General features: G+C 68.7%; 852 protein-coding genes, 6 tRNA genes, 5 pseudogenes and 4 riboswitches (2 of these 867 only partly in view). Of the genes and pseudogenes, 365 read left to right on the top strand and 498 right to left on the bottom strand.

Going from position 1 to position 922,746, the window contains the following annotated elements; all coding sequences use genetic code 11:
* The 5 genes in view from NTM_RS01050 to secY are tightly spaced (at most 42 nt apart) and all read right to left on the bottom strand, a layout consistent with a single transcriptional unit that may run on beyond the window.
* Window positions 1–606, bottom strand: partial view of an anti-sigma factor family protein gene (locus NTM_RS01050; protein ID WP_163765179.1) — the 5' portion only. It extends 105 nt beyond the left edge of the window; only the first 606 of its 711 coding nucleotides appear in the window; the start codon lies at window positions 604–606; the stop codon falls past the left edge of the window.
* Window positions 603–1,118: a sigma-70 family RNA polymerase sigma factor gene (locus NTM_RS01055; protein WP_163765180.1), complete on the bottom strand. Its 516-nt coding sequence runs from the start codon at window positions 1,116–1,118 to the stop codon at window positions 603–605. The genes NTM_RS01050 and NTM_RS01055 overlap by 4 nt, the downstream gene beginning before the upstream one ends.
* A 42-nt stretch (window positions 1,119–1,160) precedes the next feature.
* On the bottom strand, window positions 1,161–1,961 hold the full coding sequence (gene map / locus NTM_RS01060) for a type I methionyl aminopeptidase (protein WP_104862923.1): 801 nt from the start codon (window positions 1,959–1,961) through the stop codon (window positions 1,161–1,163).
* The gene (locus NTM_RS01065) at window positions 1,962–2,507 is read right to left on the bottom strand and encodes an adenylate kinase (RefSeq protein WP_083144955.1); all 546 of its coding nucleotides are present in this window, start codon (window positions 2,505–2,507) and stop codon (window positions 1,962–1,964) included. It abuts the gene before it with no gap.
* Entirely contained in the window at window positions 2,504–3,841 is a 1,338-nt protein-coding gene (gene secY, locus NTM_RS01070) for a preprotein translocase subunit SecY (protein WP_083144954.1), read from the bottom strand. The genes NTM_RS01065 and secY overlap by 4 nt, the downstream gene beginning before the upstream one ends.
* A gap of 281 nt (window positions 3,842–4,122) precedes the next feature.
* Between secY and NTM_RS01075 the strand changes: the two genes are divergently transcribed.
* The 3 genes from NTM_RS01075 to NTM_RS01085 are packed head-to-tail and all read left to right on the top strand — an operon-like array spanning window position 4,123 to window position 6,900.
* Complete coding sequence (locus NTM_RS01075; protein WP_163765181.1) at window positions 4,123–5,049, top strand: SAM-dependent methyltransferase; 927 nt, start codon at window positions 4,123–4,125, stop codon at window positions 5,047–5,049.
* A 19-nt stretch (window positions 5,050–5,068) separates the two neighbouring features.
* Window positions 5,069–6,004 (top strand): SAM-dependent methyltransferase, encoded by a 936-nt coding sequence (locus tag NTM_RS01080; protein ID WP_104862921.1) that lies wholly within the window; start codon window positions 5,069–5,071, stop codon window positions 6,002–6,004.
* Window positions 6,001–6,900 carry a class I SAM-dependent methyltransferase gene (locus NTM_RS01085; RefSeq protein ID WP_104862920.1) on the top strand — a complete coding sequence of 300 codons (900 nt, stop codon included), beginning with the start codon at window positions 6,001–6,003 and terminating at the stop codon, window positions 6,898–6,900. Before NTM_RS01080 ends, NTM_RS01085 begins: the two co-directional genes overlap by 4 nt.
* A gap of 4 nt (window positions 6,901–6,904) precedes the next feature.
* Here the strand turns inward: NTM_RS01085 and sppA are convergent, their stop codons facing one another.
* The 22 genes from sppA to NTM_RS01195 form a co-directional block, all read right to left on the bottom strand.
* A complete protein-coding gene (gene sppA, locus NTM_RS01090; protein WP_104862919.1) occupies window positions 6,905–8,677 on the bottom strand; it encodes a signal peptide peptidase SppA in 1,773 nt (590 codons plus the stop codon).
* 30 nt (window positions 8,678–8,707) lie between these two features.
* Window positions 8,708–9,058, bottom strand: a complete 351-nt coding sequence (locus NTM_RS01095; RefSeq protein WP_104863215.1) for a DUF732 domain-containing protein — start codon at window positions 9,056–9,058, stop codon at window positions 8,708–8,710.
* A 149-nt stretch (window positions 9,059–9,207) separates the two neighbouring features.
* Entirely contained in the window at window positions 9,208–9,651 is a 444-nt protein-coding gene (gene rplO / locus NTM_RS01100) for a 50S ribosomal protein L15 (protein ID WP_104862918.1), read from the bottom strand.
* A 2-nt stretch (window positions 9,652–9,653) separates the two neighbouring features.
* Entirely contained in the window at window positions 9,654–9,833 is a 180-nt protein-coding gene (gene rpmD / locus NTM_RS01105; RefSeq protein WP_104862917.1) for a 50S ribosomal protein L30, read from the bottom strand.
* 2 nt (window positions 9,834–9,835) lie between these two features.
* The gene (gene rpsE, locus NTM_RS01110; RefSeq protein ID WP_024446213.1) at window positions 9,836–10,504 is read right to left on the bottom strand and encodes a 30S ribosomal protein S5; all 669 of its coding nucleotides are present in this window, start codon (window positions 10,502–10,504) and stop codon (window positions 9,836–9,838) included.
* Between the two features lie 25 nt (window positions 10,505–10,529).
* Window positions 10,530–10,946, bottom strand: a complete 417-nt coding sequence (rplR, locus tag NTM_RS01115) for a 50S ribosomal protein L18 (protein WP_104862916.1) — start codon at window positions 10,944–10,946, stop codon at window positions 10,530–10,532.
* 3 nt (window positions 10,947–10,949) lie between these two features.
* Window positions 10,950–11,489, bottom strand: a complete 540-nt coding sequence (gene rplF / locus NTM_RS01120; protein WP_104862915.1) for a 50S ribosomal protein L6 — start codon at window positions 11,487–11,489, stop codon at window positions 10,950–10,952.
* A 14-nt stretch (window positions 11,490–11,503) separates the two neighbouring features.
* Window positions 11,504–11,902, bottom strand: coding sequence for a 30S ribosomal protein S8 (gene rpsH / locus NTM_RS01125; protein ID WP_043405799.1), 399 nt, complete (start codon window positions 11,900–11,902; stop codon window positions 11,504–11,506).
* 99 nt (window positions 11,903–12,001) lie between these two features.
* Window positions 12,002–12,187 carry a type Z 30S ribosomal protein S14 gene (locus tag NTM_RS01130; RefSeq protein ID WP_011778599.1) on the bottom strand — a complete coding sequence of 62 codons (186 nt, stop codon included), beginning with the start codon at window positions 12,185–12,187 and terminating at the stop codon, window positions 12,002–12,004.
* Window positions 12,188–12,191: 4 nt separating this feature from the next.
* Window positions 12,192–12,755 (bottom strand): 50S ribosomal protein L5, encoded by a 564-nt coding sequence (gene rplE / locus NTM_RS01135; protein ID WP_104862914.1) that lies wholly within the window; start codon window positions 12,753–12,755, stop codon window positions 12,192–12,194.
* Complete coding sequence (rplX, locus tag NTM_RS01140; protein WP_163765182.1) at window positions 12,755–13,072, bottom strand: 50S ribosomal protein L24; 318 nt, start codon at window positions 13,070–13,072, stop codon at window positions 12,755–12,757. Before rplX ends, rplE begins: the two co-directional genes overlap by 1 nt.
* Window positions 13,073–13,441 (bottom strand): 50S ribosomal protein L14, encoded by a 369-nt coding sequence (rplN, locus tag NTM_RS01145; RefSeq protein ID WP_003892852.1) that lies wholly within the window; start codon window positions 13,439–13,441, stop codon window positions 13,073–13,075.
* A 175-nt stretch (window positions 13,442–13,616) separates the two neighbouring features.
* Complete coding sequence (locus tag NTM_RS01150) at window positions 13,617–14,963, bottom strand: amidase (protein WP_163765183.1); 1,347 nt, start codon at window positions 14,961–14,963, stop codon at window positions 13,617–13,619.
* Window positions 14,960–16,489 (bottom strand): permease, encoded by a 1,530-nt coding sequence (locus NTM_RS01155; RefSeq protein WP_104862911.1) that lies wholly within the window; start codon window positions 16,487–16,489, stop codon window positions 14,960–14,962. The genes NTM_RS01150 and NTM_RS01155 overlap by 4 nt, the downstream gene beginning before the upstream one ends.
* A gap of 168 nt (window positions 16,490–16,657) precedes the next feature.
* Window positions 16,658–17,089: a RidA family protein gene (locus NTM_RS01160; protein WP_104862910.1), complete on the bottom strand. Its 432-nt coding sequence runs from the start codon at window positions 17,087–17,089 to the stop codon at window positions 16,658–16,660.
* Window positions 17,079–18,635, bottom strand: a complete 1,557-nt coding sequence (locus NTM_RS01165) for a gamma-glutamyltransferase family protein (protein WP_179964023.1) — start codon at window positions 18,633–18,635, stop codon at window positions 17,079–17,081. Before NTM_RS01165 ends, NTM_RS01160 begins: the two co-directional genes overlap by 11 nt.
* 38 nt (window positions 18,636–18,673) lie before the next feature.
* The gene (locus NTM_RS01170) at window positions 18,674–19,036 is read right to left on the bottom strand and encodes a Rieske (2Fe-2S) protein (protein WP_104862908.1); all 363 of its coding nucleotides are present in this window, start codon (window positions 19,034–19,036) and stop codon (window positions 18,674–18,676) included.
* Window positions 19,037–19,058: 22 nt separating this feature from the next.
* On the bottom strand, window positions 19,059–20,501 hold the full coding sequence (locus NTM_RS01175; protein WP_163765185.1) for an aldehyde dehydrogenase family protein: 1,443 nt from the start codon (window positions 20,499–20,501) through the stop codon (window positions 19,059–19,061).
* Window positions 20,498–21,724: an NAD(P)/FAD-dependent oxidoreductase gene (locus tag NTM_RS01180; protein WP_104862906.1), complete on the bottom strand. Its 1,227-nt coding sequence runs from the start codon at window positions 21,722–21,724 to the stop codon at window positions 20,498–20,500. Before NTM_RS01180 ends, NTM_RS01175 begins: the two co-directional genes overlap by 4 nt.
* Window positions 21,724–22,083 (bottom strand): Rieske (2Fe-2S) protein, encoded by a 360-nt coding sequence (locus NTM_RS01185; RefSeq protein WP_104863214.1) that lies wholly within the window; start codon window positions 22,081–22,083, stop codon window positions 21,724–21,726. Before NTM_RS01185 ends, NTM_RS01180 begins: the two co-directional genes overlap by 1 nt.
* Window positions 22,084–22,162: 79 nt before the next feature.
* Entirely contained in the window at window positions 22,163–22,882 is a 720-nt protein-coding gene (locus NTM_RS01190; RefSeq protein WP_104862905.1) for an iron-containing redox enzyme family protein, read from the bottom strand.
* 169 nt (window positions 22,883–23,051) lie between these two features.
* On the bottom strand, window positions 23,052–23,504 hold the full coding sequence (locus NTM_RS01195; protein WP_104862904.1) for a GlcG/HbpS family heme-binding protein: 453 nt from the start codon (window positions 23,502–23,504) through the stop codon (window positions 23,052–23,054).
* Between the two features lie 208 nt (window positions 23,505–23,712).
* On the opposite strand from NTM_RS01195, the gene NTM_RS01200 reads away from it, so the two are divergent.
* The gene (locus NTM_RS01200) at window positions 23,713–25,386 is read left to right on the top strand and encodes a PucR family transcriptional regulator (protein ID WP_163765186.1); all 1,674 of its coding nucleotides are present in this window, start codon (window positions 23,713–23,715) and stop codon (window positions 25,384–25,386) included.
* A 14-nt stretch (window positions 25,387–25,400) separates the two neighbouring features.
* On the opposite strand, the gene NTM_RS01205 is transcribed toward NTM_RS01200, so the two are convergent.
* Window positions 25,401–26,798 carry an MFS transporter gene (locus tag NTM_RS01205; RefSeq protein ID WP_104862903.1) on the bottom strand — a complete coding sequence of 466 codons (1,398 nt, stop codon included), beginning with the start codon at window positions 26,796–26,798 and terminating at the stop codon, window positions 25,401–25,403.
* Window positions 26,799–27,123: 325 nt separating this feature from the next.
* Here NTM_RS01205 and NTM_RS01210 point away from each other — a divergent pair, with 325 nt between their 5' ends.
* Genes NTM_RS01210 through NTM_RS01220 form a run of 3 tightly spaced genes read left to right on the top strand, consistent with a single transcriptional unit; the run spans window position 27,124 to window position 30,039 of the window.
* Complete coding sequence (locus NTM_RS01210; protein ID WP_163765187.1) at window positions 27,124–28,692, top strand: hypothetical protein; 1,569 nt, start codon at window positions 27,124–27,126, stop codon at window positions 28,690–28,692.
* Entirely contained in the window at window positions 28,692–29,480 is a 789-nt protein-coding gene (locus NTM_RS01215) for a YoaK family protein (protein ID WP_163765188.1), read from the top strand. The genes NTM_RS01210 and NTM_RS01215 overlap by 1 nt, the downstream gene beginning before the upstream one ends.
* Window positions 29,440–30,039, top strand: a complete 600-nt coding sequence (locus NTM_RS01220; RefSeq protein WP_163765189.1) for a sigma-70 family RNA polymerase sigma factor — start codon at window positions 29,440–29,442, stop codon at window positions 30,037–30,039. The genes NTM_RS01215 and NTM_RS01220 overlap by 41 nt, the downstream gene beginning before the upstream one ends.
* Here the strand turns inward: NTM_RS01220 and NTM_RS01225 are convergent.
* The 20 genes from NTM_RS01225 to NTM_RS01320 all read right to left on the bottom strand — a co-directional run bounded on the left by NTM_RS01225 (window position 29,975) and on the right by NTM_RS01320 (window position 48,773).
* Window positions 29,975–31,180: an alpha/beta hydrolase gene (locus NTM_RS01225; protein ID WP_104863212.1), complete on the bottom strand. Its 1,206-nt coding sequence runs from the start codon at window positions 31,178–31,180 to the stop codon at window positions 29,975–29,977. The two genes, NTM_RS01220 and NTM_RS01225, sit on opposite strands and share 65 nt — an antisense overlap.
* On the bottom strand, window positions 31,177–31,539 hold the full coding sequence (locus tag NTM_RS01230) for a hypothetical protein (protein WP_163765190.1): 363 nt from the start codon (window positions 31,537–31,539) through the stop codon (window positions 31,177–31,179). Before NTM_RS01230 ends, NTM_RS01225 begins: the two co-directional genes overlap by 4 nt.
* A gap of 19 nt (window positions 31,540–31,558) precedes the next feature.
* The gene (locus NTM_RS01235; RefSeq protein ID WP_163765191.1) at window positions 31,559–32,413 is read right to left on the bottom strand and encodes a helix-turn-helix domain-containing protein; all 855 of its coding nucleotides are present in this window, start codon (window positions 32,411–32,413) and stop codon (window positions 31,559–31,561) included.
* 48 nt (window positions 32,414–32,461) lie between these two features.
* Complete coding sequence (locus tag NTM_RS01240) at window positions 32,462–34,813, bottom strand: arylsulfatase (RefSeq protein WP_163765192.1); 2,352 nt, start codon at window positions 34,811–34,813, stop codon at window positions 32,462–32,464.
* Window positions 34,814–34,887: 74 nt separating this feature from the next.
* Window positions 34,888–36,519, bottom strand: a complete 1,632-nt coding sequence (locus tag NTM_RS01245; RefSeq protein WP_232079587.1) for an ABC transporter — start codon at window positions 36,517–36,519, stop codon at window positions 34,888–34,890.
* Between the two features lie 41 nt (window positions 36,520–36,560).
* The gene (locus NTM_RS01250; RefSeq protein ID WP_163765194.1) at window positions 36,561–37,976 is read right to left on the bottom strand and encodes a glycosyltransferase; all 1,416 of its coding nucleotides are present in this window, start codon (window positions 37,974–37,976) and stop codon (window positions 36,561–36,563) included.
* On the bottom strand, window positions 37,973–39,481 hold the full coding sequence (locus tag NTM_RS01255) for a hypothetical protein (protein WP_163765195.1): 1,509 nt from the start codon (window positions 39,479–39,481) through the stop codon (window positions 37,973–37,975). Before NTM_RS01255 ends, NTM_RS01250 begins: the two co-directional genes overlap by 4 nt.
* Window position 39,482: 1 nt before the next feature.
* On the bottom strand, window positions 39,483–41,381 hold the full coding sequence (locus NTM_RS01260) for a cellulose biosynthesis cyclic di-GMP-binding regulatory protein BcsB (RefSeq protein WP_163765196.1): 1,899 nt from the start codon (window positions 41,379–41,381) through the stop codon (window positions 39,483–39,485).
* Window positions 41,382–41,493: 112 nt separating this feature from the next.
* Window positions 41,494–41,802: a 30S ribosomal protein S17 gene (gene rpsQ, locus NTM_RS01265; RefSeq protein WP_083144927.1), complete on the bottom strand. Its 309-nt coding sequence runs from the start codon at window positions 41,800–41,802 to the stop codon at window positions 41,494–41,496.
* The gene (gene rpmC / locus NTM_RS01270; protein ID WP_083144926.1) at window positions 41,802–42,035 is read right to left on the bottom strand and encodes a 50S ribosomal protein L29; all 234 of its coding nucleotides are present in this window, start codon (window positions 42,033–42,035) and stop codon (window positions 41,802–41,804) included. The genes rpsQ and rpmC overlap by 1 nt, the downstream gene beginning before the upstream one ends.
* Window positions 42,035–42,451, bottom strand: a complete 417-nt coding sequence (rplP, locus tag NTM_RS01275; protein ID WP_104862892.1) for a 50S ribosomal protein L16 — start codon at window positions 42,449–42,451, stop codon at window positions 42,035–42,037. Before rplP ends, rpmC begins: the two co-directional genes overlap by 1 nt.
* Before the next feature lie 2 nt (window positions 42,452–42,453).
* Entirely contained in the window at window positions 42,454–43,275 is an 822-nt protein-coding gene (rpsC, locus tag NTM_RS01280) for a 30S ribosomal protein S3 (RefSeq protein WP_104862891.1), read from the bottom strand.
* A complete protein-coding gene (rplV, locus tag NTM_RS01285; protein WP_163765197.1) occupies window positions 43,275–43,718 on the bottom strand; it encodes a 50S ribosomal protein L22 in 444 nt (147 codons plus the stop codon). The genes rpsC and rplV overlap by 1 nt, the downstream gene beginning before the upstream one ends.
* A gap of 2 nt (window positions 43,719–43,720) precedes the next feature.
* Window positions 43,721–44,002 (bottom strand): 30S ribosomal protein S19, encoded by a 282-nt coding sequence (gene rpsS / locus NTM_RS01290; RefSeq protein WP_010908582.1) that lies wholly within the window; start codon window positions 44,000–44,002, stop codon window positions 43,721–43,723.
* 12 nt (window positions 44,003–44,014) lie between these two features.
* A complete protein-coding gene (gene rplB, locus NTM_RS01295; protein ID WP_104862889.1) occupies window positions 44,015–44,851 on the bottom strand; it encodes a 50S ribosomal protein L2 in 837 nt (278 codons plus the stop codon).
* 35 nt (window positions 44,852–44,886) lie between these two features.
* A complete protein-coding gene (gene rplW / locus NTM_RS01300; RefSeq protein ID WP_104862888.1) occupies window positions 44,887–45,189 on the bottom strand; it encodes a 50S ribosomal protein L23 in 303 nt (100 codons plus the stop codon).
* Entirely contained in the window at window positions 45,189–45,869 is a 681-nt protein-coding gene (gene rplD / locus NTM_RS01305; RefSeq protein ID WP_163765198.1) for a 50S ribosomal protein L4, read from the bottom strand. The genes rplW and rplD overlap by 1 nt, the downstream gene beginning before the upstream one ends.
* Window positions 45,869–46,546 (bottom strand): 50S ribosomal protein L3, encoded by a 678-nt coding sequence (gene rplC, locus NTM_RS01310; protein ID WP_104862886.1) that lies wholly within the window; start codon window positions 46,544–46,546, stop codon window positions 45,869–45,871. Before rplC ends, rplD begins: the two co-directional genes overlap by 1 nt.
* A 15-nt stretch (window positions 46,547–46,561) precedes the next feature.
* Window positions 46,562–46,867, bottom strand: a complete 306-nt coding sequence (gene rpsJ / locus NTM_RS01315; RefSeq protein ID WP_003883485.1) for a 30S ribosomal protein S10 — start codon at window positions 46,865–46,867, stop codon at window positions 46,562–46,564.
* 304 nt (window positions 46,868–47,171) lie between these two features.
* Entirely contained in the window at window positions 47,172–48,773 is a 1,602-nt protein-coding gene (locus NTM_RS01320; RefSeq protein WP_163765199.1) for a carboxylesterase/lipase family protein, read from the bottom strand.
* A gap of 71 nt (window positions 48,774–48,844) precedes the next feature.
* Here NTM_RS01320 and NTM_RS01325 point away from each other — a divergent pair, with 71 nt between their 5' ends.
* Together NTM_RS01325 and NTM_RS01330 are read left to right on the top strand one after the other, a co-directional pair.
* On the top strand, window positions 48,845–50,095 hold the full coding sequence (locus NTM_RS01325) for a cytochrome P450 (protein ID WP_104862884.1): 1,251 nt from the start codon (window positions 48,845–48,847) through the stop codon (window positions 50,093–50,095).
* Window positions 50,096–50,175: 80 nt separating this feature from the next.
* A complete protein-coding gene (locus tag NTM_RS01330) occupies window positions 50,176–51,438 on the top strand; it encodes a cytochrome P450 (protein ID WP_104862883.1) in 1,263 nt (420 codons plus the stop codon).
* Here NTM_RS01330 and NTM_RS01335 read toward each other — a convergent pair.
* On the bottom strand, window positions 51,404–52,036 hold the full coding sequence (locus tag NTM_RS01335; RefSeq protein ID WP_163765200.1) for a TetR/AcrR family transcriptional regulator: 633 nt from the start codon (window positions 52,034–52,036) through the stop codon (window positions 51,404–51,406). The two genes, NTM_RS01330 and NTM_RS01335, sit on opposite strands and share 35 nt — an antisense overlap.
* A 95-nt stretch (window positions 52,037–52,131) precedes the next feature.
* Here NTM_RS01335 and NTM_RS01340 point away from each other — a divergent pair, with 95 nt between their 5' ends.
* Together NTM_RS01340 and NTM_RS01345 are read left to right on the top strand one after the other, a co-directional pair.
* On the top strand, window positions 52,132–53,820 hold the full coding sequence (locus NTM_RS01340) for an MFS transporter (RefSeq protein ID WP_163765201.1): 1,689 nt from the start codon (window positions 52,132–52,134) through the stop codon (window positions 53,818–53,820).
* Entirely contained in the window at window positions 53,744–54,364 is a 621-nt protein-coding gene (locus tag NTM_RS01345) for an aspartate/glutamate racemase family protein (protein ID WP_232079881.1), read from the top strand. Before NTM_RS01340 ends, NTM_RS01345 begins: the two co-directional genes overlap by 77 nt.
* On the opposite strand, the gene mftG is transcribed toward NTM_RS01345, so the two are convergent.
* From mftG to mftA, 7 genes are all read right to left on the bottom strand, one after another.
* A complete protein-coding gene (mftG, locus tag NTM_RS01350) occupies window positions 54,348–55,760 on the bottom strand; it encodes a mycofactocin dehydrogenase MftG (RefSeq protein ID WP_163765203.1) in 1,413 nt (470 codons plus the stop codon). The two genes, NTM_RS01345 and mftG, sit on opposite strands and share 17 nt — an antisense overlap.
* Window positions 55,757–57,169, bottom strand: coding sequence for a mycofactocin biosynthesis glycosyltransferase MftF (gene mftF / locus NTM_RS01355; protein WP_163765204.1), 1,413 nt, complete (start codon window positions 57,167–57,169; stop codon window positions 55,757–55,759). The genes mftG and mftF overlap by 4 nt, the downstream gene beginning before the upstream one ends.
* A complete protein-coding gene (mftE, locus tag NTM_RS01360; protein WP_163765205.1) occupies window positions 57,166–57,933 on the bottom strand; it encodes a mycofactocin biosynthesis peptidyl-dipeptidase MftE in 768 nt (255 codons plus the stop codon). Before mftE ends, mftF begins: the two co-directional genes overlap by 4 nt.
* Window positions 57,934–58,035: 102 nt before the next feature.
* Window positions 58,036–59,211 carry a pre-mycofactocin synthase MftD gene (gene mftD / locus NTM_RS01365; RefSeq protein ID WP_163765206.1) on the bottom strand — a complete coding sequence of 392 codons (1,176 nt, stop codon included), beginning with the start codon at window positions 59,209–59,211 and terminating at the stop codon, window positions 58,036–58,038.
* A gap of 8 nt (window positions 59,212–59,219) precedes the next feature.
* Window positions 59,220–60,455, bottom strand: a complete 1,236-nt coding sequence (gene mftC / locus NTM_RS01370) for a mycofactocin radical SAM maturase (protein WP_104862875.1) — start codon at window positions 60,453–60,455, stop codon at window positions 59,220–59,222.
* Complete coding sequence (gene mftB, locus NTM_RS01375; protein WP_163765207.1) at window positions 60,452–60,751, bottom strand: mycofactocin biosynthesis chaperone MftB; 300 nt, start codon at window positions 60,749–60,751, stop codon at window positions 60,452–60,454. Before mftB ends, mftC begins: the two co-directional genes overlap by 4 nt.
* 2 nt (window positions 60,752–60,753) lie before the next feature.
* A complete protein-coding gene (gene mftA, locus NTM_RS01380; protein WP_083144905.1) occupies window positions 60,754–60,846 on the bottom strand; it encodes a mycofactocin precursor MftA in 93 nt (30 codons plus the stop codon).
* A gap of 104 nt (window positions 60,847–60,950) precedes the next feature.
* On the opposite strand from mftA, the gene mftR reads away from it, so the two are divergent.
* The 4 genes from mftR to NTM_RS01400 are packed head-to-tail and all read left to right on the top strand — an operon-like array spanning window position 60,951 to window position 64,030.
* On the top strand, window positions 60,951–61,541 hold the full coding sequence (gene mftR / locus NTM_RS01385; protein WP_163765208.1) for a mycofactocin system transcriptional regulator MftR: 591 nt from the start codon (window positions 60,951–60,953) through the stop codon (window positions 61,539–61,541).
* 1 nt (window position 61,542) lies between these two features.
* Window positions 61,543–62,190, top strand: coding sequence for a sensor domain-containing protein (locus NTM_RS01390; RefSeq protein WP_163765209.1), 648 nt, complete (start codon window positions 61,543–61,545; stop codon window positions 62,188–62,190).
* A gap of 44 nt (window positions 62,191–62,234) precedes the next feature.
* Complete coding sequence (locus NTM_RS01395) at window positions 62,235–62,756, top strand: RNA polymerase sigma factor (RefSeq protein ID WP_104862871.1); 522 nt, start codon at window positions 62,235–62,237, stop codon at window positions 62,754–62,756.
* Window positions 62,753–64,030 carry a VOC family protein gene (locus tag NTM_RS01400; RefSeq protein ID WP_163765210.1) on the top strand — a complete coding sequence of 426 codons (1,278 nt, stop codon included), beginning with the start codon at window positions 62,753–62,755 and terminating at the stop codon, window positions 64,028–64,030. Before NTM_RS01395 ends, NTM_RS01400 begins: the two co-directional genes overlap by 4 nt.
* Window positions 64,031–64,063: 33 nt before the next feature.
* Here the strand turns inward: NTM_RS01400 and NTM_RS01405 are convergent, their stop codons facing one another.
* Complete coding sequence (locus tag NTM_RS01405) at window positions 64,064–65,749, bottom strand: HNH endonuclease signature motif containing protein (protein ID WP_163765211.1); 1,686 nt, start codon at window positions 65,747–65,749, stop codon at window positions 64,064–64,066.
* Window positions 65,750–65,964: 215 nt separating this feature from the next.
* Here NTM_RS01405 and NTM_RS01410 point away from each other — a divergent pair, with 215 nt between their 5' ends.
* Window positions 65,965–66,267: a hypothetical protein gene (locus tag NTM_RS01410; RefSeq protein WP_163765212.1), complete on the top strand. Its 303-nt coding sequence runs from the start codon at window positions 65,965–65,967 to the stop codon at window positions 66,265–66,267.
* 57 nt (window positions 66,268–66,324) lie between these two features.
* Here NTM_RS01410 and NTM_RS01415 read toward each other — a convergent pair whose 3' ends face one another.
* Together NTM_RS01415 and NTM_RS01420 are read right to left on the bottom strand one after the other, a co-directional pair.
* On the bottom strand, window positions 66,325–67,512 hold the full coding sequence (locus tag NTM_RS01415; protein ID WP_104862139.1) for an NAD(P)/FAD-dependent oxidoreductase: 1,188 nt from the start codon (window positions 67,510–67,512) through the stop codon (window positions 66,325–66,327).
* A gap of 56 nt (window positions 67,513–67,568) precedes the next feature.
* Entirely contained in the window at window positions 67,569–68,015 is a 447-nt protein-coding gene (locus NTM_RS01420; RefSeq protein ID WP_104862138.1) for an Rv2324 family transcriptional regulator, read from the bottom strand.
* Window positions 68,016–68,135: 120 nt separating this feature from the next.
* On the opposite strand from NTM_RS01420, the gene ddaH reads away from it, so the two are divergent.
* Both ddaH and rocD read left to right on the top strand, forming a co-directional pair.
* Window positions 68,136–68,981 (top strand): dimethylargininase, encoded by an 846-nt coding sequence (ddaH, locus tag NTM_RS01425; RefSeq protein ID WP_435405116.1) that lies wholly within the window; start codon window positions 68,136–68,138, stop codon window positions 68,979–68,981.
* Complete coding sequence (gene rocD / locus NTM_RS01430) at window positions 68,978–70,192, top strand: ornithine--oxo-acid transaminase (protein ID WP_163765213.1); 1,215 nt, start codon at window positions 68,978–68,980, stop codon at window positions 70,190–70,192. The genes ddaH and rocD overlap by 4 nt, the downstream gene beginning before the upstream one ends.
* On the opposite strand, the gene NTM_RS01435 is transcribed toward rocD, so the two are convergent.
* The 12 genes and pseudogenes from NTM_RS01435 to NTM_RS01490 form a co-directional block, all read right to left on the bottom strand.
* Window positions 70,189–71,040, bottom strand: a complete 852-nt coding sequence (locus tag NTM_RS01435; RefSeq protein WP_163765214.1) for a mycofactocin-coupled SDR family oxidoreductase — start codon at window positions 71,038–71,040, stop codon at window positions 70,189–70,191. The two genes, rocD and NTM_RS01435, sit on opposite strands and share 4 nt — an antisense overlap.
* A gap of 35 nt (window positions 71,041–71,075) precedes the next feature.
* On the bottom strand, window positions 71,076–72,314 hold the full coding sequence (arcA, locus tag NTM_RS01440) for an arginine deiminase (RefSeq protein ID WP_163765215.1): 1,239 nt from the start codon (window positions 72,312–72,314) through the stop codon (window positions 71,076–71,078).
* 21 nt (window positions 72,315–72,335) lie between these two features.
* Window positions 72,336–73,778, bottom strand: a complete 1,443-nt coding sequence (locus tag NTM_RS01445; RefSeq protein WP_163765216.1) for a basic amino acid/polyamine antiporter — start codon at window positions 73,776–73,778, stop codon at window positions 72,336–72,338.
* Window positions 73,779–74,029: 251 nt separating this feature from the next.
* A pseudogene (locus tag NTM_RS01450) lies at window positions 74,030–74,827 on the bottom strand (SHOCT domain-containing protein).
* A 25-nt stretch (window positions 74,828–74,852) separates the two neighbouring features.
* Window positions 74,853–75,647 carry a cutinase family protein gene (locus NTM_RS01455; RefSeq protein WP_163769336.1) on the bottom strand — a complete coding sequence of 265 codons (795 nt, stop codon included), beginning with the start codon at window positions 75,645–75,647 and terminating at the stop codon, window positions 74,853–74,855.
* Window positions 75,648–75,866: 219 nt separating this feature from the next.
* Complete coding sequence (gene tuf, locus NTM_RS01460; protein ID WP_011895899.1) at window positions 75,867–77,057, bottom strand: elongation factor Tu; 1,191 nt, start codon at window positions 77,055–77,057, stop codon at window positions 75,867–75,869.
* 166 nt (window positions 77,058–77,223) lie between these two features.
* Window positions 77,224–79,326, bottom strand: coding sequence for an elongation factor G (gene fusA, locus NTM_RS01465; protein ID WP_104862133.1), 2,103 nt, complete (start codon window positions 79,324–79,326; stop codon window positions 77,224–77,226).
* Window positions 79,327–79,402: 76 nt separating this feature from the next.
* Window positions 79,403–79,873 carry a 30S ribosomal protein S7 gene (gene rpsG / locus NTM_RS01470; RefSeq protein ID WP_011895901.1) on the bottom strand — a complete coding sequence of 157 codons (471 nt, stop codon included), beginning with the start codon at window positions 79,871–79,873 and terminating at the stop codon, window positions 79,403–79,405.
* On the bottom strand, window positions 79,873–80,247 hold the full coding sequence (gene rpsL / locus NTM_RS01475; protein ID WP_019514018.1) for a 30S ribosomal protein S12: 375 nt from the start codon (window positions 80,245–80,247) through the stop codon (window positions 79,873–79,875). Before rpsL ends, rpsG begins: the two co-directional genes overlap by 1 nt.
* Before the next feature lie 305 nt (window positions 80,248–80,552).
* Entirely contained in the window at window positions 80,553–81,128 is a 576-nt protein-coding gene (locus tag NTM_RS01480) for a TetR/AcrR family transcriptional regulator (RefSeq protein ID WP_104862132.1), read from the bottom strand.
* Window positions 81,129–81,178: 50 nt separating this feature from the next.
* The gene (locus NTM_RS01485) at window positions 81,179–81,715 is read right to left on the bottom strand and encodes a DUF3558 domain-containing protein (RefSeq protein ID WP_104862131.1); all 537 of its coding nucleotides are present in this window, start codon (window positions 81,713–81,715) and stop codon (window positions 81,179–81,181) included.
* 2 nt (window positions 81,716–81,717) lie between these two features.
* Window positions 81,718–82,269, bottom strand: a complete 552-nt coding sequence (locus tag NTM_RS01490) for a DUF3558 domain-containing protein (protein WP_104862130.1) — start codon at window positions 82,267–82,269, stop codon at window positions 81,718–81,720.
* A 130-nt stretch (window positions 82,270–82,399) separates the two neighbouring features.
* Here NTM_RS01490 and NTM_RS01495 point away from each other — a divergent pair, with 130 nt between their 5' ends.
* Window positions 82,400–82,714, top strand: a complete 315-nt coding sequence (locus NTM_RS01495) for a DUF3060 domain-containing protein (RefSeq protein ID WP_104862129.1) — start codon at window positions 82,400–82,402, stop codon at window positions 82,712–82,714.
* 2 nt (window positions 82,715–82,716) lie between these two features.
* Complete coding sequence (locus NTM_RS01500) at window positions 82,717–83,109, top strand: DUF3060 domain-containing protein (RefSeq protein ID WP_104862128.1); 393 nt, start codon at window positions 82,717–82,719, stop codon at window positions 83,107–83,109.
* Here the strand turns inward: NTM_RS01500 and NTM_RS01505 are convergent.
* From NTM_RS01505 to NTM_RS01520, 4 genes are read right to left on the bottom strand one after another with little or no spacing between them, the layout of a single operon-like run.
* Window positions 83,096–83,863: a crotonase/enoyl-CoA hydratase family protein gene (locus NTM_RS01505; RefSeq protein WP_179963864.1), complete on the bottom strand. Its 768-nt coding sequence runs from the start codon at window positions 83,861–83,863 to the stop codon at window positions 83,096–83,098. The two genes, NTM_RS01500 and NTM_RS01505, sit on opposite strands and share 14 nt — an antisense overlap.
* Entirely contained in the window at window positions 83,860–84,579 is a 720-nt protein-coding gene (locus tag NTM_RS01510) for a PaaX family transcriptional regulator C-terminal domain-containing protein (RefSeq protein WP_104862127.1), read from the bottom strand. The genes NTM_RS01505 and NTM_RS01510 overlap by 4 nt, the downstream gene beginning before the upstream one ends.
* A 4-nt stretch (window positions 84,580–84,583) precedes the next feature.
* Complete coding sequence (locus NTM_RS01515; RefSeq protein ID WP_163765217.1) at window positions 84,584–86,212, bottom strand: acyl-CoA dehydrogenase family protein; 1,629 nt, start codon at window positions 86,210–86,212, stop codon at window positions 84,584–84,586.
* Window positions 86,213–86,262: 50 nt separating this feature from the next.
* The gene (locus tag NTM_RS01520; RefSeq protein WP_163765218.1) at window positions 86,263–86,802 is read right to left on the bottom strand and encodes a hypothetical protein; all 540 of its coding nucleotides are present in this window, start codon (window positions 86,800–86,802) and stop codon (window positions 86,263–86,265) included.
* 162 nt (window positions 86,803–86,964) lie between these two features.
* Between NTM_RS01520 and NTM_RS01525 the strand changes: the two genes are divergently transcribed.
* From NTM_RS01525 to purU, 3 genes are read left to right on the top strand one after another with little or no spacing between them, the layout of a single operon-like run.
* Entirely contained in the window at window positions 86,965–88,011 is a 1,047-nt protein-coding gene (locus NTM_RS01525; RefSeq protein ID WP_163765219.1) for a class I SAM-dependent methyltransferase, read from the top strand.
* Between the two features lie 6 nt (window positions 88,012–88,017).
* Entirely contained in the window at window positions 88,018–89,715 is a 1,698-nt protein-coding gene (locus NTM_RS01530) for a tetratricopeptide repeat-containing glycosyltransferase (RefSeq protein WP_163765220.1), read from the top strand.
* Window positions 89,716–89,719: 4 nt separating this feature from the next.
* Complete coding sequence (gene purU / locus NTM_RS01535; RefSeq protein WP_163765221.1) at window positions 89,720–90,607, top strand: formyltetrahydrofolate deformylase; 888 nt, start codon at window positions 89,720–89,722, stop codon at window positions 90,605–90,607.
* 119 nt (window positions 90,608–90,726) lie between these two features.
* Here purU and NTM_RS28975 read toward each other — a convergent pair whose 3' ends face one another.
* On the bottom strand, window positions 90,727–92,907 hold the full coding sequence (locus tag NTM_RS28975; RefSeq protein ID WP_163769337.1) for a PGRS repeat-containing protein: 2,181 nt from the start codon (window positions 92,905–92,907) through the stop codon (window positions 90,727–90,729).
* Window positions 92,908–93,676: 769 nt separating this feature from the next.
* On the opposite strand from NTM_RS28975, the gene NTM_RS01545 reads away from it, so the two are divergent.
* Entirely contained in the window at window positions 93,677–94,519 is an 843-nt protein-coding gene (locus NTM_RS01545) for an FkbM family methyltransferase (RefSeq protein WP_163765222.1), read from the top strand.
* Window position 94,520: 1 nt separating this feature from the next.
* On the opposite strand, the gene NTM_RS01550 is transcribed toward NTM_RS01545, so the two are convergent.
* From NTM_RS01550 to NTM_RS01600, 11 genes are all read right to left on the bottom strand, one after another.
* Window positions 94,521–95,276, bottom strand: a complete 756-nt coding sequence (locus tag NTM_RS01550; protein ID WP_163765223.1) for a deoxyribonuclease IV — start codon at window positions 95,274–95,276, stop codon at window positions 94,521–94,523.
* Window positions 95,277–95,297: 21 nt separating this feature from the next.
* Entirely contained in the window at window positions 95,298–96,281 is a 984-nt protein-coding gene (locus NTM_RS01555; RefSeq protein ID WP_163765224.1) for a calcium/sodium antiporter, read from the bottom strand.
* A gap of 110 nt (window positions 96,282–96,391) precedes the next feature.
* Complete coding sequence (locus tag NTM_RS01560; RefSeq protein ID WP_104862119.1) at window positions 96,392–100,342, bottom strand: DNA-directed RNA polymerase subunit beta'; 3,951 nt, start codon at window positions 100,340–100,342, stop codon at window positions 96,392–96,394.
* 39 nt (window positions 100,343–100,381) lie between these two features.
* Window positions 100,382–103,885 (bottom strand): DNA-directed RNA polymerase subunit beta, encoded by a 3,504-nt coding sequence (gene rpoB / locus NTM_RS01565; protein WP_104862118.1) that lies wholly within the window; start codon window positions 103,883–103,885, stop codon window positions 100,382–100,384.
* Window positions 103,886–104,159: 274 nt separating this feature from the next.
* Entirely contained in the window at window positions 104,160–104,777 is a 618-nt protein-coding gene (locus NTM_RS01570) for a hypothetical protein (protein WP_232079588.1), read from the bottom strand.
* 191 nt (window positions 104,778–104,968) lie between these two features.
* The gene (locus NTM_RS01575; protein WP_104862117.1) at window positions 104,969–106,015 is read right to left on the bottom strand and encodes an ABC transporter ATP-binding protein; all 1,047 of its coding nucleotides are present in this window, start codon (window positions 106,013–106,015) and stop codon (window positions 104,969–104,971) included.
* Between the two features lie 180 nt (window positions 106,016–106,195).
* Window positions 106,196–106,588, bottom strand: a complete 393-nt coding sequence (gene rplL / locus NTM_RS01580; protein WP_104862116.1) for a 50S ribosomal protein L7/L12 — start codon at window positions 106,586–106,588, stop codon at window positions 106,196–106,198.
* Window positions 106,589–106,624: 36 nt separating this feature from the next.
* Window positions 106,625–107,158: a 50S ribosomal protein L10 gene (gene rplJ / locus NTM_RS01585; RefSeq protein WP_083145959.1), complete on the bottom strand. Its 534-nt coding sequence runs from the start codon at window positions 107,156–107,158 to the stop codon at window positions 106,625–106,627.
* A 266-nt stretch (window positions 107,159–107,424) separates the two neighbouring features.
* Window positions 107,425–108,330, bottom strand: a complete 906-nt coding sequence (locus NTM_RS01590) for an ROK family protein (RefSeq protein ID WP_163765225.1) — start codon at window positions 108,328–108,330, stop codon at window positions 107,425–107,427.
* 16 nt (window positions 108,331–108,346) lie between these two features.
* Window positions 108,347–108,883, bottom strand: a complete 537-nt coding sequence (locus tag NTM_RS01595) for a DUF7158 domain-containing protein (RefSeq protein WP_163765226.1) — start codon at window positions 108,881–108,883, stop codon at window positions 108,347–108,349.
* Window positions 108,880–113,034, bottom strand: a complete 4,155-nt coding sequence (locus NTM_RS01600) for a glycoside hydrolase family 38 N-terminal domain-containing protein (RefSeq protein ID WP_163765227.1) — start codon at window positions 113,032–113,034, stop codon at window positions 108,880–108,882. The genes NTM_RS01595 and NTM_RS01600 overlap by 4 nt, the downstream gene beginning before the upstream one ends.
* Before the next feature lie 164 nt (window positions 113,035–113,198).
* On the opposite strand from NTM_RS01600, the gene NTM_RS01605 reads away from it, so the two are divergent.
* The gene (locus NTM_RS01605; RefSeq protein WP_104862112.1) at window positions 113,199–113,549 is read left to right on the top strand and encodes a hypothetical protein; all 351 of its coding nucleotides are present in this window, start codon (window positions 113,199–113,201) and stop codon (window positions 113,547–113,549) included.
* 32 nt (window positions 113,550–113,581) lie between these two features.
* Here NTM_RS01605 and NTM_RS01610 read toward each other — a convergent pair whose 3' ends face one another.
* Window positions 113,582–114,535 (bottom strand): helix-turn-helix transcriptional regulator, encoded by a 954-nt coding sequence (locus NTM_RS01610; RefSeq protein WP_163765228.1) that lies wholly within the window; start codon window positions 114,533–114,535, stop codon window positions 113,582–113,584.
* 62 nt (window positions 114,536–114,597) lie between these two features.
* Between NTM_RS01610 and NTM_RS01615 the strand changes: the two genes are divergently transcribed.
* Complete coding sequence (locus tag NTM_RS01615; RefSeq protein ID WP_104862110.1) at window positions 114,598–115,122, top strand: DinB family protein; 525 nt, start codon at window positions 114,598–114,600, stop codon at window positions 115,120–115,122.
* A 3-nt stretch (window positions 115,123–115,125) separates the two neighbouring features.
* A complete protein-coding gene (locus NTM_RS01620; RefSeq protein ID WP_163765229.1) occupies window positions 115,126–115,725 on the top strand; it encodes a DinB family protein in 600 nt (199 codons plus the stop codon).
* Between the two features lie 9 nt (window positions 115,726–115,734).
* Here NTM_RS01620 and NTM_RS01625 read toward each other — a convergent pair whose 3' ends face one another.
* Window positions 115,735–116,343 carry a TetR/AcrR family transcriptional regulator gene (locus NTM_RS01625; RefSeq protein WP_104862108.1) on the bottom strand — a complete coding sequence of 203 codons (609 nt, stop codon included), beginning with the start codon at window positions 116,341–116,343 and terminating at the stop codon, window positions 115,735–115,737.
* 139 nt (window positions 116,344–116,482) lie between these two features.
* Here NTM_RS01625 and NTM_RS01630 point away from each other — a divergent pair, with 139 nt between their 5' ends.
* The 4 genes from NTM_RS01630 to NTM_RS01645 all read left to right on the top strand — a co-directional run bounded on the left by NTM_RS01630 (window position 116,483) and on the right by NTM_RS01645 (window position 120,801).
* On the top strand, window positions 116,483–117,847 hold the full coding sequence (locus tag NTM_RS01630) for an ABC1 kinase family protein (protein WP_163765230.1): 1,365 nt from the start codon (window positions 116,483–116,485) through the stop codon (window positions 117,845–117,847).
* A complete protein-coding gene (locus tag NTM_RS01635) occupies window positions 117,847–118,749 on the top strand; it encodes an alpha/beta fold hydrolase (RefSeq protein ID WP_104862106.1) in 903 nt (300 codons plus the stop codon). Before NTM_RS01630 ends, NTM_RS01635 begins: the two co-directional genes overlap by 1 nt.
* A gap of 126 nt (window positions 118,750–118,875) precedes the next feature.
* Window positions 118,876–119,751, top strand: a complete 876-nt coding sequence (locus NTM_RS01640; protein WP_104862105.1) for a cyclopropane mycolic acid synthase family methyltransferase — start codon at window positions 118,876–118,878, stop codon at window positions 119,749–119,751.
* Between the two features lie 153 nt (window positions 119,752–119,904).
* Window positions 119,905–120,801: a cyclopropane mycolic acid synthase family methyltransferase gene (locus tag NTM_RS01645; protein WP_163765231.1), complete on the top strand. Its 897-nt coding sequence runs from the start codon at window positions 119,905–119,907 to the stop codon at window positions 120,799–120,801.
* A 399-nt stretch (window positions 120,802–121,200) separates the two neighbouring features.
* Here NTM_RS01645 and rplA read toward each other — a convergent pair whose 3' ends face one another.
* From rplA to NTM_RS01700, 11 genes are all read right to left on the bottom strand, one after another.
* Entirely contained in the window at window positions 121,201–121,914 is a 714-nt protein-coding gene (gene rplA / locus NTM_RS01650; RefSeq protein WP_163765232.1) for a 50S ribosomal protein L1, read from the bottom strand.
* Window positions 121,915–122,009: 95 nt separating this feature from the next.
* Complete coding sequence (gene rplK / locus NTM_RS01655) at window positions 122,010–122,438, bottom strand: 50S ribosomal protein L11 (RefSeq protein WP_083145972.1); 429 nt, start codon at window positions 122,436–122,438, stop codon at window positions 122,010–122,012.
* Between the two features lie 42 nt (window positions 122,439–122,480).
* Window positions 122,481–123,308, bottom strand: coding sequence for a transcription termination/antitermination protein NusG (gene nusG, locus NTM_RS01660; protein ID WP_104862102.1), 828 nt, complete (start codon window positions 123,306–123,308; stop codon window positions 122,481–122,483).
* A gap of 45 nt (window positions 123,309–123,353) precedes the next feature.
* On the bottom strand, window positions 123,354–123,800 hold the full coding sequence (gene secE, locus NTM_RS01665; protein WP_163765233.1) for a preprotein translocase subunit SecE: 447 nt from the start codon (window positions 123,798–123,800) through the stop codon (window positions 123,354–123,356).
* Between the two features lie 88 nt (window positions 123,801–123,888).
* A tRNA-Trp gene (locus tag NTM_RS01670) sits at window positions 123,889–123,961 on the bottom strand.
* A gap of 184 nt (window positions 123,962–124,145) precedes the next feature.
* A complete protein-coding gene (hadC, locus tag NTM_RS01675; protein ID WP_163765234.1) occupies window positions 124,146–124,676 on the bottom strand; it encodes a (3R)-hydroxyacyl-ACP dehydratase subunit HadC in 531 nt (176 codons plus the stop codon).
* Window positions 124,677–124,686: 10 nt separating this feature from the next.
* Window positions 124,687–125,115: a (3R)-hydroxyacyl-ACP dehydratase subunit HadB gene (hadB, locus tag NTM_RS01680; protein ID WP_104862099.1), complete on the bottom strand. Its 429-nt coding sequence runs from the start codon at window positions 125,113–125,115 to the stop codon at window positions 124,687–124,689.
* Entirely contained in the window at window positions 125,102–125,581 is a 480-nt protein-coding gene (gene hadA, locus NTM_RS01685; protein WP_163765235.1) for a (3R)-hydroxyacyl-ACP dehydratase subunit HadA, read from the bottom strand. The genes hadB and hadA overlap by 14 nt, the downstream gene beginning before the upstream one ends.
* Window positions 125,582–125,647: 66 nt before the next feature.
* Complete coding sequence (gene rpmG, locus NTM_RS01690) at window positions 125,648–125,815, bottom strand: 50S ribosomal protein L33 (RefSeq protein ID WP_003929651.1); 168 nt, start codon at window positions 125,813–125,815, stop codon at window positions 125,648–125,650.
* 31 nt (window positions 125,816–125,846) lie between these two features.
* Window positions 125,847–125,920, bottom strand: a tRNA-Met gene (locus NTM_RS01695).
* A 49-nt stretch (window positions 125,921–125,969) separates the two neighbouring features.
* Window positions 125,970–126,042, bottom strand: a tRNA-Thr gene (locus tag NTM_RS01700).
* Window positions 126,043–126,173: 131 nt separating this feature from the next.
* Here NTM_RS01700 and NTM_RS01705 point away from each other — a divergent pair.
* The 12 genes from NTM_RS01705 to NTM_RS01760 all read left to right on the top strand — a co-directional run bounded on the left by NTM_RS01705 (window position 126,174) and on the right by NTM_RS01760 (window position 137,653).
* Entirely contained in the window at window positions 126,174–126,914 is a 741-nt protein-coding gene (locus NTM_RS01705; RefSeq protein ID WP_163765236.1) for an MBL fold metallo-hydrolase, read from the top strand.
* 105 nt (window positions 126,915–127,019) lie between these two features.
* A complete protein-coding gene (locus NTM_RS01710; protein ID WP_163765237.1) occupies window positions 127,020–128,024 on the top strand; it encodes a phospholipase effector Tle1 domain-containing protein in 1,005 nt (334 codons plus the stop codon).
* A 211-nt stretch (window positions 128,025–128,235) separates the two neighbouring features.
* Window positions 128,236–128,940 carry a crotonase/enoyl-CoA hydratase family protein gene (locus tag NTM_RS01715; protein WP_104862095.1) on the top strand — a complete coding sequence of 235 codons (705 nt, stop codon included), beginning with the start codon at window positions 128,236–128,238 and terminating at the stop codon, window positions 128,938–128,940.
* A gap of 260 nt (window positions 128,941–129,200) precedes the next feature.
* Window positions 129,201–129,722, top strand: a complete 522-nt coding sequence (locus NTM_RS01720) for an MSMEG_0572/Sll0783 family nitrogen starvation response protein (RefSeq protein ID WP_104862094.1) — start codon at window positions 129,201–129,203, stop codon at window positions 129,720–129,722.
* Window positions 129,723–129,741: 19 nt separating this feature from the next.
* Window positions 129,742–130,638, top strand: a complete 897-nt coding sequence (locus NTM_RS01725) for a carbon-nitrogen hydrolase family protein (RefSeq protein WP_163765238.1) — start codon at window positions 129,742–129,744, stop codon at window positions 130,636–130,638.
* Window positions 130,631–130,924, top strand: coding sequence for an MSMEG_0570 family nitrogen starvation response protein (locus NTM_RS01730; RefSeq protein ID WP_104862092.1), 294 nt, complete (start codon window positions 130,631–130,633; stop codon window positions 130,922–130,924). Before NTM_RS01725 ends, NTM_RS01730 begins: the two co-directional genes overlap by 8 nt.
* Window positions 130,924–132,225: an MSMEG_0569 family flavin-dependent oxidoreductase gene (locus NTM_RS01735; RefSeq protein ID WP_163765239.1), complete on the top strand. Its 1,302-nt coding sequence runs from the start codon at window positions 130,924–130,926 to the stop codon at window positions 132,223–132,225. The genes NTM_RS01730 and NTM_RS01735 overlap by 1 nt, the downstream gene beginning before the upstream one ends.
* 7 nt (window positions 132,226–132,232) lie before the next feature.
* Window positions 132,233–133,297, top strand: coding sequence for an MSMEG_0568 family radical SAM protein (locus NTM_RS01740; RefSeq protein WP_163765240.1), 1,065 nt, complete (start codon window positions 132,233–132,235; stop codon window positions 133,295–133,297).
* 5 nt (window positions 133,298–133,302) lie between these two features.
* Window positions 133,303–134,733 carry an MSMEG_0567/sll0787 family protein gene (locus NTM_RS01745; RefSeq protein WP_163765241.1) on the top strand — a complete coding sequence of 477 codons (1,431 nt, stop codon included), beginning with the start codon at window positions 133,303–133,305 and terminating at the stop codon, window positions 134,731–134,733.
* On the top strand, window positions 134,715–135,557 hold the full coding sequence (locus NTM_RS01750; protein ID WP_104862088.1) for a carbon-nitrogen hydrolase family protein: 843 nt from the start codon (window positions 134,715–134,717) through the stop codon (window positions 135,555–135,557). Before NTM_RS01745 ends, NTM_RS01750 begins: the two co-directional genes overlap by 19 nt.
* Before the next feature lies 1 nt (window position 135,558).
* A complete protein-coding gene (locus tag NTM_RS01755) occupies window positions 135,559–136,653 on the top strand; it encodes an MSMEG_0565 family glycosyltransferase (RefSeq protein WP_163765242.1) in 1,095 nt (364 codons plus the stop codon).
* Window positions 136,654–136,660: 7 nt separating this feature from the next.
* Complete coding sequence (locus NTM_RS01760; RefSeq protein WP_163765243.1) at window positions 136,661–137,653, top strand: magnesium transporter CorA family protein; 993 nt, start codon at window positions 136,661–136,663, stop codon at window positions 137,651–137,653.
* On the opposite strand, the gene NTM_RS01765 is transcribed toward NTM_RS01760, so the two are convergent.
* Window positions 137,631–138,734: an NAD(P)/FAD-dependent oxidoreductase gene (locus NTM_RS01765; RefSeq protein WP_163765244.1), complete on the bottom strand. Its 1,104-nt coding sequence runs from the start codon at window positions 138,732–138,734 to the stop codon at window positions 137,631–137,633. The genes NTM_RS01760 and NTM_RS01765 overlap by 23 nt on opposite strands.
* Before the next feature lie 89 nt (window positions 138,735–138,823).
* Between NTM_RS01765 and NTM_RS01770 the strand changes: the two genes are divergently transcribed.
* The 13 genes from NTM_RS01770 (at window position 138,824) to NTM_RS01830 (ending at window position 160,999) form a co-directional block, all read left to right on the top strand.
* A complete protein-coding gene (locus tag NTM_RS01770) occupies window positions 138,824–139,519 on the top strand; it encodes a DUF3060 domain-containing protein (protein ID WP_179963866.1) in 696 nt (231 codons plus the stop codon).
* A 75-nt stretch (window positions 139,520–139,594) separates the two neighbouring features.
* The gene (locus NTM_RS01775; protein WP_104862084.1) at window positions 139,595–140,257 is read left to right on the top strand and encodes a nitroreductase; all 663 of its coding nucleotides are present in this window, start codon (window positions 139,595–139,597) and stop codon (window positions 140,255–140,257) included.
* A 49-nt stretch (window positions 140,258–140,306) separates the two neighbouring features.
* Entirely contained in the window at window positions 140,307–143,570 is a 3,264-nt protein-coding gene (gene recC / locus NTM_RS01780; RefSeq protein WP_163765246.1) for an exodeoxyribonuclease V subunit gamma, read from the top strand.
* Window positions 143,570–146,869, top strand: coding sequence for an exodeoxyribonuclease V subunit beta (recB, locus tag NTM_RS01785; RefSeq protein WP_163765247.1), 3,300 nt, complete (start codon window positions 143,570–143,572; stop codon window positions 146,867–146,869). The genes recC and recB overlap by 1 nt, the downstream gene beginning before the upstream one ends.
* A complete protein-coding gene (gene recD / locus NTM_RS01790; protein WP_104862081.1) occupies window positions 146,866–148,542 on the top strand; it encodes an exodeoxyribonuclease V subunit alpha in 1,677 nt (558 codons plus the stop codon). The genes recB and recD overlap by 4 nt, the downstream gene beginning before the upstream one ends.
* A 205-nt stretch (window positions 148,543–148,747) precedes the next feature.
* Entirely contained in the window at window positions 148,748–149,047 is a 300-nt protein-coding gene (locus NTM_RS01795) for a hypothetical protein (protein WP_104862080.1), read from the top strand.
* Window positions 149,048–149,164: 117 nt separating this feature from the next.
* Entirely contained in the window at window positions 149,165–151,552 is a 2,388-nt protein-coding gene (locus NTM_RS01800; protein WP_104862079.1) for a lysylphosphatidylglycerol synthase transmembrane domain-containing protein, read from the top strand.
* A gap of 184 nt (window positions 151,553–151,736) precedes the next feature.
* Window positions 151,737–152,111: a cupin domain-containing protein gene (locus NTM_RS01805; RefSeq protein WP_104862078.1), complete on the top strand. Its 375-nt coding sequence runs from the start codon at window positions 151,737–151,739 to the stop codon at window positions 152,109–152,111.
* Window positions 152,112–152,119: 8 nt separating this feature from the next.
* Window positions 152,120–154,423: a trimethylamine N-oxide demethylase gene (locus tag NTM_RS01810; RefSeq protein ID WP_163765248.1), complete on the top strand. Its 2,304-nt coding sequence runs from the start codon at window positions 152,120–152,122 to the stop codon at window positions 154,421–154,423.
* Window positions 154,424–154,442: 19 nt separating this feature from the next.
* Window positions 154,443–155,789: a trimethylamine monooxygenase gene (locus NTM_RS01815; RefSeq protein WP_163765249.1), complete on the top strand. Its 1,347-nt coding sequence runs from the start codon at window positions 154,443–154,445 to the stop codon at window positions 155,787–155,789.
* Between the two features lie 43 nt (window positions 155,790–155,832).
* Complete coding sequence (locus NTM_RS01820) at window positions 155,833–158,556, top strand: cation-translocating P-type ATPase (protein ID WP_163765250.1); 2,724 nt, start codon at window positions 155,833–155,835, stop codon at window positions 158,554–158,556.
* 74 nt (window positions 158,557–158,630) lie between these two features.
* Window positions 158,631–159,806, top strand: a complete 1,176-nt coding sequence (locus NTM_RS01825) for an LLM class flavin-dependent oxidoreductase (protein WP_163765251.1) — start codon at window positions 158,631–158,633, stop codon at window positions 159,804–159,806.
* Window positions 159,803–160,999, top strand: coding sequence for an SfnB family sulfur acquisition oxidoreductase (locus NTM_RS01830; RefSeq protein ID WP_163765252.1), 1,197 nt, complete (start codon window positions 159,803–159,805; stop codon window positions 160,997–160,999). Before NTM_RS01825 ends, NTM_RS01830 begins: the two co-directional genes overlap by 4 nt.
* Here the strand turns inward: NTM_RS01830 and NTM_RS01835 are convergent.
* On the bottom strand, window positions 160,996–161,217 hold the full coding sequence (locus NTM_RS01835; protein WP_163764951.1) for a hypothetical protein: 222 nt from the start codon (window positions 161,215–161,217) through the stop codon (window positions 160,996–160,998). The genes NTM_RS01830 and NTM_RS01835 overlap by 4 nt on opposite strands.
* Before the next feature lie 162 nt (window positions 161,218–161,379).
* On the opposite strand from NTM_RS01835, the gene NTM_RS01840 reads away from it, so the two are divergent.
* The 5 genes from NTM_RS01840 (at window position 161,380) to NTM_RS01860 (ending at window position 167,159) form a co-directional block, all read left to right on the top strand.
* Window positions 161,380–162,135: a M15 family metallopeptidase gene (locus tag NTM_RS01840; protein ID WP_232079589.1), complete on the top strand. Its 756-nt coding sequence runs from the start codon at window positions 161,380–161,382 to the stop codon at window positions 162,133–162,135.
* A gap of 162 nt (window positions 162,136–162,297) precedes the next feature.
* Window positions 162,298–164,559, top strand: coding sequence for an MMPL family transporter (locus tag NTM_RS01845; RefSeq protein WP_163769339.1), 2,262 nt, complete (start codon window positions 162,298–162,300; stop codon window positions 164,557–164,559).
* Window positions 164,556–165,623, top strand: coding sequence for a type III polyketide synthase (locus NTM_RS01850; protein ID WP_163765253.1), 1,068 nt, complete (start codon window positions 164,556–164,558; stop codon window positions 165,621–165,623). The genes NTM_RS01845 and NTM_RS01850 overlap by 4 nt, the downstream gene beginning before the upstream one ends.
* A 10-nt stretch (window positions 165,624–165,633) precedes the next feature.
* Window positions 165,634–166,140 carry an isoprenylcysteine carboxyl methyltransferase family protein gene (locus NTM_RS01855; RefSeq protein ID WP_163765254.1) on the top strand — a complete coding sequence of 169 codons (507 nt, stop codon included), beginning with the start codon at window positions 165,634–165,636 and terminating at the stop codon, window positions 166,138–166,140.
* A complete protein-coding gene (locus tag NTM_RS01860; RefSeq protein WP_163765255.1) occupies window positions 166,137–167,159 on the top strand; it encodes an NAD(P)/FAD-dependent oxidoreductase in 1,023 nt (340 codons plus the stop codon). Before NTM_RS01855 ends, NTM_RS01860 begins: the two co-directional genes overlap by 4 nt.
* On the opposite strand, the gene NTM_RS01865 is transcribed toward NTM_RS01860, so the two are convergent.
* Window positions 167,088–168,977, bottom strand: coding sequence for a sensor domain-containing diguanylate cyclase (locus NTM_RS01865; RefSeq protein ID WP_163765256.1), 1,890 nt, complete (start codon window positions 168,975–168,977; stop codon window positions 167,088–167,090). The two genes, NTM_RS01860 and NTM_RS01865, sit on opposite strands and share 72 nt — an antisense overlap.
* A 160-nt stretch (window positions 168,978–169,137) precedes the next feature.
* Here NTM_RS01865 and NTM_RS01870 point away from each other — a divergent pair, with 160 nt between their 5' ends.
* On the top strand, window positions 169,138–171,675 hold the full coding sequence (locus NTM_RS01870; RefSeq protein ID WP_163765257.1) for a glycogen/starch/alpha-glucan phosphorylase: 2,538 nt from the start codon (window positions 169,138–169,140) through the stop codon (window positions 171,673–171,675).
* Window positions 171,676–171,687: 12 nt separating this feature from the next.
* Here the strand turns inward: NTM_RS01870 and NTM_RS01875 are convergent, their stop codons facing one another.
* Window positions 171,688–172,128 carry a MarR family winged helix-turn-helix transcriptional regulator gene (locus NTM_RS01875; RefSeq protein ID WP_163765258.1) on the bottom strand — a complete coding sequence of 147 codons (441 nt, stop codon included), beginning with the start codon at window positions 172,126–172,128 and terminating at the stop codon, window positions 171,688–171,690.
* A gap of 9 nt (window positions 172,129–172,137) precedes the next feature.
* A complete protein-coding gene (locus NTM_RS01880; protein WP_163765259.1) occupies window positions 172,138–172,536 on the bottom strand; it encodes a hypothetical protein in 399 nt (132 codons plus the stop codon).
* 100 nt (window positions 172,537–172,636) lie between these two features.
* Here NTM_RS01880 and NTM_RS01885 point away from each other — a divergent pair, with 100 nt between their 5' ends.
* The gene (locus NTM_RS01885) at window positions 172,637–173,344 is read left to right on the top strand and encodes a phytanoyl-CoA dioxygenase family protein (protein ID WP_163765260.1); all 708 of its coding nucleotides are present in this window, start codon (window positions 172,637–172,639) and stop codon (window positions 173,342–173,344) included.
* Between the two features lie 80 nt (window positions 173,345–173,424).
* Window positions 173,425–174,438: an esterase family protein gene (locus NTM_RS01890; RefSeq protein WP_163765261.1), complete on the top strand. Its 1,014-nt coding sequence runs from the start codon at window positions 173,425–173,427 to the stop codon at window positions 174,436–174,438.
* Between the two features lie 83 nt (window positions 174,439–174,521).
* Here the strand turns inward: NTM_RS01890 and NTM_RS01895 are convergent, their stop codons facing one another.
* Window positions 174,522–175,406 (bottom strand): DUF4344 domain-containing metallopeptidase, encoded by an 885-nt coding sequence (locus NTM_RS01895; protein ID WP_163765262.1) that lies wholly within the window; start codon window positions 175,404–175,406, stop codon window positions 174,522–174,524.
* Window positions 175,407–175,487: 81 nt separating this feature from the next.
* Complete coding sequence (locus NTM_RS01900) at window positions 175,488–175,919, bottom strand: nitroreductase family deazaflavin-dependent oxidoreductase (protein WP_163765263.1); 432 nt, start codon at window positions 175,917–175,919, stop codon at window positions 175,488–175,490.
* 144 nt (window positions 175,920–176,063) lie between these two features.
* Here NTM_RS01900 and NTM_RS01905 point away from each other — a divergent pair, with 144 nt between their 5' ends.
* Both NTM_RS01905 and NTM_RS01910 read left to right on the top strand, forming a co-directional pair.
* Window positions 176,064–177,077 carry an acetamidase/formamidase family protein gene (locus tag NTM_RS01905; protein ID WP_104862062.1) on the top strand — a complete coding sequence of 338 codons (1,014 nt, stop codon included), beginning with the start codon at window positions 176,064–176,066 and terminating at the stop codon, window positions 177,075–177,077.
* 10 nt (window positions 177,078–177,087) lie between these two features.
* Window positions 177,088–177,849: an SDR family NAD(P)-dependent oxidoreductase gene (locus NTM_RS01910; RefSeq protein ID WP_163765264.1), complete on the top strand. Its 762-nt coding sequence runs from the start codon at window positions 177,088–177,090 to the stop codon at window positions 177,847–177,849.
* Between the two features lie 5 nt (window positions 177,850–177,854).
* Here NTM_RS01910 and NTM_RS01915 read toward each other — a convergent pair whose 3' ends face one another.
* The 10 genes from NTM_RS01915 to NTM_RS01960 all read right to left on the bottom strand — a co-directional run bounded on the left by NTM_RS01915 (window position 177,855) and on the right by NTM_RS01960 (window position 190,342).
* A complete protein-coding gene (locus NTM_RS01915; protein ID WP_163765265.1) occupies window positions 177,855–179,198 on the bottom strand; it encodes an aminotransferase class I/II-fold pyridoxal phosphate-dependent enzyme in 1,344 nt (447 codons plus the stop codon).
* Between the two features lies 1 nt (window position 179,199).
* Entirely contained in the window at window positions 179,200–180,495 is a 1,296-nt protein-coding gene (locus tag NTM_RS01920) for an NtaA/DmoA family FMN-dependent monooxygenase (protein ID WP_104862059.1), read from the bottom strand.
* A complete protein-coding gene (locus NTM_RS01925; RefSeq protein WP_163765266.1) occupies window positions 180,492–181,850 on the bottom strand; it encodes an NtaA/DmoA family FMN-dependent monooxygenase in 1,359 nt (452 codons plus the stop codon). Before NTM_RS01925 ends, NTM_RS01920 begins: the two co-directional genes overlap by 4 nt.
* Window positions 181,834–182,805, bottom strand: coding sequence for an LLM class flavin-dependent oxidoreductase (locus NTM_RS01930; protein WP_104862057.1), 972 nt, complete (start codon window positions 182,803–182,805; stop codon window positions 181,834–181,836). The genes NTM_RS01925 and NTM_RS01930 overlap by 17 nt, the downstream gene beginning before the upstream one ends.
* Complete coding sequence (locus NTM_RS01935; RefSeq protein WP_163765267.1) at window positions 182,789–184,462, bottom strand: ABC transporter substrate-binding protein; 1,674 nt, start codon at window positions 184,460–184,462, stop codon at window positions 182,789–182,791. The genes NTM_RS01930 and NTM_RS01935 overlap by 17 nt, the downstream gene beginning before the upstream one ends.
* 113 nt (window positions 184,463–184,575) lie before the next feature.
* Entirely contained in the window at window positions 184,576–186,192 is a 1,617-nt protein-coding gene (locus NTM_RS01940; RefSeq protein WP_163765268.1) for a dipeptide ABC transporter ATP-binding protein, read from the bottom strand.
* Window positions 186,189–187,061 (bottom strand): ABC transporter permease, encoded by an 873-nt coding sequence (locus NTM_RS01945; protein ID WP_163765269.1) that lies wholly within the window; start codon window positions 187,059–187,061, stop codon window positions 186,189–186,191. Before NTM_RS01945 ends, NTM_RS01940 begins: the two co-directional genes overlap by 4 nt.
* On the bottom strand, window positions 187,061–188,092 hold the full coding sequence (locus tag NTM_RS01950) for an ABC transporter permease (protein ID WP_163765270.1): 1,032 nt from the start codon (window positions 188,090–188,092) through the stop codon (window positions 187,061–187,063). Before NTM_RS01950 ends, NTM_RS01945 begins: the two co-directional genes overlap by 1 nt.
* Window positions 188,093–188,111: 19 nt before the next feature.
* Complete coding sequence (locus NTM_RS01955; RefSeq protein WP_163765271.1) at window positions 188,112–189,491, bottom strand: NtaA/DmoA family FMN-dependent monooxygenase; 1,380 nt, start codon at window positions 189,489–189,491, stop codon at window positions 188,112–188,114.
* An 8-nt stretch (window positions 189,492–189,499) separates the two neighbouring features.
* Window positions 189,500–190,342, bottom strand: a complete 843-nt coding sequence (locus tag NTM_RS01960; protein ID WP_163765272.1) for a sulfurtransferase — start codon at window positions 190,340–190,342, stop codon at window positions 189,500–189,502.
* A 222-nt stretch (window positions 190,343–190,564) separates the two neighbouring features.
* On the opposite strand from NTM_RS01960, the gene NTM_RS01965 reads away from it, so the two are divergent.
* The 6 genes and pseudogenes from NTM_RS01965 (at window position 190,565) to NTM_RS01990 (ending at window position 199,500) form a co-directional block, all read left to right on the top strand.
* Window positions 190,565–191,395: a sulfurtransferase gene (locus tag NTM_RS01965; protein ID WP_163765273.1), complete on the top strand. Its 831-nt coding sequence runs from the start codon at window positions 190,565–190,567 to the stop codon at window positions 191,393–191,395.
* Window positions 191,392–192,690 (top strand): MFS transporter, encoded by a 1,299-nt coding sequence (locus tag NTM_RS01970; RefSeq protein ID WP_163765274.1) that lies wholly within the window; start codon window positions 191,392–191,394, stop codon window positions 192,688–192,690. The genes NTM_RS01965 and NTM_RS01970 overlap by 4 nt, the downstream gene beginning before the upstream one ends.
* Before the next feature lie 34 nt (window positions 192,691–192,724).
* Window positions 192,725–193,456 (top strand): TVP38/TMEM64 family protein, encoded by a 732-nt coding sequence (locus NTM_RS01975; protein WP_163765275.1) that lies wholly within the window; start codon window positions 192,725–192,727, stop codon window positions 193,454–193,456.
* A 78-nt stretch (window positions 193,457–193,534) separates the two neighbouring features.
* Complete coding sequence (locus NTM_RS01980; RefSeq protein WP_163765276.1) at window positions 193,535–196,054, top strand: S8/S53 family peptidase; 2,520 nt, start codon at window positions 193,535–193,537, stop codon at window positions 196,052–196,054.
* A gap of 10 nt (window positions 196,055–196,064) precedes the next feature.
* Window positions 196,065–198,394 (top strand): annotated as a pseudogene (locus tag NTM_RS01985) (AAA family ATPase).
* A gap of 80 nt (window positions 198,395–198,474) precedes the next feature.
* Window positions 198,475–199,500: a threonine aldolase family protein gene (locus NTM_RS01990; RefSeq protein WP_163765277.1), complete on the top strand. Its 1,026-nt coding sequence runs from the start codon at window positions 198,475–198,477 to the stop codon at window positions 199,498–199,500.
* A 91-nt stretch (window positions 199,501–199,591) separates the two neighbouring features.
* Here the strand turns inward: NTM_RS01990 and NTM_RS01995 are convergent, their stop codons facing one another.
* Entirely contained in the window at window positions 199,592–200,560 is a 969-nt protein-coding gene (locus NTM_RS01995) for a prenyltransferase/squalene oxidase repeat-containing protein (RefSeq protein ID WP_163765278.1), read from the bottom strand.
* A 143-nt stretch (window positions 200,561–200,703) separates the two neighbouring features.
* Here NTM_RS01995 and NTM_RS02000 point away from each other — a divergent pair, with 143 nt between their 5' ends.
* The 10 genes from NTM_RS02000 to NTM_RS02045 all read left to right on the top strand — a co-directional run bounded on the left by NTM_RS02000 (window position 200,704) and on the right by NTM_RS02045 (window position 209,634).
* Window positions 200,704–201,372, top strand: a complete 669-nt coding sequence (locus NTM_RS02000; protein WP_232079590.1) for a cysteine hydrolase family protein — start codon at window positions 200,704–200,706, stop codon at window positions 201,370–201,372.
* Window positions 201,373–201,412: 40 nt separating this feature from the next.
* The gene (locus tag NTM_RS02005) at window positions 201,413–202,051 is read left to right on the top strand and encodes a GntR family transcriptional regulator (RefSeq protein ID WP_161499452.1); all 639 of its coding nucleotides are present in this window, start codon (window positions 201,413–201,415) and stop codon (window positions 202,049–202,051) included.
* 98 nt (window positions 202,052–202,149) lie between these two features.
* Window positions 202,150–202,938 (top strand): ABC transporter ATP-binding protein, encoded by a 789-nt coding sequence (locus NTM_RS02010; protein WP_163765279.1) that lies wholly within the window; start codon window positions 202,150–202,152, stop codon window positions 202,936–202,938.
* A 21-nt stretch (window positions 202,939–202,959) separates the two neighbouring features.
* Window positions 202,960–203,772: an ABC transporter permease gene (locus NTM_RS02015; RefSeq protein WP_163765280.1), complete on the top strand. Its 813-nt coding sequence runs from the start codon at window positions 202,960–202,962 to the stop codon at window positions 203,770–203,772.
* A 28-nt stretch (window positions 203,773–203,800) separates the two neighbouring features.
* Entirely contained in the window at window positions 203,801–204,796 is a 996-nt protein-coding gene (locus NTM_RS02020; RefSeq protein ID WP_104862042.1) for an ABC transporter substrate-binding protein, read from the top strand.
* Entirely contained in the window at window positions 204,793–206,328 is a 1,536-nt protein-coding gene (locus NTM_RS02025) for a gamma-glutamyltransferase family protein (RefSeq protein WP_232079591.1), read from the top strand. Before NTM_RS02020 ends, NTM_RS02025 begins: the two co-directional genes overlap by 4 nt.
* 17 nt (window positions 206,329–206,345) lie before the next feature.
* Entirely contained in the window at window positions 206,346–207,353 is a 1,008-nt protein-coding gene (locus NTM_RS02030) for an LLM class flavin-dependent oxidoreductase (RefSeq protein WP_163765281.1), read from the top strand.
* On the top strand, window positions 207,353–208,474 hold the full coding sequence (locus NTM_RS02035) for a M20/M25/M40 family metallo-hydrolase (RefSeq protein WP_163765282.1): 1,122 nt from the start codon (window positions 207,353–207,355) through the stop codon (window positions 208,472–208,474). Before NTM_RS02030 ends, NTM_RS02035 begins: the two co-directional genes overlap by 1 nt.
* 13 nt (window positions 208,475–208,487) lie before the next feature.
* Complete coding sequence (locus NTM_RS02040) at window positions 208,488–209,237, top strand: sulfite exporter TauE/SafE family protein (protein ID WP_163769341.1); 750 nt, start codon at window positions 208,488–208,490, stop codon at window positions 209,235–209,237.
* A 172-nt stretch (window positions 209,238–209,409) separates the two neighbouring features.
* Window positions 209,410–209,634 carry a hypothetical protein gene (locus NTM_RS02045; protein ID WP_232079592.1) on the top strand — a complete coding sequence of 75 codons (225 nt, stop codon included), beginning with the start codon at window positions 209,410–209,412 and terminating at the stop codon, window positions 209,632–209,634.
* Between the two features lie 3 nt (window positions 209,635–209,637).
* Here the strand turns inward: NTM_RS02045 and NTM_RS02050 are convergent, their stop codons facing one another.
* A complete protein-coding gene (locus tag NTM_RS02050) occupies window positions 209,638–210,315 on the bottom strand; it encodes a DUF6766 family protein (RefSeq protein ID WP_163765283.1) in 678 nt (225 codons plus the stop codon).
* A gap of 64 nt (window positions 210,316–210,379) precedes the next feature.
* On the opposite strand from NTM_RS02050, the gene NTM_RS02055 reads away from it, so the two are divergent.
* From NTM_RS02055 to NTM_RS02065, 3 genes are all read left to right on the top strand, one after another.
* Window positions 210,380–211,207 (top strand): CHAD domain-containing protein, encoded by an 828-nt coding sequence (locus NTM_RS02055; RefSeq protein ID WP_163765284.1) that lies wholly within the window; start codon window positions 210,380–210,382, stop codon window positions 211,205–211,207.
* Between the two features lie 106 nt (window positions 211,208–211,313).
* A complete protein-coding gene (locus tag NTM_RS02060) occupies window positions 211,314–212,225 on the top strand; it encodes a quinone oxidoreductase family protein (RefSeq protein ID WP_163765285.1) in 912 nt (303 codons plus the stop codon).
* A gap of 23 nt (window positions 212,226–212,248) precedes the next feature.
* The gene (locus NTM_RS02065; protein ID WP_163769343.1) at window positions 212,249–213,679 is read left to right on the top strand and encodes an aldehyde dehydrogenase family protein; all 1,431 of its coding nucleotides are present in this window, start codon (window positions 212,249–212,251) and stop codon (window positions 213,677–213,679) included.
* Between the two features lie 91 nt (window positions 213,680–213,770).
* Here the strand turns inward: NTM_RS02065 and NTM_RS02070 are convergent, their stop codons facing one another.
* Window positions 213,771–214,517 carry an alpha/beta fold hydrolase gene (locus tag NTM_RS02070; protein WP_163765286.1) on the bottom strand — a complete coding sequence of 249 codons (747 nt, stop codon included), beginning with the start codon at window positions 214,515–214,517 and terminating at the stop codon, window positions 213,771–213,773.
* Window positions 214,518–214,555: 38 nt separating this feature from the next.
* On the opposite strand from NTM_RS02070, the gene NTM_RS02075 reads away from it, so the two are divergent.
* The 4 genes from NTM_RS02075 (at window position 214,556) to NTM_RS02090 (ending at window position 221,201) form a co-directional block, all read left to right on the top strand.
* Window positions 214,556–215,512, top strand: coding sequence for an NAD(P)H-dependent flavin oxidoreductase (locus NTM_RS02075; protein ID WP_163765287.1), 957 nt, complete (start codon window positions 214,556–214,558; stop codon window positions 215,510–215,512).
* A 199-nt stretch (window positions 215,513–215,711) separates the two neighbouring features.
* Window positions 215,712–217,154, top strand: coding sequence for a DUF3375 domain-containing protein (locus NTM_RS02080; RefSeq protein ID WP_104862210.1), 1,443 nt, complete (start codon window positions 215,712–215,714; stop codon window positions 217,152–217,154).
* On the top strand, window positions 217,151–217,843 hold the full coding sequence (locus tag NTM_RS02085) for a DUF4194 domain-containing protein (protein ID WP_104862035.1): 693 nt from the start codon (window positions 217,151–217,153) through the stop codon (window positions 217,841–217,843). The genes NTM_RS02080 and NTM_RS02085 overlap by 4 nt, the downstream gene beginning before the upstream one ends.
* On the top strand, window positions 217,836–221,201 hold the full coding sequence (locus tag NTM_RS02090) for an ATP-binding protein (protein ID WP_163765288.1): 3,366 nt from the start codon (window positions 217,836–217,838) through the stop codon (window positions 221,199–221,201). Before NTM_RS02085 ends, NTM_RS02090 begins: the two co-directional genes overlap by 8 nt.
* Before the next feature lie 81 nt (window positions 221,202–221,282).
* Here NTM_RS02090 and NTM_RS02095 read toward each other — a convergent pair whose 3' ends face one another.
* The 7 genes and pseudogenes from NTM_RS02095 to NTM_RS02125 all read right to left on the bottom strand — a co-directional run bounded on the left by NTM_RS02095 (window position 221,283) and on the right by NTM_RS02125 (window position 230,815).
* Window positions 221,283–223,592 carry an esterase-like activity of phytase family protein gene (locus NTM_RS02095; protein WP_163765289.1) on the bottom strand — a complete coding sequence of 770 codons (2,310 nt, stop codon included), beginning with the start codon at window positions 223,590–223,592 and terminating at the stop codon, window positions 221,283–221,285.
* Window positions 223,593–223,654: 62 nt separating this feature from the next.
* Window positions 223,655–224,446 carry an ABC transporter ATP-binding protein gene (locus NTM_RS02100; RefSeq protein ID WP_163765290.1) on the bottom strand — a complete coding sequence of 264 codons (792 nt, stop codon included), beginning with the start codon at window positions 224,444–224,446 and terminating at the stop codon, window positions 223,655–223,657.
* Window positions 224,443–225,468 (bottom strand): FecCD family ABC transporter permease, encoded by a 1,026-nt coding sequence (locus NTM_RS02105; protein ID WP_163765291.1) that lies wholly within the window; start codon window positions 225,466–225,468, stop codon window positions 224,443–224,445. The genes NTM_RS02100 and NTM_RS02105 overlap by 4 nt, the downstream gene beginning before the upstream one ends.
* Window positions 225,465–226,478: an ABC transporter substrate-binding protein gene (locus tag NTM_RS02110; RefSeq protein ID WP_163765292.1), complete on the bottom strand. Its 1,014-nt coding sequence runs from the start codon at window positions 226,476–226,478 to the stop codon at window positions 225,465–225,467. Before NTM_RS02110 ends, NTM_RS02105 begins: the two co-directional genes overlap by 4 nt.
* On the bottom strand, window positions 226,475–227,461 hold the full coding sequence (locus NTM_RS02115; RefSeq protein ID WP_163769344.1) for an ABC transporter substrate-binding protein: 987 nt from the start codon (window positions 227,459–227,461) through the stop codon (window positions 226,475–226,477). Before NTM_RS02115 ends, NTM_RS02110 begins: the two co-directional genes overlap by 4 nt.
* 342 nt (window positions 227,462–227,803) lie before the next feature.
* A pseudogene (locus NTM_RS28750) lies at window positions 227,804–229,975 on the bottom strand (molybdopterin-containing oxidoreductase family protein).
* Window positions 229,976–230,161: 186 nt separating this feature from the next.
* On the bottom strand, window positions 230,162–230,815 hold the full coding sequence (locus NTM_RS02125; RefSeq protein ID WP_163765293.1) for a TetR/AcrR family transcriptional regulator: 654 nt from the start codon (window positions 230,813–230,815) through the stop codon (window positions 230,162–230,164).
* 128 nt (window positions 230,816–230,943) lie between these two features.
* On the opposite strand from NTM_RS02125, the gene NTM_RS02130 reads away from it, so the two are divergent.
* The gene (locus tag NTM_RS02130) at window positions 230,944–233,004 is read left to right on the top strand and encodes an MFS transporter (RefSeq protein WP_163765294.1); all 2,061 of its coding nucleotides are present in this window, start codon (window positions 230,944–230,946) and stop codon (window positions 233,002–233,004) included.
* Window positions 233,005–233,082: 78 nt separating this feature from the next.
* Complete coding sequence (locus NTM_RS02135) at window positions 233,083–234,675, top strand: MFS transporter (protein WP_163765295.1); 1,593 nt, start codon at window positions 233,083–233,085, stop codon at window positions 234,673–234,675.
* A gap of 99 nt (window positions 234,676–234,774) precedes the next feature.
* Here the strand turns inward: NTM_RS02135 and NTM_RS02140 are convergent, their stop codons facing one another.
* From NTM_RS02140 to fdh, 5 genes are read right to left on the bottom strand one after another with little or no spacing between them, the layout of a single operon-like run.
* Entirely contained in the window at window positions 234,775–235,314 is a 540-nt protein-coding gene (locus NTM_RS02140) for a YceI family protein (RefSeq protein WP_179963867.1), read from the bottom strand.
* Between the two features lie 16 nt (window positions 235,315–235,330).
* On the bottom strand, window positions 235,331–236,260 hold the full coding sequence (locus tag NTM_RS02145; RefSeq protein WP_163765296.1) for an NAD(P)/FAD-dependent oxidoreductase: 930 nt from the start codon (window positions 236,258–236,260) through the stop codon (window positions 235,331–235,333).
* 18 nt (window positions 236,261–236,278) lie between these two features.
* The gene (gene nrfD / locus NTM_RS02150) at window positions 236,279–237,247 is read right to left on the bottom strand and encodes an NrfD/PsrC family molybdoenzyme membrane anchor subunit (protein ID WP_163765297.1); all 969 of its coding nucleotides are present in this window, start codon (window positions 237,245–237,247) and stop codon (window positions 236,279–236,281) included.
* Between the two features lie 31 nt (window positions 237,248–237,278).
* The gene (locus NTM_RS02155; protein WP_163765298.1) at window positions 237,279–238,190 is read right to left on the bottom strand and encodes a 4Fe-4S dicluster domain-containing protein; all 912 of its coding nucleotides are present in this window, start codon (window positions 238,188–238,190) and stop codon (window positions 237,279–237,281) included.
* Window positions 238,187–241,480, bottom strand: coding sequence for a formate dehydrogenase (fdh, locus tag NTM_RS02160; RefSeq protein WP_179963868.1), 3,294 nt, complete (start codon window positions 241,478–241,480; stop codon window positions 238,187–238,189). Before fdh ends, NTM_RS02155 begins: the two co-directional genes overlap by 4 nt.
* Before the next feature lie 188 nt (window positions 241,481–241,668).
* Between fdh and NTM_RS02170 the strand changes: the two genes are divergently transcribed.
* Window positions 241,669–242,697: a TerC family protein gene (locus NTM_RS02170; protein WP_163765300.1), complete on the top strand. Its 1,029-nt coding sequence runs from the start codon at window positions 241,669–241,671 to the stop codon at window positions 242,695–242,697.
* Here NTM_RS02170 and nhaA (NTM_RS02175) read toward each other — a convergent pair.
* The 4 genes from nhaA (NTM_RS02175) to NTM_RS02190 form a co-directional block, all read right to left on the bottom strand.
* Window positions 242,691–243,827, bottom strand: a complete 1,137-nt coding sequence (nhaA, locus tag NTM_RS02175; protein WP_337781382.1) for a Na+/H+ antiporter NhaA — start codon at window positions 243,825–243,827, stop codon at window positions 242,691–242,693. The two genes, NTM_RS02170 and nhaA (NTM_RS02175), sit on opposite strands and share 7 nt — an antisense overlap.
* 159 nt (window positions 243,828–243,986) lie before the next feature.
* Complete coding sequence (selB, locus tag NTM_RS02180; RefSeq protein ID WP_163765302.1) at window positions 243,987–245,681, bottom strand: selenocysteine-specific translation elongation factor; 1,695 nt, start codon at window positions 245,679–245,681, stop codon at window positions 243,987–243,989.
* Window positions 245,672–246,949, bottom strand: a complete 1,278-nt coding sequence (gene selA / locus NTM_RS02185) for an L-seryl-tRNA(Sec) selenium transferase (protein WP_163765303.1) — start codon at window positions 246,947–246,949, stop codon at window positions 245,672–245,674. The genes selB and selA overlap by 10 nt, the downstream gene beginning before the upstream one ends.
* A gap of 63 nt (window positions 246,950–247,012) precedes the next feature.
* Window positions 247,013–247,107, bottom strand: a tRNA-Sec gene (locus NTM_RS02190).
* A gap of 40 nt (window positions 247,108–247,147) precedes the next feature.
* Here NTM_RS02190 and selD point away from each other — a divergent pair.
* Window positions 247,148–248,152, top strand: coding sequence for a selenide, water dikinase SelD (gene selD / locus NTM_RS02195; RefSeq protein WP_163765304.1), 1,005 nt, complete (start codon window positions 247,148–247,150; stop codon window positions 248,150–248,152).
* Here selD and NTM_RS02200 read toward each other — a convergent pair.
* Complete coding sequence (locus tag NTM_RS02200) at window positions 248,149–248,973, bottom strand: helix-turn-helix transcriptional regulator (protein WP_163765305.1); 825 nt, start codon at window positions 248,971–248,973, stop codon at window positions 248,149–248,151. The genes selD and NTM_RS02200 overlap by 4 nt on opposite strands.
* A 77-nt stretch (window positions 248,974–249,050) precedes the next feature.
* Between NTM_RS02200 and ilvD the strand changes: the two genes are divergently transcribed.
* Entirely contained in the window at window positions 249,051–250,895 is a 1,845-nt protein-coding gene (gene ilvD, locus NTM_RS02205) for a dihydroxy-acid dehydratase (protein ID WP_163765306.1), read from the top strand.
* A 3-nt stretch (window positions 250,896–250,898) separates the two neighbouring features.
* On the opposite strand, the gene NTM_RS02210 is transcribed toward ilvD, so the two are convergent.
* Complete coding sequence (locus NTM_RS02210) at window positions 250,899–252,602, bottom strand: MOSC and FAD-binding oxidoreductase domain-containing protein (RefSeq protein ID WP_232079595.1); 1,704 nt, start codon at window positions 252,600–252,602, stop codon at window positions 250,899–250,901.
* A gap of 120 nt (window positions 252,603–252,722) precedes the next feature.
* Here NTM_RS02210 and NTM_RS02215 point away from each other — a divergent pair, with 120 nt between their 5' ends.
* The 3 genes from NTM_RS02215 (at window position 252,723) to NTM_RS02225 (ending at window position 254,880) form a co-directional block, all read left to right on the top strand.
* The gene (locus NTM_RS02215) at window positions 252,723–253,418 is read left to right on the top strand and encodes a haloacid dehalogenase type II (protein ID WP_104862202.1); all 696 of its coding nucleotides are present in this window, start codon (window positions 252,723–252,725) and stop codon (window positions 253,416–253,418) included.
* A gap of 229 nt (window positions 253,419–253,647) precedes the next feature.
* Entirely contained in the window at window positions 253,648–254,253 is a 606-nt protein-coding gene (locus NTM_RS02220) for a TetR/AcrR family transcriptional regulator (RefSeq protein ID WP_163765307.1), read from the top strand.
* A 48-nt stretch (window positions 254,254–254,301) separates the two neighbouring features.
* Entirely contained in the window at window positions 254,302–254,880 is a 579-nt protein-coding gene (locus NTM_RS02225) for a TetR family transcriptional regulator (protein ID WP_163765308.1), read from the top strand.
* Here NTM_RS02225 and NTM_RS02230 read toward each other — a convergent pair.
* From NTM_RS02230 to NTM_RS02255, 6 genes are all read right to left on the bottom strand, one after another.
* Window positions 254,877–257,018 (bottom strand): EAL domain-containing protein, encoded by a 2,142-nt coding sequence (locus NTM_RS02230; protein ID WP_232079596.1) that lies wholly within the window; start codon window positions 257,016–257,018, stop codon window positions 254,877–254,879. The genes NTM_RS02225 and NTM_RS02230 overlap by 4 nt on opposite strands.
* A 181-nt stretch (window positions 257,019–257,199) precedes the next feature.
* Window positions 257,200–257,622, bottom strand: a complete 423-nt coding sequence (locus NTM_RS02235; RefSeq protein WP_163765309.1) for an organic hydroperoxide resistance protein — start codon at window positions 257,620–257,622, stop codon at window positions 257,200–257,202.
* Window positions 257,622–258,065: a MarR family winged helix-turn-helix transcriptional regulator gene (locus NTM_RS02240; protein ID WP_163765310.1), complete on the bottom strand. Its 444-nt coding sequence runs from the start codon at window positions 258,063–258,065 to the stop codon at window positions 257,622–257,624. Before NTM_RS02240 ends, NTM_RS02235 begins: the two co-directional genes overlap by 1 nt.
* 78 nt (window positions 258,066–258,143) lie before the next feature.
* Window positions 258,144–259,796 carry a PE-PPE domain-containing protein gene (locus NTM_RS02245; protein ID WP_163765311.1) on the bottom strand — a complete coding sequence of 551 codons (1,653 nt, stop codon included), beginning with the start codon at window positions 259,794–259,796 and terminating at the stop codon, window positions 258,144–258,146.
* A 284-nt stretch (window positions 259,797–260,080) separates the two neighbouring features.
* The gene (locus tag NTM_RS02250) at window positions 260,081–261,007 is read right to left on the bottom strand and encodes a DUF732 domain-containing protein (protein WP_163765312.1); all 927 of its coding nucleotides are present in this window, start codon (window positions 261,005–261,007) and stop codon (window positions 260,081–260,083) included.
* 14 nt (window positions 261,008–261,021) lie between these two features.
* Window positions 261,022–262,116, bottom strand: a complete 1,095-nt coding sequence (locus tag NTM_RS02255) for a zinc ribbon domain-containing protein (RefSeq protein WP_163765313.1) — start codon at window positions 262,114–262,116, stop codon at window positions 261,022–261,024.
* A gap of 552 nt (window positions 262,117–262,668) precedes the next feature.
* Between NTM_RS02255 and NTM_RS02260 the strand changes: the two genes are divergently transcribed.
* The gene (locus NTM_RS02260; protein WP_163765314.1) at window positions 262,669–262,977 is read left to right on the top strand and encodes a DUF732 domain-containing protein; all 309 of its coding nucleotides are present in this window, start codon (window positions 262,669–262,671) and stop codon (window positions 262,975–262,977) included.
* 25 nt (window positions 262,978–263,002) lie between these two features.
* On the opposite strand, the gene NTM_RS02265 is transcribed toward NTM_RS02260, so the two are convergent.
* Window positions 263,003–264,154 (bottom strand): CaiB/BaiF CoA transferase family protein, encoded by a 1,152-nt coding sequence (locus NTM_RS02265; RefSeq protein WP_163765315.1) that lies wholly within the window; start codon window positions 264,152–264,154, stop codon window positions 263,003–263,005.
* 119 nt (window positions 264,155–264,273) lie between these two features.
* Here NTM_RS02265 and vapB point away from each other — a divergent pair, with 119 nt between their 5' ends.
* Window positions 264,274–264,501: a type II toxin-antitoxin system VapB family antitoxin gene (gene vapB, locus NTM_RS02270; protein WP_083145609.1), complete on the top strand. Its 228-nt coding sequence runs from the start codon at window positions 264,274–264,276 to the stop codon at window positions 264,499–264,501.
* Window positions 264,492–264,905, top strand: a complete 414-nt coding sequence (locus NTM_RS02275) for a PIN domain nuclease (protein ID WP_163765316.1) — start codon at window positions 264,492–264,494, stop codon at window positions 264,903–264,905. The genes vapB and NTM_RS02275 overlap by 10 nt, the downstream gene beginning before the upstream one ends.
* 20 nt (window positions 264,906–264,925) lie before the next feature.
* On the opposite strand, the gene NTM_RS02280 is transcribed toward NTM_RS02275, so the two are convergent.
* Complete coding sequence (locus NTM_RS02280; protein WP_163765317.1) at window positions 264,926–266,653, bottom strand: VanW family protein; 1,728 nt, start codon at window positions 266,651–266,653, stop codon at window positions 264,926–264,928.
* 191 nt (window positions 266,654–266,844) lie between these two features.
* On the opposite strand from NTM_RS02280, the gene NTM_RS02285 reads away from it, so the two are divergent.
* From NTM_RS02285 to NTM_RS02295, 3 genes are all read left to right on the top strand, one after another.
* Window positions 266,845–267,768 carry an RNase H family protein gene (locus NTM_RS02285; protein ID WP_163765318.1) on the top strand — a complete coding sequence of 308 codons (924 nt, stop codon included), beginning with the start codon at window positions 266,845–266,847 and terminating at the stop codon, window positions 267,766–267,768.
* An 8-nt stretch (window positions 267,769–267,776) separates the two neighbouring features.
* On the top strand, window positions 267,777–268,766 hold the full coding sequence (locus NTM_RS02290; protein ID WP_163765319.1) for a hypothetical protein: 990 nt from the start codon (window positions 267,777–267,779) through the stop codon (window positions 268,764–268,766).
* A gap of 72 nt (window positions 268,767–268,838) precedes the next feature.
* Window positions 268,839–270,056, top strand: coding sequence for a hypothetical protein (locus NTM_RS02295; protein WP_163765320.1), 1,218 nt, complete (start codon window positions 268,839–268,841; stop codon window positions 270,054–270,056).
* Window positions 270,057–270,174: 118 nt separating this feature from the next.
* Here the strand turns inward: NTM_RS02295 and NTM_RS02300 are convergent, their stop codons facing one another.
* The 3 genes from NTM_RS02300 to NTM_RS02310 form a co-directional block, all read right to left on the bottom strand.
* A complete protein-coding gene (locus NTM_RS02300; RefSeq protein ID WP_163765321.1) occupies window positions 270,175–271,827 on the bottom strand; it encodes an NERD domain-containing protein in 1,653 nt (550 codons plus the stop codon).
* Between the two features lie 102 nt (window positions 271,828–271,929).
* Entirely contained in the window at window positions 271,930–272,955 is a 1,026-nt protein-coding gene (locus tag NTM_RS02305) for a patatin-like phospholipase family protein (RefSeq protein WP_163765322.1), read from the bottom strand.
* A gap of 148 nt (window positions 272,956–273,103) precedes the next feature.
* Window positions 273,104–274,204: a fatty acid desaturase family protein gene (locus NTM_RS02310; RefSeq protein ID WP_163765323.1), complete on the bottom strand. Its 1,101-nt coding sequence runs from the start codon at window positions 274,202–274,204 to the stop codon at window positions 273,104–273,106.
* A gap of 225 nt (window positions 274,205–274,429) precedes the next feature.
* Here NTM_RS02310 and NTM_RS02315 point away from each other — a divergent pair, with 225 nt between their 5' ends.
* Window positions 274,430–276,955, top strand: a complete 2,526-nt coding sequence (locus NTM_RS02315; protein WP_163765324.1) for an SEC-C metal-binding domain-containing protein — start codon at window positions 274,430–274,432, stop codon at window positions 276,953–276,955.
* Between the two features lie 79 nt (window positions 276,956–277,034).
* Here the strand turns inward: NTM_RS02315 and NTM_RS02320 are convergent, their stop codons facing one another.
* The 6 genes from NTM_RS02320 to NTM_RS02345 form a co-directional block, all read right to left on the bottom strand.
* Window positions 277,035–277,445 carry a PIN domain-containing protein gene (locus tag NTM_RS02320; RefSeq protein ID WP_170311962.1) on the bottom strand — a complete coding sequence of 137 codons (411 nt, stop codon included), beginning with the start codon at window positions 277,443–277,445 and terminating at the stop codon, window positions 277,035–277,037.
* A gap of 6 nt (window positions 277,446–277,451) precedes the next feature.
* The gene (locus NTM_RS02325; protein WP_013472822.1) at window positions 277,452–277,691 is read right to left on the bottom strand and encodes an AbrB/MazE/SpoVT family DNA-binding domain-containing protein; all 240 of its coding nucleotides are present in this window, start codon (window positions 277,689–277,691) and stop codon (window positions 277,452–277,454) included.
* Window positions 277,692–277,794: 103 nt separating this feature from the next.
* Window positions 277,795–278,928, bottom strand: a complete 1,134-nt coding sequence (locus NTM_RS02330) for a hypothetical protein (protein WP_163765325.1) — start codon at window positions 278,926–278,928, stop codon at window positions 277,795–277,797.
* Between the two features lie 97 nt (window positions 278,929–279,025).
* On the bottom strand, window positions 279,026–279,256 hold the full coding sequence (locus tag NTM_RS02335) for a FitA-like ribbon-helix-helix domain-containing protein (RefSeq protein WP_163765326.1): 231 nt from the start codon (window positions 279,254–279,256) through the stop codon (window positions 279,026–279,028).
* Window positions 279,257–279,556: 300 nt separating this feature from the next.
* Window positions 279,557–282,313, bottom strand: a complete 2,757-nt coding sequence (locus NTM_RS02340; protein WP_163765327.1) for an AAA family ATPase — start codon at window positions 282,311–282,313, stop codon at window positions 279,557–279,559.
* Window positions 282,314–282,316: 3 nt separating this feature from the next.
* Window positions 282,317–283,240 carry a hypothetical protein gene (locus NTM_RS02345; protein ID WP_232079884.1) on the bottom strand — a complete coding sequence of 308 codons (924 nt, stop codon included), beginning with the start codon at window positions 283,238–283,240 and terminating at the stop codon, window positions 282,317–282,319.
* 71 nt (window positions 283,241–283,311) lie between these two features.
* On the opposite strand from NTM_RS02345, the gene NTM_RS02350 reads away from it, so the two are divergent.
* The 4 genes from NTM_RS02350 (at window position 283,312) to NTM_RS02365 (ending at window position 288,750) form a co-directional block, all read left to right on the top strand.
* Window positions 283,312–286,206 (top strand): DEAD/DEAH box helicase, encoded by a 2,895-nt coding sequence (locus tag NTM_RS02350; protein ID WP_163765329.1) that lies wholly within the window; start codon window positions 283,312–283,314, stop codon window positions 286,204–286,206.
* A 124-nt stretch (window positions 286,207–286,330) separates the two neighbouring features.
* A complete protein-coding gene (locus NTM_RS02355; protein WP_163765330.1) occupies window positions 286,331–287,032 on the top strand; it encodes an endonuclease/exonuclease/phosphatase family protein in 702 nt (233 codons plus the stop codon).
* Between the two features lie 463 nt (window positions 287,033–287,495).
* The gene (locus NTM_RS02360; RefSeq protein ID WP_163765331.1) at window positions 287,496–288,140 is read left to right on the top strand and encodes a vWA domain-containing protein; all 645 of its coding nucleotides are present in this window, start codon (window positions 287,496–287,498) and stop codon (window positions 288,138–288,140) included.
* A gap of 31 nt (window positions 288,141–288,171) precedes the next feature.
* On the top strand, window positions 288,172–288,750 hold the full coding sequence (locus tag NTM_RS02365; protein WP_163765332.1) for a hypothetical protein: 579 nt from the start codon (window positions 288,172–288,174) through the stop codon (window positions 288,748–288,750).
* Window positions 288,751–288,905: 155 nt separating this feature from the next.
* Here NTM_RS02365 and NTM_RS02370 read toward each other — a convergent pair whose 3' ends face one another.
* The 10 genes from NTM_RS02370 to NTM_RS02415 all read right to left on the bottom strand — a co-directional run bounded on the left by NTM_RS02370 (window position 288,906) and on the right by NTM_RS02415 (window position 300,637).
* Entirely contained in the window at window positions 288,906–289,295 is a 390-nt protein-coding gene (locus NTM_RS02370) for a hypothetical protein (protein WP_163765333.1), read from the bottom strand.
* A gap of 3 nt (window positions 289,296–289,298) precedes the next feature.
* Window positions 289,299–289,661 (bottom strand): hypothetical protein, encoded by a 363-nt coding sequence (locus NTM_RS02375; RefSeq protein WP_163765334.1) that lies wholly within the window; start codon window positions 289,659–289,661, stop codon window positions 289,299–289,301.
* Entirely contained in the window at window positions 289,658–289,822 is a 165-nt protein-coding gene (locus NTM_RS02380; RefSeq protein ID WP_163765335.1) for a hypothetical protein, read from the bottom strand. The genes NTM_RS02375 and NTM_RS02380 overlap by 4 nt, the downstream gene beginning before the upstream one ends.
* On the bottom strand, window positions 289,819–290,529 hold the full coding sequence (locus NTM_RS02385) for a PDDEXK family nuclease (RefSeq protein ID WP_163765336.1): 711 nt from the start codon (window positions 290,527–290,529) through the stop codon (window positions 289,819–289,821). Before NTM_RS02385 ends, NTM_RS02380 begins: the two co-directional genes overlap by 4 nt.
* Window positions 290,530–290,806: 277 nt before the next feature.
* Entirely contained in the window at window positions 290,807–291,142 is a 336-nt protein-coding gene (locus tag NTM_RS02390) for a hypothetical protein (RefSeq protein ID WP_163765337.1), read from the bottom strand.
* Entirely contained in the window at window positions 291,139–293,550 is a 2,412-nt protein-coding gene (locus NTM_RS02395) for an AAA family ATPase (protein ID WP_163765338.1), read from the bottom strand. The genes NTM_RS02390 and NTM_RS02395 overlap by 4 nt, the downstream gene beginning before the upstream one ends.
* Window positions 293,551–293,637: 87 nt before the next feature.
* Window positions 293,638–294,342: a DUF6308 family protein gene (locus tag NTM_RS02400; protein ID WP_163765339.1), complete on the bottom strand. Its 705-nt coding sequence runs from the start codon at window positions 294,340–294,342 to the stop codon at window positions 293,638–293,640.
* An 82-nt stretch (window positions 294,343–294,424) separates the two neighbouring features.
* A complete protein-coding gene (locus tag NTM_RS02405) occupies window positions 294,425–297,538 on the bottom strand; it encodes a helicase-related protein (protein ID WP_232079597.1) in 3,114 nt (1,037 codons plus the stop codon).
* A gap of 2 nt (window positions 297,539–297,540) precedes the next feature.
* Entirely contained in the window at window positions 297,541–299,412 is a 1,872-nt protein-coding gene (locus NTM_RS02410; protein WP_163769350.1) for a phospholipase D family protein, read from the bottom strand.
* Window positions 299,405–300,637 (bottom strand): DUF6361 family protein, encoded by a 1,233-nt coding sequence (locus NTM_RS02415; RefSeq protein ID WP_163765341.1) that lies wholly within the window; start codon window positions 300,635–300,637, stop codon window positions 299,405–299,407. Before NTM_RS02415 ends, NTM_RS02410 begins: the two co-directional genes overlap by 8 nt.
* A gap of 418 nt (window positions 300,638–301,055) precedes the next feature.
* On the opposite strand from NTM_RS02415, the gene NTM_RS02420 reads away from it, so the two are divergent.
* A complete protein-coding gene (locus NTM_RS02420) occupies window positions 301,056–302,573 on the top strand; it encodes a DUF726 domain-containing protein (protein WP_232079598.1) in 1,518 nt (505 codons plus the stop codon).
* Here NTM_RS02420 and NTM_RS02425 read toward each other — a convergent pair whose 3' ends face one another.
* From NTM_RS02425 to NTM_RS02455, 8 genes are all read right to left on the bottom strand, one after another.
* Window positions 302,574–304,784 (bottom strand): 3'-5' exonuclease, encoded by a 2,211-nt coding sequence (locus NTM_RS02425; RefSeq protein ID WP_163765343.1) that lies wholly within the window; start codon window positions 304,782–304,784, stop codon window positions 302,574–302,576.
* On the bottom strand, window positions 304,784–311,119 hold the full coding sequence (locus tag NTM_RS02430) for a DEAD/DEAH box helicase family protein (RefSeq protein WP_163765344.1): 6,336 nt from the start codon (window positions 311,117–311,119) through the stop codon (window positions 304,784–304,786). The genes NTM_RS02425 and NTM_RS02430 overlap by 1 nt, the downstream gene beginning before the upstream one ends.
* Before the next feature lie 2 nt (window positions 311,120–311,121).
* Window positions 311,122–315,801: an Eco57I restriction-modification methylase domain-containing protein gene (locus NTM_RS02435; protein ID WP_163765345.1), complete on the bottom strand. Its 4,680-nt coding sequence runs from the start codon at window positions 315,799–315,801 to the stop codon at window positions 311,122–311,124.
* A 10-nt stretch (window positions 315,802–315,811) separates the two neighbouring features.
* Window positions 315,812–318,700, bottom strand: coding sequence for a helicase-related protein (locus tag NTM_RS02440; RefSeq protein ID WP_232079599.1), 2,889 nt, complete (start codon window positions 318,698–318,700; stop codon window positions 315,812–315,814).
* A gap of 618 nt (window positions 318,701–319,318) precedes the next feature.
* A complete protein-coding gene (locus NTM_RS02445) occupies window positions 319,319–319,636 on the bottom strand; it encodes a hypothetical protein (protein WP_163765347.1) in 318 nt (105 codons plus the stop codon).
* 15 nt (window positions 319,637–319,651) lie between these two features.
* Window positions 319,652–322,441: a PDDEXK-like endonuclease domain-containing protein gene (locus tag NTM_RS29045; RefSeq protein ID WP_337781405.1), complete on the bottom strand. Its 2,790-nt coding sequence runs from the start codon at window positions 322,439–322,441 to the stop codon at window positions 319,652–319,654.
* Window positions 322,413–324,839 (bottom strand): AAA domain-containing protein, encoded by a 2,427-nt coding sequence (locus NTM_RS28760; protein ID WP_232079600.1) that lies wholly within the window; start codon window positions 324,837–324,839, stop codon window positions 322,413–322,415. The genes NTM_RS29045 and NTM_RS28760 overlap by 29 nt, the downstream gene beginning before the upstream one ends.
* 247 nt (window positions 324,840–325,086) lie before the next feature.
* Window positions 325,087–328,173 (bottom strand): DEAD/DEAH box helicase, encoded by a 3,087-nt coding sequence (locus NTM_RS02455; protein ID WP_163765348.1) that lies wholly within the window; start codon window positions 328,171–328,173, stop codon window positions 325,087–325,089.
* Window positions 328,174–328,514: 341 nt separating this feature from the next.
* On the opposite strand from NTM_RS02455, the gene NTM_RS02460 reads away from it, so the two are divergent.
* The gene (locus tag NTM_RS02460) at window positions 328,515–333,725 is read left to right on the top strand and encodes a RecQ family ATP-dependent DNA helicase (protein ID WP_163765349.1); all 5,211 of its coding nucleotides are present in this window, start codon (window positions 328,515–328,517) and stop codon (window positions 333,723–333,725) included.
* Window positions 333,718–333,918 (top strand): hypothetical protein, encoded by a 201-nt coding sequence (locus tag NTM_RS02465; protein ID WP_163765350.1) that lies wholly within the window; start codon window positions 333,718–333,720, stop codon window positions 333,916–333,918. Before NTM_RS02460 ends, NTM_RS02465 begins: the two co-directional genes overlap by 8 nt.
* A 59-nt stretch (window positions 333,919–333,977) precedes the next feature.
* On the opposite strand, the gene istB is transcribed toward NTM_RS02465, so the two are convergent.
* Both istB and NTM_RS02475 read right to left on the bottom strand, forming a co-directional pair.
* Window positions 333,978–334,835 (bottom strand): IS21-like element helper ATPase IstB, encoded by an 858-nt coding sequence (gene istB / locus NTM_RS02470; protein ID WP_163765351.1) that lies wholly within the window; start codon window positions 334,833–334,835, stop codon window positions 333,978–333,980.
* Window positions 334,832–336,187, bottom strand: a pseudogene (locus NTM_RS02475) (IS21/IS408/IS1162 family transposase). Before NTM_RS02475 ends, istB begins: the two are co-directional and overlap by 4 nt.
* Window positions 336,188–336,298: 111 nt before the next feature.
* Between NTM_RS02475 and NTM_RS02480 the strand changes: the two are divergent.
* The 6 genes from NTM_RS02480 (at window position 336,299) to NTM_RS28765 (ending at window position 346,029) form a co-directional block, all read left to right on the top strand.
* Window positions 336,299–342,565 (top strand): SNF2-related protein, encoded by a 6,267-nt coding sequence (locus NTM_RS02480; RefSeq protein ID WP_163765352.1) that lies wholly within the window; start codon window positions 336,299–336,301, stop codon window positions 342,563–342,565.
* 831 nt (window positions 342,566–343,396) lie between these two features.
* The gene (locus NTM_RS02485; RefSeq protein WP_163765353.1) at window positions 343,397–343,708 is read left to right on the top strand and encodes a WXG100 family type VII secretion target; all 312 of its coding nucleotides are present in this window, start codon (window positions 343,397–343,399) and stop codon (window positions 343,706–343,708) included.
* Window positions 343,708–343,992 (top strand): WXG100 family type VII secretion target, encoded by a 285-nt coding sequence (locus tag NTM_RS02490; protein ID WP_163765354.1) that lies wholly within the window; start codon window positions 343,708–343,710, stop codon window positions 343,990–343,992. The genes NTM_RS02485 and NTM_RS02490 overlap by 1 nt, the downstream gene beginning before the upstream one ends.
* Window positions 343,989–345,257: a WXG100-like domain-containing protein gene (locus NTM_RS02495; protein ID WP_163765355.1), complete on the top strand. Its 1,269-nt coding sequence runs from the start codon at window positions 343,989–343,991 to the stop codon at window positions 345,255–345,257. Before NTM_RS02490 ends, NTM_RS02495 begins: the two co-directional genes overlap by 4 nt.
* Window positions 345,257–345,637, top strand: coding sequence for a DUF6188 family protein (locus NTM_RS02500; protein ID WP_163765356.1), 381 nt, complete (start codon window positions 345,257–345,259; stop codon window positions 345,635–345,637). The genes NTM_RS02495 and NTM_RS02500 overlap by 1 nt, the downstream gene beginning before the upstream one ends.
* Window positions 345,638–345,828: 191 nt before the next feature.
* Window positions 345,829–346,029 (top strand): hypothetical protein, encoded by a 201-nt coding sequence (locus NTM_RS28765; protein WP_232079601.1) that lies wholly within the window; start codon window positions 345,829–345,831, stop codon window positions 346,027–346,029.
* A gap of 35 nt (window positions 346,030–346,064) precedes the next feature.
* On the opposite strand, the gene NTM_RS02510 is transcribed toward NTM_RS28765, so the two are convergent.
* Window positions 346,065–346,874, bottom strand: a complete 810-nt coding sequence (locus NTM_RS02510) for a DUF1206 domain-containing protein (protein ID WP_104862197.1) — start codon at window positions 346,872–346,874, stop codon at window positions 346,065–346,067.
* A 125-nt stretch (window positions 346,875–346,999) separates the two neighbouring features.
* On the opposite strand from NTM_RS02510, the gene NTM_RS02515 reads away from it, so the two are divergent.
* Window positions 347,000–347,389 (top strand): hypothetical protein, encoded by a 390-nt coding sequence (locus tag NTM_RS02515; RefSeq protein WP_232079602.1) that lies wholly within the window; start codon window positions 347,000–347,002, stop codon window positions 347,387–347,389.
* Between the two features lie 97 nt (window positions 347,390–347,486).
* Here the strand turns inward: NTM_RS02515 and NTM_RS02520 are convergent, their stop codons facing one another.
* A complete protein-coding gene (locus NTM_RS02520) occupies window positions 347,487–348,845 on the bottom strand; it encodes an MFS transporter (protein ID WP_163765358.1) in 1,359 nt (452 codons plus the stop codon).
* 214 nt (window positions 348,846–349,059) lie between these two features.
* Between NTM_RS02520 and ponA2 the strand changes: the two genes are divergently transcribed.
* Window positions 349,060–351,528, top strand: a complete 2,469-nt coding sequence (gene ponA2 / locus NTM_RS02525) for a transglycosylase/D,D-transpeptidase PonA2 (protein ID WP_163765359.1) — start codon at window positions 349,060–349,062, stop codon at window positions 351,526–351,528.
* On the opposite strand, the gene NTM_RS02530 is transcribed toward ponA2, so the two are convergent.
* From NTM_RS02530 to NTM_RS02555, 6 genes are all read right to left on the bottom strand, one after another.
* The gene (locus tag NTM_RS02530; protein ID WP_163765360.1) at window positions 351,529–352,998 is read right to left on the bottom strand and encodes a serine/threonine-protein kinase; all 1,470 of its coding nucleotides are present in this window, start codon (window positions 352,996–352,998) and stop codon (window positions 351,529–351,531) included.
* Between the two features lie 78 nt (window positions 352,999–353,076).
* Window positions 353,077–354,462 (bottom strand): WS/DGAT/MGAT family O-acyltransferase, encoded by a 1,386-nt coding sequence (locus NTM_RS02535; RefSeq protein WP_163765361.1) that lies wholly within the window; start codon window positions 354,460–354,462, stop codon window positions 353,077–353,079.
* A gap of 119 nt (window positions 354,463–354,581) precedes the next feature.
* Window positions 354,582–355,640, bottom strand: coding sequence for a fatty acid desaturase family protein (locus tag NTM_RS02540; protein ID WP_163765362.1), 1,059 nt, complete (start codon window positions 355,638–355,640; stop codon window positions 354,582–354,584).
* 167 nt (window positions 355,641–355,807) lie between these two features.
* Entirely contained in the window at window positions 355,808–357,286 is a 1,479-nt protein-coding gene (locus NTM_RS02545; protein ID WP_163765363.1) for a glycoside hydrolase family 130 protein, read from the bottom strand.
* Window positions 357,283–358,305, bottom strand: a complete 1,023-nt coding sequence (locus tag NTM_RS02550) for a glycosyltransferase (protein ID WP_083144696.1) — start codon at window positions 358,303–358,305, stop codon at window positions 357,283–357,285. The genes NTM_RS02545 and NTM_RS02550 overlap by 4 nt, the downstream gene beginning before the upstream one ends.
* On the bottom strand, window positions 358,302–359,435 hold the full coding sequence (locus NTM_RS02555) for a glycosyltransferase (RefSeq protein ID WP_104861981.1): 1,134 nt from the start codon (window positions 359,433–359,435) through the stop codon (window positions 358,302–358,304). The genes NTM_RS02550 and NTM_RS02555 overlap by 4 nt, the downstream gene beginning before the upstream one ends.
* A gap of 469 nt (window positions 359,436–359,904) precedes the next feature.
* Between NTM_RS02555 and NTM_RS02560 the strand changes: the two genes are divergently transcribed.
* Complete coding sequence (locus NTM_RS02560) at window positions 359,905–361,539, top strand: fatty acyl-AMP ligase (protein ID WP_163765364.1); 1,635 nt, start codon at window positions 359,905–359,907, stop codon at window positions 361,537–361,539.
* A 244-nt stretch (window positions 361,540–361,783) separates the two neighbouring features.
* On the opposite strand, the gene NTM_RS02565 is transcribed toward NTM_RS02560, so the two are convergent.
* The 3 genes from NTM_RS02565 to NTM_RS02575 are packed head-to-tail and all read right to left on the bottom strand — an operon-like array spanning window position 361,784 to window position 363,421.
* Window positions 361,784–361,981, bottom strand: a complete 198-nt coding sequence (locus NTM_RS02565; RefSeq protein WP_163765365.1) for a hypothetical protein — start codon at window positions 361,979–361,981, stop codon at window positions 361,784–361,786.
* Window positions 361,982–362,024: 43 nt separating this feature from the next.
* A complete protein-coding gene (locus tag NTM_RS02570) occupies window positions 362,025–362,183 on the bottom strand; it encodes a DUF6307 family protein (protein ID WP_163764954.1) in 159 nt (52 codons plus the stop codon).
* Window positions 362,184–362,239: 56 nt separating this feature from the next.
* Window positions 362,240–363,421, bottom strand: a complete 1,182-nt coding sequence (locus NTM_RS02575) for a fatty acid desaturase family protein (RefSeq protein ID WP_163769351.1) — start codon at window positions 363,419–363,421, stop codon at window positions 362,240–362,242.
* 222 nt (window positions 363,422–363,643) lie between these two features.
* Here NTM_RS02575 and NTM_RS02580 point away from each other — a divergent pair, with 222 nt between their 5' ends.
* Window positions 363,644–364,840, top strand: a complete 1,197-nt coding sequence (locus tag NTM_RS02580; RefSeq protein ID WP_163765366.1) for a N(5)-(carboxyethyl)ornithine synthase — start codon at window positions 363,644–363,646, stop codon at window positions 364,838–364,840.
* Window positions 364,841–364,871: 31 nt separating this feature from the next.
* Here NTM_RS02580 and NTM_RS02585 read toward each other — a convergent pair whose 3' ends face one another.
* Entirely contained in the window at window positions 364,872–366,041 is a 1,170-nt protein-coding gene (locus NTM_RS02585) for a glycosyltransferase (protein ID WP_179964025.1), read from the bottom strand.
* 190 nt (window positions 366,042–366,231) lie between these two features.
* Here NTM_RS02585 and NTM_RS28490 point away from each other — a divergent pair, with 190 nt between their 5' ends.
* Window positions 366,232–366,369 carry a hypothetical protein gene (locus NTM_RS28490; RefSeq protein ID WP_165761606.1) on the top strand — a complete coding sequence of 46 codons (138 nt, stop codon included), beginning with the start codon at window positions 366,232–366,234 and terminating at the stop codon, window positions 366,367–366,369.
* Window positions 366,370–366,467: 98 nt separating this feature from the next.
* Here NTM_RS28490 and NTM_RS02590 read toward each other — a convergent pair whose 3' ends face one another.
* The 6 genes from NTM_RS02590 to NTM_RS02610 form a co-directional block, all read right to left on the bottom strand.
* The gene (locus tag NTM_RS02590) at window positions 366,468–366,671 is read right to left on the bottom strand and encodes a cold-shock protein (protein ID WP_083144709.1); all 204 of its coding nucleotides are present in this window, start codon (window positions 366,669–366,671) and stop codon (window positions 366,468–366,470) included.
* A gap of 98 nt (window positions 366,672–366,769) precedes the next feature.
* Window positions 366,770–367,255, bottom strand: coding sequence for a DUF5994 family protein (locus NTM_RS02595; protein ID WP_083144711.1), 486 nt, complete (start codon window positions 367,253–367,255; stop codon window positions 366,770–366,772).
* A 285-nt stretch (window positions 367,256–367,540) separates the two neighbouring features.
* Window positions 367,541–369,955 (bottom strand): S15 peptidase family protein, encoded by a 2,415-nt coding sequence (locus NTM_RS02600; RefSeq protein WP_163765368.1) that lies wholly within the window; start codon window positions 369,953–369,955, stop codon window positions 367,541–367,543.
* 209 nt (window positions 369,956–370,164) lie between these two features.
* Window positions 370,165–370,368 carry a transcription antiterminator/RNA stability regulator CspE gene (gene cspE / locus NTM_RS02605; protein WP_083144715.1) on the bottom strand — a complete coding sequence of 68 codons (204 nt, stop codon included), beginning with the start codon at window positions 370,366–370,368 and terminating at the stop codon, window positions 370,165–370,167.
* A gap of 173 nt (window positions 370,369–370,541) precedes the next feature.
* Complete coding sequence (locus NTM_RS28495) at window positions 370,542–370,682, bottom strand: hypothetical protein (RefSeq protein WP_170311963.1); 141 nt, start codon at window positions 370,680–370,682, stop codon at window positions 370,542–370,544.
* Between the two features lie 105 nt (window positions 370,683–370,787).
* Window positions 370,788–372,143 carry a cytochrome P450 gene (locus NTM_RS02610; RefSeq protein ID WP_163765369.1) on the bottom strand — a complete coding sequence of 452 codons (1,356 nt, stop codon included), beginning with the start codon at window positions 372,141–372,143 and terminating at the stop codon, window positions 370,788–370,790.
* Between the two features lie 81 nt (window positions 372,144–372,224).
* Between NTM_RS02610 and NTM_RS02615 the strand changes: the two genes are divergently transcribed.
* Together NTM_RS02615 and NTM_RS02620 are read left to right on the top strand one after the other, a co-directional pair.
* The gene (locus tag NTM_RS02615; protein WP_163765370.1) at window positions 372,225–374,423 is read left to right on the top strand and encodes an MMPL family transporter; all 2,199 of its coding nucleotides are present in this window, start codon (window positions 372,225–372,227) and stop codon (window positions 374,421–374,423) included.
* A 118-nt stretch (window positions 374,424–374,541) separates the two neighbouring features.
* Window positions 374,542–374,979, top strand: coding sequence for an ATP-binding protein (locus tag NTM_RS02620; protein WP_083144721.1), 438 nt, complete (start codon window positions 374,542–374,544; stop codon window positions 374,977–374,979).
* On the opposite strand, the gene NTM_RS02625 is transcribed toward NTM_RS02620, so the two are convergent.
* From NTM_RS02625 to NTM_RS02645, 5 genes are all read right to left on the bottom strand, one after another.
* Window positions 374,972–375,211, bottom strand: coding sequence for a DUF6480 family protein (locus tag NTM_RS02625; protein WP_163765371.1), 240 nt, complete (start codon window positions 375,209–375,211; stop codon window positions 374,972–374,974). The two genes, NTM_RS02620 and NTM_RS02625, sit on opposite strands and share 8 nt — an antisense overlap.
* Complete coding sequence (locus tag NTM_RS02630) at window positions 375,208–375,882, bottom strand: IF2 family translation initiation factor (RefSeq protein ID WP_163765372.1); 675 nt, start codon at window positions 375,880–375,882, stop codon at window positions 375,208–375,210. The genes NTM_RS02625 and NTM_RS02630 overlap by 4 nt, the downstream gene beginning before the upstream one ends.
* 44 nt (window positions 375,883–375,926) lie before the next feature.
* Window positions 375,927–376,472 (bottom strand): CsbD family protein, encoded by a 546-nt coding sequence (locus NTM_RS02635; RefSeq protein WP_163769352.1) that lies wholly within the window; start codon window positions 376,470–376,472, stop codon window positions 375,927–375,929.
* Window positions 376,473–376,578: 106 nt separating this feature from the next.
* Entirely contained in the window at window positions 376,579–378,336 is a 1,758-nt protein-coding gene (gene stpK7, locus NTM_RS02640; protein WP_163765373.1) for a serine/threonine protein kinase StpK7, read from the bottom strand.
* A gap of 301 nt (window positions 378,337–378,637) precedes the next feature.
* The gene (locus tag NTM_RS02645; protein ID WP_163765374.1) at window positions 378,638–378,835 is read right to left on the bottom strand and encodes a hypothetical protein; all 198 of its coding nucleotides are present in this window, start codon (window positions 378,833–378,835) and stop codon (window positions 378,638–378,640) included.
* A gap of 96 nt (window positions 378,836–378,931) precedes the next feature.
* Here NTM_RS02645 and NTM_RS02650 point away from each other — a divergent pair, with 96 nt between their 5' ends.
* Window positions 378,932–379,618, top strand: coding sequence for an HxlR-like winged helix-turn-helix transcriptional regulator (locus tag NTM_RS02650; protein WP_163765375.1), 687 nt, complete (start codon window positions 378,932–378,934; stop codon window positions 379,616–379,618).
* 13 nt (window positions 379,619–379,631) lie between these two features.
* Entirely contained in the window at window positions 379,632–380,108 is a 477-nt protein-coding gene (locus NTM_RS02655) for a PNPOx family protein (RefSeq protein WP_163765376.1), read from the top strand.
* 70 nt (window positions 380,109–380,178) lie between these two features.
* Here NTM_RS02655 and NTM_RS02660 read toward each other — a convergent pair whose 3' ends face one another.
* The 5 genes from NTM_RS02660 to NTM_RS02680 form a co-directional block, all read right to left on the bottom strand.
* Window positions 380,179–381,126 (bottom strand): 2-hydroxyacid dehydrogenase, encoded by a 948-nt coding sequence (locus NTM_RS02660; protein WP_163765377.1) that lies wholly within the window; start codon window positions 381,124–381,126, stop codon window positions 380,179–380,181.
* A 72-nt stretch (window positions 381,127–381,198) separates the two neighbouring features.
* Window positions 381,199–382,335 carry a DUF7159 family protein gene (locus tag NTM_RS02665; RefSeq protein ID WP_163765378.1) on the bottom strand — a complete coding sequence of 379 codons (1,137 nt, stop codon included), beginning with the start codon at window positions 382,333–382,335 and terminating at the stop codon, window positions 381,199–381,201.
* Between the two features lie 90 nt (window positions 382,336–382,425).
* Entirely contained in the window at window positions 382,426–383,355 is a 930-nt protein-coding gene (locus tag NTM_RS02670; RefSeq protein WP_435405021.1) for an AraC family transcriptional regulator, read from the bottom strand.
* A gap of 45 nt (window positions 383,356–383,400) precedes the next feature.
* Entirely contained in the window at window positions 383,401–384,138 is a 738-nt protein-coding gene (locus NTM_RS02675; RefSeq protein WP_163765379.1) for an SDR family NAD(P)-dependent oxidoreductase, read from the bottom strand.
* A 31-nt stretch (window positions 384,139–384,169) separates the two neighbouring features.
* Window positions 384,170–385,372 carry a PE-PPE domain-containing protein gene (locus NTM_RS02680; RefSeq protein ID WP_232079886.1) on the bottom strand — a complete coding sequence of 401 codons (1,203 nt, stop codon included), beginning with the start codon at window positions 385,370–385,372 and terminating at the stop codon, window positions 384,170–384,172.
* Between the two features lie 354 nt (window positions 385,373–385,726).
* Here NTM_RS02680 and NTM_RS02685 point away from each other — a divergent pair, with 354 nt between their 5' ends.
* Both NTM_RS02685 and NTM_RS02690 read left to right on the top strand, forming a co-directional pair.
* Window positions 385,727–387,523 carry a PQQ-dependent sugar dehydrogenase gene (locus NTM_RS02685; RefSeq protein ID WP_163765381.1) on the top strand — a complete coding sequence of 599 codons (1,797 nt, stop codon included), beginning with the start codon at window positions 385,727–385,729 and terminating at the stop codon, window positions 387,521–387,523.
* Window positions 387,524–387,612: 89 nt separating this feature from the next.
* Window positions 387,613–387,732, top strand: coding sequence for a DUF3349 domain-containing protein (locus tag NTM_RS02690; protein WP_142407134.1), 120 nt, complete (start codon window positions 387,613–387,615; stop codon window positions 387,730–387,732).
* A gap of 12 nt (window positions 387,733–387,744) precedes the next feature.
* On the opposite strand, the gene NTM_RS02695 is transcribed toward NTM_RS02690, so the two are convergent.
* Together NTM_RS02695 and NTM_RS02700 are read right to left on the bottom strand one after the other, a co-directional pair.
* Window positions 387,745–388,170: a nitroreductase family deazaflavin-dependent oxidoreductase gene (locus NTM_RS02695; protein ID WP_163765382.1), complete on the bottom strand. Its 426-nt coding sequence runs from the start codon at window positions 388,168–388,170 to the stop codon at window positions 387,745–387,747.
* 78 nt (window positions 388,171–388,248) lie between these two features.
* Window positions 388,249–388,331, bottom strand: a tRNA-Tyr gene (locus tag NTM_RS02700).
* Window positions 388,332–388,477: 146 nt separating this feature from the next.
* On the opposite strand from NTM_RS02700, the gene NTM_RS02705 reads away from it, so the two are divergent.
* Both NTM_RS02705 and NTM_RS02710 read left to right on the top strand, forming a co-directional pair.
* The gene (locus NTM_RS02705) at window positions 388,478–388,969 is read left to right on the top strand and encodes a YajQ family cyclic di-GMP-binding protein (RefSeq protein ID WP_104861963.1); all 492 of its coding nucleotides are present in this window, start codon (window positions 388,478–388,480) and stop codon (window positions 388,967–388,969) included.
* Between the two features lie 71 nt (window positions 388,970–389,040).
* Window positions 389,041–390,066 (top strand): NAD(P)H-dependent glycerol-3-phosphate dehydrogenase, encoded by a 1,026-nt coding sequence (locus tag NTM_RS02710; RefSeq protein WP_104862193.1) that lies wholly within the window; start codon window positions 389,041–389,043, stop codon window positions 390,064–390,066.
* Here NTM_RS02710 and NTM_RS02715 read toward each other — a convergent pair.
* A complete protein-coding gene (locus NTM_RS02715; RefSeq protein ID WP_104861962.1) occupies window positions 390,063–390,536 on the bottom strand; it encodes an Lrp/AsnC family transcriptional regulator in 474 nt (157 codons plus the stop codon). The genes NTM_RS02710 and NTM_RS02715 overlap by 4 nt on opposite strands.
* A 165-nt stretch (window positions 390,537–390,701) precedes the next feature.
* Here NTM_RS02715 and NTM_RS02720 point away from each other — a divergent pair, with 165 nt between their 5' ends.
* Genes NTM_RS02720 through NTM_RS02740 form a run of 5 tightly spaced genes read left to right on the top strand, consistent with a single transcriptional unit; the run spans window position 390,702 to window position 396,329 of the window.
* Window positions 390,702–391,559, top strand: coding sequence for an ABC transporter permease (locus NTM_RS02720; RefSeq protein ID WP_163765383.1), 858 nt, complete (start codon window positions 390,702–390,704; stop codon window positions 391,557–391,559).
* Window positions 391,552–392,382: an ABC transporter permease gene (locus tag NTM_RS02725; protein ID WP_232079604.1), complete on the top strand. Its 831-nt coding sequence runs from the start codon at window positions 391,552–391,554 to the stop codon at window positions 392,380–392,382. Before NTM_RS02720 ends, NTM_RS02725 begins: the two co-directional genes overlap by 8 nt.
* Entirely contained in the window at window positions 392,375–393,484 is a 1,110-nt protein-coding gene (locus tag NTM_RS02730) for a polyamine ABC transporter substrate-binding protein (RefSeq protein WP_163765384.1), read from the top strand. The genes NTM_RS02725 and NTM_RS02730 overlap by 8 nt, the downstream gene beginning before the upstream one ends.
* On the top strand, window positions 393,481–394,737 hold the full coding sequence (locus NTM_RS02735; protein ID WP_163765385.1) for a M24 family metallopeptidase: 1,257 nt from the start codon (window positions 393,481–393,483) through the stop codon (window positions 394,735–394,737). Before NTM_RS02730 ends, NTM_RS02735 begins: the two co-directional genes overlap by 4 nt.
* Entirely contained in the window at window positions 394,734–396,329 is a 1,596-nt protein-coding gene (locus NTM_RS02740) for an amidohydrolase (RefSeq protein ID WP_163765386.1), read from the top strand. Before NTM_RS02735 ends, NTM_RS02740 begins: the two co-directional genes overlap by 4 nt.
* On the opposite strand, the gene NTM_RS02745 is transcribed toward NTM_RS02740, so the two are convergent.
* The 4 genes from NTM_RS02745 to grcC1 all read right to left on the bottom strand — a co-directional run bounded on the left by NTM_RS02745 (window position 396,326) and on the right by grcC1 (window position 399,385).
* Window positions 396,326–396,853 (bottom strand): hypothetical protein, encoded by a 528-nt coding sequence (locus tag NTM_RS02745; protein ID WP_104862192.1) that lies wholly within the window; start codon window positions 396,851–396,853, stop codon window positions 396,326–396,328. The genes NTM_RS02740 and NTM_RS02745 overlap by 4 nt on opposite strands.
* Window positions 396,854–396,889: 36 nt before the next feature.
* Window positions 396,890–397,348, bottom strand: a complete 459-nt coding sequence (locus NTM_RS02750; RefSeq protein ID WP_083144893.1) for a hypothetical protein — start codon at window positions 397,346–397,348, stop codon at window positions 396,890–396,892.
* A 63-nt stretch (window positions 397,349–397,411) separates the two neighbouring features.
* Entirely contained in the window at window positions 397,412–398,302 is an 891-nt protein-coding gene (htpX, locus tag NTM_RS02755; RefSeq protein WP_083144750.1) for a zinc metalloprotease HtpX, read from the bottom strand.
* A 75-nt stretch (window positions 398,303–398,377) separates the two neighbouring features.
* On the bottom strand, window positions 398,378–399,385 hold the full coding sequence (gene grcC1, locus NTM_RS02760) for a nonaprenyl/(2E,6E)-farnesyl/geranylgeranyl diphosphat synthase (RefSeq protein WP_179963869.1): 1,008 nt from the start codon (window positions 399,383–399,385) through the stop codon (window positions 398,378–398,380).
* A gap of 21 nt (window positions 399,386–399,406) precedes the next feature.
* Here grcC1 and menJ point away from each other — a divergent pair, with 21 nt between their 5' ends.
* The 4 genes and pseudogenes from menJ to NTM_RS02780 form a co-directional block, all read left to right on the top strand.
* Window positions 399,407–400,657 carry a menaquinone reductase MenJ gene (gene menJ / locus NTM_RS02765; RefSeq protein WP_163765387.1) on the top strand — a complete coding sequence of 417 codons (1,251 nt, stop codon included), beginning with the start codon at window positions 399,407–399,409 and terminating at the stop codon, window positions 400,655–400,657.
* Between the two features lie 88 nt (window positions 400,658–400,745).
* Window positions 400,746–401,177 carry a GAF domain-containing protein gene (locus NTM_RS02770; protein ID WP_163769355.1) on the top strand — a complete coding sequence of 144 codons (432 nt, stop codon included), beginning with the start codon at window positions 400,746–400,748 and terminating at the stop codon, window positions 401,175–401,177.
* A 103-nt stretch (window positions 401,178–401,280) separates the two neighbouring features.
* On the top strand, window positions 401,281–401,763 hold the full coding sequence (locus tag NTM_RS02775) for a YflT domain-containing protein (protein WP_083144758.1): 483 nt from the start codon (window positions 401,281–401,283) through the stop codon (window positions 401,761–401,763).
* A gap of 135 nt (window positions 401,764–401,898) precedes the next feature.
* Window positions 401,899–402,119, top strand: a pseudogene (locus NTM_RS02780) (ArsR family transcriptional regulator); the annotation flags it as partial.
* A gap of 29 nt (window positions 402,120–402,148) precedes the next feature.
* Here the strand turns inward: NTM_RS02780 and NTM_RS02785 are convergent.
* Window positions 402,149–403,207 (bottom strand): alpha/beta hydrolase fold domain-containing protein, encoded by a 1,059-nt coding sequence (locus NTM_RS02785; protein ID WP_163765388.1) that lies wholly within the window; start codon window positions 403,205–403,207, stop codon window positions 402,149–402,151.
* A gap of 129 nt (window positions 403,208–403,336) precedes the next feature.
* A complete protein-coding gene (locus tag NTM_RS02790) occupies window positions 403,337–404,023 on the bottom strand; it encodes a demethylmenaquinone methyltransferase (RefSeq protein WP_163765389.1) in 687 nt (228 codons plus the stop codon).
* 92 nt (window positions 404,024–404,115) lie between these two features.
* Between NTM_RS02790 and NTM_RS02795 the strand changes: the two genes are divergently transcribed.
* Window positions 404,116–404,940, top strand: a complete 825-nt coding sequence (locus NTM_RS02795; protein WP_163765390.1) for an SDR family oxidoreductase — start codon at window positions 404,116–404,118, stop codon at window positions 404,938–404,940.
* A 5-nt stretch (window positions 404,941–404,945) separates the two neighbouring features.
* Entirely contained in the window at window positions 404,946–405,119 is a 174-nt protein-coding gene (locus NTM_RS02800) for a hypothetical protein (RefSeq protein WP_163765391.1), read from the top strand.
* 28 nt (window positions 405,120–405,147) lie between these two features.
* Here the strand turns inward: NTM_RS02800 and NTM_RS02805 are convergent, their stop codons facing one another.
* The 5 genes from NTM_RS02805 to NTM_RS02825 are packed head-to-tail and all read right to left on the bottom strand — an operon-like array spanning window position 405,148 to window position 408,379.
* Window positions 405,148–405,981, bottom strand: a complete 834-nt coding sequence (locus tag NTM_RS02805) for a class I SAM-dependent methyltransferase (RefSeq protein WP_104861949.1) — start codon at window positions 405,979–405,981, stop codon at window positions 405,148–405,150.
* Between the two features lie 25 nt (window positions 405,982–406,006).
* Window positions 406,007–406,300: a cytochrome C oxidase subunit IV family protein gene (locus tag NTM_RS02810; protein ID WP_435405022.1), complete on the bottom strand. Its 294-nt coding sequence runs from the start codon at window positions 406,298–406,300 to the stop codon at window positions 406,007–406,009.
* Window positions 406,301–406,302: 2 nt separating this feature from the next.
* Window positions 406,303–406,887, bottom strand: coding sequence for a cytochrome c oxidase subunit 3 family protein (locus NTM_RS02815; RefSeq protein ID WP_163765393.1), 585 nt, complete (start codon window positions 406,885–406,887; stop codon window positions 406,303–406,305).
* Window positions 406,888–406,895: 8 nt separating this feature from the next.
* On the bottom strand, window positions 406,896–407,639 hold the full coding sequence (locus NTM_RS02820; RefSeq protein WP_163765394.1) for a hypothetical protein: 744 nt from the start codon (window positions 407,637–407,639) through the stop codon (window positions 406,896–406,898).
* Complete coding sequence (locus NTM_RS02825) at window positions 407,636–408,379, bottom strand: hypothetical protein (protein ID WP_163765395.1); 744 nt, start codon at window positions 408,377–408,379, stop codon at window positions 407,636–407,638. The genes NTM_RS02820 and NTM_RS02825 overlap by 4 nt, the downstream gene beginning before the upstream one ends.
* Before the next feature lie 198 nt (window positions 408,380–408,577).
* On the opposite strand from NTM_RS02825, the gene NTM_RS02830 reads away from it, so the two are divergent.
* Window positions 408,578–409,183, top strand: coding sequence for a TetR family transcriptional regulator (locus tag NTM_RS02830; protein ID WP_179963870.1), 606 nt, complete (start codon window positions 408,578–408,580; stop codon window positions 409,181–409,183).
* A 3-nt stretch (window positions 409,184–409,186) separates the two neighbouring features.
* Here the strand turns inward: NTM_RS02830 and NTM_RS02835 are convergent, their stop codons facing one another.
* Window positions 409,187–410,314: a glycosyltransferase family 4 protein gene (locus NTM_RS02835; RefSeq protein ID WP_163765396.1), complete on the bottom strand. Its 1,128-nt coding sequence runs from the start codon at window positions 410,312–410,314 to the stop codon at window positions 409,187–409,189.
* Window positions 410,315–410,402: 88 nt separating this feature from the next.
* On the opposite strand from NTM_RS02835, the gene NTM_RS02840 reads away from it, so the two are divergent.
* Window positions 410,403–411,083, top strand: coding sequence for a DsbA family protein (locus tag NTM_RS02840; protein WP_163765397.1), 681 nt, complete (start codon window positions 410,403–410,405; stop codon window positions 411,081–411,083).
* Here the strand turns inward: NTM_RS02840 and NTM_RS02845 are convergent.
* The 3 genes from NTM_RS02845 to NTM_RS02855 are packed head-to-tail and all read right to left on the bottom strand — an operon-like array spanning window position 411,080 to window position 414,017.
* Window positions 411,080–411,589, bottom strand: a complete 510-nt coding sequence (locus tag NTM_RS02845) for a DUF3592 domain-containing protein (protein WP_104861943.1) — start codon at window positions 411,587–411,589, stop codon at window positions 411,080–411,082. The genes NTM_RS02840 and NTM_RS02845 overlap by 4 nt on opposite strands.
* On the bottom strand, window positions 411,586–413,235 hold the full coding sequence (gene menD / locus NTM_RS02850; RefSeq protein ID WP_104861942.1) for a 2-succinyl-5-enolpyruvyl-6-hydroxy-3-cyclohexene-1-carboxylic-acid synthase: 1,650 nt from the start codon (window positions 413,233–413,235) through the stop codon (window positions 411,586–411,588). The genes NTM_RS02845 and menD overlap by 4 nt, the downstream gene beginning before the upstream one ends.
* On the bottom strand, window positions 413,235–414,017 hold the full coding sequence (locus NTM_RS02855; RefSeq protein ID WP_163765398.1) for an alpha/beta fold hydrolase: 783 nt from the start codon (window positions 414,015–414,017) through the stop codon (window positions 413,235–413,237). The genes menD and NTM_RS02855 overlap by 1 nt, the downstream gene beginning before the upstream one ends.
* Window positions 414,018–414,133: 116 nt before the next feature.
* On the opposite strand from NTM_RS02855, the gene NTM_RS02860 reads away from it, so the two are divergent.
* Entirely contained in the window at window positions 414,134–414,994 is an 861-nt protein-coding gene (locus NTM_RS02860; RefSeq protein ID WP_104861940.1) for a PDDEXK-like endonuclease domain-containing protein, read from the top strand.
* Here NTM_RS02860 and NTM_RS02865 read toward each other — a convergent pair.
* From NTM_RS02865 to NTM_RS02960, 20 genes are all read right to left on the bottom strand, one after another.
* Window positions 414,981–415,721 (bottom strand): DJ-1/PfpI family protein, encoded by a 741-nt coding sequence (locus NTM_RS02865; RefSeq protein WP_163765399.1) that lies wholly within the window; start codon window positions 415,719–415,721, stop codon window positions 414,981–414,983. The two genes, NTM_RS02860 and NTM_RS02865, sit on opposite strands and share 14 nt — an antisense overlap.
* A gap of 18 nt (window positions 415,722–415,739) precedes the next feature.
* Window positions 415,740–416,705, bottom strand: coding sequence for a GlxA family transcriptional regulator (locus NTM_RS02870; protein WP_163765400.1), 966 nt, complete (start codon window positions 416,703–416,705; stop codon window positions 415,740–415,742).
* A gap of 53 nt (window positions 416,706–416,758) precedes the next feature.
* A complete protein-coding gene (locus NTM_RS02875; protein ID WP_163765401.1) occupies window positions 416,759–417,715 on the bottom strand; it encodes an o-succinylbenzoate synthase in 957 nt (318 codons plus the stop codon).
* A 14-nt stretch (window positions 417,716–417,729) separates the two neighbouring features.
* On the bottom strand, window positions 417,730–418,074 hold the full coding sequence (locus NTM_RS02880; RefSeq protein ID WP_163765402.1) for a DMT family transporter: 345 nt from the start codon (window positions 418,072–418,074) through the stop codon (window positions 417,730–417,732).
* Window position 418,075: 1 nt separating this feature from the next.
* Complete coding sequence (locus NTM_RS02885; RefSeq protein ID WP_104861935.1) at window positions 418,076–418,390, bottom strand: DMT family transporter; 315 nt, start codon at window positions 418,388–418,390, stop codon at window positions 418,076–418,078.
* A 10-nt stretch (window positions 418,391–418,400) separates the two neighbouring features.
* A riboswitch (guanidine-III (ykkC-III) riboswitch) is annotated at window positions 418,401–418,466 on the bottom strand.
* A 72-nt stretch (window positions 418,467–418,538) separates the two neighbouring features.
* A complete protein-coding gene (locus NTM_RS02890; protein ID WP_163765403.1) occupies window positions 418,539–420,101 on the bottom strand; it encodes a long-chain-fatty-acid--CoA ligase in 1,563 nt (520 codons plus the stop codon).
* A gap of 51 nt (window positions 420,102–420,152) precedes the next feature.
* Complete coding sequence (locus NTM_RS02895; protein ID WP_104861933.1) at window positions 420,153–420,740, bottom strand: TetR/AcrR family transcriptional regulator; 588 nt, start codon at window positions 420,738–420,740, stop codon at window positions 420,153–420,155.
* A gap of 3 nt (window positions 420,741–420,743) precedes the next feature.
* Window positions 420,744–421,703 (bottom strand): oxygenase MpaB family protein, encoded by a 960-nt coding sequence (locus tag NTM_RS02900; RefSeq protein ID WP_163765404.1) that lies wholly within the window; start codon window positions 421,701–421,703, stop codon window positions 420,744–420,746.
* A gap of 149 nt (window positions 421,704–421,852) precedes the next feature.
* On the bottom strand, window positions 421,853–422,434 hold the full coding sequence (locus tag NTM_RS02905) for a hypothetical protein (RefSeq protein ID WP_163765405.1): 582 nt from the start codon (window positions 422,432–422,434) through the stop codon (window positions 421,853–421,855).
* Window positions 422,435–422,436: 2 nt separating this feature from the next.
* On the bottom strand, window positions 422,437–423,204 hold the full coding sequence (locus tag NTM_RS02910) for a mannan-binding family protein (RefSeq protein WP_163765406.1): 768 nt from the start codon (window positions 423,202–423,204) through the stop codon (window positions 422,437–422,439).
* Window positions 423,205–423,242: 38 nt separating this feature from the next.
* Window positions 423,243–423,842 carry an Rv1363c family protein gene (locus NTM_RS02915; RefSeq protein WP_104862188.1) on the bottom strand — a complete coding sequence of 200 codons (600 nt, stop codon included), beginning with the start codon at window positions 423,840–423,842 and terminating at the stop codon, window positions 423,243–423,245.
* Between the two features lie 25 nt (window positions 423,843–423,867).
* Window positions 423,868–425,118, bottom strand: coding sequence for an MlaD family protein (locus tag NTM_RS02920; protein WP_163765407.1), 1,251 nt, complete (start codon window positions 425,116–425,118; stop codon window positions 423,868–423,870).
* Window positions 425,115–426,332, bottom strand: coding sequence for an MCE family protein (locus tag NTM_RS02925; protein ID WP_163765408.1), 1,218 nt, complete (start codon window positions 426,330–426,332; stop codon window positions 425,115–425,117). Before NTM_RS02925 ends, NTM_RS02920 begins: the two co-directional genes overlap by 4 nt.
* Window positions 426,332–427,453 (bottom strand): MCE family protein, encoded by a 1,122-nt coding sequence (locus NTM_RS02930; RefSeq protein ID WP_163765409.1) that lies wholly within the window; start codon window positions 427,451–427,453, stop codon window positions 426,332–426,334. The genes NTM_RS02925 and NTM_RS02930 overlap by 1 nt, the downstream gene beginning before the upstream one ends.
* Entirely contained in the window at window positions 427,450–428,496 is a 1,047-nt protein-coding gene (locus NTM_RS02935) for an MCE family protein (RefSeq protein ID WP_163765410.1), read from the bottom strand. Before NTM_RS02935 ends, NTM_RS02930 begins: the two co-directional genes overlap by 4 nt.
* Entirely contained in the window at window positions 428,489–429,544 is a 1,056-nt protein-coding gene (locus NTM_RS02940; RefSeq protein WP_104861925.1) for an MCE family protein, read from the bottom strand. The genes NTM_RS02935 and NTM_RS02940 overlap by 8 nt, the downstream gene beginning before the upstream one ends.
* Window positions 429,541–431,148: an MlaD family protein gene (locus NTM_RS02945; protein WP_163765411.1), complete on the bottom strand. Its 1,608-nt coding sequence runs from the start codon at window positions 431,146–431,148 to the stop codon at window positions 429,541–429,543. Before NTM_RS02945 ends, NTM_RS02940 begins: the two co-directional genes overlap by 4 nt.
* Entirely contained in the window at window positions 431,149–432,003 is an 855-nt protein-coding gene (locus NTM_RS02950; RefSeq protein WP_104861923.1) for an ABC transporter permease, read from the bottom strand. It abuts the gene before it with no gap.
* 1 nt (window position 432,004) lies between these two features.
* Window positions 432,005–432,862, bottom strand: a complete 858-nt coding sequence (locus NTM_RS02955; RefSeq protein WP_104861922.1) for an MlaE family ABC transporter permease — start codon at window positions 432,860–432,862, stop codon at window positions 432,005–432,007.
* A 268-nt stretch (window positions 432,863–433,130) separates the two neighbouring features.
* On the bottom strand, window positions 433,131–434,342 hold the full coding sequence (locus NTM_RS02960; protein WP_163765412.1) for a TetR/AcrR family transcriptional regulator: 1,212 nt from the start codon (window positions 434,340–434,342) through the stop codon (window positions 433,131–433,133).
* A gap of 310 nt (window positions 434,343–434,652) precedes the next feature.
* Here NTM_RS02960 and NTM_RS02965 point away from each other — a divergent pair, with 310 nt between their 5' ends.
* On the top strand, window positions 434,653–434,946 hold the full coding sequence (locus NTM_RS02965; RefSeq protein ID WP_232079605.1) for a hypothetical protein: 294 nt from the start codon (window positions 434,653–434,655) through the stop codon (window positions 434,944–434,946).
* A 68-nt stretch (window positions 434,947–435,014) separates the two neighbouring features.
* Window positions 435,015–436,625, top strand: coding sequence for a fatty-acid--CoA ligase FadD8 (gene fadD8 / locus NTM_RS02970; protein WP_163765413.1), 1,611 nt, complete (start codon window positions 435,015–435,017; stop codon window positions 436,623–436,625).
* On the opposite strand, the gene NTM_RS02975 is transcribed toward fadD8, so the two are convergent.
* Window positions 436,622–437,290: a FadR/GntR family transcriptional regulator gene (locus tag NTM_RS02975; RefSeq protein WP_163765414.1), complete on the bottom strand. Its 669-nt coding sequence runs from the start codon at window positions 437,288–437,290 to the stop codon at window positions 436,622–436,624. The two genes, fadD8 and NTM_RS02975, sit on opposite strands and share 4 nt — an antisense overlap.
* Window positions 437,291–437,337: 47 nt before the next feature.
* Between NTM_RS02975 and NTM_RS02980 the strand changes: the two genes are divergently transcribed.
* A complete protein-coding gene (locus NTM_RS02980; RefSeq protein ID WP_163765415.1) occupies window positions 437,338–438,561 on the top strand; it encodes a CynX/NimT family MFS transporter in 1,224 nt (407 codons plus the stop codon).
* Window positions 438,562–438,606: 45 nt separating this feature from the next.
* Here the strand turns inward: NTM_RS02980 and NTM_RS02985 are convergent, their stop codons facing one another.
* Genes NTM_RS02985 through NTM_RS03000 form a run of 4 tightly spaced genes read right to left on the bottom strand, consistent with a single transcriptional unit; the run spans window position 438,607 to window position 441,630 of the window.
* Window positions 438,607–439,194: a class I SAM-dependent methyltransferase gene (locus NTM_RS02985; RefSeq protein WP_163765416.1), complete on the bottom strand. Its 588-nt coding sequence runs from the start codon at window positions 439,192–439,194 to the stop codon at window positions 438,607–438,609.
* Window positions 439,195–439,226: 32 nt separating this feature from the next.
* Entirely contained in the window at window positions 439,227–439,979 is a 753-nt protein-coding gene (locus NTM_RS02990; protein ID WP_163765417.1) for a PIG-L deacetylase family protein, read from the bottom strand.
* Entirely contained in the window at window positions 439,976–440,917 is a 942-nt protein-coding gene (locus NTM_RS02995; RefSeq protein WP_163765418.1) for an acyl-CoA dehydrogenase family protein, read from the bottom strand. Before NTM_RS02995 ends, NTM_RS02990 begins: the two co-directional genes overlap by 4 nt.
* Entirely contained in the window at window positions 440,914–441,630 is a 717-nt protein-coding gene (locus tag NTM_RS03000; RefSeq protein ID WP_104861914.1) for a glycosyltransferase family 2 protein, read from the bottom strand. The genes NTM_RS02995 and NTM_RS03000 overlap by 4 nt, the downstream gene beginning before the upstream one ends.
* 52 nt (window positions 441,631–441,682) lie before the next feature.
* Here NTM_RS03000 and NTM_RS03005 point away from each other — a divergent pair, with 52 nt between their 5' ends.
* From NTM_RS03005 to NTM_RS03030, 6 genes are all read left to right on the top strand, one after another.
* Window positions 441,683–442,369: an HAD family hydrolase gene (locus NTM_RS03005; RefSeq protein ID WP_104862186.1), complete on the top strand. Its 687-nt coding sequence runs from the start codon at window positions 441,683–441,685 to the stop codon at window positions 442,367–442,369.
* A gap of 10 nt (window positions 442,370–442,379) precedes the next feature.
* Complete coding sequence (locus NTM_RS03010) at window positions 442,380–442,829, top strand: nitroreductase family deazaflavin-dependent oxidoreductase (protein ID WP_104861913.1); 450 nt, start codon at window positions 442,380–442,382, stop codon at window positions 442,827–442,829.
* Between the two features lie 3 nt (window positions 442,830–442,832).
* Entirely contained in the window at window positions 442,833–443,744 is a 912-nt protein-coding gene (locus NTM_RS03015; RefSeq protein ID WP_104861912.1) for a 1,4-dihydroxy-2-naphthoyl-CoA synthase, read from the top strand.
* A gap of 97 nt (window positions 443,745–443,841) precedes the next feature.
* The gene (locus tag NTM_RS03020) at window positions 443,842–444,723 is read left to right on the top strand and encodes an SDR family oxidoreductase (RefSeq protein WP_163765419.1); all 882 of its coding nucleotides are present in this window, start codon (window positions 443,842–443,844) and stop codon (window positions 444,721–444,723) included.
* A gap of 6 nt (window positions 444,724–444,729) precedes the next feature.
* The gene (locus tag NTM_RS03025) at window positions 444,730–446,265 is read left to right on the top strand and encodes a long-chain-fatty-acid--CoA ligase (protein WP_163765420.1); all 1,536 of its coding nucleotides are present in this window, start codon (window positions 444,730–444,732) and stop codon (window positions 446,263–446,265) included.
* Between the two features lie 24 nt (window positions 446,266–446,289).
* Window positions 446,290–446,676 carry a VOC family protein gene (locus NTM_RS03030; RefSeq protein WP_163765421.1) on the top strand — a complete coding sequence of 129 codons (387 nt, stop codon included), beginning with the start codon at window positions 446,290–446,292 and terminating at the stop codon, window positions 446,674–446,676.
* A gap of 20 nt (window positions 446,677–446,696) precedes the next feature.
* Here NTM_RS03030 and NTM_RS03035 read toward each other — a convergent pair whose 3' ends face one another.
* Genes NTM_RS03035 through NTM_RS03045 form a run of 3 tightly spaced genes read right to left on the bottom strand, consistent with a single transcriptional unit; the run spans window position 446,697 to window position 448,588 of the window.
* Window positions 446,697–446,996, bottom strand: a complete 300-nt coding sequence (locus NTM_RS03035) for a DUF3349 domain-containing protein (protein ID WP_163765422.1) — start codon at window positions 446,994–446,996, stop codon at window positions 446,697–446,699.
* Window positions 446,997–447,005: 9 nt separating this feature from the next.
* On the bottom strand, window positions 447,006–447,293 hold the full coding sequence (locus tag NTM_RS03040; RefSeq protein WP_163765423.1) for a hypothetical protein: 288 nt from the start codon (window positions 447,291–447,293) through the stop codon (window positions 447,006–447,008).
* A gap of 23 nt (window positions 447,294–447,316) precedes the next feature.
* The gene (locus tag NTM_RS03045) at window positions 447,317–448,588 is read right to left on the bottom strand and encodes an inorganic phosphate transporter (protein WP_163765424.1); all 1,272 of its coding nucleotides are present in this window, start codon (window positions 448,586–448,588) and stop codon (window positions 447,317–447,319) included.
* 226 nt (window positions 448,589–448,814) lie between these two features.
* Here NTM_RS03045 and NTM_RS03050 point away from each other — a divergent pair, with 226 nt between their 5' ends.
* The 5 genes from NTM_RS03050 (at window position 448,815) to NTM_RS03070 (ending at window position 452,733) form a co-directional block, all read left to right on the top strand.
* Window positions 448,815–449,138, top strand: a complete 324-nt coding sequence (locus NTM_RS03050) for a DUF3349 domain-containing protein (protein ID WP_104861905.1) — start codon at window positions 448,815–448,817, stop codon at window positions 449,136–449,138.
* Between the two features lie 50 nt (window positions 449,139–449,188).
* Window positions 449,189–450,292 (top strand): o-succinylbenzoate--CoA ligase, encoded by a 1,104-nt coding sequence (menE, locus tag NTM_RS03055; RefSeq protein WP_163769357.1) that lies wholly within the window; start codon window positions 449,189–449,191, stop codon window positions 450,290–450,292.
* A 43-nt stretch (window positions 450,293–450,335) separates the two neighbouring features.
* Window positions 450,336–450,950: a pyridoxamine 5'-phosphate oxidase family protein gene (locus NTM_RS03060; RefSeq protein WP_163765425.1), complete on the top strand. Its 615-nt coding sequence runs from the start codon at window positions 450,336–450,338 to the stop codon at window positions 450,948–450,950.
* A gap of 66 nt (window positions 450,951–451,016) precedes the next feature.
* On the top strand, window positions 451,017–451,724 hold the full coding sequence (locus tag NTM_RS03065; protein WP_179963871.1) for a response regulator transcription factor: 708 nt from the start codon (window positions 451,017–451,019) through the stop codon (window positions 451,722–451,724).
* Window positions 451,711–452,733, top strand: coding sequence for a sensor histidine kinase (locus tag NTM_RS03070; RefSeq protein WP_104861902.1), 1,023 nt, complete (start codon window positions 451,711–451,713; stop codon window positions 452,731–452,733). Before NTM_RS03065 ends, NTM_RS03070 begins: the two co-directional genes overlap by 14 nt.
* Before the next feature lie 98 nt (window positions 452,734–452,831).
* On the opposite strand, the gene NTM_RS03075 is transcribed toward NTM_RS03070, so the two are convergent.
* The 3 genes from NTM_RS03075 to NTM_RS03085 are packed head-to-tail and all read right to left on the bottom strand — an operon-like array spanning window position 452,832 to window position 455,006.
* Window positions 452,832–453,962, bottom strand: a complete 1,131-nt coding sequence (locus NTM_RS03075; RefSeq protein ID WP_163765426.1) for an NAD(P)H-dependent flavin oxidoreductase — start codon at window positions 453,960–453,962, stop codon at window positions 452,832–452,834.
* Window positions 453,963–454,013: 51 nt separating this feature from the next.
* Complete coding sequence (locus NTM_RS03080; protein ID WP_163765427.1) at window positions 454,014–454,790, bottom strand: S-methyl-5'-thioadenosine phosphorylase; 777 nt, start codon at window positions 454,788–454,790, stop codon at window positions 454,014–454,016.
* 3 nt (window positions 454,791–454,793) lie between these two features.
* Complete coding sequence (locus NTM_RS03085; RefSeq protein ID WP_083144861.1) at window positions 454,794–455,006, bottom strand: hypothetical protein; 213 nt, start codon at window positions 455,004–455,006, stop codon at window positions 454,794–454,796.
* A 42-nt stretch (window positions 455,007–455,048) separates the two neighbouring features.
* Here NTM_RS03085 and NTM_RS03090 point away from each other — a divergent pair, with 42 nt between their 5' ends.
* On the top strand, window positions 455,049–455,918 hold the full coding sequence (locus NTM_RS03090) for a 1,4-dihydroxy-2-naphthoate polyprenyltransferase (RefSeq protein WP_163765428.1): 870 nt from the start codon (window positions 455,049–455,051) through the stop codon (window positions 455,916–455,918).
* Window positions 455,919–455,928: 10 nt separating this feature from the next.
* On the opposite strand, the gene NTM_RS03095 is transcribed toward NTM_RS03090, so the two are convergent.
* Together NTM_RS03095 and NTM_RS03100 are read right to left on the bottom strand one after the other, a co-directional pair.
* On the bottom strand, window positions 455,929–456,483 hold the full coding sequence (locus NTM_RS03095; RefSeq protein ID WP_083144863.1) for a Clp protease N-terminal domain-containing protein: 555 nt from the start codon (window positions 456,481–456,483) through the stop codon (window positions 455,929–455,931).
* Window positions 456,484–456,485: 2 nt separating this feature from the next.
* On the bottom strand, window positions 456,486–456,695 hold the full coding sequence (locus tag NTM_RS03100; RefSeq protein ID WP_163765429.1) for a helix-turn-helix domain-containing protein: 210 nt from the start codon (window positions 456,693–456,695) through the stop codon (window positions 456,486–456,488).
* Window positions 456,696–456,820: 125 nt separating this feature from the next.
* Between NTM_RS03100 and NTM_RS03105 the strand changes: the two genes are divergently transcribed.
* Genes NTM_RS03105 through NTM_RS03130 form a run of 6 tightly spaced genes read left to right on the top strand, consistent with a single transcriptional unit; the run spans window position 456,821 to window position 461,738 of the window.
* Window positions 456,821–457,822 carry an AAA family ATPase gene (locus tag NTM_RS03105; RefSeq protein ID WP_163765430.1) on the top strand — a complete coding sequence of 334 codons (1,002 nt, stop codon included), beginning with the start codon at window positions 456,821–456,823 and terminating at the stop codon, window positions 457,820–457,822.
* 10 nt (window positions 457,823–457,832) lie between these two features.
* Window positions 457,833–458,693 (top strand): DUF58 domain-containing protein, encoded by an 861-nt coding sequence (locus NTM_RS03110; protein ID WP_163765431.1) that lies wholly within the window; start codon window positions 457,833–457,835, stop codon window positions 458,691–458,693.
* Window positions 458,683–459,156: a hypothetical protein gene (locus NTM_RS03115; RefSeq protein ID WP_083144867.1), complete on the top strand. Its 474-nt coding sequence runs from the start codon at window positions 458,683–458,685 to the stop codon at window positions 459,154–459,156. The genes NTM_RS03110 and NTM_RS03115 overlap by 11 nt, the downstream gene beginning before the upstream one ends.
* Window positions 459,147–460,103: a hypothetical protein gene (locus NTM_RS03120; RefSeq protein ID WP_163765432.1), complete on the top strand. Its 957-nt coding sequence runs from the start codon at window positions 459,147–459,149 to the stop codon at window positions 460,101–460,103. Before NTM_RS03115 ends, NTM_RS03120 begins: the two co-directional genes overlap by 10 nt.
* Window positions 460,100–461,005 carry a vWA domain-containing protein gene (locus tag NTM_RS03125; RefSeq protein ID WP_083144869.1) on the top strand — a complete coding sequence of 302 codons (906 nt, stop codon included), beginning with the start codon at window positions 460,100–460,102 and terminating at the stop codon, window positions 461,003–461,005. The genes NTM_RS03120 and NTM_RS03125 overlap by 4 nt, the downstream gene beginning before the upstream one ends.
* A gap of 22 nt (window positions 461,006–461,027) precedes the next feature.
* A complete protein-coding gene (locus NTM_RS03130; protein ID WP_163765433.1) occupies window positions 461,028–461,738 on the top strand; it encodes a hypothetical protein in 711 nt (236 codons plus the stop codon).
* On the opposite strand, the gene NTM_RS03135 is transcribed toward NTM_RS03130, so the two are convergent.
* Together NTM_RS03135 and NTM_RS03140 are read right to left on the bottom strand one after the other, a co-directional pair.
* On the bottom strand, window positions 461,735–462,148 hold the full coding sequence (locus tag NTM_RS03135) for an ester cyclase (protein ID WP_083144871.1): 414 nt from the start codon (window positions 462,146–462,148) through the stop codon (window positions 461,735–461,737). The two genes, NTM_RS03130 and NTM_RS03135, sit on opposite strands and share 4 nt — an antisense overlap.
* Window positions 462,149–462,210: 62 nt before the next feature.
* Window positions 462,211–462,552 (bottom strand): DUF4229 domain-containing protein, encoded by a 342-nt coding sequence (locus NTM_RS03140; protein ID WP_083144872.1) that lies wholly within the window; start codon window positions 462,550–462,552, stop codon window positions 462,211–462,213.
* Between the two features lie 48 nt (window positions 462,553–462,600).
* On the opposite strand from NTM_RS03140, the gene NTM_RS03145 reads away from it, so the two are divergent.
* Window positions 462,601–462,765, top strand: coding sequence for a hypothetical protein (locus NTM_RS03145; RefSeq protein ID WP_104861890.1), 165 nt, complete (start codon window positions 462,601–462,603; stop codon window positions 462,763–462,765).
* Window positions 462,766–462,789: 24 nt separating this feature from the next.
* Here the strand turns inward: NTM_RS03145 and NTM_RS03150 are convergent, their stop codons facing one another.
* The 8 genes from NTM_RS03150 to NTM_RS03185 all read right to left on the bottom strand — a co-directional run bounded on the left by NTM_RS03150 (window position 462,790) and on the right by NTM_RS03185 (window position 471,327).
* Complete coding sequence (locus tag NTM_RS03150; protein ID WP_163769358.1) at window positions 462,790–463,842, bottom strand: MinD/ParA family ATP-binding protein; 1,053 nt, start codon at window positions 463,840–463,842, stop codon at window positions 462,790–462,792.
* Window positions 463,843–463,920: 78 nt separating this feature from the next.
* On the bottom strand, window positions 463,921–464,886 hold the full coding sequence (gene ccsB, locus NTM_RS03155) for a c-type cytochrome biogenesis protein CcsB (protein ID WP_163765434.1): 966 nt from the start codon (window positions 464,884–464,886) through the stop codon (window positions 463,921–463,923).
* Window positions 464,883–466,526, bottom strand: coding sequence for a cytochrome c biogenesis protein ResB (gene resB / locus NTM_RS03160; RefSeq protein WP_163765435.1), 1,644 nt, complete (start codon window positions 466,524–466,526; stop codon window positions 464,883–464,885). Before resB ends, ccsB begins: the two co-directional genes overlap by 4 nt.
* Window positions 466,526–467,311, bottom strand: coding sequence for a cytochrome c biogenesis CcdA family protein (locus NTM_RS03165; RefSeq protein WP_179963872.1), 786 nt, complete (start codon window positions 467,309–467,311; stop codon window positions 466,526–466,528). The genes resB and NTM_RS03165 overlap by 1 nt, the downstream gene beginning before the upstream one ends.
* Window positions 467,308–467,910: a TlpA disulfide reductase family protein gene (locus tag NTM_RS03170; RefSeq protein WP_104861886.1), complete on the bottom strand. Its 603-nt coding sequence runs from the start codon at window positions 467,908–467,910 to the stop codon at window positions 467,308–467,310. Before NTM_RS03170 ends, NTM_RS03165 begins: the two co-directional genes overlap by 4 nt.
* Window positions 467,907–468,515 (bottom strand): histidine phosphatase family protein, encoded by a 609-nt coding sequence (locus tag NTM_RS03175; protein ID WP_163765436.1) that lies wholly within the window; start codon window positions 468,513–468,515, stop codon window positions 467,907–467,909. The genes NTM_RS03170 and NTM_RS03175 overlap by 4 nt, the downstream gene beginning before the upstream one ends.
* Window positions 468,512–469,813, bottom strand: a complete 1,302-nt coding sequence (gene hemL / locus NTM_RS03180; RefSeq protein WP_163765437.1) for a glutamate-1-semialdehyde 2,1-aminomutase — start codon at window positions 469,811–469,813, stop codon at window positions 468,512–468,514. The genes NTM_RS03175 and hemL overlap by 4 nt, the downstream gene beginning before the upstream one ends.
* 77 nt (window positions 469,814–469,890) lie before the next feature.
* On the bottom strand, window positions 469,891–471,327 hold the full coding sequence (locus NTM_RS03185; RefSeq protein ID WP_163765438.1) for a cytosine permease: 1,437 nt from the start codon (window positions 471,325–471,327) through the stop codon (window positions 469,891–469,893).
* 114 nt (window positions 471,328–471,441) lie between these two features.
* Here NTM_RS03185 and NTM_RS03190 point away from each other — a divergent pair, with 114 nt between their 5' ends.
* Complete coding sequence (locus tag NTM_RS03190; protein WP_163765439.1) at window positions 471,442–471,822, top strand: nitroreductase family deazaflavin-dependent oxidoreductase; 381 nt, start codon at window positions 471,442–471,444, stop codon at window positions 471,820–471,822.
* On the opposite strand, the gene NTM_RS03195 is transcribed toward NTM_RS03190, so the two are convergent.
* From NTM_RS03195 to NTM_RS03260, 14 genes are all read right to left on the bottom strand, one after another.
* Window positions 471,819–473,180 carry a cytochrome P450 gene (locus NTM_RS03195; protein WP_163765440.1) on the bottom strand — a complete coding sequence of 454 codons (1,362 nt, stop codon included), beginning with the start codon at window positions 473,178–473,180 and terminating at the stop codon, window positions 471,819–471,821. The two genes, NTM_RS03190 and NTM_RS03195, sit on opposite strands and share 4 nt — an antisense overlap.
* On the bottom strand, window positions 473,164–473,664 hold the full coding sequence (locus NTM_RS03200; RefSeq protein WP_104861872.1) for a pyridoxamine 5'-phosphate oxidase family protein: 501 nt from the start codon (window positions 473,662–473,664) through the stop codon (window positions 473,164–473,166). The genes NTM_RS03195 and NTM_RS03200 overlap by 17 nt, the downstream gene beginning before the upstream one ends.
* A gap of 49 nt (window positions 473,665–473,713) precedes the next feature.
* Entirely contained in the window at window positions 473,714–474,049 is a 336-nt protein-coding gene (locus NTM_RS03205; protein ID WP_104861871.1) for a hypothetical protein, read from the bottom strand.
* 42 nt (window positions 474,050–474,091) lie between these two features.
* A complete protein-coding gene (locus tag NTM_RS03210; protein WP_083144884.1) occupies window positions 474,092–474,685 on the bottom strand; it encodes a TetR/AcrR family transcriptional regulator in 594 nt (197 codons plus the stop codon).
* The gene (locus NTM_RS03215) at window positions 474,672–475,556 is read right to left on the bottom strand and encodes an oxygenase MpaB family protein (RefSeq protein ID WP_163765441.1); all 885 of its coding nucleotides are present in this window, start codon (window positions 475,554–475,556) and stop codon (window positions 474,672–474,674) included. Before NTM_RS03215 ends, NTM_RS03210 begins: the two co-directional genes overlap by 14 nt.
* 141 nt (window positions 475,557–475,697) lie before the next feature.
* On the bottom strand, window positions 475,698–475,937 hold the full coding sequence (locus tag NTM_RS03220) for a hypothetical protein (RefSeq protein WP_163765442.1): 240 nt from the start codon (window positions 475,935–475,937) through the stop codon (window positions 475,698–475,700).
* Entirely contained in the window at window positions 475,934–476,443 is a 510-nt protein-coding gene (gene mce1N / locus NTM_RS03225) for a transport-regulating membrane protein Mce1N (RefSeq protein WP_104861868.1), read from the bottom strand. The genes NTM_RS03220 and mce1N overlap by 4 nt, the downstream gene beginning before the upstream one ends.
* Window positions 476,440–476,886 carry a hypothetical protein gene (locus tag NTM_RS03230; RefSeq protein WP_104861867.1) on the bottom strand — a complete coding sequence of 149 codons (447 nt, stop codon included), beginning with the start codon at window positions 476,884–476,886 and terminating at the stop codon, window positions 476,440–476,442. The genes mce1N and NTM_RS03230 overlap by 4 nt, the downstream gene beginning before the upstream one ends.
* A gap of 20 nt (window positions 476,887–476,906) precedes the next feature.
* Window positions 476,907–477,344: a hypothetical protein gene (locus NTM_RS03235; RefSeq protein ID WP_104861866.1), complete on the bottom strand. Its 438-nt coding sequence runs from the start codon at window positions 477,342–477,344 to the stop codon at window positions 476,907–476,909.
* Window positions 477,341–478,321: a porphobilinogen synthase gene (gene hemB / locus NTM_RS03240; RefSeq protein WP_163765443.1), complete on the bottom strand. Its 981-nt coding sequence runs from the start codon at window positions 478,319–478,321 to the stop codon at window positions 477,341–477,343. Before hemB ends, NTM_RS03235 begins: the two co-directional genes overlap by 4 nt.
* 15 nt (window positions 478,322–478,336) lie before the next feature.
* Window positions 478,337–480,025 carry a bifunctional uroporphyrinogen-III C-methyltransferase/uroporphyrinogen-III synthase gene (locus NTM_RS03245; protein WP_163765444.1) on the bottom strand — a complete coding sequence of 563 codons (1,689 nt, stop codon included), beginning with the start codon at window positions 480,023–480,025 and terminating at the stop codon, window positions 478,337–478,339.
* A complete protein-coding gene (gene hemC / locus NTM_RS03250) occupies window positions 480,022–480,960 on the bottom strand; it encodes a hydroxymethylbilane synthase (protein WP_104861863.1) in 939 nt (312 codons plus the stop codon). Before hemC ends, NTM_RS03245 begins: the two co-directional genes overlap by 4 nt.
* A 24-nt stretch (window positions 480,961–480,984) precedes the next feature.
* Window positions 480,985–482,352 (bottom strand): glutamyl-tRNA reductase, encoded by a 1,368-nt coding sequence (locus NTM_RS03255; RefSeq protein ID WP_104861862.1) that lies wholly within the window; start codon window positions 482,350–482,352, stop codon window positions 480,985–480,987.
* An 87-nt stretch (window positions 482,353–482,439) separates the two neighbouring features.
* Window positions 482,440–482,694 carry a glutaredoxin family protein gene (locus NTM_RS03260; RefSeq protein WP_163765445.1) on the bottom strand — a complete coding sequence of 85 codons (255 nt, stop codon included), beginning with the start codon at window positions 482,692–482,694 and terminating at the stop codon, window positions 482,440–482,442.
* Window positions 482,695–482,733: 39 nt separating this feature from the next.
* Between NTM_RS03260 and NTM_RS03265 the strand changes: the two genes are divergently transcribed.
* Both NTM_RS03265 and NTM_RS03270 read left to right on the top strand, forming a co-directional pair.
* A complete protein-coding gene (locus tag NTM_RS03265) occupies window positions 482,734–483,618 on the top strand; it encodes an HAD family hydrolase (RefSeq protein WP_104861860.1) in 885 nt (294 codons plus the stop codon).
* A 92-nt stretch (window positions 483,619–483,710) separates the two neighbouring features.
* A complete protein-coding gene (locus tag NTM_RS03270) occupies window positions 483,711–484,253 on the top strand; it encodes an FAS1-like dehydratase domain-containing protein (RefSeq protein ID WP_104861859.1) in 543 nt (180 codons plus the stop codon).
* Window positions 484,254–484,292: 39 nt separating this feature from the next.
* Here NTM_RS03270 and NTM_RS03275 read toward each other — a convergent pair whose 3' ends face one another.
* The 9 genes from NTM_RS03275 to NTM_RS03315 all read right to left on the bottom strand — a co-directional run bounded on the left by NTM_RS03275 (window position 484,293) and on the right by NTM_RS03315 (window position 492,307).
* A complete protein-coding gene (locus NTM_RS03275; protein WP_104861858.1) occupies window positions 484,293–485,363 on the bottom strand; it encodes a lysophospholipid acyltransferase family protein in 1,071 nt (356 codons plus the stop codon).
* A 50-nt stretch (window positions 485,364–485,413) separates the two neighbouring features.
* On the bottom strand, window positions 485,414–486,514 hold the full coding sequence (locus tag NTM_RS03280) for an SDR family oxidoreductase (protein ID WP_104861857.1): 1,101 nt from the start codon (window positions 486,512–486,514) through the stop codon (window positions 485,414–485,416).
* Between the two features lie 29 nt (window positions 486,515–486,543).
* Window positions 486,544–486,645 (bottom strand): 30S ribosomal protein bS22, encoded by a 102-nt coding sequence (locus tag NTM_RS03285; protein WP_003402602.1) that lies wholly within the window; start codon window positions 486,643–486,645, stop codon window positions 486,544–486,546.
* Between the two features lie 118 nt (window positions 486,646–486,763).
* Window positions 486,764–487,036 (bottom strand): helix-turn-helix domain-containing protein, encoded by a 273-nt coding sequence (locus tag NTM_RS03290; RefSeq protein WP_083142418.1) that lies wholly within the window; start codon window positions 487,034–487,036, stop codon window positions 486,764–486,766.
* A 138-nt stretch (window positions 487,037–487,174) separates the two neighbouring features.
* Complete coding sequence (gene proC, locus NTM_RS03295) at window positions 487,175–488,041, bottom strand: pyrroline-5-carboxylate reductase (RefSeq protein ID WP_104861855.1); 867 nt, start codon at window positions 488,039–488,041, stop codon at window positions 487,175–487,177.
* Between the two features lie 30 nt (window positions 488,042–488,071).
* A complete protein-coding gene (locus NTM_RS03300) occupies window positions 488,072–488,893 on the bottom strand; it encodes a thioesterase family protein (RefSeq protein ID WP_163765447.1) in 822 nt (273 codons plus the stop codon).
* 108 nt (window positions 488,894–489,001) lie between these two features.
* On the bottom strand, window positions 489,002–489,847 hold the full coding sequence (locus NTM_RS03305; protein WP_104861853.1) for a sugar phosphate isomerase/epimerase family protein: 846 nt from the start codon (window positions 489,845–489,847) through the stop codon (window positions 489,002–489,004).
* A 22-nt stretch (window positions 489,848–489,869) separates the two neighbouring features.
* Window positions 489,870–491,234, bottom strand: a complete 1,365-nt coding sequence (locus tag NTM_RS03310; RefSeq protein ID WP_163765448.1) for an Rv0497 family membrane protein — start codon at window positions 491,232–491,234, stop codon at window positions 489,870–489,872.
* 29 nt (window positions 491,235–491,263) lie between these two features.
* On the bottom strand, window positions 491,264–492,307 hold the full coding sequence (locus NTM_RS03315) for a Ppx/GppA family phosphatase (RefSeq protein WP_104861851.1): 1,044 nt from the start codon (window positions 492,305–492,307) through the stop codon (window positions 491,264–491,266).
* 12 nt (window positions 492,308–492,319) lie between these two features.
* On the opposite strand from NTM_RS03315, the gene NTM_RS03320 reads away from it, so the two are divergent.
* Window positions 492,320–493,123, top strand: coding sequence for a DUF3109 family protein (locus tag NTM_RS03320; RefSeq protein ID WP_083142135.1), 804 nt, complete (start codon window positions 492,320–492,322; stop codon window positions 493,121–493,123).
* Between the two features lie 29 nt (window positions 493,124–493,152).
* Here the strand turns inward: NTM_RS03320 and regX are convergent, their stop codons facing one another.
* The 6 genes from regX to NTM_RS03350 form a co-directional block, all read right to left on the bottom strand.
* Window positions 493,153–493,839, bottom strand: a complete 687-nt coding sequence (gene regX, locus NTM_RS03325; RefSeq protein ID WP_083142137.1) for a two-component sensory transduction protein RegX — start codon at window positions 493,837–493,839, stop codon at window positions 493,153–493,155.
* 7 nt (window positions 493,840–493,846) lie between these two features.
* Window positions 493,847–495,046, bottom strand: coding sequence for a sensor histidine kinase (locus tag NTM_RS03330; protein WP_163765449.1), 1,200 nt, complete (start codon window positions 495,044–495,046; stop codon window positions 493,847–493,849).
* A gap of 152 nt (window positions 495,047–495,198) precedes the next feature.
* A complete protein-coding gene (locus tag NTM_RS03335; RefSeq protein ID WP_104861848.1) occupies window positions 495,199–495,951 on the bottom strand; it encodes a phosphoglyceromutase in 753 nt (250 codons plus the stop codon).
* A 12-nt stretch (window positions 495,952–495,963) separates the two neighbouring features.
* Window positions 495,964–496,497 (bottom strand): type III secretion system chaperone family protein, encoded by a 534-nt coding sequence (locus NTM_RS03340; RefSeq protein ID WP_163765450.1) that lies wholly within the window; start codon window positions 496,495–496,497, stop codon window positions 495,964–495,966.
* Entirely contained in the window at window positions 496,494–497,804 is a 1,311-nt protein-coding gene (gene mshA / locus NTM_RS03345) for a D-inositol-3-phosphate glycosyltransferase (RefSeq protein ID WP_163765451.1), read from the bottom strand. Before mshA ends, NTM_RS03340 begins: the two co-directional genes overlap by 4 nt.
* A 35-nt stretch (window positions 497,805–497,839) precedes the next feature.
* On the bottom strand, window positions 497,840–499,150 hold the full coding sequence (locus NTM_RS03350) for an ROK family transcriptional regulator (RefSeq protein ID WP_163765452.1): 1,311 nt from the start codon (window positions 499,148–499,150) through the stop codon (window positions 497,840–497,842).
* A 223-nt stretch (window positions 499,151–499,373) separates the two neighbouring features.
* Here NTM_RS03350 and NTM_RS03355 point away from each other — a divergent pair, with 223 nt between their 5' ends.
* On the top strand, window positions 499,374–500,132 hold the full coding sequence (locus NTM_RS03355) for an SDR family oxidoreductase (protein ID WP_163765453.1): 759 nt from the start codon (window positions 499,374–499,376) through the stop codon (window positions 500,130–500,132).
* Window positions 500,133–500,193: 61 nt separating this feature from the next.
* On the opposite strand, the gene NTM_RS03360 is transcribed toward NTM_RS03355, so the two are convergent.
* From NTM_RS03360 to NTM_RS03375, 4 genes are all read right to left on the bottom strand, one after another.
* Window positions 500,194–501,159: a DDE-type integrase/transposase/recombinase gene (locus NTM_RS03360; protein WP_163765454.1), complete on the bottom strand. Its 966-nt coding sequence runs from the start codon at window positions 501,157–501,159 to the stop codon at window positions 500,194–500,196.
* 35 nt (window positions 501,160–501,194) lie between these two features.
* Entirely contained in the window at window positions 501,195–501,437 is a 243-nt protein-coding gene (locus NTM_RS28770) for a hypothetical protein (protein WP_232079606.1), read from the bottom strand.
* Window positions 501,438–501,714: 277 nt separating this feature from the next.
* Window positions 501,715–503,019 carry a L,D-transpeptidase gene (locus NTM_RS03370; RefSeq protein ID WP_163765456.1) on the bottom strand — a complete coding sequence of 435 codons (1,305 nt, stop codon included), beginning with the start codon at window positions 503,017–503,019 and terminating at the stop codon, window positions 501,715–501,717.
* A gap of 15 nt (window positions 503,020–503,034) precedes the next feature.
* Entirely contained in the window at window positions 503,035–504,084 is a 1,050-nt protein-coding gene (locus NTM_RS03375) for a UDP-N-acetylmuramate dehydrogenase (protein ID WP_104861842.1), read from the bottom strand.
* 26 nt (window positions 504,085–504,110) lie between these two features.
* Here NTM_RS03375 and NTM_RS03380 point away from each other — a divergent pair, with 26 nt between their 5' ends.
* Together NTM_RS03380 and NTM_RS03385 are read left to right on the top strand one after the other, a co-directional pair.
* A complete protein-coding gene (locus tag NTM_RS03380) occupies window positions 504,111–504,632 on the top strand; it encodes a DUF2505 domain-containing protein (protein WP_163765457.1) in 522 nt (173 codons plus the stop codon).
* Between the two features lie 21 nt (window positions 504,633–504,653).
* Window positions 504,654–505,436, top strand: a complete 783-nt coding sequence (locus NTM_RS03385) for an SAM-dependent methyltransferase (protein WP_104861840.1) — start codon at window positions 504,654–504,656, stop codon at window positions 505,434–505,436.
* Here NTM_RS03385 and NTM_RS03390 read toward each other — a convergent pair.
* On the bottom strand, window positions 505,429–506,970 hold the full coding sequence (locus tag NTM_RS03390; protein ID WP_163765458.1) for a high affinity choline transporter 1: 1,542 nt from the start codon (window positions 506,968–506,970) through the stop codon (window positions 505,429–505,431). The genes NTM_RS03385 and NTM_RS03390 overlap by 8 nt on opposite strands.
* A 23-nt stretch (window positions 506,971–506,993) precedes the next feature.
* Window positions 506,994–507,112, bottom strand: a riboswitch (guanidine-I (ykkC/yxkD leader).
* A 118-nt stretch (window positions 507,113–507,230) separates the two neighbouring features.
* Window positions 507,231–507,299, top strand: a riboswitch (guanidine-III (ykkC-III) riboswitch).
* A 10-nt stretch (window positions 507,300–507,309) separates the two neighbouring features.
* Here NTM_RS03390 and NTM_RS03395 point away from each other — a divergent pair.
* Genes NTM_RS03395 through NTM_RS03405 form a run of 3 tightly spaced genes read left to right on the top strand, consistent with a single transcriptional unit; the run spans window position 507,310 to window position 510,163 of the window.
* The gene (locus tag NTM_RS03395; protein ID WP_163765459.1) at window positions 507,310–508,458 is read left to right on the top strand and encodes an agmatinase family protein; all 1,149 of its coding nucleotides are present in this window, start codon (window positions 507,310–507,312) and stop codon (window positions 508,456–508,458) included.
* A gap of 26 nt (window positions 508,459–508,484) precedes the next feature.
* Window positions 508,485–509,312 carry a carbon-nitrogen hydrolase family protein gene (locus NTM_RS03400; RefSeq protein WP_179964028.1) on the top strand — a complete coding sequence of 276 codons (828 nt, stop codon included), beginning with the start codon at window positions 508,485–508,487 and terminating at the stop codon, window positions 509,310–509,312.
* On the top strand, window positions 509,309–510,163 hold the full coding sequence (locus NTM_RS03405; protein ID WP_104861836.1) for an LmeA family phospholipid-binding protein: 855 nt from the start codon (window positions 509,309–509,311) through the stop codon (window positions 510,161–510,163). The genes NTM_RS03400 and NTM_RS03405 overlap by 4 nt, the downstream gene beginning before the upstream one ends.
* Here the strand turns inward: NTM_RS03405 and deoC are convergent.
* The 6 genes from deoC to NTM_RS03435 all read right to left on the bottom strand — a co-directional run bounded on the left by deoC (window position 510,160) and on the right by NTM_RS03435 (window position 514,181).
* Complete coding sequence (gene deoC, locus NTM_RS03410; RefSeq protein ID WP_163765461.1) at window positions 510,160–510,837, bottom strand: deoxyribose-phosphate aldolase; 678 nt, start codon at window positions 510,835–510,837, stop codon at window positions 510,160–510,162. The genes NTM_RS03405 and deoC overlap by 4 nt on opposite strands.
* Entirely contained in the window at window positions 510,837–511,247 is a 411-nt protein-coding gene (locus NTM_RS03415; protein ID WP_163765462.1) for a DUF2599 domain-containing protein, read from the bottom strand. Before NTM_RS03415 ends, deoC begins: the two co-directional genes overlap by 1 nt.
* Window positions 511,247–511,528: a DUF2516 family protein gene (locus tag NTM_RS03420; protein WP_083142156.1), complete on the bottom strand. Its 282-nt coding sequence runs from the start codon at window positions 511,526–511,528 to the stop codon at window positions 511,247–511,249. Before NTM_RS03420 ends, NTM_RS03415 begins: the two co-directional genes overlap by 1 nt.
* 59 nt (window positions 511,529–511,587) lie before the next feature.
* Window positions 511,588–512,238 (bottom strand): heparin-binding hemagglutinin, encoded by a 651-nt coding sequence (locus tag NTM_RS03425; protein WP_163765463.1) that lies wholly within the window; start codon window positions 512,236–512,238, stop codon window positions 511,588–511,590.
* Window positions 512,231–512,758, bottom strand: coding sequence for a helix-turn-helix domain-containing protein (locus NTM_RS03430; protein WP_104861833.1), 528 nt, complete (start codon window positions 512,756–512,758; stop codon window positions 512,231–512,233). The genes NTM_RS03425 and NTM_RS03430 overlap by 8 nt, the downstream gene beginning before the upstream one ends.
* A 94-nt stretch (window positions 512,759–512,852) precedes the next feature.
* Complete coding sequence (locus NTM_RS03435) at window positions 512,853–514,181, bottom strand: DUF445 domain-containing protein (protein WP_163765464.1); 1,329 nt, start codon at window positions 514,179–514,181, stop codon at window positions 512,853–512,855.
* 108 nt (window positions 514,182–514,289) lie between these two features.
* Between NTM_RS03435 and NTM_RS03440 the strand changes: the two genes are divergently transcribed.
* The gene (locus NTM_RS03440; RefSeq protein WP_104862182.1) at window positions 514,290–514,994 is read left to right on the top strand and encodes a TetR/AcrR family transcriptional regulator; all 705 of its coding nucleotides are present in this window, start codon (window positions 514,290–514,292) and stop codon (window positions 514,992–514,994) included.
* Window positions 514,995–514,999: 5 nt separating this feature from the next.
* Window positions 515,000–515,866 (top strand): polyphosphate kinase 2 family protein, encoded by an 867-nt coding sequence (locus tag NTM_RS03445; RefSeq protein WP_163765465.1) that lies wholly within the window; start codon window positions 515,000–515,002, stop codon window positions 515,864–515,866.
* Window positions 515,867–515,927: 61 nt separating this feature from the next.
* Here the strand turns inward: NTM_RS03445 and NTM_RS03450 are convergent, their stop codons facing one another.
* The 4 genes from NTM_RS03450 to NTM_RS03465 all read right to left on the bottom strand — a co-directional run bounded on the left by NTM_RS03450 (window position 515,928) and on the right by NTM_RS03465 (window position 520,271).
* The gene (locus NTM_RS03450) at window positions 515,928–516,806 is read right to left on the bottom strand and encodes a hypothetical protein (protein WP_163765466.1); all 879 of its coding nucleotides are present in this window, start codon (window positions 516,804–516,806) and stop codon (window positions 515,928–515,930) included.
* Window positions 516,807–516,913: 107 nt separating this feature from the next.
* On the bottom strand, window positions 516,914–517,768 hold the full coding sequence (locus NTM_RS03455) for a 3-hydroxybutyryl-CoA dehydrogenase (RefSeq protein WP_104861830.1): 855 nt from the start codon (window positions 517,766–517,768) through the stop codon (window positions 516,914–516,916).
* 148 nt (window positions 517,769–517,916) lie between these two features.
* On the bottom strand, window positions 517,917–519,209 hold the full coding sequence (gene aceA / locus NTM_RS03460; protein ID WP_104861829.1) for an isocitrate lyase: 1,293 nt from the start codon (window positions 519,207–519,209) through the stop codon (window positions 517,917–517,919).
* Window positions 519,210–519,491: 282 nt separating this feature from the next.
* On the bottom strand, window positions 519,492–520,271 hold the full coding sequence (locus tag NTM_RS03465) for an acyl-[acyl-carrier-protein] thioesterase (RefSeq protein ID WP_104861828.1): 780 nt from the start codon (window positions 520,269–520,271) through the stop codon (window positions 519,492–519,494).
* Between the two features lie 120 nt (window positions 520,272–520,391).
* Here NTM_RS03465 and ramB point away from each other — a divergent pair, with 120 nt between their 5' ends.
* The 3 genes from ramB to NTM_RS03480 are packed head-to-tail and all read left to right on the top strand — an operon-like array spanning window position 520,392 to window position 523,385.
* The gene (gene ramB / locus NTM_RS03470; protein ID WP_104861827.1) at window positions 520,392–521,828 is read left to right on the top strand and encodes an acetate metabolism transcriptional regulator RamB; all 1,437 of its coding nucleotides are present in this window, start codon (window positions 520,392–520,394) and stop codon (window positions 521,826–521,828) included.
* Window positions 521,825–522,361, top strand: a complete 537-nt coding sequence (locus tag NTM_RS03475) for a carboxymuconolactone decarboxylase family protein (protein ID WP_163765467.1) — start codon at window positions 521,825–521,827, stop codon at window positions 522,359–522,361. The genes ramB and NTM_RS03475 overlap by 4 nt, the downstream gene beginning before the upstream one ends.
* A gap of 55 nt (window positions 522,362–522,416) precedes the next feature.
* A complete protein-coding gene (locus tag NTM_RS03480; protein ID WP_163765468.1) occupies window positions 522,417–523,385 on the top strand; it encodes an alpha/beta fold hydrolase in 969 nt (322 codons plus the stop codon).
* A gap of 4 nt (window positions 523,386–523,389) precedes the next feature.
* Here NTM_RS03480 and NTM_RS03485 read toward each other — a convergent pair whose 3' ends face one another.
* From NTM_RS03485 to NTM_RS03550, 14 genes are all read right to left on the bottom strand, one after another.
* Entirely contained in the window at window positions 523,390–524,496 is a 1,107-nt protein-coding gene (locus tag NTM_RS03485) for a GGDEF domain-containing protein (protein WP_104861824.1), read from the bottom strand.
* A 14-nt stretch (window positions 524,497–524,510) separates the two neighbouring features.
* Entirely contained in the window at window positions 524,511–524,789 is a 279-nt protein-coding gene (locus tag NTM_RS03490; protein WP_179963873.1) for a hypothetical protein, read from the bottom strand.
* Window positions 524,790–526,196 carry a dihydrolipoyl dehydrogenase gene (gene lpdA / locus NTM_RS03495; RefSeq protein ID WP_163765469.1) on the bottom strand — a complete coding sequence of 469 codons (1,407 nt, stop codon included), beginning with the start codon at window positions 526,194–526,196 and terminating at the stop codon, window positions 524,790–524,792.
* A gap of 6 nt (window positions 526,197–526,202) precedes the next feature.
* Window positions 526,203–526,829 (bottom strand): ABC transporter ATP-binding protein, encoded by a 627-nt coding sequence (locus NTM_RS03500; RefSeq protein WP_163765470.1) that lies wholly within the window; start codon window positions 526,827–526,829, stop codon window positions 526,203–526,205.
* The gene (locus tag NTM_RS03505) at window positions 526,826–527,590 is read right to left on the bottom strand and encodes an ATP-binding cassette domain-containing protein (RefSeq protein ID WP_163765471.1); all 765 of its coding nucleotides are present in this window, start codon (window positions 527,588–527,590) and stop codon (window positions 526,826–526,828) included. Before NTM_RS03505 ends, NTM_RS03500 begins: the two co-directional genes overlap by 4 nt.
* Window positions 527,591–527,612: 22 nt before the next feature.
* Window positions 527,613–528,458: an ABC transporter permease gene (locus NTM_RS03510; RefSeq protein ID WP_163765472.1), complete on the bottom strand. Its 846-nt coding sequence runs from the start codon at window positions 528,456–528,458 to the stop codon at window positions 527,613–527,615.
* Complete coding sequence (locus NTM_RS03515) at window positions 528,455–529,477, bottom strand: ABC transporter permease (protein WP_232079607.1); 1,023 nt, start codon at window positions 529,475–529,477, stop codon at window positions 528,455–528,457. The genes NTM_RS03510 and NTM_RS03515 overlap by 4 nt, the downstream gene beginning before the upstream one ends.
* Window positions 529,465–531,048: an ABC transporter substrate-binding protein gene (locus NTM_RS03520; RefSeq protein ID WP_236644915.1), complete on the bottom strand. Its 1,584-nt coding sequence runs from the start codon at window positions 531,046–531,048 to the stop codon at window positions 529,465–529,467. Before NTM_RS03520 ends, NTM_RS03515 begins: the two co-directional genes overlap by 13 nt.
* A gap of 56 nt (window positions 531,049–531,104) precedes the next feature.
* The gene (locus tag NTM_RS03525) at window positions 531,105–531,536 is read right to left on the bottom strand and encodes a hypothetical protein (RefSeq protein WP_232079608.1); all 432 of its coding nucleotides are present in this window, start codon (window positions 531,534–531,536) and stop codon (window positions 531,105–531,107) included.
* Window positions 531,529–531,807: a putative holin gene (locus tag NTM_RS03530; protein ID WP_104861818.1), complete on the bottom strand. Its 279-nt coding sequence runs from the start codon at window positions 531,805–531,807 to the stop codon at window positions 531,529–531,531. Before NTM_RS03530 ends, NTM_RS03525 begins: the two co-directional genes overlap by 8 nt.
* A gap of 237 nt (window positions 531,808–532,044) precedes the next feature.
* Window positions 532,045–532,527, bottom strand: coding sequence for a DUF779 domain-containing protein (locus NTM_RS03535; RefSeq protein ID WP_104861817.1), 483 nt, complete (start codon window positions 532,525–532,527; stop codon window positions 532,045–532,047).
* 1 nt (window position 532,528) lies between these two features.
* Window positions 532,529–533,836 carry a GAF domain-containing protein gene (locus NTM_RS03540; RefSeq protein WP_163765473.1) on the bottom strand — a complete coding sequence of 436 codons (1,308 nt, stop codon included), beginning with the start codon at window positions 533,834–533,836 and terminating at the stop codon, window positions 532,529–532,531.
* A 23-nt stretch (window positions 533,837–533,859) separates the two neighbouring features.
* Complete coding sequence (locus NTM_RS03545) at window positions 533,860–534,654, bottom strand: acetoin reductase (protein WP_163765474.1); 795 nt, start codon at window positions 534,652–534,654, stop codon at window positions 533,860–533,862.
* Window positions 534,655–534,656: 2 nt separating this feature from the next.
* Window positions 534,657–535,709 (bottom strand): 2,3-butanediol dehydrogenase, encoded by a 1,053-nt coding sequence (locus NTM_RS03550; protein WP_104861814.1) that lies wholly within the window; start codon window positions 535,707–535,709, stop codon window positions 534,657–534,659.
* A 127-nt stretch (window positions 535,710–535,836) separates the two neighbouring features.
* On the opposite strand from NTM_RS03550, the gene NTM_RS03555 reads away from it, so the two are divergent.
* The 4 genes from NTM_RS03555 to NTM_RS03570 all read left to right on the top strand — a co-directional run bounded on the left by NTM_RS03555 (window position 535,837) and on the right by NTM_RS03570 (window position 540,777).
* Window positions 535,837–537,681 (top strand): flavin-containing monooxygenase, encoded by a 1,845-nt coding sequence (locus NTM_RS03555; RefSeq protein WP_163765475.1) that lies wholly within the window; start codon window positions 535,837–535,839, stop codon window positions 537,679–537,681.
* Between the two features lie 81 nt (window positions 537,682–537,762).
* Window positions 537,763–539,802 carry a prolyl oligopeptidase family serine peptidase gene (locus NTM_RS03560; RefSeq protein ID WP_163765476.1) on the top strand — a complete coding sequence of 680 codons (2,040 nt, stop codon included), beginning with the start codon at window positions 537,763–537,765 and terminating at the stop codon, window positions 539,800–539,802.
* 13 nt (window positions 539,803–539,815) lie between these two features.
* The gene (locus NTM_RS03565; RefSeq protein WP_163765477.1) at window positions 539,816–540,457 is read left to right on the top strand and encodes an LpqN/LpqT family lipoprotein; all 642 of its coding nucleotides are present in this window, start codon (window positions 539,816–539,818) and stop codon (window positions 540,455–540,457) included.
* Window positions 540,457–540,777 carry a hypothetical protein gene (locus tag NTM_RS03570; RefSeq protein WP_163765478.1) on the top strand — a complete coding sequence of 107 codons (321 nt, stop codon included), beginning with the start codon at window positions 540,457–540,459 and terminating at the stop codon, window positions 540,775–540,777. The genes NTM_RS03565 and NTM_RS03570 overlap by 1 nt, the downstream gene beginning before the upstream one ends.
* 13 nt (window positions 540,778–540,790) lie before the next feature.
* On the opposite strand, the gene NTM_RS03575 is transcribed toward NTM_RS03570, so the two are convergent.
* From NTM_RS03575 to NTM_RS03605, 7 genes are all read right to left on the bottom strand, one after another.
* Window positions 540,791–541,435 (bottom strand): DedA family protein, encoded by a 645-nt coding sequence (locus NTM_RS03575; protein WP_163765479.1) that lies wholly within the window; start codon window positions 541,433–541,435, stop codon window positions 540,791–540,793.
* 271 nt (window positions 541,436–541,706) lie between these two features.
* Window positions 541,707–542,591 carry a hypothetical protein gene (locus tag NTM_RS03580; protein WP_163765480.1) on the bottom strand — a complete coding sequence of 295 codons (885 nt, stop codon included), beginning with the start codon at window positions 542,589–542,591 and terminating at the stop codon, window positions 541,707–541,709.
* A gap of 24 nt (window positions 542,592–542,615) precedes the next feature.
* The gene (locus NTM_RS03585) at window positions 542,616–544,142 is read right to left on the bottom strand and encodes an aldehyde dehydrogenase family protein (protein ID WP_163765481.1); all 1,527 of its coding nucleotides are present in this window, start codon (window positions 544,140–544,142) and stop codon (window positions 542,616–542,618) included.
* Window positions 544,139–544,720 (bottom strand): phosphatase PAP2 family protein, encoded by a 582-nt coding sequence (locus tag NTM_RS03590; RefSeq protein WP_232079609.1) that lies wholly within the window; start codon window positions 544,718–544,720, stop codon window positions 544,139–544,141. Before NTM_RS03590 ends, NTM_RS03585 begins: the two co-directional genes overlap by 4 nt.
* 5 nt (window positions 544,721–544,725) lie before the next feature.
* The gene (locus NTM_RS03595) at window positions 544,726–545,238 is read right to left on the bottom strand and encodes a mycothiol transferase (RefSeq protein ID WP_104861807.1); all 513 of its coding nucleotides are present in this window, start codon (window positions 545,236–545,238) and stop codon (window positions 544,726–544,728) included.
* Between the two features lie 9 nt (window positions 545,239–545,247).
* Window positions 545,248–546,195, bottom strand: a complete 948-nt coding sequence (locus NTM_RS03600) for a hypothetical protein (RefSeq protein ID WP_142407133.1) — start codon at window positions 546,193–546,195, stop codon at window positions 545,248–545,250.
* Between the two features lie 21 nt (window positions 546,196–546,216).
* A complete protein-coding gene (locus NTM_RS03605; RefSeq protein ID WP_163765482.1) occupies window positions 546,217–546,606 on the bottom strand; it encodes a VOC family protein in 390 nt (129 codons plus the stop codon).
* Window positions 546,607–546,628: 22 nt separating this feature from the next.
* On the opposite strand from NTM_RS03605, the gene NTM_RS03610 reads away from it, so the two are divergent.
* Window positions 546,629–548,365, top strand: a complete 1,737-nt coding sequence (locus NTM_RS03610; RefSeq protein ID WP_163765483.1) for an N-acyl-D-amino-acid deacylase family protein — start codon at window positions 546,629–546,631, stop codon at window positions 548,363–548,365.
* Window positions 548,362–548,910 (top strand): carboxymuconolactone decarboxylase family protein, encoded by a 549-nt coding sequence (locus tag NTM_RS03615; protein WP_163765484.1) that lies wholly within the window; start codon window positions 548,362–548,364, stop codon window positions 548,908–548,910. Before NTM_RS03610 ends, NTM_RS03615 begins: the two co-directional genes overlap by 4 nt.
* A 15-nt stretch (window positions 548,911–548,925) precedes the next feature.
* Here the strand turns inward: NTM_RS03615 and NTM_RS03620 are convergent, their stop codons facing one another.
* Window positions 548,926–549,732: an SDR family NAD(P)-dependent oxidoreductase gene (locus NTM_RS03620; RefSeq protein ID WP_104861803.1), complete on the bottom strand. Its 807-nt coding sequence runs from the start codon at window positions 549,730–549,732 to the stop codon at window positions 548,926–548,928.
* Between the two features lie 41 nt (window positions 549,733–549,773).
* On the opposite strand from NTM_RS03620, the gene NTM_RS03625 reads away from it, so the two are divergent.
* A complete protein-coding gene (locus tag NTM_RS03625) occupies window positions 549,774–550,145 on the top strand; it encodes a hypothetical protein (protein WP_104861802.1) in 372 nt (123 codons plus the stop codon).
* Here the strand turns inward: NTM_RS03625 and NTM_RS03630 are convergent.
* Window positions 550,135–551,136, bottom strand: a complete 1,002-nt coding sequence (locus tag NTM_RS03630; protein ID WP_163765485.1) for a zinc-binding alcohol dehydrogenase family protein — start codon at window positions 551,134–551,136, stop codon at window positions 550,135–550,137. The two genes, NTM_RS03625 and NTM_RS03630, sit on opposite strands and share 11 nt — an antisense overlap.
* Before the next feature lie 101 nt (window positions 551,137–551,237).
* On the opposite strand from NTM_RS03630, the gene NTM_RS03635 reads away from it, so the two are divergent.
* Window positions 551,238–552,557, top strand: coding sequence for an MFS transporter (locus NTM_RS03635; protein WP_163765486.1), 1,320 nt, complete (start codon window positions 551,238–551,240; stop codon window positions 552,555–552,557).
* Between the two features lie 66 nt (window positions 552,558–552,623).
* On the opposite strand, the gene NTM_RS03640 is transcribed toward NTM_RS03635, so the two are convergent.
* The 3 genes from NTM_RS03640 to NTM_RS03650 form a co-directional block, all read right to left on the bottom strand.
* Window positions 552,624–553,457 (bottom strand): endonuclease domain-containing protein, encoded by an 834-nt coding sequence (locus NTM_RS03640; protein ID WP_163765487.1) that lies wholly within the window; start codon window positions 553,455–553,457, stop codon window positions 552,624–552,626.
* A gap of 142 nt (window positions 553,458–553,599) precedes the next feature.
* On the bottom strand, window positions 553,600–555,225 hold the full coding sequence (gene groL, locus NTM_RS03645; protein ID WP_104861799.1) for a chaperonin GroEL: 1,626 nt from the start codon (window positions 555,223–555,225) through the stop codon (window positions 553,600–553,602).
* Window positions 555,226–555,415: 190 nt separating this feature from the next.
* Window positions 555,416–555,967 carry a TetR/AcrR family transcriptional regulator gene (locus tag NTM_RS03650; protein WP_163765488.1) on the bottom strand — a complete coding sequence of 184 codons (552 nt, stop codon included), beginning with the start codon at window positions 555,965–555,967 and terminating at the stop codon, window positions 555,416–555,418.
* A gap of 99 nt (window positions 555,968–556,066) precedes the next feature.
* On the opposite strand from NTM_RS03650, the gene NTM_RS03655 reads away from it, so the two are divergent.
* The 4 genes from NTM_RS03655 to NTM_RS03670 all read left to right on the top strand — a co-directional run bounded on the left by NTM_RS03655 (window position 556,067) and on the right by NTM_RS03670 (window position 560,524).
* Window positions 556,067–556,984, top strand: a complete 918-nt coding sequence (locus NTM_RS03655) for an SDR family NAD(P)-dependent oxidoreductase (RefSeq protein WP_163765489.1) — start codon at window positions 556,067–556,069, stop codon at window positions 556,982–556,984.
* Between the two features lie 17 nt (window positions 556,985–557,001).
* Window positions 557,002–557,499: a cupin domain-containing protein gene (locus NTM_RS03660; RefSeq protein WP_163765490.1), complete on the top strand. Its 498-nt coding sequence runs from the start codon at window positions 557,002–557,004 to the stop codon at window positions 557,497–557,499.
* A gap of 141 nt (window positions 557,500–557,640) precedes the next feature.
* The gene (locus NTM_RS03665) at window positions 557,641–559,362 is read left to right on the top strand and encodes a DEAD/DEAH box helicase (RefSeq protein WP_163765491.1); all 1,722 of its coding nucleotides are present in this window, start codon (window positions 557,641–557,643) and stop codon (window positions 559,360–559,362) included.
* A gap of 163 nt (window positions 559,363–559,525) precedes the next feature.
* Complete coding sequence (locus NTM_RS03670) at window positions 559,526–560,524, top strand: LuxR C-terminal-related transcriptional regulator (RefSeq protein WP_232079610.1); 999 nt, start codon at window positions 559,526–559,528, stop codon at window positions 560,522–560,524.
* Here NTM_RS03670 and NTM_RS03675 read toward each other — a convergent pair.
* The 5 genes from NTM_RS03675 to NTM_RS03695 all read right to left on the bottom strand — a co-directional run bounded on the left by NTM_RS03675 (window position 560,514) and on the right by NTM_RS03695 (window position 565,279).
* The gene (locus NTM_RS03675; RefSeq protein WP_179963874.1) at window positions 560,514–561,854 is read right to left on the bottom strand and encodes an FAD-dependent oxidoreductase; all 1,341 of its coding nucleotides are present in this window, start codon (window positions 561,852–561,854) and stop codon (window positions 560,514–560,516) included. The genes NTM_RS03670 and NTM_RS03675 overlap by 11 nt on opposite strands.
* Window positions 561,855–561,933: 79 nt before the next feature.
* A complete protein-coding gene (locus NTM_RS03680) occupies window positions 561,934–562,404 on the bottom strand; it encodes an SRPBCC family protein (RefSeq protein ID WP_163765492.1) in 471 nt (156 codons plus the stop codon).
* Between the two features lie 38 nt (window positions 562,405–562,442).
* Window positions 562,443–563,258 carry an HAD-IIA family hydrolase gene (locus NTM_RS03685; protein WP_163765493.1) on the bottom strand — a complete coding sequence of 272 codons (816 nt, stop codon included), beginning with the start codon at window positions 563,256–563,258 and terminating at the stop codon, window positions 562,443–562,445.
* Between the two features lie 45 nt (window positions 563,259–563,303).
* Complete coding sequence (locus NTM_RS03690) at window positions 563,304–564,767, bottom strand: PH domain-containing protein (RefSeq protein WP_179964031.1); 1,464 nt, start codon at window positions 564,765–564,767, stop codon at window positions 563,304–563,306.
* A gap of 29 nt (window positions 564,768–564,796) precedes the next feature.
* The gene (locus tag NTM_RS03695; protein ID WP_163765495.1) at window positions 564,797–565,279 is read right to left on the bottom strand and encodes a PH domain-containing protein; all 483 of its coding nucleotides are present in this window, start codon (window positions 565,277–565,279) and stop codon (window positions 564,797–564,799) included.
* Between the two features lie 43 nt (window positions 565,280–565,322).
* Between NTM_RS03695 and NTM_RS03700 the strand changes: the two genes are divergently transcribed.
* From NTM_RS03700 to NTM_RS03725, 6 genes are all read left to right on the top strand, one after another.
* A complete protein-coding gene (locus tag NTM_RS03700) occupies window positions 565,323–566,240 on the top strand; it encodes an SDR family NAD(P)-dependent oxidoreductase (protein WP_163765496.1) in 918 nt (305 codons plus the stop codon).
* Window positions 566,240–567,436 (top strand): molybdopterin molybdotransferase MoeA, encoded by a 1,197-nt coding sequence (gene moeA, locus NTM_RS03705; RefSeq protein WP_163765497.1) that lies wholly within the window; start codon window positions 566,240–566,242, stop codon window positions 567,434–567,436. The genes NTM_RS03700 and moeA overlap by 1 nt, the downstream gene beginning before the upstream one ends.
* Window positions 567,437–567,448: 12 nt before the next feature.
* Window positions 567,449–568,147, top strand: a complete 699-nt coding sequence (locus tag NTM_RS03710; protein WP_163765498.1) for a phosphatidylserine decarboxylase — start codon at window positions 567,449–567,451, stop codon at window positions 568,145–568,147.
* Window positions 568,147–569,013 (top strand): CDP-diacylglycerol--serine O-phosphatidyltransferase, encoded by an 867-nt coding sequence (gene pssA, locus NTM_RS03715; RefSeq protein WP_104861786.1) that lies wholly within the window; start codon window positions 568,147–568,149, stop codon window positions 569,011–569,013. Before NTM_RS03710 ends, pssA begins: the two co-directional genes overlap by 1 nt.
* A 4-nt stretch (window positions 569,014–569,017) precedes the next feature.
* Window positions 569,018–571,177, top strand: coding sequence for an AAA family ATPase (locus NTM_RS03720; protein ID WP_163765499.1), 2,160 nt, complete (start codon window positions 569,018–569,020; stop codon window positions 571,175–571,177).
* Window positions 571,178–571,329: 152 nt separating this feature from the next.
* Window positions 571,330–571,764, top strand: coding sequence for a DUF1707 domain-containing protein (locus tag NTM_RS03725; RefSeq protein WP_163765500.1), 435 nt, complete (start codon window positions 571,330–571,332; stop codon window positions 571,762–571,764).
* Here NTM_RS03725 and NTM_RS03730 read toward each other — a convergent pair.
* Window positions 571,761–573,257 carry a potassium/proton antiporter gene (locus tag NTM_RS03730; protein WP_163765501.1) on the bottom strand — a complete coding sequence of 499 codons (1,497 nt, stop codon included), beginning with the start codon at window positions 573,255–573,257 and terminating at the stop codon, window positions 571,761–571,763. The two genes, NTM_RS03725 and NTM_RS03730, sit on opposite strands and share 4 nt — an antisense overlap.
* 30 nt (window positions 573,258–573,287) lie before the next feature.
* Between NTM_RS03730 and NTM_RS03735 the strand changes: the two genes are divergently transcribed.
* The 11 genes from NTM_RS03735 to NTM_RS03785 all read left to right on the top strand — a co-directional run bounded on the left by NTM_RS03735 (window position 573,288) and on the right by NTM_RS03785 (window position 583,540).
* Window positions 573,288–573,983 (top strand): potassium channel family protein, encoded by a 696-nt coding sequence (locus NTM_RS03735; RefSeq protein WP_163765502.1) that lies wholly within the window; start codon window positions 573,288–573,290, stop codon window positions 573,981–573,983.
* 87 nt (window positions 573,984–574,070) lie between these two features.
* Window positions 574,071–576,977 (top strand): Na+/H+ antiporter subunit A, encoded by a 2,907-nt coding sequence (locus tag NTM_RS03740; RefSeq protein WP_104861782.1) that lies wholly within the window; start codon window positions 574,071–574,073, stop codon window positions 576,975–576,977.
* Window positions 576,974–577,441 carry a Na(+)/H(+) antiporter subunit C gene (locus tag NTM_RS03745; RefSeq protein ID WP_104861781.1) on the top strand — a complete coding sequence of 156 codons (468 nt, stop codon included), beginning with the start codon at window positions 576,974–576,976 and terminating at the stop codon, window positions 577,439–577,441. The genes NTM_RS03740 and NTM_RS03745 overlap by 4 nt, the downstream gene beginning before the upstream one ends.
* A complete protein-coding gene (locus NTM_RS03750; RefSeq protein ID WP_163765503.1) occupies window positions 577,438–579,054 on the top strand; it encodes a Na+/H+ antiporter subunit D in 1,617 nt (538 codons plus the stop codon). Before NTM_RS03745 ends, NTM_RS03750 begins: the two co-directional genes overlap by 4 nt.
* Complete coding sequence (locus NTM_RS03755; RefSeq protein WP_104861779.1) at window positions 579,051–579,587, top strand: Na+/H+ antiporter subunit E; 537 nt, start codon at window positions 579,051–579,053, stop codon at window positions 579,585–579,587. Before NTM_RS03750 ends, NTM_RS03755 begins: the two co-directional genes overlap by 4 nt.
* 101 nt (window positions 579,588–579,688) lie before the next feature.
* Window positions 579,689–579,976 carry a monovalent cation/H+ antiporter complex subunit F gene (locus NTM_RS03760; protein ID WP_104861778.1) on the top strand — a complete coding sequence of 96 codons (288 nt, stop codon included), beginning with the start codon at window positions 579,689–579,691 and terminating at the stop codon, window positions 579,974–579,976.
* Window positions 579,973–580,350 carry a monovalent cation/H(+) antiporter subunit G gene (mnhG, locus tag NTM_RS03765; protein ID WP_104861777.1) on the top strand — a complete coding sequence of 126 codons (378 nt, stop codon included), beginning with the start codon at window positions 579,973–579,975 and terminating at the stop codon, window positions 580,348–580,350. Before NTM_RS03760 ends, mnhG begins: the two co-directional genes overlap by 4 nt.
* Window positions 580,319–581,062 carry an SAM-dependent methyltransferase gene (locus NTM_RS03770; protein ID WP_163765504.1) on the top strand — a complete coding sequence of 248 codons (744 nt, stop codon included), beginning with the start codon at window positions 580,319–580,321 and terminating at the stop codon, window positions 581,060–581,062. Before mnhG ends, NTM_RS03770 begins: the two co-directional genes overlap by 32 nt.
* Before the next feature lie 60 nt (window positions 581,063–581,122).
* Complete coding sequence (locus NTM_RS03775) at window positions 581,123–581,413, top strand: type VII secretion target (protein WP_163765505.1); 291 nt, start codon at window positions 581,123–581,125, stop codon at window positions 581,411–581,413.
* A gap of 4 nt (window positions 581,414–581,417) precedes the next feature.
* Window positions 581,418–582,782 (top strand): WXG100 family type VII secretion target, encoded by a 1,365-nt coding sequence (locus tag NTM_RS03780; protein ID WP_163765506.1) that lies wholly within the window; start codon window positions 581,418–581,420, stop codon window positions 582,780–582,782.
* On the top strand, window positions 582,770–583,540 hold the full coding sequence (locus NTM_RS03785) for a hypothetical protein (RefSeq protein ID WP_104861774.1): 771 nt from the start codon (window positions 582,770–582,772) through the stop codon (window positions 583,538–583,540). The genes NTM_RS03780 and NTM_RS03785 overlap by 13 nt, the downstream gene beginning before the upstream one ends.
* Here the strand turns inward: NTM_RS03785 and NTM_RS03790 are convergent, their stop codons facing one another.
* The 5 genes from NTM_RS03790 to napA are packed head-to-tail and all read right to left on the bottom strand — an operon-like array spanning window position 583,541 to window position 586,824.
* Window positions 583,541–584,173 (bottom strand): LON peptidase substrate-binding domain-containing protein, encoded by a 633-nt coding sequence (locus tag NTM_RS03790; RefSeq protein WP_104861773.1) that lies wholly within the window; start codon window positions 584,171–584,173, stop codon window positions 583,541–583,543.
* Between the two features lies 1 nt (window position 584,174).
* Entirely contained in the window at window positions 584,175–585,317 is a 1,143-nt protein-coding gene (locus NTM_RS03795) for a glutamate--cysteine ligase (protein ID WP_163765507.1), read from the bottom strand.
* Window positions 585,298–586,008, bottom strand: coding sequence for a superoxide dismutase[Cu-Zn] (gene sodC, locus NTM_RS03800; RefSeq protein ID WP_163765508.1), 711 nt, complete (start codon window positions 586,006–586,008; stop codon window positions 585,298–585,300). The genes NTM_RS03795 and sodC overlap by 20 nt, the downstream gene beginning before the upstream one ends.
* 10 nt (window positions 586,009–586,018) lie before the next feature.
* Window positions 586,019–586,474, bottom strand: a complete 456-nt coding sequence (locus NTM_RS03805; RefSeq protein WP_104861770.1) for a LytR C-terminal domain-containing protein — start codon at window positions 586,472–586,474, stop codon at window positions 586,019–586,021.
* Window positions 586,475–586,515: 41 nt separating this feature from the next.
* Window positions 586,516–586,824, bottom strand: coding sequence for a nucleoid-associated protein NapA (gene napA / locus NTM_RS03810; protein ID WP_011778008.1), 309 nt, complete (start codon window positions 586,822–586,824; stop codon window positions 586,516–586,518).
* A gap of 149 nt (window positions 586,825–586,973) precedes the next feature.
* Between napA and NTM_RS03815 the strand changes: the two genes are divergently transcribed.
* From NTM_RS03815 to NTM_RS03825, 3 genes are read left to right on the top strand one after another with little or no spacing between them, the layout of a single operon-like run.
* A complete protein-coding gene (locus tag NTM_RS03815) occupies window positions 586,974–587,567 on the top strand; it encodes a peptide deformylase (protein WP_104861769.1) in 594 nt (197 codons plus the stop codon).
* Window positions 587,568–587,570: 3 nt separating this feature from the next.
* Window positions 587,571–588,470, top strand: a complete 900-nt coding sequence (locus NTM_RS03820; RefSeq protein ID WP_104861768.1) for an N-acetylglutamate synthase, CG3035 family — start codon at window positions 587,571–587,573, stop codon at window positions 588,468–588,470.
* A 5-nt stretch (window positions 588,471–588,475) separates the two neighbouring features.
* Window positions 588,476–589,294 (top strand): exodeoxyribonuclease III, encoded by an 819-nt coding sequence (locus tag NTM_RS03825; protein ID WP_104861767.1) that lies wholly within the window; start codon window positions 588,476–588,478, stop codon window positions 589,292–589,294.
* 44 nt (window positions 589,295–589,338) lie between these two features.
* On the opposite strand, the gene NTM_RS03830 is transcribed toward NTM_RS03825, so the two are convergent.
* Window positions 589,339–589,638, bottom strand: coding sequence for a hypothetical protein (locus NTM_RS03830; protein ID WP_104861766.1), 300 nt, complete (start codon window positions 589,636–589,638; stop codon window positions 589,339–589,341).
* Between the two features lie 205 nt (window positions 589,639–589,843).
* Here NTM_RS03830 and NTM_RS03835 point away from each other — a divergent pair, with 205 nt between their 5' ends.
* Together NTM_RS03835 and NTM_RS03840 are read left to right on the top strand one after the other, a co-directional pair.
* A complete protein-coding gene (locus NTM_RS03835) occupies window positions 589,844–591,550 on the top strand; it encodes an HNH endonuclease signature motif containing protein (RefSeq protein WP_163765509.1) in 1,707 nt (568 codons plus the stop codon).
* A gap of 10 nt (window positions 591,551–591,560) precedes the next feature.
* Window positions 591,561–591,941 carry a DUF7715 family protein gene (locus NTM_RS03840; RefSeq protein WP_163765510.1) on the top strand — a complete coding sequence of 127 codons (381 nt, stop codon included), beginning with the start codon at window positions 591,561–591,563 and terminating at the stop codon, window positions 591,939–591,941.
* Here the strand turns inward: NTM_RS03840 and NTM_RS03845 are convergent.
* Window positions 591,938–593,671 (bottom strand): MFS transporter, encoded by a 1,734-nt coding sequence (locus tag NTM_RS03845; protein ID WP_163765511.1) that lies wholly within the window; start codon window positions 593,669–593,671, stop codon window positions 591,938–591,940. The genes NTM_RS03840 and NTM_RS03845 overlap by 4 nt on opposite strands.
* A gap of 107 nt (window positions 593,672–593,778) precedes the next feature.
* A riboswitch (TPP riboswitch) is annotated at window positions 593,779–593,863 on the top strand.
* An 8-nt stretch (window positions 593,864–593,871) separates the two neighbouring features.
* Here NTM_RS03845 and thiD point away from each other — a divergent pair.
* Genes thiD through NTM_RS03870 form a run of 5 tightly spaced genes read left to right on the top strand, consistent with a single transcriptional unit; the run spans window position 593,872 to window position 597,895 of the window.
* Complete coding sequence (thiD, locus tag NTM_RS03850) at window positions 593,872–594,717, top strand: bifunctional hydroxymethylpyrimidine kinase/phosphomethylpyrimidine kinase (RefSeq protein ID WP_163765512.1); 846 nt, start codon at window positions 593,872–593,874, stop codon at window positions 594,715–594,717.
* On the top strand, window positions 594,714–595,337 hold the full coding sequence (locus NTM_RS03855; protein ID WP_163765513.1) for an alpha/beta hydrolase family protein: 624 nt from the start codon (window positions 594,714–594,716) through the stop codon (window positions 595,335–595,337). Before thiD ends, NTM_RS03855 begins: the two co-directional genes overlap by 4 nt.
* Before the next feature lie 14 nt (window positions 595,338–595,351).
* On the top strand, window positions 595,352–596,083 hold the full coding sequence (locus NTM_RS03860) for a septum formation family protein (protein WP_163765514.1): 732 nt from the start codon (window positions 595,352–595,354) through the stop codon (window positions 596,081–596,083).
* 45 nt (window positions 596,084–596,128) lie between these two features.
* Window positions 596,129–597,619, top strand: coding sequence for a flavin-containing monooxygenase (locus NTM_RS03865; protein ID WP_163765515.1), 1,491 nt, complete (start codon window positions 596,129–596,131; stop codon window positions 597,617–597,619).
* Between the two features lie 9 nt (window positions 597,620–597,628).
* Entirely contained in the window at window positions 597,629–597,895 is a 267-nt protein-coding gene (locus NTM_RS03870; protein ID WP_104861759.1) for a DoxX-related protein, read from the top strand.
* Here the strand turns inward: NTM_RS03870 and NTM_RS03875 are convergent.
* Complete coding sequence (locus tag NTM_RS03875) at window positions 597,862–599,094, bottom strand: TetR/AcrR family transcriptional regulator (RefSeq protein ID WP_435405023.1); 1,233 nt, start codon at window positions 599,092–599,094, stop codon at window positions 597,862–597,864. The two genes, NTM_RS03870 and NTM_RS03875, sit on opposite strands and share 34 nt — an antisense overlap.
* A gap of 58 nt (window positions 599,095–599,152) precedes the next feature.
* Between NTM_RS03875 and NTM_RS03880 the strand changes: the two genes are divergently transcribed.
* From NTM_RS03880 to NTM_RS03890, 3 genes are read left to right on the top strand one after another with little or no spacing between them, the layout of a single operon-like run.
* Window positions 599,153–600,373: an APC family permease gene (locus NTM_RS03880; protein ID WP_232079889.1), complete on the top strand. Its 1,221-nt coding sequence runs from the start codon at window positions 599,153–599,155 to the stop codon at window positions 600,371–600,373.
* Window positions 600,374–600,380: 7 nt separating this feature from the next.
* Window positions 600,381–601,670 carry a uracil-xanthine permease family protein gene (locus NTM_RS03885; RefSeq protein ID WP_232079611.1) on the top strand — a complete coding sequence of 430 codons (1,290 nt, stop codon included), beginning with the start codon at window positions 600,381–600,383 and terminating at the stop codon, window positions 601,668–601,670.
* Between the two features lie 52 nt (window positions 601,671–601,722).
* On the top strand, window positions 601,723–602,070 hold the full coding sequence (locus NTM_RS03890; protein ID WP_163765517.1) for a cupin domain-containing protein: 348 nt from the start codon (window positions 601,723–601,725) through the stop codon (window positions 602,068–602,070).
* Between the two features lie 17 nt (window positions 602,071–602,087).
* Here NTM_RS03890 and NTM_RS03895 read toward each other — a convergent pair whose 3' ends face one another.
* The 8 genes from NTM_RS03895 to thiO are packed head-to-tail and all read right to left on the bottom strand — an operon-like array spanning window position 602,088 to window position 609,655.
* Window positions 602,088–603,554 (bottom strand): M28 family metallopeptidase, encoded by a 1,467-nt coding sequence (locus NTM_RS03895; RefSeq protein ID WP_104861757.1) that lies wholly within the window; start codon window positions 603,552–603,554, stop codon window positions 602,088–602,090.
* Complete coding sequence (locus NTM_RS03900; protein WP_435405024.1) at window positions 603,551–605,065, bottom strand: M28 family metallopeptidase; 1,515 nt, start codon at window positions 605,063–605,065, stop codon at window positions 603,551–603,553. The genes NTM_RS03895 and NTM_RS03900 overlap by 4 nt, the downstream gene beginning before the upstream one ends.
* Window position 605,066: 1 nt before the next feature.
* Window positions 605,067–605,978, bottom strand: coding sequence for an alpha/beta fold hydrolase (locus NTM_RS03905; protein ID WP_104861756.1), 912 nt, complete (start codon window positions 605,976–605,978; stop codon window positions 605,067–605,069).
* Between the two features lie 11 nt (window positions 605,979–605,989).
* A complete protein-coding gene (locus NTM_RS03910) occupies window positions 605,990–606,745 on the bottom strand; it encodes an ABC transporter permease (protein ID WP_179963877.1) in 756 nt (251 codons plus the stop codon).
* Window positions 606,745–607,650: an ABC transporter ATP-binding protein gene (locus NTM_RS03915; protein ID WP_163765519.1), complete on the bottom strand. Its 906-nt coding sequence runs from the start codon at window positions 607,648–607,650 to the stop codon at window positions 606,745–606,747. Before NTM_RS03915 ends, NTM_RS03910 begins: the two co-directional genes overlap by 1 nt.
* Window positions 607,651–607,690: 40 nt before the next feature.
* Window positions 607,691–608,455: a thiazole synthase gene (locus NTM_RS03920; protein ID WP_104862166.1), complete on the bottom strand. Its 765-nt coding sequence runs from the start codon at window positions 608,453–608,455 to the stop codon at window positions 607,691–607,693.
* A 1-nt stretch (window position 608,456) separates the two neighbouring features.
* Complete coding sequence (gene thiS, locus NTM_RS03925) at window positions 608,457–608,654, bottom strand: sulfur carrier protein ThiS (RefSeq protein ID WP_163765520.1); 198 nt, start codon at window positions 608,652–608,654, stop codon at window positions 608,457–608,459.
* Window positions 608,651–609,655, bottom strand: a complete 1,005-nt coding sequence (thiO, locus tag NTM_RS03930; protein WP_163765521.1) for a glycine oxidase ThiO — start codon at window positions 609,653–609,655, stop codon at window positions 608,651–608,653. Before thiO ends, thiS begins: the two co-directional genes overlap by 4 nt.
* 137 nt (window positions 609,656–609,792) lie before the next feature.
* Here thiO and thiE point away from each other — a divergent pair, with 137 nt between their 5' ends.
* Window positions 609,793–610,458 carry a thiamine phosphate synthase gene (gene thiE, locus NTM_RS03935; RefSeq protein WP_104861752.1) on the top strand — a complete coding sequence of 222 codons (666 nt, stop codon included), beginning with the start codon at window positions 609,793–609,795 and terminating at the stop codon, window positions 610,456–610,458.
* Here thiE and NTM_RS03940 read toward each other — a convergent pair.
* Window positions 610,442–610,933: an NUDIX hydrolase gene (locus tag NTM_RS03940; protein ID WP_104861751.1), complete on the bottom strand. Its 492-nt coding sequence runs from the start codon at window positions 610,931–610,933 to the stop codon at window positions 610,442–610,444. The genes thiE and NTM_RS03940 overlap by 17 nt on opposite strands.
* A 140-nt stretch (window positions 610,934–611,073) precedes the next feature.
* Here NTM_RS03940 and glnX point away from each other — a divergent pair, with 140 nt between their 5' ends.
* The 4 genes from glnX to NTM_RS03960 all read left to right on the top strand — a co-directional run bounded on the left by glnX (window position 611,074) and on the right by NTM_RS03960 (window position 616,440).
* On the top strand, window positions 611,074–612,393 hold the full coding sequence (gene glnX / locus NTM_RS03945; RefSeq protein ID WP_163765522.1) for a protein kinase G-activating protein GlnX: 1,320 nt from the start codon (window positions 611,074–611,076) through the stop codon (window positions 612,391–612,393).
* Window positions 612,394–612,428: 35 nt separating this feature from the next.
* Window positions 612,429–613,409, top strand: a complete 981-nt coding sequence (locus NTM_RS03950; protein ID WP_104861749.1) for a glutamate ABC transporter substrate-binding protein — start codon at window positions 612,429–612,431, stop codon at window positions 613,407–613,409.
* A complete protein-coding gene (locus NTM_RS03955) occupies window positions 613,406–615,703 on the top strand; it encodes a serine/threonine-protein kinase PknG (protein WP_163765523.1) in 2,298 nt (765 codons plus the stop codon). The genes NTM_RS03950 and NTM_RS03955 overlap by 4 nt, the downstream gene beginning before the upstream one ends.
* 278 nt (window positions 615,704–615,981) lie before the next feature.
* Complete coding sequence (locus tag NTM_RS03960; protein ID WP_104861747.1) at window positions 615,982–616,440, top strand: STAS domain-containing protein; 459 nt, start codon at window positions 615,982–615,984, stop codon at window positions 616,438–616,440.
* On the opposite strand, the gene NTM_RS03965 is transcribed toward NTM_RS03960, so the two are convergent.
* Window positions 616,360–617,520, bottom strand: a complete 1,161-nt coding sequence (locus tag NTM_RS03965; protein WP_163765524.1) for an acetate kinase — start codon at window positions 617,518–617,520, stop codon at window positions 616,360–616,362. The genes NTM_RS03960 and NTM_RS03965 overlap by 81 nt on opposite strands.
* Entirely contained in the window at window positions 617,517–619,607 is a 2,091-nt protein-coding gene (gene pta / locus NTM_RS03970) for a phosphate acetyltransferase (RefSeq protein WP_104861745.1), read from the bottom strand. The genes NTM_RS03965 and pta overlap by 4 nt, the downstream gene beginning before the upstream one ends.
* Before the next feature lie 297 nt (window positions 619,608–619,904).
* Here pta and NTM_RS03975 point away from each other — a divergent pair, with 297 nt between their 5' ends.
* Genes NTM_RS03975 through NTM_RS03990 form a run of 4 tightly spaced genes read left to right on the top strand, consistent with a single transcriptional unit; the run spans window position 619,905 to window position 626,338 of the window.
* A complete protein-coding gene (locus tag NTM_RS03975; RefSeq protein WP_232079613.1) occupies window positions 619,905–621,314 on the top strand; it encodes a hypothetical protein in 1,410 nt (469 codons plus the stop codon).
* Window positions 621,307–622,737 (top strand): glycosyltransferase, encoded by a 1,431-nt coding sequence (locus NTM_RS03980; protein WP_104861743.1) that lies wholly within the window; start codon window positions 621,307–621,309, stop codon window positions 622,735–622,737. The genes NTM_RS03975 and NTM_RS03980 overlap by 8 nt, the downstream gene beginning before the upstream one ends.
* Window positions 622,737–624,656, top strand: a complete 1,920-nt coding sequence (locus tag NTM_RS03985; protein ID WP_163765526.1) for a hypothetical protein — start codon at window positions 622,737–622,739, stop codon at window positions 624,654–624,656. Before NTM_RS03980 ends, NTM_RS03985 begins: the two co-directional genes overlap by 1 nt.
* A complete protein-coding gene (locus NTM_RS03990) occupies window positions 624,653–626,338 on the top strand; it encodes a glycosyltransferase family protein (RefSeq protein WP_232079614.1) in 1,686 nt (561 codons plus the stop codon). The genes NTM_RS03985 and NTM_RS03990 overlap by 4 nt, the downstream gene beginning before the upstream one ends.
* Before the next feature lie 6 nt (window positions 626,339–626,344).
* Here the strand turns inward: NTM_RS03990 and NTM_RS03995 are convergent, their stop codons facing one another.
* Together NTM_RS03995 and fgd are read right to left on the bottom strand one after the other, a co-directional pair.
* Window positions 626,345–627,316, bottom strand: coding sequence for an endonuclease/exonuclease/phosphatase family protein (locus NTM_RS03995; RefSeq protein ID WP_104861741.1), 972 nt, complete (start codon window positions 627,314–627,316; stop codon window positions 626,345–626,347).
* An 18-nt stretch (window positions 627,317–627,334) separates the two neighbouring features.
* Complete coding sequence (gene fgd, locus NTM_RS04000; RefSeq protein ID WP_083142252.1) at window positions 627,335–628,345, bottom strand: glucose-6-phosphate dehydrogenase (coenzyme-F420); 1,011 nt, start codon at window positions 628,343–628,345, stop codon at window positions 627,335–627,337.
* Between the two features lie 23 nt (window positions 628,346–628,368).
* Between fgd and NTM_RS04005 the strand changes: the two genes are divergently transcribed.
* Window positions 628,369–629,115 carry an MBL fold metallo-hydrolase gene (locus NTM_RS04005; protein ID WP_104861739.1) on the top strand — a complete coding sequence of 249 codons (747 nt, stop codon included), beginning with the start codon at window positions 628,369–628,371 and terminating at the stop codon, window positions 629,113–629,115.
* On the opposite strand, the gene NTM_RS04010 is transcribed toward NTM_RS04005, so the two are convergent.
* The 6 genes from NTM_RS04010 to NTM_RS04035 all read right to left on the bottom strand — a co-directional run bounded on the left by NTM_RS04010 (window position 629,097) and on the right by NTM_RS04035 (window position 633,375).
* The gene (locus NTM_RS04010; RefSeq protein ID WP_083142254.1) at window positions 629,097–629,387 is read right to left on the bottom strand and encodes a hypothetical protein; all 291 of its coding nucleotides are present in this window, start codon (window positions 629,385–629,387) and stop codon (window positions 629,097–629,099) included. The genes NTM_RS04005 and NTM_RS04010 overlap by 19 nt on opposite strands.
* 10 nt (window positions 629,388–629,397) lie before the next feature.
* Window positions 629,398–630,063 carry an LLM class flavin-dependent oxidoreductase gene (locus NTM_RS04015; protein WP_104861738.1) on the bottom strand — a complete coding sequence of 222 codons (666 nt, stop codon included), beginning with the start codon at window positions 630,061–630,063 and terminating at the stop codon, window positions 629,398–629,400.
* Window positions 630,053–631,180, bottom strand: coding sequence for an LLM class flavin-dependent oxidoreductase (locus NTM_RS04020; protein WP_163765527.1), 1,128 nt, complete (start codon window positions 631,178–631,180; stop codon window positions 630,053–630,055). Before NTM_RS04020 ends, NTM_RS04015 begins: the two co-directional genes overlap by 11 nt.
* On the bottom strand, window positions 631,177–632,124 hold the full coding sequence (locus NTM_RS04025; protein WP_163765528.1) for an LLM class flavin-dependent oxidoreductase: 948 nt from the start codon (window positions 632,122–632,124) through the stop codon (window positions 631,177–631,179). Before NTM_RS04025 ends, NTM_RS04020 begins: the two co-directional genes overlap by 4 nt.
* Window positions 632,121–632,615 carry a GNAT family N-acetyltransferase gene (locus NTM_RS04030; protein WP_163765529.1) on the bottom strand — a complete coding sequence of 165 codons (495 nt, stop codon included), beginning with the start codon at window positions 632,613–632,615 and terminating at the stop codon, window positions 632,121–632,123. The genes NTM_RS04025 and NTM_RS04030 overlap by 4 nt, the downstream gene beginning before the upstream one ends.
* Before the next feature lie 94 nt (window positions 632,616–632,709).
* Window positions 632,710–633,375, bottom strand: a complete 666-nt coding sequence (locus NTM_RS04035) for a GntR family transcriptional regulator (RefSeq protein ID WP_104861735.1) — start codon at window positions 633,373–633,375, stop codon at window positions 632,710–632,712.
* Between the two features lie 69 nt (window positions 633,376–633,444).
* Here NTM_RS04035 and NTM_RS04040 point away from each other — a divergent pair, with 69 nt between their 5' ends.
* The gene (locus NTM_RS04040; protein ID WP_104861734.1) at window positions 633,445–634,308 is read left to right on the top strand and encodes an SDR family oxidoreductase; all 864 of its coding nucleotides are present in this window, start codon (window positions 633,445–633,447) and stop codon (window positions 634,306–634,308) included.
* An 85-nt stretch (window positions 634,309–634,393) separates the two neighbouring features.
* Here the strand turns inward: NTM_RS04040 and NTM_RS04045 are convergent, their stop codons facing one another.
* Genes NTM_RS04045 through purT form a run of 5 tightly spaced genes read right to left on the bottom strand, consistent with a single transcriptional unit; the run spans window position 634,394 to window position 638,071 of the window.
* Entirely contained in the window at window positions 634,394–634,807 is a 414-nt protein-coding gene (locus tag NTM_RS04045) for a hypothetical protein (protein ID WP_163765530.1), read from the bottom strand.
* Entirely contained in the window at window positions 634,808–636,049 is a 1,242-nt protein-coding gene (locus NTM_RS04050; RefSeq protein WP_104861732.1) for an O-succinylhomoserine sulfhydrylase, read from the bottom strand. It lies immediately after the preceding gene.
* Window positions 636,046–636,459 carry a rhodanese-like domain-containing protein gene (locus NTM_RS04055; RefSeq protein WP_083142262.1) on the bottom strand — a complete coding sequence of 138 codons (414 nt, stop codon included), beginning with the start codon at window positions 636,457–636,459 and terminating at the stop codon, window positions 636,046–636,048. Before NTM_RS04055 ends, NTM_RS04050 begins: the two co-directional genes overlap by 4 nt.
* Window positions 636,460–636,478: 19 nt before the next feature.
* The gene (locus NTM_RS04060; RefSeq protein ID WP_179963878.1) at window positions 636,479–636,952 is read right to left on the bottom strand and encodes an Rv0361 family membrane protein; all 474 of its coding nucleotides are present in this window, start codon (window positions 636,950–636,952) and stop codon (window positions 636,479–636,481) included.
* Between the two features lie 3 nt (window positions 636,953–636,955).
* On the bottom strand, window positions 636,956–638,071 hold the full coding sequence (gene purT, locus NTM_RS04065; RefSeq protein WP_104861730.1) for a formate-dependent phosphoribosylglycinamide formyltransferase: 1,116 nt from the start codon (window positions 638,069–638,071) through the stop codon (window positions 636,956–636,958).
* Window positions 638,072–638,110: 39 nt separating this feature from the next.
* Between purT and NTM_RS04070 the strand changes: the two genes are divergently transcribed.
* Complete coding sequence (locus NTM_RS04070) at window positions 638,111–639,586, top strand: Na+/H+ antiporter (RefSeq protein ID WP_163765531.1); 1,476 nt, start codon at window positions 638,111–638,113, stop codon at window positions 639,584–639,586.
* Here NTM_RS04070 and NTM_RS04075 read toward each other — a convergent pair.
* Window positions 639,573–640,049 carry a MarR family winged helix-turn-helix transcriptional regulator gene (locus NTM_RS04075; RefSeq protein WP_104861728.1) on the bottom strand — a complete coding sequence of 159 codons (477 nt, stop codon included), beginning with the start codon at window positions 640,047–640,049 and terminating at the stop codon, window positions 639,573–639,575. The genes NTM_RS04070 and NTM_RS04075 overlap by 14 nt on opposite strands.
* 60 nt (window positions 640,050–640,109) lie before the next feature.
* Between NTM_RS04075 and NTM_RS04080 the strand changes: the two genes are divergently transcribed.
* Genes NTM_RS04080 through NTM_RS04090 form a run of 3 tightly spaced genes read left to right on the top strand, consistent with a single transcriptional unit; the run spans window position 640,110 to window position 643,560 of the window.
* On the top strand, window positions 640,110–642,149 hold the full coding sequence (locus NTM_RS04080; RefSeq protein ID WP_163765532.1) for an MMPL family transporter: 2,040 nt from the start codon (window positions 640,110–640,112) through the stop codon (window positions 642,147–642,149).
* Window positions 642,146–643,357: a cytochrome P450 gene (locus tag NTM_RS04085; RefSeq protein WP_163765533.1), complete on the top strand. Its 1,212-nt coding sequence runs from the start codon at window positions 642,146–642,148 to the stop codon at window positions 643,355–643,357. The genes NTM_RS04080 and NTM_RS04085 overlap by 4 nt, the downstream gene beginning before the upstream one ends.
* Window positions 643,354–643,560 (top strand): ferredoxin, encoded by a 207-nt coding sequence (locus NTM_RS04090; RefSeq protein WP_163765534.1) that lies wholly within the window; start codon window positions 643,354–643,356, stop codon window positions 643,558–643,560. Before NTM_RS04085 ends, NTM_RS04090 begins: the two co-directional genes overlap by 4 nt.
* On the opposite strand, the gene NTM_RS04095 is transcribed toward NTM_RS04090, so the two are convergent.
* Genes NTM_RS04095 through NTM_RS04105 form a run of 3 tightly spaced genes read right to left on the bottom strand, consistent with a single transcriptional unit; the run spans window position 643,517 to window position 646,109 of the window.
* Entirely contained in the window at window positions 643,517–644,173 is a 657-nt protein-coding gene (locus tag NTM_RS04095; RefSeq protein ID WP_163765535.1) for a hypothetical protein, read from the bottom strand. The genes NTM_RS04090 and NTM_RS04095 overlap by 44 nt on opposite strands.
* Window positions 644,170–644,817: a PaaI family thioesterase gene (locus NTM_RS04100; protein ID WP_163765536.1), complete on the bottom strand. Its 648-nt coding sequence runs from the start codon at window positions 644,815–644,817 to the stop codon at window positions 644,170–644,172. Before NTM_RS04100 ends, NTM_RS04095 begins: the two co-directional genes overlap by 4 nt.
* Window positions 644,814–646,109 (bottom strand): adenylosuccinate synthase, encoded by a 1,296-nt coding sequence (locus NTM_RS04105; protein ID WP_104861722.1) that lies wholly within the window; start codon window positions 646,107–646,109, stop codon window positions 644,814–644,816. The genes NTM_RS04100 and NTM_RS04105 overlap by 4 nt, the downstream gene beginning before the upstream one ends.
* A 126-nt stretch (window positions 646,110–646,235) precedes the next feature.
* Between NTM_RS04105 and NTM_RS04110 the strand changes: the two genes are divergently transcribed.
* The gene (locus tag NTM_RS04110) at window positions 646,236–646,847 is read left to right on the top strand and encodes a peptidase M50 (RefSeq protein WP_163765537.1); all 612 of its coding nucleotides are present in this window, start codon (window positions 646,236–646,238) and stop codon (window positions 646,845–646,847) included.
* Here the strand turns inward: NTM_RS04110 and NTM_RS04115 are convergent.
* The gene (locus NTM_RS04115; RefSeq protein ID WP_163765538.1) at window positions 646,789–648,150 is read right to left on the bottom strand and encodes a cytochrome P450; all 1,362 of its coding nucleotides are present in this window, start codon (window positions 648,148–648,150) and stop codon (window positions 646,789–646,791) included. The two genes, NTM_RS04110 and NTM_RS04115, sit on opposite strands and share 59 nt — an antisense overlap.
* A 32-nt stretch (window positions 648,151–648,182) precedes the next feature.
* Between NTM_RS04115 and NTM_RS04120 the strand changes: the two genes are divergently transcribed.
* The gene (locus NTM_RS04120) at window positions 648,183–648,962 is read left to right on the top strand and encodes a site-2 protease family protein (RefSeq protein WP_163765539.1); all 780 of its coding nucleotides are present in this window, start codon (window positions 648,183–648,185) and stop codon (window positions 648,960–648,962) included.
* Window positions 648,963–649,004: 42 nt separating this feature from the next.
* Complete coding sequence (locus NTM_RS04125; protein WP_163765540.1) at window positions 649,005–649,901, top strand: cation diffusion facilitator family transporter; 897 nt, start codon at window positions 649,005–649,007, stop codon at window positions 649,899–649,901.
* 5 nt (window positions 649,902–649,906) lie between these two features.
* Here NTM_RS04125 and NTM_RS04130 read toward each other — a convergent pair whose 3' ends face one another.
* Window positions 649,907–650,323, bottom strand: coding sequence for a DUF3151 domain-containing protein (locus tag NTM_RS04130; RefSeq protein WP_083142442.1), 417 nt, complete (start codon window positions 650,321–650,323; stop codon window positions 649,907–649,909).
* Between the two features lie 62 nt (window positions 650,324–650,385).
* Between NTM_RS04130 and NTM_RS04135 the strand changes: the two genes are divergently transcribed.
* Window positions 650,386–651,195: an Rv0361 family membrane protein gene (locus NTM_RS04135; RefSeq protein ID WP_163765541.1), complete on the top strand. Its 810-nt coding sequence runs from the start codon at window positions 650,386–650,388 to the stop codon at window positions 651,193–651,195.
* A 27-nt stretch (window positions 651,196–651,222) separates the two neighbouring features.
* On the opposite strand, the gene fbaA is transcribed toward NTM_RS04135, so the two are convergent.
* Window positions 651,223–652,260: a class II fructose-bisphosphate aldolase gene (fbaA, locus tag NTM_RS04140; RefSeq protein ID WP_163765542.1), complete on the bottom strand. Its 1,038-nt coding sequence runs from the start codon at window positions 652,258–652,260 to the stop codon at window positions 651,223–651,225.
* A 51-nt stretch (window positions 652,261–652,311) separates the two neighbouring features.
* On the bottom strand, window positions 652,312–653,337 hold the full coding sequence (locus tag NTM_RS04145; RefSeq protein ID WP_163765543.1) for an alcohol dehydrogenase catalytic domain-containing protein: 1,026 nt from the start codon (window positions 653,335–653,337) through the stop codon (window positions 652,312–652,314).
* 67 nt (window positions 653,338–653,404) lie between these two features.
* Here NTM_RS04145 and NTM_RS04150 point away from each other — a divergent pair, with 67 nt between their 5' ends.
* The gene (locus tag NTM_RS04150) at window positions 653,405–654,091 is read left to right on the top strand and encodes a DedA family protein (RefSeq protein ID WP_104862160.1); all 687 of its coding nucleotides are present in this window, start codon (window positions 653,405–653,407) and stop codon (window positions 654,089–654,091) included.
* Here the strand turns inward: NTM_RS04150 and nhaA (NTM_RS04155) are convergent.
* Together nhaA (NTM_RS04155) and NTM_RS04160 are read right to left on the bottom strand one after the other, a co-directional pair.
* Window positions 654,088–655,950, bottom strand: a complete 1,863-nt coding sequence (gene nhaA / locus NTM_RS04155; protein WP_435405025.1) for a Na+/H+ antiporter NhaA — start codon at window positions 655,948–655,950, stop codon at window positions 654,088–654,090. The two genes, NTM_RS04150 and nhaA (NTM_RS04155), sit on opposite strands and share 4 nt — an antisense overlap.
* Window positions 655,943–657,067 carry a glycoside hydrolase family 76 protein gene (locus NTM_RS04160; protein WP_163765544.1) on the bottom strand — a complete coding sequence of 375 codons (1,125 nt, stop codon included), beginning with the start codon at window positions 657,065–657,067 and terminating at the stop codon, window positions 655,943–655,945. Before NTM_RS04160 ends, nhaA (NTM_RS04155) begins: the two co-directional genes overlap by 8 nt.
* A gap of 73 nt (window positions 657,068–657,140) precedes the next feature.
* Here NTM_RS04160 and NTM_RS04165 point away from each other — a divergent pair, with 73 nt between their 5' ends.
* A complete protein-coding gene (locus tag NTM_RS04165; RefSeq protein ID WP_104861713.1) occupies window positions 657,141–657,680 on the top strand; it encodes a TetR/AcrR family transcriptional regulator in 540 nt (179 codons plus the stop codon).
* Between the two features lie 22 nt (window positions 657,681–657,702).
* Window positions 657,703–659,322, top strand: a complete 1,620-nt coding sequence (locus NTM_RS04170) for an MFS transporter (protein WP_163765545.1) — start codon at window positions 657,703–657,705, stop codon at window positions 659,320–659,322.
* Here the strand turns inward: NTM_RS04170 and NTM_RS04175 are convergent.
* The 5 genes from NTM_RS04175 to clpB form a co-directional block, all read right to left on the bottom strand.
* Window positions 659,206–659,862 (bottom strand): TrmH family RNA methyltransferase, encoded by a 657-nt coding sequence (locus NTM_RS04175; RefSeq protein ID WP_104861712.1) that lies wholly within the window; start codon window positions 659,860–659,862, stop codon window positions 659,206–659,208. The genes NTM_RS04170 and NTM_RS04175 overlap by 117 nt on opposite strands.
* Window positions 659,855–660,739: a hypothetical protein gene (locus NTM_RS04180; protein WP_104861711.1), complete on the bottom strand. Its 885-nt coding sequence runs from the start codon at window positions 660,737–660,739 to the stop codon at window positions 659,855–659,857. The genes NTM_RS04175 and NTM_RS04180 overlap by 8 nt, the downstream gene beginning before the upstream one ends.
* Window positions 660,740–660,760: 21 nt before the next feature.
* On the bottom strand, window positions 660,761–661,537 hold the full coding sequence (locus tag NTM_RS04185; protein ID WP_163765546.1) for an SDR family NAD(P)-dependent oxidoreductase: 777 nt from the start codon (window positions 661,535–661,537) through the stop codon (window positions 660,761–660,763).
* Window positions 661,538–661,551: 14 nt separating this feature from the next.
* Window positions 661,552–662,325, bottom strand: a complete 774-nt coding sequence (gene ttfA / locus NTM_RS04190; RefSeq protein ID WP_104861709.1) for a trehalose monomycolate transport factor TtfA — start codon at window positions 662,323–662,325, stop codon at window positions 661,552–661,554.
* 291 nt (window positions 662,326–662,616) lie between these two features.
* Window positions 662,617–665,163, bottom strand: a complete 2,547-nt coding sequence (clpB, locus tag NTM_RS04195) for an ATP-dependent chaperone ClpB (protein ID WP_104861708.1) — start codon at window positions 665,161–665,163, stop codon at window positions 662,617–662,619.
* 180 nt (window positions 665,164–665,343) lie between these two features.
* Between clpB and NTM_RS04200 the strand changes: the two genes are divergently transcribed.
* From NTM_RS04200 to NTM_RS04220, 5 genes are all read left to right on the top strand, one after another.
* Window positions 665,344–665,967, top strand: coding sequence for a CYTH domain-containing protein (locus tag NTM_RS04200; RefSeq protein ID WP_104861707.1), 624 nt, complete (start codon window positions 665,344–665,346; stop codon window positions 665,965–665,967).
* A 176-nt stretch (window positions 665,968–666,143) separates the two neighbouring features.
* Window positions 666,144–667,652 (top strand): sodium:solute symporter family protein, encoded by a 1,509-nt coding sequence (locus NTM_RS04205; RefSeq protein ID WP_179963879.1) that lies wholly within the window; start codon window positions 666,144–666,146, stop codon window positions 667,650–667,652.
* Complete coding sequence (locus NTM_RS04210) at window positions 667,649–667,978, top strand: hypothetical protein (RefSeq protein ID WP_104861706.1); 330 nt, start codon at window positions 667,649–667,651, stop codon at window positions 667,976–667,978. The genes NTM_RS04205 and NTM_RS04210 overlap by 4 nt, the downstream gene beginning before the upstream one ends.
* Window positions 667,975–669,297, top strand: coding sequence for an LLM class flavin-dependent oxidoreductase (locus tag NTM_RS04215; protein WP_104861705.1), 1,323 nt, complete (start codon window positions 667,975–667,977; stop codon window positions 669,295–669,297). The genes NTM_RS04210 and NTM_RS04215 overlap by 4 nt, the downstream gene beginning before the upstream one ends.
* Before the next feature lie 47 nt (window positions 669,298–669,344).
* Window positions 669,345–670,628: an LLM class flavin-dependent oxidoreductase gene (locus NTM_RS04220; RefSeq protein ID WP_179964033.1), complete on the top strand. Its 1,284-nt coding sequence runs from the start codon at window positions 669,345–669,347 to the stop codon at window positions 670,626–670,628.
* 17 nt (window positions 670,629–670,645) lie between these two features.
* Here the strand turns inward: NTM_RS04220 and NTM_RS04225 are convergent, their stop codons facing one another.
* Window positions 670,646–670,999 (bottom strand): VOC family protein, encoded by a 354-nt coding sequence (locus NTM_RS04225; RefSeq protein ID WP_104861703.1) that lies wholly within the window; start codon window positions 670,997–670,999, stop codon window positions 670,646–670,648.
* Between the two features lie 119 nt (window positions 671,000–671,118).
* Here NTM_RS04225 and NTM_RS04230 point away from each other — a divergent pair, with 119 nt between their 5' ends.
* Window positions 671,119–671,796, top strand: coding sequence for a GAP family protein (locus NTM_RS04230; protein ID WP_104861702.1), 678 nt, complete (start codon window positions 671,119–671,121; stop codon window positions 671,794–671,796).
* On the opposite strand, the gene NTM_RS04235 is transcribed toward NTM_RS04230, so the two are convergent.
* Window positions 671,785–672,411, bottom strand: a complete 627-nt coding sequence (locus tag NTM_RS04235; protein WP_104861701.1) for a TetR/AcrR family transcriptional regulator — start codon at window positions 672,409–672,411, stop codon at window positions 671,785–671,787. The two genes, NTM_RS04230 and NTM_RS04235, sit on opposite strands and share 12 nt — an antisense overlap.
* A gap of 96 nt (window positions 672,412–672,507) precedes the next feature.
* On the opposite strand from NTM_RS04235, the gene NTM_RS04240 reads away from it, so the two are divergent.
* Genes NTM_RS04240 through NTM_RS04250 form a run of 3 tightly spaced genes read left to right on the top strand, consistent with a single transcriptional unit; the run spans window position 672,508 to window position 675,646 of the window.
* Complete coding sequence (locus tag NTM_RS04240) at window positions 672,508–673,536, top strand: hypothetical protein (protein ID WP_104861700.1); 1,029 nt, start codon at window positions 672,508–672,510, stop codon at window positions 673,534–673,536.
* A 16-nt stretch (window positions 673,537–673,552) separates the two neighbouring features.
* Entirely contained in the window at window positions 673,553–674,719 is a 1,167-nt protein-coding gene (locus NTM_RS04245; RefSeq protein ID WP_104861699.1) for an FAD-binding oxidoreductase, read from the top strand.
* A 24-nt stretch (window positions 674,720–674,743) separates the two neighbouring features.
* On the top strand, window positions 674,744–675,646 hold the full coding sequence (locus tag NTM_RS04250; protein ID WP_104861698.1) for an aldose 1-epimerase: 903 nt from the start codon (window positions 674,744–674,746) through the stop codon (window positions 675,644–675,646).
* Window positions 675,647–675,728: 82 nt separating this feature from the next.
* Here NTM_RS04250 and NTM_RS04255 read toward each other — a convergent pair whose 3' ends face one another.
* From NTM_RS04255 to dnaK, 4 genes are read right to left on the bottom strand one after another with little or no spacing between them, the layout of a single operon-like run.
* Window positions 675,729–676,094: a heat shock protein transcriptional repressor HspR gene (locus tag NTM_RS04255; RefSeq protein WP_104861697.1), complete on the bottom strand. Its 366-nt coding sequence runs from the start codon at window positions 676,092–676,094 to the stop codon at window positions 675,729–675,731.
* A complete protein-coding gene (gene dnaJ, locus NTM_RS04260) occupies window positions 676,094–677,278 on the bottom strand; it encodes a molecular chaperone DnaJ (RefSeq protein WP_104861696.1) in 1,185 nt (394 codons plus the stop codon). The genes NTM_RS04255 and dnaJ overlap by 1 nt, the downstream gene beginning before the upstream one ends.
* A gap of 45 nt (window positions 677,279–677,323) precedes the next feature.
* A complete protein-coding gene (grpE, locus tag NTM_RS04265; protein ID WP_104861695.1) occupies window positions 677,324–677,953 on the bottom strand; it encodes a nucleotide exchange factor GrpE in 630 nt (209 codons plus the stop codon).
* Window positions 677,950–679,815 (bottom strand): molecular chaperone DnaK, encoded by a 1,866-nt coding sequence (gene dnaK / locus NTM_RS04270; RefSeq protein WP_104861694.1) that lies wholly within the window; start codon window positions 679,813–679,815, stop codon window positions 677,950–677,952. The genes grpE and dnaK overlap by 4 nt, the downstream gene beginning before the upstream one ends.
* Before the next feature lie 196 nt (window positions 679,816–680,011).
* Here dnaK and NTM_RS04275 point away from each other — a divergent pair, with 196 nt between their 5' ends.
* Genes NTM_RS04275 through NTM_RS04305 form a run of 7 tightly spaced genes read left to right on the top strand, consistent with a single transcriptional unit; the run spans window position 680,012 to window position 686,076 of the window.
* The gene (locus NTM_RS04275) at window positions 680,012–680,557 is read left to right on the top strand and encodes a hypothetical protein (RefSeq protein WP_104861693.1); all 546 of its coding nucleotides are present in this window, start codon (window positions 680,012–680,014) and stop codon (window positions 680,555–680,557) included.
* 50 nt (window positions 680,558–680,607) lie between these two features.
* The gene (locus NTM_RS04280; protein ID WP_163765547.1) at window positions 680,608–682,020 is read left to right on the top strand and encodes a mycothione reductase; all 1,413 of its coding nucleotides are present in this window, start codon (window positions 680,608–680,610) and stop codon (window positions 682,018–682,020) included.
* Entirely contained in the window at window positions 682,017–683,423 is a 1,407-nt protein-coding gene (zwf, locus tag NTM_RS04285) for a glucose-6-phosphate dehydrogenase (RefSeq protein ID WP_163765548.1), read from the top strand. The genes NTM_RS04280 and zwf overlap by 4 nt, the downstream gene beginning before the upstream one ends.
* A 15-nt stretch (window positions 683,424–683,438) precedes the next feature.
* Window positions 683,439–684,062, top strand: coding sequence for a TIGR03085 family metal-binding protein (locus NTM_RS04290; RefSeq protein ID WP_163765549.1), 624 nt, complete (start codon window positions 683,439–683,441; stop codon window positions 684,060–684,062).
* A gap of 25 nt (window positions 684,063–684,087) precedes the next feature.
* The gene (locus tag NTM_RS04295; RefSeq protein WP_179964034.1) at window positions 684,088–685,020 is read left to right on the top strand and encodes an LLM class F420-dependent oxidoreductase; all 933 of its coding nucleotides are present in this window, start codon (window positions 684,088–684,090) and stop codon (window positions 685,018–685,020) included.
* A 40-nt stretch (window positions 685,021–685,060) separates the two neighbouring features.
* On the top strand, window positions 685,061–685,519 hold the full coding sequence (locus NTM_RS04300; protein ID WP_337781384.1) for a hypothetical protein: 459 nt from the start codon (window positions 685,061–685,063) through the stop codon (window positions 685,517–685,519).
* Window positions 685,520–685,545: 26 nt separating this feature from the next.
* Window positions 685,546–686,076, top strand: a complete 531-nt coding sequence (locus NTM_RS04305) for a hypothetical protein (protein ID WP_163765552.1) — start codon at window positions 685,546–685,548, stop codon at window positions 686,074–686,076.
* Here NTM_RS04305 and NTM_RS04310 read toward each other — a convergent pair whose 3' ends face one another.
* The 5 genes from NTM_RS04310 to NTM_RS04330 form a co-directional block, all read right to left on the bottom strand.
* The gene (locus NTM_RS04310) at window positions 686,077–688,008 is read right to left on the bottom strand and encodes an Hsp70 family protein (RefSeq protein WP_163765553.1); all 1,932 of its coding nucleotides are present in this window, start codon (window positions 688,006–688,008) and stop codon (window positions 686,077–686,079) included.
* A gap of 37 nt (window positions 688,009–688,045) precedes the next feature.
* Window positions 688,046–689,539: a dynamin family protein gene (locus NTM_RS04315; protein WP_170312008.1), complete on the bottom strand. Its 1,494-nt coding sequence runs from the start codon at window positions 689,537–689,539 to the stop codon at window positions 688,046–688,048.
* Between the two features lie 23 nt (window positions 689,540–689,562).
* Entirely contained in the window at window positions 689,563–691,383 is a 1,821-nt protein-coding gene (iniA, locus tag NTM_RS04320; RefSeq protein ID WP_163765554.1) for an isoniazid-induced dynamin-like GTPase IniA, read from the bottom strand.
* Window positions 691,384–691,479: 96 nt separating this feature from the next.
* Window positions 691,480–692,511 (bottom strand): IniB N-terminal domain-containing protein, encoded by a 1,032-nt coding sequence (locus tag NTM_RS04325; RefSeq protein ID WP_163765555.1) that lies wholly within the window; start codon window positions 692,509–692,511, stop codon window positions 691,480–691,482.
* Window positions 692,512–692,775: 264 nt separating this feature from the next.
* Complete coding sequence (locus NTM_RS04330) at window positions 692,776–693,288, bottom strand: Rv0340 family IniB-related protein (RefSeq protein WP_163765556.1); 513 nt, start codon at window positions 693,286–693,288, stop codon at window positions 692,776–692,778.
* 199 nt (window positions 693,289–693,487) lie between these two features.
* Between NTM_RS04330 and NTM_RS04335 the strand changes: the two genes are divergently transcribed.
* The 4 genes from NTM_RS04335 to NTM_RS04350 all read left to right on the top strand — a co-directional run bounded on the left by NTM_RS04335 (window position 693,488) and on the right by NTM_RS04350 (window position 702,544).
* Entirely contained in the window at window positions 693,488–695,323 is a 1,836-nt protein-coding gene (locus NTM_RS04335; RefSeq protein WP_104861683.1) for an Hsp70 family protein, read from the top strand.
* A 3-nt stretch (window positions 695,324–695,326) separates the two neighbouring features.
* Window positions 695,327–697,819, top strand: coding sequence for an isoniazid response ATPase/transcriptional regulator IniR (gene iniR / locus NTM_RS04340; RefSeq protein ID WP_163765557.1), 2,493 nt, complete (start codon window positions 695,327–695,329; stop codon window positions 697,817–697,819).
* A 141-nt stretch (window positions 697,820–697,960) separates the two neighbouring features.
* Complete coding sequence (locus tag NTM_RS04345) at window positions 697,961–701,161, top strand: 4Fe-4S dicluster domain-containing protein (protein WP_163765558.1); 3,201 nt, start codon at window positions 697,961–697,963, stop codon at window positions 701,159–701,161.
* Between the two features lie 114 nt (window positions 701,162–701,275).
* Window positions 701,276–702,544, top strand: a complete 1,269-nt coding sequence (locus NTM_RS04350; RefSeq protein WP_163765559.1) for a pyridoxal phosphate-dependent aminotransferase — start codon at window positions 701,276–701,278, stop codon at window positions 702,542–702,544.
* Here the strand turns inward: NTM_RS04350 and NTM_RS04355 are convergent.
* Window positions 702,532–703,155 carry a DUF4304 domain-containing protein gene (locus tag NTM_RS04355; RefSeq protein ID WP_163765560.1) on the bottom strand — a complete coding sequence of 208 codons (624 nt, stop codon included), beginning with the start codon at window positions 703,153–703,155 and terminating at the stop codon, window positions 702,532–702,534. The genes NTM_RS04350 and NTM_RS04355 overlap by 13 nt on opposite strands.
* A gap of 73 nt (window positions 703,156–703,228) precedes the next feature.
* Here NTM_RS04355 and NTM_RS04360 point away from each other — a divergent pair, with 73 nt between their 5' ends.
* From NTM_RS04360 to NTM_RS04375, 4 genes are read left to right on the top strand one after another with little or no spacing between them, the layout of a single operon-like run.
* Window positions 703,229–704,458: a YibE/F family protein gene (locus NTM_RS04360; protein ID WP_179963880.1), complete on the top strand. Its 1,230-nt coding sequence runs from the start codon at window positions 703,229–703,231 to the stop codon at window positions 704,456–704,458.
* Window positions 704,459–704,491: 33 nt separating this feature from the next.
* On the top strand, window positions 704,492–705,013 hold the full coding sequence (locus tag NTM_RS04365) for a 2Fe-2S iron-sulfur cluster-binding protein (protein WP_163765561.1): 522 nt from the start codon (window positions 704,492–704,494) through the stop codon (window positions 705,011–705,013).
* Window positions 705,010–705,999: an FAD binding domain-containing protein gene (locus NTM_RS04370; protein ID WP_163765562.1), complete on the top strand. Its 990-nt coding sequence runs from the start codon at window positions 705,010–705,012 to the stop codon at window positions 705,997–705,999. Before NTM_RS04365 ends, NTM_RS04370 begins: the two co-directional genes overlap by 4 nt.
* A complete protein-coding gene (locus NTM_RS04375) occupies window positions 705,999–708,134 on the top strand; it encodes a xanthine dehydrogenase family protein molybdopterin-binding subunit (protein WP_163765563.1) in 2,136 nt (711 codons plus the stop codon). Before NTM_RS04370 ends, NTM_RS04375 begins: the two co-directional genes overlap by 1 nt.
* Here NTM_RS04375 and NTM_RS04380 read toward each other — a convergent pair.
* From NTM_RS04380 to NTM_RS04425, 10 genes are all read right to left on the bottom strand, one after another.
* A complete protein-coding gene (locus NTM_RS04380; protein WP_104861677.1) occupies window positions 708,029–708,805 on the bottom strand; it encodes a gamma-glutamyl-gamma-aminobutyrate hydrolase family protein in 777 nt (258 codons plus the stop codon). The two genes, NTM_RS04375 and NTM_RS04380, sit on opposite strands and share 106 nt — an antisense overlap.
* 24 nt (window positions 708,806–708,829) lie before the next feature.
* Window positions 708,830–710,296: a flavin-containing monooxygenase gene (locus tag NTM_RS04385; protein ID WP_163765564.1), complete on the bottom strand. Its 1,467-nt coding sequence runs from the start codon at window positions 710,294–710,296 to the stop codon at window positions 708,830–708,832.
* Window positions 710,297–710,408: 112 nt separating this feature from the next.
* Window positions 710,409–711,137, bottom strand: a complete 729-nt coding sequence (locus NTM_RS04390) for an SDR family NAD(P)-dependent oxidoreductase (protein ID WP_163765565.1) — start codon at window positions 711,135–711,137, stop codon at window positions 710,409–710,411.
* On the bottom strand, window positions 711,134–712,072 hold the full coding sequence (locus tag NTM_RS04395) for an alpha/beta hydrolase (RefSeq protein WP_163765566.1): 939 nt from the start codon (window positions 712,070–712,072) through the stop codon (window positions 711,134–711,136). Before NTM_RS04395 ends, NTM_RS04390 begins: the two co-directional genes overlap by 4 nt.
* 44 nt (window positions 712,073–712,116) lie before the next feature.
* A complete protein-coding gene (locus NTM_RS04400) occupies window positions 712,117–713,493 on the bottom strand; it encodes a glutamine synthetase family protein (RefSeq protein WP_163765567.1) in 1,377 nt (458 codons plus the stop codon).
* Window positions 713,490–714,764, bottom strand: coding sequence for a glutamine synthetase family protein (locus NTM_RS04405; RefSeq protein WP_104861672.1), 1,275 nt, complete (start codon window positions 714,762–714,764; stop codon window positions 713,490–713,492). The genes NTM_RS04400 and NTM_RS04405 overlap by 4 nt, the downstream gene beginning before the upstream one ends.
* Window positions 714,764–715,822 (bottom strand): hypothetical protein, encoded by a 1,059-nt coding sequence (locus tag NTM_RS04410; protein WP_163765568.1) that lies wholly within the window; start codon window positions 715,820–715,822, stop codon window positions 714,764–714,766. Before NTM_RS04410 ends, NTM_RS04405 begins: the two co-directional genes overlap by 1 nt.
* Window positions 715,819–716,592, bottom strand: a complete 774-nt coding sequence (locus tag NTM_RS04415; protein WP_163765569.1) for an SDR family NAD(P)-dependent oxidoreductase — start codon at window positions 716,590–716,592, stop codon at window positions 715,819–715,821. Before NTM_RS04415 ends, NTM_RS04410 begins: the two co-directional genes overlap by 4 nt.
* A complete protein-coding gene (locus NTM_RS04420; protein ID WP_163765570.1) occupies window positions 716,589–717,875 on the bottom strand; it encodes a YlbE family protein in 1,287 nt (428 codons plus the stop codon). Before NTM_RS04420 ends, NTM_RS04415 begins: the two co-directional genes overlap by 4 nt.
* Window positions 717,869–718,600 (bottom strand): SDR family NAD(P)-dependent oxidoreductase, encoded by a 732-nt coding sequence (locus tag NTM_RS04425; RefSeq protein WP_104861668.1) that lies wholly within the window; start codon window positions 718,598–718,600, stop codon window positions 717,869–717,871. The genes NTM_RS04420 and NTM_RS04425 overlap by 7 nt, the downstream gene beginning before the upstream one ends.
* A 197-nt stretch (window positions 718,601–718,797) precedes the next feature.
* Between NTM_RS04425 and NTM_RS04430 the strand changes: the two genes are divergently transcribed.
* A complete protein-coding gene (locus NTM_RS04430; protein WP_104861667.1) occupies window positions 718,798–719,535 on the top strand; it encodes a FadR/GntR family transcriptional regulator in 738 nt (245 codons plus the stop codon).
* Window positions 719,536–719,558: 23 nt separating this feature from the next.
* Here NTM_RS04430 and NTM_RS04435 read toward each other — a convergent pair whose 3' ends face one another.
* The 9 genes from NTM_RS04435 to dcd all read right to left on the bottom strand — a co-directional run bounded on the left by NTM_RS04435 (window position 719,559) and on the right by dcd (window position 728,756).
* A complete protein-coding gene (locus tag NTM_RS04435) occupies window positions 719,559–721,076 on the bottom strand; it encodes an APC family permease (protein ID WP_163765571.1) in 1,518 nt (505 codons plus the stop codon).
* Window positions 721,077–721,225: 149 nt separating this feature from the next.
* Window positions 721,226–722,089, bottom strand: a complete 864-nt coding sequence (gene rfbA / locus NTM_RS04440; protein WP_163765572.1) for a glucose-1-phosphate thymidylyltransferase RfbA — start codon at window positions 722,087–722,089, stop codon at window positions 721,226–721,228.
* Window positions 722,089–722,457, bottom strand: coding sequence for a nuclear transport factor 2 family protein (locus NTM_RS04445; protein ID WP_104861664.1), 369 nt, complete (start codon window positions 722,455–722,457; stop codon window positions 722,089–722,091). The genes rfbA and NTM_RS04445 overlap by 1 nt, the downstream gene beginning before the upstream one ends.
* 25 nt (window positions 722,458–722,482) lie before the next feature.
* On the bottom strand, window positions 722,483–723,229 hold the full coding sequence (locus tag NTM_RS04450; protein ID WP_163765573.1) for a maleylpyruvate isomerase family mycothiol-dependent enzyme: 747 nt from the start codon (window positions 723,227–723,229) through the stop codon (window positions 722,483–722,485).
* Between the two features lie 2 nt (window positions 723,230–723,231).
* Window positions 723,232–724,566, bottom strand: a complete 1,335-nt coding sequence (locus tag NTM_RS04455) for a cytochrome P450 (protein WP_163765574.1) — start codon at window positions 724,564–724,566, stop codon at window positions 723,232–723,234.
* Window positions 724,566–724,889, bottom strand: a complete 324-nt coding sequence (locus NTM_RS04460; RefSeq protein WP_083142335.1) for a DUF1330 domain-containing protein — start codon at window positions 724,887–724,889, stop codon at window positions 724,566–724,568. The genes NTM_RS04455 and NTM_RS04460 overlap by 1 nt, the downstream gene beginning before the upstream one ends.
* 9 nt (window positions 724,890–724,898) lie before the next feature.
* Complete coding sequence (locus tag NTM_RS04465) at window positions 724,899–726,242, bottom strand: UDP-glucose dehydrogenase family protein (RefSeq protein ID WP_163765575.1); 1,344 nt, start codon at window positions 726,240–726,242, stop codon at window positions 724,899–724,901.
* Between the two features lie 77 nt (window positions 726,243–726,319).
* Window positions 726,320–727,957, bottom strand: a complete 1,638-nt coding sequence (locus tag NTM_RS04470; protein WP_163765576.1) for a DUF7159 family protein — start codon at window positions 727,955–727,957, stop codon at window positions 726,320–726,322.
* A gap of 226 nt (window positions 727,958–728,183) precedes the next feature.
* The gene (dcd, locus tag NTM_RS04475; RefSeq protein ID WP_083142338.1) at window positions 728,184–728,756 is read right to left on the bottom strand and encodes a dCTP deaminase; all 573 of its coding nucleotides are present in this window, start codon (window positions 728,754–728,756) and stop codon (window positions 728,184–728,186) included.
* Between the two features lie 159 nt (window positions 728,757–728,915).
* Between dcd and NTM_RS04480 the strand changes: the two genes are divergently transcribed.
* Window positions 728,916–728,989: transfer RNA gene (locus NTM_RS04480), tRNA-Gly, on the top strand.
* Between the two features lie 7 nt (window positions 728,990–728,996).
* Here NTM_RS04480 and NTM_RS04485 read toward each other — a convergent pair.
* On the bottom strand, window positions 728,997–729,542 hold the full coding sequence (locus NTM_RS04485) for a TetR/AcrR family transcriptional regulator (RefSeq protein WP_104861647.1): 546 nt from the start codon (window positions 729,540–729,542) through the stop codon (window positions 728,997–728,999).
* A 190-nt stretch (window positions 729,543–729,732) separates the two neighbouring features.
* On the opposite strand from NTM_RS04485, the gene NTM_RS04490 reads away from it, so the two are divergent.
* Together NTM_RS04490 and NTM_RS04495 are read left to right on the top strand one after the other, a co-directional pair.
* Window positions 729,733–730,947 (top strand): cytochrome P450, encoded by a 1,215-nt coding sequence (locus NTM_RS04490; RefSeq protein WP_104862153.1) that lies wholly within the window; start codon window positions 729,733–729,735, stop codon window positions 730,945–730,947.
* Between the two features lie 572 nt (window positions 730,948–731,519).
* Window positions 731,520–732,926, top strand: coding sequence for a hypothetical protein (locus NTM_RS04495; RefSeq protein WP_163765577.1), 1,407 nt, complete (start codon window positions 731,520–731,522; stop codon window positions 732,924–732,926).
* Between the two features lie 209 nt (window positions 732,927–733,135).
* Here the strand turns inward: NTM_RS04495 and NTM_RS04500 are convergent, their stop codons facing one another.
* The gene (locus tag NTM_RS04500) at window positions 733,136–733,990 is read right to left on the bottom strand and encodes a glycoside hydrolase family 16 protein (protein ID WP_163769367.1); all 855 of its coding nucleotides are present in this window, start codon (window positions 733,988–733,990) and stop codon (window positions 733,136–733,138) included.
* Between the two features lie 274 nt (window positions 733,991–734,264).
* Between NTM_RS04500 and NTM_RS04505 the strand changes: the two genes are divergently transcribed.
* Together NTM_RS04505 and NTM_RS04510 are read left to right on the top strand one after the other, a co-directional pair.
* On the top strand, window positions 734,265–736,127 hold the full coding sequence (locus NTM_RS04505; protein ID WP_163765578.1) for a lipocalin family protein: 1,863 nt from the start codon (window positions 734,265–734,267) through the stop codon (window positions 736,125–736,127).
* Window positions 736,128–736,181: 54 nt separating this feature from the next.
* Window positions 736,182–737,402, top strand: a complete 1,221-nt coding sequence (locus tag NTM_RS04510) for an esterase/lipase family protein (RefSeq protein WP_163765579.1) — start codon at window positions 736,182–736,184, stop codon at window positions 737,400–737,402.
* A gap of 532 nt (window positions 737,403–737,934) precedes the next feature.
* On the opposite strand, the gene NTM_RS04520 is transcribed toward NTM_RS04510, so the two are convergent.
* Together NTM_RS04520 and NTM_RS04525 are read right to left on the bottom strand one after the other, a co-directional pair.
* Window positions 737,935–739,395: an MFS transporter gene (locus NTM_RS04520; RefSeq protein ID WP_179963881.1), complete on the bottom strand. Its 1,461-nt coding sequence runs from the start codon at window positions 739,393–739,395 to the stop codon at window positions 737,935–737,937.
* A gap of 11 nt (window positions 739,396–739,406) precedes the next feature.
* Entirely contained in the window at window positions 739,407–739,946 is a 540-nt protein-coding gene (locus NTM_RS04525; RefSeq protein ID WP_435405026.1) for a peroxynitrite isomerase, read from the bottom strand.
* A 39-nt stretch (window positions 739,947–739,985) separates the two neighbouring features.
* Here NTM_RS04525 and NTM_RS04530 point away from each other — a divergent pair, with 39 nt between their 5' ends.
* Genes NTM_RS04530 through NTM_RS04540 form a run of 3 tightly spaced genes read left to right on the top strand, consistent with a single transcriptional unit; the run spans window position 739,986 to window position 742,761 of the window.
* Window positions 739,986–741,212, top strand: coding sequence for an FAD-dependent oxidoreductase (locus NTM_RS04530; protein ID WP_179963882.1), 1,227 nt, complete (start codon window positions 739,986–739,988; stop codon window positions 741,210–741,212).
* Between the two features lie 11 nt (window positions 741,213–741,223).
* Window positions 741,224–742,000 (top strand): SDR family NAD(P)-dependent oxidoreductase, encoded by a 777-nt coding sequence (locus NTM_RS04535; RefSeq protein WP_163765583.1) that lies wholly within the window; start codon window positions 741,224–741,226, stop codon window positions 741,998–742,000.
* A 38-nt stretch (window positions 742,001–742,038) separates the two neighbouring features.
* The gene (locus NTM_RS04540) at window positions 742,039–742,761 is read left to right on the top strand and encodes a hypothetical protein (RefSeq protein ID WP_104862151.1); all 723 of its coding nucleotides are present in this window, start codon (window positions 742,039–742,041) and stop codon (window positions 742,759–742,761) included.
* On the opposite strand, the gene NTM_RS04545 is transcribed toward NTM_RS04540, so the two are convergent.
* Window positions 742,750–743,703, bottom strand: a complete 954-nt coding sequence (locus tag NTM_RS04545) for an L-lactate dehydrogenase (protein ID WP_163765584.1) — start codon at window positions 743,701–743,703, stop codon at window positions 742,750–742,752. The two genes, NTM_RS04540 and NTM_RS04545, sit on opposite strands and share 12 nt — an antisense overlap.
* A 179-nt stretch (window positions 743,704–743,882) precedes the next feature.
* Here NTM_RS04545 and NTM_RS04550 point away from each other — a divergent pair, with 179 nt between their 5' ends.
* The 5 genes from NTM_RS04550 to NTM_RS04570 are packed head-to-tail and all read left to right on the top strand — an operon-like array spanning window position 743,883 to window position 749,498.
* Window positions 743,883–745,538 carry an ABC transporter substrate-binding protein gene (locus tag NTM_RS04550; RefSeq protein ID WP_163765585.1) on the top strand — a complete coding sequence of 552 codons (1,656 nt, stop codon included), beginning with the start codon at window positions 743,883–743,885 and terminating at the stop codon, window positions 745,536–745,538.
* The gene (locus tag NTM_RS04555) at window positions 745,538–746,548 is read left to right on the top strand and encodes an ABC transporter permease (RefSeq protein WP_104861638.1); all 1,011 of its coding nucleotides are present in this window, start codon (window positions 745,538–745,540) and stop codon (window positions 746,546–746,548) included. The genes NTM_RS04550 and NTM_RS04555 overlap by 1 nt, the downstream gene beginning before the upstream one ends.
* Entirely contained in the window at window positions 746,549–747,511 is a 963-nt protein-coding gene (locus tag NTM_RS04560; protein WP_104861637.1) for an ABC transporter permease, read from the top strand.
* Window positions 747,508–748,521, top strand: coding sequence for an ABC transporter ATP-binding protein (locus NTM_RS04565; RefSeq protein WP_163765586.1), 1,014 nt, complete (start codon window positions 747,508–747,510; stop codon window positions 748,519–748,521). The genes NTM_RS04560 and NTM_RS04565 overlap by 4 nt, the downstream gene beginning before the upstream one ends.
* Window positions 748,518–749,498 carry an ABC transporter ATP-binding protein gene (locus tag NTM_RS04570; protein WP_104861635.1) on the top strand — a complete coding sequence of 327 codons (981 nt, stop codon included), beginning with the start codon at window positions 748,518–748,520 and terminating at the stop codon, window positions 749,496–749,498. Before NTM_RS04565 ends, NTM_RS04570 begins: the two co-directional genes overlap by 4 nt.
* 138 nt (window positions 749,499–749,636) lie before the next feature.
* Here the strand turns inward: NTM_RS04570 and NTM_RS04575 are convergent, their stop codons facing one another.
* Window positions 749,637–751,460, bottom strand: coding sequence for an Hsp70 family protein (locus NTM_RS04575; protein WP_104861634.1), 1,824 nt, complete (start codon window positions 751,458–751,460; stop codon window positions 749,637–749,639).
* 80 nt (window positions 751,461–751,540) lie between these two features.
* Between NTM_RS04575 and NTM_RS04580 the strand changes: the two genes are divergently transcribed.
* On the top strand, window positions 751,541–751,999 hold the full coding sequence (locus NTM_RS04580) for a nuclear transport factor 2 family protein (RefSeq protein ID WP_104862148.1): 459 nt from the start codon (window positions 751,541–751,543) through the stop codon (window positions 751,997–751,999).
* A 3-nt stretch (window positions 752,000–752,002) separates the two neighbouring features.
* Here the strand turns inward: NTM_RS04580 and NTM_RS04585 are convergent, their stop codons facing one another.
* The gene (locus tag NTM_RS04585) at window positions 752,003–752,662 is read right to left on the bottom strand and encodes a L,D-transpeptidase family protein (protein ID WP_179963883.1); all 660 of its coding nucleotides are present in this window, start codon (window positions 752,660–752,662) and stop codon (window positions 752,003–752,005) included.
* A 56-nt stretch (window positions 752,663–752,718) separates the two neighbouring features.
* Here NTM_RS04585 and NTM_RS04590 point away from each other — a divergent pair, with 56 nt between their 5' ends.
* Window positions 752,719–754,212, top strand: coding sequence for a bifunctional phosphatase PAP2/diacylglycerol kinase family protein (locus NTM_RS04590; protein ID WP_163765587.1), 1,494 nt, complete (start codon window positions 752,719–752,721; stop codon window positions 754,210–754,212).
* Here NTM_RS04590 and NTM_RS04595 read toward each other — a convergent pair.
* Complete coding sequence (locus NTM_RS04595; protein ID WP_163765588.1) at window positions 754,166–754,837, bottom strand: phosphatase PAP2 family protein; 672 nt, start codon at window positions 754,835–754,837, stop codon at window positions 754,166–754,168. The genes NTM_RS04590 and NTM_RS04595 overlap by 47 nt on opposite strands.
* A gap of 60 nt (window positions 754,838–754,897) precedes the next feature.
* Here NTM_RS04595 and NTM_RS04600 point away from each other — a divergent pair, with 60 nt between their 5' ends.
* Window positions 754,898–755,380: a hypothetical protein gene (locus NTM_RS04600; RefSeq protein WP_179963884.1), complete on the top strand. Its 483-nt coding sequence runs from the start codon at window positions 754,898–754,900 to the stop codon at window positions 755,378–755,380.
* A 14-nt stretch (window positions 755,381–755,394) separates the two neighbouring features.
* Complete coding sequence (locus NTM_RS04605) at window positions 755,395–755,877, top strand: hypothetical protein (RefSeq protein ID WP_163765589.1); 483 nt, start codon at window positions 755,395–755,397, stop codon at window positions 755,875–755,877.
* Window positions 755,878–755,893: 16 nt separating this feature from the next.
* Here NTM_RS04605 and NTM_RS04610 read toward each other — a convergent pair whose 3' ends face one another.
* Complete coding sequence (locus NTM_RS04610; RefSeq protein ID WP_163765590.1) at window positions 755,894–757,417, bottom strand: HNH endonuclease signature motif containing protein; 1,524 nt, start codon at window positions 757,415–757,417, stop codon at window positions 755,894–755,896.
* A 138-nt stretch (window positions 757,418–757,555) separates the two neighbouring features.
* Here NTM_RS04610 and NTM_RS04615 point away from each other — a divergent pair, with 138 nt between their 5' ends.
* Both NTM_RS04615 and stf0 read left to right on the top strand, forming a co-directional pair.
* Window positions 757,556–758,929, top strand: a complete 1,374-nt coding sequence (locus NTM_RS04615; RefSeq protein WP_170311964.1) for a sulfatase family protein — start codon at window positions 757,556–757,558, stop codon at window positions 758,927–758,929.
* 66 nt (window positions 758,930–758,995) lie between these two features.
* Window positions 758,996–759,799, top strand: coding sequence for a trehalose 2-sulfotransferase (gene stf0 / locus NTM_RS04620; protein WP_104861628.1), 804 nt, complete (start codon window positions 758,996–758,998; stop codon window positions 759,797–759,799).
* Between the two features lie 35 nt (window positions 759,800–759,834).
* Here stf0 and NTM_RS04625 read toward each other — a convergent pair whose 3' ends face one another.
* A complete protein-coding gene (locus NTM_RS04625; RefSeq protein ID WP_163765591.1) occupies window positions 759,835–760,599 on the bottom strand; it encodes a trans-aconitate 2-methyltransferase in 765 nt (254 codons plus the stop codon).
* 31 nt (window positions 760,600–760,630) lie between these two features.
* Between NTM_RS04625 and NTM_RS04630 the strand changes: the two genes are divergently transcribed.
* A complete protein-coding gene (locus NTM_RS04630) occupies window positions 760,631–761,842 on the top strand; it encodes an alpha/beta hydrolase family protein (protein WP_232079616.1) in 1,212 nt (403 codons plus the stop codon).
* On the opposite strand, the gene eccE is transcribed toward NTM_RS04630, so the two are convergent.
* From eccE to NTM_RS04690, 12 genes are all read right to left on the bottom strand, one after another.
* Window positions 761,829–762,704 carry a type VII secretion protein EccE gene (gene eccE / locus NTM_RS04635; RefSeq protein WP_163765593.1) on the bottom strand — a complete coding sequence of 292 codons (876 nt, stop codon included), beginning with the start codon at window positions 762,702–762,704 and terminating at the stop codon, window positions 761,829–761,831. The genes NTM_RS04630 and eccE overlap by 14 nt on opposite strands.
* The gene (gene mycP / locus NTM_RS04640; protein ID WP_163765594.1) at window positions 762,701–764,068 is read right to left on the bottom strand and encodes a type VII secretion-associated serine protease mycosin; all 1,368 of its coding nucleotides are present in this window, start codon (window positions 764,066–764,068) and stop codon (window positions 762,701–762,703) included. The genes eccE and mycP overlap by 4 nt, the downstream gene beginning before the upstream one ends.
* Before the next feature lie 3 nt (window positions 764,069–764,071).
* A complete protein-coding gene (gene eccD / locus NTM_RS04645) occupies window positions 764,072–765,520 on the bottom strand; it encodes a type VII secretion integral membrane protein EccD (protein ID WP_163765595.1) in 1,449 nt (482 codons plus the stop codon).
* A complete protein-coding gene (locus NTM_RS04650; protein WP_104861623.1) occupies window positions 765,502–766,374 on the bottom strand; it encodes an ESX secretion-associated protein EspG in 873 nt (290 codons plus the stop codon). The genes eccD and NTM_RS04650 overlap by 19 nt, the downstream gene beginning before the upstream one ends.
* Window positions 766,375–766,383: 9 nt before the next feature.
* Window positions 766,384–766,671 (bottom strand): WXG100 family type VII secretion target, encoded by a 288-nt coding sequence (locus NTM_RS04655; RefSeq protein WP_104861622.1) that lies wholly within the window; start codon window positions 766,669–766,671, stop codon window positions 766,384–766,386.
* A 14-nt stretch (window positions 766,672–766,685) separates the two neighbouring features.
* Window positions 766,686–766,979, bottom strand: coding sequence for a type VII secretion protein EsxS (locus NTM_RS04660; protein ID WP_083142372.1), 294 nt, complete (start codon window positions 766,977–766,979; stop codon window positions 766,686–766,688).
* Window positions 766,976–768,562 (bottom strand): PPE family protein, encoded by a 1,587-nt coding sequence (locus tag NTM_RS04665; protein WP_104861621.1) that lies wholly within the window; start codon window positions 768,560–768,562, stop codon window positions 766,976–766,978. The genes NTM_RS04660 and NTM_RS04665 overlap by 4 nt, the downstream gene beginning before the upstream one ends.
* A 6-nt stretch (window positions 768,563–768,568) precedes the next feature.
* Window positions 768,569–768,877 carry a PE family protein gene (locus NTM_RS04670; RefSeq protein WP_104861620.1) on the bottom strand — a complete coding sequence of 103 codons (309 nt, stop codon included), beginning with the start codon at window positions 768,875–768,877 and terminating at the stop codon, window positions 768,569–768,571.
* Complete coding sequence (gene eccCa, locus NTM_RS04675) at window positions 768,877–772,875, bottom strand: type VII secretion protein EccCa (protein WP_163765596.1); 3,999 nt, start codon at window positions 772,873–772,875, stop codon at window positions 768,877–768,879. The genes NTM_RS04670 and eccCa overlap by 1 nt, the downstream gene beginning before the upstream one ends.
* Window positions 772,872–774,407, bottom strand: a complete 1,536-nt coding sequence (gene eccB, locus NTM_RS04680) for a type VII secretion protein EccB (RefSeq protein ID WP_163765597.1) — start codon at window positions 774,405–774,407, stop codon at window positions 772,872–772,874. The genes eccCa and eccB overlap by 4 nt, the downstream gene beginning before the upstream one ends.
* Complete coding sequence (gene eccA, locus NTM_RS04685) at window positions 774,404–776,254, bottom strand: type VII secretion AAA-ATPase EccA (RefSeq protein ID WP_163765598.1); 1,851 nt, start codon at window positions 776,252–776,254, stop codon at window positions 774,404–774,406. Before eccA ends, eccB begins: the two co-directional genes overlap by 4 nt.
* A 168-nt stretch (window positions 776,255–776,422) precedes the next feature.
* Window positions 776,423–777,328: an oxygenase MpaB family protein gene (locus NTM_RS04690; protein ID WP_104861616.1), complete on the bottom strand. Its 906-nt coding sequence runs from the start codon at window positions 777,326–777,328 to the stop codon at window positions 776,423–776,425.
* A gap of 110 nt (window positions 777,329–777,438) precedes the next feature.
* On the opposite strand from NTM_RS04690, the gene NTM_RS04695 reads away from it, so the two are divergent.
* Window positions 777,439–778,068, top strand: a complete 630-nt coding sequence (locus NTM_RS04695; protein WP_104861615.1) for a TetR/AcrR family transcriptional regulator — start codon at window positions 777,439–777,441, stop codon at window positions 778,066–778,068.
* Here the strand turns inward: NTM_RS04695 and NTM_RS04700 are convergent.
* On the bottom strand, window positions 778,065–778,640 hold the full coding sequence (locus NTM_RS04700) for a VOC family protein (RefSeq protein ID WP_163765599.1): 576 nt from the start codon (window positions 778,638–778,640) through the stop codon (window positions 778,065–778,067). The two genes, NTM_RS04695 and NTM_RS04700, sit on opposite strands and share 4 nt — an antisense overlap.
* 101 nt (window positions 778,641–778,741) lie before the next feature.
* Between NTM_RS04700 and NTM_RS04705 the strand changes: the two genes are divergently transcribed.
* The 7 genes from NTM_RS04705 to NTM_RS04735 all read left to right on the top strand — a co-directional run bounded on the left by NTM_RS04705 (window position 778,742) and on the right by NTM_RS04735 (window position 785,841).
* Window positions 778,742–779,878 carry an alpha/beta hydrolase gene (locus tag NTM_RS04705; protein WP_163765600.1) on the top strand — a complete coding sequence of 379 codons (1,137 nt, stop codon included), beginning with the start codon at window positions 778,742–778,744 and terminating at the stop codon, window positions 779,876–779,878.
* On the top strand, window positions 779,875–780,822 hold the full coding sequence (locus NTM_RS04710) for a 2-hydroxyacid dehydrogenase (protein ID WP_104862144.1): 948 nt from the start codon (window positions 779,875–779,877) through the stop codon (window positions 780,820–780,822). Before NTM_RS04705 ends, NTM_RS04710 begins: the two co-directional genes overlap by 4 nt.
* 59 nt (window positions 780,823–780,881) lie before the next feature.
* A complete protein-coding gene (locus NTM_RS04715) occupies window positions 780,882–783,080 on the top strand; it encodes an acyl-CoA dehydrogenase family protein (protein WP_163765601.1) in 2,199 nt (732 codons plus the stop codon).
* Window positions 783,081–783,191: 111 nt separating this feature from the next.
* Window positions 783,192–783,374 (top strand): hypothetical protein, encoded by a 183-nt coding sequence (locus NTM_RS04720; protein ID WP_104861611.1) that lies wholly within the window; start codon window positions 783,192–783,194, stop codon window positions 783,372–783,374.
* Between the two features lie 9 nt (window positions 783,375–783,383).
* Window positions 783,384–784,610 (top strand): cupin domain-containing protein, encoded by a 1,227-nt coding sequence (locus NTM_RS04725; protein WP_163765602.1) that lies wholly within the window; start codon window positions 783,384–783,386, stop codon window positions 784,608–784,610.
* A complete protein-coding gene (locus tag NTM_RS04730) occupies window positions 784,607–785,494 on the top strand; it encodes a ferredoxin family protein (protein WP_163765603.1) in 888 nt (295 codons plus the stop codon). The genes NTM_RS04725 and NTM_RS04730 overlap by 4 nt, the downstream gene beginning before the upstream one ends.
* Window positions 785,494–785,841, top strand: coding sequence for a hypothetical protein (locus tag NTM_RS04735; RefSeq protein WP_435405027.1), 348 nt, complete (start codon window positions 785,494–785,496; stop codon window positions 785,839–785,841). The genes NTM_RS04730 and NTM_RS04735 overlap by 1 nt, the downstream gene beginning before the upstream one ends.
* Here NTM_RS04735 and NTM_RS04740 read toward each other — a convergent pair.
* Together NTM_RS04740 and fadD2 are read right to left on the bottom strand one after the other, a co-directional pair.
* Window positions 785,838–786,617, bottom strand: coding sequence for an SDR family NAD(P)-dependent oxidoreductase (locus NTM_RS04740; protein ID WP_104861608.1), 780 nt, complete (start codon window positions 786,615–786,617; stop codon window positions 785,838–785,840). The two genes, NTM_RS04735 and NTM_RS04740, sit on opposite strands and share 4 nt — an antisense overlap.
* 49 nt (window positions 786,618–786,666) lie before the next feature.
* A complete protein-coding gene (gene fadD2, locus NTM_RS04745; protein ID WP_104861607.1) occupies window positions 786,667–788,376 on the bottom strand; it encodes a long-chain-fatty-acid--CoA ligase FadD2 in 1,710 nt (569 codons plus the stop codon).
* Between the two features lie 55 nt (window positions 788,377–788,431).
* On the opposite strand from fadD2, the gene ligD reads away from it, so the two are divergent.
* The 6 genes from ligD to NTM_RS04775 all read left to right on the top strand — a co-directional run bounded on the left by ligD (window position 788,432) and on the right by NTM_RS04775 (window position 794,477).
* Window positions 788,432–789,670, top strand: coding sequence for a non-homologous end-joining DNA ligase (ligD, locus tag NTM_RS04750; RefSeq protein ID WP_163765604.1), 1,239 nt, complete (start codon window positions 788,432–788,434; stop codon window positions 789,668–789,670).
* 160 nt (window positions 789,671–789,830) lie between these two features.
* Entirely contained in the window at window positions 789,831–790,238 is a 408-nt protein-coding gene (locus NTM_RS04755) for an STAS domain-containing protein (protein ID WP_163765605.1), read from the top strand.
* Window positions 790,239–790,379: 141 nt separating this feature from the next.
* Window positions 790,380–791,576 carry an acyl-CoA dehydrogenase family protein gene (locus NTM_RS04760; protein ID WP_163765606.1) on the top strand — a complete coding sequence of 399 codons (1,197 nt, stop codon included), beginning with the start codon at window positions 790,380–790,382 and terminating at the stop codon, window positions 791,574–791,576.
* Window positions 791,569–792,786, top strand: a complete 1,218-nt coding sequence (locus NTM_RS04765; protein WP_232079617.1) for an acyl-CoA dehydrogenase family protein — start codon at window positions 791,569–791,571, stop codon at window positions 792,784–792,786. Before NTM_RS04760 ends, NTM_RS04765 begins: the two co-directional genes overlap by 8 nt.
* 11 nt (window positions 792,787–792,797) lie before the next feature.
* Complete coding sequence (locus tag NTM_RS04770; RefSeq protein WP_104861603.1) at window positions 792,798–793,055, top strand: hypothetical protein; 258 nt, start codon at window positions 792,798–792,800, stop codon at window positions 793,053–793,055.
* A 9-nt stretch (window positions 793,056–793,064) separates the two neighbouring features.
* Window positions 793,065–794,477 carry an NCS2 family permease gene (locus tag NTM_RS04775; RefSeq protein ID WP_104861602.1) on the top strand — a complete coding sequence of 471 codons (1,413 nt, stop codon included), beginning with the start codon at window positions 793,065–793,067 and terminating at the stop codon, window positions 794,475–794,477.
* Window positions 794,478–794,483: 6 nt separating this feature from the next.
* Here NTM_RS04775 and NTM_RS04780 read toward each other — a convergent pair whose 3' ends face one another.
* The 7 genes from NTM_RS04780 to NTM_RS04810 all read right to left on the bottom strand — a co-directional run bounded on the left by NTM_RS04780 (window position 794,484) and on the right by NTM_RS04810 (window position 802,313).
* Window positions 794,484–796,100, bottom strand: coding sequence for a diflavin oxidoreductase (locus NTM_RS04780; RefSeq protein WP_163765608.1), 1,617 nt, complete (start codon window positions 796,098–796,100; stop codon window positions 794,484–794,486).
* Window positions 796,101–796,178: 78 nt separating this feature from the next.
* Window positions 796,179–796,817, bottom strand: a complete 639-nt coding sequence (locus NTM_RS04785) for a TetR/AcrR family transcriptional regulator (RefSeq protein ID WP_435405117.1) — start codon at window positions 796,815–796,817, stop codon at window positions 796,179–796,181.
* 137 nt (window positions 796,818–796,954) lie between these two features.
* Window positions 796,955–797,977 carry a sugar phosphate isomerase/epimerase family protein gene (locus NTM_RS04790; protein WP_163765609.1) on the bottom strand — a complete coding sequence of 341 codons (1,023 nt, stop codon included), beginning with the start codon at window positions 797,975–797,977 and terminating at the stop codon, window positions 796,955–796,957.
* A gap of 81 nt (window positions 797,978–798,058) precedes the next feature.
* Window positions 798,059–798,931, bottom strand: a complete 873-nt coding sequence (locus tag NTM_RS04795) for a sugar phosphate isomerase/epimerase family protein (RefSeq protein ID WP_104861598.1) — start codon at window positions 798,929–798,931, stop codon at window positions 798,059–798,061.
* A 4-nt stretch (window positions 798,932–798,935) separates the two neighbouring features.
* On the bottom strand, window positions 798,936–799,967 hold the full coding sequence (locus NTM_RS04800; RefSeq protein WP_163765610.1) for a Gfo/Idh/MocA family protein: 1,032 nt from the start codon (window positions 799,965–799,967) through the stop codon (window positions 798,936–798,938).
* A gap of 4 nt (window positions 799,968–799,971) precedes the next feature.
* The gene (locus NTM_RS04805; RefSeq protein WP_163765611.1) at window positions 799,972–800,889 is read right to left on the bottom strand and encodes a sugar phosphate isomerase/epimerase family protein; all 918 of its coding nucleotides are present in this window, start codon (window positions 800,887–800,889) and stop codon (window positions 799,972–799,974) included.
* Window positions 800,886–802,313 carry a sugar porter family MFS transporter gene (locus NTM_RS04810; protein WP_104862141.1) on the bottom strand — a complete coding sequence of 476 codons (1,428 nt, stop codon included), beginning with the start codon at window positions 802,311–802,313 and terminating at the stop codon, window positions 800,886–800,888. The genes NTM_RS04805 and NTM_RS04810 overlap by 4 nt, the downstream gene beginning before the upstream one ends.
* A gap of 157 nt (window positions 802,314–802,470) precedes the next feature.
* On the opposite strand from NTM_RS04810, the gene NTM_RS04815 reads away from it, so the two are divergent.
* The 6 genes from NTM_RS04815 to NTM_RS04840 all read left to right on the top strand — a co-directional run bounded on the left by NTM_RS04815 (window position 802,471) and on the right by NTM_RS04840 (window position 808,035).
* Window positions 802,471–803,463, top strand: a complete 993-nt coding sequence (locus NTM_RS04815; RefSeq protein ID WP_104861595.1) for a LacI family DNA-binding transcriptional regulator — start codon at window positions 802,471–802,473, stop codon at window positions 803,461–803,463.
* A 75-nt stretch (window positions 803,464–803,538) separates the two neighbouring features.
* Window positions 803,539–804,963: a WS/DGAT/MGAT family O-acyltransferase gene (locus tag NTM_RS04820; protein ID WP_104861594.1), complete on the top strand. Its 1,425-nt coding sequence runs from the start codon at window positions 803,539–803,541 to the stop codon at window positions 804,961–804,963.
* 53 nt (window positions 804,964–805,016) lie between these two features.
* Complete coding sequence (locus NTM_RS04825) at window positions 805,017–806,255, top strand: amidohydrolase family protein (protein WP_104861593.1); 1,239 nt, start codon at window positions 805,017–805,019, stop codon at window positions 806,253–806,255.
* Between the two features lie 48 nt (window positions 806,256–806,303).
* Window positions 806,304–807,089, top strand: coding sequence for a cobalt-precorrin-4/precorrin-4 C(11)-methyltransferase (locus NTM_RS04830; RefSeq protein ID WP_163765612.1), 786 nt, complete (start codon window positions 806,304–806,306; stop codon window positions 807,087–807,089).
* Entirely contained in the window at window positions 807,086–807,730 is a 645-nt protein-coding gene (gene bluB, locus NTM_RS04835) for a 5,6-dimethylbenzimidazole synthase (protein ID WP_163765613.1), read from the top strand. The genes NTM_RS04830 and bluB overlap by 4 nt, the downstream gene beginning before the upstream one ends.
* Window positions 807,727–808,035 (top strand): hypothetical protein, encoded by a 309-nt coding sequence (locus NTM_RS04840; RefSeq protein WP_163765614.1) that lies wholly within the window; start codon window positions 807,727–807,729, stop codon window positions 808,033–808,035. The genes bluB and NTM_RS04840 overlap by 4 nt, the downstream gene beginning before the upstream one ends.
* Here NTM_RS04840 and NTM_RS04845 read toward each other — a convergent pair.
* On the bottom strand, window positions 808,025–808,546 hold the full coding sequence (locus NTM_RS04845; protein ID WP_163765615.1) for a bifunctional adenosylcobinamide kinase/adenosylcobinamide-phosphate guanylyltransferase: 522 nt from the start codon (window positions 808,544–808,546) through the stop codon (window positions 808,025–808,027). The genes NTM_RS04840 and NTM_RS04845 overlap by 11 nt on opposite strands.
* A 9-nt stretch (window positions 808,547–808,555) precedes the next feature.
* Window positions 808,556–810,142, bottom strand: a complete 1,587-nt coding sequence (locus tag NTM_RS04850) for a PucR family transcriptional regulator (RefSeq protein ID WP_163765616.1) — start codon at window positions 810,140–810,142, stop codon at window positions 808,556–808,558.
* Window positions 810,143–810,269: 127 nt separating this feature from the next.
* On the opposite strand from NTM_RS04850, the gene NTM_RS04855 reads away from it, so the two are divergent.
* A complete protein-coding gene (locus NTM_RS04855; protein WP_163765617.1) occupies window positions 810,270–811,763 on the top strand; it encodes a CoA-acylating methylmalonate-semialdehyde dehydrogenase in 1,494 nt (497 codons plus the stop codon).
* 91 nt (window positions 811,764–811,854) lie between these two features.
* The gene (locus NTM_RS04860) at window positions 811,855–813,249 is read left to right on the top strand and encodes an aspartate aminotransferase family protein (RefSeq protein WP_163765618.1); all 1,395 of its coding nucleotides are present in this window, start codon (window positions 811,855–811,857) and stop codon (window positions 813,247–813,249) included.
* Here the strand turns inward: NTM_RS04860 and NTM_RS04865 are convergent.
* The 4 genes from NTM_RS04865 to NTM_RS04880 are packed head-to-tail and all read right to left on the bottom strand — an operon-like array spanning window position 813,237 to window position 817,085.
* Window positions 813,237–813,965 carry a cobalt-precorrin-6A reductase gene (locus NTM_RS04865; RefSeq protein WP_163765619.1) on the bottom strand — a complete coding sequence of 243 codons (729 nt, stop codon included), beginning with the start codon at window positions 813,963–813,965 and terminating at the stop codon, window positions 813,237–813,239. The two genes, NTM_RS04860 and NTM_RS04865, sit on opposite strands and share 13 nt — an antisense overlap.
* Window positions 813,953–815,440, bottom strand: a complete 1,488-nt coding sequence (locus tag NTM_RS04870; protein ID WP_163765620.1) for a cobyric acid synthase — start codon at window positions 815,438–815,440, stop codon at window positions 813,953–813,955. Before NTM_RS04870 ends, NTM_RS04865 begins: the two co-directional genes overlap by 13 nt.
* Window positions 815,437–816,192, bottom strand: a complete 756-nt coding sequence (gene cobF, locus NTM_RS04875; protein WP_163765621.1) for a precorrin-6A synthase (deacetylating) — start codon at window positions 816,190–816,192, stop codon at window positions 815,437–815,439. The genes NTM_RS04870 and cobF overlap by 4 nt, the downstream gene beginning before the upstream one ends.
* Before the next feature lie 23 nt (window positions 816,193–816,215).
* Window positions 816,216–817,085 carry a LysR family transcriptional regulator ArgP gene (locus NTM_RS04880; protein ID WP_163765622.1) on the bottom strand — a complete coding sequence of 290 codons (870 nt, stop codon included), beginning with the start codon at window positions 817,083–817,085 and terminating at the stop codon, window positions 816,216–816,218.
* A gap of 153 nt (window positions 817,086–817,238) precedes the next feature.
* On the opposite strand from NTM_RS04880, the gene NTM_RS04885 reads away from it, so the two are divergent.
* Window positions 817,239–818,468, top strand: a complete 1,230-nt coding sequence (locus tag NTM_RS04885; RefSeq protein WP_163765623.1) for a cytochrome P450 — start codon at window positions 817,239–817,241, stop codon at window positions 818,466–818,468.
* Window positions 818,461–819,117 carry a TetR/AcrR family transcriptional regulator gene (locus tag NTM_RS04890; RefSeq protein ID WP_104864492.1) on the top strand — a complete coding sequence of 219 codons (657 nt, stop codon included), beginning with the start codon at window positions 818,461–818,463 and terminating at the stop codon, window positions 819,115–819,117. Before NTM_RS04885 ends, NTM_RS04890 begins: the two co-directional genes overlap by 8 nt.
* 19 nt (window positions 819,118–819,136) lie before the next feature.
* On the opposite strand, the gene NTM_RS04895 is transcribed toward NTM_RS04890, so the two are convergent.
* Entirely contained in the window at window positions 819,137–819,850 is a 714-nt protein-coding gene (locus NTM_RS04895) for a cutinase family protein (RefSeq protein WP_163765624.1), read from the bottom strand.
* Between the two features lie 118 nt (window positions 819,851–819,968).
* Entirely contained in the window at window positions 819,969–821,612 is a 1,644-nt protein-coding gene (locus tag NTM_RS04900; protein WP_232079619.1) for an ICP22 family protein, read from the bottom strand.
* A 122-nt stretch (window positions 821,613–821,734) separates the two neighbouring features.
* Here NTM_RS04900 and NTM_RS04905 point away from each other — a divergent pair, with 122 nt between their 5' ends.
* A complete protein-coding gene (locus NTM_RS04905; RefSeq protein WP_232079620.1) occupies window positions 821,735–822,403 on the top strand; it encodes a TetR/AcrR family transcriptional regulator in 669 nt (222 codons plus the stop codon).
* Here NTM_RS04905 and NTM_RS04910 read toward each other — a convergent pair.
* Complete coding sequence (locus tag NTM_RS04910; RefSeq protein ID WP_163765626.1) at window positions 822,400–823,425, bottom strand: NAD-dependent epimerase/dehydratase family protein; 1,026 nt, start codon at window positions 823,423–823,425, stop codon at window positions 822,400–822,402. The genes NTM_RS04905 and NTM_RS04910 overlap by 4 nt on opposite strands.
* Before the next feature lie 52 nt (window positions 823,426–823,477).
* Window positions 823,478–824,278: a DUF5718 family protein gene (locus NTM_RS04915; protein ID WP_163765627.1), complete on the bottom strand. Its 801-nt coding sequence runs from the start codon at window positions 824,276–824,278 to the stop codon at window positions 823,478–823,480.
* A 108-nt stretch (window positions 824,279–824,386) separates the two neighbouring features.
* Here NTM_RS04915 and NTM_RS28500 point away from each other — a divergent pair, with 108 nt between their 5' ends.
* The gene (locus NTM_RS28500) at window positions 824,387–824,554 is read left to right on the top strand and encodes a hypothetical protein (protein ID WP_170311965.1); all 168 of its coding nucleotides are present in this window, start codon (window positions 824,387–824,389) and stop codon (window positions 824,552–824,554) included.
* Between the two features lie 4 nt (window positions 824,555–824,558).
* Here the strand turns inward: NTM_RS28500 and NTM_RS04920 are convergent, their stop codons facing one another.
* Entirely contained in the window at window positions 824,559–824,855 is a 297-nt protein-coding gene (locus tag NTM_RS04920; protein WP_163765628.1) for a hypothetical protein, read from the bottom strand.
* A 155-nt stretch (window positions 824,856–825,010) separates the two neighbouring features.
* On the opposite strand from NTM_RS04920, the gene NTM_RS04925 reads away from it, so the two are divergent.
* Window positions 825,011–825,646, top strand: coding sequence for a TetR/AcrR family transcriptional regulator (locus NTM_RS04925; protein WP_163765629.1), 636 nt, complete (start codon window positions 825,011–825,013; stop codon window positions 825,644–825,646).
* A gap of 46 nt (window positions 825,647–825,692) precedes the next feature.
* On the opposite strand, the gene NTM_RS04930 is transcribed toward NTM_RS04925, so the two are convergent.
* Together NTM_RS04930 and cynS are read right to left on the bottom strand one after the other, a co-directional pair.
* Entirely contained in the window at window positions 825,693–826,550 is an 858-nt protein-coding gene (locus NTM_RS04930; protein ID WP_104864500.1) for a formate/nitrite transporter family protein, read from the bottom strand.
* Window positions 826,551–826,570: 20 nt separating this feature from the next.
* On the bottom strand, window positions 826,571–827,017 hold the full coding sequence (gene cynS / locus NTM_RS04935; RefSeq protein ID WP_163765630.1) for a cyanase: 447 nt from the start codon (window positions 827,015–827,017) through the stop codon (window positions 826,571–826,573).
* A 201-nt stretch (window positions 827,018–827,218) separates the two neighbouring features.
* Here cynS and NTM_RS04940 point away from each other — a divergent pair, with 201 nt between their 5' ends.
* On the top strand, window positions 827,219–827,995 hold the full coding sequence (locus NTM_RS04940) for a helix-turn-helix domain-containing protein (RefSeq protein ID WP_163765631.1): 777 nt from the start codon (window positions 827,219–827,221) through the stop codon (window positions 827,993–827,995).
* Here the strand turns inward: NTM_RS04940 and NTM_RS04945 are convergent.
* On the bottom strand, window positions 827,992–828,396 hold the full coding sequence (locus tag NTM_RS04945; protein WP_163765632.1) for a winged helix-turn-helix transcriptional regulator: 405 nt from the start codon (window positions 828,394–828,396) through the stop codon (window positions 827,992–827,994). The genes NTM_RS04940 and NTM_RS04945 overlap by 4 nt on opposite strands.
* Window positions 828,397–828,470: 74 nt before the next feature.
* Between NTM_RS04945 and NTM_RS04950 the strand changes: the two genes are divergently transcribed.
* Entirely contained in the window at window positions 828,471–829,868 is a 1,398-nt protein-coding gene (locus tag NTM_RS04950; RefSeq protein ID WP_104864502.1) for an MFS transporter, read from the top strand.
* Between the two features lie 26 nt (window positions 829,869–829,894).
* Here the strand turns inward: NTM_RS04950 and NTM_RS04955 are convergent, their stop codons facing one another.
* Window positions 829,895–830,668, bottom strand: a complete 774-nt coding sequence (locus NTM_RS04955) for a thioesterase family protein (RefSeq protein ID WP_163765633.1) — start codon at window positions 830,666–830,668, stop codon at window positions 829,895–829,897.
* A gap of 79 nt (window positions 830,669–830,747) precedes the next feature.
* A complete protein-coding gene (locus NTM_RS04960) occupies window positions 830,748–831,518 on the bottom strand; it encodes a dienelactone hydrolase family protein (RefSeq protein WP_163765634.1) in 771 nt (256 codons plus the stop codon).
* A gap of 73 nt (window positions 831,519–831,591) precedes the next feature.
* Here NTM_RS04960 and NTM_RS04965 point away from each other — a divergent pair, with 73 nt between their 5' ends.
* From NTM_RS04965 to NTM_RS05020, 12 genes are all read left to right on the top strand, one after another.
* A complete protein-coding gene (locus tag NTM_RS04965) occupies window positions 831,592–832,449 on the top strand; it encodes an aminoglycoside phosphotransferase family protein (protein ID WP_232079621.1) in 858 nt (285 codons plus the stop codon).
* Between the two features lie 83 nt (window positions 832,450–832,532).
* Window positions 832,533–833,141 carry a LysE/ArgO family amino acid transporter gene (locus tag NTM_RS04970; RefSeq protein WP_163765635.1) on the top strand — a complete coding sequence of 203 codons (609 nt, stop codon included), beginning with the start codon at window positions 832,533–832,535 and terminating at the stop codon, window positions 833,139–833,141.
* A gap of 49 nt (window positions 833,142–833,190) precedes the next feature.
* Window positions 833,191–833,718 (top strand): hypothetical protein, encoded by a 528-nt coding sequence (locus NTM_RS28980; protein WP_272955222.1) that lies wholly within the window; start codon window positions 833,191–833,193, stop codon window positions 833,716–833,718.
* Window positions 833,719–833,792: 74 nt separating this feature from the next.
* Entirely contained in the window at window positions 833,793–833,915 is a 123-nt protein-coding gene (locus tag NTM_RS28785; RefSeq protein WP_163765636.1) for a cytochrome c biogenesis protein ResB, read from the top strand.
* Complete coding sequence (locus NTM_RS04985; protein WP_163765637.1) at window positions 833,912–835,030, top strand: YeiH family protein; 1,119 nt, start codon at window positions 833,912–833,914, stop codon at window positions 835,028–835,030. The genes NTM_RS28785 and NTM_RS04985 overlap by 4 nt, the downstream gene beginning before the upstream one ends.
* A 13-nt stretch (window positions 835,031–835,043) precedes the next feature.
* Window positions 835,044–835,952: an ABC transporter substrate-binding protein gene (locus tag NTM_RS04990; RefSeq protein ID WP_163765638.1), complete on the top strand. Its 909-nt coding sequence runs from the start codon at window positions 835,044–835,046 to the stop codon at window positions 835,950–835,952.
* Between the two features lie 24 nt (window positions 835,953–835,976).
* On the top strand, window positions 835,977–836,663 hold the full coding sequence (locus NTM_RS04995) for a queuosine precursor transporter (protein WP_232079894.1): 687 nt from the start codon (window positions 835,977–835,979) through the stop codon (window positions 836,661–836,663).
* 185 nt (window positions 836,664–836,848) lie between these two features.
* Window positions 836,849–837,550: a 5-oxoprolinase subunit B family protein gene (locus NTM_RS05000; RefSeq protein ID WP_163765640.1), complete on the top strand. Its 702-nt coding sequence runs from the start codon at window positions 836,849–836,851 to the stop codon at window positions 837,548–837,550.
* Window positions 837,547–838,446: a 5-oxoprolinase/urea amidolyase family protein gene (locus tag NTM_RS05005; protein WP_163765641.1), complete on the top strand. Its 900-nt coding sequence runs from the start codon at window positions 837,547–837,549 to the stop codon at window positions 838,444–838,446. Before NTM_RS05000 ends, NTM_RS05005 begins: the two co-directional genes overlap by 4 nt.
* 3 nt (window positions 838,447–838,449) lie before the next feature.
* Window positions 838,450–839,022: a GNAT family N-acetyltransferase gene (locus NTM_RS05010; RefSeq protein WP_435405118.1), complete on the top strand. Its 573-nt coding sequence runs from the start codon at window positions 838,450–838,452 to the stop codon at window positions 839,020–839,022.
* A 116-nt stretch (window positions 839,023–839,138) separates the two neighbouring features.
* Window positions 839,139–840,281, top strand: coding sequence for a uroporphyrinogen-III synthase (locus NTM_RS05015; protein ID WP_163765643.1), 1,143 nt, complete (start codon window positions 839,139–839,141; stop codon window positions 840,279–840,281).
* Window positions 840,278–841,027, top strand: coding sequence for a sirohydrochlorin chelatase (locus NTM_RS05020; protein WP_104864514.1), 750 nt, complete (start codon window positions 840,278–840,280; stop codon window positions 841,025–841,027). The genes NTM_RS05015 and NTM_RS05020 overlap by 4 nt, the downstream gene beginning before the upstream one ends.
* Before the next feature lie 3 nt (window positions 841,028–841,030).
* Here the strand turns inward: NTM_RS05020 and fdxA are convergent, their stop codons facing one another.
* The 3 genes from fdxA to nirB all read right to left on the bottom strand — a co-directional run bounded on the left by fdxA (window position 841,031) and on the right by nirB (window position 844,421).
* The gene (fdxA, locus tag NTM_RS05025) at window positions 841,031–841,381 is read right to left on the bottom strand and encodes a ferredoxin (RefSeq protein ID WP_104864515.1); all 351 of its coding nucleotides are present in this window, start codon (window positions 841,379–841,381) and stop codon (window positions 841,031–841,033) included.
* A gap of 132 nt (window positions 841,382–841,513) precedes the next feature.
* A complete protein-coding gene (gene nirD, locus NTM_RS05030) occupies window positions 841,514–841,873 on the bottom strand; it encodes a nitrite reductase small subunit NirD (RefSeq protein WP_104864516.1) in 360 nt (119 codons plus the stop codon).
* 4 nt (window positions 841,874–841,877) lie between these two features.
* Complete coding sequence (gene nirB / locus NTM_RS05035) at window positions 841,878–844,421, bottom strand: nitrite reductase large subunit NirB (RefSeq protein WP_163765644.1); 2,544 nt, start codon at window positions 844,419–844,421, stop codon at window positions 841,878–841,880.
* A gap of 214 nt (window positions 844,422–844,635) precedes the next feature.
* Between nirB and NTM_RS05040 the strand changes: the two genes are divergently transcribed.
* The 3 genes from NTM_RS05040 (at window position 844,636) to NTM_RS05050 (ending at window position 846,111) form a co-directional block, all read left to right on the top strand.
* Window positions 844,636–845,067, top strand: coding sequence for an Hsp20/alpha crystallin family protein (locus tag NTM_RS05040; RefSeq protein ID WP_179964037.1), 432 nt, complete (start codon window positions 844,636–844,638; stop codon window positions 845,065–845,067).
* A 63-nt stretch (window positions 845,068–845,130) separates the two neighbouring features.
* Window positions 845,131–845,562, top strand: coding sequence for a hypothetical protein (locus tag NTM_RS05045; RefSeq protein WP_163765645.1), 432 nt, complete (start codon window positions 845,131–845,133; stop codon window positions 845,560–845,562).
* A gap of 96 nt (window positions 845,563–845,658) precedes the next feature.
* On the top strand, window positions 845,659–846,111 hold the full coding sequence (locus NTM_RS05050) for a universal stress protein (protein ID WP_163765646.1): 453 nt from the start codon (window positions 845,659–845,661) through the stop codon (window positions 846,109–846,111).
* 15 nt (window positions 846,112–846,126) lie between these two features.
* Here the strand turns inward: NTM_RS05050 and NTM_RS05055 are convergent, their stop codons facing one another.
* Entirely contained in the window at window positions 846,127–846,882 is a 756-nt protein-coding gene (locus NTM_RS05055; RefSeq protein WP_163765647.1) for an isocitrate lyase/PEP mutase family protein, read from the bottom strand.
* A gap of 120 nt (window positions 846,883–847,002) precedes the next feature.
* On the opposite strand from NTM_RS05055, the gene NTM_RS05060 reads away from it, so the two are divergent.
* From NTM_RS05060 to NTM_RS05080, 5 genes are all read left to right on the top strand, one after another.
* Window positions 847,003–847,305 carry an Rv0250c family protein gene (locus NTM_RS05060; protein WP_494337773.1) on the top strand — a complete coding sequence of 101 codons (303 nt, stop codon included), beginning with the start codon at window positions 847,003–847,005 and terminating at the stop codon, window positions 847,303–847,305.
* A 75-nt stretch (window positions 847,306–847,380) separates the two neighbouring features.
* Entirely contained in the window at window positions 847,381–848,202 is an 822-nt protein-coding gene (gene sdhC, locus NTM_RS05065) for a succinate dehydrogenase subunit SdhC (protein WP_104864521.1), read from the top strand.
* 32 nt (window positions 848,203–848,234) lie between these two features.
* Window positions 848,235–850,160 carry a fumarate reductase/succinate dehydrogenase flavoprotein subunit gene (locus tag NTM_RS05070; protein WP_163765648.1) on the top strand — a complete coding sequence of 642 codons (1,926 nt, stop codon included), beginning with the start codon at window positions 848,235–848,237 and terminating at the stop codon, window positions 850,158–850,160.
* Window positions 850,161–850,166: 6 nt separating this feature from the next.
* Window positions 850,167–850,922 carry a succinate dehydrogenase/fumarate reductase iron-sulfur subunit gene (locus tag NTM_RS05075; RefSeq protein WP_083143448.1) on the top strand — a complete coding sequence of 252 codons (756 nt, stop codon included), beginning with the start codon at window positions 850,167–850,169 and terminating at the stop codon, window positions 850,920–850,922.
* A gap of 5 nt (window positions 850,923–850,927) precedes the next feature.
* Window positions 850,928–851,341 carry a hypothetical protein gene (locus NTM_RS05080; protein ID WP_163765649.1) on the top strand — a complete coding sequence of 138 codons (414 nt, stop codon included), beginning with the start codon at window positions 850,928–850,930 and terminating at the stop codon, window positions 851,339–851,341.
* On the opposite strand, the gene NTM_RS05085 is transcribed toward NTM_RS05080, so the two are convergent.
* Complete coding sequence (locus tag NTM_RS05085; RefSeq protein ID WP_272955223.1) at window positions 851,342–851,863, bottom strand: Lrp/AsnC family transcriptional regulator; 522 nt, start codon at window positions 851,861–851,863, stop codon at window positions 851,342–851,344.
* On the opposite strand from NTM_RS05085, the gene NTM_RS05090 reads away from it, so the two are divergent.
* The 3 genes from NTM_RS05090 to NTM_RS28505 all read left to right on the top strand — a co-directional run bounded on the left by NTM_RS05090 (window position 851,862) and on the right by NTM_RS28505 (window position 854,357).
* The gene (locus NTM_RS05090) at window positions 851,862–853,607 is read left to right on the top strand and encodes an acyl-CoA dehydrogenase family protein (protein ID WP_163765650.1); all 1,746 of its coding nucleotides are present in this window, start codon (window positions 851,862–851,864) and stop codon (window positions 853,605–853,607) included. The genes NTM_RS05085 and NTM_RS05090 overlap by 2 nt on opposite strands.
* A gap of 113 nt (window positions 853,608–853,720) precedes the next feature.
* Window positions 853,721–854,137, top strand: a complete 417-nt coding sequence (locus NTM_RS05095) for a rhodanese-like domain-containing protein (protein ID WP_104864525.1) — start codon at window positions 853,721–853,723, stop codon at window positions 854,135–854,137.
* 58 nt (window positions 854,138–854,195) lie between these two features.
* Window positions 854,196–854,357 (top strand): hypothetical protein, encoded by a 162-nt coding sequence (locus NTM_RS28505; RefSeq protein WP_104864526.1) that lies wholly within the window; start codon window positions 854,196–854,198, stop codon window positions 854,355–854,357.
* A gap of 91 nt (window positions 854,358–854,448) precedes the next feature.
* Here NTM_RS28505 and NTM_RS05100 read toward each other — a convergent pair whose 3' ends face one another.
* Window positions 854,449–854,949 carry a flavin reductase family protein gene (locus tag NTM_RS05100; protein ID WP_163765651.1) on the bottom strand — a complete coding sequence of 167 codons (501 nt, stop codon included), beginning with the start codon at window positions 854,947–854,949 and terminating at the stop codon, window positions 854,449–854,451.
* On the bottom strand, window positions 854,946–855,932 hold the full coding sequence (locus NTM_RS05105) for an isopenicillin N synthase family dioxygenase (RefSeq protein WP_232079622.1): 987 nt from the start codon (window positions 855,930–855,932) through the stop codon (window positions 854,946–854,948). The genes NTM_RS05100 and NTM_RS05105 overlap by 4 nt, the downstream gene beginning before the upstream one ends.
* 80 nt (window positions 855,933–856,012) lie before the next feature.
* On the opposite strand from NTM_RS05105, the gene NTM_RS05110 reads away from it, so the two are divergent.
* Complete coding sequence (locus tag NTM_RS05110; protein WP_163765652.1) at window positions 856,013–856,669, top strand: GAP family protein; 657 nt, start codon at window positions 856,013–856,015, stop codon at window positions 856,667–856,669.
* 12 nt (window positions 856,670–856,681) lie between these two features.
* Here NTM_RS05110 and pe read toward each other — a convergent pair whose 3' ends face one another.
* The 4 genes from pe to NTM_RS05130 all read right to left on the bottom strand — a co-directional run bounded on the left by pe (window position 856,682) and on the right by NTM_RS05130 (window position 864,165).
* Window positions 856,682–857,812: an acyltransferase PE gene (gene pe, locus NTM_RS05115; RefSeq protein WP_104864529.1), complete on the bottom strand. Its 1,131-nt coding sequence runs from the start codon at window positions 857,810–857,812 to the stop codon at window positions 856,682–856,684.
* A 24-nt stretch (window positions 857,813–857,836) separates the two neighbouring features.
* A complete protein-coding gene (locus NTM_RS05120; RefSeq protein ID WP_163765653.1) occupies window positions 857,837–859,582 on the bottom strand; it encodes an AMP-binding protein in 1,746 nt (581 codons plus the stop codon).
* Between the two features lie 77 nt (window positions 859,583–859,659).
* Complete coding sequence (locus tag NTM_RS05125; protein ID WP_163765654.1) at window positions 859,660–862,665, bottom strand: MMPL/RND family transporter; 3,006 nt, start codon at window positions 862,663–862,665, stop codon at window positions 859,660–859,662.
* Window positions 862,666–862,743: 78 nt separating this feature from the next.
* Window positions 862,744–864,165, bottom strand: coding sequence for a condensation domain-containing protein (locus NTM_RS05130; RefSeq protein WP_104864631.1), 1,422 nt, complete (start codon window positions 864,163–864,165; stop codon window positions 862,744–862,746).
* 240 nt (window positions 864,166–864,405) lie between these two features.
* On the opposite strand from NTM_RS05130, the gene NTM_RS05135 reads away from it, so the two are divergent.
* Window positions 864,406–875,391, top strand: coding sequence for a type I polyketide synthase (locus NTM_RS05135; protein WP_163765655.1), 10,986 nt, complete (start codon window positions 864,406–864,408; stop codon window positions 875,389–875,391).
* Between the two features lie 50 nt (window positions 875,392–875,441).
* The gene (locus NTM_RS05140; protein WP_104864532.1) at window positions 875,442–875,930 is read left to right on the top strand and encodes a TspO/MBR family protein; all 489 of its coding nucleotides are present in this window, start codon (window positions 875,442–875,444) and stop codon (window positions 875,928–875,930) included.
* 4 nt (window positions 875,931–875,934) lie between these two features.
* Here the strand turns inward: NTM_RS05140 and NTM_RS05145 are convergent, their stop codons facing one another.
* The gene (locus tag NTM_RS05145; protein ID WP_179964038.1) at window positions 875,935–876,990 is read right to left on the bottom strand and encodes an NAD(P)H-dependent amine dehydrogenase family protein; all 1,056 of its coding nucleotides are present in this window, start codon (window positions 876,988–876,990) and stop codon (window positions 875,935–875,937) included.
* A 281-nt stretch (window positions 876,991–877,271) separates the two neighbouring features.
* Between NTM_RS05145 and NTM_RS05150 the strand changes: the two genes are divergently transcribed.
* Window positions 877,272–879,107, top strand: a complete 1,836-nt coding sequence (locus NTM_RS05150) for an acyl-CoA dehydrogenase (RefSeq protein WP_163765657.1) — start codon at window positions 877,272–877,274, stop codon at window positions 879,105–879,107.
* Window positions 879,108–879,422: 315 nt separating this feature from the next.
* Here NTM_RS05150 and NTM_RS05155 read toward each other — a convergent pair whose 3' ends face one another.
* Together NTM_RS05155 and NTM_RS05160 are read right to left on the bottom strand one after the other, a co-directional pair.
* Window positions 879,423–880,343, bottom strand: coding sequence for a TIGR03564 family F420-dependent LLM class oxidoreductase (locus NTM_RS05155; protein WP_104864632.1), 921 nt, complete (start codon window positions 880,341–880,343; stop codon window positions 879,423–879,425).
* A gap of 184 nt (window positions 880,344–880,527) precedes the next feature.
* Window positions 880,528–881,829 carry an acetyl-CoA C-acetyltransferase gene (locus NTM_RS05160; protein ID WP_163765658.1) on the bottom strand — a complete coding sequence of 434 codons (1,302 nt, stop codon included), beginning with the start codon at window positions 881,827–881,829 and terminating at the stop codon, window positions 880,528–880,530.
* Between the two features lie 114 nt (window positions 881,830–881,943).
* Between NTM_RS05160 and NTM_RS05165 the strand changes: the two genes are divergently transcribed.
* From NTM_RS05165 to NTM_RS05175, 3 genes are read left to right on the top strand one after another with little or no spacing between them, the layout of a single operon-like run.
* Window positions 881,944–883,353, top strand: coding sequence for a 3-oxoacyl-ACP reductase (locus NTM_RS05165; RefSeq protein ID WP_163765659.1), 1,410 nt, complete (start codon window positions 881,944–881,946; stop codon window positions 883,351–883,353).
* Window positions 883,353–884,201, top strand: a complete 849-nt coding sequence (locus tag NTM_RS05170) for a MaoC/PaaZ C-terminal domain-containing protein (RefSeq protein ID WP_163765660.1) — start codon at window positions 883,353–883,355, stop codon at window positions 884,199–884,201. The genes NTM_RS05165 and NTM_RS05170 overlap by 1 nt, the downstream gene beginning before the upstream one ends.
* A 44-nt stretch (window positions 884,202–884,245) precedes the next feature.
* A complete protein-coding gene (locus NTM_RS05175; protein ID WP_163765661.1) occupies window positions 884,246–884,902 on the top strand; it encodes a PepSY domain-containing protein in 657 nt (218 codons plus the stop codon).
* An 11-nt stretch (window positions 884,903–884,913) separates the two neighbouring features.
* Here the strand turns inward: NTM_RS05175 and NTM_RS05180 are convergent, their stop codons facing one another.
* Window positions 884,914–885,543, bottom strand: a complete 630-nt coding sequence (locus NTM_RS05180; protein ID WP_083143466.1) for a TetR/AcrR family transcriptional regulator — start codon at window positions 885,541–885,543, stop codon at window positions 884,914–884,916.
* 67 nt (window positions 885,544–885,610) lie between these two features.
* Window positions 885,611–886,825: a glycoside hydrolase family 3 N-terminal domain-containing protein gene (locus tag NTM_RS05185; RefSeq protein WP_163765662.1), complete on the bottom strand. Its 1,215-nt coding sequence runs from the start codon at window positions 886,823–886,825 to the stop codon at window positions 885,611–885,613.
* Window positions 886,826–886,985: 160 nt separating this feature from the next.
* Between NTM_RS05185 and NTM_RS05190 the strand changes: the two genes are divergently transcribed.
* From NTM_RS05190 to NTM_RS05200, 3 genes are read left to right on the top strand one after another with little or no spacing between them, the layout of a single operon-like run.
* Entirely contained in the window at window positions 886,986–887,471 is a 486-nt protein-coding gene (locus NTM_RS05190) for a universal stress protein (protein WP_104864633.1), read from the top strand.
* 24 nt (window positions 887,472–887,495) lie between these two features.
* Entirely contained in the window at window positions 887,496–887,669 is a 174-nt protein-coding gene (locus tag NTM_RS05195; RefSeq protein ID WP_003933939.1) for a DUF2613 domain-containing protein, read from the top strand.
* 31 nt (window positions 887,670–887,700) lie between these two features.
* Window positions 887,701–891,861 carry a DUF3367 domain-containing protein gene (locus NTM_RS05200; protein ID WP_179964039.1) on the top strand — a complete coding sequence of 1,387 codons (4,161 nt, stop codon included), beginning with the start codon at window positions 887,701–887,703 and terminating at the stop codon, window positions 891,859–891,861.
* Between the two features lie 72 nt (window positions 891,862–891,933).
* Here NTM_RS05200 and NTM_RS05205 read toward each other — a convergent pair whose 3' ends face one another.
* Window positions 891,934–893,043: an acyltransferase family protein gene (locus tag NTM_RS05205; RefSeq protein WP_104864541.1), complete on the bottom strand. Its 1,110-nt coding sequence runs from the start codon at window positions 893,041–893,043 to the stop codon at window positions 891,934–891,936.
* A gap of 246 nt (window positions 893,044–893,289) precedes the next feature.
* Between NTM_RS05205 and pgfA the strand changes: the two genes are divergently transcribed.
* The gene (gene pgfA / locus NTM_RS05210) at window positions 893,290–894,495 is read left to right on the top strand and encodes a cell envelope lipid trafficking protein PgfA (RefSeq protein WP_104864542.1); all 1,206 of its coding nucleotides are present in this window, start codon (window positions 893,290–893,292) and stop codon (window positions 894,493–894,495) included.
* A 23-nt stretch (window positions 894,496–894,518) separates the two neighbouring features.
* The gene (locus NTM_RS05215; RefSeq protein WP_179963886.1) at window positions 894,519–896,207 is read left to right on the top strand and encodes an MmpA family trehalose lipid delivery protein; all 1,689 of its coding nucleotides are present in this window, start codon (window positions 894,519–894,521) and stop codon (window positions 896,205–896,207) included.
* Here the strand turns inward: NTM_RS05215 and NTM_RS05220 are convergent.
* The 3 genes from NTM_RS05220 to NTM_RS05230 are packed head-to-tail and all read right to left on the bottom strand — an operon-like array spanning window position 896,148 to window position 897,492.
* Entirely contained in the window at window positions 896,148–896,414 is a 267-nt protein-coding gene (locus tag NTM_RS05220) for a hypothetical protein (protein WP_435405028.1), read from the bottom strand. The genes NTM_RS05215 and NTM_RS05220 overlap by 60 nt on opposite strands.
* Window positions 896,414–897,271 (bottom strand): oxygenase MpaB family protein, encoded by an 858-nt coding sequence (locus tag NTM_RS05225; RefSeq protein ID WP_163765664.1) that lies wholly within the window; start codon window positions 897,269–897,271, stop codon window positions 896,414–896,416. The genes NTM_RS05220 and NTM_RS05225 overlap by 1 nt, the downstream gene beginning before the upstream one ends.
* Window positions 897,268–897,492: a hypothetical protein gene (locus NTM_RS05230; RefSeq protein ID WP_232079623.1), complete on the bottom strand. Its 225-nt coding sequence runs from the start codon at window positions 897,490–897,492 to the stop codon at window positions 897,268–897,270. Before NTM_RS05230 ends, NTM_RS05225 begins: the two co-directional genes overlap by 4 nt.
* Window positions 897,493–897,598: 106 nt before the next feature.
* Here NTM_RS05230 and NTM_RS05235 point away from each other — a divergent pair, with 106 nt between their 5' ends.
* Complete coding sequence (locus NTM_RS05235) at window positions 897,599–898,816, top strand: cytochrome P450 (RefSeq protein ID WP_163765666.1); 1,218 nt, start codon at window positions 897,599–897,601, stop codon at window positions 898,814–898,816.
* Window positions 898,817–898,820: 4 nt separating this feature from the next.
* Here NTM_RS05235 and NTM_RS05240 read toward each other — a convergent pair whose 3' ends face one another.
* Complete coding sequence (locus NTM_RS05240) at window positions 898,821–900,014, bottom strand: glycosyltransferase family 4 protein (RefSeq protein ID WP_435405029.1); 1,194 nt, start codon at window positions 900,012–900,014, stop codon at window positions 898,821–898,823.
* A gap of 38 nt (window positions 900,015–900,052) precedes the next feature.
* Here NTM_RS05240 and NTM_RS05245 point away from each other — a divergent pair, with 38 nt between their 5' ends.
* Together NTM_RS05245 and NTM_RS05250 are read left to right on the top strand one after the other, a co-directional pair.
* The gene (locus NTM_RS05245; RefSeq protein ID WP_104864545.1) at window positions 900,053–900,820 is read left to right on the top strand and encodes a class I SAM-dependent methyltransferase; all 768 of its coding nucleotides are present in this window, start codon (window positions 900,053–900,055) and stop codon (window positions 900,818–900,820) included.
* 54 nt (window positions 900,821–900,874) lie between these two features.
* Window positions 900,875–902,353 (top strand): aldehyde dehydrogenase, encoded by a 1,479-nt coding sequence (locus NTM_RS05250; RefSeq protein ID WP_104864546.1) that lies wholly within the window; start codon window positions 900,875–900,877, stop codon window positions 902,351–902,353.
* 71 nt (window positions 902,354–902,424) lie between these two features.
* On the opposite strand, the gene NTM_RS05255 is transcribed toward NTM_RS05250, so the two are convergent.
* The 5 genes from NTM_RS05255 to NTM_RS05275 form a co-directional block, all read right to left on the bottom strand.
* Window positions 902,425–902,703, bottom strand: a complete 279-nt coding sequence (locus NTM_RS05255; protein ID WP_435405030.1) for a YybH family protein — start codon at window positions 902,701–902,703, stop codon at window positions 902,425–902,427.
* 120 nt (window positions 902,704–902,823) lie between these two features.
* A complete protein-coding gene (locus NTM_RS05260; RefSeq protein WP_163765667.1) occupies window positions 902,824–904,659 on the bottom strand; it encodes an acyl-CoA dehydrogenase in 1,836 nt (611 codons plus the stop codon).
* Between the two features lie 69 nt (window positions 904,660–904,728).
* On the bottom strand, window positions 904,729–905,250 hold the full coding sequence (locus NTM_RS05265; RefSeq protein WP_104864549.1) for a dihydrofolate reductase family protein: 522 nt from the start codon (window positions 905,248–905,250) through the stop codon (window positions 904,729–904,731).
* Window positions 905,250–906,146, bottom strand: a complete 897-nt coding sequence (locus tag NTM_RS05270) for a helix-turn-helix domain-containing protein (RefSeq protein WP_163769376.1) — start codon at window positions 906,144–906,146, stop codon at window positions 905,250–905,252. Before NTM_RS05270 ends, NTM_RS05265 begins: the two co-directional genes overlap by 1 nt.
* A 182-nt stretch (window positions 906,147–906,328) precedes the next feature.
* The gene (locus NTM_RS05275; protein WP_435405031.1) at window positions 906,329–907,165 is read right to left on the bottom strand and encodes an arylamine N-acetyltransferase family protein; all 837 of its coding nucleotides are present in this window, start codon (window positions 907,163–907,165) and stop codon (window positions 906,329–906,331) included.
* Between the two features lie 209 nt (window positions 907,166–907,374).
* Between NTM_RS05275 and NTM_RS05280 the strand changes: the two genes are divergently transcribed.
* The 4 genes from NTM_RS05280 (at window position 907,375) to NTM_RS05295 (ending at window position 911,906) form a co-directional block, all read left to right on the top strand.
* Window positions 907,375–908,064 (top strand): SDR family oxidoreductase, encoded by a 690-nt coding sequence (locus NTM_RS05280; RefSeq protein ID WP_163765669.1) that lies wholly within the window; start codon window positions 907,375–907,377, stop codon window positions 908,062–908,064.
* Window positions 908,065–908,208: 144 nt separating this feature from the next.
* Window positions 908,209–909,018 carry a 1-acyl-sn-glycerol-3-phosphate acyltransferase gene (locus tag NTM_RS05285; protein ID WP_163765670.1) on the top strand — a complete coding sequence of 270 codons (810 nt, stop codon included), beginning with the start codon at window positions 908,209–908,211 and terminating at the stop codon, window positions 909,016–909,018.
* A gap of 4 nt (window positions 909,019–909,022) precedes the next feature.
* A complete protein-coding gene (fadD12, locus tag NTM_RS05290) occupies window positions 909,023–910,657 on the top strand; it encodes an acyl-CoA ligase FadD12 (RefSeq protein ID WP_104864553.1) in 1,635 nt (544 codons plus the stop codon).
* The gene (locus NTM_RS05295) at window positions 910,650–911,906 is read left to right on the top strand and encodes an alpha/beta hydrolase (RefSeq protein ID WP_163765671.1); all 1,257 of its coding nucleotides are present in this window, start codon (window positions 910,650–910,652) and stop codon (window positions 911,904–911,906) included. The genes fadD12 and NTM_RS05295 overlap by 8 nt, the downstream gene beginning before the upstream one ends.
* A 12-nt stretch (window positions 911,907–911,918) precedes the next feature.
* Here NTM_RS05295 and NTM_RS05300 read toward each other — a convergent pair whose 3' ends face one another.
* On the bottom strand, window positions 911,919–912,452 hold the full coding sequence (locus tag NTM_RS05300) for a TetR/AcrR family transcriptional regulator (RefSeq protein WP_163769377.1): 534 nt from the start codon (window positions 912,450–912,452) through the stop codon (window positions 911,919–911,921).
* 97 nt (window positions 912,453–912,549) lie between these two features.
* Between NTM_RS05300 and NTM_RS05305 the strand changes: the two genes are divergently transcribed.
* Window positions 912,550–912,909, top strand: coding sequence for a hypothetical protein (locus NTM_RS05305; RefSeq protein WP_163765672.1), 360 nt, complete (start codon window positions 912,550–912,552; stop codon window positions 912,907–912,909).
* Window positions 912,910–912,997: 88 nt separating this feature from the next.
* On the opposite strand, the gene NTM_RS05310 is transcribed toward NTM_RS05305, so the two are convergent.
* Both NTM_RS05310 and NTM_RS05315 read right to left on the bottom strand, forming a co-directional pair.
* Complete coding sequence (locus NTM_RS05310; protein WP_163765673.1) at window positions 912,998–914,422, bottom strand: WS/DGAT/MGAT family O-acyltransferase; 1,425 nt, start codon at window positions 914,420–914,422, stop codon at window positions 912,998–913,000.
* Between the two features lie 26 nt (window positions 914,423–914,448).
* Window positions 914,449–915,669: an alpha/beta hydrolase gene (locus tag NTM_RS05315; RefSeq protein WP_104864558.1), complete on the bottom strand. Its 1,221-nt coding sequence runs from the start codon at window positions 915,667–915,669 to the stop codon at window positions 914,449–914,451.
* Window positions 915,670–915,840: 171 nt separating this feature from the next.
* Between NTM_RS05315 and NTM_RS05320 the strand changes: the two genes are divergently transcribed.
* Window positions 915,841–918,009 carry an acyl-CoA dehydrogenase family protein gene (locus NTM_RS05320; protein WP_163765674.1) on the top strand — a complete coding sequence of 723 codons (2,169 nt, stop codon included), beginning with the start codon at window positions 915,841–915,843 and terminating at the stop codon, window positions 918,007–918,009.
* Between the two features lie 78 nt (window positions 918,010–918,087).
* Complete coding sequence (locus NTM_RS05325) at window positions 918,088–918,948, top strand: alpha/beta hydrolase (RefSeq protein ID WP_179964040.1); 861 nt, start codon at window positions 918,088–918,090, stop codon at window positions 918,946–918,948.
* On the opposite strand, the gene NTM_RS05330 is transcribed toward NTM_RS05325, so the two are convergent.
* Genes NTM_RS05330 through NTM_RS05340 form a run of 3 tightly spaced genes read right to left on the bottom strand, consistent with a single transcriptional unit; the run spans window position 918,945 to window position 922,315 of the window.
* Window positions 918,945–920,219: an amidohydrolase family protein gene (locus tag NTM_RS05330; protein ID WP_163765676.1), complete on the bottom strand. Its 1,275-nt coding sequence runs from the start codon at window positions 920,217–920,219 to the stop codon at window positions 918,945–918,947. The genes NTM_RS05325 and NTM_RS05330 overlap by 4 nt on opposite strands.
* Window positions 920,213–921,313, bottom strand: coding sequence for a CoA transferase (locus NTM_RS05335; RefSeq protein ID WP_163765677.1), 1,101 nt, complete (start codon window positions 921,311–921,313; stop codon window positions 920,213–920,215). Before NTM_RS05335 ends, NTM_RS05330 begins: the two co-directional genes overlap by 7 nt.
* 24 nt (window positions 921,314–921,337) lie before the next feature.
* The gene (locus NTM_RS05340) at window positions 921,338–922,315 is read right to left on the bottom strand and encodes a MaoC family dehydratase (protein WP_163765678.1); all 978 of its coding nucleotides are present in this window, start codon (window positions 922,313–922,315) and stop codon (window positions 921,338–921,340) included.
* A 72-nt stretch (window positions 922,316–922,387) separates the two neighbouring features.
* On the opposite strand from NTM_RS05340, the gene NTM_RS05345 reads away from it, so the two are divergent.
* On the top strand, window positions 922,388–922,746 hold the 5' end (the start) of the coding sequence (locus tag NTM_RS05345; RefSeq protein ID WP_435405119.1) for an acyl-CoA dehydrogenase family protein. It continues 817 nt past the right edge of the window; 359 of the gene's 1,176 nt are visible here — the first part of the coding sequence; its start codon is at window positions 922,388–922,390; its stop codon lies beyond the right edge, outside the window.

The following is a 922,746-nucleotide window of genomic DNA, read 5'->3' on the forward strand; positions in this document are numbered from 1 at the left end:
CGCCCCGGAAAGCCCGAGCCACGTGGCGATCTGAGACCGGGTCCCGTCCTGGCCGACGACCACCATGCCGAGGTCCTGCGGTGCCGTGCCGTGCGGGCTCTGCCCCCAGTCGCCGTACGAGCACGCCATGTCGATCCGGGTGCCCCAGCCGTATCCGGTCAGCGCGACGCTGGCGTTGATAGGGGTCTCCGATACCTTCACCATCGTGTGCAGCGGCGCCGACGCCTGCTCGTCGGTACCCGCGTCGCGGCCGAACAACTCCGGTTTGACCACCAGCGCGAGGGCCAGCGACAGCATCGCCGCGGCCACCGCGACGGCGGCCAGCGTCATCGCGCGGTTCCTGCGGCGGCGCGCCCGGACCCGCTCGATCACCGAGGTCAGCACCTCCGGCCGCAGCGGCGGCTCGGGCTGCTCGTCGTCGAGCGCGCTGACCTCGTCGAGGTCGAGCATCGACAGCACATCCGGCATCCCGCTGAGTTCGGCGACCGCGGTGCGGCAGCTCGGGCAGTCGGACAGGTGGTCCTCGTACTCGTGGCGGTCGTCGCGGGCCAGCGCGCCGAGCACATAGGCGGCATCCCACGTCTGGTAGCGATCCTGGGGAGTCATCGCGTCACCCCCATCTCCTCTAGTCCGAGCCTCAGTGCGCGGACGGCGTAGTGCAGCCGGGATTTCACGGTGCCCTCCGGGATGTGCAGATCGGCTGCGATCTGCCCGGTGGTCCAGCCCTGGTAGTAGGCGCGCCGCACGACCGCCCGGTGTTCCTCCGAGAGTTGGCGCAGCGCGGCGCTCAACAGGATGCGGTCCAGCGCGGTGTCCACCTCGTCGGGCGACGCGCTGTCCGCGACGCTGCCGGGGTCGGGCACGTCGGTCTCATGACGGAACCGGGCGCTGCGGCGTTCGTCGATGATCATGTTGCGGGCCACAGTGAACAGCCAGGCTCTGGCCGGGCGTTCCACATCGGCGATGACGCTCGGATGTCGCCACGCGCGCAGCAACGTCTCCTGCACGACGTCCTCGGCGCGGGCCCGGTCCCCCGTCAACCGCAGCGCGTAGCGCCACAGCGCGGTGGCGTGCTCGTCGTAGAGCACGCGCATCATCGCGGCTTCCGGGTCATCCATCCCAACCTCCGTCTTTACATACGACGGACAGGCGAGATTAGTTCAGCCGGCTGTCAGAATCCTGGGACCGTCCTCGGTGACGGCGACGGTGTGCTCCCAGTGCGCGGCGCGGGAACCGTCGGTGGTCACCACCGTCCAGTCGTCCTCCAGCACCGCGGTCTTGCGGGTTCCCAGCGTCAGCATCGGCTCGATGGCCAGCACCGAACCGGGCGCCAGGTAGGGCCCGCGGCCCGGCGCGCCCTCGTTGGGCAGGAACGGGTCCATGTGCATCTCACGGCCGATGCCGTGACCGCCGTACCCGGCGACGATGCCGAACTTGCGGCCGTAGCGCTGTTCGGCCGCGTGGGTGCCCTTCTCGATCGCGTGCGACACGTCGCTGAGCCGGTTGCCCGGCAGCATCGCCGCGATCCCGGCCTCCATCGACTCCCGGGTGGCCGCCGACAGGTTCGCGTCCGCGTCGATCAGCGCGCCTACTCCGAACGTCACCGCCGAGTCACCGTGCCAGCCGTCGAGGATCGCGCCGCAGTCGATCGACACCAGGTCACCCTCGGCGAGCAGTTCGGTCGCCGACGGGATGCCGTGCACGACGCGGTCGTTGACCGACGAGCAGATCGTGGCAGGGAAGCCGTGGTAGCCGAGGAACGACGGGGTTCCGCCGCCGTCGCGGATCACCGACTCGGCAACCTGGTCGAGGTCGAGCGTCGACACACCGGGCGCCGCGGCAGCCTGCACCGCCTTCAGCGCGGCAGCGACGAGCGCACCGGCAGCGGCCATCGCGTCGAGTTCCCCCGCGGTGCGCTGGGGGACGACTTTGCGGCTACGCAGGCCGGGCAGGGAGACCATCTACTGGCCGAGCGCCTTCAACGCCCGGTCGAAGACCTCGTCGAGTTCACCGACGGCGTCGACGGTCTTGACGTCGGCGGAGTAGAAGTCCAGCAGCGGGGCGGTCTCGTCCCGGTAGACCTTGAACCGGTTGCGGATGACGTCTTCGGTGTCGTCGGCACGTCCGCGACCCTTGAGCCGCGAGACGAGCTCCTCTTCGGGCACCCGGAACTCGACGACCGCGTCGAGCGAGAGTCCGCGCTTCTCCAGCATCTCGGCCAGCGCCTTGGCCTGCTCGACCGAGCGCGGGAAACCGTCCAGGATGAACCCGGCCTTCGCGTCCTCGTCGTCGAGCCGGTCGTCGACCAGCGCGTTGGTCAGGGTGGCCGGGACCAGGTCACCGGCGTCGAGGTACTTCTTGGCCTCGATGCCCAGCTCGGTGTTGTTGCTGATGTTGTACCGGAACAGGTCGCCCGTGGAGATGTGCGGGATGCCCAGCTTCTCCGCCAGTTTCTGGGCCTGCGTGCCCTTGCCCGCTCCGGGCGGTCCCAGCAACACGATTCTCACTTCAGGAACCCTTCATAGTTGCGCTGCATCAGCTGGCTTTCGATCTGCTTGACGGTGTCGAGTCCGACGCCGACGGCAATGAGGACCGCAGTACCGCCGAACGGCAGGTTCTGCACGGAGCCGGTGTTGCCGATCTCCAGGAAGAGGTTCGGCAGCACGGCGATCACGCCCAGGTAGATCGAGCCCGGCAGGGTGATCCTGGACAGGACGAAACTCAGGTACTCGGCGGTCGGCTTACCGGGCCGGATGCCCGGGATGAAGCCGCCGTATTTCTTCATCTCGTCGGCACGTTCCTCGGGGTTGAACGTGATCGAGACGTAGAAGTAGGTGAAGAAGATGATCAGCCCGAAGTAGATCGCGATGTAGACCGGGCTGCTCGGGTCGGTCAGATAGTCGGCGACGAACGACTGCCACCACCCGGTGCTCGGGCTGTCGCTGGCGCTGGTGATCAGCTGGGTGATCAGGTGCGGGATGTAGATCAGCGACGACGCGAAGATGACCGGGATGACGCCGGCCTGGTTGACCTTCAGCGGCAGGTAGGTCGAGGTGCCGCCGTACATCTTGCGGCCGACCATGCGCTTGGCGTACTGCACCGGGATGCGGCGCTGGCCCTGCTCGACGAACACGACGCCGACCACGATCAGCAGGGCCGCGACGCAGACCAGCGTGAAGACCATGCCACCGCGGCTGTCGAGGATGTTCTTGCCCTCGCCGGGGATCGCCGACGCGATGCTGGCGAAGATGATCAGCGACATGCCGTTGCCGACGCCGCGCTCGGTGACCAGCTCGCCCATCCACATCACCAGAGCCGCACCGGCGGTCATCACGATGACGATGACGGCCAGGGTCCAGATGTTCATACCCTCGCTCTGGCCCTCGATGATGTCCAGCGAGCAGCCCTGCAGCAGCCCGCCGTTGGCGGCCAGCGCCACGATGCTGGTGGCCTGCAGGATCGCCAGCGCGATCGCGAGGTAGCGGGTGTACTGCGTGAGCTTGGTCTGGCCCGCCTGCCCCTCCTTGCGCAGCTGCTCGAAGCGCGGGATCACCACGCCGAGAAGCTGGACGATGATGCTCGCGGTGATGTACGGCATGATGCCGACCGCGAACACCGACAGCTGCAGCAACGCGCCGCCGGAGAACAGGTTGATCAGCGAGTAGATCTGACCCGACTCACCGCCGCTCACGTCGGCGATGCACTGCTGCACGTTCGGGTAGTTGACGCCCGGGGACGGAACGTTGGCACCGACCCGGTAAAGGATCACGATTCCGAGCGTGAACAGGATCTTTCGCCTGAGATCTACTGTCCGCAGGGACGAGATGAAAGCCGACAGCACTCTTTCCTCCTGCACGGCCGTGGGTCTTGCTCGCGGCGTGCTCATGGGGCTGGCGTGACCAGCGTCGTGGTTAAGTCCTGTGCGCGACGGCACGAGCAGGCTGAACAGCCTGCGCAAGTCACGCGTTCAAACAGTCTACGAGACTAACAGCTGCATGTTCTGTCCCCGAATCGTGGATTGCCGCACATCCGGCGCTCAGGGGCCATTCAGATTCCGAGCGTACAGTCGCCGACAGTTGTTAACTGCCCTAATTAATAAGGCCGAGTACTGAGGATTCACCCATGCCACGTACCGAGAACGACACCTGGGATCTGGCCTCCAGCGTCGGCGCGACCGCCACGATGGTGGCCGCGGCCCGCGCGGTCGCGACCAAGGCCGACAACCCCGTCATCGACGATCCGTACGCCGAACCCCTCGTGCGCGCGGTCGGCGTCGACTTCTTCACCAAGATCGCATCCGGCGAGTTGACGGCCGCCGACCTCGACGCCAACGACTCCGGACGGTCGCCGGTCGGGATGAGCCGCTTCGCCGACGGGATGGCCGCCCGCACCCGGTTCTTCGACGACTTCTTCGCCGCCGCGTGCGCGGCGGGTATCCGGCAGGCCGTCATCCTGGCCTCGGGGCTCGATGCCCGCGGATACCGCCTCGCCTGGCCGCAGGACCTGAGGCTGTTCGAGATCGACCAGCCCGAGGTGATCGCGTTCAAGAAGACGACACTGGCCCAGCTCGGTGCCGCACCGACGGCCGACCTGAAGACCGTCGCGATCGATCTGCGCGGCGACTGGCCTGCCGCGCTGGCCGCCGCCGGGTTCGACGCGAGCGCGCCGACGGCATGGATCGCCGAGGGACTGCTCGGCTACCTGCCACCCGACGCACAGGACCGGCTGCTGGACACCATCGGTGAGTTGAGCGCGCCCGGCAGCCGTCTCGCCGTCGAGGCGGTGCCCTCCCACGACGTCGCCGACCAGGACGAGCTGCGCGAGCGGATGAAGGAGTCGACCGATCAGTGGCGCAGCCACGGCTTCGACCTCGACTTCTCCGAGCTGGTGTTCCTCGGGGAACGCGCCGAGGTCCCCGCGTACCTGCGCGAGCGCGGCTGGAGCGTCGAGGCCACGCCGACCAACGACCTGCTGCGCCGCTACGGGCTGGAGCCGCTGGACAGCGACGAGGGCTTCGCCGACGTCGTCTACGTCGACGCGACGCGATAACGCGCGTAAGGGAGCCGAGATGGCGCGCACCGAGGGCGACACCTGGGACCTGGCCACCAGCGTGGGCGCGACGGCGACGATGGTCGCCGCCGCCCGGGCGGTGGCGAGCGGCGACCCTGATCCGCTGATCGACGACCCGTACGCCGCGCCACTGGTGCGCGCCGTCGGGATCGAGTTCTTCACCAGGATCGTCGACGGCGAACTCGACTACTCCGAAGGGGACGACTCGGGCGTCGGCCGGCTGATGACCGACGTGATGGCCGTGCGGACCCGGTTCTTCGACGATTTCTTCGCCGCCGCGACGGCGGCCGGCATCCGGCAGGCCGTGATCCTGGCCTCCGGCCTGGACTCGCGCGCCTACCGGCTGGACTGGCCGGCGGGCACCGCGGTGTTCGAGATCGATCAGCCCGCGGTGATCGGATTCAAGACCGCGACGCTGGCAGGGCTCGGCGCCGTGCCCGCGGCGCTGCTGCACACCGTCGGCGCCGACCTGCGCGACGACTGGCCGGCGGCGCTGCGGGCCGCGGGCTTCGATCCCGGCGCCCCGACGGCATGGATCGCCGAAGGGCTGCTCGTCTATCTGCCGCCCGACGCCCAGGACCGGCTCTTCGACGACATCGACCGGCTCAGCGCGCCAGGCAGCAGGCTGGCCACCGAGTACCACCCCGACGCGGGCGCCGGCATCGGCGAACGCGCCCGCGCCCTGCGCGACCAGTGGCGCAACCAGGGTTTCGACAGCGGCATCCCCGACGTCGCCGACCTGTTCCAGCCCGGCGAGCGCACTCCCCCGGCCGAGCAGCTCGGCGCGCTGGGCTGGGATGTCACCGCGTCTCGGCGGCCGGAAGTCTTCGCGCGCTACGGCAGGAGCCTCGACGTGCCGGACACCCTCGGGACCCTGCGAGACTCGATGGCACTGGACGCGATCAAGACACCGCACGGAAAGGACCAGCCATGACACGCACCGACGGAGACACCTGGGACCTCGCGACGAGCGTCGGCGCGACCGCGACGTCGGTGGCGGCATCCCGCGCGCTCGCCTCCCGCGAACCGGACGCGCTGTTCGACGACCCGTACGCCGGACTGCTCGTCGAGGCGGTCGGGCTGCCGCATTTCGTGAAGGTGGCCCGGGGCGAGATCGACTTCGAAGGCGACCCGCTGTTCGGCGCCCGGCAGGCGATCGACCAGATCTCGGTGCGCACCCGCTACTTCGACGACTTCTTCGCCCGGGCGGCCCAGGACGGGATCCGGCAGGCCGTCATCCTCGCGTCGGGACTGGACACCCGCGCCTACCGGTTGCCGTGGCCTGAGGGCACCGTCGTCTACGAGATCGACCAGCCCGCGGTGATCGAGTTCAAGACCCGGGTGCTCGCCGACGCGGGCGCCACACCGGCCGCCGAACGCCGCACCGTCGGTATCGACCTGCGCGACGACTGGGCCACCGCACTGCGCGACGCCGGTTTCGACCAGGACCGCCCGACCGCGTGGATCGCCGAGGGACTGCTGATCTACCTACCGCCGGAGGCGCAGGACCGGCTGTTGGACACCGTCACCGCGCTCAGCGCGCCGGGCAGCCGGATCGCGACCGAACACATGGATCCCAAGGCGCTGACCGGTGACTGGGCCAAGGCGATGACCGAGCGGGCCCAGCGGCACGGCAGTGACATCGACCTGACGAAGCTGTTCTACAGCGGCGAGCGCAGGACCGCGACCGAGCACCTGAGCGCGGCGGGCTGGCAGACGACGGTGCTGACGAGCAACGAGGCCTACGCCGCCCACGGGCTGGAACCGGTCCGTGACGAACTGGTCGCGATGATCGGCGACTCCGGTTACCTGACGGCTGTGCGCGTCTGAGGACTTACGAGAAGCGGCTCTCCCCTAGCCACAGCGCGTTGACGCCGGTGAGTGAGCGCTGCGTCTGATCGACCACCTCGGCCAGCGAGCGGATCGCCAACCCGCCCACCAGTTCCGTCAGCGACGCCGCCGCGGGCTGTGACGACGGCTTAGGACGCAGGACGTCCCGCAGCGACGCACTCGGCAGGTACTGCAACCCGACCTTGGTGTGCTCGTCGATGCCCGCCAGCGCCTTGGCCCGCCGGATCGCGGTGCGCAGTCCGCCGAGCTCGTCGACGAGCCCACGCTCGTGCGCGTCCGCACCGGTCCACACCCGGCCGCGGGCCACCTTCTCGACGGCCTCGACGGTCATGTCGCGGCCGGCGGCGACGCGTTCGAGGAAGTCGCGGTAGAACAGCTCGGCCTCGGCGGACACCTGCGCGTGCTGCTCCTCGGTGAACGGCGCGTTGATCGACCACGCGTCGGCGTTGGCGTTGGTCTTCACCGAATCCGATCCGACCCCGAGCCGGTCCTTGAGGTCGCGGGCGACGAACTTGCCCGTCACGACGCCGATCGAGCCGGTGATGGTGGCGGGGTTGGCGACGATCGCGTCGGCGGCCATCGACACGTAGTAACCGCCCGACGCCGCGACCGCGCCCATCGACGCGACCACCGGTGTACCGCTCTCGCGGGTACGGACCACCTCGCGCCAGATCGTCTCCGACGCGGTGACCGATCCGCCGGGGCTGTCGACGCGCAGCACCACGGCCGCGACGTCGTCGTCGGCGGCGGCCTCGCGCAGCGCGGCAGCGATGGTGTCCCCACCGGCATTCGTGCCGCCGCGCGGCGACATCTGCCGTCCACCCCGCCCGCTGACGATCGGGCCCGCCACGGTCACCACCGCGATCCGCTGCCGGTGCTGCAGGCCCGGAACCGACGGGCGCTTGGTGCGCGCGTAGCGGTGCAGGTACAGCCGGGGGGCCTCGTCGTCCTCACCCGCATCGTCGGCGGCGGCTCTCTTTGCGCAGGCCAGTTCCTCGATCCGGGCGTACGCCTCGTCCCGGAATCCGACGCGGTCGATCAGCTTCGCGGTGACGGCGTCGTCGCGCAGCAGCGGCGCACGGTCGGCCAGCGCGTCCAGCGCCGCGGCGTCGATGCCGCGGGACCGGGCCACCGCCTCCCATACCTGCGTGCGCAGCCCGGTGACCAGCGCGGTATCTGCCTCGCGGTGCGGTTGGGTGTAGCTGTGCTCGGTGAACAGGTTCGGCGCGGACTTGTACTCACCCATGGCGATGAACTGGGCCTCGACACCGAGTTTGTCGAGCGCGTCGCGCAGGAACAGCGCGTTGGTGGCGAAGCCGACCAGGCCGACCGTGCCCGACGGCTGCATCCACACCTCGCCGAACGCCGAGGCCAGGTAGTAGGACAGCGTGCCGGGGTAGGTCTCGGCCCACGCCAGCGACGGCTTCTTCGCGGTGAACGCCTCGATCGCCTCGCGCAACTCCTGCACGGGCCCGGGCGGGGCCGCGTCGATCTGCACCCGCGCGATCAGACCTGCCACGCGCGGATCGTCGGCGGCGCGGTGCAGCGCGGCGATCGCCTCCCGCAGCAGCAGCGGCCGGCCCGCGCCGTTGAGCAGTGCGACCGGGTCGAACCCGGCGGACTCCGGCGGGGCGGTGCGCAGATCCAGCTCGAGGATGCAGCCGTCCGGAACGCCCTGGTGACGAGCGGTGTCGACCTTACGGGCGAGTTGGCGGACCTCGTCGAACCCGGGCACGCCGGACAGCAGAGCGAACATGCTTCGAGCGTACCGACGGGTCGCGGGAGGTCAGCGGCCGATCAGCCGGCCCCACTGAGGGCAGTAGACGTACGAGGACGCCCGCATCAGGCCGACGGCCTGCTCCTTGGTGATGTTGGCGTTCTTCGACAGCGTGCCGACGACGCCGCGCACCGCGGGCGCCGGGTTCGGATTGCCCTGCAGACCCGCGGTGAGCATGTCGCACACGCGCTGGCCGACCGCCTTGAGGTCCTGATCGGGTGAGTGCGGGATGCCGATCTGGTCGATGTACGCGGCGAAGCGCTCGTCGGGCGAATCGGCATGGGCGGGCGCGAGGCCGCCGAACATGGCGAAACCGGCGGCGATCAACGCGGCGGTGACGGTTCGACGGTGGCGGGTCATCGGCATTACTCCTCGGAGGGTGTCGGCATGCGAAGTGTAGATCGTCTTCGCAGTTCGTGCCGTTACGGCAGATGCACCTCACAAACGCAGAAACCCCCGCCGGGGCGGGGGCTTCTGGTTGAACGCGGGGGTTCTCGGTTGTCGAGCTCCTACAGTTCGGTGGCCGAACCGCCTGCGGCGGTGATGGCCTCGCGGGCGCTGCCGCTGAACTTGTGCGCGGTGATGTCGATCTTGGCGGTCAGCTTGCCGTCGCCGAGCACCTTGACGAGCACGTTCTTGCGAACCAGGCCCTTGGCAACCAGCTCGGCCACACCGACGGTGCCACCCTCGGGGAAGGCCTTGTTGATGTCGCCGACATTGACCGGGGCGTACTCGGTGCGGAAGCGGTTACGGAAGCCCTTGAGCTTCGGCAGCCGCATGTGGATCGGCATCTGGCCGCCCTCGAACGTCACCGGGACGTTCTTGCGGGCCTTGGTGCCCTTGGTGCCGCGACCGGCGGTCTTACCCTTGGAGCCTTCACCACGACCCACCCGGGTCTTCTTGGTCTTCTCCCCGGGAGCCGGCTTCAGATCGTGAAGCTTGATCGGAGCCATGTCTATACCTCCTCGACCGTGACGAGATGGTGCACGGTGTTGATCAGGCCGCGCGTCTGCGCGTTGTCCTCGCGGACCACGGACTGACGAATCTTGCGCAGCCCGAGGGTCCGCAGCGTCTCACGCTGCTTCCAGCGCGCACCGATGGTGCTGCGCACCTGGGTGATCTTGAGCTCTGCCATGGTTACGCCGTTCCTTCACGCGCTGCGCTGGCGGCCAGGGCCTCGGCCTCGCGACGAGCCCTGAGCATGCCCGCGGGCGCTACATCCTCGATAGGCAGGCCACGGCGAGCCGCGACCTCTTCGGGACGCTGCAGCAGCTTCAGCGCGGCAACGGTGGCATGCACCACGTTGATCGCGTTGTCGCTGCCCAGCGACTTGGCCAGGACGTCGTGCACCCCGGCGCATTCCAGCACCGCGCGGCAGGCACCGCCGGCGATGACGCCGGTACCCGGGCTTGCCGGACGCAGCATCACGACACCGGCCGCGGCCTCACCCTGAACCGGGTGGGTCACGGTGCCGCCGATGAGCGGCACGCGGAAGAAGTTCTTGCGCGCTTCTTCGACGCCCTTGGCGATGGCGGCGGGAACTTCCTTGGCCTTGCCGTAGCCGACACCGACCATGCCCTTGCCGTCGCCGACGATCACCAGCGCGGTGAAGCTGAACCGGCGACCGCCCTTGACCACCTTGGAGACGCGGTTGATCGTGACCACGCGCTCCAGGTAGTTGCTCTTCTCGCGGTCGTCACGACCGCCCCGGCCGCCGCGATCGTCACGGCGGCCACGGCCACCGCGATCGTCACGGCCGCCACCGCGATTGTCCTGCGCCGAACCGGCGCCAGCCTGCTCGGCCATCATGCAGTCCTCTCGTTGACAGTCATCAGAATTTCAGCCCGCCTTCGCGCGCAGCGTCGGCCAGTGCCGCGATCCGGCCGCCATAGGTGTAGCCACCGCGGTCGAACACGACCTCTTCGATGCCCGCAGCCTTGGCGCGCTCTGCGATCAGCTGCCCGACCTTGGCGCTGGCGGCCTTCTTGTCGCCGTCGGTCGCCCGCACGTCGCCCTCGATCGAGGACGCGGCAGCCACCGTGACGCCGTCGAGGTCGTTGACCAGCTGCACGTGGATGTGCCGCGACGACCGGTTGACCACCAGACGCGGACGGTCGGCGGTGCCGGCGACCTTCTTGCGCAGGCGTGCGTGCCTGCGCAGCCGCGAGGTGCGGCGCGTCTCGGAGACGTTCTTGCCCACCGGTGTGTGGCCGGCAGCTTCTTGCTTGGTGTTGGTCTTGGTAGCCATCTACTACTTACCCGTCTTTCCGACCTTGCGACGGATCTGCTCGCCCTCGTAGCGGATTCCCTTGCCCTTGTAGGGATCGCTCTTGCGGAGACGGCGGATGTTCGCCGCGATCTGGCCGACCGCCTGCTTGTCGATACCGGAGATCGAGAACTTCGTCGGCGTCTCGACCGTGAAGGTGACACCCTCGGGTGCGTCGATCAGCACCGGGTGGCTGTAGCCGAGGGCGAACTCCAGGTTGCTGCCCTTGGCGACCACGCGGTAACCGACGCCGAAGATCTCCATCTTGGTGGTGTAGCCCTCGGTCACACCGGTCACCAGGTTGGCGATCAGCGTGCGGGACAGCCCGTGCAGCGAGCGGTTGCGCCGCTCGTCGTTCGGGCGGGTGACCAGGATGGCGCCGTCTTCGTTGCGCGAGACCTCGATGGGCTCGGCGACATCGAGCGTCAGCGTCCCCTTGGGACCCTTGACGGACACGTGCTGTCCGTCGATCGTCACATCGACCCCGGCAGGAACCGGGACCGGCTGCTTTCCAATGCGCGACATGTCTTATCTACCCCTCACCACACGTACGCGAGAACCTCGCCGCCGACACCCTCGCGGGAAGCCTGGCGGTCGGTCCTCAAGCCGGACGACGTGGAAATGATGGCCACACCGAGCCCGCCGAGCACGCGCGGCAGGTTGGTGGACTTGGCGTACACCCGCAGACCGGGCTTGCTGACGCGGCGGAGGCCGGCGATGCTGCGCTCACGGCTGGGGCCGTACTTGAGCTGCACCACCAGCGACTTGCCCACGCGAGCATCCTCGGTGCGGTAATCGCTGATGTACCCCTCCGCCTTCAAGATCTCGGCGATGTTCGCCTTGATCTTGCTGTGCGGCAAGGTCACTTCGTCGTGATACGCCGAGTTGGCGTTGCGCAGACGTGTCAAGAAGTCTGCGATCGGATCCGTCATGGTCATGACAGCCGGTTCACCTTTCTCGCGGCGGTTCCCACTGGGTTGAATACCAATCGGGGCCTACCGCAACATGTTTCGCTTGTGGTCTGTGGTTTCCGGCTGCTACCAGCTGGACTTCTGGACGCCCGGCAGTTCGCCGGCGTGCGCCATTTCGCGGAGGCAGATGCGGCACAGGCCGAACTTGCGGAACACCGCGTGCGGGCGACCGCACCTGTTGCAGCGCGTGTAGCCACGCACCTTGAACTTCGGCTTCTTGTTGGCCTTGTTGACCAGAGCCTTCTTTGCCATGTGCTCAGTTCTCCTTGAACGGGAAGCCGAGCGCCCGCAGCAGCGCACGTCCCTCGTCGTCGTTCGTCGCCGTGGTGACGACGGTGATGTCCATGCCACGGGGCCGGTCGATGCTGTCCACGTCGATCTCATGGAACACCGACTGCTCGGTCAGACCGAACGTGTAGTTGCCGGTTCCGTCGAACTGCTTGGGGCTCAGCCCGCGGAAGTCGCGGATACGCGGCAGCGAGATCGAGATCAGGCGATCCAGGAACTCCCACATGCGGTCACCGCGCAGGGTGACCCGGGCGCCGATCGGCATGCCCTCGCGAAGCTTGAACTGCGCGATGGACTTGCGGGCCCGGCGGATCTCGGGCTTCTGGCCGGTGATCAGCGTCAGGTCGTTGACCGCGCCGTTGATCAGCTTGGCGTCGCGGGCGGCGTCGCCGACGCCCATGTTGACGACCACCTTGGTGACGCCGGGGATCTGCATCACGTTCGCGTAGCCGAACTCCTTGAGCAGCTGCTCACGAATCTCTTCGCGGTAGCGCTGCTTCAAGCGCGGGAGGGTCTTCTCAGCTGTGGTCATCAGAGATCCTTGCCATTGCTCTTGGCGATCCGAACGTTCTTGCCGGTCTCCTCGTCCTTGCGGAAGCCGACGCGGGTCGGCTTGCCGTCGGAGTCGATCAGCATCACGTTCGACACCGAGATCGGCGCCTCCTGCGTCACGATGCCGCCGGAGGCCGCGCCACGCTCGGTGCGCGATTCAGGGGTGTGCTTCTTGATGCGGTTGACGCCCTCGACCAGCACCTTGTTGCGGTCGGGGTAGGCCACCAGCACCTTGCCCTTGGCGCCCTTGTCCTTGCCCGAGATGACGAGCACGGTGTCGCCCTTGCGGACCTTCATCTACAACACCTCCGGGGCGAGCGAGACGATCTTCATGAACTTCTTCTCACGCAACTCGCGCCCGACCGGCCCGAAGATGCGGGTGCCGCGCGGATCGTTGTCGTTCTTAATGATGACGGCGGCGTTCTCGTCGAACTTGATGTAGCTGCCGTCGGCACGGCGACGCTCCTTGACGGTGCGCACCACGACGGCCTTGACCACGTCGCCACGCTTGACGTTGCCGCCGGGGATGGCGTCCTTGACCGTCGCCACGATGACATCACCGATGCCCGCGTAGCGCCGCGACGAGCCACCGAGCACGCGGATGCACAAGATCTCCTTGGCGCCCGTGTTGTCGGCGACCTTGAGCCGCGATTCCTGCTGAATCACTAGATCTCCTCGACCTGGGTTTGTAATGCACGCCAGATACCGACCTGGTCATGCGCGGTCTTTGTCACCCAAAGAGCACGCAGGGTTTTCTCAAAACGACACGAGATAACCGAGGTCTGCCCTAGGCAACCGTTACATACTAGGTGAGCTCGGGGAATGCTCCAAATCGCCGGGATCAGCCGCCGGGGTACCGACGGTGATGGGTTGTCGCACGCTGGTAGGCGGCGGCGACGGACAGCACCGTGGGCACGTCGCGGCCGACGACCTGCAGGCCGACGGGCAGGTCGCCGTCGACGGTGCCACAGGGCACCGTGACCGCCGCCAGCCCGCACCAGCTGAACGGCCCGCACAGCCGCATCAGGGGTTCGATGACACCGGCGCGGCCGTCGGCGCCCGGGGCGTATTCGCATTCGGCCGCCGTCGGCGCCGGGATCGGCGTGGTGGGCAGCACCAGAGCGTCGAAGTCGACCATCCCGGCGCGCAGCCGTTCTTCGAGCCGCTGCAGTTCGTCGACCGCCTCCGCCCGTGCGGCCGGGGTGATGCGCTCGGCCTTCTCAAGGTAGCCCGCCACCTCCTCGCCGTAGTCCGCGCGCCGGTCGGGGTAGCGGCCGGACGCCCGGTGCACGTCGAGGAAGTCCGCGAGCACGTACACACCGCGCGGCGCACTCCACGCCGTGAACGGGGGCACGGCCGCGGGTGCGGTCGCGGCCCCGGCGTCGGCCAGCACGCCGATCGCAGCGGCGACGGCCGCGCCGATGCCGTCGTGTACCTCGCCCATGTCGGCGTGCATCAGCGTGCCGATGCGCATCCCCGTGACCGAGTCGCGCAGTGGACACGGCCGTCCGGAGAGGACCTCGTACAGCAGGGCCAGATCGAGCGCGTCGCGGGCGATGGGGCCGCAGGTGTCCAGCCGCGGCGAGAAGGGCAGCATGCCGTCGACCGGGACGTCGCCCGGCACGGGACGCAGCCCGGACACCCCGCACAGCGCCGCCGGGACGCGAATGGATCCCCCGGTGTCGGTGCCGAGCGCGGCGAGGCACTGCCCGGAGGCGACGGCCGCGGCGGACCCGCCGCTCGACCCACCCGGAATGCGTTGCGGATCCCAGGGATTGCGGGTCGGCGGGGTGACGACGCCGTGGGCGAACTCGTGGGTGTGCGTCTTACCGAGGACGAGGGCGCCCGCGGCGCGCAGGCGGGCCACCGCGGGTGAGTCTGCGCTCACGGGCTCGGCGTCGGTGGCTCGCGAACCGCCGCGGGTCGGATAGCCGGCGACGTCGATGACGTCCTTGACGGCCACCGGCACCCCGTGCAGCACACCGCGGTGGCGGCCCTCGCGTGCCTCTTCGGCGAGGCCGACGGCGGCGTCGCACACCTGCTGCTCGTCGAACGCGGCGAACGCCCGTACCAGCGGATCGACCGCCCTGATCCGCGCGAGCGTGTCCTCCAGCAGGTCGACCGGTGTTGTTGCGCCGCACCGGATCTGTTCTGCAGCGGCCCGGACGCTGACGTCGGCGGCGTTCACCACAGCACCGCGGCGACCACGACGCTGAGCAGCAGACCGGTCACCACCGGTACGAACAGCCGGCGCGCCAGCGTCGTCACCGGAACCCCGGTGAAGCCGGCGACCGCGATCAGCGACGACCAGATGATCAGCGTGCCACCGCCGGTCCAGCCGGCCGCGTTCTGGGCGATCGCGGCGAACGTCGCGGTGTGCTCGGTATTTGCCCCGGCGAGCGCATCGGCCAGCCCGCCGGTGAACGGCAGACCCGTCCAGCCTGAGCCGTCGAGTCCGATCAGCATCCCGGCGACGAGCATCGCGAACATGATCAGCACCGGGTTGTCCGGGATGAAGCGTCCACCACTGAGGATGATGTCGAACAGGAACGACGGCGGATCGGCGTCCTCGGGCAACAGCATGATGCGGCCGGCGAAGTCGGAGATGCCGATCAGCACGAAGCCGGCGACCGGAATGACGGCGCCCATCGCCCGGAAGGCGAAGACCAGCCCGTCGACGAAGTGCGACCCGACCTGCTCGACCCCGTCCCTGCCGCGGGTGATCAGGGTCAGCGCCACGGTGAGGACCAGCGCGAGCCCACCCACCAGCGCCGCGCCGTGGCCGCTCTCGACGGCGGGCACCCAGTCGGTGACCTTGCCCAACAGCATGTAGCACACCAGCACACCGAACGCGGCCGGCACTGCCACCGCGAAGAGCCGGGTGCGGAAACCCTCGCTCGGAACATCGGTATCGCCGTCTTGGCCCTCGCCCTCGCCGGGCCCGTCTCCACCGGCGCCGGCCACCGGCGGAACCGGCGGTAGCCGCTTGGTCACCAGCGCCGAGCCGACCGCCACCGGCACGTCCTCGATGCGGGCGACGACCGCTCGCTGGTACGGAAGCATGCGCCGGATGCGCTGTACCGCGCCCCCTTTCACGTAGAGCAGGAAGGTGATCGTGATCGCCACGGCGCCCACCACCCAGCTCAGAATCAGGGCGCGGTCGGCGATCATGTCCGCCGGGATACCGGCTCCGCTGGCCGACAACCCCGGGGCCACACCGATGACGTAGTCGGAGGCCAGTGCCATCCCCTGCCCCGCGATCGCGATCGCCATCGCGGCCGCCAGCGGGGGCAGCCCGGCGCGGATCGCGGCGGGCAGGAGGAACGGGGCGATGAGCGCGAGCGCCGGCGTCGGCCACAACACCATCGACAGCAGGTAGGTGACGACGATGAGGACGAAGTAGGACACCACCCCGTTGGTCATCAGCCGGGCCAGGGGCGCGATCATGCGCTGTTCGGCGCCAACGGTTTTCATCGCGCCGATCATCGCCATGACGGCGGCCAGCACCAGGAAGATGTTGAGGAACTCCGTCAGCGCCACCGCCGACGCGCTGAAGACGCTGCCGATCCCGTCGAGTACATCGCCGCTGTAGACCCAGGTCGTCAGGAAGGTCGCGATGATGGCGGGCACCAGGACGCTCTTGCGCGCGATCATGAAACCGATCAGGGATACGACTCCGGCCAGATAGACCCAGTGCGCAGCGACGAGTTGCATGCTCTCTCCGAAGTGTCAGATGGCGAAGGGGCGGTTCGGCAGGCGCGCGGAGTCGCGTGCTGTTACCGACATCACAGATCGACGATATGGTGTTTCACAACACAAAGACAAAGGGCACTTTGGCTCAGGTGTCCGGCCGGTGCTGGGCACCTTGCACCGCAACAGGACTCAGAGCGGCGCCGCGACGAGTTGCACCTCGACCGGGGCGCCGGAGGGCAGCGTGGCGACACCGATCGCGCTGCGGGCCGGCAGCGTGCCGGGTCCGAGTGCTGCGACGATCGCCGCCGACGCCCCGTCGGCGACCGCCGACAGTTGGGTGAAACCCACCGCGGCGGCAACGTAGACGGTCATCTGCAGACACCGCAGGCCGGTCGACTCGTCGGGCAGCACCGCCCGCGCGGCAGCCAGTGCATTGCTTGCCGCCAACCCTGTTGCCGCGTAGGCCTCCTCGAGAGACACGGTATCGCCGACGAGTCCCGTGACGGTGAGCCGGCCGTCGATGCGCGGCGTCATCCCGGCGGTGTAGATCGTCCCGGCGTGCAGCACTGCGGCAACGTAATCACCCTGCGGCGCGGGCGAACTCGGATGTTCACTCGACACCGATCGCGACGCCCTCCTGGCGGGGGTCGGCGGCGCCGAGCAGGACTCCGCGCTCGTCGCGGCTGATCACCTGGGCGCTACCGTCGGCGCCGAACGCGGGCTGGACGACGATCTGGTGCCCGCGTGCGCTCAGCTCGTCACGCACCGACTCCGGCAGGGCCGCCTCGATCCGCAGTTCGTCGGGCGAACCGAGCACGTCGGCATCCGAGCCGGGGAAGACCGTGAACCGCGGCGCGGAGACCGCCTCCGCCGGGTCGAGCCCGTGGTCGAGCAGGTGGGACAGCAGTTGCATGTTCCACTGCACCTGGCCGTCGCCGCCGGGGGTGTTGCCGATGTGCAGGAGGTCGCCGTCGTCGTCGGTGACGAGCCAGGCGTTGAGCGTGTGCAGCGGTTTGCGCCGCGGCATGACCTCGTTGGGATGACCGGGGAACAGGTAGGCGCCGCGGCCGAGCCGGTTGTTGAGCACCACACCGGTGCCCGGGACGGTGAACTTCGCCCCGAAGGTGAACGCCAGCGAATGGATGAAGCCGACGGCGCGGCCCTCGCTGTCCACCGCGACCGTGGAGGTGGTGTCCCCGGCGCCGACGGTGAACGCCTGCGCCCCGACCACCCCGCGCGCCAGCATGTCCCGTTGCGCCGAGATGTGCTGCGCGGACAAGATTTCCGACACCGCGGTGTTGTCGCCGCCGCACAGTTCGAGCCGGTCGGCGAACGCCAGCCGGGCCGCGCCGGCGAACCGGTCGATCGCCTCCGCCGAGAGCCACGGCGAGAACCCGACGACGCCGTCGCAGAGTGCGGCCTGCTGCAGCACCATCCAGCCGGGCGTCGGGAGCGGGGTCTGGTGCACGGTGGCACCGGCGTAGCGGCCGGTCAATGCGGGAGCGGGCGAGACCTGTCCGGTGGCCGCCCATTCGGCGCCGCTGAACGGCGCTCCGCCGGCCTGCAGGGCGGCCACCGCCTGCTCGGCGAACTGCCCGGTGTAGAAGTCCTGTGGATCGGCCGCCAACCGGCGGATGGTGCGCGCCAGGTCAGGTTGGCACAACCGGTGCCCGACGTGCGGGGCCATCCCGCCGGCGGCGAACACCGAGGCCAGTCCTTCGTCGGCGTGAAACGCGTTGAGCGCCAACGACACGTCACCGGCGGTCTTGGCCGAACACGGCAGTCCGCGGTCGGCCATCCGGGCCGCCGGTTCCCACAGTTCGGTCAGCGGCCGGCTGCCGCCGTTCGCGTGCAGCGCGGCCAGCGCGGCGGGCGCGCCGGGCACCGCGACCGCGAGCGGCCCGTCGAGCGGCACCGCCGAGAGCCCCTGCTCACGATAGAAGTCCGAGGTGGCCCCGTCTGGGCCGTAGCCGGAGCCGCCGACGGTCCAGACCCGCCCGTCCGGCTCCCGCACGATCACGAACGCGTCACCGCCGATACCGCACTGCCCGGGCAGCACCAGCCAGGTGACCGCGGCCATCGCCAGCGCCGCGTCGATCGCGTTACCGCCGTCGGCCAGCACCCGGGCACCGGCGAACGTGGCGGCGGGATGGCTGGAGCTGACCATCCCGCCCGCCGACAGCGCGGGCGGACGTGGCGCCGGGTTCACGACACGCCCTTCTTGAGGCGGCGGCGCCGCGGGCCCGACGGCTCGTCGTCGGGGTCGACGCCGACGAAGATCTCGCCGTCGCGCTCCTCCACCGGGTAGGTCTTGATCGGCTCGGTGGCCGGCGGGCAGATCGGCTCCCCGGTCTCCAGGTCGAATGCGCTTCCGTGACAGGAACACCCGATGCCGTCGTCGACGAGTTTGCCCGACGACAGCAGGCAGTCCAGATGCGTGCAGTAGTTCGAGCACGCGTAGGCCTTACCGTTGAGGCGGGCCACCGCGAACTCGTGATCCCCGGCGAAGAACCGTCGAACGATGCCCTCCGGGACCTGGCCGGAGCGTGCGACTCGTTTGAATTCCATGGTGTTTCCTTGCTCGGGGCCGTCAACCGGCCGGGGTGAGGTAGACCGTCTTCTCCAGGGTGTAGAACTCCATCATCGACGCACCCGCCTGCTCTTTGAACGTCTGCGTGCTGGAGGCCTTGTAGCCGCCGAAGGGTGCGTTCGAGGCCATCCCGGTGGTCGGCTGGTTGATCTTGACCAGGCCGCTCTGCGACCGGTGCGCGAAGTACGTCGCGGTGGTGAGATCACGGCTGACCACCGCGGCACTCAGGCCGTACGGCGTGGCGTTGGCCAGTTCGATCGCCTCGTCGAGGGATCCGGCCCGCTGGAACGCCACCAGCGGTCCGAAGACCTCCTCGCGCACGATCCGCATATCGGGTGCGGTGTCGGTGAACACCGCGGGCCGCACGAAGAAGCCGGGTCCGTCCACGGTCCCGCCGCCGCAGCGCAGAACCGCGCCCTCCTCGCGGCCGATCCGCACGTACTCGAGGAACTTGTCGCGCTGAGCGGCGCTGGCCAACGGCCCCATGTCGACTCCGGGGGTGTGGCCCGGGCCGACCCGCAGCGCTTCGGTTCTGGCCAATACCCGCTCCAGCACGGCGTCGTACACCGCGTCGAGGGCGATGACGCGACTGGTGCCCGTGCACGCCTGCCCGCTGAGGCCGAACGCGCCCTTGACGATCAGCGCGGCCGCCTGGTCGACGTCGGCGTCGGCGGCCACCACGACCGGGTTCTTGCCGCCCATCTCCAGCTGCGCCCGCCGTTGCGGCCCCATCTGACGGTGGATCAGGTTGCCGACCTCGGTGGAGCCGGTGAACGTGACCGCGGCGACCCGTTCGTCGGCGGTGACCGCCGCACCCGCGGCGCCGTCGCCCTGCACCAGCGCGATCGCGGCGGGCGGCAGTCCGCCGGCGAGCAGGGCCTCGACGAGGCGCTGCCCCATCAGCGGGGTGATCTCGGACGGTTTGAACAGCACCGCGTTCCCGGCCGCCAGCGCCGGTCCGAGCTTGCGCGACGGGATGTTGAGCGGGAAGTTCCACGGCGTGATCGCCCCGACGATGCCGACCGGTTCGCGCAGCGTGAACACCAGGTTGTCGCCGGCGGCGGGGTAGGTCACCCCGGCGGTGCGGGTGGCCTCCCCGGCGTAGTACCGAAGGTTGGCCGGTGTCCGGGTGACTTCCATGGTGGCCTCGGCGGTGGTCTTGCCCTCCTCCCGGACCAACTCGGAGATCAGCTCATCGGCCCGCGACTCCAGTTGCGCCGCAGCCTTTTCCAGTACGGCGGCGCGACGCTCGGGGCTGGTCGCGGCCCATTCGGCGGCGCCCTTGTCCAGCGCGTCGACCGCGGTCGCGACGTCGGCGGGCGCCGATGCCGGGAACACTCCGATGACGTCGTCGCGGTCGGCGGGATTGCGCCGGGTGAAGGTCTCCCCCGACTGCGCGGGCACCCACTGCCCGTCGATGAAGTTCGCTCCCCGGTGCGTCATGACGCCACCTCCTCGGTCTCGGTGAGATCCCACAGTTCGGCGTCGGGATCGGCCAGCAGACCGACATCCACACTGCGGCCGAGCAGTTCGCGCGCCACCATGATGTCCTCGCCACGGTCGACGGTGAAGGCGCCGACCAGGGCGCCGTCCGCGAGATAGAACGCGGTGAAGTCCAGCGCGTCGGCATTCCCACGCACCACGATGCTGCCGGTGGCCTCACCGAGGAACTGCAGGTTGTGCTCGTACTGGTCCGACCAGCACCACATCGCCTCGTCGGAGGTCACGTCGCGGCCCATCATCACGTTGGCCACCGCGGCGCCCTGCTTGTTGGCGTTGTCGAAGTGTTCGTGGCGGACGTGGCGCCCGGCGCGCTGCGAAAACCGCCGTGCGACATCGCCTGCGGCGTAGACGTTGGGCATCGACGTGCGGCCCTGGGCGTCGGTGACGATTCCGCCGTCGACCGTCAGGCCCGAGGCCACCGCGACCTCGACCGAGGGCGTCATGCCGATGCCGATCAGCACGGCGTCGAACTGCAGGGGTGTCCCGTCGCGCACTTCCACCACCACCGCATCGTCGGTGGTGCGCAGGGCCGTCACACAAGCGTTGGTGCGGATGTCGACACCGCGGTCACGGTGCATCCGGGCGCACACCTCGCCGATGCCCTGACCGAGGACCGCCGCCAGCGGTGCGGTGCCGGCCTCGAGCACGGTCACCGCGGCGCCGCTCGACACCGCGGCGGCGGCGATCTCGAGGCCGACGAAGCCGGCGCCGATCAGCCCGAGCCGCAAGCCCGGCGCCAGAGTCCGGCGCAACCGGCGGGCGTCGTCGATCGTGCGCAGGTGATGGACGAGGTCGGGCCGCGGGCCGGGCACCGGAAGAGTGCGCGGGCGGCCGCCGGTGGCCAGCAGCACCGCGTCGGCGCGCAGCGAGTGGCCGTCCGCGGTCTCGACGGTGCCCGTCGCCGCATCGACGCGCGTGACCGTGCGGCCGGTCTGGATCTCGATGTCGTTGGTGGCCAGCCACTTCTCGGGAAGGATGGCCAAGTCGGCGAAATCGTCGTCGCCGCTGAGGAATTCCTTCGACAGCGGAGGCCGCTGGTAGGGCATGTGCGGTTCGTCGCCGATCAGCACCACCCGGCCCTCGTAACCGCGGCGGCGCAGGGTCCGCGCCGCGACGGCGGCGGTCTGGCCGGCCCCGACCGTGACGATCGTCGGCTTGTTCATCACTGAGTCTCTCTCTCGTCGGATCCGGTCGGCAGTGCCGCGACGGTCCGCGGCACCGGGTCGATGTAGATGGTGTCCGCGTCGACGCGCACCGCGAAGGTGGGCTGGCAGCGGTCCTGGCTCTCCTCGTATCCGGTGTCCAGGTCGAATTGCCACTGGTGGCCCGGGCAGATCACCTTGTCGCCGAGCAGCGTGCCCTTGAACAGCGATCGGTCCTGGTGCACGCAGAGGTCGTCGAACGCGTAGACCCGCCCGGCGGCGTGGAACAGCACGATCGCCCGGCCTTCCACCTCGACACGCATCTTGCGCCGACGCGCCAGTTCGGTGGTGGTGCCCACCGCAACCCATTCCGCGGTCATCAACGATCCCTTCACATTTCACGGCAGGCCACGGCGCGCCGGTGCGTCTTTCGACGACCGGCGCGCCGCACCGCTCACCTCAGACGCCCGCCGGCTCCAGATCGGCCGCGACGTAGTAGTCGTAGAGCCCCTTGGTGTAGGAGAAGCGCATCTCGGCGCCCCACTGGACCAGCTGCAGGCACCGCTGCTGCAGCGCCGGGGTGTCGGCGTGGTCGAGCACGATCTGGTAGCCGCGCTCACCGTGCACCACGTCGGAGGTGATGTGCAGGTCGAAGAACTCGATCTCGTCCTCGGTGAAGCCGTACACCTCGCGAAGCGGCACGATCTGCTTGGTGTAGATGCTCGGCACCTGCGACTCCAGCCCGACGACCAGTGCCGCGGTGGCGACGACGAAGTGCTCGCGCTGCGAGACCGCGTAGCACCAGGCCTGCAGCCCGCGGGTGATCGGGTTCATGTTCGAGGGGTCTTCGATCCGCTCCTTGGTGGTGCCACAGGCCTCACCGAACTTGATCAGCAGATCGGTGTGCCGGATGTCGGCCAACTCCTCCTCGTACATGTTCTGCAGCGTGAAGTCCTTCGCGCCGGTGAACTCGTCGGGGGTGTTGGAGTAGATGTTGGCCAGGTAGTCGGCGAACGGGCCGACGTAGTGGTAGTGGTTCTCGGCCCACCGGGCGAAGTGGTCGCGGGTCAGGGTGCCCTCGGCCCAGGCCCTCGAGAACGAGGCGTTCTTGGCCTCGCGGCCCTTGATCGCGTTCTCCAGGGCGGCGCGGAACTCGTCGCGTCCCAGCAGTTCGGTCATGGATTCGGTCCTTTCGGTGTGTTCACCAGGTGCGGTCGATCTGAGGCTGCGGAGCGCCGCAACGATGCGAAATGCTCACTGCAGCAATGACGTTAACCAGCGTTGCGGCGCGGTGACCATGGACAACTTCACCGGACCTGAGCCGCCGAGGGGTCATCGTGCACAACCGTCAGCGTCCGGCGACCGCGGCGGTCAGGGCCTCGAACTCGGCGAGGATCGCGGCGCCGACGGCCTTGTCCTGCGCACCGTTGCCTCCGCTGATCCCGACGCCGCCGACGATCTGGCCGTCGAAGACGAGCGGGAAGCCGCCCACGAACACCGCGAACTTGCCGGGCAGCATGTGGCTGATCCCGAATGCCTCGTTACCCGGCAGCGCCGGGCCGTCGGGGGCCTCGTTGAACAGGTGGGTGGCACGCTCATGCCCGGCCGCGGTGAACGCCTTGGCGATCGAGATGTCGACGCCGGTAAGCCGCGCACCCGGAAGACGGTGCAGGGCAAGAACATTGCCGCCGTCGTCGCAGATGCACAGGGTTTGCTTGACGCCGATCTCCTCGGCCTTGGCGCGTCCGGCCGCCAGCAGCGGCAGCGCGTCGTCGAGGGTGATCCGGTAGATCTGATGCATGGCGGGACTGTCTCCTGTGGGTCGGGACGGTGACGCGGCGCGTCATCGCCGTATCGGTCTCCTGCCTGGAATGTCTACCGGCGCCGCCCCAGGGAAGCTCTGGTCAACATGTCCCCGATCCGCCGGGCATTCGAGTCAATCTGCACATAGTGTGTCGGCGGAGCGGGTGCGATCGTGCACAGATGCCGCGGTACGGAGCAGGTGGGTGATGACAGCGGAGCGACGCGACGAGAGCCGGATGACCGTGTCGGGGCTGCTCGACGAGACCCTGATGGCAGGTGCGCGCGTGGTCGCCGGCCGCGACCGGCTCGACCGGGAGCTGCACTGGGTGCTGCCCCTGGCCGAGGTGATGTCGCGCCACGACCCGCTCGACGGGGTCGCGGTGTACAGCAGGCCAGAGGCGTTGCTGGGCAACGGCGCAGCGGTGGCGGCGCTGGCCGCGCGCGGGGCCACCACCCTGCTCGTCGACGGCGAGGCGCCCGCCGACTTCCCGTACTCCCGGCTGCCGGCCGACATGGTGGTGGTGGAGATGGGGTTTCCGGTCGGGTTCGCCGCCCTGAACCGGCTGCTCGCCGAGCGTGCCCTGAGCCAGGAAGTGCACGCGATGCGCTACGCGACCCACGTGCACGCGTCGCTGGCCGGACTGTTCCACCGCGGCGCCGGGCTGCAGATGCTGGTGCGCGAGGTGTCCAACCTGGCCCGAAACCCCGCGATGGCGCTCGATGCGCGCGGTAACGTGGTGGCGCACAACGGATTCAGTGCCGAGTCCGCCACCGCGGTGGCCGAGTCGATCCTGCCCCTGCTGACCGAGGAGCTGACCGCGGCAGCCCGGCTGTCGGCGCACCACGACACCAGGGTGGAGCGGTTCGAGGCCCCCAGCGGCGGACACTGGACGCTGATCTCCACGGCGATCCGGCTGGGGAAGGCGTTCGAAGGCTGGGTGCTCGTGCTGGTGCCGTCCGCGGACCCGGGCAGCCACGATCTGGCACGCCACATCGTGGTCACCGAACAGGCCACCGCGATCATCGGCTCGGAGATGCTGCGCCAGCACAGCGTGGACGAAGCCGAGGAGCGGGCCAGGGGCGACTTCGTCCAGGCACTGGTGCACGGCCACTTCTCCAGCGAGCACGACATGCGGGCGCGCGCCGACTATCACGAGATCGACATCGACGCGCAATTCGGTGTGTTCGTCGCCCCCGGTGCGGTGCCGCGCGGCGTCGACAACCCGACCGCGAGCATGGTGCGGCTGGCCCGCTACGCCGCCAACGTGGCCCCCGACCCCGCGGTGCGCTCGTATGTCACCGTGCTCGGCGACGTGCTGGTGGTGGTCCGCTCACTGCGCGGCGACGACGACACCGCGATGCGCAAGGAGATGACGCACTACGCCGAGGCGATGGCCGCCGAGCTGGAGAGCCGGCGCGCCACCGCGGTCGCCGTCGCATACAGCCGCCCCGCCCGCGGGGCCCAGCAGATCGCAGGCAGCTACCGGGAGGCGCGTATCGCGCTGGGCATCGCGGGCCGGCTGCACGTCACCGGCGCGGTGTCCTACCAGGATCTGCGCAGCTTCACGGTGCTCGCCGACGTCGCCGACACCGAGCAGAGCCGGGCGCTGGTCACCGACATCCTCGGGCCGCTGCGGCCGACCCCCGACCTGCTGGAGTTCCTGACCGGGTACCTCGCCCACGGCGGGAACGTCAACGCGACCGCGCGAGCTCTCAACGTGCACCGCAACACCATGCTGACCAAGCTGGATCGGGTGTCGCGGGCGATCGGGCTCGACATCCGGGAGCCCGAGCACCAGTTCACCGTCTGGCTGGCGATCCGGCTGGACATGCTCACCGAGATCCACGCGGCGGTCGACCGCGAGGCGAGGTTCCGTTGACTCCCGTGCCCTGACTACCGGGCCGGTTCGGGATCCGGGCCGGCGAACGAGCCGAGCAGCCCGAGCATCGCGACCGCGGCGACGACGAGGAACGCCAGCGGATAACCGCCGTCCCCGCCGGCGCTGAGCGCGATCGCCACCCAGGCCGCACCCATCGCCGAGCCGCTGAACCGAATCAGGTTGTACAGACCCAGCCCGGTGCCCTGCGCACCCGCCGGAGAGCGGGTCGCGCCGGTGGCCGCCGGCGTCTGGACGAACGCGATCCCGACACCGACCAGCAGCAGGATGCCCGCCGTCGCCCCCAGCCCGTGGGCGCGCTCGGCGATCCCCGCCGCGGTCGCCGCGGCCAGGGCGAGCTGACCGGCGATCAGCAACACCAGCCCGGTGCGCAGCACCCGGCGCGGGCCGATCCGGTCCAGGTATCTGCCCACCAGCGGCCCGAGGACCGTCATCGCCGCCGGGACCGCCAGCAACACCAACCCCGCCACCGACCCCGACTGCCCACTGCCGACCAGGTACAGCGGCACCGCCAACAGCGTGGCTCCGAGGCAGAACATGAACGAGAACGCACCCAGCGTGCTGCGCGCGAACCGGACCTCGGCCACCAGTCGGACGTCGACGAACGGTTCGGCAGCGCGCAGGCAGTGCCAGACGAAGAACGCCAGCACCACCACGGCGGCCGCGATCACCGCGAGCACCGTGGTGGACAACCCGAGCCGCGGCACCAGGGCCACCCCGAGGATCAGCAGGCCGGAGCCGGCGGTCAGCGCGGTGGCCCCGACGGCGTCGAAGCTCATCCGCGTGCCGGGGTAGCGCGGGATGTGTCGCAGCGTCCCGATCAGCCCCGCCAGCGCGACCGGCACCAGCGGAACGAAGACCCACCGCCACCCCCACGCGTCGGCGATGAAGCCGCCCATCGTCGGGCCGACCGCCTGGCCGATGCCGTTGACCGACGCCCACGCACCGACCGCCCCGCCCCGCCGCTCGCCGGCGAACAGCCATGTCAGCAGGCCCATCACCGCCGGGCCGAGCGCCGAGGCGGCCATCCCGCCGAGGCAGCGCCACATGATCAGCAACTCGAGGGTCGGCGCGGTCGCGGCCCCCACCGCGCACACCGCGGTACCGATCATCGAGGCGCAGTACACGCGCCGGCGACCGAAACGGTCCCCGATCCAGCCGACCACCGGCATGGTCGCGGTGAAGGTCAGCAGAAACCCGACCACGATGAACACGCCGCTGCCCAGCGGGGCGTCGAAGTCGGCGAGGATGGCCGGCATCGGCACGTTGACGACGTTGTTGCTGATCGTGCCGACCAGCGTGCCCGACAGCAGCGCGGCCAGCGCCAGCGGCGTGCCGTCGCGGCCCTCAGGAACCGCAGGTCCTGCGGGGGGATGGCTGTCGGTGTCGGTCATCTCGGCGCTGTCGTCACGATCTGTCGGCGGTTGCGGGGACCCAGTCACTGTCTCACCGACGACCCCGCCACGCGGCCGCCCCCTCGGGTCAAAGTGCCCAGTGCGGCGGGCGGACTGCGGCGCAACTGCACATCGCAGCAGCGTCGGCCGCAGTATTTACCTGGCCGAAACGCCAGGACATGTGGCCGACAACCGGCGAGCATATTGCACAGGGGGACTGTCACAGCGGTGTGCACTCTGTGCGTTGACCCACGCTCGTATCGCGCCGAGCATTCCCCCATCAGACTGCACAGCCCATGAGCAGTTGTGAGCGAAAGGCCGTCGGATGCAGACTCATCTGGGCGCGGCGCACTGGATATACCTCGCCGGCATCATCGTCATCCTCGCCACGATGGCGCTACGCAAGAACATCGTCGTCCCCGCGGTCATGGCGACCTTCCTGACCGCGTGGGTGTTCTCCGGCAGCGTCATCACCGGCCTGTCGTCGATCTTCAATGCCAGCCTGGTCGCCGCCCACGAACTGTTCAACATCTTCCTGATCATCGCGCTGGTCACCGCGATGCTCGGCGCGATGCGGGAGATGGGCGCCGACCGCCTGATGGTGACCCCGTTCCGCCGTGTGATGCGGGCCGGCACAAGCAGTTTCGTGATGCTCGCGCTGATCACCTACGTCATCTCGTTGTTCTTCTGGCCCACCCCGGCAGTCCCTCTGGTCGGCGCGGTGCTGATCCCGGTCGCGATCCGGGCCGGGCTGAGCCCGCTGTCGGTGGGCATGGTCATCGCGATCGCGGGACAGGGCATGGCGCTGTCGTCGGACTACATCATCAAGGTGGCTCCCGGCATCTCGGCGACCGCCGCCGGAGTCGACACCGACAGCGTGGCCGACAAGGCCCTGGTGCTCTCGCTCATCGTGGGCTTCACCGCGCTGGTCATCACCTACCTCACCCAGCGCAGGACGTGGCGTGCGCCGTCGCCGGAGTTGCTCGTCGAATGGGAGAACAAGGCCGACAAGTTCGGCGTGACCGCTTCGGGTGACGACTCACCCGACGGCGCAGAGCCGGCGCCTGCCGCGGGCGGGGCTGCCGCACCGGTTCCGCCCGCCACCCGCGCCGCCGACGGGGTCGGGGCCCCGACGGCCACCATCGTGCGCGACACGTCGACCGCGAACCCGGACAGCCCCCCGAAGCCGCTGGCGGCCAAGGCGTTTGCGATCCTCGTGCCCGTCGCTTACCTGGTGTTCATCGTCTACCTGCTGCTGGGCAAGTTCACCACCGCGGTGCCGCCGCTCAAGGGCGGTGACGCCGCGGGCATCGTCGGGGGAATCGCGGCGATGATCCTGTTCGCGGCCTGTCTGACCAACAGCCGCCGGGCCTGCCTGGAGGCCTCCTCGCAGCACGTGGTCGACGGCCTGGTGTTCGCGTTCAAGGCGATGGGGATCGTGCTGCCGATCGCCGGCTTCTTCTTCATCGGCAACGGCGACTTCTCGGCCCGCATCCTCGGCATGCCCGAGGACGCCACCGGTCCTGCGCTGCTGTTCGATCTCATCAATGCGGGCCTCTCGCATGTTGCACCGAATGCGTTCGTGGTCGCGTTCACGGTGATGTTCGTCGGCGTCATCGCCGGCCTGGAGGGGTCCGGCTTCAGCGGATTGCCGCTGACCGGGTCGCTGTCGGGCGCCCTCGGCAGCGCGGCGGGGATGGATCCGTCGACGCTGGCCGCTATCGGTCAGATGGGCAACATCTGGTCGGGCGGCGGCACGCTGGTGGCGTGGTCCTCGCTGGTCGCCGTGGCCGGGTTCGCCCGGGTTCCGGTGCTCACGCTGGCCCGCAAGTGCTTCCTGCCGGTGATGGCGGGGCTGGTGCTGTCCACGCTGTTCGCCATCATCGCGTTCTGATGCGCCAACCCCTCGCCCTGGCCGCCACCGTGGTGCTGACGTTCGTCACCGGGGTGGTCGACGCCGTCGGCTTCCTGGCCCTGGACCGGGTGTTCACCGGAAACATGACGGGCAACATCGTGATCCTGGGCATGGGCGTAGCCGGCGCCGACGAACTGCCCGTGCTCGGACCGGCCATCGCGCTGGCGGCGTTCACCGCCGCGGCCTATCTCGCCGGTCTGGTGCTGCGCGGCCGCGGCGAGCCCCGCGGTCCGGGCTGGCACCACCGGGTGACCGTGCTCCTGTCCGTCGGGGCGGCCACGCTGTCGGCACTGGCGGTGGCGGCGGTCGTGGCCGGCAGTCACCTCGGGACGGCGCTGCAGATCGTGATGGCCGCGGCCACGGCGGCGGTGATGGGATCCCAGGCGATGATCGCGCGCACCGTCGCGGTCGCCGACATGACCACAGTGGTGGTCACCTCGACGCTCGCCTCGCTGGCCGGGGAGACGTGGACCCGTGGCGGGCGCGGCGCGGTGTTCAACCGCCGGCTGGCGGCGATCGCGGTGATCTTCGCCGGCGCCGTCGCGGGTGCGGCCCTGGTCCGGGTGCACGTGGCGGTGCCGTTCGGCCTGGCCGCCGCGCTCACCGCGGCCGTCGCGGTGCTCGGGCACCTGCGGCTGTCGGCTCCGCGCGGGTCCGATCTCTCCACGCGATCTCCACACAGTCTCCAAGCACCGCGGCGCGTTCCGGCGCAGGATCATTTTCGTGATGACGACAACGACTCCGAAATGCGCTGCACCACAACGTGACCAGCGCCCGGATGACACCGAGTTCGAGCGCGCGGTACTGAGCCTGGTCCCGATGCTGCAGCGGCGCGCGTACGCCTACACCGGAAACGCCGCCGACGCCGAGGATCTGGTCCAGGAGACACTCATCAAGGCGTATCGCGCCTTTCCCAGGCTCGGGCCGGATCCCTACCTGAAGGCTTGGCTGCTGAGCATCCTGCGTAACACGTGGATCGCGAAATACCGTGCCGCCCAATGCCGTCCCGCCGAAACATTGACCGCCGAATTCCATGACGGAGACTCCGGGGCGGCATCCGCAGAGGAGCTCGCGCTGCGCGACATCGCCGACGACCGGATTCTCGCGGCGCTGGCCGAGCTCTCCGAGCCGATGCGCCTGACCGTCTACTACACCGCGGTCGAGGGCATGTCGTGCCGCGAGGTCGCCCAGGTGATGGGGGTCCCCGAGGGCACGGTGATGTCGAGGATGCACCGCGGCCGGGCCCAGCTGCGCCGCCGGCTCACCCAGCCAGGAACGCGTCCAGCTCCGCGCAAAAAGTCTCCCATGCCGGCTCGCCGGCCGTGAGCAGGTGGTTACCGCCCTCGAGCGCGACGAACCGCGCCTGCGGGATCAGCGTGGCCAGCTCCTCCCCGTACCGCACGGGCACCCGGCGGTCACCGCTCGCGTGCATCACCAGCGTCGGGCAGGCCACCTGGCCGGCGAGGTCGCGGACGTCGATGTGGGCGAACTGCTCCAGGAAACGCACTGCGTTCTCGGCCGAGGTGGTACGGCGCTGCAGATGGTCGAAGGAACTCCAGTCCTCGCGCGTGCCCCCCGGGATGAACTGCGCGGCGAACACCTGCCGGAACGCCGGATCGTCATTGCCCCAACCGACCCGCGCGAGCTCGAGATCCAGTGCGGCCGCGCGGCGTTCGTCCGGACCGACCGCGCGTACCGCACGCCCGCGCGCATACGCACCGCAGAGCACCAACTTTGACACCCGGTCAGGATGGCGAGCCGCATAGGCGACGGCCACGGCACCGCCCTGGGAGACACCGAGCAACGGGAACCGGTCCAGTTCGAGGGAGTCGACCACCGAGGCCAGGTCATCGACCCAGTCGTCGAAGGTGAATCCTGGTGCATCCCAATCCGAAAGACCGCATCCTCGTTCGTCGTAACGGATGTAGCGGTAACGCTGGGACAGATCGCGCACCCAGTGCCGCCACACCGGGCTTTCCACGTCGTAGCGCAGATGCGTCATCCAGTTGCCTGCGCGCACCAGCGGCGGCCCCTCCCCCGCCACCGCGTAGGCCAGCCGCAGCCCGTCGGCGGCGCGGCAGAACGCGACGCGCTGCTCCACCGTCGGCTCGGCGTCACCGCCCGGTGCCTCGACGGCGGAATCGGTGACGCCCTCGGTGACGGCGCCGACGAACTGATAGCCGCGACCGCGCACCGTCTTGATGTACCGCTGGGACTCCCCGTCGTCACCGAGCGCACGCCGAGCCGCCATGATGCGACTCGACAACGCGGCCTCGCCGACGAACTTTCCGCCCCACACCGCCTCGAAAAGCTCTTGTTTGGTCACACAGCGCCGACGGTTGGCCACCAGCACCGCCAGCACGTCGAATACCTGCGGCTCCACCGGGACGGCCTGCCCGTCGCGTCGCAACTCGTAACGCTGCGAATCCAGGACGAACTCGCCGAACACGATCTCCGCCGTTCTCATCGCGGTCCCGCCTGCGGCCACCACCAGGTCAGAGCCGCCAGCGCGGTCAGCGCGGTGGCACCGAGGGTGATCACGACGCCGACGGTCAAGCGTTGTACCGCAACGTTTCTGGGCACCGGGCGGCCCGCCACCGGCTGTGCGACCGTGGCGACGAACACCACCGCCAGTGCCGCGAGGAGGAACCCGGCGAGCGCCGAGATCGCTCCGAGTTGCGCCAGCCACGGTGGCCGGGCCCGCCCGTCGCCACCATCGGAGAGAACGCCGCAGAGCCCGACGAAACCCAATACGCCGAGTTGAAGTTTCTGCCACTCGCGGGCCGAATCCTGGATACGCTCATCGTCGTGCCGACCGGAATACACGCCGGCCAGTCTCAGGTGCTCAGCGCGATCCCATCCAGACCGGATCATTCCTGGTAACGGCACTGCCACTCTCCCGGTGCCACAGCCGCGCGAGCCGGCCCGCCGACATCGAATCCGGAGCCGCGAAGTAGATGTACAGATGGAGCCGTTCGGCGCCGGTGACGGCGAACTTCTCGCGATGCAGTTCCAGCTCCCCCACGTCGCAGTGCCTCACCCGCACCGGGCTCACCGCGCGCTGCTGCACCTCCTGCCGGGACCACAGCCGGCAGAAGTGCCGGGAGCGCTGGCGCAAATCAGCGATCAAGGCCTGGACCCGCGGTGATTCGCACTCGTTGCCGATGTCGGCACGCAACTGCGCGACGCTGTCGGCGGCGGCCTGTTCCCAGTCCACCCAGAACTCCCGCTCGCGAGGGTCGAGGAACACCGCGTGCAACCGGCTGGTGTCCGGCTCCATGTTCGGGAACAGCGCCTGGGCCCGCGAGTTGGAGGCCACGACGTCCATGTAGCGGTCCACGAGTATCGCGGGCAGGTCCAGCTGGTCGATCAGCAGCAGCACGCCGTCGGGAACCCTGGGGTGGGCCACGCCGCCGCGCCGGGACACCGGGCGGGTCAGGCGATGCAGATGGGCGGCCTCGTCCGCGTCGAGGCGCAGTGCGTCGGCGAGCGCGTCGACGACGGCGACCGACGGCGAGCGCTCCCGGCCCTGCTCGAGCCGGATGTAGTACTCGGTGCTGATGCCGGCGAGCTGGGCCACCTCCTCGCGGCGCAGCCCCGGCACCCGTCGCCTCCCGTGGTCAGGCAGCCCGACGTCCTGTGGCGTCAATCGATGGCGGTGCCAGCGGAGAAAGCTCCCGAGGACGCTGCTGTTGGTCATACAGAGATGAACTCCGACGACCGGCAATATATTGCATGTTACCGAAGATCAGTCTTTCGCGAAGGCGCGGGCGAACTCACGCTCCAGGTCGACGTACGGGTGGCCCGACACGTCGATACCGACCCGGGCGATAGTGCCGCCGGTGAACGGGAACGGTGCCCGGTACGCCGACGACACCGCAGACCCCGAGTTGCGCCCGACGCCCAGGGTGGCCCCTGCAAGTCCAAACGTTCCTGGATGCGAACGCATTTCAGCCAGGCTCGCGACCTGCGCGCCGTCGATGTAGAGGGCGGCGTCCCCGACCGGCGTGTGGCTGCCCTCGGCGGTGCCGGTCAGCGTGTAGGAGAAGCCCAGCGTGTGCACGCCCGCCGGGATCGGATCCGGCGCGGCCAGCGTCTGGTCGTACTCGCCGAGGAAGTTGTAGCAGAAGTGCAACCGCCCACCCTGCACGTACATCACGTACCCGCCGTGCGCCCCGCCGTGTTTGACGATCACCCCCTCGGCACCGCCGTCGTCGATCGTCACGTCGGCCAGCACGGCGAAGGACCTGCCGTGGATCTCGACCACCGCGCCCATCCCGACGTCGGCGGTTCCCGGGTAGTAGACATAGGAGTCGCGCTCGCCGGTCAGGTACGGCCGCCACCGCGACATGGTCTCCAGGATGTTCAGGTCGCTCAGCGGCAGACCGTTGTACTTCTCGGCCTCGGCGAACCACAGCGCCTTGAGCTCTTCGAGCTTCTCCGGATGCTCGGCGGCCAGGTCGTGAGACTGGCTGCGGTCGGAGTCGACGTGATAGAGCTCCCAGCGGTCCTGATCGAAATGCGACCAGCCTGCCGGCGACGCCGCGTGCACGGCGCTGGCGAACCAGCCCTTATGCCAGATCCCGCGGGTACCCAGCATCGTGTAGAACTGCGTCTCCTTGCCGGTCGGCGCAGTCGGATTGTCCAGTGCCACTTTGAAACTGACACCATCGAGCGGTTTCTGGGCGACTCCGCGGACCGTGGCGGGCGGGGTGATGTCGAGCAGGTCGTACACCGTCGGGGTGATGTCGGCGACGTTGACGTAGTTGTCCCGAACCTCGCCGTGTGCGGCGATTCCCTTGGGCCACGAGATGATCGCCGTGTCCGCGATCCCGCCTTCGTGGGATGCGTAGCGCTTGAACAACTTGTACGGGGTGTTGAAGGCCATCGCCCAGCCGATCGGGTAATGGTTGTAGGTCTCGGTCCCACCGAGGTCGTCGAAGGCCTTGAGGCTCTCCTCGACCGAGTCGATGTAGCCGTTGAAGAACTTGACCTCGTTGACCGACCCGTTCGGCCCGCCCTCCCCGCTGGCCCCGTTGTCGGAGATCACGACGATGATCGTGTTGTCGAGCTGGCCGGACTCCTCGAGGTAGTCCAGGACCCGGCCGATCTGGGCGTCGGTGTAGGACAGGAACCCGGCGAACACCTCCGCCATCCGCGCGAACAGCCGCTTCTCGTCATCGCTCAGCGACTCCCACGGCCGAACGGTGTCCTGCGCCGGCCAGTCCTGGCCGTCCGGCCCCTTGACGTCGAGGTACGGGTTGATCGGGGACAGCTCGGTGTCCGGGGGCACGATGCCGAGTCGCTTCTGGTTCTCCAGCACGATCTCGCGGTAGACCTCGTAGCCCATGTCGAAGCGCCCGGCATACCGGTCCGCCCATTCCTTGAACACGTGGTGGGGCGCGTGCCCCGCGCCGGGGCACACGTAGGAGAACCACGGCTTATCCGGCGCGATCACCTTGGAGTCACGGATGAACTCGATGGTCTTGTCGGCCAGGTCCTTCGACAGGTGATACCCCTGCTCCGGCGTGGCCGGTGGCGCGACGGGGTGGTTGTCGTACATCAGGTCGGGATACCACTGGTCGGTCTCGCCGCCCATGAATCCGTAGAACCGCTCGAACCCGCGCGACAACGGCCAGTGCCGTTTGGTCGCGGCCAGATTCGACTCCTCCAGCGGCGTCAGATGCCACTTGCCGATGCAGTACGTGTTGTATCCGTTCTCGGCGAGCACCTCCGACAGCAGCGCGGTGTCAAAGGGGATGCGCCCGTTACAGTTCGGGAAACCGTCGGTGAACTCCTCGATGGTCGCCATGCCGACCGTGGTCGCGTTGCGGCCGGTCAGCAGCGATGCCCGGGTGGGCGAGCACAGCGCGGTGGTGTGGAACTGTGAGAGCCGCACTCCGCGTTGGGCGATCCGGCTCATCGCGGGCATGTCGACGAGTCCGCCGAAGCAGTCCCACGTCGCGATGCCGATGTCGTCCCAGACCAGATAGAGGACGTTCGGTGCATCGGGCTGAGCGGTCGGTGCGGCGAACGGCCCCCAGTCCGGTTCCGAATCCCGGATGTCGAGCTCGATCTTGCCGTTGAACTCCGTCGTCACGCACGGAGATTACCCCGAGCTCCCCAGATCGAGGCCGAGAACCTCCGATGGCCGCTCCCGGCGTCACCGACTGGTCAGCCCCGCACGGGCACCGGTTCGTTCACCCGGTAGAGCCGGTAGTTCGGCTGATTGGCTCCCGAGTTGGGGATCTCGAGTTCCAGAGTGGCCACATCCGATCCCGTGTCGTAGAGCGTCGGGTAGCGCAGATTGAGCGCATCCGCGGTGCCGCGTCCGGTGTTCGGCACCGCCAGCAGGTACCGGATACCGTAGGCCGAGGGCGTGTTGAGCAACTTCACGAAATCTCTATCCGACGGCACCACAAACGTTTTCGGCTTACGGGACGCCACGACCACGGCGAACCCGTACATGGTGTCGGTGATCACCGAACCCGGCGGTAACCCGAGGCCGTCCAGGTACTGCGCCAGCTCCCGCTCCGTGGAGAAGGTCGCCGCGATACGGCGCTGTTCGTCCTTGCGAGGACTGGTGTCGTCGGGGTCGGGCCGCAGCACCGCCCCCAGCGCGTACTCCTGCGGCGCATAGGCCGGCAGGCTCATCCCCCAGGCCGCCACCGGTATGCAGGCCGCGAACAACACCGCCGCCACCGCACCCGCGCGGTACGACGGGACGGTGTGGACGGGCGGGATCTCCGGTGCATGGCGGCCGCGCCGGGTCGGCGAAGCCAACGTGCCGTCGGGGACGACGAGCAACGCCATGCACGCCGCGAACGGCACCGCCACGATGTAGAACCGCAGGAACGGGAACGTACCGCCGGTGGCGTACGTCAGGGTCTGAAACGCCAGTGCCGCCCCGAAGATCAGGATCGGCGGCAGCAGCATCTGGCGGGTCGGGCGGCGCAGGCCGGTGACCGCGGCCCACCCCGTCAGTGGCACCAGCGTCGGCGCCAGCAGCAGCAGACAGACCCCCGAGTACCCCAGTCCGGCAACGATGTTCGCCGCGCCACCTCCGGACTGTTCGAGAATCGCGGCGTTGCCGTACTGCGAGGTGAACTGAGCCAGTGCCTCCCCGGTGATCAACCAGCTGGCCGCCGCCCAGCCCAGGACCGCGGCGATCCCGGGTCCGCTGACCAGGATGACGTCGAGCAGCGCGCGCTTGAGCCGGGGCCCCTCCCGGGCGCGCAGATAGGTGGTCGCCCCGACCAGCACACCTGCGGCGGCCACACACGCCGCCGCGTCATAGCGCGTCAGGTAGGCCAGGCCCATCGCGACGGCGCCGGCGGCGATCAAGTGGTGCACGTCGTCGTCGACCATCCACATCGTCAGCCGGCGCACCGCCCAGATCAGGAAGAACACGAACGGCGCTTCGCTCATCCCGTTGGATCCGTAGAACACGATCATCGGGTGGCACGCGAACAGCGCGGTGATGAGCAGGCTGTAGCGGCGCGGGAGTCCGCGGTCGTTGCCCATCGACAGGATCTGTACCGACGCGCCGGCCATGAACGCCGCCGACATCACCGTTCCGGCGAAGGCCCGCGCCGTGATGTCCGGCCACCACGATGCCAGCGCCACCAGCGGCAGCTGCACCATCGCGGTCAGCGGCGTGAAGATGAATCCGATTGCGGCCAAATGGGGTTCGCGGCTGAACAGCACGCTCTGGGCGGCGGCCGTGCGCGACAGCGCGTCGCCGAGGAGAAAACCCTGGCGCACCTGCAACCAATACCCCACCGCGGTGTACCCGGCGAAGGCCATAACGAAGACGACTGCCTTGAGTCGCCGATCGGAGACGTCTCTCATCGCCCGGCCAGGCCGTGAACGGTCTTCTCCCAGTACGACGGATTACGGACCAACTGGTAGAGCCCCTTGGCCGCGGCCACGCTCATCAACACCCAGAAGAACGGCACGGTCAGTGCCGGCAGCAGCAGATCGGGCCGGTCGTCCTCGCGTAATGCGACCAGGTTCAGGTAGATCATCGCGAGATTGCCCAGTACCAGGCACACCAGCGCCGGGAAGTAGACGAACGCCGGGAACACCGCGGCGACGGCGGCGGGCTGGCCGAGGAACCACAGGACGGTGATGAGCCAGAAGAACAGGTTGAGCACCGCGACCACCGGGGTCCCACCGAGGATCAGGTTGAAGCGGATGAACGCCCGCACCCCGAGCGTGCGCAGCAGTTCCCGGGGCCGGCGCATCTCCACCAGCCAGGTCTGCAGATAGCCCTTGTACCACCGGGAACGCTGGCGGATCCAGTTGATGTAATCGCTGTTGGCCTCCTCCAGCGTCGTGGACTCGACCACCGCCGTGACGAACCCGTTCGCGGCGATCCGCAGGCCCAGGTCGGCGTCCTCGGTGACGTTGTAGGGGTCCCATGCGCCGACCCTGTCCAGCGCCGAGGCCAGCAGATGGTTGGAGGTGCCGCCCAGCGGGATCGGGGTGTCGGTGCTCGACATCCCCGGCAGCAGGTAGCCGAACCACAGCCCGTATTCGGCGGTGAAACAGCCGGTCAGCCAGTTCTGGTGCCCGTTGTAGAACGCCAGGCGCGCCTGCACGCAGACGACGTCGTCCCCGGCCCGGCGGAACACCGCGACCACTCGGCGCAACTGCAGCGGATCGGGCCTGTCCTCGGCGTCGTAGATGGTGATGATCTCCCCGGTGGCGAACTCCAGTCCGTAGTTGCAGGCCTTCGGCTTGGTCCGGGGTTCTGCCGGCGGCACCAGCACCACCTCGACGAAAGCCACCTCGGCACACCGACGGGCCGCCGAGATGGTGACCTCGTCGTCGGCCTCCAACAGCAGCAGGATCTGCAGCTTGTCCTTCGGGTACTCCAGCGCCGCCATCCCGGCGATCAGTTCACCGATGACCTCGGGCTCCCGGAACGCCGGCACCAGCACGGTGTAGGACGGCAGTTCGGAGTCCGGTATCGACCGCGCTTCGTCGTCGGTGACGACGATGGCCCGCGTCGCCAGCCCGTGCCGGAAGATCAGCACCCGGTCGAGGATCGTGAACACGTATGCCGCGGTGCAGAGCCCGACCAGGATGATCGCGGTGGCCTGGGGCCAGAACACCACGCCGGTAGCGACGGCGACCAGGCCGCCCCACAGCGCCAACCGCTGCCAACCCATCAGCGGCATCGCCGCGGACCGCATGGGGTCCTGTTCGAGCAGCCCGTTGACGGCCAGGTGCAGCGCGCGTGACTCGTCGACTGTCATCGCGATCCCTCTGCCGGAACGCGCATCTGGGCCTCGACGAAGCCCCGGCCGAATTCGGTGAGCATGCCGGCGTCCTTGAACGACGGTGTCTCGTCGCCGACGACCGAGGATCCACGGAACAGGATGGTGAACAACCGGCTGAGGGTTTTGCCAGGCGCGCCGTTGGGTTCCGGGAACGGCGCGTCAGGTTCGTGGTTGTCCACCGAGCCGATGAGGTATCTCTGCGCCAGACCGTCCTTGCCCCACTCGAATGCGAGCAGGCTCCAGGTGAGCAGCAGGCCGTCGTCGACGGCGGTGAACAACTCGCCGGTGATCCCGTGGCCGAGGTCGACGCTGCGCCGCTCGCTCTGTCGCTCGTCGACGGCGAAGAGCACCTGGGGCGGGAAGACCCGCAGTGACATCGGCCAGTCCGTGGTGACGGTGTCCACCACCACCGTGCGGGGCCGGCCGAACTTGTCCCACTCCGGGTTACCGACGTCGGCGACCAACTTCTGCCGGTCCAGCGTGGCGTTGCTGCCGTAGAGACGCCGGACGACGTCGTAGGAGTCGGTCTCGACCACGTGCCACCCGGCCGGAGGCGCGGGCAGCTGCCCCACGACGATTCCGTCGAACTGCGGTAGCGGGGGCGGCCGGGACCCCGGCGGCAGCGGGATCGCGGCCACGGCGATCCCGACGGCGGCGACCAGCAGCGAACCCCACCACACATCGGTGGCGGTCATCGGTTCGGTGCGAGCGGCGGCGGCCGCCGGCACCGATCGCGGCTGCACGAGCAGCACCGCGCTGACACACACGATCGAGGCGAGCGTGGGTATCTGCTGATAGAGCAGCAGTGACGTGTCCGGCCGCAGTGCGACGATCACCAGGAGCGACAGCGGCCCGACCGACCACGCGACGGCCGCGGCCGCGGCCACGCGCAGATCGTCGGTCCCCACCGCGATCGCGGTGGCGGCCGCGGTGATCATCAGGGCCGCCGCGCCAGCGGCCGGCTTACCGCCGCCCAGCACGATCACCGCGACGTGATACCCCAGGGGCAGCGCCAGGATCGTCATCGCCCAGACCGGGTCGAACCGGGTCACCGCCCGGAGCCCGAACAGCAGGATTCCTGCCCCCGCGACGAACAGCACCATCGCGACCAGATCCAGTCGCAACATCCAGAAGAAGTCGGCGTAGCGCGGCGTCAGGACCCCGTACACCAGCACCGCGAACGTCAGCACCATCACCGCGACGATCACATCGGTCTGCCGATCGTCGATGCGCGCCGCGTAGGGCTTACGGAGCGCCAGGCCACCCGCGGCCAGCACCGCGGACGCCGGAATGATCCAGGTGTATCCGTTGATGCCGTTCACACGGGTGTTCTCCAGCGACGCGCGCAGCGAATCGGCAAAGGCCAGGACGGTGATGGTGGCGATGAGCGCCCACCGCAGCAGCCGGCTCAGCGTCCGTTCCCCCGCCATGCCGGCGATGGGCGGGGATGCCGCGGGCGGCGCCTCGGCCGGCGTCGTCATCTCACCCTCGTCGCCGGCGCAGCAGCAGTGCCCCGGTGACCACCGCCGCGGCGAAGACACCCGCGGCCACCCAGATCAGCACGGTGCCACCGCTCCCGGAATCCCGCGTCGCGGCCTGCGCCGAGGCGACCGGGGCCGGGACCGTCACCGGGGCGCGGCCGGGTGACGAGATGACCGCGCTCCCGTAGAGCCGCGGCCAGCGCGCGGGGTCCTCGTCGAGCCAGCGCAGCAATTGGTCGAGCTGACGCGGCGCCCCGTTGGAGGTCGCGACCAGCAGAGACCGGCTACCGTCGAAGACCGACTGAAGCGCTCCGAACCCGACGGCCGGATCGAGGCGCAGTGTCACAGGGGCACCCGACGGGTCCGCCCCCTCGACTGTGAGCCCATCGTCTGACACCGAGACCGGCAGGGTGATGTCGTCGCGGTCCCAGCCGTCGGCAGCGATCAGCACCGCCGGGCCACCGCTGTCGACGGCCTGCTGGAGACCGACGACCGCCGTATCGATGGGCAGCGCGCTGAGGCGCTGCAGCCCCGTCATGATCGACACGGCTCGCGCCGTATCGGCGTAACGGTCGTCGCCGATCCCGATTTCGACGCGGGGCATCAACGCCTGCGGCAGCGACTGCAGCCCGGGTGGCACAGGAGGCGTGGCCGGGGCGCTCTGCACCGTGCTCTCACCGTCGATGGACAGGGTGAGCGGCTGGAACTCGCCGCAGCGCCCGGTGTTGCCGGTGATGTCGACGGCGACTTCGAGGTTGGTGAACCGCTGGAGCAGGCGGTCGGGGATGTCGACCCAGTGGTCGATGACGCCGTCTCGGCCGGCGACCCACCGGTCGAAGGACTCGCCACCGGTCCGGACGACGACCTGGGCGCCGATGTTCTCCGGCACCGGGGTGTAGGACCCGACCAGGTGAACCCGGACGTTGTGGGCCGACCTGCCCAACCGGGTCTGATCGATGCCGAAGACCACGCGCGGGGCCAGCGCCTCCGTCGTCAACTCGTTCTCGCCGAGTTCACGCAACGTGGTCGTGTCACCGGGAAGCTGCGGGGCATCGCGCAACGGCCCCACCACGGCCCGGGTGCTGATCGCCAGCCGGCGCAGGTCACTGGCGAGCAGCCGGGTTTGATTGGCCAGTTCGGCTGCCGGACCCGAGATCAGCAGCACCGGGATCCCCGGGCCGCCCTGCAGCGACAGCCCGCTGTCGGGTCCCTCGGTGATCGCGATCCGCCGCTCGAAGGGGGCCGACTCGGCGGCAGGCAGCACCTGCCCGCGCGGCAATGCGGCGATCTGCACCCCGGTGTTCTGCTGCCGATACCGGGAGGTCACCGCGGTGGCCAACCGCACCGCGGCATCGGACTCCGCCTGCGACGGGTCCGGCGGGACGGCGATAGTCAGCGTGCGCAGGACCGGAGGCAGGAAGTCGGCGACCGCGGCAGGCACGGATTCGACCCCGGCGAACTCGACCGCGCCGTCGACGAGCCGCAACGGATTACTCGGGTCCAGGCAGTATCCGTCCAGCGGAAGGAGATACGCGTTGATGGTGATCGTGACCGCGTTCTCGACCACGACCACGCCGTCGAGCGGGATCCGCACCGGGCCCCGCGGCAGCAGCGGCACGTCCAGCTGCGCGATGGTGCGCCGATCCTGGACCACGGTGACGGCCGCCGACCGCAGGAAGACCGGGAGCTCCAGCGTCGCGTCCAGTGCGGTCGGGGTCATGCCCGGCGGCACCGGGAAGGTCACGGTGGTGGTTCCGGCCTGACCGTAGAACTCCAGCGGGCCCGCCGATCCCAGCTCATCGAAGGTGACGGGAACGGCCCGCGCGGGCGGTGCAGACGACGCGACGACCGGCATCAGCACGGCGCACACTGCCAAAAAGCACGCCCCCACCCACCGCATACGGAAATGTTACGTGGATCACACCGGGCCCGTCGGGCGCGGCGCAATTCGGATAACAAACACCGCTGCCCACCGCGCGAAGCGGTGGGCAGCCGGATGAAAGCAGGGCCGGTTACTTGGCCTTTTCGAGCACCTCGACGAGACGCCAGCGCTTGGTGGCCGACGTCGGGCGGGTCTCCATCAGCGAGACGCGGTCGCCGACACCGGCGTCGCCGTTCTCGTCGTGGGCCTTGACCTTCGTCGTGGTCCGGATGATCTTGCCGTACAGCGGGTGGCTCTTACGCGACTCGAGCTCGACGACGATCGTCTTCTGCATCTTGTCCGACACGACATAGCCGATGGCGGTCTTGCGACGGCCGCGCGGCTTCTCGGTCCGCGGGGTGTGCGCCGGACCCTTCGATCCAGCCTGAGTGTCTGCCATTACGAATCCTCACCTCCGGGTCCGGCGGCCAGACCCAGCTCACGTTCACGCAGCACGGTGTACACGCGCGCAATTTCCTGCCGCACGGTGCGAAGCCGGCGGTTGTTGGCAAGCTGGCCGGTCGCCATCTGGAAGCGCAGGTTGAACAGCTCTTCCTTCGACTCGCGGAGCTTGTCGGTCAGTTCGTCGTCGCTGAGCTCACGCAGTTCACCGGTGGTGGTTCCGACAGCCATCAGAACTGCTCCTCTCTTGTGACGATGCGTGCCTTGATCGGCAGCTTGTGGATGGCACGAGTCAGGGCTTCCCGGGCGATCTTCTCGTCCGGGTAGCTGAGCTCGAACAGGACACGGCCGGGCTTGACGTTGGCGACCCACCATTCCGGCGAACCCTTACCCGAACCCATACGGGTCTCGGCGGGCTTCTTGGTCAGCGGGCGGTCCGGGAAGATGTTGATCCACACCTTGCCGCCACGCTTGATGTGCCGGTTGATGGCGATACGAGCGGACTCGATCTGCCGGTTGGTGATGTAGGCATGGCCCAGGGCCTGGATGCCGTAGTCACCGAAGCTCACCTCGGTGCCGCCGCTGGCGATGCCGCGCTGCTTCGGGTGGTGTTGCTTGCGGTGCTTGACCTTACGAGGAATCAGCATTTTCAGCTCTCCGTTTTCTCAGCGGCACCGGCCGCGGCGTCGGCCGCGGCGGGCGCCTCACCGGTGGCGGCGCGCCCCGCGTCGGTGCTCGTCGCGGTGGTACCCGACGCGCCGCTGCGGCGGGGACGGGTGCCGGACGGACGCTCACGACGCGGACGGTCTGCGGCGGGTGCCGCAGCGGACAGCTCGCGCTTGCCACCGACGATGTCGCCCTTGTAGATCCACACCTTCACACCGATCCGGCCGAAGGTGGTCTTGGCCTCGTAGAGGCCGTAGTCGATGTCGGCGCGCAGCGTGTGCAGCGGCACCCGACCTTCGCGGTAGAACTCCGAGCGGCTCATCTCGGCGCCGCCGAGGCGGCCGGAGCACTGCACCCGGATGCCCTTGACGTTCGGCTGACGCATCGCCGACTGGATCGCCTTGCGCATCGCGCGGCGGAACGCCACACGGTTGCTCAGCTGCTCGGCGACACCCTGGGCGACCAGCTGCGCCTGGCTCTCGGGGTTCTTCACCTCGAGGATGTTCAGCTGGACCTGCTTGCCGGTCAGCTTCTCCAGGTCGGCGCGGATGCGGTCGGCCTCGGTGCCGCGGCGGCCGATCACGATGCCGGGACGCGCGGTGTGGATGTCCACCCGGACGCGGTCACGCGTGCGCTCGATCTCGACGTCGGCGATGCCGGCGCGCTCCAGGCCGGTGGCCAGCAGCTTGCGGATCGCCACATCTTCCTTGATGTAGTCCGCGTACTGCTTGTCGGCGTACCAGCGGGACTTCCAGTCAGTGGTGATGCCGAGACGGAAGCCGTGCGGGTTGATCTTCTGGCCCACTACTCCGAGCCCTCCTTCTTGCTGGCAGCCTTGCTGGCCTGGGCACGACGTGCACGCGCAGCGCTCGCGGACGCACCTTGCTTCTTGGCGGGACGACTTTCCACGATCACCGTGATGTGGCTGGTGCGCTTGCGGATCCGGAAGGCGCGGCCCTGGGCACGCGGCCGGATGCGCTTGGCGGTCGGCCCCTCGTCGGCGTAGACCGTCGCGACCACCAGGGTCGACGGGTCCAGGCCCTCGTTGTTCTGCGCGTTGGCCGCGGCACTGGCGATCACCTTGGCGACCGGCTCGCTGGCGGCCTGCGGAGCCCAGCGGAGGATGTCGAGGGCTTCCTCGACGCTCTTCCCCCGGACCAGGTTGATCACGCGACGCGCCTTGGTCGGCGAGATGCGCACGAAGCGCGCCTTCGCCTGCGCGGACGGATATTGAATCGCTGTTGTCATCTCTAGCGCCTCTTGGCCTTCCGGTCATCCTTGATGTGACCCTTGAAGGTGCGGGTGGGGGCGAACTCGCCCAGCTTGTGCCCGACCATCGCCTCGGTGACGAACACCGGGACGTGCTTGCGACCGTCGTGGACGGCGAAGGTGTGACCGATGAAGTCGGGGATGATCGTGGACCGACGGGACCAGGTCTTGATGACCTGCTTGGTGTTCTTCTCGTTCTGGACGTCGACCTTCTTGAGCAGATGGTCGTCGACGAACGGGCCCTTCTTCAGGCTGCGTGGCATCGCTATTTACTCCTAGCGCTTCTTGCCGGTGCGCCGGCGACGGACGATGAGCTTGTCGCTCGCCTTGTTCGGCTTGCGAGTGCGGCCCTCGGGCTTACCCCACGGGCTCACCGGGTGGCGACCGCCGGAGGTCTTACCCTCACCGCCGCCGTGCGGGTGGTCGACCGGGTTCATCACGACGCCACGGACGGTCGGGCGCTTGCCCTTCCACCGCATACGGCCGGCCTTACCCCAGTTGATGTTGGCCTGCTCGGCGTTGCCGACCTCGCCGACGGTGGCGCGGCAGCGCACGTCGACGCGGCGGATCTCGCCGGAGGGCATACGCAGCGAGGCGTAGGTGCCTTCCTTACCCAGCAGCTGGATCGACGCACCGGCCGAGCGCGCCATCTTGGCACCGCCACCGGGACGCAGCTCCACGGCGTGGATCAGCGTGCCTGCGGGGATGTTGCGCAGCGGCAGGTTGTTGCCCGGCTTGATGTCGGCGTTGGCGCCCGACTCGACGATCGCACCCTGCTTCAGACCCTGGGGGGCGATGATGTAGCGCTTCTCGCCGTCCAGGTAGTGCAGCAGCGCGATGTTCGCGGTGCGGTTCGGGTCGTACTCGATGTGCGCGACCTTGGCGTTGACGCCGTCCTTGTCGTGGCGACGGAAGTCGATCACGCGGTAGGCGCGCTTGTGGCCACCACCCTTGTGACGGGTCGTGATGCGGCCGTGGGCGTTGCGCCCACCCTTGCCGTGCAGCGGGCGGACCAACGACTTCTCCGGATGATCACGGGTGATCTCGGCGAAGTCGGAGACGCTCGAACCGCGACGGCCCGGGGTCGTCGGCTTGTACTTGCGAATAGCCATCTTCTACTCAGTCCTGTTCTTGTCGTGTCCGGCGATCAGGCCGGCGCTCCGAACAGATCGATGGGCTTGCTTCCGGCGGCCAGCGTGACGATGGCGCGCTTGGTGCCCTTGCGCTGGCCGTAGCCAGTGCGGGTGCGCTTGCGCTTGCCCGGTCGGTTGGCGGTGTTCACCGAGTCGACCTTGACCTTGAAGATCTTCTCGATGGCGATCTTGATCTGGGTCTTGTTCGAGTCCGGGTGCACGATGAACGTGTACACGTTGTCCTCGATCAGGGCGTAGGACTTCTCCGAGATCACCGGGGACAGGATGATGTCGCGGGGATCGGTCACGTTTGCCATCAGGCCGACACCTCCTCAGTCTTGGTGTTCGCAGCGATGTACGCGTTCAGGGCCTCGACGCTGAAGACCACGTCGTCGGCCTTGAGGACGTCGTAGGTGTTCAGCTGGTCCGGCGAGATCACGTGCACACCGGCGAGGTTGCGCACGCTCAGCGCGCTGGTCTCGTCGGCACGGCCGATCACGACCAGCACCCGGTTCTTCTCGACCTCGCGGTCGGCCAGCAGCGTCGACAGGAACGCCTTGGCGCTCTTGGTCGACGGGGTCTGGCCCTCGACGACCTCGGTGATCGCGTGGATCCGGTCGTTGCGCGCCCGATCCGACAGCGCACCGCGCAGCGCGGCGGCGATCATCTTCTTCGGGGTGCGCTGGCTGTAGTCACGCGGCTGCGGGCCGTGCACGATGCCACCGCCGGTGAACTGAGGCGCACGGGTCGAACCCTGGCGGGCCCGGCCGGTGCCCTTCTGCCGGTACGGCTTCTTGCCGCCGCCGGAGACCTCACCACGGGTCTTGGTCGAGTGCGTGCCCTGACGCTTGGCGGCCAGCTGCGCGTTCACCACCTGGTGCATCAACGCGATGTTGGGCTCCACGTCGAACAGCGCGGCGGGCAGCGAGACGCTGCCGTCCTTCTTGCCTGCCGGCGTCAGTACCGGGATTTCTCGATTGTTCTCGCCTGTAGCCATTACTTTTCGCCTCGCTTGATTGCGCTGCGGACAACCACCAGTCCACCGTTACGGCCGGGGATGGCGCCCTTGATCAGCAGCACGCCGTTCTCGGCGTCGACCTTGTGCACCTTGAGGTTCTGGGTCGTGACGCGGTCGTGGCCCATCCGGCCCGACATGCGGGTGCCCTTGAAGACGCGACCCGGGGTGGCGCAGCCACCGATCGAGCCGGGCCGACGGTGCACGGCCTGCGCGCCGTGGCTGGCGCCCTGGCCCCTGAAACCGTGGCGCTTCATGGTGCCGGCGAAGCCCTTGCCCTTGCTGGTGCCGGTCACGTCGACGTACGCGCCGTCGGCGAAGATCTCCGCGGTCAGCTCCTGGCCGACCTCGTAGGCAGCCGCTGCTTCTTCGCTGTCGAGCCGGAGCTCGGCGAGGTGGCGGCGCGGGTTGACACCGGCGGCCGCGAACTGACCCGTGACGGGCTTGTTCACCTTGCGGGGGCTGATCTCGCCGTAGGCGAGCTGCACGGCGCTGTAGCCGTCACGCTCCGGGGTCCGGATGCGCGTCACAACGTTGGGCCCGGCCTTGACGACCGTCACCGGCACGACCTTGTTGTTCTCATCGAACACCTGCGTCATGCCCAGCTTGGTGCCCAGAATGCCGCGGCGCGGAGCGGCGGATTTGCTATCGCTAGCCATTTCTCGGGAATTCCTTTACTGGATGTTGACGTCGACGCTGGCCGGCAGATCGATGCGCATCAGAGCGTCAACGGTCTTGGGCGTCGGGTCGAGGATGTCGATCAGCCGCTTGTGCGTACGCATCTCGAAGTGCTCCCGCGAGTCCTTGTACTTATGCGGGGACCGGATGACGCAGTACACGTTCTTCTCGGTCGGCAGCGGCACCGGGCCGACAACGCTGGCTCCCGTCCGGGTGACCGTCTCGACGATCTTGCGCGCAGAGGCGTCAATCGCCTCATGGTCGTAGGCCTTGAGCCTGATGCGGATCTTTTGTCCCGCCACGCTTCTCCTACCTCACTACTAACGGGCCCACGGTGTCCATGAAATATCCATGGGCCTGGCTGTGCCGCCGCTGTTTACCTGTCTGTGGTTCACCGACCCCCGCGGTCGGGCGTGTCGCCGTACGCATACTCGTCCGCGGCGCAGAATCGTCACGATCGAGGTGGGGGACCGGATGCGTCCCGGAGGACGCTGGTCGCATGCCCGTGCCGGCCCGGCGCAATCACACACCGTCCCGGCTCAAGGCAACCCGAACAGTATGCCTCAGATCCCGGCCTGCTCCAAATCCCTGGTGGACGGCTCGCGACTACCGCAGACCGTCCCAGAACGCGCATCGATGGTCGGCGCCGTAGTCGCCGGTCATGCGGCTGCCGTCGGGTCGCAGAGACATCACCCGGCCCTCGGGCCCGAACTCGGCCCAGTCGGGTTGACCGTCGGCGCGGGGCGCCCCGGCCCGCACGAAGGCCGACCAGTAGTCGACCATCTGCTCACCGAGTCTGACCTGCGCGGGGTTCGGCGGCGGCGCTCCCCCGACGTCGAACAGATAGCGCAACTCCAGGGAGTGGCTCGCCCCGACCGGGAACGGCAGGTTCCGCAGCGGATCGGGCGTCGGCGGAGAGCGGTCGTCGAACTCGTAGAAGTACACACCGGCACCGGCACGGGCACCCAGGTCACGCGCCCAGCGCGCGCCGCCGCATGCGAGCACACCGTCGGTGACCGTGGCCGCGTAGGCGAGCGCGACGTTCGGGAACGCGCTGAGCGGATAGTGGGCCTGCACGGCCGCCGCGTCGGCGCCGAAGGTGTCGGCCAGCAGCCCCGGATACTCGGCGGGCTCATAGTCCTTGCCCGCGCGTAGGTGCTGCAGGGCGACGAACAGTGTCCACTCGTCACGGGTCGTTCCGATCAGCACCGGGACGCCGGCCGCGGCACCGGCGGCGAACGCGTCGGGCGGGGCCACGGGCAGTGCGGCGGACCCGGTGACCGGACCGCTGAGCTGGTCGGCGCCGATGCCGTAGTACCAGACGGGGGTGCGCAACGCGTTCGCGTCGAGTGCGCGCAGGCACTGCGCGGCCTCGGGGCCCGCGCATCCCGCGTCGGCGGCGTAGGTGATGCTGCGCTGCTCGGCCTCGGGGAGCCCGACCTGGGCCTGACACAGCGCGCTCATCATGATCGCCGCGTCGAACAGCCCCTTCGAGCCGGGCGCGACGAGGTGGTCGCAGACCGACATCGCCCCGGCGGACTCCCCGGCGATCGTCACCCTGGCCGGGTCTCCCCCGAAGTCGGCGATGTTGTCGCGAACCCAGCGCAGCGCGGCCTGCTGGTCGGCGAGGCCGTAATTGCCGGCCTCGCCCGGCTGCCCGAGCGCCGGGTGCGCCAGGAAGCCGAGCGCTCCCAGCCGGTAGTTGATGGTGACGACGACGATGTCACCGCGGGACACCAGCCGGGCGCTGTCGTAGATACCGCCGCTGCCGGCGACGAACGAGCCGCCGTGGATCCACACCATGACGGGCTTGGGTTCGCGCGGTTCGTCGCCCCCGTCGGCCACCGGCGGGGTCCACACGTTCAGCGACAGGCAGTCCTCGTCGGTCTGTTTGCCGAGTTCGATGTCGCCCTCGAGGGGTTGCATGCACCGCGGGCCGAACGTGGTCGCGTCGCGGACGCCGTCCCAGGCCGGCGCCGGCTGCGGGTCGCGCCAGCGCAGATCACCGAGAGGCGGTGCGGCATAAGGGATTCCGGCGAACAGGCGGTAATCGTCGGCCACCACACCGCGCAGCATCCCCGCCGCGGTCCGCACCAGCGCGGGATCCGGGGGCGGCTCACCCGCCGATTCGGGGCCGCCCGCCCCGCCGCGCCCGCAGGCAGCCACCACCAGCAGTGTGACGAGCAGCACGATCCCCCGGAAGATCATGATTTACGACAGTAGCGCCCGTCACATATGCTTCACTTGACACCCGTCAAGTTTCTTTCGAGTGAGGGCACATGAGCACGCCGGTTATCGACGACGCAGCGAAGGTATTGGCCGAACCCCGGGCCTATGCGGATGAGCCGCGGTTGCACGCAGCACTTGCGCATCTGCGGGCGAACGCCCCGGTGTCCTACGTGGACGTGCCCGACTACTACCCGTTCTGGGCCGTCACGAAGCACGCCGACGTGATGGCGATCGAGCGCGCCAACGACCTGTGGATCAACGAGCCCCGGCCGATGCTGAACACCAAGGCGACCGACGACCTGGCCGCGGCCAACCTCGCCAACGGCGGCGGCCTGCGCACGCTGATCCACATGGACGACCCGCTGCACCGCGACATCCGCAAGATCGGCGCGGACTGGTTCCGCCCCAAGGCGATGCGGGCCCTCAAGGAGCGGGTGGACGAACTGGCCAAGCGTTACGTCGACCGGATGGTCGAGATCGGCCCGGAGTGCGACTTCGTCCAAGAGGTCGCGGTCAACTTCCCGCTGTACGTGATCCTGTCGCTGCTCGGCCTGCCCGAGTCGGACTTCAGCCGCATGCTCAAGCTCACCCAGGAGATGTTCGGCGGCGACGACGACGAGCTGAGCCGCGGCAAGAGCGCCGAGGAACTGCACGAGGTCATCACCGACTTCTTCCGCTACTTCACCAAGCTGACCGCCGACCGCCGGGAGAACCCGACCGAGGATCTGGCGTCGGCGATCGCCAACGCCAAGCTCGACGGCGAGTACCTCAACGACATCGACTGCCTGTCGTACTACGTGATCGTCGCCAGCGCCGGCCACGACACCACCAGCGCGGCGATCTCGGGCGGGCTGCTGGCGCTGATCGAGAACCAGGACCAGCTGGCGCGGCTGAAGGCCGACCCGAGCCTGATGGGCACCGCGGTCGAGGAGATCATCCGCTGGACCGCGCCGGTCAAGGAGTTCATGCGCACCGCCACCGCCGACACAGAGGTGCGCGGCGTGCCGATCAAGAAGGGCGAGGCGGTGCTGCTGTCCTACGTGTCGGCGAACCGGGACGAGGAGATTTTCGAGAACCCGATGAGCTTCGACGTCGGCCGCGATCCGAACAAGCACCTGTCGTTCGGCTACGGCGTGCACTTCTGCCTCGGCGCCGCGCTGGCCCGGATGGAGATCAACAGCTTCTTCTCCGAGCTTGTCCCGCGGTTGAAGTCCATCGAACTCGCCGGCGAGCCGGACTTCATCTCGACGATCTTCGTCGGCGGCCTCAAGCACCTGCCGATCCGCTACGAGTTGGCCTGACCCACACCCTCGGGCGGGTAGTGGCGCCGATCACATAAGCTGTTCTTTGACACTTGTCAACACAGCTTGTGAGGAGCGCAATGGGCACACCGACGATCGACCGGCCTTCGCAGGAAGCGGCCAAGGTGCTCGCCGATCCGACGGCATACGCCGACGACAAGCGGTTACACACGGCCTTGGCCCACCTGCGTGCCGACGAGCCCGTCGCATGGGTCGACCACGGTCCGTACCGGCCGTTCTGGGCGATCACCAAGCACGCCGACATCATGGCGATCGAGCGCGCCAACGACCTGTTCCTGTCCGCCCCCCGCCCGCTGCTGGTGACCGCCGAGGCCGACGACCTCGGCAAGTCCCAGCAGGAGGCGGGCATCGGGCTGCGCACGCTGATCCACATGGACGACCCGCACCACCGCAAGGTGCGGGCCATCGGCGCCGACTGGTTCCGCCCCAAGGCGATGCGCGATCTGAAGGTGCGCGTCGACGAGCTCGCCAAGCGCTACGTCGACCGGATGCGCGACATCGGCCCGGAGTGCGATTTCGTCACCGACATCGCGGTGAACTTCCCGCTGTACGTGATCCTGTCGCTGCTCGGGCTGCCCGAGGAGGACTTCGGCCGGATGCACATGCTGACCCAGGAGATGTTCGGCGGCGACGACGACGAGTACAAGCGCGGCACCACTCCCGAGGAGCAGCTGGCCGTGCTGACCGACTTCTTCAACTACTTCGCGGCGCTGACCGCGTCGCGGCGGGAGCATCCGACCGACGACCTCGCCTCGGCGATCGCCAACGGCCTCGTCGACGGTGAGCCGATGTCGGACATGGACACGCTGTCCTACTACGTGATCGTGGCCAGTGCGGGACACGACACCACCAAGGACGCGATCTCCGGCGGCCTGCACGCGCTGATCGAGAACCCCGACCAGCTCGCGCGGCTGAAGAACGATCCCGGGCTGATGGGAACCGCGGTCGAGGAGATGATCCGGTGGACCACACCGGTCAAGGAGTTCATGCGCACCGCGGCCGAGGACACCACGGTGCGCGGCGTGCCGATCGCCAAGGGCGAGTCGGTGTACCTGGCGTACGTGTCGGGCAACCGCGACGAGGAGGTCTTCGCCGACCCGTTCGCGTTCGACGTCGGGCGCGACCCGAACAAGCACCTGTCGTTCGGTTACGGCGTGCACTTCTGCCTGGGTGCCGCGCTGGCCCGGATGGAGATGAACAGCCTGTTCACCGAGCTGCTGCCGCGACTGGAGTCGATCGAGTCGGCTGGTCCGGCCGAGCTTTCGGCGACGACGTTCGTCGGCGGCCTCAAGCACCTGCCTGTTCGGTACTCGCTGCGCTGAACGTGCGCAGGAACCCGTCGACCGCGGCGACGGCGACGGCCCGGTAGTCGAAGTCGGCCAGCGTGCTGATCCGGCCGAACGCCAGCGGGCCGATCAACAGCGCGAACGCCATCGTGCGGTCGACCGGGCGCAGTGCCGCGGCGGCCTCAGGGCTGTCGAACACCGCGTCGAACGGCGCCGAGTAATGCTCGGCGATGTGCTCACGCAGCGAGCGCACCCCCGTGCCGTGCTGCGCCCCGGCGTCGGGAAGCGTGTCGATGTCGGGGCCCAACGACAGCCAGGCCATCGCGGTCAGCGTGGTCGGCGCCTCGGCGATCGATTCGGCCCACCCCACCACCACCGCGATCAGCCGCTCGCGCAGAGGGCCGTCCTCCGGCGGCATCGGCGGCGGCGAGATCAAACCCATGAACGCGGCGGCCACCAGGTCGTTCGCGCTCGGGAAATGGCGATACAGCGTGGCGCGCGCGACGTTGGCCTTGCGGGTGACCGCCTCGATCGTCACCGCGCCGGGCCCGCCGGTGCGCAGCAGTGTGGTCGCGGCGTCGAGGAGCCGTGCCCGCGAGCGGGCCGGCCGTGGGTCGCCGGTGGTGGCCGCCATGGGTTTCCTTCACCTCCCGACAGGGAACAAGACTGACGGTCTTACTGCGAGACTGTTAGTCTCGAAACTACGCCCTGCTGAAACGAGACGCCGACATGGTCGACACCTCCTCACGCTCTGCCCAGGATATCGACGTCGCCGTCACCGCCCTGTCGAAACGCCGCCGGATCTGGCTGCTCACCGTCGCCAGCCTCGACGTGCTGATGGTGATCGCGTCGATGGTGGCGCTCAACGCGGCCTTGCCCGACATCGCGGTGCACACCTCGGCCACCCAGAGCCAGCTCACCTGGATCGTCGATGGTTACACGCTGGCGCTGGCGTGCCTGCTGCTGCCGGCGGGCGCCCTCGGCGACCGGTACGGCAGGCGGGGCGCGCTGCTGGCCGGTCTGGCGATCTTCGCGCTGGCGTCGATCGCCCCGGTGCTGCTCGACAGTCCGATGCAGATCATCGTCGCCCGCGCGGTTGCGGGCGTCGGGGCTGCACTGGTGATGCCGGCGACGCTGTCACTGCTGACCGCGGCGTTCCCGAAATCCGAGCGCAACAAGGCCGTCGGCATCTGGGCCGGCGTCTCGGGCTCGGGTGCGGTGGTCGGCTTCCTCGGCACCGGCGTGCTCTTGCACTTCTTCTCGTGGCACTCGATCTTCTACATGTTCGCCGCCGGCGCCGCGCTGATGTTCGTGACCACGTTCACCATCGGCTCGTCGCGGGACGAGACCGCGGCGCCGATCGACTGGGTCGGTGCGGCGCTGATCGCCTCGGCCATCGCGATCTTCGTCCTCGGCGTGGTCGAGGCACCTGTGCGCGGGTGGACCGATCCGATCGTGTTGGGCGCCATGGCCGGCGGGGTGGCGCTCGGCGCGGGGTTCTCGTGGGTGCAGTTGCGCCGGGAACACCCGCTGCTCGACGTGCGACTGTTCCGGCGGCCCGATTTCGCGACCGGCGCCGTCGGCATCACGTTCCTGTTCCTGGCCAACTTCGGCTTCTTCTTCGTCGAGATGCAGTTCATGCAGCTGGTGATGGGCTACAGCGCGCTGCAGACCGCATTCGCGCTGACCCCGTTGGCAATCCCGGTTCTCGTCCTCGGCGCGACCCTGCATTTGTACCTGCCGAAGGTGGGCCTGCGCTTCGCGGTCAGCGTCGGCCTGGCCCTGATCGCCGTCGGACTGCTGTGCATGCGGCTCCTGGACGCCGACTCCACCTACATCGATCTGATGTGGCCGATGCTGATCACCGCATCGGGCATCGGGTTGTGCACGGCACCAACGACTTCGGCGATCATGAACGCGGTGCCCGACGAGAAGCAGGGCGTCGCTTCCGCGGTCAACGACGCCACCCGGGAGGTCGGCGCGGCGGTCGGTATCGCGGTGGCCGGCTCGATCGTGGCGGCGGTCTATCAGAGCGCGCTGGCGCCGAAACTGGCCGACTTCCCCGCCGAGGTGCGTGACACCGCGACCGATTCACTGGCCTACGCACTCTCGATCGCCGACCAGTTGGGCCCACTGGGCGCCCGGTTGACCACCCTCGCCGAGGACGCGTTCATGCACGCGACCAGCCAGGCGCTGCTGGTACTCGCTTTGGTGCTGATCGCCGGATCGGTGTTCGCCGCGGTGTGGTCACCGGGTCGCGACGGTCAGCAGTGGGCGGTGATCCGCCGTAGGCTTTCCCATCGTGCGCCTGCTACTGGTCAACCCGAACACCACCGCGTCGATGACGGCGGCGATCGCGGCCGGTGCGTCGGCAGTGGCACGGGCAGACACCGTCGTCGAGGCGATCAATCCGACTGACGGACCGCCTGCCATCGAGAACGCCGACGACGAAAAGCGCTGTATCCCCGGCCTTCTGGATGTGCTGAGAACGGCACGGCTGCGCCCCGCCGGGCAGCGCCCCGACGCGTGTGTGGTGGCATGCTTCGGCGATCCCGGCCTCGAGGAGGCCCGCGCCGCGCTCGACGTCCCGGTGCTCGGGATCGCCCAGGCCGCGATGCATGCCGCCGCGCTGGTCGCGGGCGGCTTCTCGGTCGTCACGTCGATGTCGGCGACGATCGAACGCGCCTGGCAGCTGGCCGAGGACTACACGCCGAACCACTGCCTCGGCGTTTATGCGTGCGATATCCCGGTCCTGCGCATCGACGCCGACCCGACCACGATCGAACCGATCGGTGACCTGTGCACGCAGGCGCTGGAGCGCGACGAGAGTGCGGCCATCGTGCTCGGCTGCGCGGCGATGGCGCCCTACGCCGCGCAGCTGACGCGCCGGCTCGGCGTGCCGGTGATCGACGGTGTCGCCGCCGCGACGGTGCTGGCCGAGGCGCTCACCTCGTTGCGCTGACGAACTCGGCGGCCCGGTGCCCCGCCATCACGATGGTCGCATGCGGCCCGCGACTGGGGATGTCGGGCAGTATCGACCCGTCCACCACCCACAGGTTTTCCACGCCGAACACCCGGCAGCGCTCGTCGACCACCTCGCCCATCTTCGCGGTTCCGCACAGGTGTTGCGACGTCGCCCACGAGGCATCGGATTGCACTGTGCTGCCGGCCAATTCCCTCGCCAGTTGCGTCCCGGTGTGCAACAGGTCGACGTCGGCGGGCGCACTGTCGTAGTGGTACTCGATCAGAGGTGCGGCGTCCGGGTCGGCGGAGGTGATGCTCACCCGCCCCCGCGACTGCGGCCTCATCAGCGTCACACCGAGGTGCGGCTGGTCGGTCGGATCGTGTTTGCCACCGGTCATCATCGCCTCGAATCCGACGGTATAGGGCCGGATCTCAACGCCGTCGTCGGTGGTCAGCACCGCTTCCAGCGGCGGCACGTCGTGCGTCGGCGGCCAGCTCACCGGCAGCACCCACTCCGGATGGTCGATCGTGTCGACGCCCACGGGCAGATCCAGGTGCGTCCGGACCCCGGCGGCGCGCAACACCCGCTGCGGCCCGACGCCGGAGAGCAGAAGTAGCCGGGCTGTCTCGATCGCACCCGCGCACAACACCACCCGGTCCGCCGACAGCGTCACCGGGCCGTCGGGGCCCGAGCAGAGCACACCGCTCACCCGGGTGCCGGCGAACTCCAGCCGCAGCACTCTGGTGTCGGTCAGCACGCTGACGTTCGGGCGTCCCACCGCAGGCGCCAGGTACGCGCCACCGGGCCCGACGCGGGTGCCGCCGTCGATGTTCAGCGGGACCGCCCCGACCCCAGACGGCACCGGTCGATCGGCGGTGGCGCCGTTGAGATCCTCGACCCAGCCGAAGCCGGCGTCACGGGCGGACTGCACGAACGCCGCTGTGCAACCGTCGAACTCGGTGACGCGCCGCACGGTGATCGGGCCGCCCGTGCCGTGTACCGGGGTGTCGAAGTCCAGATCGGTTTCGATGGCGCGGAAGTGCGGGAGCACGTCGTCCCAGGCCCAGCCGGGTATCCCCCACGCGTCGATGTCGCTCGGCAGCGCGCGGCAGAAGTAGCCTCCGTTGACCGCACCGGAGCCGCCGACCACCGCGCCGCGCATGATGTGGGCGTGGCGTACCGGATCGTCGGTCAGCGCGGCACGATACCGGTGCACCACCGAGCTCGCGGCGCCGATCGGCAGCCGCAGCGCATCCTGGATCTGCGCGGCCACACGCGGATCGTCGGGGCCGGGACCGGCCTCGAGCACGGTGACCTGGACGCCCTCGTCGGCCGAGAGACGTTCTGCGAGCACCGATCCCGCACTGCCCGCACCGACGATCAGGACTCTCAAGTCCGGATCTGCGGCTTCAGGGCGCCGGCGTGCCGCTCGCGGACGACACCGGTCCACAGGCCCAGCCCGTACGCGATGTCGTCGATCCGCTTGAGCACCAGGTAGGTCGGCAGTCCGACGCGTTTGGTGTCCTCGTCGGCGTGGCCGCTGCGCGCGATCCAGTCGATGACCCCGTCGAGCACCGCCGCCACCACCACCACGCGTCTGCACCGTTTCGACAGCACCGCGGCGACCAGAGCGAGCGGCCAATAGTGCCTGCAGATCGCCGACGCCAGCTGTACCGCGGCCGACCCGATGCCGTGGGCGGCGACGACAGCCACCTCCAGCGGCTCGGTCTGCACGTTCGACAAGGATTTCGCGATCCGCCGCCCCGTCAGCGCCGCCACCAGGATCGAGGCCAGATAGCCGGTTCCCGATCCGATCGCGACGAGGGTCCACACCACCAGGGTCCAGCCCGAGATCACCAGCGGGGCGGTCTTGCCGGGGTGCCGGATCGTCAGCGGAGCCGCGGACGCACCGTAGAAGGACTTGCGCGCGAACCACTTTCGCAACTCGGTGCGATGATCGTGGGCGACCGTCGCGATCGGCTCGTAGCGCAGTCGGGCACCGGATTCGTTGAGCCGCCAGCACAGGTCGACGTCCTCACCGGAGGTCAGCGTTTCGTCGAACCCGCCGATGTCGAGCAGTGCGCCGCGCCGGCAGATGATCGCCGCGCTCGGCACGTACGACACGGAGCCGAAAGGGATCACCGGGGCCTCGCGCAGCCCGAGGTCGAGCGACGACCGCACCGCCTCGTACCGCGCCACCACGTTGTCGGACTGTTCCAGCCCGACGATCCGCGGCGCCACCAGCGAGACCGCCGGGTCGCAGAAGTGGCCGAGCAACGCTTCCAGCCAGCCCTTGCGCGGGACCACGTCGGAGTCGAGGAATGCGACGAAGTCGGTGGTGCACACCGCCAGACCGGCGTTGCGGGCAGCGGCCGGGCCTTTGCTGCGCGGAATACGGACGATCCGCACGTCGCAGCAGGTGTCCTCGAAGTCGCTGTCGCGCACCGGTCTGCTCGAGCCGTCGTCGACGACGACGACCTTGAGGCCCCGCAGCGTCGAGACCAGGCGAGTGAGCCCGGAATGGTTGTCGCGCACCGGGATAATGATGGTGACGTCCCGATGCGAAGGCCCGCTCAGCGGTCTGGGGTGGGCGACGGTGGCATCGAGCAGCGTGCGCGCCAGCTGGGCGCTGACGGCGTCGCGCACCTCGAGGCGCCCGCCGTGCAGCATCGTCTGGGCGGCCGGGGCCAACCGGAGCAGCCGGGTCGGCGTGCCGCCGAGCAGCGCCGCACCCTCGCCGAGCACACGCACCCGCCGGTCCACCTGGACGGCGAAACCGTCGGGAAGCCGCGGCCCCGTCATGTCAGCATCCCCCCGCTGTCAGGCGCCCATCGGAGGACGCGTCCAGCACAGGCGTCGACCATTTCGGCAAAGATCCTCCCCCCTTCGTCCGCGGTCGCCGTGGTGGGGTCCCCCAAGACCCCCAGCGAACTCACCGCAGCCACTCCCCCTCGGAGCATCTGCGGCATCAGCTCCGAGAGCGGAGCCCGGTTTCCCGGGACCCGCTCGTCCTGCCGGACGACGTCCGGCGAAAGGTGGAGCAATACCGACGTTTCGGTGTGGCCGGCGTGTGCGTCGGCGTTGCGCGCCGGACACGGACACCATGCCACGTCGCGCCCCTCGTAGCGCAGCAGCGTGACCGCTCGGCGCAGCGCCTCGACATTACCCCCGTGACCGTTGACGAACAGCACCCGCGGTGCCCACCGGCACGCCGACCGGGCGAATTCGATGAGCAGTTCCGCCAGTACCGGTGTGCCGATCGAGACCGTGCCCGCGAAACCCTCGTGCTCACCGCTGGCGCCGTACGCGACGGCCGGGGCGATCACCCAGTGCGCTGCGCCTTTCGCGGCGCCTTTCGCGGAGTCGGTGGCGCTCAACCGCGCGACGACGGCGTCGGCGACCGCGGCCGCGATGCGGGTGTCGGTGTCCAACGGCAGGTGGGGTCCGTGCTGCTCGGTGGAACCGACCGGGACCACCACGGTGGGCGCTGCGTCGTTCAGCTGCCTCGACGTCGAGTTCCCGAGCTCACGGGGGAAGACCACGCGACGATGGTAGGCCGAATTCACCTGGTATGCGCCAATTGTTGGCGCATGCGTAGCGGTTGATTTCCCATCCACGATGTGCATCGCGGCCGGGGATTCACGTCAGCCCCCTTGGCCACGTCCGTATCAGGCTCCCAGGGTCCGGGTGAACCCTTCGGGCACCAGAATGTCTTCCGGCGTCAAATCGTGGATCGAGGACTTGCCGAGCCCGCGCAGCGCCGAGTCGATGCCACCGCTGAGGATGTCGAGGACGTTCTCCACACCGGCCTGACCGTTGGCCGCCAGACCCCACAGGTAGGCCCGGCCGATCATCACCGCGCGCGCGCCCAGAGCAACGGCCTTCACGACGTCGCTGCCGCGCCGGACGCCGCCGTCCAGCAAAACCTCGACCTGATCGCCGACCGCATCGGCGATGGCGGGCAGGCACCGGATCGCCGCCGGGGTGCCGTCCAGGTTGTTGCCGCCGTGGTTGGACACCGTCAGGGCCGAAACGCCGGCATCCACAGCACGTTTGGCGTCGTCGACCCGGACGACTCCCTTGAGCAGGAACGGCCCACCCCACTGCTCGCGCAGCCATGCGACGTCTTCCCAGGTCGGCGGCGGCGTACCCATCCATTCGCCGTAGGCCTGGAAGAACGTCGGGCCGGGTTCGCCCCGGCGGCCCTGGTTGGGCACCCGCAGGTCCGGCGGACGGAAGGTCTTGGCGAAACTGAAGAACCAGCTCGGCTTGGTGATGACCTCGGGCGACATCTTCAGGATGGTCTTGAGGTCCATCTGCTCGGGGATCTTGGGGCTGCCCCAGTCCCGGCCGTGCGAGAAGCTCCAGTCGGTGGTCAGGATCAGGCCCTTGGCGCCGGCGGCGCGGGCACGCTCCATCCGCGCCAGGATCTCGTCGCGGCTGCCCAGCCAGTAGATCTGGAAGAAGATCTTGTCGTTGACCGCAGTCACTTCTTCCATCGGCTTGCTGGCGAAGGACGACAGCCCCATCGCGGTGCCACGTGCCGCCGCGGCCCGTGCGACGGCGACCTCACCGTCGGGGTGGACGGCCTGAACGCCGGTCGGCGAGATGATGACCGGCAGCGAAATATCCTGCCCCATAACGGTTGTCGCCAGATCACGCTTCTCGGTGGCGCCGATGACGTGCGGCGCGAAGCCGAGTTCGCCGAACGCGTCGACGTTGTCGGAGACCGTCAGGCCTTTCTCGCTCGCCGAGATCAACGACGAGTATGCGGACTTGGGCAGCCGTTTCTTCGCCCGCTGCTGGGCGATGGCGACGGTCTCGAACCAGGTATCTCGTGCCATGGGGAGGTCTACACCGGACTTTCGTTACAGAATTTTTTCGGAGGCGCCCCGGCGCCGACCGGCTGCCGGGGAGGGGCGCTCAGCAGGGTGAGCGGGATCGGGCCTTTCGGCTTGTTGCGCCCGCCGGCGCGGGAGTGGTCCACGCTGGAGCGGGGCTTGTCGCGGTCGAGCGCCAGGGCGGGTTCGCCGTACCCCTGCACGCATTCGGGATCCGGGCCGTCCATCGGCAGGCCCGTGAAGAACTTGGCGGCCATGCAGCCGCCACGGCACGCGTCGTAGTGTCCGCAGCCGCTGCAGGCACCCGCCGACTGCGGTTCGCGCAGCTCGCGGAACAGCTCGGAGTGCTGCCACACCCCTTGGAATCCCGGCGCGTCCGGACCCGCGCCGGTCAGGACGTTGCCGGCCAGGAACTTGTCGTGGATCGCGAACGGGCACGCGTACACGTCACCGACCGGGTCGATCAGGCACACCACGCGACCGGCGCCGCACAGGTTCAGCCCCGCCAGCGCGCCGGGCTCACCGAGCCCGGACAGGTGGAAGAACGAGTCACCGGTGAGCACCCGCTCGCCGTGTGCGACCAGCCAGTTGTAGAGCTGCACCTGCTGATCGGCGGTCGGGTGCAGGTCGTCCCACACGTCGGCGCCGCGCCCCGACGGGCGCAGCCGGGTGATGCGCAGGGTGGCGCCGTAGTTGTCGGCCAGCGCCTTGAAATCGTCGAGCTGGTCGATGTTGTGGCGGGTCACCACGACGGAGATCTTGGCGTCTTTGAAGCCCGCCTCTTTGAGGTTCTCCAGCGCACGCACGGCCATGGCGAACGAGCCGGGGCCGCGCACCGCGTCGTTGACCTCGGCGGTCGCCCCGTCGAGGGAGATCTGCACGTCGACGTAGTCGCTGGCGGCCAGCTTCGCGGCGACCTTCTTGTCGATCCGGACGCCGTTGGTGGAGAACTTCACGCCGACGTGGTGTTCGGTGGCGTAGTCGACGAGCTCCCAGAAGTCGCTGCGGACGGTCGGTTCGCCGCCACCGATGTTCACGTAGAACACCTGCATGCGCTCAAGCTCGTCGATGATGTCCTTGCACTGCTGGGTGGACAGCTCGCGCGGGTCGCGCTTACCGGAGGACGACAGGCAGTGCACGCACGAGAGGTTGCACGCGTAGGTCAGTTCCCACGTCAGGCAGATCGGCGCGTCCAGACCGCGCTCGAACTGGTCGACCAAGCGGGGCACCGGCGCGGCGAGTGTCATGAGTCTGCTCCTGGGGCTGGGATGAGCATCTGCGACTGGACGAGCACGCCCAGCGCGTGGAAGTAGGGCGCCTGGTCGGAATCGTCGATTCCGGCGGCGCGGCAAGCGGAACGAGCGTCGGGGTGATCGGACAGCGAGTTGATCACCTCGACGATCGTCCGGTTCTTCAGAAACGACAGCTTGCGGGTCCCGAAGTGGTAGAGCAGGGCGCCGAACGGCTCCGGCCGCACGGCGACCTGCGGATGCAACCTCCAGTGCCGGTCGGCATCGAAGATGAGGGCGTTCGGCGCGGTCATGCTCAGTAGACCCCGCACATCCCGTCGATCGAGACTTCCTCGACCAGGCTCTCGGTCACCAGTTCGCCGGTCTCGACCTGCTGATTCTGATCCATCTGATCTGGCCTTTCTGCTGGTGCGACCCGGATAGGGTCTCGACATTTGTGACGTAGGTCGCCCACAATATGGCATCGAGTGCCGAAACGGAAGAGGGGTTGCGATGGGCGCCGGCAAGGCGCGGGTGGGACGCCGTCGATCGACGAGCTGGGAGCACATCAGCGACGTCGCGATCGACCTGTTCATGGAGCGCGGCTTCGACGACGTCAGCGTCGACGACGTGGCCGGTGCGGCCGGGATCGCGCGCAGGACGCTGTTCCGCTACTACCCGTCCAAAAGCGCGCTGCCGTGGGGCGACTTCGACGCCCACCTCGAGCACATGCGCGAGCTGCTGGCCGAGCTCGACCCGACGGTGCCGATCCGCGACGCGCTGCGTACCGCGCTGCTCGCGTTCAACGATTTCGACGACCCCGACCGGCACCGCCAGCGCATGCGACTGATCCTGGAAACCGAGGCGCTGCAGGCATATTCGATGACCATGTACGCCGGCTGGCGGGCTGTGGTGGCGAGGTTCGTCGCCGACCGGCTCGGGGTCGCGGACAGCGATCTGATACCCCAGACGGTGGCGTGGACGATGCTGGCGGTGTCGCTGTCGGCCTACGAGCACTGGCTGGAGGACGAGACGGTGAGCCTGCCCGCCTCGCTGGGTGAGGCATTCGACTTGCTCGCCTCCGGGCTGTCGGAAATCGGTTGAGATGAAACACTTCTGGTGGTTGGCCGCGCTGACGGCGATCGTCGCGACGCTGGGCTGCACCCGGGTCGTCGAGGAGCCCAGGCCCGTCCGGGCGTGGCCCGTCGCGCCGATCACCGCCGGCCAGGTCTCCGACGTGCTGAGCCCGAGGGCCAGCCGGGAGGCGGAGTCCAACCTGTTCTCCACGGTCGAACCGCAGCGCTGTGCCGGGTTGGCCCGGGAGGTGGATCCGCCGTTCCTGTTCGACATCGGGACCGTCCCGGCAGCGCACAGCGCCGGACAGTGGAACGGGGCCAACCGGTTCTCGATCCAGGAGATGGCGGCGGTGTACCCGGCCAACTTCGACGCGGCCGACGCGGTGGACGCGGTGAAGCGCACGCTGGGTGACTGCCGCGACGAACTGCTGACCGTCGTCACGATGCAGGACGAGACGCTGCACTTCGAGTCGATCCCGGCCGCCGAGCACGCGTCGCCGCAGATCGCGCTGTGGTCGATCACCAGCGCACGGCGGTCCTGCGACAACGCCTTCATCGCGGCCCACAACGCCGCGCTCGAGATCACCGCATGCGGTGATCTCAACGGATACGACGTGGCAGGCCTGGCCGACGAGGCCCTGGACCGGCTGAATCTGCTGGCGAACATGACGTCCTGAAGTTCGGGTGTCGGAGTTCGGGCCCGGGAGGCGACGATAAGGGTGTGAGCGCCGAACCGGATGGCGAGCATCCGCGGGCACTGCTCGCGCTGTACGACGAGGCCCTGCCCCAGGTGTACGGGTACTTCGTCAGGCGCTGTGGTGACCGCGGGACGGCCGAGGACCTGACGTCGGAGACCTTCCTGGCGGCGATGGATGCCGCCAGGAAGCCGGAACCACCGCCGCTGACGGTGCCGTGGCTGATCGGGGTGGCGCGCCACAAGCTGGCCGACCACTACCGGCGCAGGCACGACCGGGCGACGGTGCCGGTGGCCGAGATGCCCGAGCCGGACGATCCGGACGACACGTGGGATGCCCATCTGGACCGCATCGTCGCCGAGCAGGTGCTGGCGCGCCTGGCGTCGCAGCACCGGCTTGTGCTGGTGCTGCGGTACCTCGACAACCTGTCGGTGCCGGAGTGCGCCGAACTGCTCGGGCGCACGGTGCACGCGACGGAGGCGTTGTTGGTCCGGGCCCGGCGGGCGTTCCGAGAACAGTATCCGCGACCGGAAGGAGGACTGCCGTGATCGATCCGCTGGACGTGCTGCGCTCCGGCGACCTCCCGGTCGCACCGGATCCCGAGTTCGCGCGACGGCTGCGGGACCGGCTCGAGGCAGCGGCGAATCTGTTTGAGCAGCAACCTGATCGAACCCGAGGAGTGACGATGACCGGCACCGATGCGGCGATCGCGGAGCTCAACCGTCCCGCGGCCGCCCCCAGCTCAGCAGCCCTGCTCCCCTATCTGACCGTCGCCGACGCGCGGTCGGCCATCGAGTGGTACGGCGACGTGTTCGGCGCCGAGGTGGTCGGGCAGCCCGTCGAGATGGACGACGGCCGGATCGGGCACGCCGAACTCACCATGGCGGGGGCGACGGTGTACCTGGCCGACGAGTATCCCGAGATCGGATTGAGAGCCCCGTCGCCGCAGGCGGTTTCGGTAAGCCTGATGCTGGCGGTCGCGTCGACCGACGAGACGCTCGAACGTGCCCGCCGCAACGGAGCACACGTGCAGCGGGAGCCCTACGAGGACTACGGGGCGCGCAATGCGGCGCTGATCGACCCGTTCGGGCACCGGTGGATGCTCACCGGACCGGTCACCGGCGTCTCGATCCCGATCCGGCACGGCGACGTCGGGTTCGTCGCGGTGTGGACACCCGACGCGCAGCGGGCCGCGGCGTTCTACGGCCAGGTTCTGGGCTGGGTGTACGACCCGGCGACGCAGCGGGTCACCAATACCGGTCAGCGCATCGGCATCTACACGGTTGCGGGAAAGAACACGCTGTTCTGCTGCTATGCCGTGACGGACCTGGACGGCGCGCGGGAGAGCATCACGGCCGGCGGCGGCACCGTCGACGAGGTGACCGAGTTCGATTTCGGAAGCGTGATGGGTGCGAAGGATCCGTCGGGCCTCGACTTCGCGGTGTTTCGGCCCCGGCCCGACGAACCGAGGCCGTTGTTGAATGGTGATGGCCCCGGGGAGCTTTCGTACATCACGTACCAGGTGCCGGATTCGGCGGCGTTCCGGGCGTTCTACAGCCGGGTGCTGTTCTGGACGTTCGAGCCGGGTCGGATCGACGACGGATGGGCTGTGGTCGGATCGCACCCGATGGCCGGCGCCGCGGGTGGCAACCCGGAGGCGGTGACGGTGCCGATGTGGACCGTGGCCGATATCGACGAGGCGGTCGCCCGCGTCCGGGAAGCGGGCGGAACGGTGATCGAGGAACCGTCACAGCAGTCCTACGGGCGTTCGGCGTTGTGCACTGATGACCAGGGCGCGCGGTTCTACCTCGGCGAGTTCTGATCGACGGGGACTCGCGGCCCGCCTGACCGCCCGTCAGAAGGGTGGTGGGTCGTTGCCGCGGGGTGTGTCGCCGTGGTGGTCGGCGTTGTGTTGGCGTTCGCGGGTGATGTAGGCGGTGCGGCTTTGTGCGCGCGTGCGGGTGCGGCGCGGCATCATCGCCTCGCGGTTGTCGCTCATCGGCACGTGGGGTGGGTCGCCGGTCCAGAGGGTGCCGGTGGGTGTGCACAGGGCGGGGAACAGCAGGCGGCTGCCGGGGTGGGTGGTGTAGGTGTGTCCGGTTGGTGAGGTCCACACGATGGTGCCGTCGGGGTGTTGGCGGTCTTTCCAGCCGCCGGGTCCGGTCCAGAACGTTTTGAGTAAGTGGTGGAAACGGCACAGTGTTTTGAGGTTTGAGGGGTGGGTGGGTCCGACCGGGTGGGGGACGGTGTGGTCGATGTCGGCGGTGGTGGCCGGTTTGTCGCAGCCGGGGAAGCGACACGTCAGATCGCGGCAGCGGACGAACTCGGCGAGCGCGGCTGAGGGGGTGTAGCGCGGCTCCGGCCCGGCCGCTCCGGGGTGGATGATCTCGCGGATCCTGGCGCTGTCGAGCATGGTGTCGAAAAACGGGGCAGGCAGAAACCCGGAGCCGAACAGGTAGCCCGACCGGCCGGGCAGCAGGACGGGGGCGCTGCGCCGCGGCGCGGGCGCGGGCGGGGAGGGCTGAGCGGGCGCGGTGCCGCCTTCGGTGTCCGGTGCCCCCTCGACCGGGGCAGCCTCCTCGAGCTGCTCCTCGTTAGTCGCGGCGTCGACAGCGTCGACGGGCTGCGGCTCGTCACCCTCGACGTCGACGGGCGGATCGTCGCGCAGTTCGGCGGGCGGCCGGTCGCCTTGAGCCGCCGCGGGTTGTTCGGCGTTCTTGGCCGTCTGGTCGGTGAGGGCGTAGACGATGACTTCGGGAACAGGGCGGGGGTTGACGGCGGCTTCACAGTCGGTGTTGCCGCAGCGACAGGCCAGGCTGGTGATCCCGTGCAACAGCGCCGCCCACGCGTCCTTGCGGCGCTGGTCGAGGGTGCGCGGGTCGGCGTCACAGACGCTGTAGGCCATCGCCGTCAAGGTGCGCCAGCCCGCGGCGGCGTCCCCGTCGAACACCCGCGACCAGATCGTGGTGAACCCCGGCGCGTCGGTGGGGGCGCCGAACTCCAGGGCCGGCCCGATCTCGGCATCCCGAGACTGGCGCACCGCGTCCGGGTCGTGGCGTTCGACGATCTCGTCGATCTTGGCTTGGGTGGCTTTCACCGACAACGGCCCCCACCCCGCCACCGACTCGGCCAACTCAGCATCGACGGCGGCGATCAGCGCCGCATCGGTGATCAGGTCGGTGCGGGTGATGATCGCGCGCACCAGCATCTCCCCGATCGTCCCGGCCAAAAACAACGCCCCCACCCGCGGCAGCCGATCCCGCAGCACGACGGCGCGGTAGGTCTGGTGCAGCGCCAACGCCTGGGTGATCCGATACGCCGCGGCGATCTCGGCGGTCACCGCGGCCTCCGGATCCACCCACCAGTACAGCCGCTCCTCCGGGGCGAGGTCGACCCGGCGGCCGAACAGTTCGGCCATCACCGCCAACTTGCGTGCGCACACCGCATTCTCGGCCCGGCTCGCTGCCCGGGCGGCGTCGATCAGGTCGGCATCCGAGAGCCCGGCAAGACTCTCGGGCTCGGCCACCGACACTTCGAACATGTGTGCGATATTACCGGCGCGGGATGACATTTCGGAGTGCGCAGACCGCAGCTGGGGACCAACGCGGATCTGGGGACAACCCCCCCCACAGCATCGGATTCTGCCACCCGCCGATCAATTCCTGCCACCGGAATTATCCGGCTGACCTGCGGGTTTAACAGGTCAGACACATCAAGATCGCAAGGTCGGGACCGACCTGAAAGAGGGAAGAAGAAATGACGAAGTTCAGCATCGCCGCCACCACCGCCGCCGCCCTGTCCGCCGCGTTCCTGGGCCTATCCGCCCCCGCGCTGGCCGCCCCATCCGGCACCGGCGACGCCCAATCCACCATCAGCCAACTCGAAGCCCAGGGCAACCGCGTCATCGTGCAGAAACTCTCCGACACACCCCTGGAAGACGCCAACATCGTCGGCGTCAACCGAGGACCCGCCATCCGCGGCACCGTCCAGGACAACTTCAACGACCGGCTCTACCAAAACACCGTCACCGGACACATCTACTACGTCAAAGTCCGTTGACCCCCCGGAACAAACAGGGCCACCTCCCACAAGGAGGTGGCCCTGTTTTCTGCAGTCTCAGCCGAGCAGATCCGAGATCGGCGCTTTGGCAGCGATTTTCGCGCGGGTCTTCATGACCTTGCCGGGGAATCCGCCGCCGACCACCGCGACGACCACGCCGTCGCGCTCGTAGTAGGCGAGGAACTTGCGTCCGTCGTCCTCGACGATGTGCACCGTGTCGGTGGCCTCCGGCTCGCCCAGCGCCTGGATCTTGACGTCGTACTGGTCGCTCCAGAAGTACGGAACCGACACCGCCGCAGGCGGTTCCTGTCCCAGCATGGTCGGCACCAGCACCCGCGCCTGGTCGGCGACGTTGCTCCAATGCTCAACGCGTACTTGACCTCCGACATGGTCGCGCCACGACGCGACGTCGCCGATCGCCCACACATGCGGCGCGCTGGCCCGTCCGGTCTCGTCGCACACCACACCGTTGTCGAGTTCGAGGCCGCTGCCCTCCAGCCATCCCGTGCCGGGATGCGAACCGATACCGACGATGACGACGTCGGTGTCGAGTTCGGTGCCGTCGCTCAATGTCACCTTGCGCACCCGGTCGTCACCGCTCACCTCGGAAACGCCGACGCCGCAACGGACGTCGACGCCCTCGGCACGATGCAACCGGGTGACGAGATCGCCGATCTGCTGCCCGAGGATCGATGCCAGCGGAGCGGGCTGCGGTTCCACGATGGTGACCTCGACGCCAAGCTTGCGCAGGCTCGCCGCGACCTCGCAGCCGATGAACCCGGCGCCGACCACCACAGCGCGCTTGGCGGCCTTCGCGTCCTGGCGCAGCGCGAGGCTCTCGTCGAAGTTACGGAGCACATGAATGCCCGGCAGGTCGGGGAACGACGGGATGCGTTTGGGCACCAGACCGGTGGCGATGACGAGTTCGTCGTAGGACAGCTCGGATCCGTCGGCCAACGTCAGGGTCCTGGCCTCGGTGTCGACCGACTTCGCGCCGTTGCCGAGCAGCACCGTGATGTTGTTCTCGGCATAGAACTCGGCCGGCTTGAGGGTGACGTCGTCGGTTTCGGCGCGCAGCACTTCCTTCGACAGCGGCGGCCGGTCATACGGCAGATGGTCCTCGTCGCTGACGATGGTGATCGCGCCGGAGTACTCGGCACGGCGCAACTGCTCGGCCGTCCGTGCGGCGGCCAGTCCACCGCCCACGATGACGACGCCGGGCCCGGGAACCTCTGATGTGGTCACGTGGGCTTTCTACACGATCCCGCACTGAGAGTGTGCGCCACCCCGCGGGTACGCGCTCAGCCCGGAGCGCGCTCGATGAGGTTCGACAGCACCACGATGCTCTCGCTGCGTTCGACGTCGGCGCTCGCCCTGATCCGCTCGAGCGCTTCCTCCAGGTGACGCATGTCGCGGGCGAGTACATGCAGCATCGCATCGGCGGTCCCCGTCACGGTCGCGGCGCTGACCACCTCGGGGATATCGCGCCAGGCGGCCCTGAGCTCCGCCGGAGCGATCGTGCCGTGACAGAAGACCTGCACGTACGCCTCCGTGGACCAGCCCAGCGCGTTGCGGTCGATGACCGTGGTGAACCCCCTGATCACACCGCTGTCGAGCATGCGGTCGACCCGCCTCTTCACCGCGGGTGCCGACAGGTTCACGATCAGCCCGATCTCGGCGAATGTGGCCCGCGCGTTGTCGGCCAGTTCCGCCAGGATCCGCTCGTCGGTCTCGTCCAGACGCTCCATACCCCGCCCCACGCAACAAAACGCCACAGAACACCTGATAGCGCAATAAACCTAGCGTAGACACGCATGAATCGTCGATTGATTGCGTGACGTGCCGTTCCTATCGTGGGTTTTATGACGATGGACATCGCCGCGACCGAACCACGGGCCGGCCTCGCCCCGGTCCGCACCGCCCGGCCCCGGCGTTACCTCATGACGGCACCGACGTTCTTCACCGTCGAATACGTCATCAACCCCTGGATGGACGCGTCCTCCCCCGTCGACACCGACCGCGCCGTCACCCAGTGGGAGGCGCTGCGGCAGACATACCTCGCCCTCGGCCACAGCGTCGAGGTCATCGACCCGATCCCGGGCCTGCCCGACATGGTCTACGCGGCCAACGGCGGGACCGTCGTCAACGGCCGGGCCGCGGTCGCCCGGTTCGCCCATGCCGAACGCGCGGGCGAGGCTGTCGCCTACGCCGACTGGATGCGGCGCAACGGCTACGAACCGTTCCAGACGCGGCACGTCAACGAAGGCCAGGGCGACTTCCTGACCGTCGGCGACATACTGCTGGCCGGGTACGGGTTCCGCACCGATCGGCGCGCCCACGACGAGGTCGCCGCGCACGTCGGGATGCCGGTGGCCGGCCTGCAGCTCGTGGACCCGCGGTTCTACCACCTTGACACCGCGCTCGCCGTGCTCGACGACGCGACCGTCGCCTACTACCCGCCGGCGTTCTCGGAGGAATCCCGGGCGGCGCTCGCGCGGATGTTCCCCGATGCGATCCAGGTCGCCAGCGCCGACGCGTACGTCCTCGGCCTCAACGTCGTCTCGGACGGCCTCAACGTGGTGTTGCCCGCCGCGGCGAGCGGCTTCGCCGAAGAACTGACGCGCGCGGGCTTCCGGCCGGTCGGGGTCGACCTCTCCGAACTGCTCAAAGGTGGCGGTTCGGTGAAATGTTGCACGCTGGAGGTGTTCGGATGACAGCAATGCACACGATGACCGACGCACTGATCGCCAGCGAGAACCGGCACGTCGCGCACAACTACGCGCCGTTGCCCGTCGTCGCCGCCGGTGCCGAGGGCGCGTGGATCACCGATGTCGAGGGCCGGCGCTATCTCGACTGCCTCGCCGCATACTCCGCGGTCAACTTCGGGCACCGCCACCCGGAGATCATCGCGACCGCACACGCTCAGCTCGATGCGGTGACGCTGGTCAGCCGCGCGTTCCATTCCGATCAGCTCGCACCGTTCTGCGAGGCGCTCGCCGGGCTGTGCGGCAAGGACATGGTGCTGCCGATGAACTCCGGCGCCGAGGCCGTGGAGAGCGGGATCAAGGTCGCCCGGAAGTGGGGCGCCGACGTCAAGGGCGTCCGCGGCGCGCGTATCCCCAACATCGTCGTGGCGCACAACAACTTCCACGGCCGCACCACCACGATCATCAGCTTCTCCGACGACGACACCGCGCGCCGCGGGTTCGGCCCCTACACGCCCGGATTCCGGTCCGTACCGTTCGGGGACGCCGATGCGCTGGCGCGTGCGATCGACGACGACACCGTCGCCGTTCTGCTGGAACCGATCCAGGGTGAGGCCGGCATCATCGTGCCGCCCGACGACTACCTGCCGCGGGTCCGAGCGCTGTGCACCGAACGCAATGTGCTGATGATCGCCGACGAGATCCAGTCCGGTCTGGCCCGCACCGGTCGGACCTTCGCGTGTGACCACTGGGGCGTGGTGCCCGACGTCTACCTGCTGGGCAAGGCGCTCGGCGGCGGCGTGGTACCGGTCTCGGCGGTGGTCGCCGACCGAGACGTCCTCGGAGTGTTGCATCCCGGCGAGCACGGCTCGACGTTCGGCGGCAATCCCTTGGCCGCCGCGATCGGGCGCACCGTCGTCGCAATCCTGGAGCGCGGCGAATTCCAGAGGCGCTCAGCCGAACTCGGTTCGCACCTGCATGCCAGGCTGACCGCTCTGATCGGCCGTGGTGTGCTCGCGGTGCGCGGCAGAGGCCTGTGGGCCGGCGTAGACGTCGACCCCGCGCTGGGCACCGGCAAGCAGGTCGGCCTGCGACTGGCCGAGCGCGGCGTGCTCGTCAAGGACACCCACGGATCGACGTTGCGGTTCGCACCGCCACTGGTGATCACCGCCGACGAGATCGACTGGGCCGTCGACCGATTCGCCGAGGTATTGAGCTAGTACTTCATGGTGCCGCGGTCCACGGCGATCTGGGAGCCCGAGATCGTCATCGACGAATCCCCGGCCAGCCAGGCCACCACGTCGGCGACCTCCTCGACCGTCATGAACTCCTGAAGCCCCGGCTTCCCGTCGCGGGCAACGGGTTTGAACGGCATCGGCGCGAAGCTGTGCAGGAACGTCGGATACTTCGAGAAGATCTCCATCATCGCGTCCTTCTCGATCATCGGGGTGTCGATCGAGTACGGGTGAATGGAGTTGACGCGGATCCCGTACTCGCCGGCCTCCAGCGCCAGCGCGTTGGTCAGCGCGACCAGGCCGTGCTTGGACGCCGCGTAATGCGCGTTGCCCGGGGTGGCCTTCAGGCCGGCCGAGGAGCTGACGATGATGATCGAGCCGCCGTTGCCCGCTTCGATCATCGCGGGCACCGCGGCGCGGATGGTGCGCCAGGTGCCGTTGAGGTTGACGTCGACGACGGTGTCCCACTGCTCTTCGGACATCTCCCAGATGCGGCCCCAGCTCAGCACCCCGGCATTGGCGACGACGACGTCGAGGCGGCCGAACTGCTCGACGCCGTCGGCGACCACCTGTTGCTGGGCGGCCAGGTCGCGGATGTCGACCTCGCGGGCCAGCACCTTGCGGCCCGTCGCCTCGACCAGGCGCACCGTCTCGGCCAGATCCTCCGAGGTCGGCATCGGGTAGGTGATCGAATCCGAGACCGGTTTGCAGACGTCGATCGCGATGATGTCGGCGCCGTCGCCGGCCAGCCGGACCGCGTGCGCGCGGCCCTGCCCGCGCGCGGCGCCGGTAACCAGCGCGACGCGACCTTCCAGGGGTGCACCTGATGTCATGGCGATCAGGCTAACAGCCGAAACTAGAACGCGTTCTAGGGATCGCGGATCAGCGGGCAGGTCATGCAATGCCCGCCGCCGCGGCCACGGCCGAGTTCGGCGCCGACGATGGTGATGACCTCGATACCGGCTTTACGCAGCAGCGAGTTGGTGTGGGTGTTGCGGTCGTAGGCGAACACCACCCCGGGCTCCACCGCGACGAGATTGTTGCCGCTGTCCCACTGCTGACGCTCCGAGTCATACCGGGTGCCACCCGTCTCGACCACCCGCAATTCCGGGAGCCCCAGCGCGGAGGCCACCACCTCCAGGAACGGTTTGGTGTCCTCGACGACCTCGACCCCGGTCGCGGTGTCGGCAGGTCGCAGCGTGAAAGGCACGATGCTGTCCACGATCTGGGGATACACGGTGACGACGTCGCGGTCGGCGAAGGTGAAGACGGTGTCCAGGTGCATCGCCGAGCGCAGCTTCGGCATCCCTGCGACGATCACCTGCTCGGCCGCCTCGTTCGCGAACAGCGCGGCGGCCACCTGCGTGATGGCCTGCCGCGACGTCCGCTCGCTCATCCCGATCAGCACCACCCCGTTGCCGGGCACCAGCACGTCCCCGCCCTCGAACGTCGCCAGCCCGGTCGAACGCTCCGGGTCGCCCCACCACACGGCCGACCCGACGAAGTCCGGATGGAACTCGTAGATAGCCTTCATCAACAGCGTCTCGTCATGTCTGGCCGGCCAGAACAGCGGGTTCAAGGTGACCCCGCCGTAGATCCAGCAGGTGGTGTCGCGGGTGTAGAGCGTGTTCGGCAGCGGCGGCATCAGGTACTCGGTGACCCCGTTGTCCTCCCGCGCGAGGGCCCGGTAACCGCCGCCGAGGTCGGCAGGCAGGTCACGAATCGACATCCCGCCGATCAGCAGCTCGGCGAGCCGGCGCGGCGTCAGCGAGTCCAGAAAGCCACGGGTGTCCTCGACCAGACCCGGGCCCACCTCGTCGGGGACGATCTTGCGGTCCATCAACCACGTTCTGGCATCCGGGATCTCCATCGTCTCGGTGAGCAGGTCGTGCAGCTCCACGACCTCCACGTCGCGGTCGCGCATCTTGTCGACGAAGTCGAAGTGGTCGCGACGAGCGTTCTGCACCCACAGCACGTCGTCGAACAGCAGGTCGTCACAGTTGGTCGGGGTGAGCCGCTCGTGCGCCAGACCGGGCGAGCACACCAGCACCTTGCGCAGCTTGCCGACCTCGGAGTGCACACCGTACGCGCCGGAGGGCTTGGTCATGTCGTATACCTTTCCGCTGGACTAGATTTCGATGGCGCCGGTGGTCAACCCGACGATGCCGGCTACGGCGCCGGCCATGATCAGGCCGCACAGCACGGCTTCGGCGGGCGTGAACACCCGCAGACCCCGCTCCCGGCGCGCGATCACGTACAGCACCGCACCGGGCGCGTAGAGGATGCAGGACAGCATCAGGTGGTCCAGCCCCGCGGCATAGACCAGGAAGAGCGTGTAGACCGTGGCGACCGCGGAGATCACCATGTCCGGTATGAGAGATCTTCTGTCGCCGTAGGTTTCGCGGGTCACGGTGAGCTTGAGCGCGTACCCGGCGGCCAGCAGGTACGGGATCAGCGCCAGCGCGGCAGTCAGGTCCAGCATGAAGTCCAGCGCGTTCGACGCGAACAGCAGCACGATCAGCAGCAGCTGCACCAGGCCGCCGGCCATGATCAGCGCGGTGACAGGAGCCCCGTTGGCGTTCTCCCGGGCCAGGAACTTGGGCATGTCGTCGGCCTTGGCGGGAATGTAGAGGATCTCGGCGGCCATCAGCGTCCACGCCAGGTACGCGCCCAGCACCGACAGGATCACACCCAACCGGATGAACACCGACCCCCACTCGCCGACAACGGATTCCAGCACAGATGCCATCGACGGCTGGTCCACCTCGGCGAGCTCGGACTGCGGCATCACACCGTAGGAGGACATCGTGACGAGCATGAAGACCGCCAGCACGGACAGGAAGCCGATCACCGTCGCGCGTCCGACGTCCTCGCGTTTACGCGCGAAGCGGGAGTAGACGCTGGCGCCCTCGATGCCGAGGAACACGAAGACGGTGATCAGCATCGTGCCCTTGGCCTGCTCGAACAACGACGTCCAGGAGTAGACCCCGTCGCCGCCCCAGAAGTTCCCGGTGAAGACGTCGGCTTGAAACGAGATGAGTGCGATGACGATGAACACCAGGATCGGAATGACCTTGGCGAAGGTCGCGATCCGGTTGATGACCGCAGCCTCCTTGACCCCGCGCAGAATCAGGTAGAAGAACAGCCACACCCCGACCGAGGACGCGATGACGGCGTACACCGTGTCCCCGGCGCCGAGCGCCGGGAACAGCGCACTCGTCGTCGCCATGATGAGCACCCAGTACGAGGTGTTCCCCGCACACGCCGACGCCCAGAACCCGAACGCGGAGTTGAACCCGACATAGTCACCGAAACCGGCCCTGGCATACGCGTAGATGCCGGCGTCCAGATCCGGTTTGCGGGTGGCCAGCCGCTGGAAGACGAAGGCCAGCATCAGCATTCCCACACCGGCGATGGTCCAGGCGATCAGTGCGCCCGCGACACCGGCCTCAGTTCCGAACCGGCGCGGCAGCAAGAACACCCCCGAGCCGATCATCGACCCGATGACCATGGCGGTCAGTGTCGGCAGGCTGACCTTCTGGTCCCTGGTGGCGGTGTCGGTAGCGGTCATGACGACTCCCTGGCGGCGGAATCGGCGGGCACGATCCGGAGTCCGGTGAACCCGTAGAGGACACTGAGCGCCGGACTCGCGGTCCGGCGCTCAAGAAGAACCAGAGGCAGTAGGGAATCGCCAATCGTTGGTCGGCGAATGACGCCGGCCGGAGAAATCTCCGTCACCGTCCGTCCCCTTCCGGTACCAGACCGGAGCGTACGAAAGGGAACGTACAAAGATCAACTGGCAGACGCTGCCTTTTCGCCGGATCAGAGGTCGGCGATGATCTCCTGGCGTTTGGCGGCGTACTCGGCGTCGGTGATCGCACCGGTGGCGTGCAGGGTTTCCAGCTGCTGAAGGCGTTGCGCGGCGGTGGGTTCGGCCGCGGGCGCCGCCGGCGGAACCTGCACGGCGGCGCGCCGGACGACGGCCTGGACCTGCTGGCGGGCGGCCGGGTTGGAGCGCAGGTCGATCGTGCTGTCGAAGCCGATGCCGTGGGACTTCAGCACCTGCAGAATCTCCATCAGCGGCTCGGTCTGTCCGGTCAGATCGTAGGTTCGGTCGTCCTCACCGATGGTGAAGCTGGCGGGCATCATTCCGCTCACCAAAGCGCTTCTCTGCCAGTCGATCTGATAGTCATTGGTGACCGGGTCGACGAGGGCGACCAGCTTCCGGCTGGTGATCATCGGCAGCCTGGACACCGACGCGACCACCTGATCCTGTGTCGCGAACGGCGTGATCCCGGGTCCCGACACCTACAGGTCCAGCTTCACCAACGGCTGATCGTTGATCCTGGTGTTGGTCTCGTGGATGCCGACCACCTGCGCCAGCGCCAGCACGCCGGTGGCCTCCAGCGCCTGCTTCTTGGCCGCCGAGCGGGCACCGAAGCCCGTGATCGCCAGCGCGATCAGGACGTCGGCCGCGGTGATCAGCAGACCCGTCCAGAACATCCACTTCATCGTCGGGTCGGCGCCCAGCGCGAAGTAGGCGACCAGGAAGATCGGACCGACGATGCCGCACAGTAGCACGAACAGCTGCGTCTTCACATAGCGCCAGAAGGTGGCCATGCGGTGATTATCGCCGACAGGCGGCCTACGGACCGGCGGTTACCTGCAGAGGAAGCGCGACCGGCGCGGGCGCGGAACGCTGCGTGACGAGCTGATACAGCGGCGGGGTCCACGGATCCATCGCCGCGACCTTGCGGGCGTAGCTGGTGTGCACGGCCACCGCGGCCGGGTTCATCTCGTCCTCGGCGTCCGGGTCGTAGTCGCAGACCGCGTCACCGATGTTGCAGACGCTGATCGTGCGGACACCCATCGTCACCGGCAGTGGCGCGGGCGCGTGCGCGAGGATCGGCCAGTCCTGGGCGACGCCCTTGCCCGCACCCGGCACGTTGACGACCGAACCGATGTTGATGGTCGGGTCCTGCGGCAACCGGTCGCCGTCGGCGATCAGCAGCGCCGCGGCGAGATTGGGGCTGGGGTCGAGCGCGTGCAGGTTGCGATGGACGACCATCGCGCCCTGCGAATAGCCGGCGAGCACGACCTGCGAGGTCGGGCACTGCGCGACGAACGCCTGATACTGCTGACCCAGCGCTGTGGCACCGGTGTCGACGCTGCCCATGAAGCCGGCCCAGTCCAGGATTCCGCCGTCTTCGGGGACCTCGACGGCCGGGTAGTTCACCGCCTCGGCGGTGATGGTGCGCCCGCTCTGCTGGATCAGCGCGGCGAAGTCGCGATAGGACTTGGCAACCACACGGCCCATCCCGCCGTCCGCGGCTGACGCGGCCGTCCGCTCGCCGGAACCGGCGGCACCGATCCAGTGCACGTCCGGGCAGCCGGGCTGCACAGGCTGCGCCGTCGCGACCCCGGCCGACAGGCCGAGCATGGCCACGCCGCCCGTCAGAACCGACGCCGCGAGCGCGGCCGCGCCCTTCACAATGCCACTGGTGATGCTTCTCAAAACGTGAACCTTTACTTCCCGGCCGACCCCTCGACAGCCGTCGCCAGGTACATCGCGGCCCTCCCGGAGGTCGTTACAGGGCCGCAAAACGAAAGTGGCGCCCACCCTTTCGGGTGAGCGCCACTTCGTAGCGTTGAACCTAGATCACTTGATGATCTTGGTGACGCGGCCGGCGCCGACGGTACGGCCACCCTCGCGGATCGCGAAGCGCAGGCCCTCGTCCATGGCGACGGGCTGGATCAGCTTGACGGCGATGTCGGTGTTGTCACCGGGCATCACCATCTCGGTGCCCTCGGGGAGGGTCACCACGCCGGTCACGTCCGTGGTACGGAAGTAGAACTGCGGACGGTAGTTGTTGAAGAACGGCGTGTGGCGGCCACCCTCGTCCTTGGACAGGATGTAGACGCTGCCCTCGAACTCGGTGTGCGGCGTGGTGGTGCCGGGCTTGACCACAACCTGGCCACGCTCGACGTCCTCACGCTTGATGCCACGAACCAGCAGACCGACGTTGTCGCCCGCCTGGCCCTGATCGAGCAGCTTGCGGAACATCTCGACACCGGTGACCGTGGTCTTGGTGACGGTCGGACGGATGCCGACGATCTCGACTTCCTCGTTCACGTTGATCACGCCACGCTCGACGCGACCGGTGACCACGGTGCCGCGGCCGGTGATCGTGAAGACGTCCTCGACGGGCATCAGGAACGGCTTGTCGGTCTCGCGGACCGGGTCCGGGATGGACTCGTCCACCGCGGCCATGAGCTCCTGGACCGACTTGACCCACTTCTCGTCACCCTCGAGCGCCTTCAGGGCCGAAACCTTGACGACCGGGGCGTCCTCGTCGAAGTCCTGGGCGGCCAGCAGTTCGCGGACCTCCATCTCGACGAGCTCGATGAGCTCTTCGTCGTCGACCATGTCGGCCTTGTTCAGCGCGACCAGGATGTAGGGCACGCCGACCTGGCGGGCCAGCAGCACGTGCTCGCGGGTCTGCGGCATCGGGCCGTCGGTGGCGGCGACCACGAGGATTGCGCCGTCCATCTGCGCGGCACCGGTGATCATGTTCTTGATGTAGTCAGCGTGACCGGGGGCGTCGACGTGCGCGTAGTGACGCTTCTCGGTCTGGTACTCCACGTGGGAGATGTTGATCGTGATACCGCGCTGACGCTCCTCGGGCGCATTGTCGATCTGGTCGAATGCGCGCGACTCGTTCAAATCGGGGTACTGGTCATGCAGCACCTTGGTGATCGCTGCAGTGAGAGTGGTCTTGCCGTGGTCAACGTGACCGATGGTCCCGATGTTGACGTGCGGCTTCGTCCGCTCGAACTTCGCCTTCGCCACTTCTGTGTCCTCCTGGACTTGTTGGTGCTTTTACTTAAGCAGGTGTGTTGATGTGTTCAGTTGTGCAGTCTGCGAACTTACCGGTTACTGACCCGTCGCCTTCGCGTCGCTCGTTGCTCGGCTCCGGCTCAGTGGCGCGCCTCGGCCGCAAGCGGCCTTCGATGCTCTACTGACCCGTCGCCTTCGCGATGATCTCCTTCGACACGTTCGCCGGAACTTCGGCGTACGAGTCGAACACCATGGAGTAGTTGGCCCGGCCCTGGGTCTTCGACCGAAGGTCTCCGACGTAGCCGAACATCTCCGACAGCGGAACCTGCGCCTTGACGACACGGGCACCACTGCGCTCCTCCATGGCCTGGATCTGACCACGGCGGGAGTTCAGGTCGCCGATCACGTCACCCATGTAGTCCTCAGGGGTGGTGACCTCGACGGCCATGATGGGCTCCAGGATCACCGGCTGGGCGGCCTGAGCGGCCTTCTTCAGCACCTGGGAGCCGGCCACCTTGAACGCCATTTCCGACGAGTCGACCTCGTGGAAGGCGCCGTCGAGCAGGGTGACCTTGAGGTTCACCAGCGGGTAGCCCGCCAGCACGCCGTACTGCATCGCGTCCTGGCAGCCCGCATCCACCGACGGGATGTACTCGCGCGGGATGCGGCCACCGGTGACCTTGTTCTCGAACTCGTAGGTCGCACCGTCCTCGCCGATGAACGGCTCGAGGTCGATGAGCACCTTCGCGAACTGGCCGGAGCCACCCGTCTGCTTCTTGTGGGTGAACTCGACCTTCTCGACCTTGCGCTTGATGGTCTCGCGGTAGGCGACCTGCGGCTTACCGACGTTGGCCTCGACCTTGAACTCGCGGCGCATGCGGTCGACCAGGATGTCCAGGTGGAGCTCGCCCATGCCGCCGATGACGGTCTGGCCGGTCTCCTGGTCCAGGTGCACCTTGAAGGTCGGGTCTTCTTCGGCGAGCTTCTGGATCGCGGTGCCCAGCTTCTCCTGGTCACTCTTGGTCTTGGGCTCGATGGCGACCTCGATGACCGGATCCGGGAACGTCATCGACTCGAGGACGATCTGATCGTTGGCATCGGAGAGGGTGTCACCGGTCGTGGTGTCCTTCAGACCGATCACGGCGTAGATGTGGCCGGCCGACGCACGCTCGACAGGGTTCTCCTTGTTGGCGTGCATCTGGAACAGCTTGCCCAGGCGCTCCTTCTTGCCCTTGGTCGAGTTCACGACCTGCGAGCCGGACTCCACGGTGCCCGAGTACACGCGCACGTAGGTCAGCTTGCCGAAGAACGGGTGCACCGCGATCTTGAACGCCAGCGCCGAGAAAGGCTCGTCGGTCGACGGCTTGCGGGTGATGATCTCGTCTTCTTTGTTGGGCACATGACCCTGCACGGACTCGACGTCCAGCGGCGACGGCAGGTAGTCGATGACCGCGTCGAGCATGGGCTGCACGCCCTTGTTCTTGAACGCGCTGCCACACAGCACCGGGTACAGCTCGCTGGCCACGGTCAGCTTGCGGATCGCGCCCTTGATCTCGTCGATGGAGAGTTCCTCGCCACCGAAGTACTTCTCGAGCAGCGCCTCGTCGGTCTCGGCGACGGTCTCGATGAGCTTGGTGCGGTACTCCTCGGCCTTCTCGGCGAGGTCGGCCGGAATCTCCTCGACCTCGTACTTCTCACCGAGGGCGGTCTCACCGCGCCACACCTTGGCCTTCATCTCGACCAGGTCGATGATGCCGATGAAGTCGTTCTCGGCGCCGATCGGCAGCTGGATGACCAGCGGCCGGGCACCGAGGCGCTCCTCGATGGTGCGAACGGTGAAGTAGAAGTCCGCACCGAGCTTGTCCATCTTGTTGACGAAGCAGATGCGCGGCACGTCGTACTTGTCGGCCTGGCGCCAGACCTGCTCCGACTGCGGCTCCACGCCCTCTTTGCCGTCGAACACGGCTACGGCGCCATCGAGAACTCGCAGCGAGCGCTCCACCTCGACGGTGAAGTCGACGTGCCCCGGGGTGTCGATGATGTTGATCTGGTTCTGGTTCCAGAAGCAGGTCACCGCAGCCGAGGTGATCGTGATACCCCGCTCCTGCTCCTGCTCCATCCAGTCCGTCGTGGAGGCACCGTCGTGCGTCTCACCGATCTTGTAGTTCACACCGGTGTAGTAGAGGATGCGCTCGGTCGTCGTCGTCTTGCCGGCATCGATGTGCGCCATGATGCCGATGTTGCGGACCTTGCTCAGGTCGGTAAGCACGTCCTGTGCCACGGCTAGTTTCCCACTCTTTCGCTTGCTTGGTTGGTTTGTTCGGACGCCGGCGCAGCTACGTCACCGGCGTCTTTGATCACCAGCGGTAGTGCGCGAAGGCGCGGTTCGCCTCGGCCATCTTGTGGGTGTCTTCGCGCCGCTTGACGGCGGCACCGAGACCGTTGCTCGCATCGAGGATCTCGTTCGCGAGGCGCTCGATCATCGTCTTCTCACGACGGGCCTTCGAGAAGCTGACCAGCCAGCGCAGCGCCAGGGTCACCGAACGGTCCGGACGGACCTCGACGGGAACCTGGTAGGTCGCGCCACCCACACGGCGGCTACGCACCTCGAGCGACGGCTTGACGTTGTCCATGGCCCGCTTGAGGGTGACCACCGGATCGGTGCCCGTCTTCTCGCGAGCCTGCTCGAGCGCGCCATAAACAATGCGCTCGGCCAACGATTTCTTCCCGTCAAGCAGAACTTTGTTGACCAACTGGGTGACCAGCTGCGACCCGTAGACCGGATCGTTGACCAACGGACGCTTGGGCGCGGGTCCCTTGCGCGGCATCAGCTCTTCTCCTTCTTCGCGCCGTAACGGCTGCGGGCTTGCTTACGGTTCTTGACGCCCTGGGTATCCAGAGACCCGCGGATGATCTTGTAGCGCACACCGGGGAGGTCCTTCACACGACCACCGCGCACCAGCACCATCGAGTGCTCCTGCAGGTTGTGACCCTCACCCGGGATGTAGGCGGTGACCTCGACCGCGCTGGTCAGGCGCACGCGCGCGACCTTACGAAGCGCCGAGTTCGGCTTCTTCGGGGTCGTGGTGTACACGCGAGTGCACACGCCGCGACGCTGCGGGCTGCCCTTGAGGGCCGCCGTCTTCACCTTGGCGACCTTGTCGCGGCGACCCTTGCGGACCAGCTGGTTGATGGTTGGCATGTACCGGCTTTCTGTGTTCCTCGTCAGTCTGTCGACTGTGGTGCTACTTGCTTCTTAAGTTCTCTGTACTGCTGTTATGCCCGCGGCGGTTCCCCCGCGTCCGGGCGTGTCGCACGCGGCCGCCGCGGTTTCTCGGATAATTTCCAAGGCACCCCACGAGGGCGGGACATGCGAATCAGCCCGGCGTGCAGGCATGCTGATGCCCCGCGAAGGACACAAGCGCCCTATTTGCCAGGCACGATCGTCCACAATACCAGGGCCGCATACCTCAACAAAACCCGCTGACCTGCGGATCCCCGAAAAGTTCAGCGCGAGCGCATGCCAGTGGCAAGTCGCATGACCATATCGGAGAACACCGCGTCGGTGTCGATGCCTGCCATCGCGCCCGTCATCTCCAGCAGGACGAATCCGTGCATGGCCGACCAGAACTCCAGTGCGGCGTAGAAGCCGGCCTCGTCGTCGAGGCCGTAACTGGCCAGCACGGAGATGATCGGCGCGGCCGCCGCCCTGGTCGCCTCGGTGAACTCGGGGTCGTCGCCGCCCAGCGGCATCCGGGTGAACGCGGAGTACCGGCCGGGGTGGTGATGGGCGTAGCTGCGATAGGCGCCGGCCATGACCATCACCGCGTCGTCGGGGCTGCGGCCCTGCCCGACCGTGTTGAGCATGTCGATGATGTCGCCGACGACGCGCATACGCACCGTGCGGCGCAGGTCGTCGAGGCTGTGCACGTGGTTGTAGAGCGACGGGCCCTTGGTGCCGAGCTGGTTGGCCAGCGCGTTGATCGTCAGCGCGTCCCAGCCTTCCCGGTCGAGGAACGTCAGCGCGGCGTTGACGATGGAGTCACGGCTCAGCTTCGCCGTGCGCGGCGGCCGAGCTGCCATGTATCCACCCCCCGATCAACGGTGACCCGGTGGCGGGTCAGCGAGTGACTCTAGTTCACGCGGTCCTGGCTGAGCCGTGCCAGCTGTTCGATCATCGGGCACAGGTCGGGCATCGTCTCGGAGTTCATGGTCTGCACCGACCAGGTGATCACGTCCCCGCCCTTGGCGACATAGATGCTGCACGCGGTGTCGTCGTAGGCCTTGAAGCCCTGGTTGTCGTCCATCGACAACTCGACGAGCGTCCGGCCGGCGAGCTCCTCGAGGCCGCGCTCGGTGGCCATGTCGCTGCCGCGGTACCACCACGTGGAGATGCCCATCCCGGCGCCGAAGTCGTCGATCATGGTGTCCTCCTGCCAGAAGCAGCCGGCGTCGCTGACCACCGCGGGCCGGTAGAGCCCCGGCCCGGCGACATCGGTGATGTCGGCGTCGGTGACCCCGTTGCAGTCCGCGCTCCGGAAGCCCTCCCCCGTGGCGGCCGGCCCGGGTGTCGCCGACTCCTCGCCGGTCTCGCCCTCGTCGGAGCACCCGCCGAGCAGCACACCGAAGGCCAGCGCCGCGGCGAGGCGGGCGGTGAATCTCGCGGGCATCTCTACAGATCCGAGCGCAACGTGGCCGCGAGGAGTTTCTGGGCTTCGGCACACGGGTCTCCGGCCGCCTGGCCGCGGTATTGCACCCACCAACTCAGCACGCCGGTGCCTGCCGCGGCGCTGGCCGAGCAGGCCGCTCCGGTGACGTCGCGGCGGGCCAGGAACGCCGGGTGGCGCTCGACGACGATGTCGGTGACGACGGCGCCGCGGGCGACGGCGACGTCGCGTTCGCGGTCCAGCGCGCCCATGTCGAACCAGGAGTAGACGACGTCGACGGTCGCGGCCGGGGATTTCCGGGACAGCACGTACTGGCAGACCGCTCCGCTGTAGGGCCGCGTCACCGACTCGGCGCCGAGCAGTTCCTGGACGGTGGTGTTCTCCAGCAGCCCGCACCGGTCGTCCACGTAGCCGTAGCTGCGGTCCGGATCGGGGACACCGGCATCGGCCCGCTGCGCGGTCCCGGAGACGGTCTGCGCGCAGCCGGCAGCGGTCGCCGTCACCATGACCGCCACCATCAGGATCCGCATGCGATCCCGTACCACACGTTGACGCATCGACGCTCACGGTACTCGTCCGCGTGATCCCCGACAGCGCGAGCGAGCGACGTCGTAGGCTTCCGGTGTGACTGCTACCGCTGCGAGACGAGTACTGGCCGTGAGTGCTTTGGCGGCCTCTGCCGCGCTGATGTCCACGTCACCGGTGGCGCAGGCCGAGAACGGCGACACCCACATCACCGGCGTCGGCGTGGTGCGCACGGTGGACTGCAAGGGCTCGACACTTTTCGTCAACGGTAACGGAAATCAGGTGTTCGCCCTCGGCGAGTGCTACGCGGTCACGGTCCAGGGTTCGTCGAATCTGATCGTTGCCGACAACGTCGTCAACGACATCACCGTCTACGGCTGGGATCAGAAGGTGCTGTACAAGAACGGCTCGCCGTTCGTCTGGGACCGCGGTCGCGAACTGGGGATGACAAACCAGATCAATCGGGTACCCGCCTAGGTATGACAGCCCGCCCCCTCGCCTGTGCCTGCGCAACGATCGCCCTCGCACTCGCGGGATGCGGTGCTGGCGGTGGTGACGACCCGTCCGCGACGGTGGGGACGTCCGGTGCGCAGGTCGAGATCGGTAACACGATCAACTACGGGTCGTTGGGCACGACCGCGGAGATCGACTGCGCCGACGGCAAGGCGTTGAACATCGGCGGCTCGAACAACAGCCTGACGGTGATCGGGACGTGTTCGAACGTCAACGTCGGCGGCGCCGACAACAAGATCAGCATCGAGCGGGTCGACGGACGGCTGTCCGTTGTCGGCCTCAACAACACCGTGACCTACCGCGACGGCGACCCGGCGATCAACGACACCGGGACCAACAACAGCGTCACGAAGGGTTAGCCCTGGCGCCGTGCCGTCCCGCACCCGCGCTGAAGCGCGCCGCACCTTCGAGCGACTCGGCCGCGACCCGGGACAGGCTGCCGAACTCGACGTCCATCGCATCGGCCTCCGGCATCCCCCACTGGGTCAGCGTCGACATCCGGTCCGAGCGCAGGCACTGCTGGGGTAGCTCCGCGAGCTCGGCTGCCAGCTCCTCGGCCTTCTGCCGCGCCTGTCCGGTCGGCACCACCCGGTTGGCCAGCCCGATCGCCAGCGCCTCGTCGGCATCGACGGCGCGGCCGGTCAGGATCAAGTCCATCGCCCGGCTGTGCCCGATCAGCCGCGGCAACCGCACGGTGCCGCCGTCGATCAACGGCACCCCCCAGCGCCGGCAGAACACGCCCATCACGGCGTCCTGTTCGACGATCCGCAGATCGCACCACAACGCCAGCTCGAGGCCGCCCGCGACCGCGTAGCCGCTGATCGCCGCGATCACCGGTTTCGACAGCACCATCCGGCTCGGCCCCATCGGCGCGGGTCCGGTGCGGTGCAGCGGATTGGTCCGGTCGGTGCCCATCGCCTTGAGATCGGCACCCGCGCAGAAGGTTCCGTTGTCCCCGCACAGCACGGCCACCGACGCGGTGTCGTCGGAGTCGAACTCGCCGAACGCCTCGTAGAGCTCCAGAGCGGTCGGTCCGTCGACGGCGTTGCGCGCCTCGGGCCGGTTCATCACGACCGTCGTCACCGCACCATTGCGCTCCACCCTGATGCTCATCCGGCCTCCGTCAGCTCGATACCGTCACGCCGCGCGATCATCTCGGCGGCGAAGTCGTGGTAGGCGGCCCGCACCGCCGCACCAGGCCAGCCGGCGGGCAGCAGCTCGGCGGGCAGTACCGGATCGGTCAGCAGGTGCCGCACGATCGCCGCGGCGACGACGAAGCGCCCGGGCACGTCCTGCGCGGCGGCCATCTCCGAGAGCATGTGCCGCCCTTTCTGCGCCCAGCCGGTCAGGTCCCACAGCGTGGCCGCGAGTTCGGCCGGCGCGACGTCGCGCGACGACAGGACGCGCACCCGGGTGGCGATCTCCTCGCCGAGTTCGACGTCGACGTTGGCCGGCCGCAGCCAGACTCCTTCGCGGAGCTCTCCGAAACGCTTGTCCTGCAGGGCGTTCCGCAGTGCGGACCGGGTGCGTGCATCGCCGCCGACGCTGGTGACGATCAGCGTCGTCCAGCTGCCGTCCCAGTCGCGCGACCGTGGGCTGATGGCGTCGTCCTGGCGGCGCTGCCGGGTCAGCAGGCGCTCCGAGAGCCGGTAGCCGTCCTCGGAGCGCACCAGGTCCCCGGCGGCGACCATCCTGGTCAGCGCGACCCGCACCGTCGGCTCCCGGATTCCGAAATCCGCGGTGAGCCTGATCAATTCGGCGGCTGTCGCGCACGCCGGGTGTGCGCCGAGCATGACACTGAGCACCACCGACCGCGCGGTCATGCGCATGCGATCAGGCCTTGACGAGGGCGCGCTCGATGATCGGGGCGAGATCGAGGCCGGTCGGCAGGGTGCCGAACGCACCGCCCCACTGGCCGCCGAGCCTGCTGGCGAGGAACGCCTCCGCCACCGCCGGGTGGCCGTGGCGCACCAGCAGCGAGCCCTGCAGCGCGAGCGAGATGTCCTCGGCGACCTGACGCGCGCGGTATTGGATCGACTCCGGGTCGCCGAGCTGCGGCCGGAGGCCGGCGACGTGGCGGTCCAGCCGCTGGTCGTGGCCCGCGGTGGTCTCCAACTCGTCGAACAACACATCGATACAGGCGGGGCGAGTGGCCATGGCGCGCAACGTGTCCAACGCGCTGACGTTCCCGGAGCCCTCCCAGATGCCCATCAGCGGGGCCTCCCGGTACAGCCGGGGCATTCCGGAGTCCTCCACGTAGCCGTTGCCGCCAAGGCATTCCATCGCCTCGGCCGCGTGCGGGGTGGCCCGCTTGCAGATCCAGTACTTCGCGGCGGCCAAACCGATTCTGCGCAGCAGGGTTTCCCGCTCGTCGCCGCGGACCGCGTGGTCGGTGGCACCGGCCATCCGCATCGCCAGCATGGTGGCCGCCTCGGCCTCGACGGCCAGGTCGGCGAGCACGTTGCGCATCAGCGGCTGGTCGATCAGATAGGCGCCGAAGGCCGTCCGGTGCTGGGCGTGGTGCACGGCGCGCATCAGGCCGTTGCGCATGCTGGTGGCGCTGCCCAGTGTGCAGTCGAGGCGGGTCAGGTTGACCATCTCGATGATGGTCGGGACCCCGCGCCCCTCCTCGCCGACCAGCCACGCGGTCGCGCCGTCGTATTCGACCTCGCTGGACGCGTTCGCGTGGTTGCCCAGCTTGTTCTTGAGGCGCTGCAGAAACATGCGGTTGCGGGTGCCGTCGGGGAGCACCCGCGGCAGGAAGAAACAGCTCAGCCCGCCTGGCGCCTGGGCCAGCACCAGGAACACATCGCACATCGGCGCCGAGGTGAACCACTTGTGGCCGCGCAGCGAGTACGTGCCGTCCCCGTTGACGGTCGCCTCCGTGGTGCCCGCACGCACGTCGGAGCCGCCCTGCTTCTCGGTCATCGACATACCCGCGGTGATGCCGGCCTTGGTGGCGGGCACCGCGAGTTCGGGGTCGTAGACGCGACTGGTCAACAGCGGCTCGTAGACGGCGGCAAGGTCCGGGTTGTGCCGCAGCGCGGGCACGACGGCATACGTCATCGAGATCGGGCAGATGTGGCCGGGTTCCGGGGTCCACACCGACGTCTTGGCCGCGCGCACCACGTGCGCGCCGGGACGGTCGTCGGCCCACGGTGCGGCATGCAGGCCGTGGCCCACCGCGACGGACATCAACTGGTGGTAGGCCGGGTCGTACTCGACCTCGTCGATACGATGGCCATAGCGGTCGTGGGTGTGCAGCACGGGCTGGTTACGGTCGGCGAGTTCGCCCCACCGCTGGGCGGCGACGCTGCCGCCGAGCGCCCCGAGCTCGGCGACCTCGTCGACCCCCCACTCCCCGCCTTCCCGGATCAGCGCCTCGGCCAGCACCGGGGATGCGGCGAGGTTGAAGTCCTCCAGCGGCGGGGCCTGATTGGTGACGACATGCGTGTCCGACATGCCTCCACTGTTACATCAAACGAACAATCGCACAAGAACTGTAATACGGGCTACGCGCTGCAGATCCTGGCCAGATCCTTCTGGGCCGCCTCGGCCTCACGCATCCGGCCGGCCTGCAGCTCGTCGTCGTTGGTCGCACCGGCCAGCGCGTTCACGCCGATGAGTTGCAGCGTCGTACCGAACTTGCGCGCCGCATCCGAGAGCTCCTGCGGCGTGTCCTCACTGATCTGACCGAGCAGATACTCGCCGCCACCGAGCATCGCCAGCCGCGCGTTGGCCGCGACCGCCTCGACAGCCGCCGGTTCCGGCCCCATGTTCGCGTTGGTCTGAAGCTGCACACCCATCGAAACGACGTGGGCGGCGGTGCAGACACGCTCTTTCGCATTACCGGTCAGCGGCGCTCCGGTGGCCGACACGGACTGCTGTTCGGGGATGCTCAGCAGTGCCCACACGGCGAGCCCGACCGCAATCAGCGCTACCAGCAACGCGATTGGGGTAAGCGGGGAGGTCGTGCGGGTGACCTTCTGAGGCGTACGCGACACCTTCAGTTCGTCATTGGTATCGGATGTCTGCGCTCTGCGATCGGTCACGACGCGAATGGTAGAGCCATGACCGCGTCGGCACGCCGGTACGGCTGAATTGGCGGCAGATCGACGACCTGGCCGTCGCGCCGACTTTTTGTCCCTTCGCAAAGGCCTTGTTGTGTATCCTCATCCGGCGGGGGCTTTTTCATTCTTACCGGGGGTTTTCACATGTCGATCGACACGGCCTACATGCGCGACGCGCTGACGCGGAGACTGCTCCGCCGAGGGGTCTCTGGCGGGACGATCACGCTGCCGGCGGTACCGGCCATGGTCGATGAATATGTTTCCATGTGCAACAAGATTTTTGCCGCACTGGGACGCAGATTCAACAACGACGAACTCGCCCACCTGCGCACGTTGCTCGCCAAAGAGCTGGCTAACGCTTTCGAGGGATCGAACCGGTCCAACATCATCATCACCTATGACGCTCCGGTCGGAACGGTGCTGAATTACCACATTCAGCCGCAGTGGGCCTCGTTGGCGGACACCTACGACAACTGGGCCGCCACCCGCAAACCGCCGTTGTTCGGCACCCATCCCGACGCCAGGGTCGCGGCGCTGTCCGCGCAATTCGCCGATCCGACCACGGCGCGCGTGCTCGACATCGGCGCGGGGACCGGCCGTAACGCGCTGGCGTTGGCCCGCAAAGGTCACCCTGTCGACGCGGTCGAACTGAGCCCGAAGTTCGCCGAGATCCTCCGCGAAGAGGCCTACAGGCATCTGCTGAACGTCCGGGTCATCGACCGGGACATCTTCGACTCGCTCGACGACCTGCAGAAGGACTACCAGCTGATCATCCTGTCCGAGGTGGTATCGGATTTCAGCAGCCTCGAGCAGCTCCGCGCCGTCTTCGAGCTGGCCGCCGAATGCCTCGCTCCGGGTGGGCAACTGGTGTTCAACGTCTTCATGCCGAAGCCGTTCCACATGTCCGATGACGCGGTGAACGCGCTGGCACAGGCGGCTCGCGAGCTGGGACAGCAGGTGTATTCGGCGATCTTCACCGGCGAGGAGATCGACACCGCATCCGCCGGCCTACCCCTGCGCCTGATGACCAACGACTCGGTATACGACTTCGAGAAGGAGAACCTCCCCGCCGGGGCGTGGCCGCACACCGGTTGGTACGCGGAATGGGTCAGCGGACAGGACCTCTTCGACCTGCCGCGGGAACAGTGCCCGGTCGAGATGCGTTGGCTGGTCTACCAGAAGACGGCATAACCGCCGATGTCCGGCGACAGGCCCACGATCTGCCTGAACATGATCGTGCGCAACGAAGCACACGTCGTCCACGAGGTCCTCGACTCGGTTGCCCCGTACATCTCGTCGTGGGTGATCGTCGACACCGGCTCCGAGGACGGGACCCAGGACAAAGTCCGCGATCACATGGCGGCGCTGGGCATTCCGGGCGAACTGCACGAACGCCGGTGGCGGGACTTCGGACACAACAGGTCCGAGGCGCTCGATCTCGCCCGCGGTCGCGCCGACTACATCTGGGTGATGGATGCTGACGACATCGTGGTCGGAACACCCGATTTCAGCGACCTGACCGCCGACGTCTACCAACTGCATTACGGGCCGGACGTGTTCTATTGGCGTCGTCAGCTCTTCCGCGACGGGATGCCGTGGCGCTACGTCGGGGTACTTCACGAGTACGCCGACTGCGATGTGCCTTTCAGCGAACAGAGATTGGAAGGCGACTACTACATCGCATCGCGGCGGCTGGGCGGGCGCAACCTGGACCCGCAGAAGTACCAACGCGATGCCGAGATCCTGCTGGCGGAAGTCGAACGAAACCCCGACGACCCCCGTTCGGTGTTCTACCTCGCCCAGAGCTATTTCGACTACGGCGACATGGAGAACGCCCGCCGGTGGTATGCCCGGCGCGCCGAGATGCCGGGCTATGACGAAGAGACCTATTACTCGCTCGCCCGGGTCGCGGAATGCATGCTGCGCCTCGGCGAGCCGTGGCCAGACGTGCAGGATGCCTACCTGCGCGCCTGGGAGTTTCGGCCGTCCAGAGCGGAGCCGCTCTACTCGATCGCGAGCTGGTACCGAAGCCACGAGCGTTACCAGCTCGGATACCTTTTCGCCAAACGTGCCGCAGACATCCCGGTCCCGCAGGCTGATTCGCTGTTCGTCGCGACGGACGTGTACACCTGGCGTGCCGACGACGAGCTCGCGGTCTGCGGTTCCTGGGTCGGCGAGCACGAGGAGTCGTTCGCCCTGTGCCGGAGAATGCTCGCCCGCGACGACATCCCGGAAGAGGATCGCCAGCGGATCGCCGCAAACCGCGACGTCTGCGTTCCCGCGCTGCTCGACAGTTTCGTCGGCTATCCCGGAACCCGGATCTCGGAGCTGGGCTCCGCGCCGTTCGGCGCCGATGTCACCGTCACCGTCGTCGCAGGACCGGACCGCAGTGCGGTCGAGCAGACGCTGAACTCGTTCGTCCAGTGTGCGTCCGACGTTTCACGAGTCGCCCGGATCCTGGTCGCCGATATGGGGTTGTGGCCCGAAGACAGGTCTGCGCTACGTGAGCTCTACCCGTCCATCGAGTTCCGGCCGTTCCCACCGGGGGCACGTCCGATGCAGATTCGCGCCGACGTGTCGACGCGGTACTGGCTGTATCTGGGCATGGGTTACCGGTTCTTCGCGCAGGAGGATTATCTCAAGCGGCTGACGGCGGTTCTCGACGCCGAGCCCGACGTCGCGCAGGTCGGCATCAACTTCCGGGATGCCAGCAAGCCCGAAGGGGCGGTGGCCACCCTGGATTCCGTCCGCCGCAGCGAAGGCACGGGACGCTACGTGCTGGCCGAGTCGGCCGTGCAGGGACCCGCGATGTTCGACTGCGCCCGGTGGCAGGGGGGCCAAACGGCCTGGAACGCTGCCACACTCGACGAAGTCCTCTGCGTCCTGCAAGGCTGAGGCGATGTCGGAACACACTGGCCCCGAGCTGCACGGACCGAAAGACATCGGCCGGCTCCTACTGCGCTGCGCGGACCGGCCCGGGCTCGTCGCGGCCGTCAGCACGTTCCTCGCCGACGTGGGCGCCAACATCGTGTCCCTGGACCAGCACTCCACCGAGCGCACCGGTGGGACGTTCATGCAGCGCACCATTTTCCACCTGCCCGGCCTGAGCGCAGCCCGCGACAACCTGGAGCACGAGTTCACCGAGCGTGTCGCGAATCCCTTCGACATGGATTTCCGGCTCACCGAAGCCGCCAAGCCCAAACGCGTGGCGATCATGGCTTCCAAGGAAGACCACTGTCTGCTGGATCTGTTGTGGCGCAACCGCCGCGGCGAGCTGGACATGTCCGTGGTGATGGTGATCGCGAACCATCCCGACCTTGCTGATGCGGTCCGGCCGTTCGGAGTGCCGTTCATCCACGTGCCCGCCCGCAGGGATATTCGCGACGAAGCCGAGCAACGTCAGCTCGATCTGCTGCGGGGCAACGTCGATCTGGTGGTGCTGGCCCGGTACATGCAGATACTGACCCCGAACTTCATCGAAGCGGTGGGGTGCCCGCTGATCAACATTCACCATTCGTTCCTGCCGGCGTTCATCGGCGCGTCGCCGTACCGGCGGGCCAAGGAGCGCGGCGTAAAACTCGTCGGGGCGACAGCGCATTACGTGACCGAAGACCTCGACGAGGGCCCGATCATCGAGCAGGACGTCGTCCGGGTCGACCACCGGCACAGCGTCGACGATCTGGTCCGACTCGGCGCCGATGTCGAACGTGCCGTGCTGTCACGAGCCGTGTTGTGGCACTGCGAAGACCGCGTGATCCGGCACGGCAACCAGACCATCTGCCTTTAATTCTCTGCGATCAGCCCGGGAGCATCGCTCTCGGGTTCTTCTGGGCGCGAAAAACGCTGCGCGAGATAGGGGAAGGCCCCCCTCCCGAAGGAGGGGGGCCTACCCGATCGGTTGTCGGACTAGTCAGAGTCTGCCTTCGAGCCTCCGCCTGCGCCACCGGCACCACCGGCACCACCGGCACCGCCGGATCCACCGGATCCACCGGATCCACCGGACGAACCGGATGCGCCGCCGCCGGGCTGTCCGGCCTGTCCGGCCTGTCCGGGCTTGCCGGCTTCACCGGCCTTTCCGGCAGTGCCGCCGGCACCCTTGGCACCGGTCGCACCGGTCGCACCGGTCGCACCGGCCTTACCGGTCGCGCCGGCCTTACCGGTCGCGCCGGCAGTGGTGCCCGCTGCACCCGAGGCGCCGGCCTTACCGGTCCCGCCCTGAGCTCCGGTCGCACCGGTAGCGCCCTTGGCACCCGTCGCACCCGCAGCACCGCTGGCGCCGGTCGCACCGGTCGCACCGGCCTTGCCGGAGCCGCCGACGCTACCGAAGATGCCTCCGGCACCGGCCTGGCCGGCCTGGCCGCCCTGGCCGCCTGCGCCGCCTGCACTGCCGCCGGGGCCACCTGCGCCGCCTGCGCCGCCTTCACCGCCGACGCCGCCGAGGCCACCGGCACCCGCAGCACCGCCGTCACCGCCGGGGCCGGGATCGCCGCCTTCACCGCCGGCGCCACCGACGCCCGCCGCTCCGCCGGGTCCACCGGGCCCGCCGGTGCCACCGGCACCGCCCTCACCCGCGGCGCCGCCTGCGCCGCCGGTTCCGCCGGTTCCGCCGGTGCCGCCCGTGCCACCCTGGCCGCCCTGGCCGCCGGCACCGGTCGCGCCATTGCCGAGACCGCCGGTGCCACCGGTTCCGCCGGTTCCGCCGGTTCCGCCGACGCCGCCCGTGCCGCCGTTGCCGCCCTGGCCGCCGACGCCGCCCGTGCCGCCCGTGCCGCCGGTGCCACCCGTGCCACCGGTTCCGCCGGTGCCACCCGTGCCGCCCGTGCCACCCGTGCCACCGGTTCCGCCGGTGCCACCGACGCCGCCCGTGCCACCGGTGCCACCGTTACCGCCGGTTCCGCCGGTTCCGCCCGTGCCGCCGGTTCCACCGGTACCGCCCGTGCCGCCGGTGCCGCCCGTGCCGCCGGTGCCGCCCTTGCCGCCGTTACCGGCGTTGCCGCCCTTACCGAACAGGCCGCCGCTGCCGCCGTTACCACCGTTACCGCCGAGGCCGCCGACGTTGCCGGTGCCGCCCTGGCTGGTCGAGTCGGCGCCCTTGCCGCCGGTGCCGCCGGCGCCGCCCTGACCGCCCTGGCCGCCGGCAACGCCGGTGAGACCCTTGAGGCCAGTCAGACCCTTGTTGCCGGTCGCGCCGGTACCGCCGTCGCCGCCCTGGCCACCGATGCCGCCGGGCGTGCCGGTTCCGCCCGTGCCGCCGGCCGCACCGGTGCCACCGACTCCGCCGGCTTTACCGGCTTCACCGGCACCGCCGATACCGCCGATACCGCCCGTTCCACCGGTACCGCCGGTGCCACCGGTGCCGCCGCTTGTCCCCGGGGCGCCCACGGTGCCCACGGTGCCGGTCGCACCGGCCGCGCCATCGGCACCGGTGCTACCGGCGGTGCCCGGACCGCCTTGGCTGCCAGCCGATCCGATCCCGCCGACTGCTCCCGCGGCGCCCGGGGTTCCGGCCGCGCCCGCCTCGCCGATCGGCGGCAGGCCGGGCAGGCCGGTCTGACCACCGGTGGCGCCGCCGTTCGAGCCGACGACATCACTGGTCACGCCGACCGCGCCGGCCGCACCCTGGGCCCCGATCGTGCCGATCGTGCCGATGGTGCCGATGACGCCGTCGCCGCCGTTACCACCGTTGCCACCACGGCCGAACAGGGCGAATGCACCGGCGTTGCCACCGTTACCGCCGGCGGCACCCGCACCGCCGTTGCCACCGTTGCCGCCATTGCCGCTCAGCGCGCCACCGGCACCGCCGTTACCGCCCGCGACACCTGCGATGGTGCTGTTCCAGCCGTTACCGCCGTTGCCGAAGAGGATGCCGCCGGCCTGGCCGTTCGGGTTCTCGGCGGTGCCGTCGGCGCCGTTGCAGATCAGGCCGCAAGCGCGGCTGTAGTCGACCGCGTTGGCCAGTGCATTGGTGGTCGGGTTGGCCCCGCCACCGAGGTTGAGCAGGTACCAGGGATCGGCCGAGTCCGTCGACGTCAATTGAATGGCGGCGGTCACGGGACCAGCGCCCCCTGGAGGCGCCAGGAACATCATTCCGGCAGCCAACATGCCCGCACCGGCGAGGCCGGTGGTGATTACAGGGCGGACCACACTCTTGGTACCGCCAGACTTTTGCTTACGTCGATTGGACAAGGCGAACAACCCCCTACTGAGAAACCCGATCGGTGCCTGCAGGAGCGCAGACGCTGGGAAATTAGCACCGGGAAATGCCTGCTAGAAGCTTTTCCGCCGCCCCGATCCCAGAGAGGTTGCGCATGCAAAAAGATTGCCCCCTCGACTTTGTGCATATGCAAATATTTTCCTCTTCGTAAGTTTGCTAGATCGCCTCTGCATCCGTAGAGAACGAGCAGGTCACAAGCTATGGACAACCGAGGGGCGGCGTGCATTGTCAGGACATCCGCCATCTACAGCGGCCCGTGTTTGACAGAGTGTCAAGAGGCACCCGGAGAGCAAATTCGTTTGGCGTTGCGAACCGGCGCTGAGCCACCCTTCTCGCACACGTTCCTTCGGATGCCCGACCGTGACCCCGGACGCGCCTCGTTTCTGCCGAAATCCCCCGTGCGACAACGCTGTCCATAATCCGAAACGTCGTCAGCCGTTCGGATGACGACAGCGAACAGCAAATGTGGGAATACTTCGTGCAAGGTTGCCTGCCGGCTGTGAGTCACCCTGGATAATCCGCGTAACGAACCCCGGTGATGCAAGATTCGGCGCGCTCTCGGCGCAGCACGATAGATTCGTCGCGCACCGCCACCGTTCTGCATCACCGCATGAAGGCGAATCCCACAATGAGCACCACACCATGAGCACTGCGTTCCGCGATCTCTTGTCACCCGAACGGCTGACGGACGTCGTCGACATCGGGGCGAACCCGATCGACGGTCAGCCCCCGTACCTGCCGATGTTGACCGCCGGACTGTGCCGGGTGACCGGATTCGAACCCCAGCCGGAGGCGCTGCGAGTCCTCCAGGACAAGAAGGGTCCCTACGAGCGCTATCTGCCGCACGCGGTCGGCGACGGAAAGCAACACACGCTCAACATCTGCCGAGGCTCAGGGATGACCAGCCTGTTCGAACCGGACCCGGACACCCTGGCGCTCTTCGATGTGCTCCAGCCATACGCCGAGGTGCTCGACCGGGTGCCCCTGGACACCCGTCGTCTCGACGACATCGACGAGATCGAGCACCTGGACTACCTGAAGATCGACATCCAGGGCGGCGAGCTCGCGGTGTTCAGCAACGGCAGCGGCAAGCTCGCCGACGCCGTCGCCCTCCAGACCGAGGTCTCCTTCGTGTCGCTGTACAAAGATCAGCCGACGCTCGGGGACATCGACGTCGAGCTGCGCCGCCAGGGCTTCATTCCGCACTGCTTCGCCGCCGTCAAGCAGTGGCCCATCGCGCCGTACGTTGTCAACGACAATCCCCGGTGGGCGCTCAACCAGCTCCTGGAGGCCGACATCGTCTACGTGCGCGACTTCTCCCGGCCGGACTCGATGAGCGACGAGCAGCTCAAGCATCTCGCGCTCATCGCCCACCACTGCTACGGCTCGTTCGACCTGGCGACGCGGTGCGTGTTACTCCTCGAGCAGCGGGGCACCCTGGAAGCCGGTGCCCGGCAGCGGTATTCGGAGATCCAGGCCGGCTGACTCAGCGGCCGAGGTGTTCGCGCAGGAACGCGATGTCGTCCTTGCGCCCCTCGTCGGACGTCTCGCAGATGACGGGTGCGCCGGCAGCCTCGACCACCGCGACCAGCAGTTGCGGATCGATCTGTCCGGTACCGAAGTTGGCATGCCGGTCCGCACCCGAGCCTGCCGCATCCCGGGAGTCGTTGCAGTGCACCAGGTCTAAACGCCCGGTGATGCCCTTGATCCGTTCGACGGCGTCGATCAGCGCCTCGCCCGCGGCCCAGGCATGGCAGGTGTCCAGGCAGAAGCCGATGCCGGTGTCGCCGATGTGGTCCCACAGCCGGGCGATCGTGTCGAAATGCCGGGCCATGGCGTGGTCCCCGCCCGCGGTGTTCTCCAGGTACACCGGGACGTCGGTGTTCAAGCTGGCGAGCGCTTTCACCCAGCGCTCGAAGCCGGCGTCCATGTCGTTGTCGTCGGCGTGGCCGCCGTGCACGATCACCGCGGTGGCGCCGATCGCCGACGCGGCGTCGCAGGTGTCCTGCAGGATCTTGCGGGACGGGATGCGCACCCGGTTGTTGGCCGACGCGACGTTGATCAGATACGGCGCGTGCACGTAGATCGGCAGCGGTGAGGCTTTGAGCACCTCCGCGTCGTCGCGCGGCGGTGGCTTCTTCCAGCTCTGCGGGTTGCCGAGGAAGAACTGCACCACGTCGGCGCCGTCGGCCTCGGCCGCGGCCAGGGGATCGTCGCCGTGGACATGCGAACCAATGAGCACGGCGTCGAGTCTAGCGAGAGCCTAACTCTGAGTAGTCAGCACGAACACCAGATACGCGACGTAGGCCGCGACCATCAGGCCGCCCTCGCCCCTGCTCACCCGCCGGCCCGACAGGAAGATCGGGATACACATCAACGCGACGACCACCATCACCGGGATGTCGACCCGGACCAGGCTGTCGGGTAGTGCGAGACCGTTCGCCGGAACCAGGCACGTGACGCCGAGGATCAGCAGGATGTTGTAGATGCTGCTGCCGATCAGGTTCCCGATCGCGATGTCGCGGTCTCCACGCAACGTGGTCATCACGGTGGTGACCAGCTCGGGCGCCGAGGTACCGATTGCCACGACGGTCAAACCGATCAGCGCGTCGGACACACCGAACTGACGCGCCATCCCGACCGCGCCGTCGACCAGCCAGTCCGCGCCGATGACGACGATGATGATGCCGCCGATCGTCATCGCGACATGTGTCACCGTCCGCCGCTTGCCGTGTGTCGTCGCCGAGGCCGGCTCCGGGGCGAATTCGGACGCGAACTCGGCCGCGATCGCCAGGCTTTCGCGTCGGGCCGACCACATCACCGCCGCGGTATACCCGACGGCCGCGGCGACCAGGACAGCACCGTCGAGCCGAGAGAGATGTCCGTCGGCGGCCAGCGCCCAGAACAGCAGGGCGGCAACGGCCATCATCGGCAGCTCGAACCGGATCGTCCGCATCTCCAGCGCCAGCGGCACCAGTAGCGCGCTCAGACCCAGAATCAGCAGGATGTTGACGACATTGGTTCCGGCGATGTTGCCGACCGCGAGCGCACCGCTGCCGTCAGCCGCCGAGACGACGCCGACGGCGAGCTCGGGCGCGCTGGTCCCGATCGAGACCACGGTCAGTCCGATGACGATCGGGCTGATCCCCAGCCGGGCAGCCACGGCCGCACCACCTCTGACCATGACCTCCGCACCGACGATCAGGACCAACAGACCGACCGCAAACCACAGCGCGTTCATCAGCATCCCGGGCAGATTATCGGCTCGCAGACGTGGCGGCCGGGCGGCCCCGGAACGGGGAAACCCCCGCCCTCCTCAGAGGAGCGGGGGTTCCCGTGCGACGTGACTCTGACGACCTACCGGTAGTCGGAGTAGCCGTAATCGTCCAGCGGCACCGCAGCGCCGGTGGCCTGGCCGAAGTCCGGGCTGTAGTACTGATCCTCGTAGGACGGGATCGTGTACGCCGCAGCGCGGGCCTCTTCGGTCGGCTGAACCTGGATGTTGCGGTACCGGTTGATGCCGGTACCGGCCGGGATCAGCTTGCCGATGATCACGTTCTCCTTCAGACCCTGCAGCTTGTCGCTGCGGCAGTTGATCGCCGCATCGGTCAGCACGCGGGTGGTCTCCTGGAACGACGCCGCCGACAGCCACGAATCTGTGGCCAGCGACGCCTTCGTGATACCCATCAGCACCGGACGGCCGGCCGCGGGCTCGCCGCCCTCGGCCACGACGCGACGGTTCTCGGTCTCGAACTCGCCGCGCTCGGTCAGCGAGCCGGGCAGGAACTCCGTCGCACCCGAATCGATGATCGTGACCCGACGCAGCATCTGCCGGACGATGACCTCGATGTGCTTGTCGTGGATCGACACACCCTGGGCGCGGTAGACCTCCTGGACCTCCTTGACGAGGTGGATCTGCACCTCGCGGGGACCCTGGATGCGCAGCACCTCATGCGGGTCGGCCGAGCCTTCCAGCAGCTGCTGTCCGACCTCGACGTGGTCGCCGTCGGTCAGCAGACGCTCGGAGCCGTCCTCGTGCTTGAACACCTTCAGGCGCTGACGACGCGAGAGCTTGTCGTACACGACCTCTTCGCCCCCGTCGTCGGGAACGATGGTGATCTTGTAGAACTTGTCGCTCTCCTCCAGCCGGACCCGGCCGGACACATCGGCGATCGGGGCACGGTTACGCGGAACGCGCGCCTCGAACAGCTCCTGCACACGGGGCAGACCACCGACGATGTCGGCGCCGCCGGTGACACCACCCTGGTGGAAGGTACGCATGGTCAGCTGCGTGCCGGGCTCACCGATGGACTGGGCGGCGACGATGCCGACGGCCTCGCCGATGTCGACCAGCTTGCCGGTGGCCATCGAACGGCCGTAGCACATCGCGCACACGCCGGTACCGGTGCCGCAGGTCAGCACGGAGCGGACCTTGACCTCGGTGATGCCCGCGGCCAACAGCGCATCGATGGCCGGGTCACCGAGGTCATGCCCACGCTCGACGACGACATTGCCGTCGGCGTCGACCGCATCGGTGGCCAGCGTCCGCGCGTACGCGGAGGTCTCGATGTGCTGATCGCGCACCAGCTGGTCACCCTGCAGTTCGGCCAGCGTGACGGTGATGCCACGCTCGGTCTCGCAGTCGGTCTCGCGGACGATGACGTCCTGCGACACGTCGACCAGACGACGGGTCAGGTAGCCCGAGTCGGCGGTACGAAGCGCCGTGTCGGCCAGACCCTTACGCGCACCGTGGGTGTTGATGAAGTACTCCAGCACCGTCAGGCCCTCGCGGAACGAGGACTTGATGGGACGCGGGATGAACTCACCCTTCGGGTTGGTCACCAGACCCTTCATGCCCGCGAGCGTGCGGGTCTGGGTGAAGTTACCCGTGGCGCCGGACTTCACGATCGTGATGATCGGGTTGTCGGCCGGGTAGTGAGCCTCCAGCGCCTTACCGACCTCTTCGGTCGCGTCCTGCCAGATCTTCACCAACGCTTCGTTGCGCTCGTCCTTGTTGAGCTTGCCGCGCTGGTACTGCTTCTCGATGCCGTCGGCTTCGGTCTCGTAGCGCTCGAGGATCTCCTGCTTCTGCGGGGGAACCAGCACGTCGGCCATCGACACGGTGACACCCGAACGGGTGGCCCAGTAGAAGCCGGCATCCTTGAGCTTGTCGACGGTCTGCGCGACGACGATCATCGGGTAGCGCTCGGCCAGATCGTTGATGATCCGGGCCTGCACCTTCTTGTGCATCTGCTCGTTGACGAACGGATAGCCCTTGGGCAGCAGTTCGTTGAACAGCACCCGACCCAGCGTGGTCTCGGCGGTCCAGGCGTCGCCCGGGTTCCAGCCGTTCTCGAACAGCTGCGCCTCGATGTCGGCCGGCGGACGCTGGTTGGTCAGCCGCACCTTGATCTTGGCCCGCACGCTCAGCGCGCCACGGTCCATCGCCATGATGGCCTCGGCCGGGCTGCTGTACACACCCGTCTCCGCCTGATCCTTGCCGGCGGGGGCGAATTCGCCCTTGTCGCCGTCGATCTCGGTGGTCAGGTAGTACAGGCCGGTGACCATGTCCAGACGCGGCATGGCCAGCGGGCGGCCCGACGCCGGCGACAGGATGTTGTTCGAGGACAGCATCAGGATGCGGGCCTCGGCCTGCGCCTCCGCGGACAGCGGAAGGTGCACGGCCATCTGGTCGCCGTCGAAGTCGGCGTTGAACGCCTCACACACCAGCGGGTGCAGCTGGATTGCCTTGCCCTCCACCAGCTGCGGCTCGAAGGCCTGGATGCCCAGGCGGTGCAGCGTAGGTGCGCGGTTCAGCAGCACCGGGTGCTCGGCGATGACCTCTTCGAGAACATCCCACACCTGGGGGCGCTGACGTTCCACCATGCGCTTGGCGCTCTTGATGTTCTGCGCGTGGTTCAGGTCGACCAGACGCTTCATCACGAACGGCTTGAACAGCTCGAGAGCCATCAGCTTCGGCAGACCGCACTGGTGCAGCTTCAGCTGCGGGCCGACGACGATGACCGAGCGGCCCGAGTAGTCGACGCGCTTGCCGAGCAGGTTCTGACGGAACCGGCCCTGCTTGCCCTTGAGTAGATCCGACAGCGACTTGAGCGGACGGTTGCCCGGCCCCGTGACCGGACGGCCGCGGCGGCCGTTGTCGAACAGCGCGTCCACCGACTCCTGGAGCATGCGCTTCTCGTTGTTGACGATGATCTCGGGGGCGCCGAGGTCGATCAGTCGCTTGAGCCGGTTGTTGCGGTTGATGACGCGGCGGTACAGGTCGTTCAGATCGGAGGTCGCGAACCGGCCGCCGTCGAGCTGAACCATCGGGCGCAGCTCCGGCGGGATCACCGGAACGGCGTCGAGGACCATGCCCATCGGCGAGTTCCGGTTCGTCTGGAACGCCGCGACGACCTTGAGTCGCTTGAGCGCACGCAGCTTCTTCTGGCCCTTGCCGTTCTTGATGGTGTCGCGCAGCGAGTCTGCCTCGGCGTCGATGTCGAAGGTCTCGATGAGCTTCTTGATCGACTCGGCACCCATGGCGCCCTCGAAGTACTCGCCGTAGCGGTCCTGCAGCTCGCGGTAGAGCATCTCGTCGACGATCAGCTGCTTGGGAGCGAGCTTGGTGAACGTCGTCCAGATCTCGTCGAGCCGGTCCAGCTCACGCTGGGCCCGGTCGCGCAGCTGCCGCATCTCGCGCTCGCCGCCGTCGCGGACCTTGCGCTTGACGTCGCTCTTGGCGCCCTCGTCCTCGAGCTCCTTCATGTCGGCTTCGAGCTTCTGGGCCCGGGCCTCCAGGTCGGCGTCGCGCTGATCCTCGATCGCCTTGCGCTCGACGGCCATCTCGGCCTCCAGCGTGGAGAGCTCGTTGTGGCGCATCTCGTCGTCGACGGAGGTGATCACGTAGGCCGCGAAGTAGATGATCTTCTCGAGATCCTTCGGCGCCAGGTCGAGCAGGTAGCCCAACCGGGACGGCACGCCCTTGAAGTACCAGATGTGCGTGACGGGTGCGGCCAGTTCGATGTGGCCCATCCGCTCACGACGCACCTTGGCGCGGGTCACCTCGACGCCGCAGCGCTCACAGATGATGCCCTTGAACCGGACGCGCTTGTACTTACCGCAGTAGCACTCCCAGTCGCGAGTCGGTCCGAAGATCTTCTCGCAGAACAGGCCGTCCTTCTCGGGCTTGAGCGTGCGGTAGTTGATGGTCTCCGGCTTCTTGACCTCGCCGTAGGACCAGTTGCGGATGTCGTCCGCGGTCGCGAGACCGATGCGGAGTTCATCGAAGAAGTTGACGTCGAGCACGTAACTCCCTTTCCCCTTGCGGGTGTTGAAACTTGACTATCAGGCCAGGTCTTCGACAGATGCGGATTCGTTGCGGGACAGGTTGATTCCGAGGTTGGCAGCGGCACGCTCCAGGTCCTCGTCGTCACCGTCACGCATCTCGATCGCCGCACCGTCCGAAGACAGGACCTCGACGTTGAGGCACAGCGACTGCAGCTCCTTGAGAAGCACCTTGAACGACTCCGGGATGCCCGGCTCGGGGATGTTCTCGCCCTTGACGATGGCCTCGTAGACCTTCACGCGGCCGACCGTGTCGTCGGACTTGATGGTGAGCAGCTCCTGCAGCGTGTACGCCGCGCCGTAGGCCTGCATGGCCCAGCACTCCATCTCGCCGAATCGCTGACCACCGAACTGCGCCTTACCACCGAGCGGCTGCTGGGTGATCATCGAGTACGGACCGGTCGAGCGGGCGTGGATCTTGTCGTCGACCAGGTGGTGCAGCTTCAGGATGTACATGTAGCCGACCGTCACCGGGTACGGGAACGGTTCACCACTGCGGCCGTCGAACAACGTCGCCTTGCCGTCGGCGTTGACCATGACCTCACCGTCGCGGTTCGGCAGGGTCGAGCCGAGCAGGCCGGCGAGTTCGCCTTCCTGCGCACCGTCGAACACCGGGGTCGCGACCGTGCTGTTCGACGGAGCCGCGTACAGCTCCTCGGGCAGCTTGGACGCCCAGTCCGGTACACCGGCGGCGACGTCGATGTTCCAGCCCGCCTTGGCCACCCACCCGAGGTGGGTCTCCAGGATCTGGCCGATGTTCATACGACGCGGCACACCGTGGGTGTTCAGGATGATGTCCACCGGGGTGCCGTCCGGCAGGAACGGCATGTCCTCGACGGGCAGGATCTTGCCGATGACGCCCTTGTTGCCGTGACGTCCGGCGAGCTTGTCGCCGTCGGAGATCTTGCGCTTCTGGGCCACGTAGACGCGGACCAGCTCGTTGACACCGGCAGGCAGCTCGTCGTCGTCCTCGCGGGAGAACACGCGGATGCCGATGACCTTGCCGGACTCACCGTGAGGCACCTTCAGCGACGTGTCGCGGACCTCGCGGGCCTTCTCACCGAAGATGGCGCGCAGCAGGCGCTCCTCGGGGGTCAGCTCGGTCTCGCCCTTCGGGGTGACCTTGCCGACCAGGATGTCGCCGTCGCGGACCTCGGCGCCGATGCGGATGATGCCGCGCTCGTCGAGATCGGCGAGCACCTCGTCGGAGACGTTCGGGATGTCCCGGGTGATCTCCTCGGCGCCCAGCTTGGTGTCACGGGCATCGATCTCGTGCTCTTCGATGTGGATCGAGGTGAGCACGTCCTCTTCGACCAGACGGTTCGAGAGGATGATCGCGTCCTCGTAGTTGTGGCCTTCCCACGGCATGATCGCCACGAGGAGGTTCTTGCCGAGCGCCATCTCACCGTTCTCGGTGCACGGGCCGTCGGCGAGGACCTGGCCCGACTCGACACGCTGGCCGGCGTCCACGATCGGACGCTGGTTGGCGCAGGTGCCGTGGTTGGAGCGGGCGAACTTGCGCATCCGGTAGGTGTGCCGGGTGCCGTCGTCGGCCATCACGGTGATGTAGTCGGCCGAGACTTCTTCGACCACACCGGCCTTCTCGGTGACGACCACGTCGCCGGCGTCGATCGCGGCGCGCAGCTCCATACCGGTGCCCACGAGCGGGGCCTCGCTACGGACCAGCGGGACCGCCTGACGCTGCATGTTCGCACCCATCAGGGCGCGGTTAGCGTCGTCGTGCTCGAGGAACGGGATCATCGCCGTCGCGACCGACACCATCTGGCGCGGCGAGACGTCCATGTAGTCGACCTCGGAGGCCGAGACGAACTCGACCTCGCCGCCCTTACGGCGGACCAGGATCTTCGCCTCGGTGAACCGGTTGTCGGCGTCGATCGGCGAGTTGGCCTGCGCCACGACGTGGCGGTCCTCCTCGTCGGCGGTCAGGTACTCGATCTCATCCGTGACGACCCCGTCGACCACCTTCCGATACGGCGTCTCGATGAAGCCGAACGGGTTGACCCGGGCATACACCGACAGCGAGCCGATCAGGCCGATGTTCGGACCCTCAGGGGTCTCGATCGGGCACATCCGGCCGTAGTGGCTGGAGTGCACGTCGCGGACCTCGAGGCCGGCGCGCTCACGGGACAGACCGCCGGGACCCAGCGCCGACAGACGGCGCTTGTGGGTCAGACCCGACAGCGGGTTGTTCTGGTCCATGAACTGCGACAGCTGGCTGGTGCCGAAGAACTCCTTGATCGCCGCCACGACGGGACGGATGTTGATCAGGGTCTGCGGCGTGATCGCCTCGACGTCCTGGGTGGTCATGCGCTCACGCACGACGCGCTCCATGCGGGACAGGCCGACCCGGATCTGGTTCTGGATCAGCTCGCCGACGGTACGCAGGCGGCGGTTGCCGAAGTGGTCGATGTCGTCGACCTCGACGGGAACCTCGACCCCACCGGGGGCGGTCATGACCGTGTCGCCCTGGTGCAGACGCACCAGGTACTCGATTGTCGCGACGACGTCCTCTTCGGTCAGCGTCGAGCTGGTGATCGGCTGACCGGCGTTGAGGCCGAGCTTCTTGTTGACCTTGTAGCGGCCGACGCGGGCCAGGTCGTAGCGCTTCTCCTTGAAGAACAGGTTCTCCAGCAGGGTCTGCGCGGACTCCTTGGTCGGCGGCTCGCCCGGGCGCAGCTTGCGGTAGATGTCCAGCAGCGCCTCGTCGGTGCCTGCGGTGTTGTCCTTCTCCAGCGTGCTCATCATGATCTCGGAGAAGCCGAAGCGCTCCGTGATCTGCTCGTTGGTCCAGCCGAGCGCCTTGAGCAGCACGGTGACGGGCTGACGGCGCTTGCGGTCGATCCGGACGCCGACGGTGTCGCGCTTGTCGACGTCGAACTCCAGCCATGCACCGCGGCCGGGGATCACCTTGACGCTGTGCAGCGTCTTCTCGGTGGACTTGTCGATGGTCTCGTCGAAGTACACACCGGGCGAACGGACGAGCTGCGACACGACGACGCGCTCGGTGCCGTTGATGATGAAGGTGCCCTTTTCGGTCATCATCGGGAAGTCGCCCATGAAGACCGTCTGGCTCTTGATCTCGCCGGTGTTGTTGTTGATGAACTCGGCCGTGACGAACAGCGGAGCCGCGTACGTCATGTCCTTGTCTTTGCACTCGTCGACGGGCGCCTTGACCTCGTCGAAGCGCGGATCGGAGAACGACAGCGACATCGAGCCGGAGAAGTCCTCGATCGGCGACAGCTCTTCGAGGACCTCCTGCAGACCGCCCTTGGGGTCAACGTCCCCGCGGTCGACCGCGCGCTGGAACCAATCCTCGGAACCGATCAGCCATTCGAACGACTCGGTCTGAACGTCGAGAAGCCCCGGAACCTCAAGAGGCTCACGGAGCTTGGCGAAGGAAATTCGATTTGGTGCTCCGGGAACGGAGTTGTTAGTGGTTGACTCGATCTGGCGGGACCCTGCCAAGATGCATCCTTCCAGCACCTCACGCGACTCTGCCGGAAGCCATTCGGGATCCGCGTCGTCGCTTATCTGCGTCGGTTCGGCTGGCTTTGGCCAGCCACCCGGACGCACGGCACGCGACTAGATCGCTGAGCAGGGCTCAGACAGAACCAGGCGGTTGATGCGGATGAGGATGGGCAGGGCGCAGCCAGCGCAACGTCCAACGATAGCGCAAGACGGCGCATTCCTCAACCTTGGAGGCAGCGTTGTGAACCAGGGAACCGTGGGCGCTGGCTGGCGTCCGCTCTCATCACTGTCACCCGGGTACACATTGCTGGCCAATAGATTGGCCCGCTTTCGCCCTTCCGTCAAGAGATAGGAGCGTGTCTCGCGCAGAAAGTGCCGACTTTTCTGTGACCGAATCGACGGTTTGACCGGCGCAGGTGGCGAAGTCGATATCGAACAGGATCTTGGCCCCGAGGGTGAACACCCAGTCGATCAGCGTCGGACGGGTGGCAGGCACCGGCAGCACATGGGCGGTGGCGGTCCCTTTGCTGGTCTCGATCTGCAGCGTCTCAGCCGGCTGGCCGTAGAACCCGGAGGCGGCCGTGCCGGTGAACATGTCGTCGAGCCAGCCGGCGCTGATCATCTCGGCGGCCCGGGCGTTCGCAGGCTTCGGCCACCCGGTGACGAGGTTCATCGCCGCCTGCACCAGCGGGTTGCCGCCGGTCATGGCGTCGCCGTGGGAGCTGTCGGCCAGCATCACACCGTTGAAGCCGCCCGGTCGCCAGGTCTGCAGGGCGGTGTTCGTCGTCCCGGACAGATTCCAGTAGTAGGCCCGCGCGGCGAGGTTGTAGATCGGGAAGTCCGGCGGCAGCTTGGCCAGCGCGCCGGGGGTGACGGCGCCGAAGCCGACACCGTCGAGCATCACCACGCCGGCGAGGCGGTCGAAGGAGCCGAAACCCCGGCGGTGACCATCCCGGCACCCACCCACACCGACCACCGGTCGTGCCTCGCAGACGCTTTCGCCGACGCCCGGATTCGGCCCTGAAGACGACTGTGGGGCCTATGTACGCGGATCGGGTGAATCACGTACACAAGCCCCACAGCCGAAGTCGAGCTAACTCAGCGCTCCTCGCTGACCGGGATGCGACCGGTCGGCGCCTCGTCGTCGTGGCGCACCGAGCGGTTGTTGGTCCCATCGAGGTCGGCGCGGATCGCTTCCTGCGCGGCAGGCGGCAGCGTGTGCATGATCTCGCGCACGCGGGCCTGGCGGCGGGCGACGGCCTTGCGCTCGGGCATCCCGGGCGTGGCCGCGACCTGCGGCGGTACGCCCTCGATCTCCTCGGTGCCGCCGTCGTGGTGACCGGCGTCGACCATGGCCTGTTCCTCGGCCATCGTCGACTCGTCCTTCTCCTCGGACATACCGATCGGGCCGATACGGCGGCCGTTGAGGAACTGCTTGACGACCGGCTCGTCAGAGGTCAGCAGCACCTCACGGGGGCCGAACATGACCAGGTGCTTGCGGAACAGCATGCCCATGTTGTCGGGCACGGTGCGGGCGATGTTGATGTTGTGCGTGACGATCAGGATCGTGCAGTCGATCTGCGCGTTGATGTCGATCAGCAGCTGCGACAGGTAGGCGGTGCGGACCGGGTCGAGACCGGAGTCGGGCTCGTCGCAGAGGATGATCTGCGGATCGAGCACCAGCGAGCGGGCCAGACCCGCGCGCTTGCGCATACCGCCGGAGATCTCGCCCGGGAACTTCGTCTCGTCGCCGCCCAGACCGACCAGGTCGAGCTTCTCCATGACGATCTTGCGGATCTCGGATTCCTTCTTCTTCGTGTGTTCACGAAGCGGGAACGCCGTGTTGTCGTAGAGGTTCATCGAGCCGAACAGCGCGCCGTCCTGGAACATGACGCCGAACAGCGTGCGGATCTCGTAGAGCTCCTTGGCAGAGCACTCGATGATGTTGGTGCCGTCGACGATGATCTTGCCGCGCTCGGGGCGCAGCAGACCGATCAGCGACTTCAGGAACACGGACTTGCCGGTACCGGACGGCCCCAGCAGAACGCTCACCTCACCTGCAGGAAGGTCGAAGGTGACGTCCTCCCAGATTCGCTGGGACCCGAAGGACTTCGTCAGTCCCTCAACCTGAATACCGATGCCCACGCGATTCCTCCCGCTGGTGCCGAACAGTCATCACCACACGCATCCCGCCTGTGGCTTGAGTCACTGTAACCTACTCGCCTTCGGCGCCACACTCGGTCGCCGGAAACGACTGTGGGGCCGGTCTGTTTGCCAGACCAGCCCCACAGCTGACGTGCCGGTTGATACCGGCGTCGATACGTCTTACTTGACGGTCACCGTAGCGCCGGCGGCCTCGAGCTTGGCCTTGGCGTCGTCGGCGGCTTCCTTGTTGACCTTCTCCAGCAGCGGCTTGGGGGCGCTGTCGACGAGGTCCTTGGCTTCCTTGAGGCCCAGGCCGGAGACGATCTCGCGGACGACCTTGATGACGCCGATCTTCTTGTCGCCGGCACCTTCGAGGATGACGTCGAACTCCGACTGCTCCTCGGCGGCCTCGGCGGCGCCACCACCGGCGGCGGGGCCGGCAGCGGCCACGGCGACCGGGGCGGCCGCGGTGACGTCGAAGGTCTCCTCGAACTGCTTCACGAACTCAGAGAGCTCGAGCAGGGTCATTTCCTTGAACGCGTCGAGCAGTTCGTCGGTGGACAACTTGGCCATGGTGATTCCTTATCTGTTTTCGGGTTGGTGGTCTGGTTACGCGGCGTCGGAGTTTTCCGAAGCCTTCTTCTCCTGCAGAGCTGCGGCCAGGCGGGCGACCTGGGACGCGGGCGCAACGAACAGCGCCGCGGCCTGGGACTGCTTCGCCTTGAGTGCGCCGGCCAGCTTGGACAGCAGCACCTCGCGCGATTCGAGATCGGCGATCTTGTCGACCTCGGACACGGACAGCGCCTTGCCGTCCATGTAGCCGCCCTTGACGACGAGCGCCTTGTTCTCCTTGGCGAACTTCTTCAGCGCCTTGGCGGCGTCGACCGGCTCACCCTCGATGAACGCGATGGCGGTCGGGCCGGTGAAGAGCTCGTCGAGCCCCTCGATGCCCGCTTCCGCCGCGGCACGCTTCACCAGGGTGTTCTTGGCGACGGTGTAGGTCGTGGACGAACCCAGCGACCTGCGCAGCTCGGCAAGATGGGACACCGTCAGGCCGCGGTACTCGGTGACGACGGTGGCCGTCGCCTCCTTGAACTTCTCGGCGATGTCGGCGACCGCGGTGGCCTTGTCAGCCTTGGCCATGCTTGCCTCCTCGTGATGGTTGGATGCCCACCAACCGACGCTCGCGAGGGGCCGGAAAACACGAACGCCCCGACGCAGACAGGTCGGGGCGTACAAACAGCACATGAATGTGCCGGCCTCGTCCTCCTGCGTGGGCCGCCGGGATCTGATGAGCCGCTTGCGCGAAGAACAACAGATGTATCCGGACCTTCAACCGATTCGCTTACGCAAATAGGTGACCGACGGTCTTCGGTGGAACCGGGCAAGAATAGCCTGTCGCACCCCGGTCAGCCAAAACGCGGCATCACCAGTGCCGCCGCACCGACCAGCCCGGCGTCGCCGCCGAGCTCGGCGGGGACCACCCGCAGCCCGGCCAGGAAGTCGAGGCCGGCGTATGTCGCCAGCGCCGCGCGCAGCGGATCGAACAGCAGGGCGCCGGATTTGGCGACGCCGCCCCCGATCACGACGAGGTCGAGGTCGCAGACCGCCGCGACCGACGCGATCATCCGCGCGATCGCATCGGCACCGTGGCCGAACGCCCGCAGCGCGACCTCGTCGCCGCGGCCGGCGGCCTCGGCGAGTTCCCGGGCGTCGGCCCCGCGCCATCCGTGCGCGCGCGCCCACGCCGCGATGTGCGGTCCCGACGCGACGGTCTCCACGCATCCGCGGCCGCCGCAGGTGCACGGGGCACCGGCGGGTTCGACGACGACGTGGCCGACGTGGCCGGCGTTGCCGGTCCTGCCGTGAAACGGTGCGCCGTCGAGGATCAGCCCGCCCCCGATCCCGGTCGACACGACGATCCCGAGCAGGAACGGCGCCCCTCGGCCCGCGCCGCGCCACCACTCCCCCAACGCCATGCACAGCCCGTCGCCGCCGAGGCGCACCGGCAGTCCGGTGGCGGCCGCGACCCGTTCGACGATCGGGAAGCGCTGCCAGCCGGTGATGTTGATCGGGCTGACGGTGCCCGCGGGGACGTCGACCGGCCCGGCCGACCCGATCCCGACCGCGGCGACCGGCGCGCCGGCCGTCGCCAGGGTGTCCGCCAACAGCGCCGCGAGGGCATCCCACACCGCGTCGGCGTCGCCGGCCGGAGTCGGGGTCTGTGCGCGGTGGACCAGGGTGCCGCCGCCGTCGACGAGTCCCGCGGCGAGCTTGGTGCCGCCGATGTCGAGGGCCAGGGTCAGATCGGTCATGTCGGTGCCTGTGGGTTCAGTGCCTGTGGACGTTGTCGGGCTGCCTCGGATCCCCGGGATGCTCGTATCCCGGGGCGAGCGTGACGAGTTCGGCGCACCGCGCATCCAGCCAGCGCCGGTACGCCCGGCGGCGGGCCGCGGCCAGCAGGTGCGCGGCGGCGTCGGCGGGCCGCGCGAACCGGTTCGGGTTGCGGCGCCGATAGTCGGCGACGGCGTCGTCGGAGATCTCGACATGTGCGGTGACCTCCGCATAGACCGATCTACCGTGCGCGGTGGCCAGGGTGGCCGCGGCGACGCTGCCGAGTTCCAGCCGGGCGACGGTGTCGGGCAGCAGCTCGTCCTCGGCGGGCACGGCCGCGCCGCCGGGGGTTGCGGCCACCACGCGTTCGGCCACCAGTACCTGGGTCAGCCACCGGCGCAGCTGCCGGCCCTCGCTGGTGCCCGGCCGGGGGAGCGCGTGCCTGCGGTCACCGGCCCGGACCACCCGTTCCCGCGCGTCGACCTCGCCGACGGACACCACGTCCGCGCCGACCGTCGCCGCCCACCCGCTCATCGGACCGTCACCCGCACCGACGGCGAGTACAGCAGCTCCCCCGCGCCGGCGACCCGGACCAGTGCCCACCACCGCCCGGGTTCGGCGCCCACCGGCGGGGCCACCTCGAAGGTCAGCACGACGCTGCCGCGGGCGGGCGCGATGCCGCCGACGACGTTGGGGCGCAACCATTCCCAGGTGCCCCACGGCGAGATCAGGTGCGCCTCGACGGTCAGGTCCGTGTAGCTGCCGTTGCCGATCGCGACCCGCAGCAGCGCGCTGTCCCCCGCGGCGACCTCGATGTCGTGCGGCTCGGTGACCCACCGCAGCAGTGCGTCGTCGTGGGCGCCGACCGAGATCACCGCGACGTCCTCGACCGTCTGGTGCCACGCCGCCGGGATCGCCGCACCCGTGACGGCGAGCTCGGCGAGCACCGGGTACAGGCCGGGGGCCGTCTGCGCGGGGATCCGCACCTCGACCGTCGAGTCCAAGTGCTCGCCGGGCGGCAGCACGAACGGCAGCTCGTCGGTGTCCGGCTCCCACTCCGGCGGCACGATCAGCCGGACCCTGCCGTGCAGGGTGGTGTCGGTGGCATCGCTGGCGGCGGTGAGCCTCAGTGCGACGACGTCTCCGCCCGTGGCCTCGGCCCGCTGCGGATGCAGATGCGCCACCGCGGGCAGCCCGCCCAGCGGCGCGGGGCCGCGGTTGTACAGCCAGTAGCGGGCGTAGAGCGGCTGCACGGCCTCGGCGTCGGGCGCCAGCGACATCCCGTCGGCGTCCAGTACCTGCGGGAAGTTCAATTCTGTTCGCAGCGTAGTGATTTCGTAGCCGGCAAGCCTGGCGCTGCGGCTGTCGGCGGGCAGCGGTTCCTCGATCAGGTTCAGGTGCTGCGGCGCCGCGAGGTGCCGCAGCCCGGACTGCACCGACACGTCGGCGCCGCGGCCCAGGGTCTCGACGAGGCGCAGCGCGACACCGTCGGCGGGATCGGCCCGCCGCGCACTGCCTCGCGGTGTCGGGTTACCCAGCGATTTGAGCGCCGCGACCCGCACCGCCCGTTCGGGCTGTACCTCCAGCAGCGAACCCCACGGCGGCAGGCCGCCGCGACCGGGAGCGTGCCCGGCCACCGACGGCAGCAGCGGCTGGTTGAATTCCGCGCTGCGGGAGGGCATCTGGAGGTCTCGCCAGTCCCCGGCGCCGGATACCACCGCATAGTCGAAGGTGTGGGTCCAGTGCTGCAGCTGGAAGTTCGAGCCGTCCGGTGCGGTGCGCCGCGGCGGGTCGATCCAGGTACCGGACGGCCACCCCGTACACGAGCGCATCAGCGACGCGTTCAGTGTGCCGTCGGCCTCGACCGCGAAACCCGGGATGCCGCGGGTGATCAGCGCGACGGTGCGCGCGTCGAACGGACCGGCTGTGCCCTGGTCGACGTCCTGGCCGACATCCTGGTCGATGTAGATCTCGGCGTCGGCGAGACCGGCGATCAGCCCGGTGATCGGCTCCTCGCCGCTTCCGTCGGCGCCGACCAGCAGCACCGGTAGCGCCGCCGGGTCGCGCAGATCGGCACCGGGCACCCAGACCTCGTGCAGCGGCCGTGAGGCCGGGATCCAGGTCAGCGGGCCCGCCGCCGTCCCGGCGAGAACCGTTGCAGTGAACGCGTTGTCAGCGACACTGCCGATACTGATCCGAAGGTCGGGCAGGTTCGAGTCGACGGCCAGGTCGCCGTAGCGCGGTGCGTCGGCGGCGCTGCACGTCGCGGTGACCCCGGCACGGGCCAGCGCGGCGGCGAGCTCACGCACCGCGGGCTCGGCCCCGGTGGGCGAGATGACCTCGGCGACCGAGACCGCCCGCGCGGCGCCGCCGCGGAAGCGCACCCGCAGCGCGCTCGACAGCCCGAACCAGCCGTAGGCGGGGTTGTCGAGTGTGTACGGGTGCACCGCGGCATCGACGGAGTGCGAGCCCGGGTCCGCGCCGGGCTCGGTGAGCAGTGCGAAGCCCCGCCCGATCACGGCGTCACCGACCTCGCTGACCGGCATCGCTCCGGCGACCGGGCACGGCCAGCGCAACCGCACCAGTCGGTCGGCGCCGGTGAACTCGTCGACGACGGTCCGGCAGTCGAGCCGGTCGACGCCGTCCCAGAGGGTCAGGGTCTGGGTGTAGCGCAGCACGCCGGGGATCTCGCCGGTGACGACCAGCCGCTCACCGACCGCGCTGCGGTATCGGTCCACCGCGGTGGCCGGGTGCTGTGACGACGTCACCACCGGCCCCTTCGGGAGCAGGTGCCAGGGCCCTTCACCGGCGGTGGGATGCGCGGGGTACTCGTCGAACACGGCGAGTTCGTTGCCGACGCGGCCTTCGGCGATCAGCTCGCGGCCGTCGGCGAGCAGGGAGGCGACCCCGCCGCCGCGGTCGGGATCCACCGTGACCCGCAGGTGCGAGTTCGCGATCTCGTTGCCCGGTACCGCGTTCCACCGCGACGCCGGCTCGCCGGGCACCAGGCGGTAGGACTGCCAGCCCAGCGACGGGACGTCACGGGCCACCCAGGTCAGGCAGTGCCCGCCGTGTTCGGTCAGCGCCGGCACGGTGGCGCCGTGACAGTCCACGACCTGTCCGGTGAACGGCTCGTCGAGGCGCACGGTGACGATGTCGGAACGGTTGTGTGCCAGCGGGTTCCACACCACCACCGACGCGTCGACGCTGCCGGACAGCAGGGCCAGCGCGTTGTCGCGGGCGGTGGTACCGAGCTGCCAGGCGTCGCGCCAGCCGGTGAGCAGGTCGAGGTACACCTGGTCGGATTCCGATCCGGTGATGGCGTCGTGGTGGGCGCCGTAGGCCAGCTGCACCCAGGACTTGGCCAGCGCGGCCTCCGGGTAGGTGGCGCCGGTCAGCACCGAGGCGAACACCGCGAACGTCTCGGCTTCCAGCGTCGCGTTCTCCGCGGCGCGGTTGGCCTGCTTGGTGTCGATGTAGGAGACGTCCTTGCCCGTGTAGATCGGGTTCATGTCGCGGGTCTGCGGTGACGGTGCGGCGCCGCGGCCTTCGAGTTCGGCGCGCACCGCGGCGAAGAACTCGCGGGGCAGTGCGCAGACGAACCGGGGCCAGGTGTAGCGGCTGTTCCAGTCGCGGTGGATGTCGGTGACCCACTTGTTCGGCGGGGTGTAGTCGGTGCCGACCGGCAGCAGCACGTTGCGGGTGAGCGCGACCTTCTTGAGCGCGGTGAACAGCTCGTAGGTCGCGGCCTCGGCCTCCTGCAGGGTCGCCGCCGAGTCCATCCACCAGCCGGCCGCGTAGTGGGCGGGCATGTAATGGGTCAGCAGTCCGCGGCCCGACGGGGCCATCCAGTCGAACTCGCTGGCGAACTGCATGCGCGCGGGGTCGCCCTGATCGGCCATCGGACCCCACTGGTGGTGCGGCCCACGCGCCCACGAACTCGACGTCAGCCCCGCATCGGCCGCCATGCCCGGGAACTGCGGGTCGTGTCCGAACACGTCGAGTTGCCATGCGGTCGCCGGGTCGGCTCCGAGGACGTCGCGCTGGAATCCGATGCCGTGGACGAAGTTGCGGATCGCGGTCTCGGGGCTGGTCAGATTCGTGTTCGGTTCGTTGTACGTGCCGCCCATGATCTCGACGCGACCCTCGGCGATCATCCTGCGCAGGTCGGCCCGCTCCCACGGATGGGTGTCCCAGAACGGTTTGAGGTAGTCGACCTCGGCGAGCACGAATTTGTATTCCGGCTCCCGCCGGGCCATCTCCAGGTGCGCGCTGACCAGTTCGAAGCCGTTGGTCTGGCGGCATTGCCCCGGCGGATCCTCGGTCCACAGGCTGGTGTACGCCCCCTGGGTGTTCCACCACACCGGGTCGTAGTGGAAGTGGCTGACCATGTACATCGTCCAGCCGGGCTCGGCGACGGCGAACCGGAACGGCACCGAACCTGCACCCGCGACGGCCGTCGCTTCACGTTGCTGACCAGGGACGGGGTCGGTGACGTCGACGGCGACCTCGACCGATTCCCGACCCGGTTGCGCCACCGGGTCGCCGACGGTGCGCAGTCCGGGACCGGCGATCCGCACGGGTGTGGGGGTGGCGCAGTCCCGGTAGAACACCCGCACGACCTGCAGCGGCGCGTCCGACGGCCCACTGAACAGCTCCGTCGACTCGGCGGAGGTGACCTGCACGACGTCAACCCTACGGCGTGGACGGCGGGAAGTGTGGCGATCCAGACCAGCTAGGGTGGGGTGGACTCCCAGCGAATTCCCAGCAACACGCCCGCAAGTGAGTTTGCTGTGCAATGATCGTCGGGCCAGCAGCCAGAGCACGAAACCCAGCCGAAGGAGATCTGATGACCGCCCGCTCCCGCATCCTCGCACGCTCTGCGAAGGTGCTCGGAATCGCCAGCATCGGCGCGTTCGGCGCCGCCGCGTTCATCAGTGTCGGCGCAGCTACGGCCACCGCGGACGTCAAGCGCGTGGCCCCCAAGCCCAACGTGACCAGCCGGCAGGCGTCGCAGAACTCGGTCATCCGGATCAACGACATGGGCGTGGCCCGCGGTATCTCGGAGGCCCGCCTCGGTGACGCCGGCGTCGTGCACGCCCAGGGCGAGATCCGCGACAGCGTCAAGGCCGTGCAGGGCACCAAGTCCCGGCCGTTCCGTGGCGGATTCCCGTCGGGTCCGGCCATGGGCGAATGGTGATCCAGGGGTAAACCCGCTCACTCACGCACACTTCACGACCGCACTGCCCGCCCGATCCGGTCGGCGACCACCTTCACCGCGTCGACGACCTCGGGTGGTTCCAGCACCTCGAAATCGCATCCGGGCATCGCCAGCCACGGGATCATCCGTTCCGGGTCGTCCGCCCCGACGGTGACCAGGCACGCGTCCGGGCCGTCCGGTTCGATGTCCGCCGACGCGGCCGAGAACGTCTGCGCGACGACGTCGTGCGGGGCGAAGTACCGCACCCTCGCCACGTACGGATACGGCGACGAGGTGATCGCGCGCCGGACGTACGACGCGGCATCCGGGCTGTCGCGCGGGACGAACGTCGTGCCCACCGCGCGCACCTGCGACATCCGGTCCAGCCGCAGGCTGCGCCAGTCGTCGCGGTCGCGGTCGAAGCACATCAGGTACCAACGCCTGCCGGTGGTGACCAGCTGGTATGGCTCAACGCGGCGCTCGGTCGCGGCGCCGCGGATGTCGACGTAGCCGGCGGTGACGTGCTCGTGGTCGCGGCACGCCCGCGCCAGCGTCATCAGGACGTCGGGTTCGACCGGGGTGTCGGTGGCCGCCCCGAGGGTCACCGTCGTGTCGTGCACCGCGGCGACCTGAGACCGCAGCCGGGCGGGCATCACCTGATCCAGCTTGGTCAACGCCCGCAGTGCGGATTCCCCGACGCCGGCGACGCTGCCGCCGGCCGCGACCCGCAGGCAGACGGCCATCGCGACGGCCTCGTCGGGGTCGAGCAGCAGCGGAGGCAGCGCGGCGCCGGCTCCGAGCTGGTAGCCGCCACCGTGCCCGGTGCTGGCGTGCACCGGATAGCCGAGCTCGCGCAGCCGGTCGACGTCACGGCGCACGCTGCGGGTCGTGACCCCGAGGCGTTCGGCGAGTTCCTCACCGCTCCACACCCGGCGGGACTGCAGCAGGCCGAGAAGCTGCAGGACGCGGCTCGTCGTTTCGGACATAACCGAAGTCTGCCCCACTTCTAGGACAGAAACTGTCCTAAACAGGTGCGAGAGTCGGAGCCATGAGCACCGACCTCGTCTCCCTCCTCACCGATCAACTCGACTGGCACTGGACCCATCAGTTGCGGCCGCGACTGGCCGGGCTCACCGATGACGAGTACTTCTGGGAGCCCGTCGCGAACTGCTGGACCCTGCACCGCGACGGCACCATCGACTACGCCTATCCCCCGCCGCAACCCGAGCCGGTGACCACGATCGCGTGGCGGCTCGCGCACGTGATCGTCGGTGTCCTCGCGGCGCGCACCCACTCCCATTTCGGTGGTCCCCCCGCCGACTACCAGAGCTGGGACTACGCGCTGGACGCCGAGACCGCACTGCGCCAGCTCGACACCGCCTACACGGCGTGGACGGCCGGCGTGCGCGGTCTCTCCGAGGCCGGGCTGGGGCGGCCGTGCGGCCCTGCCGAGGGACCGTACGCCGCCGAGCCGATGGCGGTGCTGGTCCTGCACATCAATCGGGAAGTGATCCACCACGGAGCCGAGATCGCTTTGCTCCGTGACCTTTACATCCACCAGAAGGAGAACTGAACCATGCCCGCCATGCCCCCACCCATCGCCGACGAACGCGCCGGACTCAAGGAGTACCTGGCCGCGCAGCAGTACGCGTTCCACGCGATCGCCTATGGGCTCACCGACGAGCAGGCGCGCGCGACCCCGTCGGTCAGCGCGCTGTCGATCGGCGGTCTGATCAAACACGTCACCCAGTGCCAGCGGGGCTGGATGGAGCGGGTCGCCGCCGCCCCCGAGTTGAGCGAGCGGGACAGACGCCCGATGCAGGATCAGGCGCAGGAGTACGGCGACCAGTTCGTGATGCGCGACGACGAGACGCTGGCCGAAATCTTGGCCGCGTTCGAACGGCAGAACGCCGAGACGATCCGGCTGGTGGAGACCGTCGACCTGGGTGCGGCGGTGCCCGTACCGCCGGGCGTGCCGTGGTTCCCGCAGGATGTGCCGGCCTGGTCGGTGCGATGGGTGCTGTTCCACCTGATCGAAGAACTGGCCCGACACGCCGGCCAGGGTGACGTGATCCGCGAGAGCATCGACGGGGCAACGCTGTACGAGCTTCTCGCGGGACTGGAGGGTTGGCCGGCCACCGAATGGCTGACCCCGTTCACCCCGGCGGCGGGTTGACGCGGGACGTCAGCGCAAGACGAGGTCGAGCGCGTAGTCGACGACGGCGTCGAGGTCGTCGCCGAGGTGCCCGGCCAGCCACTGCTGGGCCAGCTCGGCCATCGCGCCGGTGTACATCGCCGCGCCGGTCGCCGCCGCGATCGGGTCGGTGTCGGGCTGTAGCCGCCACCCCTCGGTGAGCACCGCCTCGCGCAGCAGGTCCTGCGTTGCGGCGCGCCGTTCGGTCAGCACCGGATTGGACCGGGCGTCGGTGAACAGCACGCGGCCCCGGCGCGGGTCGGCGGAGCTGTGGTGCAGGACCGCGGCCATCCCGGCCCGGGTGCGCGCCCGCAGTGAGTCTCCGGCGCCGGCCATCGCCTCCTCGACGACGGCGGCGAGTTCGGCACTCACCCGGTCATAGACCGCGCCGAGCAGGTCGTCGGTGCCGTCGAAGCTCTCGTAGAAGTAGCGGGTGTTCAATCCGCACTCGCGTGACACCGAGCGCACCGACACCGCCGACTCGCCGCCGTCCCCGAACAACCGGTACGCGGCATCGACCAGCAGGGCGCGGCGTTCGGCGCGGCGATCCGTCAGCGGCACACCCGCCCACCTGGTCGCATTCGACGCCGGACCGGACATTGCTACAGCGTAAGCCGTCCCGGCGATGTTCTGGCCACATCTGTAGCCAAAGGGGGTGGGCCCACGCGTTCGGGTAGCGGTGTTGTGACCCGCTACACAGCTTTTCCCACAACCCGCGGCTTTTGACACACTGCATTACATGAGTTCCACCCAGAAAAACCAGCGAACACCACACCGCGCGGTTGCCAGGTTGGACCGTGTCCCCCTTCCGGTCGAGGCAGCGCGCGTCGGCGCGACCGGCTGGCAGATCACCCGCACCGGGGCCCGCGTCGCTGCAGCCCTCGGCAAGCGCGGCTCCCTGCAGCAGAAGATCGTCAAGCAGATCCCCCAGACCTTCGCCGACCTCGGGCCCACCTATGTGAAATTCGGCCAGATCATCGCGTCGAGCCCCGGCGCATTCGGCGAGCCGCTGAGTCGCGAGTTCCGCAGCCTGCTCGACCGGGTCCCGCCCGCCGACACCGATGCGGTGCACAAACTCTTCCGCGAGGAACTCGGCGACGAACCCCAGAACCTGTTCAAATCGTTCGACGAGAAACCGTTCGCGTCGGCGTCGATCGCGCAGGTGCACTACGCGACGCTGCACTCGGGCGAGGAGGTCGTGGTCAAGATCCAGCGCCCGGGCATCCGGCGCCGGGTCGCCGCGGACCTGCAGATCCTCAGACGCGGTGCGCGCCTGGTCGAATTCGCCAAGCTCGGGCAGCGGCTGTCCGCCCAGGACGTGGTCGCCGACTTCGCCGACAACCTCGCCGAGGAGCTCGACTTCCGGCTCGAGGCCCAGTCCATGGACGCGTGGGTCTCCCACATGCACGCGTCACCGCTGGGCCGCAACATCCGTGTGCCGCAGGTGTTCTGGGACCTGACCAGTGAACGCGTGCTGACGATGGAGCGGGTGACCGGCGTCCGCATCGACGACGTCGCCGCGATCCGCAAGAAGGGATTCGACGGCACCGAGCTGGTCAAGGCGCTGCTGTTCAGCCTGTTCGAGGGCGGTCTGCGGCACGGCCTGTTCCACGGCGACCTGCACGCGGGCAACCTGTACGTCGACGACGACGGCAAGATCGTGTTCTTCGACTTCGGCATCATGGGCCGCATCGACCCGCGCACCCGGTGGTTGCTGCGCGAGCTCGTCTACGCGCTGCTGGTGAAGAAGGACCACGCCGCCGCGGGCAAGATCGTGGTACTGATGGGCGCCGTCGGCACCGTGCGGCCCGAGGCCGAGGCGGCCAGGGACCTGGAGAAGTTCGCGACGCCGCTGACGCTGAAGTCGTTGGGAGACTTGAGCTACGCCGAGATCGGCAAGCAGCTCTCGGCGCTGGCCGACGCCTACGACGTGAAGCTGCCGCGCGAGCTGGTGCTGATCGGCAAGCAGTTCCTCTACGTCGAGCGCTACATGAAGCTGCTGGCGCCCAGCTGGCAGATGATGAGCGATCCGTCCCTGACCGGGTACTTCGCGAACTTCATGGTGGAAGTATCCCGGGAGCACGACCAGGAGTTGGACTCGTAGTGCAGATCCGCCACGGCACGGCGCGCTCCGGCGAGCTGGAGATCCACTACGAGGACATGGGCGATCCGGGCGATCCGGCGGTGCTGTTGATCATGGGCCTCGGCGCGCAATTACTGTTGTGGCGCAAGGCTTTCTGCGAGAAGCTGATCGACCAGGGTTTGCGCGTCATCCGGTTCGACAACCGCGATGTCGGGTTGTCGTCCAAGCTGGCCGGCAGGCACGCGGGCGCTCCGCTGCTACCCCGGATGGCGCGGTCGTTCGTCGGGCTGCCCAGCCCGGCGCCGTACACGCTCGAGGACATGGCCGACGACGCGGCGGCGTTGCTGGACCATCTCGGCATCGACACCGCCCATGTGGTCGGCGCGTCGATGGGCGGGATGATCGCCCAGGTCTTCGCGGCCCGGCACCATCCCCGCACCAAGACTCTCGGGGTGATCTTCTCCAGCAACAACCAGGCGGCCCTGCCCCCGCCCGGGCTGCGCCAACTGTCGGCGATCCTGCAGCGCCCCGACGGTTCGTCGCGCGAGGCGATCATCGACAACGCGGTGCGCGTCGCCCGCATCATCGGCAGCCCCGGCTACCCGGCCGACGAGCAGCGGCTGCGCGCCGACGCGATCGAGGGCTATGACCGCAGCTACTACCCGGCCGGGGTCGGCAGGCACTTCGCGGCGATCCTGGGCACCGGCAGCCTGCGCCGGTACGACCGCCAGATCACCGTGCCGACCGTGGTCCTCCACGGCAAGGCCGACAAGCTGATGCGCCCGTCCGGAGGGCGGGCGATCGCCCGGGCCATTCCCGGGGCGCGGCTCGTGCTGTTCGACGGTATGGGCCACGAACTTCCCGAGCCGCTGTGGGACGACATCGTCGGTGAGCTCAAGACCACTTTCGCCGAAGCTCCCTGACCTGGAAAGTTCGACTCCGGCGTCAATTCACAGGGTCCTAAACCCACGTAGCATCGCCTCCAGTCGGGCACTTTTCGCCGCCGTTTCAGGAGAACCTCTTCGGGCTGTGCCCAACGGGAAGCCGCCATGGCCTCGACCAGAAAGCGCGACCTCAAACCCCACTTCCAGGACGTCCAGGCGCACTACGACCTGTCCGACGACTTCTTCCGGCTCTTCCTCGACCCGTCCCAGACCTACAGCTGCGCCTATTTCGAGCGCGACGACATGTCCCTCGAGCAGGCCCAGCTCGCCAAGGTCGACCTGGCGCTGGGCAAGCTCGGCCTGCAACCGGGCATGACCCTGCTCGACGTCGGCTGCGGGTGGGGGTCGACGATGCTGCGCGCGCTGGAGAAATACGACGTCAACGTCATCGGCCTGACGCTGAGCGAGAACCAGAAAGCCCATGTCGAGCGCGTCTTCGCCGAATCGGACAGCCCGCGGGACAAGCGCGTGCTGCTGCGCGGCTGGGAACAGTTCGACGAACCCGTCGACCGGATCGTGTCGATCGGGGCGTTCGAGCATTTCGGCAGGGACCGGTGGGACGACTTCTTCGCGATGGCGTATCGGGCGCTCCCCGAGGACGGGGTGATGCTCCTGCACACCATCACCGCGCTCACCGTGCCCCAGATGGCGGAACGGGGAATGCCGCTGACCTTCTCGGTGGCCAGGTTCGTCAAATTCATCCTCACCGAGATCTTCCCGGGCGGATATCTACCGACGATCGAACTGGTCGGCGAGCATGCCGCGATACCGGGGTTCGAGTTGACGCGCACCCAGTCACTCCAGCCCCATTACGCACGCACACTGGACTGCTGGGCGCAGGCTCTGGAGTCTCGCCGCGACGATGCGATCAGGATCCAGTCCGAGCAGGTGTACGACCGGTACATGCACTATCTGACCGGCTGCGCGGCCGGATTCCGGGTCGGCTACATCGACGTCAACCAGTTCACGCTGGCGAAGTGACCGGTCGGCAGGATTGGATCGGGCAGGTCGTCGAACGCTACGCTGTGGTCTTCGAGACGCGTGTTTGCAGAAGGCCGAACCGTGTCTTAGGTAACGTCTCGTTCGTCTTGACAACGATGACGTACTGACACAGCAGCGCGAAGCAGAGGAAACATGTCTGACAACTCCGCCGGCACGAAGGACCTGACTCCTCATTTCGAGGACATCCAGGCCCACTACGACCTGTCTGACGATTTCTTCGGCGTCTTCCAGGATCCGACCCGCAAGTACAGCTGCGCCTACTTCACCGGCCCGAACGTCACGCTGTCGGAGGCGCAGATCGCCAACGTCGACCAGCACCTCGACAAACTGGACCTCAAGCCCGGGATGACGCTGCTGGAGGTCGGTTGCGGCTGGGGTCTGACGCTGCAGCGCGCGATGGAGAAGTACGACGTCAACGTCATCGGCCTGACCCTGTCGAAGAACCAGAAGGCGTACTGCGAGCAGCTACTCGGCAAGCTCGACACCGAGCGCACCTTCGATGTCCGGTTGGAGGGCTGGGAGCAGTTCCACTCGCCCGTCGACCGCATCGTGTCGATCGAGGCGTTCGAACATTTCGGGTTCGAGCGCTACGACGACTTCTTCAAGATGTGTTTCGACGTGCTGCCCGAGGACGGCCGCATGACCATCCAGAGCAGCGTCGGATACCACCCGTACGACCTCGCCGAGCGCGGGAAGAAGCTGACGTTCGAGTTGGCCCGCTTCATCAAGTTCATGATCACCGAGATCTTCCCGGGTGGCCGCCTGCCCACCACCGGAATGATGGTCGAGCACGGCGAGAAGGCCGGCTTCGTGGTGCCGGAGGCGATCTCGCTGCGCAACCACTACATCAAGACGCTCGGCATCTGGGCCGACCGGCTCGAAGCCAGCAAGGATGAAGCGATCGCGGCCACCGACGAGGAGAACTACGAGCGCTACATGCGCTACCTGAAGGGCTGCCAGTACTACTTCATCGACGAGGCCATCGACGTCAGCCTGGTCACCTACCTGAAGCCGGCCGTCTCCGCCTGACCCAGCTGAAAAGAAGAATCCCCCGCACGCCTGAATGCGGGGGATTCTCCATGTCGGCCCGAAGGCCGCGGCTCTTCGGTGATGCCGCCACAGTCAGTATCGCCTCCGATCGGCGCTCGGCTGCGGCTTTTCGCACATACGCCGCAGCCGCGGTCGATCGGTGTTACCTTCACCCTCGAGGGTGCTCTTCGGCCACCGCATCACGGTTCACCAGGGGGATACCGGAGACCTCTGACCAGCGCGCCGGATCCACCGTTTGTGGGGGACGGTGTTCCAGGCGGGTCGGAGGCGGCGACCGAGGGGCACTCTCAAAATCCCTACATCGTCGAAGGTCTTGTGAGACAAGAAAACCCCGCCCGGCGGGCGGGGTTTCTCGTAGCGTGCTTCGGGCTCGTCGGGCTAGGCCGACTCCTCCGCGAAGTTGCGGGTCACGGCCGGGTCCACCGGGATGCCGGGGCCCGTGGTGGTCGAGACGACCACCTTCTTCAGGTAGCGGCCCTTCGACGAAGACGGCTTGGCGCGCAGGATCTCGTCGAGCGCGGCGCCGTAGTTCTCGGCGAGCGCCTTCTCGTCGAACGACGCCTTGCCGATCACGAAGTGCAGGTTGGCCTGCTTGTCGACGCGGAAGTTGATCTTGCCGCCCTTGATGTCGTTGACGGCCTTGGTGACGTCAGGGGTCACGGTGCCGGTCTTCGGGTTCGGCATCAGGCCACGCGGGCCGAGGATGCGGGCGATGCGACCGACCTTGGCCATCTGGTCCGGGGTGGCGATCGCGGCGTCGAAGTCGAGGAAGCCGCCCTGGATCTTCTCGATCAGGTCGTCGCTGCCGACCACGTCGGCGCCCGCGGCGAGGGCCTGCTCGGCCTTCTCACCGACGGCGAAGACGGCCACGCGCGCGGTCTTACCGGTGCCGTGGGGCAGGTTCACGGTGCCGCGCACCATCTGGTCGGCCTTACGCGGGTCGACGCCGAGGCGGATCGCGACCTCGACGGTGGCGTCCTGCTTCTTCGACGACGTTTCCTTGGCCAGCTTCGCGGCCTCCAGCGGCGTGTAGAGCTTGTTGCGGTCCACCTTCTCGGCGGCTTCGCGGTAGGCCTTGCTGTTCTTGCTCATTGATGTCTCCAGTTCAGAGTTGTGGTCGGCGGGCCGTAGCTGGCCCTCCCACGCTTTCGTACTTCTACTCGACCGTCGTCTGGTCGATCCGCAAGCTACTCGACCGTGATGCCCATGGAGCGGGCGGTGCCTGCGATGATCTTCGCCGCGGCGTCGATGTCGTTGGCGTTCAGATCGGACTTCTTGGTCTCGGCGATCTCGCGGACCTGGTCCCAGGTGACCTTCGCGACCTTGGTCTTGTGCGGCTCGCCGGAACCCTTCTGCACACCGGCTGCCTTGAGCAGCAGCTTGGCGGCGGGCGGGGTCTTGAGTGCGAACGTGAAGCTGCGGTCCTCGTAGACGGTGATCTCCACGGGGATGACGTTGCCGCGCTGCGACTCGGTCGCGGCGTTGTACGCCTTGCAGAACTCCATGATGTTCACGCCGTGCTGGCCGAGCGCGGGACCGACCGGCGGGGCGGGGTTGGCCTGCCCGGCCTGGATCTGCAGCTTGATCAGCCCGACGACCTTCTTCTTCGGGGGCATGGCTGTGCTTTCCTTCTTTTCTCTCGCCGGGCGGGTGCCCGGTTAAATCTTGGCGACCTGGTTGAAGGTCAGTTCGACCGGCGTCTCACGTCCGAAGATCGACACCAGCACCTTGAGCTTCTGCTGCTCGGCGTTGACCTCGCTGATCGATGCGGGCAGCGTCGCGAACGGGCCGTCCATGACGGTGACCGACTCGCCGACCTCGAAGTCGACCTCGATGACGGGCCGCTCGATACCACCGGCCTCCGAGGTCGCAGCCGCCGCAGACGAGGCGGCCGCCTTGCCGGGCTTCTTCGCCGCGGCGGGCGGCAGCAGGAACTTGACGACGTCGTCCAGCGACAGCGGCGACGGACGCGACGTCGCGCCGACGAATCCGGTCACACCGGGGGTGTTGCGCACCGCGCCCCACGACTCGTCGTTGAGCTCCATGCGCACCAGGATGTAACCCGGCAGCACCTTGCGGTTGACCTGCTTGCGCTGGCCGTTCTTGATCTCGGTGACCTCTTCGGTCGGCACCTCGACCTGGAAGATGTAGTCGCCGACGTCGAGGTTCTGCACGCGGGTCTCGAGGTTGGCCTTCACCTTGTTCTCGTAGCCGGCGTACGAGTGGATCACGTACCACTCGCCGGGCTTGAGACGCAGTTCCTTCTTCAGCGCGACCGCGGGATCCTCGTCCTCTTCGGGAGTGGCCTCTGCGGCGGCGTCCTGGTCGGCACTCTCGCCGGCGTCGGCACCTTCGATGACATCGGTGACCTCGGCGGGCGCGGCGTCCTCGTCGCTGCGCACAGCGTCGGAACCGGCCTCGGCGTTGGTGTCGTCAATGGTGTCGACGGTGTCGCCCGTGGGCGCATCGCCGTCGAAGCTAGTCACGTGTCAGTCCTCTCTCAGTTTCTTTCCTGGCGTCCCGCTCGGGGATCAGGCGAAGACCCAGGTCACAAGCCTCGCAAGGCCGAGGTCCACCCCGCCGATCAGCGCCACCATGAAAATCAGGAAGAACAGCACCACGGTCGTGTAGCTGATCATCTGTTTACGGTTCGGCCAGATGACCTTCTTGAGCTCGCCGACAACTTCCTTGAGGTAGTTGACGATGTAGGTGATCGGGTTGCGGGACGGGCCGTCCTTGGGCTTCTTGGCCGTCTTCTTCTTGGCCTTGGGCCCGCGGCCGTCGTCCTTCGATCCGGAGCTCTCGGTCTCGGGCTTCTCGTCGGCAGTTGCCTCGGCATCGACGGCACGCCGTGACCGCTTCCCGGTGGGCCGCAGGGGCCGCGTCACCACCGCGGTCTGACCGCCGGTGTCGCCATCGCCGGTCTCCGTGCCGCTGTCGGTGTCCGCGGAGCTGACACCGTCGCGCTCGTCGCTCACCGCATGCTTCCCGTCTGTTCGTCCTTAGTGATCCACTCTCCAGTATCCAGAACCGGAATGTGGCCACTCTGTCGAGTATTCAGTTGCGCAGGGGCGACAGGACTTGAACCTGCAACCTGCGGTTTTGGAGACCGCTGCTCTGCCAGTTGAGCTACGCCCCTTCAGGGGATCCCTGCAGGGCCCACACAGATCGCGCGCTCCCCGTTCGCTCGATCAGAGCCTGCGGACAGCGCGCTTAACTGGGAAAACCCCGAAGCCTGAGTGTAGCGCGCCGTGGGTCCGAGTTGCTAATCCGCACCATCTCGGACTCCCGGCGACGCGCGATCGCCGATGGCGGCGGGCCTTCTACTGCGCGGCCTCGAGCTCGTCGTGGGTCACGGGCTTGCGCACGACCTGGCCGGTCTCGGGATCCCAGCCCGCGGAGATCGAGTTGTCGCCCTCGTGGCCCATCAGCGTCGTGAACGCCTCCATCACGACCTCGCCGGCGTCGTCGGTGAGCTCGTTGCGGGTGGTCACGATGTCGGCACCGAAGCGCTCGTCGACGCTCTCGATGAACATCGTGGCGTGCAGGACGTCACCCTCCTTGATCGGCCGGTGGAACAGGAACTTCTGGTCCACCTGCACGATCTGCATGGTCTCGAAACCGATGTCGACGTGCTGGAAGAAGTGCCGCTGGGTCATCACCGCGAGGATCGACATGAACGTCGGGCCCGCGACCAGACCGGGATGGCCGAGCTCCTGGGCCGCCTCCAGGTCCAGTGACGCCGGATCGGTGGCCTTGACGGCGTTCGCGTACTGCCGGATCTGTTCGCGGCCGACGACGAAGGCGTCGGGGTACTTCCAGACCATCCCGCGGATGTCGGTCTTGAGTGCCATCGGTACCTCCCTACGCGAGCGTCGCGACCGCGATGGCGCGCCCGAAGATCTTCTTGCCGCCGGACGTGGCCGTCAGCGCGATGGTCACGTCCTTCGATTCGGGGTCGACGGATTTCACCCGGCCGTTGAACACGATCTCGGCGCCTGTGCCGTCGTTGGGGACGGGTACGACGGCGGTGAACCGCACGTTGTACTCCTTGACCGCGGCCGGGTCACCGACCCACGAGGTGATGTAGCCGCCGCCGACGCCCATGGTCAGCATGCCGTGGGCGATCGCGGTGTCCAGCCCGACCTGCTTGGCGATCTCGTCGTCCCAGTGGATCGGGTTCAGGTCGCCGGATACACCCGCGTAGTTGACGAGGTCGGCCCGCGTCAGTGGGATGACCTTTTCCGGCAGCTTGTCGCCGACCTTGACCGAACTGAACTCACGCAGTGCCATCTGTGAAGCCACTCTCTCCGTCTTCTTCGCTACGACCCGCCAGCGTGGTGTAGCACTCCTGCACGACTTGGCCGTCTTCTGTGCTGACGATGTTCTTGGTCACGATGAGGTCCGTGCCGTGCGCTTTGCGGACCGAGTCGATCCACACGTCGCAGTAGAGCTTGTCGCCCGCCTTGATGGGCCGGACGAACCGGATGGCCTGGTCGACCTGGACGATCTGCGCGTCAGAAATGCCGATACCGGCGGCGTCGAACATCGCCAACTGCGCCTGGTATCCGAACACCGAGATGAAGGTCAGCGGCGCCGGCAGCGAGTCGTGGCCCAACTCGGCGGCAGCGGCTTCCTCGAAGTACGCGGGATCGTCGTTCTTGACCGCCACGGCGTACTCGCGGATCTTCTCGCGGCCGACGGTGTAGAAATCGGGATACCGGAAGTGCGTTCCGACGTATCCAGCCAGCGACGACACGACAGTGAACCTACCTGGTCGGCCTCGGTGACCGCGATACGACGGTGCCGGGCCGGATCCGGGTCGCTAGCGCGACTCTTTGTGGGCCTGGTGCTTACCGCAGTTCGGGCAGAACTTCTTGATCTCGAGGCGGTCGGGATCGTTGCGGCGGTTCTTCTTGGTGATGTAGTTGCGGTGCTTGCACACCTCGCAGGCCAAGGTGATCTTGGGCCGCACGTCAGTACTGGAGGCCACTGTCGTCTCTTTCTTCTACGGTCGTGTGTTGTAGCGGTGGGGGGGCTCGATCCCCCGACCTCACGATTATGAGTCGTGCGCTCTAACCAGCTGAGCTACACCGCCCCGGACGGATCCGAGCTCAAGCGAACTGACCGCCACCCGGTTCCCACCGAGCCCCCTAACGGAATCGAACCGTTGACCTTTTCCTTACCATGGAAACGCTCTGCCGACTGAGCTAAGGGGGCCTGCACTCGCGCCACAGCGGCGAGCCTTAAAGAGGGTACAGTCTCACCGATTCCGACACCAAACCGCAGGTCAAAGTGTGCGTTTTCGGGCGGTTCCCGCTGTTTGGGGCTCTAGTGCCTACGCTGTGCGCATGCCCGCCACGGATGACCCCGCCACGGAGAACACCGACCGCCTCTACTTCAAGCAGCTGCTGTCCGGGCGCGATTTCGCCGCCGGCGACATGATCGCCCAGCAGATGCGCAATTTCGCCTATCTGATCGGCGACCGCGAGACCGGCGACACCGTCGTCGTCGACCCCGCCTACGCCGCCGGGGATCTGGTGGACGCGCTGGAGGCCGACGGCATGCACCTGTCCGGAGTGCTGGTCACCCACCACCACCCAGACCATGTCGGCGGCTCGATGATGGGGTTCACGCTCAAGGGCCTCGCCGAGCTGCTGGAGCGGGTCAGCGTCCCGGTGCACGTGAACGCCCACGAGGCCGACTGGGTCGCGAACGTCACCGGGATCGCGCGCAGTGAGCTGACCGCTCACCAGCACGGCGACAAGGTCGCGGTCGGCGCCATCGACATCGAGCTGCTGCACACCCCCGGTCACACCCCGGGCAGCCAGTGCTTCCTGCTCGACGGGCGCCTCGTCGCGGGCGACACCCTGTTCCTGGAAGGGTGCGGGCGCACCGACTTCCCCGGCGGCAACGTCGACGACATGTTCCGCAGCCTGCAGGCCCTCGCCCAGCTTCCCGGCGATCCGACGGTGTTCCCGGGCCACTGGTACTCCGCCGAGCCGAGCGCGCCGTTGTCGGATGTGCGCGGCAGCAACTACGTCTACCGGGCCCGCGATCTGGACCAGTGGCGGATGCTGATGGGCGGCTGACGAGCCGCCCCGCGTGGCCCGGAGTTCGGCGTTCCGGCCCCGTCCGCCCCCGGTTCTGGCAAACTCGATGCCAGCGCTGTCGCCTAACCCGCGCCGGGGGTCCTCGTGAAGAACATCGCGCTGTGCTTCGACCGTGACCGCGACCTCGACGGTGCCGAGAATCCCACCAATGCCGCGCTGCTGGCGCAACTGCTGCTGCGCACCGACGACCAGCTCGTCTGGTCCGCCGGCCCCCGCCGCGGCGACGTGGACGAGGCCCGCGCGGCCATCGTCGAGGCGTACGGGTTCCTCGTCGACCATTGGCGGCCGGGCGACCGGATCTTGTTGTTCGGTGCCGGCCACGGCGCGACCTGCGCGCACTCGCTGGCCCAGCTGCTCGGCGCCGTCGGGGTGCTGGGTGACGACGACGTGGCCGGCTGGTCGGCCGAGGACTTCCGCGGCTACGTGCTCTCCACCTACGTACTGCCCCGCACCTGGCGCGATGCGGCCGACTGGGCGCACATCGCCGGGTTGACGGCAGCCCTGTCCGGCCGCTCCGAGGCCGGTGCCGACGTACATTTCCTCGGCATGTTCGATGCCGCGGGCTACCCCGGCACTCCCCTCGGGCGAGAGCCGTCGCGGCTACCCCGCGTGCGCGCGGCGCGGCACGCGCTGGCGCTGGACGGCGCACCGCGACCGCGGGCGCCGCGGCTGCCCGACGGCCCCGAGTCCGTGCGCGAGGTCTGGTTCCGGGGCGGGCACCGCGACCTCGTCGGCGGCCACCGCGCGTGCCCACCGCTGGCCGGAATCGCATTGGACTGGGTGCTCGACGGTGCTGTCACCGCCGGGGCGATCGTGGGGTGCGGCGTCGACGGCCACCCCGCTCCGATGGCCGCCGACGCCTTGGCCGGGCATGCGCACACCGTGGCCGTCCGCAAAGTTCCCGACGGCGCTGCGGTGCATGCGAGCGTGCAGAGCCAGTTGCGGGCGCATCCGTCCTATTGGCGGCACCTGCCCGCGCGGGTGGCGTGGACGGATCCGGACTGGGCGGCGCGCGCGGAACGACTCGTGCCGGGCTCCGTGACGCCCCCGTCCGTCACGGAGAGCCCGGCACTCGTCGCGGCTTCCTGAACCCCCACGTTCCAGGAAACCGATTGGCTGCGGGTGACCGCGTATTTCGCATCCCCTGGGATCCGAGTCGCGGTAACCCCTCGTGTACCGCGCGAATCTGACGCTATGCAGTCGCACGGCGACCGGCCTGAGTAATGCACTACTTCTTCTGCGCAGTAGTCGGTCCGGCCCGCTTACGTAGTGTCGGCGTGAGCGCTGTTACGTTTCCCTCATGACCGACTCCGTCTCGTATGAGTTCGCCGACTCCGTGGCCACGATCACCCTCGACGACGGCAAGGTGAACGTGCTCGGGCCCGCCATGCAGGCTGCGATCAACGGGGCGCTCGACCGCGCCGAGGCGGACAAGACCAAGGCCGTCGTGCTGGCCGGCAACTCCCGGGTGTTCAGCGGCGGTTTCGATCTCTCGGTGTTCCAGTCCGGCGATGCCGCCGCCGCGCTGGGCATGCTCTCCGGCGGCTTCGAACTGTCGCTGCGGACGCTGACGTTCCCGGCGCCGGTGATCATCGCCGCCACCGGGCCCGCGATCGCGATGGGCTCGTTCCTGCTGCTCTCCGGCGACCACCGGATCGGCCAGCCGAAGTCACGGTGCCAGGCCATCGAGGTCGCGATCGGCATGACGATCCCGATCTCGGCGCTGGAGATCATGCGCGCCCGGCTCACCCCGGCGGCCTTCGAGCGGGCCGCCGCGCTGGCGACGACGTTCGCCGGTGCCGACGCGGTGGCCGCCGGCTGGCTCGACGAGATCGTCGACGCCGATCAGGTGCTCCCCCGGGCACAGCAGGTGGCGGCCGAGGCGGCGGCCACCCTGCACACCGGCGCCCACCTGGCCACCAAGCTGAAGGCCCGCAAGGGCGCAATCGAGGCGATCCAGGCCGGGATCGACGGCCTGGCAGAGGAATTCACCCTCGGCACCTGAATCGCCTCTGCCGCGAAATATCATTCCGGGTTGCGGCCTGGGCGATATAGACAGCCGTGGGTTAACGCTCAGCGCATCGGCAAACTCTCACGCCCGGGTGTTTCCACCGCGTTTCCCCGGTGAACTCTCCCTAACGAATTCGTAGTCCATCGGCAACCAGTGCGCAATCGCGCAGGCCTGTACTTGAAGCGGCCGCCGATACTCGGCCCTCGGGCATCGTCGCCACGAGAACGTAACCGCTACGAATCCCGGGAGCCTTTATGCCTTTTGACGCCACGATCGCGGAGAACATCGCCACCTCGCTCGCCGAGATCCCCCACCCGTCACTGCCCAAGGGCTCCAACATCTACGGCGGCACCAAGATCTTCCCCGACTACAAGGCCGAGAACGGCGAGAGCTACTTCACCCTCGTCCACGGCATCGCCCACGAGTCGTCGGTCAGCTTCGTCGCGGTGCTGCAGGCCACCCGCGCACTTCGGAAGGGCTTCGAGTCGGCGATCTACTTCTACGGCCCCGGGGCAATCAACTGCCTTGCCACCCGCGGCTTTCCGACCACCGGAGACTCAGGATTCCCCGGTGAGCAGAACATCAACGACGCGCTCGGGACGTTCATCGGCGAGGGCGGAACCGTGTTCTGCTGCCGCTTCGGACTTGCCCTGCACGGCGGCCGCGAAGAGGACCTCATCGAAGGCGTCATCCCTGCACACCCACTGGACGTACAGGACGCGTTGATCCACTACGCCCGGAAGGGCGCCATCATCAACTCCACCTACATGGTCTGAAGCGGGATGGAGCGCGACCATGACGAAACTCGCGGCCGTCTCGGCGAACTTCACCCGCGACCTCGAACAGAACTACGCACTGATCGCAGCCCTGGTCGATGAGGCCAGAGCCCGGGGCGTCGATTATCTGGCCTTGCCCGAGGCCGCGCTCGGTGGCTATCTGTCCTCACTCGGCAACCACGGCGACACGGTGAAGACCGCGCAACAGTCCCTGCCGCCGGCGATCACCCTCGACGGCCCGGAGATCGCCAGGGTCCAGCACATCGTCGGTGACCTGGTGGTCGCGATCGGCTTCTGCGAACTCGCCGAGGACGGACACACCCGGTACAACGCCGCCGCGGTGCTCGACGGCGGAACCGTCTACGGCTCCTACCGCAAGGTGCACCAACCGTTGGGCGAGGGCATGTCGTACTCGGCAGGTGACGGCTACCGGGTCTTCGACACCCCCGTCGGCCGAATCGGTCTGCAGATCTGTTACGACAAGGCCTTTCCGGAGGCCGCCCGGATCATGGCGCTGCAAGGGGCACAGGTGATCACCAGCCTGTCGGCGTGGCCCGCAGCGCGCACCGCGACCGCCGAGAACCTGCAGGAAGATCGGTGGACCTACCGGTTCAACCTGTTCGACACCGCCCGGGCACTCGACAATCAGGTCTTCTGGGTGGCGTCCAACCAGAGTGGCACCTTCGGTTCACTGCGCTACGTGGGCAACGCGAAGGTCGTCGACCCCGGCGGGAACATCTTGGCGACCACACATCTCGGCAGCGGTATGGCGGTCGCCGACGTCGACATCGAAGAGACCTTCCGCACCATGCGGGCCGGGATGTTTCACCTGCGCGACCGCAGGCCCGACGTCTATGGTCCGGTGACCGAAGCCGGGACCCCGGCCGTGGTATGGCAGGCCTTCGAACATGCCTGAGATGACGTTCCACGTGCGCTGGCCCGACGGCGTTGAGCAACAGTGCTATTCACCGAGTCTGGTGGTGCACGACCACCTCAGCGTCGGCGCCACCTACGACGTCGCCGAGTTCGTCGCCCGCACCACCCTTGCGATGGCAGAGGCCGGCGATCGCGTGCGCGCCCGGTACGGATTCGCTTGTACCGCAGCGGCGGCCACCGCCCGGGAGATCCGGCGCACGGCGTCCCGCTATCCCGCCGACGCTGCCATCCGGGTCATTGCGATGAACCCCGACAAGGAGTCCTGATGACCACCGCCGCATCACACACCACGGTCGCGATCATCGGGGGCGGCCAAGCCGGTCTGTCGGTGAGCTGGTACCTGAGCCGCGCCGGAATCGACCACGTGGTGCTGGAAGCCCACACCCCCGTGCACGCGTGGAGTGACAGCCGTTGGGACAACTTCACCCTCGTCACGCCGAACTGGCACTGCCGGCTGCCGGGCTACGCGTACGACGGACCCGACCCGGACGGCTTCATGACCCGCGACGAGGTGGTCGACTGGCTCGGCGGCTGGCTCGCCACCTTCGAGGCACCCGTGCGTCCGCACACCCGGGTCTCCCGGTTGCGTCACGGCACCGACGGTGGCTTCGAGCTCACCCTGCAGACCGCTGCCGGGGAACAGACACTGGCGTGCGAGCACGCCGTGATCGCCACCGGCGGCTATCCGATCCCTGTCCTGCCCCCTTTCGCGGGCGCACTGTCGCCTGCGGTCTCTCAGATCCATTCCGAGCAGTACCGCAACGCCGGGCAACTGCCCGACGGCGCCGTGCTCGTCGTCGGCACCGGCCAATCCGGCACCCAGATCGCCGAAGACCTCCACCTGGCAGGCCGGCAGGTGCACCTCGCGGTCGGGAATGCCCCCCGGGTGGCCCGGTTCTACCGCGGCAGGGATTGCATGACATGGCTTTCCGACATGGGGCTGTACGACAAAACCGCCGCCGAGTACCCGGGCGGCAAGGCGGCCATCGAGAAGACGAACCACTACGTCACCGGACGCGACGGCGGCCGTGACATCGATCTGCGCCGCTTCGCCGCCGAAGGCATGATGCTCTACGGCACACTCACCGACGGGCACGGCGGTTCGCTGCGGTTCGCACCGACCCTGCGGCGCGCACTCGATCACGCCGACTCGGTGTACAACTCGATCTGCGCGGACATCGACGCCCACATCGCGAGAACGGGCGCCGATGCCCCGCCTCCGAGCCGCTACACCCCGGTGTGGGAGCCCGAGAGCGAGCCCGCCGCACTGGATCTCGCGGCGGAGCAGATCGGCGCAATCGTCTGGGCGATCGGTTACCGGCCCGACTACCGGTGGATCGAGGTGAGCGCGTTCGACGGTGGTGGCCGCCCGATGCAGAACCGGGGCGTGACGACGGTGCCGGGGCTGTCCTTCGTCGGGCTGCCCTGGATGCACACCTGGGGATCCGGGCGGTTCCTCGGCATCGACCGAGATGCGCGGCACATCGCCGCGACGATCATCGACAGTGAGAACAGCAAGGTTCGCCGCAGCGCCTTGCGTACCCCCAGATACGCAGAGACCGCTTAGGAGAACCATGACCCCGTCCCCCGGCTCCACCCGCGTCGATCTCGCGCTCCTCGGCATCCGCGGGCGGCCCCCGCTGCACCGCACCGCGGGCGCCGGGCCCAGCGACGACGGCCACCTCGTCATCGACGGTCTGAACGCCGCGATTCCCCGGAACCCGCAGAGTCCGTATTCGTTCGACGGCCAGAGGATCCTGTTCGACGGATACGACACCGGTGTGGACGTCGAGGTGATCGAGCGCCCGAAGTTCTACGATCTCGTCACGGTCGACGGGGTGCCGTACGAGAAGCTGGCCCGGCTACACGGCCGCAACGTGCTGGCCACCACCGTGGTGCAGACGTGCATCCGCTACTCCCCCGACCAACGCTGCCGGTTCTGTTCCATCGAGGAGTCGCTGCGCGCGGGTGCGACGACCGCGGTGAAGCGACCCGGCGAACTCGCCGAGGTGGCCCGTGCCGCCGTGCGACTCGACGGCGTGACCCAGATGGTGATGACCACCGGCACCTCGGCGGGACCGGATCGCGGTGCCCGCCATCTGGCCCGCTGTGTACGGGCCGTGAAGGAAGCGGTTCCGGGACTTCCGATTCAGGTGCAGTGCGAACCTCCGGCAGATCTGGCCGTGCTCACCGAGTTACGGGAGGCCGGCGCGGACGCGATCGGCATCCACGTCGAATCGCTCGACGACGAGGTGCGTCGCCGGTGGATGCCGGGCAAGGCGACGGTGCCGTTGCACCGGTATCGGGCGGCGTGGCGTGAAGCGGTGAGAGTCTTCGGCCGCAACCAGGTCTCGACATATCTGCTGGTCGGCCTCGGCGAGGACCCCGAGGAGCTGATCGCCGGTGCCGGCGACCTCATCGAGATGGGTGTGTACCCGTTCGTGGTGCCCTTCCGCCCGCACCCCGGGACGCTGGCCGTCGACGTCGACGGGGCGCATGCGCCCGACGCCGCGGTGGTGGAGAAGGTGTCCCGCGAGGTCGCGCACAGACTGCGGCTGGCCGGTATGGCCGGCGCGGATCAGAAAGCGGGTTGCGCGGCATGCGGCGCCTGCGGGGTGCTGCAGAACATGGGAGGCTGAAAAATATGCTTTCTCAACGTTTTTCGCCTTACCGCGGCGATCTGTCGATCCTGGCCGGCTCACGCCCGGCCGCTCCCGGCCAGTTCCTGATCCATCGGGCCGACGCTGACGAGGTGGCCCAGTACCGGCGGCTGCGCCGCGCGTCGTTCGTCGTCGAACAGGGAATGTTCGCCGGCTCCGACCGCGACGACGTCGACGACGACCCGCGCACCGTCGTGCTCGTCGCGACCGGCGCCGACGGCACGGTGCTCGGCGGGGTACGCCTCGCCCCGGCCTGTTCACCCGATATCGGCTGGTGGACGGGGAGCCGTCTGGTGGTCGACCGGTCCTCTCGTGCAACGGGATTCGGACCGGCACTGATCCGTGCCGCGTGCGCCCATGTCGAATCGGCTGGAGCGCTGCGCTTCGAGGCGACTGTGCAGCGCCGGTACGTGGCGATGTTCGTCGGGCTCGGCTGGACCGAACACGGCGCGTGCGTGGTTGCGGGCCGACCGCACGCGGTGATGCGATGGTCACCGGATCCCATTGCCCGCGCGGTATCGGCGACGAAGGCGTTCCTCGGCGAGGTGCTGGAACCGCTGCGCGCTGTGCCGAACGGTCTGGGGCCTGCAGGTTTCGTCGGCGACGACGGAGTACCGGTGCCGGGTGGTGACGTGGTGGCCGCCTGCGACGCGATCATCCCGTCGATGGTCGAACGCGATCCCGAGTGGGCGGGCTGGTGTTCGGTGCTCGTCAACGTCAACGATCTGTCGGCGATGGGTGCGGCGCCGACGGGCCTGCTCGATGCGGTCGGCGCCCCGAACCGGTCCGTGCTCACCCGGATCGTGCGCGGCGTGGCCGACGCCTCGCGGGCCTGGCGGGTCCCGGTGCTCGGCGGCCACACCCAGCTCGGGGTGCCGGCATCGTTGGCGGTCACGGCCTTCGGGCGCGCCGCCGACCCGGTCCCGGCCGGCGGCGGATCGGCCGGTGACACCTTGCGTCTCACCGTCGACCTGGCCGGCGGCTGGCGTCCCGGCTATCACGGCCGGCAGTGGGATTCCACCAGCCACCGCACCCCCGGTGAGCTGTCCCAGATGGCGGCGTTCGTCGCCGCGACGCGTCCCCGCGCCGCCAAGGACGTCAGCATGGCGGGAATCGCGGGGACGGCCGGCATGCTCGCCGAGGCGAGTGGTGTCGGCGCCGAGATCGACGTCGCGGCGGTGCCGCGCCCGGCCGCCGCCGAGATGGGCTCGTGGCTGACCTGCTTCCCCGGATTCGGCATGTTGACCGCAGGGGCGATCCACTCCGCCGCTCTGCCCGACGGCGTCGCCGATCAGGTGTGCGGCAGGCTCACCGGGGAACCGGGGGTGCGGCTGCGTTGGCCGGACGGCGTGGTGACGACGGTCGTCGCGGGCGAGGTGACCGGCCTGGGAACCGCGTGTCCCCGGTCACGGTAGGAGCCGTCGCGGCGCACTTCGGACGCGACGTGGACCGCGCCGTCGCCAAGGTGACCGGCATCATCGAGGCCGCCGCCCGCGAGGGCACCGATCTTCTGGTGTTCCCGGACGCATGCCTGGGCGGCTACATCGGCGATCTGCGCTCACCCGACCCGGCCGATCCGCCGCCGGCGCTGGATCCGGACGGGCCCGAGATCGGCGCGGTGATCGCCGCCGCCGGGGCGATGACGGTGTGTGTCGGCTACGCCGAGGCCGCCCCGGGCGGTTCTCGCTACAACTCGGCGATCTGCGTGTCGGGTGACGGTGTCCTCGGCACCCACCGCAAGGTGCACCAACCGGCCGGTGAGTCGCTGACATATCTGGCCGGTGACACGTTCACCGCGTTCGACACACCGGTCGGGCGCCTGGGCATGCTGATCGACTACGACAAGACGTTCCCCGAATCCACGCGTGCGCTGGCCCTCGACGGTGCGCAGATCATCGCGGCGCTGTCGGCGTGGCCGGCCAGTGTCACCGATCGGGCGTCATCGCTGCCCGCAGACCGCCAGTCGCGGTTGTTCGACCTCTACGACTGCGCCCGCGCCGCCGAGAATCAGGTGGTGCTGCTGTCCGCCAACCAGACCGGCGTGATGGGATCGCTGCGTTTCCTCGGACAGGCCAAAGTGGTGGGACCCGGCGGCGAGGTGCTGGCGACCACGCGCTCCAAGGGCGGGCTGGCCTGCGCACGGATCGACGTCGACGCCGAAATCGCCCGCGCCCGAAAGGTGTTGAACCACCTCGCGGAGCGCAGGGTGGACACCTACTCGGTGACCTCGCGGAGCTGATATGCGGGTTGCGCTGATCACCTATTCGACCAAACCGCGCGGCGGGGTGGTGCACACGCTCAACCTGGCAGAGGCGCTGGCGGCCCAGGGAGCTGAGGTCACCGTGTGGTCGTTGGCCCGCCAGGGGGACACCGGCTTCTTCCGGGACGTGGACCCCGCCGTGGCGGTTCGGTTGCTCGACTTCCCGGACCGCCGGGCAGAGTCGGTCACCGACCGCATCGTCCGCTCCATCGACACGCTGCGCAGCGCCTTCACCCCCGATGCGTACGACATCGTGCACGCCCAGGACTGCATCAGCGCCAACGCGGTCGGCACCTGCATCCGCACCATCCACCACCTCGACGAGTTCACCACCCCGGTTCTCGCCGAATGCCACGAGAAGGCCGTCGTGGCGCCCTATGCCCGCATCTGCGTGTCCGCCGCGGTGGCCGCGGAGGTGGCGCACGGCTGGGGACTGCATCCGACGGTGATCCCCAACGGGGTGCGCGCCGACCGCTTCTCCGCCGCCGCCGACGACGACGCCGGAGTGCGGCGGTGGCGTGGCCGGCTGGGCCGCTACGTGCTGGCAGTCGGCGGTATCGAGCCACGCAAGGGCACCATCGACCTGGTCGAGGCGTATGCCCTGGTGCGGCAGCGCCGACCCGATCTGGCGCTGGTGATCGCCGGTGGCGAGACCTTGTTCGACTATCGCGACTACCGGGCCCGCTTCGAGCAGTGCTGCAGCCGACTCGACGTAGCGCCGGTCATCCTCGGCGCGATCCCCGACGAGGACCTGCCGACCCTGGTGGCCGCCGCCGAGGTGTTCGCGTTCCCGTCGGTCAAGGAGGGTTTCGGGTTGGCCGCGATGGAGGCATTGGCAGCCGGCCGACCGGTCGTGACCCGCGAACTGCCGGTACTGCGCGAGGTCTTCGGCGACACCGTGCGATATGCCCGCGACGTCCCGGGGTTGGCCGCCGCCATCGAGGATGCGCTCGGCGACACCGGCCGGGTCGACGCCGGCCGCGCCTTGGCGGAGTCGATGACGTGGGAGGCCGCCGCGCGAGCCCATCTCGCGTTCTACGCCGCGCACCCGATGCGGGCCGCCGCGGTGCCATGATGGTCCCGTGACGCATGTCCGGGGTCGCGTCTGGCGCGACGGCAAACCCGCCGACGATTTCGTCTTCGCCGAGATCTCGGATTACCTTGCCGACGAGCACACCTTGGTGTGGTGTGACATCTACGACCCCGACCACGCGACGTTCAAAGACCTCGCGCGCGAACTCGGCCTCAACGAGTGGGCCGTCGAAGACGCGGTTGCCGAATCCGAGCGCACCAAGGCGGTGGTCTACAAGACCCATGCGTTCTTCACCGTGTACAGCGTCGAGGTCAAGGACCCGCCGCCGGCCGATGTCTCGGAATCCACGCTGGAAATCCATCGGATATCCGGTTTCGTCCTGCCTCGAGGCCTGATCACCGTGCGCCTGTCGGCGCATTTCGACATGGACAGGGTGTCCCGGAACTTCGACGATCTCGGCGGGCAGGAGCACGGCGTCGGATCACTGGTGCACGGACTGCTCGACGTCGTGGTGGACAGTCACTTCACCGCCGTGCAGGCGCTCGACGATGGCATCGAGGCCTTGGAGGACGATCTGTTCGCCGCGCATCCCTTGCGAGGCAAGCTGCAGCACAAGATGTTTCAGCTGCGCAAGGATCTGGTCGCGCTGCGTCGCGTGGTTCTGCCGATGAGGGAGATCGTCAGTGCGGTCCAGCACCGCCGCACGGGGATCGGATCGTCGGTCGAGCTCGACGCCGTCTACGCCGACCTGTACGACCATGTGCTGCGGGCTTCGGAATGGACCGAGTCGTTGCGGGACATGGTGACAACGGTGTTCGAGACGAACCTGTCGTTGCAGGACGCGCGGTTGAACACCGTGATGAAAAAGCTGAGCGGGTGGGCCGCGATCATCGCCGTGCCGACGGCGATCACCGGTTTCTACGGGCAGAATGTGGACTATCCCGGCATCGGCACCGTCGCCGGCTTCGTGACCAGCACCTCGATCATCGTCGTGCTCGTCCTCGTTCTCTACTGGTTGTTCAAGGCGCGGGATTGGCTGTGACGTCCAGCGTTCCGACCGTGCGGCCGCCGCGGCGGTAGGCGACGACGAAGCCGTCGGCCCGCTCGGCCAGCACCGACGATTCGTAGCCGTCACCCCAGCCCCGATAGGTGAGCGTGAATCCGCCGATCCTGCAGGTGAATCCGGGTACCTTGTCCCATACCGCCGGCACACCCGCGGCGGTCGATCCGGCGACGCGGCCCTGCTGTGCGGCGTCGCGCCAGTGTTCGGCGACCACCCGGCGGCCCGCCGCGACGTTGAATGCCAGCGCGACATCGCCGGCGGCGTAGACGTTCTGGGCTCCGGTGCGCATGTGCTCGTCGACGACGACCCGGCCGCGTTCGGTCGCAAGGCCCGCGTCGGCGGCCAGCCTGATGTCGGGCCGCACCCCGGTCGCGGCGACCACCACGTCGCCACGCACGGACTCCCCCGTGGCCAGCATGACCCGGTCGTCGGCGATCGCGGTCACCGTCGTCGAGGCCACCACGCGCACCCCGGCGTCGGCGAGGATTTCGGCGACCCGCCTGCCGACCTCGGCACCGAACCGGCGGTGCAGCGGCGCGGTCTCGGGTACGACGAGGGTGGTCGACACGCCGAGTGCCGCCAGGCAGCCCGCGGTCTCGCAGCCGATCAGCCCGCCACCGATCACGACGGCGGTCTCGGCGAAACGCGCGGACATCTTCAGCGCCACCGCGTCGCTGAGCGTGCGCAGCGGCTGTGCGGCCTCCCCGCCGGGCACGGTCAGCGGCACCGCGGCCGAGCCCGGCGCGAGCACCAGGTGCCAGTAGCGGTAGCGCACCCCGGCGGTGGTGACGACCTCCTGGGCGTCGAGGTCGATGTGTTCGACGGCGATGCCGAGGTTCAGCTCGATGTCGTTGCGGGCGAACCATCCCGCGCTGTGCAGGTCCAGGCGGGTGTCGTCGCTCTCGAGGAACTCCTTGTTCAGCGGCGGCTTCGCATACGGCAGCGCGGGATCCGACGACAGGATCCGGACCGGGATACTCCGGTGCCTGCGTCGGAACGTCTCCGCGGCGCTCACCCCCGCGGGGCCGCTGCCGATGGCGACGAAGCCCGGTGCCGACACGGGTCTGGGATACCCACGTTCGCGAGCACCCCAATCGCGGCCGGTCCGAATCCGTTGAGCGCTGTGACCAGGTGTGCAACCATCTGCGCATGGAACCGGACGGGGATCCTGAGGCCCGCATCAGGGACCTGGAGCGGCCGCTCGCCGACCGCGCCCGCGCGAACGAACTCGGCACTCAGCCCTACCGCCCCGACAGCACCCCGCCGACGTACCGTTACGTGCCCCCGAGTGAGTCCCAGGGCACCTACCCGGTGCCCCCGCCGCTGCCGCCGGTGTCCGAGTACCCGTCGCCGTACTACGCGGCCCCGCAACACGTCGTGCACAAGAAACACAGCGTGGCGGTGTGGCTGATCCCGGTGGCCCTGCTGGTGTGCGTCGTGACCGCGGCGATCGGTATCGCGGTGTACTTCAACACCGGGAGCCCGGCCGTCTCCGGCTTCCCCCCGCCTGCCCCACCGGCCCCGCCACCGCAGGTCCCGTCCCCGATCGACGCGACCGAGCAGGTCATCACCGCCGGCGCGGGCGGGCTGGTCAGCATCGGCGGTGTCGGCAAGACCCAGACGATCGTGTGCGATCAGGGCACGGTGAGCATCAGCGGTGTGGACAACACCATCGAGGTGGCCGGCCACTGCGCGCTGGTGAACGTCTCGGGCGTCGAGAACCACATCACTGTCGAATCCTCGGACGTGCTCAACGCATCGGGCTTCGACAACCGGATCACCTTCCGCGACGGCGACCCTGAGATCACGACGTCGGGCGCAGGCAACGTCATCGAGCGCGGCTGACGCACAGTCCGTAGTCCGCACAGACCACGCATTTCCCAGGGTTCGCGGGACACCGCGACTCTCCAGACTGGACTCATGGATGTTTACGACGCGGTGACCAGCCGTCGGGCGGTGCGCGGCTTCACCGACGAACCCGTGTCTGCGCAGGTGTTGCACAGGGTGTTGGAAGCCGCGGCCTGGGCACCGTCGGGATCCAACCTGCAACCCTGGCACATCTACGTGGTGACCGGGGCCCCGCTCAAGCAGATGAAGACGCTCGCCACCGGCCGGGTCGCCGCCGGCGACCCATGGGACGAACGGGAGTACGTGATGTATCCGCCGGAGCTGAAGTCCCCCTACCGCGACCGGCGGTCCCAGTTCGGCCGGGAACGCTACAGCGCGTTGGGAATCGAGCGGGAGGACTGGGAGGCTCGGCAGCGGGCAGCGATCGCGAACTGGGACTGCTTCGGCGCGCCCGCGGCGCTGTTCTGCTACGTCGACCGCGACATGGGCCTGCCGCAGTGGTCGGATCTCGGCATGTACCTGCAGACCGTGATGCTGCTGCTGCGCGCCGAGGGCCTGCACAGCTGTCCGCAGATGGCGTGGTCGCAGGTGCGTGCGACGGTCGCCGAGGTGCTGTCACCGCCGCAGAACCTGATGCTGTTCTGCGGTATGTCGATCGGTTACGAGGACCCGTCCGTGAACGTCGTCCGCACGGGACGCTGCCCGCTGCAGGAGACGGTCTCGTTCGTCGGATAGTGGCAGTAGCTTCCAGACGAACCGCCCCGGCACCGTAGTCTGAGCGCCGATGGCGCTCCACCTCCATCGGGCCGACCGCACCGATCTGCTCGCCGACGGTCTCGGCGCGATGCTGGCCACCCCGCCCGCCGACCCGTTCACCGAGGACCTGGTGCTGGTGTCGGCGCGCGGCACCGAACGCTGGCTCAGCCAGCGGCTGTCCCACGTGCTCGGCGCGGGACGCGGCCAGGACGGCATCTGCGCGGGGGTGACGTTCCGCCATCCGCGCTCGCTGATCGCCGAACTCACCGGAACCCGCGACCATGATCCGTGGGCACCGGAGGCGATGGTGTGGCCGCTGCTCGCGGTCATCGACGAGTGCCTCGGGCTGCCGTGGTGCACCGCGCTGGCCGCCCACCTCGGACACGACGCCGACGGTGAGGAGAAGGAGCTGCGCCGGGGCCGGCGCTACGCGGTGGCCCGCCGGCTCGCTGGGCTGTTCGCGTCATACGCCGCGCAGCGTCCGCACCTGCTCGAGGAGTGGGTCGCGGGCGGCACCGGCGACCTCGACGACGACCTGCACTGGCAGCCCGAGCTCTACCGCGCGTTGCTCGCCCGCGTCGACGCCGACCCACCGCATGTCCGGCACACCAAGACCGTTGCCCGCCTGCACGAGTCGCCGGCCGACCTGCCGCAGCGGTTGTCGCTGTTCGGACACACCCGGTTGCCGGTCACCGAGATCGAACTGCTGGCGGCACTGTCCACCCACCACGAGCTGCACCTGTGGCTTCCGCACCCCAGCGATGCGCTGTGGTCGGCCCTGACCGGTCTGCACGGGACGGTGCCGCGCCGCGCCGACACCTCGCACCGCAACGTGACCCATCCGCTGCTCGCGACGCTGGGCCGGGACCTGCGCGAACTGCAGCGCGCACTGCCTCCGGCGGTGCGGACCGACGAATGCGTGGGTTCGGCGCAGCGCCCCGACACCCTGCTGGGCTGGCTGCAGTCCGACATCGGCGCCGACACGGTGCGCCCGGCCGGTCGGGTGCACGATCCGGCGGACCGCTCGGTGCAGGTGCACAGCTGCCACGGGGCGGCCCGCCAGGTCGACGTGCTGCGCGAGGTGCTGCTCGGGATGCTGGAGGACGACGCGACCCTGGAGCCGCGCGACATCCTCGTCATGTGCCCCGACATCGAGACCTACGCGCCGCTGATCGTGGCGGGTTTCGGACTCGGCGACGTGGTCGCGGGCGCGCATCCGGCCCACCGGTTGCGGGTCAAACTCGCCGATCGTGCGCTCACCCAGACGAATCCATTGCTCGGCGTCGCCCGTCAACTGCTCGAGTTGTGCGGGGGCCGGGCCACCGCGAGCGAGGTGCTCAACCTCGCCGAGGCGCCGCCGGTGCGGTACCGGTTCAACTTCTCCGACGACGATCTCGACGCGATCGGCGCCTGGGTCCGCGAGGCCAACATCCGGTGGGGTTTCGACCGTGAGCACCGTCGCCCGTTCGGGGTGGACTTCGTGCAGAACACCTGGCGCTTCGGCATCGACCGGGTGCTGGCCGGCGTCGCGATGTCCGACGACTCCCGCGCGTGGCTGGACACCACACTGCCGCTCGACGACGTCAGCAGCAACCGGGTCGAACTGGCCGGGCGGCTCGCCGATTTCGTCGAGAAGCTCTCCGCCGCAGTCGGTTCGCTGACCGGCACCGCGCCGCTGGACAGCTGGCTGAGCAGGGTGCTGACCGGTGTCTGTGAGCTGACCGATGTGCCCGAGGGCGAACTGTGGCAGCGCAGCCAGATGGAGCGCGAACTCAACGACATCCGCGCCGACGCCGGGGTGCACGCACGTACCGAGATGCGACTGCCCGACGTGCGCGCGCTGCTGGACCGCCACCTCGCGGGCCGCCCGACCCGTGCCAACTTCCGCACCGGCACCCTGACGGTGTGCACGATGGTGCCGATGCGCTCGGTGCCGCACCGGGTGGTGTGCCTGGTGGGCCTCGACGACGGCGTCTTCCCCCGGATCGGGGTCGTCGACGGCGACGACGCGCTGGCGCGCGAGCCCAGGACCGGTGAGCGCGACATCCGTTCGGAGGACCGGCAGTTACTGCTCGACGCGATCGGTGCGGCGACCGAGACGTTGGTGATCACCTACACCGGCGCCAACGAGTACAGCGGGCAGCGCAGACCGCCCGCGGTGCCGGTCGTCGAACTGCTCGACACCCTGGACGTGACCACACCGGCCCCGGTACGCGAGCACGTGCACATCGCACATCCGTTGCAGCCGTTCGACATCGACAACGTCACCCCCGGAAAGCTCGGCATGCCCGCCGGTACACCGTTCACGTTCGACCCGACCGCCAAGACCGCCGCGCGCGCGGCGACGGGGAAGCGCGAACCACGGCCGTCGCTGCTGGGTGCGCCGCTGCCGGCCCCCGCACCCGCCGATGTCGCCCTCGACGATCTGATCGGCTTCTTCAAGGATCCGGTGAAGGGCTTCTTCCGCGCGCTCGACTACACGCTGCCGTGGGACGTCGACGGGGTCGAGGACGCGATACCGGTGGACATCGATGCGTTGCAGGAGTGGAAGATCGGCCAGCGCATGCTCGACGACATGCAGCGCGGCATGACACCGGCGGATGCCCAGCAGGCGGAGTGGCGGCGCGGGTCGCTCCCGCCGGGGCGGCTGGGCTGGCGCCGGGCCCAGGAGATCACCGGACGTTCGGCGGCGCTGGCCGCGGCCGCGCAGCAGTACCGCACCCCGGACCCGAGGGCCGTCGACGTGGACGTCGAGATCGGCCCCGGCCGCCGGCTCGTCGGTACCGTGCCGCGGCTGTACGGGCAGCGGTCGGTGTCGGTCACCTACTCCAAGCTCGACGGCAGGCACCTGCTGGAGTCGTGGATCCGGTTGGTGGCGTTGACCGCTCAGCACCCGGGCACCGACTGGGGTGCGGTGTGCATCGGCAGGGGCGGCCGGCCCAAGGGCAAGGGGGGCGACATCCGCGTGCGGGTGCTCGGCGCACCCGACTCCGCGGCCGAGGTGCTCGGCGACCTCGTCGCGATGTACGACGCGGGCCGGCGGGCCCCGATCCCGTTGCCGCTCAAGACCTCCTATGCGTGGGCGGAGACGGACTTCCACCGTGGCACGCCGATGCGGGAAGCCGGCTGGAAGTGGCGGACCGGCCGCTACCCCGGTGAGGACGCCGAACCCGCGCACGTTCGGGTGTGGGGGCCGCACCTGCCGCTGGAGGACCTGGTGGCCGCCGGACTGCCCGACTACGCCGCCCGGCTGTGGCTGCCGATACTTCGCGCCGAGAGGGACGTGCGCTGATGGAGCCGTTCGACCTGCTCGGCCCACTGCCCGCCGAGCGCAGCACCACCGTGCTGGAGGCCAGCGCGGGCACCGGCAAGACGTTCGCGCTGGCCGGCCTGGTCACCCGGTACGTCGCCGAGGGCGTCGCGACGCTGGACCAGATGCTGCTCATCACGTTCGGCCGGGCGGCGAGCCAGGAACTGCGGGAACGGGTGCGCGGCCAGATCCTGGACGCGCTCACCGCCTTCGACGAACCGGACGACACCGGCGACAACGAGATCGTCCGTCATCTTCTCGACTGCCCCGCCGACGAGCGCGCGCGTCGCAGACAGCGGCTGCGCGACGCACTGGCGGGTTTCGACGCGGCGACGATCGCGACCACCCATCAGTTCTGCCAGCTGGTGCTGCGCTCGCTGGGGGTGGCCGGCGACTCCGATTCCGGTGTCGAGCTCGTCGAGAGCCTCGACGACGTGGTCACCGAGATCGTCGACGATCTCTACCTGGCGCACTTCGGGCAGGACCGCGAGGAGCCCTTGCTGTCCTACGACGCGGCGCTGCGCCTGGCCCACGACGTGGTCGGCAACGCGCACACCGAGCTGCGTCCCGCCGACCCCGCCCCGGGGTTCGACCCTGAGATCCGGGTGCGGTTCGCGACGGCGGTCTGCGCCGAATTGGAGACGCGCAAAAGAAGACTCGGGATCCTGCACTACGACGACCTGCTCTCCCGGCTGGCCGCCGCGCTCGAAGCGCCGGACTCCCCCGCCCGGGCGCGGATGCGGCACCGGTGGTCGATCGTGATGGTCGACGAGTTCCAGGACACCGACCCGGTGCAGTGGCAGGTGATCGACCGGGCGTTCAGCGGCCACAGCACGGTGATCCTGATCGGCGACCCGAAACAGGCGATCTACGCGTTCCGCGGCGGCGACATCGTGACCTACCTGCACGCCGCGTCGACGGCGGGCACGCAGAAGACGCTGGGCACCAACTACCGCAGCGACGGCCCGCTCGTCGAGAGCCTGCAGGCGGTGATGCGCGACGCACAGCTCGGCGACCCCCGCATCGTGGTGCGCCCGGTGGCCGCGCATCACCGCGAACACCGATTAAAGGGCGCCCCGCACAACGCGCCGTTCCGGCTGCGGGTCGCCACCCGCGACCAGTTCGGCACCCGGCCCGACAAGGTCGTCCCGATCGACGTTCTGCGCCGCCACATCCCGGCGGATATGGCCTCCGACATCGCGACCCTGCTGGCGAGCGGGGCGACGTTCTGCGGCGAGAAACTGCAACCAGGGCAGATCGCGGTCATCGTGGAAAGTCATCGCGACGGCACCGCATGCTTCGCCGCGCTGGCCGAGGCCGGCATCCCCGCGGTCTACACCGGGGACTCCGACGTGTTCGCCTCCCCGGCCGCCGAGGACTGGATGTGCCTGCTCGAAGCGTTCGACCAACCGCACCGCTCGGGGCTGGTGCGGGCGGCGGCCACCACGATGTTCTTCGGCGAGACCGCCGAAACCCTTGCCACCCAGGGTGATGCGCTGACCGACCGGATCGCCGAGACGCTGCGCCAGTGGGCCGACTTCGCCAGGGAGCGCGGGGTGGCCGCGGTGTTCGAGGCCGCGCAGCTGGCGGGCATGGGCGAGCGGGTGCTCGGCTGGGACGACGGCGAACGGCACATGACCGACCTCGCGCACCTGACCCAGCTGCTGCACGACATCGCGCACCGCGAGCATTTCAGCCTGCCCGCGCTGCGCGACTGGCTGCGCACCCAGCGCGACGAACGCGGCGGCACCGTCGAACGCAACCGCCGTCTCGACAGCGACGCGGCCGCGGTGCAGATCATGACAGTGTGGGTCAGCAAGGGCCTGCAGTTTCCGGTGGTCTACCTGCCGTTCGCGTTCAACCGCAACATCCAGAGCCGCGACGTGGTGCTGTTCCACGACGGCGACACCCGCTGCCTGCACATCGGCGGCGAGCAGAGCCCGGACTTCACCGCGGCCCAGCAGCAGGGCAGGCGTGAGGCGGCCGGCGACTACGTCCGGCTCACCTACGTCGCACTGACCCGCGCCCAATCCCAGGTGGTGGCGTGGTGGGCGCCGTCGTCCGACGAGCCCAACGGCGGCCTGTCGCGGCTGCTGCGCGGCCGCGGCCCCGGTGAGCCGGCGGTCCCCGATGCCTGCGATCCGCCCCGCATCGACGATGCGGACGCGATGGCGCTGCTGCGTGCGTGGTCCGACGCCGGCGGCCCGGTGCTCGAGGAGTCGGTCATCGCGCCGACGGTCGACGTGCCACTGCCCGCCCCGCCGGACCACCTCGACATCCGCCACTTCCACCGCCGCATCGACCCGGCGTGGCGGCGCACCTCCTACTCCGGTTTGATCCGCGCCGCCGAACAGGAGTCCGGCGTGACCAGCGAACCCGAGGTGGTCGAACTCGACGACGAGGCGGGCGAGCTGCCGCTGCCCGAAACCGGCCCGCCCGCACCGGAAACCGCGCAGATGCCGTCACCGATGGCCTCGCTGCCGATGGGCGCGAAGTTCGGCACCCTGGTGCACGCGGTCCTGGAGACCGCCGACCCGTTCGCCGCCGACCTGGCCGCCGAACTGGAAGCCAGGATCGTCGAGAACTCGCTGTGGTGGCCCGTCGACGTTCCGCCCGCCGAGCTGGCCGCGGCGCTGGTGCCGATGCACGACACCCCGCTCGGGCCGCTGGCGCCCGGGCTCACGCTGCGCGACATCGGTCTGCGAGACCGGCTGCGCGAGTTGGAGTTCGAGTTCCCGCTGGCCGGCGGCGACCTACGCCGGGAGGCCCCGCGGATCACGCTGGCCGACGTCGGGCGGCTGTTGCGCAGTCACCTGCCCGCCGGGGACCCGCTGGCCCCGTACGCCGAGCGGCTGACCGCGGGCGCGCTGGCGGCGCAACCACTGAAGGGTTACCTGAACGGGTCGCTGGATGCGGTGCTGCGCGTCGGAGAGCGCTACCTGGTCGTCGACTACAAGACCAACTGGCTCGGCGACCCGGCCGGCGCGCTGACCGCCGCCGACTACGCCCCGGACCGGCTGACCGAGGCGATGCTGCACTCCGACTACCCGCTGCAGGCATTGCTGTATTGCGTGGTGCTGCACCGGTTCCTGCGCTGGCGCCTGCCGGGGTACGACGCGGGGCGGCACATCGGCGGGGTGCTGTATCTGTTCGTGCGCGGAATGTGCGGGCCCGACACCCCGCTCGTCGACGGGCATCCGGCCGGCGTGTTCAGCTGGCAGCCGCCCGCCGCATTGGTCGAGGAGCTGTCGGATCTGCTGGACGCGGGGGTGCCCGCATGAGCATCGACGCGTTCACCGAACTGTTCGAACCGGCCGACATCCATGTCGCGCACCGGCTCACCGCGCTGGGCAAGGACGACGACGCCCGCGTCGCGCTCGCGGTCGCGCTGGCGGTGCGCGCGCTGCGCAGCGGATCGGTGTGCGTGGACCTGCGCGCGGTCGCCGACCAGATCGCCGTGCCCGGCCTGCCGTGGCCGGATCCGCGGGAGTGGCTCGCCGCGGTGGCGGCCAGCCCGCTGACCGACGCGAAGGTGCTGCGGTTGTACTCGGACTCCTCGGCGGATCTGCTCTACCTCGACCGCTACTGGCGCGAAGAGGAACAGGTGTGTGACGACGTCACGGCGCTGCTGGCGGCGCCGCCGCGCACCGCGGTGCCGAACATCGCGCGGCTGTTCCCGGCCGGCTGGGAGGAGCAGCGGGCCGCCGCCGAGGCCGCGCTGACGCAGTCGCTGACCGTACTGACCGGCGGCCCCGGCACCGGCAAGACCACCACCGTCGCGCGGCTGCTGGCGGCGATCGCCGAGCAGGCCGACGTGGCCGGCCGGCCCGCGCCCCGGATGGCGCTGGCCGCACCGACCGGCAAGGCCGCCGCGCGGCTGCAGGACGCGGTCGCGGCCGAGGTCGCCAAGCTCACCGACGTCGATCGGGGCCGGCTGTCCGGGCTGCGCGCCACCACGCTGCACCGGCTGCTCGGAAGCCGGGCCGGCACGTCGTCGCGGTTCCGCCACCATCGCGGTAACCGGTTGCCGCACGACGTGATCGTCGTCGACGAGACCTCGATGGTGTCGCTGACGATGATGGCGCGGCTTCTCGAGGCCGTCCGTCCGGATGCCCGGCTGCTGTTCGTCGGCGACCCCGACCAGCTGGCGTCGGTGGACGCCGGGGCGGTGCTCGCCGATCTGGTGGACGGACTCGGCAGCGCCGGGGTGGTGGAGCTCAAGACGTCGCACCGGTTCGGCGAGACGATCGGCGCGCTGGCCGTCGCGATCCGCGGCGGCGACGCCGACGCGGTGATCGAGGTGCTGCGCGGCGGCGGTGACGCGATCGGGTGGCTGGACACCGATGATGCTTCAGGCGCGTTGCGCACCCCGCTGGTGGACCGGGCCGCCGACCTGCGGCAGGCGGCTCTGCTCGGCGACGTGGCCGCCGCGCTCGACGTCCTCGACGGGCACCGGCTGCTGTGCGCGCACCGGCGCGGGCCGTTCGGGGTCACGCACTGGAACCGGCAGATCGAACGCTGGCTGGCCGAGCGCACCGGGCAGTCGGTCTGGTCACCCTGGTATCCGGGCCGCCCGCTGCTGGTGACGGCCAACGACTACGGGCTCGGGGTGTACAACGGCGACACCGGCGTCGTCGTCGCGGCGCCGGACGGGCTGCGCGCCCACATCGGGTCGGCCTCGGCGTCGCGGCAGCTGGCGCCGGGCCGGCTCGGCGAGGTCGAGACGATGTTCGCGATGACCATCCACAAGAGCCAGGGCAGCCAGGCCGACGAGGTCACCGTGCTGATGCCGCCGGAGGACTCGCGGCTGCTGACCCGTGAGCTGTTCTACACCGCCGTCACCCGCGCGAAGAAGCGCGTCCTCGTCGCCGGGACGGAGGCCTCGGTGCGCGCCGCGGTGGACCGGCGCGCGGTCCGCGCCTCCGGGCTGGCCCGCCGGCTCACCAGCCGCTGACGGGACACCCGGGCCGCGCCGAAATGGCATTCCGGCAGAATTCCACTCGACCTTTCCCTGCGTAGAGGCAATCTCGCGGTGAGGTCGGGCACCGGTTCACCTGAAATTAATTCGCGGACTTGACCGTTTAACACACTGTCTGAACAGAACCCGCGAGATCCGCTCCACGGCTTCGACCCGCATCCAGGGAAGAGCAGGAACCCCGATGAAGTATCTGAAGGTTGCCCTCGGCGTGGCCACCGGTGTGGCCATCGGTCTGGGCTCGGCCACGCTCGGGCTGGCCGCCCCGTCGGCGGCCGCGCCGGCCGGCCCGGGCAACGCGAACGACACGATCAGCCAGCTGGTGTCACTCGGCAAGCAGGTCATCGTCGACCGGCTCTCCGACGCCCCGCTGTCGGAGGCGTCGGTGGTGTCCGTGCGTCCGGGCACCGCGACCCGGCAGATGGCCTGGGATCCGGACCAGACCCGTGGTGGGGAGCAGGTGGTCTACGTCGCGGTCCGGTAGTCGGCGACCGCCACGCCACCCCCTCCCGTCCCGCCTTTACCGATCGTCACCGAGAAGTCGCTATTTTGTCGGTGAGCCGAGTGCGGTTCCCCAAGCAATCGGAGAGATCGTTGACCTATGCGAGTTGACGGGCGGGACGTGGCTGTCTCGGGCAGCCTGCTCCAGCCGCTGACCCGGCGCACCAATGACATCGTCCGGCTGTCCATCGCCGGGGTGCTCCTGGTCGTCGTCGTCACCAGCTCGCTGATCACCCGCTACGAGTGGGAAGCCCTGGAGAAGTCCATCTCGGGGATCGTCGGGGTGCTCAGCCCCGCACAGTCCAACACCGTCTATCTGATCTACGGCGTCGCGATCCTGGCGCTGCCGTTCGTCATCCTGATCGGGCTGATCGCGGCCCGGCAGTGGAAGCTGTTCGGCGCGTACGCGGCCGCAGGGGTGATCGCGATCCTGGCGCTGTCGATCACCGGCAACGGTATCGCGGCACCGCGCTGGCACTTCGACCTGTCCGAGCGGCTGGACACCGTGCTGTCGCAGTTCCTCGACGATCCGCGCTGGATCGCGATGCTCGCCGCGGTGCTGACCGTGTCCGGGCCGTGGCTGCCCGCGCGGTGGCGGCGCTGGTGGTGGGCGCTGCTGCTGGCGTTCGTCCCGATCCACCTGGTGGTGTCGGCGGTGGTGCCGGCCCGCTCACTGCTCGGGCTGTCCGTCGGCTGGTTCGTCGGCGCGCTGGTGGTGCTGGTCAGCGGCACCCCGGCGCTGGAGGTCCCGCTCGACGGCGCGGTGCGCGCGCTGATCCGGCGCGGTTTCGAGCCGGCGGCGCTGCGCGTGGTGCGCCCGGCGGGCCGGGGCCCGCTGGTGCTGGACGCGGCCGCGGCCGCGGCCGCGGGCGCCGAACCCGAGATCGCGATCGTCGAGCTGTACGGCCCGCACCAGCGCGGCGGCGGCTTCCTGCGGCAGTTCTGGGTCAAGCTGCGGCTGCGCGACGACGAGACCGCGCCGATCCAGACCTCGATGCGCCGCGCCGTCGAGCACCGCGCGCTGATGGCGCTGGCCGTCGGCAACCTCGGCATGGCGAACACGTCGCCGATCGCGGTGGCCACGCTCGAGCGCGGCTGGACGATCTACGCGCACAAACCCGCCCACGGCACCCCGCTGGCGCTGTGCGCCGAGGAGACCCCGGTCGCACGGGTGTGGGATTCCCTCGGCGTGTTGCACAGCCAGCAGATCTCGCACGGCGATCTGCGCCGCAACAAGATCACCGTCGTCGACGGCACCCCGGTGTTCGGCGGCTTCGCCTACGCCGAGTACGGCGCCTCGGAAGCCCATCTGCACACCGACATCGCCCAGCTGCTCGTCACCACCGCCGACCTGTACGGCGCCCCGAAGGCCGTCGCCGCCGCGATCACCGTGTTCGGCAACGACGTGGTGCTGGCCGCGTCGCGGCGGCTCACCAAGGCCGCCGTACCCAAACGGGTGCGGGATTCGGTGTGGGACGCCAGTTCGGCGATGGCCAAGCTGCGCGACGAGGTGAAGTTCCAGACCGGCGCCGACCAGATCAAGACCGCGACGATCACCCGCTTCACCCGCAATCAGGTGATCCAGATGGTGCTGCTGGTCGCGCTGGTCTACGTCGCGTACCCGTTCATCAGCTCGGCGCCGGTGTTCTTCTCCGAGCTGCGGTCGGCCAACTGGTGGTGGGCGCTGCTCGGGCTCGCGGTGTCGGCGCTGAAGTACGTCGGCGCGGCCGCCGCACTGTGGGCGTGTGCCGACGGCATGGTGAAGTTCCGGTCGCTGACCGTGATGCAGGTGGCGAACACGTTCGCCGCGACGACGACGCCCGCCGGGGTCGGCGGGCTCGCGCTGAGCACCCGGTTCCTGCAGAAGGGCGGGCTCGGCGCGCTGCGCGCCACCACCGCGGTGGCACTGCAGCAGTCGGTGCAGGTGATCACTCACATCACGCTGCTGATCCTGTTCTCCGCGGTGGCGGGGGCGTCGGCGAACCTGTCCCGGTTCGTGCCGAGCGCGACGGTGCTGTACCTGATCGCCGGTGTGGTGCTCGGCGCGGTCGGGGTGTCGCTGTTCGTGCCCAAGTTGCGGCACTGGCTGGCCACCGCGGTGCGCCCGAAGCTCAAAGAGGTGATGGACGACCTCGCGCTGCTGGCGCGGGAACCCAAGCGGCTCGCGCTGATCGTGTTGGGTTGCGCGGCAACCACCCTCGGTGCGGCGCTGGCGCTGTGGGCCAGTATCGAGGCGTTCGGCGGCGACGCCAGCTTCGTCACCGTCACGATCGTGACGATGGTCGGCGGCACACTGGCGTCGGCGGCCCCGACTCCCGGCGGTGTCGGGGCGGTGGAGGCCGCGCTGATCGGCGGTCTGGCCGCGTTCGGCGTCCCGGCCGCCGTCGCGGTGCCCGCGGTGCTGCTGTACCGGATCCTGACCTGCTGGCTGCCGGTGTTCGTCGGCTGGCCGATCATGCGGTGGCTGACCAAAAACGACATGGTGTGACCGGCCGCGCCTAACCTGCCGAGCGCGCGTGTCTGCCCGCCGACACGCCGCAACATCTGGCACTCCGCGCGCGCTCGTCGCCAATTCACCGGCAAGAGAAACGCCGCAGTAATCTCACCGAAACCCACGCATGGTTTCCTCTCAACAGACGAAGTTTCCCTCAATGAGATTTCCTGGAGGCTCCATGACGAGTATCGCCGCCCCGACGTTCCTGGTGACATCCGGCTTCTGGCAGAAGCTTCCGCAGATGTCACTCGAAAAGTACCCTGCCACAGAAGGATTCATCGACGATGTGTACGTCAACCCGGGCGGGGTGCCGATGTCGTCGGGCTACTTCGAACTTCGCCACACCGACGCACCGCTGGACTACTACTACGACTACGACGAGATGAAGGTCGTCCTCGAAGGCGAGTTCCGGCTGGAGAATCCGGACACCGGACAGGTGCAGATCGCCAAGGAGAAGGACGCGATCTTCTTCCCGAAGGGTTCCCGCATCCTGTTCTCGACCCCGTCCCGGGCCCTGGCGTTCTACGTCGGCTACCGCTCTTTCGCGCCCTGAAAAGTCCTGTGGTCGAACGCTTCCGGGTGGGACCGGGATCGGTCACCGCCGTCACGGTGTTCGCCGGAGACCGACTTGAGGTCGTCGACCAGTACGGCCGCCAACCCGCCGAACTGACGGTGCTGGCCGCCGATCCGCGCGCAGTCGCTGACGCGGTCCCGGATGCCGTGCCCGACACGGCCGCGTCCGTGTTGCGCCGCCTCGAGCCCGGCCCCGACGAGAACGGTTACGCCGCAGCGCGGATCCTGACCCTGCTGGCCCGCCACCGGGTCGATCAGCAGCGGTCGACGGCGACGCGGTTGTTCGGCGAGCACTCCCCCGCCGGGTCGCGCGCGGCGTTCCGCGTCGACGCCGACGCCGTCGCGCTGATCGCCGCTCCCGCCGTCCCGATGCTGCTGAGCGCCGACGATCCGAACCCGCCGTCGGAGGTGCGGGTCGAGGTGCACCGCGCCGACCCCCGTCGCGTCGAGGTGCCGGAATTGCCGCCGCCGCTGGCCGAACCGCTGTTCGACCTGCGGATCGACGCCGCGACCGCGTCGTCCTACCAGGTGCGTGAGGGTCAGTTCATCCAGGTCATCGACGTGGCCGGACGGCAGTGTTCGGACTTCCTCGCCTTCGACGCGCGCGCGCTCGGCGACGGCGGCGAGTTCGGGCTCGACGCCACCACCACCCGCACCATCGGCGGCGGCGCGTACCCGCAACCCGGGCTGGCCGGCAAGTTCTTCGACTCCCGGGCACGCCCGCTGGTGGAGGTGGTCCGCGACACCGTCGGCCGCCACGACACGTTCGCGCTCGCGTGCACCGCGAAGTACTACGCCGACATGGGCTATCCAGGCCACGTCAACTGCACCGACAACTTCAACGCGGAGCTGTCCCGTTTCGGCGTCGCGCCCCGGCAGGGCTGGCCGGCGTTGAACCTGTTCTACAACACCGTGTTCGACGCCGCGCATCAGCTGATCAGCGACGAACCGTGGTCGCGTCCCGGCGATTACGTGCTGTTCCGGGCGTCGACGGATCTGGTGTGCGCGTCCTCGGCGTGCCCGGACGACATCGATCCGGCCAACGGCTGGGTGCCGACCGACATCCACGTCCGCGTCTACGACTCCACGAGGAGGTTCTCTGTGGCGGTGGGTCACCGGCTGACACCGGATTCCGAGCCCGTGCTGACCAAACCCACCGCGTTCGCGGCCCGCACCGGCGCACTGACGACCAACGTCACCGAGTACAACGGCTTTTGGCTGCCCAACAGCTTCGACAACCACGGTCCGCACCAGGAGTACTGGGCGTGCCGGGAACGCGTCGCGGTGATGGATCTGTCGGCGCTGCGCAAGTTCGAGGTGCTCGGCCCCGACGCCGAGGCACTGCTGCAGGCCACGCTGACCCGCGACATCCGCCGCCTCTCCCGGGGCCAGGTCGTCTACTCGGCGATGTGCACCGAGTCCGGCGGCGTCGTCGACGACTGCACGGTGCTTCGCCTCGGCGACAACAACTTCCGCTTCATCGGCGGCGACCCGTACGACGGGATCTGGCTGCGCACCCAGGCCGAGCGCCTCGGCCTGCACCAGGTGTGGATCAAGGACTCGACCGATCACATGCACAACCTCGCGGTGCAGGGTCCGTCGAGCCGCGACCTGCTCGCCGAGCTGATCTGGAGCCCGCCGGGACAACCCGCGCTGCGCGACCTCGGCTGGTTCCGCTTCCTGATCGGGCGCCTCGACGGCCCGGACGGGCCGGCGCTGGTGGTCTCGCGCACCGGCTACACCGGAGAGCTCGGCTACGAGCTGTGGGTGAATCCCACTGACGCCGAGACGGTGTGGGACCGAGTCGCAGATGCCGGCCTGCGCTACGGGCTGGCACCGCTGGGACTCGAGGCGCTGGAGATGCTGCGCGTCGAGGCCGGATTGGTCGCCGCGGGCCACGAATTCGACGACCAGACCGACCCGTTCGAGGCCGGCATCGGGTTCACCGTGCCACTGAAGACCAAGGCCGACGACTTCCTCGGCCGCGACGCACTCGTCGAACGCAAGGCGCACCCGCAGCGTGTCCTGGTGGGGTTGCGGCTGGACGGTAACGACACCGCCGCACACGGGGACTGCGTGCACCTCGGCCGTACGCAGGTCGGGGTCGTCACGAGCGCGGTCCGCTCGCCGGTCCTGCGGGCCAGCATCGCCCTGTGCCGCATCGCCGTCACGCACGCCCAGCCGGGAACCCGTGTCGAGATCGGCAAGCTCGACGGCCACCGCAAACGAATCCCGGCCACCGTCACCACGATTCCGTTCTACGACCCCGACAAGACCCGCCCGCGGTCATGACGCCCCGAGGAGAGAGATGATGTCCCGTATCGCCGTGATCGGTGCAGGCCCGTGCGGCCTGGCGCAGCTGCACGCGTTCGAACAGGCTCGCCAGGACGGCATCGACGTCGGCGAGGTGGTGTGCTTCGAGAAGCAGAGCGACTGGGGTGGGCTGTGGAACTACACGTGGCGCACCGGAGTCGACGCGCACGGAGATCCGGTGCACGGCAGCATGTACCGCTATCTGTGGTCCAACGGCCCGAAGGAGTGCCTGGAGTTCTCCGACTACACCTTCGACGAACATTTCGGCGGGCCGATCCCGTCGTTCCCCCCGCGCGAGGTGTTGTTCGACTACATCGCCGGGCGTGCGAAGAAGAGCAACGTGCGCCAGTTCATCCGGTTCGACACCGCGGTGCGTGAGGTGACGTTCGACGACGCCGCCCAGACCTTCACGCTCACCGTCGAATCGTGGCAGGACGCCGAAACCACGGTCAGCACCGAGGTTTTCGACCACGTGATCGTCGCGACGGGACACTTCTCCACCCCGAACGTGCCGGAGTACCCGGGCTTCGCGACGTTCCCGGGACGGATCCTGCACTCCCACGACTTCCGCGACGCGGTCGAGTTCGCCGGCAAGAACCTGTTGATCCTGGGCAGCAGCTATTCGGCCGAGGACATCGCGCTGCAGTCGCGCAAGTATGGCGCCGCGTCGGTGACGATCTGCTACCGCAACGCGCCGATGGGGTTCGGCTGGCCGGACGGGATCAGCGAGGTGCCCGCGCTGTCGCACGTCGAGGGTCGCACCGCGCATTTCTGCGACGGCACCAGCCGCGACGTCGACGCGATCATCCTGTGCACCGGCTACCAGCACAACTTCCCGTTCCTGGATCCGGAGTTGCGGCTGGTCACCCCGAACAACCTCTACCCGGGCGGGCTGTACAAGGGCGTGGTGTGGACCGCGAACCCGAAGCTGCTCTACCTCGGGATGCAGGACCAGTTCTACACGTTCAACATGTTCGACGCGCAGGCCTTCGTGGCGCGCGACGTGGTGCTGGGCCGACTCGCGCTGCCGGACGCCGACGCGATGGCCGCCGACGTCGACGGGTGGCTGGCCAGGTACGCCGCGGTCGACAGCGTCGAGGGCCAGATCGACTTCCAGACCGACTACGTGCGCGACCTGATGGCGCTCACCGACTACCCGGACTTCGACCTGGACCTGGTCCGGCAGCACTTCGTCACCTGGGAGCACGACAAGGAGGAGAGCATCACCGGCTACCGGGACAAGTCGTTCGCATCGCCGTGCACCGGCACCGTCGGGCCGACGCCGCGCACCACCTGGTGGGACGAACTCGACGACAGCCTGGCCCGCTTCCTGAGCCGGGGCTAGCGGGCGGGTTGCGCCGCGGGCGGCACGGCGACAGCATCGGAGCATGACGCGCGAGGGAAACGTCTCCGAAGCCCGGCCGTCAAGCTCCGGGGACGGTGATTTCGCCGGCCTCGCCCACGCGCGCAGCCGGGTCGACATCCTCGCGGCGCTGCAGACCAGTGCGGACGGGCTCTCCTCTGCCGAGGCCGCCGCCCGGCTGGCCAGGACGGGCCCCAACCGGCTGCCCGCACCGCCGCACCGCTCACCGGTGAGGCTGTTCCTCGCGCAGTTCAACAACGTGTTGATCTACATCCTCGTCGCGGCCGCCGTCCTGAAGGCGATCCTCGGCGACTGGATCGACGCCGCGGTCATCGGTGCGGTCGCGATCATCAACAGCGTCGTCGGCTACCTGCAGGAGGGCAAGGCCGAGAGGGCACTCGACAGCATCCGCGAGATGCTGTCGGTGTCGGCCCGGGTGCTGCGCGACGGCCAGTGGACCAACGTCGACGCCGAAACCCTGGTACCCGGGGATGTGGTGCGGATCGGCTCCGGTGACCGTGTGCCGGCCGACCTGCGGCTGCTGGAGGTCAACAACCTGCGGGTCGAGGAATCGGCGCTGACCGGTGAGTCGGTGCCGACGGCCAAGGACGTCACCCATGTCGAATCCGACGCCGGCCTGGGCGACCGCACGTCGATGGTCTACTCGGGCACCATCGTGGCCGCGGGCACCGGCGTCGGTGTCGTCACCGCCACCGGCACCGCCACCGAGATCGGCCGCATCCAGACGATGATCTCCGAGGTCGAGAGGATCGACACGCCACTGACCCGCAAGCTGGAGCAGTTCGGCCGCCAGCTGTCGGTGCTGATCCTGGCGATGGCCGCGGCGATGCTGATCATCGGCAGGCTCATCCACCAGTTCACCATCGAGGAGCTCATCTCGGCGGCGATCGGATTCGCGGTGGCCGCGATCCCGGAGGGTCTGCCCGCCGTGGTGACCGTGACGCTGGCGCTCGGCGTGCAGCAGATGGCGCGGCGCAACGCGATCACCCGCAAACTGCCCGCCGTCGAGGCGCTGGGGTCGGTCACCGTGATCTGTTCGGACAAGACGGGGACGCTGACCCGCAACGAGATGACGGCCCGCACCGTGGTCACCGCCCGCCACGTCTACGACGTCACCGGCGCCGGCTACGCCCCGCACGGCGACATCGAGATCGACGGCGTCGCCGTCTCGCTGACCGACCACCCGGACCTGGGCGCACTCGTTCACGTGATGGCGCTGTGCAACGACGCCCGGCTCACCGAGGTCGACGGGCACTGGCGGGTGGTCGGGGAACCCACCGAGGGCGCGCTGCGCGCGCTGGCCCATAAGGCCGGGCTGGACACACCGATGCGCCGCGTCGCCGAGATCCCGTTCGATTCGGCGCACAAGTTCATGGTCACCCTCGACGAGGACCCCGACGGCGGGCGGTGGCTGCACGTGAAGGGCGCGCCGGACCGGCTGCTCGACCGGTCGGCCACCCAGCTGCGCGGCGGGGTCACCGAACCGCTGGACGCCACCTTCTGGCGCGCGCGCATCGACGAGCTCAGCCACCGGGGTCTGCGGGTGCTGGCCGCGGCGCGCCGCGCGCACCACGGCGGTGACGAGGTCGGCTTCGGCGAGGTCGAGGACGGCCTCGAGTTCCTCGGCGTGGTCGGCATCGTCGACCCACCCCGCCCCGAGGCGGTCGACGCGATCGCGAACTGCCACAGCGCCGGTATCCGGGTGAAGATGATCACCGGCGATCACGTCGGCACCGCGAAGGCCATCGCGCACGAGATGGGCATCGTCGAGAGCACCGAAGTTCGGGCCCTTACCGGCGCCGAGCTGCAGGCGATGAGTCAACCTCGACTGCGGGAGGCCGTCGGCGAGGTGGACGTCTACGCGCGGACCAGCCCGGAGCACAAGATCCGCATCGTCAGCGCGCTACAGGCCGAAGGCCAGGTGGTGGCGATGACGGGGGACGGTGTCAACGACGCACCGGCCCTGACCCGCGCCGACATCGGGGTGGCGATGGGGGTCAAGGGCACCGAGGCCACCAAAGAGGCGGCGGGCATCGTGCTGGCCGACGACAACTTCGCGACCATCGAACGAGCGGTCGAGGAGGGCCGCCGGATCTACGACAACATCCGCAAGTCGGTGTTGTTCCTGTTGCCCGCCAACGGTTCTCAGTCGCTGGTCATCCTCGTGGCGGTGTTGTTCGGGTTCGCGCTACCGCTGCAGCCCGTGCAGATCCTGTGGGTCAACCTGGTGACGGGCGTGACCCTGGCGCTGGCCCTGGTCTTCGAGAACGCCGAGGACGGGCTGATGTCGCGGCCGCCGCGACCGGCTGGCCAACCGGTGGTGCGTCTGGCGGACGTATCGATGATCGCGCTGGTGTCGGTGCTGGTCGCCGGTGCGGCGCTGGCCGTGTACTTCCTCGGGCTGACCGCCGGCTATTCGCTCCCGGTGGCGCAGACCGCGGCGGTGAACATGCTCGCGCTGGGGCAGCTGGCCTACCTGTTCAACTGCCGGTTCGTCAGCTCGACGAGCCTGCGCCCGGCGGTGCTGCGCGGCAATCCGTGGGTGTGGCGGATGGCTGCGGCGCTGGTGGTTCTGCAGCTGGTCTTCATCTACACGCCGTTCATGCACGCGTGGTTCCACTCCGCGCCGATCCCGATGCTGGGCTGGCTGGTCGGGCTGGCGTTCTCGGTGGTGATCTTCCTGGTGGTCGAGGCCGCCAAGGCCGTCGGGTTGCGTCTCGGCTTCTAGCCGCCACCTCGCGAGAAAAAGTCGCCGTGAGGTAAACCCGTGACTTGGCCGCCGGTGGGGGGCACTATCCCGCGGTGACCCACGCGATCAAGCTGCACTGGTTCCTTCCGACCTACGGCGACAGCCGGCTCATCGTCGGAGGCGGGCACGGCACCCCGGTCGGCGCGGCGCACGGCGATCGGGACGCGTCCATCGACTACCTCGCCTCGATCGTGCGGGCCGCCGAGACATTCGGCTTCACCGGTGCGCTGATCCCGACCGGGGCCTGGTGCGAGGACGCGTTCATCACCGCGGCGCTGCTGGCGCGGGAGACGACGTCGCTCGGGTTCCTGGTCGCATTCCGTCCCGGCCTGGTCAGCCCGACACTGTCGGCGCAGATGGCCGCGACGTTCGCCCGACACGCGCCGGGGCGGATCCTGCTCAACGTCGTGGTCGGCGGCGAGGCGCACGAGCAGCGCGCGTTCGGCGATCATCTCGACAAGGACGGCCGCTACGCGCGCGCCGACGAATTCCTCGACGTGGTGCGCCGGCTGTGGGACGGGCAGACGGTGTCGTTGGACGGCGAGCACATCCAGGTCGAGGACGCCTCGCTGGCGACGCTGCCGAATCCGGTGCCGCCGTTGTACTTCGGCGGCAGTTCGGCCGCCGCGGGTCCGGTCGCGGCGCGCCACGCCGACGTGTACCTCACCTGGGGGGAGCCACCGGCCGCGGTGGCCGAGAAGGTGGACTGGATCCGGCGGGCGGCGGCCGCGGAGGGCAGGCAGGTGCGGTTCGGTATCCGGCTGCACGTGATCACCCGCGACACCGCCGACGCGGCGTGGGCCGAGGCCGACCGGCTCGTCGGCGCGCTCGACGAGCAGACCGTACGCACGGCGCAGGAAGGCTTGAGCCGCAGCCAATCCGAGGGTCAGAAGCGGATGCTCGCGCTGCACGAGGCGCACCGCGAGAACGGCAGCTGGCACGACGCCCGCTCACTGGAGGTCGCACCGAACCTGTGGGCCGGGGTCGGCCTGGTGCGCGGCGGCGCGGGCACCGCGCTGGTGGGCAGTCACACCGAGGTCGCCGAGCGGATCGCCGAGTACGTCGAGGTCGGCATCGACGAGTTCATCTTCTCCGGCTATCCACATCTGGAGGAGCTCTACTGGCTCGGCGAGGGTGTGGTCCCGCTGCTGCGCGAGCGCGGGCTGTTCGACGCTGATGTGAGATCCGGTGCGCCGGCGTCGATCCCGTTTGTCGGAGCACCCCGGTGACACCGGCGTCGGCGGACGAGGCACTCGCCGTCGCCCGTGATCTGGCCGCTGGATTCGCCGTCGACGCCGCGACCCGCGACGCCGACCGCGAGTTGCCGCACGATCAGATCAAGGCGCTCAAGGAATCCGGACTGCTGGCGCTGTCGGTGCCGCGCGAGTACGGCGGTCTCGACGTGTCCGCGACGGTGCTGGCCGAGGTGTTCCGATTGTTCGCGCACGCCGACCCGTCGTTGTCACAGATTCCGCACTCGCACTTCGTTTTTCTGGAGGCGCTGCGGCTGCAGGGCTCCCCCGACCAGCAGCGGATCTTCTATCGGCGGGTAATCGACGGCGCGCTGCTGGCCAACGCGCAGTCCGAACGTGGGCCGCACACCGTCGACGTCGACACCACCAGGCTGGTCCGCGGCGCCGACGGCTACACGCTGACGGGCCGCAAGTTCTACTCGACGGGCGCGTTGTTCGCCGACTGGGTGGTGGTGCGCGCCTCCCTGTGTGACGGATCCGGTGCGGTGCCGACGAACAAGACACCGAAGGCCGTCGCGTTCGTGCCGCGCGAGGCGGCCGGCCTCGACATCGTCGACGACTGGGACGGCATGGGGCAGCGCACCACTGCGTCCGGGACGGTGACCCTCGACGGTGTCGCGGTAGCCGCCGAGCAGGTGGTGCCGTTCTCGCCGATCTTCACGGTGCCGACCACCTACGGGGCGCGGGCGCAGCTGTGGCATGCCGCGATCGACGTCGGTATCGCGACCGGCGCGCTGGAGGCCGGTGTCGCGCAGGTCGCGAAGGCCCGGCCGCACTTCGAGGCGGCGGTGACGGCGGCGGTCGACGACCCGACGCTGATCTCGGTCGCCGGGGAGCTGACGGTCACGGTGCGCGCAGCGCAGGCCCTGCTGGCCGAGGCGGCGCGCACGCTGGACGCGGCCACGGCGGAACTGACGGAGGATTCGGCGGCCGAGGCCTCGATCGCGGTCGCGGCGGCCAAGGTCGCGGCGGTGCGGGCGTGCCTGGAGGCCTCGACGTCGCTGTTCGAGTTGGGCGGCACCCGCAGCGCGGGCGCCTCGGCCAACCTGTCGCGGTACTGGCGGGACGCGCGGACGCACACGCTGCACGACCCGACGCGGTGGAAGGTGCAGCACATCGGCCGGTACACGCTCTCCGGTACCCGGCCGCCCCGGCACGGCCAGATCTAGCAGGCGACCCCGGCGAAGACGGCGCCGGTGACCAGCGCGATCACCAGCGCGAGCGTGGGCATACCGCTGAACAGCGCGACCACCACACCGGCGATCGCGGCGATCAGCAGCATCATCATCAAGAACGCCAGCGCCCAGTTGACCTGCCCGGACGGGTGCCCGGCGCGGGGCGAGTCGACAGGCTGCGGGACCATTGCGCTGTCACCGATTCCAACCATGACACGTCCTCTCTGTGATGACGGACACAATATAACCTGACGATGGCGTAAGTCACACCGAGGATCGCCATGTTGTGATGTAACCGTCAATTTCGAAAGCCCAACTAACAGAATCGATTAGGGCCACTAACCACGAATCCGGGCGTTGGTAGCTTGGCGACCGTGAGGATCGGACGCCCCTTCGCGTCGGTGCCGGCGGCGGCACTCGCGGCGGCCCTGCTGGTGTCGTGCACGCCGGCGCCCGAGTCGCCCCGCCCGGCTCAACCGGCCTCCCGATCCGCCGCCGAACCCGCCCCGCTCCCGCCGGAGACGATCCGCCGCCTCACCCCAGTGCCGGACAAAACAGTGCCGGACCCCGCCCCGCGGCCCGCGGTCCATCCGGTCACCGCCGCCGAACTCGGGGACACCTGGCGGCCTGGCTGCCCGGCCGGCCCGGACGAGCTTCGGCGCGTCGAACTCGACTACTGGGGTTTCGACGGCCAGACCCACCGCGGCGAGCTGGTGGTACACCGCGACCTCACCGACGAGGTCATCGAGGTGTTCGCGGCGCTGCACGAGCTGCGCTATCCGATCGAACGGATGCGCACCGTCGCGGCCTATCCGGGCGGTGACGACGAGTTGTCGATGCGCGACAACAACACCTCGGCGTTCAACTGCCGCGGCATCCCGGGCTCGAGCAGCTGGTCGTGGCATGCGTACGGCCGCGCGATCGACGTCAACCCGAAACTCAACCCGTATGTCCCGGCCGGCGGCGCCTACGAACCGGCCAACGCCGGTCCGTGGGTCGACCGCGCCCGCACCGACCCCGGCATGCTGCGCGACGGGGACCCCGCGGTGACGGCGTTCACCGACCGCGGCTGGGGTTGGGGCGGGCACTGGCGCAGCCCGCTGGACTATCAGCACTTCGAAATGCCCTAGATCCGCGCCCCATATCGACGATCATGTCAATAGACGGCCCCGTGCCGTCGCCATGAAGGACGCCACGACGGCGCGACCGCGCGTCAGCGCGCGAAGGTGAACCTCCGCGGGAGGTACTCCGTGTCGTTCAATAAAGCATCCTTCTCTCGGACGGAGACTGCGCTGCTCGATCGGATCGCCCTCTGGGCCCTCTCCGCGCCACGGCGCATCCTTCTCGCCGCGGCGATACTGACCGCCGCGATGGCGGTCTTCGGCCTGCCCGTCGCCAAGGACCTGTCGCCGAGCGGATTCTCCGACCCGGGTTCACAGTCCGCGCACGCCGCGAGTCTGCTGACCGACAAGTTCGGCCAGGGCGACGTCCAGATGCTGATCGTGGTGTCGTCCCCCGACGGGATCGACGCTCCCGCGGTGCACGACGTCGGCACCGGCATCGTCGAGGACCTCAAGGCCGACCCGCACGTCGCAGAGGTGTCCTCGCCGTGGTCGGCGCCGCCGGCCGGAGCCGCCGACCTGGTCAGCCGCGACCGCACCGCGGCCCTGATCGTCGCCGGGATCACCGGCACCGAAGCCCAGCAACAGACCTACGCCAAGGAGATCTCCGACCGGGTCACCCGCGACCGGGACGGCATCGTGGTGCGCACCGGCGGAACCGCGATGGTCAACGTGCAGATCACCGAACAGTCCCAGCGCGATCTGCTGGTGATGGAGGGGTTGGCCATCCCGCTGAGCTTCCTGGTGCTGGTCTGGGTGTTCGGCGGCCTGGTCGCGGCCGCGCTACCGGTCGCCATCGGCGGGATGGCGATCGTCGGCGCCATGGCGGTGCTGCGGCTGGTCACCTACGCCACCGACGTGTCGATCTTCGCGCTGAACCTGGCCACCGCGATGGGGCTGGCGCTGGCCATCGACTACACCCTGCTGATCCTGTCGCGCTACCGCGACGAACTGGCCGCCGGCGCGGCGCGCCCGGAGGCGATCCGGCGCACGATGACGACCGCGGGCCGCACGGTGATCTTCTCGGCGACGACGGTCGCGCTGTCGATGTCGGCCATGGTGCTGTTCCCGATGCACTTCCTCAAATCGTTCGCCTACGCCGGGGTGGCCACGGTCGCGTTCGCGGCCGCCTCGGCGGTCATCGTCACCCCCGCCGCGCTCGCGCTGCTCGGTGACCGGGTGAACTCCCTCGACGTGCACAAGCTGGCCCGCCGCGTGCTGCGCAGGCCCGACCCGCGACCGGTGCCGGTCGAGCAGCGGTTCTGGTACCGCTGCGCCAGGTCGGTGATGCGCCGCGCGTTGCCGCTCGGCCTCGCCGTGGTGACCCTGCTGCTGGTGCTCGGCGTCCCGTTCCTGGGGGTGAAATGGGGCTTCCCCGACGACCGGGTGTTGCCCGCGTCGGCGTCGGCACATCAGGTCGGCGATCAGCTGCGCACCGAATTCGCCGACAACACCGACACCAATGTCACCGTCGTGGTGCCCGACGCGGCCGGGCTGACCCCGGAGGACCTGTCCACCTACGCCGCCGAACTGTCCCGGGTGCCCGACGTTCCGGCGGTGTCGGCGCCGACGGGCACGTTCGTCGACGGCGCCCAGGCCGGGCCGCCGTCCGCGCCGGCCGGTGAACGCGACGGCAGCGTGTTCCTGACCGTCACGAGCTCGGCACCGCTGTTCTCCGACGCGTCGGAGGTCCAGCTCGACCGATTGCATGCCGTACCGGGCCCGGGTGGGCGCGACGTCCAGATGACCGGCACCGCGCAGATCAATCGCGACAGCGTCGACGCGATCACCTCGAAGATGCCGCTGGTGCTCGGGCTGATCGCGGTGATCATGTTCGTGCTGCTGTTCCTGCTCACCGGTAGCGTCGTCGTACCGATCAAAGCCCTTGTGCTGAACATGCTTTCGCTGACCGCCGCGTTCGGCGCGCTGGTGTGGATCTTCCAGGACGGCCACCTGGCCGGGCTCGGGACCACCTCCACCGGCACGCTGGTGGCCAACATGCCGGTGCTGTTGTTCTGCATCGCGTTCGGCTTGTCGATGGACTACGAGGTCTTCCTGGTGGCGCGCATCCGCGAGTTCCGTAACTACGGCCACGACAACGACGAGGCGGTGGCCCTCGGCATCGCCCACACCGGACGCATCATCACCGCCGCGGCACTGATCATGTCGATCAGTTTCGCCGCGTTGATCGCCGCCCACGTGTCGTTCATGCGGATGTTCGGCCTCGGTCTGACCCTGGCCGTCCTCGTCGACGCGACGCTGGTGCGGATGGTGCTCGTCCCGGCGTTCATGCACCTGATGGGCGGCGTGAACTGGTGGGCGCCAGCATTTCTCAAACGTGTGCACGAACGCCTCGGCTTCACCGAAGAGCCCAGCCTCAAGACTCCCGCCAACACCGCCACAACTGAACAGACAGAGCAGGTCGTCACATGAGCACCAGTGTCATCGCGGGCGTCCAAGGCGCCCTGCCCCCGCACAGATACACCCAGGTCGAGGTCACCGAGGCCTTCCTCGCCGTGCCCGCGTTCGCCGGTGTCGGCGACGTGCTGCGCAGCCTGCACACCAACGCCAAGGTCGACGCCCGCCATCTGGTGCTGCCGCTGGAGCAGTATCCCGACCTGCTCGATTTCGGCGCGGCGAACGACCTGTACATCGAGCACGCCGTCGAACTCGGCTGCGCGGCACTGACCGCCGCGCTCGACGAGGCCGGCCTGGCGCCGGCCGATCTCGACATGATCATGACGACGACGGTCACCGGGATCGCGGTGCCGTCGCTGGACGCCCGCATCGCCGGCCGGCTCGGGCTGCGGCCCGACATCAAACGGATCCCGTTGTTCGGTCTCGGATGTGTGGCGGGTGCGGCGGGCATCGCCCGCATGCACGACTACCTGCGCGGTGCACCCGGTCAGGTGGCCGCGCTGGTCTCGGTCGAGCTGTGCTCGCTGACCCGCCCGGCACTGGAGCCGACGATCGGCAGCCTGGTCGGCAGCGCGCTGTTCGGCGATGGCGCGGCAGCGGTGATCGCGGTCGGGCAGCAGCGGGCGGACACCCTGGGCGCGGAAGGTCCCGAGGTGCTCGACACGCGCAGCCGGATGTATCCCGATTCCCTCGACATCATGGGCTGGTCGGTGAACCACAACGGCTTCCAGCTGATCCTGTCACCGGATCTGCCCGAGCTGATCGAACGCTATCTCCCCGACGACATGGCCGGTTTTCTCGGCGACCATGACCTCGCCGTCGGCGACATCGCGACCTGGATCTCGCATCCGGGCGGCCCGAAGGTGATGGAGGCGATCACCGCGGCACTGCATCTCGGCGACGACGCGCTGGAACTGTCCTGGCGCTCGCTCGCCGAGGTCGGCAACCTCTCGTCGTCGTCGGTGCTGCACATCCTGCGCGACACCCGCGCCAAGAATCCCCCGCCCGGTGGGCCCGGGCTGCTGATGGCGATGGGGCCGGGCTTCTGCTCCGAGCTGGTCCTGCTGCGGTGGCGGTGAGGAACCGGCCATGCTCGCTTACACCCTGCTGATCGCCGCGGTCGCGGTCGAACGCGTCGCCGAACTCGTCGTCTCGCAACGCAACCTGAAGTGGAGCCGGGCGCACGGCGGCGTCGAGTTCGGCGCGGGCCACTACCCCGTCATGGTGGTGCTGCACACCGGGCTGCTGGTCGGTTGCCTCGTCGAGGCCGCGCACCGCGAGTTCATCCCGGCATTGGGCTGGTCGATGTTCGCCGTCGCGGTGGCCGCCCAGATCCTGCGCTGGTGGTGCATCACGACGCTCGGGCACCAGTGGAACACCCGCGTCGTCGTGGTCCCGAACGCCGGGCGCGTCACCCGCGGGCCGTACCGCTTGTTCTCGCACCCGAACTACGTCGCGGTCGTCGCCGAGGGCATCGCGCTGCCGCTGGTGCACTCCGCGTGGATCACCGCGCTGGTGTTCACCGCCGCGAACGCGGTGCTGCTGTGGGTGCGGATCTCGGTGGAGAACAAGGCGCTCGAATCGCTGACGCCATGATCGACCTGGTGGTGGCCGGGGGCGGACCCGCGGGTCTGGCCACCGCGGTGCACGCCGCCAGGGCCGGTCTGCAGACCGTCGTCATCGAGAAGCGCACCGGCCCGATCGACAAGGCGTGCGGGGAGGGGTTGATGCCGCACGCGGTGCGCCACCTCGACGCGCTCGGCGCGCAGCCGTCCGGGCGGGCGCTGCGCGGCATCTCCTACTTCGACCGCGGCCACGCCGTCACCGCGCCGTTCGCCGCGGGCGGCGGGCTCGGGGTACGTCGCACGACGCTGCACGCGGCGCTGCTCACCGAGGCCGAACGCGCGGGCGTGAAACTCGTGCACGCCAAGGCGGGCCCGGTGACCCAGGACGCGGACTCGGTGAGCGTCAACGGGATCCGCGCCCGCTACCTGGCCGCCGCCGACGGCCTGCACTCCCCGATCCGGTCCGCGCTGGGACTGGAGCTGCCCGCGTCCGGGCCCCGGCGCTGGGGGTTGAAGCGCCATTTCGCGGTCGCGCCGTGGAGCGACTTCGTCGAGGTGTACTGGTCCGATGTGCCCGGCGCCGGGGAGGCGTACGTGACCCCGGTGGCCGACGACTGCGTCGGCATCGCGATCCTGACCTCGCGGCGCGGCGGGTTCGACCAGCACCTCGACGCATTCCCGGCGCTGCGGGAGCGGCTCGCCGGGCTGGCCCACGAAGCCGACCACGCTGCGGGTCCGCTGCGGCAGCGGGTGCGCGGCCGCGTCGCGGGCCGGGTGCTGCTGGTCGGCGATGCGGCCGGCTACGTCGACGCGCTGACCGGCGAGGGGCTCGGGTTGTCGTTCGCCGCGGCCCGGCTGCTCGTCGACTGTGTGACCGCCGACCGGCCCGCCGACTACGAGGCGCAGTGGCGCCGCGCCACCCGGCGCTACCGGTTGATCACCGCGGCGATGCTGGGCGTCTGCACCTCGCCGCTGCGGTCATTCGTCGTACCCGCGGCCAGCGGCCTCCCGCGGGTGTTCGCCGGCGTGGTCAACCTGATCGGCGACTGACCGGTCGGCGTAGATCGAGATCGCGTTGCGGCCCCGCGCCTTGGCGGCGTACAGCGCCCGGTCGGCACGGTCGAGCAGGTCGGCCACCACCGCCTCCGGGTCGGTGTCCGCGGTGCGCCACGGCCGCAGCGTCGCGACGCCGACACTGATGGTCACCCTCCCAGAGTCCGAACCCAGGTGCGGGATGTTGAGCGCCCGGATCGCGGCGGCCAGCCCGTCGGCGAACTCGTGCGGCGCATCGCAGCCGGACAGCACCACCGCGAACTCCTCACCGCCGTAGCGCGCGGGCACGCACACCTCGGGGTCGGCGAGGTTCTGCAGCACGTCGGCGACGCGGCGCAGGCAGACGTCGCCGGCCTGGTGGCCGTAGAGGTCGTTGAACGACTTGAAGTGGTCCAGGTCGACGAACAGCGCGGTGACCTGTTCACCGTCCGCGCGGGCACGCGACCAGATCTCGGCGGCCCGCTGCGCCAGGCCGCGCCGGTTGGCCAGCCCGGTCAGCGGGTCGGTGTTGGCCATGTCGGTCAGCGAGTCCTGCACCTCGCGTTCCAGGGTCACATCGCGCAGCACCGCGACGGTCAGCCCGTCGGGAGTGCGCCTGCTGTGCACGACGTACCAGCCCCACTCGCCGTCGCGCTTGCGGATCCGGAACGGCGCCGACGGCCCCGTCTCGGCGGTCTCGGGGAAACCGGCGCGGCTGGCCTGGTCGTCGGGATGCACCTGCGCCAGCCACGCCTCCTTGGTCAGGGGACCGTCCGGCAGGTCGAGGATTTCGTGACCGGGTGAGGCGCGGCGCAACACGTTGCCGTCGCCGTCGACCACGATCACCACGTCACCGGTCAGCTCGGCGACCAGTTCGTAGGCCTGGTAGCTGGCGTTGTCGAGCACGGCCAGCCGCGTCCGGTCCTCCAGCGCGGCCGCGACCAGCACCACCATCGTGAACGCGCCGAGCACGAACACCTGGGCCGAGATCATCGCCTGGCCGGGGGTGTCCAACGACTCGGCGAACGGACCGTAGCCGGCGAACGTGGTGCCCAGCACCAGCGACGCGCCGACGGCCATCTCGGCGAACGCCGCCGCGATCCCGGACCGGATCAGCACCAGCAGCGCGGGCAGCCCGGTCAGGAACACCAGCACGAAGCTGGTCTCGGTGGCCGAGGCCACGCACATCCCGACGGTCGCGGCGGTCATCGCCGCGAACCACAGCACCTCGCTCCAGCTGTGCCTGCGCAGGTAGTGGTCCCAGCGCAGCAGCAGCGGCACCAGGAACGCGACGCCGACGGCCTCGGTCAGGTACCACGCCGTCGCCGCATGGAGCAGACCGTGCGAGGTCAGCGGGATCTCGTCGTTGAGGACCAGCCCGGCGATCCCGATCGGGGCGGCTAGCAACGGCGCCAGCAGCACCCCGAACACCAGGAACCGTTGCCAGCCGCCCAGCGAGTCGGTGCGCCCGCTGACCCAGTCCTGGTCGCGGTGCAACAGTGCCGCGGCGAACACCGCCGTCGCCATCGTCGACAGCACGCCGAGCTCGGGGGTCAGGTCGAACACGGCGCGCGCCGGGATGATCTGGACGGCGGCGAGCGCGGCCAGGTACACCGGCCACTGCCTGCGCGGTGCGGTCAGCAGCGCGACCAGTTGCGGTGCGACCGCCGGCCATGCCATCGCATACGACCAGTGCTCGGTGTAGACGAGGCCGCGCACCAGCAGGCACAGCGCGCCGACGGCGAGCGTCCAGCCGATCAGCCGCCACAGGGGCGGGACGGCACCACCGGGGTCGTCCGCGCTGCGCGCGTCCCCTCGGTCCGCTCCCCTACCCACCCCGACAGTCAACCGCGTCAATATTCGACTCGGCAACCGCACCACGCCGGGCCGGGCCTCGCGCCGTTCACATTCCTGACGCGGTACGGAAACGCTGGGACGCCACAATGACGCGTCCGTACTAGTTTCGACAGTCCAGGCCGCCGACAAAGGAGAACCCGTGACCGATGTCGTGAACCCTGCAGTGGTGAACCCTGCCAGCAGCTCCGTCGAGATCAACGGCACCCCGGTCGGGCCGACGGGTCAGACCCGGTCGGGCATGACGGCCGACGCGCTGCGCGCCGCGGTCAAGGACCACCTGGTGTACTCGATCGCGCGCCCGGCTGCCGCGCTGACCCCGGAGCATTACTACCGCGCGCTGTCGCTGGCCGTGCGCGACCGGATGCAGAAGCGCTGGATGGCCACCACCCAGGACTGGCTCGACCTGTCGGCGAAGGTCACCTGCTATCTGTCGGCAGAGTTCCTGATGGGTCCGCAGCTGGGTAACAATCTGCTCAACCTCGGCATCGAGAAACAAGCGCGCGAGGCCCTCTCCGACCTCGGCCAGGACATGGACGAGATCTTGGCCTGCGAGGGCGAGCCGGGGCTGGGCAACGGCGGGCTCGGCCGGCTGGCGGCGTGCTACCTGGACTCGCTGGCGACGCTGGAGCGGCCGTCGATCGGCTACGGCATCCGCTACGAGTTCGGCATCTTCCGGCAGGAGATCGTCGACGGCTGGCAGGTCGAGAAGACCGACAACTGGCTCGTGCACGGCAACCCGTGGGAGATCGACAAGCCGGACGCCAACTATGTCGTCAACTGGGGCGGCCACACCGAACAGTACGAGGACGTGACCGGCAAGCTGCGGGTGCGCTGGGTGCCGCAGCGGGTGCTGCAGGGCATCTCCTACGACACCCCGGTGCAGGGCTACGGCGTGAACACGTGCAACACCCTGACGTTGTGGAGCGCGCGGGCGGTGGAGTCGTTCGCGCTGGAGGCGTTCAACACCGGCGACTTCTACAAGGCCGTCGACGAGGAGGTCGTCTCCGAGACGGTCTCGAAGGTGCTCTACCCCAACGACGAGCCCGAGGCCGGGAAGCGGCTGCGGCTGCTGCAGCAGTACTTCTTCGTGACGTGCTCGCTGCAGGACATCCTCAACATCCACCTGCGGCGCGCGCACCTGCCGCTGCACACACTGCCGGACAAGTGGGCGATCCAGCTCAACGACACCCACCCGTCGATCGCGGTCGCCGAGCTGATGCGGCTGCTGATCGACGAGCACCAGCTGGCGTGGGACGACGCCTGGGATCTGACGGTGCGCACGTTCGGCTACACCAACCACACGTTGCTGCCCGAGGCGCTGGAGACCTGGCCGCTGGGCATGTTCGGCGAGGCGCTGCCGCGGCATCTGGAGTTGATCTACGAGATCAACGAACGTTTCCTCGACGAGGTGCGGGAGCGTTTCCCCGGCGACGACGACCGGGTGCGCCGGATGTCGCTGATCGGTGAGGACGGCGGCAAGCGGGTGCGGATGGCGCATCTGGCGACCGTCGGCAGCCACGCCGTCAACGGTGTCGCGGCGCTGCACTCGGAGCTGCTGAAAAGCAGTGTGCTCAAAGACTTCTACGATCTGTGGCCGGAGAAGTTCGGCAACGTGACCAACGGGGTGACGCCGCGGCGGTTCCTCGCGCTGTCCAATCCGGGGCTGCGCAGCCTGCTCGACGACACGATCGGGCCGGGCTGGCTGACCGACCTGGGACGCCTGCACGGGCTGGAGTCGTTCGTCGACGACCCGGCGTTCCGGGCCCGGTGGCGGGAGGTCAAGCGCGCCAACAAGGCCCGGCTCGCCGAGTACGTGCATTCGGCCACCGGCATCGAACTGGACCCGACGTGGATGTTCGACGTGCAGGTCAAGCGGATCCACGAGTACAAGCGTCAGCACCTGATGGTGCTGCACATCATCGCGCTGTACCGGCGGCTGAAGACCAATCCGGGGCTGACGATCCCGCCGCGGGCGTTCATCTTCGGCGGCAAGGCCGCACCCGGTTACTTCATGGCCAAGCGGATCATCAAGCTCATCACCGCGGTCGGCGAGACCATCAACGCCGACCCCGAGGTCAACCGCTGCATGAAAGTGGTGTTCCTGCCGAACTTCAACGTCAAGAACGCCCATCTGGTGTATCCGGCGGCGAACCTGTCCGAGCAGATCTCCACGGCGGGCAAGGAGGCTTCGGGCACCGGGAACATGAAGTTCATGATCAACGGCGCGCTGACGATCGGCACGCTCGACGGCGCCAACGTCGAGATCCGCCAGGAGGCCGGTGCCGAGAACTTCTTCCTGTTCGGGCTCACCGAGGGTCAGGTCGAACGGGTCAAGGCCGAGGGCTACCGTCCGGTGAGCTACATCGAGCGAGACCCGGAACTGGCCGGCGTGCTGGAGTTGATCGCGTGCGGTGAGTTCACCCACGGCGACACCGAGGTGCTGCGCCCGATCGTCGACAACCTGGTCCACGACGACCCGTTCCTGGTGCTGGCCGACTACCGCTCGTACGTGGACTGTCAGGACGAGGTGTCGCGGGCGTGGCTGGATCTCGACTCGTGGTCGCGGATGTCAATCCGCAATACCGCGCGCAGCGGCAAGTTCTCGTCCGACCGCGCCATCCGGGAGTACTGCGACGAGATCTGGGGTGTCCGGCCGATGTCGGTCGAGCTGGACTGATTCACCGTTGATTCAACGGTAGAGGCCGCGCTCCAGCGCGTTGAGCAGTCGTAACGCCGCGTCGATGTCGTGCTTCTCGCCGGAGGCCGCCAGGGCGTCGTCCAGCAGTCGCGCCCAGATCGCCCGCACGCGTTGCAGATTCGCCGCGGCCAGGTCGGTCGAGCGCAGCACCGCCTGCCGGTTGTCGGCGGGGTCCGAGGTTCGTCGCACCAGCCCTTTGGCCTCCAGATCGCGCAGCGCGCGGCTGAGGTTGCTGCGCTGCAACCCGGTGCCTGCGGCCACCACACTGGGGCTGACGCCGGGATGGTGGTCGATGTAGCGCAGCACGGTCACCTCGGTGACCGACAGGTCCAGCACGGCCGGATCCGCGGACGCCTGGAGCTTCACCGCGCGGGCCACGGCCGTCACGAGGTCGGCGAGATCGGCCAACTGTTCCGCGCGGGGGGCTTGCACACGCCCACGCTAGCGCTTGGGTTTCGGGTCCGGCTTCTGCGTGCCGGCGGGCTCGTCGCCGCCGCGACCGGTGAAGCGGCTCAGCGTCGAGACCCCCGGCACCGACGACACCGCCCGGTAGACGTCGTTGCCGGTCGCGACCAGCGCTTCGAGCTGGGGCAGGATCAAGTCCATGGTGCGCAGCATCGGTGCGGCCAGCGCCAGATAGCGCTCCATCCGGTCGACGGCCTGGTTCAGCCGTTCGGTCGCGGTGGCCAGATTGTCGATCAGGTCGGGGATCTCGGCCGCGAGTTTGAGCGATGCGGGCGGGATCCGCAGCGCGCTGGTGGCGGCGGCCTGCGCGGCCTCGGCCGCCTCCTGCGCGGCGGCCACCAGGTCACCGGGCCTGGGTACTTTCTGTTTCGCCATGTGTCCACCATGACGCACGGCGGGCGTCCGCGCGTCCGGTACGCGCGGCGCGCCCGAAAAGCATTGGCCCGCAGCGCCGCGGCCGTGCCACCCTCGGACCGTGGTCGATACGTTCGTCGCCGACGGTTTCGTCAGGATTCCCGCGGCCGTTCCGCGCGGGGTCGCCGACGCGGCGCGGGCGCTGCTGTGGGCGCGCCTGCACCGGGATCACGGGCTCGACCCCGACGATCGCGGTTCATGGACGCAGCCGGTGGTGTGGACGGCCGACATGACCGGGCAGGGCCCGTTCGGCGAGTTCTGCCGCAGCCCGGCACTTGCCGCCGCACTGGACGACGTGTGCGGGGCCGGTGCGTGGATACCGCGCGGCGCGCTCGGCAACATTCCGGTCCGGTTCCCGGTGGCCCCGCCCGCCGAGGACCGCGGCTGGCATCTCGACCTGAACACGCAGCAGCCGGACGGGACCTGGACGGTCAGTGCGCGCCCGCACACGGTGCTGCTGTTGACGCTGCTGTCCGACGTCGGCGCCGACGATGCGCCGACCCGGATCCGCGTGGGTTCGCACCGCGACGCGGCCGCGGCTCTCGGCGACCGCGGGCTCGACGCGGTCGCCGCGGCCGAACTGGTCGAACCGGCCAGCCGGCGACGGCCCGTCGCGCACGCGACCGGGTCCGCCGGCGACATGTACGTCGTGCATCCACTGACCGTGCACGCCGCCGACGAGCACCGCGGCGCCACCCCGCGGTTCATGGCCCAGGCGCCGGTGCTGCTGCGGGACCCGCACCGGATCCACGAGGCGGCGTCTCGATGACCACAACGTCTCGATAACAAGCCGGTCACCGCCCCGCGCGTCCCGCCGCCCGCGACGGCGGCGCTTGTAACTTCGCGCGCGTGACGTTCTTCGCGCGCATCGCCACCGCGGTGCTCCTGGCCGCAGGCCTGTTGACCGTGGCCGCGCCGCCGGAGGCGGTCGCGTTCTCGCGCGCCGGACTGCCGATCGAACAGCTCGACGTGCCGTCCCCGTCGATGGGCCGCACCATCCGCGTCGAATTCCAGGGCGGCGGGCCACATTCGGTGCTGCTGCTCGACGGTCTGCGCGCCCAGGACGATTTCAGCGGCTGGGACATCAACACCGCCGCGTTCGAGTGGTTCCACGAGTCCGGGGTGTCGGTGATCATGCCGGTCGGCGGCCAGTCGAGTTTCTACGCCGACTGGTACCGCCCGGCCAGGAACAACGACGGCACACTGACCTACAAGTGGGAGACGTTCCTGACCAACGAGTTGCCGACGTGGCTGGCCGCCAACCGGGGCCAGGATCCGTTCGGCAACGCCGTCGTGGGGCTGTCGATGTCGGGCAGCGCGGCGCTGACGATGGCGGCATGGCATCCACGCCAGTACAAGTTCGCCGCATCGCTGTCGGGGTATCTGGCGCCGTCGCAGAAGATGTGGCCGTCGCTGATCGACATCGCGATGCAGGACGCCGGCGGATTCGACTCGTTCGACATGTGGGGCAAGCCCGGGTCGCCGATGTGGCAGCGGGCCGATCCGATGCTGAACATCAACCGGCTGGTGGCCAACCGCACCGCGCTGTGGGTCTACTGCGGCGACGGCGTCGCATCGGATCTCGACGCCGGCGGTGACCTCGGGGCCAGCATCAGTGCCGGGTTCCTGGAGACGATCACGCTGAACACCAACAAGGAGTTCCGCGACAAGTACCTCGCCGCGGGCGGGCGCAACGCGATCTTCAACTTCCCGCCCAACGGCACCCACAGCTGGGGGTACTGGGGCGCGCAGCTGCAGGCGATGAAACCCGACATCGTCCGGCTGCTGAACCCGCCGCCGCCTCCCCCACCGCCGGCCCCGGCCCCGGTCCCGCCGCTGCCCGCCCCCGCCCCAGCCCCCTGACCGCGAAATATCGTTCCGGGTCGCTTTTCGGGCCCCGGGCACAGCCCTGGGTGATATCTCGCGACGTGAAGGTGTCGCGGCAGCTACTTGAAGTACGGGTCCAGCAGTGTCGACCACGCCTGGTCGAGTTGCTGCCATTCCTCCTGGCAGCCCGCCGCCCGGTCCTCGGGGAGGGCCCCTCGGGTGACCAGGTCGGCGTTGGCGTCGGGGTTGGAGCCGTAGATCCAGCACACGAGGTTGTAGACGCGCTGCATGTCCAGTGAGTGCACGTCGGCCATCGCACCGTCGTCGACGTCAGGATTGGCCGCACCGGTGGCGGCGAACACCCGCGCGAAGTCCTTGACCGCCTGCACCGACTCCGGGTCGATCTGGCCGTCGTCGCCGGGGGTCAGCAGGATGTAGGCGGCCAGCTGGTCGGCGACGTCCTCCTCGCGTCCGGTGACCGGCAGGTCGTAGACGGTGATCGCCATGTGCCCGACCTCGTGATAGAACGTCGCCCATTCGGCGTTGATGGCCGACTCGATCGCGTCCGCGTCACCGACTTCGGTGAAGATCCGCTCGCTGTTGGAGGTGTCCTCGTAACAGATGGTGATGGTCTTGTCGCTCGGGCTCCAGAACGCGTTGGCCTGGTCGCACTGCGCCCCCAGCAGCGGGATGTCGTAGGGCAGGTTCAGCGTCTGGTTGATGTCGTCGGCCATGTCCTCCAGCGCATGGTCGTCCTCCAGGAGTTCCTTGCCCCGGGCCGCGTCCGGGCTCTGGGTGTCCTGGTAGGTCGCGATCATCGTGCCGCCTGCCTCCGGCGGCGCCTCGGGAACCTGCTCCGGGTCGACCTTGCCCTTCGCGGGTTCGGCCTCGACCGACTCCGAAGCGTCCGCGGTGTCCGAGGTATCTGCTTGCTGCTGCTCGGCGTTTGCGCATGCAACGACGAGAAGACCGGCCGCCAGCAGCGGCAATATCCGTGTGCGCATAGGCTCTGCCCCTTAGCTGCGAACGTCTATTGACACGCAAGCAGATTTTTGCGGCGGGCGGCGCGACTTTGCAGTATTCGATCAGGACAGCACGAGCTCGAAGACCGGGATGACGCGGTCGGTGCGCTTCTCGTACTCACCGAACCCCGGCGCCCGCTCGACGATGCGCGGGTAGACGCTGTCCCGCTCGTCGCGGGGCAACTCCCGCGCGGTCGCGGTTCTCGGCGGATCCGCGCCGATCTCGACGGTGACCTCCGGGTGCGCGCGAATGTTGAACGCCCACGCGGGGTCCCGGTCCCGCCCGGCCGATGAGCCCACGATGTAGACGTGGCCGTCGATGTCGAAGTACCCGGTCGGCGTGGTTCGTGGCTGCCCGCTCTTGGCGCCGACGGCGGTCAGCAGCAGCAGCGGGAATCCTTCGAACTGGCCGCCGACCTTGCCGCCGTTGGACCGGAACTCGTCGATGGTGCGCTGGTTGAAATCCCGTTCACCGGCGCCCGCCTCGTCAGCCATAGGCCTAATATTCCCGCGAAATATCATTCCGGGCTGCACTTAGACCCAAATCTGCAACCCGGAATGATATTTCGCGAGCAATCCCCCACCCCCGAATTTCCCAACCGCGCTGCGCGCCCGCCGGGTCCGGACAAGGATGGCGGGATGGAGCACGTCACCTTCATCCCGACGCCCGACCAATTCCGGTACACGTTCGGCGGGGCCGAGCCGGTGATGCGGATCAAACCGCAGACGGTGCTGACGCTGTGGGCCGAGGACGCCTACGGCGGGCGGATCACCAGCGCGGCCGACGTTGCGTCCGCGGTGCTCGACACCCCGGATCTGAACCCGCAGACCGGTCCGTTCTACGTCGAGGGCGCCGAGCCCGGCGACACCCTGGCCATCCACCTGGTCGATCTGACACCGGCGCGCACATGGGGAGCGTCCACGCTGATCCCGTTCTTCGGCGGGCTGACCAGCGTGCCGGTCAGCCCCACGTTGCAGGACGCACTGCCGGAACGCACCTGGATCTACGAATACGATTCCGCGGCAAAAACGTTGGCGTTCAACGCGCACGGCAGCGAATTCAGCGTCGCGCTGCCGTCCAACCCGATGCTCGGCACGATCGGCGTCGCACCCGACCGGCGGGAGGTCCGGACCTCGCTGGTGCCCGACATCTTCGGCGGAAACATGGACACCCCCGAGATGGCCGCGGGTGCAACGTGTTATCTGCACGTCAACGTCCCGGGGGCGCTGTTCTCGCTCGGCGACGGCCATTACCGCCAGGGTGAGGGCGAGTCGTGCGGAACCGCGGTCGAGGGCGCGATGCACGTCACCGCGATCGTCGACCTGATCAAGGGCGGCACATCGGCCTGGCCCCGACTGGAGACCGACACCCACCTGATGTGTGTCGGCTCGGGCCGCCCGATGGAGGAGGCGTGGCGCGCGAGTCAGGTCGAGATGATCACCTGGCTCGGCGAACTGTACGGCCTCGACCGGTACGACGCGTACCAGTTGCTCACCCAGATCTCGCTGTGCCCGATCGCCAACGTCGTCGACACCAACTACAGCACCCTCACCAAGATCGACAAACGGCTGCTGCCGCCCGCACCCGCCTACGGCGGAATCCACGCCGAGTTGCGCTCGGCGGCAGCGTCTTTGGGCTCTGTCAACTACTAGGAGGATTGTCATGGATCTCGGACTCGCGGGCCGGCGCTTCGCCGTCAGCGGAGGTACCCGCGGCATCGGCCGCGCCGTCGTCGAAGGGCTGCTGGCCGAGGGCGCATCGGTCGCGTTCTGTGCCCGCACCCCGGAGGCGGTGGAGCAGGCAGAGGCGGAACTGACCGCAGGCGGGGGCACCGCGATCGGCGCCGCGGTCGACGTCGGTGACGCTGCGGCGGTGTCCGCGTGGCTGAACGCGGCGGCCGGCATGTTCAGCGGCCTCGACGGCGTGGTCGCCAACGTCAGCGCGCTGGCGATCCCGGAGTCGCACGAGAACTGGCGCACCACCTTCGAGGTCGACCTGATGGGCACGGTCAGCATGGTCGACGCGGCACTGCCCTACCTCCTGGAATCCGACGCCGGATCGATCGTGACGATCGCGAGCGTGTCGGGACGCGAGATCGATTTCGCCGCCGGGCCGTACGGCGCGATGAAGGCCGCGATCATCCACTACACGCAGGGGCTGGCGTTCAAACTCGCCGCGCAGGGCCTGCGCGCCAACACCGTCAGCCCCGGCAACACGTACTTCCCCGGCGGGGTGTGGCCGTCGATCGAGCAGAACGACCCGGAACTGTTCGCCGAGGCGCTGGCCCTCAACCCGACCGGCCGGATGGCGACCCCGCGCGAGGTCGCCAACGCGGTGGTGTTCCTGTCCAGCCCGGCCGCCGCGTTCGTCACCGGCACCAACCTGCTCGTCGACGGCGCGCTGACCCGTGGCGTGCAGCTGTAGCGGATTCAGTCGAAGTACTCGCGGTCGGCGGAATGCACCGCCGCGCGTACCGCGGTGGCAAGATCGGCGACCCGGGCGGGTTCCTCGGGCAGTTGCAGGATCGAGAAGCGCAGCAGCCCTTCGGTGTCGTTGACGAACGATCGGGCACCGGCGGCGGCGACGATCCCCTGCCGGGCGAGGTTGATCAGCGCCGAGGTCTCGTCGGGCACCCGGACCCAGACGACGAAGCCGTCCGGGCTGGCGGTGGCGCGCAGTCCGACGGCGGTGAACGCGTCGAGCGCGGACTGCCGCCGCAGCCGGTAGCGGCTGCGGGCGCGGGCCATCGCGAGCCCGATGTCCGGGTCGTCGATCAGGTGGGCCAGCGCGTTCTGCAGGATGCGGCTGTTGGACGCCATCCCGAAGCTGCGCAGCCGGACGGTGCGTTCGATCAGCTCGGCGCTGCCGCCCAGCACGGCGGTGCGCAGGTCGATGCCGAACGCCTTGCAGTAGCTGCGGATCCGCAGCACCCGGTCGGGCAGGTGGTGTCCCAGCGAGGCTGGTTCACCGGACGCCAGCGGGCCGGCGCTGTCGTCTTCGACCACCCAGGCTCCGGTGCCGACGATGTCGGAAAGCTCTTGGGCGCGGGCCGCGGTCAGCGCGCCGGTCATCGCGTAAGCGCCGCTGGGTTGCAGCACCAGCGCGGTGGCGCCGCGGCGGACAGCGGCCGAGACGGTTTCCACCGTGGGGCCCTGATCGTCGGCGCGGATACCGAACGCCTCGATGCCGAGCTGGCGCAGGATGTCGAGATAGCCCGGGCTGACCGGTTCTTCGACGCCGACGGGCCCGCCGGACGCCGCCGCGGCGGTCGCGAGCACTACCGCCTCGGTGCCTCCGCCCACGCAGTTCCATCCCTGCGCGGGAAACGGCCAGCCGCCCTCCACGGCACGCCGCAAGCGGTCGGTGATGTAGGCACGCTCCGGGTTGTGCAGATCAGTTGTCGCAACGAGACTCTCGGACACCGCGGCGGTCAGGTCGGGCTGCAGCGCCGGATCGGGGGTCACCAGGGCGAGCTCAACGGCGGGCCAGTCCACGGGCTCGCGGCTGGGCAGCGGCCGGTTCGGGTCGGCGACGACGGTGCCGCCGCGGCGACGGGTGTGCAGCCGCCCGCTGTCTCGGACCCGGCTCCACGCGGTCATCACGGTGCCGGGGCTGACCCCGGCGGCGCGGGCGAAGTCCCGGATCGTCGGCAGGTGGGATCCGGGGCGCAGCTCACCGCCGTCGATGAGCCGGGTCAGCCTGTGCCCCAGGTCTTTCGACGACGTCGCCTGCAGTCGCTGCGCCAGCCAGACGGCGTCGACCTGCTCGGGCATGTCAGATCCGCTCCGGCAGACCGAGCCTGCTGCGCAGGTCGTGGTCGGTGGGCGGTTTCCACAGTCCGCGCTCGGCGAGCAGCGGCATCACCTGGTCGGCGAACTGTGCGATCCCCGATCCGTAGCCGATCATGAATCCGTCGGCGGCGCCGGCGAGGAACCACCGCTCAAGTTCGTCGGCGACGGCCCGCGGTGACGCGGTCAGCGCGAAGTGGCCGTGCTCCAACGCGATCCGTTCCAGCACCTCGCGCAGCGTGACACCGGGTTCGCGGGCCCAGTTCAGATAGATCTGGGCCCGGCTGCGCCGCCCGGCCGCGGCCGCCAGTTGCTCGTCGGTCGGCAGGTGCGACGGCGGGATGGGTTCGTCCAGCGGCAGATCGGTGAGCTGGAAGTGCTCGGACTCGCGCAGCACCACCCGCCGCGCTTTCTCCAGCGCATCCGGGGTGACGTGCCGGGACCGAACCCGGCGGGCGTCGGCGGCGTCGCGGCCCAGGAACGTCCGGAAGCCGGGCATGATCAGCACCTCGTCGGGGGCGCGCCCGGTCGCTGCGACCTCCGCGCGCAGCCGGCCCGCGTAGTCGAGCGCCTGCTCGAAGTCGGGTACGGCCACGAACACGACGTCGGCGTTGCGGGCGGCGAACGCGATGCCCTCCGGTGATGACCCGGCCTGCACCAGCACCGGCCGCTGCGCCGGACCCGGTTTGTCCAGGGGTCCGCTGACCGAGAAGCACTCCCCCACATGATCGATGGCCTGCACCCGGGACACGTCGACGTAGCGGCCACCGGCCTTGTCGTCGACGACGGCGGACTCGGGATAGCTGGCCCACAGCGCGTCGACGACGTCGAGGAACTCCTGGGCCCGGGCATACCGTTCGGTCGGGGCAGGCAGTTCGCGGAGCCCGAAGTTGCCCTCCCCGGTGAACGACGTGACGACGTTCCAGGCCACCCGCCCGCCGCTGAGCCGGTCCAGCGACGCCAGCGTGCGGGCCTGGTGGAACGGCGTGCCGAACGTCGTCGACGCGGTGGTGATGAAACCGAGGTGGCGGGTACGCGCGACCAGCGCGCTGACCAGGGTCGTCGGATCGAACGGCAACCGCGGGTTGAGCTGTTTGACCGGATCGAAGCCGAGGAAGTCGGTGTAGAACAGCGCATCGAACCCGGCGTCCTCGACCCAGTTCGCGTATGTCGCGTGCTGGTCGAGATCGGTGATGTCGGCCGGGGTGACGTCCGGTTCGCGCCAGCGGGCAATCGGTCCGAATGCGTGTTCGGACGCCACCAACCGCAGACTGCGCGTCATCGGCTCAACACACCCGCTCCCAGTCGGTGCGGCGCCAGGCCGTAGTGCTCGCGCAGCGTGGTGCCCTCGTAGTCCTCGTGGAACACCCCGCGGGTCTGCAGCAGCGGCACCACGTGGTCGACGAAGTCGGCGAGCACACCGGGTGAACTGGCCACGTGGAGGTTGAACCCGTCGGCGGCGCCGGCCAGGTACCACTCGGTGATCGTATCGGCCGCCTGCTCAGGGGTGCCGATCACCGACACATGCTGGGTTCCGTTGCGGCGCAGCGCCAGGACCTCGCGGGCGGTCAGGTTGTCGCGGGCCGCGGCATCGAGCAGCCGGTCCAGCTCGCTGGCAGCGCTGCGGCTGATCTCGGCGCCGGCGATCAGGTGCAACGGCAGCGGACGATCCATGTGGAACTCCGACACCGGGATACCGAGTTGGCGGGCGAAGAACGACAGCCGCGTCGCGTCCGGGGTCGCCTCGGTCAGCTCATGATGCCGGCGCTGGGCGGCCGCTTCGGTGTCGCCGAGCACGACGAAGAAGCCGGGCAGCACCTTCATCGTGTCCGGATCACGGCCGGCGTCGGCGGCCCTGCCGCGCAACAGGTTCCGGTAGGTGACACCGCCGTCGAGCTCGGTCTGGTGGGTATAGACCGCGTCGGCGGTGCGGGCCGCCAGCGCGATCCCGCGTTCCGATGCGCCCGCCTGTACCAGCAGCGGCCTGCCCTGCCGCGACGGCGGCACCAGCGGCTCCCCGGCGACCTGGAGGCGTGCACCGGCGAACGCGGCGGGCCGGATCGCGCCCGGCCGCAGGTAATCCCCGGTGGCCTTGTCCCCGGCGATCGGATCCGGTTCCCACGCCTCCCACAGTGTCAGCACCGCGTCGACGAACTCCTCGGCGCGCGCGTAGCGCTCGTCCTTCGGATCCGCCTGCGCGGCAGAGAAGTTGCGGGCGGGCCGGTCCCCGGCGGTGACGACGTAGTTCCACGCCGCCCGGCCGTCGCTGACAAGGTCCAGCGACGCGACCTGGCGGGCCAGGTTATAGGGGTCGTTGTAGGACGTCGACGCGGTCCCGATCAGGCCGATCCGCTCGGTGCGCCCGGCGATCGCGGTCAGCGCGATGAACGGGGCCAGCGCCCGCCACGGGTGGTGCCAGTACGCGTCGTCCCACACCGGGGTGTCGGCGAGGAACACCGCCTGGAACTTGCCGCGCTCGGCGAGTTGGGCGGCCTCCACGTAGTGGTGATGCGATACGAACCACGATGGGTCGCGCTCGTCGAGCCGCCATGATCCCTTCGCCGTCCCGCCGGGAAGCAGGTTCAGGTTCAGGATCAGGCCCTGATTGTCGAGGGCACGGTCACGAGATCCGGGCATAAGCACGTCCCTCCTTACGGACCGGATCGAGCACTTCCGACACCGTCAGCGACAGACTCGACTTCCACTGCTCCAGCGTCAGCTTCGCCGGCGCGACCTGCAGCAGCACCTCGTCGACGTAGTCGAGTTCGGGATCGTTGCGCAGCCGTTCGCGCACCAGTTCAGGGTCGCCGAACCATGGCTCGCCGTCACCGTTGCGGACGTGTGTGTCGATGGCGGTCTGCCCGGCCAGCTTCCGTGCCTCCTCGGTCGTCTCGGCGACGATGACCGACCGCGACGCCGCGATCCGCTGGTGTGCACCGGCCTCCGACCGGAACGCGTCGATCGCCTCGCTGTGCCGAGCCAGGTTGCCGTGGTAGTTCAGCGCTTTCGACGAGCGCAGCAGCAGGTTGTCGCCGACCCGGCCGATCTCGCGGGCGTGCTCCGGATCGCTGGCCACCCGCCACAACCGCTGCGGCAACGTGCCGGCCGGCGGATACAGCCGGCGTCCGCCACCGAGGTCAGCCCCGTCGAGGATCGTGCGTAGGTGCGCCACCTTGTCGGCGTACACCCGCAACCGGTCGTCCCAGTCGACGCCGAACGGCCCGAACGCCCAGTCCTCCAGTCCTGAACCGAGACCCAGCTGCAACCGGCCCTGCGACAGCGCATCGGCGATCACCGCATCCTCGGCGACCCGGATCGGGTTCTCCAGCGTGATCACCACGACACCGGCGCCGAGCTTGATGGTGCGTGTGCGCTGGCTCGCCGCGGCGAGGAACACCAGCGGCGACGCGATGGTGCCCTTGTCGGAGCGGAAGTGGTGCGAGGTGATCCACGCCGTCGACAACCCCAGCTGCTCGGCGTGCTCGATCAGGTCGAGCCCGTCGTGGTACTGCCGGACCGGGTCGGCGTGGGTGTCGTTGAGCCGGAAGAAGATCCCGAAATCGGGCAACCCTTCGCTACGACGCGGTGTCATCGCCCAGCCAGGTGTCGTAGGCGTAGAAGTTCACCATGCCGCGCGGCGCGTCCAGCCACCGCTCGATCTCGTGCACCCGGCTGGTCGCCGCCGCGTTGTAGCGCTCGGTGTACAGCGGCAGCGTGGTGACCTGGTCGATCAGCGCGTACTGGGCGACCTTGTCGTAGGCGGCCTTGCGGTCGTCCTGTTCGAGGGCGGTGCGTCCGTCGGCCAGCCAGCCGTCGACCTGCGGGTCCTCCAGCTTCGGGCCGTTGATCGCGCCGCCGGTCTCGTAGATCTTTTCCAGCACCACGCCGATGTCGACGCCGCCGACCGCGCGCGGGAACGCCTCGTAGGCATTGGTCTCGCGGACCACGTCGACGGTGCCCTCGTCGCGGAACTGCAGATCCACCTCGACGCCGGCGTTGGTGCGCAGCTCGGCCTGGTAGGCCTCCAGCACGGTGGACAGCGGCGGCTTCGGCTCGGTCGCGATCACCCGCACGGTGAGGCGCTGCCCGGCGGCGTTGGTGCGGTAGCCGTCGCTGTCACGACCGGTCCAGCCGGCCTCGTCGAGCAGCTTGTTGGCCTCCTCGATGTTGCCGCCGTAGGCGTTCTCGAACTTGGCGTCGTAGAACGGGCTCTGCGGGCCGACGATGCTCCACGCGCGGTCGGAGCTGCCCTGCAGCACGGTATCGATGATCGGGTTCAGGTCCACGGCCTCGCGCAGCGCCCGCCGGACCCGCACATCCTTGGTGTTGTCGCCGGTGACGTTGAAGTACAGCGAGTACGGTGACACGTTGGACGGCTTCCACTCGAACTGGAATCCGTCGACACCGTCGAACTGGTCGATGTCGGCGGGCGCAACCTGCGCGATCGCATCGACCTCACGCGAACTCAGCAGGCCCGCACGCACATTCGGCTCAGGAACGATCTTGACGACGATCTCGTCGAGGTAGGCCGGGCCCTCGTGCTTGGCCAGCGCCGACGGCCACGCGTAGTCGTCGTTGCGGGTGAATCGCAGCTCGGCGCCCTCGACCACCTCGGAGAGGATGAACGGCCCGGTGCCGGCGATGCCGACACCACCGGCGGCCGCGTCCGGGTTCTGAAGCGACTTCGGCGAGATCTGCGCGCCCTGGATCGAGGCCAGCGTGTTCAGCCAGTTGGCGGTCGGCTCCGAGAGCACGGTGCGCACGGTGTACTCGTCGACGACCTCGGTGGCCACCAGGTTCTGGAAGGTGCTCTTCGCCGTCGACGGCGCATATTCCTTATCGGTGATGATCTTGTCGAAGTTCGCCTTCACCGCCGCGGCGTTGAACGGCTCACCGTCGTGGAACTTCACGTCTTTGCGGAGCGTGAACGTGTAGACCAGCCCGTCGGGCGAGCGCTCCCACTTCTCGGCCAGCCACGGGTGGATCGACTCGTCGTAGTCGATCGCGACCAGGCTGTCGAACGCGTTGCGCAGCACCTGCACCTCGACGCAGCAGCCGCGCACGTGCGGATTGAGCCCTTCTTCGGGATAGTCGGCCTGCGCGACGGTCAGGGTGCCGCCGTGCACGGGCTCGCCGTTTCCGCCGCCACTGGTGGTCTCGCTGCCACAGGCGGTCAGCGCCAGCAGCGCGGCCACGGCAAGTACGACCCAGCGCAACACCGGGTTCACAGGGTTTCTCCAACGGGACATGTCCAGTTCCATTTCTGAAGGGGGCAGCACGCCGTGTGCCGCCGGGTGGGCGAAGGGGTTTCTGGCGGGGCTAAATTGTGCTCAGGCGCAACAGGAACAGAGGCGCAAACACGTCATAGTGTCGGCACCGCCTTCAGCAGGGCCTGCGTGTACGGGTCACGCGGGCTGTCGAAAACCTCGTCGGCGGTGCCCTCCTCGACGACACGGCCTCGGTGCATCACCAGCACCCGGTCGGCGACGTGGTGCACCACACCGATGTCGTGCGAAATGAACAGCAGCGCGGTTTTTCGCGCGGCACGGATCTCCAGCAGCAGGTCGAGGATCTGCGCCTGGATGGACACGTCCAGCGCGGACACCGCCTCATCGCAGACCAGCAGGTCGGGGTCCGAGCCCAGCGCCCGGGCGATCGACACCCGTTGGCGCTGGCCACCGGACAGCGAGCGCGGATGCCGGTCGATGACGCCGGCAGGCAGATGCACCAGGTCGAGCAGCTCGCGGATCCGGGCGTCGCGTTCGGCGCGCGCGCGGTGCCCGAGAGCGACTGTCTCGGCGATGATCTCGCGCACCGTGTAGCGCGGGTCGAACGATCCGACGGAGTCCTGCGCGACGAGTTGCACGGCGCCCAGCCTGGAGTCGCCGAGCTCGACGTGGCCGGCGTCGGGGGCGAGCAACCCGGTGACGATCCGCGCGACGGTGGACTTGCCGGATCCGGATTCGCCGACCAGGCCCACGATCTCGGCGCGGTGGATCGCGAAGGTCACGTTCTCGGCGGCGGTGAACTGCTGCCTGCGGCCCTGCCGATAGAACTTGCCCACGGCGGCCACCTCGGCGACGATCTCTGGTCCTGTCGGGACCGGTTGCGGCGCGGGCGCTTCCGGGTCACTGAGCCGGCGGCCCCGGGTGTCGCGGCCGGGGACGGCGGCGACCAGTCGGCGGGTGTAGTCGTGCTGCGGATTGCCGATCACGTCGGTGACCGGGCCGCGTTCGACGACGCGGCCGTTGTGCATGACGATCACGTCGTCGGCGACCCGGGAGACGACGGCCAGGTCGTGGCTGATCAACAGCACCGCGCGACCGTCGTCGGCCAGGGTGCCCAGTAGCGCGAGGATGCGGGCCTGCACGGTCACGTCCAGCGCGGTGGTCGGTTCGTCGGCGATCAGCACGTCGGGGTGCCCGGCCAGCGCCGACGCGATCAGCGCGCGCTGGCGTAGCCCGCCGGAGAGCTGATGCGGATAGTTCTTGCGCCGGTACGGCGGGTCCGGGATGCCGACCGAGTCGAGCAGTTCCTCGACGGCGGCGACGCGTTCGCGGCGCGGCACCCGCAGCGCCTCGGCCACTTCGGCCTGCACGGTGCGCAGCGGGTCCAGTGAGGTGAGCGCGTCCTGCAGGACGAACCCGATCTGCGCGCCGCGCACCCTGCGCCAGTCCTTGTCGCGGTATCCGCGGGCGTCGACGCCGTGGATGTCGAGTGTGGTGGCCTCGATGCGGCTTCCCTCGCCGGCCAGCCCGACCAGGGTGCGCGCGGTCACCGACTTACCGGAGCCGGACTCGCCGACGATCGCGAGCACCCGGCCGCGGCGCAGCGTGAAGTCGACGCCGGACACCACCGGCACCGCGGTGCCGTCGGCGGCGCGCACACCGTCGAACGACACCGTGAGGCCGGCGACCTCGACGAGCACGTCCCCGGTGCGGTCCTGCGGCGCGGTGAAGATCTCGGACGTGACGGTCATGACTGGGCCCTCCGCTCGAAGCGGCGCTGCAGGTTGCGTCCGGCGATCGACACGCTGACCACGGTGATGGTGATGAACAGCCCTGGGAAGAAGCCGACCCACCACGCGATACGCAGGTCCTGCCGGGCGTCCGAGAGCATCGAACCCCATTCCGGCAGTGGAGGTGTCGGCCCGAACCCGAGGAAGCTCAGCCCGGCCGCGCCGATGATCGCGGTCCCGATCCCGAGGGTGGCCAGCACCGGCACCGTTCCCAGCGCGTTGGGCAGCACGTGCCGGAGGGTGCGCCGGGTCGCCGACGCGATCGCCAGCCGCGACTGTGCGACGTAGTCCGATTCGCGGACCCGCAAGGTCTCGGCGCGCACCACACGCCCGTAGCGCGGCGCCGACGCGATCGCGATGGCCGCGATGACGTTTCCGGTGCCGGGGCCGATCAGCGTGATCAGCATCAGTGCGAACAGCAGGTCCGGGAATGCGCCCACGGCGTCGAACACCCGCGAGATCGCTTCGTCGACGCGGCGGTGCGAGACCCCGGCGATCAGGCCGAGCAGCACACCGATCACCACGGCCAGTGCGGTGGAGGCCACCCCGATCAGGATCGAGTAGCGGGCGCCGTGCACGACGCGTGACCACACGTCGCGGCCCAGGTGGTCGGTGCCGAAGATGTGCTCGAAGCTGGGTGCGGCCAACGCGTTCGACATGTTGCTGGCCAGCGGGTCGCGCCCGGTGAACAGCCCGGGGAACAGCACCGCGATCACCAGCAGCGCCAGGATCGACGCGGCGATCAGCAGGCCGGCGTTGCGGAATCCGGTCAGCCCCGAGGACAGGGAGCGCCCCGGGAACGCGGAAGTCGTTCTGGGAATCGAGGCCATCAGCGCACCCTCAGCCTCGGGTCGATCCACAGGTACACGATGTCGACGACGGTGTTGACCGCGACGTACAGCGCGACGGCCAGCAGCGTGATGCCCAGCACCACCGGCACGTCCTGCCGGGTCACCGCGACGACGGTGGCCTGCCCGATCCCGGGCCTGCCGAACACCTGCTCGACGATGACGGTTCCGGTGAGCATGCCGCCGACCGACCAGCCGGCCAGCGTGGCCGCCGGGATCAGCGCGTGCCGCAGCCCGTGCCGGATCTTGAGCTGCCACGGGGAGATCCCGCGCGCCAAAGCGGTGACGGCATAAGGCTGTTCGAGAGACTTCTCGATACCCTCGCGCAGCACCTGGGACAGCACCGCGGCCAGCGGCAGCCCGAGTGTCAGGCTGGGCAGGATCAGGTTCTCCAGCTTCGACCCGCCGACCACGGGCAGCAGCCCCAGCTGGAACGACAGCACGGTGATGAACACGATGCCGAGCCAGAAGGTCGGGATCGACGCGAAGGTGAGCTCACCGAGGAACGCGATGCGCCGCCCGACACCCTTGCGGCCCGCCGTGGTCACCGACAGCACCAGCGCCACCACGACGGCGATCAGCGTCGCGGCCCCGGTGAGTTGGGCGCTGGCGACCAGCCGGTGGCTGAACAGGATGTCGGCGACCGGGACGCGCTGGACATAGGACATGCCGAAGTCGCCCTGCACCAGCCGGGTCAGGAAGTCGAAGTACTGCACCAGCAGCGACTTGTCCAGGCCCCATTGCGCTTCGATGGTGGCCCGCAGCTCCGGGGTGTCGAATTCGCCCATCAGCAGCGTGACCGGATCGCCCGGGGACAGGTGCACCGCGACGAACGCCGTGGTGGCCGCGAGCCACAGCACCACGACCGCCGCGAACAGCTTCTCCGCGATGTAGCGGAGCTGGTAGGCGGCACCGGCCCAGCGGCCGGCGTCGCGGGGCGGCGGGACGCGCCCGGCGTCCTGCGCCACCGCGGCGTCGGGCGGGCTGGTGGGTGAGGTCTCCAGGACGGTCATCAGACGGTGTGCGCCGGCGTCAGCCGAACGCTGCCTCCCCTACCGTGTGGAGCCGCTTGACCGGCACATGGTTCTCGAACCCGTCGCCCGGGCGCTCCAGGCCGAGGGTGTCGCGCAGCGTGGTGCCCGGGTACTCGGTGCGGAACAGGCCCTTGCGCTGCAGCAGCGGCACCACGTGGTCGACGAATTCGACGGCGACGTCGGGCAGTTGGGCGGACATCACGTTGAAGCCGTCGGCGGCACCGGCGCGTACCCAGGTCTCGATCTGGTCGGCGATCTGCTCGGGGGTTCCGACCGCGGTGACGTGGGTCAGGCCGCCGCCCTGGCGGGCCAGGATCTGGCGCACCGTGTACTTCTCCCGGCGGGCGGTACTGATCAGCGCCGCGAAATGCCCGCCCTGCGCGCCGAGTTCACCGTCGGCGGGCACCAGGTCCCACGGCAGTTCCTTGTCCAGCTCCAGTGCCTCGACCGGAACGCCGACCTGCAGCGCCAGCGCGTTGATCGCGAAGCGTTCGGTGTGCAGTTCGCGCAGCTCGATCTCCCGCTTGCGGGCCTCGGCCTCGGTGGGCGCGACCAGGGTGATCAGGCCGGGCAGCACCCGGACGGTGTCGGGATCGCGGCCCCAGCCCGCTGCGCGGTCGCGCACGGTGTTGCGGAACGCGATCGCGCCCTCGATGGTCGGCTGCACGGTGTAGACGGCATCGGCGAACCGGGAGGCCAGTCCGATGCCGTCCGGTGAGGATCCGGCCTGCACCAGCACGGGATGTCCCTGTGGTGAACGCGGAAGGGGCAAGGGCCCAGCGGTGTTGACGTACTCGCCGACGTAGTCGACAGCCCGGATCCGCGCCTCGTCGACGTAGGTTCCGGTCTCGCGGTCGGCCACCCACGCGTCGTCGGCCCAGCCGTCCCACAACGCGATGACGGCCTCGACGAACTCGTGGGCGCGCTGGTAGCGGGTGTCGTGGTCGAGCCCGTGCTCGCGGCCGAAGTTCCGGGCGACGTCGTCGCCGTTGGTGGCCACGATGTTCCACGCGGCACGGCCGTTGGAGATGTGGTCGAGGGTGGAGATCCGCCGGGCCAGGTTGTAGGCCGAGTTGTACGAGCTGGATCCGGTTGCGACCAGCCCGATGTGGCTGGTGTGTTGCGCGACGGCGGCGAACGCCAGCGTCGGGTCCAGGCCGCGGAACGGCCGGTACTCGCCGCGGTAGCGCCACACCGGGGTGTCGGCCAGGAACACCGCGTCGAACTTTCCGCGCTCGGCGATCTTGGCGCACTCGATGTAGTGCTCGAGGCTGCTGTATTGGCGGGCGTCACCGCTGCCGGCGCGCCAGGCGCCGGGGAACACGCCACCGGGAATCAGGTTGAGATTCAGGGTGATCGAGTCGTGGGGGAATGTCATCTGCGGTTTTACCTTTCTACCGGGAAGCCGACGATGCTTCCCCATTCGGTCCAGGAGCCGTCGTACACGCGCACGTTGTCGTAGCCGAGCACCTCCGACAACGCGATCCAGCCCAGCGTGGACCGGTGTGACAGCCGGCAGTAGTTGACGATCAAAGAGGTTTCCCCACCGACCTTTTCGTCGACGAGGCGTTGCAGCTCGGCGCGGTCGCGCAGTCGGCCGTGCTCGTCGAGCAGGTCCCGGAAGAACAGGTGTTTGGCCCCCGGGATGCGGCCGTGCCGCTCGGCACCGTGGTCGATCGGCGCGTTCGGGCCGCTGACCCGGGCGCCGCTGTACTCCTCGGGGGTGCGGTAGTCGAGCAGTACGACGTCGTCGCGGCCGAGCAGCGCGCGCACGTCGTCACGGCCGATGCGTAGCCGCTGTTGCTCCTCGGTCGGTTCGGGCACCGGTAGCGGCACGGTCGGCGCGGTGCGCTCGACCGCGGTGTCGGTGCTCAGCCCGGCGGCGCGCCAGGCTTCCAGACCACCGTCGAGGTAGGCGATGTCGGTATAGCCGCGCACCCGCAGCGTCCACAGCACGTACGCGGCGAACTGGGTCGGTTCTCCGGCGAGCACGATCCGGGAGCCCCGGCCGGCGCCGAGTTCGAACAGCCGCCGGGACAGTTCTTCTCCGGTGGCCAGTTCGCGTTCCAGCGGATGCCAGGCGAGGTCCTTCCAGAACACGGCGGCCGCGCCGGGGATCACGGGTTCGCCTGGGGTGTCGGCGTACACCTCGATCACCGCGAGGTCGGGGTCGTGCAGGCTCGCGTGGAGATCCTCGACGGAGACCACACTGGTGGTGATCAGGGGCATGTTCGTCCTTTTGTTACAACGCGCTTTGATACAAAATTCGTTGGGGTGCAAGCACATTAAATGGGCTGCTCAGCACGAAGTCCATAATTTCTCTTGCCGCGAGAATAATTACGGCCGCGCGATATCCGAGGGTTTTCCTCAGCCGTAGTTTTACCCACGGCACCGCCGTATCCCTATGTTATGAAACATATTCCGTGAACCAACGACACAAGGGAGCACACCATGAGTGAGGCGGACCGCTCCGCCCACCTGATCGGGCCCGCGGAGTTGCAGTCGTGGCTTGCCGACCGGCCCGAGACGGTTGTGCTCGACGTCCGGCATGTGATGCCCGCAGACCACGCCGACCGCGACGCGTACCTCGCCGGGCACCTGCCCGGCGCGCAGTTCGTCGACGTCGACACCGACCTGGCCGGCGCGAGCACCGGCCGCAACGGCAGGCGGCCACTGCCCGGCGCGGCCGAGTTCGAGAAGACGGTGCGGCAGTGGGGCATCGGTGCCGACACCCCGGTCGTCGTCTACGGCGCACCGCGCTCCCCCGCCCCGGCGCGGGCATGGTGGCTGTTGACGTGGGCGGGCGTGGCCGGCGTGCGCCTGCTCGACGGCGGCGTCGACGCATGGCCCGGCGAGCTGCAGACGGGGCCGGTGGACGCGCCGGTGGAGGGGGACTTCGTCATCCGCCCGGGCGGGCTGCCGGTCGTCGAGGTCGGCGACGTGCCGTCGTTCGCCGAACGCGGCTTGCTGCTCGACGCGCGGCCGGCGGCGAAGTTCTCCCACCCGACCGACCCTGGCGCCGGGCACATCCCCGGCGCGCGCAGTGTCCCGGTGGCCGAATTCTTCGATACCGCAGGGTTTCTGCTCCCTGACGACCGGTTGCGGGAGCATTTCGCCGCGCTCGGCATCCCGGCCGGCGCCGAACCCGCGGCCTACTGCGGCACCGGGGTGGCCGCCGCGCTCGAGGTGTTCGTGCTCGCGGTTCTGGGGATCCGGGCGCGCCTCTACGTCGGGTCCGCGTCGGAGTGGACCGCCGATCCGTCCCGTGTGCTCGTTCGGTGACGCCGCCCACCGAACGTAAGCGCCGCCTGCTTCTCGATGTCACACCGTTTCGGACCAGCCGCGCGTTCACCCGGCTGTGGATCGGCACGGCGCTGGGCAGCATCGGGCAGGAGATGACGGTGGTCACCGTCGCGCTGCAGGTCTACGCGATCACGTCGTCGACGTTCGCGGTGTCGTTGATCGCCGGTATCGGGCTCGGCCCGATCATCATCACCGGTCTCTACGGCGGCACCCTGGCCGACCGCTTCGACCGGCGCCGCGTCGCGTGGATCGCGTCGGTGATCTCGTGGGTCGCGATCGCGGTGCTGGCGGTCCATGCGCTGGTGGGCGGCACCTCGCTGTGGCTGCTGTATGCCGCCGCGACGGTCAACGCGGCCGCGGGCACCGTCGGCGGCATCACCCGCCGAGCTGTCATCCCGCGGCTGCTGCCGGCTCACCTGCTGCCCGCGGCCGGCGCGCTGAACGGGATCAACCTCGGGCTGATGGCGACCGTCGGCCCGATGCTGGCCGCCGGTGCGGTCAACGCCGGCGGCTTCCACACCGCCTACCTGATCGACGTGGTGCTGCACTGTGCGGCGTTCCTCGGCGTGTTCACGCTGCCCGCGTTGCGTCCTGTCGAAGCGACACAGGCGAATCCGGTGCGCGCGGTCCTCGACGGCGCCGCGTTCCTGCGGCGTGCCCGCAACGTGCGGTTCAGCCTGACCCTCGATGCGATCGCGATGGCGCTGGCGCAGCCGCGGGTGCTGTTCCCGGCGCTGGGTGCGGTGACGATGGGCGGCGGGGTCACGACGGTCGGCGTGCTGTCGGCGGCCGGCGCGGCCGGGTCGGCGCTGCTGGCCTTCTTCTCCGGCTGGACGGGCTCGGTGCGCAGGCAGGGGCAGGCGATCCTGATCGTCACCTACGTCTATGCGGTGATGGTCGTGCTGGCGGGCGTCATGGTCGCCGTCGCGGCGCTGCGGCCGCATCCCGGCGGGACCAACGTCGCCGCGATCGCCGCGCTGGCGGTGGTGCTGGCGATCGCCGGTGCGGTCGACAACGTCGGTGCGATCTTCCGGATGGCGATGCTGCAGGCCGCGGTGCCCGACCACATCCGCGGCCGGGTGCAGAGCATGTACACGCTGATCGTCACCGGCGGGCCACGTCTGGGCGACGTCGTCACCGGTGCGGTGGCCAGCGCGTTCTTCATCTGGAGCCCGCTGCTGGCCGGCGGTCTGCTGATGATCGTCGCGATCTGGGTGCTGGCCCGGCGGACCCCGACATTCAAGCACTACGACAGCGACAACCCGACGCCGTGAGTTCGGGCGCCGGTAGGGCAGGATTGCGCTCGACATGTCTGAGTCCACCGGCGCGCCGGAACCCTCGAAGCGGCGTGCGCTGGCACAGCTGGCGCTGGTCGTCGGGGTGCTCGGGCTGTTGTTCTACCTCAGCGCCGTCGCACGGGTCATCGACGTGGAGGCCGCGCGAAATGTCATCGAGTCGACCGGGCCGCTGGCGCCACTGACCTACGTGGTGGCCTCGGCGGTGCTGGGCGCGCTGCTGGTGCCCGGGCCTCTGCTCGCGGCGGCCAGCGGGTTCCTGTTCGGCCCGGTGCTGGGCACGTTCGTGACGCTCGGGGCGACCGTCGGCAACGCGCTGATCTCCGCGTTCATCGGCAGGCGCGCGGGCAGGCAGAGCGCGCGGACGCTGCTGGGCGCCGAACGCTCCGATCGCCTCGACCGGCTCATCGACCGCGGCGGGCTGTGGGCGGTCGTCGGGCAGCGGTTCGTGCCGGGGATCTCCGACGCGCTGGCGTCGTATGCGTTCGGCGCGTTCGGTGTCCCGCTGTGGCAGATGGCCGCGGGCGCGTTCATCGGGTCCATGCCGCGCGCGTTCGTGTACACCGTGGTGGGTTCGTCGATCGGGGAGTTCTCCGCGCCGCTGGCGGTCGCGGCCGCGGTGGTGTGGTGTGCGACGGCGGTGGCCGGCGCGTTCGCCGCGCACCGCGGCTGGCGCCGGTGGCGGGCCGGGCGCGACCAACCGGAGCGCACTGAGACCGGAGACGACCACCAGTCGCAGATCTAGGTAGCGCACTACGCTAGCGCCGGCCGGCCGGCGGTGCGAGCGTCGCGGGACATCCCCCCGTGGAAGGTCGCCCCGGTCATGGTTTCGCTCCCCCACCAGATCCCGGACGAGGTCGTGCGTCCGTACTCGTTTGCCGCGAAGGCGGCCCATCAGCGGTCGGTGAGCGTCCGCAGGCGGGCGGGCGCGGTACACGTCGAGGGTGCCGGGTCCGCACCGGAACTGTTCGTCGAGAACGAGTTGCTGATCAGCTCCGACTACCCCGACGGGGTCGAATACCTGGTGCGCGAGCTGGGCGGGACGCGGGTGCCGGACCGCCCGCTGCCGCACCCGCCCGCCGAGCTGGGCCGTCGGCACCGGTCCCGCCTCGAGGACGGGGTGGCGACACGCAGCGTCAAGGTGGTGTTCGGGGAGCCGCCGCAGGTCTCGGACGCGGCCGCGGCCCTGGAGCAGATCGCGCCGGCGTCCGGTCGGTTGACGTTCTCGTCCCCGATGGCCGCGGCCGTCGCCGCCGCAGCGGCGTCGCTGGAAGTGCCCCAGGGGTCGGTCGGGCTGAACCGGATGACCGATCTGTCCTGCGCGCTGCCGCTGTCGGGCACGTTCGCGAGGCGCTCACGTATCGCCGACGCGGGCCGGCTCGTGGACGCCTACCGGCTCGCCGGGCGCGATCCCGCGGTCACGACGCTGGCGATCATGGATCGCGGATTCCGGGTCGGCACGTCCGACGCCGGCGTGCTGGCGGTCAACGCCGCCGACGACAGCCGCGACGTCGGCGGACGCGACGAGAACGGCGGCTGGCACGGCCACCACACGGCCGGTGTCGCGGCCTCGGGCGGTTCGGCGGCCCGACCGCTGCTGATGCGTTTCGACGACATCGCGTCGCTGATGCGCGGCATCCGGATCTGTGCCGCGTGGGGTGTGGATGTGGTGAACATGAGCTTCACGATCACCACCAGCGAATGGTCGGAGTTCTGGTCGTTCCCGGACACCGACTGGGTGAACACCTTCCGGTTCGCCGAACGCAGCGGCGTCGTGATGGTCGCCGCGGCGGGCAACGACGGCCGCAAACTCCCCGACGCACGGATCCGGCCCGCCACCCGCACCCCCGGCGTCATCACCGTCGGCGCGCTGGACTCCGATGAGGAGTCGGCCGCGGATTGGTCGAATCATGGTTCTTCGGTGGCGATCTGGGCTCCGGGCACCGCGGTCGCTGTGGGCCGCGACGGGGCGACAGCCGACGGCACGTCGTTCTCGGCACCGTTGGTGGCAGCGACCGCGGCCATGATGCGCGCGGTGGCGCCGGAGCTGTCGAGCACCGAGGTGCGCACGCAGCTGCTGCGCACCGGGTGGCGCGGGAACGGCCGGGTCGGCACCGGACTCGACGCGTACGCCGCGGTCGAGGCCGCTCTGGCCACGCAGCCGCCCGACCTGTCTGCCGCGGGCGCCACCGCGTCCTCGGCGCGCCCGCTGGCGCAGATCCGCGCCGGTGTCTTTGCCCCACAGCCGGATACGTACCAGGTGGCGCGCAGCGACCGCGACGTCGACCACTGGTCGTTCTCGCTCGAGGACTACAGCGCCGTGGCGATCACGGTGGGTTTCCACGACCGCATCGCCGATCTGAGCCTGGACCTGCTGGACTCCCACGGGCACCCCGTCGAATTCGACGGCGCCGACACGTTGGCCATCACCCGGGGCCACGGCACCTTCCGGGCATCCGGGGTGATCCCGCAGGGCGACTACGTGATCCGGGTCAACGCGCCCGGGCCGGCCCCCTACCGCCTGGAGGTGTCGCACACCGCGGTCCCGCTGCGCTCCGATCGGTTCGAGTCGAACAGCACCTTCGACGACGCCACCGTGCTGCGGTTCGCCCGCGGACCGCAGGACCTGTCGGTCGGGCACGGGCCGGGCACCTTCGGTCTCACGTTGCACCGGCAGGTGGTCATCGCCCCCGTCTTCCCGAACACCGCCACCTCGGTCGTCGACAGCGACCACTTCCAGTTCCACGTTCCCGCGCACGACGGCAAGCGCATCCCGACGGTGACCATCGCGTCCGACAAGCCGCTGACCGCGGCGCTGTTCGACGAGTTCCAGCGGCCGATCCAGGTGCACGAGGCCACCACGGCCGTCACGCTGACCCCGCCCGAGCGGGCGCACTGTTACCTGAGGATCTCCGGGACGGAGCAGACCCGCTACCGGCTCGGGCTGCGCATGATGGCCGATCCACGGGTCATCGTCGCGGGCCTGCCGGCCTACGAGGTGCTGCCGCCGTGGTGGGTCGACAGCGGGCCGCTGCCGTTCCCGGAACCGTTGGCGCACTTCGGTGTCGAGCTGGTCGCCGAGCCCGACCCCGCGGGTACCGTGGTCGGGGAATCCATCTCGGTCGGCGCCGCGGCCGCGGCCCACCTGCCCGTCACCGCCGAACTGCTGGGCCGTGACGGCCGCCTGGTCGGCGTCGGGGTGCACAACGGGTTCGGCCGCCTCGACATCGCCACCGACGGGCTGCCGCCGGGCATGTACGCGGTGCGGCTCACCCGGCCCGCCGACGTCGCTGTCGACGGGTTGCGGCTGCTCGCCCCGGTGGTGCGCGCGCCGGGTAGGTAGATTGGCGGCCATGCCGATCGTCCTCACCGAGGAGTTCCGGGAGGCATTGGCTCTGCTGGCACACGGCAGGCATGTGTTCCTCACCGGCAAGGCGGGCACCGGCAAGTCGACGCTGATCCGCCGCTTCATGGCCGACACCAACCGCAACGTGGTCGTCGTCGCGCCGACCGGTATCGCCGCGCTGAACGTCGACGGCTACACGATCCACCGGATGTTCGGGTTCCGCTCGACCACCACGCTCGACGACATCCGCCGCGGCGACTACCGGCCGGGGCGGTTCACCAAGACGCTCGCGTCGCTGCAGACGCTGATCATCGACGAGGCCTCGATGGTGCGGGCCGACGTGTTCGACATGGTCGCCGCCGCGCTGGAGCGGTTCGGGCCCGCGCCGGGCACCCCGTTCGGCGGCGTCCAGATCGTGCTGGTCGGCGATCTCTACCAGTTGCCGCCGGTGGTGCGCGAGGACGAGGTCGGGTACTTCTCGACGGTCTACGACACCCCGTACTTCTTCTCGGCGAAATCGTTCCGCCGGAGGACTTCCCGACGGTGTCGTTGACCACGGTGTTCCGTCAGCTCGGCGACGACCGGATGACGGCCATTCTGAACGAGATTCGTGAAGGTGTGCTGCTCGGGCACGCCCAGGAACAGCTCAACGCCCGCGCCGACAAGGATTTCGTGGCGCCCGACGACGAGTTCTGGCTGACGCTGGCCCCGACGAACCGGCTGGTCACCGCCCGCAACCGGCAGCAGCTGGAACGGCTGCCCGGCGACGAGATGGTGCACCATGCAAAGGCCTCCGGCGATCTGGCGATGTTCGAGGCGCCGGTCGAGGAGACGCTGCGGTTCAAGGTCGGCGCGCAGGTGATGATGCTCAACAACGACCAGGGCAACCGCTGGGTGAACGGCACCGTCGGGCGCGTCGCCGGGGTCGGCTACGACCGCTACGGCGCGGTCGTCGAGGTCGAATTCCCGGACGGCACAACCGCGGAGGTGTCACCGTTCACCTGGGAGGTGACCCGCCCGGTGGCCTCGGGCGCGTCGCTGAGCCGCGAGGTCGTCGGCGCCTACACCCAGTTGCCGTTCAAGTTGGCCTGGGCGATCACGATCCACAAGAGCCAGGGACAGACGCTGGAGCGGGTGGTCGTCGATCTGACCGGCGGGATGTTCTCGACCGGGCAGCTCTATGTGGCGTTGAGCCGCTGCACGTCGCTGGCCGGGCTGGTGCTCAAACGTCCTGTGCTGCCGAAAGATCTGAAGACCGACCGGCGCATCGTGCGCTATCTGCGGTCGTCGGCCGGTGATGCCGCGGCGCGGCGGTTCTGCGCGATCGGGATGCTGACCGTGGGCGACGAGGGCCGGATGTCGCGGCCGCGGCCGGTGGAGCTGGCGGTCGCCTTCGACGACGGCACCGCGGTCACCACGCTGGTGAACCCGCAGCGGGATCTGGCCGACGCGCGCGCCGCGTACGGCATCACGGTGTCCGACGTGTTGCTGGCGCCGACGCTGCGCGAGGCGTGGGCGGTGATCGCGCCGATGCTGGCGGGGTGCACCCCCGTCGGGGCCGGGGTGGACGAACAGCTCGGCCTGCTCGACTTCGAGCTCAAACGGCTGGGTTTCGTGACGGCGATGCCGATCGGCGTCGAGCTGCGCGGGGTGCGGGTGACGGGACGCACCGCGCTGGAGCGGGCGCGGGCCGCGCTGGCGGCGCATCGGGATGGTCTCGAGGACGGGGCGTCGGCGTTCGACGATCCCGAATCCGCCGAGTGCTCAGGTCTTCTGGTGAGCCGGGACTCGTCGGTGCCGACGCCGGTCGCCGATCACCTGCCGGGACTGTCGGCGCTGCTGCGGATCAGCCGCGACGTCGGGGCCGTGCTCTTGGGCCGCCAGGCGCCCGCCCGCGAGGATGTGACCGGACGGGAGGCCGGTGCCCGGCGCTCGGTGGCCGACCAGTTGCGTGCGGCGGCCGAGCGGGTGCAGCTCACCGACGAGGTGATCGCCCGATTGCGCGCCGCGGAGGATCTGCTCGGCGCCGACATCCTGACCGGTGCCGAACTGGTGGTCCAGCACGACGTCAGCGAGGTGCTGACCGACGGCTCCCGGATCTGCTTCACCGGGACCGCGCAGGACCCGGCCGGCCGGGTGGTCGAGCGCGACGAGATGGAGCGCCTGGCGCTCGCCGCGGGCCTGACCCCGGTGAAGTCGGTGACCAAGACCCGCTGCGATGTGCTGGTCACCGCCGAGGCGGGCACCCAGTCGGGCAAGGCCCGCAAGGCGCTCGAGTACGGCAAGCCGGTGCTGTGCGCCGACGACTTCTTCGCCTGGCTCGCCACCCGCGGCTGAGTTTCGCCGAACTGGGATTCCCGGTCGCGATCTCGGCGTCGATCACAGCCCTCAGCCGAGGTTCAGCGAGCGGTGCCATCATGGGACAGGTGCCAGCTTCTGCCGCCTTTGCCTCGGACAATGCCGCACCCGCGCACCCGGCGGTGCTCGACGCCCTGCGGCGGGTCAACGACGGCCCCGCCCCGTCGTACGGCGACGACCCGGTGACCGCGCAGGCCGCCGACGTGATCCGGGCCGCGTTCGACTCGCCCGAGGCCGACGTGCTGTTCGCGTTCACCGGCACAGCGGCCAACACCATCGCGCTCGCCGCGGCGGCAAGACCGTGGCATGAGATCTACTGCAGCGACGTCGCGCATGTGCTGCTCGACGAGGCCGGCGGCCCGGTGCGGCTGTCGGGGGCGCAGCTGACGCGGCTGCCGAGCGTCGACGGGCTGATCGCGCCGGAGGATCTGGAGCGGCGGGTGCTGGGCCGCGGCGCGGTGCACCATTCGCGGCCGCGCATCGTGTCGATCACGCAGTCCACGGAGAACGGCCGGGTGTGGACGGCGCAGGCGGTCAAGGAGTTCGTCGAACGTGCCCACGAACTCGGCCTGCTGGTGCACGTCGACGGCGCCCGGATCGCCAACGCTGTTGTGTCGCTGGATGTACCGCCCGCCGAGGCGATCGCCGACGCCGATATCGTCAGCGTCGGCGGCACCAAGAACGGCCTGCTGTTCGGCGACGCCGTCCTGGTGCGCCGTCCGCAGGAGTTCGACGGTATCCACTGGGTACAGAAGCAGATCGGCCAGCTGGCCAGCAAACACCGGTTCATCGCCGCACAGTTCGTCGCGCTGTTCAGCGACGACCTGTGGCTGAGCAACGCCGCGAACGCCAACGCGATGGCGCAGCGCCTCGTCACCGGTCTGCAGTCACTCGGTTTGCCGCTGGCGTCACCGGCCGAGTCGAACGAGGTGTTCGTCCGGCTCGACGCCGACCTGCACCGCCACCTGTCCGAGTCCTACGCCGTGCACCAACCCGACCACGGCGAACCGGTGGGCCGGTTCGTGACGTCGTGGGCCACCACCGAGGCCGACGTCGACGCCGCCCTGGCCGCGCTGGCAAGGTAGCCCGGGTCGGCACCGCGAGCGCGCGTGTCTGCCCGGCCCCCACCGGCGCGTCGCGGGCATTCACGCACGCTCGGCGATGGCGACCGCGCCGTCAGCGTCCGGAATCCCACCAGTCGAGCACGCGAGTCGCGGAGAACGTCAACCATTTCGACGGCTCCCCGGGCTCGACGTCCACCGGGAACCACTCGAGTCCACGGTGACGCGTCCCCTGCGCCCAGGTGCCGTCGGGCCGGCGGGCGGCGCGCACCATATCGATCGCCGCCTGCATCCGAGGGTCGGGCGGTCGCCCTTCCATCTGATAGGACGCCCGGAAGTAATCGAGCGCGTTGAGTGCGCTGTAGCACCATCGGAACGGGTACGTGAAGTTGCCCACCCAAGGCCCGACCGGTTCACCAGTGCCCAACCGGTACAGCAGGTTCCGCGTCAGCAGGTACTCCTCCCCCGAACGCCGAGCCGCACGGACCGGCGCATCCGTGGGGCCGGCGGAGTCGAACGCCAGCAGCCCCTTGAGCGCGTTCAGCGTCGAGTGGAACGACGACCGCGCCGACCCCTCCACCCACTCGCAGTTCCAGCCGCCGTCACCGAGCCGGTGCTCAAGGAACCAGTCGGCGATGCCGGCGACGTCGGCGCCCAGCCACACCCCGTTGGCCAGCGTCCACGCATTGATGCAGCAGTCGACCTCACCACCCCAGTACGGCAGATCGTCATACTCCCAACGGCAATTGGCCGCCAGCAGTTCGACGGTGCGGCGATTCTGCAGCACCGCCGGATCCAGCCCCCACTCCCGCAGCGCGTTGAGCGACCACGTGGTCGCCGTCCACGGCTGACCGTCGGTCTCGACCGCGTCGAAGTCGAACCCGGCCGGGAAGAACGCTCCGCCGGCCCACTGCCCATCCGGATCCTGCAACTCCAGCAGCCGCGCCCCGAATCCTTCGGTGGCGACCCGCGCACGCGTCGCCTCCCAGACGCCGGGCGCGGCGCCGGCCAGGTCGCGTTCGACCTGCCAGCGCAGCGCGGGATCGGAGTCCAGGAGCCAGGAGATGACGCCGTCTGCCGCCATGGTCAGACTGTAGCCGGTGAGGCGCTAATCCCATTGCCGCTCGGCAATTCTCGCGAAGGCCACCGCCCAGACGCACCGCGCATCCTGCGAGCCACCCGCCCAGCTGCTACGGTTTTGTATACAGTACACGCGGGGGAGGTCACGTGGTTCGACTCAGCGAGGACGACCGCCACCTGCCGGGGCATGCGGCGCTGGTCGTCGTCGACGTGCAGAACGACTTCTGCAGCGCGCAGGGCTCCCTACCCGCGGGATACGGGTTCGACCTGCACTTTGTCGATGCGATGGTGCCGCGCCTACAGCGCCTGATCGCCGCGGCCCGCGACAGCGGAATACCGGTGATCTTCGTCCGCACCGTGCACGACCCGTCCAACGACAGCCCCGCGTGGCTGGGCCGACTCGGCGACGGGGACGGCACCGAGCGCACCGGGGTCACCTGCCGTACCGGCAGCTGGGGCGCCGAGTTCTTCACCGTGGCACCAGAACCGGGCGACCATGTGGTCGTCAAGCATCGTTTCTCCGCGTTCGTGGGCACCAACCTGGCCATCACCTTGAGGTCACTGGGCGTGAGTTCGGTGCTGTTCACCGGCGTCGCCACCGAGGTGTGCGTCGAGTCCAGCTTGCGCGATGGCGTCTTCCACGATTTCTATGTCACGTTGGTGCAGGACTGCGCGGCGTCCTATTCTCGAACAGCCCACGACGCGTCGGTGCAGGTCGTCGGCAAGCATTTCGGACTGGTGGCAACGGCAGACGAACTCATCGCGCGGTGGTCACGGCTCCGACAGACCCAGGAGGTCGGTTATGGCGGCCAATGAGACTGCTGCACAGTCGATTCCAACGCTCCAACAGGAGCCTGTGCTCCGGGAGCGGGTGTACTCCACGCTGGAGGATCTGATCGTGCGCCGGGTCCTCAAACCCGGCGAGCGACTCCTGGAGAACGAGCTCGCGGCCCAACTCGGCGTCAGCCGCAACCCCGTTCGAGAAGCGCTGACGATGCTCGCGCGCACGGGCTGGGTGGACATCCACCCGCGGACCGGCGCGTACGTGCATGCCCCGACCGCGGACGAGATCGACGACTTCTTCGACATGCGCACCCTGTTGGAGTCCTACGCCGCCGAACGCGCCGCCACCCGGGTGACGACCGAGCAACTGGACATTCTCGAAGCCATCTGGCGCGAAGGCGTGGCTGCCGTCGAGGCAGGTGACGTCGAGGGAATCGTCTCCGCCAACTCCTCGTTCCACGACCGCATCAGCGAGTGGTCGGGCAACGGGATGTTGCATTCCACCCTGTCGATGATGAAAAAGCGGGTTCGGTGGTACTTTTCGTCGGTCGCGGACGTCCGCGGTATGGCCTCCTGGGACGAGCACCGGCGCATCATCGACGCGCTTCGGGCCCGAGACGGTGCGCACGCATCGACGCTCATGCGCGCCCACACCATCGCCACCGCCGACATGTACCGCAGCCGGGCGGCAGCCGACGCCGCCAGCGCCTGACGCGGCGCACATTGACGCAAACAGTAAACCCCTAGGAAATACCCAGGAAACACACCGGTGGTCCACTCCTTGTATACAACATACCGAGAGGAGTCGGCATGGCACCGACCTCCGTGGAGTCTTCCGTCGCCACAGATGCCATCTCGATTGCAGGGCTCACCAAGGTCTACGAACGCATCAGCGGGCGTGAGATCGTCCGCACCTATGCGCTGAACGGCGTCGATCTCGCGGTCCGGCCTGAGGAGTTCGTCTCGCTGGTCGGGCCGTCCGGATGCGGAAAGACCACCGTGCTCAAGGTGATCGCGGGTCTGCTGCCGCCGACCGAGGGCCGCGTCGAAGTCAACGGCACGCCGGTCACCGGGACGGGCATCGACCGTGGCGTCGTATTCCAGCAGCCATCCCTGTTGCCGTGGCGGACCGTGCGGCAGAACATCATCGAGTCTCTACGCTTCGCCGGCATACCCCGAGCGCAGCGCGGCGGCCGCGCCGACAGATACCTCGCGTTGGTCGGACTGGCCGGGTTCGTCGACCACTACCCCGGCGAACTGTCCGGAGGGATGCAGCAGCGCGTCGGCATCGCCCGCGCGCTGGCCCTGGAACCTCAGGTGCTCCTGATGGACGAGCCGTTCGGCGCACTCGACGCGATCACCCGCCAGCACATGCAGACCGAGCTCATGCGGATCTGGAGCCAGGAGAAACGTTCGGTCCTATTCGTCACACACTCGATCGAAGAGGCCATGCTGCTGTCGGACCGGGTCGTGGTGATGTCCGACGGGAAGGTCCGCGCCGACGTCTCCGTCCCGATCGAGCGCCCACGCTCTCGCGCCGAACTGATCAACGATCCGGCGGCACGCGAACTGCGCACCCGTCTCGAAGAACTCCTCTAGACCACCGAACGGATACCCCACATGCCTGCCGTCATCGAGCGCGAGCACATCAGTACCGCAACGCTGTTGCGGCGCAAACTGTTCAGCTGGGAGCGCCTGGTCCAGGTGCTGCTCATCGTGACACTGCTGACGATCTGGGAGATCACGGGACGGATCGTCGGTGACTTCTTCCTGGCTCCGCCCTCCCAGCTCCCCGGAGCGTTCTGGCAGATGTGGGAGACCGGGGAACTCTGGCGCGCACTGCTGGACAGTCTGAGCTCACTGCTCGTCGGGTTCTGCCTCGCGATCATCGTCGGCATCACGGTCGGCTTCTTCATGGGTTGGTACGGTCCCGCCGGCCGCACACTGAACCCGTTCGTCTCGGCACTCTACGTGGTGCCGACGGCCGCCCTGGTTCCGATGTTCATCATCTGGTTCGGCCTGGGCTTCACAGCACGCACCGTCACCGTATTCCTGTTCTGCGTCTTCGAGATTCTGATCAGTACCTACACCGGGGTACGCAACGTAGACCGCAACCTCGTCGACGCGGCGCGCGCCTTCGGTGCCAGCCGCTGGCAGCTGTTCAGCAGGGTGGTGTCCTACGCCTCGCTGCCCTACATCTTCGCCGGCCTCCGAATGGGAATCTCGCGCGCCGTCAAGGGCATGGTGGTAGCCGAATTGCTGTTCGCCGTCACCGGTCTCGGCGGCCTCATCAGCACTGCGGCGAACTATTACCGCACCGACAAGGTCTTCGTCGGGGTGATCGTGCTCGCCATGCTCGGCGTCGCCCTCGCCGCCGCCGTCCAACTCCTCGAACGCCGCCTCATGCCATGGCACCGCGGCATCCACGCTTAGCCGAGATCAGTCGACCGAAGGGAAGAACATGAAATTCACACGTCTGGGCGCGGTGGTGGCCGCGGCCGCCGCCGCGCTGGCCCTCGCGGGCTGTTCGTCGAGCAGTCAAGCCCCTGAAGGGGATTCGGCCGCACCGCTGCGGGTCGCGTTCGCCTCCGATCTCGACCCGGCCGACATCGCCGACTATCTCGGCGCGCAGAAGGCCGGCGCCGAGATCACCGCGCTCAACGAGGACAGCGCGGTGATCGCCGGGCTTCAGAACGGCAACTTCGACATCGGCAACATGGACGGTGCGTCGGCGATCAAGGCGGCGCAGAGCGGCATCGACGTCAAGATCGTCTACGTCAGCCAGGTGATCCCCGAATTCGTCCTGGTCTCACAGTCTCAGTACAAGTCTGTCAGCGACCTCGCGGGGGCCCGCGTCGCGTACCACGGGCCCGGCTCCCCCACCGAGACGCTGCCCCGTGAGCTGGCACGCCAAGCCGGACCGGACCTTGAGAACCAGATCAACTGGAGTGTTCTCCCGGAATCGCCGAACCGGGCTGCGGCGATGCTGGGTAAGCAGATCGACGCCACCGCACTGGAATTCGGCGACGTGCTGACCTTGCAGGACAACGGCGAGTTCACCGTTCTCGGCGACTGGAGCGACCTCAAGGGCGAGAGCGCCAGCGCGTTCAACACCGTGTGGGTGACCTCGGGCAAGTTCCTCGACGGCAACCGCGACCGTGTCGCAGACTTCCTGACCGACGTCCAGAGCGCCTACGACGAGTTCTACCAGGACGAGGCCGCGTGGACGGCCGCGGTGAAGGAACAACTGCCCGACGTCCGCGACGACTTCCTGCCCCAGATCTACCAGTACTACAACGAGGCGTCGTTCTACCCGAAGGCCGGTACCGCGCCGTTGACCCCCGAGAGCTGGAGCAACATGGACACCTTCTTCCAGTCGCTCGGCGAGTACAACCAGCCTGCTGACCCGTCGATGGTCGACTTCGACATGATCACCGAAGTCTCCGGCGCCGAATGAGCCAAGCCACAGGCATGGTCGTCGCCAGTCACCCGCTGGCTGTCGACGCCGCGGTTGCCGTCCTCAAGGAGGGCGGCACCGCGGCCGACGCGGCGGTGACGGCCGCGGCGATGCTCACCGTCGTGGACCCGCGCTCCACGGGCGTGGGCGGTGACCTGTTCGCCCTCTACTGGGAGCCGGGCGCCGACCAGCCGGTGGGCCTTGCCGCGGCCGGCGGCGCGCCGGCGGGGATGACGGTGGAGGCGTTGCGCGCGCAGGGTTTCGACCAGATGCCGCCCGACGGCCCGTGGACGGTGACCGTCCCGGGTGCGACGTGGGGATGGACCACGTTGCTCGACCGCTACGGCCGGGTCGGACGCGAGCGGATCCTGCGCCCGGCGATCGAGGCGGCCCGCGCCGGCTTCGCGGTGAGTCCCATCGTCGCCGAGGAGTGGCATCTGGGCGCCGACAAGCTGCGTCGCAACCCGAACGCGGCGGCGGTGTTTCTGCCCGGCGGTGACGTGCCCGAAGTCGGCGATGTATTCGTCAACCCCGGGCTTGCCGACGCGCTGGAAAGCTATGTCGCAGAAGGACATGCCCCGTTCTACACCGGCGACATCGCCGCGGGCTTCGCCGACGCGGTGGAGGCGCTCGGAGGTCCGCTGCGGCGCTCCGATCTCGCCGGCTGGGCCGGTCCGGAGTGGAGCGCGCCGATCCGCGGCCGCTTCCGCGGGATCGACATCTACGAGATGCCGCCACCCGGACAGGGCGTGGTGGTGCTCGAAGCGGCGGGCCTCTACGGCGAGCTGCCGCTGACGTCGCAGGGCGAGGCCGACCACCATCTGATCGAATCGTTGAAGGCCGCCTTCGCCGATGCCGCCGACAACGTGGCCGATCCGCTGTTTCATCCGGTGCCAGTCGCGGACCTTCTCGACGAGGATCGCCTGTCGAAGGTGCGCGCGAACATCGGCCCGCGGGCCTCGTATGCCAACGGGCCCGGGATCCCGTCGGACACGGTGTACGTCTGCGTCGTCGACAGCACCGGCGCGGCGTGCTCACTGATCCAGAGCCTCTACGAGAGCTTCGGGTCCGGGGTGATGGCGCCCGGTAGCGGTGTCCTGCTGCACAATCGCGGCAACGGCTTCACGCTGCGCGACGGCCATCCGAACCGCCCCGAGGGCGGGAAACGGCCGTATCACACCATCATTCCGGCGATGCTCGGAGACCGGGCCGGTTTCCGGGGGTGCCTCGGCATCGTGGGCGGGTTCATGCAGCCCCAGGGACAGCTTCAGATCCTGCGCAATGTCTTCGACCGCGGCATGTCGGCCCAGCAGGCCATCGACGCACCCCGGTTGCGGGTGATGCCCGGACGGACAGTGGGGCTGGAAGCGGGCTTCGACGACGTCACCGCCGCCGAGCTGGCGCAGCGGGGCCACGAGCTGACCGCGCTGCCACGGTTCGAATGCGGTGGAGCGCAGATGATCCTGCGCACGGACACCGGCCTTGAGGGCGGATCGGACCGGCGCAAAGACGGTTACGTCGGCGTCTGCTGACAACACAGAGGAGCAACATGCAGGGAATCGGACTCAGCCTTCCCAACCGCGGGATCCTGTTCGGCGCCATCAGCGTCGCCGAGATGCTCGACCTCGCCGAGTTCGCGGACAAGGGCGAGTATTTCGATTCGGTGTGGGTCGGTGACGGGCTCATCGCCAAGCCTCGGGTGGAGTCCGTCACGAGCTTAGCGGCGATCAGCGCACGCACCGAACGGGTCAAACTCGGGGTGTGCTGTCTGGCCACGTTCCCGCTGCGCCAACCGGTGATGTTCGCCGCCCAGTGGGCCAGCCTCGACGTGCTCTCGGGCGGCCGCACGCTACTGGCGGTGTGCCTGGGCGCCACGACGGAACGCAGCGGCGGCAATGTCGTCGCCGAACTGACGGCGACGGGTGTCACCGGGCGCGAGCGGGTCCCGCGCCTGGAAGAGGGCATCCGGTTGGTGCGTGCGTTGTGGAGCGGACCAACGGCGTGGGACGGCCAGTTCTGGTCCTTCCCCGAGGTTTCCCTGGAGCCCAAGCCGATTCAGGATCCGTGCCCGATCTGGATCGCCAGCAACCCCGATCCGGCCCGGATGCCCGAGCGCCGCTACCGCGCCGCGATCGAACGGGTCGCGACCCTCGCCGACGGTTGGCAGACCGCGGTGACCACCCCCGAGGAGTTCGGCCGCAAGTGGGACGAGATCCGCACGGCCGCGCAGACCGCCGGCCGGGACCCGGCGGCGATGTCCTCGTCAGCGCACCTGATGATCAACCTGGGGGCCAGCCGCGCCGAGGCGCGGACCGAGGGCAAGCGATTCCTCGACACGTACTACTCGATGGACAGCAGCGACGAGATCCTGGATCGGTGGGGCGCTTTCGGCACCCCAGAGGATGTCCTGACCCGCATCGACGAGTACCTCGAACGCGGTCTCGACATCCCGATCCTGCGGTTCGCGTCGTTCGACCAGCCGCGGCAGATGGAGCTCGCCGAACAGACGTTACTGCCCGAACTTCAGCGCCGGCGCCGAGCGGTCCCCGCCTGTTGATGGCCGATTACCTGGAGAACACGCTGCTGAACCTGGTGGGCACCGATACCGCAGTACCGACCGGCACCACCGAGATCCTGCCCGGCGACACACATCTGTACGACACGGTGACCAGCGCGGTGCTGCCGATGGTCGAAGCCCTGGGCCCCGACGAGATTCTGCGGCACCCCTGTGGGGACATCGCGGCGCGATTCGGTCCCGACACCCCTGACGGCCTGCTGCTGCAGACCTACATCGTCTCGCAGCACGGCAATCTGATGACCGATCCCCAACAGGGCCGCATCGTCGACGGGGCGGCGCTGAACCTCGACGGCCCGGCGGTGGTCGGTCAGGGCGCGAACCAGAACAAGGGCCCGATGGCGGCGGCGCTGTCCGCCGTGCGGGAGTTGCGCTCGCTGCGGCGTGCCGTATGGCTGACGGTGAACTGCGAGGGCCGCAGCAGCCATGACGGATCACGACGGATCTACGAAGACCTCGGTGTGAGGGCCGCGCAGTCGATCATCGCCTTCGGGACGAATCTCCATGTCTCGTTGGGCAATCGCGGGCGGGTGGACATCCGCGTCACGGTGTCGGGTGCCGCGGCGCATTCCAGCCAACCCGAGTTGGGCCGCAACCCGATTCCCCCCGCGGCCGAGATCGTGGGCAGGCTTCCCGAAGTTCCGCTGCCGCCGCCGCATCCGGAACTCGGTCCGGCCACCGCGACGCCATATCAGTTCCAGTGCGAACCGATCGCCCCTCACACGCTTCCGTCAAGGGTGCACGTCGTGGTGGACCGGCGGCTGCTTCCCGGCGAGGATCCCGACGCGGCGGTCGCGGCGGTGCGCCGGCAGCTCGACGGGTCGTGGCCGGAGTTGGAAGTCATCGCCGGTGCGGCGATGTTCCCCGCGCTGGTGGATCCGTCCGCCCCGGTGGTCGGCGCGCTGGCCCGTTTCCCGACGATGTACAGCCGCAACGCGTTCGATGCTGGATATGGCTGCTCAATCGGTGTTCCGACGGTGATGTTCGGTCCCGGTCGGCGCGACTTCGGTGCGGGCGTGGTTCATGCCGAGGCGGTGTCGATCTCCGACTGCCGGATCGCGGCGGCGGCGCTTGCCAAGGCCGCCCGAACTCTGTGCGGTTGACCTCGTGTCGGAGATGGCGATCGTCATCCTGGCGGGGCTGGCGGCAGGCGGGATCAACGCCGTGGTCGGTTCGGGAACGTTGGTGACCTTTCCGGTCCTGATCGCGCTGGGTTATCCGCCGGTCGTCGCGACCATGAGCAATGCGATCGGTTTGGTCGCCGGCGGGGTCAGCGGAGCGTGGGGGTACCGCAGGGAGATCGCGGCCCAGAAGCGCACCGTGATGGCCCTGCTCCCTGCCTCTGCGCTGGGCGCGTTGACAGGTTCCTTCCTTCTCCTCGCGCTGCCGGACGACACGTTCGAGATCGTCGTCCCGGTGCTGCTCGTCGCGGCACTGGGTCTCGTCATCGCGCAACCCCGCCTGCAGGCCTGGGTCGCGGCGCGCCGAGCAGCCGCGGCGACGACGATCGGCCCGGGGCTCGTCGTCGCGGTGTATCTGGCCGGGGTGTATGGCGGCTATTTCGCTGCGGCACAAGGTGTTCTGCTGATGGGTGTGCTCGGTGTGCTGCTGGCGCAGGATCTGCAGATGTCCAACGGGCTGAAGAACCTCCTCGTCGGTGTGGTCAACCTGCTCGCAGCTGCCGCCTACACCGTCATGGCGTTCGACCGGATCGCCTGGACGGTGGCCGGCTGCATCGCGCTGGGCGCGCTGGCCGGCGGCTGGCTGGGCGCCAAGTACGGCCGACTGCTCAGCCCGGTGTGGCTGCGGGTTCTGATCGTTGCCCTGGGAGTGACGGCGCTGGTCAGGATTCTGGTGAGCACCTGACGTCGACGGCGCCGGTTCCGCAGGCAAGTGAGGCGCACGCCTTATTCGGGTTCATCGCGGCACCGAATCCCGACAGCGCGGTCCGCAGCGGCGAGCGGGCCGCCGCCGAGGCCGCCGGCCACGAGGCGCGCACCCGGGTGTGACGCCGCAACCCGCCGGGTACGCCTCGGTCATGAAGACCGAAGCCCTGCACCGCGAGCGCGCGTGTCTGCACACCCCTGACCAGCGTGTTGCGAGCACAAACGTCGCGCTCGCGGCTACCGACAGCGCGCCCGAGGAGCCTCCGGAGCGCCTCGCCCCCACCGAGGTTCCCGAACGGCTCGTCCCCGACGACATCCCGGAGTCTCCGCCCGGCCCCTCGAGTCCACCCGATCCGGGACCGCCACAGCGGACCTGAGTCCTACGCGCTGGTCTCGCGATGCGGTTCGGCGACCGCTTTCGATTCCGCCGATCCGCGCTGCCGCAGGAAGATCGACAGCCCGACGATCGCGGCGACCGCGATGAACTCGCTCTGCCAGTTCTGCATCGACTCGAACCAGAACTGCGACGTCAGCACATACTGTGCAACCGTCACGGTCGGCTGGCCGTGCTGGACCGCCTCGTCGTTGTACGCCGCGGCCCCTCCGACGGCGTGCAGACCCCACGATGCGAAGAACAACACGAAAAACGCTATCGCCAAAGAGTTTTCGTACACCGACAACACCCAACCGCCCCGACGCACCGGCCACGGCGCGCCCTTGCGCGTTGGTACCGTGCGGGGATCGCGGTCCTGCGGAGCGCGCTCGTCGATGGGCTTGGACTCCGAGGACCCCCGCTGATAGAGGAACGCCGTCAGCACGACGTACATCCCCATCTGCAGGAACTCGGACTCCCAGTTCTCGAACGTCGCCTCGACGAAATCCCCGCTGCGCAGGTACCCGAACACCGACACGGTCTCCTGCGAGCCGTGGTCGTGCTGTTCGGCGTTGTGGGTCGCCGCACCCGAGACGATCATCCCGGCGAAGAACACGGCGAACAGCCCGAGGCAGGCCAACAGCAAACCGTTGTCCCGCGCCCAGCGACCTGTCCCGCGCGTCACCGAGTGGGTGTACCCGCGCACCGGACGGGTATGCCTGCCCGTCCCGCTGCCCGAAGGAGTCTCGATGATGACCGCACTGCCCGGCTACCTCGCCGAACAGACCGGCCTGATCCTCGACGGCATCGGCGGCCTGCGCGAGGGTGCCGACCCGATCCACGACACCCGGGTGGCCATCCGCCGCACCCGCAGCACCGTCCGGATCTTCGCCCGCCACCTGGACCGCGACGCGGCACGCACGTTCGACGACGAACTCAAGTGGTTCGCCGGACTGCTCGGCGAGGTACGCGACCCTCAGGTGCAGCAGCGCCGGTTGCGCGCGGCGGTGCGGGCCCTGAACGACGCGCTGGCGCTCGGCCCGGTCGAGGCACGGATCCAGCGCGATCTGCACGACGTCGAGACGACGGCCCGCGCGCACGTCACCGAGGCTATGCAGGCACCCCGGTTCGACGAGTTGGTCACCGCGCTGCGCCGGTGGCGCACCGATCCGCCGGTACGGCCCGGGAAGAAGCTGCGCAAGAGCGCCGCCAGGGCCGACCGCAAAGCGCGTAAGCGACTTGCCCAGGCGCTGGGCAGCGACGACGACGCGCCGCTGCACCGCGCCCGCAAGGCCGCCAAACGCGCCCGTTACGCCGCCGAGCTGCTGCAGCACAACGGCGAAACCAAGCACGCCAAGCGAACCGAGAAGCACCACAAGCGAATTCAGAAGATCCTCGGCGACCTTCAGGACACCGTCGTCGCCCGCCCGATGCTGCGCAGGCTCGGCGCGGACGCGGGCACGACCGACGGTGAGAACGGGTTCACCTTCGGTCTGCTGTACGCCCGGGAGGAACAGCTGGCGGCTCGGTGCCGTCGGGATGTCACTTCTCGAGCCGGGTACCGGGACCGGCGATAGCATCCCGGCGTCCAGGCGCACATCGGCATCCGCGCTGCCCGACTGACGGTTTCGCCCGCGCGGTCCCGGGTAGTCGGCAGGTTAACCGACCGTCAGGAGGACTGCCATGCGCGCTGCGGTTCTGGAAGCTGTGGGAGGACCCCCGACGGTCAGAGAATTCGACGAGCCGACCCGAGACGTCGTGCGGGTCAGCCTCGCCGGGTGTAATCCCGTCGACCTGGCGCTGGCATCCGGCCAGCTGGGTGACCCCGTCATCCCCAGTGTGGTCGGCAAGGAGGGCATCGGCCACACCGAAGACGGCACCCGGGTGTACTTCGATTCCCCGGTGTCTCCGTTCGGGTCGTGGGCCGAGCTGGCCCAGTTCGATCCCGATCTGGTCTTCGAGGTGCCCGACGCCGTCTCCGACGACATGGCCGTCGCGCTCGGCATCGCCGGGCTGGCGGCGTGGCTGCCGCTGACCCGGCATGCCGATGTGTCCGCAGGGCAGTCCGTGCTGGTTCTCGGCGCCACCGGTGTCGTCGGCAACATCGCGATCCAGGCGGCCAAGATCCTGGGTGCGGGCCGGGTCGTCGGGGCCGGCCGCGACAAGGACGCGCTGAAGAAGGCGATGGAGTTGGGGGCCGACGCGGTGGTCGAGCTCGGCGGTGACGAGGATGCGGCCGCGCTGCGCGCCGAGGTCAAGGACGGCTACGACGTCGTCGTCGACATGATCTACGGTGACCCGTTCCTCGCGGCGCTGGACGCCTCGGCGGTCGGGGCGACGTTGATCACCGTCGGCCAGGGTGCGGGGACACCGCAGATCCCGTTCACGAAGCTGATGGGCCGCACCCACATCGGGCACATGAACAACCTGATGCCCGCCCGGGTGATGCGCCAGGCCTACCAGGAGTTGGTCGGGCTGGCGTCGGAGGACCGGATCAGCGTCGAGACCACCCGCTACAGCCTCGACGACGCCGGAAAGGCCTGGCAGGCACAGCAGGACAGTCCGCACGTGAAGATCGGGGTGAGCCCGGCGTGAGCACCTATCCTCACTTCGACACCATGCCGATCGGCACCGCATGGCGCCCCGGCTCATCGGACAACACCCGCGCGGTCACCGACCCGTACACCGGCGACACCCTGACCGAACTGGCCCAGGCTGACGAGGGCGATCTGGACGAGGCCTATTCGGCTGCTGTTGCGGCACAACCAGATTGGGCGGAGGCGCCGCCCGGTGAGCGCGCCGCGGTGTTACGTGCGGCGGCCGATGTGATGACGGCCCGCCAGGACGAGGTCGTCGACTGGCTGATCCGCGAAACCGGCGGCACCCGCGCCAAGGCCGAACTGGAATGGGGCCTGGTGCGTTCGGTGATGTGGGAGGCCGCGTCGATGCCGCACCACGTCGAGGGTCGCATCATGCCGTCGGACATCCCGGGCAAGGAGAGCCGCGTCTACCGCCAACCGGTCGGTGTGGTCGCGGTGATCTCACCGTGGAACTTCCCGATGCAGCTGTCGAATCGTTCGGTGGCGCCCGCGCTGGCGGTCGGCAACGCGGTGGTGCTGAAACCGGCCGGCGACACCCCCGTCACCGGGGGTCTGCTGCTGGCAAGGATTTTCGAGGAGGCGGGGCTGCCGCCAGGTCTGCTGTCGGTGGTCGTCGGGTCAGGCTCGGACATCGGGGACGCGATCGTCGAACACCCGGTTCCGCGCGTGGTGTCGTTCACCGGATCGACACCGGTCGGCAAGGGCATCGCCGAGAAGGCCGGGTTGAAAAAGCTGGCGTTGGAACTCGGCGGCAACGGCCCGCTGGTGATTCTCGACGACGCCGACCTCGACCTCGCCGTGCGTGCGAGTGTGTTCGGGTCCTTCTTTCACCAAGGGCAGATCTGCATGATCGGCAACCGCATCATCGCCGACGCGAAGATTCACGACGAGTTCCTGCAGCGCTTCCTCGACAAGGTCAAGGCGCTGAAGGTCGGGGACCCTCACGAGCCCGACACCCAGCTCGGCCCGGTCATCAATTCCTCACAGCTGGAGGGGATTCTGGACAAGATCCAGCGCGCGCAGGACGACGGCGCCGACTTGCTGCTCGGCGGTGAGCCGTTCGGCCCGACCGGCCAGTGCCTCCCGCCACACGTGCTGTCCGGGGGCAACGACGTCGCGACGGCGCGCGAGGAGGTGTTCGGTCCGGTGATGACGGTGATCCGCGCCGACGGCGAGGAGGACGCGCTGCGCATCGCCAACGACACCGAGTACGGGCTGTCGTCGGCCGTGTTCAGCCGCGACGTCGACCGCGCGGTCCGGTTCGGTCGGCGGATACAGGCCGGGATGACGCACATCAACGACGCACCGGTCAACGACGACGCCAACACCGCGTTCGGCGGCGAGAAGAGTTCGGGCATCGGCCGTTTCGGCGGTCAGTGGGCGATCGACGAGTTCACCACCGACCACTGGGTGTCGGTGCAGCACGAGCCGCGTCAGTACGCGATCTAGCCGCTCGGGCGCGGCGACTGCGCGCCGCACGCCCGCCGGAGGCGGCGTGTCGGCGTCCAGACGCGCGCGCTCGCCGAAAACACCCGGCCACCTACGACAGTGAGTCCCAGAACTCCGTGAGTGCGGCCGCGCCGCGCTGCGGGTCCTGCACCATCCACCAGTGTCCGAGGCCGTCGAGCACCGTGGTGCGGGCGCCGGCACGCTCGGCGGCGCGGCGGCGGTTGTCGTTCACCCCGACGTACGGATCCTCGGTGGCCAGCAGCGACAGCCCGGGCCGGGCGGCGGCGTTCTCCAGCGACCGGCCCGCGTCGGCCATCGCCGGCTGCGCCGCCGAACGGTACAGCGCGAGAATGGCCTTGCCCATGTCGTCGTTCTGGTGCTCGGCGATCGCGGCGGCGATGTCGTCCGGAATGCCAAGGGAGGACATCAGTTCGGTGCGCGCCTCCAGCCCGCCGCCCATCATGTCGGCGATCAGCTCCTCCCCGGCGCCTGGGGTCTGCCACACCTGCGCCATGTCGTGCCACACGTAGTCGGGGTCGAACAGGCCGATGACGTCGGTGGCCCAGCTGCGCACCAGCTCGGGCCGGTGCATCACCGCGTTGACGACGTGCCCGCCGCCCCAGTCGTGGCCGACCAGGTCGATGGGTCCGTCGATCTGTTCCAGGGCGTTCTCCAGCCAGTCCCGGTACTCCAGGAAGGTCGCACCGAAGCCGTCGGGCAGCGGCGCGCCGAACCCCGGCGGGGAGAGCAGGACGACGTCGTCGCGTCCGAGCACCGCCGTCAACGGCGCCCAGATCGCCTCGGTCTCAGGATTCCCATGCACGAACACGACCGTCATGGCCTCATCCTGGCACGGGGACGATAATGGCCCGCGACATGGACACGATATCGACGCGGTGGTCGTCGGCGATGGGTCTGGACGTCCCGATCGTCAACGCCCCGATGGGCGGCGCGGCCGGCGGCGCCCTGGCCGCGGCGGTCAGCAATGCCGGTGGCCTCGGCCTGATCGGCAACGGCAGTTCCAGCTCCGCCGCGTCGCTGGCCAGGCAGCTGCAGATCCTCGGACCCCTCGACCGGCCCTTCGGGATCGGCCTGATCGACTGGGTCGTCCGCAAGGACCCGCAGATCCTGGACACCGCGCTGAACGCCCGCCCGGCGCTGCTGAGCGTCAGCTTCGGCGTGGACTACGACTGGGTGGCCCGCGCGCACGACGCCGGCTGCATGAGCGCGACGCAGGTCGCCGACGTGGACTCGGCGCTGCGCGCCGTCGACGCCGGTGTCCAGGTGCTCGTCGCCCGCGGCGCCGAGGCCGGCGGGCACGGCACCCCGGCGGTCGCGACGCTGCCGCTGCTGGCCTCGATCCTCGACCGCGTACCGGTGCCGGTGCTGGCCGCCGGCGGCATCGCGTCGGGGCGGGCGCTGGCCGCGGTGCTGGCCGCCGGTGCGGCCGGCCCGTGGATCGGCACGGCGTTCGCGGCGTGCGCCGAGTCGCTGCTGCCCGCCAAGGCCGGCGACGCGCTGGCCGCGGCCACCGCCGCCGACACCCTGAACACCCGGGTGTTCGACGCCGCCCTCGGCTACCCGTGGCCGGCGCGCTTCCCCGAGCGGGTGCTGCGCAACGACTTCACCGACGCGTGGGACGGCCGCACCCCCGACGACGACGCCCGCGCGCAGCTGCGCGCCGCGATCGCCGCCGACGACTACCGGATCGCGCCGGTCAACGCCGGTCAGGGCGTCGACGACGTCACCGCAGGCGAGCCCGCGGCCGACGTGATCGCCCGGCTGTGCGCCGACGCCCGCGCCCGTCTCGCGACACCGCCACCAGCGTCGTGATCTACGCCGCTGCGCTACCGTGGTGGCGGTCTCGCGAAACCCCACAGCACACTGCAATCCCGCTGGTCACACACGCCACAGCCGGGGCGGGAAACCGCGCGACACTCCCCGCCCGCAGACCGGCTTGGTCGCCGCGGTGGCCTATGTTGGGGCCTCCGGCGACGGCACGAACCGCAGCGCACACGAGAACAGGAGCCAGGTGGACGACAACGCGACACTGTCAGCCGCCGACCTGCTCGACCTGAACCGCGACCTGCAGGGTTCCCGCGCGATCCGGCTGCTGGCCACGACCAACCTGAGCCTGTACGCGACGCTGATGGAACGCCACCTGGCCGACGGGGTGATCCCGGAGACCGAGCTCGTCGTGCGCCTCGAACGCGACCTCGACGACCTCGGCGACCCGCAGCCGGGGCTGGCGCTGATCAAGTCGTGGGCCAGCCAGGGGTGGCTGCACCGCATCGTCGACACCCGAAGCGACCAGAACGTCTGTTATCTGACCCAGGACGCCCGCCGCGCGCTGGACTTCCTGCGCGGTATGCGCCGCCAGGACACCATCGCCACCGGCGGCTCGATCAACGGCATCGCGTCGCGGCTCAAGCAGGTCGCGCTGAAGGTGGGCGGCGACCCGGCCCGCATCCGCAAGAGCATCGAAGCCGAGATCGAGGCGCTGCACCGCGAGCTCGACGAACTCGACAAGGGCGAGCGCCCGGCGCCCGACGTGACCGACGCCTACGACGAGGCCCGCGCGATCGCGATGCAGATGGAACGGCTGATCACCGACATCGGCCAGTACGGCACGATGATCGAGCAGGCCACCGCCGCGCTCGACGAGCCGATCGACAGCAACGTCGAGTACCGCGACCGGCAGCGCCAGATGTATGCCGACTACCAGGCCGCCTGGGATTCGCAGGGCCGCGACAGCCACCGCGCGTTCCTGCGGATGATCAACGACCCGGACCAGCGCGCCGAGTTCGAGGCCGACGTCGCCGCGGTCGCCGACGCGCTGCCCGCCCTGGACCCGGCGCTGCGCAAGGTGATGGCCGGATTCTTCGAACTGGTCGGCCAGCAGATCGACGAGGTCGAACGCATCCAGCAGCGCTGTGCCCAGCGCGTCAAGCGGTTCACCGCGTTCGGCACGCTGGAGCAGAGCCGCGGGGTCGCGCGCCAGCTCAACGAGGCGATCGGTGCGGCCCGCAATCTGCTCAAGTCCAGCCTGATCGACTCCCGCCTCGATCTCGAGCTGCCGCTGGCCCGGCATGCGATCAGCAGCGTCGGCGCGCTGAGCTTCAAGATTGGCGACCTGTCGAACCCGAAGCCCGCCAAGGCCGCCGACGGCGAGGTCGACCTGAGCACCTTCGCCGCGCTGACCACGCAGGTCGACGCGCCGGCGATGTCGGACATGCTCAACCGCGAGCTGCGCACCGGGCCGGTGCCGCTGGCCAAGGCGGTCGAGATGCTCGATAACGCCTACCTGGGGCACGTCATCGTGCTGTGGTCGTGGGCGCTCAAACAGCCCGGCGGCGACGCCACGGCCGACGAGTCGGTGACGGTCCGGTTCCGCTCGCTCGACGGCACCGACCGCGAAATCGCGGTCCCCCATTTGATGTTCACCGAACCGATCAGTGTTGGAGCCTCTGCGTGACATCCACCGAACACGACGCCGATTTCGCGGCGTTCTCCGCGCTGCCGGAGGTCGACCAGACCGCCCGTCCGCCGCACCAGCGCCGGCCGCGTTTCGACGGCGACGTCTCCGAGCTGCCCGACCGGGCCTGCTGGGCGTTGCAGCATCTGCTGACGCGGCGCTACATCAGCGCCGAATCCGACGCCGACCTGTATTCGTGGGTGCTGGAGTACCGCAACCAGCTGTCGGTGCGACTCTCCGAGCTCGACCTGATCCTGCGCGTGGTCGACGGAACCGAGGTGGCATTCGTCGAGCAGGCCCGCTACGAATCCGCCAGGGGCGTCAAGCTTCTGCGCCGCGAACCGCTCGGCACCTACGACTCGATCCTGGCGCTGCACCTGGCGCAGATGATGCGCGCGGCGGGCGGGCAGAGCGTGCTGATCTCCCGCGAGGAGATGCACAACCTGTTCTCCGGGGTGCTCAACGACACCGACCGCGACGCGGTCACGTTCGCCGGGCGCATCGACGCCGCGATCGCCCGGCTGACCGGCCTGGAGATCCTGCGCCGCAGCCGCGACGACGAGGACAGCTACACCATCTCCCCCGTGATCACCGCGGTGATGACGGCCAGCGTGATCACCGAGTTGCAGCAGCAGTTCGAACTGTTACTCAACGGCGCGACCCCGGAAGCAGAGACCGACCTTGACTGAGCAATTCCACCTGTCGCGGCTGCAGGTCATCAACTGGGGCGTGTTCGACGGCTACCACGACATCCCGTTCAGCGAGGGCGGCGCGCTGATCGCCGGCGCCTCGGGCAGCGGTAAATCGTCACTGCTGGACGCGATCTCGCTCGGCTTCCTACCGTTCAACCGGCGCAACTTCAACGCCTCGGGCGACAACACCGCCGCCGGGTCCAGCGCCGGGCGGCGCACCGTCGACAAGTACGTGCGCGGCGCGTGGGGGCAGCGCAGCGACGGCGGCACCAGCCGGGTGATGTACCTGCGCGGCGACGGCACCGCGTGGTCGGCGGTCGCGGTCACCTACACCAGCGACACCGGCCGCACCGTGACCGGCCTGGTGCTCAAGTGGCTGACCGGGGAGTCGCGCAACGACTCGTCGAGCCGGTTCGTCATCGGCGACGGCAACCTCGACATCGAGGACGTCTGCAACCGTTGGGCAGCAGGGCGTTTCGATACCGGCGTGTTCAAAGAGGACGGCTGGCGGTTCAGCACCAAGGTCGAGTCACAGTATCTCGCGCAGCTGTACGCGACCATCGGCATCCGCGCCTCCGATGCCGCACAACAGCTGCTCGGCAAGGCGAAATCGCTGAAAAGCGTTGGCGGGCTGGAACAGTTCGTCCGGGAGTTCATGCTCGACGAACCGGAGAGCCTCACCCGGCTGCCGGAGGCGCTCAAGCAGATCGACCCGCTGGTGGAGGCCCGTGAACTTCTGGCCGTCGCGCAGAAGAAGCGCAAGATCCTCGGCGACATCGAGAAGATCCAGCAGCGCTACGCGTCGGAGTCGACCGACCTGGGCATCATCGACCTGGTCGACCTGCCGATGGTGCGCGCCTACACCGACCACGTCCGGCTGGCGCAGTGCCCGGCCCAGGTCGAGCAGCTCGACACCACGATCGACCAGCTCGACAACGAGTACGAGGACGTCACCCGCAGCCTGAATCTCGCCAAGGCGGAAGCGGATTCGCTCAACGCCCAGATCAGCGGGTCCAGCGCGAGCATCGCACCGCTGCAGTCGCAGGTGACCGCCGCCGAGACCGAGGCCGAGCAGGTGTCGCGGCGGCGCAACGCCTACGAGGACATGCTCACCGCGCAGGACCTCAAGGTACCCGAAACCGCGGACGCCTTCTGGAATCTGCGCGAGGATCTGCTGGCGCAGGCCACCGAGCTGCTGGCGAAGGTGGAACGCAACCGGGAGGCCTCCACCGACGCCGAGTACGCGCAGAAGTCCGCGCGGCTGGCGCGGGACGAGGCCGCCAAGGAGCTCAAGCGTGTCGAGCACGTCGGCTCGGCGCTGCCCGAGTTCGCGTTGACGATGCGCGATCAGATCTGCGCTGCCGTCGGTGTGCACCCCTCCGAGCTGCCGTACGTCGCCGAGCTGATGGACCTCAAAGCCGACCAGACGCGGTGGCGCACCGCGGTGGAGAAGGTACTGCGGGGGGTCGGACTGCGGCTGATGGTGCCCGACCAGCACTGGTCGGAGGTGCTGCGCTTCGTCAACGAGACGAACATGCGCGGCCGGCTGCAGCTGCACCACGTGCGGGCGAAGTTCCTCGGCGCCGATCCGGTCGATCCTGAGCCGAACACGTTGGCGGGCAAGTTGTTCGCGGTCGACCCGAAGCACCCCTGCGCGGCCGAGGCCGTCGACGTGGTCTCCTCTGCCGGTGACCACATCTGTGTCGACTCCCCCGACGTGTTCGCCCGGTTCCGCCGCGCGGTCACCGACACCGGCCTGTACAAGGACTCCGACCGGCTCGCGATCAAGGATGACCGCCGGCCGCTGAAGCAGTCGGAGTACCTGTACCAGGGTGACGTGTCGGCGAAGATCAACGCACTGACCGTCGACCTCGCCGCGGCCGAGGAGGCCTATCAGAAGGCGCGGCGCACCGCCGACGACATCGCCGCGCAGCGCCAGCAGTGGCGTGACCGTGCCGCGGCGTGCAAGGCGATCTGCGAGCAGTTCCCGCAGTGGAGCCAGATCGACATCGAGACTGCCGACGGGCACGCCGACCGGCTGCGTGAGCAGTACGAGCTGCTGCTGGCCGAGCACCCCGACATCGAGGCGCTCAACGCGCGCGCCGACGAATGCTGGTCGCAGATCCAGAAACTGATGACGCGCCGGGGCGCGATCCAGACCCGCCGCGATGCGCTTGACGACCGCCGCACCCGGCTGCTGGAGCTCCAGGAACGGCTGTCACCGAGTTTCGTGTCCGAGCCGCTGACCGAGCTGCTGAACCGCTATGCCGGGCAGATCCCGGTGAGCCTGGACATGCTCGAACCCGAGTCGCACCGCGACGCGCTGTTCGCGGCGATCAAGAAGGAACGCGAGCAGCTGCGGGAGAGCCGGCGCCGGTCCTATGACGAGCTGGCCCGTATCCTGAACACGTTCGACACGTCGTTCCCGGATGCGATCCCGAACGACTCCGACGATTTCGACGAGCGGGTGCACGACTACGTCGCGCTGTGCCGGCACATCGACGAACGTGAGCTGCCCGAGGCCTACGAGCGGATGATGCGGCTGGTCACCGAGCAGGCCCCGGATGCGATCCTGACGCTGCACCGGGTCGCCGAGCAGGAGGCCCGCCGGATCAGCGACCAGATCGACCGCGTCAACACGGGTTTGGGCGCGGTGGAGTTCAACCGCGGTACCCGGCTGACGCTGCGCGCGACGCCGCGCTCGTTGACCGCGGTGGCGGAGCTGACCGAGATCGTGCGGGCGATCTCGCGGCGCATCGCCGAGGTCGGGCTCGGTGACAAGCAGGCGATCCTGGACCAGTACGCCGACATCCTGCGGCTGCGCAACCGGCTCGCGTCGACGGCGCCGGAGGACAAGGCGTGGACGCGTGACGCGCTGGACGTGCGTAACCGGTTCACCTTCGACTGCGCGGAGTGGGATGTCGCGACCGACGAGCTGATCCGCACGCACAGCAACGCCGGCGACAACTCCGGCGGTGAGCAGGAGAAGCTGATGGCGTTCTGCCTGGCGGGCGCGTTGAGCTTCAACCTCGCCAGCCCCGAAAGTTCGGACAACAGGCCGGTGTTCGCGCAGTTGATGCTCGACGAGGCGTTCTCGAAATCCGATCCGCAGTTCGCGCAGCAGGCACTGCAGGCGTTCCGCAAATTCGGTTTCCAGTTGGTGATCGTCGCGACCGTGCAGAACGCGACGACCATCCAGCCCTACATCGACAGCGTGGTGATGGTGTCCAAGACCGAGCCGAGCGGCCGCAACGCGCGCCCGGTGGCGACGGTCGCGACCCGCACCATCTCCGAGTTCACCGAGCTGCGCCGCGAGATGCGCCGCAATGACAAGGTCCCGGCCGGGGTCTCGTAGGCCCACCGGTTGCCTGCCGAGCGCGCGGGTCTGCACGCCGACACTCCGTGTCGGGACGTGCAAGACCGCGCGCTCGCAGCGCTAGCTCAGCGCGTCGGCCGCCGGCCCGAGGTCGAGGAACACCGTCTCGCCGTTGGCGTCGTCGAGCCCGTCGTTGTCGGTCACCACATAGAGCCTGCCGTTGCCGGCGACGGCGAAGCCCTCGACCTTCTCCTGGGTGTACCCGCGGGTGGCCTGCAGGTCGGGAATCAGGTTGCGGGCCAGCGTCTTCGGCAACACCGCGGGCGTCCCGGTGGCTGCCGTCTCGGCGGGCATCGCGACCCGGTAGATCGCCTTCACGCGGGCGGCGGGTCCGTTGAGCTTGTCGCGCTCGAGCACCAGCAGCGCCCCGTCGTGCACCTGGATCTCGGACAGCCCGATCCAGTCCCCGTCGACGCCGGTCGATTCCAGTGGATAGCCGAACCATTCCCAGGTGTCGGACGCAGGGAGGTAGCGGCCCAGGCGGGCCACCCCGGCGGGGTCGGTCTTCACCTCGCGCTGCAGTGCAACCCACACCGCCTCCCCCTCTGCCGCAACGCCTTCCAGGCCCTGCCCACCGAGCCCGGACGTGACCTCGGACGGCAGCGACACCCGTCGTTCGACAGAACCGTCCGCGCCGACGAAGACCAGTTCGTTGCCCGGTCCCTCCTCCCCCTCGACCGCGAGCACGAACCCGCCACCGGGGCGCGCGGTGACGCCTTCGATGTCGAGGGTCACGGGTCGGCCGTCGTCGGTGACGGGCACCTCGGTGTCGATCAGCGCCGGGGTCTGGGTGAGGTCGATGCCGAGGATCCGCGCCGGCCCGTACGCGATGTCGGTCGCGGCATAGAGCCGGTTCTCGTCGGCGGGGTCGGCCGCCAGCGCGCCGAGCGCACCCCAGCCGATCGGAGTGCCGTCCACATCGCCGGAGACCAAAGACGGGAACACCGGCGGTCCGGCGAAGCGGTCACCGAAGCCGTAGACGTTGACCGCCGCACGAACCCCCGATTCCGCGTCGTCGGTCTCCGACGAGACGACGACCAGCCCGCGCGCCGGGATCGGCAGGATCCCCTCCGGACCGGGAGTGGTCGGCAGGATCTGCCGGAACTGCGGCGCGGCAGGATCGTTGACGTCGTAGACGGCGACGAAGTTGCTGCGCTCCGACGCGACGAGCGCGACAGGACGGCCACCGATCTCGGTGATCGCTAGCCCTTCGGGTTCGGGTCCCTTTGCCTCGGAACGGCTTTCGTTGTGCAGGCCGGTGCGGACCGCCAGCTGTTCGATACTGTTGCCGGCGTCCCACACCACCTCACCGGTGCCGGTGTCGAAGACGCTCCAGCCGCGGGTGCCGCCCTTCCAGTCCCCTTCGTTGGCGGAGGCGACGTGGGTGTCGTCGATCCAGCCGATCGCGTCAGGTTCGCGCGGGATGTCGGTGATCGATCCGGTCTGGTCGATGCGACCGTCCTCGGCGGTGTCGATCCCTGTGACCGATTGCGTTCCGGCACTGAAGATCTTCTGCACGTCGCCGCTGCGGCCGTCGATGATCGCGATGCCATTGTTCTCCTGCAGCGTGACCGCGACCTGGCCGCGGGCGTTGACGCTGACGTACTCGGGCTCGAGGTCGTCGGGCGTGTCCAGGCCTGCCGCGCGGGCGGCGTCGACGTCGAAGTCGACGCGACGAGGCGTCCAGGTCTGCGGCGCGCCGGTGAGGTCGAGCAGCTGGACGAACCCGCTGGGCGGCTGCGGCAGGTCGCCTTCGTCGCCGCCGGGCGGGGTGAACTCCTCGTCGCGCTGGTTCTCGATCGCGATCGCGGCGAAGGACCCGTCCGGGGCGACCGCGATCGAGTCGGGTTGACCGCCGAGATCGATGCTGTGCACGCGTGTCCGGTCGGCCACGCGTACGACGTCGACACGGCCGGACGGGGTGGCGAAGTTCCCGCCGGTGGTGTCGACGACGACCATCACGTAGTCGCCGACGGTGGCCACCGAGGTGGGTTGGTCGTCGGCGTGGCCCAGCTCGGACAGCGAGAGTGTGCCCAGCCCAACGGGATCAGCGGGGTCGCGCAGGTCGAGGAACCCGATGCGCTTGCCTGCGGCGTCGGTGTAGATCACGGTGTTGCCGTCGGGGGTGACGGTGGAGATCTCGGCGACGGTCTCGGCGTCGACGGGATCGGCGGCGGGCTTGTTCAGGTGCACCGGGTAGGTGGCGGTGCGGTGGTAGCGCTGCGCGTCGGGCAGGTCGAAGTCGATGGCCGCGGTCGCACGCAGGGTACCGGGCTCGGCGGGAGCCTCGCCGGGATCGCGAGAGCAACCCGCCACTGTCAGTACTGCGATCACCGCGGCGGCCGTCACGCGGCCCAGGGGGAAAGCCATCCGTCACCCTCTTCAGTTGTGGTCGTGGGACGGCTGAGCTTGGCGTGCCCAGGTGAGCGGATTCAGATCAACGGGTGAACACGCGGTGACGGATCGGTGGCCGGCGCCTCGAACCGGACTACGGGCCGGCCCCGACGCGTGTCGACCTCACAGGCCACGCCGTACACCGTGGCGATCAGTTCCTCGGTGAGCACCGTGACGGGTGTACCCGAGGCGACCACGCGGCCGCCGGCCAGCACGACGAGTTCGTCGCAGAACATCGCTGCCAGGTTCAGATCGTGCAGCGCGATCACCGCTGTGACACCCAATCGTCCGATCAGGGACAGGATTTCCAGTTGGTGGGCGATGTCGAGGTGGTTGGTGGGTTCGTCGAGCAGCAGCTCGGTGGGCCGCTGGGCCAACGCGCGGGCGATCTGGGCGCGTTGCCGTTCGCCACCGGACAGGCTGTGCCAAAGCCGCTTTCGCATGTCGGACAGGCCGGCGGCGCGTAACGCGTCGGCGACTGCCGTCTCGGCGTCCGGGTCGGCGCCGTACAGCGGCCGGTGCGGAAGCCGGCCCAGCCGCACCACGTCCTCGACGCGGATGTCCAGTTCGGTGTCGGCGTGTTGGCCGACCATGGCCACGCTTCGGGCCACCTCTCTGCGGCGCACTCCGGTGATCGGCTGGCCGTCCAGTTCGACCCGACCGGAGTCCGGGGTGTCCAGGCCGGCGAGCAGCCGCAGCAGCGAGGACTTCCCGGATCCGTTGGGCCCCAATAGTCCGACGACCGAGCCGGGCCGCGGCTCGACGGTGACGCCCTCGAGCACGACCCTGCCCGATCGGCGCCACGACACATCGAGCGCACGCAGGGTCATCCGGCCGTTCCTCGTCTCCGGAACAGGATCAGGGCGAACGCCGGAACCCCCACCAGCGCGGTGACCACGCCGGTGGGCAGTTCCTGGGGGGCGAACGCGGTGCGCGCCACCGCGTCCACCCACACCATGAAGATCGCGCCGAGCAGTGCCACGGTCGGCAGCAGGCGGGCGTGCCCCGGTCCGACGAGGAACCGGGCCGCGTGGGGAAGTACCAAGCCGACGAAGCCGATCGCTCCGGCCGCGGCGACCACCGTCGCGGTCATCAGTGCGGTGAGCACCAGCAGTATCGCGCGAGTACGCCCCACCGACACCCCGAGCGTGGCCGCGGTGTCCTGGCCGAACGCGAACGCGTCCATCGTCGGGGCCAGCAGCAGGCAGCACACCAGCCCGAAGCCGATGACCACGGCGCACAACCGCACGTCGGTCCAGGACGCCCCGGACAGCGATCCCAGCAGCCAGAACAGCACTCCCCGGGTCTGCTCGGCGTTGGCCGATGACAGCACGACGAACGAGGTGAGCGCTGAGAACAGCTGCGTGCCGGCCACCCCGGCGAGCACTACTCGGTCGGTACCCCCGCCGGCGAAGTAGGCCAGAGTCAGCACCAGCCCGAACGACACCACCGCGCCGAGGAACGCACCGCTCGACAACGTCAGCACCCCGCCGCCGACGCCCAGCACCGCGACGAGTACCGCGCCGGTGGACGCACCCGACGACACCCCGAGCACGAACGGGTCGGCGAGCGGGTTGCGCAGCAGGGACTGCAGGATCGCCCCGCACAACGCCAGCCCGGCGCCGCACAGCGCAGCCAGCACGGCTCGCGGCAGCCGGAGCTGCCAGACGATCCCGTCCTGCAGCCGGGACACCCCGGATTCGGGCCCGCCCAGGTGATGCAGGACGACCGCGTAGACGTCGGCGACCGAGATCGCCGCAGGCCCGATGGTGATCGCGACGGCTGCCGACAGGATCAACAGAGCACCCGCGGACACCCACAGCGCGGGCAGCAGCCACGGCCTGACGGTCACCTGGGGGCCGAGAATCCGAACCGGTTCAGCCCCTCGGCCACTTTCTCCACGCCGTCCACGGTGCGGATCGATGGGTTCAGGTCGGCGCCGTTGACCACGACATACCGGCGCTCCCGCACCGCGTCGAGTTGGCTGGTCACGGGATTCGATTCCAGGAACTGGATTTTCGACTCCAGCGCGTCCCCTTCGATGGTGCGCCGGCTCAGGTCGGCCAGCACCAGCACGTCGGGGTCACGCTCGGCGAGCGTCTCCCAGCTGACCTGCGGCCACTCCTCCTGGGTGTCGTCGAACACGTTGCGCAGCCCCGTGTGTGCGGCGATGACACCCGGTGAGCCGCAACAACCGGCCATGTAGGGGGTGCGGGTGTCGGAGAACCAGAACGCCGCGTCCACGCCGGGCGCAACCGGGGTGACGTCGTCGAGGCGCTGCCGCAGCTCGGCGACCAGGTCGGCACCGCGCTCGGGGACGTCGAAAATCGTCGCCAGGTCGGTGATCTCCCGGTAGATCAGGTCCATGGTCAGCGGGGTGGACCGGGCGCCGTCCTCGCTGGTGGCGATCTTGCCCTCGCAGTCGCTCGGCGACATGTAGGTGGGCACACCGAGGGTGTGCAGGGCTTCGCGGTCGGCCACGCCGCCGGTGCCCAACGTGCCGACGAACGACGCGGTCACCAGGTCCGGGTCGACGTCCAGCACCGTTTCGAGTGCCGGCTTGTTGTCGGCCAGCCGTGGCACCGTCGCGTTGTCAGCGGCGAGGTTCTCGCGGACCGGGTCGGTCCAGGTGGCGGTGCCGACCATTCGATCGGCCAGCCCCAGCGACAGCAGGATCTCGGTGGAGCTCTGGTTCAGCGACACCGCCCGTTGTGGTGGAGCGTCGACGACCACGTCGTGTCCGCAGTTGTACACGGTGCGGGGGTAGCCGGCCGTCGCGGCGGCGCCGTCCTGCGCGGTGTCCGCGGTGCTGCAGCCCACGGCCGACAGCACGACCGCGACCGCCAGCAGTGCCGCTCTCATCGCTGCTGTTCCAGTCCGGCGGCGAGCTTCTCGACGGCGTCGATCTCGCGGATCCCCGGGTCGAGCTCGGAGCCGGTGAGCACCACGTAGCGCTGTTCGCGGACCGCCTTCATGTTGCGGGTGACCGGATTGTTCTGCAGGAAATCCTTTTTGGTCTCCAGCGAGTGGCCCTCGATGCGTTTACGGCTCAGATCGGCCAGCACCAGCACGTCGGGGTCGCGGTCGGCGACGGCCTCCCAGCTAACCTCCGGCCAGTCCTCCCGGGAGTCGGCGAAGACGTTGGCGGCGTCGACCATCTCGGCGTACATGCCTGGCGCAGAACAGCATCCGGCCATGTAGGGCGCCGTCACCCCGGAGAACCAGAACGCGACCGTCGGCTGCGCGTCGCCGCTGCCTTCCGGGATCACCGCGTCCAGCCGCTGCTGCAACTCGGCGACCAGATCGGCGCCGCGTTGCTGGACGTCGAAAATCTTTGCCAGCTCGGTGATCTCCTGGAACAGGGTGTCGATGCGCAGCGGTTCGATGCGGGTGACCTGTTCGCCGTTGACGTTGGCGCCCACGCACACCGACGGCGACTGGTAGGTGGGGATGCCGAGTTCGGCGAAGCGGCTGCGCTCGGCGACCACGGCAGGGGTGAACGTGTGTGCGCTGGCCGAGGTCACCAGGTCCGGGTCGGCGTCGAGCACGGTCTCCAGAGACGGGTCGTTGTCGGCCAGTCGGGGCACCGTGTCGTTCTCGGCGGCCAGCTGCGGCAGCACCGGATCGAACCACGTCGACGTGCCGACCATCCGATCGGCCAGGCCGAGGGACAACAGGATCTCGGTGGAGGCCTGATACAGCGACACCGCACGCTGCGGGGGTCCGTCGAAGACGACCTGCACCCCACAGTTGTTTAGGGTCAGCGGGTAGACGGTGCGGCCCGGTTCCGCGGCGGCCGCCGCACCCGAAGTAGGCGCGGGACCGTCGTCGCGGGCGCACGCCACGCAGGAGAACAACAGGATCAATAACGCGGCAACACAGCGCACGGTGCGGTTCCTTCGGTGCCAGGCCCATTCGCGGGGCCAGCCGACATGGTCCGAGGTGCCGGCGGTCGGACTCGAGCCGAGGTGGCCCATACCGTTGCGCGTCAGTCCCGGATTCACACCGGATTCCCGTCAACCTCGCTGCGCACTGTAGCAAAGCGTCCGCGGGTGTCGGACGTCTCGCCGAGCGGTTCCGAGTCGAGTATCGAGGCTTGGCCTCGGCTGCATCGCCAACCGTGGGCGACGCCCGAGGAACGGGGACACCGCGTTCGTGGGGTTGGCCGCGGTGGCCCGGGAGCAGTGCTAGCTGGCCACCGCCTCCTCGGCGATCTTCTCCACCTCGACGAGGTTGTCACCGTAGACGCCTGCGTTGCCGAGTCCGCAGTGCCGGTCGGCGGTGATCGCGTTGACGGTGGTGCCCGACGACTTGCCCTGCCAGTGCCCGACGTTGGCCATCACCAGGCCGGGGATCAGTCCGTCGTCGAATGCGGCCGGGCCCTGGAACGCGCCGCGGTCGTTGAAGACGCGCACCATGTCGCCTTCGGCGATGCCGCGTTCGGCGGCGTCGGCGGGATGGATGAAGACCCGCTGACCGCCCTGCACCTTCTGCTTGTCGGCCGCGTTGCCGTACTGGCTGTTGAGGAACGCGTGCGGTTTCGGCGAGATGATCGACAGCGGATAGCGTTGCGCCAGTTCAGGGTTGGATTGCGGTGACTCGAACGGCGGCACGTAGTCCGGGACCGGGTCGACGTATCCGCCGGGCTGCATGCCCTCGTACATCGACCGCCACACCGGAACCACGAAGTTCCCGCCTTCGGCGAGGCTGGACTTGAACTCACACTTGCCCGACGGCGTCGGGAAGTTGCCCTCCGCGTGGGGCGCTCGCACGTCGGGAGTCCCGACGGCCAGCCGCATCCAGCCGACCTCTTCGAGCTTCTCGTAGGTGATGCCCTCCAGCGCCGGGGCGTCCCAGTCGTGGAAGTCGATCAGCATCTCGCGGTCGGTGCGATTCCAGTACGCCATGGATTCGTCGTCGAACTCCATGGCTCTGGCCAATCGCCGGAACAGCTCCACGTTGGGCACGCACTCCCCGGGCGGCTCGATCGCGGGCTGGTTCAGCGATATGTAGAGGTGGCCCCAGGTGACCATGATGTCGAGTTGTTCGGCCTGCATGGTCGCGGGCAGCAGGATGTCGGCGAATTTCGCTGTGTCGGTGACGAAGTGCTCGCTCACGACGGTGAACAGGTCCTCGCGCATCAGGCCGCGCATGGTCTTCTCCTGCGCGGGACCTTGCGACACCGGGTTCGAGTTGTACACGAACAGCGACTTGATCGGCGGGTCGAGGTCCATCTCGCCGGTCAGCGCCATGCCGAGGTCGAGCTCGTTGACCACCCGGGTGCCCTCGGGGATCCACTCGGGTTTGCAGATCGCGTCGAACTTGGTCGGGAACTCCCAGATCGGCATCTCCATGGTGCCGCCGCCGACGTGGCGCCACGCGCCGACCAGCGCGGGCAGGCACGTGATGGCCCGGATCGCCTGCCCGCCACCGCGGCTGCGTTCCAACGCCACACCCTGGCGGATCGCGGCGGGCTGGCTGGTGGCGTATTCGTAGGCGAGGGTGCGGATGTCGTCGGCGGGGATGCCGGTGATCTCCTCGACGCGTTCGGGCGGGTAGTTTGCAGCGCGCTCGGCGAGTTCGGTGTAGCCGACGGTGTAGCGCTCGACGTAATCGGTGTCGACGAGGCCCTGGGTGATGATCTCGTTGATCATGCCCATCGCCAGCGCGCCGTCGGTGCCGGGCCGGATCGGGATGTGTCAATCAGCTTGGCGCGCTGTGCGATTGCGGACCGGGTCGATGACGACGATCTTGGCGCCGTTGTTCTTGCGAGCCTCCAGCAGGAACGGCCAGCCGTGCAGGTTTGTGCTGGTCATGTTCATGCCCCAGACGATGATGTACTTCGAGTACGCCATCGACTCGACGTCCAGACCGCCGCTGCCGCCGACGGTCATGTGCCAGGCGGTCGACGAGCCGGACTCGCAGTACGTCTTCTCCGCGACGGTCGAACCCAACCGGTTGAAGAACGCGTCGCCGGACGTCAGCCCGTTCAGCACGCCCTGATGACCGAGGTAGGCATGCGGCATGATCGCCTGGCTGCCGTATTCGCCGATGATCTCGGTCCACCGCGACTTGATCTCGGCCAGCGCCTCGTCCCAGGTGATGCGCTCGAACTCGCCGGCGCCCTTCGCACCGACGCGGCGCATCGGATACAGCAGCCGGTCGGGCTGGTAGTGGTGCTCGTGGAAGTTCTTGACCTTGACGCACAGGCCGCCGCGGGTCATAGGATGGTCCGGATCGCCCTGGACGTCAACGAGTTTGCCGTCTTCGACGTGGTAGAGCATGGCGCAGGTGTCGGGGCAGTCGTGCGGGCAGGCTCCCCGCACGATCGTGAGTTGCTTGGTGGCGTCGAGGGTCATGGGGCTGTCCTTTTCGACCGCGGCGGAGGGTGCCTCCAGTCAACGACACGGGTGTGGCAGCGCAATTGCACCGGCATTAACGTGATGTGACGCCGTCCGCTCACGCCCAGATTGCGTCTACGCAGGAAAAGTGCGAGAAGGCCTCTGCTGGAATGCAATTTCGGCGGGTTAACCCGGACAGACCCGCTAGCGCGGCCGCGCACCGTCGAGGAACAGCCGCACGCAGAGCCGGATCCGGTCGGCCACCGCGTCGTTGTCGAGCACCGCTCCCCACAGCACCCCGTGTGCTGGGCCGCCGATCACCAGGCTCAGGAACGACGTGCCGATCAGCTCGGGGTCGGTGACCGCGATGGAGCCGGCCGCGGCGTGGCGCGCGAGCACCTCGGCGATGAACCGCACCACCGGGCGGGTGCCCTGCTCGTAGGCGGTCCGGCTGAGGTCGGGGAACCGGTAGGCCTCGGCGTTGAGGATGCGCTGCAGGCGCACCCCGTCCGGGCTGACCGCGGTCTGCAGCCGGGCGGACGCGACCGCGATCAGCGTCTCCTCCAGATCCCCGGTGTCCAGCGCGCGCAGCTCGTCGACGGGCACCACCCACCGGTCGATGGCGCGCTGCACGGCGGCCCGGAACAGCGCCTCCTTGTCGGTGTACTGCGCGTAGATGGTGCGTTTGGCCATACCCGCCGTCGCGGCGATGCCGTCGATGGTGGCGTGGTCGTAGCCCCGGTCCAGGAACACCTCCAGCGCGCAGTCGAGCAGTTCCTCCGCCCGCGCACGTGCCTGCTCGCGGGTCGGGCGGCCGGCGCGCGACCGGCCGGCGGCGGCAGGGGCTGGGGGGTTCACCACACCAGTATGGCCAATGAAACGACCTCGGTGCTATTCTCGACAGGTATTGAAACGATTCGGGTGCCATTACCGGTTCGACGCTGAACCCACCCGCCGATAACCCCGCTTTCCCGCAAGGACCTTCTTTGGCTACACAACTGGTCGAGCGCCCCGCTCCACCGAAAGGCGGCGCCGCGCTCATTGCCGTCCTCGCCGCCGCGGGCATCAGCGTCTCGCTGATGCAGACGCTGGTCATCCCGCTCGTCCCGCAGCTACCCGACATCCTGGGAACGTCGTCGGCCAACGCGTCGTGGGCGGTGACCGCGACGCTGCTGACCGGCGCGGTCGCGACGCCGATGTTCGGCCGCCTCGGCGACATGTTCGGCGCCAAACGGGTGCTGATCGCGTGTGCGGTGCTGCTGACGGCCGGGTCGGTCATCGCGGCGCTGACGAGCTCGCTGATCCCGCTCGTCGTCGGTCGCGCGCTGCAGGGTTTCGGGATGCCCGTGATCCCGCTGGGCATCAGCGTGCTGCGCGCGGCACTGCCCGCCGAAAAGGTCGGCGCCGCGATGGGCATGGTCAGCGCCTCGCTCGGCGTGGGTGGCGCGCTGGGGCTGCCGTTGTCGGCGGTGATCGCCGAACACTTCAGCTGGCATGCGCTGTTCTGGTCCGCGGCCGTCCTCGGCCTCGGCTCGGGGCTGCTGTTCACGCTGTTCGTGCCCGACGTCGTGCCGTCGAAGACGTTGGGACGCTTCGACCATCTCGGCGCCATCGGCCTGGCCGCGGGTCTGATCCTGTTGCTGCTGCCGATCTCGAAGGCCGCCAACTGGGGCTGGGGCAGCCCGCTGACGATCGGCATGCTGGTCGGTTCGGTGGCCGTGTTCGCCGCGTTCGTGTGGTGGCAGCTGCGTGTTCCGGCGCCGCTGGTCGACATCCAGACGACGATCAAAACCCCTGTGCTGCTGACCAATCTGGCCTCGATCGCGATCGGCTTCGCGATGTTCGCGATGTCGTTGATCGGCCCGCAGATCCTGCAGATGCCCAGCGCGACGGGCTACGGCCTGGGCCAGAGCATGGTCGCGGCCGGGCTGTGGATGGCTCCGGGCGGTCTGGCGATGATGGCCTCGGCGCCGATCGCGGCCCGCGTCATCGCCGCCCGCGGCCCCCGGTTCACGCTGATCATCGGCTGCGTCGTGATCGCCGCCGGCTACTTCTCGGCCACGCAGCTTCTCGGGTCCGCGGCCGGGGTGCTGGCATTCTCCGTGGTGGTCAGCATCGGCGTCGGATTCGCGTTCGCGTCGCTGCCGACGCTGATCAACGCCGCGGTTCCGGTGTCGGAGACCGCCGCCGCCAACGGCATCAACTCGCTGGCCCGCTCGCTGGGCACCTCGGTGTCGAGCGCGGCGATGGCCGCGGTGCTGGTGCAGACCGGCATGACCGTCGGCGGCCACACGATCCCGTCGCTCGGCGGGTTCCGCACCGCGCTGATCATCGCCGGCGTCGCCGCCGCGGTCGCTGCCGCGATCGCCGTGGCCATCCCGTCGGCCACCCCGGCGCCGGCCCCGGTGGACGACGTCGAACCGGTGCTGTCGCCGTCGGCGGTGCGCCGCCGCGCGCAGCGGCTGGAGAACGTGATGACCGCGGTGGGACGCCAGTCGGCGGTCGCCCTCGGGGTGTCCTCGACACCGCACCGGCTCGACCGCGGCGACTACGTGATCGCCGCCTATCTGGGCGGGGCACCGGCGATGACGCTGCCCGATCTGTGCGCCGCGCTGAGCAGCGACCCCCGGCCCGTCGAGGAGCGCATCTCGGCGCTGATCCGCGACGGCCTGGTCGGTCGCGTACCGGATCCGGATCAGGCCGCACCGCCACGCTTTTCGCTGACCAGCCGGGGCCGGGCGGTCTTCGAACAACAGCGGGCGGCCAACATCGGCGGCCTGGAGGCGGTGCTGTCGCGCTGGGACGACGGCGACGTCGCCGCGCTGATCGGCTACCTCGGCCGGCTGTCCGACGGCATCGACGAGGAACACCGCCGCCAACGCACCGCCGCCCCGGCGCCGGTCACGCCACACGCGCCGACCACCCCGCTGCGGACCCCGCGGCCCGCCCACGGCGCGCGACCTCGTCCGGGACTCGCGGTGCCCGGGCGCCCGCACCGGCCGCACCCCGTGGAGCCCGCGACCGAGGCGCTGCGCCACCGCCGCTAGCCGCGGGCGTGAACCAACCCGGCGCCGGGTAAGCAATCGCGGGCCTACAGTGTCCACGGGCGCAGGCATGGGAGGCAGATGACAACGGCGAGCTCGACCTCCACATGGGCGCCGTTGCAGTCGCCGGTGTTCCGGGCGTTGTGGATCGCGCAGTTCGTGTCCAACCTCGGCACGTGGATGCAGACCGTCGGCGCACAGTGGATGCTCGTCGACGATCCGCGGGCCGCCGTGCTGGTGCCGCTGGTGCAGACCGCGACCACGCTGCCGGTCATGCTGCTGGCGCTGCCCTCGGGGGTGCTCGCCGATCTGGTCGACCGTCGCCGCCTGCTGATCGCGACGCAGGGCGCGATGGCCGCCGGTGTCGGTCTGCTCGCGACGCTGACCGGGGCCGGGCTGACCACCCCGACGGTGCTGCTGACGCTGTTGTTCGTGATCGGTTGCGGGCAGGCGCTCACCGCGCCGGCCTGGCAGGCCATCCAGCCCGATCTCGTTCCGTCGCATCAGATTCCGGCGGCCGCCGCGCTGGGCAGCATGAGCATGAACGGCGCCAGGGCGATCGGGCCGGCGATCGCCGGTGCATTGGTGTCGCTGACCGGGCCGACGATCGTGTTCGCGCTCAACGCGGTGTCGTTCATCGGCATCGTGCTGGTGCTGGTCTGGTGGCGGCGCCCGCCGGCGCGGAACGACTTCCCGCCCGAGCGGGCGATGGCCGCCCTGTCCGCGGGCGGACGCTTCATCCGCAAATCCCCGATCGTGCTCCGCATCCTGCTGCGCACTGTGCTGTTCATCGCGCCCGGCAGCGCGGTGTGGGGGCTGCTGCCGGTGATCGCTCGCGACCAGCTCGGTCTGGGCTCGTCCGGCTACGGCGCCCTGCTCGGTGCGCTCGGTGTCGGCGCGGTGCTCGGCGCGTTCGCGTTGTCGCGGCTGCGGTCCCGGTACGGGCAGAACACCCTGCTGATCGCCGGGGCGGGCGGGTTCGCGCTGGCGACCACCGTGCTGGCGCTGGTGCACAACGTCGCGGTGGTCGCCGCGGGGCTGGTGATCGGCGGTACCGCGTGGCTGCTGACGCTGTCGACGCTCAACGCGTCGATGCAGTTGAGCCTGCCCGGCTGGGTGCGCGCCCGCGGGCTGTCGGTGTACCAGCTGATCTTCATGGGCGGGCAGGCCGTCGGCTCACTGCTGTGGGGCCTGCTGGCCGGGGCCACCTCCAGCGTCACCAGCCTGCTGGTCAGCGCCGCGCTGCTGGTGTTCTGCGGGGTGTCGCTGGCGTGGTGGCCGCTGCACGCCGGCACCGGCAACCTCGACCTGACCCCGTCGACGCACTGGCCGGAACCGTCACTGCTGTTCGAACCGGAGCCGCTGGACGGGCCGGTGCTGGTGATCACCTCCTACCGGGTGCTGCCGGAGAACGAGGAGGCGTTCCTGTCCGCGGTGGCGGCGCTGGGCAGGTCCCGGCAGCGCACCGGCGCCGCGATGTGGCAGATCTTCCGCAGCGTCGAACAGGAGTCGACGTTCGTGGAGACCTTCGTCGTGCGCTCCTGGGGTGAGCACATGCACCAGCACTACACCCGGCTCACCGGCCAGGATCAGCTCATCGAGCAGAGGGTCGAGCAGTACACCGAGGGCGAGGCGATCTCGCGGCACTACCTCGCCGTCCGCGAGACCCACTGACGTCGCGTCGGCACCGCGAGCGCGCGCGTCTGCACGACGACACTCCGTGTCAGCCGTGCAAGACCGCGCGCTCGCCACCCACCCGTCGCCCCGCCGGCGTCAGCCCTTCGGATACTCCGCGGAGAACGACACCACCACCGCGTCGGCGACCTTCAGCGCGCCCATCATCATCGAGTACGGCTTCAGACCGAAATCCGAATGCCGCACCTCGGTCTCGGTGGACATGCGCCAGCGCTCGCCGAGATCCTCGACGGTGAGCTCAACACCGCAGTCCCGCTCGCGGCCGCGGATCTGCAGCGTGCCGGACAGCAGGTAGCCGTCGTCGGTGCCGGTGATCGCCGAGGACCGGAACACGATGTGCGGATGACGCTTGCCGTCAAGGACTTTCACCGCGTTGCCGCGGGCGATCGCCTTCTCGGGTCCGGACAGCCCGGCCACACCGCCGTCGCCGCCGAGCACCTCGAGGCTGCCGACGTCGACCGTCAGCTCCACCGCAGACGGCGCCTCTTCGGACCAGTGCACGCTCGCGTGCCAGTCCAGCCCGATGGTCAGCCGGTGGCCCATCTTGGCCGCCGCCCCCGTCACCCCCGTGGTCAGTCGAAGCTCGCCGTTCCCGGAATCCAGTTCCCACACCGTCACCGGCCGAGCGTAAGCGCTACTCGGGCGGATACGGCAACCCGAAGTCGTCGGCGAGCAGGCTCTGCACGATGATCATCGCCGCTTGCGCGCCGGTGGCGATCGCGCCGGCGATGTGCGGCTGCTCGGTGCACACGTCGCCGGCCGCGAACACCCCGGAGGTGCTGGTACGCGCGATCTCGTCCACGGTCAGCGGTTCGGTGCCCAGCGGCCCGGGTGTGCACGTCGCGCCCAGTTGTTCGGCCAGCGGTGATCGTTGCCGCACCGGCGCCTCGACCAGCAGCCCGTCGCGGGCCAGCCGGTCGCCGTCGGCGAACGCGACAGCCTCCAATTGTCCTTCCCCACCGATCAATTCGACGACGCGCCGGTCGTCGACCGACACGCCCGCGCGTTCCAGGATCCGGTGGTCGTCCGGGCTGAGCTGGGTGGGCCCGTCGGTGAGCAGCACGACATCGTCGGTCCAGCCGCGCAGCATCAGCGCGGTGTGCAGCCCCTGCTCGCCGGCCGCGAGCGCCGCGAGTTTCTTGTCCCGCATCTCCCAGCCGTGACAGAACGGGCAGTGGAACACCGACGTGCCCCACAGGTCGGCGACGCCGGGCAGTTGCGGCGGGCAGTACGACATCCCGCCGGCCAGCAGCACCCGCTTGGCCCGGACCCGGTCGCCGCCGGCGATGTCGAGGATGAAGCCGTGGTCGACTACGCGGCCCTCGACGACCTCCCCCGGCCGGAACTGCACCGACGGGTAAGCCGCCAGCTGCGACCGGCCGGTCGCGTACAGCTCGTCGGGCGGCCGCTGGTCGAATCCGAGCAGCCCGCCGATCACCGGCGCGGCACGATTGCTCGGCTCACCGGCGTCGATGGCCAGCGTCGTGCGCCGCGCCCGCCCCAGCACGAGTGCCGCGCTCAGGCCCGCCGCGCCGGCGCCGACGATCACACATTCCCATTCCACGCCACCGGTGATTCCCGCTCAGCGCGTTGCCGAACGTCCAGATTGCGTCTTCTCGGCGCGGGCGTCGGCCCGTTCGCGCTGCGGCACCACCACGTACTTCGGGTCCTGGGTGGACGCGACGCCCGCCTCGAACACACCGAACCGCTGCAGCGCGCTGCCGGCCAGCAGGGCGGCCCCCGACGCGGCGACGGCCCAGCGGCGCCGGCCGGCGACGACGGCGCCGACCGCCCCGGCGACGGTCAGGATCTCCGACCACCGCCGCAGCCGGTGCGGGCGTCCCGTCGTGTAGGCCTCACCGACCAGACCGAGGCGACGCTCCATCGTGCGGGATGCGGCCACCTCCAGTACCGCGCCGGTCACCGCCATCCGCCGGGCCGGACCGCACTCCGACACCGGGGCCAGCAGCATCCCGAACCCGCCGCCGCTGGCCGCGGCCGATCCGGTGAACACGAACGGCAGATACGGGTGCGCCTCGTGCCACGCCGGAACCGCGGTGTGCGACAAGAGCACCGCGGTGTAGGACGCGACCCCGGGGGCGACGGCGGCGGCCTCCAGCCCCGCGGGCCGGGCCGCCCAGTCCAGGACGCGGCCGAGGCGGGTCCGGCGCAGCCGCGGCGGCATCAGCTCCGCCGCGGCGGCCAGCCCGGCGCCGGGCCCGAACCCGCCGAGGATCCAGGTGCCCACGCTCATCGGGGAACTCGGCTTGGCCACCCGCAGCATGTGGTGGAAGCGCTCCGGGCGGCCGAGGTCGCCGATCAGGAAGTACATGCTGGCCAGCAGGCTCGCCAGTGCTCCGAGCCGTGACACCCGCCGCAGCCGGGTTCTGCCGGTCAGGTCGGCCCCGGCGGCCAGCAGGGCCGACCCCGCCGACAGCCCACCGGAGAACAGGTACGCCGCGATCATCCAGTTCCACACCGGCGTCTTGAGGATCTGCTTGCCGTAGTACGACCGGAACTCGGCCTTCGGCACCGCGAGTTGCTCTTTCACGCGCGTGATCCTCTGCTCTTCGCGCAAGCGCTCATCGCCTACCCACAAACGCCGACACCGCGACCCCGACCAGCGCCGACGCCGCCATCCCGGCGTAGCGCCACATCGCGCCGGCGTCGCGGGTCGGCACCACCGGATCCGGTGGCAGCCCATAGACTTCCGGCTCGTCGAGCAGCAGGAAGAACGCGCCGTCGCCGCCGACCCCGTCGTCGGGATCGTGCCCGTACAGCCGCGCCTCGGTGACGCCGCGCTCGTGCAGCTCCGAGACCCGCAGCGCGGCCCGTTCCCGCAGCTCGTCGAGCACCCCGAACTGGATGGAGTCGGTGGGACACGCCTTCGCGCACGCGGGTTCGAGTCCGTCGTGCAGCCGGTCATAGCACAGCGTGCATTTCCACGCCCGCCCGTCACCTTCGCGGCGTTCGATCACGCCGTACGGGCAGCCGGACACGCAGTAGCCGCAGCCGTTGCAGATATCCTGCTGCACAACGACTGTCGAGAACTCGGTGCGGAACAACGCGCCGGTCGGGCACACGTCGAGGCAGCCGGCGTGCGTGCAGTGCTTGCACACGTCCGAGGACATCAACCAGCGGAAGTCCTGCCGGGTCTCCGCGCCGGTGCCGTCGCCGGGCCGCTCGAAGCCGGGCATCCCGAGGTCGACGGACTCGACGGGTTCGGGCCGGCGCTGCTCGATGAACGCGACGTGGCGCCACGAGTTCGCGCCCAGCTCGCCGGTGTTGTCGAACGACATGCCCAGCAGGTTGAATCCGTCCCCCTCCCCCGAGACGGGCACCTCGTTCCACTCCTTGCACGCGACCTCGCAGGCCTTGCAGCCGATGCACACCGACGTGTCGGTGAAGAACCCAACCCGCGGCGGATGCTCGTCGTCGTAGCCGGCGTCGCCGGCCACATCGTGTAGCGGGCCGTAAAAAGAGTTGCTACTCATGGGCTCTCCTCGGTGTGGTCGCGCGAGGGTTCGGTGGTGTCGAGATGGGTGCCGGTCTCCGGGGTGATGCGGGCGCGCTCCCGGTAGACCCGGATGTACTCCAGCAACTGCGGCCCGCGCGGGCGCCGGCCCGGCTGGATGTCGCAGGTGGCGACCTTGCTCTCCTGGATGAACACGTTCGGGTCGGCGACCACGCCGAGCAGGTCATTGACGACGTCGCCGTCGATCAACCCGACCGAACCCCAGTGGTACGGCATCCAGATCTGGTGCACCGCACGGTCTTCGACGCGCAGCGGACGCATCCGTTCGGTGACGAACACCCGCGCGTCGACGGCCGCCCGGCTGGTCACCACGTGCGCCCAGTCCATGTGGGTGAGCCCGCGCAGCTCGGCCAGCTCCGGGGATACCTCGACGAACAGGCCGGGCTGCAGCTCGGCCAGGTAGGGCAGCTGACGGCTCATCCCGCCTGCGGTGTGGTGCTCGGTGAGCCGGGCCGCGGTGAACACGAACGGGAACACGTCGCCGTGCGCGTCCGGCCAGGACGGGTTCGACGGATTGTCCGCGCGCCCATACACTTTGCGCGCCGGGTTGCCCTGCTGCGCGTACAGCGGATTTCGCACCGGCGACTCGTGCGGTTCGTAGTGCGTCGGCAGCGGCCCGTCGAGCACCCCGTTCGGCGCGAACAGCCACGCCTTGCCGTCGGCCTGCATCACGAACGGGTCGTCCCCGCGCAGCGCCTCGACCCCGACCGCGTCGGGGCGGGGCCGGTAGTCCGGCGGCTTCGTCCTCTCGAAATCCGGGACGTCGTAGCCGGTCCACTCCCCCTTGTCCGGATCCCACCAGATCAGCTTCTTGCGTTCACTCCACGGCCGGCCCTGCGGATCGGCCGACGCGCGGTTGTACAGCACCCGGCGGTTCAGCGGCCACGTCCAACCCCATTCGTTGTCGTAGGGCCCCTCGCCGGATTGCGGGCTCCGCCCGCGGTGTTCCGTGTGCGGTCTACGCCGCGCGGCCTGGTTCACCTCGTCGGCGTACACCCCGCTGTAAATCCAGCAGCCGCACGCCGTCGAGCCGTCGGCCTTCAGTTCGGTGTAGCCGTTGACGGCGCGGCCGGTCGTCAGGTCGACGCCGTTGATGCGCCGCAGCACGTCGGCAGCGGAGGGTTCGTCGCCGTCGAGTTCGTAGTCCCACCACAGATCCAGCAGCGGCCGGTCCCGGTCATCGGTTGAGCCGGAGAGCTTTTCGCGCAGGATCCGGCCCAGATGGTAGAAGAACCACAGCTCGGAGCGGGCGTCACCCGGCGGTTCGACGGCCTGTTCACGCCACTGCAGCATCCGCTGGGTCTGGGTGAACGTGCCGGACTTCTCGACGTGTGAGGCGGCCGGGAACAGGAACACCTCGGTACGGCAGGTGTCGGGGCTGATCTCACCGGTCTCGATCTCGGGCGAGTTCTTCCAGAACGTCGCGCTCTCGATCTCGACGAGGTCGCGCACCACCAGCCAGTCCAGGTTGGCCATGCCGAGCCGCTGCAGCCTGCCGTGCGCCGACCCGACGGCCGGGTTCTGCCCGAGCAGGAAGTAGCCGAACACCTTGCCGTCCACCATGTCCATCACGGTGCGGTAGGTGCCGTGGTCGCCGTTGATGCGCGGCAGATAGTCGAAGCAGAAGTCGTTCTCGGGCGTCGCCGCATCGCCCCAGTACTCCTTGAGCAGCGACACCATGTAGGTATCGGCGTTGTGCCAGAAGCCCTTCTGGTTGCGGCTGACGATGTCTTCGATGTAGTCGGCCAACGTCTCCTGGCCGGCGTGCGGCATCGCGAGATAGCCGGGCAGCAGGTTGAACAGCGTCGGCACGTCGGTCGAGCCCTGGATGCTGGCGTGCCCGCGCAGCGCGAACACCCCGCCGCCGGGCCTGCCGATGTTGCCCAGCAGCAGCTGGATGATCGCGCCTGCCCGGATGAACTGCGCACCCAACGTGTGCTGGGTCCAGCCGACCGAGTACACCAGCGCCGCGGTCTTGTCGCGTCCGGAGTTCTGCGCCCATTTCCGCGCCACCTCAAGGAAATCCGCGGCGGGCACCCCGCACACCCGCTCGACCATCTCCGGGGTGTAGCGCGCGTAGTGCCGTTTGAGGATCTGGTAGACGCAGCGCGGATGCTGCAGTGTCGGATCGTTGGGGATGTCGCCGGCGCCGCCCTCGATCGGCGGCCCCCCGGAACCGGAGCGGTCGCCGGAGCTCGCCTCCTTCGCCTCGGCGCCGCCTTCCTCGGCGTCGGTCGACTCGTACTGCCATGTCGACGGGTCGTAGGACGCGGTCGCGTCGTCGTAGCCGGAGAACAGGCCGTCGAGGTCCTCGGCGTCGGCGAAGCGTTCGTCGACCAGGAAGGACGCGTTGGTGTAGGCGGCGACGTACTCGCGGAAGTCGAGTTCGTTGCTCAGGATGTAGTTGATGACGCCGCCGAGGAACGCGATGTCACTGCCGGCGCGCAGCGGCACGTGCCGGTCGGCCAGTGCGCTGGTGCGGGTGAACCGCGGGTCGATGTGCACCACCTGCGTGCCGCGCGATTTCGCCTCCATCACCCACTGGAATCCGACCGGATGCGCCTCGGCCATGTTGGAGCCCATGATGACGATGAAGTCGGAATTGACGAGATCCTGCTGATAGTCCGTCGCCCCGCCGCGACCGAAGGAGGCCCCCAGACCGGGAACCGTGGCGCTGTGTCAAATACGCGCCTGGTTCTCGATCTGTAGTGCCCCGAGCGCGGTGAACAACTTCTTGATCAGATAGTTCTCTTCGTTGTCCAGGGTGGCGCCGCCGAGGCTGGCGATGCCCATGGTGCGGCGCAGCGTCAGGCGGTCCTTGTCGAACTGCTGCCAGCCCTTCTCGCGGGCGTCGAGCACCCGGTCGGCCACCATCTGCATCGCGGTGTCGAGGTCGAGGTCCTGCCACTCGGTGGCGTACGGGGCGCGGTAGCGGACCTTGGTCAGCCGCTGGGGTCCGGTGACGAGTTGCTTGCTGGCCGACCCTTTCGGGCACAGCCGCCCACGCGAGATCGGGCTGTCGGGGTTGCCCTCGATCTGGACGACCTTGTCGTCTTTGACGTACACCTTCTGCGCGCAGCCGACCGCGCAGAACGGGCACACCGAATGCGCGACGTGGTCGGCCTCGGCGGTACGCGGGATCAGCGTCAGCGACCGCTCGGACTGCGCGGCCTTACCGCGGCCCAGCTTGTCGTCGCCGGTGAGTTGCCGGTACACCGGCCATGACGCCAGCAGCTTCTTGAAGTCCACCCGGCACCTCCGTTCGGCTTGCTGTCGAGGTTACGGCGTACCCGGACCGGACGCGCCGAATCATCTCCGTCGATGCCTGCTTCGCTCGGTCCTGGTTCGACATACCCGTTTGCTGGTGCGGCGTATCGGTAAAAAGGGAGCAACGGCCGATCAGTCCGGCCGCCTCACAGACGGGAGTGCGATCGCAGATGCTGGAGATCAGCGGGTTGACGTGGGGCGTGACGATCGCGGTGATCGTCGGGCTCCTCGCGGTGGATCTGATCCTGGCCGCGCTGCGGCCGCACCGGGTCGGGTTCAAGGAAGCCACGGTCTGGTCGGTGTTCTACATCGCCGTCGCCATCGGCTTCGGGGTGTGGTTCGCGACGACCTACGGCGGCGATTTCGGCACCCAGTACTTCGCCGGCTACATCGTCGAGAAGAGCCTGTCGGTCGACAACCTGTTCGTGTTCGTCATCATCATGGCGACGTTCGCGGTGCCCGAGGAGCATCAGCACAAGGTGCTGACGTTCGGCATCATCCTGGCGCTGATCATGCGGGCGATCTTCATCGCAGTGGGTGCGACGCTGCTGTCGCTGTTCTCGTTCATGTTCCTGCTGTTCGGCGTGCTGCTGATCTACACCGCGATCCAGCTGTTCCGGCACCGCGACGAGGACCCCGACGTCGAGAACAACATCATGATCAAGGCCACCCGCAAGATCCTGCCGATCAGCGACGAGTACGACGGCGGCAAGTTGTTGACCCGGCGGGAGGGCCGCCGGATGGCGACACCGCTGCTGGCGGTGTTGATCGCGATCGGCAGCGTCGACCTGTTGTTCGCACTCGACTCGATCCCGGCGGTCTTCGGGGTCACCAGCGAGCCGTACATCGTGTTCACCGCGAATGCCTTCGCGCTGCTGGGTTTACGGGCGTTGTTCTTCTTGGTGAAGGGTTTGCTGGACCGGCTGGTGTACCTGTCGACGGGGTTGTCGATCATCCTCGCGTTCATCGGCGTGAAGCTGATCCTGCATTGGGGTCACGTCGACATCAATCCGAGCATCCCGGAGATCAACACGTATCTGAGCCTTGCCGTGATCATCGGCATCCTGGCGATCGTGACCGTCGCCAGCCTGATCAAGACGCGGAAGGACCCGACCGCGAAGGCCCATCCCGGGTCGCTGCGCGCGACCCGGAAGGACCCTGCGCGACGAGACGAGCGGCGGCCCGACGCGGCTCAGTGAGCCGCGTCGCGGCCGTAGGTGCGGTTGCGCAGCGCCAGGATCGTGGCGCCGAGTAGCGCCGAGATCAGCGAACCGGTCAGCACCCCGATGCGGACCTGGTCTGCCACGCTGCCACCCGCGAAGGCGAGGTCTCCGATCAGCAGCGACACCGTGAAGCCGATTCCCGCCAGCAGGGCCACGCCGACGACATCGGCCGGGTGCAGCCCGGCCGCGGCACCGGAGAACCGGCGTACCAGCAGGGTGGCGCCCGCGATCCCGACGACTTTGCCTGCCACCAGCCCGACGACGATTCCGGTGGTCACCGGCTGGGCGAGCGCCTCGGTGAGGCCCGCGACGCCGCCGATGGTCACGCCCGCGGCCAGGAACGCGAACACCGGCACCGCGAAGCCGGCCGACAGCGGCCGCACGGAGTGCTCGTAGCGTTCGCACCACTGCGCGGCGGGCACGGTGAGGCCGAGCGCGACGCCGGCGATGGTCGCGTGCACCCCACCGGCGTGGACCAGCACCCAGGTCACCACCGCGACCGGGACCAGCAGCCACCACCGGGTGGGATGCCGCCGTGCGAGCCAGGCGAAGACGGCCAGCGGCACGAGCGCGGCCACCAGCGGCGCGAACGCCAGTGACCCGGTGTAAACCACGGCGATGATCATGATCGCGATCAGGTCGTCGACCACCGCGAGCGTGAGCAGGAAGACCCGCAGCCGCGACGGCAGGTTTCTGCCGACGACGGCCAGAACCGCGAGCGCGAACGCGATGTCGGTTGCGGCGGGGATCGCCCAGCCGTCGAGGGTGTCGGTGCCCGCGGCGGCGTTGATGGCGAGGTAGGCCAGCGCGGGGACGACGATCCCGCACACGGCGGCGACGACCGGGACCGCGGCCCGGCGCGGGTCCCGCAGTTCCCCGTGGACGAACTCCCGTTTGAGTTCCAGCGCGACGACGAAGAAGAAGATCGCCAGCAGCCCGTCGGCCGCCCATGAGGACAGGGACAGGCTGAGCTTCAGGGACTCCGGACCGAAGGTCCAGGCACGCAGATCATGATATCCGTCTGACCACGGCGAATTCGCCCAGACGAGCGCGGCGGCGGCCGCCGCCAGCAGCAGCACGCCGCCGACAAGGTCCTGGCGCAGCACCGCGCCGATCCTGGAAATCCTTGTGGGAGGCCGATTCTCAGAGCTAGCAGCAACGGGAGACGGCATGGTCGAAGCGCCTTGCATGCGAACACCTTTCGGGCAGGGATCAATACCATGCCGACCAGGCTTCCCGGCGCGCCGTCCGGACAGTCTAGCAGATCACCGGCCGTCGATACCCGTGACCGTTCGGGTCCCGCTGCCCGATTTCGAGGTAATCCGTTGACTGTCAAGCAATTCCAATAGCGGCACCGCGACCCGGCGGGTGGTCTCCAGTGCGCGTTTGGCCTCGGCGACGGTGAACGGCTGCGCGACCCCGCGCAGCACGTCGGCGGCGCGGGCGACGGCGTCGGGCCCGAGCACCACACCGTCGGTGATCTTGGTCAGCCGGCCCGCCCGCACCGCGGCGGCGAGCTCCTTGGTGCCCAACGCGAGCTCGGCGAGTTCGTCGGCGTCCGGTGCGCGGAACGGTTCGACGGCCAGCCGGTCCTCGAGCACCCGCACGGCCTTGTCGACGCGCTCCGGCAGCTGCCCGCCGGGGCGGCGCACCCGGCCGTCGGCGACCTCCAGTCCGCTGCCGTCCAGCAGTGCGGGCACCAACTCGGCGGCGGGCAACCCGATCTCGCGGCGCAGTATCTCCAGCGGCATACCCGCGGCGATGTCGTGCTGCGCCGACCAGTGCGCGACCGCCGCGGTCAGCTGTTCGCGCCGTTGCGCCCACCACCGCGGGTCGACCATCCACTCCCCGACCTGCAGCCCGGATTCCCGGAATCCCATGGCGCGCAATTCTTCCGATCGTGCGCACACCGGCGCCGGGGCGGTCCCGGTGGCCAGCACCGCGGCCCGGTCGCGGGCCGCGCCGCGGCGGCGCAGTGCGGGCGGGCGCACGTCGAGCACCTCGACGCCGGCGGCGATCCGGTGCTCGCCCGGATCGCGCAGCACCCCGATGTCCCCGATCCGCAGGGGCAGCGGACGGGTCAGCCGCAGCCGCGCCGCGGTGTCACGGAGCGGGCGCACGCGCACCGGTACCGCAGCCGACCCGATGTGCAGCACCAGCTGCTCATGCAGCTTCCCGGCCGCACGCAGCGCGACGTCGATCTCCGCGGTCATCCGCCATGCGCCGGGGGTGCGCAGCGTGTCGCCGCGGCCGACCTGGTCGCGGTCGACGCCGCGCAGGTTCACCGCGACCCGTGCCACCGCCGCGACGGCCGCCTCGTCGCGGCCCAGCGACTGCAGCCCGCGGACGGTGACGCGCCGGTCGCCGCAGTCGAGTTCGTCGCCGACCCGCAGTGTGCCCGCCGACAGGGTGCCGGTCACCACGGTGCCGGCGCCGCGCATCGTGAACGAGCGGTCCACCCACAGCCGCACGTCGGCGTCGGTGTCGGGTGCGGGCAACCGGTCGGTCAGCGCGGCCAGTTCCGCGCGGACCCGGTTCAGGTCGGTGCCGACCGCGACGGCCGCATCGGGGATGCGTTGCCGCAGGTCGGCGATGACCGGTGCGGGGTCGGCGAGGTCGGCCTTGCTGACGACCACCAGCAGATGCCGCACCCCGAGTGCGCGCAGCGCGGCGAGGTGCTCGTCAGACTGCGGCATCCAGCCCTCGGTCGCGGCGACGACGAACATCGCGGCCGGCACCGGACCGACCCCGGCGAGCATGTTGGTGACGAAGCGTTCGTGGCCCGGCACGTCGACGAATGCGATCTCGCGGCCGTCGATCGTCGTCCACGCGAACCCCAGGTCGATGGTCAGGCCGCGGCGCTTCTCCTCGTCGAGGCGGTCCGGCCACATGCCGGTAAGCCGTTGCACCAGAGTCGATTTCCCGTGGTCGACGTGTCCGGCGGTCGCGACTACGAACATGCCCGGACGGCCTCCACGAGTGCCTCGTCGTCCTCGGGTGCGACGGTGCGCAGGTCCAGCAGGCAGCGCCCGCCCTCCAGCCGCCCGACCACCGCGGGCGCGCCGACGCGCAGCGCGGCGGCGTAGCTCTCGGGCAGGCTGACCGCCGCGCTGGGCAGTTCGACCCCGGGCGCACCGCCGCCGCCGACCGCGGCGACGCACGGGACCGCGGCGGCGTCGGGTAGCTGCGCGGCGATCCGCTCGGCCCGCGCCCGCAGGTCCGCCGGGTCGGCGTCCAGAGCCTGCGCGACCGGCGGGGGCGGGCCGGTCAGCGTCGCCTCCAGCGCGGCGAGGGTGAGCTTGTCGACGCGCAGCGCCCGCGCGGCGGGGTGGCGGCGCAGCCGCTCGATCACGTCGGCTGCGCCGAACAGCAGCCCGGCCTGCGGGCCGCCGAGCAGTTTGTCGCCGCTGGCGGTGACCAGGTCGGCGCCGTCGCGCAGCACACTCGTCGCATCGGGTTCGTCGGGCATCAGCGGGTGCGGGGTCAGCAGCCCGGAGCCGATGTCGACGACCAGCGGCGCGTCCAGGTCGGCGAGCTCACGTACCGACACCCCTGAAGTGAAGCCGCTGACAACGTAATTCGACGGGTGCACCTTCAGGATGAACCCGGTGTCGGGTCCGATGGCGTCGGCGTAGTCGCGCAGGTGGGTGCGGTTGGTGGTGCCGACCTCGCGGATGCGGGCACCGGTGGACTCCATCAGCGCGGGCAGCCGAAACCCGTCCCCGATCTCGATCAGCTCGCCGCGGCTGACGATCATCTCCTTGCCGGGCGCCAGCGTCATCGCGGCCAGCAGCAGCGCGGCGGCGTTGTTGTTGACGACGTGCACGCCGCCGGCGGTCGGGACGGCGGCGGCCAGCGCGGCCAGCGCCCCGCGGCCCCGCTTGGCGCGCCGGCCCGTCGCCAGGTCGAACTCGACGTCGGTGGCGCCGCCGGCGGTCACGATCGCGTCGATCGCGGCCCGCGACAGCGGCGCGCGACCGAGGTTGGTGTGCACGACGACGCCGGTCGCGTTGATCACCGGCCGCAGGCTCGCCGCGCTCGACGGCAGCGCCGCGACGGCGTGGTCGGCGACCTGGTCGGGGGCGATGTCACCGCTGCGGGCCTTCTGCTGCGCGTCGGCGATCACCTGTTTGACCAGCGCCCGGCCCAGGGTGCGCTGCGCTTCGGCCAGCCGCGGGTCGGCCAGCAGTGTGTCGGTGCGCGGCACCCGCCGCCGGGGGTCGGTCATCGGCGAATTCGGCGCGTTCGGCGACCCGCAGCGTCGTTTCGCGCGCCCGATTCGCGTGGACTATGGCGGAGGCGGACGGGAATCGAACCCGCCAGCGACAGCAACTGCCGCTCAGCGATTTTGAAGATCGTGCCGGTCACCAGACCGAATACGCCTCCCTGACCCATGGGCCCATCATGACAGGGCAGCATGGAAGCCATGGCCACCCTGGAGAGTTTCCGTCTGACCCAGTACGCGCACGGCGGCGGCTGCGCGTGCAAGATCCCACCCGGCGAGCTGGAGGAGGTGGTCCGCGGCCTGACCCACGCCCGCCCGACGGACCCGCTGGGTGAGCTGCTGGTCGGGCTCGACGACGGCGACGACGCGGCCGCGGTGCGAATCGACGGCGGCACCGCGCTGATCGCGACGACGGACTTCTTCACCCCGGTCGTCGACGACGCGTACGACTGGGGCCGCATCGCGGCGACCAACGCGCTGTCGGACGTGTACGCGATGGGTGGGCGCCCGGTGGTCGCGGTGAACCTGCTGGGCTGGCCGCGCGACACGCTGCCGTTCGAGTTGGCCGCCGAGGTGCTGCGCGGTGGGTTGGACGTGTGCGGGGCGGCGGGCACCCACCTGGCCGGCGGGCACAGCGTCGACGATCCCGAACCGAAGTACGGCCTGGCCGTCACCGGCATCGCCGACCCGGCGCGGCTGCTGCGCAACGACGCGGGCAGGCCGGGTATGCCGCTGTCGCTGACCAAACCGCTCGGGATCGGGGTGCTCAACAGCAGGCACAAGTCCACCGGGGAGCGGTTCGAGCACGCGATCGACGCGATGACGACGCTGAACGCGCAGGCGTCGACGGCCGCGCTGCGGGCCGGGGTCGAGTGCGCGACGGACGTCACGGGGTTCGGTTTGCTCGGGCATCTGTACAAGATGGCCCGCGCCAGCGGGGTGACCGCGGTGATCGACGCGGCGGCGGTTCCGTATCTCGACGGGGCCCGAGACGCGCTGGCCGCCGGGTATGTCAGCGGCGGCACCCGCCGCAACCTCGACTGGGTCGCCCCGCACACCGACCTGTCGGCGGTCGGCGAGGACGACGCGCTGCTGCTGGCCGACGCCCAGACCTCCGGCGGCCTGCTGATCGCCGGCGAGATCCCGGGCGCGCCCGTGATCGGCGAGCTGGTGCCGCGCGGCGAGCACACCATCGTCGTGCGCTAACCCAGCAGTCGCCGAAGCCCTTCGGCCGCACCGGAACCGGGCACCGGTAGGTACGCGACGATCTGGATGTCGGGCACGTCGACCGGTGCCACCTGGTGGTGTTCGAGGCGCAGCTCCCCGGCGACCGGATGCCGGAACAGCCGTTCGCGGGAGGTGAACCGTTCGATGCTCGTCGCCTGCCACGCCGCGGCGAAATGCGGGCTCTGCTCGGACAATCGGGACACCAGCGCGGTGTAGGACGGCTCCCCGACCCGCGGGCCGGCGTCGGCGCGGAACTCGGCCAGGAAGCGGCGGCTGTCGCTGTCCCAATCCGGGAGCAGCTCACGGATGTACGGGTCCATGAACACCAGCCACAGCAGGTTGCGGTCGGCCGGGTCGACGCGCTCGATGTTCGGGTACAGCGCGACGTAGGCGGCGTTCCACGCGGCGATACTCCAGTCCGGGGCCAGCGCGAACGCCGGATAGCCGGCCAGCGCGTCGAGGAAGCGCTGGATGTGCGCCGGCAGCGGCCCGCCGGACCCGGCGTGGTCGACGGCGTAGCCGCCGAGGGCCAGCACGTACTCGTGTTCGGCGGGCGACAGCCGCAGCGCCCCCGCCACCGCGTCGAGCACCTGTTTGGACGGGTTGATGTCGCGGCCCTGCTCCAGCCACGTGTACCAGGTGACGCTGACCCCGGCCTGTACGGCCACTTCCTCGCGGCGCAGCCCGCTGGTGCGGGCCCGCGGCGCCGGCGGCAGGCCCAGCTCAGAGCGCACCACCGCCTTGCGCCGCGCGCGCAGGAACTCCCCGAGGGCGAGTCGCTGCCGCGCGCGTTTGTCCACGAGCCGAGAGTAGTACCCGCACTACTAGTATCAGCGCCGTCTTCCGACTGACACCCAAAAGGACGAGCCTAGAGGGCATGGCGGAATTGCGGTCTCGTACGGTCACCCACGGTCGGAACATGGCGGGCGCGCGGTCGCTGCTGCGCGCGGCGGGGGTGGACAGCGCCGACATCGGCAAGCCGATCATCGCCGTCGCCAACAGCTTCACCGAGTTCGTGCCCGGTCACACCCACCTGCAGCCGGTCGGGCGCATCGTGTCGGAGGCGATCAAGGCTGCCGGCGGGGTGCCGCGTGAGTTCAACACCATCGCCGTCGACGACGGCATCGCGATGGGCCACGGCGGCATGCTCTATTCGCTGCCGAGCCGTGAGCTGATCGCCGACTCGGTCGAGTACATGGTCAACGCGCACTGCGCCGACGCGATGGTGTGTATCTCCAACTGCGACAAGATCACCCCCGGCATGCTGATGGCCGCGCTGCGGCTGAACATCCCGACGGTGTTCGTCTCCGGCGGGCCGATGGAGGGCGGCACCGCGGTGCTGGTGGACGGCACCGTGCGGACCCGGCTCAACCTGATCACCGCGATCGCCGATGCGGTCAACAACGAGGTGTCCGACCCGGATCTGGCGCGCATCGAGGAGTCGGCGTGCCCGACGTGCGGGTCGTGTTCGGGGATGTTCACCGCGAACTCGATGAACTGTCTGACCGAGGCGCTCGGGCTGGCGCTGCCTGGCAACGGCTCGGTGCTGGCCACCCACACGGCGCGCCGCGCGCTGTACGAGAAGGCCGGCGAGACGGTGATGGACCTGTGCCGCCGGTACTACGACGAGGACGACGCGAGCGTGCTGCCGCGCGCGATCGCCGACCGCGACGCGTTCGACAACGCGATGGCGATGGACATCGCGATGGGCGGCTCGACGAACACGATCCTGCATCTGCTGGCCGCCGCCCGCGAAGCCGAGCTGGACTACACGCTCGAGGACATCGAGAAGCGCAGCCGGCAGATCCCGTGTCTGTGCAAGGTCGCCCCGAACGGGCACTACCTGATGGAGGACGTGCACCGCGCCGGCGGCATCCCGGCCATCCTGGGCGAGCTGTGGCGCGGCGGGCACCTGCACGAGACCGTGCACTCGGTGCATGCCGGATCGCTGCCGGAATGGCTGCGCCGCTGGGATGTTCGCGGTGGGCAGGCGTCCGACGAGGCGATCGAACTGTTCCATGCCGCACCGGGCTGCGTGCGTTCGGCGACGGCGTTCAGCCAGTCCGAGCGCTGGGAATCGCTGGACACCGACGCCGAAGAGGGATGCATCCGGGATGTGCGCCATGCCTATTCGGAGGACGGCGGGCTGGCGATCCTGCGCGGCAACCTGTCCCCCGACGGCTGCATCGTCAAGACCGCGGGGGTCGACGAATCGATCTGGAAATTCTCCGGTCCGGCCGTGGTGGTCGAGTCCCAGGAAGACGCCGTGGACGCGATCCTGAACGGGCGGGTGCAGCCCGGCGACGTCGTCGTGGTGCGCTACGAGGGCCCCAAGGGCGGTCCGGGCATGCAGGAGATGCTGTATCCCACCTCGTTCTTGAAGGGCCGCGGGCTGGGCAAGGTGTGTGCGCTGGTGACCGACGGGCGGTTCTCCGGCGGATCGTCGGGCCTGTCGATCGGGCACGTCTCCCCGGAGGCGGCCGCCGGCGGCACCATCGCGCTCGTCGAGGACGGTGACCAGATCACAGTCGACATCCCGCACCGCACCATCGCGCTCGACGTCGCCGACGACGAACTCGACCGGCGCCGTGCGGCATTGGAGGCTGCGGGCGGATACAAACCGCGCAACCGCGAGCGGGTGGTGTCGGCGGCGCTGCGTGCCTACGCGGCGCTGGCGCTGTCGGCCGACAAGGGCGCCGTGCGCGACGTCGACTCGATCTGAGCCTCAGAGGTCGAGTACGACACCGGTTGTCGGCACCGCCGAACAGATCAGCACCGAGCCGGCCGGCGGCACCTCCAGGGGCTGCTGGACGTAATCGGTTTCCCCGGACATCACGTCGGTGACACAGATGTGGCAGACCCCGCTGCGGCACGAATACCGGGTCGGGACGTCGCAGGCTTCGGCGAAGTCGAGCAGGCTGGTGAAGCGCGGCGACCAGGGTGCGGCCAGTCCGCTGCGGGCAAACGTCACCGCGGGACCGGTTCCCGGCTCTCCGGCCGGTGCGTGCGGCGGGACGGCCGACGCCGCGCCGACAACACCGGGATTGATCCGGGACCGGGCGCCGAACGATTCGCTGTATACGGCCGACGGCGCTGTTCCGGCGGCTACCAGTGCCTCGCGCATCTGCTCCATGAAACCTGTTGGGCCGCACAGATAGACCGCCGCTCCGGTCGGCAGGTTCATCGCAGCCAGGGTGTTGGCGCCCAGCCGGGGACCGTCTGCGGTGTACACGAGGTGCTGCACCGCGGACGGCAGCGACGCGATCAGTTCGTCGACTTCGTCGGCGAACGCGTGCGAGGCACGGTCGCGGGTCGTATGCACCCAGACCACCTGGCGCGCGGACCTGTGCGCTGCCAGCTCGTGCAGCATCGCCAGCACCGGTGTGCACCCGATACCGGCCGACAACAGCACGATCGGCTCCTCACCGCCGGACAGCACGAATTCCCCGCGGGGCGCCGCCGCGTCGAGGGTCGTTCCGGCCCGGACGTGGTCGTGCAGCCACGCGCTCAGCAGGCCGTGCGCATCGCGTTTGATGCTGATCCGGTAGGTGCCGTCGGCGAAACCGCCTGAGAGCGAATAGCTTCGCAGCGGCGCGGGGGCGCCGGCCCCCGGCACCCGGAGGGTGAGGTACTGACCGGGTGTCGCCGCCGGCAGCGCGGTGCCGTCACCGGATTCCAGCAGCACCGACAGCACGTCGCTGGTCTCCCGGTGGGTGGCGCGCACCCGCAGCGTGCGAAAACCGTTCCAGCCGACCGCGTGCACCGTTTCGGGCGGGGTGAGCAGGTCCCGGAACGACTGCACCCAGCCTGGGCTGAGCGCGGGGATGTCGACGGCTTTGCGCAGCGTGTCGACGTCCCGATCGGGGAGGTAGAGCAGCGCGTCGACGGCAGCCACCGAGAGCGCGCGCGGGCCGCGCTCGACCAGCAGGATGTCGTCGCCGGCGGATACCGAGCCCTCGGTGAGCACCCGCAGATAGAACCCCGGCCGGTGATGGGCCACCAGCAGATTCGGCATCGCCGGCTCGCCCAGCCGCATCCCGACCCGGAAGCAGGTCACCCTCGGCTGCGTCACCTCGAACACGGCGTCGCCGATGCGGTAGCGATCGCCGATGCACACCTCGTCGTCGGGCAGCCCGTCGACGGTGAAGTTCTCGCCGAAACTTCCCGCGGTGAGGTCGTCGCGGCCCAGGTGGGACTTCCAATAGTCGTACGCCTGCGTCTGGTACACCAGCACCGCACGGTTCTCGCCGCCGTGCCCGTTCAGGTCTCCTTGACCGTCCCCGTCGATGTTCAGGCGACGCACCATCGCCGGCCCGGCCGTCGGCTCTTTCCAGATGCCGGTGTGCACCCGCTGACCGTTCCACGAAACATCCTGGGGCAAGCCGATATTCACCGACACCAACTGGCCGACCCGCACCGCGTTGTTCAAAGGCCGCCACCGCCGTCATCGACCCGGATGTTCGGCTCAGGCTACGACCGGGAATCGGCGCGGTCAACAGTGGCCGGCGTAGGCTTCACGACGGTTGTCCACGGCGCCGGGAAGGACTCCATGAACGAGAGCGATCGACGACGGGTGCTGGTCTTCGACGTCAACGAGACGCTGCTCGACATCGAGGCGCTGACCCCGGTGTTCGAGCGGGTCTACGGAGACCGCGCGGTGATGCGGGAGTGGTTCAACCAGCTGGTGCTGTACTCGATGACGTTGACGCACACCGGTTCCTACGTCGACTTCTTCACCCTCGGCCGCGCCGTCGCCCGGATGCTCGGCGACATCCGCGGTCGCGACGTCACCGACGCTCAGGTCGACGAGCTCGCCGCGGCGATGGCGGCGATGCCGGCGCACGCGGACGTCGCACCGGGCTTGCGGGAACTCGGCGAGAGCGGGTTCCGGTTGATCGCGCTGACCAACTCCCCGACCGATCCGAGCCGTCCGAGTCCGCTCGACAACGCCGGACTCGGCGGGTTGTTCGAGCGCCAGTTCAGCGTCGACCCGTGCCGGGCGTTCAAGCCGGATCCGCGCGTCTACCGCCGGGTCTGCGACAAGCTGGCCGTCGATGCGGCGGACTGCGTGATGGTGGCCGCGCACGTGTGGGACACCCTCGGCGCGCAGGCGATCGGGATGCGCGGCGCGCTCATCACCCGGCCCGGCAACGCCAACCTGCGAGCGGACGGCATCCCCCAGCCGCACATCGTCGCCGGCGACCTCGTCGACCTGGCGCGTCAGCTCCGAACCTGGGGGACGTAGCGCCGGTTCTGGTGATCCGCCCCCTGCCGGACCACCAGAACCGACGTGCCCTCCCCCTGTCGCCCAACCCCTCGGTGGGCGGCGCCTCGCGGCCCGTAACCCGGGTAATGTTACAGAAACAACTTTGTTCTTGAAGAACGAATCAGTTTTTCAGCAGCTGCCGCCGACGCCCCGGAAAGCCCCGCTGAACTCGCCCTATACTTCGGTGTCAATCATCGAAGGAGGCCGCATGGCCGAGCGGCTCGCATCCGGCCGGCATCGCCTCAGCCGTGACGAGGTCACCGCCCACCAGAAGCAGCGGCTGTTCAAGGCGCTGGTGGCCGTGATGGGGACGAAGGGCTACAACAGCACCTCGGTCGACGACATGATCAAGCACGCCGGGGTCTCGCGTGCCACGTTCTACCAGCATTTCGATTCCAAGCTGGACTGCTTCATGGCCGGTTTCGCCGGTATGCAGCGCCACGCGATGACAGCGATCCAGGCGGTACCGGCCACTGGGACCCCGATGGAACGGTTCGGGGTCATGCTGCACCGCTACCTCGGATTCATGGCGCTCGACCCCCGCGTCGCCCGGCTCTACCTGCTGGAGGTGTACGCCGCCGGTCCGGAGGCGATCCGCCGCCGCGCCGAACTGCAGCAGGAGTTCGTGGCCGGGGTGGCGCGGGTGTTCAAGGCACGCAGCAAAGCCGATCGGTTTGCCTGCCAGGCACTGGTCGCCGCCGTTTCCGCCATGGTAACCACCGCGCTTATCGACGATAACCCGGACGCAATCCTGGCATTGGAGGAGCCGGTGCTGAAGTTCGCTGAGCGAGCACTGCGGGCGGGGCCGGGCTGACCCGGAGCGGGTTTTGGTTAACACGGCTATCTGAGGGACACTGGCGTTGTGTCAGAACCGGAACCGCAGGGGCTGCGGGAGCGTAAGAAGGTTCAGACGCGTCTGGACATCCAGCGCGAGGCGTTCCGGCTCTTCGACAGGCAAGGTTACGCCAACACCACCGTCGAGCAGATCGCCGAGGCCGCCAACGTCTCACCGCGCACGTTCTACCGCTACTTCGGGGTCAAAGAAGCGCTGCTGCTGTCCGACGACTACATCGAGCCCATCATCGAAGCGTTCGCCAACGCGCCCGCAGACCTCCCGATCGTCGCGGCCTACCGGCACGGCGCCGCGACCTTATACGCATCGCTGAGCCCCGAGCAGCGCGAAGCCGCCGTCGCCCGCGAGCGGATGCTGTACCAGGTTCCCGAGGCCCGGGGAGTCCTCTACTCGGCATACATCCGGCTGATCGACCTGATCACCGACGCGCTCACGCGCCGGCCCGACGCCCCGGCCGGCGAACTGGAACGGCGGGTGATCGCCGGTGCGATCGTCGGCGTGTTGATTGCCGGGTCGCACGAGAACCCGTTGCCGGATTCCACGGTAGACGAGATGCTGACGATCCTGGCCGCGCACCTGGCTCGTTAGTCGCGCCGCCGCGACGCTCCCAGCCGCCTGCGTACCCGCGGGCGTCGGCGTCGCTGCTCGACGACGGCATGATCGGCCAGATCGAGCACGTCGTCGATCGAGCGGTCGTCGCCGGCCTGGTGCGCCGCGACGCCGACAGTCAGCGCGACGGGCTCCTCGACACCTCCGCCCAGCCGCATCGGCGCGGCTTCGACCGTCGCCACGATCCGGTCTGCCAGGCCTTCCAGCACGCGATGGTCGGCGCGGGGGGTGACGATCAGGAATTCGTCGCCGCCCCAGCGTGCCACCAGGTCGAACGGCTGCACCGCGGCGTGCAGCCGGTCGGCGACCTCGACCAGTAGCCGGTCGCCGGCGTGGTGGCCGTGCCGGTCGTTGACCGACTTGAACCGCTCGATGTCGCAGAACAGCACCCCGTACCCGGCGCCGTCGGCGTCGAGTTGTTCCAGCCGGGCCCACGCCGCCGACCGGTTCGCGATCGCGGTGAGCGGGTCGGTGGTGGCGCGGCGGGCCAGTTCGGCTTCGCGCACCCGGTCGGCGGTCACGTCGACGATCTGGGAGACGAAGCAGCGCGGCTGATCCCGGGGCGCGTGCACCAGAACCGCGGTCAGCGCGCACCACACGATGCTGCCGTCGGCGGCGAGGTAGCGCTTGTCGATCCGGTACGACCGGCGCCGGCCGTCCAGGCATTCGTTGACCAGCGACAGGTCCAGATCCAGGTCGTCGGGGTGGGTGATGTCCTGAAAGGTCATCTGCGACATGGCCCGTCGGCTGTAGCCGAGCATCGCGCGCAGCGCCCGGTTGGTGCGCAGGAATGATCCGTCGAGACCGACGACGGCCATCCCGATCGGCGAGTGGGCCAGGGCCAGCTCGAAGCGCCGCTCCCCCAACAGGTCGACCGCGGCGTCCACCGAGTCGACCGGTTCGGCGGTGGTCACCGCGGCGGGGAAGCCGTGTTCGTGCGATCGGGGGCGGCTCAGGAAAAAGCCCTGCGCCCAGGTGATCCCCGCGGCGTTGACCGCGTCGAGTTCGCTCTGGCTCTCCACACCCTCGGCGATCACCATGGCGCCGATCTGGCCGGCGAAGTCGGCGATCGCGTGGGCGAGCCGGCGGCGGGCGTCGTCGACGTCCATGTGGCGGATGATCGAATGGTCGATCTTGACGAACTCCGGGGCCAGCTCCAGCACGTGGGAGAACGACGCGAACCCGGCACCGACGTCATCGGCGGCCACCCGCACCCCGTGCGACCGACAGGTTTCCAGCGCGTCGTCGAGCGCGGCGTAGTTCTGCACGGCGTCGTGTTCGGTGATCTCGAGGACGATGCGGGCCGGGTCGACGTCCTGCAGCAGCTCGGTCCACGGAGCCGCCATCGCCGCGGCCGGGGACACATTGATCGCGACGAACACGTCGGGCGGCAGCTGCGGCATCAGCGCCAGCACACGCCGCACGATCGCCATCTCCAGTTCGACGCCGAGCCCCATCTGGGCGGCAAGTTCGAAGAACGCGTCGGGGCGGAACGGCTCGCAGTGGAACCGGGAGAGCGCCTCGAGGCCGACGACCTTGCCGTCGGTGACGTCGTGGACCGCCTGGAACACCACCTCGAAATCGTTCTCGGCGACGACGCGGCGGATCACGTGGCGCCGGTCGACGGAGTCCGACCGCCGCCCCGGAGTTTCGATCAGCGCGCCGATCAGGTCGGCGACCTGCTTGACCAGTTTCAGATCGTCTTCGCCGAGATAGGGTTTCGGCTCGCCGCTGACCAGGCAGACCATCCCCGCCGCGCCCGCGTGGCCGATGACCGGCGCGCCGACATAGGCGGCCATCCCTGGTCTCTGGGTGACCGCCATCGCGGCGGTGGTCTGGTTGGCTTTGGTGTCGGGTACGACGTTGGGCAGCCGCCCGTCGATGACGCGCACGCAGTAGGTCTCCGACAGCGGCGTGCGCGTGCCCGGGGTCAGTCCGAGCGATTCGGCGTCCCCGTCGAGGACTTCGATGGTCTGGGTGCCGTCCTGGAACGAGGACAGCCACGCGGTGTCGAGGCCGAGACGCTGGCGCAGGACGCCCAGCAGCGTGCGCACCAGGTCGCCCGGCACCCCGGGCGGATCCGCCATGAGGCGTTCGCCCGCCTCATCGACACGCATAGCAAAGGATCATAAACCGACCTTTACATCCAGCGCTCTTGTTCGGCTCCGGCGATTACTTGATACAGCCTGCAAAAATCCGGCGGGCGCCATCATTTACTTCGCTGAATGGATAGACAGCCCGCTCCCAGGTTGCCGAACGGGGCAAATTTGACGTGCGATCAGCCGAAACGCGAAACGGTCAGTCGTCGGTGATGGTCAGCTTCACGTCGATGTTGCCGCGGGTCGCGTTGGAATACGGGCACACCTGGTGTGCGGCCTCGGCCAGCTGCTGCGCGGTGGTGGGGTCGACGTTGGGCAGCGTGATCTCCAGCTCGACGGCCAGTCCGAACGCGCCGTCGTCGTTGGAACCGAGGGTCACCTTCGCGCCCACGGCCGAATCGGAGACGTCGGCCTTCTGCTGGCGTGCGACCAGGCGCAGCGCCGAGTGGTAGCACGCCGCGTAGCCGATCGCGAACAGCTGTTCCGGGTTGGTGCCGACGCCGGTGCCGCCCATCTCCTTCGGAATGCTCAGCGTGACATCGACTTTGCCGTCAGAGGTGCGCCCGTGGCCGTCGCGGCCTTCACCGGTGGCCAGTGCTTCCGCGGTGTAGAGAGTCTTCATCAGGGGTTCCTTTCGTGGGGTTCTTGCATGTGTCGCACAAGGTGTTTCAACGCATCCCGCAACTCGGCGAGCTCGGCTTCGGACGCTCCGAAACCGGCCAGCAGACGTTCGGGGACACAGGCCGCCCGCTCCTCCAGGCGCGTGCCCGCCTCGGTGAGCGACACCTCGACGCGACGCTCGTCGTCGGCCGAGCGGCGGCGGGCCACCAGGCCGACGGCTTCGAGCCGCTTCAGCAGCGGCGAGAGGGTGCCCGAGTCGAGCTGTAGCCGCTCCCCGAGGTAGCTGACCGAGCAGGGGCCGTCCTCCCACAGCACCAACAGCACGAGGTACTGGGGATAGGTGATGCCGAGTTCGTCGAGCAGCGGCCGATAGGCGGCCGTCACTGTCCGCTGCGCCGTGTAAAGGGCGAAGCAGAGCTGGTCGTCGAGTCGGGCGGCATGCACGGTATTGAGAGTAGCGCGCAATTAAATTGCGCGCAATGTATTTGTGGTGCGCAGGCCAGGGGCCTGCATGGTCAGGTTCTAGACCGCCACGTAGTAGGTGGTGTTTCCGACGACCGCCCGGACTTCGAGCGTCGTCACGTCGACGTCGTCGTAGGCGCCTGAGTGGTCGGTGAACATCCCGACGAACAGGCGGACCACGTCTTCGGCCACCCGCTGCAGGCTGGGCCAGTTCTCCCAGTTCGCCCAGCCGTCCCAACGCTGGGCGATGTCGCGGACGGTGTACGCCGTGTTCTCGGGGGTCAATGCGATCCGTAATCCGTTCCAGCCCAACCGGTCCGGGTTGGCGCCGAGCGCGCGACCCGGGTTGCCCAGCAGCGTGAACCGGATCCGGTCGGCGGGCGGCGCGTCGTGCAAGGACGCGTACGTCGACAGCCATTCGCCGACGACCTGCGCGCCCTGCGACATCGCGATCACGTCGATCACTCCGGTGGTGGTGCGCAGCAGCCGGTCGAGGTTGGCCGCGCCCTCGGTGATCGAACTCTGTCGCGCCGCGGCGGGATATGCGAGCGGAATCCAGGTATTGCCTTCGGCTTTCGCGTAGCCCTGGAGGTAGTCGCCGGTGTCCTCCGGCTTGGTGCCGAGCCCGCCGATGGTGATGACGACCCTGCCGTCACCCTGTTCGGCGGGCGGCATCGGGTTCTGGGCGTCGGCCGGTGTCCGGTCCTTGGGGACGGTCGGGGTGCGCGAGGCCAGCGTCTTGAGCGGTTTGATCGTGACCGTGACCGGGACGGCGACCACGTTGCCGCTGCCGTCGTCGACGGTGATGGTGAAGGTGTCGGTCTTGTCCGCCGCGGTCGCGTCGGCGGCACCCGCGGCACGGCGCGCGGCGACGGTCGGGGTGTAGATGACCCGGCCCCAACGAGACACCGACACAGTGCCTTTGGTCGCGGGGTCGGCCCGGTAGACAAGGCGGTCGCCGTCGGGGTCGGTGGCGTTGACGCGACCCCAGACCGAGCCGAACCAGCCGGGAGTGTGCACGGCCGGATCGACGACGGGTGCGACATTGACGGGTGTGGTGGCCGGGACGTCCGGAACCTGCGGGACCACCGGGGTTTCCGGCACGGTGGCGCCGGGCTTGTGGGGTACCGCCGGTTTGGCCGGAGTCAGGCCGATGTCGGAGCGGCCGACTTGGCGCCACGCCGCGGACAGCAGCACCCACAGCGACGTGGTCTGCGCCGGAGCGGACGGCACGGTCGCGGTGTCCGGGGTCGGTGCCGCTTTGTCGGGCACGGGCACCGAGACGGTGTCGGCGGGCTCTGGCGCGGGCGGCTCGGCGGCGGGGGCCGGCGCGGTGGTGTCGTCGGACGGGGCATCGACCGGTGCGTCGTCGGACTCGGCTGGTGCGTCATCGTCGGCGGGCGCGTCGTCGTCGGCGGCGCGCTCGTCGCGTTCGACGCTCGACAGCATCGGCTTGTTGCGGGACCGGCGCGGGGTTACCGACTCGGCGTCGTCGTCGGACGCGGCCTTCGCGGTCGTGGGGGCGCTGTTCTCGTCGTCGCGGTCGGCGGAGGACTTCTTGGCCTCGCGGGAGGGCGAGTTGTCGGCGGAGGAGCTGCTGCTGGCAGCCGTGTCGTCGGCGGATGCGATGACGGGCGCGGCGCCCAGCCCGATGCCGACGCCGAGCGCTATCGCGAGCGCACCAACGCGCCCGACGTTTCTTGCGTAACTCATGTAAAGCCTTCCCCCGCGGGCCACCCCGTAGCCACGCTGGGAGTCAATATTTTCTTACCCGTTAAAACGGAGCGAGGGTTTCGTCCAAAAATTAGCAAGACCGTAAAAGCATTGAGACCTTGCCATCCAGGCGACTTTGTCGCACATCAAGCGCTGAGCTGGGCTTATGGCGCCAGAAGCGTGATGAAGGTCACAGTTTGAAATCGGCGGATTATGGGTTCCCCCGCCGCCATCGGCGAGCCGGGGAGGACGGTTTCGGCTCCGGATTCGTTGCTGGGGGCGGGTCAGCCCAGGGTCAGCGCCACTCCTGCGACCCGCAGATCGGCAAACGAATAGCTCAACTCCCCGCGCTTGCCGACCGCCACCACGTAGCGGTCCTGGCCTTCGGTCACCTCGAAGCTGAAGCCGAACGTGCACCGGAAGCGCCCGCCCTGACCGTCCTCGAGATAGGTCGTGGTGAGGATCTCACCCTTGCCGTTCTTCACCGTGACCGGTGTCCCCGGATGGACGTCGGCGAACCCGCCCGCCCCGACGCACGACGATCCGTCCACCTCGATCGCCGGGAGGTACGGGTTCGGGTCCTCGTCGTTGAGGGTGAAGCTTCCGGTGATCGTCGCCGTCTCGAGCACGTGAAACCCCTCGACAAACTGAGGACAGAAGTACTGCACCGCGACTTCGTCAGCCGGCATCCCCTGCTGGGGCCCGCCTTCGTCAAGGGTCCGGCAGACCTGCTTGCCGTGCGCGACGGCGTTCGCGTCGGAGTTGAATTCCGCCGAATATCCCGATTGCTTCAGAGCCACGAGATAGCGGTCGTCGGCCGTGGTCCGGTCGCGGGTCAGGTACGCATACGCTCCGATACCGGCACCGGTGACGGCGAGCACCGCTACAACGGCGGAGACGAGCACTCGCTGCCGCCGCTTGTGCGGGTTCGCATTGGCCGAAACCGGCTCGGCGACAGCACTATCCAGTTGTTGCCTACCCATCGCGTCGAGTCCTTCGACACTGCCGTCGCGGACCAGATCGGTGGGCTGGCCGCCGACGAAGTACCGGCCCTCGTGTCGGCCCGCCGGATCCGGCTGCCAACCACCGCCCGTCCCACCCGACGGCGTGTACGCGGATTCGTGCCAAGTGCCGCCGACGTTGACCGCGCCGCACGAATTGCAGTGCATCGCGTCGGTGAGCGCACCGCCGCAGAACACGCAAAAGCTCATCTCGCTGCCCCCACTCACTTCCGGTACGCCGTGGTGCCCTCGACACCGAACAGCGAGCTGACGAATTTGGCGAAACAGTCGTCGACGCGGATCCTCTGCGCGTCGCACCACGCATTGGCCTCGGCCGGCGAGAGTTTCGGCTGCCCGACGACGGTCACCCAGAAATCCCCCGAACTGAACGTCGTCCATTGACCCGAGGACAGCAGCCGCACATTGCTGTACTTGTCCCGCAGCGCAAGGTGATTGCGCAGCACGTCGGTACTGGTCAGTGTCCGGCCATCGACGACCAGACCCGCCTTCTTCGCACTGATCTGCGGTATCCAGCGATTCGCGAGCGACCCGGATACGTACGCATAGTCGGCATCCCGCAGCTCACGCAACACCGCTTCGGCCACCCCGTCGATACTGCCGTGTTCCGGTTCGGCGACCGTGTGCGCGACCACGCGTTGCGACCCCACCGTCGACGAAGCACTCGTCACCTCGGTGTCGTCACCGGAATGGAAGACGAGCTGTGGTGCACCGGAGAACATCTCGGTGGTGCGCCAGTACATCCCGGCCGGGAACACCAGCGTTCGGCGGACCGTCTCGCCGGGCTTCATCGTCAACGGTGACGCGGAGAAGTCGAAAAGGCCGGCTGCGATGTCGCGCTGCCCGTCGGCGACGGTGATCCGCGCCGACGACGCGGTCTCGGTGTTACCGCCCGGGCACTGCGACATGAATGCGGCGTCGACGGTCAGTCCGTCGGGGGTCATGTCGACAGACTCGGCCTGCACCAGCGGCGCCGTCGCGCAGGTCGGGACGGCGGCGGCCGGATTGGCCGTCCCGGCCGTAAATCCGCCGGTCTGTGGGACGGCCGCCTCGTCGGTCGAGGAGCCCACCAGCAGCACCCCGGCCGTGACGGCGGCGGCGACCACAGACACCGCCGCGACCACGCCGCCGATCAGCCACCCGCGGCGCCGGGGAAGGGACGTCGACTCGACCACCCCGTCGTCGGGATAGGCCACGGCGCCGATCGGCGAACCACACTGCCCGCAGAAACGGTAATGCCAGGCGTTGGCGTGCCCCTGCGGACAGACCACCAACGGTGTCCCGTCGAACTCACCACTCACTTCGATCCCCCGCAATCTCACCCGGGTGTGAGGCTGCACCTCACCCCGTCCTGCGCGCCGCAGTGCGCGACGCCTCCCCCTCGCATGCGCTCACTGTTTGCCCTCAACCAGTGAGCGCGCTCCGATCCGACTCCGTGAGACTGATCATCCGCCTCCCCACCGACAAAGGGAATCGGGGATGTCCCGTGACATTGCCGCAATCAAGCATCAATTGCCCGATCAGCACCATGAGTCACATTCGTCACGCTCAACCCCTCGTCAGCGTGACGATGCCGGAAGCCTCCCCGATTCCCCGCGACGCAGTGAACCTGCACCGTGTCGGCGATCTCTTCTGTCGCACGGGCCCGCCGTAGCGTTACACGCCGGGGTGCAGCGCGCCATGTAACGTCGCGTTCCCTTCCGTCTGCAACCTTCGCTGCGCCTGTGCCACCGAGTGGTTGGGCGCTGTCACACATCGGAGCTACGCTTGCCCACAGATACGCTCCGACAACGAACGGCACCGGACCACAGGTTGTTTGCCAGCCCGTCTACGGCTGCAGATACAGGGATGACATGAAGATCTCCACAACGCTCGGCGCCCTCGCGGGGCTGGCGGTGACCGCGGCGACGGGCCTCGCCGCACCCGCGGGCGCGGCGCCCCAGGATGCCGCGTTCCTCAACCGGCTGCAGCAGGTGGGGATCACGGTCTTCAATTCGTACGGGACCATTCAAGACGCCTATGCCGTATGCCGGCAGCTCGATCTCGGCACACCGCATTCGCAGCTTGCCGGCTACGTGATGGCTGCCAACTCTGATATGGACTGGGAAAGCGCCGCGGACTTCGTCGTCCTCGCGAACATGACGTACTGCCCGCCCAAGTGACGCACGGATCCCTGGTCTTGCCAGCCTAATTCGTCGGTGTGACGCCGAGCTCGGCGAGCACCTCGGCGGTGTGCTCCCCCAGCCGGGGTGCGCTGCCTCGAATCCGTCCGGGTGTGCGGGAGAAGCCGGTCGGGACACCGGGAAACCGCACGGGACCGTGCTCGGTCTCGACGGTTTCGAAGAAGCCGACGGCCTCCAGGTGCGGATCGGTGAACAGGTCGTCGGTGCTGCGCAACGACGAGGCCGGGATGCCGAGCTCGTCGAACAACGCCAGCCACTCGACGGTGGTCCGGGTGCGCAGGACATCGCCGATCAGGCCGTAGACGGTGTCGATGTCGGCGGCGCGGGCGGCCATCGTCGCGTAGCGGTCGGCATCCCAATCCGGTTGCACCGCATCGACAAAAGCATGCCACTGCTTGTCGTTGTAGATCAGCGCGGCGATGTGACCGTCACGGGTCGGGTAAGGGCGGCGGTTGCGGGCGACCGTGCGGGGATAGAGCGCGGGCCCCAGGGGCGGGTCGAACATCGCGCCGTTGGCGTGCTCGACCAACATGAACGCCGCCATCGTCTCGAACATCGGCACTTCGACTTCCTGGCCCTCGCCGGTGCGGGCCCGGTGGAACAGCGCCATCATGGTCGCGTTGAGCGCGGTCAGCCCGCAGACCTTGTCGGCCATGATCGATCCGACGTATCCGGCTGTGCCGGTGAGTTCTTCCTGCACGGCGGCCAGTCCGCACTCGGCTTGGATGGTGTCGTCGTAGGCGGGTCTCGCCGCGTAGGGGCCGCTGCGGCCGTAGCCGTAGCAGTTGGTGTAGACGATCGACGGGTTGAGCGCGGCGACGGCCGGATAGTCGAAGCCGAGCTTGGCGATCGCGGCGGCGCGCATCGAGTGGATGAAGACGTCGGCCTGCGCGACCAGCCGGCGCAGCGCGTCCTTGCCGACCTCGGTCTGCAGGTCGAGGACCACGCTGCGCTTGCCGCGGTTGACGTTGGTGAACACGCCGCTGAGGCCAGGCTCGGGACCGACGGAGATGAAGCGCGCGTTGTCGCCCTGCGGCGCCTCGACTTTGACGACGTCGGCGCCCATGTCGGCCATCATCTGGGTGCAGTACGGCCCCGCGACGACCGCGGTCAGGTCGACGACTTTCACTCCGGACAACGGTCCCGCAGAAGGCATGCCGCGAACCTTATCCGCACCGGACGGGTGTAGGCGCAAGGGCCCGCGCATCACACGGTCCCACCGCGTCGCCCGCGCAGAACCGCGTACGATATCAGTGATATCGGGAGGTCAGTCGGATGGCAGACATATTGATCAGAGATTTGTCGGACGCCGCCGTGGCTCATATCGACGCCACCGCCGCGGCACAGGGCCTGTCGCGGCAGGAGTACCTCAGGCGACGCTTCGAGGCCGAACGCCCTCACGGCGAACCTCGCCGTGGGTTGACGATCGACGATCTCCGCCGCGCGGCGCGCGCGGCCTCCGACCTCGATAACCCCGAGGTGATGGACCGAGCGTGGCGGTGAGGCCATGGCTGATCGATAAGTCGGCGTACACGCGGCTCGCGGACTCACCCGACGTCGATGCCTGGATGCAGCGCATCGAACGCGGACTGGTCCGCATCAGCACGGTGACCCGCCTCGAAATTGGCTATTCGTTCCGCACAGCAGCGGAGGCGCACTCCGAAGTGATGTCGCCGCCCTTGGTGCTCATGCCGATCGAGTACCTCACGCCGGCCATCGAGGATCGCGCCCGCGAGATACAACTCAACTTGGCTGACCGCGGACAGCATCGGGCACCGTCGATTCCCGACCTGTTGATCGCAGCCACAGCGGAAATGTCCGGGCTGACGGTCCTCAGCGTTGACAAGGATTTCAGCCTGATCGCTGACATCACGGGGCAACCGATCGAGACGCTTCGAATGGCGTGACTGCCGCGCACGGCCCGTATTCAGCCCCCGCACACCACCTTCGGGATCGGGTCGTACCGCACGGTGTGCGATTCGGTGCGGGTGTCGCCGGTGGCGATGTCGCGCAGGGTGCGGGTGTCGGTGATGGTGAATCCCGGTGCGCCGCCGCTGGCGCTGCACGATTCGCCGGCCGGGATGGTGATGGTGCGCGGGCTGGTCGGTTTCGATCGCGGGCTCTGCGCCGAGGACACCTCGTAGCGTTTGATCCCGAGGATTCGCACGGTGATCGACCCCGACGTCCACACCGTCTGGATCTGCACCGGGGTGGGCCCGTCGTTGCGGAACTTCACGTCGATCTCGTCGCCGAACACGGTGGCCTCCCGGCCCGCCGGATAGCGGCTGATGTAGTAGCTGTGCTCCTGGTGCTCGACGAGCTCCAGACCCGCGAAGTACGCGGCGTTGAACAGCGTCGTAGCCACCTGGGACACGCCCCCGCCGACGCCGGTGTCGGGACGGCCGTTGAGGATGATGCCGGACTCGACGTAGCCGTTGGCCGCGGTGCGCGGATTGGTGGCGGCGTTGAGACTGAACGTCTCCCCCGGCGCGACCACGATGCCGTCGATGGCCCCGGCAGCGCGTTTGATGTTCACGCCGGAGGCTCCGGAGAAGCCGGAGGTCTGGAATTCGCCGATCACCTCGACCGGGCCCAGCGCCTCGATGTCGGCGGTGGTGAAGCTGGCCGGGTCGTCGACGTAGACGGCCTCGATTTCCCGGTCGCTGGTGTCGGTCAGCACATCCATCACGTCGAGGAGGGTCTCGTCGTAGTCGATGCGGCGGCCGTCCTGCGACGGCACCTTCTGCGCCGGTGTCGCGGCGAAGTCGATGGTGGCCTCGCGCACCGGGGTCTCCGACTCGGCCAGCTGAGGCCGTGCCGCTTCGGCGAGGACGTGGCGGTCGACGGTGGCGGTGATCTCGCCGTCCTCGGCTTCGAACGTCAGGGCGCTGGCGATGACGGCCGTTCCGATGGTGGCGCGGGCGTCGTCGTCGCCGGTGATGATCAGCGGCCCGGACACCGCGGGCGCGGCGATGTCGGCGACGGCGGCATCGACGTCGGACGCCGTTGTCCGGGGCGCCGATTCGACGACAGGGAGGTCGATGGTGGCGCCGGCGGCCCAGTCACGCTTGAGCAGTGCCGCGGCGGCGTCGACGTCGAGGTGGCGGCCGTTCTCCGGGTAGACGGCGACGGGCTCGTCCCCGTCGAAGCGCACGGTGCCTTCGGCTGGGTCCCGCTCGATGCGGGCGTCCAGGTCATCGAGTGCCGCGGTGAGCGCCGCGTCGTCGGCGGTGGAGACGACGCCGATCTCCCGGGTGGTGAAAAGCGACGTCAGCCGGGTGAGCGGGTTGAGCGGCTGAGCGCCGGCCTGCTCGACGGTGGCGGCCCAGTCCACGGACAGCCCGGCGGGCTCCGGGTCGATGGTGGCGCGCTGGTCGGCGGCGGTGACGGGGATCGGTCGGGTGATGCGCGGGCTGACGGTCGCGCGCAGCAGTTGCTCGGCGTCGCGCAGCGTCATCCCGCCGATGGCGACCCCGGCCGCGGTCGTCCCCCGCGCTACTCGGTCTTTGCTGTACACCAGGTCGGCGAGGTAGACGACGGCCAGCAGCGCGAACGGCGCGGCGATCAGGGCCGGCAGCAGCCTGCGGCGCAGGCGTGCATCCGTCGCGGGCGCGGTCGCGTCGATGACCTGTGGTTGTGCCCTGTCGGCCTGCATGCTTGTCGATCCTTAACCCGTCGGCGGCGCTGCTCCGTGCGTGTTCCTACGCCGCGCGCTGCCACCCAGCCTAGCGATGCGGCACCCCCACCGCTCTGGGCGCGGTTTGCTGACCGAGGGCGACCACCGGAACTTGTCGGTGCCCGCTCCTACAGTGACGCTCCACGATCCAACCTGGGGAGGAGACGGAGATGGCACCTAAGCCTGGGGGCAGTTCTCGACCGATCGACATCGTGCCGGCGCGGGCGCGGCCGGTGATGTCGGTGGCCCTGGCAGTCGGGGGGCGAGGCCGGTCGGTGTTCGCGTACTCGGCCTGCGCCGAGGGGCACCGGTGGTCGGGAACGGTGGAGGCCGAGTCGGTCGACACCGCGGTGCTCGACGCGATCCGCCGGATCCGGGACGGGTCGGACGCGGAGCGGATCCGGTTCGTGGTGCAGGTGCCGGTGCGCAGCGCGTTGTGGGCGCTGCGCGACGAAGTCGCATTGCTGATCCCGGGGGTGTGGATCGAGCGGCCGCGGCTGTCGGACGAGACGCTGGTGCGCCGCGCGTGTGCGGGGCTGCGGGAGGTGACGGTGCCCGGGCCGCCGGTATGCGTCGCGACCGACGGGTCGGTGCGCGGCCGCTACACCGGCTACGGCTGGCTGGCGGATACGGGTGAGTACGGGCTGCAGGGTTTCCGGCATTCGCAGAAGCTGATCGGCCCGCAGGTGGTGCTGGTCGCCGAGTTGCGGGCGATCGGGGCGGCGGTGCAGAGGCTGCGCGGTCGCGACATCACGGTGCTCAGCGACAGCAAAATCGCGATCGGGATGGCGATGCGCTGGAAGGCAGGCGATTTCGTGCTTCCCGAGGGCTATCAGGTGTTCCGGGAGAGCGGTAAGACACCCGGTCTGGTGCGCGCGCAGCAGATGATCTTCGAGGAGCGGGAGCGCATCACGCTGGGGTGGGTGCCCGGGCACCGCGGTGAACCGTTGAACGAAGGCGCTGATGCGCTGGCCCGGTTGGCGTCACGGTACGCGTTGGGCGACAACGCTCTTGACGGTGCGGAGTATCACCGACGCGCCGAGGATCTGGCGGCGACGTTCTCCCGTGAGTTCAACCGGGCGCGGACGGCGTAGGGGTTCCGGTGGCCCGTTCGCAGCCGAGCGACGGCTCGGTGTTCTGCGCCATCCTGTTGCTGCTCTTGGCGGTCGGGTTCGTGATCAAGTACATCTGGTGGTTCGTCGGCGGCGCGGTGCTGGTGGCCTTGTTCGCCGCCATCTACTGGATCGCGAAGAAGATGGAAGAGGACCGCGAACTGGAGGCCGACGAGGCCTACCACCGGGAGTTCGAGAGGACGCGTCAGGCCGAGCGGCAGAAGCTGTGGACGCTGCTCGGCGACAAGCGGGCCATCTACGGTGAGGACGGCGCCGCGGCGATGAACACGGTCGCCGACGCCCCCGACCTCGACGTGGATGACGACGCGGACGACGATCCGACGATCGCACGACTGGCGACCACACCGACCGCGCTGGCCGCACTGGTGCGGGACAAGCCCAGAGGCTGGGAGCAGGCGGTGTTCGCGTCGGTGTTGGTGCAGCGGGCGGCACCGCTGCAGTCGCGGCTGCGCGACAGCGAACTAGGGTTCCCGATGCTGCTGAGTTCGGGCGGGATGACGTTGTCCCCGCGGGCTTTCCGGTACATGGCAGTGAGCATGGTCGACGAAATGCTAACCACGGTAAGGCAGTTGGACGCTTTCATGGCCGCGCCGGCATTCATGGGGTCGTTCTCCGGGCGCAGCGACGAGGACGCGGATCCGGAGGCGATCAAGCACATCGCGAATCGCCTGATGGATTTTCTGGAGCAGTTCCTGGAACTGTCGGAACGTGCGCGGGCGCTGCACGTGCGGTCAGACTGTGCCGAGATCGCCGCCGACCTGGCACGGGTGCTCCACGGTCCGATCGCGAGCATCCAGCAGTTCATCGCGGACTTCGTCGATGTCATCAACGCACTCCCGCGGGTGCTCAAGCACGCGACGGGTCCGGTGGATCTGGGTTCGCTCGCGATGTATCTGAGTGTCGACGACAAGCGGTTCACGAGCATCCTGCGGAGGCTGGACGCGATTACGGGGGCGTAATGGGGTGGGTGGAATAGCTATCTTTGGGCAAGCCGACGATCGCCGGAGGCGCTCGGTACTGAAGGGTGGGGAATGAGCGCGCAGGAATTTCGTGACGACGACGCCGGCTATCTGCAATGGCTCGCGACGCATAGGGACGGATTCGTCATCAACATCGCGCGGAACCGACGGGCGGTCGACGCCCGTACCCATCGCGCGCAATGCCGGACGATTAGTGGCAACAATCCCCGGGGCGGCCCTTGGACCGGGCCATATGTGAAAGTGTGCGCCGATACCTTGGCCGAGTTGGAGCACTGGGCGGCAGGCGAAGTGATCGGGGAGACCATCCGACGGTGCGGAATTTGCGCCGCGGGTGAACCTCAGGCGTCCGTTGTTTCCCCGGAACCAAGTGGGCCGGCCGAGGCGAGTGTTGTAGCCAGTGCACGGTTCCGTATTCGAGGGCCGGAACCCGGGATGGCGATAGTTGAAGCGTGGGCCGACGACTACATTCGCTTCGAGCACCGACCTGCGTGGGAGGAGCAACTTCGGGCCGAGATTCGAGACCGATGCCGGCGTCTCGAGCCGCCCGACGACTACGTCCTACACGCCTCATTTTTCGGGTCGAAACGAGCTAACGCAGATGTTGAGAATCTCGCGCTCTACAACATTGATTCCTTCTCGATCGCCGGTCGAAACGGCATCCGCTTCGAGCACGGCGCCAACGTACCGCCCGGCACCGACGGCGCGGAGTTTCTCTTCGGCTACCGTTACGCAATCTCGCCTCGTACGGGCACCTTCGCCGCATGGCGACGAGGTCGAGTACTTGCGTCGTTCGATTGGGTCGACATGGGCACGATCCTGGGCGACAAGCGTGCGGCACAGGTCTGGCTGAATCTCGTTCGTGGTAGCGCGAATGTATCCGAGGTGGCGCGCACACCAGGAACGCGATTTGCCGTCAAAGTTGAGATGCGACCTCCGCAGGGCCGGCGCGCCGTCCCTGGCGACCTGATGAAAGGAACCCTTGACGGCACGATCTGCGCATTCCAAGCGCACACCGACACGGCGGCTCTGCCGCAAGTCGCGGAGCGACTCTCGGCGATGATGCCGGCAGATGCCACCGAGATTGAGGCGCGTCTGCTTGATGTTCGGCGCGCGGTCATCGGAAAGTCCTCTAGGCTCGTATCGACTTTTCGTGAAGGCGTGCAATGGAACCCGACGGATCACGATTGCGTGGCCGGGGAGCTGCTACTTGCTGAACCGGTCGACGACCGTTGGGCAATCAAAGGTGAGATTGTTGAACTCTTAAGGTAGGCGCCGTTAGCGCCGATCCGAGGTCTCCTCAGGCAAATCCCGAACTCATGGTGATCCCTCCGAACCGCAAACATTCGCATTATGCGATTCGAACTTCAGCCGTTGTTACTGCTCACGCTCAGTCAATGTTGAGCCGACGAGCGAGGTCCGGTCCTCCGACCTCGCGGAGGAATTCAGGATCCCCGCAGACGACGAGTTGGTCGCGCGCGCGGGATAATCCGACGTACAAGCGCTCCCGCGAGCGCTCGAACGCGGACTCCTCGTTGACGACCAGCACGACGGCGCGGCGTTCGAGTCCTTTGAACCCGAGGACATGGCCGTAGAAGACTTGCTCGGCGTCCCAGAAGCTGTCCCAATAGGCGGCGTTACCAGCGGCCTGGCGCTCGCGCTGCTCCGGGTGACGGCTTCCGGTGGTCAGCAGCGCGACATCCTCAGGGCGCCAACCCTGCTCGAGGAGCAGTTCCACCTGGTCGTCGCCGACATCCATCGCGTCCGACCGTGAGCAGGGCACGAACTTGACCGCCGGACCCTCACCACCCAAGAAGCGCATCGGGTGATCCACCAACGGCTGGAACGCGTTGGCGATCTGGCGGGTGTTGCGCAGATTGTGGTCCAGGACAAGAGGGACCAGCGGCACCGGCGGCGACCCGTGGCGGCTGAACACGCGCTGACCTTCGTCGGTGAAGACGTAGAGCCCACCGGTGTCCTCGTCCTTCAACGCGGCAAGCAGCGGATCCCACCACGCGTCGGCGAAGTCCTGTGCTTCGTCGACCACGATCGCGTCGAAGCGCTGGCCTTCATCGAGTTGCGCTGCGAGCTCGGTCATCTGCGCGGGCAGATCGTGTTCCCAGAACTGGACGGTCTCGGCGGTGCGCAGGGACTCGTCGGGCCCTTCGGGTGCACCCCACCGCTTGCCGAGGTCGTGGAATTCGCCGACGTAGGCGGGCCGTTGACGTCGGTTCCAGGTCTCGGTGACGCGTTCCAGATAGGACGCGAGCCCGTGCGAGTAGCAGACGAGCGCCACGCGCCGGCCGTCGCGGGCCAGACGCCGGGCCTGCTCCATCGCCAGGAACGTCTTGCCGCTGCCCGCGCCGCCGCGGACCTCGACGCGGTTGAGCAACCGGACAGCATCCAGGATCACGGACTGGTGCTCGGTGAGAATATCTGCGGCATCCTCGTTTTCGAGGGCACGGGCGACGACGCTGCGCTGCGGCAGACCCCGCCCGCTCAGTGACTCGCCGAGCTGAGCGACGCCCGCCTTCGTCAGGAACGGGCGATCGAGTTCCTGACTGAACAAAATGTGGCGCAGCCTGGCGGCGATGTCGGGCAGGTCGGTGCGGTCGATCACCTTCCAGCGGGGGCACTCGGGCAGGGCGAAATCGTCGGGAAGGTCGGTCGTCGGTAGGACGACGACGTGGTCCCAGCGCAGCCGCCCCTGGGTCCAGCGAGGGTCGCTCTCGACGAAACTACGGAGGGCATAACAGGCTTCACGGGCCTGGCGAACCGGGTCGATCTCGACTTCGCGGCCGCGGCGCTTCTGCCGCCAGCACTCGCCGTCGTGCCACACCTCGCCGCCCTTGACCTCGACGCACACCATCCCGGCGCCTTCGATCGCGACGAAGAAGTCGATCTCGTGGTCTTTGAGATGGTCGGTGACGCGCTTGCCCGGGATGACGAGGTCACCGGGTTCGAGCTGGTCGATCAGGGCTTGCCAGACTTTGCGCTCAGCGCCATTGGCCAAGCGTGGAACCTCGGCCGCGGTGATGGTCATCGTCGACGTCCTCCCCTCCGTCACCGGGGATGATATCCACTGCCCTGCTCGCCGCGGGCCACCCGCCGCCGTCCAGCGCGGCAAACTGAGGACTTCCAGGCGTCAGGTCACATCGTGCGCGCCGCGGAAGCGCCGCAGGTACGCCGGCCAATCCCAGCCCGCCAGAAACTCGGTGGCCGCCGCGTAGCCCTTGTCGTAGAGCGCGTCGGCCTCGGCGCGGGTGATGTCGAAGTCCAGGACGCCGACGTCGGTGGAGTCCACCTGGATGGCGCGCACCTTCACCCAAGGCTGGCTGAGGTAGGTCTGGTCGTGGCCGACCAACATCGTGGTGAGCAGGCTTTCCAGCAGCCTCGGCCCATTCCAGGGCAACCGGAGGCCGGGGATCAACTGTTGGACGGTCGGGGCGGGCAGGTAGGGCACCACCGTCACGCCGAACGTCGGCCATCGGGGTACGGCGCCGTCATGGCGGTCGAAGGTGTCGATCGGGAAGTTCGACAGCACCCCGCCGTCGACCAATGTGAACGACTGGCCGGCAGCATCTTTGAGTGTGGCGGGCTGGAACAGGAACGGTATCGCCATGGAGGCGCGGACCGCGTCGGCGACCGATTGCTCGTCGGGGTCCAACCCGTAGAGACGTCGGTAGTCCCAGGGCAGCCGCACCAATTGACCCGCGGTCAGGTCAGCCACGGTGACCACCAACCGATACCGTCGCTCGGGCGGCAGCTGGTCGTCGTCGACGGACAGGTCGCCGAAGGTGCTGACACCGAGATTCTCCAGTTCCCCGCGGATCCAGTCATGGGCGAAGTCGCCACGGTAGAGGCCGGTCCCCCGCGACAGACCCCAGGCAGTGCCGACCACTGGGATCCGCTCAATCGGGCCGCTGTCGCGGAACCTGCGGTAGGGCACGCTCACGGCGATCTCGCGCAGCGCGTCGGCGCTGATCCCGCCGGCCTGAGTAGCCGCGGCCACGACCGCGCCGACCAGTGCGCCCGCCGAGGTGCCCGAGATGCGTTCGATCCCGTAGCCGGCGTCGCGCAGCGCCCCGACGGCACCGACCAGTCCGATGCCTTTGACGCCGCCTCCGGACAGCACGAGGTCTGCGCGACGGGGGTTCCGCTTCGCAGCCATCACTCCAGAGTGACACGTTCGCTCGGCCCCGCGGGGTGAGCGGGCCAGGACGCAGACACCCGGGCCAATAGCCACGCACGGTTGCCCAGCTCAGGACCGTCTGACTACCCAGGACATGACGTCAGCGGTGGCCCGGCGTGCGGAGTCGTTACGTGCTGCTCGCGGCGCCGGAGGCGGTCAGGAGACCGTCGGGGACCGCCAGCTTGTGGATGGTCCGCTGCGTCCGGAAGTACTGGCGCGGGAACGAGTCGGTGTTGTACGGCAGGTCGTACTTCTCGCACAGTTCGCGTACGCGGACGCTGACTTGGGCGAGGCGGTTGCTCGGCAAGTCTGGGAACAGGTGGTGTTCGATCTGATAGCACAGGTGCCCACCTGAGAAGGCCAGCAGCGGGCCGGCTTTGAAGTTCGCCGCCCCGAGCATCTGGCGCAGATACCACTCGCCTTTGGTCTCGCCGTCGAGCACCGCCGGGTCGAATGTCTCTGCGCCGTCCGGGATGTGCCCGCAGATGATGTTCACGTACACCCACACGTTCCGCAGCAGGTTCGCGGTGAGGTTGGCCGCGAGCGTGCGACGCCACCGCCGGAAGCTCAAGGCCGGCAGGAACACATAATCCTTGCTCAATTGGCGGGCCGCCTTGCCGAGGAACTTCCGTTTCTCCACTGCCACGGCAGCGGCATTCTCCCCTCGGAGACGCTCCGAGTGCAGCCCGTGCAGCGCGATGCCCCATTCGAACATCGCTGCCAGCACCAGGTTTCGCACCGGAGTCGACAGGTACACCCGACGCCACGGCTGCTCCGTCGTCACCCGCAGCCACCGATAGCCGATGTCCTCGTCCATGCCGAGCACATTGCTGAAGACGTGATGCCGGTAATTGTGGGAGTACCGCCACTGCGCTGACGACCCCACCATGTCCCACTCCCAGTTGCTGGAGTGGATCTCCGGGTCGTTCATCCAGTCCCACTGGCCGTGGGAGATGTTGTGGCCGAGCTCCATGTTCTCGACGGATTTCGCGAACGCCAACGATGCGGTGCCCAGTACCCAACCGGTCTTCGACCGGCTGGTGGCGATCAGCAGGCGTGCCCCGACGTCGAGCGCGCGCTGGAAGGCGATCGTCCGACGGATGTACGCCGCGTCCTGCGCTCCGAGCGACTCCTCGACGTCACGGCGAATCGCGTCGAGTTGGTCGGCGATCGCGTCGATGTCTTGCTTGCTGAGATGGGTGTAGTCGGAGACATCGGCGATCGCCATCGGGGGTTTCCTCGGGTGGGGTTGTGTAGATCGGTAGTCCAGCCACCGTCGGTATCAGCACTGCAGCCTAAAGCCTGCAGTCTCACAGCGAGCGTCCAGGTTCGCCTTCAGACGTACAAAGGTCCCATGACCTGCACTGGAGCCGGGCGGGGCGAGGCGTCACCCGGCCCAGCGCGAGGTCAGCGATATCGCCGAGCGCCGGCGCGATCGCCTACCGTGGTCGGCGTGGCAGCACAGCTTGATCCCACCGACGCCCTCGCCCGCATCCTCATCGAGCACGGCCCACTGCACGAGGACGACATCGCGCAACGGCTGCGCGAGACGGGCATCCGGAATGCGGAGGATGAGCTTCCGCGCTTGTTGAACGAGATCACCTGCGCTGCAGTGCCTTTAGCTGATGACCGCTGGGCGTGGCTGCCCGCCCTGCTGGCCGGCCGGCTATTCACGCACCGGGTCGACGCCCAGGAGATGACCCACGACATCCTGCTCGTCACCCCGGACCTCGACCCGATCACCCACCTCTGCGAGTTCGAGGAGTACGCGCAGCTGGCCGACGGCACCCCCGTCAGCGTCGCGTTACCGGCGTTCGATGACGGGGTGCTCGACGAGCGGGACGTCCCGCTGGACATGGTCGACGACGGCGGCGCGCTGGTCCTGCCGCCGGGCACGTTGCGCGGCCTCGGCCTCGCAGCAGGCGACCTGGTCGGTCTGAGGTTGACGCCCGCGGGACTCACCCTGTCGAAGGTGACGGCGGATCCGGCGCCGCAGGTCGGTGCCGCACTGGCGGCCACCCTGGCCCCCGACGAGCCGACGCCGTTCGATTCCGCGGTGTGGAGCGCGTGTTCGGCGGATCCGGCGCTGTTCACCGAGCCCGTGCCGCCGCTGTCGGAGATCGCCGACGCCCACAACCTGGTGCGTCGCCTCGACCTGCTCGCACCTGCGGGCTTCGACTACGACCGGTGGCGCTTCGAGCTGGACTGCGAGGTGATGCGCAGGCGGTACGACATCGACGAGGATGCCGCACGCGCCCTACGCACGCTGGTCACGGTCTACGAGCAGATGTCGCAGCTGATCACGACGTCTCTCTCTGGCGAAGAAGAGGCGCCCGACGAGGACGTGCCGGCGCCAACCACCGAGGGCTACCGGGAGCTGGTCGCCGAGTTCGGAGCCGAGCTCGCCGATCCGCGCCTGGCAGAGCTGCTGGTAGCCGAAACCCTGGGCCGCAACCCCGATGGCGCCGCGGCACTGGGGTTGTTCGCCGAGACGCTGGAGCCGCAGGTGCCGCGCCGCGCCCGGGTCGCGTTCCGCTGGCTGCGCGCGGTGGCGCTGGAGCGCATCGGCGACATCGAGGCGGCCGAACGGGAGCTGCTGGCCGCCGAAACGATGGACACCGACTGGCCGTTGCCGCTGTACGACCTGGCCCGGATCGCGTCCGACCGCGGTGACGTCGAGCGCGGGTTGGCGTTGCTCCATCGGGCGGGTGCCGCGCCCGACGATCCGATGCTCTTGTTGCTGCGCAGCCATCGGGCCGAGGCGCGCCCCGATGTGGGCCGCAACGAGCCGTGCTGGTGCGGGTCGGGCCGCAAGTACAAGAAGTGCCATCTCGGCAAGGAGCAGTTGTCGCTGCTGGAGCGGGTGGGGTGGCTGTACGCGAAGGCCGCGCAGCATGCGGTGGCGGGCGAGTGGCGCGGCCTGATCGCCGAGCTGAGCTACGAACGCAGCCGGCATGACGATTCGCTCGACGAGATGCTCGACCCGCTGATCGTCGATGCTGCGCTGTGTGAAGGCGAAGCATTCGAGGACTTCCTGGCTGTTCGCGGCCCGCTGCTGCCCGATGACGAGCGGTCGCTGGCAGAGCAGTGGCTGCTGATCGAACGCTCGCTGTTCGAGGTCGAGGCGGTGAGTCCCGGTCACGGGCTCACGGTGCGCGACGTCCGCACCGGCGACGTGCACGAGGTGCGGGAGCGCACCGCCAGCCGGCAGCTCAAGGCAGGACATCTGATCTGTACCCGGGTGTTACCGGTCGGCGACGGCACCGCGCAGCTCTTCGGCGGAGTGGAACCCGTTGCGCTGCATCAGCGCAGCGCGCTGATCGAGCTTCTCGACGAGGGACCTGACCCCGTGGAGATCGTCGCGTTCCTGAGCGCCCGGTTCGCTCCGCCGACGCTGACCAACACCGAGGGTGATCCGCTGATGGTCTGTGAAGCGGTTGTGCGCGTCAGTGATTCGGCACGTATCGAAGCCGCGCTCGACGACACCTATGACCGGGTCGAGGACGCGGAGCTGCCGCAGTGGTTCGAGCATGTCACTACCGACGGCATGGAACGCATCCGCGCGACGATGGTGCTCGACGGGGACACGCTGCGGGTCGAGACCAACAGTGAGGAACGGATGGACCGGGTGCTGGAAACCCTGGAGCGGCTCGACCCGGGAATGCGCGTCGTCGATGAGACTCGCACACCGATGGACGACCCGCGGAGAATGGCCGCGCGGATGCCTGCAACCGCTCAGGGCGCGGTGGACCCGGACGACCCGCAGGTGGTGGCCCTGCTCGACAAGATGATCCTCGATTACGAGGAGAAGTGGCTCGACGAGTCGATTCCGGCGCTCGACGGGCACACCCCACGCCAGGCCGCCGATGACCCGACCCGCCGGCCTGATCTGATCCGGCTACTCGACTCCTTCCCCTCCGACACAGGCCGCCACGCGATGAATGCGGATCGACTCAGGGCGGCGCTGGGGCTGGAGTAAGCCGAGCTCGCGGGGGCGTCTCACGGATCGCTTGCCGGCACGTCCGATCGGGCCTGCGCGAGCGTCCCTCTCCGCGTCATCACGCAACAACTTCGGTGTCCACACCCAGGGCTTCATATGTCGCCCTGGCGCGGGCATCCCGAGTTGCCAGCGCCACATCGTGTTCTCGCGCCGCCAACGCAACGAGTCCGTCATACGTCGCACCGCCGCCGATTCCTCGTCGGGCCAACTCGCGATGCGCACCACGTGCAACCCGGGCGCCGAGCGTGAGGGATGCAGTGAAGTTGGCGTCGATCAGTGCGACCGCATCCTGCGGGAGCAGCCGCGCATCACCGGGTAGCCGTGTCAGCACCGAGTACGTCTCGGTCAGCGCATGCCCGCTGAGTCCCAGTGTCTTGCCTTTGGCCCATTTCGCCACGGCGGCGTGTTCTCGGTGGGAGCCGACGAGCAGCGGTACAGCGACACTCGTATCAACCGCTGTGACAGGCATCGTCAGTCAGCGCCGACCCGAGTCGATGATGGCGAACATCATCTCGTCGGTGACCACGGTGTCGGCTTGCGCCACGAGGCGACCATCGTCGTCGCGTTCGAGTCGAGCGGTTCGCCCGCCCGGAACGATCTGTAACCCACCGCCGTAGGCAGAAATGTCTACTTTCGTGCCGGGGGTCAAACCCAGCGCGTCCCGCAGTTGCTTCGGTAGGACCACTCGGCCACCGGAATCGATCACAGCCTCCATGGGATCATGTTACCAGTGAAATCCCATTATCACGGTTGCGGTGTCGGCGGCGCTCAGCAGTCTTATGCGTTTGGTCCGCGTCAACAACCGTCGACACGCACGTCTACCCCGCGACACTCAACCCGTCACCCTTCTGGCTCTCCTCGAGGGCGGCCAGGGCTTCCGCGGTCAAGCCCTCGCGGACCCCGCTCCGCTGGTGCGCGAACGGGATGAAGGCCCGCAGGAGGGCGGGTACCTCGAGGAGGACTTTCAACGAGTGGTCGTGGAGCGTCGACGATTCGAGTACATGCTCGACGCGCCGGGCGCTCCACCGCAGGGGGTCCCCCGTCCCGGATTCCATGAGGTCCGTCAACAGCAGCAGGTGGTCGCGGCGATCGAAGCCTGCGCCGGCCTCGCATGCGAAGAACTCGTCGGCCAATTCCCTACCTGATCCCCATGCCGAACCCGACCACTGGTACCCGTCGCCGCCCTCCGGCATATGACCGACCAGCCATCGCACCAGCGGACGGCAACCAGGCCACGTCGCGGTCTCCCGGAAGACGAACTTCTGCTGCAGGCTGCGTTCGATCCACGCCCGCGCATCAGCGAGCCTCATGTCCACGGTGGTGAAGTCAGCATTGGAGCTTCGCCGCATGTGGATGTCGATCGCGTCCAACCAGAGATCTGCATCGACGATCTCGGAGTCTTCGAGGTGCTCCATCCGGATCACGCAGGTCGCTTCCCGCCCGTCGGCGAGGCGGGCACCGATCCAGAGCTCGTCGAAATCTCCGAGCACATATGAGTGACGCACCGCCCGATGAACCTCGACCTCGCGGAGCCCAGCGACCCACGGCGGTAGCGGCCCCTGGTACGCGTCCAGCGCCACCCGATAGCGCTGCTGCAGCTCCTGGTCGTCCAACAGCTCACCAAACAGCGCGACGAACAACGCGCTCTCGGAATGGGGAGCGTTGAGGAAATTCTGGAGGCGGTGACCGAAGTCGACTGAAGTGCGTTGATCAGACCGCCAATTCGAGAACGGGTCTGGCTTCGCCGCCTCGACTTTCGCGCTCGCGAACATCAAGAGACCCCACGGGTTCTCCATCGCGAACGAGATCAGCGACCGATCATCGGGAGGCGGCTCGGGGACGGCATCCACCCGGCGCTTCTTTGCACGACGCGCATCGCGTCGCGCCTGCTTCATCTTGCGGTTCCCACGTCCGTCACTCATGACGCGGACGCTACGCACGAGCGCCGACATGTCGGCACACTCCGAGAGGTCCTTCGAGGAGCGTCTCGCGAGGCCCGATTACCGCACGGTGTTGGCCGCGCCAAGAGTCACCGCCAAGACGCTCGCGTCAACGCCCATCACGTTCAGCCCGGACTCCAAACACCGCCGCACTGAACGACACCTTTCCGCCTTTGCGCACGGCGGCACGTTCGAAGACCTCTTCAGCGGTGGCCTGACTCGCCTCGGTGATCAGTCGGCTGCGGAGGTACTCCTGAAGCGATTGATGCGCCCGCGCCGCCCGCTCCCGCAAGACCCGGTGTGTGTCATCCGGGACGTCTTTGATCTGCACACTGGGCATGGCGCCATTTTGGCGCCAGTAGCGCCAGAGTGCTAGCGGGAACGCCGCCACATTGTCCGACTGCCCAGTCGAGCTGGATGCCCGCGGTGCGGTGTCTTCTTCGGTCGACGACTGCAGCGCAGCGCATCTGATCGACGTGCTCGGCTCGGAGCGACGATGTCCGGGTGCCGATGGCGCGATCTGGTCAGTGACGTCTCCGGACCCACCGCGCGTCAACGTTCGTTGACGGGGTGACGTCTTGGGCGTGTCAGACTTCGCTCCGTTGCGGTCTTCCCGCCCATAAATGCCTGAACGACTGATTCAGGGCGCGGGCAGCGGGATGATCTTGTCCTTCGCGGGATCTATGTTCCTCTGCGCCCACTCGACGACCTCGTCCTCCTGCGAAAAAAGGATGACCTGGTGCTCGGCGCTGAGTTCATGAAGCAATTCCATCACCGCGACCGTGCGGGTGGTGTCGGACTGGGTGGTGACATCGTCGAAGATCAGCGGTGCGGTCTCGGCACCACCCGAGAGTACTTGCGACAGGGTCACCCGAAGTAGCAGGTAGATCTGTTCCGTCGTACCGAGCGAGAGCCGATCCGCTTGGCGCACTTGGCCGGTCGCCTCTGTCACGAGGATCGTCAGATTACCCGGGTCGACGGTGACGTCCCGGTACCGGCCGTTCGTCACCCGGGGTAGCCACGGCCGCATTCGATCAGCGAGAGCGGGTGCGATGGAAGCGTTGGCTCGTTCCTTGGCGTTGGCGAGTTCGGCGGCGGCCGCATCCAGACACGACGCCAACGTCTCGACCTGATCGACTGCCCGTTGGGCATCGGCCTCCACCTCCACGGCCTCTGCCACCGAACCGAGGACGTTGCCGAGAGCCTGAATCTTTCCCTTCAGCTGTCCGTCAAGGTCAATCATTCTGTCGTAGAGAGCTTTTGCGTCGGTGACGAACGTGTTCAGATCCGGCGGCATCGGCTCCTCCGGTTCATCCCCGGCCTCGGCGGTCAGTGTCGCGAGATCCGCTTGCAGGTCAGCCAGTTCGCGACCACCCAGCAGTTGTTCGAGGAGGGCGACGTCGGTCTTCCATGTGGTCAACGCCGCGCGCTTTGCGTCTTGCTCACTCACCCAACGGCGTAGCTGCTCGATCGCGCCCTCAACAGCCTCTGCGGTCAGGCCGAGGGCAGTGGCAAGCTCGATCACGTCGCGTCCTTGAGCTTCACGCACGGAGAGCGCTTGAAGGTGGTTCGCTTCAAGCTGTAGCCGCTGGCTGTGCGCCTCGACGAGGTCGGCGCGACGAGCGGCTTGTTGGGCGACTTCAGCGCGAGACTTGCAGGCCTCGACGTAGTCGGTATACAGCTTGAGCACTTGCGCAGCAGGGTCTTCGGTGGTGAGAAGATCCTGTCGCCCGAGTAGGCCGGCAAGTGCTCGGACGCGGTCGTCGCGTGCGGCCCGGAACTCCGCGGCCTGATCCGCATGCTTGGCTGCCGCTATCCGCGCCGCGCCGGCGGCATCCATCTCGCGGGCAATCTTTTTCAAGGACTCCGGGTCGACGTCGAGCGATTCCCCACGTACCTGGGCTTGCGCGGCAGCAACACGCTCCTGATGTTGGCGTAGCGCAACCTCTTGCGCCATCACCCCCGCCTCGGCTTCCTGCGCCGACAGTGCCTCGGAAAGGAAGTCGGCATATCTCCGGCTGGCGGCGATCACGTCTTCAGCGGCCGACCGCTCAATTGCGTGGAGCGCGGCCAACTCTAGGGTCATTGCCCCGTTCTCGACGGCCGCATCGTAGTCGGCCTTCGCCTGTCGGTATGTGGCATCGCGGTCGTCGACGTCGCGCTGCAGTGCTGCCAACTGCGCCGCGCGCTGTTCCCTCTCGTGCTGAAACACCGCTACCTCAGCAGTGTCCACCTCGGGTGGCGATGACGCGAGTACATCAGCGAGAGTGCGTAACTCGTCGGCAGACAGGATTGTCGGCGGAGGAGATGCCTCATCGGGCGGTGTGGCCTGCAGATGGGTGTCGAGTACGGTCTGAGCCTTGACCAGTGCGCTGTGGGCGTCGACGACGTCGTGCCGCGGCTCGCGATCGCCCTCCGGCATTTGGGGCAGCTCGTCGATCTGGACTTGCAGATCGGCCGCGGTAGGTCCGTCACCCAATGGCGTCACATCGGTCCCGCCGTCGAATACCACCAGCGCCCTGGTAACGGTCGCGGCCTTCTCCTCATCGACGGTCAGGTCCGCTTCGCTTACTGCAGCCACTCTGGTGGATAGCTCGACGGCCTTCTCTACACGGATCCGCAGCTCGTACACGCTGTGCCACTTGACGAAGCGTTCGGACAGTTCGACTTTGGCGCGCGCTTTCACCAGGGGTGCGGCAAGCTTCTGACGGTTGGCAATGGTCTCGAGGAGTTCAGCGAGATCGTCTCGTCGTGTCTCGGCAATTTCTCGCGCGTCCTCCAAGGCCGTACGACTTGATCGAAGCGGCCTGCTGCCTATGTGCGCCACTCCCACCCATTCGGTGCGTCGGTCCTTGAGCCAGGCCAGCGCCGCATCGGCGGTGGCATCGGTCGCCCCGGTCGATGCGGCCCTTTCCAGCAGCTCCTGAAGTTCACCGGCGTCGTCGCGGACGCGGAGGATGTCGGCTTGGCCGGTGAAAATGGTCGATCGCGCTGACTGGCGGTTGAGGCCCAGGAGTCGCGTGCCGTCCAAGCTTGCGTCTGTGAGCAGTTCAGCCTCCGATACCGCTCGGGCAGTCGAGCCGTCAACGATCGTCCATTCGCCCTTGGCGAGATCCTGGGTAATGGCCAGTCGGCGATCGTCGTCGAGCGTGACAGCAACGCCGACAGCCCATTTCGAGCCCGACCAGGGCTTGTGTCGGTTTCTGAACTCCGTCTCGGCGGCACTGCCTCTGCCCTTGTACTTACGCCGACCGGCCAGAGCCGAGTACGTGGCGTTGAACCAACTGGACTTTCCTGCTTCGTTGGGTCCGTGCACGACGTTGAGACCCGGTGCGAATTCGAGTGTCGCGCCGCGAAATGGGCCGAATGCAGTGCCGGTGACCCGATCGATGCGCATGTCTCACGCCCCCTGGACGGAGGCGTCGAGTGCGGCCAACCCGAGCGCGGTGGTCTGATGCCGTCGCACGTCAGAGGTGTTGGCGTGCAGCATCGCTCGAAGGAACTCGGCGCGTGCGCTGCGGTCCGCGGGGTCGACCGACGGCGTGCCGAAGCTCAGAGCATCGATGTCGAGTACGACATGGGACGGAAGGTTTCGGTCCTGCCCGCTGAATCCCGGAAGCAGGACCCCGGGTGCGAGCGTGCCGACCAGTCGCAAGACCAGCGGATCTCCCGGCGTGAGCACGCCCTCCACGGCCGCCGCGAGCGCGTCGGTGTCCGCGGCGTCCGTGACGTCGAGATCCGCCACCAGGCCGGGCTGGTCGGGCAGATCGACCCGCCGGGACGGCGCTTCGGGCTCATCGCCGTCGATCAGCACAGCGAACCCTCCTGGTTCGCGCGGATCACGGACGAGGCTAGGAACGGCGAGGATCCTGTCGTCAGCGGTCGCGGCGCGGATGAGCACGTGAGGTCCCGGCGCATCCGGGAGGCGTGGGACGGCGCCGCCGGGCGAGGTCCAGGCGCTCGTCCATACCTTCGGTGCAGGCGCAGCGGGCTGGTACTCGGAGGACGAACAGATCGTGGTGTTGGAAGCCCAGCGGTGGGTGCGGTAGAGGCTAGTGCCGTCGATCCAGTCGGACTTGCCGGGAACGATGACCACGTCGCCGCTGAACGTGCCGAGGATCTGCGCCGCGTAATCGACGGTGGCAGGTAACACGTACGTCCGGTCGAAGAGACCGCCCGCGATCAGCAGCGTTCCAGCACCCCGGCGGTTGGCCTCCTCGACCACGAGCGCGAGCACGTGACGCGACCAATCGCGTAACGCCGCTCCGAATTCAGCACCGAGACCGACCCACGCGCGGTCGAGTTGCACCCCGCTGGCAACCATGATGTCCACGCCGATTCCTCCCCGTTGCTGTTTATCATGCGGGGAGCTGATCCCGGAAGATTGGAGACGAGGTGCTGCCTGGCTTCGCTCACCTGTCGCCGGGAAGCAAAGTCGAGGGATTGGCGTTCGATGCGGTCGTCGAGATCGTCGACGTCACCGCCGCCGGCTCCGGCGCCTTCGTCCGCTACCGGGATGAGTTCGGCATCGAAGACTCGCGGCTTCTCTCCGCCGACGAGTTGGCGAAAGTCCTGCCGGTGGGCGGACAGGGGCCGACCCTCGCCGCCGATCCCGACCAGTTCTGGCTCGCGATCGAAGCCCTGCGGTTGCGGCACGCAGCCGTGCTCAACCCACTACTCGCCGTGTCGTCGTCCAACGTCGAGGCTCTGCCGCATCAAGTGCAGGCCGTCTACGACTGCATGCTCACCGGGCACCCCAAACGATTTTTGCTCGCCGACGACCCCGGTGCGGGAAAGACCATCATGGCGGGCCTGTTCATCAAAGAGGCGCTCGCGCGGGGCTGGATCCGGCGGTGCCTCATCGTGGTACCCGGAAGCCTCGTTGAGCAGTGGCAGAACGAATTGCGAGAGAAGTTCGCGCTGCACTTCGCGGTCTTCGAGAATTCGCTGCTGGGCGATTCGCCGGACACGTCACTGCAGGACTTCCCGTTTCTCATTGCTCGCCTCGACCAGTTCAGCCGCAGTCCCGACTTGACGGCCCACGCCGTCGATGGAGAGTACGACCTGGCCATCTTTGACGAGGCGCACAAACTGTCCGTCAGCTCCTGGGGCAGCACGGTCACCAAGACCAAGCGGTTCAAGCTCGCCGAAGCGATTCGAGACGCAGTCCCGAGCACGTTATTGATGACGGCGACTCCGCATAACGGCAAGGACGCCGACTACCGGGAGTTCCTCACGCTCCTGGGGTCCGCGGATCAGCCCATCGTCGAGGATCCCGCCGCCAACGGACTGATGCGCCGTCTCGTCAAAGAGCAACTCGTCCACTTGGACGGCACGCCCCTGTTTCCCGAACGCCGCGCGAGCACCGTGCCCTACCGGCTCAGTCCGATCGAGGGCGAGCTCTACGAGGCGGTCAGCGAATACGTGCGCGAGGAGATGAACAAGGTCGCCGATGACGACACCAGGCGCAGTGTGGGTTTCGCGCTTGTGGTCCTGCAGCGCCGACTGGCGTCCTCCCCGCAGGCGATCCTGCGCTCGCTCACCCGTCGACGCGACCGGCTGCGCGCGCAGGCGGACCAGGCGCGGGCAACCGAGGGGAAGATCGCCGTGGCTCTCGCGGCGACACTCGGGGGGGGCATGGACGATCCCGACGAGATGAGCAGCGTGCGGGCGGAGACCTATCAAGACGAGGTGGTCAGCGTCGCCACAAACGCGCGAACGGTCGCCGAACTCGAGGCGGAGATCCTGGTGCTCGATCGGCTCGTCGCCAAGGCCGAGGCCGTCTATTCGGCCCGTGCCGACGCGAAGTGGGCGGCGCTCGCCGAGCTGCTCACGAGTGAGGCGATGTTCGAGGCGGACGGTCAGCGACGCAAGATCATCATCTTCTCGGAGAATCGCGACACCCTGGATTACCTTGAGGACCGTCTGGTCGAGCTGCTGGGCAGGGCCGTCGATGTCCAGGTGATTCACGGCGCAATGTCCTGGAGCGATCGCCGCCGTGCGCAGGCGAACTTCATCGCCGAACCTAGCAGCTCGGTACTCATTGCGACCGATGCTGCGGGTGAGGGCGTCAACCTCCAGGTCGCTCACCTGATGGTCAACTACGACGTGCCATGGAATCCGAATCGCCTCGAACAGCGATTCGGCCGGATCCATCGCATCGGCCAACGACACACCTGCCATCTGTGGAATCTGGTTGCTGCCGACACCCGAGAGGGTGATGTCTTTCAGACCCTGCTCGAGAAGGTCGAGGTGCAGCGGGAGGCGCTCGGCGACCAGGTGTTCGACGTGCTCGGCGAGGTGCTGACCGAGATCAGCCTCAGTCAGTTGCTGCGGCGAGCGGTGGGCGGAGAGGCCCGCCACGGCGAGATCGAATCCGAGCTCGATTCGGTGTCGGGACGCCTGGAATCGGCCGTCGAGAAGCGGGCGGCATCGGTGAGCACGCTGACGCCCGAGGAACTCGCCGTGCTGCGTCGCGACATGGAGATCGCAAAGGCGATGAGTTTTCAACCGGATGTGGCCCGCGACTTCATGCTGCGGGCCGCGCCGCTATTTCACGTCGACATCGCGACGCGGGGTGATGCGTGGCAGGTCGGGTATGTGCCGACGCGGCTGCGAGACGAGTTCGGGTCGTCGCTGACGGCCCGCTACGACAGGGTGGCGTTCGCGCACTCCGACGATCAGGTTTTCGCAGCCGACCCGCCGGAATTGATGGCGCCGGGGCACCCTCTGGTGTCGGCGCTCGTTGCGGCTGCCAGCGACGAGTTCGGTGCGTCGCTTCGTCAAGGGATTGTGCTGTCCGACAACCGATCTAGCGATGACTATGTCTTGCTGACCGTCGTCACCACCGCCGAGGGGAATCGATCGACAGTCACCACCTACGCGGTGCCGACCGGCGGTGACCGACACGAGGTGAGCCCGGGCCTATACACCGACCTGGGGATGGGGGCGACGCCCGAACCACACGAGATCGCCGCGGCCGAGGCGGCGGTGGCCGCGCTCAGCGAGGACCCGGACCACGACATCGCCGCTGTCGCCTATGTGCGGGGAACGGCAAGTCCGGCGACCGCGAGCGCGTGGCGCACCGCGCGGGAACAGCTGCGCGACGACTTGAACGCGCGGGGGTTGGATCCGGTGGCGGCGCTACCGGGGCAGGGCTGGGATTTCACCACGGGTCATGACGAGACTACTTTCTGGTCGGCTGCACCGGCGGGCGAGATAGAGCGGAGACGCGCCGAGAGGCACGTGGCCGCGAATATCGGGGGCAAGTACCGCGTGGTGCCGGGCTAGCGTTTTCGCGGGGCGACGGCATCGATGCCGGACATCTCATTACCGCAGGGAAGCCACTTGTCGGTGCCCACCCTCATACTGGCTGGCTCGCGGGAGATTCCATGCCGAGCGAAAGGGCACTGCGATGGGGACGCGGATTTCGACTCTCAACATTCGGCACGGCGGCACCAAGTCCGCCGAGGCGCTGGCCGACCGGCTGCTCGGGTACGACGCCGACATCCTGGTGGTCACCGAGTTCCGCGCCAACGCTGTCGGTGCGCGACTCATCGACCGCCTTGCCCAGGTCGGCTATGACACCTCGCATCCCGAGGTCGGGGCGAAGGAGAACACGGTGCTGATCGCCGCGCGCGGCGGCATCGACCGCTCCTGGGCGTTCGATGAGTCGCTCAACCCGCGTCATCTGTGGTGCGCGGAGATCGACGGCGCCAACGTGTGCGGCGTGTACATGCCGCAGAACATCGCGAAACTCCCTTATTGGGAGGTGTTGATCAACGACGCGAAGACTTCCGACATCGACCTGTTGATCGCCGATTTCAACACCGGCAACAACGATCTCGACAAGGCGCCGCGGGGAGCCAAGTTCATCGGCCCCGAGATGCCGGGGCGACTGATCGCGTCTGGCTACACCGATATGTGGCGGTCGCTGCATCCCCGTGTTCGTGAGTATTCGTGGTTCAGCCGGCCGGGCGACAATGGGTTCCGGCTCGACTATGTCTTCGCGGTGCCGGATCTCGCGCGGCAGATCAAGTTCTGCGAGTTCGATCATGCGCCAAGGACATCCGGCGAAACGGATCACTCCGGTTTCGTGGCCGTCGTGGATGGCTGACGGATGACACAGATTTCCGCAGTTATTGCGGATTCCGCACATTCTGCGGTATGGTGGCACATGCCCAGCAGGTATGACCGCATCCGCGCAGACCTTGCCCAAGCAGAGAGCGCACCCTCCGCCGACCGGGCCCTGCGGCACCTTCGGTCGGTCTTGACGGAGGTCAGTGCGCTACTCGATGAGCAACTGGCCCGCGCGGTCGTCGACGACGAGATGTCGATCGCGGCCGCCGGGAAGAGCGCAGGCCTTACCGAGAACGCCGTCGGTCCACGCCTCGCTAGCACACCCCGATTAAGTCCGTACGCCAGCAATGGCACTCGGATCACCGCCGAAGACGTCAAACGCGCCCGTAACGACAAACACGCCCGCAACCCGCTGCCACCCGCGGCGCCGGCAGAGCCGATGCGATTCAAACCACGCCGAAAAACCAAGCCTCGTTAGTCAACAACCGAAGGGACCGACCATGTCGAACCAGAATCTCACCCTCATCGCCTTCCTGCTCGACCGATCCGGGTCGATGCAGTCCATCAAGTCCGACGTGGTCGGTGGTTTCGATGCGTTCCTCGCCGAGCAGCGTGCCGGCGACGGTGATTGTCGGGTCACGCTTGCGCAGTTCGACAACGAGTACGAGGTCGTTTACCGCGCGGTGCCCGTCAGCGACGTGCCACCGCTGGTGCTGAATCCGCGCAACACGACCGCGCTCTTGGATTCGATGGGCAAGCTCATCACCGACACCGCGGCCGAGATCGCCGCACTCGCCGACGACGACAAGCCGGGTTCCGTCATCATCGCGATCATGACCGACGGCCTGGAGAACGCCAGCCACGAGTGGAGCCGGCCGGCCATCAAGTCCCTTGTCGAGCAGCAGACCAACGAATTTGGTTGGGAGTTCCTCTATATGGGTGCCGATCAGGACGCCGTCGAGGTCGGCAAGAATCTAGGTGTCAAGGCCGAGCAGGCCGTCACCTACAGCAGGGGGAAGTCCCGGGAGGCGATGGCGGCCATGTCGGGCAACGTGCGCGGGTATCGGACCGCGAAGATCACTGGTGGAGCCGCGGCTATGCCGGCGTTCACTGAGGATCAGCGGTCAAAGCTGGCCGACGACTGACAAGCCGCCAACAGCTAGAGGAAGGAACACGGTGCCCAAAGACAAAGACGGCAAGAAGGTTGCGATGCAGGATGCGTTCAACATCTGGGAGCCCCACGCCGTGGAGATGCTGACGCAGACGGCCAAGCGCTACAACGGGTTCGTCACGTACGCCCAGCTCGCCGAGTATGTGCAAGCACAATCCGGTGTCACACACAACGGCCTCATCATGAACTGGATCGGTGATGTCCTCGGTCGAGTCATCGCCGTGTGCACCAAGAATGGCTGGCCGCAGCTCACCTCACTGTGCGTGACTTCGGACGGCACGGTCGGCGCCGGCTATAGGTTCGCGTTGAGCGCCGCCGACGGCATTAGCTCGGACAAGCCCGAGGAAGGTGAATCCCAAGGGCTTGACGATCTCGATGAGCATGCCGCCCGAACGCGACTTGAGTGCTACCGCTTCTTCGGTGCCGAACTCCCGCCGGACGGTGGAAGGCCGACCCTCACGCCAAAGGCTAAGGCTGCGAAGGAGTACAAGAAGGCGCAAGCCAAGCTCGACGCGCCGCTCAAGCTCTGCCCCGGCTGCTATCAAGCGCTGCCCGTGACAGGGCAGTGTGACAACTGCGATTGAGCAGGCGCCCTGGCCGTTAAGCCAAGCCCGAGATCCCTGGGACTGTCAGCGTATATTGGGGGTGACTCGAACCATGCTGTGCGACTTGAGTTCACGTTTCCGATCGGAACGGAGTCTCGCGGGGCGAACATGCCGTGATTCATGAGCGATAGCGACTACCGGCGAGATCCAAGGGCAGCCGCCACACGAGATCCGAGAATCTTTGATACGGAATAGTTATCGAGCTGATCAAGAGTAAGACAGCGCTCGGGATGACGGAGGCGCTTCATGTCGACCTCGGACACATCGGGAACCTCAAGAGCCAGTTCACGAGCGTCTTCGATATCGATGTTCTCGTGGACCCAGACGCCGGGCTTATCCCCGTCCCGGTGATGATCCTCCGTCACGAACCAGTTCGCGACAAATAATCGACGCGCGGGGATCAGAGTCCATACCTTGCGCCTATCGACAGCTACTTTCGCCTCCGGCCTGGTCAGACCCAGCCAAGCCAGGCCGCCGCCGACGCTGTCGAGCTTCCAGAATTCCCAGCCAGCTGAATTGACCATGACCTAAACCTCCTTCAACTCGAGCAGAGTTGGCCGGGTCGACCGAATGTGCACACCCGGAAACTTCGCTACCAGTGCACACACAAATGCCGACCGCTTGACGTTCAACTCGTTGAGTAATTCCTGTTGACTCAGCTCCCCCTTGTCGCGCAGCCTGTTCCACGCCGCGGTGATCATCCATGCCGGCACCAACTGCGGCCCCGATCCGAGACTCATCGAGCGCTCAGTCTCGACCCACACACCCTTGCGCTCCACGGCAGTGATCCTGTTGAGGCTTTTGGTGGACAGCGTCAGGATCGCAGTACCAGGGCTCACTACTTCCGAGACCTGGTCTAACAAAGCATCATCGAACTCGGCTGCGCTCATGCAGATCCGACCACAATGATCCCCAACGGCAGCAGCGTGGGGACGCCGATGGCCAGGACCCGTTTCGATGCCTCAGCAAGACGCCCACCGATGCCGTGGGCGATACCGATACCACCAAACAGCGCCAACGCCTCAGCCGGCTCGCTCACCTGATTCATCACGCTTCCGACAGTTCGAACTGCACGCGATACAGCAACCAATCGGTCTTCACCCCGAACTTCTGTGCTTGAATCTGCACCAATTCCGCCAGATCGTCGTCGGGCTGACCCGTCACGATCAGCAACCTCGCACCAGGACGTCCGTCAGATGCCGCTTGCGCCTTGAGCGCACGCATGTACTTCGCTGCCTGCCCAACTAGACGGTCATCCCCTTGCTCGGCCTTCAACTCGAACCCGACTAGCTCATTCGTCTTGGTATCGACTCCGAGGAGATCGATTGTCGCTCCAGTAGCGATTCGCGTCTCCCGGCTGAGAATTCGCAGGTTGTTCCGCTTCGCATACGTTAGAGAGTCCTTATTCAGCCAAAGAAATCTGGATAGGTCTCTCTCTTCTTTGAAGAGTTCGCGGGTCGCACGAAATCTCTTGTTGAGCCTATTCAGATCAAAGAAGTAAATGCGTGTTTCCGGTGTGTTTGCAGGATCGGTCAGCTCGGGAGAAAAACCAACCTTCTTGTCCCGCAACCGTGCACCGAGTTCCTCCAGGAAACGGTCCGACGACCGCTCATAACCGGCCTCGCGCACCAGCACTCTCAGCTTGCTCTTCGGCATATGCCGAAGCGATCGAGAGGTCTCCGGAACTGCATCAATCCGCCCACGAGTCTTTTCAACCAGGCGCACGAGCCGATCTTCTCTGGTCAGTCGTGTCGCCATATTCCACCTTCATGCTCGTCATAGCAAACACCTGCTACAACAACCGTTCCTACCATGACCATCGTCCGGCAGTCCGCTTTTCCGCTCACAGGCAATCATTTGCTCATCACATAGTGCCGGCGTTCCGGGCCCTCGACCGAGGCGCTGTGTTCACCACCCGGCGGGACATGACGCCGAATTCATGAACATTGTGCCTAAAGGCCTACGTCGCTGTGATGAACCACGGTCCGTTCGGCGTAGTCTGCGTACACGAAGCCCACTACTGTCCCGCTCGGGCTCACAGCACCAGCTCGGCCACCACTCCACACAATTGCTCGACCTCGGCGACAGAAGGTTGCATCTCGTACGCATGCAGATGGCAGGCATTGCTCAATCGGTTCCAAGCGAGAGCAGCCGCATCGGCAACCTCCGGTTCGTCCAATGCGCGCAGGATGAGCAGCTTGCTTCGCGTGGTGGCGCCCGACGCTGCGGCCCCTAATGCGCCGCAGCGTTGTTCGATGATCTCCTCGAGTGCTTGACGCGCTAGGAACGCCGCCATCCGCGGTGACAGCCCGCCGGCCGTAGGTGTCGTGAGGATCTGCTGTGCCCGGCCGAGCATCTCAATGGCGCTCATCGAAGCGCTAGCAGGGTCTCGACCGTACGTTCGAGGTCGCGCGCCTCATCCTTGGAGACGCCCCTGGCCGCACCGTGCACGGCGTTGCACAAACGAAGGGTGTTGCGACGCTCACGTTTCGCATCGAGCCATCCAGTAAGGTCGGCACCGGGATCACCGTGGATAGCAAGCGCAAGGCGTGACGACGTCTTCTTGGCCGATGCCCATGCTTGCTCAGCATCAATACGCGGCCTGCCGGCAAGCGACTGCTTGGCGTAGAACGCCTGCTTCGCAGCGGCTTCCACGGCCATCCGGAACAGACCGGGTACTACGCGGGCCCTGATCTCGTCAGGCAGGCCATCGTCCTTGACGACCGCGAACACGTCACTGACGGTCCGACGTGCGGGATTGACATTGTCGCGCGCCGTCACCTTCGACCCGGTCTCCCGCACGACTTCGACCATCCTGGCGTCAACTCCAGTCTCACGGATCACGGACGCCAGACGGTCGTCATGCGAGAACACGATCACCTGATGAGTCTTGGCCACCTCCCCGAGGACTTGGACGAAGCCGTCGATCTTGGCGGGATCCATTGCCTGGATCGGATCGTCGAGGACGATGAACCGGAACGGACTGTTGGCCGACGTGGCTCGTGGAAGGAACAGAGCCAAGGCGAGCGCGTGCAGTTCGCCCTGACTCATCACCGGCAGCGCTTTGGTGGGCTCACCGTCGACTGAGCCACTGAGCACGGCCTTGCGATGCGTGGCGGTTCCCTGGAGCGTGATCTCACCAAGATCGACGTTGCTCTCCTGCCGGAGCAACCTCCAGATCTTACGCGCCTGCGCGGCAATCGATTCCAGCCGTTGGTTGCGGAAGGGCTTGGATCTGTCGGTCACCCATCTCTTGGCGGCCGTTATGGCATTGAGCGTGCCGTCAAATTTCCGGGCCTCCTGCTCGACGTTCACCCAGGCGGCGAGTCGAGCGGCGAGCGGCGCCCACTCGTCCTCCCGGGCGTGCAGCGCCTGTTCGGCCTCGGCTCTTGCAGCCTCTGCGGCACCGATGACGACGATCAGCGTGGCTTCGATATGCGCGGCGAGTTCTGTGTCGCCATCCGGTCTGGCCCGCGCGGCGTCGACGGCAGCGTTGTAGTCGGCCATCCTCGGCAGGTCGACGCCGGGAACGCTGGCGAGCATGCCGGCCAAGGTGGTGAGTCGTACGGCCGCTGAGCGCGCCTGCGCGAGTTCGCCCTGTGCCGATCGGTACTCACGCAGTGATTCCTCGGTCTCGGCGATGGCGGTACGGGTGCGAGTGGCCCACTCTCCGTCGAGTCTGCCCTCTCCGCACAACGGGCATTCAAGGTCTCCGGCGTGTTCGTGAAGTTGAAGTGCGGCCGATAGGACGTCGATGCGCTGTGCAGCATTGTCGGCAAGAGTGTGAGCGGCGTTGTCGACGGTTTCCCTGGCGGACCGAAGACGCGTCGCCGTCGTTTCGACGTCATCGAGTGACGGGACCTCGATTTGGGTAAGTGCGCGAAGCGCGGCTACCACCCGTTGCCCTTCGTCGTCGGATCCCGTTGCGAGGGCGAGCACCTCGTCGATGGGTGCACCGCCGCGCTTGCGCAACAGGGTGACCGCGCGTTGGGCGCGATCGTCATCCGAACCTGACAGTGCCTTGACTAGCTCCTTGCGTTCCGCGTCGGCGCGGTCACGCGCGGTCTTAGTCAATTTGATTTGCGCGCCAAGCCATTTCTCAGCATCTGTGAGGACTTCCAGGCCCAATAGCTTGGACAGTGCGTCGTAGAGGGCCGACGGTCCACCGTCGAACAGTCTGCCGAGTTCTTCATAGGACAGAATTGGACGCCAGAGTTCAAGTGGCCTCGACCAGCCGAGGTCGGCAGTGCCAGGCAGTCGTTGATCAGATCCGGTCTGAGTCCATGAGGTGCGGTCGGTGAGTTCGGCGCCGGCCTTCCACTCCATCCCCACGGTGAAGGTTCCGACGCCCTCGGCGGTGAATCCGACCCGAATCGCGCAGGGCTCGGGGTGGTGCAGGTTACGCCACGCCTCTTCCCAGAGCGCGGCCTTGTTGTGCCAGCGGTAGCTGGTTCCGGTCAGAGCGAGTTCGAGTGCTTCGGCGAAGCTGGACTTGCCCGATCCGTTGCGACCGCTGACCACCATGAGTCCGGGTGTGGGGTGCAGGTCGAGCCGCGCCTGGCGGCCGATACCCCGGAAGCCGACGACGGAGATCGTTGACAGGTAGGTCGGCGCGGGTGAGGCCTGGGTTCCATCGGTGTTGCCCTCGACTTCGGCAAGCGCCTCAAGCACCCAGTTCCTGGCGTCCGCGTCGATGTCCTGGTCGTCCGCGAGCATACGCAGTACGACATCGTGGACAGACTGTTCCTGGCCGGTCGCCGTGATCTCAGAGTTCCCCATGCGTTGATTCAACAACGACAGTGCGACATGTGTCGGCGATACTGATGTGCGGCTTCGCAGCGATGCAGCAAAGAACCATCGTCGGGCTCAGGGTCTCTCCGCAGAGCCCCTTGCCATGGAGCCTTTCGACGTCCACGCGAGGATGTCGAGTAGGCGCACGTGCGTCAGATCTCCGGGTGCACTTGTGGCTTCGTCGAGGATCTTGAACGCTCCCTGCTGAGAGCGGATGTCGTGTCCGATGGCGAGAGTAATTGCCACCATGTAGTCCGCCCACGACCGTTTTTTGACGCGAGGAACCGGGCCATCCTCGCCTACGTAGCAGGCTCTAACCCACTTGTCATGCAAGACCAGGCTCTGCGGTCGCTTGCGATGCAGCACCTTTGACAGCGTGGTGGCGTTGACATTCCGCGGCTTGCCCTGTGGGGCGTCGAGCACCGAATACAGAGGTTTCACCATTCCCTCGACACGAAGCGGATCTTCGATCTCTGAGAGGGCATAGCCAAGGTCATCGTTCGCCAAGCCAGCCTCTAACTCGGGGCGGATGCGCTGCAAATCATAGAAGGATCTGATCTTGATCGGCACATTCAATAGCCCGGGCGCCAGGAGGTCCGCATCAGTGAGCTGGCGCGGGTCGTTTCTGTCCCGTTCATACGAGTCGTAGGCCGGGTACGCGTAAGGGTTGACAGCACAGGAGTTTCCCTCGTCGGTGTACTGCGCCACCCACTGCTGCGCGCGCTCAAGCGGGATAGTGACACAACCGATCCGTACCTCGTCAAGCTCTGCAGGCTCCACGTTCCTAAGAGTATTGGAGCTGCCCATCGCTAGGTTGTTGGCACACTGTGAGTGCTACGTGCCGAACACCTACCGTTAAGGCTCAATGTCGACGCGGGGGTCTCAGGTCCAGCTGGGCAACCTGCCCCTCAGCCACACCCCGCTGCTTCAACAGTTCCATCATGTCTTCCTGCCTAGGCTGACCCAGCATCATGCGATAAAGGGTCAACGAGTCGCGGAGCCTCTCGTACTGGGCGTCCTCGCGACTGAGCGGGAAGTGCACGATCATCCGCTCGACGCGCGCAGCGCCCGGGTAGATCCACCACGGCGAGAACTCGCCAAGTTCCGGACGGTCGACCGCGGCGTCGAACGTGTTCTGCCACGGGTGTTCACCAGGCCTTACAGCCGCGAGCGCGGCCCTGCCGTGCGCTACCGCGACGTTCTTCCGAACCGCGTGTCCTCCGAATCGGTTGACACGACCCTCGCGTTGTTCAAAGTCAACGGGATTCGACGGCAAGTTCCAATGCACGATGGAATGACTCCACCAGTGAAAGTCGATCCCCTCCTGGCCGACACTCGTCGATGCAAGGATAAATGGCCAAAAGGGGCTGTTGAACGCATTGCGGACTTCCGGAGCTCGGACACTCTCCGCGTCTCCCACGGCAGTGCCGTATCTCAACGCGAACCGCACCGTAATCGGAATCTTCGAGAACTTCTCATCGGCGGCTCGCGCGTTGTACCGCGACGTGCGCAGTGTCAAGGCCTCGACCGCGCGGTCCGCAATCTGGCTGAGCGCGTTAGCGTCGACGCCCGAGCCGGCGAGTTCAAGCTTGAGTTGGAAGCAGTACTCGTCGAGCACCGACTGAAGGTTGCCGTCGGCGCAATACTGCAACACCGATCTCCAGTACGGCTGATGGTGCCCGTAAATCTTGTCCAGGAGGAACTGCACGTCCATGCGGTTGAAGAGGGACCGGATGCCGTTGGCCAGCCGGGCGGCCGCACGCCAAAGGCTTGTCCGAAGCTCTTGGTCTACCTCGTCGCAGATTCGGGCGAGCGCTCGATACGCAATGTTTCCAGGGCTGTGGATCGCCAGAACGCCGAGTTCCTCTTGCCATCTCGGCGTCCCTGCCTGTGTCAGAGCCAGCCGCGCGTGCTCCTTTAGAGCATCGCCCGAGTCGTTCTCTTCGTTCTTGCTGCCGCCACCGCGCCCGGCTAGCCAGAATGCGGCGGCGTCTGCGCGTCGGTGCACACCCTCAGGCCAGCTGCCTGGCCAGGAGAAGAACGCTTCCCAAACCGAGTCCGGCTGCGCCTGCTCCGACGCCCCGGCCAGGGAGCGGATGCGGTCATCCGCCCGCCTCCTCGCGTCGTCGGCCAACATCAACTCAGTGTCTGAATCCAAGAGCGTGAGCGGGTCACCGACTTCGGCCAGCGTCGGGTGTGGCCAGAACAGCATCAGAGTGGACATACTCGCCGCCCGACCGTCCCTGGTCACGTAGTCGAGCCGTGATGACACCGCCCTCCTGGCGTCCGCCGTGTTCTCGCTCAACGCAGATCCCTCGATCATCCTCCGCTCTGCCTCGTAACTCAGCAGACTCGCCACCGACGTCGGAACGCTTGACCACGCCGAGAAGATCAGGCGCTTCGTGACGGACCCATCCGAGAACGGCGAATACACCTCGCCCGGGGACAAGTACGGCATGGACGGTGGAATCCACAGGAGCTTCCACCAGCCCTTCTCGATCGTTTCCCCGGCGAACGCCCTTAGGCGCGCATTGGCGTAGTCGAGCTGCTCGTAGTTCCTGACTGCCTGTGGCTGAATAGCCCGGAGCTGGCCGATAGTCGACGTCAATTCTGGTGTCGCAACACCGCTTTCTATTTGTTCGCGGGCTCTCTCCCCTGGCCGATATCCCTCCATGAAGCTGGCGAAGTACGGGATGGACTTCCAGTAGTCCAAGCTCACCGGCGAGTCGATGGCTCGGGCAAAAGCCTGTAGCGCCGAATAACTACGCAGATCCTCCGGTGTCGGGACGTCACTCACGACACGGCGGACAAGCAGATCTCGGCCCTCCTCGAGGCGTGGGCGTTCGGACCGGCTCATGAAGGGAAGCAGGCTCTTCCGCAGTTCGGCGGCCTCGACGGCTCCGTCCGAACCTGCGATGACGGCCTGCCGATAGTTTCGAAACCCGTTGCGGATTCGTTCCAGCGCCTCGCCGTCGCCCCCGGCCAAGAACTCCAACGTTGTCATGAAGTCGCGGTAGTGATCGTCCTCATTGTCGCCGGCGACGGTCGTGTACGGCTTGTACGGTGTCGCCGAGAGCAAGAGAACCTTCGCGGCGGGATAGTTGAACAGGTGGTGGGCGAGTTCGCTAGCTGCACTCCCGCTCTTCGGATCGATCAGATGCCGGAATCGTTGGAACTCATCGAGGATCACGAGGTCCGGTTCGAGGGACTCAACGCCCGCAGCGGCGAGGACTCCACGCAGGCGAGCGGTCAGGTGATTCACCTCGCGCCGCAGTTCCGGCGGACAGACGTCGAGACCGCGCAGCTGCTCGCGGGCGAGTTCGAACTGCTCCTGTAAACCGCTTTCGTGGATCGCAGCGGTGAACGCCCCCTGGATCACTGGGTCTGGGCCGGATCCGAGGGCGGTTCTCATATTCGCGATGCCAGCTTGAAATCGATCTACCGAGGCCACGCCACCCTGGAAGAACAGCGCTGAGGCTCGCTCTGCCGTCGCGTCGACGATTGCCATACCGTTAAGGAGGACGTGCAGCAGTTGCCGCTCCTCCTGGGATCCGGTCTGCCACCCCATCTCGAAAGAGGTTCCCGGAGTGAAGGATACGAGATTGACCTTCTTTCTCAGGAGTGACGCATCCGAGGTAAAACGCCTGGTCTCTAGCGCAAGCATCGTGAGCCTGCTGGTGACTCCGAGGTGTGGGTCTCCCGTGACATTCAGCCGACGAAGGTTCTGCTTCGCCAGATCGGTGCTCGAGCAGATGTAGACGACGTCGATCCGGTTGATGTGGTCTGCGTTCTGCAATTCAGCGATGGTGGATGCGATGACCCCGCGTGCGATGACACTCTTTCCGAGACCCGTCTCGTCGGCCACGAGGAAGCGCCCACTCGAATCTGGGGCTCGATGGAGTCGGTCGACGATGTGTTCCACCGCATCGCGTTGGAAGCCCTTGAGCCCGCCGAGTATTTCGTTGACATCAGGCATGTTCATAGGTCGGCTCGAATTCCAGCGGAGTAGGCCGCCCAGACAGATTCCCATAGCTCATCGAAGCCGGCGGGCAGCACCGACGGCACGCCTGCGGGACGACGATCGTCCGCTGCCTTCACGTGTTCGATGATTCGACGAACGTCGGCCAGGCCGCCGTGTTCGACGCCGATCGCCCGGACAAGGGTTTCGAAGAGCCCGCTGCCGTCCTCTGCCCAACCGGAGCCCAGAGCGCCCGATGGGTCGAAATGGAATACACCGTCGCGGGTTTCGAGTGCGAGCAGCAGCGCTAGCAGCTTCATGAATGCCGAGCGGTCAGCAAGTTGCCGGGCGATGACGGCGTCCTTGCGACCGGGGATGTCACCCTCAAGCGTCGCTGCGACGACTGTTGACCTGGTGACGTCGCGTCCGTCCGTGACTCGAATGACAAGGAAGGGCGTGATGTCGGTGAGCGCTAACCGGTCGAAGACGAGGGGCTGTCCCGGCACGTCGCCGGCGTTGGCTGGCCTCGTCAGAAGGGTAACTCGCGCACTTATCTCCTCCGGGACGGTAACCTGTCCTTCAGCAGAAAGCCCAATGCGGTAGTTAGTTTCGAGGGCGTCGGTGTCCACTCCGCTATCGGAGAAGCTGGACGTATGCTCTCCCGTTTCTACGTGGGCGAAGTATCGCCGAGCCGCCAGCGCGCGGAGCACCTGCTCAAGAGCGTGATCTGCCATTTCATCTGGCGGAACCTCCGCGTTGCCCTCTGGTTCGAAGGGAATCGTCAGCGCACGCAGACGTGAGTCCTCCCCGAGAATGGCAGCCACACCGACTTTCGGCTGGGGACCTTCGAACTCCACCAGCATCTCCACGTTGCCGCCGAATGCGGCTTTAGTTGTATTCGCGGATCCCACAAACAGATGCGATCCAGTGCGTCGATCAAGGACGTAAGCTTTCGCATGAAGTCCCCCAAGAGGTTCCAACTGCGGTGTCGTTGTCGCATTGACTCCAGCTGGCTCCAGCGCTTCGCCTCCGATCACAACCTCGTCGTCGTTGGCGGCGTCGTCGAGGATCAGGGCATCAATGCGCTCAAGAGTACTTCCATCCAATCGTTCGAGTTGCTCCCGACGGGCGAGAATGACGATGGACTCCGATCTGGGCGGAATGACCCTGCAGATGCCCTCATCGCTAAGGAACGGCGAGAGGATCCCGTGGCGTATCCCATCAAAAAGCTCGTGCAGGGGTTCCGGCGTGACGCCCGGGATACCGTAGGGGTGAAACCGCAGGCGTCGGACGTCACTCGGTCGCTCCCATTCCACCCGGGACACGGCGTCCGCGAGCTCCGAAATTCGCGCCACGCGATGGGCGGGCAACGGTTGAATGGACATCGCCGGCAGTGCGCGCACGAACGCGGCAAGAGGCATACTCTGCTCCACCGGCTCGTCGGCCGCAGTGCCATCCAGCCGCACGATGAGGTCCCAGCTGCGGTCGTTGGTCAGATTGCGACTGGCGCAAAGCATCCGATAGCTGCGAGCATCGCCATCTGCATACTCAAGCACCCAGACTTTCGGATGGAAGAGCATGCCTGGACGGGGTGCCGCGGCAGGGTGAATCATCGGTTCGAGCAGAGCGAACAAGTCGGACGGCACCCGCGGCTCGAAGATCTGGCCAGCTTGGGCGAAGAGGTCGATCTTGTCGGCTGCACGTCGCACGGCGTCAAGTATTGCGATCGGGTCGCGGCTCTCACGCACGCGGTGCGCGGCGAAGGCTAGCGGCACTGACAGGGCGGTAGTCAAGTCAAGCGTGAATGTAGTTGCCACCGCGTGGGCGAGTTGGAATCCACTCGGCGGACGCAGTTGTTCGGTGAGCGCGGCGCGACCGTCTGGCTCAAGCATCCGCACGCTCGAGACCGTCGTGGATATCGTGAATCAGCGGGCGCATTTGAGTCCATCGGTAGACGAGTGGGCGGCTTCCCGATGATCCGAGCCATGCCTGCAGGAGTCGCTTGTTTGTCAATCTGGCCTGGGTTCGCTTGTGCTCGCGCTCGCGGCGAGTGATGAACGATCTCACCGCGTCGTTGTCGGCGAGTTCGGGGAGGTGCGCCGTGCCGAGCAGATCAAGCCAATCGTCGATGAAACGGCGGGACCGGCTGTTGACGTTCGGATTCCGCTCGAGCACACGTCGCCAAAACTCACCGCGATCCCACGTGGCGATGTCGTCCGCCAGGCCGGGTCGGTCGGCCCATCGGCCGAGTCGTTCGCGGTAGTCATCGACCGGGTTCTCCACGCGGTCAAACCCCTCGCGCTCATACGCCTCGGCCAACATCAGGTTGTACATCAACGATGCGCTGTTCATGAGGATGGAGAAGCGCCTCGCGTCGTCGAGCACCTTCGCGCGTTCTCCGTCGGCCGCCATCAGGACTGAGTCCTGCCACGGAACCGCGCTCTCAGCGTCGGGGCGGTGCAGCAACGCGTACTCCAGCATCGTGTCCGGCGAGCTTGCGAGCATCCGGTCGCGAAGCCATGCCGCCTCGATCGATGGCATCTTGAATCCTTCAGGCACTTCCATCGGAAACCCCTCAGGCACCGGGGGCAACGTCGCATGGAACCCTCCGTAGTGCCACGCTGCTGCCTCGTCCTGGTACTCGACAGTGGGGGGACGGCGAGTGTGCACGCGGTCCATCTCGGCGGCGATGGTGTCTTCCCTGCTCAGAGTGGCATCGTTGAGGATGCCGTGGGTGCGCATACCTCCCCAGTACAGAGCGGACGGCAAGTTCTTCACTGCCATCCCAACGCTCCCGCCGATCACACCGTCCTTTTCGCCGGCCTCGAGGAGACCGCGGATGAGGCGCCGCTCATTCTGGTCTGCGAGTGCAGTCGCTCTGTCGATGTCTTTGCGCGCCTCTGCTGCGGCTCGATAGCACCATGGGATGAAGAGGAAGTAGCGCGCTCGGGTGAACAGCGTTGAGGTGCCCGGCCATAGCGCGTCGCTGAGCGCGTCACGGACCTGTCCTATGCCGAGTTCGTCGCGGCTCTCCCGCTCGCTGAACAAGTTGACGATCTCGCGCATGCGGCGTTGGTCTTCGCTCGATGCGTCGAGCCATGCAATAAGGGCGGTCATTGATGCCCTTCGACCGCTACGTCAGCGCTTAGGGGGTAATTCATTGGCTGCCGTCGTGCGCGACTGGAACCCTGCGCCGGGTCGCGTTTCAGCAACATTATTGCCATCCGCACACCCCCGTGAAGCTCCACGTTCCCGAGGCTAGCAGCGGCACACGACTGCCGACCGACCGTTGGACCGCGCAATGTTAAGCGCCGACCGACGACGAAGGTTCCTCGACCGTTCTTGACACCTCAGAACGCCAGCAAACAGACCGACACGTCACGCCGGGGAGCTAAAGTCTGTCCAAACAAGCCAATTAGGGGGGCAAATGGAGTCGACGGCGGTATTATTCAAACCGGTCTCACACGATGGGATGGTCTGTGAAGTTCGATCGCCCCACGGGCGTCTTCTCAGACTGAGCGGGACGCTAGCAACCATGGAACCCGAAGCCGAGGGCGATGAGGCAATGCTCGCGAACCCGGCACTGATCCACAACGCTTGGGCCTACGCGAAACACGAGAAACACTACCGAAAGTTAAAGAACGAAGAAAAGCGGACCAGTCACCGTAAGCAGGCGGACGCCCACGCTGAAACAGCCGAAAAGATTGCCGCACTCATCGATCTTGTGGGTTCGACAACTCGGAACGGCTGGTGTTCCGCCTGTTACGTTCGAACAGACCACCGCAAGGTCACCAAGACACCGACCGCCGTCCCCGTATACCTCTGCGTGACCTGTGGTTCGCCGACGCTCAAGTGCGCAGCGCCGGCTTGCGGCAATATGGCGACACGGGGGTTTGGCCCAGTCCGTATACCGCGATTTTGTGCTGAACACAGGCATGAGGTTACGAACTTCGAACGTGCCAGCGATAAGGTCCCGTCGTTGGACGAGTACGAAAAGCTGAGGGTCTTCGACAGGCGGAACCTCGCCCGCGGTTCTCGGCTTGCCCTCACCGGAGTACTCGCCGCCGGAATCGTCGGTACCGGCGGTCTGATGGCAGCACCCGCGGTGGGCGGTGCTGTAGGCACCCTGATCGGCGGTTATACGGGAGCGGCAGCGTCCAGCTATGGCCTTGCACTGTTGGGTGGCGGCGCGCTATCGGCTGGCGGCTTGGGAATGGTGGGGGGCACCTACGTCGTCGCTGCCGCGGGAGCGGCGCTCGGCTCAGCGTTGGGCGCGAGTATCACAAACGCATATATCAGCGAGGACAGGTCCTTCAAGATCGAGAAGTTTCGCGACGGTGATGACATACCCGTAATCATCGCGAGAGGTTTCATGACGGAGGTCGACCAAAACTGGCGGTACGCCGTGGAAGCGGTCGAGCGACGGTATCCGAACTCACCCATCTACCGGCTGCACTGGGGAAGCAAGGAACTCGGGACCTTGCTTGCGCTCGGCATCAAAAAAGTCGGCGCTAAACAAGCGATGGAAGTGGCGGCGGGATTTGCGGCGCGCGCCGGACGCACTGCGGCGAAAAAGCTCGGTCCTATCACCCCAGCGCTACTGCTCGCAGATGCCGCCAAGAATCCCTGGCACACCGCAATGGTCCGAGCGGATAAGACCGGCGCCGCGCTAGCCGGAATCCTGGCGCGTACGAAAACGGACAGCTTCATTCTGGTGGGCCACAGCTTGGGCGGACGTGCGATGATCACAGCGGCCGAGACCCTCGGTACCAGCCGAGACGCCCCACGCATCGACACGGTTCATTTACTTGGTGCCGCGGAAGGCAAGAAGGGTGACTGGCGGCCCTTGAGCGATGCCGTCACCGGCACGGTTTACAACTACTTTTCAGTCAACGATCCAGTCTTAAAGTTCGCGTACACGGCCGCTCAGGCCGGCAGCGTAGCCGTGGGGCTCCGCGGTTTTACCACCAGATTCGCGAATATCAAGGACCGGGATGTTTCGGCAAAGGTGAAAGGTCATTCTGATTATTTCCGGGAGGTTCGGTTGGCGTAATCAACCCTGTTCAGGCAGTAATTCACTCGGCTCGCCGACGTACACCACCACCAGTTCGTCACGCGCACGCGTCGCTGCTACGTACAGCAGCGAACGCTCGCGCCGCAGGACGTCAGGACGCTCCTCCTCGGGAACGGAGTCAATGAGATAGCTTCGTGGCAAAGACTTCTCACCCACGCCTACGAGCACGGCCTTCGCGAACTCCATCCCCTTGGCGCGGTGCATGGTCATCACGACTGGGGTCTTTGGTGGCCCAGCTTTGTCCCTGTCGACGAAGGCCACCGTCACGCCTCGGTCACCCAAAGCACGAGGCAAGCTCTCAGCCTCCTTCCGGGTCGGCACCAGCAGACCGATGCTCTCCGGCGCCGTGCCCGCATCGATCCAGGACCGCACCAGCTCGGCGACCCTCTCATACTGCTCAGTCAGTGAGGGAGCCTTAATGATCGTCGGTTTCGGCCCGCGCCGCGCTGACCGGTAACCCGTGGTGCTCTCGGGTTCTTCGTCGAGGTCGGAGTACTGCTCACCGGATAGGATGCCCAGCGCGTAGCGGAGGTTCTCCTGGGTGGTGCGGTAGTTCAGGGTCAGCCGCCGCGACCGGCCTACGATATTGATTCCGTAGCGACTCAGGGTAATTCGCTGCCCGTAGATGCGCTGGTGTGAATCCTCAGCAAGGAACAGGTCATCGGGTCCGGCGGTAACCAATGCCCGCATCAACAGCAAGCGGCACGGAGTCAGGTCCTGAGCTTCATCCACCAGCACATGGTCAGCAGGCCGAAGACCATCGCCGTCAAGCACCTGCGCTGCAATCGCTGCTTTCTCATCGAAGTCGGTCGAGCCCTCGGCGGCCGCGCCCGCACGGTAGGTCTCGACGATGTCCCACACCGCGTTTCGACGTGAACGGTTGAGTGCCACGCCGCGGCCGGGTCGCCTTACCTTCAGATACTGCTCCCGGGTGACGACATGATTGGGCAGGATGACCGTCGCATACTCGGCCTCGAGAAAAGAGACCGAGCGCAGCGCGTCCGGGAGCTCCCCGGCATGTTGCTCGGCCGCAGCCTGCCAAGCTTGCGCGGATGTCACCTTGAGCACCTCGGCGGTTCGCGGACCTAGCACCTCGGCCACCGGCCCGGGCTGTCCGTTTCCGCCGCCGAGCCCCGACGCCGTGGCCAGGACCCGGCGGGCAATGGTGTCGACGCCTGCCACGTAAACCCCGGGGCTCCCGAGGTCGTCTGCCACCGCGATGTCGGCGTCGAGGATCCTGAGCTGTTCAGCGAGGCTCTGTGCCAATGTCTGATTGAACGTCGTGAGCACGATTCGTGCGTGGGGATTACGACGTTGGAGTTCTCGCACGCGGTGAAGGAGCACCACCGTCTTGCCGGTGCCCGCACCGCCTGTCAGGCGAAACGCGCCGGTGGTGCCCTTGGTGGTCCATACGCGCTGCTCGGGGTGCAGGAAGATGCGCCACGCCGCGAAATCGGGGTTCTCGATCGCCGCGCGCAGGTCGGCGTTGTCCTCGATGAACGCGAACTCCATCCGAGCGGCCGGGTGTTGCATCGCGGCGAGCACCGCATCGTCGTTGGCGGTGTCGACGGAAACAGGCTCGGACAGTTGGTACTTCTCGCGGACATCGGCGAACGAGCCTCCGAGGTACAGATCGATGATCGCGTAGCCCTGCCAGGATGCCGGGGCGGATTCGGCGTACTCCAGAAGGGTGTCCTCGCCGACGAGGTCCAACGCCTTCTCGGCGAAGACGGCGTCGATACCGAGGTCGACGAGGTCGTCGAGGGTGTACTCACGTTGGCGCAGGCTGGGTTCGGCGATTTCGACCGGCGCGGGGGCGATCGTCGGCGGGGCGGCGGGTGCCGGAGGCGGGGTGAACTCTTCGACGGGAATGAGTTCGGCAACACCGTTGCGCGGATTGATGCTGATCTTGGACTTCTGCGCGACCGCGATCGCTTCGTCGTGCGGGTAGGTCCCGGCGAAGACGTACGATGCCTCGTCCTGGCTGCCCTGCAGCTTGAATAGCACTGCACGGAACGACAGGTCCACTCGTCCGGTCCGGGCGCGCGGATCGGCGGAGTTGTTGATCGGTTCGATGTGCAGCCCCGGCGTCGTGTCGTCGGCGGCCAGTTTGGTCAGGAAGCTGTAGGTGGCCTTCTGGAGGCTGCCGTCAAGTTTCTTGAGCCCGGGGCCGAGGATGATCTGGGGCACTAGGAACCTCCGTCCGATAGAACCGCGGTCAGGTTGTCCGCATCCGCCGTACACACCGTCCAGCCCGCTGAAGTGAAGTGGCGACGCTCGGCGTCGTCGAGGCCGAGATCGACGACGATTCTGCGGGTGGGCCAGGAGATCTCGACTGGGATGCCGTCGACTTCCTCGCCGACGTCGGGTACAGGTAGGGCTGTTTCGGCCAGCTGCATGATCAGGTCCTGGCCGGCGGCGTCGGCCTGTTCGTACGCTTCACGCCAGGCTCCCGTGAGCGCGCCCGCCTCGACGCCCTCGGCGTGCGCAGGCGCGGTTGGTTGCGGCGCACTGAGCGCGGAATGACGGCGGGTGGTGATGACAGGGGGTACTGACCGAAAGTTCAGCAGGTTTGACCAGCGCAGCCATTCCCGCCATCCGTCCCTGCTGTCGCTGTGCAGTGCAGCGTCGCTGTCGTCGACGACAATCGCAGCCTCCGCCGAGAACGGTTGGCCGGTCATACGCACGGCGAAGGCGAAACCGCCGAATGACCACACCGACGTGTTGCCCGAAGGGTCAGTCACGGGCCGCCCGTCGAGGGCCTGTACGGCCAGCGTGGTCACGGGTTCGGTGTCGGTCGTGCGGGTACCGGTCTGCATCGTGCTCATCAGCCCCATGGCCGGTAGCCAGTTTGCCAGCCGCTGGCGAGCCTCGCGCTGCGGCTGCTGTATCCACGCGACCAGCAAGTCGATCGCAGTGCCGAACACCAAATCAACCATGCCGCGTGATAATTGGTCACCCGCGTTGGTGAGGAGTGCGGCCTGCACCTCGGGGCGCAGCGCCGGCGAAACCAGCGGTGTGTCGTTGACATCGTCATGGGTGATGCCGAGGACCTGGTATCCGGCATCGCGGAGGTTGCGGCGCTTCTCGGCGTCATCGGCGAGGCGGTTGTGGGACGGGGAGGCGTGATACAGCCAGCCGTCGGTGAAGATCGCCGTCGGCGCGATCCCGCCCCCGGCGTAGGTGAGGATGAAGTCGGGTTGGCAGCCCAGCACGTACTCCTGAGGCCGCAAGGTCCAGCGGCGGGTAGAGCCCAGCGCGATATCCCAGGCGACCCCGCTATCAGTGGGCTTCTCGGTGATCGCCGCTCCGAGGGCCTTGAGCCGTTTGGCAAGCATGACGCGAAACCGCTTCTCCAGGTTGGATTCCGGGTCGCTGACGCCGGGCTCCTCGGTGGTGAGCGTCCACGGCATCGCGTCAGGCACCTCTGCGTCCTCGCCAGGTTTGGGATCGTGGCCGATCAGCAGGCCGGCGAGATGGCGTTCGGCCACCGAGCGCGAGGTGTGGGTAACGTCGGCGGGGGCGGCGAACGGCAGCAGGCACCGCTCACAGGCCAGGCGACCGTCCTGGCGACATTCGCAGTCCCGCAGGATCTTCCAAGCACGGTGCAGTAGATCCCAGACCGTGGCCGGGTCGGTGAAGTCGCTGAGATAACCGGTGCCCCCAGGCACCACGTCGTGCAGCAGCAGGGCCTGTTCAGTGTTGCCGCTTGGCGCGGGATCGACGATGGTGATGATCTGCAGGTGGTCTGGGTCCCCGCCGATCTGTTCGCGCAACCCGAGCAGCACCGCGGCTGACAGCGATGGGATCGCGAACGCATCGCCGAGGGTGATCGATTGCGGCAGCCGCAGTACCAGCCCCTCGGTAGTGAGGCGCCGCGCCAGCGCCAATTCGGTGGCCGATTCCTCGTGGGAGGAGCGTCTTGAGCACCAAGGGCGGTGTTCGCGCCGGTGGTTGACTCCGCTGGCAGTGTCGAGCTTGCCGCACTCCGAGCACACCCGGAACAGGGCCGCGTCGACCTCGTCGCCGCTGATGACCCGCTTGGCGCCGCCAACGCCACTGCGGCCCAGGTTGATCCAGCGGATGGTCACGTTGCGCAGGTGTTTGGCCCCGAAACCGTGCGTCTGCACGTACCAGTGTTTGGTGACGTGGGCGTGGTCTATGTCGGCCAGGGCCTGCACGGTGAAGCGCTCGCGGGCACGCTCGTCGGAGCCGTCGTCGATGGTGGCTTCCTCGCGACGAATGATCGCCGACACGCTGGTCAGCTCGGCCACAGGCAGGCGCTGGCTGATGTCGGCGATGCCGTGGGAGCCGCAGCGCGGGCACTGTGTGGGGGTATCGGCGCCGTGCGCGTCGAGTTCTCGCACGTACCCACAGCGCGGGCAGCACGCCCATGAGCGGACCTGTTCGCCTTCGGGGCCGAGGTCGATTGCGTCGATGGCGATCGCGAACCCGTTGGAATAGAAAGTGGATCCGGGCGCGAAGTCGCGCAACGCCTGCGCCGAGCCGCGGGTGAGTTCGAACTCGGAGTGTTCGTATTCCTGGGTTTCGGGGTTCTGCCAGTTCACCGACACCGACAGCGTGACGGCATCGTCGAGCAGCGTGTAGTTGGGCAGCAGGCCGAACGACTCAAGCGCGCTGATCCAGTACTCCGAGCGCAGATTTGCTAATTGCTTTCCGATGAGCCGTACCGATGCCTGCGCAGTGCGCAGTTCACGTTTATCGTCGTCGGTGGCCGCCGGGGAGGTGGCACGTTCGAGCAGGGTCGGCAGTGCCTTCTCCGCGGCGGCCTTGCGGTGGGTGAGGGTTTCGATGCGCCGGTTCCACACCTGACTGGCGACGTGGCAGCGCAACGCGAACTCGCTGGTGCCGCCACCGTCGGGGCCGGGTCGGGGGAAGCCGCGCAGCCGCGCGACGACGTCGTCGTCCAACTGCGGCATCCCGGATAGAAAGCTGTCGACCAGCTCGTCGCAGCGGGTTTCGGCTTCGGCGATCAGCGCGCCCAGGTAGCTTCCGGCGGTCGTGGCGCGCAACGCCTCGGGGGTGCTGCGCGGGTGCGGGGCGCCCGGCCGGCGGGCGAGTACATCTGCGACCGATGCGGTGAACTGCCGTCGCAGGATCTCCTCGGCGTCGAGGTAGGTGGCCGGCGGCCGCACCGCGCCGTTGATGATGCGGCCGGGATGGTTGAAGCGAGGGAGCTGGTCACCGCGGCCGGTGACGAACGCCAGGGCCAGCGCATTGCCGGTCAACCGCCCGGCTCGGCCGACGCGCTGCAGGTAGGACGCCACCGACCGCGGCAGCGAGGACAGCATGACCGCCGAGAGGTCGCCGATGTCGATGCCCATCTCCAGGGTCGGGGTGGCTACCAGCACGTTGGGTGCGTCCGGCGGTGGGTCGGTCTGCTTGAACTGGGATTCGTAGAGCAGCCGGGTCTCGGATGGCAGCAGGCTGGTGTGTTCCCGGGAGACGACGCGGCGGATATCGGTGGCCGCGTACATCTGCCGATAGAAGTTGTTCTCGACGCGCTGGCGGCGCATGGTGCCCACGCACCGGGCCACCAGACACGGTGCGCCGTTGAGTTGTCCGATGGTTTCGGGGTAGCTGTGCACGGTGTTGCGGCAAGTGTCACAGATTAGCGAGATCGCGTCGGACTCGATCTCCGCGTCGTCGACCACGCGGGCGACCACGGCGGTGGCGGGCAGGTGGAACGTCTGTCCGCCGGAGGCGGTGACGACTTCGCCGAGAATCTCGCGCGCACGCAGCCGGGTGAACAACAGCCTCGACAGAACAGCCGCCTCACCGGTGCCGACGCCGAGAACCTTGGCGGTCCACGCGGGATACCAACCGCGTGCGGCACTTACCGGCTCCAGGTCGGTGTCGCGGACCGAGCCGCCCAGCACCGGGAACCCCGGCGCGGAGTTGCCCCTCCCAAAGCCGGGCATGCCCTGGTCGCGGCGCCGCCCGCCGGTGACCCACCACCGGTTGCCGTCCTCGCGGCGGAACTTATCGAACCACTCGTGCTCCACGGCGCCGCGGGTCCGCATCCGTTCCAGCACACCGCGCACCCAAGCGGTGAGCACTGCGTCGTCGAACTCATCGAAGCTGAGTTGGATTTGCGCCGCCTGCAGTGCTTCGGCGGCGCAGGCACGCAGTACCGGTGCGGCGACATCCACGTGCGCGACGGCACTGCCGGTGCTCTCCAGGGTGCGGCCTACCCCGGAGCGCAGACCGAATTCGAGCTGGACGTCGAGCAGCAGCCGGCGGCGCACCAGGTTGCGCGTTTTGGCCGACACGGTGCGGGGTTGCCAGAACGCCGAAAATGCTTCGCGCTCTGCGAGTTCGGGGGGAAGCAACCGGTAGCGGGCACCCGGGTCGTTGCCTGCCAGGTCGATCATCCTGTGCGCCAGTGAGGCCAGGTCGGTTTCACCCCGGTCGAGTGCTTGGCGGGCCAGGGTGCGCAGGGTCAGCGCGTGAGAGCGAGCTTGCACAAATCCGGCGCGGTGTGCGGCGTCCTGCACGCTGTCGGTGAACACCAGTGCGCGTTTCTCGGCGGCGTCGAGGTCGGGTGTGCCGAACAAGGTGGACAGCGACACCGAGAGCATGGTGGCGATCGCCGAGCCGAGGAAGCGGATGCCGTCGCGTTGCCGGCAGGACGGGCACGTGTCGTTGATCGAGTCGTCGCCGGCGGTATCGGAACTGTGCACCAAGACCGGCAGTGCGGCGCCTTCGGCGAGTTTGTCCTCCGGGGGCATGGTGAAGGTGATGTGGCGTTCGGCCACCATCAGCCAACCCAGCCGCGATGGCGCGTTGCGTTGATCGGCGTCGTCGGCGGGGTCGTACTTGTCGGCCTCGACCGGGGCATGGATGAGTGCACGGAAGCGATCGTCGTTGCGCAGCTTGCGTCGCCGGATGGTGGTGTCGTCGGCGTCGAAGTCCCACCCGGTCGGGGCCAGCGTGACGGCCCAGCCCGAACGGTTGCAGTGCCGGCAGTACAGCGCGGGCAGATAGGCTGCGGCGTGGTCGGTTTCGCCGATGTGGATGCCGTCGTCCTCCCAGATGAAGTGCGGTGAGCCGGCCGCGGCGCGGGCTATGCGGGTCAGTTCGCGGATCCACAGGTGTACGTCGACCGATAGGGCGCCCCGACCGTGGCGGGCACGAACATGACTCAGAGTGTCGACGAGCGCGGTGGTGACAATATGTCTGCGGGCGGCGTCGTCCGGGTCGTCGCGGACGGGATTGAAGAGCTTGCGGCTCAGATCGTCGATGTCGGTGGCCGCGGCGGCCGCCTCGGCGAGCCGGCCGAACACCGGGTGGGCTTTGACCAGGTCGAGCACCAAGGGGCCATCTTGGGTCATCGCCGACGGGAGCGCGGTATCGTCGCCGCCGTCGTAGAGCCCGCGCAGCACTGCCAGCGCGCGCACCGACGGATCTACTTGCGCGGGAATCGCTTCGGCAAGGTCGCCGATCCGGTTCTCGTCCAGGTCGGCGGGCTGCCACCCGGCGGCTCGCAGTCGTGCGTCGGCCTCGCCTGCCCATTCGTCGACGGTGAGGCGCGACTCGGTGATGACGGCGTCGGGATTGAACGAGTCGCCGAACACCGTCGCGGCGAAGTCGAGCATCGCCGTCGGGTCACCGCCGTCGCCGAGGGTGGCCGAGGTGGCGACTGGGGTGATGCGGCCCAGCGGGCGTTGCCAATCCTCGTCGGTGAGGGTGGGATCGCCGGGTGTCCAATGGCTTTTCAGGGTGAGACCGAGACGCCGCAGCAGCATCGAGACGTCGGTGCCCTGCGCGCCGTCGTAGGTGTGAAACTCGTCGAGCACCAGGTACTGCAGGCTGTGTGCGCTCTGGCGCCAGAGGTCGGCGTCGGCGGGGCGCAGCAGCAGCTGGTCGAGCATCTTGTAGTTGGTGAGCAGGATGTCGGGGGCAAGGTCGCGGATGACGGCGCGGTCGGTGATGAGCCCGTCGGCGGTGACCTTGGTGCGCTGCGGCCCCGCCTCACCGGTGTAGAGCGCGGCGGTCACCCCAGCCAGCGCGGCGTGTTCGGTCAGCAGGCTGGTCAGCCGAAGCGCCTGATCGTTGGCCAGCGCGTTCATCGGGTAGAGGATGAGCGCCTTCATGCCGCTCACGCCCTCGCGTTTGGCACGCTGGACGTGATCGAGGATCGGGTAGAGGAACGCCTCGGTCTTGCCGGATCCGGTGCCGGTGGTCACAAGGGTGGGCTGGGGGCGCGGCCGCTCGGGCGTCAGCCGAAAGCTGCTCAGTCGGGCGAATGCGGCGGCTTGATGCCCGTAGGGCGGGAAGCCCTCATACCACTCGAGGTGTTCGCGCCAGCCTTCGGCAGCGGGCCGAAACGGCAACCGCACCCGCACATAGGGTCCGCGAAACATCCCGTTCTCTGGGTGCTGCAGGAACTCAGCCAACACGCGACGCGCATCAGGGTCCGCGAGTGCGAACGTGGTACCAAGGTAGTCGAGCAGGCTGTGCGAGATTGCGTTGGCCTGGGCAAGCGGGAGCAGTTCGGCCATGCTCAGTCCGAACCTGTTGTGCCGAGCCGTCGTTCGAATTCTGCGTAGGCGGCGCGCATGTCGGCCTCGCGGTCGAGGAACTGGAACGGTGGCTCGTAGGTGTAGGTGTTGCCGGCCTGGTTGGTAGCGGTGCGTTCCTCGACGCTCAGGTTGTCGCCCTTGACGCGCCACACCTTCAGGACCTCCTGCGGTACTAGGCGGCCGTTGGAGTCGTACAAGTAGGTGTTCCGGTCATAGTCATATAGCACCGGAAACTGAGTGCGATAGATGTTGCACAGCTCATCAACATCTACATTTAGCGCGAGCGCGACCAACGCGTCTATCTCGACCAGCGCCTGGCGCCTGTCAACCGCGATGCGAAGAGGAGATTCGATAGTCCATTCGGGTTCAGATAAACCAAGTGGACGACGGCGACAGTGCTCAGTTCCACCCGCCCACTCGTCAGCCCGCATCACGTCTTCGAAGCACTCGGCCCACAGCTGGGCGTAAGCGTTAGTTACGCAATTCAAGCGAAGAGTGCGGAAAACGACTCGATCTGCGATGGACGTACTTGAGATACGCGGCAATCTACGCAGAGTGTTGAACGATATTCCACTCTTTGGCGCCGCTCGAACGTTGAAGTCCGCGAGCAGCGAGGCGAGTAGACCAGCAACGAGCACCAACTCGCTGGGCCGCTCAAGCGGTGCCCCGATCGCCGAGACACCATGGACGTGTGCCGAACCGGGCGGAATCAGAGCCGGAATAAGAGTCCTTTCACCCGTGTTTGCGGCCATGGCCCGCCATGCGATGCGGTAACAATCACGCGCCGGGATTCGATTTAAGACGCCGTCATCAGCCGTTACTTCCCATACGGTGTAGCTACCATTGTAGACACTCCGCCGCCGTGATGGTTTGTACGCTGTTGCAGGGATTGCAGTGACCGCGAGGGTTTCAAAGTCAGTTGACATCCAATCCTTATTGGACTTCATAGTCGGGTTGGGCGACTTATAGAGCGGTGTCGCAACATGGATATGCGGCCCTTGCAGGATCGCATCGTCCCACGACGACGGGATACCCCATTCGGAGTCGAACAGGCCCTTCGTTCGGTCCCCCTTCTCATGCCAACCGGGCGAGAATTGAAGGCGCACATCGCGTAACCGTTCACTCAGGGACAATCTGGCCAGCGCTTGGGCAACTGCACGGTTCGCCGTATACAACATTCGAGATTGCCGCGGCGGTGTTCCCGGCAGCTCTAACACGTCTCTCCAGGTTTCTAGTACGCCGTCATCGATCATCGCGATCCTGTTCGCGTGAGGGCGCAGATCCCACGAGCCATCTGCCTCACGTAAACCGGGTTCGGCGCCGGATCCATCGTGCAAGAGGGATCGCTCGACAGTGGTCGGGTGGTAAATCGATGCAGCTTGCATAAAGGACGGGCTCATTGATCGCCCGTAAACGTGCACACCGTATGTAACGTGATTAGTAATGTCGAAGAGATACAGCTCGTTGACGAATTGCCAGTGACGACGCAATCGGCAGTATGCTGCCTCACGCAGAGCGGCCGCCTTCTCATCTGTGAAGTGAGATTCTGGGTGGAGTAGCGATACTATGCCCTCCGTCGCCATATGGCGCCACGTTAGCTCCATAAAGCACCGGTAGAGGTCCGGTTGCAGGCCCCTGAGCAGCGGGTAATAGCGCTCTTCGCCCAAGAACTCGGCGAGAGCCGCTGTCTCAGAGGTTCCATTGACTAACAACTCACGAATGCCGGGGAGACGCAGAGTGACTTCCCGCTTGCTACGTATTTCACTCTGAGAAGGTTTGTGCGTTAATTGGAACCACGGGTCACCTTCGGCGAGTAGCGCGTCCACGTCGGATTGTGGCCGCACCCAAGGCGGGTTACCCACCTGCAAGTCAAACCCACCTCGTGCGAACACCGGCGCGAAATCCAGCATCCAGTGGAAGAATCCGTGCCGCTCCGCCAGCCGCTCGCACACCACTAGCCATGAATGAGTGGCAAGTACGGCGGAGGGGTCTTTCGCCTGGGCAAATGCAAGGTCATTGGATTCCGCGACGTCGAGATCGTGCCAATCGTCGATGTCGATGAGGCTGTGTTGATCGGCATCGCGCGCGCGCACCTTCAACTCCACGCCAAGCAACTGCTGCAGCGCATCTATCCACTGCTCCAGGTTGGGCGGTCCTACGAGTTTTCCGTTCACCGTGGCGATCTCGTCCGTCAGCGGCCAGAACCACAGCGCGCACCACGCGTCCATCACCCGCCGCAGCCGTCGGTAGGCTCCGCGTTCGTCGGCCAGCGACTCCTCGATCTGCTCGCGGCTGACCCTTCCGCCGACCGGCAGTTCATCGACGCCCCACACTTCAATGGGCCGCCGGATTTGCGATTCGGCGATCTGCAGCCGCCGCAACGCGAGCTGCCAGAGCCGGTCCGTGCGCCGCGCCAACGCCGTCAGCGTGGAGATCTGTGTCTTGGTCAGCTTGGGCCGCAGCGACTTCCGCCACTCCTTAACCCGTTCCACTGCCTCGGGTGCGAGTTCCTTGGCCTCCTTCGCGTCGGCGGTGCTGCCCCAGCCGTCAGTGGGGAGCAGGAAATGATGCACGCCACCGCCGAGGTCATCACCGAGCGTGGACAGCGGCTTGTCGGCGGGAGTTGCCTGCAGCCAGCCCTTTTCGCGCAGGGACGCGGCGGAGATGATGGCGCGCCTCGCTCCCACAAGCGAGTTCCCGCGGCGCAAGTGCAGGCCGAACCACGGCGCGGCGAGGCCGTCGCCCATGGTCGCCAGCCACAGCGAGATCTCGGCGAACTCGACGGCTGTTGCGTTGAGGTCCACCCCGTACACCTGGTGCAGCGCGATGTACGCCTTGACCCGCTGTAGCTCGGCGGGATAACGGTCGGGGTCGATGCGTTCACCGAGTTCGTCCTGGCGTCGCGACAGGTACTCCTCGGCAAGTTGGCGCACCGCCTCGACAGCGAAAGCCCCTGAGCCCAAGGCAGGTTCGCACACAGTGAGGTCAAGGATGTCGCGGGCCGAGGTGCGCTGCCCGTCCTGATCGAGCAGTTCGGCCAGCGCCTGACCGACGACGAAACGGGTTAGCACCTCGGGGGAGTAGTACGACGCCGACTGCTGACGTTCCCGCCCGGCTAGTCGGTAGACGAAGGTGCCGCGCTCGTGGACGACCGGCTTGCTCTCCTTGGTGTCCTCGTCGACGGTGCGCACGAAGTCGTTCTCGGAGATGCCGTCGATGCGGGTGGCGGGCACCACCCAGGAACCCTTCGACGCGTCGCCGTTCTTGGCGACTTCGTAGAGGTCCTCGGTGGCGAAGAACCCGGTGTAGCTCATCAAACCCTCGTATACCGCGCCGAGCTGGTTGATGCCTAACTGAGCGTAGGAGATGAATCCGCGGTCGCGGCCTTTGACCTGCTTGCTTAGCAGCAGGTGGCGGAACACCTTCTGCAGGGCGGCGTTTCCGAGCTTGGTCTCGTCGATGAGCGCGGTCGCCTCGGGTTTGAACAGGTCGGCGCGCAGCGATCGGAACGTCAGGCCTTCAGCCGCGGCGGGGTCGTCGCCGCTGCCGTCGTGACCTTGGTCCACCAGTTCGAACAGTACGTGCAGCGACTCGTAGAGGTGGGTGCCGCTGCGTCCACGTGGGGTGACCAGCTCGGTGAGGGTCAGTTCGTGGAGCCGGTCGAGGCTGTAGCCGCGTTCGTAGGCGGGGTCGCCGACGGGCAGCACACCTAATTCGGGCGCGGCCTCGGCGTAGAGCAGGAAAAGGATTCGGTACAGGAAACGCAATGACTGGCGGGCCAGCGGCTGGGCATGCTCGGCCGGCAGCGCCGGCAGATGCTGTTCAGCCCGACGGGACACCACCTCGTTGGCGATGATCTCAATGGACAGCCGCACACCCTCGCGCAGATCCTCTGAGACGCCGACGGTGTGTTTGATCGACTCGTCGATGACCGTCGACCACCACAGGTTGCCCTCGGCGTCGGAGGCCAGCGAGTCGGCAGCCAGGCAGGTCAGCGCGTGGTCGATCTCGCCGCCGCGTTTGTCGTCGTTGCGTTCCCCGACCAGCTGCAGGTTGACCGCGAGGTAACGGCCTTCCGGCCAGCGCTCCCGTTCAGTAATCAGCGCGAGTTCGCCGGCCAGCACCAGCGCGAACTGCGGGCCGTCGTCGGCGACGAACAGGTGCGAAAGCAGCCGCGCGGCTGAGACGATCTCCTCGTCGTCCGTGTGAAACGTGCGCAGAAGCGACTTCTCGTCCTTGGAGAGCAGGTCCTCGAGCGCTAGCGCGCCGCGGGCCTCGATGATCACCAGCGGTGCCGGGCCGGTTAGCCCGCGGGTGCGCACGGACAGTGCGGGGCCGGGTTCATCGTCGCGGCCGCCGATGCGGTGGGTCTCCCAGCGGACCGGGTTGTCGTAGCCCAGGATGTCGCGCAGCCGGCCGTACAGCGCGTCGAGGACGTCGGCATCGGCGTTTTCCGCCAGGCCGATAAATGTGCGGCCGAGGTCGCCGCGAGCCTCGGTGTAGCGCGACCGCGGGGTGGGCTGGCCCTGCTCGCGTTCGGCATCCCAGGTTTTGCGGCGCTCGGTCACCTTGGCCTGAAACGATTGTGAGCGCGCATCGGTGGTGAAGTAGTGCTCGCTAAGGAAGTCCTCACCGAGGATCAGTGCGTCGGAGGTGGCCATCGTGATCCTTCTAGTTTCCGCCGGTGAAGTCGGTGGGCACGACCACGATCAGGGGACGTACCAGCCGACGGTCGGGGTTCATGTCCTGAGCCAACGCCTGTTCGTCGTCGATACGCCGGGTGCGCTGGCGCAGCCCGATGTGCTGAGTCATGCTCTGCGCCTGTTGTTTCCACTGCTGGGTGCGGTGTAGCCAGTCCTGGATGCGCTGGACCGTATCGGAGCGGATGGCCTCGGCGTGCTGCTCGGCAGCCGCGTCGGCGGCCGTGACCGCCGTGGCCACCAGAGGTTGCAGGGCGGCGACGTCGGTGAGGTCGCCGGCGTTGATCGGGCTTAGGCTCAGCGTGTCGATGGCGTCATGGACGCTTGCGTGCGGCGTCGCGAAGCCGACCGCCGATTGGTCCGGGTCGGGGAATTCGACGGTGTAATACGAGGCCGCGACCACCTGTCCGCGCAGGTTCGACTGGGTGACCAGCACCAACACCGTCGGGGAGGCGACGTCGCCCCGTACGGCGAAGATTTCGTCGCGGCTCAGTTCGGCGAGTGCCCGGTCAGCGGCCCACTCGATCACCGGATGCAGTGGTGCGAGGAAGTGCGCCTCCGGCCAGGTGGACTGCGAGGTGCCCGAGCGGGCCTGCACCAGTTCGTCGCGTCCCCGCGCCGGGGTCAGCGCGAGCTTGAACGATTCGACGACGTTGCGATCACGCAGATAGGACTGGGGCAACACCTGAAGGCGCTGGCGCAGGTCGGGCGGTGGCACCAGCGAGGCGATCGAATGCAGTTTGTGCACTTGCCATTTGATCCCGTTGGGTGGTGCGTGTTGTGGGGTGGTAATAAACTCCTCGACCGCGTCGGCGACGAAGGCAAAGTCGGTGTCGTAGACGCCGTTGCGGTCGGGTGCGGTCGGAGTCGTGGGTTGGTGGGTGGGTTGACCGATGGCACCGGTGGACAGCCCGGCGAAGAAGGCGGTTAGTCCGCCCGCTGTGCCGACCTCGTCGACGCTGCGCACCACGGCGTCGAGTTCGGCGCTGCCCTCGAGCACCTTGCGCACCGCCTCCTCCTCGGCCTTAACGTCGTAGGTGCCGATCAACGAGGCCGCGTCGCCCAGGGCGGTGTGGGCCTCGTGTTCTCGTTCCACCAGCCGCGTCAACACCCGGATGTCGCCACTGAACCGGTCTGTCGATGGGGTGAGCAACAGGGCGGTGATCACCGGCCGGTGCCGCTGGCCGTACCGGTCGATGCGGCCGTTGCGCTGCTCGATGCGGATCAGGCTCCATGGAATGTCGTAGTGCACCAGGTGGTGGCACTGGGTATGCAGGTTGACGCCCTCGGAGGCGACGTCGCCGGTAATCAGCACCCGGATCGGAGAGGACTCCAGCTTGAACGACTCGACGATGCCCTGCTGATCCTTGTCGCTGAGCCCGCCGTGCAGCACCGCCACCTGGTCGGTGGCGAGCTTCAGGTCCCGCACCAGGGCCTTAGCCAGCCAGTGCAGGGTGGCCACCCGCTCGGCGAACACCACCACACGGCGGTCGCTGGTCCCGGCCACGCCGATGTCACCGAGGTACTTCAGGAGTGCGTCGTACTTGGCCGACCCGGCCGTGAGGACCTTGTCGTTCAGCTCGGCGAGCCGTTGCAGGGCTTGGCGTTCCGTTGCGGCCTTGGGCTCGCTGTCGTCCAGCCGGCGCATCCGTTCGCGGATCGACTCGGCGAGTGCAGCCGGCGAGGACAGGAACGCCTTGGCCAGCACCCACGGGAACAGCGCCGCGGTGCTGCCTGAGTACGGTGAGCCACCGGGTCCCGGCCACAGCCAAACGTCTTCCAGTTCGCGGGCAACGGCGTCCTCGGCCGCCGAGGCAGCCACGGTGATGTTGCGCGGTGGCTGCCGTTCGGCCCAGTCCGACCCCACCTCGGCGGCCACATCGGGGTGATGGCGATGGCGACGGATCACTAGCTTGGCGACCTGGTCGAGGTCGAGCTCGCCGGCGGGACTCACCGCGCTGGGATCGAGCATCCGCACCAGCTCCGCGAACGACTCAGCCTTTCCGTTGTGGGGGGTGGCCGAAGCCAGGATCAGGGCGTCGGTGCGTTCGGCCAGCAGCCGGGCCAGCCGGTTGTTCTGCGATGCGGTGTTGGTGACGTTGTGGGACTCGTCGACGACGACTGCGTCCCACCACTGCTTGCGCAGGTGGGCGACGTAGCGGTCGCTCTTGAGCGTGTCGATCGAGATGATCACCCGCTTGTAATAGGTGAATGGGTTTCGGTTGGCGGGCAGGACCTGGCGGATCCGCTGGATACCGGTGGAGTCCAACCGCACGAACGGCAACGCGAACCGCGTCCACAACTCCATCTGCATCTGCTCGAGCACATGCTTGGGCGTGACGATCATGATCCGCTCGCCGCGGCCGCGGCGCACCAGCTCGGCCAGGATCATGCCGATCTCGATCGTCTTGCCCAGCCCCACCGCATCGGCTAGCAGCACCCGCGGGCGCAACTTGTCAGGGTCGAGGGCCTTGCGCACCGCCTTGAACTGGTAGTCCAGCGGATCACTCAACCCGCCGCGCGCCACCGACAGGTCCGGATCGGACGCCGCGACCGGTGTCTTGCGCAGCGTGGCCTCCAGCCATAACCGCGACCGGCGGAAGTTTGACGACATGTCGGGAACCACCCGGACGTTTGCCGGATCCACGGTGACGACCTTCTCGATGCCGGTGGAGAAGGTGGCCTCGGTGTCACGGACCAACTCCGAGAGTCCAATGACGTGGACGAAGTAGCCGTCGGTGGCTTGCTCCACCTTGGTGACGAGCCATTCGGCGTCGCGGACCAGTACGACCGAACCGGGTGCGGCGGTGAAGGCCACGTTGTCGGGCGCCGGTCTCGCGGGATGTTCTGTAGTCGTCACATTCTCTCCGGGACGTGCTGCTGGTCTTGCCGTGGTCGGCGGTTCGTGATCGCGGGCCGGGATCGATTTCGGCGATGCCGGCTCGCGCTCGACCTTTGCAGACCGGAATTGCTCTTCCTCGGCTCCAACCACAGCTCGGATCGTGTCCTCTGAAACACCGAAAAACTCCGCCGACTTCTTGACCACCGCTGCGACGGCGCGATCTCTCTGGTGGCCGTCCCCCGTGGACATCGCCGCGCGGAAGTCTCGCCGAATTCTGTTCCGCTGCCCTGAGGTCAGCAGCTCCTCCGGTAGGACATCAGGCAGTTCGTCGTGAAGCAGGTAATCAATCGTGTCGAACGAGATCCCATACTTTGCTTCCAACTCAGCACACGTGTTGCGCATGGCCCACTCAACGCCGTGCTCGTCGATCGCTGTCTGTACTGCCCGGCGGATTGCTGACCGTTGGCCTGGCGACAGGTGGTCTGCTTGTGTTCGTGGCGACTCCCCCATTGATACGAACCTTAGTCTTGGCGCCGCCATCAGTGGGGAGATTGCTGGTAGCCCCCGGCAGGGCCTCTGCACGATCCCCACTCAAGGTTTAATAACGGCCGCGGGTCCTGTCTCGTGCCCTCGAAGTCACTCCTCGGACACGTCTGCATGTTCCGCGTCATCAAGGTTATACATAACGTCATCGATGATGGCGACCTTTGCGCCGGGGCTCCAATAGTCCACAGTGTTAGCGTCTATCGAGTCGACCTCCCACCGGCTGCCGTCGTCGAGAATCACCAGTCGTCCGTCGTACTTGACCTGGTCGATGTCTCCGACGGTGTGCTTGCCCAATCTGTACATGTAGTAGCCGTAGTTGGCTATTTCTGTCTTGAGTTCGTCGGGAAGCGACTCCCAATGCAGCCGCTCCCGCCAGGAATCAAGCACAAACCCATGCATGTCACTCACGCGGTTAACCTCCGATCAAAGCGCCGCGGCATCACGGCTTGGCACCAATGTCAAAGCGTCGGCCAGTACTGTTCCGGCGTTCTCCGTCAGGCGCTTCAGGCCCACCAAATCCAGCACGGCTTTGAACAGCTCAGTTTCGGACTGGCCGGCAAGGTCCGCAAACTCCGCCAGATGCTCGGCTAGCTCGGCGGGTGGCACCAAACTTAGTGTCCGCGGACCTAATTCGCGCGGCAACACCTCAGGCTGAGTCGGAAGTCGGAACGTTCTTGGCTTCACCCCCGGTACTCGCAACGGGTTTTCGGCAACGATCAGCCCTCGGCGCACCGCCAGTTCGATTGCACGATTCAACGTCCGAGCCAATTCCCGACCCACCCGCTGACCGCCGTAGGCGTTCCGGTACGCGTCGTGCACACGATGACCCATGACTGGACCTTCGACTTTCACAATGCGCACGACGTTGGCCACCAACGTGTCCAGCGAGGCACCCTGAATCGGCGGCAACTGCTCATCAAACGCCGCGTAGGGCGCTAAACGGCCGGGTTCAGGTTCGGCTAGCTCTACGAATTCAGCAGGCTCCTCACCCTCACCCTCGTCGACGACATCGAAATCCTGACCGTCCCTATCGAATTCGTCAGCCTCCTCGGTTGAGGTAGCGCCGAGATCCTCGCGGTCGACGTCCGTCACGGCTGCAACCTGCGCCAGCGTGGCACCCTCGGATTCAACGGTCGCACTCGGGTCCACCCAATCCGCGGTATGGATCCCCAACTCGTCGAGCGTGTCCCAGAGCCGCCGCAGCGTACCGGGCATATCCGCGTAGAAGACAGACTCCCTAATCCGGAAGAACTTCCAGCCGCAACGCTCCAACTCGCGTTGCCGAGCCAAGTCGGCCTCGTATGCGTCCGGCCCGTGCCAGAAGTCGCCGTCGCACTCGATCGCCAGCCGCCCCTTAGCGCCGGTTACCACCATGTCGATGCGGTAACCCAATGCGTCCACCTGCGGCAATACCGAATAGCCCCGGTCAATGATCCTGTTGAAGACTCGTTGCTCGAACAGCGAGTCGAACGGCTCCACCGGTGCATCCTCGGGAACGGCCGACATGACTGTGCCGTCGATCTGGTTGTGGACGCGCTGGGCGACGCCGTAGCAGTAGTCCAACAGCTGGAACCGCATGTCTTCGTGATTGGTCAGCGCTTCGCGCGGCATCGAATGGTAAACCCACATCTGATCTTTCGCGCGGGAGGCCGCGACGTTGTACCGCTGCACGTACTGCGGCATCGTCAGCGCGGCCATGCGCTTACCCTCTTCGACTCCCTTCACCATCGACAGAAACATGATGTCGCGTTCGGAACCCTGGAAGTCAGAGGCGTCGCCACACCGCAGCTCACGCTCGGACCACTGCTCCGGCGTTACCGCGTCCATCAACTTGGCCTCAATGAGTTTCGCCTGCTGATTGCCCAGCAGCGAGATCACGCCAAACGTTGCACCCGCATACCTCGGATCCTCCAGGCACTGCTGAATCTGGCTCACAATCGCCTCGGCCTCAACCAGATTGGTCTTGTTCGGCGATTCGTATCCATTCTCCAGGTAAACGACCTTGATCGGGTCCAGGCGATCGGCTCCGAACTGCCGCACCGGGATCAGCCGAATACCTTCTGGCTCATAGGCAATGCGGTTAGAGAAGCCGATGATCTCGGGCACACAACGCCGATGTTCGGTCAGGGTGATACGCCCACCGAAGCGCATGTTCGCTGCATCAAAATAGCTGCATTTCGGGTCCAGCCATGATTCGCGGTAAGGGTCATCGAACAGATACATCGTCGCGAGGTCACGAAGCTTCTGCTGGTCGACACCCACCGCAGAGGGCGAGACCTGCTTGTCGTCACCGATAACCACCATCTTCGGCGCCAGGTACTGCAAGAACGAGGCTTCCAAGCCAGCCTGCGATGCTTCGTCGACGATTACCACGTCATACAAGTTCGGTTGAACTCGGATTTGTTCCGCGATGCGATACAACGGCATGATCCACACCGGCACCGACGGTCGACAACGATCCATTGCTTCGGCGATCGCGACTCTCTGTTTAGCCGCGTACTTGCCCGTACCTTTTCCGAGCCTCGACACCAATTGTGCGTACTGGGTGAGGTTGGCCCGGGCGCTGCCGGTAATTCGGTCCGGCGCTACCGCATGCCCCCACGCGCGCTCTGCGGCTAGGCGTTCCACCGTCGTCCGCAACCGATCTTCGATAGTGCTTAGAGCGACCTTCAGTGAGTTGACGTCGTCGCTGTCCTGAGCAAGAATCCAACGCCCGGTCATCTCCCACTGCCACGCCTGCTCGTAGGATCCCAGCCAGGTATCCCAGCAGTCCGCGGCCGGATCTGCCGCGATCGCGGTAGCCAGCCTCGGGGCGGAGCTATCCAGCCCACGCCGAATGCGGTCGCGTTCTGCCACCGACTGCGCTACGCGATGAAGGTGCTGCAACCTCTCATATGCCCGACCATAACCGTCGACGCTGCGCGCACCAACGGCGGCGGCTAGCTCACCAGTCACCGAGGGCGGGTTCGCCAGCGTGGACAGTTGACTCAGCCGGGCGTGCAGCACGTCAATTGGCGACGTCGCTGCAGCGGCCTCATCTGCTGCCGTCGCAGCCTCCACCAGGTCGGCGTATCGCCGGATGTCATGCAGGTTGTTCCAATCCGGCACGGGGAGATTGTTGTGCTGGAACCATTGTCGCTCGACATCAAGTTGGTTGCCCAGTGCGAGCACCTTGTCGAGTTGTTCAACTTCGGTCAGGTGCCACTGCAGCATCTCGTCCAGAGTGTCCTCGTCCGGGATATGCACCGTCGCCGGCCATGCCTGCGCCAAAGCCACCAGCGTCCGGCTTGCATCGACCCAGTCGACGAAGATGCTCAGCTGTTCTTTGCTGACCGCCGGGAGGTCGTTGATTTTGACAGAAGCGAAGAACGGTTCCGCAAGCTTGACGGTCTTGGCGGTGAAGGCGCCGATCTTGGGCGCCCCGTCCGGACGCACCTTGATGACGCTTCCAGACTCCAGATGTGCCAGAAGGGATTTCGCGATCTGCTGGTGTACACCCAGGTCTCCGTCGCTGACAGCAACTACCGTGGTAGGGCCGATTCTCTGGGCCAGCTTCCCTGCTGCATCCGCAAGCGACTTGACCTGCTTCGAGCGCCTGCCACGCCTGCTGCCGGCCGCCGCGTACGTCCCGTAGCGCGTCGTCGATCCAGGCTTCATCCCGACGTTCCAGGTTAAGTGCGGTCTCTGCTAGGGCCGCGACTCTGCTGCGCAGCTCGTCACGCAGGTCCGGAGTCAACGACCGGACGAAGCCAAACGACTCATGCTCCAGAAGTTCGGCGAAGTCGTTCTTCCGCGTGGTAGCTCTGGCTTCGGCGTCGGCCAGATCAGCGAACTCCTGCGGGCTGACCAACGTCGCGAGATCCGGCAACGACAGCGATGCCTCTGCCTCGTGGGTGGCCAGATCGTCACTGCGCAGCAGGGTGCGCCACAGTTCAATCTCGGCGGTCGAGACCGTGGCTCCGCTACCTTCGGGGTCTACCTCGAAGGACCGGATCCATTCGTACTGCTCCTGGTGCTGCAGGTGGTCGAACGCGATGGCGGCCAACGTGCCTACGGCGGGCCCGTCAGTGCGGGTCTGCACCTCTTGCTCCCGCGTGACGAGCAATCGGTTGCGTATTTTGGCACGTTGCCTACGCAAATCATCGATGGTGCTGAGGTGCCGGGCGATGGAGCGCTGCGATTCAGCGGGGTCGAAATCATCCGCGCGGCGCGAGATGTTATCGACCGCCGTACGCAAATCCGCCATATCAGAACGAGATTGGCCGACCACGGCGACCGCGAGCGACTGGATCTCGTTGGGCAGCTTTGCGCGCACCTCCCGTAGAGCCCGATCGGTGTGTGCTGTGATTAGAATCCGCTTGCCTTGTGCCAGCAAGTGGGAGACGAGTGCCGCGGCGGTGTGAGTCTTACCGGTTCCAGGCGGACCCTGCACCACCGTCTGCGCCCGACTGTCGACACGTTCGATGATCTGACGCTGACGGTCATTGACCGGGAGCGGCAAAAAATCCTCCTCATCGACGGTCACGACCGCACCGTCGGTGACTCTGCCCTCGGTTGACGCCGGCTGCCGGTCCGGGTCAATGAGCGGGAGCACTCCTTCGGGCACCTCGCCCGCTTCACGGATCTGGCTAACGATCTGCTCATACATCTGCACCAAACCGCGATTGGTGCGCTTGCGCAGGATGATTGCCGGCGCAAACGCAGCGCGCGGTTGGGCGCCGCTGGGTGCGGCGACTGAGTCCTCGTCGTACTCCGCGTCGGGATCAAGACTGTGAGTCAGCCTGCGGCAGATCTCACCGATCGCAGGCTGGTCCAACAGGTGACCCTCATAGGCGGCCGCGAGCTCCTTGATCTCGTCGAACTTCGCCGGATTGGGAATGACAGCAGGATCCAACATATCCAACTCAACGGTTACTGCGTCCGGGGCGCTCACCGAGACAACCGTGAGCCGCCCTGAATCCTCGTCGAACCGAATCTCGATCGGAGCAGTCGTGACATGCCGCAACACTTGGTCATGGCCCTCGGGTCGCCAGGACAGGCACCCCACACCGACGATCAGTTCGAACGCCTCACTGTGCTCGGTCGAGGTCACGTGAACGCCGAACAGCTCCTTATAGACGTCCCGGACCTTTGCGTCGCGACGCTCTTGTTCGGCCCATAGATTCCAGACGTTCAACCAAGCTTCAAACGCCTGCGTGATCTCAGGATTATTCGCCAGTTGCACACGTCGGGTGCCCTTGACGTCACCCTGCTCCGCGTCGCTGACGAGCAGTGGGTCTTTGCTGACGATTGCTTCACGGAGTGTCGGCGCTTTGTTTGCATCGTCCGTCACGCCGTCAAGCCACGCGGCCAACTGATCCGGCAAGACCGGTGGATCCAGTTTGGCGACCCGGTCGACGGTCAGTAATGGCATATCCGGTTCGAGCTGCGCGATGCGATGCGCCGAGTGAATCGCCTGATGGTCGGGCAGGCCGCCGAACCAGATCGTGTGATCAAAGCTGTCGACGGTGCGCACGGTGTTGACGAGCTGCTCTTGGGCCCGGCTCAGGAACGTGAACAGATTGACGGCGCGCCGCACCAACCGGTCGTTATCAGTTTCTTGTTCGGTCAACACCGCTCCCCCTCGCAAGTTTTGCCCGCGACCAGGCAAAAATAATTCCCCCGTCAATTAAGGACGATTATGGACCCTTGGTCTGACATCGCAACGTCAGGCCTCGTGAGTGGCCGTCGGGGCACCCCGGCCCGCCACGATCTGCAACGCCCGTCATCAACGTTTTGAATCGAAACCGCGATTCAGTAGCACAGCCACATCAACCAGCACCCTCGATGTCCTGCCCCCTCCCCTGATCTCTCTTCCGCTACGCCACCGCCGCCCGTGCCCCCAGATACACCTCCGCCGGCATCGAATGCCGTAACCGCCACGTAATCGCCATCGGCCGGTCCCCCTCATGCGAGACGTAGTCCGCCGGCCCGAGGAAGATGTACGGCGCCGCACCGAGCGCGTTGGTCTTTGCCTCTCGCACAAACAGCAGGATGTGCGAGCCACGCCCACGATGGTGGATGTACCGCTGACCGGTCGGCGATGCCGCCGACGTGGTCGACTGCGACTCCCAGTGGAACAGGTCCGGGCTCAGCGCGAAGTCGCGGTACATCGTCGTGGGCGAGTAGTCGGTGTCGGTTTTCTTCAGCGTGATGAGGAATGCGTCGGCATTGACCGCCGGACACCAGGCCACCCCCTCCCGCATGGTGGAAGGCGTCCGCTTCTGCGACACCCAACCGAGCCCGGCAAGGATCTCTTCGCGTGAGTAGGTAGCGTGCAGCGCCAGCGGCACATCGGCCAATTCCGGGATCAGCTCGCCCAGCGCGTAGGTGCTGCGGTGCGCAGCGTCGAAGGCAATATCGACAACCTGACCCATCTCCGCCGCGACCTCTTCCCCGCGGAGGATGTCGAGTCCCGCTGAAACACTGTCGAATTCCCCACCGTTGGGGTACAGCGAGTAGAACAGCATGTCTGCCAGCCGCTGCGCGGTCACGGCACCACCGGCCAGCAAAGCGCGATACGCCTGCGCCCGCCGGTGGTCATCTACATGCGCGAGGGCCTTGACTCGCTTCACCAGTTCGGACTCCCGCGGATCGGGCCGAGGCCCCAGCTTTCCGGCATCGCGGCACAGCGTGGTCCATGACCGATCGGTGCGCAGAATGTCCTCCAGAGCGCGCCCGGACTCCTGCAGATACGAGCCTAGCCCGTTGTCAGGATGCGCCCGAATCTCCGAAACCAAAGTCGCCTTCTTCGGGGCGACCTGCTGTCGGACGTTCTCCAACACGATCCGTTGGGCGACGTCGTCCAGCACAATCTGGCTACCGGACGGCAGGAACGGAAAACCCTGCTCGATCTCTTTTTCAAGCCGTTTACGCCCGAGCCCGGTTAATGCACGGAACCGCTGGTCGAACCGGAACTCTTTGCGCTGATGCCCCACGAAGTCCAGCGCCGTCAGCACCGACTTGCCCGGCGCTAGCCGCAATCCACGACCAAGCTGTTGCAGGAAGACGGTCGCGCTCTCGGTGGGCCGAAGAAACAGCACGGTGTCCACCAACGGGATATCTAGACCCTCGTTGAACAGGTCGACAGTGAAGAGCACGTTGATGTCGCGGTTGCTTAACGCCGCCAGCGCTTCTCGACGCTCCGCGCTGTCGTCGAGACCCACAACCGCGCGCGCCGGGATGCCCGCGGCGACAAACTTGTCCGCCATATACCGGGCGTGCTCGACGCTGACACAGAATCCGAGGGCGCGCATGGCGCCGACATCAGCGATCTTGTCTCGGAGCTGATCCAGCACAATCCGTGTGCGCGCATCGCTAGCGGTATAGACCTCGCTCAGTCCGGCGAGGTCATACCCACCGCGGCGCCACTGCAGCCGTTCCAGATCAGTGCCGTCGTACACCCCGAAGTAGTGGAACGGACAAAGAAGGTTCTGTTCCAAGGCATCCCACAGCCTCAACTCCGCGGCGACGCGACCGTCAAAGAACGCGCGGACGTCGATCCCGTCGCCACGTTCGGGTGTGGCGGTCAGCCCCAAAAGTTCCACGGGCTCAATATGGTCGAGCAACCTTCGGTAAGACGCCGCCTGGGCATGGTGGAACTCGTCGATGACCACGACATCAAAGTGATCGGTACTGATGGTGGAAAGGCGGTCGGCCGTAAGTGATTGGATGCTGGCGAAGACGTGGCGCCATTTCGTGGGCTGCTCCCCGCCGACGAGCAGTTCACCAAAGGTGGGGTCGGTGAGGACTTCCTGATACATCCGCCGGGACTGCGTCAGGATTTCTTTGCGGTGTGCCACGAACAGCAACGTGAGGTCCCGCCTGTGCACTTCACGGGCCAGCTGGCGGTAATCCAAGGCGGCGATCACCGTCTTGCCGGTGCCGGTTGCCGCGACAATCAGGTTGCGGTGGCGGTCATGCAGCGTTCGCTCGGCGTCGAGCTGTTCCAGCAGTTCTGCCTGGTATGGCTTCGGGGTGACTTCCAAGCCCGACAGCGTGATCGCCAACGGGTCCCGTTCCTTCTTCCCCGAGGCGATCTCCAGTGCGTTGCGCAGCCTCGCGCCATCCTCGTCCGGCCGGTAAGTCTCGAATTCTCGGTTTTCCCAGTAGGAGTCAAAGGTGGTGCGGAACTTCTCCAACAGGTGCGGTGTCGCGACGGCTGACAGTCGCACGTTCCACTCCAAGCCGTCCACCAGCGCAGCATGCGACAGGTTGGAAGAGCCGACGTAGGCGGTGTGAAAGCCGGTATTGCGCCGCAACAGCCACGCCTTGGCGTGCAGACGTGTCATGTTGGTGTCGTAGGTGATGCGCACTTCGGCGCCGAACTCATTCACCAGGGCATCGAGCGCCCGGGCATCGGTGGCACCGAGATAGGTCGTGGTGATGACACGCAGGGGCACCCCGCGTTCGTGCAGGTCGGTGAGCTCCCGTTCAAGCAGCCGCAGGCCATGCCATTTCACGAATGCACACAGCAGGTCCACGTGGTCGGCACTCGCCAGTTCCGCACGCAGCTCCGCGGCGAGGGTCGGCTCGTTGCGGGCGTTGGTCATCAGTGCGGCATCCGACAGCGGCGTGGCCGGCCGGGGTGGCCGCACCGAGCCCAGCGCATCAACAGTCACGGCGTCCAGGCGGCGAATCTTCGTCGGCTCGTCCTGATACGGCACATCCCGGAGCGCATCGGGGTCACCAAGCGCCGCCAGGATCTTCCGGGTGAGGTGGGCACGCTCTTCGGCTCCCCGTGCGGCGCGCAGCTGCCGCTCGATCAGCGGGCTCAGGTGGCGGGCAAGGACGAGCGCCTGCTCAGCGTCGTCGACTGTGCTGAGCTCGGTGTGCAACCCTGATGTGTCGACAAGCGCTGACTGCAGCCGCGAGGTGAGCACTGATTCGTACAGTCCAGTCTCCACGCGGGGAGGCTAACGCGGTCCGGCGACAACTCCGCGCACGCCACTCTGAGTGTTTCGGAGCCGTATCGGCCCGCAACCCAGCAGACGAACGCTTACTCGCATGTTTGCTGAATGGCACCCCGGGGCCGCCTACCGGGGACTAAGCTTTCCGACCTGCCCTGATCAACAGAGGCGGAGGATTCCGAGGTCAGCTTGTCGTACATGCTAAGTATCGTCTGCCCATTCGCGCTATATTGACGCGAACGGGGCTTTTCAGGGGGGCGTAGCTCGGTGATCGGTGCAGCGAGGACAGCGTGGTCTGGTGACCTGTGCCATCGGCCCCGCGCGTCGTCGGTGCGTTGATGAGCGCACCCAACCGCGCCCTACCGCCGGCCGCCGAGACAGCACATCGCCTCCTCGCTGAGCACGGACCGCTGTCAGCGCCCGACCTCAGGGAAAAACTCCGCCAGGAGGGATTCGCTCAGCCGCTGGAGCGGCTCCAGCAGTGGCCCGATCGGTTCCCTCACCGCTTCGCCGTCACGGACGACGGGTTGCTCTGTGTCGCGGTCGCGTACACGAACGCGGTCGAAACCCGCGATACCCCCGACCTCGAGCACTGGTACTCCCCACAGACCGCACGGGTTCCGCTGGACCGGGTGGCGGTGTTGGATATCGAGACCACCGGTCTCAACCGAGCCGCGGACTTCGTCACCGAGATCGCTCTGGTTCGACTGGACGGCACCACCCTGATGGATATCAAGGTGGCGGTGCCGGACAGCGGGGCCAGCCCCGACACCGTGGCGCTGTCGCAGGCCCTCGACACCCTGTCCACCCGGTTGCCAAACGTCGACCTGCTGATCGGGCACAACCTGCTCGCCTTCGATCTACCGTTCCTCGTACAAGCCGCGAAACGTCAGGGGCTCGCTGTCCCTCAGTTCCCGCCGAGTGCCGACAGTCTTCACCTCTCGCTTCTGGTCGATGTGGCGATGCCCAACCGCCAACTCGCCGACCTCACGCTGCGCTACGGCGTCACCAACGACGAAGCGCATCGGGCCGACGCGGACGCGACGGCAACCGCGGCTGTCATCCGCGCGCTGCTGTCCGACATCGACATGTCAGAACCCAGCTGGCCGCTCACGATCGCCATCCTCGAATCCCACCGCAACCCGCTCGCGTTACTGCTGCCATCGCTGTCGGGCCCGCCCGACTTGTCCGCTCTGCACAGGGAACCCGACCCCCTCCTCCAGCCGAAAGGCCCCACCGCCTCCGATGCGTGGTCGGGTACCCGCGACACCTTCCCCGTGCTCCGCGAGCGCCGCAATCTCCGCGAACGGCCCGCGCAGCAGGAAATGGCGTACGCGGTGGCCGAGGTGTTCGACCGCGGGGGCAACCTGGCGGTCGAGGCCCCCACCGGCACCGGTAAGTCACTGGCCTACATGCTGCCGGCCCTCGCCCGCGCCTCACGCCCCCGCCAACCCGTAATCATTGCGACTGCAACAAAAGCGCTGCAAGGTCAGTTACGAGCCGAGGCCGCCCGCCTGCAGCAGGAGGGACTCCTCGGCGCGCCGTTCCGGCAACTGCAAGGCGTCGCCAACTACGTATGCGCACGGGAACTCGAAGACGCCGTGTCCGATCGTGAGACCGCCGGCCTCGCCCTGGCTGTCGCCTTCCGCGCCATAGCCCAATCCCCCACGGGCACCTGGGATGACGTCACCGACGACGTCCTCAAACGCGCCGACGCGCGGTACGCCCGTACCCGCGCGCGCCTGCGCACCAACGCGGCGGGCTGCGACCGTGCCAGCTGCACCTGGGCCAAGATCTGCCCGGTGGTGCAGCAAAGTGAGGGCCTCGCCACCACCCCCGGCGTGGTGTCGGTGAACCACGCCCTCATGGCGGCCTGGGTCACCGCCAAACAGGCGCCCGGCGACATCCTCGCCGATCGCCGAGCCGACGTCGTGTTCGACGAGGCGCATGCCCTCGAAGATTCGCTGACCTCCGCATGGACCGGTCGCGTTGACGCCATCGAGCTCGAGATCGTCGTCAACTCCCTTAACCCGCGGGCCCGGATGATGCGCGATATCCGGGACCGGGCGGGCGGCAATCCCGAGGTGAAGCAGGCCAGTAACGATATCGCCAACAGCTGCAGCGTGATTCGCGCGGCCGGAACCGAGTTCACTCAAGCCGTATCCACATATCTCCATGAGTACGGCGGCCGAGCGCACGCGGCCGTACTGCAGTACGGAATCGTCAACGCCCGACCAGAATTTCGGGTACTGCGTCAATCGGCGTCCGCACTGCGCTACGCCCTGATCCAACTGTCGAAAGTGGTCTCCACGCTCGATAGGTCGCTCAGCGACGTCAAGGGAGTCGGATCCGCGCGACGCCGCCTCAACGGGCACGTCGAGCGGATCGAAAATGCCATCACGATCCTCGAAACACTAGGACCGCTCCCGGACAGCCACCTCTGGGTGTACCGGCTCGCCGCCGAGGAGGACGATCCGGACGCCTGGGCGTTTGAGCGCCTGCCAATCCACGTGTTCCCCGAGTTCCAGCAGTATGTGGTCGACAGGATGCACTCCACGGTGTTGTGCTCGGCAACGCTCACCGTGGAAAAGCGCTTCGACTACCTGAGCTCACGACTCGGAATCACAATCGACGGCGCACCTGCGGATGGCACCTTCCGTGGACTTCAGCTGCGGTCCCCGTTCGACTATGCAAAACAGTCGAAGGTGGTGCTCACCAACCACTTACCGATCCCGATCCCGGTCAATGAACGCGAGTTCTGCGAAGAGATGGCCGCCGATCAGGCCGGGTTCCTGTCCCTGTCCGGAGGGAAGACGCTGACGCTGTTCGCCGCGCGGACCCGTATGGAGATCGTTGCCGACGGGGTCCGCGCCAAAGCGGCCGAACTCGCCGAACGCGGCGTCGAACTGCTCGTCCAGGGTGAACACGGCCGGTCACAGATATCGCATCGGTTCAACGCGGAACCCGGGACCGTGCTCTACGGCCTCAAGTCGTACTGGGAGGGTTTCGACGCCCCCGGCGAAACACTGTCCTATCTGTTCATCGAGAAGCCACCGTATCCGCACCCCGACGATCCGTTGGTCTCTGCACGCCAACGCGCCATCGCCGAACGCGGAGGTGATCCGTTCCTCGAATACGTCCTGCCGATGACCGCCATGCAGTTCACCCAGGGCTTCGGCCGGCTCATTCGCTCCGAGAGCGATATCGGCGCCGCGCTGATCTGCGACCGCCGGCTGCACTCACCGACTCAGGCGCAGCGGGTATTGCTGGGGTCCCTGCCCGGTCCGGCAATCCACGAGGCCGTCGACCGTGACGACGCATGGACGACGGCTATCGAATTCGCCACCGGCACAGCACCCGATCTCACCGCGGCCATCTCCTTTGGCCGAGACGACGTCAGCCAGCTGCTGGAAAATCTGCGCCTCATCGAGGGCGAGGATCCGACTGCGAAACTCATCGAAGCCGCCGAGAAACTGTTCGGCATTGCCAACCTGCACCCCAAACAGCTCGAAGTGATGCGCGCGATCATCGAGGGCCGTGACGTGATGGCCGTGCTCCCCACCGGGTTCGGAAAGTCACTGTGCTTTCAGCTGCCCGCGCTGCTCGCTCCCCAGGCACGGGCCACCGTTGTCGTCTCACCACTTATCGCGCTCATCAAAGATCAGGTCAACGATCTGCGCGGCCGCCGCGGCATCCGTCCGGTCCAGGGCATCACCGGCAACACATCCCGAGTGATACAGACAGAAATCCTTCGCGACACCGCCAATGGCCAGGTCCGGCTGCTGTACGTCTCTCCAGAGCGACTGGCCCGAGACCCGGTGCTGCGCGGCGCATTGGGGCGTCAACAGCTCAACCGCGTCGTAGTCGACGAGGCACACTGCGTGTCGGTGTGGGGGCACGACTTCCGTCCCGAATTCCGCCAGGTACCCGCATCGGTGGCGACCTTCGACACCCGACCGCCCCGCGCAGGATTCACCGCGACGGCCACACCCGAAGTGGAGACCGACATCATCGGGGCGATGGACATGCTCGACCCGACCCTCGTGCGGGAGCCCAGCGACCGCCCCAACCTGCGTTTCCGCGTCCACCGATGCGCCGACGAACGCGATCGGGTCCGCGAGCTCCTCCGCTTCGTGACCTGGTCCGAAGACAAGGCCGGCATCGTGTACGTGACCAAGCGTGCACTCGCCGAGGAGATCGCTGCCATGCTGCGTCGTGCAGGTCATGCCGCCCGGGCCTACCACGCCGGCATGGTCCCCGAACAGCGCGATGCGGTCCAAGAAGACTTCGACTCCGATACCACCCGGATCATCGTGGCCACCAAGGCTTTCGGCATGGGCATCAACAAACCCAATATCGCGTGGGTGGTCCACTACGACCTCCCGGACTCCCTGGACGGATACGCCCAGGAAGCCGGCCGTGCCGCACGTGCGCCGGACGTCACCGGTGACTGTGTTCTTTTCTATACCCGTGGCGATATCGCCCGTCGTCGCCGGCTGATCAGCGGGCATGAATCGAAGGCCGACGCACAGATCACCCAGCAGCTACTGACGTTGCTGTGGACGTGCCCTGAGCGCGGTGACAGCCGAGTCTTCGACGTCGACGAATTGGCCGACAAACTCGGCATCGACGACGACGAGGTCAATGTGCACCTGGCCCAACTCGAACGAGTTGGAGCGCTGAAACTTGGCCTGGACTGCTCAGCCCGCGGCACCGTCGACGTCGGCTTCCGCGAGCCCACCGACGAGGTCGAACGACGCCTGTTCCGGGAGTTGTTCTACAAGGCGAACCGCGCCCGCCCCAACGTCCGCGTCCAGATCGACTTCCACCAGCTCCGCGATGAACGTGGCTACGACCCAGATCAGCTGGAACAGAAGCTGATCGACTGGTCCCTGGACCGGTTCGTCACCTTCTCCAGCTCTCGCCGGCTACGCCGGGTCCGTCTGCTGTCCCGCGCCGCACCGCGACATACGCTGGAACGCGAGTCCACCCGATGGAAGCATTGGCAGCAACGCCGCCTGCAGGCGATGATCGAGTACGCCGAACAAGCCGCGTCGTGCCGTCGGAGGGCCATCGGGCAGCATTTCGGTGACAGCGTCGCCGACTGTGCCAGCCGGGACATCGTCGCGTGCGACCGGTGCAACGACGAGCCCCCACCGTGGGCAGCGCTGCCCGACCACATGGTCCCCGACCCGGAACTGCTCGTGAACGCCGAGCTGACCGTCTTGCAGGCTGTGGGGTGGGCATCGGCCTTCAAGAAGGGTGCTTACGGCGAGGCCAGCCTGCGTGCCGCAGTACTGGGTCAGGAATCGCTAGGCGAGGGCAAACCGCTCGGCGCGGGTGTCCTGAGTTGCCCGCAGTTCGGAGCTCTGCGCCACGTGCGCAACGGCGAGAAACGTTGGAATACAGCAGTGGAGAAGCTCCTCACCGATGGATTGATCGACCGGCGCACCGCGGAACGGGAGTCCACCCGCACGTCCTACCAGAGCCTCGCCCTCACGCCACGCGGCGCGCAAACACTCGGAATTACGGTGACACAGGATGCTTGAGAAGCGGATCACCCACCAGCTCCTCGAAACGGGCGAGCTCTCACTCACCGAACGCGAACGTGAGGCACTCACTCTGCCCGCGCACAGCACCACACTCGCCCTCGAACTGGACAGTGAGACCTTTCACGCCCAATGGAGCGGCAAGAGCCGACAGCTGACCGGGGACATGCTGACCGAACGGATGCAGGACTGATCGCGCTCATCGGAAGTCCTCAGGTGTGCTCGCCGAAATTCCTCACCTGTGAGCAGCGATCAGTGTAGTTGTTGGCGGTTGCCGGTGGTGGTTCGGCGCAGGGTTTCGGCGGCGGCTTGGTGGTCACGCAGGCGGTAGGACTCGCCGTCGAGGTTGATGACTATCGAGCGGTGCAGTAAGCGGTCGAGCATGGCGGCTGCGACGGTGGTGTCTCCGAGGATTTCGCCCCAGGCGCCCACTCCACGGTTGGTGGTGATGACGATGCTGGTTTTCAGATAGCGTTGGGAGACAACCTGAAACAGTGCCGAGGCCGCCTCTGCCGGTAATGGTAGATAGCCGAGTTCGTCGATTACGAGCAGCGTCGGCCCGGCGTAGAAACGCATAGTGGTAGCCCAGCGGCCTTCGATCGCGGCGCGATGGCAGCGGGCCGCGAGATCCGCGGCGGTGGTGAAGTAGGTGCGGTAGCCGGCATAGGCGGCGGCCCTGGCCAATCCCACGGATAAGTGGGTTTTGCCGGTGCCTGGTGGGCCGATGAGCAGGATGTTGGTCGCCGATTCGAGGTAGCGGCAGGTGCCCAGCTCGTCGATGAGGTTGCGGTCGATCCCGGCGGCGGCATCGACGTTGAAGTCGTCGAGGGTGGCCGGGGTGGGCAGGCAGGCGAACCGCAGTCTCCCGGCGAGCCGGCGGGCGGTGGAGGCTTCCACTTCGACGGCCAGCAGCCTTTCCAGGGCGGCGGTGAGCGAGAGCCCTTCGGCGCTGGCCTGGTCCAAGACCGCGGGGAGGGCTTCGGCGGCGGCAGCCAGTTTGAGTTCGGCCAGGTGCGAGCGCAGCTGCTGGTAGCGGCTCGCCGCTGCTGAGGGCGATTCCTCGGCGATGGTCGTGGTGGTGGTCTTCGGGGTGCGGCCGGTAGGGGTCACTGAATGGTCCTTTTCTGGGCGGCCCGCTCGTAGGCGGACAGATCGATCACGGTGGAATCGGTGGACGGAGTGCGGGATTGGTCAATACCTTTAGCGGTGTCGTGCTGCTGAAGCAGTTGCGCGGCAGCGGCTTTAGCTGCCGGCCCGGGTGGGATGCGTTCCTTGCGGCGGTGCGGGCGCCCGGTCATGGAGGTGGCCATCGCGGCGCTGTCCAACGCGATGACATGGCCGCTGTCACGCACCATCACCCGAGCCCGTCAGCGGCCATCCGATGCCGGGCGATCACGATCCCGCTGGCGGTGGCGATATCGCAGAACTCGCCGCCGACTGGATGTGACACCACCACCTGGGCGGCGGCCAGTTCCGGGGGCACCGAGTAGCGGTTGCCGCGGTAGGACACCAACGCTTGGCGCGACGCGGTGCGGGTCTCGGAAACGATCATCGGATACGGCACCGCCGGCACCGGAGCCAGCGGTTCGGTCTTGGCCACCGCGGCGACCGAGGACCGGCCGTCGGCGGTGGCCCGTAGCCGGGTATCGCCACGCACTTGGGCGAAGCGGTCCAGGCTGGCTTGGGCCGCCTCGACGGTCATGTCGTCGGCCAGAGTGCGCCACCAGCGTTGCGCGGCAGTGTGGTTGGCCTTTTCCACCACACCTTTGCGGTTGCCGCCGCGGCGGGCAGATCGCCACCGAAACCCCGTAGTGCTTGGCCACCCCGGCGAACGAGGCGGTCACCCGGCCGCTGCCGGGGTCGCAGACTGTGGCCATCCGGTCAAACCGCCACACCCGTGTGCACCCACCCAAGCCGCGGGTCACGCGGTCAAGGCCGGAGACCAGATGCGGTTGGTCCTGCGAGGGCGACAACGACCCTCGCCATTTGGCCGAATGAGCCAGCGAGCCCACCAGCAGGTGCGCGGTCTTGCCCCACCCCCAGAACTCGGGCGGATCGGGCAAATCCAGCCAATCCCATTGGGTTTCATCACCGGGCTCGTGCGGGATCACCGCGTTCGGACGCTGGGTGACCGAGCGGCACGCCTCACACACCGGGCGCAGATTGCGGGCTCGGATGTTGCGGGTCAGGCTTTGATACGACAGCGCGAACCCGAGATCCTCGAGCTCGTCGTAGAGGGTGCGGGCCCATAGATGCGGGTCCTCGACCAGGCGGGCGGTGACGTAGTCGACGAACGGCTCGAACGGGTCCGGGCCGCGGCGAGCCCGACCCCGGCTCCCGTCACCGTCGAGGTACTTGCGGACCGTTTTGCGATCGAAGCCGGTGTGGCGGGCGATCGCCGAGATCGACCAACCACGTTTGCGTAGGGCATGTACTTCCAAGTCGTCCTCCCATGTGAGCATGAGAAAGCGGGCCTCCTTCGATGGAGCAACTGGCGTCAGACACCAGCAGCTTCGAGGGAGGCCCGCCCTTCTCGGCGGAGCCACACGGGTGGGGAATTTCGATGAGCGTAAGTGGGGAAATTCAGTGAGCGCGGTCAGGACTACGGCCAAGATGGTGGCCTGCTGCGTCTACGCCTGGTCGGCGACGTCTATCGGCTGCAACTGTTGCCACCAGGCTCACCAATGCTCACCATCCACACGCCGCCACCGGCTACTCCGATTCAGAACAAAACGGTGGCGGCGAAGGTTGCGCGACGCCGGACAGTTGATCGTCAATTCCACGCAGACAACGAGTACGACTGGTCAGCCGGCGGCGGCAGAGCGATCGGCTTCCTCAGGGACGCACGGGTCCTGCTCAGTGACCAACTCAAGGCCGCAGGCTTCGACGACCTCGAGTTGGTCGAGCTGCGGCTGCAAGGTGAAGAACTTGCCACGCTAGATGATTTCGAGGAACTGCTGGCCGTCGACGTCGCCAACGTCGACCGTATGCCTCACCAGGAGGCCGTCGCCCGACATGCGTTATCGCGTCTGCGTGGTCGCGCTGTCCTCGCCGATGAGGTCGGTCTCGGTAAGACCATCGAAGCCGGCCTGGCGGTCAAGGAACTCACCCTGCGGGGTCTGGCGAAACGGGTGCTCATCCTGTGCCCCGCTCCGCTGCGCGAGCAATGGCGCGAGGAAATGCACCAGAAGTTCGACCTGAACTTCGAGGTAGCCCTCCGCGGCCCCGATGTTCATAAGCAGGACAAGCTGATCATGAGCCTGCAGCTCGGACTTCGGTCAGCTTCGAAGCTGACCGCGGAACCCTGGGACATCGTCATCGTCGACGAGGCGCACCGCGCCGCCGGTGCCGGTGCCCGGAAAACCCGCGAGTTCATCACCTCTCTCACGACCACGTGTCGGTATGCCCTGTTCCTCACCGCCACCCCGGTTCAGAACGATCTGCTCGAGCTCTATCGGCTGGTCGAGCTGCTGCGCCCCGGCACCTTCACGTCTGTTCAAGATTTCAAGCGGCAGTTCATGCGAGGATACGACCCACGCACCCCGAATGATCCTGCGGCACTGCGACGGTTGATCAGCAGCGCGATGATCCGCACGACCCGCGCGCAGGCCGGGGTCGATCGTGTCACCCGCCGCGCCGTCGACGTGCCGGTGACGCTCGGGCCCCGCGAGCGTGAGCTCTACGCACTCTGCACGAACCTGCTGCGCAGCGTCATGACCGACCCCAGTGACACTATGCGCCGACGCAGCCTCGCACTCCGGCTCACGGCCAGCCCGTTCTCGATGGGGACCACCGCGCTGAGGATGGCCGAGAGGCATCCCGACCCCAAGGTGCGGGCAGTCCTTACCGAAGTCGGCCACCTCGCGATGGACATCAACGATTCCGCACGTGAGAACACCGCCGTCGAAATCACCCACAAGTGGCTTAAGGAGCACGGCCGAGTCCTGATCTTTACCCAGCACACCGACACCGTGACTGGTCTCCTTCGCCGCATGGAGGTTGAGGGGATCACCGCGCGCTCGTTCCACGGGTCGATGTCTGCCGGGGAACGCGCGGCCACGATCGCCGCATTCCGGTCAGGCGAGGCACCAGTGATGATCTCGACCGACGCGGGTGCCGAGGGCCAGAACCTCCAGTTCTGCAACTGCGTGCTCAACTTCGACTTGCCCTGGAATCCGATGCGGATCGAACAGCGGATCGGGCGCGTCGACCGCCTCACCCAGCCCAAGAACGAGGTGTTCATCGCGAATCTGTACGCGCAGGGCACCATTGACGAGAGCGTGTATCGCCTGCTCGCCGAGAAGCTACGAATGTTCGAGCTGTTGTTCGGCCAGGTCACCACGATCCTCGGCGAACTCGACGATTCGAAGTCGGCCAGCTTCGAAACTCGAATTCTCGAAGCACTTTTCGCGGACAACGACAAGAAGATGCAGAACCTTCTGGGCCAACTCGGCACTGAGCTGGCACAGGCTCGCGAAAGCGCCTCCACACTCATCGCTGCCGACAGCGGCCTGAGCAACTGGATGGCCTCGGCGTTCGAGCATCGAAAGGGTCTGTCCAAGGCGGGATCCAGCGACCTGGCGCCGGAGGTGAGTGAACGCGCACGTATGCGGCAGCGTCGAGTTCAGACCTGGACCCGCAATGTCCTCAAAGCCCTTGGCGCGGAGTTACTGCACGACACCGGTGAGGGCGATGGGGCTTTCATCACCGCGCAGTTCGACGAAGAGTACGAACAGGAACTCGACGGCCGCACGCTGATGCACCTCGCATTCGACCGCATCGGCATGGAGCACCATCCGGATGCCGAGCTGTGCGCCGTCGGCTCACCGGTGTTCGACGAGATCCTCGGGTTGCTTCGCATGCGTGGCGATATGCACGCAACCGTGCCGGTGGTTCCGGACGACATCGGTGACAGCCCGCTCAATCGCGCTGCCAACGTGACGTTGTTGCGTAGGCGTCTTGTCCCCTCGGGTTCGTGGAGCGGGCAGGCAACGTTCCGTGCGGCGGTGGGTGAGAGCGAGACGACAGAGCATCTGCTGACGGCGGACATCAACGGTCACCACGAAGTGCGGCTGCCCCGCAGACCATTGCAGGACGGCGAAACCCTTCCCGCGGCATTCGGTACCCCGACCGAGGTGATCGCTGCGTTCGAGAAAGCGGCGACCAGTCAATTGGAGAAGCTGCGGCGCGACCTGTCGGAGAAGGTGGAAGCCGATCAGGCCGCTGAGCTGACACGCATCCGTACCGGATACACCGCGCAGATTTACGAAGCCTCCTACGAGGACAGTGTCCGTCTGCAGCGCGCGTTGGATTCGGAAGAGAAGCGCCTCAGCCGGGTTCCGGACGTGCGTGCTCGGGCCAAGATGCTCGCACTCACCCTCGATGAAGATGACTGGCTGGTAGAGGAAACCTGGACCGGCCCCAACGACTCGGAAGCCACTTTGACCTACGAGTGGGAGGATCCGGAGCCGCCGCTGGTCGAAAGCGATGCGTCCGGTGACCCGATCGAGGTGCTGGCGTTGTGCTCGGACTCGCATTGCGTCGACGAATCGGAGACGCAGCAGTGCGAGTCGTGTGATCACGTGCTCTGCAGGGCCTGCGGTGAAGATGCCGTGTTCGCCGACTGCCCGGTCTGCGGGCTGGCTAGCTGTGGTGCCTGCCGTGCTGCCGGCGGCGGACTATGCCGCGGGTGCGCATCCCCGCAGCGGGTGCCTGAGTTGGACAGTGAATTCGTGATCGGTTGGCGTTTGAACGGCGGAGCTACCCTGCTGGTCGGCAACCGCGTTGCTGAACTGCACCGGCCGGACGGATCGGCGCACACTGTCGTCCGCAACGAGGACATCGATGACCCGAACCGGAAGCGGATGCGGTCATACGCCTTGAGAAACGGACTGCCACTCGACTGCGGCCTCGTGCTACGCAAGCTCACTGGGCGTCGCGATGCAGAGGACGGCACCCGTGCGCGGCTCAGTTCGACATCAGCAGTTGAGACAGAGTTCAGTATCGCGGCGGCGCCGGGCTCGGCCATTGATGCTGCAGCAGTCACCGACATTCCCAAGCTCGACGAAGCAAATGTAACGTCCGAACGCGCAATGAGTTTAGGGAAGCTGCTGAACAAACTCCGGTCGGACGCACCACCCCCGGCGCCGCCCACGGTGATGGTCACACGCCGCTCCAGCTTCACGGACATCTACCTCGAAGCAGACGGTCTCGCCAAAGAGATATCCATGGTCGAGGATGACGGCAGCATCTCCGTGGCCGATCGCCAGTTCGAACCGATCCAGTGGACGAACTCAACCCTCGACAGTCCAACAATCGGCCAAGCAGTCCTCGATGGGACACAAATTTCGCTGCAGGCTCGAAATGAGGCGGTTCTTGTTTCTTTGTCGGCAGAGGGGAAGGCACGGCCCGATAGATGGGCCGCATACCCCGATGGCAGGAACGTTGCTTACGAGATCTCCTGCTTCGACTACCTCAACTCGATCAAGATGCCCGGTGGAAGACTCGGCAAGCGCAGCAACGAAGTAACGTCCATCACTGAGCCGTTCCCTTCGCCGAGCGAGTGCAGTCTTGTCGAACGTGAGATTCACACCGTCGCGGAACCTGTCGACTTGGCGCCCGGATTCGAACTTGAATCACCTGACGATGAATCATTGAGCAGACTCGGACTCCATCCGAATCGCGCACTCGCAAAGGCGACTCACCCATTACCGACAGAATTGAGTTCCGCACTTCTGGCTAAAGCGAAGCGCCCCTTCACTGCGTCACTGCGCAACGGGTTGGAAGTCAAGGAAATGTGGCGTGGGCACGGCACCGCCGTCCATACGTACCGGACCTTCGACGGCAAGCCGCGCAGCCCACTGGGCCTGCCGGATAACGACTTCGGTGTCTGCCGCGATGGCCACTTCTACCCGGGCGGCACCGCGGCGCTGTGCCGCTCGTGTCATTCCTGGGCGTGCCCGTCCTGCGATGAGCTGGAGCAGCAAGCGCTGTCGGACTGCCCCGGATGCTCCGCTGCGGTCTGTCGCCGTTGCCTCGCTACCGGGTATACCGTGTCGGACACTGCCTGCGTGTTGTGCGGAGATCATTCATGCGCAGACTGCGGACGTGATCCCGAAGTCACTGCGTGCCCGATGTGTGACCGAACGGTGTGTGGCAACTGCCGGATTGAGGACACATGTCCTGCCTGCGCGCGCCTCGATGCCCCTGCCGATGACCAGCGTGCATCGCTTCCCTCCTTGCTGGCCCTGTCGGGCGTCGACCTCCGTATCGCCTCCGACACCGATGCCGATGTCGTCCTCATCAAGCGCGGTGACCTCTGCGAACAGGCCATTGTCCGCAACAACTCTGTCGATTCCTGGAAAGTATTCGGCAAGGGCACTCTTGACAACGCTGACCGATTGGCCTTGGCAGCGAGCGGCATCCTGAACGCCCCGGTCGTGCCCAAAGTGCAAAACCTCGAACCCGAAGCTCCCCTCGACGTGATGCGCTTTGTCGTCAGTTCCGAGCGCACGTATCGGCCGGTTTGGTCGGTCGACGCGTTGCAGGCATCGGGTACTGGAACCCAGGAATTCGATAGCCCCGTGGGGGATCTGATCCGCATCATCTCTTCAGAGTTTCCGCCGTCGAGGCAAGAGCCGACTCCGACGCCCGCCACGCCGCCACGGTTGGCTCGCGAATTCGCGGCCATGCCAACGACGCCGCCTTCCAACCTCGAGATCTCGTGGAAACGCTTCGGCTACACCATCGGCGTCTCCACCCAAGGCCTGTGCCGAACCATCGTCGAACACTCGGTAGCCCAGGAATCGACCGCAGAATGGGCATCAACAACGGCCATGCCGCAATGGATCCGCGACGACTGGGAGCCGCTCCCCGCGGTCCGGGCCCTCGCAATCAGCTACGGCACACCGATGGCCGAGGCCGCGATCGTCGAGTTGGCATCGCTGACTGCGCTTGGTATCCGTATCGGAGATCAGGCTACCTGGTATGCGATTAGCGGATCCGAGAGTGCGCCCGCAGCAACGGCTTTGTCTCGGTGGCTGGGCTTGGGTGATGCTGACGCGGTCAGCGTGTTCACTGACCCGCATCAGGTACGACTGTCCACCGTGACCAATGCAGTGCAGTCCTCCGTGACGGTAGATCCGATCGGCGCACTGAATAGTGCCCCCAGAGGTGGTACCGATGTGTCGGGGGCTGCGCGTGTGGCGTGGAACCCGCCGGTCGAGGTTAGGACACCGCAGCTGGCAAAGCTTCCCGATCGGGTCCGGATCAACCTGGCTCAGGCTTTCCAGCCGACGACCACTGGGAACCAGTTGGAGATCGGCGCACGCGTCGAGCAGCTCGTCACCGTCGAGGACGGTCACGACTGGCTGTACGAACGCACCCTAGCCGCCGGGCAGACGGAGGCCCGGCGAGTGAATGCCAGCACGGGGTACCTGTTCGATTCCGGCGCGATCGACCGAGAGGGCCACTTCGGCACAACCTTCGAGTCCTGCAGCTACTGCGGCGGTACGACCTGCGCCGTGTGTCTCGACAAAGCTGTTGCATGCGACAGTTGCGGGATCAACATCTGCAAGGGCTGCGTAAGCGAGCCGCACGCCAACCTCTGGCTATGCCCGGCGTGCACTGCGATGCGCCCTCCGACGCGCAGTGAGGCTCGCGAGCACGGCCGGCTTCTGTCAACGCGACGGATGCTAATCGGCACCGACACGCAGCACACGGTGGTCGTCGAACGGTCCAAGAACCACTGGACACGCAAGACATCCGACGGCGATAACCAGGTGATCGCGAGTCCATCCGTCAACGCTTTCCTGGATGATCGTCTGACCGCCAATAAGTGAGCCAATAAGTGAACGGGTCTTCTGCACGGATAGGTGACATCTGAGTCGGCCTGCCCGGATCGCCGTCGAGCGCCAACTCAACGCAACCCATCGCGCCTGCGATAGGCGTACTCGCCGACCGTCGAGCCGCCGAGTACACGACACTCCCGCGGTGTGTATTTTCACCGGCATGATTCCCAACTGGACCGTGGAGCGGTGCATGGCGCCAGGTCCTGCCTGGTGAGACCAAGCGGAGCGCCTGGCTCAGGCAGTGGGTGCCAGTGCAGCGCTGCGGCTACAGCCCCAGGTCGCTGATCAGATTCGCCCGCTCGCGCATCGGATCGCAGATCGTCCTCAGGGTCGTCCTCATCCACAGCCGGTTGTCCCTTCCACAGTCTCCGATGCTTGTCCTGCTCCACCTCCGTCGCTTCCTCGGCGGCCGTGTCGTCGCTGGTCTTCGCCATCGGCTTGGGGTTCCGGGTCCGCGCCGCCGAGTGCCACTCCGCGGCGGATGGCCTGGCGTCGGCGATCGGGGCGCACAACAACATCACCCCCGACGATGCCGCCGCGATAAACGCCGCATCCAGGTCGCCGGCCTGCTATTTCCCCATGAATGGCCCCGCTTGGCGGTGAGAGATTCCTAGAGCGCTGCGACCCGGAGCACAAGGGCTGCGGAGGTCGGTATTACCTTGGTTCGCCACGCCGGATTCGGGATTGTCATCGTCACGCCTGGAGCACAGGCGTTGGCGGGTGAATGAGACGGCCGCGACGGCTGAGGGGTGAAATAAGTGACTCGACCCCTGTCGCACCGCTCATAGACTCGATTCGACCGAATGCCGATTCGAGGAAGTCATGAGCCACCTGAAGGTGGACCCCGACGTCGCGTTCAGCACGTCGCGGTCAGTGATCAACGAAGCCGTGGAATTGCACGAGCAACTCGCCGGGCTGCAGCGCGATTGGGACAACCTGTCGCGCAGTTGGTCGGGCGCGGCATCGGCCGCGTACACACCGCTGTGGGAGGAATGGCTTGAGGGGGCGAATTCCCTTGTGGGCACCCTCGAAGACCTGTCCAGCAAGGTCGCCGCTGCCGCAGCCGAGTACGTAGACCGAGACGGTGGGGTGGCCGAATCGATCGATTCTGCCGCAGTCAATCTGGAGCTCTGATGCGCTACAGCGTCGAACTCGGGGAGTTGCTAGCGTTTGTCGACCGCCTCCAGGCGTTCGAACAGCACGCGGAAACCGTCCTGACCCGCGTAGACGGCCAGGTCGCCGACCTTCACCACACATGGTCAGGCGCCGCAGCGGCCGCACACCGCTCACGTCATAACGAATGGATGGCAGCAGCCACCCAGATGCGGGAAGCGCTGGCCGAGCTCCGTGCCACAGCCAACCGGGCGCACCTGAACTACACCGGCGCCGCGCAGCTGAATCTCGACATGCTGCGATGACGGTTCAAGAGGTCGACCCGCAGACGTTCTACGCGGTCGGGCAGGGTTTGTTCGAGAAGGCCGGCAAGCTCTACGACGCCTTCAACGTCAACATCGCGATCCTCGGCGAAACCGCGGCGATGGCAGGAACCGACGACACCGGTACCGCATGGGCAGCCTCGTACGACCAGCGCGTAAGCGAAATCCTCGCTGCAGTTAACGATCTCACGCGTGCGATGGAAAATTACGGTGGCGTCGTCATCCAGGCCGGGCACAACCACGCGCTGGCCGAGCACAACGCCACACCGGGCAACAACGGTCCCGCCCCAGTGAAGCCGCCTGAGCCCGTGAGCTCGGCCGGCATTTTGACCGCGCCACCCTCTGCCGGGGGGCCCGGTTCCGGCCTGCTCGACAATGTCGGTTTGATGCAGCAGGTCGGTGTTCCCGTCCCGGACGGTGACACCGACAAGGTGTCCACGGCTGCGGACGCGTGGGACCGCCTCGCCGCGGTGTACCAGACAACGACCGTCGCCGAGGGCCTGGGAGTGGACGCGCGCGCGTTTCGGGACACACGGTCGCCGGAGATCGAATACATCGTGCGCGACCTGGAGGAACTGCGAGACGCCACGTCAGCAGTGCTGGACGGTTGCGCCGAACTGGCCCAATCGTGCCAGGAGTACCGAACCGCGCTCGCGGATCTGCGGACCACTCTTGAAGGGATTCTGGAGGACCTCGCGGTCGAGCTGGCCGCGACGGCAGCCATCGGCATCGCGGCCTCGTTTGTCTCGTTCGGTGCCGGGGCGGTCGCCGCGACGGCTAAGGCCGCGCATTCGGTCACCAAGTTCGCCCGCATCATCGCCGAAGCCATTGGCGCTTGGAAGATCTCAAGAAACTTCAGCAAGGGTGTCAAAAGTGCCCACGACATCGCCGGCGTGCGAACCAAGCTTCAGCGCATCAAGAACCTGGGACGCAAGAGCAAGTCCGAGGAGAAGCCCCCCGTACCGACACCTCCCCCCTCTCCCCCGGGTGTGCCTGCGGGCTGGACGGCACGGCCCGCTGACAACGGCATGGGCACCGTCTATCAGCAGCCGGGATCGTTAGGAAATAGCAATTCAGTGCGAGTAATGGAGCCTGGGGCCGATCCTCGATACCCCAACGGCTATGTGAAGTTCACCAATGGGCACAATCAGCCAATAAATATCGATGGAAAGCCTGGGACACGGGCTGAAACCCACCTCCCCCGAGGTCCCGACGGCACATACCCGATCCCGAAAGGCTGGCCGTGATGGACCTGGGATTAAAAGGAAAACGCCTGCAGTCGGTACTTATCGACTACACGCTGCGTCTGCAGCTGTCAGACGTCTATTTCATCGTGATCGAGTCCCCGTTCAACCTTGATTTCGAGGGAAGATATGTGTCCTTGTCGCCCGAAGAGGATGCCGACGAGGACTTTGAGCCAATCCGCCTGCTGGTCGGACGGACGGTGGAAGAGGCCACCGCCGACGAGTCCGGAACACTCCGCATTCGGTTCAGCGACGGCACCCTACTTAGGGTGCCGCCAGACGAGGCATATGAGGCATGGAACGTTTCGGGACCAGATGGTGCACTGGTCGTAAGCACCCCTGGCGGCAAGTTGGCCACGTGGACTGCACGGCCCGAGTCATAGTTTCCGCTAGACCATGATTCGAGACGCATTGTCCCGCACCAGCACGACCTTCGCCCCACTGCACAGATGATCGACTACACAAAGCTTCCCACTCTCTCCGGTGTCTACCTCGAAGACAGCTCGACGCAGTGTTGACGCCTGAGAGCCCTGCTTATCACCCGCCACTCCCCGGTGACCAGTATTGCTACGCCATGGCGACCCTCAGCTTCCGCGAGGTTGAAAAGATCGAATGGCTTTCCAACTCAGAACGTCATTACACCGATGCGACGGGTGAGGAAGACCTCGGAAATATCGACGCTGTTGACGTGGACGGGGATTGGATCGTCGTGGAAGGGGATTGCGGACGGGTACGCGTCCGCGGTTCCCTGCCGTACTTCGAACTTGATAACTGAGCACCAGTACGCCTACATCGACTCGATAGCCGCCCCTACATCCGCGAATACCGCGTCAACGCAAAGCTGTACAACCCATACGCCGCAAACCCCGCCGCAGCGATCATCAGCAGCGCCGGACCGTGCTGCGTCTCCCCCAGCGCCCGCACCGCGGCATCCAGGCCGGTCGCCCGCGACGGGTCACTCAGGAACGACGCCCCGATCACCGACGCGCCGGCCGCGAACAACACAATGCCCTCGGCGACATGGCCGCAGACCCCGAGCACGGTGATCAGCAGCCCGCCCGGCACGGTGAGGTCGTTGAGGAACTTGCGCGATGCCCCCTTGTAGACGAAGTACGCGCCGAACGCCGCGATCCCGACGCCGACGGCGACCAGCACCGCTTTCCCCTGACCGGTCTGCATCAGCCGCGCGCTGAGGCCTTCGGCCCGTTCGCTGCCCTGCCGCCCGACCCCGAGCGCGAACTGCGCCGCGGCGAACGACAGCGCCAGGTACAGCAGCGCCAGCCCAAACGCCTTGAGCCGATTCACCAATGGCGACTCCCGCAGGTGCGCGTAACTGTGCTCGCCCGGATGCAGGCCCACGATCGTCTCGGCGATCCGCCACATCGCCAGCGCGAACATGCCGAACGCGACGATCCACAGCGACACCTGCCCACCCGGCTGCCCGGCCAGCGTCGCCAGCGCCCCGGTCTGGTCGGCCTCCCCGCTGAATCCCGACGCGATCCGCACGATGATGTACGCGATCAGCAGGTGCAGCAGCCCGTTGACCGGGTAGCCGGCCCGGGCGATCCACTCGATGGTGCGGCTCCCGGTGGCAGCGTTCACCGCACCTTTGAACGTCACCACACCATCCCCGTGTCCACCCGCAGCACCCGCGAGGCCTACCCACCTGCGAGTTTGGTGAAACCACCGCCGCAGCCACCGGAATCGAGGACCGCAGAGCTCCCGCGGTGGGCCAGAATGAACGGGTGACCGAACACCGGGACGACGTCGCGGTAGAGGTGCTGGGCAAGCTGTTGGCGCGCATCGACGCTCACAACCGGAAGGGGCACGGGCCGTACCTCGTCTCACACGCCTGGACCGACGGCTCGTCGATCCGCATCGTCTATTCCGCCCCGCCGTCACCCCGCGCCTGGGGACTGGCGCGCGACACCACCGAGTCCATCGTCGATCCCGGACCGTGGCAGGACACCGACGAGGCCGCGCTGTACTACCTGCTGATCGACTTCGACGAGAATCAGCCGAACACATCGCCAGGCGGCGCCGCCGATCCGGCTGCCATCTGGTGGTTCGGGCAGCCTCAGCCGGACCTGCCGCAGAAACTGTCAGACCTTCCGGACTCGTACCGCTACACCTAGACCACCCAGATTGCGCCCACGGCCGTGAATCCACGCCTGGGCACGACCCTCAGCTCAATCTCGACGCCTCGACGCCCCGCCGCGCCGAGCCCGAACCTCAGTCCCGCACCGCCACCGTGAACGCCGACCCCCGCTCGCGGTCCAGGTACGTCTCACTCTTGTTCTTCAGGAAGAACACGTACACCACCAGCGACACCGCGACGCACACCGTCACGTACCCGATGAACCACGGCACATGGCCGTGCTCCTTGGCCCACTGGTAGATCAGCGGCGCGGTCCCACCGAAGATCGAGTTCGCCAGCGCGTAGCCGATCCCGACGCCGAGCGCGCGCACGTGCGCCGGGAACAGCTCCGACTTCACCAGTGCGTTGATCGACGTGTATCCGGTCAGGATGATGTAGCCGCCCGCCACCAACGCGAACGACAAGAAAGCAGAGCTGCTTTCGGGCAGGAACGTGATCAGGATGTAGGTGTAGAACAGCGCGCCGACCCCGAAGAACACCAGCATCGGTTTGCGGCCGATCTTGTCGCTGATCAGCCCGCCGATCGGCTGCAGCAGCATCAGGAAGATCAGCCCGATCAGGTTGATCCAGGTCGCCGTCATCCCGTCGTCCTTGAACGCGGTCTTCACGATCGCCGGCGCGTTGACGCTGTAGGTGTAGAACGCGACGGTGCCGCCCATCGTGATCAGGAAGCACATCAGCAGCGGCCGCCAGTAGTCGGTCAGCAGCGTGCGCATCGACCCCGCACCCGGATCCGCCCCGGACCGGGCCGCCTCGATCACCTCTTCGGACAGTGATTCGTCCATCGTGCGGCGCAGCCAGAACACCACCACCGCGGCCACCCCGCCGATGGCAAACGCTATGCGCCAACCGAAGTCGCGCATCTGGTCGTCGTCGAGGAACACCTGCAGGATCAGCAGCGTGAACTGCGCGAGCACGTGTCCGCCGACCAGCGTCACGTACTGGAACGACGAGAAGAACCCGCGCCGCTCCCGCGTCGCCGCCTCCGACATGTACGTCGCCGACGTGCCGTACTCCCCGCCGGTCGCGAAGCCCTGCACCAGCCGCGCCAGAATCAAGATCACAGGCGCGGCCACACCGATCGAGGCCTGCGACGGCACCAGCGCGATCACCGCCGAACACAGCGCCATCAACGACACGCTGACCGTCAGCGCGGCGCGGCGGCCCCGCCGGTCGGCGAACCGGCCGAAGAACCATGACCCGACCGGACGCATCACGAACGTGATCGCGAAGATCGCGTACACGTACACCGTCGAGTTCTTGTTCTCCTCGGCGAAGAACTGGCCCTCGAAATACGTTGCGAACACGGTGTAGACGTAGACGTCGTACCACTCGACGAGGTTGCCCGAGGACCCGCGCAGTGTGTTCCAGATCGCACGCCGGGTCTCGGCCGGGCTGGACCTCGGAGCCGGGGCTGCGGTGTTCGTCGTCATATCGTCCTTTCCGGTGAGCGCTGCACGGCGGCCACCTGAGGCCCGCGACGCGCCCCGTCTGGCATGCGCACAATCCACAGATTCCCCCGCGCCGCGCTCGCGACGTGGAGCAGGCTACCGCGCCCCGATCCGCGACGGGAAGCAGGTTGGCGCAGAACAAGATCAGTTTCTCGAAGCACTCACCACGCCCCCCGAGCCCTTCTACGCTGGCGCCATGCGCGACCGCCGTCGGGCACGGGCCATCGCCGCCGCCAAACTTGCCGGCTGCTGCTTGATCGCGGGCCTGCTCGTCGCCGCGCTGGCATTCCCCCTCGTCGGCGGCGCGGGCACCGCGGTGCTGCGCGTCTCCAACTCCGCCACCGACGAGTCCGCCGACCTGCTCGGGGGCGAGGTGCCTGCGGTGTCCACGATGGTCGACGCCGCCGGAAACCCGATCGCGTGGCTCTACGAACAGCGCCGGTGGGAGGTGCCCGCCGAACGCATCGCCGACACCATGAAGCTGGCGATCATCGCGATCGAGGACAAACGGTTCGCCGAGCACAACGGCGTCGACTGGCAGGGCACCCTGACCGGGCTGGCGGGCTACGTGCGCGGCGACAAGGGCGTGCGCGGCGGGTCCACGCTGGAACAGCAGTACGTGAAGAACTTCAACCTGCTGGTGCGCGCCGAGACCGACGCCGAGCGGCGCGCCGCCGTCGAGGTCACCCCGGCCCGCAAACTGCGCGAGATCCGGGCGGCCCTGGCCATGGACAAGATGCTCTCCAAGACCGAGATCCTGACCCGCTACCTGAACCTGGTGTCGTTCGGCAACGGTGCATTCGGGGTTCAGGACGCCGCGCGCACCTACTTCGGTATCGATGCCGTCGACCTGGACTGGGGGCAGGCCGCACTGCTGGCCGGGATCGTGCGCTCCACCAGCCTGCTCGACCCGTACACGAACCCCGACGGGGCGCTGTCGCGGCGCAACCTGGTGCTCGACACGTTGATCGCGAACCTGCCCGACCGCGCCGACGCGCTGCGCGCCGCGAAGGCCCTCCCGCTCGGGGTGCTGCCGCGCCCGGATCCGTTGCCGCAGGGCTGCATCGCCGCCGGCGATCGCGGCTTCTTCTGCGAGTACGCGATGCGGTTCCTGGCCCGCGCGGGCCTGAGCGCCCGCGATGTGGCCCGCAACGGCTACCTGATCCGCACCACACTGGCCCCCGACATCCAGGCCGGCGTCAAAGCCGCGGTGAACCAGTACGCCGACCCCGACGACGCCGGGGTGGCCAGCGTGATGAGCGTGGTGCTGCCCGGCCGCGACGCCCACCGGGTGGTGGCGATGGCCGACAGCCGCAATTACGGGCTCGACCTGAGTGCCGGTGAAACCGTGCAGCCGCAACCGTTTTCGCTCGTCGGCGACGGCGCCGGATCGATCTTCAAGATCTTCACCACCGCCGCGGCGCTGGAGATGGGGCTGGGCATCAGCGCGCAGCTCGACGTTCCGCAGTCGTTCCAGGCCACCGGCCTCGGGGACAGCGCCGAACCGGGATGCCCGGCCAAGACATGGTGCGTGAAGAACGTCTCGAACTTCGGCGGCCGGCTCAGCGTCACCGACGCGCTGGCGAAGTCGCCGAACACCGCCTTCGCCAAACTGATCTCCCAGATCGGGGTTCCCCGCGCGGTGGACATGGCGGTGCGGCTCGGGCTGCGGTCCTACGCCGAACCCGGCACCGCCCGCGTCTACGACCCAGACAGCAACGAGAGCCTCGCCGATTTCATCAAACGGCAGAACATCGGCTCCTTCACCCTCGGGCCGTTCGAACTCAACGCGCTCGAGCTGACCAACGTCGGGGCCACCCTGGCCTCCGGCGGCATGTGGTGCCCGCCCAACCCGATCGACAAGGTCTTCGACCGGCACGGTAAGGAAGTCCCGCTGCAGACGCCACCGTGCGAGCAGGTGGTCCCCGAAGGACTGGCCAACGCGATGGCCAACGCGCTCGGCAAGGACCACATCAACGGAACCGCCACCGGCGCAGCGGGTTCGGTCGGCTGGACGCTGCCGATGTCGGGCAAGACCGGCACCACCGAATCGCACCGCTCGTCGGCGTTCCTCGGATTCACCAACCGCTACGCCGCCGCGAACTACATCTTCGACGACTCGTCGTCACCGTCGGGGCTGTGCTCCTATCCGCTGCGTAAATGCGGCGACGGCGACCTCTACGGCGGCACCGAACCGGCACTGACCTGGTACCGGGCCATGAAACCGATCGCCGAGAACTTCGGGCCGGTCGCGCTGCCGCCCACCGAACCCCGCTACGTCGACGGCGGCCCCGGCAGCGAGGTGCCCGACGTCACCGGGCTCAAACTCGACGCCGCGCGGAACAAGTTGACAGAGCTCGGGTTTCAGGTCCCGCCCGATCCGACGTCGGTCAACAGCGACTCCGCGAAGGGCACCGTGGTCGGCACGTCGCCGCGCGGGAAGACGATTCCCGGCTCCATCGTGACGATCCTGACCAGCAACGGCATCCCGCCGGTGGTCTACCGGCCGCCACCGCCGCCGGAAGCGCCCCCGCCTCCGCCGCCCGGGGCGCTGCCGCCGCCGCCCAACGTGATCGAGATTCCGGGGCTGCCGCCGATCTTCCTGCCGGGGGCGCCTCCGCCGCCCCCACCGCCACCGCCGCCATTGCCGCCGCCCCCGCCCTGATCAGTCGGCCGAGCCCCACTCCAGGGCGGGTTCGGCCGAGTCGACGCTGCCGCCGCTGGAGATCGTCAGCTGGTTGGGTTGCACGTCGTAGCGGGCCCCGTCGGATCCGGTGACGGTGAATCCGTCGCCGGAGCGGGTGGCGCCCTGGATCTCGCGGTTGGCGCCGTCACGCAGCCGCTCCCCGCGGTAGTAGTAGTCGCCGTCGCCGGCCTCACAGATGATCGCCAGCGACAGCGACGTGCGGATCAGCGCCGCGGGCGTGTCCCCGGAGTCGCATCGCGCGGTGTGCCCGACGAAGCCCTGCGCGTCGGTGCCCGACACCCCGTCGACCGCCGACCTGTTCGGCGACTCCGGCGACTCCGACGTCTCTGTCGAGGACTGCGGGGGCGCCGCGATGCGCGGCGGGGCCGGCTCCTTGCCGCCGCTGAACACCAGCACCAGCGCGAGGATCACGGCGGCGGTGAACAGCACCACGATCGCGCCGATCAGCGCGAGCTGTCCGCGGGTGAACCGCCGCGCCGGCGGTGCGGGTGGCGGCGGCATCGGCGCCGGGGTCGGGGTCGGCTGGGCCTGGGTGAACTGTCGGGTCGCCGGCGGGGTCGCGGCGGGCTCCGGTGCGGGTGCGGCGTCGACAGCCGCGAGAGCCGCGGCGGCGGCGCGACTCAGCTCCCCGGCGGTGGCGTAGCGCTCGGCGGGATCCTTGGCCATGCCGCGGGCGATCACGTCGTCGAACGCGCGGCTGATACCGCGGCGCATGATGCTCGGCCGCGGCGGCGGGGCGAACATGTGCGCGCTCCACACCTGCCGCACGTCGGCGGCCTCGAACGGGGCGCGGCCCGTCATCGACTCGTACAGCAGGCACGCCAGCGAGTAGATGTCCGAGGCGGGGCCGCCGCGTTCCCCGGAGAATCGTTCCGGCGCCATGTACGCGCTGGACCCGACGACCAGGCCCGTCGACGTCACCGATGCCTCCCCGCCGCCGTGCGCGATCCCGAAGTCGACCAGGTAGGCGAAGTCGTCGTGGGTCAGCAGCACGTTCTCCGGTTTGATGTCGCGATGCACCAGGCCGTTGGCGTGCGCGTCGTCCAGCGCCGCGGCGACCTGGCGCAGGATCGCGACCGCGCGGGCCGGCGGCAGCGGGCCGTCGTTGCGCAGCACCTCTTTGAGGCTGGCGCCGTCGACGAGGCGCATGTCGATGTAAAGCTGACCGTCGATCTCCCCGAAGTTGTGCACGGGGATCACGTGGGGTTCCTGCAGTCGCGCCGCGACGCGGGATTCGCGGCGGAACCGGTCCTGGAAGCTGCGGTCGGCGGCCATCTCCGGGCGCAGCAGTTTGATCGCGACCATGCGCTCACGCGCGGTGTCGTAGGCGCGGTACACCTCGCCCATTCCCCCGACCCCGATCACGGAGTGCAACTCGTACGGCCCGAATCGCGTGCCCAATCGAGCGCCACCCTGCGGGGTGCTCACATGCCATCCTTCCGTCGACGACCAGCAGCCGACGTCTAGGCTTCCCGCTTCGCGCGGACTCTTAACCGCCTCCGGGAATCAGCAGCGTGCCAGCAGGTCGGTCAGCTCGGCGTCGAACCGGTCGGCCAGATCCCACAGGTCCTCGACGAGCTGCGGGCACGAGATGATGCCGACGTTGAGCTTGTCGCCCATCGACATCACCGTGATGTTCAACCCGGAACCGGGGAAGATCGGCCCGAACGGATACAGGGCAGTGACCTGGGCGCCGCCGCTGTAGAGCGTCGTCGTCGGGCCGGCGACGTTGGAGATGATCACGTTGTGGATGACCGCGCGGCTCAGCGAGGTGTGCGACATCACCCGCAGCAGCCAGCCGAACATGTCACGCGAGATCGATTGCGCCAGGTCGACCAGCATCGTCGGGCCCAGCGAACCGCTGTGCTCCTTGGCGAGCAGGTTCGATTCGCCGATCGCGTGCAGCCGCTCCAGCGGATCCTCGATATCGGTGTGCAGGCTGCAGAACATGCCCGAGAGCTGGTTGCGTCCCGGCCGGTCGGACTTGCCGTGCACCGACGCCGGGACGACCGCGATCAGGGGTTTGCCGGGCAGCTCACCGCGGTCTTCGAGATAGCCGCGCAACGCGCCGGCGCACAGCGCCATCACCACGTCGTTGACCTTCACCTCGGCCTGATTCTTGATCTTCTTCACGTCGTCGAGGCTCAGCTGCGCGAACGCCACCATGCGCTCGGAGGTCAGCGGCGCGTTGAACGGCGTCGACGGCGCCGAGAACGGCGCGGCCATCGCCGTCCCCGACAGCGCGCGGGTCACGGTGTTGGTGATCAGCGACGCCGTCACCGGCACCACCCGGGTCAGCTGCCACGGCCTGGTCACGAACCGCCAGAGGCCGTCGGCGGCGATCTCCCAAGCGCTCGCCCCCTGCGGCGCCTGCACCGGGTCGGGCGGTGGCGCATCGGGTTCGGTGTCGAGTAACTGGGCCAGCAGGTTGGCCGCCGACACCCCGTCGACGACGGCGTGGTGCACCTTCATCAGCACCGCCACCCGGTGTTCGTCGTGGGCGGCGCTGCCACCCACCCCCTCGATCACCCACATCTCCCACAGCGGCTTGCTGCGCTCCAGCGGGGTCGCGACGAGCCGCCCGCACAGTTGCGCCAGCTCCTCGCGCCCGCCCGGCTCCGGCAGGGCGACCCTGTTCAGGTGCCGGGAGAGCTGGAAATCCTTGTCCTCCACCCACACCGGATGGTCGATGTTCAGGTCGGGGTCCTCGAGCTTGGTGCGGAACTCCGGGATGGCCGGGATCCGCGACGCGAGGTGGTCGCGGAACTTCTCGAAGGTGTAGCCGCCCGGCACGGTCGAGGTGTCCAGCTCGGTGATCGAACACACCTGCAGCGGCACCGTGGAGGATTCGCTGTACAACAGACCCGCGTCGAGGCCACTGAGGCGTTCCATGCGGCGGGCTTACCCGCTGTGACGACGGTCTCAAACCGCGCGCCCTGGTACCCGCCGAGACTCGGCTCACGGTCGTGAATCACGCGTCGATCACCACCGTCAGCCCAGGTTCGACGCGCTCAGGGCGCGTCCGGCAACGCCAACCGGTGGATGATCCGCAGCGTCGACCCGTACTGGTGGGCCAGCGACCCGGTCAGGTAAGGCAGGCCGTACTTCTCACACAGCGGACGGACCCGGCGGGAAATCTCGGCGAGACGGTTGCTCGGCAGGTCCGGGAACAGGTGATGCTCGATCTGGTAACACAGGTTGCCGCTGGCGAAGCCGAGCACCTTGCCGGCCTTGAAGTTCGCCGCACCGAGCATCTGTCGCAGATACCATTCGGCTCTGGTCTCGGTCTCGAGTACGTCGGCGGCGAACTTCTGGGTGCCGTCCGGGAAATGACCGCAGAAGATCACCACGTAGGACCAAAGGTTGCGCAGCAGGTTGGCGACGGCGTTGGCCTTCATTGTGCGGCGCCAACGCTTGAAACTCAGCGCCGGCCACAGCACGTAGTCCTTGACACCCTGGCGGGCGATCTTGCCGCCCAAGAGTTTGAGCTGAGCCAGTTTCTCCGCCCGGGGACGGCCCAGGTCGACCCCGTGCAGTGCAATGCCCCACTCGAACGTCAACGCCAGCAACAGGTTCTGCAGCGGCTGCAGCAGGTAGCCGCGTCGCCACGGCTGGTCGGTGGTCACCCTCATCACGCCGAAACCGAGGTCGTCATCCTCGCCGAGCACGTTGCTGAACACGTGATGTCGGTAGTTGTGCGACTTCTTCCACTGCGACGAGACCGCGACCATGTCCCACTCCCAGGTGCTGGAGTGGATCTCCGGGTCGTTCATCCAATCCCACTGCCCGTGCGAGACGTTGTGGCCGATCTCCATGTTCTCCACGCTCTTGGCGAACCCGAGCGCGGCGGTCCCCAGCATCCAACCCGCCGTCGAACGGGTGGTCGCGATGATGAGCCGCGCCGCCACGTCGAGTGTCCGTTGGAACGAGATGGTGCGTCGGATGTAGGCCGCATCGCGGGACCCCAGGGACTCCTCGATGTCGGCTCGGATCGAATCGAGCTCGCGCCCGAGACTTTCGATGTCTTCGGGGCTCAGATGCGTGTATCGGGCGATATCGGTGATGGCCATGGCGGGTCCTAGCGTCGATCCAGCTGAAGGGCGCCGTTACAGACCCTGAAACCGAAAGGGATGAGAAACCGGTCGGCGGTGGCGTAGCGACAAGCGTTATCACGCCGACGGGTTCCTCCAGCATACCCGAGACCGGGCCGACCAAACGGCGGGAGACCGTACGGACCCTAGGGCCGCAACTCGGCCATCAGCCTCATCAGCGGCACGGTGGCCACACCGATGGCGCTGTCGCAGATCCCGACCGGGATCACCACGGTACCGGCGTGGATGAGGCCACCACACGAGTACACCACGTTCGGAACGTAGCCGTCGCGCTCGTCGGGCGCCGGGACCAGCAGCGGCCGCCGGAGACGACCGATCACCCGGGTCGGATCGTCGAGGTCGAGCAGGATCGCCCCGATGCTGTATGTGCGCATCGGCCCGACACCGTGGGTCAGCACCAGCCATCCCTCATCGGTTTCCATTGGGGGTCCGCAGTTTCCGAGTTGCAGCGTCTCCCACACCTCGGCCGGCTGTTGGCATCGCGACGAGGTCGTCCACACCGACAGGTGATCGGCGAACGCGACGGTGTTGGTCTCGCGATCCGACCTCGACATCGCGGCGTATCTGCCGCCGATCCGGCGGGGGAACAAACCGAGGCCCTTGTTCGCGGCGGCACGCCCGACGAGCGGGGCCGAGGTGAACGTCTGGAAGTCCGTGGTGGTGAGCAACTGCTGGCTGATGTGCGAGCCGCTGTAGGCGGTGTAGGTGGCGTGGTAACTCACCGAACCGTCGTCGTCGACGAACCGTACGAAGCGGGCATCCTCCATTCCGGCGTGCTCAGCTTCCATCGCCGGCCACAGCACCCGTTCGGAAAGCGCTACACCGGAGGAGAATTCGACGGCATAGCAGCGGTCGGCGATGCCGCGGATCAGTGCGATGGTCTCCTCGGCATGTCCCCACATGGTCAGGTTGGCGTGCAGCCTGTCGAGCCGCTCGTCGAGATCGGATCTGGTGAACAGTTCACCGAGGCCGGCGAAGACGTAGTCGGCGGCTTCACCGTCGCGGCCTCGTTCGCGGAGCGCGACGCGAAAGACGGCGGCGTCGAGCAAGGTGGGCTCGACCCGGCCGGTGGATGCGAACGGAGGCGGTTGGTCGATCGTGGCGTGCCCCCGCGCGTCGACGATGCCGGTGCGGAATCCGATCGTGGAGCGGTGGCCCTCGCCGATCCCACGCACGCTCATCACGAACCGCAGGCCGCCTTCGGCGACGTCGCTCTGGTCCGGATGCGCGACGACGCTCGGATTGCACAGCGCCGCACCCTCGATCGCGTACTCGTTGGTGAACGTCGCGCCCAGCAGAAGCAACCGTGCTTCGTCGAGTCCGTGCTTCGGGTCGAGCCGGTCGGCAAGTTCGTCGGCATGTCTGCGAAACGTCCCGGCCAGATCGCGGTGGCGCCCGTCGAAGCGTGTCAGCACGTCGCGCAACGTCGTGCGCACCTCGTCGTCGGTCAGGGCCAGGATTCTCGACAACACGCTGCCTGCGCGGGAGTCCTGGGGTTCGAAACCCTCCTGGCCGGGCACGAACAGCCGGGTGACCACGCGGCGCGGGTCGGCCGACATCCGCTGCCGGCTGCGCGTCGCCAGCTGCTCTCCGGTGACCGTCATCGGGCGACCGGCGCCAAGGTGCGTGCGTGTTGCATGGTGGCGAGCACGGCGAGGGTGGACTCCGCGCCCTGGTTGAGATTCACCCGGTCGGCGTGCAGACCGTCGAAGCCGGCGCCGCTGCGCGGATCCCACATCGGCAAACCGAGGTCGTTGTCGCCCTGGAACCAGGCCACCGCGGCCATGACGCCCCCGGGCCAGATCGAGCTGGAGTCGGTGGCTGCCGCGCGTGCACATGCCTCGGCCAGGCTGGCGACCTCGATCGGTTGCTGGTCGAATCCGGGCGCGCTGTCTTCCGGTCCGCGTCCCGCGACGGGGGTGGGCGAGAGATGACCGTTGGACGTCTCGACCCCCAGCAGCCATCGCAGCGCATCCAGGCCGCGCTGCCGCAGCGGAGCATGGTGCAGCGCCACCCCGGCGGCGATCATCGCCTCAGCCAGGGTCGCGTTCCCATAGGTGAGGCGCGGTTCGGGCCACGGCCATTCGGGGTGCTGAGGCGCCCGAGGCACCGAACGGGAGTAGTCGGCCAGCAGCTTGAGCGCGGCGACGTTCTGCTGGTCTGCGCCGAGCAGCTCGGCGGCGCCGATCGCGGCGAACGCCATCGCGCGCCGGTGCGGTGAGCGGGCCACGGCGGCGCGTTCGAACTGGATCGCCGCGAGCCGGCGAACCATCTCGACGGGGCTGTGCGCGGCGGCGGTGCCCAATCCCCAGATCGCACGCCCCCAGTGGTCGTCGGTGCTCGGCGCGTCCGTCCAGTGGCCGCCTGCGCTCATCCTGTTGTGACAGGTGCCGTCGGCCCACTGGGCGCGACCCAGGAAGGAAAGCGCGTTGGTGGCAAGCCGTTTCACCTCGGCGGTCGGCTCGGGTTCGCGCGCGGTGACCACCAGCACCCTGGCCATATCGTCGGTGCAGTACCCGTGGTCGCGACGAGGTTCGGCGAGCAGCGCGTGCTCGAAGGTGGCGCGATGGTCCGTCAGGCGCAGCAGGTGGCTGAACACCGGTTGCGGTACCGCCCCGATCACGGTGCGGCCAGCCGCTCCGCGACGAGATGCCGGGCCAGCTCGACGTACGCGTCGGCGACCACCGGCCAGGCCGTCGCGGGCGCCAGATGGCTTGCCGCAGAGGCCATGGCGTCGGCAGTGCGTGGGTCGGTCAGTAGTTGCCGCAGCGCCTCGACCAGCGCCCGTGGGTCGTCGTGGCCGACGACGGTGCCCGCTCCGCTGCCGAGCACCTCCACCGCATGGGGGAAGGCGGTCGCGATGACCGGTCGCCCGTTGGCGACGGAGTCGATCAGCACACCCGAGGTGACCTGGTCCCTGGAGTCGTACGGCAGGACCACCACCGCCGCGCCGCGCAACAGCGCGGTCAGCTCCTGCGGGGTGCGGTAGGCCGGGTCGAAGCTCACCGAATCGGCGACACCGAGCCGCTGGGCGTGGGCGATGAGGCCGTTCCGATAGGCTTCCCCCTCGGTGGCGAGCACCTTCGGGTGGGTACGGCCGGCGATCAGGTAGCGCGGCGGCCCGGGAAGATCGGCCAGCGCGGCCATCGCGTCGATGACGCGTTCGACGCCCTTGCCGGGGCCGAGTAGACCCCAGGTCAGGATGGTCGGCCGTCCGGGCGGTGCCGGCACGATATCCGCCGGTAGCGCCGCGCCGTGCGGGATGACGGTCACCTTCGACGGGTCGATGCCGTAACCCGCGCACAACAGGGTCCGCGCCGACGCCGACATCACGACCGCGCGCCCCGCCCGGGCGACCACGGCCTCGAGGACCGAACGTTGGTGCGATGCAGGATCTTTGAGCACTGTGTGCAGCACGACGATCGATGGCACACGCAGGGCACCCATGATCTCGACGACCTCGTCGCCGTCGGTGCCGCCGTAGATGCCGTACTCGTGCTGGATGACGGCGACATCGCTGAGGTTGAGCCATTCCGATGCCGCGGCGACCGAGGACGCCGAGCCGTTGACCAGCTCTCCCACCACACCGCCGGCCGCAGAGGCCGTCCCGTCGGCGATGCGCACGATGCTGACGTCGACGCCCTTGGCCGTCAACCCATCGGCAAGCGCGGCGCTGAACGTCGCAAGGCCGCATACCGTCGGCACGTAGGTGCTGAGGATGCCGACACTCGGCACATAGGAAAAGCCCTGCATTCCAAAGGGTGCGACCACATGATCGACTGACGGAGCATTCAAGATAGTCCCGACCGGACTGTTGCCACCGGCGTGGCCGGCGTGTGTGGAGACTCGGGGAGAACACCACGACGCGGTAAGTGCACTCAACCGAACTGCTGGGATTGCCAGCTTCCGCCAGCCTACACCTCGCCCTACCACGAGCCCGTTTGCCGACTTCGATGCACTAATCCCCCACTTCAGGCTTGATTCGCGCTACGGTTCGGACTGGGTTGATTTCCAGCCCCACGGAAACGTCGCGGCGGCGACCCGGTCCCGCCGAACCAAACCTCGACGTCAGCCGCCATTCACGGTTTGCGACACACTCGGGGTTCACGGCGACGGCGGACATCTCTGCACTCTCCCCGCGGGCCCCGGCGGCACCGCACCCGAGGCGGGCCACGACATCAGAGCACGTACCTGTGCGCACCACTGTCATGAAGGGCTGCCGATGAGCCAGTTCACCGAAACCATGTACGCCAATGCCCACCGCAGTACGAAGGGCATCAACACCGGCGAGCCCCACGCACCGGTCCGCCATTCCTGGGAGGAGGTCCACCAGCGCGCCCGCCGGATCGCCGGCGGGCTGGCCGCCGCCGGTGTCGGCCCCGGTGACGCGGTCGCGATGCTGGCCGGCGCCCCGGTCGAGATCGCTCCGGCCGCACAGGGCGTGTGGATGCGAGGTGCCAGCGTGACCATGCTGCATCAGCCCACACCACGTACCAACCTGGTGCGCTGGGCCGAAGAGACCACCGCCGTCATCGAGATGATCTCGGCCACCGCCGTGATCATCTCCGATCCGTTCATGGCCGCCGCGCCGGTACTGGCCGAGCTCGGCATCGGCGTGCTGAGCATCGCCGACCTGCTGACCACCGAGCCGATCGATCCCGTTGACACCCACGACGACGACATCGCGCTGATGCAGTTGACCAGTGGCTCCACTGGATCCCCCAAGGCGGTCCAGATCTCCCACGCCAACATCGTCGCCAACGCCGTCGCGATGACCGAGGGATGCGACTTCGACGTCGACACCGACGTGATCGTCAGCTGGCTGCCGTGTTTCCACGATATGGGCATGACCGGCTATCTGACTGTGCCGATGTACTTCGGCGCCGAGCTGGTCAAGATCACTCCAATGGACTTCTTGAACGATATTCTGTTGTGGCCCAGGCTGATCGACAAGTACCGCGGCACCATGACCGCCGCGCCCAACTTCGCCTACAACCTGCTCGCCCGGCGGCTGCGCCGACAGGCCACCCCGGGAGAATTCGACCTGTCCTCGCTGCGGTGGGCGCTCTCCGGCGCCGAGCAGGTCGACCCGGACGACGTCGCGGATCTGTGCGCGGCAGGTGCCCCGTTCGGCCTCAAACCCGAGGCGGTGATCCCCGCCTACGGGATGGCCGAGACGACGGTCGCTGTGTCGTTCTCCGAATGCGGCGGCGGCATGGTCGTCGACGAGGTGGACGCCGACCTGCTCGCCGTCCTGCACCGTGCGGTCCCCGCGACGAAAGGGCACACCCGCCGCCTGGTCACCCTGGGCCGGCCCTTGGCCGGACTGGAGCTGCGCGTGGTCGACGAATACGGCTGCGTGCTACACCCCCGGGGCGTCGGCGTCATCGAGGTGCGCGGGGCATCGGTCACCGCCGGATACATCACCGCCGCCGGATTCATTGCCGCACAGGATGAGCGGGGCTGGTACGACACCGGCGACCTCGGTTACCTGACCGAGGCCGGCGACGTGGTGGTGTGCGGGCGCCTCAAGGACGTCATCATCATGGCCGGCCGCAACATCTACCCCGCCGACATCGAGCGCGCCGCGGCCCGTGTCGCAGGGGTGCGGCCCGGATGCGCCGTCGCGGTGCGCCTCGACGCCGGACGATCACGGGAGACTTTTGCAGTCGCCGTGGAATGCAAGGACTTCCAAGACCAGGCGCAGGTGCGCCGGGTCGAACACCAGGTCGCGCATGAGGTGTTCGCCGAAGTGGACATGCGCCCGCGCAGCGTGGTGGTGCTCAAACCCGGCACGATCCCGAAGACCCCGTCGGGGAAGCTGCGCCGCGCGCATGCGCACTCGCTGGTCTGCTGAGCGAGCACCGTCATATGACACGATGGTGGATTTCGACGCGGATGACCAGGGTAGCGGGACTGGTCGCCGGCGCCTGAGCTTGCCGACCGGATCAGCCGCCAGAAACCTGTCGCGGCCGAGTCCAGGCTGACCTCGGCCTGCGACAGCGCGTCGAGTTCTGCCCAGGCGCCGTTGTCGGGGTCGTCGATGGCGGCGTGCAGGTCGGTGCCGAGAAGCGCGAGCGCAGAGGGCGCGCAGCGCCCGATCAGCGCCGAAAACGCCGTTTCTGCCAGCGCTTTTCGTCGCCGTCGACCTCTGCCCAGGCGCCGGCCGCGTAGCTGCGCGCGGCCCTGGCGCCTACTCGGACGACGTCGAGCGCCCCGTCGTCGTGCTTGACGTAGGCGTCGCCGAATCGCAGGTATTCGTCGACTCTGCCGTCAGGCAGTTTCACTATGACCGTCACCGCCGCTCACCTCCACGCCGAGTGGTTCTGCGAACCGGACTGCTCAGCGCACCTTCTCGGGTATCGAGTCGAGCACGTGCAACACGCGTACCGCCAACTCCCCCGCGGCTTTGTCACCGAGTTTCGAGTTGTCCTTGATGGCGTTCTGCACCAGCGCGACGCGCTTCTCGTAGGGAGATCGGAATGTTTGTGGCGAAGCCATCATGAAATCCTTTTGAAGTCGGGCCTGTTCACTCGAAATCGAGTTGCCCGATACCTTCAACGTACGCTGTTTCGCCCCGAAGCGGGTGGATAAGGTGCTGCCGAGGGGGCATCGTGAAATTTCTTCTCCGAAGCCGTCTCCGGGGCGTCGTCACTGGTTGCAGTCAGAAACCGGTCGGGCAGGGCGAGCTTGTGAATAGTGCGCAGCGTCTGAAAGTACTGGCGTGCAAGCGATCCGGTGGTGTACGGCAGCCCGTACCGGGCGCAGATCTCCTGCACCCGGACCGCGATCTGGGCGTAGCGATTGCTCGGCAGATCAGGGAACAGGTGATGCTCGATCTGGTAGCACAGGTTGCCGCTGGCGAACGCCAGGAACCGGCCCGCGGTGAAGTTCGCCGCACTCAGGATCTGGTGCAGGTACCAATCACCGCGACCGTCCCGTTCGATGACATCCGGGGTGAACTTCTCGGCCCCGTCCGGGAAATGCCCGCAGAAGATCACGACGTACGCCCACAGATTCCTGCCGAGGTTGGCGCTTGCATTGGCCAGTAACGTTCTGCGCCATCGCTTTCCGCTCAGCGCCGGCATCAGCACGTAGTCCTTGGTCACCTGCCGGACGATCTTCCTGCCCAGCTCAGCTCTCTGCTCGGCCAGCCGGACGGTGTCCGGCAGGAGCCGGTCGCGTTCGGAGTGGATGCCGTGCAGCGCTATTCCCCATTCGAAAATCAGTGCCAGGAGAATGTTTCGGAGCGGCTGAAGCAGGTGGACGGGCTGCCAGGGTTCGTCGCGGGTCATCCGCATGATGCCGAACCCGAGGTCGTCGTCGACCCCCACGACGTTCGTCAGGACGTGATGGCGGTAATTGTGCGAGTACCTCCACTGCGAGGAGACCGCCACCATGTCCCACTCCCACGTCGCGGAGTGGATCTCGGGATCGTTCATCCAGTCCCACTGACCGTGGGACACATTGTGCCCGATCTCCATGTTCTCCACGCTCTTGGCGAACGCCAGAGCCGCCGTCCCCGCCACCACCGCGGCGCGGGACCGACTACAGGCGATCACCCCACGGGCGACCACCTCGAGTACCCGCTGGAACGCGATGGTGCGCCGGATGTAGGCCGCATCGCGTTCACCGAGCGACCCCTCGATATCCCGGCGAACTTGGTCGAGTTCCCGTCCGAGTGCGTCGATGTCCTCTCTGCTCAGATGCGTGTAGGCCGCGAGATCGGCGATGGCCAAACGATTCCCGCCAATCGGTGTCAATGAGTGGAGCGTCAGGGCTGTGCGTCGAACCCAACAGATGCGGACCACCGGCAAGGCCTCGACGGGCAGAGCCAGCGTATCGGCACCCCACAGCCTAGTGAGGCTCAACCCGCGCGTCAACGGATCCGGAAAAACGGCGCCGGGAGGTAGGCTGGTCCGGTCGGGACCATCCACAGGTCCCGAGGTTAGGTGCCGACGATGTCCGATGACGATGGCTCGTCCACCACTGAACATGCTGAAGATCAACGTCTTTCGATCGGCCTGCTCGCTGAGTCCCGCAAACCCGGCGAACGCCGGTTGCCGATCCACCCGGCGCACCTGAGCCGGATCGATCGTGCCGTGGCCCCGCAGGTCTTCCTCGAGCACGGCTATGGCTCGCGCTTCGGAGCGACCGATGAGGCCCTGTCGGCCCACGTGGGTGGCATCCGCACCCGGCAGGAACTGATCGCCGACTGCGATGTCATCCTGCTCCCGAAGGTCCAGGCCGAAGATCTCGCGGAATGTCGGACAGGACAGATCATCTGGGGGTGGCCGCACTGTGTGCAGGACACCGACCTGACGCAGGTGGCCATCGACCGCAAACTGACTTTGATCGCGTTCGAGGCGATGAACCACTGGCGTCCCGACGGCGGGTTCAGCCTGCACGTGTTCCACAAGAACAACGAGCTCGCCGGGTACTGCTCGGTCCTTCACGCCACCCAGCTGACCGGCGTCACCGGCAGCTACGGACGCCGGCTGAGCGCCGCGGTCCTGGGCTTCGGCTCGACTGCGCGCGGTGCGGTGACCGCACTCAACGCCCTCGGTGTCGACGACGTGCACGTGCTCACCAACCGCGACGCCGCGGCAGTCGGATCACCGATCCACTCCACTCAGATCTCACAGATGGGGCGCGATCCGGATGCGCCGGACCGAACCTGGGCGGACACGCCCGACGGGCGCATCCCGGTCGCCGTGTTCCTCTCCGACAAGGACATCGTCGTCAACTGTGTCCTCCAGGACCCGAACGCGCCGCTGACCTTCGTGACCGAAGACGATCTGACCGCGTTCGCGCCGCGCAGCCTGATCATCGACGTCTCGTGCGACGTGGGGATGGGTTTCTCCTGGGCCACCCCCACCTCGTTCGCCCACCCGATCGTCGAGTTGCCGCACGGCCCGCTGTACTACGCGGTTGACCACAGCCCGTCGTATCTGTGGGATTCAGCGACCTGGGAGATCAGCGAGGCGTTGCTCCCCCACCTGGTACCACTGCTCGAGGGCCCAGCCACCTGGGACGTCACCCCGACCCTGCGCCGCGCGATCGAGATCCGTGACGGCGTCGTGCTCAACGAGGACATTCTGTCGTTCCAGCACCGCCGTCACACGCCACCCCACGAGGTCTCTGACGCCGGCCGGTGAACCTCATCGGCGAGAACGACGCCCGCGACGGTCATCGCCCCATGCGCCGTTCCGCCAGCAGTCCAGCGGCCAACTGGATGTACCCGTCGGCGACCACCGGCCATGCCATCGCCACAGCCAGTTCGCGCGCCGCCGAAGCCATCGTCCCCGCGAGCCGCGGCTGCGTCAGAACCCGGCGAAGCGCAGCGGTCAGCGCTTCCGGGTCACCGTGCGGGACCAGGATGCCTGCACCGTCACGCAAGAGCTCGACCGCATGCGGGAATGCGGTCGCAACCACAGGTCTGCCGCTGGCGACCGCATCCACGAGAACACCCGACGTCACCTGATCGGTCGAATCGTAGGGCAACACGATCACCGCGGCACCTTGAATCAGTGCTGACAGCGACGTTCTGTCCAGGTAGCGGCCGTCGAAAGTCACCGAGTCGGTGAGACCGCCGGCGCGGACCTGTTCGACGAGGCTTTCTCGATACGATTCACCCTCGCGCACCAGGACTTTCGGATGCGTCTGCCCAGCGACCACGTACCGGGGACGGCCAGGGACGTTGAGCAGTGACGGCATCACACCGATGACATGTTCGATGCCCTTCCCCGGGCCCAGTAACCCGAACGACAGGATGACCGGCCGGCTGGCTCGCTTCAGCCGTGGCTGAGAAGGCAGCACCGCGCCGTGCGGGATCACGACCACCTTGCGGCGGTCCGCGCCGTAATCACGGCACAGCCGTTCGCGGGCCACCTCCGTCATCACAACGACCCGGTCGGTCAGGGCCACCACCTGTTCTAGAACCCACTTTTGTTGTGGCTCAGGGCTTTCCAATACGGTATGCGCGATCGCCATCGCAGGGACCCGCAAACCCCGGAGAATCGTCAGCAGCTCGTCGCCGTCGGCACCACCGTAGAGTCCGTACTGGTGCTGGATCACCGCGACTTCACAACTGTTGAGCGACTCGGCGCAGCCGGCGGCCGACAGCGACGATCCGTTGACCAACTCCCCGATCACCCGCGGCTCCGACGACTCTGCGCCATCGGCGATTCGCACGATCGCGACCTCGGCGCCACGTCCACTCAGCGCCGTTGTCAGTGCGGAGGCGAAGGTCGCGAGCCCGCACGGGGTAGGAGGAAAGCTACTCAGCAATCCGAAGCGGATTGTGCCGGAGGCCCACCGACGCGGCGTCGGCCCGAGCATGGATTCGAAAGTGGGCATCGGGTTCACAGACAATCCAGACGGCCGATTGGTACCGGCGCGTCGGCGTGAGCGGTTGCTCGTCGAGATCAGCCATCTCGGCTGAAACATCCCGGATCGGCTGGGTTCCCAATAACTTCGAGGTTACACCGACCAAGGCGTAGGCTGAACCTTGTTGGGACCATTCAGGACCCATGATGAAGGGTCGACCATGTCTGACAAGTCCCCGCGGCAAGCCATGTCAAAGAAATCCGGAAAATCTTTGAAGGAAAAGCGGGCCGAAAAGCACGCCAAATCCGAAGCCAGGTCTTCGGCGGCAGATTCGCTCTTCGAGAACAAGAAGCGCTGAGAGAATCGGCTCTACCCGCCGAAGACCTCACGCTCCACAGCGAATTCGTGGGCCGATGGAATAACTCCACCGGCCCACGAATCGTGTTACGAAGACTGTTAGATCGCCGAAACTCCAACGGCCTGCGGGCCCTTGGCGCCCTGTTCGATCTCGAACTGCACGCGCTGATTCTCGTCGAGCGAGCGGAAACCGCTGCCGCTGATCGAGGAGTAATGGACGAACACGTCTTCCGACGCGTTGTCGGGGGCGATGAAGCCGAAGCCCTTTTCGCCGTTGAACCACTTCACAGTTCCCTGTGCCATACTTTTTCCAACTTCTTTCATTTCCAACAGATGTCGAGACCGACACCTGCACTTACGGTAACACGACGATGCGCGTGCACCGAATTATCAATTCGCCCTTAAGCTTTGACGGCTTCCAGCGGACACCATTGGGCGCTCTCCGCCCGCGCGACATCCATGACGACCCGCGCCGTCTCGAACAGCCGGTCGTCGCCCTGGCCGCTGAATGTCGGCAGTCCCGCCGCGGCTCGCACGACTATCGAGCCCAGCGCCTGTGATGTCAGGCTCGGGATCACCAGCAACCGCACGCACGCGTCGCGGCCCGCGATCACCATCAGCCGGGGACGTCGATGCGCCGCATCCGGAAGCTTCGAGCCGGTGGCGATCCACTGCAGATCGAAGTGACCGTCGGTCGCCGTCCAGTTCAGCCGGATGTCGACGATCTCGCCCAGCGGCTTGTGCAGCGCGCCGACCAGGTCGGGAAGCTCCGAGGCGATCGACCCCGAATGCGGCCACCACGCGCCATCGATGACACCGCCCAACGTCTCACACAGGGTGAGCCGGATCGGCCGACTGGCCCGGCGTGAACCCGCGACCCCGTTCACTGCGCCCCCGCACCCCGTGGCGCGGTCCGCTTCGGCGCATCGGAGAACACCGGCGCCTGCACCGGCTCATTCGAACGAGTATCGGTGTTCAGAACCTGCGGGATGGGCAGGTGGGAGAACAATTCAGAGGAGTCCATAAACAATCTTTTGGGTGGTACGGGTCACCCCGTACGACGGTCCGCGCGAAGTTCATCGCGTCGTGGGCTGAGAACATTCACGAAGGGAACCGGTAGAAAGGGCTGCGTACGTGAAACGGCCTGACCCCCACAGTACACGCACAGGGGCCTACGCGGCGACTATTCGCCCTTCGGAGGTGCCCTCACCTGCGGCGGCGCGGGTCGGGAGCTCGATCGTCAGCTCCTCGATCGTGATCGCGCCCCACGAGTAGTAGTTGATGAACTTCGCGGTCGAGGTGACGATCTGCACGGTCACCGACTGGCCGGGCCGCAACGTGTGCGCGATCGGCTCGAGCGAGAACGACGCGGTGCGGCTGGTGCCGTCCAGGGTCACCGGGATCGGGGTCGCGTGGTTGCCGAGCACCAATCCCGTTGTGTCGTCCACGATCTGGGCATAGACGTGCTTGGCGGTGCCGTCGCCGGTGTAGGTGATCGTGACCTCAGGCGCGCCGACGAGGTGGGTCAGTTCGGACGCCTCGGGGATCTGCAGGTTCACCGAGTTGTAGGCGGCGGCCGCCGACGGCAGGCCCAGCAGCGTGGCGATGAGGCCGCGCGTGATGATCAGCGGGTTCGGGCCGGAGCCGAACAGCGCCGGGATGATCGGCATCACCCGGCTGTCCTCCTCGCGGGTCACCACGATCGGCGCCGACGCGGCCGCCGGGTAGGTGTCGTCGCTGAACCAGTCGCCGTTTTGGTCGACCCATTCGAACTGCGGTCCGGTGTCGGTGTCCTCGTTGCCCTTGACGTAGCGGTCCAGCCAGTCGAGGGTGCGGGCGATGACGACCTCACCGTCGTTGAAGTCGCTCAGGCACGCGCCGTGGCCGCCGCAGTACCAGATCACCTTCGTCGTGGTGCCGGCCTCGATCAGATCCAGCGCGTTGCGGTGCGCCTGGTCCAGGGTGAACAGGGTGTCCACCGTGCCCTGGATCAGCAGTGTCGGGGCGGTGATGTCCTTGATCTGGTCGCCGAAGCTCAGGCTGTTGACCAGCTCGATGTCGGCCGGATCGGCGATGCCGAACAGCACCCCCTGGATCGCGACCGGGAAGATCCTCGGATGCTCACGGGCGAACGTCAGCGCCAGCACGCCGGGCAGGATGGTGCCCCAGCTGCTGTTGACCGCACCGCGCGGGAACAGCACGTCGACCAGGTTGTTCCACGCGATCGTCGGGACGAGCGCGTCGACGCGGTGATCGATTGCCGCCGTGGCCAATTGGATCCCACCACCGTAGGAGGCACCGGTCATGCCGATCCGGGGGTCGTTTTCGGCGTCGAGCTGCACCTCGGGCAGGGTGGCCAGGAAGCTGATGATGTGCGACATGTCCCGGCCTTCCAGGTCGGGTGAGTTCAGGTGCATGACGCCCTCGGAGCGCCACTCCCCCCGCGGATCCCACGTGACGACGTTGTAGCCGTTCTGCCGCAGCGTGCCGATCCCGATCACGTCGGTGGGCAGGAAGCTGTCCTTGGGAAGTTCCAGCGCGGTCGATCCCGGTAGCCCCAGGCCGGGTCCGTTGAGGATGGTGGGCGCGGTCTCGCCGGCCTGTAATCCCTTGGCGGGCATGAAGTTCACGAAGATCCGGGTGCCGTCGAAGGACGTGACCCGGTAGTTGCGGGCCCGCGGTGCGCCCGGCGGCGCGAAGTGGTCGATCGGGAACCCGATCACCGGGTGCAGGATGTCCCCGACGAACGGGAGCACGTGGATGAACCCGACGATCGGGGTGATCACCAGCGGGCCGAGCACCGGGATGTTCTGCAGCCACTCCAGCGGCGGCGTCCACTCCTCGACCGTGACGCCGGTCGGGATCGGGTACGGCGCCGAGCCGGCCTCGGCCAGGCTGCTGGCCACCTGCGCGCCGACGGCGGTCGGGGATTCGTTGGTGCTCTCGCGGCCCGCGGCCAGCACCGAGGACACCAGGGTGGCCAGCGTCGGCAGGACCGGATCGCCCGAGTCGCCCGCGGGCTCCGGCGCTTTCGGATTGGCCAGCTCCGTGGTGACGGTCTGGGGGCCGGGTTCGGCGCCCGGCGCGTCGTCGGGGACCACCGCGGGCTTCTGCGGGACGGACGGCGGGGCTTCGGCGACAGCCTCGCTGCCAACCGTCGACGCTTCGTCGGGTGCGTCGACCGGCGTCTCGTCGACGGGTTCGACGGCGGGGGCCTCCTCGGCCGACTCGTCTTCCGCGGATTCGTCGGCGGCTGGCGTATCAACGGCCCGTCCCGAACCCTTGCCCGACCCCTTGCCCGAACCCTGGGTCGCGTCCTCGGCACCAGTGGTGTCGCCGGTGCCGGTTCGGCCGACAGTCGCTGGCCCGGTGGCCTCGCTGTCGGCGCCGCGCCGCGCGCTGGGCTTCGCCGGTGTGCGGGACTCGGTCGACGATTCCGACGACCGAGACGTGGAGACCGAATCCTTGGATCCCGACCCGGCGCTGTCGTCGGCAGCTGCGGCGCCCGCTCCCGCGAGCAGGGCCACGCCGATTCCCAACGCGGCCGCCAACCCGCCGACCCGCCCCACGTATGTCCCCGCGTTCATGGACTCAATGTCTACCCTGCGCAAACCGGGTGGCGGAAGACTTGCGCGGAATTTCTTACCGATGAGTCAGTTAGATGGGGTAACGCCTACTGATTCCCTGCCCGAACTCGGAACTCACAACCGATTCCGTGGCCTAGCTCCCGGAATCGGGCTCAAACAAAACGTGGGCCGGTAGGAGTTCTCCTACCGGCCCACGCTGTTAAGTCTTGTCAGATTGCGCTGACCCGAACGGCCTGCGGCCCCTTGTTGCCCTGCTCGACCTCGAACTCGACACGCTGGTTTTCTTCCAGCGAGCGGTATCCGGATCCACTGATCTCCGAGTAATGGACGAAGACATCCTTCGAGCCGTCATCGGGGGCGATGAAGCCGAAGCCCTTTTCGCCGTTGAACCACTTCACAGTTCCCTGCGTCATACTTTTTTCTTCTCTCACTTTTGATCTGGATGTTCGGACACATCCGCAGGTCAGGCTAACACGCATATCCCCGAAGAACAGCCCGAACTTTTCCGAATCGCAACACAAGGGATCGAATCGGTTCGAATTCAAGAATGTCGACGGCGGCGGGAACCAAGATCAGCGGAATGCGTTCACTGCGTGGGCGAATCGCCCGGATGCCCCTTCTGGGGCAGGTCAGAGAAGACCGGCATGGCCACCGCCTCGTGCGAGTTGTCGCCGGGTGAACTGGGCTGGGCGGCCTGAGGGTGGGAGAACAGCTCAGACGAATCCATGAGTACGTCCTTGAGGTTGCGGGGGTTTTCTGCCCCGTTGCTGGGAGCGAAAACGCGGAAGATCGCGTGTGGACACCGATCTGCCCCCGACATTACACACGCCCCCTAGGCATGCTTGTCGGCCGGACACGTCGCCGCGCGTCCCTCGGTGCATGGCGGCATCGCGTGCTTGGCGGTGACGCGGATCCGCGCACCGCGGCGGGGTTCGAAGATCACGGCTTTGAGCCTGCGTCGCTCGTCGGGCTCGGTCGTCGTGTCGAGGTCGACTCGGCGCAGGACTTCCCTTAGTACGACCCGGAATTCGGTCATCGCGAACGTCGCGCCGAGGCAGCGCCGGTTGCCGCCGCCGAACGGCAGATACGACGACGGGCTCAGCGTCGCGCCGAGCATGCGGTCCGGGTTGAACCGGTCGGCGTGCGGATAGATCCGGTCGTCACCGTGCACCAGCACCATGCCCGGCACCAGCATCACGCCCGCGGGCAACGAGTAGCCGGCCAACTCGACCGGTTCTTTGATCACGCGGCCGACGTCGAACACCACCGACCGGTTGCGCAGTGTCTCCTTGGCGACGGCGTCGAGGTACTCGTCGTCCCCGGTGCGCGCCGCGCGTACCGCCCTGGCCAGCACGTCCGGGTGGCGGGTCAGTCGTTCCAGCGCCCACGACAGGCCGGTCGCGGTCGTGTCGTGCCCGGCGACCAGCAGGGTGATGAGTTGGTCGCGGAGTTCTCGGTCGGTCATGCCGCCGGCGCGCACCAGCATCGACAGCGCATCGGTGCGCCGGGCGAGGTCGGGGTCGGCCCGGCGGTCCGCGATCTCGGCGTACATCAGCTCGTCAGCCCTGGTCAGAGCGCTCCGCAAGGACCGCCACGGACCCCGGCGCATGCTCTCCTCACTGGTCAGCGCCGAAGACTCCCAGGCGCCGACCCGCAGAACGCGCGGGATCACGGTGCGCAGCGCGTTCAGCCGCGCCGGATCGCTGGTGCCGATCACGGTGCGCAGGATGATCTCGAGGGTGATCTCGGCCATTTTCGGTGCGGCCGGAAACGGCGTGCCGACCGGCCATCCGGCGATGTTGTCCGCGGCGATCTGCGCCATCACCGCGGCCTGGCCGGCCACCGCGTCGCGGGTGAACGGCGCCAGCATCAGGCGGCGCCGGTCGCGGTGCACATCGCCGTCGACCACCAGCACCGAGGAGTCGCCGAGCAGACCCTTGAGCATCGAATTCGCTTCGCCCGCATGGAAGATGTCGGGGTCGCCGGCGAACACGGCCTTGATGTCGTTCGGATCGGTGAGATAGACGAGCGTGCCCATCCCGGCCACCCGCAGCGTGAACGTCGATCCGAATCGCCGCCGGCATCGTGCGAGATAACGCGGACCGCATTTCAGCATCAGCACCGCCTGCGCCAGCTTCGGGAGCCGCGGGCCCGGGGGCAGTGACGTCGCCTTGGTAGAGCCCGTCATCGCCTCAGCCTACGAAGCCGTCGGCCAGATCACAGGGCTATCTGCGCGTAGAACGTCCCCCACCCGGGAAATGGAGTGCACATGTCGCGATTTCTGTTCAGTCTCGGGGCAGCCAGTTTCCGCCGCCGCTGGCTGGTCCTGGGCACCTGGCTGGCCGTTCTGCTCGGTGTCGGGCTGGCGTTCGTCGGCTTCCGCGAGGAGCCCGGCGACAACTTCACCATCCCCGGCACCGAATCCCAGCGCGCCGTCGAGCAGCTGCAACAGAATCTGCCCGACTTCAGCGGGGCCCAAACCCAGTTGACGTTCGCCGCCCCGGAGAACCAGTCGATCACCGATCCGCGGTTCGCCGCGGCGATCGACGAAGCCGTCGCCACGCTCAACACGCTGCCCGACGTCGCCGTGGCCGCCGGGCCGAATCAGACCCGCCAGATCTCCCCGGACGGCCGGGTCGCGCTCGGCACGGTGCAGTGGACGGCGCCGATCGGCGAGGTCAGCGACGCCGCGCTGGCCGAGTTGGAGAACGCGATGGCGCCGGTCGCCGACGCCGGAGTGCAGGTGGAGTACGCCGGCGCGGTGTTCCCCGGCTACAAGGTTGCCGTCCCGCACCTGCCCGAGATCATCGGCATCGGCGTGGCGTTCCTGATCCTGCTGATCACGTTCGGCGCGGTCGTCGCCGCCGGTCTGCCGATCCTGACCGCCGCCATCGGCGTCGGGATCGGGGCGCTGGGCATCTTCGTCGTCGCCGCATTCGTCGAGATGCCGACGGCGTCGCTGTCTTTGGCTCTGATGCTCGGATTGTCCTGCGGCATCGACTACGCGCTGTTCATCCTCAACCGCTACCGCAACAACCTGCTGCTGTTGATGCCGCGCCAGGAGGCGGCCGGGCTGGCTGTCGGGACCGCCGGTGGCGCGGTCGTTTTCGCGGCGCTGACGGTGATCATCGCGCTGTGCGGGCTGGCCGTCGTCGGCATCCCGTTCCTGACCTACATGGGCCTGGCCGCCGCCGCCTCGGTGTTCATCGCGATGCTGATCGCGCTGACCCTGCTGCCCGCGCTGTTCGCCTTCGCCGGCGGCAAGGTCGCGAAGTTCATCGAACCCCCGCTGCAGCCGCACCGGCCCAAGGAGGTCGCGCAGGTCTCGGCCTATACCCCGCAGCGCACACTCGGCGCGGCGTGGGCACGATTCGTGGTCAGGTTCCGCGCACCGCTGCTGGTCGGCGGGTCCGCGGCGCTGATCGTGATCGGATTGCCGGCGCTCGGCATGCAACTCGGGCTGCCCAGCGGCTCGTCGCAGCCGGAGACGAATACCTCCCGGCAGGCCTACGACCTGACCGCCGAGCACCTCGGTCCCGGCTTCAACGGACCGCTGCTCGTCGTCGCGGATCTGACCCGTGCGACGGACCCGAACGCCGCACAGGTCATCGCGTCGAACATCGCCCGCGAGGACGGCGTGGTCGCCGCCGCCCCGGCGGGCGGTGACCAGCGCACCGCGGTCATCCAGGTGATCCCGGAGACCGGACCGAACGACACCGCCACCGCCGATCTGGTGCAGCGGATCCGCGCCGACCGCGACGCGATCCAGGCCGGGACCGGGGCGACGTTCCTGGTCGGCGGCAACACCGCGTCCAACATCGACACCTCCGACAAGCTGGCCACCGCGCTGCCGATCTTCCTGGTGGTGGTCGTCGGGTTGGCCTTCATCCTGTTGGCCGTCGCGTTCCGGGCGGCGCTGGTGCCGATCACGTCGATCGCCGGCTTCCTGCTGTCGGTGTTCGCCGCCATGGGCGTGCAGGTCGCGATCTTCCAATGGGGCTGGGGGGCAGACCTTCTCGGCGTCACCCCGGGTGAGACGATCAGCTTCCTGCCGATCATCGCGCTGGCCATCATCTTCGGATTGTCCAGCGACTACGAGGTGTTCGTGGTCTCGCGCGTCAAAGAGGAGCTCAGCAAGGACGGCGCCGATGCGCTGACCGCGGTACGCAACGGCGTCGGCCTGTCGGCGCGAGTGGTGACGGCCGCCGCGCTGATCATGTTCGGGGTGTTCGTCGCGTTCCTGGCCGCCGGGGATCCGATCATCAAATCGGTCGGCCTGACGCTGGCGGTCGGCGTGTTCCTCGACGCGTTCGTCGTCCGGCTGACGCTGATCCCGGCGATCATGGCGATGCTGGGCGACAAGATGTGGGCGCGGTCGAAGTGGTTCGACCGGTACGTGCCCGATCTTGACATCGAAGGCACCGCACTGGAAGTCGAGCATCGCAGCCCGGTTTCGGCGGCCTCGTGATGTGCGCGCGTGGAGCGGTCGCTCAGCACATCAGGACGCCTCGGCGCGGTGATCGTTCTGTGACAAGATCGAAAAGTCCAGGGGTATAAAGCCGCTGACGGCTGGGTAGCCCAAACGCATGAGCCTTTCAGCGGTGGAGTCGCCCACCTCAGAGCAGTTGACGGTGAGGGGGATGGCGACCGCCGCGAGCGCTGCTCAGCTTCGCGACGAGTTCGGCGCCTGGCTTCGCGCACGCGGAGTCTCCGCACCGCAGACCAACGAGATCCTGTTGGCGGTCAACGAGGCGCTCGCCAACTGTGTCGACCACGCCTACTCGGGCCATTCCGCGGTCGGCACGATGGCGGTGCGCGCCGACTACGAGCCCGCCGCCGGGTGCCTGAGCATCTGCGTCACCGACCACGGCACGTGGCGCCAGCCCGGACACCAGTCCGCCGAGGACCGCCGGCGTGGCCGCGGTGTGGCGTTGATGCACGCGATGGCCGACCACTGCACGATCAACGGCCGCCACGACGGGACGACCGTGTGCCTGGATTATCGCTGCCGCGGCATCAGGTGAGGATCGTCACCAACAGGTAGATCGCCGTCGCGATGAACAGCGCGACGAACAACAGCACCACCACAAAAGTCACCACCGCGCGCGGCGTGAGGTTGCGGCCGGCGGCCGGATCCCGATTCGAGGTCGCGCTGGTCTGCGCGGAATCCGGCGGGGTGTCACCGGGGGCGACATCCCCGGCGCTGTTCACGCCGGGGACGTCGCGCGGATCCGGATCCGGAGGTAGCGCGGTCACAGGTCGCCCTTGGCAGCTTGGCGCTTGACCTTCTCCGTCTCACTGAAATTCTCCAGCTTGTCGGCGTGCGCCCGCGCACCCGCTGCCGCACTGCGCTTGTCGGAAGCGTCCTCGAGCTGCGCCTCGGCGACCTTGACCTCGGCCTTCTCGGCGGCGCGGCTGCGGTTCACCGCGCTCTGTTTGGACTTCTCCACCGACTGCGCCTTCTGATCGGCGGCCTCGTCGATGCGCTCCTTGGCCTGCGACGTGCGCTTCGCGGCGTTCTCGGCGGCGGCCCGCTTCTTCTGCTCGGCCTGCGCGCGGGCCTGCTTCTCGCGTTCCTCGGCCTCCTTGCGGGCCTGCTGCGGGGCCGCGGTCGCCTTGTCGCGCTTCTGCCGCAGCTCATCGGCGGCCGCGCGGCGCTTCTGCTCGGCCTCCACGTCGAGGCGCGAGGCCTCGGCCAGTTCGACGGCCCGCTCGATGCGGGCCACACCGGCCTGCTCCAGGTCGCGGTCGCGCAGCAGGCTGCCGACGGTCGCGTCCAGCGAGCCGAAGGCCCGCTCGAACAGCAGCCGGCGCGGTTCCTCGGTGTCCATCCGGGAGATGACGCCGCTCTCGAACAGTTGCAGCGGTGTGCGGGCGATGCGGTATTGGATTCGCAGCAGGGCGAACGGAAGGTCGGTGACAGCCATCGTGACTCCTTGAGGTGGGGGTTGCGGTACAGGTCGGGACCGGCTCAGGCCGGGTCGGTGTCCTCGGCGCGCTGCCGCAGGCGGTCGGCGCGGGCCTCGGCCTCGGCGGCCTCGCGGTTGGCCTCGGTAAACTCGGCGGCGGCCTCGCGGTATTCACCGGCCGCCTCGACGACCTGCTCGCGCTGTTCGGCGCGGGCCCGGACCGTCTCCTGGGCGACCTGCGCCTCGGCCTGCACCTGGCCGCGCGCGGCGTCGCGACGGCCCACCTCCTCGGCGGCTTCGCGCTGGGCCGCCTGATCAGCGCGCACCTGGGTCTCGGCACTCGCGGCGCGCACCTCGGCGGCCGCGCGTTCCTGCGCGCCTTCGAGCTGCGCTTCATTGGCCTGCGCCTGGGCCTGCGCGGCCTCGGCGTCGGCCTCGGCCTCCTTGCGGCTGGCTTCGCGGCGCTCCTTGGCTTCGGCCTGCTCGAGCTGGCCCTCCGCCGTCAACGAGTCATTGCCGGTGACGGCGCCCGCCAACTCCTTGGCCTTGCCCTTCACCGACTCCACAATGCTCTTGCGGGTCTGGGCGGCCTTGTCGTCCTGGGACATCTCGCTCCTTCTGGGATCGGCATGAACTGCCTGCATACCCAGCCGAAGACGAGCTACACGGGAGCGACGTACGTCACACCGCAGCCACGGGGCGGCGGTCGGTGCGTCAGCGGGTCGCGCCGTTGATCGCCGGTGCGTCGATCATGCCGCGCTCGACGCCCCACATCGTCGCGATGGCGCGGTACTCGCCGGTCTCCATCAGGTGTTCCAGCGCCCGCTGCAGCGGCTCGGCCATCCCGGAGTCCTTCGCGACCGGCCAGCCGTACGGGGCGGTGTCGAACACGTCGCCGGCGGGCACCAGGTCGCCCCGGCTGAGCTTGATCGCGAAACCGGTGACCGGCGAGTCGGCCGACATCGCGTCCACCTCGCCTCTGATCAACGCCGCGGTGACCTCGTCCTGACTCTTGTGGACCACCATCTCGATCGCGGGCATCCCCGCGGCCGTGCACTGGTCGCTCTTGGCGGGCAGCTCCTCGGTGGCCTGCAAAGTCCCTTCCGCCACACCCACTCTCAGACCGCACGCGGCGTTGGGCCCCAGCGCGGTACCGGGGCGGCGGGCCCACTGGGTGCCGGCTTCGAGGTAGGTGACGAAGTCGACGAGCTCCTCGCGTTCGCTGGTGTCGGTGACCGAGGACATCCCGAGGTCGTAGGTGCCGTCGACGACGGCGGGCAGGATCGTCTCGAACGGGGTGTCCCGGTAATCCGGGACCAGGCCCAGAACCCGCGCGATCGCGTTCATCAGCTCGACGTCGAACCCGACGAGCTGACCGTCGGCGTTCTTGAACTCCATCGGCGCGTACGGGACGTTCACCCCGATGACGAGGCGCCCGGTGTCGCGGACCTCGGCCGGCACCGTCGCGGCGACCTCGGGGACCGCACCGGCGGGCAACGGGGAATCGGCGTCGCCGTTCCAGGGTGCCCACTGCCACACGCCGATTCCGGCCGCGGCGAGGACGACCGCGGCGACGGCCGCGGCGATCAGCGGTTTGCCCGGGCGCTTGCGTTCCGCGCGGACCGCCGCGTGCCGGGATCCGCTGCCGCGCCGGGCCGGCGCGTTCAGCGCGCGCTTGGCGGCTTCGGCGAGTTCCCCGGCCGTCTGGTACCGCTGGGCCGGCTTCTTGGCCATGCCCTTGGCGATGACCTCGTCGAACGCCGCGAGCCGGGAATCCACCTCCGACGGCTGCGGGATCGGTGAGACCATGTGCCCGGCGATCTGCTGTTCGAGGCTCTCGGCCGGATAAGGCCTTGCGCCGGTGAGACATTCGTAGAGGACACAGGTCAGCGCGTAGATGTCGGAACGCGCGTCGACCTCGCCGCCTTCGAACCGCTCCGGGGCCATGTACGCGAGCGTGCCGAGCGTGCTGCCCGCCGTCGTCAGCCCCTTCTCCCCCGCCGTGCGGGCCAGGCCGAAGTCGATCAGGTACACGAAGTCGCGGTCGGTGATCAGGATGTTGGACGGCTTGATGTCCCGGTGGATCAGCCCGAGCCGGTGTGCCGCATCGAGTCCGTTGGCGACCTGCTCGACGATCATGACGGCGAACGGGGCGCCGAGCGGCTTGTCCGCCTCCTGCAGCATGGTGCCCAGATTGCGGCCTTCGATCAGCCGCATGTCCAGGTAGAGGCGGCCGTCGATCTCGCCGTAGCCGTGGATCGGGACGATGTGCGGATCGTTGAGTCCGGCGGCGGCCTGGGACTCGCGGCGGAACCGGGCCTTGAACGTCTCGTCCTGGGCCATGTGGTGCGGCAACACCTTCAGCGCGACCACGCGGTCGGTTTTGGTGTCGTAGGCCTGGTAGACCTCGCCCATCCCGCCCTGGCCGATCAGCTTCTGGAGTCGATAGTGCCCGAAGGGTGTCGCATTCACCGGTGCTCTCCTCGGCTGCGGCCTATCGGACTCTCGACGGAAGCTCGTTCACGTTTGCCGGGGCTGCCCGGACGCAGGTCAGATCGCCTCATCGCCGGTTGCCCGAATTGGACGTGCCGGTGCAGGACGACGCCACCGCGTGCTGTAAGGGTGCAGCATTCTTACCACGCGTGGGCGTCAGAAGAGCGGTGTCGACCCATGCCGACGATGTCGATGTGAGGCCCGGCTGCGCCGATACCGCGCCGCGGCACCCGGTCCAGGCGATCTACCAGGACTTTTCCGCGCCGTCGGCGGGCAGTCGTCAGAGCCGGTACATCTCCCGGCGCATCGCCGAGTTCTCCAGGAATGCGTCGCGAGCTGGGGCGTAGCTGCGACGTTCGCGCCGGCCGGCGCCGGGTGTGCTCTCGTCGACCGCGAGCGCCACCGCGGTCGGCGTGCGTCTGAACAGTCCGGTCAGGGTCCATCGCGCCCAGGGTCGGAATCCGGCGATCGAGGCCATATGCGTCACCTTCCTTGCACTTTCCTTTCCGCAACGTAACATAAGATTTTGAAGTGGCCAACAGATTTCTCAGTACAGGTAGGGAACGGGAGTGCGATGAGTAGGCTTGCCGACGTGTCGCGACGCACCTATGGCCAGTTCTGCGGGCTCGCCCACGCCCTCGACGTCGTCGGCGAGCGGTGGACGCTGCTGATCGTGCGGGAGCTCGCGTCGCGGCCGAAGCGCTACACCGAGCTCGCCGACGCGCTCGCCGGCATCGGAACCTCGCTGCTGGCCACCCGTATGCGGCAGCTGGAGTCCGACGGCGTCGTCCAGCGGCGCCTCGCGCTCGACCAGCCCGGATCGACCGTCGTCTACGAACTATCCAGCGCGGGAAGGGAACTCGCATCGGCGATCGTCCCGCTCGCGGTTTGGGGTGCGCGCCACCAGATGTCGGACGCCGACGCCTGCGAGGAGATGTTCCGCGCCGAGTGGCTGTTGAGCTATCTGGCCGCCGACTTCCGCCGCGACGGTCCGCACGACCTCGACGCGGTCTACGAATTCCACATCGACGACAGCGTGGCGCACCTGCGGCTGCACGACGGCGCCGTGACGGTGATCCCCGGCCCGCCTCCGACACCGGGCGACGTGACCGTGCGGGCGTCGGCGCCGACGGTGGCCGCCATCGTCGGGCGCAATATCGCCCTCGGCGACGCGGTCGCCGACGGCCGCCTCGAGACCTCCGGGGACCCGACCGCGATCGCGGCGCTGGTCACGGTGATCGAACGGCATCTCGCCCGATGAATCAGGAGGCTCCATGACAGATCAGCCCATCGACGCCGCGCATCCGCCCGACGCGATGCTCGCGGTGGTCAACCCCACGCTGCGATTTCTGCTCAAGACCCCGCTCGGCGGGCTCATCGGTGACTTCATGCTCGTCAGCTTCACCGGCCGCAAATCCGGGAAGCGCTACTCCACACCGGTCAGCGCGCACCACCTCGACGGGGACCTGTACGTGGTGCTGGAGGCGCAGTGGAAGTACAACTTCCGCGACGGCGCCGACGCCGAGGTGTCCTACCGGGGCAAGACGCGCACGATGCGCGGCGAGCTGATCACCGACCGGTCGGCGGTCGCCGCGATCTGCGAACGCGTCGCGACGTCCTACGGCCCCAAGAAGGCGCAACGCCAGATGGGCATGACGTTCCGCGACGACCGGCTGCCGACGGCCGCCGAGTGGGAGGACGCCGTGGACCGGATGAAGATCGCCACGATCAAGCTGACCCCGAAAGCCTAGATCTTCCGCCGAAATTGCATTCCGGCAGACCTCTACTCGCAAAACCTCTGCTGGAATGCAATTTCGGCGCTCAGACCGGGGTGACCAGCTGTCCCGTCCGTAGGAAGCTGTCCAGGTTGCGCACCGTCAGCTCCTCCATCGCAGCCCGGGTCTGCACCGTCGCGCTGCCGACGTGCGGCAGCAGCACGACGTTGTCGAGGCCGAACAACACCTCGGGCACCTTCGGCTCCTCGGCGAACACGTCCAAACCCGCTCCGGCAAGCCGCCCTTCGGTCAGGGCGGCGACCAACGCGTCCTGGTCGACGACGCTGCCGCGGGCGATGTTGATCAGATAACCCTGCGGCCCCAGCGCGTCGAGCACCTCGGCGCTGACCAGTCCCCGGCTCGCATCCCCGCCGGCCGCGGCGACCACCAGCACGTCCACCGCCGCCGCCAGTTCCGCCGCCGACGGGAAGTACCGGTACGGCGAATCCGCTACCCGGTGCCGGTTGTGGTAGCTGATGGTGCAGCCGAAAGCCTTAAGCCGCAACGCGATCGCGGTCCCGATGCGACCGAGTCCGATGATGCCCACCGTGGAACCGCTGACATCGCGGGTCAGCGGGAACATGCCGTCGACCGGCCAACGGCCTGCCCGCACATAACGATCCGCGGCGGAGAACCGCCGCATGGTGTCGATCATCAAGCCGACCGCGGTGTCGGCCACACAGTCCGTCAGGACGTCGGGGGTGTTGCTGACCCCGATCCCGCGGGCGTGCGCGGCCTCGACATCGGTGGTGTCGTAGCCGACGCCGAAGTTCACGATGGCGCCCAGATTCGGCAGCGCCTGGATCAGGCCGGCGTCGACTCCCACACCCCCCGAGGTCACCGTCGCGGTGAACTCCTGGCCGTGCTCGGCGAGGAACGCCGCGCGATCCTCAGGGTCGGCGGGCAACCGCCTGGCCGCGTAGTCGTCGGCGAGGCGCCTCGTCAGCGACGGCATCAGAGGCCCGACCTGCAGGACGTTGTGCGCGGTGCTCATGGGGCCCACGCTAGGGCGAGCCGGGCGGATGGTCCATTGCCGCCAGCACCCAACGGGCGCTGCCGAATACCGCTACCAGGGCTTCGGCTCGTGGAACCGGTTGATGATCGGGATGCGCTCGATGATCCGGTCGCGCAGCCGCGGCGGCTGCACCGGCTGCTGCGGGATCATCGGGGCCTGCACGGGCGGCACGTAGGCCGGCGCCACCGGGGCGGGCGGCACATACTCGGGCGCGGGCGGCATCACCGGTGCGGGTGCCAGCGGCTCCTCGTAGACCGGGGCCGGGGCCTGCGGGACGACCGGCGCAGCCTCGGGCAGCGGCATCTCGACGGCGACCGGTTCGGCGACCGGCGGCGGGGGCGGCGGAGCGGGGACGGCCTCGGGTTCGCGCGGGGCGGCCTTGGCCGGCGTCGGCGTGCTGGTGCTCGGCGCAGGTTCGGCGGCCGGTTCGCTGACCGCGCGCGCCATCTGCGGTGCGGGCCGCTCGGGGGTCAGCGTCATGCCGATCGCCACCGACAGCGAGACCACGAACGTCACCACCGCCGCGGCCAGCACCGAGGCCAGCGCCGCGGTCGGGGTAAACCGGCGAGCCACCGGAGTGTCGTGCGCATCCAGGATCGACACCGCCGACGCCGACGCGAGCGCCGCACCGCGCGCCAGCGCCAGGTGGGCTTCGTCGGCCGAAAGGATCGGCGCCTCGATCTCTTGTTCCAGCGCCGCCATCACGCCGCTGACGTCACCGGATCCGAGGACGAACACCACGTCGGGCGCCAGGGCGCCGACGTCGGTGAGTGCGGCGGCGTCGACGCGGTCGGCGGTCACACCGTCCGGGGTCACGGTGGCGATCAGCGACGAGCCGGGCTCGGCCACGCACACCACGAGCCGCTCGCAGCCGGCGATGTCGGCGATGCCGCGGGCCAGCGCCTCGGCGGCTTCGACGTCGGAGACCGCGATGACGTTCTCGACGCCGCGGTCGGTGAAGGCTTGCCAGACCGCGCTGACGGTCTCTTCGGCGGCGATGTCCCAGGTCAGGCCCACTGCGTGTACCGAGCGCTCAAGCAGTCGATCGACCAGGGCGGCCGCGTCGAACTGATCGTCGACGTTCGTCGCGCCGCGCTCGACGATGAGGCTTTCCCCGGTCGTCGCGCCGTCGACAAGAACCCAGCGCACCGATGACGACGCCATCGACAAACCGAGTACGAGGTCCATGTATAGCTACCTATCTATAACGACTAGGCCTCGACATTACCTCTAGGGCTCGACACGGCACAGTCGGTCGTCTATGGGCCGGCCGCTCGATCAGCCGGGTTCGACGCGAAGTCTGCGGGAGAACTCGGTGGGGGTGCATCCGGCGACCCGGGTGAACGCCGTCGTGAACGCGGTCGGCGACTGGTAACCCACCCGCTGCGCGAGTTGCGCGATGGACAACGTCTCCGCGCGCAGCAGGCCTTTGGCCACTGCGACGCGCCACTCCAGCAGGTACTGCATCGGCGGCATTCCCATGGTGCGGGTGAACCTTTCGGCGAAGACGGCGCGCGACACCGCCGCGGCGCGGGCCAGGCCCTGCACCGTCCAGCCGTGCGCGATGTCGGCGTGCAATGCGCGCAACGCAGGGGCGAGCACCGGATCGGCCAGCCCGGTGAGCAACCCCCGCTGCCTGCCCGCCAGTTCCGGCGCGGCCGCCACCCGGGCCGCCTCGATGAGCAGCACCTCGACGAGTCGCTGCAGGATGATGTCGCGGCACACGCCGTCGTCGTCGGCCTCCTCGGTGATCAGCTCGACGAGCAGGCTCAGCCGCGTCGCACCCGGTTGGTCGGCGCGCACGTGGATCACCGGCGGGAGCAGCGCGACCAGCAGCCCGGCGTTGGCGGGATCGAACCGGAAGTAGCCGCCGAGCATACGCATCTCGACCGGATCGTCGGCGTCGCCGTGACGGGTGTGCCGCGAGTGGTCCAGCGGGCTGAACGCCGGCGCCTCGCCGCCCGCGGCCGCGCGGAGCGTGAACTCCGGGGTCTCGGGCAGCAACAGGAAGTCGCCGCGGGTCAGTTCGACGGCGCCGAGTCCGTCGGCCTCCAGCACGCACGACCCCTGCAGCATCAGGCAGAACGCGGGGTCGCCGTAGCGCGGTTTGCGCACTCCCCACTGTCCGCCGCCGGTGATGACCTTCGACAGCACGGCTTCGGGGCGCAGCAGCGACATCAACACGTCCATCGGGTCGGTGTCGCGCACACCGCAGACGCTAGCGCCGCGGTGTGCCTGCCCGCACCCGTCAGGTCATCCGGCCAGCGCGACCGCGTCGGCCCCGGCGGCGTAGCGCAGCCGGTCCGAGGTGTCGGTGGCCGCCCGGTACACGACGTCGGCGACGTCCTCGGGAGTGGTGTGCGGGCCTGGGGTCTGGAAACCGTCGAACACCGGCGCCGCGAAGGGCTGGTCCTCCTCGGGGATGAGCCCGGCCATCCGGTGCACGCCGTTGCTGGTGAACTGGGTGCCGGGGCCGTAGCCCGGTTCGACGAGTTTGGCTCGCACGCCGAAGAATCCGAGCTCCAGCGCCAGCGATCCGGTGAAGCCCTCGATCGCGGCCTTGCTCGCGGTGTAGGCGGCGGCCAGCGGCATCGCGGCCAGCGTCACGCTGGACGTCACGTTGACGACGACGCCGCTGCGGCGTTGCCGCATCTGCGGCACCACCGCCTGTGTCATGGCCATCACGCCGAAGGTGTTGGTCTCGAACAGTTCTCGCACCGTCGTCATCGGAGTGGCCTCGAATGCGCCGACCGCACCGATCCCCGCGTTGTTGACCAGCACGTCGATCGTGCCCGCCGCCGCGACCGCGCCCGTGACGCTGTCGGGATCGGTCACATCGAGGGCGAGCAGCCGAAGATTGTCGGAGGCGGGCAGAAGGCCGGGCCGCGGAGTCCGCATGGTGGCCACGACATTCCACCCCTCGTCGAGGAAGCGCAGTGCCGTCGCGAGACCGTAGCCGGACGAACACCCTGTGATGAGAACGGTTGTCATGCGGCAAAGCTATGGCCGCTCGGCGGCCGGTTCAACGCCGTGGCGTCCGGGATTCCTTCGCGATCGTCTTGGATTCGGTATCGGTCGCCTCGGTGCCGGTGTCGGAGTCGGTCTGACCGGTTTCGGTGTCGTCCTCGCGCCCGGTGTCGTCCTCGGACTCTTCGTCGACGGCCTCATCGGCGGCCTCATCGACGGTCTCCTCGGCGGCCTCATCGGCGGTGGTCTCGGCGTCACGTGCGGCGCGGTCACGGTCGCGGGGCTTGCGCGCATCGACCTCGACGTCGGATTCCGTCGTCTCGGGCTCCTCGGCGATGTCGGCAGCCGCGGCGGGTTGGGGCGCCGCGTTCGTTTTCTCAGCGCTGACAGGTTTGACCAGACCGGCCCGCGCCGGCTGACTGTAATCGGTTCTGTCATAGGATGATTCGATGAACGTGCGCAGCGGAGCATCCAGGGCGGCCATCGCCGCGTCCGACAGGAACGGGTCCAGCGGCATCAGCAGCGGGATCGGATAGGTCTTGATCACGTAGTAGTGCGTGTTGGACCCGGCGTCGTACTGGTAGTAGGCCGGATCTCCGGAGTCCCGCGCGGCGGCCAGATCGGCGGCGGTCAATTCGGTCTGGGTGGGGCTGTGCACCAGGATCGTTCCCATGATCGCGTTCAGCACGGCGACCGGGTTCCACACGTAGCGGGGAAAGTCGGACCAACCGTCGTACTGGCGGGTCACGTCGATGGTGAGGTCGCCGTTGTTCGGGGTGGCGCCGCCGAAGGTGACGTCGAGCAGCGGGATCTTCGCGCCGTCGAACCGTTGCATCACACCGCCGTTCGGGCGTCCCGGGTTGCCGACCAGTAGATACACATTGCCGGTGTGCGTCTCCTTGTACACCGAGGCGGCCACCGCGCCCTGCGAGAAGCCGAACACCACGTCACCGGCGGAGAGCTGGTGCCCCGCAAGCAGTTCGACACCCTCGGCGACCGAGTCGTCGTAGGTCAGGTCCCGGAACCCGCCGTGCGAGAACGGCCGGAAGGTGGCGCTGTAGGGCACCAGCCGGTATGCCGAATCCGGTGGTGTCACACCGGAACCGTCGACGACCGCGCCGATGAAATCCTCGAATTGCTGCTCGGTCGGCACACCACCGATGTTCGTGCCGCGCAGATAGTGCAGCGACGCCATCAGTTGCGGGCCGGCCGGGATCGTCGGCGCGGCGCCGATCACCGCGGCACCGGCGAGGGCCATCGCGATCACGGCCGTCCCGCCCCCACCCCGAGCGCGTTCGCTGTCAGCGCGCCGCGAACCACGCGCCCAGCGTGCGAGACCTCTGGCGGTCCACCCCTTCGCCATCCAGTTCCCCTTCCCCACCCGGGCTCGCACACCGCGAACCGACGAGCGAGCGTGAGCATACGCGCAGATGTTTGCTCGGTAGCGGAGAACCAGCGCCGCGGTCGATGCACGAAGCCGATCTTGATGCAGCACAGCACGCGATTTATGACCATCGGGCGGAAACTCTGGCTGTCGGCGGGTGCGGGAAATACAGTTTGCTTGACACCGGACCGTCCCGAGGCTGCGGTCCCGCGTGCAGGAGGAGGGGACATGGGGGTTACTCCCGAGGGCTCAGGCAACGGGCGGTCGCCGAGCGGGTCCGCACGCCATGTCGGCCGGGTCGGCGGGTTGGCGTTTGCTCTCGGCGTCGGGGCGGCCCTGCTGACCGGGACGGCGGTGGCCTCGGCGGAGACGTCGGAGTCGAGTTCGGTCTCGGCCAGTGCGTCGGCGTCGGACAGCCCGTCGGACAGCTCGACGCAGCGGCAGTCCGCGAAGCCACAGCTCGGATCGCGGACCGCCGCCGAACGCCCGGACCGGTCCGACTCCGAGGACTCGGACTCCCGGGACTCTGATGCCGATGCCGATGCCGAAGATGGCACCTCGACACGAAACAGTAAGCAGGACAGAGATACCGCACCGCGCACCGCGATCCCGGTCGACGAGGCAGACGACGCCGAGGACGCGGTCGACGACACCGTCGTCCAGGAAGCCGACGCGGAGGCCGACGAGCCGTCGTTCTTCGAGCAGCTCTTCAACAACAAGACCCCGAGCATCACCCACGACGCGACGGAGGACACCGTCATCGAGGGCACGGTCGTCGGCAACCTGCACCCGCAGGACCCCGACTCCACCCGCCTGACCTACACGGCCACCCGCCCGACCCACGGCACCGTCACCATCGCCGACGACGGCACGTTCGTCTACACCCCCGGCACGACCTACACCGGCCAGGACAGCTTCCAGGTGACCGTCAGCGACGCCCGCGACGGATTCCACATCCACGGCGCCGCCGGTCTGCTCAACCTGTTCACCTTCGGCCTGCTCGGCAGCAGCGGCCACCGCTCGACACAGAGCGTGTTCATCGGCTCGGAGCGCGCGACGGTGGTGTCCGGGCTGAACTCGCCGGTGGACTTCCGTTTCCTGCCCGACGGCCGCATCCTCGTCGCCGAGAAGAACGGGGCGATCCGCGTCGTCGAGAACGGCGTGCTGCGCACCGATCCGCTGATCACCCTCGCGGTGCGCACCGAGACCGAACGCGGTATCGGCGGGCTGGCCGTCGACCCGGACTTCAGCATCAACGGCCGCCTGTACGTCGCGTACGTCGCCGCAGACACCACCCGGAACACGTTGTCGCGCCTGGTCGTCGACGGCAACACCGCGACGCTGGACCAGATCCTCGTACAGTCCACCCTGACCGCGGCGCCCAACCACCACGGCGGCGCGCTCGGCTTCGGCCCGGACGGCGCGCTGTACTGGGGCGTCGGTGACAACGCGAGCGGGTCGAACGCGCAGAACCTCGACAACATCCACGGCAAGATCCTGCGACTGAACACCGACGGCAGCGTGCCCGACGACAACCCGGTCATCGACGGCCGGCGCACCCTGATCTACGCCTACGGTCTGCGCAATCCGTTCCGGCTGACGTTCACCCCGACCGGCGAACTGCTGGTCGCCGACGTCGGCAACGCGGCGTTCGAGGAGGTCAACAAGATCACCGCCGGTGGCAACTACGGCTGGCCCAATGCGGAGGGGCTGTGCACCAGCAACTGCGCGGGCAAGATCGATCCGATCTACACCTACCCCCGCGAGGGCGGCGCGGCGATCACGTCGGTGGTCGTGCACCGCGGCAAGGTGTTCATCGCCGACACCGTCAAGGGCTGGATCAGGACCCTGACCTGCACTCCGGGCTACACGTCGTGCGGTGACGTGACCACGTTCGACCCGAACGCCGGAGCGACCGTCGTGCTGGCCGAAGGTCCCGACGGCGCGCTGTACCAGCTGGTCTATCAGCCGGGGCGGCTGGTGCGGATCGACCTGGCCGACCCCAGCGATCTGAGCCGGGTCTGACGCGGAGGTTTCAGATCGGCTCCCGGCGGGAAACTCGCTGTCTTGCCGGTGGGAGGAGCGAGATGGTGGGTGGAAAGCAACGTGCGACAGTGCGGCCGAGGACTCTGAGCCGGCTGGCCGAGTTCTTCCGGACCGGATACCCGCCTGAGGTGCCGTCGACCGGGTTCGTGCCGTTGTTCGCGTTGCTGCCGCCCCGCCAGAGCAGCTGACCCGGAGCCGGGTCAGGCTGCGGCGCGCACCAATTCGACGACCGGGATGACGCGCGTCGTTCTGCGCTGGTATTCACCGAACTGCGGTTCGAGCGCGACGTGCTTGGCGTAGATCTCGTCGCGCTCGGCTCCCTGGAGAACGCGCGCGGTGGCCTGGTAGGTCTCGGTGCCGAGCTCGACCGTGACGGCCGGATTGGCGACCAAATTGCGATACCAGTCCGGGTGGGTGTCCGAACCGCCCTTGCTGGCGAAGACGTAGACCCGGCCGTCGTCGAGCAGCGCGACCAGCGGGGCGATCCGCTCGATGCCGGACTTGGCGCCGATGTGGTGCACGAGGACCAGCGGTTTGCCCTCGAACACGCCGCCGGCCGTGCCTCCGGTGGAGCGGAACTCGTCGATCACCTGACGGTTCATCTCGTCGAATGCTTTTTTGTCCATGGCGGGTATGGACCGCCGGCGACGCCCCGATATTCCCGAACGCAAATCAGGCCCCCTCGAAAGGGGGCCTGACCAGTGTGGCAGGTACAGGATTCGAACCTGTGTAGGCGTTAGCCGACGGATTTACAGTCCGCTCCCATTGGCCGCTCGGGCAACCTGCCGGGGTACTGCATGCGCGGTACAGCGCGCACAGCAGGATATAACGAACCCATACCCCCACAACAAATCGCCAGGGTGGTTTGGCTGTCGCCACGGCCTGCGACCAAGATGGTGGCAAGCATCAACACCGCGAGGGAGGGACGATCCAATGGCGGATTCATCGTTCGACGTCGTCAGCAAGGTCGACCGCCAGGAGGTCGACAACGCGCTCAACCAGGCTGCCAAGGAGCTGGCGACCCGGTTCGACTTCCGCGGCACCGACACCACCATCGAGTGGCAGGGCGAAGAGGGCATCATCCTCGTCTCGTCCACCGAGGAGCGGGTCAAGGCCGCCGTCGACGTGTTCAAGGAGAAGCTGATCCGTCGCGACATCTCGATGAAGGCGTTCGATGCGGGCGACCCGCAGCCGTCGGGGAAGACCTACAAGGTGATCGGCAGTATCAAGCAGGGCATCTCCAGCGAGGACGCCAAGAAGGTCACCAAGCTGATCCGCGATGAGGGCCCCAAGGGCGTCAAGGCGCAGATCCAGGGTGACGAGATCCGCGTCAGCTCCAAGAAGCGCGACGATCTGCAGGCCGTCCAGGCCCTGCTGCGCGGCGCCGACCTCGACGTCGCGCTGCAGTTCGTCAACTACCGGTAGTTACGCCACCGCGCGTCGCAGCAACGTCATTTCGGCCTCCACGGCGGCTCCCCCACCCTAGGGTGATCGCCATGGCACCTGCGCAACGCGAACCCAAGGTTGTTGTTCTCGGCGGCGGCTCGTGGGGCACCACCGTCGCGTCCATCTGCGCGCGGCGCGGCCCGACGCTGCAATGGGTGCGCTCGCAGGAAACCGCCGACGACATCAACAACAACCACCGCAACAGCAAGTACCTCGGCGACGAGGTCGAGTTGGCGCACTCACTGAAGGCCACCACCGACTTCACCGAGGCCGCCGAATGCGCCGACGTGATCGTGATGGGGGTGCCGTCGCACGGGTTCCGGGGCGTGCTCACCGAACTCGCCACCCACCTGCGGCCGTGGGTGCCGGTGGTGTCACTGGTCAAGGGGCTCGAGCAGGGCACCAACTACCGGATGAGCCAGATCGTCGACGAGGTGCTGCCGGGCCACCCGGCCGGAATCCTGGCCGGCCCCAACATCGCCCGCGAGGTCGCCGACGGCTACGCCGCCGCGGCGGTGCTCGCGATGCCCGATCAGCACTTGGCCGCGAACCTGGGGAACCTGTTCCGCACCAAGCGGTTTCGCACCTACACCACCGACGACGTGACCGGCGTCGAGATCGCCGGCGCGCTGAAGAACGTGTACGCGATCGCCGTCGGCATGGGCTACTCGCTGGGCATCGGCGAGAACACCCGCGCGATGGTGATGGCCCGAGCGGTCAACGAGATGTCCAAGATGGGTGTCGCGATGGGCGGGCACCGCGACACGTTCGCCGGCCTGGCCGGGATGGGCGATCTGATCGTCACCTGCACCTCGCAGCGCAGCCGCAACCGGCACGTCGGCGAACAACTGGGCCAGGGCAAGACCGTCGAGGAGATCATCGCCTCGATGAACCAGGTCGCCGAAGGCGTCAAGGCCGCCAGCGTGATCATGGAGTTCGCCGAGAAGTACGGCATCTCGATGCCGATCGCGCGCGAGGTGGACGCCGTCGTCAACCACGGCTCGACCGTCGAGCAGGCCTACCGGGGACTGGTCGCCGAGAAGCCCGGCCACGAAGTGCACGGGTCGGGTTTCTAGCCGGTGGTGGGCCACACCCCGGACTGGTAGCTCAGCTTGAGCAACTTCAGGTAGATCAACGTCTGCACCTCGGTCACGGCCTCGATCGTGCGGATCGAGTCGTCGATGACGCTCAGCAGATGCGCGCCGTCGCGCGAGGTCACCTCGACCAGCACGTCATACGAACCGGCGGTGGCGACCGCGAACGTCACCTCCGGCACATCGCGCAGCGCTTCGGCGACCGCGTCGACGCCGCCCTGGGTCTTGACCAGAAGCATCGACGTGAACCTTCCCGGCCCGACCGGATTGGTGACGGCGACGATCTGCATGTGCCCCTGCTCGATCAGCTTCTGCAGGCGCTGACGCACGGTGGCCTCGGAGACGCCGACCTCCTTGGCGATCGCCGCGTAGGACTTGCGCCCGTCCGGTCGTAGCGAGTCGACGATCGCGGCCGACACCTTGTCCAGCGCGCCCTCGGCGTCTTCCGCCATCTTCCTCCCTTGACATTCACTACGGATTCCTCAATCTACACCCGCGATTCTCATGGATTCAGGAATCACAGCCACGAATTCTGTAGTTTTCCGCGACGAAACATGTGGAAAACAAACTAGGGTCATTGTTGTCGGAGTTTTGTTCGACCACATGAGGAACCAGCGATGACCACACGGACCGGATGGGTTCGCACCCTGCTGCCCGGCACGACGTGGCTGATCTGCTTCTACCTGGTTCCGCTCGGGTTGATTCTCGCCGCCGCGCTGGCCACCCCCGACATGATCGGGCGCCCGGTCTACGGCTTCAGCCTCGACAACTTCGCGCTGGTCTTCCAATCCACCTACCTGCCCGTGGTGGCCCGGACGTTCGGCTACGCCGTCCTGGCCACCGTCGCGTGCCTGCTCATCGGCTACCCCTGCGCCTATGCGATCTCGCGGTACGGCGGGCAGGCCAAACCGGCCTTGCTGCTGGCCGTGCTGGTGCCGTGGCTGGCCGACTACCTGATCCGGATCTACGCCTGGGTGCAGGTGCTGGGCCGCGAAGGCCCGGCCAACTCCCTGCTGCAACGGTTCGGACTCGGGCCGGTCAACCTGGTCGGCAATCCGTACGCGCTGATCCTCGGGCTGATCTACAGCTTCCTTCCGTTCATGATCCTGGCGGTGTTCCTCGCCGTCGAGCGCGTCGACTGGCGGCTGCTCGAGGCCGCCCAGGACCTGCACGCCGGTCCGTGGCGGGCCTTCAGCACCGTCGTCGTGCCGCTGACCACCGGCGGCATCGCCGCCGGCTGCCAGCTGGTGTTCCTGCTCAGCCTCGGCGATTTCGCCATCGCGCAATTCCTCGGCGGCTCGACCTATCTGATGGGCAACCTGATCCGCGACCAACTCGCCACCGCCGGGTCCCTGCCGTTCGGCGCGGCGCTGACCGCGACCCTGCTCGCCGGCATGGTGGCCTTCGTCGCACTCGCCGGTCTCGCCGTCGCGGCATACCGGACGCTACGTCGGACGCGGGTACACCATGGGTAGGCGCATGCCGGTCGGGCTGGCCGTCCTACTGGCCGCCACGCTGGTCTTCCTGGACCTGCCGCTGGCCGTGATCGTGTTGTTCTCGTTCAACTCCTCGTCCTCGCTGTCGGAGTTCGACGGCTTCAGCACCCGCTGGTATCAGCAGGCCGCCGGTAATCCGGACATCCTGGCCGCGCTCGGCCTCAGCCTCACCGTCGGGGCGGCGGCCACCGTGATCGCGGTGGTGCTGGGTTGCCTGCTGTCCTACGGATTCGTCTACGGGCGGCGCCGGGTGACGCGTCCCGTCGAGGCCGTCGCGATGTCCACGCTGGTCACCCCCGAGCTGGCCACCGCGGTCGGGTTGATGACGTTGTTCACCACCGCACAGCTGCCGCTGTCCACCGCGACGCTCATCATCGGGCATTCCACCTTCGTCCTGGTCTACGTCACGGTGCTGGTGGGCAACCGACTGCGAACCCTCGACCCGCGGCTGGAGGAAGCCGCGGCCGATCTCGGCGCGGGACGGGTGCGCACCTTCGCGACGGTGATCCTGCCGCAGCTGCGCTCGGCCATCGCGGGAGCGGCCGCACTGGCCTTCGTGCTGTCCTTCGGCGACTTCGTCACCTCGGTGTTCCTGTCCGGGACCGAGATCGCGCCGCTGCCGGTCCGCATCTACGGCATGCTGCGCTTCGGTCTGTCCCCCGAGATCAACGCGATCGGCACCGCGATGATCGTGCTCACCGTCGCACTCGGCGTCGCCGGCCTATGGCTGCAACGCGCCCGGAAAACCCCTGCTACACCCAAACCCTCTTCCCGACAACGACATAGGAGCACTCATGGTTAGAACGACGCGGCGCGATTTCCTGTTCATGACCGGTGCGGGCGCGGCCGCGATGTGGTTGGCCGGATGCTCGAAGGATTCGTCGTCCACGGCCACGCTCGAGCCGCCGAAGGCCGAGATCGACGGCGACCTGGCGTATTACGCACCGACCGGCTATGTGCCCGACGACGTGATCGCCGGATTCGAGAAGGAGTACGGCGTCAAGGTCAACCAGACCTACTTCTCGACGGTCGACGAGATGATCCAGAAACTCGGCGCCGGTGCCGCCTACGACATCACCTTCATGCCGTCCAACTTCTTCGCGCGCGCCACCGGCGCCAACCTGCTGCTGCCCATCGACCACGCTGTCATGAGCAACTGGTCCGAGGTCACCGACCTGTTCCAGGATCCGCCGTTCGAACCCAAGGCCGAACACCTCGCAGGCCCGTACGCGATGGGCGGGATCGGGCTGGCCTACCGCAAGAGCAGGGTCGAGGGTCTGACCGGATCGTGGAACGACCTGTGGACGCTCGCACCACGACTGGACCGGCGCGCGTTCATCTTCGACGACGTCACCGTGTCGATGACGATGGCACTGGCCCGCCTCGGACTGCCGACCGACACCAGCGACCCCGGCCAGTTGAACCAGGCCGCCGACTCGCTCATCGAATTACGGAGAAGCCTGGGAGGATTCGGCAGCTCGGCCGGGGAGAAACTGGCCAACGGCGAGGCCGACCTGTTGATGAACTACACCGGCGCGACGTTCTCGACGCTCAAGGAGGCGTCGTTCGCCGACGACATCGACTTCCAATTCTGCCGCGAGACATTGGCGTTCAACTCCGACTGTCTGGCGATCCCGGCGGCGGCGAAACACCCCGGCACCGGCCTGATGTTCGCCGACTATCTGTTGCGACCGGACAACATGGCCAAGATCGTCGACTTCGTCGGGTATCCGATCGCCACCAACGCCGGTATGGCCGCCTACGACAACCTGGTCGCGCAGTACCCGTTCCTGACCTATGACCAGACGGTGCTGTCCAATCCGGACGTGTGGCTGGCCTCCCTGCAGGATCAGCAGCTCACCGCCTGGAATCAGGCCTGGACCCGGGTGAAAGCGTCGGCGTGACGAACACCGCACGCGCTCACGTCGACGCCGACCGGTTGCGACGGCTGGTCGCCGCGACATACGCCGACCTGGCCGCGGAAACCACCGCACCTGCGTTCAGCGCCGCCGAGTACGAACGCAGGCGGCGGGCCCTGCAGGACGCCGCGCGCCTGGCCGGCCTCGATCTGCTCGTGATCAGCGCACCCGACGCGATGTGCTGGCTGCACGGCTATCAATCCCGTTGGTACCGAGCACAATCGTCGACCCGGTGGCCCCCGTTCCAGTGCACCGTCATGCACGTCGATTCGGGCCGGTACGTGGTCTACGACGTCGAGCACCACAGCTACCTGCTGCGGCGCACCTCCGTGGCGACCGATGTGGTGCTGTCCCGCGACGACGACGGCGACGCCGTGCTGCGGCTGATCGTCGACGACCTGAGCGCGCGCGGATGGCTCGGCGGCTGCGTGGGCATGGAATTCCACAGCCACGTGCCCAACCGCGCCACCAGCCAGATCGTCGACGCCGCACTGACGGCCCGCGGATGCCGGGTCGTCGACGCCAGCGCCGTCACACGGTCGCCGCGGCTGGTGAAGTCCCCCGACGAGATCGCGGTGATCGAACGGGCGGCCGCGATCTGCGACACCGGTCTGCGCGCGCTGCAGGCCGAGGTGCGGCCCGGGATGACCGAGAAACACGCTTGGGGACTGATGGTTTCGGCGATGGCCGCCGCCGGCGGCGAACCGGCCGCGCTGCACGAGTCGGTCGCGGTGGGCCCCATCGAACTCGGGCACGCCTACGCGTCGGACCGGCCGATCCGGCGCGGCGACGTGCTGTGCGCCGACCCCTGCGGGGTGGTGGACCGCTACCACGCCAACATCGAACGCTGGTACGTCGTGGGACAGGAACCGTCCGACGAGCTGTACCGGCTCGCGGCGATCGAGGCGGAGGCCTTCGCGATCCTGTGCGCCCGCGCCGGTGACGGGGTGCGGGTCGCCGACGTCACCGCCGAGATCGCGAACATGCTGCGCGACAACGGGTTATGGGGACTGCACAACTGGAACGGGGGTTACGAGCTGGGGCTGTCCTTCCCCCCGGACTGGGTCGGTGAGTGGACGTTCACCGTGGGCGAGCCCAGTGACGACGTGTTCCGGTCCGGTGTGGTCACCAACTACGAGAGCATCGTGCTGTACCCGATGATCGACACCGTGGTCTTCGGCGAGCACGGCGCCAGGACCCTGTCCGCTCTGCCCCTCGACGTTGCGCGGGCCGGATGACCGCCGACACGATATTTTTGGGCCGGGTGTTCACCGCGGACCCGGCGCGGCGCTTCGCCGAGGCGGTCGCCGTCACCGATGGCATCATCACCGCCGTCGGGGACCGGGCAGACGTCCTCGGCCACTACCGATCCGGCACCACCGAGATCGTCGACGCGGCCGGCCTGATCTGCCCGGCATTCCACGACGCGCACATCCACCTGCTGGAGGGGTCGGTGTTCGACCTGTGGGTGAACCTGCACGACACCGATCCGTCCGAGTACCTGCCCGTGATCGAACAGGGCACCCTCGCGTTGCCCGACGGCGCCTGGGTGCGCGGCGGCGGCTGGTCGATGTCGGCGTTCCCCGGCGGCAATCCTGCCGCTGCGGCGCTCGATGCGGTGACCGGTGCACGGCCGGCATACCTGACCGCACGCGACGGACACAGCGCCTGGGTGAACTCCGCGGCATTGCGGCTGGCCGGAATCGACGCGCGCACAACCGATCCCGCCGGCGGCCGGATCGAACGCGACGACCGGGGCGAACCGACGGGCGCATTGCACGAGACCGCGATGAAACTGGTCAACACCCACGTCCCGGAGATCACGGCCGACGAGTGGGCCGCGGCCCTGTCCGCGGGCCAGCGCTACCTGCACTCGCTGGGCATCGTCGGCTGGCAGGACGCCCGGCTGAACGCCCCGATGCTGCACGCCTACCTGGAAGCCGAATGCACCGGAACATTACGGGCACGGGTGACCGCGGCCCTGCACTGGGATCCGCGCAGGGGCCTGCAGCAGATCTCGGAACTGTGTGAGCTGCGGGACCTGGCCGGCGGACCGCTGGTCGGTGCGAGCATGGTGAAGATCTTCGTCGACGGCGTGGTCGAGAACCAGACCGCCTCGCTGCACGAGCCGTACCGCTGCAGCCACTCCCGCGGCGTGCCGCTGTTCGACCCCGCGCAACTCCAGGACGCGATCGCCGCATGCGTCGACGCGGGATTCTCGGTGCACGTGCACAGCATCGGCGATGCGGCCACCACCGCAGCCCTCGATGCGTTCGAGCGCAGCGGCGACCCCGAGTCGGGGCTGCGGCACCAGATCTGCCACCTGCAACTGATCCGCCCCAGCGACATCCCGCGATTCGGTGCGCACGGCGTCATCGCCAACGTCCAGGCGCTGTGGGCGTGCCGCGACGAGCAGAACGTCACGCTGTGCCGGCCGGTCCTCGGGGACGACCGCTTCGAGGCTCAATACCCGTTCGGTGACTTGGCCCGGGCGGACGCCACGCTGGCGTTCGGCAGCGATTGGCGGGTCAGCACCCCGAACCCGTTGCCGCAGATCGAGGTCGCGGTCACCCGGCGCCCGCCCGGCGACCCCGACGCGGCCCCGCTGGGTCCGGCTCAGTCGCTGGACCTGACCACCTGCCTGCTCGGCTTCACCCGCACCGCGGCCTACGCGGCCGGCGTCGACGACCGCAGTGGGTCGTTGACCGTCGGCCGCGACGCCGACATCGTCGTGCTCGACACCGACCCGTACACCGTCGAGGATCACCAGATCGGCGGGATCGCCGTGGCCGCCACCTATTTCCGCGGTGAGGCGGTGTACACGGCCTAGTTGAAGTACGGGTTGGTTCCCTCGGGACGCGCGAGCAGCGGGTTGATCGCGTTGACCCACGTCGCCTCCGGCGTGACGACGAAGCCTGCCTGGTTGCCGCTGTCCAGGCATGCGGTCACCACGCCGTCGCCGCCGCAGCTGACCGTGCCGAAGCTGATCCGGGTGTTCGGCGGCAGCTCGTTGACCGGTTCGGCGACGATGGGCTGACCCGCCGTCCCGAAGCCCGGCGGGACGCCGGCGCGACCGCTGACCAGGTTCGCGCCGTTGGGTGCGCCCGGCAGCACGCCGCTGCACCCGTACGGGCCGGACCGCTGCACCATGCACGTCAGCCCGGCGGTGGTGAACGCATACGCCGCGCCCTGATGCACGGCGAAGTTCTGCGGGTTCGCCGGCGCGTAGGCGTTGACGTTCGGCACCGGCGGAGGCGGTGGGGGCGCGGGCTGCGCCCCGGCCAGGCCGGGCGCGGTGAGAACGCCTGCCGCGGCGACGCACGCGGCGGCAACAACAGATCGGCTCAGCACCATCACAGCCTAAGTGTCGTCACCGGGGGCGGCAGTGTTTCAGAACGCGTACGACGTCGTCGGGCTGATGACGAAGCCGGACTGGTTGTAGGTGTTCACACACGACGTCGAGAAGCCGTCGTTTCCGCAGCTCACCGTCTTGAAGCTGAGCCGGGTGTTCGGCGGCAGGGCCGGGGCGTTCTCGACGATGCCGTACATCGGCCGCGCGGAGTTGGCGAAGCCCACACCGCCGGCGGCGTTTCCGGTCACCAGATTGGCGCCGTTGGGCGCCCCCGGCAACGGGCCGCTGCAGCCGTAGCTGCCTGACCCGCGGTCCAGCACGCAGGTCACCCCGTCCAGCGCACTGAACACGTACCAGGCCCCGTCGTGGGCGGCGTAGTCCTGCGGGTTCGCCGGTGGCATCGCATTGATGTTCGGTGGCTGCGCCGAGGCGACTCCGGACATGCCGAGCACCGCCGCGGCGGCGCCGACCGAAACGATCATGATTCTGCTCAGCACGGACCACACCTTAAACGGGTGTCGACGCAGGCGCAGGTCCCGACCGAAAGTCTGACGGGGGTGTCAGTAGTAGCCGGGGCCGTCCCGGTGTCCGGGGCCGGCCATCGCCTCCAGCCGCGCGATGCGGTCGGCGATCGGCGGGTGCGTGGCGAACAACTTGCCGATCTTCTCGCCGGACCGGAACGGGTTGGCGATCATCAGGTGGGCCTGGTCGGCCAGCTGCGGCTCGGGCGGCAGCGGGGCGCGCTCGACGCCGGCGCTGATCTTGCGCAGCGCGCTGGCCAGCGCCAGTGGGTCCCCCGTCAGCTCCGCGCCGGACTGGTCGGCCTGGTACTCGCGCGACCGCGACACCGCCAGCCGGATGACCGTCGCCGCGATCGGACCCAGCAGCGAAACCAGCAGGATGGCAAAGGGATTCGTGCCACCTTCCCGGTTCCCGCCGAACATGCTGGCGAAGAACGCGAGGTTGGCCAGCGCGGTGATCACCGACGCCATCGCCCCGGCCACGCACGAGATCAGGATGTCGCGGTTGTACACGTGCGACAGCTCGTGGCCGAGCACCGCGCGCAGTTCCCGTTCGTTGAGGATCTGCAGGATCCCGGTGGTGCAGCACACCGCGGCGTTGCGCGGATTGCGGCCGGTGGCAAACGCGTTCGGGGCGGCGGTGTCGCTGATGTAGAGCCGCGGCATCGGCTGGCGCGCCGTGGTGGCGAGCTCGCGCACGATCTTGTACATCACCGGCGCCTGCATCTCGTTCACCGGCTGGGCGTGCATCGCGCGCAGCGCCAGCTTGTCGCTGTTGAAGTACACGTAGGCGTTCATGCCGACCGCGAACAACACAGCCAGGAACATGATGTTGCGGCCGAACATGGCGCCGACGGCGACGATCAAACCGGAGAACACCGCCAGCAACAGGAACGTCTTGGCCCTGTTGGCGTGCGGGTGCCAAGTCATGGTGGGTTCCTCCTCAGAAACCTGTGTACGTCATCGCAGATATCAACGACCGATCGGCCCGTCCGGGTTCCGGCGTCAGCCGTGACGGTGGATCGTGTAGTCGATCAGGCTGGCCAGCGCCTGGCGGCCGGGCCCGTCGGGCAGCTGGGCCAGCTCGAGCTCGGCTTCCTTGGCGTAGCCGATGACGGTCTCCTTGGCCTTGCGGATGCCCTGCGAGCCGCGCAGCAGGCGCAGCGCCTCGGCGACCTCGTCGTCGTCGGTGACGGGGCCGCGCAGCAACTCCCGCAGCCGGTCGGCGTCCGGGCCGGTTTCGCGCAGCGCGTACAGCACCGGCAGGGTGTGCACCCCCTCGCGCAGGTCGGTGCCCGGCACCTTGCCCGACTCGTCGGCGTCGCTGTCGATGTCGATGATGTCGTCGGAGATCTGGAACGCGGTGCCGACGATCCCGCCCAGCTTCGCCAGCCGCTCGATCTGAGCCTCGTCGGAGCCGGAGAACGTAGCACCGAACCGGCCCGACGCCGAGATCAGGCAGGCCGTCTTCTCGTAGACCACCTTCAGGTAGTGCTCGACCGAATCGACCTGGTCGGCGGCGCCGCGGGTCTCCCGCATCTGGCCGGTGACCAGCAGCGCGAACGTGTCGGCGATGATGCGCACCGCCTCCGGGCCCAGCCGGCTGGTCAGCCGTGACGCCGTCGCGAACAGGTAGTCGCCGGCCAGGATCGCGATGTTGTTGCCCCAGCGGGCGTTGGCGCTGGGCGCGCCGCGGCGGACCTGCGCCTCGTCCATCACGTCGTCGTGGTACAGCGTGGCCAGGTGCACGAGCTCGATGACCGCGCCGGCCACCGTGACCTGCCACGCGTCCGGCTCGGGGCCCAGCTGCGCGGACAGCACGGTGAACAGCGGACGGAAGCGCTTCCCGCCGGCCTGGAAGAGATGGTTGACCGCCTCGGCCATCAGCACGTCGGCTTTGCCCAGCTCTTCGGACATCAGGGCCTCGATACGGGCAACCCCGTCGCGGACGTCCTGGGCGAATTGGGCATCGCCGAAGTCCACTCCCGCCACCACGTTCGCCGGTGTCCTCACACAGCCAACATACTGTGAGACATGGACTCAGCGGCGGCCGGAGCTAGCCCGGCGACCTCCAGCGCCGATGTCGTGGTGGTCGGCGCCGGACCCGCCGGGTCGTCGGCGGCGGCATGGGCGGCCCGGGCCGGGCACGACGTGTTGGTGGTCGACTCCGCGCAGTTTCCCCGCGACAAGGCCTGCGGGGACGGGCTGACGCCGCGGGCGATCGCCGAGATGCGACGGCTGGGCCTGGGGCCGTGGCTGGAGGGCCGCATCGCCCACCGCGGGCTGCGGATGTCGGGGTTCGGCTCCGACGTCGAGGTGCCGTGGCCGGGACCGTCGTTCCCGGCATCGTCGAGCGCGGTGCCGCGCACCGAACTCGACGAGCGGATCCGGCTGGTCGCCGTCGACGACGGCGCGAAGATGAAGCTGGGCGTCAAGGCGGTCTCGGTGGAGCGGGATTCCTCGGGCCGGGTCTCGGCGGTGGTGCTGGACTCCGGCGAGGTGGTGCGGTGCTCGTCGCTGATCATCGCCGACGGGGCCCGCTCGACGCTGGGACGCGTGCTGGGCAGGCAGTGGCACAAGGAGACCGTCTACGGCGTCGCGATCCGCGGCTACATCGGCACGCCGCGCGCCGACGAGGAGTGGATCACCTCACATCTGGAGCTGCGCTCCCCCGCCGGTGAGGTGCTGCCCGGATACGGCTGGATCTTCCCGCTGGGCAACGGTGAGGTGAACATCGGCGTCGGCGCGCTGGCCACTGCGAAACGCCCGGCCGATGCGGCGCTGCGGCCGCTGCTGGCGTATTACACGGATCTGCGCCGTGCGGAGTGGGGCTTCGACGGCGACGCGCGCGCGCCGCTGTCGGCGCTGCTGCCGATGGGCGGCGCGGTGTCCGGGGTGGCCGGGCCGAACTGGATGCTGATCGGCGATGCCGCGGCGTGTGTGAACCCGCTCAACGGCGAGGGCATCGACTACGGGCTGGAGACCGGGCGGCTGGCCGCCGGGCTGCTCGGGTCCGGGCCGTACACGGCGGAGTGGCCGGCGCTGCTGCACGAGCACTACGCGCAGGGGTTCTCGGTGGCGCGCCGGCTGGCGCTGCTGCTGACGTTCCCGCGGTTCCTGCCCGCGGCGGGCCCGCTGGCGATGCGGTCCTCGGCGTTGATGAAGATCGCGGTGCGGGTGATGGGCAACTTCGTCACCGACGAGGACGCCGACGCGGTGGCCCGGATCTGGCGCGGCGCGGGCCGGCTGTCGGGCCGCATCGACGAGCGCCGCCCGTTCTCGTGAGGACCTTCCTCCCTGCGGCGCGAGCGTGCGTGTCTGCGGGCGACACGCCGTCCCCGTCGGCTACGACGCGCACGCTCGGGCGGCGGCGGTGACGGCGGTCTACCGCGCGCCTCTGCGCTCCCGCAGCGACGACGTCCCGTTCGACCTGACCTTCGACCGCGCACTGAGGTTGGGGCTGTGCGGATTCGGCCGATTCGGCGACGCTGAGCGGCTGGCCCGACGGGTTGTGAGATTCGCCGACGTGCCCGACGGGTCGTTCGTGTGGGCGCGTGACCCCGACGGACTGTATCGGCTGGGCCGGATCGACGGGCCCTACGGCTACGACGCCGACGGTGAGGACGTCGACCTCGTCCACGTCCGGCCGTGCCGGTGGCTCGACACCGCGTTCAGCGAATCCCGTTGTCCGGCAGCGGTGGTGGCCACCTTCGGCCGCGGCGGTCGGAACTTTCAGCAGATCCACGACGAGCGCGTCGGCGAGGAATCGACGCGAATATGGAACACCTCTCCCACCGGCCGGTAGGCGATCTCGTAGCCTGAACCCGGACGGTTCACACGGGGACTGCTGAAGGTAACCGTGTCGACCGCCCGCTCGCCCGGCACCGATGCTCAACCCGGAGGTAGCAGTGACCAACCTGAGTGAACCCCACGAGCAGCACGGCGACCCCAAACCTGCCCCGCGGCAGGTCATCGCCTCGTTCGACAACTACGCCGACGCACAGCGGTTGGTCGACCGGATGTCGGACGGTGGCTTCCCTGTCGAGCACGTCCGCATCATCGGCGACGAATTGCGCACGGTCGAACGCGTCGTCGGGCGGATGACCAAGGGCAGGGCGGCGTTCGCGGGGGCTGCCAGCGGTGCCTGGTTCGGGTTGTTCATCGGTCTGCTGCTGGCGATCTTCACCGTCGGACCCGTGTGGATCGTGACGATGTTGACGGCTCTGGTGATCGGCACGTTCTGGGGAGGCGTGTTCGGTTTCGTCGCTCATGTCGCCACCGGAGGCGAGCGGGACTTCGACAGCGTCAAGTCACTCGAGGCACGTCGCTACGACGTCTGCGTCTCAGCCGAGTTCGCCGCCCAGGCGGCGCGGTTTACCCAAGCTCCCTGACGAACAACGCGGGTGGGTCCGCCCCCGCGTGATGGGAGCAGGACTGAGGGAAGGCTCAACGCACTCGGCGAGGTCGGCCGTACATCTTCGCCATCGACTCGGTAGCCACGCTGCTGGCGATCACGACGAGCATCGTTGCGGCACCGCGGAAGACCCGCCGAAGAAGTCGGCGAGGACCTGACCAACCACGCCCACACCCTGCTGTGCCTGGCGCAGGGCGAGTCGATGACCGCCCGCGAACTCAGCCAGTGGGTCGGCATCACAGAGAGAGGTCGGTGCAGGCGATCCTGGCCGATCTGATCGCCGACGGTTACCTGACGAAATCGGAGGCCGGGCGGCGCAACAGCTACACCGTCGGGATCTCATCAAAGCCCTGACCCGCCTGTCAGCCCAGGGATTTCGCGAAACCGCTGACGTCGCGCACGCTTGCGGCGAACACGTCCGGCATCGCGCTGCCGAACAGCAGATCGCCGCCGTGGCAGGTGCCGGCCACCACCCGCCCGACGGTCGGCACACCGGCGCGCAGCAGCCTCCGGTAGTACTGCAGCCCCTCGTCGCGCAGGGGGTCCAGCTCGTTGACCGAGATCACATGCGGTGGAAGGCCTTTGAGATCCTCATCGGTGGCCATCGACGCCCAGCACGTCGCATCGCCGGAGTGGGTCCCGTCGGGGTCGTAAAGGGACCCGAGCAGCGCCAGCTGTTCGCAGCTGATGAAGTAGCCGTCGTTCTCCTTCAGCGACGGCAGGTCCTCGCAGTCCTGCTGCCACCGGTTCGAGATGTACGGGCACTGCGCGTAGAAGCCGGCGATCTCGCCGATCCAGCCTTCCCGTTTCGCCTTGTGCGCCAACGTCAACGTCAGGTTTCCGCCGCCGGACTCCCCGGAGACGACAAGATGACTGATGCCGAGTTCGTCGCGGTGGCTGCCGGCCCAGCGCGCCGCGGCCGCGCAGTCGTTGAGTCCGGCCGGGTACGGGTGCGGGCCCAATTTGCCTGCGGAGTTGCGGAATTCGACACCGACGACCACCACGCCCGTCGCCGCGAGATGTTCACGCAGCAGAACGTAGGCCCGATCGGCTGCGCTGGCGATCGCCATGCCGCCGCCGTGCAGGTGCACGATGCCGGGCAGCGGCGCCGACGCGTCGTCGGGCCGGCTGACGTAGACGGTGATGTCGTTGCCGTCGGCGCCGGTGATGGTCGACGCCGTCGTGGTCACGCCGGAGGCGGCGGGCAGGTCGGCGCCGAGGGCCTCGAAGACCGCGCCGACCGCTTCCTCGCTCATCGCCGCGAACGCGTAGCGGTCCTGCAGCGGCGAGTCGACGGTCAGGCCGCTCGGTGGCAGCCGCCCGTCGAGGCCGAACCGGGCGAACGCGGCGACCATCCGGGGGTCGGAGCGCGGGTCGGTGCCGAGAGTGGCGTCGGGATCAGCGTGGCGTCCGAGGAGCATGTCGTGACGGTAACTCCGCCGTGCCGTCCGAGCGTGCGGTTTCTCGGTGCCGAGCGTGCGCGTTGTCGCCCGAAAACGCGGCGTGTCGGCCGCAGACACGCACGCTCGCGCAGAAGGGAGGGTAAGGGGTCAGGGTTTGGTCGCGGCGTGCAGCGCGACGATGCCGCCGGTGAGGTTGCGCCAGCGCACATCGGACCAGCCGGCAGCCTCGATACGGCGGGCCAGCTCGGCCTGGTCGGGCCAGGCACGGATGGATTCCGCCAGATAGACGTAGGCGTCCGGATTCGACGACACCGCGGTGGCCATCGCCGGCAGCGCCTTCATCAGGTACTCCTTGTAGACCGTCGAGAACACCCCGTTGGTCGGTGTGGAGAACTCGCACACCACCAGCCGTCCACCCGGCCGCGTCACCCGCGCCATCTCCCGCAGTCCCGCCGAGTGGTCGACGACGTTGCGCAGCCCGAAGCTGATGGTCACCGCGTCGAACACCCCGTCGGCGAACGGCAGCCGGGTCGCGTCCCCGGCCACCTTCGGCACCGGGCGCGACGCGCCGGCGGCCAGCATCCCGACCGAGAAGTCCGCGGCCACACACCACGCGCCCGAGCTGGCCAGCTCCACGGTCGAGACCGCGGTGCCCGCGGCCAGGTCGAGCACCTTGTCGGTCGGCGACAGCCGCAGCGCCTCGCGGGTGGCGCGCCGCCAGAACCGGTCCTGGCCCAGCGACAGCACGGTGTTGGTCAGGTCGTAGCGCCGCGCGACCCCGTCGAACATCGACGCCACTTCATGGGGGTTCTTCTCCAGCGAGGCGCGGTTCACGCAGCCGAACGTATCAGGCAACCGGCTGGGGGTTGCCTGTGCGCCTGCGGCCGCGGGGAATCAAATCCGCCATGGCGGGCATTGATCCCGGCATGACCGAAAAAGTCTGGTTCATCACCGGCGCCTCCCGCGGATTCGGCCGCGAGTGGACGATCGCCGCACTTGAGCGAGGTGACAAGGTGGCCGCCACCGCGCGCGACCTGTCCACCCTCGACGACCTGTCCGCCAAATACGGCGACGCGCTGCTCCCACTGAAACTCGACGTCACCGACCGCGACGCCGACTTCGCCGCGGTCAAACAGGCCCACGAGCACTTCGGCCGGCTCGACATCGTCGTCAACAACGCCGGCTACGGGCAGTTCGGCTTCATCGAGGAGCTGTCCGAGCAGGACGCCCGCGACCAGTTCGAGACGAACGTGTTCGGCGCGCTGTGGATCACCCAGGCGGCGCTGCCGTTCCTGCGCGCCCAGCGCAGCGGCCACATCATCCAGGTGTCCTCGATCGGCGGGATCACCGCGTTCCCGAACGTCGGCATCTACCACGCGTCGAAGTGGGCGCTGGAGGGCTTCTCCCAGGCCCTGGCCCAGGAGGTCGCCGACTTCGGCGTGCACGTCACGCTGATCGAGCCCGGCGGATTCGACACCGACTGGGCCGGATCGTCAGCCCGGCGCGCCCCTGAGCTGCCCGACTACGCCGACGCCCACCGCAAGTCGCAGGCCCAACGCGCGTCGCGCAACGCCAAGCCCGGCGACCCGCAGGCCTCGGCGGCGGCGTTGCTCAAGGTGGTCGACGCGTCACCGCCGCCGCTGCGGGTGTTCTTCGGCGAGGTTCCGCTGGGGCTGGCCAAGGCCGACTACGAAAGCCGGCTCGCGAACTGGGAGAAGTGGCAGCCGGTCGCGGTCGAGGCGCAGGGCTGACGGCGATGGCCCGCCTCCAGCGATCCGGACGCGCCTCGCTCTACGGGATGCTGTTGACGGCTGCGGCGGTGCTGTTGTGCTGGCCCGCGACGGCACTCTCGGTGACCTGGATGGCCGCGACGGTGTACCTGGTCGCGGCACTGGCCGCGTCGGCCGGGTTAGCGATGACTTCGCGATGATGACACTGCGCGGTGCACAGACCTAGCCTCAGCCGAATTCGAGCAGGGTGTAGGCGCCCCGGTAGTTCTTCAGCGGCTTGAACCCCCAGAACGCCGGAAACACCTTCTCGAAGAAGAAGCCTCTGCCCTGCGGCATCGGCAGATCGTGGACGGCCTTTATGCCGGGCACGGTGTGCACCAGGTCGGCCAGCTGTGCCGCCGACAGGCTGAACGGCATCGGCGGCACCCGGTACCGCGACGACGAACGCATCCCCTTGGGCGCGAACTTCTTCACCATCACCGGCGGCAGGTCGAAGATCATCTGCCCGCCCGGGAACCGGTTCGCGCACGCGGTGATCAGCCCCATCGCCTCGTCGGGTTGCAGGTACATCAGCAGACCCTCGGCGGTGATCAGTACGCCGTTGCTCGGGTCGACGGCGTCCATCCAGCTGTAGTCCAGCGCCGACTGCGCCAGGGTGGTGATGCGCGGCGATTCGGGAAGCACCCGCTTGCGCAGCGCGATGACGGGCTCCAAATCGACTGTGACCCAACGGAACCGGGCGTTCGGGATGGCGGCGTCGAGGCGGAAGAACGTCGTCTGCAGCCCCTCGGCGAGCGCGACGACGGTCGCGTCCGGATGCTGCGCGAGGAACGACTTGGTCGCCCTGTCGAACGCCAACGACCGCAGGGCCATCTCCTGGCCCTTGCGTTTGCCGAACTTGTCGAAGTCGAAGTCGATCGAGTCGACCACCTGCACCGCCATCGGATCGTCGATGATCGCGTGCGGGTGCCGCGCCTGATAGGCGCGCCCGTTGAGGGTCAGCAGCGCCGTCTCTGAGACGCCGGCCAGCGCGCTGGCGTCGATCTTGCCGTCGGGTTCCACCCCACGAATCTACCGGCAGCCGGTATCAGACCAGATAGATGGCGAAGACGACGGCGAACAGCAGGATCAGCCACGCCGCCATCGACCGCCTCAGCCAGCGCGGCGCGGTGTGCACCTCCATGAAGTTCCGGACGATCAGGTGCGCCTTGACCAGGGTGAGGGCGAGCACCAGCACGGTGATCGCGGTGCTCGGGGCGACGGTCTCGGTGAAGTGCGCCGGGGCCAGCCACCAGGACCCGACGGTGATCGCGGTCAGCACCGCCCAAGTCCATGTGATGACGCGGAGGCCGGAGCCGGGTGCGGTGGTCGTTTCGGTCATCGTCATCTCATCACGTAGAGCAGGCCGAAGATGATCACCCACAACAGGTCGACCATGTGCCAGTACACCGCCCCGGTCTCGACCATGGATGTCCTGCGTCGAAACGGGTTCCGCAGTTCGCGTATGACGACTCCGAGCACGATCAACCCGATCAGCACATGGACCATGTGCACCCCGGTCAGCACGTAGTAGAAGGCGAAGAACATCTCCGAGTTGGTATGTCCCGTACTGATCTTGGCGTACCACTCGTAGCCCTTGAACGCGATGAACAGCAGCCCGCACAGCCCGCCGCCGTAGATGTAGTTGATCGCCTGCCGGTGGGATCCGGCGCGGGCGGCCAGGACGCTGCGCGCGACGAACCAGGAGCTGGTCAGCAGGATGACGGTGTTGAGCACACCGATATTGATGTCGAGATGTTGCTGGGCGGCCAGGAATCCGCCGGGGTCCATGGTCCGGTAGATCATGTAGACGATGAAGTAGCCGGCGAAGATGACCAGGTCGCCGAGCACCATCACCCACATGTGCACGTCGCCGGGCAGGTGGCCTTCGCCGGGCCGTGTCTCGGGAATCGATTCCGATTGCGTCATGGCGCCTTTCAGTCCAAGCCCGGGGAATCGGCGGGCTCCAGCGCGGTCGCGCGGCGCAGCAGCATGATCAGCGCGCCCAGCCAGATGCTGAAGATCACCACCGACCACCAGAAGGCCAGGGAACCGTTCCACGCGAACGGTCCGGAGTAGCTGACGAACATCTGGGTCGCGATCACCTCGGTGACGATCTGCCAGATCGTCACGTAGGCAAACCATTTCGGGAAGATCTCGTTCTTGTCGTACAGGATCGCGATGGCGAAGACGAGGTAGGCCGCCGAGAAACAGCCGAGTGACCCGTTGTAGGACAGCATCCCGAGGTCGTAGAGCAGGCTGACGATCTCGGGGTCGCGGTCGACCCGGAACGTGGCCGTCAGGAAGCACACCGCGACCAGCAGGAAGCCCGGCAGCGCACCCACACCCATGCCGCCGATGTAGCCGTAGGCGAACACCTTGCCGACCGACATCCGCATCATGTGGTACGCGACAAGGCCGTTGGTGACCGCCGCACCGCCGAGCAGGATCAGCAGCAGCACGAAGCCGATCTGGATCGTCAACCCGTTGGTCGCCAGGAAGTTCACCTTCTCGGCGGCGGTGACATCCGGGCGTGGCGGCGGGGTGACCCGCGCCATCAGGCAGATGATCACCCCGAAGGCGGCGTACCAGGCAGGGAAGAACCAACACACCAGCCGCACATCGCGTTTGCCGCCCGGCGCCTGGCCGTCGGTGACCCGTACGGCATCGAGCAGGCTCACCGAATCACGCCTTCGTCGCGGGCCTGCCGCAGCACCGCGCGGCGCAGCACGAAGAACATCACGACGACAAACACCGCGAACGCGCCGTTGCGCAGCCAGAACGACAGCACGCCGTCCCAGGCCAGCGGCCCGCTGGTGACGACCGCGGCGCCCGCGGCCGGGATCATCGCGATACCGGTGGCCAGCGCATAGTGCCCGACCCAGCGCGGGAAGACCGGGTCGGGCCCGTCGTCGAAGTAGACCGCGACGGCCAGCAGCACGAACTGGGTGACGACCATGCCGACCGGCGCGATGAACACGATCCAGGCGAGGTCGTTGAGCAGCATGATCAGCTCGGGGTCGCGGGCCGGGCGGAATGCGGCGACCAGGAAGAAGATGTTCGACAACGCGAACGTCGTCGCACCGCTGACCACCGCGGTCAGATAGCAGTACGCGAACACGTGGCTCTGGGTCTTCATCCGCTTCATCTGGGCGACGATCACCATGAAGAACGGCAGGATCATGATGCCGCACAGGTTGAACGTCACCTGACTGAACCGGATCCACGCGGTGTTGTCGGCGTAGAACGACGCGACCTCGTCGGCCGACAGCAGCGGTGACATCGGCGGCCAGAAGCCGGGGAAGGCAAGCAGCGCCACCAGCAGGACCACCCCGACCGCTGGCCCGGTCCACAGACTGACCCACTGCGCCTTGATGTTTCCCGCTTTGGGCAGGTCCTGCACCTGTTCCAGGATCTGCACCGCGACCTCCAATAGTGACTCAAGTCAGATCGTTTACGGCCATCTCCGATGAAGAGCAGCTCCGAAAAGTGTTTGTGCTACCGGGCTGACGGTATCTGTCGGCGACGAGGAACGGAAGCAAATTTTCTGATTAAAGTCAGTTTTGCTGCCACTGCGCGTAGGGTCGGGCACTGGGTTCGCCTCCGAACGGAGCTGCAGATGGTGCTGAGAGAGCAGAAATCCGAGCGCGGCCGCAAGGGTCTGCAGACCCGTGAGCGGCTGCTCGGCGCGGCGATCGCCGAATTCACCCGCGCCGGCCTGGCCGCCGCCGACATCGGCGCGATCGTGGCGGCGGCCGGGGTCGCGCACGGCACGTTCTTCTTCCACTTTCCGACCAAGGAACATGTGCTGCTGGAGTTGGAGCGGCGCGAACAGGACCGCATCGCCGCCGAACTGACCCGGGCCTACCGGCGCCCGCACGGGGTGCGGACCACCCTGACCAAGGCGGTCGGCGCGCTCGGCGGCCTCGAGCGCAGGTTGGGTAACCGGTTGTTCAAAGACTTCCTGGCGCTGCACTTTTCGACCACCAGGCCGCCGTCGGAGGAGTGGACCGCCCACCCGGTGATCGTCGCCGTCGTCGAAGACCTGCGACGCGCCCAGCAGCGCGGCGAGATCCCCGCCGAGGTCGACGTGATGCTCAACGGGGTGTCGTTCCTGGTGGGGCTCTACGCGCTGCTGATCACGCTGCCGCCCTCGCCCGCGATCCGCGAACCGGTCGTCGCGGAGTACCTGACCACCTACCTGTACGGGTTACGTGTGCGATAGCCCTCACGCGGCGCGCCGGGCGCGGGTGCCGATCACCGCCTCGTAGTGCCCGACCAGTTCGGCGCAGATCGACGGCCAGGTGCGGCCCAACACGCTGCGGCGTGCCGCGACCGAGTAGCGGCGACGCTCGGCGACCAGATGATCCACCGACGTCGACAGCCGCTCACCGAACTCGGACACCGGCAGCAGCAGCCCGGTGCGGTACGGCGCGACGAGGTCGCGCGGCCCGCCGGCATCCGGCGCGATCACCGGTAGACCGGAGGCCATCGCCTCCTGCACGGCCTGGCAGAACGTCTCGTGTTCGCCGGGATGGACGAATACGTCCATGCTGGCGTACGCCGCGGCGAGCGCCGGGCCGTACAAGGCGCCGGTGAACACCGCTCGTGGGAACCTGGTTTCGAGCTTGGCGCGGTCGACTCCGTCTCCGACGATGACGATCTGCATGTCGTCCCGGTCGTGCAGCGGCGCCAACCGCTCGACATGTTTCTCGGGCGCCAGCCGGCCGACGAACCCGACGATCGGTTTCCCGCCCGGCGACCAGGCCCGGCGCAGCGTGTCGTCGCGCCACGACGGCGCGAACCCGGTGACGTCGACGCCGCGCGCCCACCGGTGCACCCGTGGAACACCTTGCTCGACAAGGCTTTCCATCGCGGCGGTGGACGGTGCCAGCGTGCGGTCGGCTTTGCTGTGCAGGCGGCGCGTCCAGGCCCACGATGCCCGCGACAGCGCACCGGCGCCGTAGCTGCGGGCGAATCCGGCGACGTCTGTCTGGTAGACCGCGACCGTCGGGACGCCGAGATACCGTGCTGCGTGCACGCCGCCCCAGCCGAGCAGCGCGGGCGACGCGAGGTGCACCACGTCGGGGTCGAAGCCGCGCAGCACACCGGCCATCCGGGGACGCGGAACCCCCAGCGGCAGCGACGTGACCTTCGGGAACATCGCCGACGGGACGCGATGCACGCGCACCCCGGCGTGTACCCGGTCGGCGGGAGGTTGTCCGCGCGGCGTATCCGGGGCGATGACCAGCACCTCGTGGCCGGTGCGGCGCAGGTGCTCGATCACCTGCAGCACCGAGTTGGTGACGCCGTTGACATTCGGGAGGAACGATTCTGCGACGATTGCGACGCGCACACCGCGACAGTGACAGCGTCACCTGTCGGCAAGGTTGCGCCCAGGGATATGTCGCACGAAGAACGGGTGCGGCTGTGAGGATGGTGCCATGCGTCTGCTACGCCCGCTGGTCGCGCTGACCACGCTCGGACTGCTGCTCGGCGCGGTCGGCTGCGCCCGCGAGGTCACCGGCACCGCGACGGCCCCGGCGCCGGCCCCGCTGGCGTTGTCCGAGGACGGCTACGGCATCGTGGCGGGATTCGGCGACGCCCCCGCCAGGATCGAGATCTACACCGAACCGCAGTGCAGCCACTGCGCGGACCTACAGCGCGAGTTCGGCGACCGGCTGGCCTACCACGTCGCCATCGGAGACCTGCAGGTCACCTATCGTCCGTTGACGTTCCTCGACGACGACTACGACGGATACTCCTCCACGGTGGCCAACGCGTTGTTCGCCGCCGCCGAGGCGATCGACGACTCCGCGGCCACCGGCACGCAGTTCCAACGCTTCGTCGAGCAGTTGTGGGTGAACCAGGACCCCGGCGGCCAACCGTTCTCCGGCGACGAACTGCGCACGATGGCCGTCGACGCCGGGATTCCGGAACGGGTGGCCGATCACCTGGCGGGCCCGCAGGAGGCCGTCGACATCGTCGACATGGAGAACACCAACTTCGACCTGCTCTTCGAGGTCGACCAGATCAACACCGGCACCCCGACCGTGTACGACCTCGACGCCGGGCAGAAGGTCGACCTCGCCGAGGACTGGCTCGACGAGTTGGTGGGGTCCTAGGCCGGGACCCGGCGCATGCGCCGCTCGATCAGGACCGTCGCGCCCAGCGCCGACGCGGCGACCAGCCAGCCGACCACCGCGATCGAGCCGGCCGGGATGATCGCCAGCGATGCGTTGCGGTGCTGTACCCGCACCAGATCGGGGTTGTTGACGTCGTATTCGACGTAGATGCGCATCCCGTTCTCGAGTTCGGACGGGTAGAGCACCCCGAGTTCGGGACGATAGGTGATCCGGTCGGGGGTGACGAACTCGATGGTCGAGCGCCGCGGCCCGGCGTCGAGCACGGTGGCCTCGGCGACGCCCATGTGCCGTTCGATCTGCCGGTCGTTGCGCCAGGCACCGAACACCAACAGGATCGACTGCAGCGTGACCAGGCAGGCCAGCACCACGATCCCGATCCGGATGCGGCGGAACACCTTCGCGGTGCGGTCCTCATCGGGGGTGCCGTAGAAGAACGCCGCGACCCGCGGACGCGCCCTGTCCCACAACGCTTTCGCGTCGATCACAGGCTCGCCTTGATCGACGCGTGCAGCGCCCGCAGCGACGAGCGGTCGGCCTTGACCTCCAGCACCCGCATCCCGTCGAAGTCCTCCTCGAGCGCGGCCGCCAGGTCGGCGGCCTCGATCTGGGAGCTCTCCACGTGATAGGCCCGGCACAACGCACCGACGTCGACATCGTGCGGGGTGCCGAAGATCCGCGACGACACGTCGGAGAAGCGCGGGTCGCCCTGTTCGAGGAGTTCGAAGATGCCGCCGCCGTTGTCGTTGGACACCACGATCGTCAGCTTGCGCGGGGTCGGTTCCGTCGGGCCGATCAGCAGACCGGAGCTGTCGTGCACGAACGTCAGATCCCCGATCAGCGCCACCGTGCGTCCGCCGTTGGCGCGTTCGTGCGCCAACGCCGCGCCGATCGCCGTAGACACCGTCCCGTCGATCCCGGCGACACCGCGGTTCGAGCGCACCTTCACGTCGTCGGTGTTGAAGCCCACCAACGCCATGTCGCGCACCGGGTTCGACGCGCCGAGCACGAGCTGATCCCCCGGTCGCAGCGTGTCGGCGACGACGGCGGCCACGTGCAGCCCGGTGGTCAGCGGGTGCGCGGCGAGCTGGTTGCGCACCGCGTCGACGGCGTGCCGGTGCACCTCGGCACAGCGGCGCAGCCACGCCGGTGACGCCTCCCCGCTGGTGACGGCCCGGGTGCCGGTGGCCTGCGAGTTGCCCGACACGTCGGGCCAGCGCGGCCCGGTGGTCAGCGCGAACACCGGGACCGCCGGGTCGGCCAGCAGCGCCGACACCGGACGATGCAGCGTGGGGCGGCCGAGCATGATGACCTGCTTGGGCCGAATCAGGTTCAGCGCCAACGGATGCAGTGGGGTGGCCGCGTGGGGCGCGGTGGGTTCGGCGACCGTCGGCAGGTGCGCGAGGTTCGGATGCACACCCGCGCCGTGCCCGGCGATCACGACGGTGTCCGGGGTCAGGTCGATCTCGAGCGGCTGGTCGAACGTGACCGGCGGGGTGTGGGTCCACGACCTGCCGTCGGGACGGCCGTCGGGGGCGTAGGGCACCGCCGCTGCGGCGCCCGGGTCCGCGTCGGGCACCAGCGGTTCGCGCAGCGGAATGTCGAACTGCACCGGGCCTGCATTGGCCGACCGGGAACCCGTGGCGGCCACCACGACTCGGCAGGTGGCCGAACGCCACTGGGCGTTGAGCGACTCCATGTCGGCGTGGTCCTCGGCCAGGCCGAGGCTGATACTCGCCCGCACCTGGGTGCCGAAATAGCCGAGCTGCTCGAAGGTCTGGTTCGCACCGGTGCCGAGCAGCTCGTAGGGCCGGTTGGCGGTCAGCACGATCAGCGGCACCCGGGCGTAGTTGGCCTCGACCACCGCGGGCCCGAGGTTGGCGACCGCGGTGCCGGAGGTCATCGCGACGCAGACCGGGGCCCGCTCGGCGACGGCGAGCCCGACGGCCAGGAACCCGGCGGTGCGCTCGTCGATGCGCACGTGCAGCCGCAACCGGCCCGCGCGGTCGGCGTCGTGCAGCGCGAACGCCAGCGGCGCGTTGCGCGACCCGGGGCACAACACGACGTCCCGGACACCGCCGCGAATCAGTTCGTCGACGACCACCCGAGCCTGCGCCGTCGAGGGGTTCACCATTACAGGGTATCGGCGAAGAAATTGAGGATCGCGGTGTTGACGACCTCGGGCTTCTCGATGAAGCCCAGGTGGCCGGTGTCAGGAATCTCCAGGAAGCGGCCGTTGGGCAGCGCGTTGGCGACCTCGCGGCCCAGGTGCGGCGGCAGCACGACGTCGTCGGCGAACCCGATCACCAGCGCCGGGGCGGTGATGGACTGGTAGGCCGCCAGCCGGCTCTCCAGCGGTGCGACGCTCAGCTGGGTTCTGATGCCCGGCGTCGGCTTCTGCGGCCACATCGTGAACATGTCGATCCAGTCCCGGACCGCGTGTTCGTCGTTGAGCGTCTTCGGCGAAAAGCTCTCCAGCAAACGCACTTTGGCGTCGAACTCGGGGGGCAGCTCGATGCCGGAGTCGGCCAGCGCCCGCTCCCCCTGCCAGAAGAACTCGCGGGTGCGGTCGTGGCGGCCGCGGGTGGCCATCAGCACCGCCGAGCGCACCAGTTCGGGGCGGGCCACCATCAGTTCCTGGGCGATGAACGATCCCATCGACACCCCGACGATGCGTACCGGCGCCAGGTCGAGCTTCTCGATCAGCGCGGCGGTGTCGGCGACCATCGTCTCGGTGGTGAACCCGTCGGCGTTCTCGGTGGCGCCGATACCCCGGTTGTCGAACGTCACACATCGGTAGCCGGCCCGGGTGAACACCGGCACCTGGTGCAGATGCCAGGTGCGTCCCGCACCCCCGCGACCTGCGATGAAGAGCACCGGATCGCCGGTACCGCGCTCGTCGTATGCCAAATTCACTCCGACGACGGTACTCAGTTGTGAATCGGGCGCGCTAATCCACCCTGAACGTCGCTTTGCGCGCCGAATCCGCACGGGATGGAACCGTGGGGCCCGTTCACCGCGTCCGAACAGACATGATCAACGATTATCTGCGGCACCAGGACGGCGTGATCACGCTTGAACAGGCTCGCGCCTCGGGATTGAGCGCACGCGCCGTGCAACTGCGGGTGCGCTCAGGCCAGTGGAAGCGCTGCGGGCGGGGTGTGTACTTCGCCGACGACCGACTCTTCACCGACGAGGCCCGGATCCGGGCGACCGTATGGAGTTACGGGGTACACGCGGCTGCCAGCGGGCTGACCGCGGCCCGGTGGCACGGGTTGACGCAATTCACTCCGGAAGTGCTGGAGGTGACAGTGCCTCGCGACAGCCACGGCCGCCGGCACCCCGGCAGCCGAGTGCGCCGGCGCGACCTCGACCCAGTCGACATCGTGGAGAAGCGCGGGGTGCGCGTGACGGCGATGCCGCTGACCGTGGTCGAGGCTTCCGCACGCTCCCGGAGCGGGATGAAGCTCATGGACAACGCGCTACAACGACACGTCGACCTGAACAGCCTGTGGTGGTCTCATCTGCGAAACAAGGGACGCACGGGTGCCCCACGTGCGCGGCGGCTGCTCCAGACGGCCTCCGGCGGCGCCCGCTCACACGCCGAGCGGTTGCTGCACAAACTCCTGCGCGAGGCGGGCATCACCGGCTGGAAAAGCAACTATCGGGTTGCTGGTTATCGCGTCGACGTGGGGTTCCCGGGCCCGCGAGTCGCCATCGAGGTCGACGGGTACGCGTTCCACAGTGGCGCGGAAGCATTCCAGATCGACCGCGAGCGCCAGAACGCGATCGTGATCCGCGACTGGCAGGTCCTGCGATTCACCTGGCTGGACCTCACCGAGTACCCCGAACGGGTGATCGCGGTAGTCCGCGCGGCAATTACGGCGCGCTAAGCGACGCGTGACGTCGTTTTCCGCGCCGGATCCGCTTCAGCGCGGCATCCCACAGCAGTCCCCCCGAGGCGGCCAGCGCGGCCGGGTTGGCCAGTTCCCTGCCCATCATCGCGGTGGCCAGCGCTTTCGTGCTCGCCGACGCCTTGGACATGTGGCCGGAGTCGAACGGCGGCTGCGGGTCGTACTCGATGGACAGCTGGATGGCTTTCGCCTTGGCTTCTCCGGCGATGCGCCCGGCCAGCCACAGCCCGAGGTCGATGCCCGCCGACACCCCGGCCGCGGTCGCCGTCTTCGCGTCGGCCTCGACGATGCGCTGGTCGGCGACCGGGATCGCGCCGAGCGTCTTGAGAACGGGCAGCGCCGCCCAGTGCGACGTCGCGCGCTTGCCGTCCAGCACGCCCGCGGTGGCCAGGATCACCGATCCCGAGCACACCGACGTCGTCCACGTCGACGTCTCGTGTGCCCGGCGCACCCAGTCGAGCACCTTCTCGTCACGCGAGTGCTCGATGGTCGCGAAGCCGCCCGGGATCAGGATGATGTCCGGCGACGGCGTCTCGTCGAACGAGTGCGTGGCCCCGATGAGCAGCACGTGCGAGTCGGCCGCGATCGGTCCCGGCTCGTGCCACACGAACCGGACCTCGGCGTCGGGCAGCCACCGCAGGCTCTCGTAGGGGCCGATGAAGTCCAGCGCGGTGAACCCCGGGTAGAGCATGATCGCGACCTGCATGGTGAATCCTCCTGTGTGTCACGCGAACGTCTTGCGGTAGTGGTCGGGTGAGACGCCGAGACGGCGAACGAAGTTACGGCGCAACGTCTCCGCCGAACCGAATCCGCAGCGGGCGGCGATCACGGTGACGGTGTCGTCGGTCTCCTCCAGCTGGCGCCGCGCCGCCTCGGTCCGGACCCGCTCGACGTACGCGCCGGGCGCTTCGCCGACCTCCTCGGTGAACACCCGGGTGAAGTGTCGCGGGCTCATCGCCGCGCGCCGGGCCAGCTCCGGGATACTGTGCGCACCACCGGGTTCGGCTTCGATGGCCTCCTGCGCATCCCGGATCGGGGTGCGCCGGGCGCGTGGCATCCACACCGGTGCGGCGAACTGGGTCTGCCCGCCGGGCCTGCGCAGGTACATCACGAGGTGGCGGGCCACCGTCTGCGCGACGTCGGTGCCGTGGTCGTCCTCGACCAGCGCCAGCGCCAGGTCGATACCCGCGGTGACACCCGCGGCGGTCCACACCTTCTCCGAGCTGCGCACGAAGATCGGGTCCGGGTCGACGGTCACTGCGGGGAAGTCGGCGGCCATCCGCGGCGCGAACGACCAGTGCGTGGTCGCGACGCACCCGTCGAGCAGCCCCGCCTCGGCGGCCAGCACCGCCCCGCTGCACACGCTGACGACGCGGCGGGCCCGCGGCGCGACGTCGCGGATCCAGTCGATCAGCGTCGGATCGTTGCGGGCGGTCTCGGTGCCGAATCCTCCGGGCAGCACGACGGTGTCGACGTCCTCGCCGGGGCCGGGCAGCGCCTCGGCCATCAGGGTCAGCCCGGTGCCGGTGTCGACGGGCGCGGCCCCGGCCGACACGACGCGCACCCGGTATCCGGCGCCGTGGCCCCGCGCGGCGAGCACCATCGACGCGCCGCTGAACACGTCGGCGGGCCCGACCACGTCGAGGGCCTGCACGCCCGCGAAGCCGGCGATCAGGACCGTGCGCACCATGGACTCAGTGTTGGCGACGCCCGCAGTGGCGTCTAGGCCATGGACCCCACAGATCAGGACAGCAGCGGGTGGCAGGCCCGGACGCGGTCGATCCACCACTGCCGGCGATCCGGCGGCGCGGCCAGCGCCGCGATCCGCGCCGGATCCGGCGTCACCGGCGCAGCGGGCAGCGTGCCGTCCACCGGGGTCAGAGGTTCGGCCACGTCGTCGACGAACAACCCGCCGGTGCCGAGCCCGCAGGCATGCTCCAGCCGGGGCAGCGCACCGGCCGCGACCAGACCGGCACCGATACCGACGGCGGTGTCCAGCGCGCTGGACACCACCACCGGGATGTCGATCTGGGCGGCGATGGCGAGCATCGTCTGCACCCCGCCCAGCGGGGCCACCTTGAGCACCGCGACGTCGGCCGCACCTGCGCGCACGACGTGCAGCGGGTCCTCGGCCTTGCGGATGCTCTCGTCGGCGGCGACGGGGATGTCGACGCGGCGCCGGACCTCGGCCAGTTCGGCGACGGTGCGGCAGGGCTGTTCGAGGTATTCGAGCGGACCGTCGGCGGTCAGGGCCCGCGCCGCGGCGACCGCCTGCTCGACGGTCCAGCCGCCGTTGGCGTCGACCCGGACGGCCAGCCCGACAGCACGGACGGCGTCGACGCGGGCGACGTCGTCCTCGAGGGTCTGGCCGGGTTCGGCGACCTTGACCTTCGCGGTGCGTGCGCCCGGGAACCGGGTGAGCACCTCGGCGACGGCGCCGGCCGGGACGGCGGGCACGGTCGCGTTGATCGGGATCCGGGTGCGCTGCACGTCGGGCAGCGGGTGATAGGCGGCCGCGAGCGCCGAGGCCAGCCAGTGCGCGGCCTCCGGCGGTTCGTACTCGAGGAAGGCGCCGAACTCACCCCAGCCGGCGGGGCCGTCGATCAGCGCGACCTCGCGGGTGGTGATGCCTCGGAAGCGCACCCGCATCGGCAGGGCGACCACGTGCAGCCGGTCCAGGATGTCGGCGAGTTCGGGCACGCCCTTATCGTGCGTCAGCGGTCGGCGTCGGTGCGCTCCGGGGCATTCGGCAGCATCTTGAGCCCGGCCACGGAGACGATGATGCCGGTCAGGAACACCGCCTTGCCGACCGAGGCGTCCTCGTCGCCGCTGAGCATCGCGTAACCCACGGTGAGCGCGGCGCCGAGGCCGGTCCACACCGCGTACGCCGAGCCGATCGGGATGTGTTTGACGGCCCAGCCCAGCCCGGCCAGGCTGGCCAGCATCGCGACGACGAACACCGCGGTCGGCACCGGCGCGGTGAAGCCGTCGGTCTTGCCGAGCGCGGTGGCCCAGACCGCTTCCAGCACGGCGCTGCAGATCAGCACGAACCACGGCATATCAGCTCACCACCTTCAGTCCCACGACACTGCCCACCAGGACGCACAGCAGCACCACCCGGGCGGTGCTGGCGGCTTCTCTCTTGGTGGCGATCGCCCACACCACGGTCAGCGTCGCGCCGATACCGACCCAGACCGCGTATGCGGTGCCGGTGGGCAGTTCGGTCATCGCGTAGGCCAGCCCGGCCAGGCTGGCGATCATCGCGACGACGAACACCGCGGTGGGGCGCCATCGCCGGAAGTTGTCGGACATGCCGAGCGCGGTGGCCCAGACGGCTTCGAGGACGCCGCTGAGCACCAGGATCAGCCACGCCACAAGACCCTCCTGCGAGTCAGTCTTGTCCTGGCGGGTACTGCTCCCTCGTCCGCCGGCACCCAGCATCGGGCACCGCACCAGCCACGTTACCCATCAGTTTCGGGTTGGTCATGTCCCGGAAACAAATGGTGAGGAGAGTCTCCGCCCGCTAGACGGTCGCGCGGTCGCGGCCCTCCCAGTGCGGCTTGCGCAGCTCCTTCTTCAGGATCTTGCCGGTCGGGTTGCGGGGCAGTTCGTCGGCGATGTCGACGGTCTTCGGGCACTTGTAGGCGGCCAGCCGTTCCCGCGCGAACGCGATGATGTCGGCTTCGGTGACCTCACCCTCGACCACGACGACGGCCTTGACGACCTCACCCCACTTGTCGTCGGGCACGCCGATCACCGCGACCTCGACGACGGCCTCGTGCTCGGCGAGCACCCGCTCGACCTCGATCGAGTAGATGTTCTCGCCGCCCGAGATGATCATGTCCTTGAGCCGGTCCTCGACGAAGATGTAGCCACCGTCGTCGACGCGGCCGATGTCGCCGGTGCGGAACCAGCGGTCCTCGGTGACGGCCTCCGCGGTGGCTTCCGGCTTGTTGTGGTAGCCCTTCATCAATTGCGGTGAGCGGAACCACAATTCGCCCTGCTCGCCGGGCGCGACGTCCTGCAGGGTGTCCGGGTCGACGACGCGGACCTCGGCGTTGGGCACCAATGTGCCGGCGCTGGACAGTCGCTCCTCGCGGCCCGGGTCGCGGTGCGCCTCCGGCAGCAGGTGGCTGATCACGCCGCACAGCTCGGTCAGACCGTACGCCTGCATGAAATCGGTGTTGGGCCAAGCCTTCAGCGCCTGCCGCAGCAGCGGCAGCGGCATCGGTGACGCGCCGTAGGCGAACGTCTTGAGCGAGCCGAACAGCTTGACCGCGTCCTCGCCGGCTTCGAGCACCTTGGCCAGCACCGCGGGTACCAGGAAGGTGCGGTTGGCGCCCTTGAGGATCGCGCTGGCCAACGTCATGCCGTCCACGTCGCGGGTCATCACGCTCGGGAAACCGTCGTGGATCCCGAACTGCACATAGGACGATCCGCCGACATGGAACAGCGGCATCGCCACCATGTTCTTGTCGCCCTCGTCGAACTCGAAACCCTCGTGTGCGTTCATGGTGTGCGCGATGACGTTCGCCTGGGTCAGCTCCACACCTTTGGGGCGCCCGGTGGTACCCGACGAGTACATGATGATGCACACGTCGTCGGGTTCGACGTCGGCGGAACGGTCCACCGGCGACGCGGCCGCCAGCAGCGCCTCGTACTCGTCGCCGCCCTCCGGTTTGACGGTGATCACCGTGTCGACCCGGGTCAGCTTGTCGCGGATCTTGGCGATGCCGTCGGCGAACTCGTCCCCGACGATGATCAGCTTGGCCCCGGAATCGTTGAGCACGTAGTCGAGTTCGTCGGAGGCCAGCCGGAAGTTGATGATCGCGTTTGCCGCGCCCAGCGATGCGGCGGCGAACGTCAGCTCGACACACGCCGGGTGGTTCTTGTCGAGGAACGCGACGACGTCACCGCGGCCGATGCCTTTCTCGGTGAGCGCACCGGCCAGCCGGCGGACCCGGTCGTTCCACTGCGACCAGGTCCAGGACCGCTCGAGGTAGTCCATCGCTTCGCCGTCAGGGTTGACGGCGGCCCAGTGGGCCAGTCGCTCGTCGAGGAATCGGGGTGCGCTCAGCTCGGCCATGTCTACAGAGCGTGCCACGATCTGCGCTGCGGCTGACCGGATTTGCTCAACTCACCGGACGAGCGGCGCGAGGTAGGTGCGGGCGTAATGGGCGACGGCGTCGTCGTCGGTGACGTCGAGGACGCCGGTGCCGACCTGCACCAGAGATGCGGCGAGCCGGATGTGCAGTTCGGCGACGGCGAGCAGGTCGGCGTCGGGCATCGTCGCGCCGGCCGCGCGCAGCGCCTTGGCCATCGCGGTCGCAGCGCTGACCAGGAACAGCCTCGCCTCGGCCACCATCTCCGTGGTCGCGGTGAATTCGCCGTCGAGTTGCAGGAATCGGCGCATCACCGGTTCGCCGGTGAGCAGTCGCACGCCCTCCCGGAACGCGGCGACCGCCGCCTGCTGCGGGCCGTCGTCGATCGCGACCGTCTGCAGCCGCGCCATCGCGAAGTCGAAGGTCTGCCGACCGAGCTCGGTGATCAACGCGTCGCGGCTCGGGAACCGGCGGTACAGCGTGCTGCGGCTGACGCCGGCCTGGCGTGCCACCACGTCCATGCTGAGCCTGCCGACCCCGACGAGTGCCACCTCCTCGGCGGCGGCCTTCAGGATCGCCGACTCCTGCTGGGTGGGGCTGTCGGTGTTGCGGTTTCGGCGCATCCGCTACCCCGCCGGGCAGCGGCCGGCGGGCGGCGCGAACGAATCCAGCGCCACCGAGCGGTGTAGCCGCACCAACTTCTCGTATTCGATCCTGTTCCGCGCCAACGGGATCAGTAGCACCCGGTCAGGCAGCGTGCGCCAGGCCAGCTGCAGCAGGCGCGAGTAGAGCGCGAACTCGACGTCGTGTCGGGCTTCCCACCGGAACCCGGTCAGCTCCCGCACCCCCGGGTGCAGGATGCCGAACGAACACACCGTCAGTACCCGGCCGGCGAGCGGGCGCAGCGCGACCCAGCCCGGCGTCAGCGCCGTCCGCAGGGCGGGCGGCAGCACCAGCGTCGGCAGCGGCAGCTTCGTCAGGTCCCGGGTGACGCGGCGCAGGAACGGATTCGTCGCGAGCTCGTTGGCGACCATATCGTCGTAGTACGCGACCGCATCGGCATACGTGGCAGGCAGTTTCGCGTTCTTACCAGGTAGCTCGAGTGCGCGGAACGCCTGCAGGAGCTGCTGGTAGGCGGCCTCGCGTTCGTCGTCGTCGAGGGTGATGCCGGTGCACGGGGTGAAGGAGTTCAGCACCACGAACAACCCGCTGACCGCGATCCAGTTCCACAGCGTGGGGTCCAGTGCGCTGTAGCGTACGTCGGCGAAGTCCCCGGTGCCGCGGCCGCGCACCTCGCGGTGCATGGTCTTGAGCCGCTGCCCCTCGGCTTCTCGGTCGGTGGCATCGCCCCAGATCGCCAGCAGCGCCGAAAAGCCGCTGCGCACTCCGCGATCGGCGAAGTTGGCGGCGAACCTGCCGGTCTTGTCGACCGCGGCCGCGACCGGCACCAGCGCGACCTCGTCGAACGCTGCGGCGCCGAAGAGACCGCCCAGCACACTTCCGGAGTGTCTACGGAATTCGTGGAGGACCTTCGGGCGGACGTTCGTGGTGATGGAGTCGGTGGACTCCGCGGCGGTCGCGACCATTGCGCCTCCCGACATCGTCGTTGAAACAAAGACTAGCTTCCTGTGTCAACATGTCAATGGCGGGCACGCTCGGCGAGGCCGAGGGCGCGTCGGATGCACGGCCGACACGGAGTGGCGCCGGGCAGACGCGCGCGCTCGCGGTGCCGACGTCAGGCGCCCTGACAGACGCCGGAGTCGCGGATCACGGTGCCGTAGACGTTGGCCGTCGCGATGTTCGCGTTGATCACCCCGGCCGGCATCCGCTGCTTGATCTTGTCGCTGATCTGGGTGAACTGATACCACAGCCGGTAGATCGAATCACCGTGGAACAGCGGCGAATACTCGCTCTGATCGGGATAGTTGACGATGAACAGCGTATGGGCCCGCGGGTCCAGGAACGCCGCGGACTGGTCCAGGTTCGCGGCGACGATGTCGCCGGCCTCGGTGACGCCGGGGCGTGTCCAGTAGTCGCCCTGGTCGGCGAGGAAGCGCTGAAAGCCGTACACCTGATCCATCAACGGCTGGTACTGGGCGTTGATCCACTGGCACGACTCGCGTTCGGCGGTGATCATCTGCGGGGTCACCCTCGACTGCCACAGGTTGTACGGGAACGGGCGGTAGTCGGGCTGCCAGTTCGACGGGTACGGCGTGAACACCGGCAGCGTCGGGGTGGCCGGCTCGGCCTGACCCACCGGGGCGAGACCCAGCAGGCCGGCCAGTCCCAGCGCAGTCACCACCGCCCACCGGAACATGGTCAGGCGCCGCCGAATTCGGGACGCAGGACCGGTGCCAGCGCCGCGAGCGGGATACGGGCCTGCACGGTGCCGCCATCCATCGACCACTGCATCAACCCCGGGGTGAAGTCGGTCGGCCGATCCCGGCCCACCGGATAGTCCGGCATGTAGATCACCAGGTGGTCGGGCGTCAGCGCCCACGCCTTGTACGCCCCGGAGTACACCTTGTCCGGTGTCCAGCGGTCCGGGGTGAACGGATAGGTGCCGGGCTGGTGCGGCGGTGGTGCCGCATCGAGGGCCGCGATGATGAACGGACCACCCAGACGGGGGATCTCGGCAAAGTGGTCGACGCCGGGCTTGAACAGATCCGCCAGCTGCAGCTGCCGTCCGCCGGCGAAGGTGAAAGTACGGTAGGCGTCGCTGACGATCGGCGCGTTCGGATGCGCCAGGGCGTCGGTACCGACCGTGCCCGAGTACATCTCGTGGAAGACGACCGTCATCGCGTCACCATGGTGGAAGATCTCGAACTGCTGCTCGCCGAAGCTGTCCTGCACCATCTTCTTCGCCGCGGTGCGCCAGTTGTTCATCAGGTTGGTCAGGTACTCCCGGATCACCGGGATCTCCACGAGGTCGCCGGGCAGTGCCAGCTTGATGTCGCGCGTGGCTTTGCGCTCCGACACCACCGACGTCGAACAGAACCGCCCGTCCCACTGACCGCCCAGTTCGGCGCAGAACGTCGGAGCTGACGCCGACACCGGCGGCGCGGTGGCCATCGCGACCGTGGTCATCACTGCGACAGCACTGCTGCCGACGATCCGGCGGATCACTAGGGGAGCTCTACTTTGCTTGCGCGCCAACGCCCGTCGGCGTACTCCATGGTCATCTTGACGCGGCTGCGGTCGATCCGCGGGTCCGGCACGTTGGTGTTGGACACCGACTGGTCGACGAACAGCAGCACCACGACCTTGTCCTTGGACGCCGACTGCACAGCCGACTCCAGCACGACACCGTGTGCGGTGGCCTTGTTGTCGATCAGCAGCTGCCGCAACTGCGCGCTGGACTGTGAGTACATGTCCTTGAATTCGCCGGTGGCCCCGTCGAGCACCGCGTCGAAGTTCTCGTCCACCTTCGCCGAGTCGATGCTCGTCAGCACCTGCGCATAGCTTTCCGCGGCGTGTCGGGCCTGCTCGCTCGCGTCGGCGATCTGGCGTTCCTGCCACAACTGCCAGCCCAGGAAGCCGACCGCACCCAGCAGCACGACGAACGCGGTGACCAGACCCGCGCGCACCGCGATGCGGCCCCGGTTCGGTGCGGCGGACTGGGTGTCACCGTCCTTGCCGAGCGCGGCCTTGATCTCCAGGTCGGACTCGGACTCGACCTCCGGCTTGTCGTCGGTGGTCTTGTCGTCGTCGGTACTCACGGACATCATCATCTCCTAGCGGACGTCGGGGTCAGCGGGGCGGCTCGATCGGTAACGTCGGGCCGCCGTAGGGCGTCGGAATCGTGTAGCGCCCCTTCGGGGTCGGGTCGGTCTGCCTGCCGAGATCAGCACCCGGCGGCGGGCCGGCGGTGTCGTCACCGGCCGGTCGTGGCGCGTTCTTGGCCCCGCGCACCAGCACACCGGGATGCTCGTCGCGGCAGTAGGTGTACATGAACGGCTCGGGGAAGTCCGCCGACGACGGCGGCAGCTTCGGGGTGCCGTAGTCGCAGGTGTAGCGCGGGTAGATCTCGGCGGTCCCCCACAGCCCGCCGTCGTGCATCGCGGCGCCGAGCGCGTCGAGCACCGAGGTGCGGTGCGCCGGGAACAGCGCGTTGAGTGCGGGCACCCGCAGGTACAGCAGCCGTGACGTGGTGGTCAGGTTGCCCAGCAGCTGCACCATCGTGTCGGAGTTGTCGGCGAACAGGTTGTCGACGTTGCCCAGCACGCCCGGGGTCTGGTCGGTGAGCCTGCGGTAGCCGTCCCGCATCGTGGTGATGCCCTCGAAGGTCTCGGCGAGATTGTCCGACGCGACGTCGATGCCGGCGTTCTTGTCGGCGACCATCGTGAAGACCACGCGGCTGCTGCGCAGCAGCGACGACGTCTCGGGCAGCACCGAATCCAGGGTCGACAGCAGGAACGTGCCTCCGTCGACGATGTCGGCCAGCTTCTGCGGGCCCGCGTCACTCATGCTCAGTTCCCGGCGCATGATCTCGAGCTTCTCGGTATCGGCCTGCGCCAGCGCCCCGTCGGCGTCGGCCAGCAGGGTGGCCAGGCTGACCGGCACGGTGGTGTCGCGCTGACCGATCACCGCACCGTCGGCGAGATACGGGCCGCCGTCCGCACCGGGGACGAAGTCGATGTACTGCTCGCCGGCCGGAGACAGCCCGGACACCCGCACCTCGGAGGCCTCCGGGATCTGCACGGTGGACTTCACGTTCACGATCGCGTTGACCCCGGTCGGGGTGATGTCGAGCCGCTCCACCCGGCCGATCTGCACGCCGCGCAGCGTGACGTCCTGATTCGGCAGCAGGCCGGCGGATTCCGGCAGCTCCACGGTGAGCCGGTAACTCGACGCCAGCGGGTTCACCCGCAGCGCCCCGAACAACAGATACGCGGTGGCCACCACGAGCACCATGACCAGGCCGAGCGCCGAGAGCCACGCCCGGCGGCGGTAGCCGTACCGGACGATGCCGACGACGCGGTCGGTGGCAGCGGTGATCATCGCGGCGCCTCGGCGGGTGCGGGCGGGACGGGACCCGGTGGCGGGGCCGGAATGATCGCACCGGGCTCGGTCGGGCTCGGGATCACCGGCAGCTGCGGCACATCGGGGCCCTTGCCGACGACGCGCTCCTGCAGCCGCCACAGGGTGTACTTCAATGTGCCGACCAGCTGGTGCCAGTCGTGGCGCTTGGGTCCGTGCAGACCTGGGTCACCGGCGTAGCCGATGTCCGGGATGGAGCCGAGCACCAACCGGTCGACGCTGGCGTCCAGCGCGATCGCGTTGGAGGTCATGGTCTTGATGAACGGCGGCATCAGCCGGTTCAGCGCGTACAGCGAGGTGTCGGGGGCCACCGCGACGTCGTTCCAGGCCCGCGCCACGGTGTTCGCGTCGGCGATGACGCTGCGTCCGCTGGTGTCGGTACCCGCGATGGACGGGAATTTGCGCAGCTGTCCGGAGATGTCGCCGAGTTGCTGCACCAGGTCGGCGATCTGGGTGGTCTGCGACGACAGCGTGTCGGTGGCCGGGCGGGCCTGCGCCATCACGTCGCTGATCACCTGGTTCTTGGCCGAGATCTCCTGGGCCAGTCGCGACGTCTCGTGCATCGCGGTCGAGATCTCCTCCGAGCGCGCGTTGAGCTTGCCGAGGGTGGTGTTCGTCTTGCTGATCAGGGTGCCGAATGCCTCACCCTGGTCACCGGTCGCCTTGCCGAGCCCGTTGATGAGGTTGGTGAAGTTGCGGACAGCGCCACCGTTGACCAGGATCGCGGCCGAGCCGAGGACCGATTCCACCGTCGCCGCCGCCGTCGTCGACTCCAGCCCGATCGTGTCGCCATCCCTGAGCAGCGGGGTGCCCGGCGCGGCATCGGCGGGCGGTTTGATCGCGACGAACACGTCACCCAGCGGTGTGGCCGAACGCAATTCGGCGGTGCTGCCCTGCGGCAGCTGCACACCGTCCATGATCCGCAGGGTGGTGACCGCGGTGTAGTTGCGGGCCACCATGGACTCCATCTGCCCGACGTCGGCGCCTGCCAGCTTGACCTTTGCGTTCGCGGGCAGGTTCAGCGCGTTCGAGAACACCGCGGTCAGCTGGTATCCGCCGGAACCGACCCCGGGGGCCGGCAGCGGCAGGCTGGCCAGACCGTCACCGGCGCAACCGGATGCGGTCAGGCAGGCCGTCAGCGACAGTGCGGCAGCGAATCGTCGGCGGATGGCCATCACTTCTGTCCCATCGCCGCGAGTCCGTCGAGCATGTAGGTCAGGCCGAAGTCCGGCCCGAAGTCCTGCAATGTGCCGGTACTGCAACCGAGTTGACGCAGGCCCATCATGTTGCAGACCTCCTTGATCAACTGGTTGTCGAACAGGATCTTGTCGGTGACCACCTTGACGCGCAGCGCACCGTTCCTCTGGTCGGCGACGTTGTACAGGTTGTCCAGTGTCAGCGGCGCGACGTCGAGGAGTTCCATCAGATCGCGTTCGTGATCCTTGCCGACGGTGTTCATCACGATGTCACCGTTGGCGACCAACGCCTTGATCGACTCCCGGTGCTTCTCCAGCACCTCGCCGGTGTTGGTGAGCACCTCGTTGATCTTGCGCCCGGTGGTGCCGCTACCGAGGTCCTCGTCGGCGAGGATCTGGCTCAGCGCCCGCACCGAACTACCGAATTCGCGCATCATCTCGTCGTTGCGCGCGGCGGCATCCGACAGCGAGCTGACGTTGCGCACGATGGTGGTCAGCTGGTCCTTGGTGACGGCGCCGCGATCGGAGCTGAGCCGCAACGCGTTCGACAGCTCACCCAGCGCGTCCTTGATCTGCTGGCCGCGGCCGTCGACGACCGCGGCGCCGCCGTCGAGGACGTCGGCGATCGGGCCGTTGCCCTTGCCGTCGCCGCGCAGCGACACTGCGAGTTTGTCGAGAGTGTCGAGCACCCGGGCGAATTCGACCGGCGTGCGGGTGCGGTTGAGCCCGATGGTGTCGTGGTTCTGCAGGGTCGGACCGTCCCGGTACGGCGGTGTCAGCTCGATCTGGCGGTCGGTCAGGATCGAGTTCGAAATGGTCGCGGCCTGAACGTCGGCCGGCACCTTGACGTCGCCGTCGACGGTGAAGTCGACCTCGACGTAACCGGTCTTCGGCGTGATCTTGGTGACCTTGCCGACCGGCATCCCCAGCACCGCGACCACATTGCCCTCATAAAGCCCTGTGGCACTGTCGAACTGCGCGGTCACGGTGATCGTGTCGAGCTTGTCTTTGGCGTAGCCGACCAGCACGAAGGCGGCGACCAGGGCCAGCACCGCACACACCGCGACCGCGCCGATGATCTTGCCTCGGGTGAAGGTCATTTGCAGTCCTGGTAGTACTCGATCATCCCGAGCTGTTTGGCGCGGCCGCTGATCGCGCACATCCACGAATCGACGAGCAGCCCGCTGGAGGCGTTGAAGTCGATCGCGTTGCCGGTGCCGGTGATGTTGGTCAGGTTGCGCAGCGCGATCGGCGCGGTCTGCAGGATGCTGCGCAGCATGCCGTCGTTCTTGCCGAGCAGGGTCGAGAGCTCCTGCAGGTTGGTCAGCAGCTCCTCCAACTCGGGCCGGTCGTCGATGACGATGTTGCTCAGCGTCTGGACCAGATTGGTCAGCGCGTCCATCATCGCGTGGAAGGTCGCCCGCCGGGCGACGAACTCACCGAGCAGCGAATTGCCCTGATCCACCAGGTTTCCGATGGTGGCCTGCTGGCGGTGCAGCGTGGTGCTGACCATGTCGGTGGTTTCGAGCAGTTCGCCGAGCTGGTCGCGGCGCTGGGCGATGATCGTCGACAGAGTGTGCGTGTTCTCCAGCGCCTGCGGGACGACCGGCGGCAGGGTGTCGAGCTGCTTGCCGAGGATGGCCAGCGTCTCGGCGAACTGGTCCGAGTCGACCTGCTCGAAGGTCGTGGTGACGTCGGTCAGCGCTTCCTGCAGGTCGTAGGGCACCTCGGTGTGGCTCAAGTCGAAGGTGTTGTCCGGCAACGATCCCGGGCCTTCCGGGTACAGCGCGAGGTACCGCGAGCCGAGGATCGTGGTGATCTTGATGGTGGCGCGCGAGTCCTCGCCGAGGACGACGTCGTCGCGGACCTTCAGTCGCGCCTCGACGTGGTCGCCCATCAGCTTCATGCTCGCCACCTCGCCGACCGGGATGCCTGCGACGGTGATCGGGTTACCCACCTGTAGCGCGGCGGCCTGCAGGAACTTCGCGGTGTAGTGCCGGTATCCGAAGTCGGCGACCCGGACCAGCAGCAGCGCACCGACGAGCACCGCGACGACCGCGACCGCGAGCACCCCGAGCCAGGTCGTGTTGTAGTTCTCCAGCGGACGCCGCCTGCGCCGGATCTGCGGTGTGGGGTCAGCCATTGGCCATGTTCCTGCACTTGGGGGTGTGGCGGGCCTTGTTGCCGGGGGTGGCGGCCGCGACGACAATCGGGGTCACATCGTTGAGGCCGGGGAAGAACGCGGTGCCGTCCAGTTCACACGCATAGGCGTTGGCGTAGGTGCCCTCCCCGGTGATCCGTGCGAATCCCTTGAGCATCAACGGCAGGTTGGCGCCGACGAACGCGAGCTGCGGTTCGATCTTGACCATGTGCTGGGCGAATCCCGGTTCACGGCGCACCAGTTCCTTCAGCGACGGATACACCTCGTCGGACACCGTGGACAGCTGACGGACCACCTTCGCGATCGAACCCATCGACTCGATCAACTCGGGCCTGCGCGCGTCGAAGGTCGACACCACCGACCGGGCCTGCCCGATGATGTGGTCCAGATCGTCGTTGTGCTGGGCGAGATTGCCCACCACGGTGTTCAGATCGGTGATCACGCCGCCGAGTTCCTCGTCGCGCCCGGCGAACGACTCGGTCAGCTGCGCGGTCTGGTCGACCAGCGCGGTGATCGACGCCTCGTCGCCCTGCAGCGACTGGATCACGCCCTTGGTCAGGTTGTCCGCGTGCTTGGGATCCAGGATGCTGAACAACGGCTCGTACCCGTTGAGCAGCGTGCCGACATCGAACGACGGGTCGGTCTGCTCGACGGGGATCACGCTGCCCGCCGGAAGAGGTTGCGGCTCACCGAGATTGCCCAGGGACAGGCCGAGATAGCGCTGCCCGACGATGTTCTGGTAGGTCACCGATGCGACCGTGGTGCCCAGCACCTGCTGGTCGGACTGCACCACGAACGACACCTTGGCCTCGGCACCCTGGAGTTCGATCTTCTCCACTCGGCCGACGCGCACGCCGGCCATCCGCACGTCGTCACCCTCGCGCAGCCCGAACACATCGGTGAACACCGCCGCGTACGGCACCGTCGAGCCGGACACGTCCCTGCGCAGCGTGACGTACACCAGCCAGGTCAGCGTCAACGCCACCACCATGAACAGCGCCAGGCCGATCGCGGCACCGCGTGTCTTCATCGGGGCCCCTCTCCCCCGGCATCGGCCGGCGACACCGTGGTGCCGCGGGCCACCGGTCCGAGCAGCAGTTGGGTTGCCGTCGAGACGGGTTGGCCGGTGACGGCGCTCAGCACCGCGCGTTCGTAAGGGCTGCCGACGGGCCCGACGTTCCCGCCGAAGGCCGGCGAGACCGCAGAGGCGGGAGCCGCCTCTGCGGCACCGGCCGGCGGTGGCGGCACATAACGCGGCGAATCCTCGCGCTTCGGCGCGACCGGGGCCAGCGGGGACTGGTTGACCGGTGGCGGCGGGATCGGGACCAGGGCGTCGTTCGCCGTCCCCGGCACCGGGGGCGCCGGCGACATCCACGGCGGCAGCGGAGGATTCGGGTCAGCCAGGCTCGGATTCGGGTTCACCAGCGGAGGACCGACGGCGACCAGGTTGCCGTTCTCGCCGAGTATCGTGCCCCGCGGCGGTGCCAGATCCTTCGGCGGCTGATAGTTCTGCGGCAGCAGCGCCTCGGGCAATGCGGGGCGGGTCACCACCAGTGGCGCGGTGTAGCAACTCGGGCCGAGCAGCTCCCCGTACCGCGGGCAGTCGGCCCGGGTGTAGGTGTAGGTCGGCGTGAGCGACAAGTTCATCCGCATGTTGCCGACGTCGCGGTCCGGGCGCCACACCTCGTCGAAGAACTTGTCGGACAACCCGTTCAGCTTCACAAACGCCGGCAGCCAGTGATGCGAGGTGTCGGCCAGGTTCCCGATCACCGGGGTCAGCTCTCGGGTGATGGTGACCAGCCGGTCGGTGTGGTTGTTCAGCGCCGTGTGGGTGGTGCCGGCGGTGTGCAGCCCGCCGCTGACCAGCGCGTCGAGCTGGGCGCGCTGCTGCACCAGGGTCTGCATCGGCGCTACCGCGGTGTGCAGCGCATCGAGCAGTTCCGGTGCGGTGGAGCGCAGTCCACGCGTCGCGTCGATCAGAGCGGACACCGTCGTCGGCCCCGGATCGGTGGCCACGATCGAGTCGATCTCGTCGATCATCCGGTTCAGTTGCGCACCCGCGCTGAGCAATTCGGTGCGCCGGTTCTCGGTGGCCGCGTTCAGCGCGGCGAGAATTCCGACCGTCTTGTCCTCCCGGCCGCGGCCGGTCGCGGCCAGGATGTCGCGCAGCTTGCTGATCGTGGTCTGGAACAGCACGGTGGGCAGCTCGGTGTCCTCCGGGATCTGGGCACCCTCGCCGATCGGCGGCCCCGAGCCCTTGTCCACGAGCTGCACCGACGACACCGCGAACACATTGCTCGGCACCACCCGCGCGGTGACGGTGGCCGGTATCGCGCGCGCGTAATGCGGATCGAGGTTGATGTGGACGAAGTTCGGCTGCCCGTGCGCGGCCGGCGTCACGCCGTCGACAGCGCCGACGAGCACCCCGTGGTACTTCACGTCGGATCGCTGCGGCAGCCCGTCACCGACGTTGACCAGGGCGGCGACGACGCGTACGAACGGGTCAAGCCGACCGGTCGCCTTCACCAACAGGATCCCCGAGACCAGCGCCAGCACAAGGATCACCGCGATGCCGCCGCCGAGCAGCTGGCGATCGCTGGGCCCGCGGCCGTCGAGGTCGAAGGAGTTTGCCACCTAACCCCCGAACCTTGCTCCGGAGTCGACATTCCACAGCGCCATGGTGAGCAGCATGTTCACGATGATCACGACGGTGATGCTGGCGCGCATGGCATGCCCGGCGGCGACCCCGACCCCTTCGGGACCACCGCTGGCGTAGAAGCCGTAGTAGCACTGGATCGTGGTGGCGATCCAGACGAAGATGATCGCCTTCAGCAGCGAGTACAGGATGTCCTGCCCGGACAGCATCAGGGTGAAGTAGTGCATGTAGGAGCCCGACGCTCCACCGCTGATCGCCATCACCACCAGTTGGGTGGTCAGGTAGCTGACGGCCAGGCACAGCACGTAGAGCGGGATCACCGCGACCACCGAGGCCATCAGCCGGGTGGTCACCAGGTACGGGATCGGCCGGATCGCAAGGGAATCCAGCGCGTCGATCTCCTCGGCGATGCGCATCGAGCCCAGCTGGGCGGTGAACCGGCACCCGGCCTGGGTCGCGAACGCCAGCGACAACGCGATCGGCGCGAGCTCGCGGGTGTTCACCAGCGAGCTGATGATGCCGGTCGCCGGGCCCAGCCCCAGCAGGTCGAGGAAGTTGTACCCCTCGATGCCGACCAGTGCACCGACGGTGACACCCAGCACGATCGCCACCCCGGCGGTGCCGCCGCCGACGACCAGAGAACCGTTGCCCCAGGCGATGTCGGACAGCAGGCGGACGAACTCGGCTCGATAGTGGCGCAGCGCCAGCGGGATCGCCAGCAGCGCGCGCACGAAGAACACCAGCATGTGGCCCAGCCGGGCGACCGGCGGTGTGCTCTTGCGGTACAGCCGGACGAACGGCGCCAACGGCCGCGGTACGTAGGTCGACGCCATATCAGAGCCCCACCCGGGGGAACAGCATGATGTAGAGCTGACTGATCGCGACGTTGACGACCATCAGGATCAGGATCGACTCGACCACGGCGGCGTTCACCGAATTCGCGACGCCGGTCGGCCCACCCTTGGTGGACAACCCCTTCTGGCAGGACACCACCGCGACGATCGCGCCGAAGATGACGGCCTTGATCATCGCGACGATCATGTCGCCGGTGGTGGTGAACGACGCGAACGTCGCGACGAAGCTGCCCGGCGCACCGTTCTGGAAGTAGACATTGAACAGGTAGCTCGCGAGGAAGCCGACGAAGCACACCACACCGGTCAGCGCGACGCCGATCATGATCGCCGCGGCGAACCGGGGCACCACGAGGCGCCGGATCACCGAAACGCCCATCACCTCCATCGCGTCGGTCTCCTCGCGCATCTTGCGGGAACCGAGATCGGCGGTGATCGCCGAACCGACGGCGGCGGCCATCAGGATCGCCGCGGTCAGCGAAGCGGCCTGGCGGATGACCGCGAGGCCGCTGGCCGCCCCGGCCAGCGATGTCGCGCCGACCTGACCGGCCAGCAGTGCGAACTGGATCGACAGGGTGACCCCGATCGGCAACGCCACCAACACCGTCGGCAGCACCGCGGTGCCGGCCATGAACGCGCCCTGCCGGACGAACTCACCCCATTTGAACTTGCCGGTGAACAGATCGATGAAGAAGTACTGCAACGTCCGGACGGCGAGGACGAACTGTTCGCCGACCGTCGCCAGCGAGGCGAGCGGGTGACGACGGAGATAACCGCCGGCCCAGTCCTGGACGACGTGGACGGAATCATCGCGGCGAACCGGCTGATCCGCAGTCGTCATCCGTGAAGTCCGCTCCGCCACAGCGCATCCGGAACCGGAGTCCAGATGGCGCCGGTACGTGGGCGGGCCGACGAGGCGCATGGCTGATTCACGTTCCACGCCTCCCGATTTCGAGGACCCACCCGTCCGAAGCAACCTGGGTGACCAGGTTCTGGATGGTCGTCACCGTATGACCGCGGCGATGATTGCGTCAAGGTTTCGGCAATCTTTCATTAACTTATTAGGCGGAGGGGCGGGCCCGACCCGAAGATTGACGGGCCTGCAGATTCTAAGGACGTTCGGGAAGCAACAGCACCCGTAGAAGACCGCCGACGAGCTGACGCGACGAGTCGGTGTTGGCGTAGCGCTCCAACCGGCCGATGTCGACGACGAGACCGAGCGCGGCGTGCACAGCGAATCTTGCCTGCCGGACCGTCAGACCCGGGCGGGCTGCAACGACCTGGCGGGCCCACGACTCGACGATGGCGCGCTGGATGTTGTGCAGTGCGGCCCGGTCTTCGGCGGGCACGTTGATCTGTTCGGCGTAGTACACGTAGGCCAGTTCCGGATCGGCGAACGAGCGCCACACGTAGGCGTCGATCAACTGGCCGACGGCGCTGCGTTCGTCGGGCGCCGTCGCCAGGATCGTGCTCATGTCGCCGGAGACCCGGTCGGCGGCGCGTCGGTAGATCGCGGTCAGCACCGCGGCCTTACCGCTGAAGAATCGGTAGATCGTCGATACGGGCAGCCCGATCGCCGACGCGATGTCGTCCATTCCGGTCTCGCGGTATCCGTGCGCGTTGAACAACCGCAGCGCCGTGGCAAGGATGGCCTCGTACTCGCCGGCGGGACCGATCGCCGGATCGGGGCGGCGTCGCGGCTTGTCGCGGCGCGGAATCGGGGGCAGATCGGCGTCGCGCAACTGGCGGGCCAACTGCGCCAGCAATCGACGGATCTCGTTGGCCGGGAGCTTGGCCCGGTGGTCGCAGGTGCTGCCGATGGCGCTGAGCACCGCGGCGGTCACGGTCCAGCGCTGCCGGCTGTCGAGCTCGGGGCGCAGCGCCGACAGCGGCCGCTGCAGGCGCCGGTTGACCAGCTTGATCTGCGCGTTGGAGATCGCCTGATCCGCCGGTTGCAGATACCTCGCCTCCCAGCGGTACAGCCCACCGCTGGCGCGGGTCTTGATCACCGCGTCGATCAATGCCGCGACGATGCGGTCCCACCGCTGCTCGGGGGTGCCGTCGGTGTCGTCGTCGGCGAACTCCGTCGCCGAGACCAGCTGCTCGCCGAGCCCGAGTACGGCCGCACGGAACAGGTCGTACTTGCCCGAGTAGTGGCGGTACAGCGACGCGGCCGTGACACCCACCCGCGAAGCGATGTCCTCCATGCTGACCGCGTGATAGCCAAGTTCACTGAACGCTTCCGCTGACGCGCGCGCGATCTGCTGCTTACGATCTTTGGGGCGCCTTCGCGCGTCGCGAACGTCCGCGGTGGCTGCCATAGGGCACACCCTAACGCCGTGGTCCCCACCGCGGGAAAAATCGCCCGTTCTGACGAACAGCGATTTACTTCTTCGGGCTCCCCGCTACCCGACCGGTGCACCGCAACCGCACGGCGAGAGTCCGCGGCAACCAACCCGGTACGCGCAGCCGGCCTTTGACGCGCGAAACCCGAAGCGCTTGTGCACCAACGGCAGAACCACCGACGCGTAAGTCGCAGATCCCGCTGTGCGTGGACACCACATCGTGGATGCTGGTGCGCATGGTCGAACACCACTGCGTCCGGTCCGTCCACGACCGTTTCGGGTAGCCGTGGAAGACGACGAATCCGACGGCGGCCACTCCCGGTTCCTGCGCGCGTACCGGCGAGGGGGTGGCGCCGCGTCGCTTGCCGACCGCGCCCTGCTCGCCGCGCTGGCCTACACCGCGCTCGGCGCGATCTACCTCGGCTTCAACGTCCCCGTGCTGGATCGTCTGGAGTCGTTGTTCAGCGCGCAGTTCACGGTGTTCGCCGATCTGATCGCGATCGCGGCGGCCGTCGTGCTGTGGCCGCTGCTGCTGATCACCGCGTGGGCATGCGGTACGGCCGGTTGCGGCGCCTTCTAGAAGTCGACAGCCACCAAATTCCGCCGGACCCTTCTGCTGGAATTGGAACACGTTCTAGTCTGGAGGACATGAGTGACCCACAGCTCCGTCCCTTCCTGCACTCCGGACACCTCACCGTCGGCGCGCTGAAGCGCCACAAGGACAAGCCGGTGCTGTTCCTCGGAGACACCACGCTGACCGGTGGCGAGCTCGCCGACCGCATCAGCCAGTACATTCAGGCGTTCGAGGCACTCGGCGCCGGGACCGGCGCGGCCGTCGGCCTGCTGTCGCTGAACCGCCCCGAGGTACTGATGATCATCGGCGCCGGGCAGACCCAGGGCTACCGGCGCACCGCACTACACCCTCTCGGCTCACTCGACGATCACGCCTACGTGCTCTCCGATGCCGGCGTCACGTCGCTGATCATCGACCCGCAGCCGATGTTCGTCGAGCGGGCGCTGGGCCTGGTGGAGAAGGTGCCGTCGCTGCGGCAGGTGCTCACGATCGGGCCGGTGCCTTCCGAGCTTGCGGCCGCGGGCGTCGCTGCGGTGGACCTGACCGCCGAGGCGGCGAAGTACCCGGCCAAGCCGCTGGCCGCCGCGGACCTGCCGCCCGATCACATCGGCGGCCTGACCTACACCGGCGGCACCACCGGTAAGCCGAAGGGCGTCATCGGCACCACGCAGTCGATCACCACGATGACGACCGTGCAGCTCGCCGAGTGGGAATGGCCGGAGAATCCGCGCTTTTTGATGTGCACGCCGCTGTCGCACGCCGGCGCCGCGTTCTTCACCCCCGTCATCGTCAAGGGCGGTGAGCTGATCGTGCTGACCAAGTTCGATCCCGCCGAGGTGCTGCGCGTGATCGAGGAGCAGAAGATCACCGCGACGATGCTGGTGCCGTCGATGATCTACGCGCTGATGGACCACCCCGACTCGCACACCCGCGACCTGTCCTCGCTGGAGACCGTGTACTACGGCGCCTCGGCGATGAACCCGGTGCGGCTCAAGGAGGCGATCCGGCGGTTCGGGCCGATCTTCGCGCAGTACTACGGCCAATCCGAGGCGCCGATGGTCATCACGTATCTGTCCAAGAAGGAGCACGACGACAAGCGGCTGACCTCGTGCGGGCGTCCGACGCTGTTCGCGAAGGTGGCGCTGCTCGGCGAGGACGGCACACCCGTCCCGCAGGGTGAGGTCGGCGAGATCTGCGTGTCGGGTCCGCTGCTGTCGGGCGGGTACTGGAACCTGCCGGAGGCGACGGCGGACACTTTCCGCGACGGCTGGATGCACACCGGCGACCTGGCCCGCGAGGACGAGGACGGCTTCTACTTCATCGTCGACCGCACCAAGGACATGATCGTCACCGGTGGCTTCAACGTGTTCCCGCGTGAGGTGGAAGACGTTGTGGCCGAACATCCGTCGATCGCCCAGGTGTGCGTGATCGGCACGCCCGACGAGAAGTGGGGCGAGGCGGTGACCGCGGTGGTGGTGCTGCGTCCCGACGCGGATTCCTCCGACGGTGCGGTGCAGACGATGATCGCCGAGATCCAGGCGTCGGTGAAGGAACGCAAGGGTTCGGTGCACGTCCCCAAGCAGGTCGTCGTCGCCGACTCGGTGCCGATCACCGCGCTGGGCAAGCCGGACAAGAAGGCGGTGCGCAAGCAGTTCTGGGACGGCGCCGAGCGAGCCGTCGGCTAGTTTGCGCCGATTCCGGCGAGGATCCGGTCGAGCAGTTCGCCGGCCATCCGGGCGGCTTCGTCGACGTCGCCGTCGGCGATCCGGTCCAACAGCACGCCGTGGTCGACCATCTCCACCGGGACCTGCCGCGCGGTCGCGACGCTGGCGGTGACGGTCTCGATCAGCCCGCGGTAGAGCTCGGTCAGGATCTTGTTGCCCGACGTCCGCACCACGGCGAGGTGGAACTCGGCGTCCGCGCGGGCGAACGCCTCGGTGTCGTCGCCGTCCGCGCACGCGTCGCTGCGTGCCAGCAGGGTCCGCAGTTCCGCGATGTCGTCGGGTGTGCGGTTCGCGGCCGCGAGGCGGGCACCCTCCACTTCGAGTGCGCGACGGACCTGAAGCACCTCGCGCAGTTCCGTGCCGCAGAGCCGGCGCAGCGCCCCGGACACCTCGCTCGTCGCACGCACATAGGTGCCGTCGCCTTGGCGGACCTCCAGGATCCCGGCGTGGGCGAGGGCCCGGACCGCCTCCCGGACGGTGTTGCGGCCGACACCGAGAGTTTCGACGAGCACCGTCTCATTGGGTATCCGCTGCCCTATGGGCCATTCGCCGGTGGAGACAGCGTGTCTGAGCTGCTCGATCACCTGCTCGACCAGGCCGGTGCGGCGTGCTGTGCTCAGCGGCACGCAAAACCCCTTTCGTCCAATCATGGGATGTATGGCACCGTAGCAAGATGCGCACTCAACGGCAGGACATCCGCGAGCCGGGGACCGGGGGCATCGCCCCGGTCCCGAACCGCGGGACCGCCGGCGTCCTGCTCGCGGTCGCGGTGGTGCTCACGGCGCTGAACCTGCGCCCCGCGGTCACCAGCATCGCGACCGTGCTCGGCGACATCCGCACCGAGATGTCGACGTCGGCAACCTGGGCCGGCCTGTTGACGACGGTGCCCGCACTCTGTTTCGCCGCAGCCGGGCTGGCGGCGCCGTGGATCGCGAGCCGCATCGGCCTGGGCCGGACGATCTCGGTGTCGATGGTGGCACTGACCGCGGGCCTGGCGCTGCGCGTCACCGGGGGGCCACAACTGGTCATCGGCGCCACCCTGATCGCGTGCGCGGGAATCGCGTTGGCCAACGTGCTGATCCCGGTCGTCATCAAGGGGTCGTTCCCGGCCCGCATCGGCCTGATGACCGGCATCTACACCGCCGCGCTGCAGGGTGGCGGTGCGCTCGGCTCGGCGCTGACCCCCGGCCTGCAGGATCCGCTGGGCGGCTGGCGTGAAGCGCTCGCGATCTGGGCGCTGGTGTCCTTCCTGGCCCTGGCGCTGTGGATCCCGGCGAGCCGCAGCCATCGTGGGGCGTGGGCGGCGCACACCCAGCGCACCGCGGGTCGCCGATCGCTGCTGCGCAACCCGCTGGCCTGGACGGTGACGCTGTTCTTCGGCACCCAGTCGTTCATGGCGTACATCGCGATGGGCTGGCTGCCCGAGGTGTTCATCGACAACGGCATCGACAAGGTGCACGCGGGCCTGCTGGTCGGGCTGATGTCGCTGGTCGGGGTTCCGCTGTCGCTGTTCATCGCACCGATGGCGGCGCGCAGGCCCAGCCAGAGCGGCTGGATCCTCGCCGTAGGACTGTTCGGGATCGCAGGCACGATCGGCATGATGGTCGCCCCCGCCGCGCAGCCGCTGCTGTGGAGTGTGCTGATCGGGATCGGGATGAGCGCGTTCTCGATGGCGTTGGCGGTGTTGGGACTTCGCGCCCGCACCGCGGAGGACACCGCGCAACTGTCCGGGATGGCGCAGGGGTTGGGATACCTGTTCGCGGGCACCGGACCGTTCCTGTTCGGGTTGCTGCACGACGTGTCCCACGGCTGGACGGTGCCGTGGATCATGTATCTGGGCGTGTACGTCGTGCAGATCGTCGCCGGTGTGCTGGCCGGACGCGCGCGCTACGTGTGACCAGCTGAAGCGGTGTGTCGACCTGCTTGAATCCGTGACGGCGGATCAGGCGCCGGGGACCTGCGTGCGGGCCGCCACCGACCTGCCACCGGCGTTGTCGTAGACGTCGATCGCCACGTCGCCGTCGCGGTAACCGGCGATCTGATGCAGACCCTCGGTGGCGCCGATGATGTCGTTGGCGTGGTCACCGGTCATCGGATACTCGGCGACGGGATGACGCCAATGTGCGGCCACCACCGTCGTATTCGGGGCCAGCCGCGGCACCTCGCGATCCAGCACCTCGCGCAGCGTCGCCGGCTGCAGGTAGTAGCACACCTCGGAGAGCACAACGAGGTCGAAAGGCCGGGCGGGCCAGGGCTGGTCGAGCGAGCCGTGCAGCAGTGTCACCCGCTGCCGCAGCCCGCGCGCGTCGAGGCGCTGCGCGGCCCGGTCCAGTGCCGCGACGCTGACGTCGGCGCCGACCACGTGATCGCAGCGCGCCAGCAGCGCCTCGGTGAGCACCCCGATCGAGCAACCCGGTTCGAACGCGAGCCGATAGCGCGCATACGGCAGCAGTGCGGTGGTGATGGCGTACTTGCGCTGCTCGTACCACCGGGATTCCAGCTGCCAGGGATCGGCCGCCTGGGCGTACATGCGGTCGAAGAAGCTGTCGGGAAGCCGGGCGTTCAGCGGAAGATCACCTCGCCGACGGTCACCAGCCGGGGCAGGACGTACGCGGGCAGTACAGGTTCGCCGCCGGGTTCCGGCGGGGTGAACTGGCTGCGAAAGTGAGCTGCCGCGGCGGTCTTTCGGGCGATGGCCGCCGAGGTGGCCGGCACCGCGGCGGCCCGCGGCCACGGCACGGCGGCATCCCCGGGGCGCGCCCAGTGCCACATCCACACCGGGTACTCCACCAGCATCGCACCCGTGACGTCCGCGGCGTGGGCGGCGGCCCTGCCGACGGCCTCGTGGTCGGGATGTCCGTCCCCGCGCCAGGTGGCCGCGCACCACGTGCCCGCCGGCCGGCCTGCCAGGACCTCGATGAGCGCGTCGGTGAGACGCCGCTCGTACCGCGCGATCTCACCATCCGGCAGGCCGAGGCTGATCGGGGTCGAGACCCCGAGTTCGTCTGCTGCGGCGTGCAATTCGGCGCGGCGGGTCTGCTCAAGCGTGTGACGCTGCCGCGGTGTCGAATCCGGGAACGCGGCACCGCCGTCACTGGCCGACACCACCTGCACCCGCACCCCGGCGCCGGCCAGCATCGTCATCGCGGCACCGAAACCCAGTGTCTCGTCGTCGGGGTGCGCGCCGACCACGACGAGGTCCGGACAGGCCGACAAATCCAGCGCCGGGAGATCGAGTCCCGCAGCAGCCCAGACGGTTTCCGGTGTGCCGCCGTCCGGCAGCGGCGCCGCGGCCAGTCGTCCGGAGTTGCTCACGACTGGCCCGCCGCCAGCGCGCCGAGACGTTCGAGATCGCGTTCGGCGTGGCTCTGCCGTACGTAGATCGCCAGATCCGCCACCCGCCGGGCATGCTCGGCATCCGTCGCCAGCGGCGCGGGACCGAGCGCACGTGCGGTGCGGGTCAACGTCTCGTCCACGGCGGTCTCCACCACCGCGCGCGCCCGGCGCGCGTGCAGTTCCGCGGCACCCGCGCGATTGTCCGGATCGGCGTCGAATGCGTGGGCCACCGCCGTCAGCGTCGCGTCCGCGGCGGCCAGCGCGGCATCCACCGCGCCGAGGTGGGCCAGCGTGTGCGCGTCGGCGCGGCTCGAGGACGCCCGCTGATACAGCGCGGCGGCGACGGCGCGGGCTGCGCCCAGCCAGCATGCGGCCACCCCGGCGGCGCCGTGCCAGAACCCCGGCCTGCTCAGATACTCACCGGGCTCCCCGACCGGCCGCGCCGGTACGGCATCGAATTGCACTGAGCGGGTGTCGGATTCGGCCATTCCGGCGTTGCTCCAGCGGTCCGGGAGCACCCGCGCACCCGGGTCTGCGAGGTCGACCGCGAACAGCCCCCGCTGCCCCGAGGGCAACCGCGCGGTGACCAGTGCGTGCGTGCACAGGCCCGCGCCCGAGCACCACGGTTTGGTGCCTGCGAGCAGTACCCGTGGGCCGTCCTCCCGTGCGCTCAGTGCCGCCTCACCGGACTCGGCCGCCCACACTCCCCACCACTGGTCCGCGCCGGGACCGCTGCCGGTCAGCTCGGTCAGGATCGCGACCGCGTCGGTGTGTGCTTCGGCGAGACGGCCCGCGACCACGTCGATCTCGGTCAGGGCGGCCAGCCGTCGCCAGCGCTGCGCGGTGTCGCCACGGCCCGGCAGCGGGAGGTCGAGCTCCCCGGAGCTCAGCCACTGCCGGACCAGGCCTGCGTTCACGGGGTCACTTCCGCGGACCGTCCACTGACGGTGTGGGCGATGTCGCGCAGATGCTGCGCGAAGCCGCCGGGGGCGCGGCCCTCACTGCGGTCCGACGTCGCGACCGACAGGCCGCGGTCGCGGTGGATGGACAGCGCGGCGGCTTCGAAGCGACGCACCAGGTCGACATCCTCACTGCTCGCCAGCGCGCGGAACCCGCCGACGTGCCAGTACGCGTCGGCGCGGAATCCCATGTTGGCGCCGTGGATGTGGCGGTGGCTGGTGCCCTGTGTGCGGTAGCCGGCGAGATAACGCCGTGCCACCGCGGGTGAGAAGTTCCGCCACGCCGGGATGCGCACCACCCCGAGCACCATGTCGGCGTCCGCGGCGATCATCCGCACCAGCCAGTCGGCATCGACCGCGCTGTCGGCATCCGTGGTCGCGTACCAGGTGCGGGCCGGCTCCACGTCGGCGTGCAACGTCCTCGCGTACTCGAAACCGGCGGCCCGCGCGGCGCCGACGTTGCCGGCCTCGACGGAGACGAAGTGCACGTCCGGCCCGAACGTGCCGGCGTGCGCCTCGCTGCCGTCGTCGCACGAATCCAGCACCACGACCGTGGTGACGGCGATCGGCACGCACAGCGCCGCGGTCGTCAGCGCCCGCAGACAGTCTGGGAGGTGATCGTTCTCGTTGTGCGCCGGCACCACGACGACAGCCTTCGCGATGTCGGTCATGCCTGACTATTAGCCAGAACGCCGATTTTCCACACCTGGCACGATGGACGGGATGAGTGACTTCGACGCGGTGCTGTTCGACTTCTCCGGCACGCTGTTCCGGCTGGAAGGAGACGAGAGCTGGTTTCGGGGCATGGAACTCGACACCGAGGACAAGGGCGAGGTCGACGCGCACGTGCAGGCCGAGCTGATGCACCGGCTGACCCAGCCGACCGGGCGATCGGTGTCGATGACGCCGCAGGCACTCGACGCATGGATGAAGCGCGACCTCGAACCGCACCTGCACCGGGAGGCCTACCTGCACGTGCTGCGCGAATCCGGGCTGGCGCGCCACCACGCCGAGGCGCTGTACTCCCACGCGATCGACCCGGCCTGCTGGACCCCGTACCCCGACACCCCCACCGTGCTCGACGGCCTGCGCGGGCACGGCATCAGGACCGCGGTGGTGTCCAACATCGCGTTCGACCTGCGGCCCGCCTTCACCGGTGTGGGGACGGTCGACGAGTTCGTGCTGTCCTTCGAGGTCGGTGCGGTCAAACCGGACCCGGCGATCTTCCAGACCGCGCTCGACCGGCTGGGCGTCGCCGCGGCACGCACCCTGATGATCGGCGACAGCGACGAAGCCGACGGCGGTGCCCGCACGCTCGGCTGCGCGTTCGCGCTCGTCGACCCGTTGCCCACCCGCGAGCGGCGAGACGGCCTGATCGCGGCCCTGCGGGGGCACGGAATCTCGCTGTAGCGTCGAATCCATGGCGAGTAGCGAGCGGATCCGGCCGCCGTGGTGGCTGAAGTACGTGAACAAGGTGATGATCGCGCTGAACCGGACGGGGCTGTTCACCAACGGCCCGGCGGTGCTGATCGTCACCGGACGCAAGACCGGGAAACCACGGCCGACGCCGGTCACGCCGTTCGAGGTGGACGGCCGGCGTTATGTGGTCGGCGGCCTGCCCGGTTCGGACTGGGTGCGCAATCTGCAGGCCAACCCCGAGGCGGTGCTGGCGCGCGGGAAGAGCCGCCAGACCGTGCGGATGGTCGAGCTGCCGGTCGAGCAGGCCCGGCCGCTGCTGCGGCAGTTCCCGGTGCTGGTGCCGACCGGGGTGGACTTCATGAAGAACGCCGGGCTGGTCACCGGGCCCAACCCCGACGAGTTCGAGGCGCTGGCCGGGCGCTGCCCGGTATTCCGCTTCGATACGGTCTAAGCCGTGAGCAACCCGTTCGACGCCAGCCTCTGGGAGCCGGTGTCCGGCTTCGACGACCTGACCGACATCACCTACCACCGCCATGTCGCCGACGGCGCCCGCCGTCCGACCGTGCGGATCGCGTTCGACCGCCCCGAGGTGCGCAACGCGTTCCGCCCGCACACCGTCGACGAGCTGTACCGCGTGCTCGACCACGCACGGATGTCCTCGGACGTCGGCGTGGTACTGCTGACCGGCAACGGCCCGTCCCCGAAGGACGGCGGCTGGGCGTTCTGCTCCGGCGGCGACCAGCGCATCCGCGGCCGCAGCGGCTACCAGTACGCGTCCGGGGAGACCGCCGAGACCGTCGACCCGGCCCGCGCGGGCCGGCTGCACATCCTGGAGGTGCAGCGGCTGATCCGCTTCATGCCCAAGCCGGTGATCTGTCTGGTCAACGGGTGGGCCGCAGGCGGCGGGCATTCGTTGCACGTGGTGTGCGACCTGACGCTGGCCTCGCGCGAACACGCCCGCTTCAAGCAGACCGACGCCGACGTCGGCTCGTTCGACGGCGGCTACGGGTCGGCGTACCTGGCACGGCAGGTCGGGCAGAAATTCGCCCGCGAGATCTTCTTCCTGGGCCGCCCCTACACCGCCGAGGAGATGCACGCGATGGGCGCGGTCAACGCCGTCGTCGACCATGCCGACCTGGAAAACGTTGCGCTGCAGTGGGCTTCGGAGATCAACGGCAAATCCCCGCAGGCGATCCGGATGCTCAAGTACGCGTTCAACCTGCAGGACGACGGGCTGGTGGGCCAGCAGTTGTTCGCCGGGGAGGCGACGCGGCTGGCGTACATGACCGACGAGGCCGTCGAGGGCCGCGACGCGTTCCTGGAGAAGCGCGACCCCGACTGGACGCCGTTCCCCCGCTACTTCTGACCGGACCCCTGACCCGTCGAGATTGCGTTCCAGCAGGAAAAGTGCGAGTGAGGTCCTGCTGGAATGCAATTTCGGCACCGGAAATAGACTCCGCTGCGTGACGAGGAACCCGCTGCGGCGGCTGGCCGACCAGGTGGTGCTGACCAGCATGCGGCCACCGATCCTGCCCGCACTGCTGAACCGGCCCACCCGCGAGACCATCGAGCTGCGTGGCAAGCGGGTGCTGATGACCGGCGCGTCGTCGGGCATCGGCGAGGCGGCCGCCGAGAAGCTGGCCCGCCGCGGCGCGACGGTCGTCGCGGTCGCGCGGCGCCAGGAGCTGCTCGACGCGCTGGTCACCCGGATCACCGACACCGGCGGGGACGCCCGCGCGCACGCGTGCGATCTGTCCGATCTCGACGCGGTCGACGCCCTGGTCGCGACCGTCGAGAAGGAGCTGGGCGGCATCGACATCCTGGTCAACAACGCCGGGCGCTCCATCCGCCGCCCGCTGGAGGAGTCGCTGGAGCGCTGGCACGACGTCGAGCGGACGATGACGCTGAACTACTACGGCCCGCTGCGCCTGATCCGCGGTCTGGCGCCGGGCATGCTGGAGCGCGGGGACGGCCACATCATCAACGTCTCCACCTGGGGCGTGAAGACCGAGAGTCCGCCGCTGTTCGGGGTGTACAACGCGTCCAAGGCGGCGCTGAGCTCGATCAGCCGCATCATCGAGACCGAGTGGTCCGACCGCGGCGTGCACGCGACGACGCTGTACTACCCGCTGGTGAAGACCCCGATGATCGCGCCGACCCGCGCCTACGACGGACTGCCCGGGCTGTCGGCCGACGAGGCCGCCGGATGGATCATCACCGCCGCGCGGCACCGCCCGGTCAGCATCGCGCCCCGCATCGCGGTCACCGCGCACGCGATCAACAGTGTCGCCCCGGCCGCGATCGACACCATCATGAAACGCCAACGCATGCAGCCCAGGGACTGAAAAGCGTTGTTCGCCAACCTCGCCGACATCGTCCGCGGTCACGCCCGGCACCGCCCCGGCGCACCCGCGCTGATCGTCGGCGACCGCGTCATCACCTACGCCGAACTCGACGACCGGTCCAGCAGGGCGGCGCAGGCGTTCTCCCAGGCGGGTGTCGGGTTCGGCGACCGGGTCGCGTTCGTCGAACGCAACGGCGCCGAATACTTCGACGTCGCTTTCGGTCTGGCCAAGCTCGGCGCGGTGACGGTACCGGTGAACTGGCGTCTGACCGCCCCCGAGATCCGGCACGTTCTCACCGACGCCGCCGTGTCGATGGTGGTGGTCGGACAGGAGTTCGTCGACCGGGTGCACGACATCGAGGACGACATCGACGCCGGCATCGTCGTCGTCGGAAACCACGACCGCTGGCCGGATTTCGCCGAGTTCGTCGGCCAGGCGCCCGCGGTGGATCCGGGCGTGGTCACCGGCCCCGACGATCTGGTGTTCCTGATGTACACCTCGGGCACCACCGGAGCGCCCAAGGGTGTGATGCTCAGCAACACCAACTTCGTGTGCAAGACCGCCGGTGTCGCGGGGCCGTGGAAGTTCGACGCGGACGCGGTCAGCCTGGCGGTGATGCCGCTGTTCCACATGGCCGGGTTCGGGTGGGCGCTGGCCGGGCTGTGGCAGGGCGCGGCGACGGTGGTGCTGCGCGACGTCGACCACGCCGCGATCCTCGACGCGATCGGCCGCCACCGGGTCACCAACATGCTGCTGGTGCCCGCCGTCATCCAATCCCTGCTCGACACACCGGGTCTCGACGACATGGACTTCTCCGGGCTGCGGATCGTGGTGTACGGGGCCTCCCCCATCACCGACGACGTGCTGGTGCGCGGCATGGACCGATTCGGCGGTGTGTTCGCCCAGGTGTACGGCATGACCGAGTCGACGGGGTCGATCACCCAGCTCGACGGCGACGAGCACCTGCCGACACTGCTGCGCTCCTGCGGCAGGCCGTATCCGTGGGTGCAGATCCGCGTCGTCGACGCGTCCGGAGCCGACGTCGCACCGGGCACCGTCGGCGAGGTGTGGACCCGGTCGCCGCAGAACATGCTGGGCTACTGGAACAACCCGGACGCGACCGCGGCGACGCTGACCGCGGACGGCTGGCTGCGGACCGGCGACGCCGGATACCTCGACGCCGCCGGCTATCTGTATCTGCACGACCGGATCAAGGACATGATCGTCTCCGGCGCGGAGAACGTGTACCCCGCCGAGGTGGAGAACGTGCTGATGACACACCCGGGGGTCGCCGACGTCGCCGTCATCGGGGTACCGGATGCGCGCTGGGGCGAGGCGGTCAAGGCCATCGTGGTGCGGGCGCGCGACGCGACACTCACCGAGGCCGAGCTGATCGCCCACGCCCGGCACCGGCTGGCCGGGTTCAAGCTGCCGAAGTCGGTCGACTTCGTCGGCGCGCTGCCCCGCAACCCGAGCGGCAAGCTGCTCAAACGCGCGCTGCGCGAACCGTACTGGACCGGCACGGACCGCCACATCGGGTGACGCGGCCGTGGTAGACACACAGCCATGGAGATCCTGGCCAGCCGGGTGTTGTTCCGTCCGAAGGACTATGCGCGCTCGGTCGCGTTCTACCGCGACGGCATCGGGCTGGCCATCGCCAGGGAGTACAGCGGCGGCACGGTCTTCTACGCCGGCCAGTCGCTGATCGAGATCGCCGGCCACGGCGCGCCCGCCGGGGATGCGCCGCCGTTCCCCGGGGCGTTGTGGCTGCAGGTGCGCGACCTCGCCGTCGCGCAGGACCAGCTGCGGCAGCGCGGCGTCGAGATCGCGCGGGAGGCCCGCCAGGAACCATGGGGACTGCACGAGATGCACGTCACCGACCCCGACGGCGTCACGCTGATCTTCGTGCAGGTGCCCGAGGATCACCCGATCCGGCGCGACACCCGCGGCTAATCGACAGCAGCCGCGAGCGGCTAATCGACAGGAGCGGCGAGCGGCCAGCCGACCGACGCGAGGCGCGCGGCGACCTGGTGCATCTCTTCCGGGTTGGGTTCCTTGGCCGTGACCCGGTGGATCGCGGTGTGGATCTGCGCGGGCGTGACGGTGTCGGCGTCGGTGGAGCGCAGCACCGTCTGGGCCACCTTGACCACCTGATCCTCGGTCAGGGTGCGCCGCAACAGGGCCAGCAGCGGAAAGTAGTCCTTCTGCGGCACGCCGTGCGGATAGCCCTCGTGCAGCCAGGCCAGCACGTTGTCGAAAGCCTTCTGCGCCATACGATCAGCTCACTTCCTTGGCAGGAACGGGAACAGGTCGATTCCGGTGTTGTGGATGATCGTCGCGCGGGTGATCCACAGCACCGCGGTCAGGATGACCCAGCCGACGAACACGAACAGCGCCACACCGGCGTACTTGGCCAGCGGCTTCGGCGCCGTGACCGCGGATCCGTCGCTGCCGTCGGATCCGGTACCGCGCGAGTACGCGACCAGCCCGACGGCGAAGATCGCGGGCAGGCCCGCGCCGAGCAGCAGCCCGATTCCGAGCACCTTGGCAATGCTCTCGAAGTACGTCATCTGATGTCCTCTGTGCTGTCCGGTCAGACCGTCGTCGGGGCGGACTTGGGTTCCGGTGCGGCCTCGGCGTCCTGGGCGGCCGGGGCGCGCAGTTCGGCGGGGATCACCGAGTTGGTCGAGTCGTCCCAGTCGGCGTTGACGTTGCTGTGGTCGACCTTCTGATGCTGGGCGCGCCACCACATGTAGAACGACAGGCCGCACAGCAGCGCGAAGATCACGCCGTCACCGATCAGATCGGATCCGGTCAGCGACTTCACGCCGTGCGACAGCCAGAACGACAGCGCGCCGACGATGCCTGCGGCGGGCAGGGTGATGAGCCACGCGACGGCCATCCGGCCGGCGACGGCCCAGCGGACCTCGGCGCCGGGCTTGCCGACACCGCTGCCGAGGATCGAACCCGTCGCGACGTGGGTGGTCGACAGCGCCATACCCGCGGCCGAGGAGCTCAGGATGATCGCGGCCGACGACGCCTCGGCGGCCAGCCCCTGCGGGGACTCGATCTCGACCAGACCCTTACCGAGCGTGCGGATCACCCGCCAGCCGCCCAGGTAGGTGCCGAGCCCGATGGCCAGCGCGCAGGACGCGATGATCCAGAACGGGAGACCCTGCTCCTTGACGTCTCCGCCGAGGTTGCCGGTGGTGATCAGCGCGAGCGCGATGACGCCCATCGTCTTCTGCGCGTCGTTGGTGCCGTGCGACAGCGCGACCAGCGATGCGCTCGCGATCTGGCCCCAGCGGAAACCCGCCTCGCGCTGCTTCTTGCTGACGTTGCGCGTGATCCTGTAGACCAGCCAGGTGCCGCAGCCGGCGACCAGGCACGCGATCAGCGGTGCGGCGACGGCCGGGATCAGCACCTTCTGGCTCACCCCGGCCCAGTTGACGCCGCCGAGACCGATCGCGGCGAGCCCGGCACCGATCAGGCCGCCGAACAACGCGTGCGACGAGCTGGACGGGATGCCGAACAGCCAGGTGAGCAGGTTCCACAGGATGCCGCCGATGAGGCCGGCGAAGATGATCGTCAATCCGGTCGACGCGTCGATCGACGGAAGCAGTTGACCGGTCCCGACATCCTGGATGTTGAGCACCGAGGTGGTCACCGTGATCGCGACCTCGACGGACAGGAACGCACCGATCAGGTTCAGGACACCCGCGAGCAGCACCGCCGTCTTCGGCTTCAGCGCGCCGGTCGCGATGGACGTGGCCATCGCGTTCCCGGTGTCGTGAAAGCCGTTGGTGAAGTCGAATGCCAGCGCGGTGGCAATCAACAGCACCAAGATGATCAGCTCTGCGCTCATGGGTTTGATTCTGCTGCCTGGCCGGGAGTTTTAACGAATTTTCACCGAGGTGCGTCGAGGCCGCGACGTGCGGTTTCTCCTGGCCACGGACAGCTGTTCATCTACTGTTCATCTTCTGTGGTGCCGGCGTTCTCCGGCCCCGATTCTCGCCCCGTCCTCGACAGCCTTCGCGTCTACTATCGGAAGGCCTGAGACCGTATTCCAGGGCTGTGTCGGAAGTGAACTCGTGACCAATTTTGTCGCCAGGATCGTGGCGTGGATCGTGGCCGGATACCCCGAGGGTGTGCCGGGTCCCGACCGCGTGCCGCTGCTGGCGTTGCTGCGTCGCCGCCTCAGCGACGACGAGGTCAAAGCGGTCGCCGTGGAGTTGCTCACCCGCGCGGAGATCCACGGCACCGCCGAGTTCGACCGCGTCGACATCGGCGTACTGATCACCCAGGTCACCGACAACCTGCCCACCCCCGACGACGTCGAACGCGTCCGCGTCCGGCTGGCCGCGCAGGGCTGGCCGCTCGACGATCCCCGCGACGACGCGGAGGAGGGCCGATAGCCGTTCTGCGGGCGGTCGGATTCGGCTCCGGCGCCGCCGCGCTGACCCAGCTGCCCGCCGTCGAGGACGTACTCGGCGGCCGCGCCGCGGTGCTGCCGGTGCCCGCCGACGACGCCCGGCGCAGTGCCGCGCTGGCGACGGCGTTGCGTGTCGGCGAGGAGATCGACGACGCGGTCGGCGCGGTGCTGTCGACGTCGGGCACCACAGGCACGCCGAAAGGCGCGCTGCTGACCGTCTCGGCGCTGGTGGCCAGTGCGGACGCGACCCACCAGCGCCTCGGCGGGCCGGGACGCTGGCTGCTCGCGCTGCCCGCCTATCACGTCGCGGGTTTTCAGGTGCTGGTGCGCAGCGCGCTGGCGGGCACCCGGCCGGTGGCCGTCGCGGCCTCGTTCGATCCGGCCGAGCTCGCGACCGCGGTCGAGCAGATGGGATCCGGGCGCCGGTACGCGTCGCTGGTCGCGGTGCAACTGGACAAGGCGCTGCGCGACCCGGCGGCCACCGCCGCGCTCGCGGCGCTGGACGCGGTGCTCATCGGTGGCGGCCCGATGCCCGCCGGCGTCGGCGAAAAGGCCTCGGCGGCAGGAATTTCGGTGATCCGGACGTACGGGATGAGCGAGACGGCGGGCGGTTGCGTGTACGACGGCGTGCCACTGCGCGGCGTCGAGGTCAGGATCGACGACGACGGACCGACCGGCGGCCGGATCCGGCTGGGTGGGCCCACCGTCGCGGCCGGGTACCGCAACCCCGTCACGCCGGACCCGTTCGCCGAGCCGGGCTGGTTCCGCACCGACGACATCGGGGCGCTGGTCGACGGCACGCTGCGGGTGTTGGGCCGCGCCGACGACGCGATCAGTACCGGCGGCTTGACCGTGCTGCCCGGGATGGTCGAGGCCGCGCTGGCGACCCATCCCGCCGTCGCCGAGTGCGCGGCGTTCGGGGTCGCCGACGAACGGCTGGGCCAGCGGGTGGTCGTCGCCGTCGTCCCGGTCCCCGGTGAGTCGGTGACGTTGGCGCAGTTGCGTTCTCACGTCGGCGAGACCCTGCCGTCGACGGCGGCGCCGCGGCAACTGCATGTCCTCGACGAGCTGCCCCGCCGCGGCATCGGCAAGATCGACCGCCGCGCGCTGGTGCGCCGGTTCGGCGCTGCGAACTGACGAAGCGCCCTCCGGCGGGCGGCCGACCCGCATGATGGACACCATGAGCCGTCAAGTGAGCACCGTCGACGAACTGCGTGCGATCGTCGGGCATCCGCACGAGGCCGTCGCGAACAAGGTCGGCGACCGACTGCTGCCGATCATGCGGGACTGGCTGGCGCACTGCCCGCTGGCGTTCGTCGCGACCACCGACGCCGCGGGCCGCGTCGACGTCTCCCCGAAGGGCGACCCGCCGGGGTTCGTGCACGTCATCGACGACACGACGATCGCGATCCCGGAACGGCCGGGCAACAAACGCGTCGACGGCTACCTCAACGTGCTGGAGCGCCCTGGCGTCGGGACCCTGTTCGTGATCCCCGGCCGCGGCGACACCCTGCGGGTCAACGGCACCGGCCGCATCATGGCCGACGCCGACTACTTCGACTCGATGGTGGTCCAGGGCCGCCGCCCGATCCTGGCGCTGGAGATCGCCGTCGAGGAGGTCTTCTTCCACTGCGCCAAGGCGTTCCTGCGCTGCGATGCGTGGGATCCGCAGAGCTGGGACCCGGGCGCGCTGCCGAGCGCGGCGCAGCTGGCCAAGGCCATGTTCGCCGACGCCGACCTCGACGAGATGCGCCGCCGGCTCGACGAGGACAACATGCGCAAAGTGCTGTACTGAGGCTCGGCGGTGACGAAATCCTGACGTCGCCCCTGGTAGTGGACGGGCCGCGCTAACCTCGGTGTGGTGACCCGAGTGCTGATCGCCGACGACGACGATGTCGTCCGCGATGTCGTCCGCCGCTACCTCGAGCGGGACGGCCTCGAGGTGTCCACCGCCCACGACGGAAACGAGGCGCTGCGGCTGCTCAGCTCGCAACGCATCGACGTCGCGGTGCTCGACGTGATGATGCCCGGCCCGGACGGGCTGTCGTTGTGCCGGCGGCTGCGCCAGAACGGCAGCTACGCGATGCCGGTGATCCTGCTGACCGCGCTCGGCGAGGAGGACGACCGCATCGCGGGCCTGGAGGCCGGCGCCGACGACTACCTGACCAAACCGTTCAGCCCGCGCGAGCTGGCGCTGCGGGTCCAATCGGTGCTGCGGCGCGCACCCGTGCGTGCCGGCGCGCAGGCGATGGACATCACCGCCGGCGACCTGACCGTCGCGACCGCGTCGCGCACCGTGACCGTCGCCGGAAAACCTGTGAGCCTGACCAACCGTGAATTCGACCTGTTGCTGTTCTTCCTGACCCATCCCGGCGCCGTCTTCACCCGGGAGGATCTGCTCAAACAGGTGTGGCACTGGGACTTCGGCGACCTGTCCACGGTGACGGTGCACGTCAAGCGCCTGCGCGCGAAGCTCGGCGACAGGCACCGGGTGCAGACCGTATGGGGCCGCGGCTACATGTGGGCGGCCGAGGAGCCGCCCACAGGGCGGCCGGATGCAGACGACTGACTTCTGGGAGATCGCCGGATGGGCGCTGACCTGCTCGGTGCCGGTGGTGCTGCTCGGCGCCGCGGTGGTCCGGCTGGCGCGGACATGGTCACTGGCGGCGAGCATGGTCGCGCTGGTGCTGATCCCGGTGCTGGCCACCCTCGCCGGTGTGGTCGGCGCGAGCGGGTTCATGATCACGCAGACGTTCGAGCGGACCGCGGTGGTGCTGCTGGTGGTGTCCATCGTGACGATCCCGGCGGCGGTGATGCTCGGCCGCTATCAGGCGCGACGCACGGTGTGGGAAGCCGAGATCCGCGACTCCGAACACGCCGCCGAACAGTCGCGTCGCCGTCTGGTCGCGTTCGTCAGCCACGACCTGCGCACCCCGCTCGCCGGGATCCGCGCGCTGTCGGAGGCCATCGCCGACGGCGTCGTGCCCGACGACGAGGTCCAGGTATACGCCAAACACATTGAGAACGAATCGATCCGGCTCTCCGAGATGGTCGACGACCTGTTCGAGATGTCGAAGATCAACGCCGGTGCGCTGACTCCGATGTTCGACAAGGTCGCGCTCGACGAGGTCGTCGACGACGTACTCGCCACGCACCGCATCACCGCCGAACGCGCCGGGGTGCGGCTGACGGCGAACCTGCCGGAGCAACCCGTGCGGGTGATCGGCAGCGACCGCGCGCTGGTTCGGGTGCTGTCGAATCTGGTGGCGAATGCGATCGCGCACACCCCGTCCGGCGGCAGCGTCACGCTCGGCCTCGGCGCCGACGAGAACAGCGCGTGGGCCCGCGTCGACGACACCGGTGTCGGTATCGACGAGGCCGACCTGCCGCGGGTGTTCGACGTCGCCTACCGCGGATCGAACTCCCGTGTGCCGCGCAAGGATTCGTCGTTGCCGAGCGGATCCGGGCTGGGCCTGGCGATCGCGGCCGGGCTGGTGCACGCGCACCGCGGCACGGTGTCGGCGCACAACCTGCCGACCGGCGCGCGCTTCGAAGTGCGGCTCCCGCTGGCCGACTGAGCCGCCGCCGTCTCGCGAGACCTCCCCCACCCGCGAAATATCATTCCGGGTCCCACTTTCGGGCCTGGTCGCAGCCCGGAATGATATTTCGCGGCGAGTCAGCCGGGAAGCGAGTTGCTGAGGCGTTCGGCGGCGGCCAGGTAGTCCTCGATGAACTCGCGCACCACCTCGCGGGCCGGCTTGACCTTGTTCATCAGCCCGACGCCCTGTCCGACGAAGTACGTCGCGAGCGCCTGCGCACCTTCGTGGCCCTGCGAGGCCAGCACGTCGATGCGGCGGATCACCGGCTCGCACAGCATCGACTGCAGCGGAAGCGGAAGCGGCTGCCTGCCATCCTTGGCGGGCAGCCACGCGTCGGTCCACTCCGAGCGCAGCTGCCGCGACGGCTTGCCGGTACGCCCGGCCGAGCGCACGGTGTCGCGCGACGACGCGGCCAGCATCTTCGCGACGGTGTGCGGTGCGGTCTCGGCCTCCTCGGTGGTCAGCCACACCGAACCCGTCCACGCGCCCGCCGCGCCGATCGCGACCATGCCCGCCATCTGGCGCCCGGTCACGATGCCGCCCGCGGCCAGCACCGGGGTGGTGCTGCCGATGTCGGCGAGAGCGTCGAGCACCTCGGGTACCACGACCAGCGTGCTGACCTCACCGCAGTGCCCGCCGGCCTCGGTGCCCTGAGCAACGATCAGATCCACGCCGGCGGCGGCCTGCTTGACCGCGTGCTCCTTGGCGCCGACCAGCGCGGCCACCGGGATGCCGCGTTCCTTGCCCGCCTCGATCATGTAGTCCGGCGGCACACCGAGGGCGTTGGCAATCAGCTTCACCGGGTGCGTCAGCGCCACGTCGAGCAGCTCGCGGCCGGTGTTGCCGGACAGCATCGGCTTGCCGAGACGCCGCTCGGGCTCCGGCTCGATGTCATGGGCGCGCAGCAGGTCGTCGACAAGGGTCTTGTATTCCTGCGGGATACGCGAGGCCAGGTCGGTGCTGGACAGCTTCTCGCCCTTGCCCTCGAACTTGGCGGGCACGATCAGGTCGACGCCGTAGGGCTTGCCCGCGACGGCCTCGTCGATCCAGGCCAGCTCCTGGTCGAGCTGCTCGGGTGAGTAGGCGGTGGCCCCGAGTACGCCGAACCCGCCGGCGTTGGTCACCGCGGCCACCACGTCGCGGCAGTGGCTGAACGCGAAGAGCGGGAAGTCGATGCCGAACTGTTCACACAGCGCTGTGGACGTCATGGTGCACAGTATGACTTGACGGGTGTCAATAAGGTAGTGCGGGGTGGCGCCTCAGGGCAGGTCGAACGGCAGCTCGACGCCCTCGTGGGCCAGACAGTGCGTGCACTCGCGTTCGGCGCCGACGCTCTCCAGCGCGTCCTGGACCAGCTCCTTGAACGGCACCAGGTTGCGTTGGAACTCGGCGAAGATGTCCACCGCCCGCACGCCCTGGCCCGCCTCCACGCCTGCGTCCACGTCAGTCACCAGAGCTACTGCGGCATAACACATCTCAAGCTCGCGGGCGAGGACCGACTCCGGGTAGCCGGTCATGTTGACCAGCCGGAACCCCTGCGCGGCGAACCACTGGCTTTCGGCACGCGTCGAGAACCGCGGCCCCTGGATGACCACCATCGCCCCGCCGTCGACCACCCCGGGGCGCCCGGTCACCGCGGCGCGCAGCGTGGGGCAATACGGGTCGGCGAAGCTGACGTGGATGCCCCCGGAATCGAAATAGGTGTCGGCGCGGCCCGACGTGCGGTCGACGAGCTGATCGGGCACGACGACTGCCCCGGGGCCGAGGGCAGGGTCGAGGCTGCCGACCGCGCACGGGGCGAAGATGCGGCGCACCCCCAGCGAGCGCAACGCCCACATGTTCGCCCGGTACGGCACGGTGTGCGGCGAGAACTCGTGTGCGACACCGTGTCTGGGAAGGAAAGCGACTTCGTGGCCGCCGACGGTACCGATCGTGATCGCCGCGCTCGGCGCGCCGTAGGGGGTGTCGACGGCGACCGACGAGGCGTCGGGCCCGAAGAACGAATAGAACCCGCTGCCCCCGATGACGCCTAACACCGGCTACGCGTCGTCGTCGCCGAGCTGCTGCGACGCGCGGCGGGCGCCGTCACGGATCTCGAACACGTCGGTGGCGAATCCGCCGATCGCGTTCGCGACGTCCCTGACCGCGGTGGTGATGATCGAGGTCACCTCGCCGACCGCCGATGCGCCGGCGGCGACGATCTCCTGCACCGCGTCCTTGCCGATCTCGGACTTGCTCAGCCGGTCGTCCATGCGCTCAGTCTGCCACGGTCGGCACCTGCAAGACTGACCGTCGTGGCCAGTTTCGCCCAGTGGGTCGAGGGTGCGCGTCCGCGGACGCTGCCCAACGCCGTCGCACCCGTCATCGCCGGAACCGGTGCCGCCGCCTGGCTGGACGCGGTGTCGTGGCCGAAGGCGGTGCTCGCGCTCCTGGTCGCCGTCGCGCTGATCATCGGCGTGAATTTCGCCAACGACTACTCCGACGGCATCCGCGGCACCGACGATGTGCGCTCAGGGCCGCTGCGGCTGGTCGGGTCCAAGTTGGCGTCGCCGAAATCGGTGCTGACCGCGGCGATCGTGAGCCTGACCGTCGGCGCCGTGGCGGGCCTGGTGCTGGCCTGGCGGTCGGCGCCGTGGCTGATCGCGGTCGGGGCGGTGTGCATCGCCGGGGCGTGGCTCTACACCGGCGGCAAGAAACCCTACGGGTATCTGGGACTCGGCGAGGTCGCGGTGTTCGTGTTCTTCGGCCTGGTCGCGGTGCTCGGCACGCAGTACACCCAGGCGCTGCGGGTGGACTGGGTCGGGGTGACGCTGGCCGTCGCGATCGGAGCCCTGTCGTCGGCGGTGCTGGTCGCCAACAACCTGCGCGACATCCCGACCGACGCCGAGTCGGGCAAGATCACCCTCGCGGTGCGTCTCGGCGACCCGAAGACACGGGTGCTGTTCCAGGCGCTCGTGGCGCTGCCGTTCCTGCTCACGCTGGCGCTGGTCACCGCGACGCCGTGGTGCGCGGTGGGTCTCGTCGTGCTGCCGCTCGCGGTGCGGGCCGCGAAACCGGTGCGTGCCGGGGCCGGGGGCAAGGACCTGATCCCGGTTCTGCGGGACACCGGCCTGACGATGCTGGTGTGGGCGGTCGCGGTGAGCGCGCCGCTGTTCGTCGGCTGACGAGCGCGCGTCACGCCGCGGCGTCGAGCAACGCGTCGACGCGCCGGCGCAGTTCGGCGGGGTCGACGTACTCGGCCAGCAGGGCCGTCGCCTCGGTGTCGCCGCCACGCAGCAGGCCCAGCAGGATGTGCTCGCAGCCGAGCCAGTTCTGCTTGTGCCGCACCGCTTCCCGCAGCGCCAGCTCGAGGGTCTTCTTCGAGGCCGTCGAGAACGGAATGCGCCGGCGCCGCCTCCCGCCGCCGCCCGGCCGCAGCGCCTCGTCGAAGGCCCCGGGGCCGAAGTCGCGGTCGACGTTGCGCCGCACCGCGGACAGATCGATGCCGAGCGGACGCAACGCGTCGGCGTCCTCGTCGAACGGATCGCCCCGACCGTCGGCGATCCGGTGCCGGATTTCTTCGAGGGTGACCCCGAAGTCCGCCAGCGTCGCCGACAGATCTCGCCCCGCGCTCTGCACCACCGCGACCAGCAGGTGCTCGGGACCGATCCGCTCATCACCGAGTTCCCACGCGGTCTGCTGCGCGAGGACGACGGCCGCGCGGGCGTTTCTGCTGAAGCGTTCGAACATGGTCAACTCCTGCGGTTGTACTTCTTGTGCACGGCCTGCCTGCTGACGCCGAGCTCGTCGGCGATCGCCTGCCACGTCCAGCCCTGTTCGCGCGCCCTGGCGACGTGCAGCGCTTCCATCCGCTCGTGGAGCCGCTGCAGGGCCCGCACCGAGCGCAGTCCCAGCGCGGGATCCGTGCTGCTCAGCGCGTCGAGGGAGTCGAGGCCGGCCATGTCGCCACGGTAGGTCCGCGACGGGCACCTGTCAACCAAAGTTGACAGCAACTTTCCGAATCGGGTGGATTCCGCCACGCCCGGCGTCGGTTTGCGCGCCGGATTCGCGTGGTACTTGCTGCGGGATGACCGCAGCCCCGATGCCCCGCGAGTCCGACGACACCCGTGAAGCGCAGCGGGTGGTCGCGGCGTTGTCCGACGCGTTCTCGGCGAAGGTGGTGGGTCAGGAACACCTGCGCGAGACACTGCTGATCGGTTTGCTGACCGGCGGACACATCCTGCTGGAAAGCGTGCCAGGGCTGGCCAAGACCACCGCGGCACGCGTGATCGCCGAATCGATCGACGGGGAGTTCCGCCGCATCCAGTGCACGCCCGACCTGCTGCCCAGCGACATCATCGGCACGCAGGTCTACGACGCCGCAACCGCGTCGTTCGTGACCCAGCTCGGCCCGGTGCACGCCAACGTCGTGCTGCTCGACGAGATCAACCGTTCCAGCGCCAAGACCCAGAGCGCGATGCTCGAGGCGATGGAGGAACGCCAGACCACGATCGCCGGCACCGTGTACCCGATCCCCGAACCGTTCCTGGTGATCGCCACCCAGAATCCCGTCGACCAGGAGGGCACCTACGCGCTGTCGGAGGCCCAGACCGACCGCTTCCAGCTCAAGGAGATCGTCCGCTACCCGTCGCCCGAACAGGAGGTCGAGGTGATGGCCCGCCGCGACGCCGGCCTCTACGACAAGGAGCGGACCACCCGGCCCGTCGCGAGCCTCGACGACATCCGCCGTCTGCAGCAGATCACCCGCGAGGTGTACATCAGCCGCGACCTGATGCTCTACGCCAGCCGCCTGGTCGCCGTGACCCGCGACCCGGGCAATCATCTGCCGGGCCAGCTGGCCCGGATGATCGAGTACGGCGCCAGCCCGCGCGCCACCATCGCGCTGTGCACCGCCGCGCGTGCGCTGGCGGTGCTGTCCGGCCGCAACCACGTCCTGCCCAGCGACATCGCCGACCTCGCGCACCGGGTCCTGCAGCACCGGCTGATCCTCGGTTTCGAGGCCGCCAGTGCCGGCGTCACCCCCACCCGGGTGATCGACGCCGTGCTGCAGGCCGTGCGGGTTCCCTGACGGCGGCACCGTGGGCACGCACCTGAACCGGGCCAGAGCGCACTTCGGCACCGACACCCGCGGGATGCTCGACGGCGGCCGTCACGCGCTGCTGCACACCCGCACTTTGGAATTCGACGAGCTGCGGCCCTACGTCCCCGGCGACGACGTCCGCGACATCGACTGGAAGGCCTCGGCACGCTCGGCAAGCGTGCTGATCAAACGCTTCGTCTCCGAGAAACACCACAAGGTGCTGCTGGTCGCCGACGCCGGCCGCAACATGCTGGCTGTGACACCCGAACGTGAACGCAAATGCGATGTGGCACTGCATATCTTGGGCGCCATCGGCCTGATCACGCTGGGACGCGCCGATCAGATCGGCATGGTGTACGGGGATGCGCGGGGCAGCCTGCGGGTCCGGCAGAGCCGTGGCGAGAACCACATCGAGAGCATGCTGACCGGCTATCACGGCCACGTCGGCCGGCACGGCAGCAGCGACATCCTGTGCCAGTTGACCTATGTCGCAACGCATTACCGGCATCCCCTGGTGATCGTGGTGGTGTCCGACGAACCCGAGGCCGACAACCGCCTCGACGAGGCGCTGGCGCGGTTGACAGCCCGCCACGACGTGATGTGGGCGATGGTCGCCGACCATCCGGCCGCCGGGGTCTCCGACGGCGGGTACGACGTCGCCACCGGGCGACCGGTGCTCGGCTCCGCGGCTACCGACCCCCGCGTGGTGGCGGCCTATCAGCGTGCCGAACAGCGGCGCCTCGCGCGACTGACCGAGATGCTCGCGCGCCGCGGTATCCCCCATGCGACGGTCTCCGGTTCCGCCGGGGTCCGCCGGGCCGTCGGCGAGATGACCAGGGTGTGGTCTCGTGCCGGATGACCTGCTGGAGTTCGTCAGCGGCCCACCCGGCTATTCGCCGATCTGGCTCTGGTTCGGGATCGCGCTGCTGATCCTCGTGATCGCCTGGTATGCACTGGTGTTCGTCGCGACCATGCCGTCACAGCAGCTACGCCGGCTGCCCGGGGTCGAGCGCGCACATGCCCGAGTGCTGCGGAACCGGTTCGCCGCGACGGTCAGGACGCTGACGCAGCGGCACCGCGCCGGGGAGCTGAGTGCCGAGCAGGCCGGGGCCGCGATCAGCGCGACCCTGCGCAGCTTTCTGTACCAGGCCACCGGAACCCGCGCCCAGTACCTGCAGGTGCGCGCCATCGCTGCCGGTGAACTCGCTGCTGCCGCACCGATTCTGGAGGCGCTGGGCAGCGCACAGTTCGACCGGACCTCCACGGTGGACGTCGGCCGGCTCGGAGAGGCGACCGAAGAGCTGATCCGCTCGTGGACCTGAGGTGGTGGGCCGTCGCGGCCGCCGGCCTCGGTGCCGTGGTGCTCGCGGTCGCGCTGGCGATGCTGCTGCCGGCCGGTGGCCGCCAGGACCGCCAGCTTCCGTTGGCCAATACCGCACGTCTGACCCGGCTGCCCGAATATCGCGCCGTCATCCGCCGCCAGACCCGCGCCGCCGTGGCGGCACTGGCGCTGCTGATCGCACTGTGCGCGGTCGCCGCGGTCACCAGCGCCCGCCCGACCACGACCCAGCGCGACGCGGGAGCGGCCGCGCAGCGTGAGGACATCATGTTGTGCGTCGGCGAGCCCGCCGACGCACCGCCGGTCTCGGAGTTCCTCGGCTATTTCGCCCGGCAGGCGACCGCGTACGGTACCGAGCGGATCGCGCTGACCTCACCGAACCGGCGGCTGATCCCGATGACCCGGGACTACCAGTTCGCCGCGGGCCGGCTCGCGGAGTTCGCCCGAAACGCCCCGACCGCACCCCCTTTCACCGCCGGGGTGGAGTACGCCGACTACACGCCGACGGTCGCCGACGTGCTGGCGCTGTGCCTGACCGGCTTCCCCGGCTTCGAGACCCCGGGCGACACCCACCGCACACTGATCTATCTGGGTCCCGGTGCGCTGCGCGACCCGGACGACACCGGCCCGTCGCTCTACACCGACGCCGCCGTCGCCGACATGGCCAGGCAGGCCGGGGTGGTGATCAACGCGATCGCCACCCCTGGTCGTGACACCGGCGCGCTGAGCGCAGCCGTGGACGCGACCGGCGGTGAGTTCTTCCGGTTCGAACCGGACGGCCTCGGCGGTGAGCTCGACGCGATCCGCGCCCGATCGGCCGAACAGCGCGAGAACGTCGACGCCCGCATCGACGCCCCGGGACCGGAACTGGTTGTCGCGCTGGCTCTTTCCGCACTACTCGGGGTCGGGATGCTGGCGGTGCGGCGATGACGTTCGAGCCGGTACTGCCCGCCGTCGTGCTCGCCGTCGCCGCGGCGGCGGTGCTCATCCTGCGCGCTGCGGCGTTGCCGGGTGCGGCCAAGGCGGGGCGTCCATCGCTGATCCGCTGGACGGTCACCACCGGCGCGCTGACGCTGATCCTGCTCGCCGCGGCGCGCCCCGTGTCCGGGCCGGCGGCCACCGAATCCGGCCAGCGGCCCCAGGACGGCGCCAACGTCTATTTCGTCGTCGACCGGTCCGCCGACTCCGCAATCGATGATTACGGAGGCGCGCAACGGATGTCGGTGATGCGCGACGACATCGCCCGGTTGGTCGACGAGCACCCCGGCGCGCGGTTCGCCGTCATCGGGTTCGCGTCGCGGCCCTCAGTCGACTGGCCGCTGTCGGCGGACGCCTGGAGCCTGCTTCCCCTCGTGGAATCCCTCAACCCGTACCCGGGCGGCGACGCCGCCGAGGTCAATGCCGGGGCGGCCGCCAACACACTGCGCTACCAGCTCATCTCGGCGGGCCAGCAGTATCCGCACGCCCCGAACCTGGTGTACTACCTGGGATCCGGTGCAGCCGGGTCGACGCTGCCGCAAGGCGTGTTCGACACCCCGCCGGTAGACGGCGGCGCGGTGCTCGGTTACGGCCGCGGCCCCGGCGAGGACAGGCTGCGCGAGATCGCCGGCCAGCTCGGCGTGCCCTACGTCTCCCGTGGCGCCGGTGCGGATCTGCCCGCCGCGGCATCCGGGGAAGACACTTTCGCGCAGGTGACCGCGCCGGCGGCCCGGCGCCTCGAGTACTACTGGGCGCTGACGATGGTGGCCGCACTGCTGCTGCTGGCCGAGATCTTCCTGACCACACGGGATCTGCGCCGCGCCCGGGCCACCCGGCGGGAGGTGCTCACATGACACGGCCACCGGAGGTGCTGCCATGACACGGCCACCGGCCCGGTTGCGGTTGCGGCGCCGGCTTCTGGTGTTCTCGACGCTGCCCGCGCTCGCGGTGGTGCTGCTGGCGGTGAAGCTGATCTCGGTGGTGGTCGTCGGCGGGGCGGCACAACGCCATTTCGAGACCGGTGAGGCCGGCGCCCTCGCCGACGATGTGTCGCTGCTGCAGATCTTCAATGTCGTCGAGCCGACGAACGCCGATCTGGCCGCCGGCGGGCTCGCGGTACTCCAGGACCGCCTCGACGTCGCCGACGCCCGGTTCACCGACGTGCTCGGTCGCACCGCCCTCGACGAATCCTGCGCGGTGCGCGTCGATCTCGAGCTGGTGCGGGAGCGGCGCGCCGACATCGACGCCTGGGAGGCGCGCCTCGACGTCGCGCACCAGCGCTACGAGAGTGCCCTGGCCGTGATCACCGATGCCCCGTCAGGATGCTTCGCCGGCAACGACGACCCCGACCCGCAGCGGCGGACAGTCCGGAACGACGCCGCCGACCGGGTCCGGGCGAAGATCAGCGCGCTGGGGACGGTGGCACCCCTCGCACCACCGTCCCTGCCGCTGGCGGCCGCTCCGGCACCAGCTTCCCCACCGGTGTCGGGACCCGCACCGACCGGCCCGCCGGACGCACGTCGCCTCGATCCGGGCGGTGACCCGTTGGAGGCGTTGCGCACGATCCTGCGCGACGCGGGGGGTTAGGAGCGCGTCGCGCCCGACCAGTACTCGACGATCTTGCCGTCGGCGACCCTCAGCAGATCGTTACCGGTGTAGCGGACCGGGCCGCCCTCGCCGGCCCCCGTGGCGATCCAGCGGGCCGCGATCATGTCCCCGTCGACGACGGGGCCGACCTCGAGTACGAAGGCCAGCTCCTTCAACGCCAGGTGCATCCGGTCGACCTCGGCCTGCAGGCCATCGGGCCCGCGCACGTCGCGGGTGGGCCAGTGCCCGACGAAGTCCGGTGCCACGAGTTCACCGGCGACGCGCCTGCCCGCCCACAGCTCGGTGATCCACCGTTTATAGAGCCGATGGGCTCCGGAGTTCGGTGAGCTACCGGTACTTCGATGGTTGATCAACCCGCGCGGACGGGAGATGACCTGCTGCTTAGTCATTTTTGAGTGTTACCCAGAACACACTTCCGCTATTATCCGGAAAACGAAAAGTACCTGGGCGTTCAAGCACCCGGGGAGTCAGGACCGCCGTCGCGGCGCGGCCTCTCAGCGTCCCCGCGCAACCGTGCCTGCAGTTGCTCGCGGTCACGGCGGCGCCGCTCGTCGATCACCGCGATGCTCGCGGACGCGCGTCGGCGCAGCGGAGCGAACAGCCAGATGCCCAGTGGCAGCGCGATGACGATCGCGAACAGCAGCGCCACCACGACCGGGAAGTCACGGATGCCGATCAGGTGCCCTACGCCGAGGATGACACCGGTCATCACGGCCACCAGCGCCAATCTCGCGGCGATGTAGGCCAACACATCGAGGAACAAACGGGATCCAGATCGCGGGTCGTCGGACACGGATCTGAGCCTAGCGCCGGCGCGTATATTGGACGAAGGAGGTTTTGAGTGGCGTATTTGCTCCTGATTCTTGTCTTGGCCGCCCTGGTGTACGCCGGGTGGCGGGTGATCCAGATGAATGCGAACCGGCCGCGCACCCGGACCATCGGTCCTGATGACGATCCGGAGTTCCTTCGTCGGATCAACCCGCGCGACGACCAGCCCAGGCCCTGACGCGAGGTAGCCGCAAGACCCGACTCACGCAGTCGGGTCGGACTGGCGACGCGCCCCCGGAAATCCGTCGGCCACCACGGCAGCCAGTTCCAACAATGACTCCCGCGTGTCCGCGCGCAACCGGTCCAGGCTGATCTCCGCACCCTCCTCCAGATGCGGGTCGAACGGCACCTCGCAGACCGCTCGGCAGCGCCGCGCGAAATGGTCCACGACCTTGTCCAGATCCACCCTGGTGCTGCGCTTACCCCGTCGCACACCGTTGAGCACAGCGATCGAGTTGCGCACCATGTCCTCGTGGCCGTGCGCGTCGAGCCAGTCCAGCGTCGCCGCGGCGCTGCGTGCCCCGTCCACCGACCCGGAGCTGACCACCAGCAGTACGTCGGCCTTCTCGAGCACCGCCGACATCGCCGAGTGCAGCATCCCGGTGCCGCAGTCGGTGAGCACCACACCGTAGAACCGCTCCAGGATCTCCACCGCGCGCGTGTAGTCCTCGGCGGAGAACGCCTCTGACACCGCGGGGTCGCTCTCGGAGGCCAGCACCTCGAGTCGGCTCGGCCCCTGGGACGTGTACTGGCGGACATCGCTGTAGGCCGCGATGCCCTCGGCGTCGCGGAGCAGGTGACGCACGGTGGCCGGTGTCTCCAGCGGCACCTTCTGGTTCAACGTGCCGCGGTCGGGGTTGGCATCGACCGCGATCACCCGGTCACCGCGGTGGCCGGCGAACGTCGCGCCCAGCGTCGCGGTGATCGTCGTCTTCCCGACCCCGCCCTTCTGCGACAGCATCGCGATGCGGTAGCACTCGCGCAGCGGCTGCTGCACCTGGGCGACGAGGCTGTTGTGCCGGATCACCTTCGGGCTCTCGCCGGGATTGATCAGCCGGCCGGAGGCCCGGTACACCCATTTGCGCCACCCGGCCGAGGGACCCTGGGTGGCGGTGGACAGTAGTGCGACAGTGGACGGATCCAGGTACGGCACGAGTTCGGCGCCTGGTACCGGGTCCGGAACCGGGGTGACGGTCAGCGGGGCGTTGCCCTCGGGCGGCGTCGGCGCCGTCCATTCGGCGGGCACCGGCGCCATCGGGTCGGTGAACCGTTGTTGCGCCCGGAAGCTCGCTACCTCAGCCAATCCGTCAGTCCCCTCACTTCTGTTCTTTACTCAGCCGACGCCGGCATACGAGTGCAGGCCCACCGTCACCAAGTTGATGAAGAACAGGTTGAACACCATCGCGACGAACCCGACGATGTTGATCCACGCGGCCTTGCGATCCCGCCAGCCCGCCGTCGAGCGTGCGTGCAGGTACGCCGCGTACACCACCCACGCGATGAACGACACCGTCTCCTTGGGATCCCAGCCCCAGTAGCGTCCCCACGCCTCCTCGGCCCAGATGGCGCCGAAGATCACGCCGAAGCCGAATATCGGGAACGCGAAGATCGTTGTGCGGTAGGCGATCCGGTCCAGCACCTGGCCGTCGGGAAGTTTGGCGACCAGCCGCCCGACCGCGTCGTCACGCTCACTGAGTCGCGACATCTTGACCAGGAACAGGATGCTGGCCACGCCGGCCACCAGGAACACCCCCGAACCGAGGCTGACCACCGACACGTGGATCGGCAGCCAGTAGGACTGCAGCGCCGGCATCACCGGGGCGGCATGCGAGTACAGCCACTTGCCCGACACCGTCAGCAGCACCAGCACCGGCACCAGGACGAAGACCCACAGCGAGCGGTACTGCGGCTTCCGCAGCACCCACGCCGCGGCCACCAGTCCGCAGAAGCAGGTCAGGTTGATGAACTCGTACATGTTGCCCCACGGCACCCGTGAGGTGGACAGCCCGCGCAGCACGATGCACGCCAGCAGCAGCGCGATGCCGACATACGTGAGCGACATGCCCGCCGCACCGAGCCGTTCGTCGACGGAGCGGCGCGGGGTGTCGACGACCACGCCCGGCGCGGAGCTGTCTCCGGAGACGCCGGCGGTGACCAGTTCGCGGTGCTCGGCCTTGCGGCTGCGGCTGTAGGCGAGTTCGACGGCCAACAGCAGCAGCGCCGCGACGAGCACCAGCACCGACGACGTGAACGCCCAGTCGGAGTAGCGGGCGAGATCGAGGTCGATGGTCGTGTTCATGACAGATCTGCTTTCTTCTCGTGCCGCGCCGGGCCCGACTCGACCGCTTCGAGGAGCCGTCCCGTCAGGCGCTCGAACTCATCGCCCCATCCGGAGTTGTCGGTACGGGCCAGGCCGCCCAGCTCGACGTTCACCGTACCCGCCGGTCCGGGCGTCAGCCGCACCCAGACGCGACGGCGCCGCACGATCAGCGACACGATCAGCCCGCCCATCATCGTCATCGCGAACACCAGCACCCAGATCTGCGCCGGATCATGGCTGACCTGCAGATTCACGAACGGGGCCGCGCCGTCGAAGCGCACCACGGTGCCGTCCTCCAGCCGGGTGTCCTCCCCCGCCTTCAGGTTCACCCGGGCCATCTTGGTCAGCCGGCCCTGCCCGATCATCCGCTCGTCCAACGAGAACACCGACTGCGGGCGGCCGGTGTCCAGCCCGGTGTCGCCCTTGTAGATGTCGACCGCGACCGCCGGGTCTTGCATCTCCGGGAAGCGGGACGACAGGAGCGTGCCGTCGAGCTGTGCGGTCGGCGCGAACAGTCCTTGGATCGCGATCTGGTTCTTGCGGCGCTCGTCGGCGTCGGGATAGCTGCCTGCCGGCGGGTCGAACCGCATCGCGCCCGACGACAGGAACGTGATCTGGTCCTCGGGCCGCCACTGCAAGGTCTGGGCGCGGGTCTGCCCGTCGGGGAAGGTCACCGTGAACGTCGGGGCATAACCGTGCCCCTGCAGGTACACCCGGTCACCGCCGACGCGCAGCGGCTCGTTGACCTTCAGCAAGTACGGCCGCCAGGTGCCGGTGGTCAGGTCGTCGCCGGCCTGGTAGTCGATGTTGGACTCGAACCCGACGGCCTGCCCGTTCTCCAGATAGGTGGCGGTGAAGTCGTCGACGCGGATACACATCGGGTACAGCGAGGTCCCGTCGACGGTGTTGCCCGCGCGGAACGAGTCGAACGCGGCAGGAGACGCGGTGCAGAAGCCCGGTCCGCCGTTGGCGATCACGATGACGTTGCCCTCGTAGCTGAACAGCTTGCCCGCGGCGATCGCGACCAGCAGCCCGAGCAGCGAGAAGTGGAACACGATGTTGCCGAACTCGCGCAGATAGCCCTTCTCCGCCGAGATCTCGGTCGTCTCGCCGTCCGTGCGGGTGGTGCGCCGCCAGCCGCGCAGCTGCGCGTCGACGGCCGCCGCGGCGGACGCGACATCACCGGGCACCTCGGCGACGTGGTGTTTGGGCAGCCGGCCGAGGTTGCGCGGTGCGGCGACGGGGGTCGCGCGCAGGCTGCGGACGTGCTCGAACAGCCGCGGGGTCAGACAGCCCACCAGCGAGATGAACAGCAGCACGTAGATCGCGGTGAACCAGAAGCTGGAGAACACGTCGAAGGCCTGCACCCGGTCCAGCCACGGGCCGAGCGTCGGGTGTTCGGCGATGTACTCGGCGACCTTGGACTCGTTGAGGCTGCGCTGCGGCAACAGGGCCCCGGGGGTCGCGGCCAGCGCCAGCAGGAACAGCAGCACCAGCGCGGTGCCCATCGACGTCAGGGTCCGCCAGGTGTTGCGGATCAGCGCGAGCAGACGCGAAATCGGGCGTGTCGGCGGCGTGTTGCGCGAGTTTGTGTCTGCTCGCGGAGGAGAGGTGGCCATCAGATCGGGAGCCTGACGTCACTGACGAACGCATCGCGCACCCACGACACGAAGTCGTTCCACAACCCGGTCACCAGCGCGGCGCCGACGAGGATCATCAGCACGCCGCCGATCACCTGGATGGTGCGGGTGTTGCGGCGCAGCCAGCCCAGCCCGGCGACCGCGCGCGCCGAGCCGAACGCCAGCAGCACGAACGGGAGACCGAGGCCGAGGCAGTAGGCGATGACGAGCACGACCCCGCGGGCCACGTTGCTGCCCTCGGTGGCCGACGCGACCGCGATCACGCCGGTCAGCGTCGGGCCCAGGCACGGTGTCCAGCCGAGCGCGAACACCGCGCCGAGCAGCGGCGCCCCGCCGAGGGTGGAGATCTGGCGCGGGGTGAACCGGGTGTCGCGCTGCAGCACCGGCACCAGCCCGATGAACACCAGGCCCATCAGGATCGTGACGACCCCGCCGATGCGTTGCAGCAGAAGCTGATTGGTGATCAGCGCGGTCGTCATACCGAGCACCGCGACGGTGCCGAGCAGGAACACCACCGTGAAGCCGGCGACGAACAGCGCGGCGGCGCCCGCGACGCGCAGCCGGGCACCCTTGAGCGCGACCGCGCCCGCCGCCGTCGGGCTCTCGTCGACGCCGACGACCGCGGCCAGATACGACAGATAGCCGGGCACCAGCGGCACCACGCACGGCGACGCGAACGACACCAGACCGGCCAGCGCGGCCAGGCCCATCGCCAGCAGCAGCGGGCCGCTGGTGGTCAGCTGGTCGATCTGGTCGAGGTTCACTGTTCGGCCGCCAGTCGTTCGACGATCGGTTGCAGATCCTCGGCGAGCAGTTCACGCAGGAATACCGCCGCGACCCGGTGCTGGCGGTCGAGCACTACCGTAGACGGGATCACCGTGGTCGGATAGCGGCCGCCGAACGCGATCATGGTGCGCATCGGCGGGTCGTAGATCGACGGGAACGTGATGCCGCGGTCGGTGATGAAATCGCGAGGGGCGTCGATGTTGTTGTCCCGCACGTCGATTCCGAGGAACGCCACACCCTTGTCCCGGGTGGCCTCGTACACCTGCTGTAGTTGGGTGATCTCGGTGCGGCACGGCCCGCACCACTGCCCCCACACGTTGATCACGACCACGTCGCCGGCGAAGTCCTCGAGGGAGATGGTCTTGTCGGTGTCCATCAGGTCCGGTCCCGACAGCGGGCCCGGGGTGCCGCGGTCGGCCGGTGGGTCGTAGAAGATGTCGGTCTGGCCGCCGGGGGCGACGAACTCGAAGGTGCCGCCCTGGGCGACGGCGTCGCTACCGGTCGAACACCCGGCGAGCACAGCGGTGGCCGCGCACGCCGCGAACAGCGTGCGCATCAGCGCCACCACACGGTTCACTGCCCGGCCAACTCCGAATATCCCCAGCCGACACAGTCCCCGTCGTGGAAATAGAAGGACGTGACCGACGCGAGGTTGCACATCCGCCGGGTCGGGAAGTGGTGAAGCGGCCGGTCGGTCATCGCCCGCCGCAGCGTCTCCACCGGCAACTGGTGGCTGACACACACCGCTTCGTGCCCTTCGCCGGCCTCCCGCGCCCGATACACCGCGCGCTTCATCCGCTCCGCGATCCGGCTGTAGGGCTCCCCCCACGACGGGGTGCGCGGGTTGCGCAGGTGCCACCAGTTGCGGGGGTCGCGTAACGCGCCGTCGCCGGGCGAAACCCGTTGTCCCTCAAAGATGTTCTCCGACTCGATCAGCTCGGGGTCGGTGCTGACGGCTAGCCCGTGCGCGGCCGCGATCGGCGCGGCGGTCTCCTGGGCGCGCTCCAGCGGTGAGGCCACGACGTAGCTGACGTCACGGGACGCCAGCCATTCGGCGACCCGCGCGGCCTGCGCCCGGCCCCGCTCGGACAGGTGGTAGTCGGGCAACCGGCCGTACAGGATCTTCTCCGGGTTGTGCACCTCACCGTGGCGCATCACGTGCACCACCGTCTTGGTTGTCATTCGGCGCGGGCCTCCGCGGCGGCACGGGCCGCACCCGGCAGGGCCGCGGCGATCCGGTCGAACGCGTCGTCGTCCAGAGCCGTTGACACGAACCAGGTCTCGTACGCACTCGGTGGCGGGTACACGCCGGCGTCGAGCAGCGTGTGGAAGAACGCCGGGAAACGCCACGTCTCGGTGGCCTTCGCCGACGCGAAGTCGGTGACGGGCTCACCCCCGAAGAAGACGCTGAACATGTTGCCGGCCCGCGGAATCTGATGCGCCACACCGGCTTCGGTCAGCGCGTCACCGATCAATCCGGCCAGCCGGTCGGCGTTGGCGTCCAGCCGTGCGTACGCGTCGGCGTCGGCGGCGCGCAGCGTCGCCAGCCCGGCGGCCATCGCGACCGGGTTACCCGACAGTGTGCCCGCCTGATACACCGGGCCGAGCGGCGCGAGCTTGCCCATCACCTCGGCGGTGCCGCCGAATGCGGCGGCGGGCAGGCCGCCGCTCATCACCTTGCCGAACGTGAACAGGTCGGCGTCGACGGGATCGACGCCGTACCAGCCCGACCGGCTCACCCGGAATCCCGTCATCACCTCGTCGATGATCAGCAGCGCGCCGTGGGCGGCGGTGATGCGGCGCAACTCGGCGTTGAAGCCGGGCAGCGGCGGCACCGTGCCCATGTTGCCCGGGCTGGCCTCGGTGATGACGCACGCGATCTCGGCGCCGAACCGGTCGAAGATCTCCTCGACCGCGGCGACGTTGTTGTACGGCAGCACGATGGTGTCCGCTGCGGCCGCGCCCGTGACCCCCGGGGACGAGGGCAGACCCAGCGTCGCCACCCCGGAGCCGGCGTCGGCCAGCAGCGCGTCGCTGTGCCCGTGGTAGCAGCCGGAGAACTTGACGATCTTGGCGCGGCCGGTGAAGCCGCGGGCGAGCCGGATCGCGCTCATCGTGGCCTCGGTACCGGAGTTCACCAGCCGGACGCGCTCGACCGGGGCGACCCGGTCGACGATCTCGCGGGCCAGTTCCGACTCCGACGGCGTCGGCGCCCCGAAGGACAGCCCGTCGGCGACCACCCGCTGCACCGCCTCGACGACGGCGGGGTGCGCGTGACCCAGGATCATCGGGCCCCACGAACACACCAGGTCGACGTAGCGATTGCCGTCGGCGTCGGTCAGCCAGTAGCCCTTCGCCGAGGTGATGAACCGCGGCGTGCCGCCCACCGAGTTGAACGCACGCACCGGGGAGTTCACCCCGCCCGGGATGACGGAGGACGCGTCGGCGAACAGCTTCGCGGACAGGTCGGTACTGCTCATGCCGACCAGTCTCCCAGCCGGGACGCGATCGTCCAACTACAGGGTGTAGTGGGCGCCTGCGGCGGTGATGTACGCCACTACGCTGCGGCGCGGCGGGCCTTCGGGATCTCCAGCGCCGCGTACAGACCGCCGGCGACCAGGCCGCCGGCCAGCCAGGACAGGTCCACCCCGCCGAGCGCGACCGCGATCGGGCCCTGCATCACCGGCACCATGCCGTACATGAACAGCCAGGTGCAGAAGATGCCGACGGCCAGCGCGATCAGCGCGCTCGGGCGCACCGCGGGCAGGGGCGATTCGTCGGGCGGGGTCAGCAGCGTCGCGGCGTCGACCTGGCGGCGAGCCACGCCGAACCAGTGCACGAGCATCACCGCGGCCCACGGCGACAGCCAGCCGACGATGCCGACAAGCCAGGCGTCGATGGTGTGGGCGAAGTCGCCGTTCAGCACGAAATACACCACGCACGCCATCGCGACCACACCGATGATGACGTTGAGCACCCGGCGGTTGACCCGGATGTCGAGCGCCTGAGTGGACACCGCGCAGGTGTAGAGGTTCAGGATGTTGGTGGCCAGCGGGCCGTGTACGACCAGAAGCAGCACCGGGATGGCCAGCACCCCGTATGCGTCGACGATGATCTCGCCGGGATCCGACGAGGCGCTCAGCGTGGCCAGGGTGGCGCCGAGCGCGCCGAGCCAGATGACCGGGATGAACTGGCCGAGCGCGCTGGCGAAGAACAGCTTGCGGGCCGGGACGCTGGTCGAGACGAACCGCGAGTAGTCCCCCGCGTAGCCCAGCCAGGTGATGCCCCAGCCGATGCCGATCGCGGTCATCACCGCGGTGATCGCGGTGAAGTGCTCGGCGCCGGTGAGCGTCGCGTCGCCCGCGTAGCCCCAGTCGACGTCCAGACCGAACCACGCCACGGCCGTCATCGCGACCAGCACGGCGACCGTCGGCGGCACGGTCCAGCGCTCGAACGCCGAGATCACCCGGTAGCCGAACCACGCGATCACCACCTGCGCGGTCATGATGATGCCCGCGACCAGGATCCGGGCGCCGTGGTTGCTCAGCTCCGGGTCGACCAGCCCGATGCGGCCGAGCAGCGCCATCACCAGGTCGAGCACGATCCAGGTGTTCACCGCGCACCAGCCGATACACACCAGCGCCTGCACCGCGGCGGGCACGTAGGCACCGCGGCGTCCGAAGACCATGCGCGCCAACACCATTCCGGTGACCCCGGTCTGCTGGCCGATCACCACGAACAATCCGAACAGCGACATGCCGATCAGATTGCCGACGACGAGCACCGCGATCGTCTCGAACAGCCCCAGCCCCATCGAGACGCCGAGCGCGCCGAGGATCCAGTTGATCGGCGCGATGTTGGCGCCCGCCCAGATCCAGAACTGGCCGTACAGGTCGGTGGTCTTGGCCGACTCGGGGATGACCGACAGTTCGGCTTCCAGATCGTGGGCGCCGTGCGGGCGATCCGGGGCAGGCGCGGTGTCGACTGAGGTCATCGGCGACTTTCTGGTTCACGGGACGGACGTGTCGCGCGACGCTGCGCTGCGGCAAGTCTCGTCGATGCTCCCGGAGTCCGCACGTCGAACCGGGGTGAGGAGGATCATGGGCGTATGCGGCTGCCGCAGTGGTTGGCCCGGTTCAACCGGCACGTCACCAACCCGATTCAACGGATGTGGGCGGGGTGGGCACCGACGATGGGGATCCTCGAGCATGTCGGGCGACGGTCGGGCCGGCGCTACCGCACCCCGCTGACGGTGTTCCCGACCCGCGACGGCGTCGCGATCCTGCTCACCTACGGCCCCGACCGGGACTGGCTGAAGAACGTCACGACCGCCGGTGGCGGGTCGTTGCGCCGGCACGGCCGGTCGTTCACCGTCACCGATCCGCAGGTGGTGACCAAGGCCGTCGCGGCACCTCAGGTGACCGGTTGGATGAGGCCGGTGTTCGCGGTGCTGCCGTTCGAACAGGCGGTGCTGCTGCGCCGCGGTTAGCGCGGTGCCACGACCGCGGGGATCGGCCCGTGCGCGACCGTGGTGAACGGCACGTCGACGGCGAACTCCGCGTCCAGCGAGCGCACCCGCATACTGCGCACGATCGTGGCCAGCGCCAGCGTCGTCTCCAGCCGGGCGAAATGCTCGCCGATGCAGGCCCGCGCCCCGCCGGCGAACGGCAGGAAGTGCCAGCGCTCGCGCGCGGCGGTGTTCTCCGGGCTGAACCGGTCGGGGTCGAACCGGTCGGGGTCCGGCCACAGCTGAGGATCCCGGTGCAGCGCGTAGATCCCGACCGCGACCAGCGTGCCGGCCTGCACCCGGTACCCGGCCACGTCGATGTCGCGCACCGCCAGCCGTCCCACCCCGGCGGCGGGCGGGCACAGCCGCAACGCCTCGTGCAACACCTGCACGGTGTAGCCGAGGGCAGGCACGTCGGTGGGTTCGAGTTCGCGGTCGCCGAGCGCGGCGACCTCGGCGGCCACCTTGTCCTGCACGTCGGGATGATGGCCCAGGATCCACAGCGCGTACGTCAACGCGGTCGCGGTCGTGTCATGCCCGGCCAGCATGAAGATCAGCAGATCGTTGCAGATGTCGTCGTCGGTCAGCGCCAGTCCCGTCTCGGGGTCCTTCGCATCCATCAACGCCCGGACCAGCGGTGCGTCCCGGTCCGGATCGTCGCGGCAGGCCTGCAGGATGTCGGCGGTGACCTTGCGCATCTCGGCGACGGCCTTTTTCGCCCGGCGGCGCGCCGGTGTCGGCAACCAGCGTGGCGCGCGCACCGGACGCAGTGCGCGGTCGGCGGTGTAGGACGACGCGACGTGCATGTGTTCGGCGATCACGTCGGCGCTGTCGTTGAGGTCGACACCGAGCACCGAACGGCCCAGCGACTGCATGGTGATCCGCCGGCATTCCAGGTCGAGGTCGACCTCGCCGCCGCCGGGCCAGGCGTCGACGAAGCGCTGCGCCGCCCGCGACATGTGCCCGCCGAACAGGCGCACGTTGGCCTTGCTGAACACGGGCTGCAGCGCGCGTTTGCGCGGTCGCCACTTCTCATTGGGCAGCACGAACAGGCTGTCGCCCGCCATGTCCTGCACCTCTTCGTGCACGATGCACCGCTCAGAGAACGCGTCGTTGCGGCCCAGCACGTCCCGGATGCCTTCGGGGTTGAACACCGCGACGAACGGCGGGAACAGCCAGCGAGGTGCGACCTGGACCCGGGTGATCGGGCCACCCGCGGCGCGCACCCCGAGCTGCCCGGTGTCCAGCGTGCGCACCAGCCTCAGCAGCTCGCGGTACGGCAGCGGGTTCTTCGGCGCCAGCGGAAGGCTCTCGACGCTGCTCTCAGTTCCGGCGACCACTGTGATCGCTCCATATCTGCGGGGCACCCTCACCCCTGGTCATCACCGCGCCCGGCATCACCCGCAATCGGTACGGGGACAACCTCAGCACCGCGAATGCGTCCGAGGTGGGGCCGCCGGCCCACTGCGGGATGATCGTGGGGTCGTAGCCGACCGGTGCGGGGCCGTTCGCGAACTTGTCCCAGACGGCGGTGCAGGTCTCGTCGTCGGTGTACCACTCGACGAGGCATTCCGCGGAACAGGTGTCGTGGCTGGGCGCCCAGTAACTCACCGACACATCGGGGTGCACCGCGAGGTGGGCGCGCTTGAGCGGGGTCGGGACCGTCGCGATCCAGCCGAACAGGTCGGTGCCGTCCCACTCCCAGATCGGGTGCAGGATGCGGGTGCGCGGTCTGCCGTCGGCGTCGACCGTGGCGACCGAGGCCCACACGATCGAGTGAGCCATGTCGACGAAGGCGGGCGCGATCGTTTCGAGCGCAGTCACGCCCCTCACATTAGGCAAACACCATCGGCGGCCGGCGCACCGCCCGGATCTACTCTTCGAGCTTGCGCTTGAACTCGTCGGTGTTGCGGTACTCGATGTTGCCCTCGTCGGCCGAGGTCTCGATCTTGCCCTTGTCCTCGTCGTCGACCCAGTCGGTGACCGTGGTGCCCGAGACTGTGCCGCTGCTTCCGGGCAGCGTGGTGGTCTGCAGGTCGTCGGAGTAGGCCTTGGCCATCTCCTTGGCCTTCTCCCGGTGCTCGTCGGTGACTTCGGGCTTCTCGGTGCGATTCTCGGTGTCCGGATCCGGGGTCTCGGTGACGTGCTCGAGCTGGATTCCGGATGAGTCCCCGGACGGACGTTGCTGGGTGTGGTCATCGGCGGTCATGGCTTTCGGGCTGCCCGAAAGTGTGAGCTACGAAACACGCCGTCATACGGGCACCGACCGCAACGCCGCGGGCAGGCTCGGCAGAAAATGCCTGCGGGCGAACTCCCGGATGTCGTCGGCGGTTTCCAGCGGCTGCGCGCTGGGCAGCAGCAGCACCATCGACGCGTACCGCAGGATCGTGTCGGCGAGGTCGTCGACCGCGTCGGCCCCGATCCGTTCGGCGAAGCCGGGCGGGAAGATCACCCGCAGCGCCTCAGCCATCCGCTCGATCGCGGCGCGGTAATAGCGCCCGGCGAGCTCCAGCACCAGGCCCGGCTCCTCGGTGATCATCTGGTAGAGCACGCGGTGGCGGCGGAACTTCAGGATCGACAGCGTGAACGCCTCGACGTAGATGTTCGACTGCGGTGCGGCCTTCTTCAGCTCCGCAGCGATGTCGGCGAACAGGGTGACGTTCTCCCGCTCGATGACGGCGCCGACCAGTTCGTCCTTGTTGGCGAACCGCCGGTAGATCGTGGTGCGGCTGACGCCGGCGCGGCGCGCGACGTCCTCCAGCGCGACGCGGCGGAATCCGTGGCGCCCGAATTCGACGACCGCGGCGTCGAGGATCTGCTCCGAGGCGATGTCAGGCGCGGGCATCGGACCGGGCGTAACCCTTCACGGCGTATCCGCTGAAGCGCACCTTCATCGGCAGCCGGTCCCAGATCCAGTTCACCGGCCGCGACCGCCACACCGCGGCGAACCGCTGATAGCGGCGCTCCTGCTTGTCGCTCCACGGCAAGCCCAGCAGCATCCGCGCCCGCGGCGGGAGTCCGCCGGTGGTCAGGAACGCCGCGAGCGAGTTGAACACCGGCGCGATCAGCCGCCACACCAGCGGGTGCACAGCCTTGGGCTGGGGGAAGCCCTTGGTCACGTAGCCGACGCCGTACTTGGCGGACGGGTGCGCGACGAGCACCTCGTCCATCATGTGGTCCCAGTAGGACACGAAGTCGGCGTAGGTCGCCGGCATCACGCGGTCGCTGACCCCGTAGCGGCGGTACCAGGTCTTGGACTCCAGCCAGATCTGCTCGCGTTCGGCGTCGGTCAGCCGCTTCACGAAAGTGTCGGCGAAGTAGTAGATCTGCTCGACGAACGTCGCGTGCGCCCAGAAGTACGTCTCGGGGTCCAGCGCGTGGTAGCGGCCGGCTTCCTCGCCGTCGGGGCCCGGCAGCACACCCTTGATGTCGGTGTGGAAGTCGCGGACCTGGCGCCCGGCGTTGTTCTCGTCGGAGCCGTACACGGTGTTGAAGATCGGCGGGATGGTGCGCTTGAGCCGCTCGGCGGTGTCGGCGAAGAACGTCGAATGGTCGTACACGCCCTGGCCCAGCGCGGCCAGCATGTTCTGCAGCACCGCGGGCCGCGGACCGATCAGGTACATCCGGTTGTCGCCGAAGTATCGCCAGACCAGTGACTGCGGCCCCAGCGGCAGGGCGTCATCCAGATGTTCGGGGTGCTGCGCCAACTCCGTCATGCGGGACAGTGTTACCGATTCTGCACTTTGTACCAATAGGGGTGTGGCGAGGTCCACAGAAGGCCAGCGAAGCGGGCGGTCGGCGGCTCGCCGAGAGTGAAGCCAGGGTTGCGGTCCCGGGCCGGATGACGACCCGGAATGCTATTTCGGGGTGGCGCGGCGCAGCCGCGCCACCCCGAGGACCACGAGGACGCCGGCGAGGGTGGCCAGCAGCAGCGACAGGGTCAGCATCGGGGCGTAGTGGATCTGCGACATGGTCGACGGCTCCCCCGGCAGCACCGGCTCGTTGACGACCGGCCTGCTCGCGTTCAGCCACGCCGCCACACTGCCGATCCCGGCCAGCGCCGCCGCCAGGAATTCGACGACCGCGCGCCGGTTCACGCCGTGGGCTCCGGCGGAATGCGTTCCTCGATCAGGTTGGTCAGCTCTTCCCGCAGCTGGCGGTGCTTACGCGCCCACGCCTGCGCGGTGCGGTCGTTGGTCAGCCGCAGCCCGATTCCGGTGCGGCCCCGCGGCACGCCGGTCAGCTCGCCGAGCGCGCGGGCGTACTGCCACTTCGGCGTCTCCGCACCGCTCGCCTCGGGATAGACCCGGACGATCTCGTCGACCAGGGTGACCTCGGTGCCCTGGCGCAGCTTCTCGGTCGTCAGCTCCACCGATGTGTGAATCCGGGCCGCCTTGACCTGGATCGCCAGGAAACCCGATACCAGCACGAAGAACAGTCCCGGCACCACCCACTGGATGCCGTAGCCGCCGGACAGCTGGATCAGCGCCATCGCGACGCCGGCGGCCGGGCCCGCCAGCACCCACAGCCAGCTCGCACCCTGCTCGTAGAACAGCACCTCCGGCGCCGCGGTCTCCGCGGGGCGATCGACAGGTTCGGTCACGCACCGTCCTCACGCTGGTACCACTGCCGCGCCGACGGCTGGACGGCCAGCAGCGCACCGATCACCACGGGCAGCAGCCCGAGCAGGATCAGCGGCTGCGCGACGCCGATGCCGAGCGCGAGCAGGCCGAGAACCACCAGCGTCGCGAACGCCAGCGCCAGGGTCGCCAGCCGGAACCGGGCGTCACCGCGGCGGGCCCGCCCCGCGAGGAACGCGAGCGCGCCTGCGGCCAGCACCGAACCGATCCCGGTGCCGCGGTAGATGGTCAGGTAGTTCCGCACGTCCTCGTCGGAGACGGTGTCCGGGATCGCCGCGCGTGCGACCTCGTACGTGGCGGTCAACGCCATCAGCCCGCCGACGATCATGATCACCGCGCCGACCATGAAGCACCAGAACGACAGATCGACGACGCGGGGTCGCTCGGGTGGGGTGGGGGCGGTCATGATCGGGTCAGCCTAGCCAATCACCGCTGGAAGAAGTCGTGGGACTCCTTGCGGTGGAGCAGATAGACCCCGCCGGCGATCAGCACCGATCCGAAGATCACGCACACCGCGTAGGCCACCGCCCACCCGGTGCCGCGTTCGGCGGTGAACAGCGTCGAGACCGAGAACACCACGGCCGCGATCGCGCCGCCGGTCAGCAGCGTGCGCGCCCAGCGGTAGCCCTGCCGCATCAGGAACTGGAAGACCAGCACCACCGAGAACACGATGAACACGAAGACCAGCGAGAAGGCGAGCACCAGCGCGTTGGCGTGCTGTTGCAGCGTCAGCACGTCGATCACGTGGGCCGCGGTCATCAGCGGCAGCGCGACCACCCACAGCCAGAAACCGGTGTCGACGTCCGGCGGGCGGGCGGGCGGGGGCGTCCCGGGCGTGACCGGTGGCTGCTGCGGCGCCGTCACGACAGCCAGCGGGCCACGTCGACGGCCCAGTAGCTCAGCACGATGTCGGCTCCGGCGCGGCGGATCCCCTCCAGCGATTCGAGCACCACGGTGGGCAGGTCGATCCAGCCCTTCTCGCCGGCCGCGGCGATCATCGAGTACTCGCCGGAGACCTGGTAGGCCGCGACGGGCACCAGGGAGATCTCGGCGGCCGCGCGGACCACGTCGAGGTAGGACATCGCGGGTTTGACCATCACGATGTCGGCGCCCTCGTCGAGGTCCAGCCGGACCTCGCGCAGCGCCTCACGCCCGTTGCCCGGATCCTGCTGGTAGGTGCGCCGGTCGCCCTGCAGGCTGGAGCCGACCGCGTCGCGGAACGGGCCGTAGAACCCGGACGCGAACTTGGCCGCGTACGCCAGGATCGCGGTGTTGGAGTAGCCGGCGGTGTCCAGGCCGTCGCGGATCGCGGCGACCTGACCGTCCATCATCCCGCTCGGCGACACCACATGGGCACCCGAAATAGCTTGCGCCACAGCGAGTTCGACATATCTGCGGTTGGTCAGGTCGTTGTCGACCCGGCCCTTGGGGTCGAGCACGCCGCAGTGACCATGGTCGGTGAACTCGTCGAGGCAGGTGTCGGCCATCAGCACCGTGTCGTCGCCGAGGTCCTTGGACAGATCCCGCAGCGCGCGGTTCAGGATGCCGTCCGGATCCACTCCGGCGCTTCCCGTCGCGTCCTTGTCCTCATCCTTGGGCACCCCGAACAACATCAGCCCGCCGACACCGGCGGCCACCGCCTCGGCGGCCGCGCTGCGCAGCGACTCGCGGGTGTGTTGCACCACGCCGGGCATGGAAGGGATGTCGCGCGGCTGGTCCAGTCCGTCGGCGACGAACATCGGGAGCACCAGATGCCTTGGTTGCAGCGTGGTTTCGGACACCAGCCGGCGCATGGCCGGGGTGGTCCGCAACCTTCTGGGACGGTGTCGGGGGAACCCCACTGTTGGCTCCTCGGGTTAGCGGCGGCGGCTCTTCTTCCGCGGGGGCGGCAACGCCCCCTCGGCGCGGAGCCGGGCGGCATGCTCGGCGAGCGCCTCGACGAGCGGGCCGACGGCGGCCACCTCGGGCTGGACGTCGACGCGCAGGCCGAATTCCGCTGCGGTCTCGGCGGTCTTCGGGCCGATGCACGCGACGATGGTGCGCGCGTGCGGCTTACCCGCGATACCGACGAGGTTGCGCACCGTGGAGCTGGAGGTGAAGCAGACCGCGTCGAACCCGCCGGTCTTGATCATCTCGCGGGTGTGCGCCGGCGGCGGGGCCGCGCGCACGGTCCGGTACGCGGTGACATCCTCGATCTCCCAACCGAGTTCGCGCAGACCCTCGGCCAGCGTCTCGGTCGCGATGTCGGCGCGCGGCAACAGCACCCGGTTCACCGGATCGAAAATGTCGTCGTAGGGCGGGAATTCGTCGAGCAGGCCGAGCGAGCTCTGCTCACCGGTGGGCACCAGCTCCGGATTGATACCGAAGGCGCGCACCTTGTCCGCGGTGGCCTGGCCGACGCATGCGATCTTCACCCCGGAGAACGCGCGGGCGTCGAGACCGAACTCGTTGAACTTCTCCCACACCGCGCGCACCGCGTTGGTCGAGGTGAACACCACCCACTGGAACCGGCCGTCCACCAAACCCTTGACGGCCCTTTCCATTTGGGCGGGGCTGCGGGGCGGTTCGACGGCGATGGTCGGCACCTCGATCGGCAGGGCGCCGTGTCCGACGAGCCGGTCGCTCATCTCGCCCGCCTGGTCCTTGGTGCGCGGCACCAGCACGGTCCAGCCGTACAGCGCGCGGCTTTCCCACCAGTTCAGCTTGGCGCGGTGGGCGACGGTGCGGCCGATGGTGACCACCAGCGTGCCGGTCAGCGGACCGGCCGGTTCGGTACCGGCGAGCACGGCCTTGTCGAGCAGCCCGCCCAGGGTGGTCTCGACCGAACGCTGCTGGCACGTCGTGCCATTGGCGGTGACCACGGCCGGGGTGGACTCGGCCAGCCCGTATTCGATCAGGGTGCGGGCCGACTCCGGCAGGTGCGACGGTGTCGCGTGCAGGATCAGCGGTCCGGGGGCGGCGGCCAGCGCCGCCCAGTCGACGTCACCACGGACGTCGGCGACGGTGTGCGACGACCCCAGCGGCAGCCCGGCGTAGGTCGGCACCGCCGAGGTGCCGGGCAGGCCGGGCACGATCTCGAAGTTCAGCTGGGTCTTGGCCAGCGCGTTGATCTCGGTGATCACCGAATCGACCGACAGCGGGTCACCGGCGATGAGCCGGACCACGTCGACCCCGGTGCGCGCCTCGTGGGCCAGCGTCTTGGCCACCTCGGCCGGATCGCCGAGAGCGGGCCGCACGTCGGGACCACCGGGGATCACGGCATCCTTGGCCGCCTCGGCGGCCTTGGCGTCCTCGGCCCCCGCATCGGTCTGGTCGGCGTCCTTCTTGGCCGCCTTGTCGGCGGCCGCGGGCAGCGGTCCGGCCGGCGGCGGCAACTCGCAGCCCACCAGCGTCAGTACCGCTTCGGGCACGTCGGGGTCGGTGAACACCAAGGCGGCGTTGGCCAGCACCGCGCGGGCCCGCGCCGTCAGAAGGCCGGGATCTCCGGGCCCGGAGCCGACGAATGTGATGCGTCCGGGCTTGCCCTTGCGTCCTCGCAAGCTCATGTGTCTCTCCCGCTTTCGTCCAACAGATCGCGTGCGCCCAGTTCGAACAGCTCCGCGGCCACGGAGAGCCCCAGCTCCCGTGCCCGATCGGGTGTCCCGATGCCGGACGCGCGGATCACGTCGGATCCGTCCAGCGTCGCCACGCAGCCGCGCAGCGACAGCTCTTCGAAGACGCGGCCGTCTTCATCGATCGACTCGACCACTTCCGCGATCGCGCCCACCGGTGCAGAGCAACCCGCCTCCAGTTCGGCCAGCAAGGTCCGCTCCGCGGTGACCGCCGCACGCGTGTCGGCGTCGTCGAGCTCCGCCAACAGTTGCGCGAGCGCCGTATCACCGGCACGGCACTCGACCGCCAAAGCTCCCTGCGCAGGCGCCGGCAACATCTGTACCGGCTCCAGCGTCTCGGTCACCGCGTCGAGGCGACCGATGCGGGCAAGACCCGCCTTGGCCACCACGATGGCGTCGAGCTCACCGCTGCTTACCCTGTTCAACCTGGTATCTAGGTTGCCTCGTAGGGGGCGGATTTCCAAACCGAGACCCAGTGCTCTAAGCTGTGCGACCCTTCGCGGGGACGACGTGCCGATCACCGAGCCCGCCGGCAACTCCCCGAGCACCATCCCGTCACGGGCCACCAACGCGTCCCTGGCGTCCGCGCGCACGGGTGTCGCGGCGATCGTGAACCGCGGATCGGCGGCCGTCGGCAAATCTTTGTAGGAGTGCACGGCGGCGTCGACGACGTTGTCGGCGATGGCTTCGCGCAGCGCCGCGGTGAAGACCCCGACGCCGATGTCGGCGATGGGCTCGTCGGCGCGACGGTCCCCCTCGGTGGAGACGATGACGAGCTCGGCGTCATGTCCGGCGGCGATGAGTGCGTCGCGGACGGTGCCGGCCTGGGTGGTGGCAAGCAGGCTTCCCCTGGTGCCGATTCGGATCACGTGGCGGCTTTCGGCTGTGTGGGTTTACTCGGTTGGGTCGAGATTCAGTGCAGAAGAAGGTATTTCAGTTTCCGCGACGGCCCCGAGTTCACTACCGGCGACGGCGTCGACGGCGTGCTGGTCGAGTTCGAACAGTTCACGTAGCGCTTCGGCGTAGCTGTCCCCGCCCGGCGCGCTGGCCAGTTGTTTGACGCGCACCGTGGGCGCGTGCAGGAGTTTGTCGACGACGCGGCGCACGGTGTTGGCGACCTCGTCGCGGTGCGCGGACTCCAGACCGGGCAACCGGTTGTCCAGCCGCAGCAACTCCGCCTCCACCACGTCGGCGGCGCGCTGCCGCAGCGCGGTGACGGTCGGGGCGACCTCGGCGACGCGCTGGCCGGCGAGATAGCCGGCCACCTCGGCGGCGACGATCGCGCGGGCGGCGTCGGCGTCCGACGTCGCGGTCTTGGCCGACGGTTCCCGCAGAATGCGGTCCATGTCGATGACGAACACCCCGGGCAGACCGGCGACCGCGGGGTCGACGTCGCGGGGCATACCGAGATCGCAGATCACCAGGTCCTTGGGCTCGCGGACGTGCGCGAGCCCGCGGTGCACGTCGGCCAGCGACACCACCGGACGCACGGCGCCGGTGCAACTGATCACGATGTCGGCGTCGGTGAGCAGCGGCGGCAGGTGGTCGAACGGGTAGGCCTCGGCGGCGATCCCCTCGGCACGGATGTTCTCGGCCAGACGCTTGGCCCGCGGCAGGCTGCGGTTGACCACGTGGATGCGGTCGATGCCGGCGCGCAACAGTTGCTTGGCGGCCAGCGAGCCCATCGATCCGGCGCCGACGACCACCGCGTGGCGGCCGGCCAGCGAGCCGACCTTGCGCTCGGCGATGTCCAGCGACACCGACACCACCGAGGCACCGGCGCGGTCGATCCCGGTCTCGGAATGCACGCGCTTGCCGACCGCGAGCGCCCGCTGGGACAGCTCGTGGAGTGTGCGACCGACGGACTGGTTGGCCTCGGCGGCGGCGTAGGCGCGCCGGACCTGGCCCAGCACCTGCTGCTCACCGACGACCGCGGAGTCCAGCCCGCTGGAGACGGCGAAGAGGTGTTCGACGGCGGCCTCGGCGTAGCGCACATAGGCGTATTTGGTGAGATCCTGCAGCGACATCCCGGAGTGGTCGGACAAAACCTGTCCGATGACCGAAAGACCGCCGTGGAATGCCTCGACGACCGCGTAGATCTCTACCCGGTTGCATGTCGAGAGCACCATTGCCTCGGTGACCAGCGACGACCGCAGCACCTCGGCGACGATCTTGGCCTGGTCCGATTCGTCGGTGCTCAGCTGTTCCAGAACCGACACCGGCGCGCTGCGGTGCGAAACCCCGAAAAGCAAGACGCTCATGGCTTCCTCACCACGATTGGCACCCGTCCAAGGTAGTCGTTAACCAGTTGTGCTACCAAATTTGCTCGGACAATCGTGCCCAGGGTCTCAACTGGTCAGATCCGCCCGCAGCCGGGGTTCGTCGACCTCCCAGTAGCTGTGCTCTACGCCGTCGAGCAGCACCACGGGCAGCCGGTCGCCGTACTCGGCGCGCAGCCCGGTGTCCCCGCCCGCGGCGGCGGCGTCGACGTCGGTGACCGTCAGCGTGAACCCGAGCTCGCCGGCCAGCGACCTCAGCTGCGCGGCCGCGGCCGCGCACATCGGACAGCCCTCGCGTGTCAGCAGCTGCACTCGTCGATCCACCCCGCCAGTATCCCGGCACGGTGACCTAGTGTTGTCATCGTGTCCGATATCGGGAGCCGGGCCCAGAAACTCGCAGGTGAAGCCAGCGCGGAGGCTGCTGCGCAGGGCCTCGACGAGTCACCGGCCGACCTCACCGGCCCTCCGCCGCCTCCGCCGGATCTGACCGCGGCGGCGTTCTTCGACGTCGACAACACGCTCGTGCACGGTTCCTCGCTGGTGCACTTTGCCCGCGGGCTGGCCGCCCGTGACTACTTCACCTACCGGGACCTGGCGATGTTCGTGTTCGCGCAGGCGAAGTTCCAGCTGACCGGGCGGGAGAACAGCGACGACGTCGCCGAGGGCAGGCGTAAGGCGCTGTCGTTCATCGAGGGCCGGTCGACGGCCGAGCTGGTCGCGCTCGGCGAGGAGATCTACGACGAGATCATCGCCACCAAGATCTGGCCGGGCACCCGGGCGCTGGCCCAGATGCATCTCGACGCCGGTCAGCAGGTGTGGCTGGTCACCGCGACGCCGTATGAGCTGGCCGACACCATCGCGCGCCGGCTGGGCCTGACCGGCGCGCTCGGCACGGTCGCGGAATCGATCGACGGTGTGTTCACCGGCCGGCTGGTCGGCGACATCCTGCACGGCACCGGCAAGGCGCACGCGGTGCGCTCGCTGGCCATCCGCGAGGGCCTCAACCTGCGCCGGTGCACGGCCTACTCGGACAGCTTCAACGACGTGCCGATGCTGTCGCTGGTGGGCACCGCGGTCGCGATCAACCCGGATGCCGACCTGCGCGACCTGGCCCGCGAGCGCGGCTGGGAGATCCGCGACTTCCGCACCGCGCGCAAGGCCGCCCGCATCGGGGTGCCGTCGGCGCTCGCGCTCGGCGCGGCGGGCGGGGCACTGGCCGCGGTCGTCTCGCACCGCGACAGGAAGTAGTCCCGCCCGCACCGTTGGTAGGCTCGGGCCCCGCCGCTCATCGAGCGGCGCCGACCCGTTCTATCGGGGGACCAGACCACGGGAAGACGCGCATGGGCATCGCAGACGAGATCATCGGGACGCACTACCGGTACCCGGACTACTTCCAGGTCGACCGGGAGAAGATCCGTGAGTTCGCCCGCGCCGTCAAGGACGACCACCCGGCGCACTACGACGAGGACGCGGCCAAGGAGTGCGGCCAGGACGCACTGATCGCGTCGCTGACGTTCCTGGCGGTCGCGGGCCGGCGGGTGCAGCAGGAGATCTTCAACCAGTTCGACCTGCCGATCAACATGGAGCGGGTACTGCACCGCGACCAGAAGCTGGTGTTCCACCGGCCGATCCTGGCCGGCGACAAGCTCTGGTTCGACTCGTACCTGGATTCGGTCACCGAATCGCACGGCGCGGTGCTCACCGAGATCCGCGGCGAGGTGACCGACGACAACGGCGAACCGGTGATCACCAGCATCGTGACGGTGATGGGCGAGGCGCAGCACGAGAACGAGGCCGACGAACTCACCGCACAGATCGCCGCCAAGCGCGATGCGGCAGCGCTGTCGAAGTTCGTTGCCGGGCAAAAAGCAGAGACCGGCTAGTTAAGGTGCGCCGGCGGCAGCGCTGGCGGTCGGCCCGGCTCAGCCGAAGAAGGTGTTCCGCCGGTTGGCCAGCAGCTGGTAGAGGGTCTGCTGGATGGTTTCACGGACCTGGTCGGTCAGTTCGAAGGTGACCATCGGGTCCTCGGCGGCCGACTCGTCGTAATCGCCGGTGTCGATCGGCTCGCCGAACTGGATGTACCACTTCGACGGCAGCGGCACCACGCCGAGCGGACCCGCCAGCGGGAACAGCGGCGTCACCGGGAAGTACGGCAGCCCGAGCAGCCGGGCCAGCAGCTTCACGTCGGCCACCATCGGGTAGATCTCCTCGGATCCGACGATGGAGCACGGCACGATCGGCGCCTTGGTCCGCAGGGCTGCCGACACGAAACCACCGCGGCCGAACCGCTGCAGCTTGTAGCGGTCCTTGAATCGCTTGCCCAGCCCCTTGTAGCCCTCGGGGAACACGGCGGTCAGCTCGCCGGCGGCGAGCAGCCGGTGCGCGTCGTCGGCACAGGCCATGGTGTGCCCGGCCTTGCGGGCGGCCTGCCCGACCACCGGCATGTCGAACACGATGTCGGCGGCCAGCATCCGTAGATCGCGGTGCGCGGGGTGTTTGTCGCGGACGGCGACCTGTGTCATCAAACCGTCGAACGGCAGCACGCCCGCGTGGTTGGCCACGACGAGTGCCGCGCCGGTGTCCGGAAGGTTCTCGATACCGCTGACCTCGACGCGGAACCAGGAGTTGAAAAGCACTCGCAGCAAAGGCAGCAAGATTGCGTCGTTGAGATGCGGATCGAACCCGAACTCGTCGACGGCGTAGTCGCCCGTCATCCGCTTGCGGACGAACTCGGCGATACCCGCGATGCGCTGGGCGAGTTCGTTGGGTTCCTGCTCGTCGAATCCGGCGCCCGCGCCGGGCCCGCGATGCTGGTCGATCTCGCGGACGACAGCCGCGATCTGCTCGGCGGATGCGCGCGTTCCCGGGTCGGTCAGCAGCGACGGATGACGCGACGCGCTGTCGGCCCGCTGCGACGCGGAGCGCCGACTGGACGCGCTGCGACCGGAATTCCCATGCAGCGGAATGACTTTCGCTCTCGGCTCGCCCGACACCCGCTATCCTTCTCCCCTGCTGTCCCCCACGATCGCACCCCGCGCAGAGTCTACCGCCCCCAGCGCTGCGCCGCCGCCACCGCGCGATTCTCCAGCGCATTCATCCAGCGCGGATCGATGATCGGGGTCAGCCCGCGGCCACGCACGTAGTCGTCGAAGGCCTCGGCCGTCGTCCACTTCGGGGTGTAGCCGAGTTCGTTGACCATCCGGGTGGTGTCCATCACGCGGCCGTAGCTGAGGTAGTCGAGTTGCTCGCGATCGAGTTCGGTATTGCGGGTGGCCCGCCACAGCGAATCCACAGCGACCAACGCCGAGCGCGGCACCGGCAGCGCCAGCCGGCCCGACCGCCGGATCGCCTGGCTCATCATGATCACCCCGGCGGCGCCGATGTTGAACGTGCCGGGCTTACCCGCCATGGTGGCGCGCTCCAGCGCGCCGAGCGCATCCTGCTCGTGAAGCAGCTGCAGCCGCGCGTCGTGGCCGACGACCGTCGGGACGACGGGGCCGGCCAGATAGCGCGAGAGCGCGGTGTCCATGGCAGGCCCGATCATGTTGGCCAGCCGCAGGATCGTCACCGCGATATCGGGCCTGCGCCGGCCCAGGCCGCGCGCGTAACCCTCGATGTCGATGCTGTCGCGGGCGAACCCCTCACCGGGCGGGCGCCTGCGGCTGCTGCTCTCGAAGAACGCGACCGGATCGCGCGAGCTGGACCCGTAGACCTCGGAGGTCGACTTCAGGATGACCCGGCGCACCGACGGCGCCTTCTGGCACGCCGCGAACAGCTGGATCGCGCCCATCACGTTGAGTTCTTTGAGCGTCGCGCGGCCACCGGCCCGCGGCGCGTAGGACGCGGCCGCGGCGTGCACCACGGTGTCGACGTCGCCGTTGCGGATCACCTTCGCGATGAAGGGATTGCGGATGTCGGCGCGGACGAACTCCGCGCGACCCATCCGACGCAGTAGATCCTTGCTGGGCGCGACCGCGTCGACCGCGATCACGTGGTTGATCAGCGGGTTCTGCGCGAGGCGCGCCGTGAGGTATCCGCCGAGGAACCGGCAGGCTCCCGTGACGAGTACGACCTTCGGGTAGTTCAGAGCCTCGCGGGTGTCCGACCCGTCGCCGCTCGTTCCGGACCGACCCTCAGAATCCATCCAGCCAGCCTAACGACGGGGCGTCAGACCTACTTGCCGAGTTTTCTGCGCTGCACCCGGGTGCGACGAAGCAGCTTGCGGTGCTTCTTCTTCGACATGCGCTTACGCCGCTTCTTGATGACAGAACCCATGAACTCCGCTACCTAGATTGTGTGGAGACCCGTGTACGGATCTCGTCAGCCTCGACCGGTCACCTTACCTGGCAACCGTCCCGGCGCCGAAATCCGCCTGCGTGCAGACGGGCCTCGGCTATCCGGCGTCGAAGTACGAACTCTCCAGCATGTCGTGGACCGCTTTGGCGTGCACCCGGAACGAGCGGCCGACCCGCACCGCGGGCAGTTCGCCGTTGTGCACCAGGCGGTACACCGTCATCTTGCTGACCCGCATGAGGCTCGCGACCTCGGCGACGGTCAGGAACTGGGCACGCGGCGCCTGCGCGTCCCCGGCGCTACCCTGCCCGGCGTCACGCGCCGTCTTCCCGCTCGCCGAATCCCGCGAAGATGGCCCGTTCATAGACGTCATCGCAACCCAATCCATCAGGCGCGGGCAGTTCCAGCGGCTTCCCCACCGCTGGACCCACCCGTGCTTACCACTGGGAGAATAGCGTGGCGGGTGGGGTTACTGCGACGGGTGTGGGGTAATCGGTTCCAAATTCCCGAACTACTCGGATGTAATTCCGAGCTGCTCAGAGCGCTTTTTCGCGGCCTCGACGGCAGCGGCCACAGCGGCCCGCAGACCACCGCGCTCAAGTTCCCGCAGGCCCGCGGCCGTGGTGCCGCCCGGGGACGTCACGGTGGCGCGCAGCTGGGCAGGCGAGGTGTCCATCGTCGGGCCCGAACCGGCGTGTTCGGCGGCCTCGTCGAGCCGCTCGAGCAGCATGGCCGCCGAGCCGGCCATGGTGTGCACGGCGAGATCGGTGGCGACCTTGCGCGGCAGCCCGGCCTCCACGCCCGCGTCGACGAGCGCCTCGACCATCAGGAAGAAATACGCGGGCCCGGACCCCGACACCGCGGTGACGGCATCGATCTGCGCCTCGGTGACGATCTGCACCTCGCCGACGGCGTCGAACAGCTGCGACACCTCCTTGAGGTGTTCGGGGGTCGCGAACCGGCCCGCGGCCACCGCGCTGACCCCGCCACCGACGAGCATCGGGGCGTTCGGCATCACCCGCACGACCGGGGAGCCCGCGGGCAGCTTGTTCTCGTAATAGGCGGTGCCGACGCCCGCGGCGACGCTGACGAAGACCTGCTCGGCGGTGTCACTCTCGGCGCGGGCGGCGGTATCGGCGATGTCGCCGATCACGTGTTGGACGTCGCCGGGCTTCACGGCGATCACCACGTAGGTGGCGGCGTCGACGGCGTCAGGGACCGAGGTGACCCGCACGGAGTACTTGTCGGCGAGGTAGGCGGCCCGGTCCTGGCTCTTCTCCGCCACAACGAGGTCCTTGACCTGCCTGCCCGCGCGTAACAGCCCCGCAAGCAGTGCTTCCCCGATACTTCCGCCACCGATGATCGCGATTCTGGCCATGCGGGAAAGCATGGCACGCGGCAGACGGGGCTATCGGTCGGGCACCATCGCCAGCTGGCGGGTCTGCACGATGATGCGACCCTCGCAATCGACCACGATGTGGTCCTCGTCGAACCAGTCCTGCCCGATCTGGGTGGCGGTGCACATCACCCGCAGCCAGCCGTCGGCGGGAAGGGCCCTCAGATACGCCGTCAGCTGCACGGTGGGCGCCCAACCGAACCGGTTGACCCCGAACGTCACCGGAGCGGACACGTCGCCGCACAGCAGCGCGAACAGCACGTCCGGCGCCACCCCCTTGGGGCGCACCCAGTACTCGATCACCGGCATGCCGCCGTCGTGGCGGGGTTCGAAAGTGGTCAGCGACGGCCTGATGTCGCAGCCGTGCGCGAGGTGCACGACGTCGGCCATCGGATGGTCCGGGCCGATCGGTTCGAGGCCCGGGGGCGGTTCGGGCGTCATCAGCGGTACGACCGGATTCACCGACAGCAGCGGCCGAGTGTCGGGACCGCTGTGTTCCGGGGTGCCCATCGTGATCGCCGCACGGACGGCGGTGCGATCCCCCTGCCGCAGCTCGACATCGAGCAGGCTCACCCGCCGTCCCCGCTTGAGCACCGTCGTGACGACCTGCATCTCCCCCGGATCCGGGGCCCACAGGAAGCTGCCCGACACCGCGATCGGCTCGACGCCGGGTTCACCGAACTCGATCCGGGCGGCGTTGGCGCACAGCGCGAGCATCGCGCCGCCGTGCACCTTCGGCCCGATCGTCCAGTGCTCGTTGAGTACGCCGCCGTAGACGCCGCCGCCTGAGGATGTCAGCGCCATCGCGTCGGTGAACAGGGCGGAGCTCGTCATGCACGTCCTCGGTTATCTCTTCTTCGCGCAAGCGCTCATCAGCTATCTCTTCTTCGCGCAAGCGCTCATCAGCTATCTCTTCTTCGCGCAAGCGCTCATCAGCGGAGGTCAGCGCAGCAGGTGCGTCCTTGCGAACTGCAGCGACTCGGTCAACAACGCCTCCCGTTCGGCCGCGTTGCGGGCGCCGGAGGTGCTGACCTCGAGGATGACATGACCGGCGAAGTCGCTTGCGGCCAGCATCTCGCAGACCTCGGCCGTCGGCTGGGTGCCGCGGCCGGGGACCAGATGCTCGTCGTGGGAGGCGCCGCTGCCGTCGGCCAGGTGCAGGTGCACCAGGCCGTCGCCCATCCGGCCGGCCATCTCGATCGCGTCGGTGCCCGCGGTCGCGGTGTGCGACAGATCGAGGGTGTAGTGCGCGTGGCCGCCGTCGAGCGGGTCGTAGGACGGCGCGAACGCCGAGATGCCGGGACCGGGGGCGCCGCCGCGCTTGCGCATCCGCTCGATCGAGGTCTGCCCCGCGCCGAAGAACCGGTCGGCGCGGAACGGGAACATGTTCTCGACCGCGACCATCACGTCGCTGCCGGATTCCAGCTCGGCCACCTGGTCACTGAAGCCGTCGGCGTAGCGCCGCTGCCACCGGAACGGCGGATGCACCACCACGGTCTGGGCCCCGAGCTGTTCGGCGGCGCGCACACTGCGCTCGAGTTTGGTGACCGGGTTGGCACCCCAAACCCGTTGCGTGATCAGCAGACACGGCGCGTGTATGGACAGCACCGGCACGTCGTAGCGCTTCGACATCGCCTCGATCGCGTCGATGTCCTGGCTGACCGCCTCGGCCCACACCATCAGCTCGACGCCGTCATAGCCCAGGTTCGCGGCGTACTCGAATGCCGCCTCGGTCTTGAGCGGATAGACCGAGGCGGTCGACAGACCGACCTTGATTGCTGGGCGCACAGTGCTTTTCGGCGGTTCCCGGTCAGCCCGACTGCAGCAGCGCGAGCGGGCCGAGGGTGACCAGGGCACCGACGGCCACCGCGATCAGGGTGCTGCCGATGTCCTCGGTCTTGCGCACGATCCGCACGCCGACCACCAGACCGAGGATGACGAGCACCGACAACACCAGCGCGATGATGTTGTTCCACTTCCAGAGCTGGTCGAACGCGACGAACAAGCCCGCGCCGAAGAACACCGCGATGACGCACTGCCCGACGATCCACGCCGCGTGCACGACCGAGGACATCTTGCGGGGCCCGTCCTGGTCCAGGTCGCCGTCCAAGTCGTCGTCCAAGTCGTCGGCAAGGTCGTCGTCGACGAGGTCTTCGTCGACCAGGTCGTCCTCGACGGTGGCGGCCAGCTCCCTGTCGGCTGCGGACGGACCGCCGAACAGCCGCGGCTCCTTGCTCGGGCGCAGGTACGACGGCAGTTCGTCCTCGTCTGAGTCGTCTGTGTCGTCGTCAGAGTCGTCATCCAAGTCGTCGATGTCGTCGATGTAGTCGGCGATGTCGGCGTCGGCGTCGGCGGTGTCGGTGTCGGCGTCGATTTCCTCGACCGCGATGTCCTCACCCTCGATGTCCTCGACCTCGATATCGGCCGGCGCATCGTCGAGTGCCGTCCGGCCGGGCGCATCGTCGAGTGCCGGGGCCACGTCGGTCACCTCGGTCTGCGTGGGCTCGGCAGCGCGCGCGGCGACGGGCTCCGCGACCGGGGCGCTCTTGCGGCCGAACCGGGGGAAGCCGAACCGGCGCTTCGGCGCGGGTGGCGGACCGCTCGGCTCGACGACCGGCTCGGCGGCGGTATCGGGCTCCGGGACTTCGGCGGGCTCAGGGACTTCGGAGACAGCTTCCGCCTCGACCGTATCCGCCACGTCCTCGGCGACTGCTGGGGCTTCCGGGGCTTCGGTGGCTTCCGGGTCTTCTGTGGCTTCTCGGTCAGCCTGGACTTCTACGTCACTCGCGGTGACCTCGGGGTCGCTTTCGGCGGGCTCGGCCTCTTCTTCGGGCTCGGCCTCAGCAACCTCGTCGACGGTCTCCGATTCGGCCTCGGGCTCGGCCTGCGCGTCGTCCTCGGCCGGGGTGTCGATGTGATCGACCACACCGTTGGCGGAGGGTTCGTCGTCCGGTTCGGCGGGCGTTTCGGCTGCCGGGGCCGTCGGCGGCGGATCGTCCGGCCGGATGATCGGGATCTCGCCGGTGAGTTCGGCGACGGTGACGGCGTCGGCGTTGCCGCGGCGACGGCGGCGTCGTCCGCCGACCGGGGGTGCCCCGATCGTGCCGTTGCGGGCCAGCAGCTCGGCGACCGAGATCGGCCGGGTGCTGCTGTTGCTGTCCTCAGTTCCAGTCATCGCCTTCGTCGCCTCTGAGCCTCGCTGCGTCAGCGTCCAGCATTGCGCACGGACATCGGTCGTGAGGCGGATTCACCTTCGCCGGTCTTGCCCGGCTTGCCGACCTTGCCCGGATGGTCGGCACCGCCCCCGACGAAGGCGCTCCCGTCGGCCTCGCTGTCGAGTTTCCGCAGGATGAGCCCCTCTCGCAACGCCCAGGGACAGATGTCCACGCTCTCGATGCCGAGAGCCTTCATGCTCGCCTCCGCCACCAATGCGCCCGCAACGATCTGCGGAGCCCGGTCGACACTCACCCCTTCCAATTCCGCACGGTCAGCCGCGGTCATCCTAGAGATGAAATTTATGAGTTGACGAAGACCGGTCGCGGTGAGCGTGCGCTTGACCCGCGGGCCGGCACCCGAGGGCGCCGCCCCGGTCAACCGCGCCAGCGAACGAAATGTCTTCGAGGTGGCCACGGCCAGATCCGGGGTACCCGGCGCCGAGATCGCCGCCCCGGCCTCGGACAGCTCGTTGGCCAGCCAGTCGCGCAGCATCGCGACCCGGCGCCGGCCCGGCGGATCGTCGGGCAGCCACTCACGGGTCATCCGGCCCGCCCCCAGCGGCAGCGACAGCGCCACATCTGGCTCCTCGTCCACCCCGCTGGACAGCTCCAGCGAGCCGCCGCCGATGTCGATGTTGATGATCCGTCCGGCGCTCCACCCGTACCAGCGCCGCACGGCCAGGAACGTCAGACGCGACTCGTCGACTCCGCTGAGCACCTTGAGGTCGACGCCGGTCTCGGCCTTCACCCGGGTCAGGACATCCTCGGAGTTCGTCGCATCCCGCACCGCAGACGTCGCGAACGCCATCAGCTCGGCACAGCCCGAGCTGGTCGCGATCCGGGCGAACTCGTCGACCGTACCGATCAACTTGTCGGCGCCGCGGCGGGTGAGTTTCCCGGAGTCGTCGATCGCCTCGGCCAGCCGCAGCGACGCCTTGGTCGAACTCATCGGCGTCGGGTGCCCACCACGGCGGGCATCGACCACCAACAGATGGACGGTGTTGCTGCCCACGTCGAGCACGCCTAATCGCACCCGTACAACGTAATGGGTCTACCGTGGAAAACCGTGAGCGCATCGGCATCGCATCCCGGGGAGGTCGAACTCGATTTCGCCCGTGAGTGGGTGGAGTTCTACGACCCCGACAACCCCGAGCATCTGATCGCCGCCGACATGACGTGGCTGCTGTCACGCTGGACGTGTGTGTTCGGCACCCCCGCGTGCAAAGGCACGGTCGAGGGACGCCCGGACGACGGATGTTGTTCGCACGGCGCGTTTCTGTCCGACGACGACGACCGCGCCCAGCTCGACGATGCGGTGAAGCTGCTGACCGACGAGGACTGGCAGTACCGCGAGAAGGGCCTGGGCAAGAAGGGCTATCTGGAGCTCGACGAGTACGACGGCAAGCCGAACTGGCGGACCCGGAAATACAAGGGCGCGTGCATCTTTCTGAACCGGCCCGGATGGCCGAAGGGCATCGGCTGCGCGCTGCACAGCAAGGCGCTCGAGATCGGCGTCGAGCCGTTGACGCTCAAACCCGAGGTGTGCTGGCAGCTGCCGATCCGGCGTACCCAGGAGTGGGTGACCCGGCCCGACGACACCGAGATCCTCAAGACGACCATCACCGAGTACGACCGCCGCGGCTGGGGTGAGGGCGGTTCGGACCTGCACTGGTACTGCACCGGCGACCCGGGCGCGCACGTCGGCGCCAAACAGGTGTGGGAGTCCTACGCCCCCGAGCTGACCGAGCTGCTCGGCGAGAAGGCCTACGCCGAGCTGGCCGCAATGTGCAGGCGGCGCAGCGCATTAGGGCTGATCGCAGTCCACCCCGCGACCCGCGCCGCCGAATGACCCACACCACCGGCTGACCGCCGGCGGCCTCAGCCCTCCAGTTTGTAACCGAGACCGCGCACGGTAACCAGATGCACCGGGTTGGCCGGATCCGCTTCGATCTTGCTGCGCAGCCGCTTGACGTGCACGTCGAGCGTCTTGGTGTCGCCGACGTAGTCCGCGCCCCACACCCGGTCGATCAGCTGCCCGCGGGTGAGCACCCGCCCACTGTTGCGCATCAGGTATTCGAGAAGGTCGAACTCCTTGAGCGGCAACGTGATCGGTGCGCCGTTGACGCTGACCACATGGCGTTCGACATCCATCCGCACCGGCCCGGCCTCCAGCACACCGTCGGTGTTGCCCGGGTCCTCGGCGTCGGCGCCGCGCCGCAGCACCGCCCGGATTCGGGCGATCAGCTCACGTGCCGAGTACGGCTTCGTGACGTAGTCGTCGGCGCCGAGCTCCAGGCCCACCACCTTGTCGATCTCACTGTCGCGGGCGGTCACCATGATCACCGGGACACTCGACCGCAACCGCAGCTGCTTGCACACGTCGGTGCCGCTCATGCCGGGAAGCATCAGGTCCAGCAGCACGATGTCGGCGCCGGAGCGCTCGAATTCGGCCAGGGCTGAAGGCCCGTCGGCCACCACAGTGGCTTCGAAGCCCTCTTTGCGGAGGAGAAAGGCCAGGGGATCGGCCAGGGACTCCTCGTCCTCCACAATCAGCACGCTGGTCATCGATGAATCAATCCTCTCGGTCGTCGAGGCTGTCGTCGGCGTCGTTGCCGTCGAGGTGCGGCGGATCGGCCGCCGGTATGGACAAGGTGAAGGTGGAGCCGGTGCCGGGCTGACTCCACAACCGGATCGAACCATTGTGGTTGGCGGCGACGTGCTTGACGATCGCCAGGCCGAGACCGGTGCCGCCGGTGGCCCGCGAGCGCGCCTTGTCGACGCGGAAGAAGCGTTCGAACACCCGCTCCTGATCGGCGGGGGCGATGCCGATGCCGCGGTCGGTGACCGCGATCTCGATGTTGCGGCCACGCCTGCGCCGGCTGATCGACACCGAGGATCCGTTGGGCGAGTAGGCGATCGCGTTGGAGACGAGGTTCGCGATCGCCGTCACCAGCAGGGTCTGGTCACCGAGCACGCGAAAACCGGTCGGCGCATCGGTGGTGACCGTGATGTCGGCGTTCTCGGCGGCCACCTTGTGACGCGAGAGCGCTTCGGAGACAACGACATCCACGTCCACCGTGCCCAGGTCGGGTAGCCGCTCGCCACCCTGCAACCGGGACAGCTCGATCAGCTCGCCGACCATGTTGGCCAGCCGCGTGGACTCCATCACCATCTTCTCCGCGAAGTGCGCGACGGTGGCCGGATCGTCGGCCGAGGCGAGCACCGCCTCGGCGAGCACGCCCAGCGCCCCGACCGGGGTCTTGAGTTCGTGGCTGACGTTGGCGACGAAGTCGCGCCGCGTCGCCTCCATCCTGGCGTGCTCGGACTGGTCGTCGACGTAGAGCACCGCGAACCGGCGGTCCAGCTCGGTCAGCAGCTGCACATGGCCCCGCACCGACAGCCCGGAGCGGCCGGGGCGGTCGCCCTTGAGCGGTGACAGGTCGAACTCGCCCGGTTCGCCGGTGGCCAGCGTGCGCTTGGCGACGGCCCAGGCCCGGTCGTCGAGGAGGCGTTCGCGCAGCAGCCCGAGCTCACTGGCCCGTTCGTTCATGTACACCACGTCACGGAAGTGGTCGACGACGACGATCCCGATCGGGGACTGCGAGACGATGTGCTCGAGCATCTGGGACACGGTGATGCCGGACTGCTCGGTCGAGCGCCGCTGCCGGCGCTCCCGAACCCGGGGCGCCACCCGGACGCCGGCCGCGACACCGATCGCCATCGCGAGCAGTGCCACGACTGCGACGAGCAGCAGCGCCGATACGACACTCACGGGCAAAGCGTACGCACTCGGTGAACGTCACCCCAGCAGCGTGCGGCCAAATCGGGACAAGTCACAGACGCTGAGACGGAAATTTCGACCGTGGTCTCCGAGTTGTCCCCGCGTGTTCACCCGCCGTTTTCCGGGCGTGCGGAGCAGCGGGTCTACTTGGCGCCTTGGGCGGCCACCGCGGCCGCTCCGGCCGCCGCCGCCTCGGGGTCGAGGTAGCTACCGCCGGCGACCGTGGGCTTGAGGTTCTCGTCCAGGTCGTAGCGCAGCGGGATCCCGGTGGGGATGTTCAGGCCGACGACGTCCTCATCGGACATCCCGTCCAGGTACTTCACCAGCGCCCGCAGCGAATTGCCGTGCGCGGCGATCAGCACGGTCTTGCCCGCCTTCAGGTCGGGAACGATGACCTCGGTGAAGTACGGGACGAAGCGCTCGACGACGTCTTTGAGGCATTCGGTCAGCGGCGCGCCGCCGGGGATGTCGGCGTAGCGGGGATCCTGGTCCTGGCTGAACTCCGAGCCGGCCTCGATCGGCGGCGGCGGGGTGTCGTAGCTGCGGCGCCACGCCATGAACTGTTCGTCGCCGTATTTGGCCTTCGTCTCGGCCTTGTTCAGGCCCTGCAGCGCGCCGTAATGACGTTCGTTGAGACGCCAGTCCCGGTGCACCGGGATCCAGTGCCGGTCGGCCTTGTCGAGCGCGATGTTGGCGGTGGTGATCGCGCGCCGCAGCAGCGACGTGTAGAGCACGTCGGGCAGTTTGTCCTGTTCACCGATCAGTTCGCCGGCGCGGGCTGCCTCGGCTCTGCCCTTGTCGGTGAGGTCGACGTCGACCCAGCCGGTGAACAGGTTCAGCGCGTTCCACTCACTTTCGCCGTGGCGGAGCAGGATCAGCGTCGCGGTATCTGCCATGAGGTGATCTTCTCACGACAGGGTTCGGTCGTCGCCACCGTCTTCGCTGATGAGGTGCTCGAACGCCTGCAGGTTCTTCAGCGATTCGCCGCGCGAGACCCGCCACTCCCATTCCTTCTGGATGGAGGTGCGAAAACCCAACTCCAGCAAGGTGTTGAAGTCGGAGTCGACGGCCTCCAGGACTTGCCCGAGCACCCGGTCGACCTCCTCGGGGCTCACCGAGGCCAGCGCCATCCGGCCGACGAGGTAGATGTCGCCGACATTGTCGAGGGTGTAGGCGACGCCGTACAGCCTGCGGTTGCGCTTGAGCAGGAACCGGTAGACGCCCTCGTGGTTCTCGTCGGGCCTGCGGCACACGAACGCCTCCACGCGCACCGAGTGCTCGCCGATCGACAGGATCGTGTTGGTCTTGAGCCTGCGCTCCCCCGGCAGCGCCACGACCAGGCCGGGCAGCCCACCGGCGGCGCCCTCGTGGAAGACGTACTCGAGGTCGTTGTCCTTCAGGGTCCGCTCGATGAGGTCCCGCACGGCGTCGGGGGCGCTCATGCGCGGACTCCGCGCCGCATGCTGAACCGGCGTCCGTTGCGCCGGGCCGAGAGTTGATGCCGGGCGCGGTAGTCGGCGATGGCGCGGCCGTAGCTGCCCAGCAGTGCGTCGACGGTGTGCGACCAGGAGAACGTCGCGGCGTGCTCGATCGCGGCCCGGCGCAGCGCGTCGGGGTCGGCGGCGAACACCTCGGACAGCGTCGTCGCCCACGCCGCGGGCTCGTGCCCGTCGACCAGCGCGCCGCTCACCCCGTCGCGCACGGCGACCGGCAGGCCGCCCACCGCGGCAGCGACCACCGGGGTACCGCACGCCTGAGCTTCGACCGCGACGAGCCCGAAGGATTCCGAGTGGCTGGGGACCGCGACGATGTCGGCGGCCCGGTAGACGCGCACCAGGTCGGCGCGCGATTGCGGGGGCAGGAACGTCACCCGGTCAGCGATACCCAACTCGGCGGCCAGGCGAACCAGGTTGTCCGGGGTCGCCAGCCCGGATCCGGACGGGCCGCCGGCGATGACCACCTGGACGTCGGGCAGCAGCGCGGCGGCGCGCAGCAGCACGTCGGGGGCCTTGAGCGGCTGGATGCGGCCGACGAACGCGACGATCTTGGCGTCGGGGTCCAGCCCGAGCGCCGCCCGCGCCTGCCCCCGGTCGCCGGGTGTGAAGGTGACCAGGTCGACGCCGGGATGCACCACGTCGATGCGGCCGGGGTCGGCGTGATGAAGTGAAACCAGTTGCCGGGCTTCGTGTTCGGTGTTGACGATGAGCCGATCGGCCTCGTCGACCACCTGCTGCTCACCGATCGCGCGCATGGGCGGCTCGGGGGCGTCCCCGGCCGCCAGCGACGCGTTCTTGACCGCGGCCAGCGTGTGCGCGGTGTGCACCAGCGGGACCGCCCACCGGTCGGCGGCCAGCCAGCCGACCTGCCCGGAAAGCCAGTAGTGCGAGTGCACGATGTCGTAGTAGCCGGGTTCGTGGGTGGCTTCGGCGCGCAGCACGCCCGCGGTGAACGCGCACAGCTGGGTCGGCAGGTCGTTCTTGTCGAGGCCTTCGAAGGGGCCGGCCACGACGTTGCGGACCAGCACGCCGGGGGCCACCGGGACCACCGGATCGTCGCCCGAGGAGGTCGCCCTGGTGAAGATCTCCACCTCGACGCCGCGGCTGGCCAGCTCCAGGGAGGTTTGCAGCACGTAGACGTTCATCCCGCCGGCGTCCCCGGTACCCGGCTGGGCCAGCGGAGACGTGTGCACGGATAACACCGCCACGCGCCGCGGTTGGGGCAGTCCGGCCGGATCGGTTGCTAGGCGCACAAGTTATGTCTACACCGCCGCCGCCGGCGCCAAACTCAGGCGCTGGCTTCGGGCCTGCGGGACTGCGCCCGACGCATCGCGGCGATCGGATCGGCATAGATACCGCCGAGGGACACGATGCCGGCGCCGGCCTCCTGGACGCGGTTGCCGAACGCGGTCACGCGGATATCGCGGTGTCCGAGCACGGACCGCTCGCCGAACGCCGCCTCGACGGTGCTCATCCCCTCGGGGTACTCGGTGAAGGCCTGACCGCCGACCACGAGATCGTCGGGGTTGAGCATGTCGCGCAGCAACGCGACAGCCTCGCCGAGCACCCGCGCGCGTTCGGTGACCAGCGCGACCGCCTGCGCGTTGCCCTGCTTGGCGGCGCGCAGCACCGCGGTGACCGTCGATGCCGGTCCGTCGGCAGGCACGATGTGCGCCTCGCGCGCGGCGGTCAGCACCGCTTCGTCGCTGACGGTGGACTCCAGTCGCCCTGTGCCGCCGAGCAATTCGGAGTACGCCGGCAGTGCGGCGATGGTGCCGGGCCCGCTCGAGGGGGAATGCACCCGGCCGCCGATCGACAGCGCGTAGCCGACGGTCTCACGGGCGTAGACGTACAAGCTGGTGGCGGCCTTGGTGGGCTGACGGCGCATGCCCAGCAGCAGTTCGGCGCCGGCCATCGCATCGACATGCGAGGCCACCGACACCGGTAGTCCGAGGGAATCGGCGAGCACCGGGCCGACGGGGGCGTCGGCCCAGCCCAGCCGCGGGTGGTCGAGGTAGCCGGTGGCGCTGTCCACCACGCCGCCGGTGGCCGCGCCGACCCACAGCGGGCGGCGGCGGTGCCAGCGGCTCAGGTAGCGACGGGCACTGCCGGCGATGGCGGCCAGCGCGGCGGCCTGGGGTCCGCGCGGCGTCGGGGTCTCGACGACGTCGAGGGTGCGTCCGAACAGGTCGGCGGCGACGATGCTGGTGGTCCGGGCGCCGATGTGGACGCCGAGGGTCAGGAACGGTTCGTGGTTGACCTCGACCGGAACGCGCGGCCTGCCGATGGCTCCCGAGACTGCGAGGTCGGCGCGCTCACGCAGCAGTCCCGCATCCAGCAGGGCGGTGACCTGGCGGTTCACCGTCGCGATGCTCAGGCCGGTGACCTGCGCGATCACATCTCGTGCGATCGGCCCGCGCTGCCGGGCGGCGGCGAACACCGATGCGGCGGCCGCCTCGGGCAAGGCCAGCGACGGTGCGACGATCTGGTGCAGCAGCGCCTGGGGCCGACGGGCGCCGGCGGCCGTGCCGCGGACCGGGGTCGCGCGCTTGACGGCGGCGGTGCGGGTGCGGGGGGCGAGGGTGGCGGAGGTGCTCATGGATCAGTCCTTCGATGGAGTCGGTCGGTGGGCTTGTGCCACACCTGGCGACTCAGCGGGACTGGATCAGTCCGGGCGCAGTCAGGCGCGGCGGGGTGCGCAACAACAACACGCACGCCGCGCGGCAGCGAGAACTGCCTGACTAGTCCGGTACATGCGGCCAAGTTAACACGACTACCGGCGATTTCGCGACGCATTGTTTTCGGGGCCTAGGCTTGGTGCCATGACGACGCCCTCAGATACCCGCCGCGTCGCGGTGGTCACCGGAGCCAGTGCGGGAATCGGTGAAGCCACTGCGAGAACCCTTGCCGCCCAAGGCTTTCATGTGATCTGCGTGGCCCGCCGCGAGGGGCCCATCAAGGCGTTGGCCGCCGAGATCGACGGCACCGCGATTGTGGCGGACGTCACTGATCCGACGGCCGTGGCGGCGCTCGCCGGGCGGCTGGACCGCGTCGATGTGCTGGTCAACAACGCCGGAGGTGCCCGCGGCCTGGAGTCGATCGCCGACGCCGACGTCGAGCACTGGCGCTGGATGTGGGAGGCCAACGTGCTGGGCACGCTGCACGTCACCCGTGCACTGCTGCCCAAGCTGATCGATTCCGGCGACGGCCTGATCGTCACGATCACCTCGATCGCCGCGGTGGAGATCTACGACAACGGCGGCGGCTACACCTCGGCCAAGCACGCGCAGGGCGTGCTGCACCGCACGCTGCGCAGCGAGCTGCTCGGAAAACCGGTGCGGCTCAGCGAGATCGCGCCCGGCATGGTGAAGACGGACTTCTCACTGAACCGCTTCGAGGGCGACGCCGAGCGTGCCGAGAAGGTGTACGAGGGCGTCACCCCGCTGGTGGCCGAGGACATCGCCGAGGTGGTCGGGTTCGTCGCGAGCCGCCCGCCGCACGTCGACCTGGACCTGATCGTGGTCCGCCCGCGGGATCAGGTGTCCGGGGCTTCGGGCTCCCGCTTCAACCGGCAGAGCTGACGATCGCCGAAATTGCATTCCAGCAGGTCTCTACTCGACTTTTCGCTGCTGGCGGGCGTTGTCAAGCTGCTTGGAGTCGGTCGTGGTTGTTTTCTGCGGACAGGTTGATGCCCACGACGGGACTGGGACTGTGGGTTCGTGGACGGCGGCGGAATCGTTCGGGGTGGGCGTCGTAGTAGGCCTGTAGGGCGTTGTCTCGTTGACCCCAGTGCTGTGCCCAGGTGCCGTTGTGGACGGCGTTGGGGGTGAACAGCGCGATGCCGCTGTGGCGGTGATGCTGGTTGTACCAGGACACATAGGCGCCCACCCAGGCGCGGGCGGTGTCGAGATCGTCGAAGATGCCGGGATAGTTCGGCCGGTATTTCATCGTGCGGAACTCCGATTCGGAGAACGGGTTGTCGTTACTGACCCGAGGCCGGTTGTGTGTCTGGCCGACGCCGAGATCGGCGAGTAAGTCTTTGAGGACCGTCGAGCGCATCGCCGGTCCGGAGTCGGCGTGCACGACCGCGGGCAGGCCATGCTCGGCGAACGCGGCTTCGAACATGTCCACGGCCAGGTCATCGCACTCCCGTTCCTCCACACGCCAACCCACGATCTTGCGGGAGTAGATGTCAAGGACCGAGTACGCCTTGAACGCCACACCGCGCCACGGGCTGCGCAGGTCGGTGATGTCCCAGCTCCAGATCTGTTGTGGTCCAGTAGATTTGAGCACCGGCGCCGGACGGGGTGTCTTGCTCGTCGAGCGGGTCGGTGCGACCGGGCGCGTACTTTGGTCCTCGATCGCGGCGGCGACCCGCCACCAGGAACGCCGCGAGCCCAGCATCACACCCTCATCCCAGCTGGCGGCGAACGCGTGGTCCACTGAGGTGCCCGCCGTCCAGCCGGCGAGGATCATGTCCCGGATCGCTGCCCGGTCGGCCTCACCGATGCGCGACGGGTACGCCCGATCCTTGTGCGGCAGCGGATCGCTGACCGGCGGGCGCGGGTTGGACCGGTAATGCCACGTCGACCGTGATAGCTCGATCATCACCAGAGCTCGACGTTGCGAACCGATCGCCGCGGTCAGCTCGGTGACGAGTTCGTTTTCCCGGTCGAGGAATCGTCGGGATCGCTCATCGGCGGGGTTGCGTCGGGCTCGTGCGCGCTCATGGTGTGCAAGAGCCCGATAGCTTTTCCCAGGGCGTCATTGGCCGCCTCGAGCTCGCGAACCCGCTCTCGCAGTTGGGTGAGCTCGGCCTCGTCGCGGTCCTGCCTGGCCGCATCAACCTTGGCCAACGCTTTGCGCAATGCCGGGGGAACTGTCATCTCCCCACCTTCTCGCGGAATCAGGCCGCGGTCGAGGTCACCACTAAACACTGCGGCCTGCCACCGTCTGAACTGACCACCTGACACCCCCTGAGCAGCAAGCCACGGCCCCTTCTGTCCATGAGGCACCCGCTGATACTCGACAACGAACTCACGAATCTCGCCGATACTGAACCCTGCACTGATCGACACAACCCAACCCCTTCGCCCTGACCTCTAACTGACTCACAACGAGCGTGGCAAAGAGGGTGGAATGCAATTTCGCCGGAAGGAAAGATCAGCCGCCGGGCCGACCGGCGCCCGCGGGCTGCGGCGCGCCGGACGGGGTCGCCGGGGCCGAGTCGGGGATCTCGTCGGGTTTGTCCGCCGACGACAGCGCCGACATCGTCTGCCACTCCTCCCATGGAACGGCCCAGTCCCAGATGTCGCCGTCGGCGTAGGAGAGCTGGATCCGGGTGCCCGTCACCTCGACCGGATCGCCGTAGATCGCGGTGTTGAAGTACTGCTCGGCGTCGGTGAGGGACAAGTTGATGCAGCCGTTGGTGACGTTGCTGTTGCCCTGCGCGCCCGAGCTGGCCGGGTTGGCGTGGATGAACTCGCCGTTGTTGGAGATCCGCACCGCGAACCGCTCCCGCACGTTCGCGTACCCGGCGGCGGGGTTGGTCATGTAGAAGTCCTCGTACTTCTCCGTGACCACGTGCACGCCGCTGCGGGTGACGTTGCGGTCCAGATCGCCCTCGCCGTAGCTGCACGGGAAGTCCATGATCACCCCGGCGTCGGTGATGACCTGGATGCGGTGCGACGACGCCTCGGCCTTGACGACCTGGAAGCGGCCGATGGTGAAGTCGAGGGTGGAGTCGGCGGCGCCGTACATGCCGTCGCCGAACGGCACGCCGTACAGGTCGGCGTCGACGTGCACGGTGGTGCCCGCCGGGTAGTACTCCTTGGTCCGCCAGTGCATCCGGGAGCCGCCCGCCTCGTCGGGCAGCCACGCCCAGCTGCCCTCGACCGCGGGAGTGGTGGTGACCTTGACGGCCTTCTCCACCTCGGCGCGGTCGGCGTCGGCGATCGCGGCGTCGAACTGCAGGATGATGGGCGCCGCGACGCCGACGGTCTGCCCGTCGGCGAGCTGGAACCGGCCGCTGACCTCGGTGGCCGGGGCGACCGTGGTGAACGACCCGGACAGCGGCACCGCCTTGCCGTCCTCGCCGACCGCCGAACCCGACCACTCGTAGGTGTTGCCGTAACCCAGCGACTCGGTGACGGTGAACGTGGTCCGCTCCTTGTTCAGCGAGCCCGCGACCACCTTGCCGCTACTGGCGTTGGCCAGCGACACCTTCTGGAACCAGCCGTCGGAGACCTTCACCGCGACGGTGTCCTTCGGGGAGACGTCGGTGGCGTCCGCGGAGGGTTCGTAGCTGAGGGTGGGAGCCTTCGGCGCGTCCCCGGACGAGCCGTCCGGGGACGGAGTTCCGTCGTTCGACATACAGGCCGCCAGCGTCGCCGGCGCCACGACACCGACCGCAAACGCGGTGAGAGCTCGCCGTCTGGTGATCGACGGCAGCGGGTCTGCGGGGTTCACGTAGACCCAGGGTACTTACAGCACGCACCCAACCAGCACCGGTTCGGGTGTGAGTTCGATCCCGAAGGCGGTCCTGACACCGTCGCGCACCGTCCTGGCCAGCGCCAACACGTCGGCCGTGGTCGCCGAACCACGATTGGTCAACGCCAGCGCATGCTTGGTCGACAACCGGGCGGGCGCAGCGTCGCCCGGGTATCCCTTGCCGAATCCGGCCCGCTCGACCAGCCATCCGGCAGCAAGCTTGACCCCGGCGTCGGCCGGGTAGTTCGGCACCGGGCCGTCGACGGACGCCGCGATCCGCTCGAAGTCGGCGTGCGACACCACGGGGTTGGTGAAGAACGAGCCGACGCTCCACGTGTCGTGGTCGGCCGCGTCGAGCACCATGCCCTTGCGGGCGCGCAGCGACAGCACCGCGGCCCGGACCCGGTGCGGGTCGGCGCGCTCCCCCGGTTGCGCGTCCAGCGCGGTGGCCAGTTCGCCGTACCGCAGTGGCGCACTGCGCCCGGCGGCGTCCAGCCCGAACTCGACCTCCAGCACCACCCACTGCGACGAATGCTTCAGAATGCTTGTGCGGTAACCGAACTGGAGAACCTCCGGATCCACCCAGCGGTCCTCGCCGGTGGTGCGGTCCAATAGTCGGACCCGGCGGATGGTGTCGGCGACCTCGGCGCCGTACGCGCCGACGTTCTGCACCGGGGTCGCGCCGGTGGACCCGGGGATGCCCGACAGGCACTCCAGCCCGCCCAGCCCGTGCGCCAGCGAGGCGGCGACGACGTCGTCCCACCCCGCCCCGGCCTCGGCGCGCAGCACGTCACCGTCGACGGTGATCGTGGTGTTCGCCAGCCGGATCACGGTCAGTTCCGTGATGTCGTCGGCGAGCACCACGTTGGAGCCACCGGCCAGGATCAGCGCGTCCGGCCCGGCGGCGCCGACAGCGGCGACGACCTGCTCGGTCGTCTCGGCGGTGACGAGGCGGCGGGCCACCGGTCCGACCCGCAGCGTGGTCAGCGGCGCCAGCGGCACGTTCTCGGCGAACGGCACACCGCCCAACAACGAAGGGGCCACGGCGGGTAACGGTAGCGTGGCCAGCTATGCCGCGTTCATTCGACATGGCCACGGACTACGGGGGCACCGTCGAGCAGGTACACCGGGCGCTCGCCGACGAGCGGTACTGGCTGGTGCGTCTGCAGGATTCCGGCGCCGATCACGCCACCCTCGACGAGCTGACCGTCGACGCCGACGGCGGGATCCGGGTCAGGACCACCCAGACGTTGCGCGCCGACCGGCTGCCCGGGGTGGTGACGCAGTTCCACCGGGGCGATCTGAGCTTCGTGCGCGAGGAGATCTGGACGCCGATCAGCAACCGGCGTTCGGGGGCGACGGTGCGCGGGTCGATCCCGGGGGCGCCTGCATCGCTGAGCGGGGACGCGACGCTGTCGTCGGTGGCCGACGACTTGGGCGCGCTGGTGTCGCGGCTGGCGCTCAAGGCCACCGTGGAGGTGAGGGTGCCACTGGTCGGTGGCAAGATCGAGAACTTCATCGGCAGCCAACTGGTGGAGCTGATGGTCGCCGAACAGCGTTTCACCACGGAGTGGATCACCGAGAACGGCTGAGCGGAGCCCTACCATCGAGCCATGGCCCCGCTCGGACAGGTGACCCGGGGCACCACGGGCCACAACCGGCTGCGGCGCAGCGACCGCTGGCTGGTGCACTCGTCGCGGGTGCGCACCGCGCTGCAGGCCGCCGCCGATCCGCTGGTCGTCGATCTCGGCTACGGCGCCAAACCGGTGACGACGCTGGAGCTCGCGATCCGGCTGCGCGACGTCCGGCGCGACGTACGGGTGGTCGGGCTGGAGATCGAACCCGAGCGGGTGCGCGCCGGGCAGGCCGCCGCCCAGCCCGGTGTCGAATTCGCGCTCGGGGGCTTCGAATTGGCGGGCCACCGGCCGATCCTGGTGCGCGCCTTCAACGTTCTGCGTCAGTACCCGGTCGAGGAGGTGGCCGGAGCCTGGGACGCGATGGGCCGCCGGATCGCCCCCGGCGGACTGATCGTCGACGGCACCTGCGACGAACTGGGCCGGTTGTGCTGCTGGGTGCTGCTGGACGCGACCTCCCCGATCAGCCTGACGCTGGCCTGCGACCCGTTCGCGATCGAGAAGCCGTCCGACCTCGCCGAGCGGTTGCCGAAGGTGCTGATCCACCACAACGTCGAGGGGCAACCGATCCACACCCTGCTGCGCGCCGCCGACCGCGCGTGGGCCAGCGTCGCCGGCCACGGTGTCTTCGGCCCGCGGATCCGATGGCGCGCGATGCTGGATCTCCTTGTCAGCGAAGGATTTCCGATCGACACCCCACGGCGCAGCCTGCGCGACGGCGTCCTCACAGTGCCGTGGGACGCCGTCGCACCGGTCAGCTAGCCTCGGCGGGCACCTTCGCCGCGACGGGCTCGGCGGGCTTCTCCACCTGATCGGCCGCATCGAGGATGTCGTCGAGATCGTCGGCGACCTGCAGGTCGAGCCCGCGCAGCGCCGCCGGCGGGGTGGCCAGCGCCACCGCGACGTAGGTCAGCAGACCCGCGGCGAACGCGATGAACGTCGGCCACCCGTCGAACGACGCGTCGATCAGGCTGTTCGGGATGTACAGGATGGTGTTCTCGACGCCGAACATCGTCGGTGTCATCACGAAAAGCCCGATCCGGACCACGAATCCGACCGCGATCGCGGCGACCGCGGCCGTCGTCGTCCCGCGTCGCCACACCAGCCCGAGGATGAACGGCACGATCAGGCACGCCAGCATCAGGTCGAACGCCAGCGTGAGCAGGATGCCGGTCTGCTGGACGTAGATCGCGAAGACGATCGAGAACAACGTCATCGGCACCATCGCGACGCGGGTGGCCCGCAGCAGCGGATCCCGCCGGCCGGGCACGTGCACGCGGCGCACCCCGCCGAGGTTGCGCACGCACACGTTGGAGATCGCCAGGATCGCGCCGTTGGCCGTCGACATCGACGCACCGACCAGCCCGCACAGCACCAGCACCGTCAACCCGACGGGGGCGTAATCGTTGAGCAACACGAACAGCACCGGTCCGTCGAGCTCTTCGGGCAGGAACGAGTGCGCCGCGAGCACGACGAGCCCGAACGGGATGCAGATCGCCACCGTTCCGGTCGCCGCGGTGAAGCACGCGCGCCGCGCCGCCTCGGGCGACTTCGCGGAGAACACCCGGGCCATGAAGTCGATCGCGACGATGTCGCCGATGCCGAGCGCGATCAGCGTGGCCCAGTTGATCACCGCGCCCTGCGCCGGGTCGCTCAGCTGGCCGAGCGCGAAAGGCCCTGTGCCCTCGGCGATGTCAAGACCGTGGGTGCTCGTCATCCAGAAGAACAGCCCGATCGCGCCGACCAGGATCAGCGACATCTGGATGATCGCGGTGTACGCGTCGGCGATCAGCCCGCCGGTGCCGGTGTAGGCCACCGCGATCGCCGCGATCAGCACCACACCCAGCCAGTAGGGCATCCCGAGGAAGTAGTTGAACAGCAGCCCGCCGGCCACCAGGTTGCCGGCCACCAGCATGCAGAACGCGACGGCCAGCAGCACCGACGCGCCGATCTCTACCGAGCGGCCGAACCGCAGCCGGTAGTAGTCCGGGAACGACGTCAGCCCCATCCGGTTCATCGGTTTGGCGAAGAAGATGCCGGTGATGGTCAGGCACAGCGCCAGCCCCAGCGGCAGGCACGCACCGGCCCAGAAACCGAATTCGAAGGCCAGATCGGTGTTTCCCAGGGTCGCGTTGGTGTCGACGGCCGCACCCATCAGCGCACCACCGACCAGCCAGAACGGCAGCATCCGGCCGCCGACGAGGAAATTGGAGCTGTCGCCTTCGATCCGTTTGGACACGTAGAAACCGACGGCGACGACTATGGCGATGCTGATCGCCACGCCCACAAGGATCATTGGAGTCTCCCAACCACGCTGGAGTCTCCCGGGCTTTTGTCCCGCCGTGGAACGGTCATGCGTCGGTGCCGGCCGCCTGCGTCTCTCGGACCAGACCCGGCCGTCAACGAGTGCGGCCGGCGGAACCCTAGACGCGCCCCACATGCACATGTGAGTCCACGTCAGGAAAAGCCCGGCGCATTACCTGCGGTCGCACGTCGCGTTAACGATGTGTTTCCACTTCCGGTGGACAGGGATTCGCCGCTGTGCCAACAATTGTCGCAGGCGCTGTGCGATCCGGCGCCCCGGACGAGGTGCGTCGTACCCGGTCAGCGACAAGACGACGCTTTGGGAGCTCTCATGTCCGAATACCCAGACCCGTCGCTACCGAATGCCGAAGGCGCGTGGGCCCAGCAGGTCGAGGCGAATCTCGGCGACCGCCGATTGCGGGAGGAGATCGACCGCGGCCTGAGCTACGGCCTGGAGGCCGCGCCGACGATCAACGACCGAACGATCTCGACGTTCGTGCGCGGCGAGAAACCGCACTTCGCCGGTGAGCGCGGCACCTTCCTGAAGTGCCCGTTCATCGAGGACGTCAACGAGGTCGGCGACGCCGAGGTCGCGATCTTCGGTGTCCCGCTCGACGCCGGCGCGACCTACCGTCCCGGCACGAGGTTCGGGCCGCAGGGAATCCGGCGCTCCACCAACCTGTTCGGCACCTACAACTACGAGTCCGGGGTCGATCTGCGCGAGCAGCTCAACATGGTCGACATCGGCGACGTGTTCACCATCCCGGGCAATCTGGAGAAGTCGTTCGATCAGATCAGCACCGCGATGGCCCATGTCGCGAGCAAGGGCGTGATGCCGATCGTGCTGGGCGGCGACCACTCGATCGGCTTTCCGACCATCCGCGGCCTGGCGCCCCACATGGACGGCAACATCGGCATCATCCACTTCGACCGGCACGTCGACACCCAGGAGACCGATCTCGACGAGCGCATGCACACCACGCCGTGGTTCCACGCGACCAACATCAAGAACGCCCCGGCGACCAACCTGGTGCAGATCGGCATCGGCGGCTGGCAGAGCCCCCGCGAGGGCGTGAAGGTGGGCCGTGAGCGCAAGTCGACGGTGATCACCGTCGGCGACGTCGAACGCGTCGGTATTGAAAAAATCGCGGAGACGGCACTGGAGATCGCGTGGAAGGGCGCCAAGGCGGTCTACCTGTCGTTCGACATCGACGTGATCGACGCCGGCTTCGTCCCCGGCACCGGGTGGCCGGAGCCCGGCGGACTGCTGCCCCGCGAGGCGCTGAACCTGGTCAAGATGATCTCCGAGCCCGGCCTGGCAGGCATCGAGGTCGTCGAGTGCTCGCCGCCGTACGACTGGGCCGAGCAGACCGCGCTGATGAGCTCGCGGGTGATCCTGGACAGCCTCGCCGCGCAGGTCCGCTCCGGAAAGCTCGGCAAGAAGGCCGCGAAGGCCGACCGGCCGGCCTGGGGGCCGTAACTAGGCTGGGTGCCATGCGTTCAGAGATGCGGGTGGCACTGGCCCAGATCCGCAGCGGCACCGACCCGCGGCACAACCTGGGCCTGGTCGACGAGTACACCCGGCGCGCGGCCGATGCGGGCGCGTCGCTGGTGCTGTTCCCCGAGGCGACGATGTGCCGGTTCGGGGTGCCGCTCGGCGAGGTCGCCGAACCGTTCGACGGTCCGTGGGCCAACGGGGTGCGCGACATCGCCGCGCGCGCCGGGGTGGTCGTCGTCGCGGGCATGTTCGTCCCGTCCGGGGACGGCCGGGCGTTCAACACGCTGCTGGCCACCGGGCCGGGCGTCGAGGCCCGCTACGACAAGATCCACCTGTACGACGCGTTCGGCTTCGTCGAATCCAAGACCGTCGCGCCGGGCCGCGAACCGGTGGTCATCACCGTGGACACCGCGTCGGGCCCGGTCACCGTCGGGTTGACGCTGTGCTACGACATCCGCTTCCCGGAGTTGTACGTCGAGCTGGCCGAACGCGGCGCCGAGGTGATCACCGCGCATGCGTCGTGGGGAACCGGGCCGGGCAAGCTCGACCAGTGGACGCTGCTGGCCCGGGCCCGGGCGATCGACACCAACAGTGTGGTCGCCGCGGTCGGGCAGGCCTACCCCGGCGACGAGATCGCCGCGCTCGGCCCCACCGGGGTGGGCGGCAGCCTGGTCGCCTCCGCGCTCGGTGACGTGCTGGCATCCGCGGGTGACGACCCCGAGCTTCTGGTGTGCGATATCGACCTCGACGCGGCCCGTAAAGCCCGCGAGACCGTCGCGGTGATGCACAACCGCTCAGGTTGGGCTCATCACGGTAAGGCAGAATCGCGGGCGTGACCGATCCCTGGGCCCGACCGCCGCAACAGCCAGGCCCCCCGCCGGGGCAGTTCCCGCCGGACCCGGGCCAGCCCGTCCCGGCCGCGCCGGAGGATTCCTCGTTCCCCGCGAAACTGAAGCGGATCTTCAGCGACCCCGTCTCGGTCGTGCTTGTCGTGGTGATCGTGCTCGCGCTGGTGTTCGCCTGCCTGCTCGGCGGTGAGCTGTACGCGCGCAATCGCGCCGACACCATCGTCGCCGGGACCGTGGAGTGCGTGGTGCAGGACGATGCGACCGCGTCGTTCGGCGTGATGCCGCCGTTCCTGCTGCAGCACATATCCGGCCACTACACCAACATCCGGATCGAGACCGCGGGTAACCAGGTCCGCGACGCCAAGGGCATGAAGGTCAACCTCGACATCAACGACGTGCGCCTGGAGGACACCCCGACCTCCAGCGGTTCGATCGGCTCGCTGGTCGCCAACATCAGCTGGAGCACCGAGGGCATCAAGCAGACGATCCAGGGCGCGATTCCGCTCGTGGGCAGCTTCGTCACCGGCGTCACGACCAATGCGAGCGACGGCACCATCGAACTCGAGGGGGCGCTCGGCAGCATCACCGCCAAGCCCGAGGTCGTCAACGGTGGGCTGTCGCTGCAGGTGCAGCGCGTCACCGGGCTCGGCTTCACGCTGCCGCGTGAGGCGGTGCAGCCCGCGCTGGACGCGTTCACCTCCGAACTGACGCAGGACTATCCGATGAACATCAAGGCCGACTCCGTCGAGGTCACCGATTCCGGTGTGATCAGCCAGTTCTCGACGCGCAACGCCTCGATCCCGAAGGGCCAGCAGGACCCCTGTTTCGCGGGTCTCTAGACCGCGAAACCGCCGAGAACGGCTCGGGTTCCGGACAACCCGAGCCGGGTGGCGCCGGCGTCGAGCATCGCAGTGGCCACCGCGGCCGTGCGGATTCCGCCGCTGGCCTTGACGCCCAGCCGGCCCTCGACCGCGCCGGCCATCAGCTCGACCGCGCGCGGGGACGCCCCGCCGCTGGGGTGAAATCCGGTGGAGGTCTTGACGAAGTCGGCACCGGCGTCCTCGGCGACCCGGCACACGTCGACCAGGATCGGCCAGCCGCTGAACTCCAGCAGCGCCGCCGATTCGACGATCACCTTGAGCACGGCCTCCGGCGCCGCGGCGCGCACCGCCGCGATATCGGCTCCTACCAGGTCGAGTTCGCCCGCCAGCGCGGCGCCGACGTCGATCACCATGTCGATCTCGGCCGCTCCCGCGGCGGCCGCGGCTCGCGCCTCCTCGGCCTTGATCGCCGAAAGGTGCTTGCCGGACGGGAATCCGACGACCGACGCGATCGTCGCTTCCGGGGCCAGCGACCGGACCGTCGGGACGAATGTCGGGGACACACAGATCGCCTTCACCGCGAGTTCCTGCGCCTCGGCGACGAGCGATTCGACGTCGGCCTCGGTGGCCTCGGGTTTGAGCAGGGTGTGGTCGACGAGGGCCGCGACCTGAGCGCGGGTGTAGGACCCCATCAGAAGGGTTCTTCGGTGCCGCCCGGGTTGCACCGCTTGGCGACCATCTCCTCGTAGCTGACCTCGGGGCGCCACGGCTCCAGGTTCCAGCTGGTCTTACCGGGTTGGGCGAACTCGGCGAGGTTCCAGTGGCACAGGAACTGTTCCCACATACCCGGGATCGCGGCGTCGGGCGAGAGCGTCAGGACCTCGTTCCAGGCGGCCTGGGCCAGCGGCTGGGTGCCCGCGTGCCCGGAGGCGCGGCGCGCGGCCGGGGTCGGGTAGACCCGCAGGCTCGACAGGTCGCCCCATTTGGCCCACGTGACGTGGTCGATGTAGGGCGGCGGGGTGTCGGCGGGAGCCGCAGCCGCCACCGGCGCGAGCAGGCCGGGGAGCGCAACGGCGGCCAGCGCGATCGCGGCGATTCGCACTATCGTGACTTTCCTTGCACCTCAAGAATTTTGGGACGGACGTCGACGAGGTACACACCGGCTGCGACGGCGGCGATCGCCGTGCCGGTGATATCGAGCACCAATGCCAGCAGCAGGCCGAGGCCGAGGATGACCAACCAAACCGGTTTCGTCAGCTTGTCCACCGCGGTGTAGGCGTCCGGGCGCTGCATCGCCGCGTGCACGAGCGCGTAGATGATCGTGACCAGCACGACGATCTTCACGATGCCGAGGACGTAACCCGCAAGGATTTGGAGCTCCACGCTCTACAGCCTATGCGGGTTACGTCCTGTCGGTCTAACTTCCGCCCTGTGGGCGGTGATTACTTCTGGGTGACCTTCTTGGCCGGCGCCTTCTTGGCGGGGGCCTTCTTGGCCGGAACCGTAGCCGAAGCCTTGGCCGGGGTGGCCTTCTTGGCCGGCGCCTTCTTGGCGGGGGCCTTCTCGGCAGCCGTCTTGACCGGAGCGGCCGCCTCTTCGGCCTTCTTCGGCAGCTCGACGCCGACCAGCTTGGCGGCACGCTCGCCGACCGCGCGGGTCTGTGAGGCGACGTTACCCAGCGCCTCCTGGGTCAGCTCGACGGCCTGGTCGGTGTACTCCTCGACGCGGCTGGCGGCCTCTTCGAGAGCCGGCTGGTTGCGCAGGCGCTCCAGCGCGGCCTCGCCACGCTCGATCAGCTTGGTGTAGGTGGTCTGGGCGGCCTCGGCGTATCCCTCGGCGAACTTGCGCAGCTCGTCGGAGGTCAGCTTGTCGCGCAGGTCACCGAACTGGCTCGGCAGGTCTTCCTGCAGCTTGGCCACCCGGGCCCGGCTCTCCTCGACGCGGCTCTCGGCGTCGGTGCGGGCCTCGCCGGCGCGCTCGCGCAGCGTCGCGACGATCTCGTTGACACGCTCCAGCGCCAGGTCGGCAGCGCCCACAGCGGCGAGCAGCGGGGCCTTCAGGTCGTCGATGTCGAGATTCTTGGTCTCAGCCATGGTTCATTCCTTCCTTTTCAGGATCGAGTTCTGTGATGGATTGCGGAGTAGAGGGGATCTCTAGAGGGCTCTTGTCTTGTTCAGTTGCGGGCTCCTCATCTGCGTCACGCGTACCGGATGCGTCCACCCCGTCGTCCGTGGAGGCGGCCTCGTTCTGCTGGCAGAACGAGTTGTAGATGTCGAGCAGCACCTGCTTCTGCCGCTCGTTGATCGCCGTGTCGGTGACGATCGCGTCGCGAACGTGGTTGCTCTCACTCGGCTCGAGGATCCCGGCCTGGATGTAGAGCACCTCGGCCGAGACCCGCAACGCCTTGGCGATCTGGTTGAGCACATCTGCGGACGGCTTCCGCAGGCCGCGCTCGATCTGGCTGAGGTACGGGTTGGACACACCCGCCTTCTCGGCCAGCTGCCTCACCGACACCTGCGCCGCTTCGCGCTGGGAGCGGATGAACGAACCGATGTCCTGCGCGGCGTTGGACACGACAGCGGCAAGATTTTCATCCTGCGACGGCGGTGACATGCCTTGCTCCCTGTGTTGTGAGTGGGTATCCGAATACCGACACCAACAACCGTACGACGGAGTGCTAACTTTTGCAAGCACCCGTTAGCGCAGGTCAGAACAGTAGCTGAGCTATCGAATAGATCACCAGGCCCGCCAGCGAGCCGACGACCGTGCCGTTGATCCGGATGAATTGCAGGTCACGGCCGACATGGAGTTCGATGCGCCGGCTGGCCTCCTCGGCATCCCAGCGCTCGATCGTGTCGGTGATGATCGTGGTGATCTCCGCCCCGTACTGAGAGACCAGATGCTGGGCTCCGCGCACCACCCAGTTGTCCACCTTGTCGCGCAGGTCGGCGTCGTCGCGCAGGGACTCCCCGATCCGGACGACGGTGTCGGCGATGCGGGTACGCAGCGTCGAGGACGGGTCGTCGACCGACTCCAGGATGATCCGCTTGGCCGCGGTCCAGGCCGTCTCGGCGGCCCGGGTGACCTCGTCGCGGGCCATGATCTGCTCTTTGACGTTCTCGGCCTTCTGGATCGTCGCCGCGTCGTTCTGCAGGTCGTCGGCGAACTCGAACAGGAACCGTGTCGCCGACCGGCGCAGCTCGTGATCGGGATTGCGGCGCACCTTGTCGGTGAAGTCCATCAGTTCGCGGTGGATCCGGTCCCCCACCAGGTGATCGACCCAGCGCGGCGACCACGTCGGCGAATCCCGCTCGATGACGCGCTCGATGATCTCGTCGGCGTCCAGGGACCATTGGAACGCGCGGTCGGCGAGCAGCTGCAGCAGCGCCTCCTGGCGTCCCTCGGCCAACAGCGAGGTCAGGACCCGCCCGATCGGCGGGCCCCACTGCGGCTCGGCGATCCGTTTGACGATCATCCGGTCCAGCACCTGCTGGACGTCCTCGTCGCGCAGCAACTCGACCAGCACCCGAAGCACCGTCGCGACCTCGGCGGCCACCCGCTCGGCGTGCCTGCGATCGCACAGCCACTTGCCCACCCGGCTGGCGACGTCGGCGTCGCGCAGCTTGGTCTCGACGTTCTCCGCGGACAGGAAGTTCTCCCGCACGAAGCTGCTGAGACCCTCGCCGAGCTGGTCTTTCTTCCGTTTGATGATCGCGGTGTGCGGGATCGGGATGCCCAGCGGATGCTTGAACAACGCCGTCACCGCGAACCAGTCGGCCAGCGCGCCGACCATGCCGGCCTCGGCCGCCGCGCGGACGTAGCCGACCCAGGGCGGGGCGCCCTGGGACTGCCACCACGCGCAGAACAGGAAGACGACGGTCGCGCCGAGCAGGAAGCTCAGCGCGACGAGCTTCATGCGCCGCAGTCCACGCCGTCGCTCCGCGTCCGCCGCGGAGTCGGCGCCCGCGAGCTTCTCTGCGAAACTCCGGCGCACCGGGGCGGTCGCCGCGCCGGCGACCTCGGGTCGGTGTGCCACACCTACATCATCCACGCGTGCCGGAGTACCCGTCTGCGTCCATGGTCCGGCCCAGGTCCGACGCCCGCCGTATTATCGTCACGGACTTAGGGAACGGACTGCGCGAACGTGGCACAACAATCCCCGCCCGTGGCGGTCAAGACGGATGGACGCAAACGGCGCTGGCACCAGCACAAGGTCGAGCGCCGTAACGAGTTGGTGGACGGCACACTCGATGCCATCCGCCGCCTCGGCAGCAATGTCAGCATGGACGAGATCGCCGCCGAGATCGGTGTTTCCAAGACCGTCCTGTACCGCTACTTCGTCGACAAGAACGATCTCACCACCGCGGTGATGATGCGCTTCGCACAGACCACGCTGATCCCGAACATGGCCGCGGCGCTGTCGTCGAATCTCGACGGCTACGACCTGACCCGCGAGGTCATCCGCGTCTACGTGGAGACGGTGGCCAATGAGCCCGAGCCCTACCAGTTCGTGATGGCCAACAACTCGGCCAGCAAGAGCAAGGCGGTCGCCGACTCGGAGGCCATCATCGCGCGCATGCTCGCGGTGATGCTGCGCCGCCGGATGCTGTCGGTGGGGATGGACGCTTCGGGCGCCGAACCGTGGGCGTTCCACACCGTCGGCGGCGTCCAACTGGCGACGCACTCCTGGATGTCGAACCCGCGGATGACCGCCGACGACCTGATCGACTACCTGGCGATGCTGTCGTGGAGCGCGCTGTGCGGCATCGTCGAGGTGAACGGATCTCTGGAAACGTTCCGCAACAGTCCACATCCGTCCCCGGCGCTGCCCTCGCAGCTGCTTGACTAGGCGGTGTGACCGAACCCGACGCACTGCCGTCCCTGTGGAGCCACGAACCGCACGTGCATTTGCGGTTCCGGGCAGGGCTCGAAGTGGCCGACATCGACGCCGACGCCACCCCCGGCTTTCGCGGCGACAAATCCGACGCGCCGACACTGCAGGCCGAACGCAACGAGCGGTTCGCCGAGTTGCAGGAGATGCTCTACGCGAACAGCCGTGCCGGCGACAACCGCTCACTGTTGCTGGTGTTGCAGGGCATGGACACCGCGGGCAAGGGCGGCATCGTCAAACATGTTGTGGGTGGCTGCAATCCGCAGGGAGTGCAGTACCGCAGCTTCGGTAAGCCGACCGCCGAGGAGCTCTCCCACCACTACCTGTGGCGCGTGCGCAAGGCACTTCCCGCCGCGGGACACATCGGGGTGTTCGACCGGTCGCATTACGAGGACGTGCTGATCGTGCGCGTGCACAACCTCGTGCCGCCCGAGGTGTGGGAGCCGCGCTACGACGAGATCAACGCGTTCGAACGCGAACTCGTCTCCGGCGGAACGACAATCGTGAAGGTCGCGATGTTCGTCTCGCTCGACGAGCAGAAGAAGCGGCTCGCCGAGCGGCTCGAACGGCCGGACAAATACTGGAAGTACAACCCGGGCGACATCGACGAGCGACTGAAATGGCCTGCCTACCAAGAGGCTTACCAGGCGATGCTGGAACGGACATCGACCGATTACGCGCCGTGGCACATCGTGCCGTGCAACCGGAAGTGGTACAGCCGGCTCGCGATCACCGAGCTCCTGATCGAGGCGTTGAAGGGGCTCAACATGTCCTGGCCGCCGCCGGACTTCGACGTCGAGGCGGAGAAGAAGCGGCTGGCCGCGTTGTAAGAGGGCGCCTTCCCCGGGCCGCCGAACGCACGCATATGACGCGAATCCGGCCCAAAACCCGTCACAAAGCGTGCACTCGCGGCGGTCCTGGCCACCCGCGCCGGCGTAACGCCCGCTCCGCACGCCGCCAGATCCCGGCCGGGTCGTCGCGGAGCTGTCGTGCACTGACGCGGACGATGATCCATCCCCGAGCGGCCAGGAACTCCAGCCGCATGATGTCGTCGGCGTGGGCAGCGGGGTCTGTCCAATGGTGTTCGCCGTCGTACTCGACGCCGACGCAGTACTCGCGCCAGCCCATGTCGATTCGCCGGACGACTCGGCCGGACGCGTCGGTAACAGGGATCTGCGTCTGCGGTTGCGGTGCGCCGCTGCGGACCAGCGCCAACCGCACGCGGGTCTCCTGAGGAGACTCGGCACCGCCGTCGACCAGCGCGAGAACCTCACGTAGACGGCGGATCCCCCGAACTCCCGGGTGGCGCGCGGCGAGTGCGCTGACCTGCGAAACGGGCAGACGCGTCGCGTTCAGCAGGGCATCGATTCGAATGATGGCCTCGTCACCGCGGATGCGGCGGCCGAGATCGAATGCGGTGCGGGCGACGGTCGTGCAGTCGATGCTCTGCACCAGGCAGACCTCGCCGTCGAGGAGGGTGTCGCGGTGGATCGAGATTCCCGGCGGGCTGCCACATCGGACGCGGGTCAGCTCGGCGGGGGCGTCGTCAGGCAGCCACCGTGAACCGTGCATCGCCGCCGCCGACAGCCCGGCGAGGGTGGCCCGTCGCCCCGACCACAGCCACGCCGCGACGGCGCGATCGCAGGCCGTCAGCGACATGCCTTGCGGCGCATACACGTTGTGATGGATTCTGACGTATCGTCGGCTAAGGTCGAAGCGCGTCACCGCACCGCAGGCCAGCGCCTCCGAGCCCAGAAAGAGTTCCCGCACACACTGTTAGGCGCACCGCGACGCCCGGCGGTTCCCGAATGCACGCAATCTGACGCGAAATTCGCGGAATCGCGCCAGAAAGCGTGCGCTCGGCGATCGAAAGCGCCTCAGTACGTGTAGAAGCCCTTGCCCGACTTCTTGCCGAGCTGACCGGCCTCGACCATGCGCTGCAGCAGCGGCGGCGGCGCGAAGTTCGGGTCCTTGTATTCGTCGTACATCGAGTCGGCGATCAGCTTCATGGTGTCCAGGCCGATCAGGTCCGACAGCCGCAGCGGGCCCATCGGGTGCGAGAGCCCGGCGACGATCGCGGTGTCGATGTCCTCGACCGTCGCGACGCCCGCCTCGGCCATCCGGATCGCCGACAGCAGGTACGGCACCAGCAGCGCGTTGACGATGAAGCCCGAACGGTCGCCGCAGCGCACGACCTTCTTGCCCAGCACATCGCTTGCGAACTGCTCGACCCGCGCGATCGCGTCCTCGGACGTCACGAGCGTGTTGATCACCTCGACGAGCGGGAGTACGGGCACCGGGTTGAAGAAGTGCAGGCCCAGCACCCGGCTCGGATTCTTGGTCGCCGCAGCGATCTTCATGATCGGGATGCTGGAGGTGTTCGACGCCAGCACCGCATCGGGGTCGGTGACGACCTCGTCGAGCTGCGCGAAGACCTTGGCCTTGACGGCCTCGTCCTCGATGATCGCCTCGATCACCAGCTGTCGGTCGGCCAGGTCGGCGAGATCGGTGGTGAACGTCAGCCGTCCCAGCGTGATCTCGAAGTCGTCGGCGGCGAGCTTGCCCTTGGCCTTCGCCCGCTCCAGCGACGCGGTGATACGTCCGCGGCCCGCGTTGACGAGCGCGTCTGAGGGCTCGTAGACGACGACGTTCGCGCCCGCCTTCGCGGCCACCTCGGCGATGCCCGAACCCATCTGCCCGGCGCCGACCACACCTACACGTTCAATGCTCAAGTCTTTTCTCCTGTTACATGCGACAGACCCCGCCCAAGATTTCTGGGCGGGGTCTGCGCTGTCAAGCTGGTGCGAGCGTGCGCTCCGTGTACGCCTGCGACGGCGGGTTGCCGTTCAGACACGCGCGCTCGCGGTGCCGACGGGACTCTTAGTGGAACTGACCTTCTTCGGTCGAGCCCGCGAGCGCGGTGGTCGAGCTGGTCGGGTCCACGGTGGTGGCGATCCGGTCGAAGTAGCCGGCGCCGACCTCGCGCTGGTGCTTGGTCGCGGTGTAGCCGCGCTCCTCGGCCGCGAACTCGCGCTCCTGCAGGTCGACGTAGGCGGTCATCTGGTTGCGGGCGTAGCCGTAGGCCAGATCGAACATCGAGTAGTTGAGCGCGTGGAAGCCGGCCAGCGTGATGAACTGGAACTTGAAGCCCATCGCGCCGAGTTCCTTCTGGAACTTCGCGATCGTCGCGTCGTCCAGGTGCTTGCGCCAGTTGAACGACGGCGAGCAGTTGTAGGCCAGCATCTGGTCCGGGAACTCGCTCTTGACGCCCTCGGCGAACTTCTTGGCCAGCTCCAGGTCCGGGGTGCCGGTCTCCATCCAGATCAGGTCGGAGTACGGCGCGTAGGCCTTGGCGCGGGCGATGCAGGGCTCGAGGCCGTTCTTGACCCGGTAGAAGCCCTCGGCGGTGCGCTCGCCGGTGATGAACGGCTGGTCGCGCTCGTCCACATCAGAGGTGATCAGCGTGGCGGCCTCGGCGTCGGTGCGGGCGATGACGACGGTCGGCACGCCGGCGACGTCAGCGGCCAGACGGGCCGAGGTCAGGGTGCGGATGTGCTGCTGGGTCGGGATCAGCACCTTGCCACCGAGGTGGCCGCACTTCTTCTCCGAGGCCAGCTGGTCCTCCCAGTGCGAACCGGCGACACCGGCGGCGATCATCGCCTTCTGCAGTTCGTAGACGTTCAGCGCGCCGCCGAAGCCGGCTTCACCGTCGGCGACGATCGGGGCGAGCCAGTTCTCGACGGAGGTGTCGCCCTCGACCTTGGCGATCTCGTCGGCGCGCAACAGCGCGTTGTTGATGCGGCGCACCACCTGCGGCACCGAGTTGGCCGGGTAGAGGCTCTGGTCGGGGTAGGTGTGGCCGGACAGGTTGGCGTCGCCGGCGACCTGCCAACCGGACAGGTAGATGGCCTTCAGGCCGGCGCGGACCTGCTGGACGGCCATGTTGCCGGTCAGCGCGCCGAGCGCGTTGACGAAGTCCATGTCGTGCAGCTGCTCCCACAGCACCTCGGCGCCGCGGCGGGCGAGGGTGTGCTCCTCGACGACATGGCCCTGCAGGGCGATGACGTCGTCAGGGGTGTAGGTGCGGGTGATGCCCTTCCAGCGGGGGTTGTGGTCCCAATCGTGCTGGATCTGCTCCGGGCTCTTCGGCGTGCCAACGGTCGACTTCGTCATGGCGGGGCCTGCTCCTTCGATGTGTTGCACAGCACTGCAAACCTCCCGGCGGGGAGGACTCACAGCCTTTGTTAATGCTCCGGTGAGTTCACCGGCTTGCTACACCGAGCATGCCTCAGCCCATAACCCCAGGTCCACCCGTTTCGCTTGCCAATTTTCGCCAAGCGCGTGCGGCAATTTGCAAAGTTTGCAAAGAAGGCGCGGGCCTTGACCGGTTCAGAAGCTACCGACGAGTAGCGAATATGCGCAGGTCAGTACGCCCGTACTGTTTAACTGGCGCACTCAGAGCGCGAAGATCGCGGCGACGGCTTTCGTCTCGGTGCCGACCGCATATGTGAGGGTTGTAACAGCGCGATCGGTGAGTTCCTCGCCGAACTTGTCGGTCGAACCCGCCGGATACTCGTGCCGGATGATCTCCAGATCGTCTCCGAGGGCCACCGGCAGATCGTGCTCGATGGCGACCCGCAGCGGAGCCTTCATCAGTTCGGGGCGCGATGCCAGGTAGTCCTCGACGACGCTCCAGTACACCGCGTTGTTCATGTGGTCGAAGATGTCGATGTCACTGACGCGAACCGGGAACCGGTGCACGGAGGCGGCGTCGTCGCGGGAGCCCGGTTTCAGGTAGGCCTTCCACCGCAACCGGGTCTCGCTCGTGGTGCGCCGCAGGCCTTCGATGAAATCGTCGCTGATGCGTGCGGGCCCCTGGGTCTCGCGGTTGATGTTGATCCAGAACGCCTCGGATTCCAGAAGGCCGCGGCCCCGCCTGCCGTCGATGCGAACCCGCATCTCGCACCAGCGGTTCGACGTTCCCGAGCACCAGCGCCGCAACCGCAGCGTGTCCTTGAACACGATCGGCTCGATCATGTCGATCATGGTCCGCCGCACGATCCACAGCGGATGGGTCTCCTCGAAGCCCATCTCCCGCAGCTGATCGGTGCCGATGTCCTGGATGTGGCGGGTGGCGGCATCGAACTTGAGCCGGCCCTCGCGGTCGACGTCGGCGACCCGCAGCGGCCACTGGACGTCGAAGACGTCGGGGTGCGGATCCGGCACCGGCATCATCGTCTTCGCCAGACCCGTAGCCGGTCGTCCAGTGCTGCTCACGGGTTTCGATACTGCCACACGGCGCCGCACTGCCAACGCTGCGAATACCGCCTTAGCAGGGTTGTTACGCTCGCTGACGTGGCCAAAACGTACGTCGGCGCCCGGGTGCGGCAGCTGCGCAGCGAGCGCGGCTTCAGCCAGGCCGCGCTCGCGCAGATGCTGGAGATCTCGCCGAGCTACCTGAACCAGATCGAGCACGACGTGCGCCCGCTGACCGTCGCGGTGCTGCTGCGCATCACCGAGGTCTTCGGTGTGGACGCGACGTTCTTCGCCTCCCAGGACGACACCCGGCTGATCGCCGAACTGCGCGAGGTCCTGATGGACCGCGACCTCGACGTCGACGTCGACCCGGCCGAGGTCGCCGACATGGTCGCCTCGCATCCGGGGCTGGCGCGGGCGATGGTGAACCTGCACCGCCGCTACCAGTTGACCACCACCCAGTTGGCCGCCGCGACCGAGGACCGGTTCCTCGGCGGCGTCGGGTCCGGCGCCAGCGGTTCCGGCGCGATCTCGATGCCGCACGAGGAGGTCCGCGACTACTTCTACCAACGCCAGAACTATCTGCACGACCTCGACATGGCCGCCGAGAACCTGACCGCGGACATGCGGGTGCACCGCGGGGAGCTGGCCAGCGACCTGGCCGACCGGCTGCGGTTCGTGCACGGTGTGACGATCATCCGCAGCCCCGACCTCGGCGAGGCGGTGATGCACCGCTACGACCCGGCCACCAAGCGTCTCGAGATCGGCACCCAGCTCTCGGCCGGGCAGCGGGTGTTCCGGATGGCCGCCGAGCTGGCCTACCTGGAGTGCGGCGATCTGATCGAAAAGCTGGTCGAGGACGGACATTTCACCAGCGAGGAGTCCAAGAAGCTGGCCCGGATGGGTTTGGCGAACTACTTCGCCGCCGCCGCGGTGCTGCCCTACGCACAGTTCCATGAGGTGGCCGAGAGGTTCCGCTATGACATCGAGCGGCTGTCGGCGTACTACTCGGTGAGCTACGAGACGATCTGCCACCGGCTTTCGACGCTGCAGCGCCCGACGATGCGTGGAGTGCCGTTCTCGTTCGTCCGGGTCGACCGGGCCGGGAACATGTCGAAACGCCAGTCCGCCACCGGTTTTCACTTCTCGTCCAGCGGCGGCACCTGCCCGCTGTGGAACGTCTACGAGACGTTCGCCAACCCCGGCAAGATCGGCGTGCAGATCGCCGAGATGCCCGACGGACGCGCCTACATGTGGGTGGCGCGCACCGTGGAGCGCCGCGCCACCCGCTATGGTCAGCCGGGTAAGACGTTCGCGATCGGCCTCGGCTGCGAATTGCGACACGCGCAGCGGTTGGTCTACTCGGAAGGCCTGGTGACCGGTGATCCCAATGTGCCCGCGACGCCGATCGGCGCCGGTTGCCGCGTGTGCGAGCGCGACAACTGCCCGCAGCGCGCGTTCCCCGCGCTCGGCCGCGCGCTCGACATCGACGAGCACCGCTCCACCGTCTCGCCGTACCTGGTGAAGCAGTCATGACCGAACGCATCCCGCCCGGCGGCTTCAAGGATCTCGGCCCGCTGAACTGGCTGATCGCCAAGGGCGGCGCCCGCGGTATCCGCCGGCCCCGGTTCAGCCTGATGAACGTTCTCGGCCGGCACCGTCTGCTGTTCCTGGCCTGGCTGCCACTGTCGGGGTACCTGCTCTACGCGGGCAAGCTGTCCCGTCACGACGCCGAGGTGGTGATCCTGCGCGTCGGACACCTGCGCGACAGCGAGTACGAGCTGCAGCAGCACCGCAGGCTGGCGCGCTCGCGAGGGCTCGACAAGGAGACTCAGGCGCGCATCTTCGAAGGCCCCGACGCCGACGGACTGACCGAGCGCGAACGCGTGCTGATCACCGCGACCGACGAGTTCGTCGTCACCCGCGGTGTGTCCCCCGAGACCTGGCAGCAGCTCAGCCGCCACTTCAGCAAGCCGCAGCTGATCGAATTCTGTCTGCTCGCAGCGCAATACGACGGTCTGGCCGCGACGATTTCGACGCTCGGCGTGCCACTGGACTTCCCGGACTGACGGCACGGGTTGACACGAATGACCGCGGGTGTAACGCCACGGTTACCATGCGTCCATGAGCCCCGCGAATCCGTGGCGCCACCCTCCCGGTGTGCCCCGCTGCGAACCCCCGCGTGCCGAAGGCACGTTCTTCCTGCCCGGCGGCCGACGCCTGGGCTACGCCGAGTTCGGTGATCCGACCGGCCCACCGGTGCTGTGGTTCCACGGCACCCCGGGCGGCCGCCGACAGCTGCCGATCGTCGGCCGGCGCGCGGCCGAACGACTCGGCCTGCGGGTGGTGCTCGTCGAGCGGGCGGGCTCGGGCCTGAGCGACCGGCACAAGTACGGCCAGATCGGCGACTGGGCCACCGATATGGCCCATGTCGCCGATGTCCTCGGCGCCGACCGCATCGGCGTCGCGGGCCTGTCCGGCGGCGGCCCGTACGCGCTGGCCTGCGCCGGGATGCCCGCGCTGCGCGACCGGGTGGCCGCCGTCGCGGTGCTCGGCGGCGTCACCCCGTCGGTCGGCCCCGACGCCACCGCCAGCGGGGCGATCGCGTTGGCGAGAAGGTTCTCCGCAGTGACCTCGGCGCTGCGCCGGCCCTTCGCGGCGGTCACCGCCGGCATGCTGACCACCGTGATCCCGCTGGCACACCCGGTCTACTCGGGTCTGGCGTCGGCGATGCCCGACGGCGACAAGCGGGTGTTCGCCAACCCGGAGATCGAGGCGATGTTCATCGACGACATCGTGCACGTCGCCAACGGCGGGTTCCAGGCCCTGCTCGACGACGCCCGTCTGTTCGGCCTCGACTGGGGTTTCCGGCTGTCCGACGTGAACGTGCCGGTGCGGTGGTGGCACGGCGACGCGGACTCGATCATCTCGCTGGCCGACGCGCAGGCCGCCGCCGAACACCTTCCCGACGTCGACCTGCTGTTGATGCCCGACGAGAGCCACCTCGGCGGGTTCGCCAAAGCCGACGATGTGCTCGCGTTCCTCGCCGAGCACCTCACGCCACGCAACGGCGAGCGCCGCAAGCAGAGCTGACCCGTCAGGCGGACCCGTTCGTAGAGCCGTCGGTGACGACCACGACCCGGTTACCGCCCTCGGCCTTGGCCTCGTACATCGCCGCGTCGGCGGCGGTGATCACGTCGATCAGGTCGATGTCGGGGCGTTCGCTGGTGGCCAGCCCGATACTCACGGTGACGGTCGGGTCCGCCGGTTCGGCGACCGCCGCGCGGATCCGCTCGGCGACCTCGTGGGCGCGCCGGCGCGCGATCCGGTCGACGACGAGGAACTCCTCCCCGCCCCAGCGCACCACGACCGCGTCGTCGTCGACGCTGGCCCGGATCCGGCGCGCGGTGCGGATCAGCACGTCGTCGCCCACGGCGTGACCGAAGGTGTCATTGACACGTTTGAAGCCGTCGACGTCGATCAACAGCGCGCACAGATGCCCGTCGTCGCGGGCGTCGGCGTTGAGTCGTTTCACCGACATCGCCAGCCCGCGCCGATTGGTCAGCTCCGTCAGCGGATCGGTGAGCGACTGCTTCGAACTGCCCTGCAGCAACCAGAAGCCGAACTGCAGCGCGGGAAGGATGCACACGGTGACCAGCAGCGCTATCACCGCCCGCGAGACCCCAACCTGCAGTCCGTACTCGGGGTTGGACTTCGCCAGCCACACCGCGATGCCGACCACCGCGATCGTGCACCAGGCGATATGGACCAGGTGCAGCCGTGGACCGTGGAAGAACACCACATAACCGCCGGCGCACAGCAGGATCGGGATCCCCGACATCGCGAAATTGGGATCGCCGAACAGCAGCGCCGACAGCGTCATCAACGCATCGACATACACGACGAGCATCGCGGATTCACGCACCGAAGGCCACGGGCGCACCGACCAGCGCACCGCCCAGCCCAGCGAACCCACCGCAGTGACGGCCCACCCGATACGGAACAGCGCACCGTCGGCGCCAGGCGGCACGAACACGTTGACCGCTGCCAGCAAGCCCATGGTCGCGCCGATGCCCGCGATGATCCAGCGGAGGATCCTTAGCAGCCCGCGCGTGCGCAGGAAGTCGATCCGCCACTGGTACTCGTCGCGCTGCTGCCACCATTCCCGCAGCAGCACACCGATACCGGCGGTCCCGTCTCCCACTAGGCCATTTTGACCTACAGGTACGTCACGCCGAGCACGATCAGCGACAACAGCACCGGCGACACCGACAGTCCCCACAGAAAGGCGGCACGGGCCTCGGACTTCTCATCCCTGCGCTGCCACAGCCGGCGGCCGCGCAGTGATGCGGCCACGCCGACGGCGAACGACACCCCGGCGACGACGAGCACCCATGCGGGAATGTTGGTCGACGAGATGGCAAAGGAGATACCGGCCAGCCACAGGATGTGGCCGACCACCAATCCGCCGATACCGGCGACCCAGATCGCCCTCAATTAGAAGTTGATCATGTGGCCGACCAGGCCGTGGAAGCACTCCTGCAGCGCCTCCGACAGGGTCGGGTGGGTGTGCACGTTGCGGGCGAGCTCGTTGGCCGTCAGATCCCACTTCTGGGCCAGCGTCAACTCCGGCAGCAACTCGGCGACGTCGGGACCGATCAGGTGGCCGCCGAGCAGCTCGAGATGTTTCTTGTCGGCGATCAGCTTCACGAAGCCGGTCGGGTCGCCGAGACCGTGTGCCTTGCCGTTGGCGGTGAACGGGAACTTCGCGACGACTATTTCAGACCCTCGTCGTTCCGCTTCTTCCTTGGCCTGCTCCTCGGTCAGCCCGAAGCTCGCGACCTGCGGCTGACAGAACGTCGCCCGCGGCATCATCCGGTAGTCGCCGAGTGCCAGCGTCTCCGCCCCGGCGATGGTCTCGGCCGCGACCACGCCCATCGCCTCGGCGACGTGCGCGAGCTGCAGCTTGCCGGTCACGTCACCGATCGCGTAGATGTGCGGCACGTTGGTGCGCATGTAGTCGTCGATGCCGATGGCCTTACGGTCGGTGAGCTCGACGCCGGCCTTGTCCAGCCCGAAGCCCTCGACGTTCGGCGCGAATCCGATGGCCTGCATGACCTTGTCGGCCTTCAGTTCCTCGGTCTTGTCGTTCTTGCTCACCTTGACGGTGACCTGGCCGCCGTCATCCTCGATGGACTCGACCTTGGTGCCGGTCAGGATCTTGACGCCGAGCTTCTTGTACTGCTTCTCGATCTCCTTGGACACCTCGGCGTCCTCGTTGGGCAGCGCGCGCGGCAAAAACTCGACGATGGTGACGTCGACCCCGTAGTTCTTCAGCACGTAGGCGAACTCCATGCCGATGGCACCGGCGCCGGCGATGATGATCGACTCGGGCAGTTCGCGGCTCAGGATCTGCTTCTCGTAGGTGACGACGTTGTCGCTCAGCGATGTGCCCGGCACCAGCCGGGTGCTCGAACCGGTCGCGATGATCGCGTTGTCGAACTCGACCTTCTCGGTGTCACCCTCGTTCAGGTCGACTTCGAGGCTGTTGGGCCCGGTGAACTTGCCATAGCCGTGGATCTCGGTGATCTTGTTCTTCTTCATCAGGAAGTGCACACCGGCGACGCGGCCGTCGGCGACCTTGCGGCTGCGGTCATACGCCGCGCCGTAGTCGAAGCTGACGTCGCCGCTGATACCGAACGTCTTGGCGTCCTTGTGGAACACGTGGGCGAGTTCGGCGTTGCGCAGCAATGCCTTCGACGGGATGCACCCGACGTTGAGGCACACACCGCCCCAGTACTTGGGTTCGACGATGGCGGTCTTCAGCCCGAGCTGGGCCGCGCGTATGGCCGCGACGTATCCGCCGGGGCCGGCTCCGAGGACGACGACGTCATAGTGGGTCACGTTTACCTACCCTAGTGGGCTCGGCAAGGCGAGCGTGGCCGCTGTGAGCGTCTCGACCAATACGGCGTCGTGGCTGACGAGGACCACGGACGCGCCACCGTCGGCGACGCCGCGCAACAAGGCCACGACGGACGCGGTGGAAATCGGGTCGAGCATCGCGGTCGGCTCGTCGCACAGCACGAAGCGGGCTCGCTGGGTGAGCACCCTCCCGAGACAGGCGCGCTGCAACTGTCCGTCGCTGACCTGCCCCGGATAGCGGTCGAGCAGCGCGGGGTCGAGCCCCACGTCGCCGGCGGTGCTGCGCAGGTCGGCGGCGCCGAATCGGTCACCGCGGATCAGCGCGGGTTCGGCGATGATCTGCCCCAGGGTCCAGCGCGGGTTGCACACCAGGCGCGGGTGCTGGGCGAGCAGCGCGATCGATCCCTTCGGCGCCACCGGGTCCCCGTCGTAGCGGATCTCGCCGGTGTCGGGGCGCTGCAGTCCGGCCAGCACCCGCAGCAGGGTGGTCTTCCCGCTGCCCGATGCACCGGTCACCCCGGTGATCTGCCCGGCCGGGGCGCTCAGATTGACCCCGTCCAGCACGGTTCTGCCCCCGAAGGCCAGCCCGACGCCGGTGGCCGACAGTCCGGTCACACCGCAACCGTCCCGAGCAGGGCCTGCGTGTACGGATCGGCGCTGGTGAGCGTGTCGGACAACGTGGCCTGCGACAGCACGGTGCCGCGCGCCATCACCGCGACGTCGTCGCACACCGCCGCGCGCAGCAGCGACGGCATGTCGTGGGTGATGACCAGTACGCCCGCGCCGTCGGAGGCGGCGTCGCCGAGCAGCTGCCAGATCAGCGCGGCGTTGTCGGGGTCCAGCGCCGAGGTGGGTTCGTCGGCGACCAGAACGCCGGGGCGGCCGGCGAGCGCCGCGGCGATCGCGACACGCTGGGCCATGCCGCCGGACAGTTCGTGCGGGTAGCGGTCGACGACGTGTGGCGGCAGCGCGACGGCGGCACACAGTTGCCCGGGAGTGCGGTCCGAGTCCAACCGGGCACAGACCTCGGCCAACTGGGAGCCGATGGTGCGTACCGGGGTGAACGACGTCGACGCCGACTGCGGCACCGAACCGACCTGGCGGCCGCGCAACTCCCGCCAGGCACGCTCGTCGTCGCAGCGCACCTGCCTGCCACCGACGTGCACCGTGCCGCGGACCCGGGACCCCGGCGGCATCAGTCCGGTCAGCGCGGCGGCCACCAGCGATTTGCCGCAACCGGATTCGCCGACCAGCGCGGTGACGCGGCCGGCCGGGACGTCGAGGTGGACGTCGTCGAGCACGTCGACGGTGGCCGAGTGGCGTCCCCGGCGAAGATCGATGCCTACGGTCAGCCCGGTCAGGCGCGCGGCGCTCATCGTGTCCTCCTGCTGAATGAACTCACCACACCTGCCCCGTCGGTGGTCGGTGCCGGTTGCGCATGAGGGTGCCGGCCGCGGCGAAGGCGAGCGCGGTCGCGATCAACGCCGCGGCGGGGACGGCCAGCGTCCACCAGGCGCCGGTGAGCACGTCGCCGCGGGCCTCGCTGAGCAGCGTGCCGAGGCTGGCGCGGTCCGGGGAGAGCCCGACCCCCAGGAACGACAGCGTGGACTCGTGCCACACCGCGTGCGGCAGCAGCACGATCATCGCGACCAGGGCCTGCCCCGTCACCGCGGGCACGAGATGGGTGCGCGCGACGAACCACCGCGAGGCCCCCGCCAGCCGTGCGGACTCCACCCACCCGGCATTGGCGACCGCGAGCAGTTCGGCGCGCACCACGCGCGCGACCGCCGGCCAGTGCGTCAGCGCGATGGACGCGATGATCGCCAGCGGGGCGCCGCGCCACATCGCGGCGATCACGATCCCGACCACCAGGTGGGGCAGCGCGTTGAACCCGTCGACCAGGCGCATCACGACCGCGTCGAGCCACCCGCCGGCCAGTGCCGCGGCGACACCGACCGCGAGCCCCAGGCACGTCGCCGCCACCGCGCACACCACGGCGATCAACAGCGAGACCCGCAGCCCCTCCGCGGTGCGGACCAGCAGGTCGTAGCCCGAATGATCGGTTCCGACAAGGTGTTCGGCGCTCGGCGGGCGCAGCGCGGCGGAGAAGTCGGCCACCTGCTCGCCGGCCAGCAGCGGGATACCGAGGGCCGCCGCGGTGATGACACCGAGCACGAGCCACGGCCACCGGGAGGTGCGGGCAAGCTCGCTCTGGGCCGATGATTCGCTCGCAAGCTCGCTCATGCCCTCATCCTGACCCGCGGATCGATCGCCACCGCCGCCGCATCCGACAGCGCCGAACCGGCCAGTACCGCGGCGGCCGCGGCCACAGTCAGCGCGGCGAGCAGCGCAAAGTCCAGTGCCGCAGCCGAATCCACCAGCACGGCGGCCATACCGGGCCAGCCGAAGACGGTCTCGACGATCGCGGCGCCGGCGATCAACTCGGGCAGCCTGGTGCCCAGCAGCGCCAGCGTCGGAAGTACCGAGACCGGCGCGATGTGCCCGCGCAGCAGTGCCCAGCCGTGCACCCCGCGGGACCGCGCGGCGCGCACCGCATCGGAGCCGACGCTTTCGACGACGGCGGCGCGCGTGGTCAGCAACAGCCACGGAATCATCGACACCGTGAGCGCGATCCATGGCAGGATGGCATGGCGCAGAACACCTTCGACGGTGTAGTCGGCGCCGGGCGGCGCGGCACCGGAAGCGGGAAGCCATCGCAGACCTACCGCGACGACCACCACCAGTGCCAGCGACACCACGAACGGTGGCACCGCGGCGAAGGTCACCGAGAAGCCGGTACACAGCCGATCGACCAGACCACCTCGGCGCATCCCCGCCAGGCAGCCCAGCAGCACCGCCGACACCGCCGCGGTCAGCAGCGCGGCCCCGGACAGGGCCAGCGTGAACGGCATCCGCTCGGCCAGCACGGTGGTAACCGGTTGCGACTGCGTCGACGACCAGCCGAGTTCACCCCGTGACACGCCGCCGATCCACTGCCACCAGGCCTGATACCACGGCATGTCGGTGTTGTAGGCCTCGCGCATCGCCTCCCGCTGGGACTGCGTCGCGAACTGGTAGTTGCTGCCGAGATAGGCGGCCAGCGGATCGAAGGGCGACAGCGACGCGACGGCGAAGATCGCCGCCGAGATCGCGACAGTCAGGGGCACCGCGACGGCCGCCCGGACCGCCAGCAACCGGGCCGCGGCACGCACAGGGCGCGCGGCAACCTTCTCGGCGAGTGCCGGCGGCGTCAGCGTGTCCACGAGGCGAGATTCCACCAGGGACCCCACGACACCCCGTGCGAGTGGGGCTCCATGATCGGCGGGCTCTGCTGCCAGCCGAGATCCTTGTAGCTGTAGGTGTGGTGCAGGAACACCAGGAAGACATGCGACGGCGCGGCCGCGTACGAGGCCTGGATCCTGCGGTACAGCTCGTCCTTGGCGGGACCGGACGGCGATCGGCCGGCCTGTTCGAGCATCTCGTCGAGCCCCGGCGCGGTGAAGTTCCCCGGATTGGAGTACGGCGACGATTCGGGCACCCGCGTGTGCAGGGTGTCGTACACCTGGGAGTCGATGCTGTAGGGCGTCGAGCCGCCGCCGAGCACCACGGCCGAGTCGGCGAACCGGGTGTCGATCTCGTCCCAGCTGGTGCCGCGCGGCCGGACGTCGACGCCGAGCGGTTTCATCGCCGCGGCGTAGGCCACCGCCAGATCACGGCGCAGCGTGTCCTGCGCGTTGTACAACAGCTCGAACGATGCTCGCGCACCGTCTTTTTCGCGGACCTGATCGGGGCCGGTACGCCATCCCGCATCGTCGAGCAGTCCCTTGGCCCGGTCGAGGTCGAACGCGTACTGCGCACCGGGATCGAAGGCGTCGCCGTACGCGGGGGCCACCGGGGTACTGGCCGGGCTGCCGTAGCCGAGGAGGACATCGCGCACCATCGCGTCACGGTCGACGCCGATGTTCATCGCCAGCCGGGCGGTCACGTCGGCGGTGAACGGGTTACCCGCGGGCAGGGCGATGCCGCGCCAGTCCGCAGAACGCACGGCGACGGTCCGCACGTCGCCGTTCGAGCTCTTGACCGAATCAACCAGTCGCGGCGGAAGATTCGTGCCGTCGACGGCACCGGCCACCATGCTCTGCGCCCGGGCGTTGTCGTCGGGCGCATAGGTGTAGACCAGCCGCGTGACCTGCGGGACACCGCCCCAGTAGTCGTCGCGCGCGACCAGGACGGCCTGATCGGGGCGCAGGCTCTCCAGGCGGTACGGGCCGGTGCCGACGGGGGCGGTGTTGACGGCCCAATCCGCGGCCGGCTTCGCCTCGACCTTCTCCGATGGCAGAATGCCCAGCAGCAGATAGGGTTTCGGGTCGGCCGCGGTGTCGAGTTCGACGACGACGGCGTCGGGACCGTCGGCCTCGATCGACAGGATGGGCGCCACCGAGGTGGAGATCTCCGACGCCACCAGGGGGTCCGGGACGGCGTTGTACGTCGCCACCACGTCGGCGGAGTCGAACGTGCTGCCGTCGGAGAATGTGACGCCGGGCCGCAGCGGGATACGCCAGCGGTTCGGCCCGGCAGGCTGCGGCTCCTCACCCGCGAGAGCTGGGACCAGCTCCGGAACAACGGTGTCGGTGGTCGCGCTCGGCCGGAAGAGACCGTCGTAGATCGGGGAGACACCGGACTCGGCGTAGCCGTTGACCGGGTTGTAGCCCCCGAGCTCGTAGCCTTCCGCGAGCACGATCTGGTCGCGGGGCTCCTCGGTGGAGGACGCCGAGCACGCCGTCGCGGCAAGCAGAGCACTCACGGCACAGGCCATCGCGACACGAGAATTCATGTGTCTATCTGAACACATGAGCTACTTCTGCGCGCAACGACCCTTCGGGCGCCGCCTCAGGTGGGAATCCAGCCCAATCCGTAGCTTGCGTAGAGCGCACCGGCGCCCAGAGCCGTCGCCAGCGGCGCCGACATCATCGCCAGGGACATCGCCGCGATACCGGGCCTCTCCTGCACCATCGCGGTCAGCAGGCTGCCCACGACGCAGGCGACGACGAAGACGAGCACGGCGAACACAGGCAGGGATTTGTCCATCGAGTGGAACCACCAGTAGTACAAACCCGCCCCGGCGGCGGCCGCGACGATCCAGATCGCGGCGACGACAGCAACGAACCGCCACCGGCTCACGTACTGCTGGACCGACGGGACGACGACCGGTTGGGCGTGCGGCGGGGGAAGTTCGCCGCTGTGCGCGGGTGGATCGATCACCGTCGGCATCGCGATTCCGCCGGTGAACACGGGCGTGAAGGACTGCGTCTGCTCAGACACCGGAGGCCACCTGGATCGCGGTGAGGGCCCCGAACCAACCCGGTCCGATGGCCAGGATCATGGCGCCGACGGCAGTGACCCACCGCCGGCTCGACATCAGGATCATCAACATGCCGATCACACTCGGCACGCCGACCACGACACCGATGACGAGGTCCGGCCGGACAGTCGCGGTGACTTCGACGGCGGCGATGAGCGCGGCCATCATGCCCAGAGCGACACCGATGATCATCACTCCGGCGAGGACCGATGCTCGTGGCAACGGGATCACGTCTTCGACGATAACGCTGCTATGGACCGGTTTTCGGGCGGCGCGCCGCAACCGGCGCCGCCTGGAGTAACAGCCCGGTCACGGCGCGGGCACGTGTTCCACCGCAGGCGACGGTGCCAAGTCGTTTCGTGCCCGGTAGATGCGGTGCGGACGGATCCGATTGAGCCCGCTGCGATCCCGCCCGTGGCGTCATGATCGTGATGATCTTGTGTTCATACTTTCAGCGCGTCCTCGCGCTCAACGCTGCGGAATCGCGCACGCGTCCTGAACCTGGGCGTCCGCGACGACGTGCGTGCCGGTCCGCGGCGGTCGTTCACCCCGCTCGTAGGCCGCACCCGTCACCGGCGGGACGTTGTCGAGCGCGCGGTTCTCGTCCTCGGTGAACGCCCGGCCGCGGGACAGAAACCGCTTGCCCTCCGGCGATTCCAGGCTGAAACCGCCGCCTCTGCCCGGCACCACGTCGATCACCAGCTGGGTGTGTTTCCACGTGTCGAACTGCGGACCGGAGATCCAGACCGGCACCGTGTCGCCGACGTCGAGCACCGCGAGCAGCACGTCACGGTCCCCGACGATGAAATCGCCGGCGGGATAGCACATCGGCGACGAACCGTCGCAGCATCCGCCGGACTGGTGAAACATCAACGGGCCGTGCCGTTCCTGCAGCGTCAGCAGAAGTTCCGCGGCGGCGGCGGTGATCAGTGCCCGAGGGGGTGCAGCCATGTCAGCCATTGTCCCTCGCGACTCTGATCACCGGAGCGTTCGACGGAGGAAGGATCATGCGCCGGTCGGCGGGATACCGGACGGACAACTCGATCGCCCCCGCGAAACGGTACGGCTTGGTGGCGAGGATCCCGGCGAACTGCTTGCGCAGCCGCGACATCTCCGCACGGACGGTCACCACCTTCGACCGGTCCCCGTAGAGATCCTCGGCGAGCTGCGGCGCGGACCGGCCTTGGGGCGAGAGAGCCAGAGCGACAAGGATTTCCGCGTGCCGTAACGACAGGTCGTGGCGCCAGCTGCCGGACCGTCCGACCATGACCAGCGACGGGCGGTCCGGGTCACTGACGTCGAGCGTCGCCCGCGACGGATGCGCATCGTCGGCGTCCTCGTCGTCCTCTCCCCCGGCCGGACGCACCAGCCAACCGCCGGGCAGCGGCTCGACGGCGCACATCCCCAACGTCGCCAACCGCACCCGCCCCGGGCCGAGCCGCTCGGGTAACAGGATGCGGTGGTGCAGCGGCATCGCATCGACAGCGGCCACCCATCCGTCGGTGTCGACGACCAGTGCCGGGCTCCCCATCCGCGCCAGGATCGGCGCCGTGAGCGCCCGCAGTCTGTTCAGCGTGCGGTCGTGCTCGACCCGCAGATGGGACTCGGCGAGTCGGGCGACGGCGTCGACGAGTGCCACCGTCGTCGGGTGCACGGTCGCGGCCGGCCCGGACACGTCGACCACGCCGATGACCTGCCCCGTGCGCGGATCCCGGATCGGTGCCCCCGCGCAGGTCCACGAGTGGTGGCTACGCAGGAAGTGCTCGGCCGAGAACACCTGGACGGCACGCTGGGACACCAGGGCCGTGCCGATCGCGTTGGTGCCGACCGCGCGCTCACCCCAGTTGGCGCCTTCGACGAAACCCAGCCGGTCGGCGTTCATCAGCACCGACGGCGACCCGGAGCGCCACAGCACCCGACCCTTCGCATCGGCCACCACGAGGATGTTCTCGCCGTCGGCGACCAGCGGCCCCAGTCCGTGGGAGATGTCGTCGAGCACCTCCATCAGCCCGGAGGACCGACGGAGCATCTCCAGCGCACCCGTCTCGACCACCGGCTCGGCCTGTTCATCGGGCTCGATACCGCTGGCCATGACCCGGCGCCACGAGTCCCCGATGACCTCCCGCGGCCGCGCCGGCGCGCGAGCGCCGGCCATCGTCGCGTCGTAGACAGCCGACATCAGCCGCGCATAGCTGCGCGGATCCTCACCGACTGCGACGGCGGGCTCAGGCACGAGCGGGCTGCCGACATTGCTGGGCATCGACTCCGATTGTGCTCCCCATCTCAGCGGTAGACCAGACCGCCGTCGATGAGCCCCGCCTGCCCCGTCATGTAGTCCGAATCCGGCCCGGCCAGATACGACACGAAACCGGCGACATCGTCCGGGGTCTCGGCGCGGCCCAGTGCGATGCCCCCGACGAACTTGTCGTACGTCTCACCCTCGGCGGCGCCGGTCAGCTCGGCGAACCGTTTGTCGATCTCCACCCACATGTCGGTGCCGACGACGCCGGGACAGTACGCGTTGACGGTGATGCCGTCGGCGGCGTGTTCCTTGGCCGCGGCCTGGGTGAGTGCCCTGACCGCGAATTTCGTCGCGCTGTACGGCCCGAGCATCGCGAACCCGTCGTGGCCGGCGATCGACGAGGCGTTGATGATCTTGCTGATCTTCCCCTGCTCCTTGTTGCGCAACGTGGTGAACTGCGCGACGGCCGCCTGGATCCCCCACAGCACGCCGTCGACGTTGATCGACCAGAGTTTCTGAACCTCGGCCGGTGTCACCTCGCTGATCGGGCCGACGAGAGCGATACCGGCGTTGTTCACCATGATGTCGAAACCGCCGAGGGCCGCAGCGGCGTGTTCCACCGCGGCGAAGACCTGGTCGCGGTCGCTGACGTCGGCCACGAACGTTGTTGCTTTGCTGCCGATTTCGGCGATCTCCGCGGCGACGTCATCGAGACCGCCCTGGTGGATGTCCACCAGGGCCACGTCGGCGCCGTCTCGGGCCAGGCGCAGGGCGATGCCGCGGCCGATACCGCGGGCCGCGCCGGTGACGAGTGCGACTTTTCCGTTGAGTGCCATGACTATTCCGCTCCGTTCGGATCCACGAGAACCTTCATCTTGGTGCCGGCGTGCAACGCTTCGAAGCCCTCGTCGACCACATCGTCGATCGGGATCCGGGTGACCCAGCCGGTGGTGTCGTATCGGCCGTCGGCCATCAGCGCGATCACCGCCTCGAAGTCGGCGCCGGTGTAGCACAACGAGCCCTGGACCCTCGACTCATTCATCACGAGATTCAGAAGAGGTGTCTCCAAAGGCTTTTCGTAGATGGCGACGCTGATCATCGGCTTCCGGGACCCGATGCAGGCCAGCGCGGTGGCCACGGACGGTGTCACGCCGGCGGCGTCGAACACCGCGTCGGCGCCGTCGCCGCCCGTGTGGTCGGCGATGAGGGCCGGCACGTCGTCGGCGGTCGGGTCCAGGGTGCTGGCGCCGAGCGCCTCGATCGCGGCGCGGCGGGTCGGTGACGGTTCCACGACGAACACGTCGTCGAGCCCTTTGCCACGCAGCGCGAACCACAGCCCGATACCGATCGGGCCGGCGCCGAACACCATGGCCGTGTCACCGGCGCTCACCTCGCCGAGGGTGGCGGCGTGATAGGCCACCGACATCGGCTCGACCAGCGCGCCGAGCTCCAGCGAGACGGTGTCGGGCAGCCGGTGCAGCATGCTCGTCGGCACCACGGTGTACTCGGCCATGCCGCCGTCGGACATCAGGCCGTGAAAGCCGATCTGTTGGCAGACGTTGTAATTGCCGGCCCGGCACGGGCCGCAGCGATCGCACTTGTAGATCGGCTCGACCGCGACACGGTCGCCCTCCTGCCAGCCGGTGACGCCGTCACCGACCGCGGTGATCGTGCCGGAGAACTCGTGTCCCATCGTCAGCGGCAGCTGCGCGCCGGTGAGCGGATGGGGCGCGGTCGGCACGAAGATCGGGCCGGCGTAGTACTCGTGCAGGTCGGTTCCGCAGATGCCGTTGAAGCCGACCTTGAGCTTGACCGTCCCTGGTCGCGGCTCGGGTTCGGGAACCTCGTCGACCTCGAGCTTGTTCGGTCCGTAGTACACAGCTGCTCTCATGCCGCATTCCTATGTGACGGCCGACACAGCGCGAAAGAGTTGCAGGGGGTTGCAGCGCGGCGACCGCGTCGTTGCAACTCTTCGCAACTCTTGTCAGCCGCACCGGCACCGATGTGTCCTGGCTCACATGACTTCGACTCTCGACCCTCAGACCACCACCGAGCTGACGCCGCAGCAGCGCGTCGAGGCCTGGCTCGCCGACTTCGAGGCCGCGCTGGCCGTCCGCGACGTCGACCGCGTCACCGGCATGTTCGCCGTCGACGGCTTCTGGCGCGACCTGGTCGCGTTCACCTGGAACCTCAAGACCCTCGAAGGCCGCGACCAGATCGGCGCCATGCTCAGCGCTCGGCTCGCCGAGACCGGCCCGTCGGGGTTCCGCACCAGCGAACCCGCCGTCCAGGACGGCGACGGGGCCGACGCGGTGGTGTCGGCGTTCATCGAGTTCGAGACCGCCGTCGGACGCGGCAACGGTCATCTTCGCCTGAAGGACGAGGACGGCGCCGACCGCGCGTGGACGCTGCTGACCACGCTGCAGGAGCTCAAGGGGCACGAGGAACGCAAGGGCGCCGGCCGCGTGCTGGGCGCCGTGCACGGCGACGACCCCGATCCGCGGTCGTGGGCGGAGAAGAAGAGCGAGGAGGAGGCCGCGCTCGGCTATTCGCGGCAGCCCTACACGCTGGTCATCGGCGGCGGGCAGGGCGGTATCGCGCTCGGGGCGCGGCTGCGCCAACTCGGGGTCCCCGCGATCGTCGTCGACAAGCACGAACGCCCCGGCGACCAGTGGCGCAAGCGGTACAAGTCGCTGTGCCTGCACGACCCCGTCTGGTACGACCACCTGCCGTATCTGCCGTTCCCGCAGAACTGGCCGGTCTTCGCGCCGAAGGACAAGATCGGCGACTGGCTGGAGTTCTACACCCGGGTGATGGAGGTGCCGTACTGGTCGAAGACCACCTGCCTGTCGGCCTCCTTCGACGAGGCCGCAGGACAGTGGACCGTCGAGGTGGACCGCGACGGGGAACGGCTGACGCTGCATCCGACCCAGCTGGTGCTGGCGACCGGGATGTCGGGCAAGCCGAACGTTCCGGTGCTCCCCGGCCAGGACGTGTTCCGCGGCGATCAGCACCACTCCAGCGCGCACCCAGGCCCGGACTCCTACGTCGGCAAGAAAGCCGTCGTGATCGGGTCCAACAACTCCGCGCACGACATCTGCAAGGCGCTCTACGAGAACGGCGTCGACGTGACGATGGTGCAGCGCTCCTCCACGCACATCGTCAAATCCGACACCCTGATGGACATCGGGCTCGGCGATCTGTACTCCGAGCGCGCGCTGGCCGCGGGGATGACGACCGAGAAGGCGGACCTGACGTTCGCGTCGCTGCCGTACCGGATCATGCACGAGTTCCAGATCCCGCTGTATGACCGGATGCGCGAGCGCGACAAGGAGTTCTACGACCGGCTCGAAGCCGCCGGATTCGAATTGGACTGGGGCGCCGATGGTTCCGGGCTGTTCATGAAGTACCTGCGGCGCGGTTCGGGCTACTACATCGACGTCGGCGCGTGTGACATGGTCGCCGACGGCCGGATCAAGCTCGCGCACGGGCAGGTCGACCGGCTGACCGAGGACGCGGTGGTGCTCGCCGACGGTACCGTGCTGCCCGCCGACGTGGTCGTCTACGCGACCGGCTACGGCTCGATGAACGGCTGGGCCGCCGATCTGATCGGTCAGGACGTCGCCGACCGGGTGGGCAAGGTGTGGGGCCTGGGCAGCGACACCCCGAAGGATCCCGGCCCGTGGGAAGGCGAACAGCGCAACATGTGGAAACCCACCCAGCAGCCGAACCTGTGGTTTCACGGCGGGAACCTGCACCAGTCGCGGCATTACTCGCTGTACCTGGCGCTGCAGCTGAAGGCCCGCTACGAGGGGTTGCCGACACCGGTGTACGGGCTGCAGGAGGTCCACCACCTGTCCTGACCGCCTTTCGCCGAAACTGCATTCCAGCGGGGAAAGTCCGAGTGCGGACCTGCTGGAATGCAGTTTCGGCCAGAGGGAACAATGGGGTGCGTGACCGACACCCGCCCCGTTGTCCCCACGACCGACCCGTACCTCTGGCTGGAGGATGTCACCGGCGACGACGCGCTCGCCTGGGTGCGCGCCCACAACGAGCCGACGATCGCCGAACTCGGCGGGGCGCGCTTCGAGCAGATGCGCGCCGAGGCGCTCGAGGTCCTCGACACCGATGCCCGCATCCCGTATGTGCGCAGGCGCGGCGAGTACCTGTACAACTTCTGGCGCGACGCCGATCACCAGAAGGGTGTGTGGCGGCGCACCACCCTGGAGAGCTACCGCACCGAACAGCCGGACTGGGACGTCGTGATCGACGTCGACGAGCTGGCCCGCCGCGACGGCGAGAACTGGGTGTGGGCCGGCGCCGACGTGCTGGAGCCGGACTACCACCTGGCGCTGATCAGCCTGTCCCGCGGTGGTGCCGACGCCGCGGTGGTCCGCGAGTTCGACATGCGGACAAGGATGTTCGTCGACGGCGGGTTCGAGTTGCCCGAGGCCAAGTCCCAGGTGTCCTGGGAGGACGAGAACACCGTGCTGGTCGGCACCGACTTCGGCGACGGATCGCTGACCGAGTCGGGCTACCCGCGCCTGGTGAAGCGGTGGCGGCGCGGCGAGCCGCTGTCCGCGGCCGAAACCCTGTTCAGCGGCGCCGAATCCGATGTGCTGGTCGCCGGATCGCACCACCACACGCCGGGATACGAGCGCACCCTGATCGGGCGGGCGTTCGACTTCTTCAACGAGCAGGTCTACGAACTACGCGGCGGCGAGCTTATCCGCATCGACACCCCGACCGACGCCAGCATCTCGATCCACCGGGAGTGGCTGCTGATCGAGCTGCGCACCGAATGGACGTACGGCACGCAGAGCTATCCGGCCGGGGCGCTGCTGGCCGCCGACTACGAGCAGTTCCTCGGCGGTACAGCCGAACTGCAGGTGGTGTTCACCCCCGACGCCCACACCTGTCTGCACCACTACGCGTGGACCCGCGACCGGCTGGTGGTCGTCACGCTCGCCGACGTGGCCAGCCGCGTCGAGGTCTACACCCCGGGGGTGTGGACCGCGGAACCGGTCACCGGGCTGCCCGAGAACACCAACACCACCATCGCCGCCGCCGATCACCTCGGTGACGAGATCTTCCTGGACTCTTCGGGTTTCGACACCCCGTCACGGTTGCTGTACGGCCCCGCCGGCGGGGACCTGGTCGAGATCAAACGGGCGCCGTCGTTCTTCGACGCCGCCGATCTCGAGGTCACTCAGCACTTCGCGACGTCCGACGACGGCACCGCTGTGCCGTACTTTGTTGTGGGACACCGCCATCGGAAATCCCCCGGCCCGACGCTGCTCGGCGGGTACGGCGGGTTCGAGGTGGCCCGCACACCCGGATACGACGGTGTGATGGGGCGGCTGTGGCTGTCGCGCGGCGGCACCTACGTGCTGGCCAACATCCGCGGCGGCGGCGAGTACGGGCCCACGTGGCACACCCAGGCGATGCGCGACGGCCGGCATCTGGTCTACGAGGATTTCGCCGCGGTGGCACGCGACCTGGTGGCCCGGGGCATCACCACCGTGGAGCAGCTCGGTGCGCAGGGCGGCAGCAACGGCGGCCTGCTGATGGGTGTGATGCTGACCCGGTATCCGCAACTGTTCGGCGCGCTGGTGTGCAGCGTGCCGCTACTCGACATGAAGCGGTTCCACCTGCTACTGGCCGGGGCGTCCTGGGTGGCCGAGTACGGCGACCCCGACGATCCCGACGACTGGGCGTTCATGGCCGAATACTCGCCGTATCAGAACATCTCGACGGATAGGCGCTATCCCCCGGTGCTGATCACCACGTCGACCCGCGACGACCGGGTGCACCCCGGCCACGCCAGGAAGATGACCGCGGCGCTGGAGGCCGCCGGCCATCCGGTGCGCTACTACGAGAACATCGAGGGCGGACACGCCGGTGCGTCGGACAATCCGCAGGTCGCGTTCCGGTCCGCACTGATCTACGAATACCTGCTGCGCACCCTGGGCGGAACGCCCTGAAATGGACATCGCGATGAACCCACGGTGGAAATCCCTGCTGCTGGCCGCCGCCTCGGTGGCGCTGCTGTCGACCGGGTGCGCCCACGACGTGACCGGCAGCCCGGTCGCCGCCGACGGGCAGTCCGCGACCGGCGTCGACGAGAACGAGTGCACCGTCGTCGACGCGCCGTTGGACGACATCCCGACCCGCAGCGCCACCGAACCGGTACTGCGCATTCCCGTCCCGGACGGATGGGAGCGCAACCGGATGATGGACAGCCCGGTGATCCGCTACACCATCGTGTCCACCGACCTGGTCAACGACGGCTTCTCGACCAACGCCGTCGTCACCCTCGAATCCATGCGGGGCAGCCAGCCGCCCGACGAGGTGTTCGCGTCCAACCGGGACAACCTGGTGAGCGGGCTCGGCGCCTACGGCCTGGAGGTCGAGAACAACAGCACCTGCGGACTCCCCTCGGAGACAACGTTTTACATGGCGCCCGCGATGGGTGCCGCGCCGGAGCGACCGGTCATCATGCACGCCGTCGTCGCCGAGACCGCGGGGGCGACCTATCTGGCCACGGTGACGATCCAGACCACCGACGCCGAGAATCCGCAGTTCATCGAGGACTCATTGGAGATCGTGGACGGCTTCCAGATGGTGGTGGGCGGCTGATGACGACGCTGTCCTGGGTGCTGCTGGGTGCGGGTGTGGTCGCCCTGGTCCTCGGTGCGGCCGTGCCGGGGCGCGACACCCCGACGGCTCCCAAACGCGCGGTCAAACGCCGGATCTACTGGACCGGCACCGCGGCGGGGGTGGTGCTGCTGTTCCTGTCAGGGCTGCCCGACGTGCAGAGCGCCGTCGCGTCCGCCGCCGCGGCGGCGATCCTGATGACCGGCATGGCGTACTTCCGCACCCCGCACATCAAGATCGGCGGCACCATCTACTCGGCCTACGAACCCCATCGGCGCCCCGACCCACCCCCGCCGGCGTGACGCCCCGCCCGCCTCATCCGCTCTGCGCCGGGCGCGCTTTCCTGCGCACCCGTGCGACCACGAACCAGCAGATCGCCCCGCCCAGCGCGACCATCACCACCGTCTGGAACGTCGACGCATAGGGCTCCACCCGGTGCCACTGTGACCCCAGGGCGTATCCGGCGCCGATGAACACGCTGTTCCATATCAGGCTGCCGAATGTGGTCAGCACCGTGAACACGAAGAAGTTCATCCGCTCGGTGCCGGCCGGCACCGAGATGAAGCTGCGGAAGAACGGCAGCATCCGGCCGAAGAACACACCTTTGGTGCCATGGCGCTCGAACCATCTCGCCGATCGGTCCATGTCGTCGCTGTCGATCAGCGGAACCTTGGTCATCAGCGCGCGCATCCGCTCGTGGCCCAGCCGCGCGCCGAGAAAATAGATGATCCACGCGCCGAGCACCGACCCGAGCGTGGTCCACAAGACCGCCTCCACCACGGAGAGCGTTCCGAGCCGTGCCGCGAACCCGGCCATCGGCAGGATCACCTCGCTGGGCAGCGGCGGGAACACGTTCTCCAGAAGGATGGCGAGCCCGGCGCCCGGCCCACCGAGACGATCCATCAGGTCGACCGTCCAGCCGGCGAGCCCGTCGACATCGGCCGTGTCCTGTAGCGACAAGATCTACCTTTCCCTCTCGATGCCCACCAGGGTTTCCCGGTGGGGCGGATCTCAACCCTGGCACGCCGATCGCAGTACCGGACTACTGCGTCCAGGCCTGGGGCCACCGACGACGATCATGGGGAGACCCAGGTAAAGAGGAGGGTTGCCATGGCGATCATGTCGCACCCGTCACAACTGATTTCCTTGGTGCACTGGAGGACTCACCATCCGCGTCACAAACACATCAAATCCGACTGGGACGTGCACGGCCACCCGCACCACTACCTCTTCATCGAGAACGCACTGCTGTCCCGGGAGATGTACCGGCTGTAGACGTCCGGGCTACTCCGCCCACGACCGCCCCGAGCACACCGAGCACCACCAGCGCGACGCCGGCGATCAGCGTGCAGTTGAGCCACCAGTGCAGGCTGTCCTCGGCGTGCGCGACCATCGTCTCGGCCACCACCCGGATGGTGCCGGCGGTGCGGTTCAGCCCCATCTCGACGTAACGGTTCGCGATCTCGATGCCGGCCCAGCCGGCCGCACCCACCAGTAACGCCGAAACACCCAGCGCGGTAAGGGCTTTACCGCGAGACCGGGCCGCAGCGAGGGTCAGCAGCGCGGCGATCGCGGTGATCGCCGCGGCTCCGATGCTGACCCACGGTCCCCAGGTGGCCAGCCAGCGCAGCTTGCCCGGCTGCAGTTCCGGGGTGTCGACGGTGATCGGGACCGTCAATGTCGGCGGCACCTGCAGATCCAGGCTGCCCAGCGTCGCCGAGAACGACGGGTCCGACAGCATCGGTGCGACGTCGATCAGCCACTCGTCGGTGGAGTTTCCGCTCGGCACGGCGCCGGTGAACATCCACCGGTGGGCGATCCGATTGGCCTGCGCGAACTGCCCGGGGAAACCCGAGTTGCGGGTGTAGGAGTTCGCGACCTCGCTGACCAGCGCCGGGTTGAGCTGGTACCCGTTGTCGGCGCCCAGCGCGATCACCTGGTCGGTCAGCTCACCGGCCATCGCGTCCTGGAGCCTGCTGTCGGTGGCCGCCGACGCCGCCAGCGAGGCGTAGCCGTCCTCACTGATCACCGTCTGCTGAACCCACATGGCGGGCACCGCGGCGGCCAACGCAACGGTGGTGACCAGCCACAGCAGCAGCGTGGCGAGAAACCGCACGGGCGCGTCCTCCTGTCGGGCCGGCTACTTGGCGACGCGTTTGGGGCGGATCAGCGCCAGCTTGGTCATCAGGGTGTTCATCCGCTTCAGCGCCCTCGGCGAATTGTTGTAGTAGTTGCCTCCCGCGCCGACGTTGGTGCGCGGGGCGACCACGGTCTCGATCCGACAGTACTTGCGCAGTCCTTCGGGGCCGCCGAAGCGGGCACCGATGCCCGAGGTTTTCCACCCACCCATCGGCGCGGTGGTGCACATCAGGTTCGAGATCACGTCGTTGATGTTCACCCCGCCGCAATCCAGTTGCAGCGCAACGGCTTGCGCGCGCTCGATGTCTTTGGAGAACACGGCGGCCGACAGCCCGTACGGGCTGTCGTTGGCCAGTCGCACCGCTTCCTCGACCGAGCGGACCTTCATGATCGGCAGGGTCGGGCCGAACGTCTCCTCGGTCATGCACAGCATGGAATGGTCGACGTCGACCAGCACGGTCGGTTCGTAGAAGCTGCCGGACCCGGTTCCGCGCTTGCCGCCGGTGAGCGCGCGTGCACCCTTGGCCAGCGCGTCGGCGACGTGGCGTTCGGTGACGGCGACCTGGCCGTCGTCGATCAGCGCCCCGAACGCGGTGCCCTCCCCGGCGCCGACCGCCAGCTTGCGCACGTCGCGGACGACGGCCTCGACGAACTGGTCGTACACCTGCTCCAGGACGTAGACGCGTTCCACCGACACACAGGTCTGACCGGCGTTGAACATCGCGCCCCACACCGCGGCGTGCGCGGCGAGTTCGACGTCGGCGTCTTCGAGCACGATCATCGGATCCTTGCCGCCGAGTTCCAGGCTCACCGGGATGAGCCTGCGCGCGGCCCGTTCGGCCACCTTCGCGCCGGTCGCGCTCGACCCGGTGAACTGGATGTAGTCGGAGTTGTCGATGACGGCCTCGGACACCGCGCGCGCCCCCTGGGCCAGCGCCAGCACGTCCGGCCCGCCGGACTCAAGCCAGCCGCGCAGCAGCAGTTCAGCGGTCAGCGGGGTGCGCTCGGACGGTTTGAGTAGCACCGCGCAGCCGGCCGCCAGCGCCCCGATGGCGTCCATCAGCGCATTGGCCACCGGATAGTTCCACGGCGCGATGATCCCGACGACCGCGCGGGGCCGGTAGTGCACGGTGATCTTCTTGATCGACAGGAACGGCAGCGCCGCGGGCCGCGGCTCCGGCGCCAGCGCCTTCTCCATCGTGCGCACGTAGTACGACGTGATCATCAGGATCAGCGGCACCTCCTGCGCGGCGTCCACCGCGGATTTGCCGGTCTCGGCGATCAGGAGATCCTCGATCTCGCCGCGGTGCCCGTCCATCCAGAGCGCGAAACGCGACAGCACCTTGGCGCGGCCTCGGGGTCCGCGGGCCTCCCACTCCCGCTGGGCGGTGCGCAGGCCGGCGGCCAGCTGGGCCACGTCGGCCGGATCGGTCCAGTGCACGGTCCCGGCGACGGCGCCGGTGGCGGGGTTGGTGATGGTTCCGGTACCGGTGAACGCGTTCGGCTGCACATCGGACGTCGTTGTCATGAATTCCATGCTAGCGACGAATGTGACGCGGATCGCCGCCGAGGTTGACGCCTGTCAAGTCGGGCGACCCAGATGGCCAGGCAAACCATGGCGCTGCCGAGGAACCATGCACCGATCACATCGGTGAAGTAGTGGTAGGACACCGCCTGCCCGACCGCGGCAAGCACCAGCACCACGGACGCCGCGGCGACCGACCACGCCGCCGCACCGACGAGCAGCACGGCCATCGCTATCACGACCAGCGCGAGCGTGGTGTGCCCGCTCGGGTAGCACACCGCACCTTCTTTGAGGCGGCCGAAGCTGTGCTTGGCGAGGCGGGCCGCCATCACCGCCAGAAACGGGGTGATCACGGTCGCGGCGGCCAGCCGCCACCTCCGTTGGTGTGCCGCGACCGCGGCGACGATCCCGCACAGCGTCAACGTCACCCGGCCGTCGGTGAAGAACAGCAGCAGCCCCAGGTTTGGATGGGTGGCGCCGAGGGTCTGGAACCAGTCGTCAACCGGGGTGGAGCCCTTGCCGACCAGCAGCCCGAGCAGCACGAGACCGGCCAGGCCGACCGGCGGCCACCACCGGATCACCGCGTTCAGCGCACGAGTCCCCGGATATAGGCCGCCTGGCCGAGGTGCTGCGCGGCGTCGTCGATGACACTGACCAGCCGCACGCTGGCGGTCACCGGTGGCGTCCATCGTTCGTCGACGATCCGGGCCAGCTCGTCGGCATCGACCGATGCGATGTACTCCAGCGACAGCTTGTGGACGGCGCGGTAGTACCCGGCGAGCAGGTCCGCCGAGGCGCGCACCTTGGCGACCTCCTCGGGAGTCTGACCGTAGCCGTGCGCCTCGCGCGGCAGGTCCAGCCCGAACCGGTCCACCCAACCGTCGCGGAACCACACCTGCTCGACACCGGCGATGTCGGCGATCTGGGCGTCCTGCATGCGCGCGGTGTGCCAGATCAGCCACGTGACGGTGTTGGCCTCGGGGCCCGGCCGGTAGTACGCGACCTCGTCGGTCAGGTTCTCGGTCAGGTCGTCGACGTGCTCGGCCAGGCGGGTGAACGAATCGCGCAGCAGTTCCCGGGCAGCTTCGATATCGGCCATGCCGCCAAGCTACGCCGGGCGCGGGCGATAGGCGATGTCGTCCGTCGTGGTGCCGGGGCAGCCCGCGGTGAACGTCGTGACCACCTCCCCGCGCAGCTCCGGCAGCGCGCCGGCCGCGACGTCCGCGGGCAGCGTCAGCGTCTCGACTTCGGTCGCGACCCCGATCGACCCGTCGTCGCAGACCGCGGGCAGCGGGACCGAGCGGCGGGTGAAGGTGCCGTCGGTGACCTCGTAGACGGCCAGATACGCGTTGGTGGCGCCCGGCGCCCCCGGGATGGCGGCCGTGGTCACGCACCGGTCCCCGGTGCGCAGGCAGTACGTCGCGACATCGCGTTCGGTGACCTGCGGCTCGCCGGCTGGGTCGCGCCGGGTCCTCGTCACGGTGTAGCCGCCGCGGAACGCCGCCGCCGCAGTGTCGGCGCGGGGCGGTTGCGCGGCCGGATCGGGCGCGGGGAATTCGGGCAGCGCGTCGCCGGCGCGCGTCATGGTCGGGGTGACCACGCTGACCGACGGGCAGTCGCCGGTGCCGATCGTCGTGACGGTCGGGGCGGGCGTCATATCCGGTGCGATCGCGATCTCCCAGGCCGCCCACACGTCCCCGGTGAACCGTTCGCCGCGGGGCCCGGTGCAGGCGGCGCTCCCCTCGGTGAAGTTCACCATGGTCCACCGGTCGCCGGCGTAGTCGGCCGCCCGGGGATTACGCAGGGGCGCGGCGGGATCGTTCGGATCGGTGATCTCCCCGCCTGCCGCCACACACGTGTGCTCGTCGCAGGAGGACCGGAACACCCAGCCGGACTTTCCGTCGACCAGACTCTGCGATGGCGCACCGTTGGCCACCCCGGTGCCGTCGTACTCGACGATGTAGGTGCCGTCGAGGTCGAGCACCGGCTCCAGCACGTTCGGTGCCGGTTCGCCGGATGTCGCGCAGCCGGCGAGCACCGCTACGGCAGCCAGCACCGCCGCACCACGCACTGCCCGCTACGCCTTCGGCCCGCCGCCGTGGAACACCGCTTCGACGTTGTTCCCGTCGGGGTCGCGCACGAACGCGCCGTAGTAGTTCTCGTGGTACTCGGGCCATAGCCGGGGCTCGTGCAGCGGCTCGACACCGAGACTCACCGCGGTGCGGAAGAACGCCTGCACCGACTCGGGGTCCTTGGCCTTGAACGCGATGTGGACCTCGCGGTTGGGACCGGCGGCCTCCCCGGCCGACATGTCCGCGATCCAGAATTCCGGATGACCGTCGACGCCGTAGCCGACGGCGGGTCCGAAGTCCATCATCCGGGTGTAGCCGAGCACGCCGAGGACCTTGTCGTAGAAGGTCTTCGACGCCTCGATGTCCGCACAGTTGATTCCGAAGTGGTCGATCACGATCTCACCGTACATTCGGGGTATGACATACGACCTCGTCATTCGCGGAGGAACTGTCGTCGACGGACTCGGCGGGCAACCGTTCACCGCTGACGTGGCGGTGCGCGACGGCGTGATCTGCGCGGTGGGCACGGTCGACGCCGCCGGCAGCCGCGAGATCGACGCCGCCGGACTGCTCGTCACACCGGGATTCGTCGATCTGCACACCCATTACGACGGGCAGGCCATCTGGTCGGACCGGCTCACCCCGTCCTCGGCGCACGGCGTCACCACCGCGGTGATGGGCAACTGCGGCGTCGGGTTCGCACCGTGCCGCCCTGCCGACCACGATGTGCTCGTCGACGTGATGGCCGGCGTCGAGGACATTCCCGGCGTGGTGATGGTCGACGGGCTGCCGTGGCACTGGGAGACGTTCCCGGAGTTCCTCGACGCCCTGGACGCCGGGCGTCGGGATATCGACGTGGCGGCGTTCCTGCCGCACTCCCCGCTGCGGGTGTACGTGATGGGCCGGCGCGGCGTCGACCGCGAACCCGCGACCGCCGAGGATCTGGCGATGATGCGCAAGCTGGCCACCGAAGCCGTGCACGCCGGCGCGCTCGGGTTCGCGTCGTCGCGCTTCACGTTGCACAAAACCGAGAGCGGACAACCGATCCCGAGCTTCAACGCCGACTACGCCGAGATCGAGGCGATCGCCCGCGGCGTCCGCGACGGCGGCGGGGGCCTGATCCAGTTCGTGCCGGACCTGGTCGCCGGGGACTACGAACCGGTGCTGCAGACCGTGTTCGATGCCGCCGCCGACGTCGGCCTGCCGGTGACCTTCACTCTGGCGGTGGGCAACGCCGGGGATCCGTTCTTCCTCGACGCGCTGCGAATGGTGGAGAAGGCCAACCAGAATGCCGGCCCCGACGGCCCGGCCATCACCGCGCAGATCTTCCCGCGGCCGATCGGGCTGGTGCTCGGGCTGGAGCTGTCCGGCAATCCGTTCGTGATGTACCCGTCCTACCGGGAGATCGCCGGTCTTCCGCTGGCCGAGAAGGTCGCCGAGATGCGTAAACCCGAAGTGCGCGAACGGATCCTGAATGACAGCCCCGCCTCCGACGGCCACCCGCTGATGTTCGCCGCGCAGGCGTGGAACTACATGTTCCCGCTCGGAGACCCGCCGGACTACGAACCGTCGCCGTCGCATTCGATCGGCGCCCGCGCCCAGGCCCGTGGGGTCAGCCCGCTGGAGGAGGCCTACGACCGCCTGCTCGACGACGACGGGCACGCGATGCTGCTCGTGACGCTGGCCAACTTCCGGGACAACTCGCTCGACACCGTCGCCGAGCTGATTCGTCGCGAGGACGTCGTGCTCGGGCTCGGCGACGGCGGCGCGCATTACGGAATGATCTGTGACGCAAGCTTTCCGACGTACATGCTGACGCACTGGGTGCGCGACCGCGCGGCGGGGCGGCTGACGGTACCGGAAGCGGTGCGCGAACTGACGTCGGTACCGGCGCGCGTCGCCGGGCTTGCCGACCGCGGCCGCATCGCCGTCGGATACAAGGCGGACCTCAACATCATCGACGCCGAGGCGCTGCGACTACACCGGCCCGTCGTGGTCAACGACCTGCCCGCGGGTGGGCGCCGCCTCGACCAGACCGCCGACGGCTACGTCGCGACGATCGTGTCCGGTGAGGTGATCTCCGAGAACGGGACACCGACCGACGCACGTCCCGGAAAGCTCGTCCGCGGCAGGCAACCGGCGCCGACGGCATGAGTCGCGTTGCCCCCCTTGCTCCCCCGTGGAGCGAGGCGGATGCGGCCGGGATCAGCGGTTGGGGCCACCCCGACCGCACCTACGAGCCGCTACTGCTGGTGCGCTGCCTGCAGCGACTTCCGGCGCTGGCCACCAAGCTTCGCAAGCTGGGCGAGGCCCTCTACATCGACACGCAGCTGCCGCCGCGGATCCGCACGATCGCGATCCTGCGCACATGCGCACTTCTCGGGTGCGCATACGAGTGGGGCGGCCAGGCGGCGTTCTGGGGTCCGATCGCGGGGGTATCCGGCGACGAGTGCGACGCATTGGCCACCGGCGCGGACTGCGATTGGTCGGCCGACGAACGAATCCTGATCGGCGCCGTCGACGAACTCGAGCGGACCGGCTCCTGGGCGGACCACACCTGGAACGCGCTGGGACGCACTCTTTCCGACGAGCAGCGGATGGAATTGCTGATCGCCGTCGGCTGGTATCGCACGATCTGCACGCTGTGCAACGGGCTCGATCTACCGGTCGAGGGCTGGATGCGCCCGTGGCCCGCCTGAGCACAGTGGTCTCTGTCAGCGCAGCGCCGGATGCCGGCTCTTCAACAGCGGCAACAGAATACGGCGAGGCAGGAATTCGAAGATCCGTGCCGGGATCTCGTTCTGCACACCGGGGATCACGCTGCCGCGGCCGGCGGCCAGGCCGTCGACCGCCTTCTTCGCGACGTCGCGGGACTCCACCCACATGAATTTCGGGAACGCCGCGGCGAATGTGCGCTCGTCCATACCGGCCGTCTCCAAGAACTCGGTACGCACCGGCCCGGGGTGCAGCGCGGTCACCGTCACGCCGGTGCCGGCCAGTTCACCGCGCAGCCCGTCGGTGTAGGTGCGCACGAACGCCTTGGTGCCCGCGTACCCGGACTGACCGGGGAACGGCTGGAACCCGGCCGTCGAGCCGACGTTGAGGATCGCCCCGCTGCCGCGCGGCACCATCTGGATCACCGCCCGGGTGGTCAGGTCGATCACCGCCTCGACGTTGACCCGCACCTGGGCGATCTCGGCCTCCGGTGTGGACTCCGCGACGAAGCCGATGGTGCCGATGCCGGCGTTGTTGACCAGGATGTCGACCGTCAGTCCGCGCCGTTCGACCTCCGGGAACAGCCCGGCCCGCGCATCGGCGTCACCGACATCGCACGCGATGACCTCGACCCGCACCGACGAGGACAGCTCGTCGGCGAGTGACCGCAACCGATCCTCCCGGCGTGCCACCAGGGTGACGCCGTGCCCGCGCGCGGCGAGTTCGCGGGCCAGGTCGGCGCCGATGCCCGAGGAAGCCCCGGTGACGACGGCGGTGGAGGTCGCAGACGGTGTCGGTAAGGCCATGTTGTGCCAACCTACGCGCCGGCAGCGGGCAGGATGAGGACATGAGCGTCAAGGTCGACCTGGACACGCTGGCCGAAGCACTCGGCGATTTCTCGTTCGCGTACCTGATCACCGTCGGTGACGACTACCGCGCGCACACCGTCGCCGTCGACCCGGTGCTGGCCTCGGGCGCGTTCGGTATCGGCTCCGTCGGCAACAGCACCCGGCGCAACGCGGCGGCGCACCCGGCCGTCACCCTGGTCTGGCCGCCGCGAGAACCGGGCGGCTACACGCTGATCGTCGACGGCAGCGCCGATGTGACCGGCGACGGAGTGTCGGTCCGGCCGACGGGCGCGGTGCTGCACCGCCCCGCCGTCGCGGGCACTCCGACCGCGTCCGGGTGCGGCGACGACTGCGTGCCGATCACCGGGTGATGACGATCTTGCCGATCGTTCGGCCCGACTCCACGTCGTGGTGCGCTTCGCGCAGACCGGCGGCGGAGAAGTCGGTGATGGTCTTGGTGACCGTGGTGCGCAGCACGCCCTGATCGACCAGATCGGCGGTGGCGGCCAGCAGCCGCTGCTGCTCGATCATGTCGGAGGTCTGATACTTCGCGCGGGTGAACATCAGCTCCCAGTGCCAGGCGATGCTCTTGTCTTTCAGCGCAAGCAGATCCAGACCGGGCGGTTCGTCGATCGCGGTGATGTGGCCGAACGGTTTCACGATCGCTGCGTAGTCGTCGATGTTGTCCTTCGAATGCGGCGAGAAGAGGTAGTCAACCCCGCCGGGGACCGCGGCCAGCGTCTCGTCGCGCAGATGGTGGTGATTCACCACGATGTCGGCGCCCATCGACAGCGCCCAATCCCGGGATTCGTCACGGCTGGCGGTCGCGATCACCCGCACCCCGGTCAGCGCCTTCGCGAGCTGGATCATGATCGAACCCACCCCACCCGCGGCGCCGAGCACCAGCAGGTCACCGGTCGAGTCCTCGGTCAGGCCGAACCGGTCGAACAGCGTCTCCCACGCGGTGATCGTCGTCAACGGCAGCGCCGCGGCGTCGGCGAACGACAGCGAGGACGGCTTGCGGGACACGATGCGCTCGTCGACGGCCTGCAGTTCGGCGTTGGTGCCCGGCCGGGTCATGTCCCCGGCGTACCAGACCTCGTCCCCGACGCGGTGCGTCGTCACCGCGGATCCGACGGCCTCGACGACGCCGGCGGCGTCGTAACCCAGGATCGCGGGCTCCGGCGACGGTGCCAGACTCTTCCGCACCTTCCAGTCGGCCGGATTCACCGACACCGCGGCCACCCGGACCAACAGATCGTGCGGCCGGAGTTCGGGGACGGGGACCGTCACGTCGCGCAGGCTGTCGTCGAGCGAGTCGGCGGCGAACGCGCCGATTGCCGTCATCTGGGGAGTGGTCATGAACACACTGAACTACCCCACCACCGGGTTTCTTCCCGGGTTGCGATCACTGCGCGTGAAAGTATGGCAAACTCGCGCCGGTCTTGGACTGATGGATTCCCGTGACCGTGACCAACCCGCCCGACGAGGCGAGCGCCCGGCAGACCGTGACGCCGCAGGCCCGTACGGCGCTGTGGGCCAGCCTGGTCGGCACCACCATCGAGTGGTACGACTTCTTCCTCTACGCAACCGCCGCGAGCCTGGTGTTCAATCAGGCGTTCTTCCCGGACCAGTCGACGTTCGTCGGGACCATGCTGTCGTTCGCGACGTTCGCGGTCGGCTTCGTGGTGCGCCCGATCGGCGGTTTCGTGTTCGGTCACATCGGTGACCGGATCGGCCGCAAGAAGACGCTGGCGCTGACGATGCTGCTGATGGGCGGGGCGACGGCCCTGATGGGTGTGCTGCCGACCGCCGCGCAGATCGGTGTGCTGGCCCCGATCCTGTTGCTGCTGCTGCGGATCGTGCAGGGTTTCGCGCTCGGCGGGGAGTGGGCCGGCGCGGTGCTGCTCGCGGTCGAACACGGTCCCGCCCGCCGCCGTGGCCTGTTCGGCAGCATCCCCCAGGTAGGTCTCGCACTCGGGTTGGCGCTCGGCACAGGGGTTTTCGCGCTCCTGCAGATCGCATTGCCCGACGACGCGTTCCTGACCTACGGCTGGCGCATCGCGTTCCTGCTCAGCATCGTGCTGGTCGTCTTCGGGGTGATCGTGCGCCTGAAGGCCAGTGAGACACCGTCTTTCGAGAAGGTTCGCGACAGCGGTGAGCGGGCGGCGGTGCCGGTGCGTGAGGTGTTCCGGCCGCCGGTGCTCAAGTCCACCGTGCTGGGCATGCTGTCGCGATGGGGTGAGGGTGCGGCGTTCAACACCTGGGGCGTGTTCGCGATCGCGTACGCGACCGGCACGCTGGGACTGGCGAAAGTGCCCGTGCTGCTCATCGTCACCGTCGCCGCACTGTTGATGGCCGCGCTGCTGCCGGTCTCGGGTCTGCTGGCCGACCGGTACACCCCGAAGCGCATCTACACCGTCGGTATCGCGGCCTACGCCGTCGCGGTGTTCCCGGTGTTCGCGTTGTTCGGCACCCAGGATCTCGGGCTGTACGCGGTCGGCATGGTCGTGGTGTTCGGCGTGATCCACGCGCTGTTCTACGGCGCGCAGGGCACGCTGTATGCGTCGCTGTTCCCGGCGCGGATCCGCTACACCGGGCTGTCGACGGTCTATCAGCTCTCGGGCGTCTTCGCCTCCGGGGTGACCCCGATGATCCTGACCGCGCTGATCGCCGCGGGTGGCGGATCGCCGTGGTGGGCATGCGCGTATCTGCTCGTCACGGCGGTGATCAGCGTCGTCGCCACGCTGGCCCTCAAACCCGCGCCGCTGCACACGCTGTAGCCGCCGCGACTGTGGGGGTTGTGCACGCAGACTCGGTCCGATGCGTGCATAACCCCCACAGTCGCGTCAGACCGGGCAGCCGGCGACGCGCAGCTTCGTGCACACACGTTCGATGATGACGTCCGGCCGGTTGAGCATGTCACTGCTGACCCTGACGACCGACCAGTCGGCCGCTTCGAGCAGCGCAATACGGTCGATGTCCCACGCCCGCTGCCGCCGGTCCATCCAATGGTGGGCGCCGTCGTACTCCACGGCGACTTTCCAGGCACGCCAACCCATGTCGACGCGGATCCGAAGGTCCCGGAACGAGATCTGTGTCTCGGGCCGAGGCAGCCCGGCACGCACCAGGATCAGCCGGGCCCGGCTCTCCTGCGGTGACTCGGCACCACCGTCGACCAGGTCGAGGACACCTCGTAGTCTTGCCGTCCCACGCGCGTCGGGATGCGCGGCGGCGATTGCCTGAACGTCCGCGACGGATACGCGAGTGGCGTTCATCAGCGCATCGAGCACCGGAATCGCGTCGTTGCCCGGCAGTGTCCGGCCCAGATCGAACGCCGTGCGGGCAGGAATCGTCGCGTCCACGCCGCCGTACAGGAACACCTCGTCAGGCGAGACGTCCCACGCGTGCACCGCGATCCCCGGCGGTGCATGCCGGTCGGCGCGCAGGATGTCGGCCGGCCGGGACGCGTCGAGCCACTTCGTGCCGACGACCGCGGCTGCCGACAGACCGCACAGCGTCGCTCCGGTGGCCAGCCAGGCCGCCTCCGCGCGGAGCCGGGCGGTGAGTTCGACGTCCCGCGGGAGATAAATACCGCGGTAGACGGCGACGTGATCGCGGGCGAGCGCTCGCCGGGTGAGGCGTCCGGTGCGCACCGCGGCACTGCCGACAAAGGGTTCCATGCGGCGACGGTCGCCGCGCGCACCGACGAATGTGGGCCTCCCGCACGCTGTTCGGCCCGATCCTGTGCATAAAGCCCACATTGGGGACAACGAAAAGCCCCGGCGCTGCTGACGCAACGCCGGGGCTTCTTCGTAAGGGGACTTAGAAGTCCATACCGCCCATGCCACCGGTCGGGTCGCCCGCAGGTGCGGCGGCCTTCTCCGGCTTGTCGGCGACGACGGCCTCGGTGGTGAGGAACAGCGCCGCGATCGAGGCTGCGTTCTGCAGCGCCGAGCGGGTCACCTTCACCGGGTCGGCGACGCCGGCCTTGAGCAGGTCCTCGTACTCGCCGGTCGCGGCGTTGAGGCCGTGACCCGCGGGCAGGTTGGACACCTTCTCGGCGACGACACCGGGCTCCAGACCACCGTTGAAGGCGATCTGCTTGAGCGGAGCCGACAGCGCGACACGCACGATGTTGGCACCGGTCGCCTCGTCACCGGACAGGCCGAGGTCGTCCAGCGTCGGGGCCGACTGCAGCAGAGCCACGCCGCCACCGGCGACGATGCCCTCTTCGACGGCAGCCTTCGCGTTGCGGACGGCGTCCTCGATGCGGTGCTTGCGCTCCTTGAGCTCCACCTCGGTGGCAGCTCCGGCCTTGATGACTGCAACGCCGCCGGCCAGCTTGGCCAGGCGCTCCTGCAGCTTCTCGCGGTCGTAGTCGGAGTCGCTGTTCTCGATCTCGGCGCGGATCTGGGCGACACGGCCCTGGATCGCGTCGGCATCGCCCGCACCCTCGACGATGGTGGTCTCGTCCTTGGTGATGACGACCTTGCGGGCGGTGCCCAGCAGGCTGATGTCAGCGGTGTCCAGGGACAGGCCGACCTCTTCGCTGATGACCTGGCCACCGGTGAGGATCGCCATGTCCTGCAGCATCGCCTTGCGGCGGTCACCGAAGCCCGGGGCCTTCACGGCGACGGACTTGAAGGTGCCACGGATCTTGTTGACCACCAGGGTCGACAGGGCTTCGCCCTCGACGTCCTCGGCGATGATCAGCAGCGGCTTGCCGGACTGGATGACCTTCTCCAGCAGCGGCAGCAGATCCTTGACCGTCGAGATCTTGGAGCTGACCAGCAGGATGTAGGGATCCTCCAGGACGGCTTCCTGACGCTCGGCGTCGGTCACGAAGTAACCCGAGATGTAGCCCTTGTCGAAGCGCATGCCTTCGGTGAGCTCCAGCTGCAGGCCGAAGGTGTTCGACTCCTCGACGGTGATGACACCCTCGTTGCCGACCTTGTCCATGGCCTCGGCGATGAGCTCGCCGATCTGGGTGTCGCCGGCGGAGATCGCGGCGGTGGCAGCGATCTGCTCCTTGGTCTCGACCTCCTTGGCCGACTTCAGCAGACCCTGGGTGACAGCCTCGACAGCCTTCTCGATGCCACGCTTGAGGCCGAGCGGGTTGGCGCCGGCTGCGACGTTGCGCAGGCCTTCGCGAACCAGGGCCTGAGCGAGCACGGTGGCGGTGGTGGTGCCGTCGCCCGCGACGTCGTCGGTCTTTTTGGCGACCTCTTTGACCAGCTCAGCGCCGATCTTCTCGTACGGGTCCTCCAGCTCGATCTCCTTGGCGATGGACACGCCATCGTTGGTGATCGTGGGGGCGCCCCACTTCTTCTCCAGCACGACGTTGCGACCCTTCGGGCCCAACGTCACCTTTACGGCGTCTGCGAGGGCGTTGAGGCCCCGCTCGAGGCCCCGGCGGGCCTCTTCGTCATACGCAATTGTCTTGGCCATTGCGAAGTGTTTCCTCCGGATTGGGGATGCACGTCTTGTCGGTCGGAATCGATGCCCGCGACGGACGACCGGGGTTGTGCTCGCAGATGCGGCCCCGGCCTCACCGGCCCGACCTAGCACTCACTGGTCGCGAGTGCCAACTGCATTCTTAGCACTCGACCTGGGCGAGTGCAAGGTTGGGGTCGGGCCCTCATCGCGGCCGCAGGCCGTCTTCGATGACCCGCACGACGCGCTCCGAGATGTCGCCACCGTAGACCTGGGGCACCTTGCAGACGACCAGCAGCGCCTTGATCACCGCGACGTCGACGTCCGCGCGGACGGTGCCCGCCCGCTGCGCCGCGTCCAGCAACTCGCCGATCGCGGTCAGGAACGCCGCTTCGGCGCCCGGTGCGGCGACCTCAAGGTCGAGGCCGTAGCCGACCAGCGCGTCGACCAGGCCGTGGTCGGCCGCCGCGCTACGCACCATGTCCTGCAAGAACACGAACAATGCGGCGCCGGGCCCCTGGCCGGCCAGCAGGGCCTGCGCATGCTCGACGATGCGGCGCACCCGATCCTCGGCCACGGCGACGACGAGCGCCTCCTTCGTCGGGAAGTGCCGGTACACCGTCCCGGCGCCGACGCCGGCGCGGCGGGCGATCTCGTCGATCGGCACACCGAGGCCCTCGGCGGCGAAGGTGTCGTAGGCGACCTCGAGGACCCGCGCCCGGTTGCGCGCCGCATCGGCGCGTAGCTGTCGGGTCACGATTTCCCTCCTGGCGAACAGTAAACGGGGCAGGCGTTCCGTATAGTCGGCTTCAACCGGGGCGGCTGCCCCGCTTGACCGATTCTACGAGGAGGCACCATGACCAACCGGACCGCTTGGACGACCGCGGACATCCCCGACCAGACCGGACGCACCGCCGTGATCACCGGCGCGAACACCGGGCTGGGTTTCGAGACCGCGAAGGCGCTGGCCGCACACGGCGCGCGGGTCGTTCTCGCCGTCCGCGACACCGGCAAGGGCGCGCAGGCCGCCGCCCGGATCACCGGTGACGTGGAGGTCCAGGAACTCGACCTGACGTCGCTCGCGTCGATCCGCGCCGCCGCAGAAGCCCTGAGGTCGCGCTTCGACACGATCGACCTGCTGATCAACAACGCGGGCGTGATGACGACGCCGAAGGCCACCACCGCCGACGGGTTCGAGCTGCAGTTCGGCACCAACCACCTCGGGCATTTCGCGCTCACCGGGCTGCTGCTGGAGACCATGCTCGCCGTGCCCGGGTCACGGGTCGTCACGGTCAGCAGCAACGGTCACAAGATGGGTGGCGCGATCCACTGGGACGATCTGCAGTGGGAGCGCCGCTACAACCGGATGAGCGCGTATTCGCAGTCCAAGCTGGCCAACCTGATGTTCACCTACGAGCTGCAGCGCCGGCTGGCGCCCCGCGGGACGACGGTCGCCGTCGCCGCGCATCCCGGTACGTCGAGCACCGAGCTGGGCCGCAACCTGCCCCAGGCCCTGCAGCCCGCGGTGAACCGGGCCGCGGCGCTGCTCGCACAGAGCGCGGCGGCCGGTGCGTTGCCGACGCTGCGCGCGGCAACCGACCCCGGCGTGCTGGGCGGCCAGTACTACGGTCCCGACGGCATCGGCCAGCAGCGCGGCAATCCGGTCGTCGTCGCGTCCAACGCGCTGTCCTACGACCTCGCTCAGCAGCGCCGGCTGTGGGCCGTCTCCGAGGAGCTGACAAAGGTGTCGTTCCCGGTCCCGGTCAGCGCCTGACGCGGCAGACTGGCGGGATGTCGCTGGTCGTCCCCCCGTATCCGCCGCCGCGCTACACCGCCGACGAGCCCGAGGTGAGCGCTTGGCTCAAACGCGCCGACGCCCCGCCGGACTACGACGCGTTCGGACACATCCAGTACCACTACCTGGCCGACCAATCCGACACCGACGGCGACTACGGCCTGTACCGGGTGCAGATCGCACCGCGCGGCGGCGGCCCGGGCCCGCACTTCCACCGCGGCATGTCCGAGGCGTTCTACGTGCTGTCCGGAACGCTGTCGCTGTACAACGGCACCGAGTGGGTGGACGGGAACACCGGCGATTTCCTCTACGTGCCGCCGGGCGGCATCCACGGCTTCCGCAACGAAGCCGACGAGCCGGCGTCCATCCTGATCCTGTTCGCCCCCGGCGCGCCGCGCGAGCACTACTTCGAGGGGCTGCCGCACATCGGCGAGCTCAGCGACGAGGAACGCCGCGAGTGGTTCGCCAAGCACGACAACCACTGGGTGGAGTGACCGGAGCGGTGTAAACCCCCAGCACGCGCGGGACACGCCGCGCCGGACACGCCGCAGAGATGCGGTCGCGGAACCGGTTGCCCTAGACTGCATTCCGGTCGCCGCCGGAAACGGCGGCGAGTTCGTCGGGAGGAGTCATGGGTGCGGGCTGATCCAGCACCCACGTCCGGCACTTCCGGGCCCGGCACCCAGGCGCTGCGTGGCTGGCAGCGGCGCGCGCTGGTCAAGTACCTGACCGCCAAGCCCCGCGACTTCCTCGCCGTCGCGACCCCCGGCGCCGGTAAGACCACGTTCGCGCTGCGCATCGTCTCCGAACTGCTCGCCGAGGGCACCGTCGAGGCCGTCACCATCGTGGTCCCGACCGAACACCTCAAGATCCAGTGGGCGCAGGCCGCCGCGCGGCACGGCATCGCGCTGGACCCGAAGTTCTCCAACTCGAACTCGCAGACGTCCTCGGAGTACCACGGCGTCGTCGTCACCTATGCCCAGGTCGCCAGCCACCCGACCCGGCACCGGGTGCGCACCGAGAACCGCAGGACGCTCGTGGTGTTCGACGAGATCCACCACGGCGGCGACGCCAAGAGCTGGGGCGATGCGATCCGGGAGGCGTTCGACGACGCGACGCGCCGGCTCGCCCTGACCGGTACACCGTTCCGCAGCGACGACAGCGCGATCCCGTTCGTCACCTACGAAGAGGACGCCGCAGGGTACAAGACCTCGGTGGCCGACCACACCTACGGCTACTCCGACGCGCTCGCCGACGGCGTGGTGCGCCCGGTGATGTTCATGGCGTACTCCGGCGAGGCGCGCTGGCGCGACAGCGCCGGCGAGGAGCACGCCGCCCGGCTGGGCGAGCCACTGACCGCCGAGCAGACCGCGCGAGCCTGGAAGTCGGCGCTCGACCCGAAGGGCGAGTGGATGCCCGCGGTGATCGCCGCGGCGGACAAGCGGCTGGACGGGCTGCGCCAGCACATCCCCGACGCCGGCGGCATGATCATCGCCACCGACCAGACCGCCGCGCGTGCGTACGCCAAGCTGCTGCTCAAGCTCACCGGGGAAGACCCGACCGTCGTGCTCTCCGACGACAAGGGCGCCTCCGACCGCATCGCCCAGTATTCGGCGGACACATCGAAGTGGCTGGTGGCCGTGCGCATGGTGTCCGAAGGTGTCGACGTGCCGCGACTGTCGGTCGGTGTGTATGCGACGAGCGCGTCGACGCCGCTGTTCTTCGCCCAGGCGATCGGGCGCTTCGTGCGGTCCCGGCGCCTCGGCGAGACCGCCAGCATCTTCCTGCCGTCGGTGCCGAACCTGCTGATGCTGGCCAGCGAGATGGAGGCCCAGCGCAATCACGTGCTGGGCAAACCGCACCGCGAGCCGCTCGAGGACCCGCTGGACGCCGAACTGCGTGAGCAGAAGCGCGACGAGCCCGGCGAGGAGGAGAAGAAGGTCGAGTATCTCGGCGCCGACGCCGAACTCGACCAGGTGATCTTCGACGGGTCGTCGTTCGGCACGGCGACACCCGCGGGCAGTGACGAGGAGGCCGACTACCTCGGCATCCCCGGCCTGCTCGACCCGCAGTCAATGCGAGATCTGTTGCGCCGCAGGCAGGATGAGCAACTCCAGAAGCGCACCGCAGCTGGGGTGCAACCACCCAAGACCACCCACGGGCAGCTTCGGGAGTTGCGCACCGAGCTCAACACGCTGGTGTCGCTGGCCCATCACCGCACCGGACGGCCGCACGGCTGGATCCACAACGAGTTGCGCAGGCGCTGCGGCGGGCCGCCGGTGGCCGCCGCGACACGCGAGCAACTGCAGGAGCGCATCGCCGCGATCCGCGTACTGCAGCGTGAACTGACCGCCTGACCCGATCTCCCGTATCCGTCGGCCCCTCGCCTTCTGCGCTCGACAGGCATATATTCACCTCGGGGCGTTTCGCGGGGGTGAAATGGTCACAATCGAGTGCTTTTCGCAGATGGTCAGCGCCGTCCACGCGGCATCCGTAGAGCCGGACCGGTGGGTGGAGGCGATGACTCTGGTGAGAATCGCGCTGGGCGGCAATGCGACCGGCTTGGTCGTCGACCAGGGCGCCAACCGCGCCATCCAGAGCTGCAGCTTCACCGATGACGAGGCGATCACCTCGTACGCGAATTACTACCGGCAGTTCGACTACGTGCTGAAGGCGGTCGAATCCAGCGCGCCGGGGCTGGTACACAGCGGCGAGGCCCTGGTCGCGCTCAATCCCCGGTCGGCATTCAATGCAGAGTGGATGCGACGGTACGAACTCAACGACGGCATGTTCGTCCGGCTCACGGCCGCACCGCGTCCGTGCTCGTTCGTGGTGGCCGGCCGGCACGCCGGACCGTTCGCGACGCCGGACAACGTGCGGGTCCTCAACGCACTCGTCCCTCAACTTCAACGCGCGCTGCGCACCCAGCACGCCGTCGCCGAACTCCGCGACCGCGTGGCGTCCGGCAACCACCCGGCCGACTCGTTCTCCGCACCGGCGATGACGGTCTTCAGGGATATGACGATCGGCCACACCAACGCGGCCGCCGAGTCGCTGTTACGGTGCAGCGCAGACATTCTCGTCAGGTCCGGACATGTTCTGCTGCCATTCCCATCCGCCGACGCCGAGTTGCGGCGCGCGGTGTCGCAGGCCACCCGGGAGTCGGGACCCCGAACCGCGGAGACGCTGACGGTGCCGCGCGACGCCCTGTCACGACCGCTCGTCGTGCACGTGCTGCCGTCGACGAACCTGCACCGGCAGCAGGCCGTGGTGATCGTCGTCGACCCCGACAACCATCGAGAGCCGCCCAAAAAACTTCTGCGGCAGTTATTTTCGTTGACAGACGCCGAAGCGGAGGTGACGCTGCGGATCGCTCGCGGGCTGACGCTGGCCGCGGTCGCCGACGAGTTGTCGCTGTCTTTGGCCACAGTCAAGACCCATCTGCAGCACGTCTACCAGAAGACCGACACCCACCGGCAGGGCGAACTGGTCCGGCTGTTGTTGTCCCTCATGCCGTAGCGGGAACCCCGTCGGCATCGAGGTTCTGACGGCCTCGGGCGGCGAGCACCCTGCGTAGCACCTTGGGGTGCACCAACCGGCTGGGCGGCGCCAGCATGCCGGTGACCATCTGAAATTCCTGCGCCATCCACGGATCGGTCTCGCAGGCCAACAGGATGCGGTCGAGCAACGCGGTCGTCATCTTCATCGAGAGTGAGCGCTTGCCTTCCACTTCCGGCAACGCCAGATCCGAACCGACGGCCGTGCGCCAGGCGATGTCGATGCTCTTGGCCGCCGCCCGGTGGAAGCGCCGGGACAGCTCTCCGCCATCGGCGCGCAGGCACTCGCGCAGCGCGATCGCAGCGACGGCGGCGACCGTCATGCCCTGGCCGTAGATCGGGTTGAAGCTCGCGACCGCATCGCCGGTCACCAGGAGCCCGCGCGGCATCCGGGTCAGCTTGTCGTAGCGGCGCCACCGGCTGGCCGGGAATTTGTACAGCGCGATATCGGCCAGCGGCTCACCGGCGAGCAACGCGGCGTAGGCGTGCGCAGGCATGAGTTCCCTTAGGTAGGAATAGAATTCGTCTTCGCCAGCGGGAGGTGCGATGCCCAGCGTTCCCACCAGCACCTGCCAGTCGTTGTTCTCACAGCGGCTCATCGCCCATCCGTAGGGCCGTCCGGCCATCGGCATGTCGATGAACAGGATCTCGTTCAGAAGTCCGTCCGGGATGCGGACCGGCATGCTGACATAGCTGACATGCACCGTGAGGTGATCTTCGCGGGGCCGCGCGAAACCCATCCGTTCGAGCAACGCCGGCGTCCGGGATCCCCGGCCGGTCGCGTCGACGACCAGATCCGCGGCGATCTCGTACTGGCGGTGCTCCGGACGGCTCGTCACGCGGACCCCGGTCACCGTGTCGGCCGACCAGGTCAACGCGTCCGCGTCGTGGCGGTCGACGAGAGTCACCGCGGGTAGCGCCCGCACCCGCCGGCGCACATGGCTTTCGATGAACGGTCGGCTCGCGTGCAGGAGCGTCAGCTTCTCCGGATCACGCAGCCTGCCCGTCCTGGTGACCAGATGCCCACTGAAACGGGTGTACAGCTCACCGAGGTCGCCGCTGCGCCACAAGTGGGCGCCGTCGCCGACCATCTCATCGGTGACTCCCGGAAACAGCTCTTCGACGACCTGACCGCACCGCGCCAGCACCACGTGCGGTTGCCGCGACTGCGGGACCCCGTGCCGCGGCGCCGCGGTGTCGTCGAGTTCGTCACGGTCGACGATGGTGACCCGGTCGTAGAACTCGGTCAGTACCCGCGCCGCCAACAGCCCGGCCATGCTGGCGCCGAGCACTACCGCGTGTCCACCCCGATTCCGCATCCCTCAATGAGGCACCAGAGCCGCCCGAAGATCATCAACCGAACGGCTGAGATCACCCGGCCGCGAGCTTCGCGAGATTGTCCAGCGAGTACTCCAGAAGTGTGACGGCAAACGGCGGGAACTCGATGTGTTCGCGCAGTTCGGCGGGCACACCCGACCAGTCATAGGTCAGGGTGACCCGCGTCTGCGTCGCGCCGAGCGGTTCCAGGTCATAGCGCCACGTCCAGCCGCCGTACCCCACCACCCCGTCCGGCCCCGCCTGGCCGGGTTCCCAGCCCACGACGCGGTCCTGCTCGAACGCGATGACCTTGTTGGACATCTCGTAGTGTCCGTCCGGATGGTTGTCGTGGTACATCGCGACCCGGAACATCTGCCCGACGCCGGCCAACGGTTCCGGGTCGAGCGCCTCACGCACCCAGCCGGTTCCGTCGATCGCGGCGTGGTTGGCGGGATCGGCGAGCAACGCGAACGTCGCCGTAACGGGAGCATCGACAGTGGCTTCGACAGTCATGGTTTCGGTCATGCACAGGCTGACCGTCCGCGGCCGCGGAACTCATCGCGTCACAGCCCGAGCAGCGCGGGCAGGTCGGCCACCGAGTCGATGACGTGGTTGGGCTGCATCGCGAATTCGTCTGCCGCCCAGCGGTCCAGCGTGTCCTGCCGGAACTTGCCGGTGCGCACCAGCACCCCGGTCATGCCGACCACCTGACCGGCCAGCACATCGTTGTTGAGATCGTCACCGACGACGTACATCTCCTCGGGGTCCACGCCCAGCCGGCCGGCCGCGGACAGGAAACCCTCCGGCGCGGGCTTACCCACCGCGGTGGCCTTGCGGCCCGATGTCTTCTCCATCCCGATCAGGTACATGCCGGTGTCGACGCGCAGGCCGTCGGTGGTGGTCCACGCGGTGCTGCGGTGCATCGCGACCACCGGGACGCCCTGCGCCATCCAGTCGTAGACCCAGGACAGCGTCAGGTGGCTGTACTCGGGTCCGGCGCCGCCGAGCAGCACGACGTCCGGCGGCTCGGGGGCGCGCGGGCCGTCGAACTCACCGGAGTAGACGATGTCGATGCCGGGCATGTCCTCGGCGATCTGACCGCTGTTGACCAGGAAGCACCGCGCGCCGGGGTAGCGGTCCCGCACGTAGTCGGCTGTCAGCACCGCCGCGGTGATCACCTCGTCGGCGCGAACCGCCATGCCCGCTTCGCTGAGCAGTTCGGCGATCTGGACGCGGGTCCTGGTGGTGGTGTTGGTCAGGTAGGTGCAGGCGATCTGGTTGTCCGCCAACGTCTGCAGCGTTTCGGCGGCACCGGGAATCGGCTTCCACGACGTCACGAGCACGCCGTCGATGTCGAAGAGGATCCCGCCGATCGCCATGGTGCGACAGTAAACGGCCCGCGTCGGCACGCAAGTCGTACCCCGCTAGTGTTCCCCGCCGCCGCGCGCCCACCGGGTCGCGGACAACCACGGCGAGGTGGCTCCGGCGATGGCCCACGCCTGCTCGGCGGGTACGTCGATGACCTCGTACCGTTTGACACCCGCGGCGGTCGCGGCGATCAGCGTCGCCACGCCGGCGCGGCGCTGCGGCAGCGTCTGGCGCACCGTCCAGCCCACGATGCCCGCCGATGCCACGCAGTCGCGACGGCGGTGCAGGCTGCCCGCGCGGGCGACCAGCCAGCCGCCGCCGATCCGGTGCCCGAGCGACCGGGCGCGGTCGGCGGCCAGTGCCGCGCACGCCGCGGCCGTCAGCGCCGTGGCCACCCACGCCCACACCGGGACCCCGCCGGCCGCCGACCAGACGGCCAGTCCCACCGCGGCGGCGGCGGGCAGCAGCATCGCGCGGGTCCAGCGCCGCCGGGTCGCGGCGGGCCCGTGCCCGGTCAGTGCGCCGGTGACGGCGTCGGGCCGGCCGATCAGATCACCGAGCACCGCTTCGGCGGTCGGCCGCGGGCACGGCGGAAGCAGCTGCGACGCCTCGCCGGCGCCGGTGACGCCGGTCATCACAGCATCCAGGCGGGCACCACCGAAAAGCCGTACCAGAAGCGGTTCCCGCAGTGTGCCGCCGCGCAGCCGGCGCATGTCGAATGCGCGTTCCCGCACCCGCACCAGACCATGCGAAAGCTGCAGTACACCGGCGTCGCGTGCGGTGTCACGGCGCAGCACCAGGTTGCCGTAGGTGAGCAGCGACTGGGTCACCGACAACGCGATCGCCGCGACCAGTACCACCGCTGCGGCGGACGCGACCGCAGCGGCCGTCCCGAGCTCGTCGAGCACCTGCTGTCCGTTTCGCGCCAGTGCCGAATCCTGCAGCGCCCGAAGGACTCCCGCCTGCGAGAGCACGCCGAGCACGGCGGCGATCGTGACCAGGCCGGTCGGGGTCAATGCGCTGTACCGAAGCCACGACGGCTGCCACCGCGCCAGTTCCACGGCGGACGAGTCCGCCAGATCGGGCACGGCGGACGAGTCCGCCGGATCCGGCACGGCGGACGAGTCCGCCAGCAGCACCGCCCGCAGCCGGGCCACATCGCCGGCGGGCACCGCGTCGAGCTCGAAAGCCGTGTCGCCTGCCGCTTCCTGACCGGTGCTGACCTTGAGCACCGTCAGTCCGAGCAGCCGGTGCAGCAGCCGGGCGTCGGTGGACACCGAACGGATCCGGTTGCGCGGCACCGAGAGCACCACCCGCCGCAGTACCCCGCTGCGCAGTTGCACCTCGTCGGCGCCGATGCGGTAGGTGGTGGTGAACCAGCGCGCCAGCCCGAAGCCGACGACGAGGACGACACCGGCGAGCGTCCACAGCGGGTTGCCGGTGGCCGATCCGAGCACGAGCGATCCGACCAGCACCGGGATCTGGCGGATCACCTCGTGCACGGGGTGCACGAGCAGCATCCGCGGACTCAACCGGGACCAGTCGGGCGTCACGTGGCGTCCTCGCCGCCCAGCGCGGCGATGTCGGTCAGCTGCGCCACCACCCGGTCGGCGACGTCGACCTCGAGCGCGACGATGCGCACCGCCCCGGCCGACGACGCGGTCGTCACCGTCACGTTGGACAACCCGAACATCCGGTCCAGCGGGCCGCGGTAGGTGTCGACGGTCTGTACCCGCGAGATCGGTGCGATGCGGCGCTCCTGCACCAGCCAGCCCGTGCGGGTGTACACGGCCGTGGCGTCCAGATCCCAGCGGTGCACGCGATAGCGCCACAACGGCGCGACGACGATCGACACCGTCGCCCCGAGCACGGTGGCCACGGCGACGAGCACGTGCAGCCACAGCCGCTCCGCGTCGAACGCGAACCACACGATCTGCGCGATGACGGCGACCATCCACGGGACGGCGGCGCCGAGGGCCCACACCAGCGGCGCTTTCCGGCTCGGCGGGTGCGCCGGTTCGACCAGGTGCACGCGATCGAGCCTAGTTGCCGTGCGGGACCGTAAGTTGAATGCCATGACCTCCACATGGACCGCCGCCAACGTCCCCGATCAGTCCGGCAGGGTCGCCGTCGTGACCGGTGCCAACACCGGCATCGGTTACGAGGCCGCACAGGTGCTCGCGGGTAAGGGGGCCCGCGTCGTCATCGCGGTGCGCAACCTGGACAAGGGCAAGGACGCCGTCGACCGGATCACCCACCGCCACCCCGGCGCCGACGTGTCGCTGCAGGAACTCGACCTGTCCTCGCTGGCGAGCATCCGGGGCGCGGCCGAGGAGTTGCGCGGGGCGCATCCGCGGCTGGATCTGCTGGTCAACAACGCAGGCGTGATGTATCCGCCGAAGCAGACCACCGCCGACGGGTTCGAGCTGCAGTTCGGCACCAACCACCTCGGGCATTTCGCGCTGACCGGCCTGCTGCTGGACACCCTGCTCGACGTGCCCGGCTCGCGCGTGGTGACGGTCGCGAGCATGGCGCACCGCAACATGGCCGACATCCACTTCGACGACCTGAACTGGGAACGCAAATACAACCGGGTCGCGGCGTACGGCCAGTCGAAGCTGGCCAACCTGATGTTCACCTACGAGCTGCAGCGCAGGCTCACCGCGCACGGCGCGCCGACCGTCGCGGTCGCGGCACATCCCGGCATCTCCAACACCGAGCTGATGCGCCACATCCCCGGCACCGGCCTGCCCGGGGTGATGACCCTGGCCGGGCTGATCACCAACAGCCCGCGCGTCGGTGCGCTGGCGACGCTGCGCGCGGCCACCGATCCCGAGGTGCGCGGCGGCCAGTACTACGGGCCGTCCGGATTCCGGGAGATGGTCGGGCACCCGGTGCTGGTGGACTCCAACGCCAAGTCCCACGACGTGGAAGTCCAGCAGCGGCTGTGGACGGTGTCGGAGGACCTGACCGGTGTGAAGTTCCCGATCTGATGCGTTCCGTCGACGAACACCGGCGTGTGGTCGCCGGCCTGATCACCGCACGCCCCGCCCAGACCGTGCCGATCGCGGACGCCCTCGGCATGGTGCTCGCCGCCGACGTGGTGGCGGCGTTGTCCCTGCCGGGTTTCGACAACTCCGCGATGGACGGCTACGCGGTGCGCACCGAGGACGTCGCGACCGCGACCGCGGACACCCCGGTGCGGCTGCCCGTCGCCGAGGACATCCCGGCCGGGCGCACCGACATCCCGACCCTGGCGCCGGGCACCGCGCACCGCATCATGACCGGCGCGCCGCTGCCGTACGGCGCGACGACCGTCGTCCCCGTCGAGAGCACCGACGGCGGCGTGGACACCGTGACGATCCGGCAGGCCAAGCAGGACGGCCAGCACATCCGCCGCGCCGGCGAGGACGTGTCGGCGGGTACCACGGTGCTGCGCGCCGGGCAGGTCGTCACTCCCGCGGTGCTCGGCCTCGCCGCGGCGCTCGGGCTCGGTGAGCTGACCGTGACCCCGCGGCAGCGGGTGCTGGTCGTGTCGACGGGCACCGAGCTGGTCACCGCGGGCACTCCGCTGCAGCCCGGGCAGATCTACGAGTCCAACGGTGTGATGCTCGCCGCCGCGGTGCGCGACGCCGGTGGCGAGGTGATCGCGTCGCCGATGACCGGCGACGACGTCGCGGTGTTCACCGACACGCTGCGCCGGTACGCCGCCGACGCGGATTTGATCCTGACCACCGGCGGGGTCAGCGCGGGCGCGTACGAGGTGGTCAAGGACGCGCTCGGCCCGGGAAGCGTCGAGTTCGTGAAGGTCGCCATGCAGCCCGGTATGCCTCAGGGCTGCGGCACGGTCGAGGACACCCCGATCGTGACGCTGCCGGGCAATCCGGTGTCGGCCCTGGTGTCGTTCGAGGTGTTCGTGCGTCCGGCGCTGCGCGCCGCGACGGGGTTCGCCGACACCGAGCGGCCCCGCCGCACGGCGATGCTGACCGAGGATCTGACCTCACCGCGCGGGAAGCGGCAGTTCCGGCGCGGTGTCTTCGACCCCGTCACCGACTCCGTGACCGGTTACGGCCCGCCCGCCTCCCACCATCTGCGGTGGCTGGCCTCGGCGAACTGCCTGCTGGAACTCGACGAGGACACCGCAGAAGTGGCCGCGGGGTCGCGTGTGCAGGTCTGGGACCTGAGATAGCCTGGCGAGACGATGGCCAGACGCCCCGACCTCAAGACAGGACCAGCGCGCCTGGCGGCCCTGGTTCGTACCACCGTCCCCCCGATGCACCCGGCGGGGTTGCCGTTCGTCGGCGCCAGCCTGGCGGTCGCGCTGGCCGGCCGCAGAACGCGGTGGCTGCGCAACGCCGGCGTCGCGTCGGCGGCCGCCAACGCCGCGTTCTTCCGGCACCCGCCGCGCACACCTCCGACCCGGTCCGGCGTCGTGGTCGCCCCTGCCGACGGGCTGATCTGCCTGATCGAAGAGGAATTGCCGCCCAGCGAATTAGGGCTCCCGGCAACACCTTTGCCGAGGATCAGCATCTTCCTGTCGCTGTTCGACGCACATGTGCAGCGCGCGCCGCTGGCCGGTGAGGTGGTTGCGGTGGCGCACCGGCCCGGGCTGTTCGGGTCCGCCGAACTGGCTGCCGCCAGCGAGGACAACGAACGCAACAGCGTGGTGATCCGCAGCCCCGAGGGCGCCGAGGTGATCGCGGTCCAGATCGCCGGACTGCTGGCCCGGCGCATCGTGTGCGACGTCAAGCCCGGCGACAAGGTCGGCCTCGGCGACACCTACGGCCTGATCCGCTACGGCTCCCGGCTGGACACCTACCTGCCCGCGGGCTCGGAGATCCTGGTCGGCGTCGGGCAGCGCGCCGTCGCCGGCGAGACCGTCCTGGCCGAGCTGCCCTGATGCGCCCACGCCTCAAGACGCCGGTGGTCAGCGCCCGCATCCTGCCGAGCGCGATGACCGTCGCGGCGATCTGCCTGGGCCTGAGCGCGGTCAAGATGGCGCTCGACGGCCGCCCGACCGAAGCGATGGCGTTCCTGGCGATCGCCGCGATCCTCGACGGCCTCGACGGCCGGGTGGCGCGTGCGTTGAACGCGACCTCGAAGATGGGCGAGGAGATCGACTCGCTGGCCGACGCGGTGAATTTCGGTGTCGCCCCGGCGTTCATCGTCTACGCCACATTGCTGTCGACGTCGCAGATCGGCTGGATCGTGGTGCTGCTGTACGCGGTGTGCATCGTGCTACGGCTGGCGCGTTTCAACGCGATGCTGTCGGTCGACCAGCCCGCCTACGAGAAGAAGTACTTCACCGGTATGCCCGCACCCGCGGGCGCGATCGGCGCGATCGGCCCGCTGGCGGCCAAGATGCAGTTCGGTGAGGGCTGGTGGACCTCCGAGCCGGCCGTGGTGATCTGGATGATCGGCGTCTCGCTGCTGGTGGTCAGCACGCTGCCGATGCGCAAGATCCACACCTTCTCGGTGCCGCCGAACATGGTGGCACCGCTGCTGGCGCTGCTGGCGATCGGTGTCGCCGCGTCGATCATGTACGGCTACATCGTGATCCTGGTGATCATCGTCGCGTACTTCCTGCACATCCCGTTCGCGTTGCGCACCAAGCGGTTCCTGGCGGCACACCCCGAGGTGTGGGACGACAAACCCCGCCAGCAGCGGGCCGCACGGCGCGCGATCCGTCGCACCCACCGGACACAGCGGGCCCAGCCACGCCGCTCTTCGCTGCGCCTCGGTCTGCGCAGGCCGCCGAAAGGCTGAGGCGTTGGCACAGCTCGCGCTCACCGCCCGGTTGAACACCTCCGCGCTGGACTCACGCCGCGGGGTGGTCCGCCTGCATCCCGAGGCGATCGCCGCGCTGGGCATCCGGGAGTGGGACGCCGTGTCGCTGACGGGCGCACGCACCACCGCCGCCGTGGTCGGCGTCGCCCCGGCCGGGACACCCGCGGGCACCGCGCTGCTCGACGACGTGACGCTGTCGAATGCGGGCCTGCGCGAAGACACGTCGGTCCTGGTGTCTGCGGTGGCGGTCCAGGGTGCGCGGTCGGTGACACTGAGCGGTTCCCGGCTGGCCAGCCGGTCGATCAGCCCCGCCACGCTGCGCCAGGCGCTGCTGGGCAAGGTGATGACGGTCGGCGACACGGTTTCGCTGCTGCCCCGCGACCTGGGTCCCGGCACGTCCACGTCGGCGGCCACCGCGGCGCTGGCGTCGTCGGTCGGCATCACCTGGACCTCGGAACTGCTGACCGTCACCGCCGTCGACCCGGCCGGCCCGGTGAGTGTGCAGCCCAATTCGCTGGTCTGCTGGGGCGACTCGGCTGCGCCGGCGCCCTCGGCGCCGCCACCGGCCGAACCCGAGCAACCACACACGCCGGCAATCGCTTTCGACGACCTCAAGGGTTCGCACAGCCAGGCGAGCCGGCTCACGGAATGGCTCAAGCTCGCCCTGGATCAGCCCGAGCTGCTCGAAAAGCTCGGCGCCACCGCCAATCTCGGCGTGCTGGTGTCGGGTCCGGCGGGCGTCGGCAAAGCCACGCTGGTGCGCACCGTGTGCGCGGACCGGCGGCTGGTGGAACTGGACGGCCCGGAGGTTGGCTCGCTGCGCGCCGAGGACCGCCTCGCCAAGGTCTCGTCCGCCGTTGCCGCGGTGCGTGACGGCGGGGGCGTGCTGCTGGTCACCGACGTCGACGCGCTGCTGCCGGCACCGCCCGACCCGGTGGCGACGCTGATCCTCGCCGAACTGCGCAACGCGGTCGCGACCGAGGGGGTCGCGTTCGTCGCGACGTCGGCGATCCCGGACAGCGTCGACACCCGGCTGCGCTCCCCCGACCTGTGCGACCGTGAACTCGGCCTGAGCCTGCCCGACGGTGCGGTGCGCAGGCAGTTGCTCGAGGTGCTGCTGCGCGACGTGCCGGCGCGCGACCTCGATCTCGGTGAGATCTCTGAGCGCACACCGGGTTTCGTGGTGGCCGACCTGGCCGCGCTGATCCGCGAGGCCGCGCTGCGGGCCGCCGCCCGCGCCAGCGAGAGCGGCGACGCACCGGAGCTGCGCCAGGAGGACCTCACCGGTGCGCTCGGAGTGATCCGGCCGTTGTCCCGGTCGGCCACCGAGGAGGTGTCGGTCGGCTCGGTGACCCTCGACGACGTCGGGGACATGGTCGACACCAAACAGGCACTGACCGAGGCGGTGCTGTGGCCGCTGCAACACCCGGAGACGTTCCAGCGTCTTGGTGTGGAGCCGCCGCGCGGCGTGCTGCTCTACGGCCCGCCCGGGTGCGGCAAGACGTTCGTGGTGCGGGCGCTGGCGAGCTCGGGGCGGCTGAGCGTGCACGCGGTCAAGGGCGCCGAGCTGATGGACAAGTGGGTCGGCTCGTCGGAGAAGGCGGTGCGCGAATTGTTCCAGCGGGCCCGGGATTCCGCGCCGTCGCTGGTGTTCCTCGACGAGATCGACGCGCTCGCGCCGCGGCGCGGGCAGAGCTTCGACTCCGGGGTGACCGACCGGGTGGTCGCGGCGATGCTGACCGAACTCGACGGCATCGAACCGCTGCGCGATGTGGTCGTACTGGGTGCGACCAACCGACCCGATCTGATCGACCCGGCGCTGCTTCGGCCGGGCCGGCTGGAGAAGCTGGTGTTCGTCGAGCCGCCCGACACCGAGGCCCGCACCCAGATCCTGCGGACCGCGGGGAAATCCGTGCCGCTGGCACCGGACGTCGACCTGGAGGCGCTGGCATCCGAGCTGGACGGCTACAGCGCCGCCGACTGCGTGGCGTTGCTGCGGGAGGCCGCGCTGACCGCGATGCGGCGCTCCATCGACGCGGCCGACGTCACCGCCGAGGACGTGGCCACCGCCCGCGAGACGGTCCGGCCGTCGCTGGATCCGGTCCAGGTCGAGGCGCTGCGGACGTTCGCCGAGTCCCGCTGACCCGGACCGCCGCGCGGCGAAAGTGCGGTGAGATCGCGACTTCGCACGAATCGGCGATCTGAGCGCACTCTCGATGGCGGAAACATATCTTGACAGTGACTAGTTATCGTGGAATCGTCCAATCTAGCCGTTGTCAAGTTCGGGGAGGGACCATGAGCTCCACCACAGTCAGGGCCGGCGACCGCGAGCGTGAGGCCACCGCGGATGTGCTCGGACAGGCACTCGCGCAGGGATATCTCGATCTCGCTGAGTACGAATCGCGGCTGCAGACCGTCTACAGCGCGCAAACCGATCCGGACCTGCGGGCCCTCACCGCCGACCTGCCTGTCGCCGAGGTGCGCCGCAACGATCCGCGCCGTGCCGCGGCGCGCGCGGCTGCCGCCCGCCGCGGCATCCATCTGCACCTCGCGGCCTACGCGACGATGGTTGTCGTCGTGCTCACCGTGTGGCTCGCGGTCGGCCTCGGCACCGGCAGCTGGTACTTCTGGCCCGTCTGGCCGATCCTCGGCGCGGGCATCGGGGTGGCCGCGCACGCGCTGCCGATCCGGCTCGCGTTCCCGGCGTGCCCGGGGCTCACGGCCCGCTAGTTCGGATCCCCGTACTCGTCGAACCAGTACGCCAGCTTGCCGCGGCGGCTGACCGCGCGCAGCCGCCGCTCGGCGAGTTCGCGGGTCACCGACGTCGTCACGATCAGCAGTTCGTCGCCGATCGCGAGCCGGGTGACCGGCTGCGGCACGAACGAATGGCCCGCCCGGATGATCAGCGTGATCACGCTCGGGTCGGGTAGCCGCAATTCCATCACCGTGACGTTGTGTAACCGCGAACCCGGCGACACGGTCATCGTCAGCAACTCAGCGCCGAGCACGTCCAGCGGTGCCGCGTCGACCTGGATCTCACGGGTGGTGTCACGGGGGATCAGGTGCAGCCATTCGGCGACCATGCGCAGGCTCGGACCCTGGATCGCGGTGTAGAGCACCACCAGGATGAACACGATGTGCAGCAGCCGCCAGCTGTCGGGCACCCCCGCCACGATCGGATAGGTGCACAGCACGATCGGCACCGCCCCGCGCAGACCCGCCCACGACAGGAAGACCTTCTCGCGCCACGGCACCCGGAAGCCGATGAGCGACAGGAAGACCGACAGGGGCCGCGCCAACAGCAACAGCACCAGCCCCGCGACGATCGCCGGCACCACCTCGCGGAGCAGCTCCGACGGCGACACCAGCAGGCCGAGGATCACGAACACCCCGATCTGGGCGAGCCAGCCGGCCCCCTCGGCGAACGACCGCGTCGCCGACCGGTGCGGCAGCCCGGAGTTCGCGAGCACGACGCCCGACAGATACGCCGCCAGGAATCCGCTCGCGTGCGCGGTGCCCGCCGCGGCGAACGCGACCATGCACAGCCCGAACGCCGCGAGCGGATACAGGCCGGCGGCGGGCAACGCGATCCGGCGCAAGGTCATCGCGCCGAGGAACCCGAACCCGAGCCCGAGCACGACACCCATCAACAACTCGTAGAGCATCGTGCCCGCGATGGTCAGCGGGTCGAGGTCCATCGGCACCACGCTGAACAGCAGCACGAGGATCACCGCAGGCGCGTCGTTGAAGCCGGATTCGGCTTCCAGCAAGCCACTGAGCCGGCGCGGCAGCGGCACCACCCGCAGCACCGAGAACACCGCGGCGGCGTCCGTACTCGACACCACCGCGCCGAGCAGCAGCGCCAGCTGCCAGTCCATGCCGAGCACCCAGTGCACCGCCGCGGCCGTGATCACCGTGCTCGCCGCGACGCCGAACGTCGCTAGTACACCGGCGGGGGCCAGCACTTTCCTGATGTCGTTGAAGCGGGTGGTCAGGCCGCCCTCGACCAGGATCACCGCCAGCGCCGCGGTGCCCAGATCCTGCGCCAGCTGCGCGTTGTCGAACTGCAGCCCGAGACCGTCCTCCCCGACCAGCACGCCGACCCCGAGAAACAGCAATAGGCTGGGCAGGCCGACCCCGGTGGCCAGCCTCGTCGCGGCAATGCTCGCCAGCAGCACCAGACCGCCGATGAACAGCGCCACGTAGAGCTGCTGCAGGGTCACCCAGATGAGTAAATCAGGGACAGGAGGTTCATGCGGATCGCAGTGGCGGGCGCGGGTGCGGTCGGCCGGTCGGTGGCCCAGGAGCTCGTCGACTACGGCCACAAGGTCCTGATCATCGAGAAGGAATTCCACCGCTACGAGCCGAGCTCGGTCCCCGGCGCGGAGTGGCTGTGGGCGGACGCGTGCGAGGTCGGCTCCCTCGAAGAAGCCGAGATGCAGATCTGCGACGTCGCGATCGCGGCCACCGGCGACGACAAGGCGAATCTGGCGATGGCGCTGCTGGCCAAGACCGAGTTCGGTATCGAGCGGGTGGTGGCGCGGATCAACGACGCCCGCAACGAGTGGCTGTTCACCGAGGCGTGGGGCGTCGACGTGGCGGTGTCGACGCCGCTGGCACTCGTCGCCGCCATCGAAGGCGCGATCGACAAGGGTCAGTTGGTGCGGCTGATGGCGCTGGGCCGCGACTCCCGGGGCGATCTCGGGCAGAGCGCGACGAATGTCGCGAAGTTCACGCTGCCCGACGACAGCCCGCTGGTGCAGCGCCGCGTGCGAGACCTCGCGATGCCCGCCGACAGTGCGCTGGTGACGCTGATGCGCGGAAAACACCTGATCATCCCCACTCCGGACGAGGTGCTCAAGGCCGGTGACGAGCTGCTGTTCATCGCCGCATCCGGCGTCGAGGAACACATCAAGGCGATGGTGAAGGGCACCCGTAGACTGGAGTGACTCCAAAGTCAGTACGGCTGACGCCCATGTCCACCTGCCCGACGGAAAGCCCGCCCGACAGCGTGCCGCCCACGACGAGACGGAGCCATGCTCGCCATCCTTGCTGCCCACGCGGCCGCCGCGCTACTGGCGCCTCTGTTGGTGTACCGCTGGGGGCGTTCGGCGTTCTATCCGCTTGCGCTGGTGCCGCTGCTGTCGCTGATCTGGGTGGTGCTGAACTGGCCTGACAAGGGTCAGGCGCACGTCGTCGACGTCTCCTGGGTGCCCAGCCTGTCGATGGACATCACGCTGAGGTTCGACGCACTGGCCGCGGTGATGAGCGTGCTGGTGCTCGCGATCGGCGCGCTGGTGCTGTTCTACTGCGCCGACTACTTCCACCACCACGACGGCCACACCGAGAAGCGGCTGCCCAGCTTCGCCGCCGAGCTGGTCGCCTTCTCCGGCGCCATGTTCGGGCTGGTCACCAGCGACAACCTGCTGCTGCTCTACGTCTTCTGGGAGATCACGACGGTTCTGTCGTTCCTGCTGGTCGGGCACTACGCGGAGCGTGCGACGAGCCGGCGGGCTGCGATGCAGGCGCTGCTGGTGACCACGTTCGGCGGCCTGGCGATGCTGGTCGGCATCATCGTGCTCGGCAACATCGCGGGCACCTTCCTGCTTTCAGAGCTGATCGCGGCCCCGCCGACCGGGTTGGCGGCATCGGTGGGTCTGGTGCTGATCCTCATCGGCGCGCTGTCCAAATCGGCGATCGTGCCGCTGCACTTCTGGTTGCCCGGCGCGATGGCCGCGCCGACCCCGGTCAGCGCGTACCTGCACGCCGCGGCGATGGTGAAGGCCGGCGTCTACCTGATCGCCCGGATGACGCCGGGGTTCGCCGACTCCCCCGAGTGGCGCCCGACCGTGGTGACCCTCGGCCTGCTGACGATGCTGCTGGCCGGCTGGCGCGCGATCCGCGAGTACGACCTGAAGCTGATCCTCGCGTTCGGCACGGTCAGCCAGCTCGGTTTCATCACGATCATGGTCGGGGTCGGCGGCAGCGAGATGATGCTCGCCGGACTCGCCATGCTGTGCGCGCACGCGATGTTCAAGGCCGCGCTGTTCATGGTCGTCGGCATCATCGACCACGCCACCGGCACCCGCGACATCCGCAGGCTGGCCTGGCTGGGCCGGCGGCACAAACCGCTGCTGATCATCGGCTGCGCGGCGGCCGCAAGCATGGCCGCGCTGCCCCCGTTCTTCGGCTTCGTCGCCAAGGAGGCCGACTTCGAGACGGTGCTGCACAGCCCCTATCTGGGTGCGGCGTCGCCGTTCGTGCTCACCGGCATCGTGTTGGGTTCGGTCCTGACGACGGTGTACAGCCTGCGGTTCGTGTTCGGCGCCTTCGGCCGCAAGGGTCTGCCGCACCCCAGCACCCGGGTCGAGGAGATGCACCGGCCCGGTCCCGGCTTCCTGATCCCGCCGGCGATCCTGGCCGCGGCGGGCCTGCTGTTCGGCCTGTGGCCGAAGCCGCTGGACACCGTGCTGAGCAACTACAGCGACACTGTCCCCAACCCGCAGGGCTATGACGGCGACTACTACCTGTCGCTGTGGCACGGGGTGAACCTGCCGCTGATCCTGTCGGCGCTGGTGCTGGTCGCGGGCATCGCGATCTACTTCGGGCGCAAACGGCTGCGCCGCGCCCGCGCGGACTTCGTGCCCCTGGGCAACGCCGACCGCATCTACGACGCCGTCATCCGCGGCGCGGACGTGCTGTCGGTGCGGGTCACCGCGCTCACCCAGCGTGGCTCGCTGCCCCAGACCCAGTCGTTCATCCTGGTCACCCTCGCCGTGCTGCCGATCGTCGTGCTCGGGCTCGGCGCGCGCACCCAGCCCCGGTTCGAGATCTGGGATTCGCCCCCGCAGGTGGTCGTCGGCCTGCTGATGGCCGCGGCGGCGCTGACCGCGGTGGTCCTGCGCAACCGGCTCGCGGCGGTGCTGATGGTCGGCGTCACCGGGTACGGCTGCGGCGCGATCTTCGCGTTCCACGGCGCTCCTGACCTGGCGCTGACGCAGTTCCTGGTCGAGACGCTGACGCTGGTCGCGTTCGTGCTGGTGCTGCGCACCCTGCCCGCGGAGACCAGCCGCGAGGAGACCACCCGCTACCGCGGGCCGCGCGCCGCTCTGGCGATCGCGGTGGGCGCGACCGTCACCACGCTGGCCGCGTTCGCGATGGCCGCCCGCAACACCAGGCCGCTGGCCGAACTGCTGCCCGAAGCCGCGTACAAGCTCGGCCACGGTTCGAACACCGTCAACGTGATCCTGGTCGACATCCGCGCCTGGGACACCATGGGCGAGGTGTCGGTGCTGCTGGTGGCCGCGACCGGCGTCGCGTCGATGGTGTTCCGCAGCCGGCGGTTCGGTTCCGCCCCGAGGGTCTCCGACGCCGGCCAGCCCGATATCGGCAGGCTTCCGGTGTCCGCACACCACAGCCCGGCCGCCGGTGACATCACGTGGCTGCGCGGCAGCGAGCTGCGTGACCCACGGCACCGCTCACTGGTCCTCGAGGTCGCCACCCGGCTGATCTTCCCGGTGATGATGGTGCTGTCGGTGTACTTCTTCTTCGCGGGCCACAATGTGCCGGGTGGCGGTTTCGCCGGCGGTCTGATGGCCGGCCTCGCGCTGGTGCTGCGCTATCTGGCCGGTGGCCGTTACGAACTCGGCGAGACGCTGCCGCTGGACGCGGGCAAGATCCTCGGCGCCGGCCTTACGCTGGCGGCCGGCACCGCGGCGGCCTCCCTGTTGCTCGGCGCCCCGGCGCTGTCCTCGGCGGTGATCGAGTTCGACGTCCCCGTGCTGGGCAGCATCAAGTTCGTCACCGCACTGTTCTTCGATCTAGGGGTGTATCTGATCGTCGTCGGATTGGTGCTCGACGTGTTGCGCAGCCTCGGCGCGCGCATCGACGTCGAGATGAGCGAGCTGGCCGAGCAGAACAAGCAGGCGGTGCGGCAACGATGACGACCTACCTTGTCCCGCTGATGATCATCGGGGTGCTCACCAGCGCCGGCGTCTATCTGCTCCTCGAACGCAGCCTCACCCGGATGCTGTTGGGGCTGCTGCTGATCGGCAATGCGATCAACCTGCTGCTCCTCAACACCGGCGGCCCGTCGGGCAACCCGCCGGTGCGCGGGCGCACCAGCGCTGACTCCACCACGATCGCGGATCCGTTGGCGCAGGCGATGATCCTGACCGCGATCGTGATCACGATGGGTGTGGCCGCGTTCGTGCTGTCGTTGGCCTACCGCTCCTACCGGATCAACACGATCGAAGAAGTCAGCAACGACCCCGAGGACACCAGGGTCTCGCAGCTGTCGGGCAAAGAGGACGACGAGCTCGACGACCGTCCGCAGCCCGACGTCACCCGTGACACCGATCTGCCCGACGAATTGGACGCGCTACCCGGTTACGAGGGGTCGCGATGATCGGCAGTCATCTCGCGCCGGTCCTGGTGCCGTTGCCGGTGCTGGTACCGCTGCTGGGTGCGGCGATCACCTTGTTCGCCGGCCGACGTCCGAGGCTGCAGCGCTCGCTGGTGGTGTTCGCACTGTCCACCGTCGTCGTGGTGTCGGGTGTGCTGCTCTACCTGGCCGACCGCGACGGCACGATCGCGGTGCAGGTCGGCGGCTGGGGCGCGACAGAACCCGGGATGGGCCCGCTGGGCGTGACGCTGGTGGTGGACCGGTTGTCGGCACTGATGCTGGTGGTGTCGTCGATCGTGCTGCTGGCGGTGGTCTTCTACGCCATCGGCCAGGGCATCCGCGACGGCGACGACCGCCAGCCGGTGTCGATCTTCCTGCCCACCTACCTCGTGCTGTCGACGGGCGTGTTCATGGCCTTCCTGGCCGGGGACCTGTTCAACCTGTTCGTCGGCTTCGAGGTGCTGCTGACGGCGAGCTTCGTGCTGCTGACCATCGGGGCCAGCAAGGAACGGGTGCGCGCGGGCATCTCGTACGTGATGGTGTCGATGGTCTCGTCGCTGGTGTTCCTGTTCGGTATCGCGCTCGTGTACGCGACCACCGGCACGCTGAACCTGGCGCAGATCGCGGTGCGACTCGACGACGTGCCGTCGGGCACGCGGATGGCGTTGTTCGCCGTGCTGCTGGTCGCGTTCGGGATCAAAGCCGCGGTGTTCCCACTGTCGGCGTGGCTGCCCGACTCCTACCCGACCGCACCCGCCCCGGTCACGGCCGTGTTCGCCGGCCTGCTGACCAAGGTCGGCGTCTACGCGATCATCCGCGCGCACACACTGCTGTTCCCCGGCGGCGGGATGGACGGGGTGCTGATGGTCGCCGGCGTGCTGACGATGATCATCGGCATCCTCGGTGCGATCGCCCAGAGCGACATCAAGCGTCTGCTGTCGTTCACATTGGTCAGCCACATCGGCTACATGGTGTTCGGCATCGCGTTGTCCAACCACCTCGGCATGTCCGGCGCGATCTACTACGTCGCGCACCACATCCTGGTACAGACCACGCTGTTCCTGGTGGTCGGCCTGATCGAGCGACAGGCAGGCGCGTCGACGCTGGAGCGGCTCGGCGGCCTCGCGGCGGCGAGCCCGCTGCTGGCCTTCCTGTGGGTGATTCCGGCGCTGAACCTCGGTGGCATCCCGCCGTTCTCGGGTTTCATCGGCAAGGTCGCTCTGCTGGAGGCGGGTGCGGAATCCGGCTCGGTGCTGGCCTGGATCCTGGTGGCCGGCGGCGTCATCACCAGCCTGCTGACGCTGTACGTGGTGGCCCGGGTGTGGACCAAGGCGTTCTGGCGACTGCGCAAGGACGCGCCCGAAGGGCACCTGGCCGGGCCGGCTCCGTCGGCGCTGCTGGACAACACCGACGACACCATGGACATCGAACTCATCGAGCGCGACGATGTCGGCAAGATGCCGCTCGGGATGCTGGTCCCGACCGGCGCGCTGATCGTGGTCGGGTTGCTGCTCACGGTGCTCGCCGGGCCGATCTTCGCGTTCAGCGACCGCGCTGCCGACGAGGTGCTGGACCGCGGTCAATACATCAGCGCGGTGCTGGGAGGTGCGCCGTGAGGCACAACGCGCTGCGGATCTGGATCGTCTGCTGGCTGGTGTTCGTCTGGGTTCTGTTGTGGGGCAACATCTCTGCGGCCAACCTGCTGTCGGGTCTGGCCGTCGCGCTGGTGATCACGGTGCTGCTTCCGCTGCCACCGGTGCCGGTGGAAGGCCGTATGCACCCGCTGTCGACGCTGCGGCTGGTCGTGACCGTGGCGTACTGGCTCGTGGTGTCCTCGATGCAGGTCGCGTATCTGGCGATCAAACCGGGCAAGCCGCCGCTGACCGCGGTGCTGCGCGCACACCTCAACGTCAAGTCCGACCTGGTGCTCGCGCTGGCGGTCAACATCATGAACCTGACGCCGGGCAACATCGTGCTGGAGATCGACCAGACCCGAAGGATGGTGTACGTGCACGTCCTCGACGTCGGATCGGACCGCACGGTGAACCGGTTCTACAGCCAGGTCGAGCAACTGCAGCGGATGCTGGTCGCGTCGTTCGAACGCGACGCCGACTGGAAGCCTGCGGCGGAGAAGGAGGCCGACGCATGACGGTTCAGCGAGAAGCGAAGGCGGATCGCGCATGACGGTTCAGCGAGAAGCGAAGGCGGATCGCGCATGACGGTTCAGCGAGAAGCGAAGGCGGATCGCGCATGACATTCGTCTGGATCGCCGCCGGCACGATGCTGTCGCTGGCGGCGTTGGCCACCATGTTCCGCATGCTGCTCGGGCCGACGACGTTGGACCGGCTCGTCGCGCTGGACACCCTTGTCGCGGTGACGATGTGCGCGATCGGGACATGGGCGGCGTTCAGCCTGGACACCACGGTCACCTACAGCCTGACGGCGCTGGCGCTGATCACGTTCATCGGATCGGTCAGCGTGGCGAGGTTCCGTGTTCCGGACGTCGCCGACCCTGCCGACAAGGGGCCGTCCCGATGATCTCCGATGTCATCGCCGGTGTGCTTATCCTGCTCGGGTCGGCGCTGGCGCTCACCGCCGCGATCGGCGTGGTGCGGTTCCCCGACACCCTGTCGCGGATGCATGCGGCGACCAAGCCGCAGGTGCTCGGTCTGCTGCTGGTGCTCATCGGCGCGGCACTGCGCCTGCGCGGCCACGTCGATATCGGCATGCTGATCCTGACCGGTCTGTTCACGATCATCACCGCACCCGTGATCGCGAACCGGGTGGGCCAGCTCGCGTACCGCGAACAGAACATCCGGGACGATCTGCTGACCAGGGACGAGATGCATGATTTCGCGGCCGAACGGGAATCCGGCGGTCATGACGGTTCTGGACAGCCCGGGAGTACCTGACTCCGGGTGTGACGCGATCGCCCTTGCCAACGCGATCGCGCGGGTCCGCGAAACCGCAAGGAGACAACCGCTTTTCACGGATCCCTATGTCCAGCTGCTGGTCGACGCCTCCCGTTCGGGCGAACCCGACCCGGTGCCGCCGGCGGTCGCCGATCACATCGCGGCCCGGACCAAGTGGTTCGACGACTACTTCCTCACCGCCGGCTCGGCCGGCGTGGTCCAGGTGGTGATCCTGCAGGCCGGCTTCGACACCAGGGCGTGGCGCCTGCCGTGGCTGTCCGACACCGTCATCTACGAGGTGGACCGCCCGGAAGTGCTTGCGTTCAAACAGGACACGCTGCGACGGGCCGGCGCGGTCCCGTCCGTCGGCTATGTGCCGCTGCCGGCGGTGGCCGGCGACGACTGGACGAGGGCGTTGACGGCCGCCGGGTTCGCCCATGACGAGCCGACCGCGTGGGGTATCGAGGGACTGATGCCCGCGTTGGACCCGCAGGCGCGCGAAGAACTGCTGGAGCGCATCGACCTCTACAGCGCCCGCGGCAGCCGGATCGCGATCGAGACGGAGGCCGACAGCGATCCCGACGTCGACTGCTGGTTGTGCGCGCGACACTGGGAAATGGGCTCGGTCGCCTCGGCGGATCTGTTGGAGCGCTACCACCGCGATCGCGCCCACGCCACGTCGGGCATCTTCGTCGGCGGTCGCAAGCACTGAGACTCGGGCCCTGAATTTTGGTGCGCGCAGGGCCTCCAGGCGCCGGTAACGTCGGATGCCATGACGTTGATGGTGGATCCGGACATCCTGCGAGCCTTCGCGGGCCAGGTGGACACCACCTCGACGGTGATCGCCGACGGTGACGCCGGCGCGAAGGTGTCGACGGCGGCCGACGGACTACCCGGTTCGACGACGCAGTGGGCCGCGCACCTGGTCGGTACCCACGTGGGCGATCAGGCGGCGGCCCTCGCGGCGGACGTCGGCAGGATCGGTTCCGCGGTGCGCGGATCCGCCGGGGATTACGAGGTCACCGACTCCGATCTGGCCAAGAACTTCCAGGGCCTCTTCTGACGCCGTGCTTCCCTCTCGTTCGCGCCTGGAATCGTGGAATCCCGACTCGTTGTCCTTCACCGGTCCCACCGTCAAGGCGGCCGGGGACGCCGTCGAACAGTCGGTCGGGCGCATCGACGTGAACCTGCGGCAGATGCCGGAGACGCGGAGTTGGGCGGGCACCGCGCACGACGCCGCGACCGACATGCTGGGTCGTGCGCACAGATCGGCCGAGAAGTTCCGTGACCACCTCTCGTCCGTCGCCGGCGCGCTGACCGCAGGTGCGAGCACGCTCGGGGCCGCACGCCGTGCGTTGCTGGACAGAGCGGATCAGATCGACGCGGGCCCACTGAACGTGTCGGAGGGCTGGGCGGTGCTGATCGATCCCGGCGCCCAGTCGGGCGAGCAGATCGCCGAGTTGATGGAACTGGTCGTCACCGAGCAGGCGGCCGTGAACACCCTCCTTCTCGCTGTCGGCGACGCCGACGCCGCGCTGGCCGAGAAGCTCATGGCGGCCGCTGCGGTATTCGGTTTCACTCCCCCTCCCGCCGAGGGACTGCCCGGCATGCTCACCCCCGCGGCCCGGCGGCCGGCCGACGACGTCCCGAGCCCGCGTGATCCGCTCGGCCTGTTGCAGCAGGACACCGTGCGCGCCGAGGCCATGGCGACGACCGTGCGCGAAACACAGTCCGGATTCACCGACGACGGTCACTTCGAGAAGACGATGATCATGCAGGACGGCAGCAAGATCCGGATGACGGAGTACGAGTACGACTACGCGCGCGGCGTGCCCGACATGGTCAAGGAAGAGCATTTCGACGCCGACGGACAGCTGATCTCGTGGACGACGTCCAGCCGCACCCCGGGCGGATACGAGAACACGACTTTCAACTGGGCCGACGGCTCGCAATACGTCGTCGACCGCTCCCCCGAGGGTGTCGTCACCGGCCACTTCAACCTTCCGGATGGCCGCCGGGTGCTGCTCGATCCCGACAGCCCGCTGCTCACCACGGTTCCCGCCCGCATCGGCGACGTCATGACCGGCCTCGACGCGCACATCGCGGGCGGTGGACGGATCCCGATGCTCTCGATGGACAACGTGGAGAAGCTCGGTGCGGGCGCGAAATACGGCGGGGCGGCGCTGGGCACGATGACGGCGATGTATGACTTTCTGAAGGCGGCGACACCCGAGGACAAATGTGTCTCGGTGTTCGCGGGCGCGTTCGGGTTGGCCGGCAACGCCCTCGGCGGTGCCGGGGGTGCGGCGGTCGGTGCACCGATACCGCTTCCCGGCACCACCGCGGGAGGGGCCATCACAGGTGCACTGGTGGTCGGCGGGTTGTTCACGCAGGCGGGAACCAAGGTCGGGGAGGTGTTGTGCGGCAGCTAGACAACGCTCCACCGCCGCCGCACTGGCGCCCGAACCTCACCGCGTGGACGTGGGTGGGCGTCGTGGTTTTCGTCGTCGGGACCATCTACTGCGTGGTGCGGGCCGCGACGTCGGTGGCGCAGGGTTCGGTGTTGGGGGCGCTGATCGCGGGCGGTCTGGCGCTGATGTGTGTGGGCTTACTGGCGGTTCTCGCAGTGACCTTCACCGTCTCGGCGGCCCGATACCGGGAGTCGGGCGGGTCCGCGACGACCCTTCGGGTCAATCCCGTGATCGCGGTTCTCTACGGGGTCGCGCTCGCCGGCGCGGTGTTGGCGTCGTCGCTCTACGTGATCTTCTCCGGCCGGGAGTCGGTCCGGATGTTGTTCGGCGCCGACGAGGTCGTGCGTTTCCTGATGGCCGCGCTGCTGGGGATCTCCCTACTCGGGCTGATCGGTCTGGTCAGGTCCCGCGAGCCCGGACGTCTGCGGCTGACCGCGGCCGGGGTCGAGCACGCCACGTTCCTCGGAACCCGTTCGGCCGGCTGGAATCAGATCACCGACATCGCCGACTCGGCAGGCAATCGGGCCCTGAATCCGATCGTGCTGACCGTCCGGGACGCCAAGCCCATCGTGGTGTCGAACGCCGACCGCTACGGGGACGGCGGGCCGGCGGTTTACTGGCTGGTGCGCCACTACTGGCGGCACCCGCAGGACCGAGGCGAGCTTGCCGACGGCCGTGCCCTGCAACGGCTTGCCGCCGCACAGTTCACCACCGACTGATCACTCCGAGAGCTGGAACTCCACCATCGCGATGATGGTGTCGACCGCCTCGGACAATGCCGTCACCCGCTCGGCGACGGTGGGCGCGGCCAGGATCGCATATCGGTCGGCCTGCCCCATCGGGAGCCGGTTCGTCAACGCGTACAACCACTGTGCGGCATCGCCGGATGCGTCGGCGCCGAGGATGATGTCACGAGCGTTGACCTGCGCGCCGCGCGCGGCGGCGATGCGCTCGAACAAACCGACGATCCGTTCCTCGATGTCGCGGATCGCGTCGACGTCGACCGCGGGCCCGGGCTCATCGGGCCACACCTCGATCACCGCCCGGGGATACGGGTCGTCCGGCAGCCATTCGAGCACCCGGATACGCTCCCCCAGCTGACATTTCAAACGGTAGAGGCCGGTGCCGGTCTCCGTGTATTGGGTGATGCGGGCCAGCACCCCGACGTCGCTGCGGGTGTCACCGCCGCCGACCTCACGCCCCGCCGCGATCATCACCACACCGAACACCGGCTCGTCACCGGCCAGGCACGCCCGCACCAGCGCGGTGTATCTCGGCTCGAAGATCCGCAGCGGAAGCTCCTCACCGGGCAGCGTCGCCACCTCGAGCGGGAACATCGGCAGGGTCGGCACGCTAGAGCACCAACTCGCTCACCAGGGCGTCGACGACGGCACGCAGGTCGCCGTCGTGTTCCTCGGCGACGCGGCGCTGCCGTTGGTAGGACGCCCCGTTGTGGTAGATGTCGGGGACCCGGGCGAGCTCGTCGACGCAGCCCAGCCGCTTGGCGACGGGCTGCAACCGCTCGAGCAGATCATCGAGGTCGTCGGTGACGAGCCGCTCGTTGCTGTCGGCGTCGAGGATGATGATCGCGTCCAGGCCGTAACGTGCTGCGCGCCACTTGTTCTCCTGCACATGCCACGGCGGCATCACCGGCAGCGAGTCGCCGGCCTCGATCCGGCGGTCCAGGTCGACGATCAAGCAATGGGTGAGCGCAACCAGCGCGGAGAGCTCGCGCAGATTGGAGACGCCGTCGAAGATCCGGACCTCGATGGTGCCGAGATGAGGGGACGGCCTGATGTCCCAGCGGATCTCGTTCATGTGGTCGATGATCCCGGTCTTCTTCTGATCGCTGACGAAGCGTTCCCATTCCCGCCACTCCTGAAAGTGGAACGGCAACCCGGCCGTCGGCAACTGCTGGAACATCATGGCGCGGTTGCTCGCATAGCCGGTGTCCTCACCGTCCCAGAACGGCGAGGACGCCGACAGCGCCAGCAGGTGCGGGTACTGGTGCAGCAGCGACGTGATGATCGGCATGACCTTGTGCGCCGACGAGATGCCGACGTGCACGTGCACGCCCCAGATCGTCATCTGCCTGCCCCACCACTGGGTCCGCTTGATCAGCTCGGCGTAGCGGGGCGCATCGGTCAGCTTCTGCGCCGACCAGTCCGCGAACGGATGGGTGCCCGCGCAGAACAACTCCATACCGCGCTGACGCACGACCTCGCGCACCGGGCGCAGGGTCGAGGCGAGGTCTTCCATCGCCTGGCCCGAGTTCTCGCAGATGCCCGTCACCACCTCGACGGTGTTACGCAGCAATTCCTTGTGGACGTGCGGGTTCTCGCCGATCTCGGCGATGACGGACGCGGCCTCGTTGCTGAGGTCCCTGGTCTCGGCGTCGACGAGAGCGAACTCCCATTCGACGCCGACAGTCGGACGTACCGACCCTTTGAAATCGATACGGCTGCTTGCGCTTCCGTCAGGAACCGGTGATGACACCGCAGGCCACCCGCGCTCCGGCGTCGCCGGTCGCCAGGGTGTTCTGATCCGGCGGGGGTGCACCGTCGATCTGCTGGTAGCGCTCCGGCGGGATGTTGGCGAAGTTGTCCGGCTTCTCGTGGATGATGATCGCGGTGCCCGCACCGTCGAGCAGATCCTCGGCGGTGAACGCATCCGTCGTCGTCACCAGCATGGCCGAACCGTCCTCACGCACCTGCAGCGACGACAGGTCGCCGCTTGCGGGGTGGCCACTGTGGCCCGGCACCTGGAAATGCCCGCCGGCGGAGTTGAAGTTCGCGGGAGCACCGCCGGTCGGGGCGACCGAGTTGGCCTCGCACTTGCCCACCGAGTGGATGTGCATGCCGTGGAATCCCGGTGCCAGCTGGCCGGTTCCGGTGGTCTCGACGGTCACGGTGGCGTAACCGTCGGAGAACACGATTTCGGCGTTGGCGACCATGGTGCCGTCAGCCAGGTTGAGTTCGGCGGTCAGGGTTTCCCCACTGGCCTGACCGGAGCCGCTTCCGTGTCCGGATCCGTGTTCGCCGGGCGCCGCGGACGGCGACGGCGAACCGGTCCACACCGGCGGTGTGGTGCCCGGAGAATCCGAGGGCACTTCTCCCGGAGGGGCGCACGCACTCAACACAAGCGCGGGCACTGCAAACAACGTGGCGGCAGCGACGGACCTGAGCATGGGCAAGAGCCTAACCGGTGACCAGTACGACCACGCCCGGTGGCTGCTCTATGAGCTCCGGAACCCTCGGTGCGACCGGCGCCTGCAGCAGTCGGCCGACCTCTTCGGCGGCTTCCTGCTCGCCCTCGGTTTCACCGAAGTACACCGTGGTGACCGTGACTTCCGGCACCACCAGGTTGCCGACCTCGGTGACGTCCCACTTGTCGTCGCGCAGTCGCGTGGCGGTCGATTCCGCGGCGCCGGGGATCTCGGAGATGTTGAACACACGGACTTCGGGGCGCGCCGGTTCGGGCGCCGCCGATGTGGTGGTCGTGGTCGTGGTCGTGGCGGTGGTCGCGGCCGTCGACGCGTCGTCGTCGGAACCGCTCAACGCCTGGAACCCGACGAGCAGGAACACCACGCCGAGGAACAGCAACACCATGACGATGGCACGTAGGGGCAGTCCCGAAGACTCTCGCTGGTTCATCGGCGCCTACTGTATCGCGGGCCGGCGCCCGGACCGGTGACCTAAGTGACGTCGAAGCCGAGTCGACGCGCAGCCCTGGCCTTCTGCCTGCTGGCCCGCAGCCTGCGCAGCCGCTTCACCAGCATCGGGTCCGCGGCCAGCGCCTCGGGCCGGTCCACCAGGGCGTTGAGCACCTGGTAGTAGCGGGTTGCCGACATCGAGAACAGCTCCTTGATGGCGTCTTCCTTGGACCCGGCGTACTTCCACCACTGGCGCTCGAACGCCAAGATGTCGTGCTCGCGACGGGTCAGACCGTCGGTGGGCTCGGTGTCGTCCCCAGAACGCTCAGCCCGCGCGATGGCGCCGTCCATATCGCTACTTGGACCCTTCCGGAAATCGAAATGACATAGATGTGGTTTCGGCGAGTATTCAATCACGGTTGGGTCACGCGCATCGTCACAAACGCCGCGAGTCGGCAGCCGAAAGCACCGCGTGCGCGCTGCCGCCTAAGCTTTCCGGCATGGCCGTCAGACCGATCTGCATCGTCGGAGATCCCGTCCTGCACACCCCGACCGAACCCGTGCCCGTCGGGCCGGACGGTTCGCTGCCCGCCGAGATCGCAGACCTGATCCAGGACATGTACGACACGATGGACGCCGCCAACGGAGTCGGGTTGGCCGCCAACCAGATCGGGGTGAACAAGCGCCTCTTCGTCTACGACTGCGCCGACTCGCGCAAGAAGACCACCCGTCGCCGCGGTGTCGTCGTCAACCCGGTGTTGGAGACCTCGGAGATACCCGAGACCATGCCCGACCCCGATGACGACGACGAGGGCTGCCTGTCGGTGCCCGGCGAATCGTTCCCGACCGGGCGGGCCGACTGGGCGCGGGTGACGGGGCTGGATGCCGACGGGAACGAGATCGTGCTAGAGGGCACCGACCTGTTCGCGCGCATGCTGCAGCACGAGACCGGCCATCTCGACGGCTTCCTGTATTTGGACCGGTTGATCGGCCGCAACGCCCGTGCGGCGAAGAAGGCAGTCAAGTCCAACGGCTGGGGTGTTCCCGGGCTGACCTGGATGCCCGGTGAGGATCCCGATCCGTTCGGGCACTGACCGGTGAGCGAGTTGCCCGAGGTCGGGACCCGGGTCAGCCTGCGGTATCGGCTGCCGACCGACACCGACCGGCCGATGACCGACGTAGTCGGCCACATCGTCGACCCGGGTGACGACGCCGGCGACGTGGTCCGGATCAGGACCCGCCGCGGTGACGTCGTCGACGTCGTCCGCGAGGATGTGCTGGCCGTCCGCGTCGTCCCGGAGATGCCGGTGCGCACCGGCGAGATCCGCAACCTGGAACACGCCGCGGCACTGGGGTGGCCGGGCACCGAAAGCCAGTGGCTGGGCGGCTGGTTTCTGCGGCATGGTCGCGGTGTCACGCGGCGCGCCAACTCCGCGGTGCCGCTGCAGTACTCGTCGTTCTCCGAGATCGCGCAGGTGGCCGACTGGTACCGCGCCCGCGGTCTGCCGGCGCTGATCTCGGCCCCGGACCGGCTGTTGCGGCTGCCCGACGCAACGCCGACCGACGCCGAAAACCTGGTCATGACTGCCGATATCGCACCATCCGGGGAGATCCCGGTTTCGCAGACCCCCGACGATGCGTGGCTGGGCATCTATCAGCGCGACGTGCCGGTCGACGTCCTGACCGCGGTCGTCGACGGCGAGGTCGGCTTCGGCATGCTCGACGAGGCGGCCGTCGGGCGGGTGGCGGTGACGGAGGCACCCGACGGCACCAGGTGGGCGGGCGTCTCCGCGGTGCGGGTGGACGAGGGCGCGCGGCGGCAGGGGCTGGCCCGGAAGCTCTGCGACGGGCTGCTGACCTGGGCGCATCAGCGCGGTGCTACCCGCTGCTATGTCCAAGTCGTCGCCGAGAACACCGGTGCCCGTGCACTTTACGAGAAGATGGGCTTCGTGGTCCATCACCGGTCGCGGTACGTCGACGCCGAGGACCTACTGTAGGGCCCATGCGTCTGGCTACCTGGAACGTCAACTCGATCCGTGCCCGCGTCGACCGCGTCACCGACTGGCTCGAGCGCGCCGACGTCGACGTGTTGGCGATGCAGGAGACGAAGTGTTCCGACGACCAGTTCCCGACGATGCCGTTCGCGGCGTTGGGCTACGAGGTGGTGCACTGCGGGTTCAGCCAGTGGAACGGGGTCGCGATCGCCTCCCGGATCGGAATCGACGCTGCCGAGGTCGGTTTCGACGGGCAGCCGGCATGGGGGGACAAGCCCGAGGTGGAGGCTGCCGCCGAGGCGCGCGCACTGGGCGCCACCTGCGGCGGGGTCCGGGTGTGGAGCCTCTACATACCGAACGGGCGCACGGTGGATTCACCGCACTACGCCTATAAGCTGGAATGGCTTGCCGCGCTGCGGGACACGGCCGCATCATGGCTGGCAGCCGACCCGTCCGCGCCGATCGCACTCGTCGGCGACTGGAACATCGCCCCGTTCGATGACGACGTGTGGGACATCTCGCTGTTCCAGGAGAGCACACATGTGACACCGCGGGAGCGGGACGCCTTCAACGCCCTCATCGACGCCGGATTCACCGACGTGGTAAGGCCTTTCACGCCCGGGCCGGGCACGTTCACCTATTGGGACTACACGCAGCTGCGGTTCCCGAAGAACCGCGGCATGCGCATCGATTTCATCCTGGGATCCCCGGCGTTCGCGTCCCGTGTCACCCACGGGGAGATCGCCCGCGACGAGCGCAAGACGGGCAAGAACCGGGTCGGGTCCCCGAGCGATCACGCGCCGGTCGTGGTGGATCTGGACATCTGAAAAGGGGCGCCCCGAAGGACGCCCCTTTCGTCACGTGTCGCCGGTCAGCGGACGTTGACGTGGTACACGTAGCCGGTGATCGTGTTCTGGTAGGTCCGGTCGTTGCGGAAGTCGCGCACGGTGCCGCGGATCGCCGGGCCGCGGTTGACGCCCACGACGCTGGCCTCACCGAGCGGGGTGTCCGACAGCCGGTGCACGATCACGCGATGGCCTTCGCGCTCCAGCGCAGCGATGGTCGCCTGCGCGTCCGAACCCGTCGGAGCCGCGGCGGCCGGTGCTGCCAGCCCCACGACAGCGGCCGACAGAGCTGCTACGACTGCGGCTGCGATGTTGAACTTCTTCATTTTCTTTTCCTGCCCTTCCCTGTTGGCGGTGGGTCGGAGCCGTGGAGCGTGTCGCGCGGTCTCGACTTACGGTGGTGCTCGATCTTGATGATCTGCACTGGTAAACCCGCAGTTCAACCGGATAATTCCGGTGGCAGGAAATGATCGTCGGGTGGCAGAACTACGACGATGAAACTTGTCGGCGGGCCGCACTACACTCGAACACATGTTCGATGCATCGTTGCCGGGGCCCGACATCGTGGCCACCCTCGACGACGCCGAACTCTGCGCCGCCATCGCGGGCTGGGCCGCCGCGTCGGCGGCCGCGGACGCCCGGAAACTCGCCGCCATCGCCGAACTCCACCGCCGCGCCACCACAGACCGACTCCGCGAACGCGATGCCGTCGACGACACCGACGCTGCCGCCGCCCAACTCTCCTGCACTCTGACCCTCAGCCACGGCAAGGCCCTGGCAATGATCGACCTCGCCATCACCCTCCGCGACCGACTCCCCCAAACCGCCGCCCGCTACCTCGCCGGCCAGATCAGCCCCACCCTGATCACCACCATCGCCTACCGCACCTTCCTCGTCACTCCCGCCGCACTGCCCGCCATCGACACCGCCATCGCCGAACGTGCCCACCGCTGGGGCACTCTGACCCAACACCAACTCAGCACCGCGATCGACACCTGGATCCACCGCCACGACCCCGACGCCGTGCGACGCACCCGCAACGCCATGCGCGGGCGCTACTTCACCATCGACACCCAACCCCGCTCCGGCACCGACCCCGCCGCCGGCACCGTCACCGTCCACGGCCGCCTCACCGGGCCCGACGCAGCCCTCGCCCGCGCGCGTCAAGCCGAGATGCAAGCCCACCTCTGCCCTGATGACCCCCGCACCCAAGACCAACGCAACGCCGATGCCGCCGGCGCCTCCCTGGCCGGATTCCACCGGCTGGCCTGCGCCTGCGACAACGCCGAGTGCCCCGGCAAAGCCGGCGACGGCTACACCTCCCACATCACCATCCACGTCCTGACCGACCCCGAGAGCCTGCACGCCGAACCCGACCCCGATTACCACGGCCACACCCCACCGGCCACCCGCGACGAACACGCCGGATTCGAGGCGGAGACAGCGGCGCCGGTCCAGGATCAGCCCACCGCTGACTCCACCGAGGACACCGCACTCAAGTCTGAGGAAGCGGCCCCGAAACCCGCGCCCACTACGAAACCCCCTGTGCCGGTGCAGGATCTTCCCGCCGTCATCGCCGGCGGCACCATCGTGCCCGCACCCCTGCTGGCCGAACTCATCGCCCGCGGCGCGACCATCCGCCTCATCAACGCCGAAACGATGACCACCGAGCCCCGGTACCGTCCCTCAACGGCCCTGGACCGCTTCATCCGCACCCGCGACATGACGTGCCGCTTCCCCGGGTGCGACCGCCCCGCCACAAACTCCGACATCGACCACACCACCCCGTGGCCCATCGGAGCCACCCACCCCGCCAACACCAAGTGCTACTGCCGCCTGCACCACCTGGTCAAGACCTTCCTCCCCGGCTGGACCGACACCCAACACCCCGACGGCACCATCACCGTCACCACCCCCGCCGGAACACGCTGCAGCAGCAAACCTCTCAGCACCCTGCTGTTCCCCAACTGGCGCACCACCACCCCCCCCCCACAACCCGCCACACTCAACCCACCGGCCGCCCCCGGCCGGCACCTCAAAATGCCCACCCGCCGACACACCCGCGCCCACAACCGGGCGACCTACATCACCCGCGAACGCAAACTCAACAACACCGAACGTAAGGCCGAACGTTCTGGCCGCACAACCACGACCACATCCACACCCCGCGCCCGACCCAGCACCTTCGACACACCCACGCCCCCACCCGACTACGGCAACGACCCACCACCTTTCTGAGGAGGAAACGATGAAGATCCTTGTGGCGACCGGACATACACAGGGAACACACCCCGGCGATTACCACTACTGCGTCGAGCGGGAGCTGGTGTGGATCCAGGAGCCGTGCGGACGCGACCTGCGCGATCCTGACGGCCCGTGCGGGTGCGGCCGCGGATTCGCCGGCGCCGCATCACATCGGGCCACCACCACGGCCATGGTGGTGGAGTCCGAGATGACCAGGGACGAAATGATTCTCGCGTTTCAGACCAGCCTCGAAGACGGCGGGTGGCCACCGGAGTGGGCCGAGGACGTCACCGACGAGAACCTCGACATCGCGGCGCGTCTGCCTGCCGGGGCGATCATCACGCGGAAACTGGAGAGCTTCTTCGTGCGCGGCGCGATGTTCTAGACGTCTTCGGGCGCTTCGGAGTAGCGGCCGGGATTGAACAGCGAGGCGACCATTCCGAGCACCATCATGATCGCCGCGGCGACGAACACCACGACCAGACCGGAGTGGAAGGGCTCGGTGATGAGATTGGGGAAGAACGTCTGCCCGGTCAGCACCTCGGCGTTGACGCCGGGTTGCTGCAGCGCGTGATACGGCTCCAGCAGTTCGGCGATCGGGTTGTAACCCAGGAACGCCGCGAACAAGCTCCCGACCGGCGGCAGGTCCGCGACCTGGCGCGCGACATCAGCCGAAACACCCTGCGCCTGAAGACCAGTGCTCAACGCTGTCGGCAACGTGTTGGCCAGACCGACGATCATCAGCGAGAAGAAGATGCCGATCGACAGCGACGAGCCCGCGTTGAAGAACGTCGCGCGCACCCCGGACGCGGCGCCCCGCTCCGACGCCGGCACACTCGACATGATCGCCGCGGTGTTCGGCGCGGTGAAGATGCCGCCTCCGACGCCGTTCAGAAAGATCAGCAGCGCGAAGATCCAGTAGTCGAAGTCCACCGGGATCAACACGAGCGCGATGAACGACGCGGCCATCAACGCCATCCCGCCCACCGTCAGCGGCCGCGCGCCGTAGCGGTCCGACAGCCAGCCGGCGACCGGCCCGGCGAGCAGGAAGCCTATCGTGATCGGCAGCATGTAGATCGCCGACCACAGCGGCGTCGCCTCGAAGTCGTAGCCGCGCAGCGGAAGCCAGATCCCCTGCAGCCAGATGATCAGCATGAACTGCAGGCCACCGCGTCCCATCGACGACATCAGCCCCGCGAAGTTGCCCATACCGAACGCCGTCGACCGGAACAACCGCATGTTCACCATCGGTTGCGCGACACGCAGTTCGACGACACAGAACACCACCAGCAACGCGAACCCGGCGGCGATCGCACCGACCACCCACGGATTGGTCCAGCCGGTGGTCGACTCCCGGTAGGGCTGGATGCCGTAGGTGATCCCGATCAGCAGGACGGTCAAACCGATCCCGAAGGTCAGCGTGCCCGCCCAGTCCAGCCTGCCCGGCGTGCGCACCCCGATCTCGCGCAGCGAGCGCATGCTCCAGATGGTGCCCGCCAGCCCGATCGGCACCCCGACCCAGAAGATCGCCTGCCAGTGCCATTCCGACAGCACGCCGCCGATCAGCAACCCGAGGAACGAACCAGCCACCGCCGCAACCATGTTGACGCCCAGAGCCATTCCGCGCTGGTTCGCGGGGAACGCGTCGGTCAGGATCGCCGACGACGACGCCATCAGCATCGCGCCACCGAAGCCCTGCACGACCCGCCACGCGATCAACCAGATCGCGCCGCCGTCGAGATGAAACGGGTCGAACGACAGCGCGATCGCCGCCACGGTGAACACCGCGAAGCCGATGTTGTAGATGCGGACCCGGCCGAACATGTCCCCGAGACGGCCGAACGGCACCACCAGCACCGCCGTCACCACCAGGTACCCCATCAGCATCCACAGCAGGTAGCTGATGTTCGACGCCGACAGCGGATTGAGGCCGATACCGCGGAAGATGGCGGGCAACGAGATCAACACGATCGACGCGTTCACCGTCGCAAGCAGCGTTCCCAGCGTCGTATTCGACAGGACGATCCACTTGTAGTGCGGGTGGTCGGCATCGAAACGGCGCCGTGCCGTGGCTTTGGCACCGGCGGCCTTCGTGCCGGTCCGGGTTTCCGTCATCGCATTCACCTCACCCATAGAAAAACATATATTAGCTATGCAAATCATTGGGTCGCAATTCGGGATTTCGCGGGCTCCGGCGCTGCGCTAGCGTGGCTACCCGACCACACGGGAGCGCGTGCCGAGCGCGCTGAGAGGACGGGTAGGCCCGTCGACCGTACGAACCTGACCGGGTAATGCCGGCGTAGGGAGAACGAGAGATGACCGAAGGCATGTATCTGCCGTTGAGCCTGACCGGCCAGACCCCGCTGCGGGTGCTGACCATCGCCGGATCCGACTCCGGCGGCGGCGCGGGGATCCAGGCCGACATGCGCACCTTCGCGCTGCTCGGTATCCACAGCCTCGTCGCGGTCACCGCCGTCACCGTGCAGAACTCCATGGGCGTCAAGGGCTTTCACGAGATGCCGGTCGACGTCGTCGGGGGCCAGATCGAGGCCGTCGCCTCCGACATCGGCATCCACGCCGCCAAGACCGGCATGCTCGCGTCCTCGGCAATCATCGAGACCATCGCCGACGTCTGGGTCGGCCAGGGCCTCGACGGCGCGGTGCCGCTGATCGTGGACCCGGTGTGCGCGTCCATGCACGGCGACCCGCTGCTGCACCCCGATGCGCTCGCGGCGCTGAAGGAGAAGCTGTTCCCGCTGGCCACCCTCGTCACCCCCAACCTCGACGAGGTCAAGTTGCTCGTCGGTATCGACGTCGTGGACGAGGAATCCCAGCGCGAGGCCGCCCGCGCGCTGCACGCGCTCGGCCCGAAATGGTCGCTGGTCAAGGGCGGACACCTGCGCAGGTCGGCGCAGAGCCCCGATCTGCTGTTCGACGGCACCGAGTTCCACCGGTTCGACACCACCCGCATCGACACCGTCCACGACCACGGCGCCGGTGACACCCTGGCCGCCGCGACCGCGAGCGCACTCGCGCACGGCTACTCGATGCCCGATGCTGTCGGCTTCGCCAAACGCTGGGTCACCGAATGCCTGCGCGCCGCCTATCCGCTGGGTCAGGGGCACGGGCCGGTGTCGGCGATGTTCCGGTTGCCGTCATGACCCTCCCGGAGATTCCCGAGATCGCGGGCGTCCTGCACCACCCCGACGCGGCCCCGCGCGGTGTCGTCGCGCTGACCCACGGCGCCGGCGGCAGCCGCGAATCCCCGATGCTGGTCGCGCTGTGCGACGAATGGGCCCGCCGCGGCTGGCTCGCCGTGCGCTACAACCTGCCCTACCGCAGGCGCAAGCCGAAGGGTCCGCCGTCGAACTCCGCGGCGACGGACATGGCCGGCATCGTCGAGGCGGTCAGCACGGTGCGCGACCTCGTCGACGGACCCGTCATCGCCGGCGGCCACTCCTACGGGGGACGGCTGACGTCGATGGCCGTCGCCGACGGGCTCGAGCTCGACGTACTGACGCTGTTCTCCTATCCGCTGCACCCACCCGGCAAGCCGGAACGCGCCCGCACCGAACACCTGCCCCGGATCACGGTGCCGACGGTGTTCACCCATGGCACCGCGGACCCGTTCGGCACGCCCGAGGAGATCCGGGCCGCGGTCGCGCTGGTCGGCGCGCCCACCGAAATCGTCGAGGTGACCGGTGCACGGCACGACCTCGCATCCAAGAAGCTCGATGTGCCCGCGCTCGCCGTCGAGGCAGCACTCCGCCGTCTCGGCTGAGCTACTGTCGCAACGTGACCGTACCGCCACCGCCGGGGCCGCCTGGGCCGCCTGAGCCGCCTTACGGGCAGCCCCAGTGGGGGCAGCCTCAGTACGGTCAGCCCGGCCCCGGTCAACCCGCATATGGCCACCCCTATCCGCCGCCGCCACCGCTGCCCTACCCCGACGATCCTGGGCAGCATCCCTACACCCCGGCGCGGCGGACCAACTGGTGGGCCGTCGTCGGGCTGATCTTCGGCGCCATCGGCGGGGTCGTGGTGGGTTTCGTCTGCGGCGTCGTCGGCCTGATCAAGGCGAAGGAGTACGGCAGCGGCCGCAACATGGCGCTCGGAGCGATCGTGCTGTCGGCGCTGTGGACGGTCGGGTTGCTGATCTTCGTGGTCGCTGTCGTCAACAGCGACCGGGTCACCGCGACCGACGTCGAGGTCGGCGACTGCCTCGCCGAGATCCCCGACGGCGAACGCGTGCTGACGGTCAAGACGATCAGCTGCGATGAGCCGCACGCCGGCGAGGTGTTCGCCGTGCTGACCATGCCGGGCGGCGACTTCCCCGGCCAGGAGGTGGTCGAGGCCTACCACGAGCGGTGCAGCCCGGAGCTGGTGTCGTACTCGCCGCAGTCGATGTTCGACGACTCCGTGCAGCTCTACGTGCTCTACCCGACGAGGGAGACCTGGGACAACGGCGATCGCGCCGTGACCTGCATCGCCACCCTGGATCCGCCGCGCACCGGCTCGATCCGGGGCTGACCTCGCGATTCCGGCAACTACCGGTACCTCGGGTACCGTTTGCGCATGACTTCGGAGCGGTTCGACGCGGTCATCGTGGGTGCAGGATTCGCGGGAATCGGCGCGGCGATCCAATTCAAGCGGATGGGGATCGACGACTTCGTCATCCTGGACCGCGAGGACGATCTCGGTGGCACGTGGCACGTCAACCACTACCCCGGGCTGGCGGTCGACGTGCCGACCACCACCTACTCGTACTTCTTCGAGCCCAACCCGAACTGGTCGCGGCTGTTCGCCACCGGAGACGAGATCAAGCAGTATTGCGATGACGTCGCCGACAAGTACGGCGTGCGCCGCCACATCCGCTTCGGCGTGACCGTCGAGGGCGCGCGCTGGGACGACGAAGCCAAGCTGTGGCAGGTCGGCCTCGCCGACGGCACAACGCTGTCGGCCCGGTACCTGGTGACCGCCACCGGGTTCCTGTCCCAGCCGCGGATGCCCGAGATCCCGGGCATCACCGAGTTCGCGGGCCGGGTCATCCACACCACCGCCTGGGACGACTCCTACGACCCCGCCGGCGAGCGGATCGCCGTCATCGGCACCGGCGCGACCGCGGTGCAGCTGATCCCCGAATTGGCCAAGACGGCGGGTGAGCTCACGGTCTACCAGCGCACCCCGATCTGGGTCGCGCCCAAGCTCGACTTCCGCATCTCCGAGCGCACCAAGCGACTGTTCGCCCGGATGCCGTGGACTCAGCGCGTCATCCGTGCGATCACCGACAACATCTACGAGACGATGATCAACGTCGGCGTGGTGCACTACCGCGTCCCGTTCTTCCGCCGGCTGAACATCTCCGCGATGGACCTGTGCAAGATCAACCAGTTCATCCAGGTCCGCGACAAGGACCTGCGCCGCCGCCTGACACCGGACTACGACATCGGCTGCAAGCGACCGACGTTCTCCAACAGCTACTTCCGCACGTTCACCAAACCGCACGTGCACCTACAGAGCGACGGCATCGACCACGTCACCTCCGACGGCATCGTCAACGCCGACGGCACCAAGACCGTGATCGACACCCTGGTGCTGGCCACCGGTTTCGACCTGTGGGAGGCCAACTTCCCAGCCATCGAGGTGATCGGACGCGACGGCCGTAACCTCGGAAAGTGGTGGCGGGAGAACAGGTTCCAGGCATACCAGGGTGTGTCGATGCCCTGCTTCCCGAACTATCTGAGCCTGGCCAGCCCGTATGCGTTCCTGGGGTTGAACTTCTTCAACACCATGGAGTACCAGATGCGGCTGATGGACCGGCTTTTCGGTGAGCTCCGGCACCGCGGCGCCACCACGTTCGAGGTCACCGAGCAGGCCAACACCGCCTACCTCGACCGGATGACCGAACTCCTCGGCGACTCACTCTGGACCCTCGGCAACTGCGCGTCCTCGCGGTCCTACTACTTCAACCCGCACGGCGAACCGAGCCTGCTGCGGCCGATGTCGACGCAGGACGCCATCACCGAAGCATCGACTTTCCCGCTCAGCGACTACTCCTTCGTCTAAGATCCGCCTGTGCCCAAAGAGAATTCACGTGCAGCCACCGTCGCAGGCCTGGCCCTCGCCGGAACCGGCCTGTCCCACTTCGTCGCTCCCCAGATCTACGACGATCTGACCAAGTCGGCGTTCCCGACCAACACCCGGCAGCACGTGTACATCGACGGCGCCATCGAGACCGCGGTCGGCCTCGGCATCGCGTCGCCGAAGACCCGCAAGTGGGCGCTGATCGGCTTGGCCGCGTACGGGGTCTACATGCTGGGCAACGTCGCCCGTAACCGGTAGCCGCCGAGCAACACCGCATCCATCAGGCGCTGCACGATCTGGCGGGCCTCGTCGGTTCGCGAGTCGCCGACGAGTCGTCCGAGATCGATCACCAGCGACGACGCGGCGTACACCGCGAAGCGCCCCTCGGCCGGCGTCCACTCCGGGCGAACCGCGACCACGAGTTCGACCCATGATTCGAGCGTGGCGCGTTGCAGGCCCCTGATGATCCGCTGGTCGGCGGGCGTCATGTTGAGCCGTTCGCTGTAGTAGACCCGTTCGAGCTCGGGCTGATCGAAAGCGCGGGCGATGTAGGCGTCGGTCACCGCGGCCAACGCGTCCGCGGGGTCAGGAACCGACGCGATGATCGCCGCGAGGGCGGCCGACATCCGGTCGGACGCGCGACGGAAGATCGCGGCCAGGATGTCGCTCTTGCCCGAGAAGTACTTGTAGATCCCGGATGCCGGAATCCCGACCGCCGACGCGATCTGCTCCATGCTGGTGTCGCGGTAGCCGTTGTGCGCGAACAGACGGATCGATTCGGTCAGCAGCGCTTCGTATTTCGACGTCTCGACGGTGAGGCGGACCGGGTCCTGCGGCACCGGTGCGTCCGCCACATCCGTGGGTAGCTCGACGGCGACGACGGCCCGGCAGATCTGCTGCATCACCCGATGCACCTGTGCGGCGGGGAGTTTGGCCCGGTGATCGACGATGCTGCCGACCACCGACAGCACAGCGGTCGTCAGCGTGACCAGTTGCGGGTGGGTCAGTTCGGGCCGCAGCATCGACAGCGGGCCGCGGATGCGGCGGTGCACGGTGCGCGCCTGATCGAGCAGCGCCTCGTGATCGTCGCCACGCAGGTACCTGCCTTCCCATCGGTACAGCCCACCGGAACTGCGGTTCGCCAGCGCGATGTCGGTCAGCGCCGCGACCAGCCCGTCGAGGACGGTCTGCGGATCGTCGCCGGCGATGTCGGCGGTGCCCTCGACCAGTTGCCGGCCCAGGTTGAGCACCGCACCGCGGAACAGTTCGTACTTGCCCGCGTAATGGCGGTAGAGGGCGGGCGCGGAGATGCCCACCCGCGACGCGATCAGCTCCATGCTCACGCCGTTGTAGCCCAGCTCGCTGAACGCCTCGGCCGACGCACGCGCAATCTGCGCTTTCCGGTCCTTAGGCCGACGTCTGATGCCGATCTCGTCGGCGGATCGCCTCACCTGCACACGATATCGTGGGCCCGTGACCGCGGCCGACGAGCCGGTACTGCACCGAAGACTGGGCATGTTCGACACCGTCACCCTCGGCCTCGGGTCGATGGTCGGGGCGGGGATCTTCGTCGCGCTCGCCCCCGCCGCGGCGGCCGCGGGCAGCGGCCTGCTGATCGCGCTGGGCCTGGCCGCGGTGGTCGCGGTGTGCAATGCGATGTCCTCGGCCCGGCTGGCGGCGCGCTATCCGCAGTCCGGCGGCACCTATGTGTACGGCCGCGAACGCCTCGGGCCGTTCTGGGGGCACACCGCGGGCTGGAGCTTCGTCGTCGGCAAGACCGCGTCGTGTGCGGCGATGGCGCTGACTATCGGTTACTACGTGTGGCCGGACCACGCCCATGCGGTGGCCGTCGGGTGCGTCGTCGCGCTGACCGCCGTGAGCTGTGCCGGCGTGCAGCGCTCGGCGACGCTGACCCGGGTCATCGTCGCGGTGGTGCTGGGCGTGCTCGCGACGGTGGTGGTGCTGATCCTCGGATTCGGCGGCGCCGACGCGTCGCGGCTGGCGCTCGGCGCGGACGTCACCGCGTACGGCGTGCTGCAGGCCGCCGGGCTGCTGTTCTTCGCGTTCGCCGGCTACGCGCGGATCGCGACGCTGGGTGAGGAGGTGCGCGACCCGGCGCGCACGATCCCGCGGGCGGTCGCGCTGGCACTGGCGATCGCGCTGGCGGTGTACGCGGTGGTCGCGGTGGCGGTGCTGGCCCAGCTCGGCGCCTCGGGGCTGGCGTCGTCGCGGGCCCCGCTCTCGGATGCGGTGCGCGCCGCCGGGTTCCCCGCGGTCACGCCGGTGGTCGCCGCCGCGGCGGCACTGGCCGCGCTGGGCGCCCTGCTGGCGCTGCTGCTGGGGGTGTCGCGGACGACGCTGGCGATGGCCCGCGACCGCCATCTTCCGCACGTCCTTGCCGGCGTCCATCCGCGGCACGGGACACCGCAGCGGGCAGAGCTGACCGTCGGCGTCGTGGTCGCGGTCGTGGCGGCCGTCGCGGATGTCCGCGGCGCGATCGGGTTCTCGTCGTTCGGGGTGCTGCTGTACTACGCGGTCGCGAACGCGTCGGCCTGGACGTTGACCGCCACGTTCGGCGCGCGGCTGGTGCCCGCCGTCGGCCTTGCCGGTTGCCTGGTGCTCGCGTTCACCCTGCCGCCGGTGGCGGTGGCCGCCGGGGCGGTGGTGGTGGTGCTCGGCATGCTCGCCTACGCGGTGCGCGGGTGGACTGGCGGCGCCGCGCGCCGTGGTGTGTAGTTCTCCCGTGGCCCTCACCTGGAACCGTGTTGATTCGAAGTCCGATCCAGATTTCGTCGTCGCCCCCGACGAGCGGCTGAGCTGGCCGAGCACGATCGGCCTCGGCGCCCAGCACGTGGTCGCGATGTTCGGCGCGACGTTCCTGGTCCCGGTGCTCACCGGCTTCCCGCCCGCCACCACGCTGCTGTTCTCCGGTATCGGCACCATCGCGTTCCTGCTGATCACCGGCAACCGGCTGCCCAGCTACCTGGGCTCCAGCTTCTCGGTGATCGCGCCGGTCACCGCGGCGACGGCTTCGAACGGCATGGGCAGCGCGCTCGGCGGGATCATCGCGGTCGGCGTGCTGCTGATCCTGATCGGCGCCGTCGTGCACGTGGCGGGCACCCGCTGGATCGACATCACGCTGCCGCCGGTGGTGACCGGCGCGATCGTGGCGCTGATCGGGTTCAACCTGGCGCCCGCGGCGAAGAACAACTTCGAGCAGGGCCCGCTGATCGGGTTCGTGACGCTGGTGCTGCTGGTCGCGGTGCTCGCCGCGTTTCGGGGACTGGTCGGGCGGTTGGCGATCTTCCTCGCCGTCGCGGCCGGCTATCTGCTGGCGCTGTTCATGGGCGAGGTCGACACCTCGGGCATCAAGGCCGCGGCGTGGATCGGGCTGCCCGAGTTCCACACTCCGACGTTCTCGCTGTCGGTGCTCCCGTTGTTCCTGCCCGCGGTGATCGCGCTCGTCGCGGAGAACATCGGCCACGTGAAGTCCGTGGGCCAGATGACCAAACGCGATATGGATCCGCTGACGGGCCGCGCATTGGCGGCCGACGGCGTGGCGACGACGCTGGCCGGGTTTGGGGGCGGCTCGGCGACGACGACGTACGCCGAGAACATCGGCGTGATGGCCGCGACGCGGGTGTATTCGACTGCCCCGTACTGGATCGCCGCGTTCGTCGCGGTGCTGCTGTCATTGTGCCCCAAGGTCGGCGCGGTGATCGCCGCGGTTCCCGCGGGGGTGCTCGGCGGTGCGACGGTGGTGCTCTACGGTCTGGTCGGCATCATCGGGATCCGGATCTGGCTGACCAACCACGTCGACTTCGCCAAGCCCGTCAACCAGATGACCGCGGCGATCCCGCTGATCATCGGCATCGCCGACTTCACCTGGAGCGCGGGCGATCTGACCTTCACCGGGATCGCGCTGGGCTCGATCGCCGCGCTGGTGATCTACCACGGTATGCGGCTGTTGGGCTTCCGGCCGGGTCGAGAAGAGCCGACGGACCGCGATTCAGCAGCTGCCTCGCCACGATGACGCGCTGGTGCACTTGCTCCGAACACCTTCTACGAGAGGATATTTTTCGATGATGACCCCTGCCGTGCTCACCACTCTGCTGCCCGGCGCCGCCGAGGCCGAACTGGAGGACTGGGGGCCACTGAAGGAGGCCACCGGCGATGCCATGACGGTGCACGGCCTGGAGTTGTGGGTCGACGGCGCGAAGTCGGCCGGGATCTGGCAGGTGACCCCGGGTCCGTCGTACTGGCGCCAGGACGAGCACGAGGTCATCTACGTGCTTTCCGGCAGGATGACCGTCACCCCGGACGGCGGTGAGCCGCTGGAGGTGAAAGCCGGTGATGTCGCGGTGTTTCCGCTGGGATGGTCCGGCACCTGGGTCATCCACGAGACACTGCGAAAGGTGTATGTCGTCTTCTAGCTCTTCGTCACCCGGGGCTAGGGCGCACGCCGGTCCCGCTGGTCCCGCGCCGGAACCCCGTTGACGCCGTCGATCGACTGCGCGTAGGTCCCGACGGCGTACGCCGCCGCCGACGCCATGATCCCGAGCGCGTCGCGGTCGATGTTGTCGATGTTGTCCAGCCGGGTGTGATAGTTCGGGTCGAACGGGGCGCCGGCCTTTCCGCCCCACAGCCGCGCCTGTACCTCGGTCTTGCGCTGGGACGATCCGGAGGTCAGCCCGCCGACCGGGATCCCGGCGGCCAGGAACGGCGCGTAGTCGGTGGTGCGCGCCAGCGGTATGTCGGCCGGCCGCACCCCGGCGAGGTTCAGGATGCCGGCCAGGGTGCGTTCGATCCCGGCCGAACCCTCCGGCACCGCACGGACATTCGGCTCGGTTTGGGTGGACTGGTCGCCGTCGTCGGTGAAGTAGCCGGCGTTCGGTGAACCCAGCATGTCGAAGTTCAGGTACAGCGCGATGTCGTCGAGTTGGTCCGGGCTCAGCGAGCGCAGATACTTCGTCGACCCGTCCCTCGAGATCTCCTCGGCACCCCAGAACGCGAACCGCACCGCGTTGGCGGTCTGCGGCTGTGCGCCGAGCTGCAAGGCGGTCTCCAGCACCGCGGCCACCCCGGAACCGTTGTCGTTGATCCCGGGACCGGACTGCACGCTGTCGAGGTGGGCGCCGACCACCACCACGTTGCCGGTGTCGCCGGTCGCGGTCTGCGCGATCACGTTTCGCGACGTGCTCATCACGGGCTTGTTGTCCAGCACCAGCGTCACCGGCGCCTCGGTACGCCGCAGCGCGGCGTCGGCGCTCGGGTCGATAACGCCCACCGGCACTTTCAGGTCGTTGTAGTAGCCGGAGGTGAACAGCGTCGGCGGGGCGCCGACGGGTCGCGCCGGGGTGGCCTGACTGACCACCAGCACGCCGACCGCGCCCTGGTCGACGGCCACCCGCTGCTTCTGGACGATCGAGCAGCCGCTGTCGTCGACCACGGCGATCGCGTCGTCGACGTCGACGTTTCCGTAGTCCGCCGCCGCGCACCCGGCCGGTTTGCGCGGCCGCAGGGTGATGGCCTTGAGCCCACCGGGCGGCGTGGTGATCATCAGCGAGGCCTGCTCGACGCGGAACGGCCGGCCGGCCACCGTCAGGGCCGGCTTCCCGCCGCGCGAACCCGACAGCCGCTCGAACTCGGGGGTCTGGACGTCGAAACCCTCGTCGCGCAACAGTCCGGCCACATAGTCGACGCTGGCCTGGAAACCCGGGGAGCCGTCGGCGCGGTTGCCGTCGTTGGCATCGGCGATCTGCTGCAGCTTCTCCAGATGTCCGTAGACGGCGTCGATGGTGACCTTGCCTGCCAGTTCCGGACCCCACTGCGGCGGCGGCGCGGGCTCCGAAGACGAGCAGGACACCACCAGGGCGCCCACCGCGGCGAGCGTGACGGCGGCTCGGCGGGCGCTCACGACGCGGTCAACCGGTGCCGGGTGCGATCTTCTCGAAGCGGGATCCCGTTGCGGCCCCGCTGGTCCTGCGCGTAGAGGCCGGTGACATACGCGACGCCGCTGCCGTGGATTCCCAGCGCGGTGCGGTCGATGTGGTCGATGGTGTCGGAGGCCTTGTGATAGTTGGGGTCGAACGGTTCGTCGGCCTGCCCACCCCACAGGTCGGCCTCCTCGGCCGTCTTCTTCTCCTCGGCGCCGGAGAACAGTCCGCCGGCCGGGATCCCGGCCCTGGTGAACGCGTCGTAGTCCGACCGGCCGTCGAAATCGGTGTCCCGGCCTGGCTTTCCGGCCTTGTCGAGATAACCCATCAGGGTGCGTTCGATTCCCGCCGAGCCCTCCGGGATCCGCGGCACGGGAAGCCGGGGATCCGGCGGTGCGGACTGGTTGCCGTCGTAGATGAAATAGCCCGGGTTCGGGGAGCCCAGCATGTCGAAGTTCAGGTACAGCGCGATGTCGCGCAGCGCGTCCTCGTCGAGAGAGCCGACATAGTTACCCGACCCGATCAGCCCGTGTTCCTCGGCGCCCCAGAACCCGAACCGGACGGCGTTGCGCACGTCGGGTGAACCACCCAGCTGCAGTGCGGTTTCCAGCACCGCGGCCACCCCGGAACCGTTGTCGTTGATGCCGGGGCCGTCCTCGACGCTGTCGAGGTGGGCACCGAGCATGACCACGTCCTCGGTCGAGCCCGTGGTGGTCTGGGCGATCACGCTGCGGGTGTTCTCGACCCGCACGCCGGCGTTCAGGTTGAGCACCGCGCGGGCACCGGACTGCTCGCGCAACCGGTCCCCGGAAGCCTTGCTGACACCGATGACGGGGATCTTGACGTCGGTGCCCCCGCCGAGGGTCCCGCCGGCCAGCGCGGCGACGTCCTCGTTGTTGGCCACGATCAGCGCGACGGCGCCGAGCTTGGCGGCGACGGCCTGTTTGCCGCCGAACGGGCATGAGCCCCGGTCGACGACCACGATGGCGCCGTCGACCGGCAGCCCGTCGTAGTCGTCCTCGGTGCAGCCCGGGGTGTCCTCCGAGCGGGCGATGACCAGCGGGCCGGACACCCCGTCGGATCCGGTACCGACCGTGAAGACCATCGGTCGGGCCTCGACCTTGGTGCCGGCCACGGTCAGCGACGGTTCGTCGGCCCAGGGCAGCTTGACCTCGAACTCCGGGGTCTCGACATCGAACCCGTTGTCCCGCAACGCGTCCGCGACATAGTCGACGCTCGCGTCGTAGCCGGGGGATCCGAGCCCACGGTTGCCACCGTGCTCGTCGGCGATCTCCTGCAGTTTCCTCAGGTGGGCGAACATCGCGTCGACGGTGACCTTGCCGGACAACTCGTCGGCGAACGCGGCGGCCGCGGCCGGGTCCGGGTCGGTCTGCGGCACGGGTTTCGGGTCGCTGCCGCCACCGCATCCGCCCGCGGCCAGCACAGCGCACGCCAGCACCACGGCGAGTCGTCTCGGGGTCACGGCCACCACGTTAGCGTGGCGCCGGACGGGCACTCAGATAGTCGAGGACCGCACCGGCGGCGACCTGCGGACGTTCGATCTGTAGGAAGTGTCCCGCGTCCGGGACGAAGACCACCCGGCTGCCTTCCGGGAGGACCGATTCGATCGGTTCGGCGTAGGCGGCCTCCATCGCCCCGTCCTGTTCGCCCTGCAGGTGCAGCATCGGCACCCGGGGCGGGTCGAACACCCACTTGTGCAGATCGGCGTATCTCGCCAGCGGGCGCGAGGGCCGCACCATGGCCCGGTAGTACCCGACCGCGGCCTGCCGGTGCGCCGGGCTGGGCAACGCGGCCAGCGCGTCGTCGAGTTCGGCGTCGGTGTCGTATCCGCGCGGCCCCCAGTCCTGCCACAGCCGCGGGATGACGCGCGGGAGCAGCCGTTCCGGCAGCGCCGGGACCTGGAAGAACAGGATGTACCAGCTGTTGCGCAGTTGACGCGGCAGCAGGCGCAACTGGCGGCCGATCGGGCCGCGGGTCCTGCTGATCGCGCCGATCGGCGCCACGGCCATCGAAACGTGCTCGGCGAAGGGCGAATCCGGGTAGGCCGCCAGCCCGCTGACCACGAACCCGCCCCAGTCGTGCCCGATCACCACCGCGTCGTCGGGGGCGCCCAGCTCGCGGTGCACGGCCAGCGCGTCGTACATCAGCGCCCCGATGTGGTAGTCGCCGTCAGGTGCGGGCCCGGTCGGTGCGTACCCGCGGGCGAACGGGGCGACCACCCGGAACCCCTGCTCGGCGAGCAGCGGCGCGAACTTGCGCCAGCCCCACGCGCTGTCGGGGAACCCGTGCAGGCACAACACCAACCGACCGTCGGCCGGTCCCCAGGACAACGCGCTGATGTCCAGGTGGGGCAGCGTGAAGGTGAGTGTCTGCGGGTCGGTCATGGGCAGCCATGCTAGGCGTCGCGGCGGTTCACCGTCAGCAGTGCCACGACAAACACCGCGCCGACCACGGCGGCGAAGTAGCCGAGCGAACCGGTCACGCCCCAGCGCATCGGATAGTCCGGGAACAGCCACTGCACGTCGAGGAACCTGAACATGTTCGCGAACGGCAGGTACGGGCCGATATCCCAGCTGCGCCCGGGCAGGTTCCCCAGCAGCGGCTCGAGCAGAAGCGGCCACAGCAGCAACGCGGTCACCGCGCCCGCGGTGTGGCGCACCAGCACCGCGACCCCGACGCCGAGCACGGCGGTCAGCGCCGCGTAGATCGCGATCGACACCGCGAACCCCGCCGCGGCGGGCACCGTCAGGCCTGCCGCGGCACGCGGTGCGGCGACCAGCCGTGCGACCAGAACCGCGCCGAACACCATCACCACCGAGGCCACCACCGAGAACACCGCGGCGGCAACCGCTTTGGCACACACCACGAGGGTTCGGCGCGGGGTGGCCAGGAACGTGGTCGCGATCAGACCGCTGCGGTACTCCCCCGTCACCGTCATCGCCGCGACGACCATCAGCACCGGCACCCCGAACACCGCGACCCCCATCGCCGCCCGCTGCACCGGCATCGGCGTGTAACCCGAGGACACGGAGGCCTGCAACGCCGCGAGCGCCAAGGCCAGGACGGCCGCGGCGACCGCCGCCCACAGCGGGGACCGCAGGGTTGTCAGCTTGATGCGTTCGGCGTTCAGCGCCGCGCCGGCCGCGCGCATCACCGGGTCATCCCGCGGTACTCGGTGGCGTCATCGGTCAGCGCCAGATACGCCTGCTCAAGGGTGGCTTGCTGCGGGCTCAGCTCGTGCAGCGGGATCGCATGCCGCGCAGCCAGTTCACCGACCTCCTCGATCGCGGCGCCGGACACCAGCAGCGCGTCACCGTCGCGCCCGACGGTCCAGCCGGCCGCGGCGAGCGCGCCGGCCAACTCGTCGCGGCGCGGGCTGCGCACCCGGACCGCGGCACCGTGACCGACGAACTCCGCGACGGTGGTGTCGGCGATCAGCCTGCCCTTGCCGATCACCACCAGGTGGTCGGCGGTATTGGCCATCTCGGAGAGCAGATGGCTCGACACCAGCACCGTGCGTCCTTCCCCAGCCAGGGTGCGCATCAACGTGCGCACCCAGTGGATGCCCTCGGGGTCGAGGCCGTTCACCGGTTCGTCGAACAGCAGCACCGGCGGATCTCCGATCAGCGCGGCCGCGATGCCGAGGCGCTGGCTCATGCCGAGCGACAACGTGCCCGCGCGTGCCCCGGCCACCCCGGCCAATCCGACCATGCCGAGGACCTCGTCGACGCGCTGCGACGGGATCCGGTTGCTCGCGGCGATCCAGCGCAGGTGGTTGCGCACCGTCCGGTTCGGGTGCACCGCACGGGCGTCGAGCAGCGCGCCGACCGTGCGCAGCGGATCGGTGAGCTGCCGGTAGGTCTTGCCTTCGATGGTCGCGGCGCCCGAGGTGGGCCGGTCCAGGCCGAGGATCATCCGCATCGTGGTGGTCTTGCCCGCGCCGTTGGGCCCGAGGAACCCGGTCACCACGCCGGGTTCGATCGTGCACGTCAACCCGTCGACGGCGGGGGCGCCGCGACCGCGGAACACCTTCGTGAGCCCGTCGAGGCGGATCACCGTGACACCTCCTCGATCACGAGGTCGGCGACCGTGTTCATCACAGGGCCGGGCTGGAGGCCTGGGCCCAGAACCTCTTCGGGATCCGCCCGGCGTGGCGGGCCAGGTATCCGGCCCGCACCGCGGCGGCCATCGCCTCGGCCATCGCGGGCGGGTCGGCCGCGCGGGTGACCGCCGACGCCAGCAGCACCGCATCGCAGCCGAGTTCCATCGCCAGCGCGGCGTCACTGGCGGTGCCGATGCCCGCGTCGAGGATCACCGGCACCCCGGCCTGTTCGACGATCATCTCGATATTGTGCGGGTTCGCGATCCCCAGCCCGGTGCCGATCGGCGATCCGAGCGGCATCACCGCCACACAGCCGACCGCCTCCAGCCGGCGCGCCAGTACCGGGTCGTCGGTGGTGTAGGGCAGCACACAGAACCCGTCGTCGACCAGTTGTTCGGCGGCCCTGACCAATTCGACCGCATCGGGTAACAGGGTGCGCTCGTCGGCGATCACCTCGAGCTTGACCCAGTCGGTCTGCAGCGCTTCGCGGGCCAGCTGCGCGGTCATCACCGCCTCGGCCGCGCCGCGGCACCCGGCGGTGTTGGGCAGCGGGGTGATGCCGAGGCGGGTCAGCAGATCCAGCACCCCGGTGCCGCCGTCGGCGTCGACGCGCCGCATCGCGACCGTGGTCAACTCGGTCCGCGACGCGATCAGCGCCGCTTCGAGGACCGCGAGGTTGGCGGCCCCGCCGGTGCCGAGGATCAGCCGTGAGGTGAACTCGCGGCCCGCGATGCTCAGCTTCGCCGGCGGGAAGTTCAGGTCAGCCACCCTGCACCGCCGTCACCACCGCGATCTTCGCGCCGTCGGTCAGCACGGTGTCCCACTCCGCACGGGGCAGCACCGACCAGTCCACCGCGACGGCGATGCCCTTCTCCGGAATCCCGAGGTGTTCCAGCAGTCCGGCGACGGTGGTGCAGTCCCCGACTTCGACGTCCTCGTCGTTGACGATGAGCCTCATGTGACGCTCGCTCCTTCCAGCTCGGCGGCGATCGTTTCCGCGGTCCACGGCGCCAGCAGGAAACCCGACCTGCCGTGCCCGGCGGCGACCAGGGTGCGCTCGTCGAGCCTGCCCACGATCGGCAGGTTGTCCGGTGTCATCGGGCGCAGACCCGCTGCCGCCTCGGAGAATTCGTACTCCCCCAGCGCGGGGATCACGGTGCACGCGTCGTCGAGCAGGTCGCGCACACCGCTGACGGTGGGGGTGGTGTCGCGGCCGTGTTCATACTGGGTGGCGCCGACGACCACCCCGTCGGCGCGCGGCACGACGTAGACCTGCCTGCCGCGCACCCGGGCCCGGATCACCCGCCGCGGCGGCGCCAGACAGCCACGGCGCCAACGCAATCGGAGCACCTCCCCTTTGACCGGCCGTACCGGCAGGCCCGGCCACAGTGCCGGTGCGTCGATGCCGTTGGCGATCAGCACCGTGTCGGAGTCGGCGACCTCGGTCAGGGTCTGCACCGGTTCCGCCCACCGCACGCCGAGCCGTTCGCACGCCGCGGTGAGCGCGGCCACCACCGCGCGGTTGTCGACCGCCAGCTCGGTCTCGGCGATGAATCCATGCCGGATACCCTGTGCGAGTAGGGGTTCGACATCACGGGCGGATGCCGTCGGGGTGACCGGATGGCCCTGCGCGGTCAGCCACGTACCGACCGTCTTGAGATCGGCGGCGTCGGCGTGGTCGACGGCGACCACCAGCGACTGGCGCGCGGTGACCACATCGGGCGGCAGCTCGCCGAGGAACCGGTCGTGCCACAGCCGCAGTGACTCCAGACCGATCGCCAGCAGCCGCTCCTCGCCGGGCCAGCCCTCGCTGTGCGGGGCCAGCATCCCGCCGGCCACCCACGAGGCCCCCGGCTGCGCGGTGCGGTGCACGCGCACGGCCCAGCCGTCGGTGGCGGCGCGGTGGGCCACCGACAGCCCGATGACGCCGCCGCCGATGACGGCCAGTGAGCGGGGCATCTCGCGTCCTCCCTTCGCCGGCATGACCCGGATCAGGTGTGACGGTAAGGGCCGGCGGGCCCACTCTCAGTCCCCGTGCCCGGGACTCCCGTGTGGTCGTCCGCCAGCCTACGTCGCCGCCCCGCTACGGTTCGACTGTGTCCGAAACCGCGCGGCTGCGAAGTGCCCGCCTCTATCTGTGCACCGACGCCCGCCGAGAGCGCGGCGACCTGGCCGAGTTCGTCGACGCCGCGCTCGCCGGGGGCGTCGACATCGTCCAGTTGCGCGACAAGGGATCGGCCGGGGAGGAGCGGTTCGGCCCGCTGGAGGCGCGCGACGAACTCGCCGCGCTGGAGATCCTGACCGACGCGGCGCGCAGACACGGGGCGCTGGTCGCGGTGAACGACCGCGCCGACGTCGCGCTGGCGGCCGGCGCGGACATCCTGCACCTCGGCCAGGACGACCTGCCGCTGCCGACCGCCCGGGACATCGTCGGGCGGCGGCTGATCGGACGCTCGACCCATGACGCCGACCAGGCCCGCGCGGCGGCGGCCGAGGACGTGGACTACTTCTGTGTGGGGCCGTGCTGGCCGACCCCGACGAAACCCGGCCGCGCCGCGCCGGGGCTGGATCTGGTGCGCGCCGCCGCGGCGCTGGGCACCGACAAACCCTGGTTCGCGATCGGCGGCATCGACGCCGCCCGGCTGCCCGAGGTGCTGCAGGCCGGCGCGCGCAGGGTCGTGGTGGTGCGTGCGATCACCGCCGCCGACGATCCCCGGGCGGCGGCCGAAGAGCTCGTCCGGATGCTCAGTTCTGCCGTTTGATCAGCAGCGGAATCGATGCGGTGACCTCACGCAGCCGGGTCCAGCTGGCCGCGAACCCGGGGTGCAGCGGCAGCTCCGCGACCTCGTCCTCGGCGACCCAGCGCAACTCGGCGCTCTCCCGGTTGGGGACGGTCTCGAGTTGTTCGTCGGCGTCGGCGATCACGGTCGTGTAGGTCCACCCGGAGTTCTCGGCGGTGACCACCGTGGTCCGGACGGTGAGCCGCTCCGGGGACAGCCCGGCTTCCTCGTGCGCCTCGCGCACGGCCGCTTCCTCGGGGGATTCGTGGCTGTCGCGGGCGCCGCCGGGAAGCCCCCACGTGCCGCCCTGATGACTCCACGGGGCCCGGTGCTGCAGCAGGACCGCGGCCGTTCCGTCGGGGCCGGGCGCGCGCAGCAGCAAACCGGCCGCGCCGTGTCGTCCCCAGAACGCCGCGCCCGAGTCCGACACCACCCAGCCGTCACCGTCACCGCGCACGGCGTCCAGCTTAGGTAACGGTTCGACAATTCGGAGCACCTGAATCCGCACGCGTCGCAACCAGAGCTCTTAGAATTCTTTTATATAGTTCTTGAACCGACCGCCGTAGAGATCGAGACCAGGATGAGGTCCGCGCAGACGTGACTGTGGAGTTGGCGCACCCGTCGACCGAACCTCTCGCGTCGCGCTCTCCGACCGGGTCGTCGCATCCGCGGTGGTGGTTTCTGTGGACCACCCCGGGCCGGATCCTGACCATCGGCCTGGTGCTCGCCGCGCTGGTGATCGCCAGCGCGTTCGCGACCTCGACCACCATCAACGACCGCCAGCAGGCGCTGACGACGGTGCTCAACCACACCGAGCCGCTGGCGTTCGCCGCGGGCCAGTTGTACACCACGCTGTCGGTCGCCGACGCCGCCGCGGCCACCGCGTTCATCGCGGGGTCGGAGCCACGCCCGGTCCGGCAGCGCTACGAGCAGGCCATCACCGATGCGTCGGTCGCGGTGACGCGCGCCTCCAGCGGGTTGACCGAGGAGCAGCTGGTGCAGTTGCTCGGCCGCATCAACGCTCGGCTGGCCGTCTACACCGGGCTGGTGGAGACCGCCAGGACCAACAACCGGGCGGGCAACCCGGTCGGTTCGTCGTACCTGTCCGAGGCGTCGGCGTTGATGCAGCAGCAGATCCTGCCCGACGCGCAGCGGCTCTACGAGGAGACCTCGGCGCGGGTGGACGCCGAGACCACGGCGTCGACGCGCATCCCGATCCCGGTGATCCTGGTGGTGACCGCGACCTTGCTGTTCGGCGTGTTCGCCAACCGCTGGCTGGCCAAGCGGACCCGGCGCCGGGTCAACGTCGGCTTCGTCGCCGGCGGTCTGGCGGTGCTGATCATGCTGATCTGGGTCGGCACCGCGCTGATCATCTCGACCGCCGACAGCCGCAGCGCCAAGGAGACCGCCGCCGAGTCCCTCAAGACGGTGACCTCGCTGGCGATCACCGCGCAGCAGGCCCGTGCCGACGAGACCCTGGCGCTGATCCGCCGCGGTGACGAGGACATCCGCAAGCAGTCCTACTACCAGCGCATCGACGATATGAAGGAACAGTTGGCGCGCTACGTCGCGCGCGACGACTCGATCGACAAGACCGATCTGGCCGACGCCGCGCAGCTGTTGGACCGCTGGCGCGCCGCCGACGACCGGATCACCGCCTACATCGCGGTGGGCAACTATCAGGCCGCGACGCGGGTGGCGCTCGGAACCGGTGAGGACGACGCGACGCCGGCGTTCAACAAACTCGACGAGGCGCTGACGAAGGGCATCGACCAGAGCCGCTCCCAGCTGCGCAGCGACATCGTCAACGCGCGGCGTGTGCTGTCGGGCGCGACGGTCGGCGCCGCGCTGCTGTCGGTGGTGGCGGCGGTCGCGGTGGCGCTGGGGATCTGGCCACGACTGAACGAGTACAGATGAGCGCTTGCGCGAAGAAGAAACCAGCCCTGATGACAATGAAGCCAGGCAGGTCTCGCGCGCGTGCGGTGCTCGCGCTGGTCGCGGCGGTCACGATGTTGAGCGGTTGCGCGCAGGCGCTTCCGACGGTGGCGACGCCGACGGTGACGCTGGCCCCACCGACGCCCGCAGGCATGGAGGAGCTGCCGCCGGAGTCGGCCCGGCCGCGCACCCCGGCCGACGACGACTGCGATCCGCTGGCGAGCCTGCGGCCGTTCGACACCAAGGAGGAGGCCGACGCCGCGGTCGCCAACATCAAAGCCCGCGGCCGGCTGATCGTCGGCCTGGACATCGGCAGCAATCTGTTCAGCTTCCGTGATCCGATCACCGGCGAGATCACCGGTTTCGACGTCGACATCGCCGGTGAGATCGCCCGCGACATCTTCGGCACGCCGTCGCAGGTGGAGTACCGGATCCTGTCGTCGGCCGACCGGATCGCCGCGCTGCAGAACAATGAGGTGGACGTCGTGGTCAAGACCATGACGATCACGTGCGAGCGCAAGAAGCTGGTGAATTTCTCGACCGCGTACCTGATGGCCAACCAGCGCATCCTGGCCCCGCGGGACTCGAACATCCGTCAGTCGTCTGATCTTTCGGGTAAGCGGGTGTGTGTCGCGAAGGGCACCACCTCGCTGGAGCGTATCCAGCAGATCACCCCGCCGCCGATCATCGTCGGCGTGGTCACCTGGGCCGACTGCCTGGTCGCCCTGCAGCAGCGTCAGGTCGACGCCGTCAGCACCGACGACTCGATCCTCGCCGGGCTGGTGTCGCAGGATCCGTATCTGCACATCGTCGGACCGTCGATGAACCAGGAGCCGTACGGCATCGGGGTCAACCTGGAGAACACCGGGCTGGTGCGATTCGTCAACGGCACCCTGCAACGCATTCGTCGCGACGGCACGTGGTACACGTTGTACCGCAAGTGGTTGACCGTCCTGGGCCCTGCGCCCGCACCGCCGGTGGCGAGGTACATCGATTGATCGCCGAACCTGACGACGTCGACATCACCCGGCCCGAGGATGACGGGCCGGGGACCCAGCCTGCCAGCCTCGCCGATCTCGACGACGACTCGATGGCCACCATCCGTCCGATGGCCACCCAGGCGGTGTTCCGGCCGCATTTCGACGACGATGACGACGACCTCGACGCCGTGCACACCGGCGACACCGAACCGCAGGACACCACGACCACGGTGACCCGTCAGCTGTCCCCGACCCGCAGGCTCGGCGGCGGCCTGGTCGAGATCCCGCGGGTGCCCGCGCGAGATCCATTGGCCGCGTTGATGACCGACCCGGTGGTCGCGGAGTCGAAGCGGTTCTGCTGGAACTGCGGACGGCCGGTGGGCAGGTCCACCGATGACGGCCGGGCGTTGTCGGAGGGCTGGTGCCCGCATTGTGGTAGCGCGTATTCTTTTCTGCCGCAGCTCAATCCGGGCGACATCGTGGCCGACCAGTACGAGATCAAAGGCTGCATCGCCCACGGCGGACTGGGCTGGGTGTATCTGGCTTTCGACAAGAACGTCAACGACCGACCCGTCGTCCTCAAGGGTCTGGTGCACTCCGGTGACGCGGAGGCGCAGCGGATCGCGATGGCCGAGCGGCAGTTCCTGGCCGAGGTGACCCATCCCGGGATCGTGAAGATCTACAACTTCGTCGAGCACGAGGACAAGCACGGCAACCCCGTCGGTTACATCGTGATGGAGTACGTCGGGGGCACCTCGCTCAAGCAGGCCACCCTGCTCAAACACAGTGCCCAGCTGCGGCTACCCGTCGCCGAGGCGATCGGCTTCATGCTCGAGATCCTGCCCGCGCTGGGCTACCTGCACTCGATCGGGCTGGTCTACAACGACCTCAAACCCGAGAACATCATGGTCACCGAGGATCAGTTGAAGATCATCGACCTCGGTGCGGTGTCGCGGATCAACTCCTTCGGATACCTCTACGGGACGCCGGGATATCAGGCGCCCGAGATCGTCCGGACCGGGCCGACGGTGGCCAGCGACATCTACACCGTCGGCCGCACGCTGGCCGCGCTGACGATGCGGCTGCCGACCAAGCGCGGCCGCTACGCCGACGGGCTGCCCGAGGACAACCCCGTCCTCAAGGAGTACGACTCGTTCGCCAGGTTGCTGCGGCGCGCGATCGACCCGGATCCGCGGCGGCGCTTCCAGTCCGCCGAGGAGATGTCGAGCCAGCTGATGGGTGTGCTGCGCGAGGTCGTCGCCAGCGACACCGGGATCCCGCGGCCCGGCCTGTCGACGACATTCAGCCCGTCGCGGTCCACGTTCGGCGTGGATCTGCTGGTCGCGCACACCGACGTCTATCTCGACGGCCAGGTGCACTCGGAGAAGCTGACCGCCCAGGAGATCGTCCGGGCGTTGCAGGTTCCGCTGGTGGATCCGACCGACGCCGGGGCCACGGTGCTGTCGGCGACGCTGTTGAGTCAGCCTGTGCAGACGCTGGATTCGTTGCGTGCGGCCCGGCACGGCGCTCTGGACTCCGACGGGGTGGACCTCAGCGAGTCGGTCGAGTTGCCACTCATGGAGGTCCGCGCGCTGCTCGACCTGGGCGATGTCGCCAAGGCCAGGCGAAAGCTCGACGACCTCGCCGAGCGGGTCGGCTGGCAGTGGCGACTGGTCTGGTTCCGGGCGGTCTCGGAGTTGCTCACCGCCGACTACGACTCGGCCACCCAACATTTCACCGAGGTCCTCGACATCCTGCCCGGTGAGCTGGCACCGAAACTGGCGCTGGGGGCGACTGCGGAACTGGCGGGCACCCAGGACGGCAACAAGTTCTACAAGACGGTGTGGGACACCGACCACGGGGTGATCTCCGCCGGGTTCGGTTGGGCCAGAGCACAATCCGCCGACGGCGACCGTGACGGCGCGGTCCGCACGCTCGACGAGGTCCCGGCCACCTCACGGCATTTCACGACGGCGCGGCTGACGAGCGCGGTGACGCTGCTGTCCGGGCGTTCCACCACCGAGATCACCGAACAGCACATTCGCGATGCCGCCAGGCGCGTCGAGGCGCTGCCCGACACCGAGCCGCGGGTGCTGCAGATCCGCGCGCTGGTGCTGGGCACCGCGATGGACTGGCTCGCCGACAACACCGCGAGCACCAACCACATCCTGGGCTTCCCGTTCACCGAGCACGGGCTGCAGCTCGGTGTCGAGGCGGCACTGCGCAGCCTCGCCAGGGTCGCGCCGACCCAGGCGCACCGGTACGCGCTGGTCGACCTGGCCAACAGCGTGCGCCCGATGTCCACATTCTGACCGCAACCCCGCAGCAACGACGGAATCCGTTGCTGACCGCCGGCAACCCTGCGCACCGCCCCGGCGATCCCCGGCAATAAGCGCCCGTTCCACCCGAAAACAGCAGGTGAGAGTACATGGATGGAATTCGTTTCGGTATATGGCCATGGCACGGATTCCGTAGTAATGTGACCCCACCACCTACGGTGACGTCATCGGCGCAGCTTTGAGAAAACTAGGGCCGATCCCCTTGACCTCACCCGCAGTACGAATCCGCGTTCGTCTGAGGGGAACTCCATATGTCTGCCTTCGAACCCCCACTCCCGGCAGGTACACAGCGGGTATTCCGGCCGGATCCGACGTCGTTCGAACTCCGTGAAGAGCACCACCGCGCGACCCTCTCGGCGTGCGAGCTGCCGCCGACCACGGTGTTGGTGACCATCCACGGCGAGATCGACGCGACGAACAGCATGGCGCTGGCGCGCTACATCGAGAAGCGGATCGGGGACGCCCGCAAACTCATCGTCGACCTGCAGACCGTCGAGTTCTTCGCCGCATCCGGATTTGCCGCGCTATCGAACATCAACGTCGTGTGCGCCCGCCGCGGGGTTCGATGGCGACTGCTGGCGGGCCCGCATGTGCGGCGGCTGCTCACCATCTGCGACCCCGACCGCGAGCTACCCGTCGCCAAGGCCAGCGCGAAGTACTCCCGCACACGCCCGAGCGATCGCAAGCTCCTCGTCGGTGGGTATCACTAGCACCGTCGTCGGGGCGCCGTCGGGTGAGATGCGGCGCGCGGTCCTGCCGGGGCTGGCGTTGAGGTGCTCGTCGAGTTCGACGCCGAACGCGGTGAGTCCCGACAGCGCGTCGCGCCGGACCGCGGCATCGTTCTCCCCCACGCCGGCGGTGAACGTGATCACGTCCGCCGAGCCGAGTACCGCCAGATACGCGCCGATGTACTTGCGCAGCCGGTGGATGTACACGTCATAGGCCAAACGTGCTGCGCTGTCGCCGGATTCGATGCGCCGGTGCAGCTCCCGGAAGTCGATCTCACCGCCGAGGCCCCGCACGCCCGAGCGGCGGTTGAGCATCGACTCGATGTCCTCGACGCTCATCCCGGCCTCCCGCCACAGGTAGAAGATCACCCCGGGATCGACATCACCGGACCGGGTTCCCATCACCAGGCCCTCCATCGGGGTCAGCCCCATCGAGGTCTCCACCGGCCGGCCGCCGACGATCGCCGACACCGACGCGCCGTTGCCGAGGTGCAGCACGATCTGGCTCAGCGACTCGAGCGGGGCGCCGAGGAATGCCGCGGCCTGCTCGCTGACGTACTGATGCGAGGTGCCGTGGAAGCCGTAGCGCCGAACCTTCCAGGTGCGGGCCAGGTCGGCGTCGATGGCATAGGTGGCGGCGGCCGGCGGCAGGTCGTGGAAGAACGCGGTGTCGAAGACCGCGACGTGCGGCAGGTCGGGCAGCGCCTTGCGGGCGACCTCGATCCCGAGGATGGCGGGCGGATTGTGCAGCGGCGCAAGCGGAGAGATCTCCTTGAGCCGCGCGATCAGCGCGTCGCCGACGACCGTGGGTTGGTACAGCTCCGGCCCGCCGTGGACCACGCGGTGCCCGACCGCGACCAGCCCGAGGTCGTCGAGCCGGTGCCCGTCGGCGGCCAGGGATTCGAACACCGCCTCCATCGCCGCCGCGTGATCGGGCACCGAGCCCTCGTCGCCGATCCGCTCGACGATGCCGTCGGCGATCAGCACTCCCGAATCGGGTTCGAGCACAGCGAATTTCACCGAGGACGAGCCCGAGTTCAGTACCAGTACCGTGCGACTCATCGTGGGTCCCCCTGTGCCTGGATCGCGGTGATGGCCACCGTGTTGACGATGTCCTCGACCAGCGCCCCGCGGGACAGGTCGTTGACCGGCTTGTTCAACCCCTGTAGCACCGGACCGATGGCGATCGCGCCTGCGCTGCGCTGCACCGCCTTGTAGGTGTTGTTGCCGGTGTTGAGGTCGGGGAAGATCAGTACGGTCGCGCGCCCGGCCACCGGGGAGTCCGGCATCTTCGTCTCGGCGACCGACGGTTCGACCGCGGCGTCGTACTGGATCGGGCCCTCCACCGGCAGGTCGGGTTCCCGGGAGCGCACGAGTTCGGTTGCCTCCCGGACCTTGTCGACGTCTGCTCCGGTGCCGGATGTGCCGGTGGAGTACGACAGCATCGCGACTCGGGGCTCGATTCCGAACCGCGCCGCGGTGCGTGCCGAGGAGATCGCGATGTCGGCGAGTTGTTCGGCGGTCGGGTCGGGCACGATCGCGCAGTCGCCGTAGGCGAGCACCTCGTGGGCCAGGCACATCAGGAAGATGCTGGAGACCGTGGAGACACCGGGCACGGTGCGGATGATCTCGAACGCGGGCCGGATGGTGTGCGCGGTGGTGTGCCGGGCGCCCGAGACCATGCCGTCGACCATGTCGTTGTGCACCAGCATGGTGCCGAAATACGAGACATCATGCATGATCTCGCGGGCACGGTCGACGGTGACGCCCTTGTGCTTGCGCAACTCGGCGTACTGCTCGGCGAACCGGTCGCACAGCTCGCTGGTCTTCGGGTTCAGCACGTCGGCCGCCGAAAGGTCCACGCCGAGTTCGGCGGCGCGGGCCCGCACCTGGTTCTCCTCGCCGAGGATGGTCAGCTCCGCCACCGAGCGTTGCAGCAGCCGGCCCGCGGCCTTCAGGATCCGGTCGTCGTCGCCTTCGGGCAGCACGATCCGTTTGCGGTCCGCACGGGCCCGGTCCAGCAGCTGGTAGGTGAACATCTGCGGGGTGACCACGGACGGGATCGGGATGGACAGCTGCGTCAGCAGATCCGCGGTGTCGACGTGTTCGTCCATCAGCGTCAGCGCGGTGTCGATCTTGCGCTGGGACGACGAGGTCACCCGGCCGCGGGTCGCGGCGACCCGGCTGGCCGTCTCGAAGGTGCCCAGGCCCGTCGCGATGATCGGCAGTCGCTGCCCCAGCCCCGAGACGAGTTTGTCGATCGCCGGGTGCAGCGCGAGGCCGCCGTTGAGGATCACCGCGGACAGCGACGGGAACCCGTCGGCCGAGTGGGCGGACAGAACGGCGAGCAGGACATCGGAGCGGTCGCCGGGGGTGATCACGGCGACGCCCTCGGTCAGGCGTTCGAGCACGTGTTCGGCCGTCATCCCGGCCACCAGCACGTCGAGCACCTCACGGTGCAGCATCTCCTTGTCGCCCTGCACCACGGTGCCGTCGACGGCGACCCGCAGTTCGGCCACCGACGGCGCGACCAGCAGGGGCTCCTCGGGTAGCACGTAGCTGCGCGGTTCGATCCGCTGCAGCGCCGCGCGCACCTCGGCCAGCTGGGCCGGGTCGCATCGGTTGGCGACCACGGCCGCGGTGTGGGCGTGCTGCTCGGCGATCTCGGCGACACAGACCTCGGCGACCTGGGCGACCCGCTCGGGTGTGCGCCCCTGCGCCTTCACCGCGAGTACCACCGGGGCGCCCAGGTTGGCGGCGATGCGCGCGTTGACCGAAAGCTCGCTGGGCGCGGCGACGTCGGTGTAGTCGCTGCCGACCACCAGCACCGCGTCGCACTGGTCGGCGACGCGGTGGTAGCGGTCGACGATCTCTGCGAGCGCTGCGTCGAAGTCCTCGTGGAGCTGCTGGTAGGTGACGCCGACGCAGTCCTCGTACGGCAGGCCGGCGGTGGTGTGGTCGAGCAGCATCTCCAGGATGTAGTCGCGGTCCTCGCCGTCGTCGCGGGTGATGGGCCGGAACACCCCGACCCTGGCGACGTTCGCCGCGAGCCGGTGCAGAATGCCCAGCGCGATGGTCGATTTCCCGGTGTCGCCCTCGGGCGACGCCACATAGATGGCGGAGATGGTCGCCTTCGCAGCTTCAGGCACAGCTCAAGCGTGCCAAAGTCTGCCGCGCACCGCACCATCCGCCCGGCAGGTGCAGATATGGCAAAAGTACTCGAGTCCCATCCGAGACAGTTTCGTTACACGTTCACGCGATGTGAGCAATTCCATAGACTCAAATTGACAAACTCGACAAAACTTGTTGCGGTCAAAAGAGCAGGCATGACATGATCTCTAACCACCACACCTCGCGGAAATCGGCGGCCGATGACAACTACAGCAAATTTTGAGCGTTCCGTAGGCGTTCTAGGCAATGCCGATACGCTCACAATCAGCAACGCGTTGCACCGGACGAATCGGGCCAGGCAACGGATCCAGATCCGGTGGGGGTACCGGAGCCGCCTGCTGGCCGTCGTAGCTCTGGTCGCGATCGCGTACGGCTCGGACTACGTTCACCTCGTCGGCGACGCGCTGGCCGGGTCCCGCACTCCGTTGCTGGCGCTGACCCCGCTGCTCGCATTGCTGGTGGCCACCGGCTACCGCCGGCCGCCCGACGGCGTGAACGACAACGAGTCCGACTGGTTGTTCGTCGCAATCCTGGGGATCATCGGCTTCGCCGGCATCGCACTGGTCACCGCGCGGTTCGAGGCGCTCGCCGCGGTGTGGCGGCTGGATCTGATGGGCGCGGTGCTCTGGGCTGTCTGCGCGTCGGTCATCCTGCTCGGAGCCCGGCACACCCAGCGGATGTGGCGAGTGTGGTTGTTCGCGGCGATCAGTGCGACCCCGGTGCCGTTCACCCTCGCCGCGGGCGCGCTCGGCGGCTCGGACACCGCCAACGTCGCCGTGAGCGTGTGCTTCGGCGCCACGGCGGTGTATCTGGCCGGGGCGCGGGCACCGCGGCCGAAGCGGCTGCTGGCCGCCGCTGCGTCGCTGGCACTCGGCTGGCTCACGGCAACCCTGCTGATCGACGCGCTGCCGCTGTTCGGTGTCACCGCGATCGCCGCGCTCGGGGTACCGGTGCTCGTCCACGTCGGTATGCGCCGGTGGATCGGCACCGGGGCCGATACGGGCCCGCTGGAGTCCTACCCGGCCCGGTCGTGGCGCTCGCTGCTCGCACTGCCCGTGCTGGCGCTGGTGGTCGGGTTCGCGCACACCTCCGCACCGACGGACACCGAGCCGCCGGTTGCCCAGGCCGACTGGGTGCGCTCGGCGGGTCTGTTCGACGCCCGCGAGCTCAGCGAAGTCCAGCACTACCTTGGTGGTGACGCCGACTACGTCCGGTACGCGGTGCCCGCCGGCGCCGGGATGCCCGCCGCCGCCGTCGACGTGATCACCATGCCCAGCCTCGCGGCGCTGCACGACCACCACAGCACCGTCTGGTACCCGACGACGCGCCCGCTGAACTTCACCGCGGCACCGCCGCTGACGGCCGGGGCGCCGGTCGAGGTGCGTGCCGTCTACAGCAACGCCGACACCGCGATCGACAGCACCACCCCGCACTGGTACGCGCTGACCTGGGACTGGCACAGCGACGCCGGCTACCAGCGGGTCACCGTCGTGGTGAACCAGGACACCGCGGGCGGCGAACCGCCCGCCCCGCAGCCGATGACTGTCACCGACACCCTGGTCAGCCCCGCCCTGTGGATCGGCAGGCAGCAGGCCGAGGGGCAGGGCCGCGTCGACGACCTCGTGGTGCGCCGAGCCACCGAGGTCGCTGACAGCCTGCTGGCGCACCTCGTCACCCGTGCATAGCTACACCCCAGGAAGTCAACTACCCGAACACTTCTCGGCGCGGAAGGTTTTCGACGGGGCGTTCCTGCTCGTCGGCGGCGCCGCGCTCGCGGCAGGCGTCGTGGCCGCGTTTCTGGCACCCGAGGCCGTCCTGCCGATAGTGACCACCGTGCTCGCGGCGCTGTATCTGGCCTCGACGATCGACCGGCACTGGCTGCTGCTGCGGGGACTGCGGGCGCCGAGCATGATCACCATCAGCGACGAGCGGGCGCGCGCGATCCCCGACGACGAGCTGCCCGTGTACACGGTGCTGCTGCCGGTCTACAACGAGCCTTCGATCGTGCACAACCTGATCGAAGGCGTCGGCAGACTCGAATATCCGAAGGACAAGCTGGAGATCCTGCTCCTCGTCGAGGAGGACGACATCGCGACGCAGCGCGCGATGGAGGGCGTCGAACTCGAATCGGTTCGGGTGGTGCGGGTGCCGCACAGCGAACCGAAGACCAAACCCAAGGCGTGCAACTACGGGATGGCCTCCCCCGGACTGCGCGGCGAGATGGTCACCATCTACGACGCCGAGGACATTCCCGATCCCCTCCAGCTGCGCAAGGCCGTCGCGGCCTTCGCCGATCTGCCGCCCCAAGTCGGGTGCCTGCAGGCCAGGCTCGGTTACTTCAACGAGAAGCAGAACCTGCTGACGCGCTGGTTCTCCCTGGAGTACGACCAGTGGTTCGGAATCATGCTGCCCGCGGTGCAGGCCGCCGGGTGTGTGATCCCGCTGGGCGGTACCTCCAACCACATGCACACCGGCGTGCTGCGCGCCATCGGCGGCTGGGACGAGTTCAACGTCACCGAGGACGCCGACCTGGGGGTCCGGCTCGCCCGGCATGGCTACCACACCCGGATCCTGGACTCGGTGACCCTCGAAGAGGCGAACTCCGATGTGCTGAACTGGATTCGGCAGCGCTCCCGGTGGTACAAGGGCTACCTGCAGACGATGCTCGTGCACCTGCGCCAGCCGGTGACCCTGTGGTCCGAGATCGGCGGCAAGGGCATCCTGCGGTTGATCAACATGACCGGTGCGGTGCCTATCGTCAACGTGATCAACCTGCTGTTCTGGTCCACGATGGCGACCTGGGTCCTCGGACGGCCCCATCTGATCGAGATGGCGTTCCCGTCGCTGACCTACTACACCTACCTCGTCATGTACCTTGTGGGAGCGCCACTTTCGGTCTACATCGGATTGATCGTCGTACAACGGCTGGACAAACCGTATCTGTGGTGGGCAGCGGCGCTGATCCCGCTGTACTGGATGCTGCAGTCGATCGCCGCGATGAAGGCGATCTTCCAGCTGCTGACCCGACCTCACTTCTGGGAGAAGACCGTGCACGGACTGTCCTCGACTCATCCCGCGCCGCTGGCGCACAGCGGGAGGGAACTCTGATGCCCGACTGGCGTTCCGCAGCCGCGTCCGTCCTCGTCGCCGGCGCGCTGGCACTCGGCGGCGGCATCCCGCACGCGTCCGCGGCGCCGCCCGAGCGCAACGCCGCGACACCGGCACCGCCGCGCGAGATCTCGTGGACCCAGCTGGGTCTGCCCCGAGAACTGGCGCTCACCGGGGCCAACCATCTGACCGAGGTGTCGGTGCCCGTGCCCACCGGTGTGACGCCCGCGGTGCTCACCGGCCTGATCGGCTCGGTGGTCAACACCACCGACGCGCGGCTCGACGTCCTCGATTCCCGCGGCGTCACGCTGGCCAGCGTCAAGGTCGGCGGCAACTCGACCACGACACCGCTGCGCGTCGACATGTCCAGGGCCGCAGTGGTCGACGGCAGGGCGCCGCTGAGGTTCGCGATCCGGGACGCCGGCACGTCCGCCGACAGCTGCACCCGCCCGCCGTCACTGGTGGTCAGTGAACTGGCCAGCGCCTATTCCCGGGCCACCCCGGACCCGACCACGGTGGCCGATTTCCTGCCCGCGTTCATCGACGGCATCACCATCCACGTCGGCCCGAACCCGACGGACGCCCAGACCCAGGCCGCGCTGAGTCTGGTTGCGGCCCTGACGCATCTGTACCAACCCATCCCGGTCCGCATCGACGTCGACGTCAGCGACGATGTCCCGGTCCCGGGCCCCGACGTCCGGGTGATCACGCTGCGCGAGGGCAAGGACCCGAGCGTCGTGCTCAAGAACCCGGGCACGCCGCGCGCGGTCCTGGTGATCACCGGTGACGGCGACGACCTGGTGCGCCAGGTGTCGCTGTTCGACGACCGGCGCTTCGCGATCGCGCAGACCGACTTCGCGAAGACGCTGTCGGCCACCGACCGCAGCCCGACCACCACCACCCTGCAGACGTTCGATCAGCTCGGCATCGCCGGCGACATCGCGGTGCAGGGCAAGTCGACGCTCTACGCGGGATTCGACGCCGGCGCGTTCGGCGTCGGCTCGATCACCAACGCGAAGGTCCACCTGAAGGCCGATTACACGCCGGTCGTCGGAGGAACGGCCTCGGTGGTGATCCGGTCGGGCTCCACCGTCCTGGCCACCCGCGTGCTCGACGAGTCCGGAGTCCTCGACGTCACCGGTGATGTCCCGGCCGAGTCGATCACGTCGAAAGTCGGTATGGCCCTGGAGATCCAGTACGTGCCGGATCAGGATTGCGCGCCGCTGGACAACACGCTGCGGTTCGTCATCGACCCGAGCTCCACCGTCGAGGTGACCCCGGGCAGCAAGAACCGCGGCGGTTTCCAGGTGCTGCCGATGGCGTTCGCCCCGGAGTTCGACGTGGCCATCGAGTCACCGCAGCAGCTGAGGTTCGCCGCCGACGTCGTCAACCTGATGGCCCAGCGCTCCAGCGTCATCCTGCGGCCGCACCTGAGCACCCTTGCCGAGTCGGCGAATTCGCAGGCCGGCCTGCTCGCGGTCGGCTCCGGGGAGAACCTCACGGCCGCCGGACTGGTGGGACCGCTGATGCCCGGCGCCGCGAACTCGGTGGACATCGACGGCACCAGCGTGATCGATGTCAATGGCGAGGTCGGTGTGGTGCAGGCCTTCACCCACAACGACCGCACGGTGCTGGCGGTCACCGGCAGCGGCGACTGGGCCGCGGTGGACGCGAGCCTGGACTACATCCGTGGGCTGCCCGACCGATGGTCATCGCTGACCGGTGACGTGGTGGCCGCAGGTCCGGACAACGAACCGGTCAATCTGACGCTGCGCGAGGGCGTCGCGCTGGTCAACGAGTACCCCGGCGACGGCTGGAAGTGGTGGGCCGTGGGTTCGGCGGCGGCCGTCGGCGCCGGTGTCCTCATCGGCGCCGGGTTCCTGATCGCCCGACGCCGGCGCCCACCCGTCATCCCGTGACCGCCACCGTCGCGGCCGCACCGCCGCAGCCCGAGGTCACCGCCACGGCGGTGCCCGGCCGCGGCGCGGCGCTGACGTTGCTCACCACGCTGTCGGTGCTGTACTTCGCCGTCGGTGCGGTTCTGGTGTTGCGCTACAACCTGTTCGACCCCGACGCGCCCAGCCGCGTCGCGAACGCCGGCTATGTGTTCATGAGCCGCGACCCGCACCTGTCGGCGATCGGGTTCGTGTGGAACCCGTTGCCCAGCCTCGCGCAACTGCCCGTCCTGACATTCGCCGACTGGTGGCCGGCGCTCAAGACGCATGGGCTTGCCGCCGTCGTACAGAGCGCCGTCTTCATGGCCGGCGCCGCGGTGATGATCCGCGGTATCGCGATCGACCGCGGGCTGAAACCACTGTGGCGGCGACTTGCGGTCGCATGCTTTGCGCTGCAACCGATGATCATCGTCTACGGCGCGTCGGGCATGAGCGAGGCGGCCGAGATCTTCGCCATCGTATGGTGCGCCCGGCATCTGCTGCGGTGGGTGCAGACCCGCCGGGAGGGCGACCTGGCCTGGGCCGGAATCGCCTTGGGCGTCGGGTATCTGGCCCGCTACGAGGTGGTGGTCGCGGGCGCCGGCGCGGCACTGCTGGTGGCCGCGGTGGCGATGTACGGAGCCAGGGAGCGCGGCAAGCTCGCCGGCTCGGCGCTGATGGTGCTCATCGTGGTGTTCCCGCTCGCCACCGCGTTCGCGACCTGGGCGCTCACCGGCTGGGTGGTGACCGGTGAGCTGTTCGCCACACTGTCGTCGCGGTACGGCAACGACCATCAGGTCCAGGCGGCGATGCAGAAGGCCGGACCACTGACCCGGGCCGCCTCCGACGACTGGGTGGTGATCTCGGCCCGCCTTCTCGGCATGCAACCGTTCCTCGGGCTGGCGACGGCCGCCGCCGTCGTGGTCGCCGCAGTGCGGCGCCGGGTCGATGTGCTCGTCCCGCTGGCACTGTTCGGTCCGGTGCTCGCGTTCGCGGCGTGGGGGCAGTACTCGTCCACCACGTTCGGCTGGTTCCGCTTCTACCTGTTGGCGATCCCGATGGTGGTGTGCATCGCGCTGGCGTTCTGGTCCCCGGCCCGCGACCCCGGCGACGAGCGCGGTGCGGTCCTGACCCGCCGGGCGGGGGCGGCGCTGATCGTCGCGTCGCTGGTGATCGGATTCCCGGTGACGGTGCGGGCGACGATGGACGACCGGATCGGCAACCAGCAGCTGCAGTACGGCCTGCCGCAGTTGCACGATCCGGAACGCTATCCGCCCGGTGAGCTGTGGTACCGCAGGCTGATGGTCGACGACCGCCGGCTCGCCGAATACTTCGACCGCAGGAACCTGCCCCCGGGTTCGGTGCTGATGGACACGTTCAACACGTGGGGAGTGTGGTTGGCGTCTGACAACCCGAAGCAGTTCCTCATCACCAGCGACTACGACTTCACCGCGGCGCTGAACAGACCCTGGGACTTCGGCGTCGAGTTCATCGTCGCGACCAGCCCGTCGCTCGGCGACTCGGATGCCGTCAGCCAGCGCTATCCGACCATGTGGGCCGACGGCGCGGGATTCGGCACGCGTGTGCTGTCGGTGGCCGGTGCCTCCGGTGACGAACGGTTCCGGGTGTACCGGGTGACCGGTCCGCCGGCGCCACCGCGCAGCTGAGAGGCGTCAACTCGCCGTGAGGTCGACCGGCAGGTGGAGGGTGGCCAGCAGGCCGCGATGGTCGGCGCCTGGCACGACGACCGTCCGCACGGCCGACGCCGAGCAGTTCCTGGTCAGGATGTGGTCGATCCCGATCAGGGGCGGACGGTACCCGCGGCCGGGATAGCTGCGCGCCAGACCGGCGCCGGCGTCGACGGCCGCGTCGCCGTAGCCCTCGTCGAGCAGCTTGCGGAACGGCGCCATCTCATAGGTGGAGTTGAAGTCGCCCGCCACGATCACCGCGCCCGCCCCTGCGCTGACGCCGATCTCGCGCAGCGTGTCGGCGAACGCCGTGAGGTCGGAACGCCACGCGTCGATCGGCATGGGCCACGGCGCGGCCAGGTGGACCGACAACACGGTCGCGTCGACGCGTACCCCCGGGACCCGGATCCTCGACCCGACCATCGGCAATGCGTAGCCGTCGATCCGGCCCGGATGCACGAGCGGGAACCTGCTCCAGATACCGATTCCCGCCGCCATCGGCGCGGGCACGATCACCCGGTGCGGGAACACCTGGTCCATCCCGGCGGCGGACAGACCGTCGGCGGCCTCCTGCGTCATCTCCTGTACCGCCACCACATCGGCGGAGTTCGCGGCCAGCGCGGCGAGCGCATCCGGATCCGCCTGTCCCATACCGAGATTGGCGGTCAACACGCGCAGCTCGACGGTCCCGGCCTCGGCTGCCGAGGCCACCTGATAGCGCGGGACGTAGACCCACATCAGCGCGACGGTCAGCGCCACCGCGACCAGGCTCAGCACCCAGCGCCTGCCGAGGGCGAACAGCAGCATCGCCGCCGGTGCGGCCACCGACAGGTACGGCGCGGCGGCGGCCAGGATCAGCGTCGGGTGCCCGGAGATGGGCAGGTACCGGGCCGTGAAGCCCGCCGCCGCGACGACGAGGGCCGCCAGGCCCAGCAGCGTCGCGAGAAGCCGGATCATCCCGCGGGATTCGCGACGTCAGCCGAGCTTGCGCAGCCTCGGCTCCAGGTCACGCTGGAACAGTTCCAGGAACCGGCGCTGATCGTGGCCGGGGGCGTGGAACACCAGATGGTTCAGGCCCCAGTCGACGTAATCCTTCACCTTGGCGACGGCCTCGTCGGGGTCCGACGCGACGATCCAGCGCTTGGCGACCTGCTCGATCGGCAGTGCGTCGGCGGCCTTCTCCATCTCGATCGGATCGTCGATGGAGTGCTTCTGCTCGGCGGTCAGCGACAGCGGGGCCCAGAACCGGGTGTTCTCCAGCGCGAGTTCCGGATCGGTGTCGTAGGAGATCTTGATCTCGATCATCCGGTCGACGTCGTCGGGGTTCTTGCCGGCGGCCTCCGCACCTTCCCGCATGGCCGGGATCAGCTTGTCCTTGTAGAGCTCCTCCCCCTTGCCGGAGGTGCAGATGAAGCCGTCGCCGGCACGACCGGCGTACTTGGCGACCTGCGGGCCGCCCGCGGCGATGTAGATCGGGATGCCGCCCTCGGGCACGTCGTAGATCGACGCGCCCTTGGTCTTGTAGTACTCGCCCTCGAAGTCGACGCGGTCACCGAGCCACAGTTCGCGCATCAGCCGGACGGATTCGCGCAGCCGTGCGTAGCGCTCCTTGAACTCCGGCCACTCACCCTCGTAACCGGTCGCGATCTCGTTGAGCGCCTCCCCGGTGCCGACGCCGAGGAAGATCCGGTTCGGGTACAGGCATCCCATGGTCGCGAACGCCTGGGCGATGACGGCCGGGTTGTAGCGGAAGGTCGGGGTGAGCACCGAGGTGCCCAGCTGCAGTCGCTTGGTGCGTTCCCCGACGGCGGTCATCCATGCCAGCGAGAACGGGGCGTGGCCGCCCTCATGCCGCCAGGGCTGGAAGTGGTCGCTGACGGTGGCGCTGTCCATGCCGTGCTCTTCGGCGGCGACGGCGAGTTCGACGAGTTCGCGAGGCGCGAACTGCTCCGCCGACGCTTTGTAGCCCAGTTTCAGTTCAGCCATAGTTATGTTTCTACACTCGCTTCATGGCACCGGTAGTCACGGCCATCACCGAGCGCGTGCACTTCGCCCAGACGGACCTGGTGAACTGGACGCTGGTCACCGGCTCCGACGAGAGCGGCGGCGGGGTGATCCTGATCGACGCGGGCTTCCCCGGGCACCGCGAGGACGTGCTGGCCTCGCTGCGCGCCCTCGGCTTCGGCGCCGGCGATGTGCGCGCAATCCTGTTGACCCACGCCCACATCGACCATTTCGGCACCGCGATCTGGTTCGCAGGAACCCACGGCACCCCGGTGTACTGCCACACCGACGAGGTCGGGCACTCCAGGCGCGAATATCTCGAGCAGGCCTCCCCGGTGGCGGTGGCCCGCAACGCATGGCAACCGAAGTGGCTCAAGTGGTCGGTGTCGATCATCCGTAAGGGCGCGCTGACCCACGAGGGCATCCCGACCACGGCGGCGCTGACCGCCGAGACCGCCACACAGCTGCCGGGCGCCCCGGTGTGCGTTCCGACGCCGGGGCACACCGGCGGGCACTGCTCGTACGTGGTGGACGGGGTGCTCGTCAGCGGCGACGCGCTGGTCACCGATCATCCGGTGTCGGGCCGCCGCGGCCCGCAGCTGTTGCCGTCGGTGTTCAACCACGACGAGGCCGCCTGTCTGCGCAGCCTCGACGCGCTCGGCAATCTCGACACCGAGGTGCTGCTGCCCGGACACGGCCCGGTGTGGCGGGGGCCGGTGCGCGACGCGGTGGATCAGGCCAGATTGCCGTAGAAGAGCAGGAAGATCGCGGTCAGCGCCAGGCCGCACGCGACGACGATCGCCGGCATCAGGATCATCGTGTCGAGTTCGTCGTCGTCGAGGACGTCATCGGAGAAGCGGCCGAACAACACACGCGCGATGCCGGTTCGGCGGAACGTGTGCACCAGGGCGCGCACCGCCTTGGACTCGCGCCTGTTGCCGATGAACAGCCGCGACACCGCGCCCAGCACGAAGGTCAGGGCGGCAGCGGCCAGCAACAGCCAGCCCACGGTCGCCTGCGACACATCGGCAAGCCTATAGCGCGGTCGGGCCGAGGTGCTCGACGACCGCGTCGAGGCCGTCCGGGCCGACCAGGAGAACGTCACCACCGCCGTGACGCACCTGCCGTGCGATCTCGGCGGTGATCGCGCCGGGCGGACCCGACAGCGCCCGAAGACCGGCGGTGATCAGCACTGGATACCGCTGCGGCGGGCGCGGCATCGTCGCGACGCCGCGGACGGTGAAATGGGCGCCGCGGTGCTCGACCGGCCGGATCCGGTCTGGATCGACGTAGCGGCCCGCCTCGCGGTCGGCCGGCACGGCGTCCTCGGCCCAGCTGTCCCAGAATTCGCGTGCGACGGCGGCGAACTCCCCGGCACGTTCGCGGTCGCAGGAATCGGCGATGCGCCATCCGGCCCGGCCGCCGGACAGGTGGTCGACGGTGGCCAGTTTCCGCGCTACATCGAACGGCTCAGCGGTGTCGGTGTCCACCACCGCGACGAGGCCGATGCGATCGGTCACCGCCGACAGCGCGGCCATTACGGAGAACGGGTCGGGCGCGCTCTCGTGGACGAAGTCGAGCAGGACGAAGTCGAAGCGTCCGCGCTCGGCCGACCGGGCGATGCGCATGCAGGTGTCGAACCCGGCCGTCCCGGGAATCCGCGCCGCCAGGCGAATACCGTTGGGGCGCTCAGCATCCACCGGCCAACCCCCAGCGCTCGGCGAGCAACCGATGCGACCGCAACCGGTCGCGATGGCGGTGGGTCACCGAGGTGATCACCAACTCGTCGGCGGCGCTGACCCGTTGCAGCGCATCGAGCCGATGCGCCACCTCGTCGGGGTCTCCGACGAATTGTGTTGCGGTGCGGTCCTTCACCACCGCCTCCTGCTCCGCGGGCAACGGCACGACACGATCCGGGTCGGGGTAGGGCGAAGCACCGTCACCGGCCCGGATCGAATACACCCAGTGGCCGTAACTCGACGCCAGATGCCGTGCGGTGGCACTGTCCTCGGCGACCACCACATCGGCCGACACCACCACGTAAGGTTCGGCCAGCGCCGGCGAGGGCTGGAACTCGGCGCGGTACACCTCGACGGCGTCGAGCGCGGTGGCCGGGGTGATGTGGTAGCTCGCGACGAACGGCAGCCCCCGCGCGGCAGCGACCCGGGCGCTTTGACCCTTGCTGCTGCCGAACACCCACGGCGTCAGCGCAGCCCCCTCCCCCGGCACGGCGTGCGCCTCGACGTCGCCGATCCGGTAGCGGCCGGCGATCATCGCGAGGATGTCGTCGACCTGTTCGGCGAAATCCGGTGCGACGGCCTCGGGTTGCTGCAGCACCGACATCCGGGCCTTCAGCCGCGGGTTACGCATCATCGCGGTGATGTCGAACGGCGCCGGGATCACCACGCCGTCGATCTCCTGCCACGGCGGCACGGGTTTCGGTTCCCGCTTCACGGCCGGGTCGCGCTGCGCCTCGCGGCGGCGCTGCCCCGAGCGCCCGACCCCGAGGTCGATCCGGCCTGGGTGGAAGGCGTCGAGCATGCCGAAGGTCTCGGTGACGGCGATCGCGGTGGTCTGGCCGAGCTGGACCGCCGCGGCGCCGACCCGGATACTCTGTGTCGCCGCGGCGATCTGCCCGATCAGTACCGCGGGCGCCGAACTCGCGACCGAGACGAAGTGGTGTTCGGCCACCCAGAATCGCCGGTACCCCCAGCGTTCGGCGTGCTGGGCCAGGTCGACGGTGTTGCGCAGGGCGGTGGCCGCGTCGGAGCCCTCGGGGATCGGCGCGAGATCAAGGATGGCCAGTGGAACGGTCATGGCGGGCTCGCTTTCACAGACCTGTCGGCGGGAAGTCCGAGGCGTTGCCGCAGCGTCTCACCGTCGGAGTAGCCGGTACGGAAGCCGACGCGATGTTGCAGTAGCGGGATCAGTTCGCCGGCGATGACGGGCAGGTCGGCGGAGTTCACGGCCGGGCGCAGCCGGATTCCGTGCACACCGAGGCGGTGCCAGGCGACGATGTGGTCGGCGAGTTCGCGTGGGGTCCCCGAGAACACCAGCGCGTCCGAGCGTTCGTCGACGGCGCCGTCGAACGTGACGTAGAGGTCGGCGTACACCTGCAGACCCCGTCCGCCGGCCTGTTCGACCTCACCGAGGATCGTCGTCACCGAGTCATCGCCCTGCGGGGTGATGAACACGAGATCGGCACCGGCGGCGGCGAACTCGTAAACGCGCGGGTTGTGCGCGAGGGCGGCGACCACCGGTTGGGGAGAAGGCCACAGGTCCCGGACCGCCGCGACAGCGCGGAGCGCGTCGTCGAACACCTCCCCGGCCGGCGGGGGCCTGCCGTACAGCCGCGCCTCGTGCGCCGCGGCGCCGACCCTGATCTGCCATCCGGCCCGGCCGCAGGAGATGTCATTGAGCGTCACAAAGGTTTTCGCCAACTGACCGGCCGGGGTGTGGGTGACGTTGGCCACCGGGACGAGCCCCACGTGCCGCGTCACCGCCGCCACCCGCGCCGCGAGCAGCACCGCATCGGGGCGGCCGGCGAGCCAGCGCGGATCGATCTCCGGGCGCCTGCGCCGTTGCGGGGACAGCGAATCGTCGAACGTGACGAAATCGACGAGCCCGCGTTCGGCGGTCCTGGCGAGGTCCGCCCAGTAGTCGCCCGCCGTCACCGGGCGGGTATCGGTCGTGTGGCGCCACGCCTCGGGATGCCAGCCGTAGCCCTCCAGTGCGACGGCGACCCGCGGCGGCGCGGTCACGTCAGGACTTTCATGAACGCGATCGGGTAGACCTCGCCGTCGGCGGGCAGCGGGTCGTCGAGTCGGGTGTAGCCCAGCGAGGTGTACAGCGCCTCGGCCTCGGGCTGGCGGTCGCCGGTGGTCAGGTAGATCCGGCGGTAACCGCGGGCGGTGATCTCGGTCTCCAGCCGCGACACCAGCGCCCGCCCGTAGCCGCGGCGGCGGTGCCCACTGTCGGTCCAGATGCGTTTGAGTTCGGCGGTGTGCTCGTCGAAGCGGCGGAACGCGCCGCCGGTCACCGGCCGCTCGCCGAGCAATCCGAGGATCAGCCCGCCTGCCGGTGGTGTGAATTCATCTGCCGGATACCCGCGCAACCAGGCGTGGACGCGGTCGCGCGTGCCGCCGTAGCGGTCGGCGTATTCGGTCGCGAGCTCCTCGAGTAGCGGTGCGGCCAGCGGATCGTCCTGGCCCACCGCGACGAAGCGCAACTCACCCACCGCAGGTACGGACATCACCTCCATGTCTAACGCACACCCGCCGCCGGCATTCCGCGCCACGTGTTTTGCTCGGGGTGAGGAAAACTCGAGCGCGGAAACCCGGCTCTCCTCAGTCGTCGTCGAGGTGTTCGATCAACAGCGTCAACGTCTCCCAGTTCTCCCGGGTCGCCTCGGCGGCCGCGTCCGCGTCGCGCTTGCGGCAGCACTCGATGATCTTCTTGTGCTGCGCGATCGACTGCCGCCCGCACAGCGACGAGAAGCGCAGGGACTCCAGCCGCCGAAGTACCGGGGTCACCTGTTCGAGCACGGTCGGGATCAGGTCGTTGCCGCTCGCGGCGACGACGACGCCGTGGAACCGGTCGTCGGCGCGGATCGCCGCCGCGGCGTCCCCGGCCGACACGGCATCCGCGAAGTCCTTGTTGGCGCCGGCCATTTCGGTGAAGTCCGATTTGTCCATCAGGGGGACGGCGAGGCGGGCGGCCAGCGCGTGCATGGCCGCGGCGACGGTCTGGGCATCGAGCACCGCCTTGCGCTCGATGGTCGACACCACCGTCGAGCGCCCCGGGACGGTGTGCACCAGGCCGGCGGCCTCCATGCGTGCGAGCGCTTCCCGGATCGGGGTGCGGCTGATGCCGAGCCACCTCTCCAAGTCGGCGTCGCGCAGTTTCTCCCCGGGCGCCAGCGTGCCCGCGATGATCGCGTCCCGGATCGACTCGTAGGCCTGCTCGCGCAGCAGTGATCGCTTGTGCTTTCCGCGCTCGTCCGGAACCGGCATGCAAAATACTGTATCCGGCTGCTCGCGCGGTCTTCCCCGACAAACTTGACAGGTGTAAAGTCCGGCCGCATGGACAACATCCGGGGTAAGACCATCGCGATCACCGGAGCCGCCCGCGGCATCGGCTACGCCACGGCGGAAACCCTGCTCCGGCGCGGTGCGCGCGTGGTGATCGGCGACCGCGACGTAGCGCTGCAGGAGTCCTCGGTGGCCAAGCTGTCCAACCTCGGCCCCGTCTCGGGTTATCCGCTCGACGTCACCGACCGGGAGTCGTTCTCGACCTTCCTCGACAAGGCCCGCACCGACGGCGGCGGCCACATCGACGTACTGATCAACAACGCGGGCGTGATGCCGATCGGGCCGTTCCTCGAGCAGTCCGAGCAGGCGATCCGCTCGTCGCTCGAGGTGAACCTCTACGGCGTGATCACCGGATGCCAGCTGGCGCTGCCCGACATGATCACCCGGGGGCGCGGCCACATCATCAACATCGCGTCGCTGTCCGGCCTGATCCCGGTGCCCGGTCAGGTGGTCTACGTCGGCGCCAAATTCGGTGTGGTCGGGCTGTCGGCCGCGCTGGCCGACGAGGTGGCCCCGCACGGTGTGCACGTGTCGGTGGTGATGCCGCCGTTCACCAAGACCGAACTGATCGCAGGCACCAAGGAGAGCGGCGCGATCAAACCGGTGGAGCCCGAGCAGATCGCCGCCGCCGTCGCCAAGACGCTGGACAAGCCCAAGACCCACGTCTCGGTGCCGCCGGTACTGCGCTTCACCGCGCAGGCCGCCCAGCTGCTCGGTCCGCGCGGAAGGCGTTGGCTGAACAGGAAACTGGGACTCGACCAGGTCTTCCTCGACTTCGACAGCACCGCCCGCCAAAGTTACGAGCAACGGGCGCGCTCAGCGCTCGGCGTGGTCGAGGGGCCGGACAAGAACTAGCCGCGTCGCCGAATTCTGCAGTACGGTCGTCGATCCCGGCGCCCCACAGCCCTGCTGCAGAACTCGCGCGCGGGACCGAGAAGAACTACCCGAAGACCGGGACCGGGTCGCCGATCCGGTAGGACTCGATCGCCTCGATGTGCTCGAACAACTCGTCGAGGTTGAACTGGTAGTCCTCGGACATCCCGGCGAACACCACGTGCGCGATCTCGCCGCCGTCGTCGGGCGTCAGCAGGATCACCGTGACGTTCACCGCCTCGTCGGTGTCGCCGACCTTGGTGTCCTCGACCTCGGACGGTGGCCAGAACCACACCACCCCGGTCTCGTCGTCGACGTCCTCGGCGAACACCCAGCCGCGCTCGGTCAGGCGCGCATCGAAAGCTTCGAGATCCGCGGCGATTTCGAGTTCGTCGAGCACCCCCGCCGGCAGCCAGGCACGGTCGCGGGCGGCCTGGCGCTTCTTGCGCCGCGCCTTCTTCTGGTCAGACCGTCGCGACATTCAGCCGAGCGCCCGGTCCAGGTCGGCGATCAGATCCTCGGTGCCCTCCAGCCCGATCGAGATCCGCACGACGCCGTCACCGAGGCCGATCGCGGCGCGCCCCTCCGGGCCCATCGCGCGGTGGGTGGTGGTGGCCGGATGGGTGATCAACGACTTCGAATCGCCGAGGTTGTTGGAGATGTCGACGATCTGCAACTTGTCGAGCACCTCGAACGCGCGCTCCTTGGCCGCGGCTGGATTGCCGGCTCCGCCGGCGCCCCCCTTGAGCTCGAACGTCACCACCGTGCCGCCGCCGCTCATCTGCCGCTTGGCCAGCTCATACTGCGGATGCGACTCCAGGAACGGGTATTTCACCCAACTCACCGCGGAGTGCCCCTCCAGGAACTCGGCGATCCGGTGCGCCGAGGCGGTCTGGTGCTGCACGCGCAGCGCCAGCGTCTCCAGCCCCTTGAGCAGGGTCCACGCGTTGAACGGGCTCAGCGCAGGACCGGTGTGGCGCATCAGCTTCTGCACCGGGCCGTCGATGTACTCCGTGTCGCCGAGGATCGCCCCACCGAGCACCCGCCCCTGCCCGTCGATGTGCTTGGTGCCGGAGTACACCACCACATCGGCACCCAGCGGCATCCCCTGCTGCAGGATCGGGGTGGCGAACACGTTGTCCAGCACCACTTTCGCCCCTGCGGCGTGGGCGAGCTCGCACACCGCGGCGATGTCGACCAAGGACTGCATCGGATTGGACGGGGTCTCGAAGAACACGGCCTGGGTGGGCACCGAAAGCGCCTCCTCCCACTGCGCCAGATCGTCGCCGTCGACGAAGACCGTCTCGACGCCCCAGCGCGGCAGGATCTCATTGCACACCACGAAGCACGACCCGAACAGGCTGCGCGCGGCGACCAAACGGTCTCCGGCACCCAGCAGCGCTCCCAGTGCGGTGAACACCGCCGACATCCCCGTCGACGTCGCGAAGCAGGCCGGCGCACCTTCGAGCAGCCGCAGCCGTTCCTCGAACATCGAGACGGTCGGGTTGCCGTAGCGCGAGTACACGTACCGGTCGATCTCGCCGGTGAACGCCTTCTCCGCGTCGGCGGCCGACGAGTAGACGTAGCCGGACGTCAGGTACATCGCCTCGGCGGTCTCTTCGAACCCGGACCTCAGCAGACCGCCGCGTACGCCGATGGTGTCCTGGCTGACGCCGTCGGGCAGTTGCGCGGGCCGGCGAACCGACGGGGTCTCGTCACTCATGACTGCACCCACGGGAGTCCGACGGCCTTCCAGCCGGTGCCGCCGCGGTGCTTGTTCTCGTCGAGGTTGCCCTCGAACCCGTCGAGGATGTTGTAGGACGGACCGATGCCCGCCGCGGTGGCGGCCTCGGCCGCCCCGATCGACCGGTTGCCGGAGCGGCACAGGAACACCACGGGCCGCTCACCGGGCGTGACGCCCGCGGCCTGCAGGTCGTCGACGAACCCGTCGTTGCGCGTGCCGTCGGTACGGTTCCACTCGATGTAGACGACGTCGCGGTGCAGCGGGGACAGATCGGGGACGCCGACGAACCGCCACTCGGCGTCGGTGCGACAGTCCACGAGCACCGCATCCGGGTTCTCGCTCAGCAGCTTCCATGCCTCCTGCGGCGTGATGTCTCCGGCGTAACTCACGGTCGAGAGTGTCCCACAGCTAGCTGGGGCCGGTCGAACACACCTTCCACGCCCCGTCCTCGCGCACGAACGACATCTCGACGGTCTGCTTGGCGTCTTTGTCGTTGTCGAAGTAGTAGGTGACCTCGGCGGTGGCACGGTCGCCGTCGATGGCCACCGCCTCCACCCGGTCGACGTAGCGGTCTCCGTGCTCGGACACCGAATCCCGTTGGGCGTCCATCACTTCGGCTTCGTTGCGCTGCTGCGCGGCACAGGTGAACGCCTGGAAATCCGCATAGCTCTGCCGCTGCAGCGCGTCGTTCTGGCCGGACGCGGCCCGCGCGATCCGCTGGGTGTCGGTCATCTCCTCGCCGGAGAACACGTTCATCAACCAGATTCCGATCACGACGGCGACAATGATGGTCAGCGCGCCGAGGAACGGCGCGATCGCCGATCCGCTCGAGGTATCCGGGTCCTCCGGGGTGCCTGCCGCATCCGCCTTGCCATCCGCCATGGATCAGCCCTTCCTGCGCAGTGCCGACGCCACCCGGCGGGCCCGGTCACGGGCCACGATCGGGTCGGGGGCGGTCGCCAGGGACACCCGCAGCGCGGGCTCTGCCTGGGACAACCTGACGTCGCTCTCGGCGACCGCCAGGGCATCGGCGAGCAGCGGCGGCCCGTCGTCCTCGGTCGCGTAGGTCACCTCCGCCGCACCCGGGGAGACCATGATGGTGTCGACGGGTAGCCCGAGCACAGCGCGCGCATGCAACTCGAACTGCGACAGCCGCTGCGAGCGCAGCGTCACCAGCCCGCTGTCCTGCAGCCGCGGCCGGACGTCGGAGAAGTACACCTCGTCGCCGCGCACCAGCAGTTCCACCGCAAACACCCCGCGGCCGCCGAGCGAGTTCACGATGCGAGCCGCGATCGACTTCGCCGAATCCAACGCGGTCGGCGAAAGGCGTTGCGGCTGCCAGGATTCCAGCGATCCACCGGTGTCCTGGTGGTGGCCGATCGGTTCGCAGAACGACACCGCGGGTCCCGACGGTCCGGTGGTGCGCACCGTCAGCAGTGTGACCTCGACGTCGACGTCGACCACCGACTCGGCGATCACCCGGGCCAGGCTGAGTTTGCCGCCCGCGACCGCGCGCTCCCACGCCGGATCGACGTCCTCGGGTCGCAACAGCACCGACTCACCCTCGCCCGGGGCGGCGGCGACCGGCTTGACCACCAGCGGGAAGCCGGCGTGCTGGGCGACCGCGGCCAGCTCGGCCGCCGAACCGGCGAACCAGAACGGTGCGGTGGGCAGCCCCAGCTCGTCGGCGGCCAGCCGGCGCAGTCCCTCGGCGTCGAGCGCGAGCCGGGCACTGCGCGGCGTCGGGAACACCTCGACGTCGCCGCGTTCGGCGATCGCGACCAGCGTGTCGGTCGCGACCGCCTCCGCATCGCTGACCACATAGCCCGGCTTCTCGTCGTCGACCAGCGTCGTGAGCGCATCACCGTCGACGGGCGGGTCGGCCGTGACGACGTCGGCGCCCAGACGCGCGAACGCCGCGGCCAACTCGCGGGTGCGCTCCCCGGCGCCGAGTAGCAACACCACTGTCCTGCCGTCGCGGGACGCCTCGGTATCAGTCATCGATTTTCAGCCTGCCAGACGAGCCGAGAGAATCGGAACATGAGTGCCTCGTTGCTGGCGATCCTCGTCACGTCCGTGCTGCTGGCGGCGGTCGCCCGACGGTACGACCTGTCGTCACCGCTGTTCCTGGTCGTCGCCGGCCTGACGGTGGGTCTGATCCCCGGCGCCGACCACATCTCCGGCATCGAACTCGACCCCGATCTGGTGCTCTACGTGCTGCTGCCGCCGCTGCTGTGGTCGGCCGGGCTGGAGAGCAGCTATGTGAGCCTGCGCGCGAACACCCGCTCGATCGGGCTGCTCGCGATCGGGCTGCCGTTGGCGACCACGGCGGCGGTCGGCTTCGTCGCCTATCGGACGGTGCCGGAGCTGACACTGGCGGCGGCGTTCGTCCTCGGCGCGATCGTCGCACCGCCGGACGCGGTGTCGGCCAGCGCGGTCGGGCGCAGACTCGGCCTGCCACGGCGCACGATGACGCTGCTGGGCGGGGAGAGCCTGCTCAACGACGCGACCGCGCTGACCGCGTACAAGGTGGCGCTCGCCGCCGCCATCGGTGCTTCGACCAGCCTGCGCGCCGGGCTGGAGACATTCCTGGTGGCCGCCCTCGCGGGCGTCCTCGTCGGGTTCGCACTCGGCAAGATCGTCGTGTTCATCCGGTCCCGACTCGACGACCCGCTCGCCGAGAGCGCGATCGGCCTGGTCGCGCCGTTCCTGATCTACCTCGTCGCCGAGCAGGTCGAAGGCTCCGGCGTGCTCGCGGTGGTGGTCGCCGCGCTGATCGCCGGGCAGCGCCACTCGAGGGCCGGCTACGCAGCCCGGCTGCAGGACCGCGCGGTGTGGAAGGCCGTGCAGCTTGTGCTGGAGTCGTTCGCGTTCCTGATGATCGGGCTGCAACTGCCCGCAGCCGTCGAAGGACTGAAGGGCACCTCGGCGGCGCTGATCGTGACGTCGGCGCTCGCGGTGTTCGCGACGGTCATCGCGGTCCGCCTCGCGTGGGTGTACGCGTTCGCGTATCTGCCGCGGCTGGTGCCGCGGATCCGCAGCACCGAACCGCCGCCGGTTCCCGGGCAGGTTTTCGTGGTCTCGTGGGCCGGGATGCGCGGGGTGGTGTCGCTGGCCGCGGCCTTCGGCGTGCCGTTGACGACGCTGTCAGGCCAGCTGTTCCCCGGCCGACCGCAACTGATCTTCCTGACCTTCGTCGTGGTCGTCGGGACGCTGCTGCTGCACGGGCTGACACTGCCGTGGCTGATCCGCCGCCTCGACGGTCAAGGCGATCAGCAGCGCGCCGACCTGCTCGCGGCGGCCGCCGCGCAGGACCGCGCCGCCCAGGCGGCCGCCGACCGGCTCGACGAGCTGCTGTCCGACGCGTCCACCGACGTCGACGACCGTGCCGCCGACGTACTGCGCGCGTGGAACCACCGCAGACGCCAGACGGCCTGGGAGCGCATCGACGACGAGGTGCTGCGCGCGATGCTGTACGGACTGGATCTGGAAGAGGCCGTGCTCAATCGCGGTTGAGCTGCTCGCCGAACTCGGACATCGCCTTCACCAGCGCGGTCATCACACGATGCGCGGCCTCCAGGTCGCCGTCGGGGAGCTCGGCCAGCGCGCGGTGGGTGTGCTCGGCCAGCGGTCCGAAGAACTCCCGCGCGACGCCTTTACCGTGCTCGGCGACGCGCAGCAGCACCTTGCGCCGGTCACTCGGGTCGCTGTCGCGCAACACGTGGCCTGATTCGAGCATCCGCTCGACCAGGTAGGTGATCGCCGCACCCGAGGTGCCCATCCGGGTGCGCAGTTCGCCCGCGGTCAGTGGATCACCGTCGTCCTCACTGACGGTGACGTGCAGCAGCGCGCGGAAGTCGTTGGCGGTGAGCCCGTGGCGCGCCGAGAAGCTGTGCCCGATCTCGTCGGATGCCGCCGTCAGCGCCCGCACGTCGCCCGCGATCAGCCGTTCCAACGCAACGCGGTCCCCGTCTGGCATGTGACCACGATAGCAAAAATTAAGTTGATTAATGGTTAATTATTTGAAATATTGGATCTCATGAACCGTCGATTCTCGTGGGTGGTCGCGCTTCTCGTCGTCCTCGTCTCCGGCGCCCTGATGGGGCTGCTCGGTGGCGGCGACTCCGATTCGCAGTCGCCCGTGGCGGTCCCGGCCTCGTCGGAATCCGCGCGTACCGACGCGGCGCGTGCACAACTGCCCGGCGGGGATCAAGTACCCGCAATCCTGGTTGTCACACGCACCGATTCCGCGCCGCTGAGCCCCGCCGACCTCGAGGCCGTCGACACCGCGCGCACCCGCATGCTCGCCGCCGCGGGGGGAGGCGAGGCCGGACCGCCGCCCCAGGTGTCCGAGGACGGGCAGGCCGCTGTCGCGACCGTGCCGTTGTCGGCGGACCTGTCCGGATTCGACCTCACCGACAAGGTGAAGGAGATCCGGGAGGCCGCGGCCGACGGGCTGCCCGCCGATCTGCAGGCACAGGTGACCGGCGGACCCGCATTCGGCGCCGACATCGCGAACTCGTTCTCCGGGGCCAACTTCACACTGCTCGCGGTCACCGCGGCCGTGGTCGCGCTGCTGCTGATCATCACCTACCGCTCCCCCGTGCTGTGGCTGGTGCCGCTGCTGGTGATCGGGTTCGCCGACCGTGTCGCCGCCGTGGTCGGGTCGGCGGTCGCCGAACTGTTCGGGATGACCCCGGACGGATCCACCGCCGGCATCACCAGCGTGCTGGTGTTCGGCGCAGGCACCAACTACGCGCTGCTGTTGATCTCGCGGTACCGGGAAGAGCTGGGCCGCAACAACTCCCACCGCGACGCCCTCGACATAGCGGTCCGGCGCGCCGGCCCGGCCATCATCGCCAGCAATGCGACGGTGGTGCTGGCGCTGCTGACCCTGCTGTTCGCGTCGGCGCCGAGCACCCGCAGCCTCGGCGTCCAGGCCGCGGCCGGTCTGGTGGTCGCCGCGGTGTTCGTCCTGCTCGTGCTGCCGCCCGCGCTGGCGCTGTTCGGCCGAAAGCTGTTCTGGCCGTTCATCCCTCAGGTCGGCGCGCAGGCACTCACCGACCGCGGCGTCTGGCACCGCATCGCGTCGGCGGTCGCGCGGCGCCCGGCAGTGGTCGCGGTGGTGTCGATCGGCGGGCTCGCGGTGCTGTGCACCGGGCTGTTCGCGACCCCGGTCGGGCTCTCGCAGACCGAGCAGTTCCGGGTGCAGGCCGAATCGGTCGGCGGCTTCGACACACTGTCCGAGCACTTCCCCAGCGGGCTGACCGACCCCGCCCGCGTCATCGCCTCGGCCGACCGCAGCGCCGAGGTGCAGCGCGCGATCACCGCGACCCCGGGTGTGGTCTCGGCGTTCCCGGCGGGCCCCGAGGCCGACGGGCTGACCCAGTGGTCGGTGGTGCTGGCCGCCGATCCGGCCTCCGACGAGGCGTTCGACACCATCGACGCGCTGCGGGATTCGGTGCACCAGGCGGATCCGGACGCGCTGGTGGGCGGTTCGGACGCGATCGCGCGCGACGCCGCGGGCGCGGCCGGCCACGACCGCGCCGTGGTGATCCCCGCGATCCTGGTGGTGGTGCTGGTGGTGCTCTACGTCCTGCTCCGCTCGGCGCTGGCACCGCTGGTGCTCGTCGGCGTCACCGTGCTGAGCTCGGTCGCGGCCCTGGGGCTGGGCGGCTGGGCCAGCGTGCACCTCTTCGGGTTCCCCGGGCTGGACAACTCCGCGCCGCTGTACGCGTTCCTGTTCCTGGTCGCCCTCGGTGTCGACTACACGATCTTCCTGGTCACCCGGGCCCGGGAGGAGACCCCCGAACACGGCACCCGGGACGGCATCGTGCGGGCGGTGTCGGCGACCGGCGCGGTGATCAGCAGCGCGGGCATCGTGCTGGCCGCGGTGTTCTGCGTGCTGGGTGTGCTGCCGCTGATCGTGCTGACCCAGGTCGGCATCATCGTCGGCCTCGGCATCCTGCTGGACACCTTCCTGGTGCGCACCGTGATCATCCCGGCGCTGTTCACCCTGATCGGCCCGAAGATCTGGTGGCCCGCACTGCGTGAGGAGACGCGTAGCGTCGAGAGATGACCCAGGCCGCCCACGATCTACCGCCGCTGCACATGCGGCGCGACGGGTTCGACCCGATCCCCGAGCTGCGGGAGATCCGGGACGGCGAGGGGGTCCGGACGGTCACCAACGCGTTCGGGATGCAGGTGTATCTCGTCACCCGCTACGACGACGTCAAGACCGTGCTGTCGGATCACGCCCGGTTCTCCAACGACCGGCCGCCCGGCTTCGTCGTGCCGGGGGCGCCACCGGTCGACGCGGACACCCAGGCCCGCGCCAGGGCAGGCAACCTGCTCGGCCTCGACCCGCCCGAACACCAGCGGTTGCGGCGCATGCTCACCCCGCAGTTCACGCACCGGCGCATGCAGCGGCTGCAGCCCCGGGTGGTCGAGATCGTCGACGCCCAACTCGACGCGCTGGCCGCGGCCGGACCCGCAGCCGATCTGGTCGAGCACTTCGCGCTGCCGATCCCGTCGCTGGTGATCTGCGAGCTGCTCGGCGTGCCCTACGCCGACCGCGCGGAGTTCCAGCGCCGCAGCGCACGCCAACTCGACCTGTCCATCCCGATCCCCGAACGACTCGAACTCCAGCGGGACGCACGCGCATACATGGCGGGGCTGGTCGAGCGTGCCAGGACCGCCCCCGGCGACGACATCCTCGGCATGCTGATCCGCGAGCACGGCGGTGAGCTCACCGACGACGAGCTGATCGGCATCGCCAGCCTGCTGCTGCTCGCCGGGCACGAAACGACGTCGAACGTGCTCGCGCTGGGCACGCTGGCCCTGCTGCGCCACCCCGATCAGCTTGCCGCGGTGCGCGACGACCCGGCCGCGGTGATGCCCGCGGTCGAGGAGATGCTGCGCTGGCTGTCGGTCGTGCAGACCGCGATCCCGCGCTGCACCACCACCGACGTCGAACTGTCCGGCGTCGCGATCCCGGCCGGGCACCTGGTGTTCGCGTCGCTACCGCTGGGCAACCGCGATCCCGGATTCCTCGACCGCCCTGAGGACTTCGACATCACCCGAGGTGCGCCCGGGCACCTGGCGTTCGGGCACGGCGTGCACCACTGCCTCGGCGCCCCGCTGGCGCGGATGGAGATGCAGATCGCGTTCCCCGCGCTGCTGCGCCGGTTCCCCGCGCTGAGCCTGGCCGAGGACTTCGCCGATGTGGAGTTCCGGTCGTTCCACTTCATCTACGGTCTCAAGGCATTGGAGGTGTCGACCGGATGAGCGAGAGCAAGCGCGTGGTCGCCGACCGCGAACTGTGCATCCAGGCGGGCAACTGCGTGATGGTCGCCGGGGAGATCTTCGATCAGGACGACGACGGCATCGTCGCCATCCTGCGCGAGGAGGTCAGCGGCGACGACTTGGCGCGCGCCGCCGAAGCGGTCACGCTGTGCCCGGCGAGCGCCCTGGCGCTCGAGGATCGATGACCCCGGCGCGCGCGAGCATCACCAGGCTCACGACCAGCACCCAGATCGGGAACGTGATCGTCATCCACTTGCTGACATCGCTGCCGACCAGTACGGCCAGCGACACCAGATAGGTCAGCACCACCAGCCCGCGCGGCATCAGCCGGGTGCGCAGCCAGATCGTCGCCAGCGACATCATGAACACCGCCGCCATCCGCAGCGCGTAGGTGTTCGACAGCGCCACCAGCAGACCCTGCGCGAATGCGTCGACCTCGGTGCGGGTGGCGGGCTCGGCGAAATCCCTGGTGGCCAGCAACCCTGCGCCGACGGCGGTCGACGCGAAGATCATCGCGAGGAACACCAGCGCGCTGCCGATCATCACCGTCGAGAAGAACTTGTCCTCCAGCGTCCCGAGGCCGTCGCGCACCACCCCGAGGAACCACAGGAACGCGATGCCCGCGAACGGCACCAGCACGATCGCGATCCGCAGTCTCCCCGTCGAACCGTCGGGCACCGACGTGCGGATCAGCACCAGCGCCGCACCGAACAGCAGCGCGAAGGCCACCCCGGCGAACGCGGCCGCGCGCGGAGTGGTCAGGCGGCGCAGATGCCGGTCGGCCGGGTGGTCGGTCATGGCTGTCCGGGCAGCAACCTGATCATCAGCCCGTTCGACTCGGCGAGCACGTTGCCGTCGGCGTCGAGAAGTTCGGCGTTGACCCACGCCTTGCGGCCCTCGGCCTCCCGCAGCCAGCCCCGCGCGGTCAGCACCGTGTCGATCGGCGTCACCCTGCGGTAGTCCACATGCAGGAACGCGGTGCGGCTGATCGGCCTGCCTGTCGCGTGGATCACCATGCCGAACATCGAGTCGAACAGCAGCGGCAGTACGCCGCCGTGCACCGCGGAGTTGCCGCCGACGTGGTAGCGGCTGAACGTGACCTCCAGTTCGACGCCGTCGGCCTCGAACTTGGTGACCGTCCACGGCGGCATCAGCAGGCTGCCCGCACCGGGCAGCGACGGCACCCGGCTCGACGGGCCGACGCCTTCGCCGGCCCGGAACGGTTCGAGCAGCGCCACGAGTTCCTCGACCCGGTCGGCGGCCTCGTTCCAGGTGTCGGGATCGGGGTCAGCCGACACGGCCAGGTCCTGGGCCCGGCGCATCGCGGTCAGGAACCGCCCGAAACCGGGGCCCGGTTCGGCGGCCTCGAACAGCGGGAATCCGCCGTGCCTGTCGTACTCCGGGTCGACGCGCCGCGGATCCAGCCCGTAGTCCGAGCTCACGAGCCGGCCAGGATGTCGCGCCGCACGATCGTCTGATCGCGGCCCGGCCCGACACCGATGCACGAGACATGAGCCCCGGCAAGCTCTTCCAGGCGCAACACGTAGTCACGCGCGTTGGCGGGCAGTTCGTCGAAGGTGCGGCACGAGCTGATGTCCTCCCACCAGCCGGGCAGCTCCTCGTACACCGGTTCGGCGGCGGCGAAATCGCTCTGCGTCATCGGCATCTCGTCGGTGCGTTTGCCGTTGACGGTGTAGCCCACACAGATCGGCACCGTCTCCAGACTCGACAGCACGTCGAGCTTGGTCAGGAAGTAGTCGGTGATGCCGTTGACCCGGGTCGCGTAGCGGGCGATGACGGCGTCGAACCAGCCGCACCGGCGCGCCCGGCCGGTCGTCACGCCGACCTCGCCACCGGTCTTGGCGAGGTAGGCGCCGTGCTCGTCGAACAGCTCGGTCGGGAACGGTCCCGAACCCACCCGGGTGGTGTAGGCCTTCAGGATCCCCAGCACCGTGGTAATCCGCGTCGGCCCGATGCCCGAGCCGACCGACGCACCGCCCGCCGTCGGATTCGACGACGTGACGAACGGATACGTGCCGTGGTCGACGTCGAGCAGGGTGCCCTGTGAACCTTCCAGCAGCACGATCTCGTCGCGCTCGAGCGCCTCGTTGAGCAGCAGCCGGGCGTCGGCGATGCGGTGCTTGAAGCCCTCGGCCTGCTCGAGCAGGTTGTCGACCACCTCGGCGGGTTCCAGGGCCTTGCGGTTGTAGATCTTGACCAGCACCTGGTTCTTGAATTCCAGGGCGCCCTCGATCTTCTCGGCGAGCAGCGCCGGGTCGAGCACGTCGGCGACCCGGATGCCCTGGCGGGCGATCTTGTCCTGGTAGCAGGGGCCGATACCGCGGCCGGTGGTGCCGATCTTCTTGCTGCCCGCGTACCGCTCGACCACCTTGTCGATCGCGACGTGGTAGGGCATCAGCAGGTGCGCGTCGGCCGAGATCAGCAACCGCTCGGTGTCGACGCCGCGGTCCTCGAGGCCCTTGAGCTCGGTGAGCAGCACACCGGGGTCGACGACGACGCCGTTGCCGATCACGTTGGTGACGCCGGGGGTCAGGATGCCCGACGGGATCAGGTGCAGGGCGAAGTTCTCCCCGGTTGGCAGCACCACCGTGTGACCGGCGTTGTTACCGCCCTGGTAGCGCACCACCCACTGGACACGTCCCCCCAGGAGGTCGGTGGCTTTTCCCTTGCCCTCGTCGCCCCATTGGGCGCCGATGAGGACGATTGCCGGCATCGCAGTCCTTCGCGTCTTCCCGCTAGATTCTTACGCTCAAGCTGCGCTTGGATACTGTGTGCAGCCGGTGATCCACCATATCCGATGAACATCGCACCTGATCACCAGTCGTTTGCGAGGAGCAGATTGGACCCGTCGAGCACCGCTGTCGTCCGCTTCGGCACGCACCGCATCCCCAGGTCGCTGCGTGATCTGCCGGTTCTGCCCGGGTCCGGCGCCGACTCCGCTCCCGACCTGACCGGGCACCGCCGGCTGATCGTGCTCGGATCCGCGCACGAGCTGTCCTCGGTGCTCACCGCGCTGATGCGCGCCGACCGGCTCGATGTCGAGGTGGCCCACGTGCGACGGCCCTGGCAGGCGGGCCGGGCCCGCACCGGCACGGCGACCCGGGTGCCGCTGATCCGGGACGAGACCGGCTCGGTCATCACCGGGGCGGCGTACTGGCTGCCGCCCGAGGGGCAGCGCACGCTCCACGGCGAGGGTGTCGTCGACGACGAACGCCTCTTCGACGGCGACGTCACCGGGGTCCGGATCGAACCGACGTCGTCGATGCCGGGACTGCGCGCCACCGTGCTGACCGGGCCGATGCGTCCGAAACGCTGGATCAGTGGGCGCGCGGCGCAACTCGGCACCACCGGCGCGACGGTGGTGCGCGACGGAGTGACCGGCAAGCGCCCCGTCAGACGCTCGACGTTCTATCGGCACACCGAGGGCTGGCTGCGGGTCGGGCGGGGGTGAACCTGACCCTGGTGCCGTTGCGGGGCACCAGGACCGGCGCGGCGCCCAACGGCGGCACCTCCGCGCGGGCGCTGATCGGCTCCAGTTCGCCCGCCCGCAGCACGGTGTGCAAAACGGTGGTCAACTCGCGCATGGCGAAGGCGGCGCCGATGCACCGTTTGACGCCGCCGCCGAACGGGACCCACGCGTACGGATGCGGCCGGCGCCCCAGAAAGCGCTCCGGCCGGAACTCGTCGGGCTGCGGATACGTGTCGGGGTCCCGGTTGATGACGTCGAGCAGCAGCACGATGCGGGTGTCGGGCTCCAGCGTGTACTCGCCCAGCCGGTAGGGCCCCGTGGTCATCCGTCCGGTGATCGGCGCGGCGGGCCGCAGCCGCAGAGTCTCGGCGATGACGGCCTCCGTGTAGTCGGTGTCGCCCGAGACCGCTTCGGCGCGCACCCGGGCCAGGGCCGGCGGATGGTGCAGCAGCAGGTCGATCAGCCACGACAGCGTGGTCGCGGTGGTCTCGTGCCCGGCCAGCATCAGGGTGATGAGATCATCGCGGATCTCGTTGTCCGACAGTGCTTCCCCGTCATCGGTGCGGGCGCCGGCGAGCAGGCTGAGAATGCTGGCACGCTCGGCGGGCAACGGATGGGACCGTCGTTCGGCGATCAGCGGCAGCACCAGTTCGTCGATCCTGCGGTTGGCGTCGGAAAGCCTGCCCCAGCGGCGCAACGCGCCGAGCTGCCGCAGCGCGTAGCGCGCCGGCGTCTCCACCGACAGCGCCAGGTCGAGGAGTTCGTGGAACGGCTTGCCCAACCGGGTCACCGACTCGGGGTCATGCACCCCGAAGACCACCTGCACGATGATGTCCAAGGTGAGTTCCCGCGCCGCGTCGAGCATCCGCATCGGCCGCCCGACCGGCCAGGTGGCCATCGCCGACCGGGTCGACGACTCGATGACGGGTACGTAGCTGTCGAGCATCTCCCCGTGCAGCGGCGGGGTCAGCAACCGTCTCCTGCGCAGGTGCTCGGGCTCCTCCAGGACGAACATCGACCGCGGACCGTAGATCGCCGCCGCCGGCCCGACTCCCTCGCCGCCCAACAGCACGTCGGGATCCTCGGTGAACACCTGCTTGGCCAGGTCGGCGTCGGCGACGGCGACCACTTTCCCGAAGCCCAGCACCGGCAACGCCACCACCGGCCCGTACCGCTGCAGCATCTGATGCACGAGGGCCTGTCCTCCGATTCCGAAGGCGGCGGCGTACACACCCCCGAAGGCCGGTGCGAGCAGTGGCGGTGCGGGCAGGCTCGGTGGTCGCACAGGTGCACCCTCTCACGGGTAGCTTTCGTGGCGTGAGTGTTCGGCCATTGCACCAGTCGGTACGGCCCAGCCCGATCTTCCTGGCGCTGATCGCGGTCACCGCCGCCGGCGGCGCGCTGGCGTGGGCAGCCGCCGACGAGGTCCGCCCGCTGTCCTATGCCGCGGTGTTCGTGTTCGTCATCTTCGGCTGGCTGGTCACGCTGTGCCTGCACGAGTTCGGCCACGCGTACTCGGCCTACCGGTTCGGCGACCGGGACGTCGCCGCACGCGGCTACCTGACCCTGAACCCGTTCAAGTACACCCACCCGCTGCTGTCACTGGGCCTGCCGGTGCTGTTCATCGCGCTGGGCGGGATCGGCCTGCCGGGCGGGGCGGTGTACCTGCGGACCGGATACCTGACCGACCGGCAGAAGACACTGGTCAGCCTCGCCGGGCCGGCGGTCAACCTCGCGTTCGCGGTGCTGCTGCTCGCCCTGGCCCGGGCGTTCTACGACCCGGCACACGGCGTGTTCTGGGCGGGGGTCGCGTTCCTCGGGTTCCTGCAGGTCACCGCATTCCTGCTGAACATGCTGCCGATCCCCGGCCTGGACGGCTACGGCGCGTTGGAGCCGCACCTGAGCCCGGCGAATCAGCGCGCGCTCGCGCCCGCCAAGCAGTGGGGCTTCGTCATCCTGCTGGTCCTGCTGATCGCGCCGCCGCTGAACCAGTGGTTCTTCGGCGCGGTGTACTGGCTGTTCGAGCTGTCCGGCGTGGACGTGTACCTGTCGCGGGTCGGCGGCCAGCTGACCCGGTTCTGGTCGGCCTGGCTGTAGCCCCCTTGCGACATATGCGTCATTGCGCATATATTCTGGCCCATGGGCGCCGGACACGATCACAGCCACGGCGGCGACACCAAGGTCTCCCGCATGGTGATCGCCGCGGCGATCCTGACGGTGTTCTTCGTCGTCGAACTCGTCACCGCGCTGGCCATCGACTCGATCGCGCTGCTGGCCGACGCCGGTCACATGCTCACCGACCTGGTCGCGATGTTCATGGGGCTGACCGCGGTGCTGCTGGCCAGGCGCGGAAGCACGTCGCCGTCTCGCACCTACGGCTGGCACCGCGCCGAGGTGTTCACCGCGGTCGCGAACGCGGCGCTGCTGCTCGGTGTCGCGGCGTTCATCCTCTACGAGGCCGTCGAGCGTCTCGGCGACGCGCCGGACATCCCGGGCGTGCCGATGATCGTGGTCGCCGTCGCGGGGCTGACCGCGAACTTCGCGGTCGTGCTGCTGCTGCGGTCGCACTCGCAGGACAGCCTTGCGGTCAAGGGCGCTTACATGGAGGTCATGGCCGACACGGTCGGCAGCATCGGGGTGCTGATCGCCGGCATCGTCACCGTCACCACCAACTGGCCGTACGCCGATGTCGTCGTCGCCGTCCTGGTCGCACTATGGGTGCTGCCGCGCGCGATCGCACTGGCCCGCGCGGCGCTGCGCATCCTGTCGGAGTCCTCCCCCAGCCACATCGACGTCGACGAACTGCGCGCCGCGCTGTGCGCGGTGGACGGGGTAACCGAGGTGCACGACCTGCACGTGTGGACGCTGGTGCCTGGCAAGGACATGGTCACCGCGCATCTGACCAGCGTGCGCGACTCAGCCGCGGTGCTCGACGACGCGCGCGCGGTGCTGACCGCCCGCGGGCTCGGGCACGCGACCGTGCAGGTCGAGCCGCCCGACAGCGCGGCCGACTGTGAGTGCGAGAGCCAGGCCTGAGTTTCTCAGGCCAGCCCGAGTTCGGCGCGGGCGGCCGGGTCGCAGTCGTCGAGCAGATCGAGGCAACGCTGGTATTCGGGGGTCTCGCCGATCGCTTCCGCGGCGCGGGCCAGCGCGGCGACGCACCGCAGGAAACCGTGGTTGGGTTCGTGCGAGATCGGCACCGGGCCGAATCCCTTCCACCCGTTACGGCGCAGCGCATCAAGGCCGCGGTGGTAGCCGGTGCGGGCGTACGCGTAGGCGGTGACGGCCTGATCGTCGGCCAGCGCCTGCTCGGCGAGCACTGCCCACGCGATCGATGCGGCCGGGTGCGCCGCGGCGACGATCGACGGGTTCTCGTTGGCCTCCAACTCGGCCTCGGCGGCAGGATCGCCGGGCAGCAGCACAGGTTCCGGTCCGAGGAGATCACCCATCCGTGTCATGGAACCCATTGTGCCGTGCGGCTACCGCCGACCGGCACCGCGGATCGCTAAGCTTCCGCAATATGTCGAACGCAGAAGGTCCTGACGACTCGGACGACACCACCGCCGAATCATCCGCGGACGCCGAGACCGAGGTTCTGCCCGGCACCGACCCCGAGCACGAACCCGCCACCGAGGTGTTCGCCCCCGCCGAACCCCAGGGCGACGAACCCGACACCGACCAGCCCGGCGAGCGCCGCTTCACCGCGCCGTCTGGTTTCGACGCGGGTTCCACCCAGGTGATCAACCGCCCGAACGACCCTGCGACCGAGGCGTTCACGGTTCGGGATCCCGGCAACGCGCCGACCGAGGCTTTCGCCGCCCAGAAACCGGTTGCGCCGCAGATGATCCCGCCGCGCGGCGACGCCCCCAAACCACCCAAGACCGCGCGCCGCAACTGGGGGTGGGTGATCGCGATCATCGTGGTGATCGCGGCGCTGGCCGCCGTCGCGGTGGTCGGCACCATCCTGCTGACCCGGGGTTCGGCGTCGACGGTGTCCCAGGAGGACGCCGTACGCAGCACGATCCAGAACTACGACGCCGCGATCGAGAAGGGTGATCTCGCGACGCTGCGCAGCATCACCTGCGGCGCCACCGCCGAGGGCTACAACAACATCGACGACAAGAAGTGGGCCGATACGCACCGCCGGGTGGCCCAGGCCGGGCGCTACCCCGTCGTCGCCAGTATCGACCAGGTCGTGGTCAACGGCGACCACGCCGAGGCCAACGTCACCACGTTCATGGCCTACGCCCCGCAGACCCGCTCCACCCGCAGCTTCGACCTGCAGTTCCGCGACGACCAGTGGAAGGTCTGCCAGGCCCCGAACTCCTGACCCCGTCGCCGGGTCCCCCGCCGGGCCTCAGCCCGCGGACACACTCCGGCCCGCGCTGTGCAGGTCGTTGCACGCCTCGACCACCCGCTCGCTCATCGAGGCCTCGGCCTTCTTGAAGTAGCTGCGCGGGTCGTAGACCTTCTTGTTGCCGACCTCGCCGTCGACCTTGAGCACCCCGTCGTAGTTGGCGAACATATGGCCGGCGATGGGCCGGGTGAACGCGTACTGGGTATCGGTGTCGACGTTCATCTTGACCACGCCATAGCGCAGCGAATCCTCGATCTCGGACTTCAACGAGCCTGAGCCGCCGTGGAATACGAAGTCGAACGGCTTGGAGCCCTCGGGCAGGCCGAGCTTGGCCGACGCGACCCGCTGTCCTTCGGCGAGCACCTCGGGCTTGAGTTTGACGTTGCCCGGCTTGTAGACGCCGTGCACGTTGCCGAACGTCGCGGCCAGCAGGTACTTGCCGTGCTCGCCGGTGCCGAGCGCCTCGATGGTCTTCTCGAAGTCCTCGGGCGTGGTGTAGAGCTTGTCGTTGATCTCAGCCTCGACGCCGTCCTCCTCACCGCCGACGACGCCGATCTCGATCTCCAGGATGATCTTGGCCGCGGCGGCCTGCTTGAGCAGCTCCTGGGCGATCGACAGGTTCTCGTCGATCGGCACCGCCGAACCGTCCCACATATGCGACTGGAACAGCGGATTGCCGCCCGCCCGCACCCGCTCCGCCGAGATCGCCAGCAGCGGGCGCACGTAGGTGTCCAGCTTGTCCTTCGGGCAGTGATCGGTGTGCAGCGCGACGGTGATCGGGTATTTCTCGGCGATCACATGCGCGAACTCGGCGAGCGCGACCGCACCGGTGACCATGTCCTTGACACCGAGCCCGGACGCGAATTCCGCTCCGCCGGTGGAGAATTGGATGATCCCGTCAGAGCCGGCGTCGGCGAAACCCTTGATGGCGGCGTTGACGCTCTCCGAGCCGACGCAGTTGATCGCGGGAAACGCGAACGAATGTTCCTTGGCGCGGCCCAACATCTCGGCGTAGACCTCGGGGGTGGCGATGGGCATGGCGTTCCTCTCGACCGGCGTTGGGGAAAGTATGTCAAGTTCCGCGCATGATCACACCGTCAGGACCCGGCGGTATCTGGCGCGGCCCTCATCCATCGCCGCGAACGCCTCGGCGGCCTCGGCCAACGGCTGCTCCTCGATCTGGGCCCGCACCCCCGACAGCAGCGCGAAGTGCAGCGTCTCCTCGACGTCGCGCGCGGTGCCCGACGGATGCCCGACCACCGACAGTCCGTTGTTGATCAGGTCCAGCGGGCTGATCGGCAGGTTCTCGCCGGTGACGCCGACGACCACGAGTTCACCGCTCGGGCCGAGCCCGCCGACGGTCGCCGCCATCGCGGCCGCGTTGTTGGCGGTGGCCAGCACCACCGCGGCCCCGCCCAGCTTCTGCAACTCCGCGGCCACGTCCTGGGCGGTGGAGTCGATGTAGTGGTGGGCGCCCAGCGCGACGGCCTCGTCGGCCTTACCGGTGCCGCGCGCGATCGCGACCGTCTCGAATCCCATCGCCCGCGACCACTGCACCCCGAGGTGTCCGAGCCCGCCGACACCGAGGACGGCGACCAGGTCACCGGCCTTCGCGCGGGTCTGGCGCAGCCCGTTGAACGTCGTCACCCCGGCGCAGCCCATCGGCGCCGCCTCGGCGAACGACAACCCGTCGGGGATCCGCGCCAGCGCGGTCCACGGCACCGTCACCGACTCGGCGTAGCCGCCCGGGTAGTGCCAGCTCGGCACCTGCAGCCGCTCGCACTGCATGAAGAAGCCCCTGCGGCACGGCACGCAGCGGTTGCAGTTGCCGCCGAACCAGCCGACGGCGACGCGGTCGCCGACCGAGAAGTCCTCGACGCCGTCGCCGACCTCGGCCACGGTCCCGGCGATCTCGTGCCCCAGCGTCAGCGGCCATTGCATCCCGGGGAAATGGCCGGCGTGGAACTCCCGATCCGTGCCACACACCCCGCACGCCTTGACCGCGAGACGGACGTGACCGGGCGGTGGCGGCTGGGTTTCGACCTCGACGAGAGTGAGTTCGGCGTCGGCGGCGGCAACGTGGACGGCCACGTGGGTGGGCTTGTCGGTGGGCATGGCCCAGCCTAAGCCGGATACGCCGCCGGTACCCTTGAAAACCGTGGTCGTCGACAATCTCGCGCTGATGCCCGATTTCCTTGACCCGATCAACCTCCTCAGTTACTTCGGCACCTGGGCGTTGATCGGCCTTCTCGTGGTCGTCTTCGTCGAGTCCGGCGTGCTGTTCCCGGTGCTGCCCGGCGACTCACTGCTGTTCGTCGCGGGCATGCTGGCGGCGGGCATCTCGGCGCAGTCGGCGGAGGGCAACACCGCACAGGTCAACTTCCAGCTGTGGCAGCTGCTGCTGTTCATCCCGATCGCGGCGATCCTCGGCGCGCAGGTCGGATATTGGATCGGGCGCAACGTCGGCACCGCCATGTTCAAACCGAACGCGCGGTTCCTCAAACAGCGCTACCTCGACGAGGCGCATCTGTTCTTCGAACAGCGCGGCCCGTTCGCGATCGTGATCGCGCGCTTCGTGCCGATCGTGCGCACGCTGGCGCCGATCACCGCCGGTGCGGCGAAGATGAACTACGCGGTGTTCACCATCTACAACGCCGTCGGCGCCGTCGTCTGGGGTGCCGGCCTGACGCTTCTCGGCTACTGGCTGGGCCGTATCGAGATCATCCAGAAGCTGCTCGAGCCGATCGTGATCGCGATCGTCATCGTGTCCGTGCTGCCGATCGCGTTCGAGTGGTACAAGCGCCGTAAGGCCGCCAAGCAGGCGGGCATCCCCACCCCGCCGATGGAAGCCGGCGAGCAGGCGAGCTAACCGCGCGCCTGCTCCAGCGCGCGGATCAGACTGGCGGCATCCCACGGCCCCCTGTGCCGCTTGCCGTTGACGAACAGCGTCGGCGTCGCGTTCAGATCCATCTCCTCGGCGTCCTCGGCGTCGTCGGTCACCCGGTGCAGCACCTTCTTCGCATGCACCCGCACGTCCTGGTCGAACTGCTCGATGTCGCAGTTGACCGCGACCGCGTAGCGGTAGATGTCCGACCACTCCAGATCGTCCTGATGCTCGAACAACTCGTGCGCCATCTCCCAGAATTTGCCCTGCAGTGCCGCCGCCTCACTGGCCCGGGCGGCGTCGAACGCGCGCGGATGCGCCCGTTCCAACGGGAAGTGCCGCCACACGTAGAGCAGGTCGTCGCCGAAGTGCGCGCGCACCTCGTCGATGGCGCCGGTGACCCGGCTGCAGAACGGGCACTCGAAGTCGCCGTACTCGACGAGCGTCAGCGGCGCGTCGGCGCGGCCGCGGACATGGTCGCGCTCCGGGTCGATCGGCCGCAGCAGCTTCATGCCGACCGGTTCGGGCGGGCTGAGCCGGTCGGTGAGCCGGAAGATCGCCCAGCCCAGCGCGAACGCGATCACCGAAGCGGCGAGCACGCCGATACGGGCCTGGTCCTGCCGGCCCGGGTCGTCGATCGCGATGTCGACGATGAACAACGAGATCGTGAAGCCGATCCCCGACAGCGCCGCGCCGCCGGCGATCCGGCGCAGTGTCAGCCCCGGTGCCAACTGGCCGAGACCGGTGCGGCGGATCAGCCAGGTCGCGCCGGTGATGCCGAAGAACTTGCCCAGCACCAGACCGGCGACGATGCCCCAGGTCAGCGGTGAGCGCAGCGCCGTGGACAGCGACTGCGCGTCCAGCAGCACGCCGGCGTTGACCAACGCGAACAGCGGCAGGATCACGAACGACACGGTCGGGCCGACAGCGGTCTGCAGCCGCTCGTTGATCGAGATGGACTCGCGCAGCGACCGGCTCGCCGCACGCGCGTACTGCGAGTTCGGCGACTGCCGGAACGCGCGGATCTGTTCGACCGCCTTCTCCACGGGGCGACGCTCCGGGGTGAACACCGGGATCAGCAGTGCGACGGCGACCCCGGCCAGCGTCGGGTGGATGCCCGCCAGGTACAGCGCGATCCACAGCGACACCCCCAGACCCGCGTAGGCCGGGCCGTGCGCGGCGGGCAGATACCGCACCAGCGCAAGGGCGGCGATCAGCGCTACCGACACCACCAGCGGGCCGACCTGGATGCTGTCGGAGTAGAACACCGCGATCGCGATCAGCGCGCCGACGTCGTCGACGACCGCGAGGGTGAGCAGGAACAGCCGCACCCGCGCCGGGAACATCGGCTTGATGATCGCCAGCGCGCCGACCAGGAACGCGGTGTCGGTGGAGATCACCACGCCCCACGCGTGCGCGTTCTCACCGGACGGGTTGAACGCGAGGAAGACCACGGCGGGAAGCACCAGCCCGGCGGCGGCCGCGACCACCGGCACGGCGGCCCTGGAGCGGTCGGTCAGCTCACCGACGGTGAACTCGCGGGTCACCTCGAGGCCGACGATGAAGAAGAAGAACGTCATCAACCCGTCGTTGACGATGTGCTTGACCGTCATCTCGAAGTGGTGGGTGCCGATCATCACCCCGACGTGGGTGTCCAGCAGCGCCGAATAGGTATGCGCCCAGGGCGAATTCGCCCACAGGATGGCGATGACGGTGAAGGTCAGCAGCAGCGCTGCCGCGGAGTTGTCGGTGGTCTTGGTGGCCTTGCTGCCCCGGCGCAGCCGTGACGGCAGCAGCGGAAAGCCGCGCTGGGCAGCCGGATCGGCCCGGACCGGGTCAGTCACGCTCACCTGCGGTCACAACGCACGCGGCTTCCATAAGCATCCAACCTGCCAGCTGCACCGAAAGATCCCGCTCGGGGATCGCCGAGGAGTTGACCGCGCCCTCGACGAACTGCGCGTCCGCGGTGCCGGCGGTCGGGATCTCGGCCGCTCGCTCCCAGAAGGCTCCGAACAGCGGCAGCCCGTCGACGCTCTGACGGTTGTCCCACGCCGTCCGGGCCGACGCGAGCACCAGTTCGCGCGCGGTGTCGCGCGCCGCCGCGTCCTCGGCGGCGTCGCCGGGCAGTGCCGTCGCCACCAGCGCCAGGTAGCGGGCGAGGATGCCGTGGAACAGTCCCCCGTCGCCGCCGCCCGCGCCCTTGAGCACCCCGTTCGGCGCCATGTGTTCGGCGACCGCCGCGACGAGCCGGTGCACGCGGGCGGCGTGCCGGGGGTCGCGGGTGCGTGCCGCGAGTTCGGTCTCGGCGCCGAGCACCACTCCCTGGCAGTAGGTGTACTGCGCGCGGACCAGGGAACCGCCCTGGATGCCGTCGAACACCAGGTGGGTGTCGGGGTCGATCAGGGTCTCGTCGATCCAGTCGGCCATCTGCTGGGCACGGCGCAGGGGTTCGCCCAGCGACGAGAGGTGCCGGGCCAGGAAGATCGCGGCGGGGCCATTGGCCGGCGCGTTGAAGAACTGGTCCTGCTTGCGCCACGGGATGCCGCCGCCGTCCTCGGGGACCCATGAGGTCAGGAACTGCTCGGTCAGGGTGGCCAGCGCCCGCGGGCGCCCGACGCCGGTGCAACGTTGTGCGCGCTCCAGCGACAGCGCCAGCCAGGCCATGTCGTCGTAATAGCTGTTGGTCCACCGGCCGACGTTGCGCAGCCGGTGCCCGCGGATCTGGCGGGTGATCCTGGCCAGGCGCGTCGGGTCGGGGTCACGGAGCTGCGCGTCGACGAGGTTGTCCAGCAGGTGGGCCTGCCACCAGTAGTGCCAGGTGCCGAACCGCCGCTGCCGGGTGGTCGCGGGCCAGGCCACCACGCCGAGCTGGGTTCCGGGCAGCCCCCAGAGCCGCCTGAGGTGACGTGTGGTGATGGCGGCTTCGGCGCTTGCGGCGCGGTTGGCCCACATCTGGTCCATGGCGTTGATCCTGCCCTATGGACGGCCCCACAGCCATGAGACAAATATGTCTCATCTGAGATACAGTCGTTTCATGTCGTCCCGGGAAGAGCTGCTGCGCGCTGCCGCCGATTTCCTCGGCCGCCGCCCCAACGCGACGCAGGACGAGATCGCGGCCGCGGTCGGGGTGAGCCGCGCGACCCTGCACCGCCATTTCGCGGGCCGGGTCGCGCTGATGACCGCCCTGGAGGAGCTCGCGATCGCCGAGATGCGCCAGGTGTTGGCCGACGTCCGCCTCGACGACGGGCCCGCGGCCGACGCGCTGCGCAGACTGGTCACCGCGTGCGAGCCGGTCTCGCCGTACCTGGCGCTGCTGTACAGCCAGAGCCAGGACCTCGACTTCGACTCGACGCTGCAGGCGTGGGACGAGATCGACACCGCGATCACCGAGTTGTTCCTGCGCGGCCAGCGCGACGGCGAGTTCCGTCCCGAACTGCCCGCGGCCTGGCTGACCGAGGCCTTCTACAGCCTCGCCGGCGGGACGGCGTGGTGCATCCGCGCCGGCCGGGCCGCCGCCCGTGACTTCGACCGATTGATCATCGACCTACTACTCAACGGAGTGACAACCTCATGAACCGCCTTCACGGAGTGAAGACATGAGCAGAAGGTGGTTCGCCCTCGGCGTGCTGACCCTGGCCGTGCTGATCATCGGCATCGACGGCACGGTGCTCTCGCTGGCCACCCCGTTCATCAGCGCCGATTTGGGCACCACCGCGACCCAACTGCTGTGGATCGGCGACATCTACTCGTTCGTGCTCGCCTCGCTGCTGATCAGCATGGGCAGCCTCGGCGACCGGATCGGCCACAAGCGGCTACTACTCTGCGGTGCAACGGCATTCGCGGCAGCCTCGGCCCTGACCGCGTACGCGGGCACCCCGGAGGCGCTGATCGCGACCCGCGCCCTGCTCGGTGTGGCGGGTGCGACGCTGGCCCCGTCGACCCTCGCGCTGATCCGCGGCCTGTTCCCCGACGAGCGCGAACGCAGTGTCGCGGTCGGGATCTGGGCCGCGGCGTTCTCGGCCGGGGCGGCGCTGGGCCCAGTGGTCGGAGGCGTTCTGCTGGAACACTTCTGGTGGGGATCGGTGTTCCTGATCAACATCCCGGTGATGGTGGTGCTGCTCGCAGGCGGGCTGGTGCTGCTGCCCGAGCACCACACCACCGATCCCGGGCCCTGGGACCTGCCCAGCGTGGCCCTGTCGATGATCGGCATCCTCGGCGTGGTCTACGCGCTCAAGGAGGGCCTCACCGGGTTCTCCCACGGCATCGGCATCGAGGTCCCGGCCGCGGCGGTGCTCGGCGCGATCGCGCTGACGCTGTTCGTGCGCCGCCAGTTGCGACTGCCGCATCCGCTGATCGACGTGCGACTGCTCGCGAATCCGCGCTTCTCCGGGGTGGTCGCGGCGAACCTGCTGGCGGTGCTCGGGCTGTCCGGTCTGGTGTTCTTCCTGTCGCAGTACTTCCAGCTGGTGCACGGGTACGGCCCGCTGAAGGCCGGGCTGGCCGAACTGCCCGCGGCGGTGACCGCGACGGTGTTCGGCGTGCTCGCCGGGGTCGCGGTGCGCTACTTCTCGCACCGCAGCGTGCTCGCCGCGGGACTGGCTCTCGTCGGCGTCGCGATGGCCGCGCTGATGACCTCGCTGATCGTGTTCGCTCCCCTGACTCCGTATGCCCCGCTGGGCATTTCGCTGTTCGTCGTCGGCGTGGGCCTCGGCCTGGCGTTCACCGTCGCCAGCGACATCATCCTGACGACGGTGCCGAAGGAACGCGCGGGCGCGGCCGCGGCGGTCTCCGAGACCGCCTACGAACTCGGCATGGCCCTGGGTATCGCGCTGCTGGGCTCGATCCTGACCGCGGTGTACCGCACGGTCGTGGTCGCACCGGGGATCCCCGCCGCGGCCGCGGAGAAAGCACGCGATTCGCTGCCGAGCGCGATCCAGGTGGCGCACACGCTTCCGGCCGATCAGCAGGGCGCACTGCTCGAGGCCGCGAAAAGCTCGTTCACGCACGGCCTCACGGTGTCCGCCGGCGTGGGCGCCGCGCTGATGCTGACCGCCGCGGTCGCGGTCTGGTGGGTGCTGCGGCCGGCTACGGCCGCCGCCTCACCAGGCGCTGCCGAGGTCGGCGTGCTCGCGGATCCAGGCGTGCATCACGATGCCCGCGGCGACCGAAGCGTTGATGGAGCGGGTGGACCCGAACTGGGCGATCGAAACCGTTAGCGCGGCGCCGTCTTTCGCGTCGTCGGTGATGCCGGGCCCTTCCTGGCCGAAGATCAGCAGGCAGTCGCGGGGCAGGCTGACCTCTTCGAGGCGGGCCGCGCCGGGCACGTTGTCCACGGCGACGGTGCACAACCCGGCGCCCGCGGCGAACTCGAGGAGTTCGGCGGTGCTGTCGTGATGGCGCAGCCGCTGGTAGCGGTCGGTCACCATCGCGCCGCGCCGGTTCCAGCGCCGCCGGCCGACGATGTGCACGGTGTCCACCGCGAACGCGTTGGCCGTGCGCACCACTCCGCCGATGTTCGCGTCGTTTCCGAAGTTCTCGATCGCGACGTGCAACGGGTGCCTGCGGGTGTCGATGTCGGCGATGATCGCCTCCCGCGTCCAGTACCGGTACGCGTCGACGACATTGCGGGTGTCCCCCGCCCGCAACAACTCCCGGTCGTAACGCGGGTCGTCGGGCAGCGGGCCCTGCCACGGACCGACGCCGGTTCCGCCACCCCATTCGGTGGGGCCGGGGAGCTCGTCGGGCGGCTCAGCCATCGGAGGTGGTCCACAGCCCGGCACGGGTGCCCGCCAGCGACACCGTCGCGTAGAGCAGGGCGTGGTTGATCTCGCCCTGCGTGCACAGCGACACGTCGACGCGGACGCCGTCGCGCGACTCGTCGGGCAGCACCAGCACCGAGGAGCCGTACACGTCGCACGCCCGGCTCAGACCCCTGCCCTGCCGCGTCGGGGAGGTGAACACCATCATCGGGCCACCCCGCTGCGCCGAGTCGTCGCGGTACCGCTCTGTCAGGCCGGTGATCTCGAGACCGAGCAGCATGTACCCCTGCCCTTGGAACGCGGCCGGGTCGCCGAGCGCGGCCGGGGCCAGTTGCGCACCGTCGGCACGGAATGCGTCGACGCTGGTGGTCTTCACGGCCAGGCCGGCATCGTCGCCGGTCGCCGGGGGCAGCCCGACCGGGAACGCGGCCGGATAGGCCATGGTGGTCCCGGGCGTGCGCTCGCGCGGCGAGTACGCGTAGATGCCGCGCACCTGCGACTGGTCCCGCAGCGGCCCGATGCACACCGTGCCGGTCATCCGGTCCGGCGTCGGCGCCGAAAGCGGTTTGATGTCAAGGGTTGTCACGTCCTGGCAACCACCGACCCCGTTCGCCTCCAGCGGGTGCGCGAGCGCGCCGTACAGACCGAACCGGATGTCCTCGGGCGCGGCGTGCGGCTCCCCCTCCGCGGCGACGGACGCGTCCACGTCGACGAGGACATGCTCGGCCTCGAAGCGCAGGTTCGTCACCGACATGTTCCAGCCGAGTAGCTGCAGGGCCTCCCCGATCGTCGCGGTCTGGGCGGAGAACACGTCACGGCGGTCGGCGGTGTCACCGGAGCAGGACGTCACGGCGAACACGATCGCCGCCAACATGGCGATTACGCGCACAGGCCCTCAGGTCCGCCCACGGCCCTTGCCGACCACCCTGGTCAGGCTGCGTACGACATTCCGGGGCACCAGCCGCCCGCCGGTGGTGAGCGCCTTGTACTGCAGACCCGGGATGATGACCACCTTGTCCTTCGCGACGTCGGCCATGGTCTCGCGGACCACCTCGTCGACCTCCAGCCACAGGAACGGCGCGGTGCCGGCCATGTCGATCCCGGCGCGGGCATGGAACTCGGTGCGCACGAAGCCAGGACACAGCGCGTGCACCCCGACGCCGGTGCCGGTCAGGCCGTTGGCGAGGCCTTCGGTGAACGACACCACCCACGCCTTGGACGCCGAGTAGGTCGAGCCCCGGCCGGGCAGCAGACCTGCGACGCTGGCGACGTTGAGCACCGTGCCCCGGCCGGCCTCGATCATCGACGGCAGGGCCGCGTGCGTGAGCTGCATGACCGCGGTGACGTTGACGTCGAGCTGTGCCTGCAGCGCGTCGTAATCGGCCGTCCAGAACTCACCGGAGATGCCGAAGCCGGCGTTGTTGACCAGCACCTGCACGCCGGCCCGCAGCCGCTCGCACACCGCGGCACGGCCGTCGGCGTCGGCGAGATCGGCGCGGATCACCTCGACACCGGCGCCTGCCTCATCACGAAGCTCAGCGGCGAGTGTCTCGAGTCGGGCCACATCCCTGGCGACCAGCACCAGGTCGTAGCCGTCGACGGCGTAGCGGCGGGCGAATCCCTCGCCGAGCCCGGACGTCGGTCCGGTGATCAGGGCGACGGGACGGGACATGTCCCAGAGAATACTTATCGCTGATAGTTGGGCGACTGCCGCCCGTTCGGCGGCGCCGGCTGCGGCGCGGGGCGGCGCACCGGTCCCGGCGGCGGCACGTCGCGGCCTGCCGGAGCGGGGGTCAGCGGACGGCTCGGGGAGCCGGTACGGCGGGCGACGGGCTGCCCGGTGGCAGCGGTCGGCACCGGCGGCAGCACCCGCAGCAGATCGTTGAACTGCCGCACGGTGCGCAGGCCCTCATCCCACTGGGCGCGGGTGCTGGTGACCGGCATGCTGATCAGCGTCCAGTTGCCTTCGTTCCACATGATCTCCGCGACATCGGGCGCGGTGTGGGCGAACGTGACCATCCGGCGGTCGCAGGCGCGCCGCGCCGCGTCCAGATTCGTGGAGTACACCATCCGCGGGCCGATCGCGCCGAGCAACCAGATGTCGTTCTCCTGGGGCTCCTTGAGGCCCTTGAGCCGCATGTCGACGGTGACGTTGGTGCCGACCTTGCGGTGCAGCGCGATCACGGTCGCGACGTCGTCGAGGTCGAAGATGAACACGGCCTCACCGCGGATCTGACCGAGCACCACATTCCTGGCGGTGACGTCGCCGACGGTCGACATCACGCCGCGCTTCCAGCGCTGCACGATCTCGCCGGACTCGCGCTCGTAGTCGAAGCCGTGCGATTTGGCCCACGACTTGCGGCGACGCCCGAGGCCGCGGCGGCGGTCGAGGTCGACGTACAGCAAGACGGCCGCACCCACGAAACAGAGTGCGGACAGCGTGAACCAAAGCGGGACCATTGCCCTAAGAGTAACTTCTCAGCCCGCCGAACCGAGAACTCGAGCCGGTCACAACTTGTCACCGGGTCGAACCGGCCCGCGAGAGTGCGCTCAGATCGCCATTCTTCGCTCGACCACGCTCTGGACGCACTCTCGCGCGATCGGGACGCGAAAACCCCGCCACACCGAAGTGTGACGGGGTCTTCGCGCAAGCGCTCATCCCAGCCGTCGGGTCTTCGCGCAAGCGCTCATCCCAGCTGTCGGGTCTTCGCGCAAGCGCTCATCCCAGCTGTCGGGTCTTCGCGCAAGCGCTCATCCCAGCACCAGCGAGTCTCCGTCCGCGCTGACGTTGACCGGCACCACGTCGCCGTCGTGCACGTCACCCGCCAGCAGCATCCTGGCCAGCTGGTCACCGATGGCCTGCTGCACCAGCCTGCGCAGCGGCCTGGCGCCGTAGAGCGGGTCGAAACCACGCTCGGCCAGCCACTTCTTCGCGGGCAGCGACACCTCCAGCGTCAGCCTGCGCTGCGCCAGCCGCTTGGCCAGCTGCTCCAGCTGGATGTCGACGATCGACACCAGCTGCTCCGGGTTCAGCGCGTCGAACATGATCACGTCGTCGAGCCGGTTGATGAACTCCGGCTTGAACGCCGACCGCACCGCGGCCATCACCTGCTCCTCCGAACCGCCGGCGCCCAGGTTGGACGTCAGGATCAGGATGGTGTTGCGGAAGTCGACCGTGCGGCCCTGACCGTCGGTCAGCCTGCCCTCGTCGAGGACCTGCAGCAGCACGTCGAACACGTCCGGGTGCGCCTTTTCAATCTCGTCGAACAGGATCACCGTGTACGGACGCCGCCGCACCGCCTCGGTCAGCTGACCACCCTGGTCGTAGCCGACGTACCCGGGCGGGGCACCGACCAGCCGGGCCACCGAGTGCTTCTCGCCGTACTCGCTCATGTCGATGCGGACCATCGCGCGTTCGTCGTCGAACAGGAACTCCGCCAGCGCCTTGGCCAGCTCGGTCTTACCGACGCCGGTCGGGCCCAGGAACATGAACGAGCCCGTGGGCCGGTTCGGGTCGGCGACACCGGCGCGCGAGCGCCGCACCGCATCCGAGACCGCCTGCACGGCCTTTTTCTGCCCGACGACCCGCTTGCCCAGCTCCTCCTCCATGCGCAGCAGCTTGGCGGTCTCGCCTTCGAGCATCCGGCCGGACGGGATACCGGTCCACGCCTCCACCACCTCGGCGATGTCGTCGGGGCCGACCTCCTCTTTGAGCATCACGTTCTCGCGGGCCTCGGCCTGCGGAAGCGCGGCGTCGAGCTTCTTCTCGACCTCCGGGATGCGGCCGTAGCGCAGCTCGGCGGCCTTGGCCAGATCACCGTCGCGTTCGGCCCGGTCGGCCGCACCGCGCAGGTCTTCCAGCTGCTCCTTGAGTTCGCGCACCACATCGATGGCGCCCTTCTCGTTCTGCCAGCGCGTGGTCAGCTCGGCCAACTCTTCCTTCTTGTCGGCCAGTTCGGCACGCAGCTTCTCCAGCCGGTCCTTCGACGCGGCGTCCTCCTCCTTGGCCAGCGCCATCTCCTCGATCTCGAGACGGCGGACCAGCCGCTCGACCTCGTCGATCTCGACAGGCCGGGAGTCGATCTCCATGCGCAGCCGGGAGGCAGCCTCGTCGACGAGGTCGATGGCCTTGTCCGGCAGGAAGCGGCTGGTGATGTAGCGGTCGCTGAGGGCGGCCGCCGCGACCAGCGCGGAGTCGGTGATGCGCACACCGTGGTGCACCTCGTAGCGCTCCTTTAGGCCGCGCAGGATGCCGACGGTGTCCTCGACCGACGGTTCGCCGACCAGCACCTGCTGGAAACGGCGCTCCAGCGCGGCGTCCTTCTCGATGTACTTGCGGTACTCGTCGAGGGTGGTCGCGCCGACCAGCCGCAGTTCACCGCGGGCCAGCATCGGCTTGATCATGTTGCCCGCATCCATCGCCGATTCGCCGGTCGCGCCCGCGCCGACGATGGTGTGCAGTTCGTCGATGAACGTGATGATCTGCCCGGCCGAGTTCTTGATGTCGTCGAGGACGGCCTTCAGGCGCTCCTCGAACTCACCGCGATACTTCGCACCGGCCACCATCGAGCCGAGATCCAGCGATACGACGGTCTTGTCGCGCAGGCTCTCCGGAACGTCGCCGGCAACGATGCGCTGGGCCAGGCCCTCGACGATCGCGGTCTTGCCGACACCGGGCTCACCGATGAGCACCGGGTTGTTCTTGGTGCGCCGGCTCAGCACCTGCACCACGCGCCGGATCTCGTGATCGCGGCCGATGACGGGGTCGAGCTTGCCTTCCTTGGCGCGCGCGGTCAGATCGGTGGAGTACTTCTCCAGGGCTTGATAACTGCCCTCGGGGTCCGGGTTGGTGACCCGGGCGCTGCCGCGTACCTTGACGAACGCCTCACGCAGCGCCTGCGGCGACGCCCCGTGGCTGGTGAGCAGCTTGGCGACGTCGGCGTCCCCGGACGCGAGACCGAACAGCAGGTGCTCGGTGGAGACGTACTCGTCGTCCATCTCGGTCGCGAGGTGGGTCGCCGCGGTGATCGCCGCGATCGCCTGCGGCGCCAGCTGCGGCTGCGAATTCGATCCGGTCACGCTGGGCAGCCGGTCGAGCAGCCGCTGCGTTTCCGCACGGATGGTCGCGGGTTCGACGCCGACGGCCTCCAACAGCGGGGCGGCGATGCCATCGTTCTGCGTCAGCAGCGCCATCAACAGGTGAGCGGGCGTGATCTGCGGGTTGCCCGCGGCGGTGGCCGCCTGCAGCGCCGAAGTCAGAGCCGCCTGGGTCTTGGTCGTCGGATTGAACGAGTCCACGACACCTCCCTTTCAGGTATGGAGGGCTGCACAGCAGGCCCTTCGAATGCTTGTCCCCTCTAGCAACGCAGTCAAGGTTGAGTCTGTTCCGCTCAACTCTAGAAAGTTTTACCAGATCTTGGAATGTGGACACGAACCCGAGGTCCACCTCCACGGCCGCCGAGGAGTTAACGTCGCCATATGTCCGATTCCGGCTTCGGCGACTTCGAGTTCGAACGCAAGTTCTTCGTCGCCGACATGCCCGCCGTCGCGGCGTCGGACCCGAGTCCGGCCCTGATCGCGCAGGCCTATCTGTTCGCCGCCGACGGCTACGCGGTGCGGGTGCGCCTGCAGGGCCGCGCCCCCGCCGATCTGGACGGCACCCCCGCCGAGTTGGTCAGCACACTCGTCGAGGACGCGATCGGCACCATGACCGCGAAAGGTCCGGCCGCGGGCGGCACCCGTTACGAGGCCGAACGCGAACTGGACCCGCTGGTCGCCGGTCAGATCGTGGCGCGGGCCCCCCACGTGATCCTCAAGATCCGGTCGTCGGTGTGGCTGGGCGAGGACGGCTGGGTGATCGACCGGTTCCTCGCGGGCAACGCACCGCTGGTCCTGGCCGAGGTGGAACGCAACACCCCCGTCGTCGATCTGGCGATCCCGTCGTTCTGCACCACCGAGGTGTCCGAGGACGACCGGTTCCGCAACGAGTACCTGGCCCATCACCCGTTCGGCACGTGGGCGCCCGACTACGCGCGCGAACTAGAGCTGATCGGCCCGAGATTCGTCGAGACCCTGGGCCAGAACGAGTTCGAGGGCACCTAGACCCCCGGTACAACGCGCGCGACAATTTCGCTCACATTGAATTCAATTCTTCTCTTGAGCGCTCACTCCGTCGAAGCTGACGCAGCCGCTTGACCGCGGCGGGCGCCCGGCGCTGGGCACCCGCAGCATCCCCCTTCGCCCGCTGCGCGACTCATCGTCTTTCCAGGAGTGCTTCCGTGTTCCACCCGTCCGACCTCTCGCCCGGTATCGGCTTCGCGCTGATGCTCGGCCTGGGCGTCTTCATGTTCGCCGTCGCGTTCACCGTCCGCTCGATGGTCAAGAACACCCACGACTTCGTCATCGCGGACCGCCGGATCGGCTTCGGCTTCGGCGTCGGCTCGGTCATCGCGGTGTGGACCTGGTCGATGGCGGTGATGATGTCCTCGGCGCAGGCCTTCAGCTTCGGCACGTCCGGACTGATCTGGTTCGTCGTGCCCAACGGCCTCGCGGTGATGGTGATGGTGCCGTTCGCGCTGCGGCTGCGCCGCCAGATGCCGGCCGGCTACACGATCGTCGAGTTCATCCGCGAGCGCTTCCAGAACAAGCCGGCGACCACCGTGATGCTGGTCGCGATGCTGCTCGGGCTGCTCGCCGAGATCTTCATCAACCTGTTCGGCGTGGTGCTGGTGATGGGCGTGATCTTCGGCATCAACCCGACCGTGGTGCTGATCGTCACGCTGGCCACCGTCACCGTGTACTCGTACTTCGGCGGCCTGTGGACCTCGGCGATCACCGCGACGTTCAACACGCTGCTGATCACCGTGCCCGCCGCGATCGTCGTGCTCTACGTGCTGCAGAAGGTCGGCGGCCCGGACCTGGTGTTCCAGAAGGTCGACGAGGCGGGGGCGAACACGCTCGACGCGTTCGACGGATCGGCGGCGGCCGCGTTCGGTATCTCCCTGGCGCTGGGCCTGCTCGCGTCGACGATGGCCGACCAGACGTTCTGGCAGAAGGCGTGGGCACTCAAGCCCGCGACGGCCGGACGCACCTTCGTGTGGGCGGGCATGTGGTTCTACCCGATCCCGATCGTGCTGGGTCTGCTCGGGCTCGTCGGCCTCGGATTCGGGGTCACGCTCGACGACCTCGGCGACGCCGGCCCCGGCGGCATCGGGCCGTACGTGATCAGCCACCTCGGGCTGCCGATCGTATTGATCGCGCTGTACGTGCTGATCATCCTCAACGCGTGCTACTCGTCGATCGACGGCGCGTTCTCGGCGCTGTCCTCGGTGGTCGCCGTCGACATCCTCAAGCGGGCCAAGCCCGACATCGCGCCGAAGTCGTTGTTCCGCTACACCAAGGCCTCGATCCTGGTGGCCGGTGTCATCGGCGGCATCGTCGTGAGCTCCGGCATCGACTACGTCGATCTGGTCAACACCGTGTACTTCCTCAAGGCCGCGCTGATCATCCCGTTGGGGCTGGCGATCTTCTGGAAGCGCATGACCTCGACGGCGTTCGTGGCCAGCCTGGTGCTGGCGATCGCCATCGGCTATCCCATCCGTGAGTTCGTCGGCGAACTCCCCGGAATCATCACCCTGGAGGCGATTTCACTCGTGGCTGCCGTCGGCATCAGCCTGTTGTCCAATCAGAAGTTCGACTACGACGCGCTCAAGCGCCGCGGTGAGGCCCTCACCTCGAACGACGTCCCGTCCGAAATCCCCTCGGCTGAACCGGATCCGGTCCGATGATCGCGTTCTGGATCGCCGTGGTGGTCGGCGGCATCGTCGGCGTGATCTACGTGACGCTCGGTGTGCAGGCGTTCTTCCGGGTGCGCCGTGATGTGCTGGCACTCGCGGAGTCCGGCGCCGCCGCCGAGATCGACACCGCCGGCCTCGAGCAGGAGAACAACCGGTCCTTCACCTGGAAGGCGCTCGCCGCCGTGGTGACCTCGACCGCGGTGATCGTGCTGCTGGGCGTCAGTCCCGTGTTCTGGTACATCCCAGCGGTTCTCGCGATCGGCTCGGCCGTCGCGGTGATCGCGGCATTCGTCATCGACCGGAAGGCAGCGGCATGAGCGCGAAGAAGAAGACGCATCTGCTCGGATTCGTCCAGCACGGCGTGATGAACCACGCGTCGACGATGTGGGCGCACCCCCGGGACAAGGTCGGCTACCACTGGTCGCGTCCCGAGTTCTGGCGGGATCTGGGCCGCACGATGGAACGCGGCCTGTTCGACGCGATGTTCATCGCCGACGAGCTGGCGCCGTACACGACGTACAAGGGCAGTTCCGATCCGGTGGTCAAGTATGCCGGACAGTGCCCGGTGCACGAACCGGCGGCGCTGGTGCCGATCATCGGCGCGTTCACCAAGCACCTCGGCATCGGGATCACGCTGTCGACATCCTTTGTGCCGCCGTACATGATGGCCCGGCACCTGTCGACGCTGGACCACCTGACCAACGGCCGGGTGGGCTGGAACATCGTGACCTCGTACTCCAAGAGCGAGTTCCAGGCGATGGGCAAGGACAACCTGACCCCGCGCGACAAGCGCTACGAGGTGGTCGAGGAGTACATGCAGCTGCTCTACCAGCTGTGGGATTCCTGGGATGACGACGCGATCGTCTACGACCGCGAGAACGGCGTGTTCGCCGACCCGGCCAAGGTGCGCGAGGTGGACTTCCAGGGCGAGTTCTTCAAATCCAAGGGCCGCCATTTCGTCGCGCCGTCGCCGCAGAAGCGGCCGGTGCTCTGGCAGGCCGGATCCTCGGAGCAGGGCCGCGATTTCGCCGCCAAGCACGCCGAGTCGGTGTTCGGCATCTTCCCGACGCCGAAGAGCATGCGGGCCTACGCCGACGACATCCGTTCGCGCGCCGACAACGCCGGCCGCGACCCGGAGTCGGTGAAGCTGATCTACGGTCTGCAGACGGTCATCGACCGCGACAAGGCACGGGCCAACGACCGCTACGCCGAGTTCGTCGAGAAGGTGCAGATCGAGAGCGCGCTCGGAATCCTATCCGGCCACACCGGTTTCGACTTCTCCACGCTCGGACTCGACGACAACGTCGTCGACGCAGACGTGCAGGGCATCCGCGGTCTGTTCGACGCGATCCTGGAGGCCAAGGACGGCGCGCCGGTCACGGTGCGCGAGGCCGCGCAGATCTACGGTGTGTCGATGGGCGCGCCGGTGGCGGTCGGCACTCCCGCCGATGTGGCCGACCAGATGGAACAGTATCTCGACGAGGGCGGCTGCAACGGCTTCATGATGCTGGCCACCGATACGCCGGGCTGCTTCAACGACATGACCGAGCTGCTGGTTCCGGAACTACAGCGGCGCGAACGATTCCGCACCCGCTACCCCGGGACCACGCTGCGCGAGAGCCTGCAGGAGTACTGATCGGCTTGTCGTCGAACACCAAGCGCAAAGCTCATTTCCTGGCCTTCATGCAGCACGGGGTGAGCAGTCACTCCGTGGGCATGTGGCGGCATCCGCTCGACAAGGTCGGCTGGGACTACGCATCCCCGCCGTACTGGGAGCACCTGGCCCGCACGCTGGAGCGTGGCCTGTTCGACGCGGTGTTCCTGGCCGACGAGCTGGCGCCGTACAACTCGTTCGAGGACAGCTCGGATGCCACCATCCGGTATGCGGTGCAGGCGCCGACCCACGAGCCCGCCGCGCTGACACCGATCATCACCGGTGCCACAACGCATCTCGGGGTCGGCCTGACACTGTCGACGGCATTCGAGCATCCGTACTCGATGGCCCGGCGACTGTCGACATTCGATCACCTCTCCGGCGGCCGGGTGGCCTGGAACATCGTCGGGTCGTACTCGCCGTCGGAATTCGCCGCGTACGGCCAGGAGATGCCGGACCGGTCGATCCGTTATGAACGCATCGCCGAGTACGTCGACCTGTGCTGCCAGCTGTGGGACTCGTGGCAACCGGACGCGGTGGTCGCCGACCGGGAGACCGGCATCTATGCCCACCCCGAGAAGATCCGCGAGGTCGTGTTCGAGGGTAAGCACTTCCGCTGCCGGGCAAGGCATTTCGTAGCCCCGTCGCCGCAGGGCCGACCGGTGCTGTGGCAGGCGGGCGCCAGTGAACCGGGCAGGCAGTTCGCAGCGGCGACCGCCGAGGCGATCTTCGCGATCCAGCCGACGGTGGCCTCGATGCGCGCGTACTCCGACGACATCCGCTCGCGGGTCGCCTCGGCCGGACGCGATCCGGAGTCGGTGAAGCTGTACTACGGCGCGCAGGTGATCGTCGGGGCGACCGAACGCGAGGCACAGGAGAAGGCCGACCATCTGCGGTCGCTCCTTCGGCCGGAGGCGTCGCTGGCGATGCTGTCGGGCCAACTGGGCGTGGACTTCTCCACGTTCGACCCGTCGGCTCCGCTCGACGAGATCCCGGTGCCGGGCATCCAGGGCGTCAAGGACGCGTTGGTCGCGACCGGCGCGGGCGAGAAGGTCACCGTTGCCGAGGCGGCCGACATCTACGCGTTCCGGTTCTCGATGCCGCAGGTGATCGGCACCCCGGAGGCGGTCGCCGACCAGTTGGAGAGGTTCCTCGACGACGGCGGCGCCGACGGTTTCATGCTGCTGGCCACCTATACGCCCGGGTGCTTCGAGGAGTTCGTCGACCTGGTGGTGCCCGAGTTGCAGCGGCGCGGCCGGTACCGGACCGGTTACCCGGGAACGACACTGCGGGAGAACATCCGGGCCGATTAGCCGGTCGCGCGGGGTCGTCAGTACTCGACCCGGAACCCACCGATGAGGCTGATGATGTTGCCGTCGGGATCCGGGAACCGGGACAGTCGCACGCCTCTGTTCGCCTCGACGATGTCGCCGGGCTCCACACCCCGGGCCCGCAGTTCGGCTAGGCGCTCCTCCAGATCGTGGACTGCGAGGTTACATTCGTCCGTCCCGGCTCTGTCCGGGTCGTGGAAGATCTGCACCCAGGCACCCGGCAATACCTGCCACTCGACCAGCGACGGCATCGGGTTGTTGTCCTCGGGTCTGCCGAACAGGTCGGCATACCAGCGCCTGCTCCTGGCGATGTCCGTGACGTGCACAACCGCGAGGACGTGGGTGATCGACATACGGTTCCCCTTTTCTCGTCATGGGTACCGACCGGGGAACCCCGCCGAACTCATCGGTACTGCGTGTCGCGCCGCTCCCCATTCGGCGCGCAGGGGACGCCGCTTGCTACGTTCTCGGGGTGTCGGGTACCTGGGGATCCATTCTGACCGAGCTCATCCCGCTCGGTCTCGTCATCGCGCTGTCGCCGCTGTCGATCATCCCCGCGGTGCTGGTGCTGAGCACGCCGAAGCCGCGACCGACCGGGTTGGCGTTCCTGGCCGGGTGGCTGCTGGGCATCGCCGCGTTGACCGCCGTGTTCCTGCAGCTGTCCAACCTCGTCGGCGGCGTCGGCACCCAGCCGCCGAGTTGGGCGTCCTGGTTGCGCATCGTCATCGGCGCGGCGCTGATCGTGTTCGGCGTCTACCGCTGGGCCAAGCGCGCGACCTCCGAACACATGCCGGGGTGGATGCGGCGGATCGGTTCCCTGACCCCGGGCAAGGCCGCGGTGACCGCGGCGGCGCTGACCGTGCTCAACCCGAAGGTCCTGTTCATCTGCGCCGCAGCGGGTTTGGCGATGGGCTCGTCAGGCATCGCCGCGCCTGAGGTGTGGCTGGCGGTGGTGTGGTTCGTGCTGGTGGCGGGCTCGACGGTGGCGGCGCCGATCCTGGCGTACGCCGTCACGGGTGAGCGTCTCGACCCGAAACTGAACCGGGTGCGCGCCTGGATGGAGCGCCAGCACGCGACGCTGATCGCGGTGATCCTGATCGTGATCGGTCTTCTGGTGCTGTACAAGGGTATTCACGCGCTACTGGGGTAACCCGAGTTCGTCGGCGTCGGCCGTCAGGTACCGCGTGACCGTCGGCGCGACCAGCGTCACCACCTGCTCGGTGGCCAGTTCCGACAGTGGCGGCACCTCGATCAGATAGCGCAGCATCGCCGTGCCCACCAGGCTGGAGGCCGCCAGCAGCGCGCGCAGCCTGGCCTGTTCGTCGCCGCCGAGCACACCCGAGACCGCGGTCAGCACGTAGTGCTGCATGAACTCCCGGAACGCGGTGTGGGCATGAGGGTTCGACGTCGCCGACGACAGCATCGCGCGCATCGTCGCGGCGCTGTCGGGCGCCTCCCAGATGCCCAGGTAGGTCCGCACCATCCGGGTGCCGATGTCGCCCTCGTCCCCGGTCAGTGCGGCCACCAGCACCTCGGGATCGAGGATCAGCCGCAGCGACTCCCGGAACAGTTCCTCCTTGGAACCGAACAGGTACAGCACCATCGACGCGTCGACGCCGGCGTCCTTGGCGATCGCGCGCAGGGTCGTCTTCTCGAATCCGTCCTGGCTGAAGCGGGCCTTCGCCGCGGCGAGCACGGCGTCGCGGGACACCGGATCGCCCTTGCGCCTCCCGCGACGGCGGGTCGTCTCGGCAGGTCGGGGCACCTGGCCACCCTAGCATTTCAACATCTATTGAATTAGACGCCGCCCGGGCTTACGCTCGGCAAATAGAATTCAACATCCAGTGAAAAGGGGGTCGCCATGTCGTCGACCGACACACCCACCGGCCGCGGGGTCTCCGTTCACCGGGTCTCCGTCCACGGCGCACCGGCCGCCGCGCGCGCGACGGGCATCGTCGTCGCCGTCACCACACTGCTCGCACTCGTCGCAATCGCGTTCGCGCTACCCGCGGTGAAGTCCGGCCCCCACGATGTGCCGATCGGCGCCGCCGGACCAGATGCCGCCGGCAGTCAGGTGGCCCAGACTCTCGACGAGAGGGCGCCGGGCGCATTCGCGGTGACGTTCTTCCCGGGCGAGGACGCGCTGCGCGATGCGATCAGGAGCCGGGATGTCTACGGCGGCTTTGTTTTTCCGAGCTCGCCCGGCGAGCAGCCCACCTTGCTGGTGGCCACCCAGGCTGGCCCGGTGGTCGCGCAGTTGCTGACCCAGATCGGCACGCAGCTGAGTCACCAGACCGGGATGCAATTGCAGACCGAGGACCTCGCGCCGCCGACGGCTCGCGATCCCCGCGGCGCCGGGCTGGCCGCATCCGCGCTGCCCATCACGCTGGCCGGCATCCTGCCCGCCATCGCGCTCGTCCTCGCGCTGCCCCGCGAGATATGGACCCGGCTGGCCGCGACGATGGTGTTCGCCGCCGTCGCAGGCGTCACGATCGCGGCGCTGCTGCGGTTCGTGCTCGGATCGATCGAGACCGGTTTGTGGGATGTGTCGGCCGCGCTGGCGCTGGGCATCGCGGCCGCGGCGCTGACCGTACTCGGTCTCGGCTCGCTGTTCGGCAGGATCGGGCTCGGCGTCGGGACGGCGCTGGCCCTGCTGGTCGGCAATCCGCTGTCCGGCCTCGCGAGCGCGCCGGAGATGCTGCCGTCGGGGTGGGGACAATTCGGCCAACTGATGCCGCAGGGCGCGACCGCGACGCTGCTGCGCTCGGCGGCCGCATTCGACGGCCGCGGCGCGACGACAGCGATCGCGGTGCTGGCCTGCTGGGTGCTGTTCGGCATCGGGCTGACCGTGGCCGCCGCTGTTCGGCAGGGCAAGGGCACAGCTTCCTGACCTAGGATCGTCCGGCGTGGGACTCGAAGACCGCGACTCGGTGCGCATCCTCAGGGACGCGTTCGATCCCGCGCTCGGGTCCGAGCAACTCGTCGGCGATTTCTACACGCGATGGTTCGCCGCCGACTTGTCCGCCCGCGACCTGTTCCCGCCGGACATGGCCACCCAGCGCCGGGTCTTCGCGCAGGCGATGTGCTGGTTGTGCGACGAGCTGATCGCCCAGCGCGCGGAGGAGCCCGTCGCGTTCCTCGCCCAGCTGGGCCGCGACCACCGCAAGTACGGCGTCACCCCGGCGCATTACGCGGCGTTCAAGGATGCGCTGGTGGCCACCGTGCGCGCCGCGCTGGCCGACCGGTGGGACGCCCGGCTGGCCGAGGCCGTCTCCGACGTGCTCACCCTGGCCGTGGAGGTGATGAACGGGGCGGCCGATGCCGAGTCCACTCCCCCGTTCTGCGACGGCACCGTCCTCGAGCACCTGCGGCCCACCCGTGACGTGGCGGTGGTGCGGCTGAAGATGGATCACCCGCTGAGTTACCACCCGGGGCAGTACCTGCCGGTGCAGGTGCCGCAGTGGCCGCGCCGGTGGCGATACCTGAGCCCGGCCATGCCGGCCGACCCGCAGGGCCATGTCGAGTTCCACGTGCGCTCGGTGCCGGGCGGCATGGTCAGCCACGCCATCGTCGGCGAGGCCCGGCCCGGGGACCGGTGGCGGCTGGCCAATCCGCACGGCGGCATGCACGTCGACCGTGACGGCGGCGACGTGCTGATGGTCGCGGGCAGCACCGGGCTCGCACCGCTGCGTGCGCTGATCATGGATCTGGCCCGGTACGCGGTGAACCCGCGCGTGCATCTGTTCTTCGGCGCGAAGTATCCGTGCGAGCTCTACGATCTGCGCACGCTGTGGGAGATCGCATCGATGAATCCGTGGCTGTCGGTGACTCCGGTGTCGGAGCTGAACTTCGATCCGCCGTGGGCCGGCGACTACCCCGACAACACCCCGCCGCGCGGGCTGCATGTACGCCAGACCGGCCTGTTGCCCGAGGTGGTGACACGCTACGGCAGCTGGGGTGATCGTCAGATCCTGCTGTGTGGACGCGCGGAGATGGTGCGAGCCACCAAGGCTGCGTTGATCGCCAAAGGCGCACCTGCGGAAAGGATCCAGCACGATCCGCTGGCCGACTGAGCCCCGCATGGCAGGATCGCTGTCATGGAGGAGTTCGAAACCGTCACGCTGCGTGATCCGTCGTCGGCGCTGACCGCGACCTATGTCCCGATCGCCGGCATGGTCGCGACCTCGCTGTCCGACGACGGGGTCGAACTGCTCGGTCAGCGCCGCGGCCTGCAGGCCTACGTGTCCAACCACAAGACCATGGGCATCCCGATCCTGTACCCGTGGGCCAACCGGCTGAGCAGCATGGGGTACGGCGTGGACGGCGCGGTCGTGACGCTGACCCCCGGCACCGGCGGGGTACGCACCGATCAGCACGGCGTGCCGATCCACGGCACGTTGGGCGGCTACCGGGACTGGACGGTGACCACGCTGCTGGAGTCGCAGCTGACGGCCGAACTGGATTTCGCGGCGCGGCCCGCGCTGCTGGCGACCTTCCCGTTCCCGCACCTGCTCACGCTGGACATCACGCTGCGTGACCGCACCCTGACGGTGACGACGACGGTGACCGCGACGACCGGCGCGCGAGTGCCGATGTGCTTCGGGTTCCACCCGTACCTGCAGCTCCCGGGTGTACCGCGGGCACAGTGGCAGATCGAGACCCCGGCGATGCGGTATCAGCCGGTGAACGCGTGGGGCATCCCGACCGGCCGCGTCGAGCAGCGCCCGGCCGCCACCGACGTGTTGGGCGACAGGTTCATCGACGACGGATTCGACGAGGTCCCCGAGGGCTCGGTGTTCGCGTTGTCCGGCGGCGGACGCCGCATCGAGGTCCATTTCGACCAGGGCTACACCGCCGCACAGGTCTACGCACCCGGCGACGACGATGTCGTGTGCTTCGAGCCGATGGCCGCCGCGACCGATGCGCTGCGCCGGGGCGGCTACCGCGAGGTGCAGCCCGGCGAGTCGGCGGTCGCACAGTTCCGGATCAAGGTCTCCTAGCCGACAAGACCGCCGGAATTGCATTCCAGCAGAGGAACTTCGAGAAGACTCCTGCCGGAACGCAATTTCGGCGGTGAGCGGTCTAGCGCTGCTGATTACGCGGCTGCCACACCACCAGCGCGGTGCTCTTGGGCCGCGGCTGGGACCGCAATCGCTCGACCTCGTCGCTGAGCTCGCGCACCCGCGCCTGCAGCGCCTCGACCTGGTTGGTCAGCTCGATGATGCGTTTGATCCCGGCGAGGTTGACGCCCTCGTCCTGCGACAACCGCTGCACCTCGCGCAGCAGGTCCACATCGCGCTGCGAATAACGCCGTCCACCACCGGAACTGCGCTGCGGGGTGACCAGGCCGAGCCGGTCATAGGTGCGCAGGGTCTGCGCATGCATACCGGCCAGCTCGGCGGCCACCGAGATCAGATATGTGCGCGCTTCTTCCTTCCGGGCGGCCATCAGACATTCCCCGCCCATCCCGCCCGGGGGTCGAACCCACTAGCGCGCTCGGCCTTGGCGTACGCCTCCAGCGCCTCGGCGGCATCACCTTCGAGATTCGGCGGCACCGCCACCTTCACCGTCACCAGCAGATCGCCGTGTCCGCCACCGCGTTTCGGAACGCCGCGGCCACGCACCCGCAGGATCCGGCCGTCGGAGGTGCCCTTCGGCACCCGGACCCCGACCTTGCCTTCCAGGGTCGGGACCGAAAGCGTTGTCCCCAATGCCAATTCGTGGAAACTGACGGGCACACTCACCGTGAGATCGTCCCCGTTGCGGCCGAACACCTTGTCCGGCCGGACGTGGACGGTCACATACAGGTCACCCGACGGCGCGCCACGCAGCCCGGCCTCACCCTGACCGGCGAGCCGGATACGCTGTCCGTCCTCGACACCCGGTGGGATCCGCACATTGATGGTGCGGGTACGCGTGGTGACCCCGGTGCCCTTGCACTCCTCGCACGGGTTCTCGATGATCGAGCCGCTGCCCCGGCATTCGGTGCACGGCTCAGAGAACCCGAACGCACCCTGGTTCCGGCTGATCACACCGGCGCCGTTGCAGTTCGGGCACACCTTCGGGCTGGTGCCGGGCCGCGCACCACTGCCATGGCAGTTCGTGCACGGCGCCGGGCTGGTCAGCCGAAGCGGCATCGCGACACCCTTGGTGGCCTCCAGGAAGCTCAGCTCCGTCTCGGTCTCGAGATCGTTGCCGCGCCGCGGCCTGGTCGGGCGCGGCTGCTGTGCGCCGCGGCCGAACAGTCCGCCGAAGAGGTCACCGATGTTCGCGCCGCCGGCCTGACCGGCGGCGTCGAACAGATCGTTGAGGTTGAACTCCTGGGCGCCGTCTCCACCGAACCCACCGAAACCGCCACCGCCGCCGCTGAAACGCCCGCGACCGAAGCCACCGCCTGCGAACAGGCGGCGCGTCTCGTCGTACTCCTTGCGCTTGGCGGCGTCGGTGAGCACCTCCTTGGCCTCGGAGGCGGCCTTGTAGCGCTCCTCGGCCTCGGCGTTGCCCGGGTTCCGGTCAGGGTGGTTGTCGGCGAGGATCTTGCGGGCGGCCCGCTTGATCTCCTTCTCGTCGGCATCAGAGGCGACGCCGAGCACCTTGTAGAAGTCCTTCTCAACCCACTCACGCTGGGCCATACCGCGTCACCTCCTTACCTTTTCTCATCTAGATTCCGTCAATTCTCATGATTCTGCGGGCTCTTGCTGCCCGCCGTCGGCATTACCGTCCCCGGACGCGCCGGGCACGGTGTCGACGACACCGACCATCGCGTGCCGGACGACCTGCTCGCCGACCCGGTAACCGCGCCGCATCACGGTGCCGACCACGGGGTGCGTTCCGTCGCCCTCGTGCTGCACGGCCTCGTGCAGCGCCGGGTCGAACTCGTCGCCCTCCTCGCCGAAGCTCGAAAGGCCCAGCCCCTCAAGCGCACCGGCGAGTTTGTCGGCAACGGCCTTGAGCGGGCCGCCCTCCAGGTCACCGTGACTGCGGGCGCGGTCGAGGTCGTCGAGAACCGGCAGCAGCGCGACCAGCGCCGACGCCTTGGCCCGCTCGGCGATCGCCTGCTGATCGCGCAGGGTGCGTTTGCGGTAGTTGTCGTACTCGGCCTTGACCCGCTGCAGCGTCGCCTTCAGCTCCTCGACCTCGGCACTGTCGGCCGAAGCCGGGCCGCCGACGGTGTCGTCGGCGGCCGGGGCCGGCCCACCGGGGGCCGGCTCGGGCGTCGGATTCTCACGCACCTGCCCGGTTTCGGGATCGATGCGCCGCTTGTCAGTGACGGTAATCGGTTCCTCTACTCGATCCGCGTCGCTCACTTGCGCTCCTGATCGTCCTCAACCACCTCGGCGTCGACCACGTCATCGTTGGAAGCCGACCCGCCGGCGGATCCGCCGGCCGGGCCACCCGCGGCCTGCTCGGCCTGGGTCGCCTCGTAGATCGCCTGGCCGAGGGCCTGGCTCTCCTCGCCGAGCTTCTCCATGGCCGACTTGATGGCGCCGATGTCGGTGCCGGCAAGTGCGGTCTTGGCGTCGGCGATCGCGGCGTCGACCTTGGTCAAGGTGTCCTCGGGAACCTTCGATCCGCCTTCGGCCTCGCGCTGCTCCTTGACGAACTTCTCCGTCTGGTAGACCAGCGACTCGGCCTGGTTGCGGACGTCGGCCTCTTCGCGACGCTTGCGGTCCTCCTCGGCGTGCGCCTCGGCGTCCTTGACCATCCGGTCGATCTCCTCCTTGGACAGGCCGGAGCCTTCCTGGATCTTGATCGTGTTCTCCTTGCCGGTGCCCTTGTCCTTGGCCGTCACGTGGACGATGCCGTTGGCGTCGATGTCGAAGGTGACCTCGATCTGGGGGACACCGCGCGGAGCCGGCGGGATACCGGTCAGCTCGAAGCTGCCGAGCAGCTTGTTGTGCGCGGCGATCTCACGCTCGCCCTGATAGACCTGGATCTGCACCGACGGCTGGTTGTCGTCGGCGGTGGTGAAGGTCTCCGACCGCTTGGTCGGGATCGTGGTGTTGCGCTCGATGAGCTTGGTCATCACGCCGCCCTTGGTCTCGATACCGAGCGACAGCGGGGTGACGTCAAGCAGCAGAACGTCTTTCACCTCACCCTTGAGCACACCGGCCTGCAGCGCGGCGCCCACGGCGACGACCTCGTCCGGGTTCACGCCCTTGTTGGGCTCCTTGCCGCCGGTCAGTTCCTTGACCAGATCGGTGACCGCGGGCATCCGGGTGGAACCACCCACCAGCACCACGTGGTCGATGTCGGAGACCGAGATACCGGCGTCCTTGATCACGGACTGGAACGGCTTACGGGTGCGGTCCAGCAGATCCTGGGTGATGCGCTGGAACTCCGACCGCGTCAGCTGTTCGTCGAGGAACAGCGGGTTCTTGTCCGCGTCGACGGTGATGTAGGGCAGGTTGATCGACGTGCTCTGGCTCGAGCTCAGTTCGATCTTGGCCTTCTCGGCGGCTTCACGCAGCCGCTGCATCGCCATCTTGTCCTTGGTCAGGTCGATGCCCGACGTGCCCTTGAACTTGTCGACGAGCCATTCGACGATCCGGTCGTCCCAGTCGTCGCCACCGAGGTGGTTGTCGCCGGAGGTGGCGCGCACCTCGACCACACCCTCGCCGATCTCCAGCAGCGACACGTCGAACGTGCCACCACCGAGGTCGAACACCAGGATGGTCTGTTCCTTCTCACCCTTGTCGAGGCCGTAGGCCAACGCGGCCGCGGTCGGCTCGTTGACGATGCGCAGCACGTTGAGGCCGGCGATCTGGCCGGCGTCCTTGGTGGCCTGACGCTGGGCGTCGTTGAAGTACGCGGGAACGGTGATCACCGCGTCGGTGATGTCCTCGCCGAGGTAGGCCTCCGCGTCGCGCTTGAGCTTCATCAGCACGCGCGCGCTGATCTCCTGCGGCGTGTAGTTCTTGCCGTCGATCTCCACCGTCCAATCGGTGCCGATCTCACGCTTGACCGACCGGATGGTCCGGTCGACGTTGGTGACGGCCTGGTTTTTGGCGGGCTGACCGACCAGCACCTCGCCGTTGCGCGCGAACGCGACGACCGACGGCGTGGTCCGGGAGCCCTCAGAGTTTGCGACGACGACGGGGTCGCCACCCTCCAGTACTGCGACGACGGAGTTGGTGGTCCCGAGGTCGATACCGACCGCACGAGCCATAGTTACTGCCTCCTGAATAGCTGTTGCCTTGGTCTGAGTGCACCGCACTCAAGACTGCTCCTCCCGGCGGTGCCGTGTCAAGCCTAACTTGAGTCGATGTCACTCAACTTGTCGAAATGCTCAACAGGGTGGGCACGGATTTTGTTCCCGCGTCACTTCCGTCACTTGTGCAACAAACTGCGTAGGCTGGCGATCGATGAGGACGCGGCTGATCGTGGCGGGAGCGCTCGCATCGGCGGCACTGCTCGCCGGATGCCAGTCCGTGGTGGACGGCACCGCCACCCGCGCCGGTGACACGACGTTCACCGAACCCGACTTCCCGACGCCGCGCCCGACCAGGCCATCCTCCCCGGCACCGTCCACCCCGGCCTCGCCGGCGCCGAGTGCGCCGCCCCGGTCCGGCGGCGAGGTGCTGCGACCGCAGGGTGGCTACGTCTTCATCGAGACGAAATCGGGCAAGACCCGATGCCAGCTCGACGCGCAGGAGGTCGGCTGCGAGTCCGCGTTCAGCAACGCCCCCGAGGTCGACGGGCTGCCGGCCAACGGAGTCCGCATCAACGCCGACGGTGACCTGCAGTGGGTGCTCGGCAACCTCGGGGCGATCCCGGCGGTGACCCTGGACTACCGCACCTACTCCGCGGTCGGCTGGACGATCGAGGCCGACGAGATGGGCACCCGCTTCACCAACGACCGCACCGGCCACGGCATGGCCATCGCGGTGGAGGGCGTCGAGGCGTTCTGAGGTCGCCACCGGGGGTTTGACATCCGTCAGCTTCCGGGAACAGCAGGCGGGTGCGCACCCACGATCTGGTCGTCATCGGCGCGGGGTCGGGAAACATGGTCGTCGACGACCGGTTCTCCGGCCTCGACGTCGCGATCATCGACGACCGCAAGTTCGGTGGCACCTGCGTCAACCACGGCTGCATCCCGTCGAAGATGTTGTCCTACAGCGCCCAGGTCGCCGACACCGTCGCAGGCGCGGCGGACTTCGACATCGACATCGACGCGGACGTCCACCGACGAGCGCTCGCGCGAGGAGCAGAGCCTCGGCTGCGCTGGACCGCCTTGCGGGACCGGGTGTTCGGCCGCACCGACGAGCTCGCCGCCGACGGCGAACAGGGCCGCCGCGACAGCGATTTCGTCACCGTCTACAAGGGGCACGCCCGGTTCACCGAACCCGGACGTCTGCGGGTGTCGGTGGACGGGGACACCGTCGAGGTCGCCGCGGAGCGCATCGTCGTGGCCGCCGGCGGCCGCCCCGTCGTCCCCGACGTCGTCGTCGAATCCGGGTTGCCGTACCAGACATCGGACACCGTGATGCGCCTCGATACCGCGCCGGACCATCTCGCCGTGCTCGGCGGCGGCTACATCGCCGCCGAACTGGCGCACGTGTTCTCCGCCGCGGGAAGCCGCATCACCCTGATCGAGAAGTCCGGCCGACTGCTCGGCGGCCCGCACGACGACACGGTCCGCGATGTCTACACCGAGCTCGCCCGGTCGCGCTACGACCTGCGCTGCGGCAGCGAGGTCGCCGAGATCACCGGCACCGCAGGAGATCTCAGCCTTCACCTGGACGACGGATCGACGGTGCGCGCCGACATGCTGCTCGTCGCGACCGGACGGCGGTCCAACAGCGACCGCCTCGACGTCGAGAAGGGTGGCATCGACACCCACGAGGACGGTCGCATCGTCGTCGACCGGCACTGCCGAACCACCGCCGAGGGCGTGTTCGCTCTCGGCGACGTCAGCACCGCCGTCCCGCTCAAACACGTCGCCAATCGGGAAGCCGCGGTGGTCCGACACAATCTGCTGCATCCTGACGACCTGCACGCGGTGAGCCACGAGCTGGTGCCCTCGGCGGTGTTCACCCAACCGCAGATTGCGGCGATCGGACGCACCGAGAAAGACTGCCGCGACGACGGTCTCGACCACCGAGTCGGCCTGGCCCGCTACTCCGATATCGCCTACGGCTGGGCCATGCGGGACGAGAGCGGGCTGTGCAAGGTGCTGGCCACCTCCGACGGAGAGATCCTCGGCGCCCATGTGATCGGGCCGCAGGCCGCCACCCTGATCCAGATCTTCGTCGTCGCAATGAACTTCGGCATCCGTGCCGACGAGCTGGCGTCCCGGCCGTACTGGATCCACCCGGCGCTGACCGAAGTGGTGGAGAACGCCCTGATCGATCTCGGAAAGGACCAGGCATGAAGGACGCAGCGGACCCGGTCGTGCTGGTGCTGTTCGGCGCGCGCGGCGACCTCGCGCGCCGCATGCTGTTCCCCAGCCTGTACCGGCTTGCCGCGGCGGGCCGGCTGCCCGACGACTACCGGATCATCGGGTCCGGCCGATCCTCCCCCGACAGCGCTGACGAGTTCCGGGAGTCGGTGCGCGACGGGCTCTCCGAATCGGTCAAGGGTTTCGAACAGGACGTCGCCGACACCTTGTTGGAGCGTCTGAGCTTCCAGTCGGCGACCGACGAGGACGGTCACGAGCTCGCCTCGGCGGTACGTCGGGCCCGCGACGAACTCGGCGAGCGCACCCAGACCCTGATCTATCTTTCGGTGCCGCCGACGGCGATGCAGCCGACGATCGAGATGCTGGGCCGCGAGGGGCTCGCCGACGACGCGCGCATCATCGTGGAGAAGCCGTTCGGCACCGACCTGGACAGCTCACGCCGGCTCGCCTCGGCCACCGAGGCGGTCGCCGATGAGCGGAGCGTCTACCGCATCGACCACTTCCTGGGAAAGGAAGCCGTCCAGAACATCCTGGCGCTGCGCTTCGCCAACGGTCTGCTCGAACCCTGTTGGAACAACCGGCATATCGAATCAGTGCAGATCGACGTACCCGAGGACATCGCACTGGAGGGCCGCGGCGGCTTCTACGAGTCGACCGGATGCTTCCGCGACATGGTCACCACGCACCTGTGCCAGGTGTTGGGGTTCATCGCGATGGAGCCGCCGGCCACACTGGACGCCCAGGGGCTGCGCGATGCCAAGGCCCAGGTGTTCTGCGATATGCGGCCGCTGGACCCGGAGCGGGTGGTGTTCGGCCAGTACGCCGGCTACCGCGACGAGGACGGGGTCGCCGACGACTCGGACGTCGAGACGTTCGTGGCACTGGAGGCGTTCGTCGACAACGACCGCTGGCGTGACGTCCCGTTCTATCTGCGTACCGGAAAAGCGCTGGGCGACAACCGAAGGACAGTGACCATCACGTTCCGCAAACCGGCCGGCGCGTTGTTCGGGGCCGACGGAACCCATCGCGACCGGCTGGCACTGGACCTGACCGAGACCCCGACGGCGGTGCTGGAGCTCAATGTGAAGAAGCCCGGCCCCGACCTGACCGTGGAGCCCGTCGGCTCGGAGGTGCGGTTGAGCGCCGAGCGCCACGAGAACGACGGGCTCGACGCCTACGAGCGGTTGCTGCTCGACGTGCTGCGTGGAGACCAGACCCTGTTCGCGCGCGCCGACGAGGTGGACCGGCTGTGGCAGGTGTGCCAGCCGGTCCTGGACCATCCCCCGCGGCCGCACGATTACGAAATGGGCTCGTGGGGGCCCGATCTAGCATTGACGCTGCCCGGTCGGCAAGGCTGGTGGCTGCCCGATGACTGAACCGAAAGGCCGACGATGACCGTTGCACAACGAGAGCGGGCCGCGCTGGTGGCGACGTTCCGCGACACCCCGCCCGACGCCCCGACGTTGTGCGACGGCTGGGATGTGCGGGATCTGACCGCGCATCTGGTGGTGCGCGAGCGGCGGCTGGACGCTGCCCCGGGCATCCTGATCCCGGCGTTCGCCGGCTACACCGAGCGGGTGCAGCAGCAGACCGCCGCATCCACCGACTGGGACGTGCTGCTCGGCCAGGTCGCCGACGGCCCGCCGATCTATTCGCCGTTCAAACTGCTCGACCCGATCGCCAACGTCGCCGAGATGTTCATCCACCACGAGGACGTACGCCGGGCCGGCGGCGAGTGGGAGCCGCGACCGCTCGACGACCAGACGGTGTCGGCACTGCGCAGGCCGGTCGCGATGATGGCGCGGATGACCCTGCGCAGATCACCGGCGACCGTGGTGTTGCGCACCCCGCAGGGCGACACCCTGGCCACCGTCGGTAAGGGCCCTCGGGTCACCGTCACCGGCGACCCCGGCGAGCTGCTGATGTTCGCCGCGGGCCGCGACCAGGCGTGGGTGTCGTTCGACGGGTCCGCCGACCTGGTGGAGCAGCTGAAAAGCTCCCGCGCCGGGTTGTGAGCCTAGGCTGGTCGTCGTGAGCTCAGTGGATTTCCGCATCTTCGTCGAACCCCAGCAGGGCGCCACCTACGCCGATCAGCTCGCCGTCGCGAAGACGGCCGAGAGCGCGGGTTACTCGGCGTTCTTCCGCTCCGACCACTACGTCGCGATGGCCGGGGACGGTATGCCCGGCCCGACCGACTCCTGGGTGACGCTGGGCGCGCTGGCACGGGAGACCACGTCGATCCGGCTGGGCACCATGGTCACCTCCGCGACGTTCCGCTATCCCGGACCGCTGGCCATCTCGGTCGCGCAAGTCGACGAGATGAGCGGCGGCCGGGTCGAATTCGGGCTCGGCGCCGGGTGGTTCGAAGCCGAGCACAAGGCCTACGCAATCCCGTTCCCGCCGCTGGGTGAGCGGTTCGACCGTCTCACCGAACAGCTGGAGATCCTCACCGGGTTGTGGACCACGCCCGCCGGCGAAACCTTCGACTACTCGGGGCGCCACTACAGCATCGTCGAGTCCCCCGGCCTTCCGAAGCCGGCGCAGAGCCCGCACCCGCCGATCATCATCGGAGGCGGCGGCGCGAAGCGGACCCCGGCGCTGGCCGCGCGGTTCGCCGACGAGTTCAACATCCCGTTCGTGCCGCTCGACACCCTGACCGAGCAGTACGCCCGGGTGGCGGCAGCGGTCGAGAAGGCGGGCCGGGCGAAGGACTCACTGACCTACTCGGCGGCGTTCGTGGTGTGCCTCGGACGGGACGAGGCCGAGATCGCCCGGCGCGCCGCCGCGATCGGGCGCGAGGTCGACGAACTGCGCTCGAACTCCCCCGCGGTGGGCACCCCGGCCGAGGTCGTCGACAAACTCGGCCCGTTCCTGGAAGCCGGCGTCCAGCGGGTCTACCTGCAGGTTCTGGACATGTCCGACCTCGACCACGTCGAGTTCTTCGCCGAGCAGGTCGTGCCCCACCTTCGCTGAGCAGGCAGGCTGCACGAGGTCACGGCTACTATCAGTGCCCGTGAACGGACGGGACGACGACGAAGCGGAGGCGCCGCCCGTCGCGTGGCACAACCGGACATCGACTTTGCTCGGCGCCAGCGTGGCCGGAATCGCGGCGCTCGCGCTGGTCATTTCGCTGATCACCTACTTCGCGCGGCAGTTCAGTGACCCCGACCCGGCGCCGCTGCACTACATCCCGCCGTCCTCGTCGGCCAAGACGACCGGTTCGACCACGAAGTCCGGGACGTCGACGACCACCGGGACGATCACCAGCACCAGCCCGCCGATGACCAGCGACATCAACCCGGACGACACCACCACCTCGGAGACGACCACGACGCGCAGCACCCGGCCGCCGCGGACCAAGGAGTCCGAGCAGCGCAGCACCGAGGACGAGGACGGGACGCGCACCACGACGACGCGGACCACCAGGGCGCCACGGACCAACGTGACACGCACGCTGTACCCCGGAACCTGACGACCCAGCGCCTACTATCGGGTTCCGTGGCCCGTTACGGCGATTCTGACGACCAGAACTACTACTCCGAGGATGAGCCGACCCAGCTCAGCAACTACGGCTATGGGGACGGGTACGGCGACCAGCCGCCGCCCGCGACCGAGCCGACGCCGTGGTATCGCAGGCCCGCCGCGCTCGTCGGCCTCGGCGCCGTCGGAGCCGTGCTGATCGCGCTGATCGTGTTCGGCCTCGCCAAGGCGATCACCGGTGACTCCGATTCCGAGACCACCCCGACCTCGTCGCTGACCCCGGTGACAACGACCTCGGCGCCCGCGGTGGTGCCGCCTGCGACCGTGACCGAGACCGCGGGGCCGACCGAGTCGGCGACCACCACCTCGGAGGAGCCGACGACCACCACGACCACCCCGTCGACGACGACCACCACCCCCACTACCACGACGACGACCACGACACCGAGCACGACGGTCAGCACCAGCACCAGCACGGTCACCCAGACCGAGACGCAGACCGAGACCGTCACCGAGACGCCTGCGCCTGCGGCGCCCGAGAACCCCTGATCAGCAGTCGGTTTCGGACTCCGGCGCGCACTCCTGAGGTTCTGACGCTGCCGGTGGTGCCGCTGTTTCCGTGGACGTCGGCACCGACTCGGGTTCGGCCGCGGGTTCCGGTGACGGCGCAGCAGTCGGTTCCGGTGTCCCAGTGGGTTCCGGTGACGCAGTGGGTTCCGGCGACGGCGCAGGGCTAGACGTCGGCTCCGGCGTCGGCGCAGGGCTAGACGTCGGCTCCGGCGTCGGCGCAGGGCTCGACGTCGGTGCAGGTGTCGAGGTCGGTGCCGGCGTCGAGGTGGGCGTCGGGCTCGAGGTCGGCGCAGGTGTCGAGGTGGGCGTCGGCTTCGGAGTCACCGTCGACGGAGCAGGTGGCGGCGGCGCGATCGGCACCGGTATCAGCACCGTCTGCGGAACCGGTTGCGGCAGCGCCTGCGGAACAGGCCGCGGAACGGGTTGCGGTGCCGCTTGTTTGAGGACCGGCTGTTGCGGCGCCGGCGCGGCGGGCGGTACCACGCGCGGTGCGGGCGCGTCCGCGACCACGACCTCCGTGACGCCCGGTGGTGGCTCCACGGCAGGTGCGGTGTCGGCGGGGGCCTGCACCGGTTTCGTCGCGACCGGCGTCGCGATGGTGGAGGTGTCCGGCTCGACCGGTCCGGTGTGCGACGTCAGCACCAGGCCCGTCGCCGCGACGGCGGCGAAGCAGGCGGCGGCCGCGAACAACACACCCGGCCGCCGATACCACGCGAGTGGCTCCAGATCGGGTTCGTCGGACCCGTCGGGCTGAAAATGCACGTCCGGACGCGCGTACTCGGTCGCGTAGCCGGTCTCGTCGCCGTCCGGCTCGGCCGACCAGGCGAGGGGGGTGACGGGGGCGGCGACGGTGGCGTTGGCAGCCGTCGGCGGAGCCGACACATGAGATCCCGTCGGCGGAGCCGACACATGAGATCCCGTCGGCGGAGCCGACACATGGGCTGCCATCGTCGGAGCAGAAGCCAGCACGGTCGGCGCACTGTGGTCGGCATTGCGCTGCGCCACCAGCTCGGCACCGGCCGCGGCGGCCACCTGGGCCCCGGGCGCGGTGATCAGCGGCCGCCGCAGTACCTCCGAAAGACGTTGCGTGACAAGCGGTATGCGGGCGCCGCCTCCGACGGTGGCCACCGCGGCGAGCTGCGCGGGCGCGATGCCGTACCGGTCCAGTGTGCTGCGCAGCGTGTCGACGAAGAGGTTCAGATCAGCGGCGATGAGGCCGTCCAGTTCGGCGCGGGTCACCCGGACCGTGGTGTGCCCGTAGGCCAGCGCGGTCGCCGTCTCGGACGACAGCCGTTCCTTGGCCATCCGGCACTGTTCGCGCAGGCCTGCCAACGTCGCGACGTGGGCCGTCCCGCCGGGTTCGGTCTCGAACTGGGCCAGCACGTGCTGGAGCAGTGCGCGGTCGACGCCATCGCCGGAGAACGCGTCGACACGGACCGTGCCGATTCCCGCGAGACCGGCCGACGCGTCGGCGAGCGTGATGCCGGTGCCGCCGGCGCCGAAGTCACACAGCGCGATGACGCCGTGCGCCGGCAGTCCTGGGCTGGCCTGCAGCGCGGTCAGCGCCGCGGTCGCGTCGGAGACCACGCTCAGGTGTGGGACCGCGGCGCGGAACGCCGCGACGACGGTGTCGGGCCAGTGGGCGGGCACCGCGACGGCTGCGACATCCGGTCGGTGGTCGGGCCGCACGGCACGGGTGAGTTCTTCGACCGCGGCGGCGGCCAGGGTCTCGGGACGGTGGATCGATCCGTCGGCGAGGACCATCGGCACCGGGTCGCCGATGCGCTCCACGAAGCCGGTCACCGTCAGCCCGGAGGGCAGGGTCAGCGCCGGGCGCCGGACCGTCGCCCGGCCGTCGGTGACCGCGATCAGGGTGGCTGCGCCCAGTGAGAGACCCAGGGAACTGCGCATACCTCTTATTCGTCCGTGGGCACCGAAACGTTAAACGTCAGCGCTGGGCGCGTGCGTACTCCGCGACGATCGCCTCGGCGCTGCGCACCGCGGCCCGGCAGGCCCGCGCGGTGAACGGGTCGTTGAGCGGGTGATCGGCGCGCCTGCGCCACCGCTGAACTGCGGCGAACGCGGCGCGGGGGCCGTCGGAGTGGTCCCCGGCAGGCAGGCCGAGCCTGCTGGCAACGTCGGTCCCGGAACCGCCGATGATCCGGCGCAGCGACGCCATCTCGTCGTCGTTGAGGGTGGTCGGCCGCGACCGCAACTGGCTGAGCAGCCGCAGTTCCTCGAACGCGTGGGTGTCGGCCAGCAGCGGGTCGATGTCGGCGAGGATGCGCGGTGTCGCGTACACGGGGTGGCGCTGCACGAACTGCCGCAGCGTGAGCAGCGCGGTGTGCGCCTTGAGCAGGTCGGAGCGTTGCGCGAACTGCTGATCGATCACGTCCCGCAGGGCGACCAGCCCGCTGCGTTCGAGCAGTTCCTCGGCGAGCGCCACGGAGTCGCCGACGCCGGCGCGCAGCACCGCGATCGAGATCCGCAGCCCGAACATGCCGAACCGGTCCAGCAGCGCGGCGCGCGTCGCGGCGTCGACGGGCAGCGTGGCGTCCTCGCGGACGAACCGGTCGACCGACAGCATCGCCTTGGCCAGCTCGGCGGGTTCGACGCCGGCGAGCTTCTCCAGCGCGGTGAACTCGCTCTGGCGCAGGGTGCGCGCGGTCAGCGCGAGCAGGCCGGATACCGGCACGACGGCCTGGCAGATCCCGGTGCGTTCCATCTCGGAGGTGAACCGCGCCGCGACGTCGGCGGCCGACAGCATCGCGTCGATGCGTCCGGCGCCGATCTCGTCGGCGCGCGAAGCCACCCCGATCACGCCGAGCGCACCCGACGAACCTCCTACCAGCTCGCCAATCTGCTTGAGCAGCGCGATATCCGGGGCGTTGAGCGTGCGCAGCAGGAACACCACCGCATCGACGCGGGGCACGCCGTCGTCGGGCACCAGCAGCCGCAGCGTGCGCGCCGAGACGTCCCGTGACAGCGACGAGGTGCCCGGGGTGTCGATGATCGTCGCGTCGATCAGTTCTGCGGCGGGCCATTCCACGTCGAGGTCGAGCACGTCGTCGGGGTTCAGCAGCGCGAAGTCGAAGGTCAGCCCGCCGGAGCCCGGGTCACGGGTGATCGGCACGTTGGACCGCCGGCCGCCGCGATGGTTGGCGGTCACCTTCGGGGTGGGACCGTGCCGGAACCAGGTCACGATGCGGGTGGCCTCGGTCGCGTCGGTCGGGGCGATGGTGTCGCCGACGAGCGCGTTGACCAGGGTGGACTTCCCGGCTTTCAATGTGCCCGCCAGCGCGATCCGGATCGGCTGGTTCAGCCGCGCCCCGATCCGCTCCAGCTCGGCGTGGACGTCGGCGCGGTTCCGGTATGCGGGATCACTCCGGTAGGCACCGATGGTGCCGGCCAGGATTGCTCGCACGTGGTCGCTGGTACTGATCACCTGAGCTTAATGAGCGGGCATCACCGCACGGCGTCGGCATGCGCAGTGTGTTCGACGACCTGCCGCAGGATGGACAGCTGACGGTCGAGTTCCTTGACCCTGGTGTTGCGTTCGGCGTCGGCGAGTTTGGCGGCCGCGACGGTGGCCTGCAGCGACTCGTTCAGCGATCGGGTGGCCTGGTTGGCGATCTCGCGGTAGTGGTCACGCAGTTGACGCTGAATTCCCTTGAGCCGGTCGCGGGATTCCTTGCCGACCGCGAACGCGACATCGTCGACGAACCGGCGCACGTTGGTCTTCGCGTCGTTGCGCACCCGCAGCATCCGGTTCTCCATGTCCTCCTTGTAGGCCTTGCGGCCGAGCACGAATCCGGCGCCGAGTGACAGCGGGTTGAACATGCCCAGCCCGGCGAACGAGGTCAGCATGCCGAACATCAGCACCCCGCCGTAGGAGCCGCGCATCCCGGTGACGATCTTGTGGCCGATCTTCAGCGGCTTGGCCTCCAGCTCGGCCAGCGACCGGAACTCGCCCATGTCGGCACCCATGGCGCGGGCATCGATGGCCGGCATCCGCACCGCGCCCAGCCCGGCTTCGGTGAAGGTGCGTGCGACATCGGCTGCCAGCGCCTCTGCGCGCTGGTAGGCCCACACGAAGTTGTCGCCGACCGCGGTCGCGACCGCATCCTCGAGTTCGGCGCCGATCTCGGCCCAGTGCAGCGTCGGGTCACCGGTGTCGATGACCCGTTCGGTGTGAAAGGTGATGTTGCGGAACCGCTCCCGTAGGTCGTGGTCGACATCGGAGGTCAGGTCGGCGATCCCGTCGTTGAGGACCTGCTGCCACAGCGCGGTCTGCTGCAACGCGTCCTCGGCTTCCTGCTTGCGGCGCTGGAGGTCCGCGGTCAGCCGGTCCCGGGTCTGCGGATCGGTCAACGCGGACCGTTCCGACTCCGCGGCGAGGATCAAATACTCTGCCGCGGCGCGGATCTCGCCGAGGGCCTGGCTGCGCACCCGGTCGTTGTGCGGGGTCACCACGTCCTCGGAGAGGAACTTCACGATGCGCGGGAAGTTCGATTCCTCGTTGAGTTCTTTGTCGTTGAGCGCGACGGCGTGTCCGCGCAGCGTCGAGGAGACCGGGACCAGTTCCGTGGTGATCCCGGCGTGCCGTAGGTGGGCGGCATTGGCGTCGACGACCTCACGCCAGTGGGGGTACAGATCGGTCTTGGTGGCGGCGATGACGGCGACGGGGCAGATCTCCAAAGCCTGTCGGATGAACGTCATCTCGGGTTCGGTGAACTCCTGGCTGGTGTCGCTGATCATCAGCATCGCGTCGGCGTCGGGGAGCAGGCCGAGCGTCGCCGACAGGTGCGGCTGGCCGTGTCCTCCGACACCGGGGGTGTCGATGAACGCCAGCCCGCTCTTGAGCAGCGGGCTGGGCGCGGTCACCTCGACGCGCAGCACGTTCCGGCCGCCGGCTTGCGGGGCGCGGCGCAGGTCGTTGCGCAGGTCCGCGGTCGGGATGGCGATCAGATCCGGCTCCCGACCGTCGCCGCGCGCGACGACCAGCCGCGCCGAGGCCTGGTCACCGTAGGAGACGACGGTGGCCAGCACCGTGGACTCGTCGTCACCGACGCGGGCCACGGGCATGTTCAACAAGGAGTTCAGCAGCAGGCTCTTGCCCTGTTTGAGCTGTCCGGCGATCACGACGCGGATCTGCGGATCGTTGACGCGACGCTGCGTGCGCGCGAGCCGGGCCACCAGGTCGGTGCGGCCCTGCGCGTCGGCGATCTTGCTGGTGTGGTCGATCAGCTCGAGGACGACCTTGTTGGGGTCATTCGGCGGCGTCATGGCTCCCTCACTCCCGCGGTGTCAGTTCAAGGTAGGCGCAGCGAACTGGCGGGGACCATCGGATGGTCCCCGCCAGCAGCCTGGTTACCGGGTGGGTCAGAACGCGTCGACCAGGGCGGTGTCGTTGTGCGAGGCCACATCGGTGGTCTCGATACCGGTGACGTTGCCGGAGAACAGGTCCGTGCTGGTCTCGTTGCCCGAGCCGATGTTGGACTCGAACGACGACGAGTTGTCGGTGACGGTGCTTTCCGTGGACGTCGCGATGTCGGTCTCGATCGACGTGCTGACGCTGTTGTCTTCGACGTCGTAATCGACGTTGTCGCTGCCGAAGTCGCCGTCGATCTGGGTGCCGGAGTTCACGTTCGTGTCGGTGATGACGATCGCCCCGCCGTTGCCACCGGCGCCGCCTGCGGCGTTGCCGCTGCCGATCCCGATCAGGCTGCCACCGCCGTCGGCACCGCCGCCGTTGCCGCCGCTGGTGTCGACGTCGTTGAGCACGGGGGCGTCGTTGTCGGTGATCAGGTCGCCGCCTGCGGTCTTGGAGTTGTCCTCGACCTCGTTGTCCTTGCCGACGACGACGTTCGAGCCGGACCCGGCGAGGATGTCGCCGTTGCTGGTGGTGTTGCCGTCACCGAGCACCGCACCGTCGCCGCTGACGATGTCACCGTCGTTGTCGCCGCCGACCACCACGCCGCCGTCGGTGGCGGTGTTGGAGGTCTTGTTGCCGAACGTGATGTCGCCGAAGCCGAGGTTGAACGCGCCGTTCTGGGCGTTGGCACCGGCGTCCTGGACCGGGCTGGCCACCGGCACGTTGTTGCCGCTGAGCAGGTCGGTGTTGGTCTCCGGCGCGAACGTCGGCGCGTAGGAGGTCTGCGGGGAGAACGGCGACGCGAAGTTCGAGGCCAGCTGGTGGTGGTCGGCCACCGCGCGCTGCAGGCCCACGATCGGGTCGCCGCCACCGAGGGCGTAGCCGGCGGGAGCGGCGGTCGCGGCGACGGAGGCGAGCTGTGCGGCGGTGACGTTGGGCAGACCCGCGTCGCGCAGCGCACCGTCCGGGTCGACGACGAACGCACTGGCCGCGGCCGGGCTGCGGAACAGGTCGAGGATGAAGTCGATGAGAGTGAGCATTGGAGTCCCTTTCTCGGAGCTGTCTGCCGGTTCCTCCCGGCGTCTGGAGACCAATCTATGGACGGTCCGGGGGTCCGGGAACGGGGTTCGATCCCAATCCCCGTCCGGGCTCGCTAGGGATACGGGGGTCGATTCATTAGGGGCATAGGGGATCTGCTCAGGGATGGCTTTCCGACCGGTTCAGACACGAAAAAACCCGCGCGGATCAGGTGATCCGCGCGGGTTTCGCGCGCAGGTGGGGCCGTGGTCCGAAGGCGTCCGAGCTCAGTCGAACAGGTCGAATCCCGATCCGGGATCGAGGCCGTCCGGACCGTGGCCGGAGCCGGTCCACTCGTCGACGACGATCGGATCGGCCGGCGGCGGGGAGTCGAACACGGGGTCGTCGAGCTGCAGGGATGCGACGGGCTCGGCGAACTCGTCGGCGTCGACGACCTCCAGTCCGGTGTCGATCTCCTCGACGATCGCGGGTGCGCCGGCGTCAGGACCTGCGCCGACGGCCGTCGGGACCAGATCGTCGAACGCGTCGAACGCCGCCGTGGCGGCCCCGCTCGCCCAGACGTTGCCCACCGGTTCGGCGGCGAACGGGTCGAGACCGGGCGACGACACCGTCATCGACAGCGACTCCGCGACGACCGGGATCAGATTCTGCACATCGGCATTGGTCACGTCGGTCAGATCGGCGTCGGCGAGGGCACGGGCGGGGTCCGCGGCGTACCGTGCGGCCGCCTCCGGGTCGCGCACCAGCGCCATCACGAAGTCGAGCAGCGAGTTCGCCACGAGATTTCCTTCCCCAGGATGGTTGTGCTCCCGAGCGTATGCGTCCCGGGAGCTCCAAGGATCGGTGCCGGACCCGCACAGCCGGACAGGGCATTAGGGGATCACCCATTAGGGGAATCGCCACACTAGGGGAACGTTCTCCGCTCACGCGCAGGGAGCCGCTAAGGTGGGCGGCGGTCCAGACAGGAGAGACGCCGCCATGACCGAACCGCTCGGGTTGTCGATCGGTACGACGAACCTTGTCGCGGCCCGCGTGGGCCGTACGCCCGTCACCCGCCGATCCATCCTCACCCTCATCCCCGGCCGCGCGCCCGAGGTCGGCTCGCCGGCCGAGACCGGCGGCGCCGCTGGTGTCGTGCTGACCGGTTTCGTCGAGCGCGTCGGCGACCCGGTGCCGCTGGTCGCCGAGGACGGCAGCGCCCATCGCGGTGAACAGGTGCTGGCCGCCGCTCTCGACGCGATGGGGCGGTTGGCCGGTGGCGGTTCGCCGGTCGCGATCGCGGTGCCGGCGCACTGGGGTCCCGGGACCGTGGGGGCGTTGCGCGGCGCGCTGCGCACCGTCACGAGCCTGGCCCCCGACGGCGTGCCTCCGGCACTGGTCCCCGATTCCACGGCGGCGCTGGCGTCCCTGCGCACCACCCCGGGACTGCCGGGCAGCGGTGTGGTCGCGCTGGTCGACCTCGGCGGCGGAGGCACCAGCGTCACCCTCGCCGATGCGGGCGCCGATCTGGCCGTCGTCGGTCAGACCGTGCGCTATCCGGAGTTCTCCGGCGACGGCATCGACGGGGCGCTACTGGACCACGTGCTCGCCGGGGTCACCGACACCGGCGGGAACGACGCCGACACCGCGGGCACCGCTGCGGTCGGGCCGCTGTCCCGGCTGCGCGACGAGTGCCGGGCCGCCAAGGAGCGACTCTCCGCCGAGACCGCCACCGCCGTCCCGGTCGACCTGCCCGGGTTCCGGTCCGACGTGCGGATCACCCGCCCCGAACTGGAGCAGCTGATCAGCGGGCCGCTCGACGGGCTCCTGGCCGTCGTCGAGGACACGCTGCAGCGCAACAGCGTTCCGCTGGAACGCCTTTCGGCCGTCGCGACGGTCGGCGGCGGGGCCGCGATCCCGCTGGTGACGCAGCGGCTGTCCGAACGGTTGCGCGCGCCCGTGGTCACCACGCCGCAGGCACTGCTGAACATCGCCGCCGGCGCCGCGGTGCTCGCCGCCCAGAGCTCGGACGGCGACGCGCCGACCGGTATGGCGCCGACCGGCATGGCCGCCGCGGCCGACGTCCCGACCGCGATGGGTCCGGCCGTTGACGCTCCGACCGCACTGGGCCCGGCCGCGCCGCCGGTCGCCGGTGAGGCGCTGGCCTGGTCGGAGGACGACGAAGCCGTCGACCCGACGCCGTACACCGGCGCCGACTACACCGCACCCGCCGACTACGGCGACGCGGGCGTGACCGGCGCCCGGCCCCCGGTGAGCTTCGGGGCCGACGGTTACGCCGCCGGCTATCAGGACGAACTGCCACCACTGCCCTGGTACAAACGGCCCCCGATCCTGTTCGGGCTGGCCGCCGCCGCGGCACTGCTCGCCGTCGGCGGCTTGGCGGTGACGCTTACGTCGTCGAGCGGCGATTCCACCACCGTCACCGAAACCGCAAGCACCACAACGCCTTCGGAGGGCGCGCCGGCCGAGTTGCCGCCGCCGGTGACCACGGTGACCGTGGGTCCGGACGGCATCGCGACCACCACGGTCAGCCAGCCACCGCCCCCGCCGCCGGAGTCGACCACCACGACCACCACCACCTCACCGACGTCGTCGACCACCACCACGACGACGACCACCACCACGACCACCACGACGACGACCACCACCACCCCGCCGACGACCACGACGACGCGCACCACCACCACGGCACCGCCGACGACCACGCCACCCCCGACCACGGTGGAGCCGCCGCCGACCACCGTCGAACCGCCGCCGACGGTGGATCCGGAACCGATCGTGACGACGGTGATCCCTGACGACGGCGGCGCCTGACCTGTGCTCCCGGCCGCCCGTGACGCGATCGCGGCCGTCGACGCCGATCCGCGGGCGGCGACCAAGCTGCTGGTGACCGGCGGCATCGGCACCGGCAAGTCGACGGTGCTGACCGCCGTGCGCACCGCGTTCCGCGGGGCGGGCCGTCAGGTGCTGGCCCGGCCCGGCGCGATCGGCGGGGACGCGGCCGTCGTCGTCGACGACGCCGATCTCCTCGACGCCGAGAGCCTGGGCCGCCTCACCGAGTTGGTGGCCGACCCCGCCGCCACCGTGGTGGTCGCGACACAGCCTCTGGCGCACCACCTTCCGTTGCGGACTTTGATGACCGAACTGGAACGTGAGCACTCGCCGGTCATCCTCGGCCCGCTGTCCCCGAACGATGTCGCCGCGGCGGCGGCCACGCGCCTCGGCGTCCCGGCCGGGGGCGACCTGACCCGGCTGCTCGTCGCCGCCACAGGCGGGCTCCGGTTCCTGCTCACGCCCGCGCTCGAGGCGGTCGACGGCGGCGCACCCGCGATACGTCAGGCCGCCGCGGTCAGGCTCGCCGAGCGACTCGCCCGTCTCGACGACGGACTACTCGACACCCTGCTCGTCGTCTCGCTGGGCACCGGACTCGGGCCCGACGACGTCGCCGCAGCGCTTCGGCTGACCCCCGATGCGGCGCTGGCGACCGTCGACCGGGCGCGTGCCTGCGCGCTGGTCGACCCCGTGCACCCGTCGGCGTTCCTGCGCTCGGTGCACGACGGGATCGCCCAGATCGTCGGTGCCGCACGACATCACGACATCGAGGTGGCGCTGCTGAGCTCGCAGCTGGAGCTGGGCACGCTGACCGCCGACCTCGCGTTGCGGATCGCCGAACACGGCCTGCGCGACGACCGGCTGGCCGCGGCGCTGACCGACCTGGCGGCCCGCGGCCACGACCGGCCCGCGCACGCGGCCCGGCTCTACCGCGCCGCCGCCGGGGCGGGCGCCACCGCGTCGAACGCCGGGCTGGCCGACGCGCTGGCCCTGACCGGGGACTGCACGACCGCGGGCCGTGTCGCCGACGAACTGCTCACCTCACCGGAGCCGGCCGAACGCGCGGCCGCGGTGCGAATCGCGGCGAGCATCGCCGCCCACGACGGGGCCACCGCGCAGGGCGCGGACCTGTTCCGCTGGTTGGGGCCGACCTCGGACGCCACGGTGTCGGCCGCCGCGTCGATCGTCGCGCTGGGTGTCGGCGACGCCGCAGCGCTGCGCACCGCCGCGGACGCCGAGTCCGCCGGCCCGCCGACGTCGGCCGCGAGGTCGGCACGCAGCGTCACCGAGGGCCTGTTGATGACGCTGGAGGAGCCCTACCACGCGGCGGTTGCCAGGCTCGGTCGGGCGATCAGCGTCGACACCGGGCAGCGGGGCGTGCTGCCCGACACCCCGGCCGCGCTGGTGACCCTCGCCGCGCTGCACGGCGGAGACCCCGTGCGGGCGCGCAGCGTGATCGGCCGTGCCGTACACGCCGACGCCCGGCCCGACCGCGCGGATGCGATCTTCGTCACCCATCGGCACCGCTTGCTGCAGGGCTGGGCGCACCTGCAGGACGGCCAGCTGGCCGCCGCCGCGGCGGCCGTCCCCGCGGACGGCTACTCCGCGCTGCACCGGCGCGACGCGTTGTGGGCCGCCGCACTGCACACCGGCGTGGCGCGGCGCAACGGCGACAGCGGGGCGATGCAGAAGCACTGGCACGCGGCGATGGACGTACTGGCCGAGAGTTCGGCCGAGGTGTTCGCCGTGCTCCCGCTCGGCGAGCTGTGGGTCGCGGCGGCCCGGATGCGCCAGGTCGACCAGGTGCGCCACGCGGTCGACGAGGTGTTCGGGCTGTTGGCCACGCTCGGTGACCCGCTGCTGTGGTCGCTGCCGCTGCACTGGGCCGGGGTGCACGCGGGGATCCTCGCCAACGCACCCGACGCCGTCGCACCGCACGGGCAGGCGCTGACCGCGGCGGCCCCGCACAGTCCCTTCGCCAAGGCGCTGGCCACGGCGGGTCGTACCTGGCTGCGGGTGCTGGCGGGACACGTCGACGCCACCGAGGTCGCCGCTGCCGCGCGCGGGCTGGCCGGGTTCGGCCACACCTGGGATGCGACCCGGCTGGCGGGGCAGGCGGCGTTGCAGACCTCACAGCCCCGCATATCCCAGGCCATGCTGCAGCTGGCCCGCGACCTGAAACAGGCGACCGCGCCGGTCGACGTCACCGCCGGTCCCGAACCCGCTCCGCGCACCGCCGCGGCGGGTGGGCCCGTGCCGCCGCGGCAGGCGTCGACCCAGCTGTCCGAGCGCGAGCGCGAAGTGGCCGAGCTGCTGCTCCAAGGCATGCCCTACCGCGAGATCGGCGCTGCGCTGTTCATCTCGGCAAAGACCGTCGAGCACCATGTGGCGCGGATCCGGCGCCGGCTCGGTGCGGAATCGCGTTCGGAGATGCTGTCCATGCTGCGCGCCGCCATGAACCCGGCGGACTCCCGATAGCACACCCAACCGGTTAGTTAGGCCAGCCTTCGTAGCGCTGGTTATCCAGTGGATGTAACTATGAGCAGGCATCGAGCTTAAGTTACTCACCAGTAACCGACTCTAAGTTACCCACGGGTAACAAGAAAACCGGAGGCCCGCGTGGAAACGCAGATGTTGATCAGGATCATCGCCGGGGTCCTGATGCTCGCCGTCGTCGGGGTGTTCGCCGCCAAACGCGTCGTCTGGCTGACCAAGCTGATCCGCTCCGGGCAACCGCTGAGCGAGGGCAACAACCGCAAGGACAACCTCCAGAAGCGCATCACCACGCAATTCGAAGAGGTCTTCGGGCAAACCCGCCTGCTGCGCTGGTCGATCCCCGGCATCGCGCACTTCTTCACCATGTGGGGCTTCTTCGTCCTGGCCACGGTGTACCTGGAGGCCTTCGGCCTGCTGGTCGACCACGACTTCCACATCCCACTGGTCGGCCGCTGGGATGTGCTGGGCTTCCTGCAGGACTTCTTCGCCGTCGCGGTGCTGCTCGGCATCATCACCTTCGCGATCATCCGCATCGTCCGCGAGCCGAAGAAGCACGGCCGCGACTCCCGGTTCTACGGATCGCACACCGGCGGCGCGTGGCTGATCCTGTTCATGATCTTCAACGTCATCTGGACCTACGCGCTGGTCCGTGGCGCCGCCGCCGTCGTCGGCAACCTCCCCTACGGCAACGGCGCGTTCTTCTCCCAGTTCATGGGCTGGATCCTGGCGCCGCTCGGTCACACCGCCAACGAGTGGATCGAGACACTGGCGCTGCTCGCCCACATCGCCGTCATGCTGGTGTTCCTGCTGATCGTGCTGCACTCCAAGCACCTGCACATCGGCCTGGCCCCGATCAACGTCACGTTCAAGCGGATGCCCAACGCGCTCGGCCCGCTGCTGCCGGTGGAGTCCAAGGGTGAGCTGGTCGACTTCGAGGATCCCGCCGAGGACGCCATCCTGGGCCGCGGCAAGATCGAGGACTTCACCTGGAAGGGCTACCTCGACTTCACCACCTGCACCGAGTGCGGCCGCTGCCAGTCGCAGTGCCCCGCATGGAACACCGGCAAGCCGCTGTCCCCGAAGCTCGTGATCATGAACCTGCGCGACCACATGTTCGCGAAGGCGCCGTACTTCCTCGACGGCAAGGAATCTCCGCTGGAGAACACCCCTGAGGGTGGCCTCGGCGAGGAGCTGCGCGGTGAGAAGCGCAGCGAGAAGCACTCTCACGATCACGTCCCCGAGTCCGGTTTCGAGCGCATCCCGGCCGACTCGCCGCTGCAGGCCACCCGCCCGCTGGTCGGCACCCTCGAGCAGGGCGGCGTGATCGACCCCGACGTGCTGTGGTCCTGCACCACCTGCGGCGCGTGTGTCGAGCAGTGCCCGGTGGACATCGAGCACATCGACCACATCGTCGACATGCGCCGCTACCAGGTGATGATGGAATCCGAGTTCCCCGGCGAGCTCGGCGTGCTGTTCAAGAACCTGGAGACCAAGGGCAACCCGTGGGGCCAGAACTCCAAGGACCGCACCAACTGGATCGACGAGGTCGACTTCGACGTGCCGGTGTTCGGTAAGGACGTCGACTCGTTCGAGGGCTATGAATACCTGTTCTGGGTCGGCTGCGCCGGCGCCTACGAGGACCGTGCCAAGAAGACCACCAAGGCCGTCGCCGAGCTGCTCTCCGCCGCCGGCGTGAAGTACCTGGTGCTCGGCGAAGGCGAGACCTGCAACGGCGACTCGGCCCGCCGCTCCGGCAACGAGTTCCTGTTCCAGCAGCTGGCCGCGCAGAACGTCGAGACCCTCAACGACCTGTTCGAGGGCATCGAGCGGGTCGACCGCAAGGTCGTCGTGACCTGCCCGCACTGCTTCAACACGCTGGGCCGCGAGTATCCGCAGGTCGGCGGCAACTACACCGTGCTGCACCACACCCAGCTGCTGAACCGCCTGGTCCGGGACAAGAAGCTGATCCCCGTCAAGAACACCGACGGCAGCCCGGCCGGACAGGACATCACCTACCACGACCCGTGCTACCTGGGCCGGCACAACAAGGAGTACTCGGCTCCGCGTGAGCTGATCGGTGCATCGGGCGCGAAGCTCACCGAGATGCCCCGGCACGCCGACCGTGGCCTGTGCTGCGGCGCGGGCGGTGCGCGGATGTGGATGGAAGAGCACATCGGCAAGCGCGTCAACACCGAGCGCACCGAGGAGGCCTTCGACACCGGTGCGTCGGCGATCGCGACCGGCTGCCCGTTCTGCCGCGTGATGATGACCGACGGCGTCGACGATGTGTCCGCGTCCCGTGACGTCGAGAAGATCGAGGTGCTCGACGTCGCTCAGCTGCTGCTGGGCTCGCTGGACAAGAGCTCCTTCACCCTTCCCGAGAAGGGCACGGCGGCAAAGGAATCCGAGGAGCGCGCGGCACGCAAGGCCGCCGAGGCGCCGGCCAAGGTCGAGGAGCCCGAGGCCGCCCCCGTCGAGGAGGCCGCACCCGCCGAGGCCAAGGCGAGCACCGCCCCGACGGAGACCAAACCCGTCACCGGACTCGGTGTGGCCGGTGGCGCCAAGCGCCCCGGCGCCAAGAAGACCGCCGCCGCTCCCGCCGAGGACAAGCCGGCTGCCGCGCCCGCCAAGGGTCTCGGCATCGCAGGCGGCGCGAAGCGTCCGGGTGCGAAGAAGGCCGCCCCGGCCGCTGCGGATACCGCAGCGAGCACCGCCGAGCCGGCCAAGGCCGAGCCGGAGGTCAAGGGTCTGGGCATCGCCGGCGGCGCCAAGCGTCCCGGCGCGAAGAAGACGGCCGCCGCACCGGCCGCGTCGGCCGAGGCCGCACCGGCAGAGGCACCGGCAGAGACGGCGGCGAAGCCCGAACCCGAGGTCAAGGGCCTCGGCATCGCCTCGGGCGCACGTCGCCCGGGCGCGAAGAAGGCTCCGGCCGCCAAGCCGGCGGAGGGCACCGTCGTGCAGCCGCCGAACGTCGACCCGGACAAGGCCACCGCGGGCACCGAGGCAGCCGACACCGCCGATTCCGACCGCGGGCTCGACGCCGCCGCGAAGCCGGAACCTGAGGTCAAGGGCCTGGCGATCGCCAAGGGCGCACGCCGTCCCGGCGCCAAGAAGGCCGCCCCCGCCGCGCCGGCAGCTCCTGCCGCCGCGGAACCCGAGGAGGCACCCGCAGCCGAGGCACCCGCCGAGCCGGAGCCGCAGGCACCGGCAGACCCGTCCGGCAACGGGTCCAGCGGCAGCGGTGACGATCGCATCGTCGGCGACGAGCCGCCGGTGAAGGGGCTCGGCATCGCCAAGGGCGCACGTCGACCCGGCCGCAAGTAGTTCGCGAGTAGTTCGAGCCGGCGGGTCCCCTACGGGGCCCGCCGGACTCGTTTTCGGGGGTTCGTGCGATCAGGTGCGGAAAACACCTGGACAACCCGTGGGAGACTTTTCGGCATGAGTACGCATCAGGCGCCGTGGCAGACCGGCGGTGGCCAGCACCTGCGCCAGCGTGAGTTCACGCAGTCGAGCAAGCTGCAGGACGTTCTCTACGAGATCCGCGGACCCGTGCACGAGCACGCGGGCCGGCTGGAGGCCGAAGGCCACCGCATCCTCAAGCTCAACATCGGCAACCCCGCCCCGTTCGGGTTCGAGGCCCCCGATGTGATCATGCGCGACATCATCGCCGCGCTGCCCCACGCGCAGGGCTACTCCGATTCCAAGGGCATCGTCAGCGCCCGCCGCGCGGTCTTCACCCGCTACGAACTCGTCGAGGGTTTCCCGCGGTTCGACATCGACGACGTGTTCCTCGGCAACGGCGTCTCCGAGCTGATCCAGATGACGCTGCAGGCGCTGCTGGACAACGGGGACCAGGTGCTGATCCCGGCGCCGGACTATCCGCTGTGGACCGCGTGCACCTCGCTGGCCGGCGGGACCCCGGTGCACTACCTGTGCGACGAGACCCAGGGCTGGAATCCCGACGTCGCCGACATCGAGTCGAAGATCACCGACCGCACCAAGGCGATCGTGGTGATCAACCCGAACAACCCGACCGGCGCGGTGTACAGCCGCGAGGTCCTCACCCAGATCGCCGACCTGGCGCGCAAACACCAACTGCTGCTGCTGGCCGACGAGATCTACGACAAGATCCTCTACGACGACGCCGAGCATGTATCGCTGGCCTCGGTGGCGCCGGACCTGTTGACGTTGACGTTCAACGGCCTGTCCAAGGCCTATCGGGTAGCCGGATACCGCTCCGGGTGGCTGGTGATCACCGGCCCCAAGGAACACGCCGCCAGTTTCATCGAGGGCATCAGCCTGCTGGCCAACATGCGCCTGTGCCCGAACGTTCCTGCCCAGCATGCGATTCAGGTGGCGCTCGGCGGCCATCAGAGCATCGACGACCTGGTGCTGCCGGGCGGGCGGCTGCTCGAACAGCGCGATGTCGCGTGGGAGAAACTCAACGAGATCCCCGGGGTGTCCTGCGTGAAGCCGCGGGGCGCGCTGTATGCGTTCCCGCGCCTGGACCCCGAGGTGTACGACATCGCCGACGACGAGCAGCTGGTGCTCGACCTGCTGCTGCAGGAGAAGATCCTGGTGGTCCAGGGCACCGGATTCAACTGGCCCACACCGGATCACCTGCGCATCGTGACGTTGCCGTGGGCGCGTGACCTGTCCGCCGCCATCGAGCGGCTCGGCAACTTCCTGGCCGGCTACCGGCAGTAGGGTCCGGCCACGGCGCTGATCCTGTCGCTGAAGATCTCCCAGCGGTCCTGGGTGCCGAAGCGGTCGCGCAGCTTACCGACGTAGGCGTTCAAGGTACCGAGGTCTCCGCTCGCCGCGAGGTAGCAGCACGTCTTCTCGTAGGCGATCAGCAGGTTGTTGGTGACGGCGTAGTCGACGAGCTCGCTCGTCGTCGAGATGCGTTCCACCTCTGCGACGACCAGGCCCAGGTTTTCGCACAGTCTCTTGCCGAAAGCCGACATATCCGTGCTCCGGTCGAACCGCAGCTCGTACGGAGCCTCTGGCACGAGGTGCTCCCAGCGACGATCGAGCAGGAATTCCTCAGGCCGATGCAGATTACGGGAATGGCCGGGGCAGGATTCGTCGATCTCCACGGAACCGACGCCGACGTTGACGAAGAATCCGTACCAGGGTGCGACGCTGTTGTTCCAGTTGGCCTGGAACTCGATGACGTCGTACAGCGGTCCGCGCGATCGGCGAAAAGTGTTCTTGGACCTGACGAATCCGAGGGACTGGAGTACCGGCACCACCCCGTCGGCGACCATGGTCTCGTAGCGTCGTTTCAATGCCGAACGGTCGGCGCCTCTGATCATGTCCTCAGGCTAAGTCGCCGTGACGGCCCCCTTGCGCGCCAATTCCGCCGGCCCGGCCCACTACCCTGTCCGGGTGGCGCACTCGCATTCGCACTCGTTGGCCGGTCCGTCGCCGCTGGGACCGCTGGCCGCCAGGATCGTCGTCGGCCTGCTGGTCGCGATCGGCGTCGCGGTGCTGATCGGCGCGGCGCTGCTGTGGCCCAGCGGGGAGAAGGCCGACATCCCGCTGCCGTTCCAGAACGCCGCGGGCGGGGCGGTCACCACCGAAACCGGCCATGTGCTGTCCAGTACCGCGGCGACGTGCGGCAGCCCGTCGGCGGGCTCGGTGCTGACCTCGGCGCCGCTGCCGTCCGACGGTGCCGGCGCCGAGTGCGTGCAGTCGCTGGTCGCAATCGACTCCGGTCCCAACCGGGGCGCCAACACCCTGCTCGAGATCGGGGTCGGGCCCGGCCAGCCGACGCTGGCGGTGGGTGACGATGTCCGCCTCAGCCGCCAGGTCGACGACGCCGGGGTCACCAGCTACGCGTTCTACGACTTCGAGCGGTCATGGCCACTGGCCGCGTTCGCGCTGGTGTTCGCGGTGGTGATCGTCGCGGTGGCGCGGTGGCGGGGTTTCCGGGCGCTGGTCGGGATCGTGATCGCCTTCGGTGTGCTGGTGGTGTTCCTGCTGCCGGCCCTGCGTGACGGCGCCCCGGCCGTGCCGGTCGCGCTGGTCGGATCGGCGGCGATCCTGTACGCGGTGATCTACCTGGCGCACGGGGTCAGCCTCCGTACCAGCGCCGCGCTGCTCGGCACCCTGGCCTCTCTGCTGCTGGCGGCGGTGTTGTCCTGGGCGGCAATCGAATTGACTCACCTGACCGGGCTGTCGGAGGACCAGAACAACGAGGTCGCCGCGTATCTGGGCAACGTGTCGATCACCGGGATGCTGCTGGCGGGATTCATCATCGGTTCCCTCGGTGTGCTCAACGACGTCACGGTGACCCAGGCCTCGACGACGTTCGAGCTGGCGGCGCTCGGCGACGCGTCCCGGCGCGACGTGTTCGTCGGCGCGATGCGGGTGGGCCGCGACCACATCGCGTCCACGGTGTACACGCTGGTGCTGGCGTATGCGGGTAGCGCGTTGCCCCTGCTGCTGTTGTTCAGCGTCGCGAACCGGTCGCTCGGGGATGTGCTGACCAGCGAGCTGGTGGCGATCGAGGTGGCGCGGTCGGCGGTCGGCGGCATCGCGCTCGCACTGTCGGTGCCGCTGACCACCGGCATCGCCGCGCTGCTGGCCGCCCCGCGGGTCGACCGCCGGCCGTAGTTTGGTGCGTCCGGCCCCGGGTATCCGCCGACGGTGAGCCGGCCCCACCACAGTTCTGACGTCAGCCTCGAGGTCGACGGACAGCAACGATCCGTCACCGTCGACAATCGCATGACCCTGTTGGACGCGCTCCGCGAACGACTCGGCGCCACCGCCCCGAAGAAGGGCTGCGACCACGGGCAGTGCGGATCGTGCACCGTGCTCGTCGACGGCCGCCGCGCGATCAGCTGCCTGGTCTTCGCGGTCGCGGCCGACGGTGCGCGGATCACCACCGCGGCAGGCCTCGGTGACGGCGATGCGCTGCATCCGGTCGCCCAGGCGTTCCAGGACGACGACGCGTTCCAGTGCGGATACTGCACCCCCGGCCAGATCTGTTCTGCGGTGGGCATGCTCGACGAGGTCAAGGCGGGCGCACCGAGCGTGATCGCCGACGACCTCGACGCATCCCCGGCGCTGACCGATGACGAGATCAGGGAGCGGATGAGCGGGAACCTGTGCCGCTGCGCGGCGTATCCGAACATCGTCGCGGCGATCGGCAAGGCGGCAGACCGGTGAAACCGTTCGAGTACCACGTCGCCACCAGTGCCGCCGATGCCGTCGCGACGCTGACCGCGCATCCGGGTGCGGCATATCTGGCCGGCGGCACCAACCTCGTCGACCACATGAAACTCGGTGTGGCCGAACCTGATCTGCTCGTCGACGTCAGCCGCCTCGACCTCACCGAGGTCACCGTCGGCGATGACGGCGGCGTGACGATCGGCGCGAACGTGCGCAACAGCGATCTGGCCGCCCACCCGGTGATCCGCTCGCATTATCCGATGCTGTCGCGGGCTCTGCTCTCGGGGGCGTCCGGACAGCTGCGCAACGCGGCGACCACCGCCGGAAATCTGTTGCAGCGCACCAGATGTGTGTACTTCCAGGACGTCACCACCGCGTGCAACAAGCGCGAACCGGGCAGCGGCTGCTCGGCGCTCGGCGGGTATGTGCGCTACCACGCGATCCTGGGCGCGTCGCCGCAGTGCGTGGCCGTACACCCGTCGGACATGGCGGTCGCGATGAGCGCACTGGACGCGGTGGTCGTCGTCGAGGGCACCGACGGGACGCGCCGGATACCCGTCATCGAGTTCCACCGGCTGCCCGGCGACGAACCGCACCGCGACACCGTGCTCGGCCACGGTGAACTGATCACCGCGGTCGAGATCCCCGCCCCGCCGCCCGGCGCGGTCTCCGACTACCGCAAGGTCCGCGACCGCGCGTCGTACGCGTTCGCGCTCAGCTCGGTCGCCGCGGAGCTCAGTTTCGTCGGCGATGCGATCGCCACGGCACGCATCGCGCTCGGCGGTGTCGCCCACAAACCGTGGCGGGCCCGCAAGGCCGAACAGATGCTCGCCGGCGCCGCCGCGGACGCCGACGTGTTCAGCGCGGCGGCCGACGCCGAACTCGACGCCGCGGAACCTTTGCCGGGCAACGAGTTCAAGGTCGAACTGACCAGGCGCACGCTGATCGCGCAGCTGCGGATGCTCACCGAGAGGGGCCGGTGATGACGCTGCTCGAACCGCGCGCCATCGGCACACCGGTGGCCCGCCGCGACGGCGTGGCCAAGGTCACCGGCACCGCGACCTACGCCTACGAGCATCTGGTCGAGTCCCCCGCGTACCTGCATCCGGTTCAGGCCACCGTCGCGCGGGGACGGGTGATCACGATGGACGCGGTCGCCGCCCGCGCCGTCGACGGGGTTCTCGACGTGCTGACGGTCTTCGACGCCCCGGAGCTGGCTGACAGCTCCGACGGTGAGCTCGCGATCCTGCAGGACGACCGCGTGCACTTCCGCGGTCAGATCATCGGCGGCGTGGTCGCCGAGACCGCCGAGATCGCCAGGCAGGCCGCGGCACTGGTGCGCACGGAGTACATCGCGGAACCGCACGACGCGGAGCTGCGCGCCGACCATCCCGGCCTGTACACGCCGGATTCGGTCAACCCGTCCTATCCCAGCGACACCGCCGACGGCGACGCCGACGCCGCGCTGGCCGCCGCCGAGGTGGTCGTCGACCAGATCTACACCACGCCGCTGGAGCACAACAACCCGATGGAACCGCACGCGTGCATCGCACAGTGGCAGGTCCGCGACGGCGAACCCGATGTGCTGCTGTACGACTCGACGCAGGGGCCCCACGCGGCCCGCAAGGCGCTCGCGCCGATCCTCGGGCTCGAGGTCGACCGGTTGCGGGTCGTCGCACCGTACGTCGGCGGCGGGTTCGGGTCGAAGGGATCTCCGCACGCCCACAACGTGCTCACCCTGCTGGCCGCACAACGGGCCGACGGGCGCCCGGTCAAGCTCGCGTTGACCCGCCAGCAGATGTTCTCCCTCGTCGGTTACCGCACCCCGACGATCCAGCGGGTCCGGTTGGCCGCCGACAAGGACGGCCGACTCACCGCGCTCGTGCACGACGCCATCGGGCAGACCTCCGCGGTCAAGGAATTCGCCGAGCAGACGGCCGTCACCTCCCGCAAGATGTACGCCACACCGAACCGCAGGACGACGCACCGCCTCGCGGCGCTCGACGTCGCGGTGCCGTTCTGGATGCGCGCGCCGGGCGAATGCCCAGGCACCTTCGCCGCCGAGGTGGCGATGGACGAGTTGGCCGTCGCCACCGGGATCGATCCGATCGAGCTGCGCATCCGCAACGACCCCGAGGTCGACCCGGAGACCGGGAACCCGTGGTCCGGGCGGCATCTGGAGGAATGCCTGCGCCTCGGCGCGCAGCGGTTCGGCTGGTCGCAGTGGGACCGCAGGCCGGCGCAGCGGCGCCACGGCGAGTGGCTCCACGGTGTCGGGGTCGCCTCGGCGACGTACCCGGCGATGCAGATGCCCGGCAACACCGCACGGATCACGCACGCGGCGCAGGGACGCTATCTGGTGCAGATCGGCGCCGCCGACATCGGTACCGGAACCTGGACCACGCTGACGCAGATCGCCGCGGACGCGCTCGGCTGCGACCTCGCGGCAGTGGAGTTGCAGATCGGCGACTCGGCGCTGCCGGATGCGTCGGTGGCGGGCGGATCGTCGGGGATCAATTCCTGGGGGCGCGCGATCGTCGCTGCCGCACAACGGTTCCGCAGCGACCACGGTGACCCGCCGGCGATCGGTGCGAGCAGTGAGGCCGAGGCGCCGGAGAACCCGGATTCGGACAAGTTCACCATGCAGTCCTTCGGCGCGCACTTCGTCGAAGCGAAGGTGAACCTCGACACCGGTGAGATCCGGGTGCCGCGGATGCTCGGCGTGTTCTCGGTCGGGCGGGCGATCAACCCGCGCACGCTGCGCTCACAGCTGATCGGTGGCATGACGATGGGGTTGTCGATGGCGCTACACGAGGAGAGTGTGCGCGACCCCCGCTTCGGCCACGTCGTCACGCAGGATCTCGCGACCTATCACTTCAGCTCGCACGCCGACGTCGAGGACGTCGACGCGATCTGGCTCGACGAGACCGACGAGCACACCAACCCGATGGGCTCGCGCGGTGCCGGCGAGATCGGCATCGTCGGTTCGGCCGCGGCCGTGGTGAACGCGGTCTACAACGCCACCGGCGTGCGGGTGCGGGATCTGCCGGTCACCTTGGACAAGGTGCTGGCCCGCCTTTCCCCGCACGACTCGACGAAGCCCTCGAGGATCCGGTAGGAGAATTCGCAGGTGCCCCAGTTGACTTCGGGATGCCACTGGACCGCGGTGACCGGGTGGTCGGGGGACTCGAAGGCTTCCACCAGACCGTCGGGGGCGTATGCGGCCGCGGTGAAGCCGTCGGCCAGGCGGCGCACCCCTTGATGGTGCTGGCTGTTGACCTTCATCCTGGCGCCCGCCTGCGTCCACCGCGCGATCCGGCTGCCTTCGACGAGATCGACGTCGTGCGCGGTCTCCAGGAGAGCCTCCTCCCCCAGCCGGTGCGCGATCGGCGAGGGGAAATCGCGGGGCAGATCCGCATAGAGCGCACCGCCGCGGGCAGCGGTGACGAGCTGGGCGCCGCGGCAGATCGCCAGGGTGGGCACGCCCAGCGTCCAGGCGGCCTCGAACGCCGCGATCTCGTTCTCGTCACGGATGGGGTTCACCCAGGTCAGTGTCGGATCGTCGGGGTCTCCACCCCATCGGCGCGGATCCACGTCTCCGCCGCCGCTGATGATCAGCCCGTCGACGGTCCCGACCGTGTGCTCCAGGTCGGCGAGCGCGGTCGCGCACTCGACCGCCATCGGTATCGCGCCGACGGCTTGCAGGCCGTCGAACATCTTGCGCCAGTGCACCATCCGGTCGAGTTCGGCGGCGTTGAGGGTGACGGCTATGAGGGGTTTCTCGGTCATGGGTGGTTCCTCGTCGCAGCTCGGTCAGCTCAACCGGACGGCGATCCTGCGCAGCAACTTCGTCGCCAGAATGTACGGCGTCGCACCGAAGGGCCACTGCGAGACGACCTTGCCGGTTCCGGCACGGAAGTAGTTGTGGGTTTTCGCCCACACCGTCTTGGCGAGCTGGGCCTGCAGCCAGTCGTTGTAGATGACGAACGCCGATCGGCGCACGTCGATGACGCGGTTGCCGGTCTTCGCGGCCCGGCGGATCAGGGATGCCGCGAAGTCGGCCTGTGCTTCGTAGAAGTGCACCAGCGGCACGGAGTTGGTGTTGGGTCCGTACATGATGAAGAAGTTCGGGAAACCGGGAACCATCATGCCGAGGAAGGCCTCGGGCTCGCCGTTCCAGGCGCTGTGCAGTTCCCGGCCGCCCTGCCCGTAGACCTGGTAGTTGCCCAGGTAGTTCGCGGCGTCGAAGCCGGTGGCCAGCACGATCACGTCGAGATCGTGTTCGTCGCCGTTGGCATCGATGGCGCCGGTGCGGGTGAGGCCTTTGAGCGCGTGCGGCACGAGCGTCACCTTGGGGCTGCGCAGCGACGCGTAGTAGGTGTCGCTGCACACAGTCCGCTTTCCTTCGAAAGCGAAGGCCGGCGTGACCATTTCGAGAAGGTCCGGCCGCCCGGCGAGCTCTCGCCGCATGAACTCCAACGAGGCCTGGTGCCGCCGCCTGTTGAACCGGCCGGTGCTGCGGGCGTGGCTCGACCGCAGTTGTCTGCGGTCATAGTCGAAGTACAGCGCCCATCGGCGCCAGGCGTAGACCGCGCGCAGCTTGTTGAGCCGGCGCTCCAGCGGCGTGAAGGCGCGGCTGTTCTTGGGCACCAACCAGTTGGGCTCGAGCTGGAAGATCGTCACGTCCTTGGCCACCTTCTCGGCCTCGGTGACCACCTGGACCGCCGAGGATCCGGTGCCGACGATGCCGACGGACTTACCGGTGAGGTCCAGTCCGTCGATCCACGCCGAGGTGTGGCACATCGCGCCCTCGAACTCGTGGTCCCCGCGGGCGAACGGCGGGACGATCGGGATGTTGAGGAACCCGACAGCGCTGATGACCGCGGTGAACGTGCCGTGGTCGGCGCCCGAAGACGTCGTCACCGTATGGCTCTGGTCCTCGTCGGACCACCGGACGTCGACGACCTGCTCGTTGAACTGGATCCGGCGGGCCAGGTCCCATTCGTGGGCGACCCGCTCCAGGTATTCCTGCAGTTCCTGCCATCCCACGTGGGTGCGGGTCCAGTCGCTGCGCGCATAGGAGAACGAGTAGACGTGCGACTCCAGGTCCACCTCTGCTCCCGGATAGCGGTTGAACCACCAGGTGCCGCCGATCCCGTCACTCTTCTCGAAGATGACGAAGTTCTCGATACCTTTCTGCCGCAGCGCGATCGCCGCTGCCAGGCCGCTGAACCCGGCACCGATGATCGCCACACGGGGGGCGGGAACGGTTGCGGTCATCGGTGTTGTCTCCTCGCTCGTGCCCAACTGGGCGAAACATCTCAAAAGTTCTATAGGTTCAGTATTTAGACCATTTATACGGGTGTCAATACCCCGGTCGGCTGGTCTGTCGCTACTTCGTCTGGGCGATCCAGCCGCCGTCCACCACCAGGTCTGTAGCGGTGATGAACGAGGCCTCCTCCGAGAGCAGGAAGCGGATGGCGTTGGCGATATCGGTCGGAAAGCCCAATCGGCCCAATGGGGTTCGCTCCTCCATGTTGGTCCTGCGCGCCGGGCTCTCGCGGTAGAGCGGCTCGATCATCGGCGTCAGGATCGCGCCCGGACACACCGTGTTGGCGCGGATGCCCTCCGGCGCGAGTTGCAGCGCGAGGCTGCGGGTCAGTGAGACCAACGCCGCCTTGCTCACCTGATACGCGTCCAACGGTGAGTCCATGTTGCGCAGACCGGCGATGCTCGCGACGTTGACGATGCTCCTGCCCTGGCCCGCGCGGAGATACGGGACGGCGGCGACGATGAGCCGCCGTGTCCCGTGCAGGTTGACCCCCAGCGTGAGGTCCCAGACGGACTCCTCGACGTCGAGGCTCGATCCGTCCCGGTCGAACAGGGCCACCCCGGCGGCGTTCACCAGATAGTCGAGGGCGCCGCCGGGTATCAGCGACAACAGCTCCTGCGGCTCACCGGTCAGCAGGTTGAATGACACGTAGTCGACTCCCGGCGGCAGCGCCGGGATGGCCTCGGACACGTCGGTCGCGATGACGTGGACGCCGTCTGCTGCCAGGCGGGCCACCGTCGCGGCACCGATCCCGCCACCGGCGCCGGTCACCAGCGCGGTGCGGGTCATCGCTGGTGCACCGCAAGCGCATCGGCCAGCCGCCGCCCGGCGAACGCCATCGCCTCGGTGGCCGTCGGGAACACCTCGTCGAGACCGAAGAACCCGTGCACCATGCCGGGGGTTTGATGGGTCTCCGTCGGCACGCCGGCCTCGGCGAGAGCGGCGGCGTAGAGCTCGCCCTGAGGCCGGATCGGATCACATTCGGCGAGGATCACCGTGGCCGGGGGCAGACCTTTCAGGTCGGCGTCGAGGATGCTCACCCGGGGATCGGCGCCGGCATCGCTGCTCGGGAGGTAGTTGTCCTGGTGCCACTGCATCTCGTCGCGTTCGAGCATCACGCCCTGGTACTCGTCGTCGAACCCGCGCGTGAGGTCCGTCGTGGTCACCGGGTACACCAGCAGCTGATGCCGCAGTGCCGGCGCGCCGGTGTCACGGACGTGCAGTGCGACGGCGCCGGCGAGGTTCCCGCCCGCGCTGTCGCCTGCGACGGCCAACCGGGTGGTGTCCACGCCCAGGCCGGAGGCCGGATCGGCGGCCCAGTTCAGCGCGTCGATCGCGTCCTCGACCGCGGTCGGGAACCGCGATTCCGGTCCGCGGCGGTAGCCGACGGAGAGCACCGCGCTGCCCGAGGCGTTGGCCAGCAGACGCGTCGCGACGTCGTGGGAGTCGATGCTGCCCAGCAGCCATCCGCCACCGTGGTAGTACACCGTCAGCGGCAGCGCGGCGGCGTCCTCCGACGGCAGGTACAGCCGACCGGGAATGGTCTGTCCGTCCCGGGTCGGGATCTCCACGTCGCTGACGCGGTGGATCGGCGGCTTCGCCAGCGCCCCGAAAGTGTCCTCGAAGTTCTGCCGGGCCGTGGGCACCGGCAGCAGGTGGGCGTTCGGGCGCCCGGACTTCTTGGCGTCGTCGAGCATCTTCTGGGCGATGGGGTCGATCGGCATCGGTACTCCTGAAAGTGTTGCGGGGAAAGAATCGTCGGTTCGGGTCACACGCGTTCGTAGTAGCGGCGCATCTCCCAGTCGGTGACGGTGTGCGAGTCGAATGCGACCAGTTCGCTTCGGGACGACGACAGCAGGTGGTCGAACACGTCGTCTCCGAGCGCCGCGCGGGCCATCTTGCACTCTTCGAACAGGCGCAGCGCCTGATGCAACGAGGTCGGGACGATCGGCACGCCGGTACCGGTCCAGGCATTGCCGTCGAAGATGTCGGGTGCGGCTAGTTCGCGCGCGATCCCGTCGAGCCCGGCGGCGATGGTGGCCGAGTACGCGTAATAGGGGTTGACGTCACCACCGGGGATGCGGTTCTCGACGCGGAAGGACGGACCCTTACCCACCAGCCGGAACGCGCACGAACGGTTGTCGGCGCCGAGCGCGATCGCGGTGCCGGCGAACTGGTCGGGCTGGAACCGCTTGTAGGAGTTGACCGTCGGGGCCAGCAGCAGCGTCATGTCGGCGGCGTGGGTCAACTGGCCTGCGACGAACGACCCGAACTTCGCGGACATCCCGGCTGTGTCGGCCGACCAGCTCAACGGGCTGCCGTCCGAGGACCACATACTGACGTGCAGATGGCAGGAGGAACCGACGTCGTCGATCTTCGGTTTCGCCATGAAGGTCACCGTCAGGTCCGCGGCGTGGGCGAGTTGCTTGACCCCGTACTTGAACAGCACGTGCCGGTCGGCCATCTCCAGCGTGTCGCAGTAGTCGAGGGTGACTTCCTGCTGTCCGAGCCCCCACTCCGGCTTCGACGATTCGATCGAGACACCGAAGCCGGGCATCTGGTTGCGGATCCGCTCGATGAACCAGTCGTCACGGCCGGCTTGGACCATCTGATAGTCAGAGCGGTAGTCCGACAACATCTTCAAGTTCTGATAGCCCAGCTCCCAGGCCTGCCGGGGCGGGGTGGCGGCAAGGAAGAACTCCAGCTCCGACGCGAACTTGAACGCCAGGCCCTGTTCGCGCGCCCGCTCGATCTGCTGTCGCAGGATGGTGCGGGGGGCCACCGCCAGCATGGTGTCCGAATCCGCTTCGTAGGCATCACAGATGACCAGTGCCGCGTGCGGCTCCCAGGGAACCCGCCGCAGCGTGGTCAGGTCGGGGACCAGACGGATGTCGGCCCATCCGTTGTCCGCGTTGGAGACGGGCAAATCCAGCGGGTTCATCTCCAGGTCGACCGCGAAGATGAAGCTGCTGGCGTTGATCCCGGCGCCGCTGAGGCCAAGCGACCGGAACGCCGGGATCGTCAGCCGCTTGCCGACGAGGCGACCGTAGGGGTCGGGGGTGGCGCACACGACCGTGTTGATCTCTCCGGTCGCGGCGAGCTTCTCGAACTGGTCGAGGTCGAGGAGGGTTGATTCGTCGGTCATTGATGCTCCAGGTGGCGGGTGAGTTCCCAGGACGTGATGTTGGTGCGCAGCCACTGCGCATAGCGGTCGGCTTCGGCACGGCGGGTGGCGGCGAACGACGTGCAGAACGCCTTGCCGAGCAGATCGGGTAGCCACGGCGAATGCTCGAAGGCGTCCAGTGCGGTCGACAGGTCGCCGGGCAGTGGCACCGGCTCCTCATCTGCGGGTGGTAACCCGAGATCGTTCTCCAGACCGTGCAGACCCGCGGCCAGCAGCGCCGACGCCGCCAGATAGGGGCTGGTATCGGCGCCCGGCCTACGATGCTCCACCCGAGCGGATTTCGTGTCGTTGAGGATCACCCGGCAGGCCGCACCGCGATCGTCATAGCCGTAGGTGGCCGCGGTCGGGGTGAACATCTCCGGATCGATGCGCTTGTAGGAGTTCACGTACGGGTTGAACAGTGCGGTGGTGTCGGCCATGCCTGCGAGCAGGCCGGCCAGGTATCGGGTGGCGTCGCCGGACAGCGCACCGTGGCCGTCGGAGAAGACGTTCACCCCCTCCCGATTCAAGCTGGAGTGCACGTGACCACCCGCACCGGACTTGTCGCCGTAGGGTTTTGCCATGAAGCTGGCGTGCAGACCGCGTTCGGCGCACAGGTCGCGCAGATACTGACGGGCCCGGACCGCGGAGTCAGCCGCCTGGCACGCCGGAGCCGGCGCCATCGTGAACTCGAAGAACCCCGGCCCCAGCTCGGTGTGGAACATCTCGATCTCGACACCGACGGCATGCATGCGGTCGATGAATTCGGTTGCCAGGCTGTGGGACTGGGCGACCCGGGTGAGCGAGTAGGCGCTCTCGGTGGAGCCCAGCGGCCGGCGTGCGTCGGCCGCCGTCGGGCCGTCCTGGAACAACCAGAACTCGTACTCGAAACCCAGCACCGGTTCCAGGCCGCGTTCGGCGTAGCGGTCGACGAGCGCGCGCAGGCAGTGGCGCGGCGACATCTCGACCGGTGTCCCGTCGGCGCCGACCATGTCGGCGATCACCGCGTCGGTGCCCGGGCGCCACGGCAACTCGACCCGGGTCGATTCGTCGGGGGTGAGCAGCGCGTCGGGATATCCGTTGGCGGCGTTGCTGACCGGTGTGTCGGTGACCTCGTCGGCGACGGAGAGTCCGTAGAGGATGGTGCAGAACGACAGGCTGGTCGGGTTCACGGTCTTCTCGCTGCGGACCAGCTTTCCCCGGATTCCGAGGTCGTAGTCGGGCACCTCGAGTTGTGTCATCGCCACCGGCATCACACGTCTCCTCGTCGGGTCGGTCTGCGGGAGGGACTACGTCCGACCCGCTCGTATACGTGGTCGGGAACATCGGCGGGGTCGCGGTAGACCCACCAGGTGCACTCGGTGACCGGGTTGTCCGGGTTCCAGGTGGGCGCGTCGATCACCCGGGTGGGGAATCCCAGCCGGTCGATCGGCATCACCTCGTTGAGCAGGCAGCAGTGCACGCAGTAGCTGCAGATGCCGACCGTGTTCCACGCCCAGTCGTGGCGCTCGGTGGTCACGGCGAATCCGTACGGGCCGGCGGCTCTCGGGGCGCCTTCGGTGATGCGTGCGTCCAGGCTGCGCCCTCCCGATCCGCACGGGGCGAACCGGAATCCGACCCGGGTGGGCTCGGTGATGATCTCGATGTCGCCCTGCCGGCCGGTACCGGCCAGATGGGCGTGGAAGCCGTCGACGATCGCGATCATGAGCTGGTGGGCGGAGGTTTCCCACGGTTGGTTGCTCAGCGCGTAGCGTCGCTCGTGCACGTCGTACCAGTCGGCCATCAACGCATCCCACAGGGCGCCCAGCGCGTGTTCGCCGACGGTCCGCACGGCGATGTCGATGAGGCCGCTGACCCGGTCCACCGCGCGATCGTGTACGCCCTGCCAGACCGAGCGGGCCGCCTCGATCGCCGCCGCGGCGTCCGGTCGCTGCTCGCGGCAGGCGGTGGCGGCCTCGCCGACCGCGGCCACGAACTCCGGCCACTGCGCTTCGATACCGTCCATGGCCCGCCGGCCGATCAGTGCGGTAAGACGGGACGCCGCCTCGTCGACGAGATCTTGTGCCACACCGTGTGATTCGATCCATGCCCGGATCGACATCGGCCACCGTTCGTACACGTCGCGCAGTTCCTCGGCTTCGGTGACCGAGATCTCGACCAGTTCCGCCGCGGCCCGCCAGTCGCCGCGCTCCAGGTGCTCGGTGGCGACGCGAAATGTCCCCTTGGCCAGTTCATTCCAGGTGCCGACGCGTGCCGGGCGCCCCAGCGCCGGTTCGTAGGCCACCACGGTGGCGGTCTCGGTCTCGGTCATGTGAGCTGGAAACCTCCGTCGACGCGCAGGTCGCTGCCGGTGATGTAGGCGGCCTGGTCGCTGAGTAGGAAGGCGACGGCGTGCGCGATGTCGGCGGGCGCCGCGAAGCGCCCCGCCGGCACCCGAGGGGCGAGTGCCGGCGGGAGTTCGGTGGTGTCGCCGTGGGCGGCGGCCATCGGCGTGGCGACGAATCCCGGTGAGACGCTGTTGACCCGCACCCCGTCGGCGGCGAGCGCACGCGCCGCGCTCTGTGTCAGCATCTGCAGCCCCGCCTTGGACGCCGCATACTGCGGGCTCGGATCGGGATTGGACAGCGCGACCACGCGCCCCGCTTCGATCGAGCTGATGTTCACCACGGCGGCCGGCGACGCGCGGCGCAACACCGGGGTCAGCGCGTCGATGGTGTTGTAGGCACCCATCAGGTTGATCTCCAGGCAGCGCAGCCACAGCGCGCGGTCCACGCCCGAGAAGCCCGTATCGTCGATCACGCCTGCGCAGTTGACCAGGTATGCCACGTTCTCGGGTGCGGCACCGGACAACTTGTCCAGCAGGTCCGGTTCCCGCACGTCGAGCGCCACCCCGGCCTGCAGATGAGCAGGGAAATCGGGATCGGGTTGTGGCGCTTGGAGATCCATCCGGATCGTGCGAACCCCCGCCGACATCAGCGTGCGGGCGATCGCCGCGCCGATACCCGACGCGGCGCCGGTCACCAGCGCGTCGCCCCCGCTGAAGGTGAGCGGCAGGCTGGGAGGCGGCACGGCGGCGCTCATCGCGGACCGAAACGACGCTGGTGTTCGGCGAGCGCATCGGCGAAGCACTCCCGGGGCGCGCGGATCACGCCCGCGCCGATCTGTCCGCCGTCGCGGCCGGCCAGGCCGACGTCCATCACCGGCAGCACCCCGGTCGCGAGGACTTTGCGCGCATCGATACCGGTCGGGGTGCCCCGGAAGGCGAACTGCGGGATGCGATAGGTGCTGTTCTCGCCGTGGGTGATCGCGTACATCTCCAGGTTGCGCTCGATCATCACCTGGGGCGACCCGCCCTGGTACTCCTGCAGCGACAACGCACACGCCTGGGCGAAGCCGCCGAGGCCCACCGTCTCGGTGATGGGGGACTCGCCGCCCATCCAGGTGATCTCGTCTTCGGTGTGCCCCGCGAACAGCTTGCCCTGGTGGATCGGGGGTGGGCCCTCGAACCAGGTGTCGCCGAGCCCGGCGAGCTTCACCGCGAAGCCCCGGCAGCTGAACGCCATCGCGGACACGAGCGTCGACCCGGGCACCACCATCGCGTCGGCAGAGGCCTTGGCCGCTGCCATCGAGAGCCGCAGGAAGAAGTAGTCGTTCTCAGCGAGGTGAAGCATCGTCTCGCGGACGCCGGGCACTCGATCGTCGCACATGTCGAGGATAGCGGGCATGATTTCCCGGTTGAACAGGATGGAGGCCGCCGCGTTGCGGCTGTGCACCTCGTCACCCATCCGCAGCGCACGCGCGATCAGCGGCTTGAGCGCGATCCCGCCGCGGCGGCGGATCGCCTCCCCGACCACGGGTGCGAGCACGGTGTTGACGTGCAGCAGACGCTGGTGGACACCCTCGTCATAACAGCCGTAGTTCAGCCGGCGGGGTTCCTTACCCTCGTAGAAGTTGCAGAAGCCCCGGTTTCCGTGGGCGCGGTTCTCCACCACGAACACCGGCATGGACGCGGTGTAGATGCCGGCCAGGGATCCGACGGCGGCGTAGTCCTGACAGGCGCCGACCTCGATGCGTCCGGAGTCGAATCCCGCGATCGCGTCCTCCCGGCTGTCCGCGAGTCCCTCGAACAGCGCCCCGCCGATCAGCGCCTCACGCTGCCCGCCGGTGTACTCCGACCATGCCATCGGCGCTCCGGAGGTGAGCACCAGATTGTCGCGGTATCCCGGCAGCACGTCGCGGGCCGCGGCCACGTCGACCACCCAGGGGTCGGCGGCGTCGAGCCGCTCGAATGCCAGCGCGTTGGCCTGCTCGACGGTCGTGAACCCGAGAGCGGGATCGGTGCCCAGATCGGTGGCGCTCACCATGCGACCACACCGCCGTCCACCAGCAGGGTCTGTGCCGTGATGAACGAGGCACGCGGCGAGAGCAGGAACTCGACGGCCTCCGCCACCTCCTCGGGCTCACCGATGCGCTTGAGCATCGCATAGGACGCACTGACCTCCTCGCCCCCGGACACCCTCGCCATGGAGGGGCTCATCGGCGCGCGAATCACCCCTGGGGCGACGTTGTTGACCCGAATCGCCCGCGGGGCAAGCTCTTCGGCGATGTAACGCGTGTAGGCGGCGATACCGGCCTTGGTTGCTCCGTAGACCGACGCTCCGCGGAACCGGCCGAAGTGTCCGGTCAGGCTGCCGACGTTGACGATGGCACTGCCCTCGGTCAGCAGCGGCGCCACGGCGTCGGTGACCCTGGCCATGCCGGCGATGTTCACCTGGAACATCAGCTCGAGCTTGGCCTCGTCGATCTCCCCCAGGAACGAATCCCGCAGGATGCCAGCGCAATTGACCAGGCCGTAGAGCGTCTCGCCGTCGTCGACCGTCGAAGCCACCGCCGAATCGACGTCAGCGCGATCCGTGACGTCCATGACCAGGGGCACGGTGCCCTCCAGGCCGTCGCGGCCGAAGTCCACGGCCTCGACGGCGCCCTTGAGGTCGGCCGCCACCGGTACATACCCGCTCTGCAGCAGTCTGCGGCAGATCGCCTGCCCGATGACCCCGGCCCCGCCGGTCACGATGACTTTGTTTCCCAACGCCTCAACCCTTCTCGGCTGGTGACTCGAATCACGAACTGATCGTCAGTTTTGTCGATAAAGACCTATTGGTCAAGTTTTTAGTTCTTTTATTTGGCGCCGGCCCGTTCGGTGCGTTCTTTGGTCTAAAGGGCTGGACAAAACCCTCTTACGAAGGCCGGTACGGTACCGTGCTGGCAAACGAAAGGGGGCTCCACATGAGTGCGGAACGCCCGTCGGCGCTGAGCCCGGTCCGGCAGATCCCGGCCCACGAGCTCGTAGTCGACCAGATGCGCCGCGCGCTGGAACTGGGCCAGTTCCGGCCCGGTGACCGGCTACCCACCGAACGTGAACTCTCCGAAATGCTCGACGTGTCCCGAACCACGGTCCGCACCGCGGTCGCGGTCCTGGAACGCGAAGGGCTGATCGCGGTGCGCCGCGGCCGCGGCGGCGGGTTCACCGTGCAGGCTCCGCACGTCGACCCCGCCGAGATGCGCCGCGAGTTACGCCGCAACAAGCGGGCCATCCGCGACGCCTTCGACTACCGCATCGTGGTCGAAACCGGTGCCACCCGGCTGGCCGCCACCCGTCGCCGCGCGATCGACCTGGCCGATCTGCGCAAACTCCTCGGCGGCATGGAGGACGCCTTGAACGTCGCCCTGCAGGAGCAGTCCGCCCAGCGCACCATCGAGTTCCAGACCCTGGACACGGCCTTCCACATGGGCATCGCGCAGGCGGCCCAGAACGACCGCCTGCTCGATGCCGTCGGTGATGCCCGCCGCCGCATGTGGCTTCCGGTGGGCGCCATCTTCGGTCGTCTGGAGCCCAATGCCAACGACTTTCACGAATCGATCCTCGAGGCGATCGAGGAACGCGATCCCGAGTTGGCCGCGTCGCGGATGGAGGCTCACATCAACGACACCCGGAACACCCTGGAGAGCTGGCTCAAGCGCTGAGGCTGCGGTGCGGGCGCGGGACATCAGTCGGTGGGCTTGTCGTCGAACACGGTGGACCCGATCCGCGCGTAGAGCTCCGGCTTGGCCTTGCGCCAGTACAGCGCCACCGCGATCGACCCGAACAGCAGTGTCAGCAGGATGTACGGGATCAACTTGAAGAACAGTGTCTCCGAGGCGGTTCCAGCGGCCGCGGACATGTTCGAGGCCATCAGGTAGATGACGTAGACCATCCCGGCACCGCCGATGATCGGAGCAGCCAGGGTGCGCCACCAGCTGGCGGTCTCCGGATGCTGCTTCTTGACGTGGAAGTACACCACCGTGGCGATCGACGACATCGTCTGCACGGTCAACAGGCACAGCGTGGCCAGGATCGCCACCAGCACGAACAACACGGCGTAGGGGTCCGCGCCGCTGACCGCGCACACGATCAGGACGATGGCGGCGAACACGCTCTGGGCCAGCGACGCGACATACGGTGACGCGTGTTTGGGGTGCGCCTCCCCGAGGCGACGGGGCAGCAGCCCGTCACGCCCGAAGGCGAACAGGTAACGGGCGGCGGAATTGTGGATGGCCAGCGCGCAGGCGAACGAACCGCCGATCATCAGCCACTCGAAGACGACGATCGCCCACTGCCCGAGATATTGCTGGGTCGGTGCGTAGATCAGGTCGAACGGTGTTGCGCCGGAGGCCAGTTCGACCGCCTTGGTGGGTCCGTTGCCCACGATCATGCCCCACGCGATGAAGGTGTAGAACACGCCGATCCCGATGACGGCGATCATGGTGGCCTGCGGGACGATCTTCTTGGGGTTCTTCGATTCCTCGCCGTAGATCGCGGTGGATTCGAACCCCACCCACGACCAGAACGCCATCAGCAGGCCCAGACCCACCACGCCGCCGGCGACCCCGTTGGTGCTCAACGCGCTCACCGGGTTCAGCGACTCCCAGCTCATACCCTCCGGATGATGCATCAGTGACGCCGTGGCGGTCAGACTCAGCATCACGATCTCGGCGACCAGCACCGCACCCAGCACCTTGGCCGCCACCGAGATGTCCCAATGCGACAGGGTGGCGATGACGATCACGCCGATCGCCGCGTAGACCAGCCACGGCAGGTCGATACCGAACTGCGCGGAGACCGCCTGGTCGACGAAGACGGAGAAGATGCCGATGAGACCGGCTTCCATCGTCATGTAGGTGAACATCGACATCACCCCGGCGGGCAGGCCGGGAATCTTCGACCAGCCTCGGGAAACGAACGTGTAGAACGCTCCGGCAGCGGTGATATGCCTTGCCAGAGCGATGAATCCGACGCTGAAGATGCTCAGCACGACGGTGGCGATGATGAAGCCCGCCGGGGCGCCCAGCCCGTTGCCGAAACCGACCGCCACCGGCAGGTTGCCCGTCATCGCGGTGATCGGCGCCGAGAACGCCACCACCATGAACACCACGCCTGCCAGTCCGATGGCGCCCCGCTTGAGGGTGTGCCCCTCCCCGGACTCGGGGGCGGCGACCTGCGCCGGTGGGTCTGAACGGAGCGCCATACAGAGCCTGCCTTTCGTCGATGGTGACGTGAGTCACTGAACTGACAGGAGCGTAAGGGCCTAAAGAACTAAAAACAAGACCTATAGACCAATGTTTACAATTGTGGCGCGCAGCACAGAACCGCGGGAGAGCCCGGGTACCGCGGGAATCAGCGCTGCAGCAACTCGAGCAGATAAGCTCCGTAGCCGGATTTGAGCAGCGTGTGCGCCCGCTCTTCGAGGGCGTCGTCGTCGATGTAGCCGAGGCGCCAAGCCACCTCTTCGGGCACGCTGATCTTCAGTCCCTGCCGCCGCTCGATGGTGCGCACGAAATCGGCGGCGTCGAGCAGCGAGTCGAAGGTGCCGGTGTCCAGCCACGCCGTGCCACGCGCCAGCACCTCGACGCTGAGCCGGCCCTGTTCCAGATACGTCTGGTTGATCTCGGTGATCTCGTACTCGCCGCGCGCGGATTTCGTTAGCCCGCGGGCGATCTCGACGACATCGTGGTCGTAGAAGTACAGCCCGGGCACCGCGTAGTGCGATGCCGGGGCGGCAGGTTTCTCCTGTAGCGACAGCGCGGTGCCGTCGGGTGAGAAGTCGACGACACCGTAGTCCGACGGGTTGGCCACCCAGTACGCGAAGATCGCTCCGCCGCGGACGCCGTGGAAGCGCTGCAGACTGGTCCCCAGGCCGGGGCCGTAGAAGATGTTGTCGCCCAACACCAGTGCGACGGATTCGGAGCCGATGTGCGACGCTCCGATCACGAACGCCTGCGCGAGCCCGTCCGGCTCGTCCTGCACCGCGTAGGTCAGGTTGATCCCGAACGCCGAGCCGTCGCCGAGCAGGCGGCGGAAATCCGGGGCGTCCTGTGGGGTGGTGATCACCAGGATGTCGCGGATTCCCGCCATCATCAACGTGCAGAGCGGGTAGTAGATCATCGGCTTGTCGTACACCGGCATCAACTGCTTGCTGACACCCAGCGTGATCGGATACAGCCTGGTGCCCGATCCCCCGGCCAGCACGATGCCGCGCATCAGCCGGACAGATCCGCTTCGTCGAGGTCGGTGGCGGCCAGCGCGGCCGCCAGGTCGGGGTGGCGGAACACCGAGGTGACGTGGTCGTGCACCACCCGGAACGCCGATGCCGCGGCGCCGGTCTCGCCGGTGACGGAGACGATCTGCTGTTCGGCGACCACGACCCCGTCGTGGACGTAGATGCGGCCGGGTTCGACCCGCTCGTCGAGCGACTGCGCCCACTGCTGCAGCGCGGCATGTCCCTGCGCGGCGCCGTGGGCGTCGCCGATCTCGATGTCCTCGCTGGACAGCGACAGCAACGTGTCGATGTCGCGGTCGTTGAGCGCGTCGTGCCAGGCGAGGACGGTGGCCAGCTCCGATGTGGTCATGAGTCGAGCTTAGGCGGCGCGCCCGCTAGAACGGGGTGCGCTCCAGCCACGCGTCCCACACCTCGGCGTCACCGAACACCTCCAGCCCGGCCGTGTCCGCGGGCGTGCGGCGTGTCAGGGCCAGCAGCAGTCCGGTCGCGGGTCCCCGCAGCGCGACGCTGCCCTTGCCGTGGTTGTGGGACCACCAGATGCCGTCCTCGTCGTGCACGATGGTCCACTCCCCGGTCGGGCCGAGCTTGTCGTCGGTGGCGTGCAGGTGGATGGAGTTGTGCCGGTCCAGCGGGGGCGTGGCATGCCGGCTACTGGCAGCCAGTTCGATCCATTCGCTGATGCTGTCGGCGGCCAGGTCGGGCGGCGGCTCGAAGTCGGCGCCCAGCGCCAGCGCGGCGTCGGCGTGGTGCACCAGGACCTCGTGCAGGCGCCTGCGCAGCCACCACCCGCTCGGGCGCGGCCCGACGAACGTCCACACCTTGGTGTCGGGGCGGGCCCGGTCCACGGCGTCGATCATCGCCTGCGCGCTGCCGACGAACCAGTCGATCGCCGCGTCCGGGTCCTCGGGCGGTCTGCCGTCGCGCACGTCGCGGGGGTCCAGCGGATCGGTCCGCCGCTCGCTGACGATCTGTGCGGCCCAACGGTTTCCGCGGCCGACGTGCCGGAACAGCTGTTTGAGGGTCCACTCCCCGCAGGTGGGCACCGGCGTGGCCGGGTCTGCCGATCGGATCAGGTCACCGAAGGCTCGAGTCTGCTCGAGCAGTGCTGCTCGGAAGTCCACCCCTACGAACCTAGCGCGGCGCGGGCGGTACCGAGTGTGATCGGCAAGGTTGACCATCCCCGTAAGACTCTGGTGTCGCGGCGCTGCCCCGATCCGGCCAGCCGGGCGTCGGGATACCGCTCGAAGAACGTGCGCAACCCGACCTCGCCCTCGGCCCTGGCCAGCGCGGCACCGAGACAGAAGTGCCTGCCGCCGGAGAAGGACAGGTGCCTGCCCGCGTTGTCGCGTTCGATGTCGAACCGGTGCGGATCGGTGAACACCTGCGGGTCGCGGTTGGCCCCGGCGAGGTGCACGATCACCAGCTCACCGCGTTCGATCGGCGTTCCGGCGACCTCGACGGGGCGGCGGGCGTAGCGCGCGCTCATCTGCACCGGCGAATCCAGCCGCAGGATCTCCTCGACGGCGTTCGGCCACAGCTCGGGCCGTTCGGCGAGTGTGTCCAGGTGCCCGCGGTCGTCGAGCAGCATCCGAATCCCGTTGCCCAGCAAGTTCACAGTGGTTTCGAAGCCGGCGGCCAGCACCAGCCCGGCGGTGGCCTGCAGTTCCCGCTCGGAGAGCCGGCCGGCGTCGTCGGCGTCGGCGCTGGCCTGGATCAGCTGGCTCATCAGGTCGTCGCCGGGGTTGCGGCGCAGCTCCTCCATGTGGTCGCGAAGCCACGCGTTGAAACCGACCAGGCCCTTCTCCACCTGCTGGAACTGCCGCCAGGACAATCCGATGTCGAGGCTGGGCGCACCCAGTTCACCGAACCGCAGGATCTGTTCGCGGTCGCGTTCGGGTACGCCGAGGATGTCGCTGATCACCGCGACGGGCAGTTGCGAGCAGTAGCGCTCGACGATGTCGACCACGCCGGATTCGCGTTCGAGATCGTCGAGAAGTCGGTCGGCGGTCAGCTGGACCCGGTCGCGTAGCCCGTTGACCGCGCGGGTGGTGAACACCGAGGACACCAGCTTGCGGCAGCGGGTGTGGTCGGGCGGCTCGATCGACAGCAGCGACGGCGGTTCGATCGGGTGCAGCAGCCCGGAATGGGTCTTTTGGTTGACCCACTGCAGCGGTTTGGGCAGACCGCCGCCGAGCGAGGACACCCGGAAGTCGTCCGAGCGGAGGATCTCGTTGGCCGCCTGGTGGTCGACGGTCACCAGCACCACACGGCACCTCACCACGCGGCCGAGGCTGCGGACCTCGTCGGCGAACGCGCCAGGGTCGGCACGCACGGCCGGATCGGCGATCAGCCGGGCCTGCGGATCTCCGCTGCGCCGGGCGGTGAACTTCGCCAGCCCGCGGATGACGCCGTGCAGCGCCACCCACCGGATACGTTGCCGCAGAGAATTGGCCGCCATCAGTTCACCTTAAGCAGGGGCCGCAGGTCGTCCAACCGGTCGAACAGGTGCCAGACGTAGGACGACGAGCCGTTCTCCCGGTGCGCGTGCAGTTCGGCCAGTTCGGGGTCGTTGCAGTACCCGTCGAACGCGTCCTTCGATTCCCACTCGACCAGGATCAGCACGGTGCGCGGCGCGATGTCGCCGGTGACCGATTCGCGGAACCGCCCCAGCGCGACGACGCGTCCGCCGTGCTTGGCGACCTCGGCGGGTGAGCGTTTTGAGTAGGCCAGGTACTCGTCGCGGTCGGCGACGTCGAACAGGTTCAGCGCGTAGACGGACATGCCGCGACGCTACCCGCCCACCTCCGCGGGCCCGAGGTTACGGCCGAGTGCGTGGACCTGCCAGCCCGCATCGCGCCATCGGTCGATGTCGAGGCAATTGCGGCCGTCGACAATCACTTTGGCCCGGACGGTGGCGGCCAGCTCACCGGGGTCCATCCCGACGAACTCGCTCCATTCGGTGAGCACCAGCACCGCGTCGGCGCGTTCGCACGCCTCCGAGGCGGTGGTGGAGTAGTTCAGCGTCGGGAACAGCCTGCGGGAGTTCTCCGTCGCTTTGGGGTCGTAGACGTTGACGGTCGCGCCGTGTAGTTGCAGCAGGCCGGCGACGTTGAGTGCGGGTGAGTCGCGGACGTCGTCGGATTCAGGTTTGAACGCCGCGCCCAGGACCGCGATGTTGGCGCCGAGCAGCGATCCGCCGCAGGCGGTGGTGGCCAGTTCGACCATCCGGGTGCGGCGGCGCATGTTGATGCTGTCGACCTCGCGCAGGAAGGTCAGCGCCTGGTTCGCGCCGAGCTCGCCTGCGCGGGCCATGAACGCCCGGATGTCCTTGGGGAGGCAGCCGCCACCGAATCCCAGTCCCGCGGTGAGGAATCGGCGGCCGATGCGGTCGTCGTAGCCCAGTGCGTCGGCCAGCAGCGTGACGTCGGCGTCGGCGGCCTCGCACACCTCGGCGATCGCGTTGATGAACGAGATCTTGGTGGCCAGGAACGCGTTCGCCGCGACCTTGACGAGCTCGGCGGTCTGCAGGTCGGCGACCAGGAACGGGACGCCGTCGGCCAGCAACGGCGCGTACAGCTCCCGGAGCACCTTCTCGGCGACCCGGGAACCCTTCTGCACCCCAAGCACAATGCGGTCGGGGTGCAGGGTGTCCTGGACGGCGAGCCCTTCGCGCAGGAACTCCGGATTCCACGCCACCTCGACGGTGACGCCGTCCGCAGCGAGGCCCGCGGCCCGCTCGACCAGGTCTGCGGCGGTGCCCACCGGCACGGTCGACTTGCCGACGATCACCGCAGGTCTGCGCAGCAGCGGGACCAGGGTGTCGACGGCTTCGTGCACGTGCCGCAGATCGGCGCTGAAGTCGCCCTTCTTCTGCGGCGTCCCGACGCCGAGGAAATGCACGTCGGCGAATTCGGCCGCCTCGGCATAGTCGGTGGTGAAGCGCAACCGGCCCGCTTCGATGTTGCGCCGCAGCATGTCCGGGAGCCCCGGCTCGTAGAACGGGACCTCACCGGCGGCCAGTTTGGCCACCTTGCCCGCGTCGGTGTCGACCCCGATGACCTGGTGGCCGAGTTCGGCCATCCCGGCGGCGTGGGTGGCGCCGAGGTAGCCGGTTCCGAAGACGGTGCAACGCATACCGCCATCAGTACCCGGTCGGGGTGAGCTGAAGCCGACGCGTCGTTGAGCGTCAGGCCAACGTCAGGTGTCGATCGCTAACGCCCGGGTGCGCAGAACACCAGGAAGCAACCGTCGCCGTTGATGTCACCGGGAACACCGCTGCCCCGGCTGCTGCCGCCCCGGCCGCTGCTGCTGTCACCGCGGCTGCTGCCGCTGTCACCGCGGCCGCTGCTGCCCGACCCGGAACCGGCGCCCGACCCGGAGCCGGCGCCGGGCCACTGCGGGCCGGACGGCCACTGCGGCGTCTTCGGGACCTGCGGAACCTGAGGCACCTGCGGTATCTGGGGCACCTGCGGAATCTGGGTCACCGGGGGCCTGGTGGTGGGCGGCTTCTGCGGCTGCCACGGAGTCTGGTCGTCCAGGTCCGGTTCGTCGGGACGCTGGTTGGGCCAGGTCCACCGCGGTGAGTTCCATTGCGGCCGGGGCAGCACCACCACCGGAGGCGGCAGGACAACCGGCGCGACCACCGGAGGCGCCGCGGGTACCGGAGCCGGGGCGGGCGCGGGTGCCGCCGGGGCGGGAGCCGGAGCCGCGGCCGGCGCGGGTGCGGGCGCCTGTTCGACGTAGACGGTGCGCGGCGCCTGCTGTGGCGCCTCTTGCGCGACCGGCACCGGTGGCTTGATCGTCTCCGCGGTCGACGGCGGGGGCGGCACGGTGGCGGCCTGCTGCTCGGCGGGGGCCGGGTCCGGAGCGGGCGCCTGGGTGCTGGGCACGATCGCGGCCTGGGCCGGGCTGGGCCGCTGGTCGGCGGTCGGTCGGATCGTGATGGCCAGCGAGATCACAAGGGCCACAACGCCGACGACGAACAACGAGGTCAGCGCACTGCCCACGAGCAGGAACGGTTTTCGTTCGTCGTCGACGGGCCGCAGCTCGGTCGGGGCGAACTCGTCGACCGTCTCGGCGCCCAGCGGGGTGTCCACGCCGGCGAGCCCGGCGACCAGCGAGCCGGCCGTCGGGCCGTCGGGATCCTGGGAGTACGCCAGCCCGACCGTGGTGGCTTCGAACGCCGGCGCCGACGCCGACGCGAGGGCGGCGCCGCGGGCCAGCGCCAGGTCGGCGTCCTCTGGAGCATGGACCGGGAGTTCGACGTGGTGGTCGAGATGGGCTTTGACCGCGCTGACGTCCACGCCGGAGCCGACGATGAAGATGCCCTGCGGCGGGGAGTCCTGTGCAGCGGCTGCGGCGGCCAGCTCGGTGAACACCGCCATCGCGTCGGCGCTGTGCAGGGTCCGGCTGAGCACCTTGACCACGGAACCGTCGTCGGTCCGCACCACCGAGAGCGTCGCGGTGTCGCGGTCGACGAACAGCAGAGCGGTGGTGTCGTACCCGACCGCGCGGCCGACGGCCTGCGCCAGCGAGGACGCGGCGTGGCTTTCGGCCACGAGCATGACGTCGTCGATGCCGGCCGCGGCCAGCGCGTCGCGCAGTGCGGTGGCCTCGTTGTGGTCGCTCCATGCGACACCGATGGATTTGAGGTGGTGCCCGCCGGTCTCCGCGCTCTCCTTGGTACCGAGCACCGCCGAGACGACGTGCTGCGCGGCGTTTGCCGAACCGTCGTCGGTGCCGACCTCGAAGGTGTCGTGGTCGACGGTGACCCCGTCGGCTTTCTCGCCCTCGACCAGCACCATGCGCACCGTGGTAGGTGTCATCGACACACCTAATACGATGTCCACTGACCCCTCCAAAAACTTTGCTGCTGCCTGGTGACCGACCACCCCGAAATACGCACGGCGAGCCGGCAACTAGATACTTCATCGGCGCCGCCAGCTGCGGTGTTACACCTCGCGCTGTTAGCTGACAGCGGTTGAAGCTTGAGCCGGAACGCGCGGTACGAAACCGGAGACGCCGGTGAGGGAAACACTACCCGCGCCGATCGTCATCCGTCTGTGACGAAATTGCTCAGTTGGTCTTGACGAAGTTCTGATACGACTTCGACGGGGTGGGGCCGCGCTGGCCCTGATACTTCGAGCCGACCTGGCTGCTGCCGTAGGGGTGTTGCGCGGGACTGGTCAGGCGCAGCAGGCACAGCTGGCCGATCTTCATGCCCGGCCACAACGTGATCGGCAGGTTCGCCACGTTGGACAGCTCGAGGGTGATGTGGCCGGTGAACCCGGGGTCGATGAAGCCGGCTGTCGAATGGGTGAGCAGCCCCAGCCGACCCAGTGAGGACTTCCCCTCCAGACGGCCCGCGAGGTCGTCGGGCAGCGTGCAGCGTTCCAGGGTCGCGCCGAGCACGAACTCGCCCGGGTGCAGAACGAACGGCTCGCCCTCCTTGGGCTCGACCAGGCTGGTCAGGTCGTCCTGACGCTGCGCGGGATCGATGTGCGTGTAACGGGTGTTGTTGAAGACACGGAAGAGGCTGTCGAGGCGGACGTCCACGCTCGAAGGCTGGATCAGGCTGTCGTCGAACGGTTCGATGCCGAGCCTTCCGGCATCGATCTCGGCCCGGATGTCGCGGTCGGAGAGCAGCACCGGTCGAGAGTATCCGCACCGGGCTCGGTCAGGGGCAGCTGGCGGGTGCGTCGTCGCGGATCGCGCGGTCGGCGGGCGGCCTTCGAAGGTCGCGCGGCAACGGTTGCGGCCACCTCCACGCCGACGGGCCGCCAAGTGCTAGCCTTCCTGATCGAACAGGCCGATGTAGTTCAATGGCAGAACATCAGCTTCCCAAGCTGAATACGCGGGTTCGATTCCCGTCATCGGCTCCACCGCCCCTCAGCCGAACGCCGGCGCGATGAACCTCTCGACCGCCCGACGCTCGGCGTCGCTATCCCCCATCGGCCAGTACGCCAGCGACAGCACCAGCCGCACGATCCACTGCGCGGCCTCCGGATCGTCGTCGGCGATGCCGGTGAGTTCGACCGCGAGAGCGCCGAGGGCCGGCGATGACATCAGCTCGGTCAGGTCACGGCCCGCACTGAGCCCCAGCATCATCTGCCGCATCGGGTCCGACCTGATGTGTTGCAGCGCAACGACGATCGCCTCGACGACGCGCTCCGTTCCGCTAAGCCCGCTGACCGCGTCGCGCACCGACTCCACGATCCGCGCCGCCATGCGGAGTAACACCGCATCGCGGATCTGCGCCTTGCCGCCCGCGTAGCGGTAGACCGTCGCCCGCGAGCAGTGCACCCGCTCGGCCAATGCATCGATGTCGAGAGCGTCGAGCCCGTCGCGCACGACAAGTTCGGTGGCGGCGGCATAGATCCGGTCCGCGGCGGCGGCGCGCCGCTCTCCGCCGATGAGCCAGTCGCCGTGGGCCATGCCTCCCCCTTCAGACGGACGAACCCTATCGTCGCAGCGCTGAGACAAAGCGCACTGCAAATCTCACAGAACACGCAGGTGGAGACCTCGCGGTGAGACAGATCGAGACCGCAGCGGGACATCTCGGTGTCGACTTCCCGCCACCTCATTGACGCAGTGCGGCACCGTCGCCCAGCGTGAACAGGTGACGATGGCCAAGGACGATCTCGGCATCCAGCTGTTCGACGACGCGTACATCCAGGACCCCTATCCGCTCTACCGGCAGATGCTGGACACCGGGCCGGTGCATCGGATCGGTCAATCGGGTTTCTACGCGGTGTGCGGCTGGGATGCGGTCAACGACGTGATCGCGCGCCCCGACGACTTCTCGTCGAATCTGACCGGGACCATGACCTACGAGCCCGGTGTCGGCGTCGGCACCTTCGAGATGGACGGCCTCGGCGGCCCGAGCCACGTGCTCGCCACCGCGGACGAACCCGCGCACGCCGTGCACCGCAAGGCGCTGCTTCCGCAGATGGCGGCCAAGCGGATTCGCGCGTTCGAACCGTTCATCGCCGACACCGCTGACCAGCTGTGGAATGCCTCGGCGGACCAGGGGCGCCTGGAGTGGATGGGCGCGATGGCCAACCGCCTGCCGATGATGATCGTCGCGCGCATCATCGGCGTCCCCGATTCCGACACCGACCAGCTCGTGCGGTGGGGCTACGCAGCCACCCAGATGGTCGAGGGTTTGGTCAGCCAGGACCAACTGGCGACCGCCGGCATCGCGGTGATGGAGCTCGCGCAGTACATCGCCGACCAGTTCCAACGGGCCGCCGCCGATCCACGCGACGACCTGCTGGGTGACCTCGCGATGGCATGTGCGCGTGGCGAGTTGGAGGACATCGCCGCCCAGATGATGATGATCATCCTGTTCAGTGCGGGCGGGGAATCCACTGCCTCGCTGATCGGTTCGGCGGCTTGGCTTTTGGCCACCCGTCCCGACATCCAGGAACAGGTCCGCGCCCACCCCGAACTGCGCGGCGCGTTCCTCGAAGAGGCCCTGCGCTTCGAGCCGCCGTTTCGCGGCCACTACCGGCACGTCGTCGACGACATCACGCTGGGCGGTGTGGACCTCCCGGCAGGCTCACGACTTCTTCTGTTGTGGGGAGCGGCCAACCGCGACCCGGCACACTTCGACGACCCCAACGAATTCCGCCTGGACCGCACCGGCGCGAAGGGACACATCACTTTCGGCAAGGGCGCCCACTTCTGCGTCGGCGCGGCGCTGGCCCGGCTGGAAGCCGGCGTCGTGCTCGAGCACCTTCTCGATCGCACCTCACACATCGAGGCGGTCGACACCGGCCGCTGGCTGCCGAGCCTGCTCGTCCGGCGCCTCGAACGGCTCGAACTCGCCGTGACGTGACCTAAGGCCAGAAGGGCCGAAGGCCCGCTCTGCGGTGTCGGAGCGCGCGGCCCGCGGCGACGACCGGCCTGTGATGAGAGTCACACTCGACTACGGGTCAGCATCGGCCAATTCCGACTTCACCCTCGCGATTCGCAAAGTCAAAAGCATTGAAACGAAGTCGTCGGAGCACTGCGCGAGGGGCTCCCGCAACGTCCATGCTCCGAATTTCGCCGGCAGTCACCCGGAGTAATTCGGTTCGCTTAGTTAGGTTAGCCAATCCTAATTACACAGGTAGAGCCGCGATCGACCCTCTCGATGTGTTTGCTGACTTTTCCAGAGAATCGCCGGCGGTGGGGAGCTACCTTTTCCGCCATCGAAATTCGTCGACATTTTGACGCCAATCACGAATTCGTGAAATGAGCGTCAGCTACGTGGCCGCTTCTGAGTAAATTCTCAGGTTTCTCTCGGCCACACGACCCCTGACCAACATCACCGCAGGTGAGACGTAGGCATTGTTACTCATGTTCTCTTCAGTTACGGTCTCGCTGCCAAGTTAGGCAAGCCTTCAGTTACTTAGACCAGGAGATCAAGTGCTCTCAGCTCCCGCCCTCGAAACGGGCTCGATGACCGCCCCGTCGAAGCCGCGCGTCAGCAAGTTCCTCGCTGCCGGCGTCGCCGTCGTCGGCGCCAGCGCGATCGCCATCACGCCGGTGTCGCCGGTGGTCGACGTCAAGGCCGCCAACTACGTCGCCAACCACATGGTGGAACTGACCGCCTCCGCGTACCCGACCTACGGCAGCGACACCTCCGCCGTGTACGGAAACCTGCTGAGCGAGTCCGGCGCCAATATCGCCAACCTGTTCCAGGTCTTCGCCTCGGATCCGTTCCCGATCATCAACCAGCTCGCCGCCAACCAGCTGGCTTACGGCCAGAAGATCCTCAGCGGCTTGGCCGGCATTCCGGCCGCGATGAACTCGTGGTGGACCGGCGCCAACGGCAAGGCCCTGTTCGAGCAGGCCGCCGAGCACCTGCGCAACGGTGAGTACGCCGACGCGTGGGATCGCATCAACCGGTCGTTCGTCTATTCGCTGAACATCGGCGCGCCGCTGTACAACGCCTTCTGGTCGCAGGCCCCGAGCCAGCGCAACCCGCAGGGCAACATGGGCATCCCGGACCAGATGGCGCTGAACTTCCAGCAGGTCGTCAAGGTCATCTTCGATCGCAACTCGATCGTCAACGAGATCACCAAGTCGGTGCTCGGCCCCTTCATGGGCGTCGCGTTCGAGTTCGCGCTGCTCGCCGACGCGGTCTCGGCCGCGGTCAAGGAAGGCGACGGTGCGGGCCTGGTCCGTGCGCTGGTCAACGCCCCCGGCGTCATGCTCAACACGTTCCTCAACGGCTACGTCAACCCCGAGTGCACGGGCAACGCCTGCGAGCAGTTCCCCGGCCTGATCAACGCGACCAGCGCCATCGTCAACATCCTGTCGGGTATCCCGAAGGCGATCGCCGAGGCCCTGCAGCCTGATCCGGTGCCGGGTGCGCCGTGGACCCCGCCGGCCACCGCCACCCTGGCCGCGGACGACACGGTCACCACGCTGGCCCGGAGCTACACCCTGGAGGTCGCGCCCGCCACCGCGACCGTCGAGGGCGAGCAGTCCGCCGAGGTCGCCCCGGTCGCCGAGGAGGCGGCACCGGTGGTCGAGGAGGAAGCCACGGAGACGCCGGTCAGCGAGGACGCCACCGCCGGCACCGACGAGGAGGGCACCGAGACCACCGCTCCCGCCGTCCCGGCCGACGACAAGGCCGACGCTGACGCCGACGCCGGGTCGAAGGACGATGACGCGGCCGAGGGAACCCGTAAGTCCGGCAAGCCCAGCCAGTCGACCCGCTCCAGCGCGGCCGCTGACAAGTCCGACTCCACCGACAAGTCCGACTCGGGCGCATCGGATTCCGGTTCGGACAGCGGTTCGGACAGCAGCTCCGGCAGCGACGACTAGTCCCGCAGTACCCACAAGCAGTACCGACAGAAGCCACGGCCCCCTCGGCGACGAGGGGGCCGTCGGCCTATCCGGCGCCGTGGGGGCGGCCCCGATCGAGCGTCGAACGCAGGAACGGGATGATGATGTCTACCGCGGCAAGCTCTTTCACCGGGGCAGGTTGTCCTTGATGGTCAGGTGACGGCTCGGCTACTGCCGAGGACCGCCGCTCAGCTCGCGAAGACGCGGATCCAGTCGACGCGCATCTCGGCGGGGTAGTTGCCGCCGGCCGGCTCCCGTCCCCCCGAGCCGCCGACGGCGATGTTGAAGACCGGAACCATGGTGAACCCGGGATCATTGAACGGCCAGTCCGCGATCGAGTTGGCCGGCACCGTGAAGAACGGCTCCATGCCCGGCTCGTAGTCCTTCCAGAAGTACATGCCCGACGGCAGCCATGTCATCCGCCAGGTATGCCAGGCGCTGTCGACGGGATGGCGGTCGGTCGCGAAGGACGTACCGTCCAGACGCGCGTGCACCGTGGTTCCCGAGGGCCAGTCGTTGTTGCCGTACCACTCGACCAGATCGACCTCGCCGCCGCGGACCGGGTTCTCGTTGACGAGCCAGAACGCCGGCCAGGCACCGGCGGTGAGGCAGTCCAGCTTCACGCGCGCTTCCCAGGTGGTGCCGATGCCGCCGCGCCACAGCCCCATGATCTTGGCGCCGGCGTACTTCTCCTGGATCGTGGTGCCCTCGCCGCGGGTGGCGCGGATGACGAGGTTGCCGTTGCCGTCCTGGAAGACGTGCTCCTGGTCGGTGACATAGCGGCCCATGTTGAACGGTTTGTCCCATTCGACGGGGTTGCGGATCGTCTCGCGCGCCGGGACGATGAACCATCGGGCCGGGTCCGGTGGCGACCCTGCCGGACCGTTGAATTCGTCCTGGAAGAGCATCAGTGGGGCCGCCTCGGTGGCCGCCGGGGCCGGCTCTTCGGGCGTTGCGGGCGGTTGGGCGTGTGCGGAGCCGAGCGGACTCGCCACTGCGGCCACACCCAGACCCATCATGAGCATGGCGTGACGACGATCGATCTCAGGCACAGCAGCACCCTAAACGACCGCACCGGTAGCTGACCGGCAATCGCAGATCCGCACCGGCCGCGTGTCCTGGTCTGCGACGATGCGCGCAGCACGGGCCGCTCGCCGCCGAGAGTGCGGGACAGTCAGCGCCGCAACGACATTGGCCGGATGCGGGCGATGGACGGATCCGGTGCCGCCGCGACGGGGCCACGGCAGAAAATGACCGGATACTGACGCCGCAACAAATTCACCCGAGTTGCCTGCTCAGCGGGGCTACAGTTCGCCGATGACGTCGCAACGATGGGCGATCTGGCTCGGGGCCTTCGGCGCAGGCGCGTGCATCGCACTCGGTGCCGGGCACGGTGTGGCGGCCGCCGACACCGACACCGGCGACAGCGCCGACACGTCGAGCCAGACAACCCGGTCCGACGCGACCGCCACCGCCACGAAACCCGCGGCGGCCGGCAAGTCCGCCCTGACCAGCCGGCGCGATCAAGCCGACCAGGACACGCCGGCCGCCGAATCCGAAGACGCCGGCGGCTCGTCCTACATCGCGGCGAAACCCCGGCACGGCACACGCCGGAACGACGCCGAAACCGGCGCCGATACCCGTGAAGACTCCGACCCAGACCCGGATTCCGCCGCCACCGAGGACACCCCGGATGAGGCGACGGATCCTCCTGCCGCACAACCGGATACGCATGACAAGCCGGCCGCAGTGCGCGACGACCACACCGTCGAGGCGACGCCCGCCGAACCGGCCGCGGCACGGACGCCGGACCAGGCAGCACCGGTCACCGGCGTCAAGACCGGGCATTCCCGGCTCGATATCCCCTTGGGCGACAACGGTTACCGAACACGGGCCGATTGGTACCTGCCGACCCAGGCCGACGGCACGGTCGCGGCCACCGGGGTGATCTGGCTACAGCACGGTTTCCTCGGCAACAAGGCCTTCGTGTCCGCCCTGGCCAAGAACATCGCCCAGCAGACCAACAGCATCGTCGTGGCACCCAACCTGTCGTCGTTCCCCCTCGCCTGCTCCGCGTGCTGGATCAACGGGGCACCGCTGCAGGAGGCGGTGGCGAGCATGTTCCTCGACGACCGGGCGTCGTTGACCGCCAGCGCGCTGGCCGCCGGGTACCTGGGCGCGCTGCCCGACGACTTCGTGCTCTCCGGCCAGTCGGCCGGCGGAGGGTTCGCCACTGCCGTCGGCGGCTATTACGCGACGGAGCCGACCAGTGACGGAAGCCTGCGCGGGGTGGTGATGTTCGACGGCTTCGCCTTCAACGGTGTCCTGGCCGCCGGGCTGAAGAAACTCGACGATCCGTTCGTCCCCGTCTATCAGATCGCGGCGCCGGCCCAGTCGTGGAACGGCAACGGCGCCTCCACCGCGGAACTGGTGGCGGCACGGCCGGGGCGCTTCGTCGGGGTCACCCTCGCCGGCGGGTCACATTCGGATTCGCTGATCGGCAGCTCTCCCCTCACCGACCTCCTGCTGCAGCTGGTCACCGGGTTCTCCCCGGCGGGCAACACGGCCGCCGCGTACACCCTTGCCACCGGCTGGATCAACGACATGTACCGGGGGCTCGGACCGGCCGACGGCACCGGCATCTACGGCGCACCGGACCAGTACATCGTCATGGGCGACGCCTCGGCCGTCGTACTCGCACCACCCCCGGTGGTCGACCTCGCCCGGTACCTGGGCACCTGGTACGAGGTCGGCAGCGTCAAGCAGTTCTTCTCCATCGGCCTGGTCAACACCAAGGCCGTCTACAGCCTCAACCCCGACGGCTCGATCAAGGTGGAGAACTCCGGCAACTATTTCGTCAACAACGGGCCGCAGTCGTCGATCGTCGGGTCCGCACTGCCGGTCGACCCCGCCGACAACAAACTCAACGTGCGGTTCTTCGGTCCCCCGTCGGCCACCCCGCCGGGCAACTACTGGATCGTCGACCTCGACCCCGACTACCGCTGGGCCGTCGTCACCGACTCCACCGGGCTCAGCGGTTTCCTGCTCACCCGTGAACCGGTCGTCTCACCCGACTTCTACCGGGAACTGCTGGCCCGCGCGTCGGTCAACGGGGTGAAGGGCCGGATCACCCCGACCCGCCAACCGGCGGCCACTTCCACCGAAACCATCACCGCCTGACGCCGACCGCTATCCTTTCAGAGAACAGTTGTTCACTGAGAACTCGGAGCGATCATGCGACCAGCCGATGTGCATGCTCTCGGCGACGTCGCCGCCGAAGGTCTCACGGTGCTGAACGCACTGATCCGCGGCGTACACGCGGGCATCGCCGGCCGGGTGTTCAGCACCATCGGCCCCGTCGGCGCGCCGGTACGCGTCGTGCACGACACGATCGCCGGCGGTGTGTACGACGCGCTCGGGGCGGCAGGTCACCGCCTGCCGCCGGCGCTGAGTTCCGTGGCCGCGGCCGGCTTGGCGGTCGACGGCGACCGTCCGGTCGACGAACACCGCGGGCTGGCCGAGGTGATCGGTGCGCTCGACGGCATCTACGGAGACGAACTCGCCGACCACGGCAGTCCGTTGGCGCCGCCCATGTCGGTGCGGGTCCATGGCCGCTCCGTCCCGCTCACCACGGATGCCGTCGCGCAGGCCTTCCCTCGGCCCACCGAGGCGCTGGCGGTGTTCGTGCACGGGCTGTGCCAGACAGAGTCGTCCTGGCAGCGGCCGCCACGGCCGTCCCCTGCCCCCGACGTCCGGCCCTACGGGCAGCGCCTGCATGACGATCTCGGGTTCACCGCCGTCGACATCCGCTACAACACGGGTCTGCACATCTCCACCAACGGCCATGAGCTCGACCGGATCTTGACCCGACTACTGGAGGTGTGGCCGGTACCGGTCCGGCACGTCGCGCTGATCGGGCACTCGATGGGAGGTCTGGTGGCCCGCAGTGCCTGCCACTACGGCCACGAACACAACCGCAGGTGGACCCGCGCCACCCGTCAGGTGGTCTGCCTCGGGTCGCCCCATCTCGGCGCGGATCTGGAGAAGGGTGTCAACGCCGCGACATGGGTGTTGGCGCGCATCGGCGAGACCCGAGCGATCGCAGAATTGCTCAACCTGCGCAGCGACGGAATCAAGGATCTGCGCTACGGGGCGGTTCTCGACGACGACTGGGCCGAGGCCGACCCGGACGAGTTCCTGCGCGACCGGTGCCGCGAGGTCCCGTTCTTACCCACGGCCACATACCATTTCGTCGCGACCACGGCAGCACCGCGCTACCTCGGCGCACTCGTCGGCGACCATCTGGTGCGCCCGTCGAGCGCCTCTGGCCGTGGCCGGCGACGGCGACTGCCGTTCGCCGACGACGCGGGCCTGACGCTGACGGGCCTGCACCACTTCGACCTGCTCAACCACCCCGACATCTACACGATGTTGCGCACCTGGCTGCAGCGCTGACGGACGTCAGGTAGCTCAGGGAGCGGGGACGCTGCCGCAGCCCACACCCGGGATGCAGCCCGCCGCCCCACCGGGTCCGGCCACACCGCTGGGACCGCCCGGAATAGCACCCGCCGCGCCACCCGGCCCCGCGACACCACCCGGTCCGCCCGGGATGACACCCGCCGCCCCACCAGGTCCGGCCGCGCCGCTGGGACCGCCCGGGATCGCACCCGCGGCGCCACCCGGTCCGGCGACGCCACCGGGTCCACCCGGGATCGCACCCGCCGCGCCACCAGGCCCGGCGACCCCACCCGGCGCCCAGCCTGCGGGAGGAGGAGGTGCGGGCGCCCAACCGGGCGGAGGCGGAGCCCCGCAACCGGTTCCGTACGGATCGACGCATCCGGGCGGACCGCCTGCAGCAGCGAGCGGCGCGACGGCGAACGCGGTTGCGGCGGTGCAAGCGAGCACGAGCGGACCGAATGACCAGAGTTTCTGCGACATGACAGGCGAGTAACCCGCGCGGATAAAGGCAAAACCCAACCTCGTCAAATCAGCGCTGTTCCGGCTTTCCATCCGGGTGCGCCGGGAGCGCGCAGATCGCGCAGTTCGGGCACTCCTCCACCGCGATCCGCGACCCGGGCCGGCCCGTCACCGGGCGGATCCCCGCGGCGGCCAGCCCAGCGGCCACGACCATCAGCACCGCGCCGATCACGACCGCGGTGTGGAATCCGGACGAGAACGCGGCGGGGTCGGTGTAGTCGGCTCCGCGCAGCCCCGCCAGCCCGGGCAGCACCGCGACGGCCAGCAGTCCCCCGGCGCGGGCGACGGCGTTGTTCACCCCGGACGCGGCGCCGGCCATCGTCTGCGGTGCGGAATCCAGCACCGTCGCGGTCAGCGGGGCCACCACCAGCACCATCCCGGCGCCGAACACCATCGCGGCCGGGGCGACGTCGAGCAGCCACGACGCGTGCTCGCCGATGCGCAGCATCAGCAGCAGACCCGCCGCAGCGAGTAGCGGACCCACCGTCATCGGCAGCCGTGGACCGATGCGGCTCGACAATGCCCCCGCCCGAGACGAGAACAGCAGCATCACCGCCGTGAACGGCAGCAGTGCGGTGCCGGCCGCGACCGGACTGAACCCGGACACCGTCTGCAGCTGCAGCACCAGCAGCAGGAAGACCGCGCCCAGCGCGCCGTAGATCAGCAGCGTCATCAGGTTGGCGACCCGGAAGTTGTTGTCGGAGAACAGCGTCAACGAGATCATCGGGTGCGCGCTGCGCCGCTCCACCACCACGAACATCGCCAGCGCCACGACCCCGGCACCGATGCACACCAACGGGATCGCGCTGATGCCGTGGTTTCCCGCCTCGGTCAGACCGAAGGTCAGTGCGCCGAGCCCGGCGACGGTCAGCGCGGCGCCGGCCAGGTCCAATTGTCGCGGCGACGCCGGGTCTCGGCTCTCCGGCACGCGCAGCACCGTCACCGCGACGACCACCGCCGCCAGCGGGACGTTGATGAGAAATACTGCCCGCCAGTCATATTCGACGAGGAATCCGCCGAGGAAGGGCCCGATCGCACCGGCGATACCGCCCAGCCCGGACCACGCGCCGACCGCCGCACCCCGGTCAGCGTCGTCGAACGCCGCCGAGATCAACGCGAGACTGCCCGGCGTCAACAGCGCCCCGCCGGCCCCCTGCAGGGCGCGCGCCGCGATCAGCACCTCGATGTTCGGCGCGAGCCCGCACGCGACCGACGCCAGTGCGAACCACACCACCCCGATCAAGAACACCCGCCGTCGCCCGAAGTGGTCGCCGAGCGAACCGCCGAGCAGGATCAACGACGCGAGTGTCAGCGTGTATGCGTTGACCACCCATTGCAGATCGCCGAATCCACCGCTGAGGTCGGCGCCGATGTGCGGCAGGGCGACGTTGACCACCGTGCCGTCGACCATGACCAGGCCCGACCCGAGAACGGTCGCGGCCAGCACCCACCGGCCGGCCGCCGTGCCCATGCGCACACCGGTCACGAAGGCGTCCGGTGCAGCACCGCCGACAAGTGGTGTTGCAGCGGCTGTCCGACGGCGGCCATCCCCACCTGGTAGGTCAGCGTGTCACCGGCGACGTGCAACCTCCGGGTGACGGCCAACACCTCTTTCGCCGACGCGCTGCGACCGACCAGCGTCGATTCGAGATCGATACGCAGTTCGTCACCGTCACCGGTGACGACTCCCTCCTGGATCTCCGCGATCCCGGTCGGGTGCGCCAGGATCCATTCGGCCCGTCCGGGTGCGGGAGCGCGGAGATAGCCGGTCTCGCTGTGCAGAGCCCGTCCGTCGTCGGTGGCACGGGTGCGCTGTGCGTAGGTCAGGAACGGCTTGCCGACGTGTCCGAAGGTGACCTGCTCGGTATAGCCGAACGACGGGATCGTCGGGTACTCACCGGTTCCCTGGCCGGTCCACACGCCCAGAAGCGGCGCGAGCACGGTGACGCCGGGGTGCAATTCCGGGGCGGGGACAGCCACCGGGCCAGCGTACGTCGCGCGGCGGGCGCGAGAACCGGGCATCCGCCGCGAATTCCCCGCCGGGTGCGCGACGATGGCTGGGTGAGCGAGAAGACGACATGCGCGATCGTCGGCGGCGGACCGGCGGGCATGGTGCTCGGTCTGCTGCTCGCGCGCGCCGGAGTGGACGTCACGGTGCTGGAGAAGCACGCCGACTTCCTGCGCGATTTCCGCGGCGACACGGTGCATCCGACCACCTTGCGCCTGCTCGACGAGCTCGGGTTGTGGCCGCGGTTCCGCACGATCGTGCACAGCCGGCTCGACCACGCCACCCTCGACGTCGACGGCCGCAAGGTCACGATGGTCGATTTCCGGAGGCTGCGTCAGCCCCACCCCTATATCGCGATGGTCCCGCAGTGGGATCTGCTCAATCTGCTCGCCGAGGCCGGCGAGGCCGAGCCGACGTTCACGTTGCGGATGAGCACCGAGGCCACCGGCGTGCTGCGCGAGCACGGCCGGGTGACCGGGGTGAGTTACCGAAACACCGACGGCACAGGCGAATTGCGTGCCGACCTGACCATCGCGTGTGACGGCAGGGGCTCGCTGCTGCGCGGCGAGGCAGGTCTGCCGGTGCGGGAGTTCCCGGTCGGCTTCGACGTCTGGTGGTTTCGCCTGCCCCGCCCCGACGACGACGAGATCTACACGCTGTTCCCGCGCCTGACCGCCGGGCGCGCGATGATCGTGATCCCGCGCGAGGGCTACCTGCAGATCGCGATGCTGATCGCCAAGGGCAGTGATGCCGCACTGCGGGCGCGTGGTCTCGACGCGTTCCGCGACGACGTCGTCGCGCTGCTGCCCGAGGCCGCAGAGGCGGTCCGCGGCATCGCCGGCCTCGACGAGGTCAAGACCCTCGATGTCAAGCTGAACCGGTTGCGCCGTTGGCACACCGACGGCCTGCTGTGCATCGGCGATGCCGCCCATGCGATGTCCCCGGCCGGCGGGGTCGGGATCAACCTCGCGATCCAGGACGCGGTGGCCACCGCCCGGCTGCTGGCCGAACCGCTGCGCGGCGGCACCCTCGACTCCGCAGACCTGGCCAAGGTGCGCCGCCGCCGGCTGGCACCGACCGCGCTCACCCAGGCACTGCAGCTGATGATCGACCGCAGGGCGCTCGGCCCGATCGTGAACGGCCGGCTCGCCGGGCCGTCCCCCGCCCTGGTCCGCCGCGTCGAGCGCAACCCGTGGCTGACCGTCGTCCCGGCGTATCTGGTCGGTGTCGGGGTACGGCCGGAGCGTGCACCCGAGTGGGCGAAACGGAGACCTCGGTAAGGTCACGGGCCGTGACCTCAGACTCCAATCCGTTCGATCTGACCGGCCACGTCGCCGTGGTGACCGGCGGCGGTTCCGGCATCGGCCTGGGGATGGCCCACGGCCTGGCCCGCGCCGGGGCCTCCGTCGCGATCATGGGACGCAGCGCCCAGCGGTTGGACGAGGCCGCGGCCGCACTGCGCACCCACGGAAACCCGGTACTGCCGGTGGTGTGCGACGTCACCGACGAGGATGCGGTCACCGCGGCGATGGCGCGCGTACGCGACGAACTCGGTTGGCTGGATTCGTGTTTCGCCAACGCCGGGGTGCGCGGCAGGTTCACCCCGGTGCTGGAGACCTCACTGGAGGAATTCCGCTCGGTCACCCGCGTCGACCTCGATGGCGTATTCCTGACGCTGCGCGAGGCGGCGCGTCAGATGATCTCCGCCGGCCGCGGCGGCAGCCTGGTCGGGGTGTCGAGCCTCGGCGCCTACCAGGGCATGCCTCGCCAGCCCGCCTACGCGGCGTCCAAGGCCGGCGTCACCTCGATGATGGACAGTTTCGCCGTCGAACTCGCCAAGCACGGGATCCGGGCGAACACCATCGCCCCGGGTTGGTTCAACACCGAGATGACCTCCGAGGGGCTCGCCGACGAGCGGTTCCGCGACCGGGTGCTACCCCGGGTGCCGGTGCGCCGATGGGGTGCCGCCGACGACCTCGCCGGTGTCGCGGTCTATCTGGCCGGCCCGGCGAGCGCGTACCACACCGGCGACGTGCTGCGTGTGGACGGCGGTTATCTGAAGTTCTGAACGTTTAGGCCGCCCCCGGTGTGGGACATGATGTGACGGTGAACCTGCTGCTGTCGCCGCTGCCCGCACCCGCCGTCCACATCACCGATGCCGGGGTCGAGGCCACGTTGAGCGCGGCGGTGCGGATCATCAACCCGCTGCTCGACGTGCTGTGGGACACCGACCCGTTCGACCTCAAACGCCGCGACGACCCGATCGGGCGGCTGCTCAACGCCGTCGACGTCCCCGGGACCCCGTCGTGGGACGGCATGGACACCGACGCGCGGATCCACTGGTGGGTGCGGCGCGTCGGGGCGCTGAACACCATCCCGGTCGCGGTCCCGGGTGTGCTCGGCGTGATCGGCCGCCAGCTGCCCATCCAGGACCTGCTCGGGTTCGTCAGCCAGGCCACCGTGCTGTGCGCGGTCGCGCGCGAACTCGGCGTCACCGACCAGCGCACCCAGGTGCGGATGCTGGCCGCGGTGCTGTGCGACCGGGATCTGTCGGTGGTGGTGTACGACGGCGACTCCAGCCGGCCGCTGGCCGCGATCCCGCGCAGCCCGGTGGGCGTCGTGAAGGCCGTGTGGAACCTCATCGGGCTCTTCGACGCGATCGCTGACGAACTGGCCAAGCGTCCGCATCCCCGCGGACCGCTCAAGTACCTCGGCCTGCTTCCCGGTGTCGGCGCGGTCGCGTCCTACATCGGCGAGTGCGGCGCGCTGGCCCGCGCGGCCAGACAGGGCCGCCGCTGGCTGGAGAGACCCGCGCCCTCAGAGGCCTAGCGTCTGCTGCACGCCGTGCAGCGTCTCCGCCGACGCGAGCAGCCCGGTCCGTTCCGCCTCCGACAGCGGTACCTCCAGGACCTGACCCGCGCCGTGCGCGGACACCACCGTCGGCAGCGAGAGCGCCACTCCCGAGACCCCGCACGCTCCGTTCTGCACCGTGCAGACGGGCAGCACGCGGTGCTGGTCGCCGAGCAATGCCTCGACGATCCGGGCGGTGGACAGCCCGATCGCCAGATTCGTCGCACCTTTGCCTTCGATGATCTCGTAGGCCGCGTTCACCACGTCCGACGAGATCCGCCGCTGCGCTTCCTCGTCGAACAGCAGCTCACCGTCGCGACGGAATTCCCGGGCCGGTACGCCGCCGACGGACACACTCGACCACAGCGAGATCTCCGAATCGCCGTGTTCGCCGATGATGATGCCGTGCACGTTGCCGACGGCCAGTCCGGCCTCCTCGGCGATGAGGTAGCGAAAGCGGCTGGAATCCAACACCGTTCCGGACCCGAACACATGCCCGGGCGCGGCGTCGACCGACTGTGCCGCGGCGAAGGTCACCACGTCGACAGGATTGGTCACGAACACCACCACGGCGTCCGGAGAGCGTTGCAGCAGTTGGGGTGTCAGCGTCTGCGCGATCGCCACGTTGGCCGCGGCGAGATCCAGCCGGCTCTGACCCGGCTTCTGTTTGGCGCCCGCGGTGACGACGATGACGGCCGAACCGTCGGTCACTCCCATGTCGTCGGAGCCGGTGATGCGGCAGTGCGGCACGAACTGGCTGCCGTGGTTGAGATCGAGCACCTCGGCGCGCACCTTGGGGGCGTTGACGTCGTAGAGGGCCAACGCTCCCGCCGACCCGCGGATCAGACACGCATAGGCGATGGCGGTGCCCACACTGCCCATTCCGATGACAGAGACCTTGGTGTTCTGCACGACCGGCATGTCCCCATTGTCGTCCATCGGGACGCCGATTACACCGATTGCGGCGAGTTAGCTGAAATCAGATAGCTGGAAACATCCTGTGAAACTCGGGTTGCCAAACGGAAAAATTCCTTAAAAATGCTTAGCGATCCGTACAAGGGCGTGGATCGGACGACATCGTCGACACCAGAGGATTCGCAATGCAACTACTGCGCACCACGCGCAAGGCACTTGTCATCGGCTGCGTCGCGGCGTTCGCCGCGTTCGGCGTGGCGTCCTGCGGAAGCGACGACAGCGGTTCAGGAGGTGACGGGACTGGCGACATCACGATCAACGCGACGTCGTTCCCCGACTACGTCGACCCGCAGCTGTCCTACACCGTGGAGGGCTGGGAGGTGCTGTGGAATGTGTACACCCCGCTGCTGACCTACAAGCACGCCAAGGGCGAGGAGGGCACCGAGGTGGTGCCCGGGCTGGCCGAGTCGCTGCCCGAAGTCTCCCCGGACGGACTGACCTACAAGCTGAAGCTGCGCCCGAACATGAAGTACTCGGACGGCACGCCGATCAAGGCGTCGGACTTCACCTACGCGATCCAGCGGCTGTTCAAGGTGGACTCCGGAGGGTCGGTGTTCTACAACGTGATCGTCGGGGCCAAGGAGTACGCCGACGGCGCCGCCGACACCATCACCGGCATCACCACCGATGACACGACCGGTGACATCACCATCCAGTTGACCGGGCCCAACGGCACTTTCGACAATCTCCTGGGCTTGATGTTCGCCGCCCCGATTCCGCCGAGCACCCCGCTCGACGCCGACGCGACGAACAACCCGCCGCCGTCGAGCGGGCCGTTCATGTTCACCAAGGTGGATGCGCCACGCACCTTGACGATGGAACGCAACCCGCAGTTCCAGACCGTCAAGGACGCCGGGGCCGACGAGGTCGCCGACGCGAACATCGACAAGATCACCCTCATCGAGAACAAGAACCAGAGCGCACAGGTCACCGACATCATCCAGAACAAGGTCGATTTCATGATGGACCCGGCGCCGTCGGACCGGTTGCAGGAACTCAAGACCCGATACTCGGACCGGTTCCGCATGGAGGACTCCATCAACACCTACTACATGTTCATGAACACCGAGCGTGCGCCGTTCAACGACCTCAAGGTGCGCCAGGCGATCAATTACGCGATCGATCCCGAAGCGCTGAACCGGATCTTCGGCGGGCGGCTTCACCCGACCCAGCAGATCCTGCCGCCCGGGATGCCCGGCTACCAGGAGTACAAGCTCTACCCTGGCCCGGATATGGAGAAGGCGAAACAGCTTATTGCCGAGGCGAATCCGGCTGACCGCGATATCACCGTGTGGACTGACGACGAACCCGACCGCAAGCGGATCGGGGAGTACTACCACGATCTGTTGACCCAGCTGGGCTTCAACGCGACGCTGAAGGTGATCGCCGGCGACGTGTACTGGACGACGGTCGGCAACCAGTCCACCCCGGATCTGGACACCGGGTTCGCGGACTGGTTCCAGGACTTCCCGCACCCCGACGATTTCTTCCGGCCGTTGCTGCACGGCGACAGCATTCTGCCGACCAACGGCAACAACCTGTCGCGGGCCAACATTCCGGCCAACAACGCCAAGATGGACGAGCTGCTGCAGAAACAACTCGCCGACGACGGAGTCGAACAGCAGTACGCCGATCTCGACCGGGCGTACATGGAGCAGGCGGTGTGGGCGCCGTACGGCAACGAGCAGTTCACCACGTTCCTGTCGGAGCGGATGGACTTCGACCGGTCCTATCACCATCTGCTGTTCAAACAGGACTTCACCTCGTTCGCGATCAAGTAGTGGTCGCCGTCCCCGAGGCCCCGCCGGGGGTCTCCACAACACAGGTGCAGGGTCGCAACCCGTGGTATCTGGCGTGGCTGCGGTTGCGCCGCAACAAGGTTGCACTGGGCTGTGGCGTCCTGTTCCTGCTGATCGTGGTCTGCTGCCTGGCCGCTCCGCTGTGGGCCGAGCACGTCGCCCACACCGGCCCGAACGACAACCACATCACCGATACCGTGCTCATCGGCGGCACCGAGACCGACATCGTCTCCCCGGACGGCACACCGATAGGGCCCGGCCTGCGTGGCCGGTACCTGCTGGGCGCCGATCAGAACGGCCGCGACGTGATGGTGCGCTTGCTCTACGGCGGCCGTACGTCGATCTACATCGGTGTCGCGGCGGCGGCGGTCACCACGGTGCTCGCGGTGACCGTCGCTCTGCTGGCCGGCTACTACCGCGGCTGGATCGACGCGGCGCTGTCGCGGGTGCTCGACGTGATCTGGGCGTTCCCGGTGCTGCTGCTCGGCATCGCGCTGGGTACCGCGCTGGCGATCGGCGGGTTGAAGATCGGAGTCATTGCGATCGCCGGGGATTCGATCTGGATACCGATCCTGATCATCGGTCTGGTGTACGTGCCGTACATGGCCCGGCCGTTGCGCGGCGAGATCCTGGCGCTGCGGGAGAAGGAGTTCGTGGAGGCCGCGGTGGCCCAGGGCATGGGGTCGCTGCGGATCATGCACAGTGAGCTGCTGCCGAACATCGTCTCGACGGTCATCGTGTTCTTCACACTGAACATTGCCAACAACATGCTGCTGGAATCGGCGCTGTCGTTCCTCGGCGCCGGGGTGCGTCCGCCGAATGCGTCATGGGGAACCATGATCGCCGACGGGTACCAGATGATCTACACCGCGCCGCATCTGACGATCGTCCCGGGTCTGATGATCGTGGTCACCGTGTTGTCGCTCAATGTGTTCGGGGACGGGCTGCGGGACGCGCTGGATCCCAAGGCCCGGATCAGGTTGGAGCACTAGATGGCACGCTTTGTCGCCCGGCGGCTGCTGGGCATGATCGCGGTGCTGTTCGCGATCTCGGTGATCGTGTTCCTGATCTTCAACGTGATCCCGAACTCCGATCCCGCGGCGCGCATCGCGGGCAAGAACGCCGATCCGGATCTGATCGCCCGCGTCAACGCCGACCTCGGCCTGGACCGTCCGCTTCCGGTGCAGTACGTCACGATGATGAAGCAGATCTTCACCGGTCAGCTCACCTCGTATGCGAGCAATCGCAATGTGATGGAACAGATCTGGGACGGTCTGCCCGCCACGTTCTCGCTGTGTATCGGCGCGGCGGTGATCTGGATGTCGCTGGCGGTGCTGTTCGGCTACCTCAGCGCCGTACACGCGGGCCGGTTCGCCGACCGCGCACTGACGGTGCTGGCGCTGGTCGGGATCTCGATGCCGGTGTTCTGGCTGGCCGCGATCCTGCTGTACTTCCTGACCTTCAAGGTGCAGCTGTTCCCGACGGGAAGCTATGTGGCGCTGACCAAGGACCCGCTGGACTGGGCGTATCACCTTGTCCTGCCGTGGTTCACACTGGCGGTGTTATTCATCGGCTTCTACAGTCGGGTGCTGCGCTCCAACATGCTCGATGCGATGAACGAGGACTACGTGCGCACCGCGAAGGCGAAGGGGCTGTCCGACCGGCAGGTTCGCATCCGGCATGTGTTGCGTAACTCGATGATTCCGATCGTCACGCTGTTCGGGCTGGACTTCGGCATGGTGGTCGGCGGCGGTGCGATCCTGACCGAGACCGTCTACAACCTGCCCGGTGTCGGGCTCTACGCCGGCGAGGCCATCCGCAGCCTGGACCTGCCGCCGCTGATGGCGATCACGATGTTCGGCGCGTTTTTCATCGTGTTGTTCAACACGGTCGTCGACATCGCCTATGCGGTATTGGATCCGAGGATCCGGCTGGGAGAGGCGGCGCCCGTATGAGCGGAGCGGATCAACCCGTACGGAGCGATCTTCTCAAAGTCGAGGACCTGCACGTCAGCTTCGCCACCGAGGACGGCGTCGTGCGGGCTGTCGACGGGGTGTCGTTCGACCTTGGGCCCGGCGAGATCCTGGCCATCGTCGGCGAATCCGGCAGCGGCAAGAGCGTCACCGCCCAGACGCTGACCGGGCTGACACGCGCACCCAACACCCGGATCACCGGGTCGGTCACCTATCGCGGGCGCGAGCTGACCGGGCTCGACGACGCGGGCCTGCGGGACATCCGTGGCGAGGAGATCGCCATGGTGTTCCAGGATCCGATGTCGTCGCTGAACCCGGTGTACCGCGTCGGTGACCAGATCGCGGAGATGATCCGCGCACACCGCGACGTGTCGAAGAAGGAGGCCCTCGCGCGCGCGGTGGAGCTGCTGACCTCGGTGGGCATCCCGAATGCGCAAGCGCGGGTGCGCAGTTACCCGCACGAGTTCTCCGGCGGTATGCGGCAGCGGGTGATGATCGCGATGGCGCTGGCACTGGAACCGACGGTGCTGATCGCCGACGAACCGACGACCGCGCTGGATGTGACGGTGCAGGCGCAGATCCTGCGGCTGCTGGCCGACCTGAACCGGGATCGCGGGTTGGCCGTCGTGCTGATCACCCACGACCTCGGGGTGGTGGCCGAGGTGGCCGACCGGGTGCTGGTGATGTACGCGGGGCAGATCGTCGAGGACGGCAGCCTCGACGACATCTTCTACGCACCGCATCACCCGTACACCTGGGGGCTGCTGGGTTCGCTTGCGCGCCTGGACCGTCCACGCACCGGGCGGTTGACCCAGATCGCCGGTGCACCGCCGTCGCTGCTGCATCCGCCGGCCGGCTGCCGCTTCGCGGCGCGCTGCTCCTTCGAATTCGACCGTTGCGGTGAGGCTCCGCCGCTGGAACCGAGCAACGGCGGCGGCCATCTGGACCGCTGCTGGTTGCCGCTGCAGGACAAGGCCCGGGTGCTGTCATGACGACTCCGCTGCTTGAGGTCACCGACCTGGTGAAGTACTTCCCGATCCGGTCGGGGGTGGTGGTCGAGCGCGAGGTGGGCCGCGTGCACGCGGTCGACGGGGTGAGCCTGACCCTCGCGGAGGGCGAGACGCTGGGTCTGGTCGGGGAATCCGGCTGCGGCAAGTCGACGCTGTGCCGGGCGATCCTGCAGCTGACTCCGCCGACGTCGGGGTCGGTCCGGTTCCAGGGCCGGGAACTGGTCGGGATGTCGCGGCGGGAGCTGCGCCCGCTGCGGCGCGAGATCCAGATGATCTTCCAGGACCCGTTCGCATCGCTGAACCCGCGCAAACGGGTCGGCCAGATCATCGGCGACCCGATGGAGTTGCACGGTCTGGCCGACGGCGCCGGCGTCACGCGGCGGGTGCAGGAACTGCTCGACCGGGTGGGCCTGCGCCCCGAGCACTACAACCGCTATCCGCACGAGTTCTCCGGCGGCCAGCGCCAGCGCATCGGGATCGCCCGAGCACTGGCGCTGCGCCCGAAGCTGATCATCGCCGACGAACCGGTCTCGGCCCTCGACGTGTCCGTGCAGGCGCAGATCGTGAACCTGCTCAAGGACCTGCAGGACGAGTTCGGGTTGTCCTACCTGTTCGTCGCCCACGATCTCGGAGTGGTGCGGCACATGTCGGACCGGGTCGCGGTGATGTATCTGGGCAAGGTCGTCGAGAACTCCGGCACCGACGACCTCTACGACCGCCCGGTCCACCCCTACTCGAACGCTCTGCTGTCGGCGGTGCCGATCCCGGACCCGCGCCTGAACCGGACACGGGAGCGGGTGGTGCTCGAGGGCGACGTCCCCAGCCCGACGGATCCGCCGGCCGGGTGCCGGTTCCACACCCGCTGCCCGTGGAACACCGAGGTCTGCGCATCCGACGAACCCGCGCTGGTCAGCCACCATCCCGGGCATGTCGCGGCCTGTCATCACCCGCGCAACTGAATAAAGTCGGGCGATCGGCTGTCCCCTCCGCAGCCGATCGACCCGACACGCAGAACCCTATGCGTGGGGGCGCGGTGGAGGAATCGGGGAAAACCCTATTTCTTGCCCGGGCAATGACCCGGACCTGCACCGATCGGGTCAGGGTTGGTCGGGCACCAGGATCGGGATCGGCTCCGGCAGGAACGGCACCGTCACGAAAGTGGTCGTCGTACCGGGAACTTCGGGTCGGGTGGTGGTCGGCAGCGAGGACGGCGCGGTCGTCGGCACCGGTGTGGTGGTCGGCGGGGTCGTCGTCGGCACGGTCGTCGTCGGCACGGTGGTCGTGGTCGTCGGCGGCGTCGTGGTCGTCGTTGTCGTGGTGGTCGTCGTGGTCGTCGTGGTGGTCGTCGTGGTGGTGGTGGTGGTCGTCGTCGTCGGCACGGTGGTGGTCGGCGCGGGCGGCGTGGTGACCACGGGCGCGGGCGGCGGTTCGACGGGCGGGGGTTCGACGGGCTGCTGAACCGGCGGCTCGATGGGCTGCTGGATGACGGTCTCCACGGGCGGCGGCGCTTCCGCGGGCACCAGAGGGCTGCTCAGCGGCGCGTTGCCGGGTTTCGGGGTCTCGGGCTCGCTGCTGTCCACACTGGTCAGCGCGATCGCGGCGCCACCGACGGCGAGCAGTGCGACCACCGCGATCACGCCGGTGAGCACCAACGGGAAACGGGCGCCGGGCCCGGCGGGCACCGGGTCGTCGCGGTCGAGGAGTTCGGTGGCCCCGAACGAGTCGTCGAGCACGTACGGGTTCGGCCGCTCGGGTAATTCGCCGCCGGTGTAGGGCACCACGTCCTCGACCGGGGAGTCCTGCGACCACGCCAGCGCGTAGGTGACGTCGGCCGCGGCGGGCTGCTGCACCGTCTCCTCCGGCGCGGCGAGGCCGGGCGCGGCCATCGTCGAGGTGTCCGCGCTGCGGCCGTACGAGGCGAACAGCGCCGCGCCGACGGCGGCATCGAGCGACGGCCGCGGCGTGGTCACCACCGGGATCTGTAGCCGCTGCGAAAACTGCTGGGTGACAAGAGGTATCGCCGCACCGCCGCCGGCGAGCACGACGGAGGTCAGCGCATCGCGGCTGATGCCGTTGCGGGCCAGCAGATCGTCGAGCGCGGTGAACACACCGTCGAGCGGCGCCGCGATGAGTTCCTCGAGCTCGGCGCGGGTGACCCGGACGTCGCCGCGGAAGCCGGGGACGTCGACCGCGAGCTCGGTGGCGGTCTGCGCGGACAGCCGTTCCTTCGCGGCGCGGCACGCCTCGCGCAGCACGGTCAGGGAGCCCACCGCGGCGGTCTGGGCGGGGTCGGCCTGCCCACCCGCGCCGGCCAGCACGTGCCCGAGCAGGGCCTGGTCGATCTGGTCGCCGGCGAACTCGGCGTGCCGTTCGGTGCCGCCGATCACGGTGAACGCGGTCGCGGCGTCGACGGCGGTGATGCTGGTGCCGCCACCGCCGAAGTCCAGCAGCACCGTGACGCCGCGGCGGTCGAGACCGGGATTGGCGTTCAGCGCGGTCAATGTCGCCTCGGCGTCGGAGATCAGCCGGGGCACGCCACCGCCCGGGGACAGCACGTCGCTGGCCGTCAGCGTCTGCGCCAGCGCCGCCGTCGTCTCCGGGGTCCAGTAAGACGGGACGGCGATCGTCACGGCGCCGCCGCGCTGCGCCCCGGTCAACCCCGCCATCGATTCCAGCGCCTCGACGAGCAGCTGAGCGGCCGGGTAGGTGGTGCCGTCGGACGCGACCAGCGGAACCGGGTCCCCGACACGTTCGACGAAGCCGGACAGGGTGACGCCGCCGGGAGCCTGCGGCGCGTCACCGACCTCGGGGGCGGCATGGCCGTACACGGTCAGCACGGAACGGCGGGTCACCGGTGCCATCCCGACGGTTGCCGCGACGAGGTTGGTGGTGCCGACGGACAACCCCAACGCATCGCTCATGATTCAGGACACCCTAGACCGGTGCCACGGTCCTTCGCATCTGACACGCAAAGGCTCCCGCGTGTGCTCAAATGGCGGCCATGAGTGACATCGACGACATCAAACAGGTGAAGTATCGCTATCTCCGCGCCCTGGACACCAAGCACTGGGACGACTTCGCCGCGACCCTGACCGAAGACGTCGTCGGCCGTTACGGCGAGTCGATCGGCGAGGAACACCACTTCACCAACCGCGACGACCTCGTCGGCTTCATGCGCAATTCGCTCGGCCCGGAGGTGCTCACCGAGCACCGCGTCACCCATCCGGAGATCACCGTCGACGGCGACGAGGCATCCGCGACGTGGTACCTGCAGGACCGGGTCATCGCGCCGGACTTCAACTTCATGTTGATCGGGGCGGGTTTCTACCATGACCGCTACCGCAAGACCGCCGACGGCTGGAAGATCTCAGAGACCGGCTACGACCGCACCTACGACGCGTCGATGAAGCTGGACGCGCTCGAGTTCAAGGTCAAACCGGGTCGCGCGCTGAACATCTGACCGTCACTCGGTGATCGCGATCATCGCGCCCGGCCGCAGCCAGCGCATGATCTTGACCAGTGTCCCGTCGTCGATGGCGACGCATCCGGCGGTCGCGTTGCCCGTCGAGGTGTGCAGGAAGAACGCGCTGCCCTTACCTGGGATGCGTTCTTTGTTCACGCCCATCACCACCGCATGGGCGTACTGCGGGATGGCGAGGTTCTCGGTTCCGGTCCCGGTGGTCGCGAACCGGCAGTTCTCCCGGTCGCACACCTGCATGGTGTTGTAGGTGGGGCTGGCCACGTCGCCGTCCCACCAGTGGTTTCGGCCGACCTGGACGTATTTCAGACCGCTGCCGGGGTCGGGTTGGGTGCCGAACGCGAAGTCGAGGGTGTAGATGCCCTTCGGGGTCATCATCGATCCTTCGAAATGGTTGGCCGACATGCCTTTCGACCCGATCTTGGCCGGTATCCCGACTCCGCCCGCGACAGGTTTCCAGCCCGCCGGTGTGCGCTCCCAGACGTCGAGCTTGGCGTCGGAGCCGCCGGCGCCCGTCACCGCGAGCACCTGGGTGGCCCCGCCGACCTTGGTCGCGAACCACGGGGCGAAGGCCGCGGCCTGCGGGGCCGTCAGCAATGCGGTTGTCGCGACGGCCCACAGCAGGATCGGCACGCGGCGCAGCATGTGCACACTGTGCCACCGGGGACGGCCGAATCCGCGCATCTGCGTAAGTTGGCGTCATGGGGTTTCTGCCTGTGGGGCGTCGTGGTCGTGGCATCCGTCAGATCGGGGAGGGTCTGGGCACGCTGGATCGGGAGGTCTTCGAGGCGATCGCGGGCTCGCCGAGCCCGCTGCTGGACTCGGTGATGCCGCGGCTGACCCGCGCCGCCGACCATTCGAAACTGTGGTTCGCGATCGCGGCGGGGCTCACGGCGTTCGGCAACCCGTCGATGCGGCGCGGGGCGGCGCGTGGTGTCGCGACGCTGGCGGTGACGAGCATCGTGACGAACCAGGGCGCCAAGCGGATCTGGAAGCGGGAACGCCCCAACCGGTCGTTCGTGCCGCTGGCGCGGCAGGCCCGGCGGCATCCGACGTCGAACTCGCTGCCGTCGGGGCATTCGGCGAGCGCGGCGGCGTTCGCGGTCGGGGTCGGACTGGAGAGCCCGCCGGTCGGGCTCGGTCTGACGCTGCTCGCGGGGCTGGTCGGGATGTCGCGGGTGGCCACCGGTGCGCACTATCCGGGGGACGTGCTGGCCGGTTTCGGTATCGGCGCCGGGATCGCGGTGCTGGGGGCACGCATCGTTCCGCCGATCATCGAGACGCGGCTGCCGGGGTCGGAACCGCTGCGGGTGGATACGCCGCCGCGCCCGGAGGGTAAGGGCGTGACGCTGGTGATCAACCCGGCTTCGGGCAGCGGGACCGGCGCGTGGGTGGCCGACGAGGTCCGCGAGGCGTTGCCGTTGGCCGAGATCGTCGAACTCGGCGAGGGCGACGACGTCAAGGCGGTGATGCGGTCGGCCGCGGAGCGCGCCGAGGTGCTCGGCGTGGGTGGCGGCGACGGCACGGTGGCCGTCGCGGCCGCGATCGCGGTCGACACCGGGGTGCCGCTGGCGGTGTTCCCGGCCGGCACGTTCAACCATTTCGCCAAGGACATCGGCTGCGACGCGGCGGCCAAGACGATCCGGGCGGTCCAGGAGGGGTCGGTGTCGTGCGTGGACCTGGTGTGCCTCAACGACGAGCAGATGGTGGTCAACACCGCCAGCATCGGTGCGTATCCGCTGTTCGTGCAGACCCGCGAGAAGCTCGAGCACAAGATCGGCAAGCCGCTGGCGGGTGTGTACGCGATGTTCCACACGCTGCGCCGGGGTGAGCCGGTGCGCATCGAATACGACAACAAGACGCTGCAGACCTCGCTGTTCTTTTTGGGCAACTCGCTTTATCTGCCGACGGGGTTCGCACCGTCGCGGCGCACCCGGATGGACGACGGGCTGCTCGACGTGCGGATCCTGGAGACCGGGAAGCGGTTCAGCAGGCTACGCATCCTGACGGCGTTGGCGCTGGGCCGGCTGACCCGCAGCCCGCTGTATCACGAGTTGCGGGTGCCGGAGTTCACGTTCCGCTCGCCGGACGGACCGACGGTGCTCGCACTCGACGGCGAGGTCGGTATGGAGCTCGACCAGGCAAGCTTCAGCGTGCGGTATCGAGCGCTGCCGGTGTTCCGTCCGGTCGCGTGACGGGCGGGCGGGGCGGCAGGAGCAGCCAGCACGCGACGACGTACGCGTAGCCCAGCGCCCAGCCGGCGACGACGTCGGACGGGTGGTGCACGTTGAGTACGACGCGGCCGGCGCCGATCAGCAGCACCACCGCGACGCCGAGGGCTATCAGCCACCCACGTTTGGCGGGGTCGACGCTCGGAAGCGCGATGACGAGCAGCGCGATCACCGCGACCATCACGCCCACAGCGTGTCCGGACGGGAAGGACGTCCCCCAGGCGTCGACGAACGCCGTGTCGGGCCGGGCGCGGTCGGCGAGGGATTTGGCGATCTCGGTGAGCAGGGCGCTGAGCTCGATGGTGACGACCAGAAACATCGCGAAGCGGACGCGGCGACGCAATAGGGCCACGATGATGAGGACCAGCGCCGCGATCCGGAACGCGCCGGGGCTGAGCACCGTGCAGAACAGGTCCCAGCCGGTCACCCAGCCGGGATGGTCGACGCCGTAGCGGTGTGCGGGTTCCAGCGCGGCGGAGTCCAGGCGCTCCAGCCAGGCCCAGCCCTGCATCCAGCCCACCCAGAGCAGCACGTAGAGCGCAACGGCCACCACCGCGGAGGCGACCAGCGCCTTTCCGTTCGCACGCACCCGACAAGCAGTACCACGATTTCAGCGAGCAAATTTTACGGACAGCACTATCATGGGCGTGTGGCAGCAATAACTCGCAAGCTATTTCATATCGGCAAACTACCCGCCGGGATGCTCGCGGAGGTCGCCACCGAAGGCGTCCTGCACCGGTCCGAATTCTTCTCGGTGTGGCTGAGGTTCGCGGGTCGCGTCCCGGGGCAGAAGGCGACCGAGTTGATCCGGGGCTACGGCGGGGCCCTGGTGCTGACCCAGGAGCGGGTGCTGGCGACGGTGTCGTCGATGCCGTGGAGGGCGGGCCGGGCGGTCGATCAGCCCTGGACGGCGCAGGGGCCCGCGTCGGTCACGGGCACGCTGTCGAAGTCCGGCCTGGTGTTGCGCATCGAGGATCTGTCGCGGGTCGACCCGTTGTTCTCGGGTGCGCTGTCCCTGACGTTCCAGACCACGCTGTCCGCCGACGTGTTGTGGCAGGTGCCGACGCGCACGATCGCGTTCGACGTACCGCCGCTGTTCGTCTACAGCGTTCTCGGGGTGCCGCAGGGCTGAGCTACCGTTCGGACATGGCTGTCTTTCTTCGGAAGCTGTTCCGCATCGGCAAGCTGCCGAGCGCATTGCGTGCCGAGGTGGAGGCCGAGGGAGTGTTGTTCTTCTCGGAGTACGTCGCGGTGACGCGGCGTTTCCGCGGCACCGTCCCCGGGCTGCGGTCCGGGGGCAGCATCGCCAGTTATGTCGGCGCGCTCGTGCTGACCAACGAACGCGTGCTGGGCACGTTGTCGTCGGTGCCCAAACTCGCGGGCCGCACCATCGATCAGCGCTGGGACGCACCGCAGGGCGGGGCGGTCACGGCCGAACTGTCCGAGACCGGACTGACGATGGACGTCGACGTATCCGCCGTCGACCCGCGCTGCTCGGGTGAGCTGTCCCTGCACTACAAGGAAGACATCCCGCGCGATGTGCTGGCCCGGCTCCCCCGCACCACGCTCGCGTTCGACGTGCCGCCGGAGTTCGTGTTCCGCGCCGTCGGCGTGCCGTACCACCCCTAGGGCCGGTCGCGCCTTGTCACCACGGGGGATCATCGTCGCGAAGCTCCAACACGGCCTCGTTCTCGGCCCTTTGTTCGGCGATCCGTCTGACCCGTCCCTGCGCCCGGGTTTCCGTGCGGCGGGGCATGCCCAGTCCCGACGGCCCCAGCCCCGGCGGCGTGTCCGTCGCCGCCACCCGCCGACTCGGCGGGACCACGACCGGCGCGGTGGGTCGGCACAGCGCCGGGAACAGGATCCGGCTGCCGGGATGTGTCGTGAACGTCTGCCCGCCCGGCGCCGTCCACACCACGGCGCCGTCCGGTGACTGGACGCCTCGCCAGCCCCAGAAAGTCTTGAGCAAGTGGTGTTTTCGACACAGAGACGCCAGGTTCGACGCCTGTGTCGGCCCGACCGGATACGGGATCATATGGTCGAGGTCGCAGGCATAGGCCGGCACGTCACAGCCCGGGAATCGGCATGTCATGTCCCGGCACCGTACGAAGTCCGCCAGTTTGGCCGACGGCACGTACCGCGGCTCCGGCGGTGACTCCCCCGGATGGATCAGCGGTCTGATCGTCGCGGTCTGCGCCAGCGTCGCGGCCACTACCGGCCCCGGCACAAGGCCGCCGCCGAGAACGATCGCGGGCGGCGGAACGAGAAGCGCCGTGCTACCCGGCTTTTCGGGCTCGGACTTTTCGGGCTCGGACTTCACAGGCTCGGGTCGCGCACCGTGCAGGGCCACCGGCGTCTGGTCGGTCAGGCTCGCCTCCTCGGCGATCACGTGCACGACGATCGAACCCGTCGGCCGTGGTCTCGTCACGCACTCCTCGGCACCGCACAGACACGGCAGTCGATCCCACTTCTCGGCCATCGCGCGCATCGCGTCCGCGCGCCGTTGATCGAGCGTGCGTGGATCCGCCTCGCACACGCTCTGGGCGATCTCGTCGAGCCGCCGGTCCAGCACCTCACCGTCATGCCCATGTAAGACCGCCTCCACGAAGCACGTCCCCGACCCGTCGGCGGCCGGTGTCACGTCGACGTGCCGGGAGCGGGCGGCGGCCTCGGCGCGCACGACGGCTGCGGGATCGTAGCGATCGACCCAATAGTCGATCGCCGCTTCCTGCTTGGCCTTCGCCAGCGGTCCCCAGTCCGTGATCTGCGCCGCGATCTCGATGTCGATCTTCGCCATCGCCTCGGGATCGGACACCAGCCGAGTGCGCTTCACCACCGACCTGACCACGCGATAGTTGACCGCGCCCGAGGCGAACACCTGGGCGACCCGAGGCAACCGTTCCCGAAGCATCCACGCGTCGAGCAGCTCGTTCGACGCCACGCCGATCGAGACCTGTTGCCATGCGGCCACCTCCGCCGACACCGCATCCCAGTTGTCCAGGCACCACTGGTCGCGCTCGGCGCTGTCCTCATCGGCGAGCTTGCTCGCGAGAAGATCGGCCATGGCCGAGAGCCGGCGCGCCGCGGCAGCGTTCTCCACGCGCGCCCACCCGCCGATCGCCGCCGCGCCCCGCGACCGCTGCGCCGCCTCGGCCAATTCTTCGAACATACGTACGACACTAGTTTCGGCCCGGAGGGGTTGCCAGCGGAAATCCCTCAGCTGTGGATGAATTCGGATCTGGGGATAACCTCCGACGAACAGAGCGCACGGCGGGCGATAGGTTGCCTGTCAGGAGAAGGGACAACTGTGAGCACACCGCACCGGGACAACGTCCTGTTCGTGCACTGGCACGATCTCGGCCGCTATCTCGGGGCCTACGGGCACGCCGATGTGCACAGCCCGCGGATGGACCAACTGGCCTCCGAAGGCCTCCTGCTGACCGCCGCGCACGCCACCGCACCCCTGTGTTCACCGTCGCGAGGATCACTGTTCACCGGGCGCTACCCGCAGAGCAACGGTCTGGTCGGGTTGGCCCACCACGGCTGGGAGTACCGCGCCGGTGTACGCACCCTCCCCCAGTTGCTGTCCGACAACGGCTGGTACACCGCACTTTTCGGGATGCAACACGAGACGTCGTACCCGGCCAAGCTCGGCTTCGACGAGTTCGACGTGTCCAACTCCTACTGTGAGTACGTGGTCGAACAGACCACGCGGTGGCTCACCGACGTGCCCACGACCCCGTTCTTCCTGACCGCCGGATTCTTCGAGACGCACCGGCCCTACCCGCACGACCGGTACGAACCCGCCGACGCCGGCGCGGTCACCCTGCCGGATTACCTTCCCGACACCGGCGACGTCCGGCAGGATCTCGCCGACTTCTACGGTTCCATCGCCGTCGCCGACGCCGCCGTCGGGCAACTGCTCGACACCCTCGAAGCCACCGGCCTCGACGAGAACACCTGGGTGGTCTTCGCCACCGACCACGGGCCGGCGCTGCCCCGCGCGAAATCCACCCTGTACGACGCGGGCACCGGCATCGCGTTGATCATCCGCCCGCCGAAGAACCGCGGCATCGCCCCGAAGCGCTACGACGAACTCTTCAGCGGCGTCGACCTGGTCCCGACCCTGCTCGGCCTGCTCGGGGTCGACATCCCCGACGACGTCGAAGGACTCTCCCACGCAACACAATTGGTGGCCGCCGAGACCGCCGCGGTGCGCGAGGCGGTCTACACGATGAAGACGTACCACGATTCGTTCGACCCGATCCGCGCCGTGCGGACCAAGCAGTACAGCTACATCGAGAACTACGCTCATCGACCGGTGCTCGACCTGCCGTGGGACATCGCCGACAGCGCCCCCGGACGTATCGTCGCGCCGCTGGCGGCCGGGCCGAGGCCGGAGCGCGAGTTGTACGACCTCGTCGCCGACCCGACCGAGTCGCACAATTTGCTGACCGACAGCATCTCCGATACCGCCGAGAAGGTCGCCACGGAGCTGTCGCTGCTGCTCGACGAATGGCGTCAGAAGACCAACGACGTGATCCCGTCGGAGTTCGCCGGAACCCGGATCGCGGAGCGCTACACCGAGACCTACCGGCGCATCCTCGGACTCGAGTTGCCAAGTCGCTCAGCGGAAGCCACTCGTCGCGGCATCACCGAGGAGCATGGCGGAACACAATAGTTCTGCTCACCCTGATCGTAATGCCAGGTGGTGCCGGCCCGGGAACTTGCGGTTAAGCTCTCGCGCATGTCAGCCACTCCGACGGCGTATCTGGTGATCGCTTCCCAGCGCAGCGGCAGCACGTTGCTGGTGGAATCTCTGCGGGCCACCGGCGTCGCCGGTGAGCCAGGAGAGTTCTTCCAGTACCTGCCGAGCACCAGCCAGTCGCCGCAGCCCAGGCAGTGGTTCGAAGGCGTCGACGACGAATCCATCCTGCGGCTGCTCGATCCGCTCGACGAGGGCAAGCCCGACCTGGCACCCCCGGAGATCTGGCGGGACTACATCCGCACCGTCGGGCGCACCCCGAACGGCATCTGGGGCGGCAAGCTGATGTGGAACCAGACTCCGCTGCTGCTGCAGCGCGCCGAGGGGCTGCCCGACCGCTCGGGCACCGGCCTGCTGTCGGCGATCCGCGACGTCGTGGGCAGCGATCCGGTGCTGATCCACGTCTACCGTCCCGACGTTGTGTCGCAGGCGGTTTCGTTCTGGCGCGCGGTACAGACCCGGGTGTGGCGCGGGCGGCCGGACCCGGTGCGCGATGCCCGCGCCGAGTACCACGCCGGCGCCATCGCGCACGTGGTCACGATGCTGCGCGCTCAGGAACAGGGCTGGCGGAACTGGTTCGCCGAGGAGAACGTCGCACCGATGGACGTTCCGTATCCGGTGTTGTGGCGCAACCTGACCGACGTCGTCGCATCCGTGCTGGAGCAGATCGGTCAGGATCCGCGGCTGGCTCCCGCGCCGGTGCTGGAGCGCCAGGCGGATCATCGGTCCGACGAATGGGTAGACCGCTACCGGGCCGACGCCGAGAGGGAGGGGCTACCGACGTAAGCAAGCACCGCTACTCAACCGGCACCGCGGGGGCGTCACTTCACCTGTGCGACAACGAAGATCCGCCGGAACGGGAAGAAGGTGATCCCGTCCGGGCGGGCGGGGTAGGCGGCGGCCAGCGCGGGAATCAACTCGGCGCGGAACCGCGCCCAGTCGGCATCCGAGAGCATTGCGCGCACCGGCCGCAGCGTGGTGCCGTGAATCCACTCGAGTACCGGGTCACGTCCGGTCAGTTCGTGCACGTACGTCGTCTCCCACGCGTCGACCCGGCATCCGGCGTCGGTCAGCAGCGCGGCGTAGTCCGGCGCCGACCGCACCACCTCGGACGTCTCGAACGGGAAGCCGCGCAGCACATCCGCCCACCGCGGGCTCGTCACCAGATCCCGGACCGCCCGGTGAGACGGCGCATCGAAGTTGCCGGGCACCTGGAACGCGATCCACGACCCGGTCTCCAGTTGTGCGGCCCAGCGCGCCAGCAGGCCGGGATGCTCGGGCACCCAGTGCAGCGTCGCGTTGCTGACCAGCAGGTCGGTGTCGGGTGCGGGCACCCAGTCCCGGACGTCGCCGACGCGGGCGTCCAGACCTCGGCTCCGCGCGGCGTCGACCATCTCCGGCGAGGAGTCGACCGCCTCGACGACCGCACCGGGCCAGCGCTGCGTGAGCGTCTCGGTGAGATTTCCGGGGCCGCATCCCAGGTCGGTGATCCGGCGCGGCGCTCGCACGCCGACGCGCGCGAGCAGGTCGTAGAACGGCCTGCCCCGGTAGTCCGCGAAGGTCAGGTACACGTCCGGGTTCCACATGTGGCCAGTCTGCCGCGCTAGGCTGCCGAACGTGGAGCCCAACAGCGTGGAAACCGACGGTGTGCCCGCTGACGTGCCGCCCATCCCGGTCCCCGATGTTCCCGGCGAGGACGCCGGCGCGGGCGGGCTCCCCCGCCGCGTCGACCTGACACTGCGCCAACGCCTGATCGTGGACTCCTCGGCGGTCGCCGACCTGGCGCTGCGCACGTCGATCGCGTCGCTGCTGAGCGCGACGATGGTGCCCTCGCTCGCGCAGGCGCTGCACAAGTCGGCATCCCGGACCGAGCAGGAGCACCTGCGGTTCTACGCCGAACTCGCCGCGGCCAAGGATCCGGAGTTGTCGTTCCCGGCGCCGCAGGACCTTCCGCGGGTGTCGTCGCGGCCCGCCAACCCGGTCGCCGAATGGGTCGCGCACGGAAACGTCCGCAACATCCGCTTCGACAGCAGCTTCCGCGCCGTCAACCCGGCGCTGAGGGACCAGTGCGCCGGCTTCGTGCGCAACAACGTGGTGCATGCCCAGCACTGGCGCCACGACGACGGGCCCCGTCCGACCCTGTGCCTGATCCACGGTTTCATGGGTTCGGCGTACCTGTTCAACGGTCTGTTCTTCTCGCTGCCGTGGTTCTACCGCAGCGGGTACGACGTGATGCTGTACACGTTGCCGTTCCACGGCCGCCGCGCCGAGAAGCACTCGCCGTTCAGCGGCCACGGCTACTTCGCCCACGGCATGCCGGGTTTCGCCGAGGCCATGGCCCAGGCCGTGCACGACTTCCGTTCGCTGCTGGACTATCTCGAGTTCACCGGCGTCGACCGCATCGCGCTGACCGGGATGTCGCTGGGCGGCTACACGTCCGCACTGATCGCCAGCGTCGACGACCGCATCCAGGCGGTGATCCCGAACGTCCCCGTCGTCACACCGGACCGCACGGTGGACGAGTGGTTCCCCGCGAACAAGGTTGTCGCGCTGCGGGACTGGATCGCACGCACCGACACCGAACTCGTCGACGCGGCGACCATGTACTCGTCACCGCTGAACTACCGGCCCATCCCGGCCAAGGATCGCCGGCTGATCATCGCCGGTCTCGGGGACCGGTTGGCGCCGCCCGAACAGGCAGAGTTGCTGTGGAAACACTGGGACCGCTGCGCGTTCCACTGGTTCCCGGGCAACCACGTGCTGCACGTGAGCCAGCCGGATTACCTGCGGCGGATGACGCGCTTCCTGGCGCCGTTCATGTTCGACTGAGCTCGGGCACCCGCGGAATCCCCGGCGCCGGTTGCGCGCTCAGCCGCCGGTCGGATTCGGGACTCAGCGCGGTCAGTGCGACACGATGCAGACCCCGCTCCGCGGTCAGCCCGGGGATCGGCGCCTTGGCGCCGGGGCGCTGGTCGGTGCGCAGCGCGCACGCCGCCGCCGTCTCGGGATGCGCACGGGTGCCGGTGAGTTCGACGGCGGTCCATACCTCCGCCGCGTCGACGGACCGCAGCGCGTCCAGGGTCTCGGCGAGCGTGCCTGCCGCGACGCGGTATGCGGCCAGATGACCGCGCCCATCGGACACACCGCGCCAAGTCTCCTTCGCATCGTCGCCGATGAGCACCGGCGGGGACTCGTCGAAGGACACCTGCCAGCCGAGCTCGCGGAGGTGGTCGGCCAGCCTGCGAGCGGCCAGGTGTGCGGTGTCGCGCAACGGGATCCGCGCCGAACGTGCGGTCAGTGCGGCGATGTTGTCGGCCGCGCCGAGGGTCAGGCTGACCCAGGTGGAGCGGGAGTCTCCGAGGTCGCGGTGGGTGACCCGGACCTTGTCGAGGCGGATGCCGTAGCGGTCCAGATAGCCGGCCAGCAGCGGATACGGCGGCTCGCTGTCGACCCGCAGCACCACCGTCGCGTACTCGCCGGACCGGGCGTCGGCGCTCCGGCGGCGGCCGGTGAGCAGTGCGATCCGGCGGGCGACGATCGTCGTGACGAAAAGCCCACGCCACCAGGCGAACAGGATGACGACCGCGGCGACGGCCGCGCCGAGCAGCCAGCGTTCGCCGGTGGTCTGCCACGGGTAGGCCATCACCGCCGGGATCACGAACAACGCGGCCAGCGTGAGCCGGACGATCATGACTGTGAGTCCTTTCGTTTCGCGCGCAGACCGACCACGACCAGCACGGCCAGCGCCAGGGCGCCGGCTCCGGTGAACGCGACGATGCGCGGCAGGAGTTCGGCGGGCTCGTCGGTCCGCGGTGCGGCGACCTCGCGCACCGCGGCCGGATCCACGTCCGTCGCGGGCACAGTCCAGGTGAGCGCGGCCACCGGATCGACGGTGCCCGCACCCACCAGATTCGACGGGGACCGGGCGGCGCCGCTGGCGGTCGCGGTGAGACGTTCGATCACCTGCGGTGCCGTCAGATCGGGAAAACGGCTGCGCACCAACGCCGCGGTGCCCGCCACGTAGGCGCTCGCGTAGCCGGTGCCGCCGACCGGAACGAGCTGCTGCTCGTTGCCCGGCAGCGCATTGACGGGTCCACCGGCCTCGTCGTTGCCCACCGACACGACGTCCTCACCGGGGGCGGCGATGCCGACCCAGGGCCCGGCCATGGTGAACGACGACGCACGGCCGTCGGGTGCGAGCGAACCGACCGACAGCACGTACTGCTGCCACCAGGCTGGGACGGACAGATCGGTGACCCCGGACCAGTTACGGGGATCCGACGGTTGCGCGGGGTCGCCGAGCGGATTGGACCGACAGCCCGAGAGGCCGTCGGTATCGCCGGCCGCCGCGACGATCACGGCGTCCTTGTCCACCGCGGCGTAGCGCAGTGCGGCCCCGAGTTCGCTCTGGTCGATCTGCGCCGCTGCGGGGATACAGACCGGATTCGAGACGGTGATCACCCGCGCACCCGCATCGGCGGCTCGCACGACCGCGCGGGCCAGCGCCCTGATCTCGGCGGTTGCGCGGGTCAGTGCCGGGTCCTCGCCGGGATCGCTCGGTGAATAGCGCGGCGAGCCCTGACGGATCGCGAGGATCCGCGCGGCCGGCGCCACGCCCGAGAAGCCGTCCTCACCGGGTTGTCCCGCGATCAGGCCGGCGACGAGCGTGCCGTGGCCGTCACAATCGGTCAGCCCGTCACCGGATCCGACGTAGTCGCCGCCGGGGTCGACGTTGGGCAACCGCGGTCCTGGCGTGACGCCGGTGCCGATCACGGCGACCAGTTGATCCCTGCCGTCGCTGTGCCGCCGCGCCTCGGCCAGCCCGAGCGACAACTGGTTCGGGCTCGGCGCGGCCACATCGGACCCCGGCAGCACCCCGGTGGTGACGCACGGGTTCCGTTGTGTCATCGGCACCACCGCCGCCGACGAGCTGGGCGGCGTCGCGTCGGCATCGACCTCCGGCGGTGTGATCGCACCGGCGGACGGCCCGCCGGTGACGAGCACCGCCGCGGTCACCGCCACCGCGGCGGCGGAGGACCGGATCAACGACCCCATCGATCAGAAGCCGTTCAGAACCCAGGCGAACAAGCCGACCAGGTAAGCCATCACCGGGATCACCGACGCGTCGAGGGCCGAGCCGACGAACCCGACGATGCGGCGCATCGGCAGCGAGTACGTCTCCGGTTGCCCGATCCGCGGGTTCAGCGCGACGACGGCCCACGCGGCGGTCAGCACCGCCAGTGCGCCCAGCGCCCACCACGCCGAGGTGTAGCGGCCGTTGGCCGCGAACAGGACGAGCAGCACGACGGTCAGCAGGCCGGAATGACCGAGCAACCATGCCTTGCAGGCGGCCGAGTCCCAGACGCGGGCCCGCAGGGCCGCCGCGGCCGCCGTCGCGACGACGAGATACCAGGCCCACGGCGACACGCCGCCGTCCCCGGTGAGCACCGGCCACAGCGCAAGTACCGAACCGGCCACGGCCAGCAGCACGCCCGCGGCGATGAAACCGCTCTGGTGTGAGTCAGCGGCGCGGATGCGGCGCGGGAGGTCTTCGAGCACCCGCAGCGGCGGCGCCGACGGTGTCGGGTCACCCGGGGCCGGGATCACCGGCACCGGAAGCCGGGCGCACATCGCCGAGAACTGCGCGGCCTGCACGGTGATCACCAGTGCCACCAGGATCAGCACGCAGCCGATGCTCGTCAGGTCCAGCGTCCACAGCGTCGCGGCCGCGGCGGCAGGCAGTACCCCGAGCGCGGCGGCCGCGGCGGTGGTGAACAACGCGATCGCCCGTTCGGCGACGGTGATGCTGATGATCGACCATGCGGCCACACCCGCGGCGCCGAGCAGCACGCTCGGGGCACCGAAGTCACCGGGTACGGCGAGTGCGAATGCGGCGGCGACCGACGGCAGCGCGGCCGCGGCCAGGGCGGTGGCGACCCGCGGCGATCCCGACCTGGCGAGCAGCGCGCCGAGCACGGCGGCGATCGCGACGCCGCTGACGGCGAACACACCGACGATCGAGTCGGTCACCAACCGGTGTGCGACCGCCAGCGCGGTGGCGACCAGGATCAGCCCGACCACCGCGAGCGTCGCGCCGCGCTGGATGTGCGTTGTTCCCCAGGGACGTTCGCGTGCGGCGGAGAAGATCATCGCCGCATCGGCGATGTCTTCGACGATGCGCGGTGCGGGCGGGCCCGCAGGCACGGGTTGCAGGGCCAGCAGGTCACCGTCGACGACGCCCACCGTGGTCAGCGTCGCGTCCAGGCTGTACGGGGCGCCACCGATCGGGGCAAGGCTCAGCAGTTCCGCGGTGCCCGGGGTCTCGTCCGACGGGGCGACGATGCGCTGGACCGCCGGGATGATCTCGCGCAGCGGAAGCTGCGCCGGCAGCGCGACTTCCGTGACGCGGCCGCCGCGGTCGCCGTCGTCGCCCTCCGTCGCGGTCAGGACGGCGACGCGCACGATCGGCATCGCGGCGTTGGTGGTGCTCAGAGCGGACTCGGACATCTCTCTTCTCTTCTGTCGGCCGTGCGTTCGTCGAAGTCTCTGGTGAGGGCGTGGCCCGGGAACCACGATCCGTCGGGAAGTGTCGCGGTCAGGCGCTCGACCGCGGCGGCGATCGCCGCGGGTTCGCCAGGGCTGAACGTGGAGATCCATTCGCCGTCAACGGCTTTGGTGGGGCTGACCAGGACCCGTCCGACCGCGGTGTCGACGACGCTCACGCCGACGTCGGTGCTGACCCGGTGGCCGTCGCGGTGCCGGCCGGCGACGATCTCGACATAGGTGCGGTCCTGCTCGAAGGCCGCCACCACCACAGGGCGGGCCGACGCGGGGATCCCGAGATAGTCGAGCAGGCTGCGCACCGATGCGCCACCGCGGATCTGTTCGTCGGCCTTCGCGCCGATGCGGGCGGGCAGCGAGAAGCCCGGGAAGCGCGCCGGGGCCCGGCCGGACAGACCCACCGTGACCACGGGCACCAGCGCCTCCGGATGGTCGAGATCCATCTCGGTCAGCGTCAGCAGTGCGCCGCTGCGCAGCGCCACCACGGTGCCGCCCGCGTCGCGGGCGATGATGCCGCGCAACATCGCTCCCCTGCTGCCGACGAATCGGAGCTCCAACCACTGGGTGGCCCGGCACACCCGCCGGATCCACTGTGCCACCGCGGGATCGACGGTGCCGTCGGCGGCCAGCACGCCCACGTTGGTCAGCAGGGCGGCCTGCTCCCTGTCGAACGCGGTGCGCTGGGTGTGGTCGGTGTAGGGCGGCGTGATCGCAAGCACCCACGGATACGATCCCGCGCCGAGCTTTTCGGCGAGGAACCACGCCGAGGCGGCGCTCAGTTCGACGGCGTTAGCGCGCACGGCGATCCGTCAGCCCCACTTGGCGCCCTCGGCCTGATCGCGTGCGGCCATCGAGGTGGTGTTCATCTCGTGCGCACTGGCCATCGCGCGATAGGCCCGCACCAGTTCCTCCAGCGCGGTGTTCCACTGGGCCTGCCAGGCCTGGTAGGTCACGCCGGTGTCGCCCTGCCAGGCGCTCTTGAGCGCGGCCTGCTCGCTGGCCACCTCGGCGCCGATCGCCTGCAGCGCACCGGCGTAGCTCGCCATCTCCCCGGCGTGGTTGAGCATCGCGGGGTAGTTGAACATGATCTGCGACATGGGAGTTGCTCCGATCAGACGACGGGGTAGTTGCTGGCGGCGGCGGCATCCTCGGCGACGTAGGCACCCGCGGCATCGCCGACGTTGGCCTGCGCGATGTCGAGCAGCGCGTTGATCTTCGCCGAGGTCTCGACGAAGCGGGCGTGCGCGGCCTGGAAGGCTCCCGCCGATTCGCCCATGTGGAACGCCTGCGCGGACTGCGCCGCCTGCTCGGCCTGGGCGATGGTGCTGCGCATCAGGCCGGCCTTGGCGCCGAACGCCGCCTCCGAGGCCATCATCTGCGGGATGTGGGCATCCAGCATGCTCATGGGGTGTCCTTTCGGTCGTGGGGTTCGGGATCGTGGTGTTCGGGACGGTGGTCCTCGGTCGGGTCCCAGTTGCCTGGGAGCATCGGTTCTTTCGGGCCGCCACCGAACGAATCGCCGGGCAGCGTGGTCAACCCGCCCGCGTGTTCGGCGTCCTTGCCGACGGTGCCGGCGAAGCCCATCGGCCCGGCGCCACGGCCGGATGCGGTGACGCGTGGCGGCGCGGGCTGCTCACGGTCCGGCTCGTCGTCCGCACCCGGGTAGTCCATGTACGCGTCGGCGTAGGCACGGCCCTTGATCTCGTCCTTCTGCCTGCGTCTGCGCTTACGCCGTTCGGCGGCCGACGCCGCGACACCCGATGCCGCGGCCGGGATTCCGGCAGCCGGCGCCTTGGCGCCGGTGCTGTCACGCACCGTCGGAGAGAAGCCCTCACCCGGATCGCGGCCCGCGATCACGTACGGCACGAAGGTCGCCGCCGCGGCCGCGGGGGCGGCCGGCGCCGACGGCGAGCCGACGCTGATCGTGTTGGCGGTCACCGGCACTCCGCCGGGCGGCGGCGGCGCGGACATGGTGGCCGGGAAGCCCTGCTGATCGGAGCGGCCCGGTGCCGCGTCGGCGGGCAGGTCCTCCTCGGCCGGGGCGTCCTGGGGCGGCATGTTCAGCAGGCCCAGCAGATGCTGCCCGACGCCGAGCACGATCGCCAGCGTGGTCGCCAGCAGCGGCAACAGGAACAGTGACGGGTACAGGATCGACGCGCCCACCCACGACACGGCCTGGAACACCACCGCGAAAAGGAAAGGGCCCCAGGTGATGAGCGCCTGCACCGGGTTGGTCAGGAAGTCGGTGATCAGCGCGATGGTGTTGCCGATCGGGTCGCGCAGGAAATTGAAGATCGGCTCGAACAGGAACCGCAGGAACTCTCCGTAGAGCCGGATCAGGTCGGCGATGATGTTCGACACGTCGAAAGCGGCACCGGCCTCGGCGGCCATCGGTTGCGCCGCCATCGCCGACATGTCGGCCGCGGCACGTCCTGCTTCGCCGACACCGGGCAGCAGCACCACCGGCGCCGGCGTCGACTGCGGGGTCGCCGCGAGCGCGGCGCCGGACACCGCCTGGTACGTCGCCATCGTGGTGGCCGCCTGGATCCACATCCGGACGTAGTCGGCTTCGTTCAGCGCGATCGGAATCGTGTTGATGCCGAGGAAGTTCGTCGCGACCAGCACCGTGTGGGTGGTCTTGTTCAGCGCCAGCTCGGGCAGCGTCGGCATGGTGGCCAGCGCGGTCGAGTACGCGGCCGCGGCGGTTTCGTGCTGTGCGGCCGTCGCGGCCCCGGCGGCGCTCTGCTGCGCGAGCCACGCCAGGTACGGGGTGTGCGCGGCGACGTACTGTTCGGAGCTCGGCCCCTCCCAGGCACCCGCCTGCACACCGGCCAGGATGTTCGTCAGTTCAGCTGCCGCGGAGGCATATTCGACGGAGAGCTGCTGCCACGCGCCGGCCGCGGCGAGCAGCGGGCCCGGACCGGGGCCGCTGCTGAGCGTCGCCGAGTGCACCTCGGGCGGCAGCGCCATCCATACCGGAGCGGTCACGGCGGATCAGCCCCGGGCGATCAGGTAGGAGGACGCGGCCATCGCGTCACCGCTGAGGTAGCTGGCGGCGGATTCGCCGACACCGATGCCGGAGCGGCCGAGTTCTTCGATCCCCTGGGCGGCGACACCCTGGTGCGCAACGCCGTGGGCGCTGAAGCCGGCCGCGGTGTTCAGAGACACCGCATCAGCGGCGGGTGGCACCACGGCGGTGACCAGCGGTGCGGCGGCCGCGTGGGCCGCGGCCATCCGGGCGGTCAGCGCCTCGACGGCCGCGCCGGCCGCGGTCAGGCCTTCCGGTACTACTCGCAGGGTCATCAGCTGTACTCCTTTCCGCTGTAACCGGCCTGGGCGGCCGCCCCGTCGGCGAGGGGATTGACGAGCTGGACATAGGTCGGCGTATCGGAGCCGTCGTCGAGCAGCATCGCCCGGCCGGCGGGCAACCGGCTGAAGCGGTGGCCGCGGATCTTGCCGCTGTCCTGCGAATTACCGGACAGCAGCAGCGTGGTCGCCTGCAATTCGTTGAGGCGGCGCAGCAGCGGTGCGGTCATCACCGCGTGCGCCGACCCGGCCGCCCTGGCGGTGACGATCACGCGCAGCCCGAGTTCGGCGGCCTGCGAGAGCAATCCGATCACCGGAGTCCACGGCCGCTGCCCGGCGTACGGGCCGCTCATCGCGGGCCCGTCCGGGATCTGGTCGACGTCGTCGATGATCAGGTAGTGGACGTGGCTGCCCGAGCCGTTGGCGGTGGCACGGAAGTCCCAGCCCCGCAGCTCCTGCGGGCTGAGCCCGGCCGGTGGGCGCCGCTTCTCCAGCAGTGCGGACAGCCCGAGCATCGCGGGCAGTACCCGGTCGAGGTTCGGGGTGTACTCGTTGTCCGGGAAGAGCGGCTCGTCGACGAGTTGCAGCCGCCGGTCGATCACGGTGAACGCGATCTGGTCGGGACGCGAGTTCTCCCGGATCGTGCGGATCAGGTGCCGCAGCAGGGTGGTCTTGCCGGTCTTGGTGTCACCGAACACCATCAACAGCGGGTTGTCGGCGAAGTCGACGCTGACCGCGGCCAGGTCTTCCTCGCGCTGACCGATGACGACCTGTTCGGCTGCCGGGTAGAGCGTGCCGAACACCCGCGGCGACAGGTCGGTCGGCAGCAGTCGCACCGGCGGGGCGCTGCGGTCCGGGTAGCGGGCGTTGAGCGCGGGGATCGACGCCAGCGCCGGCTGGGCGAACAGGAAGTGCTCGGCGGCCATGGTCAGGCCGCGGCCGGGCTGGTCGGCGGGGACACTCTCGGCGGGACGCCGCAGCGCGGTGCCGGAGCCGCCGACGCGGACGTTGCTGTCGCGCGGGTCGTGCAGGCGCAGTTCCAGGCGCAGACCCAGCCCGTCGCGCATCGCCAACGGCACCTCCAGCCAGTTCGGCGTGGTGATGACCACGTGGATGCCGTACGACAGCCCGGTGTTGACCAGTTCGGTCACCTTGGCCAGCAATGGGTTGCGGGTGTTGAAGGTGTCGGTGCTGTCCCGGCTGAACGCGTACAGGTTGTCGATGAGCAGGAACACCTCGCCGTAGCCGTCCTGGTACTCACCGTTGGCTGCCGCGCCCTGGCGCTGCCGGGCCTTGAGCAGCTGTTCGAGCTCACCGAAGGTGCGCCGGATGCGTTCGGGTTCCAGCGGCGACGCGACGCTGCCGACATGGGCGAGGTCGGCAAGTGCCCGCAGCTGGCCACCGCCGTAGTCGAGGCAGTAGAAGGACACGTCGCCGGGGGCGTGCAGCGCGGCGGCCGACAGTACGAAAGTCTGCAGCGCCGTGGACTTCCCGGACTTCGGTCCACCGTGGATCACGACGTTGGCGGCCGCTGAGGTCGCGTCGAAGACCAACGGGTCACGCCGCATCTCGAACGGGCGGTCGATCTCGCCCAGCGGCCAGCGCCACCCTCTGGCGCCGATGCCGGAGCGTTCCACCAGATTCCACAGCGGGATCGGCTCGTCCAGCGGGGGCAGCCACAGCTGTGGGGCGCGCGGACCGTAGTGGGCGAGCTGATCACCGATCGTGGCGATCAGCTTGCGCGGCGGCAGCACCTCGACGTCGGCGCCGTCGTCGACGATGACCGTGTCGGGTTCGGGGTCCACCCAGCCGGCGGGGAACACCTGCGGCTTCGGGATCGCGTGCACCACGATCGAGCGGTCGACACGCGGCGGCTCGTAGATGCCGTCGACATACGTGCTGCGGAACTTGACCGGCAGGGCCCCGGGCGCGGGCACCAGGAAGCCGACGCCTTTGTGCTCGCGGCCCGATTCGATGTGATACGCGTCCTCGACGCCGATGATCTGCCGGGACACGCTGGGGCTGGCCACCTTCAGACCGATCCGGTACGACGTGTTCTTGTCGATGTCCTTGATCCGGCCCACGTCGAGGGTCTGCGACGCGAACAGCAGATGGATCCGGAACGAGCGGCCCTTGCGGGCGACGTAGTCGAACAGGTCCGCGTACTCCGGGTGGTCGGCGAGCATCAGCGTGAACTCGTCGGCTACCACCAGAAGGGTCGGGATCGGCGGCAGGTCCGTGGCCTCTGCGCTGCCGGAAAGACGCGCGTTCTCGTACTCGGTGACCGAGTTGAACGCGCTGCCCTGCACACGGCGTCCGCTGTCCTTGAGCAGCTGCTCGCGGCGCGCCACCTCACCGCGCAGGGTGTCGGCGAATCGGTCGGCCAGCGACCGCTTTTCGGCCATGTTCGAGATGACTGCGACGACCTGCGGGAAGTTGCGGAAGATGTCGGCGCCGGCCTCGCCCTTGAAGTCCGCGTAGATCACGATCAGCCGGTCGGCCGAGTGGGTGGTCAGCAGTGACAGCAGGATCGACATCAGGGTCTGTGACTTGCCCGATCCGGTCATGCCGATCATCAGGCCGTGCGGGCCCATACCGCCCTCGGCCTCGTCCTTGAGGTCGAAGATCAGCGGCTCGCCGGTGGAGGTGACGCCGATCGGGACACGCAGTTCCTCGTCGCGGTTGCGGGGCGCCCACAGCGCGGCGACGTCGAGCGCCGACGCGTCCGGGATGCCCAGCAGCGTGGTGAATTCCGCGCCGTTGGTGGTCACCGACCGGGCCCGGCCGGGCACGGAATCCCAACGCGCCAGCCGTCGCGCGATGTGGCGGGCCTCGGCGGACCCGAGCCGGTCAGCCGAGTCGATGTAGGGCGCCCAGTCGCCGTTGCCCCAGCGCGTCATCCGGCCGTCGGCGATGCGCAGCACCGGCCGCTCCGGATCCGGATACTGATCGCGGTCGGGCTCGCGGGTGGACCGATGGATCACGGTGACCCCGGCCAGACCGCGTCCGATGAACTCGGCCGGGTCGGCATCGGGGTCGTCGAGCACGATCAGCAGGTGCTTGGCACCGGACGCCCCGTCGCCGGTGAACGCCCCCCGGTCGGCGAGCGCGGGCGCGAGCATGCCGCGCAGATCGTGGGCGTCGGCGGCCAGATAACGGGCGGGCCCGACCCCGTCGACCCGGCCGGCTACGTCGACGTGCGGCAGCCACTTCAGCCAGGACCACGCGCTGGACTCGAGATTCTTTCCCGCATAGGCGATTCCGAGTACGGACGGGTCGTGCCAGGTGACGGCCTGTGCGATCCAGGCGCGCAGCGCGCCGGTGATCTCGGTGTCATCACCGGTCACCGTGACCCGCGAGACGCGGGTCAGCGAGATACCGGCCGGGGCGGCGGGCAGGGTGCGCTGGGTGTCGAGCAGGCCGCACAGCGTGGTGTGCGATACCGGTTCCAGGTCGATCTCGTCGGCGGTGTCCTTGACCCGCAGCGTGACGTCGAGCTCCCGGTCGTGCAGGCCGGCGCGCAGCACCAGGAAGTCGGCGTCGTGCGGGTCGCGTTCCCATTGCCGTCGGGTGCCCGGGATGGCTGCCAGCGCAGCGGGTTCCGGATGCGACCACTCCAGCGCGGCGCGCTGCTCGTCGGCGTGCGCGCGCACGTTGTCGCGGACCACCGACAGGTAGCGCAGGTAGTCGGCGCGTTCGGCGTCGACCTCCTCGGTGCGCATCTTGTTGTCGGTGCCGCGGTAGAGCGCAGTGGCGGCCAGCAGCAACACGAACGGGAAGAACAGTGTGGTCGGCGAGATCAGCCGCAACCCGGTCGCCACCAGAGCCACGATCATCCCGACGATCAGGATCACGATCAGGTACGGCAGCGCCCGCCGCAGAAGTGACGGCGGAACCACCCGCGGCAGCTCCGGCGGCGGCTCGATCGTGATGGTGCCCTTGCGAACGTCCGGGCCGGGCAGCCGTTTGCGGTGTTCGAAGATCAGCCTGCTCATGGTTTCTCCAGACGAGGGAGGGACTCCACGCGCGCCGCAGAAGCGTTGGGCGCCAGCGTGTCGTGGGCCAGCAGCGCGTCGGCGCGCGACAGGGTCGGACCCTCGGCGAACAGCGCCAGCACCGACCAAGGGACCGGCAGCGGCGCCGCGGTCAGACCGAGCGCCTCGATGGTATTCATGCCGGTGTCGGTGTTGGTGTCGATGCCGTAGCGCACACCGGTATCACTGACCCAGAACAGCGAACCTGCGCTGTCGACGAAGTATCCGGTGCCCGGGGGCAGCATCACCTGGTCGGCGGGCCCGCCCGGCGCACCGGCGCTGACCAGCGCGACGGCGCCCTGGCCGTCGGCGACCGGCAGCGCCGCACCCGAGCGCAGTTCGAGCGAGCTCTCCTGCGCCCCTTCGGGTTTCGCCCACGCCGAGCAGATCACCGGTTCGGCGGCGGTGTCGACCAGCGTCACCCTCTCGGCCGGGTAGGCGTCGACGTCGATCGCGCGGGCCTGCGGGGTGCGCGCGATCAGGTCGGCCTCCAGGCGCGGCGGTGACGCGAGCCCCCACGAGTTCGAGTTGCGCAGGATCGCGGCCACGACCGGTGAGACCGGTTGCAGCCCTTCGGTCAGCACCACGTAGTGGCGCAGGGTGTTGTCGGCGTCATAGGCCACCACGACGGACCCGACCGGATACGGCTCGGGCAGCCCGAGATCCGACAGCAGCCCGGCGTTCGGGACGGCGGGGACCACCAGTGGCGGCGCCTCCGGGATCGCGTTGAACAGTCCCGCCGCGATCGGCTGCGGCGCCGCGGCGTCCACCCCGATACCGACCCCGCCGGTGACGGCGCGGTCGGCCAGGTCCACGGCGCTGCGCTTGCCGTTCCACAGCAGCCAGGTGCGACCGTCGTTCTCGGCCAGGATCGCCTCACCGGCGGGCAGGACCGTGGCGCGTTCGCCGCCGTCGGCCGGCGCGCCGGCGATCACGGTGACCCCGGTGACGCTTCCGGTCGCGGCGTCGCAGACCGTCCAGTACGCGTCGCGAGTGGTGTTGGCCACCATGCGTTCCGGTGCGCCGGGAATGCCGAGCATATTGCCGCGCGGGAACTCGTCGAGCGCGCTGCTCTTCACCATCGACGGGTTGTCCGGGCGGCCGGTGATCAGCCGCGCCGAGGTCAGGTTCAGCACCGGGTGCAGTTGCTCGCCGAGCCGGACGTACAGCGCGGCGGTGTCGCGGTCGGCCAGGACCGAATCCGTGCCCGCATCGCCGGCCGGCCGGATCAGCGAGAACAGGAAGCATCCGATCACGCCGGTGACCAGGATCAGCGCACCCACCATCACCGAACGGGACTGGGTGCGCAGCGGGTCGACCAGCATGCGGGTGTCGTGCAGCGCGACCCCGGACGCGATGCGGCGCATCACGAATCGCCAGCCGGTGACCTGATGGCGCGTGACGAAACCGCGCCGGTAGGTGATCTGCTGCGGGTTCTCGTTGGTCGGGGTACGGGAGGTGAAGGAGCGGCGTTCGCCGTCGGGGGTGCTCATCGCTGTTCCGGAAGTTGTTGCGGCATGGACAGACCCAGACCCCGCAGCAACGGCGCGGCCGAGTTGGCCACGTCGGCCGCGGTGATGGTCATCAGCTCGTCGTCGGTGAAGTCTTCGGAGTCCGAGTGATCGAGCCGGTATTCGCGCTCCTCCTCGGAGCGCTCGACGAGGTTACGCACGAAACGGCCGTTACCCGCGATGTCGAGGCTGCGCCGGGTCACCCCGTTGGCATCCGGAGTGGTGGCCTGCGCCAGGTATTCGAACAACCGCTCCATGTCCGCGCGGGCGGCGTCCTCGAAGCGCGAGTCGCGCTTCTCGGCCATCCGGGTGGCGATCTCGACGAGCTCCTGGCCGGAGTAGGACGGGAAGTCGATGCTGCGGGTGAAGCGGGATCGCAGACCCTCGTTGGTGTCGAGGAAGTTGTCGAGGTCCTTGCGGTAGCCGGCGACGATCACGACCAGGCGGTCGCGGTCGTTCTCCATCCGGGCCAGCAGCGTGTCGATCGCTACGAGCCCGAAGTCGTTCTTGGCGCCGGTGGAGACCAATGCGTACGCCTCGTCGAGGAACAGCACGCCGTCCAGCGCGCTGTCGATGATCGCGTTGGTCTTGGCCTCGGTCTCGCCGATGTGCTGACCGATCAGGTCCGCGCGATGCACCTCGCGGACCGTCTCCTTCTTCAGCAGCCCGAGCCCGCAGTAGATCTTGGCGACGACGCGCGCGATGGTGGTCTTACCCGTTCCGGGCGGACCCGCGAACACCAGGTGGTTGGTCCGCTGCGCGACCGCCAGTCCGCGCTCCTGGCGCCGGATCGACATCGCCACCGAGCTTTTCAGCCGGGCCACCTGGTATTTGACCTCGTCGAGGCCGATGAACTCGGCCAGCTCGGCCTCGGCTTCGACGAGCAGATGGGCCTTGCGATCCTTGGCGCCCGGATCGACGAAGTCGGCCTCGCCGGGCTCGGTCTCCGGATCCCACGGGTTGCTGCGGGCGTCGATACGGGCCGCCGTGGTGGTCGGGATCCCGAAACTGGTGTCCAGCAACGCCTCTTCGATCTCGGTGTGCTCCGGGTTGGCCGCATACAGCGCCTGCAGCTGCTCCTGGGCCTCGTCGTCCTCCCCTTGGGCGCGTAACGCCAGCGCCTTGACCAGCGCACCGTCCACGGCGGCGACGGCGACGGGGCCGTCCGGGCGGTCCAGGTGCGACAGCGCCGGGGCGAACATGCCGAGCCGGGCCAGCGCGATACCGAGGGTGATCCGGGCGGCGTGCGCCGCGGTGTCCTCGAGGCTCTGGTCGGTCACCACCGGGGTCAGCATCCGCACCACGTCGGACCAGCGGGCGGTGCGGTGGTACATCGCGACGCGCACCCAGCGCGCGTCGAACCAGTCCGGGCGGCGCTCCAGCAGCGCCCCGACGAGTTCGTCGGCCTCTTCGTAGCGGGCGTCGTCGGTCAGGCAGGCCGCGTAGGCCAGCGCGAAGTCGTCCCGGGTGGTCGCCCGGAACTGCAGGTACAGACCACTGTCGTAGTGGAAGCCGAGAGCTCCGGGGGTCAGGTCGAGGTGGCGCTGCAGTACACCCGCGGTCGCGGCGGAGGTGTGCCAGATCTTCTCGACGACCTGCGGGGTGACCTCACCGGCGGCGGCCAGCCCGGTCCACGCGTCGCTCTGGTCGTTGGCGATGCGCGTCAGCGCGGCGAATCCGGACCGGGCCGCGCCGAGATCCGCGGGGCGCCTGCGGTCGTGGACGGACAGTCCCAACGCTCGGCAGCAGGCCGCGAAACGGCTGACCACGTCCTGATCGACGCGAGAGGTCCCCGTCGGGGCCGCGAGCGTGTCACTTCCAATGTCCATGTACTTCCGCGGCGGCGTCGGCGCACCCGCTGCCGGGCGCCGGCGCCGCCATCTCCCTTACGGTGCTTATGTATGGCTAAGCTAACTTTGCGGGTGAAAGTTAGCATTGCATAAGCAAAGTGTCGAGACGCACGGGTCCGCCCGATCGGCGGCCCGGAAAAGCCCGGCTCAGACCAGCGGGCGGCCGGTGCGGATGCGCCGGTCCACATCTTTGAGCAGCACGTTGAACGGGAATTGCCGCACGAACTTCGGTGACACACTGTTCGCGACGCGCAGGCCCGCCATCAGCCGGTCGAAGCTGCGCTGCTTGTCCGGCCCCCACGGCAACCGCATCTCGTCGCGGAAACGCTGCGGCAGGAACCCGGTGGTGATCAGCAGCGCCAGCTCCTCGTTGCGGCGCTGGATCGGTGCCGGCAGCGCCAGCCCGCGCAGCCGCGACGCCGCGATCGGATACAGGTAGTCGCGCACGGTGTCGTCGATGTGCACCTTCTCCAGCGAGTCCGCCCAGTACCGGTCGAACGCCGCCCGGCTCTGCGGCCACATGCTCTCGGGCACCTGAAGCATCGTGGCCAGCGCCCTGCCCTGCAGGTACAGCCGGTCGGCGGCCTGCTCGTCCATCTCGCCGACGAACAGCCGGTGCACGTCGACCACGCCCTTGTACAGGCACGCGCCGACCCACAACTGCAGGTCCTTGTCGAACGCGTGGTACTTGACCGGGCTCTCGTCGGTGGAGAACACCTGCCGGTGCGCGCCGTTGACCGCACGGCGGAAGTGCAGCTGCTGTTCCGGAGTGCCGTTGGTCGACACCGCGAGATAGGTGAACGTGGTGCGGGCCCGCTTGATCGGGTGACGGTCCACCCGTCCGCTCTCGACGCGGCTCTCCAGCACGCCGTAGCCGACCTCGGGGCGGGCCAGCTGCATGATGACGTTCGCCGGGCCGGCGAGCAGCCCCAGGCCGAGCATGCCGTCGTCCTCGCGGCGGCGCGCGCGGGTGCGCGGCGGCGCGGCGACCACCTCGTCGATCGGGCGTTCCACCACGGGCAGCGGCGCTTCAACCGGCTCGTACAGCGTCATCAGGGGGCTCCTCCTCGGCGACAGTGCCGCGCCGCGCGTTCCGCGCGAACATGCCAAAACTGCGAACGTGCGTTTCCTGATATTGCTCCGCCCCGCGGCAGGGTGTCAATATGGGATCCATGGGCCAGGTCCGTCCGTATCGCGGGGTGGACGCTCGGCAGCGGATCGCCGAGCGGCGCCGTCGTCTGCTCGAAGCCGGACTCGACCTGCTCGGCGGCGAGCACACCCCGGCCGACCTGACGGTCCGCGCGATCTGCGCGCGGTCCGGCCTGGCCGCCAGGTACTTCTACGAGAGCTTTTCCGACAAGGACGTCTTCGTCGGCGCGGTCTTCGACTGGGTGATCTCCGACATCGCCGCGACCACCCAGGCCGCGGTCGCGGCCGCTCCGGCCCGCGAGCAGAGCCGCCAGGGCATGGCCAACATCGTGCGCACCATCGACGAGGACGTCCGGGTGGGCCGGCTGCTGTTCAGCGTGCGACTCGACAACCCCGTGGTGGTGCGCAAACGCGCCGAATCCGGGGCGCTGTTCGCGCTGCTGTCGGGCCAGCACGCGGGTTCGGCGCTGCAACTGGAACAGAACGACCGCATCAAGGCCGCCGCACATTTCGTCGTCGGCGGGGTGGCCCAGACGCTGAGCGCGTGGCTGGCCGGCGACCTGACGTTCACCCCGGAACAACTCGCCGCGCACCTCGGCGCGATGATCGACCAGCTCGCCGACCCGGCGCTGTACCGGGATTAACCCGAGACCGGCACCCGGCGCTGCGCGGCGGTCTTGGGCACCGTCGTGGTGTCGGCCTCGCCGAACTCCTTGGTCCAGCAGGCGAACTCCAGCGTGATCCCGTCCGGGTCGAGGAAGTAGAAGGACCGCACATACACGCCGGGGTGCACGGTCGCCGAGACCTGCGCCGGGCTCTCGTCGTGGTTGAGGACGGGCCCGACGCGCACCCCTTTGGCCTTGAGGCGCTGCCGGTACTCGTCGAACTTGTCGGCGGGCACGTGGAACGCCAGATGGTTCATCGTGCTGACCGCCGACACGATGTCGCCGATGCCCGGGATGGCCTCCGGCGACGAGATGCCGGGCACACGGTCGGGCGCATCGGCGAACCAGAAGAACGCCACACAGTCGCCGTTGCCGGCATCGAAGAAGAAGTGCTGCCCCATACCGCCGGGCAGATCCAGGGACTTGATCAGCGGCATGCCCAGCACATTGCTGTAGAAGTCGACCGTGCGCTCCATGTCCGAGCACACCAGCGCGACATGGTTGATGCCGCCCAACTCGAATTCGGTGTTGGGATTGTTCGGCTTGATCATCGACGCGCCTTCCGCAGAAACTCCACCCACCGACGCCGTTGTGAATCTAACATCAGGCTCAGCTTCTCCAACGCCGAACGCCCGCCGGAGGCCGGACATTCATGAGCCGCACCACCGCTGTCCAGGCTCCTGGTGTCACGCGGGAATTCGTCGGGCTCGATTCCACCACCGCGCGGCGCGCGGGCTCGGGCGGGCATCCGTGCCAGGGCCTCTATCACCGCGGGATGGGCCGCAAACCCAAGGTCGCGATCATCGCGACGCACTATCAGATCGACTTCTCCGAACATTATCTTGCCGACTACATGGCCACCCGCGGGATCGGGTTCCTCGGCTGGAACACCCGCTTCCGCGGATTCGAGAGCAGCTTCCTGCTCGACCACGCGCTGGTCGACATCGGTGTCGGCGTGCGCTGGCTGCGCGAGGTCCAGGGCATCGAAACCGTGATCCTGCTGGGCAATTCGGGGGGCGGCTCGTTGATGGCGGCATACCAGGCCAACGCCGTCGCCAAACACGTCAGCCCGATGGACGGGATGCGTCCCGCCGCCGGACTCGACGATCTCCCGCCTGCCGACGGCTACGTCGCCACCGCCGCGCACCCCGGCAGGCCCGACGTACTGACCGCGTGGATGGATGCGTCGGTTGTCGACGAAAACGATGCGGTGGCAACAGATCCCGATCTCGACCTGTTCAACGAGCGCAACGGTCCGAGCTTCGACGCCGAATTCGTCGCCTGCTACCGGGCCGCCCAGGTCGCCCGCAACGACGCGATCACCGACTGGGCCGAGGCCGAACTCGCCAGGGTGCGCGCCGCGGGCTTCTCCGACCGCCCGTTCACCGTGATGCGCACCTGGGCCGACCCCCGGATGGTGGATCCGGCGCTTGAGCCGACGAAGCGCCAGCCCAACATGTGCTACGCAGGCGTGCCCGCCAAGGCCAACCGGTCCACCCACGGCATCGCCGCGGCCTGCACGCTGCGCAACTGGCTCGGCATGTGGAGCCTGCGCCACGCCCAGACCCGGGCCGAACCCCATCTGGCCCTGATCGACTGTCCCGCGCTGGTCATCAACGCCGAACAGGACACCGGCGTCTACCCGTCGGACGCCCAGCGCATCTTCGACGCGTTGGCCGGCCAGGACAAGACTCTGTGCTCGAAGGACACCGACCACTACTTCACCACGCCGGGCGCGCGCTCCGACAAGGCCGATACCATCGCCAAGTGGATCGCACGCCGCTGGTGAGAGTTCTCGCGCACTTCGTCCCGGGCGCGAAAGTCACCGATTTCCTTTCCCCGCACACGGATTGGCTCGACATCACCTACTGCGCCGAGGACGACGACGAGACGTTCTACCGCGCACTGCCGGAGGTCGATGTCATTTGGCATGTGCTGCGCCCGATCTCGGGTGACGACCTGGCCAGGGCCGCGCGGCTGCGGTTGGTGCACAAGCTCGGCGCGGGCGTCAACACCATCGACGTCGACGCTGCGACAGCGCGCGGCATCGCGGTGGCCAACATGCCCGGTGCGAACGCGCCGTCGGTCGCCGAGGGCACCCTGCTGCTGATGCTCGCCGCCCTGCGCCGGCTGCCCGCCCTCGACCGCGCCACCCGCGAGGGCCGGGGCTGGCCGTCGGACCCGACACTCGGCGAGACGGTCCGCGACATCGGCGGCTGCACCGTCGGGCTGGTCGGCTACGGCAACATCGCCAAACAGGTGGAGCGCATCCTGCTCGCGATGGGCGCCGACGTGCTGCACACCAGCACACGCGACGACGGGCTGCCGACCTGGCGCCCGCTGCCCGACCTGCTCGCGAGCAGCGACATCGTGTCGCTGCACCTGCCACTGACCGACGCGACCGCGGGACTGCTCGGCCGGGATGCCCTCGCCGCCATGAAACCCGATGCGGTGCTTGTCAATACGTCCCGGGGACCGATCGTCGACGAAGCGGCGCTGGTCGACGCACTGCGCGACGGACGGCTGGCCGCCGCCGGTCTCGACGTGTTCGCCACCGAACCCGTCCCGGCCGACAACCCGCTGCTGGGGCTGCCCAACGTGGTGCTGACACCGCATGTCACCTGGTACACCGCCGACACGATGCGCCGCTACCTGGAATTCGCCGTCGACAATTGCGAACGGCTTCGTGACGGACGAGACCTCGCCCACGTGGTGAACGGCATCCACGGGTAACGTCGGTCCCGACCAACCGGTTGGGGCCAGTCACGACGACGTGAAGAGGTGCAGCAGCTATGCCCATCGCGATCTCAGAAGAGCACAACGACCTCGCCGATTCGGTGCGCGCGTTCGTCGCCCGGGTGTCCCCGTCGGAGGTGCTCCACGACGCGCTGGAGACGCCGATCCCGAATCCGCCGCCGTACTGGAAGTCCGCCGCCGAGCAGGGCCTGCACGGCGTGCACCTCGCCGAGCCGGTCGGCGGTCAGGGTTTCGGCATCCTCGAATTGGCGGTCGTGGTCGCAGAATTCGGGTACGGCGCGGTGCCGGGTCCGTTCGTTCCGTCGGTGATCGCGAGCGCACTCATCGCCGCCCATGACCCGGCCACCGAGGTGCTGAGCGGCCTGGCGTCCGGGGAGGTCATCGCCGCCTACGCGATCGACTCCGGCCTGACCGCCACCCGGCAGGGCGACCGGCTGGTGATCCGCGGCGAGGTGCGCGCCGTGCCCGCCGCGGCGCAGGCATCCCTGCTGGTGCTGCCGGTGTCGATCGACTCCGGCGAGGAGTGGGTGCTCCTCGACGCCGATCAGCTCGAGGTCGAGCCCGTCGGCAGTGTCGACCCGCTGCGTCCCGTCGCCCACGTCCGTGCCAACGCCGTCGAGGTCGGCGAGGACCGGGTGCTGAGCAACCTGAGCCGTGCGCACGCCCGCGCGCTGATGTCGACGCTGCTGTCCGCCGAAGCTGTCGGCGTCGCCCGCTGGGCCACCGACACCGCCGCGGCCTACGCCAAGATCCGTGAGCAGTTCGGCCGGCCCATCGGCCAGTTCCAGGCTGTGAAACACAAGTGCGCCAATATGATCGCCGAGACCGAGCGTGCGACCGCCGCCGTGTGGGATGCCGCCAGGGCACTCGACGAGGTCACGAGCGACGACGCCCGGGACTCAGCCGCCGGCTTCGAGTTCGCCGCCGCCGTGGCCGCCACCCTGGCGCCCGCGGCCGCACAGCACACCACCCAGGACTGCATCCAGGTGCACGGCGGTATCGGGTTCACCTGGGAGCACGACACCAACGTCTACTACCGCCGCGCCCTGGTACTGGTCGCGTCGTTCGGCCGCGCGGCGGAGTACCCGCAGCGCGTCGTTGACCTCGCCACCTCGACCGGTATGCGCGCGCTGAGCATCGACCTCGACCCCGACACCGAGAAACTGCGGTCCGAGATCCGCGCCGAAGTGGCCGCGCTGAAAGAGATTCCACGGGAACAGCGGGCCGCCGCGATCGCCGAGGGCGGCTGGGTCGCGCCGCATCTGCCCACGCCGTGGGGCCGCGCCGCGAGCCCGGTCGAGCAGATCATCATCGCGCAGGAGTTCTCCGAAGGGCGGGTCAAGCGACCCCAGATGGGCATCGCCGCGTGGATCATCCCGTCGATCGTCGCGTTCGGCACCGACGATCAGCAGCAGCGCTTCCTGCCGCCGACCTTCCGCGGCGAGATGATCTGGTGCCAGCTGTTCTCCGAGCCCGGCGCCGGATCCGACCTGGCGAGCCTGACCACCAAGGCCACCAAGGTCGACGGCGGCTGGCGGATCACCGGCCAGAAGATCTGGACCACGGGTGCGCAGTACTCGCAGTGGGGCGCGCTGCTGGCACGGACGAACCCGAGCGCCCCGAAACACCAAGGCATCACGTACTTCCTGCTCGACATGACCAGTCCCGGTGTGGAGGTCAAGCCGCTGCGGGAGCTCACCGGGCACGCGATGTTCAACACCGTGTTCATCGACGACGTGTTCGTCCCCGACGATCTGGTGCTCGGCGACATCGACCGCGGCTGGGAGGTCAGCCGCAACACGCTGACCAACGAGCGGGTGTCGCTCGGCAGCAGCGAGCCGGCGTTCCTGCCGAGTCTGGACAGGTTCGTCGAGTTCCTGCGCGACGGACACTTCGACCAGGTCGCCCAGCACCACGCCGGCACGCTGATCGCCGAGGGGCACGCCGCCAAGGTGCTCAACATGCGGTCGACGCTGCTGACGCTGGCCGGTGGTGACCCGATGCCGGCCGCGGCGATCTCGAAGCTGCTGTCGATGAAGACCGGGCAGGGCTACGCCGAGTTCGCGGTGTCGTCGTTCGGCACCGACGCCGTCGTCGCGGACACCGATCAGCCGCCCGGCCGGTGGGCGCAGTACCTGCTGGCCAGCCGCTCGACCACGATCTACGGCGGTACCTCCGAGGTGCAGCTCAACATCATCGCCGAGCGACTGCTCGGACTGCCCCGGGATCCGTAGCAGATAAGCCGACCCTGGCGTTTCGGGTCATCCCGGGTGGGCAATCCCTCGACGCGCGCAGGTTGCGCACAAGAGAATCCCACCCGGGGTTCACGGCAGAAAGAGGCTCCCATGGCACTCGACGACGACGACATCACCACGACCCCCGGCGACGGCGGCGAGGGCACCGCCGACGGCGGCAGCAACCCCGAAGGCCACGACGGCGGCGCCGACGGCACCGCGTCCGGTGAGGGCACCGCCGACGGCGGCAGCAACCCCGAAGGCCACGACGGCGGCGCTGACGGCACCGCCTGAGGTTCCGCCGTGCTGAGCCGATGCATCGGAATCGATCCTGAGGTCTTCGCTGCTGAGTACTGGGGTCGCAAGCCGCTGCTGAGCTCTGCCGACGCGCTACCCCGCGATTTCGGCGATCTGCTCTCCCCGGCCATGGTCGACGAGCTCATCGCCGAGCGCGGGGTACGCGCGCCGTTCATCCGGCTGGCCAAGGAGGGCCAGGTCCTGGCCAAGGATTCCTATCTCGGACCGGCGGGATTCGGCGCCGAGATCACCGACCAGGTCGACTCGGCCAAGGTGCTCACACAGCTCGCCGCCGGTGCGACGGTCGTGCTGCAGGGTCTGCACCGGCTGTGGCCGCCGCTGATCGACTTCACCCACCGGGCGGTCGCCGACATCGGGCACCCGGTGCAGGCCAACGCCTACATCACCCCACCGGACAACCGCGGGTTCGACTTCCACTACGACGTCCACGACGTGTTCGTGCTCCAGGTTTCGGGCACCAAGCGCTGGGTCGTGCACGAACCGGTGCACCTGCACCCGCTGCCGGACCAACCGTGGACGCTGTTCCGGGAGCAGATCGCGCAGCGGGTCACCACCGAACCTGTCATCGACACCGTGCTGACCAAGGGCGATGCGCTGTATCTGCCCCGCGGCTGGATTCATGCGGCGCAGGCGATGGACACCACCTCCATCCACCTGACCATCGGGGTGTCCGCGACCACCGGGATCGACGTCGCGCGCGCGGTGCTCGACGAACTCGCCCGCACCGACGAGTTCCGCGTGCCGCTGCCGCTGGGCATCGACCCGGCCTCCGACGACCACACCGCGGCGCTCGCGGCCAAGGTGATCGCAGCGCTGGTCACCCACCTACGCGACGATGCGGCCACACTCAGCGCATCGGCCGCCGAGCGGCTCAAGAAGCGGCACGCGGACCGGACCCGTCCCGAGGAGATCCGTCCGCTGGCGACACTGCGGGCGACCGAGCAGGCGGCGACCGTCCGCGTCCGGCTGCGCCGCGGACTGGATACGACGGTGCGCCACGACGCCGACGGACGGGTGTCGGTCGCGGTGTCCGGCAAGACCGTCACGTTCCCCGCGCCGTGCGCGGCGGCGCTCGACGACGTTCTCACCGGCCGAGTCCTCGGCGCCGACGACGTCGCCGGTCTCGACAGCGCCGACGGTGCGGTGCTGATCCGGCGGTTGCTGCGCGAGGGCATCGTCGTTCCCGTGGTGCCTGTGGTGCCTGCCACGTGACCGCAGCCAAACGCGCGCCGTGCAGCGACCAGTCGCTGGCGCGCGATGAACCGATGTACGGCACGGCGTCGGCGGGTTCGGCCTGGCTGCTCCTCGAACTGGAGGGTGGCTGGGGACCGTCGGCCTTCCTGCAGTCCCCCGGCAGCATCGACCCGGAGCTGGGCCGCGCCGTCGTGCGCCGCGCCGAATCCGCGGGCATGCGCATCGCGGCGATCCGCCGCCACGGTCGCCGCTCCTCGTCACCGCGCTGGCGGTGGTTCGTCGCGAAATCCGATGTCGGCGCGCACGCACTGTTTCACGGGGAGGTCGACGATGCCCGGGACTACCTCGACATCGACCTCGGCGGCCGCGACGGCACGGCGATCGACGGTCCGCTCGTCGCCGTGTGCGCGCACGGACGGCACGACCAGTGTTGCGCGGTGCGCGGCCGTGGGGCCGTGGCCGCGATCGCCGCCGCATATCCCGAATCGACGTGGGAATGCTCACATCTGGGCGGCGACCGGTTCGCCGCCACGATGCTGATCCTCCCGGAAGGACTCTGCTACGGCCGTGTCGACAGCGCCGACGCCGCCGAGCTGGTCCGGCTCTACTGCGACGGAAAGCTCGACGACCGCTTCCTGCGCGGCCGCACATCGCTGCCGCACGCCGTGCAGGCCGCGCAGCACTTCGCACGAGTTGCCAACGGCGACAACCGCATCGAAGCCCTGCCGCCGGTGTCGCTGACCGGCGGCACCGACGAGATCGCGGTGGTGCTGGCGACCGGGTCGGGCACCGTCGAGGTGATCCTCGAGGTGGGGATGTCCGAACCGCTGTTCTCCCAGTGCCGGGCCACCACTGCGGGACCGGTGCGCACCTTCAGGTTGCGTTCGATACGCGGCATGTAATGGCGAAAGCTGGGAACCCCGCCGAGGTGACCAACGACCGCAACTTCGTAGAGAAACGCTTCAATCAACCCGGCGAGTACCGCGCCGCGGTGACCTACGCGCTGGTCGTCGTGGCGGTGGCCGGGCTCGCTTTCGCCGTCTACGCGTTCGGGCCGCGTGACTCGGTGTTCAGCGCCGCCCTGGTGCCGGCGTTCCTGTTCCTCGGCGGCGTCGGCGCACTGATCCGCGCCTACCGCGAGTGGAAGGCCCAGCGGGGGTGGACCGCCTGGCAGGGTGCGGGCTGGTTCCTGCTGCTACTGATGCTGGTGGCACTCGCGCTGCCCGGTTCGGCGGCGTTCGCGGGTTAGGGCAGGATCGCGTCGACGTAGCCGCCGTCCACCCGCAGCGCACCGCCGGTCGTCGCCGACGCCAGCGGCGACGCCAGATACACGACCATGTTCGCGACCTCCTCGGGTTCGATCAGCCGCTGGATCAGCGACTGCGGACGATGCCTGCGGATGAACTCGCGCTGCGCCTCGTCCCACGGCAGTGCCGGGTCGACCAGCTGGTAGACGAACTCCTCGACGCCCGCGGTGTGCGTGGGGCCCGCGATCACGGAGTTCACGGTCACGCCGGTGCCGGCGGCGCTCTTGGCGAACCCGCGTGATAGGGCCAGCAGCGCGGTCTTGGAGACGCCGTAGTGGATCATCTCCTCCGGGATCACCACCGCCGAGTCGCTGGCGATCTGCAGCACCCGGCCCCAGTGCCGCTGCGTCATCCCGGGCAGGTAGAGGCGGATCAGCCGCGCCGCGGCCAGCACGTTGACGTCGAAGAACCGCCGCCACTGCTCGTCGCTGATCTCGAAGGCGGGGGCGGCGCCGAAGATCCCGAGGTTGTTGACGAGGATGTCCACGGCGGGAACGGCGTCGAAGAGCGCCTGCGCCCCGTCGTCGGTCGCGACGTCGGCGGCGACACCGAACGCGTCGCCCTCGATCGTCGCGACGGCCTCGTCGACCCGGTCCTGGCTGCGGCCGTTCACGACGACGCGCGCCCCCGCCGACGCGAGGCCGGTCGCGATGGCCAGCCCGATGCCCTGCGTGGAGCCGGTGACCAGCGCGGTCTTTCCGTTCAGATCGATGTTCACGCTGGGGTACTACGACCTGCGGGCGCCGACTATTCCGCCCGGGCGGGCTTCAGGACTCGGGGATCTCCATCTCGCGCAACTCGCGCTTGAGGATCTTCCCGGTCGGGTTGCGCGGAAGCTCGTCGATGAAGACCACCTCACGCGGAACCTTGTAGCGAGCGAGGTTTTCCCGCACGTAGGTCTTGATGCCGTCCTCGTCGATCGTGGCGCCCTCGGCTTTGACCACGAAGCAGCGCAGCCGGTGCCCCCACTCCTTGTCCTCGACGCCGATCGCGGTGGCCTCCACCACTTCCGGATGGCCGCTGACGAGGTCCTCGATCTCGGCGGGGAACACGTTCTCGCCGCCGGAGACGATCATCTCGTCGTCGCGACCGCTGACGTAGAGCAGATCGTGCTCGTCGAAATAGCCGACATCACCGGAGGACAGCAGCCCGTCGATGATCTGTTTCCCGCCACCACCGGTGTAGCCCTCGAACGGGAAGAAGGTGCCGACGAAGATCCGGCCCACCTCGCCGCGCGGCACCTCGTTGCCGTTGTCGTCGAGGATCTTGACCTTCATCCCCTTGACGACCGGGCCGACCGTGGCCGGGTTGATCGAAAGATGTTGCGGCCCGGCGATTGTCGCGAACGACACCTCGGTGGAGCCGTACAGGTTGTAGACGACCGGGCCGAGTTCCTTCAGCGCCCTGGTGGCCAGTTCGGCGCCGAGCTGGCTGCCCGAGACGAACACGATGCGCAGCGACGACAGGTTCGGCTTCGGCGAGGTTTTGTCGAGTTCGTCGAGGATGCGCGACAGCATCACGGGCACCACGACGATCGCGGTGGCCTGGTGCTTCTCGATGTCGGCGAGCACCGTCGCCGGCTTGAACCGTCTGCGCAGCACCAGCGTGGTGCCCAGCATCATCGCGATCGTCGCGTGCAGGAACCCCAGCGCGTGGAACATCGGCGCGGGCAGCGACGTGACCTCACCGGACTTGAACGGCACCGAGGACAGCACGCCGCCGATCGGCGCCAGCGACGGCGGGGCACTGCGATTGGCGCCCTTCGGCGTTCCGGTGGTGCCGCTGGTCAGGATGATGACCGACGAATGCTTGGTCACCTTCGGCGGCGGCGTCGAATCGGTGCGCGCGACGAGTTCCTCGAGGGTCTCGTCGGTGCTGCCCGACGACTCCTCCTTATCCGGGTTGACGCCGAGGGAGCGCAGCTTGCCGAGTTCGGGTTCGGCGGCCGAGACGGCCTTGGTGTACTCGTCGTCGTAGATGATCAGCTTCGCGCCTTCGCGCTCTGAGACCTCTTTGATCTGCGGCCCGGAGAACTCGCTGTTGAGCAGGATGATGCGGGCACCCGTCTTGCCCGCGGCGTACACCGAGACCAGGAACCAGCGGTGGTTGCGCGCCAGGATCGCGACCCCGTCCCCGCCCTTGACGCCCTTGGCGATCAACCCGTTGGCGACCGCGTTGGCGGCGTTCTCCATCTCGGCGAACGTCATCTCACCGAAGTCGTCGATCACCGCCGCGCGATTCGGGTAGCGGCGCGCGTTCAGCGCGGGAATCATCCCGAACTCACCCCAGCGCACCATGTCTGCGACGAACGCGGCGATGTCCTGCGGTGGTTCGAGCTTGAGCGCACCGGCCTCGAACATCTTGCGGGCGTAGTGCAGTTCGGCGGTGCCGCGGTCGACATATTTGCCGACCGTCTTCCCCAACGTCTGCTGAACTGTGGCGAGCGCCTGCAACGGAAGATCGCTGAGCTTCGACATGCGTCAACCTTATGTGACGCCGGTCGCACCGCGGATTGGAACCTACGATGAGGAAATGGCCGCCCGCGAGTCCTTCGAGATCGGCGGTCAGGCGGTGCCGATCACCCATCCGGACAAGGTGGTGTTCGGCGATCTCGGGGTCACCAAGCTCGATCTGATCGAGTACTACGCCGCGGTCGCCGACGGCGCGTTGCGCGGGGTCCGGGACCGCCCGATGATCCTCAAACGGTTCGTCAAGGGCATCGGGGAAGAGGCGGTGTTCCAGAAGCGCGCTCCGGAAAAACGCCCCGACTTCGTCGACGTCGCCGAGCTCAAATACGCGCGCGGCACCTCCGCCAAGGAAGCGGTCCTGCACGATGCGGCGGGGCTGGTGTGGGCGGTGAACCTGGGCTGCGTGGACCTCAACCCGCACCCGGTGCGGGCCGACGACCTGGACCATCCCGACGAGTTGCGTGTCGACCTGGACCCGATGCCGGGGGTCGGGTGGCGCCAGATCCTCGACGTCGCGTTCGTCGCGCGTGAGGTCCTCGAAGACCACGGGCTGGTCGCCTGGCCCAAGACGTCGGGGTCGCGCGGCTTCCACATCTATGCCCGAATCCACCGGCACTGGCCGTTCAAGCAGGTGCGGCTGGCGGCCGAGGCGGTCGCGCGCGAGGTGGAGCGGCGGGCCCCGGAGTCGGCGACGGCGCGCTGGTGGAAAGAGGAACGCCACGGCGTGTTCGTCGACTTCAACCAGAACGCCAAGGATCGCACGGTCGCGTCGGCGTATTCGGTGCGCGCCACGCCGGACGCGCGGGTGTCGACCCCGCTGTTCTGGGACGAGGTCGCCGGCTGCCGACCCGAGGATTTCACGCTGCACACCGTGCCTGCCCGGTTCGCCGAGCTGGGCGACCCGTGGGAGGGGATGGACGACTCCCCCGGCGGCCTGGAGGCGCTGCTGGAGCTCGCAGAGCGGCTCGGCCCGCCCGAGAAGGCCCCGAAGGGCGCCAACAGGTCCGTCGACGGACGGCGGGCGTCGGTGATGCCGCTGATCGAGATCGCGCGGACCAAGACGAAGGACGAGGCGCTGGCCGCGCTGGCGCAGTGGCGTGAGAAGTACCCGGCCGCATCCGAGAATCTGCAGCCCGCAGATGTTCTCGTCGACGGGATGCGGGGCCCGAGTTCGATCTGGTACCGGATCCGGATCAACCTGCAGCACGTCGCCGAGGATCAGCGGCCGCCGCAGGAGGATCTGCTGGCCGACTACAACCCGTGGGCCGGCTACACCGGCGCCCAGGTGCAACGCCCGGATTGAGCCGGCGCTAAGTTACCGGCGAGTTTGCTGACCGGTGCCGCTCCAGGTTCTTACCGAAGTATTAGTCCTTACACCCAGCGGCCTTAAATTGGCTCACTACCTTGATCTATGTGTCGCCCAACCGGCGAGACCTGAGAGCACTGGATCGAAGGGGGCTGCGATGTACGGCAATCCGACGTTTCACTGCGACGGCGCTGACATTCGGGCGCACTGTCGGCAGTTGGCCACCGTCGTGAAGGTCGCGGGTCGTCTCGACAGCACCAACGTCGAACGCGCCGGCCGCTACCTCGACCGGTTCATCATTCCCGAGAAGCCCTTCGTCCTCGACCTCGGTGACGTCGATTCCTTTAGCGAGGAAGCAATTTCACTGCTGTTCGTCGTCGACGACCTCTGCACCGCCGCCGGTGAGGAGTGGTCGCTGATCGCCAGCCGCGCGGTCGAGCAGACACTCCGCGACGCCGGGATCGAGTTCCCGGCGGCCGGCTCGGTCCCCGAGGCGCTCAACCATTTCGCCGATGCGATGGTCGCGCGCCGCCGTCTCCTCCCCCTGCTCACCAAGACTGCGTAAGGATCACTGTGTTACTCGATGTCAGGTGGCTCCGATTCCTCCTCCAGCGCCGTCACAGGGCGCACCATCACCATTTGGCGCTGACGGCCCACTAGGCCGGTTGCACGCACCTGCCTGACGGGCACTGGCTAATGTGCTCGTATGGGCACTGACGCCGCTGCCGACCGGGTCGCCGATGCCGCGCGACGGGTGGTCGCCGAGCACGATCCGAAGTCGGTTCCGATTCCCGAGTTCCTCGGCGCCTGTTTCGACGCCGGCCTGTCCTGGGTGCATTTCCCCGAGGGTTTCGGCGGCCTCGGCGTCTCCCGTGGGCTGCAGGCCGTCGCCGACCGGATCCTGCAAGGCGCCGGCGGCCCGGTGCCGCTGGGCCTGAACCCGATGGGGTACGGGATGGCCGCCCCCACGGTGCGCGAGCACGCCCAGACCGACGACGTCCGAAAGCGGCTGCTGCGACCGCTGGCCACCACCGAGGACATCTGGTGTCAGCTGTTCTCCGAACCCGGCGCGGGTTCGGACCTCGCCGGGCTGGCGACCTCGGCGGTGCCCGACGGCGACACGTGGATCGTCAACGGCCAGAAGGTCTGGACCAGCCTGGCCCAGCGCGCCAAATGGGGTCTGCTGCTCGCGCGAACCGATCCGAACATGCCCAAGCACAAGGGGCTGACCTACTTCGTCATCGACATGCACGGCGAGGGCGTCGAGACGCGTCCGCTGCGGCAGATGACCGGGCACGCGGAGTTCAACGAGGTCTACATCACCGACGCCCGGATCCCGGACGCGTTCCGGCTCGGCGCGGTCGGCGACGGTTGGCGGGTCGCGATGACGACCCTGATGAACGAGCGCAGCGCGCTCGGCGGCAGCGGCAGCAGACGCGGCGCCGGCACCATCTCGGATGCGGTCGCGCTGTGGGCGTCGCGCCCGGATCTGCACACCCCCGTGTTGCGCGACCGGCTCAGCGCACTGTGGCTGCGCTCGGAGGCCCAGCGCCTCACCTCCGAACGGTCCCGCGCGGCGGCGACGGTCGGCGGCCCGGGACCGGAGGGCTCGATCGGCAAGCTCGTCGGCGCCGAACTCAATCAGCACATCTACGAGTTCTGTATGGACCTGCTCGGCCCCGAGGGGCTTCTGTACGACGGGTACGGCAAGGGCGACCGCGACGGGGATGCCGCCGACTGGCGCGGTCCGGTGCAGCAGCGTTTCCTGCGCAGCCGCGCCAACACGATCGAAGGAGGAACGTCGGAGGTGATGCGCAACATCCTCGGCGAACGTGTCCTGGGTCTGCCGGGTGATCTGAGGGCGGATGCGGGGATTGCGTGGAAGGAGATCCCGCGTGGCTGAGGAGCTTGCGGATCAGCCCAAAGGCACAGCTGAGGAGCTTGCGGAGCTTGCGGGCGCTGAGTGGGTGTTCACCGACGAGCAGAACCAGCTGCGCGCGGCGGTGCGCGCGTTCTGCGCCGACCACGCCGACGAGACCGCGGTGCGCGAGGCGATGGAGTCCGATCCGCCGTTCGACGCGAAGGTCTGGCGCCGGCTCGGCGCCGAGCTGGGCGTGTTCGGGATGGCAGTTCCCGAGTCCGCCGGCGGCGCCGGTGGCAATCTGGTCGATCAGGCCGTCGCGGTCGAGCAGCTCGGCGCCGCGCTGGCGTGCGGTCCGCTGTTCGGCACGGTCTATCTCGCGATCCCGGCGCTGGTCGCGGCCTCCGGGGGCGCGGAGCTGCTGGAACCGCTGATCGAGGGCACCCGCACCGCGGCGTTCGTCGTCCACGACGACGCGGGAGCGTTCGACCCGGCGACCGTCGCGGTCCAGGCGACCCGGGCAGATCAGGGCTGGGCACTGTCCGGCACGGTCGAGCGGGTGGTCGACGCCGGTGCCGCCGACGTCCTGCTGGTCGCCGCGAACACGCCCGACGGCGTCGGCCTGTTCGCGGTCGACACCGAAGCCTCTGGGCTGCAACGTATTCCACTGACCACGCTCGATCTGACCCGCCCCCAGGCCACGGTCGTGCTGACCGATGCCGCGGCGGAGCTGATCGCGGGCCCCGACGAAGCCGAGCGCGTCATCACCCACGCCCTTCAGGTGGGTGCCGCGCTGCTGGCGGTCGAACAAGTCGGCGCCGCAGCGCATCTGCTCGACCTGACCGTGGACTACGCGAAGAAGCGGCTGCAGTTCGGCAGACCGATCGGCTCCTTCCAGGCCGTCAAGCATCGCCTGGCCGACGACCTCGTCGCCCTCGAGCACGCTCGTTCGACGGCGTACCACGCGATCTGGGCGCTCGCGAACGGCTCCGATGACCCGGCGCTGGCGGTCAGCATCGCGCAGGCGATCTGCTCGGATGCGTTCGTCCGGGTTGCGACGGACACGATCCAGGTCCACGGTGGTATCGGATTCACCTGGGAGCACCAGGCCCACCTGTACTACAAGCGGGCCTACACCGACGCGGCACTGCTGGGCAGCGCCGAGCAGCACCGGTCCCGGGTGGCCGAATTCGTGCTCGATGCCGCGCCCGAGAAGAACCCCCCGCCCGTCGCGACCGGTACGCCCAGCTGAGAGGGAATCCCATGCTGTCCAAGATCACTGCGCGACAACGGTTCTCGCGCTACCTCGGTGCCGCGGCGCTCACCGCGGCCGTCGCCGCGCCGGTGGCTGCCGCGCTGGCGGCGTCCCCTTCCGTGTCGACCGCACAGTGCCCACCGGGCCAGACCGGGGTGATCTACGGCTGCGCGCCGTTCTGTGTGGAGGGCAAGTACCTGGACACCCAGACCGGGCTGTGCATGCCGATCGCGCCGCCCCCTCCGCCGCCCGCCCCGCGCTTCTAGGAACACCTTGTGAACTCAGTGGACCGCTTCTTCGAAATCACGGCCCGCCAGTCGACGCTGGGCACCGAGATCCGCGGTGGTGTCGTCACGTTCATCGCGATGGCCTACATCATCGTGCTGAACCCGATCATCCTGTCGAGTTCGCCCGACGTCACGGGCGCCCAACTCGACTTCGCGCAGGTGTCGGCGACGACGTCGCTGGCCGCGGGCGTGATGACGATCCTGTTCGGCCTGATCGCGCGGTTGCCGTTCGCGCTGGCCGCGGGGCTGGGCATCAACTCCTTCCTGGCCACCACCGTCGTCGGCGACCTCACCTGGGCCGAGGCGATGGGCCTGGTGGTCATCAACGGCCTGATCATCGTGCTGCTGGCCGTCACGGGTCTGCGCCGGCTGGTGTTCGACGCGGTGCCGATGCAGCTCAAGCTCGCGATCACCGCCGGTATCGGGCTGTTCATCCTGTTCATCGGGCTGGTGGACGCGGGGTTCATCGGCTCCACCGGCCGGCCGTCTCCGCCGGTCGGTCTCGGTGCGGGCGGGCTCGGATCGATCAGCACCGTGCCCACCCTGGTGTTCGTGCTGACCCTGGTCCTGACCGGATTCCTGGTCGTGCGCAGGGTTCGCGGCGGAATCCTCATCGGCCTGGTGGCCGGCACTGTCGTCGCGGTGGTCATCGAGGCGATCTGGCACCTCGGATCGGCCGTCGACAATCCCGGCGGATGGAGCCTGTCGGTGCCGACGCTGTCGGGTTCGCCGTTCGCGCTGCCCGACCTGTCCCTGGTCGGTGAGTTCAGCCTGAACAGCTTCAGCCGTATCGGTGTGCTCGCCGCGGTGATGCTGATCTTCACGCTGGTGTTCGCGAACTTCTTCGACGCGATGGGCACCATGACCGGTCTGTCCCGGGAGGCGGGCCTGTCCGACGAGAAGGGCACGTTCCCCCGGTTGAAATCGGCGCTGATCGTCGAGGGCGCCGGCGCCGTGGTCGGCGGTGCGACGTCGTCGTCGTCGAACACCGTGTTCATCGAGTCCGGCGCGGGCATCGAGGAGGGCGCCCGCACCGGTCTGGCCAACGTCGTGGCCGGCGTGCTGTTCCTGGCCGCGATGTTCATCAGCCCGCTCGCGTCGATCGTGCCGACCGAGGTGGCCGCCGCGGCGCTGGTGATCGTCGGCGCGATGATGGTCTCGCAGTTGCGCCACATCGACCTGACCGAGTTCTCCATCGCGCTGCCGGTGGTGCTGACGGTCGCGGTGATGCCGTTCAGCTATTCGATCGCCAACGGCATCGGCGTCGGCTTCATCGCCTGGGTGCTGATGCGCACCGCGGCCGGGAAGGCCAAGGAGATCAGCCCGCTGCTGTGGGTGGTGGCGGCGGGCTTCGCGATCTACTTCGCCCGCACCCCGCTGGAGTCCCTGTTCGGCGTGTGACCGGGGTCAGTACACGTCGCGCAGGTAGCGCCGCGTGGTGATCAGATCGTTGACGTAGGCATGTGCCGCATCCGTGGAGAATCCGCCCGCGGTGCGGATCACCTCGTGCAGGGTCCGGTGCACGTCCTTGGCCATACGCTCGGCGTCGCCGCATACGTAGACGTGGGCGCCGTCCTGCAGCCAGGCGTACAACTCGACCGCGTGGGACATCATGTGGTGCTGCACATAGTTTTTGGGTCCTTGCGGGCCCAGGTCGCGGGAGAAGGCGCAGTTCAGCCGTGTCAGCACGCCCGCCTTCGCGAAGCCGTCGAGGTCGTCTCGGTACAGGAAGTCGCGGTCGCGGTGGCGGCCGCCGTAGAACAGCCACGACGCCCCGGTCGCCCCGACCGCCTGGCGTTCCTGCAGGAAGGCCCGGAACGGCGCGATGCCGGTGCCCGGCCCGATCATGACGATCGGTGTGTCCGGCGCCGGGAGCCGGAAGGTGTCGTTGGGCGCCAGGTGAATTCGGACCCCGGCGGCACGACTGGCCAGGTACCCGGAGGCCGCGCCGCGGTGCGCGCGGCCGCGGGCCTGGTACTCGACGGTTGCCACGGTCAGGTGGATGCGATCGGGGTGCACGAGTGGGCTGGACGCGATCGAGTAGTCGCGATGCTGCAGGGGCCGAAGCGCCGGAATCACCTCGTCGACGGTGAGGTCGGCGAGATCCAGAAGATCCAGTACGTCACGGCCGAACAGCCAGTTGGTCAACGTCTCGGAGTCACCGCTGCCCAGGGTCGCCCGTGCCTGCGCGTCGCGGGTGCGCGACGCGACCAGCGTCTGTAACGCACCCGAGGGAATGCGCAGTTCGAGCTGCTCGGTCAGCAGCACGCCGAGTGGTTGATCATGTTGGGGCACAACGTCATCGGCATCAGCCCCGAGCCTTTCCAGGACGGCGTCGACGAGGCCGGGGTCGTTGACCGGATGTATCCCCAGCGAGTCGCCGGACCGATAGCTGATTCCGCTGTCGGCGAGGTCGATCTCGTAGTGGCGCACCGACTTCCCGGACCCCGGCGGGGTCAACTCCCGATTCACGGCCAGTCGTGCAGGAAACGGGTTGCGGCGGTTCCATGGCGAATCAGGTGCCATCTCGGTCGGGACGGCCACGGCATCGCCGGCGGGCGTTGTCAGCGCAGCCAGCCGGGTGACCACTTCGGCGGTCCACGCTTCCGACGGTTCCTCGAAGTCGAGGTCGCAGTCCACCCGGTCGAGCAACCGCGTGGCGCCCAACTGTTCGAGTCGTGCGTCGACGAGCTTGCCCGCGTTGTTGAAGTACGGATAGAAACTGTCGCCGAGCCCGCAGACCGCGAAGGTCAGGTGCTCGAGACGCTCGGCATCGTCGCTGTCGAGTGCCTCCCAGAACACCTCGGCGTCGTAGGGCAGCTCGCCGTCGCCGTAGGTGGCGGTGACGACGACGAAGTGCGTCGCCGCCTTCAGCGACTCCATGTCGAGGTCGTTGAGGTACTGCGGTTCGACCTCGATGCCGACACTCGCGGCGGCCTGCGCGAACTTCTTGGCCACCATCGCGGAATTGCCGGTTTCCGTGGCGAAACCGAGCACCAACGACAATGACCGCTGTTCCGGCACCGAGACACACCCCTTCAAGTAAGGACACCCTTAGTTCGAAGGGACCTTAATCTCCGGGGCCGTGTCTGTGGGGGTTCCCTATTCGCCCGTGGGCCGCAGGGCGGCCACTCCGGTGATCACCGCGCGAAGCTGGCGGACGATGTCGTCCGAGGTCAGCGGCTCGGCAGAGTCGCTGGCGAAGGCCAGGATGCGGCCGCCGAGATAACTCAGCACGACCGAGATCTGCTCGTCGAGCAGCGTGCGGTCCAGCGGTCCGTGCTCGCGCTGGGCGGCGATGACGAGGCGTTCGACGATCCCGCGGAAGCTCTCCCCCATCTGCGCGAAGTTCTCCGACAGCACCGGGTCGCCGCGGGCGAGCAGCGACAGTTCCAGCCGGGCGCGGGTCCGCGACAGTTGCGGCTCGTCGCGAATCGACAGGATCTGCTTGGCAAGCCGGGTGGCGATCACATCGCCGTCCCCGATCGGCGCATCCTTGAACGCCGCCGCGAAGGCCTCGGCGTCATAGCGCACCAGCTGGTCGGCGACGCCGTGCAGCAATGCCGTTCTGGTGCGGAAGTAGAACGAGGTCGTCCCGTCGGGAACCTCCGCCCGACGGTCGACCTTGAGGTGGCTCAGGCCGCGGGGACCGTCCTCGGCCAGCAGCGCGATCGCGGCGTCACAGAGGCTGCGACGACGCTCGACGGAGTTGTGCTTTCGGCGGTTGTCAACGCCGACAATGTTACGGCCGCGTCAGATAGCTAACGGGAGAAATCGCATTCTGGCGCCGATGTTCTCGGACTTTTGCGGTCGGAAGAAGTTTCGGCGAGCGTGCGATCGCGGTGACCGCGCTGGCGCCGAGCCGCTGGTCGCCGAGTTCATCGACGCGTCGGTGGCGGCGTCCCGGTGAGTGCGGCGTCGGCTGCAAGCAGCACCTCGGCCGCGGCCGCGATGCCCTCGATCCGCCCGAGTTCGACGTCCTCATGCTCGATGTTGACCATCATGTCGGGGTCGACTTCGCGCAGCGCGCGCAGGAACTCGGTCCAGTACGCGGTGTCATGCCCCTTGCCGAGCGCCACGAAATCCCAGGCCGAGTTCTTCGGCCACTCGTTGGCCCATTCGTCGCCACCGAGATTGGTCCGCGGCTCCTCGGGAGACAGCCGGCGGAAGCTGTTGTCCAGCACGCCGTTGAGCGCGGCGAACTCGGGATTGACGCGGACATCCTTGGCGGCCGCGTGCAGCACGAGTCCGCCGAGGTGACGCACCACGTCGACGGGGTCCATCTGCTGCCAGAACAGGTGTGACGCGTCGAGCTCGACGCCGAGGTGGGTCGCCCCGGTGCGCTCGAGGAGTTCGTGCACCGACGCGCAGCTGAAGACGAGGTTCTGCGGGTGCAGCTCGAGCGCGACCTTGACGTCACAATCACGGGCCAGCCGGTCGGTTTCGCGCCAGAACTCGGTGGCCACCCCCCACTGGTGGTCGAGCACGTCGAGGGCGGCCGAGTTCCAGGCGTTGACGATCCAGTTCGGCCGCACCCCGCCGGGTTCGCCCGCGGGCAGCCCGGACATCGTCACCACACGATGCTGGCCGAGCCGTTGTGCGAGCCGGATCGAGCGGTGGACGTCGGCGGCGTGCCTGGCCCCGATCTCCGGGTCCGGGTGCAGCGGGTTGCCGTTGCAGTTCAGTCCGGCGATCGACACTCCCGTGCCCTCGAAGACGCCCAGGAAGTCGTCGCGCGCGATATCGCTGACCAGGATGTCGTCGATGTCCGGCACGTGCACGGGCGCCAGGAACCCGCCGGTGTTGACCTCGATGCCGGTCAGGCCGAGTCCGGCGATCACCGCGATCGCATCGGGCAGCGGCCGGTCATGCAGGATCGCGTTGTAGAGGCCGAGTTTCATGGTTCTCCCTCGCGCCGAAACTGCATTCCAGCAGGCGTCCACTCGCACGTTCGCTGCTGGAATACCATTTCGGCGAGTGTGTCAGCGGTACTTGTTGACGTATTCGGTCATGGTCGCCAGCTGATAGCGCGACACGTCGTGGGCCTGCTCGTCCTCGGCGAACACGCTCGACACCATCACGGTGTCGTCGCGGTCATAGAAATCGAGCTTCGCGAGCCCGCCGAAGAATTCGTCCCAGTCGATGTCACCGTCGCCGATCTTGAGGTGCTGGTGCACCCGGACCGGGTTACCCGGCGGGTTGGTGATGTAGCGCAGCCCGTGGGAGCGGTGGTGGTCCATCGTGTCGGCGACGTGCACCAGACGCAGCTTGTCGCCGGCGGCGGCCATGATCTCGGCCATGTTCGAGCCCATGTGGAAGGCATGGCAGGCGACGAACACCATGCCGATGTTCGGTGAGTTCACGCCGCGGATGATGCGCACCGCTTCGAGTCCGTCCTCGACGAAATCGTCGGGGTGCGGGTCGATCCGGACGTCGATACCCTCGCGTTCGAAGATCGGCACCAGCTCTTCCATCGACCGGAAGAACGCCCGCTCGGATTCCTCGGCACGTTCGGGTCGGCCGGAGAACTCGGTGTTGATGACGTTCACGCCGAGGTCGACGGTGATCTGGACGACGCGTTTCCAGTTGCGCACCGCGGCCTCGCGGGCGTCCTCGTCGGGACCCGACCAGCGCAGCACCGGCAGTACGGACGCGATGCCGACCCCGGCGTCGTCGCAGGCCTTGCGGAACTTCGCCACCAGGTCGTCGTCGGCACGCGGGTGGTTGTAGAACGGGATGAAGTCGCGGTGCGGCGTCAGCTGCAGGTACTCGTAGCCGAGATCGGCGACCACAGAGGGTAATTCGAGCAGTGAGTAGTCGTGATGGAACGGCGTGGGGTCGAGGGCGATCAGCATGTCGTCAGGCTCCCGGGATCGAGGTGCGGTCGACCATCGTCACCGCGGTGGGTTGTCCGGAGCGCAGGGCCTGCACCCCCGCTTCGCATACCGCGGTGGCGGCGTAGCCGTCCCATGCGGTGGGGCCATCGGTGTAGTCGCCGGTTTCGCCGCCCGCGCGTACCGCGTCGATCCAGCGCTGGATCTCGGTGTCGTAGGCGCGACCGAACCGCTCCTTGAAGCTCGGTGTGATGGTTCCGCCCCAGCTGCCGGGGGCGCTCTTGCGGACCAGACCGACGTCGAGACCGATCATCGCGCTGCCCTTCTCGGCGACGAGCTCGGTGCGCACCTCGTATGCGACGCCCGTGGTGACGAACAGTTCGACGTCGACGTGGCGGCCTCCGGCGGTACGCATGATCGCGATCTGCGGGTCGGACAGTCCGTGGCGGGCCGGGGAATTCGGCGTGGGTGTGACGACCTGGACGGAGGTGATCTCCTCGCCGAACAGGAACCGGGTCACGTCGACCTCGTGGACGAGCGAATCCCGCACTGTCATCACCGAATCGAAGTGCTCGGGCACGGCCGGGTTGCGGTGCACGCAGTGCAGCACCAGTGGGTTGCCGAGCTCGCCGCCGTCGACGAGCGCCTTCAGCGCGGCGTATTCGTCGTCGAAGCGGCGCATGAAACCGACCTGGATCAGCCGGATTCCGAGTTCGGCCTCGCGTCGCACCACCTCCAGCGAGGTCTCGACGTCGGTGGTCAACGGCTTCTCGCACAGCACGGGCTTACGGTGTTCGAGACATGCCAGCAGTTGCTTCTCGTGTGCCGGGCCGGGAGTCGCGAGCAGGACGGCGTCGACGTCGGGGTCGGCGATCGCGTCGAGCGGATCGGTGATGGCCCGGCAGCCGGGGATGGTGGCGGCGAGCTGTTCGGCCTTCTCAGTGACGTAGTCGTTCACCACGCTGACGCGGGCGCCGGAGATCCGGGAGGTGATACGGGCGACGTGGTCGGCGCCCATCAGGCCGACGCCGAGCACGGCGATGCGGAGATCGTTCATGGTGTCAGAACCTCACAGACGGGATGCCGCAGGAGCCGAGGTAGTTTCGGGTGCGGGTGGCGATGGGCAACGGGGTGTCGGGGTCGCACGGGTACATGTCCTGCTCGACGATCGCGAACACGTCGATCCCGAGGGATTCGATCTCGGCCAGTAGCGGCGGCATCTCCGGGATTCCCAGCGGCGGTTCGGTCATCGCGCCCAGGCGCACCGCCTCCCCGAAGGGCAGATCCTCGGCGTCGACCTTGGCACGCACCACCGGGTCGACCTGTTTGAGATGCAGATACCCGATGCGTTCCGGGGCGCGGCGGATGATCGCGAGATTGTCCCCGCCGCAATAGGAGATGTGCCCGGTGTCCAGGCACAGATTCACGAACCGGCCGTCGGTGCCGTCGAGGAACCGGTAGACGTTGTCTTCGGTGTCGACATGCGAGTCGGCGTGCGGATGATATTGCGCACGCACCCCGTAGGTTTCGAACATCGCCTTGCCGAGGTCGTTCATGCCACCGGTCTTGCGGGCCCACTGATCGACGGTCAGGGTGCGCTCTTCGAGCACCTCGCCGGTGGCCGGATCCCGCCACATCTCGGGGATCACCACCACGTGTTCGCCGCCGACCGCGGCCGTCAGCTTCGCGACGTCTTCGATCTGCTTCCACACCGAGTTCCAGTTCTCGGCCGCGGGCACCCCGTCCCGGTGCAGATGCTCGAACACCGTGCCCGCCGACAGCCTCAGCCCGCGCGAACCCAGTTCGTCGGCCAGCTGCGCCGGGTCGGTCGGCAGATACCCGTACGGGCCCAGCTCGATCCACGTGTACCCGGCCGCGGCCACCTCGTCGAGGAACCGTGTGTACGGCGTCTGCTGCGGATCGTCGGGAAACCACACGCCCCACGAATCCGGCGCCGATCCCACGTGAATTGTGCTCATACTGCGGTCCTTTCCAGGGAGTTGGGAGTGCCGATGGCTTCCAGGCGCTCTTCGAGTTGTTCGAGGGAGGCGCCCTTGGTCTCGGGGACGACGCGATGCACGAACACGAACGACGCGATGTTCACGACGACGAACAGTGCGAACGTGCCTGTGGAGCCGAGGGCGTTGTTCAGCAGCGGGAACAGGAATGAGATGACCGCGTTGGTGCACCAGAGCACGAACACCGCGATGCCCATGGCGAAGCCGCGCACCGACAGCGGGAAGATCTCCGACAGCAACAGCCATACGCAGGTGCCGATGAACATCTGCACGAACCCGACGAACAGCACCATGCACGCGAGGATCACGTAGCTTCGGGTGGTGTTCTCCGGCAACAGGAATGCCGCCGCGAGGAGGGCCTGGGAGGCGGCGACGCCGGCGAAGCCGATCAGCAGCATGGTGCGCCTGCCGATGAAGCCGAGCAGGATGATGCCGATGATCGTGGTGATCACCGAGGTGACGCCGACCGCGATCGTCGCGACAAGTGCGGCGCTGACGCCAAGGCCGCTCTGCTCCAGGATCGTCGGCGCGTAATAGTTCACGGTGTTGATACCGGTGGCCTGCTGGACGATCGCCAGCCCGCAACCGATCAGCACCACGCGGCGGATCCACGGCACGTCGCGGATCACCGTGAACGGGGTGCTCGCGGTCTTGAGCGTGGGGGTCTTGAGCATGTGACTGGTGTGCTCGACGACGATCGTGTACTCAGCCTCGGCGTCGTCCGGAGTCCGGCTGAGCGCCAACACGTTCCGTGCCTCCTGCAACCGGCCCTTCAGCGCGTACCAGCGCGGGGAATCCGGAAGTGCCAGCATCCCGAGGAACAGCGCGACCGCGGGGATCGACGCGACGGCGAGCATGGTCCGCCACACGTGCGGGTCCTGGATGAGATGGTCGAGCAGGGCGTTGGTCGCGAACGCGAGCATCTGGCCGGTGACGATCATCAGCTCGTTGATCGTGACCATCCGGCCGCGGCGCTCGGCGGGGGCCATCTCGGCGAGGTAGAGCGGGCAGGTCACCGCGGCGGCCCCGACACCGAGACCGAGGATGATGCGGGCGGCGACCATGATCTGTACGTTCGGGGCGAGCGCACACCCGAGTGCGCCGACGAGGAACAACCCCGCGCAGACCAGCAGGGCATTCTTGCGGCCGATGCGGTCGGCGACCCGGCCGCCGAACAGGGCGCCGAAGGCCGCCCCGGGGAACAGCAGCGCGCTGACCACCGTGGCCTCGCCGAACGCCGACAGCGCCAGGTCGTCCTTCATGTACAGCAGCGCCCCCGAGATCACTCCGGTGTCGTAGCCGAACAGCAGTCCGCCGAGGGTGGCGATCACGGTGAGCTTCGTCAGGAACTTGCCCGAACTGCCGGGCGAAGGGTGTGCGGACACGAGCACCTCGTTTCTGGGACTAACGCGCGTTAGTAACGCGCGTGAGGTCTACTATGAACCCGGCCCGTGAATGTGTCAACCGTCACTCCGACCGAACGGACAACCCGTGAGCGCACCCCGGAAACGTCGACCCGACGGCGCGGTACGGCGGCCCACCATGGCCGACGTCGCAGAGCGCGCCGGAGTGTCACGCACCCTGGTGTCGTTCATCCTCGACGGCAAGCCGGGGGCCAGCGACGAGACCCGGCAGCGGGTGCTCGCCATCGCCGACGAGATCGGCTACCGCCCGGACGCGGCGGCGCGCCTGCTCGCCCAGGGCCGCAGCCGCACGCTCGGCGTGATGCTCGACGTCCGCCAGCTGTTCCAGGCCGAACTGGTCACGCACCTCTACCCGGCCGCCGAGCATCTCGGCTACGAGGTGCTGCTGTCGGCCAACCTTCCCGACCGGACCGAGCCGACGGTCGTCGAGTCGCTGCTCAGCCATCGGTGCGGCGCGCTCGTGCTGCTCGGGCCCACCTCCGACGCCGCATACCTCAGGCAGCTCGCCGACCGGGTGCCGGTCGTGGTGGCGGGCCGCCGGCTGGCCGGCGTCAACACCGAATGCCCGCTGGCGACGGTGAGAACCAACGACACCAAAGGGATTCGGCAGGCCATCGACTACCTCGTCGGGCTCGGCCACCGACGCATCCACCACGTCGACGGCGGCACCGACCCCGGCTCGGCCGACCGGTTGCGGGCCTACCGCTCCGCGATGCGGGCACACGGCCTCGGCGACGAGATCGTGGTGATCCCGGGCGCGCACAACGAGGAGGCCGGCGCGGCCGCCGCACGCACGATGCTCGCCGAGTCCGAACTGCCCACCGCGGTGCTGGCCGGTAACGACCGCTGTGCGCTGGGCGTGCTCGACGTGTTCACCCGCGCAGGCGTCGACGTTCCGGGTCAGGTCTCGTTGATGGGGTACGACGACAGCAGGCTCTCGGAGAACCCGCGCATCGACCTGACGACGATCCACCAGGACGCCCGTGAGATCGCACGGCACGCGGTGGATCTGGCGGTGCACATGCTCGTCGACGGCCCGTCGCGGGCGGCCGATGTGGTGCTGGAGCCGACCCTGGTGGTGCGCGGGACGACCGCGCCGCCGCGGGACTGAGCGCGCGGACCTCGGGGGCGCGGCGAATCGCACCAAATCCCCGCGTCCGGTACCGCGCAGCCGTATCTTTTGCAGATGCGCCTGTCCAGCGTCGACGCTGCCTTTTGGTTCGCTGAGAATCTCAAATGGCACATGCACATCGGCGCGATCGCGCTCTGCGACCCGTCCGACGCGCCGGATTTCAGCTTCGACCGGGTCCGCGAGCTGATCATCAGCAGGCTGCCGGAGTTGCCACAACTGCGGTGGCGCGTCGAGGGCGCACGACTGGGACTCGACCGCCCGTACTTCGTCGAGGACGCGGACATCGACGTCGATTTCCACATCCGGCGCATCGCGGTCCCGTCGCCGGGCGGCCGCAAGGAACTCGACGAACTCGTCGGGCGGCTGATGTCCTACAAACTGGACCGGTCCAAACCGCTGTGGGAACTGTGGTTCATCGAGGGCCTGGCCGGGGGCCGGGTGGCCGTCGTGACGAAGATGCACCACGCGGTCGTCGACGGGGTGTCCGGCGCCGGAATCAGCGAGATCCTGCTCGACGTCACCCCGGAACCGCGGCCGCCTGCCGTCGACGCGAGCCGGTCGCTGGTCGGGGTGAAGCCACCGTCGCGCGAGCGTCGCGCGGTCGACGGGCTGATCAACGTGTGGTTCAAGACGCCGTACCGCATCACCCGGCTGCTCGAGCAGACCGTGCGCCAGCAGATCGCCGTGCGCAACATCGACAACAAGCCGCCGCGATACTTCGACGCCCCGAAAGTCCGCTTCAACGGCCCGATCTCACCGCATCGCGCGGTCGCCGGCTCGAGCGTGTCCCTGGACCGGGTGAAGGCGGTGAAGCGGGCGTTCGACGTCAAACTCAACGATGTCGTGCTGGCGCTGGTCTCCGGCGCGCTCCGCGCCTATCTCAAGGAGCGCGGCGAACTGCCCGCCAAGTCCCTCGTCTCGCAGGTGCCGGTGTCCACCCGCACCGAGGCCGACGACGCGGTCGGCAACCAGGTCACCGCGATGACCGTGGTCCTCGCGACCGACGTGGCCGACCCGGCCGAACGGATCAAGACCATCTACGCCTACACCCAGGGCGCCAAGGAGATGACGAGAGCTCTTTCCGCGCACCAGATCATGGGTTACACCGAGACCACGCCACCGGGGCTGCTGGCTCTCGCGTCGCGCGCCTACGCCGCCAGCGGCATCGGCAGCAACGTCGCCCCGATGAACGTCGTGATCAGCAACGTGCCCGGCCCCGAGTTCCCGCTGTACCTCGGCGGGGCGCGAGTCGAACATCTGATGCCCATCGGCCCCCTGCTCTTCGACGTCGCACTGAACATCACCTGCTTCAGCTACTGCGGCGCAGTAGATTTCGGATTCATCACCACCCCTGAGATCGCCGCCGACATCGTCGACCTGGCCGATCAGATCGAGCCCGCACTGCGCGATCTCGAAGTCGCCGCCGGCCTGGTGGTCGATCCGGACCGGCCGAAACCCCGCAAGCGCGGCCGCGCGTAACGCCTACCGTCGGCTTTACAGTAAGATCCTTCAGGACACCGGGAGGTAGCCTGATGACCCACGCCGAGCAGTTCCGGGACGCGCCGATCTTCGACGCCGACCAGCACATGTACGAGACGCCGGACGCGCTGACCAAGTTCCTGCCGGAGCGCTTCTCGCGGGCGGTGCAGTACGGCCAGTTCGGGCGTCACACCCGCATCGTGATCAACAACCGGGTGTCCGACTTCATCCCGAACCCGACGTTCGAGCGGGTCGCCGCGCCGGGGGCACACGAGAAGTTCTTCGCAGGCGAGAACACCGAGGGCCTGACGCTGCGCGAGATGCAGGGCCCGGCGATCGAGGCGCCGCAGGCCACCCGCAACCCGGCCGACCGAGTCGCCGAACTCGACCGCCAGGGCGTGCGCGAGGCGCTGAACTACCCGACGCTGGCGAGCCTGATCGAACACGCGACCGCCGACGATCCCGAGCTGACGCTGGCCGTGATCCACGCGCTGAACCAGTGGATGGCCGAGCACTGGACGTTCGACTACCAGGGCCGGGTGTTCTCCACCCCGATCATCAACCTGTCCGAGGTGGACGGCGCGCAGCGCGAACTCGAGTACGTGCTCGACCACGGCGCGAAGGTGGCGTTGATCAAGCCGGGCCCGGTCAACGGGCTGCGCGGCTGGCGCTCCCCCGCGCTGCCGGAGTTCGACCCGTTCTGGCGGGACGTCGAGGCCGCGGGGCTGCCGATCGTGCTGCACGCCAGCTATCCCCCGCTCGACGAGTACGTCGGCAGGTGGGAGCCGCCGCACACCCAGAACTTCATGGCTCAGAGCGCGTTCCGGTGGATGGTGCTGGGGCACCGCGAGATCGCCGACATGATCACCAGCCTGATCTGCCACGGCACCCTGACCCGGTTCCCGAAGTTGCGGATCGCCAGCGTGGAGAACGGCAGCTCGTGGATCTTCCCGCTGTTCAACGACTTCGAGGAGCTCGCGAAGAAGATGCCGCAGAACTTCGGTGAGCATCCGTTGGAGGTCTTCCGCCGCAACATCTGGGTCAGCCCGTTCTGGGAGGGCTGTGTGTCCGATGTGGTCAACACCGTCGGCTGGGACAAGGTGATGTTCGGCTCGGACTATCCGCATCCCGAGGGGCTTGCCGAGCCGAAGGGCTTCTGGAAGTACGCCGAGGGCATGGATGTGCGCCGCACCTACGACTTCATGGGTGACAACGCGCGCCGGTTCATGGGGCTGCCGATCGCCAACCCCGATCCGGCGGCGACACACCCGCCCGCGCTGACCACTGCCTGAGGCCCACAGTCGCCCTGGCACGTACGGGCCCGCCTAGACTCCGGGGCGATGAACGACGACCGTGCGGTGCAGTTCGTCGGCGCGGGACCCGGCGCCGCGGATCTGCTGACCGTGCGCGCGACGCGGCTGCTGGCGGCCGCCGACCTCGTGCTGTACCCGGGCACGTACCTCGACCCCGGCGTGCCGGCCAACTGCTCACCGTCGGCTGAACTGGTCGACACCGAGGACCTCGACCTCGACGCGATCGTCGGACACCTGGTCGACGGCCACCGCGCGGGGCGCCGGGTGGTGCGGCTGGTGTCGGGCGACCCGTCGGTGTACTCGGCGGTGTCCGAGCAGACCCGCCGACTCGACGCCGCGGCGGTGCCATGGGAGGTGACGCCGGGTGTGCCCGCGTACGCGGCGGCCGCCGCCCGGGTCGGGCGTGAACTGACGGTGCCACTGGTCGCGCAATCCGTGGTGCTGACCCGCACCCAGCGGCGGTCGACGGCGATGCCGGAGACCGAGTCGCTGGCGGCGTTCGCGGCCACCCGCGCCACGCTGGTGCTGCACCTGGCGATCACCCGAACCCGGGAGCTGATGGCCGAACTCGAACCGCACTATGGGGCCGAATGCCCGGTCGTCGTGGTGTACCGGGCCTCGCAGCCGCGCGAACTCGTGCTGCGCGGCACCGTCGCCGACATCGCCGACGCGGTGGAGGCCGCCGAGCTTCGGCAGGCCGCGGTGATCCTGGTCGGCCGCGCCCTGGCCGGCCGGCCCGATCCGGCCGCGGGCGAGAGTTACCTCTACGATCCGGCGCGAAACCGCGGACTCAAGCGGCAGGACCTGCTGTGACAGATTGCGCCGCAGCACTTTACGACGTCATCAACCGGCGCCGCGACACCCGCCGCGAATTCACCGGGGCGGTCGTGGAGCGCGAAGTGCTGCATCGGATCCTGCTCGCGGCGCACGCCGCGCCGTCGGTCGGCATGTCGCAGCCGTGGGATTTCATCCTGGTGCGATCCCCCCAGACCCTGCGGGCGTTCCGCGACCACGTGGCGGCCGAACGCGAGGCTTTCGCCGACAGCCTGGCCGGCGAGCGGGCGGAGACGTTCTCCCGCATCAAGATCGAGGGCATCTGCGAATCCGGTCTCGGCGTCGTGGTCGGGTACCACCCGTCCCGTGGCGGACCGCAGGTGCTGGGCCGGCACACCATTCCCGACGCCGGGCTGTACTCGGTGGTCTGTGCGATCCAGAACCTGTGGCTGGCCGCAACCGCCGAAGGCCTCGGAGTCGGCTGGGTGTCGTTCTACCAAGAAGATTTCCTGCGCTCGCTGGTGGGTATGCCCGCCCACGTGCGCCCGGTCGCGTGGTTGTGCGTCGGACACGTCGGCGACCTGCCCGAGATTCCCGACCTCGAACGGTTCGGCTGGCGTGCCCGCACGTCACTGTCCGCGGTGCTGCACGAGGAGCGCTACCGCGACGACGCGCCATGACGGGCGAACCCCAGCGGACCGACGACGGACACTTCGTCGTGATCGACGGGAGGCGTTGGCGGGCAACGGATCCGTTGATTCCCGAGGACCGTCGAGCCGAGTTGACCCGGATCCTGATGGCGTGGCGGCGGGAGGTGCGGCGCACCCGGGGCACCGACGGCGAGACGACATCGCGCGCCGGCGTGCAGGCGGCGAAGGTCGCGCTGGGCGAACGGGGCTCGCCGCCGTGGTGGGAACAGACCGACGCGCAGCGGCGCACACGGTGGGAGACCGAGGTGCCCGTCCCCGCCGGATTCAGAGCGTGAGCACGCGACCCGCGATCACCAGGTGCACCTCGTCGCATACCGCCGCGACCCGCTGATTGACCGTGCCGAGCAGGTCGCGGAACAACACCCCGGACCGGTGCGACGGCACCACCCCCAAGCCCACCTCGTTCGTGACGACCACGGCGTCGGGGGCGGTGGCCAGCGCGTCGCACAGCGGGTCCAGCCGCGCGTCGACCGCACGGCCCGCCTGCGCGGAACCGGCATCCCACAGACCGTCGTCGAGGACCGCCGTCAGCCACGTGCCGAGGCAGTCGACCAGCACCGGACCACCGGCGTCGCGCACGGCGGCCGCGAGGTCGGCCGTCTCGACCGTGCGCCAGTGCCGCGGGCGGCGCGCCCTGTGCCGCGACACCCTGTCGTCCCAGTCCGGATCGCTGCCGTCGGCCGGTCGGCCCGGGGCGATGTAGGTGACCTGACCGGCGGCGTCCAACAGAGACTCGGCATGCCGAGACTTGCCGGACCGGACACCGCCGGTGACGAGAATCCTCACCCGGTCATCCTAGGAACCGTCGAGCACCATGATCGCCACGTGCAGTGACGTCATGGATTCCCCGTCGTCGAGATCGACGCCGAGCGCGTCCCGGATCGCGTCGAGCCGCTTGTACAGCGCGGGCCTGCTCATGTGCAGCCGCTGTGCGACGGCGGCCTTGTTGCCGGCCAGGCGCAGGTACTCGCGCAGCACCGCCAGGTCGCCGGTGCCCTGCACATCTTGGGCCAGCAGGGCTTTCAGCTCGGTCTCGGCGAACCGCTGGACCCGGCCGTCGTCGCGCAGCAGCGAGAGCAGGCCGCGCAGCCGGATGTCGGAGGCCCGGTAGAACTCCCGGGCGTCGCCCTTCAGCGACAGCGCGACCTCGGCGATGCCGGTGGCCTCACCGAGGCCTGCGATCGCGTCGGTGACCTGTGCGGCCGCCGGCCCGACCGCGACGACAGCTCGCTCGGACCCGTCGACGCGGCGGACCTCGGCGTCGATGCGTCGGGCGAGTGCACCGAGGACCTGGTCGAGCCCCCGCGATCGTGAATCCTTCAGCGACAGAACGGCCCCCACCTCCCCGTCGCCGCGCAGCGAGAACAGCCCGCTGTGGCCCGACGCGTTGACCGTGTGCGCGACGGCGTCGAGGACGGCCATGTTGCGGCGGTGTCCCGCGACCGGATCGGCGACCTCCGGGGGGCGCGCGACGCGCACCACGACGGGCAGGTAGTGCGCGCTGCCACGCAATCCGAGCGCCTGGGCACGGGCCGCGGCGTCGCGGTCGTCGACGATACGGCCGCGCAGCACGTCGTCGATCAGTCCGCTCTGGGCCTGGTGCTGCAGCCCGGTCCGGTTCTGCTCGACCATCCGGTGCATGGCGAGCGCCGCCGCGGCACGCTCGAGGACGGTGGTGGCACGTTGCGCGTCGGCGGGCGCGTACGGCACCACCAGCCGTCCCCACTGCTGGAATCGGGGGCCGACGTCGGTCGCCGACCACGGCTCGGAATTCGCGGCATCACCCGGGCTGCGGCGCGAACGGCGTTCCCAGTCGGACAGCAGGTCGGCGGGGATGCCCGTCGACGCGATCAGGGCTTGATGGGAAAGATCTTCCAGCACAACGTGTTCCCCGAGGAGTCGGGCCGCGGCGTCGACGATGCCGTTCAGTGACGCGCGCTTCATGCTCAGGTCGGTGAACGTCTCGTGGACGCGGCGGTCGAACTCCACGGTCTCGTACTGCTCGGCAACGATCATCCGATGCACGGCCTCGGTGACCTCGACGAAGCGGACCGTCCGGTGCAATACGACCAGCGCGAGGTCGAGGTGTTCGGCGATGGCGCCGACATCCGGCGGGAGCTCCGGGACGACCGTCCCGACCTCGACGACGACGCCGAGCGCACCGGCGTCGGCCAGACCGCGCAGATACTCTCGTGCCGAGCCGGCCAGTGCCGCCCCGGTGGTCAGCACCAGCTCGCCGCCCTGCAGCAGGGTGGACAGATCCGCGAGGTCGCTGACGTGCACCCAGCGGATCGTGTCGTGGAACCGCCGCGCGCTGAGCACGTCGGGCCGACCGCGCTGCACGACGGGCAGCGCGACCACCTCGGCCAGCGTCAACGGCATTTACAGAGTGTAAACCCGACCGGCAAGATCGATACATTTTGTCATCCCCGGCGGGCGCGCCGACACCTCAGAATCGGAGATGTCCCACCAGGCACGCCGAAGACCACGACGGAAGGGCGCCATCTCCATGGCCAAGACGATCTCGCATTGGGTGAACAACGAGGTGTTCGCGGGCACCAGCGGCGCGTCGGCGCCTGTGACCAACCCCGCGACCGGGGTGGTGACCGGACAGGTCGCGCTGGCCTCGGTCGCCGATGCCCAGGCCGTCATCGACGCCGCCGCCGCGGCGTTCCCGGCCTGGCGGGACACCTCGCTGGCCAAGCGCACCCAGATCCTGTTCCGCTTCCGCGAACTGCTCAACGAGCGCAAGGGCGAGCTGGCCGAGATCATCACCTCCGAACACGGCAAGGTCGTCTCCGACGCCCTCGGCGAGGTCGCCCGCGGCCAGGAGGTCGTCGAGTTCGCCTGCGGCATCCCGCATCTGCTCAAGGGCGGCTTCACCGAGAATGCGTCGACCAAAATCGACGTCTACTCGGTACGCCAGCCGCTGGGCCCGGTCGCGATCATCTCGCCGTTCAACTTCCCCGCGATGGTCCCGATGTGGTTCTTCCCGGTCGCCATCGCCGCGGGCAACACCGTCGTGCTGAAGCCCTCGGAGAAGGACCCGTCGGCGTCGCTGTGGCTGGCCGATCTGTGGAAGGAAGCCGGCCTGCCCGAGGGCGTGTTCAACGTGCTCCAGGGCGACAAGACCGCCGTCGACGAGCTGCTCACCAACCCCAAGATCAAGAGCGTCAGCTTCGTCGGGTCCACCCCGATCGCGCAGTACGTGTACTCCACCGGCACCGCCGCGGGCAAGCGGGTCCAGGCCCTCGGTGGCGCCAAGAACCACGCCGTGATCCTGCCCGACGCCGACCTCGATCTGGCCGCCGACGCGATGGTCAACGCCGGCTTCGGTAGCGCCGGCGAGCGCTGCATGGCCATCAGCGCGTGTGTCGCCGTCGGACCCATCGCCGACGACCTCGTCGCCAAGATCCGCGAACGCACCACCGGCCTCAAGATCGGCGACGGCACCAAGAACACCGACATGGGGCCCCTGGTCACCAAGGCCCACCGCGACAAGGTCGCCTCCTACATCGACGCCGGCGAGGCTGCCGGAGCCAAGGTCGTCGTCGACGGACGCACCGTGCAGGCCGACGGTTCCGCTGACGGGTTCTGGCTGGGCCCCACCCTGCTCGACAACGTCACCCCCGACATGTCCGTCTACACCGACGAGATCTTCGGCCCCGTCCTGTCGGTCGTCCGGGTGGACACCTACGACCAGGCGCTGGAACTGATCAACAGCAACCCGTACGGCAACGGCACCGCGATCTTCACCAACGACGGCGGCGCGGCCCGGCGGTTCCAGAACGAGGTCGAGGTCGGCATGGTCGGCATCAACGTGCCGATCCCGGTGCCGATGGCCTACTACAGCTTCGGCGGCTGGAAGGCCTCGCTGTTCGGTGACTCCCACGCCCACGGGATGGACGGCGTGCAGTTCTTCACCCGCCAGAAGGCCATCACGCAGCGCTGGCTGGATCCCTCCCACGGCGGCATCAACCTCGGCTTCCCCGAGAACAACTGACCCCAACACCCGCGAGCGTGCGTGTCGGCAGCCGACACGCCGCCCGCGGACCGAACTTCACGCACGCTCGCACCCCACCAAAGGAACGACAGTGACGATCACAGACCAGCCCACCGACGCCGCCGTGCTGCCCACCGGCGAGGCCGTCGACTCCGCGATCGAACGGGGCCGGCGCGCCTACGAACTCGACCGCAAGCACGTGTTCCACTCGTGGTCGGCGCAGGCGCAGATCAACCCGATGACGGTGCTGGCCGCGCAGGGTTCGTACGTGTGGGACGGTGACGGCAACAAGCTGCTCGACTTCTCCTCACAGCTGGTGAACACCAACATCGGCCACCAGCACCCGAAAGTCGTTGCCGCCATTGCCGATCAGGCCGCGAAGCTGTGCACGATCGCCCCGCAGCACGTCAACGACGCCCGCTCCGAAGCCGCCCGGCTGATCGCCGAGCGCACCCCGGGCGATCTGAACCGGGTGTTCTTCACCAACGCCGGTGCCGACGCCGTCGAGCACGCGGTGCGGATGGCCCGGCTGCACACCGGCCGCTACAAAGTGCTGTCGCGGTACCGCTCGTATCACGGCGGCACCGAGACCGCGATCAACCTGACCGGCGACCCGCGCCGCTGGCCCAACGACCACGGCAACGCCGGCATCGTGCACTTCGACGGCCCGTTCCTGTACCGGTCGACGTTCCACGCCGAGACCGAGGAGCAGGAAACCCAGCGCGCGCTGGAGCATCTCGACCGCCTGGTCCGGATGGAGGGCCCGTCGACGATCGCGGCGATCATCCTGGAGTCGGTGCCGGGCACCGCGGGCATCATGGTGCCGCCGCCCGGATACATGGCCGGGGTGCGCGAGATCTGCGACCGGCACGGCATCGTGTTCATCGCCGACGAGGTGATGGCGGGCTTCGGCCGGACCGGAAAGTGGTTCGCCATCCAGAATTTCGACGTCGTCCCGGATCTGATCACCTTCGCCAAGGGCGTCACCTCGGGCTACGTCCCGCTCGGCGGCGTCGCGATCAACGACGCGATCTACTCCAGCTTCGCCGACCGCGCCTACCCGGGTGGGCTGACCTACTCCGGTCACCCGCTGGCGTCGGCCTGTGCCGTCGCGACCATCAACGCGATGGAGGACGAGGGCATGGTGGACAACGCCGCCCGGATCGGGCGCGACGTGCTCGGCCCCGGTCTGCGTGACCTCGCGGCCCGGCACCGCTGCGTCGGCGAGGTCCGTGGTCTCGGCGTGTTCTGGGCCATCGAGCTCGTCGCGAACCAGCAGACCCGGGAACCGTTGGCGCCCTACGGCGGTTCCAGCCCGGCGATGACGGCGGCGCTGGCGGCCTGTAAGTCCGGTGGTCTGCTGCCATTCGCGAACTTCAACCGCATTCACGCGGTCCCACCGTGCAACGTCACCGACGACGAGGTGGCCGAGGGCCTGCGGATCCTCGACGCGGCCCTGACCGTCGCCGACGACTACACGGTCTGACGTACCCAGGCCGCCGCATCGACGACGTCGTGCACCGTCGGCACCCCGGGCGCCCGGGGTGGCCGGCGCACGATCACGACCGGCACGCCGAGCGTCGTGGCTGCGGCCATCTTGGGCCAGGTGTGTTCTCCGCCTGAGTCTTTGGTGATCAACACGTCGGCGGCATGCTCACGCATCAGCGCCAGCTCGCCGTCGAGCAGGTAAGGACCTCGGCTGGTCAGCAGTCGCCACGCGGCGGGCAGATCGACGTCGGGGGCCTGGACGACGCGGGCCAGCACGGCGTGGTCTCGCAGGGCGGGCACGAAGCGTGCCATCTCCTGGCGGCCCACCGTCAGGAACGGTCTGGCCCCGAGGCCGGCGGCGGCGCTCGCCGCGTCTTCGTGGCTGTCGACCCAGTGCCAGCTGTCGCGGGACCGGTCGGACCAGCCCGGGCGTTCCAGCCGCAGCAACGGGGTGTCGGTGCCGCAGGCGGCAACGGCGTTGGCGGAGATGGTCTTCGCGAACGGATGTGTCGCGTCGACGACGGCGGCGTAGTCGCCCAGCACCGCACGCAATCCGTCGATCCCGCCGAACCCGCCGATGCGGACCTCACCGACCGGTAGCCGCGGATCGGCGACACGGCCGGCCAGCGACGACGTCACCTCGACGCCGTCTGCGGTCAGCGTCTCGGCCAGCGCGCGGGCTTCCGCGGTGCCGCCGAGGATCAGGACACGCATCCCGGCGCCCCGGGCGGGAGGAACGGAAGCCCCTCGGGTGGACCGTTCTCGGCGAGGCCGAGCAGCGCATCGACGTCGAGATGTCGTTCGACGAGGTCGCCGAGCAGGTCCAGGCGGGCCTCCCGCGCGCCGGTGAACGAGACGCCCGACGGTGCCACGCCGAGGGTTTCGTGCAGGAACCGCCCGCGCAGCGCGTCCCCCTCCAGCGCGCCGTGCCACATGGTGCCGAACACCTGCCCGCTGCGGGCCCCGCCGAGGAAGTCCTCGACGCCGTCGCCGCGGGAGATCCGGCCGTGGTGGATCTCGTATCCGGTCGCCGCGGTACCGAGCCAGTCGCCGTCGGGAAGCCGAAGAGACTTCTCGGCGTCGAACCTCGTCTCGACGTCGAGCAGACCCAGCCCGTCGACCTCGGCGGGGCCTCCCTCGATACCGTCCGGGTCGCGGATGGTGCGACCCAGCATCTGGAAGCCGCCGCAGATGCCGAGCACCGGTTTACCCGCCGCGGCATGGGCCAGCACCGCGCGGTCCAGACCCCGCGTCCGCAGCCATGCGAGATCGCTGATCGTCGACCGGGTTCCGGGCAACACGATCAGATCGGCATCGGCCAGTGCACCCGGATGCGAGGCGAACACGACGTCGAGGCCGGGTTCCAGGCCGAGTGCGTCGACGTCGGTGAAGTTACTGATCCGCGGCAACCGGATCACCGCGACCCGGCGCGCTCCTGTCTGCGCGGAGCGGCGGCCCTGCAGGTCCAGCGCGTCCTCGGAGTCCAGCCAGATGTCCGGATGCCAGGGCAGGGTTCCGTATACCGTTCTGCCGGTGAGCCGTTCGAGGTCGCGCAAGCCCGGGGACAGCAGCTCGCGATCGCCCCGGAACTTGTTGACCACGAAGCCGGCGATCAGCGCCTGATCCTCGGGCGCGAGCAGCGCCACGGTGCCGAAGAACGCGGCGAACACCCCGCCGCGGTCGATATCGCCGACCACGACGGTCGGCAGGCCGGCGTGCCGGGCCAGCCCGAGGTTCACGTAATCGCCTGCACGCAGGTTGATCTCGGTGGGGCTGCCCGCCCCCTCCGCGATCACGACGTCATACCGGGACGCCAGGTCGTCGAAGGCGGCGTGCGCGGCCTCGGCCAGCGCTCGGCGCCCCTCCAGCCAGTCAGACGACGACACCTGCCCCCAGGGCCTGCCCATCAGCACGACGTGGCTGCGGCGGTCGCTGCCGGGTTTGAGCAGCACCGGGTTCATCGCGGCCTCCGGTACGGCGCGCGCGGCGAGAGCCTGAATCCATTGTGCGCGCCCGATTTCCACGCCATCGCCGTCGGGGCCGAGGCAAACCATCGAGTTGTTCGACATGTTCTGCGCCTTGTACGGCGCCACCTTCACCCCGCGACGCACCAATGCCCGGCACAGCCCGGTGGTGACCGCGGACTTCCCGGCGTCACTCGTCGTGCCGGCGACCAGCAGGCCGGTCACCGGGGCCGCCTGATCAGGAACGCGTCCATCACCCAGCCGTCGTCGGCTTCGGCATCGGCGCGGGCCGCGGCGATCGCGGCGAGCACGTCGCACACCCGCCCGGTGACCAGACGCTCTCCCGGCGCGCCGAGGTTGGCGCCCCACCAGATCGACCAGTCGTCGAGGCCGGTGAAGTCGACGCGATCGGTGGGCGGGTTGAGCATCGCGACGATGTTGTCCAGGCCGGCCGCAACGGCTTCCTGGAGCCGGCGCCCGGTGGTGATGTGCACGGGGCGGCCGACTTCGTGCAGCACGATCCGGTGTCGTGCGGCCAGCAGCTGCGGTGCGCTGATCCCAGCCAGCACGTCATAGTCGAGGTCGACGCCGAGCGCGCGAACCTTCTCGACGACGCGGATCGTGGAGTCGTACAGCGACGGGTCGCCCCAGACCAGGAACGCCGCGGTGCCGCCCCGTTCCCGCAGTATCCCGGCGTACTGGGCGGCACGGGCGTCGTGCCAGTCTCCGACGGCGCTCTCGTAACCACCGGCGGTCAGCCCGCGGGAACGGTCGCGCGGCGGATCGGGCAGTGCGACGAGCTCGGCGTCACCGTAGCGGCGCAGGATCTCGCGGCGCAGCCCCAGCAGCCGGTCGTCGTGGGCCTTCTCGGCGGCCAGCACGTACTCCACCGACCGCAGCGCCTCGGCGACCTCGGCGGTGACGTGCTGCGGGCCCATACCGACGCCGAGGATCCTGACCCTGACCGGCGTGCCCATGGCAGCGATTCTGCCCGGCCCGTTCACGGCGTGCGGAGCAGGGCTGCCGCCGCTCCCGCCACGGCGTCGGTGACGCTTGCGATCGTCGCGCTGTCGAGTTTCCAGCACTGCCAGTACAGCGGCACGTCCAGATGCTGGTCGACGATCGGCACGAAGGACTCGTCGAGCAACTGCACCGGGAACATCCCCCACCCGAGTCCGGCACGCACCGCGGCGGCGAAGCCCTCGGGGGTGGGAATGTAGTGTACGGGCCTTCGTACATCGCGACGGAACACCTTGCGCACCAACTGGTCCTGCAGCGCGTCGGCACGGTTCCACGCCAGCGACGGCGCCGCGGCGACGGCCTCGGCGGTGAAACCGTCGGACAGGTGACGGTCGAGGTAGGCGCGGGTGGCGACCGGAACATAGCGCATCACGCCGAGCGGATGCACCCGGCAGCCGCCCACCGGGGTGCGTTCGGTGGTCACGGCACCCATCACCACCCCTTCACGCAGCAGCCTGGCCGAGTGATCCTGATCCTCGATGCGGACGTCGAAGAGCACGCCGGGCAGCCGGGCGAACACATCGGTGAACCAGGTGGCCATCGAATCGGCGTTCACGGCGATCGCGATCCGCGCCGACGCCGAGCTCCCACCGCGCATCTCTGCCAGCGTCTCGGCCTGCAGCAGCGCTGTCTGGGCGGCCAGTCGCAGCAGGGGCACACCGGCGGGAGTGGCCACACACGGTTTCTCGCGCAGCACCAGCACCTGTCCGACGCGCTGCTCAAGGGCCTTGATGCGCTGGCTGACCGCCGACGGCGTCACGTGCAGATGCTCGGCCGCCGCGTCGAAGCTGCCGTGCTCGACGACGGCGGCCAGCGCCGCGAGCTGCGCGGTGTCGAGCTGTTCGGTCACGGTCCGCCCATTTTCGCACCCGGCGAACACCCGCGTCGCATGAACATACGGGTATCGCCGATCCGTCTGACGATATCGCCGATTCCGACACAATCTGCCGGATCTGGTCATACGTTCTTCCCAGGTTGTCACACCAGACGGTCAGGAGTCCGCATGACGATCAGCACCTCCGTTCAGAACGTGTTCGACGCCGGGTTACCGACGCTGACCTACGACCTGGCCGCCACTCCCGCCGAGGTGTGGCCGGACCTGCGCGACGCGCAGCGCGCCGCACCGATCGCGATCGGCCCGCTCGGCCCCGAGGTGCTCTCCTACGAGATGGCGCGGGCGATCCTGCGCGACACCCGCTTCAAGGTTCCACCGGGCATCAACCTCGCCGCCCAAGGTGTCACGTCGGGACCCTTGTTCGACAAGGTGATGTCGAGCCTGCTGTGCCTGGAGGGCGCCGAACATCAGCGGCTGCGCAAGCTGGTGTCGAAGGCGTTCACCCCTCGGGCCACCGAACGACTGCAGGACACGATCGTCGAGGTGTTCTCGGATCTCGTCGATCAGGTCGCCGATGCGGGCCGGTGCGACCTGGTGGCCGACGTCGCTCGGCCGTATCCGATCCCGATCATCTGCGCGCTCCTCGGGGCGCCCCGCGAGGACTGGCGGCTGTTCTCCGAGTGGGCCGAGGGCGTCATCCGCGGCTTCAGCTTCAGCACCGATATCGCCGCCATTCAGGACGAGGTGATGCGGGCGTGGCTCGGACTGGACGACTATGTCGACGAGATGGTCGAGCACCGACGCGCGCACCTGACCGACGACCTGCTCTCCGACCTGATCCGCGCCGAGGACGACGGTGATCGGTTGACGAAAGCCGAGCTGAAGATGCTCGCGTCGAGCCTGCTGATGGCGGGCACCGACACCACCCGCAACCAACTGCCCGCGTCCGTCCAGATGCTCTGCGAGCAGCCGGACCAGTGGGCTCTCCTCACCGACCGGCCCGACCTCGCGATGCGCGCGGTGGACGAGACGATGCGCTTGTCGCCGGTCGTATGTGGCACGCCGCGGATCGTCTCGCACGACGTCGAGTTCGGTGGTTTCGTGTTCCCGGCGAACACGTTCGTGTTCGTGAACATTTTCGCGGCCAACCGGGACCCGGCGGTCTACGCCGATGCCGAGCGATTGAACCTCGATCGTGAGAGCGCGCCGCCGATCCTGACCTTCAGCGGCGGTGCGCACTATTGCCTGGGGGCGAACCTCGCCAGACGTGAACTCGCCGAGGCGCTGCGCATCCTGGCAGGACGCTGGTCGAATCCCCGCCTGTGCGGGGATGTTCCGTGGAAACCGATGCTCGGCCTGACCGGTCCGACGGAGCTCCAGCTGGAGTTCGATGCGTAGCAGGGGCTGGGCGGGTCACTGGCCGGCGTCCGACGAGGAGGCCATCACCCGGATCCTCGACGCCGCGGATGCCATCGTGGCCGAGCCTGGGTCGGCCCTGCGCATCGCGGATGTGGCCCGGGCGCTCGGCGTGACCCGGCAGACGGTGTACCGCTATTTCCCGCACCCCGAGGCGATCCGACTCGCGAGCGCGATGCGGGCCGCGGACGGATTCCTCGACCAACTGGCCGACCACGTCGGCGGGATGACCGATCCGGTCGCGGTGATGGTCGAATGTGTGGCCTACGCCGTCGAGCGGCTGGCCGGGAATCCGCAGTTCGAAACCCTGCTGGCCGCGGGCCGCGACGGTGGCCCCTCGGTATCGCTGACCTCCGACACCGCGCTGGCGCTCACCCGCACGATGCTGCACCGTTTCGACATCGACTGGCAGCAGCACGGTTTCGACGCCACAGCGCTCGACGAGCTCGGCGAGCTGACCCTGCGCACAATGCACTCGATTCTGGTCGACCCGGGCGAGCCGGCCCGCCGCGGTCCGGAGTTGCGCCGGTTCGTCGCGCGCTGGCTGGGCCCGGTGATCCTGTACCCGCGTCTCACACAGGCGGTCGTCGCGATCACCGCACCCGGTGCCGGGTCAGCTGCCCGGTCGTGATGGGTGCACCCGATCCGGGTCAGCCGACGGTTGCGGAGGTGTTGACCATGACCTCGGCGGGTGCGGGTGCGTTGACCCTGCCCGCGACGAAGTCGGCTGCCTGCTGGGTGAATCCAGCCTGCACGTACTGGCTGTGGGCGGGCCGGTCGTCGCCGTTGGAGCACACCGGATCCGCCCCGTTGCACAGGTCGATCGTCTTGGTGCCGTAGAGGGGGCTGATCGTGGTGAGCGGGCGGCCGATCTTGGTCGACGGGTTGCCGAACACCGCCACCGCGGAGACGTGGTCGGCGACGGCCGGCGGCATCGGGCGTCCGAATCCGAACGCGGCGCCGGGATCCGCGGTGATCAGATCGACGGCCGCGGCGCCCTGGGAGTATCCGCCGACGACGATGCTGGTGGACGGGCATGCCGCGGCGATGGCCTGGATGTGCGCGCTGGCATCGTCGGCCCCGAGCGGCGCCGACTGCAGGAAATCGTAAGAGGCTGGGTAATTCACGGCGTAGGCGCTGACGGTGCGCCCGCCCAGCGCGTTCTGCAGGTCGTCGACGAAGGCCTGTCCGACCCGGCCCAGCCCGACCGGTTCGGCGGTGCCGCGGGCGAATACGACCTCGACATCCGGACAGGATTCGGCGGCCTGCGCGGTGGCTGCGCCGGGACCCAGAAGGCCCGCGGCAGCGACACCGCCGACTCCGGCCATGATCAGGGCGCGTCGCACGGTTCGGCGATCGGACATCTGTGGTCTCCTCAGTCGGTGCCGCTCCTGCGGCGTCTTCAAGTGGAATGTCTGAAGTACTGCGGAAAATTCCACCCGATCGAGAAGCGCCGGCCAATGCTGCTAGCACCCATCCGTCTCACCCTGTTGGCTGCAGCCGATATCCCACCGATACCGCCTCGAGAGGTTCGTAGACGGCGAGGTAACGGCCTATGAAGTCGAGCAGTGCCGATACCACCGCGTCGAGCAGCACCGGCCACACCGGACGGGCGGGCTCGCCGAGCGGCAGCACGACCGCGGTGGCGATGCCCGACGGCGTGGGCACCTCGACTGCCTCGCCCGGTGCGCCGTAGACGCCGTCGGTGGTGCCGTCGAACAGGTCGTTCACCCAGCCGATGGTGATGTCGGCGGCCGCCTCGATGTTGCGCTTGTGTGAGAACCCGGCCACCACGTACTCGGCGAACTGCACGAGCGGGTTGCCGCCCTCCATGTAGTCGATGTGCAGACCGCCCCGCAGCCCGACACCGGTGAACCGGTCCGGCCGCGCGAGCCGGAGCTTGTCGGCCATGTCGCCGTCACGGCTCCAGGCGTACCGCTCCGAGGAGATCAGATAGATGGGCGCGTCGTTGCCGTCGCGCAGGGTGTTCAGTGCCGCGCCGACCACCGGCGAGCCGGCCGGCTCGACGCCGTCGAGCATCACCACGCCGACCAGATCGTCGAAAGCATCTGTGCCGACCAGGTATCCGGCCACACTGGTGACCATCGTCCCGCCGGCGGAGTGGCCGACGAACGCGAAACGTTCGGGCAGGGTGATCACGTATCCCGCTGCCGTCGAGGCGCTTTCGTTCAACACGGCCCGGTCGCCGGTGAACAGTTCGGCGACCGCACGGTGCATGGTGGTGCCGCCGACCCACGCCGCGTCGGGAGAGAAGAAGTTCGACGTCAGCGACGGCGCCATCACGATCGCATTGGTGCGCTCGGCCAGCCGCGCCGCAGTGTGGCTGTACATCGGTCCGCTGGCAAGGAAGCCGTGTTGCAGGTACACGAACCGGGTGTCGTCGTCGATCTCGGCGGGGAAGTACCAGTCGGCCTGGACGGAGCGGCCACCGCCGATCGGCAGGGTCAGCGTCGAGGTCCGGACCGTCACGGTGCTGTTCGGCAGCAGCACCGGCGGGCCGTCGATGACGTGGATCAGCCCGACGAGCAGGTCGACCACGATTCCGCCGACCACGTTGAGCAGGGTCGGTCGCCGCGCCGGCGGGTTATCGGCGGCTTCGGCCCGTGCGACGGACACCGTGGCGGCTTCCGGCACGGTGTTGTCTTCTGGCCCGGTGTTGCCTTCTGGCCCGATGGCGTCTTCGGACTCGGCGGGTCCGGATTCGTCGCCCGGATCCGGGATGACTGTCGGCTCCGGGTCGGGTCCGGGTTCCGGCGCGATGGCGTCTTCGGGCACGGCCAAGGCCGGTTCCTCGACCGACTGCTCGACTCCAGGCTCGTCGTCGATCTGCTTCTCCGAGCGCGGTTTTCGCGCATCACGGTCAGGATCGTCGCCGTCCCGTTCGTCGCGGCCGGCGCGACGCGGCTCGGCGCTGCCGGTCCCGGCCCCTGCCTCGTCGGAGTCCGCCGACTCGCGGCCGCGCCGTTCGGCGGCTTTCGGTTTGGCCGACGCCTCGGCTGTCGACGAGGTCGCGGCCGCGGTGTCGCCGTCGCCAGGTTCGGCCGCGGCGGCCGGCGCGATGACGACCAGCCATCCCGATACTGCCGCGGCGGCGGCACCTGTCATCGCCAGATGTGTCCATCGCCGCGCCATCGACAACCCCCGATTTAATGAGACAAATGCATTCAGTTGTCTATTTATAGGCGTCCCGCCCTGCGAGGACAAGAGCCGCGCCTACGCTGGACGCGATGGCCAGCCCCGATGCCCCCAGGACGTCGGCTCCGCGTCGGCGGGGCCGACCCGCCGGGGGTGGCAAGTCGTCCGAGCAGGCCCGGACGGTCCTGATGGATGCCGCGGAGCAGTCGATCCTGCGCCGCGGATTCGCTGCCTCGACGATGGAGCTCATCGCCCATGAAGCCGGGTACTCGCGGGCCGCGATGTACCGGCACTTCCCCAATCGCCGGGTCCTGCTGGAAGCGCTGGTAGCCCGCAAGACCCACAGGCATCAGCTGGAGATCGTGGATCGGTTGCCCGCCCGTGCCGGTGTCGCCGAGCTTCTCACCGAGGGCCTGGTGATCGTCGCGACCGAGTTGATCCACGATCCGCTGTTGCAGACGTTGTCCGAACAGACCGACGACGGCAGCGTCGCGCACCTGGTGGCTCAGGCGGCACGACTCGACGAGCTGGTGGCGCAGATGTTCGACACCGCGGACGACAGGGATGGACGGCCGGTCCTGCGGGCCGGGGTCGAGGCGGGCGACGCCGGCCAGTTCCTGATCGCGACCGCGCTGACCCTGTTGCTCGGAGTCGTTCCCGGCCTCGACGACCCCGAGACCGCACGCCGCTACATTCGGACCTTCGTGCTGCCGGCGATCGTGTCGGATCCGCCGCCGCCGCAATCGGTGTTCGGCACCTAGACGCCGACCTGCTGGCGCTGCAGGTAGTGTTCGGCGGCCCGGGCGATGAAATCCTCGGTGGGCTTCGGCTTCCACCCCAGTTCGCGCGTCGCTTTGGCGTGGCTGGCCGGGGACGTGTGCGCGAGCAGGAACGCGCTTTGCCTGCTCATCGGAATCTGCACGGGCAGAACGGATCCGATCGCATCGGCGAGATATGCGAGGCCGAACACCAACGCCATCGGGACACCGATCCGCGGCCTGCGGGCGCCGACCGCGTCGGCGGCGGTGGTCACCAGGTCCCGGTGGGTCATGAACCGTTCGGAGACGATGTAGCGCTGCCCGACCCTGCCCCGCACCGACGCGCGCAGCATCGCATCGGCCGCGTCGTCGATGCCGACCACCTCGGCGCCGACGCCGCGCACGTAGAACGGCATCTTCCCGAGCGCGGCCATCTGCACGAACATGCCCTGGCGGGGCTGCCAGTCCGGCGGCCCGTACGGGTTGGACACGTTGAGCACCACGGCGGGAACCCCCCGTTCGGCGGCGTAGGACAGCACCAGTTGTTCGGCGGCGCGCCGGGATTCGATGTAGCCACCGGCGCGGTCGGCCCAGTTGAACGGCGTGTCCTCGTCGACCTCCTCACCGTTGTCGCCGACGGCGACGGTGCCGATGGTGCTCAGGAACACGAATTTGTCGAGGTTCGCCGTCGCCGCGACGTCGAGCACCTTGCGTAGCCCTTCGACGTTCGTCGCGAACAGCGGAGCGGGATCCTTGAGTTCGGCCCTGGTGTCGACGATGCAGTAATAGACGACGTCGCGGTCGGCCATCGCGGCCGCCGCCGTGTCCGGATCGAACGGGTCCCCGAGGGTCCGCTCGACCTCGATTCCGTCGATGCCGCGGGTCGAACTCGACGGCCTCAACAACACGCGCACGTCGGCGCCGCCGGCGGCCAGGTGGCGGGCCACGCAGGCGCCGACATTGCCGCTCGCACCCATCACCAGGGCCCGCTGGCCCGCAACCGTCACATCGTCGCTGCTCGTCATAGCAGCGTCATCGTAACCGCGACGGCTACCGTAAGTACGACAGTTCGGCCGACTACCGGACGTGCTGGCGCAGTACCGCAGCCGCGTCGGACTCGGTGTCGTACACGCGCACGATGGCCTGATCGCCCGGTTTGAGGAATGTGGACTCACCGAGCGATGTGTAGCGGGTTGCCCCGATACCGATCAGGACCTTCTCCGGATGGCCGCTGGCGACCATCAACGCACCGACGTCCTCGAGCGGGGTGTCCGGCGACCCCTTCTGGTTCGCGAGCCGCTCGACGATCCAGTCCAGCAGGACCTCGCCGTAGTAGGAGTAGCCGATCAGCGGGCTGTCGACGCCGTACTCGTGCTCCTCGCCGCCGCTGTCGAGGAAGCAGACCAGTCGCAGCGTCGAGGTGGGCCCGTCCGGGGTGAGGTCGGAGATGTCGAAGAACTCGCTGGAGACCCCCTTCGACGACGGTCCCCAGTTCTTCTTGTGGCTGATCTTCGGGGCCCCGGGCCGCCGGATCGAGCAGTCGTTGAAAGCGCCGAGCGCGAACGGCTGCAAGGTGACGACGGTGTCGCCCTCCCACACCACGTGGCAGGCCAGTCCGACCTCGGGTTCGATCTGCAGATTCAGTGGGCCGTCGGTCTCGGCGGGCAGCACGATCTCGTCATTGGACAGCGGGAACTCGCCGAGGAAGGTCTCGGAGCCGGGCGCGTACCAGGGGAAGATCCCCTTCGGCGCAGCGCCCTCGCTCGCCACGTTGACGAAATCGACCGCCTCCCCCGCCTGCTCCAAGTGGCCCGCGAAGTTGCCCGCCACCCCGAATCCGAACCAGTTCCGCATCTCGCTCAGTGGGATTTCGATCACGGGCAGCAGCGTACGCCTGACTTCGGGCCGCCACTCCGACCCGGTGGGCTGATATTTCCCCGCCCGGCGGGGTACCCCAGCCCCGCAGCAGAACGGAGGGTGGAAACGATGAGCAAAGGTCCTCAAGCGTCGCGCGACGAATCAGATTCGTCGGCGACGGCTGGCACGCATTACGACACGGCAGCAGCACCACCACCGGGACCCGTCGACCACGGCCGCGACGGCGGGATGGCGACCCGGGAGCTGGCTCCCGAGATCGCCGAACCCGACGACTGACCTTTTACGGGTAGTTCAGTCCGCAGTCGACTTCCATCATCACCGTGTTGGCCTCGGCGCCTTCGGTGGTGTTGACGACCTCGCAATTCTCCAGCAGTCCGCCGTCGTTACCGACCACCTGGACGCTCTTGCCCTCCGCCTGCAGCGCGGCGACCTCGTCGGCGGCGGTGGGGGCAGCGCCTGCGGTGCCGCCGGGGGCGGGGGCCGGGTCGTCTGGTTCGGCGAGCGCATTGCCGGAAAAGGCCAGTGCGGCCGCAACGGCGAGGGCACCGGTGCCGGTGACGAACGTCAAATGCTTCATGACACACCTTCCTCACATCGAAGGAAACTCGCGGGCCGCGCGACACTTCGGCGTATCGGAAAGCGGCCTCCGATACCGGGTTCCCCGCCGTCGCGAGGTTCTAACCTGCGAAAATCAGTGAACTTCAGGCTGACCGGACCGCATATCATCGGACCGTGCCCAGAAAGCATTCGGCGGCGCGGGCCGGCGTCGGTCCTGATGCGGATACGAAATCCGCAAGGACCCGCGCGCGCATTCTCGACGCCGCCGCCCATGTGCTCAGCGTGAAGGGTTACGCCGGGACCCGCCTCACCGACGTCGCGGAGTACGCCGAGGTTCAGGCCCCCGCCATCTACTACTACTTCTCGTCCCGCGAAGAGCTGATCGAGGAAGTCATGTTCGCGGGCGTCGCCGAAATGCGGCGCCACCTCAAGGACGTGATCGACGATCTGCCCGCCGACACGTCAGTACTGGACAAGATCCTCGCCGCGGTCGAAGCGCATCTGAGGCACGAACTGGAACTCTCCGACTACGCCACCGCGTCGATCCGCAACTCCGGACAGATCCCTGAGCATCTACGGACCCGGCAGCGCAAGGAGGAGGCCGCCTACGGGCGGATGTGGCGCAAACTCTTCGACGAGGCCGTCGCCGAGGGCACGATCGACCCCGGCCTGGATGTCAGGACCGCTCAGCTGCTGGTGATGGGTGGATTGAACTGGGCGGCTGAATGGTTCGACCCCCGTAAGTTCTCGATCGACGACGTCGTACGCAATGCCCAGATTTTGGTCCGCAACGGACTGACGGCGGCCTGACGCGAACACCTGATGCATATTCGGTGTCCCGACGATGAGATGCCGGCTACACGGTGGTCGGCACCGGGGTCTTGTCCACGCTGACCAGATCGGCCGGCCGCTTCCGCAGGGGTCCGGTCTTGCCGTGTGTGGCATAGATGACCAGTCCGACGAAGGCCAGCCCGCCGACGAGATTGCCGATCACCGTGGGGATCTCGTTCCACAGCAGGTAGTCCACGATGGTGAACTCTCCGCCGAGCATCAGTCCCGACGGGAACAGGAACATGTTGACGATCGAGTGTTCGAAGCCGAGGTAGAAGAACACCGTGATCGGCATCCACATCGCGATCACCTTGCCCGGCAAGCTGTCTGACATCATCGCGCCGACGACGCCCGTGGACACCATCCAGTTGCACATCACGCCGCGGATGAACAGCGTCAGCATCCCGGCCGCGCCGTGATCGGCATAACCCACGGTCCGGCCCTCCCCGATCTGGCCGATCGCCTGCCCGACGGCATCGGGTTCGACGCTGAACCCGTAGGTGAAGTAGATCGCCATGAACACGGCCACGGTCAGCGCACCGGCCAGATTGCCGAGGAACACCCACCCCCAGTTGCGCAGCATCGGACCGAGCGTGACTCCCGGTCGCTTGTCCAGCCAGGCCAGCGGAACAAGTGTGAAAACTGCTGTCAGAAGGTCGAATCCGAGCAGATGCAGCATGCAGAAGCCGACCGGGAACAGCAGGGCACCGACCAGCGGCTCCCCGGTCTTCGTCGAGATGCTCACCGCGAACGCCGCGGCCAGCGCAAGGATCGCGCCGGCCATGAACGCGCGGATCAGGGTGTCGCGGGTGGACATGAACACCTTCGATTCGCCGGCGTCGATGATCCGGGTCGCGAGGTCGGCGGGTTTGACGTAGGACATGACTCGTTCCTCTCTCCGGATCACCAGTGGTACGGCAGGAATTTGCCGTCGATCGTCACCACGACGCGGTCACCGTCCGGGTCGGCGCGTCGCTCGAAGTTCACATTGCAGTTGATCGCGCTCATGATCCCGTCACCGAACTCCTCGTGGATCAGTGCCTTGAACGCCGGACCGTAGACGTTGATCAACTCGACGAACCGGTAGATCGTCGGATCGCTGAGCAGCGCCGGATTCTCCGTGCGGTAGAGCTGGCGTTGCAGTGCCGCAACAGTTTCCGGGCTGAGCCCCAGCAACTCGCCGACGGCACCGGCCTGGGCCTTCGGCATCGGGTGACTGCCCAGCATGGCGGCCACCGTCCAGACCAGCGGCCGGTCGATGTGGTCGGCCAGTTTCTGCCAGCTGATACCGGTCTCCAGTCGGCGTTGTTCGATCTCGGCCATCACGGGCGAGGCGGGGTCGTAAGCCATCGGCGCTCCTTGGGTCATGGGGTCTTGCCTCTCATATCAGCGGCTCACGGTGGGGTTTGCCCATGGCAGAAGGCGCAGGACACCCGGCATTTCGCGCATCACCGAGCAACTGTGCCGCCGCTTAACGGCGCTGTAACGAGTGGAGAAAGCCGCCGAAATCCGGCGGTCCTAGCCTGAGCCCCGATACCGAAGGCCAGGTGGATGGTGATCACCCGAATCGAGAACGCAGAACCTCCGCACATCGCGACCGCGCTGGACGCCGGGACGCTGTCCGCGGTGATCGACGTGGCGCCGACCCCGCTGTGGGTGATCGCTCCGGACGGCACGGTGGCGCTGGCGAATCAGGCCGCGCTGAGCATGCTCGGCTACCGCAGCGACGACGCTGTGATCGGGGCACCGAGCCACGACACCCTGCACGAATGGCATCCCGACGGATCACGGTACCCGTCGGAGTCCTGCCCGATCCTCGACGGCTGCGGCACCACATCCGTCACCGCCCACGAGTGGTTCATCACCCGTGCGGGACAACCGATTCCGGTCACCTGGTCGGCCCGGCCGCTCGGCACCGACGGCACCCGACTGCTCGCGTTCGCCGACGCGTCCGATCGCATCGCGGCGCAACGCCCCGCCGGTCGGCACCTCGCCGCCGCCGCGCGGTCGCGCACCGAACTGCGCTCCCGCCTAATGGCTCATATCGGTTCGCGGTTCCAGGATCCGGATTTCAGCCCGGCCAGGCTGGCCGCCGAGTTCCACCTGTCGCTGCGCACAGTGCAGCAACTGCTCGCCGAGGACGGCCGCTCACCGGCGACTGAGATCCGGCGTCACCGCCTCGAGCTGGCAGGAAGTCTCATCTGCCAGGGGTTCTCGGTGAGTCGGGCGTGCCGGGCAAGCGGATTCAGCGATCCCGGCACCTTCAATCGCGCGTTCCGGCGGCACTTCGGGGTGGCTCCGAGCGAGTGGGCCCGCCGCGCCGGTTAATTCGCGTTGTCGAACCGTTGTCGTGCCGCGGCGATGTCGTCTTGATGCTGCTCGGTCCAGCGGACCAGGGACTGCACGGTCTCGTGCAGGGTGCGCCCCAAATCGGTCAACTCGTAGTCGACGCGCGGCGGGACCACCGGGTGGACGGTGCGCCGCACCAGGCCGTCGCGCTCGAGCTGGCGCAGCGTCACCGTCAGCATGCGTTGGCTGACCCCGTCGATCATGCGCTTGAGCTCGGTGAACCGCATCGACCCGTCGTCGAGAAGCGCGATGATCAGCAGCGACCATTTGTCGGCGATGCGATCGAGAATCTGCCGGACCTCGCAATCCTCCCGCCGGTCCCACTGGAAGGCATCCGGGCAACAGCAGTCGGTTCCCTGCGGGGTACCGACTGACTTCAAAGTGCCTTCTTCCGCCACCGCTCCATGGTGCCTGATGATGTGGTCAGTTACCAATAGGAACCGAGGTTGGGTACATGGACGCAGTAGAGGCGAAGGCGACCTCCCGAATACGCGCGGCACTGCTGCTCGCGGCACTGTGCGGGGCCGCGTTCCTGGAGGGCATCGACATCGCGATGTTCAACATCGCGCTGCCCACCATCCGGCAGGCGCTGGACCTGCCGACCGCCGAACTGCAGTGGATCGTCAGCGGATACGTCATCGGGTACGGCGGGTTCATGCTGCTCGGCGGACGAAGCGCCGACGTCTACGGCCGGCGGCGCGTGTTCCTGATCGCGCTGGTCGTCTTCATCGGGGTCTCCGCCCTGGGCGGCATCGCACCGAACGGCGCGACGGTGGTCGCGGTGCGCGTGGTCACCGGCATCGCCGCGGCGTTCCTGATGCCGGCCGGGCTGGCGATCATCACCACCAGCTTTCCCGAAGGGCCGCAACGGGATCGGGCGGTGCTCATCTACGCCGGTCTCGGCGCGGCCGGCTTCTCGCTCGGTCTCGTCGCCGGTGGCCTGCTGACCGCGTTCGGCTGGCGGTGGGTGTTCTTCGCGCCCGTCGTGCTCGCCTCCATCGTGTTGCTGCTGGGGATCCCGCTGATCCCGCGCGACGACGTCACCGCCCGGCGGTCACTCGATCTGCCCGGGGCAGTGCTCGTGACCGGCGCCGTGGTGCTCACCGTGACCACCATCGAGAATGCAGCCCACGGAACGCTTTTCGGTTCGCTGACGTCTGGCGCTATCGCGGTGGCCCTGTTCGTCGGGTTCGCCGCACGGCAACGCACCGCCGCCGATCCGCTGGTGCCGCTGGCCCTGCTGCGGCCAGGTCCGCAGACCAACGCGTACCTCGGCGCGGGCTGTCTGGCCGCCGGGTTCATGGGGTTCCAGTTCATCGTGGTGCTCTACCTGCAGGAGCTTCGGGGCTGGTCGGCGCTGGCCACCGCGGTGGCACTGCTGGTCGTCGCGATCGACGCGATCCTGGCCCCCACCCTGACCCCGGTCCTGGTGCGCCGGTTCGGGCTGTGGCGCGTCATCGCGGTCGGGATGGTGTTCGCGGCGCTGTCGTTCCTGCTGTTCACCGGCGTGGAGGCGGACTGGGTGTACCTGAGCATGCTGCCGAGCCTGCTGGCGCTGGGCATCGCGTTCACCCTGGCCTACGGCCCGTTGACGATCGCCGCGACCGACGGCGTCGAGGAATCCGCGCAGGGGTTGACCAGTGGGCTGCTGTACACGACGTTCCAGTTCGGCGCGGCGATCGGGCTCGCGACGACCACCGCGGTGCAGGTCGCGGCGACCGCAGCCGGCGCCGGTCAGCTCGATTCGTACCGGGCGGCGCTTCTGGTGCCGCTGGCCCTCGGCGTGATCGGCATTGCGGTGGCCCTCCCCCGCGCCTGGCGAACCCCGCAGGCGTGTGCGGCCTCGGTGTGACGGCAGGCAGCTTCAGCGGCGTACCATCAGCCGATCGGGCGTACCGTCAGCATCTGCGACGACGTCCCGACCGGTCCGTTCTCGTCGTGAATGACGCTGTGCGTCAGGCCAAGACCGTCCGAACCGAATGACACCGTGGTGTCGAAACCCAGCCACCCGCCGCGCGGTTCGCGGAACAGGTGCGCGGTCAGGTCGATGTTCGGGAAGGCCACCTTCTCCGGGTCGGCGCGTACAGCCAGACCGTTGCCGATGTCGAACAGCATGATCGCGGCCGTCGCCGGACTCACCGTCTCATCGGCGATCAGCCCGACGTCGGTACGCGCCCAGGCCGTCGCCCGGCCGGGGCCGATCTCCGTGCGTCGCACATCGAGGGACGCGATGAACGCGCCGCGCCACAGCCCGGGCATGTCCCAGGGCGGCGTAGCCCGCGGACCGGGAATCGGCGCGAAGCTCGACCCGGCGAGCGGCTCGGTGTCGAAGCGCTGCATCAGCCACGCCCGCAGCACCAGCACCGGACGGCCCGCGTGGCGCATGGTCGCCTCGACCAGCTCGATGCTGCGGCCGGGGCGACGTACCTGCACGTCCACCTCGACCACACCGATCGGCACCGTGCCGAGGATGTCGTAGGACAGCCGGGCCAGCGGCAGGCGGTCGTCACGGCGACGGTCTCGGTGCTGTTCGACGACGTGCGCGAGCAGACCGATCGAGGGCGCGATGTGCTGCTCGGCACAGTTCCACGCGCCCTGGGTGCGCTCGGTGGCGGCGAAACGAGCCTCGTCGAGGCGCTCGAAGTAATGCACCCGCCGATGATGCCCGCCGGGCCGCGCCAAACCTCAATCGCGGCCGCGTGATGTGGGGGACGACACGTCAGTGGATTGCTCAGCCTGTCTGTGGCGAGGGCGCGAGTGTCTCGTCGAACAGGTCGAGCACGGCACGCCATGCGCGCGGAGTGTGGGCCGGGTGATATCCGACGCCGGGCACGGTGGCTTGGGTGTGCGTGGATCCCTCGGCGGGCGATCCGTCGGGGTTGGTCGGCCGTGCCCAGAACGCGTGCTCTGCTCCGCCGTACACGTTCACCCGCCAGTCGGCACCGGCACGCTGAAGCGCGGAGCCGAACGTCAGAAGCTGGTCCGGCGTGCATATCGGGTCTTCGGAACCCGTACTCAGCAGGTACGCGCCGGTCGAGTCGGTCCAGCCCTCGACGCTGACGTCGGGCAGGGCAGGGTGGACGACGGCGACGGCCGTGAAACTCGCGGCTCTGCGGGCAAGTTCGAGCACGATACGTCCGCCCGCGCCATAACCGAGTGCGCCGAGCCTGTCGGCGTCGACGCCGGGCACCGCGAGAAGGACATCGAGCGCGGCACGGCCGATGGCGTGCATCCGATCAGCATCGCCCAGCAACGGCAACACCCGGGCCAGCATCGCTTCTGGTCGACCGAAGAACAGCTCGCCGCCGTGGTAGTCCATCGCGAGGGCCACATAGCCGTGCGCGGCCAGTTCGTCGGCGCGGCTGCGCTGATAGTCGTCGAGGCCGATCCCGTCGTGTCCGATCAGCACCGCCGGCCAGGGACCGTCGCCTGCCGGCCGCGCAAGGTGCGCGACCATGGTCAGATCGTCGATGTCGTAGGTGACTTCATGCGTCACAGTCACAGCGCACACACTATCCAGCGGGTGCCGTCCGCTCCTCGAGGTTCGCTCTCGGCGATGGCGATAGCGTGACGATGTGCAGACATGGCATCAGGGTCGGCTGACCGAACGCCAGGCGGACGTCGTCGCCCGATGGTTTCCCGATGCGCAGCTCGTGCGGGATATGAGCTGGAATCTGGTGGATACGGCAGTGCTCGCGCTCGATACCGGGAACGGCCGGGCTGTCGTGAAGGCCGCGGGACCCGGTAATCGCCATATCGGGCGAGAAATCACGGCATATCAAGGGTTCACGAGCGTGCTGGAGCGCCGGGGACGGGCCCCGCGACTGCTTCACCACGACCGTGACGCGAACATTCTGGCCATCGAGTACCTGCGGGGATCGTCAGTCGAGGGAAACGATGCCGAGTTCCTGCCGGATACCTACGTCCAGGCCGGCGAGCTGTGCCGGGCATTCCATCAGCAGGCCGAACGCACCGATCCGGATTGGGATGCCGCCGCGGTCGCGAAATCGATTGCCTGGCTTGATAAGCCGCATCGAATCGCGCCAGACGATGAGCAGCGGCTGCGGACGATACTTCTCGGACATCGCCCGCGGCCAGTGAACGTCGTTCCCACCCACGGGGATTGGCAGCCCAGAAACTGGCTGATCGACGGCGGCACGCTCAAGGTCATCGATTTCGGGAGATTCGAATGGCGACCGGCGATCGACGATTTCGGCAGGCTCGCCGCGCAGCAGTGGCGCCAGGATGATCGTCTCGAGAGGGCATTCTTCGCCGGGTACGGCTACGACCCGCGGACACCGGAGCTATGGCGGATGTCGGCCGTTCATCATGCCGTCGGCACCGCCGTATGGGCGTATCAGGTCGGCGACGAGCCGTTCGAGATGCAGGGCCACCGCATGATCACCGAGGCACTCGGACTGTTCGACGCCTGACCTCCTCACCACATAAGCATTTCTCATGCCAGAACAGAATCCTTAGCTGTACTGTTCACCGCCCCAGCCCTACCGTCGATCCCGTGAACACCGCAACCGTGGCCGTCCTCAGCGGCTTCGCCACCTCGATCGCGCTGATCGCCGCGATCGGGGCCCAGAACGCCTTCGTGCTGCGTCAGGGCATCCGCGGTGAACACGTGCTACCGGTCGTCGCCGTCTGCACCACGGCCGATCTTCTGCTGATCGTCGCCGGCATCGCGGGCTTCGGCGCGCTGATCGCCGCGCATCCGGACATCGTCACCGTCACCACGATCGGCGGCGCCGCGTTCCTGATCTGCTACGGACTGCTGGCCGCCCGCCGGGCCGTCAAACCCGGGACGCTCACCCCCGCCGACGCCGCACCCGCCCGGCTGGCCGCGGTGCTGGCCACCTGTTTGGCGCTGACCTTCCTCAACCCGCACGTCTACCTCGACACCGTGATCCTGCTCGGCGCGCTGGCCAACGAACACCAAGACAGCAAATGGCTGTTCGGCGTCGGCGCCGTGACCGCCAGTGCCGTGTGGTTCACCGGCCTGGGCTTCGGCGCCAAACGGCTGCGCCCGTGGTTCGCGGCGGCGCGCACCTGGCGCATTCTCGACGGTGTCATCGCGGTCGTGATGATCGTGCTCGGCATCTCGCTGTTGATGCGGTGACCGGCCGGAAAAGTATCGCCATGTAACGCCAGGCATTAGCCTCGTCGATGTGACTGTCGTGCACCTCGTCAAGTTCGCCGCGCTGAACGCGCTCCTCGGTGGGGCCGCGCTGGCCGCCGCGACACAGGCCGGTGCGCAGCCGGCAGTCCCGTTCGACCCGCCGCCACCTCCGGCCGCGGAGGCACCGGCGCAGCCGCCGACCCCGGTGTTCCAGTACATCCCGATCGCCGAAGCCGGCGCCGCGGCGTCCACACCGGGTGGCGCGCCGGCCGTGCCCGTCGCCCCGCCCGCGCCGCCACCGGCGGGCGCACCGTTCATCCCGCCCGTGCCGAACGCCAACTTCGGCAACACCGGGCAGCTCGACTTCCTGCGCGAACTGTGGAACATGCGCAATTCGCCGGACTTCATGCAGGCCGTCGGCCCCGGCCAGATGGACCCCGGCAACTGGGTGCCGCCGACGCCGTACGGGGACCCCGCGTCCGCACCACCGCCGCCGGCCGCCGGCTCGCCGCCCGTCCCGGCCTCGGCCCCGCCGCCGGTCTGGCCGCCGATGCCCGTGCCCGCCCCAGCCCCCTAGCGTCCGTCGACGCTTGAACTCTGGCGGATCGCAACTGGCGACAGCGGCATGACGCGCGCCTACGGTCCGGACGCATGCCGGATCAACAGGACACCCCGACCCAACGGCTCAACGAGGACTGGCTCGCCGTCATCATCGGCCTGACGCTGCTCGCCCTCGTCCTCATCGGCGCGATCCCGGGCAGCGTGATCCCGTGACCGAACAGAGCACCCAGAGTTCGGCCGAGAAACAGCGCGCACCGTCGGGAATCGGCTACGTCGTCGGCGGCGTGCTCGTCGTCCTCGTCCTCGGCGCCGCGACCCGCTTTTTCGAACAGCAGGTACCGAAGTGGGCCGCGGGCACCGACTTCGCCGGGATCGCCAAGTCCATCGAATTCCCGGTCTATGCCATCGCTTTGGGCCTGCTCGGCAATGTCGTGCTGACCAGGCTCGCGCTGCGCGACAAGCTCGCGGCCGGCTTCAAGACCGAGTTCTTCATCAAGACCGGCCTGGTCCTGCTCGGCGCGTCCATCAACCTCAAACTGCTGGTCACCGCCGCCGGTCCGGCGATCATCCAGGCGCTGCTGCTGATCAGCATCGTCTTCGGCTTCACCTGGTGGCTCGGCGGGCGGCTCGGAATCGAGGACAAGCTGCGCGCCCTGCTCGCGTCGGCCGTGTCGATCTGCGGTGTCAGCGCCGCTATCGCCGCCGCGGGTGCGGTGCAGGCCCGCCGTGAACAGCTCGCCTACGCGGCGTCGCTGGTGATCGTGTTCGCGCTGCCGTCGATCTTCCTGCTGCCGTGGCTGGCCGGGGTGTTCGGGCTCTCCGACGCGGTCGCCGGCGCGTGGATCGGCGGCAACATCGACACCACTGCCGCGGTCGCGGCCGCCGGTGCCCTCGCCGGCGAGGACGCGCTGCAGATCGCGACCATCGTCAAGACCACCCAGAACGCGCTGATCGGCATCGTCGCGATCGCGCTGACGGCGTACTTCGCGCTGAAGGTGGAGAAGCGCGACAAGACCGAAGCCCGCCCGACCTTCGGGACGTTCTGGGCACGGTTCCCGAAGTTCGTGCTCGGCTTCATCGCCGCGTCCATCGTCGGCACGCTCTACCTGCAGTGGGGCGGCGACAAGGCGAACATCTCCACGGTCAACGACCTGCGCACCTGGTTCCTGATCTTCGCGTTCGTCGCGATCGGCTTGGAGTTCTCGCTCACGGGGCTGCGCGAGGCGGGCTGGCGGCCCGTCGCGGTGTTTGCCTCGGCCACCGTCGTCAACATCCTCGTGGCGCTCGGACTGGCCCTCGTATTGTTCGGTAACTTCCAGGTCGGTTAGCTAGGCTCGCCGGGTGTCCCGCGTGTGGTCCCGGCGAGGTTTCCTCGGCCTGACGGCCGGCGCCGCAGCGACGCTGGTGGCTTGCGCCCAGGACAAGCCGGGTGCAGTCGCCGGCGACGGGTCGGTGACCGTCACCCACGTGTTCGGCGAAACCAAGATCCCGGCGCCGCCGACGAAGGTGGTCAGCGCGGGCCTCACCTGCGCCGACGACCTGCTGGCCCTCGGCGTCGTCCCGATCGCGGTGACGGACTGGTTCGGCGGCGAACCGCTCGGCGTGTGGCCGTGGGCCCGCCCGCAGCTCGGCGACGCCCAGCCGGTGGTGCTGTCCCTGGCCGACGGTGTGCCGGTCGAGCAGATCGCCGCGCTCGCCCCGGATCTGATCGTCGCCACCGATGCCGGACTCGACCAGGACACCTACACGCAGCTGTCCCAGATCGCGCCGACGGTCGCCCAGTCGGGGCGGGCCGCGTTCTTCGAGCCGTGGCGCGACCAGGCCACCACGATCGGTCAGGCCGTGTTCCGCCACGACGACATGCAGAAGCTCATCGCCGACGTCGACGCCGGGTTCACAGCCGTCAAGAACGACCATCCGGAGTTCAGCGGGAAACGCGCGGCGCTGCTCGCCGGCACGCTGGGCGAGGACGGTGCGCGGATCAGCGGACCGGCCTGGCGCCGCGAGTTCCTCGACCAGATGGGGTTCACGGTGGTCGAGTCTGTCGACGACGCCGACGTGCTGATCTGGACCACCGAGACACCCGATGAGCAGGCCGCACTACAGGCCGACCCGGCCGTCGCCGGCCTGCGGGCCCGCCAGGTCTTCACCGACAAGGAGCTGGCCGGCGCGATCGCGTACGCGTCCCCGCTGTCCTACCCGGTGGTCGCCCAGCGGCTGCCTTCGATGCTGGCCGATGCCCTGACCTGAGGTCTAATGGGGTCCGTGAGTGATCTGGCCCCCGACCCCACCACCACCCACGCCTCGTTCGCGCGCGTCGGATCGGCCTACTATCCGGTGCTCGTCGCGGTGTTCACCGCGCTGGTCATCATCTCCAACGTCACCGCGACCAAGGGCGTCGAGTTCGGCCCGATCATCACCGACGGCGGGTTCATCGTCTTCCCGCTGACCTACGTGATCGGCGATGTGCTCTCCGAGGTCTACGGGTTCAAGGCCGCACGGCGCGCCATCTATACCGGGTTCGCGATGAACGCGCTTGCCGCGCTGGCGTTCTGGGCCACCGTCTACCTCCCCGCCGCGGACTTCTACGAGAACCAGGCGCACTTCGAGAACATCGTCGAGGCCTATACCGGCCTGATCGTCGCCGGGATGGCCGGCTTCCTCGTCGGCCAGACGCTCAACGCCTGGTCCCTGGTGCTGATCAAGGAGCGCACCAAGGAGAAGCACCTGTGGGCGCGGCTGGTCGGGTCGACGTTCGTCGGGCAGCTCGGCGACACCGTGGTGTTCTGCGCGATCGCGGCCGGCGTCATCGGCATCACGTCGTTCCGCGACTTCGCGGTCTACACCGCGCAGGGCTGGCTCTACAAGACCCTCGTCGAGGTCGTGCTGTTGCCGGTCACCTATCGGGCGATCGCGTTGATCAAGCGGCGCGAACCGACCTATCAGAACACCCCCGCCTGAATTGACGTTGCCGTCGAAACACGTTCGGCGAAATCGCATTCCGGCAGCAGAAGTACGGGTGCGGACCTGCTGGAACGCAATGTCGGCGGCCGCGATGTTGAGTCATCACTAAGGGCGCTCTGGCAAGGCTCAAAGAGGTTCGCCCGGGTGGAGTTTTCGAACCTACTCGGGGGTAACGTCGGTATATGAGCGTGACTGCGGACGTGGCCGACACCGTGCGCACCGGCGGTGTTCGGCAGATTCTGGATTACGGCGATCGGGCGCTGCTTCTCGAATTCGGCAGCAGCGCAGAGGTTCTGGCCTGGACGGAGGTGATCCGCGACGCCGGCCTGCCCGGCGTGGTGGACATCGTGCCCGCGGCCAGGACGATTCTGGTCAAACTCGACGGCGGCCGGTACCAGGCGCCCACCCGGCAGCGGCTGGGCGGGCTGGAGATGACCGACGAGGCCGCCGCCGACGCCTCACCACCCACCGAAGCCGACGTGACGATCGACGTCGCCTACGACGGGGAGGATCTCGACGAGGTGGCGCGGCTGACCGGGCTGAGCACCGCCGAGGTCGTCGCCGCCCATACCGGCACGCTCTGGCGGGTCGGGTTCAGCGGCTTCGCCCCCGGCTTCGCCTACCTGGTCGGCGGCGACGAGCGCCTCGTGGTGCCGCGCCGTGCCGAGCCGCGCACCAAGGTGCCCGTCGGATCCGTCGGCCTGGCCGGCGAGTTCAGCGGTGTCTACCCGCGCGAATCCCCCGGCGGCTGGCAGCTGATCGGCCGCACCTCGGCGGTGCTGTGGGACATCGACCGGGACGACCCGGCGCTGCTGACCCCGGGGATGTGGGTGCGGTTCGCCGCGCACGAGAGGAGCGTTTCAGCAGAGGAGGTGAAGTCATGAGCGGCGTCACGCTGGAGGTCCTGCGGCCCGGTCCGCTCGCGCTGGTCGAGGACCTCGGCCGGCCGGGGCTTTCCCACCTGGGCGTCACCCGGTCCGGTGCCGCCGACCGGCGCGCGCACACGCTGGCCAATCGGCTGGTCGCCAACCCCGACGACCGCGCCACCGTGGAGGTGACGATGGGCGGGTTCAGTGCCCGCGTGCACGGCGGTAACGGCGAGGGCGTCGCGATCGCGGTGACCGGCGCCGACACCGACCCGTCGGTCAACGGAGTTCCGTTCGGCACCAACAGCATCCACTTCGCGCATGACGGTGAGGTGATCTCGCTCGGCGCGCCCCGGGCGGGCCTGCGCTCGTATCTGGCGGTCCGCGGAGGCATCGAGGTCGAGGCGGTGCTCGGCTCCCGCAGCTACGACGTGATGTCGGCGATCGGGCCGGTGCCCCTCAAACGGGGCGACGTGCTGCCCGTCGGCGAGCACACCGACGACTTCCCCGAGCTCGAGCAGGCGCCCGTCGCGGCGATCGCCGACGATGTGCTCGAGGTCAAGGTGGTGCCCGGCCCGCGCGACGACTGGTTCGTCGACCCCGACGTGCTGGTGCGGACCAACTGGCAGGTCACCAACCACAGTGACCGCGTCGGGATCCGACTGGTCGGGATGCCGCTGGAATACCGCAGCCGGGACCGGCAGCTGCCCAGCGAGGGCGCCACCCGCGGGGCGATCCAGGTACCCCCGAACGGGTTTCCGGTGATCCTCGGCCCCGACCACCCGGTCACCGGCGGCTACCCCGTGATCGGCGTGGTCGTCGACGAGGACATCGACAAGGTCGCGCAGGCCCGGCCCGGGCAGACCGTGCGGTTGCACTGGTCGCGGCCGCGGCGGCCGTCCATCAGATACTGACGCATCGCACCGGACGCTGGTAGAACCACAGGTGTGCGCGCACGCCTGGTCCACACCTCCGATCTCGACGGCGAGACCCGCGAGGACGCCCGCCGGATGGTCATCGACGCGTTCGACGGCGACTTCGCCGAGCATGACTGGGAGCACGCCCTCGGCGGTATGCACGCGCTGATCTGCCAGCGCGGCGAGGTCATCGGGCACGCCGCCGTCGTGCAGCGCCGCATCTACTACGGCGGCCACGCGCTGCGCTGCGGCTACGTCGAAGGCCTCGCCGTGCGGGCCGACCACCGCGGTCAGGGCCTCGGCCACGCGCTGATGGACGGTGTCGAGCAGGTGGTGCGGGGCGCCTACCACCTCGGAGCGCTCAGCACGACCGAGCTCGGCGAGCCGCTCTACAGCGTGCGCGGCTGGGTGCCGTGGCGGGGCCCGACCTCGGTGCTGGCACCGGACGGGCCCACCCGCACCCCCGACGACGACGGCGCGCTGTACGTGTTGGCCGCCGACCTGCCCCCGGGCGTGGCCCTCGACCCGGCCGCGCCGATCGCGTGTGAATGGCGTTCCGGCGACGTCTGGTGAACCTCACAGCGGCCCTCGGCGCGCGGTGAACGGAAATTCACCGCCTAAGCGGCGGCGACACGGCTGTGCAACGGCTGGTTAATCGCGCCGAAACACCGGCTGCATAGACAGGGGGCATGAGTGAGCCGGACTGGGCGCCGCTCACCGGATTCCGGGTTGCGGTCACCTCCGCGCGGCGCGCTGACGAACTGAGTGCGCTGCTGCGGCGCCGTGGCGCGACGGTGACCAGCGCCGCAGCGATCGAGATGGTGCCGCTGCCCGACGACGACGAACTGCGGCAGCGGACGCAGTCGCTGATCGACGTGCCGCCCGACATCGTCATCGCGACCACCGGCATCGGGTTACGGGGCTGGATCGCCGCCGCCGACGGCTGGGGCATGGCCAACGAACTGACCGCCGCGCTCGGCAACGCGCGGATCGTGTCGCGCGGTCCGAAGGCCACGGGTGCGCTGCGCGCCGCCGGGCTGCCCGAGGAGTGGTCCCCGGAATCGGAGTCCTCCCGTGAGGTGCTGCTCTACCTGCTCGAGGGCGGTATCGCCGGGATGCGGATCGCGGTGCAGTTGCACGGTGCCACCGCGGACTGGGACCCGTTCCCGGAGTTCCTCGACGAATTGCGCGCGGCGGGAGCCGAAGTCGTGCCGATCCGGGTGTACCGGTGGCATCCGGCGCCGCGTCACGGCGATTTCGACCAGCTGGTCGCGGGCATCGCCGAGGAGAAGTTCGACGCGGTCAGCTTCACCTCGGCACCCGCGGTTGCGTCGGTGCTGATGCGGGCCACCGAGATGGGGATCGAGGCGCAGGTGCTCTCGGCGCTGCGCAACAACGTGCACGCGATGTGCGTCGGGCCTGTCACGGCACGCCCGCTGGTCCGGCTCGGTGTGCCGACCTCGGCGCCGGAACGGATGCGCCTCGGGGCGCTGGCCCGCCACATCACCGACGAGCTTCCGCTGCTGCAGGCGCGCACCGTGCGGGTGGCCGGGCACCTGCTGGAGATCCGCGGCAACTGCGTGCTGGTCGACGGCGTGGTCAAGGCGCTGTCGCCGGCGGCGATGGCGACCATCCGGGCGCTGGCACTGCGGCCGGGCGCGGTGGTGTCGCGCACCGACCTGCTGCGTGCCCTGCCGGGCAGCGGCACCGACACCCACGCCGTCGAGACGGCGGTGCTGCGGCTGCGGACCGCGTTGGGCGACAAGAAGATGGTCTCCACCGTGGTCAAGCGCGGCTACCGGCTGCCCGTCGACGAGGCGTGCGCGTCATGAGCCTGCTGCTGGTCGCCCACGGCACCCGCAAACCGCGCGGGGTCTCGCTGATCGGCGACCTCGCCGCGCAGGTCTCCGCCGCGCTGCAGCAGCCGGTGCGCGTCGCGTTCGTCGACGTTCTCGGCCCGACCCCGTCGGAGCTGCTGCGCGAGGAACCCCACCGCCGGACCGTGCTGGTGCCGGCATTCCTGTCCCGCGGCTATCACGTCAGCCGCGACATCCCGTCGCACATCGAGGACAGCGGGCACCACGACGTCACCGTGACCCGGGCCCTGGGACCCGACCCCGCGCTGGTCCGGGTTCTCGTCGACCGGCTGATCGAATCCGGTTGGCGACCAGACGATTCGGTGATCCTGGCGGCGGCGGGCACCTCTGATCCCGCCGCGATGCACGACCTGCACACCACGGCGACGTGGCTGTCGGCGACGCTGGGCTCGCGGGTCGAGCTCGCGTTCGCCGCGACCGGGGAGCCGCGCATCGCCGACGCGGTGGCTACGGCGCGGCGGCAGGGCAGGCGCGGACGCAGGGTTGTCGTCGCGTCATATCTGTTGTCGGAGGGCCTGTTCCAGGACCGGCTGCGCGCCAGCGGCGCCGACCTGGTGACCGACCCGCTGGGCCCCCATCCCGGGGTGACCCGGCTGATCATCAACCGCTTCCAGCGAGCCGGCTTCGACACTTCAGCCGAAATTGCATTCCGGCAGCCGTCTTTCGAGTATGCGCCTGCCGGAATGCAATTTCGGCGATAAGCCTCAGGGGTGCGCGGTCTTCACCGGCAACGCCGCGACCAGCGGGGTGTCCGCGCCGACCCGGCCCACCGTCGCGGCGCCGCCGGGATCGCCGAGCGGCGCGTCGCGGCCGGGCAACGTCGTGGTGAAGAACTCGGCGTTGTCGGCCAGGAACGCCAGTTCCTCGTCGGGAAGGTCGGTCTCGTAGTAGATCGCGTCCACCCGGCACGCGATGCGGCAGGCGCCGCAGTCCACGCATTCGTTGGGGTTGATGTACATGGCGCGATCACCCTCGTAGATGCAGTCCGCAGGGCACTCCTGCACGCAGGACTTGTCGACGATGTCCACGCACGCGCTGCCGATCACGTAGGTCATGGCCCCCACCGTAGGAGCCGGAAGGCGCCCTCGTCAGGGGCCGAAAGTCCCTAATCAGGTCACGACGAGATTGCGTCTACACCGACGTCCACTCGAAAAAGCGCTGCTGGAATGCAATTTCGGCAGAGTGGGTCAGGTGCCGACCTGGACGTCGCCGTCGGGGGTGATCCGCGTCGCATACACCGGCAGGCAGTGATCGGGGTTGTCATCAGGAGTGTCGAGGCAGCGGCCGTCGTCGAGTGCGAACGCCTGCTTCTTGATCGGCGACTGCACGGTGGCGCGGCCGGCGCGGTCACCGACGATGCCCCGCGACATCACCGCCGCACCGGAGAACGGGTCGATGTTGCCGACCGCGCGCAGGGTGCCGTCGTCGAGCCGGAACAGCGCGGCCTGCGCGCCGCCGGGAAGTAGCACCCCGACCCCGCGGTTGGGGATCAGGAAGTCGTACCGGCAGGCCGTCGTCCACACCTGCGTCTCGTTGATCACGGTCACCGGTCTACCTCCCCACCTTCGGCATGCCGATCGGCACCTTGCGGCCCGATCGCTGTTCGAACTGGATCGTCGGGTCGGGCACCTCCGGGGCGTTCACGAACGACACGAACCGCGACAGCTTGTCGGGATCCTCCAGCACGCCCTTCCATTCGCACGCGTATCCGTCGACGTGGCGCTGCATCGCCGCCTCGAATTCGGCTGCCAGACCGAGGGAGTCGTCGCAGATCACCTCGCGCAGATGATCGAGGCCCATCTGCTCGACCCATGGCGCCGTGCGCTGCAGCCGGTCGGCGGTGCGGATGTAGAACATCAGGAACCGGTCGATGTAGCGCACCAGCGTGTCGTCATCGAGGTCACCGGCCAGCAGCTGGGCGTGCTTGGGGGTCATACCGCCGTTACCGCCGATGTAGAGGTTCCACCCGGTCTCGGTCGCGATCACGCCGACGTCCTTGCCGCGTGCCTCTGCGCACTCCCGAGCACAGCCGGACACCCCCATCTTGATCTTGTGCGGGGCGCGCAGGCCCCGGTAACGCATTTCCAGGTCGATGGCCATCTGCACCGAATCCTGTTGCCCGTAGCGGCACCAGTCGCTGCCCACACAGCTCTTCACCGTGCGCAACGACTTGCCGTACGCCTGACCGGATTCCATGCCACCCTCGACCAGCCGACGCCAGATCTCGGGCAGCTGGTCGACCCGGGCGCCGAACATGTCGATGCGCTGGCCACCGGTGATCTTGGTGTACAGGCCGAAATCCTTGGCGATCTGCCCGATCAGGATCAGATGCTCCGGGGTGATGTCCCCGCCGGGAACCCGCGGCACCACCGAATAGCTGCCGTTGCGCTGGATGTTGGCCAGGAAGTGGTCGTTGGAGTCCTGCAGCGAGGCCTGCTCACCGTCGAGGATGTGCTCGGAGCTGGTCGACGCAAGGATCGACGCGACGACGGGTTTGCAGATGTCACAGCCTTTCCCGGTGCCGAACCGCTCGATCAGACCGCTGAACGTGCGGATCGAGGTGGCACTGACGATCTCGAACAACTCCGCACGCGAGTGGGAGAAGTGCTCGCACAACGCCTTCGACTGTTCCACCCCCTCGGCGTCGAGCAGCTGCTTGAGCAACGGCACGCACGAGCCGCACGACGTCCCGGCCAGGGTGCACTTCTTCAGATCGGCGACGTCGCAGCAGCCGCCGGCGATCGCATCCGTCAGATCGCCCTTGGTCACGTTGTTGCACGAGCAGATCTGCGCCGCCGCCGGCAGCGCGCCGACGCCCAAAGCGCCTCCGCCGCCCTCGGATCCGGCCGGTGTGATCAGCGCCAGCGGATCGCCGGGCAGCTGCTCGCCGACCATCGGGCGCAGCACGCCGTACGCGGACGCGTCACCGACGAGGATGCCGCCGAGCAGGGTCCTGGCATCGTCGGACAGGATCAGCTTCGCGTAGGTCTGGTTCACGGCGTCGTTGACCGCGACCGCCAGACTGTCCGGGGTGGTGCCCATCGCATCGCCGAAGCTCGCCACGTCCACACCGAGCAGCTTGAGCTTGGTCGACATATCGGCCTCGGGGAATTCGGCGGCGCCGCCGAGCAACCGGTCGGCGACCACCTCGGCGCTGGTGTATCCAGGGCCGACCAGCCCGTAACAGCGCCCTTCGATCGCGGCGACCTCACCGATCGCATAGATGTCGGGATCGCTTGTCACACAACCCAGATCGGTGAGCACCCCGCCGCGCTCGGCGAGCTGCAGGCCCGCATACCCGGCGAGCTCGTCGCGGGGCCGTACCCCGGCGGCGAACACCACGACCCCGGCGTCGATGTGCGTGCCGTCGCTGAGCGTGACCCGCATGGAGTCGTCGTCGGCACAGCGGCGCAGCGGGCGGTTGCGCTGGGCGGGTTTGATCGATTCGGTACCGACGTCGGTGTGCACGGCGATGCCGAGTTCGGTGATCATCCGGCCCAGCAGCGCGCCGCCGGCCTCGTCGAGCTGCTGGGCCATCAGCCGGGGAGAGCGCTCGATGACGTGAGCGGTCAACCCGAAGCCGCGCAGCGCGTTCGCGGCCTCCAGGCCCAGCAGTCCGCCGCCGATCACGACGCCGGCGCCACCTCCGGTGTCGAGGGTGCGGCGCGCGGCGGCGCGGATGTCGTCGAGGTCGTCGAGCGTGCGGTAGACGTGGCAGCCGGGCAGATCCCGGCCGGGCACGGGTGGTACGAACGCATACGAGCCGGTCGCCAAGACCAGCGCGTCGTAGCCGATCCGGGTGCCGTCGGCGGTGGTGACCACTTTCGTGTCCCGGTCGATCCGCACGACTTTCTGCCCGAGCCGCAGATCGACCAGATCGTCGCCGGCGTATTGGTTGCCGGGCAGGGCCAGCAGGGACCGGTCCCAGTGGTCGGTGTATCCGGTGAGGCCGACGCGGTCGTAGGCCGCATCGGATTCCTCGGCCAGCACGGTGATCCGCCAGCTACCCGCGCTGTCTCGTGACCGCAGGGCTTCGACGAACCGGTGACCGACCATGCCGTGGCCGACGACCACGACGTGCGAGTTTGACGCCATGACCGTCACGCTAGGAAACCGATATTGCTGTTGTGTCGCCTCGTGTGAAGCCCCCATCACGGTGTGCTCACCGTGACCCGGCCACCCTGTGAGGCGGTTCGCCCACAGCGAACGCCCAGCTGGAACATGAGCGTGGTCGACTCAAGTTCTATCAAGTGAAACCGGAAACAGACCGGTCACGACTCAAGGAGATGGAGAGATCATGAGCACCGCCTTGAACACCTTGGCCCTGCGGACGCGGCCGGCCTTCGATACCGAGCGCTTCGTCCGTGAGTTCTTCGGCCCGGTCACCGCAGGCGAGTGGGCGAAGGGCATCAACCCGGCCGTCGAGGTGGATCGCGACGGCGAGGACGCGGTGATCCGCGTGGACCTGCCCGGCGTCGACGTCGCGAAGGACGTCACCGTCGAGGTCGACCGCGGTCGCCTGGTGGTCCGCGGTGAACGCCGCGACGAGCGCGCCGAGGAGCGCGACGGCCGCAAGATCAGCGAGGTCCGGTACGGCTCGTTCCACCGCTCGTTCGCGCTGCCCGCCCACATCACCAACGACGCGGTATCGGCCGGCTACGACGCCGGCGTGTTGACGGTCCGCGTCGCCGGTGCGCACAAGGGCGCCGAACCGCACCGGGTGGCGATCGAAGCCAAGTAACCCGACGGCATGCCAGTACCGGTGGGAACCACTCGGTTCCCACCGGTTTACTGTGCAGTCCCTATGGACACCCCGCTCGCCGTCGACACCGCGCTGACCGTGCTGGCCGCCGGTCTGATCTTCCTGTGGGCGCTGGCGCTGGGGGTCTGGAAGTACCACCAGATGGCCACCAGCGAAGACCATCTCGCGCATCCCTATGTCGACATCGCGCACCGCGCCGCGCTGCTGTACGCGTTCGCGACGATGCTGCTGGCGGTGTTCGTCGAACTGAGCGCATGGCCGGACTGGGTCGATCTGATCGCGGCCGCGGTGGTGGTCGCATTCTTCGTGCTGGCCATCGCCACCTATGTCGTCCACGGCATCCGGCGCGACACCACCAACCAATTCGAACGGGTGGACACCACCGTGCGGGTCGCGATGGCGGCCCTGATCGTCGGTGAGATCGGAGGGACCGCGGTGCTGGTCGCCGGGTTCGTCGCCGCCCAGTTCTTCTAAAAGACCCGGTTCGTTCCCGTGTGGATCGCGGCCCTGTCGCCAATCAGTGAACGTCCGTACACTCAAGCGTGGCGCCAACTCAGTGGGGAGATCACCGTGGCGGACTACCGGACCATCGTCGTCGGCACAGACGGCTCACAGACCTCACTGCGGGCGGTCGACAAGGCAGCGGCCATCGCCGCCGACAACGGGGCCAAACTCATCGTCGCCACCGTGTTCTCGGCGCGACAACGCCCGGCGGCGGCCCCCGACCCCGATCAGCCCGGCCGCGAGGACTACCGCACCGAGGGCGACGCGCCGGTCTACGACCTGCTGCACGATGCGGCGTCCCGGGCCCGCGCGCACGGCGCCGACGACGTCCACGAACGCGCGATCGAGGGAGTTCCCGCCGATGCGCTCATCGCGCTCGCCGACGAGGTCGGAGCCGACCTGCTGGTCGTCGGCAGCGTCGGATACAACTCGGTGGTCGGCCGCCTCGTCGGCTCGGTCCCGCGCCTGGTCCGGCGACGCGCCGGGACCGAGGTCATGGTCGTCGACACCGCGGAGTGATCCGGGCGCGGCCGATCAGATCCAGCGCGCCAGAAGTTCCTTCGAGCGCTCGGCCAGCGCCGCCTGCCAGAACGGACCGAAACTGATCCGCGCGACGCCAAGCGGCCCGTAGGAGCTGGGATCGGACTGGTCCGGCCTGGCGATCGCGTTGACCGGCAGCGGCAACTCAGAGGTCAACCGCCGCATGACTTCCGGCGGATGCACCCCGACCGGGTACAGCACGTCCGCGCCGGCCTCGGCGGCCTCGGTCAACCGGGCGATCGCCCGGTCCACCCGGTCGGCCTCGTCGCCGTCCTGGCGCAGGAACAGATCTGTCCTGGCGTTGACCACGACGCGCACTCCCGCCTTGTCCGCGGCCTCCCGCAACCCGGCGACGAGTTCGGCGTGCTCGGCCGAGGAGCGCAGCCGGCCGCCCTCGCCGTGCACGGTGTCCTCGATGTTGAGCCCGACCGCGCCGGCCGACAGCAGACCCTCGATCAGCCGCTCCGGCGCCTCGCCGTACCCGGATTCGATGTCCACCGACAGCGGCACGTCGACAGCGGCGGTGATCTGCGCGACGCGGGTCAGCACATCGTCGAACACCATCCCCTCGTTGTCCTCCTTGCCGATGGAATCGGCCAGCGGGTGGCTGCCCGCGGTCAGCGCCGCAAACCCGGCGTCCACCGCCAACCGCGCCGACCACGCGTCCCAGACCGTCGGCAAAACCACCGGGTTGCCGGGTCGATGCAGAGCCAGCAACGCCTCGGCGCGGCCCTTCAAAACGTCGTTCATGCCATTGCCCTCCGTGTTCTCCAGTCATCAAAGTGATCTGTCTCACGCTTTGCAACGGTGATTTAGCTAGCATCAGTTGCGTACTGTGATCCATGACACCCTTCAGCCCAAGGAGGTCGCTTGTCCAGCACCAGCACCACCGAACTCGCCCAGCTTCACGACCTGATCGGGAGCATGCGGCGATGCGTCACGTCGCTGGCGTCGCGATACGGGGACAGCCCTGCCACCCGTCGCATCGTCAACGACGCCGAACGCCTACTCAACGACATCGACCGTCTCGACATCGATGCCGAGGAGCTGGAACTCGCGCGAGGTGTCAGCCGGCACCATCACGTCGCCGAGCGCATCCCGATTCCAGACACCCAGTACGACACCGACTTCTGGCGCGGCGTCGACGACGAGGGTCTCGGCGGCACCCGCTAGAGACGTGCGTGCCGCCCTTCTGACCGCAGAGGTGCGGCACGCATTCGGGGGACATAACTTCATCGAAAGGTAACCGTGAGCGCACCTACCGCCGACCGCAAAGCGACCGGCGTCTTCTCGCCTGGCCGTGCCCAAATCTCGCAGCGCACGCTCCGCACCGACCGGTGGTGGATGTCGCCGCTGATCGTCAATCTGGGCTTCGCCGCGTTCATCATCTACGCGACCGTCCGGGCCTTCATGCAGAAGTGGTACTTCGTCGAGGAGTACGGCTACCTGACGCCGTTCTACTCGCCGTGCGTGTCGACCGGCTGCATCCCCGAGGCCAGTCACTTCGGTCAGTTCCTGCCGGACTGGCCGATCCTGCCCTACGCGGCACTCTCCCTGCCGTTCCTGCTGCTGTTCCGGTTGACCTGCTACTACTACCGCGGCGCCTACTACCGCTCGGTGTGGCAGTCCCCCACGGCCTGCGCCGTCGCCGAACCCCACGCCAAGTACACCGGCGAGACGCGCATGCCGCTGATCATCCAGAACTCGCACCGCTACTTCTTCTACATCGCCGCGATCATCTCGGTGATCAACACCTACGACGCGATCATCGCGTTCCACAAACCCGACGGCGGTTTCGGTTTCGGGCTCGGCAACCTGGTGCTGCTCATCAACGTGATCCTGCTGTGGACGTACACGCTGTCGTGTCACTCCTGCCGCCACGTCGCCGGTGGACGGCTCAAGCACTTCTCGAAACACCCGGTGCGCTATTGGATGTGGACCCAGATCAGCCGCCTCAACGTCCGGCACAAGATGTACGCCTGGATCACCCTCGGCACGCTGATGTTCACCGACTTCTACGTCATGGCCGTATCGGCCGGATGGTTCCCTGACCTCAGATTCATTGGCTGACAACTTAATTCAGAAAACAGTAAGGATAATTGATGGGTGACCTGGAACGGCACGAGTACGACGTCGTCGTGATCGGTGCCGGGGGTGCGGGACTGCGAGCGGTGATCGAGGCCAGGGAGCGGGGTCTGCGGGTCGCGGTGGTGACCAAGTCGCTGTTCGGCAAGGCCCACACCGTGATGGCCGAGGGCGGCTGCGCCGCGGCCATGCGCAACGTCAACACCAAGGACTCGTGGCAGGTGCACTTCGGTGACACCATGCGCGGCGGCAAGTTCCTGAACAACTGGCGGATGGCCGAACTGCACGCGCAGGAAGCCCCCGACCGGGTGTGGGAGCTGGAAACCTATGGGGCGCTGTTCGACCGCACCAAGGACGGCCGGATCAGCCAGCGCAACTTCGGCGGCCACACCTATCCGCGGCTGGCGCACGTCGGTGACCGCACCGGCCTGGAGATCATCCGGACGCTGCAGCAGAAGATCGTGTCGCTGCAGCAGGAGGACAAGCGCGAGCTCGGCGACTTCGACGCCCGCATCCGGGTGTTCCACGAGTGCTCGATCACGGAGATCATCAAGGACGGCGACCGGGTGGCCGGCGCGTTCGGCTACTACCGCGAGACCGGCAAGTTCGTGCTGTTCGAGGCGCCGGCCATCGTGCTGGCCACCGGCGGCATCGGCAAGTCGTTCAAGGTGTCGTCGAACTCCTGGGAGTACACCGGCGACGGGCACGCGCTGGCGCTGCGCGCCGGTTCGGGTCTGATCAACATGGAGTTCATCCAGTTCCACCCGACCGGCATGGTGTGGCCGCTGTCCGTCAAGGGCATCCTGGTCACCGAGGGTGTGCGCGGTGACGGCGGAGTGCTGAAGAACTCCGAGGGCAAGCGGTTCATGTTCGACTACATCCCCGACGTGTTCAAGGGGCAGTACGCCGAGTCCGAGGAAGAGGCCGACCAGTGGCTCAAGGACAACGATTCGGCCCGCCGCACCCCTGATCTGCTGCCCCGCGACGAGGTGGCCCGCGCCATCAACGAAGAGGTGAAGAACGGTCGCGGAACCCCGCACGGCGGTGTGTATCTCGACATCGCGTCGCGGATGCCCGCCGAGGAGATCAAGCGCCGGCTGCCGTCGATGTACCACCAGTTCATCGAGCTCGCCGAGGTCGACATCACCAAGGACGAGATGGAGGTGGGTCCCACCTGCCACTACGTGATGGGCGGCATCGAGGTCGACCCGGACAGCGGCGGCGCCGCGACCCCCGGGCTGTACGCGGCCGGCGAGTGTTCCGGCGGCATGCACGGTTCCAACCGCCTCGGCGGGAACTCGCTGTCGGATCTTCTGGTGTTCGGCCGTCGCGCCGGCCTGGGCGCCGCCGACTACGTGCGGTCGTTGCCGAACCGGCCGAAGGTGTCCGACGAGGCGCTGGAGCGCGCCGAGAAGCTGGCGCTGGCGCCGTTCGAGCCGAAGGACGACGCCGAGAACCCGTACACGCTGCACGCCGAATTGCAGGAGTCGATGAACGACCTCGCGGGCATCATCCGCAAGGAGCACGAGCTCGAAGAGGTCCTCGGCAAGATCGACGAACTCAAGCGGCGCTACCGCAACGTCGTCGTCGAGGGCGGCCGCATCTTCAACCCCGGCTGGCATCTGGCGATCGACATGCGCAACATGCTGCTGGTCAGTGAGTGCGTGGCCAAGGCCGCGTTGCAGCGCACCGAGAGCCGCGGCGGTCACACCCGCGACGACTACCCGAAGATGGACTCGGAGTGGCGCAACAAGCTGCTGGTATGCCGCACGGTGGACGGCGCCGGAGACGAGCCCGGCGACCCGGTCATCCCCGACATCTCGGTGACGGTGGAACCTCAGCCGCCGATGCGGCCCGATCTTCTCGCGACCTTCGAGCTTTCGGAGCTGGAGAAGTACTACACGCCTGAGGAATTGACCGAGCACCCGGAACAGAAGGGCTGAACCACCATGGCTGCCTACAACGCAAAGCTCCGGGTCTGGCGCGGCGACGACACCGGCGGCGGGCTTCAGGATTTCACCGTCGAGGTCAACGAGGGCGAGGTCGTCCTCGACATCATCCACCGGTTGCAGGCCACCCAGACGCCCGATCTCGCGGTGCGGTGGAACTGCAAGGCCGGCAAGTGCGGATCGTGTTCGGCGGAGATCAACGGGCGGCCGCGGCTGCTGTGCATGACGCGCATGTCGACCTTCGGGGAGGACGAGGTCGTCACCGTCACGCCGCTGCGAACGTTCCCGGTGATGCGCGACCTCGTGACCGATGTGTCGTTCAACTACGAAAAGGCCAGGGAAATCCCCGCGTTCGCGCCGCCGAAGGATCTTCAGCCGGGCGAGTACCGGATGGCCCAGGAGGACGTGAACCGCTCACAGGAGTTCCGCAAGTGCATCGAGTGCTTCCTGTGCCAGAACGTCTGCCACGTGATCCGTGACCACGAGGAGAACAAGGAGGCGTATGCGGGTCCGCGCTACCTGATGCGCCAGGCCGAACTGGACATGCACCCGCTCGACACCCACGGCCGGCGCGCCGAACAGGCCCAGGACGAGAACGGGCTGGGGTTCTGCAACATCAACAAGTGCTGCACCGAGGTGTGCCCCGAACACATCAAGATCACAGACAACGCGCTGATCCCGATGAAGGAGCGCGCCGCCGACCGCAAGTACGACCCGCTGGTCTGGCTGGGCGACAAGCTGTTCCGGCGGGGCTGAGGCGGTTGCGTAACGCAGCGGCCGACGACGACACCGAGCGTGCCGTCGTCGGCTCGTTACGCACCGAGGGCAGCTACGTCGTCGCCGGGTCGGTCGCGACAGCGGGAAGTGCCGTCGTCGCCGGGTCGGTCGCGACGGCCGGCAGCGCCGCGGTGGTCAACTCGATCGCGACGGCCGGCAGCGCCGCGGTGGCGGGTTCGATCGTGACGGCCGGGAGTGCCGCGATCGCGGGCAGCATCCTGGTCGTGCTGTCGCTCGCGTGCGCGGGTTGCCTGGCGTGCCTTGGCTGCATCGCGTGCGTGAAATGCAAGGCGTGCGTGGGGTGCATCGACTGTGAGGACTGCATCGGCTGCGTCGGCTGCATCGACTGCACGGGTCTACGCGGCGCGGTCGGCCTGCGCAACGTGCACGCGGCCTGATCAGGCCGGCCCCAACGTCCGCCGGGTCAGCGGGCTGGAGTAGACGACGTTCGTCGTGATGGCGCCGAGGGTCGCGAGCCGGCCCGTGAGGCGTTCCAGGTCGGACATCGAGCGGGCCAGCACCTTGAGGATGAAACAGTCCTCTCCGGTCACATGGTGTGCCTCGACCACCTCCGGGGTCACGTCCAGCAGGTCGTGCAGCGGCTTGTAGTTGCCCGACGGATAGGCCAGCCGCACGAAGGCCATGATCGAGTAGCCGAGCGCGGTGGCAGAGACGGTGGCGGTGTACCCCGTGATCACCCCGGCGTCGACGAGGCGGCGTAGCCGGTCGGCCGTCGCACTCGGCGACAGCGACACCCGGCGCGCCAGATCGGCGGTGCTGATCCTGCCGTCGTCCTGCAGCACCTGCAGGATCGCCTCGTCGGTGCGATCCAACGGGATCCGGTCGGTGTCGGCCATACCGCCGATGATTGCACCGAACACCGGCTCGGCGCCTGCGCGCGGGACTAGATTGCCGTGCATGACCCACCCCCGCAGGCTTCTGCTGGACCCGAACAACTTCGACGCCGCACATCTCGATCCGGTATCGCGGCGCAAGCTGCTGGCCTTGATCGACTGGTTCGAACAGCGTGGTAAGGCCCGGTTGCTGCGCGACGACCTCGATGCGGTGTGGGTGTCGGACTTCCTCGAGTTCGTCAAGGAGGAGCGGTTGTTCGCCACGTTCCTGACCCCGTCGGAATTCGCCGACGGAGACCCGGACAAGCGCTGGGACACGTCCCGCAATGCGGTGCTCAGCGAGATCCTCGGGTTCTACGGGCTGTCGTACTGGTACGCCGAGCAGGTGACGATCCTGGGTCTCGGGCCGATCTGGCAGAGCGACAACGTCAAGGCCAAGGAACGCGCGGCGGCGCAGCTGGAGGCCGGTGAGGTGATGGCGTTCGGGCTCTCCGAACGTGCGCACGGCGCCGACATCTACAACACCGACATGCTGCTCACCCCCGCCGCAACTGCGGGCGACGCCGACGGAGTGGTGTTCCGGGCGTCCGGCGAGAAGTACTACATCGGCAACGGCAACGTGGCGGGCATGGTGTCGGTGTTCGGGCGGCGCACCGACGTCGAAGGCGCCGACGGATACGTCTGGTTCGTCGCCGACAGCCGCCATCCTGACTACGAACTGATCGGCAACGTGGTGCACGGCCAGATGTTCGTCAGCAACTTCGCGCTGCGAAACTATCCGGTGCATGAAGAGGACATCCTGGCCACCGGCCCCGACGCGTTCTCGGCGGCGCTGAACACCGTCAACGTCGGCAAGTTCAACCTGTGCAGCGGCTCGATCGGCATGTGCGAGCACGCGTTCTACGAAGCGATCACCCACGCCGACAACCGCATCCTGTACGGCAATCCCGTCACCGACTTCCCGCACGTGCGGGCCGCGTTCGTCGAGGCATACGCCCGGCTGATCGCGATGAAGCTGTTCAGCGACCGCGCCATCGACTACTTCCGCAGCGCCGGCCCGCAGGACCGCCGCTATCTGCTGTTCAACCCGGTGACCAAGTCGAAGGTGACCTCGGAGGGCGAGAAGGTCGTCACCCTGCTGTGGGATGTGCTGGCCGCCAAGGGGTTCGAGAAGGACACCTACTTCTACCAGGTGACCCGGCTGATCGGGGCGCTGCCGCGGCTGGAGGGCACCGTCCACGTCAACGTCGCACAGATCTTGAAGTTCATGCCGAACTACATGTTCAACCCCGCCGACTACCCGCCGATCGGCACCCGCGACGACGCCGCCGACGACGTGTTCTTCTGGTCGCAGGGCCCGGCCCGCGGCGCGTCGAAGGTGCGGTTCGCCGACTGGGCACCGGTCTACGAGCGGCACCTCGCCGTACCGAACGTCGCCCGGTTCTACGAGCAGGTGCAGACGTTCAAAGAGCTGCTGACCGTCGCCGCACCGGATGCCGACCAGCAGCGCGACCTGGACTTCGTGCTCGTCGTGGGGCATCTGTTCAGCCTCGTCGTCTACGGGCAGCTGATCCTGGAGCAGGCCGAGCTCACCGGGCTGGACCACGACCTGCTCGACCAGATCTTCGGCGTGCAGGTCCGGGACTTCTCGGCATACGCGGTCGCGCTGCACGGCAAGCCGAGCTCGACCGTCGCCCAGCAGGACTGGGCGCTGGCCGCGGTGCGCAAGCCCGACCCCGACACCGGCCGCTTCGACCGGGTGTGGGAACAGGTCAAGGGTTACTCCGGCGCGTATGTGATGCGGGCCTGAATCCGGGGAAACCACGGCGCCCGCGCGACAATCCCGGGGATGTGGCGGCGTTACGGCCGAATCTACGGGGATCGTCGGTTCCCCGCCTGCGCCGGACCCGGTGGGATCGAGGCATGACACCAGCCCGGGACTTCTTCGCCGCCAAACTCGCCTACGAGATCGACCCCGCCGACCTCGCCGCGGCCCGCGCGGCGGGGCGCTCCCCGATCGTCGTCGACACCCGGTCCGCCGAGGCCTTCGACCAGGGGCATCTGCCCGGCGCGCTGCACATCCCCGGCCCCGAGCTCGCACAGCGTGCCTGCCGCGAACTGCCAGACCTCGCCGCCGACGTCGTCGTCTACTGCTGGGGGCCGGGCTGCAACGGCGCAACCAAGGCCGCATACACGCTGAGCGACATGGGATATGGACGGGTCCGCGAACTTCTCGGCGGCTTCGAGTACTGGGCCAGGGAAGGACTGTCGGTCGTCACCGGTGACGGCCGGCGTCTCCGCAGGCCGGCCGATGAACTGACCGCGGTCCGGCTCCCGTAGCCGCGCGCAAGCGTACGCTCGGACCCAGCAGCCAAGCCCGTGACGAAAGGCAGCTTCCATGGCGCTTCGACAGCCCCTCAGCATCAACGACATCCGCAGCGCTATCCGCGAATTGAGCGCACGCGCCGACCTGGCCCGCAAGGAGGGCAGGCCGGAGGATGCCGCCGAACTGGAGCAGCGGATCCGCGGCTATCGAGAAGAACTCACCGCCAGGCCCTAGTGGCTGCGGTCTCGCGAAACCGCCACCACGGTAGTGCGCACGCCCGCGCAACTACCGTGCCGGCGGCCTCGCGAGGTGTCCGGTCGGCGCGTCAGGCGCCGAGGCGGCGGAATGTGCTGCGATGGAACACGATCGGTGCGACGTCCGGATGCACGGTGATGTCGCTGACCCGCAGCACCACGATGGTGTGGTCACCGGCCGGCACCAGCTGTTCGATGCTGCTCTCCAGCCAGACGCTGGTGCCGTGGATGAACACCGCCCCGCGCTCCGAGGAGGCGGTCTCCAGCCCCGCGAACCGGTCACCGGTCTTGGCGGCCAGTGTGCGCGCGGCCGCGTCGTGCGCCTCGCCGAGGACGCTGATCCCCAGGTACGGCAGGTCCTTCAGGCGCGGCCAGGTCGACGACGAGTTCTGCACACAGAACGACACCAGCGGCGGATCCAGGGACACCGGGACGAATGTGCTGGCGGCCAGCCCGACGCGGGTGCCGTCCACCTCCGCCGCGATCGCGATGACGCCGGACGGGAAGTGCCCGAAGGCCTCCCGCAACGACGACGGGTCGAGGTTGATCCGCTGGCCCGCTGATCCGCTCATCGTCGCAATCCTTCCACGTACCCGTGTGCGGCGGCCACGTCCGGGTGCGCCCGCAGCCTGCTCTTCCATGCGTTGCGACCGTACACGGGGAAGATCTGCTCGTTCGCAGGGTCCGCGCTGACCCCGCGGGCGTCGGCGGCGAGTTCGGCGGGCAGCGTCAGCACCGGCAGCCGCGCGTCCAGCCGGGGATTGAAGAAGTACGGCACCGAGATCCGCTCCCCGGCATCGGCGAGGTTGACGCGGTGTTCGGTGGCACGCAGGTAGCCACCGGTCGCGATCTCCAGCATCTCGCCGATGTTGACGATGAACGCGCCGTCGACCGGGGGTACCTCGACCCACCCGGCGGCCGGATCGCGCACCTGTAGGCCGCGGCTGTCGGCCAGCAGCAGCGTCAGCACGCCGGCGTCGCGGTGCGCACCGACGCCCTGGGGGTTCTGCGCGTGCCGCGGATACCTCACGATCTTGATCAAGGTGGCCGGCACCTCGGCGAACGCCGCGTCGAACACGTCTTCGGCGCTGCCCAGCGCTGCGGCCCACTGCCGCAACAGCTTCCGGCCGACCTGGGCCAGCGCCGCGTCCCACTCCGCGATGATCGCGGGCAACTCGGGCAGCGCCGACGGCCACCGGTTGGGCCCCTGCAGCCGCAGGTAGGGCTCCGCCGGTTCGGGGATCGGGGTGCGCTCGGGGCCGATGTCGATCTGCTCGCGCCAGTCGACCTGCCCGCCGGTCAGCTCGCCACCGAGCCGGGTGTAGCCGCGGAAGTGCGGGCTGCCCACCATCGCGACGGCGTCCTTGTCGGGTTGGGGCAGCGCGAAGAACCGGCGTGCCGCGTCGAGTAGCCGCCCGGTGAGGTCGTCGGAGACGCCGTGTCCGGTCAGGTAGAAGAACCCGACTTCCCGGGCGACCCGGCGCAGCCGGTCGCGTAGCGCGTCGGGCTCCTCGCGAAGGTCGATGACGGGCAGCGCCGTCTGCACAGTGCTCACCCGGACATCTTCGTCCCGCAGACGGTGATCCGGCCAGCGTCCGGATCGGCGTGAACCAAAGCCGGTAACGTGTCGCCATCATGTGGTTCACGCTCCTGGCCATGGCCGTGGCGGTCAGCCTGGAGCCGTTCCGGATCGGGATGACCGCGCTGATGGTCAACCGTCCCCGTCCCGCTCTTCAGCTCTTCGCGTTCCTGGCCGGTGGCTTCGCGATGGGGCTGGCGGTCGGCATGGTGGTGCTGTTCGCGCTGCGTCCGGCGCTGTCGTCGGCACATTTCACGCTGCCCCGGGTGCAGATCGTGGTCGGGTTGGTGGTGTTGTGCACCGCGGCCGTGGTGGGTTCCGGGCTGGTGGGGCGTCCTCGTGACCCGGACCGCGGGCCGGGCTTCGTCGCGAGGCACGCGCGGCGCGTCGTCGAGGGCCGCTCCCTGTGGACTGCCGCGGCGGTGGGTCTGGGGACCGCGCTGCCGTCCGTCGACTACCTGGCCGCGCTGGCGCTGATCGCTGCGTCCGGGGCGGCGGCCGCGACGCAGTTCGGCGCGCTGCTGGTGTTCAACGCGGTGGCGTTCGCGCTGATCGAGATCCCGCTGCTGTGCTATCTGGTGAGCCCGGACCGCACCCGGGCGGCGCTGGCGTCGCTGAACGCCTGGATCCGGGCGCGCGGCCGCTACGGCGTGTGCGCGTTGATGGCGGTCGTCGGCGCGGTACTGCTGGTAATCGGCCTCGCCGGCCTGTAGCGCCCGGCGGGCTCAGCTCGGCGGGTTGTTCACCACGTACTGCAGACCCGCGAGCAACTGCGACACCGGGTCGGTGCCGCCGCCGAAGGCGGCCTGGGTGGCCGGCGCGGTGACCTCGGCCGGGTCGTAGCCGATGACGTGGTCGACGGTGACCGGCGCGGTGGCCGGATCGTCGTTGCGCGAGTACCCGGCGTCGACGTAGGGCTGCAGCACCCGGTCGAGTTCGATCAGCGTGTCCTTGGGGACCCCGAGGTACTTGAACGGCAGCACCAACGGCAGATGCTCCTCGGGGATCATCACCGTCGTCGTCTTGGCACCCCGCGAGTTCACGGTGGTGCGGATGTTGCCCGGTGGGACCATGCTCGGGTTGGTGAACGCGACGGCGGTGTGCCCGGTCGCGAGCCCGACGATCGCGTTGGCGACCGACAGCCAGTTGTCCGGGCGGTCCGGCCAATCGGCGATGCTGTCGTAGGCCGAGACGAACTGATAGGTGTCGTACTGGCTTTCCACCGGCGCCGGGATGCGGTAGTCCAGCGACGGGACGACGCTGCCGACCGGGAAGTTCTGGGTCAGGAAGCTCTCGCCGAACGCGTGCTTGCCGACGGGGTTGCCGTAGGTGGCGAAGCTCAGCTGATCCGGTGGTGGCGCCGCCGGATCGTAGGCCAGCCGGGCCTGCACCTCGTCGAGCACCGACGCCCCCTCGGACAGGCCGATCGCGGTACCGGGTCCGCCCCGGCGGATCGCCTCGATCAGGTTCGGGGCGCCGACGTCGATGGATTCGCCGTAGCTGGGGCCGTCGAGTCCGAGCCCGGGCATGATGCGGTCACCGAACGCGCCGATCCCCGGGAACAGCCGCTCCAAGGTGTGGCCCTGGACCTGTCCGGCGGGATAGTCGACGATCTCGCGGTCCAGGCCGGGGAACCAGTCCGCGCCGGTGCGCATGATGTATTCGTCGTACGGGATGCCCAGCACGTGGGCGCCGCCGAGCGCGTACCCGCGGCCCGGGGTGCCCATCGGCATCGGCGCGTCACCCGGGGTGACCGGGGGTGCGGGCTCGGGTTGGGCCGTGGCGACCCCGAATCCCAACAGGCCCGCCGCGCCGAGTGTGCCCAGCGCGGTGGCGAATGCGATGTGCCGCCTCATGGTGTTGTCCTGCCTGCCATGTGATCAGGCGTCCAGCCGGTCGAACTGATCTTGGCGGTAGTGGTCGACGCAGGCAGAGCGGCGCACCTTGCCGCTCGTGGTGGTCGGGATCGAGCCGGGCGGCACGAACACGAGGTCCTCGACGTTGAGACCGTGCGCGTTCGAGATCGCCGAGGTGACGTCGCTTTTCACCTCGTGCAGCCAGCGCGTCGCGTCCTCGCCGGTGTTCTTCTTCAACTCGATGACGGTGACCAGCTTCTCGGTGCTGTTCTCCGGCACCGAGATCGCGGCGACGCGGCCGCGGGTGATGCCGGAGACGGTGGCCTCGATGTCCTCGGGGTAGTGGTTGCGGCCGCGGATGATCAGCAGGTCCTTGATGCGCCCGACGATGAACAACTCGCCGTCGTGGACGAAGCCGAGATCGCCGGTGCGCAGCCACGGCCCGTCGGGGGTGCCCGGGGACGGGTCGACGATGGTCGCGCCGAAGCACTGCTGTGCGTCGGCCGGCCTGCTCCAGTACCCGGACGCGACGTTCTCGCCGTGCACCCAGATCTCGCCGATCGCGTCGGGCGGGCATTCGGTGCGCGCATCCACGTCCACGATGCGCACCAGCGGCGCCTGCGGCAGCGTGTAGCGGACCAGCGCGGTGCCCGACGCGGCGGTGCACGGTTTCACCCGGCGCGCGGACAACTCGTCGCTGTCGAAGCGGGGCTGCGGCGCCGACTCGTCGTAGATGCCGCTGGCCACGAACACCGTCGCCTCGGCCAGCCCGTAGGACGGGCGCAGCATGTTGTCCCGGAAGTTGAAGTGCGCGAAGCGGTCTGCGAAGCGCTCCAGCGTCGCCGGGTTCACCCGCTCGGCACCGTTGATGATGCCGAGCACGTCACCGAGGTCGAGTCCGGCCAGATCGCTGTCGCTGGTCTTGCGGGCCGCCAGCTCGAACGCGAAGTTCGGCGCCGCGGAGAACGCCTGCGGGTTCTGGGCCAGCGCCCTGACCCAGCGCGACGGCTTCTCCAGGAACGCGACCGGGCTGGTCAACTTCGCCGGATGGCCGCCGAGGATCGGCGCGCACACCCCGAGCACCAACCCCATGTCGTGGTAGAAGGGCAGCCAGGACACGATCGTCAGGTTCGCCGTCGACGTGATGTGCGGCACCGCGAAGAAGCTGCGCATCAGCTGCTCGTAGTTCGACTGCAGGTTGCGGTGCGAGATCATCACGCCGGTGGGCAGCCGGGTGGAGCCCGAGCTGTACTGCAGGTACGCGATGACGGGTACCTCGCCGCGCGGCAGCGGCTCGGCTACCGTCCGCGCGTCCAGATCCAGCGAATCGATCTGCAGGATCTTCGGCGCGACCTCCATGCGGGCCTGGTCGACGTAGTCGCCGACATCCTCGGCGACCGCCGAGGTGGTCAGCACGACCGACGGGGTGGTGTCGGTGAACACCGCGCTGACCCGGTCGTGGTTGGAGCCGCGGTGCGGCAGCGGAAGCGGGACGGCGATCAGCCCGGCCTCCATCGCGCCGAGGAACGCGAGGATGTAGTCCAGACCCTGCGGCGCCAGGATCACCGCGCGATCGCCGATCGCGCCGTGCTCGCGAATTGCGCGCGCCACGTTGATCGTTCGCCGCGACAGCTGCGACCAGGTCACGTCCTCGGCGACACCGGCCGGATCGTCGGCGTATTCGGTGAACGTGAACGCGATGTCGTCGGGGCGCATGCTGGCGCGGCCGTGCAGCATCGAGAGAATCGTCGACTGGGGCGTAGCTGTCACATCACGTCCGTACTGAATCCTGGGAGGAACTCGTTGACCATCGCTCCTGGCCCGCTCGTGTCGAAGTTTTGCATAGATCAGGTGTCCGCGCTAACCCGTTCGCGAGCCGGGGCCGCGACCCGCGACGGCCACCAGTTCGCCCGCCCCAGCAACGTCGCGACCGCGGGCACCAGGATGGTGCGCACGACGAAGGTGTCCAGCAGGATGCCGACGCCGATCACGAATCCGCCCTGCACGACGATGCCGATGCTGGAGAACAGCAGACCGGCCATCGACGCGGCGAAGATCAACCCGGCCGCGGTGATCACGCCGCCGGTCGAGCCGAGCGCGCGGATGATGCCGAACCGCACGCTGTGCGGTGAGTCGTCGCGCATCCGCGACACGAACAGCATGTTGTAGTCGGCGCCGACGGCGACCAGCACCACGAACGCCAGCGGCGGCACGCTCCAGTGCAACTGCTGACCGAGCAGCAGCTGGAACACCGCCACCCCGACACCGATCGCGGCGAAATAGGACACCACCACCGAACCGACCAGGTACAGCGGCGCGATCAGCGAGCGCAGCAACAGCATCAGCACCAGCGTCACGATGATCAGCGTGACGACGATGATGAACCGGATGTCGTGCTCGTAGTAGTCGCGGGTGTCGCGCAACGCGGCCGGGAAGCCGCCCATCGAGATCGTCGCATCGGAGAGCATGGTGTTGGGCTGTGCGCCGCGGGCGATGTCGCTGATCGTGTTGACCTGGTCCATCGCTTCCGGGCTGAACGGGTTGAGCTTGGTCTGCACCAGATAACGCACCGAATGCCCGTCCGGCGAGACGAACGCCTCGGCGGCCTTCTGGAACTCGACGGCGCCCAGCACCTCGGCCGGGATGCTGAAGCCGGCCATGTTCGAACTCGCCGCGTCGTTGCGCATGGTCAGCAGGAACGCCGCGGCCTGGTCCAGCCCGGCGGCCATCACCTTGATCTGCTCGACGAGCTGGTCGACGCCGCCGGCGACCTGGCGGCTGCCGTCGGCGAGCCGGTCGGCGCCGTCCTCGAGGTCGGCCAGCCCGGCCCGCGCCCCGGACGGGGTGTCGAGGCCCATCGCCGAGATCGCGTTGGTCAGCTTGGCCAGCGCGGAGTTCAGCTGGTTGACCGTCGCGGTCAGGCTCTGCCGGTCGTCGACGCCCTGAAGCTGGCCGGCGAGCTGGTTGATCTCGTCCACCCGGCCGTCCTCGCGGGCGGTCATCAACTTCTCGAACTGCATCCGGGTGTCCACGCAGGACGGGTTGGCGTCGCAGACCCGGTTGCCGTGCAGCGCGGCCAGCACCGGGCCGATCCAGGCGAACATGTCTTTGACCGCGCGGAAGTTCAGCCCCATCGACAGCCCGAGTTTGTTGACGCTGTCGACGAGCTTGGCGGCGGTCGCGACGTCGCGCACCAGTTTGTCGCCGCCGTACTCGGTGCGCACGGACGAGAACGTGTCGATCAGCCCGCGCAGGCTCGGCGCGATCTCGTTGACCTGGGCCCGCACGTCGCCGAGGCTGTCCGCCAACTCCGTCGCGCCGTCGGCGAGGGTGTTCAGGTCGCCGCTGCGTTCGCCGATCTGGGCCGAGCCGGCGGCCAGCCGGTCCCCGACGATGCCGGCCTGGAAGGTGGCCCGGAACTCGGCCGGGACCTCGCCCAGCGGCCGGGTCACACCGCTGACCAGTGCGATGTCCGGCAGCTGCGCGATCCGCGACGCCATCTGCTCGAGGTCGGCGAGGGCCTGCGGGTTACGCAGATCCCTGGGGCTCTGCACGAGGATGTACTGCGGGATCGACTGGCTGACCGGGAAATGCCGTTCCAGCGCGGCGTACCCGACCGAGCTGGGCGCCGACGGCGACACGGCCTTGCGGTCGTCGTAGTTGTAGTTCGCGACGATCGCGAAGCTGCCGAGCAGCACCAGCACCAGCGCGCTGGCCACCAGATGCGGCACCGGCCGACGCACGATCCGGATCCCGGAGCGCCGCCAGAACAGCGCGGTCAGCTCGCGGCGCGGTTTGATCCAGCCGCGCGGGCCCGCCAACGTCAGGATCGCCGGCAGCAGCGTGATGCCGGCCAGGTAGGCGACGCCGATGCCGATCGCGGCCGACACCCCGATCGTGCGGAACACGCCCATCTTCGCGAAGCTCATCGCCAGGAACGTGATGCCGACGGTGGTCGCCGACGCGGTGATGACCTTGCCGATCGAGATCATCGCCGCCCGCACCGCGTCGTCGGACTGCGAGCCCTGCCGCAGGTAGTCGTGATACCGGCTGATCAGGAACACCGCGTAGTCGGTGCCGGCACCGGCCAGGATCGCGCTGAGGAACACGATGGACTGATTCGACACCCCCGATCCGGTCAGCTGGGAGTACGCCGCGACCACCCCCTGGGCGATCAGCACCGACGATCCGATGGTGATCAGCGGCAGCAGCATCGTGACCACATTGCGATACACCAGCAGCAGCACCCCGAGCACCAGCACGGCGATCGCGATCTCGATGGGCAGCCGGTCCTGGTCACCCGCGACGGTCAGGTCCGCGACGGTCGCGGCGGGGCCGGTGATGTAGACGTGCAGCGAGTCTCCGGCCGGCCCGGCGTCGGGCACCTCGTGCCGGATGACGTCGGCGACCCGGTTGAACGATTCGTAGGCCCGCGGTGTGCCCAGCTCACCGACCAGGCTGACCGGCAGTACCCAGGTGGTCTTGTCCTCGCTGGTCAGGAACTGCCGCAGCTGCGGGGTGCTGACGAAGTCCTGCACCGACACCACGTCGGCGACGTCGTCGCGCAGCGCGTCGACGACGTTGCGGTAGGTGACCTCGTCCTGCGGTCGCAGTCCGGATTCGTTGATGAACGCGACGACGAGCAGGTTGTCCGACCCGGATTCGTCGAACGCGACGGCCATCCTCTGCGCGGTGACGCTCGACGGGGCGTCGGCGGGCAGGATCTGCAGCGGATGCTTGGCGGCCATCTCGCCGAGCGACGGGAAGGACAGCGGCAGTGCCACGGCCAGCGCGATCCACACCGCGATCACCGCCCAGGGGCGGCGCACCACGACATCGGCTAGCCGTCGCATCTCGGCCGCACCTCCGCCCTGCACCGCCGCAATCGCAGGACTGCGGTGGAATGGCCAAACCCTGCGACGATTTTCACGCTACGCGACGCGTCCCCAGTTGCCCGTGTCCGCGACGAGCGCGGCCACCGACCTCATGGCCCGCATATATCGCTCGACCGATTTCTTCGCCACCGGATTGTCGGGATGCATGATCGCCATCTCGACGCCCTGGTCGTATCGGAAGATGTAAATGGTCAACTGATACGAGTACCGGCCGTCCGGATAGATGCCGATGTTGTCGGCCAATCCCATTTCGGCGGCCGCCAGAATGGCGTTCATCGGCGCGGCGCCGCCGTGGAAGAAATTCGACACCGGGAAATTCGGTCGCGGCCAGCGCAGCCACGGCGCCAATTCCAGCACCCGGTAATACGGCACCTTCGCCATGTTCAGGCCCGAGTCGAACGCATTCTGCGCGGCCCACGCGGCGTCGCCGAATGACGCCGCCCCGATCGGCACGGTGATCGGAATGAGGCCGGTGAACCAGCCCTGGGTCATGAAATTGTCCGATCCGCTGCGCGAATCCCGCGGCGTCAGCCCGTAATAGGTCAGTGCGCCGGTCAATTCGTGTTCGACCTGGGCCAGGCAGGCGAACAGGCCCCCGACGAACCGCGCGCCTGCCGCCCCGCACGCCGCATCGAACCGCTCCGTCTGCGCCGCGTCCAGCAGCGGTTCGGAGGTCATCACACTGCGGGTGGAATCCTGCGGATTCCCCAGCGGTAGCGGGAATTCGGGAAAACCGTCGGCGTTGTTCTCGGCGAACTCGATCCAGGCGCGCACCCCGGGGGAGTCCTCGGTCAGCTCCGCGGTGAACTCCCGTTCGCGCACGCAGAATTCGTCGAAACTGCCCGCGTCAGGAAGTGTCAACGCCTGCCCGCCGCTGCTCAGCGCCGAATACATGCCGTTGGCTTCCATCATCGTGGTGCCGATCAGAGTCGCGTCACCGTGCACGTGATCCATCGACGCGAAGAAACTGAAATGGTCGTCGCTCTGAATGACCCCGAACGTGAAACAACCCCACTCGAGCGGGCTCGGGATTGCGATCACGTGCTGGTGGATCTCCTCGACCGTCATATGGCCGTGTTCGACCGGCACGAATTCGATGTCGGCGGGGTCTTCGAGGGCGTGCCGGATGAACTGACCGTCGGGCCCCTCGGCGAACCAGCTGCGGAATGTGTCGTGCCGCCGCAGATAGGCGTTGACGGCATGATCCATCGCGGCGATATCGCATCGGCCCGCCACATCGCAGCTCGCGATGATCTGCCGGGAGAAGTTCAAACCGGCCGTCGTTCGTTCGCAGTAGTTACGCAGGTGCTGGCCCTGCATGAAGCTGACCGGGACCGTGCTGACCGGGGCCTGGCGGGCCTTCTCGATCGACGCTTCCGTCGGATGCCAGGAGATGACGTTTCCGGGTCGAAGCGACCATTCCTCAAGTGCGCCAACTGTGATCTTGCCGATGCGCAATGCGTGGTCCTCCCCAGTACTGCTCTGTCGTGCCGGTTCGGTGATCCCGCCGCAGCCTTGTTCGCTGGACAACATACCCAACGACCGGGCCCCACCGGGTACGCCCGGTCGAAGAGGCAGCAACTTCCCCATGCCTCCCACCCCCGTGCAATAGTGTGCGTCGGGGGAGTTGATTCTTGGGCGTGTCAGCTGTGCCGCGGGGCGGTGTTGCGACCGTCGACTCATGGGAGGTCACACGGCATGGGATCCGCCGCACCATCGGGCGAGCCGACCCCTCGCTTCGCGATCGTCGGCTACGCCGCCAGGCTTCCTGGCGCCGCTGACGCCGGCGAGTACTGGGAGCTGCTGAGCGCGGGCCGCGACGCGATCTCCGAGGTCCCCGCGGACCGCTGGGACGTCGACGCGTTCTTCGACCCGGATCCGGCGGCTCCCGGCAAGGTGGTGACACGGCGCGCCGGCTTCGTCGACGATGCGACCGGGTTCGACGCCCCGTTCTTCGGGATGTCGACCCGCGAGGTCCAGATGATGGATCCGCAGCACCGGCTGTTGCTGGAGACGGCCTGGCGCGCGGTGGAGCACTCGGGCACCGCACCGTCGGCATTGGCGAACACCCGCACCGGCGTGTTCGTCGGCCTGGCCACCCACGACTACCTGGGCATGGCGTCCGACGGCCTGACCTACCCGGAGATCGAGGCCTACCTGGCCATCGGGACGTCGAACGCGGCAGCGGCGGGCCGGATCAGCTACCGGCTGGGCCTGCAGGGGCCCGCGGTCGCCGTCGACACCGCGTGCAGTTCCTCGCTGGTCGCCATCCACCAGGCGTGCCAGGCGCTGCAGCTGGGCGAATGCGATATCGCGCTGGCCGGCGGCGCGAACGTGATGCTCACCCCGGCCACGATGATCACGTTCTCCAACGCGCACATGCTGGCCCCCGACGGCCGCTGCAAGACCTTCGACGCCGCCGCCGACGGTTACGTCCGCGGCGAGGGCTGCGGCATCATCGTCGTCAAGCGCCTCGACGACGCGGTCCGCGACGGGGACCGGATCCGCGCGGTGATCCGCGGCAGTGCGATCAACCAGGACGGCGCCTCCGGCGGCCTGACGGTACCCAACGGCGTTGCCCAGCAACGGGTTATCGCCGACGCGCTGAAGCGCGCCGGGCTGGCCCCCGCCGATGTCGACTACCTGGAGGCGCACGGCACCGGCACCTCGCTGGGCGACCCGATCGAGGCGCAGGCCGCGGGCGCGGCGCTGGGCGCGGGCCGGGATCCGAACCGCCCACTGCTGATCGGCTCGGCCAAGACCAATATCGGGCACCTGGAGGCCGCGGCCGGCATCGCCGGTGTGCTCAAGGTCGTGCTGGCGCTCGAACACGAGACGCTGCCCAAGCACCTCAACTTCGAGACCCCGTCGCCGCACATCCCGTGGGACCGGCTGCCGGTCGAGGTGGTCAAGGAGACCGTCCCGTGGCGGCGCGGGGAGCGGCCCCGCATCGCCGGGGTGAGCTCGTTCGGCTTCGCGGGCACCAACGCCCACGTGATCCTCGAAGAGGCGCCCGTGGCGCCCGAGCCGGCACAGCGCGGCGCCGACGGACGCTTCGACCTGCTGCCGATCTCCGCACGGACCCCGGGCGCGCTGGCGCGACTGGCCACCGACTACCGCACCTGGTTGACCGAGCATCCGGACGCGACGCTGGCCGACGTGTGCCTGACCGCGGGCACCGCACGCTCGCATCTGGAACACCGGGCCGCGATCGTGGCGAACTCCAGGGACTCCGCGATCGAGCTGCTCGGCGCTCTCGCCGACGACCGTCCCGCGCCGGGGCTGGTGCGCGGCGAGTCCTACGACACCCCGAAGACCGCGTGGCTGTTCACCGGGCAGGGCAGCCAGTACCCGGGGATGGCCCGGGAGCTGTTCGACACCGAACCGGTGTTCGCCGAGACGGTGCACCGGTGCGCCGACGCGGTCGCCGGTCTCCTCGAAAAGCCGCTGCTTGACGTCATTTTCGATGTCGACGATGAGGACACGCTGCGGCAGACCACCTACGCGCAGCCGGCACTGTTCGCCGTGGAGATGGGTTTGGCCCGGTTGTGGCAGTCGTGGGGATTCGAACCCGACGTGGTGCTCGGCCACAGCGTCGGCCAGTACTCCGCGGCATGTGTGGCCGGAGTGTTCGGCCTGGAAGACGGCGCCCGGTTGATGGCCGAACGGGGCCGGGTGTTCGGCAGCCTGCCCGCCGGCGGGCGCATGGTCGCGATCTTCGCGCCGGCCGAACGCGTCGAGGGCCTGACCGACGACTTCCCGGCGCTGTCGGTGGCCGCCTACAACGGCGCCAACACCGTACTGTCCGGCCCGGCAGCAGATCTGGAGAACGTGGTGGCCGCGCTGGTCGCCGACGGGGTGCGCTGCGACTGGCTGGAGACCAGCCACGCGTTCCACTCGGCACTGCTCGACCCGATCCTCGACGACTTCGAGGCATTTGCCGACGAGCTCGACGTCCATGCGCCGCAACGGATCCTGATCGACAACCGGACCGGCGCCGCGATCGGCAGGAGCGTCCGCCTGGACGGGGCGTACTGGCGCCGCCACGCCCGCCAGCCGGTCGAGTTCGCCAAGAGCGTGCGCACGCTCGCCGAGATGAACTGCAAGCTGCTGGTCGAGATCGGCCCGCGGCCGGTGCTGACCGCCGCGGCGTTGAGCGCATGGCCGGACCCGGCGACCACCCCGCGGGTGATCGCGTCGCTGCGCCGCACCACCGCCGACCAGCGCCAGATCACCGAGGCGCTCGCCGACGCGTACGTGTTCGGGCACCTGCCCGCATTCGGTGCGCTCGGACGGCCGGGGGCCCGCAAGGTCGACCTGCCGACCTACCCGTTCGAGCATCGCCGGTACTGGTTCACCGACAAACAGGATCAGGGTTCTGCCGCCCCGGCTCCCGTTTCGCGTCCCGGGCAGGGCCGCACCGAGACGGTGCGCCTGCTCGAGGACGGCCGGATCGAGGAGCTCGCCGCGCTACTCGGCGGCACCGAGACCGATCCCGAGACCCTGGACGTGCTCAACCGGCTTGCCGCACAGCACAATCAGCAGCGCTCGACGGAATCGATCGCCCACGACCGCTACCGGTTCCGGTGGGAGCCCTCGACCGCGGGCCCGCTCGGCGCGGACGCCGGTGAGGACATCACCTGGGTCGTGGTGGGTGACGACTCCGACGCGACACGCCCGCTCTTCGACGTGCTGGCCGCCCGCGGCAGTCGGTACCGCATCGTCGGGCTGCCGAAATCCGACGCCGAGGAGCGCGAGCTCGCCGACGCGCTGCGCGCGGTCGCGGCCGAGGCCGGCGCGCTCCGGCTGGTGCACGTCGCGGCGCTCGACGGCGCCGGTGCCGGTGTCTCGATGCGCTCGCTGCTGCGGATGCAGCACCGGATTCTCGGCGGGACCCGCCGACTCTTCCGTGCAGCGGTGGCCGCCGAACTACGGGCCCCGGTCTGGTTGGTGACCCGCGGCGCACAGCATGTCACCGACAGCGACACCGTCGCGCCCGATCAGAGCTGCCTGTGGGGTTTCGGCCGGGCCGCATCCCTGGAACATCCGCAGCTGTGGGGCGGTCTCGCCGACCTGTCCCCGACCGGCACCGCCGATGAGTGGTCGCGGTTGCTCAATCGCCTTGCGGCGCCCCATGACCCGGCGATCCGCGAGGATCAGATCGCGCTGCGCGATCAGACCGTGTACGTGCCCCGGCTGGTGCGCCGCGACGAGCTGCCCAGCGGTCGCCCGCTCGGCCTGCGCGACGACGCCAGCTACCTGGTGACCGGCGGGCTCGGCTCGATCGGCCTGGAGGTCGCCGGATACCTTGCCGCACAGGGCGCCCGGAACCTGGTGCTGACCAGCCGCCGCACCCCCGGCGACGCGGCACGACAGCGCATCGACGCGTTGCGCGCCCAGTACGGCGCTCAGGTACGGGTCGTGGCCGCCGACGTCGCCGACGCGCATGATGTGGCCCGGTTGCTGGACACGGTGCAGGCCGAGCTGCCGCCGCTGGCGGGCATCGTGCACGCCGCCGGCGAGATCGGCACCACCCCGCTGGCCGAGCTCGACGATGCCGAAGTGGATCGGGTGTTCGCCGGGAAGGTCTGGGGCGCCTGGCATCTGAGCGAGGCGGCGGCGGATCTGCAGCTGGACTTCTTCATCGGCACATCGTCGATCGCGTCGGTGTGGGGTGGCTACGGCCAGACCGCGTACGGCGCCGCCAACGCGTTTCTCGACGGCCTGGCATGGCGACTGCGCGAACAGGGCATCCCCGGCGTCAGCGTCAACTTCGGCCCGTGGGCGGCTGGAATGGCCGACGCGCAGTCACGCGCCCGGCTCGAACAGCGCGGTATCAAGACGCTGTCGCCCGCCGACGCACTGGCCGGACTGTCCGACGTGGTCACCGGCGCGGCGGCCCAGGGCGTGGTGGCCCGGATCGACTGGGAGCGGTTCCTGCCGCTCTACCAGCAGGCCGGCCGGCGCGGGTTCCTCGCCGACCTCGAGCGCGAGGTGCCCGCCGCGGTCGTGGCCGCGACACCGTCGGGCCGGACCGCGCTGGTCGAACGCCTCACCAACGCTCCAGTGCAGCAGCGCAAGCGGATGCTGACCGATTATCTGCGCGACGCCGTCGCCGAGGTGACCCGCGTCGACGCCGCCGAGATCCGGGAGGACGCCGGATTCTTCGATCTGGGCATGGACTCGCTGATGGCCGTCGAACTGCGCAGGCGCATCGAGCAGGGCATCGGTAAGGAAGTACCCGTCACGCTGGTGATGGACCAACCGCGGCTGTCCGACGCCGCCGACTACCTGCTCGGCGACGTACTCGGGCTGCGCGAACCGGCGCAGACCCGCGAAGTCGCTTCCGTCGGCTCCGGTGCCGCCGACGAGCCGATCGCGATCGTCGCGGTGTCCTGCCGGTTCCCCGGCGCACCGGACCCGGACGCGTTCTGGGACCTGCTGGCCGGGGGTGTCGACGCGATCCGGGAGGTCCCCGAAGACCGGTTCGACATCGACGAGTTCTACGACCCCGACCCCGACGCCGCAGGCAAGACGTACACGCGCTACGGCGGATTCCTGGACGGCATCGACGAATTCGACCCCGAGTTCTTCGGCATCTCACCGCGTGAGGCCGTCTGGATCGAACCCCAGCAGCGGCTGATGCTCGAAACCGTGTGGGAGGGCCTGGAACGCGCCGGGTACGCGCCGTCTGCGCTGCGCGGCAGCCGCACCGGCGTATTCGTCGGCGTCGCCGCCAACGAATACGCCCACCTGCTCTCGGCCGAATCCATCGACAAGATCGAACCGCACTTCATCACCGGCAACGCGCTCAACGCGATCTCCGGCCGGGTCGCGTTCGCGCTGGGGCTGGAAGGCCCGGCCGTGGCCGTCGACACCGCGTGCAGTTCGTCGCTGGTGGCCGTTCACCAGGCCACCCAGGCGCTGCGCTCCGGGGACTGCGACATGGCGCTGGCCGGTGGCGTAAACGTGCTGCTGAGCCCGGTCACCGTGGTCGCCGCATCGCGGGCCCGGATGCTCTCGCCGGTCGGGCGGTGCAAGACCTTCGACGCCTCTGCCGACGGCTACGTGCGCAGCGAGGGCTGCGGTGTCCTGGTGCTCAAACGCCTGAGCGACGCCGTCCGCGACGGCGACCGGGTGCGCGCGGTGATCGCCAGCAGCGCGGTGAACCAAGACGGCGCGTCCAGTGGCCTGACCGTACCCAACGGCGGTGCCCAGCAACGGCTCATCGGCAGCGTGCTGGCCCGGGCCGGGTTGACGGGAGCCGATGTCGACTACCTGGAGGCGCACGGCACCGGCACCCCGCTGGGCGACCCGATCGAGGTGCAGGCCGCCGCTGCGGCGTACGGCGGATCCCGCGATCCCGCCCGGCCGCTGCTGATGGGCTCGGTGAAGACCAACATCGGCCACACCGAATCCGCCTCGGGCGCAGCAGGTCTGATCAAGGTCGTGCTGGCACTGCAGCACGGCACGTTGCCGCAGAGCCTGCACTTCGACACGCCGTCCCCGCACATCCCGTGGGATTCGTTGCCGGTCAGGGTGGTGGACAAGGCGATTCCGTGGCAGGCCGACGGCAGGCCGCGCCGCGCCGGGGTGAGTTCGTTCGGGTTCACCGGCACCAATGCGCACGTGCTGATCGAGGAGGCGCCGCCCGAACTGGCGGCGCGCGAGCCCGCCGCCCCGGCCGAGCCCGCCGACGACGAGTCCGCTGCCCCCGAGCAGGTGCATGTGCTGGCATTGTCGGCACGCTCGCCGGAAGCACTGGTGGAGCTCGCGAACCGGTACGACGCGTGGCTGTCCACCCATCCGGACGCCGACCTCGCCGACGTCTGTCTGACGGCAGGAACCGGCCGTTCGCACTTCGAGCATCGCGCCGCACTGGTGGTCGACTCGGTCGACAGCGCCCGCATCGGCCTGTCCGATCTGGCGCAGAACCGGCTGCGGCCCGGGGTGGTGCGCGGCGAACACACCCAGCGCCCGACCACGGCGTGGCTGTTCACCGGACAGGGCAGCCAGTACCCCGGCATGGCCCGCGAATTGTTCGACAGCGAACCCGTTTTCGCCGAGACCGTGACGCGCTGTGCCGACGCGGTCGCCGACCTGCTGCCGCGCCCGCTGCTCGACGTGCTGTTCTCGAGCGGACGCGAGGCCGGGGTGCCCGCCTCCGAGACCCTGAGGCACACCTCGTTCGCCCAGCCCGCGCTGTTCGCCGTCGAGATGGGCCTGGCCCGGTTGTGGCAGTCCTGGGGTGTCGAACCCGACGTGGTGCTCGGGCACAGCGTGGGCCAGTACGCGGCGGCCTGCGTGGCCGGGGTGTTCAGCCTGGAGGACGGCGCCCGGTTGATGGCCCAGCGCGGCCGGTTGTTCGGCAGCCTGCCCGAGGGCGGGCGGATGGTCGCGGTGTTCACCGACGCCAAACGCGTCGAAGAGGTCGCGGGCGGCTTCCCCCGGGTGTCGGTCGGGGCGTACAACGGCCCCAACACGGTGCTGTCCGGTCCCGGTGACGACCTCGAACAGATCGTCACAGTCTTCGGCGAGGACGGGATCCGCTGCACGTGGCTGGAGACCAGCCATGCCTTCCACTCCGAACTGCTCGAGCCGGTGCTCGACGAGTTCGAGTCCTGCGCCGCGCAATTGGAGTTCGCCGCACCGACGCTGCCGCTGGTGTGCAACCGCACCGGCGCGGTGCTGACCGGGCAGGCCACCCTGGACGCGCCGTACTGGCGGCGGCATTCGCGCCAACCCGTGCAGTTCGCCGAGAGTGTGCGCACCGTCGCCGCGCTGGGCGCTTCGGTACTGATGGAGATCGGCCCGCAGCCGGTGCTGACCGGCGCCGCGGTGCAGGTCTGGCCCGAGCATCTGCCCGCGCCGCGCGCGGTCGCGTCGCTGCGTAAGGGCGTCGCCGACCGGCGTCAGATCGCCGATGCCCTGGCGGCGGCCTACATCGGCGGTCACAGGCCCGATTTCGCCGCGCTGCACCGCGAGCACGGCAATCGCTTGGAGATGCCGACCTACCCGTTCCAGCGGCGGCGCTTCTGGCCGAAGTCCGCCGGGATGTCCCTCGACGGCGGTGGCGCCTCGATGGGCTCGGGAATCCTGGGCAGCGGCAAGGATCTGGCCTCCGGCGACTCGGTCTACACCAGTCGGCTGTCGGTCAAATCGCAGCCGTGGTTGTCCGACCACGTCATCTACGGCACCGTCGTCGTCCCCGGTGCGACCTATGCGGCGATGGCGCTGGCCGCCGTCGGCACGCCGGCACACGCCAAGGACGTGTTCTTCTACGAGCCGATCATCCTGCCCGAGAAGAGCTCTCGCGAGGTGCAGCTGACGCTGCATCCGGTGGGTGAGGGTGAGCACAAGTTTCAGGTGCACAGCCGTCCGTACGGTGAGCGCGGGGCGGAGTGGTCGCTCAACGCCGAAGGTGTGGTGGCGAACGGAGCCGGTGAGGCTCCCGGCTCCGACGGCGGACCGGTGGACGAGGCGATCGAGCGGCTGAACCGGATGCGCCCGCAGGATCTGTTCGAGACATTCGCCGACCTGGAGCTGGCCTGGGGTCCGACCTGGTCGGGTTCGCTGAAGTCGTTGTGGCTCGGCGACGGTGAGGCGATCGGCGACATCCTGGTCGGCGCGGAACTGGCCGAACAGCTCGGTACCGAACCGATGCACCCGGTGCTGATGGACCTGTGCACCGGCGTCGCGTTCCCGGCGTTCCCGGCGCTGCTGGCCGCCGAACAGGGCGTCAACGACCTGTACCTGCCGCTGCGGTACGGGCAGGTCAGCCTTGCGGAGAAGATGCCGCGCCGGTTCTACTGCCGCGCACGCTGGCACGAGGGCCCGCTCGACAGCGAAACGCAGGTGTTCGACATCGACTACCTGGACCGCGACGGTCACCGCCTCGGCGGGATCACGGAGTTCACGGTCAAACGGGCACCCCGCGAAGCACTGCTGCGCGGGCTCGGCGGCGACGCCACCCGGCTGCTGTACACGCTGGGGTGGCACGAGGTGCCGGTCCAGGACGGCTCCCAGGAAGACTCCGTGACCGGTCCGGCCGGCACCTGGCTGGTCGGCGGCTTCGCCGAGCTGGCCGCCGCGGTGCCGGGCTGCATCGCGGCAGAGCGTTCAGGCGACCGAGAACCGTTGGGGCAGATGCTGATCGACGCCCACGAACGGGGGCTGCCGTTCTCCGGGGTGGTGTGGCGCGCCGCACCGGCCCCGGCGCTCGAGTCCGGCGCCGAGACGGCCGCACGACTCGAGGCCGAGATCGCCGACCTGCTCAGCGCCGTCCACACGCTGCAGGGCAGCGATCTGAAGCTGCCCGGCGGGCTGTGGATCGTCACCGAACGGGCCGTCGCCACCGAGTCGGCCGAGCCCGTCGACCCGGTGCAGGCCGCGCTGTGGGGCTTCGGCCGCACCACGATCAACGAGGAACCCGCGCTGCGCTGCCGACTGGTCGACAGCGACGGATCCGCCGAGGCCGTGCAGGCACTGGCCGGGTTGCTCGCCGCACCGGTCGACGAGCCGGAACTGGCGGTGCGCCAAGGAAAGCTGCTGGCGTCGCGGTTGCTGCCGTGGTCGCGCAGCGGGCATCTGACGGTGCCGCGCGGCGGTGACTTCGTGCTGGCGCCCACCGAGCGCGGCGCGATCGACAACCTGCGCCTCACCGAGACGGAGGTGCCGCCGCCCGACGAGGGTTACGTGCAGGTTCGGGTCGAGGCAGCGGGGCTGAACTTCCGCGATGTCCTCAACGTGCTGGGTCTCTACCCCGGCGATCCCGGACCGATCGGCGGCGACTTCGCCGGTGTGATCACGCAATTGGGCGACGGCGTCACCGGGCTGGAAGTGGGCCAGCGGGTCTACGGATCGATGCAGGGCGCGTTCGCGAGCCGGTTCAACGTTCCGGAGCAGTTCGTCGCGCCGATCCCCGACGGAGTGAGTGCGGTGGAGGCCGCGACCATCCCCGCCGCGGCGCTCACGGTGCGACTGTCGTTCGACTGGGCCGCACTCAAGCCGGGTGACAAGGTGCTCATCCACGCCGCCAGCGGTGGTGTGGGCCTGGCCGCGGTCCAGATGGCGCAGCGCTGCGGCGCAACGGTGTTCGCGACCGCGAGCACGTTCAAGCGTGCGACGCTGCGCAAGCTGGGTGTGGAGCATGTCTACGACTCGCGCACAACGGAATTCGCGGACCAGATCCTCGCGGACACCGACGGTGCGGGGGTCGACGTGGTACTCAACAGCCTGACCAGCGAGGGTTTCATCGAAGCGACACTGCGGGCCACCGCCCAGGGGGGCCGCTTCGCCGAGATCGCCAAGCGCGACATCTGGCCGGCCGAGCGGATGGCCGAGGCCCGTCCCGACCTCGCCTACGAGATCGTCGCACTGGACACGGTGATGTTCACCGAACCGGACCGCATCCGCGATCTGCTGACCGAGGTCTCCGAGGGCCTCGCCGGAACGGAGTGGACCCCGCTGCCCGCCGAGGTCTACCCGCTGACCGAGGCCAGGGCCGCGTTCCGCCGCATGCAGCAGGCGCGCCACATCGGCAAGATCGTCGTGCAGATCCCGAATCCGCTACAGCCGCAGCAGGATCGCAGCTATCTGGTGACCGGCGGGCTCGGCGCGATCGGTCTGCACACGGCCGCGTACCTGGCCCAGCTCGGCGCCGGCGACATCGTGCTGACCAGCAGGCGGGCCGCGGACGCGCATGCCGAACAGGTCATCGCCGACATCGCGGAGCGCTACAAGACCCGGCTGCACGTGTTCACCGCGGACGTCGGCAACGAGGACGACGTCATCGGACTGCTGGCGCGCATCCGCGCCGAGCTGCCGCCGCTGGCCGGGGTGGTGCACCTGGCCGGGGTGCTCGACGACGCGCTGCTGTCGCAGCAGAGCGTGGACCGGTTCCGGACGACGTTGGCCCCCAAGGCGTTCGGTGCATGTCACCTGGACCGGCTGACCCGCGACGACGATCTGGACTTCTTCATCGTGTCGTCGTCGGTGTCGAGCTTGTTCGGCTCGCCCGGCCAGTCGAACTACGCGACCGCCAACGCGCTGCTCGACGGTCTCGTCGCGGCGCGGCGGGCCCAGGGCCTGCCCGCGACCGGGGTGAACTTCGGGCCGTGGGCGCAGGGCGGCATGGCGTCGTCGGAGGCCGCGGCGGCCAACATCACCGCCCAGGGCCTGATCCCGCTGGAACCGTCGGCGGCGCTGGCCGCACTGGCCGAGGTCGTCGCGAACGGGACGGCGCAGGCCACCGTGCTGAAGGCGAACTGGGCTCGCGCGGCGAAGGTACTGGGCAGTTCACGCCCGCCGCTGCTGGACCTGGTCCTGCCGAGCGCCGCGGGTGAGATGTCCGGGGACAGCGAGCTGCTCAAGCAGCTGCAGGAGATCCCGGTGCCGCAGCGGGCCGGCTTCGTCACCGAGTTCCTCCAGAAGGAGGTGCAGAACTTCCTGCGGCTGGCGCAGCCGCCGGCGGCGTCCGCACGCTTCCTGGACCTGGGCACCGACTCGCTGATGGCCATCGAGCTGCGCAACAGGCTGCACAGCCAGTTCGGAGGCGCGTTCACGATCAACGCCACCGCGGTGTTCGACTACCCGACCATCGGGGGGCTCGCCGAGTATCTGGTCGGGCAGCTGCCCGACGCCGAGGCACCCGCGCAGGAAGCCGGTCCGGACGTCACCGAATGACCACATTCGGCGGCGTCTGAGGGCGCGGTCTGCCGGGTAGCCTGCCGGCCATGGTGACCGACACGCGTACCCGCCCGAAACCGTGGCTCGCACTGGCGATCTCCGTGCTGGCCGTGCTGCTGGCGTCGGGGCTCGGCGGACTGGCCTCGAACAGCGCGCAGGGGTATGCACAACTGCGTCAGCCCGGGTTCGCGCCGCCGTCGTGGGTGTTCGGGCCGACGTGGACGCTGCTGTACGCGCTGATGGCGATCGCCGCATGGCTGGTGTGGCGGACCGGCCCGGCGCCGGAGACCCGCCGCGCGCTGGTGCTGTACGGCGTGCAGCTGGCGCTCAACGCGGCGTGGACGCCGCTGTTCTTCGGGCTGGGCTGGCGCGGGATCGCATTCGTCGAGCTGGCCGTGCTGCTGGTGGTGCTGATCGTCACCGTGGTCGCGTTCTGGCGGCGCAGCGCCGTCGCGGGCGCGCTGCTGCTGCCCTATGTGGCGTGGTCGACGTTCGCGCTCTGCCTCAATTTCGCTGTGTGGCAACTGAACAGTTGAGACGTCACGCCCAGCGGGTGACCTCGGCGTCGGCGGGCAGCGCCGACCGCAGCGGCACCTGCAGCCCGTCGTAGATCCCGGGTTTCTGTTCCACGAGCCAGTTCAGCGCACCGAGCAACCGGTTGGCCGCGGTGGTGTTGCCGCCGTCGGCTCGGGTGCCACCGGGTGCGTCCGCGCGGGTGGTGATGGTCAGCTGCGGGTCGCCGTCGACGATCACCCGGTGATCGCCGGCGCCCTGGTCCGGCTGGGGCCAGTGCGGCGCGCACGACGGGTGGATGCGGGTGATGTGGTCGATGACGACCCGCTGCGTACCGCCCGACCAACCGATCACCTTCAGCCAGAACGCGCCCTGGGTGCCCTTGTCGAAGGTCCCGAGCACGGTCTCGACGGTCTCCTCCAGCGGGAGCCGTTCCACTTCTTCGGTGATCTCGTCGATCTCGATGCCGAGCCCGCGGCCGACGAGCCGGATGTTGCCGCCCCACACCATCGTCGGGATGGTCGGCAGCAGCATCATCGGCGTCTCCTCCATCGGCCCGCCGAACCCGCAGGACACCCGCACCGCGAACGGCTGGTTGTAGGTCGAGTAGTCGAAGATCTCCTGGCAGGTGATGGTGCGGATCCGGGTACACAGGCTCGCGGCGGTAACCGCCAGCGCGTCGTTGCCCCACCCCGGATCGACGCCGCTGACCAGCAGCGTCGCGCCACCTTCCTCGGCGGCCGCGGTCAGGCGCTGCACCCATTCGACGGGCGCGGACGCCGGGTCGTACAACGAGTACAGCGACGGCGTGACGACATGCTTGCCCGCGCGCAGGCACCGTTCGATGTCGGCCACGGCCTCATCGGGGCGGATGTCGCCGGAGGCCATATAGGCGACGGCGTCGGACGTCGCGAGGCTCGCCTCAAGATCGGGGCCGTCGGTGGTCGCGGTGATCCCGGTGGGCTGGTCGAGCCCGGCGAACGTCGCGGCGTCGCGCCCGGCCTTGTCCGGCGAGGAGGTGATCACCGCCGTCAGCCGCAACCCCGGAAAGCCCGTCACCGAGCGGATCGAGACCGAACCCATATTGCCGGTGCCCCATACCGCGACACCCATTGCCGTCCTCACCGGACACACCCTATCCGGCCAAACGTGACTATCATCACAGATCGACTAAATCGCTGGTCAGCGGGGTAATCCGCGCCGAAGGCAGGGCCCGGCCAACCACCTGGTTGGGATGTGACCGGAAATTGCCCACACTCGTCTTGCGTTGAAGTTACCGGCCGGTATAGTTACGCGCAGTTACTGGTGGGTAACTTATCCGACGAGTACCCAACCGCATGTGGCGTTCTCATCGAGGAGGAATCGTGGGCCACTACAAGAGCAATGTCCGTGACCAGGTGTTCAACCTGTTCGAGGTACTCGGAGTCGACAAGGCTCTGGGTCAGGGCACATACGCCGACCTGGACGTCGACACCGTCACCGAGATGCTGGGCGAAATGGCCAAGCTCGCCGAGGGCCCTGTCGCCGACTCCTTCGAAGAGGGCGACCGCAACCCGCCGGTCTTCGACCCCAAGAACCACACCGTGACGCTGCCCGAGGCGTTCAAGAAGTCGGTGCGCTCGGTCATCGACGGTGGCTGGGACAAGCTGACGATCAGCGAGGAACTCGGCGGCACGCCGATGCCCAGCGCGATCTCGTGGGCGCTGCAGGAGCACATCCTCGGCGCCAACCCCGCCGTGTACATGTACGCGATGGGCGCCGCGTTCGCCGGCATCTTCCACAACCTCGGTACCGAGGAGCAGAAGAAGTGGGCCAAGCTGGCCGCCGACCGCGGGTGGGGTTCGACCATGGTCCTGACCGAGCCGGATGCCGGCTCCGACGTCGGCGCCGGCCGCACCAAGGCCGTGCAGCAGCCCGACGGCACCTGGCACATCGACGGCGTGAAGCGCTTCATCACCTCGGCCGATTCGGACGACCTGTTCGAGAACATCATGCATCTGGTGCTGGCCCGCCCCGAGGGCGCAGGCCCGGGCACCAAGGGTCTGTCGCTGTTCTTCGTGCCGAAGTACCACTTCGATCCCGAGACCGGTGAGCCCGGCGAGCGCAACGGCGTGTTCGTCACCAACGTCGAGCACAAGATGGGCCTCAAGGTCTCGGCCACCTGTGAGCTGTCGCTGGGCCAGCACGGCGTCCCGGCCGTCGGCTGGCTGGTCGGTGAGGTGCACGACGGCATCGCGCAGATGTTCGACGTCATCGAGCAGGCGCGAATGATGGTGGGTACCAAGGCCATCGCGACCCTGTCGACCGGTTACCTGAACGCGCTGGAGTACGCCAAGGAGCGCATCCAGGGCGCCGACATGACCCAGATGACCGACAAGACCGCACCGCGCGTGTCCATCACGCACCACCCGGACGTGCGCCGTTCGCTGATGACCCAGAAGGCCTACGCCGAGGGTCTGCGCGCGCTGTACCTGTACACCGCGACGCACCAGAACGCCGAGGTCGCCCAGGCCGTGCACGGTGTCGATGCCGACCTCGCGGTCCGGATCAACGATCTGCTGCTTCCGATCGTCAAGGGTGTGGGTTCGGAGCAGGCGTACGCCAAGCTCACCGAATCGCTGCAGACCTTCGGCGGCTCCGGCTTCCTGCAGGACTACCCGGTCGAGCAGTACATCCGTGACGCCAAGATCGACTCGCTCTACGAGGGCACCACGGCCATCCAGGCGCAGGACTTCTTCTTCCGCAAGATCGTCCGCGACAAGGGTGTGGCACTGGGCCACGTCGCCGGCCAGATCGAGCAGTTCGTCAAGTCCGAGACCGGCAACGGCCGGCTCAAGACCGAGCGGGCACTGCTCGCCACCGCGCTGGAGGACGTCCAGGGCATGGCCGCATCGCTGACCGGCTACCTGATGGCCTCCCAGGAGGATCCGGCCAGCATCTACAAGGTGGGCCTGGGCTCGGTGCGCTTCCTGATGAGCGTCGGTGACCTGGTCATCGGCTGGCTGCTGCAGCAGCAGGCCGCCGTGGCGATCGAGAAGCTCGATGCCGGTGTGGACGGTGCCGACCGCGCCTTCTACGAGGGCAAGATCGCGGTGGCGTCGTTCTTCGCGAAGAACTTCCTGCCGCTGCTGACCAGCACCCGCACCATCGTGGAGAACCTCGACAACGAGATCATGGAACTCGACGAGGCCAGCTTCTAAGCGGTTCCCGGATTCCAGACCCGAGACGCCCCCGGACTCTTCCCGGGGGCGTCTTGCGTTGCGCCCCGTTCCTGCGCGAGCAGACACAAACTCCGGCGTGTTCATGCGGACTCGCCGGAGTGTGTGTCTGCTCGGCCGAGACCGGCTCCGGACACAAGGGCGGGTTCGGGAGGACTTGTGGGTGCGTCTTTCATATGGGTCGCGCGGCCGGCTTTCATCCCTTGCCGACTCTTTGATTCAGTCACTCCCGAACCCGTCGTGCGATCGATGCTACGCCTGGGTGCAGCACTCGGGAAGAGGGCGAAACGGGATTTTTCAGCCCAGTTCCCGCAGCAGTGCGCGGGTGCGATCGCGGCCTTCCGGCGAGCGGTCGAACACCGCCGCGACGTACTCGTCGACGCCCGCTGCGCGCAGTTCGGCGAGGCGGTCGCGCACGGTGGCCTCGTCGCCGATGATCGCGGCGTCCTCGGGTCCGGCGTAGCCTTCGCGGTCCAGCATGGCCCGGTAGGACGGCAGCGTGCCGTAGACCGCGAACTGCTCGGCCGCCTGCTTACGCGCGGCGTCGACGTCGTCGGTCACCGCCACCGGCAGCGACGAGACGACCCGCACGGCGCCGTCGGGCCGGCCCGCGTCCGCGGCGGCCTGGCGCAGGGTCGGGCTGACGTGGTCGCGCAGGGTCGTCGGCCCGGTCATCCACGTCACCGTGCCCTGGGTGCGTCGGCCCGCCAGTCGGAGCAGTTGCGGACCCAGTGCCGCGATGTACACATCGGGTTTCGGCGCCCCGGGCACCTGCAGGGCGCCGCGGGTCGTCACCGTCTCCCCCGTCGCGTTCGCGGGCTCACCGGCCAGCAGGGGCAGCAGTCCGTCGAGGTACTCGTTGAGGCGGCGCACCGGCCTGTCCCACGGAATGCCCCACATGCCCTCGGTGACCGCGGCGTGCGTCATGCCGAGCCCGAGGAGGAACCGGCCACCGGAGGCCAGGCTGACGGTCAGCGCGCGCTGTGCCAGCTGCATCGGGTGCTGGTTCTGGATCGGGACGACGCCGCTGCCCACTTCGATCGTGTCGACCTCGTGCAACGCCACGGCCAGGATGGTCAACAGGTCCGGCTCGTAGGGCAGCTGACTCATCCAGACGCGGGCGAATCCCTCGTCGCGCAGCTGGGTGAGGTAGGCGATGGTGCCGTCGATCTGGTTGGGGGCGAGGTCGACGACCTGGCCGAACATGCTGATCTGCATGTCGTCCAAAGTAAGAGCCCCGTGTTGCCGTCGGGTCGGGGGGTCAGACGGCAACACGGAGCTATCCGGTGTATCGACGGCGGTACGACGGGCGTTACAGCGTGCTCAGAAGTTCCGGCGAAATTGCATTCCAGCAGGCATCCACTCGACTTTTCCCTGCTGGAATGCCATTTCGGCGCAGAACTCAGGCCTCCAGGATGGCCGTGACGCCTTGGCCGCCCGCGGCGCAGACGGAGATCAGCCCGCGCACCGGCTGCCCGGTCTCCTTCTTCTTCTCGGCGAGCTGCTTGGCCAGCTGGGCGACGATACGGCCGCCCGTCGCGGCGAACGGGTGCCCGGCGGCCAGCGACGAACCGTTGACGTTGAGCTTCGACCGGTCGATCGCGCCGAGCGCGGAATCCAGGCCGAGCCGTTCCTTGCAGTAGTCCTCGGACTCCCACGCCGCCAGCGTCGCCAGCACCACCGACGCGAACGCCTCGTGGATCTCGTAGTAGTCGAAGTCCTGCAGCGTCAGCCCGTTGCGGGCCAGCAGCCGCGGTACCGCATAGGTCGGCGCCATCAGCAGCCCATCGCGGCCGTTGACGTAGTCGACTGCGGCGGTCTCGCCGTCGACCAAGTAGGCCAGCACCGGGATCGCATGCTTGTCGGCCCACTCCTGCGACGACAGCAGCGCCACCGACGCGCCGTCGGTCAGCGGCGTGGAGTTGCCCGCCGTCATCGTCGCGTCGCCGTTGCGCACCCCGAACACCGGCTTGAGCTTGGCCAGCTTCTCCGGCGACGAGTCCGGGCGCAGGTTGTTGTCCCGGTACAGCCCGAGGAACGGGGTGACGAGGTCGTCGAAGAAACCGCGGTCGTAGGCGGCAGCCATGTTGCGGTGGCTCGCGGCGGCGAGCTCGTCCTGGTCGACGCGCTTGACGCCCATCTCCTTGGCGGTGATCGCGGCGTGCTCGCCCATCGACATGCCGGTGCGGGGTTCGCTGTTGACCGGGATCTCGACGCCCAGCGACGCGGGCAGCTTGCCCACCAGCTTGAGGCGCTCGACGTTGGACTTGGCACGGCGCAGCCCGAGCAGCACCTTGCGCAGGTCGTCGCCGAACGCGATCGGCGCGTCGGAGGCGGTGTCCACCCCGCCCGCCGCGGCGACCTCGTAGCGGCCCAGCGCGATACCGTCGGCGGCGGCGATCGCCGACTGCAGACCGGTGCCGCAGGCCTGCTGCAGGTCGAACGCGGGCGTGTACGACGACAGCGAGCTACCCAGCACGCATTCGCGCATCAGGTTGAAGTCCCGGCTGTGCTTGAGGACGGCACCTCCGATCACCGCGTCGAGCCGCTCCCCCTTCAGGTCGAAGCGGTCGGCCAGCCCGTCCAGCGCGGCGGTGAACATGTCCTGGTTGGACGCGCCGGCGTAGGCGCCGTCGGACCGTGCGAACGGAATCCGGTTACCTCCGAGGATCGCTACCCGGCGGGTTGTCTTGCTGTCGGCCACGTCTGCCTCCCGGCGTGCTCATGGGGTGTCCAGGGTCATACTACCCACCGTTCTTACTCTGGAGTAAGTTCGTGAGGGACGCGACAGCACTGGGTAACCCCAGCACTGAGCCGCATGACGGTTTACCCCGATCTCATACAAGTCACCAGAAAGGGCAGCACCGTGGCTTCCGATCTTCTCTCCCAGGTCGTCAACTCCGGGCCGGGTTCGTTCCTGGCCAAACAGCTCGGCGTGCCGCAGCCTGAGCCGCTGCGCCGCTACAAGCAGGGTGAGCCGCCGCTGGCCGGTTCGCTGCTGATCGGCGGCGAGGGCCGCGTGGTCGAACCGCTGCGGGCGGCACTGGCCGGCGACTACGACGTCGTCGCGAACAACCTGGGCGGCCGCTGGGCCGACTCGTTCGGCGGACTCGTCTACGACGCCACCGGTCTCACCGAGCCCGAGGACCTCAAGGGGCTCTATGAGTTCTTCACCCCGCTACTGCGCAACCTGGGACATTCCGGACGCATCGTCGTCATCGGCACCACCCCCGAGGAGACCGCGGGCGTGCACGCGCGCACCGTGCAGCGCGCGCTGGAGGGCTTCACGCGGTCGCTGGCCAAGGAACTGCGCAACGGCTCGACCGCCTCGCTGGTGTACCTGTCGGCCGATGCGAAGCCGGCTGCGACGGGACTGGAGTCGACGCTGCGGTTCCTGCTGTCGGGCAAATCGGCCTACGTCGACGGCCAGGTCTTCCACGTCGGGCCGGCCGACGCGACCCCGCCCGCCGACTGGGACAAGCCGCTCGACGGCAAGGTCGCGGTGGTGACCGGCGCCGCCCGCGGCATCGGCGCGACGATCGCCGAGGTGTTCGCGCGCGACGGCGCCAAGGTCATCGCGGTCGACGTCGAACAGGCCGCGGAGGCGCTGGCCGAGACCGCGAAGAAGGTCGGCGGCACCGCGCTGACGCTGGACGTGACGGCCGCCGACGCCGTCGACCAGATCGCCGAACACGTCCGCGAGCTCTACGCGGATTTCGGCGGCAAGGTCGACATCCTGGTCAACAACGCCGGGATCACCCGCGACAAGCTGCTGGCCAACATGGACGAGTCGCGGTGGGACTCCGTGATCGCAGTGAATCTCATTGCGCCCCTTCGGCTTGCCGAAGGCCTCGTGGACAGCGGGCTGATCCGTGACGGCGGCCGGATCATCGGGCTCTCGTCGATGGCCGGTATCGCGGGCAACCGCGGCCAGACCAACTATGCGGCGACCAAGGCCGGCATGATCGGGCTGACCGACGCGCTGGCACCGAGGTTCGCCGAGAAGAACATCACGATCAACGCGGTGGCCCCCGGGTTCATCGAGACCAAGATGACCGAGGCGATCCCGCTGGCCACCCGGGAGGTGGGCCGTCGGCTGAACTCGCTGTTCCAGGGTGGTCAGCCCGTCGACGTCGCCGAGGCGATCGCGTTCTTCGCCAGCCCGGCGTCGAATGCCGTGACCGGCAACACGATCCGGGTGTGCGGCCAAGCCATGCTGGGGGCATAGTGAGCGACAAACAACCCTCGGGCCTGAAGAACCTCGCACTGGCAGCGGCCGGTGCGCTGCCGTTCGTACCGCGCGGCGACACCCTGCCGACCCGCACGCTGACCGTCGACGATCTGCGCATCGACGCGGCCAACGTCGCCGACTACGCCGCGGTGACCGGACTGCGGTTCGACAACGCGGTGCCGCTGACCTATCCGTTCGCGCTGACCTTCCCGACTGTGATGCAGTTGATCACCGGGTTCGATTTCCCTTTCGCGGCAATGGGTTCGGTGCATCTGGAGAACCACATCACGCAGCACCGGCCGATCGCGGTGTCCGACACGGTGTCGGTGGCGGTGCGCGCCGACAATATGCGCGAGCACCGCAGGGGCCTGTTGGTCGACATCCTGACCGACGTCAAGGTCGGCAACGACGTGGCCTGGCAGCAGGTCACCACGTTCCTGCACCAGCAACGCACCAGCCTGTCCGGCGAACCGAAGCCGCCGCCGCAGAAGCAACCGAAACTGCCTCCGCCCAACGCGATCCTGAAGATCACCCCGGGCCAGATCCGGCACTACGCGTCCGTCGGCGGGGACCACAACCCGATCCACACCAACGCCGTCGCGGCGAAGCTGTTCGGCTTCCCGACGGTGATCGCCCACGGCATGTTCAGCGCCGCAACGGTTCTGGCGAACATCGAGGGCCAGCTGCCGGACGCGGTCAAGTACTCGGTGCGGTTCGCCAAACCGGTGGTGCTGCCCGCGCGGGCCGGACTGTACGTCGACCGCACCGCCGACGGCTGGGAGCTGACCCTGCGTCACCTGACGAAGGGCTACCCGCACCTGACCGGCACGCTCACCCCGGCCTGACGTCGGACGTTTACCGACCGGCAGAGACGGCTACAGCTGTGACCATGGTCACACGACGGTTCGGCACCTCTCTGGCATGCGTCGCGGCGCTGGGCACCCTGACGCTGTCGGGATGTTCGTCCGGCGGTGGGGGTGAGCAGGCCTCCCCGTCCGCGGCAACGTCGCCGTCCTCCGCGACGGGTCAGCCGCAAACCATGGCGACCACCGCTGCGAGTCCGACGGGCACTCCAGCACCGGCGCCGGCTCCAGGTCCGGCCGGCGCGGGGCCGGACGCCGACCTCGCCACCACGACCTTCCCGGTCGGGCTCGACCGGGCGCTCGCGGTCGCCGACCAGACCGTGCCCGGCGGGATCGTCACCAAGATCGAGCTGACCTTCGACCGCCCGGCCAACGCCTGGGTGTGGAAGATCGACAGCCAGCAGAACACCGACCAGCACGAGATCGTGATCGACGCCCAGTCGGCCCGGGTGCTCGCCGACGACCGCGACCAGGAGTCGGGCGCCCCCGTCGCGGTGGACCCGCGGAGGTTGACGCCCGAGGACGCGGTGGCTCGGGCGACCGCGTTGTTACCGGGATCGGTGGCCGAATGGACCCTGGAGTACGACGACGGCGTGCAGCGCTACTCCATCGACATCCGCACCGGTAACACCACCGAGGACGTCCACGTGGACGTGGACTCCGGCACGGCCACCCGCGACTAGCTTGAGATGACCTAGCTCGAGATGACCGCGGTCGCGTCGACGTCCTGACTCGACGGCGCGCCCTTGAGTCCCCGCCAGAACAGATTGATCATCAGCTCGGACGCCTCCTGGACGTCGGCGTCGCCGGTGCTGACCCGCGACGCGATCGCCTCACCCGCGCCGACGAGTGCCACGGCCATCAACTCGAAGTCGATGTCCGGGTCCGGATTCTTGGTGCCCGAGCGCAGCAGCCGCCCGACGATCTCGATGATGCGCTCCCGGCCCTCACGCACGGTGTGCGCGAACGCCTGCGAGCTGGTGGCCTGTGTGTAGAGGACCATCCACGACGCCCGGTTCGCGTCGATGTAGTTCAGGAAGGCCAGCACCGCCGTGCGCAGCAGTTCCTTCGGTGCGGCGGTGAAGTCGATGTTGCTGTTGACCTCGTCGACGAACCGGGTCAGCTCACGGTCCAGGCATGCCCCGAACAACTCCTCCTTGGAGCCGTAATAGAGGTACAGCATCGGCTTGCTGATCTGCGCCTCGGCGGCGATCGCGTCCATCGAGGTCTCGTGGTAACCGTTGACCGAGAAGATCTCCACGGCCGCGTCCAGCATCTGCTGCTCACGCACAGCACGCGGTAACCGCTTGGTTCCACCTGCCATGCGTGTGCCTTCCTGACCGATCAGCGATGCTCGCGTGCTCAGACCAGGGTAAGCAATCGCGGACTGATCAGCCGCCGCACCGCGGCGACGGACCCTTCATCGCGACGATCCGGGACACCGCGGCGTCGACCCCGGACATGGTCAGCTCGCCGGCGCCGACCGCCTTCTCCAGCCGGTCCAGCACCGCGGGCACCTCCCCGGTGGACAACCACAGCGCCACGTCGGCACCGGCCTGCAGCGAGCGCAGCACCGCGTCGGGAACGCCGAGCCGGGCCGAGATCGCCTGCATCCCGGACAGGTCGTCGGTGAAGACCACCCCGCCGAACGGCGGGCCGCCGTAGCCGCCGGAACGCAGCAGCGCGTAGGCCTGCGGACTGAGGCTGGCCGGCTCGTTGCCGGTCAGGCCGGGCACCTCGATGTGGCCCACCATCACGCCCACCGGCGCCTGCGCGGTCAGGGTCCGGTACGGGATCAGGTCGTGGTTCTTGAGTTCCTCGATCGACGGCGTGGACGCGCTGCCGGTGTGGGTGTCGCCCGACCCGGCGCCGTGGCCGGGGAAGTGCTTGAGCACCGGCAGCACCCCGGCGTCCCGCAGGCCGCGGGCGTACGCGCCCGCGTAGTCCGTGACGGTGGTCGGGTCCGCGCCGAACGAGCGGTCACCGATCACCGAATTGTCGGCGGCGTCGGTGACGTCGACGACGGGCGCGAAGTCGATCGTGATGCCGAGGCCGCGCATCTTGGCGCCGCGGTCGCGGGCGACCGCGTAGACCTCTTCGGGGGTGCTGGTGCGGGCCAGCTGGCGCGGCGACGGCTGACTGCCGATCAGCCCGGCCAGCCGGGACACCCGGCCGCCCTCCTCGTCGACGCTGACCGCCAGCGGCAGCGGGCCGGAGTTGGCGATGTCGGGCAGGGATCCGTCGGTGAGCATGGACAGATCGGTCCAACTGCCGACCATGATGCCGCCGACGCGGTGCTCGGCGGCGACAGCGCGGGCGTCGGCGGCCCCGGTCACCCCGACCATCAACAGCTGCGCGAGCTTGTCGCGCGTCGACATCGCCGCCACAGCCGCGGCCGGGTCGCCGCACACCGGCGCGGCGGGCGGGACGGGTGCGGGAGCCTCGGGCCGACCCTGGGCGGTACCTGCGGTCAGCGAGGGCCCCTGCACGGCATCGACGGGCGCTTCATGCTGGTCAGCCCCGGTCGACGAGGTGCATCCGACCAGCAGCGCCGACGCCGCCAGCACTCCGATCAGGACGCTCGGTGTGGTCCGTGGTGCGGGCATACGTGCTGACACTAATAGCACCGCAGGCCGTTGTTCTAGCCCGTCCCCAGCGCGCCGGGGCCCCGATCGGGGTGGAAAAACGGCGCTGAAGTTCGGCGTCCACTTCTCTGAAGACCAAATATCCTGGGCCGAAGAGGTGGACGGCGAACAGGAGCGGTCGATGGCGAGCCCGGTGCCCAAGGACAAGAAGACGGTGCTGCTGATCGCGTTCGACGGCTCGCGCACGGCACGGCGCGCGGTGCAGTACGCCGGCCGCTTCCTGACCGCCGACCGGGCGGTGGTGCTGACCGTGTGGTCCCCGATGGACCGCGGATCCGACCCCGGGAACTACGACTACGACCTCGACGGGCCACCCGATCCGCGCGACGACGAACTCGACATCGCACTCGCGGAGGCACAGCGGATCAACGACGAAGGGGTCGAGCTCGCGGTCAGCGCAGGCCTGCCCGCCGAGCCGATGCGCCGGGCCGCCACCTTTACCGTGTGGCAGTCGATCATCGAGGCCGCCGACGAACTCGACGCCGACCTGATCATCACCGGCACCCGCGCCACCACGGGTTTCCGGTCACTGCTGCAGTCCAGCGTGGCCGATCACGTCATGCGGCGCGGCCACCGTCCGGTGCTCATCGTGCCGCCGGAACCTTAAGGCCAGCATGCTAGGTTGGGCCGCATGGATCGGTTCCTCGTACCCGCCGCGGCCAGCATTGTCGTCGGCCTGCTGCTGGGCGCGGCAGCCGTGTTCGGGGTGACGTTGATGGTGCAGCAGGACACGAAGCCACCGCTGCAAGCGGGCGACCCGGCGTCATCGGTGCTCAACAGGGTCGAGTACGGCGACCGCACCTAATCCGGCCATCGAGCGTCCCACCGCCCAGCCGCTGTCCCGGCGCTGGCTCTGGGTGGCCGCCGCGGCGGCCCTGGTCCTGAGTTTCGCCCAGTCTCCGGGCCAGATCTCCCCCGACACCAAGCTCGATCTCACCGCCAATCCGCTGCGCTTCCTCGCGCGCGCGTTCAACCTGTGGAACAGCGAGCTGCCGTTCGGGCAGGCGCAGAACCAGGCCTACGGCTACCTGTTCCCGCACGGCACGTTCTTCCTGGCCGGCGACGTCCTCGGCGTTCCGGGCTGGGTCACCCAACGGCTCTGGTGGGCGCTGCTGCTCGTCATCGGGTTCTGGGGTGTGGTGCGTGTGGCCGAAGCGCTCGGCATCGGGACCACGCCGTCACGGGTGCTCGGCGCGCTCGCCTACGCGTTGTCACCGCGTGTGCTGACCACCCTCGGTGCGATCTCCTCGGAGACGCTGCCGATGATGCTGGCGCCGTGGGTGCTGCTGCCGATGGTGCTGGCTCTTCGGGGCGATCCCAGGGTGCGGACGCTGGCCGCCCGCTCGGCGCTGGCGATCGCACTGATGGGCGCGGTCAACGCGGTCGCGACGCTGACCGCGTGCCTGTGCGCGGCGGTGTGGCTGCTGTGCCACCGTCCGAACCGCACGTGGTGGCGGTTCGTGGCGTGGTGGCTGCCGTGCGTCGCGCTCGCGGTGGCGTGGTGGGTGGTCGCGCTGCTGCATCTGGGCCGGATCAGCCCGCCGTTCCTCGACTTCATCGAATCCTCGGGCGTCACCACGCAGTGGATGTCACTGACCGAGATGCTGCGCGGCACCGGGGCGTGGACGCCGTACGTCGCGCCGAGCGCGACCGCGGGTGCGCCGCTGGTAACGGGCACGGTCGCGGTGCTGGCCACCTCCCTGGTCGCCGCGGCGGGGCTGGCCGGGCTCGCGATGACGCGGATGCCCGGCCGTGGCCGGCTGATCACGATGCTGATGGTCGGCGTCGTCCTGCTGGCGGCCACCTACTCCGGCGGGCTCGGCTCCCCGTTCGCGCCCGCGATCCAGATGTTCCTCGACGCCGACGGCACCCCGCTGCGCAATCTGCACAAACTCGACCCGCTGTTGCGGCTGCCGCTGGCGCTCGGGCTGGCGCATCTGCTGGGACGGGTGCCGTTGCCGGGCAGCGTGCCGCGCCCGGTGTGGCGTCAGGCATTCGCGCATCCGGAGAACGACAAGCGGGTCGCCGTCGGCATCGTGGTGCTGTCGGCGCTGACCGCCGCGACGGCGCTGGCCTGGACCGGCCGGATGACCCCGCCCGGTGCGTTCGACGCAATCCCGCAGTACTGGCACGACACCGCGAACTGGCTGGAGGAGAACAACACCGACGGGCGGGTACTGGTCGCCCCGGGTGCCCCGTTCGCCACCCAGGTGTGGGGCAACAGCCACGACGAGCCGCTGCAGGTGCTCGGCGGAAGCGCGTGGGGGGTACGTGACTCGATCCCGCTGAACCCGCCGGAGACGATCCGCGCGCTGGATTCGGTGCAGCGGCTCTTCGCGGCGGGTCGCCCATCCGCCGGGCTGGCGGACACCCTTGCCCGGCAGGGCATCTCGTATGTCGTGGTGCGCAACGACCTGGATCCGGAGACGTCGCGCTCGGCGCGGCCGATCCTGGTGCACCGCGCCGTCGACGGCTCCCCCGGCCTGACGAGGGTCGCCGAGTTCGGCGACCCGGTCGGGCCGGGGACCCTGGAGGGATTCGTCGCCGACGGCGGCCTGCGACCCCGCTACCCTGCGGTGGAGATCTACCGGGTCGATGCCCCAGGGTCGATGAAACCGTATGTGGCCGAAGCGGATACGCTGGCTCGTGTCGACGGCGGCCCGGAGTCGCTGCTGCGACTCGACGAGCGCAGGCGGCTGACCGGAAAGCCGCCGCTGGGACCGATGCTGCTGACCCAGGACGCGCTGCGCGCCGGTCTGGACGCGCCGCTGGTCACCGTCACCGACACCCCGACCGCGCGTGAGACCGACTACGGGCGCGTCGACGACCACTCGTCGGCGATCCGCGGGCCCGACGACGCGCGCCACACCTTCAACCGGGTGCCCGACTACCCGTCCGACGGCGCCGAGTTGGTGTACGGGCGATGGGGTGGTGGCCGCGTCACCGTGTCCAGTGCCGCGTCGGATTCCACGGCTCTGCCCAATGTCTTGCCGTCGTCGGGGCCCGCGGCGGCCGTCGACGGGGACGCGTCGACCAGCTGGGTGTCCAACGCGCTGCAGACCGCCGTCGGCCAATGGCTTCAGGTCGATTTCGACCATCCGGTCACCAACGCCACCCTGACGATCACCCCGAGCGCGACCGCGGTCGGGGCACAGGTGCGCAGGCTTGAGGTCTCGACCGTCAACGGCACCACGTCGGTCCGGTTCGACCAGGCCGGTAAGCCGTTGACCGTCGCACTCCCCTACGGCGAGTCACCGTGGGTGCGTATCACCGCCACCGGGACCGACGACGGGTCGCCCGGGGTGCAGTTCGGCATCACCGACATCAACGTCACGCAGTACGACGCCAACGGGTTCGCCCATCCGGTGCATCTGCGTCACACCGTGGTCGTACCACCGCCCGATCCGGATTCGGCGGTGGCGCTGTGGGATCTCGGGTCCGAGTTGCTCGGCCGCGCTGGATGCGCCGACAGCCCCACCGGGACGCGGTGCGCGGCGGCGATGGCCCTGGCGTCGGAGGAACCGGTGAACCTGAGCCGGACACTGACCGTGCCGACCCCGACCTCGGTGACGCCGACGGTGTGGGTGCGGGCCCGGCAGGGACCCGCGCTGGCCGATCTGGTGGCCCAGCCCGGCGCGACACGGGCCGTGGGCGACGCCGACCCGATCGACGTGCTCGGCTCCGCCTACGCCGCCGCCGACGGAGACCCCGGTACGTCCTGGACCGCGCCGCAGCGCACGGTACAGCCGCCGACCGCGCCCGCGCTGACGCTGCGCCTGCCCGGCCCGCGCACCGTGTCCGCGATCGAGGTGACCCCGAGCGCGTCGCCGCTACCGGCCCGCCCCACGCTGATCGCCGTCGACCTCGGCGACGGCCCGCAGGTACGCCGCCTGGACGCGTCCTCGGACGGCGCGACCGAAACGCTGCGGCTGCATCCCCGGCGTACCGACACCGTCACCGTCTGGCTGATGGACTGGGTCGATGTGATCGACCGCACCGCACTGGGATTCGATCAGCTCAAACCTCCGGGTCTGGCCGAGGTCACCGCGCTCGACGAGCGCGGTGAACCGATCGGCGCCGCGGACGCCGAGGCCAACCGGGCGCGCACCATAACCCTGGAATGCGGGCGCGGTCCGGTGATCGGCGTCGCCGGCGAATTCGTCCAGACATCGGTCACCACCACCGTCGGCGCGCTGTTGAGCGGCGAACCGATCGCCGCGCGCCCGTGCCGCGACCAGCCGATCCGGCTTCCAGCAGGTGAACAGGAGCTTGTGGTGGGCCCCGGCGCCGGGTTGATCGTCGACGGTGTCCAGCTGGCGACACCCCGGTCTGACGAGATCCGTTCGGCCACAACGCTATCGGTGGACGTCGACCGGTGGGAGCCCGCACACCGGGTGGTCACGGTCGCGGCGTCGGGCACCTCGCGGGTGCTGGTGGTCCCGGAGAGCGTGAACCCGGGCTGGATGGCCCGGGACGCGGCAGGCACCGCACTGACGCCGATCACGGTGAACGGCTGGCAACAGGGCTGGGTGCTGCCCGCAGGCACCGACGGACCGGTGGCACTGGACTTCTCGTCGAACACGACCTATCGGGCCGGCCTGATCGGCGGCCTCGCGCTGCTGCCGCTGCTGTTGGTGCTGGCGTTCGTACCGGTGCGCCGTCCCACCGAGGCGATCCCCGCCGCGCAGCCGTGGCAGGTCGGCGCGCCCGGCGCCGGCGTCGCGACCGTGGTTGCGGCCGGGGTCATCTCAGGATGGTTCGGCGCGGTCGTCGGTGCTGCCGCGGTCGGGATCCGCTATCTGCTGCGCCGCCGCACCCGGCTGCTGGACCGGATCACGTTGGGCACCGCGGCATTCGGGCTGATCCTGGCCGGTGCGGTGCTCAGCGGCAACCCGTGGCGCTCGGTCGACGGGTATGTCGGGCATTCCCCCGGCGTGCAGTTCCTCGCGCTGCTGTCGGTGGTCGCGGTGGTGGCCTCGACGATGCGGGAGTCCTGACCTGGTCGAGGTTGCATCCAGGCAGGAGAAGTGCGAGTGGAGTCCTGCCGGAATGCAATTTCGGCGACAGAATCAGCGCGCGATGGCGGGCTCGATCTCCTCGGTGATCGAAGAGTCCAGCGGGGTCGGGTCGTTGCGCCGCTCCCAGCGCCGCAGCGCGTTGCGGCACGGCGCCTCCACCAACGCATAGCTGACCGCGGCGATCGCGAAGCCGAACAGCGTCGTCAGCACGAGCACGATCGTGAAGTGCCCGCTGAACGGGAACTCGCCGATGATCGGGAACACCATCGCCAGCGCGGCGAGGTGCCACACGAACAGCCCGTAGGACCAGCGGCCCAGCGTCACCATCAGCGGGCTGCCGAGGATCCGGTGTGAAGTGTCGACGCGGTCGAGCACCAGCGGCGCGAGCAGCGCCCCGGCGACGATCGCGCCCATCGCGGTCTTGAGCGTCACCTGGATCACCGAGCCGGGGTGCAGGCCTTCGTTGCCGGCCAGCGGGGACGCCGCGATCGTGAACGCCGTCACCGCGATCAGCGCCATCAGCACCCGTCGCCGCGCCAGCCGGTGCACCCGGCCGACCGGGCTGACCGTCAGCTCCGCGAGCACCATGCCCGCGGCGAACCACGAGAAGAAGGCCGGGGGCCAGTTCCACAGGTTGTGCCCGGAGTCCCTGTCGAACGGGATGTGCACCCACAGCAGGCTGGCCGCCGCGACCACGACGATCACCGGGATCCGGGCCCGCACCGGCAGGTAGCGCGCGAGCAGCGCCAGCAGGGGCAGCGCGAGGTAGAAGCTCATCTCCACCGACAGGCTCCACATCTGCGTCAACCCCGCGGTCAGGGTCAGCGGAACATAGATCTGGGTCAGGGTCAGATTCGCCAGCCACACCGTGAAGTCGGCCCTCGCCTCCGGAAGCAGGGTCAGGATCACCACGACCGCGACGAGGTAGCCGGGCATGATGCGCACGATGCGCGACCGCAGATAGTGGCCGGTCCTGGGCCGGGACCGCAGCCCGCGCGCGGCGGCGGCGTGACCGCGCCACAGCAGGAACCCCGACAGCGCGAAGAACACCGCGACCGCGAGGTCGAAGCGGCCCAGGATGCGTCCGGCGACGCCGGAGTTGATCCCGGTCTGGAACGCGACGTGGGTGACGACGACCCCGATGGCCGCGCACGCGCGCATCCCCTCGACGGCGGGAAGGAAGCTGCGCGTCCCGCCGACGGTCTCACCGACGGCTGTAGTCACGACGACCAGTCTGCCCGGTGACGCGTGATCCGGGCGAAACCGGGGAAGTAAGGCACGTGCGCTCAGGCGCCGGAGTAAGCGACGACCTTAAACAGTGCTGTTAGGGTCAAACGGGCTTTCAGGCGTCTGACTGGGCGCCGCCTCCGCCATGCCCCGTGGCGGCGCGCGAAGGGAGACACGGTATTGAACCGCGCAGTTGCGCTGAGGATCGCCGCGTGCGGAATCATGGGCCTCGGAGCGGCCTTGCTCATCGCCGCTCTGCTCTTGTCCACCTACACCAAGGGCAAGATCGCCAAGATCCCGCTGAACATCGACGCCACCCTCGTCAGCGACGGCACGGCGACGGCCTTCGATCCGGCGTCGCTGCTCGGTGAGCGCTTCGTCGTCAACGACGACGTCCCCGTGGTGCAGCAGCAGCAACTGAGTGTGGAGTCGCCGGCCAACGCCGACGTCGTCACGCTGCAGGTCGGCACGACGTTGCGGCGCACCGATCAGCAGCAGGACAACGGTCTGCTGCTGGCGATGGTGGACACCGTGACGGTCAACCGCCAGACCGCGGAAGCGGTGTCCAGCGAGACCAACCCCGGCGGTTCGGTTCAGAAGCCGCGCGCGATCGAGGACGAGGCCCCGCCGACCAGCATCGCGCTGCCGCACGAGGGCCTGACCTACCGGTTCCCGTTCGACACCGAGAAGAAGACCTATCAGCTCTTCGATCCGATCGCCCAGCGTCCGTTCGACGTGAACTACTCCGGCGAGGAGGACGTCAACGGCCTGACGACGCTGCGGTTCACCCAGAACGTCGGGTTCGACAACGACGGCGAACTCGTCGAGCCGGTGAAGTTCGCATCGCTCTACGACGACGACGCCGACAGCCAGGTGACCGCGCGTGCGTCGCTGTGGGGCCTGGAGGGCGATCCGGAGGAAGAGATCACGATGACGCGGTACTACGCCGCGCAGCGCACCTTCTGGGTCGACCAGGTCTCGGGCACCATCGTCAAGGAGACCGACCGCGCCTACCACTACTACGCCCGCGATGCGCTCAAGCCCGAGATGACCTACGTCGACTACACGGTCACCTCCGATGAGGAGACGATCGAAGCCCAGGTCGCCGCCGCGCAGGACGAGCGCGACCGGGTGGCGCTGTGGGGCCGCATCCTGCCGATCACGTTCACCGCGCTGGGCCTGGTCCTGCTCGTCGGCGGCGCGCTGCTCGGCACGTTCAGCCTGCGCGCGGAGTCCATGCTGACCGATCCGGGTCTCGACGACACCGGCGACCGGTTCTACGGCAAGCGGGGCGAGGAAGGCGAGCCGGTCCCGGGTGCCGAGGCGATGACCGAGAAGCTCCCGGCGCAGCGGCCGACCGATCTGCCACCGGACCGACCGGTCTGATCGCTCGTCTCCGCACGCTCGCGGTGCCGGCCTATGCGCTGGCGCTGACGCTGGCGGTCACCGCACCGCTGCTGGGTCCCGGTCATCTGCTGCTGCGCGACGCGGTGTCGACGCCGCGCTCGTATCTGACCGACGCCGCACTTGGCCTGTCCCAGGCCGCGCCGAGGGCGCTTCCTCAGGACTTCTTCGTCGCGCTGGCCTCGACCGTCGTCGACGGCGGTGTGGTGGTCAAGGCGCTGCTGATCTTCGGGCTGTTCCTGGCGGGCTGCGGCGCGGCTCGGCTGGTCGCGGTCGTGTTGCCGGACGCGGGGATGGCCGGGCAGAGCGTGGCGGTGACGGTCGCGATCTGGAATCCCTATGTCGCCGAGCGGCTTCTTCAGGGCCACTGGAGCCTGCTGGTCGGCTACGGCTGCCTGCCGTGGGTGGCCGCGTCGGTGCTGTCTCTGCGGACCTCGCCGCGCGGCGGGGTCGCGGCGCTGGTGTTCTGGCCGGCGCTGGCCGGCCTGACCCCGACGGGGCTGCTGCTGGCCGCGGCGGTCGCGCTGACGGCCGCGCTGGCGCCGGGCACCGGCCGGCCGCGCCGGTGGTGCGCGGCGGTCAGCCTGGCGGCGTCGTTGACGGCGGCGCTGCCGTGGCTCGTCGCGTCGGCACTCGGCACCGGCTGGGCCGATCAGGACGCGGGGCTGCGCGCGGGCATCGACGCGTTCGCCGCGCGTGCCGAACCCGGACTGTCCACGCTGTTCAGCCTCGCCAGCCTGGGCGGGATCTGGAACTCCGAGGCAGTCCCCGCATCCCGCACAACGCTTTTCGCGGTCGCATCGGCGGTGGTGCTGCTCGGCATCGTCGCCGTCGGCGTGCCGCGGCTGATCCGCGGCCGCACCGCGGTCCCGCTGGTGGTGCTGGCCGTCCTGGCCATCGTCGGGCCGACGCTGATGGCGACCGGACCCGGTCTTGCGGCGCTGGAGGCGCTCAGCCGCGCCGTCCCCGGACTGGGGGTGCTGCGCGACGGCCAGAAGTGGGTGGCACTGGCCATGCCCGCGTACGCATTGGCCGGTGCCGCGGCCGTCGTGACGCTGCGCCCGCGGGTTCCCGCGCTGGCCACGGCGACGGTGTGCTGTGCGGCGCTGATCGCGACGCTGCCGGATCTGGTCTGGGGTGTCGGCGGCCGGGTCGCGCCGGTGCGCTACCCACCGGGCTGGACCGCCGCGGCCGCCGTAATCAATGCCGAGCCCGCGCCGGTCGCGGTGTTGCCCGTCGACAGCATGCGCCGATTCCCTTGGGGCCCAGACGCACCCGTCCTCGACCCGCTACCACGGTGGCTGCGCGCCGAGGTGCTCAGCACCGGTGACCTGACCGTGGCGGGCCACACCGTGCTCGGCGAGGGCGCCCATGCCCGCGACATCCAGCGCATGCTGACCGCCGGCGCGGGGCGCGACGAACTCGCCGCGGCCGGGGTCGGGTGGGTCGTCACCGAGGGCCCGGTGCCCGCGCTCACGCTGCCGGTCGCCTATCGCGACGACGACATCGCCGTCTACGCCGTCGGCGGAGACGCCGCAGGCTCGCCGCACCGGCCGGTGATGATCGCCGCGCATGCGGTGTGGCTGGGTCAGCTGGGGCTTGCGCTGGCCGCGATGATCATCGGGCGGCTGCGGTCACGGCACGCACACCGACGGGACGAGAACGAACAGCGGCCACAGACCGGCCATCAGTAGATAGGCCGCCATCCCGCCGCCGGCCGGGACCGCGGTCTGCAGCAGGTCTTCGAGATGGCGGACCTTCTCGACGTTGAAGAACGCCCACGCGAGCCCGATCACCACGTACGGGATGGCCATCCACAGGCCGAACTCGATCATGCCCGCGACCGAGACACGCCTGCTCAGCAGGCTTCTGGTCCGGGTGCGCATCGACATCACCGCCATCACACCAACTGCCGGTGTCGGCGGACCCGCCTCCGGACATCGGCCAGCAGCAGGTAGCTGCCGCCCTGACGCAGGAATCCGGGGATGAAGCGGTTGACGAACGCGACGAACAGGAACAGCTGCTCGAACATCCGCTGCCGGCCCGGTCCCCAGGACAGGCGGAGCTGCTCGCGGAACACCGGCGCCAGGAACCCGGTGGTGAGGAACTTCAGCAGCGGCCTGAACGGCAGTCCCAGCAGCGGATTGATCATCCGCAGGTTGATCAGGTCGAGCAGATAGCCGCGGACGGTGTCGTCGACCGCGACGTGCTCGCATTCGGTGTCCCAGTAGCGGTCGAAGTCCGCGCGGGTGGCGGGCCACCGGTCCTCGGTGACCTGCAGCGTGGTGCCCAGTGTCCAGGCCGACCGGTAGAACTGCTCGGCCTGTTCGGGCGTCATCTCGCCGCGCAGTAGCTGATAGCTGTCCTCCAGTCCGACGAACAGGCAGGCGGCCACCCACATCTGCAGGTCGCGGTCGAATGCGTTGTAGCGCACCGGGCTTGACGGTGTGGATTTGACGTGCCGGTGCGCCCCGTCGACGGCCTCGCGGAACGCGGCGCGGTCGCCGTCGGTGCCGAAGATCGCCACGGCCAGGTACTGGAATGTGGTGCGTGCCCGCTTCCACGGGTGCTTCATCAGGTTGCCGGAGTCGACCCTGCTCTCCACCACGCCGTGGCCGACGCCGGGCCGCGACAGCTGCATGATCACGTTGGCGGCACCGGCGGCGAAGGACCAGAAGTCCATCGCGTCAGCGACTTTCACCGGTTCGTCGCTCCAGCGGGCGGTCCGGCGGGTGATCGTGATCCGGTTCCCGGTCATGGCGGGCACACGTCGGCGAACAGCAGCAGCGGCCAGAACAGTACGGTCCCGACGAACGCCGGGACCTTCGCCGGGCCGTCGACGGCGGTGACGAAGTCGGGGCGCAGCACCGCGAACACCAGCCCGATCGCACCGTAGGGCGCCAACAGCAGCACTGCGGTGCCGAACCATTCCGCCAGCGTCATCTCATAGCTCAGGAGTCGGCGCAGGTCGCTGAGCATGCCCATTATGTTAATGGCTGTTCGTCGTGGTGTCTGCAATACCGCGGGTGAATCATCTTGATCAATCGCCACTTCCACGCCGAGGCGCCCGGCTACAGTGCGCCCTATGGCCACGGACGCGATCACCGTCGGCAGCGTCGATCTCACCGAACCGGACGTCTACCTGGCAGGGATGCCCTACGACGCGTTCCGCGAACTGCGCCACCGGGCGCCGGTGGCGTGGCACCCGCACGGCGACACGGGTTTCTGGGCGCTGACCCGCTACGACGACATCTACGCGGTGTCCAGGGACAGCGAGACGTGGTCGTCGCAGGCGACCGGGGTGTTCTTCGACGTCCCGGCGCCCGAGGACGCCTATCAGCTCGAGCTGATGATGCTGACGATGGACCCGCCGCGGCATACCGCGCTGCGAGCGCTGGTCAGCCGCGGCTTCACCCCACGCCATGTCGCCCGGCTCAGCGCGCGCACCGCGGACATGGCCCGCGCGATCGTCGACGACGCGCTGGAGCGCGGCGAATGCGAGTTCGTCAACGACGTGGCCGGTGCGCTGCCGTCCTACGTGATCGCCGAATTGCTGGGCATTCCACTCGAAGACGGCCGCCGACTGTATGCGCTGACCGACATCATGAACACCCGGCCACTGCACGATCCCGAACTCGTGCAGGCCCAGATGCAGATGTTCGAGTATGCGAGCGAACTCGCCGCGCTGAAACGGGCCTCGCCGGGCGATGACATCGCGACCGCGCTGCTGCACGCCGAGGTCGACGGGCAGCGCCTGACCGACCTCGAGTTCAACCTGTTCTTCCTGCTGCTGCTCAACGCGGGCGGCGACACCACCCGAAACCTCGTCGCCGCAGGAACTCTCGCACTGATCGAGCACCCCGAGCAGCGGAGGCGGCTGACCGCCGATCCGTCGCTGATGCCCACCGCGATCGAGGAGATGCTGCGCTGGACCAGCCCGGTCACCGTGTTCACCCGCACGGCGACCCGCGACACCGAGGTGGGCGGCGTGCGGATGCGTGCCGGCGAGCGGGTCGCGATGTTCTACCCGTCGGCCAACCGGGACGAGGCGCATTTCGCCGACCCGGACCGCTTCGATGTCGGCCGCACCCCGAACCAGCATCTGGCGTTCGGTGGCGGCGGCACGCACTTCTGCCTCGGCGCCAGCCTGGCCCGCGCCGAAGCCGCCGCGATCTTCAGCGAGATCCTGGCTCGCACAACGGATATCGAGCCGATCGGACCGGCCGAGCGGGTCCGCTCGGTGCTCATGAACGGTATCCGGTCGATGCCGGTGCGCCTGGTGCCCGCGGCCGTGCCCGCCTGACGCGTCAGAGGACGCCGCTGGTGATGCGGCCGGCGTGCACCGATTCCAGTACCGCGCGCATCGCGTCGGCGCTCTGCCGCCAGGAGAACTCGCCGCTGCGCACCTGCGCCTTGGTGCCCAGCTGCTCGCGCAGCACGTCGTCGGTGAGCAGCCGCTCCAGCCCGTCGACCAGATCGCTGTAGCCGTCGACCAGCATGCCGGTCACCCCGTCGACGATCGAGTCGGTCAGCCCGCCCGAGGACCGGTACCCGACGGTCGGCACCCCGTGCTGGGCGGCCTCGACCACCGCGAGCCCCCAGCCCTCCTTGCGCGACGGCAGCACCTGGACCCAGCTGCGTTGCAGCACAGAGTGTTTGGTGGTGTCGTCGACGTGGCCGTGGAAGGTGACCGCGTCCGAGATGCCCAGCTGCGCGGCGTGGTCGATCAGCTTCTGCGCCCACCAGCCGTCGCCGAGCACGTCCAGGTGCAGGTCGGGGATCCTGGGCCGCAGCGCGGCGATCACGTCGAGTGCGTCCTCGATCTGCTTGTGCGGCACCAGCCGGGACAGCACCACCACCCGCGGGGTCGCCGAGCGCGGCACGGTCAGAGACTCGGCGGGTGCGGCGTCGACGCCGTTGCGCACCACCGCGACGTGCTCGGGCTGCACGCCCAGCACGGCCAGGTCGCGCGCCGACGGCAGCGACACCGTCACGTACTGGTTGCCCCGGTACAGCCGCGGCGCGATCCGCGACTCGACGAACCAGCCGATGCGGCTCATCACCGGCCCGGCCACCGGCCATTGCTCGCGGTGGCAGTGGTGCACCAACACCACCGCGCGGCGGCCGTGCACCAACCGGGACAGGAACGGCAGACCGTTCTGGGTGTCGACGACGACGTCGGGCCGGACCCGGCGCAGCGGGCCCAGGCCGATCTTGGCCGCGGCCATCGCCAGCCCGGCCCACACGTAGACCGTGTAGGCGCCGCCGCGGCGCTGGATGTGCACGCCGTCGACGACCTCGCGGCGGGCCGAGCCCGGGTAGCGCGCGGTGCGCAGCGTCACCCTGGTGCCCGAGGCGGCCAGCTGCGCGCCGATGCGCTGCAGATAGGTCTCGGAACCGCCGCCCTGCGGGTGCCCGGTGTCGCGCCAGCACAGCAGCAGTACGGAGCCCACAGGTGCGGCGGGCAGCGCACGCGGGGAGCGTTCTAGCCGGGGTGACATAACCGTGCAAGCCTAACCGCCCTGCGTAGGGTGTCCGGGTGGCCGCTACGGATCTGCTCGCCCGGCGGGCGACGCTGTCACGGTCACTGCGGCTGCTCTCGGCGTTCCGGTTCGAGCGCAACGACCCGGACCGGTTCTACGGCCCGCTGGCCGCCGATACCGTCGCGATGGTCGACGACCTGTGGCGTTCGGCCGTCGGGGGCTCCACCCGGGGTCTGACGCTGCTCGACGTCGGCGGCGGGCCGGGCTACTTCGCGTCGGCGTTCACCGCGGCCGGGGTGCGCTACATCGGGGTCGAACCCGACCCCCGCGAGATGCACGCGGCGTCGCCGCGCACCCACGACCCCGCCGGCACGTTCCTGCGGGCCTCGGGCACCGCGTTGCCGATCGCCGACGACAGCGTCGACATCTGCCTGTCCTCGAATGTCGCCGAGCACGTGGCGCAGCCGTGGCGGCTCGGCGACGAGATGCTGCGTGTGACCCGCCCCGGCGGGCTCGTGGTGCTGTCCTACACGGTGTGGCTGGGCCCGTTCGGTGGTCACGAGATGGGCCTGACGCACTATCTCGGCGGGTATCGCGCAGCCGAGCGCTACACCCGCAAACACGGCCACCGGCCGAAGAACGACTACGGCTCGTCGTTGTTCGCCGTCTCGGCGGCCGACGGACTGCGCTGGGCGCGCGGCACCGGTGCGCTGGTCGCCGCATTTCCTCGCTACCACCCGCGATGGGCGTGGGGGCTGACGGGTGTGCCCGGGGTCAGGGAATTCCTGGTGAGCAATCTGGTGCTGGTGTTGCAGCCGTCTTGACGGCTGTCTTGCAACAGGTTCTCGTTTCGCGATCCGGTCGGTAGTGTGACCGGTATGACACAGAGCACGGCCTTCAGGACCGAATGGGACAAGCTGTTCATCGGCGGCAAATGGGTCGAGCCGGCGACCTCGGATGTGATCGAGGTGCGTTCGCCGGCCACCGGAGAACTCGTCGGCAAGGTGCCGCTGGCGTCGGCGGCCGACGTCGACGCCGCCTGCGCCGCCGCGCGTGAGGCGTTCGACAACGGCCCGTGGCCGCAGCTGTCGCCGGCCGAGCGCGCCGAGGTGCTTGGCCGCGCGGTCAAGCTCATGGAGGAGCGCGCCGACGAGCTGAAGTTCCTGCTGGCCGCCGAGACCGGTCAGCCGCCGACGATCGTCGACATGATGCAGTACGGCGCCGCGATGTCGTCGTTCCAGTTCTATGCCGGCGCGGCCGACAAGTTCACCTGGCAGGACATCCGCGACGGCGTGTACGGGCAGACGCTGGTGGTGCGTGAGCCGGTCGGCGTCGTGGGCGCCGTCACCGCGTGGAACGTGCCGTTCTTCCTGGCCGCCAACAAGCTGGGTCCCGCACTGCTGGCCGGCTGCACCGTCGTGCTCAAGCCCGCCGCCGAGACCCCGCTGTCGGTGTTCGCGATGGCCGAGATGTTCGTCGAGGCCGGCCTGCCCGAGGGCGTGCTGTCGATCGTGCCGGGCGGCCCGGAGACCGGTCAGGCGCTGACCGCCAACCCGAACCTGGACAAGTACACGTTCACCGGCTCGTCGGGCGTCGGCAAGGAGATCGCGAAGATCGCGGCCGACAAGCTCAAGCCGTGCACGCTGGAACTCGGCGGCAAGTCCGCGGCGATCATCCTCGACGACGCCGACCTGGACTCCACACTGCCGATGCTGGTGTTCTCCGGCCTGATGAACTCGGGCCAGGCGTGCGTCGGGCAGACCCGCATCCTGGCACCGCGCTCACGCTACGACGAGGTCGTCGAGAAGTTGTCGGCCGCCGCGGCCGGGATGGCTCCCGGGCTGCCGGACAACCCCGCCGCGATGATCGGCCCGCTGATCAGCGAGAAGCAGCGCGACCGCGTCGAGGGCTACATCAAGAAGGGCATCGAGGAAGGCGCGCGGGTGGTCACCGGCGGCGGCCGCCCCGAGGGCCTGGACAGCGGCTGGTTCGTCCAGCCGACGGTGTTCGCCGACGTCGACAACTCGATGACCATCGCGCAGGAGGAGATCTTCGGCCCGGTGCTCGCGGTGATCCCGTACGAGGACGAGGACGACGCGGTGCGCATCGCCAACGACTCGGTCTACGGGCTGGCCGGTTCGGTGTACACCACCGACAACGACCGGGCGCTGCGGATCGCGCGGCGGATCCGCACCGGCACCTACGCGGTCAACATGTACGCGTTCGACCCGTGCGCCCCGTTCGGCGGTTACAAGAACTCGGGCATCGGCCGTGAGAACGGCTGGGAGGGCATCGAGGCCTACTGCGAGCAGAAGAGCATCCTGCTGCCGTTCGGCTACACGCCGCCGGCCGGCTAGCGCGACAAGACACAAAATCGCACGCTCACGACGGTGGGCGTGCGATTTTGTGTCTGGTGGGCGCTGGGCGCTCAGGGCACCGGTGGCCTCAGTTCTCGATCGGGAACGAGTGGTGCTCGTGGGCGATCAGCCACTGCCCGTCCACTTTCCGCAGGCCGATGGTGATGCGAGAACGGCGGCCACGAGTCGCGGTAGGCGGCGGTGCCCCGAACCCCGTCGTAGGGCGGGGTCGCATCGAACATCACGAGGTCGTCGGTATGGGCGGCGAGCACGCCGTCGATATCGCGGGCGCGGATCGCCTCGATCCACCGCTCGACGGTGTCCCGGATCTGTCGCTGGTTATCGGTCACGGGCGTACCGACCTCCTGCGGGTCCGGGACTCATCGGCGTGTTGCCATCGAGTGCACGGATATTGCTGCGATATGCCCCGAAATCGCGCAGAAAGCGTGCGTTCGGCGAAGAGACCGCGCTCAGAACGCGGCTTCGGCCAGGTCCATCGCGGTCAGGTCGACGGCCTGCAGGATCGTCCGCTGCGCGGTCAGCCGCGGAAGCACGTTGCGGGCGAAGAACTTTCCGGTCGCGACCTTGCCGGTGTAGAACGCCCGGTCCCGCTCGGCGATGTCGCCGTCGAGGGCGTTCAGCGCGATCTCGGCCTGCTGCAGCAGCAGCCAGCCCAGCAGCAGGTCGCCGACGGCGAGCAGGAACGGCACCGACTCCAGACCGAGGCGGTACAGCTCGCGCGGGTTCTCCTGCGAGTCGACCAGGAACTTCGTCATCGCCGCGACCATCTCCTGCACGTCACCGACGGCGGTGGCCAGCAGCGAGCGTTCGGTGGCCAGCTCCGGGCGGGCCGCGGAGTCGTCGAGGAACTTCCGCAGCTGGCCCACCACGTGCAGCAGTGCGCCGCCCTGATCCCTGGCGATCTTGCGGAAGAAGAAGTCCTGCGCCTGGATCGCGGTGGTGCCCTCGTACAGCGAGTCGATCTTCGCGTCGCGGATGTACTGCTCGATCGGATAGTCCTGCAGGAAGCCCGATCCGCCGAACGTCTGCAGCGACTCGGTCAGGCACTGGTAGGCCCGCTCGGAGCCGACGCCCTTGACGATCGGCAGCAGCAGGTCGTTGACGCGCCCGGCCATCGCCTCGTCGGCGCCGGAGACGATCGCGGCGACCCCGGTGTCCTGGTGCGCGGCGGTGTAGAGGTAGAGCGCCCGCAGCCCCTCGGCGTAGGCCTTCTGTGTCATCAGCGCGCGCCGCACGTCGGGGTGGTGGATGATCGTGACGCGCGGCGCCGTCTTGTCGGTCATCTGGGTCATGTCGGCGCCCTGCACGCGGGTCTTGGCGTACTCGAGGGCGTTCAGGTATCCCGTCGACAGTGTCGCGATCGCCTTGGTGCCCACCATCATTCGCGCGTACTCGATCACCTTGAACATCTGCGCGATGCCGTTGTGGGTGTCGTTGACCAGCCAGCCGACCGCGGGTGTCCCGTGCTGGCCGAACGTCAGCTCGCAGGTCGCCGACGCCTTGAGACCCATCTTGTGCTCGAGACCGGTGACGAACACGCCGTTGCGGTCGCCGAGGTCGCCGGTCTGCGGGTCGAAGTGGAACTTCGGCACGATGAACAGCGACAGCCCCTTGGTGCCGGGTCCGGCGCCCTCCGGGCGGGCCAGCACGACGTGCACGATGTTCTCGAACAGGTCGTCGGTGTCGCCGTTGGTGATGAACCGCTTCACGCCGTCGATGTGCCAGCTGCCGTCGGCCTGCTGGACCGCCTTGGTGCGTCCGGCGCCGACGTCGGAGCCGGCGTCGGGTTCGGTCAGCACCATGGTGGCGCCCCAGTTGCGGTCGATCATCAGCTTGGCCCAGTGCCGCTGCTGCTCGTTGCCGATGGAGTCGATGATGTGGGCCATCTTCGGACCCGCGGCGTACATGAACGCGGCCGGCTGCGCGCCGAGCGCGAGCTCGTTGATCGCCCACTCCAGCATCGACGGCGCGGGCACGCCGCCGATGGCCTCGGCCATGCCGACGCGGAACCAGTCGCCGTCGTACCAGGCCCGGAACGACTTCTTGAACGCCGCCGGAATGGTCACGACGTGGGTTGCCGGGTCGAAGGACGGCGGGGTGCGGTCGGTCTCGGCGAACGCCTCCGCGACCGGACCCTCGGCCAGCTCGGCGGCTTGGACGAGCATGTCGCGGGCCGACTGCGGATCGAGGTCACCGAAGTCGCCGCCGGCGAGGGCCTTCTCCAGCGCGAGCACCTCGAAGAGGTTGAACTCCAGGTCGCGGACGTTGCTCTTGTAGTGCCCCATGCTGCATCCTCCGGTTCCGCCCCCGCTGAACGAGTTTGCTGTCAGCCTACGTCCGGATGCGGTCGCGGCCTAAACCCGACGCCAGTGCGCGCACACGAAATCACCGTTGACGGCCGAGGACACCAGCGACCACTCCGAGCGCATCGGCAGCACCCGGGAACCGGCGCCGAGCGTGCACGGTGCGTAGGACACGATCATCTCGTCGACCAGGCCGGCGTCGACGAACTGCCGGGCGACCTCGCCACCGCCGACCACCCACACGTTCTTGCCCGCCGCGGCCTCGACCAGGCGAGGGTGCAGCTCGGCGGCGGGCCCTTCGTAGGTCTGCACGGAATGCTCGGCGGCGACGATCCCGGGCCGATGGGTCATGACCCACGACGGCTGGGAGTACATCCATTCCCCCGGATGGTTGGCGAGGATCCATTCGTAGGTGTCGGCGCCCATCACCAGGGAGCCGACACCGGCCATGAACTCCTCGATCGAAAACGGCCCGTCCTCGCGGATGTCGCGGGTCACCAACCAGTCCAGGCTGCCGTTCTCGTCGACGATGTAGCCGTCCAGGCTGGCGGCGGTGTAGTAGATCGTGCTCATCAGGTGCTCCTCATCCAGTCCAGGGGATCCCCGCGCCGGGTGCTGACGCCGTGCTCGGCGAGCATGGCGCGGGCGAGTTCGCGGCGGTGCGCCGAATACGTCAGGACGTGCGCGACGATGCCGTACAGCTGGAAGGATTCCGGCGGATCACACAACGCGTCGATCACGGTGTCGCCGAGCCGGCCCGCCGCCGAGTATTCGCAAACCATTGCGCGCCAACGCTTCGCGATGTCGTCGTGGTGGGCGGCGAGCGCCTCGGCGTCGACGAACCCGGGTTGGGTCGACGTGCGGGCAGGGAAGTCGTCGCCGCGGATCGTCGCGAGCCACACCTCTTTGCTCCACACGATCGTGCCCAACACGGCCCCGATGCTGGGCTCCGGGCCGTCCCACTCCAGCACCGTCTGCGCGGGCCGGATCTCGGCGACCCACTGGTCTGCGGTCAGTTCGGTGGCCCGCGCCAACAGATGCGCGGTGTCGTCGATGTCGTGCGCGATCATCAGCTCGGCGATGCCCGCGACGGCGGGATCTTGCTCGCGGTCGCTGTCGAGCCACAGCGACTGCGGGGGATGGAAGTGCAGGCCGTTCGGGGCGGGCAGCCGGAACGGCACGTCGCCGGCCTGCGACGGCGGCACCCCGTAGGTCCGGCGGAAGGCCCGGGAGAACACCTCGGCCGAGGACCAGCCCTCGTCGGCGGCGACCGCCGACACCGGTTCGCCGCGCTGCAACCGCCATGCGGCGCGTTCGAGCATCACGCGCCGCCGCAGCGTCGCGGGGGGTTCCCCGGTCAGGCGCCGGACCTCGCGGGAGAAGTGGAACTCCGACGCATAGCTGCTGCGCGCCATGTCGGCGACGTCGGTGTTGCCGGCGTCGGTGACGGCGTCGAGGAGCTCGCGCAGCCTGTCGCGGTGGCGATGACCGCTTGCGGGAAGAGCAGACGACTCAGCATGACCGCTTGCGGGAAGAGCAGACGACTCAGCATGACCGCTTGCGGGAAGAGCAGAGGACTCAGCAGGATCGCTCACGGTGTCCGAGTATCGTCGGCCGTCGCCGCGCGGGACATGACAATTCCTGCTGCCCTTCAGATGTCGATCACCTCGGCGATGCGGCGCTGCAACTCGGCGCGGTCCCCGAGATCGGCGACGGCGATCCCGAACCGGGACTCCAGCACCTCGACGACGGCTGCGGGACCGTCGAGCAGGGTGGTGTCGGAGCCGTCGGTGCGGTGCACGGTGAGCCGGCGCCCGCTCAGGTTCCACCGCGCGTCGTCGGTGACCAGCGCCGCTCGCAGCCCCGTGACGAACCCCGAGTGCGGGAACGTCGAGACGTACCAGCTGCCGACCTCCAGATCGATCCGCGGCCGCGGCCGCAGGCCCAGCAGGTACAGCGATCGCCACTCGCCGCGGATCTCGGCCTGTAGTTCGACGCCCTCGGCGTGGTCGAGCAGCCGGTACGGCTCGTGGCGGGTCTGCTGCACCGGGCCGGTCCGCAGTCGCATCGGCGACGACGGCGTCTGGCCGCCGAAACCGACGTCGACGAGCCACGGTCCGTCGCCGTCGGGCAGTGTCACCGCGAGCGCCTGGTGGGTCTGGGCAGGCAGGTCGGCGCCGTCGTGCATCCACACCACCCGTCCGGCCAGCCGCTGCACCTCGTAGCCGAGGTCGTCGAGCACGTAGCCGAGCAGCCCGTTGTGTTCGTAGCAGTACCCGCCGCGGCGGCGGGCGATGAGCTTGTCGGACAACGCGTCGGCGGACAGGTCCGCCACCGGGATGCCGCACAGCGGGTCGAGGTTCTCGAACGGGATCACCGCGGTGTGCGCGGCGACGATTCGCCGGAGGGCGTCGACATCCGGGGCGGCGGGGGCGGTGACCCCGATCCGGGACAGGTATGCATCGGTCAGGGCGGTCATGGCGCCCATCGTGCGACCTCGACAAGGGTTCAGGTCAAGACCCCCGAAATGCACTATGGCGGAATCCCCCGACCGGGTCCCGCCATAGTGGTTAGACCCTATAACGGTCGACGGGCGCGGCGCCGGATTTTCGGCGGAGTTGCCGGTGCCCTTACCCGCTAGCTGCAAAACCCGGCCGCCGTGGGACGCGTGGCCGGGTCATGAGTGTTGAGCCGGATATGACGAACAACGAACACACCGTGGCTCTGGTCACCGGAGCCAACCGCGGACTGGGCAAGCGCTTCGCCGAAGAGCTTGTCGCCCGAGGCGCGAAGGTCTACGCCGGCGCACGGCGCCCCGAGACCGTCGACATCTACGGCGTCATCCCGATCGCACTCGACATCACCGATCCCGAGTCGGTACGGCGCGCCGCCGAACAGGCCGGCGACGTCACTGTGGTGGTGAACAACGCCGGGGTGTCGACGCGCGCGAATCTGCTCGACGGGCCGATCGAGGACATCCGACTGGAGATGGAGACGCACTACTTCGGCACGCTGGCCGTGACCCGGGCGTTCGTGCCTGTCATCGAGCGCAACATCGCCGAGAACGGGGGCACCGGCGCGATCCTGAACGTGTTGTCGGTGCTGTCGTGGCTGCATCCCGGCACCAGCGGCGCGTATTCGGCAGCCAAGGCCGCGGGCTGGGCGATGACCGACGCCGTGCGAGAGGACCTCGCGCCGCGCGGTATCCACGTCGCCGCGCTGCACGTCGGATACATGGACACCGATATGGTCAGCTACATCCCGGCCGACCAGAAAACCGATCCGGCGCTGATCGCGAAGCTGGCCCTCGACGGCCTGTTCGCCGGGCAGAACGAGATCCTCGGTGACGCGCTGACCCGGACGGTGAAGGCCTCGCTGTCCGGTTAGACCCTTGACGGCTCTGCGCCGGTACTGGATTCTTCGGTCACGTGATGCTGGTCATAGCTGGAGGGACCCCCTCGGCGAAGTGGGTAGACTGGCAAAACTAGAACACGTTCCAGTCCGACGCCGACGTCTTCCGAGGGGGCCGCGATGAGCGCGACCGACACGATCCCGTCCGAGATCACCAAATGGGACCCCGTCCTCACCGAGCGGGTGATGGCCATCCTCAAGCCGTTCCTGAAGGGATGGCACCGCGCCGAGGTGCGCGGCCTGGAGGACTTCCCCGAGGGCGGTGCGCTGGTGGTGTCCAACCACTCCGGCGGGCTGTTCGCGATGGACGTGCCGATCTTCGCCAGCGGGTTCTACGACAAGTTCGGCTTCGACCGGCCGGTCTACACGCTCAGCCACGACATGCTGATGATCGGGCCGACGGGCGCGTTCTTCAAGAAGACCGGGTTCATCCCGGCCAACCACCACAACGCCGACGAGGCGCTGCGCTCCGGCGGGGTGGTCGTGGTGTTCCCCGGGGGTGACTACGACGTCTACCGCCCGTCGGCGGCGGCGAACAAGATCGACTTCGGCGGCCGCACCGGCTACGTCCGGGCCGCGATCAACGCCGGTGTGCCGATCGTGCCGACCGTCGGCATCGGCGGCCAGGAGAGCCAACTGTTCCTGAGCCGCGGCACCGACATCGCCAAGGCGCTCGGCCCCATCGCCAAGCTCGCCCGGACCAAGATCCTGCCGATCTCGTTCGGTTTCCCGTTCGGCCTGTCGGTCGTGGTGCCGCCGAACGTGCCGCTGCCGGCGAAGATCACGATGAAGGCGCTGCCGCCGATCGACATCATCGCCGAGTTCGGCGAGAACCCCGACATCGACGAGGTCGACGCACACGTGCGCCGGGTGATGCAGCGCGCCCTCGACGAGCTGGCCCAGGAGCGCAAGCTCCCGATCCTCGGTTAGCCCGATGGGCCTCACCGACTCCGTGACCAACGCGCTCGGCCTGATCTCGACGATGGCGCGTGCCGGCGTGATCGCACCGCTGCGCCCCGATAAGTACCTGCGCATCGTCGGCGCGATGCAGCGCGAGAACATGGCGATCACCTCCGGCTTCGCCGCAGCCGCCCAGCGCTGCCCCGACCGCGCCGGCCTCGTCGACGAACTGGGCATCCTGACCTGGCGCCAGATCGACCGGCGCGCCGACGCGCTCGCCGCCGCGCTGCAGGCGCTGCCCGGCGGGCAGCCCGAGGTCATCGGGCTGATGGCCCGCAACCACCGCGGGTTCGTCGACGCGCTGATCGCTGCCAACCGCATCGGCGCCGATGTGCTGCTGCTCAACACGTCGTTCGCCGGTCCCGCGCTGGCCGAGGTGCTCGAGCGCGAGGGTGAGGGCCGCTCGGTCGCGGTGATCTACGACGAGGAGTTCACCGAAACGGTGGACCGCGCGGTGGCCGGGCGACCCGACACCACCCGGATCGTCGCGTGGGCCGACACCGACACCGACGCGCTGACCGTGGAGTCGCTGATCGCCGAGCACGACGGCCGCCAGCCGGTGCGCTCGGTGGAGAAGGGGCGGGTCATCCTGCTCACCTCCGGGACCACCGGAACACCGAAGGGCGCCAAGCATTCCGGTGGCGACCCCAGCGTTCTGAAGGCGATCCTGGACCGGACCCCGTGGCGTGCCGAACAACCCGTCGTGATCGCCGCACCGATGTTCCACGCGTGGGGCTTCTCGCAACTGGCGTTCGCCGCGTCGATGTCGTGCACGATCATCACCCGGCGGAAGTTCGATCCCGAAGCCACCCTGGAACTGGTGGACAAGTACCGCGCCACCGGATTGTGTGTGGTGCCGGTGATGTTCGACCGCATCATGGAGTTACCGCCCGAGGTCCTCGACAAGTACAGCGGGCGCTCGCTGCGCTTCGCCGCCGCGTCGGGCTCGCGGATGCGTCCCGATGTCGTCATCGCGTTCATGGACCGCTTCGGCGACGTGATCTACAACAACTACAACGCCACCGAGGCCGGCATGATCGCCACCGCGACGCCGCGGGATCTGCGCGCCGCGCCCGACACCGCCGGCCGACCCGCGGAGGGCACCGAGATCCGGATCCTCGACACCGAGTTCAACGAGGTGCCCACGGGGCAGACCGGCGGCATCTGGGTGCGCAACTCGACCCAGTTCGACGGCTACACCTCGGGGACCACCAAGGATTTCCACGACGGGTTCATGTCCTCGGGCGATGTCGGCTATCTCGACGAGGACGGCCGGTTGTTCGTCGTCGGCCGCGACGACGAGATGATCGTGTCCGGCGGCGAGAACGTCTACCCGATCGAGGTCGAGAAGACGCTGACGACCCATCCCGACGTCGCCGAGGCCACCGTGCTCGGGGTCGACGACGAGAAGTTCGGTCAGCGGCTGGCGGCATTCGTGGTTTTGAACCCTGGCGCCGCGGCTACCCCGGAGACGCTGAAACAGCACGTTCGCGACCATCTGGCGAATTACAAAGTGCCGAGGGAGATCACGGTGCTCGACGAGCTGCCCCGCAGCATCACCGGCAAGATCTCCCGCAAGGATCTGAAGGAACGCCTGGAGAATGCCTAAACGCCGGCCGCTGCTGCGGGCCACCGCGGAGTTGCTCAACGCCGCCAACGGATTGCAGCCGCTGGCCCGCGAGGGATATCCGACCATCCCGGTCTTCGCGTTCGGGTGGCCGACCTCCGAGTTGTCGCCGCTGTACATGGCCGGCTCGATGCTCGATGCGGTGCGCCGCGGCATCCGCGGCGACTTCGGCGGACCGCGCGGCCGGATCGCACTCGCGCTGACCGCGGTGTCCTGGGCGGTGCTGTACCTGATCCACCGCCGCAACGTCGCGGCCCAACCGCATTTCGAGGATCCGCTGCGCGAGGCGCTCGGCGCCGACTACCAGGACATCGCCGAGAAGGCGAAGTCCACGCGGCGCCGCTACATCGGTGTGCCGCCGAACGAGATCGTCCGCCGCCGCTACGTGGAGAAGGCCGGCACCGTGCAGTACGGGCCGCTGCGGGTCAACCGGGCCGACATCTGGCGCCGCGCCGACCTACCGCGCGACGGCAAAGCCCCTGTGCTGCTGCAGGTCCCGGGCGGCGCATGGGCGATCGGGATGCGCAAACCGCAGGCCTACCCATTGCTGAGCCATCTGGCCGACCACGGCTGGATCTGCGTGTCGATCGACTACCGGGTCAGCCCGCGCAACACTTGGCCGGACCACATCGTCGACGTCAAACGGGCGCTGGCCTGGATCAAGGAGCACATCGCCGAGTACGGCGGGGACCCGGATTTCGTCGCGATCACCGGCGGTTCGGCCGGCGGGCACCTGTCGGCGCTGGCCGCGCTGACCGCCGACGATCCGACCTTCCAGCCCGGCTTCGAGGACGCCGACACCTCCGTGGTCGCCGCGGTGCCGATCTACGGTCGCTACGACTGGGTCTCGGCGAAGGGCAACGGGCGCAAGGAATTCATCGCGTTCCTGCAGAAGTTCGTCGTCAAGAAGCCGATCACGCAGAACCGGCAGCTGTACGTCGACGCGTCACCGTTGCACCGGCTGCGTGCCGACGCGCCCCCGTTCTTCATCCTGCACGGCCAGGACGACTCGATCATCCCGGTGCCCGAGGGCCGTGAATTCGCCGACGCGCTCAAGGGCGTGTCGACGTCCCCGGTGGTGTACGCCGAAATCCCGCACGCGCAGCACGCTTTCGACTTCTACTACGGTTCACCGCGGGCGCATTACACCGCCCAGGCCGTCGAGGAGTTTCTGTCCTGGGTGATGGCGACGCGCAAGACCGCGGCGGGGAATCAGGTCGAGGCGGGCTGATCCACCCGCCGATCACCGTGGCATGCGCAGGATTCCGTCCAGAAGCGCGGCCAGCCGGGTGACCCAGGCGTCGCCGACGGCGCCGGTGCGGGCCAGTTCGGCGACGTAGCTGCCGACGATCATGTCGATCACGGTGTCGGCGCTGTGTTGGTCGAGCTCGAGTGCGTCGATGGCATGGCGGCGGTACGCCACCAGAATCGAGCGGAACGCGTCGCTGAACTCCGGGTCCTCGTCGGTGAGCAGCGCGGCGAATCCCCCGGCGCCGATGCCCCGCGCGATCACGTCGACGGACTGTTCGATCACCCAGCGCAGTCGCTGCTCACGGTCGGCGTCGGCGGATACCGACGGCCGCTCGTCCAGCGTCTCCAGCGCGGCGGCGAGCAGGCTGCGCCGGTTCGGATGGCGCCGGTAGATCGTCGTCTTCGCGATACCTGTCGCATCGACGATCGCCTGCATCGTCACCGCCTTCGGACCGCGCGCCCGCAGGAGTTCCAGCGCCGCGTCCAGGATGCGGGCGCCGACGGCGTCGTCGGGTCTTTCCACCAGGGTCGCCTCTCTGCCGCGCGGGTGCACGTTCGCGGATCCCACGCTACACTGAACGTATCGCTACGCTACTCGTAGCGTATTGATCAAGGAGGTTGTCATGCGACATATGTTCAGAACAGCACCGCTGCCGGCGATCGGCTATGTGCTGACCCTGTTCGGCTTCGTATTCCTGGGGACCTTCACCGCGTCGCTGGCGCTCGGCAGCGGCACCCTCGCGATCATGTTCGGTGTCGCGATGGTTGCCAGTTACGGCCTGGGGCTGACGTGCTTCATGCTGCGCAAGCGCTACATCGCCACGGCCGATCCCGACTCCGACGTCACGCTCGGATTCGACCCGATCCGCGGCGACACCGACCGGCGCGCGGCCGAGCGCTACCTGGCGCGGTACCGCGGACAGCCCGCGGCGGTGACCGAACTCCCCCGGACGCAGACGCCGGTGGCCGACATCGCCGCCTGACCCCCAGCACCACCCCGGGTGCCGAAATTGCGTTCCGGCAGAAGAAGTTCGAGTGCAGTCCTGCTGGAATGCAATTTCGGCGAAGGTTCTACCCCACGTTCGGCATTGCGGTGTCGACGACCGAGAAATCACCGGAAAGCCCCGCGGCACGGCGGATCTCAGCGAACTCGTCGAGCATCGCACCGCTGAGTTCGTGCGGGTCCTTGAGCGTCCTGCCGTCGGAGAGCACCGAGATGTTGATCTGGTCGACGTAGCTCCACACGGTGATGTTGAGGCCGCTGCCGACGGTCAATGGGCCCACCGAGAAGATCTCGGTGACCAGCGCCCCGCCGACGCGGGCCCGCTCGCGGGGGCCGGGCACGTTGGAGATCGGCAGGTTCATGATCTTGTTCTGGCCGTCCTTGGTGGCCAGCCAGCGGAACAACGCCTCGGCCGGGGCGGGCGGAAAGTACGCCGACCACCGGCTGACCAGCTCGGGCCCGAGCAGATTGTTGCTCTCCTTGCCGACCACGGCGGCCTCGTGCGCGGCGCGCACCCGCTCCAGCGGGTCGTCCAACTCGACCGGGATCGCGACCAGCACTCCGGTGAACTTATTGCCCGAGATCCGGTCGCGGGAGAAGTCGAAGCTCACCGGCACCGACGCCAGCAGCGGGTGCTCGGCGTGACCGTCGTAGCGCAGCAACAACTTTCGCAGCGCACCGGCCGCCAGCGCGAGCACCATGTCGTTGATGGTGGCGCCGAGCGCCTTGCCGGTGCTCTTGACCTCGTCGAGCGACAGCGTCGCGGTGGCGAATCTGCGGGTCGCGTCGATCTGATGGTTCATGAACGACGGCGGAGGGGTGAACGGCCTGGTGAGCTCCGGTGAGAGTTTCTGGCCGCTGCGTCGCACCCGCCGCATACCGGCGGCGGTGTAGCGCATCACGTCCGGGATCCGGCCGATCTGGCGGAGGTGGTCGTTGAACGCAGTCCGCACCAGTTCGCCGCGCGAAGGCGCGGGATCCGTTGCGTACGAATCACGGTCGGCCTGCGGACCGTCCTGCAGATCCATCCCGCGCGCGAGCAGGTTCGCCGAAGCGACGCCGTCGGCGAGCGCGTGGTGGATCTTGCCGAGCACCGCGATGCGGCCGCCCGCCAGGCCTTCGATCAGGTACATCTCCCACAGTGGCCGGTCCCGGCTCAGCGGGGTGCTCGCGATCCGGCCGACAGCCTCGTCGAGTTCACGGCGTCCACCCGGAGCCTCGACGCGGACCGACCGCACGTGGTAGTCGAGGTCGACCTCGGCGTTCTCCCGCCACATCGGATGGTGGAACTTGAACGGGATGTCGACCAGTTCATAGCGGAACGGGTCGAGCTTGTAGAGCCGGCCGTGGATGACCTTGCGCAGCTCCTCCACCCCGAATGTCGCGCCGCCGAGACCGTCGAGTTCGATCACCGCGAGCTTGAGGGTATGCATGTGGACGCTCGGGGTTTCGCTGTACAGCAGCACAGCGTCCCATCCACTCAGCCTTTTCACTGCGCCACCTTCCGTACAGGAGGTGACTATATAACCTCTTTGGCCCCGATAAGGCTTCGGTTTCGGTGGATGTGGTTGAGGAACAAGCCGATTGCCGTCGACGCCGCGCCGGTGCGGGCACCGTCGGTCATGTCGAAGCCGTGACCTGCGCCCGGCAGTTCGACATAGCCGACCACCGAGCGTGACACGCTGCGCAGCCGTTCGACGAAGCCCTGCGCCTGATGGACGGGGATGACGCTGTCGCCGGTGCCGTGGATCACCAGGAACGGCGGCGCCTCGGAATGGATGCGGGCCATCGGCGAGGCTTTGCGGAACACATCAGGGTGCTTGTCGAACTTGCGCTTGACGACCACACGCTCGAGGAAGTCCATGAAGCGGACGCGCTCGACGGTGGACTTGTCCTCCCAGTCGTAGCGTCCGTAGATCCCGACGACCGCGTCGACCGAGGTGTCGGAACCCTCCGGGAGTTCACCCTGCATCTCGGGATCGTTGGCGGTCAGACCGGCCAGCGCGGCAAGGTGGCCGCCGGCCGAGGTCCCGGCGATGGTGACGAAATTGCGGTCACCGCCGAACTTGTCGACGTTGGCGCGCGCCCACGCGATCGCGGTCTTCACATCGGTGATGTGCGCCGGCCACGGGTTGTGCGGCGCGACACGGTATTCCACCGACAGGCACACCCAGCCCATCTCGGCCAGATGGGACATCAGCGCATAGCCCTGCAGCACCCGGCCGCCGTGCACCCACGCGCCACCGGGCACGAAGATCATCACCGGCGCGTCCGACGACACATCCTCGCGCTTCCACACGTCGAGCAACTGCGTCGGGCGCGGCCCGTAGCGCACCGAGGTGCGGTGTACATGGCGCCGGTGTTCGCGCATCTTCCACACCGGCGGGGTCCGCTCGGCCTCGGGCCACTCGATCTCGAGGTCCTTCGGCGACACCACACCGCGCAGCGCGGCCTCGGTGACTGCATTCGTGCAGTCCCGCTCCTGCTGCTTTTTTTCGGCGTCGTTGGGCGTTACCAGCGACTTCGCCAGAGCCCCGACGAAATCCGGGGCGTGGCGGGCTCCCCAGACCCCGGCCGCGGTCAACGCGCCCAGCGGCTCAAGGTGTTTCCCGATCACCGGCAGCGACGCCGACGCGACGCTCAGGGCCAGCATGTAGTCCGACGGACCCGCGTTCAGCAACCATTCCAAACGCGTGGTGAGGGTCGGGCCGGGATACCGGGTATCCGGTCGTGGGGTCATGGCGGCGAGCGTACCCCGGTGACATAGATCTCAAACGACAATCCGCGCCAAGTTGTCTACTCAAGTTTGAGAAGTAGTCAATTTGTGATCGGAGTCACAGATAGCACGTGGTGTGACCTCCGATAACGTCGGCTGACGACCGTCAATTTCAGCGAAGAAGGCCTTACTTCTGTGAGCAAGAGCGCGAGCGCGTCCAAGTTAGCCATCACCGACGACCACCAGGACCTTGCGGAGGCCGCATCCGGCCAGCTGACCAGGCTGCAGGCACTGGCCGCGGCCCGCGCCACCCTCGACGGAGGCCCGTCGCATCCGGCGGACCTCTGGTCAGCCGCCACCAACCTGGGCTGGACCGGTCTGGCGCTACCCGAGGACGTCGGCGGCTCCGGCTACGGGCTCTCCGAGCTGGCCGTCGTGCTCGAATGCCTGGGTCGCCGGCTCACCCCCGGCCCGTTCCTGCCCAGCACCGCCGCCGCGGTGGTGATCGACCGGTGCGCGCCGGACTCCGTGCGCGCCGATACCCTGCCCGACCTGGCCTCCGGCACCACCGTCGCGGCACTCGGCGTGTCCGGCACCCTGGCCGTCGCCGACACCGTCACCGGCCGAAGTCCCGCGGTGCTCGGCGCGCCGGATGCCGCGCTGCTCGTGCTGGTCGCCGGCGACGACGTGGTGATCGTCGACGCCGCCGACGACGGCGTCACGGTGACCCCGCTCGATTCGCTGGACCCGACCCGCAGCATCGGTTCGGTGACTCTGAGCGGCGTGGCCGTGCCGGCCGACCGGCTGCTGCGCGGGGCCGCGCGCAACGCCAGGACGGTGTTTCGCACCCTCGCCGCGGCCGAGGCCGTCGGGGTCAGCTGGGCGACACTGGACATGGCCGTCGAGTACGCGAAGGTGCGCGAGCAGTTCGGCCGCACCATCGGCACCTTCCAGGCGGTCAAACACCACGCCGCGAACATGCTCGTGGCCGCCGAGACCGCGACGGCCGCAGTGTGGGACGCCGCCCGCGCCGACGACCTGGACAGCGCCGCCTTCGCCGCGGCGGTCGCCGCGGCACTGGCCATCCGCGCGCAGGTGTTCAACGCGCAGAACAACATTCAATTACACGGCGGTATCGGCTTCACCTGGGAGCACGATGCGCACCTGTATCTGCGCCGCGCACGCACCCTGGCCGCGCTGATGGCCGACGGTGCCGACCCGCTCGTCGACATCGTCGACGCGCAGCGCTGCGGACAGGCGCACGGGGCGTCGTTCACCCTGCCCGCGGAAGCCGAGGAGTACCGCAGCCAGGCCCGCGATGCCGCCGCCAAGGTCCGGTCGCTGCCCGCCGAGCAGCAGCGCGACTTCCTCGTCGACTCCGGATACCTGGTCCCGCACTGGCCGAAGCCGTGGGGCCGTGGGGCGAACGTGCTCGAACAACTCGTCATCGAGGAGGAATTCGACGACGTCGAGCGCGTCGACATGGGTATCACCGGCTGGGTCGCACTGACGATCGCCCAGGCCGGCAGCGACGACCAGCGTGAACGCTGGGTCGAACCGGTGCTGCGCGGACAGAGCATGTGGTGTCAGCTGTTCTCCGAACCCGGCGCCGGATCCGACGCCGCCGCCGTGCGCACGTCGGCGAAGAAGGTCGACGGCGGCTGGCGGGTGACCGGCCAGAAGGTGTGGACCAGCCTCGCGCACATGTGCCAGTGGGGGCTGGCGACCGTGCGCACCGATCCGGACGCCCCGAAGCACGCCGGGGTGACCATGATGGCGATCGACATGACCGCCGACGGTGTCACGGTCAACCCGTTGCGCGGCCTCACCGGCACCGCCCACTTCAACGAAGTGTTCTTCGACGACGTGTTCGTGCCCGACTCCGACGTGGTCGGCGACGTGAACAAGGGCTGGCTGGTCGCGCGGGCCACCCTCGGCAACGAGCGCATCTCGATCGGGGGTGGCTCCGGCGGCGCCTCCGGCACCACGCCCGCCCACCTCGTCAAGCTGCTCGACGACGCCCCCGACCCGCAACGCTACGTCCGGCGCGCCGGTGAGGTGATCGCCGAGATCCACTCGCTCAAGCTGCTGAACCTGCGCCGCGCGACCCGCGCGATCTCGGGAGCCGAGCCCGGCCCCGAGGGCAACGTCACCAAGCTTCTGGTCGCCGAGTCCGGTCAGCACCTGACCGAGCTGGCGTTCGAGCTGGCAGGCACCGCCGCGGTGACCGGACAGATTCCGCAACTGACGACCAGCTATCTGGGCAACCGGGCGATGACGATCGCGGGCGGCACCTCCGAGATCACCCGCAACACGATCGCCGAACGGATCCTCGGTCTGCCACGAGATCCGCTGCTTCGCTGACGGAGTGCGTTGTCGCGCACGCATACTGATCGGGTGCATGGCATCGACTTCCATCCGGAGCTGCGACGCGCCGCCCGGATGCTGCCCCGACAGATCATCACCCCGGTCACGTTGCCGCTGCTGCGCCGCGCGTCGCGGCTGATGTGGCGCCGCGCCCCGGCCGACGACATCGAGGTGCTGACGCTGTCGTCCGGTGTCGGGGTTCGGCTCTTCCGCCCGGCCGGCGACGCCGGGACCACCCCTGCGCTGCTGTGGATCCACGGGGGCGGCTACGTCATCGGTGACGCCGCCCAGGACGACGTGCTGTGCCGGCGGTTCGCGCGCGAACTCGGCGCGACCGTCGCGTCGGTCGACTACCGGCTGGCACCGGACTTTCCGTATCCGGTTCCGCTGGAAGACTGCTACGAGGCGTTGAAGTGGCTGGCCGCGCTGCCCGCAGTGGACCCGTCGCGGATCGCGATCGGCGGGGCCAGCGCGGGCGGCGGGCTGGCCGCGGCACTGGCGCTGCTGGCCCGCGACCGCGGCGAGATCCCGCTGGCAGCACAGCTTCTGGTGTACCCGATGATCGACGACCGCACCGTGTTACGTGGCGGGCTGGACAACCCGGGGCACCGGCTGTGGAACCAGGCCAGCAACCGGTTCGGCTGGCGCTCCTATCTCGGCGACGCCGATCCCGACGTCGCGGTGCCCGCGCGGCGTGGGGACCTCGCCGGGTTACCACCGGCGTGGATCGGTGTCGGCACCCTGGATCTGTTCCACGACGAGGACCTCGCCTACGCCGAGCGGTTACGTGCGGCGGGAGTGCCGTGTGAGGTGGAGGTGGTGCAGGGCGCGTTCCACGGCTTCGACGGCATCGCACCGAAAGCCGAAGTGTCGCTGGCGTTCTTCCGCAGCCAATGCGCACTGCTGCGGACGGCGTTCGCGCCCGCGGCAGCCTAGCGCTCGTAGGCGACCTCGCCGCCGATCACGGTCGCGGCGACCGCGCCGGCGTCGAGGTCGGCCAGTGTCTCGTCCGGCGGGGTTTCCAGCACCACCAGGTTGCCCGGCCTCCCCTGGGCGACGGCCGCCGGTGCGCCCGGCCTGCGGCTCACGAACAGCGCCAATGCCGTTGCCGCGCCGATTCGTTCGTCGGGGCCCAGCACGTCGCCGGATCGGGTGCGACGGTTCACGGCGGCACGCATCGCCGCCCACGGGTCGGCGTCGCCGAACGGTGCGTCGGTGGACAGCGCGACGGGCACCCCGGCACGCAGCAGTGTGGCCAGCCGCCACAGCTCATGGTGTTCGGCCGCAGGGACGTCGACGAGGTACTGGTCGCCGCGCTCGGCGACGAAGTTCGGCTGGGTCACCACCGCGACCCCGCTCTGCGCGAGATCGCCGATGCTGTCGTCGGGCACCACCGCGGCGTGCTCGATGCGGTCGAGGGGGTGCCGGCCCGCCGCCCCGAATGCCGCCAGCCCGACCACCAACTGGGCGGCGGTGACACAGTGCAGCGCCGCCGGGACACCGACCGAATGGGTGTGGCGGATCCAGCGGGTCAGCGCGTCGAGGTCCAGATCGTCGTCGTGCAGGATCCGTTTCCCCGGCGCCAGGGCGCGCACCGTCTGCGGTAGCCGCTCGTGCAAGTCGGTGATGTCGCCCGCACCGAGATCCGGTGTCGCGTCGGTGACGTCGGTGACGCCGTACCGGGTGAGCCGTGCGGCGAGCCCGTCGAGGTCCGGATCGGTGTGCGGCAGAGCCCAACTCGGGTCGTCGCTGCGCAGAATCCCGTCCCGGTGGCCGGGTGCTCCGATCCGGTGCAGGCCGGCGGTGTTGAGGGTCCACTGCACGCCGCTGCGGTGCTGGACGCGGACCGGGGTGCCCGCGGTGATCTCGTCGAGGACGTGTCTGTCCAGTGGTCCGGCGACCGAGTCGTGGTAGCCGACGGCACGGATCCAACCGTCGCCGTCGGGGGTGGCGCGGGCGAGAACGTCGGCGAGGCCGTCCTTGCCACGCACGTTCTCGGGCCCGACGCGCACCGAGTGCAGCGCGGCCGCGGCGGCCCGCAGGTGGATGTGCTGGTCGTGCAGCCCGGGCAGCACGGTGCCGCCGGCCGCGTCGAACTCGGCCTCACCGGGCATCGTCCTGAGCCCCTCGCACACCTCGACGATCCTGTCCCCGACCCGGATGTCAGTGCGGGTGCCGTCGATCAGCACTGCGCGGCGGATCAGCACGGTGCCGCCGACCGGTCGCCGACCATGCGGTCCACATCCTCGGTGTCGGCACCGAGTTCTCGCGCAGAGGCACGGATCAGCGGTGGTGCGGTGCAGACGATGTCGCCACCTCGCCGCAGGTGCGCGTACTCGGCGGCGACGGCGGCCATCGAGATCTCCAGTAGTTCGCCGCCGCCCCGGTTGCGCGCGGCGAGCACCGCCGCGGCGGCATGGATACCGGTCAGCGGGTCGGCGATCGCGTCACCACAGAACTGCGGGTCCTCCACGCTCCCGGTGACCAGGCCACCGGACACCGCGGCGTCGTCACCGAAGGCCACCCAGTCGGCGCGCGCACCGTCGGTGCCGTGGCCGGTGATCCGGATCCAGACCCGGCCGGGGCGCGCCGGGATGTCCGCCGGGCCCAGGCCATGGCGCGCCAGCGCGGCGGGCCGCGACGACTCGATCACCACGTCGGCCGCCGCAAGCAGCCGGCGCAATCCGGCGGGCTCGGTGAAATCCGCGTCATACGAGAGCTTTCCGGCGTTCATCCAGTCGAAGAACTCCGGGGGTCCGTGCCGGGGGCCGTCGGGCCGGGCCCTGCTCTCGACCTTGACGACCGTCGCGCCCGTGTCGGCCAGCAGACGCCCGCACAGCGGCCCCGCCCACATCGTCGACAGGTCGACGACCAGAGGTTCGCACCATCCCGGGGTCGCGCGGCTTCCGCTGCGGCGCACCGTGATCGGCGCCGGGCCGGTTTCCCCGAGCACACCGACGGGAAGCCCGAGCAGCCGCGCCTGCTCGGCGACGGCGATGACCCCGACGTCCGCGGCACGCCTGGCGATCGCGTCCCACGGATCAGCGGCCACCTCGTCAGTCTCGAGCAGGGCGGGTACGGCCTGCAGGTCGTCGGGCCGCGACAGCGTCAGCGCGCACCATCCGTCGGGTCCGCGCAGCAGCCGGGTCGCGCCACCCGCCGAGATCCGGTCGCCGGGCTGCCGGCCGAGCAGCGCGGCGCGGCCGCCGATCAGCGTCGCGGCGTCGGCACGCAACGCGGCCTCGTCGAGCACCCTCTGCGCGCGCGCCGGCACGGCGGCGGGGACGCGCATCGGGCTCACCGCTCCATTGTCGGTGACGGCGGATCAGAACAGGACGCCGGTGAACCGCCAGTCGAGCACCTGGCGGTCAGCACCGTCGTCGGTGGCGAAGACCTTGGAGCGCAGCGCGACAGTTCCGCCGCGGCCGCCGCCGCGGGGCTCGGCGGATTCGACGGTCAGCTCGCTGTAAAGCGTGTCGTCCTCGTGCACCGGGCCGGTGTGATCGCAGGACTCCCACCCGAGCACGGTGACCAGATTCGGCAGCAGCCGCGACGCCTGCGCGAGCGCGAGCCCGATGGTGTGCCCGCCGTACACCAGCCTCTTACCGGCGACTCGCGAATCATGATGGGTGGCAGCAATGTTCAGCGACAGGCGGGCCAGCTCGGGCGCGCTGCTGACCACGTCGGCGGTGCTGCGCAGCACCGCCCCGGCCAGCGCGGGGTCGAAGTGCGGGCCAGGCACCCGGGAGCGGTAGGCGTCGGCGTCCCACTCGGAGACCGGATCCACCGGCGGCGCCGCGTCGCCGATCGCGGACAGGTCGTCGTTGTGCCCGGTCTGCACGTCCTCGCCGCTCAGCGGCAGCATCGCGCACCGGTAGAAGTCCAGCACCAACCGGCCGACCCCGTCGATGGTCGTCATCCGCAGCGCCGCCAGCCCGGTCGGCGCGCGGCCCGGCTTGGCCGAGTTCTGTTTCAGCCCGACGACTTCGGTGCGGGTGTAGAGCGTGTCACCGACGACCGGGAACCGGTGGAAGGTCAGCCCGCGATAGAACAGGTTGGCCTTCACCCGCTGCGTCACCAGCGTGGACTGCCCGATCGCGACGTCGCACACCAGTGCCGGATGCGCGAGCGGGGCCGTCGCCCCCGTCACCGCGAACGACAGCTCGGCGTCGAGCGGCAGCCGCAGCCTGTCACCGATGATCGCCTGATGCGCCGCGGCGACCCCTGGGGTCAACGTCATCGACGGCGCCGAGTCGAACACCTGGCCCACGGTCAGATCGTCGAAGAAGGGGCCTCCGGACATTTGGCCGTACAAAGTCACGGTGGGATGCTGGCATCGGTGTGAGGCCGTGTCAATATGGCCGTACAAATACGGATGGGCGGGGAGGGCACTGTGACGGACGGGTTGAACAGCGAAGAGGCCATGCTGGTCGAGACGGTCCGGGCGTTCGTCGATCGCGAGGTCAAACCCACCGTGCGCGACGTCGAACACGCCAACACCTACCCCGAGGCGTGGATCGAGCAGATGAAGCAGATCGGCATCTACGGTCTCGCGATCCCGGAGTCCTACGGCGGCACGCCGGTGTCGACCCGCTGCTATGTGCTGGTCACCCAGGAGTTGGCCCGGGGCTGGATGAGCCTGGCCGGAGCGATGGGCGGGCACACCGTGGTGGCCAAACTGCTGACACTGTTCGGCACCGAGGACCAGAAGCAGCGCCACCTCCCCGCGATGGC

The sequence above is a fragment of the Mycolicibacterium parafortuitum genome (assembly GCF_010725485.1).
GTDB lineage: Bacteria > Actinomycetota > Actinomycetes > Mycobacteriales > Mycobacteriaceae > Mycobacterium.

Coding starts and splice junctions, on each gene's coding strand:
- NTM_RS01055 (WP_163765180.1), bottom strand. CDS start 1,118: ATGGATGACCCGGAAGCCGCGATGATGCGCGTGCTCTACGACGAGCAC.
- map (WP_104862923.1), bottom strand. CDS start 1,961: ATGGTCTCCCTGCCCGGCCTGCGTAGCCGCAAAGTCGTCCCCCAGCGC.
- NTM_RS01075 (WP_163765181.1), top strand. CDS start 4,123: ATGCCACGTACCGAGAACGACACCTGGGATCTGGCCTCCAGCGTCGGC.
- NTM_RS01080 (WP_104862921.1), top strand. CDS start 5,069: ATGGCGCGCACCGAGGGCGACACCTGGGACCTGGCCACCAGCGTGGGC.
- NTM_RS01085 (WP_104862920.1), top strand. CDS start 6,001: ATGACACGCACCGACGGAGACACCTGGGACCTCGCGACGAGCGTCGGC.
- sppA (WP_104862919.1), bottom strand. CDS start 8,677: ATGTTCGCTCTGCTGTCCGGCGTGCCCGGGTTCGACGAGGTCCGCCAA.
- NTM_RS01095 (WP_104863215.1), bottom strand. CDS start 9,058: ATGACCCGCCACCGTCGAACCGTCACCGCCGCGTTGATCGCCGCCGGT.
- rplO (WP_104862918.1), bottom strand. CDS start 9,651: ATGGCTCCGATCAAGCTTCACGATCTGAAGCCGGCTCCCGGGGAGAAG.
- rpmD (WP_104862917.1), bottom strand. CDS start 9,833: ATGGCAGAGCTCAAGATCACCCAGGTGCGCAGCACCATCGGTGCGCGC.
- rpsE (WP_024446213.1), bottom strand. CDS start 10,504: ATGGCCGAGCAGGCTGGCGCCGGTTCGGCGCAGGACAATCGCGGTGGC.
- rplR (WP_104862916.1), bottom strand. CDS start 10,946: ATGGCTACCAAGACCAACACCAAGCAAGAAGCTGCCGGCCACACACCG.
- rplF (WP_104862915.1), bottom strand. CDS start 11,489: ATGTCGCGCATTGGAAAGCAGCCGGTCCCGGTTCCTGCCGGGGTCGAT.
- rpsH (WP_043405799.1), bottom strand. CDS start 11,902: ATGACCATGACGGATCCGATCGCAGACTTCTTGACACGTCTGCGCAAC.
- NTM_RS01130 (WP_011778599.1), bottom strand. CDS start 12,187: ATGGCAAAGAAGGCTCTGGTCAACAAGGCCAACAAGAAGCCGAAGTTC.
- rplE (WP_104862914.1), bottom strand. CDS start 12,755: ATGACCACAGCTGAGAAGACCCTCCCGCGCTTGAAGCAGCGCTACCGC.
- rplX (WP_163765182.1), bottom strand. CDS start 13,072: ATGAAGGTCCGCAAGGGCGACACCGTGCTCGTCATCTCGGGCAAGGAC.
- NTM_RS01155 (WP_104862911.1), bottom strand. CDS start 16,489: ATGCAACTCGTCGCTGCGCACTGGGTCTATCTGGCCGGAGTCGTATCC.
- NTM_RS01165 (WP_179964023.1), bottom strand. CDS start 18,635: ATGGTCAGCTCCAGCCATCCCGCCGCCACGTTCGCCGGTGCCCGGGTG.
- NTM_RS01170 (WP_104862908.1), bottom strand. CDS start 19,036: ATGGAATTCAAACGAGTCGCACGCTCCGGCCAGGTCCCGGAGGGCATC.
- NTM_RS01175 (WP_163765185.1), bottom strand. CDS start 20,501: ATGACGCACCGGGGAGCGAACTTCATCGACGGGCAGTGGGTGCCCGCG.
- NTM_RS01180 (WP_104862906.1), bottom strand. CDS start 21,724: ATGAACAAGCCGACGATCGTCACGGTCGGGGCCGGCCAGACCGCCGCC.
- NTM_RS01185 (WP_104863214.1), bottom strand. CDS start 22,083: ATGACCGCGGAATGGGTTGCGGTGGGCACCACCACCGAACTGGCGCGT.
- NTM_RS01190 (WP_104862905.1), bottom strand. CDS start 22,882: ATGACCGAACTGCTGGGACGCGACGAGTTCCGCGCCGCCCTGGAGAAC.
- NTM_RS01195 (WP_104862904.1), bottom strand. CDS start 23,504: ATGCATCAGATCTACCGGATCACCCTCGACGACGCGCTGCCGCTGCTG.
- NTM_RS01200 (WP_163765186.1), top strand. CDS start 23,713: ATGACAGCGGAGCGACGCGACGAGAGCCGGATGACCGTGTCGGGGCTG.
- NTM_RS01205 (WP_104862903.1), bottom strand. CDS start 26,798: ATGACCGACACCGACAGCCATCCCCCCGCAGGACCTGCGGTTCCTGAG.
- NTM_RS01210 (WP_163765187.1), top strand. CDS start 27,124: ATGCAGACTCATCTGGGCGCGGCGCACTGGATATACCTCGCCGGCATC.
- NTM_RS01215 (WP_163765188.1), top strand. CDS start 28,692: ATGCGCCAACCCCTCGCCCTGGCCGCCACCGTGGTGCTGACGTTCGTC.
- NTM_RS01220 (WP_163765189.1), top strand. CDS start 29,440: ATGACGACAACGACTCCGAAATGCGCTGCACCACAACGTGACCAGCGC.
- NTM_RS01225 (WP_104863212.1), bottom strand. CDS start 31,180: ATGAGAACGGCGGAGATCGTGTTCGGCGAGTTCGTCCTGGATTCGCAG.
- NTM_RS01235 (WP_163765191.1), bottom strand. CDS start 32,413: ATGACCAACAGCAGCGTCCTCGGGAGCTTTCTCCGCTGGCACCGCCAT.
- NTM_RS01245 (WP_232079587.1), bottom strand. CDS start 36,519: ATGGCCTTCGCCGGGTACACCGCGGTGGGGTATTGGTTGCAGGTGCGC.
- NTM_RS01250 (WP_163765194.1), bottom strand. CDS start 37,976: ATGACAGTCGACGAGTCACGCGCGCTGCACCTGGCCGTCAACGGGCTG.
- NTM_RS01255 (WP_163765195.1), bottom strand. CDS start 39,481: ATGACGACGCCGGCCGAGGCGCCGCCCGCGGCATCCCCGCCCATCGCC.
- NTM_RS01260 (WP_163765196.1), bottom strand. CDS start 41,381: ATGCGGTGGGTGGGGGCGTGCTTTTTGGCAGTGTGCGCCGTGCTGATG.
- rpsQ (WP_083144927.1), bottom strand. CDS start 41,802: ATGGCAGACACTCAGGCTGGATCGAAGGGTCCGGCGCACACCCCGCGG.
- rpmC (WP_083144926.1), bottom strand. CDS start 42,035: ATGGCTGTCGGAACCACCACCGGTGAACTGCGTGAGCTCAGCGACGAC.
- rplP (WP_104862892.1), bottom strand. CDS start 42,451: ATGCTGATTCCTCGTAAGGTCAAGCACCGCAAGCAACACCACCCGAAG.
- rplV (WP_163765197.1), bottom strand. CDS start 43,718: ATGACAACAGCGATTCAATATCCGTCCGCGCAGGCGAAGGCGCGCTTC.
- rpsS (WP_010908582.1), bottom strand. CDS start 44,002: ATGCCACGCAGCCTGAAGAAGGGCCCGTTCGTCGACGACCATCTGCTC.
- rplB (WP_104862889.1), bottom strand. CDS start 44,851: ATGGCTATTCGCAAGTACAAGCCGACGACCCCGGGCCGTCGCGGTTCG.
- rplW (WP_104862888.1), bottom strand. CDS start 45,189: ATGGCAAACGTGACCGATCCCCGCGACATCATCCTGTCCCCGGTGATC.
- rplD (WP_163765198.1), bottom strand. CDS start 45,869: ATGGCTACAGGCGAGAACAATCGAGAAATCCCGGTACTGACGCCGGCA.
- rplC (WP_104862886.1), bottom strand. CDS start 46,546: ATGGCTAGCGATAGCAAATCCGCCGCTCCGCGCCGCGGCATTCTGGGC.
- NTM_RS01320 (WP_163765199.1), bottom strand. CDS start 48,773: ATGATCTTCCGGGGGATCGTGCTGCTCGTCACACTGCTGGTGGTGGCT.
- NTM_RS01325 (WP_104862884.1), top strand. CDS start 48,845: ATGAGCACGCCGGTTATCGACGACGCAGCGAAGGTATTGGCCGAACCC.
- NTM_RS01330 (WP_104862883.1), top strand. CDS start 50,176: ATGGGCACACCGACGATCGACCGGCCTTCGCAGGAAGCGGCCAAGGTG.
- NTM_RS01335 (WP_163765200.1), bottom strand. CDS start 52,036: ATGGCGGCCACCACCGGCGACCCACGGCCGGCCCGCTCGCGGGCACGG.
- NTM_RS01340 (WP_163765201.1), top strand. CDS start 52,132: ATGGTCGACACCTCCTCACGCTCTGCCCAGGATATCGACGTCGCCGTC.
- NTM_RS01345 (WP_232079881.1), top strand. CDS start 53,744: ATGACGGCGGCGATCGCGGCCGGTGCGTCGGCAGTGGCACGGGCAGAC.
- mftF (WP_163765204.1), bottom strand. CDS start 57,169: ATGACGGGGCCGCGGCTTCCCGACGGTTTCGCCGTCCAGGTGGACCGG.
- mftD (WP_163765206.1), bottom strand. CDS start 59,211: ATGGCACGAGATACCTGGTTCGAGACCGTCGCCATCGCCCAGCAGCGG.
- mftC (WP_104862875.1), bottom strand. CDS start 60,455: ATGACACTCGCCGCGCCGGTGCCCCGCTTGGTCGACCAGTTCGAGCGC.
- mftB (WP_163765207.1), bottom strand. CDS start 60,751: ATGACCGCGCCGAACGCCCTCATCTTCGATGCCGACCGGCACTGGAGG.
- mftA (WP_083144905.1), bottom strand. CDS start 60,846: ATGGATCAGAATCAGCAGGTCGAGACCGGCGAACTGGTGACCGAGAGC.
- mftR (WP_163765208.1), top strand. CDS start 60,951: ATGGGCGCCGGCAAGGCGCGGGTGGGACGCCGTCGATCGACGAGCTGG.
- NTM_RS01390 (WP_163765209.1), top strand. CDS start 61,543: ATGAAACACTTCTGGTGGTTGGCCGCGCTGACGGCGATCGTCGCGACG.
- NTM_RS01405 (WP_163765211.1), bottom strand. CDS start 65,749: ATGTTCGAAGTGTCGGTGGCCGAGCCCGAGAGTCTTGCCGGGCTCTCG.
- NTM_RS01410 (WP_163765212.1), top strand. CDS start 65,965: ATGACGAAGTTCAGCATCGCCGCCACCACCGCCGCCGCCCTGTCCGCC.
- NTM_RS01420 (WP_104862138.1), bottom strand. CDS start 68,015: ATGGAGCGTCTGGACGAGACCGACGAGCGGATCCTGGCGGAACTGGCC.
- ddaH (WP_435405116.1), top strand. CDS start 68,136: ATGGACATCGCCGCGACCGAACCACGGGCCGGCCTCGCCCCGGTCCGC.
- rocD (WP_163765213.1), top strand. CDS start 68,978: ATGACAGCAATGCACACGATGACCGACGCACTGATCGCCAGCGAGAAC.
- NTM_RS01435 (WP_163765214.1), bottom strand. CDS start 71,040: ATGACATCAGGTGCACCCCTGGAAGGTCGCGTCGCGCTGGTTACCGGC.
- arcA (WP_163765215.1), bottom strand. CDS start 72,314: ATGACCAAGCCCTCCGGCGCGTACGGTGTGCACTCCGAGGTCGGCAAG.
- NTM_RS01445 (WP_163765216.1), bottom strand. CDS start 73,778: ATGACCGCTACCGACACCGCCACCAGGGACCAGAAGGTCAGCCTGCCG.
- NTM_RS01455 (WP_163769336.1), bottom strand. CDS start 75,647: ATGCTCGGCCTGTCGGCCGGGGTCGCGACGGCGCAGCCTGTGCAGCCC.
- rpsG (WP_011895901.1), bottom strand. CDS start 79,873: ATGCCGCGCAAGGGACCCGCGCCCAAGCGTCCGTTGGTCAACGATCCG.
- rpsL (WP_019514018.1), bottom strand. CDS start 80,247: ATGCCAACCATCAACCAGCTGGTCCGCAAGGGTCGCCGCGACAAGGTC.
- NTM_RS01480 (WP_104862132.1), bottom strand. CDS start 81,128: ATGGCAGCTCGGCCGCCGCGCACGGCGAAGCTGAGCCGTGACTCCATC.
- NTM_RS01485 (WP_104862131.1), bottom strand. CDS start 81,715: ATGCCCGCGAGATTCACCGCCCGCCTCGCCGCGGCGCTGGCCTTCGGT.
- NTM_RS01490 (WP_104862130.1), bottom strand. CDS start 82,269: ATGCGTCAACGTGTGGTACGGGATCGCATGCGGATCCTGATGGTGGCG.
- NTM_RS01495 (WP_104862129.1), top strand. CDS start 82,400: ATGTCCACGTCACCGGTGGCGCAGGCCGAGAACGGCGACACCCACATC.
- NTM_RS01500 (WP_104862128.1), top strand. CDS start 82,717: ATGACAGCCCGCCCCCTCGCCTGTGCCTGCGCAACGATCGCCCTCGCA.
- NTM_RS01505 (WP_179963864.1), bottom strand. CDS start 83,863: ATGAGCATCAGGGTGGAGCGCAATGGTGCGGTGACGACGGTCGTGATG.
- NTM_RS01510 (WP_104862127.1), bottom strand. CDS start 84,579: ATGCGCATGACCGCGCGGTCGGTGGTGCTCAGTGTCATGCTCGGCGCA.
- NTM_RS01515 (WP_163765217.1), bottom strand. CDS start 86,212: ATGTCGGACACGCATGTCGTCACCAATCAGGCCCCGCCGCTGGAGGAC.
- NTM_RS01525 (WP_163765219.1), top strand. CDS start 86,965: ATGTCGATCGACACGGCCTACATGCGCGACGCGCTGACGCGGAGACTG.
- NTM_RS01530 (WP_163765220.1), top strand. CDS start 88,018: ATGTCCGGCGACAGGCCCACGATCTGCCTGAACATGATCGTGCGCAAC.
- purU (WP_163765221.1), top strand. CDS start 89,720: ATGTCGGAACACACTGGCCCCGAGCTGCACGGACCGAAAGACATCGGC.
- NTM_RS28975 (WP_163769337.1), bottom strand. CDS start 92,907: ATGATGTTCCTGGCGCCTCCAGGGGGCGCTGGTCCCGTGACCGCCGCC.
- NTM_RS01545 (WP_163765222.1), top strand. CDS start 93,677: ATGAGCACTGCGTTCCGCGATCTCTTGTCACCCGAACGGCTGACGGAC.
- NTM_RS01555 (WP_163765224.1), bottom strand. CDS start 96,281: ATGCTGATGAACGCGCTGTGGTTTGCGGTCGGTCTGTTGGTCCTGATC.
- rplL (WP_104862116.1), bottom strand. CDS start 106,588: ATGGCCAAGTTGTCCACCGACGAACTGCTCGACGCGTTCAAGGAAATG.
- rplJ (WP_083145959.1), bottom strand. CDS start 107,158: ATGGCCAAGGCTGACAAGGCCACCGCGGTCGCCGACATCGCCGAGAAG.
- NTM_RS01590 (WP_163765225.1), bottom strand. CDS start 108,330: ATGACCGATCTGACCCTGGCCCTCGACATCGGCGGCACCAAGCTCGCC.
- NTM_RS01595 (WP_163765226.1), bottom strand. CDS start 108,883: ATGAGCGGGTGGGCGGCGACGGTCGGCGCGGACGTGGTGTCCGTCGGC.
- NTM_RS01605 (WP_104862112.1), top strand. CDS start 113,199: ATGACCGCCCGCTCCCGCATCCTCGCACGCTCTGCGAAGGTGCTCGGA.
- NTM_RS01610 (WP_163765228.1), bottom strand. CDS start 114,535: ATGTCCGAAACGACGAGCCGCGTCCTGCAGCTTCTCGGCCTGCTGCAG.
- NTM_RS01615 (WP_104862110.1), top strand. CDS start 114,598: ATGAGCACCGACCTCGTCTCCCTCCTCACCGATCAACTCGACTGGCAC.
- NTM_RS01620 (WP_163765229.1), top strand. CDS start 115,126: ATGCCCGCCATGCCCCCACCCATCGCCGACGAACGCGCCGGACTCAAG.
- NTM_RS01625 (WP_104862108.1), bottom strand. CDS start 116,343: ATGTCCGGTCCGGCGTCGAATGCGACCAGGTGGGCGGGTGTGCCGCTG.
- NTM_RS01630 (WP_163765230.1), top strand. CDS start 116,483: ATGAGTTCCACCCAGAAAAACCAGCGAACACCACACCGCGCGGTTGCC.
- NTM_RS01640 (WP_104862105.1), top strand. CDS start 118,876: ATGGCCTCGACCAGAAAGCGCGACCTCAAACCCCACTTCCAGGACGTC.
- NTM_RS01645 (WP_163765231.1), top strand. CDS start 119,905: ATGTCTGACAACTCCGCCGGCACGAAGGACCTGACTCCTCATTTCGAG.
- rplA (WP_163765232.1), bottom strand. CDS start 121,914: ATGAGCAAGAACAGCAAGGCCTACCGCGAAGCCGCCGAGAAGGTGGAC.
- rplK (WP_083145972.1), bottom strand. CDS start 122,438: ATGCCCCCGAAGAAGAAGGTCGTCGGGCTGATCAAGCTGCAGATCCAG.
- hadC (WP_163765234.1), bottom strand. CDS start 124,676: ATGGCACTCAAGACCGACATCCGCGGGATGGTCTGGAAGTACCCCGAC.
- hadB (WP_104862099.1), bottom strand. CDS start 125,115: ATGGCACTGCGTGAGTTCAGTTCGGTCAAGGTCGGCGACAAGCTGCCG.
- NTM_RS01705 (WP_163765236.1), top strand. CDS start 126,174: ATGCCCGCCACGGATGACCCCGCCACGGAGAACACCGACCGCCTCTAC.
- NTM_RS01715 (WP_104862095.1), top strand. CDS start 128,236: ATGACCGACTCCGTCTCGTATGAGTTCGCCGACTCCGTGGCCACGATC.
- NTM_RS01720 (WP_104862094.1), top strand. CDS start 129,201: ATGCCTTTTGACGCCACGATCGCGGAGAACATCGCCACCTCGCTCGCC.
- NTM_RS01725 (WP_163765238.1), top strand. CDS start 129,742: ATGACGAAACTCGCGGCCGTCTCGGCGAACTTCACCCGCGACCTCGAA.
- NTM_RS01730 (WP_104862092.1), top strand. CDS start 130,631: ATGCCTGAGATGACGTTCCACGTGCGCTGGCCCGACGGCGTTGAGCAA.
- NTM_RS01735 (WP_163765239.1), top strand. CDS start 130,924: ATGACCACCGCCGCATCACACACCACGGTCGCGATCATCGGGGGCGGC.
- NTM_RS01740 (WP_163765240.1), top strand. CDS start 132,233: ATGACCCCGTCCCCCGGCTCCACCCGCGTCGATCTCGCGCTCCTCGGC.
- NTM_RS01745 (WP_163765241.1), top strand. CDS start 133,303: ATGCTTTCTCAACGTTTTTCGCCTTACCGCGGCGATCTGTCGATCCTG.
- NTM_RS01755 (WP_163765242.1), top strand. CDS start 135,559: ATGCGGGTTGCGCTGATCACCTATTCGACCAAACCGCGCGGCGGGGTG.
- NTM_RS01770 (WP_179963866.1), top strand. CDS start 138,824: ATGGAACCGGACGGGGATCCTGAGGCCCGCATCAGGGACCTGGAGCGG.
- NTM_RS01775 (WP_104862084.1), top strand. CDS start 139,595: ATGGATGTTTACGACGCGGTGACCAGCCGTCGGGCGGTGCGCGGCTTC.
- recC (WP_163765246.1), top strand. CDS start 140,307: ATGGCGCTCCACCTCCATCGGGCCGACCGCACCGATCTGCTCGCCGAC.
- recB (WP_163765247.1), top strand. CDS start 143,570: ATGGAGCCGTTCGACCTGCTCGGCCCACTGCCCGCCGAGCGCAGCACC.
- recD (WP_104862081.1), top strand. CDS start 146,866: ATGAGCATCGACGCGTTCACCGAACTGTTCGAACCGGCCGACATCCAT.
- NTM_RS01795 (WP_104862080.1), top strand. CDS start 148,748: ATGAAGTATCTGAAGGTTGCCCTCGGCGTGGCCACCGGTGTGGCCATC.
- NTM_RS01800 (WP_104862079.1), top strand. CDS start 149,165: ATGCGAGTTGACGGGCGGGACGTGGCTGTCTCGGGCAGCCTGCTCCAG.
- NTM_RS01805 (WP_104862078.1), top strand. CDS start 151,737: ATGACGAGTATCGCCGCCCCGACGTTCCTGGTGACATCCGGCTTCTGG.
- NTM_RS01815 (WP_163765249.1), top strand. CDS start 154,443: ATGTCCCGTATCGCCGTGATCGGTGCAGGCCCGTGCGGCCTGGCGCAG.
- NTM_RS01820 (WP_163765250.1), top strand. CDS start 155,833: ATGACGCGCGAGGGAAACGTCTCCGAAGCCCGGCCGTCAAGCTCCGGG.
- NTM_RS01835 (WP_163764951.1), bottom strand. CDS start 161,217: ATGGTTGGAATCGGTGACAGCGCAATGGTCCCGCAGCCTGTCGACTCG.
- NTM_RS01850 (WP_163765253.1), top strand. CDS start 164,556: ATGAGCACCAGTGTCATCGCGGGCGTCCAAGGCGCCCTGCCCCCGCAC.
- NTM_RS01855 (WP_163765254.1), top strand. CDS start 165,634: ATGCTCGCTTACACCCTGCTGATCGCCGCGGTCGCGGTCGAACGCGTC.
- NTM_RS01860 (WP_163765255.1), top strand. CDS start 166,137: ATGATCGACCTGGTGGTGGCCGGGGGCGGACCCGCGGGTCTGGCCACC.
- NTM_RS01880 (WP_163765259.1), bottom strand. CDS start 172,536: ATGGCGAAACAGAAAGTACCCAGGCCCGGTGACCTGGTGGCCGCCGCG.
- NTM_RS01895 (WP_163765262.1), bottom strand. CDS start 175,406: ATGCGCACACGGATATTGCCGCTGCTGGCGGCCGGTCTTCTCGTCGTT.
- NTM_RS01900 (WP_163765263.1), bottom strand. CDS start 175,919: ATGGCTGACGAGGCGGGCGCCGGTGAACGGGATTTCAACCAGCGCACC.
- NTM_RS01905 (WP_104862062.1), top strand. CDS start 176,064: ATGGAGCACGTCACCTTCATCCCGACGCCCGACCAATTCCGGTACACG.
- NTM_RS01910 (WP_163765264.1), top strand. CDS start 177,088: ATGGATCTCGGACTCGCGGGCCGGCGCTTCGCCGTCAGCGGAGGTACC.
- NTM_RS01915 (WP_163765265.1), bottom strand. CDS start 179,198: ATGCCCGAGCAGGTCGACGCCGTCTGGCTGGCGCAGCGACTGCAGGCG.
- NTM_RS01920 (WP_104862059.1), bottom strand. CDS start 180,495: ATGACGCGCAGTCTGCGGTTGGTGGCGTCCGAACACGCATTCGGACCG.
- NTM_RS01925 (WP_163765266.1), bottom strand. CDS start 181,850: ATGCCCGGATCTCGTGACCGTGCCCTCGACAATCAGGGCCTGATCCTG.
- NTM_RS01930 (WP_104862057.1), bottom strand. CDS start 182,805: ATGACACCGCGTCGTAGCGAAGGGTTGCCCGATTTCGGGATCTTCTTC.
- NTM_RS01935 (WP_163765267.1), bottom strand. CDS start 184,462: ATGTCCCGTTGGAGAAACCCTGTGAACCCGGTGTTGCGCTGGGTCGTA.
- NTM_RS01940 (WP_163765268.1), bottom strand. CDS start 186,192: ATGACCGTCACGTCCGAGATCTTCACCGCGCCGCAGGACCGCACCGGG.
- NTM_RS01945 (WP_163765269.1), bottom strand. CDS start 187,061: ATGGCCTCGATTCCCAGAACGACTTCCGCGTTCCCGGGGCGCTCCCTG.
- NTM_RS01950 (WP_163765270.1), bottom strand. CDS start 188,092: ATGACCGTCCTGGAGACCTCACCCACCAGCCCGCCCGACGCCGCGGTG.
- NTM_RS01955 (WP_163765271.1), bottom strand. CDS start 189,491: ATGACATTCCCCCACGACTCGATCACCCTGAATCTCAACCTGATTCCC.
- NTM_RS01960 (WP_163765272.1), bottom strand. CDS start 190,342: ATGCCCCTGATCACCACCAGTGTGGTCTCCGTCGAGGATCTCCACGCG.
- NTM_RS01965 (WP_163765273.1), top strand. CDS start 190,565: ATGAGTGAGGCGGACCGCTCCGCCCACCTGATCGGGCCCGCGGAGTTG.
- NTM_RS01975 (WP_163765275.1), top strand. CDS start 192,725: ATGTCTGAGTCCACCGGCGCGCCGGAACCCTCGAAGCGGCGTGCGCTG.
- NTM_RS01980 (WP_163765276.1), top strand. CDS start 193,535: ATGGTTTCGCTCCCCCACCAGATCCCGGACGAGGTCGTGCGTCCGTAC.
- NTM_RS01990 (WP_163765277.1), top strand. CDS start 198,475: ATGGGACAGGTGCCAGCTTCTGCCGCCTTTGCCTCGGACAATGCCGCA.
- NTM_RS01995 (WP_163765278.1), bottom strand. CDS start 200,560: ATGGCGGCAGACGGCGTCATCTCCTGGCTCCTGGACTCCGATCCCGCG.
- NTM_RS02010 (WP_163765279.1), top strand. CDS start 202,150: ATGGCACCGACCTCCGTGGAGTCTTCCGTCGCCACAGATGCCATCTCG.
- NTM_RS02015 (WP_163765280.1), top strand. CDS start 202,960: ATGCCTGCCGTCATCGAGCGCGAGCACATCAGTACCGCAACGCTGTTG.
- NTM_RS02020 (WP_104862042.1), top strand. CDS start 203,801: ATGAAATTCACACGTCTGGGCGCGGTGGTGGCCGCGGCCGCCGCCGCG.
- NTM_RS02025 (WP_232079591.1), top strand. CDS start 204,793: ATGAGCCAAGCCACAGGCATGGTCGTCGCCAGTCACCCGCTGGCTGTC.
- NTM_RS02030 (WP_163765281.1), top strand. CDS start 206,346: ATGCAGGGAATCGGACTCAGCCTTCCCAACCGCGGGATCCTGTTCGGC.
- NTM_RS02035 (WP_163765282.1), top strand. CDS start 207,353: ATGGCCGATTACCTGGAGAACACGCTGCTGAACCTGGTGGGCACCGAT.
- NTM_RS02040 (WP_163769341.1), top strand. CDS start 208,488: ATGGCGATCGTCATCCTGGCGGGGCTGGCGGCAGGCGGGATCAACGCC.
- NTM_RS02045 (WP_232079592.1), top strand. CDS start 209,410: ATGAAGACCGAAGCCCTGCACCGCGAGCGCGCGTGTCTGCACACCCCT.
- NTM_RS02055 (WP_163765284.1), top strand. CDS start 210,380: ATGATGACCGCACTGCCCGGCTACCTCGCCGAACAGACCGGCCTGATC.
- NTM_RS02060 (WP_163765285.1), top strand. CDS start 211,314: ATGCGCGCTGCGGTTCTGGAAGCTGTGGGAGGACCCCCGACGGTCAGA.
- NTM_RS02065 (WP_163769343.1), top strand. CDS start 212,249: ATGCCGATCGGCACCGCATGGCGCCCCGGCTCATCGGACAACACCCGC.
- NTM_RS02070 (WP_163765286.1), bottom strand. CDS start 214,517: ATGACGGTCGTGTTCGTGCATGGGAATCCTGAGACCGAGGCGATCTGG.
- NTM_RS02075 (WP_163765287.1), top strand. CDS start 214,556: ATGGACACGATATCGACGCGGTGGTCGTCGGCGATGGGTCTGGACGTC.
- NTM_RS02095 (WP_163765289.1), bottom strand. CDS start 223,592: ATGGCTTTCCCCCTGGGCCGCGTGACGGCCGCCGCGGTGATCGCAGTA.
- NTM_RS02100 (WP_163765290.1), bottom strand. CDS start 224,446: ATGACCCTGCGTGCGCTCGATGTGTCGTGGCGCCGATCGGGCAGGGTC.
- NTM_RS02110 (WP_163765292.1), bottom strand. CDS start 226,478: ATGAGAGCGGCACTGCTGGCGGTCGCGGTCGTGCTGTCGGCCGTGGGC.
- NTM_RS02135 (WP_163765295.1), top strand. CDS start 233,083: ATGACAACGGCGAGCTCGACCTCCACATGGGCGCCGTTGCAGTCGCCG.
- NTM_RS02155 (WP_163765298.1), bottom strand. CDS start 238,190: ATGAGTAGCAACTCTTTTTACGGCCCGCTACACGATGTGGCCGGCGAC.
- NTM_RS02170 (WP_163765300.1), top strand. CDS start 241,669: ATGCTGGAGATCAGCGGGTTGACGTGGGGCGTGACGATCGCGGTGATC.
- selB (WP_163765302.1), bottom strand. CDS start 245,681: ATGTTCGTAGTCGCGACCGCCGGACACGTCGACCACGGGAAATCGACT.
- selA (WP_163765303.1), bottom strand. CDS start 246,949: ATGACCGACCCCCGGCGGCGGGTGCCGCGCACCGACACACTGCTGGCC.
- selD (WP_163765304.1), top strand. CDS start 247,148: ATGGCCACCCTGGAGAGTTTCCGTCTGACCCAGTACGCGCACGGCGGC.
- ilvD (WP_163765306.1), top strand. CDS start 249,051: ATGGCGGAATTGCGGTCTCGTACGGTCACCCACGGTCGGAACATGGCG.
- NTM_RS02215 (WP_104862202.1), top strand. CDS start 252,723: ATGAACGAGAGCGATCGACGACGGGTGCTGGTCTTCGACGTCAACGAG.
- NTM_RS02220 (WP_163765307.1), top strand. CDS start 253,648: ATGGCCGAGCGGCTCGCATCCGGCCGGCATCGCCTCAGCCGTGACGAG.
- NTM_RS02230 (WP_232079596.1), bottom strand. CDS start 257,018: ATGCGTGTCGATGAGGCGGGCGAACGCCTCATGGCGGATCCGCCCGGG.
- NTM_RS02235 (WP_163765309.1), bottom strand. CDS start 257,622: ATGAAGACTCTCTACACCGCGGAAGCACTGGCCACCGGTGAAGGCCGC.
- NTM_RS02245 (WP_163765311.1), bottom strand. CDS start 259,796: ATGAGTTACGCAAGAAACGTCGGGCGCGTTGGTGCGCTCGCGATAGCG.
- NTM_RS02250 (WP_163765312.1), bottom strand. CDS start 261,007: ATGAGCTTTTGCGTGTTCTGCGGCGGTGCGCTCACCGACGCGATGCAC.
- NTM_RS02260 (WP_163765314.1), top strand. CDS start 262,669: ATGAAGATCTCCACAACGCTCGGCGCCCTCGCGGGGCTGGCGGTGACC.
- NTM_RS02265 (WP_163765315.1), bottom strand. CDS start 264,154: ATGCCTTCTGCGGGACCGTTGTCCGGAGTGAAAGTCGTCGACCTGACC.
- vapB (WP_083145609.1), top strand. CDS start 264,274: ATGGCAGACATATTGATCAGAGATTTGTCGGACGCCGCCGTGGCTCAT.
- NTM_RS02280 (WP_163765317.1), bottom strand. CDS start 266,653: ATGCAGGCCGACAGGGCACAACCACAGGTCATCGACGCGACCGCGCCC.
- NTM_RS02285 (WP_163765318.1), top strand. CDS start 266,845: ATGGCACCTAAGCCTGGGGGCAGTTCTCGACCGATCGACATCGTGCCG.
- NTM_RS02295 (WP_163765320.1), top strand. CDS start 268,839: ATGAGCGCGCAGGAATTTCGTGACGACGACGCCGGCTATCTGCAATGG.
- NTM_RS02300 (WP_163765321.1), bottom strand. CDS start 271,827: ATGACCATCACCGCGGCCGAGGTTCCACGCTTGGCCAATGGCGCTGAG.
- NTM_RS02305 (WP_163765322.1), bottom strand. CDS start 272,955: ATGGCTGCGAAGCGGAACCCCCGTCGCGCAGACCTCGTGCTGTCCGGA.
- NTM_RS02310 (WP_163765323.1), bottom strand. CDS start 274,204: ATGGCGATCGCCGATGTCTCCGACTACACCCATCTCAGCAAGCAAGAC.
- NTM_RS02320 (WP_170311962.1), bottom strand. CDS start 277,445: ATGCCTGTCACAGCGGTTGATACGAGTGTCGCTGTACCGCTGCTCGTC.
- NTM_RS02325 (WP_013472822.1), bottom strand. CDS start 277,691: ATGGAGGCTGTGATCGATTCCGGTGGCCGAGTGGTCCTACCGAAGCAA.
- NTM_RS02330 (WP_163765325.1), bottom strand. CDS start 278,928: ATGTCGGCGCTCGTGCGTAGCGTCCGCGTCATGAGTGACGGACGTGGG.
- NTM_RS02335 (WP_163765326.1), bottom strand. CDS start 279,256: ATGCCCAGTGTGCAGATCAAAGACGTCCCGGATGACACACACCGGGTC.
- NTM_RS02340 (WP_163765327.1), bottom strand. CDS start 282,313: ATGCGCATCGATCGGGTCACCGGCACTGCATTCGGCCCATTTCGCGGC.
- NTM_RS02345 (WP_232079884.1), bottom strand. CDS start 283,240: ATGGTTGCCAGCGGGGTGCAACTCGACCGCGCGTGGGTCGGTCTCGGT.
- NTM_RS02355 (WP_163765330.1), top strand. CDS start 286,331: ATGGGGACGCGGATTTCGACTCTCAACATTCGGCACGGCGGCACCAAG.
- NTM_RS02360 (WP_163765331.1), top strand. CDS start 287,496: ATGTCGAACCAGAATCTCACCCTCATCGCCTTCCTGCTCGACCGATCC.
- NTM_RS02370 (WP_163765333.1), bottom strand. CDS start 289,295: ATGGTCAATTCAGCTGGCTGGGAATTCTGGAAGCTCGACAGCGTCGGC.
- NTM_RS02375 (WP_163765334.1), bottom strand. CDS start 289,661: ATGAGCGCAGCCGAGTTCGATGATGCTTTGTTAGACCAGGTCTCGGAA.
- NTM_RS02385 (WP_163765336.1), bottom strand. CDS start 290,529: ATGGCGACACGACTGACCAGAGAAGATCGGCTCGTGCGCCTGGTTGAA.
- NTM_RS02390 (WP_163765337.1), bottom strand. CDS start 291,142: ATGAGCGCCATTGAGATGCTCGGCCGGGCACAGCAGATCCTCACGACA.
- NTM_RS02395 (WP_163765338.1), bottom strand. CDS start 293,550: ATGGGGAACTCTGAGATCACGGCGACCGGCCAGGAACAGTCTGTCCAC.
- NTM_RS02405 (WP_232079597.1), bottom strand. CDS start 297,538: ATGCCTGATGTCAACGAAATACTCGGCGGGCTCAAGGGCTTCCAACGC.
- NTM_RS02410 (WP_163769350.1), bottom strand. CDS start 299,412: ATGCTTGAGCCAGACGGTCGCGCCGCGCTCACCGAACAACTGCGTCCG.
- NTM_RS02415 (WP_163765341.1), bottom strand. CDS start 300,637: ATGACCGCCCTTATTGCATGGCTCGACGCATCGAGCGAAGACCAACGC.
- NTM_RS02420 (WP_232079598.1), top strand. CDS start 301,056: ATGGAACCCGAAGCCGAGGGCGATGAGGCAATGCTCGCGAACCCGGCA.
- NTM_RS02430 (WP_163765344.1), bottom strand. CDS start 311,119: ATGGCCGAACTGCTCCCGCTTGCCCAGGCCAACGCAATCTCGCACAGC.
- NTM_RS02435 (WP_163765345.1), bottom strand. CDS start 315,801: ATGGCCACCTCCGACGCACTGATCCTCGGTGAGGACTTCCTTAGCGAG.
- NTM_RS29045 (WP_337781405.1), bottom strand. CDS start 322,441: ATGCTGCAGTGGCACCTGACCGAAGTTGAACAACTCGACAAGGTGCTC.
- NTM_RS02460 (WP_163765349.1), top strand. CDS start 328,515: ATGAGCGCACCCAACCGCGCCCTACCGCCGGCCGCCGAGACAGCACAT.
- NTM_RS02465 (WP_163765350.1), top strand. CDS start 333,718: ATGCTTGAGAAGCGGATCACCCACCAGCTCCTCGAAACGGGCGAGCTC.
- NTM_RS02485 (WP_163765353.1), top strand. CDS start 343,397: ATGAGCCACCTGAAGGTGGACCCCGACGTCGCGTTCAGCACGTCGCGG.
- NTM_RS02490 (WP_163765354.1), top strand. CDS start 343,708: ATGCGCTACAGCGTCGAACTCGGGGAGTTGCTAGCGTTTGTCGACCGC.
- NTM_RS02495 (WP_163765355.1), top strand. CDS start 343,989: ATGACGGTTCAAGAGGTCGACCCGCAGACGTTCTACGCGGTCGGGCAG.
- NTM_RS02500 (WP_163765356.1), top strand. CDS start 345,257: ATGGACCTGGGATTAAAAGGAAAACGCCTGCAGTCGGTACTTATCGAC.
- NTM_RS28765 (WP_232079601.1), top strand. CDS start 345,829: ATGGCGACCCTCAGCTTCCGCGAGGTTGAAAAGATCGAATGGCTTTCC.
- NTM_RS02520 (WP_163765358.1), bottom strand. CDS start 348,845: ATGACGACGAACACCGCAGCCCCGGCTCCGAGGTCCAGCCCGGCCGAG.
- ponA2 (WP_163765359.1), top strand. CDS start 349,060: ATGCGCGACCGCCGTCGGGCACGGGCCATCGCCGCCGCCAAACTTGCC.
- NTM_RS02535 (WP_163765361.1), bottom strand. CDS start 354,462: ATGGAACGCCTCAGTGGCCTCGACGCGGGTCTGTTGTACAGCGAATCC.
- NTM_RS02540 (WP_163765362.1), bottom strand. CDS start 355,640: ATGGCCATCACCGATATCGCCCGATACACGCATCTGAGCCCCGAAGAC.
- NTM_RS02545 (WP_163765363.1), bottom strand. CDS start 357,286: ATGACGGTCACCGGAGAGCAGCTGGCGACGCGCAGCCGGCAGCGGATG.
- NTM_RS02555 (WP_104861981.1), bottom strand. CDS start 359,435: ATGCAGGGCTTTTCCTATGTGCCGAGTGTCGGCATCCTCAGCACCTAC.
- NTM_RS02560 (WP_163765364.1), top strand. CDS start 359,905: ATGAGCCAGTTCACCGAAACCATGTACGCCAATGCCCACCGCAGTACG.
- NTM_RS02570 (WP_163764954.1), bottom strand. CDS start 362,183: ATGGCTTCGCCACAAACATTCCGATCTCCCTACGAGAAGCGCGTCGCG.
- NTM_RS02580 (WP_163765366.1), top strand. CDS start 363,644: ATGTCCGATGACGATGGCTCGTCCACCACTGAACATGCTGAAGATCAA.
- NTM_RS02585 (WP_179964025.1), bottom strand. CDS start 366,041: ATGCCCACTTTCGAATCCATGCTCGGGCCGACGCCGCGTCGGTGGGCC.
- NTM_RS28490 (WP_165761606.1), top strand. CDS start 366,232: ATGTCTGACAAGTCCCCGCGGCAAGCCATGTCAAAGAAATCCGGAAAA.
- NTM_RS02590 (WP_083144709.1), bottom strand. CDS start 366,671: ATGGCACAGGGAACTGTGAAGTGGTTCAACGGCGAAAAGGGCTTCGGC.
- NTM_RS02600 (WP_163765368.1), bottom strand. CDS start 369,955: ATGAACGCGGGGACATACGTGGGGCGGGTCGGCGGGTTGGCGGCCGCG.
- cspE (WP_083144715.1), bottom strand. CDS start 370,368: ATGACGCAGGGAACTGTGAAGTGGTTCAACGGCGAAAAGGGCTTCGGC.
- NTM_RS28495 (WP_170311963.1), bottom strand. CDS start 370,682: ATGGATTCGTCTGAGCTGTTCTCCCACCCTCAGGCCGCCCAGCCCAGT.
- NTM_RS02610 (WP_163765369.1), bottom strand. CDS start 372,143: ATGACGGGCTCTACCAAGGCGACGTCACTGCCCCCGGGCCCGCGGCTC.
- NTM_RS02615 (WP_163765370.1), top strand. CDS start 372,225: ATGTCGCGATTTCTGTTCAGTCTCGGGGCAGCCAGTTTCCGCCGCCGC.
- NTM_RS02620 (WP_083144721.1), top strand. CDS start 374,542: ATGAGCCTTTCAGCGGTGGAGTCGCCCACCTCAGAGCAGTTGACGGTG.
- NTM_RS02630 (WP_163765372.1), bottom strand. CDS start 375,882: ATGGCTGTCACCGACCTTCCGTTCGCCCTGCTGCGAATCCAATACCGC.
- NTM_RS02635 (WP_163769352.1), bottom strand. CDS start 376,472: ATGTCCCAGGACGACAAGGCCGCCCAGACCCGCAAGAGCATTGTGGAG.
- NTM_RS02645 (WP_163765374.1), bottom strand. CDS start 378,835: ATGGCCTCGATCGCCGGATTCCGACCCTGGGCGCGATGGACCCTGACC.
- NTM_RS02650 (WP_163765375.1), top strand. CDS start 378,932: ATGAGTAGGCTTGCCGACGTGTCGCGACGCACCTATGGCCAGTTCTGC.
- NTM_RS02655 (WP_163765376.1), top strand. CDS start 379,632: ATGACAGATCAGCCCATCGACGCCGCGCATCCGCCCGACGCGATGCTC.
- NTM_RS02660 (WP_163765377.1), bottom strand. CDS start 381,126: ATGAGCACCGCGCACAACGTCCTGCAGGTCGGGCCTCTGATGCCGTCG.
- NTM_RS02665 (WP_163765378.1), bottom strand. CDS start 382,335: ATGGACCTCGTACTCGGTTTGTCGATGGCGTCGTCATCGGTGCGCTGG.
- NTM_RS02675 (WP_163765379.1), bottom strand. CDS start 384,138: ATGACAACCGTTCTCATCACAGGGTGTTCGTCCGGCTACGGTCTCGCG.
- NTM_RS02680 (WP_232079886.1), bottom strand. CDS start 385,372: ATGGCCCTCGCCGGTGCCGCGGTGATCGGCGCCGCGCCGACGATCCCG.
- NTM_RS02685 (WP_163765381.1), top strand. CDS start 385,727: ATGGGGGTTACTCCCGAGGGCTCAGGCAACGGGCGGTCGCCGAGCGGG.
- NTM_RS02695 (WP_163765382.1), bottom strand. CDS start 388,170: ATGGACAAAAAAGCATTCGACGAGATGAACCGTCAGGTGATCGACGAG.
- NTM_RS02705 (WP_104861963.1), top strand. CDS start 388,478: ATGGCGGATTCATCGTTCGACGTCGTCAGCAAGGTCGACCGCCAGGAG.
- NTM_RS02710 (WP_104862193.1), top strand. CDS start 389,041: ATGGCACCTGCGCAACGCGAACCCAAGGTTGTTGTTCTCGGCGGCGGC.
- NTM_RS02715 (WP_104861962.1), bottom strand. CDS start 390,536: ATGGCGGAAGACGCCGAGGGCGCGCTGGACAAGGTGTCGGCCGCGATC.
- NTM_RS02720 (WP_163765383.1), top strand. CDS start 390,702: ATGACCACACGGACCGGATGGGTTCGCACCCTGCTGCCCGGCACGACG.
- NTM_RS02725 (WP_232079604.1), top strand. CDS start 391,552: ATGGGTAGGCGCATGCCGGTCGGGCTGGCCGTCCTACTGGCCGCCACG.
- NTM_RS02730 (WP_163765384.1), top strand. CDS start 392,375: ATGGTTAGAACGACGCGGCGCGATTTCCTGTTCATGACCGGTGCGGGC.
- NTM_RS02740 (WP_163765386.1), top strand. CDS start 394,734: ATGACCGCCGACACGATATTTTTGGGCCGGGTGTTCACCGCGGACCCG.
- NTM_RS02745 (WP_104862192.1), bottom strand. CDS start 396,853: ATGGTGCTGAGCCGATCTGTTGTTGCCGCCGCGTGCGTCGCCGCGGCA.
- htpX (WP_083144750.1), bottom strand. CDS start 398,302: ATGACTTGGCACCCGCACGCCAACAGGGCCAAGACGTTCCTGTTGCTG.
- menJ (WP_163765387.1), top strand. CDS start 399,407: ATGGACTCAGCGGCGGCCGGAGCTAGCCCGGCGACCTCCAGCGCCGAT.
- NTM_RS02785 (WP_163765388.1), bottom strand. CDS start 403,207: ATGCTCCTCGGACGCCACGCTGATCCCGACGCCACTCTCGGCACCGAC.
- NTM_RS02795 (WP_163765390.1), top strand. CDS start 404,116: ATGACCGAAAAAGTCTGGTTCATCACCGGCGCCTCCCGCGGATTCGGC.
- NTM_RS02800 (WP_163765391.1), top strand. CDS start 404,946: ATGGCCCGCCTCCAGCGATCCGGACGCGCCTCGCTCTACGGGATGCTG.
- NTM_RS02810 (WP_435405022.1), bottom strand. CDS start 406,300: ATGACCGAAACGACCACCGCACCCGGCTCCGGCCTCCGCGTCATCACA.
- NTM_RS02815 (WP_163765393.1), bottom strand. CDS start 406,887: ATGACGCAATCGGAATCGATTCCCGAGACACGGCCCGGCGAAGGCCAC.
- NTM_RS02830 (WP_179963870.1), top strand. CDS start 408,578: ATGGTGCTGAGAGAGCAGAAATCCGAGCGCGGCCGCAAGGGTCTGCAG.
- NTM_RS02840 (WP_163765397.1), top strand. CDS start 410,403: ATGCGTCTGCTACGCCCGCTGGTCGCGCTGACCACGCTCGGACTGCTG.
- menD (WP_104861942.1), bottom strand. CDS start 413,235: ATGGTGAACCCCTCGACGGCGCAGGCTCGGGTGGTCGTCGACGAACTG.
- NTM_RS02860 (WP_104861940.1), top strand. CDS start 414,134: ATGATCAACGATTATCTGCGGCACCAGGACGGCGTGATCACGCTTGAA.
- NTM_RS02865 (WP_163765399.1), bottom strand. CDS start 415,721: ATGCAGGTCGCGATCATGCTCTACCCGGGGTTCACCGCGCTGGACTTC.
- NTM_RS02870 (WP_163765400.1), bottom strand. CDS start 416,705: ATGGTGCGCACGGTCCTGATCGCCGGCTTCGCGGGCGTGCAGGCCCTC.
- NTM_RS02880 (WP_163765402.1), bottom strand. CDS start 418,074: ATGCCGTGGTTCGTGCTGATCTGCAGCGCCGTGCTGGAAGCGGTCTGG.
- NTM_RS02890 (WP_163765403.1), bottom strand. CDS start 420,101: ATGGCCGAGCTGAGCGCACCCCGATTCCTCGACGAGCGACTGGCCCAC.
- NTM_RS02895 (WP_104861933.1), bottom strand. CDS start 420,740: ATGCGCCGAAACCGCAACACCGACAGCCCCACCCAGCAGGAGTCGGCG.
- NTM_RS02900 (WP_163765404.1), bottom strand. CDS start 421,703: ATGGTCGCGACCGCCGCGGAGTCCACCGACTCCATCACCACGAACGTC.
- NTM_RS02905 (WP_163765405.1), bottom strand. CDS start 422,434: ATGTTCCGGTGGGCGGTGGTGACTGCGCTGGGACTGGCCGGCCTGCTG.
- NTM_RS02910 (WP_163765406.1), bottom strand. CDS start 423,204: ATGACCACGGTCGCGATGGCCACCGCGCCGCCGGTGTCGGCGTCAGCT.
- NTM_RS02915 (WP_104862188.1), bottom strand. CDS start 423,842: ATGTCCGTGAGTACCGACGACGACAAGACCACCGACGACAAGCCGGAG.
- NTM_RS02920 (WP_163765407.1), bottom strand. CDS start 425,118: ATGATCACCGCTGCCACCGACCGCGTCGTCGGCATCGTCCGGTACGGC.
- NTM_RS02925 (WP_163765408.1), bottom strand. CDS start 426,332: ATGGCCATCCGCCGACGATTCGCTGCCGCACTGTCGCTGACGGCCTGC.
- NTM_RS02930 (WP_163765409.1), bottom strand. CDS start 427,453: ATGACCTTCACCCGAGGCAAGATCATCGGCGCGGTCGCGGTGTGTGCG.
- NTM_RS02935 (WP_163765410.1), bottom strand. CDS start 428,496: ATGGCTGACCCCACACCGCAGATCCGGCGCAGGCGGCGTCCGCTGGAG.
- NTM_RS02940 (WP_104861925.1), bottom strand. CDS start 429,544: ATGAAGACACGCGGTGCCGCGATCGGCCTGGCGCTGTTCATGGTGGTG.
- NTM_RS02950 (WP_104861923.1), bottom strand. CDS start 432,003: ATGGCGTCGACCTACGTACCGCGGCCGTTGGCGCCGTTCGTCCGGCTG.
- NTM_RS02955 (WP_104861922.1), bottom strand. CDS start 432,862: ATGACGACTGCGGATCAGCCGGTTCGCCGCGATGATTCCGTCCACGTC.
- NTM_RS02960 (WP_163765412.1), bottom strand. CDS start 434,342: ATGGCAGCCACCGCGGACGTTCGCGACGCGCGAAGGCGCCCCAAAGAT.
- fadD8 (WP_163765413.1), top strand. CDS start 435,015: ATGAGTGACCCACAGCTCCGTCCCTTCCTGCACTCCGGACACCTCACC.
- NTM_RS02980 (WP_163765415.1), top strand. CDS start 437,338: ATGCGCACTCAACGGCAGGACATCCGCGAGCCGGGGACCGGGGGCATC.
- NTM_RS02985 (WP_163765416.1), bottom strand. CDS start 439,194: ATGTACGCCCAGGCGGCCGATCCCTGGCAGCTGGAATCCCGGTGGTAC.
- NTM_RS03000 (WP_104861914.1), bottom strand. CDS start 441,630: ATGACCGACATCGCGAAGGCTGTCGTCGTGGTGCCGGCGCACAACGAG.
- NTM_RS03005 (WP_104862186.1), top strand. CDS start 441,683: ATGAGTGACTTCGACGCGGTGCTGTTCGACTTCTCCGGCACGCTGTTC.
- NTM_RS03010 (WP_104861913.1), top strand. CDS start 442,380: ATGGCGAGTAGCGAGCGGATCCGGCCGCCGTGGTGGCTGAAGTACGTG.
- NTM_RS03030 (WP_163765421.1), top strand. CDS start 446,290: ATGGAGATCCTGGCCAGCCGGGTGTTGTTCCGTCCGAAGGACTATGCG.
- NTM_RS03035 (WP_163765422.1), bottom strand. CDS start 446,996: ATGGCGCAGAAGGCTTTCGACAACGTGCTGGCCTGGCTGCACGAGGGC.
- NTM_RS03040 (WP_163765423.1), bottom strand. CDS start 447,293: ATGACGTACTTCGAGAGCATTGCCAAGGTGCTCGGAATCGGGCTGCTG.
- NTM_RS03045 (WP_163765424.1), bottom strand. CDS start 448,588: ATGAGCGCAGAGCTGATCATCTTGGTGCTGTTGATTGCCACCGCGCTG.
- NTM_RS03060 (WP_163765425.1), top strand. CDS start 450,336: ATGAGCCGTCAAGTGAGCACCGTCGACGAACTGCGTGCGATCGTCGGG.
- NTM_RS03070 (WP_104861902.1), top strand. CDS start 451,711: ATGCAGACGACTGACTTCTGGGAGATCGCCGGATGGGCGCTGACCTGC.
- NTM_RS03075 (WP_163765426.1), bottom strand. CDS start 453,962: ATGACGTCCACAGCGCTGTGTGAACAGTTCGGCATCGACTTCCCGCTC.
- NTM_RS03085 (WP_083144861.1), bottom strand. CDS start 455,006: ATGGACGACCGGCTGAGCAAGTCCGAGATCGGCAAGGACGCGGTGCAG.
- NTM_RS03095 (WP_083144863.1), bottom strand. CDS start 456,483: ATGTTCGAACGCTTCAGCAGAAACGCCCGCGCGGCCGTCGTCCTCGCG.
- NTM_RS03100 (WP_163765429.1), bottom strand. CDS start 456,695: ATGGCCGGCCTCGACTCCCTCGACGCGCTGAGCAGCACGGATCCCGCG.
- NTM_RS03105 (WP_163765430.1), top strand. CDS start 456,821: ATGACCGCAGCCCCGATGCCCCGCGAGTCCGACGACACCCGTGAAGCG.
- NTM_RS03125 (WP_083144869.1), top strand. CDS start 460,100: ATGACGTTCGAGCCGGTACTGCCCGCCGTCGTGCTCGCCGTCGCCGCG.
- NTM_RS03130 (WP_163765433.1), top strand. CDS start 461,028: ATGACACGGCCACCGGCCCGGTTGCGGTTGCGGCGCCGGCTTCTGGTG.
- NTM_RS03135 (WP_083144871.1), bottom strand. CDS start 462,148: ATGACTAAGCAGCAGGTCATCTCCCGTCCGCGCGGGTTGATCAACCAT.
- NTM_RS03150 (WP_163769358.1), bottom strand. CDS start 463,842: ATGGCGCCGGTGCCCGCCGAATGGACGGCGCCGACGCCGCCCGAGGGC.
- ccsB (WP_163765434.1), bottom strand. CDS start 464,886: ATGAACACGACCATCGACCTCGATCTCGCCCGCTACTCCGACTGGGCG.
- resB (WP_163765435.1), bottom strand. CDS start 466,526: ATGGCCACCTCTCCTCCGCGAGCAGACACAAACTCGCGCAACACGCCG.
- NTM_RS03175 (WP_163765436.1), bottom strand. CDS start 468,515: ATGACAACCAAGACGGTGGTGCACGTGATGCGCCACGGTGAGGTGCAC.
- hemL (WP_163765437.1), bottom strand. CDS start 469,813: ATGAGCAGTACCGACCTGTCCGCGAAGCTGTTCGCCGACGCGTCCTCC.
- NTM_RS03185 (WP_163765438.1), bottom strand. CDS start 471,327: ATGACCTCAGTCGACACCGCGCCTGCCCCGGATCGCCCGCACGGCGCC.
- NTM_RS03190 (WP_163765439.1), top strand. CDS start 471,442: ATGCGGCTGCCGCAGTGGTTGGCCCGGTTCAACCGGCACGTCACCAAC.
- NTM_RS03205 (WP_104861871.1), bottom strand. CDS start 474,049: ATGACCGCCGATGACCACACCCAGCAACGTCCGTCCGGGGACTCATCC.
- NTM_RS03210 (WP_083144884.1), bottom strand. CDS start 474,685: ATGCCCGCGCCTGACATCGCCTCGGAGCAGATCCTCGACGCCGCGGTC.
- NTM_RS03215 (WP_163765441.1), bottom strand. CDS start 475,556: ATGACGGAGTTGGCGCAGCACCCCGAACATCTGGATGACGCCCTGCCG.
- NTM_RS03230 (WP_104861867.1), bottom strand. CDS start 476,886: ATGACCGCCCCCACCCCACCCGAGCGACCCCGCGTCGTCGATCTGTCG.
- NTM_RS03245 (WP_163765444.1), bottom strand. CDS start 480,025: ATGAGCTTGCGAGGACGCAAGGGCAAGCCCGGACGCATCACATTCGTC.
- NTM_RS03255 (WP_104861862.1), bottom strand. CDS start 482,352: ATGAGCGTCTTGCTTTTCGGGGTTTCGCACCGCAGCGCGCCGGTGTCG.
- NTM_RS03270 (WP_104861859.1), top strand. CDS start 483,711: ATGGGCATCGCAGACGAGATCATCGGGACGCACTACCGGTACCCGGAC.
- NTM_RS03280 (WP_104861857.1), bottom strand. CDS start 486,514: ATGGATTCTGAGGGTCGGTCCGGAACGAGCGGCGACGGGTCGGACACC.
- NTM_RS03285 (WP_003402602.1), bottom strand. CDS start 486,645: ATGGGTTCTGTCATCAAGAAGCGGCGTAAGCGCATGTCGAAGAAGAAG.
- NTM_RS03290 (WP_083142418.1), bottom strand. CDS start 487,036: ATGACGTCTATGAACGGGCCATCTTCGCGGGATTCGGCGAGCGGGAAG.
- proC (WP_104861855.1), bottom strand. CDS start 488,041: ATGGCCAGAATCGCGATCATCGGTGGCGGAAGTATCGGGGAAGCACTG.
- NTM_RS03300 (WP_163765447.1), bottom strand. CDS start 488,893: ATGACGAGCTCCGCCCTGTTCACCGACGCGATGGCGCTGACATCCTCA.
- NTM_RS03310 (WP_163765448.1), bottom strand. CDS start 491,234: ATGACTGGAACTGAGGACAGCAACAGCAGCACCCGGCCGATCTCGGTC.
- NTM_RS03320 (WP_083142135.1), top strand. CDS start 492,320: ATGGGTCTACCGTGGAAAACCGTGAGCGCATCGGCATCGCATCCCGGG.
- regX (WP_083142137.1), bottom strand. CDS start 493,839: ATGACCAGCGTGCTGATTGTGGAGGACGAGGAGTCCCTGGCCGATCCC.
- NTM_RS03335 (WP_104861848.1), bottom strand. CDS start 495,951: ATGGCAGATACCGCGACGCTGATCCTGCTCCGCCACGGCGAAAGTGAG.
- NTM_RS03340 (WP_163765450.1), bottom strand. CDS start 496,497: ATGAGCGCCCCCGACGCCGTGCGGGACCTCATCGAGCGGACCCTGAAG.
- NTM_RS03350 (WP_163765452.1), bottom strand. CDS start 499,150: ATGAGCACCTCCGCCACCCTCGCCCCCCGCACCCGCACCGCCGCCGTC.
- NTM_RS03355 (WP_163765453.1), top strand. CDS start 499,374: ATGACGACGCCCTCAGATACCCGCCGCGTCGCGGTGGTCACCGGAGCC.
- NTM_RS03360 (WP_163765454.1), bottom strand. CDS start 501,159: ATGATCGAGCTATCACGGTCGACGTGGCATTACCGGTCCAACCCGCGC.
- NTM_RS28770 (WP_232079606.1), bottom strand. CDS start 501,437: ATGACAGTTCCCCCGGCATTGCGCAAAGCGTTGGCCAAGGTTGATGCG.
- NTM_RS03380 (WP_163765457.1), top strand. CDS start 504,111: ATGCCGCGTTCATTCGACATGGCCACGGACTACGGGGGCACCGTCGAG.
- NTM_RS03385 (WP_104861840.1), top strand. CDS start 504,654: ATGGCCCCGCTCGGACAGGTGACCCGGGGCACCACGGGCCACAACCGG.
- NTM_RS03390 (WP_163765458.1), bottom strand. CDS start 506,970: ATGATCCTTGTGGGCGTGGCGATCAGCATCGCCATAGTCGTCGCCGTC.
- NTM_RS03395 (WP_163765459.1), top strand. CDS start 507,310: ATGTCCGAATACCCAGACCCGTCGCTACCGAATGCCGAAGGCGCGTGG.
- NTM_RS03400 (WP_179964028.1), top strand. CDS start 508,485: ATGCGGGTGGCACTGGCCCAGATCCGCAGCGGCACCGACCCGCGGCAC.
- deoC (WP_163765461.1), bottom strand. CDS start 510,837: ATGGGGTCCTACACCCGCGCTCAGGTCGCGGCCCTCGTCGACCACACC.
- NTM_RS03425 (WP_163765463.1), bottom strand. CDS start 512,238: ATGGCTGAGACCAAGAATCTCGACATCGACGACCTGAAGGCCCCGCTG.
- NTM_RS03430 (WP_104861833.1), bottom strand. CDS start 512,758: ATGTCACCGCCGTCGCAGGATGAAAATCTTGCCGCTGTCGTGTCCAAC.
- aceA (WP_104861829.1), bottom strand. CDS start 519,209: ATGACGAAGTCGACCGTTGGCACGCCGAAGAGCCCGGAGCAGATCCAG.
- NTM_RS03465 (WP_104861828.1), bottom strand. CDS start 520,271: ATGATGCCGGTGCCGGATCCGCACCCCGACGTCTTCGACGTCCAGTGG.
- NTM_RS03475 (WP_163765467.1), top strand. CDS start 521,825: ATGACCGAACGCATCCCGCCCGGCGGCTTCAAGGATCTCGGCCCGCTG.
- NTM_RS03480 (WP_163765468.1), top strand. CDS start 522,417: ATGAGCCCCGCGAATCCGTGGCGCCACCCTCCCGGTGTGCCCCGCTGC.
- NTM_RS03505 (WP_163765471.1), bottom strand. CDS start 527,590: ATGAGCGCCGCGCGCCTGACCGGGCTGACCGTAGGCATCGATCTTCGC.
- NTM_RS03510 (WP_163765472.1), bottom strand. CDS start 528,458: ATGAGCGAGCTTGCGAGCGAATCATCGGCCCAGAGCGAGCTTGCCCGC.
- NTM_RS03520 (WP_236644915.1), bottom strand. CDS start 531,048: ATGAATTCTCGTGTCGCGATGGCCTGTGCCGTGAGTGCTCTGCTTGCC.
- NTM_RS03535 (WP_104861817.1), bottom strand. CDS start 532,527: ATGGCTGCACCCCCTCGGGCACTGATCACCGCCGCCGCCGCGGAACTT.
- NTM_RS03540 (WP_163765473.1), bottom strand. CDS start 533,836: ATGCCCAGCAATGTCGGCAGCCCGCTCGTGCCTGAGCCCGCCGTCGCA.
- NTM_RS03545 (WP_163765474.1), bottom strand. CDS start 534,654: ATGGCACTCAACGGAAAAGTCGCACTCGTCACCGGCGCGGCCCGCGGT.
- NTM_RS03550 (WP_104861814.1), bottom strand. CDS start 535,709: ATGAGAGCAGCTGTGTACTACGGACCGAACAAGCTCGAGGTCGACGAG.
- NTM_RS03555 (WP_163765475.1), top strand. CDS start 535,837: ATGACTTCGACTCTCGACCCTCAGACCACCACCGAGCTGACGCCGCAG.
- NTM_RS03560 (WP_163765476.1), top strand. CDS start 537,763: ATGGGGTGCGTGACCGACACCCGCCCCGTTGTCCCCACGACCGACCCG.
- NTM_RS03565 (WP_163765477.1), top strand. CDS start 539,816: ATGAACCCACGGTGGAAATCCCTGCTGCTGGCCGCCGCCTCGGTGGCG.
- NTM_RS03570 (WP_163765478.1), top strand. CDS start 540,457: ATGACGACGCTGTCCTGGGTGCTGCTGGGTGCGGGTGTGGTCGCCCTG.
- NTM_RS03585 (WP_163765481.1), bottom strand. CDS start 544,142: ATGACAACGACGTCCGATGTGCAGCCGAACGCGTTCACCGGTACCGGA.
- NTM_RS03595 (WP_104861807.1), bottom strand. CDS start 545,238: ATGGCCGATATCGAAGCTGCCCGGGAACTGCTGCGCGATTCGTTCACC.
- NTM_RS03610 (WP_163765483.1), top strand. CDS start 546,629: ATGACATACGACCTCGTCATTCGCGGAGGAACTGTCGTCGACGGACTC.
- NTM_RS03615 (WP_163765484.1), top strand. CDS start 548,362: ATGAGTCGCGTTGCCCCCCTTGCTCCCCCGTGGAGCGAGGCGGATGCG.
- NTM_RS03620 (WP_104861803.1), bottom strand. CDS start 549,732: ATGGCCTTACCGACACCGTCTGCGACCTCCACCGCCGTCGTCACCGGG.
- NTM_RS03625 (WP_104861802.1), top strand. CDS start 549,774: ATGAGCGTCAAGGTCGACCTGGACACGCTGGCCGAAGCACTCGGCGAT.
- NTM_RS03630 (WP_163765485.1), bottom strand. CDS start 551,136: ATGACCACTCCCCAGATGACGGCAATCGGCGCGTTCGCCGCCGACTCG.
- NTM_RS03640 (WP_163765487.1), bottom strand. CDS start 553,457: ATGGAACCCTTTGTCGGCAGTGCCGCGGTGCGCACCGGACGCCTCACC.
- groL (WP_104861799.1), bottom strand. CDS start 555,225: ATGGCCAAGACAATTGCGTATGACGAAGAGGCCCGCCGGGGCCTCGAG.
- NTM_RS03655 (WP_163765489.1), top strand. CDS start 556,067: ATGACCAACCGGACCGCTTGGACGACCGCGGACATCCCCGACCAGACC.
- NTM_RS03660 (WP_163765490.1), top strand. CDS start 557,002: ATGTCGCTGGTCGTCCCCCCGTATCCGCCGCCGCGCTACACCGCCGAC.
- NTM_RS03670 (WP_232079610.1), top strand. CDS start 559,526: ATGACTCTGGTGAGAATCGCGCTGGGCGGCAATGCGACCGGCTTGGTC.
- NTM_RS03680 (WP_163765492.1), bottom strand. CDS start 562,404: ATGACCGAAACCATGACTGTCGAAGCCACTGTCGATGCTCCCGTTACG.
- NTM_RS03685 (WP_163765493.1), bottom strand. CDS start 563,258: ATGGCGATCGGCGGGATCCTCTTCGACATCGACGGCGTGCTCGTGACG.
- NTM_RS03690 (WP_179964031.1), bottom strand. CDS start 564,767: ATGCTGCTCGTGCACCCCGTGCACGAGGTGATCCGCCAGATCCCGGTG.
- NTM_RS03700 (WP_163765496.1), top strand. CDS start 565,323: ATGACCTCCACATGGACCGCCGCCAACGTCCCCGATCAGTCCGGCAGG.
- moeA (WP_163765497.1), top strand. CDS start 566,240: ATGCGTTCCGTCGACGAACACCGGCGTGTGGTCGCCGGCCTGATCACC.
- NTM_RS03710 (WP_163765498.1), top strand. CDS start 567,449: ATGGCCAGACGCCCCGACCTCAAGACAGGACCAGCGCGCCTGGCGGCC.
- pssA (WP_104861786.1), top strand. CDS start 568,147: ATGCGCCCACGCCTCAAGACGCCGGTGGTCAGCGCCCGCATCCTGCCG.
- NTM_RS03725 (WP_163765500.1), top strand. CDS start 571,330: ATGAGCTCCACCACAGTCAGGGCCGGCGACCGCGAGCGTGAGGCCACC.
- NTM_RS03735 (WP_163765502.1), top strand. CDS start 573,288: ATGCGGATCGCAGTGGCGGGCGCGGGTGCGGTCGGCCGGTCGGTGGCC.
- NTM_RS03740 (WP_104861782.1), top strand. CDS start 574,071: ATGCTCGCCATCCTTGCTGCCCACGCGGCCGCCGCGCTACTGGCGCCT.
- NTM_RS03745 (WP_104861781.1), top strand. CDS start 576,974: ATGACGACCTACCTTGTCCCGCTGATGATCATCGGGGTGCTCACCAGC.
- NTM_RS03750 (WP_163765503.1), top strand. CDS start 577,438: ATGATCGGCAGTCATCTCGCGCCGGTCCTGGTGCCGTTGCCGGTGCTG.
- NTM_RS03760 (WP_104861778.1), top strand. CDS start 579,689: ATGACATTCGTCTGGATCGCCGCCGGCACGATGCTGTCGCTGGCGGCG.
- mnhG (WP_104861777.1), top strand. CDS start 579,973: ATGATCTCCGATGTCATCGCCGGTGTGCTTATCCTGCTCGGGTCGGCG.
- NTM_RS03770 (WP_163765504.1), top strand. CDS start 580,319: ATGACGGTTCTGGACAGCCCGGGAGTACCTGACTCCGGGTGTGACGCG.
- NTM_RS03775 (WP_163765505.1), top strand. CDS start 581,123: ATGACGTTGATGGTGGATCCGGACATCCTGCGAGCCTTCGCGGGCCAG.
- sodC (WP_163765508.1), bottom strand. CDS start 586,008: ATGCTCAGGTCCGTCGCTGCCGCCACGTTGTTTGCAGTGCCCGCGCTT.
- NTM_RS03805 (WP_104861770.1), bottom strand. CDS start 586,474: ATGAACCAGCGAGAGTCTTCGGGACTGCCCCTACGTGCCATCGTCATG.
- napA (WP_011778008.1), bottom strand. CDS start 586,824: ATGGACGGCGCCATCGCGCGGGCTGAGCGTTCTGGGGACGACACCGAG.
- NTM_RS03815 (WP_104861769.1), top strand. CDS start 586,974: ATGGCCGTCAGACCGATCTGCATCGTCGGAGATCCCGTCCTGCACACC.
- NTM_RS03825 (WP_104861767.1), top strand. CDS start 588,476: ATGCGTCTGGCTACCTGGAACGTCAACTCGATCCGTGCCCGCGTCGAC.
- NTM_RS03830 (WP_104861766.1), bottom strand. CDS start 589,638: ATGAAGAAGTTCAACATCGCAGCCGCAGTCGTAGCAGCTCTGTCGGCC.
- NTM_RS03835 (WP_163765509.1), top strand. CDS start 589,844: ATGTTCGATGCATCGTTGCCGGGGCCCGACATCGTGGCCACCCTCGAC.
- NTM_RS03840 (WP_163765510.1), top strand. CDS start 591,561: ATGAAGATCCTTGTGGCGACCGGACATACACAGGGAACACACCCCGGC.
- NTM_RS03845 (WP_163765511.1), bottom strand. CDS start 593,671: ATGACGGAAACCCGGACCGGCACGAAGGCCGCCGGTGCCAAAGCCACG.
- thiD (WP_163765512.1), top strand. CDS start 593,872: ATGACCGAAGGCATGTATCTGCCGTTGAGCCTGACCGGCCAGACCCCG.
- NTM_RS03855 (WP_163765513.1), top strand. CDS start 594,714: ATGACCCTCCCGGAGATTCCCGAGATCGCGGGCGTCCTGCACCACCCC.
- NTM_RS03865 (WP_163765515.1), top strand. CDS start 596,129: ATGACTTCGGAGCGGTTCGACGCGGTCATCGTGGGTGCAGGATTCGCG.
- NTM_RS03880 (WP_232079889.1), top strand. CDS start 599,153: ATGTTCGACACCGTCACCCTCGGCCTCGGGTCGATGGTCGGGGCGGGG.
- NTM_RS03890 (WP_163765517.1), top strand. CDS start 601,723: ATGACCCCTGCCGTGCTCACCACTCTGCTGCCCGGCGCCGCCGAGGCC.
- NTM_RS03905 (WP_104861756.1), bottom strand. CDS start 605,978: ATGACCGACCCGCAGACACTCACCTTCACGCTGCCCCACCTGGACATC.
- NTM_RS03910 (WP_179963877.1), bottom strand. CDS start 606,745: ATGCGCGCGGCCGGCGCGGCGCTGAACGCCGAACGCATCAAGCTGACA.
- thiS (WP_163765520.1), bottom strand. CDS start 608,654: ATGAGGCTCATCGTCAACGACGAGGACGTCGAAGTCGGGGACTGCACC.
- thiO (WP_163765521.1), bottom strand. CDS start 609,655: ATGCCCCGCTCACTGGCCGTCATCGGCGGCGGCGTCATCGGGCTGTCG.
- NTM_RS03950 (WP_104861749.1), top strand. CDS start 612,429: ATGAAGCCAGGCAGGTCTCGCGCGCGTGCGGTGCTCGCGCTGGTCGCG.
- NTM_RS03960 (WP_104861747.1), top strand. CDS start 615,982: ATGTCTGCCTTCGAACCCCCACTCCCGGCAGGTACACAGCGGGTATTC.
- NTM_RS03965 (WP_163765524.1), bottom strand. CDS start 617,520: ATGAGTCGCACGGTACTGGTACTGAACTCGGGCTCGTCCTCGGTGAAA.
- NTM_RS03985 (WP_163765526.1), top strand. CDS start 622,737: ATGCCCGACTGGCGTTCCGCAGCCGCGTCCGTCCTCGTCGCCGGCGCG.
- NTM_RS03995 (WP_104861741.1), bottom strand. CDS start 627,316: ATGATCCGGCTTCTCGCGACGCTGCTGGGCCTGGCGGCCCTCGTCGTC.
- fgd (WP_083142252.1), bottom strand. CDS start 628,345: ATGGCTGAACTGAAACTGGGCTACAAAGCGTCGGCGGAGCAGTTCGCG.
- NTM_RS04005 (WP_104861739.1), top strand. CDS start 628,369: ATGGCACCGGTAGTCACGGCCATCACCGAGCGCGTGCACTTCGCCCAG.
- NTM_RS04020 (WP_163765527.1), bottom strand. CDS start 631,180: ATGACCGTTCCACTGGCCATCCTTGATCTCGCGCCGATCCCCGAGGGC.
- NTM_RS04030 (WP_163765529.1), bottom strand. CDS start 632,615: ATGTCCGTACCTGCGGTGGGTGAGTTGCGCTTCGTCGCGGTGGGCCAG.
- NTM_RS04035 (WP_104861735.1), bottom strand. CDS start 633,375: ATGCCGGTTCCGGACGAGCGCGGAAAGCACAAGCGATCACTGCTGCGC.
- NTM_RS04040 (WP_104861734.1), top strand. CDS start 633,445: ATGGACAACATCCGGGGTAAGACCATCGCGATCACCGGAGCCGCCCGC.
- NTM_RS04045 (WP_163765530.1), bottom strand. CDS start 634,807: ATGTCGCGACGGTCTGACCAGAAGAAGGCGCGGCGCAAGAAGCGCCAG.
- NTM_RS04050 (WP_104861732.1), bottom strand. CDS start 636,049: ATGAGTGACGAGACCCCGTCGGTTCGCCGGCCCGCGCAACTGCCCGAC.
- NTM_RS04060 (WP_179963878.1), bottom strand. CDS start 636,952: ATGGCGGATGGCAAGGCGGATGCGGCAGGCACCCCGGAGGACCCGGAT.
- purT (WP_104861730.1), bottom strand. CDS start 638,071: ATGACTGATACCGAGGCGTCCCGCGACGGCAGGACAGTGGTGTTGCTA.
- NTM_RS04070 (WP_163765531.1), top strand. CDS start 638,111: ATGAGTGCCTCGTTGCTGGCGATCCTCGTCACGTCCGTGCTGCTGGCG.
- NTM_RS04075 (WP_104861728.1), bottom strand. CDS start 640,049: ATGCCAGACGGGGACCGCGTTGCGTTGGAACGGCTGATCGCGGGCGAC.
- NTM_RS04080 (WP_163765532.1), top strand. CDS start 640,110: ATGAACCGTCGATTCTCGTGGGTGGTCGCGCTTCTCGTCGTCCTCGTC.
- NTM_RS04085 (WP_163765533.1), top strand. CDS start 642,146: ATGACCCAGGCCGCCCACGATCTACCGCCGCTGCACATGCGGCGCGAC.
- NTM_RS04090 (WP_163765534.1), top strand. CDS start 643,354: ATGAGCGAGAGCAAGCGCGTGGTCGCCGACCGCGAACTGTGCATCCAG.
- NTM_RS04095 (WP_163765535.1), bottom strand. CDS start 644,173: ATGACCGACCACCCGGCCGACCGGCATCTGCGCCGCCTGACCACTCCG.
- NTM_RS04105 (WP_104861722.1), bottom strand. CDS start 646,109: ATGCCGGCAATCGTCCTCATCGGCGCCCAATGGGGCGACGAGGGCAAG.
- NTM_RS04125 (WP_163765540.1), top strand. CDS start 649,005: ATGGGCGCCGGACACGATCACAGCCACGGCGGCGACACCAAGGTCTCC.
- NTM_RS04130 (WP_083142442.1), bottom strand. CDS start 650,323: ATGACACGGATGGGTGATCTCCTCGGACCGGAACCTGTGCTGCTGCCC.
- NTM_RS04135 (WP_163765541.1), top strand. CDS start 650,386: ATGTCGAACGCAGAAGGTCCTGACGACTCGGACGACACCACCGCCGAA.
- fbaA (WP_163765542.1), bottom strand. CDS start 652,260: ATGCCCATCGCCACCCCCGAGGTCTACGCCGAGATGTTGGGCCGCGCC.
- NTM_RS04145 (WP_163765543.1), bottom strand. CDS start 653,337: ATGCCCACCGACAAGCCCACCCACGTGGCCGTCCACGTTGCCGCCGCC.
- NTM_RS04150 (WP_104862160.1), top strand. CDS start 653,405: ATGCCCGATTTCCTTGACCCGATCAACCTCCTCAGTTACTTCGGCACC.
- NTM_RS04160 (WP_163765544.1), bottom strand. CDS start 657,067: ATGGACCAGATGTGGGCCAACCGCGCCGCAAGCGCCGAAGCCGCCATC.
- NTM_RS04165 (WP_104861713.1), top strand. CDS start 657,141: ATGTCGTCCCGGGAAGAGCTGCTGCGCGCTGCCGCCGATTTCCTCGGC.
- NTM_RS04170 (WP_163765545.1), top strand. CDS start 657,703: ATGAGCAGAAGGTGGTTCGCCCTCGGCGTGCTGACCCTGGCCGTGCTG.
- NTM_RS04175 (WP_104861712.1), bottom strand. CDS start 659,862: ATGGCTGAGCCGCCCGACGAGCTCCCCGGCCCCACCGAATGGGGTGGC.
- NTM_RS04180 (WP_104861711.1), bottom strand. CDS start 660,739: ATGTTGGCGGCGATCGTGTTCGCCGTGACGTCCTGCTCCGGTGACACC.
- NTM_RS04185 (WP_163765546.1), bottom strand. CDS start 661,537: ATGTCCCGTCCCGTCGCCCTGATCACCGGACCGACGTCCGGGCTCGGC.
- ttfA (WP_104861709.1), bottom strand. CDS start 662,325: ATGGTCCCGCTTTGGTTCACGCTGTCCGCACTCTGTTTCGTGGGTGCG.
- NTM_RS04200 (WP_104861707.1), top strand. CDS start 665,344: ATGTCCGATTCCGGCTTCGGCGACTTCGAGTTCGAACGCAAGTTCTTC.
- NTM_RS04210 (WP_104861706.1), top strand. CDS start 667,649: ATGATCGCGTTCTGGATCGCCGTGGTGGTCGGCGGCATCGTCGGCGTG.
- NTM_RS04215 (WP_104861705.1), top strand. CDS start 667,975: ATGAGCGCGAAGAAGAAGACGCATCTGCTCGGATTCGTCCAGCACGGC.
- NTM_RS04220 (WP_179964033.1), top strand. CDS start 669,345: ATGCAGCACGGGGTGAGCAGTCACTCCGTGGGCATGTGGCGGCATCCG.
- NTM_RS04225 (WP_104861703.1), bottom strand. CDS start 670,999: ATGTCGATCACCCACGTCCTCGCGGTTGTGCACGTCACGGACATCGCC.
- NTM_RS04240 (WP_104861700.1), top strand. CDS start 672,508: ATGTCGTCGACCGACACACCCACCGGCCGCGGGGTCTCCGTTCACCGG.
- NTM_RS04250 (WP_104861698.1), top strand. CDS start 674,744: ATGGAGGAGTTCGAAACCGTCACGCTGCGTGATCCGTCGTCGGCGCTG.
- NTM_RS04255 (WP_104861697.1), bottom strand. CDS start 676,094: ATGGCCGCCCGGAAGGAAGAAGCGCGCACATATCTGATCTCGGTGGCC.
- dnaJ (WP_104861696.1), bottom strand. CDS start 677,278: ATGGCCCAGCGTGAGTGGGTTGAGAAGGACTTCTACAAGGTGCTCGGC.
- dnaK (WP_104861694.1), bottom strand. CDS start 679,815: ATGGCTCGTGCGGTCGGTATCGACCTCGGGACCACCAACTCCGTCGTC.
- NTM_RS04275 (WP_104861693.1), top strand. CDS start 680,012: ATGAGGACGCGGCTGATCGTGGCGGGAGCGCTCGCATCGGCGGCACTG.
- zwf (WP_163765548.1), top strand. CDS start 682,017: ATGAAGGACGCAGCGGACCCGGTCGTGCTGGTGCTGTTCGGCGCGCGC.
- NTM_RS04290 (WP_163765549.1), top strand. CDS start 683,439: ATGACCGTTGCACAACGAGAGCGGGCCGCGCTGGTGGCGACGTTCCGC.
- NTM_RS04310 (WP_163765553.1), bottom strand. CDS start 688,008: ATGCGCAGTTCCCTGGGTCTCTCACTGGGCGCAGCCACCCTGATCGCG.
- iniA (WP_163765554.1), bottom strand. CDS start 691,383: ATGACGCCGCCGAATGACCCCAACAAGGTCGTCCTCGAGCTGATCGAC.
- NTM_RS04325 (WP_163765555.1), bottom strand. CDS start 692,511: ATGCTCACTCTCATCGACTTCATCCTCGACCTGTTCCGCAGCCCGGCC.
- NTM_RS04335 (WP_104861683.1), top strand. CDS start 693,488: ATGACCGAACCGCTCGGGTTGTCGATCGGTACGACGAACCTTGTCGCG.
- NTM_RS04350 (WP_163765559.1), top strand. CDS start 701,276: ATGAGTACGCATCAGGCGCCGTGGCAGACCGGCGGTGGCCAGCACCTG.
- NTM_RS04355 (WP_163765560.1), bottom strand. CDS start 703,155: ATGATCAGAGGCGCCGACCGTTCGGCATTGAAACGACGCTACGAGACC.
- NTM_RS04375 (WP_163765563.1), top strand. CDS start 705,999: ATGACGCTGCTCGAACCGCGCGCCATCGGCACACCGGTGGCCCGCCGC.
- NTM_RS04380 (WP_104861677.1), bottom strand. CDS start 708,805: ATGACCGAGAAACCCCTCATAGCCGTCACCCTCAACGCCGCCGAACTC.
- NTM_RS04385 (WP_163765564.1), bottom strand. CDS start 710,296: ATGACCGCAACCGTTCCCGCCCCCCGTGTGGCGATCATCGGTGCCGGG.
- NTM_RS04390 (WP_163765565.1), bottom strand. CDS start 711,137: ATGACCCGCACCGCGCTGGTGACCGGCGCCGGTGGCGGGATCGGTGCC.
- NTM_RS04395 (WP_163765566.1), bottom strand. CDS start 712,072: ATGCCGATCGACCCCATCGCCCAGAAGATGCTCGACGACGCCAAGAAG.
- NTM_RS04400 (WP_163765567.1), bottom strand. CDS start 713,493: ATGACCGACGAATCAACCCTCCTCGACCTCGACCAGTTCGAGAAGCTC.
- NTM_RS04405 (WP_104861672.1), bottom strand. CDS start 714,764: ATGCCGGTGGCGATGACACAACTCGAGGTGCCCGACTACGACCTCGGA.
- NTM_RS04410 (WP_163765568.1), bottom strand. CDS start 715,822: ATGACCGAGACCGAGACCGCCACCGTGGTGGCCTACGAACCGGCGCTG.
- NTM_RS04415 (WP_163765569.1), bottom strand. CDS start 716,592: ATGAGCGCCGCCGTGCCGCCTCCCAGCCTGCCGCTCACCTTCAGCGGG.
- NTM_RS04420 (WP_163765570.1), bottom strand. CDS start 717,875: ATGGTGAGCGCCACCGATCTGGGCACCGATCCCGCTCTCGGGTTCACG.
- NTM_RS04430 (WP_104861667.1), top strand. CDS start 718,798: ATGAGTGCGGAACGCCCGTCGGCGCTGAGCCCGGTCCGGCAGATCCCG.
- NTM_RS04435 (WP_163765571.1), bottom strand. CDS start 721,076: ATGGCGCTCCGTTCAGACCCACCGGCGCAGGTCGCCGCCCCCGAGTCC.
- rfbA (WP_163765572.1), bottom strand. CDS start 722,089: ATGCGCGGCATCGTGCTGGCCGGGGGATCGGGCACCAGGCTGTATCCG.
- NTM_RS04445 (WP_104861664.1), bottom strand. CDS start 722,457: ATGACCACATCGGAGCTGGCCACCGTCCTCGCCTGGCACGACGCGCTC.
- NTM_RS04455 (WP_163765574.1), bottom strand. CDS start 724,566: ATGGCGGCCAATTCTCTGCGGCAACGTATCCGGTGGGTGGCGCTGCAC.
- NTM_RS04460 (WP_083142335.1), bottom strand. CDS start 724,889: ATGTCCGTCTACGCGCTGAACCTGTTCGACGTCGCCGACCGCGACGAG.
- NTM_RS04465 (WP_163765575.1), bottom strand. CDS start 726,242: ATGCGTTGCACCGTCTTCGGAACCGGCTACCTCGGCGCCACCCACGCC.
- NTM_RS04485 (WP_104861647.1), bottom strand. CDS start 729,542: ATGGCCCACGGCGACTGGCTCATCGGCGGAGAGCGGCGCGCCGCCGCC.
- NTM_RS04490 (WP_104862153.1), top strand. CDS start 729,733: ATGGCCAAGGACGATCTCGGCATCCAGCTGTTCGACGACGCGTACATC.
- NTM_RS04505 (WP_163765578.1), top strand. CDS start 734,265: ATGACGTCGCAACGATGGGCGATCTGGCTCGGGGCCTTCGGCGCAGGC.
- NTM_RS04510 (WP_163765579.1), top strand. CDS start 736,182: ATGCGACCAGCCGATGTGCATGCTCTCGGCGACGTCGCCGCCGAAGGT.
- NTM_RS04520 (WP_179963881.1), bottom strand. CDS start 739,395: ATGGGCACGGCGGCCGGCCGGTGGGTGCTGGCCGCGACCGTTCTCGGG.
- NTM_RS04525 (WP_435405026.1), bottom strand. CDS start 739,946: ATGCCCGGTTCTCGCGCCCGCCGCGCGACGTACGCTGGCCCGGTGGCT.
- NTM_RS04545 (WP_163765584.1), bottom strand. CDS start 743,703: ATGCCGGTCGTGCAGAACACCAAGGTCTCTGTCATCGGAATGGGCAGT.
- NTM_RS04550 (WP_163765585.1), top strand. CDS start 743,883: ATGCAACTACTGCGCACCACGCGCAAGGCACTTGTCATCGGCTGCGTC.
- NTM_RS04560 (WP_104861637.1), top strand. CDS start 746,549: ATGGCACGCTTTGTCGCCCGGCGGCTGCTGGGCATGATCGCGGTGCTG.
- NTM_RS04565 (WP_163765586.1), top strand. CDS start 747,508: ATGAGCGGAGCGGATCAACCCGTACGGAGCGATCTTCTCAAAGTCGAG.
- NTM_RS04570 (WP_104861635.1), top strand. CDS start 748,518: ATGACGACTCCGCTGCTTGAGGTCACCGACCTGGTGAAGTACTTCCCG.
- NTM_RS04575 (WP_104861634.1), bottom strand. CDS start 751,460: ATGAGCGATGCGTTGGGGTTGTCCGTCGGCACCACCAACCTCGTCGCG.
- NTM_RS04580 (WP_104862148.1), top strand. CDS start 751,541: ATGAGTGACATCGACGACATCAAACAGGTGAAGTATCGCTATCTCCGC.
- NTM_RS04585 (WP_179963883.1), bottom strand. CDS start 752,662: ATGCTGCGCCGCGTGCCGATCCTGCTGTGGGCCGTCGCGACAACCGCA.
- NTM_RS04590 (WP_163765587.1), top strand. CDS start 752,719: ATGGGGTTTCTGCCTGTGGGGCGTCGTGGTCGTGGCATCCGTCAGATC.
- NTM_RS04605 (WP_163765589.1), top strand. CDS start 755,395: ATGGCTGTCTTTCTTCGGAAGCTGTTCCGCATCGGCAAGCTGCCGAGC.
- NTM_RS04610 (WP_163765590.1), bottom strand. CDS start 757,417: ATGTTCGAAGAATTGGCCGAGGCGGCGCAGCGGTCGCGGGGCGCGGCG.
- stf0 (WP_104861628.1), top strand. CDS start 758,996: ATGTCAGCCACTCCGACGGCGTATCTGGTGATCGCTTCCCAGCGCAGC.
- NTM_RS04625 (WP_163765591.1), bottom strand. CDS start 760,599: ATGTGGAACCCGGACGTGTACCTGACCTTCGCGGACTACCGGGGCAGG.
- eccE (WP_163765593.1), bottom strand. CDS start 762,704: ATGATCGTCCGGCTCACGCTGGCCGCGTTGTTCGTGATCCCGGCGGTG.
- mycP (WP_163765594.1), bottom strand. CDS start 764,068: ATGGGGTCGTTGATCCGGTCCTCCGCCGCCGCGGTGGCGGTGACCGCG.
- eccD (WP_163765595.1), bottom strand. CDS start 765,520: ATGTCCGAGTCCGCTCTGAGCACCACCAACGCCGCGATGCCGATCGTG.
- NTM_RS04655 (WP_104861622.1), bottom strand. CDS start 766,671: ATGTCGCAGATCATGTTCAACTACCCCGCGATGCTCAACCACGCCGGG.
- NTM_RS04660 (WP_083142372.1), bottom strand. CDS start 766,979: ATGAGCATGCTGGATGCCCACATCCCGCAGATGATGGCCTCGGAGGCG.
- NTM_RS04670 (WP_104861620.1), bottom strand. CDS start 768,877: ATGACCCTGCGAGTAGTACCGGAAGGCCTGACCGCGGCCGGCGCGGCC.
- eccCa (WP_163765596.1), bottom strand. CDS start 772,875: ATGAGCAGGCTGATCTTCGAACACCGCAAACGGCTGCCCGGCCCGGAC.
- eccB (WP_163765597.1), bottom strand. CDS start 774,407: ATGAGCACCCCCGACGGCGAACGCCGCTCCTTCACCTCCCGTACCCCG.
- eccA (WP_163765598.1), bottom strand. CDS start 776,254: ATGGACATTGGAAGTGACACGCTCGCGGCCCCGACGGGGACCTCTCGC.
- NTM_RS04690 (WP_104861616.1), bottom strand. CDS start 777,328: ATGACGCTGTACGAGCCGGTTGAAGCGCCGCTGCCCGTGGTGGAACGC.
- NTM_RS04695 (WP_104861615.1), top strand. CDS start 777,439: ATGGGATCCATGGGCCAGGTCCGTCCGTATCGCGGGGTGGACGCTCGG.
- NTM_RS04700 (WP_163765599.1), bottom strand. CDS start 778,640: ATGATCAAGCCGAACAATCCCAACACCGAATTCGAGTTGGGCGGCATC.
- NTM_RS04705 (WP_163765600.1), top strand. CDS start 778,742: ATGAGCCGCACCACCGCTGTCCAGGCTCCTGGTGTCACGCGGGAATTC.
- NTM_RS04715 (WP_163765601.1), top strand. CDS start 780,882: ATGCCCATCGCGATCTCAGAAGAGCACAACGACCTCGCCGATTCGGTG.
- NTM_RS04720 (WP_104861611.1), top strand. CDS start 783,192: ATGGCACTCGACGACGACGACATCACCACGACCCCCGGCGACGGCGGC.
- NTM_RS04735 (WP_435405027.1), top strand. CDS start 785,494: ATGGCGAAAGCTGGGAACCCCGCCGAGGTGACCAACGACCGCAACTTC.
- fadD2 (WP_104861607.1), bottom strand. CDS start 788,376: ATGTCGAAGCTCAGCGATCTTCCGTTGCAGGCGCTCGCCACAGTTCAG.
- ligD (WP_163765604.1), top strand. CDS start 788,432: ATGGCCGCCCGCGAGTCCTTCGAGATCGGCGGTCAGGCGGTGCCGATC.
- NTM_RS04755 (WP_163765605.1), top strand. CDS start 789,831: ATGTACGGCAATCCGACGTTTCACTGCGACGGCGCTGACATTCGGGCG.
- NTM_RS04760 (WP_163765606.1), top strand. CDS start 790,380: ATGGGCACTGACGCCGCTGCCGACCGGGTCGCCGATGCCGCGCGACGG.
- NTM_RS04770 (WP_104861603.1), top strand. CDS start 792,798: ATGCTGTCCAAGATCACTGCGCGACAACGGTTCTCGCGCTACCTCGGT.
- NTM_RS04790 (WP_163765609.1), bottom strand. CDS start 797,977: ATGAAACTCGGCCTCTACAACGCGATCCTGCATGACCGGCCGCTGCCC.
- NTM_RS04795 (WP_104861598.1), bottom strand. CDS start 798,931: ATGCTGATCGCCCTCGACCCCACGCCGTTCCATCACGACTACTCACTG.
- NTM_RS04800 (WP_163765610.1), bottom strand. CDS start 799,967: ATGAACGATCTCCGCATCGCCGTGCTCGGCGTCGGCCTGATGGGCGCC.
- NTM_RS04805 (WP_163765611.1), bottom strand. CDS start 800,889: ATGAGCACAATTCACGTGGGATCGGCGCCGGATTCGTGGGGCGTGTGG.
- NTM_RS04815 (WP_104861595.1), top strand. CDS start 802,471: ATGGCCGACGTCGCAGAGCGCGCCGGAGTGTCACGCACCCTGGTGTCG.
- NTM_RS04820 (WP_104861594.1), top strand. CDS start 803,539: ATGCGCCTGTCCAGCGTCGACGCTGCCTTTTGGTTCGCTGAGAATCTC.
- NTM_RS04825 (WP_104861593.1), top strand. CDS start 805,017: ATGACCCACGCCGAGCAGTTCCGGGACGCGCCGATCTTCGACGCCGAC.
- NTM_RS04830 (WP_163765612.1), top strand. CDS start 806,304: ATGAACGACGACCGTGCGGTGCAGTTCGTCGGCGCGGGACCCGGCGCC.
- NTM_RS04840 (WP_163765614.1), top strand. CDS start 807,727: ATGACGGGCGAACCCCAGCGGACCGACGACGGACACTTCGTCGTGATC.
- NTM_RS04850 (WP_163765616.1), bottom strand. CDS start 810,142: ATGCCGTTGACGCTGGCCGAGGTGGTCGCGCTGCCCGTCGTGCAGCGC.
- NTM_RS04855 (WP_163765617.1), top strand. CDS start 810,270: ATGGCCAAGACGATCTCGCATTGGGTGAACAACGAGGTGTTCGCGGGC.
- NTM_RS04865 (WP_163765619.1), bottom strand. CDS start 813,965: ATGCGTGTCCTGATCCTCGGCGGCACCGCGGAAGCCCGCGCGCTGGCC.
- cobF (WP_163765621.1), bottom strand. CDS start 816,192: ATGGGCACGCCGGTCAGGGTCAGGATCCTCGGCGTCGGTATGGGCCCG.
- NTM_RS04885 (WP_163765623.1), top strand. CDS start 817,239: ATGACGATCAGCACCTCCGTTCAGAACGTGTTCGACGCCGGGTTACCG.
- NTM_RS04890 (WP_104864492.1), top strand. CDS start 818,461: ATGCGTAGCAGGGGCTGGGCGGGTCACTGGCCGGCGTCCGACGAGGAG.
- NTM_RS04895 (WP_163765624.1), bottom strand. CDS start 819,850: ATGTCCGATCGCCGAACCGTGCGACGCGCCCTGATCATGGCCGGAGTC.
- NTM_RS04900 (WP_232079619.1), bottom strand. CDS start 821,612: ATGACAGGTGCCGCCGCCGCGGCAGTATCGGGATGGCTGGTCGTCATC.
- NTM_RS04905 (WP_232079620.1), top strand. CDS start 821,735: ATGGCCAGCCCCGATGCCCCCAGGACGTCGGCTCCGCGTCGGCGGGGC.
- NTM_RS04910 (WP_163765626.1), bottom strand. CDS start 823,425: ATGACGAGCAGCGACGATGTGACGGTTGCGGGCCAGCGGGCCCTGGTG.
- NTM_RS28500 (WP_170311965.1), top strand. CDS start 824,387: ATGAGCAAAGGTCCTCAAGCGTCGCGCGACGAATCAGATTCGTCGGCG.
- NTM_RS04920 (WP_163765628.1), bottom strand. CDS start 824,855: ATGAAGCATTTGACGTTCGTCACCGGCACCGGTGCCCTCGCCGTTGCG.
- NTM_RS04930 (WP_104864500.1), bottom strand. CDS start 826,550: ATGTCCTACGTCAAACCCGCCGACCTCGCGACCCGGATCATCGACGCC.
- cynS (WP_163765630.1), bottom strand. CDS start 827,017: ATGGCTTACGACCCCGCCTCGCCCGTGATGGCCGAGATCGAACAACGC.
- NTM_RS04940 (WP_163765631.1), top strand. CDS start 827,219: ATGGTGATCACCCGAATCGAGAACGCAGAACCTCCGCACATCGCGACC.
- NTM_RS04950 (WP_104864502.1), top strand. CDS start 828,471: ATGGACGCAGTAGAGGCGAAGGCGACCTCCCGAATACGCGCGGCACTG.
- NTM_RS28785 (WP_163765636.1), top strand. CDS start 833,793: ATGCCGGATCAACAGGACACCCCGACCCAACGGCTCAACGAGGACTGG.
- NTM_RS05000 (WP_163765640.1), top strand. CDS start 836,849: ATGAGCGTGACTGCGGACGTGGCCGACACCGTGCGCACCGGCGGTGTT.
- NTM_RS05005 (WP_163765641.1), top strand. CDS start 837,547: ATGAGCGGCGTCACGCTGGAGGTCCTGCGGCCCGGTCCGCTCGCGCTG.
- NTM_RS05015 (WP_163765643.1), top strand. CDS start 839,139: ATGAGTGAGCCGGACTGGGCGCCGCTCACCGGATTCCGGGTTGCGGTC.
- NTM_RS05020 (WP_104864514.1), top strand. CDS start 840,278: ATGAGCCTGCTGCTGGTCGCCCACGGCACCCGCAAACCGCGCGGGGTC.
- fdxA (WP_104864515.1), bottom strand. CDS start 841,381: ATGACCTACGTGATCGGCAGCGCGTGCGTGGACATCGTCGACAAGTCC.
- nirB (WP_163765644.1), bottom strand. CDS start 844,421: ATGGCGTCAAACTCGCACGTCGTGGTCGTCGGCCACGGCATGGTCGGT.
- NTM_RS05045 (WP_163765645.1), top strand. CDS start 845,131: ATGGACACCCCGCTCGCCGTCGACACCGCGCTGACCGTGCTGGCCGCC.
- NTM_RS05055 (WP_163765647.1), bottom strand. CDS start 846,882: ATGAACGACGTTTTGAAGGGCCGCGCCGAGGCGTTGCTGGCTCTGCAT.
- NTM_RS05070 (WP_163765648.1), top strand. CDS start 848,235: ATGGGTGACCTGGAACGGCACGAGTACGACGTCGTCGTGATCGGTGCC.
- NTM_RS05075 (WP_083143448.1), top strand. CDS start 850,167: ATGGCTGCCTACAACGCAAAGCTCCGGGTCTGGCGCGGCGACGACACC.
- NTM_RS05090 (WP_163765650.1), top strand. CDS start 851,862: ATGACCCACCCCCGCAGGCTTCTGCTGGACCCGAACAACTTCGACGCC.
- NTM_RS05085 (WP_272955223.1), bottom strand. CDS start 851,863: ATGCACGGCAATCTAGTCCCGCGCGCAGGCGCCGAGCCGGTGTTCGGT.
- NTM_RS05095 (WP_104864525.1), top strand. CDS start 853,721: ATGACACCAGCCCGGGACTTCTTCGCCGCCAAACTCGCCTACGAGATC.
- NTM_RS28505 (WP_104864526.1), top strand. CDS start 854,196: ATGGCGCTTCGACAGCCCCTCAGCATCAACGACATCCGCAGCGCTATC.
- NTM_RS05100 (WP_163765651.1), bottom strand. CDS start 854,949: ATGAGCGGATCAGCGGGCCAGCGGATCAACCTCGACCCGTCGTCGTTG.
- NTM_RS05110 (WP_163765652.1), top strand. CDS start 856,013: ATGTGGTTCACGCTCCTGGCCATGGCCGTGGCGGTCAGCCTGGAGCCG.
- pe (WP_104864529.1), bottom strand. CDS start 857,812: ATGAGGCGGCACATCGCATTCGCCACCGCGCTGGGCACACTCGGCGCG.
- NTM_RS05125 (WP_163765654.1), bottom strand. CDS start 862,665: ATGCGACGGCTAGCCGATGTCGTGGTGCGCCGCCCCTGGGCGGTGATC.
- NTM_RS05135 (WP_163765655.1), top strand. CDS start 864,406: ATGGGATCCGCCGCACCATCGGGCGAGCCGACCCCTCGCTTCGCGATC.
- NTM_RS05140 (WP_104864532.1), top strand. CDS start 875,442: ATGGTGACCGACACGCGTACCCGCCCGAAACCGTGGCTCGCACTGGCG.
- NTM_RS05145 (WP_179964038.1), bottom strand. CDS start 876,990: ATGGGTTCGGTCTCGATCCGCTCGGTGACGGGCTTTCCGGGGTTGCGG.
- NTM_RS05155 (WP_104864632.1), bottom strand. CDS start 880,343: ATGCAGATCAGCATGTTCGGCCAGGTCGTCGACCTCGCCCCCAACCAG.
- NTM_RS05165 (WP_163765659.1), top strand. CDS start 881,944: ATGACGGTTTACCCCGATCTCATACAAGTCACCAGAAAGGGCAGCACC.
- NTM_RS05175 (WP_163765661.1), top strand. CDS start 884,246: ATGGTCACACGACGGTTCGGCACCTCTCTGGCATGCGTCGCGGCGCTG.
- NTM_RS05180 (WP_083143466.1), bottom strand. CDS start 885,543: ATGGCAGGTGGAACCAAGCGGTTACCGCGTGCTGTGCGTGAGCAGCAG.
- NTM_RS05185 (WP_163765662.1), bottom strand. CDS start 886,825: ATGCCCGCACCACGGACCACACCGAGCGTCCTGATCGGAGTGCTGGCG.
- NTM_RS05190 (WP_104864633.1), top strand. CDS start 886,986: ATGGCGAGCCCGGTGCCCAAGGACAAGAAGACGGTGCTGCTGATCGCG.
- NTM_RS05195 (WP_003933939.1), top strand. CDS start 887,496: ATGGATCGGTTCCTCGTACCCGCCGCGGCCAGCATTGTCGTCGGCCTG.
- NTM_RS05205 (WP_104864541.1), bottom strand. CDS start 893,043: ATGCGCGCGTGCGCGGCCATCGGGGTCGTCGTCACCCACGTCGCGTTC.
- NTM_RS05220 (WP_435405028.1), bottom strand. CDS start 896,414: ATGGCGGTGATGTCGATGCGCACCCGGACCAGAAGCCTGCTGAGCAGG.
- NTM_RS05225 (WP_163765664.1), bottom strand. CDS start 897,271: ATGACCGGGAACCGGATCACGATCACCCGCCGGACCGCCCGCTGGAGC.
- NTM_RS05230 (WP_232079623.1), bottom strand. CDS start 897,492: ATGCTCAGCGACCTGCGCCGACTCCTGAGCTATGAGATGACGCTGGCG.
- NTM_RS05235 (WP_163765666.1), top strand. CDS start 897,599: ATGGCCACGGACGCGATCACCGTCGGCAGCGTCGATCTCACCGAACCG.
- NTM_RS05240 (WP_435405029.1), bottom strand. CDS start 900,014: ATGTCACCCCGGCTAGAACGCTCCCCGCGTGCGCTGCCCGCCGCACCT.
- NTM_RS05250 (WP_104864546.1), top strand. CDS start 900,875: ATGACACAGAGCACGGCCTTCAGGACCGAATGGGACAAGCTGTTCATC.
- NTM_RS05260 (WP_163765667.1), bottom strand. CDS start 904,659: ATGGGGCACTACAAGAGCAACGTCCGCGACCTGGAGTTCAACCTCTTC.
- NTM_RS05265 (WP_104864549.1), bottom strand. CDS start 905,250: ATGAGCACGATCTACTACACCGCCGCCAGCCTGGACGGCTACATCGTC.
- NTM_RS05275 (WP_435405031.1), bottom strand. CDS start 907,165: ATGGGCGCCATGACCGCCCTGACCGATGCATACCTGTCCCGGATCGGG.
- NTM_RS05280 (WP_163765669.1), top strand. CDS start 907,375: ATGACGAACAACGAACACACCGTGGCTCTGGTCACCGGAGCCAACCGC.
- NTM_RS05285 (WP_163765670.1), top strand. CDS start 908,209: ATGAGCGCGACCGACACGATCCCGTCCGAGATCACCAAATGGGACCCC.
- fadD12 (WP_104864553.1), top strand. CDS start 909,023: ATGGGCCTCACCGACTCCGTGACCAACGCGCTCGGCCTGATCTCGACG.
- NTM_RS05295 (WP_163765671.1), top strand. CDS start 910,650: ATGCCTAAACGCCGGCCGCTGCTGCGGGCCACCGCGGAGTTGCTCAAC.
- NTM_RS05305 (WP_163765672.1), top strand. CDS start 912,550: ATGCGACATATGTTCAGAACAGCACCGCTGCCGGCGATCGGCTATGTG.
- NTM_RS05315 (WP_104864558.1), bottom strand. CDS start 915,669: ATGACCCCACGACCGGATACCCGGTATCCCGGCCCGACCCTCACCACG.
- NTM_RS05325 (WP_179964040.1), top strand. CDS start 918,088: ATGCTGCCCCGACAGATCATCACCCCGGTCACGTTGCCGCTGCTGCGC.
- NTM_RS05340 (WP_163765678.1), bottom strand. CDS start 922,315: ATGTCCGGAGGCCCCTTCTTCGACGATCTGACCGTGGGCCAGGTGTTC.